At 65.7% G+C, this 922,746-nt stretch carries 777 protein-coding genes, 3 tRNA genes, 3 rRNA genes, 1 other RNA gene, 130 pseudogenes and 7 riboswitches (1 of these 921 only partly in view); of the genes and pseudogenes, 468 read left to right on the top strand and 446 right to left on the bottom strand.

What is annotated here, in order from left to right; genetic code table 11:
- Positions 1-32: 32 nt before the first annotated feature.
- Positions 33-269, top strand: a complete 237-nt coding sequence (gene mbp1 / locus M5I08_RS17070) for a microaggregate-binding protein 1 (RefSeq protein WP_219069018.1) — start codon at positions 33-35, stop codon at positions 267-269.
- Positions 270-353: 84 nt separating this feature from the next.
- Here mbp1 and M5I08_RS17065 read toward each other — a convergent pair.
- The 3 genes and pseudogenes from M5I08_RS17065 to M5I08_RS17055 form a co-directional block, all read right to left on the bottom strand.
- Positions 354-893 (bottom strand): annotated as a pseudogene (locus tag M5I08_RS17065) (diacylglycerol kinase); the annotation flags it as partial.
- Between the two features lie 71 nt (positions 894-964).
- Positions 965-1,726, bottom strand: a complete 762-nt coding sequence (locus M5I08_RS17060) for a cutinase family protein (RefSeq protein ID WP_370328498.1) — start codon at positions 1,724-1,726, stop codon at positions 965-967.
- 551 nt (positions 1,727-2,277) lie between these two features.
- Entirely contained in the window at positions 2,278-3,300 is a 1,023-nt protein-coding gene (locus M5I08_RS17055) for a DNA topoisomerase IB (RefSeq protein ID WP_219069014.1), read from the bottom strand.
- A 137-nt stretch (positions 3,301-3,437) separates the two neighbouring features.
- On the opposite strand from M5I08_RS17055, the gene M5I08_RS17050 reads away from it, so the two are divergent.
- From M5I08_RS17050 to M5I08_RS17040, 3 genes and pseudogenes are all read left to right on the top strand, one after another.
- Positions 3,438-4,001, top strand: a complete 564-nt coding sequence (locus tag M5I08_RS17050; protein ID WP_219069028.1) for a hypothetical protein — start codon at positions 3,438-3,440, stop codon at positions 3,999-4,001.
- 97 nt (positions 4,002-4,098) lie between these two features.
- The gene (locus tag M5I08_RS17045; RefSeq protein ID WP_219069012.1) at positions 4,099-4,527 is read left to right on the top strand and encodes a type II toxin-antitoxin system Rv0910 family toxin; all 429 of its coding nucleotides are present in this window, start codon (positions 4,099-4,101) and stop codon (positions 4,525-4,527) included.
- 50 nt (positions 4,528-4,577) lie between these two features.
- Positions 4,578-5,859, top strand: a pseudogene (locus tag M5I08_RS17040) (aminotransferase class I/II-fold pyridoxal phosphate-dependent enzyme).
- 98 nt (positions 5,860-5,957) lie between these two features.
- Here M5I08_RS17040 and M5I08_RS17035 read toward each other — a convergent pair.
- Positions 5,958-6,625, bottom strand: a pseudogene (locus tag M5I08_RS17035) (transposase).
- 401 nt (positions 6,626-7,026) lie between these two features.
- Complete coding sequence (locus M5I08_RS26950) at positions 7,027-7,368, bottom strand: TetR family C-terminal domain-containing protein (RefSeq protein WP_370328497.1); 342 nt, start codon at positions 7,366-7,368, stop codon at positions 7,027-7,029.
- On the opposite strand from M5I08_RS26950, the gene M5I08_RS17030 reads away from it, so the two are divergent.
- Positions 7,268-8,572, top strand: coding sequence for an NAD(P)/FAD-dependent oxidoreductase (locus tag M5I08_RS17030; RefSeq protein WP_219069026.1), 1,305 nt, complete (start codon positions 7,268-7,270; stop codon positions 8,570-8,572). The genes M5I08_RS26950 and M5I08_RS17030 overlap by 101 nt on opposite strands.
- 80 nt (positions 8,573-8,652) lie before the next feature.
- On the opposite strand, the pseudogene M5I08_RS17025 reads toward M5I08_RS17030, so the two are convergent.
- Positions 8,653-9,411: pseudogene (locus tag M5I08_RS17025) on the bottom strand (LLM class F420-dependent oxidoreductase); the annotation flags it as partial.
- Between the two features lie 22 nt (positions 9,412-9,433).
- Positions 9,434-11,584: a 4-alpha-glucanotransferase gene (gene malQ / locus M5I08_RS17020; protein WP_219069010.1), complete on the bottom strand. Its 2,151-nt coding sequence runs from the start codon at positions 11,582-11,584 to the stop codon at positions 9,434-9,436.
- Between the two features lie 331 nt (positions 11,585-11,915).
- On the opposite strand from malQ, the gene eccB reads away from it, so the two are divergent.
- Both eccB and eccCa read left to right on the top strand, forming a co-directional pair.
- A complete protein-coding gene (eccB, locus tag M5I08_RS17015) occupies positions 11,916-13,436 on the top strand; it encodes a type VII secretion protein EccB (RefSeq protein WP_219069008.1) in 1,521 nt (506 codons plus the stop codon).
- Positions 13,433-17,623, top strand: coding sequence for a type VII secretion protein EccCa (gene eccCa / locus M5I08_RS17010; protein ID WP_219069006.1), 4,191 nt, complete (start codon positions 13,433-13,435; stop codon positions 17,621-17,623). Before eccB ends, eccCa begins: the two co-directional genes overlap by 4 nt.
- 131 nt (positions 17,624-17,754) lie before the next feature.
- Here the strand turns inward: eccCa and M5I08_RS26945 are convergent.
- The 3 genes and pseudogenes from M5I08_RS26945 to M5I08_RS17000 form a co-directional block, all read right to left on the bottom strand.
- A pseudogene (locus M5I08_RS26945) lies at positions 17,755-17,967 on the bottom strand (hypothetical protein); the annotation flags it as partial.
- Between the two features lie 558 nt (positions 17,968-18,525).
- Positions 18,526-18,912: pseudogene (locus M5I08_RS26940) on the bottom strand (PPE family protein); the annotation flags it as partial.
- A gap of 130 nt (positions 18,913-19,042) precedes the next feature.
- Positions 19,043-20,242, bottom strand: a complete 1,200-nt coding sequence (locus M5I08_RS17000; protein WP_219069002.1) for a PPE family protein — start codon at positions 20,240-20,242, stop codon at positions 19,043-19,045.
- A 158-nt stretch (positions 20,243-20,400) separates the two neighbouring features.
- On the opposite strand from M5I08_RS17000, the gene M5I08_RS16995 reads away from it, so the two are divergent.
- The 5 genes from M5I08_RS16995 to M5I08_RS16975 all read left to right on the top strand — a co-directional run bounded on the left by M5I08_RS16995 (position 20,401) and on the right by M5I08_RS16975 (position 23,481).
- Complete coding sequence (locus M5I08_RS16995) at positions 20,401-21,666, top strand: integrase catalytic domain-containing protein (protein WP_249762798.1); 1,266 nt, start codon at positions 20,401-20,403, stop codon at positions 21,664-21,666.
- A gap of 220 nt (positions 21,667-21,886) precedes the next feature.
- Positions 21,887-22,036, top strand: coding sequence for a hypothetical protein (locus M5I08_RS16990; protein WP_219070402.1), 150 nt, complete (start codon positions 21,887-21,889; stop codon positions 22,034-22,036).
- A gap of 100 nt (positions 22,037-22,136) precedes the next feature.
- Positions 22,137-22,586, top strand: a complete 450-nt coding sequence (locus M5I08_RS16985) for a hypothetical protein (RefSeq protein ID WP_219070404.1) — start codon at positions 22,137-22,139, stop codon at positions 22,584-22,586.
- A 195-nt stretch (positions 22,587-22,781) separates the two neighbouring features.
- Positions 22,782-23,192, top strand: a complete 411-nt coding sequence (locus M5I08_RS16980; RefSeq protein WP_219070406.1) for a DUF732 domain-containing protein — start codon at positions 22,782-22,784, stop codon at positions 23,190-23,192.
- 70 nt (positions 23,193-23,262) lie between these two features.
- Entirely contained in the window at positions 23,263-23,481 is a 219-nt protein-coding gene (locus M5I08_RS16975; protein ID WP_219070409.1) for a hypothetical protein, read from the top strand.
- Between the two features lie 93 nt (positions 23,482-23,574).
- Here M5I08_RS16975 and M5I08_RS16970 read toward each other — a convergent pair whose 3' ends face one another.
- The 4 genes from M5I08_RS16970 to M5I08_RS16950 all read right to left on the bottom strand — a co-directional run bounded on the left by M5I08_RS16970 (position 23,575) and on the right by M5I08_RS16950 (position 29,504).
- Positions 23,575-24,795 (bottom strand): PPE family protein, encoded by a 1,221-nt coding sequence (locus M5I08_RS16970; RefSeq protein WP_219070417.1) that lies wholly within the window; start codon positions 24,793-24,795, stop codon positions 23,575-23,577.
- A 63-nt stretch (positions 24,796-24,858) separates the two neighbouring features.
- Positions 24,859-26,103 (bottom strand): PPE family protein, encoded by a 1,245-nt coding sequence (locus M5I08_RS26355; RefSeq protein WP_219070419.1) that lies wholly within the window; start codon positions 26,101-26,103, stop codon positions 24,859-24,861.
- A gap of 58 nt (positions 26,104-26,161) precedes the next feature.
- Entirely contained in the window at positions 26,162-27,376 is a 1,215-nt protein-coding gene (locus M5I08_RS16955) for a PPE family protein (protein WP_219070421.1), read from the bottom strand.
- Positions 27,377-27,752: 376 nt separating this feature from the next.
- Positions 27,753-29,504, bottom strand: a complete 1,752-nt coding sequence (locus M5I08_RS16950) for a serine/threonine-protein kinase (protein WP_219070423.1) — start codon at positions 29,502-29,504, stop codon at positions 27,753-27,755.
- Between the two features lie 474 nt (positions 29,505-29,978).
- On the opposite strand from M5I08_RS16950, the gene M5I08_RS16945 reads away from it, so the two are divergent.
- The 21 genes and pseudogenes from M5I08_RS16945 (at position 29,979) to M5I08_RS16845 (ending at position 49,710) form a co-directional block, all read left to right on the top strand.
- On the top strand, positions 29,979-30,278 hold the full coding sequence (locus M5I08_RS16945; protein WP_219070425.1) for a PE family protein: 300 nt from the start codon (positions 29,979-29,981) through the stop codon (positions 30,276-30,278).
- Positions 30,279-30,441: 163 nt separating this feature from the next.
- The gene (locus tag M5I08_RS16940) at positions 30,442-30,738 is read left to right on the top strand and encodes a WXG100 family type VII secretion target (RefSeq protein WP_219070427.1); all 297 of its coding nucleotides are present in this window, start codon (positions 30,442-30,444) and stop codon (positions 30,736-30,738) included.
- Positions 30,739-30,781: 43 nt separating this feature from the next.
- A complete protein-coding gene (locus M5I08_RS16935) occupies positions 30,782-31,066 on the top strand; it encodes a WXG100 family type VII secretion target (RefSeq protein WP_219070429.1) in 285 nt (94 codons plus the stop codon).
- Between the two features lie 87 nt (positions 31,067-31,153).
- The gene (locus M5I08_RS16930) at positions 31,154-32,065 is read left to right on the top strand and encodes an ESX secretion-associated protein EspG (RefSeq protein ID WP_219069791.1); all 912 of its coding nucleotides are present in this window, start codon (positions 31,154-31,156) and stop codon (positions 32,063-32,065) included.
- 174 nt (positions 32,066-32,239) lie between these two features.
- Positions 32,240-33,754 carry a type VII secretion integral membrane protein EccD gene (eccD, locus tag M5I08_RS16925; protein WP_219069793.1) on the top strand — a complete coding sequence of 505 codons (1,515 nt, stop codon included), beginning with the start codon at positions 32,240-32,242 and terminating at the stop codon, positions 33,752-33,754.
- Positions 33,732-35,564, top strand: coding sequence for a type VII secretion-associated serine protease mycosin (gene mycP / locus M5I08_RS16920; protein ID WP_219069795.1), 1,833 nt, complete (start codon positions 33,732-33,734; stop codon positions 35,562-35,564). The genes eccD and mycP overlap by 23 nt, the downstream gene beginning before the upstream one ends.
- A complete protein-coding gene (eccE, locus tag M5I08_RS16915; RefSeq protein WP_219069797.1) occupies positions 35,561-36,742 on the top strand; it encodes a type VII secretion protein EccE in 1,182 nt (393 codons plus the stop codon). Before mycP ends, eccE begins: the two co-directional genes overlap by 4 nt.
- Positions 36,739-38,571, top strand: a complete 1,833-nt coding sequence (gene eccA / locus M5I08_RS16910) for a type VII secretion AAA-ATPase EccA (protein ID WP_219069799.1) — start codon at positions 36,739-36,741, stop codon at positions 38,569-38,571. Before eccE ends, eccA begins: the two co-directional genes overlap by 4 nt.
- Before the next feature lie 164 nt (positions 38,572-38,735).
- A riboswitch (M-box (ykoK) riboswitch) is annotated at positions 38,736-38,906 on the top strand.
- A 225-nt stretch (positions 38,907-39,131) separates the two neighbouring features.
- Complete coding sequence (locus M5I08_RS16905; RefSeq protein ID WP_219069801.1) at positions 39,132-39,341, top strand: PE family protein; 210 nt, start codon at positions 39,132-39,134, stop codon at positions 39,339-39,341.
- 11 nt (positions 39,342-39,352) lie between these two features.
- On the top strand, positions 39,353-40,645 hold the full coding sequence (locus M5I08_RS16900; protein ID WP_219069803.1) for a PPE family protein: 1,293 nt from the start codon (positions 39,353-39,355) through the stop codon (positions 40,643-40,645).
- Between the two features lie 240 nt (positions 40,646-40,885).
- Positions 40,886-41,056: riboswitch (M-box (ykoK) riboswitch) on the top strand.
- A 282-nt stretch (positions 41,057-41,338) separates the two neighbouring features.
- Positions 41,339-41,638, top strand: a complete 300-nt coding sequence (locus M5I08_RS16895; RefSeq protein WP_219069805.1) for a PE family protein — start codon at positions 41,339-41,341, stop codon at positions 41,636-41,638.
- Positions 41,639-41,677: 39 nt separating this feature from the next.
- Positions 41,678-42,880 carry a PPE family protein gene (locus M5I08_RS16890; RefSeq protein ID WP_304502961.1) on the top strand — a complete coding sequence of 401 codons (1,203 nt, stop codon included), beginning with the start codon at positions 41,678-41,680 and terminating at the stop codon, positions 42,878-42,880.
- 20 nt (positions 42,881-42,900) lie between these two features.
- On the top strand, positions 42,901-44,151 hold the full coding sequence (locus tag M5I08_RS16885; protein WP_219069807.1) for a PPE family protein: 1,251 nt from the start codon (positions 42,901-42,903) through the stop codon (positions 44,149-44,151).
- A 53-nt stretch (positions 44,152-44,204) separates the two neighbouring features.
- Positions 44,205-44,297: pseudogene (locus M5I08_RS16880) on the top strand (WXG100 family type VII secretion target); the annotation flags it as partial.
- A pseudogene (locus M5I08_RS16875) lies at positions 44,294-44,380 on the top strand (type VII secretion protein EsxI); the annotation flags it as partial. The pseudogenes M5I08_RS16880 and M5I08_RS16875, both read left to right, overlap by 4 nt.
- Positions 44,381-44,460: 80 nt before the next feature.
- Positions 44,461-45,813 carry a magnesium transporter MgtE N-terminal domain-containing protein gene (locus M5I08_RS16870; protein ID WP_370328654.1) on the top strand — a complete coding sequence of 451 codons (1,353 nt, stop codon included), beginning with the start codon at positions 44,461-44,463 and terminating at the stop codon, positions 45,811-45,813.
- Entirely contained in the window at positions 45,810-47,477 is a 1,668-nt protein-coding gene (locus tag M5I08_RS16865) for an NRAMP family divalent metal transporter (RefSeq protein ID WP_219069811.1), read from the top strand. The genes M5I08_RS16870 and M5I08_RS16865 overlap by 4 nt, the downstream gene beginning before the upstream one ends.
- Positions 47,478-47,509: 32 nt before the next feature.
- A complete protein-coding gene (locus M5I08_RS16860) occupies positions 47,510-47,722 on the top strand; it encodes a hypothetical protein (protein ID WP_219069813.1) in 213 nt (70 codons plus the stop codon).
- Between the two features lie 86 nt (positions 47,723-47,808).
- A complete protein-coding gene (locus M5I08_RS16855) occupies positions 47,809-48,537 on the top strand; it encodes an MgtC/SapB family protein (protein WP_219069815.1) in 729 nt (242 codons plus the stop codon).
- 134 nt (positions 48,538-48,671) lie between these two features.
- Positions 48,672-49,394 carry a TetR/AcrR family transcriptional regulator gene (locus M5I08_RS16850; RefSeq protein WP_219069817.1) on the top strand — a complete coding sequence of 241 codons (723 nt, stop codon included), beginning with the start codon at positions 48,672-48,674 and terminating at the stop codon, positions 49,392-49,394.
- Positions 49,395-49,506: 112 nt separating this feature from the next.
- A complete protein-coding gene (locus tag M5I08_RS16845) occupies positions 49,507-49,710 on the top strand; it encodes a helix-turn-helix domain-containing protein (RefSeq protein ID WP_370328496.1) in 204 nt (67 codons plus the stop codon).
- 222 nt (positions 49,711-49,932) lie between these two features.
- Here M5I08_RS16845 and M5I08_RS16840 read toward each other — a convergent pair whose 3' ends face one another.
- Positions 49,933-50,463, bottom strand: a complete 531-nt coding sequence (locus M5I08_RS16840) for a hypothetical protein (protein ID WP_249762854.1) — start codon at positions 50,461-50,463, stop codon at positions 49,933-49,935.
- An 81-nt stretch (positions 50,464-50,544) separates the two neighbouring features.
- Positions 50,545-50,805, bottom strand: a complete 261-nt coding sequence (locus tag M5I08_RS16835) for a hypothetical protein (RefSeq protein ID WP_249762853.1) — start codon at positions 50,803-50,805, stop codon at positions 50,545-50,547.
- Between the two features lie 515 nt (positions 50,806-51,320).
- On the opposite strand from M5I08_RS16835, the gene tnpC reads away from it, so the two are divergent.
- Positions 51,321-52,817: an IS66 family transposase gene (gene tnpC / locus M5I08_RS16830; RefSeq protein ID WP_249762852.1), complete on the top strand. Its 1,497-nt coding sequence runs from the start codon at positions 51,321-51,323 to the stop codon at positions 52,815-52,817.
- Positions 52,818-52,948: 131 nt separating this feature from the next.
- On the opposite strand, the gene M5I08_RS16825 is transcribed toward tnpC, so the two are convergent.
- Positions 52,949-53,668, bottom strand: a complete 720-nt coding sequence (locus tag M5I08_RS16825) for a potassium channel family protein (RefSeq protein ID WP_219069171.1) — start codon at positions 53,666-53,668, stop codon at positions 52,949-52,951.
- Positions 53,669-54,123: 455 nt separating this feature from the next.
- Here M5I08_RS16825 and M5I08_RS16820 point away from each other — a divergent pair, with 455 nt between their 5' ends.
- On the top strand, positions 54,124-55,833 hold the full coding sequence (locus tag M5I08_RS16820) for a hypothetical protein (RefSeq protein WP_219069173.1): 1,710 nt from the start codon (positions 54,124-54,126) through the stop codon (positions 55,831-55,833).
- 23 nt (positions 55,834-55,856) lie between these two features.
- Here the strand turns inward: M5I08_RS16820 and M5I08_RS16815 are convergent.
- A pseudogene (locus M5I08_RS16815) lies at positions 55,857-56,186 on the bottom strand (hotdog fold domain-containing protein); the annotation flags it as partial.
- A gap of 26 nt (positions 56,187-56,212) precedes the next feature.
- Here M5I08_RS16815 and M5I08_RS16810 point away from each other — a divergent pair.
- Positions 56,213-56,719, top strand: a pseudogene (locus M5I08_RS16810) (TetR-like C-terminal domain-containing protein); the annotation flags it as partial.
- Positions 56,720-56,948: 229 nt separating this feature from the next.
- Here the strand turns inward: M5I08_RS16810 and M5I08_RS16805 are convergent.
- Positions 56,949-58,859, bottom strand: a complete 1,911-nt coding sequence (locus tag M5I08_RS16805; RefSeq protein ID WP_219069177.1) for an ABC transporter ATP-binding protein/permease — start codon at positions 58,857-58,859, stop codon at positions 56,949-56,951.
- 127 nt (positions 58,860-58,986) lie between these two features.
- Here M5I08_RS16805 and M5I08_RS16800 point away from each other — a divergent pair.
- The 14 genes and pseudogenes from M5I08_RS16800 to gcvP all read left to right on the top strand — a co-directional run bounded on the left by M5I08_RS16800 (position 58,987) and on the right by gcvP (position 73,188).
- Positions 58,987-59,903 (top strand): annotated as a pseudogene (locus tag M5I08_RS16800) (thiamine pyrophosphate-dependent enzyme).
- 87 nt (positions 59,904-59,990) lie between these two features.
- Positions 59,991-61,244 carry a DUF2254 domain-containing protein gene (locus tag M5I08_RS16795; RefSeq protein ID WP_249762851.1) on the top strand — a complete coding sequence of 418 codons (1,254 nt, stop codon included), beginning with the start codon at positions 59,991-59,993 and terminating at the stop codon, positions 61,242-61,244.
- Positions 61,204-63,540, top strand: a complete 2,337-nt coding sequence (gene secA2, locus M5I08_RS16790; RefSeq protein WP_219069182.1) for an accessory Sec system translocase SecA2 — start codon at positions 61,204-61,206, stop codon at positions 63,538-63,540. The genes M5I08_RS16795 and secA2 overlap by 41 nt, the downstream gene beginning before the upstream one ends.
- A 46-nt stretch (positions 63,541-63,586) precedes the next feature.
- A pseudogene (locus tag M5I08_RS26935) lies at positions 63,587-63,657 on the top strand (hypothetical protein); the annotation flags it as partial.
- Positions 63,658-63,726: 69 nt separating this feature from the next.
- Positions 63,727-64,377, top strand: coding sequence for a CDP-alcohol phosphatidyltransferase family protein (locus tag M5I08_RS16785; RefSeq protein ID WP_219069184.1), 651 nt, complete (start codon positions 63,727-63,729; stop codon positions 64,375-64,377).
- Positions 64,364-65,287 (top strand): DUF881 domain-containing protein, encoded by a 924-nt coding sequence (locus M5I08_RS16780; protein ID WP_219069185.1) that lies wholly within the window; start codon positions 64,364-64,366, stop codon positions 65,285-65,287. Before M5I08_RS16785 ends, M5I08_RS16780 begins: the two co-directional genes overlap by 14 nt.
- 64 nt (positions 65,288-65,351) lie before the next feature.
- Positions 65,352-65,684, top strand: a complete 333-nt coding sequence (locus M5I08_RS16775) for a small basic family protein (protein ID WP_219069186.1) — start codon at positions 65,352-65,354, stop codon at positions 65,682-65,684.
- On the top strand, positions 65,647-66,579 hold the full coding sequence (locus M5I08_RS16770) for a DUF881 domain-containing protein (RefSeq protein WP_219069187.1): 933 nt from the start codon (positions 65,647-65,649) through the stop codon (positions 66,577-66,579). The genes M5I08_RS16775 and M5I08_RS16770 overlap by 38 nt, the downstream gene beginning before the upstream one ends.
- 28 nt (positions 66,580-66,607) lie before the next feature.
- Positions 66,608-67,003 (top strand): glycine cleavage system protein GcvH, encoded by a 396-nt coding sequence (gene gcvH / locus M5I08_RS16765; RefSeq protein ID WP_219069196.1) that lies wholly within the window; start codon positions 66,608-66,610, stop codon positions 67,001-67,003.
- A gap of 247 nt (positions 67,004-67,250) precedes the next feature.
- A complete protein-coding gene (garA, locus tag M5I08_RS16760; protein WP_219069197.1) occupies positions 67,251-67,721 on the top strand; it encodes a glycogen accumulation regulator GarA in 471 nt (156 codons plus the stop codon).
- Positions 67,721-68,464 carry a transcriptional regulator FtsR gene (ftsR, locus tag M5I08_RS16755; RefSeq protein ID WP_219069198.1) on the top strand — a complete coding sequence of 248 codons (744 nt, stop codon included), beginning with the start codon at positions 67,721-67,723 and terminating at the stop codon, positions 68,462-68,464. The genes garA and ftsR overlap by 1 nt, the downstream gene beginning before the upstream one ends.
- 108 nt (positions 68,465-68,572) lie before the next feature.
- Positions 68,573-69,067 carry a bifunctional nuclease family protein gene (locus M5I08_RS16750; protein ID WP_219069199.1) on the top strand — a complete coding sequence of 165 codons (495 nt, stop codon included), beginning with the start codon at positions 68,573-68,575 and terminating at the stop codon, positions 69,065-69,067.
- A gap of 246 nt (positions 69,068-69,313) precedes the next feature.
- Complete coding sequence (locus M5I08_RS16745; protein WP_219069200.1) at positions 69,314-69,949, top strand: MerR family transcriptional regulator; 636 nt, start codon at positions 69,314-69,316, stop codon at positions 69,947-69,949.
- 129 nt (positions 69,950-70,078) lie between these two features.
- Positions 70,079-70,176: riboswitch (glycine riboswitch) on the top strand.
- Between the two features lie 168 nt (positions 70,177-70,344).
- Positions 70,345-73,188: an aminomethyl-transferring glycine dehydrogenase gene (gene gcvP / locus M5I08_RS16740; protein WP_219069202.1), complete on the top strand. Its 2,844-nt coding sequence runs from the start codon at positions 70,345-70,347 to the stop codon at positions 73,186-73,188.
- 14 nt (positions 73,189-73,202) lie between these two features.
- On the opposite strand, the gene M5I08_RS16735 is transcribed toward gcvP, so the two are convergent.
- Positions 73,203-73,532, bottom strand: a complete 330-nt coding sequence (locus M5I08_RS16735; RefSeq protein WP_219069204.1) for a hypothetical protein — start codon at positions 73,530-73,532, stop codon at positions 73,203-73,205.
- On the bottom strand, positions 73,490-73,741 hold the full coding sequence (locus M5I08_RS16730) for a hypothetical protein (protein WP_219069206.1): 252 nt from the start codon (positions 73,739-73,741) through the stop codon (positions 73,490-73,492). Before M5I08_RS16730 ends, M5I08_RS16735 begins: the two co-directional genes overlap by 43 nt.
- A gap of 337 nt (positions 73,742-74,078) precedes the next feature.
- On the opposite strand from M5I08_RS16730, the gene M5I08_RS16725 reads away from it, so the two are divergent.
- Positions 74,079-74,534: a tyrosine-type recombinase/integrase gene (locus M5I08_RS16725; RefSeq protein ID WP_249762849.1), complete on the top strand. Its 456-nt coding sequence runs from the start codon at positions 74,079-74,081 to the stop codon at positions 74,532-74,534.
- On the opposite strand, the gene M5I08_RS16720 is transcribed toward M5I08_RS16725, so the two are convergent.
- Positions 74,494-75,834, bottom strand: a complete 1,341-nt coding sequence (locus tag M5I08_RS16720) for a hypothetical protein (RefSeq protein WP_219069208.1) — start codon at positions 75,832-75,834, stop codon at positions 74,494-74,496. The genes M5I08_RS16725 and M5I08_RS16720 overlap by 41 nt on opposite strands.
- Positions 75,835-75,865: 31 nt before the next feature.
- Here M5I08_RS16720 and M5I08_RS16715 point away from each other — a divergent pair, with 31 nt between their 5' ends.
- On the top strand, positions 75,866-76,951 hold the full coding sequence (locus M5I08_RS16715) for a tyrosine-type recombinase/integrase (protein WP_219069210.1): 1,086 nt from the start codon (positions 75,866-75,868) through the stop codon (positions 76,949-76,951).
- 411 nt (positions 76,952-77,362) lie between these two features.
- On the opposite strand, the gene M5I08_RS16710 is transcribed toward M5I08_RS16715, so the two are convergent.
- A complete protein-coding gene (locus M5I08_RS16710) occupies positions 77,363-77,608 on the bottom strand; it encodes a hypothetical protein (protein WP_219069212.1) in 246 nt (81 codons plus the stop codon).
- Between the two features lie 637 nt (positions 77,609-78,245).
- On the opposite strand from M5I08_RS16710, the gene M5I08_RS16705 reads away from it, so the two are divergent.
- The 4 genes from M5I08_RS16705 (at position 78,246) to M5I08_RS16690 (ending at position 81,497) form a co-directional block, all read left to right on the top strand.
- Complete coding sequence (locus tag M5I08_RS16705; protein ID WP_249762848.1) at positions 78,246-79,010, top strand: helix-turn-helix domain-containing protein; 765 nt, start codon at positions 78,246-78,248, stop codon at positions 79,008-79,010.
- An 846-nt stretch (positions 79,011-79,856) separates the two neighbouring features.
- The gene (locus tag M5I08_RS16700) at positions 79,857-80,318 is read left to right on the top strand and encodes a hypothetical protein (protein WP_249762847.1); all 462 of its coding nucleotides are present in this window, start codon (positions 79,857-79,859) and stop codon (positions 80,316-80,318) included.
- Positions 80,209-80,763 carry a reverse transcriptase domain-containing protein gene (locus M5I08_RS16695; RefSeq protein WP_249762846.1) on the top strand — a complete coding sequence of 185 codons (555 nt, stop codon included), beginning with the start codon at positions 80,209-80,211 and terminating at the stop codon, positions 80,761-80,763. Before M5I08_RS16700 ends, M5I08_RS16695 begins: the two co-directional genes overlap by 110 nt.
- Positions 80,688-81,497 carry a group II intron maturase-specific domain-containing protein gene (locus M5I08_RS16690; protein WP_249762845.1) on the top strand — a complete coding sequence of 270 codons (810 nt, stop codon included), beginning with the start codon at positions 80,688-80,690 and terminating at the stop codon, positions 81,495-81,497. Before M5I08_RS16695 ends, M5I08_RS16690 begins: the two co-directional genes overlap by 76 nt.
- On the opposite strand, the gene M5I08_RS16685 is transcribed toward M5I08_RS16690, so the two are convergent.
- Positions 81,460-81,771, bottom strand: coding sequence for a maleylpyruvate isomerase N-terminal domain-containing protein (locus M5I08_RS16685; protein WP_219068004.1), 312 nt, complete (start codon positions 81,769-81,771; stop codon positions 81,460-81,462). The two genes, M5I08_RS16690 and M5I08_RS16685, sit on opposite strands and share 38 nt — an antisense overlap.
- Before the next feature lie 263 nt (positions 81,772-82,034).
- Here M5I08_RS16685 and M5I08_RS16680 point away from each other — a divergent pair, with 263 nt between their 5' ends.
- On the top strand, positions 82,035-82,415 hold the full coding sequence (locus M5I08_RS16680) for an FHA domain-containing protein (RefSeq protein WP_305883646.1): 381 nt from the start codon (positions 82,035-82,037) through the stop codon (positions 82,413-82,415).
- A 259-nt stretch (positions 82,416-82,674) separates the two neighbouring features.
- Here the strand turns inward: M5I08_RS16680 and M5I08_RS16675 are convergent.
- A pseudogene (locus M5I08_RS16675) lies at positions 82,675-82,808 on the bottom strand (AraC family transcriptional regulator); the annotation flags it as partial.
- Positions 82,809-83,043: 235 nt separating this feature from the next.
- Here M5I08_RS16675 and M5I08_RS16670 point away from each other — a divergent pair.
- From M5I08_RS16670 to M5I08_RS16625, 10 genes and pseudogenes are all read left to right on the top strand, one after another.
- Positions 83,044-84,303, top strand: coding sequence for an IS110 family RNA-guided transposase (locus M5I08_RS16670; RefSeq protein WP_219068003.1), 1,260 nt, complete (start codon positions 83,044-83,046; stop codon positions 84,301-84,303).
- 643 nt (positions 84,304-84,946) lie between these two features.
- Positions 84,947-85,321: an ArsR/SmtB family transcription factor gene (locus M5I08_RS16665; RefSeq protein WP_249762844.1), complete on the top strand. Its 375-nt coding sequence runs from the start codon at positions 84,947-84,949 to the stop codon at positions 85,319-85,321.
- Positions 85,321-85,803: an NADH-quinone oxidoreductase subunit B family protein gene (locus M5I08_RS16660; RefSeq protein ID WP_219068015.1), complete on the top strand. Its 483-nt coding sequence runs from the start codon at positions 85,321-85,323 to the stop codon at positions 85,801-85,803. The genes M5I08_RS16665 and M5I08_RS16660 overlap by 1 nt, the downstream gene beginning before the upstream one ends.
- A gap of 115 nt (positions 85,804-85,918) precedes the next feature.
- On the top strand, positions 85,919-87,883 hold the full coding sequence (locus M5I08_RS16655; RefSeq protein WP_370328653.1) for a proton-conducting transporter transmembrane domain-containing protein: 1,965 nt from the start codon (positions 85,919-85,921) through the stop codon (positions 87,881-87,883).
- Positions 87,880-88,830, top strand: coding sequence for a respiratory chain complex I subunit 1 family protein (locus M5I08_RS16650; RefSeq protein WP_249762841.1), 951 nt, complete (start codon positions 87,880-87,882; stop codon positions 88,828-88,830). Before M5I08_RS16655 ends, M5I08_RS16650 begins: the two co-directional genes overlap by 4 nt.
- A 7-nt stretch (positions 88,831-88,837) precedes the next feature.
- Positions 88,838-89,497, top strand: a complete 660-nt coding sequence (locus M5I08_RS16645; protein ID WP_219068002.1) for a hypothetical protein — start codon at positions 88,838-88,840, stop codon at positions 89,495-89,497.
- Entirely contained in the window at positions 89,497-90,978 is a 1,482-nt protein-coding gene (locus M5I08_RS16640) for a proton-conducting transporter transmembrane domain-containing protein (protein ID WP_219068001.1), read from the top strand. The genes M5I08_RS16645 and M5I08_RS16640 overlap by 1 nt, the downstream gene beginning before the upstream one ends.
- A 1-nt stretch (position 90,979) precedes the next feature.
- Positions 90,980-92,485 (top strand): hydrogenase large subunit, encoded by a 1,506-nt coding sequence (locus M5I08_RS16635; protein WP_219068000.1) that lies wholly within the window; start codon positions 90,980-90,982, stop codon positions 92,483-92,485.
- Positions 92,486-92,664: 179 nt separating this feature from the next.
- Positions 92,665-93,089, top strand: a pseudogene (locus M5I08_RS16630) (hypothetical protein); the annotation flags it as partial.
- An 89-nt stretch (positions 93,090-93,178) separates the two neighbouring features.
- On the top strand, positions 93,179-93,544 hold the full coding sequence (locus tag M5I08_RS16625; RefSeq protein WP_219068012.1) for an ArsR/SmtB family transcription factor: 366 nt from the start codon (positions 93,179-93,181) through the stop codon (positions 93,542-93,544).
- Positions 93,545-93,923: 379 nt separating this feature from the next.
- On the opposite strand, the gene M5I08_RS16620 is transcribed toward M5I08_RS16625, so the two are convergent.
- The 13 genes and pseudogenes from M5I08_RS16620 to M5I08_RS16565 all read right to left on the bottom strand — a co-directional run bounded on the left by M5I08_RS16620 (position 93,924) and on the right by M5I08_RS16565 (position 108,891).
- Positions 93,924-94,337, bottom strand: coding sequence for a hypothetical protein (locus M5I08_RS16620; RefSeq protein WP_249762840.1), 414 nt, complete (start codon positions 94,335-94,337; stop codon positions 93,924-93,926).
- 180 nt (positions 94,338-94,517) lie between these two features.
- A complete protein-coding gene (locus M5I08_RS16615) occupies positions 94,518-95,156 on the bottom strand; it encodes a hypothetical protein (RefSeq protein ID WP_249762839.1) in 639 nt (212 codons plus the stop codon).
- A 103-nt stretch (positions 95,157-95,259) separates the two neighbouring features.
- Positions 95,260-95,481, bottom strand: a pseudogene (locus M5I08_RS26930) (transposase); the annotation flags it as partial.
- A 644-nt stretch (positions 95,482-96,125) separates the two neighbouring features.
- Entirely contained in the window at positions 96,126-98,141 is a 2,016-nt protein-coding gene (locus M5I08_RS16610) for a substrate-binding domain-containing protein (protein WP_219067996.1), read from the bottom strand.
- An 84-nt stretch (positions 98,142-98,225) separates the two neighbouring features.
- The gene (locus M5I08_RS16605; RefSeq protein ID WP_219067995.1) at positions 98,226-100,430 is read right to left on the bottom strand and encodes a malate synthase G; all 2,205 of its coding nucleotides are present in this window, start codon (positions 100,428-100,430) and stop codon (positions 98,226-98,228) included.
- A 20-nt stretch (positions 100,431-100,450) separates the two neighbouring features.
- A complete protein-coding gene (locus M5I08_RS16600) occupies positions 100,451-101,371 on the bottom strand; it encodes a 3-methyladenine DNA glycosylase (protein WP_219067994.1) in 921 nt (306 codons plus the stop codon).
- Positions 101,364-102,413 carry a hemolysin family protein gene (locus tag M5I08_RS16595; protein ID WP_219067993.1) on the bottom strand — a complete coding sequence of 350 codons (1,050 nt, stop codon included), beginning with the start codon at positions 102,411-102,413 and terminating at the stop codon, positions 101,364-101,366. Before M5I08_RS16595 ends, M5I08_RS16600 begins: the two co-directional genes overlap by 8 nt.
- Positions 102,413-103,780: a hemolysin family protein gene (locus tag M5I08_RS16590; protein ID WP_219068011.1), complete on the bottom strand. Its 1,368-nt coding sequence runs from the start codon at positions 103,778-103,780 to the stop codon at positions 102,413-102,415. The genes M5I08_RS16595 and M5I08_RS16590 overlap by 1 nt, the downstream gene beginning before the upstream one ends.
- 205 nt (positions 103,781-103,985) lie before the next feature.
- The gene (locus M5I08_RS16585) at positions 103,986-105,422 is read right to left on the bottom strand and encodes a GuaB1 family IMP dehydrogenase-related protein (protein ID WP_219067992.1); all 1,437 of its coding nucleotides are present in this window, start codon (positions 105,420-105,422) and stop codon (positions 103,986-103,988) included.
- Positions 105,423-105,440: 18 nt separating this feature from the next.
- The gene (gnd, locus tag M5I08_RS16580; RefSeq protein ID WP_219067991.1) at positions 105,441-106,916 is read right to left on the bottom strand and encodes an NADP-dependent phosphogluconate dehydrogenase; all 1,476 of its coding nucleotides are present in this window, start codon (positions 106,914-106,916) and stop codon (positions 105,441-105,443) included.
- 90 nt (positions 106,917-107,006) lie between these two features.
- Positions 107,007-107,963 carry a M56 family metallopeptidase gene (locus M5I08_RS16575; RefSeq protein WP_219067990.1) on the bottom strand — a complete coding sequence of 319 codons (957 nt, stop codon included), beginning with the start codon at positions 107,961-107,963 and terminating at the stop codon, positions 107,007-107,009.
- 14 nt (positions 107,964-107,977) lie between these two features.
- On the bottom strand, positions 107,978-108,394 hold the full coding sequence (locus M5I08_RS16570; protein ID WP_219067989.1) for a BlaI/MecI/CopY family transcriptional regulator: 417 nt from the start codon (positions 108,392-108,394) through the stop codon (positions 107,978-107,980).
- A gap of 290 nt (positions 108,395-108,684) precedes the next feature.
- The gene (locus M5I08_RS16565) at positions 108,685-108,891 is read right to left on the bottom strand and encodes a hypothetical protein (RefSeq protein ID WP_219067988.1); all 207 of its coding nucleotides are present in this window, start codon (positions 108,889-108,891) and stop codon (positions 108,685-108,687) included.
- A 246-nt stretch (positions 108,892-109,137) separates the two neighbouring features.
- Between M5I08_RS16565 and M5I08_RS16560 the strand changes: the two genes are divergently transcribed.
- The gene (locus M5I08_RS16560) at positions 109,138-109,566 is read left to right on the top strand and encodes a PaaI family thioesterase (protein ID WP_219067987.1); all 429 of its coding nucleotides are present in this window, start codon (positions 109,138-109,140) and stop codon (positions 109,564-109,566) included.
- Here M5I08_RS16560 and M5I08_RS16555 read toward each other — a convergent pair.
- The 3 genes and pseudogenes from M5I08_RS16555 to M5I08_RS16545 form a co-directional block, all read right to left on the bottom strand.
- Positions 109,563-110,948: an NAD(P)/FAD-dependent oxidoreductase gene (locus tag M5I08_RS16555; RefSeq protein ID WP_219067986.1), complete on the bottom strand. Its 1,386-nt coding sequence runs from the start codon at positions 110,946-110,948 to the stop codon at positions 109,563-109,565. The genes M5I08_RS16560 and M5I08_RS16555 overlap by 4 nt on opposite strands.
- 504 nt (positions 110,949-111,452) lie before the next feature.
- Positions 111,453-111,674 (bottom strand): annotated as a pseudogene (locus tag M5I08_RS16550) (LLM class F420-dependent oxidoreductase); the annotation flags it as partial.
- A 42-nt stretch (positions 111,675-111,716) separates the two neighbouring features.
- A complete protein-coding gene (locus M5I08_RS16545; protein ID WP_219067985.1) occupies positions 111,717-112,394 on the bottom strand; it encodes an SDR family oxidoreductase in 678 nt (225 codons plus the stop codon).
- 382 nt (positions 112,395-112,776) lie between these two features.
- On the opposite strand from M5I08_RS16545, the gene M5I08_RS16540 reads away from it, so the two are divergent.
- From M5I08_RS16540 to M5I08_RS16530, 3 genes and pseudogenes are all read left to right on the top strand, one after another.
- Complete coding sequence (locus M5I08_RS16540) at positions 112,777-113,760, top strand: APA family fibronectin-binding glycoprotein (RefSeq protein WP_219067984.1); 984 nt, start codon at positions 112,777-112,779, stop codon at positions 113,758-113,760.
- A gap of 59 nt (positions 113,761-113,819) precedes the next feature.
- Positions 113,820-114,119, top strand: a complete 300-nt coding sequence (locus M5I08_RS16535; protein WP_219068010.1) for a GlsB/YeaQ/YmgE family stress response membrane protein — start codon at positions 113,820-113,822, stop codon at positions 114,117-114,119.
- Between the two features lie 73 nt (positions 114,120-114,192).
- Positions 114,193-115,065, top strand: a pseudogene (locus tag M5I08_RS16530) (zinc-binding alcohol dehydrogenase family protein); the annotation flags it as partial.
- Between the two features lie 7 nt (positions 115,066-115,072).
- On the opposite strand, the gene M5I08_RS16525 reads toward M5I08_RS16530, so the two are convergent.
- Entirely contained in the window at positions 115,073-115,834 is a 762-nt protein-coding gene (locus M5I08_RS16525; protein ID WP_219067983.1) for a CPBP family intramembrane glutamic endopeptidase, read from the bottom strand.
- Between the two features lie 52 nt (positions 115,835-115,886).
- Positions 115,887-118,280, bottom strand: coding sequence for a phosphoketolase family protein (locus M5I08_RS16520; protein WP_219067982.1), 2,394 nt, complete (start codon positions 118,278-118,280; stop codon positions 115,887-115,889).
- Positions 118,281-118,395: 115 nt separating this feature from the next.
- On the opposite strand from M5I08_RS16520, the gene M5I08_RS16515 reads away from it, so the two are divergent.
- From M5I08_RS16515 to M5I08_RS16510, 3 genes and pseudogenes are all read left to right on the top strand, one after another.
- Positions 118,396-119,883 carry an acetyl-CoA acetyltransferase gene (locus M5I08_RS16515; RefSeq protein WP_219067981.1) on the top strand — a complete coding sequence of 496 codons (1,488 nt, stop codon included), beginning with the start codon at positions 118,396-118,398 and terminating at the stop codon, positions 119,881-119,883.
- A 57-nt stretch (positions 119,884-119,940) separates the two neighbouring features.
- Complete coding sequence (locus tag M5I08_RS27320) at positions 119,941-120,180, top strand: NAD-dependent epimerase/dehydratase family protein (protein WP_440271460.1); 240 nt, start codon at positions 119,941-119,943, stop codon at positions 120,178-120,180.
- A pseudogene (locus M5I08_RS16510) lies at positions 120,084-121,433 on the top strand (Rossmann-fold NAD(P)-binding domain-containing protein); the annotation flags it as partial. The gene M5I08_RS27320 and the pseudogene M5I08_RS16510, both read left to right, overlap by 97 nt.
- On the opposite strand, the gene M5I08_RS16505 reads toward M5I08_RS16510, so the two are convergent.
- From M5I08_RS16505 to M5I08_RS16495, 3 genes and pseudogenes are all read right to left on the bottom strand, one after another.
- Entirely contained in the window at positions 121,422-122,663 is a 1,242-nt protein-coding gene (locus tag M5I08_RS16505; RefSeq protein ID WP_219067980.1) for an NAD(P)/FAD-dependent oxidoreductase, read from the bottom strand. The pseudogene M5I08_RS16510 and the gene M5I08_RS16505 overlap by 12 nt on opposite strands.
- A 23-nt stretch (positions 122,664-122,686) precedes the next feature.
- The gene (locus M5I08_RS16500) at positions 122,687-123,412 is read right to left on the bottom strand and encodes a DUF72 domain-containing protein (protein ID WP_219068009.1); all 726 of its coding nucleotides are present in this window, start codon (positions 123,410-123,412) and stop codon (positions 122,687-122,689) included.
- A 7-nt stretch (positions 123,413-123,419) separates the two neighbouring features.
- Positions 123,420-123,722, bottom strand: a pseudogene (locus M5I08_RS16495) (endonuclease); the annotation flags it as partial.
- A gap of 267 nt (positions 123,723-123,989) precedes the next feature.
- Between M5I08_RS16495 and M5I08_RS16490 the strand changes: the two are divergent.
- The 3 genes and pseudogenes from M5I08_RS16490 to M5I08_RS16480 all read left to right on the top strand — a co-directional run.
- Entirely contained in the window at positions 123,990-124,247 is a 258-nt protein-coding gene (locus M5I08_RS16490) for an acyl carrier protein (protein WP_219067979.1), read from the top strand.
- Entirely contained in the window at positions 124,244-125,827 is a 1,584-nt protein-coding gene (mbtM, locus tag M5I08_RS16485; protein WP_219067978.1) for a long-chain-fatty acid--ACP ligase MbtM, read from the top strand. The genes M5I08_RS16490 and mbtM overlap by 4 nt, the downstream gene beginning before the upstream one ends.
- A gap of 191 nt (positions 125,828-126,018) precedes the next feature.
- Positions 126,019-126,637 (top strand): annotated as a pseudogene (locus M5I08_RS16480) (acyl-CoA dehydrogenase family protein); the annotation flags it as partial.
- On the opposite strand, the gene M5I08_RS16475 reads toward M5I08_RS16480, so the two are convergent.
- Both M5I08_RS16475 and M5I08_RS16470 read right to left on the bottom strand, forming a co-directional pair.
- Complete coding sequence (locus M5I08_RS16475; protein WP_249762838.1) at positions 126,627-127,949, bottom strand: wax ester/triacylglycerol synthase domain-containing protein; 1,323 nt, start codon at positions 127,947-127,949, stop codon at positions 126,627-126,629. The pseudogene M5I08_RS16480 and the gene M5I08_RS16475 overlap by 11 nt on opposite strands.
- A gap of 126 nt (positions 127,950-128,075) precedes the next feature.
- Entirely contained in the window at positions 128,076-129,323 is a 1,248-nt protein-coding gene (locus M5I08_RS16470) for an alpha-hydroxy acid oxidase (protein WP_219067976.1), read from the bottom strand.
- On the opposite strand from M5I08_RS16470, the gene M5I08_RS16465 reads away from it, so the two are divergent.
- Complete coding sequence (locus M5I08_RS16465) at positions 129,324-129,755, top strand: DUF1810 domain-containing protein (RefSeq protein WP_219067975.1); 432 nt, start codon at positions 129,324-129,326, stop codon at positions 129,753-129,755. It abuts the gene before it with no gap.
- A gap of 8 nt (positions 129,756-129,763) precedes the next feature.
- On the opposite strand, the gene M5I08_RS16460 is transcribed toward M5I08_RS16465, so the two are convergent.
- From M5I08_RS16460 to M5I08_RS16445, 4 genes are all read right to left on the bottom strand, one after another.
- Positions 129,764-131,032: an alpha-amylase family glycosyl hydrolase gene (locus tag M5I08_RS16460; RefSeq protein WP_219067974.1), complete on the bottom strand. Its 1,269-nt coding sequence runs from the start codon at positions 131,030-131,032 to the stop codon at positions 129,764-129,766.
- Positions 131,029-131,508, bottom strand: a complete 480-nt coding sequence (locus M5I08_RS16455) for a nucleoside deaminase (RefSeq protein WP_219067973.1) — start codon at positions 131,506-131,508, stop codon at positions 131,029-131,031. The genes M5I08_RS16460 and M5I08_RS16455 overlap by 4 nt, the downstream gene beginning before the upstream one ends.
- Before the next feature lie 75 nt (positions 131,509-131,583).
- Positions 131,584-132,120 carry an alkylhydroperoxidase, AhpD family gene (ahpD, locus tag M5I08_RS16450; protein WP_219067972.1) on the bottom strand — a complete coding sequence of 179 codons (537 nt, stop codon included), beginning with the start codon at positions 132,118-132,120 and terminating at the stop codon, positions 131,584-131,586.
- A 50-nt stretch (positions 132,121-132,170) separates the two neighbouring features.
- Positions 132,171-132,758 (bottom strand): peroxiredoxin, encoded by a 588-nt coding sequence (locus M5I08_RS16445; protein ID WP_219067971.1) that lies wholly within the window; start codon positions 132,756-132,758, stop codon positions 132,171-132,173.
- A gap of 106 nt (positions 132,759-132,864) precedes the next feature.
- Here M5I08_RS16445 and M5I08_RS16440 point away from each other — a divergent pair, with 106 nt between their 5' ends.
- On the top strand, positions 132,865-133,800 hold the full coding sequence (locus M5I08_RS16440) for a hydrogen peroxide-inducible genes activator (RefSeq protein ID WP_219067970.1): 936 nt from the start codon (positions 132,865-132,867) through the stop codon (positions 133,798-133,800).
- A gap of 123 nt (positions 133,801-133,923) precedes the next feature.
- Positions 133,924-134,046, top strand: a pseudogene (locus tag M5I08_RS16435) (enoyl-CoA hydratase/isomerase family protein); the annotation flags it as partial.
- Between the two features lie 3 nt (positions 134,047-134,049).
- On the opposite strand, the gene M5I08_RS16430 reads toward M5I08_RS16435, so the two are convergent.
- From M5I08_RS16430 to M5I08_RS26920, 3 genes and pseudogenes are all read right to left on the bottom strand, one after another.
- Entirely contained in the window at positions 134,050-134,235 is a 186-nt protein-coding gene (locus M5I08_RS16430) for a (2Fe-2S)-binding protein (RefSeq protein WP_219068008.1), read from the bottom strand.
- A gap of 131 nt (positions 134,236-134,366) precedes the next feature.
- Positions 134,367-134,531 (bottom strand): annotated as a pseudogene (locus M5I08_RS16425) (helix-turn-helix domain-containing protein); the annotation flags it as partial.
- A gap of 497 nt (positions 134,532-135,028) precedes the next feature.
- Positions 135,029-136,264 carry an ISAs1 family transposase gene (locus tag M5I08_RS26920; RefSeq protein WP_370328652.1) on the bottom strand — a complete coding sequence of 412 codons (1,236 nt, stop codon included), beginning with the start codon at positions 136,262-136,264 and terminating at the stop codon, positions 135,029-135,031.
- A 431-nt stretch (positions 136,265-136,695) separates the two neighbouring features.
- Here M5I08_RS26920 and bfr point away from each other — a divergent pair, with 431 nt between their 5' ends.
- The 15 genes and pseudogenes from bfr to M5I08_RS16345 all read left to right on the top strand — a co-directional run bounded on the left by bfr (position 136,696) and on the right by M5I08_RS16345 (position 148,888).
- The gene (gene bfr, locus M5I08_RS16415) at positions 136,696-137,178 is read left to right on the top strand and encodes a bacterioferritin (protein ID WP_219067969.1); all 483 of its coding nucleotides are present in this window, start codon (positions 136,696-136,698) and stop codon (positions 137,176-137,178) included.
- A 128-nt stretch (positions 137,179-137,306) separates the two neighbouring features.
- On the top strand, positions 137,307-137,474 hold the full coding sequence (locus M5I08_RS16410) for a hypothetical protein (RefSeq protein WP_219067968.1): 168 nt from the start codon (positions 137,307-137,309) through the stop codon (positions 137,472-137,474).
- A 53-nt stretch (positions 137,475-137,527) separates the two neighbouring features.
- The gene (locus M5I08_RS16405; RefSeq protein WP_219067967.1) at positions 137,528-138,022 is read left to right on the top strand and encodes a carboxymuconolactone decarboxylase family protein; all 495 of its coding nucleotides are present in this window, start codon (positions 137,528-137,530) and stop codon (positions 138,020-138,022) included.
- Between the two features lie 21 nt (positions 138,023-138,043).
- The gene (locus M5I08_RS16400) at positions 138,044-139,396 is read left to right on the top strand and encodes a type I glutamate--ammonia ligase (RefSeq protein WP_219067966.1); all 1,353 of its coding nucleotides are present in this window, start codon (positions 138,044-138,046) and stop codon (positions 139,394-139,396) included.
- Positions 139,397-139,398: 2 nt separating this feature from the next.
- Positions 139,399-140,538, top strand: coding sequence for an amidohydrolase family protein (locus tag M5I08_RS16395; RefSeq protein ID WP_219067965.1), 1,140 nt, complete (start codon positions 139,399-139,401; stop codon positions 140,536-140,538).
- Positions 140,539-140,564: 26 nt separating this feature from the next.
- Positions 140,565-141,303 (top strand): annotated as a pseudogene (locus M5I08_RS16390) (1-acyl-sn-glycerol-3-phosphate acyltransferase); the annotation flags it as partial.
- Positions 141,303-141,745, top strand: a pseudogene (locus M5I08_RS16385) (SRPBCC family protein). The pseudogenes M5I08_RS16390 and M5I08_RS16385, both read left to right, overlap by 1 nt.
- 68 nt (positions 141,746-141,813) lie before the next feature.
- A complete protein-coding gene (locus M5I08_RS16380; RefSeq protein ID WP_219068005.1) occupies positions 141,814-142,215 on the top strand; it encodes an ArsR/SmtB family transcription factor in 402 nt (133 codons plus the stop codon).
- Positions 142,212-143,297 carry a cation diffusion facilitator family transporter gene (locus M5I08_RS16375; protein WP_219067964.1) on the top strand — a complete coding sequence of 362 codons (1,086 nt, stop codon included), beginning with the start codon at positions 142,212-142,214 and terminating at the stop codon, positions 143,295-143,297. The genes M5I08_RS16380 and M5I08_RS16375 overlap by 4 nt, the downstream gene beginning before the upstream one ends.
- Positions 143,298-143,383: 86 nt before the next feature.
- On the top strand, positions 143,384-143,614 hold the full coding sequence (locus M5I08_RS16370) for a hypothetical protein (protein WP_219067963.1): 231 nt from the start codon (positions 143,384-143,386) through the stop codon (positions 143,612-143,614).
- A gap of 208 nt (positions 143,615-143,822) precedes the next feature.
- A pseudogene (locus tag M5I08_RS16365) lies at positions 143,823-144,128 on the top strand (CocE/NonD family hydrolase); the annotation flags it as partial.
- A gap of 51 nt (positions 144,129-144,179) precedes the next feature.
- A complete protein-coding gene (locus M5I08_RS16360; protein WP_249762837.1) occupies positions 144,180-145,493 on the top strand; it encodes a tyrosine-type recombinase/integrase in 1,314 nt (437 codons plus the stop codon).
- Positions 145,494-145,739: 246 nt separating this feature from the next.
- Entirely contained in the window at positions 145,740-146,966 is a 1,227-nt protein-coding gene (locus tag M5I08_RS16355) for an IS110 family RNA-guided transposase (protein ID WP_249763288.1), read from the top strand.
- 54 nt (positions 146,967-147,020) lie between these two features.
- A pseudogene (locus tag M5I08_RS16350) lies at positions 147,021-147,935 on the top strand (CocE/NonD family hydrolase); the annotation flags it as partial.
- A 56-nt stretch (positions 147,936-147,991) separates the two neighbouring features.
- The gene (locus M5I08_RS16345; RefSeq protein WP_219070798.1) at positions 147,992-148,888 is read left to right on the top strand and encodes a dienelactone hydrolase family protein; all 897 of its coding nucleotides are present in this window, start codon (positions 147,992-147,994) and stop codon (positions 148,886-148,888) included.
- Positions 148,889-148,891: 3 nt separating this feature from the next.
- Here M5I08_RS16345 and M5I08_RS16340 read toward each other — a convergent pair whose 3' ends face one another.
- From M5I08_RS16340 to M5I08_RS16325, 5 genes are all read right to left on the bottom strand, one after another.
- Positions 148,892-150,208 carry a cytochrome P450 gene (locus M5I08_RS16340; protein WP_219070801.1) on the bottom strand — a complete coding sequence of 439 codons (1,317 nt, stop codon included), beginning with the start codon at positions 150,206-150,208 and terminating at the stop codon, positions 148,892-148,894.
- 73 nt (positions 150,209-150,281) lie between these two features.
- Positions 150,282-150,602: a hypothetical protein gene (locus M5I08_RS16335; protein ID WP_307728272.1), complete on the bottom strand. Its 321-nt coding sequence runs from the start codon at positions 150,600-150,602 to the stop codon at positions 150,282-150,284.
- A 168-nt stretch (positions 150,603-150,770) separates the two neighbouring features.
- Positions 150,771-150,920, bottom strand: a complete 150-nt coding sequence (locus M5I08_RS26915; protein WP_370328651.1) for a transposase — start codon at positions 150,918-150,920, stop codon at positions 150,771-150,773.
- A complete protein-coding gene (locus M5I08_RS16330) occupies positions 150,872-151,270 on the bottom strand; it encodes a transposase (RefSeq protein WP_256469554.1) in 399 nt (132 codons plus the stop codon). The genes M5I08_RS26915 and M5I08_RS16330 overlap by 49 nt, the downstream gene beginning before the upstream one ends.
- The gene (locus tag M5I08_RS16325) at positions 151,152-151,655 is read right to left on the bottom strand and encodes a transposase (RefSeq protein WP_249762835.1); all 504 of its coding nucleotides are present in this window, start codon (positions 151,653-151,655) and stop codon (positions 151,152-151,154) included. Before M5I08_RS16325 ends, M5I08_RS16330 begins: the two co-directional genes overlap by 119 nt.
- 592 nt (positions 151,656-152,247) lie before the next feature.
- On the opposite strand from M5I08_RS16325, the gene M5I08_RS16320 reads away from it, so the two are divergent.
- On the top strand, positions 152,248-152,913 hold the full coding sequence (locus tag M5I08_RS16320; protein WP_219068479.1) for a maleylpyruvate isomerase N-terminal domain-containing protein: 666 nt from the start codon (positions 152,248-152,250) through the stop codon (positions 152,911-152,913).
- 96 nt (positions 152,914-153,009) lie between these two features.
- Here M5I08_RS16320 and M5I08_RS16315 read toward each other — a convergent pair whose 3' ends face one another.
- Positions 153,010-153,744: a recombinase family protein gene (locus M5I08_RS16315; protein ID WP_219068478.1), complete on the bottom strand. Its 735-nt coding sequence runs from the start codon at positions 153,742-153,744 to the stop codon at positions 153,010-153,012.
- Positions 153,745-153,811: 67 nt separating this feature from the next.
- Here M5I08_RS16315 and M5I08_RS16310 point away from each other — a divergent pair, with 67 nt between their 5' ends.
- Complete coding sequence (locus M5I08_RS16310; RefSeq protein WP_219068492.1) at positions 153,812-154,018, top strand: hypothetical protein; 207 nt, start codon at positions 153,812-153,814, stop codon at positions 154,016-154,018.
- Between the two features lie 20 nt (positions 154,019-154,038).
- Here M5I08_RS16310 and M5I08_RS16305 read toward each other — a convergent pair whose 3' ends face one another.
- Complete coding sequence (locus M5I08_RS16305; protein WP_219068477.1) at positions 154,039-155,031, bottom strand: esterase family protein; 993 nt, start codon at positions 155,029-155,031, stop codon at positions 154,039-154,041.
- Positions 155,032-155,432: 401 nt separating this feature from the next.
- Here M5I08_RS16305 and M5I08_RS16300 point away from each other — a divergent pair, with 401 nt between their 5' ends.
- Positions 155,433-156,638: a DUF7159 family protein gene (locus M5I08_RS16300; protein WP_219068476.1), complete on the top strand. Its 1,206-nt coding sequence runs from the start codon at positions 155,433-155,435 to the stop codon at positions 156,636-156,638.
- 3 nt (positions 156,639-156,641) lie between these two features.
- On the opposite strand, the gene M5I08_RS16295 is transcribed toward M5I08_RS16300, so the two are convergent.
- The 4 genes and pseudogenes from M5I08_RS16295 to M5I08_RS16280 form a co-directional block, all read right to left on the bottom strand.
- Positions 156,642-157,514: an LLM class F420-dependent oxidoreductase gene (locus M5I08_RS16295; protein WP_219068475.1), complete on the bottom strand. Its 873-nt coding sequence runs from the start codon at positions 157,512-157,514 to the stop codon at positions 156,642-156,644.
- Positions 157,515-157,516: 2 nt separating this feature from the next.
- Positions 157,517-158,062 (bottom strand): YceI family protein, encoded by a 546-nt coding sequence (locus M5I08_RS16290; protein WP_219068474.1) that lies wholly within the window; start codon positions 158,060-158,062, stop codon positions 157,517-157,519.
- Between the two features lie 12 nt (positions 158,063-158,074).
- Positions 158,075-158,924: pseudogene (locus M5I08_RS16285) on the bottom strand (alcohol dehydrogenase catalytic domain-containing protein).
- A gap of 10 nt (positions 158,925-158,934) precedes the next feature.
- Positions 158,935-159,525: pseudogene (locus M5I08_RS16280) on the bottom strand (cytochrome P450); the annotation flags it as partial.
- 240 nt (positions 159,526-159,765) lie between these two features.
- Here M5I08_RS16280 and M5I08_RS16275 point away from each other — a divergent pair.
- Together M5I08_RS16275 and M5I08_RS16270 are read left to right on the top strand one after the other, a co-directional pair.
- Positions 159,766-160,174: pseudogene (locus M5I08_RS16275) on the top strand (hypothetical protein).
- A 21-nt stretch (positions 160,175-160,195) separates the two neighbouring features.
- The gene (locus M5I08_RS16270; RefSeq protein ID WP_219068473.1) at positions 160,196-160,414 is read left to right on the top strand and encodes an Rv1893 family protein; all 219 of its coding nucleotides are present in this window, start codon (positions 160,196-160,198) and stop codon (positions 160,412-160,414) included.
- 20 nt (positions 160,415-160,434) lie between these two features.
- On the opposite strand, the gene M5I08_RS16265 is transcribed toward M5I08_RS16270, so the two are convergent.
- The gene (locus M5I08_RS16265) at positions 160,435-161,565 is read right to left on the bottom strand and encodes a nitronate monooxygenase (RefSeq protein ID WP_219068472.1); all 1,131 of its coding nucleotides are present in this window, start codon (positions 161,563-161,565) and stop codon (positions 160,435-160,437) included.
- Between the two features lie 220 nt (positions 161,566-161,785).
- Between M5I08_RS16265 and M5I08_RS16260 the strand changes: the two genes are divergently transcribed.
- Positions 161,786-162,523 carry a glucose 1-dehydrogenase gene (locus M5I08_RS16260; protein ID WP_219068471.1) on the top strand — a complete coding sequence of 246 codons (738 nt, stop codon included), beginning with the start codon at positions 161,786-161,788 and terminating at the stop codon, positions 162,521-162,523.
- A gap of 50 nt (positions 162,524-162,573) precedes the next feature.
- Positions 162,574-162,729, top strand: a pseudogene (locus tag M5I08_RS16255) (acyl-CoA dehydrogenase family protein); the annotation flags it as partial.
- 179 nt (positions 162,730-162,908) lie between these two features.
- Here the strand turns inward: M5I08_RS16255 and M5I08_RS16250 are convergent.
- The 4 genes and pseudogenes from M5I08_RS16250 to dtd form a co-directional block, all read right to left on the bottom strand.
- Positions 162,909-163,820, bottom strand: coding sequence for a class I SAM-dependent methyltransferase (locus M5I08_RS16250; RefSeq protein WP_219068470.1), 912 nt, complete (start codon positions 163,818-163,820; stop codon positions 162,909-162,911).
- Positions 163,817-163,960: a hypothetical protein gene (locus M5I08_RS16245; RefSeq protein ID WP_219068491.1), complete on the bottom strand. Its 144-nt coding sequence runs from the start codon at positions 163,958-163,960 to the stop codon at positions 163,817-163,819. The genes M5I08_RS16250 and M5I08_RS16245 overlap by 4 nt, the downstream gene beginning before the upstream one ends.
- A 41-nt stretch (positions 163,961-164,001) precedes the next feature.
- A pseudogene (locus tag M5I08_RS26350) lies at positions 164,002-164,958 on the bottom strand (anti-sigma factor RsbA family regulatory protein).
- A gap of 96 nt (positions 164,959-165,054) precedes the next feature.
- A complete protein-coding gene (dtd, locus tag M5I08_RS16230) occupies positions 165,055-165,486 on the bottom strand; it encodes a D-aminoacyl-tRNA deacylase (protein WP_219068467.1) in 432 nt (143 codons plus the stop codon).
- A gap of 40 nt (positions 165,487-165,526) precedes the next feature.
- Between dtd and M5I08_RS16225 the strand changes: the two genes are divergently transcribed.
- On the top strand, positions 165,527-165,838 hold the full coding sequence (locus tag M5I08_RS16225; protein ID WP_219068466.1) for an MTH1187 family thiamine-binding protein: 312 nt from the start codon (positions 165,527-165,529) through the stop codon (positions 165,836-165,838).
- Here M5I08_RS16225 and M5I08_RS16220 read toward each other — a convergent pair.
- Positions 165,835-166,329 carry a macro domain-containing protein gene (locus tag M5I08_RS16220; RefSeq protein ID WP_219068465.1) on the bottom strand — a complete coding sequence of 165 codons (495 nt, stop codon included), beginning with the start codon at positions 166,327-166,329 and terminating at the stop codon, positions 165,835-165,837. The two genes, M5I08_RS16225 and M5I08_RS16220, sit on opposite strands and share 4 nt — an antisense overlap.
- Before the next feature lie 33 nt (positions 166,330-166,362).
- Between M5I08_RS16220 and M5I08_RS16215 the strand changes: the two genes are divergently transcribed.
- Together M5I08_RS16215 and M5I08_RS16210 are read left to right on the top strand one after the other, a co-directional pair.
- Positions 166,363-167,646, top strand: coding sequence for a competence/damage-inducible protein A (locus M5I08_RS16215; protein ID WP_502213836.1), 1,284 nt, complete (start codon positions 166,363-166,365; stop codon positions 167,644-167,646).
- A 99-nt stretch (positions 167,647-167,745) separates the two neighbouring features.
- Positions 167,746-168,015 (top strand): hypothetical protein, encoded by a 270-nt coding sequence (locus M5I08_RS16210; RefSeq protein WP_249762833.1) that lies wholly within the window; start codon positions 167,746-167,748, stop codon positions 168,013-168,015.
- Positions 168,016-168,018: 3 nt separating this feature from the next.
- Here the strand turns inward: M5I08_RS16210 and M5I08_RS16205 are convergent.
- Positions 168,019-169,238 (bottom strand): annotated as a pseudogene (locus M5I08_RS16205) (MFS transporter).
- A gap of 193 nt (positions 169,239-169,431) precedes the next feature.
- On the opposite strand from M5I08_RS16205, the gene M5I08_RS16200 reads away from it, so the two are divergent.
- On the top strand, positions 169,432-169,659 hold the full coding sequence (locus M5I08_RS16200; RefSeq protein ID WP_249762832.1) for a hypothetical protein: 228 nt from the start codon (positions 169,432-169,434) through the stop codon (positions 169,657-169,659).
- A 30-nt stretch (positions 169,660-169,689) separates the two neighbouring features.
- Here the strand turns inward: M5I08_RS16200 and M5I08_RS16195 are convergent, their stop codons facing one another.
- From M5I08_RS16195 to M5I08_RS16175, 5 genes and pseudogenes are all read right to left on the bottom strand, one after another.
- Entirely contained in the window at positions 169,690-170,169 is a 480-nt protein-coding gene (locus M5I08_RS16195; RefSeq protein ID WP_219068463.1) for a hypothetical protein, read from the bottom strand.
- Positions 170,166-170,645, bottom strand: coding sequence for a hypothetical protein (locus tag M5I08_RS16190; protein ID WP_219068462.1), 480 nt, complete (start codon positions 170,643-170,645; stop codon positions 170,166-170,168). Before M5I08_RS16190 ends, M5I08_RS16195 begins: the two co-directional genes overlap by 4 nt.
- Positions 170,646-170,730: 85 nt before the next feature.
- Positions 170,731-171,213 (bottom strand): annotated as a pseudogene (locus M5I08_RS16185) (alpha/beta fold hydrolase); the annotation flags it as partial.
- Positions 171,213-172,262: pseudogene (locus M5I08_RS16180) on the bottom strand (acyl-CoA dehydrogenase family protein); the annotation flags it as partial. The pseudogenes M5I08_RS16180 and M5I08_RS16185, both read right to left, overlap by 1 nt.
- A 306-nt stretch (positions 172,263-172,568) precedes the next feature.
- The gene (locus M5I08_RS16175) at positions 172,569-172,790 is read right to left on the bottom strand and encodes a hypothetical protein (protein ID WP_249763457.1); all 222 of its coding nucleotides are present in this window, start codon (positions 172,788-172,790) and stop codon (positions 172,569-172,571) included.
- Here M5I08_RS16175 and M5I08_RS16170 point away from each other — a divergent pair.
- Positions 172,713-173,087, top strand: coding sequence for a hypothetical protein (locus M5I08_RS16170; RefSeq protein WP_249763381.1), 375 nt, complete (start codon positions 172,713-172,715; stop codon positions 173,085-173,087). The two genes, M5I08_RS16175 and M5I08_RS16170, sit on opposite strands and share 78 nt — an antisense overlap.
- Positions 173,088-173,210: 123 nt before the next feature.
- On the opposite strand, the pseudogene M5I08_RS16165 reads toward M5I08_RS16170, so the two are convergent.
- From M5I08_RS16165 to M5I08_RS16145, 5 genes and pseudogenes are all read right to left on the bottom strand, one after another.
- Positions 173,211-173,903, bottom strand: a pseudogene (locus M5I08_RS16165) (alpha/beta fold hydrolase).
- Positions 173,904-173,933: 30 nt separating this feature from the next.
- A complete protein-coding gene (locus M5I08_RS16160; protein ID WP_370328495.1) occupies positions 173,934-174,386 on the bottom strand; it encodes an Rv1352/Rv1906c domain-containing protein in 453 nt (150 codons plus the stop codon).
- Positions 174,387-174,439: 53 nt separating this feature from the next.
- Positions 174,440-174,898, bottom strand: a complete 459-nt coding sequence (locus M5I08_RS16155) for an STAS domain-containing protein (protein ID WP_219068460.1) — start codon at positions 174,896-174,898, stop codon at positions 174,440-174,442.
- A gap of 187 nt (positions 174,899-175,085) precedes the next feature.
- Positions 175,086-175,440: pseudogene (locus M5I08_RS16150) on the bottom strand (nitroreductase family protein); the annotation flags it as partial.
- Positions 175,441-175,613: 173 nt separating this feature from the next.
- A pseudogene (locus tag M5I08_RS16145) lies at positions 175,614-176,091 on the bottom strand (nitronate monooxygenase); the annotation flags it as partial.
- 256 nt (positions 176,092-176,347) lie between these two features.
- On the opposite strand from M5I08_RS16145, the gene M5I08_RS16140 reads away from it, so the two are divergent.
- From M5I08_RS16140 to M5I08_RS16130, 3 genes are all read left to right on the top strand, one after another.
- Positions 176,348-177,589: an acyltransferase family protein gene (locus tag M5I08_RS16140; protein WP_219068486.1), complete on the top strand. Its 1,242-nt coding sequence runs from the start codon at positions 176,348-176,350 to the stop codon at positions 177,587-177,589.
- Positions 177,590-177,685: 96 nt separating this feature from the next.
- A complete protein-coding gene (locus M5I08_RS16135; RefSeq protein WP_370328494.1) occupies positions 177,686-178,432 on the top strand; it encodes an Rv0518 family GDSL lipase in 747 nt (248 codons plus the stop codon).
- A 72-nt stretch (positions 178,433-178,504) separates the two neighbouring features.
- Complete coding sequence (locus M5I08_RS16130) at positions 178,505-178,873, top strand: hypothetical protein (protein WP_219068459.1); 369 nt, start codon at positions 178,505-178,507, stop codon at positions 178,871-178,873.
- A 101-nt stretch (positions 178,874-178,974) separates the two neighbouring features.
- Here M5I08_RS16130 and M5I08_RS16125 read toward each other — a convergent pair whose 3' ends face one another.
- Positions 178,975-179,607, bottom strand: coding sequence for a hypothetical protein (locus M5I08_RS16125; RefSeq protein WP_370328674.1), 633 nt, complete (start codon positions 179,605-179,607; stop codon positions 178,975-178,977).
- On the opposite strand from M5I08_RS16125, the pseudogene M5I08_RS16120 reads away from it, so the two are divergent.
- A pseudogene (locus tag M5I08_RS16120) lies at positions 179,557-179,736 on the top strand (hypothetical protein); the annotation flags it as partial. The gene M5I08_RS16125 and the pseudogene M5I08_RS16120 sit on opposite strands and share 51 nt — an antisense overlap.
- Positions 179,737-179,813: 77 nt before the next feature.
- Positions 179,814-181,349 carry a glycosyltransferase family 39 protein gene (locus M5I08_RS16115; protein ID WP_249762830.1) on the top strand — a complete coding sequence of 512 codons (1,536 nt, stop codon included), beginning with the start codon at positions 179,814-179,816 and terminating at the stop codon, positions 181,347-181,349.
- A gap of 7 nt (positions 181,350-181,356) precedes the next feature.
- On the opposite strand, the gene M5I08_RS16110 is transcribed toward M5I08_RS16115, so the two are convergent.
- A complete protein-coding gene (locus tag M5I08_RS16110; protein WP_219068483.1) occupies positions 181,357-182,187 on the bottom strand; it encodes a glycoside hydrolase family 16 protein in 831 nt (276 codons plus the stop codon).
- 148 nt (positions 182,188-182,335) lie between these two features.
- On the opposite strand from M5I08_RS16110, the gene tpx reads away from it, so the two are divergent.
- Positions 182,336-182,836, top strand: coding sequence for a thiol peroxidase (tpx, locus tag M5I08_RS16105; protein WP_219068457.1), 501 nt, complete (start codon positions 182,336-182,338; stop codon positions 182,834-182,836).
- Here tpx and M5I08_RS16100 read toward each other — a convergent pair.
- Entirely contained in the window at positions 182,833-184,152 is a 1,320-nt protein-coding gene (locus M5I08_RS16100) for an acyltransferase family protein (RefSeq protein WP_249762829.1), read from the bottom strand. The two genes, tpx and M5I08_RS16100, sit on opposite strands and share 4 nt — an antisense overlap.
- Positions 184,153-184,302: 150 nt before the next feature.
- Here M5I08_RS16100 and M5I08_RS16095 point away from each other — a divergent pair, with 150 nt between their 5' ends.
- Positions 184,303-184,641: a hemophore-related protein gene (locus M5I08_RS16095; protein WP_219068456.1), complete on the top strand. Its 339-nt coding sequence runs from the start codon at positions 184,303-184,305 to the stop codon at positions 184,639-184,641.
- Between the two features lie 32 nt (positions 184,642-184,673).
- Here M5I08_RS16095 and M5I08_RS16090 read toward each other — a convergent pair whose 3' ends face one another.
- From M5I08_RS16090 to M5I08_RS16080, 3 genes are all read right to left on the bottom strand, one after another.
- Positions 184,674-185,474, bottom strand: a complete 801-nt coding sequence (locus tag M5I08_RS16090) for a glycoside hydrolase family 16 protein (protein WP_219068455.1) — start codon at positions 185,472-185,474, stop codon at positions 184,674-184,676.
- 191 nt (positions 185,475-185,665) lie between these two features.
- The gene (locus M5I08_RS16085) at positions 185,666-185,911 is read right to left on the bottom strand and encodes an alpha/beta fold hydrolase (RefSeq protein WP_219068454.1); all 246 of its coding nucleotides are present in this window, start codon (positions 185,909-185,911) and stop codon (positions 185,666-185,668) included.
- Positions 185,912-186,014: 103 nt separating this feature from the next.
- Entirely contained in the window at positions 186,015-186,932 is a 918-nt protein-coding gene (locus tag M5I08_RS16080) for an alpha/beta fold hydrolase (protein WP_219068453.1), read from the bottom strand.
- Between the two features lie 256 nt (positions 186,933-187,188).
- On the opposite strand from M5I08_RS16080, the pseudogene M5I08_RS16075 reads away from it, so the two are divergent.
- The 4 genes and pseudogenes from M5I08_RS16075 to M5I08_RS16060 form a co-directional block, all read left to right on the top strand.
- Positions 187,189-187,483 (top strand): annotated as a pseudogene (locus M5I08_RS16075) (class I SAM-dependent methyltransferase); the annotation flags it as partial.
- A 124-nt stretch (positions 187,484-187,607) separates the two neighbouring features.
- Entirely contained in the window at positions 187,608-188,267 is a 660-nt protein-coding gene (locus M5I08_RS16070; RefSeq protein ID WP_249763379.1) for a DUF1906 domain-containing protein, read from the top strand.
- A 29-nt stretch (positions 188,268-188,296) separates the two neighbouring features.
- Entirely contained in the window at positions 188,297-188,944 is a 648-nt protein-coding gene (locus tag M5I08_RS16065) for a hypothetical protein (protein ID WP_219068450.1), read from the top strand.
- 666 nt (positions 188,945-189,610) lie between these two features.
- Positions 189,611-189,988 carry a carboxymuconolactone decarboxylase family protein gene (locus M5I08_RS16060; protein WP_249762828.1) on the top strand — a complete coding sequence of 126 codons (378 nt, stop codon included), beginning with the start codon at positions 189,611-189,613 and terminating at the stop codon, positions 189,986-189,988.
- A 3-nt stretch (positions 189,989-189,991) separates the two neighbouring features.
- On the opposite strand, the gene M5I08_RS16055 is transcribed toward M5I08_RS16060, so the two are convergent.
- The 3 genes from M5I08_RS16055 to M5I08_RS16045 all read right to left on the bottom strand — a co-directional run bounded on the left by M5I08_RS16055 (position 189,992) and on the right by M5I08_RS16045 (position 193,336).
- Entirely contained in the window at positions 189,992-190,540 is a 549-nt protein-coding gene (locus tag M5I08_RS16055; RefSeq protein WP_219068449.1) for a thioredoxin family protein, read from the bottom strand.
- Positions 190,541-190,675: 135 nt separating this feature from the next.
- Complete coding sequence (gene katG, locus M5I08_RS16050) at positions 190,676-192,883, bottom strand: catalase/peroxidase HPI (RefSeq protein WP_249762827.1); 2,208 nt, start codon at positions 192,881-192,883, stop codon at positions 190,676-190,678.
- 36 nt (positions 192,884-192,919) lie between these two features.
- Positions 192,920-193,336 (bottom strand): Fur family transcriptional regulator, encoded by a 417-nt coding sequence (locus tag M5I08_RS16045; protein WP_219068481.1) that lies wholly within the window; start codon positions 193,334-193,336, stop codon positions 192,920-192,922.
- A gap of 167 nt (positions 193,337-193,503) precedes the next feature.
- On the opposite strand from M5I08_RS16045, the gene M5I08_RS26910 reads away from it, so the two are divergent.
- Entirely contained in the window at positions 193,504-193,794 is a 291-nt protein-coding gene (locus M5I08_RS26910; RefSeq protein ID WP_370328493.1) for a hypothetical protein, read from the top strand.
- A gap of 506 nt (positions 193,795-194,300) precedes the next feature.
- On the opposite strand, the gene M5I08_RS16035 is transcribed toward M5I08_RS26910, so the two are convergent.
- Complete coding sequence (locus M5I08_RS16035) at positions 194,301-194,957, bottom strand: transposase (RefSeq protein WP_249762826.1); 657 nt, start codon at positions 194,955-194,957, stop codon at positions 194,301-194,303.
- A 218-nt stretch (positions 194,958-195,175) separates the two neighbouring features.
- Here M5I08_RS16035 and M5I08_RS16030 point away from each other — a divergent pair, with 218 nt between their 5' ends.
- Together M5I08_RS16030 and M5I08_RS16025 are read left to right on the top strand one after the other, a co-directional pair.
- On the top strand, positions 195,176-195,604 hold the full coding sequence (locus M5I08_RS16030) for a cellulose-binding domain-containing protein (protein ID WP_219068448.1): 429 nt from the start codon (positions 195,176-195,178) through the stop codon (positions 195,602-195,604).
- Between the two features lie 749 nt (positions 195,605-196,353).
- On the top strand, positions 196,354-196,569 hold the full coding sequence (locus M5I08_RS16025; RefSeq protein ID WP_249762825.1) for a hypothetical protein: 216 nt from the start codon (positions 196,354-196,356) through the stop codon (positions 196,567-196,569).
- A 19-nt stretch (positions 196,570-196,588) separates the two neighbouring features.
- On the opposite strand, the pseudogene M5I08_RS16020 reads toward M5I08_RS16025, so the two are convergent.
- Positions 196,589-196,849 (bottom strand): annotated as a pseudogene (locus M5I08_RS16020) (ISAzo13-like element transposase-related protein); the annotation flags it as partial.
- 291 nt (positions 196,850-197,140) lie between these two features.
- Here M5I08_RS16020 and M5I08_RS16015 point away from each other — a divergent pair.
- Positions 197,141-198,208 carry a Fic family protein gene (locus M5I08_RS16015; RefSeq protein WP_249762824.1) on the top strand — a complete coding sequence of 356 codons (1,068 nt, stop codon included), beginning with the start codon at positions 197,141-197,143 and terminating at the stop codon, positions 198,206-198,208.
- 218 nt (positions 198,209-198,426) lie between these two features.
- Here M5I08_RS16015 and M5I08_RS16010 read toward each other — a convergent pair whose 3' ends face one another.
- The 11 genes and pseudogenes from M5I08_RS16010 to M5I08_RS15955 all read right to left on the bottom strand — a co-directional run bounded on the left by M5I08_RS16010 (position 198,427) and on the right by M5I08_RS15955 (position 211,702).
- Positions 198,427-199,287, bottom strand: a complete 861-nt coding sequence (locus tag M5I08_RS16010) for a transposase (protein WP_249762823.1) — start codon at positions 199,285-199,287, stop codon at positions 198,427-198,429.
- Positions 199,288-200,026: 739 nt separating this feature from the next.
- Entirely contained in the window at positions 200,027-200,266 is a 240-nt protein-coding gene (locus M5I08_RS16005; protein ID WP_219066124.1) for a hypothetical protein, read from the bottom strand.
- Positions 200,267-200,278: 12 nt separating this feature from the next.
- Positions 200,279-200,713 carry a hypothetical protein gene (locus M5I08_RS16000; RefSeq protein WP_219066125.1) on the bottom strand — a complete coding sequence of 145 codons (435 nt, stop codon included), beginning with the start codon at positions 200,711-200,713 and terminating at the stop codon, positions 200,279-200,281.
- 36 nt (positions 200,714-200,749) lie between these two features.
- Positions 200,750-202,486: a malto-oligosyltrehalose trehalohydrolase gene (treZ, locus tag M5I08_RS15995; RefSeq protein ID WP_219066126.1), complete on the bottom strand. Its 1,737-nt coding sequence runs from the start codon at positions 202,484-202,486 to the stop codon at positions 200,750-200,752.
- Positions 202,479-204,824: a malto-oligosyltrehalose synthase gene (gene treY / locus M5I08_RS15990; RefSeq protein WP_219066127.1), complete on the bottom strand. Its 2,346-nt coding sequence runs from the start codon at positions 204,822-204,824 to the stop codon at positions 202,479-202,481. The genes treZ and treY overlap by 8 nt, the downstream gene beginning before the upstream one ends.
- A 3-nt stretch (positions 204,825-204,827) precedes the next feature.
- Entirely contained in the window at positions 204,828-207,008 is a 2,181-nt protein-coding gene (gene glgX, locus M5I08_RS15985) for a glycogen debranching protein GlgX (RefSeq protein WP_219066128.1), read from the bottom strand.
- A gap of 59 nt (positions 207,009-207,067) precedes the next feature.
- The gene (gene sucT, locus M5I08_RS15980; RefSeq protein ID WP_370328650.1) at positions 207,068-209,236 is read right to left on the bottom strand and encodes an acetyltransferase SucT; all 2,169 of its coding nucleotides are present in this window, start codon (positions 209,234-209,236) and stop codon (positions 207,068-207,070) included.
- Between the two features lie 82 nt (positions 209,237-209,318).
- Positions 209,319-209,906: pseudogene (gene ripD / locus M5I08_RS15975) on the bottom strand (NlpC/P60 family peptidoglycan-binding protein RipD); the annotation flags it as partial.
- 350 nt (positions 209,907-210,256) lie between these two features.
- A complete protein-coding gene (locus M5I08_RS15970) occupies positions 210,257-210,559 on the bottom strand; it encodes a hypothetical protein (RefSeq protein WP_219066131.1) in 303 nt (100 codons plus the stop codon).
- Between the two features lie 159 nt (positions 210,560-210,718).
- Positions 210,719-211,126: pseudogene (locus M5I08_RS15960) on the bottom strand (hypothetical protein); the annotation flags it as partial.
- Between the two features lie 264 nt (positions 211,127-211,390).
- The gene (locus tag M5I08_RS15955) at positions 211,391-211,702 is read right to left on the bottom strand and encodes a hypothetical protein (RefSeq protein WP_249762822.1); all 312 of its coding nucleotides are present in this window, start codon (positions 211,700-211,702) and stop codon (positions 211,391-211,393) included.
- 224 nt (positions 211,703-211,926) lie between these two features.
- On the opposite strand from M5I08_RS15955, the gene M5I08_RS15950 reads away from it, so the two are divergent.
- Genes M5I08_RS15950 through M5I08_RS15935 form a run of 4 tightly spaced genes read left to right on the top strand, consistent with a single transcriptional unit; the run spans position 211,927 to position 215,591 of the window.
- Entirely contained in the window at positions 211,927-213,252 is a 1,326-nt protein-coding gene (locus tag M5I08_RS15950; protein ID WP_219066132.1) for an adenosylmethionine--8-amino-7-oxononanoate transaminase, read from the top strand.
- Positions 213,253-213,256: 4 nt separating this feature from the next.
- Entirely contained in the window at positions 213,257-214,405 is a 1,149-nt protein-coding gene (locus tag M5I08_RS15945) for an 8-amino-7-oxononanoate synthase (RefSeq protein ID WP_219066133.1), read from the top strand.
- Positions 214,402-215,082, top strand: a complete 681-nt coding sequence (bioD, locus tag M5I08_RS15940) for a dethiobiotin synthase (RefSeq protein ID WP_249762821.1) — start codon at positions 214,402-214,404, stop codon at positions 215,080-215,082. Before M5I08_RS15945 ends, bioD begins: the two co-directional genes overlap by 4 nt.
- Entirely contained in the window at positions 215,082-215,591 is a 510-nt protein-coding gene (locus tag M5I08_RS15935) for a 2'-5' RNA ligase family protein (protein WP_219066134.1), read from the top strand. Before bioD ends, M5I08_RS15935 begins: the two co-directional genes overlap by 1 nt.
- Positions 215,592-215,593: 2 nt before the next feature.
- Here the strand turns inward: M5I08_RS15935 and M5I08_RS15930 are convergent, their stop codons facing one another.
- A complete protein-coding gene (locus M5I08_RS15930) occupies positions 215,594-216,778 on the bottom strand; it encodes an NAD-dependent formate dehydrogenase (protein WP_219066135.1) in 1,185 nt (394 codons plus the stop codon).
- Positions 216,779-216,979: 201 nt separating this feature from the next.
- Between M5I08_RS15930 and bioB the strand changes: the two genes are divergently transcribed.
- Genes bioB through M5I08_RS15915 form a run of 3 tightly spaced genes read left to right on the top strand, consistent with a single transcriptional unit; the run spans position 216,980 to position 218,884 of the window.
- Complete coding sequence (gene bioB, locus M5I08_RS15925; protein ID WP_219066136.1) at positions 216,980-218,014, top strand: biotin synthase BioB; 1,035 nt, start codon at positions 216,980-216,982, stop codon at positions 218,012-218,014.
- Positions 218,015-218,024: 10 nt separating this feature from the next.
- The gene (gene bsaP / locus M5I08_RS15920; protein ID WP_219066137.1) at positions 218,025-218,255 is read left to right on the top strand and encodes a biotin synthase auxiliary protein BsaP; all 231 of its coding nucleotides are present in this window, start codon (positions 218,025-218,027) and stop codon (positions 218,253-218,255) included.
- Entirely contained in the window at positions 218,252-218,884 is a 633-nt protein-coding gene (locus M5I08_RS15915) for a DUF2567 domain-containing protein (RefSeq protein ID WP_219066138.1), read from the top strand. The genes bsaP and M5I08_RS15915 overlap by 4 nt, the downstream gene beginning before the upstream one ends.
- Here M5I08_RS15915 and M5I08_RS15910 read toward each other — a convergent pair.
- Positions 218,879-220,219 carry a lipase family protein gene (locus M5I08_RS15910; RefSeq protein ID WP_219066139.1) on the bottom strand — a complete coding sequence of 447 codons (1,341 nt, stop codon included), beginning with the start codon at positions 220,217-220,219 and terminating at the stop codon, positions 218,879-218,881. The two genes, M5I08_RS15915 and M5I08_RS15910, sit on opposite strands and share 6 nt — an antisense overlap.
- Before the next feature lie 14 nt (positions 220,220-220,233).
- A complete protein-coding gene (locus tag M5I08_RS15905; protein WP_219066140.1) occupies positions 220,234-220,965 on the bottom strand; it encodes an NUDIX hydrolase in 732 nt (243 codons plus the stop codon).
- A 48-nt stretch (positions 220,966-221,013) separates the two neighbouring features.
- Here M5I08_RS15905 and nadA point away from each other — a divergent pair, with 48 nt between their 5' ends.
- From nadA to M5I08_RS15885, 4 genes and pseudogenes are all read left to right on the top strand, one after another.
- The gene (nadA, locus tag M5I08_RS15900; protein ID WP_219066141.1) at positions 221,014-222,069 is read left to right on the top strand and encodes a quinolinate synthase NadA; all 1,056 of its coding nucleotides are present in this window, start codon (positions 221,014-221,016) and stop codon (positions 222,067-222,069) included.
- Positions 222,066-223,652: an L-aspartate oxidase gene (locus M5I08_RS15895; RefSeq protein ID WP_219066142.1), complete on the top strand. Its 1,587-nt coding sequence runs from the start codon at positions 222,066-222,068 to the stop codon at positions 223,650-223,652. The genes nadA and M5I08_RS15895 overlap by 4 nt, the downstream gene beginning before the upstream one ends.
- Positions 223,652-224,509, top strand: coding sequence for a carboxylating nicotinate-nucleotide diphosphorylase (gene nadC / locus M5I08_RS15890; protein ID WP_219066143.1), 858 nt, complete (start codon positions 223,652-223,654; stop codon positions 224,507-224,509). The genes M5I08_RS15895 and nadC overlap by 1 nt, the downstream gene beginning before the upstream one ends.
- A 200-nt stretch (positions 224,510-224,709) precedes the next feature.
- Positions 224,710-225,060: pseudogene (locus tag M5I08_RS15885) on the top strand (magnesium chelatase); the annotation flags it as partial.
- Positions 225,061-225,069: 9 nt separating this feature from the next.
- Here M5I08_RS15885 and M5I08_RS15880 read toward each other — a convergent pair.
- Positions 225,070-225,219: pseudogene (locus M5I08_RS15880) on the bottom strand (class I SAM-dependent methyltransferase); the annotation flags it as partial.
- Between the two features lie 209 nt (positions 225,220-225,428).
- Positions 225,429-226,289: pseudogene (locus M5I08_RS15875) on the bottom strand (13E12 repeat family protein); the annotation flags it as partial.
- A gap of 59 nt (positions 226,290-226,348) precedes the next feature.
- Between M5I08_RS15875 and M5I08_RS15870 the strand changes: the two are divergent.
- Together M5I08_RS15870 and M5I08_RS15865 are read left to right on the top strand one after the other, a co-directional pair.
- A complete protein-coding gene (locus M5I08_RS15870; protein WP_219066145.1) occupies positions 226,349-228,142 on the top strand; it encodes an N-acyl-D-amino-acid deacylase family protein in 1,794 nt (597 codons plus the stop codon).
- Complete coding sequence (locus tag M5I08_RS15865; protein WP_219066146.1) at positions 228,142-228,738, top strand: TetR family transcriptional regulator; 597 nt, start codon at positions 228,142-228,144, stop codon at positions 228,736-228,738. The genes M5I08_RS15870 and M5I08_RS15865 overlap by 1 nt, the downstream gene beginning before the upstream one ends.
- Positions 228,739-228,743: 5 nt before the next feature.
- Here the strand turns inward: M5I08_RS15865 and M5I08_RS15860 are convergent, their stop codons facing one another.
- Positions 228,744-229,139 carry an STAS domain-containing protein gene (locus M5I08_RS15860; protein WP_219066243.1) on the bottom strand — a complete coding sequence of 132 codons (396 nt, stop codon included), beginning with the start codon at positions 229,137-229,139 and terminating at the stop codon, positions 228,744-228,746.
- Positions 229,140-229,352: 213 nt separating this feature from the next.
- On the bottom strand, positions 229,353-230,222 hold the full coding sequence (locus M5I08_RS15855; RefSeq protein ID WP_219066147.1) for a D-alanyl-D-alanine carboxypeptidase family protein: 870 nt from the start codon (positions 230,220-230,222) through the stop codon (positions 229,353-229,355).
- 60 nt (positions 230,223-230,282) lie between these two features.
- On the opposite strand from M5I08_RS15855, the gene M5I08_RS15850 reads away from it, so the two are divergent.
- A complete protein-coding gene (locus M5I08_RS15850; RefSeq protein ID WP_219066148.1) occupies positions 230,283-230,705 on the top strand; it encodes a nuclear transport factor 2 family protein in 423 nt (140 codons plus the stop codon).
- Between the two features lie 75 nt (positions 230,706-230,780).
- Here the strand turns inward: M5I08_RS15850 and M5I08_RS15845 are convergent, their stop codons facing one another.
- Complete coding sequence (locus tag M5I08_RS15845) at positions 230,781-230,954, bottom strand: hypothetical protein (protein WP_219066149.1); 174 nt, start codon at positions 230,952-230,954, stop codon at positions 230,781-230,783.
- Between the two features lie 316 nt (positions 230,955-231,270).
- Between M5I08_RS15845 and rpsP the strand changes: the two genes are divergently transcribed.
- The 4 genes from rpsP to trmD are packed head-to-tail and all read left to right on the top strand — an operon-like array spanning position 231,271 to position 233,293.
- Entirely contained in the window at positions 231,271-231,777 is a 507-nt protein-coding gene (gene rpsP, locus M5I08_RS15840) for a 30S ribosomal protein S16 (protein ID WP_219066150.1), read from the top strand.
- A gap of 8 nt (positions 231,778-231,785) precedes the next feature.
- Entirely contained in the window at positions 231,786-232,028 is a 243-nt protein-coding gene (locus M5I08_RS15835) for an RNA-binding protein (protein ID WP_219066151.1), read from the top strand.
- Between the two features lie 24 nt (positions 232,029-232,052).
- Positions 232,053-232,574 carry a ribosome maturation factor RimM gene (rimM, locus tag M5I08_RS15830; RefSeq protein ID WP_219066152.1) on the top strand — a complete coding sequence of 174 codons (522 nt, stop codon included), beginning with the start codon at positions 232,053-232,055 and terminating at the stop codon, positions 232,572-232,574.
- Positions 232,575-232,582: 8 nt separating this feature from the next.
- Complete coding sequence (gene trmD, locus M5I08_RS15825) at positions 232,583-233,293, top strand: tRNA (guanosine(37)-N1)-methyltransferase TrmD (RefSeq protein ID WP_219066153.1); 711 nt, start codon at positions 232,583-232,585, stop codon at positions 233,291-233,293.
- On the opposite strand, the pseudogene M5I08_RS15820 reads toward trmD, so the two are convergent.
- Positions 233,262-234,027: pseudogene (locus M5I08_RS15820) on the bottom strand (serine hydrolase); the annotation flags it as partial. The gene trmD and the pseudogene M5I08_RS15820 sit on opposite strands and share 32 nt — an antisense overlap.
- A gap of 354 nt (positions 234,028-234,381) precedes the next feature.
- Between M5I08_RS15820 and rplS the strand changes: the two are divergent.
- From rplS to M5I08_RS15800, 4 genes are all read left to right on the top strand, one after another.
- Positions 234,382-234,723: a 50S ribosomal protein L19 gene (gene rplS / locus M5I08_RS15815; RefSeq protein WP_219066244.1), complete on the top strand. Its 342-nt coding sequence runs from the start codon at positions 234,382-234,384 to the stop codon at positions 234,721-234,723.
- A gap of 62 nt (positions 234,724-234,785) precedes the next feature.
- Positions 234,786-235,649 (top strand): signal peptidase I, encoded by an 864-nt coding sequence (lepB, locus tag M5I08_RS15810; protein ID WP_219066154.1) that lies wholly within the window; start codon positions 234,786-234,788, stop codon positions 235,647-235,649.
- 2 nt (positions 235,650-235,651) lie between these two features.
- Complete coding sequence (locus M5I08_RS15805; protein ID WP_219066155.1) at positions 235,652-236,461, top strand: ribonuclease HII; 810 nt, start codon at positions 235,652-235,654, stop codon at positions 236,459-236,461.
- 4 nt (positions 236,462-236,465) lie between these two features.
- Positions 236,466-236,771: a DUF2469 domain-containing protein gene (locus tag M5I08_RS15800; RefSeq protein ID WP_219066156.1), complete on the top strand. Its 306-nt coding sequence runs from the start codon at positions 236,466-236,468 to the stop codon at positions 236,769-236,771.
- A gap of 16 nt (positions 236,772-236,787) precedes the next feature.
- Here M5I08_RS15800 and M5I08_RS15795 read toward each other — a convergent pair whose 3' ends face one another.
- On the bottom strand, positions 236,788-237,552 hold the full coding sequence (locus tag M5I08_RS15795) for a GAF and ANTAR domain-containing protein (RefSeq protein ID WP_219066245.1): 765 nt from the start codon (positions 237,550-237,552) through the stop codon (positions 236,788-236,790).
- Positions 237,553-237,675: 123 nt separating this feature from the next.
- On the opposite strand from M5I08_RS15795, the pseudogene M5I08_RS15790 reads away from it, so the two are divergent.
- From M5I08_RS15790 to M5I08_RS15780, 3 genes and pseudogenes are all read left to right on the top strand, one after another.
- A pseudogene (locus M5I08_RS15790) lies at positions 237,676-239,598 on the top strand (APC family permease); the annotation flags it as partial.
- A gap of 422 nt (positions 239,599-240,020) precedes the next feature.
- Positions 240,021-241,211 carry a PPE family protein gene (locus M5I08_RS15785; RefSeq protein WP_219066159.1) on the top strand — a complete coding sequence of 397 codons (1,191 nt, stop codon included), beginning with the start codon at positions 240,021-240,023 and terminating at the stop codon, positions 241,209-241,211.
- Positions 241,212-241,281: 70 nt separating this feature from the next.
- On the top strand, positions 241,282-242,619 hold the full coding sequence (locus M5I08_RS15780) for a PPE family protein (protein ID WP_219066160.1): 1,338 nt from the start codon (positions 241,282-241,284) through the stop codon (positions 242,617-242,619).
- A 7-nt stretch (positions 242,620-242,626) separates the two neighbouring features.
- Here M5I08_RS15780 and M5I08_RS15775 read toward each other — a convergent pair whose 3' ends face one another.
- From M5I08_RS15775 to M5I08_RS15765, 3 genes are all read right to left on the bottom strand, one after another.
- Positions 242,627-244,555 (bottom strand): APC family permease, encoded by a 1,929-nt coding sequence (locus M5I08_RS15775; RefSeq protein ID WP_219066161.1) that lies wholly within the window; start codon positions 244,553-244,555, stop codon positions 242,627-242,629.
- A 17-nt stretch (positions 244,556-244,572) separates the two neighbouring features.
- The gene (locus M5I08_RS15770; protein WP_249762820.1) at positions 244,573-246,885 is read right to left on the bottom strand and encodes an APC family permease; all 2,313 of its coding nucleotides are present in this window, start codon (positions 246,883-246,885) and stop codon (positions 244,573-244,575) included.
- 78 nt (positions 246,886-246,963) lie between these two features.
- The gene (locus M5I08_RS15765) at positions 246,964-247,314 is read right to left on the bottom strand and encodes a hypothetical protein (RefSeq protein WP_219066163.1); all 351 of its coding nucleotides are present in this window, start codon (positions 247,312-247,314) and stop codon (positions 246,964-246,966) included.
- A 94-nt stretch (positions 247,315-247,408) separates the two neighbouring features.
- Here M5I08_RS15765 and M5I08_RS15760 point away from each other — a divergent pair, with 94 nt between their 5' ends.
- From M5I08_RS15760 to M5I08_RS15745, 4 genes and pseudogenes are all read left to right on the top strand, one after another.
- Positions 247,409-247,681: a hypothetical protein gene (locus tag M5I08_RS15760; RefSeq protein WP_219066164.1), complete on the top strand. Its 273-nt coding sequence runs from the start codon at positions 247,409-247,411 to the stop codon at positions 247,679-247,681.
- A gap of 721 nt (positions 247,682-248,402) precedes the next feature.
- Positions 248,403-250,119 (top strand): annotated as a pseudogene (locus M5I08_RS15755) (APC family permease); the annotation flags it as partial.
- A 111-nt stretch (positions 250,120-250,230) separates the two neighbouring features.
- Complete coding sequence (locus tag M5I08_RS15750) at positions 250,231-251,493, top strand: MFS transporter (protein WP_219066167.1); 1,263 nt, start codon at positions 250,231-250,233, stop codon at positions 251,491-251,493.
- 1 nt (position 251,494) lies between these two features.
- The gene (locus tag M5I08_RS15745; RefSeq protein WP_219066168.1) at positions 251,495-253,234 is read left to right on the top strand and encodes an NAD-binding protein; all 1,740 of its coding nucleotides are present in this window, start codon (positions 251,495-251,497) and stop codon (positions 253,232-253,234) included.
- Here the strand turns inward: M5I08_RS15745 and M5I08_RS15740 are convergent.
- The 7 genes from M5I08_RS15740 to M5I08_RS15700 all read right to left on the bottom strand — a co-directional run bounded on the left by M5I08_RS15740 (position 253,228) and on the right by M5I08_RS15700 (position 259,638).
- Entirely contained in the window at positions 253,228-254,331 is a 1,104-nt protein-coding gene (locus M5I08_RS15740; protein WP_249762819.1) for a DUF190 domain-containing protein, read from the bottom strand. The genes M5I08_RS15745 and M5I08_RS15740 overlap by 7 nt on opposite strands.
- A complete protein-coding gene (gene crcB, locus M5I08_RS15735) occupies positions 254,328-254,705 on the bottom strand; it encodes a fluoride efflux transporter CrcB (protein WP_219066170.1) in 378 nt (125 codons plus the stop codon). The genes M5I08_RS15740 and crcB (M5I08_RS15735) overlap by 4 nt, the downstream gene beginning before the upstream one ends.
- The gene (gene crcB / locus M5I08_RS15730) at positions 254,705-255,103 is read right to left on the bottom strand and encodes a fluoride efflux transporter CrcB (RefSeq protein WP_219066171.1); all 399 of its coding nucleotides are present in this window, start codon (positions 255,101-255,103) and stop codon (positions 254,705-254,707) included. Before crcB (M5I08_RS15730) ends, crcB (M5I08_RS15735) begins: the two co-directional genes overlap by 1 nt.
- A gap of 64 nt (positions 255,104-255,167) precedes the next feature.
- Complete coding sequence (locus tag M5I08_RS15725; RefSeq protein ID WP_219066172.1) at positions 255,168-256,715, bottom strand: MutS-related protein; 1,548 nt, start codon at positions 256,713-256,715, stop codon at positions 255,168-255,170.
- Between the two features lie 34 nt (positions 256,716-256,749).
- Positions 256,750-256,810: riboswitch (Fluoride riboswitch) on the bottom strand.
- Positions 256,811-256,874: 64 nt separating this feature from the next.
- Positions 256,875-258,020: a PPE family protein gene (locus M5I08_RS26345; RefSeq protein WP_219066173.1), complete on the bottom strand. Its 1,146-nt coding sequence runs from the start codon at positions 258,018-258,020 to the stop codon at positions 256,875-256,877.
- 111 nt (positions 258,021-258,131) lie between these two features.
- A complete protein-coding gene (locus M5I08_RS26340) occupies positions 258,132-259,322 on the bottom strand; it encodes a PPE family protein (protein WP_370328649.1) in 1,191 nt (396 codons plus the stop codon).
- A gap of 16 nt (positions 259,323-259,338) precedes the next feature.
- A complete protein-coding gene (locus M5I08_RS15700) occupies positions 259,339-259,638 on the bottom strand; it encodes a PE family protein (protein WP_219066175.1) in 300 nt (99 codons plus the stop codon).
- 358 nt (positions 259,639-259,996) lie between these two features.
- A riboswitch (Fluoride riboswitch) is annotated at positions 259,997-260,058 on the bottom strand.
- A 181-nt stretch (positions 260,059-260,239) separates the two neighbouring features.
- Between M5I08_RS15700 and M5I08_RS15695 the strand changes: the two genes are divergently transcribed.
- A complete protein-coding gene (locus tag M5I08_RS15695; protein WP_219066176.1) occupies positions 260,240-260,584 on the top strand; it encodes a hypothetical protein in 345 nt (114 codons plus the stop codon).
- Here M5I08_RS15695 and M5I08_RS15690 read toward each other — a convergent pair.
- Both M5I08_RS15690 and M5I08_RS15685 read right to left on the bottom strand, forming a co-directional pair.
- Entirely contained in the window at positions 260,529-260,999 is a 471-nt protein-coding gene (locus M5I08_RS15690; protein ID WP_249762818.1) for a histidine phosphatase family protein, read from the bottom strand. The two genes, M5I08_RS15695 and M5I08_RS15690, sit on opposite strands and share 56 nt — an antisense overlap.
- Complete coding sequence (locus M5I08_RS15685; RefSeq protein WP_219066177.1) at positions 260,996-261,430, bottom strand: universal stress protein; 435 nt, start codon at positions 261,428-261,430, stop codon at positions 260,996-260,998. The genes M5I08_RS15690 and M5I08_RS15685 overlap by 4 nt, the downstream gene beginning before the upstream one ends.
- A gap of 3 nt (positions 261,431-261,433) precedes the next feature.
- A riboswitch (Fluoride riboswitch) is annotated at positions 261,434-261,514 on the bottom strand.
- 88 nt (positions 261,515-261,602) lie between these two features.
- Here M5I08_RS15685 and M5I08_RS15680 point away from each other — a divergent pair.
- Positions 261,603-262,091, top strand: a complete 489-nt coding sequence (locus M5I08_RS15680) for a hypothetical protein (protein ID WP_249762817.1) — start codon at positions 261,603-261,605, stop codon at positions 262,089-262,091.
- Positions 262,045-262,404 (top strand): hypothetical protein, encoded by a 360-nt coding sequence (locus M5I08_RS15675; protein ID WP_249762816.1) that lies wholly within the window; start codon positions 262,045-262,047, stop codon positions 262,402-262,404. The genes M5I08_RS15680 and M5I08_RS15675 overlap by 47 nt, the downstream gene beginning before the upstream one ends.
- Before the next feature lie 67 nt (positions 262,405-262,471).
- Here M5I08_RS15675 and eno read toward each other — a convergent pair whose 3' ends face one another.
- Positions 262,472-263,737: a phosphopyruvate hydratase gene (gene eno / locus M5I08_RS15670; RefSeq protein WP_219066178.1), complete on the bottom strand. Its 1,266-nt coding sequence runs from the start codon at positions 263,735-263,737 to the stop codon at positions 262,472-262,474.
- A 145-nt stretch (positions 263,738-263,882) separates the two neighbouring features.
- On the opposite strand from eno, the gene M5I08_RS15665 reads away from it, so the two are divergent.
- The 7 genes from M5I08_RS15665 to M5I08_RS15635 all read left to right on the top strand — a co-directional run bounded on the left by M5I08_RS15665 (position 263,883) and on the right by M5I08_RS15635 (position 271,223).
- Positions 263,883-265,064: a DUF190 domain-containing protein gene (locus M5I08_RS15665; protein ID WP_219066179.1), complete on the top strand. Its 1,182-nt coding sequence runs from the start codon at positions 263,883-263,885 to the stop codon at positions 265,062-265,064.
- A 121-nt stretch (positions 265,065-265,185) separates the two neighbouring features.
- Positions 265,186-265,554 (top strand): YraN family protein, encoded by a 369-nt coding sequence (locus tag M5I08_RS15660; RefSeq protein WP_219066180.1) that lies wholly within the window; start codon positions 265,186-265,188, stop codon positions 265,552-265,554.
- The gene (locus M5I08_RS15655; protein WP_219066181.1) at positions 265,554-267,065 is read left to right on the top strand and encodes a YifB family Mg chelatase-like AAA ATPase; all 1,512 of its coding nucleotides are present in this window, start codon (positions 265,554-265,556) and stop codon (positions 267,063-267,065) included. Before M5I08_RS15660 ends, M5I08_RS15655 begins: the two co-directional genes overlap by 1 nt.
- Positions 267,062-268,210 (top strand): DNA-processing protein DprA, encoded by a 1,149-nt coding sequence (gene dprA, locus M5I08_RS15650; protein WP_219066182.1) that lies wholly within the window; start codon positions 267,062-267,064, stop codon positions 268,208-268,210. Before M5I08_RS15655 ends, dprA begins: the two co-directional genes overlap by 4 nt.
- Positions 268,211-268,245: 35 nt before the next feature.
- Positions 268,246-269,103 (top strand): siderophore-interacting protein, encoded by an 858-nt coding sequence (locus M5I08_RS15645; RefSeq protein ID WP_219066183.1) that lies wholly within the window; start codon positions 268,246-268,248, stop codon positions 269,101-269,103.
- Positions 269,104-269,127: 24 nt separating this feature from the next.
- Positions 269,128-270,288: an alpha-hydroxy-acid oxidizing protein gene (locus tag M5I08_RS15640; RefSeq protein WP_219066184.1), complete on the top strand. Its 1,161-nt coding sequence runs from the start codon at positions 269,128-269,130 to the stop codon at positions 270,286-270,288.
- A 32-nt stretch (positions 270,289-270,320) separates the two neighbouring features.
- Positions 270,321-271,223 (top strand): tyrosine recombinase XerC, encoded by a 903-nt coding sequence (locus M5I08_RS15635; RefSeq protein ID WP_219066185.1) that lies wholly within the window; start codon positions 270,321-270,323, stop codon positions 271,221-271,223.
- A gap of 22 nt (positions 271,224-271,245) precedes the next feature.
- Here the strand turns inward: M5I08_RS15635 and M5I08_RS15630 are convergent.
- Positions 271,246-271,689: pseudogene (locus M5I08_RS15630) on the bottom strand (M23 family metallopeptidase); the annotation flags it as partial.
- A 274-nt stretch (positions 271,690-271,963) separates the two neighbouring features.
- On the opposite strand from M5I08_RS15630, the gene rpsB reads away from it, so the two are divergent.
- Genes rpsB through M5I08_RS15615 form a run of 3 tightly spaced genes read left to right on the top strand, consistent with a single transcriptional unit; the run spans position 271,964 to position 275,124 of the window.
- A complete protein-coding gene (gene rpsB / locus M5I08_RS15625; protein ID WP_219066187.1) occupies positions 271,964-272,854 on the top strand; it encodes a 30S ribosomal protein S2 in 891 nt (296 codons plus the stop codon).
- A 3-nt stretch (positions 272,855-272,857) separates the two neighbouring features.
- Complete coding sequence (gene tsf, locus M5I08_RS15620) at positions 272,858-273,700, top strand: translation elongation factor Ts (protein WP_219066188.1); 843 nt, start codon at positions 272,858-272,860, stop codon at positions 273,698-273,700.
- An 11-nt stretch (positions 273,701-273,711) separates the two neighbouring features.
- Positions 273,712-275,124, top strand: a complete 1,413-nt coding sequence (locus tag M5I08_RS15615) for an amidase (protein WP_219066189.1) — start codon at positions 273,712-273,714, stop codon at positions 275,122-275,124.
- Between the two features lie 5 nt (positions 275,125-275,129).
- Here the strand turns inward: M5I08_RS15615 and M5I08_RS15610 are convergent, their stop codons facing one another.
- Positions 275,130-275,549, bottom strand: coding sequence for a MarR family winged helix-turn-helix transcriptional regulator (locus tag M5I08_RS15610; protein ID WP_219066190.1), 420 nt, complete (start codon positions 275,547-275,549; stop codon positions 275,130-275,132).
- A gap of 57 nt (positions 275,550-275,606) precedes the next feature.
- Between M5I08_RS15610 and M5I08_RS15605 the strand changes: the two are divergent.
- Positions 275,607-276,028 (top strand): annotated as a pseudogene (locus tag M5I08_RS15605) (class I SAM-dependent methyltransferase); the annotation flags it as partial.
- A 24-nt stretch (positions 276,029-276,052) separates the two neighbouring features.
- Here M5I08_RS15605 and M5I08_RS15600 read toward each other — a convergent pair.
- From M5I08_RS15600 to M5I08_RS15590, 3 genes are all read right to left on the bottom strand, one after another.
- Positions 276,053-276,655: an HAD family hydrolase gene (locus tag M5I08_RS15600; protein WP_249762815.1), complete on the bottom strand. Its 603-nt coding sequence runs from the start codon at positions 276,653-276,655 to the stop codon at positions 276,053-276,055.
- Between the two features lie 514 nt (positions 276,656-277,169).
- Entirely contained in the window at positions 277,170-278,150 is a 981-nt protein-coding gene (locus M5I08_RS15595) for an Acg family FMN-binding oxidoreductase (protein WP_219066192.1), read from the bottom strand.
- A gap of 323 nt (positions 278,151-278,473) precedes the next feature.
- Positions 278,474-278,947 (bottom strand): zinc ribbon domain-containing protein, encoded by a 474-nt coding sequence (locus M5I08_RS15590; RefSeq protein ID WP_219066193.1) that lies wholly within the window; start codon positions 278,945-278,947, stop codon positions 278,474-278,476.
- Between M5I08_RS15590 and M5I08_RS15585 the strand changes: the two genes are divergently transcribed.
- From M5I08_RS15585 to M5I08_RS15575, 3 genes are read left to right on the top strand one after another with little or no spacing between them, the layout of a single operon-like run.
- Entirely contained in the window at positions 278,948-279,373 is a 426-nt protein-coding gene (locus M5I08_RS15585; protein WP_249762814.1) for a WS/DGAT domain-containing protein, read from the top strand.
- A 9-nt stretch (positions 279,374-279,382) separates the two neighbouring features.
- On the top strand, positions 279,383-280,789 hold the full coding sequence (locus tag M5I08_RS15580) for an acyl-CoA synthetase (protein ID WP_219066195.1): 1,407 nt from the start codon (positions 279,383-279,385) through the stop codon (positions 280,787-280,789).
- Positions 280,790-280,849: 60 nt separating this feature from the next.
- On the top strand, positions 280,850-282,172 hold the full coding sequence (locus tag M5I08_RS15575) for an MFS transporter (protein WP_219066196.1): 1,323 nt from the start codon (positions 280,850-280,852) through the stop codon (positions 282,170-282,172).
- Here M5I08_RS15575 and M5I08_RS15570 read toward each other — a convergent pair.
- From M5I08_RS15570 to dapD, 3 genes are all read right to left on the bottom strand, one after another.
- On the bottom strand, positions 282,141-282,335 hold the full coding sequence (locus tag M5I08_RS15570) for a hypothetical protein (RefSeq protein WP_219066197.1): 195 nt from the start codon (positions 282,333-282,335) through the stop codon (positions 282,141-282,143). The two genes, M5I08_RS15575 and M5I08_RS15570, sit on opposite strands and share 32 nt — an antisense overlap.
- Before the next feature lie 25 nt (positions 282,336-282,360).
- Complete coding sequence (locus M5I08_RS15565; protein WP_219066198.1) at positions 282,361-282,669, bottom strand: hypothetical protein; 309 nt, start codon at positions 282,667-282,669, stop codon at positions 282,361-282,363.
- Between the two features lie 221 nt (positions 282,670-282,890).
- Positions 282,891-283,835 carry a 2,3,4,5-tetrahydropyridine-2,6-dicarboxylate N-succinyltransferase gene (gene dapD, locus M5I08_RS15560; protein WP_219066199.1) on the bottom strand — a complete coding sequence of 315 codons (945 nt, stop codon included), beginning with the start codon at positions 283,833-283,835 and terminating at the stop codon, positions 282,891-282,893.
- Positions 283,836-283,943: 108 nt separating this feature from the next.
- Here dapD and dapE point away from each other — a divergent pair, with 108 nt between their 5' ends.
- On the top strand, positions 283,944-285,008 hold the full coding sequence (gene dapE / locus M5I08_RS15555) for a succinyl-diaminopimelate desuccinylase (RefSeq protein WP_219066200.1): 1,065 nt from the start codon (positions 283,944-283,946) through the stop codon (positions 285,006-285,008).
- Here dapE and M5I08_RS15550 read toward each other — a convergent pair.
- A complete protein-coding gene (locus M5I08_RS15550; RefSeq protein ID WP_219066201.1) occupies positions 284,993-285,919 on the bottom strand; it encodes a hypothetical protein in 927 nt (308 codons plus the stop codon). The two genes, dapE and M5I08_RS15550, sit on opposite strands and share 16 nt — an antisense overlap.
- A gap of 167 nt (positions 285,920-286,086) precedes the next feature.
- On the opposite strand from M5I08_RS15550, the gene log reads away from it, so the two are divergent.
- Positions 286,087-286,638: a cytokinin riboside 5'-monophosphate phosphoribohydrolase gene (gene log, locus M5I08_RS15545; protein ID WP_370328492.1), complete on the top strand. Its 552-nt coding sequence runs from the start codon at positions 286,087-286,089 to the stop codon at positions 286,636-286,638.
- A gap of 49 nt (positions 286,639-286,687) precedes the next feature.
- Here log and M5I08_RS15540 read toward each other — a convergent pair whose 3' ends face one another.
- Positions 286,688-287,083, bottom strand: a complete 396-nt coding sequence (locus M5I08_RS15540) for a DUF421 domain-containing protein (RefSeq protein ID WP_219066203.1) — start codon at positions 287,081-287,083, stop codon at positions 286,688-286,690.
- A gap of 216 nt (positions 287,084-287,299) precedes the next feature.
- On the opposite strand from M5I08_RS15540, the gene fadD6 reads away from it, so the two are divergent.
- From fadD6 to M5I08_RS15510, 6 genes are all read left to right on the top strand, one after another.
- Entirely contained in the window at positions 287,300-289,021 is a 1,722-nt protein-coding gene (fadD6, locus tag M5I08_RS15535; protein ID WP_370328648.1) for a long-chain-acyl-CoA synthetase FadD6, read from the top strand.
- A 176-nt stretch (positions 289,022-289,197) separates the two neighbouring features.
- Positions 289,198-290,022, top strand: coding sequence for a dihydropteroate synthase (folP, locus tag M5I08_RS15530; protein WP_219066247.1), 825 nt, complete (start codon positions 289,198-289,200; stop codon positions 290,020-290,022).
- Complete coding sequence (locus M5I08_RS15525; RefSeq protein WP_219066205.1) at positions 290,019-291,041, top strand: glucosyl-3-phosphoglycerate synthase; 1,023 nt, start codon at positions 290,019-290,021, stop codon at positions 291,039-291,041. Before folP ends, M5I08_RS15525 begins: the two co-directional genes overlap by 4 nt.
- An 18-nt stretch (positions 291,042-291,059) precedes the next feature.
- Positions 291,060-291,413 carry a DivIVA domain-containing protein gene (locus tag M5I08_RS15520; protein WP_219066206.1) on the top strand — a complete coding sequence of 118 codons (354 nt, stop codon included), beginning with the start codon at positions 291,060-291,062 and terminating at the stop codon, positions 291,411-291,413.
- The gene (locus M5I08_RS15515) at positions 291,410-292,000 is read left to right on the top strand and encodes a DNA-3-methyladenine glycosylase I (protein ID WP_370328491.1); all 591 of its coding nucleotides are present in this window, start codon (positions 291,410-291,412) and stop codon (positions 291,998-292,000) included. The genes M5I08_RS15520 and M5I08_RS15515 overlap by 4 nt, the downstream gene beginning before the upstream one ends.
- Positions 292,001-292,166: 166 nt before the next feature.
- Complete coding sequence (locus M5I08_RS15510) at positions 292,167-292,334, top strand: DUF3117 domain-containing protein (RefSeq protein ID WP_003406247.1); 168 nt, start codon at positions 292,167-292,169, stop codon at positions 292,332-292,334.
- Here the strand turns inward: M5I08_RS15510 and glgA are convergent.
- A complete protein-coding gene (gene glgA / locus M5I08_RS15505) occupies positions 292,331-293,500 on the bottom strand; it encodes a glycogen synthase (protein ID WP_219066207.1) in 1,170 nt (389 codons plus the stop codon). The two genes, M5I08_RS15510 and glgA, sit on opposite strands and share 4 nt — an antisense overlap.
- A 134-nt stretch (positions 293,501-293,634) precedes the next feature.
- On the opposite strand from glgA, the gene glgC reads away from it, so the two are divergent.
- On the top strand, positions 293,635-294,849 hold the full coding sequence (glgC, locus tag M5I08_RS15500; protein WP_219066208.1) for a glucose-1-phosphate adenylyltransferase: 1,215 nt from the start codon (positions 293,635-293,637) through the stop codon (positions 294,847-294,849).
- 73 nt (positions 294,850-294,922) lie between these two features.
- Here glgC and M5I08_RS15495 read toward each other — a convergent pair whose 3' ends face one another.
- The 5 genes and pseudogenes from M5I08_RS15495 to M5I08_RS15475 all read right to left on the bottom strand — a co-directional run bounded on the left by M5I08_RS15495 (position 294,923) and on the right by M5I08_RS15475 (position 298,548).
- A complete protein-coding gene (locus M5I08_RS15495) occupies positions 294,923-295,594 on the bottom strand; it encodes a methyltransferase family protein (RefSeq protein ID WP_219066209.1) in 672 nt (223 codons plus the stop codon).
- A 16-nt stretch (positions 295,595-295,610) separates the two neighbouring features.
- On the bottom strand, positions 295,611-296,705 hold the full coding sequence (locus M5I08_RS15490; RefSeq protein WP_219066210.1) for an efflux permease Rv1217c-related protein: 1,095 nt from the start codon (positions 296,703-296,705) through the stop codon (positions 295,611-295,613).
- Positions 296,699-297,180: pseudogene (locus tag M5I08_RS15485) on the bottom strand (ATP-binding cassette domain-containing protein). Before M5I08_RS15485 ends, M5I08_RS15490 begins: the two are co-directional and overlap by 7 nt.
- Positions 297,170-297,808, bottom strand: a complete 639-nt coding sequence (locus M5I08_RS15480) for a TetR/AcrR family transcriptional regulator (RefSeq protein WP_219066211.1) — start codon at positions 297,806-297,808, stop codon at positions 297,170-297,172. The pseudogene M5I08_RS15485 and the gene M5I08_RS15480 overlap by 11 nt, the downstream one beginning before the upstream one ends.
- Before the next feature lie 71 nt (positions 297,809-297,879).
- Positions 297,880-298,548 carry an O-methyltransferase gene (locus M5I08_RS15475; protein WP_219066212.1) on the bottom strand — a complete coding sequence of 223 codons (669 nt, stop codon included), beginning with the start codon at positions 298,546-298,548 and terminating at the stop codon, positions 297,880-297,882.
- Between the two features lie 210 nt (positions 298,549-298,758).
- Here M5I08_RS15475 and sigE point away from each other — a divergent pair, with 210 nt between their 5' ends.
- From sigE to tatB, 4 genes are all read left to right on the top strand, one after another.
- Positions 298,759-299,535: an RNA polymerase sigma factor SigE gene (sigE, locus tag M5I08_RS15470; protein ID WP_219066213.1), complete on the top strand. Its 777-nt coding sequence runs from the start codon at positions 298,759-298,761 to the stop codon at positions 299,533-299,535.
- A gap of 107 nt (positions 299,536-299,642) precedes the next feature.
- Positions 299,643-300,062: an anti-sigma E factor RseA gene (gene rseA / locus M5I08_RS15465; RefSeq protein WP_219066249.1), complete on the top strand. Its 420-nt coding sequence runs from the start codon at positions 299,643-299,645 to the stop codon at positions 300,060-300,062.
- An 85-nt stretch (positions 300,063-300,147) separates the two neighbouring features.
- Positions 300,148-301,644: a serine protease HtrA gene (gene htrA / locus M5I08_RS15460; RefSeq protein ID WP_219066214.1), complete on the top strand. Its 1,497-nt coding sequence runs from the start codon at positions 300,148-300,150 to the stop codon at positions 301,642-301,644.
- Positions 301,645-302,043 (top strand): Sec-independent protein translocase protein TatB, encoded by a 399-nt coding sequence (gene tatB / locus M5I08_RS15455; protein ID WP_219066215.1) that lies wholly within the window; start codon positions 301,645-301,647, stop codon positions 302,041-302,043.
- A gap of 76 nt (positions 302,044-302,119) precedes the next feature.
- Here the strand turns inward: tatB and M5I08_RS15450 are convergent, their stop codons facing one another.
- From M5I08_RS15450 to M5I08_RS15435, 4 genes are all read right to left on the bottom strand, one after another.
- Positions 302,120-303,295 (bottom strand): Mrp/NBP35 family ATP-binding protein, encoded by a 1,176-nt coding sequence (locus tag M5I08_RS15450; protein ID WP_219066250.1) that lies wholly within the window; start codon positions 303,293-303,295, stop codon positions 302,120-302,122.
- Between the two features lie 51 nt (positions 303,296-303,346).
- A complete protein-coding gene (locus M5I08_RS15445) occupies positions 303,347-304,513 on the bottom strand; it encodes a lytic transglycosylase domain-containing protein (RefSeq protein WP_219066251.1) in 1,167 nt (388 codons plus the stop codon).
- A 480-nt stretch (positions 304,514-304,993) separates the two neighbouring features.
- Complete coding sequence (locus M5I08_RS15440; protein ID WP_219066216.1) at positions 304,994-305,497, bottom strand: DUF1003 domain-containing protein; 504 nt, start codon at positions 305,495-305,497, stop codon at positions 304,994-304,996.
- Positions 305,494-306,789, bottom strand: coding sequence for a magnesium transporter MgtE N-terminal domain-containing protein (locus M5I08_RS15435; protein WP_219066217.1), 1,296 nt, complete (start codon positions 306,787-306,789; stop codon positions 305,494-305,496). The genes M5I08_RS15440 and M5I08_RS15435 overlap by 4 nt, the downstream gene beginning before the upstream one ends.
- Positions 306,790-306,883: 94 nt before the next feature.
- Between M5I08_RS15435 and M5I08_RS15430 the strand changes: the two genes are divergently transcribed.
- A complete protein-coding gene (locus tag M5I08_RS15430; protein WP_370328490.1) occupies positions 306,884-307,801 on the top strand; it encodes an HpcH/HpaI aldolase/citrate lyase family protein in 918 nt (305 codons plus the stop codon).
- Here the strand turns inward: M5I08_RS15430 and M5I08_RS15425 are convergent.
- Entirely contained in the window at positions 307,793-308,536 is a 744-nt protein-coding gene (locus M5I08_RS15425; RefSeq protein WP_249762813.1) for a DUF4190 domain-containing protein, read from the bottom strand. The two genes, M5I08_RS15430 and M5I08_RS15425, sit on opposite strands and share 9 nt — an antisense overlap.
- A 118-nt stretch (positions 308,537-308,654) precedes the next feature.
- Here M5I08_RS15425 and M5I08_RS15420 point away from each other — a divergent pair, with 118 nt between their 5' ends.
- The 6 genes from M5I08_RS15420 (at position 308,655) to M5I08_RS15395 (ending at position 314,225) form a co-directional block, all read left to right on the top strand.
- Positions 308,655-309,179, top strand: a complete 525-nt coding sequence (locus M5I08_RS15420) for a general stress protein (RefSeq protein WP_219066220.1) — start codon at positions 308,655-308,657, stop codon at positions 309,177-309,179.
- Between the two features lie 103 nt (positions 309,180-309,282).
- Positions 309,283-310,695: an extracellular solute-binding protein gene (locus M5I08_RS15415; protein ID WP_219066221.1), complete on the top strand. Its 1,413-nt coding sequence runs from the start codon at positions 309,283-309,285 to the stop codon at positions 310,693-310,695.
- Positions 310,692-311,594 carry a carbohydrate ABC transporter permease gene (locus tag M5I08_RS15410; RefSeq protein ID WP_219066222.1) on the top strand — a complete coding sequence of 301 codons (903 nt, stop codon included), beginning with the start codon at positions 310,692-310,694 and terminating at the stop codon, positions 311,592-311,594. Before M5I08_RS15415 ends, M5I08_RS15410 begins: the two co-directional genes overlap by 4 nt.
- A 15-nt stretch (positions 311,595-311,609) precedes the next feature.
- Positions 311,610-312,434: a carbohydrate ABC transporter permease gene (locus M5I08_RS15405; protein ID WP_219066252.1), complete on the top strand. Its 825-nt coding sequence runs from the start codon at positions 311,610-311,612 to the stop codon at positions 312,432-312,434.
- A 4-nt stretch (positions 312,435-312,438) separates the two neighbouring features.
- Positions 312,439-313,620, top strand: coding sequence for an ABC transporter ATP-binding protein (locus tag M5I08_RS15400; RefSeq protein WP_219066223.1), 1,182 nt, complete (start codon positions 312,439-312,441; stop codon positions 313,618-313,620).
- The gene (locus M5I08_RS15395; protein ID WP_219066224.1) at positions 313,617-314,225 is read left to right on the top strand and encodes a suppressor of fused domain protein; all 609 of its coding nucleotides are present in this window, start codon (positions 313,617-313,619) and stop codon (positions 314,223-314,225) included. The genes M5I08_RS15400 and M5I08_RS15395 overlap by 4 nt, the downstream gene beginning before the upstream one ends.
- A gap of 2 nt (positions 314,226-314,227) precedes the next feature.
- Here the strand turns inward: M5I08_RS15395 and corA are convergent, their stop codons facing one another.
- Positions 314,228-315,334, bottom strand: a complete 1,107-nt coding sequence (gene corA, locus M5I08_RS15390; RefSeq protein ID WP_219066225.1) for a magnesium/cobalt transporter CorA — start codon at positions 315,332-315,334, stop codon at positions 314,228-314,230.
- A gap of 168 nt (positions 315,335-315,502) precedes the next feature.
- Here corA and M5I08_RS15385 point away from each other — a divergent pair, with 168 nt between their 5' ends.
- The 3 genes and pseudogenes from M5I08_RS15385 (at position 315,503) to M5I08_RS15375 (ending at position 317,941) form a co-directional block, all read left to right on the top strand.
- A complete protein-coding gene (locus M5I08_RS15385; RefSeq protein ID WP_219066226.1) occupies positions 315,503-316,492 on the top strand; it encodes a malate dehydrogenase in 990 nt (329 codons plus the stop codon).
- Positions 316,493-316,541: 49 nt separating this feature from the next.
- Positions 316,542-316,898: pseudogene (locus M5I08_RS15380) on the top strand (NAD-dependent malic enzyme); the annotation flags it as partial.
- Between the two features lie 239 nt (positions 316,899-317,137).
- Positions 317,138-317,941: a glycine betaine ABC transporter substrate-binding protein gene (locus M5I08_RS15375; protein ID WP_219066254.1), complete on the top strand. Its 804-nt coding sequence runs from the start codon at positions 317,138-317,140 to the stop codon at positions 317,939-317,941.
- Between the two features lie 9 nt (positions 317,942-317,950).
- Here the strand turns inward: M5I08_RS15375 and M5I08_RS15370 are convergent, their stop codons facing one another.
- From M5I08_RS15370 to M5I08_RS15350, 5 genes are all read right to left on the bottom strand, one after another.
- Positions 317,951-318,781 (bottom strand): SDR family NAD(P)-dependent oxidoreductase, encoded by an 831-nt coding sequence (locus M5I08_RS15370; RefSeq protein ID WP_219066227.1) that lies wholly within the window; start codon positions 318,779-318,781, stop codon positions 317,951-317,953.
- A 175-nt stretch (positions 318,782-318,956) separates the two neighbouring features.
- Positions 318,957-319,241 (bottom strand): WXG100 family type VII secretion target, encoded by a 285-nt coding sequence (locus M5I08_RS15365; RefSeq protein ID WP_219066228.1) that lies wholly within the window; start codon positions 319,239-319,241, stop codon positions 318,957-318,959.
- Positions 319,242-319,272: 31 nt separating this feature from the next.
- The gene (locus M5I08_RS15360) at positions 319,273-319,569 is read right to left on the bottom strand and encodes a WXG100 family type VII secretion target (protein WP_219066229.1); all 297 of its coding nucleotides are present in this window, start codon (positions 319,567-319,569) and stop codon (positions 319,273-319,275) included.
- A 48-nt stretch (positions 319,570-319,617) separates the two neighbouring features.
- On the bottom strand, positions 319,618-320,817 hold the full coding sequence (locus M5I08_RS15355) for a PPE family protein (RefSeq protein ID WP_219066230.1): 1,200 nt from the start codon (positions 320,815-320,817) through the stop codon (positions 319,618-319,620).
- Positions 320,818-320,830: 13 nt separating this feature from the next.
- Positions 320,831-321,130, bottom strand: coding sequence for a PE family protein (locus M5I08_RS15350; protein WP_219066231.1), 300 nt, complete (start codon positions 321,128-321,130; stop codon positions 320,831-320,833).
- Positions 321,131-321,442: 312 nt separating this feature from the next.
- Between M5I08_RS15350 and M5I08_RS15345 the strand changes: the two genes are divergently transcribed.
- The 11 genes and pseudogenes from M5I08_RS15345 (at position 321,443) to M5I08_RS15295 (ending at position 346,659) form a co-directional block, all read left to right on the top strand.
- Entirely contained in the window at positions 321,443-322,153 is a 711-nt protein-coding gene (locus M5I08_RS15345) for a thioesterase II family protein (RefSeq protein ID WP_249762812.1), read from the top strand.
- A gap of 694 nt (positions 322,154-322,847) precedes the next feature.
- Positions 322,848-324,608: an AMP-binding protein gene (locus M5I08_RS15340; RefSeq protein WP_219066232.1), complete on the top strand. Its 1,761-nt coding sequence runs from the start codon at positions 322,848-322,850 to the stop codon at positions 324,606-324,608.
- A 212-nt stretch (positions 324,609-324,820) separates the two neighbouring features.
- The gene (locus tag M5I08_RS15335; protein WP_219066233.1) at positions 324,821-330,154 is read left to right on the top strand and encodes a type I polyketide synthase; all 5,334 of its coding nucleotides are present in this window, start codon (positions 324,821-324,823) and stop codon (positions 330,152-330,154) included.
- Positions 330,155-330,194: 40 nt separating this feature from the next.
- A pseudogene (locus M5I08_RS27315) lies at positions 330,195-330,793 on the top strand (acyltransferase domain-containing protein); the annotation flags it as partial.
- A gap of 69 nt (positions 330,794-330,862) precedes the next feature.
- Positions 330,863-332,800, top strand: coding sequence for an SDR family NAD(P)-dependent oxidoreductase (locus M5I08_RS15325; protein WP_440271477.1), 1,938 nt, complete (start codon positions 330,863-330,865; stop codon positions 332,798-332,800).
- A gap of 17 nt (positions 332,801-332,817) precedes the next feature.
- Entirely contained in the window at positions 332,818-338,238 is a 5,421-nt protein-coding gene (locus M5I08_RS15320; RefSeq protein WP_304502937.1) for a type I polyketide synthase, read from the top strand.
- A 44-nt stretch (positions 338,239-338,282) separates the two neighbouring features.
- Complete coding sequence (locus M5I08_RS15315) at positions 338,283-342,671, top strand: type I polyketide synthase (protein WP_249763375.1); 4,389 nt, start codon at positions 338,283-338,285, stop codon at positions 342,669-342,671.
- Positions 342,664-343,707, top strand: a complete 1,044-nt coding sequence (locus tag M5I08_RS15310; protein WP_219066236.1) for an ATP-binding cassette domain-containing protein — start codon at positions 342,664-342,666, stop codon at positions 343,705-343,707. Before M5I08_RS15315 ends, M5I08_RS15310 begins: the two co-directional genes overlap by 8 nt.
- A complete protein-coding gene (locus tag M5I08_RS15305; RefSeq protein WP_249762811.1) occupies positions 343,704-344,513 on the top strand; it encodes an ABC transporter permease in 810 nt (269 codons plus the stop codon). The genes M5I08_RS15310 and M5I08_RS15305 overlap by 4 nt, the downstream gene beginning before the upstream one ends.
- Complete coding sequence (locus M5I08_RS15300) at positions 344,513-345,373, top strand: ABC transporter permease (protein ID WP_219066257.1); 861 nt, start codon at positions 344,513-344,515, stop codon at positions 345,371-345,373. The genes M5I08_RS15305 and M5I08_RS15300 overlap by 1 nt, the downstream gene beginning before the upstream one ends.
- Before the next feature lie 26 nt (positions 345,374-345,399).
- The gene (locus M5I08_RS15295; protein WP_219066258.1) at positions 345,400-346,659 is read left to right on the top strand and encodes a phthiocerol/phthiodiolone dimycocerosyl transferase family protein; all 1,260 of its coding nucleotides are present in this window, start codon (positions 345,400-345,402) and stop codon (positions 346,657-346,659) included.
- Positions 346,660-346,856: 197 nt separating this feature from the next.
- On the opposite strand, the pseudogene M5I08_RS15290 reads toward M5I08_RS15295, so the two are convergent.
- From M5I08_RS15290 to M5I08_RS15280, 3 genes and pseudogenes are all read right to left on the bottom strand, one after another.
- Positions 346,857-347,177, bottom strand: a pseudogene (locus tag M5I08_RS15290) (SAM-dependent methyltransferase); the annotation flags it as partial.
- Positions 347,178-347,710: 533 nt separating this feature from the next.
- Positions 347,711-348,553, bottom strand: coding sequence for a cytochrome P450 (locus M5I08_RS15285; RefSeq protein ID WP_307728190.1), 843 nt, complete (start codon positions 348,551-348,553; stop codon positions 347,711-347,713).
- Positions 348,554-348,722: 169 nt separating this feature from the next.
- On the bottom strand, positions 348,723-349,565 hold the full coding sequence (locus M5I08_RS15280; RefSeq protein WP_219066238.1) for a class I SAM-dependent methyltransferase: 843 nt from the start codon (positions 349,563-349,565) through the stop codon (positions 348,723-348,725).
- Between the two features lie 354 nt (positions 349,566-349,919).
- On the opposite strand from M5I08_RS15280, the gene M5I08_RS15275 reads away from it, so the two are divergent.
- A complete protein-coding gene (locus M5I08_RS15275) occupies positions 349,920-350,618 on the top strand; it encodes a nitroreductase family protein (RefSeq protein WP_249762810.1) in 699 nt (232 codons plus the stop codon).
- 12 nt (positions 350,619-350,630) lie between these two features.
- Here the strand turns inward: M5I08_RS15275 and M5I08_RS15270 are convergent, their stop codons facing one another.
- Both M5I08_RS15270 and M5I08_RS15265 read right to left on the bottom strand, forming a co-directional pair.
- Positions 350,631-351,584 carry an LLM class flavin-dependent oxidoreductase gene (locus M5I08_RS15270; RefSeq protein WP_219066260.1) on the bottom strand — a complete coding sequence of 318 codons (954 nt, stop codon included), beginning with the start codon at positions 351,582-351,584 and terminating at the stop codon, positions 350,631-350,633.
- An 84-nt stretch (positions 351,585-351,668) separates the two neighbouring features.
- Positions 351,669-352,949 (bottom strand): hypothetical protein, encoded by a 1,281-nt coding sequence (locus M5I08_RS15265; RefSeq protein WP_219066239.1) that lies wholly within the window; start codon positions 352,947-352,949, stop codon positions 351,669-351,671.
- A gap of 415 nt (positions 352,950-353,364) precedes the next feature.
- On the opposite strand from M5I08_RS15265, the gene M5I08_RS15260 reads away from it, so the two are divergent.
- From M5I08_RS15260 to M5I08_RS15245, 4 genes and pseudogenes are all read left to right on the top strand, one after another.
- On the top strand, positions 353,365-355,098 hold the full coding sequence (locus tag M5I08_RS15260) for an AMP-binding protein (protein WP_219066240.1): 1,734 nt from the start codon (positions 353,365-353,367) through the stop codon (positions 355,096-355,098).
- 143 nt (positions 355,099-355,241) lie between these two features.
- Positions 355,242-360,737, top strand: coding sequence for a type I polyketide synthase (locus M5I08_RS15255; protein ID WP_249762809.1), 5,496 nt, complete (start codon positions 355,242-355,244; stop codon positions 360,735-360,737).
- Positions 360,734-362,863 (top strand): annotated as a pseudogene (locus M5I08_RS15250) (type I polyketide synthase); the annotation flags it as partial. The gene M5I08_RS15255 and the pseudogene M5I08_RS15250, both read left to right, overlap by 4 nt.
- A 154-nt stretch (positions 362,864-363,017) precedes the next feature.
- Complete coding sequence (locus M5I08_RS15245) at positions 363,018-363,467, top strand: acyl carrier protein (protein WP_219069758.1); 450 nt, start codon at positions 363,018-363,020, stop codon at positions 363,465-363,467.
- 320 nt (positions 363,468-363,787) lie between these two features.
- On the opposite strand, the gene M5I08_RS15240 is transcribed toward M5I08_RS15245, so the two are convergent.
- From M5I08_RS15240 to M5I08_RS15180, 14 genes and pseudogenes are all read right to left on the bottom strand, one after another.
- On the bottom strand, positions 363,788-365,056 hold the full coding sequence (locus M5I08_RS15240; protein ID WP_219069762.1) for a phthiocerol/phthiodiolone dimycocerosyl transferase family protein: 1,269 nt from the start codon (positions 365,054-365,056) through the stop codon (positions 363,788-363,790).
- A gap of 241 nt (positions 365,057-365,297) precedes the next feature.
- Complete coding sequence (locus M5I08_RS15235; RefSeq protein WP_219069756.1) at positions 365,298-366,194, bottom strand: IS3 family transposase; 897 nt, start codon at positions 366,192-366,194, stop codon at positions 365,298-365,300.
- 228 nt (positions 366,195-366,422) lie between these two features.
- Positions 366,423-366,728 (bottom strand): annotated as a pseudogene (locus M5I08_RS15230) (beta-ketoacyl synthase N-terminal-like domain-containing protein); the annotation flags it as partial.
- 97 nt (positions 366,729-366,825) lie between these two features.
- A complete protein-coding gene (locus M5I08_RS15225; RefSeq protein ID WP_219069752.1) occupies positions 366,826-372,489 on the bottom strand; it encodes a type I polyketide synthase in 5,664 nt (1,887 codons plus the stop codon).
- Between the two features lie 130 nt (positions 372,490-372,619).
- Positions 372,620-377,389 (bottom strand): type I polyketide synthase, encoded by a 4,770-nt coding sequence (locus tag M5I08_RS15220; RefSeq protein WP_219069750.1) that lies wholly within the window; start codon positions 377,387-377,389, stop codon positions 372,620-372,622.
- Positions 377,390-377,411: 22 nt separating this feature from the next.
- Positions 377,412-377,642 (bottom strand): annotated as a pseudogene (locus M5I08_RS27310) (acyl carrier protein); the annotation flags it as partial.
- Between the two features lie 63 nt (positions 377,643-377,705).
- Positions 377,706-377,870: pseudogene (locus M5I08_RS27475) on the bottom strand (hypothetical protein); the annotation flags it as partial.
- Positions 377,819-377,998, bottom strand: a pseudogene (locus tag M5I08_RS26900) (beta-ketoacyl synthase N-terminal-like domain-containing protein); the annotation flags it as partial. The pseudogenes M5I08_RS27475 and M5I08_RS26900, both read right to left, overlap by 52 nt.
- Before the next feature lie 62 nt (positions 377,999-378,060).
- Complete coding sequence (locus tag M5I08_RS15205) at positions 378,061-379,800, bottom strand: AMP-binding protein (protein WP_219069760.1); 1,740 nt, start codon at positions 379,798-379,800, stop codon at positions 378,061-378,063.
- A gap of 10 nt (positions 379,801-379,810) precedes the next feature.
- Positions 379,811-380,677, bottom strand: a complete 867-nt coding sequence (locus M5I08_RS15200) for an SAM-dependent methyltransferase (protein ID WP_219069747.1) — start codon at positions 380,675-380,677, stop codon at positions 379,811-379,813.
- A gap of 14 nt (positions 380,678-380,691) precedes the next feature.
- Positions 380,692-381,216, bottom strand: coding sequence for a hypothetical protein (locus M5I08_RS15195; RefSeq protein ID WP_219069745.1), 525 nt, complete (start codon positions 381,214-381,216; stop codon positions 380,692-380,694).
- Between the two features lie 269 nt (positions 381,217-381,485).
- Positions 381,486-381,886, bottom strand: a pseudogene (locus M5I08_RS15190) (acyl-CoA synthetase); the annotation flags it as partial.
- Between the two features lie 59 nt (positions 381,887-381,945).
- A pseudogene (locus M5I08_RS15185) lies at positions 381,946-382,143 on the bottom strand (acyl-CoA synthetase); the annotation flags it as partial.
- A gap of 211 nt (positions 382,144-382,354) precedes the next feature.
- Complete coding sequence (locus M5I08_RS15180; protein WP_219069741.1) at positions 382,355-382,690, bottom strand: hypothetical protein; 336 nt, start codon at positions 382,688-382,690, stop codon at positions 382,355-382,357.
- A gap of 114 nt (positions 382,691-382,804) precedes the next feature.
- Here M5I08_RS15180 and M5I08_RS15175 point away from each other — a divergent pair, with 114 nt between their 5' ends.
- The 4 genes and pseudogenes from M5I08_RS15175 (at position 382,805) to M5I08_RS26895 (ending at position 383,843) form a co-directional block, all read left to right on the top strand.
- Positions 382,805-382,948, top strand: a complete 144-nt coding sequence (locus tag M5I08_RS15175; protein WP_219069739.1) for a hypothetical protein — start codon at positions 382,805-382,807, stop codon at positions 382,946-382,948.
- A gap of 178 nt (positions 382,949-383,126) precedes the next feature.
- A pseudogene (locus M5I08_RS15170) lies at positions 383,127-383,336 on the top strand (helix-turn-helix domain-containing protein); the annotation flags it as partial.
- 40 nt (positions 383,337-383,376) lie between these two features.
- Complete coding sequence (locus tag M5I08_RS15165; RefSeq protein WP_219069735.1) at positions 383,377-383,658, top strand: transposase; 282 nt, start codon at positions 383,377-383,379, stop codon at positions 383,656-383,658.
- Between the two features lie 35 nt (positions 383,659-383,693).
- Positions 383,694-383,843, top strand: a complete 150-nt coding sequence (locus M5I08_RS26895; protein WP_219069733.1) for a transposase — start codon at positions 383,694-383,696, stop codon at positions 383,841-383,843.
- 394 nt (positions 383,844-384,237) lie between these two features.
- Here the strand turns inward: M5I08_RS26895 and M5I08_RS15160 are convergent, their stop codons facing one another.
- Positions 384,238-385,464 carry an IS110 family RNA-guided transposase gene (locus tag M5I08_RS15160; RefSeq protein WP_249763288.1) on the bottom strand — a complete coding sequence of 409 codons (1,227 nt, stop codon included), beginning with the start codon at positions 385,462-385,464 and terminating at the stop codon, positions 384,238-384,240.
- A 401-nt stretch (positions 385,465-385,865) separates the two neighbouring features.
- On the opposite strand from M5I08_RS15160, the gene M5I08_RS15155 reads away from it, so the two are divergent.
- The gene (locus M5I08_RS15155) at positions 385,866-388,850 is read left to right on the top strand and encodes an MMPL/RND family transporter (RefSeq protein WP_219070191.1); all 2,985 of its coding nucleotides are present in this window, start codon (positions 385,866-385,868) and stop codon (positions 388,848-388,850) included.
- Between the two features lie 184 nt (positions 388,851-389,034).
- On the opposite strand, the pseudogene M5I08_RS15150 reads toward M5I08_RS15155, so the two are convergent.
- A pseudogene (locus M5I08_RS15150) lies at positions 389,035-389,413 on the bottom strand (IS21 family transposase); the annotation flags it as partial.
- Positions 389,414-389,551: 138 nt separating this feature from the next.
- Positions 389,552-390,385, bottom strand: a complete 834-nt coding sequence (locus M5I08_RS15145) for a class I SAM-dependent methyltransferase (RefSeq protein ID WP_219070189.1) — start codon at positions 390,383-390,385, stop codon at positions 389,552-389,554.
- Positions 390,386-390,482: 97 nt separating this feature from the next.
- Here M5I08_RS15145 and M5I08_RS15140 point away from each other — a divergent pair, with 97 nt between their 5' ends.
- From M5I08_RS15140 to M5I08_RS15115, 6 genes are all read left to right on the top strand, one after another.
- Positions 390,483-391,163: a flavodoxin family protein gene (locus M5I08_RS15140; protein ID WP_219070187.1), complete on the top strand. Its 681-nt coding sequence runs from the start codon at positions 390,483-390,485 to the stop codon at positions 391,161-391,163.
- A gap of 14 nt (positions 391,164-391,177) precedes the next feature.
- Complete coding sequence (locus tag M5I08_RS15135; RefSeq protein WP_219070185.1) at positions 391,178-391,678, top strand: DUF2505 domain-containing protein; 501 nt, start codon at positions 391,178-391,180, stop codon at positions 391,676-391,678.
- A gap of 73 nt (positions 391,679-391,751) precedes the next feature.
- Complete coding sequence (locus M5I08_RS15130; protein WP_219070183.1) at positions 391,752-392,006, top strand: antitoxin; 255 nt, start codon at positions 391,752-391,754, stop codon at positions 392,004-392,006.
- Positions 392,003-392,440 (top strand): type II toxin-antitoxin system VapC family toxin, encoded by a 438-nt coding sequence (locus tag M5I08_RS15125; protein WP_219070181.1) that lies wholly within the window; start codon positions 392,003-392,005, stop codon positions 392,438-392,440. The genes M5I08_RS15130 and M5I08_RS15125 overlap by 4 nt, the downstream gene beginning before the upstream one ends.
- Positions 392,441-392,565: 125 nt before the next feature.
- Complete coding sequence (locus tag M5I08_RS15120) at positions 392,566-393,306, top strand: nitroreductase family protein (protein WP_249762808.1); 741 nt, start codon at positions 392,566-392,568, stop codon at positions 393,304-393,306.
- Between the two features lie 19 nt (positions 393,307-393,325).
- A complete protein-coding gene (locus M5I08_RS15115) occupies positions 393,326-395,185 on the top strand; it encodes a hypothetical protein (RefSeq protein ID WP_249762807.1) in 1,860 nt (619 codons plus the stop codon).
- Between the two features lie 115 nt (positions 395,186-395,300).
- Here M5I08_RS15115 and M5I08_RS26890 read toward each other — a convergent pair whose 3' ends face one another.
- Positions 395,301-395,690 carry a DUF6444 domain-containing protein gene (locus M5I08_RS26890; RefSeq protein WP_370328646.1) on the bottom strand — a complete coding sequence of 130 codons (390 nt, stop codon included), beginning with the start codon at positions 395,688-395,690 and terminating at the stop codon, positions 395,301-395,303.
- Positions 395,691-396,035: 345 nt separating this feature from the next.
- Complete coding sequence (locus M5I08_RS15105; RefSeq protein WP_219070177.1) at positions 396,036-397,184, bottom strand: LLM class flavin-dependent oxidoreductase; 1,149 nt, start codon at positions 397,182-397,184, stop codon at positions 396,036-396,038.
- A 141-nt stretch (positions 397,185-397,325) separates the two neighbouring features.
- Here M5I08_RS15105 and M5I08_RS15100 point away from each other — a divergent pair, with 141 nt between their 5' ends.
- Positions 397,326-398,111: an alpha/beta hydrolase gene (locus tag M5I08_RS15100; RefSeq protein WP_219070175.1), complete on the top strand. Its 786-nt coding sequence runs from the start codon at positions 397,326-397,328 to the stop codon at positions 398,109-398,111.
- A 16-nt stretch (positions 398,112-398,127) separates the two neighbouring features.
- On the opposite strand, the gene M5I08_RS15095 is transcribed toward M5I08_RS15100, so the two are convergent.
- Both M5I08_RS15095 and M5I08_RS15090 read right to left on the bottom strand, forming a co-directional pair.
- Positions 398,128-398,502 carry a class I SAM-dependent methyltransferase gene (locus M5I08_RS15095; protein WP_219070172.1) on the bottom strand — a complete coding sequence of 125 codons (375 nt, stop codon included), beginning with the start codon at positions 398,500-398,502 and terminating at the stop codon, positions 398,128-398,130.
- A gap of 28 nt (positions 398,503-398,530) precedes the next feature.
- On the bottom strand, positions 398,531-399,205 hold the full coding sequence (locus M5I08_RS15090) for an ATP-binding protein (protein ID WP_249762806.1): 675 nt from the start codon (positions 399,203-399,205) through the stop codon (positions 398,531-398,533).
- Positions 399,206-399,488: 283 nt separating this feature from the next.
- Here M5I08_RS15090 and M5I08_RS15085 point away from each other — a divergent pair, with 283 nt between their 5' ends.
- Complete coding sequence (locus M5I08_RS15085; protein WP_249762759.1) at positions 399,489-400,289, top strand: transposase family protein; 801 nt, start codon at positions 399,489-399,491, stop codon at positions 400,287-400,289.
- A gap of 63 nt (positions 400,290-400,352) precedes the next feature.
- Here M5I08_RS15085 and M5I08_RS15080 read toward each other — a convergent pair whose 3' ends face one another.
- The 4 genes from M5I08_RS15080 to M5I08_RS15065 form a co-directional block, all read right to left on the bottom strand.
- A complete protein-coding gene (locus M5I08_RS15080) occupies positions 400,353-400,529 on the bottom strand; it encodes a transposase family protein (protein ID WP_219070857.1) in 177 nt (58 codons plus the stop codon).
- A gap of 3 nt (positions 400,530-400,532) precedes the next feature.
- On the bottom strand, positions 400,533-402,842 hold the full coding sequence (locus tag M5I08_RS15075) for a putative transposase (RefSeq protein WP_249762805.1): 2,310 nt from the start codon (positions 402,840-402,842) through the stop codon (positions 400,533-400,535).
- Positions 402,843-402,993: 151 nt separating this feature from the next.
- Complete coding sequence (locus tag M5I08_RS15070; RefSeq protein ID WP_249763285.1) at positions 402,994-404,220, bottom strand: IS110 family RNA-guided transposase; 1,227 nt, start codon at positions 404,218-404,220, stop codon at positions 402,994-402,996.
- A gap of 87 nt (positions 404,221-404,307) precedes the next feature.
- On the bottom strand, positions 404,308-405,108 hold the full coding sequence (locus M5I08_RS15065) for a transposase family protein (protein ID WP_249762759.1): 801 nt from the start codon (positions 405,106-405,108) through the stop codon (positions 404,308-404,310).
- Between the two features lie 339 nt (positions 405,109-405,447).
- On the opposite strand from M5I08_RS15065, the gene M5I08_RS15060 reads away from it, so the two are divergent.
- From M5I08_RS15060 to M5I08_RS15045, 4 genes and pseudogenes are all read left to right on the top strand, one after another.
- Entirely contained in the window at positions 405,448-406,734 is a 1,287-nt protein-coding gene (locus M5I08_RS15060) for a reverse transcriptase domain-containing protein (RefSeq protein WP_249762804.1), read from the top strand.
- A 37-nt stretch (positions 406,735-406,771) separates the two neighbouring features.
- Positions 406,772-407,815 (top strand): annotated as a pseudogene (locus M5I08_RS15055) (IS110 family RNA-guided transposase); the annotation flags it as partial.
- Positions 407,816-407,972: 157 nt separating this feature from the next.
- Positions 407,973-408,464: a hypothetical protein gene (locus M5I08_RS15050; protein ID WP_219070823.1), complete on the top strand. Its 492-nt coding sequence runs from the start codon at positions 407,973-407,975 to the stop codon at positions 408,462-408,464.
- Positions 408,465-408,704: 240 nt separating this feature from the next.
- Positions 408,705-408,980, top strand: a complete 276-nt coding sequence (locus tag M5I08_RS15045; protein WP_219070824.1) for a hypothetical protein — start codon at positions 408,705-408,707, stop codon at positions 408,978-408,980.
- Positions 408,981-410,278: 1,298 nt separating this feature from the next.
- Here M5I08_RS15045 and M5I08_RS15040 read toward each other — a convergent pair.
- Both M5I08_RS15040 and M5I08_RS15035 read right to left on the bottom strand, forming a co-directional pair.
- Positions 410,279-410,869 carry a DUF732 domain-containing protein gene (locus tag M5I08_RS15040; protein ID WP_219070825.1) on the bottom strand — a complete coding sequence of 197 codons (591 nt, stop codon included), beginning with the start codon at positions 410,867-410,869 and terminating at the stop codon, positions 410,279-410,281.
- Between the two features lie 29 nt (positions 410,870-410,898).
- Positions 410,899-411,075 carry a ribbon-helix-helix protein, CopG family gene (locus M5I08_RS15035; RefSeq protein WP_219070826.1) on the bottom strand — a complete coding sequence of 59 codons (177 nt, stop codon included), beginning with the start codon at positions 411,073-411,075 and terminating at the stop codon, positions 410,899-410,901.
- 246 nt (positions 411,076-411,321) lie between these two features.
- On the opposite strand from M5I08_RS15035, the gene M5I08_RS15030 reads away from it, so the two are divergent.
- A complete protein-coding gene (locus M5I08_RS15030; protein ID WP_249763296.1) occupies positions 411,322-412,710 on the top strand; it encodes an ISL3 family transposase in 1,389 nt (462 codons plus the stop codon).
- A gap of 86 nt (positions 412,711-412,796) precedes the next feature.
- On the opposite strand, the gene M5I08_RS15025 is transcribed toward M5I08_RS15030, so the two are convergent.
- The 5 genes from M5I08_RS15025 to M5I08_RS15005 form a co-directional block, all read right to left on the bottom strand.
- Positions 412,797-413,423: a hypothetical protein gene (locus tag M5I08_RS15025; protein ID WP_219070844.1), complete on the bottom strand. Its 627-nt coding sequence runs from the start codon at positions 413,421-413,423 to the stop codon at positions 412,797-412,799.
- Positions 413,423-413,605 (bottom strand): hypothetical protein, encoded by a 183-nt coding sequence (locus M5I08_RS15020; RefSeq protein WP_219070848.1) that lies wholly within the window; start codon positions 413,603-413,605, stop codon positions 413,423-413,425. Before M5I08_RS15020 ends, M5I08_RS15025 begins: the two co-directional genes overlap by 1 nt.
- Positions 413,559-413,909: a DUF2510 domain-containing protein gene (locus M5I08_RS15015; protein ID WP_219070847.1), complete on the bottom strand. Its 351-nt coding sequence runs from the start codon at positions 413,907-413,909 to the stop codon at positions 413,559-413,561. Before M5I08_RS15015 ends, M5I08_RS15020 begins: the two co-directional genes overlap by 47 nt.
- Positions 413,910-413,973: 64 nt before the next feature.
- Entirely contained in the window at positions 413,974-414,606 is a 633-nt protein-coding gene (locus tag M5I08_RS15010; protein ID WP_219070849.1) for a hypothetical protein, read from the bottom strand.
- Positions 414,607-414,628: 22 nt separating this feature from the next.
- Positions 414,629-414,865, bottom strand: coding sequence for a hypothetical protein (locus tag M5I08_RS15005; RefSeq protein ID WP_219070845.1), 237 nt, complete (start codon positions 414,863-414,865; stop codon positions 414,629-414,631).
- 310 nt (positions 414,866-415,175) lie between these two features.
- Here M5I08_RS15005 and M5I08_RS15000 point away from each other — a divergent pair, with 310 nt between their 5' ends.
- The gene (locus M5I08_RS15000) at positions 415,176-415,946 is read left to right on the top strand and encodes a transposase (protein WP_249762803.1); all 771 of its coding nucleotides are present in this window, start codon (positions 415,176-415,178) and stop codon (positions 415,944-415,946) included.
- On the opposite strand, the gene M5I08_RS14995 is transcribed toward M5I08_RS15000, so the two are convergent.
- The 9 genes and pseudogenes from M5I08_RS14995 to M5I08_RS14955 all read right to left on the bottom strand — a co-directional run bounded on the left by M5I08_RS14995 (position 415,914) and on the right by M5I08_RS14955 (position 422,569).
- On the bottom strand, positions 415,914-416,732 hold the full coding sequence (locus tag M5I08_RS14995) for an ATP-binding protein (RefSeq protein WP_249762802.1): 819 nt from the start codon (positions 416,730-416,732) through the stop codon (positions 415,914-415,916). The genes M5I08_RS15000 and M5I08_RS14995 overlap by 33 nt on opposite strands.
- A 6-nt stretch (positions 416,733-416,738) precedes the next feature.
- The gene (gene istA / locus M5I08_RS14990) at positions 416,739-418,373 is read right to left on the bottom strand and encodes an IS21 family transposase (protein WP_249762801.1); all 1,635 of its coding nucleotides are present in this window, start codon (positions 418,371-418,373) and stop codon (positions 416,739-416,741) included.
- A 160-nt stretch (positions 418,374-418,533) separates the two neighbouring features.
- Positions 418,534-418,688, bottom strand: a pseudogene (locus M5I08_RS14985) (methyltransferase domain-containing protein); the annotation flags it as partial.
- 34 nt (positions 418,689-418,722) lie between these two features.
- Positions 418,723-419,748: an AurF N-oxygenase family protein gene (locus tag M5I08_RS14980; protein WP_219070879.1), complete on the bottom strand. Its 1,026-nt coding sequence runs from the start codon at positions 419,746-419,748 to the stop codon at positions 418,723-418,725.
- 153 nt (positions 419,749-419,901) lie between these two features.
- A complete protein-coding gene (locus M5I08_RS14975) occupies positions 419,902-420,159 on the bottom strand; it encodes a hypothetical protein (protein ID WP_219070877.1) in 258 nt (85 codons plus the stop codon).
- A gap of 1 nt (position 420,160) precedes the next feature.
- Entirely contained in the window at positions 420,161-420,499 is a 339-nt protein-coding gene (locus M5I08_RS14970) for a hypothetical protein (RefSeq protein ID WP_219070878.1), read from the bottom strand.
- A gap of 16 nt (positions 420,500-420,515) precedes the next feature.
- On the bottom strand, positions 420,516-421,742 hold the full coding sequence (locus M5I08_RS14965) for an IS110 family RNA-guided transposase (RefSeq protein ID WP_249763288.1): 1,227 nt from the start codon (positions 421,740-421,742) through the stop codon (positions 420,516-420,518).
- A 247-nt stretch (positions 421,743-421,989) separates the two neighbouring features.
- Entirely contained in the window at positions 421,990-422,214 is a 225-nt protein-coding gene (locus M5I08_RS14960) for a PE-PPE domain-containing protein (RefSeq protein ID WP_219067155.1), read from the bottom strand.
- A complete protein-coding gene (locus tag M5I08_RS14955; RefSeq protein WP_219067154.1) occupies positions 422,207-422,569 on the bottom strand; it encodes a hypothetical protein in 363 nt (120 codons plus the stop codon). The genes M5I08_RS14960 and M5I08_RS14955 overlap by 8 nt, the downstream gene beginning before the upstream one ends.
- Positions 422,570-422,659: 90 nt before the next feature.
- On the opposite strand from M5I08_RS14955, the gene M5I08_RS14950 reads away from it, so the two are divergent.
- The gene (locus M5I08_RS14950; RefSeq protein ID WP_219067153.1) at positions 422,660-424,153 is read left to right on the top strand and encodes a flavin-containing monooxygenase; all 1,494 of its coding nucleotides are present in this window, start codon (positions 422,660-422,662) and stop codon (positions 424,151-424,153) included.
- A gap of 492 nt (positions 424,154-424,645) precedes the next feature.
- Positions 424,646-425,249: pseudogene (locus tag M5I08_RS14945) on the top strand (MMPL family transporter); the annotation flags it as partial.
- A 261-nt stretch (positions 425,250-425,510) separates the two neighbouring features.
- On the opposite strand, the gene M5I08_RS14940 reads toward M5I08_RS14945, so the two are convergent.
- Positions 425,511-429,209 carry a multifunctional oxoglutarate decarboxylase/oxoglutarate dehydrogenase thiamine pyrophosphate-binding subunit/dihydrolipoyllysine-residue succinyltransferase subunit gene (locus M5I08_RS14940; protein ID WP_219067152.1) on the bottom strand — a complete coding sequence of 1,233 codons (3,699 nt, stop codon included), beginning with the start codon at positions 429,207-429,209 and terminating at the stop codon, positions 425,511-425,513.
- A 188-nt stretch (positions 429,210-429,397) separates the two neighbouring features.
- Positions 429,398-430,153 (bottom strand): hypothetical protein, encoded by a 756-nt coding sequence (locus M5I08_RS14935; RefSeq protein ID WP_219067151.1) that lies wholly within the window; start codon positions 430,151-430,153, stop codon positions 429,398-429,400.
- Positions 430,154-430,489: 336 nt separating this feature from the next.
- On the opposite strand from M5I08_RS14935, the gene M5I08_RS14930 reads away from it, so the two are divergent.
- The gene (locus tag M5I08_RS14930) at positions 430,490-432,232 is read left to right on the top strand and encodes a DHA2 family efflux MFS transporter permease subunit (protein ID WP_249763373.1); all 1,743 of its coding nucleotides are present in this window, start codon (positions 430,490-430,492) and stop codon (positions 432,230-432,232) included.
- A 153-nt stretch (positions 432,233-432,385) separates the two neighbouring features.
- Here M5I08_RS14930 and M5I08_RS14925 read toward each other — a convergent pair.
- Both M5I08_RS14925 and M5I08_RS14920 read right to left on the bottom strand, forming a co-directional pair.
- A pseudogene (locus tag M5I08_RS14925) lies at positions 432,386-433,465 on the bottom strand (TM0106 family RecB-like putative nuclease); the annotation flags it as partial.
- Entirely contained in the window at positions 433,466-434,053 is a 588-nt protein-coding gene (locus M5I08_RS14920) for an LppP/LprE family lipoprotein (protein ID WP_219067150.1), read from the bottom strand.
- Between the two features lie 86 nt (positions 434,054-434,139).
- On the opposite strand from M5I08_RS14920, the gene M5I08_RS14915 reads away from it, so the two are divergent.
- Complete coding sequence (locus M5I08_RS14915; RefSeq protein ID WP_219067149.1) at positions 434,140-435,849, top strand: DEAD/DEAH box helicase; 1,710 nt, start codon at positions 434,140-434,142, stop codon at positions 435,847-435,849.
- Positions 435,846-436,988: pseudogene (locus tag M5I08_RS14910) on the top strand (acyltransferase family protein); the annotation flags it as partial. The gene M5I08_RS14915 and the pseudogene M5I08_RS14910, both read left to right, overlap by 4 nt.
- Before the next feature lie 86 nt (positions 436,989-437,074).
- Here M5I08_RS14910 and M5I08_RS14905 read toward each other — a convergent pair.
- A pseudogene (locus tag M5I08_RS14905) lies at positions 437,075-437,158 on the bottom strand (hypothetical protein); the annotation flags it as partial.
- A gap of 304 nt (positions 437,159-437,462) precedes the next feature.
- Positions 437,463-438,830: an FAD-binding oxidoreductase gene (locus M5I08_RS14900; protein WP_219067147.1), complete on the bottom strand. Its 1,368-nt coding sequence runs from the start codon at positions 438,828-438,830 to the stop codon at positions 437,463-437,465.
- A gap of 164 nt (positions 438,831-438,994) precedes the next feature.
- On the opposite strand from M5I08_RS14900, the gene M5I08_RS14895 reads away from it, so the two are divergent.
- Positions 438,995-439,834 carry a uracil-DNA glycosylase gene (locus M5I08_RS14895; RefSeq protein WP_219067146.1) on the top strand — a complete coding sequence of 280 codons (840 nt, stop codon included), beginning with the start codon at positions 438,995-438,997 and terminating at the stop codon, positions 439,832-439,834.
- Here M5I08_RS14895 and M5I08_RS14890 read toward each other — a convergent pair.
- The 3 genes from M5I08_RS14890 to M5I08_RS14880 are packed head-to-tail and all read right to left on the bottom strand — an operon-like array spanning position 439,823 to position 441,922.
- Positions 439,823-440,287: a nitroreductase family deazaflavin-dependent oxidoreductase gene (locus tag M5I08_RS14890; RefSeq protein WP_219067145.1), complete on the bottom strand. Its 465-nt coding sequence runs from the start codon at positions 440,285-440,287 to the stop codon at positions 439,823-439,825. The two genes, M5I08_RS14895 and M5I08_RS14890, sit on opposite strands and share 12 nt — an antisense overlap.
- Before the next feature lie 10 nt (positions 440,288-440,297).
- Positions 440,298-440,726 carry an HIT family protein gene (locus M5I08_RS14885; RefSeq protein WP_219067144.1) on the bottom strand — a complete coding sequence of 143 codons (429 nt, stop codon included), beginning with the start codon at positions 440,724-440,726 and terminating at the stop codon, positions 440,298-440,300.
- Between the two features lie 35 nt (positions 440,727-440,761).
- Entirely contained in the window at positions 440,762-441,922 is a 1,161-nt protein-coding gene (locus M5I08_RS14880; RefSeq protein WP_219067143.1) for a MalY/PatB family protein, read from the bottom strand.
- Here M5I08_RS14880 and M5I08_RS14875 point away from each other — a divergent pair.
- Together M5I08_RS14875 and M5I08_RS14870 are read left to right on the top strand one after the other, a co-directional pair.
- The gene (locus M5I08_RS14875; protein WP_249763456.1) at positions 441,921-442,082 is read left to right on the top strand and encodes a hypothetical protein; all 162 of its coding nucleotides are present in this window, start codon (positions 441,921-441,923) and stop codon (positions 442,080-442,082) included. The two genes, M5I08_RS14880 and M5I08_RS14875, sit on opposite strands and share 2 nt — an antisense overlap.
- A pseudogene (locus tag M5I08_RS14870) lies at positions 442,034-442,330 on the top strand (amidase); the annotation flags it as partial. The gene M5I08_RS14875 and the pseudogene M5I08_RS14870, both read left to right, overlap by 49 nt.
- 86 nt (positions 442,331-442,416) lie before the next feature.
- On the opposite strand, the gene M5I08_RS14865 reads toward M5I08_RS14870, so the two are convergent.
- The gene (locus tag M5I08_RS14865) at positions 442,417-442,911 is read right to left on the bottom strand and encodes a DNA-deoxyinosine glycosylase (protein WP_219067142.1); all 495 of its coding nucleotides are present in this window, start codon (positions 442,909-442,911) and stop codon (positions 442,417-442,419) included.
- Between the two features lie 40 nt (positions 442,912-442,951).
- On the opposite strand from M5I08_RS14865, the gene M5I08_RS14860 reads away from it, so the two are divergent.
- Positions 442,952-444,085, top strand: coding sequence for an adenylate/guanylate cyclase domain-containing protein (locus M5I08_RS14860; RefSeq protein ID WP_219067141.1), 1,134 nt, complete (start codon positions 442,952-442,954; stop codon positions 444,083-444,085).
- 125 nt (positions 444,086-444,210) lie between these two features.
- Positions 444,211-444,702 carry an ATP-binding transcription factor AbmR gene (abmR, locus tag M5I08_RS14855; RefSeq protein WP_307728211.1) on the top strand — a complete coding sequence of 164 codons (492 nt, stop codon included), beginning with the start codon at positions 444,211-444,213 and terminating at the stop codon, positions 444,700-444,702.
- A 6-nt stretch (positions 444,703-444,708) separates the two neighbouring features.
- On the opposite strand, the gene M5I08_RS14850 is transcribed toward abmR, so the two are convergent.
- Together M5I08_RS14850 and M5I08_RS14845 are read right to left on the bottom strand one after the other, a co-directional pair.
- Positions 444,709-446,613, bottom strand: a complete 1,905-nt coding sequence (locus M5I08_RS14850) for an ABC transporter ATP-binding protein (RefSeq protein ID WP_219067140.1) — start codon at positions 446,611-446,613, stop codon at positions 444,709-444,711.
- The gene (locus M5I08_RS14845; RefSeq protein ID WP_219067157.1) at positions 446,601-448,355 is read right to left on the bottom strand and encodes an ABC transporter ATP-binding protein; all 1,755 of its coding nucleotides are present in this window, start codon (positions 448,353-448,355) and stop codon (positions 446,601-446,603) included. The genes M5I08_RS14850 and M5I08_RS14845 overlap by 13 nt, the downstream gene beginning before the upstream one ends.
- Positions 448,356-448,527: 172 nt before the next feature.
- On the opposite strand from M5I08_RS14845, the gene M5I08_RS14840 reads away from it, so the two are divergent.
- From M5I08_RS14840 to M5I08_RS14830, 3 genes are all read left to right on the top strand, one after another.
- Complete coding sequence (locus tag M5I08_RS14840; RefSeq protein ID WP_219067139.1) at positions 448,528-449,076, top strand: DUF3558 domain-containing protein; 549 nt, start codon at positions 448,528-448,530, stop codon at positions 449,074-449,076.
- On the top strand, positions 449,073-449,630 hold the full coding sequence (locus M5I08_RS14835) for a DUF3558 domain-containing protein (protein WP_219067138.1): 558 nt from the start codon (positions 449,073-449,075) through the stop codon (positions 449,628-449,630). Before M5I08_RS14840 ends, M5I08_RS14835 begins: the two co-directional genes overlap by 4 nt.
- A gap of 280 nt (positions 449,631-449,910) precedes the next feature.
- Positions 449,911-450,537, top strand: a complete 627-nt coding sequence (locus tag M5I08_RS14830) for a hypothetical protein (protein ID WP_249762800.1) — start codon at positions 449,911-449,913, stop codon at positions 450,535-450,537.
- An 11-nt stretch (positions 450,538-450,548) separates the two neighbouring features.
- Here the strand turns inward: M5I08_RS14830 and M5I08_RS14825 are convergent, their stop codons facing one another.
- Positions 450,549-451,055: a SixA phosphatase family protein gene (locus M5I08_RS14825; protein WP_219067136.1), complete on the bottom strand. Its 507-nt coding sequence runs from the start codon at positions 451,053-451,055 to the stop codon at positions 450,549-450,551.
- A gap of 197 nt (positions 451,056-451,252) precedes the next feature.
- On the opposite strand from M5I08_RS14825, the gene M5I08_RS14820 reads away from it, so the two are divergent.
- Both M5I08_RS14820 and M5I08_RS14815 read left to right on the top strand, forming a co-directional pair.
- Positions 451,253-452,428, top strand: coding sequence for a metallophosphoesterase family protein (locus M5I08_RS14820; RefSeq protein ID WP_219067135.1), 1,176 nt, complete (start codon positions 451,253-451,255; stop codon positions 452,426-452,428).
- On the top strand, positions 452,425-455,040 hold the full coding sequence (locus tag M5I08_RS14815; protein WP_219067134.1) for an AAA family ATPase: 2,616 nt from the start codon (positions 452,425-452,427) through the stop codon (positions 455,038-455,040). Before M5I08_RS14820 ends, M5I08_RS14815 begins: the two co-directional genes overlap by 4 nt.
- 12 nt (positions 455,041-455,052) lie before the next feature.
- Here the strand turns inward: M5I08_RS14815 and M5I08_RS14810 are convergent, their stop codons facing one another.
- From M5I08_RS14810 to M5I08_RS14795, 4 genes are all read right to left on the bottom strand, one after another.
- A complete protein-coding gene (locus M5I08_RS14810) occupies positions 455,053-456,729 on the bottom strand; it encodes an ABC transporter family substrate-binding protein (RefSeq protein WP_370328645.1) in 1,677 nt (558 codons plus the stop codon).
- Between the two features lies 1 nt (position 456,730).
- Complete coding sequence (locus M5I08_RS14805; protein WP_219067132.1) at positions 456,731-458,578, bottom strand: dipeptide ABC transporter ATP-binding protein; 1,848 nt, start codon at positions 458,576-458,578, stop codon at positions 456,731-456,733.
- Positions 458,575-459,408, bottom strand: coding sequence for an ABC transporter permease (locus tag M5I08_RS14800; RefSeq protein ID WP_370328644.1), 834 nt, complete (start codon positions 459,406-459,408; stop codon positions 458,575-458,577). The genes M5I08_RS14805 and M5I08_RS14800 overlap by 4 nt, the downstream gene beginning before the upstream one ends.
- 172 nt (positions 459,409-459,580) lie before the next feature.
- The gene (locus tag M5I08_RS14795; protein WP_219067130.1) at positions 459,581-460,558 is read right to left on the bottom strand and encodes an ABC transporter permease; all 978 of its coding nucleotides are present in this window, start codon (positions 460,556-460,558) and stop codon (positions 459,581-459,583) included.
- 137 nt (positions 460,559-460,695) lie between these two features.
- Between M5I08_RS14795 and M5I08_RS14790 the strand changes: the two are divergent.
- From M5I08_RS14790 to M5I08_RS14770, 5 genes and pseudogenes are all read left to right on the top strand, one after another.
- A pseudogene (locus M5I08_RS14790) lies at positions 460,696-461,178 on the top strand (beta-class carbonic anhydrase); the annotation flags it as partial.
- A 145-nt stretch (positions 461,179-461,323) separates the two neighbouring features.
- Entirely contained in the window at positions 461,324-462,331 is a 1,008-nt protein-coding gene (cysD, locus tag M5I08_RS14785; RefSeq protein WP_370328489.1) for a sulfate adenylyltransferase subunit CysD, read from the top strand.
- A complete protein-coding gene (cysC, locus tag M5I08_RS14780; RefSeq protein ID WP_219067127.1) occupies positions 462,331-464,184 on the top strand; it encodes an adenylyl-sulfate kinase in 1,854 nt (617 codons plus the stop codon). Before cysD ends, cysC begins: the two co-directional genes overlap by 1 nt.
- Positions 464,181-464,918, top strand: coding sequence for a 3'(2'),5'-bisphosphate nucleotidase CysQ (locus tag M5I08_RS14775; protein ID WP_219067126.1), 738 nt, complete (start codon positions 464,181-464,183; stop codon positions 464,916-464,918). Before cysC ends, M5I08_RS14775 begins: the two co-directional genes overlap by 4 nt.
- Positions 464,919-465,011: 93 nt before the next feature.
- Positions 465,012-465,494: an Rrf2 family transcriptional regulator gene (locus M5I08_RS14770; protein WP_219067125.1), complete on the top strand. Its 483-nt coding sequence runs from the start codon at positions 465,012-465,014 to the stop codon at positions 465,492-465,494.
- Positions 465,495-465,518: 24 nt separating this feature from the next.
- Here M5I08_RS14770 and M5I08_RS14765 read toward each other — a convergent pair whose 3' ends face one another.
- Both M5I08_RS14765 and M5I08_RS14760 read right to left on the bottom strand, forming a co-directional pair.
- Positions 465,519-465,908, bottom strand: coding sequence for a VOC family protein (locus M5I08_RS14765; RefSeq protein ID WP_219067124.1), 390 nt, complete (start codon positions 465,906-465,908; stop codon positions 465,519-465,521).
- 50 nt (positions 465,909-465,958) lie between these two features.
- Positions 465,959-466,024, bottom strand: a pseudogene (locus M5I08_RS14760) (VOC family protein); the annotation flags it as partial.
- 280 nt (positions 466,025-466,304) lie between these two features.
- Between M5I08_RS14760 and M5I08_RS14755 the strand changes: the two are divergent.
- Positions 466,305-466,691 carry a DUF2237 family protein gene (locus M5I08_RS14755; protein ID WP_219067123.1) on the top strand — a complete coding sequence of 129 codons (387 nt, stop codon included), beginning with the start codon at positions 466,305-466,307 and terminating at the stop codon, positions 466,689-466,691.
- A gap of 54 nt (positions 466,692-466,745) precedes the next feature.
- On the opposite strand, the gene M5I08_RS14750 is transcribed toward M5I08_RS14755, so the two are convergent.
- Positions 466,746-468,134, bottom strand: coding sequence for a DUF2254 domain-containing protein (locus M5I08_RS14750; protein WP_219067122.1), 1,389 nt, complete (start codon positions 468,132-468,134; stop codon positions 466,746-466,748).
- A 113-nt stretch (positions 468,135-468,247) separates the two neighbouring features.
- Positions 468,248-469,035, bottom strand: a pseudogene (locus tag M5I08_RS14745) (transposase family protein).
- Positions 469,036-469,320: 285 nt separating this feature from the next.
- On the opposite strand from M5I08_RS14745, the gene M5I08_RS14740 reads away from it, so the two are divergent.
- Together M5I08_RS14740 and M5I08_RS14735 are read left to right on the top strand one after the other, a co-directional pair.
- Positions 469,321-471,954 (top strand): FAD/NAD(P)-binding protein, encoded by a 2,634-nt coding sequence (locus M5I08_RS14740; RefSeq protein ID WP_219067121.1) that lies wholly within the window; start codon positions 469,321-469,323, stop codon positions 471,952-471,954.
- A gap of 89 nt (positions 471,955-472,043) precedes the next feature.
- Positions 472,044-472,388, top strand: coding sequence for a hypothetical protein (locus M5I08_RS14735; protein WP_219067120.1), 345 nt, complete (start codon positions 472,044-472,046; stop codon positions 472,386-472,388).
- A gap of 16 nt (positions 472,389-472,404) precedes the next feature.
- On the opposite strand, the gene M5I08_RS14730 is transcribed toward M5I08_RS14735, so the two are convergent.
- Positions 472,405-472,656 (bottom strand): hypothetical protein, encoded by a 252-nt coding sequence (locus M5I08_RS14730; protein ID WP_219067119.1) that lies wholly within the window; start codon positions 472,654-472,656, stop codon positions 472,405-472,407.
- Positions 472,657-472,658: 2 nt separating this feature from the next.
- On the opposite strand from M5I08_RS14730, the gene M5I08_RS14725 reads away from it, so the two are divergent.
- On the top strand, positions 472,659-472,877 hold the full coding sequence (locus M5I08_RS14725; RefSeq protein ID WP_219067118.1) for a hypothetical protein: 219 nt from the start codon (positions 472,659-472,661) through the stop codon (positions 472,875-472,877).
- 283 nt (positions 472,878-473,160) lie between these two features.
- On the opposite strand, the gene M5I08_RS14715 is transcribed toward M5I08_RS14725, so the two are convergent.
- Entirely contained in the window at positions 473,161-473,772 is a 612-nt protein-coding gene (locus M5I08_RS14715; protein WP_219067117.1) for a hypothetical protein, read from the bottom strand.
- A gap of 329 nt (positions 473,773-474,101) precedes the next feature.
- Here M5I08_RS14715 and M5I08_RS14710 point away from each other — a divergent pair, with 329 nt between their 5' ends.
- Together M5I08_RS14710 and M5I08_RS14705 are read left to right on the top strand one after the other, a co-directional pair.
- Complete coding sequence (locus tag M5I08_RS14710) at positions 474,102-474,542, top strand: hypothetical protein (RefSeq protein ID WP_219067116.1); 441 nt, start codon at positions 474,102-474,104, stop codon at positions 474,540-474,542.
- A 267-nt stretch (positions 474,543-474,809) separates the two neighbouring features.
- On the top strand, positions 474,810-475,937 hold the full coding sequence (locus M5I08_RS14705) for a tyrosine-type recombinase/integrase (RefSeq protein ID WP_219067115.1): 1,128 nt from the start codon (positions 474,810-474,812) through the stop codon (positions 475,935-475,937).
- A 17-nt stretch (positions 475,938-475,954) separates the two neighbouring features.
- On the opposite strand, the gene M5I08_RS14700 is transcribed toward M5I08_RS14705, so the two are convergent.
- Positions 475,955-476,986 (bottom strand): hypothetical protein, encoded by a 1,032-nt coding sequence (locus M5I08_RS14700; RefSeq protein WP_219067114.1) that lies wholly within the window; start codon positions 476,984-476,986, stop codon positions 475,955-475,957.
- A gap of 289 nt (positions 476,987-477,275) precedes the next feature.
- Here M5I08_RS14700 and M5I08_RS26885 point away from each other — a divergent pair, with 289 nt between their 5' ends.
- The 3 genes from M5I08_RS26885 to M5I08_RS26880 all read left to right on the top strand — a co-directional run bounded on the left by M5I08_RS26885 (position 477,276) and on the right by M5I08_RS26880 (position 478,869).
- Positions 477,276-477,479, top strand: coding sequence for a helix-turn-helix domain-containing protein (locus M5I08_RS26885; RefSeq protein WP_219067113.1), 204 nt, complete (start codon positions 477,276-477,278; stop codon positions 477,477-477,479).
- A 12-nt stretch (positions 477,480-477,491) separates the two neighbouring features.
- Complete coding sequence (locus M5I08_RS14695) at positions 477,492-477,929, top strand: endonuclease VII domain-containing protein (protein ID WP_219067112.1); 438 nt, start codon at positions 477,492-477,494, stop codon at positions 477,927-477,929.
- A 112-nt stretch (positions 477,930-478,041) separates the two neighbouring features.
- Complete coding sequence (locus M5I08_RS26880) at positions 478,042-478,869, top strand: helix-turn-helix domain-containing protein (protein ID WP_219067111.1); 828 nt, start codon at positions 478,042-478,044, stop codon at positions 478,867-478,869.
- Positions 478,870-478,916: 47 nt separating this feature from the next.
- On the opposite strand, the gene M5I08_RS14690 is transcribed toward M5I08_RS26880, so the two are convergent.
- From M5I08_RS14690 to M5I08_RS14670, 5 genes are all read right to left on the bottom strand, one after another.
- Entirely contained in the window at positions 478,917-479,090 is a 174-nt protein-coding gene (locus M5I08_RS14690; protein ID WP_219067110.1) for a hypothetical protein, read from the bottom strand.
- Entirely contained in the window at positions 479,087-479,338 is a 252-nt protein-coding gene (locus M5I08_RS14685; protein ID WP_219067109.1) for a hypothetical protein, read from the bottom strand. The genes M5I08_RS14690 and M5I08_RS14685 overlap by 4 nt, the downstream gene beginning before the upstream one ends.
- Before the next feature lie 68 nt (positions 479,339-479,406).
- Positions 479,407-479,670 (bottom strand): hypothetical protein, encoded by a 264-nt coding sequence (locus tag M5I08_RS14680; protein WP_219067108.1) that lies wholly within the window; start codon positions 479,668-479,670, stop codon positions 479,407-479,409.
- Positions 479,671-479,695: 25 nt separating this feature from the next.
- Positions 479,696-479,995 carry a DUF732 domain-containing protein gene (locus M5I08_RS14675; RefSeq protein ID WP_219067107.1) on the bottom strand — a complete coding sequence of 100 codons (300 nt, stop codon included), beginning with the start codon at positions 479,993-479,995 and terminating at the stop codon, positions 479,696-479,698.
- A gap of 144 nt (positions 479,996-480,139) precedes the next feature.
- Positions 480,140-480,212: transfer RNA gene (locus tag M5I08_RS14670), tRNA-Arg, on the bottom strand.
- A 113-nt stretch (positions 480,213-480,325) separates the two neighbouring features.
- Between M5I08_RS14670 and argS the strand changes: the two genes are divergently transcribed.
- The 22 genes from argS (at position 480,326) to M5I08_RS14560 (ending at position 502,370) form a co-directional block, all read left to right on the top strand.
- Positions 480,326-481,978: an arginine--tRNA ligase gene (gene argS, locus M5I08_RS14665; protein WP_219067106.1), complete on the top strand. Its 1,653-nt coding sequence runs from the start codon at positions 480,326-480,328 to the stop codon at positions 481,976-481,978.
- Positions 481,975-483,414 (top strand): diaminopimelate decarboxylase, encoded by a 1,440-nt coding sequence (lysA, locus tag M5I08_RS14660; protein WP_219067105.1) that lies wholly within the window; start codon positions 481,975-481,977, stop codon positions 483,412-483,414. Before argS ends, lysA begins: the two co-directional genes overlap by 4 nt.
- A complete protein-coding gene (locus M5I08_RS14655; RefSeq protein WP_219067104.1) occupies positions 483,401-484,726 on the top strand; it encodes a homoserine dehydrogenase in 1,326 nt (441 codons plus the stop codon). The genes lysA and M5I08_RS14655 overlap by 14 nt, the downstream gene beginning before the upstream one ends.
- A complete protein-coding gene (gene thrC, locus M5I08_RS14650; RefSeq protein WP_219067103.1) occupies positions 484,723-485,814 on the top strand; it encodes a threonine synthase in 1,092 nt (363 codons plus the stop codon). The genes M5I08_RS14655 and thrC overlap by 4 nt, the downstream gene beginning before the upstream one ends.
- 8 nt (positions 485,815-485,822) lie before the next feature.
- A complete protein-coding gene (thrB, locus tag M5I08_RS14645; protein ID WP_219067156.1) occupies positions 485,823-486,758 on the top strand; it encodes a homoserine kinase in 936 nt (311 codons plus the stop codon).
- A 263-nt stretch (positions 486,759-487,021) separates the two neighbouring features.
- Positions 487,022-488,860 carry a transcription termination factor Rho gene (gene rho, locus M5I08_RS14640; protein WP_219067102.1) on the top strand — a complete coding sequence of 613 codons (1,839 nt, stop codon included), beginning with the start codon at positions 487,022-487,024 and terminating at the stop codon, positions 488,858-488,860.
- Positions 488,861-489,051: 191 nt separating this feature from the next.
- Positions 489,052-489,378 (top strand): hypothetical protein, encoded by a 327-nt coding sequence (locus M5I08_RS14635; RefSeq protein ID WP_370328488.1) that lies wholly within the window; start codon positions 489,052-489,054, stop codon positions 489,376-489,378.
- Between the two features lie 128 nt (positions 489,379-489,506).
- Positions 489,507-489,761 carry a 50S ribosomal protein L31 gene (gene rpmE, locus M5I08_RS14630; RefSeq protein ID WP_219067101.1) on the top strand — a complete coding sequence of 85 codons (255 nt, stop codon included), beginning with the start codon at positions 489,507-489,509 and terminating at the stop codon, positions 489,759-489,761.
- An 86-nt stretch (positions 489,762-489,847) separates the two neighbouring features.
- On the top strand, positions 489,848-490,921 hold the full coding sequence (gene prfA / locus M5I08_RS14625) for a peptide chain release factor 1 (RefSeq protein ID WP_219067100.1): 1,074 nt from the start codon (positions 489,848-489,850) through the stop codon (positions 490,919-490,921).
- Positions 490,918-491,772 (top strand): peptide chain release factor N(5)-glutamine methyltransferase, encoded by an 855-nt coding sequence (gene prmC, locus M5I08_RS14620; protein ID WP_219067099.1) that lies wholly within the window; start codon positions 490,918-490,920, stop codon positions 491,770-491,772. Before prfA ends, prmC begins: the two co-directional genes overlap by 4 nt.
- A complete protein-coding gene (locus M5I08_RS14615) occupies positions 491,765-492,418 on the top strand; it encodes an L-threonylcarbamoyladenylate synthase (protein WP_219067098.1) in 654 nt (217 codons plus the stop codon). Before prmC ends, M5I08_RS14615 begins: the two co-directional genes overlap by 8 nt.
- 12 nt (positions 492,419-492,430) lie before the next feature.
- Entirely contained in the window at positions 492,431-493,627 is a 1,197-nt protein-coding gene (locus tag M5I08_RS14610) for a glycosyltransferase family 4 protein (protein WP_219067097.1), read from the top strand.
- Positions 493,628-494,009: 382 nt separating this feature from the next.
- Entirely contained in the window at positions 494,010-494,444 is a 435-nt protein-coding gene (locus tag M5I08_RS14605) for an ATP synthase subunit I (protein WP_219067096.1), read from the top strand.
- The gene (atpB, locus tag M5I08_RS14600) at positions 494,441-495,226 is read left to right on the top strand and encodes a F0F1 ATP synthase subunit A (RefSeq protein WP_219067095.1); all 786 of its coding nucleotides are present in this window, start codon (positions 494,441-494,443) and stop codon (positions 495,224-495,226) included. The genes M5I08_RS14605 and atpB overlap by 4 nt, the downstream gene beginning before the upstream one ends.
- Before the next feature lie 92 nt (positions 495,227-495,318).
- Positions 495,319-495,564 (top strand): F0F1 ATP synthase subunit C, encoded by a 246-nt coding sequence (locus M5I08_RS14595; protein ID WP_219067094.1) that lies wholly within the window; start codon positions 495,319-495,321, stop codon positions 495,562-495,564.
- A 7-nt stretch (positions 495,565-495,571) separates the two neighbouring features.
- Positions 495,572-496,078 (top strand): F0F1 ATP synthase subunit B, encoded by a 507-nt coding sequence (locus M5I08_RS14590; protein WP_219067093.1) that lies wholly within the window; start codon positions 495,572-495,574, stop codon positions 496,076-496,078.
- Between the two features lie 9 nt (positions 496,079-496,087).
- Positions 496,088-497,428 (top strand): F0F1 ATP synthase subunit B/delta, encoded by a 1,341-nt coding sequence (locus tag M5I08_RS14585; RefSeq protein WP_219067092.1) that lies wholly within the window; start codon positions 496,088-496,090, stop codon positions 497,426-497,428.
- A 46-nt stretch (positions 497,429-497,474) separates the two neighbouring features.
- Positions 497,475-499,127 carry a F0F1 ATP synthase subunit alpha gene (atpA, locus tag M5I08_RS14580; RefSeq protein WP_219067091.1) on the top strand — a complete coding sequence of 551 codons (1,653 nt, stop codon included), beginning with the start codon at positions 497,475-497,477 and terminating at the stop codon, positions 499,125-499,127.
- A gap of 6 nt (positions 499,128-499,133) precedes the next feature.
- Complete coding sequence (locus tag M5I08_RS14575; RefSeq protein WP_219067090.1) at positions 499,134-500,048, top strand: F0F1 ATP synthase subunit gamma; 915 nt, start codon at positions 499,134-499,136, stop codon at positions 500,046-500,048.
- 24 nt (positions 500,049-500,072) lie between these two features.
- Positions 500,073-501,533 (top strand): F0F1 ATP synthase subunit beta, encoded by a 1,461-nt coding sequence (atpD, locus tag M5I08_RS14570; protein ID WP_219067089.1) that lies wholly within the window; start codon positions 500,073-500,075, stop codon positions 501,531-501,533.
- Between the two features lie 15 nt (positions 501,534-501,548).
- Entirely contained in the window at positions 501,549-501,914 is a 366-nt protein-coding gene (locus M5I08_RS14565; protein WP_219067088.1) for a F0F1 ATP synthase subunit epsilon, read from the top strand.
- 12 nt (positions 501,915-501,926) lie between these two features.
- Entirely contained in the window at positions 501,927-502,370 is a 444-nt protein-coding gene (locus M5I08_RS14560) for a DUF2550 domain-containing protein (protein WP_219067087.1), read from the top strand.
- Between the two features lie 8 nt (positions 502,371-502,378).
- Here the strand turns inward: M5I08_RS14560 and M5I08_RS14555 are convergent, their stop codons facing one another.
- Complete coding sequence (locus M5I08_RS14555; protein ID WP_219067086.1) at positions 502,379-502,969, bottom strand: cob(I)yrinic acid a,c-diamide adenosyltransferase; 591 nt, start codon at positions 502,967-502,969, stop codon at positions 502,379-502,381.
- A 71-nt stretch (positions 502,970-503,040) separates the two neighbouring features.
- Between M5I08_RS14555 and murA the strand changes: the two genes are divergently transcribed.
- Positions 503,041-504,294, top strand: coding sequence for a UDP-N-acetylglucosamine 1-carboxyvinyltransferase (gene murA / locus M5I08_RS14550; RefSeq protein WP_219067085.1), 1,254 nt, complete (start codon positions 503,041-503,043; stop codon positions 504,292-504,294).
- Positions 504,295-504,412: 118 nt separating this feature from the next.
- Here murA and M5I08_RS14545 read toward each other — a convergent pair whose 3' ends face one another.
- A complete protein-coding gene (locus M5I08_RS14545; protein WP_249762798.1) occupies positions 504,413-505,678 on the bottom strand; it encodes an integrase catalytic domain-containing protein in 1,266 nt (421 codons plus the stop codon).
- Positions 505,679-506,008: 330 nt separating this feature from the next.
- Here M5I08_RS14545 and M5I08_RS14540 point away from each other — a divergent pair.
- From M5I08_RS14540 to M5I08_RS14525, 4 genes are all read left to right on the top strand, one after another.
- Positions 506,009-507,556, top strand: a 16S ribosomal RNA gene (locus M5I08_RS14540).
- 312 nt (positions 507,557-507,868) lie between these two features.
- Positions 507,869-510,988, top strand: a 23S ribosomal RNA gene (locus M5I08_RS14535).
- A gap of 75 nt (positions 510,989-511,063) precedes the next feature.
- Positions 511,064-511,177, top strand: a 5S ribosomal RNA gene (gene rrf, locus M5I08_RS14530).
- The 16S, 23S and 5S rRNA genes sit together here, the layout of an rRNA operon.
- Before the next feature lie 332 nt (positions 511,178-511,509).
- Positions 511,510-512,859, top strand: a complete 1,350-nt coding sequence (locus M5I08_RS14525; RefSeq protein ID WP_249762797.1) for an integrase core domain-containing protein — start codon at positions 511,510-511,512, stop codon at positions 512,857-512,859.
- Between the two features lie 83 nt (positions 512,860-512,942).
- On the opposite strand, the pseudogene M5I08_RS14520 reads toward M5I08_RS14525, so the two are convergent.
- Together M5I08_RS14520 and M5I08_RS14515 are read right to left on the bottom strand one after the other, a co-directional pair.
- Positions 512,943-513,281: pseudogene (locus tag M5I08_RS14520) on the bottom strand (integrase core domain-containing protein); the annotation flags it as partial.
- A 120-nt stretch (positions 513,282-513,401) separates the two neighbouring features.
- Positions 513,402-513,602 (bottom strand): site-specific integrase, encoded by a 201-nt coding sequence (locus tag M5I08_RS14515; RefSeq protein WP_249762796.1) that lies wholly within the window; start codon positions 513,600-513,602, stop codon positions 513,402-513,404.
- Between the two features lie 323 nt (positions 513,603-513,925).
- On the opposite strand from M5I08_RS14515, the pseudogene M5I08_RS14510 reads away from it, so the two are divergent.
- A pseudogene (locus M5I08_RS14510) lies at positions 513,926-514,393 on the top strand (IS30 family transposase); the annotation flags it as partial.
- A gap of 293 nt (positions 514,394-514,686) precedes the next feature.
- Here the strand turns inward: M5I08_RS14510 and M5I08_RS14505 are convergent.
- The 3 genes and pseudogenes from M5I08_RS14505 to M5I08_RS14495 all read right to left on the bottom strand — a co-directional run bounded on the left by M5I08_RS14505 (position 514,687) and on the right by M5I08_RS14495 (position 516,953).
- Entirely contained in the window at positions 514,687-515,028 is a 342-nt protein-coding gene (locus M5I08_RS14505; RefSeq protein WP_249762795.1) for a DUF3024 domain-containing protein, read from the bottom strand.
- Between the two features lie 211 nt (positions 515,029-515,239).
- A complete protein-coding gene (locus M5I08_RS14500) occupies positions 515,240-515,593 on the bottom strand; it encodes a hypothetical protein (RefSeq protein ID WP_219068754.1) in 354 nt (117 codons plus the stop codon).
- 90 nt (positions 515,594-515,683) lie between these two features.
- A pseudogene (locus M5I08_RS14495) lies at positions 515,684-516,953 on the bottom strand (PPE family protein, SVP subgroup).
- Positions 516,954-517,125: 172 nt separating this feature from the next.
- Here M5I08_RS14495 and M5I08_RS14490 point away from each other — a divergent pair.
- Positions 517,126-517,689 carry a hypothetical protein gene (locus M5I08_RS14490; RefSeq protein WP_249762794.1) on the top strand — a complete coding sequence of 188 codons (564 nt, stop codon included), beginning with the start codon at positions 517,126-517,128 and terminating at the stop codon, positions 517,687-517,689.
- Positions 517,690-517,698: 9 nt separating this feature from the next.
- Here M5I08_RS14490 and M5I08_RS14485 read toward each other — a convergent pair whose 3' ends face one another.
- The 3 genes from M5I08_RS14485 to M5I08_RS14475 all read right to left on the bottom strand — a co-directional run bounded on the left by M5I08_RS14485 (position 517,699) and on the right by M5I08_RS14475 (position 522,182).
- Positions 517,699-518,196, bottom strand: coding sequence for a methylated-DNA--[protein]-cysteine S-methyltransferase (locus M5I08_RS14485; RefSeq protein WP_219068758.1), 498 nt, complete (start codon positions 518,194-518,196; stop codon positions 517,699-517,701).
- On the bottom strand, positions 518,193-519,710 hold the full coding sequence (locus tag M5I08_RS14480; RefSeq protein WP_370328487.1) for an AlkA N-terminal domain-containing protein: 1,518 nt from the start codon (positions 519,708-519,710) through the stop codon (positions 518,193-518,195). The genes M5I08_RS14485 and M5I08_RS14480 overlap by 4 nt, the downstream gene beginning before the upstream one ends.
- 867 nt (positions 519,711-520,577) lie before the next feature.
- Positions 520,578-522,182, bottom strand: a complete 1,605-nt coding sequence (locus M5I08_RS14475; RefSeq protein WP_219068762.1) for an adenylate/guanylate cyclase domain-containing protein — start codon at positions 522,180-522,182, stop codon at positions 520,578-520,580.
- Between the two features lie 49 nt (positions 522,183-522,231).
- On the opposite strand from M5I08_RS14475, the gene nucS reads away from it, so the two are divergent.
- The gene (gene nucS / locus M5I08_RS14470; RefSeq protein ID WP_219068764.1) at positions 522,232-522,903 is read left to right on the top strand and encodes an endonuclease NucS; all 672 of its coding nucleotides are present in this window, start codon (positions 522,232-522,234) and stop codon (positions 522,901-522,903) included.
- A gap of 22 nt (positions 522,904-522,925) precedes the next feature.
- A complete protein-coding gene (locus tag M5I08_RS14465; protein WP_249762793.1) occupies positions 522,926-523,222 on the top strand; it encodes an Rv1322 family protein in 297 nt (98 codons plus the stop codon).
- Positions 523,223-523,226: 4 nt separating this feature from the next.
- On the opposite strand, the pseudogene M5I08_RS14460 reads toward M5I08_RS14465, so the two are convergent.
- Positions 523,227-523,792 (bottom strand): annotated as a pseudogene (locus M5I08_RS14460) (VOC family protein).
- On the opposite strand from M5I08_RS14460, the pseudogene M5I08_RS14455 reads away from it, so the two are divergent.
- Both M5I08_RS14455 and M5I08_RS14450 read left to right on the top strand, forming a co-directional pair.
- Positions 523,791-524,414, top strand: a pseudogene (locus M5I08_RS14455) (thiolase family protein); the annotation flags it as partial. The pseudogenes M5I08_RS14460 and M5I08_RS14455 sit on opposite strands and share 2 nt — an antisense overlap.
- Before the next feature lie 169 nt (positions 524,415-524,583).
- Positions 524,584-525,483: a tetratricopeptide repeat protein gene (locus tag M5I08_RS14450; RefSeq protein WP_219068766.1), complete on the top strand. Its 900-nt coding sequence runs from the start codon at positions 524,584-524,586 to the stop codon at positions 525,481-525,483.
- Positions 525,484-525,550: 67 nt separating this feature from the next.
- Here M5I08_RS14450 and glgB read toward each other — a convergent pair whose 3' ends face one another.
- On the bottom strand, positions 525,551-527,746 hold the full coding sequence (gene glgB, locus M5I08_RS14445; RefSeq protein WP_219068768.1) for a 1,4-alpha-glucan branching protein GlgB: 2,196 nt from the start codon (positions 527,744-527,746) through the stop codon (positions 525,551-525,553).
- A 7-nt stretch (positions 527,747-527,753) separates the two neighbouring features.
- Positions 527,754-529,838 (bottom strand): alpha-1,4-glucan--maltose-1-phosphate maltosyltransferase, encoded by a 2,085-nt coding sequence (locus M5I08_RS14440; RefSeq protein ID WP_219068770.1) that lies wholly within the window; start codon positions 529,836-529,838, stop codon positions 527,754-527,756.
- Between the two features lie 221 nt (positions 529,839-530,059).
- Here M5I08_RS14440 and glgP point away from each other — a divergent pair, with 221 nt between their 5' ends.
- Complete coding sequence (gene glgP / locus M5I08_RS14435) at positions 530,060-532,675, top strand: alpha-glucan family phosphorylase (RefSeq protein ID WP_219068772.1); 2,616 nt, start codon at positions 530,060-530,062, stop codon at positions 532,673-532,675.
- Here glgP and M5I08_RS14430 read toward each other — a convergent pair.
- Together M5I08_RS14430 and M5I08_RS14425 are read right to left on the bottom strand one after the other, a co-directional pair.
- On the bottom strand, positions 532,612-534,672 hold the full coding sequence (locus tag M5I08_RS14430) for an ATP-dependent DNA helicase (protein ID WP_219068774.1): 2,061 nt from the start codon (positions 534,670-534,672) through the stop codon (positions 532,612-532,614). The genes glgP and M5I08_RS14430 overlap by 64 nt on opposite strands.
- 14 nt (positions 534,673-534,686) lie before the next feature.
- A complete protein-coding gene (locus M5I08_RS14425) occupies positions 534,687-536,072 on the bottom strand; it encodes a nicotinate phosphoribosyltransferase (protein ID WP_219068776.1) in 1,386 nt (461 codons plus the stop codon).
- Here M5I08_RS14425 and clpS point away from each other — a divergent pair.
- From clpS to rdgB, 8 genes are all read left to right on the top strand, one after another.
- Positions 536,071-536,373 carry an ATP-dependent Clp protease adapter ClpS gene (clpS, locus tag M5I08_RS14420; RefSeq protein ID WP_219068778.1) on the top strand — a complete coding sequence of 101 codons (303 nt, stop codon included), beginning with the start codon at positions 536,071-536,073 and terminating at the stop codon, positions 536,371-536,373. The two genes, M5I08_RS14425 and clpS, sit on opposite strands and share 2 nt — an antisense overlap.
- Before the next feature lie 23 nt (positions 536,374-536,396).
- The gene (gene aosR, locus M5I08_RS14415) at positions 536,397-536,969 is read left to right on the top strand and encodes an oxidative stress transcriptional regulator AosR (RefSeq protein ID WP_219068780.1); all 573 of its coding nucleotides are present in this window, start codon (positions 536,397-536,399) and stop codon (positions 536,967-536,969) included.
- The gene (locus M5I08_RS14410) at positions 536,966-538,030 is read left to right on the top strand and encodes a P1 family peptidase (protein WP_219068782.1); all 1,065 of its coding nucleotides are present in this window, start codon (positions 536,966-536,968) and stop codon (positions 538,028-538,030) included. Before aosR ends, M5I08_RS14410 begins: the two co-directional genes overlap by 4 nt.
- Before the next feature lie 92 nt (positions 538,031-538,122).
- Complete coding sequence (locus M5I08_RS14405) at positions 538,123-538,776, top strand: rhomboid family intramembrane serine protease (protein WP_219068784.1); 654 nt, start codon at positions 538,123-538,125, stop codon at positions 538,774-538,776.
- Positions 538,773-539,603: a glutamate racemase gene (gene murI, locus M5I08_RS14400; RefSeq protein WP_219068786.1), complete on the top strand. Its 831-nt coding sequence runs from the start codon at positions 538,773-538,775 to the stop codon at positions 539,601-539,603. Before M5I08_RS14405 ends, murI begins: the two co-directional genes overlap by 4 nt.
- A gap of 60 nt (positions 539,604-539,663) precedes the next feature.
- Positions 539,664-540,446: a cyclic nucleotide-degrading phosphodiesterase gene (locus M5I08_RS14395; protein WP_219068788.1), complete on the top strand. Its 783-nt coding sequence runs from the start codon at positions 539,664-539,666 to the stop codon at positions 540,444-540,446.
- A 21-nt stretch (positions 540,447-540,467) separates the two neighbouring features.
- Positions 540,468-541,247, top strand: a complete 780-nt coding sequence (rph, locus tag M5I08_RS14390; RefSeq protein ID WP_219068790.1) for a ribonuclease PH — start codon at positions 540,468-540,470, stop codon at positions 541,245-541,247.
- Complete coding sequence (gene rdgB, locus M5I08_RS14385) at positions 541,244-541,852, top strand: RdgB/HAM1 family non-canonical purine NTP pyrophosphatase (protein ID WP_219068806.1); 609 nt, start codon at positions 541,244-541,246, stop codon at positions 541,850-541,852. Before rph ends, rdgB begins: the two co-directional genes overlap by 4 nt.
- 11 nt (positions 541,853-541,863) lie before the next feature.
- Here the strand turns inward: rdgB and M5I08_RS14380 are convergent, their stop codons facing one another.
- Both M5I08_RS14380 and M5I08_RS14375 read right to left on the bottom strand, forming a co-directional pair.
- On the bottom strand, positions 541,864-542,217 hold the full coding sequence (locus tag M5I08_RS14380; RefSeq protein WP_219068792.1) for a DUF3817 domain-containing protein: 354 nt from the start codon (positions 542,215-542,217) through the stop codon (positions 541,864-541,866).
- Positions 542,214-542,603 (bottom strand): hypothetical protein, encoded by a 390-nt coding sequence (locus tag M5I08_RS14375; protein WP_219068794.1) that lies wholly within the window; start codon positions 542,601-542,603, stop codon positions 542,214-542,216. The genes M5I08_RS14380 and M5I08_RS14375 overlap by 4 nt, the downstream gene beginning before the upstream one ends.
- 853 nt (positions 542,604-543,456) lie before the next feature.
- On the opposite strand from M5I08_RS14375, the gene M5I08_RS14370 reads away from it, so the two are divergent.
- Together M5I08_RS14370 and M5I08_RS14365 are read left to right on the top strand one after the other, a co-directional pair.
- Positions 543,457-543,539: transfer RNA gene (locus M5I08_RS14370), tRNA-Leu, on the top strand.
- A gap of 184 nt (positions 543,540-543,723) precedes the next feature.
- The gene (locus tag M5I08_RS14365) at positions 543,724-544,053 is read left to right on the top strand and encodes a DUF732 domain-containing protein (RefSeq protein ID WP_219068796.1); all 330 of its coding nucleotides are present in this window, start codon (positions 543,724-543,726) and stop codon (positions 544,051-544,053) included.
- A gap of 177 nt (positions 544,054-544,230) precedes the next feature.
- Here the strand turns inward: M5I08_RS14365 and M5I08_RS26870 are convergent, their stop codons facing one another.
- Both M5I08_RS26870 and M5I08_RS26865 read right to left on the bottom strand, forming a co-directional pair.
- Positions 544,231-544,413, bottom strand: coding sequence for a lipoprotein LpqH (locus M5I08_RS26870; protein WP_370328643.1), 183 nt, complete (start codon positions 544,411-544,413; stop codon positions 544,231-544,233).
- 62 nt (positions 544,414-544,475) lie between these two features.
- Positions 544,476-544,589, bottom strand: a pseudogene (locus M5I08_RS26865) (hypothetical protein); the annotation flags it as partial.
- Positions 544,590-544,601: 12 nt separating this feature from the next.
- On the opposite strand from M5I08_RS26865, the pseudogene M5I08_RS14360 reads away from it, so the two are divergent.
- Both M5I08_RS14360 and M5I08_RS14355 read left to right on the top strand, forming a co-directional pair.
- Positions 544,602-545,057 (top strand): annotated as a pseudogene (locus M5I08_RS14360) (CoA transferase); the annotation flags it as partial.
- Positions 545,058-545,076: 19 nt separating this feature from the next.
- Positions 545,077-546,104 (top strand): annotated as a pseudogene (locus tag M5I08_RS14355) (acyl-CoA dehydrogenase family protein); the annotation flags it as partial.
- Positions 546,105-546,305: 201 nt separating this feature from the next.
- Here the strand turns inward: M5I08_RS14355 and M5I08_RS14350 are convergent.
- Complete coding sequence (locus M5I08_RS14350; RefSeq protein ID WP_249762792.1) at positions 546,306-547,808, bottom strand: IS1380 family transposase; 1,503 nt, start codon at positions 547,806-547,808, stop codon at positions 546,306-546,308.
- 74 nt (positions 547,809-547,882) lie between these two features.
- Between M5I08_RS14350 and M5I08_RS14345 the strand changes: the two are divergent.
- The 5 genes and pseudogenes from M5I08_RS14345 to rnpB all read left to right on the top strand — a co-directional run.
- Positions 547,883-547,984: pseudogene (locus tag M5I08_RS14345) on the top strand (acyl-CoA dehydrogenase family protein); the annotation flags it as partial.
- A 1,258-nt stretch (positions 547,985-549,242) separates the two neighbouring features.
- Positions 549,243-550,757: a transposase gene (locus M5I08_RS14340; protein WP_249762791.1), complete on the top strand. Its 1,515-nt coding sequence runs from the start codon at positions 549,243-549,245 to the stop codon at positions 550,755-550,757.
- Between the two features lie 233 nt (positions 550,758-550,990).
- Positions 550,991-551,413, top strand: coding sequence for a helix-turn-helix domain-containing protein (locus M5I08_RS14335; RefSeq protein ID WP_249762790.1), 423 nt, complete (start codon positions 550,991-550,993; stop codon positions 551,411-551,413).
- Complete coding sequence (locus tag M5I08_RS14330; protein ID WP_249762789.1) at positions 551,410-552,135, top strand: phage integrase central domain-containing protein; 726 nt, start codon at positions 551,410-551,412, stop codon at positions 552,133-552,135. The genes M5I08_RS14335 and M5I08_RS14330 overlap by 4 nt, the downstream gene beginning before the upstream one ends.
- A gap of 6 nt (positions 552,136-552,141) precedes the next feature.
- Positions 552,142-552,527: RNase P RNA component class A (gene rnpB, locus M5I08_RS14325), an RNA gene on the top strand.
- A gap of 179 nt (positions 552,528-552,706) precedes the next feature.
- Here the strand turns inward: rnpB and M5I08_RS14320 are convergent.
- Positions 552,707-552,910: pseudogene (locus M5I08_RS14320) on the bottom strand (tyrosine-type recombinase/integrase); the annotation flags it as partial.
- A gap of 103 nt (positions 552,911-553,013) precedes the next feature.
- Between M5I08_RS14320 and M5I08_RS14315 the strand changes: the two are divergent.
- The 5 genes from M5I08_RS14315 (at position 553,014) to M5I08_RS26855 (ending at position 555,145) form a co-directional block, all read left to right on the top strand.
- Positions 553,014-553,139, top strand: coding sequence for a hypothetical protein (locus M5I08_RS14315; RefSeq protein ID WP_249762788.1), 126 nt, complete (start codon positions 553,014-553,016; stop codon positions 553,137-553,139).
- 197 nt (positions 553,140-553,336) lie between these two features.
- On the top strand, positions 553,337-553,519 hold the full coding sequence (locus M5I08_RS14310; RefSeq protein ID WP_249762787.1) for a site-specific integrase: 183 nt from the start codon (positions 553,337-553,339) through the stop codon (positions 553,517-553,519).
- On the top strand, positions 553,516-553,650 hold the full coding sequence (locus tag M5I08_RS26860; protein ID WP_307728267.1) for a hypothetical protein: 135 nt from the start codon (positions 553,516-553,518) through the stop codon (positions 553,648-553,650). Before M5I08_RS14310 ends, M5I08_RS26860 begins: the two co-directional genes overlap by 4 nt.
- Positions 553,620-554,711 (top strand): tyrosine-type recombinase/integrase, encoded by a 1,092-nt coding sequence (locus M5I08_RS14305; RefSeq protein WP_307728268.1) that lies wholly within the window; start codon positions 553,620-553,622, stop codon positions 554,709-554,711. Before M5I08_RS26860 ends, M5I08_RS14305 begins: the two co-directional genes overlap by 31 nt.
- The gene (locus M5I08_RS26855; RefSeq protein ID WP_219070437.1) at positions 554,708-555,145 is read left to right on the top strand and encodes a PIN domain-containing protein; all 438 of its coding nucleotides are present in this window, start codon (positions 554,708-554,710) and stop codon (positions 555,143-555,145) included. The genes M5I08_RS14305 and M5I08_RS26855 overlap by 4 nt, the downstream gene beginning before the upstream one ends.
- A 198-nt stretch (positions 555,146-555,343) precedes the next feature.
- Here the strand turns inward: M5I08_RS26855 and M5I08_RS14295 are convergent, their stop codons facing one another.
- Together M5I08_RS14295 and M5I08_RS14290 are read right to left on the bottom strand one after the other, a co-directional pair.
- Positions 555,344-558,211, bottom strand: a complete 2,868-nt coding sequence (locus tag M5I08_RS14295; protein WP_219070435.1) for an MMPL/RND family transporter — start codon at positions 558,209-558,211, stop codon at positions 555,344-555,346.
- Complete coding sequence (locus M5I08_RS14290; RefSeq protein ID WP_219070433.1) at positions 558,208-558,633, bottom strand: MmpS family transport accessory protein; 426 nt, start codon at positions 558,631-558,633, stop codon at positions 558,208-558,210. The genes M5I08_RS14295 and M5I08_RS14290 overlap by 4 nt, the downstream gene beginning before the upstream one ends.
- A gap of 262 nt (positions 558,634-558,895) precedes the next feature.
- On the opposite strand from M5I08_RS14290, the gene M5I08_RS14285 reads away from it, so the two are divergent.
- Together M5I08_RS14285 and ltrA (M5I08_RS14280) are read left to right on the top strand one after the other, a co-directional pair.
- The gene (locus tag M5I08_RS14285) at positions 558,896-559,690 is read left to right on the top strand and encodes a helix-turn-helix transcriptional regulator (RefSeq protein WP_219070431.1); all 795 of its coding nucleotides are present in this window, start codon (positions 558,896-558,898) and stop codon (positions 559,688-559,690) included.
- A 770-nt stretch (positions 559,691-560,460) separates the two neighbouring features.
- Positions 560,461-562,272 (top strand): group II intron reverse transcriptase/maturase, encoded by a 1,812-nt coding sequence (ltrA, locus tag M5I08_RS14280; RefSeq protein WP_219070869.1) that lies wholly within the window; start codon positions 560,461-560,463, stop codon positions 562,270-562,272.
- A 144-nt stretch (positions 562,273-562,416) separates the two neighbouring features.
- Here ltrA (M5I08_RS14280) and M5I08_RS14275 read toward each other — a convergent pair whose 3' ends face one another.
- The 3 genes and pseudogenes from M5I08_RS14275 to M5I08_RS14265 form a co-directional block, all read right to left on the bottom strand.
- Positions 562,417-563,949 carry a helix-turn-helix domain-containing protein gene (locus M5I08_RS14275; RefSeq protein ID WP_249762785.1) on the bottom strand — a complete coding sequence of 511 codons (1,533 nt, stop codon included), beginning with the start codon at positions 563,947-563,949 and terminating at the stop codon, positions 562,417-562,419.
- Positions 563,936-564,094, bottom strand: coding sequence for a hypothetical protein (locus tag M5I08_RS14270; RefSeq protein ID WP_249763455.1), 159 nt, complete (start codon positions 564,092-564,094; stop codon positions 563,936-563,938). The genes M5I08_RS14275 and M5I08_RS14270 overlap by 14 nt, the downstream gene beginning before the upstream one ends.
- A 22-nt stretch (positions 564,095-564,116) precedes the next feature.
- Positions 564,117-564,272 (bottom strand): annotated as a pseudogene (locus M5I08_RS14265) (putative quinol monooxygenase); the annotation flags it as partial.
- 296 nt (positions 564,273-564,568) lie between these two features.
- On the opposite strand from M5I08_RS14265, the gene M5I08_RS14260 reads away from it, so the two are divergent.
- The 3 genes from M5I08_RS14260 to M5I08_RS14250 all read left to right on the top strand — a co-directional run bounded on the left by M5I08_RS14260 (position 564,569) and on the right by M5I08_RS14250 (position 568,015).
- Positions 564,569-564,910, top strand: coding sequence for an SCO3933 family regulatory protein (locus M5I08_RS14260; protein ID WP_219070316.1), 342 nt, complete (start codon positions 564,569-564,571; stop codon positions 564,908-564,910).
- A 97-nt stretch (positions 564,911-565,007) separates the two neighbouring features.
- On the top strand, positions 565,008-566,408 hold the full coding sequence (locus M5I08_RS14255) for an FtsK/SpoIIIE domain-containing protein (protein WP_219070314.1): 1,401 nt from the start codon (positions 565,008-565,010) through the stop codon (positions 566,406-566,408).
- Entirely contained in the window at positions 566,405-568,015 is a 1,611-nt protein-coding gene (locus M5I08_RS14250) for a replication initiator (protein WP_219070312.1), read from the top strand. Before M5I08_RS14255 ends, M5I08_RS14250 begins: the two co-directional genes overlap by 4 nt.
- Here M5I08_RS14250 and M5I08_RS14245 read toward each other — a convergent pair.
- From M5I08_RS14245 to M5I08_RS14235, 3 genes and pseudogenes are all read right to left on the bottom strand, one after another.
- A complete protein-coding gene (locus tag M5I08_RS14245; RefSeq protein WP_219070311.1) occupies positions 567,978-568,169 on the bottom strand; it encodes a hypothetical protein in 192 nt (63 codons plus the stop codon). The genes M5I08_RS14250 and M5I08_RS14245 overlap by 38 nt on opposite strands.
- Positions 568,170-568,211: 42 nt before the next feature.
- On the bottom strand, positions 568,212-569,651 hold the full coding sequence (locus M5I08_RS14240; RefSeq protein ID WP_219070309.1) for a recombinase family protein: 1,440 nt from the start codon (positions 569,649-569,651) through the stop codon (positions 568,212-568,214).
- Between the two features lie 138 nt (positions 569,652-569,789).
- Positions 569,790-570,494, bottom strand: a pseudogene (locus M5I08_RS14235) (integrase); the annotation flags it as partial.
- A gap of 406 nt (positions 570,495-570,900) precedes the next feature.
- Here M5I08_RS14235 and M5I08_RS14230 point away from each other — a divergent pair.
- From M5I08_RS14230 to M5I08_RS27460, 9 genes and pseudogenes are all read left to right on the top strand, one after another.
- Positions 570,901-571,113: pseudogene (locus tag M5I08_RS14230) on the top strand (IS110 family transposase); the annotation flags it as partial.
- Positions 571,114-571,829: 716 nt separating this feature from the next.
- A complete protein-coding gene (gene ltrA / locus M5I08_RS14225) occupies positions 571,830-573,641 on the top strand; it encodes a group II intron reverse transcriptase/maturase (protein WP_249762784.1) in 1,812 nt (603 codons plus the stop codon).
- A gap of 37 nt (positions 573,642-573,678) precedes the next feature.
- Positions 573,679-574,713 (top strand): annotated as a pseudogene (locus M5I08_RS14220) (IS110 family RNA-guided transposase); the annotation flags it as partial.
- Positions 574,714-574,990: 277 nt separating this feature from the next.
- On the top strand, positions 574,991-576,403 hold the full coding sequence (locus tag M5I08_RS14215; RefSeq protein ID WP_370328486.1) for a condensation domain-containing protein: 1,413 nt from the start codon (positions 574,991-574,993) through the stop codon (positions 576,401-576,403).
- 214 nt (positions 576,404-576,617) lie between these two features.
- Positions 576,618-576,764: pseudogene (locus M5I08_RS14210) on the top strand (PE family protein); the annotation flags it as partial.
- A gap of 15 nt (positions 576,765-576,779) precedes the next feature.
- Positions 576,780-576,932, top strand: a pseudogene (locus tag M5I08_RS14205) (PPE domain-containing protein); the annotation flags it as partial.
- Positions 576,892-577,047 carry a hypothetical protein gene (locus M5I08_RS27470; protein ID WP_502213848.1) on the top strand — a complete coding sequence of 52 codons (156 nt, stop codon included), beginning with the start codon at positions 576,892-576,894 and terminating at the stop codon, positions 577,045-577,047. The pseudogene M5I08_RS14205 and the gene M5I08_RS27470, both read left to right, overlap by 41 nt.
- An 18-nt stretch (positions 577,048-577,065) precedes the next feature.
- Positions 577,066-578,235, top strand: a complete 1,170-nt coding sequence (locus M5I08_RS27465; RefSeq protein WP_502213844.1) for an FtsK/SpoIIIE domain-containing protein — start codon at positions 577,066-577,068, stop codon at positions 578,233-578,235.
- On the top strand, positions 578,156-578,320 hold the full coding sequence (locus tag M5I08_RS27460; protein ID WP_219070809.1) for a PPW family C-terminal domain-containing PPE protein: 165 nt from the start codon (positions 578,156-578,158) through the stop codon (positions 578,318-578,320). The genes M5I08_RS27465 and M5I08_RS27460 overlap by 80 nt, the downstream gene beginning before the upstream one ends.
- A gap of 19 nt (positions 578,321-578,339) precedes the next feature.
- Here M5I08_RS27460 and M5I08_RS14195 read toward each other — a convergent pair whose 3' ends face one another.
- Entirely contained in the window at positions 578,340-579,587 is a 1,248-nt protein-coding gene (locus M5I08_RS14195) for an ISL3 family transposase (RefSeq protein WP_249762783.1), read from the bottom strand.
- Positions 579,588-579,882: 295 nt separating this feature from the next.
- On the opposite strand from M5I08_RS14195, the gene M5I08_RS14190 reads away from it, so the two are divergent.
- Positions 579,883-587,637, top strand: a complete 7,755-nt coding sequence (locus M5I08_RS14190; RefSeq protein WP_249762782.1) for a non-ribosomal peptide synthetase — start codon at positions 579,883-579,885, stop codon at positions 587,635-587,637.
- A 277-nt stretch (positions 587,638-587,914) separates the two neighbouring features.
- On the top strand, positions 587,915-588,130 hold the full coding sequence (locus tag M5I08_RS14185; RefSeq protein ID WP_219070362.1) for an MbtH family protein: 216 nt from the start codon (positions 587,915-587,917) through the stop codon (positions 588,128-588,130).
- 56 nt (positions 588,131-588,186) lie between these two features.
- Here the strand turns inward: M5I08_RS14185 and M5I08_RS14180 are convergent, their stop codons facing one another.
- Positions 588,187-588,549: a hypothetical protein gene (locus tag M5I08_RS14180; RefSeq protein ID WP_219070360.1), complete on the bottom strand. Its 363-nt coding sequence runs from the start codon at positions 588,547-588,549 to the stop codon at positions 588,187-588,189.
- A gap of 92 nt (positions 588,550-588,641) precedes the next feature.
- On the opposite strand from M5I08_RS14180, the gene M5I08_RS14175 reads away from it, so the two are divergent.
- Positions 588,642-589,253: a cysteine hydrolase family protein gene (locus M5I08_RS14175; protein ID WP_219070358.1), complete on the top strand. Its 612-nt coding sequence runs from the start codon at positions 588,642-588,644 to the stop codon at positions 589,251-589,253.
- Positions 589,254-589,293: 40 nt separating this feature from the next.
- On the opposite strand, the gene M5I08_RS14170 is transcribed toward M5I08_RS14175, so the two are convergent.
- The 3 genes from M5I08_RS14170 to M5I08_RS14155 all read right to left on the bottom strand — a co-directional run bounded on the left by M5I08_RS14170 (position 589,294) and on the right by M5I08_RS14155 (position 591,510).
- A protein-coding gene (locus tag M5I08_RS14170) for an IS3 family transposase (RefSeq protein ID WP_370328484.1) occupies positions 589,294-590,729 on the bottom strand; the annotation gives its coding sequence in 2 pieces (ribosomal slippage) (positions 589,294-590,369 and positions 590,369-590,729; 1,437 coding nt in all).
- 100 nt (positions 590,730-590,829) lie between these two features.
- On the bottom strand, positions 590,830-591,228 hold the full coding sequence (locus M5I08_RS14160) for a hypothetical protein (RefSeq protein ID WP_219070946.1): 399 nt from the start codon (positions 591,226-591,228) through the stop codon (positions 590,830-590,832).
- A gap of 45 nt (positions 591,229-591,273) precedes the next feature.
- Complete coding sequence (locus tag M5I08_RS14155) at positions 591,274-591,510, bottom strand: hypothetical protein (RefSeq protein ID WP_249762779.1); 237 nt, start codon at positions 591,508-591,510, stop codon at positions 591,274-591,276.
- Here M5I08_RS14155 and M5I08_RS14150 point away from each other — a divergent pair.
- The gene (locus M5I08_RS14150) at positions 591,496-592,260 is read left to right on the top strand and encodes a hypothetical protein (RefSeq protein ID WP_249762778.1); all 765 of its coding nucleotides are present in this window, start codon (positions 591,496-591,498) and stop codon (positions 592,258-592,260) included. The two genes, M5I08_RS14155 and M5I08_RS14150, sit on opposite strands and share 15 nt — an antisense overlap.
- A gap of 138 nt (positions 592,261-592,398) precedes the next feature.
- Here M5I08_RS14150 and M5I08_RS14145 read toward each other — a convergent pair whose 3' ends face one another.
- Together M5I08_RS14145 and panB are read right to left on the bottom strand one after the other, a co-directional pair.
- Positions 592,399-593,883 (bottom strand): CYTH and CHAD domain-containing protein, encoded by a 1,485-nt coding sequence (locus M5I08_RS14145; RefSeq protein ID WP_219069379.1) that lies wholly within the window; start codon positions 593,881-593,883, stop codon positions 592,399-592,401.
- 27 nt (positions 593,884-593,910) lie between these two features.
- A complete protein-coding gene (gene panB / locus M5I08_RS14140; RefSeq protein ID WP_219069381.1) occupies positions 593,911-594,750 on the bottom strand; it encodes a 3-methyl-2-oxobutanoate hydroxymethyltransferase in 840 nt (279 codons plus the stop codon).
- 281 nt (positions 594,751-595,031) lie between these two features.
- On the opposite strand from panB, the pseudogene M5I08_RS14135 reads away from it, so the two are divergent.
- From M5I08_RS14135 to M5I08_RS14095, 9 genes and pseudogenes are all read left to right on the top strand, one after another.
- Positions 595,032-595,910 (top strand): annotated as a pseudogene (locus M5I08_RS14135) (WS/DGAT domain-containing protein); the annotation flags it as partial.
- A 61-nt stretch (positions 595,911-595,971) separates the two neighbouring features.
- Positions 595,972-597,540, top strand: coding sequence for an alpha/beta hydrolase (locus tag M5I08_RS14130; protein ID WP_219069383.1), 1,569 nt, complete (start codon positions 595,972-595,974; stop codon positions 597,538-597,540).
- Positions 597,541-597,637: 97 nt separating this feature from the next.
- Positions 597,638-599,137 carry an alpha/beta hydrolase gene (locus tag M5I08_RS14125; protein WP_304502957.1) on the top strand — a complete coding sequence of 500 codons (1,500 nt, stop codon included), beginning with the start codon at positions 597,638-597,640 and terminating at the stop codon, positions 599,135-599,137.
- Between the two features lie 38 nt (positions 599,138-599,175).
- Entirely contained in the window at positions 599,176-600,513 is a 1,338-nt protein-coding gene (locus M5I08_RS14120) for a glutamine synthetase family protein (protein ID WP_219069387.1), read from the top strand.
- A gap of 57 nt (positions 600,514-600,570) precedes the next feature.
- Positions 600,571-603,549, top strand: a complete 2,979-nt coding sequence (locus M5I08_RS14115) for a bifunctional [glutamine synthetase] adenylyltransferase/[glutamine synthetase]-adenylyl-L-tyrosine phosphorylase (protein ID WP_219069389.1) — start codon at positions 600,571-600,573, stop codon at positions 603,547-603,549.
- A gap of 10 nt (positions 603,550-603,559) precedes the next feature.
- Positions 603,560-604,082: pseudogene (locus M5I08_RS14110) on the top strand (PaaI family thioesterase).
- Positions 604,073-604,506: pseudogene (locus M5I08_RS14105) on the top strand (LLM class flavin-dependent oxidoreductase); the annotation flags it as partial. The pseudogenes M5I08_RS14110 and M5I08_RS14105, both read left to right, overlap by 10 nt.
- A 61-nt stretch (positions 604,507-604,567) precedes the next feature.
- Positions 604,568-604,801 carry a hypothetical protein gene (locus M5I08_RS14100; protein ID WP_219069393.1) on the top strand — a complete coding sequence of 78 codons (234 nt, stop codon included), beginning with the start codon at positions 604,568-604,570 and terminating at the stop codon, positions 604,799-604,801.
- Between the two features lie 20 nt (positions 604,802-604,821).
- A pseudogene (locus tag M5I08_RS14095) lies at positions 604,822-605,106 on the top strand (alpha/beta fold hydrolase); the annotation flags it as partial.
- Between the two features lie 6 nt (positions 605,107-605,112).
- Here M5I08_RS14095 and M5I08_RS14090 read toward each other — a convergent pair.
- Both M5I08_RS14090 and glnA read right to left on the bottom strand, forming a co-directional pair.
- Positions 605,113-606,930 carry a fatty acyl-AMP ligase gene (locus M5I08_RS14090; RefSeq protein WP_219069395.1) on the bottom strand — a complete coding sequence of 606 codons (1,818 nt, stop codon included), beginning with the start codon at positions 606,928-606,930 and terminating at the stop codon, positions 605,113-605,115.
- A gap of 50 nt (positions 606,931-606,980) precedes the next feature.
- Positions 606,981-608,417, bottom strand: coding sequence for a type I glutamate--ammonia ligase (glnA, locus tag M5I08_RS14085; RefSeq protein WP_219069398.1), 1,437 nt, complete (start codon positions 608,415-608,417; stop codon positions 606,981-606,983).
- A 198-nt stretch (positions 608,418-608,615) separates the two neighbouring features.
- On the opposite strand from glnA, the gene M5I08_RS14080 reads away from it, so the two are divergent.
- Positions 608,616-609,080 carry an RDD family protein gene (locus M5I08_RS14080; protein ID WP_219069400.1) on the top strand — a complete coding sequence of 155 codons (465 nt, stop codon included), beginning with the start codon at positions 608,616-608,618 and terminating at the stop codon, positions 609,078-609,080.
- Positions 609,081-609,105: 25 nt separating this feature from the next.
- Here the strand turns inward: M5I08_RS14080 and M5I08_RS14075 are convergent, their stop codons facing one another.
- The 5 genes from M5I08_RS14075 to sucB are packed head-to-tail and all read right to left on the bottom strand — an operon-like array spanning position 609,106 to position 614,132.
- Positions 609,106-609,858: a DUF4191 domain-containing protein gene (locus tag M5I08_RS14075; RefSeq protein ID WP_219069402.1), complete on the bottom strand. Its 753-nt coding sequence runs from the start codon at positions 609,856-609,858 to the stop codon at positions 609,106-609,108.
- Between the two features lie 4 nt (positions 609,859-609,862).
- The gene (gene lipA, locus M5I08_RS14070) at positions 609,863-610,795 is read right to left on the bottom strand and encodes a lipoyl synthase (protein ID WP_219069404.1); all 933 of its coding nucleotides are present in this window, start codon (positions 610,793-610,795) and stop codon (positions 609,863-609,865) included.
- Positions 610,792-611,472 carry a lipoyl(octanoyl) transferase LipB gene (gene lipB, locus M5I08_RS14065; RefSeq protein ID WP_219069406.1) on the bottom strand — a complete coding sequence of 227 codons (681 nt, stop codon included), beginning with the start codon at positions 611,470-611,472 and terminating at the stop codon, positions 610,792-610,794. The genes lipA and lipB overlap by 4 nt, the downstream gene beginning before the upstream one ends.
- Before the next feature lie 18 nt (positions 611,473-611,490).
- Positions 611,491-612,402, bottom strand: a complete 912-nt coding sequence (locus M5I08_RS14060) for a TIGR01777 family oxidoreductase (RefSeq protein ID WP_219069408.1) — start codon at positions 612,400-612,402, stop codon at positions 611,491-611,493.
- Positions 612,403-612,416: 14 nt separating this feature from the next.
- Positions 612,417-614,132, bottom strand: a complete 1,716-nt coding sequence (sucB, locus tag M5I08_RS14055; protein ID WP_219069410.1) for a 2-oxoglutarate dehydrogenase, E2 component, dihydrolipoamide succinyltransferase — start codon at positions 614,130-614,132, stop codon at positions 612,417-612,419.
- Between the two features lie 317 nt (positions 614,133-614,449).
- Here sucB and M5I08_RS14050 point away from each other — a divergent pair, with 317 nt between their 5' ends.
- Complete coding sequence (locus M5I08_RS14050; RefSeq protein WP_219069412.1) at positions 614,450-614,815, top strand: hypothetical protein; 366 nt, start codon at positions 614,450-614,452, stop codon at positions 614,813-614,815.
- A 282-nt stretch (positions 614,816-615,097) separates the two neighbouring features.
- Here M5I08_RS14050 and M5I08_RS14045 read toward each other — a convergent pair whose 3' ends face one another.
- The 4 genes and pseudogenes from M5I08_RS14045 to M5I08_RS14030 form a co-directional block, all read right to left on the bottom strand.
- A complete protein-coding gene (locus tag M5I08_RS14045) occupies positions 615,098-615,469 on the bottom strand; it encodes a transposase (RefSeq protein WP_249762777.1) in 372 nt (123 codons plus the stop codon).
- Between the two features lie 344 nt (positions 615,470-615,813).
- Entirely contained in the window at positions 615,814-616,197 is a 384-nt protein-coding gene (locus tag M5I08_RS14040; RefSeq protein WP_219069415.1) for a hypothetical protein, read from the bottom strand.
- Positions 616,198-616,412: 215 nt separating this feature from the next.
- Entirely contained in the window at positions 616,413-617,174 is a 762-nt protein-coding gene (locus M5I08_RS14035) for a hypothetical protein (protein WP_249762776.1), read from the bottom strand.
- Between the two features lie 245 nt (positions 617,175-617,419).
- Positions 617,420-618,514: pseudogene (locus tag M5I08_RS14030) on the bottom strand (IS630 family transposase).
- A gap of 190 nt (positions 618,515-618,704) precedes the next feature.
- On the opposite strand from M5I08_RS14030, the gene M5I08_RS14025 reads away from it, so the two are divergent.
- The 3 genes from M5I08_RS14025 to M5I08_RS26845 all read left to right on the top strand — a co-directional run bounded on the left by M5I08_RS14025 (position 618,705) and on the right by M5I08_RS26845 (position 620,857).
- Positions 618,705-619,004: a PE family protein gene (locus tag M5I08_RS14025; protein WP_219067286.1), complete on the top strand. Its 300-nt coding sequence runs from the start codon at positions 618,705-618,707 to the stop codon at positions 619,002-619,004.
- A gap of 14 nt (positions 619,005-619,018) precedes the next feature.
- Positions 619,019-620,392, top strand: coding sequence for a PPE family protein (locus M5I08_RS14020; RefSeq protein ID WP_219067285.1), 1,374 nt, complete (start codon positions 619,019-619,021; stop codon positions 620,390-620,392).
- Positions 620,393-620,476: 84 nt separating this feature from the next.
- On the top strand, positions 620,477-620,857 hold the full coding sequence (locus M5I08_RS26845) for a helix-turn-helix domain-containing protein (RefSeq protein WP_370328478.1): 381 nt from the start codon (positions 620,477-620,479) through the stop codon (positions 620,855-620,857).
- Here M5I08_RS26845 and M5I08_RS14015 read toward each other — a convergent pair.
- Together M5I08_RS14015 and M5I08_RS14010 are read right to left on the bottom strand one after the other, a co-directional pair.
- Positions 620,779-622,314, bottom strand: coding sequence for a leucyl aminopeptidase (locus M5I08_RS14015; protein WP_219067283.1), 1,536 nt, complete (start codon positions 622,312-622,314; stop codon positions 620,779-620,781). The genes M5I08_RS26845 and M5I08_RS14015 overlap by 79 nt on opposite strands.
- 11 nt (positions 622,315-622,325) lie before the next feature.
- Positions 622,326-622,883: pseudogene (locus M5I08_RS14010) on the bottom strand (adenylate/guanylate cyclase domain-containing protein); the annotation flags it as partial.
- Between the two features lie 61 nt (positions 622,884-622,944).
- Here M5I08_RS14010 and gcvT point away from each other — a divergent pair.
- Together gcvT and M5I08_RS14000 are read left to right on the top strand one after the other, a co-directional pair.
- Positions 622,945-624,042, top strand: coding sequence for a glycine cleavage system aminomethyltransferase GcvT (gene gcvT / locus M5I08_RS14005; protein WP_219067282.1), 1,098 nt, complete (start codon positions 622,945-622,947; stop codon positions 624,040-624,042).
- 22 nt (positions 624,043-624,064) lie between these two features.
- The gene (locus M5I08_RS14000; RefSeq protein WP_219067281.1) at positions 624,065-625,177 is read left to right on the top strand and encodes a branched-chain amino acid aminotransferase; all 1,113 of its coding nucleotides are present in this window, start codon (positions 624,065-624,067) and stop codon (positions 625,175-625,177) included.
- A 7-nt stretch (positions 625,178-625,184) separates the two neighbouring features.
- Here the strand turns inward: M5I08_RS14000 and M5I08_RS13995 are convergent, their stop codons facing one another.
- The 4 genes from M5I08_RS13995 to M5I08_RS13980 are packed head-to-tail and all read right to left on the bottom strand — an operon-like array spanning position 625,185 to position 628,171.
- The gene (locus tag M5I08_RS13995) at positions 625,185-625,925 is read right to left on the bottom strand and encodes an adenosylcobinamide-GDP ribazoletransferase (protein ID WP_219067280.1); all 741 of its coding nucleotides are present in this window, start codon (positions 625,923-625,925) and stop codon (positions 625,185-625,187) included.
- The gene (cobT, locus tag M5I08_RS13990; protein WP_370328475.1) at positions 625,922-626,986 is read right to left on the bottom strand and encodes a nicotinate-nucleotide--dimethylbenzimidazole phosphoribosyltransferase; all 1,065 of its coding nucleotides are present in this window, start codon (positions 626,984-626,986) and stop codon (positions 625,922-625,924) included. Before cobT ends, M5I08_RS13995 begins: the two co-directional genes overlap by 4 nt.
- Positions 626,980-627,516: a bifunctional adenosylcobinamide kinase/adenosylcobinamide-phosphate guanylyltransferase gene (locus M5I08_RS13985; RefSeq protein ID WP_219067279.1), complete on the bottom strand. Its 537-nt coding sequence runs from the start codon at positions 627,514-627,516 to the stop codon at positions 626,980-626,982. The genes cobT and M5I08_RS13985 overlap by 7 nt, the downstream gene beginning before the upstream one ends.
- A gap of 25 nt (positions 627,517-627,541) precedes the next feature.
- Positions 627,542-628,171 carry a DUF3043 domain-containing protein gene (locus tag M5I08_RS13980; protein ID WP_249763367.1) on the bottom strand — a complete coding sequence of 210 codons (630 nt, stop codon included), beginning with the start codon at positions 628,169-628,171 and terminating at the stop codon, positions 627,542-627,544.
- A 163-nt stretch (positions 628,172-628,334) separates the two neighbouring features.
- Between M5I08_RS13980 and M5I08_RS13975 the strand changes: the two genes are divergently transcribed.
- Together M5I08_RS13975 and M5I08_RS13970 are read left to right on the top strand one after the other, a co-directional pair.
- Entirely contained in the window at positions 628,335-629,411 is a 1,077-nt protein-coding gene (locus tag M5I08_RS13975) for a glycerate kinase family protein (RefSeq protein WP_249763366.1), read from the top strand.
- A 102-nt stretch (positions 629,412-629,513) separates the two neighbouring features.
- The gene (locus M5I08_RS13970; RefSeq protein WP_219067276.1) at positions 629,514-629,870 is read left to right on the top strand and encodes an iron-sulfur cluster assembly accessory protein; all 357 of its coding nucleotides are present in this window, start codon (positions 629,514-629,516) and stop codon (positions 629,868-629,870) included.
- A gap of 7 nt (positions 629,871-629,877) precedes the next feature.
- Here the strand turns inward: M5I08_RS13970 and M5I08_RS13965 are convergent, their stop codons facing one another.
- On the bottom strand, positions 629,878-630,534 hold the full coding sequence (locus tag M5I08_RS13965) for an Rv0361 family membrane protein (protein ID WP_219067275.1): 657 nt from the start codon (positions 630,532-630,534) through the stop codon (positions 629,878-629,880).
- A 124-nt stretch (positions 630,535-630,658) separates the two neighbouring features.
- On the opposite strand from M5I08_RS13965, the gene M5I08_RS13960 reads away from it, so the two are divergent.
- Positions 630,659-631,633, top strand: a complete 975-nt coding sequence (locus M5I08_RS13960; protein WP_219067274.1) for a carbohydrate kinase family protein — start codon at positions 630,659-630,661, stop codon at positions 631,631-631,633.
- Positions 631,634-631,735: 102 nt separating this feature from the next.
- Here M5I08_RS13960 and asnB read toward each other — a convergent pair whose 3' ends face one another.
- Positions 631,736-633,697, bottom strand: coding sequence for an asparagine synthase (glutamine-hydrolyzing) (gene asnB / locus M5I08_RS13955; protein ID WP_219067273.1), 1,962 nt, complete (start codon positions 633,695-633,697; stop codon positions 631,736-631,738).
- 123 nt (positions 633,698-633,820) lie between these two features.
- Between asnB and ctaC the strand changes: the two genes are divergently transcribed.
- From ctaC to M5I08_RS13935, 4 genes are all read left to right on the top strand, one after another.
- The gene (gene ctaC / locus M5I08_RS13950) at positions 633,821-634,897 is read left to right on the top strand and encodes an aa3-type cytochrome oxidase subunit II (RefSeq protein ID WP_370328472.1); all 1,077 of its coding nucleotides are present in this window, start codon (positions 633,821-633,823) and stop codon (positions 634,895-634,897) included.
- A 7-nt stretch (positions 634,898-634,904) separates the two neighbouring features.
- Positions 634,905-635,324, top strand: coding sequence for a cytochrome c oxidase subunit 4 (locus M5I08_RS13945; protein WP_219067272.1), 420 nt, complete (start codon positions 634,905-634,907; stop codon positions 635,322-635,324).
- 194 nt (positions 635,325-635,518) lie between these two features.
- Complete coding sequence (locus M5I08_RS13940; RefSeq protein ID WP_219067271.1) at positions 635,519-636,403, top strand: MmpS family transport accessory protein; 885 nt, start codon at positions 635,519-635,521, stop codon at positions 636,401-636,403.
- Positions 636,403-637,038: a DUF2561 family protein gene (locus tag M5I08_RS13935; protein WP_219067270.1), complete on the top strand. Its 636-nt coding sequence runs from the start codon at positions 636,403-636,405 to the stop codon at positions 637,036-637,038. Before M5I08_RS13940 ends, M5I08_RS13935 begins: the two co-directional genes overlap by 1 nt.
- Positions 637,039-637,045: 7 nt before the next feature.
- Here the strand turns inward: M5I08_RS13935 and qcrB are convergent, their stop codons facing one another.
- The 4 genes from qcrB to ctaE form a co-directional block, all read right to left on the bottom strand.
- Positions 637,046-638,746, bottom strand: a complete 1,701-nt coding sequence (gene qcrB, locus M5I08_RS13930) for a cytochrome bc1 complex cytochrome b subunit (protein ID WP_219067269.1) — start codon at positions 638,744-638,746, stop codon at positions 637,046-637,048.
- A complete protein-coding gene (gene qcrA, locus M5I08_RS13925; protein ID WP_249763365.1) occupies positions 638,743-639,873 on the bottom strand; it encodes a cytochrome bc1 complex Rieske iron-sulfur subunit in 1,131 nt (376 codons plus the stop codon). The genes qcrB and qcrA overlap by 4 nt, the downstream gene beginning before the upstream one ends.
- An 86-nt stretch (positions 639,874-639,959) precedes the next feature.
- Entirely contained in the window at positions 639,960-640,796 is an 837-nt protein-coding gene (gene qcrC / locus M5I08_RS13920; RefSeq protein WP_219067268.1) for a cytochrome bc1 complex diheme cytochrome c subunit, read from the bottom strand.
- 29 nt (positions 640,797-640,825) lie between these two features.
- The gene (gene ctaE / locus M5I08_RS13915; protein WP_219067267.1) at positions 640,826-641,437 is read right to left on the bottom strand and encodes an aa3-type cytochrome oxidase subunit III; all 612 of its coding nucleotides are present in this window, start codon (positions 641,435-641,437) and stop codon (positions 640,826-640,828) included.
- Between the two features lie 80 nt (positions 641,438-641,517).
- On the opposite strand from ctaE, the gene trpD reads away from it, so the two are divergent.
- On the top strand, positions 641,518-642,606 hold the full coding sequence (gene trpD / locus M5I08_RS13910) for an anthranilate phosphoribosyltransferase (RefSeq protein WP_370328468.1): 1,089 nt from the start codon (positions 641,518-641,520) through the stop codon (positions 642,604-642,606).
- On the opposite strand, the pseudogene M5I08_RS13905 reads toward trpD, so the two are convergent.
- Positions 642,544-644,382: pseudogene (locus tag M5I08_RS13905) on the bottom strand (DEDD exonuclease domain-containing protein); the annotation flags it as partial. The gene trpD and the pseudogene M5I08_RS13905 overlap by 63 nt on opposite strands.
- A 151-nt stretch (positions 644,383-644,533) precedes the next feature.
- Here M5I08_RS13905 and M5I08_RS13900 point away from each other — a divergent pair.
- The 4 genes from M5I08_RS13900 to pimB all read left to right on the top strand — a co-directional run bounded on the left by M5I08_RS13900 (position 644,534) and on the right by pimB (position 648,021).
- Positions 644,534-644,785 (top strand): hypothetical protein, encoded by a 252-nt coding sequence (locus tag M5I08_RS13900; RefSeq protein ID WP_219067265.1) that lies wholly within the window; start codon positions 644,534-644,536, stop codon positions 644,783-644,785.
- A 136-nt stretch (positions 644,786-644,921) separates the two neighbouring features.
- Positions 644,922-646,037 (top strand): peptidoglycan hydrolase RipC, encoded by a 1,116-nt coding sequence (gene ripC / locus M5I08_RS13895; RefSeq protein WP_219067299.1) that lies wholly within the window; start codon positions 644,922-644,924, stop codon positions 646,035-646,037.
- A 31-nt stretch (positions 646,038-646,068) separates the two neighbouring features.
- Positions 646,069-646,875 carry a hypothetical protein gene (locus M5I08_RS13890; protein WP_219067300.1) on the top strand — a complete coding sequence of 269 codons (807 nt, stop codon included), beginning with the start codon at positions 646,069-646,071 and terminating at the stop codon, positions 646,873-646,875.
- 9 nt (positions 646,876-646,884) lie between these two features.
- Positions 646,885-648,021, top strand: coding sequence for a GDP-mannose-dependent alpha-(1-6)-phosphatidylinositol monomannoside mannosyltransferase (gene pimB, locus M5I08_RS13885; protein ID WP_219067264.1), 1,137 nt, complete (start codon positions 646,885-646,887; stop codon positions 648,019-648,021).
- 74 nt (positions 648,022-648,095) lie between these two features.
- On the opposite strand, the gene M5I08_RS13880 is transcribed toward pimB, so the two are convergent.
- Positions 648,096-649,898 (bottom strand): AMP-dependent synthetase/ligase, encoded by a 1,803-nt coding sequence (locus tag M5I08_RS13880; RefSeq protein ID WP_219067263.1) that lies wholly within the window; start codon positions 649,896-649,898, stop codon positions 648,096-648,098.
- A 125-nt stretch (positions 649,899-650,023) separates the two neighbouring features.
- Between M5I08_RS13880 and M5I08_RS13875 the strand changes: the two genes are divergently transcribed.
- The 5 genes from M5I08_RS13875 (at position 650,024) to M5I08_RS13855 (ending at position 653,512) form a co-directional block, all read left to right on the top strand.
- Entirely contained in the window at positions 650,024-650,422 is a 399-nt protein-coding gene (locus tag M5I08_RS13875; protein WP_219067298.1) for a polyketide cyclase / dehydrase and lipid transport, read from the top strand.
- An 89-nt stretch (positions 650,423-650,511) separates the two neighbouring features.
- Positions 650,512-650,949, top strand: coding sequence for an SRPBCC family protein (locus M5I08_RS13870; protein WP_219067262.1), 438 nt, complete (start codon positions 650,512-650,514; stop codon positions 650,947-650,949).
- The gene (locus M5I08_RS13865; RefSeq protein ID WP_219067297.1) at positions 650,942-652,216 is read left to right on the top strand and encodes an ArsA family ATPase; all 1,275 of its coding nucleotides are present in this window, start codon (positions 650,942-650,944) and stop codon (positions 652,214-652,216) included. Before M5I08_RS13870 ends, M5I08_RS13865 begins: the two co-directional genes overlap by 8 nt.
- A 49-nt stretch (positions 652,217-652,265) precedes the next feature.
- Positions 652,266-652,658 carry a hypothetical protein gene (locus M5I08_RS13860; protein ID WP_219067261.1) on the top strand — a complete coding sequence of 131 codons (393 nt, stop codon included), beginning with the start codon at positions 652,266-652,268 and terminating at the stop codon, positions 652,656-652,658.
- Positions 652,659-652,783: 125 nt separating this feature from the next.
- A complete protein-coding gene (locus tag M5I08_RS13855; RefSeq protein ID WP_219067260.1) occupies positions 652,784-653,512 on the top strand; it encodes a lysophospholipid acyltransferase family protein in 729 nt (242 codons plus the stop codon).
- Between the two features lie 267 nt (positions 653,513-653,779).
- Here the strand turns inward: M5I08_RS13855 and M5I08_RS13850 are convergent, their stop codons facing one another.
- Positions 653,780-655,096 (bottom strand): glycosyltransferase 87 family protein, encoded by a 1,317-nt coding sequence (locus M5I08_RS13850; RefSeq protein ID WP_219067259.1) that lies wholly within the window; start codon positions 655,094-655,096, stop codon positions 653,780-653,782.
- A gap of 83 nt (positions 655,097-655,179) precedes the next feature.
- Between M5I08_RS13850 and M5I08_RS13845 the strand changes: the two genes are divergently transcribed.
- The 3 genes from M5I08_RS13845 to M5I08_RS13835 all read left to right on the top strand — a co-directional run bounded on the left by M5I08_RS13845 (position 655,180) and on the right by M5I08_RS13835 (position 658,058).
- On the top strand, positions 655,180-656,061 hold the full coding sequence (locus tag M5I08_RS13845) for a hypothetical protein (protein WP_219067258.1): 882 nt from the start codon (positions 655,180-655,182) through the stop codon (positions 656,059-656,061).
- Between the two features lie 16 nt (positions 656,062-656,077).
- On the top strand, positions 656,078-656,584 hold the full coding sequence (locus tag M5I08_RS13840) for a polyadenylate-specific 3'-exoribonuclease AS (RefSeq protein WP_219067296.1): 507 nt from the start codon (positions 656,078-656,080) through the stop codon (positions 656,582-656,584).
- 73 nt (positions 656,585-656,657) lie between these two features.
- A complete protein-coding gene (locus M5I08_RS13835; protein ID WP_219067257.1) occupies positions 656,658-658,058 on the top strand; it encodes a class II 3-deoxy-7-phosphoheptulonate synthase in 1,401 nt (466 codons plus the stop codon).
- Positions 658,059-658,142: 84 nt separating this feature from the next.
- On the opposite strand, the gene M5I08_RS13830 is transcribed toward M5I08_RS13835, so the two are convergent.
- Positions 658,143-659,360, bottom strand: coding sequence for a protein kinase domain-containing protein (locus M5I08_RS13830; protein ID WP_219067295.1), 1,218 nt, complete (start codon positions 659,358-659,360; stop codon positions 658,143-658,145).
- A 94-nt stretch (positions 659,361-659,454) separates the two neighbouring features.
- Here M5I08_RS13830 and M5I08_RS13825 point away from each other — a divergent pair, with 94 nt between their 5' ends.
- On the top strand, positions 659,455-659,859 hold the full coding sequence (locus tag M5I08_RS13825; RefSeq protein WP_219067256.1) for an Rv2175c family DNA-binding protein: 405 nt from the start codon (positions 659,455-659,457) through the stop codon (positions 659,857-659,859).
- Positions 659,860-659,867: 8 nt separating this feature from the next.
- Here M5I08_RS13825 and M5I08_RS13820 read toward each other — a convergent pair whose 3' ends face one another.
- Together M5I08_RS13820 and idsA2 are read right to left on the bottom strand one after the other, a co-directional pair.
- Positions 659,868-661,385: an alpha-(1->6)-mannopyranosyltransferase A gene (locus M5I08_RS13820; protein ID WP_219067255.1), complete on the bottom strand. Its 1,518-nt coding sequence runs from the start codon at positions 661,383-661,385 to the stop codon at positions 659,868-659,870.
- 5 nt (positions 661,386-661,390) lie between these two features.
- Positions 661,391-662,488, bottom strand: coding sequence for a bifunctional (2E,6E)-farnesyl/geranyl diphosphate synthase (gene idsA2 / locus M5I08_RS13815; RefSeq protein ID WP_219067294.1), 1,098 nt, complete (start codon positions 662,486-662,488; stop codon positions 661,391-661,393).
- A gap of 198 nt (positions 662,489-662,686) precedes the next feature.
- On the opposite strand from idsA2, the gene M5I08_RS13810 reads away from it, so the two are divergent.
- Positions 662,687-663,577, top strand: a complete 891-nt coding sequence (locus tag M5I08_RS13810) for a mycobacterial-type methylenetetrahydrofolate reductase (protein WP_219067254.1) — start codon at positions 662,687-662,689, stop codon at positions 663,575-663,577.
- Positions 663,578-663,597: 20 nt separating this feature from the next.
- Here the strand turns inward: M5I08_RS13810 and M5I08_RS13805 are convergent, their stop codons facing one another.
- The gene (locus M5I08_RS13805) at positions 663,598-664,242 is read right to left on the bottom strand and encodes an LppM family (lipo)protein (RefSeq protein ID WP_219067293.1); all 645 of its coding nucleotides are present in this window, start codon (positions 664,240-664,242) and stop codon (positions 663,598-663,600) included.
- A gap of 111 nt (positions 664,243-664,353) precedes the next feature.
- Positions 664,354-664,953 carry a GNAT family N-acetyltransferase gene (locus M5I08_RS13800; RefSeq protein ID WP_219067292.1) on the bottom strand — a complete coding sequence of 200 codons (600 nt, stop codon included), beginning with the start codon at positions 664,951-664,953 and terminating at the stop codon, positions 664,354-664,356.
- Positions 664,954-665,171: 218 nt separating this feature from the next.
- Between M5I08_RS13800 and M5I08_RS13795 the strand changes: the two genes are divergently transcribed.
- The 5 genes from M5I08_RS13795 (at position 665,172) to M5I08_RS13770 (ending at position 670,720) form a co-directional block, all read left to right on the top strand.
- The gene (locus M5I08_RS13795; RefSeq protein WP_219067253.1) at positions 665,172-665,573 is read left to right on the top strand and encodes an SCO2097 family morphological protein; all 402 of its coding nucleotides are present in this window, start codon (positions 665,172-665,174) and stop codon (positions 665,571-665,573) included.
- Positions 665,574-665,912: 339 nt separating this feature from the next.
- On the top strand, positions 665,913-666,344 hold the full coding sequence (mraZ, locus tag M5I08_RS13790) for a division/cell wall cluster transcriptional repressor MraZ (RefSeq protein WP_219067252.1): 432 nt from the start codon (positions 665,913-665,915) through the stop codon (positions 666,342-666,344).
- On the top strand, positions 666,319-667,704 hold the full coding sequence (gene rsmH / locus M5I08_RS13780) for a 16S rRNA (cytosine(1402)-N(4))-methyltransferase RsmH (protein ID WP_370328461.1): 1,386 nt from the start codon (positions 666,319-666,321) through the stop codon (positions 667,702-667,704). The genes mraZ and rsmH overlap by 26 nt, the downstream gene beginning before the upstream one ends.
- On the top strand, positions 667,704-668,777 hold the full coding sequence (gene ftsL, locus M5I08_RS13775; protein WP_219067250.1) for a cell division protein FtsL: 1,074 nt from the start codon (positions 667,704-667,706) through the stop codon (positions 668,775-668,777). Before rsmH ends, ftsL begins: the two co-directional genes overlap by 1 nt.
- Before the next feature lie 38 nt (positions 668,778-668,815).
- On the top strand, positions 668,816-670,720 hold the full coding sequence (locus M5I08_RS13770; RefSeq protein ID WP_370328459.1) for a peptidoglycan D,D-transpeptidase FtsI family protein: 1,905 nt from the start codon (positions 668,816-668,818) through the stop codon (positions 670,718-670,720).
- A gap of 240 nt (positions 670,721-670,960) precedes the next feature.
- Here the strand turns inward: M5I08_RS13770 and M5I08_RS13765 are convergent, their stop codons facing one another.
- The 3 genes from M5I08_RS13765 to M5I08_RS13755 form a co-directional block, all read right to left on the bottom strand.
- The gene (locus M5I08_RS13765; RefSeq protein WP_219067248.1) at positions 670,961-672,232 is read right to left on the bottom strand and encodes a PPE family protein; all 1,272 of its coding nucleotides are present in this window, start codon (positions 672,230-672,232) and stop codon (positions 670,961-670,963) included.
- Between the two features lie 112 nt (positions 672,233-672,344).
- On the bottom strand, positions 672,345-673,637 hold the full coding sequence (locus M5I08_RS13760; RefSeq protein WP_249762774.1) for a PPE family protein: 1,293 nt from the start codon (positions 673,635-673,637) through the stop codon (positions 672,345-672,347).
- Positions 673,638-673,650: 13 nt separating this feature from the next.
- Positions 673,651-673,950, bottom strand: a complete 300-nt coding sequence (locus M5I08_RS13755; protein ID WP_219067247.1) for a PE family protein — start codon at positions 673,948-673,950, stop codon at positions 673,651-673,653.
- A 240-nt stretch (positions 673,951-674,190) separates the two neighbouring features.
- On the opposite strand from M5I08_RS13755, the pseudogene M5I08_RS26840 reads away from it, so the two are divergent.
- The 18 genes and pseudogenes from M5I08_RS26840 to M5I08_RS13675 all read left to right on the top strand — a co-directional run.
- A pseudogene (locus M5I08_RS26840) lies at positions 674,191-674,268 on the top strand (hypothetical protein); the annotation flags it as partial.
- A 78-nt stretch (positions 674,269-674,346) separates the two neighbouring features.
- A complete protein-coding gene (locus tag M5I08_RS13750) occupies positions 674,347-674,646 on the top strand; it encodes a WXG100 family type VII secretion target (protein WP_219067246.1) in 300 nt (99 codons plus the stop codon).
- A gap of 37 nt (positions 674,647-674,683) precedes the next feature.
- Positions 674,684-676,228 carry a UDP-N-acetylmuramoyl-L-alanyl-D-glutamate--2,6-diaminopimelate ligase gene (locus M5I08_RS13745; protein WP_219067245.1) on the top strand — a complete coding sequence of 515 codons (1,545 nt, stop codon included), beginning with the start codon at positions 674,684-674,686 and terminating at the stop codon, positions 676,226-676,228.
- A complete protein-coding gene (locus M5I08_RS13740; RefSeq protein ID WP_219067244.1) occupies positions 676,225-677,754 on the top strand; it encodes a UDP-N-acetylmuramoyl-tripeptide--D-alanyl-D-alanine ligase in 1,530 nt (509 codons plus the stop codon). Before M5I08_RS13745 ends, M5I08_RS13740 begins: the two co-directional genes overlap by 4 nt.
- Positions 677,751-678,833 carry a phospho-N-acetylmuramoyl-pentapeptide-transferase gene (mraY, locus tag M5I08_RS13735; protein WP_219067243.1) on the top strand — a complete coding sequence of 361 codons (1,083 nt, stop codon included), beginning with the start codon at positions 677,751-677,753 and terminating at the stop codon, positions 678,831-678,833. Before M5I08_RS13740 ends, mraY begins: the two co-directional genes overlap by 4 nt.
- Positions 678,808-678,924, top strand: a pseudogene (locus tag M5I08_RS26835) (hypothetical protein); the annotation flags it as partial. The gene mraY and the pseudogene M5I08_RS26835, both read left to right, overlap by 26 nt.
- On the top strand, positions 678,921-680,402 hold the full coding sequence (murD, locus tag M5I08_RS13730) for a UDP-N-acetylmuramoyl-L-alanine--D-glutamate ligase (RefSeq protein ID WP_219067242.1): 1,482 nt from the start codon (positions 678,921-678,923) through the stop codon (positions 680,400-680,402). The pseudogene M5I08_RS26835 and the gene murD, both read left to right, overlap by 4 nt.
- Positions 680,403-680,534: 132 nt before the next feature.
- Positions 680,535-681,971 carry a putative lipid II flippase FtsW gene (gene ftsW / locus M5I08_RS13725; protein WP_249763361.1) on the top strand — a complete coding sequence of 479 codons (1,437 nt, stop codon included), beginning with the start codon at positions 680,535-680,537 and terminating at the stop codon, positions 681,969-681,971.
- Positions 681,968-683,212 (top strand): undecaprenyldiphospho-muramoylpentapeptide beta-N-acetylglucosaminyltransferase, encoded by a 1,245-nt coding sequence (gene murG, locus M5I08_RS13720; protein ID WP_370328454.1) that lies wholly within the window; start codon positions 681,968-681,970, stop codon positions 683,210-683,212. The genes ftsW and murG overlap by 4 nt, the downstream gene beginning before the upstream one ends.
- A gap of 55 nt (positions 683,213-683,267) precedes the next feature.
- A complete protein-coding gene (gene murC / locus M5I08_RS13715; RefSeq protein ID WP_219067240.1) occupies positions 683,268-684,755 on the top strand; it encodes a UDP-N-acetylmuramate--L-alanine ligase in 1,488 nt (495 codons plus the stop codon).
- Positions 684,755-685,705: a cell division protein FtsQ/DivIB gene (locus M5I08_RS13710; protein ID WP_219067239.1), complete on the top strand. Its 951-nt coding sequence runs from the start codon at positions 684,755-684,757 to the stop codon at positions 685,703-685,705. The genes murC and M5I08_RS13710 overlap by 1 nt, the downstream gene beginning before the upstream one ends.
- A 268-nt stretch (positions 685,706-685,973) precedes the next feature.
- Positions 685,974-687,110 carry a cell division protein FtsZ gene (gene ftsZ, locus M5I08_RS13705; protein ID WP_219067289.1) on the top strand — a complete coding sequence of 379 codons (1,137 nt, stop codon included), beginning with the start codon at positions 685,974-685,976 and terminating at the stop codon, positions 687,108-687,110.
- A gap of 98 nt (positions 687,111-687,208) precedes the next feature.
- Positions 687,209-687,916, top strand: a complete 708-nt coding sequence (gene pgeF / locus M5I08_RS13700; protein WP_219067238.1) for a peptidoglycan editing factor PgeF — start codon at positions 687,209-687,211, stop codon at positions 687,914-687,916.
- A gap of 14 nt (positions 687,917-687,930) precedes the next feature.
- On the top strand, positions 687,931-688,710 hold the full coding sequence (locus M5I08_RS13695; protein ID WP_219067237.1) for a YggS family pyridoxal phosphate-dependent enzyme: 780 nt from the start codon (positions 687,931-687,933) through the stop codon (positions 688,708-688,710).
- 65 nt (positions 688,711-688,775) lie between these two features.
- The gene (locus tag M5I08_RS13690; RefSeq protein ID WP_219067236.1) at positions 688,776-689,411 is read left to right on the top strand and encodes a cell division protein SepF; all 636 of its coding nucleotides are present in this window, start codon (positions 688,776-688,778) and stop codon (positions 689,409-689,411) included.
- 103 nt (positions 689,412-689,514) lie between these two features.
- Positions 689,515-689,805 carry a YggT family protein gene (locus M5I08_RS13685; RefSeq protein WP_219067235.1) on the top strand — a complete coding sequence of 97 codons (291 nt, stop codon included), beginning with the start codon at positions 689,515-689,517 and terminating at the stop codon, positions 689,803-689,805.
- A gap of 254 nt (positions 689,806-690,059) precedes the next feature.
- Positions 690,060-690,875 carry a DivIVA-like cell division protein Wag31 gene (wag31, locus tag M5I08_RS13680; RefSeq protein WP_219067234.1) on the top strand — a complete coding sequence of 272 codons (816 nt, stop codon included), beginning with the start codon at positions 690,060-690,062 and terminating at the stop codon, positions 690,873-690,875.
- 78 nt (positions 690,876-690,953) lie between these two features.
- Positions 690,954-691,298, top strand: a complete 345-nt coding sequence (locus tag M5I08_RS13675; protein WP_219067304.1) for a hypothetical protein — start codon at positions 690,954-690,956, stop codon at positions 691,296-691,298.
- On the opposite strand, the pseudogene M5I08_RS13670 reads toward M5I08_RS13675, so the two are convergent.
- Together M5I08_RS13670 and M5I08_RS13665 are read right to left on the bottom strand one after the other, a co-directional pair.
- Positions 691,295-691,996 (bottom strand): annotated as a pseudogene (locus M5I08_RS13670) (phosphoribosyltransferase); the annotation flags it as partial. The gene M5I08_RS13675 and the pseudogene M5I08_RS13670 overlap by 4 nt on opposite strands.
- A gap of 21 nt (positions 691,997-692,017) precedes the next feature.
- Complete coding sequence (locus M5I08_RS13665; RefSeq protein WP_219067232.1) at positions 692,018-693,052, bottom strand: hypothetical protein; 1,035 nt, start codon at positions 693,050-693,052, stop codon at positions 692,018-692,020.
- A 537-nt stretch (positions 693,053-693,589) separates the two neighbouring features.
- Here M5I08_RS13665 and M5I08_RS13660 point away from each other — a divergent pair.
- Both M5I08_RS13660 and M5I08_RS13650 read left to right on the top strand, forming a co-directional pair.
- Positions 693,590-694,501: a hypothetical protein gene (locus M5I08_RS13660; protein ID WP_219067288.1), complete on the top strand. Its 912-nt coding sequence runs from the start codon at positions 693,590-693,592 to the stop codon at positions 694,499-694,501.
- Positions 694,498-695,240, top strand: a pseudogene (locus M5I08_RS13650) (nucleotidyl transferase AbiEii/AbiGii toxin family protein). Before M5I08_RS13660 ends, M5I08_RS13650 begins: the two are co-directional and overlap by 4 nt.
- 276 nt (positions 695,241-695,516) lie before the next feature.
- Here M5I08_RS13650 and M5I08_RS13645 read toward each other — a convergent pair.
- From M5I08_RS13645 to M5I08_RS13615, 7 genes and pseudogenes are all read right to left on the bottom strand, one after another.
- On the bottom strand, positions 695,517-695,852 hold the full coding sequence (locus tag M5I08_RS13645) for a hypothetical protein (RefSeq protein WP_219067231.1): 336 nt from the start codon (positions 695,850-695,852) through the stop codon (positions 695,517-695,519).
- Positions 695,853-695,908: 56 nt separating this feature from the next.
- Positions 695,909-696,736 (bottom strand): annotated as a pseudogene (istB, locus tag M5I08_RS13640) (IS21-like element helper ATPase IstB).
- The gene (locus tag M5I08_RS13635; protein ID WP_249762770.1) at positions 696,733-698,079 is read right to left on the bottom strand and encodes a Mu transposase domain-containing protein; all 1,347 of its coding nucleotides are present in this window, start codon (positions 698,077-698,079) and stop codon (positions 696,733-696,735) included. Before M5I08_RS13635 ends, istB begins: the two are co-directional and overlap by 4 nt.
- Positions 697,977-698,438: a DUF6431 domain-containing protein gene (locus M5I08_RS13630; RefSeq protein ID WP_249762769.1), complete on the bottom strand. Its 462-nt coding sequence runs from the start codon at positions 698,436-698,438 to the stop codon at positions 697,977-697,979. Before M5I08_RS13630 ends, M5I08_RS13635 begins: the two co-directional genes overlap by 103 nt.
- Positions 698,439-698,569: 131 nt before the next feature.
- Entirely contained in the window at positions 698,570-698,716 is a 147-nt protein-coding gene (locus tag M5I08_RS13625; RefSeq protein WP_249763454.1) for a hypothetical protein, read from the bottom strand.
- 136 nt (positions 698,717-698,852) lie between these two features.
- Positions 698,853-698,987: pseudogene (locus M5I08_RS26335) on the bottom strand (PE-PPE domain-containing protein); the annotation flags it as partial.
- 559 nt (positions 698,988-699,546) lie between these two features.
- Entirely contained in the window at positions 699,547-700,554 is a 1,008-nt protein-coding gene (locus tag M5I08_RS13615; protein ID WP_219069271.1) for a DUF6338 family protein, read from the bottom strand.
- A 712-nt stretch (positions 700,555-701,266) separates the two neighbouring features.
- Here M5I08_RS13615 and M5I08_RS13605 point away from each other — a divergent pair.
- From M5I08_RS13605 to M5I08_RS13595, 3 genes are all read left to right on the top strand, one after another.
- A complete protein-coding gene (locus M5I08_RS13605; protein WP_249762768.1) occupies positions 701,267-701,521 on the top strand; it encodes a hypothetical protein in 255 nt (84 codons plus the stop codon).
- Between the two features lie 331 nt (positions 701,522-701,852).
- Positions 701,853-702,710 (top strand): 3-hydroxyacyl-CoA dehydrogenase, encoded by an 858-nt coding sequence (locus tag M5I08_RS13600; protein WP_219069275.1) that lies wholly within the window; start codon positions 701,853-701,855, stop codon positions 702,708-702,710.
- A gap of 19 nt (positions 702,711-702,729) precedes the next feature.
- Complete coding sequence (locus M5I08_RS13595; RefSeq protein WP_219069277.1) at positions 702,730-704,493, top strand: oleate hydratase; 1,764 nt, start codon at positions 702,730-702,732, stop codon at positions 704,491-704,493.
- Between the two features lie 591 nt (positions 704,494-705,084).
- Here M5I08_RS13595 and M5I08_RS13590 read toward each other — a convergent pair.
- The 4 genes from M5I08_RS13590 to M5I08_RS13575 all read right to left on the bottom strand — a co-directional run bounded on the left by M5I08_RS13590 (position 705,085) and on the right by M5I08_RS13575 (position 706,459).
- A complete protein-coding gene (locus M5I08_RS13590) occupies positions 705,085-705,429 on the bottom strand; it encodes a type II toxin-antitoxin system PemK/MazF family toxin (RefSeq protein ID WP_219069279.1) in 345 nt (114 codons plus the stop codon).
- The gene (locus M5I08_RS13585) at positions 705,423-705,671 is read right to left on the bottom strand and encodes a ribbon-helix-helix protein, CopG family (protein WP_219069281.1); all 249 of its coding nucleotides are present in this window, start codon (positions 705,669-705,671) and stop codon (positions 705,423-705,425) included. Before M5I08_RS13585 ends, M5I08_RS13590 begins: the two co-directional genes overlap by 7 nt.
- 141 nt (positions 705,672-705,812) lie before the next feature.
- Complete coding sequence (locus M5I08_RS13580; RefSeq protein WP_219069283.1) at positions 705,813-706,232, bottom strand: type II toxin-antitoxin system VapC family toxin; 420 nt, start codon at positions 706,230-706,232, stop codon at positions 705,813-705,815.
- Positions 706,229-706,459 carry a ribbon-helix-helix domain-containing protein gene (locus tag M5I08_RS13575; protein WP_219069285.1) on the bottom strand — a complete coding sequence of 77 codons (231 nt, stop codon included), beginning with the start codon at positions 706,457-706,459 and terminating at the stop codon, positions 706,229-706,231. Before M5I08_RS13575 ends, M5I08_RS13580 begins: the two co-directional genes overlap by 4 nt.
- Positions 706,460-706,629: 170 nt before the next feature.
- On the opposite strand from M5I08_RS13575, the gene M5I08_RS13570 reads away from it, so the two are divergent.
- Together M5I08_RS13570 and M5I08_RS13565 are read left to right on the top strand one after the other, a co-directional pair.
- A complete protein-coding gene (locus M5I08_RS13570; protein ID WP_219069287.1) occupies positions 706,630-706,872 on the top strand; it encodes a hypothetical protein in 243 nt (80 codons plus the stop codon).
- The gene (locus M5I08_RS13565; RefSeq protein WP_219069289.1) at positions 706,869-707,213 is read left to right on the top strand and encodes a type II toxin-antitoxin system PemK/MazF family toxin; all 345 of its coding nucleotides are present in this window, start codon (positions 706,869-706,871) and stop codon (positions 707,211-707,213) included. Before M5I08_RS13570 ends, M5I08_RS13565 begins: the two co-directional genes overlap by 4 nt.
- A 375-nt stretch (positions 707,214-707,588) precedes the next feature.
- Here M5I08_RS13565 and M5I08_RS13560 read toward each other — a convergent pair.
- Together M5I08_RS13560 and M5I08_RS13555 are read right to left on the bottom strand one after the other, a co-directional pair.
- Positions 707,589-707,762: pseudogene (locus tag M5I08_RS13560) on the bottom strand (type II toxin-antitoxin system PemK/MazF family toxin); the annotation flags it as partial.
- 273 nt (positions 707,763-708,035) lie between these two features.
- Positions 708,036-708,474: pseudogene (locus tag M5I08_RS13555) on the bottom strand (alpha-hydroxy-acid oxidizing protein); the annotation flags it as partial.
- A 5-nt stretch (positions 708,475-708,479) separates the two neighbouring features.
- Between M5I08_RS13555 and M5I08_RS13550 the strand changes: the two are divergent.
- A pseudogene (locus M5I08_RS13550) lies at positions 708,480-708,785 on the top strand (cytochrome P450); the annotation flags it as partial.
- On the opposite strand, the gene M5I08_RS13545 reads toward M5I08_RS13550, so the two are convergent.
- The 4 genes from M5I08_RS13545 to M5I08_RS13530 are packed head-to-tail and all read right to left on the bottom strand — an operon-like array spanning position 708,782 to position 713,001.
- Positions 708,782-709,852: an ABC transporter ATP-binding protein gene (locus M5I08_RS13545; RefSeq protein ID WP_219069291.1), complete on the bottom strand. Its 1,071-nt coding sequence runs from the start codon at positions 709,850-709,852 to the stop codon at positions 708,782-708,784. The pseudogene M5I08_RS13550 and the gene M5I08_RS13545 sit on opposite strands and share 4 nt — an antisense overlap.
- A 1-nt stretch (position 709,853) precedes the next feature.
- Positions 709,854-710,696, bottom strand: coding sequence for a carbohydrate ABC transporter permease (locus M5I08_RS13540; RefSeq protein WP_219069293.1), 843 nt, complete (start codon positions 710,694-710,696; stop codon positions 709,854-709,856).
- Complete coding sequence (locus tag M5I08_RS13535) at positions 710,687-711,598, bottom strand: carbohydrate ABC transporter permease (RefSeq protein ID WP_219069319.1); 912 nt, start codon at positions 711,596-711,598, stop codon at positions 710,687-710,689. The genes M5I08_RS13540 and M5I08_RS13535 overlap by 10 nt, the downstream gene beginning before the upstream one ends.
- A 23-nt stretch (positions 711,599-711,621) precedes the next feature.
- Positions 711,622-713,001, bottom strand: coding sequence for an ABC transporter substrate-binding protein (locus tag M5I08_RS13530; protein WP_370328443.1), 1,380 nt, complete (start codon positions 712,999-713,001; stop codon positions 711,622-711,624).
- Positions 713,002-713,080: 79 nt separating this feature from the next.
- On the opposite strand from M5I08_RS13530, the gene M5I08_RS13525 reads away from it, so the two are divergent.
- On the top strand, positions 713,081-713,416 hold the full coding sequence (locus M5I08_RS13525) for a DoxX family protein (protein WP_219069295.1): 336 nt from the start codon (positions 713,081-713,083) through the stop codon (positions 713,414-713,416).
- On the opposite strand, the gene M5I08_RS13520 is transcribed toward M5I08_RS13525, so the two are convergent.
- Positions 713,368-714,198, bottom strand: a complete 831-nt coding sequence (locus M5I08_RS13520) for a ketosteroid isomerase family protein (RefSeq protein WP_219069297.1) — start codon at positions 714,196-714,198, stop codon at positions 713,368-713,370. The two genes, M5I08_RS13525 and M5I08_RS13520, sit on opposite strands and share 49 nt — an antisense overlap.
- Positions 714,195-714,755: an isochorismatase family protein gene (locus M5I08_RS13515; protein WP_219069299.1), complete on the bottom strand. Its 561-nt coding sequence runs from the start codon at positions 714,753-714,755 to the stop codon at positions 714,195-714,197. The genes M5I08_RS13520 and M5I08_RS13515 overlap by 4 nt, the downstream gene beginning before the upstream one ends.
- A 12-nt stretch (positions 714,756-714,767) precedes the next feature.
- Between M5I08_RS13515 and M5I08_RS13510 the strand changes: the two genes are divergently transcribed.
- From M5I08_RS13510 to M5I08_RS13495, 4 genes and pseudogenes are all read left to right on the top strand, one after another.
- Positions 714,768-715,940, top strand: coding sequence for a glycosyltransferase family 4 protein (locus tag M5I08_RS13510; protein WP_219069323.1), 1,173 nt, complete (start codon positions 714,768-714,770; stop codon positions 715,938-715,940).
- Positions 715,934-716,515, top strand: a pseudogene (locus tag M5I08_RS13505) (class I SAM-dependent methyltransferase). The gene M5I08_RS13510 and the pseudogene M5I08_RS13505 overlap by 7 nt, the downstream one beginning before the upstream one ends.
- A pseudogene (gene mmpH / locus M5I08_RS13500) lies at positions 716,512-717,189 on the top strand (MMP endo-(1,4)-3-O-methyl-alpha-D-mannosidase); the annotation flags it as partial. The pseudogenes M5I08_RS13505 and mmpH, both read left to right, overlap by 4 nt.
- Before the next feature lie 116 nt (positions 717,190-717,305).
- Positions 717,306-718,265 carry an iron-containing redox enzyme family protein gene (locus M5I08_RS13495; protein ID WP_219069301.1) on the top strand — a complete coding sequence of 320 codons (960 nt, stop codon included), beginning with the start codon at positions 717,306-717,308 and terminating at the stop codon, positions 718,263-718,265.
- On the opposite strand, the gene M5I08_RS13490 is transcribed toward M5I08_RS13495, so the two are convergent.
- The 4 genes from M5I08_RS13490 to M5I08_RS13475 are packed head-to-tail and all read right to left on the bottom strand — an operon-like array spanning position 718,245 to position 720,808.
- Positions 718,245-718,460: a CDGSH iron-sulfur domain-containing protein gene (locus M5I08_RS13490; RefSeq protein WP_219069303.1), complete on the bottom strand. Its 216-nt coding sequence runs from the start codon at positions 718,458-718,460 to the stop codon at positions 718,245-718,247. The two genes, M5I08_RS13495 and M5I08_RS13490, sit on opposite strands and share 21 nt — an antisense overlap.
- A complete protein-coding gene (locus M5I08_RS13485; RefSeq protein ID WP_249762767.1) occupies positions 718,457-719,149 on the bottom strand; it encodes a HemK2/MTQ2 family protein methyltransferase in 693 nt (230 codons plus the stop codon). The genes M5I08_RS13490 and M5I08_RS13485 overlap by 4 nt, the downstream gene beginning before the upstream one ends.
- Positions 719,150-719,199: 50 nt before the next feature.
- Positions 719,200-719,811 (bottom strand): SRPBCC family protein, encoded by a 612-nt coding sequence (locus M5I08_RS13480; protein ID WP_249762766.1) that lies wholly within the window; start codon positions 719,809-719,811, stop codon positions 719,200-719,202.
- Positions 719,804-720,808: an LLM class F420-dependent oxidoreductase gene (locus M5I08_RS13475; RefSeq protein WP_219069306.1), complete on the bottom strand. Its 1,005-nt coding sequence runs from the start codon at positions 720,806-720,808 to the stop codon at positions 719,804-719,806. The genes M5I08_RS13480 and M5I08_RS13475 overlap by 8 nt, the downstream gene beginning before the upstream one ends.
- A 101-nt stretch (positions 720,809-720,909) precedes the next feature.
- On the opposite strand from M5I08_RS13475, the gene M5I08_RS13470 reads away from it, so the two are divergent.
- Entirely contained in the window at positions 720,910-721,296 is a 387-nt protein-coding gene (locus tag M5I08_RS13470; protein WP_219069307.1) for a hypothetical protein, read from the top strand.
- A 112-nt stretch (positions 721,297-721,408) separates the two neighbouring features.
- Here the strand turns inward: M5I08_RS13470 and M5I08_RS13465 are convergent, their stop codons facing one another.
- Entirely contained in the window at positions 721,409-721,735 is a 327-nt protein-coding gene (locus tag M5I08_RS13465) for a hypothetical protein (RefSeq protein WP_219069309.1), read from the bottom strand.
- 437 nt (positions 721,736-722,172) lie between these two features.
- Between M5I08_RS13465 and M5I08_RS13460 the strand changes: the two genes are divergently transcribed.
- The gene (locus tag M5I08_RS13460; protein WP_219069311.1) at positions 722,173-723,057 is read left to right on the top strand and encodes a DoxX family protein; all 885 of its coding nucleotides are present in this window, start codon (positions 722,173-722,175) and stop codon (positions 723,055-723,057) included.
- On the opposite strand, the gene M5I08_RS13455 is transcribed toward M5I08_RS13460, so the two are convergent.
- From M5I08_RS13455 to M5I08_RS13410, 11 genes and pseudogenes are all read right to left on the bottom strand, one after another.
- Positions 723,035-723,403, bottom strand: coding sequence for a DUF2784 domain-containing protein (locus M5I08_RS13455; protein ID WP_219069313.1), 369 nt, complete (start codon positions 723,401-723,403; stop codon positions 723,035-723,037). The genes M5I08_RS13460 and M5I08_RS13455 overlap by 23 nt on opposite strands.
- 76 nt (positions 723,404-723,479) lie before the next feature.
- Complete coding sequence (locus tag M5I08_RS13450; protein ID WP_219069315.1) at positions 723,480-723,953, bottom strand: gluconokinase; 474 nt, start codon at positions 723,951-723,953, stop codon at positions 723,480-723,482.
- A 34-nt stretch (positions 723,954-723,987) separates the two neighbouring features.
- Positions 723,988-724,293: a DUF7064 domain-containing protein gene (locus tag M5I08_RS13445; RefSeq protein WP_440271458.1), complete on the bottom strand. Its 306-nt coding sequence runs from the start codon at positions 724,291-724,293 to the stop codon at positions 723,988-723,990.
- A pseudogene (locus M5I08_RS13440) lies at positions 724,193-724,679 on the bottom strand (DUF7064 domain-containing protein); the annotation flags it as partial. The gene M5I08_RS13445 and the pseudogene M5I08_RS13440, both read right to left, overlap by 101 nt.
- Positions 724,680-724,706: 27 nt before the next feature.
- Positions 724,707-724,931 (bottom strand): annotated as a pseudogene (locus tag M5I08_RS13435) (carboxylesterase); the annotation flags it as partial.
- A pseudogene (locus tag M5I08_RS13430) lies at positions 724,909-726,045 on the bottom strand (IS630 family transposase). The pseudogenes M5I08_RS13430 and M5I08_RS13435, both read right to left, overlap by 23 nt.
- A gap of 95 nt (positions 726,046-726,140) precedes the next feature.
- A pseudogene (locus tag M5I08_RS13425) lies at positions 726,141-726,697 on the bottom strand (carboxylesterase family protein); the annotation flags it as partial.
- Between the two features lie 66 nt (positions 726,698-726,763).
- Positions 726,764-726,883 (bottom strand): annotated as a pseudogene (locus M5I08_RS27300) (hypothetical protein); the annotation flags it as partial.
- A 114-nt stretch (positions 726,884-726,997) separates the two neighbouring features.
- Positions 726,998-729,616 (bottom strand): PEP-utilizing enzyme, encoded by a 2,619-nt coding sequence (locus tag M5I08_RS13420; RefSeq protein ID WP_219070750.1) that lies wholly within the window; start codon positions 729,614-729,616, stop codon positions 726,998-727,000.
- 24 nt (positions 729,617-729,640) lie between these two features.
- Positions 729,641-742,078 carry a type I polyketide synthase gene (locus M5I08_RS13415; RefSeq protein ID WP_249762765.1) on the bottom strand — a complete coding sequence of 4,146 codons (12,438 nt, stop codon included), beginning with the start codon at positions 742,076-742,078 and terminating at the stop codon, positions 729,641-729,643.
- 220 nt (positions 742,079-742,298) lie between these two features.
- Positions 742,299-742,679 carry a hypothetical protein gene (locus M5I08_RS13410; protein WP_370328436.1) on the bottom strand — a complete coding sequence of 127 codons (381 nt, stop codon included), beginning with the start codon at positions 742,677-742,679 and terminating at the stop codon, positions 742,299-742,301.
- Between the two features lie 107 nt (positions 742,680-742,786).
- Between M5I08_RS13410 and M5I08_RS13405 the strand changes: the two genes are divergently transcribed.
- Positions 742,787-743,125, top strand: coding sequence for an RNA polymerase-binding protein RbpA (locus M5I08_RS13405; RefSeq protein ID WP_219067775.1), 339 nt, complete (start codon positions 742,787-742,789; stop codon positions 743,123-743,125).
- A gap of 21 nt (positions 743,126-743,146) precedes the next feature.
- Here M5I08_RS13405 and lnt read toward each other — a convergent pair.
- From lnt to M5I08_RS13385, 3 genes and pseudogenes are all read right to left on the bottom strand, one after another.
- Positions 743,147-745,814 (bottom strand): annotated as a pseudogene (gene lnt / locus M5I08_RS13395) (apolipoprotein N-acyltransferase).
- A gap of 232 nt (positions 745,815-746,046) precedes the next feature.
- Positions 746,047-747,588 (bottom strand): amidohydrolase, encoded by a 1,542-nt coding sequence (locus M5I08_RS13390; RefSeq protein ID WP_370328642.1) that lies wholly within the window; start codon positions 747,586-747,588, stop codon positions 746,047-746,049.
- Between the two features lie 84 nt (positions 747,589-747,672).
- The gene (locus tag M5I08_RS13385; RefSeq protein WP_219067771.1) at positions 747,673-748,173 is read right to left on the bottom strand and encodes an FxsA family protein; all 501 of its coding nucleotides are present in this window, start codon (positions 748,171-748,173) and stop codon (positions 747,673-747,675) included.
- Between the two features lie 67 nt (positions 748,174-748,240).
- On the opposite strand from M5I08_RS13385, the gene M5I08_RS13380 reads away from it, so the two are divergent.
- Positions 748,241-748,939, top strand: coding sequence for a dienelactone hydrolase family protein (locus M5I08_RS13380; protein WP_219067770.1), 699 nt, complete (start codon positions 748,241-748,243; stop codon positions 748,937-748,939).
- On the opposite strand, the gene M5I08_RS13375 is transcribed toward M5I08_RS13380, so the two are convergent.
- The 3 genes from M5I08_RS13375 to M5I08_RS13365 are packed head-to-tail and all read right to left on the bottom strand — an operon-like array spanning position 748,936 to position 753,318.
- Positions 748,936-749,319, bottom strand: a complete 384-nt coding sequence (locus M5I08_RS13375) for a PPOX class F420-dependent oxidoreductase (RefSeq protein WP_219067769.1) — start codon at positions 749,317-749,319, stop codon at positions 748,936-748,938. The genes M5I08_RS13380 and M5I08_RS13375 overlap by 4 nt on opposite strands.
- Positions 749,320-749,328: 9 nt before the next feature.
- Positions 749,329-752,925 carry a cobaltochelatase subunit CobN gene (cobN, locus tag M5I08_RS13370; RefSeq protein ID WP_219067768.1) on the bottom strand — a complete coding sequence of 1,199 codons (3,597 nt, stop codon included), beginning with the start codon at positions 752,923-752,925 and terminating at the stop codon, positions 749,329-749,331.
- Between the two features lie 3 nt (positions 752,926-752,928).
- Complete coding sequence (locus M5I08_RS13365; protein ID WP_219067767.1) at positions 752,929-753,318, bottom strand: PadR family transcriptional regulator; 390 nt, start codon at positions 753,316-753,318, stop codon at positions 752,929-752,931.
- A 12-nt stretch (positions 753,319-753,330) separates the two neighbouring features.
- Between M5I08_RS13365 and M5I08_RS26830 the strand changes: the two genes are divergently transcribed.
- Complete coding sequence (locus M5I08_RS26830; RefSeq protein ID WP_370328432.1) at positions 753,331-753,885, top strand: DUF732 domain-containing protein; 555 nt, start codon at positions 753,331-753,333, stop codon at positions 753,883-753,885.
- 179 nt (positions 753,886-754,064) lie between these two features.
- Here the strand turns inward: M5I08_RS26830 and M5I08_RS13360 are convergent, their stop codons facing one another.
- From M5I08_RS13360 to M5I08_RS13350, 3 genes are all read right to left on the bottom strand, one after another.
- The gene (locus M5I08_RS13360; protein ID WP_219067765.1) at positions 754,065-754,373 is read right to left on the bottom strand and encodes a DUF732 domain-containing protein; all 309 of its coding nucleotides are present in this window, start codon (positions 754,371-754,373) and stop codon (positions 754,065-754,067) included.
- 17 nt (positions 754,374-754,390) lie between these two features.
- On the bottom strand, positions 754,391-755,650 hold the full coding sequence (locus tag M5I08_RS13355) for a PPE family protein (protein ID WP_219067764.1): 1,260 nt from the start codon (positions 755,648-755,650) through the stop codon (positions 754,391-754,393).
- Between the two features lie 124 nt (positions 755,651-755,774).
- A complete protein-coding gene (locus tag M5I08_RS13350) occupies positions 755,775-756,953 on the bottom strand; it encodes a PPE family protein (protein ID WP_219067763.1) in 1,179 nt (392 codons plus the stop codon).
- 298 nt (positions 756,954-757,251) lie between these two features.
- Between M5I08_RS13350 and M5I08_RS13345 the strand changes: the two genes are divergently transcribed.
- Positions 757,252-757,998, top strand: a complete 747-nt coding sequence (locus M5I08_RS13345) for a hemerythrin domain-containing protein (RefSeq protein WP_219067762.1) — start codon at positions 757,252-757,254, stop codon at positions 757,996-757,998.
- Positions 757,999-758,159: 161 nt separating this feature from the next.
- On the opposite strand, the gene M5I08_RS13340 is transcribed toward M5I08_RS13345, so the two are convergent.
- On the bottom strand, positions 758,160-758,471 hold the full coding sequence (locus M5I08_RS13340) for a type II toxin-antitoxin system PemK/MazF family toxin (RefSeq protein WP_219067761.1): 312 nt from the start codon (positions 758,469-758,471) through the stop codon (positions 758,160-758,162).
- Entirely contained in the window at positions 758,471-758,707 is a 237-nt protein-coding gene (locus M5I08_RS13335; protein WP_219067760.1) for a YlcI/YnfO family protein, read from the bottom strand. The genes M5I08_RS13340 and M5I08_RS13335 overlap by 1 nt, the downstream gene beginning before the upstream one ends.
- Positions 758,708-759,374: 667 nt before the next feature.
- Between M5I08_RS13335 and cobG the strand changes: the two genes are divergently transcribed.
- The 3 genes from cobG to M5I08_RS13320 are packed head-to-tail and all read left to right on the top strand — an operon-like array spanning position 759,375 to position 762,577.
- Positions 759,375-760,472, top strand: a complete 1,098-nt coding sequence (gene cobG, locus M5I08_RS13330; RefSeq protein ID WP_219067759.1) for a precorrin-3B synthase — start codon at positions 759,375-759,377, stop codon at positions 760,470-760,472.
- A gap of 9 nt (positions 760,473-760,481) precedes the next feature.
- Positions 760,482-761,108, top strand: a complete 627-nt coding sequence (locus M5I08_RS13325; RefSeq protein ID WP_219067758.1) for a precorrin-8X methylmutase — start codon at positions 760,482-760,484, stop codon at positions 761,106-761,108.
- Positions 761,105-762,577, top strand: a complete 1,473-nt coding sequence (locus M5I08_RS13320) for a precorrin-2 C(20)-methyltransferase (RefSeq protein ID WP_219067757.1) — start codon at positions 761,105-761,107, stop codon at positions 762,575-762,577. Before M5I08_RS13325 ends, M5I08_RS13320 begins: the two co-directional genes overlap by 4 nt.
- Positions 762,578-762,908: 331 nt before the next feature.
- Here M5I08_RS13320 and M5I08_RS13315 read toward each other — a convergent pair whose 3' ends face one another.
- Genes M5I08_RS13315 through dprE2 form a run of 4 tightly spaced genes read right to left on the bottom strand, consistent with a single transcriptional unit; the run spans position 762,909 to position 766,313 of the window.
- Positions 762,909-763,631, bottom strand: a complete 723-nt coding sequence (locus tag M5I08_RS13315) for a cobalt-precorrin-6A reductase (RefSeq protein WP_219067756.1) — start codon at positions 763,629-763,631, stop codon at positions 762,909-762,911.
- Positions 763,631-764,383 (bottom strand): precorrin-4 C(11)-methyltransferase, encoded by a 753-nt coding sequence (gene cobM, locus M5I08_RS13310; protein ID WP_219067755.1) that lies wholly within the window; start codon positions 764,381-764,383, stop codon positions 763,631-763,633. The genes M5I08_RS13315 and cobM overlap by 1 nt, the downstream gene beginning before the upstream one ends.
- Entirely contained in the window at positions 764,380-765,555 is a 1,176-nt protein-coding gene (gene cbiE, locus M5I08_RS13305) for a precorrin-6y C5,15-methyltransferase (decarboxylating) subunit CbiE (RefSeq protein ID WP_219067783.1), read from the bottom strand. Before cbiE ends, cobM begins: the two co-directional genes overlap by 4 nt.
- A complete protein-coding gene (dprE2, locus tag M5I08_RS13300; RefSeq protein ID WP_219067754.1) occupies positions 765,555-766,313 on the bottom strand; it encodes a decaprenylphospho-beta-D-erythro-pentofuranosid-2-ulose 2-reductase in 759 nt (252 codons plus the stop codon). Before dprE2 ends, cbiE begins: the two co-directional genes overlap by 1 nt.
- A gap of 35 nt (positions 766,314-766,348) precedes the next feature.
- Here dprE2 and M5I08_RS13295 point away from each other — a divergent pair, with 35 nt between their 5' ends.
- Complete coding sequence (locus M5I08_RS13295) at positions 766,349-766,759, top strand: F420-dependent biliverdin reductase (protein WP_219067753.1); 411 nt, start codon at positions 766,349-766,351, stop codon at positions 766,757-766,759.
- An 8-nt stretch (positions 766,760-766,767) separates the two neighbouring features.
- On the opposite strand, the gene M5I08_RS13290 is transcribed toward M5I08_RS13295, so the two are convergent.
- Positions 766,768-767,433, bottom strand: coding sequence for a GNAT family N-acetyltransferase (locus tag M5I08_RS13290; protein ID WP_219067752.1), 666 nt, complete (start codon positions 767,431-767,433; stop codon positions 766,768-766,770).
- Positions 767,434-767,448: 15 nt separating this feature from the next.
- The gene (locus tag M5I08_RS13285) at positions 767,449-768,573 is read right to left on the bottom strand and encodes a M24 family metallopeptidase (protein WP_219067751.1); all 1,125 of its coding nucleotides are present in this window, start codon (positions 768,571-768,573) and stop codon (positions 767,449-767,451) included.
- Between the two features lie 18 nt (positions 768,574-768,591).
- On the opposite strand from M5I08_RS13285, the gene M5I08_RS13280 reads away from it, so the two are divergent.
- Positions 768,592-769,548: a 5'-3' exonuclease gene (locus tag M5I08_RS13280; protein ID WP_219067750.1), complete on the top strand. Its 957-nt coding sequence runs from the start codon at positions 768,592-768,594 to the stop codon at positions 769,546-769,548.
- A gap of 7 nt (positions 769,549-769,555) precedes the next feature.
- On the opposite strand, the gene M5I08_RS13275 is transcribed toward M5I08_RS13280, so the two are convergent.
- The 13 genes and pseudogenes from M5I08_RS13275 to dop all read right to left on the bottom strand — a co-directional run bounded on the left by M5I08_RS13275 (position 769,556) and on the right by dop (position 782,552).
- Positions 769,556-770,323 carry a DUF4333 domain-containing protein gene (locus M5I08_RS13275; protein ID WP_219067749.1) on the bottom strand — a complete coding sequence of 256 codons (768 nt, stop codon included), beginning with the start codon at positions 770,321-770,323 and terminating at the stop codon, positions 769,556-769,558.
- Between the two features lie 67 nt (positions 770,324-770,390).
- Positions 770,391-773,177 (bottom strand): DEAD/DEAH box helicase, encoded by a 2,787-nt coding sequence (locus M5I08_RS13270; protein WP_219067748.1) that lies wholly within the window; start codon positions 773,175-773,177, stop codon positions 770,391-770,393.
- Positions 773,161-774,105 (bottom strand): twin-arginine translocase subunit TatC, encoded by a 945-nt coding sequence (gene tatC, locus M5I08_RS13265; protein WP_219067782.1) that lies wholly within the window; start codon positions 774,103-774,105, stop codon positions 773,161-773,163. Before tatC ends, M5I08_RS13270 begins: the two co-directional genes overlap by 17 nt.
- Before the next feature lie 39 nt (positions 774,106-774,144).
- Entirely contained in the window at positions 774,145-774,387 is a 243-nt protein-coding gene (gene tatA / locus M5I08_RS13260; protein ID WP_219067747.1) for a Sec-independent protein translocase subunit TatA, read from the bottom strand.
- A gap of 30 nt (positions 774,388-774,417) precedes the next feature.
- Entirely contained in the window at positions 774,418-775,383 is a 966-nt protein-coding gene (locus tag M5I08_RS13255; protein ID WP_219067746.1) for a helix-turn-helix transcriptional regulator, read from the bottom strand.
- Positions 775,380-776,375 carry a helix-turn-helix transcriptional regulator gene (locus tag M5I08_RS13250; RefSeq protein WP_219067745.1) on the bottom strand — a complete coding sequence of 332 codons (996 nt, stop codon included), beginning with the start codon at positions 776,373-776,375 and terminating at the stop codon, positions 775,380-775,382. Before M5I08_RS13250 ends, M5I08_RS13255 begins: the two co-directional genes overlap by 4 nt.
- A gap of 73 nt (positions 776,376-776,448) precedes the next feature.
- Positions 776,449-777,807 carry a Pup--protein ligase gene (gene pafA, locus M5I08_RS13245; RefSeq protein WP_219067744.1) on the bottom strand — a complete coding sequence of 453 codons (1,359 nt, stop codon included), beginning with the start codon at positions 777,805-777,807 and terminating at the stop codon, positions 776,449-776,451.
- Between the two features lie 113 nt (positions 777,808-777,920).
- Positions 777,921-778,182: pseudogene (locus tag M5I08_RS13240) on the bottom strand (HNH endonuclease signature motif containing protein); the annotation flags it as partial.
- Positions 778,183-778,252: 70 nt separating this feature from the next.
- Complete coding sequence (locus tag M5I08_RS13235; RefSeq protein ID WP_219067743.1) at positions 778,253-779,101, bottom strand: DMT family transporter; 849 nt, start codon at positions 779,099-779,101, stop codon at positions 778,253-778,255.
- A gap of 10 nt (positions 779,102-779,111) precedes the next feature.
- Positions 779,112-779,864, bottom strand: coding sequence for a proteasome subunit alpha (prcA, locus tag M5I08_RS13230; RefSeq protein WP_219067742.1), 753 nt, complete (start codon positions 779,862-779,864; stop codon positions 779,112-779,114).
- Entirely contained in the window at positions 779,861-780,748 is an 888-nt protein-coding gene (prcB, locus tag M5I08_RS13225; RefSeq protein WP_219067741.1) for a proteasome subunit beta, read from the bottom strand. Before prcB ends, prcA begins: the two co-directional genes overlap by 4 nt.
- Complete coding sequence (locus M5I08_RS13220; RefSeq protein WP_219067740.1) at positions 780,745-780,939, bottom strand: ubiquitin-like protein Pup; 195 nt, start codon at positions 780,937-780,939, stop codon at positions 780,745-780,747. The genes prcB and M5I08_RS13220 overlap by 4 nt, the downstream gene beginning before the upstream one ends.
- Positions 780,940-781,043: 104 nt before the next feature.
- Positions 781,044-782,552, bottom strand: a complete 1,509-nt coding sequence (gene dop, locus M5I08_RS13215; RefSeq protein WP_219067739.1) for a pup deamidase/depupylase — start codon at positions 782,550-782,552, stop codon at positions 781,044-781,046.
- Positions 782,553-782,747: 195 nt separating this feature from the next.
- Here dop and M5I08_RS13210 point away from each other — a divergent pair, with 195 nt between their 5' ends.
- Positions 782,748-783,380, top strand: coding sequence for a hypothetical protein (locus M5I08_RS13210; RefSeq protein WP_219067781.1), 633 nt, complete (start codon positions 782,748-782,750; stop codon positions 783,378-783,380).
- Positions 783,381-783,477: 97 nt separating this feature from the next.
- On the opposite strand, the gene arc is transcribed toward M5I08_RS13210, so the two are convergent.
- Positions 783,478-785,304, bottom strand: a complete 1,827-nt coding sequence (gene arc / locus M5I08_RS13205) for a proteasome ATPase (RefSeq protein WP_219067738.1) — start codon at positions 785,302-785,304, stop codon at positions 783,478-783,480.
- A gap of 145 nt (positions 785,305-785,449) precedes the next feature.
- Between arc and M5I08_RS13200 the strand changes: the two genes are divergently transcribed.
- From M5I08_RS13200 to M5I08_RS13190, 3 genes are read left to right on the top strand one after another with little or no spacing between them, the layout of a single operon-like run.
- On the top strand, positions 785,450-785,962 hold the full coding sequence (locus M5I08_RS13200; RefSeq protein ID WP_219067737.1) for an MTB12 family secreted protein: 513 nt from the start codon (positions 785,450-785,452) through the stop codon (positions 785,960-785,962).
- Between the two features lie 10 nt (positions 785,963-785,972).
- Positions 785,973-786,506 carry a lipoprotein LppK gene (lppK, locus tag M5I08_RS13195; protein WP_219067736.1) on the top strand — a complete coding sequence of 178 codons (534 nt, stop codon included), beginning with the start codon at positions 785,973-785,975 and terminating at the stop codon, positions 786,504-786,506.
- A 7-nt stretch (positions 786,507-786,513) separates the two neighbouring features.
- The gene (locus M5I08_RS13190) at positions 786,514-786,807 is read left to right on the top strand and encodes a DUF503 domain-containing protein (RefSeq protein ID WP_219067735.1); all 294 of its coding nucleotides are present in this window, start codon (positions 786,514-786,516) and stop codon (positions 786,805-786,807) included.
- A 7-nt stretch (positions 786,808-786,814) separates the two neighbouring features.
- Here M5I08_RS13190 and M5I08_RS13185 read toward each other — a convergent pair whose 3' ends face one another.
- Positions 786,815-787,642 carry a tRNA (adenine-N1)-methyltransferase gene (locus tag M5I08_RS13185; RefSeq protein ID WP_219067734.1) on the bottom strand — a complete coding sequence of 276 codons (828 nt, stop codon included), beginning with the start codon at positions 787,640-787,642 and terminating at the stop codon, positions 786,815-786,817.
- Positions 787,643-787,716: 74 nt separating this feature from the next.
- Here M5I08_RS13185 and M5I08_RS13180 point away from each other — a divergent pair, with 74 nt between their 5' ends.
- Positions 787,717-788,607, top strand: a complete 891-nt coding sequence (locus M5I08_RS13180) for a RecB family exonuclease (RefSeq protein WP_219067733.1) — start codon at positions 787,717-787,719, stop codon at positions 788,605-788,607.
- A 10-nt stretch (positions 788,608-788,617) separates the two neighbouring features.
- On the opposite strand, the gene M5I08_RS13175 is transcribed toward M5I08_RS13180, so the two are convergent.
- The 5 genes from M5I08_RS13175 to metH form a co-directional block, all read right to left on the bottom strand.
- A complete protein-coding gene (locus M5I08_RS13175) occupies positions 788,618-789,097 on the bottom strand; it encodes a glycine zipper 2TM domain-containing protein (RefSeq protein ID WP_219067732.1) in 480 nt (159 codons plus the stop codon).
- Positions 789,098-789,182: 85 nt separating this feature from the next.
- Complete coding sequence (hisG, locus tag M5I08_RS13170; RefSeq protein ID WP_219067731.1) at positions 789,183-790,076, bottom strand: ATP phosphoribosyltransferase; 894 nt, start codon at positions 790,074-790,076, stop codon at positions 789,183-789,185.
- Positions 790,077-790,358: a phosphoribosyl-ATP diphosphatase gene (locus M5I08_RS13165; protein ID WP_219067730.1), complete on the bottom strand. Its 282-nt coding sequence runs from the start codon at positions 790,356-790,358 to the stop codon at positions 790,077-790,079.
- Between the two features lie 134 nt (positions 790,359-790,492).
- Complete coding sequence (locus M5I08_RS13160) at positions 790,493-791,953, bottom strand: sugar porter family MFS transporter (protein WP_219067729.1); 1,461 nt, start codon at positions 791,951-791,953, stop codon at positions 790,493-790,495.
- Positions 791,954-791,962: 9 nt separating this feature from the next.
- Entirely contained in the window at positions 791,963-795,745 is a 3,783-nt protein-coding gene (gene metH / locus M5I08_RS13155) for a methionine synthase (RefSeq protein ID WP_219067728.1), read from the bottom strand.
- Positions 795,746-795,928: 183 nt separating this feature from the next.
- Between metH and M5I08_RS13150 the strand changes: the two genes are divergently transcribed.
- On the top strand, positions 795,929-796,876 hold the full coding sequence (locus M5I08_RS13150) for a PAC2 family protein (RefSeq protein WP_370328416.1): 948 nt from the start codon (positions 795,929-795,931) through the stop codon (positions 796,874-796,876).
- 80 nt (positions 796,877-796,956) lie between these two features.
- Here the strand turns inward: M5I08_RS13150 and M5I08_RS13145 are convergent, their stop codons facing one another.
- Genes M5I08_RS13145 through M5I08_RS13110 form a run of 8 tightly spaced genes read right to left on the bottom strand, consistent with a single transcriptional unit; the run spans position 796,957 to position 803,248 of the window.
- Positions 796,957-797,838: an SDR family oxidoreductase gene (locus M5I08_RS13145; RefSeq protein ID WP_219067726.1), complete on the bottom strand. Its 882-nt coding sequence runs from the start codon at positions 797,836-797,838 to the stop codon at positions 796,957-796,959.
- 9 nt (positions 797,839-797,847) lie between these two features.
- Positions 797,848-799,101: a cysteine--1-D-myo-inosityl 2-amino-2-deoxy-alpha-D-glucopyranoside ligase gene (mshC, locus tag M5I08_RS13140; RefSeq protein ID WP_219067725.1), complete on the bottom strand. Its 1,254-nt coding sequence runs from the start codon at positions 799,099-799,101 to the stop codon at positions 797,848-797,850.
- 27 nt (positions 799,102-799,128) lie between these two features.
- Positions 799,129-799,905 carry a 3'(2'),5'-bisphosphate nucleotidase CysQ gene (locus M5I08_RS13135; RefSeq protein WP_219067724.1) on the bottom strand — a complete coding sequence of 259 codons (777 nt, stop codon included), beginning with the start codon at positions 799,903-799,905 and terminating at the stop codon, positions 799,129-799,131.
- Positions 799,906-799,938: 33 nt separating this feature from the next.
- On the bottom strand, positions 799,939-800,754 hold the full coding sequence (locus M5I08_RS13130; RefSeq protein WP_219067723.1) for an SCO1664 family protein: 816 nt from the start codon (positions 800,752-800,754) through the stop codon (positions 799,939-799,941).
- Positions 800,738-801,325 carry a DUF3090 domain-containing protein gene (locus tag M5I08_RS13125; RefSeq protein ID WP_219067722.1) on the bottom strand — a complete coding sequence of 196 codons (588 nt, stop codon included), beginning with the start codon at positions 801,323-801,325 and terminating at the stop codon, positions 800,738-800,740. Before M5I08_RS13125 ends, M5I08_RS13130 begins: the two co-directional genes overlap by 17 nt.
- Positions 801,326-801,373: 48 nt before the next feature.
- Entirely contained in the window at positions 801,374-802,066 is a 693-nt protein-coding gene (locus M5I08_RS13120) for a histidine phosphatase family protein (RefSeq protein ID WP_219067721.1), read from the bottom strand.
- Positions 802,063-802,893: an undecaprenyl-diphosphate phosphatase gene (locus tag M5I08_RS13115; RefSeq protein WP_219067780.1), complete on the bottom strand. Its 831-nt coding sequence runs from the start codon at positions 802,891-802,893 to the stop codon at positions 802,063-802,065. The genes M5I08_RS13120 and M5I08_RS13115 overlap by 4 nt, the downstream gene beginning before the upstream one ends.
- 40 nt (positions 802,894-802,933) lie before the next feature.
- Positions 802,934-803,248 carry a hypothetical protein gene (locus M5I08_RS13110; RefSeq protein ID WP_219067720.1) on the bottom strand — a complete coding sequence of 105 codons (315 nt, stop codon included), beginning with the start codon at positions 803,246-803,248 and terminating at the stop codon, positions 802,934-802,936.
- Between the two features lie 172 nt (positions 803,249-803,420).
- Between M5I08_RS13110 and M5I08_RS13105 the strand changes: the two genes are divergently transcribed.
- The 3 genes from M5I08_RS13105 to M5I08_RS13095 are packed head-to-tail and all read left to right on the top strand — an operon-like array spanning position 803,421 to position 805,782.
- Complete coding sequence (locus M5I08_RS13105) at positions 803,421-804,434, top strand: YncE family protein (RefSeq protein ID WP_249763358.1); 1,014 nt, start codon at positions 803,421-803,423, stop codon at positions 804,432-804,434.
- Complete coding sequence (locus tag M5I08_RS13100) at positions 804,431-804,694, top strand: DUF5703 family protein (protein ID WP_219067719.1); 264 nt, start codon at positions 804,431-804,433, stop codon at positions 804,692-804,694. Before M5I08_RS13105 ends, M5I08_RS13100 begins: the two co-directional genes overlap by 4 nt.
- Before the next feature lie 2 nt (positions 804,695-804,696).
- On the top strand, positions 804,697-805,782 hold the full coding sequence (locus M5I08_RS13095; protein ID WP_249762763.1) for a quinone-dependent dihydroorotate dehydrogenase: 1,086 nt from the start codon (positions 804,697-804,699) through the stop codon (positions 805,780-805,782).
- 23 nt (positions 805,783-805,805) lie between these two features.
- On the opposite strand, the gene M5I08_RS13090 is transcribed toward M5I08_RS13095, so the two are convergent.
- Together M5I08_RS13090 and M5I08_RS13085 are read right to left on the bottom strand one after the other, a co-directional pair.
- Complete coding sequence (locus tag M5I08_RS13090) at positions 805,806-806,336, bottom strand: YbhB/YbcL family Raf kinase inhibitor-like protein (RefSeq protein WP_219067718.1); 531 nt, start codon at positions 806,334-806,336, stop codon at positions 805,806-805,808.
- Between the two features lie 38 nt (positions 806,337-806,374).
- Positions 806,375-807,730, bottom strand: a complete 1,356-nt coding sequence (locus tag M5I08_RS13085) for a M20/M25/M40 family metallo-hydrolase (RefSeq protein ID WP_219067717.1) — start codon at positions 807,728-807,730, stop codon at positions 806,375-806,377.
- A 206-nt stretch (positions 807,731-807,936) separates the two neighbouring features.
- Here M5I08_RS13085 and M5I08_RS13080 point away from each other — a divergent pair.
- From M5I08_RS13080 to M5I08_RS13040, 9 genes and pseudogenes are all read left to right on the top strand, one after another.
- Positions 807,937-808,022 (top strand) — tRNA-Leu (locus M5I08_RS13080).
- 522 nt (positions 808,023-808,544) lie between these two features.
- Positions 808,545-808,856 (top strand): annotated as a pseudogene (locus M5I08_RS13075) (helix-turn-helix domain-containing protein); the annotation flags it as partial.
- 52 nt (positions 808,857-808,908) lie between these two features.
- Positions 808,909-809,321 (top strand): annotated as a pseudogene (locus M5I08_RS13070) (type II toxin-antitoxin system Phd/YefM family antitoxin).
- Positions 809,322-809,324: 3 nt separating this feature from the next.
- A complete protein-coding gene (locus M5I08_RS13065) occupies positions 809,325-809,759 on the top strand; it encodes a type II toxin-antitoxin system VapC family toxin (RefSeq protein WP_219067715.1) in 435 nt (144 codons plus the stop codon).
- A 261-nt stretch (positions 809,760-810,020) separates the two neighbouring features.
- Entirely contained in the window at positions 810,021-810,326 is a 306-nt protein-coding gene (locus M5I08_RS13060) for a hypothetical protein (RefSeq protein ID WP_219067714.1), read from the top strand.
- A 48-nt stretch (positions 810,327-810,374) separates the two neighbouring features.
- Positions 810,375-811,775 (top strand): IS1380 family transposase, encoded by a 1,401-nt coding sequence (locus M5I08_RS13055; protein WP_249762762.1) that lies wholly within the window; start codon positions 810,375-810,377, stop codon positions 811,773-811,775.
- A 341-nt stretch (positions 811,776-812,116) separates the two neighbouring features.
- Entirely contained in the window at positions 812,117-812,281 is a 165-nt protein-coding gene (locus tag M5I08_RS13050; protein ID WP_219068900.1) for a hypothetical protein, read from the top strand.
- Positions 812,282-812,620: 339 nt separating this feature from the next.
- Complete coding sequence (locus tag M5I08_RS13045) at positions 812,621-812,839, top strand: hypothetical protein (RefSeq protein WP_219068899.1); 219 nt, start codon at positions 812,621-812,623, stop codon at positions 812,837-812,839.
- 9 nt (positions 812,840-812,848) lie between these two features.
- Positions 812,849-813,271 carry a type II toxin-antitoxin system VapC family toxin gene (locus M5I08_RS13040; protein ID WP_219068898.1) on the top strand — a complete coding sequence of 141 codons (423 nt, stop codon included), beginning with the start codon at positions 812,849-812,851 and terminating at the stop codon, positions 813,269-813,271.
- Between the two features lie 163 nt (positions 813,272-813,434).
- On the opposite strand, the gene M5I08_RS13035 is transcribed toward M5I08_RS13040, so the two are convergent.
- The 6 genes and pseudogenes from M5I08_RS13035 to M5I08_RS13010 form a co-directional block, all read right to left on the bottom strand.
- A complete protein-coding gene (locus M5I08_RS13035) occupies positions 813,435-815,240 on the bottom strand; it encodes a hypothetical protein (protein ID WP_219068897.1) in 1,806 nt (601 codons plus the stop codon).
- A gap of 71 nt (positions 815,241-815,311) precedes the next feature.
- Positions 815,312-815,590 (bottom strand): hypothetical protein, encoded by a 279-nt coding sequence (locus M5I08_RS13030; RefSeq protein ID WP_219068896.1) that lies wholly within the window; start codon positions 815,588-815,590, stop codon positions 815,312-815,314.
- Between the two features lie 322 nt (positions 815,591-815,912).
- Positions 815,913-816,809 (bottom strand): IS3 family transposase, encoded by an 897-nt coding sequence (locus tag M5I08_RS13025; RefSeq protein ID WP_249762761.1) that lies wholly within the window; start codon positions 816,807-816,809, stop codon positions 815,913-815,915.
- Between the two features lie 2 nt (positions 816,810-816,811).
- Complete coding sequence (locus M5I08_RS13020) at positions 816,812-817,105, bottom strand: transposase (RefSeq protein ID WP_219068894.1); 294 nt, start codon at positions 817,103-817,105, stop codon at positions 816,812-816,814.
- Between the two features lie 821 nt (positions 817,106-817,926).
- The gene (gene ilvA, locus M5I08_RS13015) at positions 817,927-819,225 is read right to left on the bottom strand and encodes a threonine ammonia-lyase (RefSeq protein ID WP_219068893.1); all 1,299 of its coding nucleotides are present in this window, start codon (positions 819,223-819,225) and stop codon (positions 817,927-817,929) included.
- A 28-nt stretch (positions 819,226-819,253) separates the two neighbouring features.
- Positions 819,254-819,659 (bottom strand): annotated as a pseudogene (locus M5I08_RS13010) (nitroreductase family deazaflavin-dependent oxidoreductase).
- Between the two features lie 314 nt (positions 819,660-819,973).
- On the opposite strand from M5I08_RS13010, the pseudogene M5I08_RS13005 reads away from it, so the two are divergent.
- A pseudogene (locus tag M5I08_RS13005) lies at positions 819,974-821,218 on the top strand (fatty acid desaturase family protein); the annotation flags it as partial.
- Here M5I08_RS13005 and M5I08_RS27455 read toward each other — a convergent pair.
- Together M5I08_RS27455 and M5I08_RS27450 are read right to left on the bottom strand one after the other, a co-directional pair.
- Positions 821,162-821,347 carry a hypothetical protein gene (locus M5I08_RS27455; protein ID WP_502213843.1) on the bottom strand — a complete coding sequence of 62 codons (186 nt, stop codon included), beginning with the start codon at positions 821,345-821,347 and terminating at the stop codon, positions 821,162-821,164. The pseudogene M5I08_RS13005 and the gene M5I08_RS27455 sit on opposite strands and share 57 nt — an antisense overlap.
- Before the next feature lie 911 nt (positions 821,348-822,258).
- Positions 822,259-822,603 carry an AMP-binding protein gene (locus M5I08_RS27450; RefSeq protein ID WP_502213847.1) on the bottom strand — a complete coding sequence of 115 codons (345 nt, stop codon included), beginning with the start codon at positions 822,601-822,603 and terminating at the stop codon, positions 822,259-822,261.
- A gap of 35 nt (positions 822,604-822,638) precedes the next feature.
- Between M5I08_RS27450 and M5I08_RS12995 the strand changes: the two genes are divergently transcribed.
- Both M5I08_RS12995 and M5I08_RS12990 read left to right on the top strand, forming a co-directional pair.
- Positions 822,639-823,460: a class I SAM-dependent methyltransferase gene (locus M5I08_RS12995; protein WP_219068892.1), complete on the top strand. Its 822-nt coding sequence runs from the start codon at positions 822,639-822,641 to the stop codon at positions 823,458-823,460.
- A gap of 15 nt (positions 823,461-823,475) precedes the next feature.
- Complete coding sequence (locus M5I08_RS12990; protein ID WP_219068891.1) at positions 823,476-824,717, top strand: metal-dependent hydrolase family protein; 1,242 nt, start codon at positions 823,476-823,478, stop codon at positions 824,715-824,717.
- 162 nt (positions 824,718-824,879) lie between these two features.
- On the opposite strand, the gene dnaE is transcribed toward M5I08_RS12990, so the two are convergent.
- The 4 genes and pseudogenes from dnaE to M5I08_RS12970 all read right to left on the bottom strand — a co-directional run.
- Positions 824,880-828,452, bottom strand: coding sequence for a DNA polymerase III subunit alpha (gene dnaE / locus M5I08_RS12985; protein WP_219068890.1), 3,573 nt, complete (start codon positions 828,450-828,452; stop codon positions 824,880-824,882).
- Between the two features lie 74 nt (positions 828,453-828,526).
- Positions 828,527-831,475: an MMPL/RND family transporter gene (locus tag M5I08_RS12980; protein ID WP_249762760.1), complete on the bottom strand. Its 2,949-nt coding sequence runs from the start codon at positions 831,473-831,475 to the stop codon at positions 828,527-828,529.
- Positions 831,476-831,537: 62 nt separating this feature from the next.
- Positions 831,538-831,906 (bottom strand): annotated as a pseudogene (locus tag M5I08_RS12975) (SDR family oxidoreductase); the annotation flags it as partial.
- Positions 831,902-832,643, bottom strand: a pseudogene (locus tag M5I08_RS12970) (SDR family NAD(P)-dependent oxidoreductase); the annotation flags it as partial. The pseudogenes M5I08_RS12975 and M5I08_RS12970, both read right to left, overlap by 5 nt.
- Positions 832,644-832,728: 85 nt before the next feature.
- On the opposite strand from M5I08_RS12970, the gene M5I08_RS12965 reads away from it, so the two are divergent.
- Positions 832,729-833,136: a group I truncated hemoglobin gene (locus M5I08_RS12965; protein ID WP_219068889.1), complete on the top strand. Its 408-nt coding sequence runs from the start codon at positions 832,729-832,731 to the stop codon at positions 833,134-833,136.
- Between the two features lie 477 nt (positions 833,137-833,613).
- On the top strand, positions 833,614-834,363 hold the full coding sequence (locus M5I08_RS12960; RefSeq protein WP_219068887.1) for a DUF732 domain-containing protein: 750 nt from the start codon (positions 833,614-833,616) through the stop codon (positions 834,361-834,363).
- Positions 834,364-834,411: 48 nt separating this feature from the next.
- On the opposite strand, the gene M5I08_RS12955 is transcribed toward M5I08_RS12960, so the two are convergent.
- Positions 834,412-834,609, bottom strand: a complete 198-nt coding sequence (locus M5I08_RS12955) for a hypothetical protein (protein WP_219068904.1) — start codon at positions 834,607-834,609, stop codon at positions 834,412-834,414.
- 41 nt (positions 834,610-834,650) lie between these two features.
- Here M5I08_RS12955 and M5I08_RS12950 point away from each other — a divergent pair.
- Positions 834,651-835,403: pseudogene (locus M5I08_RS12950) on the top strand (class I SAM-dependent methyltransferase); the annotation flags it as partial.
- Between the two features lie 16 nt (positions 835,404-835,419).
- Here the strand turns inward: M5I08_RS12950 and M5I08_RS12945 are convergent.
- Positions 835,420-836,346 (bottom strand): RluA family pseudouridine synthase, encoded by a 927-nt coding sequence (locus tag M5I08_RS12945; protein ID WP_219068883.1) that lies wholly within the window; start codon positions 836,344-836,346, stop codon positions 835,420-835,422.
- A 1-nt stretch (position 836,347) separates the two neighbouring features.
- Entirely contained in the window at positions 836,348-836,992 is a 645-nt protein-coding gene (lspA, locus tag M5I08_RS12940; RefSeq protein ID WP_219068881.1) for a signal peptidase II, read from the bottom strand.
- A gap of 103 nt (positions 836,993-837,095) precedes the next feature.
- Here lspA and M5I08_RS12935 point away from each other — a divergent pair, with 103 nt between their 5' ends.
- Positions 837,096-838,016: an asparaginase gene (locus M5I08_RS12935; protein ID WP_219068879.1), complete on the top strand. Its 921-nt coding sequence runs from the start codon at positions 837,096-837,098 to the stop codon at positions 838,014-838,016.
- On the opposite strand, the gene M5I08_RS12930 is transcribed toward M5I08_RS12935, so the two are convergent.
- Positions 837,981-839,384 carry a DNA polymerase IV gene (locus tag M5I08_RS12930; protein ID WP_440271457.1) on the bottom strand — a complete coding sequence of 468 codons (1,404 nt, stop codon included), beginning with the start codon at positions 839,382-839,384 and terminating at the stop codon, positions 837,981-837,983. The genes M5I08_RS12935 and M5I08_RS12930 overlap by 36 nt on opposite strands.
- Before the next feature lie 35 nt (positions 839,385-839,419).
- Here M5I08_RS12930 and M5I08_RS12925 point away from each other — a divergent pair.
- Positions 839,420-839,587: pseudogene (locus M5I08_RS12925) on the top strand (SAM-dependent methyltransferase); the annotation flags it as partial.
- A gap of 133 nt (positions 839,588-839,720) precedes the next feature.
- Here the strand turns inward: M5I08_RS12925 and ileS are convergent.
- Together ileS and M5I08_RS12915 are read right to left on the bottom strand one after the other, a co-directional pair.
- The gene (gene ileS / locus M5I08_RS12920; RefSeq protein WP_219068877.1) at positions 839,721-842,861 is read right to left on the bottom strand and encodes an isoleucine--tRNA ligase; all 3,141 of its coding nucleotides are present in this window, start codon (positions 842,859-842,861) and stop codon (positions 839,721-839,723) included.
- 250 nt (positions 842,862-843,111) lie between these two features.
- The gene (locus tag M5I08_RS12915; protein WP_219068875.1) at positions 843,112-843,483 is read right to left on the bottom strand and encodes an amino acid-binding protein; all 372 of its coding nucleotides are present in this window, start codon (positions 843,481-843,483) and stop codon (positions 843,112-843,114) included.
- 107 nt (positions 843,484-843,590) lie between these two features.
- Between M5I08_RS12915 and M5I08_RS12910 the strand changes: the two genes are divergently transcribed.
- Positions 843,591-844,349: a lipase family protein gene (locus M5I08_RS12910; RefSeq protein ID WP_219068873.1), complete on the top strand. Its 759-nt coding sequence runs from the start codon at positions 843,591-843,593 to the stop codon at positions 844,347-844,349.
- A 122-nt stretch (positions 844,350-844,471) separates the two neighbouring features.
- Here the strand turns inward: M5I08_RS12910 and M5I08_RS12905 are convergent, their stop codons facing one another.
- From M5I08_RS12905 to M5I08_RS12895, 3 genes are all read right to left on the bottom strand, one after another.
- Complete coding sequence (locus tag M5I08_RS12905) at positions 844,472-844,702, bottom strand: Rv1535 family protein (RefSeq protein WP_219068871.1); 231 nt, start codon at positions 844,700-844,702, stop codon at positions 844,472-844,474.
- 271 nt (positions 844,703-844,973) lie between these two features.
- Positions 844,974-845,143: riboswitch (M-box (ykoK) riboswitch) on the bottom strand.
- 68 nt (positions 845,144-845,211) lie between these two features.
- Entirely contained in the window at positions 845,212-845,469 is a 258-nt protein-coding gene (locus M5I08_RS12900; RefSeq protein ID WP_219068869.1) for a hypothetical protein, read from the bottom strand.
- Positions 845,470-845,513: 44 nt separating this feature from the next.
- On the bottom strand, positions 845,514-846,314 hold the full coding sequence (locus tag M5I08_RS12895) for a transposase family protein (protein ID WP_249762759.1): 801 nt from the start codon (positions 846,312-846,314) through the stop codon (positions 845,514-845,516).
- A 528-nt stretch (positions 846,315-846,842) separates the two neighbouring features.
- Here M5I08_RS12895 and pks2 point away from each other — a divergent pair.
- From pks2 to M5I08_RS26820, 4 genes and pseudogenes are all read left to right on the top strand, one after another.
- Positions 846,843-853,193, top strand: a complete 6,351-nt coding sequence (gene pks2 / locus M5I08_RS12890; RefSeq protein ID WP_219069036.1) for a sulfolipid-1 biosynthesis phthioceranic/hydroxyphthioceranic acid synthase — start codon at positions 846,843-846,845, stop codon at positions 853,191-853,193.
- Complete coding sequence (locus M5I08_RS12885; RefSeq protein ID WP_307728248.1) at positions 853,184-854,623, top strand: condensation domain-containing protein; 1,440 nt, start codon at positions 853,184-853,186, stop codon at positions 854,621-854,623. The genes pks2 and M5I08_RS12885 overlap by 10 nt, the downstream gene beginning before the upstream one ends.
- Before the next feature lie 45 nt (positions 854,624-854,668).
- Positions 854,669-857,671 (top strand): annotated as a pseudogene (locus M5I08_RS26825) (MMPL/RND family transporter); the annotation flags it as partial.
- A 315-nt stretch (positions 857,672-857,986) separates the two neighbouring features.
- Complete coding sequence (locus M5I08_RS26820) at positions 857,987-859,249, top strand: glycosyltransferase (protein ID WP_370328641.1); 1,263 nt, start codon at positions 857,987-857,989, stop codon at positions 859,247-859,249.
- On the opposite strand, the gene M5I08_RS12875 is transcribed toward M5I08_RS26820, so the two are convergent.
- The gene (locus tag M5I08_RS12875; protein ID WP_219069040.1) at positions 859,250-860,008 is read right to left on the bottom strand and encodes a glycosyltransferase family protein; all 759 of its coding nucleotides are present in this window, start codon (positions 860,006-860,008) and stop codon (positions 859,250-859,252) included. It lies immediately after the preceding gene.
- Positions 860,009-860,253: 245 nt separating this feature from the next.
- Entirely contained in the window at positions 860,254-860,730 is a 477-nt protein-coding gene (locus tag M5I08_RS12870) for a helix-turn-helix domain-containing protein (protein WP_307728249.1), read from the bottom strand.
- On the opposite strand from M5I08_RS12870, the gene M5I08_RS12865 reads away from it, so the two are divergent.
- Together M5I08_RS12865 and M5I08_RS12860 are read left to right on the top strand one after the other, a co-directional pair.
- Positions 860,654-861,043, top strand: coding sequence for a hypothetical protein (locus M5I08_RS12865; protein ID WP_249762756.1), 390 nt, complete (start codon positions 860,654-860,656; stop codon positions 861,041-861,043). The genes M5I08_RS12870 and M5I08_RS12865 overlap by 77 nt on opposite strands.
- A 15-nt stretch (positions 861,044-861,058) precedes the next feature.
- A complete protein-coding gene (locus M5I08_RS12860) occupies positions 861,059-861,781 on the top strand; it encodes a GAP family protein (RefSeq protein WP_219069042.1) in 723 nt (240 codons plus the stop codon).
- Here the strand turns inward: M5I08_RS12860 and M5I08_RS12855 are convergent.
- The 5 genes from M5I08_RS12855 to mutA form a co-directional block, all read right to left on the bottom strand.
- Positions 861,778-863,517 carry an AMP-binding protein gene (locus tag M5I08_RS12855; RefSeq protein ID WP_219069044.1) on the bottom strand — a complete coding sequence of 580 codons (1,740 nt, stop codon included), beginning with the start codon at positions 863,515-863,517 and terminating at the stop codon, positions 861,778-861,780. The genes M5I08_RS12860 and M5I08_RS12855 overlap by 4 nt on opposite strands.
- Positions 863,518-863,628: 111 nt before the next feature.
- Positions 863,629-864,894: an esterase/beta-lactamase LipL gene (lipL, locus tag M5I08_RS12850; RefSeq protein ID WP_219069046.1), complete on the bottom strand. Its 1,266-nt coding sequence runs from the start codon at positions 864,892-864,894 to the stop codon at positions 863,629-863,631.
- A 44-nt stretch (positions 864,895-864,938) separates the two neighbouring features.
- Positions 864,939-865,937 carry a methylmalonyl Co-A mutase-associated GTPase MeaB gene (meaB, locus tag M5I08_RS12845; RefSeq protein ID WP_219069048.1) on the bottom strand — a complete coding sequence of 333 codons (999 nt, stop codon included), beginning with the start codon at positions 865,935-865,937 and terminating at the stop codon, positions 864,939-864,941.
- Between the two features lie 103 nt (positions 865,938-866,040).
- Positions 866,041-868,296 (bottom strand): methylmalonyl-CoA mutase, encoded by a 2,256-nt coding sequence (gene scpA, locus M5I08_RS12840; RefSeq protein ID WP_219069050.1) that lies wholly within the window; start codon positions 868,294-868,296, stop codon positions 866,041-866,043.
- A 5-nt stretch (positions 868,297-868,301) separates the two neighbouring features.
- Positions 868,302-870,188, bottom strand: coding sequence for a methylmalonyl-CoA mutase small subunit (gene mutA, locus M5I08_RS12835; protein WP_219069052.1), 1,887 nt, complete (start codon positions 870,186-870,188; stop codon positions 868,302-868,304).
- Positions 870,189-870,366: 178 nt separating this feature from the next.
- Between mutA and M5I08_RS12830 the strand changes: the two genes are divergently transcribed.
- From M5I08_RS12830 to M5I08_RS12815, 4 genes and pseudogenes are all read left to right on the top strand, one after another.
- The gene (locus tag M5I08_RS12830) at positions 870,367-870,651 is read left to right on the top strand and encodes a FeoA family protein (protein ID WP_219069055.1); all 285 of its coding nucleotides are present in this window, start codon (positions 870,367-870,369) and stop codon (positions 870,649-870,651) included.
- The gene (gene feoB / locus M5I08_RS12825) at positions 870,648-872,561 is read left to right on the top strand and encodes a ferrous iron transporter B (protein WP_219069057.1); all 1,914 of its coding nucleotides are present in this window, start codon (positions 870,648-870,650) and stop codon (positions 872,559-872,561) included. Before M5I08_RS12830 ends, feoB begins: the two co-directional genes overlap by 4 nt.
- A complete protein-coding gene (locus M5I08_RS12820) occupies positions 872,558-873,124 on the top strand; it encodes a NifU family protein (protein WP_219069059.1) in 567 nt (188 codons plus the stop codon). Before feoB ends, M5I08_RS12820 begins: the two co-directional genes overlap by 4 nt.
- A gap of 145 nt (positions 873,125-873,269) precedes the next feature.
- Positions 873,270-874,047 (top strand): annotated as a pseudogene (locus M5I08_RS12815) (TVP38/TMEM64 family protein).
- Positions 874,048-874,107: 60 nt separating this feature from the next.
- Here the strand turns inward: M5I08_RS12815 and M5I08_RS12810 are convergent.
- The 5 genes and pseudogenes from M5I08_RS12810 to M5I08_RS12790 form a co-directional block, all read right to left on the bottom strand.
- Entirely contained in the window at positions 874,108-874,341 is a 234-nt protein-coding gene (locus tag M5I08_RS12810; protein WP_219069061.1) for a hypothetical protein, read from the bottom strand.
- Positions 874,342-874,398: 57 nt separating this feature from the next.
- On the bottom strand, positions 874,399-875,658 hold the full coding sequence (locus M5I08_RS12805; protein ID WP_249763357.1) for an MFS transporter: 1,260 nt from the start codon (positions 875,656-875,658) through the stop codon (positions 874,399-874,401).
- A pseudogene (locus M5I08_RS12800) lies at positions 875,649-875,858 on the bottom strand (DoxX family protein); the annotation flags it as partial. The pseudogene M5I08_RS12800 and the gene M5I08_RS12805, both read right to left, overlap by 10 nt.
- Position 875,859: 1 nt before the next feature.
- Entirely contained in the window at positions 875,860-876,990 is a 1,131-nt protein-coding gene (locus M5I08_RS12795; protein ID WP_249762755.1) for an SPFH domain-containing protein, read from the bottom strand.
- A gap of 26 nt (positions 876,991-877,016) precedes the next feature.
- Entirely contained in the window at positions 877,017-877,451 is a 435-nt protein-coding gene (locus tag M5I08_RS12790) for an NfeD family protein (protein WP_249762754.1), read from the bottom strand.
- A gap of 58 nt (positions 877,452-877,509) precedes the next feature.
- Between M5I08_RS12790 and M5I08_RS12785 the strand changes: the two are divergent.
- The 3 genes and pseudogenes from M5I08_RS12785 to M5I08_RS12775 form a co-directional block, all read left to right on the top strand.
- Positions 877,510-878,016, top strand: a pseudogene (locus tag M5I08_RS12785) (Rv1486c family protein); the annotation flags it as partial.
- A gap of 120 nt (positions 878,017-878,136) precedes the next feature.
- A pseudogene (locus M5I08_RS12780) lies at positions 878,137-878,675 on the top strand (TVP38/TMEM64 family protein); the annotation flags it as partial.
- 239 nt (positions 878,676-878,914) lie between these two features.
- Complete coding sequence (locus M5I08_RS12775) at positions 878,915-879,241, top strand: hypothetical protein (protein ID WP_219070863.1); 327 nt, start codon at positions 878,915-878,917, stop codon at positions 879,239-879,241.
- A gap of 160 nt (positions 879,242-879,401) precedes the next feature.
- Here M5I08_RS12775 and M5I08_RS12770 read toward each other — a convergent pair whose 3' ends face one another.
- The 3 genes from M5I08_RS12770 to M5I08_RS12760 are packed head-to-tail and all read right to left on the bottom strand — an operon-like array spanning position 879,402 to position 881,252.
- Positions 879,402-879,758 carry a DoxX family protein gene (locus M5I08_RS12770; RefSeq protein ID WP_219070864.1) on the bottom strand — a complete coding sequence of 119 codons (357 nt, stop codon included), beginning with the start codon at positions 879,756-879,758 and terminating at the stop codon, positions 879,402-879,404.
- Position 879,759: 1 nt separating this feature from the next.
- Entirely contained in the window at positions 879,760-880,791 is a 1,032-nt protein-coding gene (locus M5I08_RS12765; RefSeq protein WP_249762753.1) for an SPFH domain-containing protein, read from the bottom strand.
- Between the two features lie 26 nt (positions 880,792-880,817).
- A complete protein-coding gene (locus tag M5I08_RS12760; RefSeq protein ID WP_249762752.1) occupies positions 880,818-881,252 on the bottom strand; it encodes an NfeD family protein in 435 nt (144 codons plus the stop codon).
- 58 nt (positions 881,253-881,310) lie between these two features.
- On the opposite strand from M5I08_RS12760, the gene M5I08_RS12755 reads away from it, so the two are divergent.
- A complete protein-coding gene (locus M5I08_RS12755) occupies positions 881,311-882,168 on the top strand; it encodes an Rv1486c family protein (RefSeq protein ID WP_249763356.1) in 858 nt (285 codons plus the stop codon).
- Here the strand turns inward: M5I08_RS12755 and M5I08_RS12750 are convergent.
- From M5I08_RS12750 to fabG1, 3 genes are read right to left on the bottom strand one after another with little or no spacing between them, the layout of a single operon-like run.
- Positions 882,165-883,190 (bottom strand): ferrochelatase, encoded by a 1,026-nt coding sequence (locus M5I08_RS12750; RefSeq protein WP_219066839.1) that lies wholly within the window; start codon positions 883,188-883,190, stop codon positions 882,165-882,167. The genes M5I08_RS12755 and M5I08_RS12750 overlap by 4 nt on opposite strands.
- A 6-nt stretch (positions 883,191-883,196) precedes the next feature.
- Positions 883,197-884,006, bottom strand: a complete 810-nt coding sequence (inhA, locus tag M5I08_RS12745) for an NADH-dependent enoyl-ACP reductase InhA (RefSeq protein WP_219066840.1) — start codon at positions 884,004-884,006, stop codon at positions 883,197-883,199.
- A 24-nt stretch (positions 884,007-884,030) separates the two neighbouring features.
- Entirely contained in the window at positions 884,031-884,741 is a 711-nt protein-coding gene (fabG1, locus tag M5I08_RS12740; RefSeq protein WP_219066909.1) for a 3-oxoacyl-ACP reductase FabG1, read from the bottom strand.
- A 188-nt stretch (positions 884,742-884,929) separates the two neighbouring features.
- Here fabG1 and M5I08_RS12735 point away from each other — a divergent pair, with 188 nt between their 5' ends.
- Entirely contained in the window at positions 884,930-885,364 is a 435-nt protein-coding gene (locus tag M5I08_RS12735; protein WP_219066841.1) for a YkgJ family cysteine cluster protein, read from the top strand.
- Between the two features lie 68 nt (positions 885,365-885,432).
- Here the strand turns inward: M5I08_RS12735 and M5I08_RS12730 are convergent, their stop codons facing one another.
- The 6 genes from M5I08_RS12730 to M5I08_RS12705 all read right to left on the bottom strand — a co-directional run bounded on the left by M5I08_RS12730 (position 885,433) and on the right by M5I08_RS12705 (position 891,709).
- Entirely contained in the window at positions 885,433-886,440 is a 1,008-nt protein-coding gene (locus tag M5I08_RS12730; RefSeq protein ID WP_219066842.1) for a VWA domain-containing protein, read from the bottom strand.
- A 46-nt stretch (positions 886,441-886,486) separates the two neighbouring features.
- Entirely contained in the window at positions 886,487-887,452 is a 966-nt protein-coding gene (locus M5I08_RS12725; RefSeq protein WP_219066843.1) for a DUF58 domain-containing protein, read from the bottom strand.
- Positions 887,449-888,582: a chaperone MoxR1 gene (gene moxR1, locus M5I08_RS12720; RefSeq protein WP_219066844.1), complete on the bottom strand. Its 1,134-nt coding sequence runs from the start codon at positions 888,580-888,582 to the stop codon at positions 887,449-887,451. The genes M5I08_RS12725 and moxR1 overlap by 4 nt, the downstream gene beginning before the upstream one ends.
- Before the next feature lie 153 nt (positions 888,583-888,735).
- Positions 888,736-889,449 carry an NlpC/P60 family peptidoglycan endopeptidase RipB gene (ripB, locus tag M5I08_RS12715; RefSeq protein WP_219066910.1) on the bottom strand — a complete coding sequence of 238 codons (714 nt, stop codon included), beginning with the start codon at positions 889,447-889,449 and terminating at the stop codon, positions 888,736-888,738.
- Between the two features lie 15 nt (positions 889,450-889,464).
- Positions 889,465-890,916, bottom strand: coding sequence for an NlpC/P60 family peptidoglycan endopeptidase RipA (gene ripA, locus M5I08_RS12710; RefSeq protein ID WP_219066845.1), 1,452 nt, complete (start codon positions 890,914-890,916; stop codon positions 889,465-889,467).
- A gap of 250 nt (positions 890,917-891,166) precedes the next feature.
- Positions 891,167-891,709 (bottom strand): Rv1476 family membrane protein, encoded by a 543-nt coding sequence (locus tag M5I08_RS12705; protein WP_219066911.1) that lies wholly within the window; start codon positions 891,707-891,709, stop codon positions 891,167-891,169.
- Positions 891,710-892,037: 328 nt separating this feature from the next.
- On the opposite strand from M5I08_RS12705, the gene M5I08_RS12700 reads away from it, so the two are divergent.
- Positions 892,038-894,839, top strand: coding sequence for an aconitate hydratase (locus tag M5I08_RS12700; RefSeq protein WP_370328391.1), 2,802 nt, complete (start codon positions 892,038-892,040; stop codon positions 894,837-894,839).
- 10 nt (positions 894,840-894,849) lie between these two features.
- Positions 894,850-895,413: a TetR/AcrR family transcriptional regulator gene (locus tag M5I08_RS12695; RefSeq protein ID WP_219066847.1), complete on the top strand. Its 564-nt coding sequence runs from the start codon at positions 894,850-894,852 to the stop codon at positions 895,411-895,413.
- Between the two features lie 23 nt (positions 895,414-895,436).
- Here the strand turns inward: M5I08_RS12695 and M5I08_RS12690 are convergent, their stop codons facing one another.
- The 5 genes and pseudogenes from M5I08_RS12690 to M5I08_RS12670 form a co-directional block, all read right to left on the bottom strand.
- Positions 895,437-895,634: a helix-turn-helix domain-containing protein gene (locus M5I08_RS12690; protein WP_219066848.1), complete on the bottom strand. Its 198-nt coding sequence runs from the start codon at positions 895,632-895,634 to the stop codon at positions 895,437-895,439.
- 95 nt (positions 895,635-895,729) lie between these two features.
- The gene (locus tag M5I08_RS12685; protein WP_219066849.1) at positions 895,730-897,382 is read right to left on the bottom strand and encodes an ABC-F family ATP-binding cassette domain-containing protein; all 1,653 of its coding nucleotides are present in this window, start codon (positions 897,380-897,382) and stop codon (positions 895,730-895,732) included.
- A 22-nt stretch (positions 897,383-897,404) separates the two neighbouring features.
- Positions 897,405-898,225: pseudogene (locus M5I08_RS12680) on the bottom strand (enoyl-CoA hydratase).
- An 88-nt stretch (positions 898,226-898,313) separates the two neighbouring features.
- A complete protein-coding gene (gene trxA / locus M5I08_RS12675) occupies positions 898,314-898,676 on the bottom strand; it encodes a thioredoxin (protein ID WP_219066850.1) in 363 nt (120 codons plus the stop codon).
- Positions 898,677-898,815: 139 nt separating this feature from the next.
- Positions 898,816-899,445, bottom strand: coding sequence for an MBL fold metallo-hydrolase (locus tag M5I08_RS12670; RefSeq protein ID WP_219066851.1), 630 nt, complete (start codon positions 899,443-899,445; stop codon positions 898,816-898,818).
- Positions 899,446-899,561: 116 nt separating this feature from the next.
- Between M5I08_RS12670 and M5I08_RS12665 the strand changes: the two genes are divergently transcribed.
- Positions 899,562-900,344 (top strand): hypothetical protein, encoded by a 783-nt coding sequence (locus M5I08_RS12665; protein ID WP_219066852.1) that lies wholly within the window; start codon positions 899,562-899,564, stop codon positions 900,342-900,344.
- Between the two features lie 179 nt (positions 900,345-900,523).
- Positions 900,524-901,361, top strand: a pseudogene (locus M5I08_RS12660) (acyl-CoA dehydrogenase family protein); the annotation flags it as partial.
- 317 nt (positions 901,362-901,678) lie between these two features.
- On the opposite strand, the gene zwf reads toward M5I08_RS12660, so the two are convergent.
- The 8 genes from zwf to M5I08_RS12620 form a co-directional block, all read right to left on the bottom strand.
- Positions 901,679-903,079, bottom strand: coding sequence for a glucose-6-phosphate dehydrogenase (gene zwf, locus M5I08_RS12655; RefSeq protein ID WP_219066912.1), 1,401 nt, complete (start codon positions 903,077-903,079; stop codon positions 901,679-901,681).
- 135 nt (positions 903,080-903,214) lie between these two features.
- Positions 903,215-903,562 carry a metal-sulfur cluster assembly factor gene (locus M5I08_RS12650; RefSeq protein ID WP_219066853.1) on the bottom strand — a complete coding sequence of 116 codons (348 nt, stop codon included), beginning with the start codon at positions 903,560-903,562 and terminating at the stop codon, positions 903,215-903,217.
- Complete coding sequence (gene sufU, locus M5I08_RS12645; protein ID WP_219066913.1) at positions 903,537-904,004, bottom strand: Fe-S cluster assembly sulfur transfer protein SufU; 468 nt, start codon at positions 904,002-904,004, stop codon at positions 903,537-903,539. The genes M5I08_RS12650 and sufU overlap by 26 nt, the downstream gene beginning before the upstream one ends.
- Positions 904,005-904,025: 21 nt before the next feature.
- Positions 904,026-905,279, bottom strand: coding sequence for a cysteine desulfurase (locus M5I08_RS12640; protein ID WP_219066854.1), 1,254 nt, complete (start codon positions 905,277-905,279; stop codon positions 904,026-904,028).
- Positions 905,280-905,281: 2 nt separating this feature from the next.
- The gene (gene sufC, locus M5I08_RS12635) at positions 905,282-906,082 is read right to left on the bottom strand and encodes a Fe-S cluster assembly ATPase SufC (RefSeq protein WP_219066855.1); all 801 of its coding nucleotides are present in this window, start codon (positions 906,080-906,082) and stop codon (positions 905,282-905,284) included.
- Positions 906,079-907,224, bottom strand: coding sequence for a Fe-S cluster assembly protein SufD (sufD, locus tag M5I08_RS12630; protein WP_219066914.1), 1,146 nt, complete (start codon positions 907,222-907,224; stop codon positions 906,079-906,081). The genes sufC and sufD overlap by 4 nt, the downstream gene beginning before the upstream one ends.
- A 44-nt stretch (positions 907,225-907,268) precedes the next feature.
- Positions 907,269-908,714: a Fe-S cluster assembly protein SufB gene (gene sufB, locus M5I08_RS12625; RefSeq protein WP_219066856.1), complete on the bottom strand. Its 1,446-nt coding sequence runs from the start codon at positions 908,712-908,714 to the stop codon at positions 907,269-907,271.
- Positions 908,715-909,509 carry a helix-turn-helix transcriptional regulator gene (locus M5I08_RS12620; protein ID WP_219066915.1) on the bottom strand — a complete coding sequence of 265 codons (795 nt, stop codon included), beginning with the start codon at positions 909,507-909,509 and terminating at the stop codon, positions 908,715-908,717.
- A 34-nt stretch (positions 909,510-909,543) separates the two neighbouring features.
- Here M5I08_RS12620 and mptB point away from each other — a divergent pair, with 34 nt between their 5' ends.
- The 4 genes from mptB (at position 909,544) to M5I08_RS12600 (ending at position 914,131) form a co-directional block, all read left to right on the top strand.
- Positions 909,544-911,238 (top strand): polyprenol phosphomannose-dependent alpha 1,6 mannosyltransferase MptB, encoded by a 1,695-nt coding sequence (gene mptB, locus M5I08_RS12615; protein ID WP_219066857.1) that lies wholly within the window; start codon positions 909,544-909,546, stop codon positions 911,236-911,238.
- Positions 911,235-912,179, top strand: coding sequence for an ABC transporter ATP-binding protein (locus M5I08_RS12610; RefSeq protein ID WP_219066858.1), 945 nt, complete (start codon positions 911,235-911,237; stop codon positions 912,177-912,179). The genes mptB and M5I08_RS12610 overlap by 4 nt, the downstream gene beginning before the upstream one ends.
- A 79-nt stretch (positions 912,180-912,258) precedes the next feature.
- Positions 912,259-913,041 carry an ABC transporter permease gene (locus M5I08_RS12605; protein ID WP_219066859.1) on the top strand — a complete coding sequence of 261 codons (783 nt, stop codon included), beginning with the start codon at positions 912,259-912,261 and terminating at the stop codon, positions 913,039-913,041.
- A gap of 154 nt (positions 913,042-913,195) precedes the next feature.
- A complete protein-coding gene (locus M5I08_RS12600; RefSeq protein WP_249763355.1) occupies positions 913,196-914,131 on the top strand; it encodes a COX15/CtaA family protein in 936 nt (311 codons plus the stop codon).
- On the opposite strand, the gene M5I08_RS12595 is transcribed toward M5I08_RS12600, so the two are convergent.
- Complete coding sequence (locus M5I08_RS12595; protein WP_219066916.1) at positions 914,081-914,719, bottom strand: DcsG N-terminal domain-containing protein; 639 nt, start codon at positions 914,717-914,719, stop codon at positions 914,081-914,083. The two genes, M5I08_RS12600 and M5I08_RS12595, sit on opposite strands and share 51 nt — an antisense overlap.
- Before the next feature lie 31 nt (positions 914,720-914,750).
- Here M5I08_RS12595 and M5I08_RS12590 point away from each other — a divergent pair, with 31 nt between their 5' ends.
- From M5I08_RS12590 to M5I08_RS12575, 4 genes are all read left to right on the top strand, one after another.
- Positions 914,751-915,728 (top strand): quinone oxidoreductase family protein, encoded by a 978-nt coding sequence (locus M5I08_RS12590; RefSeq protein ID WP_219066861.1) that lies wholly within the window; start codon positions 914,751-914,753, stop codon positions 915,726-915,728.
- Between the two features lie 706 nt (positions 915,729-916,434).
- Entirely contained in the window at positions 916,435-917,634 is a 1,200-nt protein-coding gene (locus M5I08_RS12585) for a cupin domain-containing protein (protein ID WP_219066917.1), read from the top strand.
- The gene (locus tag M5I08_RS12580) at positions 917,635-917,805 is read left to right on the top strand and encodes a class I SAM-dependent methyltransferase (RefSeq protein WP_219066918.1); all 171 of its coding nucleotides are present in this window, start codon (positions 917,635-917,637) and stop codon (positions 917,803-917,805) included.
- A gap of 99 nt (positions 917,806-917,904) precedes the next feature.
- Positions 917,905-919,038, top strand: coding sequence for a cytochrome P450 (locus tag M5I08_RS12575; RefSeq protein WP_219066862.1), 1,134 nt, complete (start codon positions 917,905-917,907; stop codon positions 919,036-919,038).
- Positions 919,039-919,340: 302 nt separating this feature from the next.
- On the opposite strand, the gene M5I08_RS12570 is transcribed toward M5I08_RS12575, so the two are convergent.
- The 3 genes and pseudogenes from M5I08_RS12570 to M5I08_RS12560 form a co-directional block, all read right to left on the bottom strand.
- Positions 919,341-920,867, bottom strand: coding sequence for a PPE family protein (locus M5I08_RS12570; RefSeq protein WP_219066863.1), 1,527 nt, complete (start codon positions 920,865-920,867; stop codon positions 919,341-919,343).
- A 221-nt stretch (positions 920,868-921,088) separates the two neighbouring features.
- Positions 921,089-921,958: pseudogene (locus tag M5I08_RS12565) on the bottom strand (YibE/F family protein); the annotation flags it as partial.
- A 48-nt stretch (positions 921,959-922,006) separates the two neighbouring features.
- Positions 922,007-922,746, bottom strand: partial view of a metal ABC transporter permease gene (locus M5I08_RS12560; protein ID WP_219066920.1) — the 3' portion only. The gene runs 211 nt beyond the window's last position; only the last 740 of its 951 coding nucleotides appear in the window; the start codon falls outside the window, past its right edge; its stop codon occupies positions 922,007-922,009.

Below are 922,746 nucleotides of genomic sequence, written 5' to 3'. Positions count from 1 at the left end.
ACCTCAACAACCACCGAAAGGCGCATTGATACATGGGGGACAAGAAGAGCGGTCCGCAAGAAGCCGTCGAAGGAGTCGTGGAGGGCGTCAAGGGCAAGGCCAAAGAGGTTGGGGGCACGCTTGCCGGCCGCGACGACCTGGTCCGCGAGGGCAGGGCCCAACAGGACAAGGCCGAAGCCCAGCGGGATGCGGCCAGGAAGGAAGCACAAGCGGAGGCAGCGCGCGGCGCAGCAGATGCCGCCGAAGAACGCGAGAGGCGCGAGCAATAGTCGGGCGGGCCGGCGGGCGATACCACCGAGATCGACGCCAGCGTCGGAGAAACGCGAAAAACCGTGCGCTACCGTCGATCTCGATCAAGTAGAGCGCTCAACACACACTGCGTCCGGCCCGGCGTAGAGGCCGCTTCCGGTGACCAGCGGCAAACCCAGTGTCGTCCTGATGCCGGGCGGCGCCGCGACCGCAGCTGGGATGGCGCTGACGATTCGGCCCGCTGCGCCGGCAATGGCCGCGTGGTTGTGATCGCCCTTGCGGCTGGTTGGGCAGACGCCCACGGTGTAGGACTGTTCGCCGACGATCGCCACGCGATACGACCCGCCGGGCTGGGCAGGTTGCGGCCAGTCGGGCCGCAGGGATTCGGTGATCTCGTCCAGCTCGGCTCCCAAGCCGGCCGCCAGCTGACGGATCGCTGCACCCCAGGCAATGCTGAGCACGCCCGGTAGCAGCAGCATCGGCATGTCGTCCAGGGGCCTGCCGAACCCCATGTAGCGCATGACCTCGTCGCCGTCGTAGGTCGCGTAGTCGGCGATCTCTATGCAGCGCACCTGGTCGATTCGCTGACAGGTGCTCGCGAGCACGAACGGAATGAGATCGTTGATGAACCCCGGGTCGACGCCGCGGTGACGGCGTCCTTAGGCGACCGCCGAGAACCAGTCCGGCGAGATGCGCCGGCGACTATGCGCGAACTTCAGTCGCCAAAGCCTTGGTGCGGGGAGGCCACTGCCATCCGAGTGCCGCCTGCGCCAAGGCGATTCGCGGCGAAGTCCACCCCCTGGGCGATCACGTCCGCGTCGATGGCGTAGGTATTGTGCGCGGCGAAGTTGATCCCGTCCGAGCAGACCGGGTCCTCGGGGGCGCACACCTTGATCGTCTTGTCCTGATACAGCGGGCCGATGACAACCTGCGGTTGGCCGAGCAAGTTCATGGCCCGCACGTTGGGCGCTCCGAACAGCACCACCGCGGCGACGTGGTTGGCGACGTCGGGCGACAGCGGCTTCGGGATTGTCGCCGGATCGATGTCGGGTGGTATCGAATCGGGGACGGCAGGCGAGGTGACAAAGCCCATGACGGCGGCGCCTTGCGAGTAGCCGCCGAGCACCATCTTGGTGTTGGGGCAGCTGTTCGCCATCGAAACGATGTGGGAGCCGGCGTCGCGGATGCCGTCCATGCCGGTGGACCATTGGTCGCTGGCCGGGTAGTTGACCGGGTAGACGTTCATCGACCGTCCGCCCAACCGCGACCGCAGGCCGTCGACGAATGCCTGTCCGGTCGGGCCGACGCCCGGATCCTCGCCGGTGCCGCGAGCGAACACCACCTCGGTGTCGGGACATCCCTGCGCGGACGCAGCGGGAGCAGCGGCGGCGGGACCGCCGAGGCCCATGGCCGCCAAGATCGGAAGAGCTATCAAACGAAACATGTCACGTGGAATCATGCCGGACGATGTTCCCACGCATATGCAGCTCCAAACAAGGACTTTTCGCGCAAAAGTCAACCGGTGCCAAAGCATACCTGAAGACCCGTTAACGCCAGATAATCCTGCCGCGTCGGGCCGGTGGTGGACACCGGTGCGCCGCGGACGTCAGTTGACCCGTGGGCCATAGTGATTCAGCCCGACAGTGCGTCAAGGGAGCCGCTGGTTCGCGGTTCGGTCACTTTGTGGGCGCACATCGGATGCGAAAACACCTCCAGGTTCTGCCAGCCTGACAGGCCACGGGCGGGATAGAAGCATCAGCGGGTGGATGTGTGGCGCGCTTAACAACGCGACGTATGATCGCCTAGCCCTGTTCGCGCCAGTGCGACAGCCGAATTGTCTCATAACCGGCGCCGCAAAGGCTGTCAGTGCCAGACGTTTGGCGTCACGGGCCGGCGGGTGATGTCTCAACAAATAGCAGCGGGCATAAGCGGCGCGGCATGACATTGCGCCGGTTGGTTCTGCTGGTCGGGATCATCGGGTTGTTTGTCACAGTCTCGGTGTCGGACGGCAACGGCGGCAGCTGACATTCATCGCTGCGCTCCGGCGACGCGTTTGATCATCTGCGCGGTGGCCCGCTCGAGCGTTTCGCGCCTTGCCTCTGGCGTTCGCTGGCGTTTGGTTCTCCGTAGTGCCGGGGCGATGGTGGCGCCTTGTTCATAGGCGGTCACGACCCGTGGATCCGCATAGGAGCTCCGCGCCACCGCGGGCGTGTTACCCAATTCTTCGGCCACCGCGCGCATCACGGCCGCTTCTTCGCGGCGGCGAGCCGTTTTTGACGTCGGTTCTCGGGCCATGGCGAACGCCTCCGCGGCCAGCACCGTGCCGTGCCAGGTCCGCAGATCCTTGACACTGAACTCGTCACCCACGAGCTTTCGAAAGCGAGCGTTGAGTTCGTCGGCACGCACTTCGGACCAGCCATCTGAGGTGCGATACACCAGTAGCCGCGGAATCTTCGTCTCCGCACGCAACAGCGATCCGACCGCCTTGATCACCAGGGAGTCTTCCAGCGAAATCGTCCGGTGCACTCCGCTTTTCGCGGGATAGTCGAATTCCACGCTGTCACGGTGTAGTCGGACATGTTCACGGCGCAGCGTGGCCAGTCCGTAGCTGCCATTCTCCCGGGCGTACTCCTCACCGCCGGCCCGGAAGTAGCCATGATCGATCAAATGCTGAGCCAGTGCCAGCACGCGATTGCGGCCGAGCCCGCGGCCTCGCAGGTCGGTGAGAAGGTGAAGGCGCCAGTCCAGCAGATGCTTGGCCAAGCTGAGTGCCCGGTCGTACTTCTCCTCCGAACGCTCGGCCTGCCATTGCTCGTGGTAGACGTACTGGCGGCGTCCGGCGGCGTCCGTGCCGACCGCTTGGATGTGGCAGTCGGGGTATGGGCAGATCCACACGTTCTTCCACGCCGGCGGGATCGCCAGCGCTTCGATCCGCGCCAGGCATTCCGGGTCGTCGACGCGGCCGCGCTGCGCGTCGACGTAGGAGAAGCAGCGACCCCGCCGAATACGACGAAAACCTGGTCCGCCGACGGCGCTTTTACGCAACCTCATCTGTGCATCCCGTAGCCGACCTGCGCTTTCATGCGCAGTGGTTTACCCGCGGCGGAATTTGCTTAACATCGCTGGCTTCGGCCGACACGATGGGATCAGCCGCAGTGTCGGAAGGTGACGTGAGACGGTATCTGGTTATGCAGGGCTACGACTACGTGAGCTACGAAGTTTTTGGGCGGCGATTCTTCGAAGTCGCCGTGACGGAGGAACGTGTCGGCGCCGCCTTCGCCGCGTTCGCCGGCAACGAGTTCGACATGGAGCCGATTGCACAGGGACCGGGCAAGATCGCCAAAGTCAGCGCCCGGGTGGCGATCAAGGAGCCGCAGGTCAGCCGTAACGTCGGCGACACCATCACTTTTGACATCCACATCCCGCTTCTGATCGATCTCCTTCTTGACCTGCGACTCGACAAACAGCGGTTCCGGGTTGCCGGCGACATCGCATTGACTGCGACAGCGCGCGCTGCCGAACCCCTGCTGCTGATCGTCGATGTGGCCAAGCCGCGGGCGTCGGATATCACCGTCCACGTGTCGTCGAGAAGTATCCGCGGGGAGCTATTGCGCATCATCGCCGGCGTTGACGGCGAGATCCGGCGCTTCATCGCGCAATACGTCAGCGCGGAAATCGATTCACCGCCGTCCCAGAAGGCGCAAGTCATCGACGTGGCAGAACAACTTGACCAGACCTGGACCGGTATTTGAGCGCCGCTGGACCTCAGATGCAGGGTTTATCGCACCGTCGCGCCCGGGTATGCGAACTCAGCCGTGTTCTAGTCGGAGGGAGGGAGATTGACACCGGGTGGCCCGAGTAGATGTTTCGACGTCATCGGACCTGGCACCGGAATCAGCATGGAAGCTGGCATGCGATCTGAATCGGTTCGGCGAATGGATGACGATATTTGCAGGCTGGCGTGGTTCGGTTCCGTCCAAGATCGACAAAGGAACGCAGGTTTCCTCGCGCATCAAGGTAAAGGGTTTTCGCAACGTCATTCATTGGACCGTCACCCGGTACGAAGAGCCCAAAGCGATCGAACTATCCGGCCGCGGCCGCGGAGGGATTCGCCTCGCGGTAGCGATGACGGTCGATGACAACCATCCGGGGTCAACGTTTCAGCTGACCGCTGATCTCGCAGGGGGTCTGCTGAACGGACCGATCGGGCGGCTTGTCGCCAGGATCATCAAGTCCGATGTGCACGAGTCCGTTTGCAACCTGGCTGCCCTGCAGTGATCCGCGCCGACGGGCCGGTTGATCGCTTGCGTGGAGGATATGCCTGAGCCATGGACCAGAGCAAAGCGCCCCTTCTAGCCGCTTTGGCCGACTATCACCAGCAGAATCGGTACGGATTCAGCCCACCCGGACACCGCCAGGGACGAGGGACCGACGAGCGGGTCTTGGCGGCACTGGGACGCGACCCATTCCGCGCGGACGTGTTGGCCAGCGGTGGCTTGGACGACTGGCGCTCAAGCGGGCAATATCTCAGCCAGGCCGAGAAGCTGACGGCCGACGCGGTGGGGGTATCGACGGCATTCTTCTCGACATGCGGCAGCTCGCTGTCGGTTCGGGCGGCGATGATGGCGGTGGCCGGTGCCTCAGAAGGTGGCCTGCTCCTTCCGCGCGACAGCCAGAAATCGATCGTCGGTGGGCTGATCTTTTCGGGCATCCAGCCGCGGTGGATCACGCCGCGTTGGGATATCAGCCGCCACTTTTCCCATCCTCCTTCACCGGAGAGGGTAAGCGGCGCATGGGATGAGTATCCCGACGCCGCGGGTGCGTTGATCGTCAGCCCAAGCCCGTATGGCACCTGCGCCGACCTCAAGCGCATCGCCGAGATCTGTCATGAACGCGGCAAGCCCTTGATCGTTGATGACGACTAGCCCTAACGTGATGATCTATGCCGCGCTGGACGGTTGGCGGCGGCAGATGGTGGAGCACGGCCACGAATTACTCAGTGCGGCATTGGATTTAGCCAAGAACTTGCGCGAGCGCATCCAGCAGATCCCAGACGTTGAGGTCCTCGAGGACGAGCTTCTCGGCGCCGAGGCGTCGCATGACCTGGACCGCCTGCAAGTCTTGATCGACGTTTCGGCTACCGGGACGTCGGGGTATCAGGCGCGCGACTGGCTGCGACAGCACTGCCGAGTTGACGTCGGATTGGCCGACCACCGCCGCATTTTGGCGACATTGTCGCTCGCCGACGGTCAAGATACCGGCGACCGTTTACTGCATGCGCTGGAGGCTTGGCGCAAAGCTACCGAATCGTTCGACCCACCAGCGGCAATCGACCTGCCGTCGCCCGAGGAATTGCAGCTGGAAAACGTCATGCTACCGCGCGACGCGTTTTTCGGGTCCACCGAACTCGTCTCCGCCGATAGGGCGTCGGGACGCATTGCAGCAGAACTGATCACACCGTATCCACCCGGAATTCCCGCGGTGGTTCCGGGCGAGCTGCTCAACGACGCCGCCATCGCTTATTTGCGGTCGGGCGCAAAAGCCGGCATGCCGCTACCCGATCCAGTCGACCCGCAACTTGAACACGTCCGCGTCGTCGCCTCGCGCTGAACAATGAACCCGGCGAGCTGTTGTACGCCGTGGTGCGGGTCATGCCCACTGGAGTGGTGTAAGAGTTCGCTCGATCGCGTGACCCTTCGTGGGGCAGTCTAGGTGGTCAGGGCTGGGGTGTCGTCGGTTTGCTGGGGGCTGGGTTGGTCGGTGCTGGTCGCGGCTGCGCGGGCGCGGGTGAGGAGGTCGAGGCCGAGGTAGCGGCGGCCTTCGACCCATTCGTCGTGTTGCTCAGCTAGCACCGCACCGACGAGGCGGATGATCGATGCCCGGTCGGGGAAGATGCCCACGATGTCGGTTCGCCGCCGCAGCTCCCGATTGAGGCCATGATCGACACCTGCGACTTGGAAAGCCGTGTCACACCCAGGGATTCGACGAGGCGTTCCATCCGACCCCCAACAGGTAGCAGGTGGCCGCCACGCTAGTCAGGGCACGCTCGGCGCGCTTGCGCCGCTCCAACAGCCAGTCCGGGAAATAGCTGCCCTGGCGCAGCTTGGGAACGGCCACGCCGATGGCGCCGGCGCGGGTGTCGAAATCACGGGTTGCGGTAGCCGGTGCGGCTATTGGACCGCTCGTCGCTGCGCTGGCGGTAGCCGGCCCCGCAGACCGCGTCGGCTTCCGCGCCCATCAACGCGTGGATGAACACCGACAGCAGCCCGCGCAGCATGTCCGGGCTGGCCCGGGCGAGTTGATCGGCCAGCAGCTGCTCGGCGTCGACAAAGTGGGTGAAGTCATCGCGTTGTCTCCTTCGATTGACTTTGCTGATCGTTGGAAGGATCACGCGAATGTCCGCCCTCTACCGGGCTACGACACGCCCACCGGCCCTACCAGCTCATACACCATGCCCCTGGACGCAACTGTGGTGGGCGTTGCTCCATTCTCGCTCGTCTTGGCGGACCCGTCGGGAATCCATGCCCAGCCACGCGAAGCCTGCGCCGGTCGCAAACAAAGCGATAACGGCGCCGGCGACTCCGACAGCGACCGCTGCGTGGGCGAAGCTGGCCAAGCAAATCACGAATGCCACTAAGCCAGAGGCCAATAGGAACAGGCCAGGCGACTTCGCGCCGCTCTTCAGCGATTCGCCCGCACGCGAGCGGGTAGTCCGGTGGTGGTTGCTCGGGTCGCGCGAGGTGTCTCCCATTTCGGTTGACTACCCGGATCGGGAAGCTAAAAAACAACTCCTCCGCCGGGGTCGCGAAACCCGACAACGGGCCGCGCATGAACAGCATGCCTGGTCGCGAGCGGATTCGCTGAGTTCGCGATAAGCATCGAACCGCGAGTCAGCGCGCCCAGCAGTAGACGGGTGACGGTTTCCGGACTGTCGACTCGCAACGACCCGGCTTCGGTGGCGGCCCGTAACGCCGCGGCAGACCGGTTCTGCCCGCCGTCCGTCGCTACAGTGGAAACGGTGACGTCGGTGGTGATCGTAGGCAGCGGATTTACCGGCTTCGAGTGCGCACGGCGACTGGCCCGCCGATTACGCAGATCAGATGTCGACGTCACGATCATCTCGCCGGTCGACTACATGCTGTACACGCCGCTGCTGCCGGACGTGGCGGGTGGCGTCGTCGATCCGCGATTCGTGACGATCCCGCTGGCGGGGACGCTCAACGGCGTGCGCAAAGTGCGCGGTCGGGTAGACAGCGCTGACCTCGAGCAGCACCGGCTGCAGTTCACCGATCTGGAACAGCGCTCTTGCGAGCTGACGTGGGACCGGTTGGTGCTGACGCCCGGTTCGGTCACCCGCCTGTTCAGTATCCCTGGATTAGCCCAGTACGCAAGGGGTTTGAAGTCGACAGCCGAGGCGCTCTATCTGCGAGACCACGTTCTGAAGCAGTTGGAATTGTCCTGCCTGGAGCACGACGCCCAGCTCGCGCGGGCGCGACGCACGATTGTGGTGGTGGGCGCGTCCTACTCCGGTACGGAACTGGCCGTACAGCTTCGTGCGCTGGCCGATGCCGCAGCCCAGCAAATGAGCTTTGACGCGTCCAACGTGAAATTCGTGCTGCTCGACCTTGCCGAGCAGGTGATGCCCGAAGTGGGCGAAAAGTTGGGCGCTCGTGCGATGCGGGTGCTGCGGCGCCGTGGTGTCGATGTCCGCTTAGGCCTGACGCTCAACGAGGTCCATCCCGATCATGTTGTGCTAAGCGATGATTCGCGGATAGATACTCGAACTGTCGCATGGGTCACCGGGGTTACCGCCGCTCCGCTCATTCAGACGCTGGGCTTGCCGACCGAGAAGGGCCGGTTGAAGGTGCAGACCGATTTTGGGGTGCCCGGCCATCCTGACGTGTTTGCGGCAGGCGATGCCGCCGCGGTGCCCGACGTGACGCAACCCGGCAAGATCACCCCGCCCACCGCCCAGCACGCGATTCGCCAAGGCAAAGTGCTCGGCGACAACGTGGCCGCCAGTCTGGGGCACGGGAAGAAGCGGCAATACAAGCACCGCAACCTGGGGTTGGTGGTCGACCTTGGACCCCATAAGGCCGTAGCCAATCCGCTGGGAGTTCCGCTGTCCGGCTACCCCGCGAAATTCGTCACCCGGGCGTATCACTTGTACGCGATTCCGCGAGGCGTCAACCGCTGGGCAGTTGCATTGGCCTACCTGACCGACGTCTTTTTCCCCCGGACTCTGGTGTCGCTGGGACTGTCCACCCAAAGCGACGCGGAATTCTCGACCAGCGAAGGCATTCCGCTACCGAAGACGGACTGAGGACACCTCCTGCGCGACTTGGGCTCGATTCTGATCACCACGATTCTGATCACCACGAGCGCAAAGGTCAAAGGAGCACCGGCGCGTTCGGCGTCGATCTTGGTCGCTGAATGTCCCAGCGATACTTCGATATCCGCCGGACTGCGTCCGGCAGCTGCTGCCACGTCATGCATCAGCGTCAGCAGGTCGTCCAACTGCGCCCCGGTCACGCCCAAGGGCTGGAAGCCGTCGCCAAAGCGCCCGGCCCGTCGAGCAGCTGCTTTGCTGTGGCAACCGATGTGAATCGGAAGGTGCCGTCCAGCAACAGATTTGGGACTACAGACCACGCCATCGAACTGAAAGAACTCGCCATGATGGGTGACGCCCTCTCGGCGGTCGTCCCAGAGCGCCCGTACGCCGCCAACTGCTCGTTGCTGCGGCGCCCTCGAGTTGCGAATTCGGTGCCGCATGCTCCATCTCTTCCCGTAGCCAGCCGACGCCGACGCACAGCCGAAGCCGCCCGCCGGACAGCGCATCGACCGTCGCCGCGCGTTTGGCCAGCAGAACCGGATGATGGTTGGGCAGCACCAGAACTCCGGTGGCCAACCCGAGCCGGGCGGTATGGCCGGCCACAAACGACAGCAGGTCAAGCGGGTCGGGATCGGGCAGTCGGCCGCCAATTCGACCCGTCCCGAGCGGTCATACGGGTAGACGCTGTCGTACCGGGTGGCCATGACGGTGGGTTCGACGGCGATGATCGATCCAAACCCGCACGCCTCGAGATAACGCGCGAAGGCCACCATCCACCCCGGGTCTGCGGTAACCCCGGCGGCGACCGGGGCAACGACACCGAACTTCAAGACGCTCATCGCACTCGAAAAGCTAACAGGTGGTCCGGCTCCCAGTGACGGCCGTCTGCGCGCGCATCGCATCGGCGAGCGCGATTGCCCTGGGGTTGGTGAACACGTCCTCGAGCAGCACCGGCTGACCGTCGGGGCCGCTCAGCGGTACTCGCCAATTCGGATACTCGTCGGTCGTGCCCGGCTGGTTCTGAGTCCGCCGGTCTCCGACCGCGTCTGTCAATGAGACGCATAGCAGCCGCGACGGCGTTCGGCCCAGGTACTGATACAGGGCCAGAATGGTGTCCTCGATGTCGGCTTCCCCGGACAGCAAGCCGACGCGGCGCAGCTCGGCGATCCACGCCGCGCGCTCGGTTTTCGCGGCGGCGAGCTCCTCTGCGACGGGTCGCGTCAGCAGGCCCAGCGATTCCCGCAGGTGCACATGCTCGTCGCCCAGATACCCGGCAGTTGGTGGCAGATCGTGGGTGGTCACCGAGGACAGGCAGCACTCTCGCCAGCGCTCGGCCGGCAGCGGGCCGCCACCGCGGTCGCGGTCGAGCTCGAACCACAGCACCGACGTACCCAGCACACCGCGGTCGCGCAGGTAGTCACGAACCCATGGTTCGACAGTGCCGAGATCCTCGCCCACCACCAGAGCCGCGGCCCGGTGCGCCTCCAGCGCGACGATGCCGATCATCGCCTCGTGCTCGTAACGCACATACGTGCCTTGCGTGGGCGTTTGGCCCTGCGGAATCCACCACAGTCGGAACAGGCCGATGATGTGGTCGATACGCACCCCGCCGGCGTGCCGCAGGGCACTGCCAATCAGCGCGCGGAACGGCTGATACTCCTGCTCTTCGAGCCGATCCGGGCGCCACGGCGGCTGCGACCAGTCCTGGCCTAGTTGGTTGAACTCATCCGGCGGCGCACCCGCGGTCACCCCCACCGCCAATACATCCTGTAACGCCCAGGCGTCGGCCCCGTTGGGGTGTACGCCGACGGCGAGATCGTGCATGACGCCCAGCGCCATTCCGGCCGCCACTGCCTGCGATTGGGCGGCCCCGAGTTGCTCGTCGAGCTGCCATTGCAACCAGCGGTGGAAGTCCACCGCCTTCGCATGCTCGGCGACGAACTCGGCGACACCGTCGGCATCGGGATGCTGCAGCGATTCCGGCCACTGATGCCAGTCGCTGCCGCATTCCTCTGCCAGCGCGCACCAGGTGGCGAAGTCGTCGAGGGCAGCACCTTCTCGGGCGCAGAAAGCGCCATACGCCAGTTCGCGGCCCGCCGTGCGCGGAACCCGATAAACCAGCTGCAAAGCCGTCCGCTTGGCCGCCCAAGCGGTGTCGCGGTCAATGGCGTCGACCATCTTGGCGTGACGCTGCACCTCGTCGCGCAACCGCCATACCCGGCGACGTTTACGCAGGTAGGCGAACTCCGGGATGGCCTCGACACGCAGATAAAGGGGGTTGACGAAGCGCCGCGATGTCGGCAGGTATGGCGACGGCTCCATCGGCCTGGTCGGCGCGGCCGCATGCAGCGGGTTGACCAGCACATAACCGGCGTCGTACGCGGAAGCCGACCACACCGCAAGCTCGGTGAGGTCGGTAAGGTCACCGACGCCCCAGGACTGTCGGGACCGGACACTATACAACTGGGTGGCCAGCCCCCACGCCCGACGACCGCCCAGCCGGTCCGGTACTCCCAGCCAGCCCGGTGTCACGATCAGCGCCGCACTGGCCTCGGTGTCCCCGGAACGCAGATGCACCCGGTGGTAACCGAGCGGCAGATCGCCGGGCAGCACGAAGCTGGCCTCACCGACCAAGCGCCCGTCCAGCTCAAACGGCTCGGCGAAGTTGTCGACCTGACGTATGTCGGCTCGCACGGTCCCGTTCTCGAGCTGCACCCACACGTCGGCGGGGCGGCCGTGGGTCACATGCGCCCAGAACGGCGTCTGGGTACCGGCACGTCCGACCGTGGTGGGTGGCAGCGACCGCGACCAGTACGCGCGATCGTGTGCGGTCAGCGCTGCGTTGCGCTGCGCCTCGGTGCCGGCGGCCACGCCGAGCGCGGCGAGGACGGCCAGCAGGGTGCTTTCCGGGACGCCGGTCCGGCGACCGCTCCAGTCCTCATAGTCGGTGGCGATGCCAAAGCGCCTGGAGAGTTCGACCAACGAGGGCGCGAGCTCAGTCATGTGCGTCATCGCTTCCTGGGCGCGTCATCCCGCCATCTTGCTCAATCGGAGGGCCGGAATGCGACCCGAGTGTTCACCTCACGGCAATTTTTTAACAGGTCTGAGTTTGCTCTTCGCCGTACGATGCGCAGTGAAGATTTCGTTCGATTTCCTCACTACTTGATGGCAGGTGACAGCACTGTGGTGCAGACCACTCCCGGCGCGGCCGCTGACCAGCCCGGCGCCCACACGCTCGCGTGGCGAGGTGGCCCAGGGTGCCCTACGGTTAATCCGGTGAATCGTGGGCCTATGCGGCGTTCAGCCCTTCTGTCGGTTTGGAGCGTGATCAACCGTGGCTGATTCGAACGGCGGGCAGCGGGGTTCGGGTTACGGCCTCGGACTCTCCACCCGGACCCAGGTAACTGGTTACCAGTTCTTGGCACGCCGCACCGCCATGGCGTTGACCCGCTGGCGAGTCCGGATGGAAATCGAACCCGGCCGGCGCCAGACGCTGGCGGTGGTGGCGTCGGTGTCGGCGGCCGCGGTGATTTGCCTGGGCGCGCTGCTGTGGTCGTTCATCAACCCGTCGGGGCAGCTCAACGAGTCGCCGATCATCGCCGACCGCGATTCCGGCGCGCTTTACGTCAAGGTGGGGGACAAGCTCTATCCAGCGCTGAACTTGGCATCTGCCCGGCTGATCGCCGGCCGGCCGGATAACCCGCACAAGGTGCGGTCCGGTCAGATCGCCGAGCAGCCGCACGGGCCGCTTGTCGGTATCCCCGGGGCGCCGTCGGACTTCTCGCCAACCAGCCCCGCGTCGTCGTCGTGGCTGGTGTGCGACTCGGTGACGTCGGCGGCCGGGGTGGGAGCACCGTCATCGGTGACCGTCACCGTGATCGACGGAACGCCGGACCTGTCGAGTCACCGGCACGTGCTGAGCGGGTCTGACGCGGTGGTGCTGCGTTACGACAAGGACGCCTGGGTGATCCGGCAGGGACGCCGATCGCGCATCGATGCGTCGAACCGGGCAGTGTTGCTGCCGCTGGGTCTGACCCCGGAGAACGTCAACGAGGCGCGGCCGATGAGCCGGGCACTGTACGACTCCCTGCCGGTGGGTCCCGCGCTCTCGGTACCCAAGGTGCCAAACGCCGGTAAGCCGGCCGGCTTCGCCGGTGCACCCGGACCGGTGGGAACCGTGATCGTGACACCGCAAATCAGTGGGCCACAACAATATTCGGTGGTGCTGGCCGACGGTGTGCAGACCGTGACGCCGGTCGTCGCCCAGATCCTGCAGAATGCCGGTACCCCGTCGGGCAATGCGCCGGTGGTGGTGGCGCCGGCGTCACTGGCGAAGATGCCGGTGGTCACCGGGTTGGATTTGTCGGCCTATCCGGACGGGCCGCTGCAGGTGCAGGACATCCGCGACAACCCGGCGACCTGCTGGTGGTGGGAGAAAACCGCCGGCGAAGAGCGGGCCCGTACCCAGGTGATCTCCGGGCCGACGATCCCGGTGTCGGCCAGCGACACCCAAAAAGTGGTCTCGCTGGTGAAGGCCGACACTTCCGGCCGGGAAGCCGATCGAGTATTTTTCGGACCCAACTACGCAAACTTCGTCTCCGTCACCGGCAATGACCCAGGGTCGGCCACGTCAGAATCACTATGGTGGCTCTCGAGTTCCGGTGTCCGGTTCGGTGTCGACAACTCACGCGATGCCCGCTCGGCGCTCGGATTGACATCGCAGCCGAGCCCCGCGCCTTGGGTGGCCCTGCGGCTGCTGGCACCGGGCCCAGCCCTCTCGCGCGCCGACGCGCTGGTGCGCCACGACACCCTTCCGACCGATATGAGCCCAGCAGAGTTGGCGGTACCGAAGTGAAACAAGGTTTTGCACGCCCCACGCCCGAGCGCGCACCAGCGGTTCGGCCGGAGAACATTGTCTTACCGACACCGCTGAGTGTCCCGCCCCCCGAAGGCAAGCCGTGGTGGCTGATTGTGGTGGGTGTCCTCGTGGTGGGTCTGCTGGTCGGTATGGTCGGCATGACCGTCGCCAACGGCTCGCGGATGTTCCTGGGCGCCGGCTCGATCTTTCCGATCTTCATGATCGGCGGCGTCGCGATGATGATGTTCGGTGGTCGTTTCGGCGGCCAGCAGCAGATGAGCCGGCCCAAGCTGGACGCGATGCGGGCCCAGTTCATGCTGATGCTCGACATGCTGCGCGACACCGCGAACGAGTCCGCCGACAGCATGGACACCAACTACCGGTGGTTCCATCCGGAGCCGACAACGCTGACCGCGGCGGTCGGCTCGTCGCGGATGTGGGAACGCAAGCCAGACGGGAGGGACCTCAATTTCGGCGTCGCCAGGATCGGTGTGGGCATGACCCGGCCGGAGGTGACCTGGGGCGAGCCGCAGAACATGCCGACCGATATCGAGCTGGAGCCGGTGACCGGAAAGGCCCTGCAGGAGTTTGGCCGCTACCAGAGCGTGGTCTACAACCTGCCCAAGATGGTGTCGCTGCTTGTTGAGCCCTGGTATGCGCTGGACGGCAATCGCGACCAGGTGATCGGGCTGATGCGGGCCATTATCTGCCAGCTGGCGTTCTCACATGGGCCGGACCACATCCAGATGATCGTTGTCAGTTCCGATCTCGCGAAATGGGATTGGGTCAAGTGGCTGCCGCACTTCGGCGACCCACGCCGTCGCGACGCTGCCGGCAACGCGCGGATGGTGTACGGGTCGGTGCGCGAGTTCGCCGCCGACCAGGCCGAATTGTTCGCCGGCCGTGGGTCTTTCACCCCGCGGCATGCTAGCTCGTCAGCGGAGACACCGACTCCGCACCACGTGATCATCGCCGATGTCGACGACCCGCAATGGGAATACGTCATCAGCGTCGACGGCGTTGACGGCGTCACGTTCTTTGACTTGACCGGCTCGGCGCTGTGGACCGGTAACCCCGAGCGGGTGCTGAAGTTCACCAACGACGTCGGGGTGATCGAGGCACTGCCCCGTGACCGCGACACCTGGATGGTGATCGACGACAACCGGTGGTTCTTCGCTCTGGCCGACTATGTGACCGAGGCGGAAGCAGAGCAGTTTGCGCAGCGCATGGCGCACTGGCGGCTGGCCGAAGCGTATGAGGAGATCGGCCAGCGGGTAGCCCAGATCGGTGCGCGAGACATCCTGTCCTACTACGGGGTTGAAGATCCGGCCGAGATCGACTTCGAGTCGTTGTGGGGCAACCGGCGAGACGGCCTGTCCAGCCGGTCGCGATTGCGCATCCCGTTCGGCAACCGCTCCGACAATGGCGAGCTGCTGTTCTTGGACATGAAGTCCCTCGACGAAGGCGGCGACGGCCCGCACGGCGTCATGTCGGGTACCACCGGTTCGGGTAAGTCCACGCTGGTGCGCACGGTGCTTGAGTCGTTGATGCTGGCGCATCCGCCGGACGAGCTGCAGTTCGTGTTGGCTGACCTCAAGGGTGGATCGGCGGTCAAGCCGTTCAACGGCGTGCCGCACGTGTCGCGGATCATCACCGACCTGGAAGAAGACCAGGCGCTGATGGAGCGCTTCCTGGACGCGTTGTGGGGCGAAATCGCCCGGCGCAAGGCGGTTTGCGACAACGCCGGCGTCGACGACGCCAAGGAGTACAACGAGATGCGCGGCAGGATGCGCGCGCGCGGTCAAGACATTCCGCCGCTGCCGATGCTGGTGGTGGTGATCGACGAGTTCTACGAATGGTTCCGCATCATGCCGACCGCGGTCGACGTGCTGGACTCGATCGGCCGACAGGGCCGTGCCTACTGGATCCACTTGATGATGGCCTCGCAGACCATCGAGAGCCGGGCCGAAAAGCTCATGGAGAACATGGGTTACCGATTGGTGCTGAAAGCGCGTACCGCCGGTGCTGCACAGGCGGCCGGGGTGCCGAACGCGGTCAACCTGCCCGCACAGGCCGGTCTGGGCTACTTCCGCAAGAGCCTGGACGAGATCATCCGTTTCCAGGCCGAGTTCCTGTGGCGCGACTACCGTCGCGGCGTTTCGCTCGACGCCGACGGCCAGACCGCGCTGACACATATGGTGGATTACATTCGGCCGCAACTGTTTACCACCGGCTTCACGCCTATCGAGGTCAGCGTCACCGGTCCGGACGACTTCGACGCGCTGACCAACGGCGAAATCCTCGGCGGGAACGGCGAAGCGTTGAGCGGCAACGGAGCCGCGGAGCCCGACGACGAGGAAGAAGAAGAGGCAATCCGGACACCGAAGGTCGGCACGGTGATCATCGATCAGCTGCGCCGGATCGACTTCGAGCCTTATCGGTTATGGCATCCTCCGCTCGACGTGCCGGTGTCGATCGAAGACTTGGTGAAGCGGTTCCTTCGTCGGCCGTGGCAAGAGGACTACGGCACAGCCAGGAACTTGGTGTTCCCGATCGGGATCATCGACCGGCCGTTCAAGCACGACCAGCCGCCGTGGACGGTGGACACCTCCGGGCCGGGTTCCAACGTGCTAATCCTCGGTGCCGGTGGCTCGGGCAAGACCACCGCATTGCAGACGCTGATCACGTCGGCCGCGCTGACCCACACGCCAGAGCAGGTCCAGTTCTACGCCCTGGCCTACAGCAGCACCGCGCTGACGACGGTGGCCGGGCTGCCGCACGTCGGCGAAGTGGTCGGCCCCACCGACCCCTACGGCGTTCGCCGCACGGTGGCCGAGTTGCTGGCGCTGCTTCACGCGCGCAAGCACACCTTCCTCGAGTACGACGTGCCCTCGATGGACGTGTTCCGTCGGCGCAGGTTCGGTGGGGAGGCCGGCAGCGTGCCCAACGACGGCTTCGGCGACGTGTACCTGGTGATCGACAACTACCGGGCGCTGGCTGAAGAAAACGAGGTGCTGATCGAGCAGGTGAACCAGATCATCAACCAAGGCCCGTCGTTCGGGGTGCATGTGGTGGTCACGGCTGACCGCGAGTCCGAGCTGCGGCCACCGGTGCGCAGCGGTTTCGGCTCCCGGATCGAGCTGCGGCTGGCCGCGGTCGAAGACGCGAAGCTGGTGCGCTCCCGCTTCGCCAAGGATGTCCCGGTCAAGCCGGGCCGCGGCATGGTCGCGGTGAATTACATGCGGCTGGACAGCGATCCGCAATCGGGTCTGCACACGCTGGTGGCCAGGCCCGCCTTGGCGAGCACGCCGGACTCGGTTTTCGAGTCCGCCAGCGTCGCCGCGGCGGTGAGCCGAGTGGCGGCCGGCCACGCGCCGCCGGTGCGCAGGCTGCCCGCCAAGTTCGGGCTGCAGCAGGTGCAGGCGTTGGCCGCGGCCGATCGGCGCCAGAACGTCGGGGCCGGTGGAATCGCTTGGGCCATCAACGAATTGGACCTGCAGCCGGTGTATCTCAACTTCGCCGAGAACGCACACCTGATGGTGACGGGCCGGCGCGAATGTGGCCGGACCACGACGCTGGCCACCATCATGTCCGAGATCGGTCGGGTGTACGCGCCGGGAGCCAGCATCGCGGCTCCGACGTCGCGGCCCTCGGCGCAGGTGTGGCTGGTCGACCCGCGTCGCCAGCTGTTGACCACGCTGAGCACCGACTACGTCGAGAAGTTCGCCTACAACCTCGACGGTGTCGCGGCGATGATGGACGACCTGGGTGCCGTGTTGTCCCGGCGCGAGCCACCGCCGGGACTGTCGGCCGAAGAGCTGTTGTCGCGGGCTTGGTGGAGCGGGCCGGAGATCTTGCTGATCATCGACGATGTGCAGCAGCTGCCGCCTGGCTTCGATTCGCCGCTGCACAAGGCCGCGCCGTGGGTGACCAGGGCAGCCGATGTCGGCTTGCACGTGATTGTCACCCGCACCTTCGGTGGCTGGTCGTCGGCGGGCAGCGACCCGATGCTGCGGGCACTGGCGCAGGCCAACGCCCCGCTGCTGGTGATGGACGCCGACCCCGACGAAGGCTTCATCCGCGGCAAGATGAAAGGCGGCCCGCTGCCGCGCGGTCGCGGCCTGCTGATGGCCGAGGACACCGGCGTGTTCGTCCAGGTCGCGGCGACGGACCTGCGCCGATAACCGCGTCTGCGCGAAGGTTCCCTCGCCCATCGGACGGGGGAACCTTCGTCACGCGCAGGCACCGGGCCGCTGCCACTCGGCGACAACCGCGGTCAGCGAGGCGGAGGCCCCGCCCCGCCCCCCATAACGGTCTAGCCACCCAGGGTTGGCCGCGGCATTCGGTGGCGGCGGTCTGTGATGCGGTATTCCACGTCGGTGCCGCGACGCCCTGCGCCGTTGGGGATCTGGCCCATCGTCGGCAGGCCGGCCGAGGTGCTCGTCGGGTTCGCCCACGTCGGCAGAGCTTTGAAACCCGTGTCCGCCGGGGCCACCGGTTGGACGGCCGGGCCGGCCGTCGACGTCGCCGCGGTCCAGTTCTGCGGCACGGACAATCCGCCCACCGGGTCCGCGCGACCCACGCTGGCCAGCACCCAGTTCGGCCCCATCGTTTGCGCCCCAGCAACAGCGCCTGCCGCAGGCGCCGGTAGCGCCGGCAACGCGGACGCCTGGGCGCCGGCTCGGGCAGCCGCGACCTGAAAAGACAAGATGTAAAACGGCGTTTTCACGAATTGGGAAGCGTAAAAAGCCGGCCGCCAAAAGGCGGTATCCAAATCGGTGATGGCGGTGATTATCGAGGTCGACGTCGAGGTCGACGTCGAGGTCACGGAAGCCTGGGCCGCCAACGCATTCACGAACCCCCCTGATGTGAGGGACTGCAGCTGCGGGGGCGCCGCGGACGTCAGCTGCGAAAGTGTGGTCTGAGCATGTCCGACGGCGGTGTCAACGGCCTGGGCCACAGCGGCGCCTTGGGTGGATTGCCCGGCGGGGTTCGTGGTCTGCGGCGGCTCGCTGAACGGTGTGAGGGTGGCCGCCGCGGACGCGGAGGCTGCGTAGCCGTACATCGCCGTGGCGTCCTGCGCCCACATTTCGGCGTAGACGGCCTCGGCGGCCGCGATCGCGGGCGTGTTCTGCCCGAAGAAATTGGTCGCAACCAGCGTCGCCGACAAGGTGCGGTTGGCCAGCACCACCGCCGGGGGCACGGTTGCGGCGAACGCCGCTTCGTAGCCGGCGGCGGCCGCCCGGGCCTGGCCGGCCGCCTGCTGGGCTTGCCGCGCCGTGGTCGTCACCCACGCCACATAGGGCGCCGCGGCAGCGGCCATTGCCGTCGATGCCGCGCCGGACCAGCCCTGGTCTTGCAGCGCCGAAATCGCCGAGCAATACCCGGCGGCGAGGGTTTCCAGTTGCGCGGCCACGCCGTCCCAAGCCGAGGCCGCCGCCAGCAGCGGGCCCGAGCCGGGGCCGGCATACATTCGCGCCGAGTTGACCTCGGGCGGCAGCGCCCCGAAGTCAAGCATCAGCGTTGTTGCCGCGACGATGGCAAACCGGTGGCCGAGGGTCGCGACGACACCGTCGGGGGCGACCGAAACGAGGCGAAAACGGCTACCCGCCTAAAGTTGGGCGCGGCATTTTGAAGCCGCGTGACGGCACGCGCAACACATTGTTGACCGAGGAACGCCCATGCGGACCTGCCGCTGAGTTCATGCCCACCATCGGGCCTGCGCCCGTCGCGCCCGCCACCGGGGCGTCCGCCGACACCGGCACTGCTGCCAGGTCCATCTCGGACAGCCACTGCGGTTCTTTGGCCACCGGCGCCGTCGACGTCCAGCTCTGCGGCACCGACAACCGGCCCATCGGTGCCGCCCGCCCCACGTCGGCCAGCACCGGACCCCGAACACCTTGCGGCACAACCGATTCAGCAGTGGTAGCGCCGGCCCCGATGTCCCCCCCGCCGATCTTCGGCAAGTCTTTGCTCTGGGCCGCGGCAGCCCGGTTGGCCGCTAGAGTATAACTTCCGCCGGAAAAGAACGTGCGGGTGAAGGCGGCGACGGCGATTGCCGGGAAGGTGAATTGATTCAAATCGAAGAAGGCGTTTATCAACGCCGACGAGGACGGGCCGCTTGGCAACGTCGCCCCCGAAGACCCGCCGGTGGCCAGACTCTGCAGCTGCTGGGGCAATGCCGCCAGCAACTGCGACAGGGTTGACTGCGAACTCGAAGCGCCGGAGCCGGCGGCGTGGGCCACCGCGGCAGCCTGGGCGGGTGCGGCGTCGGCAGTCGTGGTTTGCGGCGGCTCGCCGAACGGCGTCACGGTGCTCGCTGCCGAGGACGCCGCGGCATAGGTGTACATCGCGGCCGCATCCTGTGCCCACATCTGGGCATATTCGGCCTCGGCGGCCGCGATCTGGGTGGTGTATTGCCCGAAGACGTTGGCCGTTACCAGCGCCACATACTGATCGCGGTTGGCCGTGACCAGTGCCGGTGGAACCGTGGCCGCGTGTGCACTCTCAAAGGCGGCGCTCGCGGCGCGAGCCTGACCGGCCGTCTCCTCGGCCTTGGCCGCCGCCGTCGCGATCCACTCGACATACGGTTGCGCTGCGTCGGCCATCAAAGTCGAAGCATTGCCCGACCACGTTTCGCCTTGCAGCCCCAAGATCACCGCGGTGTAGCCGCGCGCGACCGAGTCCAGTTGGCTGGCTATCGCCTGCCAGGCCGATGCGGCGGCCACTAACGACCCCGAGCCCGGACCCGCATACATCCTGCCCGAGTTGACCTCGGGCGGGAGGGCTCCGTGATCAAGCATCAGCCTTTCCCTTCCTCAACCAACTATCGCAGCAGACGGGCCGCCGTTGCAATCTGCCGACTTGACTCACGAAAAGTGCCCGCGAAACACCCTCGGTGCCTCACATAAGAATGCCCGCGAAACGGTGACCGTCGTTAGGCATGGAATGTGGGTTGTCGATGACGTCTCGTGCCGAGATCACCACCAGGTACGCCAAGGCGTATGTGAAGGCCTCGAAGAAGAACAGGGGGCAGATTCTGGACCAGATCGTTGAGGTGACGGGCTGGTCGCGCGACAACGCCCGCCGCAGGCTCACGGCAGCGGCAAAGCGGCCACCGGGGCCGGGGCGCAATGTGGCGAAGCGGCCCCGCAAGCCCAGGGCTGTGAAGTTTTCCTACGACGCGCTCAAGGTGCTGCAAAGGGTTTGGGCCGCCTCGGGTGGGCAGTGCGGGAAGTATTTGGCTGCTTCGATGCGCTTGCAGCTCGACGGCCTGCAACGCCACGATGAGCTGGCCTTCGGTCGTGACCGCTACAGCCCGGACGTGCGTGCCGAGCTGCTGGAGATGAGCGCGGCGACGATTGACCGCTATCTGGCGCCGGCGAAGGCCAGGGACCAGATCAGTGGTGTTTCGACGACGACACCCTCACCGCTGCTGCGGAATTCGATCAAGGTTCGCAGGGCTGGCGATGAGGTAGAAGACGAACCCGGTTTCTTCGAGGGTGATACGGTCGCGCATTGCGGCCCAACACTCAAAGGCGAGTTCGCCCGCACCCTCAACCTCACCGATGTCCATACCGGCTGGGTGTTCACCCGCACCGTGCGCAACAACGCCAACACCCACATCCTGGGCGCACTGAAAGCAGGAGTGCATGAAATACCTTATGAGGTAACCGGTTTGGACGTCGACAACGGGACCGAGTTCCTGAACAAGGCTGTCATCAAGTGGGCGGCGCAGATGGAGATCTTCTTCACCCGCTCACGGCCCTACAAGAAGAACGATCAGGCCACGATCGAGTCCAAGAACAACCACCTGGTGCGCCGATACGGATTCTACTACCGCTACGACACCGACGAGGAACGCGCGGTGCTCAACCGGCTCTGGCACCTGGTCAACGACCGGCTCAACTACCTGACCCCCACCATCAAACCCATCGGCTACGGCTGCAGCCGCGACGGTCAACGCCGCCGGCTCTACGACAAGCCCATGACCCCGCTGGACCGGTTGCTGGCCGCCGGGGTCCTCTCAGCGGCGCAGAAATCGGAGCTGCTCACCTACCGACACAGCCTCAACCCGGCCGCGATCGCCCGCCAGATCGCCGACCTGCAGGCTGCCCTGCTCAGACCCGCCAAGGACAAGACCGAGCAGCTCTACCTCGCCTCTATACCCGCCGCCCTGCCCGACGTCAGATCCGGCATCCGCACCACGAACAAGACGGCCAGCTGACCCTGATTTCGCGGGCATTCCTACGTGAGGCATGGATCAGGTTTCGCGGGCATATTTACATGAGGCATTACGTCTGCTGACCAACCAACGCCACGCAGGAGATCGGCATCGCAGCCCGGGTTGGCCGCCAATAGGCTGCGAGCCTAGATAGAAAAAGCCAGCAGCTGCGAGCAAGCACATCGCTACCCTAGCTAGGCAGCGGCCGGCTGGCATGCCCGGAATGCCGACTGTAATTGGCGTGTCATTTGCCAAAGCTTTTTATGAGCCGCCAATTTCGTGCCGCCAACCCAAACAACCCGGTGACCAGCTGGCGTTCGACGACCTCGACGGCTGGCGGCTACACGCGATCATCACCAACGTCACCGCGTAGAAGCTCAGGGCGGCCGAGGTCGAGGCGCATCACCGGCTGCGCGGCGGCATCCCCGAAGACGCCGTCCGCGCGCTCATGAACGACTTCGGGATGATCTTCGGTGCAAGCGGTTTTCGGTAACTGGCTGTGCTGGCGGGTCGCCGCCCCCGTTCACAACGTCGGGCTATGGCTGGGCACCCTGGCCCTGCCCCGCAAGCTACGCCGAGCGGGTGGCAAACGACTGCGCCTGGCATTTCTCAACGTCGCCGCCCGGCTGGTGGCCACGGCCACCGCCTACCCCCACGTCGAGGCGTTCGCCGCCGCGCTACGACACATCTGGGCTACCGGCCTCCGGTTGACCATTCGCAGCCCACTGAAAACCGCACCCTCGCAGCGCATCTCGAAGCCTCCACCGCGATCGACGCATGCCCAAAACCGGTCACCACACCGCCGCAGCCACGCCCACGCCCAATTACGCCATCGCCCAACAGCACAGCCACCAGCGACCCGACCACCGAAAGCAAGATCATTACAAACCCGGCTGAAAAATCAGGGTCTGACGAACGCATGAATGACAGGTGAACAACAGGGTGTCTTTGGTGAATGGGCGTGAAAACAATTGCAAATATTGATCGGTGAGCCTATGAGAGTCCGGCCGCGGCATCTAGCATCGTGCTGAACGGTCGGAGCCGGAAAGTCGTTGCGCCGCACGATTTCGAGCACGCCGTCGAGGTGTCCACACCGCGAGCAGACGGGGAGATGAGCGATGACAGAACACGAATGGCCTCCGGTGAAAACACCACTTCGTGGGCGCGACCCACGCTTCCGGGTGGCGGCGCACGCTGTCACACTGCTCGTGACGTCAGCCTGCGCGGCAGCAGCCGTCGGTGTGGCCGCGTCGGCGCACGCCGAGCCAACTGATCCGTATGAGTATGTCCCCAGCGCGACCGACACCACATTCCTTGGCGCGATCGACCGCCTCGGCATCAAACAACCGAGTGGTCCCGAAGCAGTCGCCATCGCCAAAGGCGCCTGTGCGACTATCCAGCAGGGCAACACCATCCGCGATGCCGTGAACGGGGTGAGAAGCGCCGCCCCCGGCATGCCGCTTCTGCAGGGCGCCCACTTCGTGGCGGTGGCACGGCGTTTGTACTGCCCGAACACTCCGGACTACTGATCCGCCTTCGGAGCCACTTGACCTAACTTGGGGAAATCGATCAGCGTGTCCTTGACGGGGGCCGTGGTCCTTGAACGGAATGATGCCCGCGGCGGCGTTCGTGATCGGCATCAACGCGTCGTCGATCGACCCGCACAGCAACAAACAGCACGCGGCGGGCAACTTTCAAGGGCGGCTGGGGGTTTCATCCGCTGATAGCGTGGCGCGCCAAGACGCGCAGGCGGCGGAGCTGACCGGGCTGCCGCGCGAGTCCGCCGGCGCAGACCGGGCTGCACGGCTGGCCCGCTGACATGCGGACCTGGTGCGGCGGGAGACGATCGACGAAGGCCAGCCCAGCCCCGCACTCGCCCAGGCTGCGGCACGCCGGGCCCCCGGGGAGCAGCTATCCACCGGAGGAATGACGGGGCATCTTGTAGCGGGGAGGCGTGACCTGCAAGATGGTGCTGATACTGGGACGCACCACTTTGCGGGCCGCGGCCGCACCGGCCGCCCCTGCCATCGGCCCCATGGCGGCCGCCGGCCCTGCGCCGGCCGTTTGCATTTTCGGAGCAGCATCCCACGACCCCGCGGTCCCCGACGACAGCCACTGCTGGGTCGCAGCGGCGGCCGGAGTCGCATTTGTCCAGGATGCGGGCACCGACAATCGCCCGACCGGGGTCGTCTCGCCCACGCTGGCAAGCACCGCCCGGTTGACGTCCGCCGATTCGGCCGCTGAAGCCAGCGCCGTTGGTGCGGACGCCGTGGCCGGCGACGTCGCCCCAGCAACTCCTACCGCCGGCGCATACAATTCCTGTGGCGCAAAAAGTGCGCCATCGGACCCGAACCTGGTACCAAAAATTAAGGCGTCGCCGATCGCCCCAACGTTACGCATTTGCACGAACACGAAGATGTCCGGAACTCGTTGGACGTAGTTGAGATCGGTCATCAGCGTCATAAACCACTCCGGTATCGGTATGCCGGCTTGCGCCGGTGCGCTTGTGCCCGCTGCTGAGAGCAGCTGCGGCACGCTCGAAAGCACCTGCGACAGGGTGGATTGCGACGCGGCCGCCGCAGACGCCGCGGGCGCTGCGACGGGATTGGTGGTCGGCGGTGGCCCGGTGAACGGCGCCAGCTTTGTCGCCGAGGACGCGGACGTGGCATAGCTGTGCATCGCAGAGGCGTCTTGCACCCACATCGCCTCGTAGGCGGCTTCGGTGGCCGCGATCTGGGCCGTGTTCTGACCGAGTATGTTGGTTTTCACCAGGCTTAACAACTGGGTTCGGTTGGCGGCTATCAGCGGCGGCGGCACAACCGCCGCATGTGCCGCCTCGAAGGCGGCCGCTGCCGCCCGAGCTTGGCTGGCCGCGAGTTGTGCTCGTTCCGCGGTGCTGGCCGCCCACTGCGCGTACGGTGCGGCCGCAGCGGCCATGGCATTCGAAGCGGGACCCAGCCACCCTTCGTCCTGCAAGCTCGATATTGTCGCATCGTAGCCTGCCGCGAACGAATCCAACTCCGCGGCGAGCGCGTCCCAGGCCGACGCGGCCACCATCGTCGGCTCCGCTCCCGGGCCGGTATAAATCCTGGTCGAGGTGATCTCCGGCGGCAAGAGCCCGAAATCCAGCATTCCCATTCCCTTTCTTCACCGGTCGCGCGCGAGAGTTATAGACCCGCAGGTTCGATACTGGTGCTATCCGCCGACCGCGGGCCGGGGCATTCGCCACCGGCGATCCCGCATGCGGAACATGGAGTTGTCGCTGTGGCGCGCCGCGGCGCCGCTCATCGGTCCCATGACCGGCTGCATCGGCGGCTGGTCCGCCATGGGCGCAGCTGATTTGGCGCTGACCAATTCCGCGGACTCGGCCCGCTGACCCGTTTCCGACGACGGCGACTCCAACGACTGGGCGAGGTAACCGGTTTTGCCCGCCGGTGTCGCCTCGGTCCAGCCCTGCGGCACCGAAAGCGGCCCCACCGACGCCGCTTTGGCGGTGCTGGCGAGCACCGGCTGGCCGGTGGAACTTGTCGAACCCGCCGCTAATGCCTGTCCACCGGTGCCCAGCAGCGGCGGCGTCGTCCTCGGAAAACCGAGAAGCTGGCCGTAAACTAGGTAAGCGGTATTGAACATGCCCTGATCGCCGATGGTGACGCCGTAATTGTAATATTGCGCAACGAACGACGAGTGCAAAAGGTTGGAAAACTGTAGATAGGTTTGCAGATTGTCGATGTAAAAGTACCCGGATGACCCCGACGAAGACGTCGACGTCGCAGCACTGGAGTTTGCCACGCTCTGCCCAATGTTTGACGAAGCCGGAAGCGCGTGCGCCAACGCGCTTTGCGTAGATTCGCCCGCCGCTGTGCCGACCGCGTGAGCTGCCGCGGCGGATTGCGCCGGTTGCCCGCCGGGATTGGTGGTCTGCGGCGGCGGTGTGAACGGCGTCAACGTGGCCGCCGCCGGGAGTGACGACGCGGCATAGCCGTACATGGCCGCGGCGTCTTGAGCCCACATCTCGGCGTAGAGCGCCTCGGCGGCGGCGATCGCCGGAGTGTTCTGGCCGAAGAAGTTCGTTGCGATCAACGCCGTCAACAACGCCCGGTTGGCCTCGATCACCGGCGGAGGCACCGTCGCTGCGAACGCCGCCTCATAGGCGGCCGCCGCCGCCCGCGCCTGGTTGGCCGTCTGCGCGGCCTGTGTGGCTGTGGTGTTCGTCCACGCCAGATACGGGGTGGCCGCGGCGGCCATCGCCGTCGAGGCCGGCCCCGACCAACGCGGACCTTGCAGAGTCGTCAGCTGCGCCGAGTAGCCGGACACGAACGATTCCAGTTGCGCGGCCAGTTCATCCCAGGCTGTCGCTGCCGCCATCATCGGCCCCGACCCCGGGCCGGCGTACATTCGGGCCGAATTGACCTCGGGCGGCAGCGCCGCAAAATCCAGCATTACTGTTCCTTAATTTTCGGACAACAACGGGGCGGCGGTGCGGCGTGCTTTGGATTGGCTATCCGCCGGCTTTAGGGCGGGGCATCTTGTAGCGCCGGGGCGCGACCCGCAACATATTGCTGACGACGGGACGCGCCAGCATGCCGGCTGCGGCCGCGCCGGCGATCCCCGCCATCGGTCCGATACCCGCTGTCGGCATGGCGCCGGCCGCCGAATCGGCTTCGTAGAACCCCTCGGCCCCTGACACCCACAGCGGTTGTTCGCTGGCGGCGGTGGCCACCGGAGTCGCGCTCGCCCACGATGGGGGCACCGACAACGGCCCTATCGGAGCGGCGGTGCTTGTGCTGGCAAGCACCGCATTGGAAATGCCTCCCCCGGCCGCGGACGTGACCGGCGACGTCGCGTCGCTCAGCATGGCCAGCGGCGCGTACAGCGCGGAGTCGCCAACTAGTCGGCCCATGATCATGGCGGCGGCGCTGACGTTGGCGACGGTACGACTCAACGCCGCGTAGAAACTTATTGGGTTGATGATGGTGTTGAAGTCTCCGATGCTGGTCACCAGCGAGTTCGGCACCTGGATTCCGAACACTGAGGTTGTGTCCGATGTTGCCGCAGCCGGGCTCGCTGCCGAGGAGAGTTGTTGCGGGACATTCGAAAGCATCTGCGACAGGCTGTTGAAATGCGAGGCGCCCGAGCCGGCGGTTTGGGCGGCCGTCGTGGCGGCTTGGGCCGATTGTCCGGCGGGGTTGGCGGTTTGCGGTGGCGCCGTGAAAGGCGTGAGCTTGGTCGCCGACGACGCCGAGGTGGCGTAGCCGTACATCGCACTGGCGTCTTGGGCCCACATCTGTTCGTACTGGGCCTCAGTGGCCGCGATCTGCGGCGAGTTCTGGCCTAAGAGGTTGGTCGCAATCAGATTCGTCAACTGGGTGCGGTTGGCGGCTATCAGCGGCGGCGGCACAACGGACGCGTGTGCCGTCTCGTAGGCCGCTGCGGCCGCCCGGGCTTGGGTGGCCGTCTGCTCGGCTTGGGTCGCCGTTGTGCTCACCCACGCCGCATAGGGGGCGGCCGCCTCGGCCATCGCCGTCGAGGCGGGACCCGTCCACTCCTGGTCCTGCAGGGCCGTGATCGTCGACGAGTAGCCCTGCGCGAACGAACTCAGTTGCGCGGCGAGCGCATCCCAAGCCGACGCGGTCGCCACCATCGGCGCCGACCCTTGGCCCGTGTACACCAGGGTGGAGGTGATCTCCGGCGGCATCGCCGCGTAATCCAGCATTCGCGTATCCCTTCCCGCAACTGACCGTCACTGACAAACCGCCGCCGTGGCGCGGCGAGCGCAAACGAAGTTCCTGAGCATGTCCTGCGAAACGCCTGGGCAGACCCTGGCATCTCCGGCTGAAGTGCCAGCGACGAGAAAATGAGCTGCACGTGAACGGACACTGACCATCTTGGCCGGGCAACTGCGTCAAACCGCAGTAGCGGCCCTCGGCATACTCCGGCGGTCGGCACAGGACTTCACATATGTGTCGGCCTGGACGGGATTGGTCTACATCGCGTTTACATCGCGTTCGTTCGGCCGGAGTCGTCGGCGCCGGTGGCGCCGCGGGTACTTACCGCTGCGGTTCAGGTGACCAGACCCACCGACTCCGCGGTCAGCGGGTCGGCCGCGTCGTGACCGGCGCGGGTGGGGCCATCGGCGGCGCGCTGGGCACCTGCACCCCCGCAGGTACCTCGCCGACGTGCGCAGCCACTGCCGGGATCTCGATCGTCGCGCCTGCCTGACCACACTCGTCGGTGTCAACGGTGACGGTCATCGTGCCGTGCAGCGAACCGTTTGATCGCGCCAGCCGGATGGCCTGCGTGGTGGTTTGTTTGGCCGGCGCTCCATCCGGTCCCAGGCACGCGAACTGCACCGTGTCCGGTCGTGACTGCCAGGCGCCGTCACGGAAATCCATCACCAGCGGCATATTGCTGCCCGCCGGGCTCGGGGTTTGGTGGTTGTTGTCGTCCAGCATGGTCCCGGTGGCAACACAGGTCGTGGGTGTGCACGAGGTACGGAAAGCCCACCAGGTGCTGACGTTCGGCGGTTGCGGGTCGGGAGTGCTGTTGTAGGTCTGCTGGTCGCGATTGACGTCGACGCGGTAGGACCCGTCCAGTGCTTCCCCCGGTCCCGGAAAATTACGACTGGTCGTCGCCGGCGGCGCGGCGGCCGCAGCGGAGCTGCGGATGGCTGTGGTTGGGCCAGGGGCTTGCTTGGGCGCGGCGTCGTTGCCGCGACCGATCACGATGCCGACGCCCAGCAGTCCGGCGCACAGCGCAGCCGCCGCGCTGCTCAGCGCAACGATCCAGGGCCACCGGCGGCGCCGAATCACCGCCGGCTGGGCGGGCGCCTCGGCGGCCTGCCCGATGGCGGAGTGATGCTGCGCAAGACCGCGTACCGTTCTCGCCCACGCCGGGAACACGCCAGACTGCGCCGGACCGCCCGGTGTGGGCGCGGCCTCGGGCATGTCGTCGGGATAGTCGACGACAGTGAGGTAGGCCTCGGGACTGCGCTCACCGGTCCAGGCCCCGGCACTGTAACTAAGCGCGTCGGCGAAGGCGCGGCAACTCTCGAACCGATCGTGGGGATTCTTGGCCAACGCGGTCGCGAGTACGTCATCCAAGCGTGCGAGGTCGGGGCGCCGATCTCGCAGGCCGGGAGGTCGCGCGGTCGGATGTTGACTGACGACGGCGGCCGGATTCGACTGCTGGAATGGCGGCGCACCCGTGAGCAGGTGAAACGCGGTGGCCGCGAGCGCATACTGGTCGGCACGTCCGTCGATGTCCGAGCCGGCCAATTGTTCGGGTGCGGTGTAGGCGACCGCTTCACCGGTGAGACCGGGCGCCGCGAGGCCGTTGGGATCGCCGAGCGGTCGGGCTATCCCGAAGTCAGTGAGAAGTATTTGTCGTTCACCGTCGGTTGGGCTGGTGAACAGAATGTTCGCGGGTGTCATGTTGCGATGCAGCATGCCCCGGCTGTGGGCGTAATCAAGGGCGTCGGCGGCGGCCGTGATGGTCGCCAGCACCTCACCGACAGGCATCCCGGTTCGCAACCGGTTAGCGATGAGCTGCGCCGCGCTGGCGCCGTTGACGTAGTCCATCGTGACCCACAGCTGCCCGTCGGTCTCACCGCGATACTCGACCCCGAGAATGTGGGGGTGGTACAGCGTTGTGGCGATTGGGGTTTCGCGCATGAACCGGTCGTGGAACTCGCGATCTTCGGTCAGTCTGGCGGATAACACCTTCAAGGCGTTCCACTGCGGTAACCGCGGATGCTGGACCAGGTAGACGTCGCCCGTCTCACCGCAGCCCAATAAACGCAAGACGCTGTATCCACCGAAGGTCGCGCCGCTGGTCAACGGCATGCCCAGATACTAACCGCCGCTGATGGTCGCCGGCATTCCCACCACGTTTAGCCGGCCCAAAGTTCAGTGGCCCGTTGGGTGGCAACACGGAGCAGGCGTGGGAGGGCATAGCGGCTAATAATTTTGCTGGACGCATGTATGACGTGCCTGCTGCAGGCGTTATCCGCGGCCAGATTTTTTGTGCTCCCTAAGTCCTGCTTTCTGCCGCGTTCGGGGACTGACCGTTGAGTCGCCGTCGAGCCGCAAACTGTTGCCGAGCCGAGATCATCAAATTTGCGCAGGTCGTAAACCCCTCGAGAGTGCTGACCAGCCCTCCGCGGCGTCGCTTGTTACTCAGCCGTTACCAAAGGTGAAACAGTTGTTGCCGATCGGTGAACAGTTGCCGACACCGGGCTCTACAGCGGCAAGGAACGGGACGCGCGTCTATTCTCATCGACGGATGTATTGCTCAGAACGACCGAGGAGGGAAGCTAAATGTCGTTTGTAACCACACAGCCGGAGGCGTTGTCGGCAGCGGCCGGCAGCCTGCAGGGCATCGGGTCGGCGGTGAACTCACAGAACGCGGCCGCGGCGGGCCCGACGACGGGCGTCGTTCCGGCTGCAGCCGACGAGGTTTCGGCCCTGACGGCCGCGCAGTTCGCCGCGCACGCTCAGATGTATCAGGCGGTGAGCGCCCAGGCGGCGGCCATCCACGAGATGTTCGTCAACACACTGAGCACCAGCGCCGGCTCCTATGCGGCCACCGAGGCCGCCAACGCAGCTGCGGCGGGCTGAACGCCGTCAATGAAGTCTGTCCCACTGTGGTGGTGGCAGCCCGGTAGGGGGAAGGGGGGGATCAGCAGTGTGTTTCAGGCCGGCGGTTACCTCGGGTAACCGGTCCGGCAACCAGCACGTCCATCGCAGTCGTCGATCACTACTCAATCAAGGAGACAAGTAAGTGCCTACGCGTTTTATGACCGACCCGCATGAGATGCGGGCGATGGCGGGCCGTTTCGACGTGCACGCCCAGACGGTGGAGGACGAGGCCCGCAAGATGTGGGCATCGAGCCAAAACATCGCCGGCGCCGGCTGGAGCGGTACCGCCCAGATGACGTCTTATGACACCATGGGCCAGATGAACCAGGCCTTCCGCAACATCGTCAACATGCTGCACGGGGTGCGCGACGGGCTGACCCGCGACGCCAACAACTACGAGTCCCAAGAGCAGGCCTCGCAGCAGATTTTGAGCAGCTAACTCGCTGCAAGCGTAAACTTTTCCAATCAGGAGGGACAGATAAATGTCAATTAGCTACCAGTTCGGTGATGTAGACGCCCACGGCGCGCTGATCCGGGCCCAGGCCGCTTCGTTGGAGGCCGAGCACCAGTCCATCGTGCGCGATGTGCTGGCCGCCGGTGACTTCTGGGGCGGTTCGGGTTCGGTGGCCTGCCAGGAGTTCATCACCCAGTTGGGCCGCAACTTCCAGGTGATCTACGAGCAGGCGAACCAGCACGGGCAGAAGGTGCAGACGGCAGGCAACAACATGTCGTCCACCGATAGCGCTGTTGGCTCTAGCTGGGCTTAAAAGTCACCAATTGGCGCGGCAGCACACCGACCCGGGTGTGCTGCCGCGTCGTGCGATAACCGACCACCCCGAGACACGAGAGTAGCGATGGATCAAACCACCCGGACCGATATCACAGTCAACGTCGAGGGCTTCTGGATGTTGCAGGCGTTGCTGGATATTCGCCATGTCGCACCCGAATTGCGGTGTCGGCCATTCGTTTCCACTGATTCGATGGACTGGCTGAACCAGCATCCCGGCATGACAGTTATGCGCGAGCAGGGGATCGTGACGGGGGAGGCGGTCAACGAGGCGATCGCTGCCCGGATGCGCGTGTTGGCCGCGCCCGATCTCGAGGTCGTCGCGCTGTTGTCCCGCGGCAAGCTGCTCTATGGCGTCAGGGAAAAGGAAGAAGGCAGCGAAGAGGAACCTGTGGGCTCCCGCGAGATCCCGGACAACGAATTCCGTGTGCTGCTGGCCCGCCGCGGCCAGCACTGGGTCTCGGCGGTACGGGTCGGCGACGAGATCACCGTGGACGACGTCGCAATCGCCGACACCGCCTCGATCGCGGCACTGGTCTTCGATGCACTGGAGTCGATCCATCACGCCGACCCGGCGGCGATCAACGCGGTCAACGTGCCGCTGGAGGAAATGCTGGACATCACGAAGGCCTGGCAGAGCTCCGGTTTCAACGTCTTCTCCGGCGGCGATCTACGGCGGCTCGGCATAAGCGCGGCGACGGTGGCCGCGCTGGGGCAGGCGCTGTCAGATCCGGCGGCTGAGGCCGCGGTCTACGCCAGGCAATACCAGGACGACGCCAAGGCGCCCAGTGCCTCGGTGCTGTCGCTGAAGGATGGATCGGGCGGCCGTATCGCGATGTACCAGCAAGCGCGAACCGCCGGGTCGAACGAAGCATGGCTGGCTATCTGCCCGGCCACCCCGCAGTTGGTCCAAGTGGGGATAAAGACGGTTTTGGAAACGCTTCCCTATGGCGAGTGGAAGACGCATAGCAGAGTTTAACTAATCGTTACGGAAATATTGCGCATACCAAGGTTTTTCGGCACAGCATTCACCCATAGTGCGGATGCCGCGAAATACTCTAGAATCTGCTCAACAATTGGGACACGACGTCACAGTTACAAATAGCAAGACAAGACACATGGACCCGGAAACCATCGACAGAGGGGTTGCACAATGACCGCAGTAGCCGAGGCGCCACAGCCTGGTACAGAGGCAGTCTCATCGCCGCAGTCTGTAGTGCTTGGCATCATTGCTGGCGAGGGCGCGCAAATCGGCGTGCTGCTGGACGCCAATGCCCCGATCTCGGTGATGATCGACCCGTTACTCAAGGTCGTCAACGTCCGACTGCGGGAACTGGGCCTGCCGGCTCTGGAAGCCAAACAGCGCGGCAGGTGGGCACTGTGCCTCATCGACGGCACACCGCTGCGGGCCGCCCAGTCGCTGAGCGAGCAGGACATCTACGACGGCGACCGGGTGTGGCTGCGGTTCATCGAAGACACCGAACACCGTTCGCAAGTCATCGAGCACATTTCAACGGCCGTGGCGGTGAATCTGAGCAAGCGGTTCAGCTCGATCAACTCGACTGTGGCAATCGAGGTCGGTGCGTCGATGGTCGCGTCCGGGGTGCTGCTGGGATCGGCGCTGCTGGGCTGGTTCCGCTGGCGGCACGAGTCATGGGTTCCGGCGCCCTACGCCGCGGTCATCGCGGTGCTGGTGATCTCGGTGGCGCTGATGATCCTGGCGCGCTCCAAGACCGTGCAGCACCGCCGCGCCGGCGACGTCTTGCTGTGGAGCGGGCTGGCGCCACTTTCGGTCGCGGCGGCTGCCGCGCCCCCCGGTCCGGTCGGTGCGCCGCACGCGGTGATGGGATTCGCGGTCGCAGGTGTCGGCGCGATGATGGCCGTGCGCTTCACCGGCCGTCGGTTGGGTACTGGAACTGCGATCGTCACAGTGTGCCTGGCCGCGACGCTGGCGAGCCTGGCTCGAATGGCATTCGGCGCCGGTGCGGTGACGCTGTTGACGTGCATACTGCTGGCCTGTGTGTTCGGCTATCACGGTGCGCCGGCGCTGTCCCGCTGGCTGTCCGGTATCCGGCTGCCGGTGTTCCCGTCGGCCACCAGTCGCTGGGTGTTCGAGGCCCGGCCTGATCTGCCGACCACCGTGGTGCACCCCGCTGGCGGCGGCCGTCCGACCCTCGAAGGCCCGGCTTCCGTCCAAGATGTTGTGTTGCGGGCCGAGCGGGCCCGGGCGTTTTTGACCGGCCTGCTGGTTGGCCTGGGTGTGCTGACGATTGTGTCGCTGGCGGGCGTCTCCGATCCGCGCACGGCCGACCGGTGGCTGCCGCTACTGCTGGCCGCCGCCACTGCCGGCTTCCTGATGCTGCGTGGCCGCTCCTACGTCGACCGTTCCCAGGCGATCACCTTGGCCTTGACCTCGCTCGTGATCATCGCCGCGATCGTGGTGCGGTACTCGCTGGTGTTGTCCTCAACGGCGGCGATGTCGGCGGGAGTGGCGATCGTGGTGCTCTTGCCTGCAGCGGGGTTGACGGCTGCGGCGGTGGTTCCCAACACGATCTACAGCCCGCTGTTCCGCAAGCTCGTGGAATGGGTGGAATACCTCTGCCTGATGCCGATCTTCCCGCTGGCACTGTGGCTGATGAACGTCTATGCAGCGATTCGCTACCGGTAGTCATTCACTCGTGGCGATCGCAAGCGCGGCGAAGCCCGGCGCAGCGGGTCGGCGCGCCAAGGTAAGCCGGCTCCGGGCGGCTGCAGTGGCCGGCACGACGCTCATTGTCGCCTCGGTAACGCTTTCCGGAGCGCCGGCCTACGCGATCGATCCGCCGAGGATCGATCCGGCGGCCGTACCGCCTGACGGTCCGCCCGGGCCGCCGCAGCCGATGAAGCAGAGCGCGTACTGCACCGAGGTTGGCGTGCTGCCGGGCACCGACTTTCGGGTGCAGCCGAAATACATGGACATGCTCAACCTGCCTGAGGCGTGGCGCTTCGGCCGCGGCGGCGGTGAGAAGATCGCCATCATCGACACCGGGGTAACCCCGCATCCGAGGCTGCCGCACCTAGTTCCCGGCGGCGACTATGTGATGGCCGGTGACGGCCTGTCCGACTGCGACGCGCACGGCACGCTCGTCGCGTCGATGATTGGCGCCGCCCCGGCGAGCGCTGAAGGACCGGGAGAGCCGGGGCCGCGGCGGCCACCGCCGGTTCCGACCAAGGAGCCACCGCCGCCGGCGCCGCCTCCGCAGACGATCAGCGTGGCGCCACCGCCTCCGCAGACGATCACGCTCGTCCCAGCTCCGCCGCCGGGGGAGGAGCCGCAAGGACCACCGCCACCGTTCGGCGCACCGCAGGTGCCGCAGGTGCCGCAGGTGCCGCAGCAGGAACCCAAGGCACCGGGAGCCGCCAGCCGTGGTCACGGCAAGATAGTGCTGCCCGGCTACTCTCATGGCGAACAAGTCATTTCGGTGGACTACCCGCGGCCGACAGCGCCACCGCCACTGGACCCCCCGCCGGCGGGGCCGTCCGACGCATTCGTCGGGATTGCCCCCGACGCCGAGTTGATCTCGATCCGCCAGTCCAGCCAGGCGTTTAGCCTCAAGGACGCCTACACCGGCGACCAGGACCCGCAAACGCGGCAGAAGTCGGACGACATCCGAACCATGGCACGGGCGATCGTGCACGCGGCCGATATGGGCGCGCGGGTGATCAACATCTCCCTGGTGATGTGTATGAGCGCCCGCAGCCTGATCGACGAGCCCGATCTGGGCGCCGCGGTGCGTTACGCGGCGGTCGATAAGGATGCGGTGATCGTCGCCGCCGCGGGCGACACCAGTCAGCGTGACTGCAAGGAAAATCCGCTCGTAGATCCCTTGCACCCCAAGGATCCTCGCGACTGGAATGCTGTGACTACGGTAGTGACGCCATCGTGGTTCAGCGACTACGTGCTGACTGTCGGCGCGGTGGATTCCTCCGGCGCGCCGATGGATAAATTGAGTGTGGCTGGGCCGTGGGTGTCGATCGCGGCACCCGGTACCGACGTCGTCGGGCTCTCGCCGCGAGATAACAGCCTGGTCAACGCTATTGATGGTCCGGACAACTCATTGCTGGTGCCGTCGGGTACCAGCTTCTCCACGGCGATCGTGTCCGGTGTGGCGGCTCTGGTGCGGGCGAAATATCCGCATCTGTCGGCGCACCAGATCATCAACCGGTTGATCCACACCGCCAGGGCACCAGCTCGCGGAGTGGACAACCAGATCGGTTACGGCGTCGTCGACCCCGTCGCCGCGCTGACGTGGGATGTGCCCGAAGGGTCTGCGCTGCCACAATATTCGGCGTCACCACTGAACATGCCCCCAGCGCCTACTCCACGCAACATGGTGCCGGTGTGGGTCGCTGCCGGCGGGTTTGGTGGCGCGTTACTAATAGCCGGGATTGTGTTCGGTGCAGCGATGTTATTGCGAAAGACAGGGAGACAGGAATGAAGGCTCAACGGGAATACGGCCTGGACCTGTCGTGGCCGCGGGTGACCGCGGTGTTTCTCATTGACGTTGCGTTGCTGGTGATCGCCAGTCATTGCCCGGCTTCTTGGCAGGCTGGTCACGCGGCCTTTTGGGTCGGTGTTGGTCTAGCGGCGTTCGTGACTATCGTCGCCCTGGTCACCAATGGCGGCGTTCCCATCGCGTCGGCACCGCTTGCGCGAGTGCGGAATTGGTACGCCGATCCGGAGGCGCTGACCGTCGGCTGCACCCCTGCGATCGATCACCGCCGTCGCTTCAGCCGCGAGACGGTCGGCGTGCGGGAATACGACGGCCGACTGATCGCGGTGATCGGGGTAGAAGGTGCGGTGGACACAGCGTCTGGGCGTCATGGCCATCGCGACACGTTGCCGGCAACTATGCCGCTGGACGCGGTCATCGAGGCGCTGCGCCAGTTCGACGTCCGCCTTGACAGCGTCGACATCGTATCGGTGGGAACACGCCGGGCCAGCAAAGGCGTCAAATCGGCGGTCCAAGACGATTTCGGGTCTGCCGACGACCGAGATCCGCTCGATGAGCGCAACACCTGGCTGGTCTTGCGCATGGATCCGTTGCACAACGTCCAGGCGGTGGCCACCCGCGATTCGGTGGCCAGCACGCTGGCGGCGGCTACCGAGCGGCTGGCCCATGATCTCGACGGGCGAAGCTGCACGGCCCGGCCGCTGACCGCCGACGAGATCACCGACGTCGACCACGCCGTGTTGGCCGGGCTTCAGCCGGCTCACATCCGGCCGTACTGGCGCTACCTCAAGACGCCCGACGGCTTCGTCACCAGCTTCTGGGTCTCACCTTGCGACATCACCAGCGAGACACTGCAGGAACTATGGCTCCCCGACGCCGACGTCACTGTGGTGACGATCCGGCTCATCGCGGACGGTCGGGAAGCCGACGTGGCGGCGTGGGTGCGCTACCACAGCGACAAGCGGTTACACAAAGAGACGTTCAACGGACTGAATCGACTCACCGGCCGTCAGCTGGGGGCGGTAGCCGCGAGTATTCCCGCGCCGAGTTCGCGTCGGGCACTGCCGATGCCGAGTCGCATACTCGACGACGGCGAGGGCATCTTGGTTCCGGTCGGTGCTGTATACCATCAACAGATGAGTCAAGCAGAAGCTTTGCGGTGACTCGGCCGCAGGCCAGCACGGCAGATGCCCGTAACGCGATGGTTGCGGGCCTGCTGGCGTCGGGCATCTCGGTCAACGGGCTGCAGCCCAGCCACAACAGGCAAGTGGCGTTGCAGATGTTCACGACAGCCACCCGGCTCGATCCGGACATGTGCGACGCCTGGCTGGCGCGGCTACTCGCCGGTGACCAGACCATCGACGTGCTCACCGGCGCGTGGAAAGCCGTCAAGACATTCGGCTGGGAAATCCGACGACTTGGCTTGTCCGAGTTGGAGTTTCGCCCCGAGGTCTCCGACGGAATGTTCCTGCGGCTGGCAGTGACCAGTGCGGAGTCCCTGGCGGCTGCCTACGTGGCAGCCCTCACCGAAGCGAAACGGTATGCCGAAGCGGCGGCGCTGCTGGATTCCACCGAGCCGCGACAGCCCTTCGACGAAGAACTGCTCAAGTACGTGCGAGGCCTGCTGTATTTCCGCACCGGCCGCTGGCCCGACGTCCTGGCCCAGTTCCCGCCCGCGACCACCTGGCGCCACCCCGAGCTGAAGGCCGCCGGTGCGGCAATGGCGACCACCGCGCTGGCCTCGTTGGGAGTGTTCGAGGAAGCAACCCGTCGCGCACAGGAGGCCATCGAGGCCGACCGAGTGCCCGGCGCGGCGAATGTTGCGATGTACACCCAAGGGATGTGCTTGAGGCACCTGGGCCGCGAAGACGAAGCCGTGGAGGCTTTGCGCCGGGTGTACTCACGCGATGCCAAGTTCATCCCGGCGCGCGAAGCGTTGGACAACCCCAGCTATCGGCTGGTGCTGACCGACCCGGAAACCATTGAGGCCAGGACGGATCCGTGGGATCCGGACAGCGCGCCCACCCGCGAACAGGCCGAGGCCGCTCGTCACGCCGAGATGGCCAAGAAGTACTTGGACGAAGGCGATGCCGAGCTCAACGCGATGCTCGGCATGGAACAGGCCAAGCGAGAAATCAAGCTGATCAAGTCGACCACCAAGGTGAATCTGGCGCGTGCCAAGATGGGCCTGCCGGTGCCGGTGACCTCACGGCACACATTGTTATTGGGCCCCCCCGGCACGGGGAAGACGACAGTGGCCCGCGCATTTGCCAAGCAGCTGTGCGGCTTGACGGTGCTGCGCAAGCCGTTGGTGGTGGAGACCAGCCGCGCAAAGTTGTTGGGCCGCTACATGGCCGATGCGGAAAAGAACACCGAGGAGCTGCTCGAGGAGGCGCTGGGTGGGGCCGTCTTCTTCGACGAGATGCACAACCTGCACGAGAGCGGCTACTCCACCGGCGACGCCTACGGCAACGCGATCATCAACACCTTGCTGCTGTACATGGAGAACCATCGCGACGAGCTGGTGGTCTTCGGAGCCGGCTACGCCAAAGCGATGGACAAGATGCTCGAGGTGAACCAGGGTCTGCGGCGGCGGTTTTCCACGGTGATCGAGTTCTACAGCTATAACCCCAAGGAACTGATCGCGCTGACGCAGCTGATGGGCCGCGAAAACGAGGACGTGATCACCGATGAGGCAGTCGACGTGCTGCTGCCGGCCTACACCAGGTTCTACGAAGACGAGAACATCTCCCGCGACGGCGACCTGATCCGCGGTATCGACGTGCTGGGCAATGCGGGATTTGTCCGCAACGTGGTCGAAAAGGCCCGTGACCACCGCAGTTTCCGCCTCGACGACGAAGACCTCGACGCGGTGTTGTCCAGTGACATCGACGAGTTCAGCGAGGACCAACTGCGCCGGTTCAAGGAACTGACGCGCGACGACCTGGCCGAGGGTCTCAGCGCCGCCGTGGCAGAGAAGAAGGCTGACTAGCCCCCCGAAAAAGTCGGCGTGGCGACATGCGGCTGTAGTTAATTCTTGCCGCCGCGAACGGCGTGGTAAGCAATAGCGGCGTCGCAATTCAGATGCGGCGCGCCGAGTGTGACGCATTGACGGGCGGTGGCTCGGCTGCGACGATGACCTTGACAAACACGTAACATGCACCTCGCTAGGTGAGGCGTCTGCACGGATATAGGCCACTGACCTCGAACGTCGAAAGACGCCCAGGGTCAGGACAGCTCTTCCCGGGCTAAGGGTTGAGCCCAAGTGGCTTCCGGCTCAGCCGGATACGCCGTGCAGTGCCAAAGCTCCGGCGAGAGGGGTGCCACCCGACGGTTTCGTCGGGCGATCTGCCTCTCTTGTCCTCGCGCGAGTGCCCTGGCCGTAGGGAGGAGGGCCGCGACGACTTGCACCGATGGTTCTGATCAGAACCATCCACGATCGATGACCATCTCATTCTGATCCGGTCACGGCGGCGACTCTGGCGAACCGAGCCGGTTTGCGAGCCCCGTATCCGGGTCGGAGTTTTTAGAGGATTTTTAGAGGAGAAGTCCATGTCATTCGTGACAACGCAACCGGAAACGTTGTCCGCAGCTGCGGGCGACCTACAGGGGATCGGTGGGGATGTGGCAGCCGGCAACGCGGCCGCAGCCAGCCCGACGACGGCGGTGATTCGCGCGGCGGCCGACGACGTGTCGGCGCTGAGCACCAGCGCCGGGTCGTATGCAGTCACCGAAGCAGCCAGCGCGGTCGCTGCGGGATAAGGGGGGTCGCAATGGATTTCGGGGCATTACCACCAGAGATCAATTCCGCCCGCATGTACGCCGGTCCCGGTTCGGGGCCGATGCTGGCAGCCGCGTCAGCATGGGATGTGCTGGCCGCCGAGCTCGGTTCGGCAGCGTCCGCCTATTCGTCGGTGGTTTCCAGCCTGGCCGAGGGGTCCTGGCGGGGACCGGCGTCCGCGTCGATGGCGGCGGCGGCCACACCATACGTGGATTGGATGAGCACGACCGCCGCCGAGGCTGAGCAAGCGGGTTACCAGGCCAGGTCGGCCGCGGCGGCGTACGACGCCGCGCATGCGATGACGGTGCCGCCGGCAGTTGTCGCGGCCAACCGCACACAGTTGGCGGCGTTGGTGGCGACCAATGTGATCGGTCAAAACACTCCGTCGATCGCGGCCACCGAGGCGTTGTACGGGGAAATGTGGGCCCAGGACGCCGCGGCGATGTACGGCTACGCCGGAGCTTCGGCGGCCGCCTCGACGGTGACGCCGTTCGGTTCGCCGCCGGAGACCGCCAATGCGGCCGGGGCGGCCAGCCAGACCGGCGCGGTTGCCCAGGCCACCGGCACGTCGTCGAGCGCGGGTGTGCAGTCGACGCTGTCGCAAGTGGTCTCGACGATGCCCAACACCCTGCAGGGCATGGCATCACCAATGTCGGCTGCGAGCACCAATCCGTTTGCGTCAGGGTCGGATCAAGCCACCACGGGCATCGCCGGGTTGTTGAATATGCTCGACGGACAGACTGGATCGGCTCTCGGGAGCTACCTGAGCTCCGGGTTCTCGAACGGGATCCTCTCGGGTAACTGGTTCAACCCGGCCAGCCAGTTCCCGGCCGTGACAAGCTCGTTCGGTGATATCGGGTTCTTGGCGGTGGCCGGGCAGGGCTTTGGCGGCTTGAATCCGGGAATGATGACCGGGGCTACCGCGCCGTCGGCAATGAGCGCGGGACTGAGCCACGTCGGTTCGGGGCTGGGATCACTCGGATCACCGGGCCTGGGTGGATCGGCGGTATCGGCCGGGATGAGCCGCGCGACGTTGGTCGGGGCGATGTCGGTGCCGCAAAGTTGGGCCGCCGCCACTCCGGGAACCAGCGCCCCGCTGATGGCGTCGCCATCGGGCGGCTGGGCCATCTCGCCCGGCGCGGGCACCGAGATGGCCGGGATGCCCGGAGTGCCGGGTATGCCCGGAGTGCCGATGGGGGGTATGGGCGGACGCGGCTTCGGCTTCGCTGCGCCCCGCTATGGGTTCCGCCCCACCGTGGTAGCGCATCCACCGGCTGCCGGATAAGGGAAGGAAGCTCACGCGGTGATTTTTAAGCTGTCGGTCGGCGTGAAACGTCGGAGTTCACGCCGTACCCGACGTCGACGTCCACCGCGTCGAGAATCGGGTCCGCACGATATTAACATCCTGAATTACATGCAGCCACAACGGCTTTCGATTGCCGGTGACCGCCCTGGGACCGGTATCGACAATTGTTTTCGCGCGTTGAGTTGACTACCACCGCCGATGATGGAAGTATTGCCTGTGCAAGCACCTCGCTAGGTGAGGCGTCTGCTCGGATATAGGCCACTGACCTCGAACGTCGAAAGACGCCCAGGGTCAGGACAGCTCTTCCCGGGTTAAGGGTTGAGCCCAAGTGGCTTCCGGCTCAGCCGGATACGCCGTGCAGTGCCAAAGCTCTGACGAGAGGGGTGCCGCGGCCAGCTGATCTGGCGGGTCCGCCTCATCCCGTGTGCAACGTGCTGGCACCCCTGTGTGCCCTGGCCGCGAGGAGGTGAGGCGAAATGAGTTCCAGTGACAGTCCGTATCCGAAACCGATGACCATTTCGTTCGGATCCGGCCCCGGCCCCATCACCATAAGCTGAATCGGCTTGCGCCGCTTCGCTTAACACCCACGCTCGTTATCGCACGCGCGGTCCTGTCGTGTTCTGACGCGACTACCGCCGCGGCTTAGTCCTGCCTGCTCAAAGGAGAATTCCGATGTCCTTCGTGACCACACAGCCAGAAATGCTGACGGCAGCAGCCAACCAGCTGCAAGGTATCGGCACCGCTATCGCTGCCCAGAACGCGGCCGCAGCATCCCCGACCACCGGGATCGCCCCTGCCGCTGCGGATGAGGTGTCGGCGCTCACCGCGGCGCAGTTCGCCCGCCACGCCCAGATGTACCAGGCGGTGAGCGCGCAAGCCGTGGCGATACACGAGATGTTCGTGCGCGTCTTGAGCGCAAGTGCCGGTTCGTATGCGACCACTGAGGCGGCCAACGCGGTCGCAGCCCTATGAGAGACGTCGCAACCCGCCGAGAGACCAGGGAGGTGTGCCATGTTGGACTTCGCAGCTCTTGCGCCCGAAATCAATTCCGCCAGAATGTATTCGGGTGCCGGATCGGGCCCCATGCTGGCCGCCGGTGCTGCCTGGAGCCAGCTGGCAGATGAGATGCGCTCGGCGGCAGCCTCTTACAGCTCTGTCGTCTCGAGTCTCACCGACAGCAGCTGGCAGGGTCCGTCCTCGACGTCGATGGCGGCCGCGGCGGCACCCTACGCGGCGTGGATGAACACCACCGCCGCGCAAGCCGAGCAGACAGCCGCGCAGGCGCAGGCGGCGGTGAGCGCCTACGAGTCGGCGTTCTCGATGACCGTGCCACCGGCGGAGATCGCGGCCAACCGCGCTCAGCTCGCGTCGCTGGTGGCGACCAACATCTTCGGGCAAAACACTCCGGCGATCGCAGCCACCGAGGCTCTGTACGGCGAAATGTGGGCGCAGGATGCCGCGGCGATGTACGGCTACGCCGGTTCCTCGGCGACGGCGTCGCAGCTGACCCCGTTCACCGCCCCGCAGCAGAGCACCAACGCCGCCGGGCCGGCCGCCCAGGCCGCCGCGGTCGCGCAGGCCGGCGGTACCTCGGCGGGCAACGCCGGCAACACCGCCGCCAGCGGAGCCTCCAGCAGTGCTGGTGGTCTGCTCAGCGAGCTCGACACTTTGCTCAACGCCGGCAGCGGCTCGAATTTGTCGTCGGTGTTGAGTGGGTCGAACAATTCGGCGCTGGGAACGTTTTTAAGCGGCAACTTCTTCAGCACCATGGTGGTCAACGGGGCACTTGCCAGTGGGGGCTACAACCCGGAATTCCTGCTGATGACGTTGGGGCGTTTCGCCGATATCTCAAGCGCGCAAGGTGCCGCGGGCGCGGCGGGGTCGGGGCTGTTGAACCTGTTCGACCCGGGTGCGCTGGGGTCGGCGGGCATGCCCGCCCTGGGCGGGGCCGGATCGGGCATGTCGGCCGCGGCCGGCGAGGCGGGCCACATCGGCGGGTTGTCGGTGCCGCCGAGCTGGTCGGCGGTCGCCCCCACCAGCCCGATCGCCTCGACGCTGGGCCGCACCCCGCTCGCACCCCCGGAGGCCGCCGCCGGCGGGCCCGGCGGTCTCGCCTCGCCGATGTCGAACATGAGCGGGCGGCTGCGCCGTCCGATTCCGAAATACGGCATGCGCCTCCCGCCCGTGATGGCCCGGCCACCCGCCGCTGGATAACAGACCAAGGAGAAATTGTCATGATCGACTACGCGGTGCTACCACCGGAAATCAATTCGGCCAGAATGTATTCGGGCGCCGGCTCATCGCCGATGCTGGCCGCCAGCGCAGCGTGGCGCCAGCTGGCAACTGAAATGCGTTCGGCCGCCGCCTCTTACAGCTCGGTAATCACGAATCTGACCAGTGGCAGCTGGCAGGGCCCGGCATCCGCGTCGATGGCGGACGCCGCCGCACCGTATGCGGCATGGATGAGCACTACTGCCGCGCAAGCTGAGCAGACGGCCACCCAGGCGCAAGCCGCGGCGAGTGCCTATGAGTCGGCGTTCTCCATGACCGTGCCGCCAGCGGAGATCGCGGCAAACCGCGCTCAACTGGCATCGCTGACGACGGACAACGTTTTGGGACAGAACGCTCCGGCGATTGCGGCCACCGAGGCGCAATACGGAGAAATGTGGGCTCAGGACACCGCAGCGATGTACGGCTACGCCGGGTCTTCGGCGGCGGCCACGCAGCTGACCCCGTTCAGCCAACCGGCCCAGACCACAAGTGCAACCGGCCTGGCCGCGCAAGCCGCCGCGACAGCGCAAGCCTCCAGCACCTCGGCGGGCGCCGCCGGCGCCACCGCGTCCAGCGCGTCGTCGAGCGACGGGTTGTCGTCGTTGCTGGGAGGAATCCTCGCGCCGAACTCGGACACCTCCACCACGGGGCTGGCCGGCCTGCTCAACTCCCTAGACGGCAACAACGGGGGACTGCTGGGAAGTTTTCTCAACGACGCCACCGTCTCCAACTTCTCCAACGCGTTCACCACCAGCGGGCTGATGAACCCGACGGCGATGATCGACTCGGTGACCGGCTTCGGCGCCCTGTTCCCGTTTATGGCGGGCGGGGGGTTGTCGGCGGATGTATCGGGCCTGGCCGCCGGACTCGGCTCGGGGACTGCGGGACTCGGGTCAGCGGGCCTGCGCGGCCTGGGGGGCCTCGGCGCGGCAGTGTCTGCGGGCGTCGGACAGGCCACACCGCTGGGCGCCTTGTCGGTGCCCAGCGGCTGGGCCGCGGCCGCACCGGGGCTCAGCAGGATTGCTACCGAGTTGCCCGGCGCCAGCGCCCTCACTCCCGCCCTAGGCGTCACCCCACTGGCGCCGCCTGCTGGGCCGGTGGGCATGCCCGGGATGCCGTTCGGAGGGTTCGGGGCCATGGCCGACCACGGGTTCGACGAACCGATGTACGGTTTCCGCCCCACCGTGATGGCGCGTTCGCCAGCTGCGGGTTAGCAATGCGAAATACATAGCACTACACCGTAATTGCAAAGTGAGGAGAAAAGGATATGCCTACGCGTTTTATGACCGACCCGCATGAGATGCGGGCGATGGCGGGCCGTTTCGACGTGCACGCCCAAACGGTGGAGGACGAGGCCAAGCCAACGCTCACGGCCAAAAGGTGCAAACCGCCGGCAACAACATGAACTCCACCGACAGCGCCGTCGGCTCCAGCTGGGCCTAACCAAATGCTCGGCGCGGCAACCAAATAGCCCGTGCCGATCCCGTGACAAATCGACGACGCAGATTCTGCGCCGAGGAGGAATAGCCATGAGCCAGCCAGCCGCCGGGCCACAAGGCGTCGGTACCATGACGTCGTTGATTCACCTGTCTCAGCTGTTGGGCGCCCCCGTGGTGACGCCGTCCGGCGAAGCAGTGGGCCGGGTTGACGACATCATCGTGCGACTGCGCAGTGCGCAAACCTACCCACTGGTCACTGGCATCGTGGCGGTGGTCGGCGGCCGGCGGGTATTCATCGGCAGCGGATCCATTCGGCGATTCGATCCAAGCCGGATAGCACTGGCGCACAACGAGATTGACCTGCGGCGGTTCGAGCGCCGAGACGGCGAGGTGCTGTTGCGGTCTGATGTACTCGGGTATCGGCTGATCGACGTGACCACGGGGGAGTTGGTGCGCGCCTATGACGTCGAACTCGAAGACCGCGGAAAGGGCTGGGTGCTGGCGCGGCTGGATACCCGCCGACCGCCCCGGCTGTTCGGATTGCTGAAAACACCCGGCGGCCAGGCTTCCCGCGATTGGAAGGCGTTTGAACCGTTGATCGGACACGGCCAGTCGATTGCCGTGCGTCGCGTTTCCGGGCGAGTTGCGGCACTCAAACCCGCGCAAATCGCCGATCTGCTCGAAGACGCCAGCGACACCGAGGGCGACGAAATCCTGGACCGCGTCCGCGGGTATCCGGAACTGGAAGCAGATGTTTTCGAGGAGCTCGAACCGGGCAAGGCCAGTCGGCTGCTCGACGACATGCCCGACGGCGAGGTGGCGGCCTTGTTGAGCCGGATGCGCGCCGACGATGCCGCTGACGCGATCATGGATCTCCGCCAGTCCCGCCGGCGTCGGGTTCTTGAGTTGATGCCTGCGCCGCACCGCACCAAGGTGATAACTCTTTTGGGCTTCAACCCCGACAGCGCGGGCGGACTGATGAACGTCGACATCGTCTGCTGCGGAACATGGGCGAGCGCCGGCGAAGCGCTCGCGCTCATCGGCACTGCCCAGGCCACCGAGCCGGCGGCGCTCCTGCAGATACCCGTGCTCAACGAGCAGGGTCAACTCGCGGGAGTCGTTTCAGTGATCGCGTTACTGCAAGCCGATCGCGCGGATGTGGTTGCAACGCTTATGGATTCGGACCCTACTCGGGTAGCCCCGGACGCTGATCTTGCCGATATCGCTGTGCTGATGGCCGATTACAACCTGCACACCATCCCGGTTGTCGATAACCAGCACCGGGTGCTGGGTGTTGCCACGTTCGACGACGTGCTCAAGGCGACCATTCCAGACGACTGGCGTCGACGTGAGCCCGGGCCGCGGCCGATACGAGAACCGGATGGCCTGAACGACGATCGCAAATCCATCGACGGCGACGGAGGTGACTGGGCATGACCATTTTGGACCCCGAGGTCACCGAGACGATGCCCTCGGCGCCGCCGAGCACGGCGGTACTGGACAGTGCGCACGTCGGAGACATTGAAGGCGCCCTCGGCCGGATCAGCATCAGCGACATCGACCGTCCCCGCACCCTCAAAGTCCGCCTGGCCACCCTGCTGGCGATCATCGGCCCCGGGTTGATCGTGATGGTCGGCGACAACGACGCCGGGGGCGTCGCGACCTACACCCAGGCCGGGCAGAACTACGGCTACAGCCTGCTGTGGGTGCTGCTGTTGTTGATCCCGGTGCTGATCGTCAATCAGGAGATGGTGGTCCGCCTCGGTGCGGTCACCGGAGTCGGACACGCGCGGCTGATCAACGAACGGTTCGGCCGCGGCTGGGGCTGGTTCTCCGTCGGTGACCTGTTCCTGTTGAACTTCCTTACGCTGGTCACCGAATTCATCGGCGTCACGCTGGCGGCCGACTACATTGGCATTCCCAGATATGTGGTCGTTCCGTTCGCCGCGATTGCGCTGATCGCCATCATGGCCACTGGCAGCTTCAAGCGCTGGGAACGGGCAATGCTGGTGTTCATTGCGATCACGCTGCTGCAGATTCCGATGTTGTTGATGTCGCATCCGCACTGGGGACACGCAGCGAAATCCTTCGTTATGCCCGGCGTGCACGGGGGAGTCACTTCGGATGCAGTGTTGTTGATCATCGCCATGGTCGGCACCACGGTCGCTCCGTGGCAGCTGTTCTTCCAGCAATCCAACGTCGTCGACAAGCGCATCACGCCGCGCTTCATCGGCTACGAACGGGTCGACACCACGCTGGGCGCCTTTGTCGTGGTGATCGGCGCGGCTGCCTTGGTGATGACCGGTGATTGGGCTGCTCGCGCCACCCACAGCAGAGGGAATTTCGTCGACGCCGGCGTGCTCGCGCACCTGCTCGGCGCGCACAGTCACACCCTTGGCACGGTGTTTGCCATCGTGTTGCTCGACGCCTCGATCATCGGTGCGGCTGCGGTCACACTGGCTAGCAGCTACGCCTTCGGAGACGTATTCGGACTCAAGCACTCGCTGCACCGCGGCTTCGCCGACGCCAAGCCGTTCTACCTGTCCTACACCGGGATGGTGGTGGTCGCCGCGGCAATCGTGCTGATTCCGGGTGCGCCGTTGGGGCTGATCACCACCGGTGTGCAGGCGCTGGCTGGATTGCTGCTACCCAGCGCCACCGTGTTTCTGCTGCTGCTGTGCAACGACCGAAAGGTGCTGGGCCCGTGGGTGAACCGCTTATGGCTGAACGTCGTCGCGTGCATCATTGTCGGGGTGCTGCTGCTGTTGTCCGGGATATTGATGGCGACAACGGTGTTGCCCAACCTCAATGTCGTCTCGCTGGTCACCGCCCTCATGCTGGGCTTCACCGCATGCGCCGCGGTCGCCTTCGCCGTGACGCGGCGGTCCGGTCGCCGGCGGTCGAGTCAACCGGTGGCCGAGGAAATTTCCAGGGCGGCGGCCTGGCTCGACCGGAACACCTGGCGGATGCCGCCGCTTGCCTTACTCGAACCCGTCACCTGGTCGCCGGGAACTCGTCTGGGCATGCTGGCTTTACGCGGCTACCTCGTCATCGGAGCGATCCTGTTGCTAGTCAAGGCGATTCAACTCGGTAGTGCCTAACTACATGTTGCAATGCGAAGGGAGTAACCATCATGTTCATCATCAGGCTCCATAACGGGCGAGAAGTCCTGGAAACCGAGGGAGACCATCTGTCGATCAACCACGACACCGGTGTGATCACGGTTTCACGGGTCGACGGGTTCGAGGAAGTCACGACGTATTATTCGCCGTCGGCCTGGGAGATGGTGACGCACCGAGTAAAGGACGTCGCCGTCGGGCCGTCGAGGCTGTCGGTAGCTCGCTGAGGACGGTGTCCTCGCCACAGCGCCAATCCGGCCGAGGTCGGCGACAATGATACTTAGCTCTGCACCGACGGAAGGAGAGCCGCGTCATGCAGACGCTGAGTGTCGCCGAGTTCGCACTGCGGTTGGGTGTGGGGCTGGGCTGCGGCGCGCTCATCGGCATCGAGCGGCAGTGGCAGGCCCGTAGGGCCGGGCTCCGCACCAACGCGCTGGTGGCCGCGGGTGCGACGTTGTTCGTGCTCTATGCGGTTATCACCAACGACAGCAGCCCGACCAGGGTGGCGTCCTATGTGGTGTCCGGGGTCGGTTTCCTCGGTGGTGGGGTGATCCTGCGCGAAGGCTTTAATGTGCGCGGGCTCAACACCGCCGCAACCCTATGGTGCTCGGCCGCGGTCGGCGTGCTCGCGGCGGGCGGGCATTTGCTGTTCGCCCTGATCGCCACCGGCACCATCATCGGGGTTCACGTACTGGGCCGTCCATTGGGCCACCTGATCGACCACGACAACGTGGTGGAAGAGGACGAGGATGATCAGCCTTACCAGCTGCAGGTGATCTGCCGGCCCAAGTCGGAAAAGTATGCGCGCGCCCAGATTGTCCAGCGCACCGGCAGCGGCGACTTCGTGCTGCGCGGCATTCACACCGGACGTGCCGGCGACGACAGCGTTGCCTTGACCGCCTACCTGCTCAGCGACGGCCATGCGCCGTCCCGGCTGGAAAAGTTGGTGGCAGAGCTTTCACTGCAGGCGGGCGTCCAGGCCGTGCACTGGTATGCCGGCGAACAGGACGAACTGATGCCCCGCGCGCCCCGCGCAGACTAGCGCGGTGAATCCGTCATGACATGTCCTTCCAGGGAGGCTCGGCTAAAGAGAGCGGTGCTCTCGGTGAGTGTCACGGTGTCATATCGGCGGCGCAACTTCAAGAGCACTGATCTCTTTTGTGTCAAAATGGGTCGATGGCCAAGCGGCGCGACTCTCGCGAGCGCATCGAGGCGCAGATCCTCGAGCTCGGCCGGCGCCATCTGGTTGAACACGGCGCGGCCGGATTGTCGCTGCGCGCCATCGCCCGGGACCTGGGCATGGTGTCGTCCGCGGTGTACCGCTATGTGTCCAGCCGCGACGAGTTGCTGACGTTGTTGCTCGTCGACGCCTATATCGACCTTGCCGACGCGGTGGATCGCGCGCGCGACGCGGCGCCCGACGTGTGGAGCGACGACGTTATCGCGATCGCCCACGCCGCCCGCCGTTGGGCCATCGCCCACCCAGCCAGGTGGGCGCTGCTGTACGGCAGCCCGGTGCCCGGCTACCACGCGCCGGCCGAGCGAATGATCGCTGCCGGAACGCGGGTGGTTAGCGCCTTGTTCGACGCCGTCGCCGCCGGCATCGCGACCGGCGACATCATGCTGACCAATCGGCCTGCGCAACAACCGGTTTCGTCGGACTTCGAACGCCTCCGCCAGGAATTCGCTTTCCCGGGCGACGATCCCGTCATCGCGAAGTGTTTCGCGGTTTGGGCCGGCGTGGTGGGAGCGATCAGCCTGGAGGTGTTCGGGCAATACGGCTCCGACACGCTGACCGATCCCGAGGCGGTGTTCGACACCCAGGTGCGGTTGCTGGTCGGTGTGCTGACTCAACCCGACGTCACCGCGACGCCGCACCGGGCAACGTCGCAGAATTAGAACACGTTCAACGGCGGTTATCGTGGCGCAAACAGCTGGTGATGGCAACCTCTTTCTGCCAGGGCGGACGCTGGGCTATCCTGCGAGACGATGAGCCTCTTCCCAGGGGCGGGTGTCCACACATCTGGCGTGCCTGTCCGATTGCGGTTATGCGCAGGTGCGTCGGCAGGGCCGGTTCGCTTACTACCGCGTGACCGACGCGCGGGTGGCTGAGCTGGTCATGCTGGCGCGTGCGCTGGTCGCCGACAACGCCGCCGCACTCGCCGATTGTGTGCGCATCGGCGCGCCCACCGACCGGGAGGTGATCGGGTCGTGACCAAGCACCGTGCACCACCGCCGCGGCCGGCTCGGTGGTGCTGGCCGGGCTCGGCTACACCGTGCACCGCCCATCCGCCAGCATCCGCGGCAGTACGGACCCGGCGTGCTGCGCCACATCGTCGCCGCGGACCTCGACTCGCAGATTCTTCGACCAATCACTGATAGCCCGCATCTGCCAGGTGCACTCCCGCCTTGGATACCGGAACGGTTAACACTCCGATTACCCTTGCGGCAGTGCATCTTTCGTGTGCGCTACACACATCAACGCCGAGTTAGTTGAAAAACCGAGGTCTACGAAAGTGGGGGTACTCCAGACGACGAACCCAAGGGCGTCTGCGACCGCTGCTACGGCTGGCGCGAGGACTCCGAATCCGTCAACGACATCCTCCAAGAAAAACTGCACAAGCGCCGAATGATCGCCTATATTTAGCGCCCCTACATGCTGCTGGGCTTTGGCGTCTTCGGCGCGAAGGGCTGCCTCCACGAATTGCTGATCGTGGCCGGTCCAGACATTCGGGTTGAAGTAGACGACTCTGCCGTCGTCGCTGGGAACCCTCTTGACGAGATGGATATTGCGCAAATGCCGCAACGCGTCCTTAGCCGCTTCCTTGTCGTCGATCGCCTCGACAGCTGCCAGCGCCGCGTCCTCGTCAAGGGGTTGCAGCGTGGTGGCGCGAAGAATGGCCAGCGCCGAACGCTGCACGTTAGTCGCCACGACGATATCCAGCAGGCGCCCGGCAGCGCCGATCAAATCTGCAGGAGGCGGGATGAACGCGTCAACATTGTGCAAGGTGCCCTCCGGGTCGTCCCGGCACTCGACCCACCCCAGTTGTTACAGCGTAGGTAGCACATCACGCAGCAGCATCCGGCGTCCGATGGCCGCCTCGGTGGCGATTGCTGCCACACGTGTCGCCGAGGACAACCCTGAGTTACGCAACCGCCAAGCCATCTCGTAAACCTGGCCAGCCCACTGCAGTGCATCAAGATCGGCGTGCGCGGCAGTTACCCCGTAGGCACCCAGATGTCTCGACACCCCCAACAACAACTCAGCGTCATCAAGCACCCGCAAGTTTCCTTCCCCGAAGCGCAGCACTCAGGTTAGCGTGCCCACCGATCACGCGGCCCGCTACGCGAAATCCGTTAAGTCCTGTTCTTCAACGGTCGGCGTCAGTTCGGGTCCGTCGGATAGGGAATTCCCACACCCGAGCGGCTACGACAAATCACCGGATACGGCCCTACAGATAAGGGTGTTCCCCAGGATGCCAATAACCGCAAAAGCCTCGAATCCATCGGACGATTAATTAAACGAATTAACGGCTCAGGACACTAGCCGGCGTAAACATTCAGCCGTTTCGCGGAGGCGGTGAGGTCGCGGCATCTGCGCCTGGGTGGTGGCGCCGAGGCCGTTACGGGTCGTAGCTATGGTCGGTGTTTGTGGCTATCAGGGAAGCTCGTGCAGTGGTCGATGCGCTGGCTGATTGGCAGCCGCGTCGACGTCAGGGGTGTGAACGCGCCGCTGCGACAGTGGTGACTGTCGGTGCTGGTGTGGCTGGTGTGGTCTCGGCGTGTCGCCGGTGATGTTGGTGGTGGGGCTGGTGTGATCTCGGAGTGGCCGCGCCCGAGGAGATGTCGCGTGAGGAGCTGATCGCGCTCGTCGCTGGCCAGGCGGCGCGGATCGCCGAACAGGACGCGCGGATCGCCGAACTGGCCGCGGCCAACGAGGAATCCGCGGCGAGGCTGGCCAGACTGGAGCATCTGCTCTCGCGCAACAGCGGCAACTCGTCGATGCCGCCGTCGCAGGACGATGCCCCAGGCCGCGTGGCGCCGGTGAAGCCGAAGCGTCGGAGCGGGTCGGGGCGGAAGAGGGGCAAGCAGCCCGGAGCCCCGGGGACGCATCTGGCCTGGACCGACGGCCCGGCTGAGCGAGTGGACCGGTTCCCGCAGGGGCGGTGCGGGTGCGGCGCGGAGCTGGCCGGGGCGGCGGATCTGGGGATCGTGGACCGCTACCAGCAGCACGAGATCCCCGCGATCGAAGTGCGGATCACCCAGTACGACCAGCATCGGGTGATGTGCGGCTGCGGCCGGGTGCACACCGCGACCCGCCCCGACGGTGCCCGGTCCGGGCCGGTCGGGTACGGGCCGAACCTGCAGGCTCTCGCGGTGTATCTGATGGTGGTGCAGTTCATCCCCGCGCACCGGGTGGTGGAGCTGCTGGACTCGCTGACCGGCGCCGCCCCCTCGGTGGGGTTCGTGCACGGCATGCTCGCGCGCGCCTCCGCGTTGCTGGCCGAGGTGGACAAACGGATCCGCGCCCTGATCACCCTGGCGTACGCGGTGTGCTGCGACGAGACCCCGCTGCGGGTCGGACCCAGGACCCCCAAGCTCGGCCGGAAGAAGGCCGAGAAGTATCTGCTGGTCGCCTGCACCGAGTGGTGCACCAGTTATCTGGTCGGCGACCGGGATCTGGACACGTTCAAGAGGTCCGTGATCACCGAGCTGGACGGCGCGGTGCTCGTGCACGACCGCTACCAGAACTACGACTCTGCCGCGCTCGGCGATCACACCCATCAGCTGTGCTGTCAGCACCTCGGGCGGGATCTGGGCGATGCCGGCGAGGTCTACCCCGACGCGGAATGGCCGCCCCAGGTCGCTCGGGCGCTGCGCTCGCTGATCCACCAGGCCAACCTCGCCCGCGCCGCCGGTGCCGACGGCATCGACCCCGCCGTGCGTGACAACCTTGTCGGCGAGTTCAAACACGGAGTGCTGGTAGGGCTTTCGGAGACAACCAGCGGCGGCGACCGTCCGGGCGAACGCAAGGCTCGGCTGCTGCTGGAAACCCTGCGCGACCGCGAGGCCGACACGCTGCGCTTCGCCTTCGACCTGCGTGTGCCGCCCACCTCCAACCAGGCCGAACGCGACCTGCGGCCGGCCAAGATCCAGCAGAACATCTCCGGGCGGCTCACCAGCGAGAAACGCACCGAAGACCGCTACCGCATCCGCGGCTACCTGTCCACCGCGGCCAAGCACGGCCGCAACACTTTCGGCACGTTGCGCGAGGCCATCATCGGCCAACCCTGGATGCCACCCGACCCAGCCCCGGCCTGACCGCGGCGCGACAGCGGCCCGACCGCCACCACCGAATCCAACCATTCCGGCGGGGGCGCCGCGGGGCGCAATCACACAAGTCGAACCACAGGTCAACGTCGGGGCTGAATGTTTACTAGCCGGCGGGCTCGTTAGCCTCTCGCCCGCACCTCTTCTGCCAGTTCTCGGATTTGGCTGCGAAGCTCCTCGATATGAGCAGCTGTGGCCGCCTGATTCGCGGTCTCTTTTTCGGCGACGCGCTCGATGATGAACGATGCGAGGGTTGCCGTGACGACACTGACAAGACCGATCCCGCCAATCATCAGCAGCACGGCGATGACCCGACCGGCGTTGGTGACCGGGTAGACGTCGCCGTAGCCGACGGTGGTCACCGTTGTGATCGACCACCATAGCGCCTTTCCGAAAGAGTTGATGGTAGCGCCGGGCTGGTAGCGCTCCTCGTCGAACGCGGCCAACGATGCTGTGTAGATCAAAAGCAGGACACCTGAGGCTGTGTAGCTGACGATGCGGCCCCTAAGCGCATCCCCGGCTGCCCTGTTCAGCACTTGGATCAGGACAATCAGGCGCAGCAAGCGAAGTGGTCGTGCCATCGGCAGCACAACAATCGCGAGGTCAAACAGGTGCCGGAAGAACCACCGCGGCCGGTTGCAAGCGAGGCGAAGCCGCGCAACGTAATCCAAGATGAACAAACTCCAGATGATCCACATGACCGCCCGCAGCACATGGGCTTCACCTCCGTGTGGCTGGGCGAGCACCTTCACGGAGTACACGCCCAGGAATATGAGGGCGGCTGCGGCGAGCGGCCATTCGCTACGCCGTTCCCACCGCCGCAGATTGGTTTGGGTGCTCATGCCGCGCAGTATCGCCGTTGCGCTGCGCGCTCGTCGACAGATGGCTCCCCTGATATTCCCGTGGGTGGATTTTTGGTGTAGGGGGGCGAAAACGGCTTATCAGTAGTTGAATCGTTTTTTGAAACGATTGACAGTAAAATGGCCGCAAAACGATGTATTTTCTCGGTCAATTCCCTTCATCCTTTCCGGATCGGATCCTATTTGGTCCGCAGTCCGGAAAGTGGGAGGCACGCCAAACCGCCTCCCGGCGACGTGTCGACGCACGCGAACGCGGCGCTGCGGCTGTGCGTGCCGGGTCGGGCGACCAATCCGGCTCGGGCAGTTCCGGTTTGAGCTGCAGGCGGGTGGCGGGCGCGGTCATGATATTGGGTCGCGCGGGTTGAGAACTGCTGGGGGTTTTGTTGGCCAGTAGCGGCCAAACGGAGTTGTCGGACCCCTCTGGGAGTATTTGCCGCATGATCGACCGCAAGCTGCGCCAGTGGCGCGGGGTGAAACCGGTGGCCGCTCCCACGGGTGTGGCGATCACCACGCGGCTGCGCACATCCGCCGAGGACGAGCTCGTGCTCGACCAGGTCGCAGCCCACCTTGGCCGGTTGCGCCGCGCGGATCTGGCCGCAACCTGCCAGCGGGAACCGGCCGATGCGCGGTTGAGTGACGATGAACGCCGCCAGGTGCGCCGCGACCGGCTTAATGCGCGTAAGAAGGCGTTGACCCCGCGGTCGTCGGCGCGGTGGGCCAATGCGATCATCGCCGGCAACGACGACCAGCACCGGCTGGCGCGGGACGCCGAGTTCCGCCACATCGCGGGTTTGCGGGCGGCGATCGCCACCATCGACAAACGCCTGGCCGCGCCGACTGCTGACACGTTGACTGCGGGCGAGCGCAAGGCCCGCCGCAAAGCCAAAGCGGTGAAGGGGTATGCCACCCGAGCCGAGCGGTTCGCCAAACAACAACGGGTGCAGCATCTGCGGGCCGTGCTTGCTCGAACCGAAGAGGATCGCCGTAACCACCGGGTGCGGGTGGTCGAGGGCGGCAAGCGCCTCGCCGGTATCCGCCACCACCTCGACGACGCCGGGCTCACCGTCGATGGCTGGCGGCGGCGATGGGATGCCGCGCGCTACCGGATCAGCGCCAACGGTTCCCCCGACGAGCCGTTCGGCAACCTGACGATCACCGTGACCCCGGCCGGGCAGGTCAGTGTGCGGTTGCCCAAGCCGCTGGAGCGCTTGGCCAACGCCCCACGGGGCCGCTACGTGCTGTCGTGCCCGGCGGTGTTCGCGTATCGCGGGCAGGAATGGGCGCACCGCATCGGCGGCGGCAACTCGGTGTCCTACACGATCACCCGCAAGCCCGGGCGCGGCGGCAGGTACCTCGCCGCGGCGTGGGCGATCCCGTCGCTGCCCTATTGGGCGGGCCGTGCCGGCTGCGCCGCCGGCGACGACGTCTACGCCGCCGGCGAGCTTGCCGGGGCAGATCTCAACGACGGCCACCTGGCGGTGCGCCGTCTCGACCGCCACGGCAACCCGGTGGGGGCGGCCGAACGCATCGACATCGACGCCACCGGCGCCGCGTCGCGCCGCGACGCCCAGGTCCGCCACGCCATCACCCAGCTCATCGGATACTGCCAGCGGCATGGGTTGACCGCGATCGCCGTGGAAGACCTCGACTTCGCCGACGCCCGCACAACCGGCCGAGAAACCATGGGCCGCGGAAAACGGGGCAAACGGTTCCGCCGCACCGTCATCTCGGGCATCCCTACTGGACGATTCCGTGACCGGCTGACCGGGATGGCCCATCGCGCGCAGATCACGGTGTTCGCGGTCAACGCCGCTTACACCAGCCAATGGGGCGCCCAACACTGGTGCCGCCCCTATGAAAACGTCACCCGTCACCAGGCCGCGGCCACGGTGATCGGGCGTCGCGCCCAAGGTTTTCCGGCACGGCGGCGGGAAGGTGTGACACCGGCGCGACCGGAGGATCGCGCGGTGAGAGCTACCGACCAGACCGCGCCGGGAAACCCTGCGGCGAGCAGTACCGGTCGCCGACACCGGCCAAGGATGCGAGGAACCAAATCTCGCCCGCCTTGCCGGAACGTACGCGGCGATCCGGGCCGGGCAACCGTTACCCCGGCACAGTTGGCCGACAATGACCAACGCCAGTTGTAACGGTCGGTGAGGGATTCGCTACCTCGCGAGATCTGCTCGAGCAGGTCACCGAAACCGGAGAGATCACCATGGGCGGCGAAGTGGTCGGTGCTGACCGTGATGAACACCGCCCTCGCGGTGAACCGGGCGACCCCGTCGGTGCCCGTACCCGTCCCACTGACATGCAATGCCCGTCCCGCCCGCGCGGTGATGTGTGCGGCGATGCGGTGGCACTGATGCAGCGGCACCGGCAACAGATACTCAACGGTCGGGCTGCGCGTCACTGCCGGTGTGCCGGCGATCCACAACGTGAAACCCAAGACGTCGTCCCACCCGGCGGCGACCGCGCCGCCGGGTGCCAGTCCGGGTGCACCACGATCGGCTTATTCATCAAGCACCAAGCCGTCGCGCACCAAGTACGTCGCGCGCAGACTTCAACAGCTCGTCGCACTTGCTCGCGGCCACCTTCGAGCGGCTCTTACCTCAAGTCACCCCGCCCGAACCGGCCAGTGGGACGCTGCGGGAAAGGCTCATCGAATTGCTCACACGCCAGGCCGCACTGTTCGCCGACGCGCCACTGCACGTCACCATGCTGGCCTGGCTTGCCCTAGGTCCCACTGCTGCCACCGACCCCGCCGTTGGTGAGTACACCGCTGGGGCGCTGCGAGCCCGAGTCATTGACCAATACCGACAACCCTTCGACGCCATCCTGCAAAGCACCGAGGCCCGCGCCGACCTCGACGACTTCAACTTGCAACTGGCACTGTGCCAACTCCTCGGACCGCTGGCGTTCGCGCGACTGACCGGCCTGCGTGCCATGACTGCCGACGACTGCACTCATATTGTCGATGACTTCCTCGCCGCTCACCGGCAGCCGAAGTCAGTACACCGGCCGTCTCGTTTGTAGAAACGGGACAGCCCACTGCACACCACTCCCAGCCCCAATTCCCAGCTCGCGGTGTCCCATTGCCTGCCTCACACCGCGTGTCTCGGATCCCTACTGTTGTCAGGTAACGAGACAGTCATCGACATCACGGCGATCCTCGGTTATGCCCGCGTCAGGACCACCGGCCAGGACCCAACCGCGGTCCCCAAACTCGTGGTTCGGGAGGATGCTCGCAACCCTCGCCGACCCCTTAAACCCTCGCCGGTTCGCCTTTCAGTGGGCCCAGCCGCCATTGGCCTTCGCCGATCAGCTCGAGCCGCTGATTGTGGTGGTGCTCGACCGTGCTGCGGTGACTGACGCTGACTACTATGGTGTGCGGCAACTCGCTGCGCATCAGCTGATACATCGCCAACTCCAGCCCCTCATCCATCGCCGAGGTGGCTTCGTCGAGAAACACGGCTTTGGGCCTGGTCAACAGGACCCGCGCGAACGCGACCCGCTGCTGCTCTCCGGGAGAGAGAACCTTCACCCAGTCCTCAACATCGTCAAGCCGGTGGACCAAGTGCCCCAACGCAACCCGACTCATCATGTCGCGAAGCTCCTCGTCCGGCACGTCGCCGGTGGCTGCCGGATACGACACGACCGCTCGCAGATCACCCAGCGGCACATAGGGCAGCTGCGATAGGAACATGGTGTCCGCGCCGTCGGGTCGGCGCAAAGTTCCTGTCGCATAGGGCCACAGCTGGGCGAGGCTGCGCAGCAGCGTGGTCTTGCCGCTGCCGGACGGGCCGGTGATCACCAGCGCGTCGCCGCCTGCCAAGTGCACGTCGAGCGTGTCGATGAGCTGGTCGCCGTCCGGGGTGCGCACCTCGACGCTCTCGATGTCGACGGTGCCGTCGAGGCTTGGCTTGACCAGCAGCTCGGGCAGCTCACGGGCCTTCTCGTCGGCCTCGACAAGCCCGTTCAGCCGGATGATCGCTGCGCGATAGCTCGCGAATTGGTCGTAGGCGTTACGGAAGAAGGACAACCCGTCTTGGACGTTGCCGAACGCCGCCGCGGTCTGAGTCACGTCGCCGAACCGGATCTGACCGGCAAACAACCGGGGCGCCTGGATCACCCAGGGCAGCGGGACGATCGCCTGACTCATCGACACGTTGAATCCGAACCAGCCGACGGTCCGGTTCACAAACCGCAGATAGTTGTCGATGATCGGGCGGAAACGGGCGTTCAGCTGCGCGCGTTCGGCGCGCTCGCCGCGGTAGAACCCCACCGCCTCGGCGGCGTCGCGTACCCTCACCAGCGCATAACGGAAGGCGGCGTTGGTGAGCTCGTTGCGGAAGCTGAGCCTGATCAGCGGTCGTCCGATCCAGAAGCCAATGATCGTCGCAAACAGCACATAGACGATGACGATCCAGAACATCGCCTTGGGCAAGGTGACCCCGAACAAGGTGAGCGGTCCCGACAGGTTCCACAGAATCGCGGTGAACGACACCACCGACAACATCGAGCTGATCGCACCGAACACCAGCACGCTGCCGGTGCCGTTGGATGGCACGTTGGGGGTGGCTCCGGCATTGGCGGTCAACACGTCGATGTCTTGCTGAATACGCTGGTCGGGGTTGTCGATGGTGCTGTCGATGAACCGCCCGCGGTAGTATGCCCGCCCCTCCAGCCAGTCGCCGGTGAGCCGCTCGGTGAGCCAAACCCGCCACGCCACGATGAAGCGCTGCATGAGGTAGACGTCGAGCATGAAGCGAGCGACGTGCAGCACCGCCATGATGCTGAAGATCAATATCGACATCCAAAAGCCATGCACGCCAGACGCTTTCACGGCCTCATTGCCAGTGGCCATGCCCTGCACGGCGGTCTGTACGGACGAGCTCAGATCGTTGGCCTGATAGCTGAACAACACGTTGAGACGCACCGAGATAACGACCGACAACAGCAATACCCCGAGCATCAGCCAGGCCCGGAAACTCTGCCGGCCGATGAAATAATCGCCGGTGATCCGCCAGAATTGGCGACCCCACCGGGTGAGCGATCGCAGCAGCGCCAGCACGACGATCGCGCTGACCGCACTGATCACCCAGGTCAGCGCCACCCAGGAAAACGAATCGGCCAGCGCGTGACCCCAGTTGATGGATGGCTTGAACAGCTCCACGGTGCGCCTGCTCCTCGGTTGCGGCTTGCGGGTCCACCGCGGGCGTCGAAGCCCACCTGACGAACCTTCCCGCGAAGCTACCGCAGCAGTCCGGTTAAAGCTGAAGTCAGGTCGTTACGCTCAGCGGATGGGCACCGAGGCCGAGAACTCCTTTCACGCGGGCCGGCTCGTCGCCCGCCGGCTGAAAGCCAGCGGGATCGACACCCGCCACGAACAGACCGCGGCCTTTGCGGCCGAAGGCTGGCTGGGCGAAGGTGACGCGCCAACCGGGGGTCGCCGCCCTGACCGCGGGTCCGGGCGTGACCAACGGGATGAGCGCGATGGCCGCCGCCCAGCAGAACTCCTCGCCGCTGCCGGTTCTCGGCGGTCGGGCGCCGGCGGGGCGTTGGGGGATGGGGTCGCCGCAGGAGATCGACCATGTTCCGTTCGTCGCTCCGCTGACCCGATTCGCTGCCACCGCGCCGTCGGCTGAGGCCGTCTGCGGGCTCGTCGACGAGGGGTTGCTGGCCACGGTCGGCGCGCCGTCGGGTGTCGCGTTCATCGACTTCCCGATGGACCACGTCTTTTCCATCGCCGCCGATCCGCTGGCGTTTTCTCGGGCACGCTCAAAAGCTTTGGGGCAGGCCGATGTTGCGGTCGTCGTGGGCGGGTCCTGGCTACGCGCTGGCCGCCAAGCTGGCCCGGCCCGACCGCCAAGTCGTCCTGCTGCAAGCCGACGGCGCCTTCGGATTCAGCGGCATGGAATGGGACACGCTGGCGCGACACAACGTGCCGGTGATGTCGGTGATCGGCAACAACGGAATCTGGGCGCTGGAGAAACACCCCATGGAGGCGTTGTACGGCTATTCGGTGGTGGCAGAACTGCGTCCCGAGACCCGCTATGACGAGGTGGTACGAGCGCTTGGTGGACACGGTGAGCTGGTGACAACGCCTGCCGGGCTTCGGCCCGCCTTGAAGCGTGCCTTCGGCAGCGGCCTACCCGCTGTCGTCAACGTGCTCACCGACCCCGCTGTCGCCTATCCACGCCGATCCAATCTGGCGTGATTTCGAGTGCTGCGACATGGGTAATTACCCGGCGTGTGGCATGTGCCCCGGTATCGGATTCCGCATGGCTCGGGCGCATGGTTCTGGGTGACGCCTGCGCTGTGCGTTGGTGCGGCGATCGGATTGGCCGCCGGACTGGTCGTCACCAACCACAAGTTCAATGTGACCAGCCCTGTTCTGTTCCAGGGACCGCCGTCGGGTGCGCGCACTTCGTTGAATTCGATCATCACCGCGATGATCTCGTTAACCGGGCTGGTCTTCTCGGTCACCTTCGTCGCATTGCAGTTGACCGCCGGCCAGTTGTCGCCTCGAGTGCTGCAGGTGTTCTTGCGTGATCGCATCATCCACTTCACCTTCGGGGTGTTCGTCTTCACCTTCGGGGTGTTCGTCGCGACCTTCGTCTACGCCATGGTGGTGCTGCAGACGGTGAAAGGGAGCTCGTCGGATGCCGACGTGCCACGGCTCGCGGTCAGTGTGGCGTTCCTGTTGGTGTTCGCCAGCGCCGGCGTGTTCACGCTCTACATCGCGCATGTAGCGCAAATGATGCGTGCCTCCACCGTCATTGCCGAGATCTCGCATGAGTCCCGTGGTGTGCTGGACCGCATATATCCCACCGACCCGGTCCAGCCCAAGGAGTTTGATCGTCTGTCGGCTCCGGCACGCGTGGTCGAGGCGTCACGCGAAGGCCTGCTGATCGGGGTCAACGAGTCCGGGCTGGTCGAACTGGCGGGGCAAGCACAGTGTGTGATCGTGGTAGAGCACCGGCAGGGAGATTACGTTCCGGAAGGGGCAAAGCTGTTCACACTCCACGGTGAGCCCGACGACGTTGACCACCTGGTCAAACGGGCGAATAAGCAACTGGTCTTGGGGGCCGAACGGGCCCCCGAGCAAGATCTGGCGTTCGGCTTCCGGCAGTTGACCGACGTCGCCGATCGGGCTCTGTCGCCGAGTACGAACGACCCGACCACGGCCTGCCGGGCCTTGGATGCGCTGCACACTCTGTTTCGGCGGCTCGCGACTCGTCCGCCGGCCCCGGAGGCGGTATGCGGGCCGGATCGAGCGGTGCGATTGGTGATGCCGCGCTACCAATTTTCTGACCTGCTCGATATGACGATGACCGAAGTCTGGCACTACGGGTCCGATGAGGTGCAGGTACCCGAAAGGGTCGCCCGCATGCTCGACGACCTCGCCGAGGTGGCCCGCCCAGAGCACCAGGAGGCGGTGAAACGCTGGATCGACGTGGTCGGTGCATCGCCACGCTGGTCGCCTTTATCGCCGCGCTTCCGCGTACCGTTGTTCTGTGCCAAAGACCACCAGCCCTTCGGCGGGGCGCCTCGGTAGCCGATTCTGGCGGCTGCTCGGCGCCAGCGCCGAGAAGAATCAAAATCGTTCACTAACCCAAGTCAGCGCGTCAGCGGAGTACGACGAGAAGGCCGCCGACCTCGACGACGAGCAGCTGCGCAAAGCCGCGGGATTGCTCGACCTCGACGACCTCGCCGAGGCGCACGACATCCCGCAGTTCCTCGCCATCGCGCGGCAAGCAGCCGAACGCTCTACTGGGCTAAGGCCGTTCGATGTGCAGCTGCTCGGGGCGCTGCGCATGCTGGCCGGCGACGTGATCGAAATGGCGACCGGCGAAGGCAAAACTCTGGCCGGAGCGATCGCCGCGGCGGGGTACGCGTTGGGCGGCCGGCACGTTCACGTCGTCACGATCAACGACTACCTGGCCCGCCGCGACGCCGAGTGGATGGGTCCGCTGCTGGAGGCGCTGGGCCTGACCGTCGGCTGGGTCACTGCTGAATCGACGGCCGACGAGCGTCGCGCGGCCTACAAGTGCAATGTCACCTACGCCTCGGTCAACGAGATCGGGTTCGACGTGCTGCGCGACCAGCTGGTCACCGATGTCGCCGACCTGGTGTCGCCGAACCCGGACGTGGCCATGATCGACGAGGCCGACTCCGTGCTGGTCGACGAGGCGTTGGTCCCGCTGGTGCTGGCCGGAACCAGCCATCGGGAGACCCCGCGGCTGGAGATCATTCGGCTGGCCGGTGAGCTAGAGGCCGGCGAGGACTACGACACCGACGCCGACAGCCGCAACGTCCACCTGACCGAGGCCGGAGCACACAAAGTCGAAAAGCGGCTCGGCGGAATCGATTTGTACTCCGAAGAGCATGTCGGCACCACGCTCACCGAGGTCAACGTCGCGCTGCACGCGCATGTCCTGCTGCACCGCGACGTGCACTACATCGTCCGCGACGACGCGGTGCATTTGATCAACGCTTCCCGCGGCCGCATCGCCCAGCTGCAACGCTGGCCCGACGGTCTGCAGGCGGCGGTCGAGGCCAAGGAGGGCATCGAGACCACCGAAACCGGCGAAGTGCTCGACACCATCACTGTGCAGGCGCTGATTAACCGGTATCCGACGGTGTGCGGCATGACCGGCACAGCGCTGGCGGCCGGCGAGCAGCTGAGGCAGTTCTACAAGCTCGGCGTTTCCCCGATACCGCCGAACGCGCCGAACATCCGCGAGGACGAGACGGACCGGGTCTACATCACCGCTGCGGCGAAAAACGACGCGCTCATCGCCCACATCACCGCCGTGCACGAGACCGGGCAGCCGGTGTTGGTCGGCACCCATGACGTGGCCGAATCCGAAGAGCTGCACGAGCGGCTCCAGCGTCGCGGCGTTCCCGCGGTAGTGCTCAACGCGAAGAACGACGCCGAGGAGGCGGCAGTGATCGCCGAGGCCGGCAAGCTCGGCGCCGTCACCGTCTCGACCCAAATGGCCGGCCGCGGCACCGATATCCGGCTCGGCGGCTCGGACATAAGCGACCATGCCCCTGAGAAAAAAGAGGTGGTCGAGCTGGGTGGGTTGCACGTGATCGGCACCGGCCGACACAGCACCGAGCGGTTGGATAACCAGCTGCGCGGACGCGCCGGCCGCCAGGGCGATCCGGGGTCGACGGTGTTCTTCTCCAGCTGGGAGGACGACGTCGCCGCCGCCAACCTCGACCCCAACAAGCTGCCCACGCAGACCGACGAGGACGGCCGCATCCTCAGCTCCAAGGCGGCCGGACTGCTGGAGCACGCTCAGCGGGTCGCCGAGGGACGGCTGCTAGACGTCCATGCAAACACCTGGCGCTACAACCAGTTGATCGCTCAGCAGCGCGCGATCGTCGTCGAGCGCCGCAACACCCTGCTCAGCACTGCCACCGCTCGCGAGGAGCTGGCCGAGCTGGCGCCCGAGCGCTATGAGGAGCTCTCCGAGACTCTGCCGGACGACCGCCTGGAAACGATCTGCCGGCTGATCATGCTGTATCACCTCGACCGTGGCTGGGCTGACCACCTCGCCTACCTTGCCGACATCCGGGAAAGCATCCACCTGCGCGCCCTGGGGCGGCAGAACCCGCTGGACGAATTCCACCGGATGGCCGTGGACGCCTTCGCATCCCTAGCCGCCGACGCGATCGAAGCAGCCCAGCAGACTTTCGAAACCTCGCCGACGATCGAGGACGAGCCTGGCGTGGACTTGTCCAAGCTGGCCCGGCCGACATCGACGTGGACGTACATGGTGCACGACAACCCGTTGTCTGACGACTCGCTTTCCGCGCTGAGCCTGCCCGGCATCTTCCGCTGAGGCCGCGGCGAGCTAAGGTCACGCCTCATGAGCCGCGTCGGCGACGATGCAGAGCGCAGCGATGCTGAGGAGCGGCGCACATGAGTCCCCTCGGCGACGATGCAGAGCGCAGCGATGCTGAGGAGCGGCGCACATGAGTCCCCTCGGCGACGATGCAGAGCGCAGCGATGCTGAGGAGCGGCGCACATGAGTCCCCTCGGCGACGATGCAGAGCGCGCGGCTTCCCGCGACCGGCTGCTGACGGTGCCCAATGTGCTCAGCGGGATCCGTCTGGCGCTGATCCCGGTTTTCATCTACCTGCTGCTTGTTGCCCACGCCAATGCCTGGGCGGTGACCGTCTTGGTGTTCAGCGGCGCATCGGACTGGGCCGACGGCAAGATCGCGCGGCTGCTCAACCAGTCATCGAAGCTAGGGGAGCTGCTGGATCCGGCGGTTGACCGGCTCTACATGGTGACTGTTCCGATCGTGTTCGGGTTCCGCGGCATCATCCCGTGGTGGATTATCGCCGCCCTGCTGGCGCGCGATCTGCTGCTGGCTGCGGAGTTGCCCCTGCTGCGCACCCGCGGATTCACCGCGCTGCCGGTGCTTTATATCGGCAAGGCCGCGACGTTCAGCCTGATGTCGGCGTTTCCGCTGGTCCTGCTGGGGCAATGGGACGCGTTGTGGAGTCGGGTCGTGCTGGCCTGCGGCTGGGCGTTTTTGATCTGGGGCCTGTACATGTACCTGTGGTCGTTCGTGCTGTATGCGATGCAGGTGGTTTTGATGATGCGACGACTGCCCCCGGTGCGGCCCGGTCGCCAAAAGCCGCTGGCGCGTAGGGCAGATGCCGATGGTTGACCAAACGCTCGGCGGTTACGACCCACACGCGGGCATCAACGCACACGAGGCGGGGCGACCGCAGCGCATTCCGGTGCCGTCGCTGCTGCGGGCCCTGCTCTCCGAACACCTCGACCCCGGTTACGCAGCCGCCGCGGCCAAGCGAGACCGCCCCGGCGCGCCGCAGACCGGTCGTGCCCGCGTTTCCAACTGGGTCTGGCAGGCCTTGGCGGCGTTGCTGGTGGCCACGGTCTTCGCCGCGGCTGTGGCCCAGGCCCGGCTGGTCGCGCCGGGGGTCAGCGCCGCCCAACGAGTGCTGGCCGGCAGCGTGCGATCGGAGGAGGCGACAACAAGCGACTTAGCCGCACGCCGGAACGCGCTCACCGCGCAACGCGACGACGTTCAGCGGCGAGCACTGGCCGAAAATGCCACGGGTCAGCGACTGCTCGCCAACCTCGACCGGCTCAGCCTGGCCGCCGCCAGCACCCCGGTCACCGGTCCAGGTCTGAGCCTGACGGTCACCGACCCCGGCTTGGCCCCGAACCTTTCCGACGTGTCCAAGCAGCGGGTGGCCGGCAGTCGGCAGATCATTCTCGACCGGGATCTTCAACTGGTGGTCAATTCGTTGTGGGCCAGCGGCGCTGAAGCGATCTCTGTCGGCGGCGTCCGGATCGGGCCAAACGCGACGATCCGGCAGGCGGGCGGCGCCATCCTGGTTGACAATAATCCGATCAGCAGCCCATACACTGTCTTGGCAGTCGGACCCCCGCACTCCATGCAGGAGGTTTTCGACAGCAGTCCCGGCCTGCGCCGGCTACGGCTCTTGGAGGCATCTTACGGCGTCGGTGTCGACGTCAGCGCACGTGACGGCCTTATGCTGCCCGCCGGGGCCGCCCGAGATGTCAAGTTCGCCAAGAAGGTTGGGTCCTAGTGCTGAACATTCTGATGGCAAGAAGCGCTGCGTCGATAATGCCGGCGAGGGGAGCAGAGCAGCGATGATCGGTATCGCGGCGCTGGTCGTCGGGATCGTGCTGGGTTTGGCCTTCCACCCCAGCGTGCCGGAAGTTGTCCAGCCGTACTTGCCGATCGCGGTCGTTGCCGCGCTCGACGCGGTGTTCGGCGGGTTACGAGCCTATCTGGAGCGGATTTTCGACCCGAAAGTTTTCGTGGTGTCGTTCGTGTTCAACGTGTTGGTGGCCGCACTGGTCGTCTATGTCGGCGACCAATTGGGCGTCGGCACACAGCTGTCGACCGCGATCATCGTCGTACTGGGCATCCGCATCTTCGGTAATGCCGCCGCGCTGCGGCGCCGGCTGTTCGGAGCGTAACGCAGATGAGACCGACGTGAACAACCCCAAACCCGAAGGCACGCCGCAAGGCAACGAGTCGGAGCCCAAAGCCGACGAAACCGCGCAGCAACATGAACGCGGCGCCGACGAGGCTGCGCGGCACGGCCGACATGAGCTGCCGCCGCATCGTCGGCGACCCGACATCGGCGAGCTGCAGCCACGGGGAATTCTCGGCGTGCTCCGCCGCGGCCGCACGATCTTTGGCGCGCTGGCGGTATTGCTGTGCCTGCTGCTCGGTGTTGCCATCGCCACCCAGGTTCGCCAGAACAACTCCGGGGACTCGTTGGACACTGCCCGCCCGGCCGACCTGCTGGTGTTGCTGGATTCATTGCACCAGCGCGAAGCGACGCTGAGCACCGAAGTCGCCGAGCTGCAGCAAACCTTGTCCGCGTTGCGGGCATCGGGCAGTAACGATCAGGCTGCCATTCAGAATGCGCAGGCCAGGCTTGCCGCGCTGTCAATCCTGATCGGCACCGTCGGGGCCACCGGTCCGGGCGTCACCGTCCGGATCGAGGACCCCGGGCCTGGTGTGGCGCCTGAGGCGACGCTCGACGTGATCAACGAGTTGCGGGCGGCCGGCGCCGAGGCGATCCAGATCGGCGACGGGCATCAGGCGGTGCGAGTCGGCGTCGACACCCGGGTCCTCGGCGCCCCCGGCGCGCTGAGCGTCGACGGCAAAACTCTCATGCCGCCGTATTCGGTTCTGGCCATTGGTGATCCGCCGACACTGGCAGCGGCGATGAACATTCCCGGCGGCGCGGTGGACAGCGTCAAACGCGTCGGTGGCACCATGTCGGTCCAACAGAGCGACAAAGTCGACATCACCGCCTTGCGGCAACCAAAACAGCGCCAATACGCTCAGCCAGTCAAGTGAGTAACGTCTGAAGAAGAACAGGAACACAGTGAGCGAAATCGCGCCCGACTTGCACTACACCGCCGACCATGAGTGGATTCGCCTGACCGGGGACAACACCGTTCGGGTCGGCATCACCGACTTCGCGCAGTCGGCGCTGGGCGATGTCGTGTTTGTCCAGCTGCCCGATGTCGGTACTGACGTCACCGCAGGAGAGTCCTTCGGCGAAGTGGAGTCGACAAAGTCGGTGTCCGATTTGTTCGCACCCGTTTCGGGCAAAGTCGCTGCCGTCAACAGCGATCTCGACGGCAACTCACAGCTGGTCAATTCCGATCCCTACGGCGCCGGCTGGCTGATCGAACTGGAAGTCGACGGTCAGTCCTTCGAGCAGGACTTCGCGGCCCTGCTGGACGCCGAAGCCTACCGGGCCACACTGGCCGAATGACCCTTGTTATGGTTCCCCGCGCGGCGACGATGCGCGCCGTGGAGCGGCGTGAGGAGGAGCCGGGCATTGGGCCCGCCGACGGCGGTGTCTGTCGCGGTGGGGGCAGACGCGTCCGCCGATCCGGCGGGGGACGGCACATTGGGCTCGGGTGCGCGGTACGGTCGACACATCGACGGTCGAGGCGGGTGGGAAGCCGGTCGAGCGGACCCAAGCAGACAACGCAGCAGCGGCCAGTTAGGAGCAGCGGGTGACAGAGAAGGACAACGACCAGATTTCTGATGAAGTCACCGCGGAGACCACATCGGTCTTCCGCGCCGATTTCCTCAATGAACTGGACGTGCCCGCACAAGGGGGTGCTGAGACTGCGGTCTCGGGCGTCGAGGGACTGCCGGTCGGTTCGGCGTTGCTGGTCGTCAAACGGGGACCGAACGCCGGGTCTCGCTTCCTGCTCGATCAGCCGACCACCTCCGCCGGCCGCCATCCCGACAGCGACATCTTCCTCGACGACGTCACCGTCAGCCGGCGGCACGCGGAATTCCGGTTGGAGTCCGACCAGTTTCAGGTCGTCGATGTAGGCAGCCTCAACGGCACGTACGTCAACCGGGAGCCTGTCGATTCGGCGGTGCTGGTAAACGGCGACGAGGTTCAGATCGGCAAATTCCGTCTGGTCTTCTTGACGGGCCCGAAGGTCAGCGACGACGGAGGGCACGGAAGCTAGTGACCGCGCCCGACACCCCCGCGCTGGCCGGGATGTCGATCGGAGCGGTCCTCGACCTGCTACGGCCAGACTTTCCGGACGTCACGATCTCCAAGATCCGTTTCTTGGAGGCCGAGGGTCTCGTCACGCCGCAGCGCGCGGCATCGGGCTATCGCCGATTCACCGCTTACGACTGCGCCCGGCTGCGCTTCGTCCTGACCGCTCAGCGCGACCAGTACTTGCCGCTGAAAGTGATCAAAGCCCAGCTGGACGCTCAGCCCGATGGCGAGTTGCCGGTCGCCGGATCACCTTATGGTGTACCGCGATTGGTGTCGGTGGGCAGCGGCGTGCATGCTGCGCCGGGCTCGGACCCGGCGGCAGCGGAACCCAGCCGCAGCCGGCTGAGCCGCCAGGATTTGCTCGAATGTTCCGGAGTAGATGCCGAACTGTTGACCGCGCTGCTCAAGGCGGGGGTGATCACCACCGGGCCGGGCGGGTTTTTCGACGAGCACGCAGTGGTGATTTTGCAGTGTGCCCGCGCCCTCGGCGAGTACGGCGTCGAACCACGCCACCTGAGGGCATTCCGCTCGGCCGCCGATCGGCAATCCGACCTGATCGCGCAAATCGCCGGCCCGCTTGTCAAGGCCGGCAAGACCGGTGCCCGTGACCGCGCCGATGACCTGGCACGGGAAGTTGCCGCGCTGGCAATCACGTTGCACACGTCGTTGATCAAGTCGGCCGTGCGCGGCGTTCTACACCGTTAAAGGACTAGACTTTCTCCTCGAGGGCTTGGTTCGGCGGCTTGGTCTTCCACCGCGGCGTCGGGCCAAGTCTGGCAGGGACACGGCAGCACGTGCGGAGGGCAGACACAGATGGGTGAAGTTCGCGTCGTCGGCATTCGCGTCGAGCAGCCGCAGAACCAGCCGGTGCTGTTGCTCCGCGAAGCCAACGGTGACCGGTACCTGCCGATCTGGATCGGCCAATCCGAGGCCGCAGCGATCGCCCTTGAACAGCAGGGAGTCGAGCCACCCCGCCCACTGACGCACGACTTGATTCGCGACCTGATTGCCGCACTTGGCCATTCGCTGAAAGAGGTGCGGATCGTGGACTTGCAAGAAGGAACGTTCTACGCCGATCTGATCTTCGATCGCAACATCACCGTTTCAGCGCGGCCGTCAGACTCGGTGGCCATCGCGTTGCGGGTCGGCGTCCCGATTTATGTCGAGGAGGCGGTGCTCGCAGAGGCGGGCCTGCTGATTCCCGACGAGAGCGACGACGAGCCCTCCACCGCGGTCCGCGAGGATGAGGTAGAGAAATTCAAAGAGTTTTTGGACAGCGTGTCGCCGGACGATTTCAAGGCCACCTAGGGTCTCGGTAGAGACGCGTTCCCAACATTACGGATGCGTCTCATCTGCCGGTTCGACCTCGACACGCCCGTTGGATAGCGTGGAGTCATCGCTACGACCGCCATACTTTGATCTCGACTTGTATTAGTACCGGATTAGTTTCCTGAACACCACAGCGTGTCGAAAAGCGTATGCTCACAAGCACTCGGCTGAGCAATCGCGGCTACCGGCAGCCCGTAACGAGCGTGATCGGCGAGAGGAAGCATCGTGGGAGACCAACCACGTCACGACCAATTGGGCCTCGAGTCCGCCATCACGATCGACGACACCGCAGCGAGCCGCCCGGAACCAGCCGTCCGCGAACCTGTGCAAGCCGGCTTGTTCCCCGACGACTCGGCGCCCGATGAATTGGTCGGCTACCGGGGCCCGAGCGCCTGCCAAATCGCCGGCATCACCTACCGCCAGCTGGACTACTGGGCGCGTACATCGCTGGTGGTGCCATCGATTCGCAGCGCGGCAGGATCGGGCAGCCAACGGCTGTATTCATTCAAAGACATTCTGGTGCTCAAGATCGTCAAGCGGTTGCTAGACACCGGCATCTCGTTGCACAACATCCGCGTTGCCGTCGACCACCTGCGCCAGCGCGGCGTGCAGGATTTGGCTAATATCACGCTGTTCTCCGACGGCACCACGGTCTATGAGTGCACCTCGGCCGAGGAGGTCGTCGACTTGCTGCAAGGGGGACAGGGCGTGTTCGGCATCGCCGTCTCCGGAGCGATGCGGGAGCTGACCGGCGCTATTGCCGATTTTCCCGGCGAGCGTGCTGACGGTGGCGAGTCGATCGCCACGCCGGAAGACGAGCTCGCCTCCCGCCGCAAGCACCGCGACCGCAAGATCGGTTAGCCCGAAGCGCGCCTTTCCGGCGCGAGGGTGCTCCATAATGCCACGCGTCACGGCGTGTCGGCGTACAGACACGCGTGCTCGCGGCGAGGTTCGGGCGGCCGCAATCAGCAGGTAGCATCGGCAGTGCATCGCGCTTGCGCGGGAGAGTTCCGTGGTTGCCAGCCACGGACGCCGAAGGAGCAACACCTCTCCGTCAACCTCTCAGGCATCCGGACCGCGTCAGACCTCGATGCCTCTGGAAAGCGGCGACCGTGCACCGGGGTCGCCCGCCCACGGGGAAAGACGTCGCAGCGGTTGCGCATGTCGAATCTCTCAGGCGCCCGGACCGGGTAGACGACAGAGGGAGAGGAACGCACCAGAAGTGCAGTTCCGCCTTAGGTCAGGAGTCCGCCAGATTGTCCGACTACACCAATGCCCTTTTCGCCAACCGCCACATCGGCCCGGATAGCGACGCCGTCGCGGCCATGCTCGAAGTCATCGGTGTCAACTCGCTGGAAGAGTTGGCGCGCCGCGCGGTGCCCGCCGGCATCCTCGACAAATTGACCGACAGCGGCGCCGCGCCCGGCCTGGAGCGGCTGCCCCCGCCCGCCAGCGAAGCGCAGGCGCTGGCCGAGTTGCGGGCGTTGGCCGATACCAACACCGACGCGGTGTCGATGATCGGGCAGGGCTACTACGACACGGTTACGCCACCGGTGTTGCTGCGCAACATCATGGAGAACCCGGCCTGGTACACCGCCTACACCCCGTACCAGCCGGAGATCAGCCAGGGCCGGCTGGAAGCCCTGCTGAACTTCCAGACCATGGTGGCCGACCTGACCGGGCTCGAGGTGGCCAACGCATCGATGCTCGACGAGGGCACGGCGGCCGCCGAAGCAATGACCTTGATGCACCGCGCGGTCAAAAACAGCGCCACCCGGCTGGCCGTCGACGTTGACGTGTTCGCTCAGACCGCCGCGGTGCTGGCCACCCGCGCCGAGCCGCTGGGCATCGAAATCGTCACCGCCGACCTGCGTGACGGCCTGCCGGACGGCGAGTTTTTCGGCGTCATCGCGCAACTTCCCGGCGCCAGCGGCCGGGTCACCGACTGGTCTGCACTGGTGTCGCAGGCACACGAGCGCGGTGCATTGGTGGCCATCGGCGCGGACCTGTTAGCGCTGACGTTGCTCACCCCGCCCGGAGAGATCGGCGCCGACGTCGCTTTCGGTAACACCCAAAGATTCGGTGTGCCAATGGGCTTCGGTGGTCCGCATGCCGGTTACCTGGTGGTGCACGCCAGCCATGCCCGCCAACTGCCCGGCCGGTTGGTCGGTGTTTCCATCGACGCCGACGGCTCACCGGCCTACCGCTTGGCGCTGCAGACCCGCGAACAGCACATCCGTCGGGACAAGGCGACCAGCAACATCTGCACCGCCCAAGTGCTGTTGGCCGTGATGGCCGCGATGTATGCCAGCTACCACGGCGCGGACGGCCTGACCGGGATCGCGCGGCGGGTGCACGCCCATGCCGAGACGATCGCCGCCGCGCTCGGCGACGCGCTGGTGCACGACGCGTACTTCGACACCGTGCTGGCCCGAGTGCCCGGACGCGCCGACGAGGTGGTCGCCGCCGCGAAGGCCAGCGGCATCAACGTGTGGCGCGTCGACGCCGACCACGTGTCGGTGGCCTGCGACGAAGTGACTACCGGCGAGCACGTCGCAGCGGTCCTGGAGGCTTTCGCTGTATCGGCCGCCAAGCCCGCCCGCACCGACATCGCGACCCGCACATCGGAGTTCCTCACCCATCCCGCGTTCACCCGATATCGCACCGAAACGTCGATGATGCGGTATCTGCGTGCGCTGGCGGACAAAGACCTTGCCTTGGACCGCAGCATGATTCCGCTCGGCTCCTGCACGATGAAACTGAACGCTGCCGCCGAGATGGAACCGATCACCTGGCCGGAGTTCGCCCGGCTGCACCCGTTCGCCCCGGCCTCCGACACCGCGGGTATCCGCGCGCTCATCGACCAGTTGGGCAGCTGGCTGACCCAACTCAGCGGCTACGACGCGGTCTCGCTGCAACCCAACGCGGGCTCGCAGGGCGAATACGCGGGCCTCTCGGCGATCCACGCCTACCACGCCAGCCGGGGCGAACCGCAGCGTGACGCCTGCCTGATCCCGTCCAGCGCGCACGGCACCAACGCCGCGTCCGCGGCGCTGGCCGGCATGCGGGTCGTCGTGGTGGCCTGCCGCGACGAACCCGGTCTAGAAGGCAACGTCGACCTCGACGATCTGCGCGCCAAGATCAGCGAACACGCCGAGAGGCTGTCGACGCTGATGATCACCTATCCGTCCACGCACGGCGTGTACGAGCACGATATCGCCGGGATCTGCGCCGCTGTTCATGAGGCCGGCGGGCAGGTGTACGTCGACGGCGCCAACCTCAACGCGCTGGTCGGGCTGGCCCGGCCCGGGAAGTTCGGCGGCGACGTCAGCCACCTGAACCTGCACAAAACGTTCTGCATCCCACACGGCGGCGGCGGTCCGGGGGTCGGGCCGGTGGTGGCACGCTCGCATCTGGCGCCGTTTTTGCCCGGGCATCCGTATGCGCCCGAACTGCCGCGGGGCCAGCCGGTGTCGTCGGCGCCGTACGGGTCGGCGTCGATTCTGCCGGTCACCTGGGCCTACGTCCGGATGATGGGCGCGGACGGCCTGCGGGCCGCGTCGCTGGTTGCGATCGCCTCGGCCAACTACATCGCCCGCCGGCTCGACGAGTACTACCCGGTGCTCTACACCGGCGAGAACGGCATGGTCGCCCACGAGTGCATCCTGGATCTGCGGGCGATCACCAAGTCCACCGGCGTGACCGTGGACGACGTCGCAAAACGCTTGGCGGACTATGGCTTTCACGCTCCGACCATGAGTTTCCCGGTGGCCGGCACGCTGATGGTGGAGCCCACCGAAAGCGAGAGCCTGGCCGAGATCGACGCGTTCTGCGAGGCGATGATCGCGATTCGCGCCGAGATCGACCGAGTGGGCGCGGGGGAGTGGCCGGTCGAGGACAACCCGCTGCGCGGCGCCCCGCACACCGCCGAGTGCCTGGTGGTGGACAAGTGGGAGCACCCGTACACCCGCGAGGTCGCCGCCTACCCGCTGGGCCGCGACTTCCGGCCCAAGGTGTGGCCGCCGGTGCGCCGCATCGACAACGCCTACGGCGACCGCAACCTGGTGTGCTCGTGCCCGCCGGTGCAGGCCTACGGCTGAGCGCAGCCGCGGACCTACATACCCAGCGCCGTCAGGATCTGCTGCAGCACGACGTCCACCAGCTCGGTGAGCATGCCGCCGAACGGCTCCACGCTGACGCTGGCCAGATCGCCCAAGCCGAGATCACCGAGCAGGGCGCCCAGGGTCAGCCCGGATAGGTCGCCCAAATTGGACAGATCTATGTGCAGGTGGGCAAGCCCGAGGTCCTTGAGCAGATCACCCACGTTCAAGCCATTCAGCAGATCGGTGATGTTCAGGCCGAGGATGGGATTACCCAGCTGGTTCAGCAGGCCGCCCAGCGTCAGGTCACCGGTCGAGCTGGCGAAGCCCAGATCTTGCAGCAACCACCAATGGTCAGACCGCTCGGCGTGACGTCGCCGACACCCAGGGCCGTCAGGATGTTGGCAAGGCTTTCGTTCAGGGTTTGACCGCCCAGCAAACTGCCCACGGTGTCACCGTTCAATGCGGTTTCGAGGCTAGTGAGGCTGAGGAGACTGCCGGGGCTGAGGCCGAGGATCTTGAGAAGGTCGACCAAAGCGGGGTCATTGAGCAAGGTTCCCTATCACCTGGAGGCCGGGACCGGGCCGATCGTGAATCCGTTCCCACTGGTCAGGCCGGGGCGGCCGTATGCGCATCACAACCCGATGGACCCGTTCCCGCTGCAGAAGTCCGGCCTGTTCCGGCCGAGGGTCCCCCGTCGGGCCCGAGGCAGATCCCGGACTCGGTGTTCAACGAGCTGTTCACTCGGCTGCCCTTGCACCGGGACCGGGCCCTCGTCGCGTTCTGGGTCTCGACCGGCGCCCGGGCGTCGGAGCTCCTCGGCGTTGTGCGCTCCGGCGCTGACCCCGGACAGCAGCTAATCACCGTGACCCCGCAAGAGTTCTCGGGCCGTGCAGCAGCTCCCGGCGTCGCCGGACGCGTTCGTGTGGCTGCGCCTTTACCAGCAGGAGATGCATGGGCTGGCGCCGTCCGGGCCGGACGATCCGTTGTGGTGGACGCCGCGCAGGCCGTTCCGGCCACTGTCTTATCACGCGGCCAGGGCGATGTTCGACCGGGCGAACGCGGCCGTTGGCGCGGGGTGGTCGCTCCATGCGCTGCGCCATACTGCCGCCTACCGGCTCGCCCGGGACCCGGACGTCCCGATCACCGACGTGCAGTGGATCCTCGGCCACGCTTCGCTCACGTCGACGCAGGTCTACGTCAACCCGACCCCCGAGGACGTCATCGCGGGCACGCTGGCCCACTACCGGCGGCAGACGGAGCCCAGGCCGGCCGCGCTTCTGGGGCCGGGGCCAGGTTACCGCGCTAAGAGCCTGGACGCGCTGTTCGGAAAAGGCCGCTGGTGACCGTCGCGGCGCCGCCTGTGGCGGCCGCCCGGCAGCTCGGCGCCGAGGCCCTGGCGGTGATGGGAAGTTCCCGCCGCGGCCGGTCCCGGCGTCGTGGGACGCAACTGCCGCGGACCGGTTCACGGTGATGCGACGGATGCTCGCCCCGCCCTTCGCGGCCGAGGAAGCGAAGAGACAGGACTGGCGGAAGCGGGCCATGCTGAAGATCCTTGACTGGCTCGGGCTGCACCCGGGGACGACGTGGCAGGAACGCTGGGAAGCGTCCGGGGCAGGCGCCGACGGGAGGACTGACTGGCGGGATCAGCTTCTGGCCGACCTCGGCGGCGCCGGCCACCCGGTGCCGGGCGAGCGCAGCCGCGCGACGCTCGGCGGCGGCTTGGTCCAGCTGATCGGCGGCGACGTCCTGCGCCCTGGCCTGCCCTGGCTGCTGGCCACCGGATCCCCGCGCCAGCTCTGGCGGGAAATGGGCCGGACCCGCGACCCCGCCGGGATCGCGGCTCTGCGGGAACTGGCGAAGGCCCGCGGCCTCGCCACACCCATGTTCGGCTCGGCGATCGAGCGGGTCGCCATGATCATGGCCGCCAAGGGCGGGACGGTCGCCTACGTCACCCCCGGCGACTGCATGCAACTGCTGGAGTGCTTCATGCGGGTATACGACGACGGGACTAGCATGCACTCCCCGTTCTTCTACGAGTTCTTGCACACAGCCGGGGTATTTCCACCCGGTGCGCCGGTCACGGTCCGAATAATCGACGCCAGGTTCGCCGGGCAGCTCACCCCCGCCCAGCTCATCGACCGCTACGATCTGTCCTGCCGGCCCGTCCGCGACCTGCTCGTGGACTACCTGCGCGAACGCCAGCCCGGTATCGACTACAGCACCCTCACCGGCCTGGCCTCGACGCTGGGCCTGTGGTTCTGGAAAGACCTGGAAGACCACCACCCAGGCATCAGCTCGCTGAAGCTGCCCCCCGACATCGCTGCCGGGTGGAAGAAGCGCATCCAGGACAGACAGTCGGGCGCCGGAATCCTGACGGCCGTCCGGGGGTTCTACCTCGACCTCGCTCAGTGGGCACTGGACGAGCCGGCCCGCTGGGGGCCATGGGCCGTTCCCTGCCCCATCCGCGGCAGCGACATCCAGCACAAGAAGCAGAAATCGCGGACCAAGGCCCGCATGGACGCCCGGACCCGGGAACGGCTCCCCGTGCTGCCAGCCTTCATCGCCGCCATCGACCAGCACCGCAAGGACACCGCGGCTCGGCTGGAGGCGGCCCGCGCCACCCCCGCCCGGCGAGACGTTCACCGCCGCTGGGCACACCCTGCGCCGGGCCCGGATGCACCGACCGGGCACTTCGTCAGCCCGGCTCTGGGCCGAAAACCTAAACACCGGGAAGCGCCGGGAACTGATCCACGAGGAAGCCAGCGCGTTCTGGGGCTGGGTCGCCATCGAAGTGCTCCGCCACACCGGGATCAGGGCCGAGGAACTGACCGAGCTCTCGCACCACAGCCTGGTCCAGTACCGGACCCCGGACTCCGGCGAGCTGATCCCGCTGCCGTCGATCGCCCCGTCCAAGTTCGACCAGGAAAGGCTCCTTGTCATCGACCCGGAGCTCGCCGACGTCCTGTCCGCGATCATCACCCGCATCCGCGGCGCAGACGGCGCCGTCCCCCTGGTCACCGCCTACGACCCCCACGAGCACACCTGGAACCCGCCGATGCCGCTGCTGTTCCAGCGCGTCATCGGCTTGGAGAACCGCCCCATCCCCGCCGACGGGATCCGCGACCTCATCCACGCCGCGCTCGCCGCGTCCGGCATCACCGGCACCAACGGGAAGCCGCTGGACTTCCAGCCTCACGACTTCCGGAGGCTCTTCACGACCGACGCCATCCTGAACGGGATGCCGCCGCACATCGCCCAGCTGATACTCGGCCACAACGACATCAACACCACAATGGGCTACAAAACCGCCTATCCCGCGGAAGTCATCCGCGGCCACCGGGCGTTCATTGCCCGCCGGCGCGAGCGCCGCCCCAGTGAGGAATACAGGTCTCCCACCGAGCAGGAGTGGGAGGAGTTCCTCGGCCACTTCGAGCGCCGGCGGGTCGCGCTCGGCGACTGCGGCCGGGCATACGGCACCAGTTGCATTCACGAGCACAGCATCCGGTGCCCGCTCCTAAGGATCGACCCAGCCCAGCGTGGCCGGCTCGCCGACATCCGCGACAACCTCCTGGCCCGCATCGCCGAAGCCAAGCGCGAAGGCTGGGTCGGCGAGGCCGAAGGCCTCAAGGTCAGCCTCGCCGAGGCGAACAACAAGCTCGCGGCAGGTGCCCGCCACTCCAGGGCCGTCAGCCTCGGCATCCCCGCCTACCGCGACATCGCCGCCGCGACCCTGCCCGCCCCACCCGTCTCACCGATATAGACGATTCCGGCAGCCAATCACCCATCACCACAACAGATTCCACAATTATTGACCTGTTCGTCTACGAGCGAGCCGCCCAGCAGAGGACCTGACGAAAACTCTTCGGCAGCTGGTCTTTGGTAGTGAGCTCCGATGGCTGAGAACGTGATCCGGCTAATTTGTCCCGCTTCCGCGTCTACAATCAAGCTTCAATAACTCGAATTGTCCTATCCGACCACGGCATCCATTACCATCCTCAGCGTGCGCGCCCCGACTGCTCGCGTAATTGGGGCAATGGGCGCAAACACCTCACTTTGCTCGCGCGGCGGTAATGTGCTCTCTGCCTACCATTGGCAAATCGTTGACGTTTACCGATCGGAATGGCGGCGGTTCAATACGTTCCGAAGCGCTACGTCGGTGTCTGCTGTGGGATCAGTATCCGGATAGCAATATCTGCATCCTGGCCAGCATCGGGGCGGGCATGTAGCTGCGAAAATTTCCGCATTTTTCGGGTCTCCGTCCCCACATGATCAAGGTGCGGGCCTCGGCGTCGGGCTCGGTGCTGTCGTCAGCGACCAGTTCGAGGCCGGCTTGGCCCTCGTCGATCACCACCCGCAAATCTTTGGCGCCTTGGGCGCGCAAGCGGACCGCGAAGTTCCGCCCGGCCAGCGGGTCCATCTTCGCGCCCGCTTCTAATGAGGCCGGCCTCAGACCGCCGAGGTCGGGGTCCGGTTAGGCGGTTCGCCTGCGGTCATGGGGGTGTCGAGTGGGCGGTCCGACGCCGGCCTCGGCGGCTTCGCTTTCTGACCGCCGAGTCCTGTGGCTCCCTGAATCAGCGCAAGCTCACGCAGAACCTGCGACGGACCGCCGCAACCCGCTGCGCCGAAGTCCGGTCGTTCCGATGACCGGCTGTACCACCAACGTGGCTGGTCAGGACATCATTCCTGCACAAGTGGAGCGGACACAGCGAACGTTACGCCGTAGAAAAACTCAAGACAAGCGCATTAGTTTCGGCCACCCTAGTAATAACCGGCCAAGCACGGTGACTGCGTGCTCGGTGAGTTCAGGTCGAGCTAATAGTTGCCAACCGATCTCATCGTCGCCGGCGATGTCCCAGCGGTGGATCGCGAACTCACTACGCAGGTGAGGCGCGAACTTGGCAACGGCCATCTGTCGCCCGGTCCAGGGGATGACCCCCTCGGGCTCGGCGGTTGTTGGCGGGCATTCAGGGTGACCACGTCGGGGTAGGGGTACCGGCGCTGGGGGTGAGGATGCTTTGGCCGGGTTCGCGCGGCGGCGTGGTGACGATGCTGGGTTGTGCCCAGGGCCATGGTGGTGTGGGTTCGTTTCGGCGATCATCGCGGCGCCGGACGATCGTGCCGGGGTGATCGACTGGCGCAGTGGCGGTTTCGCGCACCTGCGGCCAACACGAGATGACCCCTTCCCGGCTCGCACCGTGGTAGACCATCCTGGTGCCTCATGGTCGCCCGAGCACCCGATGATCGTTGTCCGCGCCGTCGAGTGGGCCGAGCAGGCCCTGGGCGCAGGCGAGATCGGCTGTCCGCACCTCGGGTGCGGCGGCACCCTCACGCGGTGGGGATACGGCCGCCGCCGGCGCGTCCGTAGGCTCGGCGCCCAGATCCTCGACGTGCGCCCGAGGCGGGCGCGATGCACCCGCTGCGCCAGCACCCAAATTCTGCTGCCGGCCAGCGTGCAGCCACGCCTGGCCGACACCACCGAAGTGATCGGCACCGCCCTGGCCAGCAAGGCCGACGGCCACGGACATCGCCGTATCGCCACCGAGCTGGACCGCTCACCGTCGACCGTGCGCCGCTGGATGCGCCGCGCCACGCGCAACGCTCATCTGCAATGGTTGCGGCAGCGCGGCAGCCAGGCCCTCATCCGGCTCGACCCCGACACGTTCAACCAGCTGCCCCGCGCCGCCAGCCCGCTGCGCGACGCGCTGACTGTCCTGACCGCGGCCGCATGCTCGGCCCGCCAGCGGTTGGGCTTCAACGAACCTCTGTGGACCCTGATCGGCCTGCACGCCCACGGCCGGCTCCTGGCAGCACCGACCTGAACCGCCACATCGCCCGGACCGATCTGGCCGGGCTGGCGATCCCGCACGCCCACCCACTGCCCCGGCGCCGTGAACACCACCGCCGGCCCGACACCGTCACCGTCACCGTCACCGTCACCGTCACCGTCACCGCGAGCATCACAGCGTCAGCGTGAACACCAAACCGCGCCAATCATCCTCACCGACAACGCCGCCAACATGCTCATCCTGAACGCCGGTCAAGTGCGCCACGAGGCGCAGGATGGATCGAGAGGTGGTGAGAGACCGTCTCCGTCGGGCCGTCGCAGCGGCTCGGGAGAAGCTGGGGGCAGTCCGATCCGGGGAACGCCGGTGAGGGTGGCAAGCGGCCCCGACAAAGGCGAGGCGTGCCGGCACTGCCAGACGGCGCGGGCTCGCCGAGCGAGGTCAGAAGGTACAGCGTAAGCGAACCAGTGGTTGACGCCCCGTAACCTCTCTGCGGGCTCAAATCTGGTGGATATGGGCCGGGATGCAGTGCACAGCCTCCACCGCGACGCCCGCGAGGGCATTTGTGGTGGTGGTTGACTCCGAAGCCGTCTTTGACCGGCGGTGGGGAGGCCGCGTCGAAGGTCTGCGGCGTAGGCGCGCCGATGCTGCCGGGGTAGAGCTGGGTGCCTCCCTGACCGATCGATCGTTCGGTGAACGTGGGAACCACCCCGCGCTCCGCCCACCCGGTCCGGGCAGCCGGTCCGGTTCGGGTGGAAGGCCCGTGTCCGGCCGAGGAGCGCTGGGGTGGGGCGGAGGTCCTGATAGTAGTCGCGGGCGTGACGACCCGTCGTGGAGGTCGCGAGAGGCGGCCGCAGGGCAAAGGGGACCAGCAAGACAGCAGTGGAAGTTCTGGAATATCAGGAGGAGTGGTCGCCGGTGAATACCGACGAATTCGAGCACGCCGTATGTGAGGCGCGCCGACGGGTACTGAAGATCCAGACCAAGCTGCACCGTTGGGCTCGCGATGCTCCTCATCGCCGGTTCGACGACCTGTTCAACCTCGTTGCCGACCCCGCGTTCTTGTTGGTGGCGTGGGATCGGGTGAGCGGGAACAAGGGTGCCGCAACGGCCGGGGTGGACGGGCGTACCGCTCGTTCGGTCGCGGCGTTGCAGGGTGTCGAGGAGTTCCTCGACGAGCTGCGGAACAGTTTGAAGGACCGTAGTTTTCCGCCCGTTGCCGGTGCGTGGGCGGATGATTCCGAAGGCGAATGGAAAGTTGCGTCGTCTAGGGATTCCCACCGTGGCGGATCGGGTGGTCCAGGCATCGTTGAAGCTGGTGTTGGAGCCGATTTCCGAGGCTGAGTTTCTGCCGTGTTCCTACGGTTTCCGCCCGAAACGCCGGACTCATGACGCGGTGGCCGAGGTTCGCTTCTTCACGACCCGCCCTCGTTGCTACGAGTGGATCGTGGAAGGCGGCATCAAAGCCTGTTTCGACGAAATCTCGCATCCGGCCCTCATGGACCGGGTGCGGCGACGAGTCGGAGACAAACGCGTTCTGGCTCTGGTGAAGGCGTTCCTGAAGGCGGGCATCCTCACCGAGGAACGCCAGCTGGAAGACACCACCGCCGGCACCCCGCAGGGCGGAATCTTGTCGCCGTTGTTGGCGAACGTGGCATTGTCGGTGCTGGACGAGTACACGCCCAGGCTCCTGGCGGGCCGAGCACCGGCAAGGTGGAGCGGGCTAAGCGGCTTCGCCACGGACTTCCGAATTTTCGGCTGGTCCGCTATGCCGACGACTGGTGTCTGATGGTCAAGGGCACCAGGGCCGACGCCGAGGCACTGCGCGAGCAGATCGCCATCGTGTTGGCGGCAATGGGGTTGCGTCTGTCACCAGACAAGACCCTGATCACCCAGATCGACGAGGGGCTGGACTTCCTCGGGTGGCACATCCAGCGTCACCGCAAACGGGGAACCAGCCGGTACTACGTCTACACCTATCCGTCAAAGAAAGCCGTTCAGGCCGCCATGCGGAAGGTCAAGATGATTTCACGACAGGTCTCGACCAGCCAGCCAATCGATGAACTGCTGCGCCGCTTGAACGTGACGTTGCGGGGATGGGCTGGGCATTTCCGGGCCGGGGTGTCCTCGGCTGTCTTCTCCTACCTCAACCACTGTGTGTGGCACACGGTTTGGCGATGGATACGCCGCAAACACCCGAAATCGACCTGGAAGCAACTCCGCCGGCAGTACTGCGGCGGACGATGGTGGCCAGCCGGGCGCGAGATGACACTGATCGATCTGTCCAAAGATCGGCACGACCCGATACCGCTACCGCGGATCGGTCATCCCAACGCCCTGGCCGCTCATCGGCGACGAGGAACACCACGACGCCGCGACGGGTCTTGTGGAGAGCCCGGTGCATTGAGAGATGCACGCCGGGTTCGGGAAGCGGCCCGGAGAAACGGAACAGCCGCAAGGCTGTCACCGCGCTCCGGGCCGACTTTCACCAACGAGTTAGAACTTCGTCGACCAGCTTGCTGACCTTGCGTTCTTCGGCGTCGAGACGTCGCAGCAGCGCGTCGTGGTCTAGCACCCGGAACGGGGTGTCTCGCGCCTCGAAGCTCTGCGTCGCAGGCACCGGATCACCCTGTAGGTAGGGATCCAGGTGCCGGCTGATTTCCGCAGCCCCAGCAGCCAAATGCGCGATGACTTCGTGGGCTGTCCAACCTCGACAGGCGCTCACCGCATTCGACGGAATGTCTTGCACAGTGGCGAGGAAGGCTGTAGCTTCCTCGCTTCTTGGAATCGTCGGCATGTAGATCTGCTTTCTACTTGGGTTGGTCCAATTGAGACAGGCTCCGCAGGGTCTCTAAGCCGCCGCGAGGCGTCCCCCGGAAGGGATATGGAGCTCAGCAGTTAGACGTGTCCGCGACCGTTCTCGGTTGATGTTAGGAACTCCATTACCAGTTAGCCACTGCGTTCCTGCATGCCTTCTGAAAGTGCCCGGACCTGCTAGTATCGGTCATCGCATTAGTTCAGAGAACGGGCCGATCGCCGACTGGGGACACCACTTCTGCGTTGACCCGCGCCGACTTCCTGAACGAACTAGAGGCTGTACCCACGGTGGGTCCCGATAGCGGCGCCCCAGTGGTTGAGGGGTTGCCGGTGGGTTCCGCACTGCTGGTGGCAACGCGGGGTCCCAACGCTGGATCGCGTTTCCTGCTGGATCGGCCTGTCACCTCGGCGGGTCGACATCCCGACGGAGACGTCTTTCTCGACGACATCACGGTGAGCCGCCAGCATGCCGAATTTAGATGGGACAACGACGAACTCCACGTTGATGACGTGGGCAGCCTCAACGGCACCTACGTCAACCAGAAGCCGGCGCAGTCGGCTGAGCTGGTTAGCGGCGACGTGGTTCAGATCGGTAAGTTTCGCCTGGTTGTTGTGAGGTCCTAGACGGCGACAGCGACCAAGCCCGAGCAGTCGCCCACGGCGAAATCCAATGGCCTAAAACAGCGGCAACTGCAGTCGGCCCACCAGGATCGTCGGCATCGCTGTGCACACACAACGGCGGAAACACCGAGCAGGGTCATCCAGCTGTCGAAGTCCGCCGCCTTGTGGCCAACGGCCACGGCGCGGATCGCAACGATGAGATTCCCCGACGAGTCGGGTCATGACGCATGGGTCGTTGTGGACTGGCGCGTTGTTCCGCGCTCACGGCGGTGATGCCGCGGCGTTGTTTGATCCGCTGCATCAGCAGGTCGCATTGCGCGATGCACATTCCAGCGTGTGCGGATCGGCCTGCGGCAGCGGCTCGTCGAACATGCCTCGCGGAACATGAAGCCGGTCGCTAGGGCACCATCCTTATTGCGGTCCTCGATTTGAGGGTCGTGGAAGGGACTCGGCGGGAGCCGGGGTGACGGCCTTTGTCGGTCGCTCGTAGAGGGCCAGCATGACACCGCCGCCCCCGGCTTCCCCGGGGCCGCAGATCGGCAACAGGGAGATGCGCCGCAGAGCGCCGGTTAGTGACCACCCAGGGGCCGGCCTCGCCGCCGAGTCGTCGCTGCCATGTTGAGGAGTCCAATTGTCTCTCGCTGTTGTCGCCGCATTGTTCTTCGTCGGGATCGACTGGGCGGCTGAATCCCATGCCGTGTGCGTGCTGGACCAGGCCGGCAAGGTCGTAGCTCGTTTCACCATCGCCCATTCCGCCGACGGGATCGCCACTCTGGTTCGCCGATTGGCGAAATACGCTGAAGCGGAGGATATTCCGATCGCAGCGGAGGATATTCCGATCGCAATTGAACGCCCCAACGGGCGGCTGGTGGACCTGCTGCTGGAGGCCGGGCACCCCGTCGTGCCGGTCAGCCCGAACGCGATCAAAACCTGGCGCGAGGGCGAGGTGCTCTGCGGCGCCAAGTCTGATGCCGCCGACGCCGAAGTCATCGCCGAGTACCTGCGGCTGCGCCAGCACCGGCTGCGCGTCGCCGCCCCCTACAGCGATGCCACCATCGCGGCCCGCACCGTGGTGCGCACCCGCACCGACCTCGTTGAGCAGCGAGTCGCCGCCACCAATCAGCTCTCCGCGCTGCTCGACGCCCACTGGCCCGGCGCCAGGGCCATTTTCGCCGACGTGGAATCCCCGATCAGCCTGGCGTTTTTGACCCGATACCCGACCCCGGCCGCCGCCGAGCACCTGAGCGAAAAGCGGCTCGCCGCGTTCCTGGCCAAACAGGGCTACTCCGGACGCCGCCACCCCGCCGAATTGCTCGCCCGGCTGCGCCAGGCGCCGGCAGGCTCTGCCCACCACGCTCTCAGCGCAGCACTGGCCGATGCCGTCGGCACCCTGGTCGGCGTGCTGACCGCACTCAACACCGCCATCAAACAGCTGGACCGCTCGGTGGCCACCCGACTCGAAGAGCATCCGGACGGCAAGATCTTCACGTCGCCGCCAAGGTCGGGTCAAATCAATGCCGCCCAGATGCTCGCCGAGTGGGGCGACTGCCGCCAAGCCTACGACGGACCCGAGTCGATCGCCGCCCTGGCCGGATGCACACCGGTCACCAAGGCCTCCGGCAAACACAAGGCCGTGCACTTTCGCTGGGCCTGCAACAAACGCTTCCGCCAGGCCATCACCACCTTCGCCGACAACAGCCGACACGAAAGCCCCTGGGCCGCCCACATCTACAACCAGGCACGACAAGCTCACAAAGACCACCCCCATGCCGTGCGCATCCTCGCACGAGCCTGGATCTGCGTCATCTGGCGCTGCCGGCAAGATGGCGCCCCGTATGACCCCGCCCAACACGGCGCCGCAGCCAATCTCACAACCGCATCCGCGGCCTGAGGTTGACATAGGGAGGTTGACATAGGGAGTGTCATGCGCCCGCCCCAACGCAATGTTCTTGATCGGCAAGCAACTCAACCAGGTTCTTGATCGGCAGCAACTCAACCAGCAACTCCGCTATATTTATCGCCGGTTGCCATTTCCACGGAGACCTGGTCGGCGTACTTCTGCACCACAGGCAGCACGAATCCAAGGTTCACGCATTGGAGTCGCTGTCGGAGCTGTCTTCGACGAGACGGCGGATCTGTGGAGGGTCTTGCCAGCGCCGACCTCGCGCGCGCTCTCGCTTGGACTTCGCTCGTGCTCGGATCCAGTTTGATCGGTCGGGGCCATCGGGTCGGACCGATGCGTCGTGCTCGGTCGCCGGCCGCGCCGCGCTGGTGTTGGGGCTGCAGGCTCGTCTGTTCGGTCTGTCGAAGTCGGAAGCCAGACATCACGGCTGGCCGCAGTGCGGTCGCGTACCGTATGCCGCCCCGCCCGCATGGCCGAGAGGAGTCGGTGCTGGCAAGGTCAGCATGCCCGCGGCGACCCAGTCGAAGACGACCGGCCACTGCGCTGCTCTACGGCAGAGTTTCGAAATTCGTCAATTTTGATAGATATGTTATGTTCTGTATCCGCGTCGTAGGGAGTGGGGAGGTTGGCGGTGTCGGTTCCGCTATACCAGGCGAGGGCGGACTTCTTCCGGATGCTGGGGCATCCGGCGCGAATCCGGGTGCTGGAGCTGCTGGCCAATGGGCCGCGATCGGTGCGGGACATGCTGGCCGTGATCGAGGTTGAGCCGTCGACGCTGTCGCAGCAGTTGGGGGTGTTGCGCCGCTCGGGGATCCTGACCGCGACGCGCACGGGCAGTACGGTGATGTACACGCTGGCCTGTCCGGACATGGCGGAGATGATGGGCGCTTCCCGGCGGATCTTGACTGAGCTGCTGGCCGGGCAGAATGAGCTGCTCGCCGAGTTGCGGGCTGAGCAGTCCGACGTCGGCGGCGCTGGAGTCAGCCGTAGCGCGGCGGTGTCGTGATCGGGCTGTGGCGCAAGATCTGTGCTACGGGTCGAGTGGCCGAGCCGGCCCCACCGCGGCCGGCAGGGATCGGCCCGGAGCGGGCGGGCGGGCTGAACGGGTCGCTGCAGCTGCGGCATGTGGACGCCGGCTCGTGCAACGGCTGCGAGATCGAGATCGCGTCGGCGTTCGGGCCGGTCTATGACGCCGAACGCTACGGTGCCCGGTTGGTGGCCTCGCCACGGCATGCCGATGCGCTGCTGGTGACCGGGCCGGTGACCCGCAACATGGAGGTGGCGCTGCGCCGCACGCATGAGGCGGTGCCCGAGCCGCGGCTGGTGGTGGCCTGCGGGGACTGCGCACTTAACTGTGGAGTGTTCGCCGGCGGGTATGGGGTGGCCGGTGCGGTCTCCGACGTGGTGCCGGTGGACGTGCAGGTGCCGGGCTGCCCGCCACCGCCGGAGGCGATCGTCGCGGCGCTGCGCGGGTTGACCGGCCGATGAGGCGTTGCCCTACTACGTCTCCTGCTGCCGGGGGATGTAGGCCGTGAGCGTTGCCGGGCCGGCGTTTGGCGCGGCGCTGGGGTTGAGTGTGCTTGCGGCAACCGCCGCGGTGGCAGTGCCGACTCGTCGCAGGGCGACGCTGGTGGGCATCGGGACTGCGGGCGCCGGGCTGGCCGCCGTGGCGGCCGGGGTGGCCGCGATGGGCGGGTCGTCGTTCAGCGCGTGGTTGCCGGATCTGCTGCCGCTGGCCGGGGTGCGGTTGGCGTTGGATCCGCTCGGGGGGCTGTTCGTGGCGGTGACCGGCGCGGTAGCGGTGTGCGCGGCGGTGTACGGGGTCGGCTACGTACGGCCGAGCGGGCACGGTGCGCACGGCGACGGGCGGGTGATGCAGGCGACGCTGCCGCTGTTCGTGGCCGCGATGCTGCTGGTGCCGGCGGCGGCGAGTGTGAGCACGTTGCTGGTGGCGTGGGAGCTGATGGCGCTGACCTCGCTGCTACTCGTGCTGGCTGAGCATCGGCGTCGAGCCGCGGTCGGCGAGGCTGGGCGCTGGTATGCGGTGATGACGCACCTGGGGCTACTGGCGATCCTGGCCGGGCTGGTGGGTTTCGCTGCTGCCGCGCACGGCGAGTCGTTCACGCAGTTGCGGGCCGCGGCAGGCGGGATGTCGCCGGCCGTGAAGGGTGCGGTGTTCGCGGCGACGCTGCTGGGGTTCGCGTCCAAGGCCGGGGTGGTGCCGCTGCACGTGTGGCTGCCCCGGGCGCATCCGGAGGCGCCGAGTCATGTCTCGGCGTTGATGAGCGCGGCCATGGTGAACCTCGGGGTGTACGGAGTGTTGCGGGTGGGCCTGGATCTGCTGCGCGGCGGGTCGCGGTGGTGGTGGCTGACGGTGCTGACCGCGGGTGCGCTCTCGGCGCTGTACGGGATCTTGCAGGCCGTGGTCGCGATTGACCTCAAACGGCTGCTCGCATACTCGACCACCGAGAACATGGGCCTGGTCTTGATCGGTATCGGCGCGGGCGGATACTTCGCCGCGGGCGGAAGCCGGCTGTTGGCCGCGCTCGCGCTGACCACCGGACTGTTGCATCTGGTCAATCACGCGGCGTTCAAAACGGTGCTGTTCTGCTCGGCCGGGTCGGTGCTGCGCGCCACTGGCAGCCGCAACCTGGACGCACTCGGCGGGCTGCGGTCGCGGATGCCCGTGACCACGGCGCTGTTCGCGGTCGGGGCCCTGAGCGCGTCAGCACTGCCGCCGGGCAACGGCTTCGTCAGCGAATGGCTGCTGCTGCAAAGCCTGATCCATGCGCTGCCGACGACCGCGACCGCGACCGCGGTGGCGATGCCGCTCGCGGTGGCGGCGGTGGCGTTGACCGCCGGGCTGGCGGTGGCGACGTTCGTGAAGGCGTTCGGGGTGGGGTTTTTGGCCCGCCCGCGCAGCACCGTCGCCGAACAGGCTGCGGAGAGTCCTTTGTCGATGCTGGCCGGGACTGGCCTGGCCGCGGCCGGATGCGTCGTGCTGGCGATCGCGCCGGCGGCGGTGCTCCCGAGGCTGTCCCGGGCGGCGTCCACGGCGTTCGGGTCCAGCGCCGTGGACGCCGTGCACGGACCGGTGACGCTGCGGCTGACCGGTTATGCGGGCAGCATGTCGCCGCTGCTCATCACGGTCGCGCTGCTCGCCGCGGCGCTCGGTGCGCTGGCCGGTGTCCGGGTGCTCGCGGCGCGGCGAGCGCGGCGGGTGGCCAGGCTGTGGGACTGCGGTGCCGGCCCGCTGTCGGCGCGGATGGAGTACACCGCCACGTCGTTCGCCGAACCGCTGCTGCGCGTCTTTGACGACGTGCTCGCGCCGGAGACCGACGTCAACGTCACCCCGACCACCGAGTCGGCATACCTGGTCGAGCGCGTCCAATTCCAGGCCAGGGTGCCGGACCGGATCGAACATCGCCTCTACGAGCCGGTGCTGTCCGCGTCCCGCGCGGTCGGTGAGGCTGCCCGCGGCCTGGCCAACGGCAGCGTGCACCGCTACCTCGGCTACGGGTTCTTCGCGTTCACCGGGTTGCTGATCGCGCTCGCGGTGATCCGGTGACCGCGGCGGGTGCGCTCGGCGCGGCCAGCCAGGTCGCCCTCATCGGCGGCGGGTCGCCGCTGCTGGTCGGGCTGATGCGTCAGGTGCGCGCCCGGTTGGAGGGACGCGCCGGAGCCGGCGTGGCGCAACCCTGGCGCGACCTGCGCAAACTGCTGCGCAAGGAGCCGATCACCCCGCACGGCACCGGATGGGTCTTCCGCAGTGCGCCGCTGCTGCTGACCGCGACCGTACTGGTCGTTGCCGCGGTCGTTCCATTCGCCACCACCAACTCGCCACTGGACCCGGTCGCGGACCTGATAGCGGTGGCTGCGCTGCTGGCGCTGGGCACGGTGGCGCTGGCGCTGGCCGGGCTGGACACCGGCACCGCGTTCGGTGGCATGGGCGCCAGCCGCGAGATGACCGTGATGTCGCTGGTGGAGCCGACGATCCTGCTGTCGGTGTTCGCGCTGTCGGTGCGGGTCGGCTCGACGAACCTCGCCGCCATCGTCGGCGCGACCCTGCACGACCCACGCGCGGTGATCTCCCCGGCGAGCCTGCTCGCCGGGGTCGCGCTGGCGGTCGTGACCATGGCCGAGGCCGGGCGGCTACCGGTGGACAACCCGTCCACCCACCTTGAGCTGACGATGATCCACGAGGCGATGATTCTCGAGTACGCCGGCCCTGATCTCGCGTTGGTGGAGTGGGCCTCGGCGATGCGCCTGGGCGTGCTGCTCGGGCTGCTGGCCAGCCTGTTCGCGCCGTGGGGAATCGCGACCAGCGCCACCGGGCTCGCCGCGATCCCGGTGGCGCTGGTGGTGTTCGCGGCCAAGGCGGCCACGCTCGGCGTCGTCCTCGCCGCCGGTGAGGTGTTTTTGGCCAAGCTGCGACTATTCCGGGTGCCGGAGCTACTGGCCGGCTCGTTCCTACTCGCGCTGCTGGCTGTGGCCGCGTCATTCTTCCTGGACTGAGACGGACATGAGCGAGACGACCTACGTGCAACTGCTCGACCTGGCGTGCGGGGTGTTCCTGCTCGCCGCGGTGCTGATCCTGTGGCGTCGGCGGCTGTCCGCGATCGTGCGGCTGTTCACGATCCAGGCCACGGCGCTGGCCGGGCTGGTCGCGGTGCTCGCCGTGCACCAGCACGACATCGAACTCGGGGCCGTCGCGGTCGGGATCCTCCTGCTGCGCGCGGTGCTGCTGCCCCTGCTGGTCCGACGCGCTCTTGCGGCCGCCGGGGAGGCGGGGGAGACCCAGCCGCTGGTCAACGTCGCCGCATCGCTGCTCGCCGCAGCGGTGCTCGCGCTGCTCGCCTACGCCGTCACCCAGCCGGTGGTGCGGCTCTCGCCGTCACCGGCCACCCACGCGGTCCCAGTCGCGGTGACCGTGGTGCTGCTCGGGTTCTTCGTGCTGGTCACCCGCCACCGCGCGCTCTCGCAGTTAGCCGGGTTCCTGCTGCTGGACAACGGCATCACCGCGGCCGCGTTCCTCACCACCGCCGGGGTCCCGGTGGTCGTCGAGCTCGGCGTCTCCTTCGACGTGTTGCTGGCCGTGCTCGTGCTGCAGGTGCTCACCAGCCGGATGCGCGCCGTGTTCGGCAGCACCGACCTGGACGAACTAAGGGAGCTGCACGACTGATGATCAGCCTTGTTCTTGCACCGATCGTGCTGCCCTGGCTGGCCGGGCTGGCGTACGCGGCAGTCGGCTGGCAGCGGCGCACCGCGTGGCTCGGCGCGCTCGCCGCCGCGGGCGCGCTCGCCAGCGGCATCGCGCTGGCCGTCGTCGTCATCCGGACCCACCCGCGCACCGGGCTCGGCGGGCTGCTGCGCGCCGACGCCCTGTCGGCCTACATGGTCATCGTGATCGGCGCCATTGCCCTGCTGGCGATGGCCGCCAGCCCGGCCTATCTGGCCGACGAGTTCGCCTCCGGGCACACCGACGCCCGCGCCGCCCGCCGCTACGGGATCCTCACCCAAGCCTTCATCGCCACGATGAACACCGCTGTGCTCGCCGCCAGCGTGGGCGTGCTGTGGGCCGCGATCGAGGCCACCACCATCGTTACGGCGTTCCTGGTCGGGCACCAGCACACCCGCGGCTCGGTCGAGGCCGCGTGGAAATACGTGGTGATCTGCTCGGTCGGCATCGCGCTGGCCTTCCTCGGCATCGTGCTGCTCAACTACGCCGCCGTGCACACCGGGCTGCTCGCCGCCCACGCGATGGACTGGACCAGCCTGACCGCCAACGCGCACGCGCTCGATCCCGGCGTGACCCGCATCGCGGTCGCGTTGCTCGTGCTCGGCTTCGGCACCAAGACCGGGCTGGTCCCGATGCACGCCTGGCTTCCCGATGCGCACAGCCAGGCACCCGCCCCGGTGTCCGCGCTGATGTCCGGCGTGCTGCTCTCGGTGGCCTTCTACGCCATCCTGCGGGTCAAGGCCATTTCCGACGCTGCGCTCGGCGGCGGCTTCGCCCGCACCCTGCTGCTCATCGTCGCGCTCGCCTCGATCACGCTCGCCGCGGCGTTGCTGCTGGCCCAACGCGACTACAAACGCATGCTGGCCTACCACAGCATCGAGCACATGGGCCTGATCGCCCTGGGTGCCGCGGCCGGGACCCAGCTCGCGATCGCCGCCGTGCTATTGCACATTCTCGGCCATGGACTCGCCAAGGCGGTGCTGTTCCTTAGCTCCGGGCACCTGCACCTGGCCCTGGGCAGCACCCAGATCCATGCCGTGCGCGACTTGGCCGGGCGGGCGCCGCTGCTCGCCGGCACCTTCGGCGTCGGCCTGCTCGCCCTGCTCGGCCTGCCCCCGTTCAGCCTGTTCGCCAGCGAACTGGGCATGTTCCGCGCCGGCTTCGCCGCCGGCTTGGGCTGGGCGGTCACCCTGGCCTTGGCATCCATACTGGTGATCTTCGCCGCGGTCGCCGCGCACGCCGGCGACATGCTGCTCGGCTCACACGACCAGCCTCCGGCCGCGACCGCGGTGCCGCTGCGGCTTCCCAGCACCGCCGCGGCCGCGCTGATCACCGGACTGGGCGTGTGCGCCGTCCTGGGAATAACCTCGTGGCCGCTGCGGGCACTGCTGCACGCCGCGGCCCTCGCCGCCGGAGGAACCTGACATGACCTCGATCGCCAGCACCCAACGCAGCGTGATCGAACTCGGGCCCGAGGCGCTGCCCGCCCGCGCCGGGCAACTGCTCGCCAGCGGCTACCGCCTCGCCCTAGTCGCTGCGCATCACGACGACGGCGACGCGCTGCGCGTGGTGTACCTTTTCACCAGCGGCCCGCCCGACTCGCGCATCGAACTGCGCGTCCGCCTCGACCCACGCCGGCCGCAACTACCCAGCCTCGCCGCGCTGTCGTTCCCCGCCAGCAGGTTCGAACGCGAAATGCACGACCTGTACGGCGTCATCCCGCTCGACCACCCACAACCCCGCCGGCTCCTCCGTCACCACCATTGGCCCCGCGGCTGGTACCCGATGCGCGCCGACGCCGGCCCGCCACCCGAATTCGGCGACCCCGAAGGCCCCTACCCCTTCCTCAACGTGGAAGGCCCCGGCGTCTACGAAATCCCCGTCGGACCCGTCCACGCCGGCCTCATCGAACCCGGCCACTTCCGCTTCTCCGTCGTCGGCGAAACCATCCTCAAACTCAAAGCCCGACTCTGGTTCGTCCACAAAGGACTCGAGAAACTCTTCCAAGGCCGTGACCTCGCCGACGCACTGCCCCTGGCCGAACGGGTCAGCGGCGACACCGCTGTCGGCCACGCGCTCGCCTACTGCCTAGCCGTCGAAGACGCCGCCGGCTGGCCCGTACCCGCACACGCCCAGCGCAAACGCGCGATACTCCTTGAACTCGAACGGCTCTACAACCACACTAATGACATCGGCGCAATCTGCAACGATGTCGGCCACGGCATACTGAACTCACACGCCCTGCGCATTCGCGAACAACTGCTCCGCCTCAACGCCGAGGTTACCGGCCACCGGCTCCTGCGCGGCGGCGTCATTCCCGGCGGCGCGCACCTGCGCACGCTGCCCGACACCGGCCACCTGCACGCCATCGCTGCCGACATTGCCGAGATCATCCACCTGGCCCTCGGTCACAGCGTCGTGGCCGACCGCCTCACCGGCACCGCCATCCTCAGCCGCGACGCTGCCCGCGACCTCGGCACACTCGGCTACGTCGCCCGCGCCAGCGGACTGCCGGTCGACGCCCGCCACCAACACCCGTTTTACGATGGCGAAGAGGTGTTCACCCCCGTCACCCGCGACACCGGCGACGTCTTGGCCCGATTCATGGTCCGCGCCGACGAAATCGCCGCGTCCGCCGCGCTGATCACCGCGTTGACATCAACCGTCACCGCCGGCACCACCCGCACCGAACCGCCAACCGGGACAACGGCCCGCGCCGCCTCCGGCGTCGGCATCGTCGAAGGATGGCGCGGCACCATCACCCACCGCGTCGAACTGGCTCCCGACCGCACCCTCACCCGCGCCAAGGTCGTCGACCCATCCTTCTTCAACTGGCCCGCACTGCCGATCGCCCTCCGTGGAGCCATCGTCCCCGACTTCCCCCTCGTCAACAAAAGCTTCAACCTCTCCTACGCCGGCAACGACCTATAGGAATCACTGCCGCGGCCGAATCGCGGCGCCAGCCATGGGGTGCCCGCAAGGCGATCCCCTTACGAGGCAGCCGGTCGACACCTTGCCCCGTCGCTTCGGCACGGTTGGGGTCCTGCGATGGCGGCTCGAACTGCGGGACGTTCGGAGGTGAGATGCCGGTCCGCTATCTGTCCGAGCCGGAGCTGGCCCGGCTCTACAACCACGCCGCCGACCTCGGCGCGCTGGCCAACGACGTCGGATTCGGCCTGGCCAACGCCAACGCCCAACGCATCCGCGAAACAACTGCTGCGCCTCAACGCCGCGGTGACCGGGCACCGGTTGCTGCGCGGCGCGATCCACCACAGCCGAGCGGACCCACTACACCAGCACGATCCCGGCGGGCCCGGCAGCCGGCAGCGGCGTGGGCATCGTCGAAGGCTGGCGCGGCACCATCGTGCATCGCGTCGAACTCGATGCACATTTTCTGATCACCCGCGCCAAAATCGTTGACCCGTCCTGGTTCACCTGGCCCGCGCTGCCGGTCGCGATGGCCGACACGATCGTCCCCGACTTCCCACTGACCAACAAGAGCTTCAACCTGTCCTACGCCGGCAACGACCTATGACGACCCGCCCCCCTTCCCCCTTCCCCCCGACTTCAACGAATTGCTAAGACTCGCAAGTAACATAACGGTGAGTTCCGTCGAGGGGAGACCTGGTGCCCGACTCGCGTCAGCCCTTGTACCGAATGAAAGCCGAATTCTTCAAGATGCTAGGGCATCCGGCCCGCATTCGGGTCCTGGAGCTACTCAGCACGCGTGAGCACACCGTCTCGGAAATGTTGCCCGAAGTGGGCATCGAACCCGCCAACCTGTCTCAGCAGCTGTCGATTTTGCGTCGCGCCGGGCTGGTAGCAGCTCGCCGGGAAGGACTCACGGTATCTTACGTGCTGACTTCGCCACAGGTCGCAGAGCTGTTAACGGCGGCCCGGGCCATCCTGACGGGAGTGGTGGCCGGCCAGGCCGAGGTACTCGACCAAGAACACGGGCCACCCTCGCTTGCCGGCCGGTCGACCCGCTGACAACCGTGACCACTAGCAACTGTCACAGCACGCCAACTACTTGCCAGCTTTCTTAAGTATCAATATTGGACCGACAGGGTGTAGGTGATGTTAACACCAGCCAATGGGGCGCCCAACACTGGCAGCGCCCCTATGAAAACGTCACCCGTCACCAGGCCGCGGCCACGGTGATCGGGCGTCGCGCCCAAGGCTTTTCGGCACGGCGACGGGAAGGTGTGACACCGCGACCGGAGGATCGCGCGGTGAGAGCTACCGACCAGACCGCGCCGGGAAACCCCGACGGCGAGCAGTACCGGTCACCGACACCGGTCAAGGATGCGAGGAACCAAATCTCGCCCGCCTTGCCGGAACGTACGCGGCGATCCGGGCCGGGCAACCGTTACCCCGGCACAGTTACCAACTTCAGTTGTAACGTGCTCAGCCCGAGGTCGCTGAACAACGAGCCCACGGTCAGATCGCCCAGCCCGAGGTTGCCCAGCAAGCTGCTCAGGTCGAGGTTGCTCAGGCTCAGGTTGCCCAGCCCCAGGGCGTCCAGAAGGTTGGTCAGGCTGAGGTTGATGTCCACCGGCTGCAACGGCGCGAGGATGCCGTTCCAGGCGGGGATGGTGATGCTGCCGTTCAGCAGGCTGAGGGTGTCTTGGCCGTTGAGGTAGGCGTTGAGGACGTCGGGCACGGCATTGATGAACGCGGTCGGACTCGTCAAATCGGCGGCGACGTCATGGAGTGCGGTAGCGGTGGTCACCCAGTCGCCGAGTTGTGCGATCCCGAGCTCGAGCCCCGGCGGCAACTGCACCGAGATCGTGGCCGGAACCGAGGTGAGGTCCGAGGTGATGGTCGGCGTGAGGTTCGTCAGCGCGGCTGAGCACGCCGCCCGGGTTGGTTACTTGACTTTCGCAGTTATGCAGCTGCTGCGGCGCAGGCCAGTTGGTAGTCGCGGTATTTGTCAGGGTCGGGTTGAGCTGGGCTAGCACCGTTAAATCGGGCGGCGATCAGGGTGCGGCGAAGCTTGGCGAGCATGTCTTCGAAGGCGGGTTCGGACTTCTGGTCGTACCAGGGTTCGGCGGCGTGGCGGGCGATGATGCCGGCGGCGTCGGTGGCGGCGTCCGGTGGTGAACACCGCGAGGTCATAGCCGCTGGCGGTGTCGGGTTCGCGGGCCAGCACCACCCGGCCGGTGGTATCGCCGAAGGCTCCGTACCACAGGCAGTCGGCTTCTGCGATCGCGATGGTGTCGGTGCGGCCGTAGCGGTTCACCGTGGCGGTGCGCCAGGTCGCGGTGGCGGGCAGTTCGATCAGGCGGGGCAGTCGTCGGCCCTTTTTGGCGGGCCGGCCGCGGCGGCCGGTACGCGGTGGCGCCGGGGCGTGCAGGGCGGCGTTGGCGGGCAGTCGGGTGGTGATGGTGGTGTCGGGGACCAGCAGCGGCCTGCCGTGGTAGGCGGCATCGCCGACGGCGTGGATTTGTTTGTGCGGGAACGTTTCCGCAAGCACGGTGAGCATCGCAGCGGCCAGCTCCACCGGGGAGGCGGCGCCTTTTCCGGCCCAGAGCCGAAACAGGATCGGCAGACACACTGGATGGCTGCAATACGGCAGCCGGACCACGATCCCGGCGATCACCCACCGGTTGCCGCGGGCCGAGTTTGGCCGGGCCTTGGGCGGCGCCGTCGTGGGTCCAAAACGCGTGGTGGACCTTTTTGCCCCAGCGGCGAAACAGGGTGTCATCGACCGCGACGGTGATCGCAGCGTCGGCGTCGAGCAACCGCTCGACGATCAGCCGCGCGATCGCCAGGCCCAGCCGATCGGTGTCCCAGGCGTAGGTGGAGAAGAACCGGCACGCCGAGTGAAACGACACCAGCGCGGCCATTCCCGCCCCGGCGAGCATGCCGACCACGGTGCGCCGCATAGTGCGGGCGACCAACCCGGTTGCCAGCAGCGCGAACATCGCAAACGTCGAGGACCGGACAAACACCGGTCGCAGTGTTGCCAGCAGTTCGCGCCACGAGGACGGTAGGGTCGGTGCCGAAGCATCGGCGGCGTCTCGAACATCTGGGCGAGTACTATTCATCCGCCGATGCTTCGTCATGGTCACCGATCGATCACGCCGACACGCCGATCAGGTCACAATCGCCTCAGAAATCACACCCGCCACACTGATTAAACTGCGAAAGTCAAGTGGTAAGGAACTCGCTGAAAACCTGCGAAATCGCCGACGAGTCGGCTCCGCTGACGATGTTTTGCCAGTTGGCAGCTGTCTCGGTGAAGAGATCCGACCACGCGTCGACGAGTCGGACAGGCCGGACTTGTACTCCGATTGGCCGGCGCTGCCACCGGAGTGACAGCAATCATGCTGGCGCCGACCACTGCTACACCAGCGGTGACATAGGGGCGAAGTGCTTGGTGCATGACAGCGTCTCCTTCGTCGGGGCGTCGGCTGTGGCGCCTCTCACAGCTTGGCTGGGACATTACCTGAGACTCAGGTAAGAAACAACGAAAGATTCCTCATGTGCCTAATAAATATTGCGGGTGGCCCGGGCGCATTCTCCGAGGCCGCGGTACAAGCTGCTTACCGACTAGCTAGGCGGCCGCTCAGCTCAAGAAGTTGGTCACCGCGGTGGCCAACTCGGGCGACGCCGACGTCGCGAGGTTCTGGTAGGAACCACCGGACAGCTTCGCGACGGCTTCCCAGGTTTGCCGGTCGGAATCGGCGCCGAAGTCGATGATGTTGACGGCCACCGGCTTGGCCGGGTCAGCGCTGTCCTTGATGAAGTCCTGCAAGCCCTGACCGCCCAGCGTTTGGTCGGTGTGCGGTCCGGCCGTGATCACCAACACCGAATTAGTTTGCCCGGCATGGTAATTGGTCAGCATGTCCTTATAGATCAGCCGCAGGGTGGTAAACGACACCGCACCACCGGACGACGCGCGCTGCTTGTCCAATGCGGTCGTCAGCGCAGCCGAGCGGGGTTGACCATTGACGTTATCGGCCAGCGGGCCCGCCGGCACCTCGCTTCGGCCTGCTTTGCCGTCGAAAGTCCACAATCCGAGCACGGAGTTGGGCGGCAGCGCCTTGATCCGGTTATCAAGTGCGTCAACCACATTGGCCAGCCGGGTCTTGCCGCCTTCATCGGTCATCATCGACTGCTCGAGCATGATGACGGCCGCCGGTCCGCTCGACGGTGTAGTCACCAAATTCGCCAGCGTGGCGCGCATCGCGTCATCGCCTACCGACAGCGTCGACGGCAGGGCCGCAAAACTGGTGACCTCGCTGCTGGGCGGCTTGACGCCTTCGACGCGGAAGCCGGCTTTGGCCAGCTCGGCGAGTTGATTGGGTTTGTGCATGAACTGGGCGAACGCGCTGGCCGCCGTCACCTGGTCTTGTGACAACCACGAACCCTTGAGCAGCACGGTGGGGTAGTCGGCGACCGCGGCCGGGCCAGGCGGCAGCCAGGAACTCAGCGTGCTGGCGGCATCGTGCAACGATTCGCCCCGCTGGAATAGTTGCTGTTCGGTGGTGACCACTGCGTGCACCGGCGCGGTTGCCGGATCACCCGGCCGCACAAGCGCATTCATCGCCTCGGCCAGCGAGTTGTCGGCCAACTTGGGTTGCCCGTTGATCAGCGCGCGGACCGCGCCGCTGCCATCGGTCGGCGGTGCGCCAGGCGGCGCGGAGCCCGCCGCCACCGCCTCGCCGGCCAGAACCGCCGCGTCGCTGTTGCCGCCGAGCGGCAGCGCCAGCCGCAGCGAGCCCCAGGTCGGAAGCTTCAGTGCGGCCAAGGCATCGGGCTTGGTCTGCAGTCCGGGCAGCGTCGACCATTTCTGGTCGCCGAGCGCTCGTTGCAGTTCGGGTCGCACCGCCAGTACGATCGGCGAGGTCACCAGCGACCGGCTGTCGGTGATGGTCTGCTTGCCCGCGGCGGCTGTCAACTGCGCCGCCGACACGGAGCTGGCCGGGATCCACAGCGCGGGTCGCTGGCCCAGACCTGCGGGCCAGTTCCCGAAGCCGTCGACGACGGCGTCAGAGCGGGCGGATTTGACGCTGACCGCGACACAGTGGTCGCCGACCTGACCGCCGGACCCGTTGTACCGCTCCGCGAACTGCTGAACATGATCGGCGATCGACGGGTCGGCGATGACAGCGACCATCTGTTTGTCGCCGGTGCACCGCGCGGCGGAATGCGAGCGGTTCGACAACGCGTCTCCGAAGAAGCGCCAGACGATGACCCCGGCTACGACCACGACCACCGTCACCAATGCTGCGATCACACCGATGCTGACACCGCGTGGTCCGGCGTCGCTGCGGTGACCGCCCCGCCAGTCGCCGAGGCCCCGGTGACCGCCGGATGGCGGCGGTGGCGGCGCAGCGGACGGCTCCTGCCCGGGCCGCGTGAAGTCCGGGAAGTCATCCGGGGTGTCAGCGTCGGCGGGGTGTAGGTCTTCCTCGCGGTGCTCGTCACGGTCGGCGGGGTCGGTGTAGTCGAAATAGCCTGGATCGTCCGGATAGTCGTCGCCCGGCTGACCGGGCTCGCCGAAGTCGTGGGATCCGGAGTGGTCGTCCGACCCTTCGTCGGCGGGTTCGTCAGGATCGGGAGCTCGGTGCCTACCCATGCCGAGGCTCTCCCGCGCGGCGGAAGTATTTGCAGCGTCTAGCTTCGCTAGTCATTGGGACGGTAAATGCGCGCCGAACCATGATCAGTCACCAGCGCGGGCCTTAAATTCCCGACGACGTCGGTGCAGGATCGGCTCAGTGTAGCCGTTGGGCTGTTGGGTCCCGGACAGAATCAAGTCCTGGGCAGCCAGGAAGGCGATGCTGTCGTCGAAGTTGGGCGCCATCGGAAGATACGCCGAGTCGCCGGCGTTCTGCTGGTCGACCATCGGAGCCATCCGCTCCAGGCTGGCTCGCACATCCTCTTCGGTGATCACGCCGTGACGCAACCAGTTTGCCAGCAGCTGGCTTGAAATCCGCAGCGTCGCACGGTCTTCCATCAACGCGACGTTGTGGATGTCGGGCACCTTCGACGACCCCACACCCTGGTCGATCCAGCGCACCACATAGCCGAGGATGGATTGGCAATTGTTGTCGACTTCTTCTTTGATTTCCTCATGAGCCCAGGCCAGCTCCTTGGCCAGCGGGATCGTCAGCAGCTCATCCATCGTGGTGCGCTTGTTACCGGCCAATTCCTTCTGGACCGCCACGACGTCGACCTGATGGTAGTGCAAAGCGTGCAGCGTGGCCGCGGTGGGGGATGGCACCCACGCGGTGCTGGCACCCGCCTTCGGCTGGCCGATCTTCTGCTCGACCATGTCGGCCATCAGCTCGGTCATCGTCCACATGCCCTTGCCGATCTGGGCGTGGCCGGCGAACCCGGTCGCCAGGCCGGTGTCGACGTTGTTGTCCTCATAGGCCAAGATCCACGGCTGGCTCTTCATGGTGCCCTTACGCACCATCGGGCCGGCCTCCATCGAGGTGTGGATCTCATCGCCGGTGCGGTCCAGGAAACCGGTGTTGATGAACACAATCCGGTCGGCGGCGGCTTTGATGCACGCCTTCAAGTTGACGGTGGTGCGCCGTTCTTCGTCCATCACACCGACTTTGAGCGTGTTCTCGGGCAAGCCGAGCACGTCTTCGGCCTGGCGGAACAGCTCCGTGGTGAACGCGACCTCATCCGGGCCATGCATCTTCGGCTTGACGATGTAGATCGAACCCGTCCGGCTGTTGACCAGCGGACCGTTGTCATCGGTGGCCTTGAGCCCGTGAATTGCGCACAGTCCGGTGAACAAGGCGTCCTGAATCCCCTCGAACACCTCTGTTTCTTCGCCGTCGTCTTCGCTCCACACGATCGCGTCGTTGGTCATCAAATGCCCGACGTTGCGGACGAACAGCAGGCTGCGGCCGGGCAGCGCGAACTCGTCGCCGCCCGGCGCGGTGTAACTGCGGTCCTGGTTGAGCACCCGGGTGAACGTGTCGCCGTCCTTGTCCACCTCTGCGGACAGATCGCCCCTGTTCAGGCCGAGCCAGTTGCGGTACGCGCGGGTCTTGTCGCCGGCGTCGACGGCAGCCACGGCGTCCTCGAAGTCGATGATCGTGGTGACCGCCGACTCCAGCACCACGTCCTTGACGCCGGCGGCGTCGGTCTTGCCGATCGGCGATTGCGGGTCGATCAGGATCTCGATGTGCAGCCCGTGGTTGACCAGTAACACCGACCAGTTGGGCGACCCGAGCTCACCGCCGTATCCGGCGAACTGACCGGGGTCGGCCAGGCCACGATCTTGCTCGTCGCCTTGCAGGCTGACCAGCAATTGGCCGTCGTCGATCTTCAAGCCGGTGGCATCGGTCCACGAACCGGACGACAGCGGCACTGCGTCGTCGAGGAACTTGCGGGCGTAGGCGATCACCTTGTCGCCGCGGACTGGGTTGTAGCGGGCGCCCTGCTCGGCGCCGTCGGTTTCCGGGATGACGTCCGTGCCGTACAGCGCGTCGTAGAGGGAGCCCCAGCGGGCGTTCGCCGCGTTGAGGGCGAATCGGGCATTCGTGACCGGGACCACCAGCTGCGGGCCGGCCGTCGTGGTGATCTCAGGATCGACGCCGGCCGTGGTGATGGAGAAATCGTCCGGCTCTGGCACGAGATAGCCGATTTCGGTGAGGAACTGCCGGTAGGTTTCCGGGTCGATCGGTTCAATGATGCGATGCCGGTGCCACTTGTCGATCTGTTCCTGCAATTGGTCACGGCGCGCAAGCAGCTCCTGGTTTCGCGGATGCAGGTCCGTGACGACCTTGTCGACGCTCGCCCAAAAACCGTCGGGGTCGATGTCAGTGCCGGGCAAAGCCTCGTTGTTGACGAAGTCATACAGCTCCCGAGCGACGCGCAGGTTCCCCACCGACACGCGATCCGTCATCTTTCTCCTCCGCTTCAGCCTCATGAAGTTCTGCCCAGCCTACCGGCCAGTACGCCGAATTCCGGTACCTGGGCGACCTGCAGCAGCAGGTCACACCGGTCCAGCAGGGCTGCCCGTAGCGGCGCAGCCCGTGCAGCGATGGCCTGCTGGCAACGCACATACTCGGCGCGGCCGGCGGCGTGCTCGACGGCAATCGGTGCACACCCGTAGCCACGCAGGTCGTACGGGCTTGCCCGCATGTCGATTTCGCGTGCGGCTGTGGCCAGTTCCAGGCAGTCCATCAGCAGCTCGGAGTCGATCAGCGGGCTCACTTTATAACACCACTTGTACAAGTCCATGTTGGCGTGCAAACAACCAGGCTGTTCCCAGTCCTGCTGGGTGGCACGGCTGGGCACACCCGCGTTTCGAGGCACCGCGTCAGAACTGAAGAACCGGAACGCGTCGTAGTGGCTGCATCGCAGCGGCCCGGCGAGCTCACCCTCGACAACGGCGTCGGTGCCCGCGGCGCCCAACCGCAATGGGACACGCTCGTGGCGGACGGCACCGTCATGGTACACCATCGCCCACTCGTGCAGCCCGAAGCAGTTCAGCCGAGCCGGGCGCCGCGCGGTCGCCCGTAGCAGGCGCGCCACGAACGAAATGGTGTCCAACCGGTCGCGCAGGTAGCTCAGGCTGACTGTGACACCGTCACCGTCGACGGTGTAACCACGGCGCCCACGGTAGCGCCGGATCGCTTGGCTGCCGACGAGTAGCACCCCGTAACCCGGGTGCCAGCAGCGCAGCTGCCCTGGCCGCAGGCTGTAGTAGCTGAACAGAAAGTCCCACACCGGATGCGCCTCGCCGGCCCGGGCCCGCTCGACGTGTGGGGCAACGAAGGCGTCGACGCGTCGGGCATACGCGTCGGCGCGCGCCGTCCACAGCTCCTGGTCAAGCTCAGACACGCTGCATGCCGTCCCGCACCGCACCGACCAAGTCGCGGACCAAGTCTTCCAGTGCGACCATCCCTGCCACGGCCCCGTCCTGCGCGCTGACCAGCGCTAGATGACTCTTGCTGCGCCGCATCCTGGACAATGCCTCGGGAACCGACAGCGACCCGCCAATTCGCGGCAGTGGTCGGACCCGCACCAGATCGACCACGGCGTGGCGATCGTCACCCAGTGACAGCACATCCTTGATGTGCAGGTAGCCGATGAACTTGCGGTCGACGTCGACCACCGGGAACCGGGAGTAGCCGGTCGCGGCCAACGCGTTTTCCACCGCTTTGACGGTCGGTCCGGAACCCTGCGCCGCCACCGACACCGCGCGAATCTGGGAAACCGGGACCGCGACGTCGGCGACCCGCCGGTTGCGAATCTGCAGCGCCCGGGTGAGCCGGGTGTGTTCCTCGGGATCCAGCAGACCTTCCGACACCGATTCGGCGATCATCTCGCCGAGCTCGGCGGTGGAGACGGTGACGTCGAGCTCGTCTCGGGGTTGCACTCCCAGCGCCCGCAGTATGACGCTGGTGCAGCGGTTATAGAACGTGATGATCGGCCGGACGGTACGCACATACGCAAGGTAGGCCGGGATCAGCAGCATCGCCGCCTTCTCCGGGCCGGCGATCGCGATGTTCTTGGGAACCATCTCCCCGAGCAGGACATGCAGCGTCACCACAATCGCCAGCGCAACGACGAACGACGCGGTGTGCAGCAGGGGCGAGACGCCGACCGCCTCGAATGGCCGCCGCAACAGGTCAGCCACCGCGGGCTCACCGAGTCGGCCGAGCACGATCGACGACACCGTGATCCCCAGCTGGGCGCCGGCGAACATCAGCGGCAACTGTTCGCCGGCCCTGATCGCGGTGACCGCGCTTGATCGGCCCTGCTCCGCCAATGCTTGGAGCCGATCTCGGCGCGCTGAGATCAGCGAGAATTCCGCACCAACGAAAAATGCATTGGCGGCCAGCAGCACAATGGTCGCCAGCACTCCCAGCAAGTCGCCCATCAGCGACCGCCTCCCACGCCGGAACCGCGGCGACCCGCCAGCCGGGTCAGCTCCAGCAGGTCGATGCGCCGACCGTCCATCCGGATCACTCTGGCCTGCCAGCACACCGAGCCGTCCGGTATCCCGCCGGGTTCGTGTCCGCTCAACTGCACCGTGTCCCCGCTGACCGGAATGCGGCCGAGCTGCTGAAGTACCAGCCCGCCGATCGTCTCGTATTCACCCTCCGGTGCGTGATATCCGGTCGCGGCCGCCACCTCGTCGACGCGCAGCAGCCCTGACACCCGCCAACCATTGCCGGACGCCACCACGTCCGGTGTGGCGTCGTCGTGTTCGTCGCGGACGTCGCCGACGATCTCCTCGATCAGATCTTCGACGGTCACCATGCCCGCCACACCGCCGTACTCGTCGACAACCATCGCGGTCTGCAAGCGGTTGGCCCAGATCTCTCCCATCAGCGCATCGCCGTCCAACGTGGAGGGCACCACCGCGACCGGCTGCGCGATGGCGGTCAGCAAGGTGTGCTGGCGCTCGGCGGCTGGAACTTCGAAGACCTGTTTGACATGCACCATCCCGACGGTCTCGTCAAGGTCGCCGTCGACGATCGGGAACCGGGAAAAGCCACTCTTGGCGGCTGTGGCGACGAGGTCTGCGACAGTGTTGTCCTTTTGCAGCGCAACAATTTTCGAGCGCGGCGTCATCAGCTCCTCGGCTGTCAGCGTGCCGAACTGCAGTGACCGATGTAGTAACGCCGCGGTGGTCGGATCCAGAGCTCCGCTGCGAGCCGACGCGCGGACCAGGGAAACCAGCTCCTGCGGCGACCGGGCCGACCGCAGTTCCTGCGCGGGCTCGATTCCCAGCTTGCGCAGGAGCCGGTTCGCCGCACCATTTGTCAGTCGGATCGCGAAGGTCATCACAAACGAGAACAGCAGCTGCGGACCCGCGACGGCGCGGGCGGTCGGCAATGGCCGCGCGACCGCCAGATTCTTGGGCACCAGCTCACCGAAGACCATGGACACCGACGTGACCACCAGAAGGGCCGCGAATGCGATGACGGCTTCGGCCACCCGGTCAGGCACCCCGAGCGCATCCATGGCGGGATGCGGCAGCTTCGCCACCAACGGCTCGGTGAGATATCCGGTGACCAGTGTGGTTATCGAGATGCCCAACTGCGCTCCGGACAGCTGGAAAGAAAGGGTGTGGTGGGCCCGGCGCACGAAGCGGTCACGACGGCCACCATCGCGCGCGTTGGCCTCCACTGTGCTGCGCTCGAGGGTGGTCAACGAGAACTCCGCGGCCGTAAACAGCGCGTTGCCCGTGATGAGCAGCACGATGGCCAGCAGGCTGAGCGAGGTGACGGCGGGGTTCATCGCCGCCGCCGGGGTTGCGAGCAATCAGCCCGTACGCGCCGCGGTGACCGCTCGGCCCGGAGGCCGACGGCCGCGCCGGGTGCCTGCGGCACGGAGAGACCTTTCCCTCAAGTTATCCAATGACTAAGTGGAGCTTCTATGGTAACGAAGCCGTAACCCGCGCTAGCCGCTTCGCCGCGACGACACGCCCCCCGGCTGGCCGGGATCACCACCCGAACGGCAATGGATGGCCTTCAGCGAAGCCCGCTGCGGATTGCACGCCGACCAACGCCCGCTCATGCAACTCGGCCAGCGTCGACGCACCGACATACGTACAGGTGCTGCGCACCCCGCAAGTGATGTGATCGATCAGATCCTCGACGCCGCCGCGGTCGGGGTCCACCCCCATCCGGGAGGTCGAGATACCTTCCTCGAACAACGCCTTGCGGGCACGCTCGAAGGCGCTGTCGGCTGCGGTGCGGGCCACCACGGCGCGTTTGGACGCCATCCCGTAGCTCTCCTTGTACGGCTGATCTTCGCGGTCGCGCAACAGGTCGCCAGGGGATTCGTAGGTGCCTGCGAACCACGATCCGATCATCACGTTCGACGCGCCGGCCACCAGCGCCAAGGCCACGTCCCGCGGGTGGCGCACCCCGCCGTCGGCCCACACGTGTGCCCCGAGTTGCCTTGCCGCCGAAGCGCATTCGACCACAGCAGAGAACTGGGGCCGGCCGACGCCGGTCATCATCCGGGTGGTGCACATCGCGCCCGGGCCCACACCGACCTTGACGATCGACGCACCGGCGTTGATCAGGTCACGGGTGCCTTCGGCCGACACCACATTGCCGGCGGCCAGCGGCACGCCCAGATCCAGCGACGATATCGACTTGATGGCGTCCAGCGCGTTGACCTGATGGCCATGCGCGGTGTCGACGACAACCAGGTCGACGCCGGCCTCGGTCAACGCCTGGGCTTTGGTGGCCACATCACCGTTGATGCCGACCGCTGCGCCGATGCACAGCCGGCCCGCGGAGTCGGTAGCCGGGGTGTAGAGGCCTGCGCGGATCGCTCCGGTGCGGGTCAGCACACCGGCCAGCGTGCCGTCCGGTCCGGTCAACACCGCGACATCGACGGGGGCTTGCTCGAGAAGGTCGAACACCTCTCGCGGTTCGGTGGCCAGCGGCGCCCTGACGAAGTCGGTGATCGCGATATCGCGCACTCGCGCGAAACGGTCCACGCCCTCGCAGCATGATTCGGTGACCAGCCCGACCGGGCGGCCCTCAAAGGCCACCACCGCGGCGCCGTGCGCGCGCTTGTGAATCAGTGCCAGCGCGTCCGACACCGAATCGTCGGGCTCCAGCACCACCGGGGTGTCGACAACCAGGTCGCGGCTTTTGACGAAGTCCACCGTGCGCTGCACCGCGGTGATCGGAAGATCTTGAGGCAGCACCACTATCCCGCCGCGGCGGGCCACCGTCTCGGCCATCCGCCGCCCCGCGACCGCGGTCATATTGGCCACCACTACCGGGATGGTGGTACCGGAGCCGTCGTGGGCGGCCAGATCCACGTCGAACCGTGACGCCACGTCCGAACGATTCGGGACGATGAAGACGTCGTCGTAGGTCAGGTCGTATGCGGGACGGTGCCCGTCTAAAAACCTCATCGGTATCGGTTGTACCCCTTATCGGGAGCTGCTAGAGGCCGGCACTTCGGTGCGATCGCCGCTCCACAACGTGTGGAACTTCTTGCTGGGGTCCTCGTCGATGCGTCCGTAGGTGTGCGCGCCGAAGAAGTCCCGCAGGCCCTGGGTCAGCGCGGCGGGCAGCCGCTCGGTGCGCAGCGCGTCGTAGTACGACAGCGCCGAGGAGAAACCCGGGATCGGGATGCCCAGCTGGGTGGCGGCCACCACGACGCGACGCCAGCCGTCGATGGCCGATTCGATAGCGCTGCGGAAATACGGCGCGACGATCAGCGTCGCCAGATCGGGGTCCTCATCGAACGCCTCCTTGATCCGGTTGAGGAACTTCGCCCGGATGATGCAGCCACCGCGCCAGATGGTGGCCAGGTCGCCGGGCGTGATTCCCCAGTTGTACTCGGCGCTGCCGGCCTGGATCTGGTTGAATCCCTGGGCGTAGGCGATGATCTTCGACGCGTACAGGGCCTGACGAACATCGTTGACGAATTGCTTTGCGTCCCTGGGTTTTTCGCCAAGCTGGCCCGACGCCAGGCCGGTGGTGGCCGTGCGTTGAGTCACCGACCCCGACAGCGCCCGAGCGAAGACCGCTTCGGCGATACCGGTGACCGGCACACCGAGATCCAGCGCCGACTTGACCGTCCATCGACCGGTGCCCTTCTGCTCGGCCTCGTCGAGGATCACGTCCACCAGCGGCTTGCCGGTCTTGGCCTCTTTCTGGCGCAGCACCTGCGCGGTGATCTCGACTAAGAAGCTGTCCAGGTCGCCAGAGTTCCACTCGTCGAACACGTCGGCGATCTCGTCGGCGGTCTTGCCGAGCCCGTCGCGCAGCAGCTGGTAGGCCTCGCCGATCAACTGCATGTCGGAGTACTCGATGCCGTTGTGAACCATCTTGACGAAATGACCGGCGCCGTCGGGCCCGATGTGCGTGCAGCACGGTACACCGTCGACGTGCGCCGAAATCTCCTCCAGCAACGGACCCAGCGACTTGTACGACTCGGCGGGGCCGCCGGGCATGATCGACGGACCGTTCAGCGCCCCCTCCTCGCCGCCGGAGATGCCGGCGCCGACGAAGTGCAGGCCGCGCTCACGCATGGCCTTCTCGCGTCGGATCGTGTCGGTGTAGAGCGCGTTGCCGCCGTCGATGACGATGTCGCCTTGTTCCATGGCGTCAGCAAGCTGGTCGATGACAGCGTCGGTGGGGCCGCCGGCCTTGACCATGATCAGCACCCGGCGCGGCTTCTCCAGCGCGGCGAGGAACTCTTCGATGGTCTCCGCCCGCACGAATTTGCCTTCGCCGCCATGCTCTTTCAGCAACGCATCGGTTTTGGCCACCGAGCGGTTATGCACGGCCACGGTGTAACCGTGGTGAGCGAAGTTCCTGGCGATGTTCGACCCCATCACCGCCAGCCCGGTGACTCCGATCTGCGCGGTGCCGGCAGCAGCGTTCGATTCGGAGCTCATGTATTCGCCTCTTTCGGGTCGTGACGTTCTCGTAAAAGCCTGCACCGCACACTGTGGCACAGCGCGATTCGGCCACCCAGCCGCAGGAGGTTAGGCCGCGAGGAATAGCCGCTGCAGTTCAGTCAGCCACGGAATGGCCAGCGCAACGGTGGGCACCGCCAGCACCGCCGCCGCGGCGAGGTAGGCGGTCGTCGAGCACATCAAGCTGTTGCCGCTCCCCCCGGCAAGCCGGCGCACCCGCAGCAGCGTGTGGGCACTGCCGGCGGCCAATGCGCCCACCGGTGTCCGGCCCGAGGCGCACGTCACCAGCGCACGGGCCAGGGGAGCGCGGCCGGCTACCCGCACCGCGGCGTCGTCGGCCAGCAGCTCGACCAGCAGCTGGACCGCGTCCAAAGCGTTGGCGCTGCGGACAAATCGGGGAAATGCAGCGTGCGCAGCGGTGAACGCCTCAAGGACGAGATCGTGACGGGCGCGCAGATGGGCCCGCTCATGGCTGAGTATCGCGGCGACCTCGGCCTCGCTGAGCGAGTCCAGCGTGCCCTCGCTGACCACCACCCGGCTGCGCACGCCGGGCAAACAGTAGGCCAGCGGCTGCGCCACTTCCAGGACGCGCAGATCGCGCTCGTCGGCGCAGCCCTTCGCGACGACGGCCTCGGGTGCTACGCCGACCAGATCGACGAGCATACGGTGACGGGCGCGGCGGCGACGCGTGGTGATGGCCACCCGGACCACCGCCGTCGTCAGCCGGGCACCGATCAGCAGCGTGAGCGCGAACACCGCGACATCCAAAGTCCACAGCGGCCAACCGAGCCGGCCGATGGCGGCGACCGGGGTGGCGGTTGGCCGCCCGTCGGCTCCGGGAAGAAACAGCCGGCTGGCGATCGCGAGCCCGGCGCTGAACGCTGAAAGCACGCCGGCCACCGCGACGGCCTGCCAGAGCACCATCGCGGCGCGCGGGGCGCGCAGCGGCCATTTTGCCCGCGATAGCAGGGCTGGTATTGGGCTGACCAGCATCACCGCGAGGACTGTGAAGGCTAGCCCGGACACGCTGCCAGTCTCCCTTAGCCCTCGGGTCGCGCGCCAACAGACGGCGCGTCGCGGTGGCCGGACTCGAGTTCATCGAGTGCCCGCCGAAGCGCCTCGGCTTCGTCGGCGCCGACCCGTTCGACGAAGTGCACCAGGGCCGCTTGTCGGCTCCCGGAGTCGACGGCCTGATCCAGCGCGTCGACCATGAGGCCGGCGACCAACTCGTCGCGGCCGTGCACCGGGACATAGCGGTATGCGCGGTCGTCGCGGATTTGGGAGACCAGGTTTTTCTTGGCCAATCGTTGCAGCACGGTCATCACCGTCGTGTACGCCAGGTCGCGTCGTATCGACAGCGCCTCGTGCACTTGCCGCACTGTTTGAGGTTCGAGAGCGGACCAAAGGTGGTCCATCACCGCGCGTTCGAGATCTCCCAGACGCGTCAGCTTAGCCATATTCGTTCATCTCCTGTGCCATGACGCAATCGTACTCCGGCTTACTACCGGCGGTCGTACCGATCTGTCCGCTCATGTGATGGCCTTGACGGTATTCGGGTGGTCGCGCTGGCGGCGTTGGAGGCGCGGGCATGCCGACACCGGCCTGGAGAACCTGCGGGTGCACGTCGACTCCAAGGGCGTCATCGACGGGGGTGGCCCCGGGCAATCCCGATTGTCTTTGCGACGCTGTGGGGCTTCGGCCTTCCGGTGCGCAGCCCCACGGTGTTGCGGACTCGCACCGCGTCGGCTCAGTCTTTGATGAAGTGGTACATCCGGTAAGAAAGCCGTCCGCGTTGCAGTTCGCGATACATCAACGTGCCCGGCGCACCGGCGAAAAGCCGGCCGAAGGACTGCAGGAACACGGGCGCATGGCGGCCGACTAGATCCAGGTAACGCGGCGAATTGTTATCCAGCCCGCGCAGCATCTCGGCGCTGATCTCCCGTTTTGAGACCATCCGCTGAACCACGAATAACTCCCGATGGGCTTGACGTACTGCCTGAGGGCGCCGGTCACGACCCGCGGACCCGGCGGCGGCCGGACAGGCTCGGTCGTCGCCGTTGCCATGCCCTCCCCGCCCGTGTTTCGCCATTGCAAAGGTTTGCGTTGGCCGGTCTCACAGTAGCGGTCGCGAGCATGTCCCGCGGCCTGTCCGGTAGCCCGGACAGGCCGGCGACAACCGGGCCGTGTAGACACAGACGCTATGCAGCCTCCGCCAAATTCACCGATCCCGGCGGGTTTTGAGGCGCCATTCGACAATGAGCTGGGGCTAGTCTTCACCGAGCTCACTCCGGATGGCGCACAGGCCCGGCTCGAGGTGCAGCCCAAGCTGCTGCAGCCGATGGGCATTGTGCACGGGGGTGTCTACTGCTCCATGGTCGAGAGCATGGCCAGCGTGGCCGCTTGGGCATGGATCAGCGCAAACGGCGGCGGCTCAGTCGTCGGCGTCAACAACAACACCGACTTCCTGCGCGCGATCGGCAGCGGCACGGTGTACGGCACCGCGACGCCGGTGCATCGCGGCCGCCGTCAGCAGCTGTGGTCGGTCACGATCACCGACGTCGACGAGCGGATGGTGGCCCGTGGGCAGGTACGTCTGCAGAACCTCGAGGATACGGAGCCAGCTAACTAGCTGGCCGCTGCCGTCGCCTCGCCCTGATGCGCCTCGGCAGCCAGAACCGCCAGCTGCTCAAGTCGGGTGCGGGCGAACGCTTGCTGTTCGGTGATGGTCAGCTGGCCACGTCGGCCACTCAAGAACGTCACCGTCCAGGACAACACGGTGGTGATCTTGTTCTTGAAACCGATCAGGTACACCAAATGCAGCAGCAGCCACGCGAACCAGGCAATCAACCCGCCGAATTCCAGCGAACCGATCTTCGCGACGGCGGAGAATCGCGAGACTGTGGCCATCGAGCCCTTGTCGAAGTACTGGAAGGGCTCCCGCTCGGCTGGATCGGCGCCGGCCAGTTCGGCTTTGATTATGGTCGCGGCGTACTTGCCGCCCTGGATGGCGCCCTGCGCGACTCCAGGGACGCCCTCGACGGCAGCCATGTCACCGACGACGAAGACGTTCGGGTAGCCGGGCAGCGAGAGGTCAGGAAGCACCTTGACGCGGCCCGCGCGGTCGAGTTCGACCGACGACTGGCGGGCAAAGTCGCGGCCCAATGGGCTGGCCGAGACTCCGGCCGACCACACTTTGCAGGCGGATTCGACGCGCCGGATGGTGCCGTCGGAGTCCTTGACCGTGATGCCGTCGCGGTCGACGTCGGTGACCATCGCTCGGAGCTGGATCTCGACGCCCATCTTCTGCAGCCGTGCGGCCGCCTTCTTACCCAGCTTTTCCCCCATCGGCGGCAGCACCGCAGGGGCAGCGTCCAGCAAGATTACTCGCGCCTTGGTCGAATCGATGTGCCGGAAAGCGCCCTTCAAGGTGAAGTCGGCGAGCTCGGCGATTTCTGCGGCCATCTCGACGCCGGTAGGACCGGCGCCGACGACGGTGAAGGTGAGCAGTTTCCGCCGCCGCTCCGGATCGGTGGATCGTTCGGCTTGTTCGAATGCGCTCAAGATGCGGCCACGCAGTTCCAGCGCGTCGTCGATGGACTTCATACCGGGGGCAAACTCGGCGAAGTGGTCGTTGCCGAAGTACGACTGGCCGGCGCCGGCAGCGATGATCAGGCTGTCATACGGGGTCTCATAGGTGTGGCCGAGCAACTCCGAGACGACGAACTTGCCGGCCAAGTCGATATGGGTGACGTCGCCCAGCAGGACTTGGACGTTGCGCTGTTCGCGCAGGATCACGCGCGTCGGGGGAGCGATTGCACCTTCGGCGACAATGCCTGTCGCTACCTGATACAGCATCGGCTGAAACAGGTGGTGGGTGGTCCGGGCGATCAACTTGATGTCGACGTCGGCCCGCTTGAGCTTTTTGACCGCGTTAAGTCCGCCGAATCCAGATCCAATGACCACGACCCGGTGTCGATGGTCGGGCGCGGTGGCTTCGGGGTGGGCGCTCATGGTGTGGATTGCTCCTCGACGGCGACGGCGTTCTACTACACGGTAGCCGCCGGACCTGCTGTTATCGACGCCGACCCGTGGCGGGTGTGATTTTTGGGGTGATTGTGACTTGATCGGCGTGTCGTCGTGATCAGGTCCTGATCGTGAGGAAAGCGTCGGCGGGTGACATGTACTCGCCCCGATGTTCGAGACGCCGCCGATGCTTGCGGCCTGGCCTTACCGGCCGCCGCCGCATAACCGCGAAAGTCGAGATACGAGGGTCTGCGGAAAAGGGAATGAGCAAATCGCGGGCCGCAGCGATTTCGAATTCGCCGGGATCGTCCAGTAGAGGTGGCAAGAGCTCAGGCAGCAGCCAAAGCAGCCGCAGTAGCGGATCTGGTAGTGGCGGAAACACTTCCCAGAGTATCTAGGCGCCGGGGGTACCGGCACGTCTTGCAGGGGCATTTTGTTGGCCATTATTGGTCATTCCCGGTGGTATGTCCGATCTACGTGGTGGAAGGGGACGACGCGATGAGATCCGCGGCCGCCGTGACCCCGCCCGGTGTATAGGAGGGCATGTTGATAATCGGGCGAGCCCAGCTTCGGATCACGAAAATGGATCGCGGAAACTGAATCGAATCCTGCCGATTCGGCCTCGCGTGCTTGCGCGATAACGGTCGGGAAGAGCTGCTCGACGCCGGTGCCGTAGGAAAAGTTGGGAATTTGCAAGCCAAGTCGGATGGTCACGCGGTTTGCCCTAATGACCGTGCACCAGCGGCAGGTGTCACGCTAGGCGAATTGCGTTAGCGCACCATGGCTGACGTGGAGAAGCTGTCCGCTGATATGCCGGGCAGCGGGACTCGTCAGGAAAAGCGCCAACCGCGCGACTTCGGCGGCAACCGGCGGGGGCGTGCTGGACAACCCTTCGTACCCTGGCTGCGTGCCGCGGCCGGCGGCGACGGCGTTGACCGTGATACCGCGAGCACCGAAGACCGTCGCCTGGCCCGACACCCAGTTCGACAGTGCGGCCTTAGTCGCGGCCTCGGCACTACCTGGACGTGGGTTCTCCGGCGCAACGCCGATGATCGACCCGCCGGGACGTAGGTGGTCGCCGACAGTGTCAACGACCAGCATCGCCGATAGCACGGTGGCGTCGAGTGAGTTACGCCATGCGGCGGCCTTGTCCGACAGCGAGTACGCGCGTGGGTCACCAGGGTTCCAGCGCGGCGCCGGGATGTTGACGATGGTGTCGAGGTGATGCGGGAACAACCCACGCGCCTCCGCGAGGCTGACCGGGTCGGCGGTGTCGCAGACGATTGCGTCGGCTTCGAGTTCTTTGGCGACCACTTCCAGATCGTCGCGACGGGCCCCGACCAGCGTGATCGCATGGCCTGCGTCACGGAATCCTTCAGCAACGGCGCGACCCAGTTCGGTATCGCCCCCGGTGACCAGCACCTCCACCGTCATGACCTCCTCGTCTTCAGCACTGAATCCAGGTGACGGCCACCTACGGGCACCTGCGGCTTCCGCCTGGAGCAACGGTTATCCGATGCTTCGATGGTGGCTCACCGCAACACCGCTCCCTGGGATTTCAGGGCGTGTATGGCGTCATTCTCCGTACACGTTACTGGACGGTAGTTAGCGATGACACTCTACACGCCGCACGAGGCGGTCACCGTTTGGATAACGCTTGGCACACGGACCAACGGTGCTGAGCCAAGCCGGCTTCGCCCGGCCCGAATGATCGGCGTTGATGCGTCGGATCGCATGGGCGCGATCGGCTGCAAATCAATAACATCGTCGGCGTTACGACCGTGCCCCGGGGTGCTGACACGGTAGGTTTCTCCGCATGGACAAGGTGGACGCAAACTCGACACGGCCCAAAAGCCGCTGGACGACGCTGGCGGTCGCCGCGATAGGCGGCGCCGGAGCCATCGCGCTCGTGTTGCCGGCGGCGACAGCGAGCGCCGACCCGGTTCCACCGCCGGGAACCACCACGGCAGCGCCTCCGCCTCCCAACGGCCCGGCAGATGCGGCACCCGGTCCGGCCGGTGCTCCCGCTGCGCCTCCGCCCGCCGACCCAGTCGCGGCGCCACCGGGCGCCGACCCCAACGCACCCGCGCCACCGGCAACCGACCCGAACGCGCCCCAACCCGGGCGGATCGACAACCCGGTCGGCGGATTCAGCTACGTCATTCCGGCCGGCTGGGTGGAATCGGATGCCACCCATCTCGACTACGGCTCGGCACTGCTCAGCAAACAGACCGGGCCGCCTGCCCCGGGCCAGCCCCCACCGGTTGCCAACGACACCCGCGTGGTGCTCGGCAAGTTGGACCAGAAGCTTTACGCCAGTGCTGAACCCGACGACACCAAGGCTGCGACCCGTTTGGCGTCGGATATGGGTGAGTTCTTCATGCCGTATCCCGGTACCCGGATCAACCAGGAGAACACTCCGCTGACGGCCCCCGGCGTGTCGGGGGGTGCCTCCTATTACGAGGTCAAATTCAGCGACGCTTCCAAGCCCAACGGCCAGATCTGGGCCGGAGTGATTAGCCCGTCGGGACCGAATACGCCGCAGGGTTCGGCGAACCAGCGCTGGTTCGTGGTGTGGCTGGGCACCTCCAACGATCCGGTGGATAAGGCCGGCGCCACGACACTGGCCGAGTCGATCCGCCCGCTGGGAACTCCTCCGCCGGCCCCGGCGCCCGCCCCTGCAGCTCCGGCACCGGCTCCTGGGGCTGCGGCACCCGCCCCGGGCGCGCCACCACCGCCCCCTGGACAGCCGGCCGGCGGTATTGGCCCCGTCCCGGCTCCGCGCGTAGTATCAACCTGACGAACGTAGTTCATTGCCCCCGTGGCACAGGCTTGGCCAGCAACACCAAGGAGATCCGGATCGACGTCATGGCAGCTACCGAAATCCTCGCCCGCTCAACAACGCTGACCAGCGTTGGCGTCGTTGGTTACATCATCATCGGCGGTTTGGCCGGCTGGCTTGGCAGCAAGGTCATCAAAGGCAGCGGTTCCGGCATCTTAATGGACATCGCGATCGGCGTCGTCGGGGCGTTGATCGGGGGCTTCATCCTCAGTTTCTTCGTCGACACCGCAGGCGGCGGCCTGATCTTCACCTTCTTCACCGCCCTGCTCGGATCGGTGACCCTGCTTTGGCTCGTCGGGATGGTGCGCAGGTCTTGATCCGGCTAACCCGTTGCAGCCGTGACGATTAGCGGCAAGCTATACGAATGCCCGAAGCGATGATGCGCGCCTGACCGATCTGCACGTCGCCGAGGGCGACCTTGCGGTGCATCGGGACAACGTGACGCCCGGACACGAAGTAGTCGGGGAGGTCATAGAACTGGGCTCGGCGGTCGGCGACGAGTTCGGCGTCGGTGACCGGGTCGGAATCGCCTGGCTGCGGTACACCTGCGGAGTCTGCAAATACTGTCAGCGCGGCGACGAGAACCTGTGTCCGAATTCCCGCTACACGGGTTGGGACGCCGACGGCGGCTACGCCGAATTCGCCATGGTCCCTGCGGCTTTCGCACACAATCTGCCAAGCGGCTACAGCGACAGCGAGCTTGCACCGCTGCTGTGCGCCGGCATCATCGGCTACCGGTCGCTGCTGCGCGCTGCGCTGCCGCCCGGTGGCCGGCTGGGCCTGTACGGGTTCGGCGGCAGCGCCCACATCACCGCGCAGGTCGCGTTGGCCCAGGGCGCCGAGCTGCACGTGATGACCCGCGGCGCCGAGGCCCGAGAGCTGGCGCTGCAGCTGGGCGCCGCGTCGGCCCAAGGCGCCGCCGACCCGCCACCGGTACGCCTGGACGCAGCGATTCTGTTCGCCCCGGTCGGAGATCTGGTGTTGCCGGCGTTGGAGGCGCTCGACCGCGGCGGCACCTTGGCGATCGCCGGAATCCACCTGAGCGACATTCCGGCACTCAACTACCAGCGCCACCTGTTTCAAGAGCGCCAGCTGCGCTCGGTAACCTCGAATACCCGTGCCGACGCACGCGCGTTCCTCGACTTCGCCGCCCAGCATCACATCGAGGTGACCACGCCGGAATACCCGTTGGCTCAAGCCGATAGGGCGCTTTCAGATCTCAGCGCGGGCCGTATCGCCGGCGCCGCCGTGCTGCTGGTGTAAGCACTCCTCAGCTGGACAGGTGCCAGACCACCGCGGCCGCCAACGCGCCCAACCCATTCAGCGACCAATGCAGGGCGATCGGGGCGATCAGGCTGCCGCTGCGTCGGCGCAGCCAGCTGAAGGCGAACCCGGCCGCCCCTGTCGCGATAACCGCCAATGTCACGCCGGCCAGCGTGCCCACGATTCCGCCGCCGAGCAGCCGCGTAAAGCCGACATTGCTGCTTGTCAGGCCCAACGACGTCGCGATGTGCCAGAACCCGAACAGCAGCGAACCCGCCACCGCGACACCGCGAAATCCCCAGGCCCGGTGCAGCGCAGCATGCAGCGCACCGCGGAAAGCTAACTCCTCGGGGATCACGGTTTGCAACGGAATGATGATCATCGAGGCAACGAGTGCGCTCGACATGGTCGCGTAGCGGTGGTTCATGAACATCGGCCGGGTCGGCGGCAGCAGCACGCCGACTGCGATCACGGTCGCCACTAGCGCCGTCGCGGCCAGCGCATACGCGGCGCCGGGCTTCCAGTGGTCACGGCCCAGGCCGAGCTCGGCCCAGCCCAGACCGTTGAACCGCAGTAGCGCCAGCAGGCCGACCGCCACGACCGGAACCGTCGCGACGCCCCCCCCGGGGGCGGTGAAGTGTGCGATCAGGTTCGTCAGCACCAGCACCACCACGACCAGTGCTACGTCGACGTAGACGCGGAACTGGTGCAGCGCAGAGAGTTGCGACAACAGCGGATTCGGCTCCGCGGCGCTCTCCGGACCCGACATCTCACCAGGCTACTCGCTCGACGCCCAGGTCGGATGGATCGTCTCGCTCCCGTCACTCACTGCGTTCGTTCCGCTCGCTCGACTTCCAGGTCCACCCCGCGATCTGTGGGTCGTCCTCGCCGTGCTCGCGCGTGTAGCGCTGCGCGGCCAGCCGGGCATCGGCCATCCGCTGACGCAGCATCGCGGCCCGGGCGCCCAGCCTGTCCACCCGGTCGATGACGTCCATCACCAGGTGGAAGCGGTCCAGGTCGTTGAGCATCACCATGTCGAACGGCGTCGTGGTGGTCCCTCGCTCCTTGAACCCGCGTACGTGCAAGTGAGGGTGGTTGCTACGACGGTAGGTGAGCCGGTGGATCAGCCACGGGTAGCCGTGATAAGCGAAGATGACCGGCTTGTCGCTGGTGAACAGCGCGTCGAATTCTTTGTCCGGCAAGCCGTGTGGATGCTCGGAGTCCGGCTGCAAGCGCATCAGATCGACGACGTTGACCACTCGCACAGCCAGGTCGGGCAGTTCGCGGCGCAGGATGTCGGCGGCCGCCAGCGTCTCCAACGTCGGGATGTCGCCGGCGCAGGCCAACACGACGTCGGGCTCGCCGGTCGCGGTGCTCGCCCAGTCCCAGATGCCCAGGCCGCGGGTGCAGTGGGCGATAGCCGAATCCATGTCGAGGTAGGCCAGTTCGGGCTGCTTCCCGGCGACGATGACGTTGATGTAGTCGCGGCTGCGCAGGCAGTGGTCGGCCACCGACAGCAGGGTGTTGCCGTCCGGCGGCAGGTACACCCGCGTGATTTCGGCGCGCTTGTTGGCGACCAGGTCGATGAACCCGGGGTCCTGATGCGAGGCGCCGTTGTGGTCCTGGCGCCAAACATGGCTGCTCAGTAGATAATTCAGCGACGCGATCGGCTGCCGCCAGGGCAGTTCACGGCTGGTGGCCAACCATTTCGCGTGCTGGTTGAGCATGGAATCGACGATGTGCACGAACGCCTCGTAGCAGTTGAATAATCCATGCCGTCCGGTCAGTAGATACCCCTCCAGCCAGCCCTGGCAGAGGTGCTCAGAGAGCACCTCCATCACCCGGCCGGTCGGGGAGAGGTGGTCATCGTCGGGCATCGTTTCCGACAGCCACACCTTGCCCGTCGACTCGTAGACCGCGTCCAAGCGGTTCGAGGCGGTCTCATCGGGGCCCATCAGCCGGAACCGATCGCGGTTGCGGGCAATCACATCCCGCAGGAACGTGCCCAGTATCCGGGTGGCCTCGTGGGTCGTTGTCGCCGGCCGCGGTACCTCGACCGCGTAGTCGCGAAAGTCGGGCAAGTCCAGGTCGTGCAGCAGCTGGCCGCCGTTGGCGTGCGGATTCGCGCTCATCCGGCGATCGCCGTGGGGCGCCAGAGCCCGCAGCTCCGCGCGCAGCCTGCCGGCGTCGTCGAACAACTCCTCCGGTTCATAGCTGCGCAGCCACTCTTGCAGCTGTGCCCGGTGGGCGGGGTTGCTCCGGGTCTCGGCTAGGGGGACCTGGTGTGCCCGCCAGGTGCCTTCCACCTGCTTGCCGTCCACCACTTGCGGTCCGGTCCACCCCTTGGGAGTGCGCAAAACGACCATGGGCCACACCGGCCGTTCGGTTTTCCCGCCGCTGCGAGCATCCCTCTGAATTGCGCCGATGTCGTCGAAGGCGTTGTCCAGCGCGGCGGCCAGCTGCTGGTGCACGTCGGCGGGATCATCCCCGGCGACGGTGATAGGTCGGTAGCCGTAGCCGCGCAGCAGCGCCTCCAGCTCGCCGGCCGGGATGCGGGACAGCACGGTCGGGTTGGCGATCTTGTAGCCGTTCAGATGAAGAACGGGCAGCACCGCACCGTCGCTGACCGGGTTGAGGAACTTGTTGGAGTGCCAGCTCGCGGCCAGCGGCCCGGTTTCCGCCTCGCCGTCGCCGATGACGCAGGCGACCACCAGGTCGGGGTTGTCGAACGCCGCGCCGTGGGCATGCACCAGCGCGTACCCGAGTTCACCGCCCTCGTGGATGGAGCCCGGCGTCTGGGCGGCGACATGGCTTGGGATACCGCCGGGAAAGGAGAACTGCCGGAACAGCTTTCGCATGCCGTCGGCGTCTTCTTCGATGCCCGTGTAAACCTCGCTGTAGGTTCCTTCCAAGTAGGCGTTGGCGACCAGCCCGGGGCCGCCGTGACCGGGGCCGGTGATGAAGATGACGTTGGCGTCGCGGTCGCGGATGACGCGGTTCAGGTGTGCGTAGACCAGGTTGAGGCCAGGTGTGGTACCCCAGTGGCCCAACAGCCGCGGTTTGACATGCTCGGGTGCCAGCGGTTCACGCAGCAGCGGATTGTCCAGCAGATAGATCTGGCCGACCGACAGATAGTTGGCCGCACGCCAGTAGGCGTGGATGCCGGCAACTTCGTCATCGGAAAGCTCCGCGGGGGTGACGGTTTGTGCGCTCATCGGATCGATTCTGCACGAGCTCGGTGAACAATGCACCAAACCGAGGTAGGCGCTCTTTGCCTCCACCGGCACCGCCTAGCATTTCCCACGCGCACATCACGAAAGGTCTCCTTCAATGCCCGTCAACCCCAGGACGCCGGTGCTGGTCGGCTATGGCCAGCTCAATCACCGTGAGGACCCGGACGCGCAGGAGAACGCGAAAGAACCGGTGGACCTGATGGCCGCTGCAGCCCGTCAAGCCGCCGACCCGAGGGTGCTCGAGGCTGTCGACTCCATCCGCGTGGTCAACTTGTTCTCGGCGCGCTATCGCGACGCCGGCCTGCTGCTGGGCCAACGCATCGGCGCTGACGCTCCGGCCACCCGCTACAGCGGCATCGGCGGCAACGTACCGCAGTCGCTGATCAACCGAGCCTGTCTGGATATCCAACGCGGGCGCGCGGACGTGGTGTTGGTGGCCGGCGCGGAAATGTGGCGAACCAGAACGCAGTTGCGCATCAGGGGCAAACGACTGACCTGGACCGATCAGAACGAGTCGGTTCCGCTGGCGCAGGGCAGCGACGACAACGTGCCGATGGCCGGGCCTGCCGAGGACCGCATTGGGCTGGACCGCCCTGCCTACATCTACCCGATGTTCGAGCAGGCGCTGCGCGTCAGCGCCGGCGAGTCCATCGGGGATCACCGCAAGCGGATCGGCGAGCTATGGGCCCGGTTCAACGCCGTGGCGGTGCGCAATCCTCATGCCTGGATCCGTAAACCCGCTACTGCAGAAGAGATTTGGCAGGACGGACCGGCGAACCGAATGATCAGTTGGCCGTACACCAAGTTGATGAATTCCAACAACATGGTGGACCAGGCCGCTGCCCTGGTCTTGACGTCGGTCGATACCGCGACCCGCCTGCAAATCCCCACCGAACGTTGGGTCTATCCGTATGCCGGCGCCGACGCGCACGACACCTACGCCATCAGCGAGCGGGCCGAACTGTACCGATCGCCGGCCATCCGCATCGGCGGTGCCCGCACGCTGGCGCTGGCCGGTCTGGGCATCGACGACGTCGACTACGTCGATCTGTATTCCTGTTTTCCGTCCGCTGTGCAGGTCGCGGCCGCCGAACTTGGACTGTCGGTTGATGATCCGGCTCGGCCGCTGACCGTGACCGGCGGGCTGACGTTCGCCGGGGGTCCGTGGAGCAATTACGTGTCGCACTCGATCGCGACGATGGCCGAACTGCTGGCGGCCAACCCTGGGAGGCGCGGCTTGATCACCGCCAACGGCGGCTACCTGACCAAGCACAGCTTCGGCATATACGGCACCGAAGCGCCGTCAGCCGAATTCCGTTGGGAAGACGTGCAATCCATAGTCGACCGGGAGCCCACCCGGGATGCGGCGGTGGAATGGGAGGGCGCGGGCACCGTCGAAGCCTGGACGACACCGTTTGACCGCGACGGCCGGCCGGAGAAGGCGTTTGTTGCGGTTCGCACTCCCGACGATCGCCGCACCCTAGCGTTGATGCCAGACCCGGCGTGCGCGGCGGTGACCGTGCAGGACGACATCGCGGGCGCCAAAGTCACGGTTTATGCGGACGGCACCGCCGCATTGACGTAAGCAGTTCGTTAACTGAAAGTTGCCTGTCAACTGCTTCGTCCACATAGTGTCGAAGGCGTGCGGATCCTGCTCACCGGGGTCACCGGACTGGTTGGACGTGCCGTCGCCCGCCAGCTGCTCGCCGCCGGATTCGAGGTCAGCGGTACCGCAACGCGCCCGCATGAAAACTTGGATCCCGGCGTCGACTTTGTGTGCGGGGGCTCGGCGAACCGATGCTGCAGCAGCTGGCCGACGACGCCGACGTGGTCCTTCATCTCGCCCCGACCGAAGCCACTGCGCCCGGCAGCACCGGAGTAGACGGACTGGTGCGCGTCGTCCATGCGGCAGGCCGTTCAGGTGCTCGGCTGATCTACCCATCGCAGTCGGCCGGGCAGCCGACCCGCTACCGAGGGGCCGAGTCGCTGGTGTCGACCGGCTGGGCGCCGAGCCTCATCGCCCGGATGGCGCCGCCGATGGGTCGCCAGCTCGACTGGATGATCTGTCGCACGGTGGGCAGCCTGCTGCAGAGCAAGGATTCGGCCGCACCGTTGCGGCTACTGCATTTCGACGACCTGCTTCGATTCCTCGTACTCGCCGCGGCGACCAACCGCACCGGAATCGTCGACCTCGCGCCGCCAGACACCGTGGAGATGGCCACCGCGCACCAACCCACCCGACGGCACCCAGCTACGCGCTGCGGCGCCGGACGGCCTGGATGCCGAGTTCGACGATCGGAGCGATTCCCGCTTCCCGGTATTCAGCGCGGCAACTCTCGCCGCGACGCTGCCGGGGCCTTTGACGCCGATGACGCTCGATGTCCAACTCGCCGGCTTGCGCGCCGCCAACCGGCTGATCAGCCAGGTGATGGCGGCGGGCGACGTGGTTGCCGGCGAATGGGCGAGCCGGGCCATCGCGGTTTTCGGTCACCGCCCCTATGCTGGCGTTTCCGTCGGCGTCATCGCCGCAGGCCAGTTGCCCGGCTGGGACGCGGGCAAGGTCGCGCAACAGTCGCTGCGCAACTGACGTCGTTATCGGACGCGGATCTGCAGGTGCGGACTCGTTTAGTGCGGGACCGGATCCACCAAGGCTGGAGTCTCATTGGCCTGTGGCTGATCGACACCGGGATCACCGCCGCGGCGGTGCAGCGCACCGGCCTACACACCACGGCCTCGGGGGTGGCCATGCTGGTGGAAAGCGACGCCGTCGACGCTAAGACTTCCTGGCTGGCGGCGCTGCTCCGCCACGATCCGCAGTTGTGCAGGCTGGCTCTTGACGCAGACCTGGACGGCGTCAGCGCCTTGTCACCCGGAACGGCCGCCGCCCTCACCACTGCCGTCGACCAGATCGGCCATCGCGGTTCGGGTGAAATCGAACTAGCCAATTTGATGTTCGCTGACGATCCGGCGACGCTGCTGGTTGCTGCCGCGCGGCCGCGACCGCAGTGCCGCGGCGAAATCTTCTACCTAACCTGCGACGAAGCCGTCACCCTGCCTGCCGATGCCCGGCTGCGGATCAAGCGTCGACGCGTCGAGCGAGAACGGTTGCAGAGCGACCCGACGTCATTGGGTTGAGCTGACCAGATCACCCAACGGCACCTGCGGATCGACCAGCGTGTCAGGATCCACGGCGCGTTTCGACCGGATCAGGCTCTTGATGTCGTCGAGCACGTCCCAGATGTTGACATTCATCCCGGCCAGCACCCGGCTGCCGGCATCGAGCCAAAAAGCGATGAATTCTCGGCTGTCAACGTCGCCGCGGAACACGACGCGGTCATATGTCGGAGCGTACCCCGCGTACTCCATTCCTAAGTCGTACTGGTCGGTGAAAAAATAAGGCAGCTCGGCATATTCGGCTTGCTCACCCAGCATACCGGTCGCTGCGACCGCGGGCTGCTTGAGCGCGTTGGCCCAGTGCTCGGTACGGACTCGGGCGCCAAACAGGGGATGCTCGGCGGCGGCGATATCGCCTACCGCGTAGATGTCGGCGTCACTGGTGCGCAGCGATGCCTCGACCAGCACGCCGCCGCCGCTCGTCGACAGTCCAGCCTGGTCGGCGAGCTCGACGTTGGGCTGCGCACCGACGGCCACCAGCACGGCGTCGGCGGTGACATTCGTCCCGTCGCCGAGCCGCAGACCAGTGGCCTTGCCGGCGGCGGTGGTGATCTCCTCGACCTGGGACTTCAGTCGCAGGTCGACGCCGTGTTCGCGGTGCAGCCTGGCGAATACCGAGCCGACCTCTGCGCCGAGCGCACCGATCAGCGGCAACGACGCGGCCTCAACGACGGTGACCTTGACGCCGCGCTGCCGGGCGCTGGCGGCAACTTCCAGCCCGATCCATCCGGCACCGACCACTGCCAGCGAAGAGCCTTCCACCAGAGCCGAATTCAGCGTCGACGCGTCGTCGAATGTTCGAAGATAATGAACACCCGCGGCATCAGACCCTCCAATGGGCAGTCGCCGTGAGCGCGATCCGGTGGCGAGCAGCAACTTGTCGTACCCGACGCCTGTGTTGTCGGCAAGCTTGATGTTGTGTGCGGCCGGATCCACGGACAGCACGCGTGTGCCGAGGCGGAGGTCGATCTCGTTCTCGCAGTACCAGGCTGAGTCGTGCACGGTGAAATCGCTGAGCGACTTCTTGCCCGCCAGAAACTCCTTCGACAGCGGAGGCCGCTCGTAAGGAAGCAGCTCCTCCTCGGCGCACAGAATGATATGGGCGTCGAAGCCTTTGTCGCGCAGGGCTTCTGCAGCCTTCGCTCCGGCAAGGCCACCGCCGATGATGACGAATGTTCTCGAGTTGGCCATGACCTTCACCCTACTCGCGCGGGTTAACCCACAAGGTCGCGCAGAAACATGGCATTGCGCACCGCGTGGCCGTAGAGGTCGTTGTTGAAGTACAGCCAGACGTCCCTGCCGTCGGCGTCCCATTCGCCGATCCGCCCGGCCCACGTCCGAAGCTCCTCGTCGGTGTAGGAGCCGGTGTACATGGTGGCCGGATCGGGGCCGTGCATCCGCACATAGACGAAGTCGGTGGTGGCACGTGGGATGCACGGCAGATCCGCCCCGCTCATCACCACGTAGGCGGCACAACGGCTCTCCAACACCGCATACACCGCCGGGTCGTTCCAGGAGGGGTGCCGCAATTCCACTGCCACCCGAATTGACTCGGGCACGCGGGCGAGAAAGCCGTCGAGGCGAGCGTCGTCGCGGCGTTGCTGCGGGTGCAGCTGCACCGGCAGCACCCCATGGCGATCGCCGAGCAATTGCCAACAGCTTTCGAACCTGTCGATCCACGGCTCGGGTGACGCCAGCCGACGGTAATGAGTCAATCCGCGATGGGCCTTGACCGACGTCGTGAAGCCGGCCGGAAGTTGCGCACGCCACCCGGCGAATGTGGAATCCTTGGGCCAGCGGTAGAAGCTCGCATTGAGCTCGATGGTGTCGAACTCCTCGACATAGCGGCTCAAGCGGCGCGCGGATACCAGGCCCGGGGCGTAGAGCACATCGGTCCAGTGGTCATAGGACCACCCGGAGGTGCCGATCCGCACGGTCACCGCCGGTTCAACCGACCACCTGTTGGCGCACATCGTCATCGAGCGAGGCCCGCACCAACGCTGCGGCCACCCGGGCGTTGGCACGCGGGGCGAGCGCACCCAGCTTCGCAGGATCGGTCGGCAACCCCAGCATCTTGGCGGCACGGGCGGCACGGTTGTCGAAGTATGGCCGCACCCACGTCCAGGCATCCTGGACTTCGCGAAGGAAGATGTCGTCACCGGTGTCGCCGATTCCTTTGAATCTCTTCAGCATTCGCTTCGCGGCGTCGATATCGCCGTCACTGCGCCGAGCGATTTCACGAAGGTCCCCCGGTGTCGATCGGTCCGGGGCCCACGTAGGAGGAGGGAGGCCGCGGGACCGCCTACGAGTCGACCACGTTCGTTGACAAGGACTTGCTGACGGCGCTGGACAAAGTCGTCGTGCATGCCCAGAACACGCACGCCCAGGCGTCCGGTAACACCGGCACGGCCGGTCTGGAAGAAACCAGGGCGGCGCGTCGGTAACCGCAACGTAGCGTCGCTACCGTTTAGCCGCCGGAGGTGTTTACTCGCACAGTTATCGGGGATTCCCAACAACATGGAGAAGCCAACACCTGACATTGGCGCCGTATTGGAGGAGATACTGCGCGACGACCTGAATATCGATCTCGCCCCGGTAACCCCCGATTCGCGACTGATCGACGACGTCGGGCTGGACTCCGTGGCCTTCGCAGTCGGCATCGTGGCGATCGAGGACAAACTCGGCGTGGCGATGTCCGAAAAGGAGCTGCTGAGCTGCGAGACCGTCCGCGACCTCGAGACGGCCATACAAGCGGAAATTTCCGTTGCAAAATGAGTGTGCTCGCGACCGCCCTGGCTGAGGCGATGAAGACGTCCCCGCACGATCTCATGGTCTTCGATCGGGACACCGACGGCTGGATCCGCCACCCCTGGCCACAGGTCCACGCCTGCGCCGAAAGCATCGCCGCCCGGATCCTCGCCGAAGAGAACCCGGGGGCGGTCGGCCTGGTCGGCGAGCCGACCGGGGACTTCGTCGCCGCCATTCACGGCGCCGGCCTTGCCGGGCAGAGCGTGTCCATCCTGCCCGGACCAATCCGCGGTGCCGACCCGCAGCAGTGGGCGCGCTCGACGCTAAGCCGATTCATCGGAATCGGCGTGCGCATCGTATTGGGCGATGGAGAGGTGCTGGACCTGTTGCGCGCATCCGATCCGCCGCTGCCGGCGCTCGACGTCAGCGCGGCCGCTCAGGGCCGGGACGCGGCCGCCGGAGCACCGGCTGCCGACGCATCCGACACGCCAGCAGTACTGCAGGGCACCGCCGGCTCCACCGGTGGCCCGCGCACTGCGCAGGTGTCACCCACGGCAATGCTGAGCAATATCAACGACCTGATCGAGCGGTTGGATGTCGACCGCTCGGCCGATGCAGGGTGTTCCTGGTTGCCGCTCTACCACGACATGGGCCTGGTCTTCCTGCTCACCTGCGCGAAGGCCGGACTGCCGTTATGGCTGGCCCCCACCACGGCCTTCTCGGCCGCCCCGGTTCGTTGGCTGACATGGCTGCAGGACAGCGGTGCGACGCTGACCGCCGCCCCGAACCTCGCCTACAGCTTGATCGGCAAGTACGCCCGTCTGGCGCCCGAGGTCGATCTTGGGCGGTTGCGGGTAGCGATCAACGGCGGCGAGCCGGTCGACTGCGCCGGGCTGGAGCGGTTCACCGCCGGGCTGGCGAAATGCGGTCTGGATCCAGGCGCGGTCGCGCCGTCCTACGGGATGGCGGAGGCCAGCTGCGCGGTGACGATCCCGCATCCCGGCGCCGGCCTTCGGTATGACGAAGTCGAGACGGCAGGATCCGGCGCGCCGGTGCGCCACGCCGTCCTGGGTGAGCCGCTCGCGGGCATGCAAATACGGATCGGCTCGGTGAGTGAGGACGCCGCCGAGGTGATCGACCGCGAGGTCGGCGAGATCGAGATCCGCGGCACTTCGATGATGTCAGGCTATGTCGGGCAGCCCCCATTACAGCCGGACAGCTGGTTCAAGACAGGCGATTTGGGCTATCTGACCGACGACGGGCTGGTGGTATGCGGGCGGGCCAAGGAAATCATCACGGTCGCCGGCCGCAACGTCTTCCCGACCGAGATCGAACGCACCGCCGCCCAAGTGCACGGCGTGCGCGAGGGCGGGGTCGTCGCAGTGGGTAGCGACGACGGCACGCGGCCGGGCCTGGTGATCGCGGCCGAATTCCGCGGCTCCGACGAATCGAGCGCACGCAGCGAGCTGGTGGCCCGGGTGGCATCCGAATGTGGCGTCGTCCCTTCCGATGTCGTGTTTCTGTCACCCGGGGCGCTGCCGCGCACGTCGTCGGGCAAGCTGCGGCGACTGGAAGTCCAACGCAACCTCGCGACGATGATCACATGACCGCCTTGGCGGCCCTGGGCATCGACGACTACCGCAAACTGCTCGACGAGGTGTTCGACCAGCGGATCGTGGACTTGGCCGCGGAAGCCGAAGCCGCCGAACGGTTTCCGCGTGAACTGGTCGAGCGGCTCGGCAAGGCCGGTGTATTCGCCCACAAGTGGCGCAACGGCCAGCAGCCCGATATGGCGAAGTTGGTCGCACAGGTCGACGTGCAGGCGCCCTATCGCAAAGTCGGCGCCGGGCCGCTGGACACCGCCGCGGTGCATATCGACACCCACGTGCCGGCAGATGCGCTCATCGCCCGTCCCGGAAACTGGTTTGGCGGCGATCTCCTGGGGGCTGGCACATGAACGCATGTCGATCGCCGGGCAAGTCGCGTCGGCCTGCCAACGTGCCCTCGGCATCACCCATGCCCGGATGATGACGCGCCGGCAATTCGGCGCCACGCTGTTCGAGCATCAGGCGCTGCGCCTGCGCATGGCCGACCTGCAGGCACGCGTCGGGCTGTTACGACACGGGCTCAACGGGATTGCCGCGCAGGGCCGCGTCGATCTGCGTGCCGCGGCGGCCGTGAAGGTCACCGCCGCCCGCCTCGGCGAAGAGGTGCTGTCGGAGTGCATGCACATCTTCGGCGGCGCCGGCGGCTACCTGGTGGACGAGACATGTATCGGTCGATAGTGGCGTGATATGAAGCTGGCGAGGGTCGGCGGCGGCACCGATGAGGCGCTGTGGGAACTGGTGGCCGCGGCGATGAAACCCGACCACGACGGCTACGCCGAGATGACAGCCGAGCGCCCTGTCAATCGATGACGCCGGCGAGCTCGAACTCCGCGAGCGTTTCCGTCACCAGTTCCCGCAAACTTGACTTGCTCTCGACTCGGCCGGGTTGATAGCCGCCGATGGTCAGGCCCACCTTGTCGCCGAAACGCGCCGCCCACACGGTAAGTTGGCCGCGCGTCTGCTCGAGGTGGCCCCGCGTGACGTGTTGCTCGCCCCCGCGCGCGAAAGCATCCGAAGCATCGCCGCCATCGACACGACCAAGGGCCGGATCGACATCGCCGCCATTGGAACACCCCACCGGCAATTCGTCGTAGTCGAAAGCCGCGTCGACCACCCGCTTGAGCACACGCCTCGGCGCAAACGGAGCGAGCGGGGTCAGCGCCAGAATCGGATTGGATTCTTCCGGGTGTGCCCGCAACTCCCTGAATGCTTGTCCGTTGGCTATCCGGACGCCATGCAAATCTTTGGTGACGGGCGCCGGGTCGACCGCGATGCTCACGAACGACAACGCATTGGCCCGAGTGTCGTCTCCGGTGCGATCGCTGACCGGCAGTTGCAGGGTAACCAAACCGTCTGCGGCACGTCGGCGCCCCAGCTGTTCGCCCAGTTTCGCGGCGAAGCCGGCGATCAGGTGATGACCCATTCCACCAAGAGCTTTCGCGCGGGCATCCCAGTTGTCCCCGTCGACCCTGACGGTGACCATCGGTACGACGACAGCTTCGTCACTGTCGCCGCCTGACACTCCGGCGGGTCGCGAAGCACGCGACGATTGGCCGGCGTCACGCTGCTCGCGAGTCTGCCTTGCCAACGCAGCGATCGCCCGGGCAACCTCCGATCCGCTTTTCGCGACCTGCGCGGCATCCTGAATGACCGCCCGCCACCGACTGCGCGACCCGGGCGGCGGATAGCCGAGATCGCGATCGCTGCCGTGGATCGCGTCAGCGATCGCGCCGCCCAGCCCCAGGCCGTCGACCAGACAGTGGGACACGACCAGGCTGACCGCGGTGGACCCGTCGGTCAGCGCCAGGACCCCGAGATGCCAACACGGCCCCCGTTCGGGATCGACGGGCAGCTGGGCACGTTCATCGGCCCAGTCGCTGAGGTCCTGGCGGGGACGGGCTTGCTCGGCGACGTCGATATCGGGCCCTTGATATGCGACCCAGCGATGGCGGGCGAACGGCAATGGGGAACGTTCGATCCGCCGTCCTAACAATCCGCGCCCGAGCTCGCGATGAAGGCGCCGCAACCCCGCGAAGTTTACCGGGCGTTCGTAGACCCAAATGCACTGGACGACCGCGGTCCGGCCGGTGGCACGCATCATTCGGAACAGCGCTTCATCCATGGACGAAAGGCAGTTGTCCGTGAGCGTCACGGCGCAGCCTCCAGATTCGTCGGTAGCCCCCGGCGGGGGAGGAGTACTTGAATACCAGAGCTACCCACGAGACGCGCCTTCAAACCCACCGCTAACTCAGCCCGGCGCCAGCCGTCGCAGCTGCGTCACGTGCTTGGGCGAGAGTTCTTCGAGGCAGGTGACACCGAGTAGCCGCATCGTGCGGGTAAGCTGCCCCGCCAGGATCTCGACGGCGCGCCGAACGCCCGCTTGCCCGCCGGCCATCAGCCCATACAGGTAGGCGCGGCCGATAAGCGTGCAGCGTGCGCCGAGCGCGATTGCGGCGACGATGTCGGCGCCCGACATGATCCCGGTGTCCAGCAGGATCTCGGTGTCCCTGCCGAGTTCACGCGCCACAGCGGGCAACAGATGAAACGGCACAGGAGCCCGATCAAGTTGGCGGCCACCATGATTGGACAACACGATGCCGTCGACGCCGCAGTCGACCGCGGCGCGCGCGTCGTCGAGGGTCTGGATGCCCTTGACGACGAGCTTGCCAGGCCACTGCGCCTTGACCCAGCCCAAATCATCGAAGGTCAGGCTGGGGTCGAACATCGTGTCCAGGTATTGACCAACGGTGCCCGACCAACGATCCAGCGACGCGAAGGCAAGCGGCTCGGTGGTCAACAGGTCGAACCACCACCGCGGGCGCGGCACGGCGTCAAGCACGGTGCGCAGCGTCAACGCGGGCGGGATCGACATCCCGTTGCGCACGTCACGCAGCCGCGCACCGGCGACCGGGACATCAACGGTGGCCAGCAGGGTGTCGAACCCGGCGTCGGCGGCCCGCCGCACCAGCGCCATCGAACGGTCCCGATTGCGCCACATGTACAGCTGAAACCACCTGCGGCCCTGCGGAGCGGCGGCCGCCACGTCTTCTACTGACGCGGTGCCGAGCGTCGAGAGCGAGAACGGAATCCCGGCCGCAGCGGCCACCCGGGCACCGGCAATCTCGCCCTCGGTATGCATCATCCGGGTAAAGCCGGTCGGGGCGATAGCGAAGGGCAGCGCCACCGGCTGGCCCAGCACCTCCCAGCCGGTGCCGACATTGCTGACGTCACGCAGGATCGTGGGGTGAAACTCGATGTCGCGAAAGGCTTGTCGCGCGCGTGCCAGCGATATCTCATCCTCGGCCGCGCCGTCGGCGTAATCGAACGCCGCCCTCGGTGTCCGCCGCTTGGCGATGCGCCGCAGATCGTGGACGGTCTGCGCCTCGTCCAGCCGGCGTTGGGTGCGGTCGAACCGGGGCTTGCGGAACCGGATCAGCGGCGCGAGATCGTTTACCCTCGGCACCCGCCGTTTGACCACTGTGCCACCGTAGGTCATATGCAGTCCGCAAGCGACCCCTTCGATCTCCAGCGTTTCGTCGATGCCCAAGCCCGGGTTTACCCGGAAGTCCTCGACGAGTTGCGCGCCGGCCGCAAGCGCAGCCATTGGATCTGGTTCATCTTCCCGCAGATCGCCGGGCTGGGCAGCAGTTCGACGACGGCCAGATATGCGATCTCCTCGCTCGACGAAGCCCGCGCCTATCTAGGGCACGAACTGCTCGGATCGCGGTTACACGAGTGCGCGCAACTGGTCAACGCGGTGCAAGACCGCTCGATCGGCGAGATCTTCGGGTCTCCCGACGATCTGAAAGTGCGCTCGTCGATGACGCTGTTCGCCCACGCCACCGAGGACAACCAGGATTTTGTGGAGTTGCTCGACCGGTACTACGAGGGCGAGGCAGATCCACGCACGCTGGAGCGGCTGACTTAGACTTAGCCTTAGACGGGCCGCATGATTCGCCAGCCCTGCGGCTCAATCTGCACCCGGTCGACGACTTCCTGGGGCGGCATACCACTGCCGGCGATGACATGCGCCTGCCCCACGCCCAGCTCGGCCAACACCACCTGCGTTGCGGCATCGTTGATGTTGAGCGCCACAATCAGTGCGTCGTCGCCGTGTCGCGACTCGTACACGTAATAGCGGTTGTCCAGTTGCAACGTCGACGTCGACGCGGCATGCAGCCAAGAGTGGCGTCGGCGCAGGCCAACCAGGTATTGATGTAGCCGCCATACCTCGGCCCTGCGCGCATCCAGTGCCGCTCGGGGAGAACCGAATTCGGGACGTACCGCGTCATCACCGCCGAACCGCTCCTCCTTGATCCCACGGTAGCCGAGCTCGTCGCCGGCGTAGATGCTGGGAATGCCACCCACGGTCATGAGGAGCACCAGGGCGTGGGCGAGGTGCTCAGATCGCTGAAGTTGGCTGGCGATGCGGGTGACGTCGTGGTTGCCGATGAAGGTCAGCGGCGCAAAGCTTTGCACGAAACCGTTGTGGCGCTCCATTGCCCAGTCCAGCTCGTAGAAATTTCCGTCGTTGAGGCTGCTCCAGATCGCCTTCCACAGTTCGTATTGGGTGACGGAGTCGAACCCGGTATGGCGGACCACCGCGGCGTAGTCACCGTGGATCAGCTCCGCGACGAACCACGCATCCGGCTGGAGTTGACGAACCCTCGGCAGGACTGAAGCCCAAAACTGTTGCGGGACAGCATATGCAGCATCCAGACGCCAGCCGTCAGCTCCTCGTCGCAACCAGTGCGCCATGACGTCAGTGGTGTAGTCGGCGACCTCATGGTTGTCGTGGTTCAGCGTAATAAGGTCGGCGTGGCCTTCGAAGGGGTAATCGCGAAACCACCCATCACGATAGCGAGCGAAGTCGGCGCCGACGTGGTTGAACACTCCGTCGAGCAGCACCCGTAAGCCGCGCCGATGCGCTTCGGCAATCAGATAGTCGAAGTCTTCGTCGTCGCCGAGTCGGGGATCAATCCGGTAGTGGTCGGTGGTGTCGTAACCGTGTGTGCGCGAGGCGAAGATCGGTCCCAGCGCGATTCCCGAAGCACCGAGTTGGATCGCGTGGTCGAACCAATCGACGATCCGTCGCAGCCGGTGTTCGCCCGGATCCGGGGGTTCCGTTGCGGGGAATGCCCCCACGAACCCGAGGGGATAGACATGCCACCAGATCACATGCCCGACCCAAGGCGGCACCGTCATCGCCGGTACCTGGCTTCGTAGAGGGATTTGATCTCGGCTTCCAATTCGGGAGCGGGCCCGTCAGCCACCACTCGGGGCGCCACCGTGTCGACCGGCAGCATGGCCACCGGCGTTGTGGGCACCTGCCACTCGCTCAGCCACTGGGTCAGCTGCGCGCAGGACGTGGCATAGACAATGCGCCCGAGACCCGCCCAGGCGTGCGCGGCCGCGCACATCGGACACTGCTCACAGGACGTATAGACCGTTGCTCGAATGCGATGAACCGGAGCCATATTCGCTACGGCCCATCGGATGATCCCCAGCTCCGCGTGCAACGTCTGGTCGTCATCGGTGACGCGATTGTGGTCCTCGTAACGAGTTCGGCCCTTGGCGTCGACCAGGATCGCCCCAAAGGGGCCGTGCCCATTGTCCAGCGCGGTTCGGGCGAGTTCGACGCAGCGACGCAGATGCTGCAGATCGATCTGGCTCACCACCACAGACCCGAAGTCTACGGTCGATTGCCCGACTCCTCACCAGCCCGGCCCGCGGGCCGCACGTCGCCGGGCGGCGCTCTACCCGGTCGCCGCCAGCGTTCGACTCGTCGCGATAGCCTGCGCGACACCCGCAACGACGGCGGCCACCTTCAACGCCTCGAGGATTGCTTCTCGGTCGACTCCGGCCTCGCGCAGGGTGTGCTCGTGGGCCGTCACGCAGTCCGAACACCCGTTGATCGACGACACCGCAAACGACCACAGCTCGAAGTTCGCCTTGTCCACGCCCGGGTTGGCGATGATGTTCATCCGCAACCCGGGGCGTAGGTCGTCGTACTTGCCGTCGAGGAAGCCGCGGCCGCGATAGAACACATTGTTCATGCCCATGATCGACGTGGCGGCCAACGCCGCCCGGTAGGCCTCGGAAGACAGGTGGTCGACCGCCTCGGCGGCAATCTCGGCCAGCACTTGGGTATTGCGCGTCGCCGCGGCACTAGCCAGCAGCGTGCCCCACAACTGCTCTTCGTTGAGCACGCTGGCGCGACTGATCGAGCCGAGGTTGAGCTTGAGGTCCTTGGCGTATTCGGGCAGCGCGTCCTTCAAATTCTCGATGCTCATGCGCCGCTCCTCCTCATCGCTTCACTCTGCATCGTCGCCGGCGCGGGTCATCAGGCCGACTTCCTCAACTCTTCGCCGGCGTCGATCGTGGGGTCGCCCTTACGCCAGTTGCAGGCGCACAGCTCGTCGGACTGCAGAGCGTCGAGCACGCGCAGCACCTCGTCGACGTTGCGGCCCACCGAACCCGCGGTCACCGAGGCGAACTGGATCTCGTTGTTGGGGTCGACGATGAACGTCACCCGGTCGGCAACACCCTCGTCGTTGAGCACACCGGTAGCTTCGACCAGTTCGCGCTTGATGTCCGACAGCATCGGGAACGGCAGCTTCTTGAGGTCCTTGTGCTGGACACGCCACTGGAAGTGGACGAACTCGCTGTCCACCGAAACACCGAGAACCTGCGCGTCGCGATCCTCGAACTCGTCGTTGAGCTTGCCGAACGCCGCGATCTCGGTCGGGCACACGAAGGTGAAGTCCTTCGGCCAGAAGAACACCACCCGCCACTTGCCCTCGTAGTCGTCGCTGGAGACCGTCGTGAAGTAGTCGCCGGGCTGCTGGGCGTTGACCTTGGACAGGTCGCCACCGATCAGCGCAGTCAGCCGGTATGCGGGAAACTGGTCACCAATGGTCAGCAGTGCCATGTTGCTCCTTTTCGAGAAGATTAGATTTAGTCAAGACTTTACTCAGTCCATATTGCCGCAACGCAACTCAGAATAAAAGGTGATATATCTCACTATACTGATAGGCATGACCGATAAGAGTTATCAGCCGACAATCGCCGGGCTGCGCGCCTTCGCCGCGGTCGCGGAAAAGCAGCATTTCGGCAGCGCTGCAACAACTCTGGGCCTCAGTCAGTCGACGTTGTCGCAGGCCCTCTCAGCACTGGAAACCGGTCTCGGCGTCCAGCTGGTCGAGCGGTCAACCCGTCGGGTTTTCCTGACCGCGGAAGGCAAGCAGCTGCTGCCGCACGCGCAAGCGGTGCTCGAGGCCGTGACCGCGTTCGCCGCCGCGGCCGCGGGCGCCTCAGACCCGCTGCAGGGCAGTATCCGGCTGGGGCTGATCCCGACGGTCGCGCCATATGTGCTCCCGACTGTGCTGGCGGGGATGGCCGAGCGGCTGCCCGCGCTGAGCGTGCGGGTGGTCGAAGACCAGACCGAGCGGCTGCTCACCGCACTGCGCGAAGGATCACTGGACGCCGCGTTGATCGCCTTGCCGGCTGCGGCTACCGGCATCAGTGAAATCCCGATCTACGATGAGGATTTTGTGCTCGCGCTGCCGCCGGGACATCCGCTGGCAGGCAAGCGGCGAGTGCCGGCGAGCGCACTGGCACAGCTGCCGTTGCTCTTGCTCGACGAGGGGCACTGCCTGCGCGACCAAGTTCTCGACATCTGCCGCAAGGCGGGTGTGCGCGCCGCGCTGACCAACACCCGGGCGGCGTCGTTGACGACGGCGGTGCAGTGCGTGACCGGCGGGCTGGGCGTGACGTTGATCCCACAGAGCGCGGTGCCCGTCGAAACCGCGCGCAGTCGACTCGAACTGGCTTACTTCGCCGCACCCCGTCCCGGCCGACGAATCGGGCTAGTATTTCGTTCGTCCAGCGGCCGGCAACGGTCCTACCGGCAGCTCGCCGGGCTGATCGGCCAGCTGGTCGGCAGTGATCATCAGATACGCCCAGCCGGGTAGGGCGCCCCGCCAACGGTGCCGGAGGTGAGCGTGTTCTAGTTTTCTCATGCTGGACTTCACGCCGGACGACATCGGCGCCGAAGACGCCGCGCGGCTGCGGGCTTTGTACGAGCCGTTGGCGACGAACCGATTCGTCCGGAAATCACTGCGGCAACCGTTCGCGAAAACGACCAGTTCGCCCAGCTGCTGGGCGGTCAGGCCAATGCGCGGGCGCTGGCCGATTTCACCGGTCGGCGTGGCAGCTGATCGCTACCGAGAGCCACTGGTCTCCAATTGCGCGGCCTGCGCGATGATCGCCCGCAGGGTGTGTCGGCAACGGCCACAGTCGGCGCCGGCGCCGCACGCGGCGGCCACCTCTTTGGATGTTGACGCTCCGCGAGCAACGCACTCGGACACGGTTTGGTTAGTCGCCCCGACACAAAGGCACACGTACATCAGCACACCCCTGCCGCTTCAACTTCGTCGCCCGACTGAACAGCCCGCATGTTAGTGGAGTCTAACCTATGTTAGTTAGCGCAGTCTAACCTAAGTCGATGAGCCCGCTCACACCCGGGCTTCGGTTCGGTGAGTGACAACCGCTCCGGTCTCTGGGCGACCAGCCGATAGACCTGCTCACGTGAGAGTGTGACCCCGCGTTCGGCCAGCAACGGCACCAGATCCGTGGTGGCGAACATGCCAGCATCAGCCATCAGTCGGCGCAGGTGCCAGTAGTAGCCGACCTTGACGCTCACGACATCCCCCGCTCGACCTCGAACGCGGTCGACAACGCGGCCCGCAGCATCCGGTTCTTCGCATTCGAACTGACGTGGGTATACACCGCGGTCGTCGAGGCCCACGAATGGCCAACCTGCTGCTGCACGAACAACGGATCGGTCCCGTTCTCGATCAGGCGCGAGATAGCAGCGGTCGAGCGTGGCGATGAGGAGTTTGCGCACGGTGGTCGAGCCGATGACGCTCCAGCGCCAGCTGCCGCGGCGTCGTTGGAACAGGTGCGGCAAAGCCGGGCCGGTGCTGCGTTCGTGCCCGTCGTAACGCGCTGTGAGAGGGATGGTTCCGCCGTTGCGGGCGCGCAGCCGGGTGATGATCGCGGCGAGCCCGTTCGCCAGCTCCGGGCCGACCAGCAGCAGCCGTTCCTGGTTGGCTTTCGAGGGGACGATTTGCAGCATCGGCACGATCTCGCCGGTGTCGGGCAGCCGGTAGGAGATCAGCGCCAGGTGGGTGAGCTCGGTCAGTTCCTCGACCCGAACTCCGGTGTGGCGCAGCGTTTCCACGATCGCCCACGACCAGAACGCCTCGTCTTCGGTGTCGGTGAGGTTGATCCGTTCGCCGGTGGCCAGATTCTCCACCAGCACCGGCGGTGTGACACCGCGGTATTCGGGCTTGTCGTAGGAGGCCGGGACGACGCGCCGGTATCCGCAGTCCCGGTGGGCGAGGGTTTCACCGATCGGTGTCGCGTTGGCTGCCGCCAGCAGGGCGGCCTGATCGGCGCGGTGGTCGTCGACGACACGCACAAGTGTCGGCAGCTGCGGAAGCCGGTCCCGGACGCGTTGGTGCATGTTCGCGACGACGTCGCGGTGGGCGTTGCGGTAACCGTCGGTGTCGCCGCGCCGCACCGGGCTGGGCGCGGCCCACGGCGCCCAGGTCGGGTCCTCCATCGCCCATTCCTGGATGTCGAGGTAGAACGCGCGGACGCGGTCGAGGATCTGGAAGTAGCCGAGCCTGCCGCGGTCCCGGGTGGCCCCGTCGGCGCGCACGCTGGTGCGGGCGCGCTGCTTCCACGCGTCGGCGACCACGGACGGCAGGTGCAGGGTGTCCAGATCGGGGTGGTGGGCCTCGATGTCGGCCCAAAACACCCCAGCGAGCACGTTGACAAGATTCTGGAACGTGTTGTGGTCCACACCGGGACGTCGCTCGTCGAGGTAGCGGATGAGAACCTTGCGAACGTTGCCGTCGCGCAATCGGTATCGGTCGACAAGTTCGGTCGTGCTACGTTGCCCGAGCCGGACGGCTTCCTGCATCGTCGCCGCTGTCCCCAGCTCGGCGATGTTGCGCAACGGCCCGCAAATGCGCTGGCTGAAGCGGTGTCGGTCTGGGTGTGCATCGCATCGAGAGTCACCGCCGCGCCGTCGAGATCAAGGTGGCCCAACAGTGTTCGCACAGCCGGTATTTCGTTGCTTTTCGCATCGACAGCCACCTGTCCGGGGACGACGCCGGCACCGTGGTCGAATGCGGCGACCAGGTGCGGGGCCTTTCCGTCGCGGCGAGTGCGTGCGCCGCGGACGGTTTTGCCGTCCACGGCAATCACGCGACGTTGGCCGGCGGTGAAGGTTCGCGTCCACATCCACTGGCCCAGCGCGAACGACCGGCACCCGGCCAAGGTAGCTGTGACCGCCAACGCGAGCACCCCGGCCAGTGGGTAACGGACCCCGCGCCGGTCACGAGGGTCTGGAATGGCGCCCAGCACGTTGAGCAGTTGCTGCCGGCGTCAGGCTCGCCTCGGGGGCCGATGCCGGACAGGATGGCATGTGGGTGTGACCTCGGGTTCGGACGGTTGGTTTCGCGGTCCCATCCAAGCCCGTAGGTCACATCCTTCACCTACGTCACGCCGGTCACACGACGATAACAGCCAAGGTCACAGGGCTGCAGATCAACTTTTCCGGCACCCTGCCATGAGTGCAGTCTCGGCGCAAGAGTTAGGCGAGAATAATCAGCAACCGCTGAGTCGCTCTGGGCAATTCTCAGCTCAACGCGCACCCTCTTTATATTGCACTCAAACATAGGCTCGCTTTACTTAGGGAAAGCTGACCTGAGTGAGTGTTACCTTTGCTGACAATGGGCTTGGGCTGGGGTAGCGTAGCCGCAACAACAGCGGTGGGAGCCCAGATAGGAGTGACAATGCAAGGCGATCCCGAAGTTTTACGTCTGCTCAACGAGCAATTGACGAGTGAGCTCACGGCGATCAACCAGTATTTTCTGCACTCCAAAATGCAAGAGAATTGGGGATTTACCGAACTGGCCACGCGAACCCGCGAAGAGTCATTCGATGAGATGCGGCACGCCGAAATAGTTACCGACCGAATACTGCTGCTCGACGGTTTGCCGAACTATCAGCGCATCGGGTCGTTACGCGTCGGGCAAACCCTGCGCGAGCAGTTCGAAAGCGATCTGGCGCTCGAGTACGAAGTGGTCAACCGGCTCAAACCAGCGATCATCCTGTGCCGGGAGAAGCACGACAGCACGAGCGCGAACATCTTCGAGAAGATCGTCGAGGACGAGGAAGACCACATCGACTATCTGCAAACCCAGTTGGAACTGATGGAGAAGCTGGGCGAGCAGCTGTATTCCGCGCAGTGCGTGGCCCGGCCGCCGACCACGTGACACGCCGCGCGTCCTGAGCGCGGATCACCCTCGAACCGACTGTCGACCGCCTGGTCCGCGCCGGCCACGTCGGGCAAGACGTCGACCGCGTGTGGCTCACGTCTTCAGGCCGGCAGCAAGTTAGTTTCGTGTCGGATCTGTTGCCGGACTGGATCGTCAACAAACTGGCCCAATCTCCGGGGTTCGACGGACGGCCCGACCGGGCCCAGGTGGACGCCGCACTCGACCGGATCGCCAAGCGGGTTGTCACTCAACGAGATTGGCGTGAAGAGCGCCCGCGGTCGATCGCTTCCTAGCATTACGGCCGACGGGTTTCGGGATACCGCAGTCGGAGGCGTACCATCTCGCCATGAGCCGCATCGGAGCATTCGCTGGCGACGACCTCGCGACCTGGATGACAAAATCTCCCGAACTTGGCCGCGCGATCGGCGCGTTCGCCAACGCCGTGTACGACCACAACCGGTTGCCGATGCGCACCCGCGAAGTAGCGCGGACCGTCATCGCCCACGCCAACGAATGCGAAGTGTGCGTCAACACCCGCGACGCCGACGGACCCGCCGCGGGCGTCGACGAGGCGTTGTACGAGCACGCCCGCGAGTGGCGCACGTGGCCCGGATACAGCGACCAGGAGCGATTGGCCGCCGAGTTCGCCCACCGATTCGCCACCGAGCACACGGTGCTGCGCGACGACGAAGACCTCTGGACCCGCTGCGGCGAACACTTTTCCGACGAACTGCCCGCCGACCCGGCGCTGTCGTGCGCGCTGTGGATGGGAACGGGACGGGTACTGCGCACCCTGGACATCGGCCAGAGCTGCCAGCTGGCGCTGCCCAGTCGGGTCTGACCTACCAGGCCCGCCCGGCACATGACCACCACACCCCTTGCCGCGGCGGCTATCGCCCAACTTGAGGTCGAAGGCGTCGACGTCGTCATCGGCACGGTGGTCAATCCAGCCGGGCTCATCCAGGCCAAGACCGTACCGATCCGCCGAACCAACGCATTCGCCGATCCCGGCTTGGGCGCCAGCCGGGTCTGGCACGGCTTCGCGATCGACCAGACCGGCATCGCCTTCACCGAACACATCGGCGTCGTCGGTGATCAGCGCGTCCGAATCGACCTGTCGGCGTTACACATTCTCGGCGACGGATTGGCCTGGGCGCCCGGCGCGTTCTTCGAACAAGACGGCACACCCGTCCTCGCCTGCAGCCGGGGAACGCTGGACCGCGTCGAAGCCGCGCTCGCCGAAGCAGGCATCCAGGCGAGCGTCGGTCACGAGATCGAATTCCTGCTAGTCAATCCGGACGGCCGTCGGCTGCCTTCGACGCTGTGGGCGCAATACGGCCTGGCCGGCGTACTCGAACACGAGGCGTTCGTTCGCGACGTAACCGCGGCGGCGGCCGCCTCCGGTGTGGTAATCGAGCAGTTCCACCCCGAGTACGGGGCCAACCAGTTCGAGATCTCCTTGGCACCGCAATCGCCGGTCGCCGCGGCCGATCAACTAGTGTTGACCCGAATCATTATCGGTCGCGTTGCCCGCCGCTACGGGTTACGCGTCAGCCTGTCACCGACGCCATTCGTCGGCGACGCCGGAAACGGTGCCCACCAACATTTTTCGCTGACCGGCCCGGCCGGCCCGCTGTTCTCCGATGGAGCAGGTGTCCGCGGCATGACCAGCACGGGCGAGAACGCGGTGGCCGGGTTGCTGCGCGGGCTGCCGGAGGCTCAGGGCGTTTTGTGCGGCTCGATCGTGTCGGGATTGCGATTGCATCCCGGCAACTGGGCCGGCGCGTATGCCTGCTGGGGAACCGAAAATCGAGAAGCCGCACTGCGCTTCATCGTTGGCGGCCCGGGTAACCCGCATGGGGGCAACGTCGAAGTGAAGGTGGTCGATCCGTCAGCCAACCCATATTTCGCCACGGCGGCAATCCTGGGCCTGGCGCTAGCCGGAATCAAAGACAAAGCCGTGCTGCCGCCCGAAACCAGGGTGGATCCGGCAGAATTGTCCGACTCGGAGCGCGCTCGCGCCGGCATCGTGCGCCTCTCCAGCTCACAAGCGCAAACTGTTGCTGCACTCGATAATTCGAAGCGATTGCGTGCAATTCTCGGCGACCCCGCCGTCGACGTTGTGGTCGCGGTCCGCCGTTTCGAACATGAGCAATATGCCGATCTCCACCGAGAGCAATTAGCGGACAGATTCCGTATGGCCTGGAGTGTTTGACGATGGCAGACCTGGCGGATCACATCGCCGGTGTGCCACTGATCGACCAGCACATGCATGGCTGCTGGCTGAGCGCGGGGCGCCGGCGCCGGTTTGAGAACGGTCTCAACGAGGCCAACACCGAACCCCTCGCCGAGTTCGATTCCGGATTTGACTCACAACTCGGTTTCGCAGTGCGCGCCCACTGCGCGCCGCTTCTCGAGTTACCTAAACATGCTGGCGCCGACGAATATTGGCAGCGGCGCAGGCAGTTCACCGAAACCGAGTTGGCCCGAATCTTTCTGCGAGCCGCTGGCGTCAGCGACTGGCTGGTGGACACCGGGTACGCCGAAGACGTCGCCGATGTCGCGCAACTGGCCGAATGGTCCGCCGGCCGCGCTCACGAAGTGGTCCGCCTCGAGCAGGTCGCCGAGCAGGCCGCACAGACTTCGGATGACTACGCGTCGGCGTTCGAGGAGATCCTGCACCGGCGCGCGGCGACGGCGGTGGGCACTAAATCCATCCTGGCCTACCGCGGCGGATTCGACGGGGATCTGACCGAGCCGTCAGCGGCCGAGGTCGCCGAGGCCGCCGCCCGATGGCGCGATCGCGGCGGGGTCCGGATAGACGATCGGGTTCTGCTGCGCTTCGGGCTTTATCAGGGTCTGCGAGTGGGTAAGCCGTTGCAATTCCACGTGGGATTCGGCGATCGGGACTGCGATCTGCACAACGCCAATCCGCTGTATCTGCTCGACTTTTTGCGCAGTTCCGGCGGTACGCCGATCGTGCTGTTGCACTGTTACCCCTATGAGCGCGAGGCCGGCTACCTCGCCCAGGCGTTCAACAACGTCTATCTGGATGGCGGCCTGTCCATCAATCACCTGGGCGCCCGGGCCCCGGCATTCATCGCCCGGCTGCTGGAGCTCGCACCGTTCCGCAAAATTGTCTACTCGTCGGACGGGTTCGGCCCGGCTGAGCTGCACTACCTCGGTGCCAGGCTGTGGCGCAACGGTATTCATCGCGTGCTGAGCAGATTCGTCGCCGATGGCGACTGTAGTGAGGCCGATGCGATCCGGGTGGTCGACCTGGTCGCGCATATCAATGCCGCCCGCATCTATCGACTTGACCCCGCCGAGATTAAGGACGCCGGTCGCAGGGTATAGGCCCGCCATGCCCGGCCTGACAGAAGTACATCCGCGACCAGTTGCCCGGAACGTGGCTGCTGGCATCGCTGTACTTGGGCCGAGGTGGCCAACCTGGAACGGATACCCGCCGAGGGGCCGGTGTTGCTCGTCGGCAATTACAGCGGCAACGTACCTCCGGGCACTTTCGTATTCACGCTGGCGTTCTGCTCCTGCTTCGGTGTCGAGCGACCCTTCTATCAATTGGCCCACAATCTCGTCGTCTCGGCGCCGCCATTAGGCTGGCTACGCAAATTCGGCACCGTGGCCGCCAACCACGAAAACGCGCGACTCGCGCTGGAAGCTGGCGCCGCGCTGCTGGTCTATCCCGGTGGCGACTACGAAGTGTTCCGGCCGTCGTGGGAGCGGCACAAGGTCGACCTCGGCGGCCGCACGGGGTGTGTACGGGTGGCGCGCGAGGCCGGCGCGCCGATCGTGCCGGTCGCCAGTGTGGGCGGTCAGGAGACCGCGTTGTTCCTTGACCGTGGGCAATGGCTGGCCAAGCTGCTCTCTGCCGACAAACTGCTGCGACTCAAGAGCGTTCCGATATCTTTGGCGCTGCCATGGGGTCTGAACATCAGCGACTTGGCCGGCCACATCCCGCTGCCCGCCAAGATCGCGGTGGAGGTGCAGGAAGCCATCGAAGTCGATGGTGACGACCGGGCGGCGCACGACAAGGTGATGGCCAGCCTGCAGGCCGGTGTCGACCGCCTTGCTGCCCGACGTCGTTTCCCGGTGATCGGCTGATGCGGGCCGAACGGTGCTGCGTGATCCGCGCCGACCGCGGTGCGGTCTGCAAGATCGTCAGCGATCCTGACCGCTACCCGTCGTTCATGAGCAGCCTGGAGCGATGGGAGAGCGCCAATGAACAACCGCCGGGCATGGGAGCCCGCTACATCGTGCACTGGAAGATCGGCTCGGTACCGGTGGGCGGGCTGATCGAAGTGGTCGAGTTCGACGACCTGCGCGACTTGGCGCGTGGGTCGGCATCACCGGTATCAGCCTGCGTGGCCGGATCCGGTTGCGGGATGCGGGGGAGGGCCGGACCAAGGTGACCTTCCGGCTGTCATACCCAGCGCCAGGCGGGATTTGGGGCTACATCGCCGACCGCGTCGCCGTGCGCCAGGTGGGGCGCACCACAGCCGATACACTTCAGCGCCTCAAGGAGCTCGTCGAGTCCAGCGGCTGACGACCACGCCGAACCGATGCGGCGTCCCGGACGTCGCGGACCATCCTCGCATGAGCTACTATCTGCATATGAACGCAGATAATGGCCAGGGCATCTCGATCCCGGAGGACCAGGTCAACCTCATCGTCGAAGTCTTCCGAATGTTGGCCGATCCCACCCGCATTCGGATGCTGTGGGCGCTGAGAGACCGTGAATTGTCGGTCAACGAACTCGCCGAACACTTGGCCAAGCCGGCGCCATCGGTGTCGCAGCACTTGGCCAAGCTTCGGATGGCTCGGCTGGTGCGCACCCGCCGGGAGGGCACCACAATCTTTTACAGCCTGGAAAACGAGCACGTAAGTCAGCTCGTTGTCGACGCGGTGTTCAATGCTGAACACGCCGGACCGGGGATACCTTCGCACCACCGTGGCGATGACGGGGTGCGCCGCATTACCCGCGACCGTCAGCAGCGCAAGGCAACTCAGCGATGAAAAGCGAGGACGCCAACACCGGCGCAGCTACTCACAAAGGCCATGACCATCGCCACGGCAACCACGGGCACTCTCATGGTCACGACCATGACCATCCGACGGGATTGCGGGGGATCGTCAAGGAGATCTTCGCGCCGCACTCCCACGATGCCGCCGATAGCTTTGACAATGCTCTGGAATCCAGCGTCGCCGGGATCCGTGCGGTCAAGATCAGCCTGCTGGTGCTGGGTATAACCGCCATCGCCCAGATCGTCATCGTCATGGTCTCGGGATCAATTGCGCTGGCAGCCGACACCATTCACAACTTCTCCGACGCCCTAACCGCGGTTCCGCTGTGGATTGCGTTCGCGCTCAGTACGAAAGCCGCAACCCGCCGCTACACCTACGGATTCGGGCGCGTCGAAGACCTCGCCGGTCTGTTCGTCGTCGCAATGATCACCCTGTCGGCCATCATCGCTGGCTATGAGGCCATCGAACGACTCATCCAACCCCAAACCATCGAGAATGTCGGCTGGGTCGCCCTAGCCGGTCTGGCTGGATTCGTCGGCAATGAGTGGGTGGCTCTCTACCGCATCAGAGTGGGACGGCGCATCGGCTCAGCCGCCTTGGTTGCCGACGGCCTACACGCCCGCACCGACGGGTTCACCTCGCTGGCCGTGCTGGTCGGTGCTGGTGGCGTCGCGTTGGGCTTCCCGCTGGCCGACCCGATCGTCGGCCTGGTAATCACCGTGGCGATCCTGGCCGTGTTGCGCACCGCCGTGCGCGACGTATTCCGTCGCCTCATCGACGGCGTCGATCCTCGATTGGTTGACACCGCCGAAGCGGCCTTGGCTGCGCGGCCCGGGGTGTGGTCGGTGCACAGTGTGCGGCTGCGCTGGATCGGCCACCGGCTGCACGCGGACGCCGAACTCGATGTTGACCCCACACTGAGTTTGGCTGCCGCGCATCGCATCGCCCACGATTGCGAACACGACCTGATTCATGCGCTACCCAAACTCACCACCGCGATAATCCACGCCTATCCCGCGCACGAGCGGAACGCCGCGGGGGAACATCGCCGAAATAGCGAGGCCGTCAGATAAGTCCCTTCCCGGCAGAGTTTAAGTTCGGTAGCAGTCCACCGCGCAAGCGCCGCGATGTTACCCGCGTGCTGCCTTAGAGTGGCGAGATGAGCGAGGCTGATTGGCCGCCGTGGGAGTACAAATGGTTCTATTCGACGGGCGAGGATGCCCTGAATGAAATGATGCGCAAAGCGAACGCTCTAGGGGAACAAAGATGGGAGATGGTTAACTTCGCGGTGGACCAGGCCAAACCCTTTACCGCCGTGTGCTTCTTCAAACGGGCGCGGCTCCCGGGGGAGACGCCCTCACCGCCCGAACCGCCTCGGCGCTTTCTCTAAATACCCAAATGGTGCGCGAGGCCAGCCGCCCACCTCATCAGGGCAGGAAGATGTCCGGGAGGCCGAAGTCGCTGAAAATTAGAGCACCGATGTCAGCAGCAAGGACGTCGTAGAGGGGGCCGAGCGTCGCCAAACCAGGCTGCGCCAAATCCAGGTTGGCTGTGAGCGCCCCTGAGCTAGTAGCGAGCTCGCTAGCTTCATCGACATCGGCCAGGCCGGTGTGGTCAGCCGCGGGCAGGCCGCTGGCTACTTCCGTCCGTTGATCGCCGACGCCGTCGCCGGCGGTGACACGGCCTTCGACGGGCCGTTCTGGGCCGCGCTGCGGCCGGGCATGGTGCTGCCCGGGATTGTCGCCAACGATGTCGCGGTCTTCCTGGTCGGCGGCTGGCACGACGCCTTCCAGCGCGATGCGCCGCTGAACTATGCCGCGTTGCAGAACGCCTTCGCCGGGCGGCCCGACGAGTCGCCGATGCAACCCGGTCAGCCGGTGTTTGATATACGGGTGATCTGCGGCGGGTCGGCCGCCCGAGCGTGGGTCGGTTGACCGACGAGCGAGGAGACCGCGGTGGACCAGTTCATGCCTTGCCTGATCCGTCACCATCGTGGGTCGGAGTTGGCCGCGATCACGCCGGGGCATCCGCTGCTGGATGACTACCTGGCTTTCGTTGCGGCGCGAGCCCGGACCAACGCCTGGCTGGCGGTGGCCTCGGATTTGAAGATCTTCTTCGGTGTGGTTGCCAAGGAACCGACTCAGGTGAACGCCGCAGATGTCTTCGCGTTCTTGGCCTTTCAACGCACTGCCCGTTTGGGTGAGCGGGTGGTGCGGTTGGAGGACGGCGAGCCGGGCCTGGCGGCGCGCACGATCGCCCGCCGGTTGTCCAGTGTGCGTGGCCTGTATGCCTACCTCGCGGCCCGCGGTGACACCGGCGTGAGCCGCAACCCGGTGCCGACCAGCCTGGCGGCGCGGCGCCCCGGTGCTCGGCGCGGGAAGGGCGGGATGCCGTTGATCCGCACCCCGCGCACGCTGCCCCGGGTGCTGGTGCCGAGCGAGGTCGACGCGCTGCGGGCGGCGCTGCGCACCCACCGCGACCGGGCCATGGTCGAGGCGATGCTGCTGGGTGGACTGCGACGCTGTGAGGTGCTGGGTCTGCGCCTCGACGAAGTCAACGCCGGCGAGCGGCGGGTGTTCGTAGCCGAAGGCAAGGGCGGTCGGCAGCGGATGGTGCCGGTATCGGCGCGGTTCTTCGCATCGCTGGGGGACTATCTGGATCAGGAGCGCCCGCGGACGTCGAGCGATCGGGTGTTCGTGGTGTTGAAGGGATCCCGGCGTGGCCAGCCGTTGTCGGCCGCCGGTCTGGACGAGATCCTCGACGGTGCGCGCGCCCGCGCCGGGCTGAGGCAGGCGACGTGCCATCAGCTGCGGCACACCTGTTTCACCCGGCTGCGGGAGGCGGGAATGGCGCTGGAGGCGATTCAAGCCCAGGCCGGCCACCGATCTATGCGGATGACGCTCGTTTACGCCCGAATCGCCGATCGCACCGTCGCCGACGAATACTTCTCCGTCAGCGAAAAGGTCGAAGCCCTCTACGATCAGCCGCGCGCACTGCCCGCCGACGCCGAAGGCGCCGAAATGCGCAAGCTCCGCGCCGAGATGCACCGCCGGATGCTCGGTAACGGCTACTGCGCCCGACCCGTCGGCCTGGACTGCCACTTCGAATCCATCTGCGAATCCTGCACCTTCTTTCAGACCACCATCGAATTCGGCCCGCCCTGCAGGCACAACGCGACGACGCCGCCGAAAAAGGACAGCTCGGCCGCCAGAAAGTGTTCGACGGACTGCTCGCCCGACTCGATCAAACCGCCTCCTAATGAGTATTAGCGGGTCCGGCCTTCGGGCAGACTTGCTACCGGTAGCGGCCGGTGGGTGAGCACTGATGCCTCCTGGATTTCGAGTCCTGATGTCAGATCGTCGCCCCCACCGGTTCGCCCGGGAGAAGGGATCGCTGATGGGATGTCGTGCCCGCCCGCGTGGCGTGAGCACTGCTTCATTAGGTCGCCGAGAGTTCTCCCGCACGCTGCCGGCTGTAACCCGGACAACTGCAGACAGGAGCGAGGAGTGGCGAAATTGCTGTACGTGGGCGACGATTGGGCGGAAGATCATCACGACGTCGAACTGATGGACTCGGCGGGACGCAGGCTGGCCAGGGCGCGGCTGCCCGAGGGCGCGGCCGGGATCGCGCGGTTGCACGCGATGATCGGCGCCGAGCTGGGCGCCGACGCCGACATGGCCGAGGTGGCGATCGGAATCGAGACCGACCGGGGCCCGTGGGTGGCCGCGCTGATCGCGGCCGGATACACCGTGTACGCGGTGAACCCGCTGTCGGTGGCCCGGTACCGGGAGCGGCACAGCGTCTCCGGCGCCAAGAGCGACCCGGCGGACGCACACACGCTGGCCGACATGGTCCGCACCGACTCGCACCAGCTGCGCCCGGTGGCCGGCGACAGCGCGGCAGCCGAGGCGGTGAAAGTTGTTGCCCGCTCGCACAAGACGATGATCTGGGACCGCACCCGCCACACCCAGCGGCTGCGGCACGCGCTGCGCGAGTACTTCCCCGCCGCGCTGGAAGCCTTCGACGATCTCGACGCGGCCGATGCGCTGGAACTGCTCGGCAGAGCCCCCGACCCCGCGTCGGCGGCGAAGCTGAACCGCAGCCAGATCCGGGCCGCGCTCAAACACGCCGGTCGCCGCGACATCGACACCAAGACCAGCCGGATCCAGGACGCGCTGCGCGGCGAGCAGCTCGGCCGCGACCCGGTGATCACCACCGCGTACGCGGCTGCCACCCGCTCGATCGTGGCCGTGCTCACCACCCTCAACGAGCAGATCGCGATCCTGCAAGAGCAGGTGGAGGAGCATTTTCACCGGCACCCGGACGCTGAGATCATCCTGTCGCAGCCCGGCCTGGGACCGATCCTCGGCGCCCGGGTGCTCGCCGAATTCGGCGACGACCCAGCACGGTACGCCGACGCGAAGGCCCGCAAGAACTACGCCGGAACCAGCCCGATCACCCGCGCCTCCGGCAAGAAGAAGGTCGTGCTCGCGCGGTTCGTGCATCAGGACAGGCTCATCGACGCGCTGATGACGCAGGCGTTCTCCGCGCTGCGCGCCTCGCCCGGCGCACGCGCCTACTACGACAAGCAACGCGCCCGCGGCCTCGGCCACAACCCCGCGCTGCGCCAGCTCGCCAACCGGCTCGTCGGAATCCTGCACGGCTGCCTCAAGACCCGCACGCTCTACGACGAAGCCACCGCCTGGCCGTCCCACAATCAAGATCAACAAACCGCCGCTTGACATTTAAGCTCCTGGGATGTCTGACAAGACGCACTTGACAAGATCACCCGCATAATGTCCGAGCGGCTGCGGTTATTGATGGACCCCTGGTATCACGTCTCGGACTTCGGTGGGCTGCACATCAACGCCCTGCAACTGCGCTGGTTCGACCATTGGCTGCGCGACGAGGCGGACGCCGCGATCTGCGGACCGCCATTCACCTTCCAGGCCATCGGAAGCCCGCGGTGGTTCCATGCCCGCGACTACCCGCTGGCCGAGGCGACGCCGACCCGCTTCTACCTGTCCGACTCTGGCCAGCTGACCGCCGACTGCGCACCGCAAACCTCCACGGCAACAATCAGATACGTGGGACGCGGCCCGGTGGCCGGTCGAAGCATCGAGCAGTGGACCCTGGGAATGACCAGCTTCATCCGCGCCCAGCGCGGCGGCCAAACCCACTACGACCAGGACAACCGGCGACTGCACCGCGCCGCGCTCACCTACACAGGAGAACCGTTCGCCACGCCGACACTGCTCGCCGGACCGATCACGCTGACCGTGCAGGCCACGGCCACCACCAGCGAAACGCTGTGGGTCGCCCACCTCGACGACGTCGCGCCCGACGGAGCCAGCCGCCCGGTGACCCAGGGAGCACTGCTCGGTTCCCACCGCGCGCTGGATCCGGATCGCACCTGGCGCCTGCCCGACGGCACCGTGCTGCGGCCGCACCACTTCAGCACCCGGTCGGCTGTTGAGCCGGTGGTTCCCGGCGAGCTCACCCGCTACGACATCGAGATCTTCCCGACCGCCGCGATGATCGCCTCGGGCCACCGACTGCGGCTGACGGTGACCACCTACGACTTCCCACACCTGGTTCCGACGAAGCCGGCCCGCCGCGCCCTGGCCGGTGGCAGCTACCAGCTCCATCAGGGTGGCCCCACCCCGTCCCATCTGCTCATCCCGGTAGCTGATCCGGACAGCTTCAGCTGACCTGGCCCGCAGCGACATCCGCCCGGCACTGCGGTTTTCGGTGCATACTCCCCAAGGTGACCCCGTTACAGCAGTACGTTGCCGAAGAGATTGCCACCGACCACGTCGACGGTCTGCTGACTAGGCGCGAAGCGTTGCGGCGCCTGGCGCTGCTCGGTCTGGGTGGCGGGGCGGCGGCCGCATTGATCGCCGCGTGCGGCGGAAGGCAGACGCCGCGTCCGAGCGGGTCATCAGGGACGAGTGGGGCGGCGCCGCCGGGCATGGACAAGGCGTTGCCGACGGAGCCGATCTCTTGGCCGGGCCCGCGTGGACAGCTCCTGGGCGCCTGGGCGCAAGCCCACAATGCGCGTCGCGGTGTGTTGGTCGTTCACGAGAACAAGGGTCTGAACGATTGGGTGCGGTCGGTGGCTGGTCGGTTCGCCGGGGCCGGCTACTCGGCGCTGGCCATCGACCTGCTGTCCGAGGAAGGCGGCACGGGGCACTTCGCCGATCCGGCGCAGGCCACCGCCGCATTGAGCGCCGCCAAACCAGACCGCTTCATCGCCGACCTGAATTCCGGTATCAACGAACTCCAGATGCGGGTGCCCGGCCGCAAGATCGCGGTCGTCGGGTTCTGCTTCGGCGGCGGATTGGTGTGGCAACTGCTGGCTTCCGGCGCACCGGAACTGTCGGCCGCGGTTCCGTTCTACGGGCCGCTGCCCGACAACCCGGACTTCGCCGGCTCCGACCGCGCCGCAGTGCTGGCACTCTATGGCGCCCTCGACACCCGTGTCACCCGCTCCGCGGCGGCGGCCAAGGCCGCCCTCGAGCGGGCCGGGCTGGTCAACGACATCGTCATCGAACCCAACGCCGATCATGCGTTCTTCAACGACACCGGGCCGCGCTACAACGCTGCCGCGGCAGACGATGCCTGGGGGCGGGTGCTGGAGTGGTTCGGCCGCTACTTGGCCTAGATGTCAGCGGGTGGCCATCGACCGCGCCGGGCCCAGTGCTACCGGCAGCGTCGACCAACCATGCAGAACCCGGGTGTCACGGCGACTACCCGCGCCGACCGCACGCACGTCGGGGAAGCGGTCGAAAACTGCCCGCAGTCCCACTTCGCCTTCGGCTCGAGCCAGGGCCGCGCCTAAGCAGAAATGCCGACCACCGGAGAACGCCAAATGCCGGCCGGCGTTGTCGCGTTCGATGTCGAAGCGGTTGGGATCGGCGAACACCTTTGGGTCACGGTTGGCCGCGCCCACGTACACCACGATTAGTTCGCCTTGTTTGACCGAGACACCGGCTATCTCGGTGTCGTTGAGCGCAAGCCGTGCGGTGAGCTGAACCGGTGATTCCAACCGCAAGATCTCCTGGATAGCATTGGCCCACAGCTGCGGTCGCTGACGGAGTGCGAGCAAATGCTCAGGATGATCCAGCAGCATGCGAATCCCGTTGCCCAGCAGATTTACCGTCGTCTCGAAACCGGCCGCTAACACCAGACCCGCGACCGCGTGAAGTTCGGACTCGTCTAAATACGTTTCTGCTGAACCACTTTCGGATTTCTCGATCAGCTGGCTCATCAGATCGTCGCCCGGGTTGCGGCGCAACTGCTGCAGATGCTGCGCCAGCCAGAAGTTGAATCCGGCTATCCCACGTTGCACGCGGCGGTATTGCGGCCAGGTGAGGCCGAAATCCAGACTGGGAGCGGCTAGCTCGCCGAACTCAACAATGCGCTGTCGATCGGCGTCCGGAACTCCCAGAATGTCGCTGATAATCGACACCGGAAGCTTCGCGCAGTACCGGTCGACGATGTCGACGACACCTGGTTCGCGGGACAGTTGATCCACCAGCGTCGCCGCGGTCTGCTCGACCCCATCCCGTAGTTCGGCGACCGCCCTGGTGGTGAACACCGACGACACCGTCTTGCGGTAGCGGGTGTGGTCTGGTGGCTCGACCGCCAGCAGCGACGGCGGACGTAGCGGATGAAGTAAATCGTCGCGGGTGCGAGTCTCCAGCCACCGCAGCGGCGCCGGCAGATTCGCGCCGATCGACAGCACCCGGAAGTCGTCTGATCGCAGCAGTTCATGCCCGATCGCATGGTCCGCGGTGATGTAGCCGATACGTGATTTCACCAGGTGGCCGCGGGCCCGGACCTCCTCGTAGAACCGCACCGGGTCGGCTTTGATGGTTGGGTCGGCGATCAACCGAGCCTGCACGTCGCCCCGTCGGGCGCCGATCGACGCGACGCCGCGCACAAAGCCGTGCAACGCCAGCCAGTGCACCCTCTGCTTCAATGCGATGTCCACGTCGACCCTTTCCATCGTCTCCGCGATCGCAAGCCTAAGACGAAGGCGGAAGTCGGGGCCGTTAGGCCAGTTCCCAATTCATGTTCTTTGCGAACGCCATCGCGTCGTCGCTGGCGGTGCCAAGCGCGTGACATCGCTGGATGTACTCGCGGACCATCGGCAGGAAGTTCACCAGGTTGTAGGCGCCTTCCTCATAGCTCCACAGGTTGTCGCCGGCATACTTCATCACCGACAGATTGGCCGTCTGGTGAATGCTCCCGTCGCCGGGATCACGCATCCGGTTGAGAAACTCGCAAAACACCCAGCCGCGGTCGGTGTCAATGGAGTACCAGGACGTCGGGTAGAAGTCACGACGTCTCGCTGCCCCCGGGAAAACATTCATCGTCGAGACGATCCAATCGCGAATCTGCTCGCGCCCGTGAAACGTCCCGTAGGTGTGCTCGACGTAGGTTGCGTCCTCGGTGAACGCGTCGGCAAACCGCGACCAGTCCCAGCTGGAACCGATTCCATCACGACTTCTTGGATCTACTGACGTTTCTGTGGGCGGGTTTCATGCTGCTCGGCCGGGTAGTGGTGGGCATAGGCCGCCGCGGGTGAGCATGGCCATGCCGATCAATGCGCCGGGGCTGTGAAATCCATACGCCCGCTTGGTCAGTGTTCGCAGGTGGGTGTTCGTCGCCTCTGAGCGCGCATTCGACAGGCCGTGATCAAGGGGGTGTTGCAGATCAACTCCCGGTAGTGGCGGATGGTGCGGGCGAGCGCGACGAACTCGGGGATACGCGAGTGCGACGCCCACGACAACCAGCCGGCCAACAGCTGCCGCCCGGTTTGGCCTTTAACTCGAAACACCTCGCGGAGTTGCTCTTTGAGAAGGTAGGCGCGGCAGAGGGTGCGGTTGGTGTCGGTGGTCTCGGCGAGGCTGGTGCGCTGCTCACCGGTCAGGTCGGCCGGGTTCTTGCGGGTCGCCCGCATCGCGTGACGGTCGCGGACGCCGGCGTGGGCCATGGTGCGCACCCGCGCCCGGTCGGGGGCTTTGAGCGCCCAGGCCACGACATGAAACGGATGCAGGCAGACCGCCGCCTGCGGCGCCGCGTGCTCGCAGCACGGTGTGAATCCACTCGGCCCCATCGCAGCTGACGCGGGTCAACGCCGCGCAACGTTGGGCGCCCAGCTGGTCGAAGAACTTCCCCAGGGTGTCTTGGTTTCGGCCCTCGCCGGCCCACACCAGCCTCCCGGTCGTATGCTCGAGCACGCACGTCACGTAGCGATGTCCCTTGCGGTAGGCGATCTCGTCGACGCCGATGCGGGTCAGCCCGGCGAGCAGGTCGCTGGTGTCGCGGCCATCGGCTACCACCCGAGCAACGGTCGCGGCGATGGCGCGCCTCGCTGCGCCCAGGACCAACACGGCGCCATCGATGAGGGTCGCCTTGGCCACGCCGGTCACCTCCGCCGAGTGCCGCGCGAGGCGACGGGACCGCCCCTCACGCGTCAAGGGCGCTACCGCGTCGCTTCGCGATGGCCCTTTCGGCTGCCCGCCGAATCGCACGGCGCTCGGCTCGCACCAACAGCGATCAGTGGCCCACGTCCGCCAAACCGCTCCACGAAGATTTCAGGTGGGGCCAATTTGCGCCGTCACAGTGGGGCCACCTCAAGTTGACATAGCCACCCAGGATCGCGGTGATGGCGATGACTGTCTCATTGCCCACCGACAGCGAAGATCCGACACACGCGGTGCGAGACAAGAAATGAGACACCGCGTGTGACGTTCAGAGCTGAGCGGCGCGGAATCTTCAGCGTTATTTGGCGCACCGAGGAACTGAAATCGGCGAACGGGTGGCGCTAGCTAGGACGACCCCGAGTGGCGAGGCAGTGCGCGTGCGATCCTCTGCCTCACAGTCCTCTTAAGAATTGCAGTACGGTGGCCGATTGTGTCCGACGAAATGAGTGCAGATGACGAGAGCAACGAGGGCTGTCGATTACGGCCTCAGCTATGCACGGGAGCTGAGGCCGCTATCGGGTACCGGACTGTGCAACAGCGTGTCGATGCGCTGATTCGCGGCCGCACCGATCTCGGTGATCTGACCGTGCCCGCCTGCCCGGAATGGTCAGTTCGTCAAACGGTGAGCCACCTGGCCGGTAGCGCTGAGGACCTGATTTCGCTGAACCTTGATGGTGCGGGAACCGATGAGTGGACCCGCGCCCAACTGACCCGTTTAGCCGACTGTAGCCTCGATGAATTGCTTGCCATCTGGGCCGAGAATACTGGCGCGGTCGCGGATCTCTTCGAGCAGAGCCCGAAAATCTTTGGCGCGCAGGCAGTTTTTGATGTGCTTACTCATGAGCACGACATTCGCGGTGCAATAGGAGAACCCGGGCTACGCGCGGAGGATCCAGTCTTTGTGGTGGCTGCCGGTTTTCTCATGACGATGTTCGACCGGTTCATTCGGCGAACTGAGAGGCCTGCACTTCGGTTGACCACGCCGACCGTAGGGACGGTGCAGCTCGGTGATCCCACTATGGCACCTGCTCGAATCACACTTAACCTTAGTGATTTTGAGGCTCTGCGCACCTTCGGGGGGCGACGAAGCAACGGCCAGATCCTGGCGCTGCCCTGGCGCGGGGACGCCGCCAACCTGTTGCCGGTCTTCAGCACAGCCATCATTCGACCGCCGACCAACGATCTGTTGGAGTGATCCAACCGTCGCAGAACCCTGCGCGACTCGCGCTGCTGCTCGGTCGATCGCTGGCTCGACGCACGCCCTACCGGCTCGTCGACTCTGGTCGACTGGCTATGCCTGACGGACGAACAGGCGCCGAGCCTGATCGGCGCTGCGATGTGGGCTCCGACTAACCGCATCCGATCCGGAAGGTATTGCGTTGGGCCGGAGGGGGTTAGGGAATTTGGTGTGGCTCTTGTCCGCATTCGGAAGATCCGCCGCCAGGTAGCGGTGCAGCGAGGTTTTGGGGATGCCTGTCTTGGTGGCGATCTGGCCGAGGCTGTTGCCTTGCTGGCGAAGGAGTTTGGCGTAGTCGATCTTGTCGGCGGGGTGGGCGGCGGGCCGGCCGACGCGGCGGCCGGCGGCTTCGGCGACGGCGCGAGCGTGGGCGGCGCGTTCGGCGGTATAGGTGCGTTCCATTTCCGCGAACAGCGCGAGCAGCAGAAACGCAATGCGGCCCATGCCGTCGTCGCTGGTGTCGATCGGCAGCGGGTCGCCCAGTGACCGCACCCCGATGCCCTTCCCCGCGAGATCGTGGACGAGGTTCAGGACCTCGCGCAGATTGCGGCCCAGCCGGTCCAGAGTGTGCACCACGATGGTGTCGCCCTCGCGGGCGTAGCCGAGCAGCTTCGTCAGCCCGGGCCGATCGACGGTACGGCCGGTCTTCTTGTCGCTGTAGATCCGCGAGGCGGGGATGCCGGCGGCAGTGAGTGCGTCGAGCTGGCGTTCGAGGCTCTGCTTGGTCGTAGACACCCGGCAGTAACCGAGTTCGAGTCCGCGTAGTGGGCGTTCCTGACCGGTTCCCATGCCGATACCGTACCGGAAGTCGCCAGCGTACGGTTATTTTGGAACATGCTTACCTAAGTTCGGGTGGGTGAAGTTTCGCCGGTCCCGCAGTCTGGATGGTGAGACCATCCGCTCGGCCACCCTCGGCCGTGACGGCGCCAGGCTGTCGGCGCAGGAAACCGCCAATGGTGCAGGGCTTACGGCCGAGCTTCTTGACGCCATCGAAGCCGACCAAATCCCGACGGATGACGAGGTGGCCCGGATCAAGGAGCTGCTGGCCGCCCTGGGTGGCTGACTCGCCGCCTCACAGGGGTGTTAGCCGCCCGATCCGCCCGGGTGGGCACCGAGGTAGCCCTGCAGGTCGGGCTTCATGGCGTTCAGCTGGGCGCCCCAGTACTCCCAGCTGTGCGTGCCGTAGGGCGGGAAGTTGAACACGGCGTTGTGGCCACCCGCGGCGGTGTACGCCTCTTGGAACTTCTTGTTTCCGCCGATCATGAAATTGCTCTCAAGGAACGTCGCCGGCAAGTTGGCGCCGCCCAGTTCATTCGGAGTCCCGTTGCCGCAGTAAACCCAGAGCCGGGTGTTGTTGGCGACGAGCTTGTCGACGTTGACAGTGGGGTCGTTGCGTATCCATGCCGGGTCGTTGTCTGGTCCCCACATGTCTTCCTTCTTGTAGCCGCCGGCATCACCCATCGCCATGCCTATCCAGCTCTGCCCGGTGGACGGGCTGAGGTAGCCGGACAGCGAACCGGCGTAGATGAACTGCGCAGGGTGGTAGATCGCCAGATTCATTGCCGATGCACCAGCCATCGAGATGCCCACCGCGGCGCTGCCGGTCGACTTCACGCTCTTTTCCGAAGCCAGGTAGCCGGGCAGCTCGCTGGTCAGGAAGGTCTCCCACTTGTACGTCGAGCAACCGGCCTTGCCGCAGGCCGGGTTGTACCAGTCGGTGTAGAAGCTGGACTGCCCGCCAACCGGCATCACGACCGACAGCCCGGACTGGTAGTACCACTCGAAGGCGGGGGTGTTGATGTCCCAGCCGTTGTAGTCGTCCTGGGCGCGCAGACCATCCAGCAGATAAACGGCGGGGGAGTTGTTCCCACCGCTCTCAAACTGGACCTTGATGCTGCGGCCCATCGCGGCCGACGGTACCTGCAGGTACTCGACCGGAAGGCCGGGCCGGGAGAATGCCCCCGCCGTCGCCGCTCCGCCGAGTAGGCCGACGAGGCCCGGCAGTGCGGCGGCCGCAAAAGCGGCGACCGTCAGTCGCCGCACCCAGCCACGCATCTTTTCGTTCACGAATTTCATCCGGCGCCCCTTGTCGTACGGCCATCGCGCGATACTTCGCAAAACTTACCGTGTGGCAGTCCATATGTCGATCGGGACGCAAAGGCGTATCGATTTGGTGTCGGCTGCCGCCACCTGCGCAGAGCTGGCCGCGAGCCGGCCAAGCAGCCGTTTCTGGCAACGTTGCGATGCACTGTGGACAACGGAAATCCGAAGGTTGCGCACGGCGTGGGAGGTCCATCGCGGCCTCGCACGGTGGTGTTGATGCCCGTTCGGCTGTTGTCGGGATGAGCGCGTAGGCTCACCCGGGTAGACCGACGAGACCACGCTGTCCCGGTCCTCCGCCCCGGCTCGAACCAACCCGCATTGACGGTCTCGTGCTGGCGGTGGCCTACGGGTCGGGGCACGATTGAGGTGCAAATTTGGACACGGTAGTTGGGCTGTCGCTGACATCCACGTCAGTCGGCTGGGTCCTGGTGGAAGGCCGCGACGCCGACGGCTCCATCCTTGATCACGACGATTTCCAAGTAGCTCCTGGCGGCGGGGTGCGCGCGGTTAACACCTCAGCGCAGACGACAGCCGCCGTGTTCGACGCTCAAGCCACGGCGATCAACTATGACCACCGCCTTCATGAAATCGCTGTCACCTGGTGCGACGAGGCGGCCGCGGAGGCTGCACTGCTGCTGGAGTCGCTGACCGACGCCGGCTTCGACAATGTTGTTCCAATTCGGCTGCAGCAGGCTTGTGAGATGTTGGCGCGGGCGATCGCGCCTGTCGTCGGCTACGACAAGGCCGCCGTCTGCGTACTGGACGGCGATTCGACGATTGTCGTTATGGTCGACACGCGCGACGCCGAGCCACAGACGGCCACCAAGGCGCTGACCGGCGGCGCGGGTCGACTGGTCGGATGGCTGACCGCGCTTTTCGACCGGAGTTCATGGCAACCGGGCGGGATCGTGATCGTCGGTCCCGATGAGGACCTCGAGGCGCTGGCGTGGCGGCTGGAGAAAGCGGTGCCGGTGCCGGTCATTACGCAGACCGGCGCGCAGCTGGCGCTGGCGCGTGGGGCTGCTCTCGCGTCGGCCGAGAGCATCGGATTCACCCACACTGAGATGGCCGAGACCGCCGGCGGCGAGCAGGAGGAGCGGCGACGCTCGCGGCAAAACGCGACCGCACCGGCGATGACGATGCTCATCGCCGGTGCGGTCACGTTCGTCGCATCGCTGTCATTTGCTCTCGGCCCGAGCCTGGTTCCCGACCGCCCTACCGGACCGGTCCGGCATGCGGTGCACAAGGCCGCGACTCATCGCGTCGCACAAGCTCCGGCTCCGCGGCCGGCGGCCGTCGAGGCGCCCGCTGCGCGACCGGCGCCGGCGCCGGTCGAAGCCCCTGCAGCTGCCCAGCCGCAGATCGTGGCTTCCGACGAACCGTCTGCCGAACTCCCAGCCGCCGCACCGATTCCGCCGCCACCGCCGCCAGAGCCGGTCGCTCCTGTCCCTCCGCCACCCGATCTACATCCACTGCTCACCAAGCTGCTTGAGCGCCTGCACGGTCAGCAGAACCCATCGCCAGACCAGCCGGCTCCGGCGCAAGGCCCGCCGCCTAATGCGGGCGCGCCACCGCCATAGTCACTAACCCGCGAAAGCTTGGGCGATTTCGGCTGCGGTGCTCAACGCGGCAAGGTGGTCGTCGACCGACGCCAGCCCAGCCTTCATCGTGTTGATCGAAACATGCGACGCGCCGGCATCGGCCCATACCCGAAGACCGTCGGCGAGGTCGTCGGCATTGCCATTCCAGGAGACCCGGCCCTCCATGGCGATTTGGGCGGGGTCACGGCCGGCCTCCGCCGCGCCTTGCGCTACGTCTTGCAGCGCCTGGTCGAGTTTCGGGCCCGGGCCCACCATGGGAAACCAGCCGTCGCCGAGGCGACCGGCGCGCCGGCACGCGCGTGGCGAAGCCGCCCCGAACCACACTGGAATCGGCCGCTGTACGGGCAGCGGCGCCAGTCCGGCTCCGGTCACCCGGTGATACGTGCCGTGGTAGGTGACACTCTGTTCGGTCCACAGCTTGCGCAACAGGTCCACCTGCTCTTCGCTGCGCTTGCCGCGGTTCGAAAAGTCTTCGCCCAGCGCCTCGTATTCGACCGCGTTCCAGCCAATGCCCACGCCCAGGCGTAGCCGGCCACCGCTGAGCAGGTCCACCTCGGCCGCCTGCTTGGCAACCAGAACGGCTTGTCGCTGCGGCAGGATCACGATGCCGGTCACCAGTTCCAGTGAGGTGGTGACCGCGGCGAGGTAGCCGAACGTCACCAGCGGCTCATGGAAGGTGTCGTACCGGTCATAAAGCCCGTCCCAACCGACGTGTACCAACGGATCGGCGCCGACGACGTGGTCGTAGGCAAGTAGGTGGGCAAATCCAAGCCCTTCGACATGCTCGGCGTACGCGCGCACCGCGCCCGCGTCCGCGCCAATCTCGGTCTGCGGGAACACGACTCCGATCCGCATCTTTACTTCCTTCCATGTTGGGCTGTGAACGAGACGGTGACGTCGTCCGCGACTTTCAGCGAGCCCATCAACAACGAATACGGCTTGACCCCGAATTCGGATTGGCGTACGACGGCCTGCGCGGACAGCCGCCAGGTATCGCCGAGATCCTCAGTGCCCAAGTCGATTACGTATGGTCGGGTCTTTCCGTGGATTTGCAGCGTACCGGCCAGCCGATAACCGTCCTGGCTGTGGTCGATGCTATCGGCCTCGAAGCAGATCTTGGGAAAACGTCCGGCATCCAGCTGTCGTAATGCGTTGGACCGCACCAGGATCTTCTCCGGACCGGACAATGGCGTCAGGCCGCCTTCGCCCCGCAAAACGTCGAGCGAATCGACGTCAACTGTGAGCGTGGCCGCCACGGGTGCATCATCTGACCACTTCACCGTGGCCCGCCAGCGTCGCATCACGATGGTGAGCCGGTGACCCATCTTCGGTGCCCGGCCGGCGACACCGGTGTGAACCAACAACTCACCGTCAGATGCATCAATAGTCCATGGGCCGGTCACCGACCGACTGTGTCACATCGTCAAAACGGTGCGGTAGTGTGCTCGGCCCTGCTCCAATATCGCATAGCCTTCGGAGGCCTTTGACAGCGGTAGCTCCTCGATCCAGGCCCGAACACCGGACAGCACCGCGAAATCCATGGTGCCTTCGACGTCTTTCGCGGTACCGGAGGGATGGCCGACGATGCTGATTCCCGGGGTGATGAGCTGAAGGGGACTGATCGGCGACGGTTCAGGCGTGACGCCGATGGCGACGAGCTCACCCTGTGGTGATATCCCGCCGACCGTTGCGGCCATGGCATCGCCCGGGCGAACTGCACCCCGAGGTGGCCGAGCCCGCCGACACCGAGGACGGCGACGCGGTCGCCGGGCAACGCTTTCGTGTGGCGCAAGGCGTTGTAGGTGGTGACGCCGGCGCAGCCCATTGGCGCGGCTTCTGCATCGGAAAGCTCTGCCGGTATCCGGGCCAGTGCGCTGCCTGGGACAATCACCGACTCCGCATATCCGCCCGGATATTGGTAACTCGGGACCTTGCCGTTCTCGCAATGAATAAAGTGGCCTTTTCGGCACTGATCGCAGTGGTAGCAGCAGCCGCCGAACCACTCGACCGCGGCGCGATCGCCGACCGCGAAACCCTCGACACCCGCACCCAGCTCGGCGATCGTTCCGGCGATTTCGTGCCCGGGAGTCAACGGCCACGTCATGCCCGGAAAGCCGCCCGAGACAAAACGTGCGTCGGTGCCGCAGATCCCACATGCGCTGACCGTCAGCCGTGCTTCATCGCGGCCTGCGGCGTCGTTTCGACATCGACCAGTTCTAACGGAGCTCCGGCGGACTTTACCTGAACAGCTCGATGCGTAGCCATGCGATTGAGGCTAATGCGCGACAGCGCTTTTCGCCCCGTTGGTGTGGTAGTCGACCTGCCGGTGCTTGATGCCATTGAGCCAACCCGACCGCAGCCGCCGGGTTTGCCGATCGATTCCAGATCAGGAATTCCGTCGGCGATCGCGTTGAACATCAAGTCGATCGTCACGCGCGCCAAGTTGGCCCCGATGCAGTAGTGCGCTCCGGTGCCGCCAAATCCCACGTGCGGGTTGGGATCACGCAAGGTGTTGAACGTGAACGGGTCGTCGAAGACATCCTCGTCGAAATTGGCCGAGCGGTACACCATCACCACTCGCTGACTTTTCTTGATCTGCACGCCGGACAGCTCGTAGTCCTGCAGGGCGGTCCGCTGAAACGACGTGACCGGGGTGGCCCAGCGGACGATCTCGTCGGCCGAGGTTGCGGGACGCTCCCTTTTGTACAGCTCCCACTGATCGGGAAAGTCGGTGAACGCCATCATGCCCTGGGTGATGGAGTTGCGGGTGGTCTCGTTGCCGGCCACCGCCAGCAGAATCACGAAAAAGCCCGTCGATGTCAGCCTCGATCAGCTTTGTCACGAGGTCTTCAGCGGGATGTTCGGCGTCGGCATTGACCGCGGAGATGGAACGTGATGGTCGATGCCGTACTTCGACCGTAACACCATGTAAAGCGGTTATTTCCCGACGACGACTTGGCCCGTGCGCTCGAGCTCGGGTCGGCAACGCCGGTCGCCACCGGCGTCCTGATCTGCACTTACCGGCCCGCTGACCGCTAGCGGGCCCGCTGCATACCGCCGCGCCAAACAGCCTTGCGGCCCAGGCCGCGCTGGCTATGCTTGCCGCATGATTCGCGAACTGTTCGTCACCGCTGCGATCACGGGTACAGCTGTCAGCCTGGCACCGGCCTCCGCCGCCGACCCCGGCAACTACGACGGGACGTGCCAGCGACTGCAACGCGTCGCTGGGCGCGCCGTGCGGCAACTATGAGCGGTTCATCTTCGGGCGCAAGCCGGGCGGGCAGGCCGAGGCGTGCCACCGTATCATCAACCAGTACCCGGCAGCGCAACCGGGGTACGGGGTGATCTGCTACCCCCTCAACGGGGTTCAGCAGGTCGGTGCACCATGTCAAAATCCGCGCGGGTCGGCCGCGCAGACGCGGGACGGGCTTCCTATGCTGTGCACGGAACACGGCTGCCAGGTTGGGCAGCTGACCGGTGGCGGTTTCCCGTCGGACACGGGCGTCGCCGGCTGACGAGACAACAGGGAGACTGCAATGGGCTTCAACGCCAGGGACGCGATCGACGCCGCCAAAGACATCGTGGCGAACGCCGTTGAGCGATCGTCGGACATCGTCGAAGATGCCGGCCACATGATCAAGGGCGACATCGCCGGCGGCGCCGGCGACATCGTGCACAACTCACTCGACATCGCCACCTACGCCATCGACAGGGCCAAAGAGGTTTTCACCGGCACGCCCGCCGACGACGAGTAATCCCGGCGCAGAGCCGTTCGTCAAACGGTGGTGGCCTCGTTGAGCTCGTCTAACCGGTTCGTCGCTTCCAGGTGTTCCTGCACCCAGCGTTCGATGACCGCAGCGGTCTTCTCCACCTTGGCGAACTGTCCAACGACCTGACCGACCGGATTGAACGCGACGTCGACCGTCTCGTTCGGGTATTTGTTCGTGGCCCGCACCGCCATGCCGGAAACCATGTACTGCAATGGCATGCCGAGCGGCTTCGGGTTTTCCGGGTCCTCCCACGCGTCGGTCCAGTCGTTGCGCAGCATCCGCGCCGGCTTGCCGGTGAACGAACGGCTGCGAACGGTGTCGCGGCTGCTCGCCTTGGCGTATGCCGCTTGCTGAACCGGGGTGTTGGAGGCTTCCTCGACCATCAACCACTGCGATCCGGTCCACGCCCCTTGGGCGCCGAGTGCCAGTGCCGCCGCGATCTGCTCGCCGCTGCCAATGCCGCCCGCCGCCAGCACCGGTACCGGCGCGACTTCCTTGACGACCTGCGGCCACAACACCATCGAGCCCACCTCGCCGCAGTGCCCGCCGGCCTCGCCGCCCTGCGCGATGATGATGTCGACGCCGGCGTCGGCGTGTTTGCGAGCTTGTGAGGGGGAGGCGCACAGCGCTGCCACCTTGAGTCCGGCTTCGTGGACGTGCTTGATCATGTCGGCCGGCGGGGAGCCGAGCGCGTTCGCGATCGTCTTCACCTTCGGGTGCTTGAGTGCCACCTCGACCTGGGGAGTGGCTGTCGCTTCGGTCCACCCGAGCAGCTGCAGGGTATCCACGTCGGCGTTCTCGACGGGGACACCGTGATCGGCGAGGATCTTCTTGGCGAAGTCTAGGTGCTCCTGGGGCACCATCTTGCGCAGCGTTTCGGCTAGCTCCTCGGCGGACAGGTGTGAGTCCATGCCCACGTATTTATTCGGGATGACGATGTCGACCCCGTACGGGTGATCGCCGATGTTCTCGTCGATCCATTTGAGTTCGGTCTCGAGCTGCTCGGGGGTGAAGCCGACCGCCCCCAGTACGCCGAAACCACCGGCCTTGCTCACCGCGACGACGACATCGCGGCAGTGTGTGAACGCGAAAATCGGAAACTCGGTGCCGAGCTCGTCGCAGATGGGAGTGTGCATACCTGATTCCTTACTGGTCTGCTTGCTGGCCGCCGTGGACTAACTGGAACGTGTTCTAGTTTAGTACGGGATTGGCGAGCTGTGACCATCTGGATCGGTTAGATCGCCTCGTTATGGCGTGCTCGCGACGCGCACCGTCGGGTCGTTTCTGAGGGCGTCCGCGCGGCCCACGATGGAACGAGTTCTAATCGCATTTCCGGCTGCGGTAGCCTGACGCGTCATGGGACGCGTGAACGGAAAAGTTGCACTGATCAGCGGCGGCGCTCGTGGGATCGGTGCTGCGGATGCCCGGATGCTGGTCGACGAGGGCGCCAAGGTGGTGATCGGCGACATCCTCGATGACGAGGGCAAGGCGCTGGCCGGCGAAATCGGTGATGCCGCGCGCTACGTCCACCTCGACGTCACCCAACCCGACGAGTGGGAGGCCGCGGTGTCCGCCGCGGTCACCGATTTCGGCAAGCTCAACGTTCTGGTCAACAACGCCGGCATCGTGGCGCTCGGCCAGCTGGGGCAGTTCGATGTGGCCAAGTGGCACAAGGTCATTGACGTCAACGTCAACGGTACGTTTCACGGCATCCAGGCCGCGGTGGAGCCGATGAAGGCCGCCGGCGGCGGCTCGATCATCAACGTCTCATCCATCGAGGGCCTGCGAGGCGCCGTGATGGTGCACCCGTACGTCGCTTCAAAGTGGGCGGTGCGCGGCCTGACCAAGTCAGCCGCGTTGGAATTGGCGGCGCACAACATCCGGGTCAACTCGATTCACCCCGGATTCATCCGCACCCCGATGACCAAGCATTTCCCGGACGACATGGTCACCGTCCCGCTCGGTCGCCCCGGTGTGGCCGACGAGGTCGCCACCTTCGTGGTGTTCCTGGCCAGCGACGAATCGTCGTATGCCACCGGCGCCGAATTCGTGATGGACGGCGGCCTGGTCAACGACGTCCCGCACAAGTTCTAGATTTTCGAAACGTCGGGCACACGCAGGTCGGAGGCGCTAAGAAGTGGATGGTGGATTTCGCACTTGACGCAGCGCAGAACGCCTGGCTGGCCGAGGTGCGTGACTTTCTGCGGCGAAACGTCACGGCGGGTCTGCGCTGCGAACCGGCTGAACACGGCCAGGAGTCTCTCGGCGGGCACGTCGCGTCGTTCCGACGCAAGATCGGCTAGCGGGGATGGTTCGGACTGAACTGGCCGCCGGAGTACCAGGGCGAGCTGCCTCAGACAGCAACCAACAAAGTCCTCAAACGCGAGCTGATTCAGGCGGGTGTGACCGCTGCCGGCAGCGTTTTGTGGCAGCTGCGAGTCGCAGCACAACCTACGTCGTGGGGGAATAGAGCGCGAGCTCAGCGGGTCGCGGTGATGTACTCCGAGTGCATAATCTGGTCGACTCGCAGGTCGACTTCGGGTGGAGTTCGGCCATATTCGGCCTGCAAGTCGGGGTTGGCGCGGACGGGCTCAACCGTCCAGCCGTGACCGGCGAGCCAGTCAGCGGGTTTGGTTTTCTTCGCGGCGTCGTAGGTCAGAGCCGAGAACCTGACATCGCCGGACAGGTTGAGACCGGGATAGGCCGCTCCTAGCGCGGCAAGTCTGTCGTCGTCCAGGCACGAGCCCAGCGCACCGATCGCAATCCGGCTGCCCGGCGCGGAGAGGTCGCTGATCCGGGTGAACAGCGTGTCCTGCGCGTCGCCGGCCAAGTAGGGCAGAATTCCCTCCACCGACCAGGCAGTGGGGCGTTGCGGGTCGAACCCCGCTGCGCGCAGCGGTATTGACCAGTCGTCGCGCAGATCCGTGGCGACCTCTTGGCGATCCGCGGCGGGCACGGCCGCATGCTCGGCGAGCACGCGCTCTTTGAACTCCAGAACTTTCGGTTGGTCGATCTCGAATACTGTTGTGCCACTTGGCCAGTTCAGCCGGTATGCACGAGAGTCTAGCCCGGCCGCGACGATGACTGCTTGACGGATACCACCGTCAGCGGCGGAGGAGAAGAATTCGTCGAAGAACCTTGTCTGCACCCCGTACAGCCGCGGGAAGGTCGTCGCGCCATCGGATGTTCCCGGCGCGGCAAGCAGACCGGTCAAATACGGGTCCGCCGAAGCTGTGATGAAATGCTTCGCGTAGTCGTCACGCACCAGCGGCTGCGCACTCATGGCATGTAGGGCGCGCCATCCGGCTACCAGCAGTGCGGTATAGCCGACGCTGCTGACAATGTCCCACTCATCGTGGTCGGAGCGGATCCATCCGTCCGGTGTGGTCATTGACCGTTCCTCAAAAACAGCTCCCAACCCTCCACCTGATGGAAAACGTATGACCCGATGGTGATCACCCGGGCCGCAGTCAGCGCGAGCACCCGGGCCGGCCGATCGGCGTCGAAGATGCGTGAGCGGCTGTAGCCCATCTGGCGAACATACCGCCGTCCGGAGAGGCGACGCCAAGAGCTCACGAATGTCTCGCAACGTCATGGCCGCGCGGCAGGTGAAGGTAAGCGTGGATCGTCGTCTGGTCAGCAGCGGTGTGCGTGCGCACCAGATCTGCCGCCGCGTTGACCACGTACAGCCCGCGCCCACGGTCGCTGTCGCTGGCGTACCGCCGGCGCCCGGCGAGCGGGTCGTCGAGGCAACCGTCGTCACGCACTTCGCAGACCACATGGCCATCTTGCCGCCACAGTGCAAGGCGGCACGTCCCGCCCGCGTGTGTCAGGCCCGCCGTTGTCAGTTCACTGGCGATCAACTGCAGGTCCGCGGTCTGGTCGGGAGACAGGCCGAACCACTGCGCGTAGGCACCGGCGAAGGCCCGTGCCCCGGCCAAGTCGTCCAGTGTCCGCGCCGTGTACCTGACTGCTGTCGGGTGGCTGAACAGCGGCCGGTTGTAGCGAGCGAGCATCGTTTCGGGGGCGTATGCCGCATTGTCGTTGTCTAGGATTCCGTTCTGCCATAGAACCGGATGGGTGCAACGGGCGTCGGCGATGACGTCGGGGTCGAGCCGTGAGACGTCATATGGGCAGACCACCGTGACGTCGCGGCCGGTGAAAGCTCGGTTGAGCAGCGTCTCGTGTTCCACGCAGGCCGGATATTCGGCAACAGAACGACTCGGTCACATGTGTTCGCTGATCATGCGTGCCGGTTTTCCGCGATGCTTGTCGACCAACCTGCTCAGCACCTCGCCCAGGATCCGGCTGGGGTTGCGGCCCGCTTCGCTCATGTCGGTCATGACCACGCCGGCGGCCAAGCCGTCCAACTCGGCGGCCAGCACCGCCAAGTTCCCTGCCGGAACCGCGATCAGCACCGCTTGATCCGCCTGAACGGCGCCGGAGACAAATGCCAGCAGATGATCGCGGTATTCCTGCCGGGTGCGGTAGAAGAAGGCGACGTGACCACGATCCTGCGCGTACCTCACGTCAGCCGCTCCACGAACGCCGGGTGCGGCTCGACCAACCGCCGCTTCCACAGCACGCTACGCTCAGCCGCCGCGGAGACGGCAATGACCCGCCAATCACAGCTCCAGCAGTAGGGTCACCGGGCCGTCATTGATCAATGCGACCTGCATGTGCGCGCCGAACCTACCGGTTTCCACGTGGGCGCCCAGCTGCCGCAACGCGTGCGCGAACGCCGCTATCAGCGGCTCGGCGACGGCGCCGGGGGCGGCGGCATTCCATGACGGTCGTCGCCCCTTGGCGGTGTCGGCGTACAACGTGAACTGGCTGATCACCATGATCGGGGCGTTGATGTCGGCTGCGGACTGCTCGCCCTCGAGAATTCTGAGCTGCCAAAGCTTTTCAGCGAGCCGCCGGGTTTTGCCGATATCGTCGTCGTGGGTCACTCCGACGAACGCCAACAGCCCCTGGCCGTCGGGTTGGATTGACCCCACGACATGCTGACCGACCGACACCGTCGCCGATGAGACCCGTTGCACCAGAACACGCATGGAGCCGATGCTGCCATGCGTGTCGAGTAGGGTCTGTGTTGTGTCCGTACTGGTCGCATTCTCCGTCACCCCGCTGGGCGTGGGTGAAAGCGTCGGTGAGATCGTCGCCGAAGCGGTGCGAGTGGTGCGCGATTCCGGTTTGGCGAACAAGACCGATGCGATGTTTACCGTCGTTGAAGGCGATAGCTGGGATCTGGTGATGGCGGTGGTGCAGCGCGCCGTCGAGGCCGTCAAGGCCCGCTCCCCTCGGGTCAGCGTGGTGATCAAGGCGGACTGGCGCTCTGGTGTCACCGACGCGATGACCCGCAAAACCGAATCAGTCGAGCGTTTTTTGAGCGGTCCGGAGGCTTAACCGCCGATCGCAGCGCGAAATGCTTGTTCGGCGGCGTCGCCGTGCACCGCGAACACGACACGCTCAAGCGAACGCGGCTGGTGCTGGCGCACCGCGTCGACCATCAGCCGGGCCGCCTCATCCAACGGAAAACCGCCAACTCCGGTACCGAAAGCCACCAAAGCTAATGAGCGACAACTTAATTCGTCTGCAGTATGCAGCGTCGAGCGGGTGGCCCGGGCAATGATGTCGGCCGAGGTCGGTCCGCCAAGCTCCATCGTGGCGGCGTGGATCACGTAGCGGGCCGGCATCTCGCCGGCGGTGGTCTCGACGGCTTCCCCGAGGCATATCGGCGCCTTCTCGTCCGACTCGCGCTGCACAGCCGGGCCGCCGGCCCGGGAGATGGCCGCGGCGACCCCGCCACCATGCCGAAGCTCGGTGTTGGCCGCGTTCGTGATCGCATCAACCTCGAGCTTGGTGACATCAGCTTGAAGTACCTCTAACTCGATCATCAATCGATTCTCCTCCACGCCTACTGTCATAGCGTGACTGCACGCGCCGGCATTGTCGTGACCGGAACCGAGGTGTTGACCGGTCGGGTGGCCGACCGCAACGGTCCATGGCTGGCCGATCGGCTTCTCGAGTTGGGCGTCGAACTCGCCCACATCACCCTCTGCGGTGACCGCGACGCAGACATCGAGGCGGCGCTGCGGTTCCTGGCAGCCGAGGGCGTGGACCTGATCGTGACCAGCGGCGGATTGGGGCCGACCGCCGACGATATGACCGTTGCGACCGTGGCGCGGTTCTGCGAACGCGAGCTGGTGCTGGACGCCAAGTTGGAGGCCAACATCGCGGCGATCCTGAAGAAGTTGATGGCTCGCATTGAGGGTGGCGATTTCGATGCGGTCCGCGCCGCCAATCGCAAGCAAGCGATGATCCCGGCCGACGCGCTGGTGATCGACCCGGTGGGCACGGCCCCGGGTGTGGTCGTGCCCGGTAAGCCGACCGTCGTAGTGTTACCCGGGCCGCCGCGCGAACTGCAACCGATGTGGCCGATCGCCGTAGCGACACCCGCGGTTCAGGACGCCATCGCCGGCCGGACGGTCTACCGCCAGGACACCGTGCGGATGTTCGGATTGGCGGAGTCCGGCCTGGCCGAGACCCTGCGCGACGCCGAGCAGCGCCTGCCCGATTTCGGGTCCTTGGAGATCACCACCTGCTTGCGGCGAGGAGAGCTCGAGATCGTCACCCGTTACGAGCCCGACGCCGCAGAGGTGTACAGCCAACTGGTCGAATTGTTGCGCGCGCGGCACGGGCAGCACATCTATTCCGAAGATGGCTCGCAGGTGGACGATCAGGTGGCGCAGCTGTTGACCGGGCGGCGGATAGCGACGGCGGAGTCTTGCACCGGCGGGCTGCTGGCGGCACGGCTCACCGAGCGGCCGGGTTCGTCCGCCTACGTCGCCGGCGGTCTGGTTGCTTACGCCAACGAGGCAAAAACGCAGTTGCTCGGTGTCGATTCAGCGTTGATCGAGGCACACGGCGCGGTCTCCGAGCCGGTAGCCGAGGCGATGGCAACCGGTGCGCTGCAACGCTTTACGGCCGACACGGCGGTTGCGATCACTGGGATCGCCGGTCCAGACGGAGGAACAGCGGACAAGCCGGTCGGCACGGTCTGCTTCACGGTGGCGCTGACCGAGGCACGGTTGGTGACGCGAACGCTTCGACTGCCCGGCAACCGTGCCGATGTCCGGGAGTGGTCGACGACGGTGGCGATGCATTTGCTGCGCCGGGCGCTCAGCGAACTGGGCAACCACCGTTCTCAATGACTTTTGGTTATCCACAGTTGGCACCACCTGCTGAAGACGTTCTACTCGGGGTTTGGCGGCTGGGCCGACCGTCAGCTTGCCGATGGTGCCGTGGAGTGGATGTCACCGACGGGTCACATCTACACCACCAAACCCGGCGCCAGTATCTTCTTCCCATTGTTGGTCGCGTCAACGGGCGAATTGGTGTTGCCGACCTCAAGTCGAGCACAGGGCGAGCACCGAGGACTGATGATGCCAGCCCGCCGCCAGACCCGCGCCGCCGAGCGCGCCGCCCGCATCGCCTCGGAGCGACGGATCAACGAGGCCGTCATTGCGGCCCAGAGTGGCCGAAGACGAATCGCTGCCCGCAACGACCCACCACCCTTTTAAGGGTTAACGTTGCTCGCCGCGATCGCCGACCGGACCGGCGCGACTGTAAGCGCTTTGCTTAGTGCCGAAGCGGATTCCGGTCGCGTCCTTGCCGATCGCTGTCAAAAGAGCGACGACGGTCAGCACCGGCACAATCGTCGCGGCCAACGCGAAGGGGTAGCCGTGCGCAGCGGCAAGTCGCTCTTGGATCGGCAAGTTGAACGCGGCCAGCAGATTGCCCAGCTGGTAGGTGACCCCCGGGTAGAAGCCCCGGATGGCATCCGGCGACATCTCCGTCAGATGCGCCGGTATGACGCCCCACGCGCCCTGCACGACGAGTTGCATCAGAAACGAGCCAAGGCCACAACATCGCTGCGGTATGCGAGTAGGCGAACAGCGGGACGATCGGTAGGCCCCATACCGCGCAGAACACCACCGTGTGGCGGTGGCCGAATCTTTGAGACAGCGAGCCGAAAAGCAGGCCGCCGACGATGGCGCCGGCGTTGTAGGTCACCACGATCCACTTCGCGGTCGTGCCCGACAGCTCTGCGCCACCGTTGTGGGTCGCCGACAGAAAGGTAGGGTAGATGTCCTGGGTGCCGTGGCTCATCCAATTGAAGGCGGCCATCAGCAGCATCAGGTAGATGAACCGGCGGACGATCGCAGCGTCGCGCAGCACATCGCTAATCCTGGTGTGAGTCAGCCGCATTCGGCGATGTTTGGCCTCCCACACCTCGGACTCCTTCACCCGATACCGGATGATCGGGCTGACCAGCGCCGGGATGATGCTCAGCCCGAACAGCCAGCGCCATGACAACCCGAGCCGGTCCATCACCAACAGCGACGCCAACGTTGCGAGCAGATAGCCCAATGCGTAGCCCTCTTGCAACAGACCGGAAAAGAAGCCGCGTCGCTCCGCGGGAACATTCTCCATCGCAAGCGCGGCGCCCACACCCCACTCACCGCCCATTCCGACGCCGTATAGCAGTCGAAGGATTACCAGCACAGCGAAATTCGGTGCGAACGCACAGAAGAAACCGACTAGGGAAATAGAACGTCACGTCGCCCATCAGCGGTAGCCGCCGGCCCACCCGGTCGGCCCACAGCCCGAACAACAATGCGCCCACCGGGCGCATCAACAGAGTGGCGGTTGTCAGGAACGCGACTTCGGTTCTGGTGTGGTGGAACGTCTTTGCGATATCCGCATACACCAGCACGACGAGAAAGTAATCGAAGGCGTCCATCGTCCAACCCAGCAGCGCGGCAATGAACGAGTTGCGCTGATCGTTGCTGAGTCGCTGCTTATCGACCACTCGTACTATGTATCACGACTCGTCGGGCAATTTGTGACCGGCGCTACTTTTCGACGGCGTCGACAAACTCGTCGCATGATAGCCGCATCGGTTTGACGAGCGCTGCGGACGGCAAAATTAACTCATGAAGACCAAACTGGCGATCATCGTGGCCGTTGCGACTGCTGTGCTGTCCGGCAGCGGCCTTGCCCACGCAGACGACCAGCCGGACCAACCCGATCCGAACGCGCCGAAGTGCTGGACACCGACCCCGGATGGGTGGTTGCATGTGGAGTTCGTGCCCTGCGGTTGGACGTATTCGCAGGCGGGAGGCTGGCAACGACTTCCGCCTCCCCCGTCGCCTCCCCCGTGACCCGGCCACACCCGCGGGGGTACGCGGAAATTAGCTCTTCTCGATCGCGGCCTCGATCGCCGAGGAGCGTTTGCGGGTGCGGTGTGGGCGGCGCGCGGCGCCGACGATGGTGCCGATCTTGGGCGCATCCAGCCGGCAGCGGGTGCGATCGACGACTGCGTCGAAGACCCGCTGCATGATGGCGCCGTTGGCGAAGATCAGGTTGCGGCTGTATTCGAGCTGATAGACGGCGAACCCGTAGCCGAATCCGCTGCGGTGTTGCTCGTCGAGATCCAGCCCGAAGCACAAACACGCCGAATAGATCCAGCGTTGGCAGACCTGACCCAGCCGCCCTACAGCCGCATCCTGCGACAAGGCATCTGCGATCCGGGCCAGGCCTGCGGGGGCGGCCACAGCGGTGAAGCAGTTGCCGGCCTTGGTGAATGCTATCCCCGCCGCGGCGGCCTGGCGAGCCGCGAACTCATGGCCGTTGAGGATGATCTGCGCGCCGAACGGCGGATGCCCGCTCATCTTGATCGTGACATGCCCCACTCGGGGTCGATGATGTGAAACGAGTAGTGGTTGACGTATTCGCGTCTCCTTTCGATGTTGAGGATCGCGCCGGTCTTGGGCGAGCGGGCCACCTTCCACACCGGTGCTGGCGCCTTGGCCGCCAGCACCATAAACACCCCGACGCCGACCTGGCGGGTGGCCAGATACTCCTCGGCGATGCGGTGCTTGCGTTCCCCGGCCTTGCAGAAGATCACCGGCGCCGCGTTGGCCGCGCCCCACGCCTTGACCCGGCGGGCGAAGCGGCCCGCCATCCGCATCAAATGGGTGTTGTCCAGCTCGGCGTCGCTGTCGCCGTGCAGCCGACGCCACCACACCCGCAACCCGCCCGGGTTATATCCCAGCGAGAAGAACGCATTGAGCACGATCCGATCCACGCAGTCATAGCTGCCGGTCACCAGATCCGAATACCGCAGGCTGAACTCATCACTGGACATCCGCTCAACCTACGAAACCACCCGCCCGCGTGAGGCGAAACTGCCCGAAGGGCCACCGCCGCCGGGCGAAGTCCCGGCTGCGGCGTAGCTGCTTACGGCTGCCGTTGAGCAGATCGTCGAGGAACATGGCCTTGAACTCGGGCCGGACCAGCAGAGCCCGGTCGGCTTCGGGGGAGACCCGCGCGTACAGGTACAGCACGGGCTCGGCGACCGGCTTGAGAAGGCGGATCAAACCGACCGCCGCCCACCGGATCGGAAAACCGGCCACGCTGAGCAGCGGGGCCAGCAGTGACCCAAGTGCCATCACTCCGCCGCCGATGGCGTCGACGCCGACGGTTGGGGCCACGCCGCCGAGCACCCCGACCGCCACGACGCGATCGGGCATTGCCACCGCGCAGCCGAGGGTGTACGGCCCGCCACCTGACAAGCCGATCACGGTCATCTTGTCGATGCCCAGGGTGTCCGCCACTGTGCGCAGGTCATCGGCGAATGCGACGACGGTGTCGTACTGGTAGGGCGTGGAGGCCCCGATTCCGGGGCGGTCAATGCCGATCAGGCGAACGTGGTTACTGCGGTCTCGCTGGCGTACAACTTGGCCATCGAGCCCTCGGCTGAGGTGAACGGCTTGTCATTCCGTTGCATCCAGCTGGCCCGCCAGACCAGCATCCGCGATGCGTCAATGCGGCTTTTCATGTCGGCCAGCTTGAACGCGATGGCCTGGAATTCGGCGATTTTCCGTCCGAACTGTTCGCGTTGGCGAGAGTATTCCAGCGCATATTCGTAGGCCGCCCGCGCGATGCCCAACGCCATCGCGCCCACCACGGGGCGGGTGCGCTCAAACGTCATCATCGCTGCCTGGCTGGTTGTGCGATGTCCTTCCCGAATCTTGGCGATCCTGCTCTCGAAACGCTCTCTGCCACCGAGGATTAACTCGCCAGGAATCCGGACATCATCGAGAATCACCTCAGCCGTGTGGGATGCCCGGATACCGTGCTTCTTGAACTTCTGCCCCTGTGACAAGCCCTTTGTACCGGGAGGCACGATGAACGTCGCCTGTCCCCGCGTGCCCAACTCGGGCTCGACCGACGCCACCACCACATGGACATTGGCGATTCCACCGTTAGTAGCCCATGTCTTGGTGCCGCCCAGCACCCACTCGTCGGCGGCTTCGTCATACCGTGCCTTGGTGCGGACGGCTCCCACGTCGGAACCGGCACCGGGTTCGGACGAGCAGAACGCCGCCAGCTTGGGCTCGCCCGGGGTGCCGAACATCTGCGGCAGCCACTCACCGAGTTGCTGCGGGGTCCCGTTGGCGGCCAGTGCAGCCGCCGCAAGTCCGGTGGCCATGATCGACAACGCAATTCCGGCGTCGCCCCAGAACATTTCCTCGAATACCGTCGGCATGCCCAGACCGCTGGATTCGGCAGCCATTTGGGCGAATAGATCGGGGGTGTAGAGCCCGACCTTGGCAGCCTCTTGGATGATCGGCCACGGGGTTTCTTCCCGCTCGTCCCACTCCGCGGCGGCCGGCCGGACAACCGATTCGGCAAATTCATGCACCCAGTCGCGGACGTGGACCACTTCCTCCGACAGGTCCATCGAAAATGTTGGGTCCATCAGCGCTCCCATCAGCGACGTCGTCCGTGGTGGCCACGTTGGTGCGCGGGATGCACGCGGGGATCGCCAGCCGAGTCTTCAGCGCAACCGGGCCAGCGGCAGCCCCGACCGAGGCGATCCATGACGGAATCACCCGTGCGATCTCCGTCACCGCGACAAACCGGTTGAGCCGACGGCTGATTCGCTTGCGGCGGCGTTCCCGGCGGCCACTGAGCGGGTCGTGGTCTTCCTGCACGGCTGATGCCTTACCGAGCGGTCATGGTCTCGGCAGCCACGCGACGGCTCGGAGGGAGGCGACCGCCGAAGCTACGGCGAACGGTTGCACCACGACTTGGGTTTCAGCCCGGTTCGCACGTCTCGGTCAACGGCCGAACGCTCGCCGAAATACTGGACCGGCTGCACAGCCAATGACCGGTGTCCATCACCGAGCGCGTGCTGGTCGGCCACTCGATGGGCGGTCTGGTTGCGCGCAGCGCTTGCCATTACGGCGCCCAGCAACAGCATGGCTGGACCGACGCGATCAGTCATGTCGTGCGCCTTGGCTCACCGCATCCGGGGGCCGACTTGGAAAAATGGCGTGAACATCGCGTCGTGGGCGTTGGCACGGCTGCCCGAGACCCGAGCAATCGCAACATTTTTGAACGCTCGCAGCGACGGCATCAAGGATCTGCGCTTCGGCGCCTGCCTCGACGAGGACTGGTGCGACGCCGACCTCGACCAGTTCCTCCACGACCGTTGCCAGGAGGTGCCGTTCTAGCCTCATGCCCCATACCACTTCGTGGCGGCAACCGTCGCCCCGCCGCTGCTCGGGACGACCGCTGGTAATCACCTCGTCCGATCGGAGAGCGCAGCCGGCCGCGGCAGGTCGCGGCGTATTCCGTTCGACGCAGACCAAGGGCTGACGCTGACCGGGTTGAACCACTTCGACCTACTGAACCATCCGGCCGTCTACACGAAGTTGCGCGACTGGCTAACCGTTACGGCGGCGATGCGAGCTGCCACGTCGGCCGCGACGGCCAACGTCTTCAGATCGTCAGCTGCGACGTAGCGGCCGGCGTCGGTGTCGTAACTGGCGCCCGCGATTGATCCGTGGTCGGCCGGCAGTTCGGCCACCTTTACCGGCCAGTGTTTCCGCCGCAGGGCCGAGGCGAACTCGCGGCTCACCGCGCGACCGGAATGACATCGTCGGATAGGCCGTGCAGCAGAGTAAACGGGCAGCTTCGCAGACCGAGCTCGAGCTGGCTAGCCCGAACTCGACCGAAGATCGGGTCGGTGACCATGAACGCCCCGGCGAGGCAAACCGTGTGCGCAAAACCAACGTCAGCTCGTCGCGCCTGAATCGCCAGCCCTGCCGCCGCTGCACCGCCCATCGACCGGCCCACAAGCACCAGGTCATCGGGTTCGTCAACGCGCTCGCGGGCAAAACCACCGAGCGCACCAGATCGGCACGCCCGCCATCGTCGGCATGTGAGTTCCAGTCCGGGGCGACGACGCCCAAAGCGTGGTCGATCAGCAGCTCGGCGAGTGGCCGGACAGCGGCTCCGGCATCGGCCTGTTGGCCGTGCCACAACAACACGGTCCGTTGTGCGGGTCCGCCGGAAACATCTGCCAACGACCGGGGGCGTACTCGAGGGTCTCCATACCCGCCACGCTGCCCTACCGGCTAAGCCATTAAGGGTTCGGAGGTGGTGCTCCGCCTAGAAGCGAGCCGAGGATAACTAACGGGAGGCCTGCCTCGGCCGGCGTCTTGCCCGGGTCGGGGACCGCAGCGTCGTTCCTCTGCCACGGCTGGCAACCGTCGGTCTTGAACGCCTTATCGGTCGGGTCGATCCGCACGATCTGCGGCTTTTTGGTCATCGCGTTATCGACCAGTTGTTTGCCGTCATCGCCGGCGAGCCGTTTCCAGTAGCAGACGCCCTTACCTTGCGGTCCGGCGGACGTGTAGGTGCCGGGCACGATGTCGGTTCCCACCGCGAACGTACCGTCGTGGTCGATGCTCGTCTTTGCCGCGGCCGGCGCTGGCGCGGGAGCCGGTGCAGGGGGATCGGCGCGAGCAAGACCGGCGACCGCGCCCCAGGTCAGCGCAATGAGCGCCGCGACGGCGACAGCAGTCTTCGAACTCACAAATAGCAGCATACGGGGTTTGCGCTGGGCGCGCCCGAGCCTGACCCGCGCCGCTAGGCGGTTTTGGTGAGCAGCGGCAACAGCAACCGGCGGCGCGCCGACGTGGCATCAGCGAAGTACTGCAGCGCCTCGTGCACCGAGCCGACGACGGGGAAGCTGGATTCCTCGTGGGTGACCAGTAGCGCCGTGGTTACCGCTTGGTTGGGGACAACCGACCACTCCAATCCGGCGGCGCCGCACACGTCATCCATCTGGTAAAGAAGCGGAACAGCTTGCGCTGCAAAGCAATTCACACCGGAAAGATCGAGGACAAATGGCTTGTCGGGCAGGATGAAGCGCTTGGAGTACTCGCTGACCTGGTCGACATTCACCGCGTCGACCACACCGCTGATAGTCACGACCGTTGCCAGGTGACGACACTGCGCCCGCACCGCCGCGCCGTTGCAGTCGAACGGAAGATGGGCGTAACGAGGCACCAAGTACGAAGCTGCAGTGTCGATCGACTTGTTCATCAGGCCCCCAGTTACCACACGCTCTTGCTGCAATATGTTTGAAACGCTAATCGGTTACTTTAAGGTCACTGGGTGCAGCCTTTAATACTTTGGTAAGAAACGTTTTTCAGCTACCGGCCAGTACGCCGCCGATGACGTGCCGACCGGCCGCCGACGGGGGCATCGTCAGGTCAGCGGCTTGACCACCATCAAATCGGCGCTGCAGGCACGGGATGACGTGCACCGGAACTTCGGCGAGCGTTTCAGTCAGGCTCAGCGCTCTGCGGTACACCCGTTGGGTCTGCGGATCGTGACTCCGTCGCAGCCGCGTGAGCCAGATACTCAACGCCGATGCTGCGGTAGATTTCGGCGATCGCCGCGCGCTTGTCCGCGTCGGTGATCACAAGCCACCGCCAGTCCTGCGCGTTGCTCGCCGTGGGCGCCTGCATTGCCACTTGCAGGCATTCCAAGATCACGTCACGACCCACCGGCCGAGTCAGGTCAAGTCGCTTGGGCACCGAGCGGGTTGCGGTGAGCAATTCGTCAACCGACGCGATGTCCATTCTTTCCTGTCGCTTACAGTTCGATCGCGCAGGACTGATCGACTCCCAGCACAGTCAACGACCGTCCCAGGCCCAGGAAAACCGCCAAACATGGCGGGAGCTCAAGGATTTCGGGATCGGTGAACGACTCGCCAAGCCGCCCGACAAACGCGCGGTCGATGGATCCATGGTCATTGGCGAAAGGTGTCGTCGCCTTCGGCCTCGACTGCCCGCTGCTGTGCTCGCGGCGAAACAAGCGCCTCTGCGGCAGCCCAGAACCTGGTACCCGCCAGCACGCCGTCTGCACCCAGCGCCAGAGCCGCCACCAGACCCCGAGCCATCGACGACACCGCCAGCAGCGAGTACCGGCGTTTCGGGCGAACGCTCGGCGACGACGTCAACGATCTCGGGCACCCGGGTGAATGTCGAGCGGACACTCGTTCCGTGCCCGCCCGCCTCTCCACCCTGAGCCGCGACGATGTCTGCGCCGACGTCGAGAGCCCGGCGGGTCTGCTCGAGCGTCTGCACCTGCGCGATCAGCGGAACTCCGGCCGCACGAACGCGGTCGGCGAACTGCCGCAACTCACCGAACGACAGGACCATGGCCATCGGCGCCAGCAGGATCGGGTGTTCAATCCCGAAGAATTTCGTGATCCGAGTAGTCAGTGGCATGGCGGAAAATCCTCGTTTTCGGTCACCGCATACCGAATGTCATCGCCCGGCATAATGCGCAAAACCCGTGCTTATACGCAATTCTCAGGTGCCACACCGGGTCGACGACTCGCCATTCGAGCGATGGCCTTGATACCCTCCCATCGCCGTCGCTTTGTCGCGTCGCATGAAGTTCGACCGCTCGGACAGGTGGCGCAATGGCACAGATGAAGCGGCAGTGTCGAATGAAGACAACTGGCCTGACGGGAAGAGCGTTGTGCGCAGCGGAGAGATAAGGGCCCTCACCGGACTTCGCATCACCGCCGCTGTGTGGGTGGTGCTGTTTCACTTCCGCCCGCTGCTGCAGGACGCGATGCCCCGGTTCCGGGACGCGCTCTCGCCAGTACTCAATTGCGGAGCGCAGGGCGTCGACCTGTTCTTCATTCTCAGTGGGTTCGTGCTGACCTGGAACTACCTCGATCGAATGGGCTGGTCTTGGTCGACGCGGTCTACGCTGCACTTTCTGTGGCTGCGGCTGGCCAGAGTTTGGCCGGTGTACCTGGTCACGCTGCACCTGGCGGCGCTGTGGGTGATCTTTACCCTGCACGTCGGTCACGTGCCGTGGCAGGACCTGAGCGGGTTCAGCGCGGTCAGCTACGTGCGTCAGGTCCTGCTGGTTCAGCTGTGGTTCCAGCCGTTCTTCGACGGGTCGAGCTGGGACGGGCCCGCGTGGTCGATCAGCGCCGAGTGGCTGGCCTACCTGCTGTTCGGCGTGCTGGTGCTGGTCATCTTCCGGGCGGCACACGCGACGAGGGCACGCAGCCTGATGTGGCTGGCGGTTGCTGCGTCGCTGCCGCCGGTGGTGATGTTGCTGGTGAGCGGCCAGTTCTACACGCCGTGGAGCTGGTTGCCACGCATCGTCATGCAATTCACGGCCGGCGCACTGGTCGCGGCCGCCGTCACGAGGTTGCGCCCGAGCGATCGGGGCCGCCGTGTCGCCGGGTACGTTTCGGTGCTGCTGATCGCCGCCATCGTCGGCCTGCTGTACCTGTTCGACGGGCATCCCTTGCACGGTGTGCAAGACACCGGTGGGCTGGTTGATGTGCTGTTCGTGCCGCTGGTGATGACGCTGGCGATCGGGGTCGGCAGCTTTCCGGCCCTGTTGTCCACCCGGTTGATGGTCTTCGGCGGGCAAATCTCGTTTTGCGTGTACATGGTTCACGAGCTGGTGCACACGGCGTGGATTTGGGCCGCCGAGCAGTTCCAGCTGACGCTGCACGGCAATGGCGGAAAGCTCATCGTCGCCGGGCTGCTCGCGATCACCATCGGCACCGCGATCGTGCTGTTTCACTTCGTTGAAGAACCCGCTCGCCACTGGATGCGCAGGATGGTCGACTTTCGCGACCCGAACGCTGATGCCCGGACCGATCCAGCCCCTCCTCCCATCATCGGCAAACTTCAATCGATCGACGGCGCCCTCGATGGACGGCCGAAGTCGATTTCGGCGCGCGCCGGCTAGGCAATCGGTTCCGGAGACGAACCCGGCTGTGCCGCAGATTGGTCAAGTACGATTCCCTATGGCGCAGGACCTTCGGTTCCTGCGTCCGTCGACGATATGGGGGCTTCACTTGCGGCGCACGCGGCCGAGAGGTGGACAGTGGAGGTAGCAGTGGGTCGTCTAGTCACGTTCGTCATCTGCCTGGCCGTTGCCGGGGGCATGATCAGCTACTGCACGGCTCCGGTGTCTCCGTACCGCACCACGGCCCGCGGCACCCCGATTGATCACGTCGCGGTGGTCGGTGACTCCTACACCAACGGCACCGAGGAAGGCGGGCAGGGCCAGAATGCGTGGACCAGCCGCACCTGGCTGACACTCGCTCGCCAAGGAGTTCAGATTTCGCCCGATGTCGCCTCCGAGGGCCGAGCCGGCTATGTCGTGCGCGGCGACCACGGCAGCGTCTTCGAGGACCTCACCGGTAGAGCGGTCCATCCCGACGATGCGCTGGTGGTGTTCTTCGGGTCCCGCAATGACGAGGGCGTGGATCCCATGCAGTTGGCAGGCATGGCGCACGACACCTTCGATCTGGCGCGGCGCAGCGCGCCCTCAGCGAAGTTGCTGGTGATCGGACCGCCGTGGCCGACGGCCGATCCGCCATTCGACGTCCTGTACGTTCGCGACACCCTCAACCGCCAGGCCGAATGGGCCAGAGCAACGTTCGTCGACCCGATCAGCGAAGGCTGGTTCGTAGGCAGGCCCGACCTGCTCGGCCCCGACGGTATACATCCCAATGACGCCGGACATGCGTATATGGCGGAGAAGATCGCTCCGCTGATGCGTGCTCAGCTATCTGGGCGCAGCTAGATATTCGACGCGTTTCGCACATCGCCGTCCAGGGTATCAGCAGGTGCACCTGATGGGATTGGGGATCTGCGCATGAAGTCTGAAGCTCGGACAACGATGGCATTGTTCGGCGGTGCGGCCATGTTGGTGTTGGCGGTTGGCTGCGGCGGTGGCCACAAAGGCGGTCCAACGACCACGACGACAACCACCACCACCACCACAACGACTCCTTCGTCGAGCGTGGCGCCCGCGCCTGCGCCGGCCCCCGGCGGTGGTGGGCCTGGCGGTCCGACCGGCGGCGGCGGACCGGGCGGCGGCGGCGGAAGCATCCCCGGCGGTCCGACCGGCGGCGGCGGACCGGGCGGCGGGGGTGGGAGCATCCCCGGCGTTGGCGGCGGCAGTGGCGGACCGGGCGGAGGCGGCGGTTGCGTCAATGGAGTGGGCTGCGGCGGGTGGCCGTGATCGAGCAGTACGCGTGAGCTAGTCGCGGATGCCCTGGCCGCGCGTCGCCCGACAGGTCTAAGGTTCTCCGCAACGCGACTGCTGGGGGCAATGCCGGGTAGTTAACGCCCGAGGGCTGTTGTCAACGATTTCGCTTGTTGTGTTGCGTGTTTGAGGTCGGGGTCGGTGGCGGTGATGCTGGTGATGGGGGTGCTGGGTTCGGGCCGGTAGGGGTCTTTCTTGTTGTAGCGCGATAGTGGGGATTTGACCTTGCGCACGCTGGTGCGTGGTCGCCGCGGCGGGAGCAGGTCGGCGAGCGCGGCCTGGCCGATGTGGCCGACGGGATCGAGGTCATCGGTGGCGTTGGCGGCGGTGATCAGCAGGTCTTTGGCGGTTCGAGGGCGGTGGTGAAGCTGGCACGGTCTGGATCGGTGCCGGGTCGGGATTCGACCGCGGTGACCATGGCCCGGCGGATCGCCTGGTAGACGGTGAGCAGCGCCCACATTTCTTGTTGCCGTCCGGCCGGGTCGGTCGAGCGCAGCACGCTGGCCGTCGGCGAGGGTGTGGCGCAGCGCCAGGTAGGCGATCTCGTGTTCCCAGCGTTCGCGGTAGAACCCGATGAGCCGGCGGGCGGGATGGCGGCGCGGGTCGCACAAGGTGGTGGCCAGCCGATAGTTGGAACTGTAGCGGGTCCCGTCGGCGCAGCTTACGGCGAGGCCACTATCGACGAGCTGTACTACCTTGCGCAGGAACACGCCAACCGCGAAGTCGGGCCAGGAGAGCAGGCCTACGACGTCAAAGTCGGAAGCATGGGCACACCGCTGATGGGCGACGACACCCGACAGTCGTGGCCGTCGACGTACAAGGTGCGTGCGGCTCGTTAGAAGACGCGCAGATTCATCTCCGGCACGCCACGGCACCATAGCAGGATCGCGGCGCTGCCGTCTGGCACCATGGCGAGGTGTTCAGCGGGTATCCACGACGCCTGATCGCAACACTGCCGCGACTTTTTCTGGACCCGCTGATCGTTGCAGTGTTGGCCGCCACCGTGAGCTTGGCCGGCGCAAGCCGTCCGTCATTCTGGTACGACGAGGCCGCCACGATTTCGGCCTCCTACAGTCGTTCTCTGAGTCAGCTGTGGCAGATGTTGGGCGACGTGGACGCCGTCGAAGGTCTGTACTACTTGTTCATGCACGGCTGGTTTGAAATTTTCCCGCCCACGGAATTCTGGTCCCGCGTACCAAGCGGTTTGGCTATCGGAGGCGCCGCGGCCGGAATCGTTGTGCTGGGCAAGCAGTTGTCGTCCCGAACCGTTGCCGTGGCCTCCGGAGTCGTGTGTGCAATCTTGCCTCGGGCGACGTGGGCCGGTATCGAGGCTCGACCGTATGCCCTTTCGATGATGGCGGCCGTGTGGCTGACCGTAGCGCTCGTCTATGCCGCACGCCGTAACAACGCATGGGCGTGGCTGCCTTACGGGATTGTCTTAGCGGCATCGGTCCTGCTCGACGTGTACCTCCTGCTGCTGTCGTTGGTCCACGTCGTTGTCATCTATGTCTTTCGGCCCGGCCGAACCGTCGTAACGCGGTTCGCGCTTACCTCGGTTTTGGCGGGTTGCGCAATCGCCCCGTTTTTGGTGGTCGCAATTGGCCAGGCGCGTCAGATCAGCTGGATCGCGCCGATTGGGCGCCGCACGCTCGAAGACGTGGCGATTCAACAGTATTTCGAACGAAGCCCACCGTTTACGATTCTCTCAGCGCTGATCGTAGCCGCGGCTATTGCCGTGTGGCGCTTCACATCCGCGCACTTCGCACAGGCAGATCGGCAGCTGCTGAGGTTAGCGATTGCCTGGCTTGTGATACCGACCGCGGTGCTCGTCAGCTACTCCGCCCTGATTCACCCCATCTACACGCCGCGCTACCTGGCCTTCACCGCACCCGGTGTCGCGCTGGTGCTGGGCGTCTGCATCGGCGTGTTGGCCGTCACACCGTGGGCAGCGGCGGCGCTCATCAGCCTTCTCGCTATCGTCGCTGCACCGAATTACATTCTGGCACAACGTAATCAGTACGCGAAGTACGGTATGGACTACAGCCAGATCGCCGATCTGATCACGGCGAAGGGGGCGCCGGGTGATTGCTTACTCGTCAACGACACGGTGACGTTTATGCCCGCCCCCATGCGCCCACTGATGGCGGCGCGCCCGAATGCCTACCGGAAGTTGATCGACCTCACCCTGTGGCAGCGAGCGACGGACCGCAACGACGTCTTCGACACCAACCTCATCCCAGAAGTTGTCGCCAAACCGCTGAGCCATTGCCGCGTGGTGTGGATCATCACCCAGGCCGACAAGACGAGGCCCGATCGTGAGCAAGCGTCAACGCTTCCACCGGGCGAAGGTTTCGGAGCGACCCCGGCTTTCGCGGTTCCGCACGAGCTGGGCTTCCAGCTGGTCGAGCGCTGGCAGTTCAACCTGGTTCAGGTGATCAAGGCGACCCGGTGACGGCCGGTTACCAAACCCGGATGTAGTCGACGAGCATTTCGCACGGGAAGGTACCGAGTGCAGGATCACCCCCACCAACCCCGCCGACCGCAAGCGTGAACATCGGAGACATCCAATAGCCGGGATTGTTGAACGGCCACCGGAAGTCGTCCGGCGCACCACCGTGGACGTGGATCGGCTTCGGCGGAACGTGGAAGTACTCTGCGCCGTCCCGCGAGAATTTGAAACCGTCTGTATCCCAAAGCATTTGCCAAGTATGCCAAGCGCCGTCGACCATCCCGGGAATCGATTTCCCCTCCCAGGTCTTCCCATTGGATGCCGCATGGACCGTGGTGCCCGGGGCCCATTGGCCGTTGCCGTACCACTCGAAGATGTCGACCTCGCCGTCTGGTACCGGATCCTCGTTGACAGTCCAGAATGACGGCCAAAGCCCCGGGTACAAACAATCCAGCTTTATCCGCGATTCCCAGGTGGTACCGATTTGGCCCCGCCAATTGCCGCGTAATTTGCCGCTGAAGTATTGATCATTTTCCTTGCTGGCCTGAAGGACGAGATTGGAATTACCGTCGAGGAACACGTTTTGAGCGCGGTATATCCCCTCGACCGGCGGATATACGTCCTCCTGCCAGGTCTGTACCGTCCATTTCGACAGATCGGGGCCTTGGCCGGCAGGACCGTCAAACTCGTCCTGGAAGATATACGGCCCGGCGGGTCCCGCTGCGGGCGCTGTCGGCGGCGCCGCATGCATCGGGTTAGCGTGCGCTTCCGGGATGCGGCCTGCGGCTGCAGCGACAAGCATGCCCATCCCCGTCGTCAACAACATGTTGCGTCGATTCATGTCCGGCACAATTCGACGATATAGGAGACGGCCTGGCCGCACGCGCACGAGGCGCAATTCGGTCTTGTCGAGCTGGGCGTGAGCGGTCTGTTACGGCTGACACCGGCCCGGCCTCAGGCTGGCCTGGCGAGCTTGGCAGACTGTCCGGATGGCACAGATAACCTTGCGTTCAAACCCGATCAATACCGTTGGCGAGTTGCCTGCCGTCGGATCCCCGGCTCCTGCCTTCACTCTCACCGGATCCGACCTGTCACCAGTCAGCAACGACCAGTTCGGCGGTAAGCCTCTGTTGTTGAACATCTTTCCATCAATCGACACACCGGTATGCGCCGCCAGCGTGCGCACCTTCAACGAACGCGCCGCCGCAAGCGGGCTGTCCGTGCTGTGCGTGTCCAAAGACCTGCCGTTCGCGCAGGCGCGGTTCTGCGGTGCCGAGGGCATCGAGAACGTGAAGACTGCGTCGGCGTTCCGTGACAGCTTCGGGCAGGACTACGGCCTCACCATCGCCGACGGTCCGTTCGCGGGGCTGCTGGCCCGGGCCGTCGTGGTGATCGGCGCCGACGGTAACGTCGCCTACTCGGAGCTGGTGCCAGAGATTGCCAACGAGCCCAATTACGATGCGGCACTGGCTGCGCTCAGCGCGGCCTAATAGCGTCGCGGCTCGCGGACCTCTACCGGCCCAAGCGCCACCAGCAGCACGCCGACGGCAAAAATCAACACGGTCAGCCACGGAAAATGCCCATCGGGAGCGAACCCTTTCGCGGCGATAAACGCCAGGCCGTAGGCCGCCGTCGCGGCACCCGCCAGCATGATCGGTTCGGCCCGCCGATCGGGCAGCGGCGTCTCGAGGATGGCGAGCGGCGCCGCGCAAACGCGCCGGCCCCAGTACAACAGCACCATCTCGGCCGCTGTCACCAGGCTGAGGACGACCACCCATGCCAGCCGGGCTAGCCACCACTGCGCCGTGCCCTCGATCGGTTGGGGCAAGAGTCGGGCGGGGTAGCCGACCATCGCCACGATCACGACCGGAATCATGTGCCACAGGTAAAGAGCCATCACGTTGCTATTGGCTATCGACAGTATCCGCTGGACAAAACCGGCGCGCAGCGCACGGTTGAGCGCGGGCGCAATGATTATCACCAGTCCTGCTTGCGTGCAAGCAAACGCCAGCATTGCCACCGAGGGCGGGTCGGAGTTCTGCACGGGTTGGCCCGGCACGCCGATCATGCTGACCGGATAGGGGCCCGCAAGGATCAGCAGCGCCAGCGCGACGGTCGATCCACCGGCGAGCAGCACGGGTCGGCGGCCGACTAATAGCCCGTCGCGCCAAGCGATTCCGAGCTGATACAGCGCGCCCCAGCACAGCAGGTAATTCAGCGGTCGCAGGTAGGGGAAGTGGCCGCCGAGCGAGACGGCGTCGACCGCAACGACTCCCACCGCGAGCACCGCCGGCACCAACAGTCCCCAACGCCGTTGTGCGGCAATCGCAACCGGCGTCAAGGAAACCACCACCAGATAGACGGCGAGGAACCACAGATGCATCGCCACTGCCCAACCGGCGTATTCCAGTGTGGACCCGCCGACGTGGCGCAGCTCCAGGACAACCACAACCGCCGAAATCAGCGCGACGTAGACGGTTGTCGGTCCGAGCACCCGGGCAAGTCGATGTCGCACCCACGTCTGACGCGCCATTCCCTCGGCATCACGCCGATGGTCCCAGGACACCGCGCCGGCGTAGCCGGCGACCAGGAAGAATGTCGGCACGGCCTGGAAAGGCCACGTCAGCCATTGAGTCCAGGGCATGTCGACCAGAGGGTTCTGGCGACCGAAATGGCCGTCGTGATAGGTCACCGACCCGGCGAGCCAGTGGCCCAGCACGATCAGGACTACGCCCGATACGCGGTAGAAATCCACCGCCAGATTGCGGGTCGGGCGCATGACAGACGGCTTGGTCGTGTCGTCCATGACCAGACATTAGTCCGCGCCGGGCCGCAGCATTCTCGGCTCCGCGCAACGCCGCCAAGTCTTTGAGCGAGCCGCGCCTCCATCAGTTCCGGTAAACTGGTGGCCTCTGCGCCGAAGTCCGGCGGTACATAGCTTGGAAGGTGCCCACATATGGTCACGCGGTCGTTCACTAAGCTGGCTGCTGCAGTCGGCGCTCTGGCGTTGTTGTTGGTTGCTGGTGCCGGGGTCGCCTCCGCAGACCCCGCTCTTGATCCGGCAATCAACACGACCTGCAGTTACCCGCAGGTAGTTGCGGCCCTGAATGCGCAATCGCCGGCCGCCGCAGCGAAGTTCAATTCGTCGCCGATGGCGCAGGGCTGGTTGCGTTCCTTCCTCGCCTCACCGCCGCCTCAGCGCGCGCAGATGGCTCAGCAGGCCTCGGGCATGCCTGGGGCTGCGCAATACATCGGCCTGATCGGCCAAATCGCCACCAGCTGCAACAACTACTGAGCGGCTGATCTGGCGACGGGACGCGTCCGGCCTTACCAGACACGTATCCAGTCGACCAGCATGTCCGCGGGATAGGTTCCGGATCCGGGATCGCCGCCGCCGGAACCGGCGACCGCAAGGTTGAACACGGTAAAAGCGGTGTAGCCCGGCCGGTTGAACGGCCAGTCCGGTAGCGAACTCGCCGGCACGTCGAAGTACGGTTGCGCGCCGTCGACGTAGTCCTTCCAGAACCGGATGCCGGTGTCGTCCCACTGGGTGCGCCAGGTGTGCCAGGCGCTGTCCACCGCGATGTTGTGCGTCTTCCATTCGCCACCGTTGGCTTTGGCATGAACGGTGGTGGCCGACGGCCAGTTGCCGTTGCCATACCACTCCATGACGTCGATTTCGCCCTGGTCTTCATTGCCCAGCCAGTAGGCGGGCCAGGCGCCGGCCGTCAGGCAATTGAGCTTGATCCGGGATTCCCAGGTGTGCCCGACGCCGCCTCGCCACAGGCTTTGAACCTTGCCGCTGTAGTAGGTGGGTCCGTCTTGGGCGGCACGCAGGACCAAGTTGGAGTTGCCGTCGAGGAAAACGTTGTGGCGATCGTCGCGGTACTGCCCGATGTTCTCCGGCTGCTCCCAGTACGTCGGGTCCTTGATCGTCTCGCGGGCTTTCGCCACCGCCCACTTGGACGAATCTGGCGCCGAACCGGCCGGACCGTCAAACTCGTCGTGGAAAAGGTAGGAACCTGCTGGGGCCGTCGGTGGCCAGGGATACGCGCGGGCCTCGGGAAGCGGGGCCGCGGCTGCCAGCAAGCCGAACCCGGTCATCAACATCATCGAGCGACGATCCATCAGTACGCGCCGAGGGGACTGGCCGCTTCAGCCGTCGGGGGGATCGGGACCCGTGAATAACGTGGCCTGGCGGGTTTTGTCGGTGTCGTTGCATAGGGTGCGGTCATGTTCGGCCGTCGCTTTCCTCCCAACCGTCAGAGAAGTCACCTCGGGCATAGGCACACAGCACGATAGCAGCCGGCTGGCTCACGTTATAGGTGAGCCAGCAGCCGTTCGGCGAACACGCCGGCGTGCTCCCGATGCATGAAGTGGCCGCCGGGCACTTCTTCGACGACGTAGTCGCTTTCGAACGTCCGGGCAGCGCCTCGGTAGTCCGACGGTATGACGATTGGATCAGTAAGCCCGGCAAAGACCACCGTCGGCACGGTGATCCGCGCCCGTAGCGACGCGCCCGGTATTGGCGAGAGCTTCCGGTAGTAGCCGAATGCGGCGTTCAAGCTCGCCGGGTTCGAGAAGCTCGCGCGAAGGGCGTCGAACTCCTCCTGCTCGGGAGTCCAGTCCGGCGACCATCATCGATAAATCGCGGGAAGTGCCGCAAAGTCATTGCGCGCAAAGCGTTTCGGCGCCCCGGGCAGCTTGTATGCCACAAAAGTGGCGGACACCCCACAGCTTCTTGAGCGACGGTTTCAACGCCCCCGGGTGCGGAATGCCAATGACCAACAGCTTTTTCACTTGATCGGGATCGAGTGCCGCGGCGCCGTAGGCGGCCGAAGCTCCCCAATCGTGGCCGATGACGGCGGCGTCACGGGCACCGAGTGCCTCAATCAACGCAAGTGGATCACGAGCCGAGGTCTCTTGATCTGCGTCGTGATCCGGGATCGCTGTGGGGTCGTAGCCGCGCATGAACGGGCTGACGGCGAGGTAGCAGGTGAAAATCATGGTGCTGCACTGCTGGCCGAGTTCACGGGCGGCATCGTCGGGAACATAACCTTCTCGTGGCGCGAAAGTGTTGAACAACAGTCGCCCGCCGGGGGCCAGGCAATGCGCGGCGGCGAGTTCGAACAGGCCGCGCAGCTGCTGCGTCGTCCGGAAGTCGGGCGCCAACTCGGAGGCCACAATCCGCTGATAGTCGCAGGGGATACCGTCCAACGTCGCGAACACATCACGCTCGATGACGCGGACGTCGAGGGATTCGCGTTCGCCTCCGATCGGATGATGTGGGCGAGCTTCGGCGGTTTCGCCGGCTAGCGCCGACACCCGCGCGTCCGGTTCGATGCCGAACAGCGATCCCTCGCGATTTCCCACCCAGCCGTCGTACGCGCCGGCGATCGTCACCGATTCCACGTTGGCTCGATAATTCAGGGCCGAGCCGAACGGCGCACGAAACGAGATGACAATGTTGGAACGTGACGAGGTCCGGTAGGCCTCCTGCAATTGGCTGTATAGCACCGTCCTCAGCTGAGCGAATTCCTCGGGGGAGTACTGGACGCCGACGCTGACAAACAGGTTGTCGCACATCTTGACGTACTTCGTCGATCAAGCTGGGTTCGGCCGGCACCGTGATTTGCCCCACGGCCACCGATCGGCGATACAACCGCCGGGCTATCGCTTCGCGGAGCGCACCGAAAGACCTGACGGCCGGATCGTCCACAGGACTCGATCTACACGACCCCGACCTGTTTCCACCAGCGGTCGGTGCTATAACGCAACGTATGTCAGAGACTGGGCACTACATCACCCACGTTTCGGATACTGCCCGGTGGACGGCGTTGCACCGGAGGTGACTTGGTGGATGCTCGACTTCGCCGGGCCTGGCCTGAAAAAGATGATGAACAAGAAGGTGGCCGGCATGCTGCAGAATGCGCCGTTCGAGTTCGCGCCCGAGAACGGGTTGGCCTACTTCGAAGATCTGGGCTGGCGCTCGCTCGATGTCCAACCTCTGCTGATGGCCGCCAACCGTTTTCGGCGCTTGCCGATGTTCATGCGACCGGTTGTATGGGTGCCCCAGCCAGAATCCACGGCACCCGGGCAGAAAAGCCTGGAGCGCGACTGCTCTGTTTACCCACTGAGCCCGTGAACAGCCAGCGATCCGTTTCGCGCCGCGACGCCATCAAGTTTGCATTGGTGCCGGTTGCGCTCGGCCTGGGGCCGCTGGCCACGCCACTGGTCCAGCAGCAGGCGTCGGCTGCCGACATGAAGCTGATCGATTTCACTGAGCGGCTGGTTCAGCCGGATCGAATCAAGTCCGCGGGTTATGACGGGGCCGTGGTCTATGTATCGGAGTCGCGGCCTGGCGCAAACTTCGATTTCAAGCCCGTCACCCGTGAATTTGCGGATGCGGCGCGAGCAGCGGGTCTTCACATCGTCAGCAACTACCAGTACGGCAAGCCCGGCTGGCCGGATCCGTCGGATTTCACCCGCGGGTATGACGGCGGCGTGGCGGACGCCCGGACTGCCTTGCGGCTACACGCGGCGGCCGGGGGGCCGAGTTCAGCACCGATCTTCTTCAGTATTGACGAGGATATCGACCTCGACACCTGGAAAGGCCCGGCAGTTCAGTGGTTTCGAGGAATCACCTCGGTGCTGGGCGTGAGCCGCACCGGAATCTACGGGCATTCCCGCGCCTGCGCATGGGCAATCGGCGACGGCGTAATCGGCGCGTCGACCACCGCGGGGCGCAGCTGGGCATGGCAGACCAGCGCCTGGTCTCACGGTTCACCCGAGCCCGCGGCGGTGCTTTATCAAAGTGCGGTCAACACCGCGTCGAAGCCGGGTCCGCTGATCGACGGCATCCACGTCGATGTCGACCAGGTCCTTGCTCCCGATTTCGGACAGTGGGACCTTGCGCGATGATTCCCAAATTCCGGTGGCATCCTGGTCGTATGGGCCTGCTGTTCCGGTTGGCGGAGTTTCTCATCGTGATCGTCCCGCTGGCGGGCATGATCATCGCGGCGATACGGGCGTTCTCCGGCAATAGGCGCCCAGCCGACAACCCAGCTGGCCCCGATCGGGGCCGCACCGACGGCACTCAAGCCGCCCAATGGCGGTCGCTCACCCGCGTGCTTCGAGAGCACGACCGAACAGACACCCGTTGGCTGGAGTACGAACTCGACTTCGCCAGACTGCTCGATTTCCCGCTGATGACCGACATGCGCAATCCGCTGACGATCGGCTTTCACAAAGCCAAACTGCGGGCAGACTTCCTGCGCCCGACCAAAGCCGAAGATCTCCTCGATGACGGCGACGCGGCGGCGCGTTACTTGGCCGCTGTTGAGGACTATGTGACGGCGTTCAACATCGCTGAGTCAGAGGCGAAACGTAAGCGCCGAAATGACTTTTCACAGGACGGACAGCAGCGAATTGCCCGCGCTGAAAATCTGTTGCGCGTGGCCTCCGACTCCGCTGCAACGCCGCAGGAACGCCAGAATGCCTATGACCGCGCACGCAGAGAGCTCGACGGCCTCATCGTATTGCCCGCGACAACCCAGGCCGGCATCGAACGCGGGATCGCCGGCGAATTAGGCGGATAGCGCCGCGGCTTCGAGAAGATCGGCGGCGCGGGCGACGCTTTCGGCGGATGTTGTCATCGAAGCGGCAATGTCACGGGCCGCGGTGACGCATTGCGGACCCTGCCACCACAAACTTCATCGGCGGTACCGTACCGCGAGGGAGGTTGGACCTATGGTCGAGATAGCCCAGTTGCATCGCGAGCTCGTCGCCCGCGTGCGGGATGGTAGCCGAAAAGCGACAGCCGAGCTGCGGGTCGCCGCGTTCGAGAATGCCGGCCTCGACGAGCCCATTCGCACACTGGTCGAAAAAGTGGCTAACCACGCCTACCGAGAGTCACCGATGAGGATCTCGCCGCCGTCGGCGAGGCGGGCCTCACCGAGGACCAGATCTTCGAAATCGTGGTATGTGCCGCAGTCGGGCAGGCGAGCCGTCAGTACACCAGCGCACTGGCAGCCTTGGCCGGCGCAACCGAAGAAACGCCTGAACCATGAGACTGGAAATACTCGACCGGGGTCATCGCTTGCACACCAAGGTGATACTGGCGCTCATCCGGGTTTTTTCCGGCCAGCCCGTTGTCGACGCCGTCAAGCTCGCGCTCTATCGCCCCGAAGTTCTACGGCGGTGGCCCGCTCACCCACGAAGCGATGCGCGGACAGTCAGAGTGGTCGATCGGCGATCGCGAGCTGATGGCCGCCTACGTCTCCAAGGCCAATGAGTGCCCATTCTGCGTCTCGGCGCACAGCGCCACATCGTCGATGTGGTACGGCGACGAAACGAAGGTCGCCAGCGCGCTAGCCGATCTGGATGCCGCGCCGATCGACGAACCACTCCGCGCGACGCTGCGCATGCTCGGCAAGCTCACCGAACAAAACAGCATTGCGGCGCAAGACATCCGAGCTGTCTTAGACGCCTCGGTGTCTCCCCAACGGATCAAGGACGCCTTAGCGGTCGCGCTTGCCTTCAATATCACCGACCGACTGGCTAACGCGTTCGGCTTTGCCATCGCGAGCCCCGAAGCCATGAACGCAGGCGCCCGTCATTTGCTGAAACGCGGATACCGTTGAGGCTCAACGCCACTTGATGCCGCAACCGATCGACGGCCGCTGGTCGGTATCGACCGGCCGGCCGGCCAACACGGCGTCGACCGCAGCCCGGACGTCAGCGGCCGTCACCGGTAGATCGTTGCCGGGCCGGGAGTTGTCGAGTTGCCCGCGGTAGACGAGTCGGCGCTCACCATCGAAGACGAATGTGTCGGGCGTGCAGGCCGCCGAGAACGCGCGGGCGACGTCCTGGGTTTCGTCGTAGAGGTAAGGAAATGTCCAGCCATAGCGGCGAGCCTCGACAACCATCTCGTCAGGCCCGTCTTGCGGGTAGGTGGCCACGTCATTGCTGGAAATCCCGACCATTGAGACGCCCTGATCGTGGACATCTCGACCCAGCACGGCGAGACCAGCGGCGACGTGCTTGACGTACGGGCAGTGGTTGCAGATGAAGGTGACGACTAGCGCGGGTCCCGCGAGCTGATCCAGGCTGACGGTGTCTCCGGTGGCCGGCTCGGGCAGGGCGAAATGCGGTGCGGGAGTGCCGAGCGCAAGCATGGTTGATTCGATGGCCATGACCGCCAGTGTAGCTCTCGGCGAGCGGCGCTCCGACGAAGACGCCCTTGTAATGGCCGCCGAGGAACGTGCCATAGTCCGAAAGCGCCACCCCGCGAGACTGGTGGCTCGCGGGGTGGCGTCTCACTCCAGCTGTTACCTGAGGTCGAACCGGTCGCTGTTCATGACCTTGACCCACGCCGCGACGAAGTCCTCGACGAACTCGCCCTTAGCGTCGTCTTGTGCGTAGACCTCGGCCAACGCGCGCAGCACCGAGTTCGACCCGAACACAAGGTCGTTGGCGGTCGCGGTCCACTTCAGAGCGCCCGAGGCCCGGTCAACTACCTCGTAGACGTTCTCGGCCGCCTCCGATGCCTTCCACTCGTTACCCATGTCCACCAAGTTGACGAAGAAGTCGTTGGTCAACACGCCTGGCTTGTCGGTGAACACGCCATGCTTGCTGCCGCCGTGGTTTGCCCCGAGAGCACGGAGGCCACCAACGAGGACCGTCATCTCCGGCCCGGTCACGCCCAACAGGTACGCCCGCTCCACCAGCAACTGCTCGAGCGGTGCCTTCTCGCCGGAACGGATGTAGTTGCGGAACCCGTCGGCCCGCGGTTCGAGCACCGCGAACGACTCGACATCGGTGTTCTGCTGCGAGGCGTCGGTACGCCCGGGCGCAAAGTGCACCGAGATCTCGTATCCGGCGTCCTTAGCCGCCTTCTCCACCGCCGCAGATCCGGCCAGCACGATCAAGTCGGCCAGTGAGATCTTCTTGCCGCCGGCCGCCGAGCCGTTGAAGTCCTGCTGGATCTTCTCGAGAACCGGTAAAACCTTGTCCAGTTCGGCGGGTTCGTTGACCTCCCAACTCCGTTGCGGCTCAAGGCGCAACCGCCCGCCGTTCGCGCCACCGCGTTTGTCGGTGTTGCGGTAGCTCGCCGCCGCCGACCATGCGGTCTTGACCAGCTGAGGAACGGAGAGTCCGGACTCGAGCACCTTCTTCTTAAGCGCCGCAACGTCTTTGTCGTCGACCAACTCATGGTCCACCGGCGGAACGGGGTCCTGCCACAGCTGGGGCTCGGGAATCCACGGCCCGAGGTTACGCGATATCGGTCCCATGTCGCGGTGCAGCAGCTTGTACCACGCCTTGGCGAACGCATCGTCCAGCTCCTCGGGATGGTCGAGCCACCGGCGCGTGATGTCGCGGTAGATCGGGGACTCACGCATCGAGATGTCGGTAACCAGCATCGTCGGGGCGCGACCCGGTCCGCCGAACGGGTCGGGGATGGTGCCCGCCCCGGCGCCGTCCTTTGCCACAAATTGCCAAGCCCCGGCCGGACTCTTGGTGAGCTCCCACTCGTAGCCGTACAGCATCTCCAGGAAGGTGTTGTCCCACTTGGTCGGAGTGGGCGTCCAGACCACCTCCAGGCCGCTGGTGATGGCGTCTTTACCCTTGCCGGTGCCGTAGGAGCTCTTCCAGCCCAGGCCTTGTTGTTCGATCGGGGCGGCCTCCGGCTCGGGGCCGACCAGATCGGCGTCGCCGGCGCCGTGGGTCTTGCCGAAGGTGTGGCCACCGACGATGAGTGCGGCGGTCTCCACATCGTTCATCGCCATCCGGCCGAACGTCTCGCGGATGTCGATGGCCGCCGCGACCGGATCCGGCTTACCCTCGGGGCCTTCCGGGTTGACGTAGATCAGACCCATGGTGGTCGCGCCGTAGGGCTGGGCCAGATCGCGCTTACCGGAGTAGCGCTTGTCGGTACCCAACCATTTGTCCTCTTCGCCCCAGAGGATCTCTTCGGGTTCCCAGACATCCTCACGGCCGAAGGCGAAGCCGAAGGTCTTGAACCCGAACGACTCCAGGGCGCAGTTGCCGGCGAAGACGATCAGATCCGCCCAGGATATCTTGTTGCCGTACTTCTTCTTGAGCGGCCACAGCAGCCGGCGCGCCTTGTCCAGACTGACGTTGTCGGGCCAGCTGTTGATCGGGGCGAAGCGCTGCATTCCCTGGCCGGCACCGCCGCGGCCGTCGTGAATGCGGTAGGTGCCGGCGTCGTGCCAGCTCATCCGGATGAACAGGCCACCGTAGGTGCCGTAGTCGGCGGGCCACCAGTCCTGCGAGTCGGTCATCAGCGCCATCATGTCGGCCTTGAGGGCGTCGACGTCGAGCTTGGCGAACTCCGCGGCGTAGTCGAAGTCGTCGCCGAGCGGGTTGGACTGCGGGGAGTGCGGGTGCAGTGTCGACACGTCGATCTGGTCGGGCCACCAGTCCCGGTTCGTCAGCGGCGGATGCGATTTGGGCTCCGGCGCATCGATCACCGGGTTTTCACTTTCGCTGCCCTTGTGGATTGTATCGGATGACACGGTGTTCCTTTCAGAGATAGTTGAATCGGCCGGTGATCACGGCTGTGATCCGGAATCTGCGGTCGAGCACTCGGGGCATAGACCCCAGTAGATGACTTCGGCCTCGTCGAGAACGAAACCATCCAGCCCGTTGTCGTCGTCGGAAGGAGTCAGGCAGGGCGCACCACCGACCGCACAATCGACATCGGCGATGACGCCACAGGACCGGCACACGATGTGATGGTGGTTGTCGCCGACCCGAGATTCATAGCGGGCAACCATGCCTGATGGTTGGATCCGCCGAAGTAAGCCGGCCGCGGTCAGCGCGTTGAGCACGTCGTACACGGCCTGGCGGGAGACGTCGGGCAGAGCGCCGCGTACCGCAGACAAGATCGTCTCGGTGTCGGCATGCGGATGGAGATGCACCGCCTCCAGCACGGCGACCCTCGGCCGGGTCACTCGCAAATCGACCATTCGCAGCTGCGCCGCGCACTGCGCCGCCGTTGACGACACCCCGTCAAGGTACCGCTCTTGTTTGGAATGAGTCAAGACCTCGGCGGCGTGCCTCACCTACTTTGAGCGCGTGGCCGGTGGTGGTGCCTCAGGTATTTTGAGCGCGTGGCGCGGAAGGCTTGCCCGATGTGGAGGGCAAGATCGATATGGCCGCAAGGCGGCAGGAAACCAACAAACTGCGAGGTCAGTACCGCAAGGCGTGCAAGGCGGACAAGACCAAGATCCTGGATCGGGTGGTGGGCACCACGGGGATGGGCCGTTCGACGGCGCGGCGGATGCTGACCGGCCCGAGGCTTCCTGACCCGGCCGAGCAGGTCGACCGGCGCAGGTTGCGGGCGCGAGGCTTCGGCGACGACGCCAGGGCGCTGTTGGAGCACGTGTGGGCGTTGATGGGCATGCCGTGTGGCCGAAGCCGGTGATCTTGACAAGCCGTTCGGCACCGCAGCGGCGCTGACGGCGGTGACCAGTACGTTCGGCGTGCCGTCCGGGCGGCTGAGGCCGACGATGGCGGCGTTGAGGCTGCCGTTGCCGGCCCGTTGAAGCGACCCCTTCCGTCGAGCTGAATCCTCTAACCGGTTGTAGCGCTGCTCATTACGGGATTACCGGCCGCGACGGGCGTATGCGCAAAGCGGGAAGCTCAGGCGCATGGCGTGTTGTTTGGGCGCAACACCGCAATTGTCGCTACGGTCGATGAGGGCTTGTCGAGGCCGGAAACTTGACGTCAGCCGCGACCATGGGGGAGAGCAGACCCGTGACCCTGTACGGCGTCGACGTGGCCAGCTACCAGGCTGGGCTGAACCTTGCCGAGGTCAGGGCCGAGGGCTTCGACTTCATCATCGCCAAAGCCGCGGCAAGTACCTGGTGGTCATGCTCTCACACAGGGTGCCGCTGCTGGGTCACGATGTGGCGGTGTGTATTTGGTGGGCTAGGCGGCGGGTTCGAGAGTGACGTGGAATCCCATCGCGGTCAGGTGGGCGATGTGGTTGCGCACCTTTCGCTCGGTGTCGACACGGTTGGCGTGGTAGTCGGGGCCGAGGTCGAAGAATCGGGCGGTGGGGTCAGAAAGCAGCTGCCAGACGATGCGCAGGATGGAACGGGCGACTGCGACGAGGGCTTTGAGCTTGCCCCGGCGTTTGACGATGCGCCGGTAGCGCTGTCCGAGGAAGGCGTCGGCGCGTGCAGCCGCAGCGGCGGCCTGGCCGAGCGCGCCTTTGAGGTAGGGGTTGCCCTTGCCGGTTTTGCCGCCGCGGGTCAGCGGGCCGGACTGGATGGTGCGCGGGCAGAGTTTGGCCCAGGAGACCAGCTGTTCGGGGGTGGCAAAGCGGGTCATATCGAGCCCGATTTCGGCGATGATCGTCTGGGCGGCGTGGACGCCGACACCGGTGATCTCGTCGAGCCGTTCGACGGTGCTCAACCGGGTGGGCTCGACCAGCGTGGCGGTGTCGCTGTCGGCGCCGATCGCGGTGGGCATACCAGGGTCGGGTGCGGCGGGCTGCTCGCCGGTGTGGGGCCCGCTGGTGACCTGTGGCCCGCCGCGAGCCGATCCGCCGCGCTCGCCGCTGTGGTGATCTGATTCGTCCATGGCGGCGATGGGCGCCCCGATGCGGGCGCTCAGCGCGGACGCGTGCCCACAACGTCGCCGTTGGAACCTACGGCGAGTGCCGGCTCGGCTGGGCCGATACATGGTTCAGTGTGGATCGAGGCTCAAATTTCATGACGGTTTCAGTTGAGTAAAGGTACTGCAGCTTACCCGCGATGCGCGGACCGATATCGGCTTGTTTGGCTTTAGTGTTGGCTGCTATGGCCGGACTGGACAATTACGTGACGGGCTGGCGCACAGCGCTTCACGTAACCGTGTCGGCATTGATAGTTGCCATCCTCGGACTCGCCATCACCCCCGTAGCTCATGCGGCTGCGGCCACGGCGAGGTTGTCGGTGACATCGACGTGGCAGACCGGTTTCATCGCGCACTTCACCATCACCAACTCCAGCACGGCGCCGCTAACCGATTGGAAGCTTGAATTCGACTTGCCGATGGGAGAATCCGTCTCGCACACGTGGAATAGCACCCTTACCCAATCTGGCACGCACTATGTTCTGACCCCCGCGAATTGGAATCGCATCATTGCGCCCGGTGGTTCAGCCGCAGGTGGTCTAAGAGGCGTGCTGACCGGCTCCTACTCGCCACCGTCGAATTGTCTGCTCAACGGGCAATATTTTTGCACCTAGGGGCGATAGCGCACTGAAGCTCGACCGCTCCGAGACCCGCAACCCAAGCCGCATATGCGACTGGACCACAAAACGGGTTCCCGTCACGAATCCCCTGGCCGGGCAGCGGTGGCTTGCCCAACCACACCCGAACCACCCTCTTGGGATCGACTAGTTCGATTAACACCATGAAACATCAACTCGGAACTGAGCAGGCCCGGTGGCATCGAAATCTGTTGATGTTACACAGTAATAGAATTTGCGCTGTACACTTCGCTATAGGGGGTAGCACGAAAGCTGATGTCGCACAGACAGTCAAGGAACATGGTGTAGGTTACTGGTGACCCGCGATATTCGTTTCCGACCGTCTGCCATTGATCGCTCGGTGAGGGGAGTGCCCAGGCAGCGCTGCGCTTTGTCCTCGATCTGTGATGCTTAGCCGCCCCCTCGTGCATCTTCGAACGGGCGGTGGGCCACTCGACGTCAGACAGGTATGGAGGTTGGATTTGACCACGTCATTGGGAACCACGTGGGAACAGAAACGCGGGCGCTGACACTGGCGTTGGTCATTGAAAACGCCTGGAACACAGGGCAATACGGAATACTGTTAACGCGCCATATCCGAATAGCCGTGACTCATCGGATGAATACGGAGTAGTTACCGGGTAACTTGAGTTTCGCAGTTAGACGGGCGTGGCTGGGGTGATTGTGGTGATCGTCGGCGCGCCTGCGCGCCCGGGCTGTGATCATGGCGAAGCGTCGGCGTGTCAATGGATCCGCTCGTATGTTCGATCATCCACTCGTTCTTAAAACACCGCTCTCGGCAGGCCGCTGACAGGGTCGCGCAGACGGTGGTGGCCATGGAGCTGGAAAAGCGGGTGGAGCCGATGTTTCACCCCGACTCCTACGGTTATCGCCCGAGGCGCTCGGCGCTCGGCGCTGGATGCGGTCGCGGCCTACTCACCCGCCCGGATCTCCTGCGCTAAGTGCCTGCGTCAAAATAATCTAGGTGGTGTTCGGGCGTGTCGGCTGCATGGTGTAGTTCCACTCGCCGTGGAAGTCGTGGCGTGTGATCGGCAGGGCGTCAACGTCTTTGGCGGTGTATTTGATGCCGGTGGCGTATTGGTCGGTGTCGAGGACGCAGTGCACGGTTAGCCCGGTGGTCGTGGTGGTGTTGCCGATCAGGTCGACGATCATGCGGTGGCTGGTCAGTGGGCGGCCGCGCCAGTTCATGGTGATCTGGGAGAACAGCCGGTGTTCGATCTGGGGTGAAATGCGACTGCGCCGCATACCTCGACGCCGCCGACTCCACGACTTCCGCCATGCCGGTCATTATCACAACCGTAGCCGCCGCGGAAGCGAAAACCTAAGTTATTGTGACGCGAGTCCTAAGTGAAGTCAACGGACACTGTTAACTTCACTTAACCAGATAAGTGAAGTTAAACTGGGACAGTGACTTCACTTCGTCCCGTCACCTACGAGAACGTTCGTTGGGAACCACAGGGGAGGCGATACGCGAGCGCAGCGCTGCCGAAATATGGCACCTACCACCCCGCTATGCCGGCTAGCATCGCTGACCTGGTCTTGGACTTGTCGCCATCAGTGTTCGCAGACGCCGAGTCCGCCAGCAACGAAATCACACGCTTCGACGGCCAACTCGGAGGCGAAATCGCACCGTTTGCCGCAGTGTTGCTGCGGTCGGAGTCAGCCGCAAGCTCGCAGATCGAGAACTTGACCGCATCAGCCCGCGCTATCGCCGAGGCCGAGCTGCCCGGCGGCAAGGCCAAGCGCAACGCTGAGATGATCGTCGCCAACACCGCTGCGATGCAAGCAGCGGTCGCCCTGTCCGACACCGTTGACGCCAACGCCATCCTGGCGATGCACCGCGCGTTGATGGCCAACGAGCCACGCCATACACCAGGCGAATTCCGCACCGAGCCAGTGTGGATCGGCGGTGGCTCCACCCCCATCGGCGCGACGTTCGTCGGCCCGCGCCACGAGGTGGTCCCCGGCGCGATTGACGACCTGATCGCCTTCGCGCAGCGCGCCGACGTTCCCGCACTGCCGCAGATCACGGTGGCCCATGCACAGTTCGAAACCATTCACCCCTTTACCGACGGGAACGGGCGCACCGGCCGCGCACTGGTACAAGCCATGCTGCGCAACAAGGGCCTAACGCGCCAGGTAACGGTGCCGGTCTCGGCCGGGCTGCTGGCCGACACGGACGCACACTTCGCCGCGTTGACTAGCTATCGCGACGGTGACGCCGCGCCGATTGTCGAGCGCTTCTCTCAGGCCACCGTCCTGGCTATCGCAAACGGGCGTCAACTAGTCGCCGACCTTCGCGATACCCGGGAGAACTGGAACGACGTGATCACCGCGCGCTCTGACTCGGCGGTGTGGAAGGTCGCCGATTTGTTGACCCGCCGTCCTGTCGTGAACGCTGCTCTACTGGCGCAGGAATTGGGCATCGAGTCCACCAACGCTCACCGCTACCTCAACCCGCTCACCGAGGCGGGAATCCTCATCGAGACGACCAGCGGACCCCGCAACCGAGTGTGGCGTTCTCCTGAGGTGCTCGCCGCGCTCGACGCTTTCGCCGAACGCGCTGGGCGGCGCGGCTGATCCCCAGTTGTATCGTGCCGGCGCAATTGCGCCGCCAGGTGATGTCAGGTGAACAGTCTGATCTGATGCACGTCACCGGCGGACGGCAGCGCGGTGGTGCTCCGCCGCTGGTCGGTCGCCACCGGGTCACTGCCGCCCGGTCGCCGGCCGAAATCCTAAGGCGAGGGCGGGTTGTGAAGGGCTCCCGCAGTGATGCGATATTTGAGAAACGCAGAAGGTTAGAAAAGAGACGACTGCTGGCACCTCGGACACCCAACCTTAAACGGCTCTACTGACGTGAATGTGGATGACCTCCTGTGGGGTATGGGAGTTCGAGGGTGACCGGTCCGCAGACCAGCATGACCATGGCGAGGGCGGCCTCGGCGCTGTGAAAGCCGTAGGCCCGGCGGATGATGAGCCGGACCTTGCTGTTGAGTCCTTCGTGGCGTCCGTTGGCCAGGCCGCGGTCGACGGCGGCCCGGATGCCGTCGAGGTGTTTTTTGATGGTCGTGCCGACCTTGGTGAACTGCGGGATCCGGCATCGCTGCGCCCAAGCACCATTTGCCCAGCATGTGGGTGACGGTGTCGGTGTCGAGGTGACCGGCGAACACCGCCCGCAACGATTCCTTGAGCTCGTAGGCCCGCACCAGGGCGCCGCCCTCGCGTTTGAGCTGGGCGAGGGTGGCTTTCTGTGTATCGGTGAGGGATTCGGGGTTCTTCAGCAGCGCCCACCGGGCGCCCTTGTAGGTTTTGGCGATCTGCTTGTTCGACAGCGTGCGCGCGGACTGCCACACCTGGCGGCGCGCGTCGTCGAGAGCGTCGGTGGCTAGCTTGACTACATGGAACGGATCGAAACAGATCACCGCCTGCGGGGCGTGCGCCCGAACAGATTTCGCGAACGCAGGACCCAGATCCATCGACACGGCCTCGATCTTGTTCGCCCCGTCCTCGGGCAGGGCCTCGGTGAAGAACCTGTCCAGCGTGGCGGCCTTCTTGCCGGGTGCGCCCCCGACCAGGTTTCCCCGACAACCCCGTCGTTGACTTGCGAGGTCGCCGCCGTCGCATCCACCGCAGCGCCGAGAGCGCCGCGCTGGCCGCATGCATCGGCGCCGCCCCCGCCCCGCCGGTCATCGTCACGTACGCGCTCGCCGGATCGATCTCCGGCCACGGATGCACACCCATAACCTCAGCGCCCCCGGCCGGCGCTAAATACCGGCAGCCGCCGCCCGCAGCGCCTCACTCGCCACCACATCCAACATCGCCGGCACCATCGCAAACACCACCGCAAACCTCCGCAAAACCAAGGGCACAGTTAGACAGATCGTAGCGAGAATGCGCCCAACTCGCGTACACCAAAAATCGCCCGACCAGACACACCACCAACGACGAGCATTGGCAGACCGCGCTCGGCGCACAACGAGTCCTGGCAGGAACCGGCCGACATCGGGCGGTCGGAATGGCCGACCTGCTTATCGCAACGCTCGCCCGCCGTACACCAACTCACCGTTGTCCACTACGACGCTGACTTCGAAACAGCCGCAACGGTATTGGCGTTCCAGCACCGGTGGGTGCTACCACGGGGAAGCATCTAGCCAGCTCGCCGGTAACTTACTGGTAGCGCTGCGATATTCGACGCGCGATAAGTCGGATTCGAGTCAAAACAACGGTTTGGTTTGTAGGGCGCAATGCGCGCGGATCACCTCGTAGTCCCGATCACGATGTGCCAACAGTGGGTCCCGCTCCCCAACGCCATCGCGGCCACCCTGCGACCGATCAGGCTGCTTCGCCTTATCCCGCTCTTCGCGATCGCGCGAGATCGCATACAGCAGGACATTGGTGTCAACGAACCGCACGGGCGTGGACATCGTCACGGCTCAGGCGGTCGCGTGCGCGAAAGTTGCGGATTTCGCCTTGTACCCGCCGTTGCTTTGCCTCCAGCCGGGCGAACTCCTTCTCCCGCTCGGAAAGTGAGTTCAGCAACTCGGCGACGACAGCGCTCAGGGACTGGCCGAGCTTCGCTGCCCGAATCCGCGCCGTGCGATAGACATCGTCGGCAACCGATACCGTGATATTTTTCACGGACGCACAGTATCAAAGTTTCTGTGACAGCTCGTCGACCGATTCGTCGTGTGCGCGGAAGATCGGTTCCAGTGGAACGGCGAATCTTTCGGCCATGTCCGTCAGCGCTTTCGACCACACCCGGTCGGCAGACGAGACCGGCCCGCGCCCGGGCCCGGTCAGCAGCAATGCCACCGTGGTTCCCGGTGCCAGGTCGTCAAGCAGCGTCCGCAGCGACGACATCAGGTTCCACACGACTCGGCCCTGGGGCCGCCGACGAATTGGCACGTGGCAGAGCTTTTTGGTGAAGCATCGATCCGGCCCGACGAGGCCGAACCACAACAGCCGTTCCTCAAATCCGAGCGGTCCCATCAACGCTCGCCACCGCTGGCGCAGATCGGCGGCGCAGTGAACGGGATCGGTGGCGGTCTCAATGGATGGAATCGGCAAGAGCTCGTGATGACTCATTCGCGCATCATCAGTGGGCGGCGGCGCCGCGGGTAGTCAGTTATCCACAACCCGCAGGATCGCAAACGAATACGGCGCCAGCTCGGTGGCCGCGGCGCCGATGTCGGGCGAAGCGGAGCACAACACCACCTCGCCGGTTACCGGAACACCCGCCGCCTCGGCACCCAGATTGCAGGCGATCGCCAACCGCCCGCGGTGCATGACGATCCAGCGGTGTTCCTCGTCGTAGTCGATCACCAGGTGGTCCAACCACGGGTCGGCCATGTCAGTTTCGTTGCGCCGCGATGTGATCAGGTCCTGATAGAGCCGGCGCAGTCGCGCATGTTCACCAGTGCCGGGCTCGTCCCAGTCCAGCTTCGAGCGCTGGAAGGTCTGCGGGTCCTGTGGATCGGGGATCTCGTCGGCGTCCCATCCGTGATCGGCGAACTCCTTCTTGCGTCCTTCGGCGGTGGCGCGCGCCAGCTCGGGCTCCGGATGGGAGCTGAAGAATTGAAACGGCGTCGACGCTGCCCATTCCTCACCCATGAAAAGCATCGCGGTATAAGGAGATCCGAGCACCAGCGCAGCCTTGACTGCCAACTGGCCGAAGTTCAGGTTCTGCGACGGGCGATCGCCCAGCGCACGATTGCCGATTTGGTCGTGGGTGCAGGTGTAGGCCAGCAACCGGGTAGCCGGAATCCCCGAGGCCTCGGTGGTATCCAGCGGTCGTCCGTGGCGCCGTTTTCGAAACGACGAATATGTGGCTGCGTGGAAGAAGCCGCTGCGCAATGTCTTTGCCAGCGTAGCCAACGATCCGAAATCGGCGTAGTAGCCCTGACGCTCCCCGGACACCGCGGTGTGGATGGCGTGGTGGATGTCGTCGTCCCACTGCGCGGTCATCCCGTAGCCGCCGCCGCGCCGGGGCGTGATCATCCTCGGATCGTTCAAGTCGCTCTCGGCGACAAGCGACAACGGTCGGCCGAGTTGCTCAGCCAGCGCATCGGTTTTGGCAGCGAGCTCTTCCAGCAGGTGGATGGCGGTGGTGTCCACCAAGGCATGCACGGCGTCCAGACGCAGACCATCGGCGTGGAAATCACGCATCCAGCGCAACGCGCAGTCGATGATGTAGCGGCGAACTTCGTCGGAGTCGGCGTCGGCGATGTTGATGCCTTCCCCCCACGGATTACTCGCCGACGACAAGTACGGGCCGAACCGCGGCAGGTAGTTGCCTGACGGACCGAGGTGGTTGAACACCGCGTCGATCAGCACGCCAAGGCCGCGGCAATGACAGGCGTCGGCGAACCGGATCAGCCCGTCGGGTCCGCCGTAGGGTTCGTGCACCGCATACCACAGCACCCCGTCGTAGCCCCAGCCGTGCGTGCCGGAGAACGCGTTCACCGGCATCACCTCGACGACATCAACACCGAGATCAACCAGATAGTCGAGCTTTTCGATCGCCGAGTCGAAGGTGCCCTCGGGTGTGAAGGTGCCGATGTGCAGCTCGTAGATCACCGCGCCCTGCACCGGCCGGCCGGTCCAGCCGTCGTCCGTCCAGCGGGTCGCCGGCGCCCATAGCTGCGAGCGGCCGTGCACGCCGTCGGGCTGGCGGGGCGATCGCGGGTCGGGCAGCACCGCCGGATCGTCGTCGAGGAGATACCCGTAGCGGGCTGCTGGTGCCGCGTCAAGGGTGGTCCGCCACCAGCCGTCCGCGCTGCGCGTCATCGGATGGACGTGACCGTCGACTTCGACGCGAACCGTGTCCGGTTTGGGCGCCCATACCGCGAATTCAGCCATCGCTGCGCTCCAACAGGGCCACCGGCAGCTCGGCGAACAGCTCGGCTGCCGGCGCCGCCCCGGCGATCGTCGCGCCGGTGAGCGTGTCGCTCCACCCGCCCGCGGGTATCGGTACCGCGGTGTCGCCCCAGCCGGATTGCTCGAGGCGTACCGTCCAGCGGGTCGCCGCGACCAGCACGTCGTCGCCGCGCATGAACGCCACCACATGATCGGCGGCGGTTCCCGCGGCAAGCACGGGGTGGTAACCGCCCCGCAGGAAGGTGCCCGGACGGCCGCGGCGCAACTGCAAGGCAGCCTTGACCACTCGTATTTTCCGATGCTGCAAGGACTTCAGGGCCTGACATCGGGCTTCGTAGTCGACCGGGCGTCGGTTATCCGGGTCGACCAGGCTGTCGTCCCACAATTCGGTGCCCTGATAGATGTCGGGGATGCCGGGCACGGTCAGCGCGAGCAGCTTTTGGCCTAGCGCGTCGTTCTCGGCGTGCGCCTGCAGCCGGATCACCAGGTTGGTCAGCTCGCGCGCCACCGGGCCGTCGAGCACGGCGTCCAGCCAGCCGTGCACCGCGCTCTCGAACTTGGCGTCCGGGTTTTGCCAGGAGGTCTGCCAGGCCGCTTCTCGTATCGCCTTCTCCCCGTAGGTGTGTAACCGGTCGCGGAGTTCGCCGGTGACTTCGCCGCTGGCCGGCCAGACCCCGAAGATGTTCTGCCACAGAAATAATCCGGTCACCGGGTCGGGGGCGGGAGTCGCGCTTTCCCAGCGGGCGACGAACTCGGCCCACAGCGACGGCACCTGCGACAGCACACCGATGCGCGCACGGACGTCCTCGCCGCGCTTGGTGTCATGGGTCGACAACGTCGTCATCGCCTGGGGCCAGAGTCGGGCGCGGGCCGCGGCGCGGTGATGGAATTCCGCGGCGCCGACGCCGAACCGACGTGGTTGGCCGCCAACTTCGTTCAGCGACACCAGCCGCGCATCGCGGTAGAACAGGCAGTCCTCGACGGCCTTGGCCGTCACCGCGCCGCACAGTTGCTGCAGCCGTGTCGCGGGCTCGCCGGCTCTGATATCGCGGCGCTCCTGCTCATCGCTTCGCTCTGCATCGCCGCCGCCGGCCAACGCAGCCGCGATCAGCTGCAGCGCAACGTCCAACTCCGGTGCAGCAGACTGGGTTTCCGCCAGCGCAGCGGGCAGTATCGCGGCCAAACAGCGGTAATCGCAACGATAGACGTCGATGTGTGCGAGCAGGGCGGCCACCGCCGCGGGCAGTTGGGGATGGTCGGCACCGGCCGCCGCGGCGATGCACCGCCGCAGCCTGGCAAGCTCGCTGGCCAAGGTTTGGGTGGCCGCTGTGGTCTTGAGGCCGGCGAGCATGGCCGGCATCTGTTGGTAGTCGATGCCGGTGGATTCGAGCAACGCCGTCAATGCCGGTGCGCCGTTCGGGTCGATGAAAATCCCGCCGATCTCCCGAAGCGCGTCGTACCCGGTTGTGCCGGCTATCGGCAGCGTCGGCTCCAACGCCTCGTCGACGGCGAGGATCTTCTCGGTCACGATGTAGGCATCGGGGCCCAGCAGCTCGCGCAGCCACGTCAGATACCCGGCCGGATCGGACAAGCCGTCCGGGTGATCGATGCGCACACCGTCGACGAGCCCTTCGATGAACCAGCGGGCAACTTCGGTGTGGCTGGCCTCGAACACGGCACGGTCTTCCTGACGGAGGCCGGCCAGCGAGGTGATCGAAAAAAACCGCCGGTAACCACACACTCCGCGCTTCCAGCCGACCAACTGATAGTGCTGGCGGTCATGCACCTCCGTGCCGGTGCCGTCACCGGTGCCGGCGGCGATCGGGAATGCCAGATCACCCAACCGCAAGAGATCGCCGTCGACGGTCAAGTCGGCGACGTCGTCGTCAGAACCCAATACCGGCAACACTATTCGGCCATCGGCCAGGTCCCAGTCGATATCGAAATGTGCCGCATAGGTTGACGACGGGCCGTGCCGCAGCACGTCCCACCACCACTGGTTCTGCTCCGGCTTGTCCACCCCGACGTGGTTGGGGACGATGTCGACCACCAGTCCCATGCCGCGGGCCCGGGCCGCCGCCGACAGCCGCGCCAGACCCTGCGGGCCACCGAGTTCGGCAGACACCGTCGTCGGGTCGGCGACGTCGTAGCCGTGCGCCGACCCCGCGACCGGGGTCAGGATCGGCGACAGATAGAGGTGCGACACCCCGAGTTCGGCGAGATAGTCGAGCAAGTTCTCGGCGTCGGCGAAGGTGAACCCGAAACCGCTGGACGCGCCCCGCAGCTGCAACCGATAGGTGGACAGTACGGGAAAGACCATGCGTCATCGCGTCTTACGGAACACCAGCAGCGCGTGGCCGGGCAGCGAGACTTCGTCACCGTCATTCACGACCAGCTTCACCTCGCCGGTGGAATCGGTGGTATCCAGTTCTGCCGTCCACTCTTTGGCGTAGTCGTCATGAGGCATGACGAAGTCCACAGCATGGGCATGGGCGTTGAAGCACAGCAGAAATGAGTCGTCGACCACCCGCCCGCCGCGCGCATCGCGCTCATGCAGGGCTTCGCCGTTGAGGAACACCGCGACGCACTTGTCGAAGTCGCGTTCCCAGTCCTCCGGGGTCATCTCGTCGCCTGCGGGCGTCAGCCAGGCGATGTCGCGCACCTGGCCGAGGCTGCGGATGGGCCTTCCCTCGAAGAACCGGCGGCGACGAAACACCGGATGGTGTTTACGCAGGGCGGTGACTTTGCGGGTAAACGCCAGCAGGTCACCATTTTTGTCGACCAGCGGCCAGTCCATCCAGGACAGCTCGGAATCCTGACAATAGACGTTGTTGTTGCCGTGCTGGGTGCGTCCCATCTCGTCGCCGTGCGCGATCATCGGAGTTCCCTGGCTGACCAGCAGCGTGGCCATGATGTTGCGCATCTGCTTGCGACGCAGATCCAGGATTTCGGGGTCGTCGGTTGAACCCTCGACGCCGCAGTTCCAGGACCGGTTGTAGCTTTCGCCATCCTGGTTGTTTTCACCGTTGGCCTCGTTGTGCTTCTCGTTGTAGGACACCAGATCGTTGAGGGTGAAGCCGTCGTGGGCGGTGACGAAGTTGATGCTGGCGCTGGGACGCCGGCCGGTCGCCTCGTACAGGTCTGACGACCCGGTGAGCCGGGACGCGAATTCGCCAAGGGTCGCGGGCTCGCCCCGCCAATAGTCACGCACGGTATCGCGGTACTTCCCATTCCATTCGGTCCACAAACCCGGGAAGTTGCCGACCTGGTAGCCGCCTTCGCCGACGTCCCACGGCTCTGCGATCAGCTTGACCTGGCTGACCACCGGATCCTGCTGCACCAGGTCGAAAAACGCGCTCAGCCGGTCGACGTCGTAAAACTCACGAGCCAACGTGGACGCGAGGTCGAATCGGAAGCCGTCGACGTGCATCTCGGTCACCCAGTACCGCAGCGAGTCCATGATCAGCTGCAAGGTGTGCGGATGGCGGGCGTTGAGGCTGTTGCCCGTGCCGGTGAAGTCCTTGTAGAACCGCAGGTCCTCGTCGACCAGCCGGTAATAGGCGGCGTTGTCGATGCCGCGGAAGTTGATCGTCGGACCGAGGTGATCGCCCTCGGCGGTGTGGTTGTACACCACGTCGAGGATGACCTCGATGCCCTCCTCATGAAACGCGCGGACCATCGACTTGAACTCGCACACCGCGCCGCCGGCCTGCCGGTTCGCCGCGTACTGGTGGTGCGGGGCGAAGAACCCAAAGGTGTTGTAGCCCCAGTAATTTCGCAATCCCAACTCCAACAGCCGATGGTCATGCAGGAATTGATGCACCGGCATCAGCTCGATCGCGGTGACATGCAGCGATTTGAGGTGATCGATGATCACCGGGTGCGCCAGCCCGGCGTAGGTGCCGCGAAGGGCTTCGGGGACGCCCGGGTGGGTTTGGGTCATCCCCTTGACATGCGCCTCGTAGATGACCGTCTCGTGATATTGCGTCCGCGGCGCACGGTCGGTCGCCCAGTCGAAGAACGGATTGATCACCACGCTGGTCATGGTGTGCCCGAGCGAATCGACCTGCGGGGGAGTGCCGGTCTCGGCGGGGTCTTCGGCTGCGGTGGCGAGGTCGTAGGAGAACAGCGCCTGACCGAACGCGAATTCGCCGTCGAACGACTTCCCGTACGGGTCGAGCAACAGCTTGCTGGGGTCACAGCGGTGACCGGCCGACGGGGCGAACGGCCCGTGTACCCGAAACCCGTAACGCTGTCCCGGGCTGACGGTTGGCAGATAGGCGTGCCACACGTGTCCGTCAACCTCGTCGAGGCGGATTCGAGTTTCGTGCCGGTCGCCGTCAATCAGGCACAACTCGACGCTTTCAGCAATCTCGGAGAACAGCGCGAAGTTGGTGCCGCCGCCGTCGAAAGTAGCGCCGAGCGGGTAGCTGCTGCCCGGCCATACGGTGACCAGCTCAGGTGGAGGTGCAGCGGCACCGTGGTTGGGATCTGACGGGGGCATCCTTCGACCTTATCGGCGGGCGGATCTGGTGGGCCTGCGTCCCCTACGCGTGTGGGCGGTCACCACCAGCCGGTGGCCGCCCCGACTTGGCGACCCAGCTCGTTCGTCATGGTGCGCATGTAGGTGGCAGACAGGTGATGAGCGTCGTGGTATACCAACACGTTTCCCTCGACGGCAGGGCAGATGTCGGGGCGGCAGACGGCATCGCTCATGTCCAGCGGTTTGAGCAGCGGGAACTGCTCGACCCAATCGAGGGTGGGGTTGTGATCAGCCAGCACGTCGGAGCGCTTGGTGCCGCACGACAGCGCGTCGCCGCCTTTGGCCAGGCAGTCCGCCGGGTTGAACGGTCGACCGTCTCTGACCAGCCACGGCGTGTCGCGCATCGCGAGGATCGGGATGTTGTTGTCGGAGAATGTTTGCCAGATCCCGACATACGTCCCGGGCATCACATCTGCGGGCTTGATGTTCCAGGGCCTGGTGGAGGTGGTGAATACGTAGTCCGGATGGTCGGCCACCACCTTGGCCATGGCCTTGGGCACCCAGTCGCGGCACTCCGGGTAAGGCGCATTGCTGCCCATCACCAACGGCATCTGTTCGGTGGACAGCGGACAGCCCATCTTGAGGTAGGTCGTCACCTTGAAATGGCGCCTGCGTCCGAGGATGTCCAGCGCGGTCAGCCAATGCTCGGCATGCGAGCCGCCGGCAAGGGCGATGGTCCTGGCGGCATCCTTGTCGCCGTAGGCGCACCTGATCACTGACGTGTTGGCAAAGTCGCTGATGCAGCCGTCCCGGGTCGACGGCGGGTAGTCGGTCTGGGCTTCCAGCACGGTGGGCCGCGGCCGGAGCTTGGGCACTCGCACGTGTTTGACCAGGGCGCGGGCCCCGGGGTAGTCGTGGGCATTGAGCGCGCTGAGCTCCTTGCCGCCGGCGCGCTCGACCTTGACATGCTCGACCCAAGTGAACGCGGTCGCCGTGAGCGTCACACCGAGCATCGCCACCATTGATCCCAGCACCATGGTGGGACGGCGCAGCCGGCCCCGCCAGGCAATGACCGGCGCGGACTCGGGTGCGGTATCGGCACCGGCGTGGTGTCGCAGCGGTTCTTCGACGAACCGATTGGTCAGGTAGGCCAGCCCGCCGGAGATCAGCAATACCGCCGTGCCCTCGACGAAGTTGGCGTGCCGGTGACCGGAATACGCGAGCCAGAAGATCAACAGCGGCCAGTGCCACAGGTACAGCGAGTAGGCGATCGCGCCGAGCTTCACCAGCGGCTCGGTGGCCAGCAACCGGTTCGGCAGCGGCAGCTTGTCACGGGTAGCGGGATGGGCCTGCCGGTTGGCGCCGGCCAGGACGAACAGCACGGTTGCCCCGACCGGGACCAGCGCCCACGGTCCTGGGAACTCCTTGACGCCGTCGATGAGCGCGCCGCAGGACAGCACCGCTGCCAATGCGACGGTGGCGACCACCGTGCGTAACCACATCGGCCAGCGGATGTAGGGGACCAGCGCGCCGACGAGTGCCCCCAGCAGCAACTCCCACGCCCGGGCAAAGCTGTTGTAGTACGCGGTCGCCTGGTTGGCTTGATGCGCAAAGATCGCGTAGACGAACGATGCCCCCGCCAGCGCGCTGAGCAGCAGCACGAACGTCGTGCGCAACCGGTCGCCGAGACGGCGCCGGAGCAGAAACGCGAGCCCGAAAACCAGTGCCAGGAAGGCGATATAGAACTGGCCCTGCACCGACATCGACCAGATGTGCTGTAGCGGACTGACCGCTTCGCCCGCCCGCAGATAGTCGGCTACCGTGCTGGCCAGCTCCCAGTTCTGGTAGTAGCCGAGGCTGGCCAGGCTCTGGTCGGCGAACGTCTCCCAGCGGGTCTGCGGCTGAACCAGGACGGTCAGTACCGCGCACGCGGCCAGTACCACCACCAGAGCCGGCAGCAACCGCCGAACCAGTCGAATCACTTCGGGCACCGGCGACAGCGATGACGCCGGGTTCAATGCCGCGCGCAGCAATTTGCCGCCGAAGAAGAAGCCGGACAGCGCCAAGAACACGTCCACTCCACCGGAAACCCTGCCGAACCACACGTGGAACATCGCGACCAGGGCGATGGCAATGCCGCGCAGCCCGTCCAGATCGTGGCGGTAGAACCCTGCTCTCCGGTTTCCGATGGCGGACTGGGCGGATCCCGCAACGGAGGCGACGGCCGGACGGGTTAGGTAGACGGTCATCATGATTGACAGACAATCTACCTAAGCCGCCGGCCGCCGACAGTGCGTTAACGGTGCCTCGGCGAGTTCCGGGTCAGGACTCGATGATTCGGGTCAGATACGGAACCATTCCCGTGGTCCGCGCCGGCGAGACCGTGACGGCAGGCTCGGTGGCCTCGATCATCTGGCCGTTGCCGAGGTACATCGCGACGCTTTGGGTGCCAGCCGGGCCGTAGCAGAGCAGGTCGCCGGGACGCGCCTGTGCAGGCGGCACTTTGCGCCCGACGTTGCACTGCTCGCCCGACGTCCGCGGCATCTTGATCCCGGCGCCGGCATAGGCGTACTGGATCAGACCTGAGGCGTCGAAGCCGACGACATTGGCTTTCAACCCGGTGCCGCGGGTGGGCCCGGCGGCGTTGCCGCCGCCGTACAAGAACGGCACACCGCGCTGTGAAAGGGCCCGCTGAATCACATAGTTGGTCGACTGCTGGTAGCCGACCAGCGACGGACCCTGCAGTGACGGTCCCTGCAGTGACGGTCCCTGCAGTGACGATTCTGGCGGGGTCGGACCCTGCACTGAGGGTCCCGGCAGGGTCGGACCCGTCGGGTCAGCGGTCGCGGAAGTCGGGTTGAGCATCGGTAGCGTCAGCAACAGGGCCAGGCTGATTGGGACGGCGTAGCTGCGTCTCATGTCGATCACCTCTCTGCGGCGTCAGCGCGGTGACTACGCGCGTCTGCCGCGCTCCTACCGGTTCACCGCAGAGACTCCTGCGCCGGCCCGCCCCCGTTGGGGCCGCACGCCGTCACCAACGTCGGCGACGACGTGCCCCTCGGTGAACCGCTGAATTCACAACAGTCACTACAGACACTTTGACAACAAATGGCGGCGGGGGCCATACCGAGGGGGTCGCACAAGGGATTTTTTGTCGTACCGTGACTCAACGGTGACCGTCCGTAGGCCAGAGGCTCAATCGCCGGCGGCCCCTTGTGATTTCGGTCTCACCACGGCTGTGTCGCGACGTTGGGCCGGGACCGTCGCCGTCAATGCCAATACTGGCCGCAAGAAGTGGTCAACATCGACCCGATCACGGAGCTGAGGACGGCGAGCGCGATCGCCAACAGCGGCCAAAAGGACAGGTACCAACCCTTGAGCAGCGAGACCACCGGACCGATAAGGGCGGCAGCAATCGCCGCGCCGATGCCGCCCCACACCACCGGGTCGATATAGAAGTCGACGCCGTAGGGCACCGGTGGGCAATCGTCTCCTGCGCACACGTCCTTCAGGAAGCTGAAAAGCTGCGATTCCCAGTCTGTGGCGAAGGCCGCGACCAGCCCCGGACTCACTGTTGAGCAGATCAGCGCGATCGACGCGGCGCACCTGTGGCATCCCTACAGCACTATCGGCGGCTCGAATGCCGACGCCGCGCCGCGCCGCCCAATGTCGTCGCGGTCGGGGCCCGCGGCGCCCGACTGACGCTGATCCGCGACGCCGGATCCACCATGCCAGTACGAGCTGCTGAAGGCGGTCAGCGCCGCGCCCGCCCCCGAGGCGACCAGTACAAGGACGATGGCCAGCAGCGGCCAGAACGACAGGTACCAACCCTTGAGCAGGGACACCACCGGGCCGACGACGGCCGCAGCGATCGCCGCGCCGATACCGCCCCACACCACCGGATATATGTAGAAGTCGATGCCGAACGGCGCGGGCGGACAATCGCCGACGCAGACGTCTTTGAGGAAGCTGAAAAGCCTTGAATACCAATCGGTTCCGAACGCGAGAACGGCAAGCAGGGCGAGCAATACCAGCAGTGAGATGACATCCCACGGGACTAGCCGCGGCCGCAGTAACCGCGGCGGCGAGTCATCGTGCTGGCTGGCAGACGGGTCCTCGAACTGCTGCGGCGAAACCATGGTGGCCTCAATGCTGCCCGACGCCCGCGATTTTTGCGACCGAACAGCGAGTACCGCTGCTCGGCCCGGTGCTTGCCACGCTGCGTTACCCTCGTTGTAACGTAACCCCGCTGATCAGCGCCACGACACGCCCTCCGAAGTGCAAAAATCCCACTTTGCGTTTCTCTAGAGAACAGCCAAGACCGGATCGCGCAAGTCGTAGTCAAAATGTATTCACGGAGTGCCGAACTGGTAGACGCCGGTGTGTGAGGAGTGTTGCGCGACCTACGTAACGCTTGGTGGTAGCCAATGGTCAGGCTCTGGCAGCGGGGGTGGCGGATATTGGCCGTAAGTGCCGGCCGGGTTCCCTTCGAGAGATGCCCGGCATTCAGCGTCGGCGCGAGCGGCGATCTGGCGGCGGGCTTCCTCGCGACGCTTCTGCACGAAACTGACAATCGCCCCAACCACATTGCTGTTGTTAATCACGACTGGCTGCGGCTGTGGCGCGGGTGGGGCTGGAATACCCCACTTTTGTCCATGGCTGATCACCCACGACACCGCCATGACCGCGATGAACGCGTTCTGGTACAACGCCACCCGACACAAACCTGTTGTGCCCGGCAACAGCTTCTAGCAGCAGGATTTCAAACGGAGACCAAACCGCGCCGAGATGGTGTAGCACATTATGTGCAAGTCCAAGAAGATCTCCGATAATTATTGGGTGGCGGTAGTGGCGGTGGTGGCATTCCCGGCACTGGTGGTTGCTGTGGGGTTGTCCGCCCATCTGAGGGGCCGCCGGGAACTGTATACGCTCTGTCTCCATGACTGCTGAGGCCGCGCCGAGCCCCGGGCTCACACCCGCGCAGATCAGCGCGATCGATGCGGCGCATTTGTGGCATCCATACAGCACGATCGGCGCCGAGGCAGTGCCTCCGGTGGTCGCTGTCGGCGCCCGCGGGCCCCGGCTGACGGTCATCCGCGACGGTGAGCCCGTCGAGGTGCTCGATGCGATGAGCTCCTGGTGGACGGCCATCCACGGGCACGGGCACCCGGTCTTGGACGCGGCGCTGGCCGCGCAGCTGGCAACGATGAACCACGTCATGTTCGGCGGGCTGACCCACGAGCCCGCCGCCCGGTTGGCCAAACTGCTGGTCGACCTCACGCCAGCGCGGCTGGAGACGGTGTTCTTCTGCGACTCCGGGTCGGTGTCGGTCGAGGTCGCAGTGAAGATGGCGCTGCAGTACTGGCGCAGTCTGGGCCGGCCGGGCAAACGGCGGCTGATGACCTGGCGCGGCGGCTATCACGGCGACACCTTCACCCCGATGAGCATCTGCGACCCCGACGGCGGCATGCATTCGTTGTGGACCGACATATTGGCTTCCCAGGTGTTCGCCCCGCAGGTGCCCCGCGACTACGACGCCGACTACAGTGCGGCGTTCGAGGCGCAGTTGGCCGACCACGCCGACGAACTGGCGGCCGTCGTCATCGAGCCGGTGGTGCAGGGTGCGGGCGGCATGCGCTTCCACGATCCCCGCTACCTCGTTGACCTGTGGGAGATCTGCCGACGACACGACGTGCTGCTCGTTTTCGACGAGATCGCCACCGGATTCGGCCGCACCGGCGAACTGTTCGCCGCCGACCACGCCGGCGTCAGCCCCGACATCATGTGCGTCGGCAAGGCGCTCACTGGCGGCTATCTGAGCCTGGCCGCCACCCTGTGCACCACCCACGTCGCGCACACCATCAGCGCCGGCGAGACGGCAGCGCTGATGCACGGCCCCACCTTCATGGCCAACCCGCTGGCCTGCGCCGTGGCGGTGGCCAGCGTGGAGCTGCTGCTCAGCCAAGACTGGCGGTCGTCGGTCGCCGAGATCAGCGCCGGGCTGACCGCCGGTCTCGAACCGGCCAGGACGCTGCCGCGGGTGATCGACGTCCGGGTGCGCGGGGCGATCGGCGTCATCGAATGCGACCGCCCTGTCGACCTGGCGATTGCCACCCCGGCGGCCATCGACCGCCGCGTATGGCTGCGCCCGTTCCGCAACCTGGTCTACGCGATGCCGCCGTTCATCTGCACACCTGACGAGATAGCGCAGATCACTGCGGCGATGGTCGAGGTCGCGCGGCTCTGTGGCTCTCGTAGGCTCTAGTGCGATGACGCAGATCGATACCTCACCGCTGGCATGGCTGGAGGCGGTGGAAGCACAACGCTGCCAGGCCGGGCTGCGACGCGCGTTGCGCCCGCGCCCGCCGGTGTCCACCGAACTTGACCTGGCGTCCAACGACTATCTGGGGCTTTCGCAGCACCCGTACGTCATCGAAGGCGGGGTGGACGCGCTGCGCACCTGGGGCGCCGGCGCCACCGGTTCGCGGCTGGTCACCGGCAACACCGCGCTGCACGAGGAATTCGAGTGTGCGCTCGCCGAATTCGTCGGCGCCGCAGCGGGTCTGGTCTTCTCGTCCGGGTACGCCGCCAACCTCGGGGCGGTCGTCGGATTGTCCGGCCCGGGCTCGCTTTTGGTGTCGGATGCCCACTCGCACGCTTCGCTGGTAGACGCCTGCCGCCTTTCGCGGGCCCGGGTGGTGGTGACCGCCCATCGCGATGTCGACGCGGTGGACGCGGCGCTGGCGTCGCGAGACGAGGAGCGGGCTGTCGTCATCACCGAGTCGGTGTTTTCCACCGACGGCGCCTTGGCGCCGGTGCGACGGCTGCACGAGGTGTGCCGCCGGCATCGGGCGCTGCTGATTGTCGACGAGGCCCACGGCCTGGGTGTGCGCGGCGCCGGTGGGCGCGGGGTGCTGCACGAACTGGGCCTGGCCGGAGCGCCTGACGTCGTGATGACCACCACACTGTCCAAGGCGCTGGGCAGTCAGGGCGGCGCGGTGCTGGCGTCGACGGCCGTGCGCGATCACCTGATCGACGCCGCCCGGCCGTTCATCTTCGACACCGGTCTGGCGCCGGCGGCGGTGGGCGCGGCGCTGGCCGCGCTGCGCGTCCTGAGCGCCGAGCCGTGGCGCCCCGGGGCGGTGCTTTGGCACGCGGGCGCGCTGGCGCAGATCTGCGCAGTGTCGACGGCGCCGCAATCGGCGGTCGTGTCGGTGATCCTCGGCGAGCCGGAGGTGGCGCTGGCCGCGGCCGCGGCCTGCCTGGACGGCGGGGTGCGGGTGGGCTGCTTCCGGCCGCCGACTGTGCCGGCCGGCACGTCGCGGTTGCGGCTCACCGCGCGGGCCTGCCTGGGTGCCGACGACCTCGAGCTGGCCCGCACTGTGCTGACCGACGTGCTCGGCGCGGCACGGCGTTGACGGTCCTGTTTGTCACCGGGACGGGGACCGGGGTCGGCAAGACCGTCGCCACCGCGGCCCTGACCTCGGCGGCGCGGCAGGCCGGAATCGACGTCGCGGTGTGCAAACCGGTGCAGACCGGCGTCGCCGCCGGTGACGACGACCTCGCGGAGGTCACCCGGCTATCGGGGCTGACTAAGGTGGTCGGGCTGGCGCGATATCCGGCGGCGCTGGCCCCGCTGGCCGCCGCCGAGCAGGCCGGGACGTCATTGCCCACCCGCAAAAATGTGCTGAAGCTCATCTGTGCGATCGACCGCCCGGGACAGTTGACGCTGGTCGAGGGCGCCGGGGGCCTGCTGGTCGAACTCGCCGACAAGAGCGTGACGTTGCGGGATCTCGCGGCCGACCTGGGCGCCGCGGTGCTGGTGGTCGCCACCGCCGGGCTCGGCACCCTCAATCACACCGGTCTGACGGTGGAATCGCTTGCTGCACAGGCAATTTCATGCGTCGGGCTGGTGATCGGCAGCTGGCCGGCCCAGCCGGGCGTGGTGGAGACCTCCAACCGGTCCGCGCTGACCCGGTTGGCGCCGCTGCGTGCCGTGTTGCCTGCCGGCGCGGCATCGATGGACGCCGGCGGGTTCGCCGCGATGAGCGCGCGCGCCTTCGATCGGCAATGGGTCACCGCGCTGGTCGGCTGATGGTTCATTCGATCGAGCTGCTGTTCGACCGGGACACCGAGGCGGTGATCCGTCACCTCTGGGACGACTTGGCCGCGGCTGGCATACCGAGTCAGGCGCCGGCTAGTCGTCCGCACGTGACGCTGGCGGTGGCCGAGCGGATCGCGCCTGCCGTCGACGCCCTGCTGAAGCCCGTGGCGCAGCGACTGCCCTTGGCGTGCGCTGTTGGGGCGTCGCTGCTGTTCGGCAGATCGGGCGCCGTGCTGGCCCGGCTGATCGTGCCGACCACTGAGCTGCTTGCGCTGCACGCCGAGGTGCACCGAATCGGTGGCCCGTATCTGCTGCCCGGGCCGATGCCGAACAGCCTGCCCGGTCAGTGGAGCGCGCACGTCACGCTGGCCCGGCGAGTCGGGGGCGCCCAACTCGGGCGGGCCGTGCGCATCGCGGGGCGACCGTCAGAGATCCACGGCGCCCTGGCCGGTTTGCGCCGCTGGGATGGCAGCAAACGCGTCGACTACCTGATCAGCTGAACCTAGTTGCCGCTGCCGGGGCTGGCGCCGCTACCGGCGGTGTAAGACGCCTTTCCGGTGCCGGCCAGCGCTCCGCCGGCCACGATCAGGTATTCGTCGCGGATGGGTTTGTCGGCGAAGAAGTCCTCGAGGATCTCGCGCGTCCCGGCCGCGTAGCGGGTCTGGGCCGACAGCGTGGTGCCCGAGGTGTGCGGTGTCATCGCCTCGTGCGGCATGCTGCGCCACGGGTGATCGGCCGGCGGCGGCTGCGGGTACCACACATCGCCGGCGTAGCCGGCCAACTGGCCGCTCTTGAGCGCCGCCACAACCGCGTCGCGCACGCAGATCTCGGCGCGAGCCGTGTTGACGATGTAGGAGCCGCGCCGCATGGACGCCAGCAGCTTCTCGTCGAACAGGTGATAGGTCTGGGGGTGCAGCGGAGCATGGATGGAGACCACGTCAACAGCGCGGACCAGCGACGCGGCGTCGGGGTGGTAGGTGACGCCCAGCTCCTGTTCGACGTCTTTGGGCAGCCGGCGCGTGTCGGTGTAGTGCAGGTTGACGTCGAACGGCGCCATCCGGCGCAGCACAGCAAGGCCGATGCGGCCGGCGGCGATCACGCCCACGTCCATGCCCTCCACGTCGTAGGCCTGGGCGACGCAGTCGGCGATGTTCCAGCCACCCTCGCTCGCCCAGCGGTGCGACGGGACGAAGTTGCGCACCAGCGCCAGGATCTGCATGACGGCGTGCTCGGCAACGCTGATGCTGTTGCAGAAGGTGACCTCGGCGACGGTGATCCCACGGGCGATCGCGGCGTCGAGGTCGACGTGATCGGATCCGACCCCGGCAGTGAGAGCCAGCTTCAAATTGGGAGCTTTGGCGATTCGCTCGGCGGTCAAGTATGCCGGCCAAAACGGTTGGGAGATGACGATATCGGCGTCGGGCAGCTCGCGCTCGAACTGCGAATCCGGGCCGTCCTTGTCCGAGGTCACGACCAATCGATGCCCGCCACTTTCGAGGAATTTGCGCAGGCCGAGCTCGCCGGACACGCAGCCCAGAAGCTCACCCGGAGTGAAATCGATTGCCGCAGGGCTCGGCAAGGTCTGACCGCCCGGGTAACCGGGTATCACCGGGATGCTGTCGCGGGCGTAGACCGGTGGATAACCGGTGACCGGATCTGGATACAAAACGACGAGCACTTTGGCCACTGACGTCCTCCTCTATTGGTTTTCTCTATTGGTTTCGGACCCGGCCAGCCCCGCGGGTCGGCCGCAACCAAGTCACGTTTGTACGGGTGCCCACGCTACCCTAGCCGGGGAACGTCCAACGCAGGTGCGATGAGCCCGACCCGGTCCGAGCGCTGCCCAAACTGGACGTTCAAAAAAACTAAGGAAACTAAGGAGTAGCTGGTGACTCAGGCGGCGACTCGGCCAACCCTCGGCACCGACCGCACCGATATCCTCACCATGGCCCGCCGGCAGGTGCTCGAGCGCGGTGAGGGGCTGCGCCAGGAGCAGGTGCTGCGTGTACTGCAGCTGCCCGACGATCGCCTCGAGGAGCTGTTGGCGCTGGCCCATGAGGTGCGGATGGCCTGGTGTGGGCCCGAGGTCGAGGTCGAGAGCATCATTAGCCTCAAAACTGGTGGCTGCCCGGAAGATTGCCATTTCTGCTCGCAGTCGGGCCTGTTCGCCTCGCCGGTGCGCAGCGCCTGGCTCGACGTTCCCAGCTTGGTGGAGGCGGCCAAGCAGACCGCGAAAACTGGCGCCACCGAGTTCTGCATCGTGGCCGCGGTGCGCGGACCCGACGACCGGTTACTGGCTCAGGTGGCGGCCGGCATCGAGGCGATCCGCGACGCAGTCGACATCCAGATCGCCTGCTCGCTGGGCATGCTGACCGCCGAACAGGTCGACCGGCTGTCCGCAATGGGCGTCCACCGCTACAACCATAACCTGGAGACCGCCCGCTCGTTTTTCCCCAACGTGGTGACTACCCACACCTGGGAAGAGCGCTGGCAAACGCTGTCGATGGTGCGCCAGGCCGGGATCCAGGTGTGCTGCGGCGGCATCCTCGGCATGGGTGAGACGGTCGAGCAGCGGGCCGAATTCGCAGCTAATCTGGCCGAGCTGGACCCCGACGAGGTGCCGCTGAACTTTCTCAACCCGCGTCCCGGCACGCCGTTCGGTGACCTCGACGTGTTGCCGGCCAGCGAAGCGCTCAAGGCGGTGGCCGCCTTCCGGCTGGCGCTGCCGCGCACCATGCTGCGCTTCGCCGGGGGCCGCGAAATCACGCTCGGGGACCTGGGCGCCAAACAAGGCATTCTGGGTGGCGTCAACGCCGTGATCGTCGGCAACTATCTGACAACGCTAGGTCGCCCGGCAGAGGCCGACCTGGAGCTACTCGACGAGCTGCAAATGCCGATCAAGGCGCTCAACGCGAGCCTGTAGAACGCAATTGATGGTCCGCGACAATCTCCCAGCGCCGGTCGGCGCGGGCGTCTATAACGTCTACACCGGGGATCTGGCCGGCAGTACCGTGCCGACCGCCGCTCAGCTCGGTTTGGAGCCACCCCGGTTCTGCGCCGAGTGCGGCCGCCGGATGGTGGTCCAGGTCCGGCCCGACGGCTGGTGGGCCACCTGCTCGCGGCACGGGCGGGTGGACTCGACCGACCTGGACAGGCGCCGATGATCGGGCGGCAGCTCTCCGCCGCCCCGCGGACCTCGCGCCGCCGAGCGGTGTTCGCGATCGCAGCGGGGCTGTTAATCGCGGGGGCGGTCGTCGGTGGTCTGTGGGCATGGATAGCGCCGTCGATACACGGTGTGGTGGTATTGAGCCGCGACGGCGATCGATTGCACGACTATCTTGGCGATGAATCCGAGCACTTCTTCGTCGCGCCGTTCCTGATGCTCGGCCTGCTGAACGTCGTGGCCGCCGTGGCGGCGGTGCTGGCCTGGCAATGGCGGGCGCACCGCGGTCCGGGCATGGTGACCGGGCTTTGCGCCGGCGTAATGATCGCAGCGGGCGCCGCCGTCGGCGTGGGCGTGCTGCTGGTGCACTTGCGTTACGGGGCAGTGGATTTCGCGGCGGTGCCGGTGAGCAAAGACCACCGGGTGTACTACTTCACCGAGGCGCCGCCGGTATTCTTCGGTCGCACTCCCTTGCAGATTGCCTGCACGCTGCTGCTATCCGCGAGCATTGCCGCGCTGGTGTACGCGGTACCCGTTGCGGCAACGGCGCGCGACGATCTCGGCGGCTACCCGCCGGTCGATCGATCGTATCGGCAGCCCGCCGCGGCGCCGACGTCTATGCCGTCATAGCGGGCGGCGGTGCATTGCCTTTCCGGTGAGCACCTTGCCCGCGATCACGGCCAGCCGTGCCATCCCGATGTAGGTCGCCGGGTTGAACATGGTCGGCCACTTCGTCCTGACCAGGTGATCGGTCAGCGGTCGGCGGGCAAACCGGTCCTGCAGCCAGCGCAGCGTCATCGGTGCAGACAGCGGATGCAGCAGCAGGTGCTCGTTGAACGCATCGCGGTGGTAGGTGACGTCGGCTCCGCCCGCGCAGTAGGCGTCGGCCAGTCGGTCGATGTCGTCGACGTCGATCAAATAGTCGTGCGCGGCCTGCACGATCAACACCGGCGGCGTCGGCGCCGTGGCGCCCAGCCTGATGCTGTCGAACACGTGCTGGACCTCCGGCATCGTCAGGATTTCTTCCAGCGGCCGGTCGAGGTAGACGCCGACGTCTTTTTTCACCATCCGGATGATCGCGCCGACCGTGGTCATCCGTTCCAGCCGCTGCAGCAGCGCGCGCCCTTCCTCATTGGCGTGCTCGTTGATCACCCGGTCCAGGTCGGGGTAGACGTGGGCCAGCGCCGCGATCACCATCGCGGGCAAACCGGCCAGGAAGGTGCCGTTGAGTCGACGGAAAGCGTGACCGAGGTCGCCGACCGGTGACCCGAGTACGGCGCCGACGATGTCGAGATCGGGCGCGTAGTCGGCGCACAGCTCGGCGGCCCACGCGGTTGCCAGACCGCCGCCAGAGTAGCCCCACAGTGCCACCGGCGCCGACGGGGACAACCCAAGCCGCTCGGCGCCCAGCGCAGCCCGGACTCCGTCGAGAATGCAGTAGCCGGGTTCGAACGGCGCGCCCCACATTCCGTTGCGGCCCTCGTGATCAGGTATGGAGACCGCCCAGCCTTCGACGAGTGCGGCGGTGATCAGCAGAAGCTCTAGTTGGGCCAGCGAACCAAGGGCCATGGCACGTCGCCGCAGCGCATAGGACGGAAAACACCGGGATGTGACGGCGTCGATGGCGCACTGATACGACAACACCGGGCAGGGGTGTTCGGGAGTGACGCCCGCGGGCACGATCACGGTGGTCGCCGCCGCGTCCGGCTTGCCGTGCATGTCCGTCGTCCGGTACAGCAGCTGGGTGGCCGTGGCCCGCTGCGGTATGAGGCCCAGAAATGCCAGCTCGACGTCGCGCGAGCGCAGCACGGTGCCCGGCACGGCGTGCTGATAGCCAGGTGGCGGCTGGTAGAAGGGGTCGTCCGACGGAAGCAGCGGTCGCGCCTTCGGCTGCAACTCCTCATGGGGTGCGCGTCCGATCCATTCCGGGCCGGTCGTGGTGATCGCGAGGCTGCCAGTGTCCATCGGGGCATTCTTGCCTAAGAGGGCATTAAGAATCCAGTCGGCCCGCCGGGAGGTCGTAAAGCAGCGAACTCGTCGGTCACCCTCAGCTTGGAATCGGTGAAGCGATACAGCGCCGCCGGCCGGCCGCCGCTGCGCCCGGACTGCGCTACCGTGCCGGTCTGGATGATGACGCCGCGACGGGCCAGCACGCGCTGCAGATTCGTCGTGTCGACCTGATGCCCCAACGCTGCGCTGTAGATGTCGCGCAGCGTCGACATTGCGAATTCGGTTGGTGCTAAAGCAAATCCGATATTCGTGTAGGATATCTTGGCGACCAGCCGGGTGCGGGCGTGGGCGACCATCGGGGCATGGTCAAAGGCCATCTTCGGCAGTGCGGTGACCGGATGCCAGCCGGTGTCGGGTGGCAGCTCCGGGACGGCGGGGGAGGGCACGAGGCCCAGGAAGGTCGACGCGATCGTGCGTGTGTCGGGTACCCGGTCGGGAGCGGAGAACACCGCGAGCTGCTCCAGGTGCGCGACTTCCCGCAGGTCCACCTTCTCGGCCAGTTGGCGCCGCATCGACGTCGTCATGTCCTCGTCGTCGCGCAGCCGCCCGCCGGGCAACGACCACGCACCTCGCTGCGGATAGCGGGCACGCTGCCACAGCAGAACACTGAGCTGCGGCTTCTTGGCGTTCGTGCCCGATCCGAGGCCTCGAACCTGGAATACGACGGCGAGCACTTCATGGGCAGTGCTACCATGTGACATGTTTTCGATTATAAATCGAAAACTGGGTTGCGGGCGAAAGGAACGGCCATGACGATCCTGAATCGCACAGTGCGGGACGACCTGAAAAACGACCTGGCTGCGATGATCACTAGCTCTCCCAATGGATATGGTGGCGTTGACGGCGACGAGCGATGGGCGGCCGAGATTCGCCGGCTGGCTGACCTGCGCAACGCCACGATTCTGGCGCATAACTACCAGCTGCCGGCCATCCAGGACGTCGCCGATCACGTCGGCGACTCGCTGGCGCTGTCTCGGATTGCTGCCGAGGCGCCCGAAGAAACCATCGTGTTCTGCGGCGTGCACTTCATGGCCGAGACCGCGAAAATCCTCAGCCCGGACAAGACGGTGTTGATTCCCGACCAACGGGCGGGCTGCTCGCTGGCCGACTCGATCACCCCCGAAGATCTGCGGGCATGGAAGGACGACCATCCCGGTGCGGTCGTCGTCTCCTACGTCAACACCACCGCCGCGGTGAAGGCGCTCACCGACATCTGCTGCACGTCCTCGAACGCCGTCGACGTGGTCGCCTCCATCGGCGCAGACCGTGAGGTGCTGTTTTGCCCGGACCAGTTCCTCGGGGCACATGTACGCCGGGTGACCGGGCGGCGCAACCTGCACGTGTGGGCCGGCGAGTGCCACGTGCACGCCGGGATCAACGGCGACGAGCTCACCGATCAGGCCCGCGAGCATCCCGATGCCGAACTGTTCGTTCACCCCGAATGCGGCTGTGCCACTTCGGCTTTGTACCTAGCCGGCGAGGGCGCCTTCCCGGCGGAGCGGGTGAAGATCTTGTCCACCGGCGGCATGCTGGACGCCGCGCGGGCCACCCACGCCCGGCAGGTGCTGGTCGCCACCGAGATCGGGATGCTGTATCAGCTGCGCAACGCCGCGCCCGGTGTCGACTTCCGCGCGGTCAATGACCGCGCGTCGTGCAAGTACATGAAGATGACCACCCCCGCGGCGCTGTTGCGCTGCCTTCTCGAGGGCGCCGACGAAGTCCACGTCGACGCGCAGACTTCCCGGCTGGCGCGGCAAAGCGTGCAGCGGATGATCGCGATCGGCCAGCCCGGCGGCGGCGAATGAGCATCCGTCCGGCTTGGCAGGAGAGTGCCGACGTCGTCGCGATCGGTACCGGCGTAGGCGGATTGGCCGCCGCGCTGGCAGCGCATCGGGCGGGCCGTCGGGTCGTCGTACTGAGCAAAGCGGGACGCAAACCCGGTGGAACGGCCACCCACTACGCGCAAGGCGGGATCGCGGTGGTGCTGCCGGATACCGACGACTCGGTCGACGCGCACGTCGCCGACACACTCGCCGCCGGCGCCGGTCTGTGCGATCCCGACGCGGTGACCTCGATCGTCGCCGACGGCTACCGGGCCATGACCGAATTGGTCAGCGACGGAGCGCGATTCGACGAGACGGCGGCCGGTGGATGGGCGCTTGGCCGCGAGGGAGGGCACTCCCGGCGGCGCATCGTGCACGCCAACGGCGACGCCACCGGCGCCGAGGTTCAGCGGGCGCTCGACCATGCGGCAGCCGCGCTGGGCATCCGCACCAACCACACCGCGCTGGGCGTGCTGCATGACGCGAGTTCGGGGATCGATTCGGTGACCGGCGTGCTGGTCGCTAACCCGGACGGCATCGGCATCGTCCACGCGGCGTCGGTGATCTTGGCCACCGGCGGGCTGGGACACCTCTACGGCGCGACCACCAACCCTGACGGCTCCACCGGCGACGGGATCGCGTTGGCACTGTGGGCCGGTGTTGCGGTGAGCGACATCGAGTTCATCCAATTCCATCCCACCATGCTGTTCGATCACCATAGTGGCGGTCGGCGACCGCTGGTCACCGAAGCCATTCGCGGCGAAGGCGCGGTTTTGGTTGACCGTCAAGGTAATTCGGTGACTGCAGGTGTGCATCCGATGGGCGATCTGGCGCCACGCGATGTGGTGGCCGCTGCCATCGACGCCCGGCTGCGGGCAACCGGCGATCCGTGTGTTTACCTCGACGCCCGCAGCATCACCGCTTTCGCGGACCGTTTCCCGACCGTCACCGCCGCATGCCGGGCCGCCGGCATCGACCCGGTTCATCGACCCATCCCGGTGATCCCGGGTGCGCACTACAGCTGCGGCGGGGTGGTCACCGATGTGCACGGCCAAACCGGGCTGCCCGGGCTGTTCGCCGCCGGCGAGGTCGCCCGGACCGGGATGCACGGCGCCAACCGGCTGGCGTCCAACAGCCTGCTGGAGGGCTTGGTCGTCGGCGGCCGCGCGGGACGGGCCGCGGCGGCGCACGCGGAACTGGTCGGGCGTACCCGTGCGATGGTGCCGGAGCCGGTCAGGCGTCCCGCGCTGGCCCGCGGCGACCTGCAGCGGGCAATGAGTCGCGATGCCTCGGTGGTTCGCGACGCCGATGGTCTGCGCCGGTTGACCGGCGTGCTGTCGACGGCGGCGATGCGGACCATGCTGGCGCGGGCCGACCTCGAAGATGCGGCGTTGACGGTGACCGCCCGCGCGGTGGCGACAGCCGCGTCGGCCCGTAACGAGAGCCGGGGCTGTCACCACCGTGCCGAATACCCCGGCGCCACCCCCGCGCAGGCGTGCAACGTCGTCGTCCGGCTGGGCGATGACGACAGCGCGCAGATCGATGCGCTGGCGGCGGTGTGCTGATGACGCTCTCGAAATGCGAGCTTGCCGAGGCCGGCGCGACGATCAGCCGGGCCCTCGACGAGGACCTGCGCTACGGCCCGGACGTCACGACGTTGGCGACGGTGCCCGACGGCGCCACCACCGCCGCGTCGCTGATCACCCGGGAGCCCGGGGTGATCGCCGGTGTCGACGTCGCGCTGCTGGTGCTCGATGAGGTGCTTGGCGCTGACGAGTACCGAGTGCTCGACCGTGTCGAGGACGGCTCCCGGCTGCAGCCGGGAGCATCGGCGTTGACCGTGGAGGCGAAGACGGTGGGTCTGTTGACCGCCGAGCGGACTCTGCTCAACCTGGTCTGCCACCTGTCCGGGATCGCCACCGCGACAGCCGCCTGGGTCGACGCCGTAGCCGACACCAAGGCGCAGATCCGTGACACCCGCAAGACGCTGCCGGGCCTGCGGGTGCTACAGAAGTACGCGGTCCGCGTCGGCGGCGGCGTCAACCACCGGCTCGGCCTGGGCGATGCCGCGCTGATCAAGGACAACCACGTCGCGGCGGCCGGATCGGTGGTCGCGGCGCTGCGCGCGGTGCGGGCGGCCGCACCCGATGTGCCGTGCGAGGTCGAAGTCGATTCGCTCGAGCAGCTCGACGAGGTATTGGGCGAGAAGCCAGAGCTGGTGCTGCTCGACAACTTTCCGGTGTGGCAGACTCAGATCGCGGTCCAGCGCCGCGACGCTCGCGCGCCGGCCACCAAGTTGGAATCCTCCGGCGGGCTGTCACTGGAAACTGCCGCCGACTACGCCGGGACGGGCGTGGAATTCCTCGCCGTCGGTGCGCTCACCCACTCGGTGCGCGTGCTCGATATGGGTCTGGACGTCTGAGGCCGCGCTGGCCAACTACCGCGACGGTTACACCTTCCACACGACACGCCGGGCGGATTCGCGTTGAGTTAAGTCCCGAGCGTTGACTGGCACTAGCGCGCGTTGAGTGTGTGATTGTGTTACGCGAAATCGCGAAAAGCGTGCATCAACCCCACACTCAGCAGCGGCGCGACCCACGTTGAACTGCAGGGTAGCGTGGAGTGGTGACTGCACCGACCCATCTGCCCCGCACTGTCGGCGAACTGCGTGCCGCCGGGCACCGCGAGCGGGGAGTCAAACAAGAAATCCGGGAAAACCTGCTGGCACGTCTCGCCGAAGGCGCAGATGGTGAAGCGATCTGGCCGGGAATCCTGGGCTTCGATGACACCGTGTTGCCGCAGCTGGAGCGGGCGTTGATCGCCGGCCACGACTTCGTGTTGCTCGGTGAGCGCGGTCAGGGCAAGACCCGGTTGCTGCGAGCGCTGGTTGGCCTGCTCGACGAGTGGACGCCGGTGATCGGTGGGGCCGAACTCGGCGAGCATCCCTACGCGGTATTCGATAGCGAGCGGCTGCCGGGTTTCCTGCTGACGGGCCGGCCCGATCATCCGCCGCGAGATGTCGATCCCGACCGTCTCTGCGGCGCCGGCGTTGCGCAGCAGTCGCGTGAAATGCCCTTCGCCGCAGGCGACGTCGAGCACTCTTTTACCCGCGACATCGCCGATGAGCTTCATGAATGAAGAGGTTTCGGCGTGCGAGCCCCACGCGCGTGCGCGCGGGCCTGTTGATACTGCTCCCAATCGCGGCCTGGGCGGCTCGTCGGGTGTTCGCCGAAAGTCAGCCTGCAGCAAAGGTTCTGCATCGGCGCCTTCGGTAAGTGCTGAACACGGCGCGGTGAATGCGCAGTCACGGCAATGCGCGCCAAACGTCGGGTAGACGGTTGCGCGCGGCGAAGCCGCCGGTTGATCACCCGCGTCGCTCGGCCGGCGCCGACGACCTGCCCGTTACGTTCGAACCAGACTTCACAGGTGGCATCGCAGGTCAGGTATCGGCGTTCGGCGTCGGTGAGCAGCGGACCCAGATGCAGCGCCGCGGCGCGCTGCTGGGCGTCGACGTGCACCACCACCGTGGTGCGATGCTCGTGTGGCCGGCGGGCCGCCTCGGCGTCCCATCCGGCCTCGACCAGACGCATAAACGCCTCGACGGTGGTAGGCAACGGGGGACAATTCTCTGATGTGCGCTCGCCATTGCCGTGATCGTGCTTCCACTCGGCGACCAGCGCATCACGATGAGACGCCAGTGCCGCGTCGAACTTCGCCGCGTCGTCGTGGGGAAGTTTGATCCGCCAACAGGTGGACTGCTCGCCGGAGGTCTTGGTGATCGAGCGCTGCGGTTGCGGGGCACAATCGGGTTCGGGCCGCGGTTCCAACTTCACCGCGGTGCGCAGCTGGTTGACCGTGGCGGCCTGCGCCAGCTGGGCGTAATGCTCATCGGAACCCTCGCCGGCCCGTGCGGCGATGACGCCGACCTGGTCCAGCGACAGCCGACCCTCCCGCATGCCCGTCGCGCAGCGGGGAAACTCCTCCAGCCGGCGCGCCACGGTGGCGATCGCGTGGGCATTTCCCGATGACGAACCGAGCTTCCAGGCCACCAACGCCGCCACCGACCGCGCACCCGTAGCACCCCACAGCTCGTCGCGATCCAGCTCGGCGACGATCTCCACAATGCGCCCATCAATCGCATTGCGCTGACCGGCCAACTCCGCCAACTCCTCGAACAACACCTCAACACGCTCCGGAAAGATTGCGAGTACTCACTATCTATGCTAGCGTCGCTGCAACCCTGACGATGTGAGGGACGACGGTGACCTACGACGTGATCATTCGCGACGGCTTGTGGTTCGACGGCACCGGCGGCCCGCCGCGAATCTGCACGCTGGGCATTCGCGACGGGATCGTCGCCGCGGTGTCTACCGCGCCGCTGGACGAGACCGGCTGCCCCGAGGTGATCGACGCGAAGGGCAAGTGGGTCACACCCGGGTTCGTCGACGTTCATACGCACTACGACGCTGAGGTGCTGCTGGATCCCGGATTGCGGGAATCGGTGCGCCACGGCGTCACCACGGTGCTGCTGGGCATGTGCTCGCTGTCGACGGTCTATGCCAGCGCAGATGACGCGGCGGATCTGTTCAGCCGAGTCGAGGCGGTGCCGCGCAACTTCGTTCTGGGCGCGTTAGAGGCCAACAAGACCTGGTCGACGCCCGCCGAATACGTCGAGGCGATCGACAACCTGCCACTCGGCCCGAATGTGAGCTCGCTGCTTGGTCATTCGGATCTGCGGACGGCGGTGCTGGGCCTTGACCGCGCGACCGACAAGAACGTGGAGCCCACTGGTGCCGAACTCGATCGCATGGCGGCATTGCTCGACCAGGCGCTCGAGGCCGGAATGCTGGGGATGTCCGGGATGGACGCCGCGATCGACAAGCTCGACGGCGACCGCTTCCGTTCTCGCGCGCTCCCGTCCACCTTTGCGACGTGGCGGGAACGGCGCAAGCTGATCAAGGTGCTGCGCAAGCGCGGTCGGATCCTGCAGAGCGCCCCCAACGTGGCCAAAGCCGAATCGGGACTGTTGTTCTTCTTGTCCAGCAGCCCGATGTTCGGGCTTCGCGACAGCGTTCGCATGAGCCTTTTGGTGTCCGCCGACGCGAAGTCCATGCCGTTGGCCGTGCATGTGTTCGGGCTCGGCACCCGGCTGCTCAACTTCCTGCTGGGTTCTCAGATTCGCTTCCAGCATCTGCCGGTCCCGTTCGAGTTGTACTCCGATGGAATCGACTTGCCGGTCTTCGAAGAGTTCGGCGCGGGCACCGCGGCGCTGCATCTGCGCGATCAGCTCGAGCGCAACGCATTACTGGCCGATAAGGAATACCGTCGCAGATTCCGCCGCTCGTTCGACCGCAAAACACTCGGACCGTCGTTGTGGCACCGCGACTTTCACGACGCCGTCATCGTCGAATGCCCCGACAAAACGTTGATCGGCAAAAGCTTCGGGACCATCGCCGACGAGCGAGGGCTCCACCCGCTCGATGCGTTCCTCGACGTCCTGGTGGAAAACGGTGAGCGCAACGTCCGCTGGACCACCATCGTCGCCAACCATCGGCCCAAGCAACTCGACAAGTTGGCCGCCGAGCCGAGTATCCACATGGGCTTCTCCGACGCCGGGGCGCACCTGCGCAATATGGCCTTCTACAACTTCTCGTTACGGCTGCTCAAGCGCACGCGAGACGCCGAGCGAGCCGGCAAGCCGTTCCTCACGCTCGAGCGCGCCGTGCATCGCCTCACCGGCGAGGTAGCCGAATGGTTCGGCCTGGACGCCGGCACTCTGCGCGAGGGCGACCGCGCCGATTTCGTGGTGATCGATCCGGCTGGCCTAAACGACGCGGTCGACGCCTACCACGAGCAGACGGTGCCGTTCTATGGCGGCCTGAGCCGCATGGTCAACCGCAACGACGCGGCCGTGCTGGCCACCGGCGTCAACGGCGCAATTGTGTTCCGCCACGGCCAATTCCGTGACGGCTACGGCAAGACGGCAAAGTCGGGCCGTTATCTGCGAGCGGCCGCGAGCCAACTGCAGCCCGCCAGTCCCCTTGCGGCGCACTGATGGCGAGGACCCAGCAGCAGCGCCGGGAAGAAACGGTTGCCCGACTGCTCGAGGCCAGCATCGCCACGATCATCGAAGTCGGATACGGCCGGGCGTCGGCGGCTGTGATCACCAAGCGCGCCGGGGTGTCGGTCGGGGCGCTGTTCCGCCACTTCGACACCATGGGCGACTTCATGGCCGCCACGGCGTATGAGGTGCTGCGCCGTCAAGTCGAATCGTTCACGAAGCAAGCCGCGGCAATTCCGTCCGACCGGCCGGCGCTGGAATCGGCACTGGCAATTCTGCGGGACATCACCAGCAGTTCCACTAACGCTGTGATGTACGAATTGATGATCGCCGCGCGCACCGATGAAAAGCTCAACGCCACCCTGCAAAACGTCCTCGTGGAATACACGACGAAGATCTCCGATGCCGCGCGCACATTACCCGGTGCCGAGAGCCTCCCGCCCGAAACCTTCCCGGCTCTGGTGGCGTTGTTGATCAACACCTTCGACGGCGCCGCGTTGGTCGGCGCGGTGCTACCCCAACCGGACATCGAGCAGCAACGGATTCAGCTGTTGCTGACGCTGCTGAGCGGAGTCGGCCTACCAGCGTGAGCGTCTTACCCGTCGGTGAGTTTGCTGACGGCGTCGTCCAGCGTCCGACACAGCGACATCATCTCGTTGATTCCCAGCAAGGTGAGCGGCCGGTGTGTGGTCGGCCCGTCGGCAACCACGCAGAACGGAGTCGAGTCGCCAAGGGTGTCGCGGGTTTTCATCAGCACGCTGATGCCCGCTGAGCCCAGAAAATCAACACTGGAAAGGTCGACGATCAGGCCGTTGGCCTTCTTGGCAAGCGCGGAATCCAGCGACTCGGCCAACCCGGGGGCGGTGAGCATGTCTACGGTGCCGCTGACCGAAACCACGACCAGCCCGTCGACCACGGACTCGTGGGTAGTCAAGCCATCTTTATCAGACTGCGGTGGCGAACCGGCCGCAGCGGGTTGTTTCTCGGCCATCATCGATCCTCACTTCTTGCGGGCATCCGCGCGGTTGCAGGCGACGCAGACAGTTTGTCAATGGCTGGCGACTCAACCGATGAACGGCATCGACGCATATCGACACGATGCCGCCCAAGCTCACATTGGGCAACTGCAAAATAGGGCAGCTGCAAAAACGAATGCAAACGCCGTAGGCAGACTAGCAAAACCCCAGCGCGTGCCGTCAGTGGCCTACAAGACGCCGACCGCTGATTGCGGATTGAGGGCAAAACCCCAGTCCAGCAGGCTGCCCGCCTGATCCCAGTACGTGGGGCCGCCCTCGCGCACCAGCCCGTACATCATGGCAACCACCAAGCGCTGTCCGCCGCGGACAGCCGCGCCGACAAACGTCTTGCGCGCCGCATCGGTGAAACCGGTCTTGCCGCCGATCGCGCCGGGGTAGCGCTGTAGCAGCTCGTCCTGGTTGGCGATCGGATGATCGCCGTTACCACCGGGAAACACAGCGGAGGGCTCGCTGGTGATCTGGGCGAACACCGGATTGGCCATCGCCGCCCGGAAGATGACGGCCAGGTCGTGCGCCGTCGACCAGCCCGGGCCCCCGAGCCCATCCAGACCGGATGGGGTGGAGGCATGGGTATTGACCGCACCCAGCGACGCGGCTTTGGCGTCCATCTTGGCGACGGCGGGCTCCGCGCCGCCCAGCATGTGCGCCAGCGTGTTGGCGGCGTCGTTACCCGATACCAGCAACAGCCCGTCGAGCAGCTGGCGCGCCGTATAGGTGCGGCCGGCTTCGACTCCCACACAGCTGCATTCGACGTTGGTGTCGGCCTCGTCGGCGACCACAGTGGAGTCCAGGCCCAGCTCGTCGAGGACCACCAGCGCCAACAGCACTTTGATAGTGCTGGCAGGCGGGTGCCGGACGTTCTGGTCGCGCTCGGCCAGCACCTGACCGGAATCGAGATCGGCGACCAGCCAGGTCTGCGCCGGGCCGTCGGGAATCGGGACCGAGCCGACCGGCTGCACACCGGCATCGGCCGACGCGGGAATGCCGCCACCGATGAATGCCAGAACAGCCGCAACCGCGGCAAGCAGCGTCCGCATGCCCGGTGAGTCTAACGGCCCGGGCCGTCCGTCGTGGCGATAGCGGTGTTCAATCGACCCATGTTGAGCCAGGTCGAAATCTCTGACCGGCTAGAAATCCAGCAGCTGGTCGTCGATTACTCCACCGCGATCGACTCATGCCGCTTTGACGACCTCGATGCGGTGTTTACCCCCGACGCTTACATCGATTACACGACGCTAGGCGGCATCGAGGGCCGGTATGCGCAGGTGAAAGCCTGGCTGGCCGAGGTGTTGGGGAATTTCCCGATGTACGCGCACATGCTCGGCAACTTCTCCGTCCGCATCGACGGGGACACCGCGTCGTCACGAATCATCTGCTTCAACCCGATGGTTCTCGGCGGTGATAAGGAACAAGTGATGTTTTGCGCGCTCTGGTACGACGACGAGTTCCTCCGCACCCCCGACGGCTGGCTGATGACGCGGCGGGTGGAAACCAAGTGCTTCCAGAAAGTGATGTCATGAACCCGTCCCTGAAGGAACCGACTTGGAGTGCGTCCCTTGCGGTTTGAGTCTGCCTTTAGGTTTGCTGCTGCCGCGCTAGCTGGCTGTTAGGGTGGGCGCTGCGTGTGGGCGCATGACTTCGCCCCAGCGTTCGACACTGCGGGTGGCGATGTTGATTGCTGCGATGTGGTCGGCGTGCAACCGCGACTTGAGTTCGGTGTAGAAGCGTTTCTGCGCGGCATACTTGCCGCGCACCCGCTGCTCAAGCATTCCGGCCGAGGGCCACGACGCCGCTGCATTACACGTGCGCAGCGCGGCTCTCAGTGCTAAAGCGGCCCGCTACGGGGGCTGACCACCGGGATCGGCTTGCTCCTGGTCGTAACGACCAGCCTTCCGCCGAAGAATGGCTGTGACACGCCGCGACGGCGAATTTCTGGGTCGAGGCGTCGTTCTGGCACAATAGGCGGCTGTCCGCCGCGCAACCACGGCTGCTTGGCGGTCACACACGCGAGGCAAAACCGGACTCTGGCAGCCCGCCCGAATCGCTGAATTGCAGTGTGACACCTACAGGAGAAGTCGCTTAACCATGGCTGTGAAGATCAAGCTCACCCGGCTCGGCAAGATCCGCAATCCCCAGTACCGCATCGCCGTCGCCGACGCGCGGACGCGCCGCGACGGCCGCGCCATCGAGATCATCGGCAGGTATCACCCGAAGGAAGAGCCAAGCCTCATCGAGGTCAACTCCGAACGCGCTCAGTATTGGCTCTCGGTGGGTGCTCAGCCCACTGAACCCGTCCTCAAGCTGCTCAAAATCACCGGTGATTGGCAGAAGTTCAAGGGGCTGCCCGGCGCCGAGGGCAAACTGAAGGTCGCCAAGCCCAAGCCGAGCAAACTGGAGCTGTTCAACGCCGCGCTGGCCGCTGCCGAGGGTGCGCCCGGGGCCGAGGCCGCGACACCGAAGAAGAAGAAAGCTCCGACCAAAAAGGCGGCTGCGCCCGAGAAAGCCGACGAAGCCCCTAAGCCCGCCGATGAAGCCGAGCAGGCTGCGGGCAGCCAGCAGGCCGAACCGGCTGAGCCGGCCACCGAGAGCTGACTGCGGCCATGAGCACCGTGGTCGTCGACGCCGTCGAACACCTGGTCCGCGGGATTGTCGACAATCCCGACGATGTCCGAGTCAACCTGGTAACCAGCAGGCGTGGCAGGACCGTTGAGGTGCACGTCCATCCCGATGACCTCGGCAAGGTGATCGGTCGCGGCGGGCGCACCGCGACCGCGCTGCGCACGCTGGTCGCCGGAATCGGTGGTCGCGGTATCCGAGTCGATGTGGTGGACACCGACCAGTAGCGCAACCCGGCCGGTGGGACTGCTGTGGAGCTGACGGTCGGGCGCGTGGTCAGAGCCCATGGCGTGACCGGCGAGGTCGTCGTGGACATTCGCACCGATGATCCCGAATCGCGGTTTGCCCCGGGCACGGTGTTGCGCGCCAAGGGCTCCGATCATCGTGAGCGCAACTACGTGGTGGAGGTGGCCCGTCCGCACGGCAGCCGCCTGTTGCTGCGACTGGACGGGGTAGCCGATCGAGATGCCGCCGACGCGCTGCGCGGCAGCCTGTTCGTCATCGACTCTTCAGCCTTGCCGCCGATCGACGAACCGGACACCTACTACGACCACCAGCTGGAAGGTCTTTTGGTGCGGACGACGACCGGCCGTGACATCGGTAATGTCGCCGAGGTCCTGCACACCGCGGCCGGCGAACTACTGGCGGTCAAGCGAGCCGGGGCCGGCGAGTTGCTGGTGCCGTTCGTGAGCGCGATAGTCACGTCGGTGTCGTTGGAATCCCGCATCGTCGAAATCGATCCGCCAGAGGGCTTGCTGGAGCTGGAGAGCTGAGGGCGGAGATGAAGGTCGACGTCGTGACGATTTTCCCGTCCTACTTGGATCCGCTGCGACAATCCTTGCCGGGCAAAGCAATAGAGTCCGGACTCGTTCAGCTTCACGTGCACGACTTGCGGAAATGGACTCACGATGTGCACCACTCGGTGGACGACGCACCGTATGGCGGCGGTCCGGGGATGGTGATGAAAGCACCCGTTTGGGGTGGGGCGCTCGACGAGATCTGTACGCAGGAAACGCTTCTCGTTGTCCCCACGCCCGCGGGTGTTTTGTTCAATCAGGCGACGGCGCAGAGGTGGAGCAGTGAGGCCCACCTGGTGTTCGCGTGTGGGCGCTACGAGGGGATCGACCAGCGGGTCATGGACGATGCCGCCAGGCGCATGAGAGTCGAAGAGGTCTCGATCGGCGACTACGTGTTGCCGGGCGGGGAGTCTGCGGCCTTGGTGATCATCGAGGCGGTGCTGCGACTGCTGCCCAACGTCTTGGGTAATCCTCTTTCGCACCAGGATGATTCGCATTCTTACGGTCTGCTGGAGGGCCCCGCCTACACCAGGCCGCCGAGCTGGCGCGGACTGGACGTGCCGGAGGTTCTGCTGTCCGGCGACCACGCTCGGGTCGAATCGTGGCGACGGCAGGCCGCCGAGCAGCGCACTCGTGAACGCCGCCCCGACCTGTTGCAGGGGATCAGATCCGCCCGGAAGGGAACATCGTCTTGACCGCCTGGGTGATCGTTGCCCGCGCGGTGGCGTCATCGGATGGTTGCAGCGACTCGATCACCATGACGTAACGCCGATCCGAGCCGATGATGCCCGTCGACAGGCGCGTCCAGCTGTCACCGATGCAGCACATCCAACCTTGTTTGACCGCAACGGGTTCGGCGTAGAGGCCGTCGGGAATGCCGAACCGCTGCGGGTAGCCGTCGGCCCCTGTTGCCGTGGACCCGGCCAGGTCGTCGACGACGACCTGCGCGCGCGCCCCAAATAGACCGCCGGACCCGTTGAGCAGCACGTCGTAGTAGTGAACCAAGTCCGACGCCGAGCTCATCGTGTTCCACCACCGCCCGTCGCTGGGCGGCCTGGTGGACGTCAGCCCATAGCGGCTCGCGACATCGGTGATGATCGCCTCACCGCCGCGTTGGGCCCAGAACGCCTCGGCGGCGCCGTCGTCGGAGGAGCGCAGCATGTTGTCCAGCGCCCGGCGGTCTGCCGTGGATAGCCGGCCGCCATCTTCCGAGCCGCCCGATTCCTGCGAGAGCAGGTCATCGGCGATAAACAACTTGGCCACCGACGCGATGGCGACGAGCTGGTCGTTGCCGTTGGAAAGCAATTGATCGTTGGCTCGGTCGAGGATCGCGACCGAGATGGTGGCGCCGTCGGCGTGAGCGCTTGTGGCGGCGCAGCGACATGGGGCGCGTGCGACCCAGCGCCGGGCTCGCCGTAGACCTTCGCGGGAAAGCCTCCCACAGACGCCACCAGTAGCGCTGTGGTGGCGATCAACAGGAGCGGCCGCGCTCGCATGGCTCTCCTCACAATGCCTTCCGCTTGACGCGCCAGGTTAGCGCTCGGCTCCGCTTTATGTACCATTCGCCCATGTCACGGCCTGGTAAGCAGGATCAGCGATTCCCGCTGATTTCACTGCCCGGTCCCGATCTGGCACAATTGACCAGTTGTCTCCAGCGGTTCTCGGCCGACCGGTCTTCCCGCCTGCAGAGAGACGCACCCAGATGCCCGAATCCATCGGCTTGCTGTCCACGCTCCGAGGGCGTGCAGAACGCAGCCGCGACCGCAAGGAAGTGTCTTCCGACATGAACACGCTGGACTTCGTCGACAAGGCGTCGCTGCGCGACGACATCCCGGCTTTCGGCGCCGGCGACACGATCAATGTGCACGTCAGGGTGATCGAGGGCGCCAAAGAGCGCATCCAGGTGTTCAAAGGTGTGGTGCTGCGTCGGCAGGGCGGCGGCATCCGGGAAACCTTCACGGTGCGCAAAGAGAGCTACGGCGTAGGCGTCGAACGGACCTTCCCAGTGCACTCGCCGAATATCGACCACATCGAGGTCGTGACCCGCGGTGATGTTCGCCGCGCGAAGCTCTACTACCTGCGCGAGCTGCGCGGCAAGAAAGCCAAGATCAAAGAGAAGCGCTGACCCACCGGTGGGGCCGCCCGCCCTTCAAGGCCACACTGATCGACTCCGATTAGGCTGGCGCAGTGACCGAAACCACCGACTCGTCGCATGAGGGCCAACCCAACTCTGATCCGGCTGAGCCAGAAGTAGCGACGAGCCAACCGGCCACCACTGAACCGAACGCCGACAACGCCGACGATGAGCCCGAGGGCAAAAAGGGTGCGGCGCTGCGGGAAACCGTCGTCCTGGTAGCGATCGCGCTGGTGCTCTACTACGTCATGTTGACGTTTGTGGCGCGGCCCTACTTGATCCCGTCGGAATCGATGGAACCCACGCTGCATGGATGCTCGGGTTGCGTGGGCGACCGGATCATGGTGGACAAGCTCACGTACCGTTTCGGCTCACCGCAGCCCGGCGACGTCATCGTCTTCAAGGGTCCGCCGTCGTGGAACGTGGGGTACAAGTCGATCCGCTCACACGACACCGCGGTGCGCTTTGCGCAAAACGCGCTTTCGTTCATCGGCTTCGTGCCTCCCGACGAGAACGACCTGGTCAAGCGCGTCATCGCGGTGGGTGGACAGACCGTGCAGTGCCGCAACAACACCGGGCTGACGGTCGACGGCGCACGGTTGAACGAGCCGTACCTGAATCCGGCGACGATGGGCGTCGACCCCTGGGTGTATCCGTGTCTGGGCCCCGAATTCGGGCCGGTCCACGTCCCGCCGGGACGGCTGTGGGTGATGGGGGACAACCGCACCCATTCGGCGGACTCCCGGGCCCATTGCACCAGCATCCCCGCCGACGCGATGAAGGGGCTGCTGTGCACCGGTGATCCCATGGCCGGCACCGTGCCGGTGGGCAACGCCATCGGCAAGGCGAGGTTCATTGTGTGGCCGCCGTCGCGATGGGGTGCCGTGCGCTCGGTCAATCCGCAGCAGAATCACTAGACATGGCCACCACATGGCCGCCACGGACGGTGATTCGTAAATCCTCCGGCTTGCGCACCCTGGAGTCGGCGCTGTACCGCGGCGGTCTTGGGCCGGTGGCGGGTGTGGACGAGGTCGGCCGCGGAGCCTGCGCCGGGCCGCTGGTGGTCGCGGCTTGCGTGCTGGGGCCGGGGCGCCTGGAAAGGCTCGCCGCGCTGGATGATTCGAAGAAGCTCACCGAAAAGACACGCGAGCAGCTGTACCCGTTGATTTGCCGCTACGCGGTGGCCTATCACGTGGTGTTCATCCCCTCGAGTGAGGTTGACCGGCGCGGCGTGCACGTGGCCAACATCGAAGGCATGCGGCGGGCGGTGGCCGGGCTATCGGTGCGTCCCGGCTATGTGCTCAGCGACGGTTTCCGGGTGCCGGGCCTGCCGGCGCCGTCGCTGCCGGTAATCGGCGGCGACGCTGCGGCGGCCTGTATCGCCGCCGCCAGTGTGCTGGCCAAGGTCAGCCGGGACCGAGTGATGGTGGCGATGGACGCCGATCATCCGGGCTACGGGTTCGCCGAGCACAAGGGCTACAGCACCATCGCGCACTCTGCTGCGCTGACCGAGCTGGGCCCGTGTCCCGAGCATCGCTACTCGTTCGTCAACGTCCGGCGGGTGGCGACCGCGGCGGGCAGCCGCGTGCGCCTGGCGACGACGGGGGCCGGTACGGCCCGAGCAGGAGCCGGGCTGTGGGGCATGGCCGAGTGCGGGGCGGATCCCCGCGACAACGACGGGTGGGGAAAGATGGACGCCGGGCACAACGGGGAACAGAAGGACGGCTGACCAGATGAGTGCCGAAGATCTCGAAAAGTACGAAACCGAGATGGAGCTCTCGCTGTACCGCGAATACAAGGACATCGTGGGCCAGTTCAGCTACGTGGTGGAAACCGAACGCCGGTTCTACCTGGCAAACGGGGTCGAGATGGTGCCGCGCAACGCCGACGGCGAGGTGTACTTCGAGCTGCGGCTGTCTGACGCGTGGGTGTGGGATATGTACCGGCCGGCCCGGTTCGTCAAGCATGTGCGGGTGGTCACCTTCAAAGACGTCAACATCGAAGAGGTCGAGAAACCCGAGTTACGGCTGCCCGAGTAGACAGCCGGCGCAGACGCTAGCTCGATGACCGGCGGTGGTCGCCGAATCTTGGGTTGCCGCGGTGCTCGATCACCGTTCGCGCCACATCGGCGAGCTTGATGTTCAGATCCTGGGAATATCGCCGCAGCACATCGAAGGCCGCGTGCTCGTCCAAGCCCTGCAGCATCATCAGCATGCCGACGGCCTTCCCGATTTCTCGGTTGCTGAGCAGCCCGCGCCGCAAGGTGGCCACATCCTCGCCCTGAGCGACGGCATTGATCGCCACGCTGGCAAATGATGCCAGCACGATCGCCTGGCCGGCGGCCTCGGTGTCGAACACGCCTGCTTTGTCGCTGAACAGGTTCAGCGCACCGGTCTTGCGCTTATCGACGAGGATGCGAAACCCCATCGCGCCCCGAACCGGTGTCTCGGCGACCAGCCGGGCGGCCAGCTTCGGCCATTGGGTCTGCGCGGTCAGGTCCGTTTCGATCTGCGGGGTCTCTTCTTCGATCGCGTCGACGCACGGTCCGTCACCGGCTCGGCGCTCCATATCGTCGATCCGCTGCGCGATCCGGTCGCTGGCGCCGACGGTGACGTAGCGACCGTTGCGCCGGACCAGCAGGCTCGCGTGGTCACAGCCCGCGACGACCAGCGTCGCGGCGACACAAATAGCGGCGTAGACCTCCTCGGAGTCCGGCCCGTGGTAGATGATCTCGGCCAGCGCGGCAAAGACCGTGCTGGGGTCTGCGGTCGTCGGTGTCCCCTCGGAGCCGATGGTGCCCTCTTCTGCCACGTCGTCCATCATTTCAGGCCGCTTCCGCGCTCGCGAACGTATCGGCGTTTCGGCTGACGACCGAAGGATCTTGGGTGTCAAGATTCCGTAAGCAAGACGGTGGCCAGCCTCGCCATCGGTTAGGAATAACGGATGACGGGATTGGTTGCCGAGCAGAAAGTCGCGCCGTCTTTCTACGACGGCTGGAAGCGGGTCTTCCTCGGGAAACCGATGATCACCGACGACCTTCAGCATGAAAAGCTATCGAACGGCGTTGCGCTCGGCGCGCTTTCGCCGGATGCGATCTCTTCGACCGCTTACGGTCCCGAGCAGATCATGGTCGAATTGCTACCTGCGGCTGGGATGGCCGCTTTCGTGTTATTGCTGCCGCTGATCGGCGTGATCCTGCTGATTCTGGTGCTGGTGACGGCGTCGTATCGGCAGGTCGTGATGGCCTACACCCGGGCCGGTGGTTCCTACATCGTGGCCAGGGAGAACTTCGGACCTCGAGTGGCGCAGATCGCGGGCGCGGCGCTGTTGATCGACTACACCGTCACGGTGGCGATTCAATGTGCGGCCGGCACCGTGGCGGTGGCGTCGGCGATACCGGTGCTGGGACCCTACAGCCTGGAGATCACGGTCGGCGCGGTGCTGATTTTCTGTTACGCGAACCTGCGCGGATTGCGGGAGGCCGGCCGGACCTTCGCGGTGCCCACGTACTGGTTTATCGGCATGCTCACGCTGATGATCGTGGTAGGCCTTGCACGCGAAATCTTCGGGAGTCTGCCGCAATACGATCCGCAGCACCTCGACGGGGCAGTGCCGATGGGGCATGGCGGCGGACTCGTGATGGGCGCGACAATCCTGGTGATACTGCGGGCGTTCGCCAACGGTGGCTCGTCGCTGACCGGAGTCGAGGCGATCTCCAACACGGTCAACCTGTTTCACAAGCCGGAAGGTCCTAACGCGCGCCTGGTGCTGACCGTCATGGCTACGATTCTCGGGCTGCTGTTGGCCGGTGTGGCCTGGCTTGGCTACGCCACTCATTCCGTTCCGTTTTCCGCCGGGTATCCCTCGATGCTCGCCGAGATCGGCCGGGCGGTCTTCGGCCACGGGGTCGTCGGCAACGTGTTGTTCTTGCTGTTGCAGGCGGCGAGCGCGGCGATCCTCTACAACGGCGCCAATACCAGTTTCAACGGTTTTCCGGCGTTGGCTCATTTTGTCGCCGAGGACCAGTTCTTGCCGGGCCCGCTGATGAAGCGCGGTCAGCGGCTGGTGTTCTCCAACGCCATCATCGTGTTGTCGGTCCTTGCGGTGGTGCTCTTAATCGCCACGGGAGGCGGGGTCAACGCGCTGGTGCCGATGTTCGCGATGGGCGTGTTCACCGCGTTCTCGATGGCCGGCTACGGGATGACCAAACACTGGCTGACCCATCGTGGGCCCGGCTGGCGTTACAAGCTGGTGATCAACCTTTCGGCAGGCCTCTTGTCGACGAGTGTGGTGGTCATCTTTGCGATCGCGAAGTTCACCGAGGGCGCCTGGCTGGTCGTGGTGGTCTTCCCGCTGCTGGTTTTCACTTTGATGCGACTCAACCGGCAGTACCGGGCCGAGGCGTCGGTGCTGGAGACGTCGCTGACCGAGCGTCCCGACGTGAACCGCTACGACCGGCATCGGGTATTCCTCTTCGTCGACAGTGTCGACCTCGCCGAGGTCGAGGCGATGCGCTACGCGCAAGGGCTGCACGCCGACGAGCTGGTGGCGGTGCACTTCGTGTTGGACACGGCCCACGCCGCGTGGTTGCAGACGTGCTGGCAGCGCTTCGGGGACGTCACCGAGCTGCGGATGGTCGAGTGCCGGGACCGCAACTTGACTAGGGCCGCCCAACAACTGGTGGTGCAAGCCATTCACGACCACCCGGACACCAAGGTGACGGTGTTGCTGCCGCGTCGCAGCTATTCGCCACTGATGGGTCGACTGCTGCATGACCGCACCGCCGACAAGATCTCCGCGGTGGTCAGCCGGATCCCCGGCGCGAGCGCGCAGATCGTCGTCTACGACATCGCATCGGCGGTCCGCCGCAAGCCGACGTCGCCGGTGGCCTGAAACCGGGTCAGCCGCAGCCGGATCATCGTCTCGAGTTCGTCGGCGGACGCCGTATCGACGAGAGACACGTGGTTGCCGCTATCTGGCGGGTTCGAACGGCGAGACCCCATCTCCGACACCGGAAAACTGAGACGTGTCTTGCCTTGAGGTACTTTGCCGAGGCCGGGGTGGTGCGCCGCGCTGAAAACCGCAATTTCCAGCCGACTCACAGCCAATAGGAGTTAGATGGCGGCCAGGCCGGATGCCGACCGGCGCACCCGTGCTGTGGCGGGTGGGGACACATGAGAATGTGGCGGAGCGGTTTGGTTTGGTGACTTTCCGCGAGGGTACGCCGTGGTGGATTCGCGGAGTCCCTGCGACCGCTTTGTCTTTGCAGCCTCGAAGGGGGAGTAGCGATGGATTTCGGCTTGTTACCTCCGGAGATCAATTCTGGTCGTATGTACACCGGTCCGGGCTCGGCACCCATGCTTGCCGCCGCCGCCGGCTGGGACGATCTGTCGGCCGATCTGCATGCGACGGCGGCCTCCTACGATTCGGTGATCTCGGCGTTGACCGCGAGATGGCAGGGCCCGTCCGCGGCCACGATGGCCGCGGCGGCCGCGCCGTTCGTGGCGTGGCTGCGCGCCACCGGCACCCAGGCTGAGCAGACCGCCACTCAAGCGCGAGTGGCAGCCGCAGCGTACGAAACCGCTTTCGCCGCAACGGTTCCGCCGCCGGCGATTGCTGCCAACCGCGCGATGCTGGCGTCGTTGATCGCCACCAACCTCTTCGGGCAGAACACCGCGGCGATTGCGGCCACCGAGGCCGACTACGCCGAAATGTGGGCGCAGGATGCCCTCGCCATGTACGGCTATGCCAGCTCGTCGTCGGCCGCCGCCCAGCTGAGACCGTTCCGACCGCCGCCGCGGACTACCAACCCGACCGGGGCGGCCGCACAGCCTGCTGCGGTCGCCCAAGCGACCGGCACGCACGCACCGGCGGCGCCGCAAGTGCTGCAAACCCTGTCAGCACCGGCATCGACGGCGGCGGCGAGCACGGCCGCTGATCCGCCGTCGCTGTCGACGCCGTTGACACTTATCAGTTACGCCGTCGGGGGATTCAACCCCGTCCGGATGTTCGATCCGTTCGGGGCATTTTACGATCAGGGCATCCAGACCTTCCTGGCGCCGTTCAACAACTTCAACATGCAGAATGCGTACTCAGGCGCGCTGAGCAGAGCCGCAGCCGCCGCCGGCGGGGTCGGGCCCGGGTTGCACACGATGAACTCGGCTGGCGGCGCGGTGTCGGCGGGTATCGGCCGCGCGGGCCTGGTCGGAGGAATGTCGGCGCCGCCAGGCTGGGCCGGCGCCGCCCCGGCGATCAGGCCGGTCGCGCTCGTGCTGCCGGGGAATAACCTGGCCGCCGTTCCCGCGGCGCTGGCGGGCGACAGCAGCGGCAGCGTATTCAGCAATATGGCGCTGTCGGGTTTGGCGGGCCGGGCGGTAGCCGGCACCGGAACGACCGTCGCCCCCGGCGTCGGCGGAACCGGGGGCGTTGTTCCCGGGGCCGCCACCACCGCCACCATCATCGTGATCCCCGAGGACTGAGCGCCACCAGGCAAGGAGGGAAAATGCCCGTCGTGAACCCTGTACCGGCGACCCGGGGACCGCAGTGACGATGGATTTCGGGGCATTGCCGCCGGAGGTCAACTCCGGGCGCATGTACAGCGGTCCCGGATCGGGATCGATGCTGGCAGCCGCGGCGGCCTGGGACGGGCTGGCCGCCCAGCTCCGCTCGACGGCAGCGTCCTACTCCGCGGCGGTCTCGGGTCTGACCGCCGACTGGCAGGGCCCGTCGTCGGCGGCAATGGCCGGCGCGGCGGCGCCGTTCGCGGCGTGGATGAATGCCACGGCCACACAGGCTGAGCAGACCGCCGGCCAAGCCCGGGCTGCGGTTGCCGCCTACGAGACGGCGTTTGGCGCGATGGCGCCGCCGCCGGTGATCGCCGCCAACCGTGCTCTGCTGGCGTCGCTGTCGGCGACCAACATCTTCGCTCAGAACACGGCGGCGATCGCGGCGACCGAAGCCCAGTACGCGGACATGTGGGCGACCGATGCCGCCGCGATGTACGGCTATGCAGCCCAGTCCGCGACCGCCGCGCAGGTGCCGCTGTTCACCGCACCGCCGCCGACCACGCAGCCCGGCGGGCTGGGCGCGCAGTCCGCCGCGCTCGCCTCGTCCGCCGCCGCCAGCGCGCAGCCGATGACTGCGGTGGCCTCGGCGCTGCAAAGCCTGGCAGCGCCCGCGGCCGGTGAGCCGGCTTCGCTGCAGACTCTGCTGACCAGCCTGCTGCCGGAGGTGATAGGTCTCGAGTTATTCGAAAGCCTCGGCGCAGATACTGTCTATGCGCGAATGGGCCTGGTAAGCAGCACCTTTGGGTTCGGGCTGGCGGCGCGCGGTTTCCAGACCGGCGAGCTTGCGGTCCCGCTGATACCGGGTGTGCTTTATCCGCCGGCAGCAAACCTGGATGCGGCCGCGCCGGCGGTATCAGCGGGTCTGGGCGAGGCGGGCACGGTGGGGGCGTTGTCGGTTCCGCCGAGCTGGGCCGCGGCCACTCCAGCGGTCAGGTTGGCCGCCGCTGTGTTGCAAGGCGCAGGCCCGGCTGGACTGCCACTGGTGGCGACGGTCGGCCAGGGCAACGTGTTCGGCCAGATGGCGCTGGGGAGCATCGCCGGTGGCGCACTGGGTAATGCCGTTCCCCGCAGGGCGGCCGCGTCCGGCGCGCGAGTAGCCGCCGCCGAACACGACGACGGCAACGACAAGACGTCGGACAAACTCAAGCGTGTCCTTGCCGAACTGTCGCAGCAGCCGGAGACGGTGCAACACTGGCACACCGACAAGGCGCACCTCGAAGGCCTGTTAGAGCAGCTGTCGCAGAAGCCGGGCGTTCACGCCGTCCACGTGTCGTCCCGCGAGCGACCGGATCCCGTGCCGCACCAGCCACGTTGGGGTTGACGGCGCCTCAGCGCGGTGACGACGGTTTGCGCACGTCGTAGGGCACGATGGTGGCGGCGGCGTTCGGGGTCCGGCTGACGGCCTCGGCCATCTCGTCGGCGGTGCGGTCATGAAGCAGCCGTCCCAGCGCGCCGTATGCCCGACGCGGCAGCAGCACCGTCACGTCGGTGTCCGGGTGAGCGCGCTGCTCGCCGACCACCAGTTCTTGGGTGGCCCTGGTCAGCTGTCTGTCCGGGCAGTCCAGCACTCGCAGTGCAATGTCGAGATCGAAGCGCTGCCAGGACTCGCGCAACTGCGAAGCGTGCTGCGCGTCGATCATGAAGTGCACGGCGGTCAACTCGTCGGCCCGCAGGCTTCTTCCGTAGCGCAGCGCTTCCAGCGTCGCGACGTCGACCGTATTGACGCACAGGAACACCGTGTGATGCGCGTGCGCCGGCTTGCCGGGCCGATCGCTGCGGAACCTGTCCAGGACCGTCGCTTCGGCCCGGTACTGGTTGTTGAGCCGGATGAACATGAAGACCAGGACGGGGAAGACGACGACGATGAGCCAGGCGCCCTCTTTGAATTTGGTGATTGCGAAAATTCCCACCACGACCGTGGATGCGACCCCAGCGCACAGGTTGACCGCCAGCTTGTATCGCCAACCCGGCTCACGATGGGAGGCGTGGTGTTTGGTCATTCCGTAGCCGGCCATTGCGAACGCGGTGAAGACGCCCATCGCATAAAGCGGTATCAGCGCGTGCACCGAGGCGCGGGTCACCAGCAGCAGTGCCACAGCCAGCGCGGTGAGCGTGATCACGCCGTTGGAGAACACCAGCCGGTATCCTCGTTTGATCAGTGGCCGGGGCAGGAATCGGTCGGCGGCCACGAAGCTGGCGAGTGCCGGAAATCCGGTGAATGCGGTGTTGGCGCCGGTGAAAAGGATTGCCGCGGTGGACGCTTGCATCAGGAAGTAGAAAACCTGCCCGATCGCTCCGTTGCCGAACACGGTCCGGGTGATCTCGGACAGCATCGACGGATACTCACTGCGGTAGGGAATGACCTGGATGTGGTGCGCCAGATAGGCCACACCCGCCAGCAGGAATCCGATGACGCACGCGATGACGGTCAGGACCCGGCGTGCGTTGGGGCCCCGGGGCTTGCGGAAAACATCGACGGTGTTGGAAACCGCCTCGATCCCGGCCATCGACGTGCCGCCGTGGGCGAAGGCGCCCAGCAACACCAAGATCGTCGCCCCCATCACCAGGCCGCCGCCCCGATGAACCGGCACCAGCCCGGTGCCCTGATGTAGGGCGTATCGCGGTAAGCCCCAGAAGATTTCCCGGATGACGCCGGTGACGATCGTCAGCGCGAGCATGATGATGAACCCGTAGGTCAGCACGGCGAACGCCCGGCCCGCCCTTCGCAAGCCGCGCAAGTTGGCCAAGCACGTGATCAGCACCGCGGCCACCGCGATGTGCAGGTGATACGGACGAAGCTGGGGTATCGCCGAAACCACCGCGATCGCGCCCGCCGCCGGCTGCACCGCCACGGTGACCACATAGTCGATCAACAAGGCGGCGGCCGCGATCTGGGCCATCCGGCGCCCCAAGTTCTCCCGTGCGACCACATAGGATCCGCCCACGCGGGTGTAAGCCATCAAGACCTGCCGGTACGACACCGTCACCAACGCCAGAATCAGCAGGATGACCCCGACGATCGGAAACAGCAACACGAACGCGGCCAATCCGGCCACCGGCACCAGTTCCACCAGGATCTGCTCGGGACCGTAAGCGATCGAGGAGATCGCGTCGGGCGCAATCGCGCCCAGCGCAACGGGATTGGACAACGTCTCCGATTCGAGGCGCTCGCTGATCAGTGGTTTGCCTAGAAAGATGCGCTTGAGCCGGGTTCCGATGGTCGGTGGAAAGCTCACCTGATGTGCCGATGTAGTCACTACGCAGCGCCTCCCGGCTAGTCGACGACCTGGTAGGCAGGTTCGGTCATCGAAATGACGTCGTTCTTCTCGTCTCGGCGCGCTTGGCCGGTGATCCGCAACAACTGGCCGGGCATGATCTGCGCCTCGGCATGCTCGGCGCCGAGCGTGATGCGAACCTGGCCGCTGTCGTCGCCGACAAGCATTGACCGGCGGGTCTGCTGCTGGCGGGTCAGGTCTTCGACTTCGCTGACCCGGCCTTCGATCGTCGCCTCGCGGCCGGCAACAAGCTCATCGATGGAGATCACGTCTGTCGGGCGTTCGGGTTGCCCGTAGGAGGCTACTGTGCCGGTCGTGTCCGGCCAGATCCGCGCGATCATCGCGGCGAATCGGCGCTTGATCCGTTGTTGGAGCTTGTTCGGAAACTCTTCGTCGATATGGGCTTGCACGTCGTAGGGGACGATCGTCGCGGCAGCACCCCGATTTCGGCTGACGGCCTTGGCGATCTGGTCTGCGGTGCGGTCGTGCAGCAGTCGGGCGAGGGGCCCATATGTCCGGCGCGCCAACAATATCGTCACGTTGGTGTCCGGATGCTCGTTCTGCTCGGCGACAACCAACTCTTGTGCGGCCCGGGCCAGTTGCCGGTCCGGACAATCGATCATCCGTAACTCAATGTCGAGATCGAAACGCTCCCAAAGCTTTTGCAGGTGTTGCGCCTGCTCCTCGTCGATCACGAAGTGCACCGCGGTCAACCGGTCGGGTCGCAGCCGCTGCCCGTAGCGCAACGCTTCCAGCGTCGCGATGTCGACCGTGTTGACGCAGGCGAACACGCGGTGTCGCCGGTAGGTCATCAGGTCGGGGCGCTCGGTGCGGAAATCGTCGAGGATCGCAGCCTCGGACCGGTATTCGCTGTTCAGCCGCATCAGCATGAACACCAGAATGGGAAAGACCACGACAATGAGCCAAGCCCCTTCGGTGAACTTGGCCACCGCGAAGATTCCGACCACGATGGTCGCCAGAATTCCCGCCGAGAGATTGATGACTAATTTATGTCGCCAACCCGGCTCACGGTGGGTGAGATGGTGTTTGGTCATGCCGTAGCCGGCCGTCGCGAATCCGGTGAACACGCCCATGGCGAACAGCGGAATCAGCGCGTCCACCGAACCGCCGGTCGCCACCAGCAGCACCACCGCCAGTACGGTCAACGTGATGATGCCGTTGGAGTACACCAGCCGCTGACCGCGTTTCAGCAGTTGCCGAGGCAGGAAGGAATCTTCGGCGACAAAGCTGGCCAGCGCGGGGAATCCGTTGAAACTGGTATTGGCACCGATATACAGAATCGCCGCCGTCGATGCCTGCACGAGCACGAACAAGACATTCCCGATCAAGCCGTGGCCGAAGGCGGCCCGGGCGATCTGTGCCAGCACCGACGGGTATTCATCTTGATACGGGGTGGCGTGCGTGGCGTAGGCCAGGTAAGCGACGCCGGCCAGCAATGTTCCGAGGATGCAGGCCATTGCGGTGAGAACGCGCCGTGCGTTGGGGCCCTGCGGGTCCTTGAACAGGTTCACCGTGTTGGAGATGGCCTCCACGCCGGTCAGTGAGGAACCGCCGTTGGCGTAGGCCCGCAGGAGCACCAGAATCGTTGCGCCCATTACCAGGCCGTGGTCTTGATGGACCGGCACGGTGCCGGGCAGGTGTTGCGGATCGTAGATCGGCAAGCTCCAGAACATGTGGCGGAGCACGCCGGTGACGATCATCAGCGCGACCATGATCACGAACGAATACGTCGCCAGGGCGAAGGGCCGACCCGCTTCTTTGGCACCGCGCAGATTCATGTAGGAGATGAGCAGCACCACACCGACGGTGATTTCCAGGCCGTAGGGTCCCAGCGCGGGCAGGGCCGAGGCCACCGCCACCGTTCCCGCCGCTGCCTGCACCGCCACCGTCACGGTGTAATCGATCAACAGTGCTGCCGCGGCGATCTGCGCCACCCGGGGCCCGAAGTTGTCACGCGTGACGATGTAGGAACCGCCTGCTCGGGTGTAGGCCATCACGACCTGCCGATAGGACGCGGCCACTAAAGCCAGCACCAACAGCAGGATGCCGGTGATCGGCAGCAACAGCACGAAGGCGGCCAACCCGGCGTGCGGCACCAGCTCGGTCAAAATCTCCTCGGGCCCATAGGCGGTCGAGGAGATCGCATCGGGTGACAGCGCCCCGAGCGCGACACGTTTGGATAGCTGCTGGCCTTTCAGCTTTTCGCTGATCAGTGGCTTACCCAGCAAGATCCGCTTGAGCACCTGGGAGAAGGTCAGCGGTATCGCCCGATCGTCAGCCGGCACCGTCACGCTCGCACCATACCCGGCTGAGCCCATTCTCAAGCTCCCTTTTCGATGGCAAAGTGCTGGCACGCGCTCGCAGCGATGTCAGGAGCCGGTGAGCCGGGCCTGCTCAAGGTCGAAGTCTCGTTCGATGGTGCGCAACAGTGTCGCGTTGATGCGGCCGTCGCGTCGCAATTCCAGCACCGCGGCCCTCTCGACACCCAACAACGTCAGCCGCAAGGACCGATATTGTTCCATCTCCCCAGCCCCCTCTGCGTCATCGGCCGACCCGGTCTGCAGCCGTCGCACGCGTGCGGCATAGAGCGCACGGGCAGACTCGGTCGCCTCGTCGTCATCTTCGGCGCCGGCGTGGGCATCCAGCCACTCCAACGCGGCACGGGCTGCATCCAGCCGAGCTTTGTTCTCTTCGGTGGCGAAATCAGAAACACGCCGCACCGTTGGCTGGCAATGAGCCAGCCAAAATGGCTACTGGCTTCTACTGGCTTCTACCCCTTCGATCTCGAGGCTCGTCGAGAGGGTAGAAGCGTTCATGTGCCGCGATCTGATGCCGCAGATCCCGCAGATCCCGCAGATCCCGCAGATCCCGCAGATCCCGCAGATCCCGCAGATCGTCGCCGCCCTGGTGGTCTCTCCGCCCTATGCGGGAATCCAGCGACGGGTCGAAGCGATCGTTGTGTCCACACCGGGAACAGCAGGCGCTCACCCCGATCCTGACTGGTTGAACCGGCTGTGCAGGCCCGGCTGCTACATGGCCGTATCGGTGATTGCACCCGGTCATCACGGACGAACTTTTGTCTCCTAACTTTTTGGCTGACCTTGCTGGCGGCGCGTTGATGCACGCGGTCGCATCATTTGGGATCTCTTTATCTGGTTCGGATGCTGCCTGCAAGCTGCGCGGGGTAGACGCTATTTTCGGCATCCGCTCGGCATGGTCCAGTGCGGTGCCTGTAAAGGATCGCGGCTGAATTGGGCTATAGGAAAACGATCTTCATTGGCGACCCGATAGCGGGTTCTTGCTTGGTCCGTGCTCAGATATTCACGACCGCCCTGGAGTTGCTGGTCGCCGGACACCCGAGTATTGGCGCAGCCTGGTGGCTGCGCGACACCGCTGTGGAGCTGTTTGCCGCGTGGACTCCCGAATTCGCGCTGCACGAACCCAATTCACCGCAAGGTGTCGGAGCCGCCGATCCCGAGGGCCACTCGGGTGATTTTCCACATTGCCTGTGGACCTGGATAGACAAATCGACTGGGCACATACCATCTGAGGCGTCCGCGCCGGAGCCGGGTATGCAAGAGGACGAAGCGACCGGTCCCGCTGCCATGGGGCGTCGCTGATCATCTCAGCCGCGATCTCAGCATTACTCAGGGTAAGGGTTCGGTGATCTACACCCGGCGGAGCCCTCGCGGTTGGGTAGCCTTCGGTGGTCGGCCCATTCACGAAGGGCGGGTGGATATTACGTAATGCGCGCGCCCGTAGGGCGCATCGAAGCCTTTGTAACGAGCCAAGAGCAGTGACGATGGAGCTGATAAATATGGTTGGCAGACAGAGGATCTCACCCTCTCTCACCGACGTGTTCAAACGGCGCTTACTGGGCAAGCCGTTAACCACCGATCAACTGGAATCGGAGAGATTGTCTACTCCGGTTGCGCTCGGCGCGATTTCACCGGATGCAATCTCATCGACCGCTTACGGTCCGGAGCAAATCATGATCGAGCTACTGCCTGCCGCCGGGATGGCGGCGTTCGTGTTGCTGCTTCCGATCATCGGCGTTATTTTGGTGATCCTGGCGTTGGTGACCGCGTCATACCGCGGGGTCATCATGACCTACACTCGGGCCGGCGGTTCGTATATGGTAGCGCGCGACAATTTCGGGCCGAGGGTGGCGCAGATCGCCGCCGCGGCATTGTTGATCGACTACGTAATCACCGTCGCGGTGCAACCCGCGGCCGGCACGGTGGCGGTGGTCTCGGCGATACCGCAACTGCGTCCCTACCACTCGGAAATCACCGTTTACGCGGTGCTGCTCATCTGTCTTGCCAACCTGCGCGGATTGCGCCAGTCGGGCCGGACCTTTGCGATCGCCACCTATTCCTTCGTGATCTTCATCACGCTGATGATCGTCACCGGCCTCATTCGTGAAATCTTCTGGGGTTTACCCAGATACAACCCGGCCGACGTAGTCGGGGGAGTGCCGCTCCATCAAGGCGGCGGCCTGGTGATGGGGGCAACGATCCTGGTGGTGCTGCGCGCTTTTGCCAACGGCGGCACGTCGCTGACCGGTGTGGAGGCGATTTCCAACACGGTGAATTACTTGCGCGAGCCGCAAGGCGTCACTGGTCGCCGGGTGCTGACCGTGATGGCTTTTATCCTCGGCGTGTTGTTGGCCGGTGTGTCCTGGCTCGCCTACGCCACCCATGTCGTTCCCTATGTCGATGAATATCCGTCGATGCTTTCCGAGATCACCCGGGCGGTTTTCGGCCAGGGAGCGATAGGGAAGGTCTTGTATTTTTTGGTGCAGGCGTCGAGCGCAGCGATCCTATTCATCGGCGCGAATACCGCGTTCACCGGGTTTCCCGCGCTGGCCAGTTTTGTCGCCGCGGACCAGTTTCTGCCGCGCCCGCTGACCAAACGCGGTCATCGTCTGAGGTTCTCCAACGGCATCATCACGCTGACCGTGCTGGCGGTGGCACTGCTGTGGGTGACCAGCGGTTCGGTCAGAAAGCTGGTGCCGCTTTACGCGATCGGCGTGTTCACGGCGTTCGCGATGGCCGGCTTCGGGATGAGTAGACACCATTTCACGATCGATCTGGCCGAGATCGAGACGCTGCGCTACGCAAAGGGACTCAATGCCGACGAGCTGCTTGCGGTGCACTTCGTGATAGATCGCGATCATGGCGCTGAGTTGCAGGACCGCTGGCGGCATTTCGAGCACGACAGCCCGCTGCGAGTGATCGACTGCCCGGATCGCAATATCCCTCGCGCGGCACAGAAACTGATTTTAAGAGACGAAAACCAAGTATCCGGATACCAAGATGACGGTGCTGTTGCCGCGTCGAACGTTTTCGCCGTTGCTGGGGCGGCTGCTGCACGACCGTACCGCCGACAAGACGGCCCGCGCTGTCAGCCGAGTTCAGGGTGTGACGGCGATCATCGTGCCCTACGACATAGAGTCCCGGATCGCGCGGGTGGCTTCCACTGGCGACGAAGAACTGATCGCGCGCGAAGCCACTGAGATGGAATGCAGTCCGCTTGCGACGCCGACGCGGCGGGCCCTCGTCGAGCCAGACACCGCAGACTCACCTGAGGCCGACAGATGACCATGAGACAGATGACCATGATTGGAAGCAACCATGACCGACGCTGACCACACGAGCGATGAGGGGATAGTCGAGGACCAGAACGCCGCACCCTGGCTGACACCCGGTGTCGGCGCCGTCGCAGCGGCAAGCTTCTTCTCGGATTCCGGTCATGAGGTGACCACGTCGGTGCTGCCGGCCTTTCTCACCAGCACACTGGGAGCTTCCGCGGCGGCGCTGGGCGTCATCGACGGAATCAGCGACGCGCTGACTGGCGTGATGAAGCTGATCGGCGGGCCGTTGGCGAACGAACCACACGGGCGGGCACGGACCGCGTCCTGCGGCTATCTGGGCACCGCGGTGGCGACCGGAGCGATCGGTGCAGCGATAACCGTATGGCAGGTTGGGGTGCTGCGTGCGATCGCCTGGTTGTCTCGTGGTCTGCGGTCTCCGGCGCGCGATGCGTTATTGGCTTCCCTGACCCCGACAACAGCGCACGGCAGGGCGTTCGGGCTGGAACGGGCCGGTGACAACCTTGGCGCCGTCGCGGGTCCGTTGCTGGCGGCCGGGTTGGTGACCTGGGTCGGTGTCCGGCCGGCGCTGTACCTGGCAGCGGTTCCAGGTTTGTTCGCGGCCATCGCGATCATGGTGGCCGCTCGCCAGTCCCGGCGCAGCGGGCACACCGCTGTCGGATCCTCGCCGCGTCGGCTTGAGCTGCGGGCATTGCGCGATGCCGGGCTGCTCCGCGCCCTGGCGCCGGTGCTGCTCTTCGAATTCGGCAACCTCGCGACGACTCTGCTGATATTGCGCGCGACCCAGCTGCTCACGTCGCAGCATCGGTCGGTGACGACGGCGACGTCGGTCGCGATCCTGATTTATGCGGGGCACAACGTGATTGCGACACTCGCATCTTTGGTAGCCGGGCGGTGGTATGACCGCGCGGGACCTCGGGTGGTATTCGCGACCGGCGCAGCGGTCTATGTCATCGCTTACGGCGCCTTCTCCATCGGTGCGCATAACGCGATCGCGGTCGCAGTAGCGTTCGCGGTAGCCGGAGCGGGTATCGGCCTTGCCGAGCCCACGGAATCCGCGGTGGTGGCACAGCTGCTCCCGGACCGGCTGCGCGGCAGCGGGTTCGGAGTGCTGGGAGCGGTGCAGGCCACAGGTGACGTGGTGGCGACCGTCGTCGCCGGATTGCTGTACACGTTGGTCTCGCCCGCCGTGGCGTTCGGCTACGCGGCTGTCTGGATGCTCGCGGCAACCATCGCTTCGATGGCGCTTCGCGGTTCAGCGAATCAACCACCGCGGGACGGTTGAAATGGACGCCAACCACATCATCGTCAGCGGCGAGGACGCCTTGGCCACGACGATCGCCGAGGAGCTGAAAAACGCCGGCGCGACCGTTGTCAAACTCGACGACACTGAGCTCGCAGACACCGAGACCGACCTTGCCGAAGCTGGTATTGCCGACGCGCTTGCTGTTGTCTGCGCCGCAGACGACGATTCGACAAACCTGGAAATCGCCTTGCTGGCAAGGAAAGCTAACCCCGAGGTGCGAGTCGTGGCGCGGCTGGCCAACGACGTGCTGTGCCAAGCGCTGTCTGACGGCAACGGGCCCGGCGCAATCTTGAACGTCGCCGAACTCGCGGCGCCGTCGGTCGTCGAGGCCTGTCTGGCTCACGCCACTCACCCGTTCGAAGCCGCCGGTATCCGATTCGCCGTCTCGGGCAGTTCGGCGTCGCGGGACGCTACGCTGCGTGAACTGTACGGCGGACTGGCCCCGGTGGCGGTGATCCGCGGCGCAAACTCCCCCAACCCCGGCGCGGTGGAGGTCTGCCCGGGCCGGGACCTGCAGGCGCACACCGGTGACTGGGCGGTGATGATCGGCACCGCCGACGAAGTGGCCGCCCGGGGCATCGAAGTGCCCCGCCCAGTTCGAACGCGATCGCGCCGGCCGCTGCCGCATCGGACTCTGGACGCCGCCCGCGCCTTACGCAACGACATCAACCCGGCGTTCTACCCGGTGGTGGCCGCCGTGCTCGCGCTGACTATCGGCTCCACAGTGGTGTTGCATTTGAGCCACCAGCGCCCTCGGATGGGGTGGATCGACGCGCTGTACTTCACCGTTGAAACGATCACCACGACTGGCTACGGCGACTTCAGCTTCGTGGACCAGCCCACCTGGTTGCGGCTGTTCGCCGCCATGATGATGTTTGGCGGCGTGACCACCATCGCTTTGCTGGTCGCGTTCATTTCCGACGTACTGCTGTCGCGACGCTTCGTTCTCGCCGCCGCACGCCCGCGGGTAGGCCACCTGCGTAACCACATCGTCGTCGTCGGACTGAGCGCGCTGGGGATCCGCGTGGTCCGCGATCTGGTCGCCACCGGACACGACGTCGCGGTGGTCGAGATCGATGAGGAGAACCGGTTCTTGTCAGCGGCACGCGAACTCGACGTGCCGGTGATCTTCGGCGACGCGACGCTGCGTCAGACACTGGAATCGGCGCGGGTGGATTGCGCCCGCGCGGTGACGGTGCTAACCCACGACGACATTGTCAACATCGAAGCCGGGATCATACTGGCCGAGATGCTCGGTCGCCGGTTGCGCCCGATGCACCACTGGCCCGGCGTTCCGCTCGTATTACAGGTATTCGACCGTGCGCTGGGCTTCGCGCTGGCGCAGCGATTCGGTTTCGTCAACGCTCGCTCTACCGTTGAGCTGGCCGCACCCTGGTTCATCGGCGCCGCCATCGGATTGGAGGTGCTCGACACGTTCTCGGTGGGTCAACGCTCCTTTGTGATCGGTGCGATGCGCGTGGCGCCCGGCAGCAAACTCGATGGCCTGCGCATGTTCGACCTGTCCACCCAAACCCGGGTCATCGCCATCACCCGGCCCAATTCAAGGGTTGAACTGAACCCACGCCGCGACGCCCGCCTTCGCGCCGACGACACCGTCTACCTCGTCGGGCCCTACCGCGAGCTGCTCGACACGCTGCGCAAAGGACAGTCGCCGACCGAGTCGAGCGCTGACGGCGAAGACCCAAGCGACGATCAGTAGTGGTAGTGGGCCGGCAGGAGATTGCCACGCCGACCGGGCGCGTGGATCGACAGTGCGGCGGGGACCATTTCACAGGTTACGACTCCGTGGTCGGCCGTCAGCTCGTTGACTACTTGGAAACTGCGCGCGATTGACGCGGGGGCGTCCACGATAATGGTCACGACGGGCACTTTCCTTACCAGCTGAACCAGTCTGTCGCCGTGCGGCCTATTGTGGGCCTGAAATCCCCAGACGCCGCGTACCGCGGTGGCGCCTTGGGCGATTTTCGATTTCAACAGCCGACGAACGATTTCTCGGTGAATCGGCGCGCCGTCGTAGGTGGCTCCCTCGGTGGTATGCACCATCAGCTTCTGCCACAGCGGCCGCCCATGTTCGTCAGTCGGCGGCAGTTCGCGCGGTGTCGCCAGCAGCTTGCCTTCCCGCTTGCAGAGCTGGATTCGTTCTATGGTCAGCAATGGATCCGGTATGACGGCGTTGAGTTCGGTGACGGTGGCCGAAACCTGGTCTGGAGTCCCCACGGAGACGACCATCATCGGAACGTTGACGTTGCGGCTGAAAAATCGGGCGCGGTATCGCACGCCATGCGCAGTCCCGTCGACGCCCAAAAGTGCTGCGGCAAAGGCAAATCCGTGGTGATACAACACATCGCATAAAGCGCGGTATGCGGGTATCCCGGCGACGCGTGCTGTGCGGCCCACATACACGCTGAGTTTGATCGCATCCCACGCGTGGGCTTCCACTAGGGCGGGCAAGACGTCACCGGGAACCAGCTGCGTCCGTTCCAGGGTGATCAGCCCGCGCCCCGTGATGGCCACGACGTCGTCGACTAAATCGTCGATCGTCGACTCGGTGTCTACCGCGTAGACCACTGCCGGCGGATCTTCCGACAAGCTCAGCGACTCGTCGGTACGCAGCACGCCGATCGGCCCGAAGCTTGCGATGCCGCGCAGCATCACGCTGGTCGCGACTTCGCGGTCATCGAACAGGTTCAGTACGTGATCGGCCAGAAACCCGGGCCGGGCGGCGCCCGTGCCATCGGTGACGGTACGTAGGCGCTCGGGGAAGTAAGCGCTGAGCTTCCAGGCCGGTTGGTTCACAGTCGTTCCCCGATCGGGTGCCCGAGCACCGTGGCGGCGATCCATTGGCCGAGCAACGCTGCCGCTAGACCAAGGACCATGCTGACGACGATATTCGCGAGGGCGGTGCCAAGTTGCCGCTCCTCTTCGAGCCGTTGGGTTTCCAACATCCAGGTGGAGAACGTGCTGTATCCACCGATAGCGGCAAGGGCGTGGTCGCTCAGCCCGAAGGAGAAGCCGGTGACGAGGCCCATCAGCACTGAGGCACTTGTGTTCACCGTTAGCGTGCCGAACGGAAATGACCGCTTGACTCTGTGGCCCACGGCGGCGTCCACCAGAAAACGCAGCATTCCGCCTACCCCGCCTGCGATCAACACACCTATCGGGATGGTCATCACAGCACCTGTGCACGGCGCACTGCTGCAGTGGCCACATATACCGCCAGCAAACCCAATACGATACTTGCGACGCTATAGCTCACGGCTAGGCCGTATTCCCCATGTTCGATCATCGCCAGGATTTCGGCCTGCATGGTCGAAAATGTGGTGAAGCCGCCACACACCCCGGTGCCGAGGAAGGGTCGACGATAGCTTGACACAGGCAACCGCTCCAGTAACCGGGTGGTGAAGTAGCCGATTAGGAATGCGCCGACGATGTTCGCAGTGAATGTCGACCACGGCCAGCGCGTCGGCTCGGGGGCTGGCATGAGGGCCGTGACTGCGCTCCTGGCCAGGGTGCCCACCACGCCACCGGCGAAGACCGCGGCCAATGCGCGGTAGTCATAGCTTGCCAATCGTCGTAATCCTTTCTCGTCGACGGGTGCCTGCGCAGCGCGCCGCGCCGACTGCTCTGTGTGATCAGCGGGCTGGCATGTGGTTGCCCCGAATACCCGCGGGCACGCCGAAAACACGCCGAAACGAATCCTCCCCGTAGCTGGTGGGTTCGGGTTCACCCGGCATCAGCCGAAACGTTCGTGCGCCATCGGGACGTCGTTCGGCTCGCAGGAACAAGTCGGCGGGGTTGTGGCGTGCGTAGAGGCTGCTGGCCAGGTCATAAAGGTGGGTCACGTAAATGACTTTCACGCCGCTTTCGATCATGGCGTAAACGATGCCGCGCGCGATCTCCGATCCCTCGCGCTCGTTGGTGGATGCGAAGGATTCGTTGCAGAGTAGCAATGATGTCGGGGTGATGCCATCGGCGATGGCATTCATCCGGGCAAGTTCTTCGTCGAACTTGCCGTGCAGCGTCGCCAACGTCCCTTGCCGTTCGAAGTGGGTGTATATGCGGTCGGGAAGCATCACGCTCGCGTGTCTGGCAGGTATCGGGCAGCCGAGCGACGCGAGGTAGACGCACTGTCCGATGGTTCTGGCGAAGGTTGTCTTCCCGCCCTGGTTGGGCCCGGTCACAACCAAGACCCGCTCAACGTCCGACAAGTGGAAGTCGTTGGCTATGACGGGTTTATCGGCAGCGACGGACTTGACTGCCAGTGCCAGATCAAAGCCGTTTTCGACTGAGAGGCTTCCAGGTTCGGCCGTTACCTCGGGATAGGTGAAGGCCAACCCGGCGGAGCCCAAGCGGTGGACAAATTCCAGATAGGCGAGATAGCAACGGACCTCGCGCTCGAACCGGGCGATCGTCGGTTCGATGAAGTGTTCGTTGCAGTCGCAGTAGGCGGCAAGCAGGCTAAATGTTTCGGGGTAGAGTTTGGCGACGCATTCGAGGATTTGTTCTTCGACGTGGTTCATGTCGGGGTAGTTCTCGAACGGCACGCGGTAGTCGTCACGCACCTCGGTGGCGAATCGGTCGAAAGTCTGCACCACCTCCACGCTGTAATCGCTCTGGTCCTTGAACTTTTCGACGTGGACCCGCAGTCCCTGGATATGCACCGTGTAGCGGACCTCGTGCAGCTGGGTATGCAGTGCCGCGGTGTCGGCCGTCAGTTTGCGGAAGGTGTCGCTGTCGGTGTAATCGACCACGTGGTCGAAAAAGCTCTGCAACCCTTGCGAAGCGAGCTCTACGCCAGTGAGGCCGTCGCGAAGCTGCGTTATTGCCCCGCAACAGGATTCGACGGCGTGGGCGAGCCACCCCTGCTGTTGCAGCGGGTGCCACAGCTTTGCAGCCCGGCTGACTTCGCGTCTCGTCGTGCGTATGCCGTCGACAAATCTTTGGATGGGCTCACGTGTTTGCTCGCGTTCGAGGTCGTGGAATAGCCGGTGGCGGTAGTCGATGGTGGAAATCTCGTGCAACGGCGCGTGGAAGAACTTCTTCAGGTGCTCATTGATATCTCCGATGGTCGCCGCAGCGACGATTTCGTCGAGGTGCAGATCAGCGAAGCAATCAGGAGCGGCGTCGATATCGGGTTCTGCTTGCGGCCCAGGAAACAGGATGCTCGTGAAGGACGACATTCTTCGCCTCACCTGCCTTCTACCGCGGATCACTCACGTGGTAGAAGCCATCAGCCGGTGCGGCGGTCGAGGCGAGCTTCATCGCCTGGTTTGTTCCATCGTACGCTAGACGTTGCCGCTCCTCAGCAGTGTCGTCAGGGTGGCATCGCCTCTGGTGTGTCATCCGGCCGACGGCGACTTGGGTACGACGCTGGGGGTGCGCAGCTTGGCGGCGACATTGCTGACACCGCGCCCGGCCAGCGTGCCTAGCAGCGACTCACCGAAGATGCTTTGGGACACCGCATCGTAGGGTATCGGTGCGGTTGCGGGATTTGGCAGAGCGAGCGCTGCCGGGTTGACCGCAGGGGTGGCGGTGGCTGCCCAGGTTTGCGGTACCGACAATGTGCCGACCAAACTGGCGCGCCCGACCACCGCCGAAACCGCTGGCCCGCCGAGGTTCGCGGACAGCGCAGATGGCGGTGGGGGAAGCGGGCCCCCCAAGAATGGTCCGACTCCCTGAAAGGCGTCGCGTTGGGCGGCGATCGAAATGGCGTTGTTCGTGACGTTCATCGACGCCCCGGAAAACGAGGAGCTGGTAGAGGATGCGGCTGCGCTTCCGCTGTCTATCGCGTCGGCGCCAAACAACGTGAAAAGGTCGAACAGGTTCAAGGAGCCCGCCGATGGTTGAGCGGCCAGTCCTTGCAGTGTGGTGGGTAGCTGCGAGAGCGTCTGTGCTTGGTTGGCGGCGGGCGCACTGGCGGCCTGAGCGACCGCAGCGGCTTGGGCGCCCTGCCCGGCTGGATTAGTGGTAGCCGGTGGCTGGGCGAACGGCGTGAACCGCGTCGCGGCCGCCGAGGAGTTGGCGTAACCATACATTGTCGAGGCGTCCTGAGCCCACATCTCGTCGTAGGCGGCTTCGGTGGCCGCGATCGCCGGGCTGTTCTGCCCGAAGAAGTTCGACGCGATCAGCGACGTCAATTGGGTGCGGTTGGCCGCGACGAGCGGCGGGGGCACGGTCATCGCAAACGCGGACTGGTAGGCGCTTGCCGCTGTTCTGGCGTGGGCGGCGGTCTGCTCGGCCTGCGCGGCGGTGCTGTGCATCCACGCAATATAGGGTGAAACCGCTTCGGACATCATGATCGACGATGGGCCCTGCCATCCGTCCACGGCCAGACCGGCGATCACCGAGCGGTAGGTGGCGGCCGACGAATTCAGCTCGCCGGCGAGTTCGTCCCAGGCGTTGGCGGCGGCCAGCATTGACCCGGGGCCGGGGCCGGAATACATCCTGGCCGAGTTGATTTCCGGGGGAAGCGCTCCAAAGTCCATGTCTAACAGCCTTTCTCAACGTGCAACGGCCGGGTTGGGGTTGATCGGCGGCGGTGGTGTCTTCGTGTTCGATTTGTCATATGCGTGTGCGTCATGGGTGTTCCTGCGGTGTTATCCGGCGGCTGGCGAGCGCACGATGATCGGACGAGTCTTCGGTTGCCGCGGGGGAGCAACGTCTCGGGAAAGAGTCCCAAGAACCGCCTGGCTAAATGAGCTACCGGGGACTTGAGGCATTTGTCCGGAAGCCTCAGCTGTGACGGTGGCGCCGGAGTCGGGTAACGCCAAGGCAACTGGCCGTACCTCTGGAACGGCGCCAACCCAGCTAGGCGGCACCGACAACGACCCGAGCGGGCTCGCTCGCCCCATTCCCGCCGACACTGCTGTGCCGCCCGGCATGCCCGGACTTGTCCAGCCCGCGGTGATCGGCTCGAATCCCGGCAGCTTCTTCGCATCCCCCTGACGTTGAAATGCGACCCGTTCGTTGGTGATGAGGATGCTGCGCCCCGATGCAACCGAGCTGCCACCCCAACCGATCCCCATGTTGGTGATCCTTGGGGTATTGATTCCCCATAGGTAGAGATCAACCACGAAGCCGACCTCTGGAGACATCAGGAACGAGATGATCGACGACAGGCCCGGTGGGTCGGCGGCGGGCGCGGCGAGTTGTCCCAGCGCAGGTGGTGTGGATGTCAGCTGCGTCAGCGCTGTCGGTTGACTACCGGCTGAGCTGGCGACGGCGTGGGCGACAGTGGCGGATTGGGCGGTCAGCCCTGCCGGATCGGTGGTAGGCGGCGGCTGGCTGAACGGGTTCAATCTAGCTGCCGCCGCAGAAGACCCCGCGTATCCGTACATGGCCACAGCGTCTTGGATCCACATCTGCACGTAGTGCGCCTCGGTGGCCGCGATGGCCGGTGTGTTCTGCCCGAAGAAGTTCGTCGCGACCAACACCATCAACTGGCTGCGGTTGGCCGCGATCACCGGTGGCGGCACCGTCATCGCGAACGCGAGCTCGTAGGCCGCCGCCGCGTCCTTGGCCTGCGCAGCGGTCTGCTCGGCCTGGGCCGCGGTAGCCTGCAGCCAGGCCACATACGGCGCCGCCGCCGCCGCCATCGACATCGACGAGGGTCCCCGCCACTGGCCGCTGGTCAGCTCCGTAATGGCGGATCCGTAGCGCGCGGCCGTCGACGACAGCTCTGCGGCCAGCGTGTCCCAGGCGGCTGCGGCGACCAGCATCGGGCCGGAGCCGGCGCCGGAATACATTCTGGCAGAGTTGATCTCCGGTGGTAATGCTCCGAAATCCAGCACCAGCAGACCTTCCTCAGAGGGCAGCCGCGGCGTTCGCGGCCTCGGTGGCCGCATAAGAGCTAGCGCTGGCTCTCAGTGTTGAGACGAACCTCTCGTGGATCGCCGCGGCTTGGGCGCTCATCGCCTGATACATCTGCGCGTGGGCGGCGAACTGAGCCGCCGTCAACGCCGAGACCTCGTCGGCGGCTGCAGGTACGACGCCGGCGGTCGGCGGCGCCGCGGCGGCGTTCTGGGCGCTCATCGTCGAGCCGAGAGCAGCCAAGTTGGCGGCCGCCGCGGCAAGGGCTTCCGGTTGCGTGGTGACGAACGACATCCGTTTTCCTTTCCACAGGTATCAAATACGGTTGACTATTCATATGGTCGAATAACGGGCCATCTGGTGTGCTCGCTAGCATGAAGTGCTAAACCGGAGTCGCAGTGACCGTGACCGCGCACATGACGTGTGAATACCATCCTGATGGACGAATACGTTGGACACGCCGCTCGAGCCAGCGATCGGCCACCAAATCTGGCCCTATCCCAGCACTGTTGAAACCTGCGGTGCGGCATCGGTCCCAAACGGTGAGATGAGAGACGACCAGGCGTGTTGCAGCCGCGAATGTCCAGTAGTCGCTTCAACGAGGATCAGATTCTGCCCTAACCGCCCCACCCCGCCTTCTACCCCAAGCATGCTCGCGGTAGAAGCCATCAGCCGGTGCGGCGGTTAAAGGCGGGCCTCATCGCCTCAACGCGATGCTAACGGTGGGTTAACCCCAAATGCAACGTCACGTATGTAACCATTGGCAAACATCGCCGCAAGCGGAATGATACCGATAGGCGGAGGGACTCGCCCAAACCGCGGACATCGCCGATAGTCCCTATGATAACGAGCCAGGACGAGAAAGCATGTCCGATAACGCTTCCCCAGGGTCGTCGTGAGTTCGCCGTTCCGCCCGATCAGGGATCCGGCGCGATTCGATGTGATGTTCTGGTTACCGCCAGGCGGTATCGACAACGGAGTATGGGCCAGTGCGTGGGCGGAATTGGCCGATCTGGACGCAGACGATATCGACGCGGTGTTGGGTTTGCTGGCAAGTGCCGATGTCGGCGGCTACGTTGCGACCCCGGGTGGCCGTGCGCACCACCGAGAACAGCTGGTGGTGCACCGGTTATGGGTGGATTCGCTGCAATACCATAAGGCAGAAGACCTGCTGATGACATATTTCAGCGGCCCGGGTCACCGCGACGACCGAAGCGGTTGGTCCGCGACCTGGTCGTAGGCGTCCGCCCGCCACGCACCGTCGACCAGGCTGAGCTGGTTCCAGCACGCGGTTCGCTGACGCACATCGCCGAGCGCGGGGTCAAGCTGTCCAAGCAGCGCGCGGTTGAACGCATCGTGGGACACCATGACCAGCGGTCCGGGACCATAGTCGGCCACCAGCTCGAAGAATGCTCGACGGTCACCGTCGCACCGCAGGCCGCACCAATCGCGTGTGCGGTGGCGACGGCTCGTTGCAGCGGACTGCAGATGACCGCGGTGGGGTGCTTGGGCACGAGCGCATCGGCGAGCCGAGCCGCCTCAACAATCCCGACCTCGTCCAATGGAGGGTCGCTGAGCCCACGCAGCCGCCCCTGCGCGTTGAGCGCCGTGCGACCGTGCCGGGCGAGAAAAACACGATCAACGGCCGCGGTCATCGCGGGACCGTTCCAAACGGAGGAACCACCACAACGGGACGGTCACCGCAGCGCAACAAGTTTCGCGCAACATTCCCTGTGATCATGTGCCCGAATGCCGCGCCGATGCCTTGTTCAGGTCGACCGACAATCAGCATCGAGGCTCCGTGTTGTCTAGCCGCTTGCAGCAAGACCGACGCGGAATCGCCCCGGAGGCGGTGATAGGTGCACTGCACATCACCGAGGGCATCTGCGACATGCCGGCATTCGGCATCGAGATCCACGTCACGACTGGTGGAATTCGGCGGCGCGGTATCGGCGTCGTCAACGACATGAACGACGTGCAGTGGCGCGTTCAGGGCGCCAGCGAGTTCGCCCGCGAACACCAGCGCGGCCCTGCTGGCTGGGTGGCGGTCGTATCCGACAACTAAAACCACGACAACCTCCCGCATTACGCTCCTGCAGGAACCATCAGCCTGGACGGCGGTTCGGGTCGTGGTTACGTACCCGGGCGGAGACCCATCACCTGGGCCCCAAGCCTAGGGTGTCAAGGTCGGACTGGTTCCGGCGCACATCTGGATGCCACGCGGCTACGCCGCGGCTCCGGGTCCGGCTCGCGCCATAATGGCAGGTGCCGCAGTCAATCCTGACCTTGCGGCGTTGATCTCGTGGTCGAGTGTGGAGAACGCCGGTGTGATCACCACCGGATTCGGCGTTGCGCTGGTGGGCGCGTCAGTTGGCCAGCCGAAGTTGGTCGCGGCCGGGCTGGTGGCCGGCACTGCGCAGGTGATGGCCCACGCGCTTGGCGAGACGTTGCTGTTCGTGTCGGCATCGACGATCGAACACGTCGCCGGTACCACCGATCTCGATTCGGCTGGGCGGCATTGTGCGCCGATTACCCTGGGCCGGCGCGGGTTTGGCGATCGGATCGCTGACTTTGGCGGGGCTGCCGCTGACCAGGCAGCAGGCGCCAACGCGAAACCGTGGGTGCTGCAGCCGGTGTTCGACGATTTTTCGGCCCTGCCGCCGAGTTGGCTCGAGTTGGCTATGGATCGTGCTACCGCTGATGGCGGCGGCTATAGCCGGGTTCGCGACGTTGTTCGCCGGCCGTAACCCCTTCCGCGCCCGTCGGGTGAGGCCGTGGTCGTCGGCGTCACCAGGTGTCGACCGCGGGCTGGGCTACACGTCCTTCGCCTACGCGAACCCGGTACGCAACGTTTTGTCCAATGTGCTCCTGACCAGGTCTGAGCTGATCGAGACGTCGGCTGAACCCAGCGGCGACCGGGCGGTCTCCGGTTTGTTCACCTACCGCGTCGACGTCGTCGATCTTGTCGAGCGATTTTTCTACCGGCCGCTGATCGCGACGTTGGTGGCGGTGCCGCGTTTGCCCGACGGCTACAGTCGGGCCGTCTCGATGCTTACATGACTTACATGCTGATCGCGGTCCTCGCCGTATTGGCCGTGGTGATCGCGACATCATGAGGTCAGGGAAATCAATGAGCCGGCAGGCCGAACGCCAGATCCGGTGTCGCTGCGCTGATTTCGAGGAGACGATTGTATTTGGCCACGCGTTCGCCGCGGGCTGGGGCGCCCGACTTGATCTGACCGCAACCCGACGCCACCGCCAGATCGGCGATGAACGAATCGTCGGTTTCACCCGAACGATGCGAAATCATCGCACCGTAACCTGCACTTCGGCAAACCTTGAGTGCCTCAAGGGTTTCGGTGACCGTCCCGATCTGGTTGACCTTGATCAGAGCAGCGTTGGCGATACCGGCGCGCACTCCGGATGCGATGAGTTCTGGATTGGTCACAAAATTGTCGTCGCCGACCAGCTGCACCCGATGACCCAATGCCTCAGTCAGCTTCTGCCAGCCAGCGGTGTCGTGCTCGCCCATACCGTCTTCGATGCTCCACACCGGGAACCTGTCGACGATGCTCGTGTAGCGGTCGATCAGCTCGTCGCTGGACAACGATTGCCAGCCCAACCGGTAGCGGCCGTCGTGGTGGAATTCACTGGCGGCCGGGTCCAGCGCAATCGCGACACCATCGCGCCCTGCGGTGTAGCCGGCATCACCGATGGCCTTGGTGAGCAGTTCCAACGCCTCATCTGCGCCGTCGACATTGGGTGCAAAACCACCCTCGTCACCCAACCCCGTCGCGAGGTTACGGTCGGCCAACGTCGAGCGGAGGCGCCGGTACACCTCTGCGCCCGCATGGACCGCTTCCTGCAGCGACGGCGCCCCGAGCGGGGCGATCATGAATTCTTGAAAGCCGAGACCATTTATGGCGTGGGCGCCGCCGTTGATGACATTGAAGTGCGGAATCGGAAGCCTCGGATCCACCCCTTTGGGAATCAACCACTGCCACAACGGTTGTCCTGCCTCCAGCGCAAACGCCTGGGCGGCAGCCATCGATGCACCGACGATCGCATTGGCGCCCAACCGCGACTTGTCGGGGGTGCCATCCAGCTCGCACAAGGTCTGATCAACCTCGTCCAGCCTGCTGAACGGCCGACTCGTCAGCGCCTCGGCGATCGGCCCGTTGACCCCGGCCACCGCATTGAGCACACCCAGGCCCCCGTAGCGCTCGTCATGGTCGCGCAACTCCACGGCCTCCCGGCTGCCGGTGGACGCCCCGGAGGGCACGCCGGAACGCACCTGCCTTCCATCCGACAGCCCGGCACACACCGACAACGTGGGCCGACCGCGCGAGTCGAGAATTTCTATCGCCGAGATCGACGAAAACTTAACGGCCACTTAAGTTCCTCCGCGTCGGGGATCGATCCGGCGCAGTGGTACTGCGGCCGGATCGACCTTCATCAGTTGCGTAGGGACCGTTGGCCGTCCATATCAGACGCGCGGTTGTGGCGGGCCCCACCGCCGTCTTGACTAACCTACCAGCATGCTCGGCCACTCTGCACGGTTTCACCCAAGGCAAGTGCGCTCAGCGGGGCGCTCTGAACTAAACGACCGACATGAAAACGGCTGTACTGCAACGGAGGTAGCGGCGGATGAAGAATGCCTCAAGCTGATCACGTACTTCGATGAGCGTCAACGCGTCGGCCACCGCTTCGTGGCCGAGGCCATGCTCGGTCTGTACGAACAACGACGGGTCGCGACCAGCATCGTGCTCCGCGGGATCGCCGGCTTCGGTTCCCGGCATCAGTTCAGAACTGATCAGTCCCTGAGCCTGTCGGAGGACCCCGCTGTCGCAGTGATCGCGGTGGACGCCAAGCCAGTCATCGAGGGATTGATCGAACCCATACTGGCCCTCGAAAAGCGCGGCCTGATCAGCCTGGAGCGTGCGCGGTTGTTGCGTGACGACATCCACAGCATCGAGCTGTCCGACCAATATCCCGAGGAAACCAGGCTGACGATCTACGTCGGCCGCAAGGAGCGGCTGTACGGCGTGCCCGCCTACATTGCGCTCTGTGATCTGCTCTACCGGCGCCAACTCGCCGGCGCATCAGTTTTCTTGGGCGTCGACGGCACGGCTCGTGGCCAACGTGAGCGAGCACAGTTCTTCGGCCGCAACGCCGACGTTCCGATGATGATCATCGCCGTCGGCAGCGGCGAGCGGATCGGCCGGCTGCTGCCCGAGATTGGCGGGCTGCTCCGGCGGCCCGTCGTCACGCTGGAACGGGTCCGGGTGTGCAAGCGCGACGGCGAACTCTTGGAGCGACCGCACGCTTTGCCAGGAACCGACGAGCACGGTTTGGCGCTCTGGCAGAAGTTGATGGTCTACTCCTCGGAATCTGCACGTTGCGACGGGATGCCGATTCACCGTGCGCTAATTCACCGACTCCGGAAACACGAGTCGTCACACGGGGCAACCGTGTTGCGCGGAATCTGGGGCTTCCACGGCGATCACGCCCCGCACGGTGACAAGCTGCTCTCATTGAGCCGGCATGTCCCGGTCGTGACGATCATCATCGACACCCCGAACAACATCGCCGCGTCCTTTGACGTAGTCGACGAAATCACTCGCGAGCAAGGCCTGGTGACAAGCGAAATGGTGCCCGCACTGGCCGCTGTCGACGACCACGGCGACAGCGGGCCGCGCATCGCACATCACCGGTACTAGGGCGAAGCGTCGAGTCGCGCCAGCTGTGGATTGCCGCGCAACTGGGGATAACCGGCCACCGTCCCGGCTCGACTGCAGCGCGACGGATATCCGCGTCGGTGCACTGCCGCAAGGTGGCCGCATGACGATGTTCACGCGGGCCGAAATCGGGGCGCTCGGTGAGCAGTTGGCCACCGATCACCTGACCGGGCTGGGACTGCGGATATTGGCCCGCAATTGGCGCTGCCGGTACGGCGAGCTGGATGTGATCGCCGTTGACTCGACCACCAACACCGTGGTGTTTGTCGAAGTGAAAACCCGCACCGGTGACGGTTTTGGCGGTCTGGCGCAAGCGGTGACCGAGCAGAAAGCGCGCCGATTGCGTCGGCTGGCCGCGATGTGGCTCGCCGGTCAGGAGCAGCGTTGGGCCGCTGTCCGCATCGATGTGATCGGGGTTCGCGTCGGCCGATGTCGAACCCCGGAAATCAGTCACCTGCAGGGGATCGGCTGATGGCGCTGGGGCGGGCGTTCTCGGTCGCGGTGCTGGGGCTGGACGGCGCGATCGTGGAAATCGAAGCCGACATCACCTCGGGCCTGCCGGGCGTGCATCTGGTGGGGCTGCCCGATGCCGCGTTGCAGGAGTCGCGAGACCGGGTCCGGGCGGCGATCACCAACTGCAGCAACCGCTGGCCGATGTCTCGCCTCACGCTGGCGCTTTCACCGGCAACGCTGCCGAAGACGGGCTCGGTATACGACCTGGCCTTAGCGGCCGCAGTGTTGTCGGCGCAGCGCAAGACGCCGTGGCGACAACTGGAGACCGTCGTGCTGTTGGGTGAATTGGCTCTCGACGGACGGGTTCGGCCGGTGCGCGGCGTGCTGCCGGCGGTGCTGGCGGCCAGAGGGGAGGGCTGGAAAGCCGCGGTGGTTCCGGTGGACAACCTGCCTGAAGCCAGCCTGGTCGACGGCATCGAGATCTGGGGCGTGCGCACGCTGGCGCAGCTACAGAACTGGCTCAGCGGGTCGGCGCAGTTAGACGAGCGGATCAGCGGAGTAGTTCCGGAGGCCGGGCCGCCCGCGGATCTGGCCGACGTGGTGGGACAGGCCCAGGCCCGCTTCGCCGTCGAGGTGGCCGCCGCCGGGGCGCACCATCTGATGCTCACCGGGCCACCGGGTGTGGGCAAAACAATGCTGGCACAACGTCTTCCGGGACTGCTGCCGTCACTGTCGGACAGCGAGTCGTTGGAGGTCACCGCTATTCACTCGGTGGCCGGACTGCTGTCGGATGCCACACCGCTGATAACCCGGCCGCCGTTCGTTGCGCCGCACCACAACTCCAGCGTCGCAGCGTTGGTCGGTGGCGGATCGGGAATGGCACGGCCCGGCGCCGTCAGCCGGGCGCATCGTGGGGTGTTGTTCCTCGACGAATGCGCCGAAATCAGCGTCAACGTATTGGAGGCCCTGCGAACTCCATTGGAGGACGGCGAGATCCGCCTGGCCCGCCGCGATGGGGTGGCCTGCTATCCCGCCCGCTTTCAACTGATTATGGCCGCCAACCCGTGCCCCTGCGCGCCGGCGGATCCGCGTGACTGCATCTGCGCGGCAGCGGTCAAACGCCGCTACCTGGGCCGGTTGTCCGGGCCGCTGCTGGACCGCGTCGACTTGCGAGTCGAGATGCATCCGGTGCGGATGAGCGCGTTCGCGACCACCGAGGCCGAGTCGACGGCTCAGGTCCGCAGCAGGGTGGCATCGGCCCGCGAGGCGGCGATGCAGCGTTGGCGTCCACACCGATTCAACACCAACGCCGAGGTCAGCGGGACACTGCTGCGGCGCCGGTTCCGCCTCGGCGGCGCGGCGATGCAGCCGCTGAGCAGCGCGCTGGAACGCGGTCTGCTCAGCATCCGCGGCGTCGACCGGACATTGCGAGTCGCCTGGACATTGGCCGACCTGGCCGGCCGCACGTCGCCGGGACGCGATGAAGTGGCGGTCGCGCTGAGCTTTCGGCAGTGCGGAGCCGCGCGATGACCGATCTGGCGTTGCGTGCATGGGCCTACTTGTCTCGGGTGGCCGAACCACCCTGCGCTGAATTGGCCGTGCTGGTGGGTCGTGTCGGGCCGGTAGAAGCGGCCGAACGGGTGCGACGGGGTCAGGTCGACGACAACCTGGCCCACCACACCGAAGCGAGGCGCGAAATCGACCGGGTCGCGGATGATCTCGAATTGCTTGCACGTCGCGGCGGTCGGCTGATCACGCCGGACGACGACGAGTGGCCAATGCTGGCCGTCGCCGCGTTCAGCAGCGTCGCGGTCGCGGCGAAGCCACAGGGCAGGCCGCCACTGGTGTTGTGGGCGAAGGGGCCGGCGCGGCTCGACGAGACGGCGCAGCGGGCGGCCGCTGTTGTCGGAACGCGAGCGGCCACCCGCTACGGCGAGCACGTCGCTGGCGACCTGGCGACCGGGCTGGCCGAGCAGGACGTCGCGGTGGTCTCCGGTGGGGCCTACGGCATCGACGGCGCGGCCCACCGTGGCGCGCTCGCAGCCGAGGGCGTCACTGTGGCGGTCTTGGCGGGTGGGCTTGATATCCCCTATCCCGCTGGGCATTCCGGCTTGCTGCATCGGATCGGCAGCAACGGCTTGTTGATCACGGAATATCCGCCGGGCGTGCGGCCTGCACGGCATCGGTTCCTGACCCGCAATCGGTTGGTTGCGGCATTTGCCGGCGCAGCGGTGGTGGTGGAAGCCGGTTTGCGCAGTGGCGCGGCGAACAGCGCCGCGTGGGCGCGGGCGCTGGGCAGGGTGGTCGGCGCGGTGCCCGGGCCGGTGACCTCCTCGGCGTCGACGGGATGCCACGTCCTGCTGCGCGGCGGCGCGGAGGTGATCACTCGCGCCGAGGACATCGTCGAGTTGGTGGGTTCCATCGGCGAGCTGGCGCCGGAGCAGCCCCGTCCGGCAACGCCGCTGGACGGCCTCAGCGACGCCGAGCGTCAGGTGTACGAGGCGCTGCCGGGGCGTGGGCTGGCCACGGTCGACGAGATCGCCGTCGCCGCCGCGCTGGAGCCGACGCGAACACTGGCGCCGCTGGCGATGCTGGAGGTCGCAGGCCTGGCCGAGCGACACGATGGCCGCTGGCGAATCGTCCGCAGCTCGTATAGTCGGCGGGGTCAGCTCTGAAGGGTCCTGAAGGGTCGAAAAGAGGGGAGAATCGCGTGGCCGGTCGACCAGTGCATACCTTCGAAGTGGTGCGCCGCGAAGAACTCGCGTCGCATATGGTCCGGGTTGTTCTCGGCGGCAACGGTTTCGACACCTTCAAGGCCAGCAAGTTCACCGACTCCTACGTCAAACTGGTATTCGTCGCTGACGACGTCGATGTGGCGAGCCTGCCGCAACCCTTGACGCTGGATAGCTTCGCCGACCTACCTGTCACCAAGCAGCCGGTGGTGCGGACCATGACCGTGCGGCGTGCCGACCCGGTCGCCCGCGAGCTGGCCATCGACATCCTCGTGCACGGTGAGCACGGCGCGGCCGGCCCGTGGGCCGCGGCGGCCGAGCCCGGCCAGCCGGTGTGCCTGATGGGTCCCAGTGGCGCCTACAGCCCGGATCCCGCTGCCGACTGGCACCTGCTGGCCGGTGACGAGACTGCCTTGCCGGCCATCAGCGTCGCGCTGGAAGCGCTGCCGCCCAACGCCATTGGCCAGGCGTTCATCGAGATCGCCGGACCGGAGAACGAAATCCCGCTGACCGCACCCGAGGGCGTCGGGATCAATTGGATTTACCGCGGCGGGCGAGCCGATCTGGTCAGCGAGGATCGAGCCGGCGACCACGCGCCGTTGATCGATGCGGTCAAGTCGGCCCGGTGGCTTCCCGGGCAGGTACACGTCTTCGTCCACGGTGAAGCGCAAGCGGTCATGCACAACATTCGGCCCTATATCCGCAAAGACCGCGAAGTGGATCCGAAGTGGGCGTCGATCTCGGGTTACTGGCGGCGCGGCCGCACCGAAGAGACGTTCCGGCAGTGGAAAAAAGAACTCGCGGCCGCCGAGGCGGCAGCTGGCGAAGCTGACTGATCGCCGACTGGCATTCTGACTTCTATGGCATTTGCGGATTACCAGTTCGAGATCTACCTGCAGGGCCTCTCCGGAGTGGTGCCGTCGCTGCCGATGGCCTATGCCGAACTGGAGGCCAAAGCCGCAGCGGCGCTGCCACCCTGGGTATGGTCGTATGTCGCCGGCGGCGCCGGCGACGAGCGCACTCAGCGGGCCAACTGCGCCGCGTTCGAGCGATGGGGGCTGATGCCCCGGATGTTCGTCGGCGCCAAGGAACGCGACCTGTCGGTTGAGCTGTTCGGGCTGACGCTGCCATCGCCGATATTCATGGCGCCGATCGGTGTGATCGGCATCTGCGCCCAGGACGGCCACGGCGACGTGGCCACCGCCTGTGCCGCTGCCCGCACCGGGGTCCCAATGGTGATGTCGACGTTGACGGCCGACCCGCTCGAAGATGTCGCCGCCGAGTTCGGCGACACCCCAGGGTTTTTCCAGCTCTACACGCCGACCGACCGTGACCTGGCCGCCAGCCTGGTGCATCGCGCCGAGGCGGCCGGCTTCAAGGGCATCGTCGTCACACTCGACACCTGGGTGCCCGGCTGGCGCCCCCGCGACCTGAGCACCGCGAACTTCCCGCAGCTACGCGGACATTGCCTGAGCAACTACACCAGCGACCCGGTGTTTTGTGCGAGCCTGCCGGCATCACCCGAGGAGAACCCGCAGGCCGTCGTGCTGCGCTGGGCGCAGGTCTTCGGCAACCCGCTGACCTGGGACGACCTTCCCTGGCTGCGCTCGCTGACCAGGCTGCCGCTGATCGTCAAGGGCATCTGCGACCCCGACGATGCGCGTCGCGCCAAAGACGGCGGCGTCGACGGCATCTACTGCTCCAATCACGGCGGCCGGCAGGCCAACGGCGGCTTGCCCGCGCTGGACTGCCTGCCGGGTGTGGTCGAGGCTGCCGACGGGCTGCCGGTGCTGTTCGACTCGGGCATCCGCAGCGGCGCCGACGTCGTCAAAGCCCTCGCGCTCGGCGCGACCGCCGTAGGCATCGGGCGACCCTATGCCTACGGTCTGGCGTTAGGCGGCGTCGACGGCATCGTGCACGTGCTGCGCGCGCTGCTGGCCGAAGCCGACCTGACCATGGCTGTCGACGGATACGCATCACTGGCCGATCTCACTCCCGACGCCGTGCGGCGCGTCAGCTGAGCCGGACCGCCGCTGTCTGCGACGGTGGGGTAGTGGAGGCGATTCTCGAGGAGTTCGACGACTTCTTAGCGCTGCAGCGCGGCCGCTCGGCCCATACCCGTCGTGCCTACCTGGGCGATCTGCGGTCGTTGTTCGACTTCCTGGACCGACGCGCACCCGGGACCGGCCTGCGTGGGCTGAGCCTGCCGGTGCTGCGGTCCTGGCTGGCCGCCGGCGCCGGCGCCGGCGCTGCCCGGACCACGTTGGCGCGCCGCACCTCGGCGGTGAAGGCGTTCACCGCGTGGGCGGTGCGACAGGGCCTGCTGACCGACGACCCGGCTGCCCGACTACAGCTGCCGAAGACCCGCCGCACGCTGCCCGCGGTGTTGCGGCAAGACCAGGCCCTTGCCGCCATGTCAGCCGCGAAATCTGGTTGCCAGCAAGGTGATCCGCTCGCGCTGCGCGACCGGCTGATCGTGGAGTTGTTGTATGCGACCGGCATCCGGGTCAGCGAGCTCTGCGGCCTGGACATCGACGACGTCGACACCGGGCATCGGGTGCTGCGCGTGTTGGGTAAGGGCGACAAGCAGCGCACGGCGCCGTTCGGGGAACCGGCTGCCGAAGCGTTGAGCGCCTGGCTGGCCGACGGGCGGCCCGCGCTGGCCACCGCCGGCTCCGGGCCGGCGCTGCTGCTGGGCGCGCGCGGTCGGCGGCTCGACGTGCGCCAGGCCCGCACCGTCGTGCACCAGACCGTCGCCGCAGTGGACGGCGCACCCGACATGGGGCCGCACGGGCTGCGACACAGCGCGGCCACCCACCTGCTCGAAGGCGGGGCTGACCTGCGCGTTGTGCAGGAGTTGCTCGGCCATTCCAGCCTGGCCACCACCCAGCTCTACACCCACGTCACGGTTGCCCGGCTACGCAAGGTGCACGACCAGGCCCACCCGCGGGCCTAGGGGGCTGCTCGCGCTAGCCGCGCAGCGGCTTGAGCCGCACCGGCGTCGAGGCCAGCAATCCCAGCGGGTCGACGTAGTCGGCGCGTGACGCCGAACCCCACATCGCGCCCCAGTGCAGGCACGCCTCGGCCGCACAGCCCGGGTGCCCGCTGGCCAATTCGCCGATCACCGTCTCAGCGGTCACCCGCTGCCCGACCCGGACGGCGGCGTGCACCGGCTCATAGCTGGTGTGCAACCCGCCGGGATGAGCGATCGACACCACCGGCCGGCCGGCCAGCGTCCCGGCGTACACCACCGTCCCGTCGCGCGCGGCGTATACCGGTTGCCCCGCGCGACCAGCCAGGTCCACCCCCCGATGCCCGCGCTGCCAATCGGGTGAGGGCGCGTCGAACACCCGGGCCACCGCAGGTGGTGGCCGTAAAGGCCAGTCCAGGTGGGCGTCGTCGCCGCGGACAGGGGCGGCGCAAGCCACTGCGCCGATCACCAGTAGCACAGTGGCGCGCCGCATCGCCACAGTTCAGCGCGTTCTGCGCAACCCAGCCAGCCAGCCCTGTGGACAAAGCACCTGCTACCAGCGTGTAGACTGCTCTGCGCAGCCTGTACCAACGGGCTGACTTCGCGTGTCTGCAGCCGAACGGATGCCGCGCGGTCCTGTCGCAAGACGGGTCCGGTATCCCGCAGACACCAGGGCCCGTCCTCACCCGACGCCGGGCGACAACCGACACAGTTAAGGCACAAGCATGGCCGTAGTAACCATGAAGCAGCTGCTTGACAGCGGCACCCACTTCGGGCATCAGACCCGTCGCTGGAACCCCAAGATGAAGCGGTTCATCTTCACCGACCGCAACGGCATCTACATCATCGACTTGCAGCAGACGCTGACCTTCATCGACAAGGCGTACGAATTCGTCAAAGAGACCGTCGCCCACGGCGGTTCGGTGCTATTCGTCGGCACCAAGAAGCAGGCGCAGGAAGCCGTTGCCGCCGAGGCGACCCGCGTCGGCATGCCGTATGTGAACCAGCGTTGGCTCGGTGGCATGCTGACCAACTTCTCCACGGTGCACAAGCGCCTGCAGCGGCTCAAGGAACTCGAAGCGATGGAGCAGACCGGCGGGTTCGAGGGCCGCACCAAAAAAGAAATCCTGATGCTGACCCGCGAGAAGAACAAGCTGGACCGCAGCCTGGGCGGTATCCGCGACATGGCGAAGGTCCCGTCGGCGGTCTGGGTCGTCGACACCAACAAGGAGCACATCGCCGTCGGTGAGGCCCGCAAGCTGGGCATTCCGGTGATCGCGATCCTCGACACCAACTGTGACCCCGACCTGGTCGACTACCCGATCCCGGGCAACGACGACGCCATCCGCTCGGCGGCCCTGCTGACCAAGGTGATCGCGTCGGCGGTGGCCGAGGGCCTGCAGGCGCGTGCCGGTCTTGGTCGCGGCGACGGCAAGCCCCAGGCAGAAGTCGCCGAACCGCTCGCCGAATGGGAGCAAGAGCTGCTGGCCTCGGCCACCGCTTCGGCAGAAGCCCCCGCCGCCGCTTCGGCAGAAGCCCCCGCCGCCGCTTCGGCAGAAGCCCCCGCCGCCGGAGGCGCAACCGAACCAACCACCGACCCCTCACAGGAAGGCTGACCATTGGCGAACTTCACCGCTGCCGACGTCAAACGGCTCCGGGAGCTCACCGGTGCCGGCATGCTCGACTGCAAGAACGCGCTGGCCGAGACCGACGGCGACTTCGACAAGGCCGTCGAGGCGCTGCGGATCAAGGGTGCCAAGGATGTCGGCAAGCGCGCCGAGCGTGCCACCGCCGAGGGTCTGATCGCGGCCAAGGACGGGGCGCTGATCGAGCTGAACAGCGAAACCGACTTCGTGGCCAAGAACGCCGAGTTCCAGAAACTCGCCGACGAGATCGTCGCGGCGGCCGGCAAGTCCAAGGCCGCCGACGTCGAAGCGCTCAAGGCATCTCCTATTGGCCGAGCCCCCGGTACTCAAACCGTTGAGCAGGCCATCGCCGGCCTGTCGGCGAAGATCGGCGAGAAGCTCGAATTGCGCCGGGTCGCCTACTTCGACGGCACGGTGGAGACGTACCTGCATAAGCGGGCTGCCGACCTGCCACCGGCCGTCGGCGTGCTGGTGGAATACGGTCCGGATGGTAACCCGGACACAAGCACAGCCGCTGCACATGCCGTCGCGCTGCAGATCGCCGCGCTCAAGGCGCGGTATTTGTCCCGCGACGACGTGCCTGACGACGTGGTGGCCAGCGAACGCCGCATCGCCGAGGAAACGTCACGCGCGGAGGGCAAACCCGAACAGGCGCTGCCCAAGATCGTCGAGGGCCGGCTGAACGGGTTCTTCAAGGACGTCGTGTTGCTCGAGCAGCCGTCGGTGTCCGACAACAAGAAGACGGTCAAGGCGCTGCTCGACGAGGCCGGCGTCAGCGTCACGCGATTCGTCCGCTTCGAGGTCGGCCAGCAGTAGCATCAGCGCAGATGCGACACGTACATGCGTTCGGTGACGACGCCCTCGGCGACCTCGACGCGGTCGGTCTTGCCGATGCGCTCACCACCGGTCGGGTAGGCCCGGCCGAGGTCGTTGAGGCGGCGATCGCCCGCACCGAGGCCGTCAACCCCGTCGTGAACGGCTTGGCGTATCCGACATTCGACCGGGCCCGCGCCCAGGCAGCCGCGCCCGTTCGGGCCGGCTTTTTCCGCGGGGTGCCGACTTTCATCAAGGACAACGTCGACGTCGCGGGGCTGCCGACGATGCTGGGCAGCGACGCGTGGGCACCGCGCCCGGTCGACCTCGACGGCGAGTTCGCGCAGCTATATCTGGCCACCGGGATGACGCCGCTGGGCAAAACGCAGATGTCGGAGTACGGGTTCAGCGCTTCGGCCGAACACCCGCGACTCGGGCCGGTCCGCAACCCGTGGAATACCGATTACACCGCGGGCGCGTCGTCGTCGGGCTCCGCGGCCTTTGTCGCGGCCGGTGCGGTACCGATCGCGCACGCCAACGACGGCGGTGGCTCGATTCGAATTCCCGCGTCCTGCAACGGTCTTGTCGGCCTGAAGCCGTCGCGTGGTCGGCTTCCGCTGGATAAGGCGGTCAGCCGAATGCCGATTCGCGTCGTCGCCAACGGTGTGGTCACCCGATCGGTGCGCGACACCGCGGCCTTTTTTCGGGAAGCCGAACGCATCTGGCGTTCGCCGAAACTGCCGCCAATAGGGGACGTGAAGCACGCGGGTAAGCAGCGGTTGAGGATCGCGGTCATCACCCGCTCGCTATTGAGCGAGTGCAGCGCCGAGGTCCGCGAACTCACGCTGAAGACCGCCGGGCTGCTCGAAGAACTCGGCCATCGCGTCGACCATGTCGAAAAGCCGCCGGTGCCCACCAGTTTCGCCTCCGATTTCGTGTTGTACTGGGGGCTGCTGGCATTCGGCCAGATCCACGTCAGCTCAAGTGCGGCCGGCTTCGACCGCAGTCGGCTGGACAACCTGACCCTGGGCCTGGATCGGCTCGCTCGCCGCAACATGCACCGCATGCCGCTGGCGCTCATCCGCCTGCGTGGCACGCGGCGGCATACCGCGCGCTTCGCGCGGACGTATGACGCGGTGCTGACCCCGACGCTGGCCGACGAGACCCCGCCGATCGGCTACCTTGACCCAACGGCCGACTACCAGCAGGTCATCGACCGGCTGCAAGAGTGGGTCGCGTACACGCCGGTGCACAACGTGACGGGGGAGCCGGCCATCTCGTTGCCGCTAGCTGCATCCGCCAACGGGTTGCCGGTGGGCATGATGTTCTCCGCGGCGATCGGCGCCGAAGTCCGGCTTCTGGAGCTGGCCTACGAACTCGAAGAGGCGCGGCCGTGGGCCCGCATTCAAGACGCTGACGCCTGGTGACGATGCTAGTCGGACCCGAGCGTTGCCAACATCCGCTTGAACTCGCGCTGCTCGGCTGCGGTCAGCTTGGCCAGGACCCGGGCGTCGGCTTTGCGCACGGCGGTTTCGGCGCGCTTCAGCAGCTCCCGGCCTCTGCTGGTGAGCGAGGCCGGTAGCGCGCGACCGGACGCCACCGACGCCGGCCTGGTAACCACCTGGGCGTTTTCTAGCCTGTGCAGCACGGTGTTCATTGCCTGCGGCGAGACGTTGCCTTTCCGGGACAGTTCGGCGCTGGACATGCCCGGGTTCATGGAAAGCATTCGCATACAGACGAATTCGGGCAGTGTCAGCCCGAGCGGGCTCAGCACCGCAGCCACTTCCGGTCGCAGCGCGGCGACCACCTGATACAACAGGTACCCCAGTGGCGCGTCGCGTGCGGTGCTCATGTCAACGATCTTGGCATATACCAGAGGTGTTGATATATCTCAGACATGATCTCAGATATGAGTAACGCGCCGAAGTTCGATTTCGATTGCGATTTCGATCCGGCCTACCGCGGCGAAGCCCCCAGTTCGGGGCGGGTGCTCGACCGCCGTGGAGTCTCGGTGAGCCGCAACCCGAGCTGGCCGCGTAGATCGACCAGGGCAAATCAAGGGTGACGTGCTCGATGCCGGCTGCGGCGAGGCTGCGCTGTCGCTGCATCTGGCGGCGTTGGGGCACAACACCGTCGGGCCGGATGCGCTCGCCGACCGCGATCGAGTTGGCCAAGGCCGAGTCGGCCACGCGTGGCTTGACCAACGCCTCGTTCGAGGTTGCCGACGTCACTGACTTCACCAGCCGGCCGACCGGTTCCGAAGGCCGGTTCGACACAATCGTGGACAGCACACTGTTCCACTCGGTGCCGGCCTGGCTGCTGTCGGCGCACTTGGGCTAAAAGCCGCGAAAGTGGTTACAGCCGAAGCAGTTGGCTGAACTCCTCCAGATGCGCCCGCACCTCCAGCGGGCCGGCGTAAATCGCGGCGGCGCCGGCGTTTTCCAATGCCTCCCGCCCGATCCCGCCGGACAGCACCGCCGCGGTGGGCACACCGGCGCGTCGACCCGCGTGCACATCCCAGACGGTGTCGCCGAGCATGACCGCTTCTGCTGGGTCCGCGTCGATGCGTTGCAGCGCGCTGACGACGACGTCCGGATGCGGTTTGGCTCGCTCGGCGTCGGCTGCCGATGTCACCGCGCGGATCAGATCGTCCGCGTCGAGCGCCTCGCGCAACACGGAGAGCTCCTCCTCTCCGGCCGAGGTCGCCAGCACCGCTCGCCAGCCCAGTTCGGCCATCGCCTCGAGTAACTCGCGCGCGCCGGGAAGAGCGCGAAGCGCTGGCGCTGAGTCGACGAAGTATCGGGTGTGCAGCTTTTCCACGTGTGAGCCCTGTGCGTCGGCCAGTTGATCGCCGAGCAGGATGCGGACGAGTTCGGAACCTGCTCGGCCGATCAACCCGAGGATCCGCCAACAGGGCACCTCCTTGCCGACATCGAGGAACGCCCGGTGCCACGCCACGACGTGTGGCGCCGCTGGCGCGACATGCCAACGGTGGAAACTGGCGGTTCCGGCTTGGCTGGCTGAGGTGGGCTGCGGTAGTGGCGCGGGACGTTCCCCTCCAGATGGTTCAAGGGTCCGAGGATGATCGCGGACTGGCCGGCATCGAGGAATCGCAGCGAGGTCAGGTCGCCGAGCGGGGTGCGGTCATAGCGCAGGTCGTGCTGCGCGGTCCAGATTCCCCCGGGCTACTCGACAGCACTAGGTGCTGGATTCCGTTCGCGCGGGCAATCTGAGCGAGCCGCCGAAGAAAAACAGTTTCTACTCCGCGCAAGTGATCATTGTGGGCCACGACGGCAGCGACCTCCGCGGTCGCTGGTCTATCGCAGACCGTGTAGTTCGCGACGCCGATCAACCGTCCGGTTCGAAAGCGCCCAGTGCATAGTCATCGTCCTCACCGTCAGTGGGCTTGCCCGCCAGAATCTTCAGAAAGACTGTCGCTCATCGCTGACCAACTGACGACTTGTTGCAGCCGTCAACTTTTCAGCCGTAGAACTTCGGAGAGCGGTCGCCGAGGTGTGGGAGGCGACTTTTTTTCGGTGACCGGAACCACGCCCACCCGGACCAGGACCTGCGGTACCGCGTCGTGATCCAACAGCGACTGGATCAGTTCGCGGGTGACGTAGAGCTCGGTGAGCTGCGTTACCGGGCAGGTGGCGAGGCCGGCCATCGTGCATTCCAGCAACACCGCGGAGAGCGCTTCACCGGATGCCAGTGCGTCGGCACGAGCGCTGTTGTCGGTGGACAGCACCAGGATCTGGCCTTGGTCTTCGGGAATTTCGGCCCGTCGTTCCGGCTGATGGGTGACCGGGAACGCCCGGTCTATCCCGACTCGGCCGCCCTCGGCTGCCGAAACCAAGGCACTGTAGGGAATACCTTCTGATGCCTCGAATGGCGCTGTCCACCAGTGTAGTTCGTTGTTATAGGGAACGTCATAAAACCGCAGCGATTCGGCGATCTGGGCCGCCTCCCGCAGTCGGGGACGCGCGTCGCCGGGGAGGATGTCTAGGTGCACAGTTGCTGCGTCGACTGCGCTGTTCAGGCGCGGTTCGAAAGATTCCCAGTCCGTTGGTGCGCTGAAAGGCAGCCGGTCGGTGTGGCGTTTCCAGATGGCGCCAGCGCGACGCCGATCTTCGTCAGTCACACAATCCATCCGGGCGAATTCGATTGACGCCAGATGGTTGGGGCTGTCGGGCATAGGAAACCGATCGATGTGCGCCCGCCATCCGGCCGCGGCGGCGGCTACCCGAAGGTGATCGAGAGCTGCGCCGCAACCGATGAGCGCTTCTCGCGCAGACTGGTCGGTGTCCGTCACTCGGCTCGGATCAAGGAATAACCGCAGTTGGCCACCGCCGAACACCCACTGCCAAGGCTGGATGTTGTACAGCGATGGTGCGCGGCACGCTGACCACACCACATTTTCGATGACTTTGGTTTCCACCACGGTGGAAGACATCTCTCGACCTCCCGGTCTTCGCCTACCGTCAAGGATTCTCCGGCGCCGCTGGCAACCGGCAGGGCCATTGGTCCTCGATTCGGGAGCCAGCGGGCCATGCCCCGGCAGGCTGTCACCGCGCGTCGACAGCTCGTCTTGCCCGCGGGCGATCATTGGCGAATCCTCGAACCAGCCTTCACCCAGTCATTCGGCAGCAGGCCAGAACTGGTGCAGCACACAGTCGCCGTCGGCTCCGTCCAATGTCTGGTAGAACAGTTCCTAATTCCATGGCATTCCATGGATTTTAGGTCACGCAGCCTTGCGGCTGCGTCCACGGGCACCTGCTATGCCGTGGACCGCGACTGGTGTCGGCAGGTCTCCCGCGAGCGTGGACCAGTGCCGTGCGGTAGTGGTCGAGAACGTCTCGACGCCACGGTCCTGGACGCGTTCACGTCCGCGTGAAGCTCTTTGCCGCAAAACCCGCACACGAAGCGTGCCTGGCTCTTGCGGTTGGTGTTGTGCAGGTAGCCACAGCTGCAGCACTGCTGGCCGGAATACGGTGCGGGTACCACGGTGGCGGTGATGCCGTGTCGTTCGGTCAGTCGCGTCAGCCGGGCCTTGAGGACGCGCCGGCCGGTGCGCGTGCACAGCCGGTTCATCCGCCGCGACAGCCCGCCACCGCGGGAGTCCAGCCGCTCGGCCACGACCTCACGAACGTGATCGCCGGCCAGCCGGTTGAGCAGCCGGCCGATCTCGTTGGCCGCGAAATGGCCGATCCGCTGCTGCAGTGTGCGGTAGGTCGGATCGGTTTCGAGCACGTGGCAAACGCCGCGGCGAAAGATCACGTCGAGCTGCTGGGACCCACCCCGCTGCACGACTGGACCCAACTCGCCGGCCAAATGATGTTCGGCGCCGCTATGGGAATCCTGCCGCGCATCCCGCTGACTCTCGGCTCCCTGTACAACGTGATCCTGTCGAACGTTCCCGGTCCACAGCACCAGATGTACTTCCTCGGTTGCGCCGTCAACGCGATGTATGCTCTCGGTCCGATCCTCGCCGGCGCGGGCCTCAACATCACCGTCATGTCGCTCAACGGGAAGCTGGGTGTCGGCATCATCTCTCGCTCTGACGTGCTCCCCGACCTATGGGGTATCGTTGAGCTTCTCCCCGCTGCGCTGGACGAACTGGTGCAATGCACCGATCTGTCGCGTTCCAACCACCGAGCTGACGCCGGCACCGGGTAGCCTGCACCCGTGCTGCTGACCTCGCTGGATCCCGCCGCGATCACCGGTGGCCGCGATCTCGGCGACGCCGTCCGCATCGGCGACGTCACGCTGAGCCGAAGCGATGTCGTCGGCGCCGCGACTTCAGTGGCCGAGCGGGTCGGCGGCGCGGACCGGATCGCGGTGCTGGCCACGCCGACCGCCTCGACCGCGTTGGCTGTCGCCGGGTGCCTGATCGCCGGTGTGCCAGTGGTGCCGGTGCCCGCCGACGTCGGGCAGGCCGAGCGCCGGCACATCCTCACCGACTCCGGCGCGCAGGCCTGGCTCGGCCCGGTGCCCGACGAGCCGGAGGGCTTGGCGCACATCCCGGTGCGCACACACGCCCGATCCTGGCACCGCCAGCCCGAGCCGTCCCCGCACGACACCGCGCTGATCATCTACACCTCGGGCACCACCGGGCCGCCGAAAGGCGTGCAGCTCAGCGGCCAGGCGCTCGCCGCCGACCTGGACGCGCTGGCCGAGGCGTGGCAGTGGAGCGCCGAGGACACCTTGGTGCACGGATTGCCGCTGTTCCACGTGCACGGTCTGGTGTTGGGTCTGCTCGGATCGCTGCGCGTCGGAAACCGCTTCTTACACACCGGCAAACCGACGCCGGAAGCCTACGCGGCAGCAAAGGGCACGCTGTACTTCGGCGTGCCGACGGTGTGGTCACGGGTGGTGGCGGACCCGGCGGCCGCCGAGGCACTGCGGCCGGCGCGGCTGCTGGTGTCCGGCAGCGCCGGTCTGCCGGTGCCGGTCTTCGACCAGTTGGTAGGGCTCACCGGGCACCCGCCCGTCGAACGCTACGGCACCACCGAGTCGCTGATCACGTTGTCGACCCGCGCCGACGGCGAGCGGCGTCCGGGCTGGGTGGGCCTGCCGCTGGCCGGCATCGAAACTCGATTGGTCGACGACGGCGGCGGTCCCGTGCCGCGCGACGCGGAAACGATTGGGCGGCTGCAGGTTCGCGGTCCTACCCTGTTCGACGGCTATCTGAATCGGCCGGATGCCACCGCTGAGGCATTCGACACCGACGGCTGGTATCGCACCGGCGATGTCGCCGTCATCGACAGTGCGGGGATGCATCGCATTGTCGGCCGCGAGTCGGTCGACCTGATCAAATCCGGCGGCTACCGGGTCGGCGCCGGCGAAATCGAGACGGCGCTGCTCGGCCACCCCGGGGTCGCGGAGGCGGCAGTGGTCGGGCTGCCCGACGAAGACCTGGGCCAGCGCATCGTCGCGTTCGTCGTCGGCGACGCCGCACCGCAGGAATTGATTGACTATGTTGCCCAACAGCTTTCGGTGCACAAGCGACCCCGCGAGGTGCGGGTCGTGAATGGCCTGCCGCGCAACGCGATGGGCAAGGTGCTGAAGAAAGAGCTGCTCACCCGCGGCTGAGCTGCGACGTCGACGGCCTGCGTTACCGTCGGTAAGGTGCAACGGCCCAGCGTCACGCCGATGAGGCGAATTGCCGCGGCATGTTTGGTCGGCTCGGCAATCGAGTTCTACGACTTCCTGATCTACGGCACCGCGGCGGCGCTGGTGTTTCCTACCGTCTTCTTCCCACACCTCAGTCCGACGTTGGCCACGGTTGCGTCGCTGGGCACGTTTGCGAGTGCTTTTGTATCTCGGCCGATCGGCGCGGCCACCTTCGGCTATTTCGGGGATCGCCTGGGCCGGAAAAAGACCCTGATCGTCACGCTGTTGCTCATGGCCGTCGCCACGGTGTCAGTGGGCGTGGTTCCCGGCACGGCGACCATCGGCACCGCAGCCCCATTGATCCTCATTGCGCTGCGGCTCCTACAAGGGTTTGCTGTCGGCGGCGAATGGGCAGGCTCGGCGTTGCTGAGCGCCGAGCACGCGCCAGCCGACGCACGCGGCAGGTATGGCATGTTCACCCTGCTGGGCGGCGGCACCGCGGGGGTGCTTTCCAGCCTGACGTTTTTAGGCGTGAACTTCAGCATCGGCGAGAACAGCCCCGCCTTCATGGAGTGGGGGTGGCGCATACCGTTCCTGATCAGCGTTGCTCTGATCTGTATCGCCTTGTATGTGCGTCTGCGGATCGACGAGACGCCGGTATTCGCCGAGGAAAAGGCCCGAAATCTCGTTTCCGCGGCGCCGATCGCAGAGTTGCTGCACTTGCAACGCCGAGAGATCCTGTTGGCCGCAGGCAGCGTCGTGGGCGGCTTTGGCTTCGCCTACATGGGAAACACCTATCTCACCGTGTACTCCCATTCCCAGCTCGGATACACCCGCAGTTTCATCTGGGCCGTCGGTGCGCTGGGCGGGTTGGCAAGCATCGTGTTCGTCGCGCTCTCGGCAAGTCTGTGCGATCGAGTCGGGCGTCGCCGGATGATGTTGCTGGGCTGGGCGGGATGCGTGCCGTGGGCGGCGGCGGTGATGCCATTGATGGACACCGGCAAACCCGCGCTATATGCGGTCGCGATCGTCGGCATGTTCGCGATCGCCGCGATTGGTTCCGGACCGACGGGCGCCTTCATTCCCGAGCTGTTCGCCACCCGCTACCGCTACAGCGGATCGGCGCTGGCGGTCAACCTCGCCGGCGTCCTTGGCGGCGCGTTGCCGCCGTTGATCGCCGGAACGCTGCAGGCAACCTATGGCAGCTGGGCCGTCGGCCCCCTGCTGGTCGTCCTCGCCTTGGCCAGCTTGGTATGCACCTACCTACTTCCCGAAACCAAGGGAACAGCTTTGCAGTCCGCCCGAGGTGCTGGCGGCGCAGCAGTGCCGGTCAGCCGCCAATTGCCCGACGGCGGTAGGTGATTCGGCGTTCGTCGTCGAGCCGGGCCAGCCCGTGGTGGATTATCGCTGTCGCCGCGACGATCAGGCAGATGTGACCGAGTAGGTCTTCGACATTCCATCGCCGAAAGACGGCGTGCAGCGGCGGCCCCAGGGTGGCCGATGCCCATGGCGACATGAGCAGCACCGCGCAACCGCCTCCTCTGCTCCGGTCAGACGGGCGGTTTGCTCGGGTCGGGGCGCAGGTCGCGCAGTCTTGGCAGCGCGCGTGGTGATGCCAGGTATTCGGTGATCGTCTCGGGCTGGATCAGGCCGAACCGGACGAGCAGGTCAATCGGGTTCAAACCCAGGTGCTTAGCTGCGCGGATCAGATTGTCGGCGGTGACCAACCTGCCCTCGCGAACCGCCTTGTAGTAGGCCGACTTGCGGTAGCCGAACGCCTCGTACACCTCGGTGGCGGCAAGGGATCGGCCCACAAGATAAGGAAGCACCACTGCCGGATCCTTATCGCAGTCCTCCATCGGTAGACAATAACCCGGATCGGTAGACGCGCTGCGCCAAGGCACAATCGACGTCCCTAAATCGCTAAAGAAGTGCAGTTTAGTGAACTACAGTGCAGCTATAGAGTCGCGCTCCGTTCAACTGCTCGGTCGACGACGACGCGCCGAGGCCCGTAACCCGAGCCAGCAGATTGCTTGTCGGGTTGGCACACGCGACGCGCCGCCGCCGCCGCGTCGCGTGATCAGTTCGCGTGCAAGTCCTCGTTGAGCGCGATGCCGTGACCGACGCGGGACACCACCTCCACCGCGCCCGTCACCGAGTTGCGGCGGAACAGCATGTTGCTGCCGCCGGAGAGTTCGCGGGCCTTGACCGAATTCCCGTCGGGCATACCGACTTTGGTGCCCGCCGTGACGTAGAGGCCGGCTTCGACCACGCAGTCGTCGCCCAGTGGGATTCCCACTCCGGCGTTGGCGCCGAGCAGGCAACGCTTGCCGATCGAAATCACCTCGTTGCCACCGCCGGACAGGGTGCCCATGATCGATGCGCCGCCTCCGATGTCGGAGCCGTCGCCGACGACGACGCCCGCCGAGATACGGCCTTCCACCATCGAGGCGCCCAGTGTGCCCGCGTTGAAGTTGACGAAGCCCTCGTGCATCACCGTCGTGCCCGACGCCAGATGCGCGCCCAGTCGCACCCGGTCGGCGTCGGCGATACGGACCCCGCTCGGCACGATGTAGTCGACCATCCGGGGGAACTTGTCCACGCCGTACACGGCTACCGGGCCGCGGCGGCGCAGCCGCGCCCGCACCGTCTCGAAACCCTCGACCGCGCAGGGCCCCCGGCTGGTCCACACCACGTTGGTCAGCACCCCGAAGAGGCCGTCGGCGTTGAGCCCGTGCGGCGCGACCAGTCGATGCGAGAGCAAATGCAGTCGGAGGTAGGCGTCGTAGGCGTCGACGGCCTTGGCGTCCAGGGAGCCGATCACCGTGCGCACCACGACGGTTTGGGTGCCGCGGTCGTCGTCGCGTCCGGCCAGCGTCGCCAGCTCGTCGGGAACCTCGGCCAGCGAGAGCCGGACCGTGCCTGTCTCGCCCGATCCGATCAATTCCGGTGCGGGAAACCAGGTGTCGAGGACCGACCCGTTGTCGGCCAACGTCGCCACACCAATACCTGAAGCTGCCGTCACATGCCCTACGCTACTGGATGCGGATTCCGTCGCCACCAGACACAGAATCGCATTCCGCGGCCTTCGTGCGTGCGATTCCGCGTCTGCTCGCCGGGCTATGGTGAACGCGTGCTGGACCTACGCGGCGACCCGATCGAGCTGACTGCAGCTCTGGTCGACATACCGAGTGAATCGCGGCACGAAAGGCGCATCGCCGACGAGGCGGAAGCCGCGCTGCGGTCTCAAGCACCGGCGTTCGAGATCATCCGCAACGGCAACGCCGTGCTCGCGCGCACGATCCTCGGCCGCCCGACCCGGGTGCTGCTGGCCGGGCATCTCGACACCGTCCCGGTAGCCGGTAACCTGCCGAGCCGCCGAGACGGAGATGTGTTGCACGGCTGCGGCACCAGCGACATGAAGTCCGGTGACGCCGTCTTCCTCCATCTGGCTGCCACGGTCGCAGCGCCCGCGCACGACCTCACGTTGGTGCTGTACGACTGTGAGGAAATCGAGTCAGCGGCAAACGGTTTGGGGCGCATCGAACGGGACTTGCCCGACTGGCTGTCGGCCGACATGGCGATCCTGGGCGAGCCCACCTGCGGCTTCATCGAGGCGGGCTGTCAGGGCACGCTTCGGGTGGTCATCCACGCGACCGGAATCCGGGCGCACTCAGCACGATCGTGGTTGGGCGACAACGCTATTCACAAGTTGGGTGCGGTGCTCGATCGGCTGGCGGCCTACCGGCCCCGCAGTGTGGAGATCGACGGCTGCGCCTACCGCGAAGGATTGTCGGCGGTACGCATCGACGGCGGGATCGCCGGCAACGTCATTCCGGACGCCGCGTCGCTGACGGTGAACTTCCGCTTCGCGCCCGACCGCTCGCCGGACTCCGCGCTGCGCCATGTCCATGAGGTGTTCGACGGACTCGACGTGCGCATCGAGCAGACCGATATGGCCGCCGGCGCGCTGCCCGGGTTGTCCAAGCCCGCCGCCAAGGCCCTGGTCGAGGCCGCCGCCGGGCAGGTGCGAGCGAAATACGGCTGGACCGACGTGGCGCGGTTCGCCGCCAGAGGCATTCCCGCGGTCAACTACGGGCCCGGTGATCCCAACCTGGCGCACACCCGCGAAGAGCGGGTTTCCGCCGAGCAGATCACCGCCACGACGGCCACGCTGCGCAGTTATCTGAGCAGCTGACCGCGCTGTGCCTGAGCGGAGGCGTCTGCTGCCGCAGGATGCAGCCCGCGGTCGGCCAAGTCGGCAGCCACATCGGCCAGCGCCGCGGCATCGCCGTTGGCCAGCGCCCGCGCATGCGCCAGCGTGAGCCTGCCCAACACGCAGTCCACCTCGACCGACAGGCGTTCGGCCTTGAACACCGCCCGGGTGTCGCCGAGTCGCGCGGCGTCCTGCAGCGCGCGCAGCGCGATCGCCGACTGACCGCCGCGTTCTGCGGCCTGCACGGCTTCGCGGGCGGCTTCGATGGCGCCGGTGGTGTCGCCGCGCGCCGCCCTCGACCATGCCTTGGCCAGTGCCAGCTCCGGCGCGAACAATGTCGACTTCAGCCCGTGGCGAGACTCTGCGCGGCTGAAAACCTTTGCGGCCTCGAGTTGTTCACCATGCTGGCCCAGCGCCTGGGCGAGCAGCCACAGCGACAGCGGACCCCACGAATAGCCGGTCCGGGCCAGCGGATCGGCGGCGCGGCTCAGCAGCGTCACCGTTGCGCCGAAATCGCCCTGGGCGATCGCCACGTAGCCAACCAACGTCTCGCCGATAGCGCGGCCGGGCTGCTGCAGTTCGGCGAAGTCGGTGTAGCGCTGCGCCAACACGCGGGCCTCATCCAGCCGGCCGTTGCCATCGCCGACCAGTGAGTCGTGGGCCGCGCGCAGCAGCTCGGCGGGCCTGCCGCTCTCGGCGACGTCGGTGATCTGGAGCAGATCACCGAACGCGCCGAACGGCGCCCTCCGTCCCGTCGCAGTGCCCACCACCCAGCGGACGACCGTCGACGGCTTAACCGCTGCGAACCTGTCGGCGGCGCTACGGGCGAGCAGCGTCTTGCCGGCGCCGTCGGCTCCGACCAGCACCACGCCGGACCGCTCGGGGTCGTCCAACGCGGCCGCGACCCGCTGCAGCGCGGCGTCGGGCGGCGCGGCAACCCAACCAGTCGGCGCCGCCGGATTTTATGGCGCGCACTGGCTCGCGTTCTCGCCAGGCGTGCCAATAGGCCCAAATGCGCTCGGCGTCAAGACGGTCTGCTCGGTCTACTAGGGTCTCGACTGTGCCCTCCAATCGCCAGTGGGCGGTCTGTGTGTACTGCGCGTCCGGGCCCACCCATCCTGAGCTCTTGGCGTTGGCCGCCGAGCTCGGCGAGGCGATCGCCGAGCGGGGCTGGACGCTGGTCTGGGGTGGCGGGCACGTCTCCGCGATGGGCGCGTTGGCCACCGCCGCGCGGGCCCGCGGCGCATGGACCGTCGGCGTCATCCCTAAGATGCTGGTGCGTCGCGAAGTCGCCGACACCGACGCCGACGAGCTGATCGTGACCGACACCATGCGGGAGCGCAAACAGATCATGGAGGACCGCGCCGACGCGTTCATCACGCTGCCCGGCGGCATCGGCACGCTGGAGGAGCTGTTTGAGGTCTGGACCGGCGGGTATCTCGGCACGCACAACAAACCGGTCGTGCTGCTGGACCCGGCCGGACACTTCGACGGGTTGCGCGCATGGCTCTCTTGCCTGGTCGACAGCGGTTATGTCGCGCAGGCCGCGCTGGACCGGCTGGTGGTCGTCGACGAGGTAGCTGCGGCACTGGCGGCCTGCGCACCCGGCTGACGTCGCGGAGCCGCGACCGACCCCGCCTGCCGTCAAGAGGCGCCGGTCGTCACTGATCGGCTGCGTCCAGAATCGAGATCGCGCCTCTGGTTTCGAAAATCGCGAGGCGAACGCGGTCAGCGCTTTGGCGCCCGTGCTGTCGTAACACAGCCGCCAGGTCGTCGGGGGTCATTCCGCATTGACGAAGGCTTCGATAATCGACCCGTCCGTCGCGGATCAGGACTTTCATCGGCGGATCGATGAATCGCCCAATCCCGGGCACGAAGCGCAGCCTCACCACTGCCGTATGGATGAGGAGCACGCAGAACAGCGCCGTGGATGCGGTAAGCCATGATGTGTCGCTGGCGGTAGCTGACCGGCCGACGATGGCTCCGGAGGCAACCGCAGCGAGCCGGTCGATCGGCGTGAATTCCGCGAGGGTGCGGCGCGCCGCGAGGCGAAACATGATCGATAGCTTCCGAGGTGGCCGGCGGGTGAAGAATGCCCGCTGCTAACGCTGTGCCGGAAGGCCCGCCTCCTCCTCAGACCGCTGCCGCGGTCTGCATCGTCGCCGAGCTAGGCTGGCCGCGCATACTGCGGTTCAGCAAAGTAGGGGATAACAGTGTCTGACCACGACTCGGGTGCTCGTTCGTCGGTCGGGCTACTCGATATCGCCACCCGGATGCCCGGGGTGTTGACCGACGTTCCGGTGATAGTCCGCGGCGTGCTCACCGGGCTGCTGGCCCGGCCGACCTCCAAGACGTCGATCGGCAAAGTGTTCCAGGAACGTGCCGCCCGCTTCGGCGGCCGGGTGTTCATCCGGTTCGGCGAGCAGGAGCTGACCTACCGCGAGGCCAATGCGACCACCAACCGCTACGCCGCGGCGCTGGCGGCGCGTGGAGTCGGTCGCGGCGACGTCGTCGGGGTCATGCTGCGCAACTCGCCGAATGCGGTGCTGATGATGCTGGCCGTGGTCAAATGCGGCGCGGTCGCCGGGATGCTCAACTATCACCAGCGCGGCGAGGTGCTGGCGCACAGCCTCGGCTTGCTGGACGCCAAAGTCCTTGTCGTGGAATCCGACCTGCTCGACCCGGTAGACGAATGCGGCGGGTCCGGCGTTGCACCGACGACGGTCGATGAGATGCAGCGCGTGGCGGCCACCGCGCCCACCACCAACCCGGCGTCGGCATCGGCGGTGCTGGCCAAGGACACCGCGTTCTTCATCTTCACCTCGGGCACCACGGGCCATCCCAAGGCCAGCGTGATGACGCATCGTCGGTGGTTGTCAGCTTTGGCTGCGTTCGGCGGACTGGGCTTGCGGCTCAAAGGTTCCGACACGTTGTACAGCTGTCTGCCGCTGTACCACAACAACGCGCTGACGGTGGCGGTCGGCGCGGTGATCAACTCGGGGGCAACGCTGGCCCTGGGCAAGTCCTTTTCGGCGTCGCGGTTTTGGGACGAGGTGATTGCAAGCGATGCAACGGCATTCATCTACATCGGCGAGATCTGCCGCTACCTGCTCAACCAGCCGGCCAAGCCGACCGACCGCGCCCACAATGTGCGGTTGATTGCCGGCAACGGGTTGCGTCCGGAGATCTGGGACGAGTTCACCACTCGGTTCGGCATCGCGCGCGTCTGCGAGTTCTACGCGGCCAGTGAGGGCAACACCGCGTTCATCAACATCTTCAACGTGCCCAGATCGACTGGTATCGGGCCGATCCCGTTGGCCTACGTACACTACGATCCCGACACCGGCGAACCGCTTCGCGGCGACGATGGCCGGGTGCAGCGGGTGCCCGCCGGCGAGCCGGGTCTGTTACTCAGCCCGGTGAACCGGCTGCAGCCGTTTGACGGTTACACCGATCCCAGTGCGAGTGAAAAGAAGTTGGTGCGCAACGCCTTTCGTGACGGTGACTGCTGGTTCAACACCGGTGACGTGATGAGCCCACAGGGCATGGGCCACGCCGCCTTCGTCGACCGGCTCGGTGACACCTTCCGCTGGAAGGGCGAGAACGTCGCCACTACCCAAGTAGAACGGGCGCTGGCGGCCGAGAAGTCTATCGAGGAATGTGCTGTTTTCGGTGTGGAGATTCCCGGCACCGACGGGCGCGCGGGGATGGCTGCGGTCAAGCTGCGCGACGGTGTCGAGTTCGACGGGAAGGCGATTGCCCACACCGTCTACGACCAGCTGCCGGCATACGCGAGGCCGCTGTTCGTGCGGGTGGTCGAGTCGATGGAGCACACCACCACGTTCAAGAGCCGCAAGGTGGACCTGCGCGAGCAGGCTTACGGCCCCGGCATCGACGACCCGCTGTATGTGTTGGCCGGCCGCGAGGAAGGCTATGTGCCGTTTTACGACGAGTATCCGGACGAGGTCGCGGGCGGTAAGCGACCGCAAGGCTGAGCGTGCGTCGACGGCCCGCCCGGCGAGACTGCGCTGGCGGCATCGACACTGCGCACCCGGCGCGAAACCGTGAGATAGGCCGACCTGGGCGCAGTCTCGATCACCAAGACGGGCACCATGGACGGGTGCGCTCCACCCTGTGCGGTCGCCGAGTAGCCAGTGACCGCCCGCTGATCATGGCGATCATCAACCGCACGCCGGATTCGTTTTTTGACCGCGGTGCCACGTTCGGCAATGACGCAGCCCGCGACGCTGCGCACCGCGTCGTTGCCGAGGGCGCCGACGTCGTCGACGTGGGCGGCGTCAAGGCGGGCCCGGGGGAGAGCATCGACACCCAAACCGAGGTCGCTCGGGTGGTGCCGTTCATCGAATGGCTGCGCGATACCTACCCCGACCAACTGATCAGCGTCGACACGTGGCGCTCCGAGGTTGCCCGGCAGGCCTGCCGGGCGGGCGTGGACCTGATCAATGACACCTGGGGCGGTTTCGACCCCGCGATGCCCGAGGTGGCTGTGGAGTTCGAAGCGGGGCTGGTGTGTTCGCACACCGGGGGTTTGCCGCCACGTACCCGGCCGTTCCGGGTCAGCTATGGGACGAGCACCCGCGGCGTGGTGGACGACGTGATCCGCGAAGTCACCGCTGCCGCCGAGCAGGCGGTGGCCGCCGGGGTGGCCCGTGACCGCGTGCTGATCGACCCGACCCATGACTTCGGCAAGAACACTTTCCACGGCCTGACGCTGTTGCGTCACATCGAAGATCTTGTCAACACCGGCTGGCCGGTGTTGATGGCGTTGAGCAACAAAGACTTCGTCGGGGAGACTCTGGGCGTGGATCTGACCGAACGGCTCGAGGGGACTCTGGCGGCCACCGCGCTCGCGGCGGCCGCCGGAGTGCGGATGTTCCGGGTGCACGACGTCGGGCCTACCCGGCGGGCGCTGGAAATGGTGGCGTCGATCACGGGGCAGCGACGGCCGACGCGCACGGTGAGAGGACTGGCATGACGGCATCAGAGCTCGTCGATCTCGCCGCCGAGGGGGCCTTGACCGCGCTGCCCGGCGACGTCTGGCTGGCCGACCGCAGCTGGACCCGTCCGCACTGGACGGTCGAGGAGTTGGTGATGGCCAAAGCCAAAGCGGCCGGCCGAACCATCTCGGTGGTGCTGCCTGCCCTCAATGAGGAAGACACCGTCGAATCGGTGATCGAAAGCATCTCGCCGCTGGTCGGCGGGCTGGTCGATGAGCTGATCGTGCTCGATTCGGGCTCCACCGACGACACCGAGATCCGAGCGATCGCCGCGGGCGCGCGCGTCATCACCCGAGAACAAGCGTTGCCGCACATCCCGCCGCGGCCCGGCAAGGGGGAGGTGCTGTGGCGCTCACTGGCGGCCACCGACGGCGACATCGTGGTGTTCGTCGACTCCGACCTGATCGACCCGCACCCGATGTTCGTGCCGCGGCTGCTCGGGCCGCTGCTCACCGAGGACGGCGTTCACCTGGTCAAGAGTTTTTACCGGCGACCGCTCAACGTCGGCGACGCCAGTGGCCGCGAAGGCGCCACCGGCGGTGGCCGGGTCACCGAGCTGGTGGCGCGGCCGCTGCTCGCGGCGCTGCGACCGGAGCTGGGCTGTGTGCTCCAGCCGCTGGGCGGCGAATACGCGGCCACCCGCGAACTGCTGACGGCGCTGCCGTTCGCCCCCGGTTATGGCGTCGAAATCGGCCTGCTGGTCGACACCTATGACCGGTTGGGCTTGGACGCGATCGCGCAGGTCAACCTCGGTGTGCGGGCACACCGCAACCGGCCGCTGGCCGAGTTGGGCCCGATGAGCCGCCAGGTCGTGGCGACCCTGCTATCGCGCTGCGGCATCGCCGACTCCGGAGTGGGGCTGACCCAGTTCTTCGTCGACGGCCCAGACGGTATGGGCTACACCCCGCGCACCTCGACGGTCTCGTTGACCGATCGCCCGCCGATGAACGCGCTCCGGCCTCCGCGCGACGGGCGCAGCGGGTCGCCACCGAACTGATAAGGCAATATCGGTCACGTGGCTTTGGTGTTGCTCTACGTGGTGGTGCTGGTCTTGCTCGCGATCGTGCTGTTCGGTGTGGTCAGTTTGCTGTTCGGCCGCGGCGAGCCACTGCCGCCGCTGCCCAGGGGGACGACGCCCACAGTGCTGCCGGCCTCCGGCGTCACCCGCGCCGACGTCGAGGCGGTCAAGTTCACTCAGACGCTGCGCGGCTACAAGACCGGTGAGGTGGACTGGGTGCTGGACAGGCTCGGGCAGGAGCTCGACTTGCTGCGCGGTCAACTCTCGTCGGTGCACGCCGCCGCGGCTGGCGACGGCCCCGACGATCCAGATGTCGCCGCCGACGTGGCCGACGACCAGGAGCCGACATGACCGCGGTGGACGACAACGGCCTGATCCGCTGTGACTGGGCGGAAACTCGGCCGGGCCCGGACTTCGCGCTCTACCGCGACTATCACGACCGGGAATGGGGCCAGCCGTTGCGGGGTCGGGTGCCGCTGTTCGAGCGGTTGAGCCTGGAGGCCTTTCAAAGCGGCCTTTCCTGGTTGACCATCCTGCGTAAGCGGGAAAATTTCCGGCATGCCTTCGGCGGCTTCGACATCGAGACGGTCGCCCGCTACACCGACGCCGATGTGGCCAGGCTGCTGGCCGACCCGGGAATCGTCCGCAACCGCGCCAAGATCGAGGCGACCATCGCCAACGCGCGTGCCGCCGCCGACCTAAAGTCTCCGGACGACCTCTCCGGGTTGCTGTGGTCGTTCGCACCGCCGCCGCGGCCCCGGCCCGCGGACGCCGCAGGAGTCCCTGCGGTCACTGCGGAATCCACCGCCATGGCACGCGAGCTGAAGCGGCGCGGCTTTCGCTTTGTCGGACCGACGACCGCGTACGCGTTGATGCAGGCGACCGGGATGGTCGACGATCACCTGCGAACCTGCTGGGTGCCCTCGAGGCCTCGATGAAACGCCGATCCGGAGGTCGTGTACAGCCGCCGGGCCGCATAGGGGACAATGGGGGGGTGAATTTGCAGTTCAATGCCGGGGATGGCTGGAATTCCACTGGCGGGGCATGCCCGGAGCGTACCCGGTCCGTGACGACGGGCCACCTCGAACCCGGAGGGAGCACTCGATGGCGGCGATGAAGCCCCGGACCGGAGACGGTCCACTGGAAGCGACCAAGGAGGGGCGCGGCATCGTGATGCGGGTACCGTTGGAGGGCGGTGGTCGACTCGTCGTCGAACTGACACCCGACGAAGCCGCTGCGCTGGGCGACGAACTCAAAGGCGTCACCAGCTAAACCAGCTTCCGGTAGATCTCCAGCGTTTGTTCTGCAATGCGAGGCCAGGAGAATTCCGCGATGCAGCGCTGCCGGCCCGCTTTCCCGTAGCGCTTCGCCTTTTCGGGATCGGCGATCAGGGCGTTGACCGCCTCGGCGAGTCTGCTCCGATAACCGACGGCATCGTCGGGTGCGTAGTGCACCAGCGAACCCGTCACCCCGTCGGCGACCACCTCGGGAATGCCGCCGACATCGGAAGCCACCACCGCGGTGCTACACGCCATCGCTTCGAGGTTGACGATGCCCAACGGCTCGTACACTGACGGGCATACGAAAACCGTTGCAGCCGAAAGTATCTCGCGTATCTTCCCGATGGGCAGCATTTCTCTCACCCAGAACACGCCGAAGCGCTCGCGGACCAGGTCGGCTATCCCGGCAGACACCTCGGCGGCAATTTCCGGTGTATCGGGCGCTCCGGCGCACAGCACCAGTTGCACGTCGGGGTCGAATCTGTGTGCGGCCTCCAGTAGATGGGCGAGGCCTTTTTGCCGGGTGATTCGCCCGACGAACGCCACTATCGGCCGGTGATAATCGACGCCGAGGTCGGCAAGCACGGAATCCGCTGGGAGGGTCGCCAACTGCTCGGCCGGGTGCCACACCTCGGTGTCGATTCCGCTGCGCACGACGTGCACCCGGCTGGGATCCAGCGTCGGGTAGACCCGCAGGACGTCGTCGCGCATACCCGAGCTGACGGCGATAACGGCGTCCGCGGCCATCACTGCGCTCTGTTCCGCCCACGACGAGATCCCGTAGCCGCCGCCGAGCTGTTCTGCCTTCCACGGCCGCAACGGCTCCAGCGAGTGGGCGGTCAACACATGCGGGATGTCGTAAAGCAATGCGGCCAGCCGCCCGGCCAACCCGGTGTACCAGGTGTGGGTGTGGACCACGCTGGCCTCGGCGGCGGCATTGGCCATCGTCAGATCGCACGACAACGTCGACAGCGCCGGGTTCGCGCCGCGCAGCTGTGTGTCGGGCTGGTAGGCGAACGCGCCCGCGCGGGGGGCGCCGATGCAATGCACGTCAACCTGGCACAGGTTGCGCAGTTGCGCGACGAGCTCGGTTACGTGTACCCCTGCGCCGCCGTACACCTCCGGCGGATACTCCCGAGTCATCATCGCCACCCGCATACCGGCACGGTAATAGCCGCATCCGGATAGCGGCGCGGCCGGGTTGACTTAAATGGCTTGATGGACAATCCGTCAGCGTGGGTATTCACCAGCATGACCTGGCAGCGGTTGGCCCCGGCCGCTAGGTTTGGCTCATGAGGGAAGCGCCACACGTGCTGGGCATTGTCCTGGCCGGCGGGGAGGGCAAGCGGTTGTATCCGTTGACTGCGGATCGGGCCAAACCCGCGGTTCCCTTCGGCGGCGCCTACCGGCTGATCGACTTCGTGCTTTCCAATCTCGTCAACGCCCGCTATCTGAGGATCTGCGTTCTCACCCAATACAAGTCACACTCGCTGGACCGTCACATCTCGCAGAACTGGCGATTGTCCGGGCTGGCCGGCGAGTACATCGCCCCTGTTCCGGCCCAGCAGCGGCTCGGCCCGCGCTGGTACACCGGTTCGGCCGACGCGATCTATCAATCGCTGAACCTCATCTACGACGAGGATCCCGACTACATCGTGGTTTTCGGCGCCGACCACGTGTACCGGATGGACCCGGAGCAGATGCTGCGTTTCCACGTCGACAGCGGCGCCGGGGTAACGGTGGCGGGCATCCGGGTACCCCGCGCCGAGGCAACCGCGTTCGGGTGCTTGGACGCCGACGATTCCGGGCGCGTCCGCGGCTTCGTCGAGAAGCCGGCTGAGCCGCCCGGCACGCCGGATGACCCCGATAGCACTTTCGTTTCGATGGGCAACTACATCTTCACCACCAAAGTGCTCATCGATGCCATCCGTGCCGATGCCGACGAAGATCACTCCGACCACGACATGGGCGGTGACATCATTCCGCGGCTGGTGTCCGACGGGTTGGCCGCGGTCTACGACTTCTCCGACAATGAGGTCCCCGGCGCCACCGACCGCGATCGGGCGTACTGGCGCGATGTCGGTACGTTGGACGCCTTTTACGACGCCCACATGGATCTGGTGTCGGTGCATCCGGTGTTCAACCTGTACAACAGGCGCTGGCCGATCCGCGGCGAGTCGAAGAATCTGGCGCCGGCCAAATTCGTCAACGGCGGCTCGGCGCAAGAGTCGGTGGTTGGGGCGGGCAGTATCATCTCGGCCGCGTCGGTGCGCAACTCGGTGGTGTCGTCGAACGTCGTCGTCGACGACGGCGCGATCGTGGAGGGCAGTGTGATCATGCCCGGCACCCGCATCGGCCGCGGAGCGGTGGTGCGTCACGCAATTCTGGACAAGAACGTCGTCATCGGACCGGGCGAAATGGTCGGGGTGGACCTGGAGAAGGACCGGGAGCGCTTCGCGATCAGCGCCGGCGGCGTGGTCGCCGTCGGCAAAGGCGTCTGGATCTAAGAACTGGCGAGCAGACGCGAAAGGCTCTAAAGGATCGCCGTGTCGGGCGCTTTTGTGTCTGCTCGCCAGGGCCTCACCACACGCCAGGCGCCAGTCGATAGCGCACCTGCTGGGTGTATTCGCGGTAGCCGCTCAACTCGTGCGCGAGCAGATGTTCTTCGTCGCGAATGCGCAGCACGAGCACGGTCAGGCCGGGGATGACGAAGACCAAACCCCAGTACGAGCCGAGCGCCAACGGGATGCCGGCCATCAGGATGACGTTCCCGGTGTACATCGGGTGCCTTACCAGCCCGTACAGCCCAGTGGAAACGAGGCGCTGGCCCTGCTCGACAACGACATTGACTGCCGCATAGCCGTTTTGGATAACCACCAGCATGTCAACGCCGAGCCCGATCGCGACCAGGGCATCGCCAACCAGCGAGACCGTTGTCGGTACCGCGGACCAGCCGAAGCGGTGATCAAGCGCGCTGACCACGAACATGGCCGGAAAGCAGATGAACGCGACGGTGATCAGGATCCGCTGCAGCGTCCGGGTCTCCGCAAACGGCCCACGCATGCGCCGCTCGAGCGCGGCCGGGTTCGTGCGCATCAAGTACACGCTGGGGATCCACGTGGAGAGCGCGAACACCGCGAGGAAGACCCACCCCTGCCAGTAATGGAACGTCCCGGCCGGCAGGAACAGCATCAATCCGAAGGCCGCCAGTCCCAAAGTGGCTGAAACTAATCCCTTACCAACAGCATTCATGACAGCCTCCTTACGTCTACACGTCACGGCGGCGGAAGGCCGCCATGCCCAGCGCGGTTAGCGCGGCGTCGGTCACCAACAGCCACAGCAGTGGAACCGGCGTGAATGCGCCGCCGGTGACCCGCGGAATGTGCGCGAACGGTTCGAGGTCGAGCAGCCACTGGGGAAAGCCCGACAGCGAACCGATCAGATACCGGGCGACGAACCCGACCAGCACGCCCCAAGACAGTGCGCTGAATCTCGGCGCCAGCCCGAACAATGCGACGGTCACCGCGGCGGAAAGCCACACGGCGGGCAGCTGTACCGCGGCGGTGGCGATGGCAAAAGAAAGCTTGCCGCCGATGTCGTGGGCAGCGACCCCGTAAGTCAGTCCGGCCGCCGACCCGGCAATCAACATCGCGACGGCAGAGCCCACCAGGGCGACGGCCAGATGGCCTGCTAGCCAACGGCTTCGGCCTCCCGCGCCGCCCAGCACCGTTTCGGCTCGCTGGCTGGCCTCCTCTTGGTACGGCCGCAGTGTCAGCGAGATAGCGAACGCGGACGCCATCATGCCCAGCATGCAGAACCCGACTGCAATAAAGGCCTGCTCCACGGCACTGGTACCGCCCATCCGCGCGACAATGTCTTGTGCCGTGCCGCCGCCCAGCTCGTCGCCGATACCGTGCACCACGCTGCCGATCAACAAGCCATAGAGGCACAGCCCCACCGTCCACAGCAGCAGCGCGCCGCGATCCAGCCGCCAGGCCAGCCCGAGGGAGCCCCGCAGCGTCGGCGTTGCGCCCGCCGGACCCGCACGTTCGGCGATCAACCCTGCGCCGACATCGCGACCGGTCGCGCCAAGGCTGTCATTGTAAATCTGGCCGTAGAGTGCCCGTTGCGCCGGGCTGGCCATAATCGTGGCGGCGAAGGCGGCGCGGGCTGCTTGGTCGGGGTAAACCTTTTCGATGCTGCCGACGTAGACGGTCGACAGCGGTAGCGAGAGCAGAAACACCCACAGCGGCAAGACCACCCGGTCCCGGCGCAGATAGAGTCGCAGCATCCCCAACGTACCCGTGAACGCCGAACCACGTTGTTGCGCTTCGTGTTCCGGATATTTTGGTCGATTCAACATGGTGGTCGCGCCCGCACCTCTTGACTGCTGACTTCGCGCCGGCCACCGGTGCCGATGCCGTAATGGCGCAGGAAAAGTTCCTCGAGCGTGGGCGGCTGGCTGACGAGACTACGCACGCCGGCATCACCGAGCACTCGGATGAGCTCGCCGAGGCTCTCACTGTCGACGTGGGCCCGCAGCGTGGTTCCGTCGAAGCTGACATCCTCGACGCCGCGGATCCGGGTGAGATCACCCGGATGGCGCTGCATTTCGGCCTTGATCGATGTGCGGGACAGGTGTCGCATCGACTATCGGCCTTGACCACTCGCAGCAGTATGCGGATCGTCGTCGACTTTCCGGCGCCGTTGGGCCCGAGGAAGCCGTGTACCTCGCCCTCGCGTAACGTCAAGTCAAGGCCGTCCGACGCCCGGACTGTACCGAAATTCTTCGTTAAACCGTGGATTTCGATAGCAGCTCGGTAGTTGTCAACTGGCATCGGATTCTCGTTCTTGTCGGGCCAGGAAGGCGTCGTACATGGTGCTGTCGGTCATCAAGCCCTCGGTATAGAGCTCGAGCGCGGGCAGCGTCATGTCACGGGAGTAGTCGCGCAGAACCGCGCGCAAATCCGTTGGCGTTTCATGCATCTGCAGATACAGCAGGAAGCCGCCGCCGCTGGTGATCGCCAGATACTTCGCCCGGGCGCGGGGATCTCTGCTGGGTTTGAGGATGCCGGTCTGCACCCCTTCGTCGAGGTAACTCTCGGCATCGTCGATCATCTTGCGCCATAACGTGTTCACCAGCTCGCCACCGGAGTGCATGCTGCGTACCAAGTACGCCATCAACGGCGCGTACTCGTCGATCTCGGCCATCGCGGCGAACCACGTAGCGGGATCGCTGGAGCGCATGGCCTCCGACTTCCCACTGCGGATCTCTTCCGCGACGTAGTCGTCACAGGCGCTGCGCAGACCGTCCTTGGAGCCGAAGTGATGGATAACCAGCGCAGCGCTCACTCCCGCCGCTTCGGCAATCGATCGGAGCCCAACGCCGAAGCCATGCTCGCCAAACTGCTCGATCGCCGCGTCGCGGATCCGAGCCGCGGCGGTCAGATCTCGGGCTGAACGCATGTTCAGGATATTAAACGTTCGTTCAGTTGAACGTCAAGCAGAAACGCCGCCAAGGATCCGTAACGGCTGGATCAGTCGCGGACGGCAGCCAGCAAGCCGTCGCCGAGCGGCACCAACGCCGGTGTGAGCAGCTCGTTCTCCGCAATGAGTCGTGCCGCTTCCCGCACCGCTGCGACCTCCGCGTCGCGCGCCGCTGGGTCGCCGGCTCGCCCACCCAGTGCGGCGCCGTGAACAACGATGACCCCGCCCGAGCGCAGCAGTCGCACACCCTCGACGACATATTCCGGCTGGTCAAGCGGCTCGGCGTCGATGAAGACCAGGTCGTAGGACGCGTCGGCCAGCCGGGTCAGCACCTCCTGGGCCCGGCCGCCGATCAGCCGAGTCCGCGATGGCCCGATACCGGCGTCGGAAAACGCCTGCTTGGCGATCAGTTGGTGTTCGGGCTCGATGTCGATCGTGGTCAGCACGCCGTCGTCGCTCATCCCCGACAACAACCACAGGCTGCTGACTCCCGCACCGGTACCCACTTCGACGACCGCTTTGCCGCCACTGAGCTTGGCCAGCAGGCTGAGCAGTGCCCCCACCGCGGGCGTCACCGCGCCGGCGCCGATGTCGACGGCGCGCTCGCGGGTGGCCAACAGCAGCGCGTCTTCCAAGATCGACCCCTCGGCGTGCGCGCAGAGCGATTCGGCCCGACTCATCGGAGCCGACTGGCCTGGTGTGCGGTCGGTGGTGGCCATGCCTGCAGCGTAAATCCATCCGATGCCGCGTGCGGTCAGGCGCGCCCGGTGCTACTGTGTGGGCGCGCTGCGACACGCCCAACCCTCGCGGCGGGTCAAGGTCACAATTTGATGAATACGACCTGCGCAAGCAGGTGCGGGTGACCATTCTCAGTCAAAGCTCAGTGCGGTCACATACCGCACACACGCCGGTAGGCAACCGTATCCCCCATGGAGCGTGGTGGCCGATGGTCCGGGAATACATCTCGGCGTCTTCGCGTTGCGCGCGTTGATGAATTGCCTAACGTTGACGGCAATCTGAATCCGGAGGACTTGAATATCACCACCTTGATGAGCCCTGCCAGCATGTCGCATCCTGAGCGGCGTGAGGCCGCTGACTGGGTCGAGCCCGGCGAGGAGCCTTACGGCACTGCGGTATTCGATGCGACAGGGGACAAGGCGACCATGCCGTCCTGGGATGAGCTGGTCCGTCAGCACGCCGACCGGGTATACCGGTTGGCTTACCGACTTTCCGGTAATCAACACGACGCTGAAGACCTGACCCAAGAGACGTTCATCCGGGTCTTCCGGTCGGTACAGAACTACCAGCCGGGAACTTTTGAAGGCTGGCTGCACCGCATCACCACGAACCTGTTTCTCGACATGGTGCGCCGGCGGGGCCGGGTCCGGATGGAGGCACTGCCCGACGATTACGACCGGGTGCCTGCCGACGAGCCCAACCCGGAGCAGATCTACCACGAGTCGCGGCTGGGGGCTGACCTGCAGGCGGCGCTGGATTCACTGCCCCCCGAATTTCGCGCCGCCGTCGTGCTATGTGACGTCGAAGGACTTTCCTACGAGGAGATCGGGGCCACGCTGGGGGTCAAGCTCGGCACCGTGCGCAGCCGCATCCACCGGGGACGGCAGGCGCTGCGTGACTATCTGGCCGCGCACTCCGAGGCAGTTACGCATTCACGGGCCGGCGCCGCGGCGGAGCCTACCGACTAAGACACAACCCGCCTGATCCGCTCTTCATTGCTGTTCCCTATCGGGCAGCGCGCTACATTCGAGGTAACGCGCGCAGATCGAACGCTGATACTACAGAGGAGCTGGTGATGGTCGATCGGGGACATGGGTTCCGCCGAGCGTTCTCCTGGCTCCCGTCTCACTTCGCCTCGCAAAGCGACGCGCCGGTTGGTGCGCCGCGCCAATTCGGGTCTACCGAGCATCTGTCTACCGAGGCCATTGCCGCGTTTGTCGACGGTGAGCTGCGGATGAATGCGCACCTGCGCGGAGCGCATCACATTTCCCTGTGCCCGGAGTGCGCCGCAGAAGTCGAAGGTCAGCGGCGGGCCCGCGCCGCGTTGCGGGACTCCGGCCCGATCAAAATCCCCAGCACGCTGCTGGGATTGCTGTCGCAGATTCCGGACTGCCCGCCCGGCAATGACGCGGGGCAGGCAGGCGGCGGCCCGTGGGGGAATCCCCGCGCGCCGCGAAGTGAAGACACGCCCTCTGACTGGCGCGAGCCTCGGTAGGGTGGTGTCAGGTTGGCCAAGCCGGTGCGCCGCGCCGTGCTCGTGCCCATAGCGCGCGTTTCTTAAACGCTCGGAAGAGGATGACGTGAGCTCCGACCAAGAAAAAAATGGCGCGCCCCGGCTGGCGCCGCGACCCATTTCCCGGCCGCCCGTCGACGCAGCGTCGCGCCAAGCATTCAGCCGTCCCGACGGAGTGCAGGGCTCGTTCATCGCCGAACGTGTGCGCCCGCTGAAATTTCGCGACTCCGGTGAGTTCACTCCGCACGACGAACCGGCCGACCCGGTGCTTTCGGAGGCGTTCGGTCGACCGTTTCCGGGAGCGGAACCGTTGCAGCGGCACCCCACCGATGCCGGCGCGCTCGACGGCGATCAAGACCAGCCAGACCAACTCGCCGACCCCTGGCGCGACCCGGGCGCGGCCGCCGCTCTGGGCGAACCCGCTGTAACGCCCGCGGGCCCAGCGAGGGCCGGGGGCGAACGCGATCGGTTGGGGGTGCGCGATGTGCTGTTCGGGGGACGGGTGTCCTACCTGGCGCTGGGCGTGCTGGCCGTCCTCGCGTTGTTGATCGGCTTGGTCGGCGGTGTGGTCGGACGCAAGACGGCGGAGGTCGTCGAGGCGTTCACCACGTCCAAGGTGACGTTGGCGACCAACGGCAACAACAACGAGCCGGTCGGCGTATTCGCCAAAGTCGCTGCCGCGATGGCTGATTCGGTGGTCACGATACAGTCGGTCAGCGATCAAGAAGGTATGCAGGGATCCGGTTTCGTCGTCGATGGCCGCGGCTACATAGTTACCAACAACCATGTGATCTCCGAAGCGGCCAACAACCCGAGTCAATTCAAGACCACCGTCGTATTCAACGACGGCAAGGAAGTGCCCGCCCACTTGGTCGGCCGCGACCCCAAGACCGACTTGGCCGTCCTCAAAGTCGACAACGTCAATCATCTGTCGGTGGCCCGCCTCGGTGACTCCGACAAGGTGCGTGTCGGCGACTTGGTGTTGGCGGCCGGGTCGCCGCTGGGTCTGCGCAGCACCGTCACACACGGCATCGTCAGCGCACTGCACCGCCCAATCCCGTTGTCGGGGGAGGGCTCAGACACCGATACGGTCATCGACGCCGTCCAGACCGACGCGTCGATCAACCACGGGAACTCCGGTGGCCCGCTGATCAACATGGATTCTCAGGTCATCGGCATCAACACCGCGGGCAAGTCGCTGTCCGACAGTGCCAGTGGGCTGGGCTTCGCGATTCCAGTCAACGAAGCGAAAGTGGTCGCGCAGACGTTGATTCGGGACGGCAAGATCGTGCACGCCACGCTGGGTCTGAGCACACGATCGGTGAGCAACGCGATCGCGCAGGGCGCCCAGGTCGCGAACGTCAAGGCCGGCGGCCCCGCCGAAAAGGGCGGGATTCTGGAAAACGATGTGGTGGTCAAGGCGGGCAACCGGTCGGTCGCCGACGCCGAAGAGTTCGTCGTCGCCGTACGCCAGCTGACGGTCGGACAGCCAACCCCGATCGAGGTGCTCCGCGATGGCCGCCACGTGACGCTGACGGTGACGCCAGGCCCGGACACCAGTTAGATGTTCGCCAACGTCGGTTGGGGGGAAATGCTGGTGCTCCTGGTGGTCGGGCTGGTCGTCTTGGGCCCCGAGCGGCTTCCCGGCGCTATCCGGTGGACCACCACTGCACTGCGGCAGGCCCGCGACTACCTCACCGGGGTGACGGCCCAGCTGCGCGAGGACATCGGGCCCGAATTCGACGACCTGCGTGAGCCGCTCAGCGAGCTGCAGAAGCTGCGCGGCATGACGCCACGCGCAGCGCTGGCCAAGCATCTATTCGACGGCGATGACTCGCTGTTCACCGGTAAGTTCGACCAGCCGTCGACTGCTGGGCGAGCCGAGCCGGTGGTGCCGCCGTCGGCGACCACTTTCGAACCACCCGCCGCCGGGCCCGTGCCCTTCGACATCGACGCGACTTAGGCTCAGGATGCCGAGCAGACGCGGAATCGCACGCGGGGGGCACGCGACGTGCGATTCTGCGTCTGCTCGCCAGGAGTCAGTGCTTCGTCGGGTCTAATCCCAGCGACATCCCGGCCAAGCCGCGGCGTCGCGACCAGAGGTTGTCGGCGACGCTGCGCAGTTCCTTGCCCGCCGGTGAGTCTGGAGCGCTGAGCACGATCGGCAGCCCGGCATCGCCGGCGGCGACCAGCGCGGGATCCAACGGGATCTGGCCGAGCAGCGGCACGTCGGCGCCGACGGCACGCGATAGCCGCTCGGCGACCTGCCGGCCACCACCCTCGCCGAACACCCGCAGCTGCGAGCCATCCGGCAGGGCAAGCCAGGACATGTTCTCCACTACCCCGACGATGCGCTGTCGTGTCTGCAGCGCGATGCTGCCCGCACGTTCGGCCACCTCCGCTGCGGCGTGCTGTGGCGTGGTCACCACCAGGATCTCCGCGTTCGGGATCAGCTGGGCCACCGAAATGGCGATGTCGCCGGTGCCCGGCGGTAGGTCGAGCAGCAGCACATCCAGATCGCCCCAATACACGTCGGCCAGAAACTGCTGCAAAGCCCGGTGCAGCATTGGGCCGCGCCACACCACCGGCGTATTGCCCTGGGTGAACTGGGCGATCGAGATCACCTTCACCTCATGCGCAATCGGCGGCAGGATCATCGACTCGACCTGAGTGGGCCGGTCGGTGGTCCCCATCATCCGCGGGATCGAGTGACCGTGGATGTCGGCGTCGAGCACTCCGACCGACACGCCGTGCGCGGCCATCGCCGCCGCCAGGTTGACCGTCACCGTCGACTTGCCCACGCCACCCTTGCCGGACGCGACCGCGTACACCCGAGTCAGTGATCCCGGCTGCGCGAACGGGATGACGGGCTCGATACCGGGCCCCGATCCTGAGCCGCGCAACTGCTTTCGCAGTTCGGTGCGCTGCTCGTCGTTCATCACGTCCAGGCTGACCTTCACCGTGCCGGTGCCCGGGACGTCGGCCACAGCCTGCCCGACGCGGTCGGCGATTTCGGTCTTCTTCGGGCATGCCGCGGTGGTCAGGTAGATCTCGACGTGCACGTCACCGTCGGGGCTTACCTCGATACTTTTGACCATCCCGAGCTCGGTGATGGGACGCCGCAGTTCAGGATCGATCACCTTGGCCAGTGCGGCGCGAACGCCGGCGACGGCAGTTGTTTCGGACATCACCGCCGAGTGTAGTTCGGCGACGATGCGGGCCGGGACGGCCCGTTGAGGAGCCGGACCATCGGCTCAAGTCGGGGGTCAGTTGCCGGCAGCCGGCGCTTGCGGAGGTGCGACGGCAGCAGGTGGTGCCGGCTGCAGGCCTTGCGGCGGTAGCACCGGCGGAACCGCTGGAGGCGGAACGGGTGGCAGGCCCGGCGCAGGTGCCGGAGCGGCAGGTGGTGGCGTGTTCAACGAGAACTGCGGCGGCATTTCCGTGTCTTGGCCGATGCAGATCACCGTGCATGACGGTCGAAGAGCGGTGGTCCGCTGCCACGGCCATATCGATGGCTGGTTGGGGGCACTGGCACTGGTCCCGCTGAGGTCGATCAACGGCATCTGCGCCAGCGGATCCGTGGACGGTAGGCCGTGCATGTTCAACGGCAGGTTCGGCCCGAGGCCCTCGGGGTTTTCTAGATGCGCATCGCCGAGCGGTGGTGGCGGGCCGGTGAGCGGCGGCAGGTCGACGGGGACCACGCCGGTGGCGTACGCCGCAGCCCAGCCCAGCACGTTCTGGGCATACGGCATGGAATTGTTGTAGCGCAGGATCGAGGCCAGCACCTGTGACTGGTCGCGCAGGTTCAGCCCACCGCTGCACAGGTATCGAGCCGCGCCCAGCGTCGCGTCGTACAAGTTCTGCGGATCGGCCACGCCGTCGCCGTCGCCGTCGGAAGCATAGCGGGCCCACGTGCCCGGCAAGAACTGCATCGGGCCTACCGCACGCGCGTAGGTGATGCGTCCGCCCGTGTTGCCCTGGATGACGACCTCGTTGCCGGGCAGTGTGCCATCCAGCGTGGGGCCGTAGATGGGCCGGACGGCGGTGCCGTGCATGTCGGTGGCGCCGCCGTTGGCGTGCATCGATTCGATGCGCCCGATACCGGCCAGCAGGTTCCAGCTGATGCCGCAACCAGGGTCAATTCCGGCCATCAGCCGTTCGGCGTTGCGGTAGGCGGATAGTGCCATGGCTGGAATGCCCAGTGCGCCAAGTGTATTCACCACTCCCGCTGGCGGGGGAGCCGACATCGTGGGACCCGCCGCGATGTGAAAGCCGATTTTCGGACGTTGGACGGCGATCACCAGTGGGCCGGACGGGTCGCTGGACGCGGGGGCCACCGCGATAATGGCGGCGTCGCGCGGCGTCGAGTGCAGCCCGGGGAAGGGCGGGGCAGCCGCGCCCATGACTCCGGCGAAGATCAGGCAGGCGATCATCGCAACGCCAAATGCCGGGCTCTGGGCGGCGGGGGTCAGCCGCTGCCGCACCGCAGCGACCACGGCATCGACGGCGGCGGGGATTTTCGTGGCACGGGCGGCGCGAACCGTCGAGTGCCGCACGGTGGCGAGACCGGCGCCGAGCGTAGCAGGCATTTTCGGGGTCCGCGGCATGCGAATTCTCCGCAGCCGCATCGTGGCAAGAGCTAGGCCACCCCCGATGCGCACTCGACCGTCCTCAGTATTCGAGCCCTATTAGGCACTTGTGAAACCACTTTGGGTTTCGTGACCAAAGTCACCATACATAAACTCTTTGCTCGCAAAGGCCACAATCGCAGAGTCTGTGTCCAGCGACTATGCGGGGTTACGCGAGGTCAAATAGGGAACGTATTTTTTTCAAGATTCGTCCCGCGCAAATCGCATTCCGCTCGGGCGCGTTGTTAAGCGGACTTCGCGGTGCGCGCATCCGACCCGTCACCGCTAGGCGCGGGCACTTCGGTTGTCCGGGGTTGTCCGGCCCTCCAGCAGATCCCGCAGCTCTTGCAGTTCGCGGCGCAGATGATCGCGCGTCTTTGCGACGTCGCCGATCGCCAGCCGCAGCGCGGCCAGCTCGCGAGCCAGAAACTCGGTGTCGGCCTTCATCTCCTGGTCTCGGCGACGGTCCTCTTCGAGCGCAACCCGGTCCCGGTTCTCTTGGCGGTTTTGGGCCAGCAAGATCAGCGGCGCCGCGTAGGCAGCCTGGGTGGAGAACGCCAGGTTGAGCAGGATGAACGGATAAGGATCCCAACGCAGGCTGACCGCGGAGACGTTGAGCACGATCCAGACCAGCACCGCGACGGTCTGAATCAGCAGGTAACTGCCCGTGCCGAAGAAGCGGGCAATCGATTCGGTGAACTGGCCGACGGCTTCGGAGTCCACTCGCGGGGCGGCAACCCGTGAGGTGCGCGGCGTGTACAGCCGCGACCGCGGCGCCGACTTGTTCACGACGCTCCGGTCGCCGCATCCAGTGAGAGCTCTTCGTTGTTCGCTCGCCAGTCGTGCGGTAGCAGATGGTCGAGCACGTCATCGACCGTCACCGCGCCCAACAGGTGGCGTTGTCCGTCGACCACCGGGGCGCACACCAGGTTGTAGGCCGCGAAATAGCGGGTCAGCACCGGCAGCGGAGTTTCCGCTGTCAGGACGGGCAGATCCGCGTCGACGATCCCGCCGACCAGCATGGCCGGCGGCTCGCGCAACAGCCGCTGCAGGTGCACACAGCCCAGGTAATGACCGGTCGGGGTGGCGGTAGGTGGACGGACCACCAACGCCAGCGACGCCAGCGCCACTGTCAGGTCGGCATCGCGGACCCGGGCCAGCGCCTCGGCAACCGAGGTGTCCGGAGTTATGACCACTGGTCGCGACGTCATCAAACCGCCCGCGGTGTCGGGAGAGTGTTTCAGTAGCCGTCGCACCGGGTCGGACTCCTCTGGATCCATCTGGCGCAACAATCCCTCGGCCTGGGTCGGAGTCATCGTGCCGAGCAAGTCGGCGGCATCATCGGGCTCCATTTGCTCGAGCACGTCGGCGGCGCGTTCATCGCCCAGCTGCGTCAACACCTGCGCCTGTTCTTGCTCAGAGAGCTCCTGCAAGATGTCGGCCAGCCGGTTGTTATCCAGCGCGCTGGCGACCTCGTAGCGCCGTTTCGGTGGCAGCTCACGCACGGCGTCGGCCACGTCCGTCGGCCGCCAGTTTTCGAACTGATGCAGCAGCTGCGCCACACCCTGCCCCGGCATCGCCAGCAACGAAGGCGTCAGTCCTTGCACGTTGCGCCAGCCGACAATGTGAGCATTGTTGCGCCGGCCAAACCGTCTGGGAACCCGCACCGCGACCCGCGTGACCATCCAGTCGCGGGTCCGGGTCCGCTCCAAACCCAGGTCGGTGACGATGACCTCGGTGTCGGCGAGCTCCGGTAATTCCGGGTCATCGACCCGCACCTTGGTGTCGATGATTTGTCCCAACACCAGTACTTCGCCGGGCCGTTGCTCGAACCGGCTCAGCGACACGCTGGCGGTGTTGAGTGTCACCGCGTCGGGCTCGATCGCGGCGACCCGCAGAATCGGCACGAATATCCTTCGGCGCGCGAGCATTTCGACAACCAGCCCAAGGACTCGAGGTTGCTGACGGACGACGCTGATGCTGACAACGACGTCGCGGACCTTGCCGAGGGACTCACCCATCGGGCCCAGCACCAGCATTCGCGCCAGCCGGGCGGCATACACCCTGTTGATCGAGGCCATGATGCACAGGGTATTCAAGAGCGGTGAGTGAAACGTGACCACCATCTATAGATCCCGCCGTACTTGCCTATCGGTACCGGGGAGCAGCCTGAAGATGATTGACAAGGGCAAAAGCCTTCCCGCCGACGAGGTCTTTCTCGATCTTGAGGATGCCGTCGCGCCGGACGCCAAGGCGGCGGCCCGCACCCGGGCGGCCGCTGCACTCGCCGGGCCCGGCTGGGCCGGGCAGTTGCGCGGCGTTCGGGTCAACGGCTGGACCACACCGTGGACGCACGCCGACATCATCGAGGTGGTTTCCGCCGTCGGTGCTACGCCCGACGCCAAGCTCGATGTTGTTGTGCTGCCTAAAGTCTCCGATGTCTCCCACGTTCAGGCGCTCGACCTGCTGCTGACCCAGTTGGAGGCGGTGCACGGGCTTCCAGTCGGAGGAATCGGCATCGACGCGCAGATCGAAGACGCGCGCGGTCTGATGAACGTGGGCGCGATCGCGGCCGAACCGCGGGTGCAGGCTCTGGTGCTCGGCCCGGCCGACTTGATGGCCAGCCTCAACATGCGCACGCTGGTCGTCGGCGAACAGCCCGAGGGCTACGACGTCGGCGACGCTTACCACCACGCCCTGATGACCATCCTGGTGGCCGCTCGTGCGCACGGCATTGCCGCTGTCGACGGTCCCTATCTGAAAGTGCGTGACGTTGCGGCGTTTCGGCGGGTCGCGGGCCGGTCGGCGGCCCTGGGCTATGACGGTAAGTGGGTATTGCATCCCGACCAGGTCGCGGCCGGCAACGAGATCTTCAGTCCGCGCCAAGAAGAGTACGACCATGCGGAGTTGATTGTGGAGGCCTACGAATGGCACACCTCCGCCGCGGGTGGTGCCCGGGGAGCGGTGATGCTCGGCGACGAGATGATCGACGAAGCCAGCCGCAAGATGGCCTTGGTAGTCGCCGCTAAAGGGCGTGCGGCGGGAATGCAGCGTCGGTCCGGCCCGTTTGTTCCGCCGAGCGGATCAGGTTGAGGACGGCGAGCGCGCCGCCGCCATGACCGCGATCACGAGTAACACCAGCAGCAACGCCGCAGTCGCGCCGACCGCGATCCCGGCGATGGCGAGTCCGCGACCCTGCTGGCCTGTTCGCTTGATCTGGCTGAGCGCGGCTGCCCCAAGTACCGCACCGACGATCGGAAACAGTATCCCGATGAAGGCAACGCTCAGTGGAATCCCGAGCAGGCCACCGGCGATCGAGGTGACCAGGGAAGCGATGGCCAACCCATTGGTCTCGTGCGAACGATCCCGGTAGGGCTGATACGGGTCGTAGGGATGGGGATACCCTGGGGGGCCGCCGTATCCACCACCGCCGTAGCCCGGCGGCGGATAGCCGGGGCGGTATTGCGGCGGGGGCGGCGGATATGAGGGACCGCCGTACGGCCCAGGGTCGGGATATCCGGGCGGAGCGTAACCGCTTCGCGGCGGGTGGCCTGGCGGCGGCTGGCTTGGCGGCGGCTGGCTTGGCGGCGGCTGGCTTGGCAGCGGCTGGCTTGGCAGCGGATAGTTAGTGGGCGGCGGCTCCCAGGGCGGCACTGGCCCCGACTGCGGCGGATAGCGCGGAGCGTTCGGCTCGGGCGGGACAGGCGGTTGTCCTGCGTATGCGGGCGGGATGAAGTCTTGTCCGAATGGGCGCGCCTGCGGCCTCTGCGGAGGCTGCTTTGCTTCGTCGCGGGCTTCCTCGCCGAAGTTGCCGCCCTGACCGGTCATGGTGTTCAACCTAGCCTGACCGCCGCATGGCGCCGCGTTTGAGCTGGTTGTCGACCCGCCGGGGCGCTGGGCGTAACCGAGCCGATGCTCAATCGGCCGGGCAGAGCACAATGGCGCTATGGCCAGTCCCTTCCAGCCCGGGCAGGTTCCCGGTGCCGCACCTGGTACCCCGGCCGCGAGCCGGCGTGCCCCCGGATTGCCGACGCCGCCGAAAGGCTGGCCGGTCGGCTCGTACCCGACCTACGCGGAAGCCCAGCGTGCCGTCGACTACTTGTCCGAGCAGCAGTTCCCCGTGCAGCAGGTGACGATCGTCGGTGTCGACCTGATGCAGGTCGAACGGGTCACCGGGCGGCTGACCTGGCCGAAGGTGGTCGGCGGCGGTGTGCTCAGCGGCGCCTGGCTGGGTCTTTTCATCGGCCTGGTGTTGGGGTTCTTCAGCCCCAACCTGTGGGCTGCGTTGATGACCGGTTTGATCGCCGGGCTGTTCTTCGGCCTGATCACATCCGCGGTCCCGTATGCGATGGCGCGCGGTACCCGGGATTTCAGTTCGACGCTGCAGTTGGTCGCGGGCCGATATGACGTGCTCTGCGACCCGCAAAACGCGGAGCGGGCCCGTGATCTGCTGGCCAAGTTGGCGATCTGACTCGACGGCCGGGTGACCGTTGGCGGACGTGGTGCATATCACGCGCCGCCCGCCCGTGCGGTCTGCCCCGAGATGGTCGACGAGCGGGAGAAAGGACGGTGTAGTGGCGAGTCGCCGCGGGCGCGCCGTAAGGCTCACCGCGGCCGCGCTGGCGGCGCTATCCACCGCCTCGGTGATATCGGCCTGCGGCTCGGCCGATAACGGTCGGGTGATCAGCTTCTACACGCCGGCCAGCGGCGCCGCGACGTTCGCCGCGGTAGCCAAGCGTTGTACCGAGCAGTTGGACGGACGGTTCACCATCCAGCAGTTCAGCTTGCCCCGGTCCTCTGACGACCAGCGGCTGCAGCTGGCCCGCCGGCTGAGCGCCAACGACCGCACTGTGGACGTCATGGCGTTGGACGTGATCTGGACGGCAGAGTTCGCTGAAGCGGGCTGGGCGTTGCCGCTGGCGGATGACCCGGCCGGCCGTGCCGAGGTAGACGCCACCACCGACACCCTGCCGGGGCCACTTGCCACCGCCACCTGGAAGCACCGGTACTATGCGGCGCCGCTATCCACCAATACCGAATTACTTTGGTACCGACCTGATTTGATCGACAAGCCGCCGACAACTTGGAGCTCGATGGTCGCCATGGCAACCCGGTTGCACGCAGCAGGAAAGCCCAGCCGGATCGGCGTACAAGCCAGCCAGGGCGAGGGTTTGGTGGTGTGGTTCAACACCCTGCTGGAAAGTGCGGGCGGCCAGGTGCTGTCCGACGACGGGCACAAGGTCACGCTGACCGATACTCCTGCACACCGTGCCGCCACCGTCAGCGCTCTGCGGGTCCTCAAGTCAGTGGCCACCGCGCCCGGTGCCGATCCGTCGATCACGCGCAGCGACGCAGGCACTTCACGATTGGCGTTCGAGCAGGGTAAGTCTGCCTTGGAGGTCAACTGGCCGTACGCACTGGCGTCCATGCTGGAGAACGCGGTCAAAGGCGGCGTGGCGTTTCTGCCACTCACCCGTCGTCCCGACCTGGCCGGCAGCATCAACAACGTCGGCGCATTCGCGCCGACCGACCAGCAGTTCTACGCGGCCTATGACGCGAGCAAAAAGGTGTTCGGTTTCGCTCCCTATCCCGGTGTGCAGCCGGGCCGGCCGGCCAAGGTGACGATCGGCGGGTTGAACCTGGCGGTGGCCAAGACGACGCGTCACAAAGCCGCGGCCTACCAAGCGGTCAGATGCTTGCGCGATGTGCAAAGCGAAAAGGTCGTCGCCCTGCAAGGAGGCCTGCCTGCGGCGCGGACCTCGCTGTACTCCGACCCGCAATTCCAGGCGAAGTACCCGATGTACAACATCATTCGTCAGCAGCTCACCAACGCCGCTGCGCGGATCGCGACGCCGGCCTACCAGGCGGTGTCGGTTCGGATGTCGGCCGCGCTGAGCCCGATCACCGAGATCGACCCGGAGAAGACGGCCGACGACCTCGCTGCGCAGGTGCAGATGGCCGTCGACGGCCGGGGGCTGCTGCCATGACCGCCATCGCCACTAACCGCAAGTCGGAGCGGCGACTGGCGTACGTCCTGGTCGCGCCGGCCGCCATCGTGATGTTGGCCGTCACCGCTTACCCGATCGGCTACGCGATGTGGCTGAGCCTGCAGCGCGACAACTTGACCACTCCGAACGACACCAAGCTCATCGGGCTCGGCAACTACCAAATGATCTTGACTGACCGGTATTGGTGGACGGCACTCGCGGTGACGGTGGCGATCTCGGTTGTCTCGGTGTCGATCGAATTCGTGCTGGGCCTGGCGCTGGCGTTGGTGATGCATCGCACGCTGATCGGCAAGGGCCTGGTGCGCACCGCGGTGCTCATCCCGTACGGCATCGTCACGGTGGTCGCGTCTTACAGCTGGTACTACGCCTGGACGCCGGGCACCGGCTATCTGGCCAACCTGCTACCGCAAGGCTCACCCCTTACCCAAGCGCCGCTGACCCACCAGATTCCGTCGTTGGGCATCGTGGTCCTCGCCGAGGTATGGAAGACGACACCGTTTATGGCATTGCTGCTTCTGGCCGGCTTGGCGCTGGTGCCCGACGATCTGCTGAAGGCAGCGCAGGTCGACGGCGCCGGCGCATGGCGCCGCTTGACGAAGGTCACGTTGCCACTGATCAAACCGGCGATCTTGGTGGCGTTGCTGTTTCGCACCCTGGATGCTTTCCGGATTTTCGACAACATCTACGTGCTCACCGGCGGCGCCGGCAACACCAGCTCGGTGTCGATCCTTGGTTACGACAACCTGTTCAAAGGCTTCAATCTCGGCCTGGGATCGGCGATTTCGATGCTGGTCTTCGGCTGCGTCACCGTCATCGCGTTCATGTTCATCAAGGTGTTCGGCGCGTCGGCGCCGGGCGCCGACGGCGATGGGCGCTGAGCGGTGACCGAGCGGGTGGTGGTGCGGCGGGCGACGGCTTGGCTGCTCATCGATACCGTGGTGCTGGCGTATGCGTTGTCACCGGTGCTGTGGATTCTGTCCCTGTCGCTCAAGCCAACGTCAACGGTCAAGGACGGCAAGCTGATTCCGTCGTCGGTGACCTTCGACAACTACCGCGGGATCTTCCGAGGCGATTTCTTCAGCTCGGCCCTGATCAATTCCTTGGGAATCGGGGTGCTCACCACGACGATCGCGGTGACAGTAGGCGCGATGGCGGCATACGCGGTGGCGCGGTTGACTTTTCCCGGCAAGCGGTTGTTGATCGCTGCCGTGCTGTTGATTTCGATGTTCCCGGCGATCTCCTTGGTCACCCCGTTGTTCGATATCGAGCGGCGGATCGGGCTGTTCGACACCTGGCTCGGGCTGATCATTCCCTACATCGCATTCGCATTGCCGCTGGCGATCTACACGTTGTCGGCGTTCTTCCGGGAGATCCCATGGGATCTGGAGAAGGCGGCCAAAATGGATGGCGCCACGCCGGCACAGGCATTCCGGAAGGTGATCGCCCCGCTGGCTGCACCGGGAATCGTGACCGCCGCGATTTTGGTATTCATCTTGGCCTGGAACGATCTGTTACTGGCCTTGTCGTTGACGGCCACCAAGGCTGCGATCACTGCGCCGGTGGCTATCGCGAACTTCACCGGCAGTTCGCAATTCGAGGAGCCAACCGGATCGATCGCGGCCGGTGCAATGGTGATCACGGTCCCGATTATCGTTTTTGTTCTAGTCTTCCAACGACGGATAGTCGCTGGGTTGACTTCTGGCGCGGTGAAGGGATAGCTCGATGGCCGAGATTGTGTTGGCTCGCGTGACCAAGAGTTACCCGGACGGCGCGATTGCGGTGAGGGATCTGTCCATCACGATCGCCGAAGGTGAGTTCATCATTCTGGTCGGGCCGTCAGGCTGTGGAAAGTCGACGACGCTGAATATGATTGCCGGACTGGAGGATATCTCGTCGGGGGAATTGCGCATCGACGGCGAGCTGATGAACGAGAAGGCGCCAAAAGATCGCGATATCGCAATGGTGTTCCAATCGTATGCGCTCTACCCGCATATGACCGTGCGACAGAATATCGCCTTTCCGCTAACCCTGGCGAAGATGAAGAAAGCGGAGATCGCGAGCAAGGTCGAGGATACCGCTCGAATCTTGGACTTGACTGACGTTCTCGAGCGCAAGCCTTCGCAGTTGTCCGGCGGCCAGCGGCAGCGGGTAGCGATGGGTAGGGCAATCGTGCGCCACCCCAAGGCTTTCCTGATGGACGAGCCGCTGTCGAACCTCGACGCCAAGTTGCGGGTGCAGATGCGTGGCGAGATCGCTCGCCTGCAGCGACGGCTGGGCATCACGACCGTCTACGTGACCCACGACCAAACCGAGGCCATGACACTCGGCGACCGGGTGGTGGTGATGCGCGGCGGGGTTGCGCAGCAGATCGGTACGCCCGACGAGCTTTACGAGCGGCCCGCCAACCTGTTCGTCGCCGGCTTCATCGGCTCGCCGGCGATGAACTTCTTTCCCGGCACGTTGACCCCCACCGGCGTGACCCTGTCATTCGGCGAGGTGACGCTCACCCAACCGGTCCATGACGCGCTCGCGCAGCATCCCACGCCGGACAAGGTCATCGTCGGCGTGCGCCCGGAGCATTTGCACGATGCCGCCTTGATCGACGGCTACCAGCGCATCAGCGCACTGACCTTCGAGGTAAAGGCGGACATGGTCGAGTCGCTGGGTGCCGACAAATACGTCTACTTCACCACCGAGGATTGCGTTGTCCAGTCCGACCAGCTCTGCGAGCTCGACGGCGAATTCGCGGGAGAAAAGCACGAGTTCGTGGCCAGGGTGCCCGCCGCGTCGAGAGCGGCCAAAGCAAAGCCACTCGAATTAGCCTTCGACACCGCCAAACTCGCCGTTTTCGACGCCGACACCGGTGTCAACCTGACTGTTCTACCACCGTCGCAGGTGCAGTGACGCAGACATTGGTCCGGGTGCGCGCGCACCTGTCCGCGCACTTCAAGCAAGCGGGTGTCGACCCCGAGCCTGATGTCGCGAGTGTGACGTTTCTGCGCGCCGAGCCGATCGCGGTGTTGCGCTTTGGCTCAGGCGCTGACGAGGTCGTGCATTATGTCTCGCTGGGCTGCTCGCGGCACCCGATGACCGATCCGGCGGCCATGTTCGCCGATCGTGAGGGCGGCCCCCGCGCTGAAGTCGTTCTGCGACTGCGCAACGCGGGACCGATCACCCGGCTGGTGCATAGCCTGGCGATTGTGGCGGCAACGCCTGCGGTCGAGGCAGTGGTGTTGACCGAGGACGCGTTGATCGATCTCGGTTCGCCGCTATGGGACAACCGATCTGGTCCTGCCCCGTTCACTGCGATGTTGTTGGACTGCAGCGATATCGTCGACCTGCCGCTGGATCCGCCGCGCGCCCCGGTGCGTTTTCTATCCGCCACGCCGATCACCGCGGCCGAGGCCGCGTGGGTGCGGCTGAGGGGAGCCGAGGCGATGCGCGACGCCTGGCGAAGCGGCGGGGTGGATGTGCTGGATCCCGATCGGCCTGCTGCACAGCCGAACTGATCCTACAACCAGTCTCGGCGGCGGAAGTTGCGGTACAGCAGCACGCAGACGATCACCATACCGGTGACGACGGCGGGGTAACCCCACCGCCACTTCAAGATTGGCATGTACTCGAAGTTCATCCCATAGATGCCGGCGACCAGCGTGGGCACCGCCAGAAGGGCCGCGTACGCCGATATTTTGCGCATGTCGGTGTTTTGCTGCATCTCGACCCGGGCCAGCGCGGCCTGCACCAAGGAGCTGAGATTCTCGTCGTAGCTGGCGACCTGATCGGCGGCGTGGGAGTGGTGGTCGCCGACGTCGCGCAGATAGCGCCGCACCTCCTTGGAGATCAGGTCCTTGTGTTCGGTCTGTAACCGCGCGAACGCGACGGACAGCGGGTTGACGGACCTGCGCAACTCGACGACTTCGCGTTTGATCTGGTAGATCGCCTCGATATTGGTCCGAGCGCCGGGCGCGAATGCCACTTCTTCGATGGCGTCGATATCGACAGCCATCAAGTCGGTGACGTCGAGGTAATGGTCCACCACGTTATCGGCGATGGCGTGCATCACCGCGAAGGGGCCTAGCCGCATGTGCTCGGGGTTGGCATCCATCCGCTTGCGCACGTCCGACAACCCGCCGTGCTCGCCGTGCCGGACTGTCACCACGAAATCCCCGTTGACGAAAATCATGATCTCGCCGGTTTCGACGATCTCGCGGGTCAGCACCAGCGATTCGTGCGGAACGTAGTTGACGGTCTTGAGAACCAGGAACAACGTCTCGTCGTAGCGCTCCAACTTCGGCCGCTGGTGGGCCTGCACAGCGTCCTCGACGGCCAACGGGTGCAGGCCGAAAACGCCGCCGACCTCCTGCATCTGGTGTTCGGTGGGCTCGTGCAGGCCGATCCAGGCGAACGCTTCCTGCCCGGCCAGCGCCAGCTCGCCCACCTTGGCTCGTACCTCCTCGTGGGTAAAAGTCCCGGGCAGTCGCACCCCGTCGACGTAGATGGCGCAGTCGACCACCGCCTGCTCGGCAGATGGGCCGTCCAGGTGCGTATGAGCAGGCCCGTCCCGTTCAGGCCACACTGCTGGACGCAGTGTTTCCGGTATGTCGCGAAACGAAGGCATCCTTCACCTCCCGTCGCAGCGCGGATCCGATGAAGCCTCGGTCATGCTACGCGCCTCATCCAGGCATTGCCCGTACGCGGGTGCGGCTGAGCTGGCGTGATTGGCTCCGAGTCCGCCTCGGGGCCGGGCCGGGGTTTGTCACGCGCGTGCGTGCGCTACTTTCGAGGCGTGAGCACAACACCTTTGAAGGTCGCCGTCACCGGCGCCGCCGGCCAGATCGGCTACAGCCTGCTGTTTCGCCTGGCGAGCGGCTCACTATTGGGGCCTGATCGCAAGATCGAGCTGCGGCTGTTGGAGATCGAACCGGCCCTCAAGGCGCTCGAAGGCGTCGTGATGGAGCTCGACGACTGCGCGTTCCCGCTGCTGTCGGCAGTGCAGATCGGTGCCGATCCGAACAAGATCTTCGACGGCGTCAACCTGGCCCTGCTCGTCGGCGCCAAGCCACGGGGTCCGGGCATGGAGCGCGGTGACCTGCTGGAGGCCAACGGCGCGATCTTCACCGCGCAGGGCAAGGCGCTGAACTCCGTCGCCGCAGACGACGTCCGCATCGGCGTCACCGGCAACCCGGCCAACACCAACGCGCTGATCGCGATCGGCAACGCGCCCGACATCCCGCACCACCGGTTCTCGGCGTTGAGCCGTCTCGACCACAACCGGGCCATCTCGCAGCTGGCCCGCAAAACTGGAGCCGACGTCAGCGACATCAAGAAGATCACCATCTGGGGCAACCACTCGGCCACCCAGTACCCCGACATCTTCCACGCCGAGATCAAAGGCCGCAACGCCGCCGAGGTGGTGGGCGCCCAGTCCTGGATCGAGAACGACTTCATCCCCACGGTCGCCAAGCGTGGCGCGGCGATCATCGACGCGCGGGGCGCGTCGTCGGCCGCCTCGGCCGCGTCGGCAACCATCGACGCCGCCCGAGATTGGCTGCTGGGCAGCCCCGCCGACGATTGGGTGTCGATGGCCGTGGTTTCCGACGGCTCCTACGGCGTACCGGAGGGCCTGGTCTCGTCGTTCCCGGTCACCACCAAGGGCGGCGATTGGACCATCGTGAGCGGCCTGGAAATCGACGACTTCTCCCGCCGCCGCATCGACAAGTCGACCGCCGAGCTGGCCGAGGAGCGGGAAGCCGTCACCGGCCTGGGCCTGATCTAAAGAGCCAGCACAGTACCCTGGGACCGTGTCCGAACGCGCATCCCGAGCAATGGGAGGCTCTCCGGTGACGAGCGATCCCATCGTGCTCTGCGACGAGGAAATCTTCGACGCGCACATCGCCGGCAAACTTTCCGTGCAGACGAGGTTCCCGCTGAACACCCAGCGCGCCTTGTCGATCGCCTACACGCCGGGCGTCGCGCAGGTCAGCCGGGCGATCGCCGCCGACCATCCCCTGGCCGCCCGCTACACGTGGGCGAACCGGTTGGTGGCGGTGGTCAGCGACGGCGGCGCAGTGCTCGGCCTCGGTGATATCGGTGCGGCTGCGGCGCTGCCGGTGGACGCCGCTGCCCGGCATGCGGCGATCGTCTCCGTCGTCGCCGACGACTTGGCGCCGGACCGGATCGTCCCCAGCCCGCTCGACCCGCGGGTTGCGCCGGCGGTTGCTGCCGCCGTGGCCGCGGCCGCAGATCCCGCGGAGTGATCACCGGCAGTGTCCGGCCGCGATGCAGTGCGGGCACCCCCAGCCGCGCAGCGGCGAGGCGGACGCGGGCCGCGATGAGGTGGGGGCACCCCCAGCCGCGTAGCGGCGAGGGGGCGAGCCGGGCGAATTGTCTGACCGGCCTCGCGCTCGCTGCGGCGCTGGCGATGACCGCTTGCGCGCACGGCGCCCACCACCGCTCGGCTGAGCTCGTCGTCGGGTCTCGTCGCGGTGTGGAGTCGGTACTGCTCGCTGACGTCTACGCCGGCGCGTTGCGCTCCTACGGGTTCCCGGCTCGCACAGAGCTGGCGCCCGACCCACTGGCCAAGCTCGACGCGGGCGCATTTGTCGTCGTGCCCGCTTTCACGGGCCGTGTGCTGCAGCGCTTTCAGCCGGGAACAACCGTGCGGACCGACGCGCAGGTGTACAAGGCGATGGTGGGGGCGTTGCCCGAGGGCATCGCCGCCGGCGATTACACCACCGCTGCCGAGGACAAACCCGCGCTGGCGGTCGCCGAGGCGACTGCCAAAGGCTGGGGCGGCACCGATCTGAGTGCGGTGCCACGCCACTGCGACGGCCTGGTGATCGGATCGATCACGGGTGCGTCGACGCCGTCGGCGGTCGGCAGCTGCCGACTCCCTGCTTCTCGCGAATTCCCGGACAGTGCAACACTTTTCGCTGCGCTTCGCGACGCAACGGTAACCGCGGCGTGGACCACCACCACCGACCCCGGCGTGCCGGCCGACCTGGTAGTGCTGACCGATGGTAAGCCGGCGCTGGTGCGAGCCGAGAACATTGTGCCGCTGTATCGCCGCAACGAGCTGACCGATCGGCAGCTGCTGGCGGTCAACGAGGTGGCAGGGGTGTTGGACACCGCCGCGCTGGTGGAGATGCGCCGGCAAGTGACCGGCGGCGCCGATCCTCAAGTTGTGGCCGACGGCTGGCTCAGCGATCATCCGCTCGGGCGCTAACGTGAGTCTCTAACGCGACGGTGGCTTTATTCGGCCCACCACCGGGAGCAACAGCCGCTGGTAGCCCGACCCGGTCACCCGCACGATCGCGTCCAGCACCTTGGCGTCCGGGCCGACCAATACCCTGGCCCGGTTTTTGCGGACGGCTTCCAGAATGATTTCGGCCGCCCGCCGCGGGGTGGTGTTGGCCAGCCGCTTGTCGAAGAACCTTGCCGTCAGCTCGGGGTCCACCCCTTCGGCGGCGGCGCCGTTGCGGGCAATCGCCGTCTTGATACCGCCCGGATGCACGCAGGTCACCTTGACCGGGTGACCGTTGAGTGTCATCTCCTGACGCAAGGCTTCGGTGAAGCCCCGCACGGCGAATTTCGCCGAGTTGTAAGCGGCTTGCCCGGGCATCGACATCAGCCCGAAGAGGCTGGAGACGTTGACGATATGGCCGTCGCCGGAGGCGATCAGATGTGGCAGGAAGGCCTTGGTGCCGTTGACGACGCCCCAAAAGTCGATGTCCATCACCCGTTCGATGTCCTTGAACGCGCTGACCTCGATGTCGCCGGTGAATGCGATGCCGGCATTGTTGTAGATCTGGTTGACCTTGCCGAAGTGCTCGTTGATCTGGTCGGCGTAGGCTGCAAAGGCCTCGCGTTCGGTGACGTCGAGTCGGTCGGCCCGCACCGGCACCCCGAGGTCCCTCAGTCGTTCTTCGGTCTGCCCGAGCCCCTCGAGCTCAACGTCGCTGATCGCCAGCGTGGCACCGGAGCGCCCGAGTTCCAGTGCTAGCGCCTGGCCGATACCTGAACCGGCGCCGGTGACCGCGGCGACCTTCCCGGCAAACCCTTCCATGGACGCTCCTCGCAACGTGGGTTGCGGTCAAGGTTAGCCGGTACCGGCGGTATCTCGTAGGTGTGGGTAGATGTTGAACGGCGCCGCGACCGCACGGGCGGGCGCAGCGCGACCCCCGCTCATATCGGTCGCCCTTAGCCGTCGACCAACGAAATTGGCGTCCCGCGAGGGTTGGTTAGGCCCAGCTGCCGCCGACGGCGCTGTCGGTGGAGTTCATGTTGTTGCCGGCGGTTTGCACCTTTTGGCCGTGAGCGTTGGCCTGTTCGTAGATGACCTGGAAGTTGCGGCCCAGCTGGGTGATGAACTCCTGGCAGGCCACCGAACCCGAGCCGCCCCAGAAGTCGCCGGCGGCCAGCACATCGCGCACGATGGCCTGGTGCTCGGCCTCCAGGGAAGCCGCCTGCTGACGGATCAGCGCGCCGTGGGCGTCCACGTCCCCGAACTGGTAACTGATCGACATTGTGTTCTCCTAAAAGGCTGGTGCGAGTGGGCTAGCTGGACAGGATCTGCTGGGAGGCCTGCTCTTGGGACTCGTAGTTGTTGGCGTCGCGGATCAGCCCGTCGCGCACCCCGTGCAGCATGTTGACGATGTTGCGGAACGCCTGGTTCATCTGGCCCATGGTGTCATACGACGTCATCTGGGCGCTGCCGCTCCAGCCGGCGCCGGCGATGTTTTGGCTCGACGCCCACATCTTGCGGGCCTCGTCCTCCACCGTTTGGGCGTGCACGTCGAAACGGCCCGCCATCGCCCGCATCTCATGCGGGTCAGTCATAAAACGCGTAGGCATAATCCTGTCTCCTTAACTATGAGGCCATTGTCTGACGGCGGTTGGTGGTTACCCGCCCGCCGGTGAGCGGGGCATCACCTTGGCGGCCACCCGGGAGCCGAGGCTGCTCACACCGCGTCCAGCCAGTGCGCCCATCAATCCCTGGGCGAACGGGCTGCTGGGCAGACCCGCCGTCATGCTGGGGGCGGCGACGCTGGTGGCGGGCAGAGTCGGGGCCGCACGCGCCATGTCCGTGGCCATCCCGTGCCAGGCGTTGGGCACTGACAGCCCGCCCAAGTGTTGTGCGCTGGCCAGCGACGCCGAAATCGACGACCCCCACTTCTGCAGCTGGCCGCCGACCCCGCTCATCACGTTGACCAGCTTGCCGTCGACGAATTTGCCGACGTTGTCCATCAGCGAGTCGCTCATACTGGCCAGAGTCGAGCCGCTGGCGGCGGCGCCCGAGCTACCGGAGCTCATGAACATACGCGCGGGCACGCTGGACAGCATGCCCATGTAGTAGGTGCCCTCCAAGCCGACCAGCGCGGCCGCCGGATCGGCGGCGATCCCGGACGCGAGTGCGCCGAGCCAGGTCGTCAAATCTGTCGCCGTCAATCCCGTCGGAGTAGCGCTCGACGACGACACGCCGAGCAGTTCGGCAAAGGCGGCCAGCAGCCCCTCGATGATCGGGGTGCCGCCGGCGCTGCCGGCGGCGGCCGGGGCGGCCGCGGCGGCCATGGCGCCGTTGGCCACCTGCGGGGCGGCGGTCTGGGCGGGCAGCGCGCTGGCCGCCTGGGAGTTCACCTGGTAGGTGTCCATGCCCAGCGCGTCCTGAATCCACATGTCGAGGTATTCGGCCTCGTTGGTGGCGATCGCCCCGGTGTTTTGGCCCAGGAAGTTGTTGGCCACCAAGGTCGCCAACTCCGCGCGGTTCGCGGCGATCACCGGCAACGGCACCATGGACGCATAGGCGCCCTGATAGGCCGCGGCGGCGGCCTTGGCCTGCGTCCCGGTCTGGGCGGCGGTCGCCGCGGTGCTCTGCAGCCACGCGATGTAGGGCGCGGTCGCCGCGGCCATCTGCGCCGACGACGGGCCCAGCCACGGGCCGGTGGTCAGATTGGTGAGCAGCGTCTGGTACTGGGTGGCGGTGCTCTCCAGGTCGGCGGACAACGAGTCCCAGGCCACCGCGGCCTCCAACAACGGGCCGGAGCCCGCCCCGGAAAACATCAGGGCCGAATTGATTTCCGGGGGAATCAGCGAAAAGCTCATCGAGTAAGCCTAGTTACCCGGTGGCCGCCGCGTTCGCCGCCTCGGCCAGCGCATAGGCGCCGGCTCCGGAGCGCAATGCCGCCACCAACTGCTCGTGCACTTCCGCGGCTTGGGCGGCGAGCTGCTGATAGGCCGCGCCCTGCTGACCGAACCGGGCGGCCGTCATCGCCGACACAAGGTCGGAGGCCGCCGGGGCCAGTCCCGTCGTCGGCGCCGCGGCAGCCGCGTTGCGGGCCACCATCGCATCACCGAGACCGGACAGATTGGCCGCAGCGCCTGCCAGCACATCTGGATTCGTGGTTACGTACGACACCTTCCAACCTCCTACAAAGACCGCGCCGATACTGAAGATAGACGTTACTCCAGGCCGAGCGCTGGAATGCCTCCCGCAAAGCAACAGCCACGCATGATGGCCGACAAATCGTATCGTATACTTTTTGCTTCCGGCGGAACACAAATCGACGAAACGACGCCCGCGCGAAGGGATGCGTTAACGGTAGCGCATTTCCCAGGCGGTGAACCAACGGGCCGGCGCCGGTCACGCTTCCCCGAGCTCGCGTTCGCAGCGGATGACGCCAGCGGTCGGTTGCCTGGTTGCCCCAAGCCGGGGCTGTATCGTTGCCGCGTGACCGAGCGACCGCCCACACTTTACATCTTTCCGCACGCCGGCGGATCAGCCGAATATTACGTTCCTTTTGCCAAAGCGTTTTCCAGCGACATCAAACGCATTGCGGTCCGGTACCCGGGACGTGCCGGCACTCACGATCTTGGCTCATTTACCAGCATTTCCGATCTCGCGGACAAGGTTTGCCGGATGTTGCCGCCGCCGGACCAGTCCGCCGCGTCGGTGGCGTTCTTCGGCCACAGCATGGGCGGGTTGCTGGCGTTCGAGGTCGCTCGGCGGTTCGAAGTGGCGGGGAGCCCGATCGCCGCTCTGTTCGTATCGGCTTGCGCGGCGCCCGGCCGAGTCGGCTATGGGCACATCCCGGAGTCCGATCGCGGCCTGCTCGATGCGGTCAGCCAGATGACGGGGGTGAATCCCGAGTTCCTCGAGAACGAGGAATTCGCCACCAAGATCCTGCCGACGCTGCGCGGGCTCAAGGCCATCTCGAAGTACGACTGCCCCCCCGAGGCGACGGTGTCATGCCCGATCTTCGCTTTCCGAGGCGACGACGACGACGTCGCTACCCACGAGAAGGTGTCGCCGTGGTCGGAGCGCACGACGTCGGAGTTCACCGTGCAGGTCTTCCCGGGCCATCATTTCTACCTCACCGACCACATCCCCGCGCTGGTCAGCCAGATCGAGAGTAAGGTCTTGGCGTACTGCCGCGACTGACGACGGCGCGCCAACCGAGCACGGGGTGAACCATTCGACGGCTGGCCTCACGAGATTCCTTGCGAGGCCGTAATGTTGGCCTACCGCTGTTATAACGGTGACAAATAGTATGCAGAATCCTTGCGCGCCCGATATATTGGATCATACATCCGATTAATTGGACATCACGGCAAATTAGAACCTGCTCGAGTTCTGCGGCAAGCCTGCCGGCATATCCGCACGTGGCATGTTTCAGCGCCTGCGACATATGCAACTCGCCTCAACACCGCACCGTCGTCTCCAGCAAACTGCCGTGACGGCAGGGACAGCGCGATCGGCGGTCGGCGACGGCGCCGGCCGCGGTCTTGCCGCGGTCGCCGGTTCTCTAGCGAGAATTGTGAAAACACCACTCCCGACGGTGGTTACGACATTTGCGGAGATCAGGCCGGCCTGTTTAGTGCGCTCGAATGCCGGCCGGCGGATCGCGCACAACGCCAAACGACCAGAGAGCGCCGCCTTCCCGTTTGACGGCTTAGCAAACCTATGGTCTGATCTAGCGGGCAGGCAGCGCCCTGCTCGTGTTTGTCGCGCGTATTACTTGCATTCTTGGGTTTTTGGTCCGAGAGGTGCGGCGGCCCTGTTAATCTCCTGCATCACAAGCGCCCCTAACGTCGTTAGCGTTCGGGGCCTGAAGACATAGAGGGGTGGTGTCCCGGTGGAGGCAACCGAAGTTTCGCTTCCCGCAGCGTTGGGGGAAAGGGCCCGGCAAAAGCCGGATACGCCCGCATACACGTTCGTCGACTACGAGATCGACCCTGAGGGTTACTCGCAGACCGTGACGTGGTCCGAGCTTTACCAGCGCGTGCGGGCGGTCGCCGGGGAAATCGTGTCCTGCACGTTTCCCGGCGACCGGGTGGCCATCCTCACGCCGCAGGGCCTGGAGTTCGTCATCGGCTTCTACGCTGCGACGGAGGCGGGCTGCATCGCGGTCCCGCTGCCGGCGCCACAGTTCGGCGCGCACGACGAACGCGCCGCTGCGGCCCTGCAAGACAGCGCGCCGACGGTGCTCGTGACGACATCGGCCGTTGTCGACGACGTCGTTTCGTGCGCTCGTGCGCTCCCCGGCACACCACCGGCCGTGATCGAAATCGACGTGCTTGACCTCGACGCGCAGCCAACCTTGCGGTCGGGTAGCCGGCCACCCGCCAAAACCGCTCTGCTGCAGTACACCTCAGGCTCGACTCGCTCGCCGGCCGCCGTCGTGGTGAGCCACAAGAACATCTTCGCGAACATCTTCGCGAACGTCGAGCAGGTCATTGCGGACTATTTCGAGGCCGACGGGAAGGCGCCGCCGGCGGACCTCACACTGGTGTCCTGGCTGCCGACCTACCACGACATGGGTCTGCTACTCGGGGTCACTGGTGCGCTGACAATCGGACTTCACTCAGTCGTGATGAGCCCGATGGCGTTCCTTCAGCGGCCCGCGCGGTGGATGCAGCAATTGGCCAAAAACTCCTGCACCTTCACGGCAGTGCCGAACTTCGCCTTCGAACTGGCCGCGCGACGGACGACTGACGCCGACATGGCCGGGCTTGACTTGTCGCACGTGCACACCGTTCTGTCCGGTAGCGAGCGGGTACACGCGGCGACGATCCGGCGTTTCCTCGATCGCTTCGCGAACTTCAACTTCCCGGAATCCGCGCTCAAGCCGTCGTACGGCCCGGCCGAGGCGATGGTGTACGTGGCATCGTCGGATCCGGGACGGCCCCCGACCGTCGCCAACTTCGACTACGAGAAGCTGTCCGCCGGTCACGCGGAGGCCTGCGACAACGAAAGTGGCGTCCAGCTGGTCAGTGTCGGTACGCCGCGCGCGTCCACCATCCGGATCGTCGACCCGGACACCCGGGTCGAGAATCCAGCCGGCATGGTCGGCGAGATCTGGTTGCACGGCGACAACATCGCCAACGGCTACTGGCGCAAGCCGCAACTGTCGCAGCGGACGTTCGGCGGACAGCTCGTCGATCCATCGACTGACACGCCGACGAGTCCCTGGCTTCGGACCGGAGATTTGGGCGTTATCTACGACGGCGAGCTGTTCGTCATCGGCCGCATCGAAGATCTGCTGATCGTGGATGGGCGCAATCACTATCCCGACGACATCGAGGCGACGACTCAGGAGATCAGCGGGGGCCGAGTGGCGGCGATCTCGATCCCGGCTGATCGCACTGAGCGGCTGGCCGTGATCGCGGAGACGAAGAACCGCGGCCACTCCGAAGATGAGATGCAAGAGCGGCTCCGCACCGTCAGAGCGCAAGTGGCGTCTGCGATTTCCAAGTCGCACGGGTTGCGGGTGTCCGATCTCGTGCTGGTGCCGCCCGGCTCCATTCCGATCACCACCAGCGGCAAGATCCGCCCTTCCTCGTGTCTCGAGGCTTACCGCCAGGACGAGTTCAGTCGTTTGGATTCCGCCGCATGACGCCTCTCGGCGATACCGCCGAGAGGCCTGACTAGTGACTAGTGGTGTCCGGACTGCCTTACACTCAGCGAGAGTAAAGCCAATGCCATTGACCAAATCGTCGTTGCCCGCTGTGCTACGGAAGCGCGAAGGATGCCGGGACAACACCGGATGACATCTGAGAGCGGGGCTGAGTACCTCGCAGAGCTTTCTGTCAGATTGGGGGTGGCGCGATGACTGCGGCACCGTCGGATCGTCGTGCGATCATCGCCGAGGCGCTGCGCAAGATCGACGATCTGACTGCGCAGCTGGAGATCGCTCAAAAGGGGGACACCGAGCCGATCGCCGTGGTGGGGATGGGCTGCCGGTTTCCCGGTGGGGCGAACAGCACAGCCCAGTACTGGCGGTTGCTGCAAGACGGCGCCAGTGGAATTGTGCGGGTGCCCCCGGAGCGTTGGGACGCCGACGCGTTCTACTCCGACGACCACTCCGTGCCGGGGACGATCTGCAGTCGAGAGGGGGGTTTCGTCACGTCGTGGCGACCCGATGAATTCGACGCCGAGTTTTTCGGGATCTCACCGCGCGAGGCAGCCGCGACGGATCCTCAGCAGCGGCTGCTGCTCGAAGTTAGCTGGGAGGCACTGGAAAACGCGGGCATCACCGCGCCGATGATTCGAGGTACCCAGACCTCGGTCTTCGTTGGCATGACCACGCACGACTACGGACTGGCCCTGGTCGGGAGATTGCCGGCAGACGAGATCGACCCGCACCTGCCATTCGGAAATGCGGCGAACTTCGCAGCGGGGCGGTTGTCGTATTTCCTGGGCGTGCACGGCCCGGCGGTGGTGATCGACACCGCGTGCTCGTCGTCGCTGGTCACCGTCCATTTGGCCTGCCAAAGCCTGCGCCGGCGGGAAAGCGACCACGCGCTGGCCGCCGGGGTCAACCTGATGCTGAGTCCGGAAAACAGCGTCGCCACCTCGCGGTGGGGGATGCTGGCCCCCGACGGCCGGTGCAAAACCTTCGATGCGGATGCGGACGGCTACGTGCGCGGTGAGGGTTGCGGAGTGGTGGTGCTCAAGCGGCTCAGTGACGCGCTGCGGGACGGGGATGTGGTGTTGGCGGTGGTGCGCGGTTCGGCCGTCAACCAGGATGGCCCCAGCAGCGGGCAGACGGTGCCCAGCGGACCGGCCCAGCAAGCCGTGGTGCGTGCCGCGTTGGCGGCCGCACGGTTGCAGCCTTCGGAGATTGACTACATCGAGGCCCACGGCACCGGCACCGCGTTGGGTGATCCGGTCGAACTGGGCGCGTTGAGCAGCATCTTCGGTGAACGGAACGGCTCGGCGCCGCTGGTGTTGGGTTCGGTGAAGACCAACGTGGGTCATCTGGAGTCGGCGGCTGGGATCGCCGGGTTTATCAAGACTGTGTTGAGCGTGCAGCACGGCTACATTCCCCGGCACCTGCACTTCAAGCAGTTGACTCCGAATGCGGTCGAGGGCGCTTCGCGATTCACGATCGCCGACCAGGGCATGCAGTGGCCAGGCGTGGCGCGGGCCCGGCGGGCGGGCGTGTCGTCGTTCGGCGTCAGTGGCACCAACGCGCATGTGGTGCTCGAGCAGGCCCCGGCTACCGAGCCGGTCGCCGCACCGCCGGAACCGGTGACCACCTTGGTGGTCTCGGGGAAGACCCGCGCGCGCGTCGCGTCTACGGCCGCGATGCTGGCCGACTGGATGACCGCCGACGGCGCCGGTGTTTCACTGGCTGATGTCGCCCACACCCTCAACCATCACCGCACCCACCACAAGGTTTTCGCCACCGTCTGCGCGCGCGACCGTGCCCAGGCCGTGGCCGGCCTGCAGGCGTTGGCGACCGGTGAATCGGCAGTTGGCGTGGTGGGTGCCCATGACGGGCTGTGCAAGCCGGGCACCGTATTCGTGTATTCGGGCCAGGGCTCTCAGTGGGCGGGCATGGGCCGGCAGTTGCTAACGGACGAGCCGACATTCGCCGCCGCGGTGGACGAGTTGGAGCCCGTGTTCGTCGAGCACGTCGGATTCTCCTTGCGGCAGGTGCTCGCTGAAGGCCAGTCGGTGGCCGGGGACGCGCGGGTGCAGCCGGTGCTGATGGGGTTGCAGTTGGCGCTGACCGCGTTGTGGCGCTCCTATGGCGTGGAACCCGATGCGGTGTTTGGGCATTCGATGGGGGAGGTGACCGCGGCGGTGGTGGCCGGGGCGCTGAGCCCGGCTGAGGGGCTGCGGGTGATCGCGATCCGGTCGCGGTTGATGTCGCGGCTGGCCGGCCAAGGTGCGGTGGCACTGCTGGAGCTTGACGCCGACGCGGCCGAAAAGCTGATCGCCGACTACCCCGAGGTGAGTTTGGCGGGCTACCTTTCGCCGCGGCAGACCGTGGTCGCCGGGTCGGTGGGGCAGGTCGATGCGGTGATCGCCGCGGCAGCGGCCCAGGAGCGATTCGCCAGGCGCGTGAACATGGAGGTCGCCTCGCACACCGCGCTGATGGACCCGATCCTGTCTGAGTTACGTTCGGCGCTGGGGGATTTGGCGCCCAAGGCCCCGGCGATCCCGTTCATCTCCACCGTCGCCGACAGTGATCCGGTGTTGGATGCGCAGTATTGGGTCGCTAATGTGCGCCAGCCGGTACGGCTGCGCCAAGCCATCGCGGCCGCCGCCGAGCACCACGCAACCTTCATCGAAGTCAGCCCGCACCCCACGCTGGCGCATGCCATCGCCGAAACGCTGGAAACGCTTGCTTCCGGCCACCATCACAGCACCGGGACGCTGTGCCGCGACGGCGATGACACGGTCAACTTCCACACCAACCTCAACAGCACCTGTGTCCTTCGTCCCCCGCAGCTGCCGCATCCAGCCGGGCCGCACCCGGTGCTGCCCAGTGCGCCCTGGCACCACACCCAGCACTGGATCGGCGCGGGCAAGTACGTCAAAACAGCCGAGTCCGCGCCCAAGCCCGGCACCCTGCTCGGCGACCACACCGTGGTCGCGACCACACCGCCAACGCATCTGTGGCAGGCGCGGCTCACCCGCGCCAACAAGCCGTATCCGGGATCGCATCACAACAACGGCGTCGAGATCATTCCGATATCGCTTCTGTTGCGGACGCTTTCGGCCGCCGCCGCCGAATATGACGTATCGATAACGTCGGACGTCCGATTCGAGTATCCGATCGTCGTCGACGAGCCACGAGTGATCCAGGTGGTCGCCGACGGCGAGTCGGTCACCGTGGCGTCCAGTTCCGCGAGCGCCGGCGGCCCCGAAGCCTCCGCGCAACGGTGGGTCAGGCACGCCCATGCCCGAATCTCTCGCCAGCCGCCCAACCACGGGGCAGTAGGCCAGTGCCTGCCCGGCGCAGACACGGCAGACACCGAGTTCGTCGACGAGTCGGTTACGTCGCTGTGGCGGACCTGGGGCAGTGAAGGGCGGCCGTTCGAGTGGTCGGTCGGATCGTGCCGGTCGGCGGACGGGCGATTGCATGCTGAGGTTGAGCTGTCCAAATCGTCGGCGGTTGCGCTGCTCGACGCCGCCATCCACCTGGCCCGGCTGCTGGACAGTTCCAACCCGCGGCTGATGATCCCGGCTGCGGCAGCAAGTGTCCGCTTCGTTGCCGAGCCAATTGAGCCGCAGGGCCGCATCGAGGTGTATCGGCGCGGCGGCAACGACGAAGAGCTGATTGTCGACATGGTGGTCACAGCGGCGGATGGCAGCACCTGCGTCGACGTCCGCGGACTTCGCTACGCGGCAGTGGATTCGAATGCTTCTGCCTGCTCGGCGTCGCGCAACGACGACCCGTCGACGATGGTCCACACGATCGACTGGCAACCGTTCGGAGCTGTTGAGGGTGATGCTGACTCCTCTGCTGGCTTGGCCACGATCGCGGTGCTCGGCGACGACAGCGTCGTCGGCACCCTGCGTGATCGGCTTGCCGACGCGGGTTATCGGTCGGGAGCCGTCGCCGAGGCGCGATACGTGCTCTACGTCGCCGAGTCCAAGTCCGACGCGACCGACCTCGACTGCGCGGTCCGGTTGTCGGCCGAAATGGCCGCCCTGGTCCGAGGACTGGCCGAGCGAGACGATGACGACCCGGTCACGCTGTGGATCATCACCCGCGGTGTTCGCGAAGGTTCTTCCGGTGCCGCCGTGCGGCAGAGCTGCCTGTGGGGGACCGCGGGGGTCATCCGGGCCGAGCAGCCACAGCTGTGGGGCGGCCTGATCGACGTGCCGGGGGAAGCAGACGTCAGCGACTGGGTGTCGGCGCTGGCGGCGCAGTCTGCGGTCCTGCGGACACCGGCCAAGTCCATCCTGGCGCTGCGCGACGGCGAATTCTTCACCCAGGTGCTGGGGCCGGTCTCCGGCGAACCGGTCCGCGAGGCGCTGCGGTGTCGCCCGGATGCGGCGTACCTGATCACCGGCGGCATGGGCGCACTCGGTCTGCTGATCGCGGGTTGGCTCGCGGATCGCGGCGCGCGTCGTCTGATATTGGCCGGCCGCACGCCGCTGCCGCCACGTCGTGACTGGGACAGCGCCGTCGTTGATGCCGACACGAGGCGCAAGATCGACGCCATCCGGTCGCTGGAATCGGGTGGTGTTTCGGTCGACGCGGTGGCCCTCGACGTGGGTTCGCGTGATGGGCTGCGGGCGCTGGTAGCCAAACGCGACTCCGATGGAGCCCCGCCGATCCGCGGTGTCGTCCACGCTGCCGGAATCACCGATGCCCAACTGCTGACCGAGGCCACCCAGAGCCGTCTTCGGGACACCATGTCGCCGAAGATCGCTGGCGCGCAGGCGTTGCACGAGGTTTTCCCGCCCGGCAGTCTCGACTTCTTGTTTATGACCGCCGCGGCCGGGGCGGTGTTCGGTGTGCCGGGACAGGGCGCCTACGCGGCGGCCAATGCCTACCTGGACGGACTGGCCCACGCGCGTCACCGGCAGGGCTGCCACACGGTCAGCCTGGACTGGGTGGTCTGGCGGGGCCTCGGGTTTGGCTCGGACGCGCAGACCGCGGTGCAGGAACTCGAACGGTGGGGCTCACGGCCCGTCACCGCCGACGAAGCCTTCAGCGCCTGGGAGTACCTGGCGCGCTATGACGTCGCTCAAGCCGTGATGGCGCCGATGCCGTCGTCCGACGCGCCGGCGGCACCCGAGGCCCAAGCGATAACACCGGCATGGTCGCAGATGCCCGCCGAGGAGGTGCTGCGCGAACTCGAGGCCGGGCTGCGAACGATCGTGGCCCGCGAGCTGTGCATGCCGGAAGCCGAGCTCGCGCTCGACCTCCCGTTCGCAGAGCTGGGCCTCAATTCGGTGATGGCGATGTCGGTTCGGCGAGACACCGAGCAGTTCGTCGGCATCGAGCTGTCCGCGACGATGCTTTTCAATTATCCGACAATCGCTGCCTTAGCCGAGCATCTCGCCAAAAAGCTACTGCCGCGGACAGATTCGGACAACGAAAGCCAAGCGGCGGGCGACTCCGAGAGCAGTGTGTTGGATGACCTGTTCGCTCATGTGGAGTCGGCTCCGGCGGGTAGTGAGAGGGGTATCTAATGGAGGGCTACCTGTGGGGCTGCTCTAGCCGTTTGGAGATCGGCCCCGGCGTGCGGGAGTGTCGTCGTTTGGGGTTAGTGGCACCAACGCGCACGTCGTGGTTGAGCAGGCGCCCACGACCGACCCCGCTGGCGAACCCGTCGGTGAACCGGAACCGCTGGTGAGCACGCTGGTGATCTCGGGGAAGACCCCGGCCCGGATCGCGCCGTCGGCCGCGGTGCTGGCCGAGTGGATGGACGGTGAGGGCATGGGCGTCCCGTTGGCCGACGTCGCCCACACCCTCAACCACCACCGCGCCCGTTTCAGGAGCTTCGCCGCGGTGCGCAAGGCCTGTTGGCGCGGCGCATCGAAGTCGATGTGGCCTCACACCATCCGACCGTCGATCCGATCTTGCCGGCGTTGCGTACTGAGTTGGCCGGTTTGGCGCCGGTTGCGCCGAGGATTCCGTTGATCAGCACGGTCGGTCAAACCAGCGGCGCAGCACCGGCTTTTGACGCCGACTATGCCGACTATTGGGTGGCCAATCTGCGCAACCCGGTACGCTTCAGCCAGACAGCGGCGGCTGCTTCCAAAGACCATGCCACCTTCGTCGAAGTCAGCCCACACCCGCTGCTCACTCACGCCATCGGCGAAGCCCTTGCTTTAGCGCGGCAACTGGCTGCCGCCATCCCGACTGACGCGTCGGATGGTTCGACGTCGTATCTGCCGGTGTCGGTCGCGGCGATTCGGGTGTTCGGTCCGAGTCGGCGCCGCGCCCGGTGCCACGCTGAGCTGGTCGAGCAAGCGCCCGGTGACTACCGGGGCCGAATCGTTCTCACCGACGATGCGGGGACTGTGACCGCGGAGCTCACCGGCGTCGAGCTGCGACCGGTCGATCCCGCGGCGGTGCGGCTGCCGTTGGAGCGCAAGGTCTTCGACGCTGTCTGGGTGCAAAGTTCGGCGCCGCGAATTGCCTCGGCCAGCGACCGCGTGGCAGGCGGCAGCTGGCTGCTGTTGGCCGGCTCCGATTCCGAGACAGCGGCACTCGTCGCCGACGTTGCCACCCGGTTGAGCTCACCGACCCGACGAGTGGTCAGCGGTGCCCTGTCGAACGACTCGGCAGTAGTGGAGGGGTTCGCGAAAACCGCTGCTGAGGCGGAGCTTCCGCCTGCAGGCGTGATCGTGTTCCTCGGACATCCTTCGTTTGACGGCACGGATGTCGACGGCGCCCTCAAGGGCCTCATTCGTAACTGGCGGTTCCCCGGCGAAGCGGCGCGGGTGCTGGCCGGCGAGCCAGACCTCGGCACCACTCTTGTCGACCTGGGCAACGATCCGGACAATCTGGTCGCCGCGTTGATCACTGAACTCGCCTCGCCCGCCGGCGATGACGTGATCGCGTGGCGCAACGACGGCCGATATGTGCAACGGCTCTCGCGTGCGACGCTCGATGCCGGCCACCGGGAGGCGGTTATCCGCGGCGACGGCTCATACATCGTCACCGGGGGTTTGGGCGGGCTGGGCACGGTTGTCACGCGCTGGCTTGTCGAGCGCGGCGCGGGACGGATTGTGCTCAACGGTCGAAGCGAACCGTCCGAGGTTGCGCGCAAGGCCCTTGCCGACCTGACCAACGGCACCGAAATCGTCTTCGTTGCAGGCGATATCGCTGTACCGGGCGTAGCCGAGCGGCTGGTGGCTGCCGCCGAAGAGACTTCCCGCCCGCTGCGTGGAGTCGTGCACGCGGCCGGTGTGACCGGTGACGGTCTGGTGACTGCGCTCACCTCCGAAGGCATGCAACGGGCGTGGGCCCCGAAGGTAGGTGGCGCACTGCGGCTGCACGCTGCGACAGCCGCCCTCGAGCTCGATTGGTGGGTTGGGTTCTCCTCGATGGCCACGCTGCTGGGCCTGCCGGGCCAATTGGCGTACGCAACCGCCAATGCGTGGCTCGACGCGTTGGCGATGTGGCGACGTGCGTCGGGCCTGCCCGCGACCGCGATCAACTGGGGCCAGTGGTGGGACGTCGGGATGAGCCACGCACTGACTTACAGCATTCTCGATCCGATCACTCCAGACGAAGGCGTCGAAGCGCTGGGGTCGCTCGTGGGCGGTGCGCTGGCTCGGGTGGGTGTCGGACGACTGCGCCTTGATCGCGCCGTCGCCGCAACTCCCGAGTTTTGCGAACTGAACTACTTCGAAAATGTGGTGTCCGAATTCGACAACGCTTTCGACGTTTCAACCGTCGAGCAACGACCCGTCGTTGCAGACGGGTCAGAGATTGCCGCCCCGGACTGGTCGCAGTTGTCGGCGCAGGACAGGCGAAGCGGACTCGAGGCCAGGCTACGGGCCATTTTGGCCCGGGAACTGCGGATGTCGGCATCAGCACTCGACGTGGATCGGCCGTTCCCCGAGCTGGGACTGGACTCGATGATGGCGATGACGGTCCTGCGCCAGACGCAGAAGCTGGTGGGCATCGAGCTGTCGGCGGATATGCTGTTCAACCACCCGACCGTCTCGTCACTGGCGACGTATGTGGCGGGCCTGCTGGCACCCGAAGAAGTGCCGCAGGACCACGCGGGCGATCTTGAGCTGGGCTCGCCGGGCGGGGTGTTGGACGAGTTGTTCGATCATGTGGAGTCGGCTTCGGCGGGCAGTGAGAGCGGTATTTTTTAATGGGAAACAATCGTGTAGTGGGAACAATTTTCGACAGAGTTTCGGCGATGCCCGCCGACAAGCGGGATGCGCTGACACAGCAGTTCGACAAGGCTTCGCGCATCGCCGCCGCCGAACCGGTGGCTGTCGTGGGGATCGGCTGCCGTTTTCCCGGTGGTGCGGTAGGCCCGGAAGGCTACTGGAGCTTCTTGGCCGACGGCGGGGACGGGATCAGCGAAATTCCTCCCGACCGCTGGAATGCCGACGAGTACTACGATCCGGACCAGTTCGCGCCCGGCCGGATGTCGTCGAAGTGGGGCGGCTTCCTGCCCGATGTGGCCGGCTTCGACGCGGACTACTTCGGTATCTCCCCGCGCGAAGCCGAGGCCATGGATCCCCAGCAACGGCTGATGCTGGAGGTGGCCTACGAAGCGCTCGAGCACGCGGGGATTGCGACAGGTGAGCTGTCCGGTGTGCGCGCCGCGGTCATAATGGGTGTGTATTACGGTGAGTACCAAACGATTTCGGCCGCGAACCCGGACGCCATCGATGCCTACTCTGCGACCGGCAACGCCCACGCCGTCGCCGTCGGGCGCATCGCGTACCTGCTGGGGCTGCGTGGTCCGGCGGTGGCGATGGATTCCGCCTGCTCGTCGTCGCTAGTCACCATTCATCTGGCGTGCCAGAGTTTGCGATTGCGGGAGAGCGACCTGGCACTGGCAGGCGGGGCCAGCGTGATCCTGCGCCCGGAAACTCAGATCGCGATGGCCAAGTGGGGAATGCTGTCCCCGCGGGGCCGCTGCCACTCCTTCGACTCCCGAGCCGACGGATTCGTCCGCGGCGAGGGCTGTGGCGTGGTGGTGCTCAAGCGGCTCACCGACGCCGTGCGCGACGGGGACCGGGTCGTGGCCGTGGTGCGGGGTTCCGCGCTCAACCAGGACGGCCGGTCCAACGGCCTGACCGCGCCCAACACCATCGCGCAGTCCGATGTAATCGGGCGCGCGCTGCGCAGCGCCGACGTGGCCGCGAGCTCGGTGAACTTCATCGAAACGCACGGCACCGGCACGGCTTTGGGTGACCCGATCGAGTTCGAAGCACTGGCCGATCAGTATGGGCGCGGCGAGAGCCGCTGCGCTCTGGGTGCGGTGAAGTCCAACTTCGGCCACCTGGAGGCCGCTGCCGGCGTCGCCGGCTTCATCAAGGCCGTGCTGTGCGTGCAACGGGCGCAGATACCGCCCAATTTCAACTTCTCCCAGTGGAATCCGGCGATCGACCCGAAGCCCACCCGGCTGTTCGTTCCCACCGAGCTCAGCCCGTGGCCGGCCGAGGACGGCCCGCGCCGGGCCGCGATCTCGGCATTCGGCCTCGGCGGGACGAACGCACACATCGTGATCGAACAAGGGCCGGATCCGGCGCCGGCGTCGGATGCCGACACCTGCCCGGTGACCACATTGACGGTTTCCGGCAAGAGCGAACAACGGATCGCATCGTGGGCGACGGCACTGGCCGACTGGATGGAATCAGACGGAGCCGGCGTGCCGCTGGCCGACATCGCTCACACCGTCAACCACTACCGCAGCCGCCACAACAAGTTCGCCACGGTGACCGCGCGTGACCGCGCCCAGGCGGTGGCCGGGCTGCGGGCGGTGGCGTCCGGACAGCCGACGCCGGGAGTGGTCGGTCCCCGCGAGGCGCCGCGCGGATCGGGCACGGTGTTTCTATATTCGGGCCAGGGTTCGCAGTGGGCCGGTATGGGCCGGCAATTGTTGGCCGATGAGCCGGCGTTTGCTGCGGCAGTGGCTCAGTTGGAGCCGGATTTTGTTGCCCAAGTAGGATTTTCGCTGCATGATGTGCTGACTGCCGGCGAGCCCGTCGTCGGTATCGAGCGTATCCAGCCGGTGTTGGTGGGTATGCAGTTGGCGCTGACCGCGTTGTGGCGCTCGTATGGCGTTGAACCGGATGCGGTGATCGGGCATTCGATGGGGGAGGTCACCGCGGCGGTGGTGGCCGGGGCGCTGAGCCCGGCGGATGGCTTGAAGGTCATCGCGACGCGGTCGCGGTTGATGTCGCGGTTGTCCGGACAAGGCGCGATGGGGCTGCTGGAACTGGAGGCCGAGGCGGTCGAGAAGTTGATCGCCGAATACCCGGATGTCACGGTGGCGGTATATGCCGCTCCGCAACAGACGGTGATTGCCGGTCCGCCCGAGCAGGTCGACGCGGTGATCGCGGTGGTCGACGCGCAGGGCCGGCTGGCGCGGCGTATCGAAGTGGACGTGGCGTCCCATCATCCGACGGTTGACCCGATCCTGCCCGAATTACGCAGCGCGCTCGCCGATTTGGCGCCGATGACGCCGAAGATCCCGTTGATCAGCACGGTCGGTCAAACCAACGGCGCCGCACCGGCGTTCGACGCCGATTACTGGGTGGTCAATCTGCGTAACCCGGTGCGGTTCAGTCAGGCGGTGGCCAACGCCGTGGCAGAGCACGGAAGCCACGTATTCGTCGAAGTCAGCCCCCATCCACTGCTGAGCCACGCCATCAACGGCACGTTGGAATCGGCCCAGCCGCGCGGCGGTGTCCAGGTCGCGGCGACGTTGAACCGGGACAACCCGGAGACGCTCGCCTTCCACACCCAGCTGGCGACGGTCCGGCCGCCGTCAGCAGCGCAACCCGCCGGCGGCACAAAGAAACTTGTCGATCTCCCGCCGACGCCGTGGTTGCATTCCCGGTACTGGGCGGCGCCGTTTTCTGCGACCCGGCAGTCCGCCAGCACTCACCCCCTGCTCGGGATGCACGTCGAGATGCCGTCAGGCCGCGATCATGTGTGGCAGGCCGATGTCGGCACCGAATCGCTGCCCTGGCTGGCGGACCACAAGGTGCATGGCCAGCCGGTCATGCCGGGAACCGGTTTCGGCGAGATAGCACTGGCGGCCGCGGGTGAGGCCCTCGGCCTGCCGGTGCAGTCGGTAACCGTCCGAGTCGAAGTCGAACAGATGCTCCCGCTGGGCGCCCAAACCCCGCTCACGACGCAGCTCACCCGGGGCGCAGATGACGGCGATGACATTCGCATCGAAATCCACTCGCGCTCGGCCACCGGAACCTGGACCCGCCACGCAGTTGCGCACGTTGAGGTAACCCAGCCCGAGCCACCCACCGCGCCAACCACTTCCACAGACTCCGGCACCGTGATTTCGCCGGCCGATCTGTATTCGGCGTTGCGCAACACCGGTTTGCATCACGGCCCGGCGTTCGCGGCGCTGACTCGCATCGTGCGCAGGGCAGGCGGGTCTTCGGAGACCGAAATCGTCCTGCCGGACGAGGCGACCGGGCATCGCGGTTACCGCATCCACCCGGTGCTTCTCGACGCGGCGTTGCAAGGCCTGGCCGCCGCGATGTCGTCTGAATCGCTGACCGACTCCAGCGAGGCCACCTATCTGCCGGTGTCGTTCGACAAGATACGAGTGTTCGGCGATGTCGGCCGACGGGCCCGATGCCACGCCGAGCTGGTCAACCCCGACGGCGCGGGCGCCGGATTGATGGGCCGTGTCCTGTTGACCGACGACACCGGCACGCCGACCGCCGAGATCACCGGCATCTACCTGCAGCGGGTACAACGCCGCAGTGTGCCGCTGCCGCTGACCCAGAAGATCTTCGACACCGAGTGGGTCCAGACCCCCGTTGACCCGGTCGCGCCCGCTCCGCCGGACGGAAGCTGGCTGGTATTGACCGACGGCACCGAGACTGACGAGGCGGCAGAGGAATTCATCACCGGGTTCGGCTCACCGACTCGCCGGGTGCTGCGCGCCGATCTTTCGCAGGAGTCGGCGGTTCTGGAGGCGTTCGCACAAACCGCGGGCGACGCCGACCTTCCGCCGGTCGGTGTCGTCATCTTCGCGGACCGGCAGTCATTCGACGGGACCGAATCTCCCGACGCGGCGGTGCGCGGCCGTGACCTCGCCTGGGGCGTCGCGGCGACCGTGCGCGCGATCATCAGCGGGTGGCACGGGAAGTCGCCGCGACTGTGGCTGATTTCCCGCGACGGTCTGGCCGTCAACGAAGGGGAGTGGGGCGACCCGTCGATCAGCGGCCTGACCGGGCTGGTCCGGGTTCTTGCTTACGAGCACCCGGATCTGCGGACCACGCTGGTGGATCTCGCCGGCGACAGCGTGACGCAGGTGACCACCGAACTGGGACTGGCCTTCAGTGACGATGTGGTCGCCTGGCGCGGCGAAAAGCGCTACGCGAAACGGCTTTCCCGCGCGACGCTGGGCACGGCCAAGTCCGACACGGTGGTTCGGCGTGACGGCTCCTACATCCTTACCGGTGGTCTCGGCGGGATTGGCTTGGCCATGGCCCGCTGGCTGGCGGAACGCGGCGCTGGACGCGTCGTTCTCAACGGACGATCCAAGCCGTCCGAGGAGGCGCAAGCAGTGCTCGCCGAGCTGGAGCAGCGTGCACAAATTGTTGTGGTGCCTGGCGATATCGCCTCGCCCGGAGTCGCCGAGCGGCTGGTTAGCGCCGCGGAAGAGACGGGGCTGGCGCTGCGGGGTGTGATGCATAGCGCCGTCGTGCTCGACGACCAGATCGTCGCCGGGCTCAGCAAGGAAAGCCTGGAACGAGTATGGGCGCCTAAAGCCATTGGCGCACTGCGACTTCACGCCGCCACCACTGCCACGGCCGATCGTGAGCTTGACTGGTGGCTTGGCTTCTCCTCGACGTCGTCACTGCTGGGCGCGCCCGGACAGGCTGCCTACGCCGCGGCCAGTGCCTGGCTCGACGGCCTGGTCGAGTGGCGTCGGGCGTCGGGTTTGCCTGCCACCACGATCAACTGGGGTCAGTGGTCCGACATCGGCGTCGCCCGCTCGCTGACGTTCAGCGCGCTGGATCCGATTGCGCCGGCCGAGGGTATCGAGGCGCTGGAGGCCATCCTCGCCACCCGGCCCACTCGGATCGGCGTGGCGCGGCTACGGCTGGACCGCGCCGCGGCCGCATTCCCGGAAATCCAGCAGCTCGGGTATTTCGCCAAGCTGGCAGAGGAACTTGACATCGACAGCACCGACGACAACTGGGTGGGCCCCGACGCGTTGCGGGAGATGGATGCCGTTGACGCCAACCGGGTCGTCCTTGGCCGACTGGGTGGCCGGATCCTGGCCATCATGGGCTATCCGAAGGACAGTACGATCGATGCCGACCAGCCGTTGACGGAACTGGGCATGGATTCGCTGATGGCCGTGCGGATCCGCAACACTGTTCGTGGTGACTTCGGGGTGGAGCCGCCGGTGGCCCTGTTGTTGCAAGGTGCCTCGTTGGCGGCGCTGACGACCGATCTCATCCGTCAGCTCGGCCTTGACGCCGAGGAAATGGCCGACAGCGGCACCGCGGTTGGCGATCGAGCCAAGCAGCGCGCCGCGGCCCGGCAGCGCGCCGCGGCTCGGCGGAAGGTAGGGGATCGAGTGTGACCACCAACAGCGAACTGCCGCCCAGCGCCATCGCGGTCGTCGGCATGGCGGCCAGGTTCCCCGGCGCCAACACGCTGTCGGCTTTCTGGGACAACCTGCGCCGCGGCCAGGAGTCGATCGTCACGCTGTCCGAAGACGACCTGCTGGCAGAGGGTGTCACGGAGAAGTCGCTGGCCAACCACGCGTATGTGCGGCGCGCCGCATTGCTGGACGGGATCGACGAATTCGACGCTGAGTTCTTCGGCTTCACTCCGCAGGCGGCCCGGATGACCGATCCACAGCATCGGTTGTTCCTGCAGACGGCGTGGCATGCGATCGAAGATGCCGGTTACGACCCGGCCCAGATCGAGGGTTCGGTCGGCGTGTACGCGACCAGCACCACCAGCGGGTACCTGCTGCACAACATCATGTCCAACCACGACCCGAACGTGATCATCGGACAGGGCATCACTTTCGACTTGGTCAACCTGTCGATGCAGAACGACAAGGACTATCTGGCCACCAAGGTGGCTCACCAGTTCAACCTGCGCGGGCCCGCGCTCTCGGTGCAGACCGCCTGCTCGTCGGCGTTGGTCGCGGTGCACCTGGCCTGCCAGAGCATCTTGAACGGCGAGTGCGAGATGGCGCTGGCCGGCGGCGCGTCGCTGCGAATCCCGCACCGTGTCGGATATTGGTACGACCCCGGATCAATGGTGTCCCCGACCGGCCACTGCCGGCCCTTCGACGTCCGCTCCGACGGCACCATTTTCGGCAGCGGAGTCGGTGTGGTGGTGCTGAAGTCGTTGGCGGACGCCGTCAACGACGGAGACCGGATCCACGCCGTGATCCGGGGATCGGCGCTGAACAACGACGGTGCGACGAAGATGACCTACGCCGCCCCCAACGCGGCCGGACAGGCTGATGTCATCGCCGAGGCGCAGGCGATCGCCGATGTCGACTCCTCGACGGTGAGCTACATCGAGACGCACGGAACCGGCACGCCGTTGGGTGACCCGATCGAAATCGAAGGCCTACGCCTTGCATTCGCTGCTTCCGAAGGGGCCCGCCCCGGTCCGTGCTATGTCGGGTCGGTCAAGTCCAACATCGGTCACCTGGAGACCGCGTCCGGCATCGCGAGCTTGATCAAGACGATTCTGTGCCTCAAGCACCGGGCGATCCCGGCCACGTTGCATTACACCAGCCCCAACCCGGAGCTGCACCTCGACCGCGGGCCGTTCGTCGTCCGCAGCGAGTACGGCCCGTGGGAGTGGGATGGCGTGCTGCGCGCCGGGGTCAGCTCGTTCGGTGTCGGTGGCACCAACGCGCATGTGGTGCTTGAAGAAGCGCCGACGGTCCCGGTCTCGACGGCCCAGCCGGGTCCGCAGGTGCTGTTGATGTCGGCCCGAAGCGCCGCGGCGCTGCAGCAATCACGCGCGGCGCTGGCCGCCGAATTGTCGGGCGCCGACGAGGCCAGCCTGCCCGATGTGGCGTACTCGCTCACGCGCCGCCGCAAAGAGAACGTCCGCCTGGCGGCCGTCGTCAAAGACCAACAGGACGCGACGGCGGTGTTGGAGGCTGCCGAGCACGACAACGTGTTCGTCGGCGAATTCGCAGCGACCGGCGACAATTCGGAGCGCGTCGTTTTCCTGTTTCCGGGTCAGGGCGCTCAGCACATCGGGATGGCGCGCGGACTCTACGACTGCGAGCCGGTGTTCGCCGAGCACTTCGATCGGTGCGCCGCGGGCTTCGGTGACGAGCTGGGCGTCGACCTGCGCGCGGAGATCTTCGAAGGCGCCGCGCGCAATCTGGAGCGCACCGACCGCACCCAGCCCGCACTCTTCACCGTCGAGTATGCGCTGGCCAAGCTGGTGGAGAGCTACGGTGTTCGGCCGGCGGCGATGGCCGGGCACAGCATCGGGGAGTATGTGGCCGCAACCATGGCCGGCGTCTTCGACGTCGATACGGCCGTCAAAGTGGTGTCGATGCGGGCCCGTTTGATGCACGCCGCACCGCGCGGAGTGATGGTGGCGGTGGCGCTTAGCCCCGATGCCCTGGCCGAGCACCTGACCGGTGACGTCGACATCGCCGCGGTCAACGAGCCCGGTGGCTGCGTCGTCGCCGGAACTGAGGACAGCATCCGCCAGTTCAGCGACCGGCTCACCGAAAAGGGGATCGTCGCACGTCGGGTTCGCACGTCGCATGCGTTCCACTCGCGGTTGATGGATTCGATGATTCCCGAATTCACCGGCTTCCTGTCCCGTCAGACGCTCGGCGACCCCCACATTCGGTTGCTGTCGAACGTCACTGGAACCTGGCTGGCCGCCAGCGAGGCCACCAGTCCCGCGACGTGGGCGCGCCAGGTGCGCTCGACGGTCCGGTTCTCCGACGAAGTCGACGAGTTGCTCGCCGATCCGCACCGCATCCTGGTGGAAGTCGGCCCTGGCGGCACGCTCACCGCGTCGGCGACCCGGCACACCAGGTGGTCCAGCGGACACAGCGCGGTGCGGTTGATGCGCCATCAGGCCCAGAACCGCGACGATCGCGACGCGTTCCTGCTGGCGCTCGGGCAGCTTTGGGCAGCGGGAGTCGATGTGGACTGGGCGCCGCTACGCGGCGGGCAGCCGGCGCGGCTGGTGACGCTTCCTGGCTATCCGTTCGAACGGCAACGGCATTGGGTGGAGCATCGCGCGACAAGCTGGGCGGCGGATGCCGCGGCAACCAACGGAGCGGCAGTCGCGGGCCCAGCCGGGACTGCCGAGCCCACCCACGCGGCCAAAAACGGCAAGTCGCCGATGGAGGCGACGCTGCAGCGCATTTGGGGGCAGTGCCTGGGCCTGAGCACTGTCGAGCGCAACGCCAACTTCTTCGAACTCGGCGGGGACTCACTGGTCGCGATCAGCGTCGCGATGACCGCCGCCAACGAAGGGCTGGACCTTACACCCCAAGACCTTTATGACAACCAGACCGTCGCCGCACTCGCCAAAGCGCTGACCGCCCGTTATGCGATCGGCGGGCTGGCGCGTCAATCACCGGGCGACGTGACGCATCCACCAGTCCCGCCGAACATCTCCTACTTCCTCGAGCACGGCGTGCGCGAACACGGCCAGTGGCGTGTCCCGCTGATCCTGCAGCTTCGGCGCGACGTGGCGGTCGACGACATCCGCGCGGTGCTTACCGCCGTCAGCAATCACCACGACGGGTTACGCCTGCGCATCGTCGAACGGGCGGGCGCCTGGGAGCAGGTTGTGGCCGAGCCGGCGGAACCCGCCGACCTGGCCACCCGCTCCCTTCCAGACGAGGTGTCGCCGGGAAGCCCGCAGGAGCGCGAAGCGCTGCTGGGGATCCTCAACGAGCAGATCCGGGAACGGGATCTGTCCAGCTTGCCGCTGAGCGCCACCTATGTTCGTGGCGTGGCCGGCGGTTCGTGCTACCTCGCGATCAGCGTGCCGGCGTTCGCCGCCGACAACGCCTCGCGTGACATCTTGCTCACCGACGTCTTCACCGCCTTCGGCCAGCGGCTGGCCGGTGAAGAGATTGCGCTGCAACCGATCACTACCTCATGGGCGGAGTGGTCCCAGCGCTGCGCGACACTGGCCGTGCATCCCGCTGTCGTCGAAAGCCGCGACTTCTGGCTGCAGACCGTCACCGCTGCGAATCTCAAAGTGGCCGGCGACAACGCCGGCGAAGCCCCGGGCGTGACCGATCTGGCCCGGGTTGCGTCGGCGTTGACCGTCGCGGAAACCACCGAGATCGACGACGCACGGCGGCGGCTCAAGGTACCCATCGACGAAATGCTGCTGGCCGCGCTGAGCCGGACCGTTGCCACGGTGGTCGGTGAGGGCATCCTCGCCGTCGACCTCAACGGCGAGGGTCGCTCGGTACTCAAACCCGACGTCGACCTGCGCCGGACGGTGGGCTGGTTCACCACCGTCTACCCGGTCGCGCTGACCTGTGCCGCCGGCGACGATTCCAGCGCCAAGCAAGTGCTCGACGACGTGCACAGCACGCTGAATGCCGTCCCGCACTACGGAATCGGTTATGGTTTGCTGCGTTACCTGTACGCGCCGACAGCGCGTAGTCTCGGCGCCACCGCGCCGGCAGACGTCTATTTCTGCTACCTTGGCGCGATCCCTGACCTGCCGGCGCTGGGCGAAGACGTGGCCGTTCGATTGGACACCGACACCGCATTGCCGGTGCGCGAAGCCATTCCCGGCCTCGGTCACGCAATCGAGTTCCGGGTATTCCGCACGGCCGGCGTGTTGCACCTGGACTGGTGGTACGACACCCGCAGGGTCGACGTGGCCACCGTGCAGTCGCTGGCCGGCGAGTTCGCCGATGCGTTGATGGAGCTGACCCGGGAGGCGCTAGCGGAGGACGAAATGGACGCCGACAGCGAGGAACTAGCCTTAGTGGACCTATCGAGCGACATCGGTCGCGGGGAAGCGGATGGCTAGCACCGACAATGCGGTGGTCGCCAACGGGATCAGGAAAACATTCGGTCCCGTTGTCGCGCTGGCGGATATCAGCTTCAAGATCCGGCGTGGGGAAGTGCTTGGTCTATTGGGGCCGAACGGGGCCGGCAAGACCACCATGGTGGACATCCTGTCAACGCTGACGAGGCCAGATCGCGGCCGCGCGGAAGTTGCCGGGCATGACGTTTTGTCCGATCCGGCCGGGGTGCGGCGGTCGATCATGCTCACCGGCCAGCATGTGGCTCTCGATGACATGCTGAGCGGCCGGGAAAACCTGGTGATGTTCGGTCGTCTCCAGGGGCTGAGGAAATCGCAGGCCCGGCGGCGGGCCGACGAGCTTCTCCACCAATTCGACTTGGTCGACGCCGCAAACCGAAGGGTCAGTACATATTCGGGCGGCATGCGCCGACGTATCGACATCGCCTGTGGATTAGTGGTGCGCCCGGAAGTGGTGTTTTTGGACGAACCCACGACCGGGCTGGATCCGCGCAGTCGGCGCAGCATCTGGGAACTGGTTTCCGAGTGCAAGGAGGCTGGCATCGCCACGTTGTTGACGACCCAGTACCTCGAGGAGGCCGACGCACTGAGCGATCGCATCGTTGTGATCGATCACGGGGCCATCATCGCCGAGGGAACGGCCGACGAACTCAAGGAGCGAACCGGAGCCACCTACTGCGAAATCGTGCCCCGCCATCCACAGGATCTTCTCGCGGTGGCCGAAGCGCTCGGCTCGCTGTTACCGGAAAGAAACAGGGCGGCGTTGACGACCGCATCCGACCGCATCTCGATGCCCGCCGCCGGCGGGCCCAACACCCTCGCGCAGGCCCTAAACCGGTTAAGCGAGGCCAACATTGAGCTGCTCGACATCGCTCTGCGTCGCCCGTCACTTGACGAGGTGTTTCTAACGCTGACAACCGAAAACACCGGCGACAGACCCAGATTCACCTCCGGTCGCCATCCTTCGGAGAACTCGGGCAACACCGGTACCGAGCACATCGACGTGGATATATTGCGGTGACCGGTATCGCGGCTGCCCGGCCGGCGGTGTCGACTGTCCAGCAGTGCTGGGTGCTGACCGCACGCGTAATCCGGCCCACGCTGCGCAACGGGGAACTGGGTACCCAGGTGGCCGCGCCGGTCATGTTCACGGTCGACTTTTACCTTCCGCTCAAAGGGATCATGGGCGCCTTCGCCCAGGGCACGAGTAGCTATGGGCAGTACCTGATGCCACTCGTCGCGCTGGTAGCCGTCGCGTTCGCCGGCATATCGGCGGCATTGCGGGCGGCGACCGACTCGGTGCAGGGCATCGACCGGCGATTCAAAGCCATGCCGATCGCCGCGCTGACACCGCTGGCCGCCCGCATGTTAGCCAGCATGTACCGCTGCTGCATCGCGCTGGCGGTCTCGCTGGCGTGCGGCTATGCCATCGGGTTCCGGTTCTATGGCGGTGTGGCGCACACCGCGGGCTTCTGTGTATTGGTGATGGTGGTCGGCGCGGCCATGGCGTTGCTCGGAGACGTGATCGGGGTCGCGAACCAAAATCCGGCGGCCACCGCGCCCTTACTGTTGCCGCCGTTGCTCGTCCTGGGTCTGCTGTCGGTCGGATTGCAACCGGTCGAACGGTTCCCCGCCTGGATTCGAGGCTTCGTCCGCGATCAATTGGTATCGCAGTTCATCAATGCGCTGCGTGCATTAGCAGGCGACCGCACGCCGGCGGCCGGTATGGTGACCTGGCCTGTGATGATGCCAACGCTTATTTGGTTGGCGGGCTTCATAGTGATTCTGGTTCCGCTGCACGTTGTCGTTTCCTCGAGTCGGCGATGATGTCGATCGCAGCCGAGGACAACAGGACCGACACCTTCTGGGCATTTGGCGATGTACGCCCGGCGGGGCGTCGGCACGGTAGCGAAAACTCACCGTGGCGGCTCGTCGCGCACACATGGGTGCTTACCGTGCGGTTACTCGTTCGGTGGCGTCGCGATCCTGCGACCGTGCTCGAGTCCTTAATCATGCCTGTCGCGCTATTAGTGACCGTGAACATCGTTTTGGGAAACGGGGTTTCGCAGCTCACCGGGCACAGCGCTCTGTATGGCAGCGTCCCGCTGATCGCCATGGTCGGAGCCATGTCGGGCTCGATGGTCGGCGGAATCAACCTGATGCGTGAACGCGGCGACGGCTTGCTTTCCCGAATGTGGGTCGTGCCCGTGCACCGGGCATCGGGGCTGCTGTCCAGGTTGACGGCCGATGTTCTTCGGATCGTGGTGACCACTGCGGTCATCATGTGCACCGGCTTGGTGCTGGGTTTCCGGTTCCGGCAAGGGATCCTGGCCTCGGTGGCGTGGCTGTTCGTGCCGACGGTGTTCGGGGTGGCATTCACGATGGCCGTCATCACCCTCGCCTTGTACACGGCGAACACGATCGTGGTGGAGGCCACCGAGATCGTTTGGGGAGTGCTGATGTTCTTTTCCACCGGCTTTGTGCCGGTCAACCAGTACCCAGGCTGGCTTCAGCCAATCGTTGCGCATCAGCCGATAAGCTATGCCGTCGACGTGATGCGCGGGCTGTCGCTCGATGGTCCGGTGCTGGCGCCGATGGTCAAAATGTTGCTGTGGTCGGCGGGCATCGCCGCCACGTGCGCAATACCGATGGCTACCGGATACCGAAGGGCCGGCACCCGTGGATGAATCGTGGACCGCCGGGAGGTCTTAGGTTGTTTTCGTCGTCGGTGATTCGAAACCTGTCGCGCAGCGAAGAAATATTCGCTGACACAGAATGTTTCGTGGGCGTCGGCGCGCATCTGCAGGGGCCGATCGACGCCGAGGCTCTGTCGGCCGCCTTCGATGCGCTGCTGGAGGCGCACCCGGTACTTGGTGGTCATCTCGAACAGAGTGCCGACGGGCGGCATCAGATCGCCGTTGACGATCTCCTGCACCCGGGAATCGAGGTGGTAGAGATCGACGACCCGGTCGCCGACAGCCACGCTGTCCGCCTCGACCAAAGCGAGTCGCTGGTCCATTTGCGGTTGACCATGCGCGGGGGAGACCCGCAGCCGACTCTCTATGTCCATCACGGACTTGCCGACGGCCACCACGAGTTCCGGCTCGTCGAGGAGATGTTCTCCTATTACACCGATCTGGTATGCAACGGAAGAATGGGGCCGGTCACGGTCCAGCCTGCGCCGCAACCGCTGGAAGCGGTTCTTGCTCAACGGGGTATACACAAGCAGCAGCGGTCGGGGCTCGAGCGGTTCATGCCCGCGGCGTTCGCTTACGATCTGCCGCCGTCGCGGCGTGCCGCCTCCGACGTCAAACCTGCTTCGCCGCTGCGTGTCCCGATGGCGGCGTGTCAGCTGAGCGAGCGCGAAACACAGGATCTGATCGCGTTTGGTCGTGCCCACCGGGTTGGGCTCAACGGGTTACTGTCCGCAGTTCTTCTCCTGGCGGAGTGGCGACTGCGTGGCAGAACGAATATTCCGGTGCCCTATGTCTACCCGGTCGATTTGCGCTACATCCTCTCCCCGCCGCTGTCTGCCACCGCGTGCACAAACCCGTTGGGAGTGGCCACCTATCTTGCCGAGATCGACCACAACACCGACGTGGTAAGCCTGGCTCGGGACATCGTCGAGACATTTCGGGCGGACGTGGCCGAGGGCGTGGTGCAGCAGTCGCTGCTGCATTACAGCCCGCAATACGTAGGGAACCTGCCCGGCTTGCCCGATATCGTCATGTTGACCGACGGCGGTATGGTGCCTCCGATTCGAATGCCACCCGGTTTGGAAGTGACCGCCACACATGACGAGCTGTTCTTCGCTGTCAACGCGGGAATCGACATGTATCTCAGCAACGTCTTCGCGGGGCAATTGGTGGTCGAGTACCACACGCATGCGCCGGCGCCCGGAAAATCGATCGAGGAAATACACTCGCTGCTTGGTACCATCGCCGAGCAGCAGGCCGCAACCGGCGTCAATTGACGCCGAACTTCTACGGGCCCAAGCACTCAACTGGAATTACGAGCCGCCGAATTGACCCGGATTTCCCATAGCGGACGCTCGTCGACAGTCGTCGCGGGACTCGCCGAGGGGCGGCGCGCCGCTCAATCCTTGGCGAAGCAGTACATCCGGTACGAAAGCCGCCCGCGCTGCAGTTCGCGGTACATCAGCGAGCCTGGCCCAGCAAGGTTGTACCTTTTCCGACAAAAGGCGATGGCGTCTGCGTTCAAGTCCAGCCCGGTGTAGGACGCCGGACGCAACGTGCGCATAACGTAGGAGGCTCCACCGCCGTGGCCGCAGCTGACCTCCAGCACCTGTTTGCCGCGCAGATCCGCCTGTGTTGCCGTGCGGTGGTAGAGCTGGATGCCGTATCGGCTGCGTTCGTCGGACGCTGCCAGCGGCAGCCCCATCGGCGGATCCTCCTCGTAGCCGTAGTCGAGAAGAAGGACGTCCTCTGCATCCCACCGGCGGGTCAAGAAGGGATACCAGTACTTGACCATGACCTTTTTGAACCATGAGGCGTTACCGATGGACTTTGCCGGGTGGGGCATGCGAGTTACGGCCACGTCCGGCGAGTATGCCACGCAGAAGATCTCGGCGCGGATCTTCGCGAACTGCGGGGCGTCCGGCGAGTAGGCGCCGAGCGGTTGGCGCGGCGGGAAGATCCACGAACGTCCGGTTGACGGTCGGCGGCGATACCGGCTAAGTCCAAGTGGCCTCGCTCGTACGTTCGTCGGTCTGTTCGCTGAGGTGCCGAGACTGCGGTGGCGGCGACGCCAACGCGGAAAAGCTAGCGCTGAACGCAGGCTCGACGCCACCAGCGCAGACTCGGCGCCAGCGGCGTCTGGTAACAACCTCCGACGAACTTACCGGCCAGACACCTTAGGGCTCCGCCGGTAAACCACGGCCCGGCCGCCCCGCGCCGGCACCGTCGCCACACCGCGCCAGTGACGCCGTTCGCCCGGCGCATCGGTGGGCGCGAACCGCAATTCGCGCAGCATTGTGCGCAACGTGACATCCATTTCCATGTTGGCTAGCGTTCCATGTTGGCTAGCGCTGAGCCGATACAACGGTTGACGCCGCCGCCGAACGGAATCCAGGCGAAGGGCTTCGGGGCGCCGACGCCGACGAATCGGTCCGGGTTGAACGACGCCGCGTCCGGAAAGCTCTCCTCTGCGGCATGCGCCACTCGGATACTCAATATCACTGCGGTGTTTTCCGGAAGCACCCAGTCCCCTAACCGGATTCGCTTCTTGGTGCGCCGCGTGGCGCCTTCGAGAACCGACCGGGTGCGCAGCACTTCCCAGATCGTGGCCTGCCGCAGCGCAGATCCGCCGGCGTCGACTTCCTCGGTCAGTCGCGCCAGCAGCGACGGATGCCGGCGCAACCGTTCCACACTCCAGGCCAATCCTGCGCTCGTTGTCTCATGACCGGAGGCCACCAATGTCAGCAACTCGTCGGCGATGTGCCGATCCGGGATCGGCTCACCGTCGTCGTAGCGGGCCTGGACCAGCAGCGCGAGCACGTCGCTGCGCTCGTCGAGGGCAGTGTCGGCCATGCGCATCATCGGCTGCAGCGTTTTGAGCTCGCGGCCCTGCGGCCAGTTCGCGATCTCGCGCGTCACCTCGTCTTCTACGATGTGCTCGTAGCTTCTCACCCGCTTGCCGTGAAACGGCGGGACCACCAATTTGCGGCGTGCCAAAAGCTCCTCGCCGCCAAGGCTGAACGTGGACCCCGTGCCGAACGCCTCCCCGAGATGGCCTGCCCCGGTGGGGCGTTCGATCAGATCGACGCTGGCGGTGAAGAGATCCTTGACCAAGACTGGGTCGCTGATCACCACCGCCTGGCCGAAGAGCGACAAGTTGACGGTAAACACCCGGCCCTACCGTCGGCCCAGGGCAGCAAACATTCCGTGCGTTGTAGCCAAGAACGCGATGCCCTGCACGATCTTCGGTGTCCGCGGTCCTGGCGAGTTGGTCGAAACCGTTGGCACGCCACACCCGCGGCGGATCGGCCCAGGCGCGCAGGCAGGTCGAGCCCGCTCGTCACGACGGGGAGCACGTCACGGGTCCGAACGCATAGCGATGGTATTGCAGTGCCGTGCGCACGGGCGGGACTACACCAACCAGCCCGCTGAGCAACCGGAACCCGCCGGATGCGCGACGAAACGTGCTGGCATCGAAGAACGTGACGGCGATCAGCAATCGGACCCCGGGGACTTGGCTTAGGATGTCCTGCGGGCTATCGACCGCCCAGTGCAGCGTCGACCCGGTTCGCCGCACCAACGTGTGCATCTTCTGCGACCTGATTGCCCACCTGTTGTAGAAGTCGATCTGCAGTTCACCGGAGCGGAAGCGGTCGACGACGCGGCGCAGCAGCGCGACGCCCTCGTGGTCCGCCAGATACATGCTGATGCCCTCGGCCAACAGCAGCACGGGGCGGTCCGCAGGAATCTGGTCCAGCCAGGATTGATCCGTCGCGGAACTGGCAAGGAGGTGATATCGCGGGCGCGCGGGGTAGATCTTCTCGCGCAATGCGATGACGGCCGGATAGTCGATGTCATACCACCGCACGTCCGGCCCGGGGTCTAGCCGAAACACCCGGCTGTCCAAACCGCACCCGAGATGCATGACGGTGCACTGGTGGTGGACGGCCAGGAACTGACGCGCCCAGATGTCGTACTGGGCTGTCCGCACGGTGATCAGCGGGGCCCATCTGGCGGTGATGCCAATTTCGCGGAAATCGTAGTCGAGGCGGCTGACCGCTTCCCTCGCGTACCGATCACCAAGGACTGGGCGGGCGAAATCGGCGTCCAGCGCCTTGAGGTACAGCGTCGCCAGCATCGTCTGCGCAGCGCCGCTGAGATCGACGGGAACTTTCTCGGTCACGCACCCGAGGCTATAAGCCGGATTGGCGTTTCCCCGCCGGCGGGTCACCCATTTGCTGTCGCAGTCCACCAGGCGCGCCGTACGCTGAAGCGGCTATGGCCTCGACCAGGCAGGTCGCCGATTCGCGCCGCCCCTCAAACAACATTCCCGGTATGGGCGCCGTCGAGAAGTGGAAGCTCGAAGGGCTCGACTTCGCGTTGCCACGCTTACCGTGGACCACCCCACCACGGCCGCCGACGCCGCGTATATTTACCGACCATCGCCGGGAACTGTCTTGCCGGCTCGGGTGCCGGAAAGCGGCGGCCGCCAGAAAGGTCGTGACGCAGACGTGCCAACTGAGGACGCCTTCGGAATATGACCGACACGCAGATCGCCGCCGAGGCGCTCGCCCGACTCGACATGCCGTTGTGCGACGCGATGATGACCCAGCGCGCAGTGCGCCGCGTGCACCCCGACCCCGTCGACGACGCGGTGGTGTTGAAATGCATCGAGCTGGCGCTGCGAGCACCGACCGGCGCCAACGGTCAGAACTGGGAATTCATCGTAGTCAAGGACGACCGCATCAAAAAGAAGCTCGCCAAGCGCTACCGGCAGGCCTGGTCACTCTACTATCGCGCTATCATCCGCCGAGTCGCTGCCCGCGACGAGTCGATGGCGAAGGTGGCTCGCGCGGTGCAGTGGCAGGTCGACCACTTCACCGAGATCCCGGTCCTGGTGGTGGCTTGTCTGCGGCTCGGTGTGCGGGACGGGAAGCTGCCGCTGATGCCGCTGCCGCATGCCGCCGAATCCGGATACTACGGGTCGATTTATCCCAGCGTGCAGAACTTGCTGCTGGCGGCACGCGCCATGGGGTTGGGTGCGTCGCTGATTACCTTGCCACTGTGGAGCGTGGCGTCCGCACGCAGAGCCCTCAAGTTGCCGCATTCGGTGACACCCTTGTGCGTGGTACCGCTCGGCTGGCCGCGCGGGCGCTACGGCCCCACGACTCGAAGGCCCGTCGCCGAGGTGACGCATCTCGATACCTACGGCAATCGAGCCTGGGGCCACGCCTGAATGCGCTTTCGTTCAAAGCTTTTTAATTCCGCGAAGAATCTTCAGAAATGGTGCATTAGCGGCCAATGTCTTGCGTAACCGAGGATTGAGTGGGCTGGCGTTCAGAATGAGGGGGTATCTGAGCCCATGATCGCGCCATTCGGCGAATTGGTCGATGACCTCGTCGGGTTCCAGCGTTTCGGCTACGTCGTCGCGGTTTCGACCGGTGACCACGGCACGGTTTATCGCGGGGACGATCGACATGGGGTCGCGACCGGCGTCGGAGGCCGCAGTGCGTACGGCCTCGAGGGCGCGAGCGTAGTCGGCGGGCCGAGATAGCACGAAGGGGATCCAGGCATCGGCACAGCGTCCGGTGATACGCAGCATCCGCGGGCCGTGCGCCGCTATCCAGATCTGGGGCCATCTCCCGCGGTACGGCGGAAGCGCGAACATGGCGTTGCTCAACGGAAAGTACGCTGAATCACGGGAAACGGGCTTTCCGCCCGAGTTCCATAGCGCGCGGATTGTGGCGATGGCTTCTTCGAACTCTGCCACCGGCTTGATCCGCTTCGCCCCGTAGGGCTCGTTGCCTTCCCGTTCTCCCACCCCGATGCCGAGGATGGCACGGCCCCGGGTAAGCAGGTGCAGCGTTGCGGCGGCCTGCGCCGTGACTGCCGGGTGGCGGCGGGTGGCGTCGGTGACGCACACGCCGAGTCGCAGTCGGCGAACCCGGTTGCGGGCGGCGAGGTGCCCGAGCATCGTCCACGGTTCGAGCACCGCGTCAACGTCGGGCACCAGTTTGGCGGCGATGCCGAAATGCTCAGGGGTCGCGAGCGAGCGCGGCAACATCGCGTTGAGATGGTCACCGACCCAGAACGAATCGGCGCCCGTTGCGGCGGCGGTCAGGTAACTCGTCGCGGGCAGCAGAGTCGGTGACACGCGGGAGTTGACGATCCCGTCGAGGATGCCGAACCGCAATTTGGCCATCCGCGCCGACGCATTCCCGCGAACAAGCAACGTCACGGTAGCGACCGTACTAGCGAGCGCGCTGACGGGATGTTGTTCTCAACGCTAGGGGGTGAGCGACGTTGCCAGCTCGGAAAGCAGTGAGCTGACATCTGCCCCAAGCCCCGGGCCCGCGAGTGACGCGAGGTCGGTTCCGGTGCTGGACAGCAGAGCGCTGAGCTCGCTTGAGAGCGGGGCGGAATCACTCAGTGCTCCGAGCGCGGCGTCTGTCGCGCTTGCACCGTAGGTGGCCGGGTTGAAGTAGCCTTCCAGGCCATTCAGCAGGAACTGGAACCCCTGCTCCAGGCCCGGAAGCACGTCTGAAATATTCGTGGTGTACCCGGTAATGGGCTCCGCGCCGTTGTTGGGCAAAACGAATTCGTTCGGTATGAGGCCCAACGAGGCGTCGTGAACTAGTCCGCCGATCGCGGACGGGACGCTATAGAGCGTATCGGCGCCCCAGTAAGCGAAACTGCCCTCGATGAGCGGGTCGAAGTCGTTGACGAGGTCTTGGCCGAGTTTGACAGCGCTGTCGAAGAGATCTCCAATATTGGGGAGCATGATCGGGTTGTTAGCCGGACCTTCGACCGCATTCTGCCAAATGGCTTCGAATGGCTCCAGTAGTGGATTGAAGGGCACTTGCTGACCCGACCAGATGGCAGTGGTCTCGGTGCCCGGCGGACCGACGTTGACGACCCCGTCCGGGAAAACGCTGGTGGCCGCGCCGTTTTCCCCGATAGTGTCCGTTGTTGTTGTCGGGTATGTCGAGCTAAACACGTTACCAAGATGGGTCAACCAACCGCCGAGATAACCCACCGGGTCGGAGCATTGAATCTCGCAGTTCGCGTCCTGCGCTCCATCGATGAACGAGGACTGCGCGACGGACTGCACTGACTCGGCCAAACCTTCGGTCCACTGAAGCGGCAGCACAAAGTGCAGCAGCGCGTCTAACTGCGGCCAGTTGCCGTTGTCCCAGCCCCAGGTGTTGCCGATGGATTCCATCAACCAGCTGCCGGTCCCGCCCTCGGTGTAGTAATCCTGCCCATTAATGACATCGACGCCATGGTCCGCCACGGTGGCGCCCGGCGGAATCCATCCCGCCACCCCCCCGGTCGAGCCCGCCGGCCCGAGGGCGTACGCATCTTCCTGCAGCGCCTGCGACTCGGTGTAGGGGATGTTGACGATGTCGGCGAAAATGTTGTACGGGATCCAGAGCAGGCTGCTTTGGTCAAGAAGACCACTAGAGCTGCTACCGGCGTCACTCAAAACGCCCGGAAGGCTGCCCAGGCCCAGGTCGCCGAGCAGGCCGCTTTCGGCGTCGACCAGACGCACGTCCGCGCTGGACACCCGGGGCAGATCAGGTGGCGACGAGACCGGGGTGACCGCCAAGAGGCTGGACGCTATCAGCGCCGAACCCGCGATGGCAGCCGGGCGTGCAACTAACTGCATGATGCTCCCCCTCCTCCGCCGAACTGCGCCAAACCTAGCTAAGAATGAATCTGAACTTACCTTAATTTAACCTGAGTGTTCAAGAGCGATGGCACCCGAAGTTTTGCCATCCGACGGCAGCCACCGGGTTCAAGGTCTAGTCAAGGCTGAGGTCGTATTTCGTTGCGCTCTAGTAAATTAACTGTCTGCTCCCGAGTGCAGATGCAGGCCGATACTTGCCGGGAAGTCGAAGCCCTCTGTTAACCTGCTCTTAGGCTGCCACCACCTTGGGCGGCGCGGTCGGGGGCTCAGACGATGCAGGGAAGGTGTCCTGATGCCTGCTGGCCAGCGCTCTATACCCGCTGTACTGCGCGAGCAAGCCCGACAGCGTCCGGATGCGCCCGCATACACGTTCATCGACTACGCACTTGACCCGGCCGGATATTCCGAGACGTTGACGTGGTCGCAGATTTCAGTGCGCGCGCACGCCGTCGCTGCCGAACTGGCCTTGTGCGGGTCGCCGGGCGACCGCGTCGCGATTTGCGCTCCGCAGGGCTTGGACTACATCGTCGGGTTGCTCGGAGCCATGGCAGCCGGCTACATCGCGGTTCCGCTGTCGGTTCCGCAGTTCGGCGCGCACGACGAGCGCGTATCGGCCGCGCTCAGTGACTGCGAACCCACCGCGATCCTGACGACGTCGGCGGCCGTAAGCGATGTCGTCGGCTATGCCCACGCGCTTCCCGGCGCTGCACCGGCGGTGATCGGCGTCGACGCCCTTGACCTCGACACACCGGCCGACTTTCGGCCTCCCGAGATATCGCCCACCCAAACCGCCCTGCTGCAATACACCTCCGGCTCGACTCGCGCGCCGGCGGCTGTCACGGTGACGCACAAGAACGTGATTGCCAACCTGGACCAGGTGATAGCCGACTATTTCGAGGACAATGGAAAGGTTCCGCCGCCGGGCCTCACGATGGTTTCGTGGTTGCCCTTCTATCACGACATGGGCTTGCTACTGGGCGTTCTGGCCCCGACATTGCGGGGCTTTCCGGCGGTGCTGACTGACCCGATGGCTTTCCTGCAGAAACCCGCCAGGTGGCTGCAGATGCTGGCCGGCAACCGATCGTTCTCGGCAGCGCCGAACTTCGCATTCGAGCTGGCTGCGCGGCGCACGTCCGACGAGGACATGGCCGGGCTGGACTTAGGCAACGTGCACACCATCCTCAGCGGTGCCGAACGGGTGCGCGCCGCGACGCTTCGGCGTTTCACCGAGCGGTTCTCCCGCTACAACCTCCCGCCCACCGCGCTGAAGCCCTCGTACGGCTTGGCCGAGGCAATGGTGTATGTGGCGTCGTCGAACCCCGGCCGTCCGCCGACGACCGTCCGCTTCGATTACGAGAAGCTTTCGGCCGGCCACGCAAAGCGCTGCGACAGCGGAGGCGGTTCTGAGCTGGTCGGCCATGGGGCACCACGCGCCTGCACCGTGCGGATCGTCGACCCCCAGACGGGCGCCGAGAAACCGGCCGACGAGGTCGGCGAAATCTGGGTGCACGGCGACAACGTCGCCGGCGGCTACTGGCGAAACCCCGAACTGTCGGAGCGGACCTTCGGCGGACGACTTGTCGATCCGTCCGCGGGCACGCCACCGGAGCCCTGGCTTCGCACCGGCGACTTGGGCGTGATATCCGACGGTGAGCTGTTCATCGTCGGCCGCATCAAGGATTTGCTGATTGTGGATGGGCGTAATCACTATCCCGATGACATTGAAGCGACGGTCCAGGAGATCACCGGGAGTCGTGCAGCGGCGATCTCCATCCCGACCGAACGCATGGAGCAGCTGGCCGTGATCGTTGAGTTCAAGACGCGGGACAGTTCAGACGAGGAGCTGCACAGCGTGAAGCACGAAGTGACGTCTGCGATTTCGGGGGTGCACGGCGTACGCGTCGCAGACGTGGTCTTGGTGTCGCCCGGTTCCATCCCGATCACTACCAGCGGGAAAGTCCGCCGCTCAGCGTGCGCCGAACGTTATTACCACGGAGAATTCACCCGACTAGACGCGCCCGCATGAGGTCTTCCGGCCAAAGTGGCAGTAAGCCCACAGCATAGGAGCGCCCAGTCCGCCAGGCCCGGAAGCCGCACGGGAGTATCAATGCCAGCAATCGAGCCTTCGAGCTATCGGCTCAACCGAGTCGCCCGATTGGATGTCACCGCATGAATGCCCCCCTCGATGAGCCGGCGCTTCGGCACTGGCTTGTCGACCACCTGGTCACCAACGTCCGATGCAGTCCCGACGACATCGACTTCCACGCCTCGCTGAAAGACTTGGGGGTCTCGTCCCGCGATGCGGTGGTGCTCTCCGGCGAGCTGTCCGAATTGCTCGAGCGCCCGGTGTCGCCCGTCGAGTTATGGCAACACCCGACCATCGACGACTTGGCGCGATTTCTTACCAGCTGCGAACCTGATTCCGATACCGAGCCGGTACCGCGCCAGGACCAAATTTCGGCTGACGACCCGGTGGCTGTGATCGGTGTGGGGTGTCGTTTCCCGGGTGATGTCTTTGGGCCCGAGGGTTTTTGGCGGTTTCTGGGTGATGGTCGGTGCGCGGTGGGGGAGGTGCCGCCGGATCGGTGGGCGGGTTTTGATGACGGTTCGCCGGAGGTGGCTGCCGCGTTGTCGGGCACGACGCGTTGGGGTTCGTTTTTGACCGATATCGACGCTTTTGATGCGGAGTTCTTCGAGATCTCGCCGAGGGAAGCGGCCAAGATGGATCCGCAGCAGCGGCTGTTGCTGGAGGTGGCCTACGAGGCGTTGGAGCATGCCGGTCTTCGGGCTGATTCGTTACGTCAGAGCCGGACCGGGGTTTTTGTGGGGGCCTGTGCCGGGGAGTACGGGTATTTGGCGTCGATGGATTTGAGCCAGGTGGATGCGTGGTCGGGTACCGGGGGTGCGCTGAGCATCATCGCCAACCGGCTTTCGTATTTTCTTGACCTGCGGGGGCCGTCGGTGACGGTGGATACGGCGTGTTCGTCATCGCTGGTCGCGGTGCATCTGGCCTGCCAGAGTCTGCGGGCCGGTGAGTCCAGCCTGGCCGTTGCCGGTGGGGTTAACCTGCTGCTGTCGCCTGCTGTGACCCGCAGTTTTGATGTGGCCGAGGCGATGTCGCCGACGGGTCGGTGTCATGCTTTTGACGCCGGCGCCGACGGTTTTGTTCGTGGTGAGGGCTGTGGGGTGGTGGTGCTCAAGCGGCTCGCCGACGCCGTGGCCGACGGTGATCCGGTGTTGGCGGTGGTGCGCGGTTCGGCGGTCAACCAGGATGGCCGGTCCAATGGGTTGATGGCGCCCAATCCGGCAGCGCAGATGGACGTGCTGCGCGCGGCCTACGCCAATGCCGGCATCGAGCCGCGTCAGGTCGACTATGTCGAGGCCCATGGAACCGGCACGTTGCTCGGTGATCCCATTGAAGCCCGCGCCCTGGGACGGGTGCTGGGCCGCGGACGCCCGGAAAGCGCTCCGCTGCTGATCGGTGCCCTGAAGTCGAATCTGGGTCATCTGGAGGCCGCGGCCGGGATCGCGGGGTTTATCAAGGCGGTGCTGGCGGTGCAGCGTGGGCGCATCCCGGCCAGCCTGAACTTCGACAACCCTAACCCGCTCATCCCTTTTGACAATCTGCGACTGAAAGTTGTTGATGAGCCTCGTGACTGGCCGGTGACAGGTCAGCCGCGGCGGGCGGGGGTGTCGGCGTTTGGTTTCGGTGGCACCAATGCTCATGTGGTGGTGGAGCAAGGGCCGGATCCGGGGCCTGTGGCGGCGGGCGGGCCGGAGCCGGCCTCGGCGGTGACCACGCTGGTGGTGGGGGGCAAGACGGCGCAGCGGGTGGCCTCGGCGGCGGGGATGCTGGCGGGGTGGATGGAGGGTCAGGGGGCCGGTGTGGCGCTGGCCGAGGTGGCCCATACCGTCAATCATCATCGGGCCCGGCATGCGGTGTTTGCGACGGTGGCGGCGTTGGATCGTGAGCAGGCGGTGGCCGGGTTACGGGCGTTGGCGGCGGGCGGGTCGGCTGAGGGGGTGGTGGCCCCGCATCGGGGGCAGTGCCGGGCGGGCACGGTGTTCGTGTATTCGGGGCAGGGTTCGCAGTGGGCGGGCATGGGCCGGCAGTTGTTGGCCGATGAGCCGGTCTTCGCGGCGGCGGTGGCTGAGTTGGAGCCGGTTTTTGTTGAGCAGGCGGGGTTTTCGCTGCAGGAGGTGCTGGCCGCCGGAAAGCCGGTGGTCGGCATTGAGCGCATCCAGCCGGTGCTGGTGGCGATGGGATTGGCGCTGACCCAGCTGTGGCGTTGCTATGGTGTGCAACCCGATGCGGTGATCGGCCATTCGATGGGCGAGGTGACCGCGGCCGTGGTGGCCAAAGCGTTGACACCCCGCGACGGGTTGCGGATCATCGCCACCCGCTCACGACTCATGTCACGGTTATCCGGACAGGGCGCGATGGCGCTACTTGACCTGGACCCGGAAAGCGCCGAGGCATTGATCGTTGACTACCCGCGAACCACGTTGGCCGTATATGCCTCGCCACGCCAGTCGGTGGTCGCCGGGCCGCCCGACGAGGTTGACGCGGTGATCGCGGCGGTCGCGGCGCAAGATCGGTTGGCCCGGCGCATCGAGGTCGACGTGGCGTCGCACCACCCGATCATTGATCCGGTGCTGCCGGAATTACGCACGGCGCTAGACGATCTGTCGCCACGCCGCCCCACCATTCCCGTTATGACCACCACCGGCGCGATGCCGGTATTCGATGCAAACTATTGGGCTGCCAATTTGCGTTACCCGGTGCAATTTAGCCAGGCGGTGGCAGCCGCCGGGGCCAACTACGCCACGTTCGTGGAAGTCAGTCCCCATCCGGTGCTGACCTACGCGATCAGCGACACGCTGGGCAAGATCCATCACCACAGCATCGGGACCCTGCAGCGCGACACTCACGACACACTGACCTTTCACACCAACCTGAACGCCACGCACACCGTCGCACCGCCTGCGACCGATCACCCCGCCGAGCCGCATCCGGTCATCCCGACCACGCCCTGGCACCACACCCGCCACTGGTTGGCCACCGAGAAGCGCGTGGACACAACCGCGTCTGCACCGAAGTTCGGCACGCTGCTCGGAGCGCACATCGCCGTAGCGACGTCGCCTCCTACGCGCCTTTGGCAAGCCAGGCTGCTGCCGGAGGCCAAGCCATATCCGGGTTGCCATCGAATTCACGGTGTTGAAGTGGTGCCGGTGTCGGTACTGCTGCAGACTATTTGCGCCGCAGTAGGTGAATGCGGAGCATCAGCCGTGGCCGACGTCAGATTCGAGCACCCGATCGTTGTCGACCAGCCGCGGATTATCCAGGTGGTCGTCGACGGCGAATCCGTCACGGTGTCATCGGCGCCGGCAGCAGATTTGACAACCGGGGCGCCCCCCGCCCACTGGGTCAAGCACGTCAGCGGCCGGATGGCGCCGGCGCCGGCCAGCTTCGGCGGTGCCGGCATCGACGGGTCGGCCGCCGACGACGGCCACCATGAGACGGCCGAGAACGGAATCCGGTCGGCTGCCCAGCTTCTCGAGAGTTGGGGCGTCGATGGTCAGCCGTTCGCCTGGTCGGTCCAAGCGTTACGGCCAACCCCAGGCGGTCTTGTCGCCGACGTCTGTTCGGCCGAGCAATCGACGGTCGCGCTTCTCGACGCCGCCGTCCACGTCGGCCGGTTGGTGGACACCTCCGACGCGAGACTCATGGTGCCTGCTGCAGTCGAAAGCGTATGGGTGTCAACCTCTTCCGGAGACCGGCAGGGCGCCGTGGAAATCCGCCGGGTGTCTGGCAACACCGAAGAACTTGTCGTCGACATCGCCGTCTACACCCCCGAGGGCACTACCTGCGTAGACATCCGATCGCTGCGATATGCGGATATCGAGTCCGGACCCGCGCAAGCTATCGGCCGCGACGCCGATCCGCGCTCGTGCGCGCATGCGATCGACTGGCGAGCTTGGTCGCAAGACCATGACGGCCCGGCGACGGCGCCGGGCACACTCGCCGTTGTCGGCGGGGAGCACGCCGTCAACGCGGAGCTGCAAGATCGGCTGACCGAGACCGGGTACACCCCGGCCGGGGCCGCCGACGCCCGGTATGTCGTCTACCTCGCCGAACCAGGCCCGGCAAGCCACAACGACAACGACATCGAGTCTGCGGCCGCCCTGTCGTCGGACGTGGCCGATCTAGTACGCCAACTGGCAGACCGCCACGAGCGCCTACCGGTAACCCTGTGGATCATCACTCGCGGCGTGCACGAGGCCGTCTCGCGAACGGCGCTGCCGCAAAGCAGCTTGTGGGGACTCGCCGCCGTCATCGCAGCCGAGCACCCGAACCTGTGGGGCGGCCTCGTCGACGTCCCGGTCGGAGACGATGTCGAGGATTGCGTCACGGCGCTGTCGAAAGTTTTGCCGGGGGCGGCCAAACGGATTTTGGTGCTGCGCGACGGCGAGCTTCTCGCCTCGACGATGGCGCCGATCTCCGGTCAACCGGTGCGTGAGCCACTGCGGTGTCGGCCGGACGCGGCATACATGATCACCGGCGGCATGGGTGCACTCGGGCTGTTGATGGCCGGCTGGCTGGCGGACCGCGGTGCACGTCGGCTGATCTTGGTGGGCCGCACCCCGCTGCCGCCCAGGCGCGACTGGGACAGCACCAGCGACACGGATCTGCACGACAAGATCGCCGCGATTCGAGCGCTGGAGTACCGCGGCGTCACGGTCGACGCGGTGGCCCTCGACATCGGTTCGCCAGAGGCGCTTCGAATACTGCTGGCCAAGCGCGACCGCGAAGGGTCACCGCCGATCCGCGGTGTCATCCATGCCGCCGGCGTCACCGAAAGCGCACTTCTGACCGAGACGACACACGCCACGTTCCAGCGGGTCATGTGGCCGAAGATCGCCGGGTCGCAGTCGTTGCACATGACTTTCCCGCCGCAGCATCTCGACTTCTTTTACCTGACCGCCTCGGCGGGAACGGTGTTCGGCGTGCCGGGGCAGGCTGGGTACGCGGCGGCCAATGCGTACCTCGACTGCTTGGCGCGAACGCGTCACCGACAAGGCTGCCATACCGTCAGCCTGGACTGGGTGGCCTGGCAGGGACGCGGCTTCGGCGCCGACGCCGCGGTCACGGTCCACGAGCTCGAGCGGCACGGATCGCGACCGCTAAGCGCGGAAGAGGCTTTCGCCGCATGGCAGTATGTGGACTGTTACGACGTCGCCCAAGCGGTGATGGCTCCGATGTCGGCGACTGACTCCGCCGGGCCCGGCGAATCGACGCCGGTGCGCGCGTGGTCTGAGTTGTCCGCCGAGGAACTGCTGCGCGAACTCGAGACCGAGCTGCGGCAAGTGCTGGCCCGGGAACTTCGGCTGGTGGAATCGGAACTGGAGTCAGACCGGCCGTTCGCGGAGTTGGGCCTCAACTCGGTGATGGCCATGTCGATTCGACGAGAGGTTGAGCAACTGACCGGTATCGAATTATCAGTGACGATGCTCTGGAATCACCCGACGATCGCCGCGTTGACGGAGCACCTCGCCAAAAAGCTGTCGCATCACCAAGATTCGGTGGATGATGCAAATGGGCAGGCGGCTTCATCGGGCCGCGTGCTCGACGAGTTATTCGCTCACGTGGAATCGGCGCAATGACGGCGACTCCTTCCGGCGCTGAGTTGCGGACCTGGCTGACCGATTATCTCATCGCGACCATCGGCTGCGACCCGGGAGAGGTCGACCCGGATGCATCGTTCTCGGATCTGGGGATCGGTTCGCGCGATGCGGTGGTGCTCTCCGGCGAGCTGTCCGAATTGCTCGAGCGCCCGGTGTCGCCCGTCGAGTTATGGCAACACCCGACCATCGACGACTTGGCGCGATTTCTTACCAGCTGCGAACCTGATTCCGATACCGAGCCGGTACCGCGCCAGGACCAAATTTCGGCTGACGACCCGGTGGCTGTGATCGGTGTGGGGTGTCGTTTCCCGGGTGATGTCTTTGGGCCCGAGGGTTTTTGGCGGTTTCTGGGTGATGGTCGGTGCGCGGTGGGGGAGGTGCCGCCGGATCGGTGGGCGGGTTTTGATGACGGTTCGCCGGAGGTGGCTGCCGCGTTGTCGGGCACGACGCGTTGGGGTTCGTTTTTGACCGATATCGACGCTTTTGATGCGGAGTTCTTCGAGATCTCGCCGAGGGAAGCGGCCAAGATGGATCCGCAGCAGCGGCTGTTGCTGGAGGTGGCCTACGAGGCGTTGGAGCATGCCGGTCTTCGGGCTGATTCGTTACGTCAGAGCCGGACCGGGGTTTTTGTGGGGGCCTGTGCCGGGGAGTACGGGTATTTGGCGTCGATGGATTTGAGCCAGGTGGATGCGTGGTCGGGTACCGGGGGTGCGCTGAGCATCATCGCCAACCGGCTTTCGTATTTTCTTGACCTGCGGGGGCCGTCGGTGACGGTGGATACGGCGTGTTCGTCATCGCTGGTCGCGGTGCATCTGGCCTGCCAGAGTCTGCGGGCCGGTGAGTCCAGCCTGGCCGTTGCCGGTGGGGTTAACCTGCTGCTGTCGCCTGCTGTGACCCGCAGTTTTGATGTGGCCGAGGCGATGTCGCCGACGGGTCGGTGTCATGCTTTTGACGCCGGCGCCGACGGTTTTGTTCGTGGTGAGGGCTGTGGGGTGGTGGTGCTCAAGCGGCTCGCCGACGCCGTGGCCGACGGTGATCCGGTGTTGGCGGTGGTGCGCGGTTCGGCGGTCAACCAGGATGGCCGGTCCAATGGGTTGATGGCGCCCAATCCGGCAGCGCAGATGGACGTGCTGCGCGCGGCCTACGCCAATGCCGGCATCGAGCCGCGTCAGGTCGACTATGTCGAGGCCCATGGAACCGGCACGTTGCTCGGTGATCCCATTGAAGCCCGCGCCCTGGGACGGGTGCTGGGCCGCGGACGCCCGGAAAGCGCTCCGCTGCTGATCGGTGCCCTGAAGTCGAATCTGGGTCATCTGGAGGCCGCGGCCGGGATCGCGGGGTTTATCAAGGCGGTGCTGGCGGTGCAGCGTGGGCGCATCCCGGCCAGCCTGAACTTCGACAACCCTAACCCGCTCATCCCTTTTGACAATCTGCGACTGAAAGTTGTTGATGAGCCTCGTGACTGGCCGGTGACAGGTCAGCCGCGGCGGGCGGGGGTGTCGGCGTTTGGTTTCGGTGGCACCAATGCTCATGTGGTGGTGGAGCAAGGGCCGGATCCGGGGCCTGTGGCGGCGGGCGGGCCGGAGCCGGCCTCGGCGGTGACCACGCTGGTGGTGGGGGGCAAGACGGCGCAGCGGGTGGCCTCGGCGGCGGGGATGCTGGCGGGGTGGATGGAGGGTCAGGGGGCCGGTGTGGCGCTGGCCGAGGTGGCCCATACCGTCAATCATCATCGGGCCCGGCATGCGGTGTTTGCGACGGTGGCGGCGTTGGATCGTGAGCAGGCGGTGGCCGGGTTACGGGCGTTGGCGGCGGGCGGGTCGGCTGAGGGGGTGGTGGCCCCGCATCGGGGGCAGTGCCGGGCGGGCACGGTGTTCGTGTATTCGGGGCAGGGTTCGCAGTGGGCGGGCATGGGCCGGCAGTTGTTGGCCGATGAGCCGGTCTTCGCGGCGGCGGTGGCTGAGTTGGAGCCGGTTTTTGTTGAGCAGGCGGGGTTTTCGCTGCAGGAGGTGCTGGCCGCCGGAAAGCCGGTGGTCGGCATTGAGCGCATCCAGCCGGTGCTGGTGGCGATGGGATTGGCGCTGACCCAGCTGTGGCGTTGCTATGGTCATGATCACAATCGTCTACCTCACCGCCGCGAAACTCCCGCTGCCGAGCGTCGCCAACCCCACCCCGGCATACCTGCCCGCCGCGGGCTAAAGACCACAATCCAGAATCATCCAGGTAAGGCTAACCAACCCACTTGAAAGAGCGGAGAACCCAATGGAGCCGGCTCGCACAGCAGCCGCTTCGCGCGACGAAGCAGCGGCGATTGTATGGTCGCAGATTCCCGCGGAGAACATTACCGGCGAAATCGAGGCCAGGCTCCAGGCGATCATCGCCCGCGAGCTCGGCATGCCCGCATCCGAAGTGGACGTCGACCGGTCATTCCCCGAATTGGGATTCGACTCGGTGATTGCGATGTCGGTCCTCGGAGAGGCTAAGCGGTCATTGGGCTTCGAAGTGTCGGCGACGCTGTTATGGGATCACCCGACCATCGCGTCGTTGTCGGCGTGTTTAGCGGAATTGCTTGCGAAGCCCGGAGTCTCCGACGATGGGTCGGAGGAAGACCCTGTCGACCCGATGCCGGAGTCGGCAAGCAGCGTGTTGGATGAGCTTTTCGACAATGTGGAGTCGGCTTCGGCGGGCAGCGAGAGCGGTAACGTGTTGTGAGAACGAGCACCCCGGTCGACCCAATCGCGCCTCGTACACCATAATGGGTATTGCGTTCGCAACGGGTCAGGGGAGTATCAATTGTTTCCATCTGGTGGCTGAGGGCAGTCTCGGCTGCATTTAAGCCCGCAATACGTTGCTTGAGTTTCGCAGTTAGACGGACGTGGCTGGTGTGATTTCTGGGGTGATTGTGGTGATCGTCGGCGCGCCTGCGTGACCGGGCTGTGATCGTGAACTGCACCGCCACCGACTTCCATGGCGACTGGAACTACACGCTCACAGCGGACCACACCGCGACACGCCCACCGGAACCCACTCAATTACTGCGCGAGTCCTACACTGGTCGCGGTGTGCTGCTCGGCAATGCTGCAGAGCGTCGAACGCACTGCCTCGAGCGATCTTTCCGGCACCGGTCCATGCGAGTGGTACTCGACGTCCAACTTTCCGGCGAATAGCTGGGTGAAGTAGATGTCAATTCCGGCGCTGACGGCGAAGAACATCTCGCCGTGAGTGCTGACCACTTCCAGGCCGGGAGGTGTACACACGGGAGGAACCAGACCGCTATCGGAGAGCACGACGACATCAGGCAAACTCGGCGGGTTCCCGATGTACTGCGGGCTAAAGTGCAGCCGAGACTGTTGGATTACACCCTCGGACAGGTCTGCTTGAAAAGTGTCGGCGATGTCGCGGGCGAGATCGACAACACGCGTCTTGTGATCGATCTCGGCGAGATAGGTCGCCAATCCCACCGGGTTGGTGCATCCGGTCGCGGACACCGGTGGGGAGAGAAAGTAGCGCAGGTTAACGGTGTAGAGCAACGGAACCGGGATATCGGGCGTACCGCGAATCTGCCACTCCGCCATGAGGATAGCGGCAGCGAGCATGGACGTCAGTCCGAGCCCCTGTGCACGGCAGAGCGAAACGACGTCATCGGTGTGGCGCTCGCTCAACCGGCACGACACCATCGGGACACGCACGGGTGACACCGGTTTGACGCCGGTAGCCGCTCGCCGAGATGGCGGAAGGTCGTAGGCGAACATCGCCGGCATGAACCGCTCGATACCGGAGCGCTTCTGCTTGTGGATACCCCGTTCGGCGAGCACCGTCTCGATCGATTCGGGCGCGGCTTCGACGGTGACCGAACGGATGCTTCCAGTGCTGACCACCTCGGTGTAGTAGGACAGCACTTCCTCAACGAGGCTGAACATGTGATGACCGTCGGCGAGGCTGTGATGGACGTAAAGAGTCGGCTGCGCCTGCCCGTCGCGGATGATCACTCGGAGGTGGACCAGTGACTCGCTTTGGTCGAAGTGGGGCGGGGGACCTTCGGCCGCCGGGTCAACGAGCTCGATGACCTCGATGTCCTTGGGAAGAAGGTCATCGGCGACGATCTGATGCCGTCCGTCTGGCCCCCGTTCGAGGTGAGCATAAAGGATCGGGTGCGCTTCGAGTAGCGCGTCGTAGGCAGCGGACAGCGCGTCGATATCGACTGGGCCCTTCATATGCGCGGCGAGACCCACAAAATTCTGGGTCTCGGCGAGCATTTCCTCGCTATTTGCCAGCTTCCGAATGACCGAAGATGGAAACAAATTCACACTCCCTGACCGTTATCGAACGCGATGACGAGTTTATGCCGGTGGGCCTCCCCTGATTCCGTGGAGACTTCAGTTGTAGGGATCTTGTGGTCAAGTTGTTTGCCGCTGCCCCGGGTAGCGGCCAAGAGGGGGTGCCCGCAGCCGGTGTCAACGCTGGCCGTAGGCCACCGGTAGGGCTTGGCCTTGACGCCGGCGAGGACACCTCCATACTGCTCCCTGCCGGGGTGCGATGCACTCATGACGCTTGCCCGGATTCGGACCCGCCGTTACGGAGCTGCTGTTCGTGCTGCGGCGGAGATCGCATGTTCAGTGCCGAATGACGACGATCAGTGTTGTAGTCGTCGATCCAGGCGACCAGCTCACGGCGGGCCTGGACCTTGGTGTCGAAGTGCGCCAGCATGCGTAACTCGAATTCCAAAGTGGAATACCATGATTCGATCACCGCGTTATCCAGATCCGAGCCCGGCCGTCCCATCGATTGGCGGATCCCGCAGCGTTGGCGAGCAGCCCGAAACGCACCCGCCGTGTACTCGCTGCCTTGATCGGTGTGCAAGGTGACCCCGGCGATCTCCTGTCTTCCGCCGCGCACCGCCACCGCCATGGACAGCGCCCCGTAGGCCAGCTCGGCGTCGTGGTGCTCACCGATAGCGAACCCGATGATTCGCCGTGAGGCCATGTCCAGCACCGAATCCAACTGCAGCTTGCCCTCGTAGGTTTCCACTTCGGCGCCGTCGCCGTAGCACTTGCCGTTGAGCTGTTGAGCGGCGAACTTGCGTTTGACCAGGTCCAGCGCCCGCCACCGACATCTTCCTGGCCGGGTGCAATGTCGTCGGCGCCGTTTGGAGCGAGCCGCCATGCCCTGCTCACGCATGATCTTCGCGACGGTGTTCACACTGACGGTCCAGCCTTCATCGCGAAGGTCTGCCCAGATCCGCGGGGACCCGTACTTACCCTTATGCGCTGCGAACAATCGCCCGATATCAGCGGTCAGTGCCCTGCGGCGGGCGTGCCGTAGTGACGCATCGCCGTGGCGCCATTTGTAGAACCACGACTGCGATACCCCCAACACTCGACACGCCGTGGCGTACGTGATGCCGTAGTGCGCCCTCTGGGAGTCGATGAACCTCGACATCTCTACTGGCCCATCGCTTCTCGAACCCACAGGGCGCAGGAGCGCTTGAGGACATCACGCTGCATCGCCAGCTCCGCATTCTCCCTTCTCGGCCGGATCAGCTCTTGGCGCTCGGACTCCTCCAACCCGCCGTCACCGCCAGCCCTACGTCGCCGCTCTTGGGCGCACCAGTTACCCAGCGGCCCGCGTTGACACCAAGCTCCCGAGCCACCTGCGCGATCGATTTGCCGGTCTCCCGCACGATCCGCACCGCGCCGCCAACGCCACATCACTTTCCCGCAACCGCAAACTCTGACACGCCAAATGAATCGCCACCAACGACGACGAACACGCCGAATCCACCGCCACGGCCGGACCCCGCAACCCCAACAAATACGCAATCCGCCCCACCGTCACCGCATGCGCATTACCCGTCGCCGAATACGCATCAATGCCGTCCAGATCAAGCCCCGAAATCGTCTGATACTCCGTGTAATACACCCCCATCATCACCGCCGCCCGCACCCCAGCCAACCGACCCGGCGCCATCCCGGCTCCGCCCCCACCACACGCGACGACTTATCAAACTGCTCAACCAACACACCCCGCTGCTCGGCCGACATCGCCGAAACACGCGAAAAAAACGACCGCATCAAAAAATACCGCCCTCACTACCCGCCTGAACCGACTCCACACTGTCGAACAACTCATCCAACACACCGCCCACCGGGCCGGGTGCCGGATCGACGTTGCTCTCATGTGGAACTTCTTGTCGCGCAAGCATTTCTGCTAAATACGCGGCGAATGATGAGATAGTCGGGTTGTTCCATAACGTCGTAGCCGACACTTTGACGTTAGCTAACCGCTGCGTCTCTTTGAGGATCGTCATCGCCATCATCGAATCCAGCCCCAACTCGGGAAATGGCCGATCCACGTCGACCGCTGACACCGGCATCCGAAGTTCGCGCGCCAGCAGGGCTCGAAGCCTGGCCACCAGTTCGTTGAGCCGGTTCTCGGCAGTCATCCGTGACCAACCCGGAACCGATGCTACCGATTGATCCTCTACCTCAATTCCACGGCCGTCGGCACTGGATGTGACGAATTTCTCGACCATCGTCTGGAAGTAGCCGAGTTCGCCGAACTCGGGGTTCGCCGCGGCGGCGCGGTCAAGCCGCAGTCGCCCCACCCCTACCCGAGTGAGGTGGCCACCCACCAGCCGTTCCAGCGCCTCGACGCCTTCGTCGGGCGTGATCGGGTCTAGCACACTGGATGTCAGCGAGCGGCTCATCCCCACGTCCGACCACAGGCCCCAGTTGATCGCAGTTGCGGGCAGACCTGATGCACGTCGCCACGCCATCAGGGCATCAAGCCACGCGTTCGCGGTTGCGTAGGCCAGTTGACCCGGCAAACCCAAAAGTGTGGCCATCGAGGAGAAGCCAACCCACCAGTCAAGCCGTCGGTTAGCAGTCGCCGCGTGCAGCCGCCATGCACCGACCACCTTGGGCGCCCATACCCGTTCCATCTCTTCCTGGGTATGAGCGGCGACCAAACCGTCGCCGGTCACGCCCGCGGCGTGCACGACGCCCCGCAATGGCCACCCGGTTTCCTCGGCAGCCGCCACGAGCCGCTCAGCCACTTCCGGCGAAGCGATATCACCTGAAACGAAGACGATTTCGGCAGCGTTCGCCAAGTCGTCCAGGACCTGATGGTTTAAGGGCTTGGTTCGCCCATTGAGGATAACCCGCCCCGCGCCGCGCTCTACCAGCCACCGCGTAACGACCTGGCCCAAGCCGCCCAGCCCCCCGGTGACAATGTATGAGCCGTCCCCACGGACAACCGCCGCGCGCTGACCTGAGTCGAGCGTCGCACGGCAGAGCCGCTCAACGTATCGGCGCTGCCCGCGCCATGCGATCACGTCGTCGCTCCCCGGTGACTCGATCTCGCTCATCAGTGCCGCCGTGATGTCGTCGGCGGAATCGAGATCGACGAGGGTGACAGCCGCATCCGGCTCGCCGGCGAGGACACGAGCCGCCTCGCCGGGGAACCGCCAATTGCGAACGAGGCCTTTGAGGGCGCCGATCACCGGATCTCCCGGCTCATCGCCCTGAGCCGAAAGACCGTTACGTGTTACCAACCAAAGCCGTGGTGATTTCGGTTGCCGGCTGTCGACTGCAGCGTGCGCCGCTACCCAGATCGACCAGATCAACTGTTGGGCACGCCGGATCGCACCATCCCCGTCGTTGTGGTCAAATGAACGCCTTCCGACGAATACGATGATGCCAGCCGGCGAAAGCTCGGCATCAGCACCGTTTCTCCTGAGAGCCTGCCGAACCGCCGCCTCATTCGACAACTCTTCGCTTATCAATCGCCGGGTCGGTGAGCTGAAGCGGGCAATAAATTCTGCCACAAAGGCTTTTGTCTCGGCATCGTCGTCGACCAACAGCAGCCAGGGGCCAGGAGGAGCAGCCGACGGACTGATTTCCGCCGGCGAGCTTTCTACCCATTCGGTGTCGAAGATCTTCTGCTCTAGCGGCAACGCCCCAATAACGGGGCCGATTGGCCGCAACTCGACGCCGGTGATTTGCGCGGTTTGCGTCCCGGTGTCGTCCATGAGCACGATCCGGCCCCGCGGGGCGCCGCTCTCATGTTCTGAGCTCACCAGTTCGGCACGGCACCGGGCCCGTCGACCAACCTGCCCAAACAATCGAATCGTTCCCAACGACACTGGCAGATAAAGGATGTTGTTCTGATCTTGCAGCAATTCATTCGGTATAGACGCAGCGAAACTCTGCAGCGCCGCGTCGAGCATCACCGGATGAATGCGATAACTTCGATGGTCTACAGCCTCATCAGGCAACACAATTTCGGTCTCCACCGCATCGCTGGAAGTCCGAACGATCCTGGTCACGGCGGAAAACGCCGACCCGTGATGTATTCCCGAGCGTCGGAGCGTGGCGTAAAAATCTGCAACCGACATCTCGGTTCCCGACTCGCTAGAAGGCTGGACCGGTTCGGCAGGACTATCCTGTTGCGTCACCTCGATGCTGGCCACCGCATACCGCTGCCAGGTGGCATCAGCCGAACTACCATGAATCTGAACGTGAATCCCGTCGTCGCTTCGAGCAAGCTGTGTCGTGACCCGGGTGTGGCAATCGAGAACAAGAGCCTGTTCGACCTCAAGCTCGGTGACCGCTATGGACTGGGTCGGCAGATCAAGAGCTTCGCAGCCGGCAGCCAAAGCCATCTCGGCAAAACCCGCCGACGACATGACAACCTGCCCACGCACTTGGTGATCGGCCAGCCACGGCATCGTCTCCGTTCCGACGTCTGCCTGCCATACGTGGTCGCGGCCCGAAGGCATCTCAATGTGCACGCCCAGCAACGGGTGAGCATCTGGCAGCCGCTGCTTGGGCGAGCGACTCACCGCCCAATGCTTAGCATGCAGCCATGGCGACGACGGGATATGCACGAGCCGGCCGCTTTCGGCCTGGCGGGTCCTGACATCAAGCGCAGCGAGCTGCGTATGGAAGAACAAAGTTTCGTCTTCCGCACGCTTCAATGCCGAGGTGACGGTGAAGCGCGCCGTCGACGAGGTTGATGAAAGCGTCTCGCCGATTGCGTAAGTCAACAGTGGATGCGGACTCACCTCGATGAACGTGGCGCAGTTTTCCGCAGCTGCGGCCACGGCCTGGCTGAATTGCACCGGATTGCGTAGATTGGCAACCCAGTAATCGGCGTCGAACAGCGGCTCGCGGCTAGTACGATCCGTCGTGCTGATCAGCGGAATCCTCGGTGCGATCGGCGCCAGATCACCAAGCGCACTGCGTAATTCGCGCAAGATCGGATCAATGGTCGGATGATGCGACGCGACGTCCACCTCGATGCGGCGCGCCAGCCGCCCCTGGGCGTCCACCACCGCAATCACCGCATCGACCTGCTCGGGCGGCCCGGCGATCACCGTTTGACTCGGTGCGGCATACACCGCTGCCGTGACGTCGGGGTAGTCGGCGACCAACGCCTCGGCAGCGGGCGCCTCCAATTCCAGCAGCGCCATTGCACCCTGTCCCGACAGCCGCGACATCAGCCGGGCTCGTGTCGTGATGACCCGCAGGCCATCCGCGGGACTCAGTGCTCCGGCCACCACCGCCGCGGTCACCTCACCCATCGAATGGCCAATCACCGCATCGGGTTCGACTCCGTAGGAGCGCAACAATTCCGTCAGCGCCAACTGCACGCCCACCAACACCGGCTGGATACGCTCGATGCCGATCACCGCCTCGCCGGTGGCTAAGACATGCTGTAAGGAAAAACCGGTCGCGGCCAAAAACGCAGGCTCTAATTCGGCGACCGCCGCGGCGAACGTCGGCTCGTCGGCCAGCAACCGCTGACCCATGCCCACCCATTGCGAACCCTGACCTGAATAAACGAATACCGTGCCTGACCCTGGGAGTCGCTCGTAAGGTTCTACGACCCCCGCAGCCGGTTCGCCGGCCGCCAATGCCGTCAACCCGGCCACCGCCTGGGCGCGATCACGCACACACACCGCAGCGAAGTGCTTGTGGCGAGTGCGGTGATGATTGAGTGTGTAAGCCACATCGGCGAGCGGCACTCCGGCGCCCTCGCCGGACATCCACTCCGCCAACAAGCCGGCCATCGACGCGATTCGCGCCGGTGTCTTACCCGAGACCACCAAGGTGCTCACCGCCGGCGCCGCCGCCTCGGCAACCGGTTCAGTAGCCGGGGCCTGCTCCAACACCACATGCGCGTTTGTCCCACCGAATCCGAACGCAGACACCCCAGCCCGCCGCACGCGGTCCACCGACGGCCAAACAGTCTGTTCGGCAACCAGTTTTAGCCGCAGATTTTCAAATGGGATGTGCGGATTGGGGTTCTCGAAATGCAGGTTGCCCGGAATGTGCCCCCGCTGCAACGACAGTACCGTCTTGATGAAACCGGCGATTCCGGCCGCCGCCTCCAAATGACCCAGGTTCGTTTTCACAGCGCCGATCAAAAGGGGAGTTCTCGGCGGCCGCGCACGGCCCAGCACAGTTCCCAGCGCGCGTGCTTCGATGGGATCGCCCAGCAACGTTCCGCTCCCGTGGGCCTCGACATAATCGACCCCATCCAGCGGCACGCCGGCATTAGCGTAGGCGGCGCGCAGCACCGCCATCTGGGCTGCCGGATTGGGCGCCATCAGCCCGTTGGAACGGCCGTCCTGATTGACCGCTGAACCCCGGACCACCGCCAACACCGAATCCCCGTCGCGCAGCGCATCGCTGAGCCGCTTGAGCACCGCGACCCCGCAACCTTCGCCACGAACGAAGCCGTCGGCACTCGCGTCGAACGAACGACACCGACCCGTCGGCGACATTGCCTCGGCCTGATCGAAGCTGCGGGTAACTACCGGCGACAGCAGCAGATTAACCCCAGCGACGAGCGCCAGGCTCGAATCACCCGCTCGTAAGCTTTGGCAGGCCAGGTACACCGCCACCAACGACGACGAGCACGCCGTATCGACGGTCACCGAGGGACCCCGCAAGTCAAAGAAATAGGAGACGCGGTTGGCGATAATGCTCAGCGCGCCGCCGGTACCGGAATATGCGTTCACTTGACTAAGGTCGGTCGACGTCAGATAGCCATACTCACCTGAGCACGCACCGGCAAAAACCCCGGCCTGCGTGCGCCGCAGCGAATCAACCGGAATCCCGGCATGCTCCAAGGCTTCATACGCCACTTCCAGCAGCAGACGCTGCTGGGGGTCCATCCACGCCGCTTCCCGCGGCGAAATCTCGAAGAATTCGTTGTCGAAAGCGTCGATCTCGGTTAAAAACGAACCCCAGCGCGTGGTGTTCGACAGCGCCGCCTCCGCCTCAGGTGAACTATTTTCAAACGGCCTCCACCGGTCCCGCGGGACCTCCCCTACAGCTGACCGGCCCTCACACAGGAACTGCCACAACGATTCTGGGCCGTGAATGTCACCCGGGAAGCGACATCCGAGACCGATGACCGCGATCGGCTCGTCGGCGAAGGATCGACCGGACTGGTCCGTCCCATCAGCTTCGGCTTCCGACTCGGGCTTGGTGAGATATTCGGCGAGAGCATTTATTGTGGAGTGCTGCCAGAACTCCAGCGGCGATACCGGCCGGTCCAGCAACTCCGCGAGTTCACCGGACAAGACCACTGCATCACGCGACCCGACACCAAGATCCCACAGTGATGCATCCGGGTCAATCTCGGTTGCGTCACAGCCGATATTCGTGGTCAGGTAATCGACCAACCAATGACGCAGCGCAGCAACGGAAAAAGTCGCAGTCATGAAATGTCGCCCTCACTACCGCCGCGGCCGATTCCCCATTTACCGTCGCCACATACAGCCGCAGCGCATCGCCCTCGATGGTAATCGATGGTAATCGCCCGAGGATTTGGCGGTGCTAGAGCCATCGCGCTCAGCCCAACCTCTCGGAAAGTTCCTTCAGCAGTTCGTCATCGGTCAGGTCGTCGTAGGCGTCGACCCTTTCCTGCCTTTCCTGCTCGGCAACCTCGACCAACTCGGGAAGGATCGTGGCCAAGTAGTCGCAGAGAGCTTCGACGGTTGGATAGTCGAACACGACAGATGTCGGCAGCACCTCGCCGAGGCTTTCGGAAAGCGACCGTTGCAAGGTCACGCTCATGAGCGAATCCATACCGGATTGGAAGAAGCCCGCCGTCGGATCCAGCAGCTGCGGCGAAGCCAATCCCATCGCCGCCGCGACCTGTGTGCTTACGTGATCAACCAGAAGATCGCGGCGCCGCGTCGGTTCGCAGTCGCGCAATGCTTCCCGGAACTCGGTTCGCCACCCTGATGAACCGTCGCTGTCGGCATCGGTCGGCAGCAGGTCGTCCACGATGTGCAGCGCTGCACGGGTGCGATACGCGGTGGCCAGTCGGTCCCAGTCCGCGGCGGCGATGGTCGCGTGGACCGGGGCGCCGGGACCGGTGAACGACGCCAGCGCACCGATGGCGACCTCGTCGGGCATGGGCTCGAGCCCGGATTCCAGAGTCACCTGGCGTTCCTGGTCGGCTTGGGTGTCGGTCAGCGACTTCCACAGGCCCCAGTTGATCGCGGTGGCCGACAGTCCGGCCGCTCGGCGCGCATAGGCGAAGGTGCCGGAGTATGTGGTGGTTGCCGCGTAGTGGGCCAGCCAGCGGGAGCCGGTCACTCCGGAGATCGAGGAGAACAGCACAAACTGGCGCACCGGGTGGCCCAGGGACAGTTTGTGCAGCAGCGCCAGCACGTTCAGTTTCGGTCGGAACATGGCGGCGACGTCGTCATCGGTCATGTCGCGCAGCATTATCGGGCTGCCCCCGAAAGCCGCCAGATAGATGCCCGCCAGCGGCGGAAGGCAGGTGCCGAAGCGGTCGAAGAGCGCGCTCATCGCGGTTTCATCGGCCGCGTCGGCGGCCACCGTCACTAACGTCGTTCCGGTTTGCGACAGGCTGGTGGCCAACTCGTCGAGACGCGAACCCGGATTGCGCGACACCGCGACGATCGTGGCTGCTCCCATATCAGCGAGTTGCCGAATCAGATTCGGCCCGATGTTGCCGGTCGCACCGATGACCAGATAGCTGCTGTCCTTATCGAGCTCAACCGTGGTGGCCGACGGTACGTAGCCCCGTTGCAGGCGCGGAACACGGCGTACTCCGGCCCGATAAATGACCTGATCCTCGCCGTCGCCACGGTGCGCCTCGTCGACCACATACCGGGCGGCCGGCCCGCCCGGCACTGACTCGTCGACATCGATGACGCCGCCCCAGAATTCGGGATGCTCCAGTGCCACTGAGCGCGCCAGGCCCCATAACACGGCATGGGCGGGGTTGGCCCGATCGCCTTCGCTGATTGGCTGAGCGTTGCGCGTGAGCAGATAAAGACGGGGAGGCGCAGTGATTCCCCCCACCGCGGCCACCGCCGCGGTCAGCCGCCGGGCCGCGTTGAACAGCTCGTAACCCGGTTCGGCAGCAAAATGATCAGACGACACTTGGGGCGCGTAGAGCACATGGGTCACTCCGGCGAGGGCCTTCGCCAGGGTCGCGTCATTATCTTGGGCCAACGCCGAGGGCGACAGCACCGTCACCCGATCGGCCCCGCCGAGAACACCGCCGATCTCCGCGCCGAGCTGACAGTCGCCGACCACCAGCCACCAACTGTCGACACCGGTCTGCGCGCTGCCCAACTCACGAGCCGGCCAGGCCAGCTGCAAACACCACTCCGCCGGGATCGCCCCACCGCTCTGCGCCGACCATTCGCCCGGGTCAACCGATTCGCGTCGACGCCGGACCGGTGTGACATCCACCCAGTGGCGGGTGTGCTGCCAGGGAGTGGTGGGCAGCAGCGGATGCGGTTCCGGCGGATGCGGGGTCTCCGGTGGATGGCTGGTGTGCACTGTGTTGAGGTTGGTGTGGAAGCTCACCGTGTCATCGCCGCCACGCCACAACGTCCCGACAGTGTGGTGATGGGTCACCGACTCCAACGTGTCGCTGACGGCGTGGGTCAGGATCGGATGGGCGCTGATCTCGACGAAGGTGGTGCGACCCTTCGCGGCCGCGGTGACGGCCTGGAACAGCCGGGCCGGCTGGCGCACATTGGCCACCCAGTACTCGGCGTCCGGCGGGGCGGTGACGTCCTGGACGGTGGTGGAGATAAACGGAATCGTCGGCATCGTGGGCACCAGATCAGCAAGCGCCGCACGCAAATCGGGCAGGATCGGATCCATCAACGCGGTATGCGAGGCGACCTCCATGTCGACCCGCCGGGCGAACCGGTTCTGCGCGCTCACCGCGGCGATCACCGCGTCGACCGGCACCACAGGTCCGGCAATCACGGTCTGCTGCGGTGCGATGTGCCCGGCCACACTTACGCCGGGAAAGTCAGCGATCAATGTTTCGGCGGCCTCGGCGTCCAGTTTGAGTAGTGCCACCGCGCCCTGTCCGGCCAGTTGCGACATCAGCCGGGACCGGGCGGCGATCACCCGAAATCCGTCGGCCACGGTCAACGCCCCGGCCACCACCGCCGCGGTCACCTCGCCCATCGAATGCCCGATCACCGCATCGGGGTGCACCCCATAGGAGCGCCACAATTCGGTCAGCCCCAGTTGCAACCCCATCAGCACCGGCTGCACCTGCGCATCGCCGCTCACCGGTTTACCGTTGGCGATCACGTCCCAAAGCGAAAATCCCACCTGTTGGACAAACGCCGGCTCCAACGCTGCGACCGCCCTGGCAAATACCGGCTCCTCCGCAAGCAATTGCCGACCCATGCCCGCCCAGTGCGAACCCTGACCCGAGTACACGAACACCGTGCCGGGTCCGCACGGCCCGTCGTGCGGATCCACCACCGTATCGGCGGTTCGGCCGGCGGCCAGCGCCCGCAGCCCCGTCACCGCCTGAGCGCGGTCGCGGGCGCAGATGGTGGCGAACTGGGCGTGGCGCTCCCGATGATGGTTCAGCGTGTGGGCGACATCGGGCAGCCTCACATCGGCCCCGTCGCCGTTCATCCAGTCCGCCAGCACACCGGCCAGCGACGCGATACGCCCGCCGCTCTTACCCGACACGATCAATGTGGTCACCGGCGGATCGGGCTCGCGGACAGCGGCATCGGTCGCCGGGGCCTGTTCGATCACCACGTGCGCATTGGTGCCGCCGAACCCAAACGCGGACACCCCGGCCCGGCGCGGTCGCTGCCTGGCCGGCCACTCGTGGTGGTCAGCAACGACTTTCAGCCGCATTTGGTCGAATGGAATATGCGGATTGGGGATCTGGAATCCCAGATTCGCCGGGATGCTGGCCCGCTGCACCGCCAACACCGTCTTGATGAATCCGACGATCCCGGCCGCAGCCTCCAGATGGCCCAGGTTCGACTTGACCGCACCGATCAAAAGCGGCGACTGCGGTTGGCGTCCCTTACCCAAGACCGTGCCGAGCGCACGCGCCTCGATGGGATCGCCCAGCAACGTTCCGGTCCCATGGGTCTCGACATAATCCACTTCATGCGGCGCCACCCCTGCATTGGTGTACGCTGCGCGCAGCACCGCCATCTGGGCGGCGGGGTTGGGAGCCAACATGCCGTTGGAGCGGCCGTCCTGGTTGACCGCCGAGCCCCGCACCACCGCCAGTAGCCGGTCCCCGTCGCGCAGTGCATCGTTTAATCGTTTGAGCACTACCACCCCGCAGCCCTCGCCGCGGACGAACCCGTCGGCGGCCGCGTCGAACGCGTGACACGCACCGGTCGGAGACAACGCACCGGTTTGATCGAAAGCACGAAAAACCCCGGGCGCCAACAGAAGATTCACCCCAGCCGCGAGAACCAGATCCGAGTCCCCGATCCGTAGGCTCTGGCAAGCCAAGTGCAGCGCGACCAACGACGAGGAGCAAGCGGTATCAACGGTGACGGAGGGTCCACGCAGATCCAGGAAATACGACAGCCGATTGGCGATGATGCTCAGCGCACCACCGGGGTTACTCCACGCGTCGACATTGGGCAGATCGAGCGCCGCCATATACCCGTAGTCGGCGCAAGACGCGCCGGCGAAGACTCCGGTCTGTGACCGGCGCAGCGAGCTGGGCGGAATCCCGGCGTGTTCCAATGCCTCCCACGCGACTTCCAGCAGCAGCCGCTGCTGAGGATCCATCCTGACGGCTTCGCGGGTAGAGATGTCGAAGAATTCCGCGTCGAAGGCGTCGATGTCGGTCAAGAACGATCCCCACCGCGTGGTGCGGGCCAGGGTCGCCGCGACCTCAGGGGAGCCGTCGTCGAACGCGGCCCACCGATCCGGCGGTACCTCGCTCACCGCGGATTGGCCCGCGCACAGGAATTGCCAGAACGCTTCCGGGCCGGCGAGCTCACCGGGGAAACGGCATCCCAGGCCGATCACTGCGATCGGCTCGTCCGGGCCGCCTTGAGCGGAATCGCGGACCTGCCCGGCGTCGGCGTCGGGTTCCGATCCGCTGAGAAACCGCGCCAGGCCGCCGATTGTCGGGTGCTGCCAGAATTCCACGGGTGAGACTTGGCGGCCGAGCAGCTCGGACAGCTCGCCGGAGAGTACGACTGCGTCGCGTGAGCCCAGTCCAAGATCGCTCATCGACACGTCGAAGTCGATGTCGTCGGGACTGCAACCGACGTTCGTGACGAGGTAGTCGACCAGCCAGTAGCGGAGAGCCTCCTCGTCGGAAGCCGCCGTCATGCCGCGAGGCCCAAATGGCTCATCAGATACCCCTCTCACTACCGGCCGGAGCCGATTCCACGCTGTCGAACAACTCGTTCAGCACACTGCTGGTCGAATCGGATAGCATATCGACGTCGTCCTGCGGGCCTTCCCGCGGTAGCGGCTTCTTGGCTAGGTAACCCGCTAATGACGCGACCGTGGGGTGGTTGAAAAGCATCGTCGCGGACAGCTCGATGCCGACGAACTGCTCGGTGGATCGTCGAACTGACATCCCCGGCGGGAAGGCCTCGTGCAACACCTGCGCGCCCGCGATTTTCGGCCACATGGTGCGCCGAAGGCGGCTATCCGAAATTTCAGTCGGGAGTTGGGCGTCGGTGATTCCGGCGGCGTGGATGACACCACGGATCGGCGGGGGGGCACCCGCACGGCGCCGCTCGCCCCGTCGTGCAACAACCGCCAGAACTGGGCGGGGTTGTTCACCCCACCAGGCAACCGGCATCCCATCCCCACCACCGCGATCAGTTCGGTGTCGGCCCTTTCGGCGATCTCCAGGCGCGCAGTCAAATCATCGATCGTGCGCAGCGCCTCGGTGAGGATGCTCCGACGATCCGGCGGTGCAGCAGTCATATCGCGTTCAACCCCGCCTTTCGGAAAGTTCTTTGGCCAGTTCGGACTCTCAAAAGCCGGCGTCATACAGTGACGTCCAGCCGGGTGAATTCGTCCTGCTGGTAGCACTCGATGCACGAAGAACGGCGGATCTTGCCGCTGGTGGTGATCGGGATAGAGCCGGACGGTACCAGCACGAGATCGGCCACCCGCAGCCCGTGCGACTTCGAAATCGCAGATGTCACTTGCTGTTTCACCCTACGAAGTCTGTGCAGCATCTCCTCTTCGGAGCTGCCCCGGTTCTTCATCTCCGCGATCACGACCAGCCGCTCACTGCGATCATCCGGGACCGAAATCGCCGCGACGCGACCCCCGCTAATCTCCTGGACCGTCGCCTCGATGTCGTCAGGATAGTGGTTACGCCCATCCACAATCAGCAGATCCTTGATGCGGCCGATGATGAACAGCTCGTCCTCGTAGATGACGCCCAAGTCCCCGGTGCGAAGCCAGGGCCCCAGCGGGGTGCCGGGCGACGCATCGACGAGCCGTCCACCGAAGGTCTGTTCCGATAGTTGCGGGTTTCGCCAGTAGCCGGCCGCGACGTTGTCGCCGTGCACCCAGATCTCCCCGACCTTACCGGCCGGATTCTCGACGCACGTCTCAGGATCGACGATGCGCATAGTGCACGCGCGCGGTGTGCCGTGGCTGACCAGCTCGGAACCGGGTTGTTCGTCGCCGCAGCGCTTCGCGTAGCCGGCCGACAGCTTCTGGTAGTCGAAACGGACGATCGGCGCAGAGCGCCCCGGGTTCGACGTCGTCACGTACACCGTCGCCTCGGCCAGCCCGTACGCCGCTCGCAGCGCGGTGTCAGGAAGGTTGAACCGGGAAAACCGCTCGACGAAATGTCTGATCGCCGGGGGGTGTACCCGTTCGGCGCCGCTGATGAAGGTATGCACGTTCCCCAGGTCGAGCCCCACCGTGTCGGCGTCGGACGTGCGTCGCGCAGTCAGTTCGAAGGCGAAGTTTGGGGCGGGCGAGAAAGCTTTAGTATTGCTGGCCACCAAGTGCATCCACCGGGCGGGCTTCTGCAGAAAAGCTATAGGGCTCGTCAAGACTGAATGAAGTCCGAACCTGATCGGAATAAAGATTCCAAACATCAGGCCCATGTCGTGATAGAAGGGCAGCCACGACACGAGCGTGGCGTCCCACGGCGGAACCCCTCCTTGGTCCTCGAAATAGTCGGACATGATCTGGTTGAGGTTGGCCATGATGTTCTTGTGCGTCACCACGACGCCAGCCGGCGCACGAGTCGAGCCGGAGGTGTATTGCAGCAGGGCCGTCTTGGTCTGCGGCGCGCCGGTCGAGTGGAGGGCCGGCGGTGAGTAGGGGTCGAGCGCGTCGATCTCGATCACTGCCGGCGGCGAGCCGGGGAGCGCCCGAGCGCACGAGTCAACGTCGGTGACGACCGCCGATGTCGTCAGGATTGCCGCCGGCGAGCTGTCCCTCAGCGCCGCGGAAACCCGTTCGGCGCCGAACAGCGGCTCGGGCAGCGGGACCGCGATGAAGCCGGCCTCCATCGCGCCGAGAACCCCGACGATGTATTCGACGCCCTGCGGAGCAAGGATCGCGGCGCGATCACCCGGCGATCCGCAGGACGCCAGTTCCGCGGCGACTGCCTGCGCGCGCCGGTGGACCTGAGACCACGTCAAGCTTTGGGAATACCCGGCGGGGTCGACGTCGTAGTCGACGAACGTGTACGCGGGCGCATCCGGCTGTTGCCGGACTTGTTCGCGTACCGCGGCCGGAATCGATGAATGGGTCAACGGCACGGTTTCACACCCTACAAAGCGAGATCCGATAAAGGTTTGCGTGTCCAAGCCGGAACTGCCGTATCGAGGCTTTGAGGTACTTTTCGTAAATCTCTGCCTTTTCGGGGCCAACAATTTCGCCCGCCTCAGTCCTGTGCGCCTGGAGCTTTTCGAGCCAGGCTGAGCAGGTACGCGCGTAGTGTTCCCGATGGTTGACTACTGATTGAACCTCGAAGAGCTTCTCAGTAGCGTGCAATATTTCCGCGAGCCTCGGCGGATCTGATTCGGGAAATATGTGCTGCGCCATGAAGATAGTGTCTCTCAGACCTTGCGCGTCGAGTACGACGTTCCCCTTGCCGATTGTCTGCAGCGCCATACCTGCCCCGGACTTGAGTGACTCATGACACTTTTCGAAAAACCGGCGATATGCTGCCACCTTTTTTGACCGTTCCCATCCGAACTTAACGAAGTGCTCCATGGCTCCAACGCTAATTGCTGTGTCATACGGCGCGTCCGGAACAAAGTCAGCCCAGTCCTGAACCCGAACTTCCAGGCGAGGGTCGCGTAGGTCCTCGATGCGGCGAGCCTGCGCTGCGCTCAAGGTCAGACCCGTGACATGTTCCACGCCGTGTTCGGCAACCAATCGTTGCATAACCGACCCCCACCCGCACCCGATGTCCAGCACCCTTTCCCGCCCACCAGCGCCTGCCAGAGATACCAGGTAATCAATCTTCCGCGTCTGCGCCGCCGACAGACAGTCATCGTCGTTCTGCCACAAGCCGCACGAATACGTCATGGACTCGTCTAGCCAGAGTGAGTAAAATCTCTCGCTTACATCATAATGGTGCTGAATGGATTCAGCTGATGCCCCGCGTTCGCTTATCGACGTCATACGCTAACCGTCCTTCAATCTGGATTTTCCTTGATCGGCGAGATCCAACACTGGACCGACAATTCCGAGCAGCAGGCCCATGTCGTGATAGAAGGGCGGCCACGAGACGAGCGTGGTATCCGGCGGTGGAACCTTACCCGTTGTCCTCGAAATGGTCGGACAGCATTGCTCGACATTTCGCGAAGATATTCACGACGCCGGTCGGCTGACGAGTCGAACCCGAAGCGTATCGTAGCAGAGCTGTTTTGGTCTGCCCCGTGCTGATGGAGAAGGTCTGCTGGGGTATCAAGGTCGAGCGCATCGATCTCGATCACTGCCGGCAGCGGCAAGGGGAGCGCCCGAGCACACGAGACGACGTCGTTGACAACGGCCGATGGTGTCAGGATCGCCGCCGGCGAGTTGTCCCTCAACGCCGCGGAAAGCCGTTCGTCGTGCGCGCCGAACCGCGGCGCGGACAGCGGGACCGCGACGAAGCCCGCCTCCACCACGCCGAGGAACCCGACGACGTACTCGAAGCCCTGCGGAGCGCAAATCGCCACGCGATCACCCGGCGATCCGCAGGACGCGAGTTCCGCGGCGACCAGTTGCGCGCCGACGAGCCTGAGACCACGTCAATCTTTGGGAATACCCGGCTGGGTCGACCTCGTCGTCGATGAACGTGTACTCGGGCGCAGCCGGCTGTTGCCGAGCACGTTCCCCCAGCACAGCGGGTGTGAAAGATCCGATTGCTGACATTGCGTTCACTCCCCCTGCGGTGTGACGCCCTGGGGACGCCACTATCCGGGTTTTCCGGCGTCGCCGAAAAACGTCATGAGGTGGTGTCCATCCGGGTGAATTCGTCCTGCAGGCAATACTCAATGCACGAGGAACGGCGGACCTTGCCGCTGGTAGTGATCGGGATGGAGCCGGCCGGCACCAGCGCTCGCGGCGATCACCGGGAACGGAGGTCACCGCGACGCGACCCCCGCTAATCTCCTGGACCGTCGCCTCGATGTCGTCAGGATAGTGGTTACGCCCATCCACGATCAGCAGATCCTTGATGCGGCCGATGATGAACAGCTCGCCCTCGTAGATGACGCCCAAGCCCCCGGTGCGAAGCCAGGACCCCAGCGGGGTGCCGGGCGATGGATCGAGGAGCTGTCCGCCGAAGGTCCGCTGCGACTGTTCGGGTTTTTTCCAGTCGCCGCACCGAACTGCGGCACCAGCGACGGGACCGCGACGAAATCACCCTCCATCGCAGCGTAAAACCCGATCACGTATTCCAGGCCCTGCGGAGCGACGATCGCGACGCGGTCACCCGGCGACCCGCAGGAAGCGAGTTCCGCGGCGATGACCTGCACGCGCCGGTGAACCTGAGCCCACGTCAAGGTCTCGGAGTTTCCGGCGGGATCCACTTCGTAGTCGATGAACGTGTGGGCCAGCAAATCCGGGCGCTGCCGGGCCCGTTCCGCGAGTACGTCAGGCATGCAAGAGTGGCTCGCCGGCATCAGACACCCCTTTTGGTTCCAGTGGTTCAAGACTCGCCAGTGGTTCAAGACTCGACGGACGCCACCTCTCCGACGTCTGTGTTGAACGACGTTAACAGGGGCTATCGGCGTCTCCTACGAAAACCCAAGAATGCATTCAGCCGGAGACTGAGACAAACCTTAGGGCTCGCGCCCATAAGTTCGTCGGGGGTCATGTCCAGGCGGTTGGGTCGCCGAGGTAGAGGCCGCAGGCGGTGTCGAGGGCGTGTTCGGGTGAGCCTGCTGTGTGGCCGGTGGTGGGTAGTACCGAGTCTTGGTAGCCGTTCTTGCTGGCCAGGTAGCTCGCGAAGCCCCAGCGGGAGGCTGATCCGCCGTAACGCAGCCGCATCAGTGGCATGGAGTCACCGTCGGGCAGGCGGGCGGTGACGTAGGCGAACGTGCCACGGAAACGCACCTCGACACCGTTGAGCTGGGGCCATCGTTGCCGAGCATGGGCGGACAGGCGTTGTTGCAGGGAGGTTTTCGTCGATGCGGGGGGCGCGGCCATGGTCAGTGATCGTGCCCGACGGGGTGTGGCTGGGCGACAAACCATGAGTGATGGGTGAGGCTGAAGTGTCTAGTGTTATCAATTCGCGATCATTGCCTCGTGGAGTAGCCCGCCATGCCGCCCGCCGGCCGGATCACGTTGACCGGGTCGCAGCGGCGCGGACTGCGCCGCCTGGTGCGGGCCGGGCGCACCGAGCAACGCCTGGTCACGCGGGCCAAGATCGTGCTCGCCGCGGCCGAGGGATCCCGAACGCGGTGATCGCGGCGTCGCTGCGGGTGTGCGAGGACACCGTGCGCAAATGGCGGCGCCGCTGGTGCGCGGCACCCGGGGCGGCCGCGCTGGGCGATGCGAAACGCTGCGGGCGCCCGCCAGTGTTCACCGCGGTGCAGATCGCCCAGGTCAAAGCGGCCGCGCGCATCCCACCAGCCGATGCCGGGCTGGGTTCCTGCACGCTCGGCTGCCGCGGGTGCGCTGCCCCGTGCACGGGGTGCGCCAGGTGGGGGCGCCGTGGGCGCGGGAGGGATCGGGGTTCACCTTGCTGTTCGAGGCGCTGTTGCTGCAGTTCGCGGCGGCGATGCCGGTGCGCAAGGTGGCCGAGATGACTCGTGAGCAGGACACCCGGATCCGGCGGGTGCTGCACCACCACGGGCCGCGGCGTTGACCCATGTCAGCTGTGATGGCGCCGAATGGCTCCACGCCGTGGTCACCGAGCGCGCCCCGGCTGCGTGATCTGCCTCGACCCATTTCATGTCGTGGTCTGGGCGATGAAAGCCCTCGACAAGGTCCGGGTGCGCACCACCGCGGCCACCGGCCACCGCGACCGCCACGCCATGTGGGCGGTGCGCAAGAATCCCACCGACCTGTCCGGTGCGCAGCGCACCAGCCTGGCCGCCATCCAGGCCACCAACAAGACGCTGTATCGGGCGTATTTGCTGCAAAGAGCAACTCCGGGAGCTATTTCGGGTTAAGGGCGAGCCCGGGCGCCAGCTGCTGGCCGGCTGGGTTGTCGTGGGCCAAGCATTCCCGCATCCCGGAGTTCGTCAAGGTCGCCGCCACTATCGACCGGTACCGCCACCTGATTTTGAACACTCTCGATCATGGCCTGTCGAACGCTCGCTCCGAGGCCACGAATACCCCCATCTGCGGGCATTGACCAAGCGTTCCTACGGGTTTCGCAGCCCTGAGGCGCTGATCGGCATGGCCATGCTCACCCGCGGTGGCCTGTGCCCCGCGCTACCCGGCCGAGCAGTATGAAAACCCACCCACGGAAACGTCGGGAGATCCTATTGGCGCCGCACTCTCGGCGAGGGACTTTGGCGGAGACAGCCACCTGGAGTCGCGCGGGGGCACCCAGCGGCGCCACGTGGATGTCGGCGTTAACGCCTTGGCCGCAACGCCGGTCGGCGCGGGCACCGCGCGAGCGCAGAATCGCGGACGGAGGGGGCAGGGATGTCGAACCTCAACTCGGATGGTGGATGTTGCCGGCTGTGCTGGTGCTGACCGGTTGTGGGAGACTCACCATGTCAGACATCCCAGGAGCTTAAATGTCAAGCGGCGGTTTGTTGATCTTGATTGTGGGACGGCCAGGCGGTGGCTTCGTCGTAGAGCGTGCGGGTCTTGAGGCAGCCGTGCAGGATTCCGACGAGCCGGTTGGCGAGCTGGCGCAGCGCGGGGTTGTGGCCGAGGCCGCGGGCGCGTTGCTTGTCGTAGTAGGCGCGTGCGCCGGGCGAGGCGCGCAGCGCGGAGAACGCCTGCGTCATCAGCGCGTCGATGAGCCTGTCCTGATGCACGAACCGCGCGAGCACGACCTTCTTCTTGCCGGAGGCGCGGGTGATCGGGCTGGTTCCGGCGTAGTTCTTGCGGGCCTTCGCGTCGGCGTACCGTGCTGGGTCGTCGCCGAATTCGGCGAGCACCCGGGCGCCGAGGATCGGTCCCAGGCCGGGCTGCGACAGGATGATCTCAGCGTCCGGGTGCCGGTGAAAATGCTCCTCCACCTGCTCTTGCAGGATCGCGATCTGCTCGTTGAGGGTGGTGAGCACGGCCACGATCGAGCGGGTGGCAGCCGCGTACGCGGTGGTGATCACCGGGTCGCGGCCGAGCTGCTCGCCGCGCAGCGCGTCCTGGATCCGGCTGGTCTTGGTGTCGATGTCGCGGCGACCGGCGTGTTTGAGCGCGGCCCGGATCTGGCTGCGGTTCAGCTTCGCCGCCGACGCGGGGTCGGGGGCTCTGCCGAGCAGTTCCAGCGCATCGGCCGCGTCGAGATCGTCGAAGGCTTCCAGCGCGGCGGGGAAGTACTCGCGCAGCGCGTGCCGCAGCCGCTGGGTGTGGCGGGTGCGGTCCCAGATCATCGTCTTGTGCGAGCGGGCAACAACTTTCACCGCCTCGGCTGCCGCGCTGTCGCCGGCCACCGGGCGCAGCTGGTGCGAGTCGGTGCGGACCATGTCGGCCAGCGTGTGTGCGTCCGCCGGGTCGCTCTTGGCGCCGGAGACGCTGTGCCGCTCCCGGTACCGGGCCACCGACAGCGGGTTCACCGCGTACACGGTGTATCCGGCCGCGATCAGCGCGGCCACCCACGGGCCCCGGTCGGTCTCGATTCCGATCGCCACCTCGGCCATGTCGGCGTCGGCGCCCAGCTCGGCGCCGATCATCGCGTGCAACCGCGCGATCCCGGCCGCGCCCTCGGGCAGCCGCGCCCTGGCCAGCCTGCGTCCCGCCGAGTCCATCAGTTCGACGTCGTGATGATCTTCCGCCCAATCGTCGCCCACGTACAGCAATTTCGCCACTCCTCGCTCCTGTCTGCAGTTGTCCGGGTTACAGCCGGCAGCGTGCGGGAGAACTCTCGGCGACCTAATGAAGCAGTGCTCACGCCACGCGGGCGGGCACGACATCCCATCAGCGATCCCTTCTCCCGGGCGAACCGGTGGGGGCGACGATCTGACATCAGGACTCGAAATCCAGGAGGCATCAGTGCTCACCCACCGGCCGCTACCGATAGCAAGTCTGCCCGAAGGCCGCACCCGCTAATACTCATTAGGATTCCACGGCACTGTCGGCCGCAGAGGCGCCGTGACGGACATCAGCTAACCGGGGAAAGCATCGTGGTCTACGGTCAGGTCAGATTCGAGAAAGTTTCCAATAAAGTGAACGCCTCCGCACATCATCTGGTGAAGGCCGCATGAACAACCATCGAGCGAGCAATGAGCGCGCTGCACGGGTGGCCGTGGCGGGAGCGGTCCGTAAATTCGCTGTGCCCATCATTCTGAGCTGGGTGGCGGTCACGCTCATGGTGAGTTTTGGCGTGCCGTCGCTCGAACAGGTCGCCGCGAATCATGCCGTATCACTCAGTACCAAAGATGCGTCGTCGGTGAAAGCAATGGCACGCATGGGAGAGCTGTTCAAGGAATCGAATTCCGACAGCGTGGCGGTGATCGTCTTAGAAGGGGAGCAACCTCTCGGGGAGGCTGCCCATAAGTATTACGATAGTTTGATTCGCCAGCTGAAGGCAGACACAAAGCATGTGCAGTATCTCCAGGATTTCTGGGGTGATCCGCTGACGGCAGCTGCTGCGCAAAGCGCCGACGGTAAAGCCGCCTACGTTCAGGTGTACCTCGCGGGTAACCAGGGCGAGGCGAAAGCGAACCAATCCGTCGACGCGGTCCGGAACATTATCCAGCACACCCCTTCCCCAAAGGCGATTAAGGCCTACGTCACCGGGCCGGCGGCGCTGGTGACAGATATGTACCACAGCGGCGACCGGACGGTCATCAAGGTCATGGTGGCAACAGTCGCGGTGATCTTCATCATGTTACTTCTCGTGTATCGTTCGTTCCTGACCGTAATTCTTTTGTTGGTCATGGTCGGCATCGAATTAGCGGTGGCCCGGGGTATTATCGCACTTCTCGCCGAACACGACATCATCAGGGTTTCGATTTTTGCTATAAATCTTCTGGTGTCCCTCACGGTAGCGGCGGGCACGGACTACGGAATATTCTTTATCGGGCGTTATCACGAGGCGCGCCAGGCTGGCGAAGATCGGGAGACGGCTTACTACACGGCTTATCACGGCGTCGCACACGTGGTCTTGGCCTCGGGTTTGACTATCGCCGGTGCAACATATTGCCTCAGTTTTACCCGGTTGCCGATTTTCCAGACCCTGGGCGCACCCTGCGCAATAGCCATGCTGATCACAGTCGCGGTGGCGCTAACACTGGTTCCGGCAGTCCTTGCGGTGTGCGGTCGCTTCAGCCTGCTCGATCCAAAGCGCAAGATCAAGGTACGCGGGTGGCGACGGGTAGGCACTGCAGTCGTGCGCTGGCCCGGGCCGATTTTCGCCGCCACGTGCGCGGTGACATTGGTCGGCCTGGTGGCGTTACCGGGATATAAGGTGAGCTACAAAGACCGGTTGTATTTGCCCCGCGATATCCCTGGAAACATCGGGATCGCCGCCGCGGAGCGCCATTTCTCGCAGGCGCGTTTGATGCCTGAAATCCTGTTGATCGAGTCCGACCATGATATGCGTAATTCAGCAGACTTCTTGGTCTTAGACAAACTAGCCAAAGGGATTTTCCGCGTTGAAGGTATTTCTCGGGTAGAAAGCATTACTCGGCCCGAGGGCACGCCACTTGCGCACACATCGATACCATTTCTGCTCAGCATGCAAACAGCTGGGCAGCTAGAGAATATAAAATTCGCGAAGTCGCGGCTCGATGACATGATGAAGCTAGCCGACGAGCTGGGCGGTACTATCACGGCTGCGGAGCACATGAATACCCTGATGCAACAGCTCGCCGGGACAAGTCACCACATGGTCGGTGTCACGAAAGAAACAGAAGCGATCGCCGCTGAAGTGAGACAAAATATCGACAACGTCAATACGACTCTACGACCGCTTCGCGGTTATTTCGATGCGGATCCGAACTGCGACAATGTTCAAATTTGCTCGGCGATAAAGTCTGTATACCAGTCAATGGGTGGGGTCGACAAGCTCAGCGATAAGCTGAGCGATCTCGTTAAAGACCTGGATAGCACCGATGCTGCCCTGCCACAACTGCTCGCGCTGTTGCCGCCGCAGATCGCCACCATGAAAAGCGTGCGGACCATGGTGCTGAGTATGCACAGCACAGTGTCGGGAATGTTCGACCAGGCAGACCAGCTGAGTGGCGATGCGACTGCCATGGGTCAGGATTTTGACGCCGCAAAAAGCGACGACTCCTTCTACCTGCCTCGAGAGGTTTTCGCCAACCCGGACTTCCAACGGGTCATGAAGCTGTTCGTGTCACCCGACGGGAAGGCGGCTCGCTTCATCATTTCACACAGGGGAGACCCCGCCACAGACGAGGGCATCGCACGGATCGGGGCGTTAAGGACGGCTGCCTACGAGGCTCTCAAAGGTACGCCGCTAGAGGACTCCAAGGTCTATATTGCCGGCACCGCGTCGATCTTCAAGGACTTACAGACAGCGGCGAACTACGACTTTTTGATTGCGGGAATTGCGTCACTCTGCATGATCTTCATCATCATGTTGATGATCACCCGAAGTATCGTCGCCGCGCTCGTGATCGTGGGTACGGTGGCGCTGTCACTGGGGTCTTCGTTCGGGCTCTCCGTACTGCTCTGGCAATACATTCTCGGCTTCAACCTGCACTGGCTCGTGATGGTGATGTCCGTGATCGTCCTGCTGGCCGTGGGATCGGACTACAACTTGCTCCTCGTCGCTCGGTTCAAACAAGAGATAGGCGCCGGGCTGAAGACAGGCATCATCCGTTCGATGGGCGGCACTGGCAAGGTCGTGACCGCCGCTGGGCTGGTGTTCGCGTTCACTATGGCCTCCCTGGTGGTCAGCGACCTACGAATGGTGGGCCAGGTGGGCACGACCGTTGCTCTCGGTCTAGTGTTCGATACGCTGATCGTGCGTGCTTTTCTGACTCCGTCTATCGCCGCACTGTTGGGACGGTGGTTCTGGTGGCCGTTGACCGTTCGCTCGCGGCCGGCCCGCGTCAGATATGGCCCCGTGTCGGCCGATCTCGAACTTGCCATCACAGCGATCAACGGCTCCTCCGCGCCTGTTACGAATGGTTCCGCGAAACAGACACGGACCACGAACGAATCCCACCCCCTGGTGACGAACGGTGCCGGGCATCGGTGGTTGCTGCACAGGTAGTGCAGTAGCGTTCGGAGTTCGGTCGTGGGTCAACGCCGCAGCCGGGCATCCAGCCGCCACGTCGAGCAGCCGAGCTCGCCCGGCGCCTCTTCAGGGGCGAGTCAGATCAATGCTGGCGACGACAGGGCTGACGTGATAGGGGTTGGCAACTGCTGGGAAATGAACATGTATTAGATAGCAAACACACACATCCCTGCCGGGCCAGCAACGTGTGGATCTTGGTGACCGTCAACGGCCGCTGCTCACCCTGGCCGGCCACCCACGCGGTGATCTGCTCCTGCAAACCCCAGCAGTTGCTCCCAGGCGGCGCCGTGACCGTCTGGCCGGGCGGGACGCACCGCCTCAGCGACCACCCCGATCAACCCGTCATGGAGGGCGCTGACATCGTCGTCGCGGCGCAGGCCGGCAGTCTGCGCGGCCTCCACGTAGCGGCGCACCGTTTTGCGGTCCACGCCGCAATGCGCGGCGATCGTCCGGTACCCCGGCGCCGGCCGCCCCGCCACCCCCAGCCACACCCGCAGCACTTCCCTAATCTCGTTCACACTGACCTCCCGAAAAGCCATGCCCTTTCCACCTCCGTGACTTGAGCTGTCACAGCGATCGAACGGGCAAACGAAGAGACCACCGACGCGACGCGCCGGTGGTCCCATAACGTTCGCTGCTGTGCATCGTCGCCGAGCAGCAGCACGCAGCAAGCGGTGTCAGTTAACCGGGCTCCCGAAGGCGTAGCGGTGGTATTGGAAGGTTCGACGCAGCGGCGGGACAGCACGGACCAGCCGTCGCGCCAGCCGGAAGACGCCCGATGCCCGGCCGAAGGTGGTCGCATCGAAGAAGGTTACGGCCGTGATCAGCTGAACCCCGGAAAGCTTTTCCGCAATGTCCGCCGGGCTGTTCACGGCCCAATGCAGCGTCGAACCGGATTGCCGCTGCAACCTATGTGTCTTCTGCGATCGGATCGCGAGCCAGTTGTAAAAATCGATCTGCAATTCACCGGATCCGAACCGGTCGACGACGCGTTGCAGCAGGGCGATGCCGTCACTTTCGGTGAGGTACATGCTGATGCCCTCCGCCAACAGCAGCACCGGCCGGGCGGTGGGAATTTGTTCGAGCCAGGACGGGTCGGTCGCCGCGGCGGCGACCAAGCGGTAATGCGGACGAGTCGGAAAAACCTTCTGGCGCAGCGCAATTACCGCTGGGTAGTCGACGTCGTACCATTCGACGCTTGGGCCCGGGTCCAAGCGGAATACCCGGCTGTCGAGACCGCAACCCAGGTGGATCACGGTGGCCCGCCGGTGAGCGGCCAGGAACTGAGAAGTCCAGATGTCGAACTGCGCGGTTCGCACCGTCACCAGCGGCGTCCACCGGTCGGCGACCTTGAGTTCCGCCCAGTCGTAGTCGATTCGGGCGACAGCCTCCTTTGCGAATTCATCGCCCAAGATTGGCTGGCGCCAATCGGCGTCCAACGCCTTGCAGTACAAAGTGGTCAGCATAGTCTGTGCGGGACCGCTGAGGTCGACGGGAACTTTGTCGGTCACGGCGGCCAAGCCTAGTGGCGATCGCAAGCGCGGCGGAGCCGGGCGCAGCGGGTCGCCACCACAACGCTATCCTGCGCAATCCAACGATGGAGGTGCCATGACGGATACGACCGGGCGCGGCGAAAGGCCGCCGCGGGTCTTGCTGCTGTATTACTCGTATACGGGGCAGTCGCTTCGGGTGCTCGAGGCCGCGGGAGAAGTTTTTCGCGAACGAGGCTGCGAGGTATCCAGGGCCGAGATCGAGTTCACGGATCAGCGATATGCCGAGAAATTCTCCCGATTCCCGATGAGACGGGTGTGGCCCGACATGCTCAGCGTGCTGCCTGCGCAGAAACGCGGCGCCACGGGTGAGGTCCGCACCCCCGACACTGTGCGAAACGGCGACTACGACCTGATCTGCATCGGCTCACCGACCTGGTGGCAGACTGTCAGCATGCCGCTGCGCTCCTTCCTGATGTCCGATGAAGCGCGAAAGCTGTTGTTTGGCAAGCCGTTTGCGGTTTTTGTAGTCTGCCGCCAATTTTGGCGGGAAAATCTCGAAGCGGTGCGTGAGCTCGCCGGGCAGCAGGGTGGCCGGTACGTCGACGAGATACACTTCACCTATCCCGGCGACCCGATTCGCTCCATGCTGTCGCTGACCAGCTACCTGGGTTCCGGTGAGTACCGCCAGAAATACCTGGGTCTTCGGATCCCGCCGACCAACGTGCAATCCGAGCAGTTAGAGCAGACGCGGACTTTTGCGGCCCGCCTGGCGGATCGGCTGTTCGGTAAGGGATAAGGGGTTCGGTTACTATGCCGCGTTCGTTCGAGGTGTCGGCCGAGTCGTCGGCAACTGTCGAGCAGGTTCATTCGGCGTTTAGCGACGAGGACTATTGGCTGGCCCGGCTTGCGAGCCTTAACGGAAGCGCTGGGCTGGAATCGTTGATCGTCGATGACGACCTGATCGTGCGGGTGGCTACCACTCAGGACCTCGGCCGTGACCTGCTGCCCGGGATCGTCGCGAAGTTCTATGGCCGCGACGTGCAAATCCGCCACACCGAGACGTGGCGACCGGTCGGCGGTCAGCTCCGCGGGGAGATCAGTGTCGCGGTGTCCGGTGCGCCGGGATCCGGCTGTGGCGCCGCGTCGGTCGCACCCATCCAGAGCGGCTCACTGCTGACCTTCACTGGGACCGTGGAATTCAAAGTCCCACTGGTTGGTGGCGCGATCGAGAGCTTCATCGCGCGCGAATTCGCCCAGGGGATACCGAATATTCAGGATTTCACCGCGACGTGGGTCAGCGAGCACGCGTGACGCAGGTCCGCAACGCTGAGCCCCTCGATTTTTGACAGCATAGCATCACAATAGTTGATGCTATGCTGTCAGGGTGCGGACGACGGTGACCCTTGACGACGACACGCTCGTCGTCGTCAGGCAGCTGATGCGTCAGCGCAACGTATCGTTCAAGCAGGCGCTCAATGACGCCATCCGGCAAGGTGCGCAACGGCGGCCGGCTGGTGCGGTTTTCCAAACGCGGACAGCTGATTTGGGTGTGCCCTCGGTCAACCTGGACCGGGCGCTGCAGATCGCCGGCGAACTCGAGGACGAGGACCTGATCCGGCGACAGCGTCGCGGCGCATGAGGATCGTCGACGCCAATGTCCTGTTGTACGCCGTCAACACCGCAGCAGGCCACCACGAGGCCTCCCGCCGCTGGCTCGACGGTGCGCTGTCCGGCAGAGACACCGTCGGCCTGGCGTGGGTGCCGCTGCTCGCATTTGTGCAATTGACGACTCGTCATGGGCTTTTTCCTTCGCCCCTGACCGCCGACGCGGCAATGGCTCAAGTGCTCGATTGGTGCAACGCACCAGCGTCCGTCATCGTGTCGCCGACTGCGCGCCATGGCGACGTGCTGTCCGGGCTGCTGTCGCAGGTTGGCGCGGGCGGAAACCTCGTCAACGATGCGCATCTGGCCGCTTTGGCGATTGAGCACCGCGCACGAATAGTTAGTTACGACAGCGATTTCGGACGATTCGATGGTGTGCGGTGGGAAACGCCCGGGTCATTGTCGAACTGACGTGACACGGTTTAGCGCGCGAGGATTCGTGCGGCGTTCAACGCGCGACCCAACAAAGGAGCGACCACCTCGGGCCCGCAGGCCCAGCAGCCATGAGATGGTGAGGTCGAGGTAGGAAACGACACATGACCGACGCGCCGAACTCCGCCTCGCCCTACGCCGACGCGTTCCGGGTGGAGCCGACCACAGCGGAGGCGCTCGCCGGCCTGAACATGCCGCTGGTCGAGGCGATGATGACGCAACGGGCCGTGCGGCGCGTCCATCCCGACCCGGTCGATGACGCGGTGGTGTTGAAGTGCGTGGAGTTGGCGCTGCGCGCGCCGACTGGCGCCAACGGGCAGAACTGGGAGTTCATCATCGTCAAAGACCGGCGCGTGGTGAAAAAGCTCGCCAAGCGTTACCGGCAGGGCTGGAAGTTCTCCTACGGCGGTGCGCTCCGGCACGCGGCCGATCACGACGAGTCGTTGGCCAAGGTGGTGCGCGCGGCCCAGTGGCAGGTCGACCACTTCACCGAGATCCCGGTCCTGGTGGTGGCGTGCCTTCGGCTCACCGTCCGCGAAGGCCGCGTGCCGTATTCGGTGATGCCGCACGCCGCGCTGTCCGGATACTGGGGTTCGATTTACCCCAGCGTGCAGAACCTATCGCTGGCCGCCCGTGCGATGGGATTGGGGGCATCGCTGATCACGCTGCCGTTATGGCGAGTGAGATTGGCGCGGCGGATCCTGAAATTGCCGCGCTCGGTGACACCGTGCTGCGTGGTGGCCCTGGGCTGGCCACGCGGACGTTACGGACCGACCACCCGCACCCCAGTTGGGCAGGTCACGCACCGTGACAGCTACGGCAACCGTGTCTGGCTGGACACGTAAAAACCGCTATGAAGTCGCTGTGTCCGAGGACGTGGGCAATGGCGTGAATTTATTAGACTTCCTGCCAATTATGCGGCTGAACACCCCGCCTATTGTGAGGCTGAACACACCGCTGAACACGCAATCAATGGTTTCCGACGGATTCGCCGGTTCTGTTTCAGACTTAGGTTCTCTTCGTGTAAGTTCACAGTTCACTGAGTTCAACCGATCGCGAGGGGGCGCTATGCAGGCTGCGTCGCGTTCGTATGTCCTGGCAGCCGCGGCGCTTGCGGTAACCGGCGCCGTTGCCATCGCACCGTTCACGCTGCGGACCTCCCAACTGCCTACCCGCACCAGTGCGGTCCACCTGGTCGACACCAGTTCAGTGCTCAACGTGCCAATCAACCTGTTCGACGACATCGTGAACATTCCAAACAACGAGGTCCAGGCCTTGGACACGACAGCGGATTCGTTGTTGGACACCGGGAACTGGTGGGTGCCGAGCTCCACGAACATCTGGGGTTGGGGCCCTTGGGACAGCACTCATGTCGCGGCGGTGCTCTCATTATTTCTACCCTTCCCGTCGTTGGATCAAGGCCTTGGAGGCCTGGACTACCAATTGGACGGCCTCCTGGCGGCCGAACTTCCGGAGAGCCCATCCTGCGCCGTAGCGAGCTGCGCGCCGATCCTCCCGCCGGATGTGATTACCGGCACCACCTCGACCGACCGAACAATTGCGTTCCTTGACGCCTTAGATGGGCAGACCCAATCTGGACTTTTCGACCACATGTTCCGGGTACCGCTATCAGAGCTACTGTCGGGCTACACCTATACCGCAGCAAACGATGCCGGTGTCAGTGACGCCGGGGGACCAGTCTATCCGGAATTCGGCTTCCCGCTGGATGGCGGCACCAACCCCTTCGAGGGTGCCACCACCTTGGTCAACGGCCTAAACGAGTACCCGTGGGATGGGGTAACCTACACACTCAACCCGCTGCAGCCCTTTGAGAACTTCTACGGAAGTTTGTTGGCGGCGCCGTCCGCCTCCGGTGTCGACGGCACCGGCATCGAACTTCCCACTCTGACGGAGTTCACGCAGGCTCTGCAGAATGTTGTGGCCGGGAGCGTCATCGATTTCGATCCGTTTACCGCCGGCAGCCCCGTGTGTGCGGCGTCGTGTGACGTACCCGAAAGTATGACTTACCCGGCGATCGTTCAGGACATCGCAAACCTGGATTCGAGCAATACGACGCTTCAGACATGGCTGGCTGAGTACGCCGCCGGCACGGCTGCCGCGCCGACGCAAAGCCAAATCGACGAGACCACAGCGCTGTTGCAGGTTGGTGCGTACAACCTGACCCCAGACCAGCTGGGAACGGTTGACGCGGATTTGACCAGCATCAACCCGGAGCTGCCGGCACTCTACACCAACCTGGGGGTACTGACCGACCCTGGATACCTCGCCTTCACCGACGCGACCGCCAACGCCACCGGCCCGACCACCACCGCTGTCTTTGACCCCGTATACGGCGGCACGGATTGGAACTTGGTGGGGCAAGACCTCCTGACGCTGCTGACCAACAACGAAACGAACGTCAACGCGTTGTCCGACCCCAGCGTTATGTTGGCCTTTCTCGACCCCGCCGCGACAGTAACGGACCCTGGCGCATTTTCGGCCGGTGCGGCTGACCCCAGCAGCGCCAGCGCAGTGGCGAACGACGCCGTCAACCTCAGCGCATTGCTCGGACTCAGCGGGGCGTCGGGCATCTCGGCTGATCTCAGCGCAATGCTGTCGCAACTGTCCACGGAGTTGAGCACAGCACTGTCGGCGGAGTTCGGAACCACACTGTCGACGGACCTCGCGACGACAATGCCGTCGGACCTGCTGAGCTTGTTCTAAGCCTCGCTTGCGACCTAACGGGGAGGGTCAACACCGGCCCAGCCGGGATTCGACGGCGACGCCAGTTTTCAGGCATTGAGACTCGTCGTCATGACACGATCCCACGTGCGGTCGGTCAACAGTAGTCGAGTTGTGCGAACACGGACGTCTTCCCTGACGCGCCGAAATATAGCGGGGATTGGATGGATCTGCCCCGCTCCACGCCGATCTGCTCGGCGCCGGCCAGCCCGGCACCGCACCCGACACATGCGGCGGGCTCGTGGCGCAGTATCTCGTCCGGGTCGTCGACCAGCGCCAGCGTCGATCCCGGATGTCCGGGCTGACCGCCGGGTTTGCGGCCACTCTTGCAGCGCAACGACTTCGGTGCGGGCCTGGCGAACGGCGAATCCGTCGACGGCGGCTTCGATGAATTCTGGCTGTTCTGTCCCAGCTGCCGCTTGAGCTCGGCGATCTCGGCCCGATGCTCCTCGACCATCACCCGCAGTGCGGCGTTCTCGGTTCGCAGCGCAGCGATGTCAGCGATGAACTCCTCATCTGACCGCCGCCGACCATCAGGCGCCCCAACATGATTGGCGGCCAGCCGCGAAGGTCAACGCGACACGCCCATCAGATCACAAAGAATCACAAGCCCCACCAGTCACACGGCCACCGCCCGGACCTGACCAGTTACGAGTGACTTAGGCGCGCAGAACTCTTGATATGCTGCTCGCGGTAACTCTTGATTGCCTAGCGCCACTGTGTTGCCCGCCTGATCGCAACGGCCCGACCACCCGTAAACCGGCTGAGCAGTTGATCCACCTCCATGCCTACTGCAACCGGCCCGGGCTCGACAGCTGATCGCTCTGGTGATTCACAGCTTCTTGAGTCCGCGCAGGACCTTTACGTGTGGCACGCTTGCCGCCAAACCCTTGTGTAGGCGCGGGTTAAGCATGCTGGCGCTTATAACGTTTAGGTATCGGAGGCCGTGATCGCGCCATTCCGCTACTTGGTCGATGACTTCGTCCGGTGTCCCATGAAAATTGATTTCTTTCATGAGTGACGACGGCACTTTCGCGATGTATGACAACGCGCTCTGCTGGTCGATGATTTGGGGGACCAAATCTTGCACGCCGGAAAAGTCGGCTCCCAGTGGATGCTGAACGCCGTGACGTGTCCAGGCTTCTGCGGGTGCCGCGAGCGCCGACGATTTTATGATGACGGAGTCCAGCGCTTCATCCACGGCGTCGCGATTCCAACCGGTGACTACGGCACGTTGTACAGCAGGCGTGATCGACATCGGGTCACGACCGGCGTCGGACGCCGCAGCGCGCACGGCCTCGAGTGCGCGGGCATAGTCGGCGGGTCGCGACACAACGAACGGAACCCAGGCATCGGCATAGCGTCCGGTGATCCGCAGCATCCGCGGTCCGTGGGCTGCGACCCAGATTTCGGGCCATTTCCCGCGGTACGGCGGAAGCGCGAACACCGCGTTGTGTAGCGGAAAATATGGTGAGTCACGCGACACAGCTTCCCCGGCCGAATCCCACAATGTGCGAATTGTGACGATGGCTTCTTCAAACCGCGCCACCGGTTTGGTCCACTCCACTCCATACGGCTCGTTGCCTTCACGTTCTCCGACACCGATACCGAGGATGGCACGGCCGCGGGTTAGCAGATGCAGCGTCGCGGCGGCTTGCGCTGTGACCGCTGGATTGCGGCGACTGGCGTCCGTGACGCCCACACCGAGTCGTAGTCGGCGGAGCCGGTTGTGGGCGGCGAGGTGTCCAAGCATTGTCCACGGTTCCAGGATGGCGTCAACATGGGGCACCAGTTTCGCTGCAACGCCGAAATACTCAGGTGTCGCGATCGACTGCGGCACCAGCGCGTTCAGATGGTCGCCGACCCATAACGAGTCCGCGCCTGTCGCGGCGGCAGTCAGGGAATCCATCCGCGGCACCATGGCTGGCGAAAAGCGCGTGTTCACGATGGGATCGACGATGCCGAAACGAAACCCGTTCATGCACATCGATACCTTCCCGCTGAAGAGCAACGTCTTGTTACGGTACTACCGAGTGCCTTGAACTACGGCCTGCGCGTTCACTCACCAAAAATCCGCGCGTAGACCCCATTCGTTGCCTCAGCTGAGGGTTAGGCTAACGCGGTGCTTGAGGTGATCGACAAGGGGTGTGTCACTGAGTCCCACCCCGTGCCAATGCTCTTCGTCCACGGCGCGTGGCACGCCGCATGGTGTTGGGATGAACATTTCCTAAGCTTCTTCGCCGACGAGGGTTATCGCGCTCTGGCGGTCAGCCTTCGTGGACATGGCGGTAGCCCAACTCACAAGCCGCTGCGCATCTGTTCGCTCGCCGACTACGTCGATGATGTCCGCTTGATCGCCGACAGTCTGCCCACAAGACCCGTGGTAATCGGTCACTCCATGGGCGGCTTCATCGTCCAGAAATATCTGGAGTCGCACGACGCTCCGGCCGGCGTGTTGATGGCCTCAATGCCTCCACAGGGAAATCTCGGATCTGGCCTACGCTGGATCAGACGGCACCCGTGGCATTTCACGAAAATGTCACTCACAGGTAAGGCGCTGCCATATATCAGCGCTCCGCATCTCGCGCGGGACAGATTCTTCTCGGCGGAGACGCCCGAAGCTCGAGTCTCTGATTACGCGATGCGGCTACAAGAGGAGAGCACACGAGTCGGGATCGACTGCCTTGTGCTCAACTTGCCCCGGCCTAAACGTGTGGCGACCCCGTTGCTGGTCTTAGGGGCCCACGATGATGGCGCGCACACCCGGAAAGAAATACGAGCAACGGCACGCGCATACCACACCGAGGCGGAGTTCTTTCCCAACATGGGCCACGACATGATGCTCGAGCCTGGGTGGATTGCCGTCGCAGAGAGAATGCACACCTGGCTCGGCAGTCACGGACTGTAGGGCCTACGTCTCTTGCTCAGTCCTTGACGAAATGGTATGCGCGATAGTCGATTTCGCCGCGTTCCAGGTCATTGTAGAACCACGAGCCGTCCACCACGGCGAACTCGCGGCCAAATTTGCGCAAGAAGGCCGGTAGCCGATTGTTGATCAGTTCGTTGGACCGTGGCGAGTTCATCTTGAGGCCACGCAGAACTTCCTGGTTGATGACCCGCTCGCAGACTTGCCGCAGACCGGATTCCGCCATGGCTTTCTCCCAGGCGCCGAAGCCGTCGCGGTTGCGGAAATCGGCGTAGAGGAAGTGCCCGCCCGGACGCAGCACCCGCTTCACCTCGGCGAGGAAGCGTTCGAAATGCGGGTAGCTGTGTGAAGCCTCGACGTTGTCATTTGCCATGAGGATGGGGCCACCGGTTGGCCAGCAACTATGGACCGCCTGTTTGGCTTATTGGGGATGATCGGCGGTCGTTGGGGCTGGTGTCAACTGAGGGCTTCTGGCGGCGCCGGTAGGACTGGCCCTCGATGATCAGTTCGTGCGCTGTCGAGGTAATCCTGTCGATGGCCGATTGGGCAAGCAGCGGGTCAGTCATGACGGCCAGCCATTCATCGGGGCTGCGGTTGGAGGTGAGCACGGTCGAGCCGCGTTGGTGGCGGGCCACGACAAGCTCGTAGAAGTCGGCGGTCGCGGTGGCGTCCATGGGCTGCAGGGCGAAGTCGTCGATGATCAGCAGCCGGATTTGGGCCAGTCGGCGCATCTGGGCTTCGGTGCTGTTGTCGAGTCGGGATGCTTTGAGTCGCTTGAACATTGCATCGGCACGCAGCATCAAGGTGGGGATGCGCCGACGCACGGCGATGTGCCCGAGCGTGGTGGCCAAGTGCGTTTTGCCTACCCCGACCGGACCCAGAAGCAGGGCGCCGTGCGGGCCGTCGAGAAACCGCAGGCTGGTCAGGTCGGTCCACAGGGCGCGGTCGTAGCGCACCGCGGCGGACTCGTCCCAGGAGTCGGGGCGCATGGCCGCATCCAGGCCGGCTTCGCGGGCGCGGCGGGCGGCTGAGCTGTTGTCTCGGCGGTGAGCCTCATCGGCGAGGACCAGCTCCAAAAACGCCGCGTGCGATAGGCGCTGCTGGTGGGCCAGGGTGACCCGCCCGGCGACTTTCGGACAACGCCTTGATTATTGTTGAGGCCGAGCCGAATTGGAGTCGCAAGTATGGAACGTCGCCGGTTCTCCGCTGGGTTTAAAGCCAGTATTGAGGTTTTCTCACTTGGGGCTCGTGAGTCTGGTGTGACTGGAGTTTTCGGCGTGTCGTAGTGGCTGGGCGTGGGGTCCTTGCTCAAGGATTCGGTTTCGACGAGGAAACCCGCTCCGCTGCAAAGGACCCCACGTGTTCACCTACTCTGCCATCTGCGACGTGCCGGAGGAAACCCTGCTGCATGTGACCGCGCTGCTGCACGTTCACCGGCGCGAGATCAGAACGCGGGCCGGGCGGCGGTCGGGTACGGTGCGCACGCAGGCCAAGCTGGTGCTGCGGTGGTTCCGCGACGACGCCCCGATCCGGTTGTTGGCGATGGAGGCTGGGCTGCCGATCTCCACCAGCTACCGCTATCTGCACGAGGCGATCGACGTGATCGCCGAACAAGCTCCTGACCTGCACGAAGTGCTCGACCGGGCCAAGGCCGAACAGTGGTCGCACGTGACGCTGGACGGGACGCTGATCGCCATCGACCGGGTGGACGAGCGCAACGAGGCCGGCCATCACCGGTGGTATTCGGGCAAGCACAAAACCCAGGGCGGCAATGTGCAGATACTGGCCGACCCGGGCGGGTTCCCGGTGTGGTCGAGCGAGGTCGAGCCGGGCAGCGTGCACGACATCACCGCCGCCCGCGCGCACTGCCTGGGCGCGCTGTACAAGTCCGCGGCCGACGGGGTGCCGACGCTGGCCGACAAGGGCTACGAAGGAGCGGGGATCGGGGTGCACACTCCGGTCAAGGGCCGCGGCCTGGCCGTGGAGAATCAGAGCTACAACATGCTGCTCACCGCGGCGCGTGCCATCGGTGAACGCGCCAACGCCGAACTCAAACAGCGTTGGCGCTGCCTCCGTCGAATCCGCCTGTGTCCAACCAGGATTGGCGCAGTTGTTGCCGCCGCGATCGTACTATCGACTCTCCAACGCGGAAATTACTGAGAAAACGTCATTGCACTGGAGGTGATCGAGCATTCGCGTGCGATTGCTGATATTGAGGTTTTCTCAGTAGTTTCCCCTCTGGAGAGTTGATAGGACGATTGCGGCAGCAACAATCTGGCCAATTCTGGTTGGGCACAGTCTGATTCGCCGAAGACACCGCCAGCGTTCTTTGAGTTCGGCATTGGCGCGTTCCCCGATCGCCCGAATCGCGGTCAGCAGCGTGTTCAGGACTCCCGACATAGGTCAGGAATTGCTGCGCGGTCGTCGGTGGGATTTGATGCTGTAGCGCAGCGTGAGGTTGGTGCCGGGGTAGATGGTGTTGGTGTCGTTGAGCACGCGGCAGAGTTCGTCGATGGCGGCGGTGTGGCGTGGCGCGGACAGTGGGTCGAGCCGGATGTGCAGGGTGTCGGTGGCGGTGTCGGGGATGATGTCGCCGGAGCCGGCCAGGGCGGTGCGGATCAGGGTGTGGGCTTCGTCGTCGGCGCGGGTGTAGCCGGTGGCGGTGACGATCGCGCGGGCCAGGGATCGGGTCGTGTTGTAGGCGGCGATGCGGATGGCGTGGTGGATTAGCTTGGTCTCGGTGTCGAGCACCTGCTGGCCGGGGTTGACCTGCGACAACGGTAGCCGGGCGGGGATCGTCTGGTGCGCGGCGAGCGCCGCGTCGAGCGTGCTTTGGGCGGCGTGCACGTCGGCGTTGATGGTGTTGATCATCTCGTTGGTCAGCACCACCGAGGTTCCGGGTTGGGGTGAGTGGGCGGCCAGCAGCGCGGCTTCGCTGGCGGTTTCGGCGAGATGCAGTGCCCGGCGGGCCTTTTCGACCTGCTGGTAGGCGGTCTTCTTGGCGAGGTTGGGCACCATCCGGTCCGCGTCGTCGTCGGTGGCGCGGTAGGTGTCATGCGAGTCGAGGTCGAAATGGATACGGCCGTAGCGGTAGTGGTTCTCCTGGCGCCAGCGTGACCCCATCCGGTGACGGATCTCACCCGGCGTCAGGTCGCGCCGGGTGGTCAGGATGTGCATCTGGCGGGTGATGGCGGCGTCGAACAGGCTGATCTGGCGCATCGCGAACACCTGCCCGGCGCGCGGGCCGTCGGCGATGTCCAGGGTGACCTCGGTGTCGGCCAGGCGCCAGGTGTGGGTGCGGCCGTGCTCGTCGATATGGGAGTGCTCGGCGAAGGCACTCTGGTCGATGTCGGCGATCTTGCCCTTGCGCCAGGTCAGCGTGTCGAACCCGGCCGCGTCCAGATCGGCGAACAGCGTCGGGGACCAGCCGCCGCGGTCGAACCCGACCAGCACCCGGCGGTCATCGCCCACGGAGGCGCGCAGTTGGGGGATCAGCCGACGCAGCTCTGAGGCCAGCGAGGCGGCCGGTTCGGCCAGCACCACCAGCAGCGGATCCCCGGCCGCGTCGGCGACCCAGGTTTCCACCGTGGCCGGGGCCGGGAACTTCAACCTGGGCACATGGGTTTTCGCGATCTTGCGGGTGCCCTGGTAGGCGCGGACATGCCCGTCGACGTAGAGCACCGCCGCCTGCTCGGGGCGGGCCGCGACGTGCCGGCGGGCCATCGCGGCGATCCAGTCGCCGGCCTTTCCCGCCGCGGCGAGCAGCCCGATCTTGCGGCGGATCGTCTTGACCTCCGGGGCCCGGTCCAGCCCGAGCACCCGGCCCAGCGCGGGCGGGTCGATCCGGGCCGCGCCCTCCGCGCGGGCCTGGCCTAGTAGGGCGCGGAACACGCTCTCGCACAACATGGTGTCCAACGAGTAGAACCCGTTGGGCAACTCGCCGTAGACGGCGTGCGCGGTGGCCAGCAGCCCGGTCGCGGTCAACGCGGGCAACGCCAAAAACAGTCCCGCCAGCGGGGCTCGGGCGCACCCGGCGAACACCGGCGGCGCGTACCCGATCAACCCGAACGCCGCCAACACCCGCTCGGCGCCGCGGTCAACCGGATCGGCCAACACCGGCACCTGCACGGCAGGTTGATCATTGGAAATCAACGCAGGGCAATCCTTCTCAGGCTCACCCTCCCCCTCAACCTCGGGCTCGGGCTCGGGCGGAGTTTCCGAAGCCGTTGCCGGGCAGGCTTCCTCGGTACGGGTTCCGCCTGAGGCCAGGACCAGCGCTGCGCGGACGCTGCCCTGCGACACCCCTGTTTCGGCAGCGATGGCGCGGTAGGACGCGCCGCCGTCGCGCAGACCGCCGATGGCCGCGATGGTGTCGGCGGTGAGTTTCGACTTGCGTTTGGGCCCTTTGCGTTCGGCAAGCAACCCGGCCACCCCGGCATCGGCCAGGCGGGCATCCCAGCGCCGCACGCTGGCCGGTTTCACCGCGAACGCCTCGGCGACCTGGAGCTGGGTCGCGGCCTTGATCCGCACCAGCGACACCGCCGCGAACCGGCGCCCGGCGGTGTCGCCGCCATCCCAGGCGTAGGCCAGATTGCCGTGCACGAACACCCGCCCGCCGTCAGTGTCCTCGACCATCGCCGCAGCCGCGCTGACCGGTCGCGTGCCGCCCGGCGCCAGCGGCAGGGGCGGCTGCGCGGTCATCCCGGCCATCATCCCACCACCTCAGAAACGCGCGAACTAGTTCTATCTATTATCGAGCACCCCGACCGGTTCCGCACGCCGACACACCGAGAATCCGCAGATCAAAGCACAGAATTAGGCGTCGGGCACGGACTCCATGTCAGACATCCCAGGAGCTTAAATGTCAAGCGGCGGTTTGTTGATCTTGATTGTGGGACGGCCAGGCGGTGGCTTCGTCGTAGAGCGTGCGGGTCTTGAGGCAGCCGTGCAGGATTCCGACGAGCCGGTTGGCGAGCTGGCGCAGCGCGGGGTTGTGGCCGAGGCCGCGGGCGCGTTGCTTGTCGTAGTAGGCGCGTGCGCCGGGCGAGGCGCGCAGCGCGGAGAACGCCTGCGTCATCAGCGCGTCGATGAGCCTGTCCTGATGCACGAACCGCGCGAGCACGACCTTCTTCTTGCCGGAGGCGCGGGTGATCGGGCTGGTTCCGGCGTAGTTCTTGCGGGCCTTCGCGTCGGCGTACCGTGCTGGGTCGTCGCCGAATTCGGCGAGCACCCGGGCGCCGAGGATCGGTCCCAGGCCGGGCTGCGACAGGATGATCTCAGCGTCCGGGTGCCGGTGAAAATGCTCCTCCACCTGCTCTTGCAGGATCGCGATCTGCTCGTTGAGGGTGGTGAGCACGGCCACGATCGAGCGGGTGGCAGCCGCGTACGCGGTGGTGATCACCGGGTCGCGGCCGAGCTGCTCGCCGCGCAGCGCGTCCTGGATCCGGCTGGTCTTGGTGTCGATGTCGCGGCGACCGGCGCGTTTGAGCGCGGCCCGGATCTGGCTGCGGTTCAGCTTCGCCGCCGACGCGGGGTCGGGGGCTCTGCCGAGCAGTTCCAGCGCATCGGCCGCGTCGAGATCGTCGAAGGCTTCCAGCGCGGCGGGGAAGTACTCGCGCAGCGCGTGCCGCAGCCGCTGGGTGTGGCGGGTGCGGTCCCAGATCATCGTCTTGTGCGAGCGGGCAACAACTTTCACCGCCTCGGCTGCCGCGCTGTCGCCGGCCACCGGGCGCAGCTGGTGCGAGTCGGTGCGGACCATGTCGGCCAGCGTGTGTGCGTCCGCCGGGTCGCTCTTGGCGCCGGAGACGCTGTGCCGCTCCCGGTACCGGGCCACCGACAGCGGGTTCACCGCGTACACGGTGTATCCGGCCGCGATCAGCGCGGCCACCCACGGGCCCCGGTCGGTCTCGATTCCGATCGCCACCTCGGCCATGTCGGCGTCGGCGCCCAGCTCGGCGCCGATCATCGCGTGCAACCGCGCGATCCCGGCCGCGCCCTCGGGCAGCCGCGCCCTGGCCAGCCTGCGTCCCGCCGAGTCCATCAGTTCGACGTCGTGATGATCTTCCGCCCAATCGTCGCCCACGTACAGCAATTTCGCCACTCCTCGCTCCTGTCTGCAGTTGTCCGGGTTACAGCCGGCAGCGTGCGGGAGAACTCTCGGCGACCTAATGACGTTTTCTCAGTAATTTCCGCGTTGGAGAGTCGATAGTACGATCGCGGCGGCAACAACTGCGCCAATCCTGGTTGGGCACAGGCGGATTCGACGGAGGCAGCGCCAACGCTGTTTGAGTTCGGCGTTGGCGCGTTCACCGATGGCACGCGCCGCGGTGAGCAGCATGTTGTAGCTCTGATTCTCCACGGCCAGGCCGCGGCCCTTGACCGGAGTGTGCACCCCGATCCCCGCTCCTTCGTAGCCCTTGTCGGCCAGCGTCGGCACCCCGTCGGCCGCGGACTTGTACAGCGCGCCCAGGCAGTGCGCGCGGGCGGCGGTGATGTCGTGCACGCTGCCCGGCTCGACCTCGCTCGACCACACCGGGAACCCGCCCGGGTCGGCCAGTATCTGCACATTGCCGCCCTGGGTTTTGTGCTTGCCCGAATACCACCGGTGATGGCCGGCCTCGTTGCGCTCGTCCACCCGGTCGATGGCGATCAGCGTCCCGTCCAGCGTCACGTGCGACCACTGTTCGGCCTTGGCCCGGTCGAGCACTTCGTGCAGGTCAGGAGCTTGTTCGGCGATCACGTCGATCGCCTCGTGCAGATAGCGGTAGCTGGTGGAGATCGGCAGCCCAGCCTCCATCGCCAACAACCGGATCGGGGCGTCGTCGCGGAACCACCGCAGCACCAGCTTGGCCTGCGTGCGCACCGTACCCGACCGCCGCCCGGCCCGCGTTCTGATCTCGCGCCGGTGAACGTGCAGCAGCGCGGTCACATGCAGCAGGGTTTCCTCCGGCACGTCGCAGATGGCAGAGTAGGTGAACACGTGGGGTCCTTTGCAGCGGAGCGGGTTTCCTCGTCGAAACCGAATCCTTGAGCAAGGACCCCACGCCCAGCCACTACGACACGCCTGAAACTCCAGTCACAACAAACTCACGAGCCCCAAGTGAGAAAACCTCAATGAAGCAGTGCTCACGCCACGCGGGCGGGCACGACATCCCATCAGCGATCCCTTCTCCCGGGCGAACCGGTGGGGGCGACGATCTGACATCAGGACTCGAAATCCAGGAGGCATCAGTGCTCACCCACCGGCCGCTACCGATAGCAAGTCTGCCCGAAGGCCGCACCCGCTAATACTCATTAGGACGCGATGCAGGCGATCTTCGTGACCGCACGCGGCGCGACCTGCAAACGCCTGTGGGCGCTAGACGCCGACCTGGCCGCCGCGTTCGACCGCATCGATCATGCCCATCTTCTCGCGCAGCTCGGCTCGTTCCCCGCGAAGGGAATGATCGCGGCTTGGCTGCGCGCGGGGGTGATCGATCAAGGTCGGCTCGCGCCGACCGAGGAAGGCAGCCCACAAGGCGGGGTGATCAGCCCGTTGCTGATGAACGTTGCCCTGCACGGAATGGAACAGGCCGCCGGAGTCCGCTACATCCGCACCGGCACCAACGCCGGCACGGCGCGGCCGGGCTCCCCAGTTTTGATCAGGTATGCCGATGACCTGCTAGCCCTGTGCCACTCGCGGGAACAGGCCGAACAGGTCAAGGCGCGGCTCACGGAATGGCTGCGACCTCGGGGTCTGGTCTTCAACGAGGACAAGACCCGCATCGTGCACCTCAATGATGGGGTGGACTTTCTGGGGTTCAACATTCGCCGCTACCGCGGCAAGCTGCTGATCAAACCGAGCAAGGCGGCCGTGAAACGGATCCGGGCACGGCTGACCGCCGAGATGCGGGCACTGCGGGGCCATAACGCCCAGATGGTGCTCATCCGGCTCAACCCGATCATCCGGGGGTGGTCGGCCTACTACCGGCACTGTGTGTCGGCCCGGGTGTTCAACGCGCTGGACAATCATGTGTGGAAGCTCACCGACAAGTGGGCCAGATTCACCCATCCGCACAAGGGACGACGTTGGATCGTGTCCCGCTACTTCGGTGCGTTCAACCGTTCTCGGCGGGACCGCTGGGTATTCGGTGACCGCGATAGCGGCGCCTACCTGGTCAAATTCGCTTGGACGGCGATCACCCGGCACACCCTGGTCAAGGGCTGGGCGTCCCCGGACGATCCCGCCCTGGCCGACTACTGGGCGGTCCGGCGCCGCCGCGGGAGACCCCCGCTGGACCGGACCCGGTCGTGGTTGATCGGCAAGCAGCGCGGGCGTTGTCCGCTCTGCGGTCAGCTGCTGCTGCACGCTGAGGTCGAGCCGCGACATCCCGACGAGTGGGAGCAGTGGATCACTGCTACCGCCAAGGCGATCCGCCGTCAGGCGATCGTCGTCGACTCGGGGTCAGAGTCATTGGGTTACACCGCGTTCCGTCTCATCCACACGCACTGCCGAAGCCGTCACCCAGACCGCATCGGCGTGCACCAGCACTCTGCTATCCCGACTGATGAGCCTTCGGGCTTGCTTGAGCCGGTTGCCTGGAAAGCGGGCACGGCCGGTTCTTAGGGGGCTCCGGCGCGGCGACGCGCCGGAGCTACCCGACTGGAAGCCGTTCTATTACGCGCTCGAGGACGCGTTGCCGGTGATGCTGGTCAATCCCCATGAGGCCCGTAACCGGCCGGGACGCAAGACCGACGTCAGCGACGCGGCGTGGCTGGCAGACCTCGCCGCACACGGGCTGGTTCGCGGGTCGTTCGTCCCGCCGCCGCCGATCCGTGCGTTGCGGGATCTGACCCGCGCCCGCAGCGCCCTGGCCCGTGAACGGGGCCGGTTAGTGCAGAAGATCGAGAAAGTCCTGGAAAGCGCCGGGATCAAACTGTCGTCGGCGCCCAGCGACATCACCGCAGTATCGGGGCGGGCGATGCTAGAGGCGTTGATCGGCGGTTGCCGCGACCCCGAGGCGATGGCCGACCTCGCCAAACGGAAACTACGCCGCAAGATCCCCGGGCTGACCGAGGCGCTGGGCGGCCGGTTCACCGAGCATCACGGGTTCCTGATCCGGATGCACCTGGATCTGATCGATCAGCACACCCTGGCATTGGCGAGGGCGGAGGCCCGTATCGAGGAGGCAATGACACCTTTCACGGGAGCCCGGGAGCTGCTGTGCAGCATCCCGGGCTGGTCGACGAAGATCGCTGAGGTGTTCACCGCCGAGACCGGCGCGGACATGAGCGTGTTCCCCACCTCCGCCGAACTCGCCTCCTGGGCCGGGATGTCACCCGGAGCCAACGAATCCGCCGGCAGGGTCAAATCAACCAAGACCCGCCCCGCCAACAGGCGCCTCAAGGCAGCCGTCGGCATCGCCGCATCGGCTGCGGCCCGACCGGCCAACACCACGTTCTTCGGCGCGAAATTCCGCCGTATCACCGCACGGCGTGCACCGATGAAAACGATCGTCGCCGTCGAGCACGCCATGGTCACCGCGGCGTGGCACATGCTGGCCGGCGGCAAGTTCTACCGTGACCCCGGACCCGACTACTACACCCGACGCCGGCCCGAACACATCAAAGCCAACCCCGTCCGACAACTCGAAGCACTCGGCTACCGCGTCATCCTCGAGAACCCGACGCGGCATAGACAAACATAAAACCGACCAGCCGTCACTGACCACGTGGCCGGTTACCGACGCCTGTGGTCACCAGCTGTGGTCACCTCAATTTTCGTAGGAACGCGGCGTCTTGGCTATCGAGGGGGCTCGAATTACCATCGGCATGGGACCGTCCCAACCACGAGAGGACACAACGATGAGCCTTACTGTCGGAGGACGGGTAGCGCGCTTCGGCCCCGTGCGACTCGGCGCGTACAAGCGCCTCAACCGCTCCGACGTCGAGGAGATCGGCCTGGCCGCGCTCGCCCTCCTGCTGCTGGTGGCCGCCTTCGAAGTAATCAAGGTCGCCGCGTGGCTTCTCTACGAGATTGTTCTGTGGTCGTGGCGGGGGGTACGGTGGGGGTGGCAGCGCGAGGGCGCGTGGCGGCGGGGGAAGGCGAACGCCGCGATCGTCGTGATGCTCGCCGCCGGGGCTGCTTCCGCGCTGATGGTGTGCGGTGGTGTCGCGCACGCCGACCCAGCTCCGGTGCGATGCAGGGATCTGCCGGGAACGTTCGGCAGTAGCCACGTTTGCCAGTTCCCAGACGGCAGCGTCACCTCGTGCATCACGTCGGCACTTCCGGTGGTGGGACCGCCCTGCAACCCGGTCTATACACAGCTCACTCCCGGCTTCTGGGACCAACCGTGAGGCGGCTAGCGGGCTTCCCTGGCCGCTGCCTGTGCCGCACTGGCGCTGGGCACAGGCGTCGCGCACGCCGACCCGTCGACGCCGCTGGACCCCTCTGACGTGCAGTGCCGCCCAGGCTCAATTTATTTCCCCCCCAACATATTACGGGGAGTGGAGCCGGGACCACGGCAACGCCGGCGACTGTCAGTGGGTTGGCGGTGGCTGGTACTCGACCACCGGACCATGCAACGGCAGCCGGTCGTGAGGCGCACACTGAAGGCCCTCGTCACCGTGGCCGTGGCCGCCGTGGTCACCCTGCCCATCCCCGTCGGCGTCGCGCATGCCGACCCCGCAGCTCCGCAGCGATGCAAGGACGCGCCGATCCAGACGGGGCCGTTCACGACAAACTCGCGCATCTGCGACAACGGCAACGGCACTGTCACATCCTGCTACTCGGGGCCGCTGCCGATGTTCGGGCCACCTTGCCGGGACTGGCCGGCATCTACGCTGCCGCCGGGCTTCTGGGACCAGCCGTAAATCGGGGCCGTGCAAAAAGCCGCAACGGGCGACTTGCTCACCTCAAGATAGTTCGTGACGAAGAGCCGCCCGTGCCACTGACTGAACGAAACGGCCAGTGCCGCACCGACGGCCGGCGCGGCGGCTGACCCGTGCAGACTTAGACGACCGGCTCGGAGTCGTCGTCCCAGTCGATGTCCGCTAGCTCGCGCCTAGTTTCGTCATCTCGGACACCCCCCCCGCCCGTCGGCGCTGGCGATCTGCGCGAGATTCCTATGGGCTTCAGCGACAGCCGCTTTGAGCGTCTCTTGATGCTGCGGGAGGGTAAACCATTCCTTTTGACGCATTGTGGATCATCACCGTGTCGGGGCCGTTCTCCAGGGTCGGCAATCCCAACCGCAGCGTAATCACGCGCGGCACCATCTCGCGCGGCACCATCTCGCGCTCAAGTGACGTCAAGCCACGGGGTGAACCGCGACCGCGCGCCGCGCGGGAGCTAACCGGAGGCCCGCATGAGCGCCAAGACGTACAGCCTCGCCGAAGTCGCAGACATGACACTCCCCGGCAGAGTTGGGCCGACGGCATGGGCGTGGCCGAGGCGCGGGCGCTGGTTGCCGAGCTGCTGGCCGCCGCTGATCTGATCGACCCCACGCATCGCCGAGCTGCGCGTTGCAGACGGCGTGCAAGGCTGATCCGCCATCGGGCCGGGCGGGTGCGTCGGCGTGCGCGATGCCAGCGCTAAGCGTGAGCCCGACGGCGACGAGCATGGCCGCAAAGCGCACGAAAAACGACCGGGGCGTTCACGGCTGCTGTCCCGGTGCCGGGCATATCTTGAACTGAATGTGCGGGATCGGAACCATGCCGATTGACGGCCCGCATGGCATCTCGGGATGCGGGTCGCCCGGCCACGCGGGGGTCGGCGAAGGCGGCGGTGGGTCGGCGAAGGCGGCGGTGGGTCGGCGTGCGCGACGCCAGCGCCGAATCCCAGCGCCGCCACAGCGGAGGCGATCAACATTGCGGAACGGATCATCGGGCCACCGCTGTCAAGATCTCGCGATGACGCAGCGCATCGCGTTTCCCGCGCCGCTGCCAACGCCGGACGAGCCGATAAGGGACGAGCATTGCACCGAATAGGCAATACCACACAAAAATTGCTACCCATGCCAACAGAAGAAGCGTCCCCAGGATCGCCCATATAGGGACGCCCCAGTACCATGCGTGCGCCCGTGCGCGCGGAGCCAGCCACCGCCATAAGCGACGAGTGCTACCGACAAACGACATCGGGGCGGCAAGGATGACCTGTTCACTTGCTAGCCCGCTCACGAGAGCACCTGCGGGCAGTGGATGCTCGCGGCGTCGTGGACAAACGCCCGAGTCTGGTCCAGGGTCCACCCAAGCTGCTTCGTGTTGCCGTTGAATACGCTTTCCACTTCCGTCGCCAATTGAGTATGCAACTCGTTGAAATCGCCGCAGACGGCGTGCGCCGACACGATGACTTCGGCGGCTGCTGGGATGCCGGGTCCAAAGGGGAATCCGTCGGCGGTGATTCGGGTAAGGAACTCCTCATCGAGTGCCGAGTCAACGTAGTACGCCTTTGGCCCTGTGGCGACCGCCGCAGGGCGAGGGGGAACCGATGCGGGCGTCACTACCGGGGGGCGCGCCTGGTGGACCTTCGTCAGGGCGACGCCCAGCGCGCCGAGCGCCAGGCAGACGAGCGCCAGCAGGACGATGAGTGCGGCCAGGAGCAGGGGCCGCCGGGGAGCCGACTGGATCTCCTCGGTGTCGGCGGTGCTCCAGGCCAGATCTACGGGGTGGATCGCAGGCGGCTCGCCTGCTGGCGCGTTGCCAACCAATGTCGGCAGATCCGACGGCATCAGCGTCGGTGATTCGTTGTCCATGCTGGTGAGCATGACTATCTCCTAGTTGGCCTGGGTGGTAATTATCGGTCGGTGGCCCGCAGGCCGTTATAGATGAGTTGCCGAATCGCTTCGGCGCGTGAAATTTCGTTAACCTTGGCGTATCGGTCAACGTCGGATAGTAGGTCATCGCCGAGACGTACGTTGATTGGATCGCCGACGCGCACGAGGTAGGCGACGCCGACGCGCATGCCGCTCATTGGTCGCCGACGATCTGGCGATGCCCGGTGTTTGCTGAGACCGTCTGGCACGTGGCTGGCACGGTGCCGAAATCGGCAACGTGAAACCGGCATTGACCTGCGACGACAGGTGGTGGTCCCGGCTGGATTCGAACCTGCATGGCGACTCCTGGTCAGGATACCGCATCGCCTTTGACCTGCACGAACCTAAATCGGCTCTTCAATTTTAAACGGGCAGTTGTGATTTCGCTCACATAGAGCGTGTCGCTGCATAAGGAGGCCCTTGGCCTTCCGAAGTCTGAAGTTGCGAATTACTCAGGCGAAGGAAGGAAGCCAAGGGCCGTGATCGACGGTACGACATTGTTGTTTGGGCTGCCAGGTGTACAGGTTGAGCGTGTCGAGCGCTGGGCAGATGGGACGCGGGTGGTGCACGTGGTGACCGCGAGCGAGACCGCGGCGGCGTGCCCGTCGTGCGGGGTGGTGTCCACCTCGGTGAAGGAGCGGGTGAGCGCCTCGCCGCGTGACATCCCCTACGGCGAAGACCGAATCATGCTGCGCTGGAACAAGACCCGGTGGCGCTGCCGGGAAGACTATTGCGAGAAGTCCTCGTTCACCGAGGCCATCGCGCAGGTGCCGCCGCGGGCGCGCACCACCGGGCGGTTGCGCGCCGCGATCGGTAAGGCGATCGGGGATGCGGCCCGCTCGGTGGCCGAGGTCGCTTCCGCCCATCAGGTGTCGTGGCCGACCGCCCACCGCGCCTTCGTCGCCCACGCCGAGGCGCTGCTGGCCGAGCCCGAGCCGGTCCGGGTGCTCGGCATCGACGAAACACGGCGCGGAAAGCCCCGCTGGCAGCGGTGCGCCACCACGGGGCGCTGGGTGCGGGTCGACCCGTGGGACACCGGGTTCGTCGATGTGGCCGGCGATCAGGGCCTGCTGGGGCAGCGCGAGGGCCGCACCGGCGCCGCGGTGATCGACTGGCTGCGCGAACGCAGCGAGGAGTTCCGCGCCGGGATCGAGTTCGTGGCGATCGACCCGGCGGCGGTCTACGCGGCGGCGATCCGCACGCCGGGGTTGTTGCCCAATGCGACGCTGGTGGTCGACCATTTCCATTTGGTCAAGCTCGGCAACGACGCGCTGACCAAGGTGCGCCGCCGCGTCACCTGGGACCTACGCGATCGTCGCGGCCGCACACTCGACCCCGAATGGGCCAACCGGCGCCGCCTGCTGCGTGCCCGGGAACGCCTGTCGGACAAGAGCTTCGCCAAAATGTGGAACGCGATCCTCGCCGAGGACAACACCGGCCAGATCCTCTCAGCGTGGATCGCCAAAGAAGAACTACGCACCCTGCTATCGACCGTGCGCGTCGGCGGCGATCCGCACCTGACCCGGCACCGGCTGCACCGCTTCCTGTGTTGGTGCATCGACTCCCAAATCCCCGAACTGCTCACCCTGGCCACCACCGTCGACACCTGGTGGTCCGAAATCAACGCCTTCATCACCACCGGCATCACCAACGCGGCCACCGAGGGCTACAACCGGCTGGTCAAACAGGTCAAACGGGCCGCCTGCGGATTCCGCAACACAGAAAACTCGGCCCGCCGGATACGCTTCCACTGCACCCGCAGACAGCGGGCCGCAACCCAGACTTCATGCTGATTGCCCGGTCAAAATCGAAGAGCCCCTAAATCACCGACATCACCGAAATTGTGGGCAAAGACGTGGGCACGAAGGTGCCGTCATGACTAGCCATCGCCGAGTCGCTCACATTCCCAGTTGTTGACATGAGGGAGACAGCTATCGGCGAGCGCCCAGATCCTGTTCTTATTCTCTTGCCCCTGAGTGCTCCAGCGCTCAAAGTAATCGCCGCTGAAATCGAACTTCGCCATGGTGGTGGAGTCATAGACGAGGTCCAGCACGTCGGCATCGTGGCAGTTGCCGTAGGGGTCACAGAGAGAACCCATAAAGACGATAGCCACAGTCGTGTTGGGGAAGTACTGCTGTGCGACCTTGAGGACTGCGACCGTATCGGTCTTGGCGTCGCCCTCACCGGAGTCCTCGTGGACTGTGACGTGTTCAGTACCGTCAGCGTCTTTGGTCCACGCCGCGTGCAAATCTGTATCGGCGCGGTCGTGCGAGATTACCGGCGGATTATTCGGGTCGATAGGCGGTGCCTGCGACGTTGATGCGGGCGTCGATACGGCCAGCGTTGACGAGTCGGTCGAGCTGCTTGAGCTACTGCTGCTCGACGATGATGTGTCGCTGTGGTGGGCACCGCACATGCCGGCGAGGATGAGGACGGCGGCGGTGACGCCGACGATCCACGGCCAGCGTTTCTGCCTGGCCGGTTGGGGTTGGTTGTCGGGCATCATCAGTCTTCCTCCTTTCGGGGCTGCGGCTGGGGTGGCTTATCGAACACCTCGGGCGGGCGCAAGAAGTTATCCGGGTCGGCAGCGTACGCGGCGTCGGCGCGGGCCGCAAGCCGCTTCTGTTCAGCCTTCTGTTCCTCAACGCGCTGGTAGTAGAAGTAGCCGACCCCGCCGATGGCGGTCACGACACCCAGGGAGATGGCGATCTGCCAATGTTCCAGTCTCGCAGTCTCTGGACTTCTGATAATCGGTGACGTTGACGAGGATGAGCAGTACCGCTGCGACGGCGCCCCCGATCGCTAACGCAATTTTGGCGCGCTGGCTTATGCCCGAACTCGGCACAGTTGGTGGCACCGGCGACCTAGGTGCGGTGCCGAAATACGGCATCGGTGCGTTTCCGCGTCGACTCGAGTCCGTCCAACGCCGACCATCCCAATATCGCTGTGCGGCATGGTCACGCGGGTCGGAATACCACCCCGGCGGCGGCATCTGCGTACCCTCCACGGAAGTGGACGCTACCGGTCATCGCCAAAAGGCGCGGACGGAACGGGTGTCACCAGATGACAACCTCGGCACTGTCGTTGTCGCCGCCAACACATCGCGTGGCGATCCGCTGAGAACCGTCATCGAAATGCGCGCGGTACCCAGCGGTGCACGACATCTCGTAGCGCTCCCCCGTCACCGGTGAGTAGGCGACGATATCGGCGCCGTCATCGGCCGCATAGAACGCGCGCCGCACGTTCTCAGCGAACAGGCAACTGGTGTGACCACCAACGACTCCCTCGCGGCCGTCACCGCACATCACGAACTTCTGCAACGAAGCTTGGTCCGGCGCTGGGGCCGGCGCGGCAGGAATCGTCTTCGTCTCAGTCACAGTGGGAACCGCCGCGGGCGCCGCCGGTTCCCTCTGCGCAACCGGAGCTGAGGCGGCTGCGGTGGGGGTCGTACTGGTTTCCGGCGCCGCGGGCGAAGTGGCGGTTCGGCCGTGGAGCACGAATAGCAGCACCCCAATCAACCCGGCGACGGATATCGCGGTCAACGCTACGCACACCCGCAGCCAGATCGTCGTCCGTTGCCGCGCGTCCAGATAGGGCACTGTGTCATCGGCCCAGTTGTCGACCGACCATGCGTGGGCGTGCTCGGTCGGGCTTTCAGAGGAAGCCAGTTCGGTTTCGTCTTCGCTCATCGCGGCACCTCCTGTTCCTTGCTCAACGGTAAGTCGTGCCCGCACGCCCAGCAGCGCGTTTGACCAAATACAGCTGTTCGGCGTACCGCGGCCGAAGCGTCCACGCCTCGGTGGCCAGGTCAGCGGTCCCGTACGTGGCGCGGTACAGCCGCGGCAGCCTCGCGGACTGGCTCGACGGCAGCGCGGCGCCCGGATTAACCAGTAGCGCGGCCTGCACCGGCTGCGGTAGCAAGGTGAACCACGCGAGGTCGTCGGCCATGGCCGGACGGTAACGCCTACGTCCGACACCCGTTCACTCGTCGAGGTAGCGAACGTGGTCGTCGTCGTACTCCGGCCGTGGTCCGAAGTTCGTGCTCGGATCGTTTAGCGAATGCGGCGATGCCGGAGAACTATAGGGACTCCATCGGGGGTCCATTCGAGGGTCGATGCGGCCGTTTCGTATTTGCCGAAATACCCAGTAACTTGACTTTCGCAGTTTAATCAGTGTGGCGGGTGTGATTTCTGAGGCGATTGTGACCTGATCGGCGTGTCGGCGTGATCGATCGGTGACCATGACGAAGCATCGGCGGATGAATAGTACTCGCTCAGATGTTCGAGACGCCGCCGATGCTTCCAAGCTGACCCTACCGTCCTCGTGGCGCGAACTGCTGCAGACACTGCGACCGGTGTTTGGCCGGTCCTCGACGTTTGCGATGTTCGCGCTGCTGGCAACCGGGTTGGTCGCCCGCACGACGCGGCGCACCGTGGTCGGCATGCTCGCCGGGGCGGGAATGGCCGCGCTGGTGTCGTTTCACTCGGCGTGCCGGTTTTTCTCCACCTACGTCTGGGACACCGATCGGCTGGGCCTGGTGATCGCGCGGCTGATCGTCGACAGGTTGCTCGACGCCGGCGCTGCGATCGCCGTCGCGGTCGATGACACCCTGTTTCGCCGCTGGGGCAAAAAGGTCCACCACGCGTTTTGGACCCATGACGGCGCCGCCCAAGGCCCGGCCAAACTCGGCCGGGGCAACCGGTGGGTGATCGCCGGGATCGTGGTCCGGTTGCCGTTCTGTAACCATCCAGTGTGTCTGCCGATCCTGTTTCGGCTCTGGGCCGGAAAAGGCGCCGCCTCCCCGGTGGAGCTGGCCGCTGCGATGCTCACCGTGCTTGCGGAAACGTTCCCGCACAAACAAATCCACGCCGTCGGCGATGCCGCCTACCACGGCAGGCCGCTGCTGGTGCCCGACACCACCATCACCACCCGACTGCCCGCCAACGCCGCCCTGCTGTCATTTGCCATGAGGATGGGGCCACCGGTTGGCCAGCAACTATGGACCGCCTGTTTGGCTTATTGGGGATGATCGGCGGTCGTTGGGGCTGGTGTCAACTGAGGGCTTTTGGCGGCGCCGGTAGGACTGGCCCTCGATGATCAGTTCGTGCGCTGTCGAGGTAATCCTGTCGACGGCCGATTGGGCGAGCAGCGGGTCAGTCATGACGGCCAGCCATTTATCGGGGCTGCGGTTGGAGGTGAGCACGGTCGAGCCGCGTTGGTGGCGGGCCACGACAAGCTCGTAGAAGTCGGCGGCCGCGGTGGCGTCTATGGGCTGCAGGGCGAAGTCGTCGATGATCAGCAGCCGGATTTGGGCCAGTCGGCGCATCTGGGCTTCGGTGCTGTTGTCGAGTCGGGATGCTTTGGGCTGCTTGAACAGTGCGTCGGCGCGCAGCATCGGGGTGGGGATGCGCCGGCGCGCGGCGATGTGCCCGAGCGTGGTGGCCAGGTGCGTTTTGCCTACCCCGACCGGACCCAGAAGCAGGGCGCCGTGCGGGCCGTCGAGAAACCGCAGGCTGGTCAGGTCGGTCCGCAGGGCGCGGTCGTAGCGCACCGCGGCGGACTCGTCCCAGGAGTCGGGGCGCATGGCCGCATCCAGGCCGGCTTCGCGGGCGCGGCGGGCGGCTGAGCTGTTGTCGCGGCGGTGAGCCTCATCGGCGAGGACCAGCTCCAAAAACGCCGCGTGCGATAGGCGCTGCTGGTGGGCCAGGGTGAGCCGCTCGGGCAGGGTGTCGAGCATGCGCCCGAGTTTGAGCTGGCGCATCACACGCTTGAGGTCAGTCGAGATCGGATCGGTGACAACGGGTTTGGTCGCCATGATGAATCACTGCCCCCGGCTCTCGTCGCCGCTGGTTGGGGTGGCGCCGCCGCCGTCGATGACGCTGAGCCAGTCGGGTCGTTGTCTGCCTTGGCTGCGGTATTCGCTGGGGTCGCGGGCGAACCGGGCCGGCGCGAGCCCGGTGGCCGCCCGCGGCGCCTCGGCGGGGGTGTTCTCGGTGGCCTTCGCCAGCATGGCGGCGATCTTGGGCACCGAGACCACATCAAGTTCCAAAGCGCGCCCGCAGGCGGTGTTCACCGGGGCCGGGCCGTAGCGTTTGACCAGCCCCAACAGCCGATACACCTGCCGCATCCGCGTCCAGGGCAGTTGGTGGTCGAGCAGGCGTTCGGCGTAGCTGCCGATATCGGTCCCGTGGCCGGCGGCGGTGGTGATCAGCCGGGTCAGGTCGCGCATCGCGTAGCCGATCTTGTCGGCGGGCAGATCAGCCGGGTCGGTGCAACGTCCGCCGGCGGGCTGGCGGGGATGGGTCTTGACCAGCTTTCCACGGTGGAACGCCTTGACCAACTCCCCGTCGGCGCGAACCGAAACCGTTTGCCCCCGAAAGTGTTCCGGGATTGAATACAAGGCCCGGCCGACCTGAATGTGGTAGTCGCGGTGGACCTTGGCTTGGGCGTAGATCGGCACCTGGTAGACCGCTACCGGGGCGGGCAGCAGCAGCGCGGCCTCACACTCGGCGAACACCACCGCCGGTTGGGCGCAGGTGGTGCCGTGGATACGCTGGCCGGCCTTATCGGCACACCACGCTTGCGCTCGGGCCTGGGCGTCGGCCAGATCGGTGAAATCTTCACCGGCGAAAAAGTTGCCGCGCACATACTGCACCATGCGTTCCACTCGCGGCTTGTCGCACGGGTGGGCCACCCTGGCCGGGTCGGTGAAAAATCCGCGGGTCTGCGAGTACTCCGTCCACCCTATACTGAACTGCGGATCGGCCGAATCCGCCTTGGGCACAATAGGTGTCATGTTATCGGGGATCAACACCTTAAAGACGCCGCCGAAGAATGCCCAGGCCGCCTCACAGCCGGCGATGATCGCTTCTAGCGTCTGGTTGAACGTCAGCCACACGAACATGTGCCGCGAGTAGACCGCGGTGAAGATCAACGCGTGCACCACCCGGTTGCGCCCCGATTCGGCGTCGAAGATCTTGCCCATCTTCCCGAAGTCGATCTGGCACTCCACGCCGGGCTCACCGTCGATCACCGGCACCGTGCCAGCAGCCCGACGGCCCCGATAGTCAGTGCACTGTGTGCAGCACCGGTGCAGGGTCCGCTGCGGCACCATGATGCCGCGACGGGCTAACAAGTCGCAGATCTTGACCACCGTCAGATCTTCTTCCACCCACTTGACGATCTGATCATGGTTGGCGCGCAACACTTCCCACGCCTGCCCGTGGCCATCTGGCCGGCCCGGACGCACCGCCTCGATCACCGCGCCGATCAACTCGTCGGTGAGCTGATCCAGATCACCGCCCCGGTCCAGCCCCGCCAACACCGCCGCGTTCGTATAGTCGCGTGCGGTCTTGCGGTCCACCCCGGCCAACGCACCCACCCGGCGCAAGCCGGCCCCTGACATCCACACCCGCAACAGCTCACGTACCTCGATCACCGAAACCTCCCGATACATTCAGCGGACCTCCTTCACATCGATTGACATGAAGCGATCCGACCCAGTAATCGAGCGGCCGCCGGCGCGACACGCCGGTGGTCCCATAACTGGCAAACGGGTGGTCCAATGAGGCTGGCTAAACCCTGGTCAAGGTGGTCCCATCATCGTGGCGGTCGACATCGACGTTGATCACCGCGTCGAAGGATTCGCCGCCGAAGGGCAGGTTCTCGGCGTCGCCATGCACGAAATTCAGGCCGGGAAGCTGGTGGCGTTGCCGGCAGAATTCGTCCTCCATCCCGCGGAGTTGAAGTCAAGCCCGGTGTAGGAGGCCGGCAAACAACCATAAATATGTTGTGCGGCAAAGGATTTAGGCAGCGCTAGCCGGGCTTGGCCGATGTGCGCGCTGCGGCTCGCCGCGATAGCGCGACGGCTGTCCGTTGATTTTGCAGATACGCCAAAGCATCACTGCCACGGGATTCATCAGCCCCACGTCGGCGCACAGCATCCGCACGTCGCCGTACATATCGCGCAGCACTTGACGGGCGTCGGGCGCATCGAAGAACAACTCTTTGCGCACCGAGCGCGGGACGTCGAATTCCCTGAAGAAGCTGCGCGGCGGCACGACGATCGCTTGGCACAGCACCCGCATGACGATCGGCACGTACAGCGACAGCGCGAACCGGCTGCGCCGCACCATATTCGGCACACGTCTAGCAAGGAATTGGTCGGCGAAGGAGATGTGACGGGATTCCTCGGCGACGTGGATCGCCATCACTTTCTCCATCATCGGATGCGGCGGATTGTCTTGGCGCAGCATGCTCTTTTGCATGATGTGGATGGGCAGCTCACCAGCCATCACCCCGAAAAAGAACGTGCCCGGAAGCGGCCCGGCATAGAGCGGGATCACCGGTGATATCCAGCGCAGCCATCGCGGCATGCCCGGGACATCCATCCCTATCCGGTTGACCAGTTCCTGAAACATCATGGTGTGGTGGCACTCTTCGATGGATTCGTGGGTGCAGTAGCGGAACTCGGGTGATCCGTTGGGCACCCAGAACGTGTAGTGCACCAAACCGCGGATCAGGATGCTCTCTAGCTGCAGCGAAATCTTCGCGGTGTTGGCCTGGCGCCACAGGCCGATCTCGATCTGCTTTTCCAGCGGTTGCGCCCGATACCAGGGGTGCTGCCCCAGCAGATCGGTTGTCGACAGCACCCAGCGGGGGTCGTTTTTGCGGACGGAGAAATCCGGGCGTTCCCAGTCGATGTCGGTGTAGGGATTGAAGTGACGGCGCACCGACGCCTCGGACAGGGTCGCCAAGTTGGCGGCGTACTCGGGGTCGCCGGAGACGTCCATGTTGCGTCTCCAGCGCCTGACCACGCGCGCCCACACCACCAGCAGCAGCACTACGGCGCCGAGTGTCCAGCAGACATCGCCCAGTACGACCGGCATTTCAAACCCTCCCCTCCAGCGCTCGCGTTGTCCGGCACACGTGCTTCGTTGGGCACAAAATGCTCTTGCCGCCAGTTGACTGCTCGGCCCCGCGAACTACGGTATCAGGTTCGCGATGTTGAGCAGGGCGCCTTGCACCGCGTCGGTGAGCGGCCCGACGCCCAGGAAGAGCGCGAACGGGATCAACGCGACGTCGGCGGCGATCGGGTCGCCGATTGCGCCGAGCAGGTTACCGGCCTCGATTTGGTCGGCGAACAGCGACATGTCATAGGCGGGCAGCGACGTGGTCAGCGTATTGGCGGTGTCCGCGATCGGCAGCAGGCTCGCAGCATCAGCCGAGAGCGTACTGGTCATGTCATCGACCAGCGCGGCCGGCGACGAGAGCAACGTCGCGTAGGAAACCGGGAAACTGCCGCCGAGCAACGCCTGGGTGAGTTGCGACGACGTCGGCGTCAAGGTGTCGATCGGCCCCGAAGTGTAGGCCGCGTCCACCAGCGGCGCCAGCGTCGGATTGTCCAGCAGGGCCGGGATTTGGGTACTTGGCCGGATTCTCCAGGTCGGCGACGGCGGCGTGGATGCCTTGCGGTATCCCGTTGGCCAGCGCCGTCAGCACGTCCGCATTGGCCGGTCCCTGGCTCCACCCGTCGGCGATGCCGCCGTATCCCAGATTCACCAGCACCGTCATGTCAGACATCCCAGGAGCTTAAATGTCAAGCGGCGGTTTGTTGATCTTGATTGTGGGACGGCCAGGCGGTGGCTTCGTCGTAGAGCGTGCGGGTCTTGAGGCAGCCGTGCAGGATTCCGACGAGCCGGTTGGCGAGCTGGCGCAGCGCGGGGTTGTGGCCGAGGCCGCGGGCGCGTTGCTTGTCGTAGTAGGCGCGTGCGCCGGGCGAGGCGCGCAGCGCGGAGAACGCCTGCGTCATCAGCGCGTCGATGAGCCTGTCCTGATGCACGAACCGCGCGAGCACGACCTTCTTCTTGCCGGAGGCGCGGGTGATCGGGCTGGTTCCGGCGTAGTTCTTGCGGGCCTTCGCGTCGGCGTACCGTGCTGGGTCGTCGCCGAATTCGGCGAGCACCCGGGCGCCGAGGATCGGTCCCAGGCCGGGCTGCGACAGGATGATCTCAGCGTCCGGGTGCCGGTGAAAATGCTCCTCCACCTGCTCTTGCAGGATCGCGATCTGCTCGTTGAGGGTGGTGAGCACGGCCACGATCGAGCGGGTGGCAGCCGCGTACGCGGTGGTGATCACCGGGTCGCGGCCGAGCTGCTCGCCGCGCAGCGCGTCCTGGATCCGGCTGGTCTTGGTGTCGATGTCGCGGCGACCGGCGTGTTTGAGCGCGGCCCGGATCTGGCTGCGGTTCAGCTTCGCCGCCGACGCGGGGTCGGGAGCTCTGCCGAGCAGTTCCAGCGCATCGGCCGCGTCGAGATCGTCGAAGGCTTCCAGCGCGGCGGGGAAGTACTCGCGCAGCGCGTGCCGCAGCCGCTGGGTGTGGCGGGTGCGGTCCCAGATCATCGTCTTGTGCGAGCGGGCAACAACTTTCACCGCCTCGGCTGCCGCGCTGTCGCCGGCCACCGGGCGCAGCTGGTGCGAGTCGGTGCGGACCATGTCGGCCAGCGTGTGTGCGTCCGCCGGGTCGCTCTTGGCGCCGGAGACGCTGTGCCGCTCCCGGTACCGGGCCACCGACAGCGGGTTCACCGCGTACACGGTGTATCCGGCCGCGATCAGCGCGGCCACCCACGGGCCCCGGTCGGTCTCGATTCCGATCGCCACCTCGGCCATGTCGGCGTCGGCGCCCAGCTCGGCGCCGATCATCGCGTGCAACCGCGCGATCCCGGCCGCGCCCTCGGGCAGCCGCGCCCTGGCCAGCCTGCGTCCCGCCGAGTCCATCAGTTCGACGTCGTGATGATCTTCCGCCCAATCGTCGCCCACGTACAGCAATTTCGCCACTCCTCGCTCCTGTCTGCAGTTGTCCGGGTTACAGCCGGCAGCGTGCGGGAGAGCTCTCGGCGACCTAATGAAGCAGTGCTCACACCACGCGGGGCGGGCACGACATCCCATCAGCGATCCCTTCTCCCGGGCGAACCGGTGGGGGCGACGATCTGACATCAGGACTCGAAATCCAGGAGGCATCAGTGCTCACCCACCGGCCGCTACCGGTAGCAAGTCTGCCCGAAGGCCGGACCCGCTAATACTCATTAGGTTGCAGCAGGTCGGCGAGTGGATTGCCGACGAAGGGGATCAACCGCAGCGGCTTGAGCAGCGGCAGATCTGCGACCGGCATCATGCAGTAGTCGGTGAGCGTGTCGCCGGCAGTCTGCAGCGGAATCGCGTCGCCGGTCTGCGCGGGGTCGAGGTCCAAGTAGGTCAGGTGCTCGTAGATCATGCCCGCGAAGGCGTTCAGGTCAGACAACGGGTCGATCGGCTACTGCGGGAAGTCGGCGAAGCCGTCGTAGTCGACGTCTCCGCTGGCTATCTGGCCGGTGATCGCCCCGTCGAGGATCTGGGCGCCTTGAGCTTCGGAGGCGTCGGCGGTCAGGGCTGTCGACGCCGGTGGTGGGGTAGAAGCCCTCCGGGGTGTCCAGGGCTTGCGGGATGCCGGTGAAGCCGCGCGGCTGCAGGTACATCGTGTCGGCGGCGTCGACATAGGTTTGCGGCGGAATCGGGATACCGCTGCCGCCAATCACCAGCGCGGCACCGTCCCCGAGCGCGGCGTCCGCGGCGTCTGTGCCGGCGAGTCGCACGTCACGCACCTGTCCGTGGGGCATTGGCGCCGCCGCCGGTAGGGCGGCGAGGCCGACGCCGGGCGAATGCCTGGGTGGGCCGTCTCGGTGCGGTGGCAGGTATCGTGTGACGCCATGGGTGGACAGCGATTCGACGCCATCATCGTTGGGGCGGGCTTCGGCGGTATCGGCGCGGCAATCCAGCTCAGCCGGCTGGGCTACGACAACATCCTGATCGTCGACCGGGAAGACGATCTGGGCGGAACCTGGCACGTCAACCACTATCCGGGTCTTGCCTGCGATGTCGCGTCGCCTTCGTATTCCTACCGGTTCGAGCCGAATCCGGGTTGGTCGCGGCTGTATGCGCGGGGCGCCGAAATGAAGCGCTACGCCGAGAATGTGGCCGCGAAGTACAATGTGCGCCGCTTCATGCGGTTCAACACCGTGGTGCAAGGCGCCCGATGGGACGAGGACGCCGGGGTATGGCGGGTTGCGCTCGCCGGCGGTGAGACGCTGAGCGCGCAGTTCTTGATCGCCGCGACCGGTTACCTGTCCCAGCCGCATACCCCCGATATTCCCGGTATCGAGACGTTCACCGGTCGGATACTCCATGGCGCGGCCTGGGATGACAGTTACTCGTTGACGGGACGCCGCGTGGGCATTATCGGCACCGGTTCCACCGGTGTCCAGCTGATTCCCGAGTTGGCCAAGGAAGTCGCCGAGCTGACCGTGTATCAGCGCACGCCGATTTGGGTGCTGCCCAAGATCGACTTCGGCTTCGCGCCTGCGGTGCAACGGCTCTTCGCTCGGGTGCCAGTCACCCAGCGCGTCCTGCGATGGTTCACCGACAATAGCGTGGATTTCCTGATGGTGGTCGCGATGTGGAAATTCCGGTACTTCAAGGGATTCAATCGAACCGGCGAAGGGCTGTCCAAAATTCTTCGATTTCTGTCGATCCGTGACAAGGAGCTACGGCGCAAGCTGAACCCGGACTTCGACTTCGGTTGCAAGCGGCCGACATTGTCCAACACCTATTATCGGGCGTTCGCCAAGCCGCATGTGCATCTGGAAACCAACGGCATCGAGCGGATCGAGCCCGACGGGATCGTCGCGAAAGACGGCGCCAAACGGTTCATCGACACCCTGGTGCTGGCGACCGGGTTCAACGTGTGGGAGGCCAATATGCCGGCGATCGAGGTGATCGGCCGGGAGGGACGGAACCTCGGAAAATGGTGGCGCGAAACCAGTTTCCAGGCCTACGAAGGCATCTCGGCGCCCTATTTCCCCAACTTTTTGACGATGGCCGGCCCGTATGCGTGGGTGGGGTTGTCGTGGTTTGACGCGGTGGAATACGAGATGCGCCACATGGACCGATTGTTCAGCGAGCTCCAGCGGCGCGGCGCCCGCACCTTCGAGGTTACCGAAGCGGCCAACGCCCGCTTCATGGATCGGATGACCACCCTGCTCGAGGATTCGGTGTTCAACCTAGGCAGCTGCGCGAATTCGCGGTCGTATTGGTTCAGGGACCGCACCGGTAAGGGCGAAGCCCCACTCTTCCGGCCGACATCGGTGCGCAGCGCCGTCAAGGAACAGGACCGATTCCCGTTGTCGGACTACGCGATAGCCTGAGCTGCTCGGTCTTCGGTGAGAGCCGGCCGGCTAACGCGGGGCCGGCGATGTCAAGAGATTGCGCGCAGCGAACCTGACGCGGATCGGTCGCGGCATGGTTTACTCATCAATACTGGTCGCGCTCGTGGCGACGCGCCGCTAGGCGTTCGGGACGGGTGGAGGAGAATGCCGATCGTTGCAGCGCTGGCGTGGGTAGGGCTAGCCAGTCCGATACCCCGGTCAGATGCTGGGGACGGGCCGGGGTCGCCGGTCGCGGCGTCTTGGTGCCGGCGAGGCACGGATGAGCAACCATCGCGTGCCGTGCGAGCGCGTCAGACAGGGCTGGGTAGCCGGGCCGGTCCGCAAATTTGCGGTGCCGATCATCCTCGGTTGGCTGGCGCTAACCTTGCTGGTGAGCGGCCGGGGTTCCCGCACTGGAGCAGGTCGCCAAACAGCACGCTGTTTCGCTGAACGTCTCCGATGCGGCGTCGGTGAAGGCGACGGCGCGCATGGGCTCTCAAGGGCACCGCGCTGGAGGACTCCAAGATCTCCATCTCCGGCACTGCGGCAGTGTTCAAAGACTACAAAGACGCGTCGCACTACGACTTCTTGATCGCCGGCATCTCCTCGCTGTGCATTTTCTTCGTCATCATGCCGATCGTCACGAGCAGCCTGGTTGCGGCGTTGGTCATCGTCGGCACGGTGGCGCTTTCGTTGGGGGCGTCGTTCGGGCTATCGGTGTTGATGTGGCAGTACATTATCGGCGTGCCACTGCACTGGCTGGTGATGGTGATGTCGGTCATCATCTTGTTGGCGGTGGGGTCTGACTACAACCTGATGTTGGTCGCCCGGTTCAAAGAAGAGCGCCGGGCTGAAGACGGGCATCATTCGCGCGATGGGTCGCACCGGCAAGGTGGTGACGGCCGCGGGCCTGGTGTTCGCTTTCACGATGGCCGCCATGATCGTCAGCGACAATCTCGCTGTCGGCCAGGTGGGTACCACAATTGGGCTCGGCCTGCTGTTCGACACCCTGATCGTTCGCTCGTTCATGACGCCGGCGATCGCGGCGATGCTCGGACGCTGGTGCTGGTGGCCGATGAACATCTACTCCCGTCCGGCTCGTAGGGCTCGTCCGGTTCGCGGCGGCGATCGCGTTGGCAACGCCGACACCGTGGAAATCGCGGTGCCGGCAACCCGCAATGGCACAGTCAACGGCAGCGGCGCGCGCAACGGCACCGGCGCGCGCAACGGCACCGGTTCGGTGTACGCCTTACCACCGCTAGGCGGCTCGCGCCGCGAGAGTGTTGCTAGCGACGTTGCCACTCGGCAACCATGACGGTAGACGCACTTTCGTGCGCACGACTTTGGCGGCTGCGGCTCAGCCGAACGCCAGGTCGATGATTTCCTGCTGTTCGACAGCGTGCACCTTCGATGAGCCCGACGACGGCGCTGACATGGCACGGCGCGAAATGCGTTTGATCCCAGCGAGCCTGTCGGGGAACAGCTCGGGCAGCTCCAGGCCGAAGCGGGGCCACGCGCCCTGGTTGGCCGGCTCCTCCTGCACCCAGAAATACTCGGTCACGTTCGGATAGCGGTCCAGCGTTTTGCTGAGTCGGGCGCGCGGCAGCGGCGCGAGCTGTTCGATGCGAACGATCGCGACGTCGTCCCGGTTGTCCTTGGCCTTGCGCGCCGCCAGCTCGTAGTAAAGCTTCCCGCTGGTCAGCAGCATTCGGGTCGCCGCGCTGCGGTCGCCGACGCCTTCGTCGTAGGTGGGCTCCTCAAGCACCGAGTGGAACTTGTCCTCGGTGAACTCTTTGATGTCGCTGACCGCGGCCTTGTTGCGCAGCATGGACTTTGGCGTGAACACGATCAGCGGGCGCTGCACACCGTCGAGGGCGTGCCGGCGCAACAGGTGGAAGTAGTTGGCCGGGGTCGACGGCACAGCGATCGTCATCGAACCCTCCGCCCACAGCTGCAGGAAACGCTCGATGCGGCCGGAGGTGTGGTCGGGACCCTGGCCCTCATGCCCGTGCGGGAGCAGCAGCACCACACTGGACAGCTGCCCCCACTTCGCCTCGCCCGAGCTGACGAACTCGTCGATGATCGACTGCGCACCGTTGAGGAAGTCGCCGAACTGCCCTTCCCACAAGACAAGTGCGTCCGGATTGCCGACGGTGTAGCCGTATTCGAAGCCGACGGCCGCATACTCCGACAGCGGCGAGTCGTAAACCATGAACTTGCCACCGGTCGGGTTGCCGTCGCGGTCGGTGGTCAACAACTGCAGCGGGGTGAACTCTTCGCCGGTGCGCCGATCGATGATCACCGAATGCCGTTGGGAGAACGTGCCGCGGCGGGTGTCCTGGCCGGAGAGTCGCACCAACTTGCCTTCGGCTACCAGCGAACCCAGCGCCAGCAGTTCGCCGAACGCCCAGTCGATCTTGCCTTCGTAGGCCATCTCCCGCCGCTTCTCCAGCACCGGCGTGACGCGGGTGTGCGCGGTGAACCCGTCCGGAAGGGCGAGGAACGCGTCGCCGATCCGGGCCAGCAACGCCTTGTCCACCGCGGTGGCGAGTCCCGTGGCGAGCATCTGGTTGGACTCCACCGATGCGCTCGGTTGGACGCCGTGCTTCTCCAGTTCGCGGACATCGTTGAAAACCCGCTCCAACTGGCCCTGGTAGTCGCGCAGGGCGTCCTCGGCCTCTTTCAGCGAGATGTCGCCGCGGCCGATCAGCGCTTCGGTGTAGGTCTTGCGGACCCCGCGTTTGACGTCGACGATGTCGTACATGGCCGGGTTCGTCATCGACGGGTCGTCGCCCTCGTTGTGGCCGCGCCGCCGGTAGCACAGCATGTCGATGACGACGTCCTTCTTGAACTTCTGCCGGAAGTCCACGGCCAGGCGCGCCACCCACACGCACGCCTCCGGGTCGTCGCCGTTGACGTGGAAGATCGGCGCGCCGATCATCTTCGCGACGTCGGTGCAGTATTCGCTGGACTTGGAGTGTTCCGGCGAGGTGGTGAACCCGATTTGGTTGTTGACGATGATGTGAATCGTGCCGCCGACGCGGTAGCCGGGCAGGTTCGCCAGGTTCAGCGTCTCGGCGACCACGCCCTGGCCGGCGAACGCGGCGTCGCCGTGCAGCATCAGCGGCATCACCGAAAAGGCTTTCTCGGTGTCGCTGTCGGTGGTGCCGTGGTCGAGCAGATCCTGCTTGGCGCGGCACAGACCCTCCAGCACCGGGTCGACCGCCTCCAAGTGCGACGGGTTCGCGGTCAGCGAGACCTGAATGTCGTTGTCGCCGAACATCTGCAAATACACACCGGTGGCGCCGAGGTGGTATTTGACGTCGCCGGAGCCCTGCGTCTGTGCCGGGTCCAGGTTGCCCTCGAATTCCGAGAAGATCTGGGAGTATGGCTTTCCGACGATGTTGGCCAGCACGTTGAGCCGGCCTCGGTGCGGCATGCCGATGACCACCTCGTCAAGCCCATGCTCGGCGCACTGGTCGATGGTCGCGTCCATCATCGGGATCACGCTCTCGGCGCCTTCTAGCGAGAACCGCTTCTGGCCAACGTACTTGGTCTGCAGGAACGTCTCGAACGCCTCCGCGGCGTTGAGCTTGCTCAGAATGTATTTCTGTTGGGCCACAGTCGGTTTGACGTGCTTGGTCTCGACGCGCTGTTCCAGCCACTCCTGCTGTTCAGGGTCGAGTATGTGGGTGTGCTCCACACCGACGTGGCGGCAGTAGGCGTCGCGCAGCAGACCCAGGATATCGCGCAGCTTCTTGAACTCGGAACCGGAGAAGCCGTTGACTTTGAACACCCGGTCGAGGTCCCACAGCGTCAGGCCGTGGGTCAGCACGTCGAGGTCGGGGTGGCTGCGAAAGCGGGTGTTGTCCAAGCGCAGCGGATCGATGTCGGCCATCAGATGGCCCCGATTACGGTACGCGGCGATCAGCTCCATCACCCGGGCGTTCTTGTCGACGATCGAGTCGGGGTTGTCGGTGCTCCACCGGATCGGCAGATACGGGACGCCCATTTCCCGGAAGATCTCGTCCCAGAAGTCGTCGGCCAGCAGCATCTCGTGGATGGTGCGCAGGAAGTCGCCGGATTCCGCGCCTTGGATGATGCGGTGGTCGTAGGTCGAGGTCAGCGTGATCAGCTTGCCGATACCCAGCTCTGCGATGCGTTGCTCGCTGGCACCCTGGAATTCCGCCGGGTACTCCATGGCGCCCACGCCGATGATGGCGCCTTGGCCCGCCATTAGTCGCGGCACCGAGTGCACGGTGCCGATCGTGCCGGGGTTGGTCAGCGAAATCGTCACGCCGGCAAAGTCTTCGGCGGTCAACTTGCCGTCGCGGGCACGGCGGACGATGTCTTCGTAAGCGGCGACGAACTGCCCGAATCGCATGGTTTCGCACCGTTTGATGCCCGCCACCACCAACGAGCGCTTACCGTCTTTGCCTTGCAGATCGATCGCCAGGCCCAGGTTGATGTGAGCCGGCGTCACCGAGCTGGGCTTGCCGCCGACCTCGGCGTAGTGCCGGTTCATGTTGGGGAACGCCTTGAGCGCCTGCACCAACGCGTAACCCAGCAGATGGGTGAAAGAAATCTTTCCGCCGCGGGTCCGCTTGAGCTGGTTGTTGATGACGATCCGGTTGTCGATCATCAGCTTGGCCGGGATGGCCCGAACGCTGGTAGCCGTCGGCACGTCCAGCGACATCGACATGTTCTTCACGACGGCGGCGGCCGCACCCCGCAGCACCTGGACTTCATCACCGTCGGCCAGTGCCGGGCCGACGGGGCGTGCAGGCGCTGGCGTCGTCGGAGCGCTGGTCACGCCGTTGCCGGCGGTGGCGGTGGTGACCGGTGGAGGTGTCGGGGTGGGCGCAGTCTGCGCGGGGGGAGCCGCCGCTGGCGCAGCATCAGCCGTGGTTGAACCGTCGCCCGTTGGTTCGGGGTTGTAGTCGACCAGAAACTCATGCCAGCTCGGATCGACGGAGGAGGGGTCGTCGCGGAATTTCCGGTACATCTCCTCGACCAGCCATTCGTTCTGTCCGAATGGTGAACTCGTACTGCTCACAGCAGCTGCTCGCCTCGATTCCTCGGTCCGACAAGCGCGCTTGTGACGCTTGCGCCTTCATGCAACCGGTGTCGGAGCATCTCACCTGCGCGGCTCCGAGGTGTTTCCGCCCCATAAAAGGCTAACCCTTTGCCGACAATCCGCCACGGGCATGACCAGGCCGGGCCAACCCAGTGCGGAGTTGCCTGTTAACCCGCGTCGCGCACCGTGGGCAACAGATGCAGGGTGACCGGCCACCGCACGGGCGGCGTGCCGAACGCGTTGCGGGTATTGCGCACAATCTTCTTACCCACTAACCGGTTACCGATCGCGCCGATGAGGGCGCCGATACCGATCGGCAACATCTTGCCGAAGAGCAGCACACCGCGCCGCAGCGTGTATTTCCTGACGGCGTACCTGAGCAATCGCGAATTCAGCTGCGCCAACGCGGGCATCGGCAACGATGCCACGCCTTCGGAGAGCCAGGCACCATTAGTGCGCCGTGATCCGAGCAGTTCGCCCAGGGCGTGCTTGGTGTCGTCGCCAACCAGCACGGCCAGCACCAGGGCTCGGCGGCGTTCCCGGTTTCGGTCCGGAACGCCGTAAACCGCCGCGGTCGCCAGCACGAAAAATGCGGTCGCCTCGAGGAACACCGCCGTCTCCCCGGCCACCGCGGACAGCACCGCCAGTGTGCCGATGCCCGGCAGCACCGCGGCCGAACCCGCCGCTGCACCGCTGGCAGTGACGGCGGCCACATACCGCTTTTGCAGCTTCGAGACGATCACGGCCGGGGTGGCCCCAGGGTTTGCACGGCGAAGCCGTTCCACATATGCGGTGGCCGCAGGGCCCTGGATCCGGGTGCTGCGCTCGATGATGTGCGCCAATGCGCGCGCGGATTTCTTGGGCTTGCCGTTGGTAGCGGCGGGCAGCCAGTCGTCCGCCGAATGCGTCCTTCGGGCGCTCATTAGGTGCCTCCGAGGCCTACATGGAAGTCCTATGGGAATGCCTTCAGGCTAGCGCTGACGCACCAAACGGGAAACAAGCATGCCGGTCGACGGGTTCCCGCAGCTTGTGGCCGCACTTGCCATGGCCGATACCCTGTGTCAGGGATGCCGCGGCGGGTGCGGTCGACGACCGTGTCCGGGTGTGGCGGCCCGGAGCTGGTGGCGTTGGGCGACGTGCTGGCAATAACGGACCGAGCTCTCGTGGCTGCGTGGGTTTCCCGGTTCGCCAGGTCCGGCCATCTGGAGTGGCGGCAGGCGGCGACCGGCAGGAAGATGCGGCCCGAGAGAGGCATGGACATGACTTCGGCGACTGCTTCCAGGCGCGCGGGTGGGGGCACCCGACGCGCCGGCGGCGCCAGGGCGATCAACCGCAGAAAAGCCGAAAGCCCTCGGGACGCGCTGTGGGCGATGATGGTCGGCTTCTTCATGATCCTGCTTGACTCCACGATCGTCGCCGTCGCCAACCCCAGTATCATGACCGAGTTCGGCAGCGGTTACGACACGGTGATCTGGGTGACCAGCGCCTACCTGCTCGCTTACGCGGTTCCGTTGCTGGCGGCCGGCCGACTCGGCGACCGGTTCGGTCCAAAAAACCTCTACCTGGCCGGTCTCGCGGTTTTCACGGTCGCCTCGCTGTGGTGCGGCTTGTCGGGTACCGTCGCGATGCTGATCGCCGCACGCATCGTCCAAGGCATTGGCGCTGGAGTGCTGACGCCCCAGACGCTGTCGGTCATCACCCGCATCTTTCCGCCGGAACGGCGCGGGATGGCGATGAGCGTGTGGGGTGCCACCGCCGGCGTCGCCACCTTGGTGGGGCCGCTGGCAGGCGGGGTGCTGGTCGACGCTCTGGGCTGGGCATGGATCTTCTTCGTCAACGTCCCGATCGGGATCATCGGCCTGGGGCTGGCGGTTTGGCTGATGCCGGTCCTGCCCACCCACAGACACCGATTCGACCTGGTTGGCGTGGCATTGTCGGGGCTGGCGATGTTCCTGATCGTCTTCGCCCTGCAGGAAGGTCAGTCCGGCGGGTGGGCGCCGTGGATCTGGGCGGTGCTCGTCGCCGGCACAGGGTTTCTGACGGCCTTCGTCTATTGGCAGTCGATCGGCACCGACGAGCCGCTGATCCCACTCGACATCTTCCGCGACCGCGACTTCAGTCTTGCCAACCTCGCCGGGGTCGTAATCGGGTTCGCGGCCACCGCGATGGTGTTGCCGCTGATGTTCTACGCGCAGGAGGTCTGCGGATTGTCGCCGACCCGGTCGGCCCTGCTGACCGCGCCGATGGCGATCACCAGTGGTCTGCTTGCGCCGATCGTCGGCAAGATCGTCGACCGCGCCCACCCTCGGTCGGTGGTCGGCTTCGGCTTTTCGGTTTTGGCGATCGGCCTGACGTGGCTCTCGATCGCGATGACGCCGTCCGCGCCGATCTGGCAGCTGGTTCTGCCGTTCGTTGCGTTGGGTTTTGGGATGGCGTTCATCTGGGCACCGCTGGCCGCCACAGCGACCCGCCACCTGCCGCCGCGGCTGGCCGGCGCTGGTTCGGGTGTATACAACGCGACCCGGCAGGTTGGCGCGGTGCTGGGCAGCGCCGGCATGGCCTCCTTCATGACATCGAGGATCACGTCTGAGATGCCGCCCATGCCCGACGGCGGTCCACCGGGCGGTGAGAGTACCGCCTTGCAGCTGCCGGGATTCCTGCGTGAGCCGTTCTCCGCGGCGATGTCCCAGTCGATGCTGCTGCCGGCGTTCATCGCGCTTTTCGGCGTGGCTGCGGCACTCTTCATGATCGGGTTCACCGGCTCGGCACCTGGCGAGGACCGGCCGCCGCATGCCGGCGCCGGCGGCGACCACCAGGATGATTCTGAGGCGCGCACGCAGCGGATTCGGTTGAAGCCTACCCTTTCTCACGACGATGCCGTCCAGGGCTTCCAGGGCTTCCAGGGCTTCCAAGATGGCTTTGACGATGACGACGACTACGTCGAATACACGTTGCCGCCTGCCCCGGCTACGGGCGACATCCGTTCCGGGACCATTAGTTAGCCGGCCGGCGTACCCGACGGCCGTCAAGGCCAAGAACGCACCCAGCTCCACCAAACCCGCCGGCGTGGCAGGTAGATAGTCGGTCAACGACTCGGCACGCACGATCACTGCCGCATACTGCGCACGGCTGATCGCCACGTTCAACCGGTTCCGGTCCTCGATTGCTTCGCCAGTCCTCGGTAGCGCCGCGCCGCTGCGGGTTCGAGGCGGGCGGCGAAGGAGAATATCGAGTAGCGCGGTGCGGGGGAGTTGCGGCAGTCCGGCGGCAACGTCGGCGGCCGTCGATTGGATTGATTCCCGAAGTGCCGTCGTCGGGATGGGCGGGCCAGGAGTAAGAGCGCACGGGAGTTGCTGAAAGGTATTGCCGTCCTGAGGGACTCGTTCGACGACGACTACCTCGGTCGGTACGGTCCAGTCGTCGGCCTCGATCACCGTGGCGCGGCCCGCCCCCCGTCGATCGGAGTTAGCGGTCATGCCGGGCGGGGCCGGTGGCTCGTAAAGTGCAAAGACCTCGGAGTTGAGCGCGCCGCGGGCCACCAGGGCCACGGCCGTCTGCTCGGGGGTGCGCGCGCCGGCCTCGGCAACTCCGGTGAACTCGGCGAGGACGGCCACCAGCGCATCAGGTTGCTCGATGCGGCCGCCATCCGAAACTGGTTGGGCACCAACGGATGTGATACCGGATTCGAATGCCCGCATCAGCAGCCAGTCCCGTAGGGCACGGGTGGATCGGCAGTCGTAGAGGTTGTAGTCCTCGATCTCCTTCAGCACGGTCGCAGCCTCGTCGAGCTCGCCGTTGCTGCGCAGCTGACAGTACCGCGCGTACTGGGTGATCGAGTCGGCGGCCGTCGTCACCTCACCGGAGCGCAGCTGCGACCCCATGTACAGCGGCTCCAGCGCCTTCAGGCCGACAGATTCGCTACCGATGCGAATGCTTTTGCGCACGATCGGATACAAGTCGACCAGCGTGCCGCCGCGCAGTAGCTCGTCCACTTCGTCTTCGCCGACACCGTGCCGTCCGGCAAGGCGCAGCAGCGCCGTCTTCTCATAGGACGCGTAGTGGTAGATGTGCATGTTCGGAAACCGCCTGCGTCGCTCGGCCACCAGCGCGAGGAAGTCGGTCAATGCCTGCCGCTCGTCGCGGCGGTCATGGGCCCACAGGGGATGAAAGGCCCCCGACCGTCCGCCCTCCAGGACACCGAACAGATATTCCAGCCCCCAGTCGGCGCCGTCGGCCTACCCCACGCCGTTGGCGATCAGCTCCACCCCGTTGCCGTTCCAGCGGAACTTCACCACGCTGGGCAGGCCGATGCCGCCGGAGTACACCAGCGCCACCGTGTCGCCGGTGCACTGCGAGGTGTCGATCCCGTTGAATCCGTAGATGTCGGGCACGCCTTGCGGCGGTATCAGCTTGCCGAGGTGAAACATCACCGCCCTGGTGTTCGGGTTCTCGGCGTTGGTGTTGGCCTTGACGATCACCGCTGACAACTGGGCGCATTCGTTGTAGTCGCCGGCCAATGGTTCGGGGTTCCACGGCTGCTGGCTGCGGGGGTCGCGGGGCAGCTCCGATACCGCGCGGGCGATCGAGGGCGAGCTGAGGTTGACCGCGCACGGGTCGGGTGCCGCGGAGCTGGTGCCCGGTGGGGCCGCGCCGGGAGCCGACGGTCCGGGTGTGCGGGACGCAGCGGTGGGATGCGCCGTCGTGGCCTGCGGCGTCTTGGCGACGGTCGAGTCACCCGATCCGCAGCCGCTCGCGGTCGCGGCGACGAGGGCGGCGGCGGCAAGCCCAGTCAGCCGTCGGACACCACAGTGTCGTCTCCACACAAGGTCGCACCGTACCTTGACCAGGCCGGCCGTCGTGGCAGGCGTGGCCGGGCATCGGTTGACCACGCCCTACACTTTGTTTTCAAATGGCCTCCCCGGACAGCGCCACCGCGAGCTTTGCCGACCTGCAAATCCATCCTTCGGTTTTGCAGGCCGTTGCCGACGTCGGTTACGAGTCGCCGTCGCCGATTCAGGCGGCGACGATTCCGGCAATGATGGCCGGGTCGGACGTGGTGGGCCTGGCCCAGACCGGAACGGGCAAGACGGCCGCTTTCGCGATGCCGATCCTGTCCAAGATCGACACCAGCAGCAAAGTGACCCAGGCGCTGGTGCTGGCGCCGACCCGCGAGCTGGCGCTCCAAGTGGCCGAGGCGTTCAGCCGCTACGGCGCCCATTTGCCGCAGATCAACGTGTTACCGATCTACGGCGGGGCGTCCTACGCGGTGCAGCTGTCCGGGTTGAAGCGCGGTGCACAGGTGGTGGTCGGCACCCCCGGCCGAGTCATCGACCACATCGGCCGCGGAAGCTTGGATCTGTCCCGGGTGGACTACCTGGTGCTCGACGAGGCGGACGAGATGCTCAACATGGGCTTCGCCGAAGACGTCGAACGGATCCTGTCGGAAACGCCGGAATACAAACAGGTCGCGCTGTTCTCCGCGACTATGCCCGCGGCGATCCGCAAACTCACCGCCAAGTATCTACACGACCCGACCGAAGTCAGCGTCAAGTCGAAAACCGCTACTGCTGAGAATATTTCGCAGCGCTACATCCAGGTCGGCGGCCCACGCAAGATGGATGCGCTCACCCGCGTGCTGGAGGTGGAGCCGTTCGAGGCGATGATCGTATTCGTCCGCACCAAGCAAGCTACCGAGGAGGTGGCCGAAAAGCTTCGCGCCCGGGGGTTTTCCGCGGCGGCCATCAACGGCGACATCCCGCAGAGCCAGCGCGAGCGGACTATCGCTGCGCTGAAGCAAGGCGGCTCAAAGGGATTAGACATCCTGGTTGCCACCGATGTGGCTGCCCGAGGGTTGGACGTCGAGCGGATATCGCATGTGCTCAACTACGACATCCCGCACGACACCGAGTCGTACGTGCACCGGATTGGGCGCACCGGCAGGGCCGGGCGGTCGGGCGCCGCGCTGCTCTTCGTCTCGCCGCGAGAGCGTCACCTGCTCAAGGCGATAGAGAAGGCAACTCGGCAAAAGCTCACCGAGGCCGAGTTGCCGAGCGTCGAAGACGTCAACGCCCAGCGGGTGGCGAAGTTCGCCGATTCGATCACCGACAGCCTCGGCTCAGCGGGCATCGAATTGTTCCGCAGCCTGGTCGAGGACTACGAGCGCGAGCACGACGTCCCGATGGCCGATATCGCGGCGGCGCTGGCGCTGCAATCGCGGGACGGCGAAGCCTTCTTCATGGCACCTGAGCCGCCACCTGACCGCCGTCGCGAACAACGCGAGGACCGGCCCGCCAAATCATCGCGCAAAGCGGGCGAGGATCCCAGGAAGGAGTTCGCCACCTACCGTATTGCGGTGGGGAAGCGCCACAAGGTCGGCCCGGGCGCGATCGTCGGCGCCATCGCAAACGAAGGTGGCTTGCACCGCAGCGATTTCGGGCACATCACCGTCAAGCCCGACTTCTCACTGGTCGAGCTGCCGGCCAGACTGTCCCGCGAAACACTGAAAGCTCTTGAGCGCACTCGTATTTCCGGCGTGCTGATCAATCTGCAACCCGAGCGCGGCCGAGACAGTCCGAAGCGTCGTGATCGCGGCGGAGCAGGGCGGGAACATGCCCGATGACCAGAGCCGACGCCACGGCCGTCCAGGGCGGACTTGAACAAGTCTCCGGGCCCGACCGAGTCGCTTCGCTGACGGGTATCCGTGCGGTCGCCGCCCTGCTGGTGGTCGGGACCCATGCGGCATACACCACTGGCAAATACATCGAAGGCTATTTCGGCCTGGTGTGTTCCCGAATGGAAATGGGCGTCCCGATTTTCTTTGCGTTGTCCGGCTTCCTGTTGTTTCGGCCATGGGTGAAATCGGCGGCTACCGGTGGTCCGCAGCCGTCGGTGCGCCGCTACGCCTGGCACCGGGTTCGGCGCATCATGCCGGCCTACGTCGTCACCGTGCTGCTGGCCTACGTCATTTACCATTTTCGGACCGCGGGACCCAACCCCGGGCACACGTGGATCGGGCTGGTGCGCAATCTGACTTTGACTCAGATCTACACCAGCAACTACTTGACCGGGTTTTTGCATCAGGGCCTGACCCAGATGTGGAGCCTGGCGGTGGAAGCCGCTTTCTATGTGGTGCTGCCGCTGCTTGCGTACTTGCTACTGGTGGTCCTATGCCGACGGCAATGGCGGCCGAGGTTGGTGCTGGTCGGCATCGGCGCGCTCGCGCTGATCTCTCCGGCATGGCTGATCTTGGTGCACCTCACGACCTCGGTACCGAACGGGATGCGACTGTGGCTGCCCACCTACCTGATCTGGTTCCTCGCCGGGATGAGCCTGACGGTACTGCAGGCGATGCGGGTGCGCTGTTATGCCTTTGCCGCGTTACCGCTCGCCGCCATCTGCTACTTCATCGCTTCGACGCCGATCGCCGGGGCGCCGACGACATCGCCGCTCGGCCTGTCGCAAGCGCTGTACAAAGCGGTGTTCTACGCCGCAATCGCCGCACTGACCGTGGCGCCCTTGGTGCTGGGTAACCAGGGCTGGTATGCCCGGTTCCTCGCGACCCGGCCGATGGTGTGGCTCGGGGAGATCTCCTACGAGATCTTCCTGATCCACTTGGTGACAATGGAAATCGCGATGGCCTACGTGATGCGGGATCACGTCTACACCGGTTCGATGCCTGGGCTGTTCGCGGCGACGCTGGTGTTGACCATCCCGTTGGCATGGCTGCTGCATCGTTTTACGCGGGTGCCGCCTTCCCGATCGGCACCACGATCGGGACGAGGCGTCGAGAATCCGATCGGCCGCCACCTCGGTGCGACGATCCGAAAGCCAGTCGTTGGCCGCCATCACGACGCGACCCGGAACGGGACCGACAGTGGACGTCGCACATAGCTACCTCCGGCCCATACGATGCCCGCCTCGTCGACATCGACGATCTCGACGATGACGTCTGGCGGGACCGCCGCCATTGTCATGAAAAGTCGGCCTGCTTCACCTGCTACAGACCAAGCTGAGAACGGCTGCCACCGACCTGTCGCTGTCGAGCCATGGCCTCCAACGCACGACAAACACCTTGGGAGCCAATAGCACTCATGTCGGGCCAGCGTAAACAGGCAGGCTTACTCGTCCGCCGTGCAGCGGAAGCCGACGTACTGTCGCGGCGTAGCAGGTGCAGCGCGTTGAGGTGGGCAGAAAGTGTGCCCGCTGCAAAACGCGGCCTGTGGCACAAGTGACTCAGACGCCCGCGCCAGGGTTCAGGATGCCGAGCGGGTCCAACGCGTCTTTGATCCGGCGATTCAGCGCCATTGCCTCGGGTCCGAGATAGCCGGCCAGCCATGGCCGCTTCAGCCGGCCGACGCCGTGTTCGCCGGTGATCGTGCCGCCGAGGCGCAAGGCAAGGTCCATGATCTCGCCATATGCCAGCCCGGCTTGCTCGCTGATCGCGGAGTCGGCGGGATCGTGAACGATCAGCGGATGGGTGTTGCCGTCACCGGCATGCGCGATCACCGAGATCGTCAGCTCGCGTTGGGCGGCAATACGGGCGATGCCGGCGACCAGGTCGGCCAGCGCGGGCAGCGGCACGCCGACGTCCTCGAGTAGCAGCGGGCCTTTGGCCTCCACCGCTGGAATCGCGAACCGGCGGGCAGCGACGAACGCCTCGCCCTCGTCCGGATCGGAGGTCGAAAACACTTCGGTCGCACCGTATTCGGTGAACACAGCGGCCATGAATTCGGCGTCGTCAGCGGCCGCGTGCCCCCTTTCATCGGAGGCGCCCAGCAGCAGTGCGGCAGCGCCGCGGTCCAGGCCCATCCGCAGCTTGTCTTCGACCGCGTTGATCGCGACCGCGTCCATGAACTCCAACATCGCCGGGCGTAGCCGCGCGGTCACCGCGAGCACCGCTTGGGCGGCGGCTTCCACGGACGCGAAATTGGCGACCACCGTGCTCACCGAGTGCTGCGGCGGTACCAGCCGCAGCGTGACCTCGGTGATCACCCCCAGGGTGCCTTCGCTGCCGACGAACAGCTTAGTCAGACTCAGCCCGGCCACGTCTTTGAGCCGCGGTCCACCCAGCCGGACCGCCGTGCCGTCGGCCAGCACCACCTGCACACCGAGCACATAGTCGGTGGTGACGCCGTACTTGACGCAGCACAGTCCGCCGGCGTTCGTTGCGATGTTGCCGCCGATGCTGCAGATCTCATACGACGACGGGTCGGGCGGATACCACAGCCCAAACTCGGTGACCGCCTTTTTCACCTCGGCGTTGAGCAGTCCCGGTTGGCACACCGCGGTGCGGGTGACCGGGTCGACGGTGATGTCGCGCATTTTCTCGGTGGATATGACGATCCCGCCATCCACGGCGGTGGCGCCTCCGGACAGGCCAGTACCCGCGCCACGTGTCACTACCGGGACGTGATGAGCGCTGGCCCACCGCATCACCGTCTGCACTTCCTCAGTACGCCGCGGGCGCACCACGGCCATCGGCTTTCCCGCCGACGGGTCGAAGGCCCGGTCTTGTCGGTACGACTCGGTCACCGCGGGGTCGGTGACCGCCATGCCGTCGGGTAGCTCGGCGATCAAGCCGGCCAGCACGTCCGCGCCCATGGAGGCGATCCTACGGATAGCGTTGCCAGCTATGGGTGCGGCCGAGTCGATCAGCTGGCCTACCCGATCGCCAAGGGATCCGACGCACGCCGCCGTGCTCGCCGTCGGCCCCCGCCCCGAACACGCAGCCCGCCTTCGCCCGACGCTGAAGGCACAGTAGAGCGGTGAGCCTCGCCCATCCCCGTACCGGAGCGCTCTTCGACTCACCGGTGCCGCCCGGCGCCGGCTGGCCCGGTGATCCGGCGACCGTCCGCACCGCGGTGGCGTCGACGCAGGCGCAAGTGGCTGCGATGGCTCTGGCCGTCGAATCACCGGCCCAGCTCGACGCCGAGGTGTCGGTGTGCCGGGCCTGCCCACGATTGGTCGAGTGGCGAGAACACGTCGCGTCGACCAAACGACGGTCATTTGCCGACCAGCCCTATTGGGGCCGACCGGTGCCGGGCTGGGGGGCCGAGCGTCCGCGGCTGATGATCGTCGGGCTGGCCCCGGCCGCGAACGGCGGCAATCGGACCGGTCGGGTCTTCACCGGCGACCGGTCCGGGGATGTGCTGTACGCGGCCATGCATCGGGCCGGTTTAGCGAATTCGCCGATCAGTGTGGATGCCGCCGACGGCTTGGTGCTCAACGGCAGTCGGGTGGTGGCCGCGGTGCGCTGCGCGCCGCCCGACAACGCGCCGACGCCCGCCGAGCGGGCGACGTGCGCGCCGTGGCTGACTGCCGAATGGCGGTTGACCGGCGGCAACGCGCGGGTCATCGTCGCGCTGGGGCTGTTCGGCTGGCGTTCGTCGTTGGACATGGTCCGCTCCGCAGGTGGCCGGGTTCCGCGCCCGCAGCCGAAGTTCGGCCACGGCGCCGCGGCGACCCTGGTTGCCGCCCACGGGGAGGTGGAGCTGCTGGGCTGCTACCACCCCAGCCAGCAGAACACGTTCACCGGCAAGCTGACCGCGCAGATGCTCGACGACGTCTTCGGCCGGGCCGCGGCCATCGCAGGACTATCCCGGTGACCGCCCGCGCTGAGGCGTCAGCGCGATCACCGGAATTGGCCGTGAGGTCCGGCTCTGGTATCCCTCGTACCGGTTGCCGTTGTTCTTGTTGACGATCTGCCACAGCCGGGCATAGTCCGGGTCATCCGGCAGTACGGGTTTTGCTGTGACCCGGAGACGCTTCGGCCCGACGTTGATTTCGACGTTCGGGTTGGCCTTCAGATTGTGATACCAGCCGGGCGCTTTCGGGTCACCACCCTTGGAGGCGACGACAAGGTAGGCATCGCCGTCGCGGGCATAAGTCAGCGACGTGGTCCGGGCCTTGCCGGTCTTGGCGCCGACTGTGTGCAGCAGCAGGCTGGGAACTCCCAGCGTCCGATGCCCGATCCAGCCGTTGGTATTGCGATAGACGGCGTCGTGTATGCGTAATACCTGCGGCAGCAGACTCTGTTCGACGAACGACGGAAGGGCCATTCACCCAGTATTACCGGCCGGCGTCGATCCGCGCCAACGCCTCCCGCAGGATCTGAGCGGTGGATTCGCGGTCGGGGTCGCGGCGTAGCAGCATCCCCTTGGCCACCGACAGTTTGTCGCCGTTTCGCCGCGGCAGCACGTGCAGGTGAATGTGCAGCACGGTCTGGAAGGCGGCGGGCCCATCGTTGAGCGCGATGTTGGTGGCGTCGGCCAATTCGGTGCTGCGGGCCGCCTTGGCGATCCGCTGTCCGATCGCCACCATGTCGGCCAGCGTCTCCGGAGCGGTGTCGGTGAGGTCGACCGTGTGCCGTTTGGGCACCACCAGCGTGTGCCCGCGGGTGAACGGACGGATGTCGAGGATGGCCAGGTAGCCGTCATCGTCATAGACGCGGATGGCCGGCGCTTCCCCGGCGACGATCGCACAGAACATACACGACATGCCGCCACCGTAGCGGTTCGGTTCCGCCGGCGCCGTCATGCGCCTACGGCGGCGGCGATCGCGTCGATCGCGCGGTCGAGGATTGCCCGGGTGGTGCCGAAGTTCAGCCGTGCAAAACCCGAGCCCACCGTGGCGCCGAACGGAATGCCGGGGTTCAGCGCCACCTTGGCCTCGGACAGCAGATGCTCTGCGGGTTCGGTCGGCAAGTTCAGCGCCCGGAAATCAACCCAGGACATGTAGGTGGCCTCCGGGACGTTGATCTTCAGGCCCGGGCACCGTTCGGGCAGGGCCGCAGCCAGGTGGTCGCGGTTTTTCTGCAGGTAGATCAGCAGCTCGTCGAGCCAGCCGGCGCCATCGTTGTAGGCAGCGATGTTGGCGCGGATACCGACGGTGGACGCGCCCATCTTGTGCACCTTGTTGATCAGGTTCCAGTCGCGGACATCGTGCGGGTTAGACAGGATCACCTGTGCGCACATCAGCCCGGGCAGGTTCCAGCCCTTCGAGGCCGACACCAATGTGACGACGGTGTCGGCGGCCGTGTCGGACACCGAGGCAGCGGCGACGTGCGGGCGTCCATAGACCAGCGGCGCGTGGATCTCGTCGGCGATCACCCGCGCCTTGTAGCGCGCCGCGATATCCACGATCGCGCGTAGCTCGTCGTACTGGAAGGCGGTGCCCAGCGGATTGTTCGGATTGCACAGGATCAGCGATCCGGCTCCGTCGGCGAATGCGGCGTCCAGCGCCTCCAGATCCATCACGTAGCGGCCCGAATCGTGTTGCAGCATCGGGATTTCCACCCGTTGACGGCCGGTAACCGCAAGGATGTCGAAGAACGGCATGTATGCGGGGACGGGCAGCACGACCGGACTCTGAGGTCTGGTCAGGAAGTTGATGACGGTTTCCATGCCCTTGACCACGTCGGGGACCACCCGAACCCAATCCGGTGAAACCCGCCAGCCGTAGCGGCGCCGGCACCAGTCGGCGGTCGCCCTTGGCAACTCGTCGTCTACCGGCGGATAGCCGAACTCCTCGTTGGCGACGCAGGACCGGATGCCGTCGAGTACCGCCGGTGCGGTGGGGAAGTCCATCTCGGCGACCCACAGCGGCAACACGTCGGGCCCGAAGAGGTTCCACTTGATGGTCCTGCGGCTGCGCAGTTGCTCGTCGGTCAATTGATCGAACGCCGTGCCGTCCATGGCAGTAGTCTGCCTCGACGTGGACGATGCAGATCTCGCTTTCGCCGGAGCGGCCGAACAGGTGCGGATGTTGGCCGAGGGTACGGTCACCGCGCCGGGGCTGCTCGCGGATTCGTGGGCGCCGCCGCTGGCGAACCCGGCCGGCTGCGAATTGCGTTGAGCACCAAGGTTCCACCGCCATTGGTCGTCAAGATCGGCAGGGAGCAGCGCGCGGCGGTCGATGAGGCGGGTGCGCTGCTGCGCGAGCTTGGCCACGACGTCGTCGCCCGCGATCCCGACTATCCACCGGCGGCGATCTACGCCGACTACCTGCCGCGCTACTTCCGGGGCATTTGCAACGACGTGCGCAGCTTGGCGCACCAAGACCGGTTAGAGAAGCGGACCCGCAATATGGCGCGCATCGGGTCGGCCGCCCGCGCGACGAGGCGACGTTGCTGGCGCTAGGTGCACAGATCGAGGCGGCTAGGCCGTGGGCGCATCGGCGGCCGCCGGTGTCATGACTGGGAGATCTCCCGCCAGGCCTGCAGTTTCTGGCCCGCCGGCATCGCACGCGCGGGGCTGGTGGACGGCAACACCCGGTAGCTGACCGGCGCGTCGACGTGGACAAGTCGGCGAAATAGCTTATCTGCGGTGTGGCCGTTGAAGTACACCCGCTCGATGCCGGGGTAAGTGGCGAAGAGTTGGGCGAAGCCGTTTACCACCAAGCTCGTAGGGTCGATCTTGGCGTCTGAGCTACCGACGCGACGGCACTTGTGCAGCACGTCCCAAAGCGCTACGCCGTGGGATTGCAGTGCGGTCAGCCGGGTTTCGTATGCTGCCTGCGCGTCGAAGCCGAACAGTGCACTGGTGATCGGCCAGAACGCGTTTCGCCGGTTGCCGTAGTACTGGCGGGCCGCCAGTGACTGCACGCTGGGAAACGATCCCAGGATCAGCAGCCCGGCGTCGTCGTCGACGACGGGCGCAAATCCTTCCAGAAGCGATGTGGCCATCAGACGCACATGATGCCTCGCCGCGTTATACGTTGGCGACGTGGACGACGCGGTCGACCCGGACATCGAGGAGCTGCTGGGCGATCTGGAGGGCAGCGCACGCGCCGAGCGCGCCGAGCTGATCGAGTGGCTGTTCGAGCAGGGCGTCACTGCGGACGAGATTCGCGGCGCGTCCGCACCCTTGATGCTGGCAACCCGTCGAGTGATCGGCGACGACGGTAGCTATGTGTCGACGCGAGAAATTGCCGACGCCTATGGCATTGATCTTGATCTATTTCAGCGTGTGCAGCGCGCCATCGGTTTGGCCCGGATCGAGGATCCCGACGCGGCCGTGCACATGCGGGCCGACGCCGAGGCGGCCGCCCATGTGCGGCACTTCGCCAAACTCGGCCTGGATCCCGACAACCTAGTGCTGGTTATGCGCGTGCTCGCCGAAGGGCTTTCGCATACGGCCGAGGTCATGCGCTATACCGCCCTAGCGGCTGTCCTAGAACCGGGCACGACCGAGCTGGAAATCGCCAAACGGTCTCATGCCCTAGTCAGTCAGATCGCTCCGCTACTGGGCCCGTTCGTCGAGGACATGCTGTTCATGCACCTGCGGAACATGATGCAGACCGAGGCCGTCACGGTCAGCGAGCGAGCCGCCGGAGCGCCGCTACCGGGCGCACGCCAAGTCACTGTCGCCTTCGCCGATCTGGTCGGCTTCACCCGGCTGGGCGAGCAGGTGCCCGCCGAGGAGCTGGGGCTACTGGCCAACCGGCTAGCAGAGCTGGCCCGCGACGTGGCGGTCCTACCGGTGCGCTTCGTCAAAACGATCGGCGACGCGGTGATGTTCGTCTGCACTGAGCCGGCGCCGCTGCTGGATGCGGTGCTCAAGCTCGTCGAAATCACCGACGGCGACAACGACTTGCCGCGGCTGCGGGCAGGCATCGCCTCAGGGTCCGCGGTGAGCCGAGCCGGTGATTGGTTCGGCAGCCCGGTGAACCTGGCCAGCCGGGTGACCGCGGTGGCCCGGCCCGGCGCAGTGCTGGCCGCCGAATCGACGTGCGATCAGCTCGGCGATCACGCGGGCTTCAGTTGGTCGTTCGCCGGCGCACGTCATCTCAAGGGCATCAAGGGTGAGGTGAAGCTGTTCCGGGCACGGCGGGGCGACGGGGATACCGAGAGCACCTAGGGGCAGGCCCGGCGCGTTAGGAGGCGTCTCGTAGATCCTGCGCGGCCGGTTTTCACTCCGTTGACCGGCTCTTTGGAACTCGTCGCTTTCCGGGCCTGCTTCGCTCTTAAAGGTACAACTCCACGGTGGCCAGATCAACGGTTACTTCCCGCCGAATGTGGGGTTCTGTCACGGATTTGCGCCCGAAAGCGTGCCGTGAGCCGACGTTCGTCGACCGGCATCTCATCGGCAAGCTGCCCGACAGCTCCGATACGGAAGAAAGCGAAGCCCGCGCCTCGGGTCGTGTCTCGCGTTTTCGCGAAGAAACCCGGTCGGAGCGGATGAACATTGCCGACGAGGCGCAAGATCGCTACGGCCGCAAGGTTTCCTGGGGCGTCGAGGTCGGTGGCGAGCGGACCTTGTTCACCCACGTCGCGGTCCCGGTCATGACGCGGTTGAAGCAGCCGGAGCGCCAGGTGCTCGACACGCTGGTCGACGCCGGGGTGGCCCGTTCTCGCTCCGACGCGCTGGCTTGGTCGGTGAAGCTGGTCGGCGAGCACACCGAAGAGTGGCTGGCCAAGCTGCGCGATGCCATGTCCGCGGTCGACGACTTGCGTGCAGAAGGTCCGGAGCTGTAAGCCGCTCTAGGTCTGCGTCATCGCGTAGTACGCGCCTCGGCGGGCCAGTAGCTCGCTGTGGTTACCCTGCTCGACGATCTTGCCGGCCTGCATCACCACGATCACGTCAGCGTCCCGGATCGTCGAAAGACGATGCGCGATAATGAGACTCGTCCGATCGCGTCGAAGCTCGTGGGTAGCCTTGGCGATCAGCAGCTCGGTCCGGCTGTCCACTGAGCTGGTCGCCTCGTCGAGGATCAATAGCTGAGGCCGGGCAAGGAATGCCCGCGCGATGGTGATCAGCTGCTTCTCGCCTGCGCTGATGTTGGTAGCTGCGTCGTTGATGCGGGTCTGGTATCTCTTGGGCAGGCTGTGCACGAACCGGTCGACGTAAGCGGCCTTGGCCGCCTCGATCACATCGTCGTCGCTGGCGTCGGGCCGCCCGTAGGCGATGTTCTCGGCGATCGTCCCACCGAAGAGCCAGGTGTCTTGCAGCACCATGCCGATGCGGGATCGGAGCGTTTTGCGACCAGTCGTCGCGATGTCGATGCCATCGACCAGGATCCGGCCCGAGTCGACGTCGTAGAAGCGCATCAGCAAGTTCACCAGCGTGGTCTTGCCCACCCCGGTCGGTCCGACGATTGCCACCGTGCTGCCGGGCTCGGCGGCGAAGGAGAGGTCGTCGATCACAGCCGAGCCGGGGCGATAGCCGAAGCTGACATGGTCGAATTCCACCCGCCCGGTTGGCCTTTCACCGTTGGCCGAGGGCAGCAGTGGTTCGCGGTCGGGTGACTCTTCCGGCTCATCGAGCAAGTCGAAAACTCGCTCGGCGCTGGCCACACCGGACTGCAGGGTGTTGTACATCGAGGCCACCTGGTTCATCGGCGCGTTGAACTGGCGAACGTATTGGATGAATGCCTGAATGCTGCCCACGGTGATCTGACCGGTGGCCACCTGCACTCCACCCACCACCGCTACCGCAACGTAGCTCAGGTTGCCGATGAACCCCGTCGCCGGCGACAGCAGACCGGAGATGAACTGGGCGCCGAAACTGGCTTGGTACACGCCGTCGTTGAGCCGACGGAACTCGTCTTCGGCCGCCGCGCGCTGGCCGAACGTCCGGACCACGGTGAAACCGCTGTACGTCTCTTCGATGTGGGCATTCAGTCGGCCGGTGTTGGTCCACTGCGCGACGAACAGTCGTTGTGAGCGCCGGGTGATCGCCCGAGTCGCGATCAGCGCCAGCGGCACGGTCAGCAATGTCATCCCGGTCAGCAGCGGCGAGATGGTCAGCATCATCGCCAACACCGTGACTACTGTCAGGACCGCGGACATCAGTTGGGCGATCGCCATCGACAGCGACGTCTGGAGGTTGTCGATGTCGTTGGTGACTCGGCTGAGCACCTCGCCCCGTTGCCGGGAATCGAAGTAGGCCAGCGGCAGCCGGTGCAGCTTCTCCTCGACGTCGGTGCGCAGCGCCTGCAGTGTCCGTCGCACAGCGACGTTAAGTAGCCGGGCCTGTGCCCAGACCAGCAGCGCAGCAAGAACATACATCACCAGGGCCAAAGTCAGCGTGTGGGCGACGGCGGCAAAGTCCACACCACGGCCCGGGACCACATTCATCCCTGACAACAGATCGGCGAAGGTGTTGTTGCCACGAGCTCGCGCCGCGGCGACGGCCTGAGCCTTGGTGACCCCGGTCGGCAGCTGCCGGCCCAATACACCACTGAACAGCAGGTCGGTGGCATGGCCGAGGATGCGCGGAACCGCCGCCCCGATGACCGTTCCGGCGACGCCCAAGACGATCACCGCGACGGCCGTGGGCCGTTGCGGCGCCAAGCGCTTCACCAGGCGCACGGCTGAGCCTGTGAAGTCGCGTGAGCGCTGACTCAGGTACTGGGTAGTGCCCAGCGCCGCGGTCACCGCTGCCATCCCACGCGAGAGTCCATCGACTGCGATTCGGCGAATTCCCGATAGGTCGGGCAATCGGCCAGCAGCGATTGGTGCGTGCCTGTGGCGACCACCCGCCCGTCATCAACGACGATCACCTGGTCGGCCTGGGCAACGGTCGAGATACGTTGCGCCACAACGATAACCGTTGCGGCACCGGCGAACGCGGCCAGAGCCGCGCGGACCCGCGCATCGGTGTGCACGTCGAGTGCGGAAAACGAGTCGTCGAATAGGTAGACCGCCGGACGGCGGATCACCGCCCGTGCGATCGCCAGCCGTTGGCGCTGCCCGCCGGACAAATTAACACCGCCCTGAGCGACCCGCATCTGCAGCCCGTCATCGTGTGCACGGATGAATTCGTCGGCGGCCGCCACCCGCAGCGCCTCCCACATCTGGTCCTCTGTTACGTGTTGTCCAGGGGCCGCGCCGATGCGCAGGTTGTCGGCGACGGTCCCGGAGAACAGGTAGCCGCGCTGAGGCACCAATCCGATGCCTGACCACAGCTCGTCGATGTCGCGGTCACGCACGTCGACACCGTCGACGAGGACGGCTCCGGACGTGACGTCGTACAACCGGCAAATCAGCGACACCAAGGTCGACTTCCCTGAACCGGTACTGCCGACGACAGCGGTGGTGGTGCCCGGTAGCGCCGTCAGCGAAACCTCCTGCAACACAGGGCGATCTGCACCGGGGTAGCGGAATGTCGCGCCATCGAGTTGAACCACACCCCGCATCTCTGCGGCCGGGCGCACGGGCTTGGCCGGATTGCTGACGGCAGCAGTCAGCGACAGCACCTCGTCGATCCGTTGCGCGCAGACCGCGGCCCGCGGCAACACCATCAACGTCATCGTCGCCATCATCACCGCCATCAGAATTTGCGCGAAGTAAACGAGAAACGCGATCAGGGAGCCGACTTGCATCCGCCCGCTGTCGATCCGCAAGCCGCCGAACCAGATCAGCGCGACGCTGGAACAGTTGATGGTCAAGGTGGTCACCGGCAGCATCAACGCCTGCCAATTGCCCGCGCTCAGTGCAGTGTTGGCCAATGCGAGATTGGCCTCGGCGAATCGTTGCCGTTCGAAAGGTTCGCGGGCGAATGCCCGGATCACCCGCACCCCGGACAGCTGCTCGCGCATCACCCGGTTGATGTTGTCGACCAACCGCTGCATGCTGCGGTAAAGCGGCAGCGTATGCCCGACGATCCAGTAGTTGCTCACCACCAACACCGGGACACTGACCAGCAGCAGCCACGACAGCCCGGCGTCCTGGTGGATGGCCATGAAGATCCCGCCCGCGCACATGATCGGGGCGGTGACCAGCACCGTGCAGCTCATCTGCACCAGGAACTGGATCTGCCGGACGTCGTTGGTGGTGCGGATCAGCAGCGATGGCGCGCCGAAGCGGGCCGTCTCGTGCTCGGAGAACGCGGTGACCCGGTCGAACATCGCCCAGCGGAGATCACGGCCGAACCCCATCCCAATCCGGGAGCCGAAGTAGACCGCGCCGACCGCGCAAACCACCTGCAGCGCGGTGACCGCGAACATCACCATGCCGAGCCGGACGATCGTGGTGGTGTCCCCCTTGGCGATGCCGTCGTCGATGATCGTGGCATTGACCGTCGGCAGATACAGCGAAGCCAGGGTGCTCACCACCTGCAGCGACATCACCGCCGCCACCAGCCGTCGATACGGCCGGACGTACTGGCGCAGCAGTGCCAGGAGCATGTGGTAACTGTTGCACACCGCCGAACGGACAGCCGTGATGATCACCGCACGGTTCACGCCGCCGCGATGCCCGCTGGCGGATAAGAAAGTACAGGTCACCGCGTGTGCGATGGTTGACTCACGGTGCTGCCGCTACAGTGCATCCTGTGATCAGCAGAAGGCGCGCGTAGCCATGCGGCGTAATGTGGCAGCGCTTGCCCTGGCGGCAGCGACCTTGATTCCCGCGGTGGCCGCGTGCTCCGATTCCGGCTCCAACCAGTCCCAGTCGACGGGTTCGACTGGGACGACGTCCGAGCAGGGGAAGCACGGTCCGTTCTTTCCGCAGTGCGGCGGCATCAGCGACGAGACGGTGACCAAGCTGACACAGGTAGCCGGGCTGGTCAACACCGCCAAGAATTCGGTGGGCTGCCAGTGGCTCGCGGGCGGCGGTATTCTCGGCCCGCATTTCTCTTTCTCCTGGTATCGGGGGAGCCCGATCGGCCGGGAACGCAAGACCGAGGAGTTGTCCCGCTCGAGCGTGGAAGACATCAACATCGACGGCCACGGCGGCTTCGTCGCCGTCGGTAACGACCCGACGTTGGGCGACTCGCTGTGCGAGGTCGGCATCCAGTTCGCCGACGACTTCATCGAATGGTCGGTGAACTTCAGCCAGAAGCCGTTCCCCGACGCGTGCAACGTCGCCAAGGAGCTGGCCCGTCAGTCGATTGAGAACTCGAAATGAGGGTCACCGTGCGTGATCGGGCGCTCGTCGGCCTGGCCGTCGTGGCCGCCGCGGTGTCCGTGTCGACCGGCTGCACGAGGTCGGTGGCAGGCACCGCGCAAAAAGCGGGCATGGGCGATGAGCCGCGCAATAACAACTCCGAGCAGCAGTACCCGAACCTGCAAAAGGAATGTGAGGTGCTCACCACCGACGTCTTGGCCAAGACGGTAGGTGCTGATCCTCAAGACATCCAGAGCACCTTCGTTGGCGCGATATGCCGGTGGCAGGCGGCCAACCCGGGCGGGCTGATCGACATCACCCGGTTCTGGTTCGAGCAAGACAGCCTCGACAACGAGCGCAAGGTCGCCGAGTTCTTGAAGTATCAGATCGAGAATCGGTCGATCTCCGGGGTGGCGTCGATCGTGATGCGGCCCAACGATCCGAACGGCGCGTGCGGGGTCGCCAGCGACGCCGCCGGCGTGGTCGGGTGGTGGGTCAACCCGCAGGCGCCCGGTATCGACGCCTGCGCGCAGGCCATCAAGCTGATGGAGCTGACTCTTTCCACCAACTCCTAAGGCGCTCACCAGGAAAAAGGCTGTGGCTGGGGAAGATTGCCGACGGCGACCAGACCTGTGCGGTCTTTCAGCGCGCTTCATGTTGGCGCCACGCGCGACGACAACTGTCGCAATTAGGCTTTATTCGCAGGGGATTGCCGAACGAGAGGCCAAACCCACCGGCGCGCTGGACTTTCCGTCGGCGAGGCGCAGCGCCGTGCCAAAACGATTGAGAGCGCTATTTTTTGACACCGAAATCACTCCCCGCCACGAGGTGTGAACGATACGATACCATCGACGAATGTCTGAGACGCCTCCCACAGAGCCAACCTTCGCCGCGGATGAAACTGAGTCCGCCGCTGTCCCTTCGCCCCAGTCTGACGCCGCAGCAGAGGCCGCTGAGCCATCGCCCGCAGGACATGCCCACGTTGCTCCTCCCGCCCCGGGCGCGTCGAAGCTGTCGCGATGGACCACCGTGGCGGCCTTGGCGCTTGCCGTGATCGCCACGACCGTTGCCGTCCTGGGCTGGTTCTACCCGCACAAGGACGCAGCGTCGTCCGCGCCGACCTACACCGACCAACAAACCAAAGACGCGAAAAAGCACATTTGCGAGACGTTTAAGCTCGTCGATCACGAGGTGGTCAGGAATTCCCGCCTGAAGAACCCACCGAACGGCGGGCCGATCGGTGCGCTTTCGATCGCGACTGCCGCGCGACTGGCGTTCTACGGCGGTGGCGCGTTCCTGCGAGACCGGGTAGCCCAAGAACCGGCGACCCCGCCCGACCTCGCAAAATCGGTCAACGCCATGGGCTCAACGCTCGAGGAGCTCGCGATCGGCTACCTGGCCGGCGCGCCGGAGTTCGCTCAGGACTCGTTGCGGCAAGCTCTCGACGACAAGATCAAAGCAACGGTTGACCTGTGCAAATAACGCGGCCCAACCTAACGCGGCACGTGGAAGTCGACTAGCGCCGCGCAACCGAGTTCGACGTCTTTCCAGCTGCGGGCGAAGCGTAGTACCGCCATCGCCGAGGTCGGGAACTTCGTCGAGATGCGTTCGGCGGCAGCGCTGCTGGAGCAATCGGCATCGGCCAAACCCAGCGCCGTCTGCGTCATTGTCGGCTCGTGCGCAACGACGAGCAGGACGCTGACATCGTCGCCGACGTTGGTGATCTCGTCGATGACGGTTCCGGGCGCCGTGTCATAGAGCCGGCCAACGTAGCGAACCGGTGCGTCGATGGCCGTGTGCGCCAAGGTTTTCCGAGCCCGAGTCGCCGTCGAGCAGAGCACCGCATCGATCGCAGGCAGGTTGGCCCGCAACCAATCGCCGGCCAGCCTGGCTTCTCGCCGCCCGCGGGGGGCAAGCGGCCGGTCATGGTCAGACACCCCGTCCGGATACGCCGACTTCGCATGCCGCAGCAGCACCAGGGTGCGGTCTTGCCGGTTCACTCGATCGAGGTTACGGTATGCGCCTCTTCGCGGGACCGCTGTGACTGATGTGACCTGTGTGGAGTCAACGCGGCGCCAGCGCTCGGTCATCCCTCAACCTGCCGATCGAGGTCCCCGAACCTGTCGGAGTCGAGTCCTACACTCGCGGTGCCCGGTTGAAGATCGGCCGGGGATGAAGCAGAAGGGACGGGATCGCCATGCGATTCATGCACACCGCCGACTGGCAACTCGGCATGACCCGTCACTTCCTGGCGGGCGATGCCCAGCCGCGGTATTCGGCGGCCCGCCGCGACGCAGTGGCCGGACTGGGCTCGCTGGTAGCCGACATGGATGCCGAGTTCGTCGTGGTGGCCGGCGACGTGTTCGAACACAACCAACTGGCACCGAAGGTGATCAGTCAGTCGCTGGAAGCCATGCGCGCCATAAAGTTGCCGGTCTACCTGCTGCCGGGCAACCACGACCCGCTGGACGCGTCCTCGGTGTACACCAGTGCGCTGTTCAACGAGGAATGCCCAACCAACGTCAAGGTCCTCGACCGGCCTGGCGTGCACGAGGTTAGGCCCGGTCTGCAGATCATTGCTGCGCCATGGCGATCCAAAGCACCGATGACCGACCTCGTTGCCGACGTGCTCGGGAGTCTCGAGGGCTTGCCCGCCGACGGCGTTACCCGGGTGCTGGTGGCCCACGGCGGCGTCGACGTGCTCGACCCCGATCCCACCAGGCCCTCGCTGATCCGGCTGGCGGGTCTGGAGGACGCACTGGCACGCGGCGCGGTTCACTATGTCGCGCTGGGCGACAAGCATTCGGCGACCCAAGTCGGCAGCACCGGCCGGGTGTGGTACTCCGGTTCGCCGGAGGTCACCAACTACGACGATGTCGAGCCCGACCCCGGCCATGTGTTGGTGGTCGATATCGACGAGACGGATCCACAGCGCCCGGTGAGCGTCGAGGCCCCGAAGATCGGTCGCTGGCGGTTTCGCACGCTGAGCCGTCACGTGGACAACAGCCGTGATATCGCCGACCTGGATCTGAACCTCGATCTGATGCCCGACAAAGACCTAACGGTGGTGCGGCTGGCCTTGATTGGTTCGTTGACGGTCACCGACCGCGCTGCGTTGGACGCCTGCCTGGACAAATACTCGCGGCTGTTCGGGTCGCTGCGGGTGTGGGATAGCCACAGCGATCTGGCGGTCATACCGGCTGACGGCGAGTTCACCGACCTGGGCATCGGCGGGTTCGCCGCCGCGGCAGTCGAGGAGCTGGTTGAAACGGCGCGCACCGGGGACGATGAGATCGCCGGTGACGCACAAGCGGCGCTGGCGTTGTTGCTGCGGCTGACCGACAAAGGACACCAAAGTCGGGGTGCGGCATGAAGTTGCACCGGCTGGTGTTGAAAAATTACCGCGGCGTCGCCCACCGCGAGATCGAATTTCCCGATCACGGCGTCGTCGTGGTGTCCGGCGCCAACGAAGTCGGCAAGTCCTCGATGATCGAGGCACTGGACCTGCTGTTGGAATCGAAGGATCGTTCGACGAAAAAGGAAGTCAAGCAAGTCAAGCCGACCAATGCTGACGTCGGATCCGAAGTCACCGCCGAGATCAGCACCGGCCGTTATCGTTTCGTGTATCGCAAGCGGTTCCACAAGAAGTGTGAGACGCAACTGACGGTCCTGGAGCCACGCCGCGAACAGCGCAGCGGCGACGAGGCGCACGACCGAGTACAGGCGATGCTGGCCGAGACCGTCGACACCGAGCTGTGGCATGCCCAGCGCGTATTGCAGTCGGCGGCGACGGCTGCGGTGGATCTTTCGCGGTGCGACGCGTTGACCCGGGCGCTCGATGTCGCGGCGGGAGACACTGCGGCGCTGTCGGGCACCGAACCGGTGCTGGTCGAGCGGATCGACGCTGAGTACGGCCGCTACTTCACGCCGACTGGTCGTGCGACAGGAGAGTGGGCCGCGGCGATCGCCGCGCTGCGCGACGCCGAAGAGGCGGTGCAGCGATGCGCCGAAGCCGTCGCCGAAGTCGACGACCGTGTCCATCGGCACGCCGCGTTGACCGCCGAGCTGGCCGACTTGTCGCCGCTTCAGCAGGCGGCCACGCTTCGGCAGACCACCGCCCAAGCCGCTGCCGACAACATTGCGCAGCTCATCGAACAGGTGAAGGAAGCGGAGTTGATCGCGGCTGCCGCCGCCGCGAGGAGCGCGGCCTCACACGCTGCGCACGCCGAGCGACTGCGGCTGCGGACCGAAACCGATACGCGCGCCGCCGCAGTCGCGGCCATGGAAGCCGAGGCCCGCGAGGCCGCCGAAGCGCAGGCGTCGGCCCGAGATGTCACCGTGGCGGCCGATGCGCTGGTGGAGCAAGCCAACCAGCTCGCCGCCGCCGCCGAGCAGCGGGCGGAGGGCGCCCGACGCATCGTCGACGAGCTGGCGCGCCGCGGCGAGGTCGAGACGCTGACCACCCGGCTTGCCAAAATCGACGCCGCCCAGCGTGACCATGACCTGATCTGCGCCGAACTGTCCACAATTGCGCTGACCGACAATCTTTTTCAACAGATCGGACGAGCTGCCGGAACCGTCGAACGGGTCGAAGGTCAGCTCGCGTTGGTGTCGGCGACGGTAGAATTCGTCGCCGCCACCGACATCGAACTCGTCATGGGTGACCAGCGGGTGACGCTGCCGGCGGGCCAGCGCTGGTCGACCACCACGGGCGGCGCCACGGAAGTCGAGGTTCCTGGGATCCTGACCGCGCGATTCACACCGGGCGCGACAGCACTCGACATCCAAACCGAATACGCTGCAGCGCGACAAAACCTGGCTGCCGCACTGGCAGCTGCCCAGGTGACTGACGTGATCGCAGCACAGCGTATCGATCAGCAGCGCCGTGAACTGCTCAGCGGCCGTGACCAGTTGAAAGCGACCCTGGCCGCATTGTGCGGTGACGACCAGGTGGAGCAGTTGCGCTCCAGGCTGGCCGAGTTGCAGACCACGGCATACACGGGCGAGATCGCGATCGACGCCGCCACCGCCCGTGTCGAGCTCGAGGAGGCCGCCGCAGCCCGCGTCAAAGCGAGTGCAGACCTCGAGACGCACCGCAAAGTCGCAGCCGCCGCGGCGGCTAAGCTCAGCGAAATATCTATGACGGCAACCCTTTCAACCGACAAACTGATTACTCAACGTGCCGAGCTGGCTGCGGTCGCCGACCGGCTAACCCAGCAGCGCGCAGCCGTCACCGACGAAGCACTCGAGGCCACCGCCACCAAAGACCTGCAGGCGGCGCAAACGGCAGCAGCCCGAGTCGCCGAGCTGTCCGAGCTACTGGCCGCCGCAGCACCAGACGCCGTGGCCGCCGAACTGGCCGACGCCGTCAAGACGGCCGAGGCGCTGCAAACCCGCCACTGCGAGATCACCTACACGTTGCACGAGATCGGCGTTGAGTTGGCAATATTTGGCACGGAGGGCCGCAAAGGAAAGCTCGATGCCGCCGAGGCCACCCGCGAACATGCCCGCAGCGAGTACAACCGGGTCGGTAGCCGGGCCCGCGCCGTCCGGGTGCTGCGCACGGTGATGGCCCGCCACCGCGACACCACCAGGCTGCGTTACGTCGAGCCGTTCCGCACCGAATTGCAGCGACTCGGGCGTCCGGTCTTCGGGCCCACTTTCGAGGTCGACATCGACGCCGACCTGTGCATCCTCAATCGCACGCTCGACGGTTGCACCGTGCCGCACGAATCACTTTCGGGCGGAGCCAAGGAGCAACTCGGGATCTTGGCGCGGCTGGCTGGGGCGGCGCTGGTCGCTAAAGAGGACACCGTCCCGATTCTCATCGATGACGCGCTCGGCTTCACCGACCCGGAACGACTGGTGAAGATGGCCGAGGTGCTTGACACGCTGGGCGAGCGGGGTCAGGTGATCGTATTGACCTGCACGCCGGCCCGATACGATGGCGTCAAAGGTGCGCAGCGTATCGAGTTGTGCGCGTAGCGATCCCCGCAGTCAGTGACCTCGGCGCATGAATCCGATTGCGGTGTAATCGATGTCGGCCAGCCCGGGAGCGCCGAAGTTGGCCAGATCGCTGCGCACCGCGATGTCGCCGGGCGACTGGAAAAGAGGCAGGTTGAAGCCTTCCCGCCAAATCATGATGTCGACCTGGTTGGCCAGTGCGCGTGCCCTACGCTCGTCCAGCTCGGACAGCGTCTGATCGATTTTGGCGTCGACGCTGGCACTACCGATCTTGCCGAAGTTACCCTCGCCATCCGAGGTATAGATCTGCGGCAGCGCAGACAGCGGGAAAGCGTTACCCACCCAACCGAATTGCACGACGTCGAAGTCGCCGACGCTCACGTACTGGTTGAAGAACCCATTGCCGGCTTTGACGTCGAGCACCAGCTTGACACCGATCTGCGCCAGGTTTTGCTGGGCAACCAGGGCAATCTGTCGGGCGGCCGGCGAGTCGTAAAGCACATCGCGGACAACTAGCCGCTTACCGTTCTTTTCACGCACTGCCCCGTTGAGCCTCCAGCCTTGGGCATCCAAGTCTTTGCGGGCCTGCTCAGGGTTGTAAGCGGCTGGCGCGCTGTTGTTTTGGTAGCCCACCTGGCCGACGACATAAACGTGGTTGTCCAGCGGCGTCGGATGACTGGTCAGTCCGTGCTGGACGACGTCGACAATCGCTTGGCGGTCGATGCCTCGGCAGATTGCCAGCCGCAGCTTGTCGTCGCGCAGGATGGATCCTGGTGCTCCGTTGAAGGTGATCTGATACCAGGTGGGTGCCGGGGCGCTGCGGATCGCCACGCCTGGTGTGCGCTCGGCGGTGACCATATCGTCGAGCGTGCCGATGCGGGCCGCGTCGATCGCGTTGTTCTGGAGGGCGGGGATGACGGCGGAGGAGTCGAGCACCAGGAACGTGATCGAGGCCAGCCGCGGCTTGCGGCCCCACCAGCGAGGATTGCGGGTTAGCACAATGCGCTGCGCGCTGCGGTTGATCGTGGACACGATGAACGGTCCGCCCGACGGACCGGGGGCGTTGAGTTGGCCCTTGTTGAAGACGTCGGGGTTCTCGGTCATGCTGCGCGGTTGGATACCGCCGGCGAACATCCCGCGCCATTCGGCGTAGGGCTGGGCGAACGTGATCACGGCCTGGCGATCGTCCACGCCACTGGTCACCGATTTCACTCGTTCGAAACCGGCTCTGCTGGCGATCAAGTACCGCTTGTCGCGGCCGCTGCAGGCGTCGACCTCTGCTTTGAGGTCTTCCCAGGTGATCGGCGTGCCGTCGCTCCACACCGCTTTCGGGTTGATCGTAAGAGTGACGACCTGCGGGCTGGCGCTGGTCAGTTCGGCGGCCGTGAAGTAGTCGGTGTTGAGCTTCAGCGACCCGTCGGCCTGGGTGATGAACGCTCCCGGCAGCGTAGGCGTGACAATCGAAGCGACGTCCGCGGTGTTGCCGTCGATGTTCAATACATTGAAGTTCGGCGGAAACGAGCTGACCGCAAGTCGCAGGTTACCGCCGTCGCGCAGAGTCGCCGGGTCATGGGGGTTGATGTCGCTGGAGGTGCCGACGCGCACGGCTTGGCGCCCGACGACGTCCTTGTAGCCCTGCGCACAGCCCGTGACGGTCACACAAGTCGTCACAATTGCCAGCAGTGCAAGCCCGCGAATCAGCCGGATGATGCTAACCACCGCCGGTGTCCGGGTGCGCTCGCGGGACTGCAGCCAGCAGTCGCCGGGTGTATTCGTGCTGCGGATTGCTGAACACCTGGTCGCCATCGCCTTGCTCCACAATCTTTCCTCGATACATCACCGCCACTCGATGGGCCAGGTGTTTGACCACCGAAAGGTCGTGCGACACAAACAGATAGGACAACCCGAATCGCTGCTGCAAGTCAAGAAGCAGGTTGATGATGCCGGCCTGAATCGACACGTCGAGCGCTGACACCGGCTCATCGAGCGCGAGGATCTTCGGTTGCAGCGCCAACGCCCGCGCGATACCAATTCGCTGTTTCTGCCCGCCGGAGAACTCGGCTGGATAGCGGCTGGCGTCGGCGTGGTTGAGCCCGACAACTCCCAACAGTTCGGTGACCCGCTCCTCGCAGCGGCGCCTGTCAAACCCGTTGGCAACCAACGGTTCAGCGATGACGTCGAATACCGGCAGTCGGGGATCCAGCGATGCAACCGGATCCTGAAACACCACCTGCAGTTCGGCCCGCAGTTTACGCCGGGCGGCCGGGGTGATGCCCGCGACATCGGTGCCGAGAATCTCGATGGCACCGGCCTCGGGCGCGGTGAGTTCGAGAATCTGGCTTAGCGTGGTCGATTTGCCGGAACCGGATTCGCCGACGATGCCCAGCGTGCGGCCCTGCAGCAAGGTGAAGCTGACGTGAGAGACGGCGCGCACTTCACCGACCCGTCGGCGCAAAACCACGCCTTTGGTCAGCGGGTAGGTCTTGGCGAGGTCGGTGACTCGCAGCACCACCGGCAGATCGGCGACGGCGTCGTCGACCGCAACCGGCTGTGTTGACACGCGATAGATGTCAGCCGCGCTGCGCCCCGCGACGTCGCCGGTGCGGATACAGGCCGCCTGGTGACCGTCCCGAATGGTGACCAGATCGGGTTCCGCCGAGCGGCATTCGCTGATCACCAGCGGACAGCGCGGCGCGAACTGACAGGCATCGGGCAGCGACGTCATCGTCGGCGGAGCGCCGGGGATCGGAACCAGCCGGGTGCCCTGCCGGGAGTCCAGTCGCGGCACCGAGCCCAGCAGCCCGACGGTATAGGGCATCCGTCGGTCACGGTAAAGCTCGTCGACTCTGGCGATCTCGACCGGACGTCCCGCGTACATGACCAGCGCCCGGTCGGCGAACTCCGACACCACACCCAGGTCGTGGGTGATGATCAGCACACCGGCGCCGGTGACGTCGCGCGCAGTTCTCAGCACGTCGAGGATCTGCGCTTGCACGGTGACATCCAGCGCGGTGGTCGGTTCGTCGCAGATCAACAGATCGGGATCATTGGCGATCGCAATCGCGATCACCACACGCTGACGCTCCCCGCCGGACAGCTCGTGCGGAAATGCCCTCGCCCGGCTTTCCGCCGCCACGATGCCGACCAGCTCGAGCAGCTCGACGGCGCGCTTGCGGGCGCCCGCTCGACTGATCTCGCGGTTGTGCACCCTGATCGCTTCGGCTATCTGGTCGCCGATGGTGTAGACCGGCGTCAACGCCGACATCGGGTCTTGAAACACTGTGCCGATCGACTTGCCGCGAACCCGTGACATCGCCTGGTCGGACTGGCCGAGTAGCTCTTCGCCGTGTAGGCGCACCGAGCCGGAGACATCGGTGTCCTCGGGGAGCAATCCGACAACGGCCATCGCGGCAGTGGTTTTGCCCGAACCGGATTCGCCGACGATGGCGACCACTTCGCCGGGGTCGATGTGGTAACTCGTGCCGCGCACCGCGAACACCCGCGCGTCACCGGTTTCGAAGGTGACGTTGAGATCCGACACCTCGAGCAGCGCCCTCACTTGCGCCGCTTCCGGCGCGATGATCGGCTGCTCGGATCCAACGCGTCCCGCAGGCCGTCGCCGGTGAGGTTGGCGCACAACACGATCAGCACCAAGGCTCCGGCCGGAAACAGGAATACCCAGGGAAACGTGGTGGTCGAGGGAGTGCCGTCAGCGATCAATGTGCCCAGCGAAACATCGGGTGGCTGAATACCGAATCCCAAGAAGCTCAGCCCGGTTTCGGCCAGCACCGCGAACCCGACGTTGAGCGTCGCGTCGATAATCAGGATCGAGGCGACGTTCGGCAGGATGTGATGAACAATTACGCGGCGATCCGGCACTCCCATAAAGCTTGCGGCACGGACGAATTCACGTTCCCGCAGGCTCATGGTCAAGCCACGCACCATCCGCGAGCTGACCATCCAACCGAATATGGCCAGCAGGACGATGAGCCACAGCATGCTGCTCGACTGTTTGATACGCGGAGTGATGATCGCGATTATCAAAAAGCCGGGCACCACCAGCAGCAGGTCCACCAGCCACATCAGCGCCCGGTCGCGCCAGCCGCCGAAGTAGCCGGCTATCGATCCGACGGTGGCTGCGATGCTGGTCGAGATCAGCGCCACGCAAAAGCCGATCAGCATCGACTTCTGCATTCCGCGCAGGGTGCGGGCCAACAGGTCCTGGCCCAGCGCGTTGGTGCCGAACCAGTGCCTGACCGATGGCGGCTGCAGCAGCGCGTGGTAGTCGAGAGCGGTGTAGTTGTAGGTGAGCAGCGGTGGCAGCCCGTAGCAGCCGACTAACAGCACCACCAGCAAAAGCAACGCCACCAGCGCAGGTCTGTTGCGCATGAAGCGACGTGCGACCAGGCTGCGCCGCGATGTGAACGTGGCTGGTTTGATGCCGACCCGCAGCGGGGTGGTGTCCGTGGCGGCCTCGTCAGTCACGAGCGCCGCTCCCTTCCATCGCTTCGCTGACGCGTCGTCGCTGCGCGCGTCATCAGCGCGTGGTCCCCGGCGGGTGTCATGACACCCGCACCCTGGGATCCAGCGCCGCATAGATGACGTCAGAGAGCAACCCGGCGAATAGCACTGCCGCACCGGTGAACAACGTGATCGTCGCCACGACGTGGGTGTCCTGGCTTTGGATGGCCTGCACCACCCATTCGCCCATGCCGTGCCAGCCGAAAATCTTCTCAACGAACACCGCGCCGACCACCAGGCCGCTGACCCCGTAGGCGAACAGGGTGGCAAGCGGGATGAGCGCGGTGCGCAAGCCGTGCTTGAACAGCGCACGCCGGCGAGTCAGGCCCTTTGCCCGGGCGGTCCGAATGAAATCCTCGCCGAGCACGTCCAACATCGCGTTGCGCTGATACCGGCTGAAGCTCGCGGCCGCGCCCAGCGCCAGCGTGAGACTCGGCAACACGATGTGCCGAACGCGGTCGACAAGCTGGCCCCAGATTCCGCCGGGCGGAATCGGCGACGTTTCCCCGGTGTAGGCGAAGATCCGCACTCCGGTCAAGTTGTTGGCCCGCAGCGCGGCCAGGATCAGCAGTCCGGCCAGCACGAATGACGGGACGCTCAGGACGATCAGCGACACCACGGTGACCACCCGGTCGCTGAGCCGATACTGACGAACCGCCCCCCAGGCACCCAGAACCACGCCGGTCGCCGTGCCGACCAGCGATCCGATCACCACCAGCCGAAAACTGACCCCGACCCGGGGCCACAACTCTTGGGAGACGGAGTGACCGGTCACCGTGGTGCCGAAGTCGCCCCGGACCGCGCCGGCAGCCCATTCCGCGTACCGGAGCGGTATAGGTTTGTCCAAGCCGAGCTCCATGGCTTTGGCGTGGATCGCCTCAGCCGGCGGCTGAGGGTGACGCTCGATGAAGCTGTCCAGCGGATGAAACGCGACCGAGGCCAGGCAGAATGCCAAGAACGAAGCCAGTACCAGCAGCACCAGGTAGTTGAGCAAGCGATGCAGCAGGAAGCGGATCACGGCCGCCGGCCTCGCCTGTCTCGCATGGGGCCAGGGTAAAAGATCTGACCTGAGTCGTCGCGGGCGCGGGCCAAAGGCGCAGCTAGGCAGCGTATCGGGGGACATGCGGCAACCGCCGACCGATCGCGAGGATTGGCGTGACGGTAACCGAGGACTACTTAGCCCACAACGCCGAATATGCAAAGTCTTTCAGGGGGCCGCTGCCGTTGCCCCCGAGCAAACATGTGGCGATCGTGGCGTGCATGGGCGCCCGGCCGGACGTCTACCACGCGCTGGGCATCAAAGAGGGGGAGGCGCACGTCATCCGCGACGCCGGCGGGGTGATTACCGACGATGCGATCCGCTCGCTGGCCATCAGCCAGGGGCTGTGGGGAACGCGCGAGATCATCCTGATCCACCACACTGACTGCGGAATGCTGACCTTCCACGACGACGACTTCAAGCACGCCATCCAGGAAGAGACCGGGGTCAAACCGCCGTGGGCGGCCGAGTCGTTCCCCGATGTCGCCGAGGACGTTCGCCAGTCGCTGCGCCGCGTCGAAAACAGCCCGTTCGTCACCAAGCATCAGTCGTTGCGAGGCTTCATCTTCGACGTCGCAACGGGCAAGCTCGGCGAGGTCAAGCTCTGGCGATCCGGCTCGCCGAGTAGCTATCCGGGGGCTTCGGCCCCGGGTGGGGATGGAAGTGCGTCGAGTGTGCGGGCTCTTATGTCTTTTCGCCCGACTTCGTTGACAGCCGCAGGACATGCTGGTTTTATACGTGGTAATGCTTGCAAAATTGCCTAATTCGGCCGACTCTACCAGGAATGAGGAGTTCATGACCAGCAGGGCTACGGCTAGCCCGGTGGCGGGGGAAAGCGACCGTCGGCCGGTGCCCGGGCAATACGAACTGAGCCATCTGCGCTCGCTAGAGGCTGAGGCTATCCACATCATTCGTGAGGTGGCCGCAGAGTTTGAACACCCGGTCCTGCTGTTCTCCGGCGGCAAGGACTCGATCGTGATGCTGCACCTGGCGCTCAAGGCTTTCCACCCCGGTCGGCTGCCGTTCCCGGTGATGCACGTCGACACCGGTCACAATTTCGACGAGGTCATCCAGGCCCGCGACGAGCTGGTTGCGCAGACGGGAGTGCGATTGGTGGTGGCATCCGTGCAAGACGACATCGATGCGGGCCGGGTCGTCGACACCATCCCGTCGCGCAACCCGATCCAGACGGTGACATTGCTGCGTGCGATCCGGGAAAACAAGTTCGACGCAGCATTCGGCGGCGCCCGGCGTGACGAGGAGAAGGCACGGGCCAAGGAGCGGGTGTTCAGCTTTCGCGACGAGTTCGGTCAGTGGGACCCCAAGGTCCAGCGGCCCGAGTTGTGGAATATCTACAACGGGCGACACCACAACGGTGAGCACATCCGGGTGTTTCCGCTGTCCAACTGGACCGAATTCGACATCTGGTCCTACATCGGCGCCGAGAAGATCAAGTTGCCGTCGATCTACTACGCGCACCGGCGCAAGGTTTTCCAGCGGGACGGAATGCTGCTGGCGGTTCACCGGCACATGCAGCCCCGCGCCGACGAAAAGGTGTTCGAGGCGACGGTGCGATTCCGCACGGTGGGCGACGTCACCTGTACCGGCTGTGTGGAGTCGAGCGCGGCCACCGTCGCGGAGGTCGTCGCCGAGACAGCGGTCTCGCGGCTGACTGAACGGGGAGCCACCCGAGCAGACGACCGCATCTCCGAGGCAGGGATGGAAGACCGCAAACGGCAGGGGTACTTCTGATGGCTGCATCAACCACGTTGCTACGCATCGCAACAGCCGGCTCCGTCGACGACGGCAAGTCCACGCTGATCGGGCGGCTGCTGTATGACTCCAAGGCCGTGATGGAAGACCAGTGGGCCTCGGTGGAACGCACGTCGAAGGAACATGGTCACGACTACGCCGACCTGTCCTTGGTCACTGACGGGCTGCGTGCTGAACGCGAGCAAGGCATTACGATCGATGTCGCCTACCGCTACTTCGAGACGCCCAAGCGAAAGTTCATCATCGCCGATACCCCGGGCCACGTTCAATACACCCGCAACATGGTGACTGGGGCATCTACCGCGCAGCTGGCCATTGTGCTCGTCGACGCCCGCCACGGTCTGCTGGAGCAATCCCGTCGGCACACATTCCTGGCATCGCTGCTGGGCATCGAGCACATTGTGCTCGCGGTCAACAAGATGGACCTGATCGATTGGGACAGAAAGACTTTCGAAGCCCTTCGCGATGACTTCCACGCCTTCGCCACCCGCCTCGACGTGCACGACGTGCTCGCCGTCCCGATGTCAGCGCTGCACGGTGACAACGTGGTTACCAAGTCGGACCGCACCCCGTGGTACGACGGGCCGGCGCTGCTGTCGCACCTGGAGGAGGTCTTCATCGCCGGTGACCGCAACCTGGTCGACGTCCGATTTCCGGTCCAGTACGTCATCCGGCCGCAGACACATGACCATCAAGACCACCGCAGCTACGCCGGAACGGTGGCCAGCGGTGTCATGCGTCCGGGCGACGAAGTGGTGGTGCTGCCGACAGGCAAGCCCAGCCGGATCACCGCAATCGACGGACCGACCGGGCCGGTGGCAGAAGCGTTTCCGCCGATGGCCGTTTCGGTCAGCCTTGCCGACGACATCGACATCTCGCGCGGGGACATGATCGCCCGGCCCACCAATCAGCCGAGGGTTACCCAGGAATTCGATGCGACCGTGTGCTGGATGGCGGACGGGTCGGCACTGGAACCCGGGCGCGACTACCTCATCAAACACACCACCCGCACCACGCGGGTACGGATCACCGCGCTGGACTACCGGCTCGATGTCAACACCCTGCGCCGCGACACGTCCGCGGAGGCGTTGCAGCTCAACGAACTTGGTCGTATTTCGATGCGCACCCAGGTGCCGCTGCTGCTCGACGAATACACCCGCAACCCGGGCACCGGGTCGTTCATCCTGATCGATCCGGTCACCAACGGGACTGTGGCCGCGGGCATGGTGTTGCGTGAGGTCTCGGCACGCTCGTCGAGCCCGAACACCGTGCGGCACAAGTCGCTGGTGACCGCTGAGGACCGGATGTCGCGGGGCCGCACTCTGTGGTTCACCGGCCTGTCGGGTTCCGGCAAGTCGTCGGTGGCAGTGCTGGTCGAGCAGAAGCTACTCGAAAAAGGTGTTCCCGCTTATGTTCTCGACGGCGACAACTTACGCCACGGTTTGAATGCCGATCTTGGCTTTTCCATGGCGGACCGCGCGGAGAACTTACGTCGACTGGCCCATGTCGCGGCGCTCATCGCCGATTCCGGGCACACCGTGCTGGTACCGGCGATCAGCCCACTGGCCGAGCATCGCGAGCTCGCCCGTCGGGTGCACGCCGACGCCGGGCTCGACTTTATCGAGGTGTTCTGCGACACGCCGCTCGAGGATTGCGAGCGCCGAGACCCCAAGGGGCTCTATGCGAAAGCGCGCGCGGGTGAGATTACGCATTTCACGGGTGTCGACAGCCCTTACCAGCGGCCGAAGAACCCCGACTTGCGACTCACGCCTGACCGCAGCTGCGACGAGCTCGCGCAGCAAGTCATCGAGCTGATCGGGTCGCGACGTTGAGCGACGGCAGCGACCATGAGGTGGCGGCGCGGCTGGCTACCGAAGCCGGCCGGCTGCTGCTCGCGGTGCGCGACGAGCTGGCCGACGGCACGGAGGCTGAGCGAAAAGCGGCGGGGGACAAGCGGTCCCACGACTACTTGATGGATGCGCTGTCGCGCGAACGGCCGGGCGACGTAGTGCTGTCCGAAGAAGGAGCGGACGACCCGGTGCGGTTGCGGTCCGAGCGGGTATGGATCGTGGACCCGTTGGACGGCACCCGGGAGTTCTCGGAACTGGGCCGTCAAGACTGGGCCGTGCACGTCGCGCTGTGGCAATCCGGTGATCTGGTCGCCGGCGCAGTCGCGCTGCCTGCGCAAGGAGTCACGTTGGCCACGCCCGATCCTGCGCCGCCGCCGGCATACGTGGGAGCGCCGCGGATCGTGGTTTCGCGCACCCGCTCGCCGGCGATCGCGCTGCAGGTGCGCGACCAGCTGAACGGCACGTTGGTCGAGATGGGATCGGCCGGCGCGAAGGTCGCCGCGGTGGTTCAGGGTCTGGCCGACGTTTACGTGCACGGCGGCGGACAGTACGAATGGGATTCTGCGGCGCCTGTCGCGGTGGCCCGCGCGGCGGGTTTACACACCTCGCGTCTGGACGGTTCGCCGCTGGAGTACAACCGGCCCGATCCAAAGCTGGCGGACCTGCTGGTGTGCCGACCGGAATACGCCGACGCGGTGCTGGCGGTGACCGGCTGAGCGACCTGGCTCGTAACCAGAAGTTTCCCGACTTCTCCTCGGGCCGGTGTCCGGCCCGTATCGTCGTCGGGCGGCGGTGGGAGGATTCAGTCCATGCGCATGTCGGCCAAGGCGGAGTACGCGGTGCGGGCAATGGTCCAGCTTGCCACCGTGGCCGGCGGCGTGCGGGTCAAGACTGAAGACCTGGCGCAAGCCCAGGGCATCCCGCCGCAGTTTCTCGTCGACATCTTGTCCGACCTGCGCACCGATCGCCTGGTGCGCAGCCACCGCGGTCGTGACGGTGGATACGAACTGGCTCGCCCCGGTCGCGAAATCAGCATCGCCGACGTGCTGCGCTCCATCGACGGCCCACTGGCCAGCGTCCGCGACGTCGGTCTGGGCGATCTGCCCTATTCCGGTCCGACCGCGGCGTTGACCGACGTGTGGCGGGCGCTGCGGGCCAGCATGCGCTCGGTGCTGGAAGAAACGACGCTGGCCGACGTCGTGGCCGGCGATCTGCCCCCCCACGTCGGTCGGATGGCCGACGACTATCGCGCGCAGGAAAGCAGACGCCACGGTCCCCGCAATGCCGGGTAGCGCTTCCTGCGCTCGGCGGGCTCGCTAGCCGCCTGAGCCGTAGGGCCGGGTGAGGATTTCCAGGAAATGGCCGGCAGGGTCGCGGAAATAGACTCCGCGGCCACCGTCACGGGCGTTGATCTCGCCTGGTCGGTTAGCGCTTGGGTCGGCCCAGTGCTGCAGTCCGCGGGATTGGATCTTGCCGTAGATCGCGTCGAAATCGTCTTCTGAGACCAGGAAGGCGTAATGCTGCGGTCGGATTTCCTCGCCCTCGGGCGCATCGGCATAGTCGAGGTTCGCGCCGTGCTCGAGTGTGACGATCATGAATGGGCCGAACGGTACCGGGCTCGGCAACCCGAACAACTCGGTAAGAAACTTCGCGGACTCCCGCTTATCGCGGGCGGCGACAATGGTGTGGTTGAACTCGATAGGCATTGTGCTTGCAGTCAACCACTCTGGGCCGCGCGTCACAATGCTGCGAAGCGCTACTTTGGCGCAGTTAGCTCCCAGGCGATGTTGTCCGGGTCGCGAAACTCCAGGATGTATGAGGGTCTCAGTCATGGCGCCACCGCGCAGCGTGCGAGCGTCCACCGGTCTGCGTGCCACAATCGCGGTCGTGCAGATATCGATGACCAGGCCCGTGGCACGTACGGTCCGGGCCGAGGCCGGCAAGCCCCAACCCCACCTGGCGACGTCGTTCTGGACTGGTCGCAGTGCTGCGCAAGTTCGTAGCGGTCGGCACCGGCGAAATCCAGCATATCCAACCTGTTCCGACCTCCGTCAGCTTCGATGTGTGGCCGACGCGGTCGGCGCGATCTAGAGAGGTGTCCGATGTCTGAGCGCAACGTGTTGGGTGGCCCGCTGCAACCATGCGGCAGCGACCCGCTGACCGGCTTCTACCGCGACGGCTGCTGTTCAACCGGTGAGGAGGATCTGGGGCTGCACACGATTTGCGCTGTGGTGACCGCCGAATTCCTGGATCACCAACGTGCGATAGGAAACGACCTCTCAACGCCGCGGCCGCAACTCCGCTTCCCCGGCCTGGTTCCCGGTGACCGCTGGTGCGTCACCGCCGGCAACTGGCTGCTGGCATACCGCGATGGCCGCGCCGCCCCGGTGGTGCTGGCCTCCACGCACGAGCGCACGCTCGACGTCGTGCCCCTCGAGGCGCTGCGGGCGCATGCCGTCGACGTGCCAGACGATCTGGGCGGCTTGTAGAGCTGAGGCCTTACCGCTCGCCGCCTGTGCTGAGTCCCGATTCGGGGTTCCCGGTCAGGCGAAGATTGCGCTCCGGTTGCGGTTAGCTTCGGCCAAGTCGTTCAGTCGCGCGTAAGCGCAGGCCACGGCGTTGTATCGGCTTTCTACGTCGGCGCGATCGGATTCTTCGGGCACCGACTCGAGGTTGGCGCGCTGAATCATCGCCGCCTGGTCCATCAGGATGCGCGCCTGATCAGCGTCGGTGGTCTGCTCCATGATCGCTGTGAGCGCGTCGAGTTCGCGCATCAGCAACGCGGGCATGCCGCGGCTGGCCTGGCGGATTTTATCAAATGACCGCTGCACCAACCTTTCCAAGCTGACCTGCTCGCAGATGACGCGGACGGCGCCAGCGGGGTCGCGATACACCCGTTCCGGGGCCCATACCGGTGCGAGCTTGCACAGGACGTTGCCGAGCCAGTCGACGCACGCCAGCGCGGTGAATGTGTCGTTGACCGCTGGCGACAGTGCCCGGATGGCGATCTCGACGAGTTGGTCGATGCCGAAGGCGGGGTCCTGGGCGAGGGTGCGGACCGGCCCGGTCTGCTGTGCGCGCTTCAGGCAGCGGGCGACGCGATCGGCGGCTGCGGGCGGCCACACGGCGACCAGTTCACGGCCTTCCACCAGGAAATGTCCGGGGCGGTAAGGCACGTGCACCACCGCGTCGGCCGCCGACGCGGCGCGGACCAACAGGTCGTAGCGCATCGCCTGCAGGTAGCCACCTTTTGGGTTGCGGATCTTCGCGCCTGAAGTCTCGATGGTGCCGATCAGCGCGACTAGCTCGTCAGCATGACCTTGTGTATCCCCGGCTGACGTGGCGATGTCGCAGTTTCGCACTTCGGCGAAGTGCGTTAAATCGTGGGCGATGCTGGCGATCACGAAAGGAAGCTGAATCTGGACGGCGATGTGGTGGAGGAAATAGATGAGCACGCCCAGATCGACGAGCACCAGCAAGTAAACGAAATTGACCGACAGGTGCGGTACGAACACGCCGTGCTGTGCAGGTCCGATCGACACTAGCACCAGGACGCAGTAGAAGGCTGTCGCCACAAACGTGCCCAGCGTCAGCTGAGTACCGCGGTCGCGGATGAAGTTGCGCAGCATCCGGGGCCCGAACTGGGTCGATGCCAGCGTCAATGTGACGAGCACTACCGAGAAGTTGATCCCGATCACCGTCATGATCGATGCGGCGACTGCGAGGAGAATCCCCCGTGCGGTGTCGGCGCTGCCGGCTTCCACCCACGCCGGCAGGCTGAGGGTGCCATGGTAGACGGCGCGATCGATCTCCCAGGTGATCCAAAACAGGACGACCGCCGCGAGCACTTCCAGGCTCGGCACCAGCCAGAAGTTGGTCCGCAGCATTTCGCGTCGCCAGTGCGACAGCGACATTCCCGAAATCGACGACATACTGCCCAGGCTAGAGCACGGGCGTTGCGCCCGCGCGGGGCAGTCGAGGGTCCCCGTTTCGAACTCTCCAAATTGTCGGTGGGCGCACAAAATGCCGCAATATTGAGGTTTTCTCAGTAGTGTCCCCTTTGCAGGGTTGATAGTACGACCGCGGCTGCGACGATCTGGCCGATTCTGTTCGGGCACAGGCGGATTCGGCGAAGGCATCGCCGGCGTCCTTTGAGTTCGGCGTTGGCGCGTTCTCCGATAGCCCGTGTCGCGGTCAGGAGCGTGTTGTAGCTGCGGTTCGCGACGTCGAGGTCACGGCCCTTGACCGGGGTATGCACCCCGATCCCGGAACCTTCGTATCCCTTGTCCGCCAACGTCGGTAATCCCTCGCCGGCCGCTTTGCACAGCACGCCCAGGCAGTGCATGCGAGCGGCAGTGATGTCGTGTGTGCTGCCCGGCTCGACCTCGCTGGACCACACCGGGAACCCGCCCGGGTCGGCCAGTATCTGCACGTTGCCGCCCTGAGTCTTGTGCTTGCCCGAATACCACCGGTGATGGCCGACCTCGGTGCGCTCGTTCACCCGGTCGATCTCGACCAGCGTCCCGTCCAGCGTGACGTGCGACCAGCCTTCCCGTTTCGCCTGGTCGAGCACGTCGTGCAGGTCAGGAGCCTGGTCGGCGATCACGTCGATCGGCTCGTGCAGATACCGGTAGGAGGTGGAGATCGGCAGCCCGGCCTCCAACGCAAGCAGCCGGATCGGGGCATCGTCCCGGAACCAGCGCAACACCAGCTTGGCTTGCGTGCGTGCCGTGCCGTGCCCGAGCGTCGCCCGACGCGGGTGCCGACCTCGCGCCGGTGCGCGTGCAGCAACGCGGTCACATACCGCAGGGTTTCCTCAGGGACGTCGCAGATGGCAGAGTAGGTGAACGTGGGGTCCTCTTGCGGCAGGACGGCTTTCTTCGTCGAAACCGAATCCTGAAGCAGGGACCCCACGTCCTGCTCTCACGACACGCCGGAAACTCCAGTCACACCAGGCTCACACGCCCCAAGTGAGAAAACCTCATTCGACTACGCGCCCTAGAGTCGAATAATGCAACGGCATCCGAAAAGCAGTAGTAAATGGAGAATTATGAAGCCATCTGGGGCCGCGGTCACAATCAAGCAACTCAACCTAACCTCGAGATATAACCTTCGGCCATGATGCGCGTTGCGATCGTCGGCGGGGGAGCCGCGGGTGTGCTCGCCGCGGCCCACCTGCGCCGGAGAAAACCAGACGCACAGATCACGTTGATCGACGCGTCCGGGCATCCCGGCACTGGCGCGGCGTACGGCACCAACGACCCGACCCACCTGCTGAATGTTCCCGCGCAGCGCATGTCGGCGTGGCCGGAAGATCCCGATCACTTCTGCCGTTGGCTCGACGAACGAGCGGTCGCGCCGTGCGAGAGCTTCGCGCCGCGCCTTGCCTACGGCCGCTACCTGCGAGATCAACTCGCGGCCGCCGACGTGCGGATCCAGACGGCCGAGGTTGTCGGGTTGACGCCGGGCACGCCGGTGGGCATCGCGCTGAACGATGGACGTTCGCTGTCAGCGGACGCTGTCGTGCTCGCGTCCGGGCGCCCCGACGGTGGCATGCCCGACTCGTTGGAACGCGCCTTCGCTCCGGTGTTGGCCACCGGTACCGACGACAGGGTGGTGCTGGATCCGTGGGCGCCCGGCGCGCTCGCGGCTCTTGGTGCGCAACGGCCGGCCAGCGTCTTAGTGATCGGTTCGGGACTCACGGGCGTCGATGTCGCGCTGCATCTCATCGTGCGTGGCGCCACGGTCACGCTGCTGTCGCGGCACGGCGCACTCCCGCGCCGATTCCGCGCCACCGGCGCGCCGGCGGAGGTGTCTCACCTCGACGCGCTTTCTACCGAAGTTTCGCTTGAGCAATTGCGCGCCTCGCTTGACGCGGATCTCGCGCACGCTCGCGAAATCGGTTCGGACTGGCGACAAGTGATCGACGCGGTGCGACCCCGCACCGCCCGGCTGTGGCGCTCGCTGGGATGGGAGGACCAGCGGCGGTTCCTGCGCGAGGACCTGCGCCAGTGGGAGGTGCTCCGTCACCGGATGCCGCCGACGATTGCCGACTCGATCTATGCCGCGATTGACAGTGGCCAACTGATCGTCGAGGCGGGTGAGGTCGCCGATGTGTCGTTGCACGGCAACGGCGTTGAACTGGTTGTGACGACGACCGACGGGTCGGTGCGTCGGCGCGGGGATGCGGTCGTCGTCGCTACGGGTTCGATGTGGGATCGGCGGTCGCTGCAGAACTCCACACTCTGGGCGAATCTGTTGGCCAACAACGTCGCATCGCCGCACCCAAGCGGCGTAGGCGTGCGACTCGATCCGGACGGCTATCTCATTGACGGGTCGGGGAGCACGGTTCCAGACATCGTCTGTCTCGGCTCGATCCGCATGGGCGAAGAGTGGGAGAGCACCGCGATTCCCGAAATCAGCGCGCAGGCAGCCGCTATCGCGCAGCTTTTCGCCGACGATGCGCGAGAACGTCCGGTGCCGGCGCCCAGCCTCATCACGACCGAACCCGGATTGACCGGTGCGGCTGCGTCGTATGCCGAGGGTGTGCGTCGCCTGCTCGCTGTCCAAGACGGCGCCTCCGTTGCCTTCGCTGCCGCAGTCGCGGAAGATCCGCACCACGCCCGTGCGCATATCGCGCTCGCGATGATTGCCACGGAACGGCCCGACCGCGCGGGCGGTCCTGACGCGGTCACCGGCCATCTCGCTCGAGCGCGCGCGGCACTTGCGCACGGAAGCGACGAAGACCGCAGCCACGTCGAGGCCATCGCGACGTGGTGCGAGAAGGGAAACGCGGCGGGCACCGACGCACTTATTGACCATCTCGGCCGCGTTCCGGACGACGCAGTCGCGTTGCTTGTGCTCGCGCCATCGATTGCGTTCGCTGGGGCTGGCGATGCGCTGCCGGACGCGTGGCAGTACGTCGAACAATTCACCGGCGTACACGGCGAGGCGCCATGGTATCTCGGGTTGCGCGCCTACGGCCGAACGGAGCAGGGCCTCTGGTACGACGCAGCCGATCTGGCCGATGCCGCACTCGGACTCGATCCGGGGAATGGCAACGCCGCGCATGCGCTGTCGCACGTGCACTACGAAACCGACGCGCACGGGGCCGGGCTGAAATGGCTGACGGATTGGATCCCCGGCGACGGCAGCACGCAGCGGTACCTCGCGCACTTCCAGTGGCATGCCGCGTTGCACGAGCTCGCGATGGGCGACGCGGCCGCTGCGGCGCGCCGGTACGCCGCGTTTCTCGCCCCGCCCCACTCGAAGGACGTGCGTTGTCTCGTTGATGCCGGCTCGCTCGCATGGCGGGCGCGCCTGCATCCGGACTGGGTAACGCCGCCTGATCCGATGGCGGTGCTTGCCGAGGTCGGCTCGCTTGCGTATGCGCCGAAAACGCCGTTTATCGCGTTCCATGCGCTGCTGGTGCTGGCCGCAGCGAACGATCCGGCCGCGATCCGCGCGATCAACGTTCCCGATGCCACTGACGCGCAAGCAACGACCTTGCGTCTTATCGGCGAAGGCCTGATCGCGTTGACCGCCGGTGAGCCGCGCGCCGCGCTCGACTATCTCCTCGAATCGCTCGCGGGACTTCCCTCGATCGGCGGTAGTCGGGTGCAACAAGAAGTGGTCCTCGAAACGGCGTTGGCCGCGATGCTCCAACTCGGTGCGCCGGGTCAAGCAGCGCGCCTCCTGTCGCGGCATCGCGCTGCCCCCGGGCCGCGCGTGACCCGCGGCGCGATCAACTGACCACGCGTAGGCCGAGACCTTCGACACACCGTGCTGTTCCGTCGTTCAAAGCACGCCGAAGTCCTCCGCTAGGCAGCAAGATTCCGACCATGAAGCATGTGATGACCATGGCGCTGATCGCCACCGCCGTACTGGCCGCGCCAGCGGGTTACGCCGACCCTGATCCGCACAACCCAGACGTGGGTGCCAACTTCTGCCCGGGTGGAGCGGGGGTGGGCGGTCAACCAGGCCAACCCGCCGAGCCCTATTGCGATGGCGTGCCGTATGCGGATGGCTCGTACTGGCACGCGATAAAGCGCAGCGGGACGAACGTCGTGGTGGTGCAGTGCGTCAAGCCCCCTCCACCTCCGGGTCCTTTCTCCGGCCTTCTGCCGCAGCTACCGCCCGGGCCGTTACCGGCGCCGCCTGGCAGCTGCGTTGAGACTGCGCAATGAGGTCCTTGTCTACCGCCTAGAGCTTGGCCACCCCAGCCCCGTACGGTTGGGTCTCAGATCCGGCCAAAGCAATGGAATTGGTAATCGGGACAATGTCATAGGTGTAATGCGGGGCGTCATAGGTGTAATGCGGGGTGCCGGGTCCGGCCTGCACGAACAGGCCGCCGTTGATAATGGCCTCGATGATCGGAATGAGTTCGAGCCCCGCCGTGGCAACGACGCCAACGACCTCCCGAGTGCACTGCGACCGATTCTTCCGTTGGTACAACCATGAGCACAACCATTCCGGCATCGGCCTGCCACTCGCCCGCCAGCGTGCATTACGGCCTCGCCGACGAGATCCACCGGCACCGCGCCACCGTGCTCGACACAGCATACGGCGCCCGTCCCGAGCGCTTCGTACGCAAACCACCCGAGCCGCCCGCCCTACCAGCAATCAGCACGATCAACCCGCCACCAACGCCGAAGGAGAACGACCCGGCTCTCTAAATATCCAAAAATCGTGTCTCAGAAATGTTGACAGACTCCGCGCTACAAGCTGAATCACCCGGTGCGCGTCACTGCGTGGCCGCCGAAGGGGAGCGGGCGCGGCGGCGGCGACGCGATCGCCCGCAGCTCTGCGCTGCTGCAGGGACTCGAAGCGGGCACGACGCGCATCGCTGGTCGTCTGCCCGAGCTTGAGCAAGCTGCGGTGCAGTGGCAGCAATGCCAGCATCAGCCCGACGCGCTCGCTGCGCTCGTCGTCGCTTACGACGTGCTCTCGCACGCGGCGTCAGCACAAAGCGGGCGCGCTAACACTGGTCACATGAAGTTTCAACGCCGCGCTCAGAAGATCACGCAGAGGTGAGGCGGGCGTGAGACCCATCGACTCAAAGCTCACTGACGGCTCGTCGCTGACGCTCACGGTCGCGGCCCCCGCGAACGCGAGAAACAAGTCCTGATCGTTTTCGCGATCGCGGTAGCGCATCGCCAGAATCAGCGAGTCGTAGACCGACATCTGATCCAGAATGCTGCTCAACGGAGCTTCGGGGGACGTCGTGACGATCACCGGATCGCCCCCTGCGGTTGGATTGGCGAAGAACCACTCACGATCGTCGGCGTCGATCTGACGTTTCGCCTCGCTGAGCACTCCATCGAAGTTCGGATGGTCGATCGGGAGACGCAACCAAATGCCCAGATCCCCTATTTGTCGCTCGACATACTCGTCAATCGCTGGCAGCGCATCGGTGTCGAGAGAGAATTTGAGAGCGTCTCGATACTCGGATCGAGCTTCGTCCAAGGTCTTGCCCCCGCCGACGATGCTCTCTGGCATCGAGTGAAACTGCCACTTCGGTTCATGTGCGGGGTCGAGGCGATAGACGACCGTCTGCACCGGCTGTGTCATCACATCACCTCTTCTCGTGCCTCGGTCTCACTCAGGCCGACATCGTCAATTAAGACACGCCGAATTTTGCTACCGCTCACTTCGTCTCCATCATGGTATGCGAACGTAAACTCTTTGTGCCGCACTCTATACCTTCGATGCGACCCTGACCTGCGTAGATACGCTCCGCAGTGCTTCTCAACGATGTGCGCTAACTTTGCGCCGCGCATCGACGGCCACCGCTCACCCACGGCCACCGCTCACCCACGGCCAATCATTCTCGGTCGCGTTCGTCGGGGTCGTGCGGCACAACAGCCGAGCTGTCGGTGCTTTGACGCATACTCGCGCTCATGACCGACGACACTTGGACGACGCGCGATCTGCCGGTGCTCAAGGCTGCAGTCGAGCTGTACGACCGGACTGGCCGCAACGCGCGCGCGACCGAGATTGGGCGAGCCTCCGGCTTCGATCACGACACCGTGCAGCGCGTCCTGCGGGCGCTCTACCGCGAGCCGTTGTTCGAGAAGGGCACTGAAGCCTTCGGCGGCGAGATCATCTTCGTCGGCGCGCCAACCAGCGCCGCGCTGCGTGTCGCAGGCCAGTGGCCGTCGCCCGGGGCGCAACTAGGACGTGTTATCGCGGCGCTTGAGGCTGTTGCCGACGACGACTCGCGTCAGCCGGAAGAACGCAGCCGGTTCAAGCAGATCGCGCTCTCGCTACGAGGCGCGGCGTATCAAGTCGCGATCGGCGCGCTCGGCGGCGCTGGCGGCAACTTGATGACCGGCGGCTAGCCTGCGTGAGCAGGCCGAACGGCAGCAGATCGCCCAATCGCATCGTTATCGCCCGGAAATTGCCCATCAACAGCAGAAATCTGCGCTGAACTGGTGCCCCCGGCAGGATTCGAATTAGTCGGCCTCCAAAATACCGGCATGTGCCACCACCTGCAAATATAGCCTCTTACCTGCACATTAAGGCCGTTGCGCCGTTCGCCAGAATTGCTGGCAAACGATGGTCGGTACTGTGGGACATAGCACGAAGATTGCACGAGAGGCAAACACATGGCATGCACCAAAGGTAGCCGGGGCTGGGGTCACATCCGCCGCTTGCCGTCAGGTCGCTTTCAGGCGTCCTACGTCCACGAGCTGGTCCGGCATAACGCGCCGGTCACGTACAGCACCAGGCCACGCGCTGAGGGCTGGCTGGCCGACGAACGCAAGCTGATCGAGCTAGACACCTGGACGCCACCGGCCAGGCGGGCAGCGGCGCGCTCAGCCCGCGTAATCAGCCTTGCCGACTACGCGGTGCAGTGGGTCAAGGACCGGCCTGTGAAGGCACGCACGAGGCTGATGTACGAGTCACTGTTGACCCACCACATCAAGGACAGCATCGGGAAGCTGCCGATAGATCACGTCACCGCTGACCGGGTTCGCTCTTGGTACTCATCGCTGGGCACAGAGCACACCCGCCGCAACAGCCATTGCTACGGGTTGTTGCATGCCGTGATGGCTACCGCTGTCAAAGATGGCCTCGTGCAAGTCAATCCGTGTCAGATAGAGCGGGTGATGAACCCGGTTCGCAAGCGCGAGCCGGTGATACTCACGGTGAGCGAGGTCGCGGCGCTGGCCGACGCCGTCCCTGAGCGCCTCAAGGTTGCCATCCTCATCTCGGCATGGTGCGGTGTGCGCTGGGGTGAACTGATTGAGTTGCGGCGCAAAGACATTGATGTGGACAGCGAAGTGCTGTTCGTGGGTCGCGGTGCAACCCACAGGGGCGAATGCCGCATTGACACCCCCAAGTCAGGGAAGCCACGCGCTGTGGTCATCCCGCCGCACATCCGCACCGAACTTAAGCACCACCTCGACGTGTTCGCCGCGAAAGGCAAAGAAGGCCTGGTGTTTCCGCCACAGCGCGGAGGTTGCCACCTCAACGACAAGGTCTTTCGCGACGCAATCGCCAAGCCGCTCAAGGACATTGGGCGAGAGACACCGCGTATCCATGATCTTCGCCACTTCGCCGGGACGCAAATCGCGAGGGTGGGTAACCTGGCCGAGAGCATGGCACGGCTTGGGCACTCCACCGTGCGTGCATCGCTCATCTATCAGAGCGTCGTTTCTGGGCGTGACGCCGAAATCGCCGCAGCTCTAAGCGAATTGGCTAAGGTCAACGCCAAGGACGAGCCGAGCTAGAAAGCACGTCAACCGGATCAACCGGCCTGGCGGTCAACCAGACCCCCAAGAACGGCGCGGTCGGCATCCTCAGCCGCGACCGCCGCATCGTAGGCGTCATCGTCCCAAAAGTCGTCAATGGCCCCCTGGTAGAGGCCGCGCAGCACCGTGGGGTCCAGTGCGTCCATCTCGACCTGAACCGCCGAATCGAAACCGTGGCGTAGGGCATGATCCTTAGACCTGGTGTCAGTTTCCTTGCCCGGTAGCACCGGAAGCTGGTATTCCTCGATTTGCTCAGGGGTCAATGCGATTTGTCGATGTTCAGTCCAGCAGTCGGTGCGTTGCACAAAGTCGCGGTAAATGTCCTCGCCGGAGCCGTCGAAGTCTCCGGCGTAGATCAGCACCGCCGGTCGGCGTTGACGGTCCGCGTGTTCGGCAATGCCGTCCACGTAGGTCTGCGATGCATAGCCGCCGAGCGGGAGAATCGGAATCCCGAAGTCTCCGAACGATTCCCATAGCTGCGCTTTGAAACCGGCCTTCTCAGTGCCCAGATACAGCGAAACCTCTTGCCCCGCAGTACGATCCCTGCAATACGACTTGCTGAGGTAGCTCCTCGCGTCATCCGGCGACGAGAACGTCTGCGGCACAACGATATTGCTCGTTTGATCGACTAGCGCCGGAAACAGTCCCTGCCGCCGCGCCTCGGCGGTCTTGGCCGACAGGTAGTTGTAGTCGTTCTCCGTGTTGGAGATCAGCTCACGGCTCACCAGTCGATAGAACAATTGCCGCAACGTCACCGATGTGTCGTACCCCTCGACTATTCTCCCGGCCTCTCGCACGATTCGGGTCCAGTCGCGGGTTTGACGGCCAGTACTGGGGTCGCGCTGCAGCAACCACGCTTCGCACTGGGCCAGGGTCAGTCCGTACGATCCGCCGTCCTGCGCCGCCCAGCTTCCGCCGTTCACATCGTCATGCAGCATGAAGCTGCTGTCATCGCGACTCTTCGCCAGGGATATTCCCTGACGCTTTGCCATGCGGCGAACCCGCTGCTCGTCGGTCTTGGTGGACATCGGCTCTAGCCTCTACTTGATTGAAGCTGGACCCGTTCTAGCTTCACCTATCCAAGCGTACCTGAAGCTGATGCTGAGTGATGTTGTGGCGCAATAGATCTGTACAACACGTTTCTGACAAGTTGTGTGTGACTAACACCACAAACACCCTGTGACCAGGACGTTCGCTCTCGAACATTGTCAATGTCCCAGGCCCAGGCCCAGGGCCGAAAGGCGTTGCGCGACTTGCGGTTAATGTCGGCGATAGTCGCTGAACCGCGACGACAACGAAGCCCAAGGAGAACCACCAGTGAGCGCCAGGAAACCAGTATTACCCGCACGAAAGAGCATCCCGCTCAGAGACATTCAAGCGACGTACGGCATCCCGTACAGCACCACCCGCCAATGGATCAGGGAGGGAAAACTGAAGGGCTACCGCGTGGCCGGTGGCCGTCAGGTGTACGTCCTCCTAGACGACCTCGAAGCCCTGTTCGTACCCACACACCAGGACTAAGGGCAAGTCCTGATGATGACAACGTTAGTCATCCGAGACATCGACGGCCTGGTCTACAAGGCGCTCACCGGCGACGAGAAGCGCGCACTGGCGGAAGGCGGGTCCTGCGCGATATGCCAAGCGACCGAAAGCCTCGTAGTCGACCACGACCACGAGACAGGCATGGTGCGCGGCATTCTCTGCCAGTCCTGCAACGTCAGGCTGGGCAGTGTCGAACGGCTCACCGTGAGCTGGGCAACCAGCGCGGCGGAATACCTGAAAACTCCGCAGGCCGACAAGATGGTGGAAATCGCGAAACAACGCTTCCTGAACCGCAATTCGGAATGGCTAGCCGAACTTGATGAACTAGAGGCCAGGCGAGCGGAACTGACCCGGTCACTGCACCAGGCCGAGACACGCATGACAGCGATTCGCGGCCAGTTCAAGCACACCGTGGAGCTGCGAATCTGAACATCCAAGTTATTCACGCGTGAATAACTTCCGGCGTGGAACCCAAACGCGAACCAGCCCAACGCATCTCGATTGAGAGAGGAGTCGAAGTGCCAGACCCGACAGGACGGCCATGTCGAAAATGGAAGCGCCCCCCGCAGAGAGTGGCGAGGGGCGATCTACCAGAAAGTCAGCCAGCCAGCATGACTACCAGAATGATACAGGACATTTCACCAAGTTCGATTGGCTCAGAACGGTTTACGGCCAACCGGAGTTCAAAGATGGGGAGAAGGCGGTGCTCGCATACGTCGCCGTCTTCAGTGTGATGACCGGCGGCAACACTTTCCGCGTTCGTCAGGACACTCTGGCCGAGCGCTGCGGCGTCTCGGAGAGCACGGTCTATCGAGCTATGAAGCGCGGAAAAGATCTCGGATACCTCGCCATGAGCCGACGCCGAAAGTCAGGAACTGGCTGTCACGGTGCCGACGAACTGCGTCTGACTCTGCCAGAGTCACCCGTCAAATTGACTACTGACTCTCAAAAGTCACCCGTCAATATGACTACTGACTCGGCAGAGTCACCCGTCAAATTCACCAGAGTCACCCGTCAAATTGACGGTTACATAAGGAATAACAGTTCTTTACACAGTTCTCTAAAGGAGAAGGGTCCAGCGTCGAAGCTAGTCCCGGCTGCCGATTCACACCGGCCCCCACCCATTTGCTCCAAGCATCCTGACGGACCGAACCACGACGAGCCTTGCCGACCGTGCAAGCGCTGGCGCGAGTGGCAAGAACAAGAACAGGCCAGGACAGCGGAGAGCCAACGCGAGGCGGTTCGCGCACGGAACGCAGTTCGGGATGCGTGCTCTCTGTGCGACGAGGCCGGGTGGCTCTACGGCGATGACGGCGGCGCGACCAACATCCTATGTACTCACGAAGGCAAAGGCAGGCGGACAGCATGAGCGAAATCTGGCGTCGGCGGTTACGCGACATAGCCGGGTTGACGGGGCTAGCGGATGATCCCCTCCGCGTCGCGGTGCAGCAGACGCTCGCGGCTGCCGCCGACGATCACGTACACGTCGGCTTCGCCTTCGGTGCCGATGAGGTCGGCCATCGCGTCGTACGGGTTCGAAAACGACTGCCGGACAGTACCTTTCAGCTCGGACTGATAGCTCACGCTCATCGGTGAGCCTCAAGCCAATCACTCATGCCCTGTTGGATTTTCGGCACTTCGCTGGCGTCGACCAGGAAGTATTCGCCCAGGTACATGATGTCAGCCTGCGCATGCGGGAACGGAGTCCAGCCGCCCTGCGGAGACCAGGTCTGCGCCGGAGCGGTCACCCATGCCCTGAACTCGCCACCGGGTGGCGCGTCGATCCGAACCAGGTTCATGGCTGGGCCAGGTCCGCCGTCCGAGTAGAACAGCGCCATCTCGGCACCTCCTCCTCCGTGAAAACCCCTCCACCTGGTACAACGCCGGACGGGGCCGAAATCATCCCCTACCGGACAGCGGCGGGGCCGTTGAGAACGTTGCAGTCCAGGCCCAACGCCGGGCCGTAGCTGGTGTCGCCGCAGTCGCACAGCCAGGTCAGGTGGCGGCGCTCACCGCAGCTACAGGCGGTGCTGCCGACCAGGACGTGGCCGGGTGTGATCGGATGGCCGTTGCCGCATCGCTGCGGTGGCCGCACCATCCACTGACCGCCGGTCGACCGCACGAGGCGTCCGACCTCGGACCACTCGCGGGGTTCGTACCAGTCGGTCACGAAATGCCTACTCCGCCAACCATATTCACGGGCAAAGCTGCGAGTATGCCCCGTGAACTAGCAATTGGATTCGTTGCGGGTTGTTGCTCGGGTCCATGCTCAGAATCCGCGAAACGGCATCCTGCTCGGAAGTGCCCTCGGCCTTCCATCCGCAGATCATGTACCCGGTAGAGACGGTATCCGCGATGTCCTGGCCCTCGACCGTGACGCCATCGGCGCGGATCTGGGCGAGGTAACTGTCCTGGTCGGCGCGTGCGGTGCCAGTGGACAGCAAGAGTACTGTTGCCGCCGCCGTCGCGGCGAGGACTGGGCGATTGACGTTCACAGTCTCAGGGTAGGTGCACATTCGCCGACACGGACAAACCCGCTGGCTAGCGATGACACGCGCTACAGAAGATCACACAGAGATCGCACGGGCCACCGACCGAAAACGACTGAAAATGGCCCTTGAGCTGGCGATATAGACTAGTGCCCCCGGCAGGATTCGAACCTGCGGCCTTCTGCTCCGGAGGCAGACGCTCTATCCCCTGAGCTACGGGGGCGCACGCGAGAAATGCTGCGCCAGCGGGCCACGACATACTAACGCACCACGGCGGCTGGCTGAGCACCGGAATGGATTCGGGGCCGGGGGACCTCAGCCAATAGGATGGCCTGCGTGAACCCCGCCGACCTGGCCGAGCTGCTCAGGGCCACCGCGACCGCGGTGCTGAGCGAGCACGGCCTCGACACCGCCGCGCTGCCGCCGACGGTCACGGTCGAGCGGCCGCGCAACCCCGAGCACGGCGACTATGCCAGCAACCTGGCGCTGCAGCTCGGTAAAAAGGTCGGCGTCAATCCCCGTGAACTGGCCGGATGGCTGGCAGAGGCGCTGGCTCAGGCCGACGGCATCGCCTCGGCGGAGGTGGCCGGACCCGGCTTCATCAACCTGCGCCTGGACGCCTCGGCGCAGGGCATCATCATCAACAACGTCATCGATGCCGGCCAAACCTACGGCAACTCCGACACGCAGGCCGGGCACAAGATCAACCTCGAGTTCGTCTCGGCCAACCCGACCGGGCCGATCCATATCGGCGGAACCCGCTGGGCCGCCGTCGGCGACGCGCTGGGCCGGTTACTGTCGGCCCAGGGCGCCGACGTGGTACGTGAGTACTACTTCAACGACCACGGCGCCCAAATCGACCGGTTCTCCAACTCGCTGATCGCCGCGGCCAAGGGCGGGCCCACCCCGCAAGACGGCTACGCGGGCAGCTACATCGCCGACATCGCCACGCAAGTGTTGCAGCAGGCACCCGATGCGCTGCGCCGCCCCGAGGCCGAGCAGCACGAAACTTTCCGGAAGATCGGCGTCGATTTGATGTTCGCGCATATCAAGTCGTCTCTGCACGAGTTCGGCACCGATTTCGACGTCTACACCCACGAAGAATCGATGCACAGCAGCGGCCGGGTTGAGCAGGCGATTGCCCGGCTGCGCGAGAACGGCAACATCTACGAGAAGGACGGCGCAACCTGGTTGCGTACCAGCGCTTTTGGTGACGACAAAGACCGGGTTGTGATCAAAAGCGACGGCAAACCCGCCTACATCGCCGGTGATCTGGCGTATTACCTGGACAAGCGGCAGCGCGGCTTCGACCTGTGCATCTACATGCTCGGCGCCGACCACCACGGCTACATCTCCCGGCTGAAGGCTGCTGCCGCCGCGTTCGGCGATGACCCGGCAGGAGTCGAGGTGCTGATCGGCCAGATGGTCAACTTGGTCCGCGACGGTCAGCCGGTGAGGATGAGCAAGCGTGCGGGCACCGTGATCACGCTCGACGACTTGGTCGAGGCGATCGGCGTTGACGCCGCTCGCTACAGCCTGATCCGTTCGTCGGTGGATACCCCGATCGACATCGACTTGGCGCTGTGGTCGTCGGCGTCCAACGAAAACCCGGTCTACTACGTGCAATACGCCCATGCCAGACTTTGTGCGCTGGCCCGCAGCGCTGCCGAACTCGGTCTGATCCCCGACACCAGCCACCTCGAGCTGCTCACCCACGACAAGGAGGGCACGCTGGTCCGTACTCTCGGCGAGTTCCCGCGCGTGCTCAAATCTGCTGCGTCACTACGCGAACCGCATCGCGTATGCCGCTACCTGGAAGACCTGGCGGGCGACTACCACCGGTTCTACGACACGTGCAGGGTCTTGCCGCAGGGCGACGAAGAGCCCAACGAATTGCACACCGCCCGTCTGGCGCTGTGCCAGGCCACCCGCCAGGTGATCGCCAATGGGTTGGCGATCCTTGGCGTCCGGGCTCCGGAGCGAATGTGAGCGCGCATCCTGCCGGCCCGCGCCACGCCGAGGAGTTTCATCACGGCGGCCTTCCGCCGTGCCCCCAATCGCCACACGAACTTCTGGAACTGGCAGCGAATGTCTGGCCGCGCAACGCCGTCCGCCGTGACGATGGGGTCGTCAGCGTAGCGGGCGTCGCGCTCGACTGGCTGGCGCAGGAATACGGCACACCGCTTTTCGTCGTCGACGAAGACGACTTCCGGTCGCGATGTCGCGAGCTCGCCGCCGCATTCGGCGGCGGCGCGAACGTTCACTATGCCGCCAAAGCATTCCTCTGCAGCGAAATAGCGCGGTGGATCGGCGAGGAAGGCCTGTCGCTGGACGTCTGCACCGGCGGTGAACTAGCGGCCGCGCTGCACGCGAATTTCCCGCCCGGGCGGATCGCGCTGCACGGCAACAACAAATCGGTAGCCGAGCTGACCGCGGCGGTCAAGACCGGCATCGGTTATGTGGTGCTGGACTCGATGACCGAGATCGAGCGTCTCGATGCCATCGCCGGTGAGGCCGGCATCGTCCAGGATGTGCTGATTCGCGTCACGGTCGGCGTCGAAGCCCACACCCACGAGTTCATCTCGACCGCCCACGAGGACCAGAAGTTCGGACTGTCGCTGGCCAATGGCGCGGCGATAGCCGCGGTGCGACGAGTATTCACCACCGACCACCTTAGACTGGTGGGCCTGCACAGCCACATTGGGTCGCAGATCTTCGACGTCGCCGGCTTCGAACTGGCCGCGCACCGGGTGATTGGCCTGCTGCGCGATATCGTCGCCGAGTTCGGGGTCAAAAAGACCGCGCAGATCTCCTCCGTGGATCTCGGCGGCGGCCTGGGCATCTCGTACCTACCGAACGACGATCCGCCGCCGGTGCACGAACTCGCTGACAAGCTCGGTTCCATCGTGCGCAACGAATCCGCGGCGGTGGGCCTGCCAGTTCCCCGGCTGGTCGTTGAGCCCGGCCGCGCCATCGCCGGACCGGGGACCATTACGCTGTATGAGGTCGGCACGGTCAAAGACGTCGGTGTGAGCGCCTCAGCGCATCGCCGTTACGTCAGCGTGGACGGCGGAATGAGCGACAACATCCGCACGTCGCTGTACGGTGCGGAATACGACGTTCGACTGGTCTCCAGGGCCACTGAGACGCCTCCGACGCTGGCCCGTGTCGTCGGCAAGCACTGCGAGAGCGGCGATATCGTCGTGCGGGATACCTGGGTGCCCGACGATATCGCGGTAGGCGATCTGGTCGCGGTGGCGGCCACCGGCGCCTACTGCTACTCGCTGTCGAGTCGGTACAACCTGATTGGCCGGCCGGCGGTGGTGGCTGTGCGCGACGGCCAGGCGCGGCTGATCCTGCGCCGGGAGACCATCGACGATCTTTTGAGCCTGGAGGTGAGGAGTGGCGCACATGAACGGTGCTGAAAAGCCGGTCGGCGTAGCGGTATTGGGACTGGGCAATGTGGGCAGCGAAGTTGTCCGCATCATCAATGACAGTGCCGACGATCTTGCCGCCCGGATCGGCGCGCCGCTGGCGTTGCGCGGCATCGGTGTGCGGCGGGTCGGCGCTGACCGCGGTGTGCCGATCGGTCTGCTCACCGATAACATCGACGAACTGGTCTCCCGCGAGGACGTCGATGTCGTCGTGGAAGTGATGGGCCCGATCGAGCCGTCACGCAAGGCGATCCTGGCGGCACTCGAACAGGGCAAGTCCGTCGTCACGGCGAACAAGGCTCTGCTCTCAGTCGCGACCGGAGAGCTCGCGCAAGCGGCCGAAAACGCTAACGTCGACCTCTATTTCGAGGCCGCAGTGGCCGGTGCCATCCCCGTTATCCGGCCACTGACACAGTCGCTGGCCGGTGACACCGTGCAGCGGGTGGCCGGGATCGTCAACGGCACCACGAATTACATCCTCTCCGAGATGGACGCCACCGGCGCCGACTATGGGCGCGCACTGGCCGACGCCAGCGCGCTCGGCTATGCCGAGGCCGACCCCACTGCCGACGTGGAAGGCTATGACGCCGCAGCCAAAGCTGCCATCCTGGCGTCTATCGCTTTTCACACCCGGGTGACCGCCGACGACGTCTACCGCGAGGGCATCACGAAGATCACCCCAGATGACTTTGTATCGGCGCGGTCCCTGGGCTGCACAATCAAACTGCTGTCGATCTGTGAGCGAATCAGAACCGACGACGGGCAGCAGCGGGTTTCGGCTCGGGTTTACCCTGCGCTGGTGCCGTTGTCGCATCCGTTGGCCACCGTCAGCGGCGCGTTCAATGCCGTGGTGGTCGAGGCCGAAGCGGCGGGCCGACTGATGTTCTACGGTCAGGGCGCGGGCGGAGCCCCTACCGCGTCAGCGGTGACCGGGGACCTGGTGATGGCGGCCCGCAACCGGGTGCTGGGCAGTCGCGGGCCGAAGGAGTCCAAGTACGCCCAACTTCCGATCTCGCCAATGGGTTTCATCCGCACCCGTTACTACGTGAGCATGAACGTCGCGGACAAGCCAGGTGTATTGTCCTCGGTTGCGGCGGAATTCGCCAAGCGCGAAGTCAGCATCGCCGAAGTCCGCCAGGAAGGCGTGATCGGGGAGGGCGGACAACGGGTAGGCGCCCGCATCGTGGTAGTCACCCACACCGCCACTGATGCTGCACTGTCCGAAACCGTCGACGCGCTGGCCGATCTCGACGTGGTAGACGGTGTGGCCAGCGTCCTGCGGTTGGAAGGAACCAGCGAATGAGTTCGGCGAGCGCCGCCAAGGCCAGCATCCGGCAGCCGTGGCCTGGTGTGATCGCGGCCTACCGGGACCGGTTGCCGGTCGGCGACGACTGGGCTCCGGTCACTCTGTTCGAAGGCGGCACCCCGCTGATACCGGCTGCCAAGCTTTCCGCGACGACCGGGTGCACGGTACATCTCAAGGTTGAAGGCCTCAATCCCACCGGCTCGTTCAAGGACCGTGGCATGACGATGGCCGTCACCGATGCGGTGGCCCGCGGTCGACAGGCCGTGCTGTGTGCATCGACGGGGAACACGTCGGCGTCGGCGGCGGCCTACGCCGCCCGGGCCGGCATCACCTGCGCGGTGCTGATCCCGCAGGGAAAGATCGCGATGGGCAAGCTGGCCCAGGCCGTGATGCATGGCGCCAAGATCATCCAGATCGACGGCAACTTCGACGACTGCTTGGAGCTGGCCCGCAAGATCGTCGCCGACTTCCCGACGATCTCATTGGTCAACTCGGTCAACCCCGTGCGCATCGAGGGCCAGAAGACGGCGGCGTTCGAGATCGTGGACGTGCTGGGCACAGCGCCTGACGTGCATGCCCTGCCGGTCGGCAACGCGGGCAACATCACGGCGTACTGGAAGGGCTACACCGAATATCACGCCGACGGCGTGATCGACAAGCTGCCGCGGATGCTGGGTGCCCAGGCGGCTGGCGCCGCACCGTTGGTGTTCGGCGAACCCGTGAGCCAGCCCGAGACCATTGCCACCGCGATTCGCATCGGCTCACCGGCGTCGTGGGCGTCGGCCGTCGAGGCCCAACAGCAGTCCAAGGGACGGTTCCTGGCCACCACCGATGACGAGATCCTGGCCGCATATCACCTGGTGGCCGCGACCGAAGGCATCTTTGTGGAACCGGCGTCGGCGGCAAGCATCGCCGGCCTGCTGAAGGCCGTCGAGGAGGGCTGGGTGGCGCCGGGGTCGACCGTGGTGTGCACCGTCACCGGCAACGGTCTCAAAGATCCCGACACGGCGCTGCGAGACTTGCCCTGCGTGTCGCCGGTGCCCGTCGACCCCGTTGCCGTTGTCGCGAAACTGGGGCTCGTCTAGTGACCCAGATGCTGCCCGCCGGCCTGCTGGCCAGTTCGGTCGTTGCAGCGTCCAGCGCCAACCTCGGTCCAGGCTTTGACAGCATCGGATTAGCGTTGAATCTCTACGACGAAATCATCGTCGAAACAACCGATTCCGGTTTGGTCATCGAAGTTGATGGCGAGGGCGCAGGCGAGTTGGCGCTCGGCTCCGGCCATTTGGTGGTTCGAGCCGTCGAGTGTGGGCTAAAGGCGGCCGGTGTCAGCGCACCCGGCTTTAAAGTGCAGTGTCGAAACGCCATTCCGCACTCGCGGGGTCTCGGTTCCTCTGCCGCGGCGGTCGTCGCCGGCCTTGCAGCGGTCAACGGGCTTGTCGCACAAGCCGGTTCGATTCCCGTGGGCCAAGACCAGCTGATCCAATTGTCGTCGGAATTCGAAGGGCATCCCGACAACGCCGCGGCGGCGGTGCTGGGCGGCGCCGTAGTGTCGTGGACCGACCGCAGCGGCGATCAGCCCAGTTTCTCGGCGGTGCCGCTGCGGTTACACCCCGACATCCACCTGTTCCCCGCCATTCCCGAGCAACGCTCGTCGACGGCGGAGGCCCGGGTGCTGTTGCCTGCGCAAGTCAGCCACGACGACGCCCGCTTTAATCTCAGCCGCGCAGCGCTGCTGGTGGTGGCGCTCACGCAGCGGCCCGACCTGCTGATGGCTGCCACCGAGGATGTGCTCCATCAGCCTTATCGAGCGGCAGCGATGCCGCAGTCGGCGGAATACCTTCGTCTGCTGCGGTGTCACAACGTGGCAGCTGTGCTCTCTGGCGCTGGTCCGGCGGTGATCGCGCTGACCACAGCCCCCGAGTTGCCTGCAGAGGCTCTCGAGTATGGTGCCGCAAACGGGTTTGCAGTCAGCGAGATGACGGCCGGCAACGGCGTACGCTGGAGTTCAGGAGTAGCTGTCCGCAGCTAACGTCCACCGCCACCGCGGAGGGGCTTCTTGCTTCCGGCATCGAAGCAGGTTATTCTCGGAGCCGTCCGGCAATCGCAGCCTCTGCACCTGCGTTAACACCTAGGACTAACACCAAATTCTTCTCGTGGACGATGGTTCGCCATTTTGAACTGCCAATCCTGGCGATCACCGCTGCGGGGTCGATTGTTGGTAGCACTTGGCGATTTGGCTGAATGCAACGAACCCCTGGCTTGATTAGATCGGCCAGGGAAGAAAGGAAATCCGTGACTGAAACGGACCTCGTTACGGCTGACGACAGCACCGAAAACCACAAGCTGTCCGATACCGTGACAACAGACACTTCTTCCGACCGCGACGCCGCATCCGGCTCGGCGACGGAGGTCAACACCAGCGCGTCGGATGGTTCGCTGTCCACCATGGTGCTGCCCGAACTGCGCGCACTGGCCATTCGAGCCGGCGTCAAGGGCACCTCGGGGATGCGTAAGAACGAACTGATCGCTGCGATCCGGGAAAGCCGGCAAGGGCAGGCCAACGGTGGGCCTTCCAAAGACAGTGCCGGCGGCGATTCGCACAACCACGTGACCGAGATGGCCGACCACACCGAAGCGACCGCCGAGGACACGATCCGTACTGACTCCGGCGAAGGGGGACAGTCCGCCGATCACGAGCGGCACACCCGGTCGGAAAAGTCGGAAAAGACCGACCAATCCACCGACAAGCCTCCGCGCGACCAAGACCGGCAACAGGGCGCCAAGTCCGAGCAGCGCGAATCCGACAAACAGTCCGACAAGGGCGGTGATCAGCAGGGCTCGGGCGGACAACAAAACCGCGGTGGTTCAAACCAGCAAGACGACGACGGTGACGGTCGCGGCGGTCGCCGAGGCCGTCGGTTCCGGGAGCGCCGGCGTCGCGGCGACCGGCCAGGCGATGGTGGTGACACGGAACTTCGTGACGACGACGTCGTTCAGCCGGTCGCCGGCATCCTCGACGTCCTGGACAACTACGCGTTCGTGCGGACTTCCGGTTACCTCGCCGGTCCGCACGACGTTTACGTTTCGATGAACATGGTGCGCAAGAACGGTTTACGCCGCGGCGACGCGGTAACCGGAGCGGTCCGGGTGCCCAAGGACGGTGAACAGCCCAATCAGCGGCAGAAGTTCAACCCGTTGGTGCGCTTGGACACCGTCAACGGGGGGCCGGTCGAAGACGCCAAGAAGCGTCCCGATTTTTCCAAATTGACCCCGCTGTATCCCAACCAGCGCCTGCGTCTGGAAACCACGCCCGATCGGCTGACCACGCGGGTCATCGACCTGATCATGCCAATCGGCAAGGGTCAGCGCGCGCTGATTGTGTCGCCGCCCAAAGCCGGTAAGACCATGATCTTGCAGGCCATCGCGAATGCGATCACCCAGAACAACCCGGAGTGCCACCTGATGGTCGTGCTCGTCGACGAGCGCCCTGAAGAGGTCACCGACATGGCGCGCTCGGTCAAGGGCGAGGTCATCGCCTCGACGTTTGACCGTCCGCCGTCGGATCACACCTCGGTTGCCGAGTTGGCGATCGAACGCGCCAAGCGACTGGTGGAGCAAGACAAAGACGTCGTCGTGCTCCTCGACTCGATCACCCGGCTGGGTCGCGCCTACAACAACGCGTCTCCGGCGTCGGGCCGCATCCTGTCCGGTGGTGTCGACTCCACTGCGCTGTACCCGCCGAAACGCTTCCTGGGTGCCGCTCGCAACATCGAGGAAGGCGGCTCGTTGACGATTATCGCCACCGCGATGGTGGAAACCGGGTCCACCGGTGACACAGTGATCTTCGAGGAGTTCAAGGGCACCGGTAACGCCGAGCTCAAACTCGATCGCAAGATTTCTGAACGTCGGGTGTTCCCTGCCGTCGACGTGAACCCGTCGGGCACGCGAAAGGACGAATTGCTGCTCTCGCCAGACGAATTCGCGATCGTGCATAAACTGCGCCGCCTGTTGTCAGGTCTGGATTCCCATCAGGCTATTGACTTGCTGATGTCGCAGCTGCGCAAGACCAAGACCAACTACGAATTCCTGGTGCAGGTCTCCAAGACGACACCGGGTGGGGACAACGACTAAAGCGATTAGTTAGCGCACGCTCGCCGTCGACGATCGTCGCCCTTCCCCCGACTCGGTTACAGCTGCGCCGGTAACGTGCCAGCCTGTGGGGTCCGACGGAAAGTGGTGAGTCGTGGCGGACACTATCCAGCAACCGCTTCGCACCCGCGTTGGTGATTCGTCTCCGGCGGTCAAATACGGTGCGGTTCCACGTGTACGCGGCACCTGATGCGCAGGTCGGAGACCAGGTGATGGCAGCGTTGGCGCTGGTCGATGGCGCAGACTTGACGCCCGGGGAATTCGGCGAATTTCTGGTCGGCCAGCCGGGCCTATCGCCCAAGGCGTGGCCGCGCCACGTCTGGATCATCGACGGCCTGCCGTCGACCGCCACCAACAAGATCCTCAAGCGTGAGCTGAGTTCGCAGGGCGCTACCCCAGATGGTGGCGTGCTGTGGACCCGGATCGGGCGGATGAGCGCCTACACCGTGGCCGATCAGGCCGGCGAAGGCCGCGTGAATAACCACGTCAGTCCCGGTTAGCAGTGGGAATGCGCGGCTGCATGCGCGCGTTTAGGGGGAGAGCGGCTGACCTGGCATAATCAAGGGCCGAAGTTAACGTTCCGGTCAGCTCATGGGCGACCCGGCGACCTATGATCGAAGAGGAACTCATGAAATCTGGTATCCATCCGGCATACGGCGAGACCACCGTGGTCTGCGGTTGCGGCAACACGTTCCAGACCCGCAGCACCAAAGAAAGCGGCCACATTGTGGTCGAGGTGTGCTCGCAATGCCACCCGTTCTACACGGGTAAGCAGAAAATTCTGGACAGCGGCGGCCGGGTCGCTCGCTTCGAGCGGCGCTACGGCAAGCGAAACGCTGGCGCCGACAAAAAGGCCGGGTCTTCTTCCGAGGCCGACAAGTAGCTTGGAACGACGCCCGATCTGCTGCGGAAACCGCACCAGGCCGGGCGTCGTTGCACGTTCGGGGAAGCGTTTAGGGAAGGACAGGCATGACGCAGGGCGTGCGGGCGATTGACGCGCTGCTGGCCGAACACGCCGACCTCGAGCGCCAGCTGTCCGACCCCGAACTGCACAGCAATGCGGCCAATGCGCGCAAAGCCGGCCGTCGGTTCGCGCAACTGGCGCCGATCGTCGCCACTCACCGCAAGCTGGAGTCGGTGCGGGGAGACTTAGCGGCCGCGCGTGAACTGGCTGCCGATGACGCGTCGTTCGTCGATGAAGTCGCCGAACTTGAAGCACGCGCTGCCGAGCTCGACACTGCGCTCACCGACATGCTGGCACCGCGCGACCCGCACGACGCCGACGACATCGTGCTCGAGGTCAAATCCGGTGAGGGCGGCGAGGAGTCGGCTCTGTTTGCCGCAGACCTGGCCAGGATGTATATCCGCTACGCCGAGCGGCACGGCTGGACGGTCACGGTGTTGGACGAAACGACATCGGGTCTGGGTGGTTACAAGGATGCGACGCTCACGATCGCCAGCAAGGGCGACTCAGCCGACGGCGTATGGTCGCGGATGAAGTTCGAAGGCGGAGTACACAGGGTACAACGCGTCCCGGTCACCGAATCCCAAGGCCGCGTGCATACTTCGGCCGCTGGCGTGCTGGTCTATCCGGAACCCGAGGAAGTCGCCGAAGTGCAGATCGACGAGTCGGATCTGCGCATCGACGTCTATCGGTCGTCCGGCAAGGGTGGTCAGGGCGTCAACACCACCGATTCGGCGGTGCGAATTACCCACCTGCCCACCGGAATTGTCGTCACCTGCCAAAACGAACGGTCGCAGCTGCAGAACAAGACCCGAGCCATGCAGGTTCTGGCCGCTCGCCTGCAGGCAATGGCCGAGGAGCAGGCGCTGGCCGACGCATCGGCCGATCGCGCCAGCCAGATCCGCACGGTGGACCGCAGCGAACGCATCCGCACCTACAACTTCCCGGAGAACCGGATCACCGACCACCGAATCGGCTATAAGGCACACAATCTCGACCAGATCCTCGACGGCGACCTCGACGCATTATTCGACGCTTTGAGCGTTGCCGACCGGCAATCGCGGCTGCAGCAGGCATGATCACTCGACTGCGATGCGCGATCGATTCGGCTACGGCGCTACTCGCAGACGCTGGAATCAACTCCGCGCGCTTCGACGCCGAGGAGCTGGCCGCGCACCTGACGGGCACCGAGCGTGGACGGCTGCCGCTGATCGATTCGCCCGACGACGCGTTCTTCGACCGCTACCACGCTGCGATCGCGGCGCGGTCGCAGCGAGTGCCGCTGCAGCACATCACCGGCACAGCCGCCTTCGGGCCGTTGACGCTGTCGGTCGGGCCCGGCGTCTTCATTCCTCGTCCGGAAACGGAAGCCATGTTGGAATGGGCTACTGCACAGCGCCTTCCAGAGACTCCGGTGATCATCGACGTCTGCACCGGTTCGGGCGCGCTGGCGCTCGCCCTGGCGCACCATTGGCCGGCGGCGCGGATACTCGGCGTCGATGACTGCAATGCGGCCCTTGACTATGCTCGCAAAAACACGGCAGGCACCACGATCGAATTGTTGCGCGCTGACGCCACCGATCCCGGCTTGCTGACCGATCTCGACGGGCATGTCGACCTCCTGGTGGCCAACCCGCCCTACGTACCTGAAGCTGTACAGCTGGAACCTGAAGTATCTCAATATGATCCGCCGCATGCGGTGTTCGCGGGCCCGGACGGGATGACCGTGATTACTGCCATTATCCGGCTGGCCGGCCGTTGGTTGCGTCCAGGCGGCTTCTTTGCCGTCGAGCACGACGACACCACGTCACTATCCACGCACGAACTAGTCGGTAGCGCAGGGCGTTTCGACGACGTCGTCGCCAGAACAGATCTGACTGGACGGCCAAGATTCGTCACGGCACGGCGGAACGGCGGAACGCATGAGTGACCTATTCGACTGCGCCGACCCCGAACAGCGTTCTCGCGGAATCGAAGCGGCAGTCGGGGCCGTCAGAAACGGTCGGCTGGTGGTGCTTCCGACGGACACGGTTTACGGTATCGGCGCCGACGCATTCGACAGCGCCGCAGTGGCCGCTTTGCTGTCGGCGAAGGGCCGCCGGCGCGACATGCCGGTGCCGGTGCTGGTTGGCTCCTGGCACACCATCGAGGGTCTTGCCCTCATGGTCCCGCAGTCAACGCGTGATCTGATCCGCGCGTTCTGGCCGGGTGCGCTGAGCCTGGTGGTCCGGCAAGCGCCGTCGCTGCAATGGGACATCGGCGATGCCCGCGGCACGGTGATGCTGCGGATGCCGCTGCATCCGGTAGCCATCGAGTTGCTGCGTGAGGTCGGGCCGATGGCGGTATCCAGCGCCAACATCTCCGGCCGTCCGCCAGCCGTCAACGTCGACGTGGCGCGCGACCAACTTGGCGAACTCGTCGAGGTCTATCTCGACGCCGGGCCTTCCGCACAGCAGGCGGCCTCAACCATCCTGGACCTGACCGGACCCGAACCGCGCATGCTCCGACCCGGACCGGTCAGCGCTGAAAGTATCGCTGCAGTGCTCGGGTCGGACGCCCGGAGTTTGACCGGCTGACCCGCGCGGCAATTGAATACAGACGTGGTGCGCTACAACCTGGCCGAAGGCGTGCTCGCGTTGTCCGACCGTGGCGCCGGTGTTCCGCTGCGCGAGCTGGCGCTTGTCGGGCTCACTGCCGCCATCATCACCTACTTTGCGACCGGACCGGTACGCCTGCTGGCGACCCGGCTCGGTGCGGTGGCCTACCCACGCGAGCGCGACGTGCACGTGACGCCGACGCCGCGGATGGGCGGTCTGGCGATGTATCTGGGCGTGATCGCCGCCATCTTTCTCGCGGCCCAACTACCCGCCCTGACACGTGGTTTCGTCTACTCCTCAGGCATGCCGGCGGTGGTGGTGGCCGGCGCGGTGATCATGGGCATCGGGCTGATCGACGACCGGTGGGGTCTGGACGCGCTGACCAAGTTCGCCGGTCAGATCACCGCGGCCAGTGTGCTGGTCACCATGGGCGTCGCCTGGAGCGTTCTCTACATTCCACTGGGCGGCGTCGGCACCATCGTGTTGGACCAAGCCTCCTCGATCCTGCTTACGTTGGCGCTGACAGTGGCGATCGTCAACGCGATGAACTTCGTCGACGGTCTCGACGGGCTGGCTGCCGGCATGGGTCTGATCACCGCGCTGGCCATCTGCATGTTCTCGGTCGGCTTGCTGCGCGACCACGGGGGTGACGTGCTCTTCTACCCGCCGGCGGTCATTTCGGTGGTGCTGGCCGGGGCCTGTCTGGGGTTTTTGCCGCACAACTTCCACCCGGCCAAGATCTTCATGGGCGATTCCGGTTCGATGCTGATCGGCCTGATGTTGGCTGCCGCGTCGACAACGGCTGCGGGACCGATTTCGCAGAACGCCTACGGCGCCCGCGACGTGTTTGCTCTGCTGTCGCCGTTCCTGTTGGTCGTAGCGGTCATGTTCTTGCCCATGCTTGACATGTTGCTGGCCGTGATTCGTCGCACCCGCGCAGGTGTGCACTTCTCCACCCCCGACAAGATGCATCTGCATCACCGCCTGCTGCAGATCGGTCACTCTCATCGCCGCGTGGTGCTCCTGCTCTACCTATGGGTGGGAATCGTCGCCTTCGGAGCGGCGAGTTCGATTTTCTTCAACCCTCGCGACACCGCTGCGGTGATGCTGGGGGCGATTGCCATCGCGGTTATCGCCACACTGATACCGCTGCTGAGAGGCCGTGGCGACCTCTACGACGAGGAGTAGTAGGGTAGCTCGCAATGTGGTACCGTGCTGGTCGAACCCGAATTAACCTCGCGGGTTGCCGGCCACCGGCCATCGGATTCGCGTCCAGTTGGTCGGACCAACGACCGACAAAGGGGAGTTGTCCCGTGGGTGACGCGAGTGCGGTGATTGCCCTCCGATACGCTCTACGGGCCACGCAACGTCCAACCAGGCAACTCCCCGGTGGCGATCGCAAGCGCGGCGAAGCCGGGCGCAGCGGGTCGCCACGAAACCCGGTGGCGATCGCAAGCGCGGCGAAGCCGGGCGCAGCGGGTCGCCACGAAACCCGGTGGCGATCGCAAGCGCGGCGAAGCCGGGCGCGGGGGGTCGCCACCGAAAACCTAGCGAGGACTGAGGTGCAGCAGTGACAACACCAGCGCAGGACGCGCCGTTGGTGTTCCCCTCGGTTGCTTTCCGCCCAGTTCGGCTCCTCGCCATCTCGGTTCTGCTGACCGCTGTCGCGGTCGCCGCCGCGGGTTCGCTCGGCCACCCGATGGTCGGGGTGTTCTTCGGTGTGGGGCTCCAGTTGGGTTTGCTCAACGCCCTTGGCGTGCAGCGCTCGGTAGCGGCGATCACCGCCGATGCGCGTCCGCTGAAAAAGAAGATGGCGATGAACTCGGCCGGCCGACTGCTGGTCATCACCATGATCGGACTGGCCATCGCATTCGTGTTTCGACCCGCCGGCTTGGGTGTGGTGTTCGGGCTGGCGCTATTCCAGGTAGTGCTGGTGGTATCGACCGCGCTGCCGGTCTGGAAGAAGCTGCGCACTCAGAATGGAAGGGAACGGCAACAGCGATGACTGAGACGCTGCTGGCTGAGGCCGCCATCGAGGTCGGCCATCACGACACTGCCCGTTGGTTCGGCCTGACCGTCAACGTCGACACCATCATGTCCTCTGCCATCGCGGCCGCCATTGTCATCGCGCTGGCCTTCTTCTTGCGAGCCAAGGTCACCTCGACCGGCGTGCCGAACGGCGTGCAGTTGTTCTTCGAGGCGATCACCATCCAGATGCGCGACCAAATTGAAACCGCGATCGGCATGCGAATTGCGCCGTTCGTGTTGCCGCTGGCCGTCACGCTTTTCGTGTACATCCTGTTCTCGAACTGGTTGTCGGTATTGCCGCTGCAGTACACCCACTCAGGGAGTGATGCGCCGAAGGAGGTGTTCGGCCCGCCGGCGGCTGACATCAACTACGTACTGGCGTTGGCGCTGTTCGTCTTTATCTGCTACCACCTGTCCGGCATCTGGCGCAGCGGTCCGATCGGGTATCCGGTCAAGGTGCTCAAGGGCCACGTCTGGGACACCCTGCCGAGGGGGGTCGGTGCGATCTTCTCGCCGATCAACGTTGTCGAAGAATTGGCCAAGCCCATCTCGTTGTCGCTCCGACTTTTCGGCAACATGTTCGCCGGCGGCATCTTGATCGGGCTGATCGCGCTGTTCCCGCCCTACATCATGTGGGCTCCCAACGCGATCTGGAAGGCGTTCGACCTATTCGTCGGCGCGATCCAGGCGTTCATCTTCGCGCTACTGACCATCTTGTACTTCAGTCAAGCGATGGAGTTGGAGGGGGAACACGAGTAGTACCGCACCAACCCCTGGCTTCCAACGCAACTAAGACTTGGTGGACCGCTACGACTTGGTGGACCGCTACCAATTATCGAGGAGGATAAGCAATGAACCCCACAATCGCTGCCGGCGCCCTGATCGGCGGTGGACTGATCATGGCAGGCGGCGCCATCGGCGCCGGTATTGGTGACGGTGTCGCCGGTAACGCGCTGATCTCCGGCATCGCCCGGCAGCCCGAGGCCCAAGGCCGACTGTTCACCCCGTTCTTCATCACGGTGGGTCTGGTCGAGGCTGCCTACTTCATCAACTTGGCCTTCATGGCGCTGTTCGTCTTCGCCACTCCAGTCAAGTAACCGCGAGATGGGTGGCAAGAGCGCTGTAGTCATGGCTGAGGGAGGCGGCACCAGCAACTTCCTCATTCCCAACGGCACCTTCTTCGTTGTCCTGATCATCTTTTTGATCGTGCTCGGCGTGATCGGCACCTTTGTGGTGCCGCCGATCTCGAAGGTGTTGAAAGAGCGCGAAAACATGGTCACCAAGACGCTGGCGGACAACAAGAAATCGGCCGAGCAGTTCGCCGCCGCCCAGGAAGACTACGAGAAGGCGATGTCAAAAGCTCGGGTCAAGGCGTCAGCGGCCCGCGATGACGCCCGAGCCGAGGGCCGCAAGCACCTTGAGGAAGTGCGCGCGGGCGCTGAGCAAGAGGTTTCCTCGATGCTTCAGGACGCCGCTGAGCAACTCAAGCGGGAGGGCGATGCGGTGGCTGCGGATCTGCGCTCTCGCGTGGAGAGCATGTCCACTGCGCTGGCCAGCCGGATTCTCGGCGTCGAAATCACCACCTCAGTGACGACCGCCGGGTCGGGGTAGAGAGCGAAGATGTCGACATTCATCGGGCAGTTCGCCGGATTCGTTCTCATCATGTTGCTGGTCTGGCGCTACGTCGTGCCGCCGCTACGCCGGATGATGACCGCCCGTCAGGAGACGGTGCGCCAGCAGTTGGACGACGCCGCAGCCGCGGCCGATAGGCTTGCGGAAGCAAGTCGAGCGCACAGCAAGGCGGTCGAGGACGCCAAGGTGGAGGCAAAGCGGGTCACCGACGAGGCCCAGGCTGATGCCGTACGCATTGGTGAACAGATGCGGGCTCAAGCTGATAGTGAAGCCGAGCGGGTCAGGTCGCAGGGCGCCAAGCAGGTCGAGCTGCTGCGGGCACAGCTGGTTCGCCAGCTGCGCCAGGAGCTCGGTGCCGAATCTGTACTGCGCGCAGGCGAATTGGTGCGTGGCTATGTTGCCGACTCTGCCCAGCAGTCTTCGACCGTCGACCGCTTTCTCGACGACCTGGAAGCGATGGCGCCGTCCGAGGCCGATGTCGCTTGCCCCATCGCGGAGAAGATGCGTTCGGCCAGCCGGGTGGCGTTGACCGGACTGACGAAGCACTTCGACGACATCGCCGACGACCTCGACGACGGGGGACTGTCCAGTCTTGCAGACGACCTGACGTCGGTCGCCGGGATGTTGCATCGCGAGAGCGTTGTCACCCGCTACCTGGCTCTGCCGGCCGAGGAGGCTACCCCCCGCGTCCGGCTGATCGAGCGGCTGGTGTCCGACAAAGTTGGCGAGCCCGCGCTTGGTGTGCTCAAACGCGCTGTGTCCGAGCGCTGGTCGGCGAGCTCCGATCTTGTCGAGGCGATTGAGCTGGTGTCGCGGCAGGCATTGCTGATGCGCGCCGAGCGTGCAGGGCAGGTCGACGACGTGGAAGACCAACTGTTCCGGATTTCCCGCATTCTCGACGTGCAGCCCCGTCTCTCCATCTTGCTGGGTGACTACGAGGCGCCCGCCGAGGGTCGAGTTCGGCTGCTGCGCAAGGTGCTCGAGGGCTCCAGCATTGACGTCAATCCGATCGCAGTTGACCTGTTGTCCAAGACGGTCGAGTTGCTACGAGGACAACCGGCCGAGCAGGCGGTGCTTACCCTGGCCGAAGTGGCGGTGGCTCGCCGTGGCGAAGTCGTCGCACATGTCAGCGCCGCCGCCGAGCTCAGCGATGCGCAGCGGGAGCGCCTGACCCAAGTGCTGAGCCGGATTTACAGCCACCCGGTGACAGTGCAGACGCAAATCGATCCCGAACTGCTGGGCGGGCTCGCAATTTCGGTCGGCGACGAGATCATCGACGGTACGCTTTCGTCGCGTCTCGCCGCGGCCCACAACCAGCTTCCCGACTGAAAACCACCTAGCCAACACAATCAACAAGCAGGAAGAAACAAAAGCAATGGCCGAGTTGACAATTTCCGCTGAAGACATTCAGGGCGCGATCGAGGAATACGTTAGCTCCTTTACCTCCGATACCGTCCGGGAGGAGGTCGGCGCGGTCGTCGACACCGGCGACGGGATCGCGCACGTCGAGGGTCTTCCGTCGGTTATGACCCAAGAGCTGCTCGAATTCCCAGGCGGTGTCTTGGGCGTGGCGCTCAACCTGGATGAGCACAGCGTCGGCACGGTGATCCTGGGTGACTTCGAGAACATCGCAGAGGGCCAGCAGGTCAAGCGCACCGGCGAGGTGCTCTCGGTGCCGGTCGGCGACGATTTCCTCGGTCGGGTGGTCGACCCGCTCGGTCACCCGATCGACGGCCGCGGCGACATCGACGCCGGCGAGCGCAGGGCATTGGAGATTCAGGCGCCGTCGGTGGTGAACCGCCAGGGCGTCAAAGAGCCACTGCAGACCGGCATTAAGGCCATTGACGCGATGACACCGATCGGCCGAGGCCAGCGGCAGCTGATCATCGGCGACCGCAAGACCGGTAAGACGGCCGTCTGCGTCGATACCATCCTAAACCAGCGGCAGAACTGGGAGTCGGGTGATGAGAAAAAGCAGGTGCGGTGCGTCTATGTGGCCGTCGGGCAGAAGGGCACCACCATCGCCGCCGTGCACCGCACGCTGGAAGAGGGCGGCGCGATGGACTACACGACGATCGTCGCCGCACCAGCATCTGACTCTGCTGGCTTCAAATGGCTTGCACCGTATACCGGTTCGGCGATCGCGCAGCACTGGATGTATGACGGCAAGCATGTGCTGATCGTGTTTGACGACCTCAGCAAACAGGCCGAAGCATACCGTGCTATCTCGCTGCTGTTGCGGCGCCCGCCCGGCCGCGAAGCCTATCCGGGCGACGTCTTCTATCTGCACTCGCGCCTGCTCGAGCGTTGCGCCAAGCTCTCCGACGAACTCGGCGGCGGCTCGCTGACCGGTTTGCCGATCATCGAGACCAAGGCCAACGACATCTCGGCCTACATCCCGACCAACGTCATTTCGATCACCGATGGCCAGTGCTTCCTGGAGACCGACTTGTTCAACCAGGGCGTCCGGCCTGCCATCAACGTCGGTGTCTCGGTGTCGCGCGTTGGCGGTGCTGCGCAGATCAAGGCGATGAAGGACGTAGCCGGATCGCTGCGGCTGGATCTGTCGCAGTATCGCGAGCTGGAATCGTTCGCGGCCTTCGCTTCGGACCTTGACGCAACGTCGAAGGCGCAGCTGGAGCGCGGCGCTCGGCTGGTCGAGCTGCTCAAGCAACCGCAAAATCAACCGGTGCCGGTTGAGGAGCAAGTGGTCGCAATCTTCCTCGGGACCGGTGGTCACCTGGATTCGGTGCCGGTCGAAGATGTCAGGCGGTTTGAAACCGAGTTCCTCGACCATCTTCGGGCCGCCAAAGATGGCATCCTGTCCGAGATCCGGGAATCCCAGACGCTCGCCGGAGACGTGGAAAAGAAGCTGACCGACACGATCAACGACTTCAAGAAGGGCTTCGCGGCCACCGGCGGCGGCTCGGTGGTGCCCGACGCGCATGTGGAACCCCTCGACGAGGAAAAACTGGCGAAAGAAGCAGTGCAGGTGCACAAGCCCGCGCCGCCGAAGCAGAAGAAGTAACCGAAGATGGCTGCCACACTTCGGGAATTGCGGGGCCGGATCCGCTCGGCCGGGTCGATCAAAAAGATCACCAAGGCCCAGGAGATGATCGCGACCTCGCGTATCGGTAAGGCGCAGGCGCGGCTGGCGTCGGCCCGGCCTTACGCCGCCGAGATCACCCGCATGCTCACTACGCTGGCCCAGGACGCCGCATTAGACCATCCGTTGCTGGTCGAGCGCCCTGAACCCAAACGGGCTGGTGTGCTGGTGGTTTCGTCCGACCGTGGCCTCTGTGGCGCATACAACTCCAGCGTCTTGCGCCGAGCAGAGGAGCTCTTTTCACGGCTGCGAGCAGACGGCAAGACTCCGGTGCTCTACACCGTGGGGCGCAAAGCATTGGGCTATTACACATTCCGAAACTGGGACATCAACGTGTCGTGGACCGGTTTCTCAGAACGGCCCAGTTATGAAGATGCCACGTCGGTCGCCGAGACTTTGGTGGACGCCTTCATGGCCGGCGCCGAGGAGAGCGGTGAGCAGGACGCCCCTGCCAGCGTCGACGAGTTACACATCGTCTACACCGAATTCAAGTCGCTGATGTCGCAGTCGGCCGAGGCCCACCGCATTGCCCCGATGGTGGTGGAGTACGTCGAAGAAGAACCCAAGCCGCACACGCTGTACTCGTTCGAGCCGGATGCGACGACATTGTTCACGTCGCTGCTGCCGCGGTACTTGACCACCCGCGTGTACGCGGCGCTGCTCGAGTCGGCGGCTTCAGAGCTGGCATCGCGCCAACGGGCAATGAAGTCGGCCAGCGACAACGCTGACGATCTCATCAAGTCGCTCACGCTAGAGGCCAACCGCGAACGGCAGGCGCAAATTACCCAGGAAATCAGCGAAATCGTTGGTGGCGCAAACGCGCTCGCCGAGGCCGCTGGATAAGCCCCATTAGGAAGCGAAGAGGATATGGCTGCTACCACCAAATCGGCTGAGAAGTCGCAGAACGCAAAGGACGCCGACAGCAACGGCCGCGTGGTGCGGGTTACCGGCCCGGTTGTCGACGTCGAATTTCCGCGCGGCTGCGTCCCGGGGTTGTTCAACGCTCTGCACACTGACGTGACGTTCGAGGCGTTGGCGAAGACGTTGACGCTGGAGGTGGCGCAGCACCTCGGCGATCACCTAGTCCGCACCGTCTCGCTGCAGCCGACCGACGGACTGGTGCGCGGTGTCGAGGTGATCGACACCGGAAACTCGATTTCGGTGCCGGTCGGCGACGGCGTCAAGGGCCACGTGTTCAACGTGCTGGGCGACTGCCTCGACGATCCCGGGTACGGAAAAGACTTCGATCACTGGCCCATTCACCGCAATCCTCCGGCGTTCGACGAGCTGGAACCGCGAACCGAGATGCTCGAGACCGGCCTGAAGGTCGTCGACTTGCTGACGCCCTACGTGCGCGGTGGCAAGATCGCGTTGTTCGGCGGTGCAGGCGTTGGCAAGACGGTTCTGATCCAGGAAATGATCAACAGGATCGCCCGAAACTTCGGTGGTACTTCGGTATTCGCCGGGGTAGGTGAGCGCACCCGCGAGGGTAACGACCTATGGGTCGAGCTTGGTGAAGCCGACGTGCTCAAGGACACCGCGCTGGTGTTCGGTCAGATGGACGAGCCACCCGGCACCCGTATGCGGGTGGCGTTGTCGGCCCTGACGATGGCCGAGTACTTCCGTGACGAGCAGGGCCAGGACGTTCTGTTGTTCATCGACAACATCTTCCGGTTCACCCAGGCCGGATCCGAGGTGTCCACACTGCTCGGCCGGATGCCTTCGGCGGTGGGGTATCAGCCCACCCTGGCCGACGAAATGGGTGAGCTCCAGGAGCGGATCACCTCGACGCGTGGCCGGTCCATCACCTCGATGCAGGCCGTGTACGTGCCCGCCGACGACTACACCGACCCGGCGCCCGCGACGACGTTCGCACACCTAGACGCCACCACCGAGCTGTCTCGGTCGGTGTTCTCCAAGGGCATCTTCCCTGCGGTAGACCCGCTGGCGTCCAGCTCGACCATCCTGGACCCCTCGGTAGTTGGCGACGAGCACTACCGCGTGGCGCAGGAAGTGATTCGGATCTTGCAGCGCTACAAGGACCTTCAAGACATCATCGCGATTCTGGGTATCGACGAACTGTCCGAGGAGGACAAGCAAGAGGTCAACCGGGCGCGACGCATCGAGCGGTTCCTCTCGCAGAACATGATGGCGGCCGAACAGTTCACCGGTCAGCCCGGTTCCACCGTGCCGGTGAAGGAAACCATCGAGGCGTTCGACAAGCTCACCAAGGGCGATTTCGACCACGTGCCCGAGCAGGCGTTCTTCCTGATCGGGGGCCTCGACGACCTGGCCAAGAAGGCTGAAAGCTTCGGCGCCAAGCTGTGATGAATCGGGTGTGACATGGCCGAGATGAACGTGGAGATCGTTGCCGTCGACCGGAAAATCTGGTCGGGTCAGGCGACCTTTATCTTCACCCGCACCACTGTTGGCGAGATCGGTATCCTGCCAAGGCATATCCCGCTAGTGGCGCAGCTGGTCGACGACGCCATGGTTCGTGTCGAACGTGAGGGCGAGAAAGACCTGCGCATCGCGGTGGACGGCGGTTTTCTTTCGGTTACCGAGGAGGCCGTAAGCATCCTCGCCGAATCCGCGGAGTTCGACTCGGAGATCGACGAGGCTGCGGCTAAACAAGATTCCGAGTCAGACGATCCCCGCGTCGCTGCCAGAGGGCGAGCCAGACTCCGCGCTGTCGGCGCGCTCGACTAGCGTGCGGCGGCGATGAGCACGCTCATGATTAGCATGGTCGTGCTAATCGCCGTGTTGGGAATTGCGGTTGTCGCACTGAGTTTTCGCCTGTGGAAACTGCGCCAAGGTGGGACCGCGGCGATCATGCGGGACATCCCCGCCGTTGGAGGCCATGGTTGGCGCCACGGCGTCATCCGCTACCGGGGTCGCGATGCCGCTTTCTACCGATTGTCGAGTGTTCGCTTGTGGCCGGATCGGCGGCTGAACAGGCGAGGTGTGGAGATCGTTTCGCGACGTTCGCCACGCGGTGACGAGTTCGACATCATGACTGAACAGATCATTGTGCTGGAACTGCGCGACAACACGCAGGAGCGAAGGGCTGGATATGAAATCGCGCTCGACCGAGGTGCTTTGACCGCTTTCCAGTCGTGGTTGGAGTCACGTCCCTCGCCGCGCGCACGCCGCCGCAGTGTCTGATTTCAGCATTACTTCTCGGACTGGCTGGCCCGTCCGGCGCCCGGTTGCCAAAGCACATCGCCGTCGGGATTGGCCAGCCGGCACAAGATAAATAGCAAGTCGGACAGTCGATTTAGATACTTAGCCGGCAGCGGGCTGACCGCCGATGGGTGTTGTTCGATCGCGGACCATGCCGAACGCTCGGCGCGGCGCACCGCTGTGCGGGCGACATGCAGCAGCGCCGATAGCGGTGAACCACCCGGGAGCACAAAGGAGTTAAGTGCAGGCAGACCTTCGTTGAACTCGTCACACCATGTCTCGAGTCGGTCGACGTATGCCTGTGTGATGCGCAGCGGAGGATGCTGGGGATTGTCCACAACTGGAGTCGAGAGATCCGCGCCGGCATCAAACAGGTCGTTCTGGATTTGCCGTAAGACGTCGGTTAGTTGCTGCTTCGGGTGTCCTAGCGCGATGGCCACGCCAATCGCCGAGTTGGCTTCGTCGCAGTCGGCATAGGCCACCAACCGCGCGTCATTTTTGGAGACCCGCGAGAAATCGCTTAAGCCCGTGGTGCCGTCGTCGCCGGTCCGGGTGTAGATGCGGGTCAGATGTACTGCCATAACCAAAAACCGTACCGCGCTGACCGCCATACCGACTGACAGGGCGAAATCGCTTCACTAAACTAACCCGAGTGGCCGAGCGTTTCGTTGTGACCGGTGGCAGCCGGTTGTCCGGCGAAGTCGCTGTTGGCGGGGCAAAGAACAGTGTTCTGAAATTGATGGCTGCAGCCCTTCTTGCCGAAGGCACCAGCACGATCACCAACTGCCCCGACATCCTGGACGTCCCGCTGATGGCGGAGGTGCTGAGGGGCGTGGGCGCCACGGTCGAACTGTCTGGCGCAACCGTGCGTATCACCTCGCCGGACGAGCCGAAATACGACGCGGACTTTGCCGCAGTCCGCCAGTTCCGAGCTTCGGTCTGCGTACTCGGCCCCCTGGTCGGGAGGTGCAAGCGGGCCAAAGTCGCACTGCCCGGCGGTGACGCCATCGGGTCGCGTCCGCTGGATATGCATCAGGCCGGGTTGCGGCAGTTGGGGGCTGTCTGCAATATCGAACACGGCTGTGTCGTTGCCCACGCAGATACCTTGCGGGGCGCGGAGATTCAGTTGGAGTTTCCGTCAGTCGGAGCCACCGAGAACATCTTGATGGCTGCGGTGCTGGCGGACGGCGTCACCACGATTCACAACGCAGCACGGGAACCCGATGTGGTGGACCTGTGCACGATGTTGAACCAGATGGGTGCTCAGGTTGAAGGCGCCGGTTCGCCGACGATGACGATCACCGGTGTACCGCGCCTGTATCCGACCGAGCACCGCGTCATCGGCGACCGCATTGTTGCTGCCACCTGGGGCATCGCCGCGGTGATGACCCGCGGGGACATCACGGTGAACGGGATCGACCCCGCGCACCTCCAGGTCGTATTGCACAAATTGCACGACGCAGGTGCCACGGTTACCCAGACCGACGACAGTTTCCGGGTAACGCAGTACGAGCGCCCGAAGGCCGTCAATGTCGCAACGCTGCCGTACCCCGGATTCCCGACGGATCTGCAGCCGATGGCAATCGGACTGGCTTCGATCGCCGACGGCACCTCGATGATTACCGAGAATGTGTTCGAGGCACGGTTCCGATTTGTTGAGGAGATGATCCGCCTCGGCGCCGACGCTCGTACCGACGGGCACCATGCAGTCGTGCGAGGCCTGCCGCAACTGTCGAGTGCGCCCGTGTGGTCGTCGGACATCCGGGCCGGCGCCGGCCTGGTGCTCGCCGGACTGGTGGCCGACGGTGACACCGAGGTGCACGACGTCTTTCACATCGACCGCGGCTATCCGTTGTTCGTGGAAAATCTGGTCAGTCTCGGAGCGGAGATCGAGCGGGTAGAGTAGTTGCGACGTAAGGACTCTCGCCGATTCTTTGTCAAGCGGTGGCGAGCGTAATGCCTCATGTAAATATGCCCGCGAAACCTGATCCATGCCTCACGTAGGAATGCCCGCGAAATCAGGGTCAGCTGGCCGTCTTGTTCGTGGTGCGGATGCCGGATCTGACGTCGGGCAGGGCGGCGGGTATAGAGGCGAGGTAGAGCTGCTCGGTCTTGTCCTTGGCGGGTCTGAGCAGGGCAGCCTGCAGGTCGGCGATCTGGCGGGCGATCGCGGCCGGGTTGAGGCTGTGTCGGTAGGTGAGCAGCTCCGATTTCTGCGCCGCTGAGAGGACCCCGGCGGCCAGCAACCGGTCCAGCGGGGTCATGGGCTTGTCGTAGAGCCGGCGGCGTTGACCGTCGCGGCTGCAGCCGTAGCCGATGGGTTTGATGGTGGGGGTCAGGTAGTTGAGCCGGTCGTTGACCAGGTGCCAGAGCCGGTTGAGCACCGCGCGTTCCTCGTCGGTGTCGTAGCGGTAGTAGAATCCGTATCGGCGCACCAGGTGGTTGTTCTTGGACTCGATCGTGGCCTGATCGTTCTTCTTGTAGGGCCGTGAGCGGGTGAAGAAGATCTCCATCTGCGCCGCCCACTTGATGACAGCCTTGTTCAGGAACTCGGTCCCGTTGTCGACGTCCAAACCGGTTACCTCATAAGGTATTTCATGCACTCCTGCTTTCAGTGCGCCCAGGATGTGGGTGTTGGCGTTGTTGCGCACGGTGCGGGTGAACACCCAGCCGGTATGGACATCGGTGAGGTTGAGGGTGCGGGCGAACTCGCCTTTGAGTGTTGGGCCGCAATGCGCGACCGTATCACCCTCGAAGAAACCGGGTTCGTCTTCTACCTCATCGCCAGCCCTGCGAACCTTGATCGAATTCCGCAGCAGCGGTGAGGGTGTCGTCGTCGAAACACCACTGATCTGGTCCCTGGCCTTCGCCGGCGCCAGATAGCGGTCAATCGTCGCCGCGCTCATCTCCAGCAGCTCGGCACGCACGTCCGGGCTGTAGCGGTCACGACCGAAGGCCAGCTCATCGTGGCGTTGCAGGCCGTCGAGCTGCAAGCGCATCGAAGCAGCCAAATACTTCCCGCACTGCCCACCCGAGGCGGCCCAAACCCTTTGCAGCACCTTGAGCGCGTCGTAGGAAAACTTCACAGCCCTGGGCTTGCGGGGCCGCTTCGCCACATTGCGCCCCGGCCCCGGTGGCCGCTTTGCCGCTGCCGTGAGCCTGCGGCGGGCGTTGTCGCGCGACCAGCCCGTCACCTCAACGATCTGGTCCAGAATCTGCCCCCTGTTCTTCTTCGAGGCCTTCACATACGCCTTGGCGTACCTGGTGGTGATCTCGGCACGAGACGTCATCGACAACCCACATTCCATGCCTAACGACGGTCACCGTTTCGCGGGCATTCTTATGTGAGGCACCGAGGGTGTTTCGCGGGCACTTTTCGTGAGTCAAGTCGGCGAGTTGACCGGCGCTGTGCCGCGGAGTACAGTAGCAGGGTTGCCTGGTCAAGGGTGTTGTTTGAGAACTCAATAGTGTGTTTGGTGGTTTTGTTTTTGTTGTTGTTTTTTGCCATGCCTTGATATTCCCGTGTTGGGGTGTGGTTTTTTGGATGCCAGTTTTTGGTGTCTTTTTGTTAGGTCAGATTGTTCTGATTCGAATTCTGCCCGGTTTGGTCCGGGGGTTTTTGTTTGGAGAGTTTGATCCTGGCTCAGGACGAACGCTGGCGGCGTGCTTAACACATGCAAGTCGAACGGAAAGGCCCTTTCGGGGGTGCTCGAGTGGCGAACGGGTGAGTAACACGTGGGTGATCTGCCCTGCACTTCGGGATAAGCTTGGGAAACTGGGTCTAATACCGGATAGGACCATGGCATGCATGTGCTGTGGTGGAAAGTGCGGTGTGTAATAGCACTGTGCGGTGTGGGATGGGCCCGCGGCCTATCAGCTTGTTGGTGGGGTGATGGCCTACCAAGGCGACGACGGGTAGCCGGCCTGAGAGGGTGTCCGGCCACACTGGGACTGAGATACGGCCCAGACTCCTACGGGAGGCAGCAGTGGGGAATATTGCACAATGGGCGCAAGCCTGATGCAGCGACGCCGCGTGGGGGATGACGGCCTTCGGGTTGTAAACCTCTTTCACCATCGACGAAGGCCCGGTGTTTGCCGGGTTGACGGTAGGTGGAGAAGAAGCACCGGCCAACTACGTGCCAGCAGCCGCGGTAATACGTAGGGTGCGAGCGTTGTCCGGAATTACTGGGCGTAAAGAGCTCGTAGGTGGTTTGTCGCGTTGTTCGTGAAATCTCACGGCTTAACTGTGAGCGTGCGGGCGATACGGGCAGACTGGAGTACTGCAGGGGAGACTGGAATTCCTGGTGTAGCGGTGGAATGCGCAGATATCAGGAGGAACACCGGTGGCGAAGGCGGGTCTCTGGGCAGTAACTGACGCTGAGGAGCGAAAGCGTGGGGAGCGAACAGGATTAGATACCCTGGTAGTCCACGCCGTAAACGGTGGGTACTAGGTGTGGGTTTCCTTCCTTGGGATCCGTGCCGTAGCTAACGCATTAAGTACCCCGCCTGGGGAGTACGGCCGCAAGGCTAAAACTCAAAGGAATTGACGGGGGCCCGCACAAGCGGCGGAGCATGTGGATTAATTCGATGCAACGCGAAGAACCTTACCTGGGTTTGACATGCACAGGACGCATCCAGAGATGGGTGTTCCCTTGTGGCCTGTGTGCAGGTGGTGCATGGCTGTCGTCAGCTCGTGTCGTGAGATGTTGGGTTAAGTCCCGCAACGAGCGCAACCCTTGTCTCATGTTGCCAGCGCGTGATGGCGGGGACTCGTGAGAGACTGCCGGGGTCAACTCGGAGGAAGGTGGGGATGACGTCAAGTCATCATGCCCCTTATGTCCAGGGCTTCACACATGCTACAATGGCCGGTACAAAGGGCTGCGATGCCGTGAGGTTAAGCGAATCCTTTAAAGCCGGTCTCAGTTCGGATCGGGGTCTGCAACTCGACCCCGTGAAGTCGGAGTCGCTAGTAATCGCAGATCAGCAACGCTGCGGTGAATACGTTCCCGGGCCTTGTACACACCGCCCGTCACGTCATGAAAGTCGGTAACACCCGAAGCCAGTGGCCTAACCCTTGCGGGGGGGAGCTGTCGAAGGTGGGATCGGCGATTGGGACGAAGTCGTAACAAGGTAGCCGTACCGGAAGGTGCGGCTGGATCACCTCCTTTCTAAGGAGCGCCACGAAAAACATCCCGCAGCAAGGCGGGGTGTGGGCCGTGAGGAGCCCGGTCGTCTGTAGTGGGCGCGGGCTGGGTGCGCGACAGCAAAGCGAGAAGCCGGACACGCTATTGGGTCCTGAGGCAACACCCGGGGCCGGTTCGCCGGCCTGTTTCGGGTGGTGTTGCCGCCCCGTCTTGGTGGCGGGGCGTGGTGTTTGGTAATTGGATAGTGGTTGCGAGCATCAGGGGGATGCGTCGCCTGTTTGGCGGGCGGCGTGTTCTTTTGTGCGATTTTTCCAAAATATCTTGTGGTTTTTGTGTTTGTAAGTGTGTTAGGGCGCATGGTGGATGCCTTGGCATCGAGAGCCGATGAAGGACGTGGGAGGCTGCGATATGCCTCGGGGAGCTGTCAACCGAGCGTGGATCCGAGGATGTCCGAATGGGGTAACCCGGCACGAGTGATGTCGTGTCACCCGCCGTTGAATGTATAGGCGGCGGGGGGGAACGCGGGGAAGTGAAACATCTCAGTACCCGTAGGAGAAGAAAACAAGTGTGATTCCGTTAGTAGTGGCGAGCGAACGCGGAGGATGGCTAAACCGCGCGCATGCGATACCCGGCGGGGGTTGTGTGTGCGGTGTTGTGGGGTCTGTGTTCTCCTTACCGCCGTGAGGGGCAGCAGTGAGAAAGCGGCGTGTTAGCCGAAGTGGCCTGGGATGGTCTGCCGTAGACGGTGAGAGCCCGGTAGGTGAAAACATGTCGTCTGTTGTCATAGATACCCGAGTAGCAGCGGGCCCGTGGAATCTGCTGTGAATCTGCCGGGACCACCCGGTAAGCCTGAATACTTCTCGATGACCGATAGCGGATCAGTACCGTGAGGGAATGGTGAAAAGTACCCCGGGAGGGGAGTGAAAGAGTACCTGAAACCGTGTGCCTACAAGCCGTCAGAGCCTTCCCCTCGGGGTGGGGTGATGGCGTGCCTTTTGAAGAATGAGCCTGCGAGTCAGGGACATGTCGCGAGGTTAACCCGGGTGGGGTAGCCGCAGCGAAAGCGAGTCTGAATAGGGCGTATCCCCCGTGTGGGGGTGTAGTGGCGTGTTCTGGACCCGAAGCGGAGTGATCTACCCATGGCCAGGGTGAAGCGCGGGTAAGACCGTGTGGAGGCCCGAACCCACTTAGGTTGAAGACTGAGGGGATGAGTTGTGGGTAGGGGTGAAAGGCCAATCAAACTCCGTGATAGCTGGTTCTCCCCGAAATGCATTTAGGTGCAGCGTTGCATGGTTCTTGCCGGAGGTAGAGCTACTGGATGGCCGATGGGCCCTACTAGGTTACTGACGTCAGCCAAACTCCGAATGCCGGCAAGCCGACAGTGCGGCAGTGAGACGGCGGGGGATAAGCTCCGTGCGTCGAAAGGGAAACAGCCCAGATCGCCGGCTAAGGCCCCTAAGCGTGTGCTAAGTGGGAAAGGATGTGCAGTCGCGAAGACAACCAGGAGGTTGGCTTAGAAGCAGCCACCCTTGAAAGAGTGCGTAATAGCTCACTGGTCAAGTGATTGTGCGCCGATAATGTAGCGGGGCTCAAGCACACCGCCGAAGCCGCGGCAACGGCCTTTGGTCGTTGGGTAGGGGAGCGTCCTGCATCCGGTGAAGCCGCAGAGTGATCTAGCGGTGGAGGGTGTGGGAGTGAGAATGCAGGCATGAGTAGCGATAAGGCAAGTGAGAACCTTGCCCGCCGAAAGACCAAGGGTTCCTGGGCCAGGCCAGTCCGCCCAGGGTGAGTCGGGACCTAAGGCGAGGCCGACAGGCGTAGTCGATGGACAACGGGTTGATATTCCCGTACCCGTGTGTGCGCGCCCGTGATGAATCAGCCCTGCTAACCGCCCAAAACCCCGCTGATCGGATCCTTTTAGGAAAAGACGGCGGGGGGCTGCGCGGGACCCGGGTTGGTAGTAGTCAAGCGATGGGGTGACGCAGGAAGGTAGCCGTACCAGTCAGTGGTAATACTGGGGCAAGCCCGTAGGACGACATCTAGGCAAATCCGGGTGTCATATGTCTAAGAGGTGACGCATAGCCGGATGAGGTGAATTCGGTGATCCTCAGCTGCCGAGAAAAGCCTCTAGCGAGCACACACACGGCCCGTACCCCAAACCGACACAGGTGGTCAGGTAGAGAATACCCAGGCGTACGAGAGAACTATGGTTAAGGAACTCGGCAAAATGCCCCCGTAACTTCGGGAGAAGGGGGGCCGGAACGCCGTCAACCCACATGCTGGGGGCAGCGGGATCCGGTCGCAGAAACCAGTGAGAAGCGACTGTTTACTAAAAACACAGGTCCGTGCGAAGTCGCAAGACGAGGTATACGGACTGACGCCTGCCCGGTGCTGGAAGGTTAAGAGGACCCGTCAACCCCGCAAGGGGTGAAGCGGAGAATTTAAGCCCCAGTAAACGGCGGTGGTAACTATAACCATCCTAAGGTAGCGAAATTCCTTGTCGGGTAAGTTCCGACCTGCACGAATGGCGTAACGACTTCTCAACTGTCTCAACCATAGACTCGGCGAAATTGCACTACGAGTAAAGATGCTCGTTACGCGCGGCAGGACGAAAAGACCCCGGGACCTTCACTACAACTTGGTATTGATGTTCGATGCGGTTTGTGTAGGATAGGTGGGAGACTGTGAAACAATTACGCCAGTAATTGCGGAGTCGTTGTTGAAATACCACTCTGATCGTATTGGACCTCTAACCTCGAACCGTATATCCGGTTCAGGAACAGTGCCTGGCGGGTAGTTTAACTGGGGCGGTTGCCTCCCAAAATGTAACGGAGGCGCCCAAAGGTTCCCTCAACCTGGACGGCAATCAGGTGTCGAGTGCAAGTGCACAAGGGAGCTTGACTGCAAGACCCACACGTCAAGCAGGGACGAAAGTCGGGACTAGTGATCCGGCACCCCCGAGTGGAAGGGGTGTCGCTCAACGGATAAAAGGTACCCCGGGGATAACAGGCTGATCTTCCCCAAGAGTCCATATCGACGGGATGGTTTGGCACCTCGATGTCGGCTCGTCGCATCCTGGGGCTGGAGCAGGTCCCAAGGGTTGGGCTGTTCGCCCATTAAAGCGGCACGCGAGCTGGGTTTAGAACGTCGTGAGACAGTTCGGTCTCTATCCGCCGCGCGCGTCAGAAGCTTGAGGAAACCTGTCCCTAGTACGAGAGGACCGGGACGGACGAACCTCTAGTCCACCAGTTGTCCCACCAGGGGCACCGCTGGATAGCCACGTTCGGACAGGATAACCGCTGAAAGCATCTAAGCGGGAAACCTTCTCCAAGACCAGGCTTCTCACCCATCCAAGTGGGATAAGGCCCCCCGCAGACCACGGGATCAATAGACCAGACCTACACACCCCGCAAGGGGCGCAGGGAACTGGCACTAACCGGCCGAAAACTTACCCACAAAAACCCGCAACCACATCCACACACACCACCCCCGCCACCAAAACACCCTCCAACAAAATAAACTCAATAAAGTTACGGCGGCCACAGCGACAGGGAAACGCCCGGACCCATCCCGAACCCGGAAGCTAAGCCTGCCAGCGCCGATGATACTACCCAACCCGGGTGGAAAAGTAGGACACCGCCGAACACACACAACAAGCCCCGTGCCCCCCAAAACCCTTGGGGGGCACGGGCATTTCTACTGCCGTGCTGCAGCAACTCGGCGGACTTCGCCCGTGGGGCACGGTGGCCGGCTTGGTCTCCGACAGTGGGGTATTCAAGTCGCTCCCCCGGAATTTGCCAAGGTGGTTGTTTTGCGTCTGAGTTAATGCGGCAGGAACGGGAAAAAATACCCAGCCAGATGTGGGCGTGTCGGACACGTCTGGAGGATTGTCATGTCGTCTGCTGGCCCGGTGGAAAAGGGACGCAAACCGCGGCGGGTGCTGCCGCCGAGCGAGAAGTGGGAGCTGTTCACCTCAGGTGCTGACGGGGCAGTTCACCCAGCGGGAGGCCGCTGCGAAGTGGCGGGTCGACCGCACCACGGTGACGACGATCTGCCGGTCGGCGAAGGAGGGTGCCCTGGCGGCGCTGTCGGCGACGCCGGGACGTCCGGGCAAGAGCGCCGAGCAGGTTCGAGTTGGAGGAGGCCAGGGCGGAGCTGGAGCAGCTGCGGGCCACAATCACGGCGCAGGCGGTGGAGCTTCATCTGTACCGGGGAAAATCGCGTTGGGACTGACCGTCGGCCCAGTCCCGGCGCGTGTGGACGCATCCGTCAAGGCTGGCATCTGCGACCTGGTCGATCACGCGGTGGTGCACGGCTGGCCGGCCCGGTCGGCGTGTCGGGTGCTGGACGTGGACGACACGCGGGTGGCCCGTTGGGCCGCGCGCCGCGCCGCCGGCGAACCGCTGGACGACGCCCCGCCGGGCGGCAACCCTCTGCACGGTCTGCTCGAGTGGGAGGCCGACGCGATCGTGCAGCTGTTCGAGCAGTGGGGTGAGACCGACCGGTCGCACCGTAAGCTCGCGCACCGCGGGTCACGGATCGGTGCGGTCCATGTGTCACCGTCGACGCTGCAACGCGTGCTACTGGCCAAACAGCTTGTGCTGCCCGGGAATCCGCCTCGCGAACCCACGCCGCGCAAGCCGTGGCCGGACTGGCTGGAATGGAAACCGAACCGGATCTGGGGCTACGACTTCACGCACTTCCCGCGTGCTCAACGCGCCGCGGTCGCGATCATCGACATCGTCTCCCGCAAGTGGATCACCACGGTGTGCTCGGCCGAGGAATCCTCCACCCAGGTCGAGATCGCCTTCTCCCGCGCCCTGGAACACGAGGACCTGTGGCACGCCGCCGACCTGGCCGCCACTGACACGCTCGTCAAGGCTCTCGTCGACGGCGACGCCGAGGTCATCGACCGGGCCATCGCCGACGGCGACCGGCCACTGCTACTGGCGATCAGTGACAACGGCCCGCAAATGCGCTCACACACCACCCGCGAGTTCCTGGCCGGCGTGGCGATCGCCCGCCAGTTCGGAAGGCCCGGAGTGCCCCAAGACCAGGCCTGGATCGAGACCCTGTTCGGACACGTCAAGGGCGAATGGCCGCACCTGGAGAAGATCCGCGGCGGCGCCGAACTCGACGCCGAACTCGCCCGCGTCCAGATCCGCTACAACACGGTGCGGCTCTCGGCCGCCATCGGCTACGTCACCCCATGCGACGAACACGAAGGACGCGGTGACGCCATCCGCCAAGCCCGCCGCGACGGGCTCGCCCGGGCACGCGCCGACCGCATCGACTACCGTCGACACCTGAAGGAAACCCAACCATGATCACGCACCGCTCTTGGCTGGGTATTTCGAACCGCGAATGCCTCATTGAGTCAGACACACGTCGTGGATGCGTCCATCGGGTGTTAAGCGGCTGTCGTGTCGGCCTCCTGGGTGGCGTCCTCGGCTGGTCGGTTGATCCAGACGGTGTCGGGCAGATCGAGGATCTTCGGTGCGCGGGTCGTGCCGAAGCGGTGCGGGTGTCGGGCCCGGGCATCGGTCAGCACGGCGCGCCGGCCGGCGGCTTTGTCGGTGGCCAACCCGAAGTGCACATCGGCGGGTGTACGTAGGCCGATGCCGGTATGACGATGCTCGTGGTTGTACCAGTTGACGAAGATGCCCATGAATTACCTTGCCTCGGAGAGTGATCCGAAGCGTTCAGGAAATTCCGGTCCGTACTTCAACGTCTTGAACAGCGACTCCGAGTTATCCGGAATTCCGGATAACTCGGACTATGCCGAGCGCGTGGTTATGCCGAGTGCAGGCCCAGGTCCCCGGGTTCGTGCTGGCTGGAGCGCTGCGGTCGCTTGAACCGCTCGGGATAATCAGAGGCTTTCCAGGTAGGCGAGCAGGGTGTCCGGCGGCTGGTAGCGGTTGGTGGTCGCCTCAGTTTGCGTCGTGCGGTCGAGTGCACGTTGTTTGACGGCGAGGTCGGCGTGCAGGCAAATCTGCGTTGAGGCGATGCTTTCGTGGCCGAGCCAGAGCGCGATCACCGAGATGTCGACGCCCGCTTCGCGCAAGAACATTGGCCGCGGTGTGCCGCAGGGTGTGGGGTGTGACTCGTTTGCCGGTCAGCGTTGGACATCGCACGGCCGCGGTGGTCGCGTATTTCGTGATGAGCCAACCCGGTCCTCGACTTCGGCGGGCCGATCAGCGATCATCGTCATAGCGGCGAGCCGACCAGGGCGTTCTAGCCCCTGGACCCGGCGGCGGCGCCGCCGTTTGGCCAGACGGGTTAACTCGGTTCCGGGGATCGTAGATCGCCTGGTAGATCGACTCGGTACACAGATGGCGCTCGGGTTGGTCCGGGAACCGCACCGGCAGTTCATGAGCCATGCGCGAACAGGTCGGGCACTGGGAGGGCGACTGCATCATGGGCGCTGGAAACCGTTCGGCGATCGGCACTCTCGTCGAACGCGTAACCCGATTTGTGATCCTCATCCACGTGCCCACTGGGCGGCCGACCGCCGAGGCGGTGCGTGACAACGTCGCCGAAGCGCTGGGTGCTTTTGCTCTTCATCTGCGCCGGACACTGACCTGGGATCAGGGCAAAGAACTTGCGCTGCACCAACAGATCACCATCCGCACCGGCACACGCGTGTTCTTCCGTGACGCACACTCGCCGTGGCAGCGGGGCTCCAACGAGAACATGAACGGCTTGCTGCGCGACTACTTTCCCAAAGGCATTGATCTGGCCCACATCTCGCCCGAGGGACTGCAGCGAGTCGCCGACGAACTCAATGACCGGCCCCGTAAAACTCTTGGCTGGGCCCGACCCGCTGAGCTGATCGCCAATGCCGCGCTAAAGACGGCATAACGCCGCGGGGCTCTGTTCGGTAGGCTCGGCTTCCATGGCAGAGCCGGTAGGCCCCCTTCCTGGGTCTCGACGCCGACGACGCGGTCGAGCTCGGCGAATTGTTGGCCTTCCTTCGCGACTGGCTGGCCAGCGACCCCAACCGGCTTGACGCGTCGCTTGCACGACTACGTCGGGGTGCCCGACCACCTCGGCGCGCCTCCTGCCGCATCGAGGAACTGCGCGCTGACCTTGAGCGTTACGCTCGAATGGTGCTCGGCTATGACACAGCCGGCAGGTTCTTCGGGTAGCCCCGGTCAGCCCCAAAAGATCGCTGTGGGATCTCGATCCACTTCGGCAAGCAACTCCTCGATATTGGCCGTCGCCGACACCAGGTCATAGGCATGGAAACGCAAGTTACGGTCGCGCCAAAACAATGACCACACACCGGCGGTCTTCGCATAGCGCAGCCGAGCGATCGGGAACCGGGTCCACTCCGAGCCCATCCCCGCTCGCCACGGCGGCCGGCACTCGACGATCGTCAGATGACGCTCCGCGACGTCCACCTCGACCCGGACTTCGTCACGGACCTGCTCGGGCACCCGACGTTGACACCATCGCTGCACCCGCACCACATCCGTCTCCGGCAGGCCCCTCACACGACTAGTGTGCAACTCGTCCCGTTGCGACGTTCACTGGAACCCGCCCCCCCAACGCGTACGCGGAAGGCATGCCCGGGATGCCGATGCTTGGCAACACGGCCCTGCGGGGCTCGACCCGACCCGAGCCCAAGTACGGCTTGCGCCAGGTTCGCTTCATGGCACGCCCAGCCGCCGCGGGCTAACGAAGACGCGAGGGGCGGGCCGGCCGTTAACGCGCCGATTCCACGGCCGGCTCGCCGGATAACACCTGGGTTACCGGAATCGCATACGCCGAGCGGGCTCGCTTCGCCAGGCGCAGTCGCAGCCACGTCGACCGGACCTCGACGATCATCAACTGATCAGGCCGGAAACGCTCGACCGCGTCGGCCAGGGCATGCATGGGTCGTTCATCGCCGGCCTCGCCGTCGGCGTGCAGGCCGGCGGTCCGCAGCGCGGCCAACATAGTGCCCAGCCGCTGATGTGCCGCTTCCAGCGTCGCGTCCCACAGATAGATTGGACCGGTGTTTTCGGCTTGGCCGGTATCAATCGGGCCTCCTGCTTCAGCATGACGGGACGCTAGCACCCGTCAAGCGCTGCCGCCGCCCAATTCAGACCGGCACGGCGCCTAGCGCGGCGAGCAGGCTGCACGAACCCACACGAAAGCGCCGCGGGTTCAACGATTCAGGATGCGTCGTTTCAGATCGTTGAATTCCTCGTCAGTCAGGATTCCAGCGTCGCGCAGTGCGGCGAATTCGCGTAGTTCGGCAGCGATTCCAGCGACCGGACTGCCCGGTGATCTCTGTGGCCTGACGCATTCACGAGCAGTCGCCCCAACGAGCTCCCGACGGCCAGGCCGAGTGCCGGCGAGGGCGCCCCCGGCCATACCCGCCAAGGCCATCTCGTTGAACACGGTTCCCGAGGTACCCGCCAATACCGCCGGCGCGGCGCCAACGCTGGTGGCCGGCAACGCGTAGGCGACAGTGCGTATCTCCGGGGCAGCCGCAGCCCAGCTCGACGGCACCGCCAACCCGCCGACCGCCCGGCCGATACCCGCCGACACCGCCGCCGGCACCCCACCGGCAACCGGGCCGGCCGAGCCTGCTGACGAGAGCGCACCGGTCGGTCGTAACTGGCCTATCGCGTTCAGGATTTCGCCCTGATTAGCCGAAAGTTCATCCCCCACGCTGAGGATCTCTGCCGAGTCCAGCGATGCGGACTGCCATGCCCCGACCGACAGGGCCACATCAGCTGCCGCCAAACCGGCGCCGGCCTCCGCCGCTCCCGGGATTGTCAGGAGGGCAAGGTCCGGCACGGCCTGCGCCGGCGATGCGAGCCCCTGCAGCGCACCGGGCATCGCGGAGGTCAGTAGCGTCTGTGCGTTCGTCGCAGCCGACGTGGCGCCGGCCGCTGCAACCCGGGCGGCTTGGCCGGCCAACCCGGCCGGGTTGCTGCCGTGCGGTGGAGCGGCGAAGGGGGCCAACCTCGACGCGGCCGCCGTGGCGGCAGCATAGCCGTACATCGCGGTGGCGTCCTGGGCCCACATTTCGCCGTAGTGGGCTTCGGTGGCCGCGATCGCAGGGGTGTTCTGGCCCAAAAAAATTGGTCGCAACCAGCGACATCAGTTGAGCACGGTTGGCCGCTATCACCGGCGGGGGCACCGTCGCGGCAAACGCCGCCTCATAGGCCACCGCCGCCGCGTTTGCCTGGGTGGCCGCCTGCTCGGCCTGCCCGGCGGTGGCGCCCATCCACCCCACATAGCGTGCGGCCGCGGCCGCCATCGACGTCGACGCCGGTCCCAGCCACGACTCAGCCGTCAGTTCGGAGACCACCGACTCGTAAGAGGTTGCCGCCGAATACAGTTCGGCGGCCAGCCCGCCCCAGCCCGCCGCGGCCGCCCGCATCGGTCCGGATCCTGGACAACTCACCCTGACACGCGGGGTCATCGCGCTCCCGAGAGTGAGCGCTGTGCTTCGCGCCAATGAACAGCTCGCTGCCACAACGAAATCGCACATTGTTGCACTCAGGTCCCACAGGTCGCGGTAGCGCAACGCTATCGTCTCAAATGGTTACGGAACCGTGCTGTAAATGTTATAAAAGTACTCTAACGTTATCAAAGTGAAATTTGTGCTTTATGAGTACAAACTGATGAGGGGGGAATTTGTGACGATTGCGATCAACACTTCGGGGTATCTGCGCCGACCGATGTCGAACACGGGGCGGACATTCAGCCTTTTGGATGCCATGGCATCGTCGACGACGGCCGTGCGCCATGTCATAGTCACGGTGGCCGTAGTCGCTGCGGCGGTGAGCTCAACGCCTGCGGCGCACGCGGATTCGGTCGGCGACGCGATGGCGCCGGTGCTCAATGGCGTGGGCATCGGCAATAACGGCCCGGTCAGCGGCGCCATCGCCCAAGTCGGGCAATCCATTTGCCCGATGCTGGTCAAACCCGGAAGCAGCTTTGCCAGCAGCGCGGCTCAAGTCAGTGGCCACGGCGGACTCGCGCCACCCCTAGCGGGCCTCCTCGTGGGGATGGCCATCCAGTCTCAGTGCCCGGCCTTTATGACTTCGGTTGCCAACGGCAACATGCCGTTCCCTATCCCCGGAGGGGCGCCGGCGGGCCTCCCGTTCGGCGTAGGGGCTCCATCGCCGTCTCCGCTCCAGCTGCCGGGACTCTAGACCGCACGTTCAATCGAAGAGAGACAGTATCGCGGACCGCTGTCTTCTCTCCAATTCGAGCAGCGAGCGTTTGCGGTCGAGCCCACCGCCGTAGCCGGTAAGACTTCCGCTCGCGCCGATGACGCGGTGACAGGGCACGACGATGGCAATCGGATTGCGGCCGTTCGCCAATCCGACGGCTCGGGCGGATCCGGTGGCGCCGATCTGTTGGGCAATTCGACCATAGGCTCGAGTTTCACCGTACGGGATTGTCAGCAGCGCCTGCCAGACGCGCCGCTGAAACTCGCTGCCGGCGAGTGCGAGCTGGAGATTGAAATCGGTTCGTTCGCCGGCGAAGTACGCGTCGAGTTGTTCGACCACATCCGGGAAAGCGCGGTCGTTGGGCACCCAATCCGCACGGTTCGGCTCGTGGGTCTGGTTCAGCATGCGCAAATTCGTCAACACCCGGCCGCGGCCGGCCAGTGCCAACGGACCGAGCGGGCTGTCAATGACGCGGTAGTGGATCATGCGATCTCCTTGGACGGCCAGTCGTTTACCGGATGCTCCAGCGTGGTCCAGAGATGCTGAGTGGCATAGGAGCGCCACGGGCGCCATGGGCGGCTTCGTGCATTTAACGCCCGCTGCGCGGTAGGCAGCCCCACTTGTTTTGCAGCCAAGTGCAGTCCGAGGTCGCTGGCGGGAAAGGCGTCGGGGTCACCCAGCCCGCGCATGGCGATGATCTCCGCGGTCCACGGTCCGATGCCGGGTACCGCCAGCAACTGGTGACGGGCCGCATCCCAGTTGCAGCCGGCGTCAAGGACCACGCTGCGGTCGGCCAGTCGGCAGATCAGGGAGGTCAGGGTGCGCCGTCGGGCCTTCGGGACTGCCAGATGAGTCGGATCGATGTCGGCGAGCTGCTCTACCGACGGAAAGGTATGTGTCAGTTCGCCGTCGGCGTCGTGGATTGACTGGCCATACGCCATGACCAGCCTGCTTGCGTGGGTTCGCGCGGCCTTGGTCGATATCTGCTGACCCAGCACCGTCCGCACGGCCAGTTCGGCCTCGTCGACGGTCCGGGGTATGCGTTGCCCGGGTGCCTTGGCCACCACAGGAGCGAGCGCCGGATCGGATCGCAATACCTCGATCACTGCGTCCGGATCGGCATCGAGGTCTAACAGGCGCCGACAGCGGGAGACGGCGGTCGTCAGGTCGCGGAAGTCGTCGAGCACCAAGAGGCACCGAACGTGATCGGGCGCGGGTGTCAGACTGACGGTGCCGTTTCCCGACGGCAGTCGCAAGGTGCGGCGATAGGCGCCGTGGCGCACCTCCTCGCATCCGGGTACCACGCCAGCGGCCAGATGACCGAAAACTCCCTCGTAGGCGAACGATGTCCGTACCGGCAGGCGCAGCGACACCAGGCCCGATGACGCGGCGTCGCGCCCGAAGCGGGCGGAAGCGCGTTGGCGCAACTTGGTTGGCGTGCTGTCGCACACCGACCGTACGGTGTCGTTGAACTGGCGAATGCTGGAAAAGCCTGCGGCAAAAGCGACGTCGGCAAAAGGCAGATCCGTTGTCTCGATCAGTATCCGCGCGGTCTGCGTGCGCTGCGCACGGGCCAGAGCTAGCGGGCCGGCGCCGGCCTCGGCCTGCAACAGCCGCTCAAGCTGACGGGCGGTGTAGCCGAGGCGGGCGGCAAGACCAAAGACACCTTCGCGATCGACGGTACCGTCGGCGATCAGCCGCATGGCTCGGGCGACGAGGTCGCCGCGGACGTTCCACTCCGGCGAACCCGGCGATGCGTCTGGGCGGCAGCGCTTGCACGCGCGAAAGCCGGCATGTTGAGCGGCCGCCGCGGTTGGATAGAAACGGACGTTGCGGGCGAACGGTGGCCGGACCGGACAGCTGGGGCGGCAATATATTCCGGTGGTCAGCACCGCGGTGACGAACCAGCCGTCAAATCGGGCGTCCTTGGATTGCACGGCCCGGTAATAGCGGTCGAAGTCGTCATCCACGGTTCGACAATTACACGCGGCAACCGACATTACTAGCGGAAATCCGACATCGTGGTGGCGGAGCGCGAGTGAATGAGTCCCTGAGAAGCACGCCACGAAGATCGACCTATATGCGAGCAGACCGGCGGTCGACCAGGGCGACCGGGTCAGCCTGCCGGCCCACCACCTGCTGCACGCCGTGGCCGACTCGGAGCGGCTGACATCCGCCGACCCCGTGTGGGTTTTAGACCCGGAGATGGCTGTGGATACGGGCGCAGGCGGCTCCACCGGAAAATGCGCGGGGTGGTGCAGACCGACATCGCCGACATCGACCCGTCAAACTGACTATGCCGCTGCGGTCACACCCGGTCGAGCTTGCGTTCACCGCCGATCCTCGGCTAGCGCTGCCGCTACTGGAGCAGGCCCTGTGTGCGGTGGCGGGTCGTTCAACTTCGGGGTATCGTCCGTCGCGTTGCGGTCCGCGCACCGCCATGCCGCGCCGTTTGTGACTGTTGTGTTGAACAATCACTCTTACACGGCGTCCAAGCTGCCGGCCACCGAACTGTATCCCGACGGAATTTCGGTGCGCACCACCGACTTCCCTGAGACCCGGCTCACCGGGACACGGACTACGCCGCACCAGCCACGGCTTGCAGAGGTACCGGCCAGACTGTACACAGCCCGCACGGGATGGCCGATGCCATCCGGATGGGTGCTCACACCGACAACCGAAGGTCGCTGCGCGGTCCTGGACGTCCGCCTGCCCAGACCCTGATCCGAGGCGCGCATATCCCTGGGTGGTCTTGGGGAGAGCGCAAGCGCGGCCAGAATGGCGCCGTGTCCAATCGTCAGCCAGAGCATCCGGTCGGAACGTCGCGGCTGCGCCCGCCCGCTGTGTCATGGCGACCGCGCTTTCGGTCAAACCGGCGCAGCCAGCCGTGTCGGCTGGTCGTGGCCGCGCAGAGTGACAGTCTGACCCAAAGACCAATGGGCCCGCTCATTTTCACCCGCGGCGTTAACGGTGTCCGAGGACGCCAGTAGTCGGCCCGGTTCATCCTTAGCCAGTTCGCACAGTCGGGCGGCTTCGTTGACTGGCTCCCCGATGACCGTGTATTCGAACCGCTCTTTGGCGCCGACATTGCCGGCGACCGCTTTCCCGGCGGCGACCCCGATACCGGCTGGGCACTCGGGGACCTCGCTGTCGAGTCGACTGGCGATGGCGCGTGCTGCGGCCAGCGCTTGGTCCTCGGGACGGTCGAAACGGTTGGGTGCGCCGAAGACGGCGAGCACGGCATCGCCCTCGAATTTGTTGACCAGTCCGCAGTGCCGATCCACCTCTTCGACGACCACCGAGAAGAAGCGGTTCAGCAGCTGGACGACTTCCGCGGCGGGGCGGCCCGTCACCAATTGCGTCGAGCCGACGATATCGACGAAAACGACTGCGACATGGCGTTCTTCGCCGCCGAGTTTTGGTCGTTCTTTTTCGGCGGCGGCGGCCACTTCACGTCCGACGTGACGGCCGAAAAGGTCGCGTACTCGTTCACGCTCGCGCAAGCCGTCGACCATCGCGTTGAAGCCCCGCTGCAGCTCGCCGAGTTCTGTCCCGTCGAAGACCACCAGATCGCCCCGCAGGTCGCCCTGTTCGACCCGCCGCAACGCCGATCGCACCGCCCGCACCGGCGTCGCCGTCAGCCACGACAGCAACCACATCAGGACGAATCCGAAGATTAGCGTTGCTGTCGAAATGATCAGCACCGCGACTTCGAGCTGAGTCTCGGTAAGGTTCCGCAGCACAAGCGCAAAAAACGCTGTCAGCGCGATGCCGACGACGGGCAAACCAGAAGCCAGCAGCCACACCGCCATGGTTCGACCCATGATTCCCGGGGCGAAACCCCGCGGCGGTGGTCCTGCCTGGAGCGCTTGAGCGGCGACCGGGCGTAGGGCGAACTCGGTGAACATGTAGCAAGCGGTGGCGACCATAACGCCGCAAAAGCTCACCGAGAAAAGGGATTTGGGAATGAACATGGTGTTGACCAGCCCGTAGAGCGTCGTCAACAGCATCGCCCCGCTACCCCACAGAGTCAGCAGTACCCTCGCCACCCCCCATGGGGCACGGAAAGTGTTGCGCTCGTCGGCGGGGGCGGGTTTGCGCCCCTCGATGGCCCAGCGCAGCGCTGTGACGGTTCGCCGGGTAATCCAATAGGCACCGAGCGCCAGCGCGATCACAACATAGGCCGGTATGACGGCTAACGTGAGCCAGAGCGGCGCATCGTTAAAGAGGCTGGGTACCGGCAACGCGACCGTCAGCAACAACAGTGCGACGCCGATCCCGATCAAGTTGAAGCCCACGATGAAGACAGTCATGATGATCTGGATCCGCACCCGACGCCGGGCCGGGCTCTCGGACACCCGTCCGAGCAGCCAGGAGCCGTACGCCGGCGTCTCCGACAACCGACCGCTCTGGTGCGTCAGTCGCTCCAAAACCCGCCCCAAGCGCTGCGCCACCGTTTTCCTGGCCATCATGCTGGCGTCAGCCTAAATCGTCCTGGATGCAGCCCCTAATGTGAGTCGCGTGCGTCTCGTCATCGCCCAGTGCACGGTGGACTATCTCGGCCGACTCACCGCTCATCTGCCATCGGCCCGTCGACTATTGCTGGTCAAAGCGGACGGGTCGGTGAGCGTGCACGCCGACGACCGCGCCTACAAGCCGTTGAATTGGATGAGCCCGCCATGCTGGCTCACCGAAGAGCTCGACGGCGCACAACCGGTATGGGTGGTGCAGAACAAAGCCGGCGAGCAGTTGCGCATCGTCATCGAAAATGTCGAGCACGACTCCTGTCACGACCTGGGCGCCGATCCGGGGCTGGTCAAGGACGGCGTCGAAGCCCATCTGCAAGCGTTGCTCGCTGAGCATGTCGAACTGCTCGGCGAGGGATATACCTTGGTGCGCCGTGAGTACATGACGCCGATCGGGCCGGTCGACCTGTTGTGCCGCGACGAAGAAGGCCGCTCGGTGGCGGTGGAGATCAAGCGTCGCGGGGAGATCGACGGAGTCGAGCAGCTCACCCGCTATCTGGCGTTGCTCAACCGGGACAGCCTGCTGGCGCCGGTGAGCGGGGTGTTCGCCGCGCAGCAGATTAAGCCGCAAGCGAAGACTTTGGCGATCGATCGCGGAATCCGTTGTGTGATATTGGATTACGACAAGATGCGCGGAATGGATTCGGACGAATACCGGCTGTTCTGAGTAGTCTCACTACACTGGCGTGATGTCTCGGCGGCCCACCCCACCGCGCAAGCAGCAGCGTTTGGCGCCGCTGCCCGTGCCACACCAGGTGGAAACCGGGCCTGACGGCGCCGACTACCAAGTGCGCCCTGTCCCCGCCGCGCGGGCTCGCAAGACATATCGCTGCCCGGGTTGCGATCACGAAATCCGTTCGGGTACAGCCCATGTGGTGGTGTGGTTAGCAGACGGCGATGACATTGCCATCGACGACCGGCGGCACTGGCACACGCCGTGTTGGGCTAATCGGGCAACCCGCGCGCCCACCCGAAAGTGGTCTTAAAGAATTAGTGCGCAGGGTCTGAGTCGGTGGATGGCTCAACCAACTCGATGAGAACTCCGCCGGCGTCCTTGGGATGGATGAAGTTGATCCGGGAGTTGGCTGTGCCGCGCCGGGGCTCCTCGTAGAGCACCCGGACGCCCTGTTCGCGCAGCCGGTCGGTCAGGGTCTCGAGGTCGCTGACGCGGTAAGCCAGCTGCTGGATGCCGGGCCCGCGCTGTCGAGGAACTTCGCGATCACCGGCGACTCGTCGATCGGCGCCATTAGCTGGACCTGCGCGCTGCCGATTGCAGCGCCTCGCACCGACAACATTGCCTCGCGAATCCCCTGATCGTAGCTGACTTCCTCGTGCAAAACGATCATGCCCAGGTGGTCGTGATACCACGCGATCGCGGCGTCGAGGTCGGGAACTGCGATGCCGACATGGTCGACGGCCGTTACCAACGCGGTGGCGAGGACTCGACGGGCGTCAACTTGGGCGATTGGCATAACGTAACGGTAACCTGACGGGAAAGATTCGTCTCCCCGGTCTACTGGATCGACCGTCCGAACCCCGCCCCTGGAGGAAGCCATGACGACGGCGGTGATCGTTGCTGGAGCACGCACCCCGATCGGCAAGTTGATGGGTTCGCTGAAGGACTTCTCCGGCAGCGATCTGGGCGCCGTCGCGATCGCCGGCGCCCTGGAGAAGGCCTTCCCAAATGTCGAAGTGCCGGGGTCACTGGTCGAGTATGTGATCATGGGCCAGGTGTTGACGGCGGGTGCCGGCCAGATGCCTGCCCGGCAGGCGGCGGTCGCCGCCGGTGTTGGTTGGGGTGTGCCGGCGCTGACCATCAACAAGATGTGCCTGTCCGGGATCGACGCCATCGCACTGGCTGACCAGCTGATTCGGGCTGGCGAGTTCGACGTGGTGGTGGCCGGTGGCCAGGAGTCCATGACGAAGGCGCCGCACCTGCTGATGGACAGCCGATCTGGCTACAAGTACGGCGATGTCACGGTTCTGGACCACATGGCCTACGACGGTCTGTACGACGTGTTCACCGACCAGCCGATGGGCGCGCTCACCGAACAGCGCAACGACGTCGACAAGTTCACCCGCGTCGAACAGGACGAGTTCGCTGCGCGCTCGCACCGCAGGGCCGCCGCGGCATGGAAGGACGGCGTCTTCGCCGACGAAGTCGTGCCGGTGAACATCGCCGGCTAGTTACCGGCCAGTACGGTAAATTGGCAACCCGCCGGCGCCGCACCGGGATGTTTGCTGGAGCGACGATCGCGGCACCCCCTCGATAGCGGATGTGCCGTTGGCCATACGACCGCCCGAACCGGGTGAACGCCTTCGATCGACGCGTGCCAGACTTGATCATGTGAGCCGTCCTCGACCCCCGATCGGGCCCGCGTTGGCGGGCGCGGTCGACCTCTCCGCGCTCAAGCAAAGCGCCCCCGCCAGCGGCGATGCCGGCGGCGGGTCGGCGGGATCCACCGCCACCGACGTCAACGAAGTCAATTTCGAAGACGAGGTGCTGCTGCGGTCCAATGAGGTGCCGGTAGTGGTGCTGTTGTGGTCGCCGCGCAGCGATGTCTGCCTTCAACTGGCCGACATTCTGTCCGGCCTGGCCGCCGCCGACAACGGCAAGTGGGCGCTGGCCCGCGTCGACGTGGCCGCAGCTCCCCGGGTGGCGCAGATATTCGGCATCGAAGTGGTCCCGACCGTCGTGGCGTTGGCTGCCGGACAGCCGATTTCGAGCTTTCAGGGTATTCAGCCGCCCGAGCAGCTACGCCGCTGGGTGGATTCGCTGCTGTCGGCAACTGCGGGAAAGCTCAGCGGTGCAGCGACTTCCGAGGAGGACGAGCAAGTTGACCCGGCGCTCGCGCAGGCACGCCGGCAGCTGCAAGACGGCGACTTCGCCGCCGCCTCCGACTCGTATCAGGCGATACTGGACGACGATCCGAATAACGCCGAAGCCAAGGGCGCGATCCGCCAGATCGCCTTCTTGATGCGGGCCAGTGCCCAGCATCCCGATGCGGTGGCTGCCGCCGACGCGGCTCCCGACGACATCGATGCCGCTTTTGCCGCTGCCGACGTGCAGCTCCTCAACCAGGATGTCCAAGGCGCCTTCGGCCGGCTGGTCGCATTGGTGCGGCGGACCTCCGGTGACGAGCGAACCGCGGTGCGCACGCGCCTGATCGAATTGTTCGACCTGTTCGACCCCGCCGACCCCGACGTGATCGCCGGGCGGCGCAACCTCGCCAACGCCCTCTACTGATCGCTGCCGAGCAGACGCAGAATCGCATGATTCGGCGCTCGAACGTGCGATTCTGCGTCTGTTCGCGCTATTCGGGCTCTAGCCACAGCGCCGAGGTGGGCGGCAACACCAACACCGCGGATGCCGGGCGGCCATGCCACGGCTCGTCGGTTGCGTCGACACCGCCAAGATTGCCGACTCCGGTGCCGTTGTAGTCGGTCGCGTCGGTGTTGAGGACCTCACGCCACCGCCCGGCGGTGGGCAGGCCGAGACGGTAGCCGCTGTGCTCGGCGCCGGCGAAGTTGAACACGCAGACCATCACCGAGCCGTCGTCGCCGTACCGCAGGAAGCTCAATACGTTGTTGGCGGAGTCGTTGGCGTCGATCCATGAATAGCCCTCTGGCCTCGTGTCCTGGCTCCACAGTGCCCGGCGACCGCGGTAGATCGTGTTAATGTCGTTGACTAGGCGCGAGATCCCGGTGGAGAAACCGTTCTCGTCGAGTTGGAACCAGTCCAGGCCTCGCTCCTCCGACCATTCGGCGCGCTGCCCGAATTCCTGACCCATGAACAGCAGCTGCTTGCCCGGGTGCGCGCACTGGTACGCCAGCAGACTGCGCAAACCCGCGGCTTTGACGTGGTCGTTGCCCGGCAGCCGTGACCACAGCGTGCCCTTGCCGTGCACGACCTCGTCGTGGCTGACCGGTAGCACGAAGTTCTCGCTGAATGCGTAGAGCATCGAGAAGGTGATCTCGTGGTGGTGGTAACTACGGTGCACCGGATCGTGGCCGATGTAGCCGAGGGTGTCGTGCATCCAGCCCATGTTCCACTTCATCGAAAAACCAAGGCCGCCAACGCTAGTCGGCCGAGTCACGCCTGGCCACGAAGTCGACTCCTCGGCTACGGTGACGATTCCGGGTGCTGCCTTGTGCGCCGTGGCGTTCATCTCCTGCAGGAATTGCACCGCTTCCAGATTCTCCCGGCCGCCGTAAATGTTGGGTGTCCACCCGCCGGCAGGACGCGAATAGTCGAGGTACAGCATCGACGCGACGGCATCGACCCGCAGCCCGTCGATGTGGAATTCCTCTAGCCAGTACAGCGCATTGGCCACCAGGAAATTGCGCACTTCGGCACGTCCGAAGTCGAATATGTAAGTTCCCCAGTCGAGTTGCTCGCCGCGCCGGGGATCGGAGTGTTCGTAAAGCGGTGTGCCGTCGAAACGGCCCAGCGCCCATGCGTCCTTGGGGAAGTGGGCCGGGACCCAGTCGACGATGACGCCGATGCCGGCCTGGTGCAGCGCATCGACGAGCGCACGGAATTCGTCCGGGGTGCCGAAGCGCGACGTCGGCGCGTAGTAGGACGTGACCTGATAGCCCCAGGATCCGGCGAACGGGTGCTCGGCGACGGGCAGCATCTCGACGTGGGTAAACCCGTGCGCTACCACGTAACCCGTCAGTTCGCAGGCAAGCTCGCGATAGGAAAGGCCCGGCCGCCACGACCCCAGGTGCACTTCGTAGGTGGTCATCGGTTCGAATACTGGATTGCGCTGGGCCCGCGCCGTCATCCAGTCGTCGTCGGCCCAGCGGTAGTTGCTGATGCTCACCCGCGACGCCGTATGCGGCGGCACCTCGGCGGAGAACGCGAATGGGTCGGCTCGGTCCGTGATGGAGCCGTCGGCGCCGTGGACGCGGAACTTGTACAGGCCGTCGGGTGGGAAGCCGGGCCAGAACAACTCCCATACACCGGACGAGCCCAATACCCGCAGCGGGGCAGCGTCGCCGTTCCAGCCGTTGAATTCCCCGATCAAGCTGACGCCCTTGGCGTTGGGCGCCCACACGGCGAACGACACACCCTCGACCACACCGTCGGCGGTCGTAAACGAGCGCGGATGCGCGCCCAGTACGTCCCACAGTCGCTCATGGCGCCCCTCGCCGAACAGATGCAGGTCGATTTCACCCAACGTCGGCAGGAAGCGGTAGGCGTCGGCGACCGTGTTCGAACCGGCACTGTCGTAACTCACCTCGAGGCGATAGTCGATCAGGTCGACGAACGGCAACGCGACTGCGAACAACCCGGAGTCGATGTGCTGCAGCGGAAGCCGTTCCTGGCCGACCAGCGCGGCGACTTCAGTGGCATGCGGCCGAAATGCTCGGATGACCGTGTGGTCGCCGTATTCGTGGGCGCCCAGAATGCCGTGCGGGTTGTAGTGCTCACCGGCCACCAGGCGGGCCAAGTCGCTGGGTTCAGGCGCCAGGTGGGCCCTGGCGAGCTGGTCGGTGGACTTCATCGCGGCGTCACCTCCGGCGCAAGAGCGCCATTCTGGATTTGGACGGAATGAGCGGCATGTTGACGATGTGGGCGGGGGCGCGGCCAGGGTCGATGCGCACGTAGTTGGCCTGTCCCCATTGGTATTCCTCGTCGGTAATCTCGTCTCGGACCCAGAACCGCTCGTAGTGCTCCATACCCAATGCGGCCATGTCCAACCACAACGTCGCCTCTTCGGGCCCGAACGCGTTAAGCGTCACCACCACCAGCACGCAGTCACCGGTGACAGGGTCGAACTTGCTGTAGGCCAGCAATGCCTCGTTGTCGACGGCATGAAACGTGATAGTGCGGAGCTGCTGAAGAGCGGGATGGAGTCGACGAATCATGTTCAGCCGTGCGATAAATGGTTCCAACGATCGTCCCGCCGCCAGCGCGCCGGCGAAGTCGCGCGGTCGCAGTTCATACTTCTCGGAGTTGAGATACTCCTCACTGCCTTCCCACACGGCCTCGTGCTCGAAGAGTTCGTAGCCGGAGTACATCCCCCATGCCGGACTCATCGTTGCGGCCAGCACCGCACGTATCGCGAACATGCCCGGGCCATTGTGTTGCAGGACGGCATGCAGGATATCTGGGGTATTCACGAACAAATTGGGACGACGGAAGTCGGCCAGTGCCGGCATTTCCTCGCCGAATTGGGTGAGCTCCCACTTCGACGTGCGCCAGGTGAAGTAGGTATAGGACTGGGTGAAGCCCAGCTTGGCCAGCCCGTATTGCCGGGCCGGCGGTGTGAACGCCTCGGACAAAAACAGCACATCCGGATCGATGGCTTTCACCTGGCCGATCAGCCAGGCCCAGAAGTCGGGCGGCTTGGTGTGTGGATTATCGACCCGGAAAACCTTCACCCCGTGGTCCATCCAGTGCCGCACCACCCGCAGCACCTCGTCGTACAGTCCGGCGGGATCGTTGTCGAAGTTGATCGGGTAGATGTCCTGGTATTTCTTCGGCGGGTTTTCCGCGTAGGCGATGGTGCCGTCAGGCAATTCGGTGAACCACTGGCGGTGTTGCTTGGCCCACGGATGGTCGGGAGCGCATTGCAACGCCAGATCCAGAGCCACTTCCATGCCCAAGTCGCGCACCGCTGCGACAAAGTTGTCGAAGTCCTCGATCGTGCCCAACTGCGGATGTACCGCGTCGTGGCCGCCCTCATCACTGCCGATCGCCCACGGCGACCCGACGTCACCGGGCACCGCGGTCGCGGTGTTGTTGCGGCCCTTGCGGTGAACTTTGCCGATCGGATGGATCGGCGGCAGGTACACCACGTCGAAGCCCATCTGCGCGATTCGCGGCAACGCGCCCGTCGCGGTGACGAAGGTGCCGTGCACCGGATTCCCGTCGGCGTCCCAGCCGCCGGTCGAGCGGGGGAACGTCTCGTACCACGACCCGAAGCGGGCCAGCGGCCGATCCACCCACACCCCGTATTGCTCGCCGCGGGTGACCAGCTCACGCAATGGGTACTGCGCCAGGAGTTCGTCGACCTCGGGGCTCAGCGCCAGCGCGGCCCGGGAAACCGCGTCGCCCGGCGCTTGCAGGGCTGCGGCGGCAGCACGCAACGGTTCGCGCGAACTGCGGGGAACACCGGTCGCGGCGCGTTCGAGTAGCTGTGCTCCGATCAACAGGTCGTTGGACAGTTCGGCCTCGCCTTGGCCGGCCTCCAGCTTGGCCTCGATGGCGTGCCGCCAGGTGTGGATCGGGTCACCCCAGCCGTCCACCCGAAACGTCCACAATCCGACGCTGTCCGGGATGAACCGACCGTGGAAGACATAGGGTTCCTCGCCCATGCTCATCGGCAGCAGCAGCGGCTTGACCCGGGGTAGCGGCGCGGCGGCGGGTTCGGCTATTGTGGGCGCTTCCACCGCCTTGAGCCGCCGGGTTTCACCGACTTGCGGATAGCGCGCCCCCAGGTAACGCACCGCCAGCGTCGCTGCGACTGCGTCATGACCCTCACGCCATACCGTCGCGCGGACCGGAACTACCTCGCCGACCACAGCCTTCGCCGGATACGCGCCACACGATACGACGGGCGCGACGTCGTCGATCTCGAGCCGACCGGGCACCGTCACTCCGTTCTGTTCTCCGGCTCCTCCTCGGCCCGCTGGGCGGTCCGCATCGTCGCCGGAGGGTCTGGTTCTCGGGATGCTGCTCAAGCGCAAACTTCTTTGCGCTTGATACCCACCGTAGTGTCAGGCCACACCCGGGGGCGGGATGCGCACATTGTTCGGCAAGCGAACCCTGGTCTGTGGTCAGTAAGGTTCTGTGGTCAGTAAGGTAAGGACGCGTGAAAGCTCTCCGCCGGTTCACCGTCCGTGCCCATCTTCCGGAACGCCTGGGGGCGCTCGAACAGCTGTCGACCAACTTGCGGTGGTCCTGGGACAAGCCGACGCGGGAGCTCTTCGAGGCGATCGACTCGGCGCTGTGGGCGCAATCCGGTAAGGACCCGGTTGCGCTGCTGGGCGCGGTGAGCCCGGCTCGGCTCGACGAGCTGGCGCTCGACAGCGGTTTTCTGGACCGGCTCGATGCGCTGGCGGCCGATCTGAACGATTATCTGAGCCGCCCGCTGTGGTATCTGCAGCAGGAAAATAACGGCGCTGCGATGCCCAACGGCATCGCCTACTTCTCGATGGAGTTCGGCGTCGCTGAGGTGCTGCCGAACTACTCGGGCGGGTTGGGCATTCTGGCGGGCGATCATCTGAAGTCCGCGTCGGATCTCGGATTGCCGCTGATCGCCGCGGGCCTGTACTACCGCTCCGGTTATTTCCGGCAGTCCCTGACTGCCGACGGTTGGCAGCATGAGACCTACCCGGCGCTGGACCCGCAGGGTCTGCCGTTGCGGCTGCTGACCGACGCCAGCGGCGAGCCGGTGCTGGTGGAGCTGGCGTTGCCGGAGTCCATCCGGCTGCATGCACGGATCTGGGTGGCGCAGGTCGGTCGCGTTCCGCTGCTGCTGCTGGATTCCGACATTGGCGAGAACGAGCACCACCTGCGGGGGGTCACTGATCGCCTCTACGGCGGCGATCAAGAGCATCGCATGCAGCAGGAGATCCTGGCCGGCATCGGCGGGATACGCGCCATCCGAGCCTTCACTGCCATCGAAGGGCTGCCCGCGCCCGAGGTGTTTCACATGAACGAAGGCCACGCCGGATTCCTCGGCGCCGAGCGCATCCGGGAACTAGTCGACGCAGGGCTGGATTTCGACACCGCGTTGACAGTGGTTCGCTCCAGCACGGTTTTCACGACGCACACCCCGGTGCCCGCCGGTATCGACCGGTTTCCGATGGAGATGGTGCAGCGATACTTCGCAGATGACGCCGCGGGCGAGGTTGGCGCCGCCCTGCTGCCGGGTGTGCCGCTGGCCCGGATTCAGGCGCTGGGCGCCGAAGACGATCCGGAGAAGTTCAACATGGCCCACATGGGCCTGCGGTTGGCCCAGCGCGCCAACGGTGTCTCGCTGCTGCACGGCCGGGTGAGCCGCGCAATGTTCAACGAGATGTGGCCCGGATTCGACCGCGACGAAGTGCCGATCGGTTCGATCACCAACGGTGTGCATGCCCACACCTGGGCGGCGCCGCAATGGTTGCAGCTGGGCCGCGAGCTGGCGGGGTCGGAGTCGGCGTTCAGTGACCCCGGTGTATGGCTGCGACTAAAGGAGGTCGACGCCGGTCATCTGTGGTGGATTCGCTCGCAGCTGCGGGCGCTGCTGGTCGAAGACGTCCGGGCCCGGCTGCGTAGCTCGTGGCTGGAACGTGGTGCCTCGGACGCCGAGTTAGGTTGGATTGCAACGGCATTCGATCCAGACGTGCTGACCATCGGGTTCGCTCGACGGGTCCCTACCTACAAGCGGCTGACGCTGATGCTGCGCGATCCGGACCGGCTCGAACGGCTGCTACTCGACGAGCACCGGCCGATCCAGCTGATCGTCGCCGGCAAGTCGCACCCCGCCGACGACGGCGGCAAGGCGCTGATCCAGCAAGTGGTGCAGTTCGCCGACCGCCCCGAGGTGCGCCATCGCATCGCGTTCCTGCCCGACTACGACATGTCGATGGCGCGGCTGTTGTACTGGGGCTGCGACGTCTGGTTGAACAATCCGCTGCGCCCGCTGGAGGCGTGCGGAACGTCGGGGATGAAGAGCGCGCTCAACGGCGGGCTGAACCTGTCCGTTCGCGACGGCTGGTGGGATGAGTGGTACGACGGCGAGAACGGTTGGGCAATACCGACGGCCTCCGGGGTGCCCGACGAGGATCGCCGCGACGACCTGGAGGCGGCCGCGCTCTACGACCTGCTGGAAAAGTCGGTGGCCCCGACCTTCTACGAGCGCGACGAGCAGGCCGTACCGCGCCGGTGGATCGAAATGGTCCGCCACACCCTGCAAACGCTCGGCCCGAAAGTCCTGGCCTCCCGGATGGTTCGCGACTACACGGAGCGCTACTACGTGCCGGCGGCGGAGTCGCTGCGTAGGACTGTGATATTTGCCGGCGACGGGCAGGCGACGTTCGATCCCGCCCGCGTGCTGGCCGCTTACCGCCGGCGGGCGTACGCGGCGTGGCCGCACATCGAGGTCACCGACGTCGACAGCACGGGGTTGCCCGACACTCCCGTGCTCGGATCGAAGCTGACCCTGACCGCAACCGTGCAGTTGGCCGCGTTACGGCCCGACGAGGTAACCGTGCAGGCACTGGTCGGCAGGGTGAACACAGGCGGCGCGCTGATAGACCCGGTCGCCGTCGAGATGACACATACCGGCACCGCCGGCGGTGGCCGCGAGATCTTCGCCGCGACCACGACGCTGCCGGTCGCCGGCTCTGTCGGCTACACCGTGCGGGTGCTGCCGAATCATCCGATGCTGGCCTCTGCCGCGGAGCTCGGCCTGGTCACGCTGGCCGCTCCGGCCCTCTGACGATTTGGGCCGGACTGCTGGGCGGAACGCAGCCGCAGCAGCGCCTGGCGCACTTGGGAGCCATCAGTCGTCGCCCAGAACGGCGGCAGAGAGGCCCGCAGGTAGCCGCCGTATCGCGCGGTGGCCATCCGTGAATCGAGCACCGCGACCACGCCGCGGTCGTCGACGCCGCGCAGTAGCCGCCCGGCGCCCTGCGCCAGCAGCAACGCGGCGTGGCTGGCGGCGACGGCCATGAACCCGTTGCCGCCGCGCGCGGCGACCGCACGCTGGCGGGCAGACAGCAGTGGATCGTCGGGCCGCGGGAAAGGAATGCGGTCGATGATCACCAACGACAACGACGGACCAGGCACGTCGACGCCCTGCCACAACGACAGCGTGCCGAACAACGACGTCGCCGCGTCTGCGGCGAACTGCTCGACCAGCGCGGCGGTGCTGTCGTCGCCCTGGCACAACACCGGTGTCGAAAGCCGTGCGGCCATCGCCTCGGCGGCGGCGCGCGCCGCCCGCATCGACGAGAACAATCCGAGCGTTCGCCCGCCGGCCGCGGTGACGAGGTCGGCGATCTCGCTGAGCTGCTCGGCCGAGCCGGCGCCGTCGCGGCCCGGCGGCGGTAGGTGGGCGGCGACGTAGAGGATCCCGGCTTTGGCGTGCTCGAATGGCGATCCGACATCGATTCCGCGCCACGGCATTTCGGCGTCGTCCTGTGCGTCGGCCAGGCCCCACGCCGTCGCCATCGCGTCGAAGGAGCCGCCGACTGTCAGCGTCGCCGAGGTCAACACCGCGGTCGACCGGGTGAATAACTTGTCGCGCAGCAGTCCGGCCACCGACAGCGGCGCCACCCGCAGCACGGCACGCGTCGAACCGCGATTGTCTTCCTGCTCCAGCCACACCACGTCGGTACGGTCGGGAATTGCCGGCGCGAACGACGTCAACATCCGCGATGCGGTGTCGGCGATTTCGCTGAGGCTCGCGACGGCCTCGGCTCGCGTCGACGCGGCCTTGGCATCGGCCGGTGACATGTCAATCGCCGAACGCGCCACACCGGCCGCATCCCGCAGCGCGGTGAGGTGAGTCGCCAGCTCGTCGTCGAGGTGATCGATGCGGCCCCCGGTGGCGTTTTGGATGGCCGCGGTGAATCTGGTGGACGCCCCTTCCCAGCGCTGTATCAGTTCCGGTTCGACCAGCCTGGTGATGCGCCGCGAGGCAACCCCGAGCGCGGTTGCGGACAGCTCGCCGGTGGCTACCGCGGTGACCCGGTCCACCAGATCGTGGGCCTCGTCGACGACCAGCAGCCGGTGTTCGGGCAGCACCGCCGAGTCGGCGAGCGCGTCGATGGCCAGCAGTGCGTGGTTGGTGACGACAACATCGGCCTGGCCGGCTGTGGCGCGGGCGCGTTCGGCGAAGCATTCGGTACCGAATGGGCAGCGCGCCATGCCGAGGCATTCCCGAGAGGAGACGCTGGCCTGGGACCAGGACCGGTCGGCTACGCCTGGCCGCAGGTCGTCGCGGTCACCAGAGTCTGTCGTTGACGCCCATGCAGTGAGCCGTTGCACCTCGCGCCCCGATGCGATGGCCGGCTGCGGCTGGAAAAGCTCGTCCTGCGGTTCGTCATCAGAACTCGCCGTCGAACCGTTGTGAATCTTGTTCAAGCACAAGTAATTCTGGCGGCCCTTCAGCAACGCGAATCTCGGCGTGCGGGGCAGCGTATCGGTGAGCGCCTCGACCAGCTGGGGCAGATCGCGATTGACCAGTTGGCGCTGCAGCGCGATCGTCGCGGTGGATACTACGACCGGCGTGTCATCAGAGATCGCGCGGACGATCGCGGGAACGAGGTACGCCAACGACTTTCCGGTACCGGTGCCTGCCTGAACCGCCAGATGCTCGCCGGTTTCGAAGGCGTGGGCCACCGCGGTGGCCATCTGCACCTGCCCGGTGCGTTCGGCGCCGCCGAGCGCCGCCACCGCGGCGGCCAGCAGCTCAGGTACGGACACGGCCAAGTCGTCGGGCGTAGCTACTCCTGTGGGTCGATGGGCCGACGTCGGACCGGGATGTGCGTCGTGGGAATCGCCGGATCGCCGTGCGACAACATCAGACCCTCCCACGGCAAGCTTCGCAAGCCCGACGCCACCAAGTCGCGCGCCGTGCCCAAATCCCGGTCGATCACCGGCTGCCCATCGCGCACCAGCGGAATCGTCAACATCCGAGACGGTTCATTGGTCTGCGGCGGATGCCCCGCCGGATAGACGATCTCCTCGGTGATCGTGCCGGTCGCCCGGCATAGCCGCAGCGCCTCTTTGTGGCCGCCCTGCGATCCTTTTCGGGGGCTGCGCTTCTCGACCGGAAAGCCGTCGACTTCGACCAGCTTGTAGATCATGTTGGCCGTCGGCGCACCTGAGCCGGTAACCAGCGAGGTACCGACGCCGTAGCTGTCCACTGGTTCGGCCCGCAATCCGGCGATCGAAAACTCGTCCAGATCACCGGAGACGACGATGCGGGTCTGCGTGGCCCCTAGCCGGTCAAGCTGCTCGCGGACCTGACGAGCCAGCACACCCAGCTCCCCGGAATCGATGCGCACCGCGCCAAGCTTGCTACCGGCGGCCGCCACGGCGTTAGCCACACCGGTCGTCACGTCGTAGGTGTCGACCAGCAGCGTGGTGCCGAGACCCAGCGCGTCGACTTGTGCGGCGAATGCCGCCGGCTCGTCGGGCGCCTCGGGGCCGGTGTGCAGCAGGGTGAACGCGTGTGCGCTGGTGCCTTCGGTCGGAACGCCGTAGCGGCGGCGGGCCTCCAGGTTGGATGATGCGGCAAATCCGGCGAGGTAGGCGGCGCGGGCCGCGGCCACCGCGGCGCGCTCATGGGTGCGGCGCGAGCCCATTTCGATCAGCGGCCGCCCCTCGGCTGCGCTGACCATCCGCGCGGCGGCCGAGGCAACGGCGCTGTCATGGTTGAAGATTGACAACGCGAGCGTCTCGAGCACCACGCATTCCGCGAAGCTGCCATACACCGAAAGCACCGGCGAGCCGGGGAAATAGAGCTCACCCTCGGGATAGCCGTCGATATCGCCGCCAAAGCGAAAGTCGCGCAGGTAGGCCAACGTGTCCCCGTCGAGAAATTCCGCCAGCGATTCGCACGCAACATCGTCGAACCTGAATTCGGGCAGAGCTTCCAAAAGCCGGCCCGTCCCGGCCACCACCCCATACCGTCGGCCCGCAGGAAGCTTGCGCGCGAACAGCTCAAACGTGGTCCGGCGATCCGCGGTGCCATCGCGCAGCGCCGCTGCCAGCATGGTCAACTCGTACCTGTCGGTCAGCAGCCCGACGAAACCCGAGTCGTTCACACGGCCCACCGTATCTGGGGTATCGGGTTCATTGCCGCGGCTCGCTATCCTAGAAGTCATGGTTGCGTCAGCCCCGACAAAACCGGGGACCACCGGGCAACGGGAAGCGGCCTCGGTCGAAAGCACGGCCGCTCCCTGGGTAACCATCGTGTGGGACGACCCGGTCAACTTGATGAACTACGTGACGTATGTGTTCCAGAAGCTGTTCGGCTACAGCGAGCCGCACGCCACCAAGCTGATGCTGCAGGTCCACAACGAGGGCAAAGCCGTGGTGTCGGCGGGCAGCCGAGAATCGATGGAAACCGACGTGTCCAAGCTGCATGCGGCCGGGTTGTGGGCCACCATGCAGCAGGACCGCTGAGACCGAGGGCATCCGGTTCCCACGTGCGCAAATGGAAGCGGGTTCAGACCGCTGATGGTCCCCGTTTTCGGTCGGCTCTGGACTCGCATGAGGCGGCTTTGCTCACGAATCTGGCCGAATCGATGATCGGGCTGCTCGACGAGCGCGAATCATCTTCGCCGACAGACGAACTCGAACAAATCACCGGGATGAAGACCGGCAATTCCGAGCGGCCTGACAATGCGACGCTGTTGCGGCTGCTCCCGGACTTCTCAAAGCCGGACGACGCTGCGCCCGAGGTGACGGAAAGCCTGAACGCGGCCCTGCGCAGCCTGCACGAGCCGGAGATCATCGAAGCCAAACGCATTGCAGCCCAAAAGCTATTGGAGACGATTCCCGACGACGGCGGTCGATTCGAGCTGACCGAAGATGACGCGAACGCCTGGGTAGCAGCCGTCAACGACATCCGGCTGTCATTGGGCACCATGCTCGATATTCGCCCCAATGGCCCCGATCGTCTGCCCGACAACCATCCGTTGGCTGCGCACCTCGACGTTTATCAGTGGCTGACCTTCCTGCAGGAGTACCTGGTCCTGGCGCTGATGGAGTCGCGATGAACTCGATCACCGACGTCGGGGGAATTCTGGTCGGCCACCACCACCGGCTGGACCCCGACGCGACGATGGGTGCCGGATGGGCGCGCGGCGTCACGGTCGTCCTGCCGCCACCCGGCACGGTGGGCGCCGTCGATTGTCGTGGCGGTGCACCCGGCAGCCGAGAGACCGATCTGCTCGATCCGGTCAGCAGCGTGCGTTATGTCGACGCGGTGCTGATCGCCGGGGGCAGCGCCTACGGATTAGCGGCCGCCGACGGAATCATGACCTGGCTCGAGGAGCGCGACCGCGGCGTGACGATGGGCGGCGGGGTGGTGCCGATCGTGCCGGGCGCGGTGATCTTCGATCTGGACGTCGGCGAGTGGAGCCACCGGCCGACTGCCGAGTTTGGCTATGCCGCCTGTCGGGCGGCCAGCACCGACGTCGCGGTGGGGACGGTTGGTGTCGGGGTCGGGGCGCGTGCCGGTGTGCTGAAGGGCGGTGTGGGAACCGCGTCGACCACGCTGGCGTCGGGGGTGACGGTCGGGGCGCTGGTTGCGGTGAACTCCGCCGGCAACGTCATCGACCGGGCGACGGGCCTACCGTGGCTGAGCTACCTGGCCGATGAATTAGGTCTGACCGCACCGCCCGCTGAGCAGATCGCTGTGCTCACCGAACTCGAACCCCCGCTGAGCTCGCTAAATACCGCAGTCGCGGTGGTCGCGACCGATGCCACGCTGAGCCCGGCCGCCTGCCGACAGGTTGCCAGCACCGCCCACGACGGGCTCGCGCGCAGCATCCGACCGGCGCATACCCCGGTGGACGGCGACATGGTGTTCACCCTGGCCACCGGCGCGGTCGAGGTGGCGCCGCCGGCCGACACACCGGCCGCGTTCTCGCCGGAGACGCCGCTGGTCACCGCTGTGGGCGCCGCGGCGGCTGACTGCGTGGCCCGCGCGGTGCTGGTCGCTGTGATTGCCGCCGAATCGGTGGCCGGAATACCGACCTACCGGGACCTGCTGCCCGGAGCATTCGAGCGCGCCGACCACGATACAAAGCGCAGCGACGGGGAGGAACGGCGCTGATGACGCAAGCGAACGGGCCGTCGATGACATGCTATGGGCGTGAGCCGCGCCGATGACGATGCAGAGCGCAGCGATGCGCAGGAGTGGCGCCAATGAGCGGCGCAGTGCCGCCCAAAAAGGGCTCCGCATGGGTGGTCGGCGGAGCCACGATCATCAGTTTCGTGGCGCTGCTCTACGTCGTCGAGATGGTCGACCAGCTCGACGGCCACGAACTCGACTACAACGGGATCCGGCCGCTGCAGACCCACGGCCTGTGGGGCATCTTGTTCGCTCCGCTGCTGCACGCGAGCTGGGCGCATCTGATCGCCAACACAGGCCCCGCACTGGTGCTGGGTTTTCTGGTCACGCTGGCCGGGCTGTCCCGGTTCTTGTGGGCGACCGCGATCGTGTGGATCGTCGGCGGCTTAGGCACCTGGCTGATCGGCAACATGGGATCGCCCTGCGGCCCGACCGATCACATCGGCGCCTCGGGGCTGATCTTCGGCTGGCTGACCTTCCTGCTGGTGTTCGGGTTCTTCACCCGCTCGGGCTGGCAGATTGTCATCGGCGTCGTGGTACTGCTCGCTTACGGCGGAATCTTGTGGGGAGCGGTTCCAGTGCTCAACGTGTGCGGAGGTGTGTCGTGGCAGGGACATCTCTGCGGGGGCATTGCCGGCGTGCTGGCCGCCTACCTGTTGTCCAGCCCGGAACGCAAGGACCGGCAACGCCGCCGCGCGCCCGGCGGTCAGCGACGTGAGCCAGCATGAGTGATGCCCTAGCACCCATCGGGGTGTTCGACTCCGGCGTCGGAGGGCTGACGGTGGCGCGCGCCATCATCGATCAGCTACTTGACGAGGACATCATTTATGTCGGCGACACCGGCAACGGTCCGTACGGGCCGCTGACCGTTCCCGAGATTCGCGGGCATGCGCTGGCCATCGGTGACGACCTCGTCGAGCGCGGAGTCAAGGCGCTGGTGATCGCTTGCAACACGGCATCCGCGGCGTGTCTGCGCGACGCGCGGGAACGCTACAACGTGCCCGTCGTCGAAGTGATCCTGCCTGCCGTGCGTCGCGCCGTCGCGGCAACCCGCAGTGGCCACATCGGCGTGATCGGCACTCGGGCGACGATCGCGTCGCGCTCTTACCAGGACGCGTTCGCCGCCGCACGCGACACCGAGATCACCGCGGTGGCCTGTCCGCGGTTCGTCGATTTTGTCGAGCGCGGCATCACCAGTGGTCGCCAAGTCCTGGGTTTGGCCGAGGGTTATCTCGAGCCGCTGCAGCGCGCCGGTGTCGACACATTAGTGCTGGGCTGCACGCACTATCCGCTGCTGTCCGGGATCATCCAGTTGGTCATGGGCGAGTCGGTGACGCTCGTCTCCAGCGCGGAGGAGACGGCAAAAGAGCTGGTCCGAATGCTCACCCAGCTTGATTTGCTGCATCCGCATCCCGATCGCCCCGGCACGCCCGCGCGTCGTGTGTTCGAGGCCACCGGCGACCCCGAGGCGTTCCTCAACCTTGCGGCGCGGTTTTTGGGACCGGCGATCACCGGCGTCCATCCCGTCCATCGTCATGTCGCTGCGCCGAGCTGAGTTCCTCCCTGGGAAAGCTCGGGATGTTTTCGCCAACTTGGTGCTGGGCATGGCACAGTAGTGACCGTGCGAATCACCGTGCTGGGCTGCTCCGGGAGCGTCGTCGGCCCGGACTCGCCGGCATCGGGATACCTGTTGAGGGCGCCGGATACCCCACCGTTGGTCATCGACTTCGGCGGGGGGGTGCTCGGAGCGCTGCAGCGGCACGCCGATCCGGGCTCGGTGCATGTGTTGTTGTCGCATCTGCACGCCGATCACTGCCTGGACCTACCGGGATTATTTGTCTGGCGCCGCTATCACCCGTCGCCCCCGACTGGGAAGGCGTTGATGTACGGCCCGAGCGATACCTGGTCGCGGCTCGGCGCGGCGTCATCGCCCTACAGCGGCGAAATCGACGATTTCTCAGACGTTTTCGACGTCCGGCATTGGGTCGACAGCGAACCCGTGCAAGTGGGCGCGCTGACGGTCGTGCCGCGGGTGGTGTGTCACCCGACCGAGTCGTTCGGCCTGCGCATCACCAATGGCGACGGAGCGTCGTTCGTGTACAGCGGGGACACCGGCTACTGCGACAACGTCATCGAGTTGGCCCGCGGCGCCGACGTGTTTTTGTGTGAGGCGTCCTGGACGCATTCGCCGGACCGTCCACCCAACCTGCACCTGTCGGGCACCGAGGCCGGGCGGATCGCGACCGCGGCCGGGGTGGGGGAGCTGTTCCTGACCCACATACCGCCGTGGACCTCCCGTGAGGACATGATCAGCGAGGCGAAGGCCGAATTCGGCGGCCCGGTGCACGCAGTGGTCTGTGGCGAGACGTTCGACGTCGGGCGCTCCTCTACCGGGTAGCTGCACGCTATGGTTGGCGGCGTGTCCAAACGAGAAGACGGCCGCCTCGACCACGAGCTTCGGCCCGTTGTCATCACCCGCGGGTTCACCTCGCACCCGGCGGGGTCGGTGATGATCGAGTTCGGCCAGACCAAAGTCATGTGCACGGCAAGCGTCACCGAGGGCGTGCCCCGCTGGCGCAAAGGGTCGGGCCTAGGCTGGCTGACCGCTGAATACGCCATGCTGCCGTCGGCCACCCACACTCGCGGAGACCGCGAATCGGTGAAGGGCCGCCTGTCTGGCCGCACCCAAGAGATCAGCCGGCTGATCGGCAGGTCGTTGCGGGCCTGCATCGACCTTGCCGCGTTGGGGGAGAACACCATTGCGATCGACTGCGATGTGCTGCAGGCCGATGGCGGTACTCGCACCGCGGCCGTCACGGGTGCGTACGTCGCGCTGGCCGATGCGGTCACATACCTGTCCGCCGGTGGCAAGCTGTCCGATTCCCGGCCGCTGTCATGTGCGATCGCGGCGGTCAGCGTCGGAGTGGTCGACGGCCGGGTGCGAGTTGACCTGCCCTACGAGGAAGACGCGCGCGCGGAGGTTGACATGAACGTCGTCGCCACGGACACCGGAACGCTGGTCGAAGTTCAGGGGACGGCCGAAGGCGCGACCTTCCCCCGGTCGACGCTCGATAAGATGCTCGACGCCGCGCAGGGGGCCTGCGAGAAGCTCTTTGCGGCGCAACGTGAGGCGTTAGCTTTGCCGTATCCGGGCGTGTTGCCCGAAGAGCGCGCGCGTGAGAAGGCGTTCGGAAGCTGACCCGCCTTTTGGTCGCTAGCCGCAACCGCAAGAAGCTGGCTGAGCTGCGCCGCGTGCTGGATGCGGCCGCGCTGACGGGGTTGACGCTGCTATCACTCGACGATGTGCCACTGTTCGATGAAGCGCCGGAAACCGGTGCGACCTTTGAGGACAACGCGTTGGCCAAGGCGCGCGACGGATTCGCAGCGACGGGGTTGCCTACCGTCGCTGACGACTCCGGCTTGGAGGTGGCCGCGCTCAACGGCATGCCCGGTGTGTTCTCGGCGCGGTGGTCGGGCGCGCACGGCGACGACGCCGGCAATACCGCGTTGTTGTTGGCGCAACTGCGGGATGTGCCCGATGAGCGACGTGGCGCGGCGTTCGTGTCGGCGTGCGCGCTGGTGTCGGAGTCAGGTGAAGTCGTGGTCCGCGGCGAGTGGCCCGGCGCAATCGCGCGAGAACCGGGCGGCGACGCGGGCTTCGGCTATGACCCGGTGTTCATTCCGGACGGGCAGCACCGTACTGCCGCGCAGCTGACGTCGGTAGAAAAGGGCGCGATATCGCATCGCGGTCGCGCCCTTGCGTTATTGCTGCCGGCGCTGCGTGCGCTGGCTGGTGAAGCGTGAATTACGTTGGACTACATGGCGAAACGCGCTTTGATGTCCCTGGTCTGGAAGTGCTCGACGATGATCCCAACCAGGGGAATGGTTCCGGCTAACAGCACGCCGATTGTCTTGGGGATCGGCCACCGAACTTTGACGGCAAGGTTGAAAGCCGCCAGCACATAGGTGAAATAAACCCAGCCGTGTACCACGCCGATCCAGGTCGGTGGATTCGCCACTTTGACCACGTAGTGGACCACGAGCTCGTAGCACAGCGCGATCAGCCAGATACCCGTCGTCCACGCCATCACGCGGTAACCCAGCAGTGCGGTGCGGATCTTTTCGACCGGTGTCACCGGCCGCGCTTCGGGCATTTCGGGTGTGGTCATGCGGGGGTCCTGTTCTGCTTCTGATGTATCTCGTTGTCTGCCTTGGCCAGTTCGGCCAGGTAAGCGTTGTACTCCCGTAGCGCGGGATCGTCGGCGTTGTGCAGTGCTGGCTTGGGCCGCTCAGGCAGCAGTCCGTCTGGTAGTTCGGTCATCGCACGATCCGTCCGGGGTTCCGGCGGTGCCTCCTCGTAGCGGACGAACTTGCGGTAGGCATAGATACAGAATCCGGCGAACAGCGGCCACTGCATCGCATAGCCGAGGTTTTGAAAGGTGCCCGACGTCGACTGGAACCTCGTCCACTGCCACCAGCCCAAGGCCAGGCAACCGCAGGCCGCAAGGACCACCAGCGCAATCAGCGCGGGTCTCCGACGACGTGTAGTGGACACCCTTAAAAGGTACCCCGAGGCCCTTTGGGCAGGCTGCTCATACTTTCGGTCCGATGAAGGCTCTTCAAGGCGCGCCACCGCGGCCTTGCGGTAGACGGCGACCTCGAACCAACGCGGCCTTGTCCAGGGGATTCCCGAATCGTCGAGCGCCGCGCAGAACAGCCCGCGGATATCGTCGGATTGAGTCGAGAAGTGGTAACCGACGCTTTTAACTCCGCGATCGTTGGCCACCACGCGGCAGCCGTCGCTATCGATCAAGCCGCGAACGAATTCCTCGGTGGCCTCTTTGACGAGCTCTTCCTGCCACGGCTCCAGGCGAATCGGCCTCAAATGCTTTTTGCCCGGTCCGTGTTGAGGCAGAAGACACGGCCAGTGCTTGGAGTAGTGCGATACGTCGACGCATCCGCTGCGCCGCGGCACAATCGATGCGTGCTGCGCCGGAAACAGCGAGTCGATCGCCGCGCAACAGCGGTCGATAATCCCCGGGTATTTCTTGTCGAGGGTGACCCGGAGATGCCATGCTCGCGCATGCCGTGTGAGACATCCGTCGCCAAGGTAGAGACCAAGCAGATAGCAGTATGCAGCTGCCGGTAGGCCAGAGAAATCATGGACGCAGGGCGACGTGCCTGAGTTCCTTGGTCGAACTCGTGGCCGCCGCAGGTCGCACACTGCGCGACGTGGGATGATGCCAGTCTCTCGGGCAATGGCGCAGTCGTTCATACCCGCACCGATGAGGCGCTGTACGGCCTCGAACTCTTCTGTGGATCGCATCCTTTGGCCCCTTTCACCGCCACCGTAGGTTGGGGCCACTGACAGATTCATCGGTGATCGGAGCGGTACGATCGCTGGGCATGCGGGCGTGATGGAACGGCAGACATGCGGGCTTTAGGTGCCCGTGCTCGAAAGAGCGTGAGGGTTCAAATCCCTCCGCCCGCACCGATGTGTTGCCTACCTCTTTTCCCGGAGGTTCGTCGCCCCACGAAGTTCGGCGGGCCGCCGCTCGGCCGGTGAAGTGCGTCACCATCACCCGAGATCGGGCAGCCTTCCCACCGCTCAGGTGTTGGTAGACGGCAACGGCCACTAAATCCCGACGGTGGGCCCAACAGCTAGTGAGGCTGACATGCGGCAGAGCCAGCGCTTTCCCACGTCGTTTCGTGAGGGCGGCACGGGGTACGCAATGACGATGTTGTTGTCATTCATCTTCGCCGCCACAGCGACGGCGATGACGGTGACGTTTGCCGCGCCGGTGCAAGCCGCGACGATCGACAATCGTTTCGACATCTGCTCGGCATTGCGGAATGGCACAAGCTTGGCCACCATCGAAGCCACCCTCGAGGCCCGCGGCTACACAGCAACGAAAGCCGGCGCCCTGACCGGCACGACCATTCGCCGGCAGTGCCCGGATCAGGCTGCCGGCGTGATGGCGCAATTAGCCCGCCAGCGCCACTAAAAGGCCCTTCGACCTGTCACCATTGCGGTGTGAGCGCCGCAATTTGGGTGATAGTGGTTCTCTTGGCCATTGGCATCGTGGTCGAGAGCCTTGTTCGGCTTAGGAAGTGGCTCAATAACTCGCCGCCCTTCCCCAGATCCGAAGAGCCGCCCGACGGCGACACCTGATCGCCGTCGTTTAGCAGCCCACCTCGATCTTGAATGGCGCGGTAAGTGAGACGCGCGGATCGTCGAGCTTCGATCGTTCCGCGGTGCCTGTGATGGTGTAGGTGCCGTTGGCGAAAGCGGCTGTCGCATTACCAGCTCCGACGTCCGCGACACCGGTAAAGCCCGCGAAATTGTCGACGTTGACCGATTCGATTCAAGCTTCGGCTTTTCGGAATCGAGCTTGAGTATCACTCGGACCGTTGCGGACGCTGCGGCGATGTTCGCGGTCAACAGCCACTGAACCTGATTACACGTGATGGCGTGCGAGGTGCGGGTCTTGTTGTCGACAGTGATGCGAGCGGTTTTCTGGGCCACTTTGTCCGAACGCATGAAGCAGCGCGGCGTCACTTCAACGACCTGGTCGAGGTGTCCGGCACCGGCGCGGCCGTCGCGGCGCTCGCTACGTCGCTGGATGCGGACTTCGGCGACGAGGGCGAACGCTATCGATACCGCGACGTGCTCAGCGGCCTGTTCGCGACCTGGTTTGCCGACCACACCGCCGAGGAGATCACCGAGGCGCTGTCGGCCACCAGCGTATTGTTCGAGCGTTACCGGACGTTCGCGCAAGTTGCCGAAGACGAAAGGGTTACCGCGAATCCGTTGTTTTCCCGGCTACATCAAGAGGGCCTCGGGGATTATCTTGCGCCGGCGATGCCGGCCCTCTTCGACGACAGCCATCTCGCAAGCGAACCGGCGCCGACACTCGGCGCCGACACCGCCGAACTGCTCACCGAGCGGTTGGGATTGAGTGCAGTCGATATCGCGCGGCTAACCAGCGCTAAAACGATCGCCTGCTGACGAACGAGACGGGCGCCGCATGAGTAAACTTGCCGAGACCACCGGCCTCACCGAATTCCAAACCGAGATCATCGCCACCGTACGGCAATTCGTCGAGAAGGAGGTCATTCCCAACGCGCCGGAGCTCGAACGCACCGACACATGTCCGCAAGCCATCGTCGACCACATGCGGGACATGGGCCTATTCGGCATGATGATCCCCGAGAAGTGCGGCGGCCTGGGGGAGTCGCTGCTGACATATGCCCTATGCGTCGAAGAATTGGCTCGCGGTTGGATGAGCATCTCGGGGGTGCTCAATACACACTTCATCGTTGCCTACATGCTGCGCCAGCACGGCACCGATGCGCAGAAGCAACGCCTATTGCCGCGCATGGCAACTGGCGAGGTTCGAGGCGCGTTCTCCATGTCCGAACCGGAGTTGGGCTCCGACGTCGCCGCGATCCGCACCCGCGCCACACGCGACGCCGACGGCACTTGCACCATCAACGGCCAGAAGATGTGGCTGACCAATGGCGGCAGCTCTACCTTGGTTGCGGTACTCATTCGCACCGAGGAGGGCGCCGAATCGCCGCACCGCAATCTGACCGCCTTCCTCATCGAAAAGCCGACCGGCTTCGGCGAGGTGGCACCCGGTCTGGCTGATACCTGGCAAGATCGACAATTAGGCTACAAGGGCATTGACACCACGGAGCTCATCTTCGACGGATACGTCGCCGGTGCCGACGACATCTTGGGCGGTATCACCGGACAGGCTTCTACCAGATGATGGACGGCATCGAGGTCGGACGCGTCAACGTATCGGCTCGGGCGTGCGGAGTGGCTATCCGTGCCTTCGAACTCGCCGTGCGCTACGTCCAGCAGCGCCGCACCTTCGGCAAGCCAATCGCCGAACATCAGGCGATCGCGTTTCAAATCGCGGAAATGGCAACCAAAGTCGAGGCCGCACGTCTGATGATGGTCAACGCCGCCCGGCGGAAGGACTCCGGCGACCGCAACGACGTCGCCGCGGGCATGGCGAAATATCTCGCCAGCGAATTCTGCTCAGACCCGATTCCGCGAGTAAGCGGGGCGGCCGGGCAGTGATTCCACTGATCTTGAATTTTGGTGCGGGTTGGCGTGTGGGCGCAGGCCAGCAGCCCGGGTGTGTGCCCGGGAGCGTGGTTTGGGATTCAGGATCGGGCCGTGTGGGCGTGGATACAATCAGCGAAAGACGTTGCGCGGTAGTCTGTTCAGGTCGGCTACCGAGACTCAGGGCGGGTTGGGCAGTGCCCGCAGGCTGGTGAGGATGCGCTCGAGCAGCTCGCGCCCGCCGGGGGCGGGCCGCAGGATGAGTTGTCCGGCGTGGCGTACCAGCCTGGCCGGTATGGCGATGAGCCGGTGGCGCAGGGTGGCGATCATCGCTTTGCCGTCGCGTACGCCGTGGCCGGCGAGGATGTCGACGCCGGTGATGGTGGCGGTGAGCTGGTGCAGCCAGCCGGCGATACTCGCGGCGAGCAGCGCACCCCACATCCAGGCGGTGTTGACCGCCTGGTGCCCCGAGGGCAGGTGGCGCAGCGCGGCGCCGTGCTTGCTGTCGCGGAAGATGTTCTCCACGCTGGTGCGGTGCCGGTACCAGTGCTCGACGGCAGCCGCGGTGTCGGGGGTTGAAACGTCGAGGTTGGTCAGGATGAACGAGTAGGCGTAGATCGCGTCACTGTGGGCGAGTTCGTCGAGCGGCAGCGCACGCTGGTCGGGGTGCAGGGTGCGGCGGCGCCGCGACCGCGGGTCGGCGGAGACTTGGTCGGGCGACAACCGCACCCGCCGGATCAGCAGTCGGGTGCCTGCCGGCCAGTCGGTGGGTGCGTAGTCAGCGACTGCGACTTGCCCATCTTGCATGTCGATCGTTGCACGCCAATCGGTTTCGGCGATCCCGGACAGCAGCCGCCACAGTGGGGCGATGTGTTTGGCGCCGATCGCGAACGCGATGTTCTCCTCATCGGCGGCGCGGGCCAGCTGCCCGGCGAAGTAGCCGGCGTCGGCGCGCAACGCGACCTGTTCACGGCGGATCCGTCGCGGCAACCCCGCCAGGGCGCGTTTGAGCAGTTTGGCCGCGGTGGCGCGGGGATCGTCGACACCACTGCCCAGGTCGGCAGCCAGTGTGGTCTCGGTCTCGGCCCAGGTGGCCACATGCGGGCGGCCTACCCGCTGGCCCTGATGGTTGTAAGCCACGCCCTGCTTCTTGCGGCCGTAGACTTCCACGTCGGTGGCGTCCATGTCGATCGTCACCGGACCCGAAGTCAATGCCTCGACCCGCTGCGGCGCCAACAGTGCCAGCATCTTCTCGGTCACCGCGGCCAGCCCCGATTCCACCGCTCGCCACCGCTCATCGGTGAAGCGGCGCGCTAACCCGGCCGCAGTGGTCGAAGCCAGCCCCGGCACCGGCGACAGCGCCTGTCCAGTCGCATCGGTGCGGACCCGATCCAGCCCAACCAGGAAATCCTGCCCCGCCAGTTGCGCCGACGCTATCGCGACCAGCAGCTCACCGGCACCAAATCCCCTGTCGCGCTGTTTGATCGGACCCACCGCCGCATCCAACGCTGCGATCACATCCAGCCGGTCGCACAACTCGGTAACCGCGACCATCCCGCCGTTGCCGGTCAGGCTCGGATCCGGCGCGCCGACCCGCACCTGCCCACACACACCCTTGCCCAAACCACCGCGTATCCTGCTCACCAGATGGGTGCCCGCTTCCTGCTCGACAAATTGGCTCATATAAACCGAATTGTCCCAGGTCGCAACGGCATCCATCGCTAACCAGCAGCGCGTGTCACCCGCCTACTCGCGGATACGGGTCAGAAGTCACTCAGCAAAGCTTCCGCATCCATGGTGGCTATGGATACTCCAAGGAGTACGAAATCGAGCGGCTGATGCGCGACGCCCGCCTGCTGTGGGAACGAACGTGAACTGCGCAACCGCAAGGACCCCGAAAGCCCTAGCGTTGCGAACGGCGGGATCTGGGGGATCGGTGTCGACGCCCATGGATTGATCCACAACTCGGGCAACTCGCAAGCAACCCGCCATTGGCGCAGGGTGTTGCCGAACAGCACAGCTGATACGCGACTACCACGTCGGTCAGCCCCCGGGCGCCAATAACCATCCGGGATCCGAACGCTCTTAATCGATTGGGGTTGAGCTGGCAGCCACTCGACAACAGTCGAGCCGAGAAGTGCTTTTATGAGGTCGTCGTGGTCGACGTTGTTCCAGCACAGAAGCGCAACAACCAGTGGCTTGTCCAGTTTCCCGGAGCCGTATTTCGCCCCCTTCTTGTCGAGCCTCTTTCGTACCTCGGCGACGTCTTTGATCATCACAGCGCCGGGTGTGGGGTAGATAGCGATCATGCGTCTGTGCTTGCCGCGCCGCTCGGGAGGGACAGGCCACGCCTCAAAATGGAGCTTCCAGTCGCGGACCGTCAGCTCGAACCGAGGTCCGTCGAGGCCGGTTTCGACGTCGGCCCTTATGGCATCCGCGTCCAATGTTGCCAGCCACTCCTCTAATGGCTGGGTGACCTGGGATACCCGCGGTTGCGCTGTTCCAACTTGCTCGATGTCGAGGTTGACCATGAAGTCGGGGTGTTTGGCCCGGTTGGTGCATTCGCATATCCACGCCCGGCCGGCCGGGTTGTCGAAGTTGGCATCGCCGAACATGGTCACGCACTCGACATAGAAGCTGGTGGATTCACGGCTGACGAGAAGGTCAGGGTTCTTGGTGCTGCCGCTCATTGGCGGGTGCACCTCGACCTTGTACCCCAATCGGCGAAATACGGTGTATGTGTACAGCTCCCACCATGCGGGGAGATGCTGGTGCTCATCGGGATCCTGGAATCGGTTTCTCAGGTCGCAGCTGGCATCCGGATACTCCGCATACCAGCGCTCAAGTTCGGTTCGCACATTGTCCCAGAACGCGCCCGCGGACCGATTCAGAAAGTCGAAGGAAGGCTCAGTGTCTCTCGCTGGCGAGCTGTCCGTCCGCTGGCAATCGTCGAACAGCTTGTCGGGTGCCGGTTTTGCTGCGCTCACTGCTCGTCCGCCAGTATCTGCCGGCCTCACTGGGTGGCTGGTGTTTTTCGCGTGGCGTTGACCGGGTAACTGGGCGCGGTCAGCGAGAATGGTTGGGTGAGTTTGGGTTTGACGCCGAAGCAGGCGGATTTTGTGGCGGACGACGGTGGACTTCTGCGAGGGCCGGGTGGCGCCGGACTCGATTTACGGCGTGCTGCATCGGGAGTGCTTGAGCTTGTTCGGCGATGAGATGTTCGCTGACATGTTCACTGATGTGGGCCGGCGCAGTGTGCCGCCGACGATTGTGGCGGTGGTGATGGTGCTGCAGCGCATCGAGGGCCTCTCGGATCGGGAGGCGGTGCAGCGGTTCGCCTTCGACGCGCGCTGGAAGTATGCCGCCGGCGGGCTGGACTTCGATTATCCGGGGTTTGTGCACACGGTGCTGGTGGACATGCGCGCCCGGCTGGCCCGCTCGGATCGGCCGGACCGGATCTTCGAGGTGACGTTGCAGGCCGCCAAGGCCGCCGGGCTGGCCGGACGCAAGCGGGCGCTGGATTCGACCCCGCTGTATGACGCGGTGGCCACGATGGACACGGTCACGCTGATCCGCTCGGCGATCCGGGGGCTGTTGGCGGTGGCCGGCGCGGAGCTGCGCGCGCGGCTGCGCGCGCGGCTGTCCCGCGACGACGATTACGCGCGGGCGGGAAAACCGGTGTGTGACTACGACGATGCGGAGGCGCGCGAGGAGCTGGTGGACGCGCTGGCCCGCCACGGGCACAAGACCTCCGCGCGGGGTTTCGACGGATACAAGGGCCACATCGCGATCGACCCCGGCGCCGAGATCATCACCGCCGCCGAAGTCACCGCGGGCAGCGCCGGCGACGCCGAACCCGCCACCGACCTGCTGGCCGGCGACCTGCCCGCCCCGCCAACCGGCGACACCAACACCGCCGACGGCGATTGCGTTGATTCCCAGGACGACTCAAGCCTCGGTAGAAGTGCTGGCACGACGACCGCGGCCGGCGCGGCCGGACACGCTCACGGCGACGGTGACGGTGACGGGAGCGCCCCCAGCGTGCGCGGCGCCCAAGACCAGCCCGGGCCGGCGGTCTACGGCGACGCCGCCTACGGTGCGGGCAAGCTGCTGGCCGTGCTGGAAACCGCGGGCGCCGACATCGTCGCCAAGGTGCAGCCACCGACCGCGCCGGGCGGCCGCTACGCCAAGGACCGCTTCGCCATCGACCTGGCCGCGGGCACGGTCACCTGCCCGGGCGCGGTGGCCGTGCCGATCCGCCCGGCCACCGCCGGTGGCGGGACCGCGGTGTTCGGCCCGGCTTGCGCCTCCTGCCCACTGGCGGCCCAGTGCACCAGCTCGACCGCCGGGCGCACCATCGCGATCAGCCGCTACGAGGCCGAACTCACCCGCGCCCGCACCGCCCAAGCAGATCCGGCCTGGGTCGCCAACTACAAGGCCACCCGCCCGAAAGTGGAACGCAAGATCGGCCACCTGATGCGCCGCCGCCACGGCGGCCGCCGTGCGCGCATGCGCGGCACCACCAAGGCCGCCGCCGACTTCTCCCTACTGGCCGCCGCGATCAACCTCGCACGCCTGGGTGTGCTCGGAATACACCGGGAAGGCGCAAACTGGGCCGCAGCCGCGACCTGAGGCCGGCGGCGATGCCAACCGGCCCACCAGGACCGCCTCTAGACCGGCCAAGCAACGGAATCACCAATCCCGACAACCGAATTCACCCGAGCTAGGCCACTCACGATCACGCGAGCACTACCCGATAGCCCGACCGGTCAACCAGCGCGCCCACAATGGCCGTTCGACACCAACCACCTAGACGGGCCAACGCCTGACTGACCCCGCCTTCGGACATGCCCAGCGCATCGCCGATGTCCCGCAGCGTCAAGCCCATCCGCCGCCAAAAGTGGTCTGGTGACAGATTCAGTGAAGCCCTTGGTCGGCGGCTCAAGTCGCTGCGCGACGACAACGACATGACTCAGGGACAAACCGCAGAAGCGCTGAGCGCCAAGGGCATTCCGATGACCTGGACGCAGCTTGCGCGCCTTGAGAAGGGACAGCGGTCGCTCCGCGCCCTGAGCGAGGTGGCCGGCGAACTGGCCGACGCCGACACCAACGGCACGTACGGCCCGCTGGTTTCTGACAGCGAACGGGCGTGCGCGGCGCTCGACGCCGCCGAACAACTCCTCGCGAGCGTCGGAGAAACCATCAACCCGCAGGCCGCCGCGGCGATCAACGCAGGCGCCACCGCGATTCTGCGGCAATGGCTCGACGAACAGGAGGCAGGCAAGTGAGACGTAACCGCAGAGCCGGGGTGGAGGACCGCTGGCGCAAAACCGTTACCGAGCCCGACGGCACCAAACGCACAGTGCCATCGGCACGGGACGGCATCGGCCTGCGCTGGCTGGCCCGCTACGTCGACCAGGATGGCCGCGAGAACACGAAAGCGTTCGCGCGTAAGACCGACGCCCAGCGGTGGCTAGATGAAGTCACGGCAGCGGTAGTCACCGGCCAGTACGTCGACCCGAAGGCCGGGCAGATAACGTTCCGGGACTACGCCGAGCGGTGGCGAAAAAAGCAGGTACAGCGACCCAGCTCCCGCGTGCATGTCGAGACGATGCTGCGCAGGCATGCTTACCCGACCTTCGGCGGTCGTCACCTCACGGCGATCCTGCCCAGTGACATCCAAACGTGGATTAAAGGCTTGGAGTTGGCCCCGGCGACGGTCGGGGTGCTGCACGGCATCGTGTCAACGATCTTCAAGTCGGCGATCAGGGATCGGCGGGTCGCGTCCAACCCGTGCGACGGAACGAAGCTGCCGAAGGTGCAGCGCCCCCATGATGCCCAGGCGCCGCCGCACACGCCAACAAGGCCGCGCTTACCGCATCGACGCCGAACGCGCCCTCAACGCCGCCCACGTCGCCGAACGCAACAGGCCACCACCCTTCTGACCAGACCGGGAATGCCGCGTCGACGGTCGCTGGCAGCCGCATTATCCAGCGAGTACGGTATCTAGCGCGGACGAGTTGGCCGGGCGGCCGCGGCTCGCACACCGAGTCGAGGAAAGTCCGGACTTCACAGAGCAGGGTGATTGCTAACGGCAATCCGAGGTGACTCGCGGGAAAGTGCCACAGAAAACAAACCGCCACCCTTGTGGTGGTAAGGGTGAAACGGTGCGGTAAGAGCGCACCAGCATTCCGGGTGACCGGAATGGCTCGGCAAACCCCACCCGAAGCAAGGCCAAGAACACCGCACCACGGTGCGGTCGCGCAGGCGCCTGAGGGTTGCTCGCCCGAGCCTGCGGGTAGGCCGCTTGAGGCACCCGGTGACGGTGTGTCCAGATGGATGGTCGCCGCCGCGTTACTAGGTAGCGCGGAACAGAATCCGGCTTACAGGCCAACTCGCCCGCCCCGTCTCAAGTGACCAGCGTGTTCAGCCCGTCGCGGGCTTGCCAGTACGCAGTCGGTACGCAGTAGATCCCAGCACCAGTCGATCGCATCGCGGGTCCGGTCGTCGCTGTCCGGCCACAGGTGGCTGTAGGTGTCCAGGGTCTCGACGGCACTGGCGTGGCCTAGCCGCGCCTGGACGGTTTTCACGCTTTCGCCGTGGCGGATCAGCAAAGAGGCATAGTAGTGGCGCAGCGCGTGGAACCCGGTCCCGTGCGGCAGCTTGGCCTTCTTGACCGCCGCACGCCACCGGTACCCGAACGTGGAGCGGCTGATCGGCTTGCCCGACTGGGTGAATACCAAGGCGTCTGGCTCGGCTGGGAACGCTGCCAGGTGCGCTGCCAGCGTGTCGGCGACGACCTGGAGGAGTGGGATCGTTCGGTGACTCGCTCTGGTCTTTGGCCCGGCGACTTTCCAGGCGCTGCTGGGGCTGCTTGGCGTGTCCGGGATGCGCGTCGGTGAGGCGCTGCGGCTCTCACGCCCAGACGTCGACCTGACCGGCGGGGTGATAAGCATCCGGCACCCGAAGTTCGACCGGGAACGACTGGTGCCGTTGCACCCCCAGCAGCACTGAAGCCCTGCGCCGCTACGTCGCTCGCCGGGACCGGCTGTGCTCGAGCCCGGGCACCGAGGATGTTCTTCATCTCCGACACCGGATCGGCACTTCGATACCAGTCGGTGCGCTTGACATTCGTGACTGTGCTCGAGACGTCCGGGTTTCCCACGACCGCCGGTAGCAGGCCAAGGATTCATGATCTTCGTCATTCCGTGGTGGTCAACACTTTGATCGATTGGCAACGTGATGGCGTCGATATCGCCGCCGGGTTGCAGGTCCTGTCGACCTACCTCGGTCACGTCAACCCGGCCAGCACCTACTGGTACATAAGCGCCGTTCCCGAGTTGATGCAGCTCGCCGCCGCCGGTCTGGATCGCAGACCCGGGGGCCTGTCATGAGCGCGTTGGCGCCGCTGCTGCAGGCGTTTTTCACCGAGCGGCTCATCGCGCAACGCCGAGCAAGCACGCACACGATTTCCGGCTACCGAGACACGTTCCGCTGGACATCGCCGACATCGACGCGCCGCTGATCAGCGACTTCCTCGATCATCTGGAACACGAGCGAGGCAACCAGACACGGACCCGCAACAACCGCCTGGCAGCGATCCATTCCCTGTTCAGCTACGGCGCCCTCCGACATCCCGAACACGCCGCCACGATCCAACGGGTCCTGGCGATCCCGACCAAACGCTGCGATCGCAAGCTGGTCACCTACCTCACCCAGGCAGAGGTCGATGCCCTGCTGGCCGCCCCGGACCGGGCCACCTGGGCCGGCCGCCGCGACCACGCCATGCTCACGCTCACCGCTCAAACCGGGCTGCGGATCTCCGAAGTGACCGGCCTGACCATATCCGACGCCCACCTCGGAGTCGCCGCCTTCGTGCACTGCGTCGGCAAGGGACGCAAAGAACGCGCCACACCACTGACGCCGCTGACCGTGCAGGTGCTACGCGTCTGGCTTGCCGAACGCCGCGGCGAACCGCCGGATCCGCTGTTCCCGACCATCACCGGCCGACGGCTCAGTCACGACGCCGTCGAACACCGCTTGGCCCGGCACGTCGACACCGCCGGCAAGGCCTGTCCGTCGATGCGCACCAAACACGTCGGCATGCACACCCTTCGCCATTCGGCGGCCATGCGACTGCTGGAATCGGGCACCGACGTCACCGTGATCGCGCTCTGGCTCGGACACGAGCAGCCGTCCACGACCGCGCAGGTCTACCTCCACGCCGACATGACCCTGAAGGAACATGCGATCGCTCAGGTCACACCGCCCGGCACCGCACCCGGCCGCTACCGGCCCGGCGATACCCTGCTCGCCTTTGTTGCAAGTCGGGAATCTACCCCCTGCCAGTGGTCGCTCACCGGGCAGCGGATCCCAGATCTGATGAGGTGTCGGACGTCAGCACGCGACGGTAGGCTTGGCGTTGTGTCCAGTATCGAGCAGCCCGAAGAGCCGGTCGTGCGAACCTATACGCCCGATGAGGCAATCCGGCGCGCTCGGCCACTGCCCCCCCGTGATCGCCTCGTCATCGAGGATGTGCCCGAGGAGGAGTGGGCCGCCTTTCAGGCTGCACTAGCGGACGCATGACCAACACTCAGCCATCGAGTGTTGTCGTGGACACGATGGTCATCAGCTGGCTGTTTGATGACCGCCCCAATCGGCCCGCTGAGCACTACCGCATGCTGATCGGCCCAAAGCCCGTCCTGCTCGCGTTCCAAACCGTGATGGAACTCCGCTACGGAGTTCTGCGCGCCGGGTGGGGTCAACTGCGGCGCCGACGACTCGAACGCCGCATCGCTGAACTGACCGTCGTCCAGCCTGATGATGAGATGATCACCACGTGCGCCGCCTTGCGTGAGCACTGCGCACAGATCGGCCATGCGCTCGCCGGCAAGCTCCATGACGGAGACCGATGGATCGCAGCCGCCGCGATGCGCCTCGGCGTGCCACTGATCTCCCATGACGGGATATTCGATGGAGCACCCGGGCTTGAGTTCGTGACTGCCGCCGGCGACGAATAGCCCCCGCATTGCAAGACTGAAATTCCCGGATAGTGCAGCCGCGGCGATCTCCCTGCCACAATCCGGCAGAGCAATCACACCTGCCTCACGCATCGCGACCAACACCCCATACCCTCGTCGACGCATTCACCAGCTGTTTTGCATCGGACCCACGGCGCAACCGACATAGACAGCGCACCTTGGTCAAAACTCCGTCACCTACCCCCTTAGGAGAAGGGCGCGAACCAGCGGACGGGGTCCGACAGATCGGAGCAGTTCACTGGCAGGACGCGGGCGCACCCGTAGCGGCCACCAGAACCAGCGCCCCAGCAGGGTGGCGATGGACGGGATCATCAGCGAGCGCACGATGAGCGTGTCGACGAGCAGGCCCAGGCCGATGGTGGTGCCGCCCTGCTTGAGCGTGTACAGCTCGTTGACTCCCAAAGAGGCCATGGTGAAGGCGAACACCAGACCGGCCGCGGTCACCACGCCGCCCGTGCCACCGACAGAGCGGATGATGCCCGTCTTGATGCCGGCGCCGATTTCTTCCTTGAACCGCGAGACCAGCAACAGGTTGTAATCGGATCCCACGGCCAGCAGGATCGTGACCGAGAACGGCAGCGTCATCCAGTGCAATTCCAAGCCGTAGATGTGCTGCCAAATCAGCACGGAAAGCCCGAAACCCGTGGCCAGCGACAACAGCACCGTGCCGACGATCACCATCGAGGCGACCAGCGCGCGCGTGATGACCAGCATGACGACGAAGATCAGGATCAGCGCGGCGATGGCCTCGGTCATGACGTCGTATTTAATGGATTCTTGGATGTCTTTGTAGGCTGCGGCCGTGCCGCCGAGATACAGTTTCGCGCTGGCCAGCGGGGTTTCTTTCACAGCCTCTCGCGCGGCCTTGAGTTCTGCCTCGACGTGTGAAATTGCTGCCGGGCTCGCGGGGTCGATGTCGTGGGTGATGATCATCCGGGTGGATTTGCCGTCGGGGGAGACCAGCAGTCTTAGCCCTGTCTGGAAATCCGGGCTGCCGAACACCTCCGGCGGGATATAGAAAAGGCCGTCGATTTTAGCCTTGTCGAAATATTCACCCATGAGGGTGCTGGTGTCGGTCATGCGGTCGATTTGAGTGACCAGGCCGGAAAAGCTGCTGTAAAGGGTTAAAAACGTGGTCTGCATCGACTTTGCGACGGTGATCAACGGCGGGATCAACTTGACCAGCTTTCGGGACGCGTCAGCGCTGCTTTGGAGGTCTTTGGCTAGAGAATGGAAATTCTCGGCGAGTTGGTCGAAGCCGTCCAAAGCGTCGAAGATGGAGCGTAGCGACCAGCACATGGGGATATCGAAGCAATGTTTTTCCCAGTAGAAATAGCTGCGGATTGGCCGCCAGAAATCATCAAAATCTGCGATATGGTCGCGTATTTTGTCAGTAATAGCCGCGGTGTCAGCTGTGACTTTAGCGCTGTCGGTTATCGAATCGGCTAGCTCTTGTTGCACGGTGTACTGGTGCTCGAGAGTCGCAATCTGGGTGCCGAGGTCGTCGCGGCTCATTTTGAGAATATCCTCGAGCCGATCCTTCAGATATTGCAAGTTTTCTCTAATGGGAACCGACTGCATACCAACCGCAAACGGTATGGTGCCGTGCTCGATGTTGTATCCCAGCGGGCGGGTGATGCTTTGCACCCGCGCGATGCCCGGCACCCGGAATACGTGTTGGGCGATCTTGTCGAGGTCGAGCATATCCGCTGGATTCCGCAAATCGTGATCGGATTCGACCAGCAACAGATCGGGATTCAATCTGGCGTGGGTGAAATGCTCAGTGGCGGACCGGTCGCCGACGTTGGACACCAGGCTGGCCGGTACGTAGTAGCGGTCGTCGTAGTTGGTGTGGTAGCCCGGCAGCGTCAACCCTCCGACAATCGAGACAACCAGGGCGCTGGCCAGGATCGGGGCGGGCCATCGGACGGTGGCGGTCGCCAGGCGTCGCCACCCGTGGACGTTCAATTTCCGCTTGGCGTCGAGCAGGCCGAAGCGCGTGTCTACGGCCAGCAGAGCCGGAACCAACGTCAGCGAGGCCGCGATCACTATGAGCAGCGCCACCGCGCACGGTACCGCCAAGGTATTCAGATATGGCAGCCGCACCAACCGCAGACACAACATCGAGCCGGCGATGGTCAACCCCGAACCCAAGACGACGTGGACGACCCCGCGGTATGTCGTATAAAAAGCGGTCTCGCGGTCCTCGCCGCCCTGCCGGGCTTCGTGATAGCGGCCGAGAAAAAATATCGCGTAATCCGTCCCGGCTGCGATTGCCAGCGACATGAGCAGGCTGACGGAGAAAGTGGTGAAGCCGACGACGTGAAAACTGCCGATGAACGCCACGACTCCCCGCGACGCGGCCAACTCGACGAAGATCACGACCAGCACGATCAGCACGGTCACGATCGAGCGATAAACGATCAGCAGCATGATCGTGGCCACGGCGATCGTTATCAGCGTCCGTTTGATCAGGCCCCGGTCACCGGCTTCGGTGGTGTCGGTGGTCAACGGCGCCTGACCGGTGACATACGCCTTGACCCCCGCGGGCGGATGTGAGCGCGCCACAATGTCTTCGACCGAGTGCACCGACTCGTCGGCCGTCGTCGAGCCTTGATCCCCAGTGAGGTTGACCTGCACGTACGCGGCCTTGCTGTCGGCGCTCTGTTCGCCCCCCGCCGTGACTAATTCGCCCCAGTAGTTCTGGACCTTCTCGACATGCTTGGTGTCGCGCTCGAGCCGGCGCACCAGACCGTCGTAGTAGTGGCGGGCCGCGTCACCCAACGGCTGGTCACCCACTAGCACCACCATCGCGACGCTGTCGGAATCGAACTCGTGAAAAACCTTGCCCATGCGTTTCATCGCGACCAGCGACGGAGCGTCTTTGGGCAACAATCCCACCGAGTTTTCCCGTTCGACCACGTCTAGCCGCGGCACGAAGACGGTGACGACGACGGTAAGAGCCAGCCAGCCTAAGATGATCGGCACGGCCAGTCGCCGGATCACCCGCGCGAGGAATGGCCGTTCGTCGTGACCGCCGCTCACGCGGCCTTGTCCAGGCAGAAGACTTGCGCGTTGAGCCCAGTCGTGGACTCCTGGTCTCGGACCACTCCGTTGACGACGATGCGGCAGCCGATGGTGTTGCTGTCACCCTGGGCCACCACGTTGGTGAACACCCCGGGCAGGGTCGTGGTCACGGTGTACGACCATGGCAAGGTGGTGAAATCCGCCCGCTGCGGCTGGGCGTCCGCGTCCAGATAGTTGACAACTCCCGCGGTGCCCGGTGGACCGGTGACCTCATAAGTCACGTTCTTGACGTTGATCGGCACGATCTTTTCGACTGGGCCGGCTTCCGACAATCGGTTCGAACCAAAGAATCCTTGTAACCGGTAGGCCACGAACCCGCCGACGGCCACAACGGCAACGATCACCAGCGGAATCCATACGCGCTTGAGAGCTCCTAGCATCGCGGTCTATCTTCTCCGCGCGAAACCACGCTGTTCGGCGCTTCCCAGCGCGGCGCGCCGCAGTGTGAGTGGAGCGCGGTTCGTCGCCCGCGCCCCATCGATGGTTGGAAACCCCCCAGCGCCTGACACCAAGCAGCGAGAAGCGGACAGTCGACCGATGCCATAGTCACAGATAGTAGTTGGCGGCCGTGGCGGGTTGGCAGGGCGAACTTTACCTAGGAGTTTGACACCCAGGAAGATGCCGATGCGCTAACATCACGCCGTGACGACGACGCTGGGGGAGTTTCTTCGCGCGCGTCGCGAGGCGATAACGCCTCGCCCGGAGCGCGACGGCACGCTTCCGCCCCGGCGGCGGACCCCTGGGTTGCGCCGCGAGGAGGTTGCCGCGCGGGCCGGGATCAGTGCCGACTACTACGCCCGGTTGGAACAAGGACGAGAAAACCATCCCTCGGGACAGGTCCTGGACGCTTTGGTGGTCGCGCTCGGCCTGTCAGCAGACGAGGCCGGCTATCTGCACGACCTCTCGACCCCACGACACCGATGGCGGTGCAGAACCGGTTCCCCCCAGGACCCTGCGGAGTATCTGCGTCTGCTCATGCAGGCCTGGAGACTCGGTCCTGCCTACATCGTCAACCATCGATGCGACGTGCTGGCCGAAAACCCGCAAGCATCGCTGCTTTTCGAGCAATTCGAGATCACTGGAAATATTCTGCGCTTAATTTTCTTAGATCCCGAGGCGAAAAGCTTTTGGGTGAATTGGGAATCATACGCAAAAATGACTGTTGCCACACTGCACCGCATCATGGGTGCTGATATCGACCAGCCGGACGTGGTCGAGATCATTGACGAACTTTCCGGCAAGAGCACCGACTTCGTCAGGATGTGGAGAAGTCACGACGTCGGTTTCTCCGACGGCAAGGTGAAACGGCTCAAGCATCGCGATTTCGGCGAGCTCGAGTTCGGCTACGAGCTGCTTTCCGCCGCGAGTGCTCCGGGACAGGTTCTTGTGGTCCACACGAGCATGAACTCTTTGTTGCCGATCGGGCAATCGGCCTGAAGCACCCGGGTCCAGGCGTCATGATGACCTCTTTGGCCCGCCCGCATACCACCAGGCCATCATCGCTGAAGTAGCCCCAATCCCCGATCTCGATACCAGTAAAGAAAGTTCTCACGTGCGACGCGAGGTCGCGCATGGCGAGTGGACTCGCAGATTGGAGGCCGGTCATGCCGGGTGCGTAGTTCTCGATCAGTGTTCCAGATCGATCCCCGCCCTGGCGTGCGTCGACGGGCCGTGTCCGTGGGGGTGCGAAGCCCAGGGTAAAAGCCTAAGGGCCCCTGTTCCGTCTGGGGGAGCAACCGGGCGAGGGGAAGGCCGGACGGGTGAACGAAAGTGAACCCTCGATGATGCCTCGTTATTTCTAACCCTGGACGACGGGATGAATACCTGGGTGATAGGGCCTGGCCGCTGGAAGGGGCGGCAAGCGGCGACCGGGCAGTGAGGGCCGGTCGTGGGAACACCGCTGGCCTCGGGGTATAGGGGGCACCCACCCCGGCCGTGTCTCGTGTGCGTGGAACGTGGAAACCCCGTCGGGGTCCGGGCCGTCTTGGTCCGGTAGGCCGATCGCAAGAGGGGCGGAATCCCTCGGCGGGACAGGATGCCCAAGAAGCGGATGTCGGTGGCCGAAAGGCGACGGGACTCACGACAGCGTGGCTGCTGCTCCAGGCGGTCGTCGTGGGGAACCGACCGGATGCCGGCTTGTGCGGCCGGACTCGAAAGGGTGCTGACGTGGGCAGGTGAGCCTTTGAACACCGAGGCCGATGGCTTGGATGAACCGAAGGGGCAAGTTGGACACCATCGCGGTGAACGGACCCGAGGACGTCGCGCTCGACTGGGACGGCATTGACTGGCGTGCCCACGAGCAGAACGTAATCCGGTTGCGGCGCAGGATCTTCAAGGCGACGCGGGAGCAGGACTGGGCCACGGTCCGGTCGCTGCAGAAATTGATGCTGGGTTCCTGGTCGAACACGCTGGTCAGCGTGCGGCAGGTTACCCAGCGCAATGCTGGGCGTCGAACGGCCGGGATCGATGGGGAGGTTGCCCTGTCGCCGGAGGGGAGAGCGAACATGGCGGTGCGGGTGCATGACTCGCGGTCGTCGTGGGAGCCCTTGCCGGTTCGGCGCGTGTACATTCCGAAGGTTGGCGGCAAGCAGCGTCCGCTCGGTATTCCGGTGTTGATGGATCGGTGCCACCAGGCGCGGGTCCGCAACGCGCTGGAACCGGAGTGGGAAGCCCGGTTCGAAGCCCGCTCGTATGGGTTTCGGCCGGGACGCAGCTGCGCCGACGCAATTGGCGCCCTCTACATCACACTGAACGGGCCTCGCTCCCGACGGGTGTGGGTTCTGGATGCCGATCTGTCGGCCGCGTTCGACAGGATCGATCATGTCCGGCTGCTTGACGCGCTCGGCGGATTCCCCGCGCGGGAACTGATCGAGCGTTGGTTACGAGCCGGGGTGATCGAAAACAGACGGTTCGCGCCGACCGAGGAGGGTACTCCGCAGGGCGGCGTGATCAGTCCGTTGTTGATGAACGTGGCGCTGCACGGGCTGGAGGAGGCCGCCGGGGTCCGTTATCGTCGAACCGGTGTCAACGCCGGGACAACGGTTGCGGGAACCCCGATTCTGGTCAGGTATGCCGACGACTTCGCGGTCTGCTGTCATAGCCGGCAGCAGGCCGAGCAGGTCAAGGCGCAGCTTGCCCAATGGCTGGCGCCGAGGGGGCTGGTCTTCAACGAGGATAAGACACGCATCGTGCACCTCGAAGATGGCTTTGACTTTCTCGGTTTTAACCTGCGCCGATACCGGCGTGGTGGTCGGCCCGGCAAGTTGTTGATCACACCGAGCCAGGATGCGGTCAGGCGAATCCGGCGCAGGCTCGCCGACGAGGTACGCAGGATGCGTGGCTCCAACGCGATGGCCCTTATCGCCAGGCTCAACCCGATCATCCGGGGTTGGGCCGCCTACTACCGGGGGGTGGTGTCCAGCAAGGTGTTCGCGGCGCTGGACAGCCACGTGTGGTGTCTTACCTTTCGGTGGGCGCGCCGCACCCACCCCAATAAGTCGAGGAAGTGGGTCGTGCGCCGCTACTTCGGCAGGTTCAACCGGTTCAGGAATGACCGGTGGGTGTTCGGCGCCCGCGATCGGGTGCTTGACGATCGCGGGGGCATTGCCCACCTGATCAAGTTCTCTTGGACCGGAATCGTCCGGCACCGGCTGGTCGCGGGCGGGGCGTCTCCAGACGACCCCGACCTGACCCAGTACTGGGCCGTGCGGCGGCGAAAGATGTTGGCCCCGTTGGATAGCTACAACCTGCGCCTGCTCGCTGAGCAGGACGGGCGCTGTCCATTATGCGGGGACTACGTCCTTACCCCGGATCAGCCCCCGCAATCCCCGCACGAGTGGGGGCGCTGGTGGCTGAGCATCGTCAAACGGGCGATCGCCGCCGACTACCTCACCCATCACGGGCGAGGCGGCACGCCGGACGGAAACCGAACCCGCCTGGTACACACCTCATGCCACCGCCGCCTTCGGGCTCGCCGTGGCACGAGACCGGCACCCGCAACGCTCTCGGGGCTTGCTTGAGCCGTGTGCGGGGAAACTCGCTCGCGCGGTTCTGAGGGGGCCCCGGCGCAGCAATGCGCCGGGGCTACCCGACAAAGCAGGTCAGGGCCTGTTTTTGTTCTGGTTGGGTGGCCCGGCGCTGATGCTGCGGGGCGGCTCACTGGCCTACGGCGATACCGGTGTGTGCGCGGGCATCGCGGTCGCTTTCGTGGTGGCGACGTTCTCACATGGCTTGCCTGGCGAGCTGGTTGGTTGGCGGGCGGCGGACGCAGGGCGCAGTGTAGCGACCGGCGCGGACGGGAGCGCCAGCGGACGGAAGCGAAGGGAGCGCAGCGCAGCCCGGAGGTAGCCGCCCGCATTGTGGATCAGCTCGGGTGGGCGGTGTGCTTGGGGGCTGCGCGCTGCAAGATGAATGGCCGCGGTGGGCAGCGTTTGCCGAGCGGTGGGCACGTGGCTGGTGTGTCGGGGCCGTGCGGGAGCAGAGCCGGTCAGCCGTAGAGGCGTTGTCGGAGTTCGCGCAGGCCGGGTAGGCGTGGGCGTCGGTTGAGGGCTTCGATGTCGTCGATGAGTTCGGCGACACGTGGTGATTCGGCGAGTTCTTCGGGGGCGATCTGTTCGGCTTTGACCAGGGCCAGTAGTGCGCCGCGCCCGGAGCAGGTGAGCGCGGGCAATGTCGATGAGGTAGCGGGCTCGGCGTTCCGGTGAGAGCTGTTCGGGGTGGCGGACGTGGGCGGCACGGTCGAGGGCTTGTTGTCCGTTGCCGAGTTCGACGGCGACACCCACGGCGTGCATGGCCACATTGGTGGGGCCGAATTCGGTGTCGTGGTGGTTGCAGTCGCCACTCAGCACGGCGGCGAGCCGGCGTGCCACCGTCAAACACTGCTCGGCGGCCTCGGTGTTGGCGTCGCGGGCGTGCAGGATCGCCAGCAGCAGCGCGCTGGAGCCCACGAGCGAGATCAGGCCGTGATCGCCGTCGGCGATGATGGCGTCGTGGCGGCGGGTTGCTTGGGTCAAAACGTGGCGGGCCAGTGCTTGTTCGCTGGAGTCGAGCAGGGTGCGGGCCATCCGTAGTTGCCCGGCCAGGATCAGGGCGGGGTCGTGGGCTTGTTCGGCGGCGGCGATGGCGCGGTCGGCGGCCACCCACCCCGCACCACGGTCACCGACTTTGACCAGCATCGCCGCAGCGGCTTGATAGGTCTGGGCCAGCAGCGGAAGCAGTTCGGGCCGTTGAGTTTTCGCAGCGGTGCGGCTGGCGTTTTCCAGCTCGCTGATTAGGGCGGCGATGGCTGGTCCCATGTCGCGGTAGGCGCTGGCATGGATGCGCTCCCAGATGTGGCCGGTGCGCTGTCGCAGTGATTCCACATCGCAGGCCGGGCCATCGGCGACCGGTGTGATGATGCTGTCTGGGGCGGGGTGACCGGCGATGGCCAGACGAAGCTGCTCCACGTAGGGCCGGTTGCGGGCGGTCTCGGTGTCGGGTCCCAGCGTGGCCTCGATAAACTCCTGGAGTGGCGCTCCGAGCACCGCGGCCAGCCGTTGTATGACGGTGAGGTCGACCAGTCGTATTTCGCCGCGTTCGATCTGGGCAACCCAACTGACCGATCTGTGCATCTGGCCGGCCAAGCGCTCCCGTGACCAGTGCTTCTCGTTTCGGTAGCGGCCGACCAGCTCGCCAGGTGTGGGGTCAGCGCGCGGCACCGTCGCCTCGAAGCGGCCTGCCGTCGATTGCGCCGGTAACCGGCGTCAGCGTCCACACGTCGGGCGGGCCGGTCAGGTGTTGGGTCCGCTCGGCGAGGAACCGGCGGGTGTGCGGGGCGGGCCTCGTGCGCCTGAAACGCGTCATGGTTGCGGTAGCACTCGTAGAACACCCGCACGCTGGGCTCGCCGGCCTGGGTGTGGCTGGCGTAGACAATCGTGTCTGGTTCACCGGTGGTGATCGCGGCCAGCGTTTCGGTGACCAGTGCGTCGAAGGCGTCTTCGTGTCTGGCACGGACGCTGAACCTGACCAGCAGTGCGAACAATTCTCACTCCCAAAGCGGCGACATCGACCTGGCGCGTCGTTGTCGCCCGGCGTGCGCGGTTAGCGCACACCCTACCCGGCGGCATCGCTGACAGTAGTGACGGCAAGCGCACCCGCTGACACAACGGTGCCGGTCAGCGGACCGGTGCCCGGCAGTGGCGGCAGCGCACAGTTTTGCACAGTCGCACTCTGCGTTTTAGTCCGCCGCTAGTGGCCCCGGCTGGGGTCGGGCTGTGCTGGGTGATGCGTCCAACAACACCGTTGGGCCGGTCATCGAAAAGACAGGACACAACCATCATGAAACTGCGTATCGACACGACCGGGGTGACGTTTTTGTGCACTCGGATTCCTGAGCAGCGCACCAATTTCGACACCGGTGCACCGCGTGTGGACAAGGCCACCGGGCAGGCGTTGTGGCAGGTCCAGTTGATCGCCTTGGACGCCACCGGCGGGGAAGTGTTGGCAGTCACCGTGGTCGGTGAGCCGAAAGTCACGGTCGGCCAGCCGGTGGCGGTGGCGGGTTTGGTGGCGTTGCCGTGGTCGCAAGACGGCCGCTCGTGCATCGCGTATCGCGCCGAAGCCATCACCGGCACCGATCCCGCCGCGGCGGCCGCCAAGACGGGCCAGCAGGCCCGGTAACCACAGGGCCGGCCCGGCAGCCGCGCAGACCAGCGCGTAAGGGCTGCCGGGCCGGCAGCCCCGCCCCCCGTTCCGCTGTCAGTGAAGGAAGACCCTCATGTCGAACACCCCTAACCGTAAGAACCACAACACTAATCAATCAGCTGAGGATGACTGGGTCGGTGAGCTGATGATCGGATTGGTCAAAGCCGCCGGACAGTTGCTGTGGTGGGCGACCCTGTTTCCGGTCCTGAGCATCCCGGCCACGGTGGCGCTGTGGGCCGCGGTCAGTCACGGCGCCCGCGCCGGTGTGGTTACCGCCGCCGTGGAGGTCGCAGCCTACATTGGCTGGTCGGTGCTGGAGCCGTCATCGTTTAGCCGGTGGGTGACCAACCCGGTGCGGCAGAGTTTCTGGGCGTGGTGGCGCTACGGGCGTAACTGGGCGGCAGTGTGTGCCCTGCACGGGCTGACCGCCAAACTGGGTGAGCGCATCCTGGTCCCGGCTGTGGTGTCGGTGCGGATCGGCCGCCACGCCGACGTGCTGATCGTGAAGGTGGTGACCGGCCAGTCGATTGCTGACTGGCAAAAACGAGCGCCTGCGTTGGCGGCGACATGGGGAGCGGACCGGTTGACGATCCGCGCCACCACACCGGGGCAGCTGCGGATCATCATCGGCCGCGGCGATGTGCTCGGCCAGCCGATCGCGCTGCCCATGCCAACCCCAGGCAGCGCGGTTGATCTGGGCGCGGTGCGGGTCGGGGTCACCGAATCCCGGCGCTGGTGGACGCTGCCGGTGCTGGGCCAGCACATTCTGGTCGCCGGGGCCACCGGAGCCGGCAAGGGCTCGGTGCTGTGGTCGCTGATCGCCGGACTGGCGCCCCAAGTGAAAACCGGACGGGTGCGGCTGTGGGTGATCGACCCCAAAGGCGGCATGGAACTCGGCGCGGGGGCAGCGCTGTTCACCCGGTTCTGCTTCGACACCGGTGCACCCACCGTGGAGCTGCTGCGTGAACTGGTGGAGCTGATGCAGGTGCGCGCCGCCCGGCTACGCGGGCACACCCGCCTGCACACCCCCACCGTCGCCGAGCCGTTGATCGTGGTGATCATCGACGAGATCGCCGCCTTGACGGCCTATGTCAGCGACCGCAAACTGCGTGCCGAGATCGAAGGACTGCTCGGCCTGCTCCTGTCGCAGGGACGCGCGGTCGGGATTTCGGTGGTGGCCGCGGTGCAAGACCCGGCCAAAGATACTCTGCCGGTGCGTCAACTGTTCACCGTGCGCATCGGGCTGCGCCTGACCGAAGCCACCCAGACCGCGATGGTGCTCGGTCAAGGCGCCCGCGATGCCGGGGCCGAATGCGACCTGATCGCCGATGCCACCCCCGGCATCGGGTATGTGATGATCGACGGCACCGCCGACCCGGTACGCGTGCGGGCCTTCCACGTCACCGACCGCGACGTCAGCATTTTGGCCCGCACCTTTCGGGCACCGCGCCCCGGCGAACAGGGAAACCGGTGAGCACCGTAACGACGCAGAGCCCGGTGATCGTGCTGCCGGGCCAGCCGGCCACCGTCGATGCCGATGCGGTGATCACCCAGATGTGCCGGCGCGCCTCCTCGCCACGCTTCGAAATGTGGTGGCGGCGGGTGGAATCGGTCGGCTACTGCGCTCACCCGATCCAACTGGTCGGTGACGACCTCGGCGGGCGCCGGCATACGGTGTGGACGCGCTGCAACAACCGCCGCGCCGCCGTCTGCCCGTCGTGCGCGGACCTGTATGCCCGCGACACCTGGCAGCTGGTGCACGCCGGCGCCGCCGGCGGCCACCACGACGTACCTGCTGAGGTCGCCACTCATCCCCAGGTGTTCACCACCTTGACCGCACCGGGCTACGGGGCCGTGCACAACGCCACCGCCACCACCTGCCGCCCCCATCCAGTCGGCCCGGCAGTCAGATGCCGGCACGGTAACCCCCTGCGCTGCAACAGCATCCACACCGTTGATGATCCGGTGGTGGGGCAACCGTTGTGCGCGGACTGCTATGACTATCTCGGGCATGTGCTGTTCGCCTGGCATCTGCCCGAACTGTGGCGGCGCTTCACCATCACCCTACGACGCGCCATCACCACACACCTGAAAACGATTGGGCTATCCAGGGATTCAGTGCGGGTCGGTTTCGTGAAGGTCGTGGAGCTGCAAGCGCGTGCCATCCCGCATATTCACGCGCTGATCCGCCTCGACCCACCCGGGGATTGGCGTGCCAGCGACTCCGGTGACCACATCAATCATGGCCCCGCCGCCCCTCGGGGTGGTGGGGAGCCCCGTCACGGCCTCGGCCCACATCCCGGCTGGTCGTCACCGATCACCGCCACCGAGCTGACCGCGCTGATTCACCAGGCCGCCGGCCGCATCCGCATCGACGTACCCGCCGGCGACGATCACCGCGACCAGGACGGGGTGCGGACAGTGCGGTTCGGCACCCAAATCGACACCCAAGCATTGACACCCGAAACCACCACTGCGGCAAACGATCCCGTCGCAGCAGGAACCGCAACAAGCGCATCGTCGCGGCTTTCACCGCGCCGGGTCGCGGCATATTTGGCGAAATACGTCACCAAATCGCTGCACGACTTCGGCATCACCGCCCGACGCCTCTCCGCCGAGGCGATCAGCGAGCTGGCCATCAGCGACCATGTGCGCGCCATCCTGGCCACCATCGCCAAACTGAGCGAACACGCGGATACGTCGTTGGCCGGGATCGGGCGCTGGCTGCACACCCTGGGCTATCGCGGGCACATCACCACCAAATCCCGGCACTACTCGACCACCATAGGCGCCCTGCGCACCGCCCGCGCCACCTGGACCCGCCAACAGCTGACGATACACGAAACGCAACGAAACGAAACCCCACCCGGCGACGTGACCGGCCCCGACCGGCGGCCTCACACCCCGCTCGACCCCGACGAGCTGGCCTGGGAGTTCGACCACGCCGGACACGCCAGCGCCGGTGACCGCGTCCTGGTCATCTCCGCGGCCCTGCGCCACATCCAGGCTCGCATCACCGCCATCACCGAATCCCGCTCCGCGGTCAGGGGTAACCCGCCCACGCCACCGGGCGGCGGGTGATGGCCGCCGCACCCGCCGATGACAGCGCGAGCCCCAAAGGCCCCGGCGTGGCACCGTGGCATGAGCGGCCCGAGTTCATCGCCTGGCTGACCGCATCCTGCCAGCGCCACGACGTGCCGGTCACCGTGACCGACCCGGCCGTCATCGCCCGCATCGCCACCCTGCTCGGGGTGACACACCGACCGCAGACAGCGGGTTACACCCGCCACACTGGTCGTACCCGGTCGATGTCCAGGCGGCGCGAACCAGGTGTGCCCGGTGCAATCACGGCGTGATCCAGGACCGCTTTGACGATCGCCTGCTGGCGACCCAGGTCCAGATCAGCCCACCCGCTGCGCAGTGTCCCGCCGGTGCCGGCCAACTCGAACACCGCGGTCGTGTCCGTCGCCGCAGCAATATCGCGTCGGGCCGCGGTGATGCGGTCGGTGATCGGATCACGCGCCGCGATCCACTCCCGGGCGGTGATCGCCCCATCGGCATACAGCCCCGCCAACTCATCCAGGCGTTCCTGGTCGGCATCGACCTGGGTCGCCAACGCGGCGACATCCGCATCAGCGGTGGCTTTGCCCGCCAGCGCATCAGCGAGCTGCGCAGAGTCGAGCCGCGCCAACACCGCTTCGGTCAGCAGTTCCTCGACGGGGGCGGCGACCACCGTCAACCGGCCACACCCACCATGATCCGGCCCCTTCAAACACACATAGCGGCGGACCCGATTATCCGGATTGCTGTGCCGGGCTTGGGAATACAGTCGGTTGCCGCAGCGCCCGCAGCGCAACATCCCCGACAACAGATACGTGCGTGCGGTGCGGGTTTTGGTCACCGAACGCGCTGCCATCCGCGCCAGCACCCGATCACGCTCAGCGACGGTGATGATCGCCGGCCACACCGCCGCCCCGATCACCTCTCCGCGGTGCTCGCGCAACCCGGCGATGCGGCCCGAGGACAACACCTGGCGCACCGCGGTGGTCTGCCATGACTTCGCCACGCTCGGGGCGATCTGCGACTCGTTGAGCCAGATCGTCAACGATCGCAGTGATTGGCCCGCCAGATACCGGTCCACCATTTCACGGATCACGGCGGCCTCTGATTCGCGCACGGTGATCTTGTCGGCTTCATAGCCGAACGGGCGCGCCGAGCCATGCGGCAACCCGGCCTGCGCGTTCTGCAGCATCTTGCGGCGGATACGAGCCGACTTGCGGCCCGACTCCTTGGCGGCGAACGCCGCGAAAATCCGGGCCATGAACAACCCGTCATCATTACCCAAGTCGATGTCGGCGGTCACCGTCGCCACGTCGCGCACCCCCACCGACTCGCACAACGTGACGAACTCCTCCAACTCCACCGGACGCCGATGCAACCGATCCAAGTTGTAGACGATCACCGCATCCCGGGCACCCGACGCCAGATCAGCCAACATCCGCGCGTATTCGCGGCGTGGCTTACCCGAGAACGCCGACACATCGTTGTCCACATACTCGGCGCCGACCGGCCAACCCCGATCAGCGGCGAGCTTGCGGCAGTCCTCCAACTGCCGCGCCACACCCAACCCCGTCCCCTCCGCATCCGAGGAAATCCGGGCATAAATCGCCGCCGAGCACACCCCAACACGCTGACCAGCAGATTTCCTCGCAGACATGAGGGTAGATTACCAACATCTGACCTTCCTCGACTCTCTCTAACCACCCGGCTGGATTATGCCGACCTCGCAGACACTGAAGCCCTTGCCCTGCAATGGCAACCGCGGTCAGGTCGGCATAACCAGCAGGTCGGCACAATCGCTGTCGACGCCCAGGATCGGAAACGGCATCGCCGCGGCGATGTCGTCGAGCGCGGCGAGCACCCATTTACGGGCCTTATTGCGCACGCTGCGGTTCTCGGTCCACCCGGTGGCGATGTCGGTGACGGTCAGCGTGTAGGCGTGCTCACCAGCGGCGTTTCCGCCCTCGTGGCCGACCAGGTCGATCTCGACGAACCCCGGCCTCGCATCGTCCCAGTCGGCCCAGGTCCGGATCGGGATCTGGGATTTGAGCAGGGATCCCGGCTTGGTGCGGCTGCGGCCCTTGAGCTCGTGGCGCTTACGCTCGGGGGCCAGGCGGCGGTCGATGGTGGCCGCCGACATGGCGACCAGCAGCGCCGCGGTGTCGTCATCGATAACCAGCTCACCGAAACGACGCAACCGTTCCACCAACTCATCCAGGATCGGCGCCAACCTCTTGCCAGCCGGCATGCCCAGTGTTGCCCAACAGAAGATCAGCGCCACAATGACTTTCGAGCCGTACTTTGGTGGGCGCGGCGTCCGGGGCCTAACCACCTTCGGGCGCAACGCACCCTTGAGCGCCTTGCGGGCATGGTTGCGATGCCACCCGGTGGTGGCGCACAACTCGTCAAGAATCCGGCCCTTACCGGCCTTGTCGGCCCGCGCATAGCGGGTCGCGATCGTCTTCGTCACAGCCTTGCGTTGACTCATGGTCAGTCCCATCCTCTGGGCCTAACCAGCGATCCCTGCACCACCGGGTAGGCGCGCCGCACGCGCGCTTTCTCAGTTGAGGCAACGAAGAGGTCTACGCGCGCATTTTGGATGAGTCAACGGCCCCAGGGCGGCTTCGCCGTCCTCCGTGGAGGTTGAAAATGTTTCCCTGATCTCGCGTTGACGGGGGGTCGGGCCGCGCAGGATGTGGTGGTGCGTATCGCGGTCGACCCCGGTCGCTTTGTGGTGCTGCTGAGCCTGTGAGTCAACATGGTGGTGGAGGTAGAGCGGTTGTCCGCTCCTCGCGGGAACCGTGGATTGTTGCTTCGAGCACGTGTAGGAAACTTCTGTTTTTGTCGCCTCCCCGTGATGCGCACGCCGACAACAACTTTCATATGACGAGGGCAGGTGCAGTGGGATGGAAGTGATACATGCGAGGTGCGCGGGCCTGGACATTTCGAAGAAGGACGCCAAGGTCTGCATCCGGGTGCAGAGCGCGGGCAGTCGCAAGACCCAGACCACGGTCACGACCTGGGGGTCGATGACCAGCGACATTCTGCGGTTGCGTGACCACCTGGTGGCCGAGAAGGTGACCTGCGTGGTGATGGAGTCGACCGGCGATTATGTGCGACATGAGGGTGCATGAGTGAAGTAGGAGGCACCGTTTGGAGGTTCGGTTGATGCCGTAGGTGTAGTACTCGGGCCAGTGCGTAAGGGCCTGTCTCCGCCTCGGCGTGCTCTGTGGGTGACTGCGGGGTGCGAAGCCCGGGGTTCAAAGCCGAAGCGGTTCCCGTTCCATCCGGGAGCCGTGGGCGAGGAGAAGACCGGCGGGAAGCGGGGTCGCTTCCCGGCTCCGGGGCGGCATCCAGTTGTCCTGGGGTGATGGGTGAACGCGAGTGAACCCCCGATGACGCCTCGTGAAGGTGACCCCCGCCGATGGGATGTGTCAGCGGGGCCGTAGGGACTGGACGCTGGAAAGCGTCGGGTGCCGGCCGGAGGGTAATCGCCGGCCGGGAGCGCACCACCGTCCCCGGGGTAAAGGGGGCACCCTGCCCGGTCGAATCTTGTTCATGCGCAACATGACAACCCCGTTGGGGTCCGGTGGCCGGTGTCGCCGGTAGGCCAACCGTGAGGAAGGCGCAACTCCCCAGCGGGCGCAGGATGACCCAAGAAGCCAACGCCGACACGCCGAAAGGCGACGGGAAACCGGCAACCGCACGATCTGGCCCCTCCGCCAGATGGCTGGCGCATAACCGGTCGGATACGGGCGTGCCGCCCGGCCCGAAAGGGAGCTGACGTGGGTCGGGTGAGCCTGTGAAGACCAGACGATCGGAGACTCCAGAACCGATGGACAAGTTAGACACCGTGACGGTGAACGGACCTGAGGACGAGATCAGCGACTGGGACGCCGTGGACTGGCGCCGGGTCGAAGACGACGTACGGAGGCTGCGGCAACGAATCTTCACGGCGATGCAGGCGGGGGACCATAAGCGGGTCCGCAATCTGCAGAAACTGATGCTGGGTTCCCGCGCGAACGCTCTGCTGAGTGTGCGGCGGGTCACCGAGCTCAACGCTGGCCGCAAGACGGCCGGGGTCGACGGCAGGGTCGTGCTCGCGGGATGGGAAAAGGCCGAGATGGCCACCTGGCTGCAGCGCGACACCGCCACATGGCGGCCCCGACCGGTCAAGCGGGTGTTCATTCCGAAGAGCAACGGAAAACGGCGCGGCCTCGGGATTCCCGTGATTGCCGATCGGGCGCTGCAAGCGCTCACGGTCAACGCGTTAGAACCCGAATGGGAGGCCCGGTTCGAGTCCCGATCGTATGGGTTTCGGCCGGGTCGTAGCTGTCAGGACGCGATGCAGGCGATCTTCGTGACCGCACGCGGCGCGACCTGCAAACGCCTGTGGGCGCTAGACGCCGACCTGGCCGCCGCGTTCGACCGCATCGATCATGCCCATCTTCTCGCGCAGCTCGGCTCGTTCCCCGCGAAGGGAATGATCGCGGCTTGGCTGCGCGCGGGGGTGATCGATCAAGGTCGGCTCGCGCCGACCGAGGAAGGCAGCCCACAAGGCGGGGTGATCAGCCCGTTGCTGATGAACGTTGCCCTGCACGGAATGGAACAGGCCGCCGGAGTCCGCTACATCCGCACCGGCACCAACGCCGGCACGGCGCGGCCGGGCTCCCCAGTTTTGATCAGGTATGCCGATGACCTGCTAGCCCTGTGCCACTCGCGGGAACAGGCCGAACAGGTCAAGGCGCGGCTCACGGAATGGCTGCGACCTCGGGGTCTGGTCTTCAACGAGGACAAGACCCGCATCGTGCACCTCAATGATGGGGTGGACTTTCTGGGGTTCAACATTCGCCGCTACCGCGGCAAGCTGCTGATCAAACCGAGCAAGGCGGCCGTGAAACGGATCCGGGCACGGCTGACCGCCGAGATGCGGGCACTGCGGGGCCATAACGCCCAGATGGTGCTCATCCGGCTCAACCCGATCATCCGGGGGTGGTCGGCCTACTACCGGCACTGTGTGTCGGCCCGGGTGTTCAACGCGCTGGACAATCATGTGTGGAAGCTCACCGACAAGTGGGCCAGATTCACCCATCCGCACAAGGGACGACGTTGGATCGTGTCCCGCTACTTCGGTGCGTTCAACCGTTCTCGGCGGGACCGCTGGGTATTCGGTGACCGCGATAGCGGCGCCTACCTGGTCAAATTCGCTTGGACGGCGATCACCCGGCACACCCTGGTCAAGGGCTGGGCGTCCCCGGACGATCCCGCCCTGGCCGACTACTGGGCGGTCCGGCGCCGCCGCGGGAGACCCCCGCTGGACCGGACCCGGTCGTGGTTGATCGGCAAGCAGCGCGGGCGTTGTCCGCTCTGCGGTCAGCTGCTGCTGCACGCTGAGGTCGAGCCGCGACATCCCGACGAGTGGGAGCAGTGGATCACTGCTACCGCCAAGGCGATCCGCCGTCAGGCGATCGTCGTCGACTCGGGGTCAGAGTCATTGGGTTACACCGCGTTCCGTCTCATCCACACGCACTGCCGAAGCCGTCACCCAGACCGCATCGGCGTGCACCAGCACTCTGCTATCCCGACTGATGAGCCTTCGGGCTTGCTTGAGCCGGTTGCCTGGAAAGCGGGCACGGCCGGTTCTTAGGGGGCTCCGGCGCGGCGACGCGCCGGAGCTACCCGACTGGAAGCCGTTCTATTACGCGCTCGAGGACGCGTTGCCGGTGATGCTGGTCAATCCCCATGAGGCCCGTAACCGGCCGGGACGCAAGACCGACGTCAGCGACGCGGCGTGGCTGGCAGACCCCGCCGCACACGGGCTGGTTCGCGGGTCGTTCGTCCCGCCGCCGCCGATCCGTGAGTTGCGGGATCTGACCCGTGCCCGCACCGCCCTGGCCCGTGAACGGGGCCGGTTAGTGCAGAAGATCGAGAAAGTCCTGGAAAGCGCCGGGATCAAACTGTCGTCGGCGCCCAGCGACATCACCGCAGTATCGGGGCGGGCGATGCTAGAGGCGTTGATCGGCGGTTGCCGCGACCCCGAGGCGATGGCCGACCTCGCCAAACGGAAACTACGCCGCAAGATCCCCGAGCTGACCGAGGCGCTGGGCGGCCGGTTCACCGAGCATCACGGGTTCCTGATCCGGATGCACCTGGATCTGATCGATCAGCACACCCTGGCATTGGCGAGGGCGGAGGCCCGTATCGAGGAGGCAATGACACCTTTCACGGGAGCCCGGGAGCTGCTGTGCAGCATCCCGGGCTGGTCGACGAAGATCGCTGAGGTGTTCACCGCCGAGACCGGCGCGGACATGAGCGTGTTCCCCACCTCCGCCGAACTCGCCTCCTGGGCCGGGATGTCACCCGGAGCCAACGAATCCGCCGGCAGGGTCAAATCAACCAAGACCCGCCCCGCCAACAGGCGCCTCAAGGCAGCCGTCGGCATCGCCGCATCGGCTGCGGCCCGACCGGCCAACACCACGTTCTTCGGCGCGAAATTCCGCCGTATCACCGCACGGCGTGCACCGATGAAAACGATCGTCGCCGTCGAGCACGCCATGGTCACCGCGGCGTGGCACATGCTGGCCGGCGGCGAGTTCTACCGTGACCCCGGACCCGACTACTACACCCGACGCCGGCCCGAACACATCAAAGCCAACCCCGTCCGACAACTCGAAGCACTCGGCTACCGCGTCATCCTCGAGGAACCCGACGCGGCATAGACAAACACAAAACCGACCAGCCGTCACTGACCACGTGGCCGGTTACCGATGCCTGTGGTCACCAGCTGTGGTCACCTCAATTTTCGTAGGAACGCGGAAAATAGCCACGCGCCGGCAAGGCGCCTAAACTGGCACCCGAGTCGATGTCCGGGCTCTGACCTCTGACCGTCGAGGGGATAAGGGCCCTCAAAACCCAGGGGCGGGCCGTAAGAGCTGACAAGACTCGACCATCCGTACCCAGCAAACCGACCCGCAATTGATCATCGGAGGCTGACCGGTGCCAGTCCGAATACGTCCTGCACGCGCACCCTTGGAACGCCGCGCAACTAACGGTGATAGCTTGCCGGATAATCGGCTGTCGTTCATGGACCAAGCCTTGTTTTCCGCGCTGCGTGCCACTGGCCAGGCGGGAGTGATCCAGGCCGTATGGGTTTATGAGCACGCTGTCGACTTCGGTGGCCTGAGGCGTTTTCACCAGAATCTCGGCTATGGGTTATTGGGACGACGCATCGAGCGTTCGCCGCTGCCATTCGGCCGGCATCGGTGGGTCTTAGACCGGAGGCCGTCGGAACTCGATATCGCTGAGTGCGCTCGTTCGCGCGCTGAACTTGACGACTGGGCAGATGAACGCTCACAATTGCCCACCGATCCGGAATGGGGACCCGGCTGGCATCTCGGCGTCCTGCCACTGACGGACGGCTCGACCGCGGTCAGCCTGGTGGTTTCGCACTACCTGATCGACGGCCTCGGGCTCGGGCTCACGGTAGCTGATGCGGTCCGGGGCAACACCCGCGATCTGGGCTACCCTCCGCCGCGTTCGCGCACTCGACTGCGCGCAGTGGTTCAGGATGCCCGTGAAACCTCGCAGGACATACCCGAGGTTGCCCGGGCGCTGGTCGCGGCGGCAAAACAGGCCCGTCGTCGCGGGAAGGATATTGCCCGACCTCGAACTCCGCGACCCATCGACACCTTTGTAGGCGACGGCGATGAAAGTGTCGTCGTGCCGGCTATCACGACCTACATCGACCTGAGTGATTGGGATGCGCGCGCCAAAGACATTGGTGGAAACGGCAACTCACTGCTTGTTGGTTTCGCCGCGAGGCTTGGGGCGCGCATGGGGCGCCGACATGCCGGTGACGGCGCCGTCACGGTGCAACTTCCAATGAGCGACCGCACCGAAGATGATACGCGCGCCAACGCATTGTCGTGGGTGAGCGTCAGCATCGACCCAACGCGCGTAACGACAGATTTGCGCGACACCCGTGCCGCGATCAAGCAGACACTGACAATTCTGCGGGAGGCGCCAGAAGAGTCAATGCAGCTGCATCCGCTGGCCCCGCTCGCCCCGTTTACGCCGAAGCGGGCGATGAAACGGCTGGCCGATACGGCGTTCGACTACGCCAATCTCCCGGTGGGTTGTTCCAACCTCGGTGACGTCAACTCGTTGGTATGCTGCCTCGATGGCACCGAGGCCGAATACCTCACCGCGCGAGGGATTGAGCAAAACGTCACGCGACAGAGGCTTGAGCAAACAGGCGGGCACATGACTCTGGTGTCTGGGCGCATCGGCGGCAAGATCGGCATCACCGTCGTCGCCTACCAGCCCGGCGGCACGAACTCGAAGCCTCATTTGCGCGAGCTGGCGGCGAGCACGCTGGCCGAATTTGACCTGACCGGCGTGATCGCCTGATAGCGCACACCTTCTGCCAACTGGGCACGGCGGAACAACCAACGTTGTGGAATAGCGCGCCGTCTGCATCCTCGGGTGAATCGGCAGCACCGTCGTGGCTGGGTCGTCCTCGGTCAGCGACGGAAGTTGCTGCCGAGCCGCTTGGCGAAGAACTCGTCTAGCCGCTTGAGGGTCAACTTTCGACAATTTGTTGTCGATGTGGGATGGCTAGGGGACGGCAACTGGTTTCAGCGCTGCCCGCGGCGAGCAGGCCGCTGTCGCGGCTCAGGGCGTCGAGGAGTTGGGCCGCTCCGGGATTGCGGTTGGCGAATCCGGCGCCAGCTATGCGGTCGGCGGCGCCGCCGCAGCAGCGACGTACTGAATTTGATTGACCGCGATGAGCGGACCGATCTGGATGGCGTTTCCACCCGAGGTGCATTCGACGTTATTGAGCAGCGGCCCAGGACCCGGCCCGCTACTCGCGTCAGCGGCGGCGTGGAATTCGTTGAGTGCCGAATACACCGCCGCGGCCGACGAACTCAGCGCTTTGCCGGGACAACACCGATCAGTTCAGCACCCGAAATCCGTTGCTGGCCAAGGTGACCGAGCTTGTAAACGTCGGTTTGGCCTATGGAATCCACGTGGTCGTCACCACCCCCAGCTGACTGGAGGTGCCGCTGGCGATGCTAGACGGCCTGGGGCTGCGGTTGGAGCTGAAGCTGCATGATGCGCGCGACAGCAACGTGCGGGTGGTCGGTGCGCTGCACCGTCCGGCCGAGTCGGTGCCCGCGGACCAGCCAGGTCGCGGGCTGACCATGGCGGCAGAGCATTTCCTGTTCGCTCAACCCGAACTGGACCAGATCCCCGCGATCAACGCCCGCCATCCTGGCGTCACCGCGCCACCGGTGCGGTTGTTGCCGACCAACCTGGCGCCCGCCGCGGTGGGTGCGGCCTATCGGGGCGCGGACGGTATCGTCATCGGCCAGCGTGAAGAAGACTTGGCCGCGGTCGAACTCGACTTCGCCGAGAATCCGCTGCTGATGGTGCTGGGCGACACCAAGTCCGGTAAGACGACGTTGTTGCGTCACATCATCGCAACCATCCGCGACAATTCGACTCCCGACCGGGTTGCGTTCACGGTGCTTGATCGTCGGTTGGATCTCGTCGACGAGCCGCTGTTCGCCGACAACGAGTACACCGCGAACTTCGTCGGTTACGAGGCGTTCTGCATCCCTTTCGGATCCACCACCTGGCCACTGCTGCTCAGTTCCCCGGCCTGGCTCGGGCTCGTTCTCGGTCTGGTTCCCAATACGGCGGCGTCGTTGGCTGGGCCGGCGACCGTACCCGCGTTGGCCGGGCAGCCTGGACTGCCCGTCGGACAGGCTGGCGAGTTGCCCGCCGTCACGCTGGCTTCCGCCGGCGCTGCCCCGGCGACGACCGGCGGGTCGACACCGGGCGCCAGGCGCTGCGGCCGCCGGGGCACCGGCGGCCGCACCCGCCGCCGGCTTTGCCTATCTGGTGGGCGGTATCGGTCCCGACGGCGGACCCGGGCCGACACTGATCGACGGCGACGTCGACATTGCGCCCCGACAGGCTGTCCCCGCCGCGGCCGCGGTCGGTGCGGTGAGCCGCGACAAGGTGGGGGTACGGCGGCGTCGTCGGGCCGAGATGCGGGACCGCACCGACGAGTTCGCGGATATCGACGGTGGTTTCGCCCGAGGCGTGCAGTCGGAGCGGCCCCCAGTGCTGGCGTCGGATCGAGGCACTGGCCCGGTGGGATTCGCCGGAACGGCGCACAAGGACACCGCCGCGCCCGTTGTGGGACTCGCGACGCTGACCAGCAACGGATTTAATGGCGGACCAACTATGCCGATGGTGCCGGGGACCTGGTCGGAGACGGCCGGCGGCGAAGGGGAGGGGGATCAGGGGATCTCCTGACGTTTCCGTGGGTCGGGTTTCATGCTGCTCGGCCGGGTAGTGCGGGGCACAGGCCGCCGCGGGTGAGCATGGCCATGCCGATCAGCGCCTCAGGGCTGTGAAACCCGTACGCACGCTTGGTCAAGGCCCGCAGGTGGGTATTGGTGGCTTCCGAGCGGGCATTCGACAGTTGGTGGTCGAGGGTGTTGCCGATGAGCTCCTTGTGACGGCGGACGGTGCGGGCTACGGCGACGAACTCCGGGATGCGCGAGTGCGACGCCCAGGACAGCCAACCGGCCAGCAGACGACGGCCGTCGCGCCCTTTGACCCGGAAGACTTCGCGGAGTTGCTCTTTGAGCAAATACGCCCGATACAGCGTGGCGTTGGTAGCCGTGATTGCGGCCAGGCTGGTGCGTTGCTCACCGGTCAAGTCGGCCGGGTTCTTGCGCACCGCCCACATCGCATGCCGGTCGCGGACGCCGGCGCGGGCCATGGTACGCACCCGCACCTTGTCGAGGGCCTTGAGCGCCCAGGCCACGACATGAAACGGATCCAGGCAGATCACCGCGGCCGGGGCCCGGTCCCGCAGCACGGCGTGAATCCATTCCGCCCCATCACAGCTGACGTGAGTCAACGCCGCGGCACGTTCGGCGCCGAGCTGGTCGAAGAACCGGCCCAGGGTGTCTTTGTTGCGGCCTTCGGCGGCCCACACCAACCTGCCTGTCGTGTGGTCGATCACGCACGTCAAGTAGCGGTGGCCTTTGCGGTAGGCGATCTCGTCGATGCCGATGCGGGTCAGTCCGACGAGCAGGTCGTTGGTGTCGCGGCCATCGGCGACCACCCGGCCCACGATCGCGGCGATGGTGCGCCAGGCCACCCGCAAAAACACCGCGACCACACTGATGGCGGCATGCGCGCTCAGCCACGCGGCTGTGTCCTCAAACGCCCAGGTGTGGCGGGCGCCGGGCCGCGCCCAGGGCACATGCGCCACCACCACTCCATGCTCGGGGCAGGCTACCCGCGGTGCGGCGGCCTGCAGATAGGCCTTCGTCGTCCCCAGATCCAGGCTGCGCCAGCGCCTGATCGCGTCCCCGCCGTCATAGCCCGGACAGCGTTTCTGGCACCGCGAGCACCGGCTGGCCTGGTTTGCCTTGGGCCGCACCGCAAACACCAGCGCTTCGCTGGTCACCGGCCGTTTGCCGCGCGAAGTCTCGGTCTCGATCATCACGTCGTCGATGACCATGTCCTGGCCACCGAGGACCGTCGCGAATACCCTGGATTTGCGCAACGCCGTACACCCCTTCCGTCTTGAACCCGATTGCAGTCCAAAACGTAAGCAGGACACGGCGTTGCGCCCCAAAACCCCTGGTCACGAACCCACGACTATGGCAGAAGAGCCGGATCAGGGCTGCGGTAACGATAGTCAATTCGAGAAAGGGTTTCGTTCCTGAGTATGCTTGATGCTCATATTCCGCAGTTGGTGGCGGCGCCATTTTCGAAGCGGGGCGGTAACAGGGCGTGGCACCTTTGCAGCTATTCGGGCACAGCATGAAGCATGAGACTTGGAAACGAGGAGTCCTCGCGTGACTGACATCACCGACGCACACGTCGACGAGCAACGCCTAGAGCTGTTCTGCTGCAAACTTCGTGAGCGCGAACTGTCCCGTTCGGCGGTGCGATCGCAAAATGGAAGCGCGCAACTTTCTGACGGTCAGCGCCGTATATGGTTTGTGCAGTCGATCGATTTCACCAGCCCGCTGCTCAATGTTTGTGCGTCTTATCGGCTCACCGGTGTCGTCGACATCGCGCGGTTGCATCGGGCGATCGACGCGGTGGCGATCCGGCACACGGTTTTGCGCACTACTTATCACACCGACGCCGACGGTGACCCGCATGCAGTCGTCCACGACGAGTTACGACCCGGCTGGGCCGAGCACGATGTGTCAGGGTTGGCCGGGCAGGCTGGGCAGCTGAGGTTGGAGGTGCTGGCGCGTCGCGAATTTGGCCGGCCATTAGACCTGACCGCAGACTCGCCGCTGCGGATCACGGTGGTGCGTTTGGACTCCGACACGGTCATGCTGCTGCTCATTGCGCATCACATCGCGTGGGACGATGGATCGTGGGTGCCGTTTTTCACCGACCTGACCCGCGCTTACATCGACCCGGACGGTTTCGATAGCGAGGCGTCGCCGTCGGTGACTGGTGGGGCCATCGATACCCCCGACGAAGACCTGGCCTATTGGCGGCCGCTGATGGCTGACCTTCCTGAGCCGCTTGAGCTTCCGGGAGGCAACGGTTCTGTGGTGCCGAGCACCTGGCGATCAAAGCGCGAATCGTTGCAGCTTTCCGCGAGCACACTCGACCGGGCGTCGGCGCTGGCCCGTGAGAGCGGCGCTACCCCGTATATGGTGCTGCTGGCTGCTTTTTCCGTCCTGATCCACCGCTACACCCATTCCACCGACTTTTTGATCGCCGCGCCGGTGATCAACCGCGGTGCCGATACCAAAGACGCGATCGGCTACTACGGCAACACCGTACTGTTGCGCACTCAACCGCAGCGCTCGCAGACGTTCCGTGACGTACTGGCCCAAACCCGCGACATTGTGTCGGGGGCGTTCGCCCATCAGCGCGTCAACTTGGACCGGCTGGTGGCCGAGTCCAACCCGGATCGCCGCCGCGGCAACGAGCGAACGACCCAGGTCAGCTTTGGGCTGCGTGAGGCCGACGGTGCCGCGTTCTGCCCCCCCGGGGTACGGTGCGAACGCGCGGAGTTGCGGAGCCAATTCACCCCATTTCCATTGGGATTCATGATCGAGCTGTGCTCTAAGCCTGAAGCCGGCGCACTGGTAGAGGCCGAGTTTCTCGTCGAGGTTCTGGATGCGACGCTGGTGCGGCAGTTGCTCGACCATTACGCCGTCCTGCTGGCGGGCGCGCTGGCCGACCCTGACACCGAACTGTCGGCGTTGGCGCTGACGAGTACGCTAAACGCCGAGTGGCTGTCGCGAGTCGCGACCGGCGAGCAGTTCTCAATGCCGGCCACCACGCTGGGCGCACTGGTCAGCGAGCGTGCGGCAGCTTGTCCCGACGCGGTCGCCGTGGTTTACGAGGGCCGTCAGTACAGCTACCGTGAAATCAATGAAGAAGCTAACCGGTTGGCGCATTGGTTGATTGAGCGGGGTATCGGCGCCGAGGATCGGGTAGCGGTGCTGCTCGACAAGTCGCCTGAACTTGTCGTTGCGGCGCTGGGCATTCTCAAAGCTGGAGCGGTCTACCTGCCGATCGACCCAACCTATCCCGCGGACCGGCTCTCGTTCATCCTCGACGACGCCATGGCCAAACTTGTTCTGCGCGAACCGGTCACCTGCTTACAGCAGTATTCGAACAGCGACCCGGGTGTCGGTGAGCTGGTTCGCGGGCTGCGGCCGAGCAACACGGCCTACTTGATCTACACCTCCGGGTCGACCGGGTTGCCCAAGGGCGTGGCAGTGCCGCATGCGCCGGTCGCCGAGTACTTCGTCTGGTTCGGTAACGAATACCAAGTCGATGAGACCGATCGACTGTTGCAGTTGGCCTCTCCGGGCTTCGACGTTTCCATCGCCGAGATCTTCGGCACCCTGATTTGCGGGGCGCGGCTGGTGATTCCGCGGCCGGATGGATTACGCGACATCGGCTATCTGACCGACCTCTTGCACCGTGAAGGCATCACCTCGATGCATTTCGTGCCATCGCTGCTCGGGCTGTTTCTGTCGCTCCCCGGCGTCAACCAGTGGCGCACCCTGCGGCGGGTTCCGATCGGCGGGGAGCCGCTGACGGGTGAGATCGCCGATAAGTTCCACGCCACTTTCGACGCGTCGCTGTACAACTTCTACGGCCCCACCGAAACCATCATCAATGCCACCAGCTACCAGGTCGAGGGCGCCCAGGGCACTCGGACCGTGCCGATCGGCCGACCCAAGATCAACACGCGAGTGCATCTGCTCGACGACGCGTTGCAACCGGTGCCGGTCGGAGTGATAGGCGAAATCTACATCGGTGGAACACATGTGGCCCGCGGTTACCACCGCAGACCGGGTTTGACCGCGGAGCGCTTTGTCGCCGACCCGTTCACGTCGGGCGGGCGGTTGTACCGCTCCGGTGACTTGGCGCGGCGCAATGCTGACGGGGATATCGAATTCGTCGGACGCGCCGACGGGCAAGTGAAGATCCGCGGTTTCCGAATCGAACTCGGCGAGGTCGCCACCGCGATTTCGGTCGACCCCGGCGTCGGACAAGTCGTCGTGGTGGCCGCTGACCTGCCGCAGCTGGGCAAGCGGCTGGTGGGTTACCTGACCCCGGCCGCAGGTGGTGGCCGGGCCAGCGTCGATGTCGACCGGATCCGAGCGCGGGTGGCCGCGGCGCTGCCGGACTACATGACGCCGGCCGCCTATGTGGTGCTCGATGAGATCCCGATCACCGCGCACGGCAAGATCAACCGCGATGCCCTGCCGCAGCCGCAGATCGCGGCTGCGGCAGCCGAATACCGCGAGCCGACAACAGCCACCGAGCGCCGCATCGCCGAGCTGTTTTCCGGGCTGCTCGGCCACGCCCGGGTAGGAGCCGACGACTCGTTCTTCGCCCTCGGCGGTGACAGCATCCTCTCCGTTCAGCTGGCGGCGCAGGCGCGTGCGGCCGGACTTGCGGTCAGCCCGCGGATGGTGTTCGAGCATCGGACCGTGCAGCTGCTAGCCGCCGCGGTGGAATCGGCGAGCGCAACAGACACCGACATACCTGCCGAGCCAGATACCCGACACGCGCCGATGAGCACCTCGGGGCTGTCGGCCGAGGATCTGGCCGCGGTGACCGCATCCTGGCTGTCACGCCCGGGCGACGATGCGGGCCGTGGAGCAGCCCGAGGAGAAGCCGGGGCCATCGGAGCGAGGCAAACCTTCACCGCCACCGAAACCGTTGCACCACCAGGTATCGAGGATGTGATGGCACTCAGTCCTTTGCAGGAGGGGCTGTATTCGCTGACTGTGCTTTCTGGGATGGGCGATTTTCCCGACGACGGGCTGGTCGAGGATCCGTACCTGATTGGGATGGCCGCCGACATCGCCGGTCCACTTGATGTCGAGCTGCTCAAAGATTGCGCGGCAACGATGTTGGTGCGCCACCCCAACCTACGGGCTAGTTTCGTCAGCCGCGACATCGCGCGCCCGGTGCAGATCGTGCCGTCGCGTGTCGAGGTGCCGTGGCGACACATCACCGCCGACTTCCCGGATGTCGAAGCGCTGGAGGCCGAAGAACGCAGTCGGCTTTTTGATTTCGAGCGTGCACCGGCGATCCGTTTTTTGCTTATCGAATTGCCTGATGCCCGATGGCGGTTTGTGGTCACCGCCCATCACATCGTGATCGACGGCTGGTCGCTGCCAGTGTTCGCCAGGGATCTGATCACCCTGTACGCGGCGGCCGGCAGGGTTGACGCGCTGCCCGCATCGCCGCGGCCGTACCGAGATTATATCGGCTGGTTGGCCGGCCGCGACCAATGTGCCAGCGAACGGGTTTGGCGCGAACATCTGGCCGGCATGCCAGGCCCGACGTTGTTGTCGGCGGCGCTGGCGGCTGAAGCGCCTGGTGCTGCACTGCCGCGGAGCACCGAACTGCGCAGCGACCGACAGGTCACCACACGCCTAGTTGAGGGCGCCCGCGCGCGCGGGATCACCGTCAACACTTCGATGCAGATGGCCTGGGCCCTGGTGCTGTCGCGGTTGACCGGCCGCAGCGATGTGGTGTTCGGGGTTACCGTGTCGGGCCGGCCGGCCGAGCTGGCCGGCGTCGAAACTATGATCGGGCTGTTCATCAATACCGTGCCGTTGCGGGTACGCCTCGAGGACGACGGTGTTACCGGTGCGCAATGTCTTGCGCTCCAACGGAATGCGGCGATGCTTCGAGAACACAGCTACGTCAGCCACGCGAAACTGCGCGCACTCGGCGGCGTCGGTGAGATGTTCGACACCTTGCTGGTCTACGAGAACTTCCCAACCGCGGGACTGGTCGAGCGTGGTGAATTCAGCGCTGGCGGTGTGACGTTCCGGCCCGCCGGGTTGAAGAGCGTGTCACATTTCCCGGTCACGCTGGCCCCTCACATGGCCGACGCGGGGCTGGTCATGATGGTCGAGGTGATCGACGGTGCGCTGGGCGCGACGACCGGCGCGATGCTCGGCCGCCGGGTGCTGGCCACCGCGCAGCGGCTGCTGTCGATGTGGGATCGGCCGCTGCGCGAAGTCAGCGTGTTGCTCGACGACGAGGCGTCGCCGCACCGTGCCGCCGGTACGCTGCCGGTGCGCTTCCCACCGGCAGCCGGCGTCCACACGAGGTTCGCCGCGGTCGCCGAAGCCCACCCTGACGCCGTCGCTCTGAGCTGGGAGGCCGGCACGATGGACTATGCCGAGCTCGACGCCGCGGCTAACCGGTTGGCGGCGCTGCTCAGGGTCTACGGAGCAGGGCCCGAAACCCCGATAGCGATAGCGCTTTCCCGTGGTCCACAGTATGTCGTCGCGATGCTCGCAGTGCTTATGGCCGGCGCCGTATGCGTGCCGCTGGAGCCCGGGATGCCCGCGGATAGGGTGGAGTCGATTCTGCGCCAGACCGGCGCGAGCATAGTCGTCAACGACGCTATGCTGGCCACCGCCGACCAGCAGCGGCCCGACCACTTCCAGCCGGTCGACGTGGATCCTCGGCAGGCCGCCTACATAGTCTTCACCTCCGGCACCACCGGAGAACCCAAGGGTGTCATCGGAACTCACGTCGCGCTAAGCACCTACGCTGACGACCACATCGACACCGTGCTGCGGCCCGCCGCAGCACGGTTGGGTCGCCCGCTACGCATCGCGCATGCGTGGTCGTTCGCGTTCGACGCTGCCTGGCAGCCGTTGGTTGCGCTGCTTGATGGTCATGGGGTGCACGTCATCGATCAGCACACCCAGCGCGACGCTGAAGCGCTGGTGCACACCGTCGTCAAACACCACATCGACATGATCGACACGACCCCGTCAATGTTCGCCCAACTGAGAGCTTTTGGTTTGCTCACGACCGCGCCGTTGACGGTGCTGGCGCTGGGTGGGGAAGCGATCGGCGTGCCGACGTGGAAAGCGATCCGCGCCGAGTGCGACCGTACTTCGATGGCGGCCTACAACTGCTACGGCCCCACCGAGACCACCGTGGAAGCGGTCGTCTCCGCCATCGCCGAGCACGACGAGCCGACGATCGGGCGCCCGACCCGGCACACTCGCGGCTATGTGCTGGATTCGGCGCTGCGTCCAGTGCCCTACGGGGCGACCGGAGAGCTGTATTTGGCCGGGGCACAGCTGGCGCGCGGCTACCTCGGCCGCCCCGATGAAACGTGTACTCGATTCCTCGCCGACCCGTTCGCGACCGGCGAGCGGATGTATCGCACCGGCGATGTTGTGCGACGCCAGCCAGAAGGCTCGCTGCAGTACCTGGGCCGCGCCGATGCGCAAATGAAGATCCGCGGCTACCGCGTCGAACCCGGCGAGATCGCCGCCGCCCTGGAGTCGCATCCCGCGGTGCGGCATGCCCACGTCCTAGCCCGCCAGCAACACGGTGCTCCACGGCTGGTCGCATGTGTGGCCGCGAACGGCGCGGCACCCACAGCGGCCGAGCTGTGCGGCATGCTCACCGCGCGGCTGCCGCGCTACATGATTCCGCAGCGCATCGTTGTGGTCGACGAGATCCCGCTGACCGCCAACGGCAAGCTCGACGAAACCGCGCTAGCAGCTATCGATGCCGCTGCCGCGATGGGGTCGCGACCCGAGACCCCGACCGAATCCGCACTGGCCGAGCTGCTTGCAGAAATCCTGCATAGCACGCAGGTCGACGTGACCACGGATTTTCTGCAGCTCGGGTTGGATAGCATCGCGGCCCTGTCGGTGGTGCAGGCAGCCCGTCGCCGGGGCATCGGCCTGCGGGCCCGGCTGATCCTGGAGTGTGGCACCATCCGCGAACTGGCCGCCGCGATCGACGCCCAAACCGCGAGCATCGCCCACGAAGCGGCGGCCACTACCGGACCGATCCCGTTGCTGGCAGGCGCCCACTGGCTCTACGAATACGGTCAGCCCCGCAAACTCGCCCAAACCGAAGCGATCCGGCTGCCGGCCGGCATCACCGGCGAACAGCTGCGCAGCGCGCTGACCAGCATCGTCGAGGGTCACGAGGTGCTTCGCTGCCAGCTGGACCGGGCCACCATGAGCTTGCTCCCGACACCGGCCACCGATTTCCTCACCGTCAGCGAAGTATCCGCCGATCTAGGGGAGGAGGTCGCCGCGCACGCCCAAGCAGTTCTGCAGCGACTCGACCCCGAACGCGGCGCGCTGCTGGCGGCGGTGTGGCTGCAAGTCCCGAGCGGACCGAGTGTCCTGGTGCTGGCCGCCCACGTTTTGGCGATGGATCCGGCGTCGTGGCGGGTGGTGCTGGGCGAACTCGACGCTGCCCTGCACGCGTTGCGCGCCGGCCACACACCTGCGCCGGTTGTTGAGCACACCAGCCTTCGACACTGGGCGCGGGCGCTCACCGAGCGTGCCGGCCGTCTGGACACCGCGCCGTTTTGGCTCTCCCAACTCGATGGTGACGACCCAGATCTCGGGGCTCGGCGAGTGCGCCCAGACCGCGACCGGGCCCGTGATTTGATCGTCCGAGCGGCGGTCACCGACGCCGACATCACAAGTCAGCTTCTAGATTCGGGCCTGCCGCTGATGCACCTGCTAGTCAGCGCGGCGTCGCGAACTGTGACCCAGTGGCGGCAGCGCCGCGGCCAGCCCACGCCGGCTCCGCTGCTGGCGCTAGAAACCCACGGCCGGGCCGACGCCCTCTTCGACGGCACGGACGAAACAATCGATACCACCGACACGGTGGGACTGCTCAGCGCCATCTACCCGCTGCGGATCGACTCCGCCGATCCGCGTGGGGTGGGAGAGCGGCTGGAAGGCATCCCCGGCAACGGACTCGACTACGGGCTGCTGCGCTACCTGCGGGCCGACACCGCGCATGCGCTGCGCAGGTTCGCCGGGCCGCAGCTGCTGCTGAACTATCTGGGCCGCGCTGACCTCGGCACCGGCGACGCCGGGTTGCAGCTGGGCCGTGAGTTGCTGGCCGGGCTACCACCGGTGCCCGAACCCGGCCTGGCAGTGCGTCACGAGCTGAGCATTCTGGCCACCCTGCTGGCGGTCGAGGACCGGCTGGTTCTAATCACCCAGTGGCGGGCGCTACCCGACATTCTCGACGACGCGGACCTTGCTGCACTGCAGGCACTTTGGGCCGAAGCCCTACGGGAAATGGCATCATGACGCCCTCTGTGTCAACCTTAGGGTTGAAGTCAGGCGGCTTCGGCGGTGCTGAGGTGCGGTTGGGCGCCGCGGTGCGGGGTGGGGTCGTAGGGGGTTCCGTTGAGCCAGCAGCGCCACATGACGCGGACCCAGGGCGCGGGCAAGGATCCGCACCGCGTGGGGACAGTTTTGCCGGAGGCGCGGGCGCGTTTATAGATGTCGGCGGTCCGCCATCCCTGGGCAATTCGAAGCCTACGGCCGCGGGCAACAATCACCCTCCAGGAGGAGTAAGGAAGCGATGAGCGCCAATCCCTTCGATGATGACGCCGGCACCTTCGTCGTGCTGGTCAACAACGAAGACCAGCACAGCCTATGGCCGACCTTCGCCAACATTCCGGCCGGCTGGCAGCAGGTCTACGGCGAAGCCCCCCGCGCCCAGTGTCTGGAATATGTCGAACAGAACTGGACCGACATGCGGCCAAAGAGCCTGCGCGAGGCGATGACCCCGCGCTAGAGGGATCAAAGTGCTAACCTGCGACGCCGCCGGCCTGCCGACCCTGTTGAATCACGTCAAGATGCGCGCGAGGACTGAGTCGTTGCCTCATCTGCGGATGCGCGCGTAGGAGCCGTGCTCACAGGGGCCTTGCTCTTGGGTCCGGCCTTGCCGGTGGTGATCGTCAGGAGCTCGGTTGTCAGGGCCTGGATATGGCGTTGCACGGCGGCGGGGTTGATGTCGGCGTAGGTGTCGGCCAGGACGGCCTTGTCGTCATCGCTGACCGCTTCGTGGCGTTCGGCGCGGCGGTACGGGGTGGTCGCCCGGTCGTACTTCTTGGAGACTTTCGCCCCGACACGGACCTTGGAGACGAGCTTTTGTTGGGGGTAGAAGTAGTTGGTCAGCAGTGACTGCAACGCCCAGATCTTGTTGAGCAGCAACAGTTCTGCTGGTGTGTCCGTAGCGCTGCGGAAACAAGCGATCGATTGTCATTCTTTCAAACGGCGTCAATGCGGTTTCGTAAGCTGGCGAGATGTCGTCGTGGATTGAGCCGCACCTCGAGTCGGCTGCGGTGCTGACCATCGACGTGCAGGTCGACACCCTCGATGGGGGAGCCCTCGAAATCGCCGGCACCTCGGCCGCTGTACCGCGAATCGCGCAGCTGTGCCGCGCATTTCGCGACGCCGGCCACCCGATCGTGCACATCGTGCGGCTCTACTCAGCCGATGGAAGTAACGCCGAGCCCGTACGCAGGGACCTCGTCAGCGGCCCGATACCGATGCTGCGGCCCGGCACGTCAGGGCGACTGCTCGCCGCCGGCCTCACACCGGGCCCGGTGGTCGAGTTCGACGATGACCTTCTGCTATCCGGACAAGCGCAGCACGTCGGAGAGCACGACGTCATCCTCTACAAACCTCGCTGGGGCGCCTTCTATGGCACCCGCCTTGAGCGACACCTTCAGGCCCATAACATCGACACCGTTGTGGTAGCCGGATGCAACTATCCGAACTGCCCGCGCACCACGATCTACGAGGCCAGGCTGCCAGCTGCAGGGACCACGAGCGAGCCGAGGTCACCGATGCCCTCTTCGTCAGCCATGAGCAGCGACCATAACGACCCTTATCCCGACGCGCACAGAGATTGATGAGCCGGCCGGAACATGTCAAGGCCGGTGAGACAGTTTCTTACGCGGATTTGATGAGTGCTTCGGGGGTTGGCTGGTTGATCCAGGCGATGGTGGGCAGTTTCGGCGGGGTGGGCCGGCGATGCCGGAACCTGGCGGGGTTGGCGGCATAAGCCGCGTCGAGTGTGGCGGCGCGTTGGGCCTGTACCTGGGTTGCGGTGCCGTAGTGCACCGAGGCCGCGGTGTGTAGCGCGACGCCGCTGTGACGATGTTCATGGTTGTAGTAATCGAAGAATGCGCTGCAGAAGGCGCGGGCGTCTTCGATCGAGCCGAACCGGCCCGGGAACGCCGGGCAGTACTTGAGGGTCTTGAAATTGGCCTCCGAGTAGGGGTTGTCGTTGGACACGTGCGGGCGGCTGTGGCTGCGGTCCACACCCAGGTCGATCAGCAGTTGGGCGACCGGCTTGGAGGTCATCGAGGTGCCGCGATCAGCATGTAGAGCCAGTTGACCGGGTTCGATGCCGTGGTGGGCCAAGGTGTCGTCGATGAACTGCTTGGCCAGCTCGCCTGTCTCGCTGGCAGCGAGGGTCCAACCGACGACGTAGCGCGAGAAGATGTCGATGATCACATACAGCTGATAGAAGATACCACGTTGTGGCCCTTGCAGTTTCGTTATATCCCACGACCAAACCTGGTTCGGCGCGGTGGCGATCAACTCGGGTTTCTTGCGCGCCGGGTGGGTGCGCTGACGGCGCCGCTCCCGGTTCTCCCCAGCAATGGCCAAAAGCCGGTACATGGTGCGAATCGAGCACAAGTAGATGCCGTCGTCGAGCAGGCGCGCCCACACCTGCGCCGGCGCCAGGTCGCAGTACTCGGCCGATCGCAGCACCGTCAGGATCTGCTGGCGTTCGGCCTCGGTGAGCTTGTTCGGCGGCTCGGGCCGCCTCCGCGGCGCCGGCCGCGGTGCTGGGTTGCGGCGCCGATAGAGCGTGGCCCGTGATGCACCCAGCAATTCACACGCCCGCTTGGTGGACGTCGCCGACTCCAGGGCGGGCAGGTGCTCGCCGATCACGGCTTCGACTTCGGCTCGAAATCCGCGCTCTCGCAGAGCATCTCCAAGAGCGCGTGTGCTTTTCCCGTGATCTCCAGGGCTAGCTTGGTCCGGTCCAGCTCGGCCTGCAATTGCTTGGTGCGCCGCCGCAGCTTGTCCAGCTCCACCTGCTCAGCGGTGCGTTTCGACTTGCCCTTGGGCGTCAGCCCGGCACGGGCACCGGCATCACGGGCCTTGCGCCATTCGGCGATGTGCGAGCTGTACAGGCCTTCGCGGCGCAGCAACGCACCACGCTCGCACGAGCCGGCCGGCAGGGCGTCGTACTCGTCGAGGATGCGGGCCTTGTACTCGGCGGTGAACGTGCGTCGCCGAGCCCGAGCACCCGGATCCGGCGTGCTGTCCACTTGGTCAGTATCGGCGCACCCCTGCAGGGATGCGATCGTCATAGTCACGGAGAATGGTGATCCTGTCTCGCCCTGTAGCGATGATCGGCTACTGCTGCTGTCTCACCTAACCCTGTCACACAGGGGGCTGCTCTTAGTTCAGTCAATAGGTGTAGGCGGGGTCCACGCCGATCACCGCGATACCGCGGCGTGACGCCATCGAGGTGAGCCGGGACCTGAATTTCCGTGTGGGGATGCCGGCCACAGTGCGGCGCAGCCGCTTCCCGCGGCGTCCTCGGCTCAACGTCTCACGGCCCGTGCAGCGAGCATCGGCGAAGTCGAGGTTTTCCACCACGATCGCGGCGCACTGGTGGTGGACGGCGAGGTCGAGCAACGTGGTGATCGCGGCCCGGACCCGCCCATCTCGCCGCGACGCCCGCAAACCGGCGGTGTCGATACCGATGGTGACCGGTGCCCCGACCGGGTTACCCGAAGGGTCTAGGACACGGGGGTTCTCCAGTGTTTTCCTTACAACGCCAAGCTGTGTATCAACGGCGACCATTGGGCCCAGCGCCAAGCGGCCAAGGCCGGCATCGGATTCACCGCGCTAGACAACGGGTTCGCCACCGTCGATGATCCCGCCGCGCCGCAGGCGATCTGCGATCGGCTCGGCGAAGAGCAGATCGACGCGCTGCTGCGCAAGCGGCTGGCCATCCCGCCGCACCCGTTCACCGCGAGCGACCGGGCCGCGGGCTACCGCTACGAGCTCTCGATCCTGCAGGCCGAATTCTCCTTGACCCAGATGCTGGACAAACCCGTGGCGGGCCGGATGTTTTTCGAACACGTCATCCGCGACAACCTCGGCATCGGCCGCCCCGACCAGGTCGCCCTGGTCTTTAACCGACGCATCCACCGCCGCGGCCCCCGCGCGACACCGGGGCCGTTTCGCACCCGGGTGATCACCCAGGGCGTGACCCCCAGCCCGCATGTGGACTACAAGCACACCCGAATCACGCAGTACCACAAACAAGGGAGAGCGCTACGCACCGAAACCACGATCAATGACGCCACCGACTTTTCGATCGGCAAACGGCTGACTAATCTGCCCGCGCTGCGGGAGATCGGCTTTTCCGCCAACCGACGTCTGCTGCACGTCCAACGACTCGGCCACGACCCGATCACCGGCGCCGCCGCGCTCGATGCCATCACCGGGGCTATCACCACCGCCACCGGCGCCCGCATCCCCGGACTACGGCTGGCCCAGCGCCGCAGCCACGCCCTGCTGCAGGCGCTCCTAACATTTGGCTGCCACACCAACGGCTTCACCAACGCCGATCTGCGCGCGCTCACCAGCGAGCTGCGCGGACTGCCACCCGGTGCGGTCACCGCCGGGCAGATCACCTATGACCTGCGCCGACTCAAATCCCACGGCCTGCACACCGCCCACTTCCTGACCTGCGTGCACGACCGACTCCCGCCCACCGGCTTGGCGCACCTCACCGACCACACATGCGCGCCACCTCTGCAGGCAGCTTCCCGCGCCTACAATAAGGCTCTCGAAAACCTCAGCAACACACCATTATTCGCTGCTTAAGCCCAACCATCTGACCCAGTACGTCAAACTTGACTCAAAATTCCGGCTGTGCCGGATCTAGCGAAGCTAGCGACAAAGGGTCGCTAGATAGCGCGGAACAGTTTCCGGCTTACAGGCCAACTCGTCCGCCCTGCCGACTCAGCTGGGTAGTTTGCGAAGTGATTTGTCCAGCTTGCGCAACGCCGGCCTGAGCTGCCGACGGCATTGCACCGCCAAGTCGGTCTCCTGCTGGTAGAGCAGCCCGTAGGTGAACGTGTCCTCGCCCGCGACATGGGTGGCCTCGGCCTGCTGAATCAGGTGCTCGCGGCTGACCGCGCTGTCCTGGTGATCTCCGAGTAGCGACTGTATTTTTTTCGCTCGCTTCGATACCTTCTTCGCACCCGTCGCAGCCGCTGTGTAGCGAAGCCGCTTGGCGCGCTTGCGGATTCGATGTATGGCGCTGTCGCGGTCTTCATCACCGGCCCGTTGCGCGGCCTTGGCGGCCCTGCGCACCTTCTTACCTGCTGCGGCAACGGCCACCGGAGCAGAACGCTGGCCGGTCGACGGGGCTGTCGCGATCACCGTTTCCAGGGCGTCGAGCAGACGGAAATACCGCGGTGAACGCAACGCCGCCAACGAATGCCGGAGCCCGGCCCGATAACGATGTTCGGCGTCGTCGACCAATCGTTCCCGGATAGGGCCGCGGATTAACTCCGGCGGCAATGCGTCTAGAGCATTGCGGTAGCGCCCGGCCAATACTTCGGCATCGCGGGCTACTCCCAAGACGTTGGCCAGCTCGCGCAGCTCGCCGAGGAGGCCATCAGGAAGCACAAACAAATCCGACGATGCCTGTAGCAGGCTGCGGATCTGGCGAGTGGTCACCCGCATCTGGTGCACGGCGTCGTCGGCCTCGGTGCGCACGGCGCGATCCCAGACCAGCAGCTCGTCGAATTGTTCGGCCACCGCGCGATGTAGCGGGTCGGCGGCACAGCAGTCTTTCGGCCTCGTGCCGAGCACCCGCGCCAGTTTGGAGCCGTGCCCTGCCGGCCGTGCACCAGCGCCAAGCAGCCGGTCGCTCAGCGTGTCCAACAGCGCCGTATTCGTTTCGGGTTGGGTGAGCTCCAGCTCCCACTCACGCCATCGCTGCTCGACCTCGGGCGCATCGGGGGTGGCGGCCCGGGTCGCGATGACCTGGTCGTCGCAGAACTCGGCCAGCACCGCGTCGTCGGCGTCGTAGAGGCGCTGGACCGCCCGGGTGGTGGTTATTCGCGCGACCGGGTTTAGCGGGCGGTCCCGGACAATTGCCAGCACGACGTCGACCAACTCGGTCGGCACATCGTGGTGGCTCTCTTCGTCGCTGCCCAGCGGCTCGCGCACCTCCGTGCGGGCGTCCGGTCCCGCCGGCAATTTCAGGTGCCAACCGGCATCGACACCGCCCGTGCGGCGACGCAACGTGATTCGTCTGGATGCCAGATCTCGCGCCGGCGTGTCGAAGTACACGGCATCAAGTTCCTGCGTCGGTAGCCGCTCCACCTGATGAATTTCCGGTACACCGGCGAACGATGGTGGGCTGGTGGACTCGCCGACGTCGAACTTGCGCTCTACCTCCAGATAACGCGACGTGCTCGGGGCCCCATCAGACATAGTCAGGCATCGTCGCTTGTGGCGCCTCTAAAAACTGTGCTCGTCGGCCGGAAAGGTCCCAGCGGCGACTTCATCCGCGTACTGTATTGCCGCACGGCGCAATTCGTCCCCCACGTCGCCGAACCGCTTGACGAACCGGGCCGTCTTGCCGCTGGTCAGCCCGGCCATGTCCTGCCAAACCAACACCTGGGCATCGCAATTGGGCCCTGCCCCGATCCCGATCGTCGGGATGGTCAGCTTGCCGGTGATCTGGGTGGCCAACTCGGCCGGCACCATCTCCATCACCACGGAAAACGCGCCGGCCTCGGCGACGGCGATCGCGTCGGCAATGGTGTGTTCGGCCGCGTCGCCGCGGCCCTGCACCCGGAAACCGCCGAGGGTGTTGACGCTTTGCGGGGTGAAGCCGATATGGGCCATCACCGGGATGCCGGCAGCGGTCAGAGTGGCGATCTGCTCGGCGACGCGTTCGCCGCCTTCCAGCTTGACCGCATGTGCGCCGGCTTCCTTCATGAACCGGGTCGCGGCGCTCAGCGCCGCCGCCGGGCCGGCTTCGTAACTGCCGAACGGCAGGTCGGCCACCACCAGGGCATGCAGTGCGCCCCGCACCGCGCCACGCACCAGCGGAATCAGCTCATCTATCGAGATCGGCACCGTGGTGTCATAGCCGTAAACGACGTTGGCGGCCGAGTCGCCAACCAGCAACACCGGGATGCCGGCCTCGTCGAAGACTCGGGCGGTGGAGTAGTCGTAGGCCGTCAGCATGGCCCACTTGTGGCCTTCGGCCTTCATCTTCTGCAGGTGATGGACGCGGACCTTGGTCCGCGGCTGGGCCGGGGAATGAGCCCCGTAAACAGCGTGCTCAGACATCGTTGTCCCTAGTTGTGGTCGGGTCGATCCTCGTGGCCCAGTAGGGTCCCCGGGTTCGTCTGACCTGGCCAGTCTGCCACCCGGCGCCGTCCAAACGCGTACCCGATCCAGTGGACTTGCTCACACCGGTATGCAGCGCGACGATTCCGGCGCCGCTGTGCGGCCCCGGACATACCATCGGCGAATGCAGCGGCTAAGCGGACTCGACGCCGGTTTTCTGTATTTGGAGACTCAAGCGCAGCCGTTGCACGTCTGTTCGATTCTTGAACTCGATACTTTCGCCGGTGGAGGGGGTCGGCGACGCCAATCAAATCCAGATCGCGCTCAGCGGCTTGGTGCACTTCGCATCCCGTCCGCTGCGTCTGGCCGGCGTGTTGCAGAAAACCGCGTCGTCGGTCGCCGAGACCGTGCTGCGGGCGCGCACCGGGCTGACGATGGCCGCTCCGTTCGGCGCGCCGCCGACCTCCTTGAATGCCAGCATCACCGCACACCGCAACGTCGCCTACGCGCAGCTGGACCTTGACGACGTCAAGGCCGTCAAGAGTCATTTCGACGTCAAGGTCAACGACGTGGTGATGGCCCTGGTGTCCGGCGTGCTGCGGCAATTCCTGCTCGACGGCGGCGAGCTGCCGGATTCGTCGTTGGTGGCGATGGTGCCGGTATCGGTACATGGCCGCTCTGATCGCCCTGGGCGCAACCAGGTTTCGGGAATGTTTTCTCGACTGGAAACTCAGATCGCTGATCCCGCTGAACGACTCAAGTCCATCGCTGAAGCGAATTCGCTTGCCAAGCAACATAGTTCAGCGATCAGCGCCACACTCTTACAAGACTGGTCGCAGTTCGCGGCGCCGGCGGTGTTCGGTTTGGCCATGCGGGCTTACGCTCGCACCAGGTTGACCAAGAGCCGGCCTGTGCACAACCTGGTGGTTTCGAACGTGCCGGGTCCGCAAACGCCGCTGTATCTGCTGGGCAACGAGGTCAAAGCGATGTATCCGCTGGGGCCGATCTTCCACGGATCAGGCCTGAACATCACGGTGATGTCGTTGAACGGCAAACTGGACGTTGGCCTGATCTCGTGCCCCGAGCTGGTGCCGGATTTGTGGGAGCTGGCCGACGACTTCGCCATCGGGATGGAAGAACTGCTGCTGGCGACCCGATGAAGCGCCTACTCGCCCGTGCGGCAACAACAGCCACTCGTCGGCGCGTGGCAGCATGTAAGGCATGGGAATCCTTCGCGGCGACAAGATCGCGCGCACGATGCTGATCTGGACCGCAATGGCGGTGGTCGTGGCGACGGTGGCGAGCTGCACCCAGGTCGTGATCGGGCGTGCAGTGCTGGCCGGACCGAGAATCGGCCAGCCAGTGGAATGGGGGCCGTGTCGTGTCGCCGGCGGTGGCGGGACCTCGATAATGAAGCTCCCGGATGGCGGGCAGTGCGGCAAGCTAGCTGTACCCGTCGACTACCACCACGTCGACGGCGACGCCACCACGCTGGCGCTGATCAGGTTCCCGGCGACCAGAAACAAAATCGGGTCGCTGATCATCAACCCCGGCGGACCCGGCGAGTCCGGCATCGAGGCCGCCCTGGGCCTGTTGCAGTCGCTTCCGCCGCGGATCCGTGAACGGTTCGACCTGGTCGGATTCGACCCGCGCGGGGTGGCGGCGTCGCGGCCGGCGATCTGGTGCAACTCTGACGCCGATAACGACCGGCAGCGCACCGAGCCGCAAGTCGACTACAGCCTGCCGGGCGTGTCGCACATCGAGGACGAGACCAAGGCCTTCGTCGGCCGTTGTGTCGACAAGGTGAGCAAGAAATTTCTGGCCCACGTTGGAACCGTTGACGTCGCCCGTGACTTGGACGCCATCCGGGAAGCATTGGGCGACAGCAAACTGACCTTCTTGGGCTACTCGTATGGAACCCGAATCGGCGCCGCCTATGCCGAGGCCTACCCCAAAAACGTTCGGGCGATGATCCTCGACGGGGCCGTGGATCCCAATATGAAGTCCATCGAGGCGGACCTCCGCCAAGCCAAGGGTTTTCAGGACGCATTCAACGACTTCGCGAAAGACTGCGCCAAGTCTCCGTCCTGTCCGCTGGGCACCGACCCGGCCAAAGCCGTTGGCGTATATCATAGTTTGGTCGACGTGCTTGTCGACAAGGACAATCTGCAAATCGGCAAGCCGGCACGGACCAAAGATCCCCGCGGTCTGAGCTACAGCGACGCGATCGTGGGCACGATGATGGCGCTGTATTCACCGACCTTCTGGCATCACTTGACCCGCGGATTGACCGAGCTGGCCCATCATCGCGGCGACACGCTGCTTGAGCTGGCCGACTTGTACATGCGGCGCGACAAGCACGGTCACTACACCGACGCCACCGACGCGCGGGTGGCGATCGACTGCGTCGACGATCTGCCGGTCAAGGAACGCGCCAAGGTCATCGACGAAGACCGCCGCTCGCGTCAGATCGCACCGTTCATGAGCTACGGGAAATTCACCGGCGACGCGCCGCTGGGCACCTGCGCGTTCTGGCCGGTGCTGGCGACCAGTAAGCCGCACACCATCTCCGCTCCGGGCCTAGCGCCGACGCTGGTGGTGTCGACGACCCGCGATCCGGCAACGCCGTATCAAGCCGGCGTCGACCTGGCCAACCAGCTGCACGGCAGTTTGCTCACCTACGACGGCACCCAGCACACGGTGGTGTTCCAGGGCGACAGCTGCGTCGACGACTACGCGACGGCATACCTCGTCAGCGGCGCTCTGCCGCCGAAAGGGGCGAAATGCTAGGACTTGCAATGCTAAGACCGCGCCGGAGATAACGAGACCAAGGTGTGACCATCGGGATCACCACCCCGTGGCCGGGTGCGTGAGACGATTGGCAGCCATGTGGCGCATGAGACGTTCGTTCTCTGCGCTGCTTTCTTTGGTCCTACCGTTGGCGGCAGCCGTCGCGATCGCGCCGACGGCGCGTGCCACCGTGAACTGGGGAAACTGCGGCCGGTTCGTCCAACACCCTGATGACGTTCCGACCGCGCAGTGCACCACCATTCCGGTCCCCATCGACTACGACAACCCCGGCGCAGGCCAAGCTCAGCTCGCGGTCATCCGAATTCCCGCGACCGGCTCGCGGATCGGAGTGCTGCTGGTCAACCCGGGTGGGCCGGGGGCGTCGGCGGTGGACATGGTCGTTGCGATGGGAGCGCAGCTGGCGGGCTCCGAGGTCAGCCGCCGCTTCGATTTGGTCGGATTCGATCCCCGCGGGGTCGGGCACTCGACGCCGCCGCTGCGCTGCCAGACCGACGCGGAGTTCGACGCTTACCGCCGCGAACCGATGGTCGACTACAGCCCGCCGGGCGTCGCGCACATCGAAGCTGTGTATCGACAGCTGGCGCAGCGCTGCCTCAACCGCAACGGCTCGGCCTTCTTGGAGAACGTCGGGACAGCGTCGGTCGCACGCGACATGGATCTGGTGCGCCAAGCGCTAGGCGACGAGCAAATCAACTATCTCGGCTTCAGCTACGGTACAGAACTGGGAACCGCGTACGTCGAGCGGTTCGGCGACCATGTGCGCACGATGGTGCTCGACGGTGTGATCGACCCGAGCGTTGGTCCGATCGAGGGCAACGTCAACCAGCAGGCCGCGTTTCAGACCGCGTTCAACGATTACGCGGCTGATTGCGCCCGCTCGGCGGACTGCCCGCTGGGCACCGACCCGAACCAGTGGGACAGCCGCTTTCACCAATTGGTCGACCCCCTGGTGGGCAAACCCGCCCACACGTCGGATCCCCGCGGGCTGGGTTACGCCGACGCGACAACCGGCACCATCAACGCGCTCTATACTCCGCAGTTCTGGAAATTTCTGACCAGCGGTCTGCTCGGTCTGCAGCGCGGGACCGATCCCGGCGACTTACTGATGCTGGCCGACGAGTATTACGGCCGCGACTCCCATGGGCACTACGACAACTCGCAGGACGCATTCAACGCGGTTCGCTGCGTCGACGCGCCCGAGCCGACCGATCCGGCGGCCTGGGTCGATGCCGATCGCCGGATCCGCCAAGTTGCGCCGGCTCTGTCCTACGGACAGTTCACTGGGTATGCGCCGCGCGACCTGTGCGCGCTATGGCCGGTACCCGCGACGTCGGCGCCGGCGCCGGCGGAACCGGTCGCTCCGGGCAAAGTTGTCGTGGTGTCTACTACCCACGACCCGGCCACTCCTTATCAGGCCGGCGTGGACTTGGCCCGCGAGCTCGGTGCCCCGCTGATTACCTACGAGGGCACGCAGCACACGGTGGTGTTCAACGGTGACCAATGCGTCGACGACGCGGTGGTTCGCTACTTGGTCGATGGGGTACCGCCAGGAAACTTATGGTGTTCGGCCCAGTAGTAACACGGAGTTAACTGGCTTTGCATATTGTTGCCGGTATGGACCGACAAAAGGAATTCGTGCTCCGCACGCTTGAGGAGAGGGACATCCGTTTCGTCCGGCTATGGTTCACCGATGTGCTGGGAACCCTCAAGTCGGTCGCGATCGCGCCTGCAGAACTCGAGGGTGCGTTCGAGGAAGGCATCGGCTTCGACGGATCCTCCATTGAGGGATTTGCCCGCGTCTCGGAGTCCGATACGCTAGCTCACCCCGACCCGTCCACCTTCCAGGTGCTGCCGTGGACCAGCGCGTCGGGACATCACCACTCGGCACGGATGTTCTGCGACATCACGATGCCGGACGGCTCGCCGTCCTGGGCTGATCCACGCCACGTGCTGCGTCGTCAGCTGAGCAAAACCAGCGACCTCGGCTTCTCCTGCTATGTACATCCGGAAATCGAGTTCTTCCTGCTCGAGCCCGGCCCCCAGGACGGGTCGACGCCCGTTCCGACCGACAACGCCGGCTACTTCGACCAGGCCGTGCACGCCGCCTCCAACTTCCGTCGGCATGCGATCGACGCCCTGGAGTTCATGGGCATTTCGGTGGAGTTCAGCCATCATGAAGGCGCACCCGGACAACAAGAGATCGATTTGCGCTTCGCGGATGCGCTGTCGATGGCCGACAACGTGATGACGTTCCGTTACCTCATCAAAGAGATAGCGCGGGAAGAGGGTATGCGGGCGACGTTCATGCCCAAGCCTTTCGGGCAATACCCCGGCTCGGCCATGCACACTCATATGAGCTTGTTCGAAGGCGAGGTCAACGCCTTTCACAGCCCAGACGATCCGTTGCAACTCTCCGATGTCGCCAAGTCATTCATCGCCGGGATTCTCGAGCACGCAAGCGAGATCAGTGCGGTTACCAATCAATGGGTCAACTCCTACAAGCGGCTGGTGTTCGGCGGTGAGGCACCGACCGCCGCGTCGTGGGGAGCGGCTAACCGGTCGTCCTTGGTCCGTATCCCGATGTACAGCCCAAGCAAAACCTCCTCGCGACGTATCGAGGTGCGCAGCCCCGACTCGGCCTGCAACCCTTACCTGGCATTCGCCGTGCTGCTGGCGGCGGGGCTGCGCGGCGTCGAAAAGGGTTACGTGCTGGGTCCCCAAGCAGAGGACAATGTCTGGGACCTGACGGTCGAGGAGCGCCACGCGATGGGCTACCGCGAGCTGCCGTCCAGTCTCGACGAAGCGCTTCGTGCGATGGAGAGCTCAGAGCTGGTCGCAGAAGCCTTGGGGGAGCATGTCTTCGACTTCTTTCTGCGCAACAAGCGCACGGAGTGGGCCGCCTACCGCAGCCACGTCACGCCGTACGAGCTGAAGACCTACATTTCCTTATAGGTTTGCGGCCGCTGGCGCGGTCGCGCAGCCGCATCCCAGGAATTGTGCGCTACCGTCGTGGTCGTGGTCCAACCCGTCACGGAGAGGTCGAAAATTCCCAGCGTCGGCCGGCTCGGGCTGGTCGGCGCGCGCGCAGCTGACAACTTGGCGAAGCTGGGGTGGAACACCGAAGCGCACGTCGATCTGCTTTGGTCCCTGTCGCGCGCGCCCGACGCCGACGCCGCCCTACGCGCGGTGATCCGACTGGCCGAAGCGCTCGGCGACGACTGGGACGAACTCAACGCGGCACTGGCGGTCGACCGCGGCCTGCGCGGTCGGCTGTTCGCCCTGCTCGGGTCTTCGCTGGCTTTGGGCGATCATCTGATCGCCAATCCGCAGGCGTGGCATCTGCTGCGGGGTGATGTGTTGCTGCCATCCGCCGAGCAGCTCCTGGCCGCCTTCACCGAGTGCGGCGCCGACGCCTCAGCGGGTCAGAGCGCGGTGCTGTTGCGGCTGCGCATTCTCTACCGCAACCGGGTGATGGTGCTGGCCGCCCTGGATTTGGCCCCCACAGTCGAGAACGAAAAGGTGCTGCCTTTCAGCGCCGTCGGCGCCCATCTGAGCGACATCGCGGACGCCGCATTGGCGGCTGCGCTCAAACTTGCCGAGGCCACCGTTTGTGGCGATGCGCCACCACCCCGGCTGGCCGTCATCGCGATGGGCAAATGCGGGGCGCGGGAACTGAACTACGTCAGCGACGTCGACGTGGTCTTCGTCGCCGAGCACGCTGACGCGGTAACCGCGCGCGTCGCGGGCGAAATGATGCGGTTGGCGTCAGAGGCCTTCATCCAAGTGGACGCGGGGCTACGGCCGGAGGGCAAACAGGGCGAGCTGGTCCGCACCCTCGACTCGCATATCGCTTACTACCGGCGCTGGGCCAAGACCTGGGAGTTCCAGGCGCTGCTCAAAGCCCGACCCGCCGCGGGTGACGCCGAATTGGGCAAGCAATACGTCGACGCGCTGATGCCGATGGTGTGGACCGCTTGCGAGCGTGACGATTTCGTGCCCGAGGTTCAGGCGATGCGGCGGCGAGTGGAGCAGCTGGTGCCCGCCGATATCCGAAGTCGCGAGATCAAACTCGGCAGCGGCGGGCTGCGTGATGTCGAGTTCGCGGTGCAGCTGCTGCAACTCGTGCACGGTCGCACCGACGAGTCGCTGCACGTGGCTTCCACGGTGGACGCGCTGGCAGCCCTCGGGGCTGGCGGCTACGTCGGCCGCGACGACACCGCCAACCTGACAGCCTCTTACGAGTTCCTTCGGCTGCTGGAACACCGGCTGCAGCTGCAGCGATTCAAACGCACTCATATGTTGCCCGCCTTCGACGATGACGAGGCGCTGCGCTGGCTGGCGCGCGCGGCGCATATTCGACCCGACGGGCGCTACGACGCGCTCGGCGTGCTGCGCGAAGAGCTGAAACGCCACAACCTGCGGGTCTCGCGGCTACACGCCAAGCTGTTCTACCAACCGCTGCTTGAGTTGCTTGCGCCTGAAGACCTGGAGTTCTCACACGGTATGACGCCGACGGCGGCCGCGCGCCAGCTGGCCGCACTGGGCTATGACGCTCCGCAAAGCGCGCTGAGCCACCTTTCGGCGCTGATCAATCAGAGCGGCCGCCGCGGTCGGGTGCAATCGGTGCTGCTGCCCAGGCTGCTGGACTGGCTGTCCGATACGCCCGATCCGGACAGCGGGCTGTTGGCCTATCGCCGGATCAGCGAGGCGATGGTCTCGCAGCGCTGGTTTTTGTCCACGCTGCGCGACAAGCCGGCCGTTGCCAAGCGGCTGATGCATGTGCTCGGCGCCTCGTCGTACGTCCCCGACCTGCTGATGCGCGCACCGGAGATCCTCCAGCACTACAGTGACGGGCCGGGGGGGCCGAAGCTGCTTGACGTTCAGCCCCAGACGGTGGCTGGTGCTTTGGTGGCCTCGGCGGGCCGGCACACCGACCCGGTACGGGCGATTGCGGTCGCGCGCTCGCTGCGCCGTCGTGAGCTGGCCCGCGTCGCCTCAGCCGATCTGCTCGGCATGCTCGAGGTCACCGAAGTCTGCACGGCACTTTCCTCGGTGTGGGTTGCGGTGCTGCAGGCCGCCCTCAGCGCGGTGATCCGCGCCAATGTTCCCGATGGAGGTGAAGCCCCGGCTGCGATCGCGGTCATCGGAATGGGGCGGCTGGGCGGCCGCGAGCTGGGCTACGGGTCCGACGCCGACGTGCTGTTCGTCTGCGAACCGGTTGCGGGCGTGGAGGATTCGGCGGCGGTGGGCTGGGCGGTGTCGGTGGCCGAGCAGGTTCGGGCGCTGTTGGGCACCGCAAGCGCCGACCCGCCGCTGGAGATCGACGCCAGCCTGCGGCCGGAGGGCCGCAGTGGTCCGCTGGTGCGCACACTGGCGGCATATGAGGCGTACTACGCGCAATGGGCGCAGCCGTGGGAGGTCCAAGCGTTGTTGCGGGCCGACGCGGTCGCCGGTGACGCGGATCTGGGCCAGCGATTCCTATTGATGGCCGACAAAACGCGTTATCCCGCCGGTGGGGTGTCCGCAGAGGCGGTGCGGGAAATTCGGCGCATGAAGGCGCGGGTGGATTCCGAGCGGCTACCGCGCGGCGCCGATCCCAAGACCCACACCAAGCTGGGCCGTGGCGGTCTGGCTGATATCGAGTGGACCGTGCAGCTGCTCCAGCTGCGGTATGCCCACGAGATCGAGGCGTTGCACAACACCTCCACGCTGGAGAGTCTGGATGCCATCGCCAAGGCCGGACTGATCTCCACTGAGGATGCCGAGCTGCTGCGGCAGACCTGGCTGACCGTGACTCGGGCCCGCAACGCGCTGGTACTGGTCCGGGGTAAGCCGACCGATCAGCTGCCTGGACCCGGACGTCAGCTCAACACCGTCGCGGTCGCTGCGGGCTGGGAAAAGAGCGGCGACGGCGGCGCATTCCTGGACCACTACCTACGGCTGACTCGACGCGCAAAAGCCGTCGTGCGCAAGGTGTTCGGTGAATGAGGCAGCCCCGGTGCAGACACCTTACGAGGTGATGAGCGCCGATGAGCACGATCGGCTCGCAGGGTTGTACGGTCCGCTGACGGACGCAGTGGCGCGAGCTCATCGACGCCACTATTCTTACCGAGGCCGACCACGATTCCAGCCATGCCGCACGGACTGCGATCCAGGCGGCGACCAGCGCCCTGCGCAGCAGACAGCGGCACCCGCTGCCGGAGCGAGTTCACCCTCAACGCGGCCTACGAGGGGCCGCCCGGCATGGTGCACATGGTGGTGTATGCGCTCTGGTCCTCGACCATGTCCTCGGCGAGGCCGCCAGTGAAGGCTTGACCAAACCGCTGTTCACCGGAACCCTCACCGTACGATTTGCGCGCGGCGCCCCATTGGGCAGGCTTCGCGCCGACGCCGCCGTCGAGCGGACTGAGGGAGTCAAATCATATGTCTGCGGCCATCTTTCCGACGCTGAGGGAATCACCGTCGAAGCCGAAGGTATCTTCATTCGGCCGGCGTGGGCGCGCGAGCCCGGATCGAGCTGATGCGGACGCCGTGGTCGCAGGACTGGTGGGACTTCGACGGCGAGTTCTACCAAGTGCCGCGGTTGGAGATGGAACCCACGCCGCCGCGGATACCGACCTACGTCGGCGGCCTCAGCGAGACCGGGCTGCGCCGCGCGGCCCGCCACAACGGTTGGATCGGCGACTTGATCAAAACCGACCGCGCGATCGCGGCCGCGGCCCGACTGCGTGAGTTGCGGGTCGAAAACGATTTAGGCATGGATGATTTCAGCGTCCTCACGCCGTTGACCGATGCCATCACCATCGCCGACTACCAGCGCGCGCAGGATGCCGGGATCACCGGCACCCTGACCATGCCCGGGAGTTTCTACACCGGGTCAGATGCCACCCTGGCCGAGAAAGTCGACGGCAGAAGTTCCGCATGGATCTCGCGCCCGACGGGTAACCCGCGCTCCGCGGCCGAGTAAGCATTCCGTCACCCGCCCGATTGGCCTAACGTGTCAAGGGTGGAGCTAGACGGAAATCCCGAATTGGTGCCGGTTGAGGCATTGCGCTCAGGTGACCCGATAACCGATGTCCACGGTGGCGGTCAGCATTACACAGTCCTCGAGTCGAAATCTTTCGACGAGAGCTGCGTGGTCCTCGAGCTCGAGTCGAAAGCCAACGACCAGCTTCGAGTGATCGAGATGACCTTCCCGGCCGGCTACTACATGGGCAGGTCGCCTCGGCACATGCTGTGACGCCATGGCGACCGGCTGGTCGCTCGCCGCATGAGGACGCTTTTCCGCTGGTGATCACCCACGGCTGGCCCGGATCGATCGTGGAGTTTCACAAGGCGATCGAGCCATTGGTCAATCCCGCGCCCGGACCCGCCCAGGACGCCTTCCACGTGGTGTGTCCGTCGCTTCCGGGGTACGGGTTTTCCGGCAAGCCCTCGCGAACGGGATGGGGCGTCGACAAGATCGCGCAGGCGTGGGAGACGCTGATGCAGCGCCTCGGCTACGACCGCTACGGCGCACAGGGCGGTGACTGGGGGGTATCCGTCTTCTCACTAGCGCACGCCCAGGGTGCTGTTGAGGTACTGCGCGCGGCAGGCTCGGCGGGCCAGCTTGCCGCTGGTGGTGCGGGGGATAGCGCCGGCGGGCAGCAACAGCACATCGGCGACGCTGAGGTGGTGGCGGTGCGACACGGCCTGCTTGATCGCGTCAATCGCCGGTTGGGGATCGACCCGGCTGGTGCCCGCGGCGCGTTCGGCGACGATCACCAGCCGCTGGCCGCCGTCGCCGTCCGGCGCCGCGAACGCTGCCGCGTAGCCACGACGTACGACGGCGGACGCCTCGGCGGCGGTGGCCTCGATGTCCTGTGGGTAGTGGCTGCGGCCGTCGATCGTCACCAGATCGGCGATGCGGCCGGTGACGTAGAGCTCGCCATCGAGGTAGACGCCGAGGTCCCCGGTGCGCAGCCAGGTGCCTTCGACGGTCGAACCCTCGGCGTGGCTGCCTTCCCGGAGCCGGGATGCCAGCGTGACGCCGAACGTTGCCCGGGTCTCGTCGGGCATTCCCCAGTAGCCGCGACCAACGTTGTTGCCTTGCAACCAGATTTCGCCGACCGCACCGTCCGGCAATTCCGACCCGGTAGCAGGGTCGACGATCACGGCCCACTGGCTGCGGGCCACCTGGCCGCATGACACCTGCGCGACGGCGTTCGGGGCGTCGGCCGGTACGGGTACCGCGTGTCCGGCACCCAGTTGCTCACGGTCGAAATACGTCACCGTCGGCTCGGCCTCGGGCGCGATGGTTGCGACGAACAGAGTTCCCTCGGCTATGCCGTAGGAGGGTTTGAACGCTGTGCGCGGTAACCCGTAGGGGCCAAACGCTTTACTGAATGTTCGGATCGCATCGATGCTGACCGGTTCGGAACCGATGATCATCACCACATTGCGCAGATCGATGTCATCGCCCGGTGTGGGTAGGCCTCGCTGTACGGTCCACTCGTAGGCGAAGTTCGGCGCGGCGGTGACGACGCGGCCTTCCCGCGAGCCGGCGGACAATGCATGAATCCACCGCTGCGGCCTTCGGACGAACGCCGTCGGCGACATCAGCGTGGAGTGTCCGCCGTAGATCGCCGGGAAGCCGATCATTGACAAACCCATGTCGTGATAGAGCGGTAACCAGCTGATCCCGTGAGTGTTTCGGTTCAGCAGGTCGATCGACAAGATCATCTGCACCAGGTTGGTGCCGACCGCGCGATGGGTGACTTCCACGCCGACCGGAGGTCGTGTTGAGCCCGACGTGTACTGCAGGTGGGAAACGTCGTCGAGGCCGAGTTCGGTGGGCACGAACCGCTCTCCTGCGGCGTCGGGGATCTGATCGATGACGTCGACGTGCGCTCGGCGGCGCTGGGGGAAGTTGGCCAGGAAATTCTCGACCGCCGCTTTTGCCGCCGTCGTGGTGAGGACGAGAGTCGGCTCGGAATCACGAAGGGCCGTATCGAGACGTGCTGTGTGCCCGGGCAATTCGGGAGCGAACAACGGCACCGCGATGGTCCCCGCCTTGACCGCCGCGTAGAAACCCGCGACGTAGTCGATGCCCTGTGGCGCGAGGATCGCAACCCGGTCACCCCGACCGGCGGACTGCTGCACGCGCGCGCCGATGGCATGCAGCCTGGCCCCGAACTGTGTCCAGGTCATTTCCTCGGTGTGTACGTCAACTGCACCTGTGTGGTCCAGATAGCGATACGCCGTCGCGTCTCCGACAGTGGCGATGTTGCGGTCAATCAGGGATATCAGCGTTGCGCCCGCAGGTAATGCGACGCCGCCGCGGGCATCCAGGCAGTCTTCGATCTGTAGCAGTCCGAAGCCGCTATCCATAACCGAAAGTGTGCCACCAGGGCCAGGGGGCCCCAGTGGCTCAGCTCGTCTTAAACGTCGTAGTAGAGAGCGAACTCGTACGGGTGCGGCCGGATCTGGACCGGCAGGATCTCGTTTTCGCGCTTGAAGCTGATCCACGTCTCGATCAAGTCTGACGTGAAAACGCCGCCCTCGGTGAGGTATTCGTGATCTGCTTCGAGGCGGTCGATCACCGCGGACAGCTGGGTCGGTGCCTGCGGGATGTTCGCGGCCTCATCCGGCGGCAGCTCGTAGAGGTCCTTGTCGACCGGCGTCTGCGGCTCGATCTTGTTCTTGATGCCGTCCAGACCGGCCATCAGCATGGCCGAGAACGCCAGGTACGGGTTGCCCGACGAGTCGGGGCAGCGGAACTCCAACCGCTTGGCCTTCGGGTTGCTGCCGGTGATCGGGATCCGCACGCACGCCGACCGGTTGCGCTGGCTGTAGACCAGGTTGATCGGTGCCTCGAAACCGGGGACCAGGCGTTTGTAGGAGTTCACCGTCGGGTTGGTGAAGGCCAGCAGCGACGGCGCGTGATACAACAAACCGCCGATGTAGTGCCGCGCGGTGTCCGACAGGCCGGCATAGCCCGTCTCGTCGTACATCAGCGGGCTGCCGTCTTTCCACAGCGACTGGTGGCAGTGCATGCCGGAGCCGTTGTCGCCGAACAGCGGCTTGGGCATGAACGTGACGGTCTTGCCTTCGGCCCACGCGGTGTTCTTGACGATGTACTTGTACAGCTGCAAGTCGTCGGCCGCGTGTAACAGCGTGTTGAACTTGTAGTTGATCTCGGACTGGCCGCCGGTGCCCACCTCGTGGTGGCCCTTCTCCAGGCTGAAGCCGGACCTGATCAGGTTCTGCAGCATCTCGTTGCGCAGATCGGCGTAGTGGTCGGTCGGCGGAACCGGGAAGTAACCGCCCTTGGGGCGGACCTTGTAACCGCGGTTGGGGCTGCCGTCGCTCTCGGTGGGCTCCCCGGTATTCCACCACCCCGAGATCGCATCCACCTCGTAGAACGAGCCGTTGATGCGCGAGTCGAAGCTGACCGAGTCGAAGATGTAGAACTCGGCCTCGGCGCCGAAGTACGCGGTGTCGGCGACGCCGGTGCTCTTCAGATAGTTCTCCGCCTTGCGGGCGACGTTGCGCGGGTCGCGCGAGTACGGCTCAAGGGTGAACGGATCGTGCACGAAGAAGTTGAGGTTCAGCGTCTTGGCTTCGCGGAACAGGTCGATCTGTGCGGTGTCGGGGTCGGGCAGCAGCAGCATGTCGGATTCGTGGATCGCCTGGAAGCCGCGAATCGACGAGCCGTCGAAGGCAATCCCGTTCTCAAATACGTCTGCGTCGAAAAATGAAGCCGGAATTGTGAAGTGCTGCATGATGCCCGGCAGGTCGCAGAACCGAACGTCGACGAATTCGACCTTCTCGTCCTTGGCGAACCTGAGGATGTCATCGGCCGTTTTTTCGGACATCGAAGCGCTCTCCTTCGCTGCGGGCTTCGCATCTACTGTCGTCATTAAAGCGCTCTCCTTTACTGGCCCTGACTGGACGATCCGACCAGACGCTATGGAGCCAAGGTTTCCCGCGGGTCAACCCTGTGTTGCGCCGACGTTACGCCGACGGCGAGGTTCGCCGCCGAGTGTCGTCAGACCTCACCTTATTGTGGGGTCATGGCCCGCAGGATCGTATCTTGGCTGTCCGGTCCCGGACCACTCGACTCGGGGCCGCCGCAGCACTACCCGGGCGGGCGGCTCGGCTTGCCCGAACGCGGATCGGGGTCGTTGGCCCGACTTGGTCGCCGGATGGCCGCGCTGGTTGTCGACTGGTTGCTTGCCGACGGCCTGGCCGCGCTCGGTACGGCACTCGGGCTGATCTCCCCGCGACTGCTGTCGTCGGCGGTGCTGCTCATCTGGTTGGCGCTCGGCGTGCTCGCGGTCCGGCTTTTCGGGTTCACCCCCGGACAGTTTGCGCTGGGACTTGCGGTGGCGTCTGTCGATGAACGAATGCAGGTCGGGTTGGGTCGTGCCGCGGTGCGCGGGGTGCTGATCGCGCTCGTTGTGCCGGCGCTGTTCGTCGACGTCGACGGTCGCGGGCTGCAAGATCGCCTGACCGCCACCGCCGTCGTGCGGCGCTAGCTGTGCCTGCTGGGTGGCCACCCGACTATCGGCGGCGCACGGTGCGCTGGACACCGCGCATCTTGGCGGTGCCGGGCAGCGGGCCCTTGGGCGTTGCGGCCGTCCCGGCGCGCGAGCCGAGCGCGCTCAGCCGCGATTCCAGCGAGTCCATTTGCTTGGCGGTGATGTTGGCCGGCAGCCGGTTGAGGTGGCGCTCGAGCTTGGCCAGGGGAAGTTCTCCGTCGCCGTTGCCGATGATGACGTCATAGATCGGGACCTCGCCGACCAGCCGGGCGGTGCGTTTCTTCTCCTGGGCGAGCAGGGGTTTCAGCCGCGCCGGCGAGCCCTCCGCCACCAGGATGACGCCGGGTCGGCCGATCACCCGGTGCACGGCGTCGAAATGGCCGGTCGCTGCCACACCGGGGGTGACGCGCCACTTGCCGCGCAGATTGTCCAGCGCCCAGGCAGCGGCGCCGGCCTGGCCCTCGGCCTTGCGATAGACCGACCGCTGCGCACGCCGACCGAAAATGATGAAGGCCACCAGGACGCCCAGCACCACGCCCAGCGGGATCATCATGATCGCGGTGAACCCGCCGGCAGACACCCCAGCCGCCAGCGATACGCCCGCGATCAGCACGAAAGCAGCGATCATGTAGGGGACTAGCCGCTTGTCCTCTTGGCGCTGCACAGTGAACGCGTGCCAGAGTTGACCGCGGCGCTCTTTGGCGGCTGCTTTGCGGGCTGCTTTCGCTTCGGCCCTGGCGGCCTTGCTCGCCTTGGCACCACGGAGTTTCGCCATAGCTTTAGGATACGGGCGGGCGGGACTGCACGGCCTGCTGGTAGAGCCGTCCGGCCCGGTACGACGAGCGAACCAGCGGCCCGGCCAGCACCCCGGCGAAGCCCAGGTGTTCGGCGTAGTCCGAATACTCGGCGAACTCATCGGGATGCACCCAGCGCTCGACCGGGTGATGTCGCGCCGACGGGCGAAGGTATTGGGTGATCGTGACGATGTCGCACCCGGCCTCGATCAGATCGGCCAGCGCGGTGCGCACCTCCTCACGTGTCTCGCCCAGCCCGAGAATGAGGTTGCTCTTGGCGACCAGCCCGAAATCCCGCGCCGCGGTGAGCACGCCGAGGCTTCGCCGATAGGAGAAGGCCGGGCGGATTCGCTTGAAGACGCGCGGCACGGTCTCGACGTTGTGCGCCAACACTTCCGGCGCAGATTCAAAGACTTGCCGCAGCTGGTCGCGGACGCCGTTGAAATCGGGGATCAACAGCTCCACGCCGGTGGACGGGTTGAGCTTCTTGATGGCGCGCACGGTCTCGGCGTACAGCCATGCGCCGCCGTCGGGCAGGTCATCGCGGGCCACCCCGGTGACGGTGGAATACCGCAGGCTCATCGCCTGCACGCTTTCGGCCACTCGTCGGGGTTCGTCACGGTCAAGGGCGGCGGGCTTGCCGGTATCGATTTGGCAGAAGTCACAGCGACGGGTGCACAGCTGGCCGCCGATCAGGAAGGTGGCTTCGCGGTCTTCCCAACACTCGTAGATGTTGGGACAGCCGGCCTGCTCGCAGACGGTGTGTAGACCCTCGCGACGGACCAGGTTTTTCAGCTCCGTGTACTGCGGGCCCATCCGCAGCCGCGTCCTGATCCACGGCGGCTTGCGCTCGATCGGTGTCTGCGCGTTGCGCACTTCCAGACGCAGAAGCTTCCGACCCTCCGGGGTGACGGTCACGATGTCGACGCTACCGAGCTAACCGCCAGTCGGCCGTCCAGCGCGTCGCACACTGCGTCGGCGACTGCCGATCGGACGTCGTCGACGCCGACGCGGCGGCCCAGTTCGGCTGAGATGGACGTCACCCCGGCGTCGGTGATGCCGCACGGGACAATCTTTTCGAACGCGTCGAGGTCGCAGTCGCAGTTGAGCGCGAACCCGTGCAGCGTGGTCGCCCGTGAGACCCGTACGCCGACGGCGGCGACCTTGCGCGCGGGCTTATTGCCGCCGGCCGGCAACCATACGCCGGATCGGCCGTCGACTCGGCCTACCTCCAAACCCAGTGCGGTGCAGACCTTGATCAGCGATTCCTCAATGCGCCGAACGTAATTGACCACATCGAGCGGTTCGGCAAGCGTGACGATCGGGTAGCCGACGAGCTGGCCGGGGCCGTGCCAGGTGATCTTGCCGCCGCGGTCGGTGTCGATGACCGGCGTGCCGTCCGTTGGGCGTTCAGGCGCGGACGTGCGACGTCCGGCGGTGTAGACCGCCGGGTGTTCGAGCAGCAGCAGCGTGTCGGCGCCGCCCGCTACCCGGGCGTCGGCCAGCTCACGTTGCAGCTGCCATGCCACTCGGTAGTCAACCGTGCCTAGCTGGCGAACATCGATCGGGGCCGCGCTCGCGCGGATAGAACTCACACGGCCGAGGCTACAGGCCTAGGCCACGTCGGGCCTCGCGGTGGCGTAGCGCAGCGCCTCTCCGACGGTGTTGTGGTGGAACTCGAATCCGGCGCGTTCGAGTACGGCGGGGATCGCGCGTTGCCCGGTCAGCAGGCTTTCGTCAGCGAACTCGCCGAGTGCTGCGCGCACCACGAATCCCGGCATCAACAGCGGGGCGCGCCGATTCACCGCTCGGCCCAGTGCCGTGGTGAACTCTGCGTTGGTGACGGGTGCAGGCCCGGTGAAGTTCACCGGCCCGGAGATTCGAGGATCGGAGATCGCCAACTGCAGAGCTCGTACCTCATCCTCGAGGCTGATCCACGACATGTACTGGCGGCCATTGCCCAGGCGGGCGCCAAGGCCCACCGAGAACAGCGGCCGCAACCGGCGTAGCGCACCGCCGGACGGGGCCAGCACCAATCCGGTGCGGGCCCGCACCACCCGGGTGCCTGCCCGCTGGGCCGGCGCGGTGGCCGCTTCCCAGTCCTTACACAGTTGGGCTAGGAAACCCGTTCCCGCCGAATCGGTTTCGACGACCACCCGATCTCTGGTGTCACCGTAGTAGCCGACCGCGCTGGCATTGACCAGCACGCCGATGCCGGCGTCAGCGACCGCGGTGGACAGCACTTCGGTTGGCGTGATGCGGCTATCGCGCAGGCTTTGTTTGAACGCCCCTGACCAACGTCGCCCTCCGATGTTGATGCCGCACAAGTTCACCACGACGTCGACTCCGCTCAATGCGCTGGCGTCGAATTCGCCGCTTTCCGGATCCCAGTGCAGCTCACCGGCATTCGCCGGCGTGCGACGCAGGATCCGTAGAACCCGATGGTCTGCCGTGCGCAGCGCCGTCACCAGCGCCGAGCCGATCAGCCCGGACGAACCCGCGATCGCAACGACAGCCTTGGCCACGCTTCAAGCCCTGCCTACAGTCCTAGGTCGGCCTCGAACGCGCCCTCTTCGAGCCGATGCTTGACCGTGGTCAGGAACCGCCCGGCGTCGGCGCCGTCGATCAGCCTGTGGTCATAGGTCAGGGGCAGGTAGCAGATTGAGCGCACCCCGATGGATTCGTTGCCGGTGTCATCGACCACAACCCGCGGCCGTTTGACGATGGCACCGGTGCCCAGCATTGCGGCCTGCGGTGGCACCAGGATCGGGGTGTCCATCAGTGCGCCCTGGCTGCCGATGTTGGTGATCGTGAAGGTCCCTCCGGACAGTTCGTCGGGTTTGAGGTCACCTGAGCGGGCGCGAGCGGCGATGTCGGCGATTGCGCGGGCCAACCCGGGCAGTGACAGGTCACCGGCATTGTGGATGACGGGGGAGAGCAGGCCCTGCTCGGTGTCGACAGCGAAGCCCAGATGCTCGGCGTCGTAGTAGGTGATCTCCTTGGTGTCTTCGTTGTAGCTGGCATTGACGTTCGGATGGGCTTTGAGCGCATCGATGACGGCGCGTGCGATGAACGGCAGGAAGGTCAGGTTCACACCCTCCCGCTCGGCGAAGGTGGCCTTGGCTTTTTCGCGCAGCGCCACGATCCGGGTCATGTCGACTTCATGGGTCTGGGTGAGCTGTGCGGTGGCTTGCAGCGATTCCCGGGTTTTCTTCGCGGTGATTTGGCGAATCCTGCTGGCCTTCTGCGTGGTCCCCCGCAGATGCTCCAGCGCGGGCGCCGGGGCGGGGATGCTTGGTTTCGGCGCGGCAGCTGCCGGCGCCTTTTTAGCTTCTTCCTTCTGCTGCGCGGCCGCCAGCACGTCCTGTTTGCGGATACGTCCACCGACCCCGGTGCCGCTCACCTCGGCAAGATCAATATTGTTCTCGGCAGCCAACTTTCGGACCAGCGGCGTGACGTAGGGAGCGCTCGCCGCGCCAGCCGCCGGCGCGCCGTCGGCCCGGGGTTGGGGTGCGGGTTCGGGTTTGGCTTGCGGCGCAGGCGCCGGTTGCGGCGGGGGTGGCGGTGCGGCCTGGGGCTTCGCCTCGGGTTGGGCCGCCGGAGGGGCCGGTGGCTCGGGCGCGGGCTTGGCTGCCGCTGTGGTGGCGCCGGTCCCGATCCTGGCGAGCTCGCCGCCGATCGAGACGGTGACGTCCTCCTCGGCGGTGATGCTGATCAGCGTCCCCGCCACCGGGGACGGGATCTCGGTGTCGACCTTGTCCGTGGACACTTCGACCAGCGGCTCGTCCACGTCCACCGGGTCGCCGACCTTCTTCAGCCAGCGGGTCACGGTGCCCTCGGTGACGGATTCGCCGAGTTCGGGCATCAGCACCGGCGTCGACGGGCCAGTGCCGTCGTGTTCGCCGGCTGCTGCGGGCGGCTCGGCCTGCTGTTGCGGTTCTGGGGCCGGCTCCGGTTGCGGTTCAGGTGCTGCTTGCTCGGCGGGCTGCTCGTCATCGCCAGCTGCCGTGCTTTCCGCCGCGTCGCCGATGACGGCCAGTTCGCCGCCGATCTCGACGGTGTCGTCCTCCCGGGCGACGATCTTGGTCAGGACTCCCGCCGCAGGCGACGGAATTTCGGTGTCGACCTTGTCGGTGGACACTTCCAGCAGGGGCTCGTCGAGTTCGACTGTGTCGCCTTCTTGCTTGAGCCAGCGAGTCACGGTTCCCTCAGTCACGCTCTCACCGAGTGCCGGCATCTGCACTGAGAAGGCCATCTCTGTCGACTCCTGGATCGGTTGGTGGGCGCGCGCGTCGGCCTCTGGCTTCCCGCAGCGTTGTGACCGGAAGCTGCACCCAAGCGGATTACCGAAACCATCCTGTCACTGCGCCGCCAGCGGCACACAACCAGGGCGCAGCCGGCTCCGAGAGGCCATACGGACCGAGTTATTCTAAACGTGACAAATAACGGTATCCGATAAATTAGATTTAACATCCGTGGTCTGGGAAATCTTTAGCTCCTACGGGGATAGAACATCGCCGGTGTGAGCTGTTCTGGATGTAAAAGCCAGAAATCTGGATTATCTTGTTTTCTGTGTATCCCGACGACAGCGGCAAAGAGCTCGCCACGGTGCTTTCCTACCTGGCAGGGCGTTCCCTCAGCCGAGAAGAGATCTGGACGGCGATGGAACTGCCGCGGTCCACATACTACGACCAGCTGGACAAGGGAACCCTGATCACTGCGGACAACTTGCGCGTCGCGGCGGCCAATCTCGGCATCAACCGCGCCGAGCTGCTGACCCGCTACCGGTTCATCGACCCAGAAGAGATCACCGCACTGGCTGAGGAGATCCGGGGCGCCGCGCCTTTGCCGCAGGCGTCGGGCAACGTTGCTGTGAAGACCGCGCAGTCGACGAAATTTTCGGAGTGGGGACCGCGGCAAGACGCCCCGCCGCTCTAATAGACAGCGTTACAATAATCGGCGTGGCTCTCACCACCCTGATCAGCATCACCCTCGCGTCGATCGCGTGGAGTCTTTGGATTCGGCGGGTCACCTGGCGTTGCCGGCCTCAAAATTTCATGGGGATGCGGGTGGTGCCGTGACGTCGGCGGCTGACGCTTGTTGATCTTGTTTTCTCGGGTCGGGTAGGTCTCGGCGGCGCGTGTCGGGCGGTGCCGCCGGGTTCCACGGTCCCGGTGCTGGTTGCTCCTTCTGGGGGTCGTAGCGGCAACGGCCTTTTCGTCAGGGGATCGCCAGGACGCGGTTGAACGCGTCGGCGAATTCGTGCGCCCAGGGCCAGGTTTCGGGGATGCGGAGGAACAGGTGGCGGGAGTGGTTGATCAGCCGGGCGGCGGTGTGCAGCAGCCGGTGCCGCAGGGTGTCGGGTTCGGCCTTGGCCGGCGGCCCGTCGAGCAGCAGCAGCCTGATCCAGCACAGCGGGCCGATCGCGGTCGCGGCGGCGGTGACCCAGGCGGTGCTGATCGCGAACGAGGACGGCGGCCACCGGGCCAGGCCGGCGGCCGTCCCGTTGCGGATGAACCCTTCCGCGCGGGCGTGCACCCGGCGCCGCGCCTTCGGCCGCCGCACCTGCCCGCCGGCGGTGTTGGCCGCCAACCTGATACCGGTATCCGCCCAGCTGCCCGAACAGCGACAACTGAGCGCCAGTCTCGGTCTTCTCCCGGCGCGCCAGGATCCGCATGCCGGCGGGCCAGCCGGCCAGCCGGTCCCCGCCGGCGGACTCGCGCAGCAGCCCGGTCAGCCCGGCGGCCTGCGCGTCCTGGCGCGTTGCCCGCGCGCCGCGATGATCGCCAGCAACCCCCCCGGTATTGCCGCACCACGGCCGTGAGCGGATGAAACCCGCACCCTCCCTTGACGTTCCCGGCCGCGTGCTGCGTTCCCGAATGTGAGCCGATCAGCGGGGCGCCGACGCCGATCACGATCACCGCGCCCAGATCCCCCTAGCAGGCGGGCGCCGGAGGGATCCGCCCGTGCCGGGCTCCGATCCACTCCCACACCCGCTCGCGGAGCGTGCTGCCCACCATCATGACCCGGGCCAGCGCCGGCCCGTCGATCTCGTTCAGCGACCGCCGCGCCGCGGCCGCCGGCGCCGCCGGGCCGAACACCGGGTCCTGCTCGCGCAGCACCACCACATCGCAGATGTCGCGGCCGGCGCCGGCGATCATCACCGCCACATCGCGCAGCGCCGCGCCCCGATCATGGGTCACCCCCGGCCGCGGCAGCGCCGCCGACAATCCCGCGGTGAGCCCGGTCGCATCCGCCGGCATCCGCGGCATCCAGGCACCCGCCGTGCCCGACCACATCGTCGCCGCGGACCTCGACACGAAGATTCTTCGGCCACTCCGTAGTACCGTGCATCTGTCAGGTGCGCTCCCCATCCTGGATACCGGAACGTCAGACAACCCGATTACCCGTGTGGCAGCGCACCTTTCACGTTAACGACACCCGATGCCAGTCAATTAGGTGAAAAGTCGAGGTAGGCGACCCTCCTAGTCTAGGGATCCTTTGTCGCCAACTTGTTGAGATTTGTCTTGAGTTTTCAGGCCGCTTTTTGTGGGAGCCTGGCCGTTTCGATGTATTTGGTGATGTGAAAGTCTATGGTGTGCAAGGCATCTCGTAGTGGCTGTGGTGCTGGTGGCTGGTCGGCGGCCAACAGGGGACCCAGCAGGCGGTCGTGGAGTTTGGTGTAGAAGATGGCAAACCGCAGTCCGTCGCCGGTGAGCCGATACAGGTTGCGGCCGGGGAGTCGATCGATGAGCCCGTTGACCCGGAGCCGGGCCAGGTCGTAGCTGGCCCGGCTCATGGTGTAGTCGGTGCCGTCGAGCAGGCCGGTCATCAAGGCGCGCAGGCTCTTGTTGGTGATGGCGGTGACGGCGAGCATTGTCGTGCATAGGGCGCCGGGCAGGGCTTGGACCCGAAGATCGCCGAACCGTAAGGCCGGGGTCTTGCTGCCATCCCCGGTGAGGGTGGGCGCTGCGATCCGCTCAAAGGCTGGACTCGCAAGGACGCAGCCCTGGCCGGCACGTTCAGCATCGAGCAGGCGCCGATTGATCGCACGCGCGCGGGCGAGCAGCTCGTCGAGATGGGGCAGGCGGCGCTGGCAGCGCAGGTCATCGAGTGAGTTGACGACGGTTTCGATGCGCAGCGCCCGCCCGTCCTTCACATACTGCTTGATGCGGGAGCTCGTGTAGAAGGCGTTGACGGTGACCTCGGTGCCGCGAGTGAGGATCTTCGTCTTGGGCGCACAGTCGAGTTTGACGGGCCTGCCCCGGTGGCGGGGCCCGGTAAAGATCAGCTCCACGCTGTCGGGGCGGCCGATGCCGAGATTGTCGGCGACCAGCGCCTCAAAGAACGTCCGGGCGCGGCGCGGCGCGTCGACACCAAGGTGTGCGACACCTCGACTCGGCGCATGGACAGCTCCCGCCAGTAGCCGGCGTCGCGGTCGGCTTATTCAGCGCCCTCCTACTATGTGCGGACCGGCCGGGTGCGGGCGGCGGTGACCATCCAGCCGGCTGCCTCGCGTAGGTTTCAAGGGCTTTCATGTTACTATCCTGCGCCTGTAATTCGTTTCATGAGTCGTTGGATGGACTGGAGGATCTGTTCAGCGGTTTTGGTCCACACGAATGGTTTTGGGTTGTCATTCCAGTTGGCCACCCAGGCGCGGATGTCTTTTCCAGGGTCTGCACGTTGCGGTGGTCGCCACGTTCGATGAGTTGGCGGGTGAGTTCGGCGAACCACCGCTCAACTTGGTTGATCCAGCTGGAATAGGTTGGCGTGTAGTGCATGTGGAAGCGGGGGCGCTTGTCCAGCCAGGCCGTGACGGTGGGCGCTTTAGGGGCGCCGTAGTTGTCGCAGACCAGGTGCACGTCCAAGTCGGCGGGGACCTCGGTGTCGATCTTTGCCAGGAACTTCTTGAATTCCACCGCGCGGTGGCGGCGGTGCAGCGAGGATATGCCAGTGCCGTCGCTGATGTCGAACGCGGCGAACAGGCCGGTGGTGGCGTTGCGGACGTAGTCGTGGGTGCGTTTTTCGGGCATGCCGGGCATCATCGGGAATGCTGGCCGGCTGCGCGCCAGCGCCTGGATCTGCGACTTTTCATCCACGCACAAAACCACCGCGGACTCGGGTGGGTCCAGGTAGAGCCCAACAACGTCGTAGACCTTCTCCACGAACAGGGGGTCGTTGGAAAGTTTAAAGTTTGTAGTGCTCGCTGCGGTGGGGCTGCAGCTCGAAGGCCTTCCAGATGCGCCCGATCGTCGACTTGCTCAAGCCCGACCGCTTGGCCATCGATGCGCGTGACCAGTGCATGGCATTGTCCGGGGTGGACTCCAGGGTGGCCACGACCACCTCTTCGACCTGCTCGGCGGCGATCGTGGCTGGCCGGCCCGGGCGCGGTTCGTCGACCAATCCATCGCAGCGCGCTTCGACGAACCGGGCCCGCCACTTACCCACCGTTGGTTGCGACACGTGCTCTTGGGCGGCGACCTGCTTGTTGGTCAGGCCCTGCGCGCAGGCCAGCACGATCCGCGACCGCAACGCCAGCGCCTGCGAGGATTTCCGCCGCCGCGCCCACCGCGTCAACGTCTGACGCTCCTCGTCGCTGAGCACTAGTTCTGCTGTTGGCCGTCCACGTCGCGTCATAGATTGAATTATCCTATAGGCCAACCTAATTCGCCTGACCGATCAACGTTACCTAAGTCACAATTATGTAACGAATTACCGGCGCAGGACACTGGCTGTGGTTCACTAACGTGGTCGGTCGTAGGGCTGTAGAGCCGAATCAAGCAGACACCGTTCGGCACGGTTCATACACCTATCGAAAGGAAAGCCAATGTCATTCGTTACCGTACAACTGGAGGCGCTGAGCGCTGCGGCCGCCAACCTGGCCGGTATCGGGACGACGATGGGCACGCAGAATGCCGCCGCCGCCGCGCCGACGACGGGTGTGATACCTGCTGCTGCCGACGAGGTGTCGGCCTTGACAGCCGCGCAATTCGCGGTCCACGCGCAGATGTACCAGGCGATCAGCGCCCAAGCCGAAGCGATTCACCAGTCTTTTGTCAGCACGCTCAAAACGGGTGCGACGTCATATCTGCTCACCGAAGCGGCCAACGCCGTAGCGGTCGGTTAAGACCGCATACGACAATGGATTTCGCGAGTTTACCGCCGGAGATCAACTCGGGCAGAATGTATGCCGGCCCCGGCTCGGGGCCGATGTTTGCGGCGGCTGCAGCCTGGGATGGCCTGGCCGCCGAATTGCAGTCCACCGCAGCGTCGTATGGGTCGGTGATCTCCGAGCTGACGGGAGAGTCGTGGCTGGGTCCCTCGTCTGCGTCGATGGCAGCTGCGGTCGCACCCTACCTGCAGTGGATGACTAATGTCGCCGCGCAGGCCGAGCAGACCGCCACACAGTCCAAAGCAGCTGCAGCAGCCTATGAGGCGGCGTTTGCGATGACGGTGCCACCGCCGCTGATCGCCGCCAACCGCAGCCTGCTGATGGCGTTGATCGCGACCAACATCCTGGGGCAGAATACCGCAGCGATCGCGGCCACCGAAACCGATTACGCCGAGATGTGGGCTCAAGATGCTGCCGCAATGTACGGCTACGCGGGCGCCTCGGCGACGGCGTCGACGTTGACGCCCTTCATTTCGCCGCCGCCGACCACCAATCCGGCCGGCGCGGCCGGCCAAGCCGCCGCGGCCGGCCAGTCGGTCGTGTCGAAGGGACCGCAGTTTATGGCGGCGATTCCTCACGTGCTGCAAGGGCTTGCGGCGGCACCGGCAGCAGCGACGGCGCCTCCTTCAGGGGCGACTCCCGAAGCGCTGCTTACGCTCTTGACAGCGATCCTCATTCCCCTGACGTCCGCCGACGTTCCCGTCGCATCCACCGCTGCCACCGCTGCCGCGACGGCTGCGGCGGGGTCGTTCACGTCGGTAGGAACGACGTTTCGAGCTCTGCTGATCAACGCCGACCGTGACTACGCCGACCACAAGGGGCCGTTCACCGGCAACGGGGCAGGTGGGACGATGCTGCCACAATGGATCGTCGGCGGCGCCGGCGGTATCGGGGCACCGTCGGACGCGCCGTCGCTGCAATCGATGGCCGCGGGCATGGGCGAAGGACGCACGGTCGGCGCGCTATCGGTACCGTCGGGTTGGACGGTCGCGGCGCCCGAAATTCGCCCGGCCGGCTACACACTGCCGGCCGCCGCAGCAGCCGTTCCCGAAGTGACAGCGGGGACTTCCGGCAATATTTTCAGCAGTATGGGCCTTGCCGGGGCGGCCGGGGGCGCCGTCGGCAGCACTGCGTCGCTCGGACGCGACAACCACCCCACCGGAGTGCCTAAACGGCCCATTGCGAAGCCGCCGGCGCCGTCTCAGGCCGAGCCGGTCGCGGAGATCGCTGCCGAGCTGCGTGAGATCGCCGCGCGGGCGCAATCGCTGCTCGCCAAGCTGGCCGACTCCGGACTTATGACGGCCGGCGAGGCCACCGAGCAGAAACAGCGCTTCCGCCGGTGACGCAGCGGTGACTCCCCCACTCTTCTGTTGCCCTGCCCGGGCAGGCTAGTGGTGTGTCGCACAAATAATTGGCAATGAATTGGTGTGATTTGCGGTACGAGCAAACCCGTGCCCGCATTGGCTAACTGGCGCACCCGGTTCGCCCAGGACGGTTTGGTCAAGTTCGGCCAGGTCCGTGAGGGCCGAGGCCGCAAGTCCTCGATCCCAGATGCCATGATCGAGACGATCGTGACACTCACCAAGGATAGCCACCCGCAGGGCCAGACGCATTGGAGCACACCGACGGTGGCCGAGGTCGCCGGGGTTTCGAAAAGCAGTGTGCAGCGGGTATGGAACGAGTCACGCTTTCCGCCCGAAAGCGTGACACAACCCCACATTCGGCGGGCTTACCCGTTTCGCGCGATGTCCTCCAGCGCGGCGAACATGGTGCGGGTCGGAACACCGGTGCCTCCTTTGGGGGTGTAACCCCAAGGGCTGCCGGTGTTGTAGCCCGGCCCGGCGATGTCGATGTGCGCCCAGGCCACCCCGTCGGCAACGAATTCGCGCAGGAATACGCCCGCCACCAGCATGCCGGCGAAGCGCTGCCCGCTGACATTGGCCAGGTCGGCCACCGTCGACTTCAAGTCGTCCTTGAGTTCGTCGGGCAGCGGCATCGGCCACCCGTTCTCGCCAACGCGCTGCGACATGGCGGCTACCCGGTCGCGGAACGCGTCACTGCCCATCACCCCGGGTGTGCGCGAGCCCAGCGCCACCGTCTGCGCACCGGTCAGCGTCGACGTCTCAATCAGATAGTCCGGGCCGTCTTCGCAGGCCCGCGCGATCGCGTCGGCGAGGATCAGCCGGCCCTCGGCGTCGGTGTTGAGCACCTCGACGGTGGTCCCGCCGTACTGCGTCAGCACGTCACCCGGCCGCTGGGCGGTCGACGACGGCATGTTCTCGGCCACCGGCACCGTGGCGGTCACATCGATCGGCAGGCCGCGCTGGGCGGCCAGCGTCACGGTCGCGATGACCGCCGCGGCACCGCCCATGTCCGACGTCATGTAGTGCATCGACGCCGCAGGCTTGATCGAGATGCCGCCGGTGTCGAAAGTGATGCCCTTACCGACCAGCGCAACTTTGCGGGCCTGGTTCGGGTTCTTGGCCAGTCGCGACCCGCGGTGCGTCAGCCGCACCAGTCGCGGCGGCCGCGATGAACCCTTGCCGACGCCGAACACCCCGCCGTAGCCCTGCTTTTGCAGCGAATCCTCGTCGAGCACCTCGACCTCGAGACCAACTGATTCGCCCAAAGCCTTTGCCCGCTTAGCTAATTCAGCTGGAAACAGGTGGCTGGGCGGCGTGTTGACGAGGTCACGGGCGGTGGCGACGGCGGTCGCGACCGCCGTCGCATGAGCAGCTTGCGCTTTGGCGTTCTTGGCGGTGGACAACGCCGTGATCTTGCGCAGCCCCGGGTCTTTTGGCGCCGTCTTGTCGGTGCGGAACTCGGTGAACCGGTAGCTGCCCAGAATCAGTCCTTCCACCGCTGCCTCCAGGTCCCAGGCCGTCAGCGTGGTGATGGCCGCCTCGGCACTGCCCAGCGAGCGCGCTGCCGTGCCGGCTGCACGGCGGATCGTGTCGGCAGGCCACTCGTCGCGCCGCGTGCCCAGTCCGACCGTCAGGACGCTGGCCACCGGCAGCGACGTGATCACCAAGCGGTTTACCTGCTCACTGGCACCGGTGGCGGCCAACGCCCGCAGCCCCGCCTCGATCTCGGCGACGGCCTCGGCCGGCAGAAAAGGCTCACCGGCGGCAACCAGGGCACCCGGCTGATCCTCGTCTCCGCAGGAGACCACCGGGACGATCAACACCGCCGAGCCGGCGCTGCGGCGTGGCAGCGAGGAGGCGACGGTGACAGCGGGGGCAGGGTAACCGGGTTGTGTGCTCACGAGCACCAACCTTAACGACGAACGTCCCCGTGCAGGTCATAGGCCACGACGGGTTCATCGAAACCCTTGAGTTGCAACGGTTTCTGGATAATTGCCGGCCAGTCTGCTAGTTGCTCGTGGACCTCCGCGGCGGCCAGGATCTGCCCGGGCGATGCAGCCGCCACCAGCCGGGCGACCAGGTTAACCGCGTTGCCGAAGTAGTCGCCATTGACGGCCACGATTTCGCTGTAACCGAGACCGGCGCGCACGTGCAGTCCGGCTTCGCGGGCGCGGGGATGGTCGACGAGGTCCAGCGCTGCTTTGGCCAGCCGCTACGGGTCCGAGCTCACCCACATCACGGCATCGCCGAGGAACTTCACCACCCGTCCGCCGCAGGCGTGCACCACGTCGGTGACGGTGGCGCCGAATTCGGTGAGCATTGCCGACAACTCCGCGGGTGTCATCCTCTGGGTCAGCGCGGTGAAGCCGGACAGGTCCGCGAAACCGACGCCACACACCAGGCTGGCCGCCGGACCGCTTACCACGCCCTCGATAAACGTTCGGGTGCTGACCAGATGTTCGCGGTGGATGGCAAGGAAACGGCCACCTGGCCAAGTGTGCCAGTGACGGCCCGGATTAAGGTCGAATGCCGTGACCGACCACTTATCGCACGGACCACTGGAGGAACGCCATCGCGAGCTCGGCGCCAGCTTCGCGGAGTTCGGCGGCTGGCTGATGCCGGTGTCGTATGCGGGCACTGTCAGCGAGCACACCGCAACCCGCACCACGGTCGGCTTGTTCGACGTTAGCCACCTGGGCAAGGCGTTGGTCCGTGGACCCGGTGCGGCAGAATTCGTCAACTCGGCGCTCACCAACGACTTGAACCGCATCGAGCCGGGAAAGGCGCAATATACATTGTGCTGCAACGACTCTGGCGGGGTCATCGACGACCTGATCGCCTATTATGTTGGGCCCGAAGAGATCTTCCTGGTGCCCAACGCTGCAAACACCGCTGCAGTAGTCGCGGCCCTGCAGAAAGCTGCGCCCGCCGGGCTCACCATCACCGACGAGCATCGCTCTTATGCGGTGCTGGCGGTGCAGGGGCCGCGGTCGGCGGACGTGCTCGCCGAGTTGGGGCTACCGACTTCCATGGACTACATGGGCTATGCGGACGCGAGTTTCCGGCACGTGCCAGTGCGGGTTTGCCGCAGCGGATACACCGGGGAGCAAGGCTATGAGCTGCTGCCCCCTTGGGGATCCGCCGGTGTGGTGTTCGATGCGCTCGTTGCCGCTATTACGCGAGCTGGCGGGCAGTTGGCGGGTCTCGGGGCGCGTGACACGCTGCGCACCGAGATGGGCTACCCGCTGCACGGTCATGAACTTTCGGCCGATATCTCGCCGCTGCAGGCCCGATGCGGTTGGGCGATCGGCTGGAAGAAGGATGCGTTCTTCGGCCGTGACGCACTGCTAGCGGAAAAGCGGGAGGGTCCGCGTCGGCTGTTGCGCGGCCTGCGCGCAGTGGGCCGCGGCGTGCTGCGAGCAGAGCTGACTGTGCTCGACGGTGAGCGCAAGGTCGGGGTCACCACGTCGGGCACGTTTTCTCCGACGTTGAAAACCGGTATCGCGCTGGCACTCATCGACAGCGACGCCAGCGTCGAGGACGGTCAGCATGTGGCCGTCGACGTTCGGGGTCGCGCGGTTGGATGCGAAGTCGTGCGTCCACCGTTTGTCGAACCAAAAACCCGGTAGCGCCCGGCTATACAATCGCAAGATGACCCGCGTCGGCGACGCCCTCGAGTTCACGGTTTTGGGCACCGCACACCCGACCAGCGACAAGGCACGTGACGCGATACTGGCCGACCCCGGTTTCGGCAGATATCACACCGACCACATGGTGTCGATCGATTACACCGACGGACAGGGCTGGCACGATGCGCGGGTCATCGGCTATGGCCCGATCGAGCTGGATCCGTCGGCGATCGTGCTGCATTACGCGCAGGAGATATTTGAAGGACTGAAGGCTTACCGGTGGCCGGACGGGTCGATCGTGGCTTTCCGCGCCGAGGCCAACGCCGCGCGGATGCGGTCCTCGGCGCGGCGGATCGCGATCCCTGAACTGCCCGAGGAACTGTTCGTCGAGTCGTTGCGGCAACTGATCGCCGTCGACAAGGCATGGGTTCCGCCCGCCGGCGGCGAGGAGTCGTTGTACCTGCGGCCGTTTGTCTTCGCCACCGAACCGGGCCTGGGGGTGCGCCCGGCGAAGCGGTATCGCTATCTGGTGATCGCCTCGCCGTCCGGCGCGTACTTCAAGCACGGCATCAAGCCGGTCGCCGTGTGGGTGTCAACGCAATACGTGCGCGCCAGCCCGGGCGGAACCGGTGCGGCGAAGTTCGGCGGAAACTACGCCGCGTCGTTGGTGGCGCAAGTCGAAGCCGCCGAGAACGGCTGTGAGCAGGTGGTGTGGCTGGATGCCGTCGAACGCCGCTACATCGAAGAGATGGGCGGGATGAACATCTTCTTCGTGTTCGGCAGCGGCGGATCGGCCCGGCTGGTCACCCCTGAGCTGTCCGGCTCGCTTTTGCCGGGCATCACCCGGGATTCGTTGCTGCAGTTGGCAACTGACGCCGGCTTTGCCGTCGAGGAGCGCAAGATCGATATCGACGAGTGGCAGAAGAAATCCGCCGCCGGTGAGATCAGCGAGGTGTTCGCGTGCGGCACCGCCGCGGTCATCACCCCGATTTCGCATGTGAAGTACGGCGAGAGCGAATTCACCATCGGCGACGGGGAATCCGGCGAGGTGACGATGGCGTTGCGTGACACGCTGACCGGCATTCAGCGCGGAACCTTTGCCGACACCCACGGCTGGATGTCGACGCTGGGCTGACGGACGGCTAGAGCCGCACAAACGCTGCCAGCAATACCGCGGTCACCGTCGTGGTCAATTCGATCGCGGCGCCGAGCACGTCGCCGCTGATGCCGCCGAAACGGCGCACACAGCGGCCGACCAACGCGGCGCCGCAGGCCAGCCCGCCCAGCACCGCCGCCGGTCCCTGCCACGGCTGCCGGTCCGCCGCCACGGCCGCCGCGAGCAGCACGACGACCCAGGCGGTGACCACGGCCGCGGACTGGGTTCCGGCGACCCGCGCGCCCAGCGCGCTGCCCGGCGCCGCCGGCAGGCAGCGGCGGCTGGCCAGCACCGCCGCCACCCGGCCGGCGGAGACGGCGACCACGATCGGCACGGCGCCCAGCGCCGCGAAAGCCAGCCCCTGCAGCGTGATCACCACAACGACGGCCGCCACTCCGAACGGCCCGGTCGACCCGTCGCGCATCACCTGCAGCGCGCGTTCCGGCGGCCCGTAACAGCCCAGCCCGTCGGCGGTGTCGGCAACGCCGTCGATATGCAGGCCACGGGTCGCCGCCAGCAGGGCCGCCACCGCCAGCAAGCCGGTCAGCGGGTTGCCCGAGCCGAACGCCAGCGCGCTCGCCCATGTCACGGCCGCCGCCAGCGCACCGAGCGCCATCCCGACGACCGGCAGCACTGTCATCGCACCGCCGCCCAGCGGCCGGTGCGATGTGCCCGGCACCGGCAGGACGGTCTCGAACGCGAAAGCCGTTGCCAGCGACTTGATCACGGTGGGGGAACAGAGCGGTCGGCGCGGTTGGAGACGTTGGCGCTGGCAAAGCTGGCCATCGACGTCAACGCGGCCACCGCTGCCCGCAGCACCGGCAGCGCCACCGTCGCGCCGGTACCTTCACCCAGCCGCATTCTCAGGTCCACGATCGGATCCAACCCGAGCTGGGCCAGGGCCGGCGCGTGCGCCGGTTCGGTCGAAAGGTGACCAGCCTGCCACCACAGCCGCGCCCCTGGGGCCAGCCGCTCGGCGATCAGAGCCGCAGCCGTCACCGCCAAGCCATCCAGCAATAGCGGCGTGCGCCGGATTGCGGCCTGCGCACAAAAGCCGGCCAGCCCGGCCAGATCAGCACCGCCGCAACGCGCCAGCAGCGCCACCGGATCGGATAACACCGGCTCGGCCCTAAACATCGCATCACGCACCGCCGCGGTTTTGCGGGCCCAGCCGGCGTCATCTATACCCGTGCCGTAGCCGACGGCGACGACCGGCTCGATGCCCGCCAACGCCGCGGTCAGAACGGTCGCGGCGGTGGTGTTTCCGATGCCCATGTCGCCGGCGATGAGAAAGTCGGCGCCGGCGTCGACCTCTTGGTCGGCGATCTGGCGGCCGGCGTCAATCGCGTCGAGGGTCTCCTGGTGGGTCAGCGCATCCTCTACCGCGATGTCGCCGCTGGCGCGCCGCACCTTATGCGCACCGATCTCCGGCGAGGGCGGGTCGGCGTCCACGGCCAGGTCGGCGACGCGCACCGTCGCCCCGGCGATGTCCGCCAGCGCATTGATCGCAGCGCCGCCGGCGACGACGTTGGCGACCATCTGACCGGTGACCTCCGGCGGATAGGCCGACACCCCCCACCGCGCGATCCCATGGTCGCCGGCGAACACCACTACCCGGGCCCGTTCGAACTGCTTTGGCGGACAACGACCTTGACACGATGCCACCCATACTGACAGATCTTCGAGCCGTCCTAGCGCGCCCGACGGCTTGGTCAGGGTGTCCTGGCGGGCGCGGGCGGCCGCGGCGGCGACCGTATCGGGCGGCACGACCGGCGGGAACATCAGCACAGCCGCGACGGCTTGATGTGCAACGGCTGCCCGGCCACCATCAGCACCACGTGATCGCACACCGCGGCCAGCCGCTGGTTGAGAGCGCCCAACTCGTCGGTGAACCGGCGGCCGGACACCGTCGCCGACACGATGCTGAGTCCAACCTCGTGGCTGACCAAAACCAGCGGCGCACGGAACGAGGCCACCGCCGCGAGCATCTCGTCGATGTCGGCCGAGACGGCGCCGCCCGCCCAGCCGCGGCGATCCAAAGCGGCGGTCAACCAGCCGCCGACGTCGTCGATCAAAGTGGGAACGGCCGGTGGCTCGCGCAATTGTGTTGCGATGTCGTGGCTTTCCACCGTTGACCAGTGCCGCGGCCTGCGATCGCGGTGCACGGCGATCCGCCGCACCCAGGCCGGGTCGTTGTCAGTTACCGAACCAGTCGCCAGGTACCGTACCGGCTCACCCGCTCCGAGCGACTCGGCGACGGCCGCCTCCGCCCAGCGGGACTTGCCCGACTTGATCCCGCCGAGCGCCAGGGTTCGCACGGCAGATCAAATATCCAGGCGAGGGTTACTCGACACTGGCGCCGTGCTCGACTTGGGGCCGAGGCGCTCGCATGCGGCGCATCTGGGACGCCCGGCCGGCAGCGTAGAGGGCTAGTCTCCAACGAGGTTCGGTGTCGTTCGGAAACTTCTCGTCGACCCGCCTGGCGATTTTGCGGCCCAAAATGACCGCGTCGAGCAGCATCAGGACCATCAGCACCATCATCGCAGGCGAAATGTAGAGCTGCAGTTGCGGGACGGCGAACATCACGAACAGCAGCGTCAGCGCCGACGGCATGAACAGCCCGAGCACGTTGCGGCGGGCGTCCACCACGTCGCGGACGAACCGGCGAACCGGGCCCTTGTCGCGTGCCAGCAGGTAACGCTCGTCGCCGGCCATCATGCGGTCCCGCTGCTCGGCCATCCGGGCGCGACGGGCCGCACTGGCGGCCCGTCGTTCCTCGCGGCTGAGCTTGGAATCTTTCAACGACTTTCGCCGGGCCCGGGCCTCGGCGGCGGTCATCGGCGCCGGAGCGACCGGACCCTTGCGCCGGGCGGCGGCGCTGCGTCTGGGTGTGGGGCGTCCCTTGGGAGCAGTTTTTTGCGAACCATGGGATGACGCGTCCGCCGAGGAGGTGTCGTCCGCCTCCCCCGGTATCTGGGCGCCGCCGTCGTCGCGTTTTTTCCGGCGCAGCAGTTTCACGTTCGCCAGGTTACTTCAGGTGCGCCGTCCCGCAGCGGTCCCTACTCTTGCTGACATGAGCGGGTCGGCGACTGAGGCCGGCGGTATCGCACCCGCGACAGCGCTGGTGCCGGCGATCCTGCGGGTGCTGGTCGCCCCCGATAGCTACGGCGACAGCTTGACCGCGGTCGAGGCCGCCGCGGCGATCGCGGCGGGCTGGAACCGGGCGCGCCCCGACGATCGGTTCACCATCGCGCCGCAATCCGACGGCGGTCCGGGCTTCGTCGACGTCCTGGCCGGCCGGTTGGGGGAGCGACGGCGCCTCGAGGTATCCGGGCCGCTGGACGACGACGTGCTAGCCGAGTGGGTGCTGGACACCGAGTCGGCGACGGCATACCTCGAATGCGCGCAAGCGTGCGGGTCAGCTCGCCTCGGCGGTCCGCCGACACCGCAAACGGCGCTCGGCGCGCACAGCAGAGGGGTTGGCCAGCTCATCGCCGCGGCCCTGCGGTCGGGAGCCGCGCGGATCGTCGTCGGCCTGGGCGGCAGCGCCAGTACCGACGGCGGCCGCGGACTGGTCGACGAGCTGGGCGGGCTTGCGGCGGGCCGACAGCGGCTTGCCGGTGTGGAGCTGATCGCTGCGTCCGACGTCGAGTACCCGCTGCTGGGGCCGTGGGGGGCCGCGGCGATATTCGGGCCACAGAAGGGAGCGGATGCCGACACCGTGGCGGCGCTGGAACAGCGGCTCGCCGAGTGGGCCGCTGAGCTGGACGCGGCCGCCGGCCGGTCGGTCAGCGCACAAGCAGGCGCCGGGGCCGCCGGTGGCATCGGGGCGGCGCTGCTCGCACTGGGCGGCCGGTGCGAATCGGGTGCATCGATCATCGCCGAGCGCACTGGCCTGGCCAACGACATCGCCGCCGCCGACCTGGTGATCACCGGTGAGGGCCGACTCGACGACCAGTCGCTGCACGGCAAGGTGGTCGGCGCGCTCGCCGAGGCGGCACGATCACAGCAGGTACCGATCGTGGTGATGGCTGGCCGGGTAGATCTCGACCGCCTGGCGTCGCAATCGGCGGGCATTCTGGCCGCCTACTCGATCGCCGACTACGCCGGTTCGGCGCGGCTGGCCCTGGTCGACGCGGCCAACCAGCTGATGGGCCTGGCTTCTTGTGTGGCCGCGCGACTCGGGAATAGCGGCACGACAAGGTACCTTTGAAGAGGTGGGTTTGTCCGGGGTTTCGCCTGGCGGGCTGATCCATCCACTTCATCCACTGACGCAACAACGATTTGGCCGTGTAGGCACTTATAGGGAGAAGCAATGACTGTTCAGGACGAGTTGGCCACCAAGACGCATGGCGTGACCTTGACCGATGCCGCGGCAGCCAAGGCGAAGTCACTTTTGGAGCAGGAGGGGCGCGACGACCTGGCGCTGCGCATTGCGGTCCAGCCCGGTGGATGCGCGGGTCTGCGGTACAACTTGTTCTTCGACGACCGCTCGCTCGACGGTGACCTGACCGCGGAATTCGGCGGCGTGACGCTGACCGTGGACCGGATGAGCGCACCCTACGTGCAGGGCGCCTCCATCGACTTCGTCGACACCATCGAAAAGCAGGGCTTTACCATCGACAATCCCAACGCCGCCGGCTCGTGCGCCTGCGGTGATTCCTTCAACTGACTCCTTGCTAGTAGCTGCCTGCCGGTCGCTGCACGTAGGAGCACACCAGCAGCTGGTTGTGCTGGTTGAGTAATTGCGCGATGCCCTGTATTTGTCCGCGAGCGGCGCCGCCGCTCGTAGGCGTGACGCGCATGCTGAACAACACTTGGGCCTGGTAGTCCGACCAGTACACGATCTTGTCGATCGAGGTCACGTGCGCCTCGGTGAACTGCTTGCGGAACGCGTCGCTGCTGAGCTTGGCCAGCGCCTGGTCGGCTCGACGGTCCCGCACGGCGTCGTAAATTCCGCACATCGAGTTACGCGCGATCGTGTCGGTGTCGCGGTGCTCAAGTGCATCCAGATAGCCCTGGATCGCCGCTTTCGCCGCCGCGCCGGAGAACGCGCCCGCGGTCGACGGGCCGTCGTGCGCACCGCGCGCGATCGCCGTGATCAAGCCGGCAACCAGCACCACCGTCACCACAGCGGCGACGACCAGCCGTCGACCGCGGCGTTTCGGGTAGCCGACCGGCGGTGGCAGAAGACCCGGATAGGCGGCCCCCGGAGGCGCCGCCTCGACCGGTCCGCTCACCGGCGATCCGGCGTAGGTTGGCTGACCGGGATGAGGGTCGCTCACCGGCGGTCCGTCGGCGCCAAGTCGGTGATCCGGCGAACACGGACCAAGCATAGGCAGCTCTTTTCGGGTCGCTTTCTCTCTACGGAGGCTAGCGGGCCTCGTCCCGCGCTGCACCGTCAGCCGCGACCCGTGGGTAGGCTTAGTTAGCCGAAGTTAGTAATGAAGGGGACATTTCGTGACGATCGCGGTGACCGGTTCCATTGCAACTGACCATCTGATGCGCTTCCCGGGCCGGTTCTCCGAACAGCTGCTCGCCGACCATCTGCAGAAGGTTTCGCTCAGCTTCCTCGTCGACGACCTGGTGATCCACCGCGGCGGGGTAGCTGGCAACATCGCCTTCGCGATCGGGGTACTCGGGGGCGACGCCGCGCTGGTCGGGGCGGTCGGCGACGACTTCGACGACTACCGCAAATGGCTGCAGGCGCACGGCGTCAACACCGACCATGTCCTGGTCTCCGAAACCGCGCACACCGCGCGTTTCGTTTGCACCACCGACCTCGACATGGCTCAGATCGCGTCGTTCTACCCCGGCGCGATGTCCGAGGCCCGCAACATCAAGCTCGCCGATGTCGTCTCGTCATTCGGCAAGCCGGACCTGGTCATCATCGGCGCCAATGACCCGGACGCGATGCTGGTGCACACCGAGGAGTGCCGCAAGCTCGGCTTGGCTTTCGCCGCCGACCCCTCGCAGCAGTTGCCCCGGCTGTCGGGCGAGGAGATCAACAAGCTCGTCGGCGGCGCCGCGTACCTGTTCACCAATGATTACGAGTGGGAGTTGTTGCTGTCGAAGACCGGCTGGTCAGAAGCCGAGGTATTGAAGAAGGTGGACTTGCGGGTGACCACACTTGGCGCCAAGGGCGTCGACATCGTCGACCGGGACGGCGAATGCATGCACGTCGGCGTGGTGCCCGAGACTAACCAGACCGACCCAACCGGCGTCGGCGACGCGTTTCGTGCCGGTTTCCTGACCGGGCGCAGTGGCGGACTCAGCCTGGAGCGTTCGGCGCAGTTGGGCTCGCTGGTCGCCGTGCTCGTGCTGGAGTCCACCGGCACCCAGGAGTGGGAGTGGGACGGCCAGGTCGCCAAGACTCGGTTAGCGGACGCCTACGGCAACGACGCCGCCGCCGAAATCGCCGCTGTCCTGGACTAATTCAGTTTGGCTTCTTTCCGCGACACTTAACCGGTTGCGGCGACACGCCGAGGCGTGTCGCAGAGATTTAAGTCTCGGCGAACCATGCGGCACAGAAGGGGTTCAGAGCTGCACCGGGTATTGCGGTTCGCTGATGTGCGGCACCACGCTATGCTCGACGAAGATCGCATGCCACAGCATGAAGATCAGCAGTGTCCACAATCTGCGACTGTGATCGCCTTCGCCACAACGGTGTTCATCGAGCATTCGGCGGACGGCCGACATCTCGATCAGATGGTCGGTTGCTGAGGAGTTCAGCATCTCGTGGGCCCATTCCAGCAGCGGGCCGGCGCGCAGCCAGTGCCGGATGGGGACCGGGAAGCCCAGCTTCGGCCGATTGAGTACGTGCGGCGGAACGACAGGCTCCAGCGCGCGTCGTAGCGCGTACTTCGTGGTGGTGCGGGTGATCTTGGCCTGCACCGGCAACCGGGACGCGACCGCGAACACCTCGGGATCCAGGAACGGCACCCGAAGCTCCAGGGAGTTGGCCATCGTCATCTTGTCGGCCTTGACCAGAATGTCGCCGCGCAGCCAGGTGAACAGGTCGATGTATTGCATGCGGGCTACCGGGTCCCACTCGGCGGATTCGGCGTACAGCGGTGCTGTCACATCGGTGTGCGTCCAATCGTGCCGGAATCCAGGCAGTACGGCGCGCAGCTGCGCGTCGGAGAAACTGCGGGCGTTGCCGTAGTAGCGCTGCTCCAGCGTCAGCGATCCGCGGTGCAGCAGGCTTTTGCCGCGCATGCCCTCCGGCAGCGGCTTGGACAACGTGCCCATCGACCGTCGCAGCGGTCCGGGCAGGTAGTCGAAAGGCTTGAGCGACAACGGTTCACGGTAGATGGTGTAGCCGCCGAAAAGCTCGTCGGCGCCCTCTCCGGAGAGCACCACCTTGACATGCTTTCGCGCCTCGCGGGCGACAAAGTACAGCGGCACCAGGGCCGGGTCGGCCACCGGCTCGTCGAGATACCAAACGATTTCAGGCAAGGCGGCGACGAACTCGTCGGGTGCCACCACCTTGGCGATGTGCCGCGCACCGATCGCCTCCGCCGACGCGGCCGCGACGTCAATCTCGGAGAATCCCTCACGCTCGAACCCGGTGGTGAAGGTGATCAGGCTCGGGTTGTGCCGGATGGCCAACGCCGCGATCGCCGTCGAGTCGATGCCTCCCGACAGGAAGGCGCCAACGGTGACGTCGGCGCGCATGTGTTTGGCGACCGAGTCCTCCAAAACCGCGGTGATCTCGTCATAGCGGGCCTTTTCGGTATCCCGGGTGAGCGGTGTCGCGCTGAAGCGCGCCGTGAAGTAGCGGGTGGCCTGAGGGGCGGCCGTGCCGGGACGAATCCGCGTATAGCAGCCGGATTCGAGCCGGCGCACGCCGAGGTGCAAAGTCTCGGGTTCGGGCACGTACTGCAACACCGTGTAGTGCTGAACCGCGCGCAAGTCGATTGCGGTGTCGAACCCGATCAGGTCGGCCAGCTCCAGCAGACATTTCTTTTCGCTGGCCACTGCGGTGCCACCGGTTCCGGTCGCCATGAACAGCGGTTTGATGCCGAAAGGATCACGGGCGCAGAATAATTCGCCGTTATCGGTGTCCCACAGCGCGAACGCGAACATGCCCCGCAGCCGGGGCAGGGCGTCTGCACCCCAGTGGTGGTAGGCGGCGACGATCGCCTCACCGTCGCCGTCGGTGGCGAAGACGGCGCCGTGGCGCTCAGCAAGCTCGGCGCGCAGCTCCAGGTAGTTGTAGATCTCGCCGTTGAACACCAACTCGTAGCGGCTCGGGCTTTCCGGTGGACCCCAGCGCAGCGGTTGGTGCGAATGCGCGATGTCGATGATGGACAGCCGATTGAAGCCGAACACGACGGTCCCGCCGGGGTCGGCCCAGGTGCCCGGCTCGTCGGGTCCGCGGTGGCGCATCAGGTGAGATGCGCGGGCGACGGCGCCGGCAGCATCGGCGGCCGAGCCCGAAGAGATCGAACCGTCGCCGCCGGCCTCGGCGCTCACGAAGGCCAGCAGTCCACACATCGCGCCCAGTATGCCGCAATGACAGGCCGGGGGACTCCGCCACGGCGTCGCAACACCGCGTGGTTTACGCTGCGTAGTATTCGACTTTCTGTCGATTCAGCTTGTGATTCAGGAGGCGCCACGGTGACACCTCGCGGACCAGGCCGTTCGCAGGGCTCGTTAAAGAGCCGCTCCGCAGTCTCCCGGCGGCTTCGGCTGGCGGTGCTGGCCGGCGTGCTTGGCATGCTCGCGGTCGCGCTCAGCGGGTGCAGTTGGTCGGAGGCTTTGGGCATGGGCTGGCCGAGGGGCATTACCCCGGAGGCCGACTTCAACCGGCAGCTGTGGATCGGCGCGGTGATCGCCTCCCTGGTGGTCGGCGTCATCGTCTGGGGCCTGATCTTCTGGTCCAGCGCGTTTCACCGCCACAAGGCCACCGACACCGAGTTGCCCCGCCAGTTCGGCTATAACATGCCGCTCGAGTTAGCGCTGACCGTCACACCGTTCCTGATCATCTCGGTGCTGTTCTACTTCACTGTGGTGGTGCAGGAGAAGATGCTGCACCTGGCTTCTGACCCAGAGGTCGTCGTCGATGTCACGCCCTTCCAGTGGAACTGGAAGTTCGGCTACCAGAAGATTGATTTCAAGGACGGCACGTTCAAATACGACGGCGCCGACCCGGCCCGTAAAGCGGCGGTAGCCGCCAAGTCGGAAGCCCGGAACAAGCAGGGCGAACAGCTTCCCGGTCCCGACCACGGAATCGGCATCGCAGACCGCAGCTATCTGAACTACGACAAGGTCGAGACGCTGGGCACCAGCTCCGAGATCCCGGTATTGGTGCTGCCGGTGGGCAAGCGAATCGAGTTCCAGCTGGCTTCGGCCGACGTCGTCCACTCTTTTTGGGTGCCCGAGTTCCTTTTCAAACGCGACGTGATGCCCTATCCGCACGAAAATCATTCGGTCAACGTCTTCCAGGTTGCCGAGATCACCAAGACCGGTGCGTTTGTCGGCCGCTGCGCCGAAATGTGTGGCACTTATCACTCGATGATGAACTTCGAGGTCCGGGTGGTGCAGCCCAACGACTTCAAGGCCTACCTGCAGCAGCGGATCGCCGGTAAGAACAATGCCCAGGCCTTACAGGCGATCGCCCAATCGCCGGTCGCGGTCACCACGCACCCGTTCGATGCCCGCCGGGGCGAGCGCGCGCCCCAAGCGAGTAAGTAGGAAGCCGATGCATATCGAAGCCAGGCTGTTCGAATTCGTGGCCGCGTTCTTCGTCTTCTGCGCGGTGCTCTACGGCATACTGACCAGCTTGTTCGGCACCGGCGGAATCGAGTGGGCCGGCACGACGGCGCTCGCGCTGACCGGTGGGATGGCGCTGATCGTGGCGACGTTCTTCCGGTTCGTGGCTCGTCGGCTCGACACCCGCCCGGAGGACTATGAGGGCGCTGAGATCAGCGACGGCGCAGGGGAACTGGGCTTTTTCAGCCCGCACAGCTGGTGGCCGGTTCTCGTCGCGCTGTCGGGTTCGGTAGCTGCCGTCGGCATCGCCTTGTGGTTGCCGTGGTTGATCGTCGCCGGGGTGGTTTTTGTGCTGAGTTCGGTGGCCGGACTGGTCTTCGAGTACTACCTCGGGCCCGAAAAGCATTAGTCACCCACCGGCGAGGTTCGGCCAAGGTCACAATCAGGGCATCACTTCGTCCGTGACCCCTTCACCGAGAAGGCTGTCCAGGGACCGGTTGGGTAGGGTTTCGCCAGGCACACTGAGAAACGTCCGGAGCGCGCGTTCAGCCACAGCCTTAGTGCCGTGCGTGCCGGTGAAGTAGTCGAACAGGACAGGCAGGCATGAGCGGGCCGAATCCACCAGGACCGGAGTCCGACCAACTGGACTCCGTCGCCGAGCCCAGGCAAGGCGACAGCGAATTCGGTAAAGAGTTGACGGGGGAGAGGGCCGAAGAGCGCAACGAGACGGCGCAGACGGATACCTACTCCCAGGCTTACTCGGCTCCGGAGGCCGAACATGTGACCAGCGGCCCGTACGTGCCAGTCGACTTGGATCTCTACGACTACGAGAGCTACGACGAGCCAGCCGACGAACAAGCCACGTCGCCACGTTGGCCGTGGGTTGTCGGCATCGCCGCGATTGTCGCAGCGATCGCCCTGGTGGCGTCGGTATCGCTGCTATTCGCTCGCACCGACACCAACAAGCTGGCGACGCCCGGCATCACGCCCACGTCGACACCGCCGATGCAGGACCAGATCATCGTCACAACGCCCCCGCCTGCGCCGCCTTCACCGCCGACCAGCGAGGCGCCGCCACCGCCACCGCCGAGCAGCGAGGCGCCGCCGCCACCGCCGCCGGCCGAAGCGCCGCCTGCACCCGTACCGGCACCAGCGCCGGCACCGGCCCCCGCTCCAGCGCCGGCACCGGCGCCGCCGGCCCCGTCCACCCCTGCCGCGCCTCGGCAGTACACGTACTCAGTGACCGGCACCAAAGCGCCGTTCGATCAGATCACGATCACCTACACAGATGCCTCCGGAATGCGACGGACCCTGCCCAACGTCTACATCCCGTGGACGATCACGCTCACCCCGATATCGCAGTCCGACGTCGGTTCGATAGAGGCGACGAGTTTGCTGCGGCTGAGCAAGCTTAACTGCAAGATCACCGCCAGTGACGGAACGGTGTTGTCGTCGAACGAGAACAACCAACCGCAGGCGAGCTGCTAATGGCCGACAGGTACCCCGCAGGATGGGGTCCGTGGAGCAGGGTTGCGCCGGTTACCGGCGATCGCATCCTGGTCGGGGTCTGCGCCGCCGTCTGGCTGGCACTGGTGGGGATGAGCGTCGCGGCCACCGTGGCGCTGATGGACCTCGGGCGCGGCTTCCACGACGCCAAGGGGAATCCACACTCGTCGTCCGTGCTCTACGCCATCATCGTCATTTCTGCGCTGGTCATCCTGGCGGCGATCCCGATGCTGTTGCGCGCCCGGCGCGTCACTCGGGACGGGCCGGTTGCGCGATCGGCCGGGACGCCGACACGCACCGTGAGTGGACAGCCGATTCGGTCCGGGACTGCTCCGACGCGGACCATCACCCCGCCGGGCCGTACCGAGCGATTGACCCCGTTACGGGCGGCATTGCCGGAGGCGACGGTGGACCGGATCTGGTTGCGCGGCACCGCCGCATTGATGGGCACGATGGGGGCCGCCCTGCTCGCGGTCGCGGCCGCGACCTACCTGATGGCGATTGGTCACGAGGCCTTCTCGTGGACCAGCTACGGGATCGCCGGAGTCGTCACGCTGGTCATGCCGCTAGTTCCGTGGCGCCAGGTGCGGCAGCTGCGCCGCACATTGGCCGGGTGAGATCTCGCTAGTTCTGGCCGTTCGGTGAGCCACTGGACGCCCCGCTGCCGTCCTGGTGCTCCCGCAGTGCGGTGAGGGCGCGTTGTTCGGCGGCGTGGCTTGCTTCGGAGAGCGCGGCGTCTTCGGACACGGGGTCGGCGTACAGGAAGCTGCCGGAGCCCGGCGAGCCGGCCAAGCCGAGCCGGTTGACCTTGGTGGGCACCGGGGCGCCCTGGTACTCCAGCGGCAACGGATGGCCGTGGTCGTCGACGGGGCCGAGCGGCTGGTGCAGCTCGATGTAGGCGCCGTGCGGCAAGCGTTTGATGATGCCGGTTTCGATGCCGTGCTCGAGCGCCGCACGGTCGCTGCGCTGCAGGCCGACGGCCCATCGGTAGGCGAAGAAGTAGACGATCGGTGGCAATACGACCATGCCGATGCGCCCGATCCAGGTCGTCGCGTTCAGCGAGATATGGAATTTCAACGCGATGATGTCGTTCATCGCGCTCAGCGTGAGCACCATGTAGAAGGCGATGGCCATGGCGCCGATCGCGGTGCGCACCGGCACATCACGCGGGCGCTGCAGCAGATTGTGGTGGGCTTGCGGGTCGGCATAGTCGCCGGTGAACCGCTTCTCCAGGAACGGGTAGACGATCAGCAGGATGAACACCAGGCCCATGATCACAGCGACCCAGACCGGCGCGGGAATCGTGTGATGCCCGGGGTAGAACTCCCACGCCGGCCAGATACGGGCCAGGCCCTCGGTCCACATCATGTAGAAGTCCGGCTGCGAACCCGCCGAGACTTGAGACGGCTTGTAAGGGCCTAGGTTCCAGATGGGGTTGATCTGCAGCAGACCGCCCATCAAGCCGAGAATCCCGGTGCACAGCGCGAAGAAGGCACCGGACTTGAGCGCGAACACCGGCATCACCCGCACGCCGACGACATTCTGCTCGGTGCGCCCAGGCCCGGGGAACTGGGTGTGCTTCTGAAACCAGACGAAAGCCAGATGCAGCCCGATCAGCGCCAGGATGATGCCCGGAAGCAGCAGGATGTGCAGGGAGTACAGCCGCGGGATGATGTAGCCCGCCGCGACGCAGTTGTCGCCAACGCCGCCGCAAGGGAAGTCGCCGCCGAACACCGCCCAGTGCAGCCAGGTTCCGATCACCGGCATTCCCAGCGTGATCGACGACAGCGACGCGCGTATCCCGATGCCGGACAACAGGTCGTCGGGCAATGAGTAGCCGAAGAAGCCCTCGAACATCGCGAGGATCAGCAGCAGCGAGCCGATCACCCAGTTGGCTTCGCGGGGCCGGCGGAACGCGCCGGTGAAGAAGATCCGGGCCAGGTGCACCATGATCGCGGCGGCGAACATCAATGCGGCCCAGTGGTGCACCTGGCGGACGAACAGCCCGCCGCGCACCTCGAAGCTGATGTCGAGCGTTGACGCGTACGCCTTCGACATTTCCACACCGCGCAGCGGCTGATAGACACCGTTGTAGGTGACGTCTTGCATGGAGGGGTCGAAGAACAGCGTCAGGTAGACACCGGTCAGCAGCAGCACGATGAAGCTGTACAGCGCGATCTCACCGAGCAGGAACGACCAGTGCGTCGGAAAGACCTTGTTGAGCTGGCGGCGCACCGCAGCCGACGGGTGATAGCGGGCATCGACGTCCTCGCCTTGACGGGCCAGCACGTCGCCGATGTTCGCGGGCTTCAGTTTCGGGCTCATGATGTTGTGCGCTCCCAGAATGCCGGTCCGACAGGCTCGATGAAATTGCCGTTGGCGACGAGATACCCGTCGGCGTCGATCGTGATCGGCAACTGTGCCAACGCACGCGCGGCCGGACCGAAAATTGGCTTGGCGTAATACAACGCGTCGAACTGAGACTGGTGGCAAGGGCACAGGATCCGGTAGGACTGCTGCTCGTACAGCGATGAGGGACAACCCAAATGCGAGCAGACCTTCGTGTATGCGAAGAGCTCGCCGAAGTTGAAGCTCTCTTGGCCCTTACGCTTGACCACCCGCGACATGTCGCTGGGCTTGATGCGGATCAGCATCACCGGGTTGCGGACACCGGTCATGATTTCTGTCAGCTTCTGGTGTGATTCCGGCGTGGTGCCATCGCCGTCGGATTCGCGCCACGGGAAGACGGTCTCCATGCCGCCGGCGTCGATGTCTTCGGGACGCATCTTGATGAACGGTGCTCCCAGGTGTTCGCCGGTTGTCCGGGCTAGGTAGACCGTCTCGCCCGGATAGCGTGGCGTCCAACCCGTCGTCCACAGCACCGCTTCCTTGCCGTAGGCGGTCGGCACCACCGGCTTCCAAGGGTTTTTGATAAGCCCGCCGACAAATGCCACCAGAGTGCCCAGGCCGAATGTGCCCAGTCCGACGCCCAGCGACAGGCCGATCAACTTGCGACGACGCAGCGTCGAAGTCTCGAAAGCGTCGGTCAGGTTGGCAACCACCGTCTTGCGGTGAATTTCCGGGGACCCCGAGCCCCCGCCGTCGTGGCGCTCCTGAATCGAAACCTCTTCGGGGATGAACTTTTTCTGAAACAGCACCGCCCCGACGGCGATGCACAGCACGGACATTCCGAAGGTCAGGCCGTAGAGCGGGGTGGTCAGCGAGTACACGAAGCTACCGTGGGATCCGAGTGGCTTGTACTCCCATGGCCAGAACAAGAAAACCAACAGCAGGGCGAACCCGAAGAGTCCGCCCAGCAAAAGCCAGGTCGCCACCAGGCGTTCGGCGCGTTTCTCGGCTTTGGTGTCGGCTACCGGCCAGCGCGGTTCCTTGAAGACGGTTTCCACACCATCGAGGCGGCCGCCGAGATCCACCAGTTCCTCGCGCGACATGGTGTTCAGTTCGGCGTCGGTGGGTTGCCCCGGAGCGCCTTTCTGACCCGGCGTGTCGGTGCCTTTGCCGCTGTCGTCGTGATAGGTCACGATCGTGCCCCAATCCAGAGTGCCGCCCCGATGACGGCCACCATCCCGATGATCCACATCACCATGCCCTCGGGGGCGGGGCCGAAGCCGCCCAGGGCGTTGCCGCCCGGACTGCGTTCCTCGTTAACCGTTTTCACGTAGGCGATGATGTCTTTCTTGGCGTCCAAGGAGAGCTGACGGTCGGAGAACTTCGGCATGTTCTGCGGACCGGTCCGCATCGCGTCGAAGATCTGCTGCTCGTTGGCCGGCGCCAGGTCGGGGGCGTACTTGCCCGACGAGAGCGCACCGCCCTTACCGGTGAAGTTGTGGCACGACGAGCAGTTCAGCCGGAACAGGTCGCCGCCGCGGCCAATGTCGTTGCCGCGCAACGATCCCATCGCGATACTGCCGTCGGGGTTGCGCAACACGGTGGGCCCGCCACCGTTGGCTTCCACATAGGCGCCCAGCGCGTCGATCTGCCCCTCGTCGAAAATCGGCTCTTCTTGGCGTTCCGCCTGGGCCTCGCCGCGCCTGGCGGGCATCCGGCCGGTGGACACCTGGAAGTAGACAGCCGCCTCGCCGACACCGATCAGGCTCGGCCCGTGGTCGGGTACGCCCTGCAGGTTGGCGCCGTGGCACGTCACGCACGAGATGTCGTAAAGCTGCTTGCCAGTGCGCAGCAGCGCCGAGGACGACTCGTCGGCGACAGCCACTTGTGGGCTAGGGGTCAAGATGGCGGCCAGCCCGCCGGCCGCCGAAAGTGCTACTACCAGCAGCAGCCCGGCCGACAACCGGCGACGCAGGCGACGTCGCGCCCGGTCGCTAAGCGATCGGGTCAACCCCAGTCTCTTCAACCGAGCACTCCTGTCGTTGCGCGCGCTGCTCATCGGATGAAATAAATCGTGGCGAACAGGGCGATCCACACGATGTCGACGAAGTGCCAGTAGTAGGAAACGACGATCGACGCGGTCGCCTGAGCCGGAGTGAACTTGCTCAACGTGGTGCGGGCCAGCAGGAAGATGAAGGCGATCAGCCCGCCGATGACGTGCAGCCCGTGAAAGCCCGTGGTCAGGTAGAAAACACTGCCGTACGCGCTGCTGGGAATGGTGGTTCCGTGGCTGATCAGGTGGTGATACTCGTAGCCCTGTCCCAAGACGAAGAACAACCCCATCGCGAACGTGAGCAGATACCAGCGGCGCAGCCCGAATACGTCTCCGCGCTCGGCCGCGAACACCCCCATCTGGCAGGTGAACGACGAGGCGATCAGCACCAGGGTGACCGGGACGGCTTGGTAGAGGTTCAACTCGGTCGGCGGCGGCGGCCAGTTGCCGCCGGCCTGTGCCCGGGCCGTGAAGTACATCGCGAACAACCCAGCAAAGAACATCAATTCGCTGGAAAGCCAGACTATGGTGCCGACACTGACCATGTTTGGGCGGTTAAGCGAATGAACGCGCGCCGTGATTGCAGTACCCGAGGTCCCTACCGCACTCGTCACATCCGCAAGTATGACGCGTTGTAGTTGTCGATCTCCACCCGGGGCGGCAATTGGCCACCGGGGATGGGACCATCTGCAATGTGGCGCTGCCAGCACCCGCGTCGTCCCCGCGGCCCCCGGACGAGGCGCTGTCGTGGCCGCGGATCATCATGGCCTTGACCGCGCGCCAGAACCTGCCGCGCGGAGGGGCCAGCTGGGCCATGGAGCAGATCATGACCGGATCGGCGACTACGGCCCAGATTGCGGCCTTCGCGGTGGCGCTGAAAATGAAAGTTCCGACTGCCGCGGAAGTCACCGAGCTGGCCGACGTGATGCTTGCCCACGCACGCCGGCTGCCCACCGACCAGATCGGAACCGACACCGTCGATGTGGTCGGCACGGGCGGTGACGGGGTCAGCACGGTGAACCTGTCCACGATGGCGGCGATCGTGGTGGCGGCGGCGGGAGTGCCGGTGGTCAAGCACGGCAACCGGGCGGCATCCTCGCTGGCCGGCGGTGCCGACACCCTCGAGGCACTTGGGGTACGCATCGACTTGGATGCCGACGACGTCGCACGTAGCGTCGCAGAAGTCGGGATCGGGTTCTGCTTCGCGCCGCAGTTTCATCCGTCGTACCGGCACGCGTCGGTGGTGCGGCGCGAAGTCGGCGTACCGACGGTGTTCAATTTGCTTGGGCCACTGACTAATCCGGGACTGCCACGAGCGGGGCTGATCGGCTGTGCGTTCGCCGAACTGGCCGAAGTGATGGCGGGCGTGTTCGCTGCGCGCCAGTCCAGCGTGTTGGTGGTACATGGCGACGACGGCCTCGACGAGCTGACCACCACCACGACCAGCACGATCTGGCGGGTACAGGCCGGCACCGTGGACAAGCTGACATTCGATCCTGCCGGGTTCGGCTTCGCCCGCGCCGACCTGGACGACTTACTCGGCGGTGACGCGACGGCCAACGCGGCAGAGGCACGCTCGGTGCTGGGCGGCGCGAAGGGCCCGGTGCGCGACGCCGTCGTGCTCAACGCCGCGGGTGCGATCGTCGCCCACGCCGGGCTATCCAGCAACGCCGAGTGGCTGCCGGCGTGGGAAGACGGGCTGCGCCGTGCCGCCGACGCGATCGACAGCGGCGCCGCCGAACAGCGGCTCGCGCGATGGGTGCGGTTCGGTCAGCAGCTCTGAAGCCCGGCTCGTCACGGCTTGTTCGGCGGCTACTCGCGCCGAGCGCGCCGACGCGGCCCACTCGGCCCACGGCCCCGCCGACCCCAACGGCGAACACCAGCCCGGCGCATCGTCGCCGCCGGGAGTGACCCGCACGATGCGAACCCCCGGCGCCGTCAGCCAGCGCGCGATCAGCGCCGTCTCCTCCACCAGCGCGCCGCCCAGCGGGGCGGGCTGCGGCAGGACCACCTGCGCGCCCGCTGCGATGGCGTCGACGACCGGCATCGGCGGCACACCGCGGCGGGCAGTGCCCGCAGCGGCGAGCTGGCCGTGCCGGATGACCGCGAGCTGCCAGCCGCCACTGCCATCCGGGCCGTCCGGGGCGGCGGCCACCAACTCCGGCAGCGCGGCCAGCGCGCCCAGCCGCTGGCCGCGCCAGAGCACCTCGACCGCTGTGGCTGTGTGATCGCGCAGCCGGGCGGCGCTCTCATAACGCTGGTGCTCGGCAAGGTCGGCGACCTGGCGCACGGCCACGGCCAACGCGGTGTTGTCCAGCCCGTCGATCACCGCCGCGGCGCGCTCGGCCGCCGCGGCGTATTGATCTGCGGTCACATCGCGAGCAGCCGGACACGGCGAAACCTCGTGCTGTGGGCAGGCCGGTCCATGCAGCGCCGAACGGGCCAGCCGCGTGGTGCAGGTGCGCACACCGGTGAACCGCGCCAGCAGCGCGGCGGTGTCGGCGGCGTCGGTGCGAGAGCGAAACGGGCCGACCGCGCGGCCGTGGCGCGGCGTTCGGGTAGCCGAAAATCGGGGAAAGGCCTCGTCGCTCAGCACCACCCACCACCAGCGGTGCGGGAATCGCGACCGGCGGTTGTAGGGCGGGGCATGCGCGGCCAGCATCCGCAGCTCGCGGACGCCGGCTTCTAGCCCGTGGGCGCATTCGACATGCTCGACGGTGGCCGCCAGCGCGACCATCTCCTTGATCCGGCTGCGTTGATCCGAGCCGTTGAAGTACTGACTTACCCTGCGCCGCAAGTCAATTGCGGTGCCGACATAGAGCACCTCGCCAGCCGGCCCACGGAATAGGTAAACCCCTGGCCGGCGCGGCAACCCGTGGGCCAGCACTCGCTTGCGCCGCTGTGCCGGCGTCACGTCGGGCAGATACGAGCGCAGGTCGGCGTAGGTGTACACACCTTGATTGCCGACGCGCTCGATCAGCGCGTGCAAAACCTCGACGGTGGCCCGCGCGTCGTCGAGCGCCCGGTGGGTGGGCTCGTTGGCGACGGCGAACAGCCGGGCCAGCGCGTCCAGTCGCACGCTGGGAGCTTCCTCGCGGCTGAGCACCCTGCGCGCCAGCGCGACGGTGCACAGCACTTGTGGCCGCCGCCATCCGATGCCGCACCGATCGGCGGCTGCCCGCAAAAAACCGATGTCGAACCTGGCGTTGTGGGCCACCAGCACCGCGCCGCGGGCGAACTGTAAAAACATCGGCAACACGACGCCGATCGTCGGGGCATCACAGACCATCGCCGTGGTGATGCCGGTCAGCTGCACGATCTGGGGCGGGATACTGCGCTGGGGATCGACGAGGGTGGCGAACTCGCCCAGCACGACGCCGCCGCGCACTTTGACCGCCCCGATTTCGGTGATCGCGTCGGCGACTGTCCCCTCACCTGCGCTCATGCGCCCACCAGTGGTCTCCAAGTCCACCACGACGAATGTGGTCTCGCGCAGCGATACTTCGCCAGCCGGGTCAAGATCGGGGAGGCTCAATTGCTCGCCAGCGGGGGTGCCCATGGCCGTGACATTAGGCAGTCGCACCGACACCGCCCGGCTTGTGCTGCGGCGCGTCGCAATCCGTAGCCGGAAATCACGCCGGCGAGATCTTGTCGGTGCCCGCGGTTAGCGTGGCGGCAAAGCCACCCATCGGAGCGAGAGGACCAACGAGATGGCATACACCAGCGAGCCCCACCGGGCGGCGACAGGCCCGCCCGAGTCAGAAGAACCAGTGGTCATCGACTGTGACGACTGCGCGGTACGCGGTCCGGGATGCCGTGACTGCGTCGTCAGTGTGATACTCGGGGTACCGGAAACTCTGCTGGAGGATGAGCGGGCCGCGCTGGAGGTGCTTGCCGACGCGGGGCTGGCCCCGAGACTGCGGCTGGTTCCAATTCACCGCCATCGACCGGGGGTAGCCTAACGGCTCCCGTTGAAATCTGGCTGTTTTCTTAATCATCCAGAGTTGGACAACCCCGATGCCGTTTCGTAACCTATCTGAGACCTAAAGCAGACTCGGCCGCACAGCCGACGGGTTCTAAGGACGCAAACTCTTGGGGTTGGGGCATTACGGTAGAAGCGCGCGTTTGCGCGCAGCCAAGCGCTTCGCTATCGCAGCGGTAGCTGCCTGCGCCATACTTACCGGAGTTGCCCCGAGCAATGCGCTGGCCGACCCAGCCAATGACGCGATGGCAAAGCTCACTGAGTTGTCGCGGCAGGCGGAGCAGACCACCGAGGCCATGCACAGCGCGCAGCTCGATCTCACCGACAAGCTGGCCGCGCAGCGGGCAGCCGACAAGAAGCACAACGACGACGTGGACGCCGCAGACGCCGCGAAGTCTCGGTTGGCAACGTTTCAGGCTGGCATCGACAAGTTTGCGGCAGCCATGTATATGGGTGGCCGCACCGACGGCTTGAACGCCATCATGACCGCCGAGTCGCCGCAACAGCTGATCGGGAAATTGGCCGTGCAGCGGGTGATGTCCACCGCAATGCGCGTCCACATGGCCAACTACCGCGCCAGCCGCGAGCAGGCCGCGGAAGCCGAAAAGGAATCGGCGAAATCGGCCGCTGACGCCAAGACGGCCGCCGAGCAGGCCGCCGCGGTGCGCGCGAGCCTGCAGTCTAAGCAGAGCCGGCTGCAGCTGCAGATCGCCATCGTCAAGTCGCAGTACCAGGCGCTGAGCCCCACCCAGCGCACCGAGCTGGCCGCGCCCGGGCCCGTCCCGCCGGCAGCGGACATGGCCGCTGCGGCTCCGGAGGCGTTAGCACCGGGCGGCGGGCAGCCGGGCGGTCCAGGGCCTGGATTCGGCGCCGCACCCGCTAGCGGTCAAGGGGCCATCGCTGTCCAGGCTGCGCTGACCCAGGTCGGCACGCCCTACTCCTGGGGTGGCGCCGCGCCCGGCGGATTCGACTGCTCCGGCCTGGTGATGTGGGCGTTCCAGCAGGCGGGCATCCCACTGCCGCATTCCAGCCAGGCGCTGGCCCACGGCGGACAGCCGGTCTCGCTGTCGGACCTGCAGCCCGGGGACGTGTTGACCTTCTATTCCGACGCCTCTCATGCCGGCCTCTACATCGGTGACGGTCTGATGATCCACTCCTCCACCTACGGCGTGCCGGTGCGGGTGGTGCCAATGACTTCGTCCGGCCCGATCTACGACGCCCGCCGTTACTGACCGGCGACGGTCTACACGGCGTCGTCGCTGGCTGCTGGCCGGTGTACTCACCGCCGAACTGGTCACCGGCGTCGTGTCAGTAGCCCGCCCCGGGCAGACCGCACCCTTGGCTCACCCGGCGCCGCGGCTCACCGTTGTCGGCGACCGCACCGTGCGGATGATCGATCTCGGTGGTCCGCGATCGGAGGTCCTGCTGAGCCGTGTCGCGGCGAACATCGGTCAGGCCGTCGACGCGGTAGAGGCGTTCTGGGGGACCGACTGGCCGCGACACATCGCCGTACTGGCCACCGGCTCGCAGCCCCAGTTCGAGGCCGAGGCCGGTGGAGGGCCGCCGGCGCAGTGGGCCGATATCGCGGCGGTGGCCGTTGCCGATCGGATAGATCCGGTCCGGCGGATCGCGATCGGCCAACGGATCGTGTTCGCGCCCGGTGCTGTCGGCATGAGTGACCCGGCATTGCGAATCGTTTTGAGCCACGAGCTTTTTCACTATGCGGCGCGCGCCCAGACGGCGATGGATGCGCCCCGATGGCTGACCGAGGGCGTCGCTGACTACGTCGCTAGGCCGCACACGCCGCTGCCCGAACAGACGCAGCTACCGACGGCGTTGCCGTCCGACGCCGACCTTGACGCGCCCGGTGTGCTGCGCTCGTCGGGCTACGACCGGGCCTGGTGGTTCGCGCGTTTTGTCGCCGACACTCGCGGCGCGACGACGTTGCGCACGCTCTACCGGAGCGTGTGTGGTGTCGGGCACGCCGATCTACCCGCGGCGCTGCATAACGTCCTGGGCGTCGACACGGCCAGTGTGCTCGCCGAGTGGCGGCAATGGCTGACCCGCTAACCTACGCAGGTGTCCCGGGTCCTGCTGGTAACCAACGACTTTCCGCCTCGACGCGGCGGCATCCAGTCCTATCTGGTCGAGCTGGTTTCGCGCCTGGCCGCCACCGGGGAGCACACCGTGACGGTGTATGCGCCGCAGTGGAAAGGCGCAGACGCCTTTGACGCTCAGACTGACGGCTATCAGGTGGTGCGCCACCCCGGGACTTTAATGCTGCCCGGGCCAGGCGTCGATGCCCGGATGCGCCGGCTGATCGCCGAGCACGACATCGACACCGTCTGGTTCGGCGCGGCCGCGCCATTGGCGCTGCTGGCGCGGTGCGCTCGTCGCGCCGGGGCAAGCCGGGTGCTGGCCAGCACTCACGGCCACGAGGTCGGTTGGTCGATGCTTCCGGTGGCACGGTCGGTGTTGCGCCGCATAGGGGAGGGCAGCGACGTTGTCACGTTCGTCAGCCGCTATACCCGAGGGCGGTTCGCCTCAGCGTTCGGGCCGCGGGCCGCGCTGGAGCACCTGCCGCCCGGGGTGGACACCGACCGGTTCCGTCCGGACCCGGCAAGCCGCACCGAGTTACGCGCCCGCTACCGGTTGGGCGAGCGGCGCACGGTGGTGTGCCTGTCGCGGCTGGTGCCGCGCAAGGGGCAGGACATGCTGATCCGGGCGCTGCCGGCAGTCCGGCAGCGAGTCGATGGTGCAGCGCTGGTGATCGTGGGCGGTGGTCCATATCTGCAGACGCTGCGCGGGTTGGCCGGGCGCTTATCCGTGAGTGAACATGTGACGTTCACCGGCGGCGTGCCGGCCGGTGACCTTCCCGCCTACCATGCGATGGCCGACGTGTTCGCGATGCCATGCCGCACCCGCGGAGCTGGGTTGGATGTCGAGGGGCTGGGGATTGTGTTTCTGGAAGCCTCTGCCGCCGGTGTTCCGGTGATCGCGGGATACTCGGGAGGTGCGCCGGAAACTGTGCGCCACAACAAGACTGGGCTGGTAGTCGACGGTCGCTCGGTGAATCAGATCGCTGACGCCGTCAGCGAGCTGCTCGCAGACCCAGATCGGGCGGCTGCGATGGGCGCCGCCGGCCGGGATTGGGTCACCGTCCGGTGGCGATGGGACACCTTGGCGGCCAGGCTATCCGGATTGATCCGCGGTTAAATTAATGATGCCGAGCAGACGAAGAATCGCACGATTCGGCGCCTGAACATGCGATTCTGCGTCTGCTCGGCGTCTCAGGCCCTGGCGTAGATCGCCTCGATGTCATGGGCGAACTTCTCGGCCACCACCTTGCGCTTGATCTTCATCGTCGGGGTGAGCTCGCCGGTGTCCTCGGTGAAGTCGACGGGCAGGATGCGGAATTTGCGGATCGATTCCGCATGCGACACCGCCAAATTCGCTTGTTTGACGGCCGTGTCCACCTCGGCCATCAAGTCGGGGTCGGTGACCAGATCGCTGACCGGCGCTCCGGCGGGCTTGCCATTGCGCTGCTTCCAACCCTCGAACGCCTCAGGGTCGATGGTGATCAGCGCACCCACGAACGGTCGCGCGTCTCCGACGACCATCGCCTGGCTGATCAGCGGGTCCGCCCGTAGCTGGTCCTCCAATACGGCGGGGGCGACGTTTTTGCCTCCAGCGGTGACGATGATTTCCTTCTTGCGGCCGGTGATCGTCAGGAACCCCTCGTCGTCGACCGCGCCTAGATCACCGGTCTTGAACCAGCCGTCGTCCATCGCTTCGTTGGTGGCCTGCTCGTTGTGCCAGTAGCCGCGGAACACCACGCCGCCTCGCACCAACAGCTCGCCGTCGTCGGCAACACGCAAACTATTGCCTGGCAATAACTTTCCGACGGTGCCAACTTTCAGGGCGCCAACCTGGTTGACGGTGATCGCCGCGCTCGTCTCGGTCAGCCCGTAGCCCTCGTAGACGGTGAGACCGACGCCGCGGTAGAAGTGGCCCAGCCGCGCGCCCAGCGGTGCACCGCCCGAGACCGACGCACGGCAGTCACCGCCCAGCGCCGTGCGCAGCTTGTGATACACCAGTCGATCGAACAGCGCATGCTTGGCCCGCAGCGCTAAACCCGGGCCGCCGTGATCGCAGGCCTCGCTCCAGTCGACTGCGGTCTGCGCGGCGATCGCGAAGATGCGACCCTTCCCGTCATTGGCGGCGTTCTGCGCGGCAGTGTTGTACACCTTCTCGAACACCCGCGGTACCGACACCACGAGCGTCGGCTTGAACACCCCGAACATCGGAACCAGATTCTTTATGTCACTGGTGAATCCGACGACAACCTTGTTGTGAAAGGCGCACAAGGCGAGTGCGCGCGCCAACACGTGCGCGAGCGGCAGGAACACCAGCAGGCGCTCGCCCTTGCGCAGCAGCGTGGGGAGAACCTCCTTGGCGCCCCGGGTTTCGTAGACCAGGTTGGAATGGGTCAGCTGGCAGCCCTTCGGACGGCCGGTGGTGCCCGAGGTGTAGATCAGCGTCGCCAGGTTGTCGCAGCCCAATGCGTCGATGCGGGCGGTCAGCTCGGCCGGGTCGACCGACGCGCCGTCCTGCTCGAGTTGCTTGAGGGCTTTGGCGCCTGAGCCGTCGATTTGCAGCACGCGCCGCAGCTCGGGCAGGTCGCCGCTGAGCTCGGTGACCATCTTCGCGTGGGCGTCGGTTTCGGCGAACGCCACCACCGCCCCGGAGTCCGACAGCACCCAGCGCACCTGCTCGGCCGACGAGGTTTCGTAGATCGGGACGGTGACCGCGCCTACCGCCAGGATCGCCAGATCGAGGATCGCCCACTCGTAGCGGGTAGCCGAAAAGATGACCACCCGGTCGCCGGCTTGCACGCCTTGTGCGATCAAACCCAGTGCTGTCGAGCGGATTTGGACTGCGGCGGCGGCGCAGGTAACGTCGGTCCAGGCCCCATCGATGAGGCGCTGAAATATTACGGTGTCAGGGTCGTCGCGCTCGTGCTCGAACACTGCGCCGACGGCGTTGTCGTGCTCGCTCACCGTGAACGGGGCGGGAACACTGAATTCACGCACTCTTCGACCTCGCTTGAGTTATTTCGCGGGATAGCCGGGGCTCGGTTCAGCCTAGTCCGGCGACGATGCGGGCAATCCCGGGTGGTGCTGTGCGGCCGTCGGCGCGGTATGTGAAGCTAGGGGCCGTGCACAGCGTTCAGGTTGCCGACGAGACGTTCGTCGCCGCCAACCCCGCACGCGTCGGCGCCGCCGTCGGCGATCGGGCCAGCTGGCGCCGGTGGTGGCCTGATCTGCGGCTGCGGGTCATCGAAGACCGTGGCCCGTTGGGAATCCGGTGGGCGGTGACCGGACCGCTGACCGGGACCATGGAAGTCTGGTTGGAACCTGCGTTGGACGGTGTGCTGTTGCACTACTTCCTGCATGCCGAGCCGTCCGGGGTGGCGGCGTGGCAATTAGCCGGGATGAACCTGCGCAGAGTGACCCATCGCCGTCGGGTCGCCGGCAAGCGGATGGCATTCGAGGTGAAGGCGACGCTGGAGCGTTCCCGGCCAGTCGGGGTTTCTCCGGTGCTTGACCAGGCCTGAGCTCAACCGGGGAGTACCGTTTCTGCCGTGGACTGGCGGTGCAGCCAACAGGGTGGAGACCGCGTACGGGGGAGTAAGGAAGCGACCAGGTGGCGGAGAAGACGGCGCAGACGATCTACATCGAGGCGGACCCCAGCACGGTCATGGATGTGATCGCCGACATCGCTTCGTATCCCGATTGGGTGTCGGAATACAAGGAGGCCGAAGTACTCGAAGCCGACCCCGACGGGAACCCGAAGGTGGCGCGCCTGGTGCTGGACACCCGCGTCCTCAAAGACACGCTGGTGCTGTCCTACGATTGGCCGAAAGATCGCAAATCGGTGCGCTGGTCGCTGGTCTCCAGCTCGCTGCTGCGGTCCCTCGACGGGGTATACCGGTTGGCGCCCAAGGGGTCTGGTACTGACGTCACCTACGAACTCACCGTTGACATCGCCATCCCGCTGATCGGCTTGATCAAGCGCAAGGCCGAGCGCAGGTTGATCGACACCGCGTTGAAGGATCTGAAGAAACGAGTCGAGGCTGAGTGAATCAGCAGCGCCCTTGTCCACTCGGATCAGTCTTTTCGTCGGCAAGGGTGGGGTAGGTAAATCCACGTTGGCGGCAGCGACCGCCGTGTGTGAAGCGCGTGCTGGTCAGCGGGTGCTGCTGGTATCCACCGACCAAGCGCACTCACTTGGTGACGTGCTCGGTGTCACGGTCACGCCGTCGGGCCGGCGGGATCCGGTCCGAGTGCTCGCCGACCTCGAAACCGGGGCGGCCGACGTCGGCGGCGGTTTCCTGGACGCACTGGCGATGGATACCCTGGCGCTACTCGCGGCTCGCTGGCGCACTGCGGTCAACGCACTGGGCGCGCGATTTGGCGAGTCTGAGCTGGGAGATATTGCGCCCGAAGAACTTTCGGCTCTGCCCGGCGTGCAGGAAGTGCTCGGTCTGCACGAGGTCGGCAAGTTGGCCACCGCCGGGCTGTGGGATCACATCGTGGTCGACTGCGCCTCCACCGCTGACGCGATGCGGATGCTGACCCTGCCGGCCACCTTTGCCCTGTTCGTCGAGCGCGGATGGCCGAGGCATCGCAGGCTTCCCGCCGCGGCCGATGATGCGCGGTCGACAGCGGTGGTGGAACTGCTCGAACGCATCAGCGCGAGCGTCGAAAAGCTCGGCGCCCTGCTGAGCGACAGCAACCGAGTCGGGGCGCACCTGGTGCTCACTGCCGAACGGGTGGTGGCCGCCGAAGCGGTCCGGACGCTGGGCTCGTTGGCGTTGATGGGCGTGCGCGTGGAGGAATTGATCGTCAACCAGATTCTGGTGCAGGACGATTCCTACGAGTACCGCAACCTGCCCGCGCACCCGGCCTTCGACTGGTATTCCGAACGGATCAGCGAGCAGCGCGCGGTGCTGCACGAGCTGGAAGCCGCTATCGGTGACGTGGCGCTGGTGCTTACCCCGCATCTTGCTGGTGAGCCGATCGGCGCCAAAGCGTTGGCCGGGCTGCTGGACGGTGCTCGCCGTCGCGACGGATCGGCGCCGCCGGGGCCGTTGCGCCCCGTCGTCGAATTGGAGTCTGGATCCGGTCTGCAGTCGGTCTACCGATTGCGGCTAGAGTTGCCGCAAATCGATTCTGGCGCGCTTAGCCTTGGCCGGGTAGGCGACGATCTGATCATCGGCGCCGGGGGGATGCGGCGCAGAGTTCGATTGGCGTCCGTCCTGCGGCGATGCACGGTACTGGACGCACATCTTCGAGGTAGCGACTTGGCGGTGCGTTTTCAACCAGATCCGAAGGTGTGGCCGAGATGACCCGCGCCGGCGACGATGCGGAGCGTCGCGATGCCCAGGAGCGGCGCAGATGACCGGAGTTCACCCCGACCTCGGTCCGGAATTGCGCAGACTCGCGCAGAGCATTCTCGACGGGATCGACCCTGCGGTCCGCCTGGCTGCGTCGCGGGCGTTTGGCGACGGCGCGGGTACCGGCAAGTGTCAGCAGGTGTGGTGCCCGGTGTGTGCGTTGGCCGCGGTGGTGACCGGGGAGGAACACCCGTTGTTGACCATCATCGCTGAACACAGCGTCGCGCTGCTGGCGGTGATCCGGGCCCTGATCGATCAAATCGATCAAGTCGAGCACGCCGACGGCTCGAAGCCGCCGGGCGGTCCGTCGGGCGGCAGTGCCGGGGCCGATACCGGAGCCGACGCCGGCGCGACGAGCCGATATCAGCCCATCACCGTCACCGTCGAGGAGTAGCCGCGGCAGCCCACCGCCCAAGAGTGAGCAGGTCGCAAGCATCGAAGTGGTCCCGTGCACACTGGATCGGTACTCTTAGCGCAGAACACCATCGGTGGCGGGTAAGCGGGTAAATGGGAGGGTCCATGTTGTACTGGCTTCTCAAGTACATCTTCATGGGCCCGTTGCTTGCGCTGCTTGGTCGGCCGAAAGTTGAAGGACTGGAACATGTCCCGCAGTCTGGCCCGGCGATCCTGGCAAGTAACCATCTGGCGGTCGCCGACAGTTTCTATCTGCCGCTGGTCGTGCGGCGCCGGATCACGTTTCTGGCGAAAGCCGAATATTTCACCGGCACCGGGCTGAAGGGTTGGTTTCAGCGCTGGTTTTACGGCGGTACCGGGCAGGTGCCCATCGACCGCACCGATGCCGACGCCGCGCAGGCCGCTTTGGAGACCGCCGCGCGGTTACTGGGCGAAGGCAAGCTGCTCGGCATGTATCCCGAGGGCACCCGCTCGCCCGATGGGAGGCTGTACAAGGGCAAGAGCGGGTTGGCTCGTCTGGCGCTGCAAACCGGCGTTCCGGTGATTCCGGTGGCGATGATCGGCACCAATGTCGTCAATCCGCCCGGCAGCAAGATGTGGCGGTTCGGTCGGGTCACCGTCCGATTCGGCAAGCCGATGGAGTTCTCCCGATTCGAGGGGCTGGCGGGCAACCGCTTCATCGAACGAGCAATCATCGACGAGGTGATCTACGAACTGATGGGGCTTTCCGGTCAGGAATACGTCGACATCTACGCCGCCACCGTCAAGGACGGCAACGGGTCCGGACCGGCAACGCAATCGCCCACGCGGATCCCCGAAACCGCGGCGGGCTAAGAGTTGGCCCGTTATGGGTCATGCAGCGCCAATCAGCTTGGAGGCTGGTTGTTTTCGGCTCGCCCAGCGACATTTAGGCTTTTGGCTTGGCCTGTTCGGGGGTGGGCTGGGTGCTGCTTGTTCAGTAGAGGCCACCGGGTGGCTGCCGGTCCTGACCGATTCCCCACCAGGTGGTGGCGGCTGGTACCGGTTGACTGAAACAGCGGCTGCCCCCGCGCCCCGGCCGGCCCTGGACCCTGCCGCTGCCGGTGCGGGTACTGCTGGTGGTTAGCGACTCGCTGCCGAAACCGGCGTCGGCGCCGTCGGCGCCCGCGGGGCGGTTGCGGTGCTGACGGCGACGGTGGCGCCGGCCGCCACGATGGTGGCCAGCGCCCACCACAGATAGGACACGCCCGCGAATTGCCGCCACCCGGCGGCACCCAGCTCGTGGTGCTTGGGAAGCAGATCGATCGGTGTCCAGACCATCAGTGCCAGGCCGGCCGCGCTGATCGCGGCGAGCGCGGCGTTGCGTCGCCGCCAGGCCAACAGGGCCGCCACCAACACCGTCGGCAGCATCCACACCCAGTGGTGCGACCAGGACACCGGCGACACCGCCAGCCCGAACAGCGCGATGCAGATGAGCGCCAGCGTCGGCTCGCCGGCGCGCAACACCCGTCGGGTCGCCCAAACGGTCAGCGCCAGCACCAGCAGGCACGCCGCGACCCACGGCAGAAAGCGCTCGTGATCGCCCAGGCCGACCCGCGCCAGCGCCCCGGCCACGTTCTGGTTGGTGTTCAAGCTCGCCGCTCCGATCCGATCGGTGTTGCGGACGGTGTCGCTCCAGTACTCCCAGGAGTCGCGCCAGGCCAGTGCACACCCGGCCATGGTGGCAGCCACAAAGGACGCTATGGAGGTCAACATGGCGCGGTTGTCGCGGCGCAGCAGGAAATACAGCAGGAACACCGCCGGGGTGAGTTTGAGCGCGATGCCGACTCCGAGCAGCAGCCCACGTGGCCACGGGGTACGTCGCGGCACACAGTCGGCGATCGCCAACGTCATCAGCACGACGTTGATCTGCCCGAAGGCGAAATTCGACGTGATTGGCTCCAGCCAGATCGCTGCCGCCGCGACGATCAGCGCCGTCAACCACCAGCGGCGCAGCCACGCCGGCCCGGGCACCGCGCGTGCCGTGCTCCACACGTCGAATTGGGTCAGCACGATCATCGTGGACATGAGGAGCAGGGCCAACGTGATGAGCGTGATCGTCACACTGGCTGCCGGCGGCCCCAACCAGGCGAACGGGCAAAACACGATCGCGGCGAGCGGGGGATAGGTGAACGGAAGGTTCAAGCCGATCGGGGTGTGAAATAGCGCACCATCGTTGTACAGCGGACGACCGTCCAGCCAGGCCTGGCCACCCATCCGGTAGACGTCGATGTCAATGCGGTAGGGCGTGTGACCGACGAGCCGCCAGCCGGCGTAGCCCAGTGCGGCCAAGCCCATCAGCTGGAGCAACGTCCACCAGGCATTTCGCCAGATACCCGGTGGCGGTGTGGCTGCTCGCCCGGGCCAACTGCCCACGTCGGGCGACTGCCATGTACTCATGTCGATACACAGCCTATCGGGGCGGGTGTCTCAGCAGGTGTCGCGCAGGGCCGTTGACGCGAAGTGGGCGTAGCTTTTCTAGGGTGCTCCGCTGGTTCAACGACGACATCGTCGGCCACGGTCGACTGCCGTTGCTGTGCTGTCTGATCGCCTTCATCGTCACCTTTTTCGTGACGCGCACCTTCGTGCGCCTGATCCGCAGTCGCGCCGCAACTGGCAGGCCGCCGAGGTGGTGGGAGCCACGCAATATTCACGTCGGGACCAAGCACGTCCATCACGTGGTGGTCGGGGTCGTGCTGGTGATGATCTCCGGGGTGACGTTGGTGGCTCTCTCGGTCGACGGAACCCAGCTCGAACACACCGCGGCCGCCGTCCTCTTCGGCATCGGGGGCGCGCTGGTGCTCGATGAGTACGCGTTGATCCTGCATCTGTCCGACGTCTACTGGGAGGAAGACGGGCGGACGTCGGTCGACGCGGTGTTCGCCGCGGTGGCGGTGGGCGGCCTGCTGGTGCTTGGGTTGCACCCGCTGATGTTCTTCATCAGCCTGTGGCATGACACGACCCACTCGGTGCTGCTTCGCGCCGGCCTGGTCGTCGCGATAGTGCTGACGCTGCCGCTGGCGGTGCTGGTTGTGCTCAAGGGCAAAGTGTGGACCGGGCTGATCGGCATGTTCTTCGTACCGCTGCTGGTCGTCGGGGCCATCCGGCTGGCGCGCCCGCAAGCCCCGTGGGCCCGTTGGTTTTACATGAGCCAGCTGGACAAGATGGCCCGGGCGCTGCAACGCGAACGAACCCTGCGCCGCCCCGTCGTGCGGGCCAAGCTGTGGGTGCAGTACACGATCGCCGGTACGCCGCGCCGCCCCGATCATCAGATGGTCGACACGCTGCTGGACCGTGAAGTCCGTCCGGCGCCGCCGCCGCAGCAACCGCCGCGCCCGCTCACCAGCGGTGCCGGCGTCCGATGACCGGCGGCTAGGCGCAGTGCGGTACTTCTACGACACGGAATTCATCGATGACGGCCGCACGATCGAGCTGATCTCGATCGGGGTGGTCGCCGAGGACGGCCGCGAATACTACGCAGTCTCGACCGAATTCGACCCCCAGCAGGCCGGCAAGTGGGTCCGCAGCCACGTCCTGCCGAGACTACCGCCGCCGGCTTCACAACGGTGGCGCCCGCGGGCCCAGATCAGATCGGATCTGGAAGCGTTTTTTGACGTCGACGGCGCTGAGCCGATCGAGTTGTGGGCCTGGGTTGGCGCCTACGACCATGTGGCGCTGTGCCAGCTGTGGGGGCCGATGGCCCAGCTGCCGCCGGCGATGCCGCGATTCACCCGGGAGTTGCGCCAGCTGTGGGAGGACCGCGGGCGCCCGCGGCTGCCGCGCCGGTCGAAGGACGTGCACGACGCGCTGGTCGACGCGCGAGACCAGCTGCGGCGATACCGGTTGATCACGGCCGACGACGATGCGGGCCGCGAGGCGGCCCGCTGAGGAGTGGCCGATGAGATGGGCCGACGACGTTCGTACTGCTTGAGCGGTCGCAGCGCCCAGTTACCATAGACGGGTGAACTGGACCGTCGACGTACCGATCGAGGAGCTGCCGCCGCTGCCGCCGCTGCCGGCGGATCTGCGGGCCCGGCTGGATGCCGCGCTGGCCAAGCCCGCTGCGCAGCAGCCCAGTTGGTCGCCCGAGCAGGTCGAGCCGGTGAGGACGCTGCTGGAGGCGGTTCCGCCGGTGACGGTTGCGGCGGAGATCGTGCGGCTGCAGGAGATGCTGTCCCAGGTGGCCAAGGGCGAAGCGTTCCTGCTGCAGGGCGGCGACTGCGCGGAGACCTTCCTCGACAACACCGAACCGCACATCAAGGGCAACATCCGCACCCTGCTGCAGATGGCGGTGGTGTTGACCTATGGCGCCAGTGTGCCGGTGGTCAAATTGGCCCGCATCGCGGGGCAGTACGCCAAGCCCCGATCGTCGGATGTCGACGCGCTCGGACTGCGCTCCTACCGCGGCGACATGGTCAACGGATTCGCCCCGAACGCCGCGGCCCGCGAGCACGACCCTTCGCGGCTGGTGCGGGCCTACGCCAACGCCGGTGCGGCGATGAACCTGGTGCGCGCCCTGACATCGTCGGGGCTGGCGTCACTGCATCTGGTGCACGACTGGAACCACGAATTCGTCCGGACCTCGCCGGCCGGCGCGCGTTACGAGGCGCTTGCCAGCGAGATCGGCCGGGGCCTGAAATTCATGAGCGCCTGCGGGGTCGCCGACCGCAACCTGCAAACCGCCGAAATCTATGCCAGCCATGAAGCTTTGGTGCTCGACTACGAGCGCGCCATGCTGCGGCTCTCAGAGGCCTCGCCGGAAGGTGGTGCCGGCGAGCCGCAACTGTATGACCTGTCGGCGCACTACCTGTGGATCGGCGAGCGGACCCGGCAGCTCGACGGCGCACACATCGCGTTGGCCGAGGTGATCGCAAACCCGATCGGCGTCAAGATCGGCCCGACGACGACACCCGAGCAAGCCGTCGAATATGTCGAGCGCCTTGACCCGCACAACAAGCCCGGGCGATTGACCCTGGTGAGCCGGCTCGGCAACAACAAAGTGCGCGATCTGCTGCCGCCGATCATCGAGAAGGTGCAAGCCACCGGTCATCGGGTGATCTGGCAGTGCGATCCCATGCACGGCAACACCCACGAGTCGTCCACCGGGTACAAGACACGGCATTTCGACCGCATCGTCGACGAGGTGCAGGGCTTCTTCGAGGTGCACCGGGCGCTGGGCACCTACCCCGGTGGCATCCACGTCGAGATCACCGGGGAGAATGTCACCGAATGTATGGGTGGCGCTCAAGACATTTCGGAAACCGATCTTTCCGGACGGTATGAAACCGCATGCGACCCCAGGCTGAACACCCAGCAGTCCTTGGAGCTGGCTTTCCTGGTCGCCGAGATGTTGCGCGACTGACCAACTTGGCCGCGAGCGTGCGCGTCTGCACGTGACACGCCGCGCACCGCAGTACAACTGTGCACGCTCGCGCGACAGGCGTAGTTAGAGCAGTCCGCTCAAATTGCTGCCGATGGTCCATGCCGCGGCGGAGATCATCCCGGTGACCGATAACACCACCGCTACCCAGATCAGCACCATGCGTCGGGCGCGCTGGCGCTCAAGCGCGAACTCGATCAGGTCGATCCCGGCGAATTGGCCTGACATTTCTTGGGATTCGTCACCGGTCTGCGCATCAGGTTCAGCGGTCCAATCCTCGGGTCCCCGGGTCAGCCGACGCGTGGGGTGGTGCACAGGCCGTGGTCGAGGGTCCGTCATCTGGTGGTGGTCGATCTGGCTGTGATGTAGCGCGGCTGAGCGATGCTGGGCGGAGCTGCGCGGCGCGGGCACCCGAAATTCCGGTAGCGCCAGCTCGTCGACCATCGCCGCCAATTCGGCGCCCATTTCTTGTGCGTCTGCGTAGCGGGCGCCGGGGTCGCGCGCCGCCGCGCGACCCACCAGCTCGTCGAATTGTTCCGGAACGCCGTCGATCACCGTGCTGGGGACGGGCACGTCGGTATCAAGGCGTTGGTATGCGACCGACAATGCCGTGTCGCCGGCAAACGGCGTCCGCCCGGTCAGCAGCTCGTAAGCCACGATGCCCACGGCATAGACATCGCTGCGGGGGCTGGCAGTTCCGTCCCGGACTTGTTCGGGGGACAGGTAGGCGGCAGTGCCGAGAATGACGCTGCTGGAAGTGATTCCGGCTTCGGCCAGCGCCCGCACCAACCCGAAGTCGACAATTTTGACGTCGCCCTCGTCGGAGATCAACACGTTTTCCGGTTTCACGTCGCGGTGCACTAGCCCGGCGCGGTGTGCGGCGGCCAGCCCGCCCAACACCGGACGAAGCACCGCGGCAAGCGCATGCGGTGGCATCGGACCACGCTCGGACAGCAACTCGCGCAGCGTGCCGCCTTCGACGAGCTCCATCACCAGGAACGGGTGTCGGGCGTCGGTGCCCTGGTCATAAACCGCGACCAGCCCGGGGTCTTTGAGGCGGGCGACCGTGCGGGCCTCGAGCTGGAAGCGGGTGAGGAATTGTTGGTCGCCGGTGTAGCGAGAATCCATCACCTTCAGCGCGACCGGTCGGTCCAGACGGGTGTCGAGACCGCGGTACACCGTGGATGTGCCGCCGGTGGCGATCTTGGTCGCAACCCGATACCGGCCGTCGAGCAACGCGCCCTCGAGGGGATCGTCTCTCGCCGCTGCAGCCACGGGGTTCATCGTAGGTGGCAGCACGGAGTTCGCCTGAAATCTCTTCAACGGATGCCCGGATAGCATGCCCGTGTAAGCCGCGTGCCCGGCCTACACTGAACCGGTGAGCAGGATTCCGGCCGGCGACGACGTTCTGGGCCCCGACGAACCCACTTACGATCTTCCCAGCGTCGCCGAGCTGCTCGGCGTGCCCGTCACCAAGGTGCACCAACACCTGCGGGAAGGTCATCTCGTGGCGGTAAAACGGGCCGCTGACGTGTTGGTGCCGCAGATTTTTTTCACCGATTCCGGTGAGGTGGTCAAGAGCCTGCCGGGGTTGCTGATGGTTCTGCACGACGGCGGCTACCGCGACACCGAGATCGTGCGCTGGCTGTTCACCCCCGACCCGTCGCTGACGGTCACCCGGGACGGAACGCGCGACGCCGTCAGCAACGCCCGCCCGGTCGACGCGCTACACGCCCACCAGGCGCGCGAAGTGCTGCGCCGGGCGCAGGCCATGGCTTACTGACGCCCGAATCAGACGGGCCCCGGGTCCGACTTCGGCGCGCCAGATAGCGCATGCCAGGCGATCAAGGCGCACGCTGTCGCCAGGCAGACGTGAATCCACGAGTACATGCCATGGGCGCCATCGGGTTTGAAGATGACCATGATCCACGTGGAGAATCCCGCGATCGCCGCGACCGCCGCGCGCGACTGGACAAGCGGGGCCATGACCGCTAACGGCCAGGTGTAGTACCACGGCAGCGCGGCGGGAACGAACAGCACGACGACGACCATCGCCCACGCGATACCGGTGAGCGCCTGACGGTCGTCGTGCCGGAATCGCCACCACAGCAGCGGCAGCGATACCGCGATGATCACGATCCCGGCGGCGCGGGTGGCGTGCAGCACTGCATAGAAATTCACCGGAAAGAACAATCCTCCGATGGCATGGGCCAGGTTGGCGGTCGCGGTCGGGATCGTCAGCCAGTTGATGATCTTCACCGAACCGGCCAGCGCGGTCAGCCAACCGAGCCCTACCCCGGCCACGCCGGACAACACAGCGAACACGGCGACGAAGATCAGCGACGACATCGCGCCCGCCGCCACAAAGGCGGCTGCCGGCCGGTACCCGCGTCGGTCGCGCAGATGGCGCATCCATACCCAGACCAGAAACGGCAGCGCGACACCGGCTGTGGCCTTCACCGCGACCCCGACAACGACCAGCGCGATGCCCGCGACATGATGGCGTTGAAAAGTCAGTGCGATGCCGGCGGTCATCAGGCCCACCATCAGCATCTCGTTGTGCACTCCACCCATCAGATGGATGATCACCAACGGGTTGAGCACACAGATCCACAGTGCCAGTGGTGCATTGGCGCCCAGATGGCGCGCCAGCCGGGGGGTCGCCCAGATCAGCAGCGCCAGCCCGGGCAGCATGCACAGGCGCAGCAACATGGTCCCGGCGATCACATGATCGCCGACCAGCATCGTGACCAATCTGGCAACCATGACGAATGCCGGACCGTAGGGCGCCGTCGTTATAGTCCAGATGGGACTTATGTTGTCCAGCAACGGATTCGGATTCTCGATCGGTCCCACCACGTACGGGTCCAGCCCGTCGCGCAGCAGCGCGCCCTGGGCAAGATAGGAATAGGTGTCGCGGCTGAACACCGGCACCGACAGCAGTAGCGGCGCCAGCCAGAAGCCGGTGGTGGCCAGCATGGTGTGTTCGCTCGCATCGCCGGCGGCAACACGCCGGCCCAGCCACAGCCACGCGATCAGCATCAACGCGACGCCCAGCCAGAGCAGTACCGAGGACAGCACCAGCCCATGGCCAAAGCGCAACCAAGACAGGTGCAGTGACTCCAGCAGCGGATCATGTTGTTTCGTGCTGCCCGCGCCGAGCCCACCCACAGCGATCAACACCGCACCCAGACAGCCCAGCAGCGCCGGGCGGCCCTCGGCCGTGGCGATGAATTGCCGCAATCGTGAAAAGTGGTGCGCCTGGCCCGTAGCCGAGCCCGCAGTTGGTGTGGACGTAGCGGCGGACATCTGCGTCAGGCGGATCGGTTGGCGGCTGATCTGGCAAGCGCGGAGAGCCCGGCCTTAGCCGCCGCGTGGATCGGTGCATCGCCCAGCACGGCCAGCGCCCGCCGGGTCAGCGTGTCGATCTGATCCTCGGCCGCGGCCAACGCGCCGACCCGCTCGATCACCCCGCACAGTTCACTCACCTGGCCATCGGTCAAATCCGTGCCGACCGAAGCGCGCAACAGCTTGGCGGCGGCGGGATCTGACCTGTCGGCCAATTGCACCGCCGTTGCCAGCAGCACTGTCCGCTTGCCGGACCGCAGGTCGTCCCCGGACGGCTTGCCGGTGACGGCCGGATCGCCGAACACGCCCAGAACGTCGTCGCGCAGTTGAAATGCGATGCCCAGATCGGTTCCGACGTCGTGGAAAAGGGCGTGCACGTCCGGTCTGTCGGCGGCGGCGGCAACTCCCAACTGCAGTGGACGCGACACCGTGTAGGCGGCGGTCTTAAACGTGTTGACGTTCATCGCCGATGCGATCGAATCGGCGGCGCTGGCCTCGGCCACGATGTCGAGGTATTGGCCGCCGAGTAACTCGGTGCGGATGTCGGCCCAGACTCGCCGCACCCGGCTGCACGCATCCGGCGGCAGGTCCTGGATGCCATAGCCCGCGACGATGTCGTCCGCCCACGCCAGCGCAAGATCGCCGAGCAGGATGGCCGCCGAAATGCCGAATTGGTCGGCTGGCCCGCGCCACTGCCGGTCGCGGTGCAACATGGCGAACTGCACGTGCGCGCTCGGGCGGCCCCGGCGAGTCGCCGAGCTGTCGATCACGTCGTCATGCACCAGCGCCGAGGCATGCAGTAACTCCAGCGCGGAGAACAACAGCAGCACTTGGGCCCCGATGTCTTCGGCCTCTCTGCTCGACACCGAACGCCAGCCCCAGTAGGCGAAGGCGGGGCGCAGCCGCTTGCCGCCGCTGAGCACGAACTCTTCGAGGCCGGCCGTCAGGCGCCCTAAGTCGCTGCCGATGTAGGCGGCCGCGCTGCGCCGGTCGTGTAAGTACCTGCGCAACTGGTCGGTGACGGCGTCGGCGAACTCGACGGTTGCCGCTGCTTCTATGCTCAGCGCGACGCCCCTTCCTGGTCAGTGGCGGTCGTGGCCCGCCAAGTCTATTCGGCGCCGCGCTGTCCAGGAGGTTTTGCCGCACGCCCTATGCTGTCGGATGATCCGCCCTCGCTAGCCGGCTGGCTTTGATTTCCGCGCCGGCGAACAATTTGATTTCCGCGCCGGCGAACAAGTAGTGATCTGGACAGGAGTAACCCGTTGGCCTTGAACACCGTCGCGGTCGAGCTGGTGCCGACGAACGTGGAGCGGGGTTCCATGCAGGCGCTCGAAGACGCCCGCAAGGTGGTGCAGCTGTCTGCGGAATTTGGCCTCGACGGCCGGCTTGGCCACTTGATGATGCCGGGATTGATCGAGGAGGAGGATGACCGGCCCGTCGAGATGAAGCCGAAGCTGGACGTGCTGGATTTCTGGTCGATCATCAAACCGGAGGTGCCCGGGCTGCGCGGATTGTGCAGCCAGGTCACCGCTTTCATGGATGAGCGGTCGTTGCGTCGGCGGCTCGGGGATCTGGTGGACGCCGGCATCGACGGAATCGTGTTCGTCGGCGTACCCCGCACGATGGCCGACGGTGAGGGCTCCGGCGTCGCGCCGACCGACGCCCTGTCGATCTATCGCGAGCTGGTGCGCAACCGCGGCGTGATCTTGATTCCAACCCGGGAGGGTGAACACGGCCGATTCAATTTCAAATGCGAGCAGGGCGCGACATTCGCTCAGACCCAGCTGCTCTACTCTGACGCGATCGTCGGTTTCCTGACCGAGTTCGCCAAGCGGACCGACCATCGGCCGGAGATCCTGTTGTCGTTCGGCTTTGTACCGAAGCTGGAAAGCCGCGTTGGTTTCATCGACTGGCTCATTCACGATCCCGGCAACCCCGCCGTGGCCGCTGAACAAACGTTCGTCAAGACGTTGGCCGCCACCGAACCTGCCCAGAAGCGCAAGTTGATGCTCGATCTGTACAAGCGGATTATCGACGGCGTCGTCGACCTGGGCTTTCCACTGAGCATTCATCTCGAGGCCACGTACGGCAATTCTGCACCGGCATTCGAGACGTTCACCGAGCTGCTCGACTATTGGTCGCCGGTGAGCTAACCGCCGCGTGCGAACCCGGGTCAGTCCGGCGGGTGGTCGCTGGGCTCGGCGAACCGCGGCGAGCGGTCGCGGCTATACCAGGCCAGCAGCGCCACCACGCCCGCGGCCACGAGCGACGAAAGGCCCAGCCAAAGAGCCGCACCGCGGAACGAGCGGGTGCTCGGATCGGTGTAGCGGGCCTGAGCAGACATCAGGCTCACGATGCCGGGCTTGAGTTTCCACTGCACCGTCTCGGGGTCCACGCGGTCACCGTTGGTTGACGTCACCGAGCCGGGGAAGGCGACCGTCAGCTCGACGTCCCCATCGGGATCGGTCAACAACGTCAGGTCCGCCCGGCCCTCCAGGATCACCAGGTCGCCGGCTCTTCGCAGCGACAGGTTCACGCCCTGGGCGTCGGAGTTCATATTCGCCAGCTCCGGCAACTCGGCAAAGGTCAAGTCGGAGAACACCGCTTGCGAACCCACGTAGCCGTCGCGATCGTACTTTGAGATCGCCACTTTCTGGCTGAACGGCAGATTGGGATCCAGTTGTGGGCCCGCGTCCTTATCGTGGTGCGGTTTGGCCGCCGCGATGATCTCGCCGGACACCAGATCGTCGGGGGAGATGGTGATCGACGCCCTGATCCGGACGCATCCGGCGATCACCGGTATCACCAGGAACAGCATCGCCCACGCCGCCGGGCGCCGACGACGACGCGCAGTGAAACCTCGGGCGAAGAGCTGGCTACCGCTGGCGCGCACCCGGTCATCGTGCCAGACCTCCTCGGAGGTGTGCGACTACAGCGGGAGCTTGCGCCCAAGGATCGCAAACGCTCGTGGGTCGCCGGTGAAGTGGTAGCCGCGAATGATGTCGATAAACCCCAGCCGACGGTACAAACGCCAGGCGCGGTTGGCTTCGTCATTGATTTCCGGGGTCGACAGCAGCACGTTCGCCTCGCCACGGTCAGCAAGCAGCCTCCGCGCCAACGCTTCTCCCAGACCGCGGCCCTGTGCCCGCGGATGAACATGCAATTCGGTCAGCTCGAAATAGCTGGCCATCAGCCTGGCGATCTCCAGGTCGGCGAAGCCGCCGCGTTGCAACCCGGCCACGACTTGCTGCTGCCACCACTGGTCCGGTGCGCCGCAGTAACCGTAGGCGACGCCGAGCAGGGGCGCGTCGCCCAGTTCGACGGACGACGGCGTGGCTCCGGCCGGGGCGTCGACTTCCACGGCGACCACGGCCTGCCAGCCATTTCGCCGGGTGTGCTCGAGCCACATGGCGGCACGCCGACTCTCGGTGCCGCGGGGATAGCGCATCGCGTCGACGTAGACGCCCAAGGCGTCTCCGAGACGCCGTTGCATGTCGTGCGGCGGCAGGTTGATGAGGAATATCGCCAACTCGCGGGTCTCCTCCTCGGTGGTCCAGTGCCGTGCTCCTCTACCCATTATCGGGCTCGGCGGCAGCGCAGAGATCGTCATGGGACGGCGGTTACAATCGGCAAGAGAAGCGGTGGTATGGCGCCGATTGACCTCGTATCATCTCTACTAGTAGTTGTCCACACGACGGGCAGCCACGTGCTATCGCTTCACGTACAGTTTTCGGCAAGGAGGGACGAATGCCACTCTCCGATCATGAGCAGCGGATGCTCGACCAGATCGAGAGCGCTCTCTACGCCGAAGATCCCAAATTCGCTTCCAGCGTTCGCGGCGGCGGGCTGCGTGCGCCGACTGCGCGGCGACGGCTGCAGGGTGCGGCGTTATTTGTGGCCGGTCTCGCGATGTTGATCTCCGGCGTCCCATTCAAAGCCGTCTGGGCTGGGACATTTCCGATCCTGTCGGTGATGGGCTTCGTGGTGATGTTCGGCGGCGTCGTATTGGCCATCACCGGCCCGCGACTTTCCGGCCGCGGGGAGCGCCCCGGACCCTCGACCGGCGCGCGTGCACGCCGAAGCAAGGGCCCGGGCGGTACTTTCACCAGCCGCATGGAAGATCGGTTCCGCCGCCGCTTCGAGGAATAACTTCGACGTGAGTGCAAGGGCAGCCGGTTGGCTGCCCTTGGTTTTTTGTGCCGGTAAGCCCGATTCGTGCCGCGACGTCGCGACGTGTAGCAGCGCCGACGTGCCTTGGCCCGGCAACAACGCTAACCATCACCCACTTCGCCCCACTTAGCCGATAACTACACTTCAGATGCGGTTTATAGGCGAACATAACCGATACCGCGCTGCCTCGATTGACTACTCGCGTGGCTGAGAACCTGCAGAAACGACACCCAATGGTGATCTTCGTACCGTTAAATGGAGCGCAGTGGGGGACCGTGGGGTATGGTGGCAGAAGTCGAAGGGCGGGGAGGTCGCCAGATGTTTCTCGGCACCTACACCCCAAAGCTCGACGACAAGGGGCGGCTCACGCTGCCCGCCAAGTTCCGCGACGCACTGGCAGGAGGTCTGATGGTCACCAAGAGCCAAGACCACAGCCTGGCTGTCTATCCCCGCGCGGAGTTCGAGCAACTTGCCCGCCGGGCCAGCAAGGCGTCCAGAAGCAACCCGGAGGCGAGAGCGTTCCTGCGAAATCTGGCCGCCGCCACCGACGAACAGCATCCCGACGCGCAAGGCCGGATCACGTTGTCGGCCGACCACCGCCGCTACGCGAACCTCTCGAAGGACTGCGTGGTCATCGGATCCGTTGACTACCTCGAGATCTGGGATGCGCAGGCCTGGCAGGAATACCAACAGACCCACGAAGAGAACTTCTCCGCAGCCAGCGATGAAGCACTCGGCGACATTATCTGAGGCGCGTGCCCGTGCACCGTGGCCTCTGCCCGAACCGACCCTGACGTACTTCCCCAACGCCAGGTTCGTGCTGTCGGACAGGGACCTCGATGCCCGGGCGATCGCAAGCGCAGCGGAGCTGGGTGCAGCGGGTCGCCCGCAGTGTGCCCGGGCGATCGCAAGCGCAGCGGAGCTGGGTGCAGCGGGTCGCCCGCAGTGTGCCCGGGCGATCGCAAGCGCAGCGGAGCTGGGTGCAGCGGGTCGCCCGCAGTGTGCCCGGGCGATCGCAAGCGCAGCGGAGCTGGGTGCAGCGGGTCGCCCGCAGTGTGCCCGGGCGATCGCAAGCGCAGCGGCCCTTCGGAAAGGTGTTGGCGTGCCTGCCACTGGTGAATTTGGCCATGTGCCCGTGTTGCTCGAGCGCTGCCTCGCACTACTTAGCCCTGCGCTCACACGTCACCATCGCGACGGATCTGGGTCAGTGCTCGTCGACGCGACCATCGGTGCCGGCGGGCACGCCGAACGGTTCCTGACCGAGCTGCCCGGGCTGCGGCTGATCGGCATCGACCGCGACCCGACCGCGCTCGACATTGCCCGCACCCGCCTGACCGGTTTCGCTGACCGGCTTACGCTGATCCACACCCGGTATGACGGAATCGCCGACGCCTTGCCCCAATCAGGCTACGCTGCAACGGAATCCGTGGACGGAATGCTCTTCGATCTCGGCGTCTCCTCGATGCAGCTCGATCGCAGCGAGCGCGGTTTCTCCTATGCCCACGATGCGCCGCTGGACATGCGGATGGACCCCACCGCAGCGCTGACCGCCGCCGAAATCGTGAACACCTACGATGAGGCCGCGTTGACCGACATCCTGCGGCGATACGGCGAGGAGCGCTTCGCCCGCCGCGTCGCCGCATACATCACCCGCCGCCGCGTGCGTACGCCGTTCACCTCGACCGGCGAGCTGGTTGAGGTTGTCTACCAAGCGGTTCCGGCACCGGCCCGGCGTACTGGCGGACACCCGGCCAAGCGGACCTTCCAGGCCCTGCGTATTGCGGTCAACGCCGAGCTGGACGCATTGCGGCAAGCCATGCCCGCCGCGCTGGACGCCCTGGCCACCGACGGACGCATCGTGGTGATGGCCTACCAGTCGCTCGAAGACCGCATCGTGAAACGAGTGTTCGCCGAGGCCACCACCTCCAGCACGCCACCGGATCTACCGGTCGAACTCCCCGGGCACGGACCGCGATTCACCTCGCTGACGCGCGGCGCCGAACGCGCCGGCGATGTCGAAATCCGACGCAACCCCCGCAGTGCCGGGGTAAGGCTGCGTGCTTTGCAACGCGTGCAATCCGGGCATGAGGCAGCGAGGAGGGGAACCTGATGAAGGCTAAGCGTGAAACGCCGCCGCCGCGCGGCGGCGATCGTCGGCGCGTGCAGGCCGGCGCTTCTCGTAGCAGCGGGCGCTGGTCGTCTGATCCGACGCCTGCACGTCGCGGGCGTCCGCGCGCCGGGAAAGCGTCGGCGCCGGCTCGTGAGTCGCGAATGTCGCGATCGGCGCCCCAGACCACTCCGATCTCCCGGCCCGTGGAGCGCCCGGCCCGGCCAAAGAACGCCACCCAGGCCAAAACGCGGGCGAAGGCACGTAAAGCCAAGGCGCCCAAGGTCGTTCAGCCGCCATTGCGGGAACGTCTACTCCAGCGGCTGGCATCGATCGACCTACGTCCGCGTACGTTGGCGGCCAAAGTGCCGTTCGTGGTGCTGGTGATCGGTTCTCTAGGCGCCGGGCTGGGCCTGACGTTGTGGCTGTCCACCGCTTCTGCCGAGCGTTCCTATCAGCTGGGCAGTGCACGGCAGCAGAACCGGCTGTTGCAGCAGCAGAAGGAAGCGCTCGAGCGAGACGTGCTGGAGGCAGAATCCGCACCGGCGTTGGCCGAAGCCGCCCGAGGTCTCGGGATGATCCCGACCAGGGACACCGCGCACTTGATCCAGGACCCGTCGGGCAACTGGGTGGTGGTCGGTACCCCCAAGCCCGCCCAGGGGGTTCCGCCGCCGCCGCTTAATACCAAGCTGCCGGACGAAAAGCCTGTTCCGCCTGCGGCGCAGGCGGTGAACCCGGTCGAGGTGCCCACGCGGGTCTTGCCGGGCAACGGCGCGCCAGGCGTCCCGCTGATGCCCGCGCCCGACACGATGGTCCGCACCCCGGACGGTGCTACCACGCTGGGCCCCGAGCACTTCCCGGCAGCTGGTCCGCTCCCATTGCCGGTCGCCGGGCCCCAACCCCAGCCACCGCCGCCCGCGGCGGTCCCACCGCCCGCAGCGCCGACGCCCCCCGCGCCGCCGCCAATCGATACGCCGCCCGTGGGCGTACCGCACCTCGTCGCGCCACCCGTCGCGCCGCTTATCGGCGAGCAGTTCGGGCCCCTGACTGTCACGACGCCCGGCGCCGGCCGGTGAGCCGCGCAGACCGGTCGGGCAGCCGATCGTCGCGGCCCGTGCAGCGGGGCGCTGCCAAACCTGCCAAGAAACCCGAGGAAGCCGCGGCAGCCCACTCGGCGCGCGAGCGTCGTACCCGCCAGGCGGTGGAGTTCGGCACCCGCGGCGCGTCGTTCGTGTTCCGGCACCGCGCGGGCAACGCGGTCATCTTCCTGGCGCTCTCGCTGGCGGCCGCCCAGCTGTTCTATTTGCAGGTGCCGCGCGCGTCGGGGCTGCGCGCGGAGGCCGCCGGACAGCTCAAGGTGACCGATGTCCAAAAAGCGTTGCGCGGCAGCATCATCGACCGCCGCAACGACCAACTCGCCTTCACTATCGAGGCGCGGGCGTTGACCTTCCAGCCGCGCAGGATCCACAAGCAGCTCGCCGAAGCCAAACAGAAGAACGCCAACGCCCCTGACCCGCAGCAGCGTTTGACCGACATCGCCAGGGAGGTGGCGCTGCGGCTGAACAACAAGCCGGACAAGGCCACCGTGGAAAAGAAGCTGCGCAGTGACGAGACGTTCGTCTATCTGGCCCGCGCCGTCGACCCCGCGATCGCCACTGCCATCACGACCAAATATCCCGAGGTCGGCACCGAGCGCCAAGATTTGCGCCAGTATCCCGGCGGATCGCTGGCGGCCAACATCGTCGGCGGGATCGACTGGGGCGGACACGGTTTGCTCGGGCTGGAAGATTCCATGGACGCCGAGCTGGCCGGCACCGACGGCTCGATCACCTACGACCGCGGCTCCGACGGCGTGGTAATTCCCGGCAGCTACCGCAACCAGCACAAGGCGGTCAACGGCTCGACCGTCCAGCTCACCCTCGACGACGACATTCAGTTCTACGTCCAGCAGCAGGTTCAGCAAGCCAAGAACCTCTCCGGCGCACTCAATGTCTCAGCGGTGGTGCTGGATGCCAAGACCGGCGAAGTGCTGGCCATGACAAACGACAACACGTTCGACCCGTCGCAAGACATCGGGCGGCAGGGCAACAAGCAGATGGGCAACCTTCCGGTCACCTCGCCGTTCGAGCCGGGATCGGTGAACAAGGTCGTCACTGCGTCCTCGCTGATCGAGTACGGGTTGAGCAATCCCGACGAGGTGCTGCAAGTGCCGGGCTCGATCAATATGGGCGGAGTCACGGTGCACGACGCCTGGGTTCACGGCGTGACGCCCTACACCACCACCGGGGTGTTCGGGAAGTCGTCGAACGTGGGCACGTTGATGCTGGCGCAGCGCGTCGGCCCGGACCGCTACTACGACATGCTCCGCAAGTTCGGGCTGGGTCAGCGCACAAACGTCGGGCTGCCTGGGGAGAGCGCCGGGCTGGTTCCGCCGCTGGACCAGTGGTCGGGTAGTACGTTCTCCAACCTGCCTATCGGCCAAGGCCTTTCGATGACCTTGCTGCAGATGACGGGCATGTACCAGACGATCGCCAACGACGGGCTGCGGATGCCGCCGCGGATCGTCAAGGCCACCATCGCGCCCGACGGCAGCCGCACCGAAGAGCCGCACCCCGAAGGGGTTCGGGTGGTATCGCCGGAGACCGCGAAGACCGTGCGCAACATGTTGCGCGCGGTCGTGCAGCATGATCCGCGGGGCTATCAGCAGGGCACCGGGCCGGCCGCGGCGGTCGAGGGCTACCAGATTTCCGGCAAGACCGGTACGGGGCAGCAGATCAACCCGGCGTGTGGATGCTACTTCGACAACGTCTACTGGATCACCTTCGCCGGTATGGCCACGACCGACGACCCCCGCTACGTTGTCGGGGTCATGATGGACAACCCGCAGCGCAACTCGGACGGCACGCCGGGCCACTCAGCGGCCCCGTTGTTCCACGACATCGCCGGCTGGTTGCTGCAGCGCGAAAACGTGCCACTTTCACCCGATCCCGGGCCGCCGCTCACATTGCAGGCCATGTAGCCGCAAAGTGATTTGCGGTCGGCCGCCAGCTGCTGTTATCGGAGAGTGTCGGGCTGTGTGGCAGGAGAGGTGTCAAGACCCGCACCAACGGCTACTTCTGAACGGTGACCTGGTCAGTGACTATCTGACCCGAATCCGCGGATAACTGGGTGACATCGTTGGAAGATAGCGATGGATGCCGTTGCGGCGCGGGACAATTCGTGTTGAGAAGATACCACGGCGACGGTTTTCGTGCGCGGCCTAGCCGCCGGCCGGTGAGCGGGCGGCGAGGGATCTGGTGGGCAGGTCGCGGGTAGAGGTAGAACTCGCTTGGTTATCTCCGCTTCTACCGGTCATGCGCGCTGGGGCAAGGCGGGCCATGCCCGTGGTTGGCATGCCGGTGGCGAAGATAGGGCTGGGCAGGTGGGCGGCGGCGTGTGCGGTCGCGGGAGAATGGACGGTCTGTGAATTGACGGTCTGCGCCAGCGGGGCGTTGGCGGTCCAGCTGGGTGGCGCCGACAGGCGCCCGACCAGGTCGGCTCGACCGATGTCAGCGCGCGCCCCCGCTAGGATCGCTTGCCCGCCGGATTGGGTGGGCATCGGCCCGTAGGCGGCCATATTCGCGATTGCACCGGGCCCCCCCACCCCGCCGCCGCCGGCTCCGGCTCCGGTTACCCCTCGCGCCCAGTCCTGAGCCCCCAAGACGGCCAGGGGATCGAACGAGTGGAAGTTGCTGATGTACATCTCCGGGCCGAGCGCGTTGTTGGACATGAAACCGCCCAACCAACTGGAGTTCAAAAAGTCGGATAGCGCCGAGTTGTTTTGCCCGCTGATCACGTTGTTCAGAAACCCGGACAGCCCATAATTGGATGTGGCATTAGCGGGGCTGAAGATGTTCAGCCCGGAAAGCCATTGCGACAGGGTTTGTTGGGTGTTGCCCGCCGCGGCCGCGGCGGCGTGGGTGCTCGCCGCGGCTTGCTGGGTCAGCCCGGTGTCGGTGGTGACCCTCGGGGGGGTGGTCAGCGGGTTGAGGGTTGTCGCGGCGGCGGACTGGGCGGCGTAGCCGTACATGGCGGCGGCGTCTTGGGCCCACATTTCGCCGTATTGGGCTTCGGTGGCCGCGATCGCCGCGGTGTTTTGGCCCAGCAGGTTGGTGGCGGTCAGCGACGCCAGCTGAGCCCGGTTGGCGGCCACCGCCGCCGGCGGCACGGTGGCGGTGAACGCGTTCTCGTAGGCGTTGACCGCGGCGGCGGCCTGGCGGGCGGCTCGGGCGGCGTGGCCGGCGGTGGTCTGCAGCCACGATGTGTAGGGGGTGGCCGCGGTGGCCATCGACGCCGCCGCCGGGCCCTGCCAGCCGCTGCTGGCCAGCCCGGACAGCGCCCCGGCGCACACGTCGGCGGCCGAATCCAGCTGCCCGGCCAGGTCGGCCCAGGCCGTCGCGGCGGCCGTCAGCGATTGCGGACCCGGGCCGGCATACATCAGCCCGGAGTTGACCTCCGGGGGCAATGCGCCGAAATCCAGCCCCGCCGTCATCAGCTCATCTCCTGGGGCGCTCGGCTCAGCAGGGGGTGCCTATCGTGGCCGGCATAGGCTGGCCGACGACGCTCGAGACGGCGTGTGTGCTCGCTCACTAAACCCCCTCTTTCTATACGGTTGCGTTGCCGGTCGGCTCGGGAGGCAACACGGTCAGGCGAAAGCCGTAACGCGGGGTAGCGGCGGAATGCGGGGCAGCGGGGCTGCCGCCGCGGCCCGCGCCCGGCATCGGCATGCCCGGCAACCCCATCGGCCCGACGCCGAAAACAGGCGTCGACGTCGGGGAACTCGACACCGCGGCGGCCAGGCGAATCGCTGCGGCGGGCGCGGCGGTGGTCCAGCTACGTGGCGTCGACAGCGCCCCGACCAGGGAAGCTTTGCCGACACCGGCGCTGACCTCGGCGCCGAGGGCATGTTGGCCGACCAACGTGCCCAGCCCGCCCAGAGTCGGGGTGATGTCGCCGGTTTGCGACGCCGTCGAGCCTACCGCCGCCAGTCCCGGGGCTATGCTCCGCCCGAAGAGCGTGCCGAGGGACGTCATATCTCCAATGTTGTTCATGAACAACCCTGGGTACAAGACATAGCCGGCGAAGAATTCGTTGGATATGAAGCTGGAGTTGAACGCATTCGTGAGCGGAGTCGCCACGTTGCCCGACATCAGATTGATCAATCCGGCCAGTCCGGTGGTGCTGTTTCCCGACCCGGAGCCGACGATGTTCAGCCCCAACGAATTGACAAGTGCGCTCAGCGATGACGAGTCGGATCCGGTGGCGAGTGCGTTCAAGGCGCTGGGCGCGGTGGAAAGCGCGGCCGCGGCGGCGTGGGTGCTCGCCGCGGCTTGCTGGCTCAGCCCGGTTTCGGTGGTCACCTTCGGGGGGGTGGTCAGCGGGTTGAGGGTTGTCGCGGCGGCCGATTGGGCGGCGTAGCCGTACATGGCGGCGGCGTCTTGGGCCCACATTTCGCCGTATTGGGCTTCGGTGGCCGCGATCGCCGCGGTGTTTTGGCCCAGCAGGTTGGTGGCGGTCAGCGACGCCAGCTGAGCCCGGTTGGCGGCCACCGCCGCCGGCGGCACCGTGGCGGCGAACGCGTTCTCGTAGGCGTTGACGGCCGCGGCGGCCTGACCGGCAGCTCGGGCGGCGTGGCCGGCGGTGGTCTGCAGCCACGATGTGTAGGGGGTGGCCGCGGCGGCCATCGACGCCGCCGCCGGGCCCTGCCAATCGTCGCTGGCCAGCCCGGACAGCGCCCCGGCGCACACGTCGGCGGCCGAATCCAGCTCGCCGGCCAGGTCGGCCCAGGCCGTCGCGGCCGCCGTCAGCGGCTGCGGACCCGGGCCGGCATACATCAGCCCGGAGTTGACCTCCGGGGGCAGCACCCCGAAATCCAGCCCCGCCGCCACACCAGCCATCACCGCCCCCGATCTAACGGGCGACCACAGCGTTGGCGGCTTCGGTCAACGCGTACGAGCCGGCGCTGGTCCGCAAGGTGGTGACCAACATGGACAGAATCTCCTCGGCCTGCGCGCCGATCGCCTGATACAGCTGGCCGTAGCCGGCGAACTGGGCCGCGGTCAGCGCCGACACCGAGTCGGCGGCGGCGGGAATCACTCCGGTCGTCGGGGCCGCGGCCGCTTTGTTTTGAGCCGACACCGCCGAACCGGCCCCGGCCAACTGCCCCGCAGCCGCCTCCAGCATCTCCGGTTGCGCGGTCACAAAAGACATGGCGCCCGCTCCTTTCTCGTTGGAATCTCGTTGGAACAGACCGGCCGCTGGGCGGGATGCAGTTCGCGTTGCGCCGATCACATCCTGGGAGAACCGTCTGCAGTGACTAGATAGAAATGACAACCATCTCCACTTACGGCTGTTTTATATCACTAGGGATTGTCGGGCGCAAGTGGTGCGCTTCAATATGGCCTGCAATGAGCGTCATGGCCTGCAATGAGCGTCGATCCCAGTCGCACCGCCGGCTGGCTGCTGCAGCACGAAAACGTGCCACTTTCACCCGATCCCGGGCCGCCGCTCACATTGCAGGCCATGTAGCCGCACAGTGATTTGCGGCCGGCCGCCAGCTGCTGTTATCGGAGAGTGTCAGGCTGTGTGGCAGGAGAGGTGGCGACGGTGGCGCAAGGAAGGTTTCGAGTCGACCTGGAGGCGTTGGCGGCTTCGGCGGCGCAGGTTTCCCGGCACGGTGAGGAGTTGGCGAGTGCCCACTTGTCGTCGGACAACCGGATCGCGGCCGCCCAGCCCGGTTGGGTGGGCGACTCTGCGGCAGCCCTGCAGCTCAGGACGGCAAGCTGGCGTCAGACCTCGCGCAGGCTGCTGACCAGCGTCGGCGATCATGCGTTGCAGCTGAACAACGACGGAATCGACTTCGCGGCGATGGAGCGCGACAGCGCCGCGAGTCTGGTGGATCGGTAGGGTCATGGCCGACCAGGCAGTCTGATCACGCAGGAAGGTGCTATCGGTGCCGACTTCGCTGCGCCCCAGCGTTGGCCCGGGCGTGCCGCTATCGACGCTGGCCGCTCAAGTCGGCGCGGTCGCGGCCGAGCGCAGCGTCGTTGCCGATCTGCCCATCACCGGCGTGACGCTACGAGCCCAAGACGTAGAGCCGGGTGACCTGTTCGCCGCGCTGTCCGGTGCGTCCACCCACGGCGCCCGCTATCTGGGCGACGCGGTCGAACGCGGCGCAGTCGCAGTGCTCACCGACGCCGCTGGCGTCGCCGAAATCGTCAACCACACACAGCAATTCCCTGCCGTGCCGGTGCTGGTGCATCCAGACCCGCGCAGCGTGCTGGGCGAACTCGCCGCCACCGTGTACGGCCGTCCCTCAGAGCGCCTCGCTGTCGTCGGCGTCACCGGCACGTCGGGCAAGACAACCACGACGTATCTGCTCGAGGCCGGTCTGCGGGCGGCCGGGCGGGCGGTGGGCTTGATCGGCACGGTCGGCCTGCGCATCGACGGCGTCGACGTCCCCAGCGCGCTGACCACGCCCGAGGCGCCCGCGCTGCAGGCCCAGTTGGCGGCGATGGCCGAGCGCGGCGTCGACACGGTCGTGATGGAGGTGTCCAGTCACGCGCTGACGCTCGGCCGCGTCGACGGTGTGCGCTTCGCTGTCGGCGCTTTCACCAACCTGTCGCGCGACCACCTGGACTTCCACCCGACGATGGCGGACTACTTCGAGGCCAAGGCGCGGTTGTTCGACCCGTCGTCGCCGCTGCGCGCCCGTCGCGCCGTGATCTGCGTCGACGACGACGCCGGCCGCCTGATGGCCGATCGCGCCGACGCCGCGATCACCGTCAGCGCACACGGCCGGCCCGCGGACTGGCGCGCCGAAGACATAACGGCCCACGCGGGCGCGCAGGAATTCACCGCGGCCGACCCCGCCGGCGTGCACCACCGGGTTGCCGTCCCGCTGCCGGGCGAATACAACGTCGCCAATTGCCTTGTCGCACTGGCCATTCTCGATGCACTCGGGGTTTCCCCCGAGCAGGCCGCAACCGGGCTGCGGCATACCCTCGTCCCCGGGCGGCTCGAGGAGATCGATCGCGGGCAGGACTTCCTCGCTCTGGTGGACTACGCGCACAAGCCGGGCGCATTGGGCGCGGTGCTGCAATCACTGCGCCGGCCGGACCGCCGGCTGGCCGTGGTATTCGGCGCCGGTGGTGACCGCGACCCGGGTAAACGCAGGCCGATGGGCCGGATCGCCGCCCAGCTGGCCGACCTGGTGGTCGTGACCGACGACAACCCCCGCAGCGAGGATCCGGCGGCGATCCGGCGGCAGATCCTGGCCGGCGCCGCCGAAGCCGGCAGAGCCGGCCAGGTGGTCGAGATCGGTGACCGGCGCGCGGCGATCGAGCACGCCGTCGCCTGGGCGGCTCCCGGCGACGTGGTGCTGATCACCGGCAAAGGCCATGAAACCGGCCAGACCCGCGGCGGGCAGACTTACCCGTTCGACGACCGGGTCGAGCTCGCCGCCGCCCTGGAGAAGCGGCGCACGTGATCGACCTCACCGTCGCACAGATCGCCGACATCGTCGGCGGTGAACTGGCCAACATCTCGGCAACTGACGCAGCGGAGCTGCACGTGACCGGGACCGTCGAATTCGACTCGCGCAGAGTCACTCCCGGCGGGTTGTTCTTGGCGCTGCCGGGCGCCCGCGCCGACGGGCACGACCACGCCACGTCGGCGGTGGCCGCCGGCGCGGTCGCGGTGCTGGCCGCCCGGCCGGTCGGGGTGCCCGCGATCGTGGTTGCACCCAGTACCCAGGCAGCACAGCGCAGCACCGGGCCGGCCGGTGTCCTCGAGCACGACGTCGACGGGTCGGGCGCCGCAGTGCTGGCCGCGCTGGCCAAATTGGCCGCGGCGGTGGCCGCCGAGCGGGTAGCCGGGGGGCTGACGATCATCGGGATCACCGGCTCGTCGGGCAAGACGTCGACGAAAGACCTGCTGGCCGCGGTGCTTGCCCCGCTCGGGGACGTGGTGGCGCCGCCGGGGTCGTTCAACAACGAGCTTGGCCATCCGTGGACCGTCCTGCGCGCCACCGGCGACACCGACTACTTGATTCTGGAACTCTCGGCGCGCCGGCCCGGCAACATCGCCGAGCTGGCGGCGATCGCGCCGCCGGCCATCGGAGTGGTGCTCAACGTTGGGACCGCGCATCTGGGCGAGTTCGGTTCACGCGACGCCATCGCGAGGACCAAATCCGAACTGCCCCAGGCTGTTCCACGCTCCGGGGTGGTCGTTCTCAATGTCGACGACCCGACGGTGGCGGCGATGGCCGAGGTGACCGCGGCCCGCGTGGTCCGGGTCAGCCGGCACAGTCCCGCAGACGTCTGGGCCGGTCCGGTGACACTGGACGAGCTGGCCCGGCCGCAGTTCACGTTGCACTCCGGCGACAGCGCCGTCGACGTACGGCTGGCCGTGCACGGCGATCATCAGGTGAGCAATGCGCTGTGCGCGGCCGCGGTAGCGCTGGAATGCGGCGCCAGCGCCGAGCAGGTCGCCACCGCACTGGCCGGCGCCGGCCCGGTATCGCAGCACCGGATGCGGGTGAGCACCCGCGCCGACGGGGTCACCGTCATCGATGACGCCTACAACGCCAACCCCGATTCGATGCAGGCCGGGTTGCAAGCACTGGCCTCGATCGCCCGCGGCGCCGCCGGGGCGCCTCGGCGGCGCAGCTGGGCGGTGCTCGGCGAGATGGCCGAGCTCGGCGAGCACGCAATATCCGAACATGACCGCATCGGCCGGCTCGCGGTGCGCTTAGATGTGTCTCGACTCGTTGTCGTCGGAATGGGGAGGTCTATGAGCGCCATGCACCATGGCGCGGTCATGGAAGGCTCATGGGCCGGACAAGCCGCTCTCGTCGCCGACGCCGACGCCGCCCTCGCCCTGCTGCGGGCCGAACTGCAGCCCGGGGAAGTCGTGCTGGTCAAAGCTTCCAATGCCGCGGGCCTGGGCGCACTGGCCGACTCGCTGGTCGCCGAGAACGGCTTAACCGATCAGGCCCAGGGCGATCCCCGGTGATCGACATCCTCATCGCCGTCGCCATTGCGGTGACGGTGTCCATTTTGTTGACGCCGTTGCTGATCCGGCTGTTCACCAGGCAGGGCTTCGGTCACGAAATCCGCGAAGACGGGCCGCCAAGCCACCAGACGAAGCGCGGAACGCCGTCGATGGGTGGCGCGGCGATCCTGGCGGGTATCTGGGCGGGCTACCTGGGCACCCATTTGGCGGGGCTGGCCGTGGGCGGCGAGGGGCCGTCGGCGTCGGGTCTGCTGGTGCTGTTGTTGGCCACCACGCTGGGCGCTGTCGGGTTCGTCGACGACCTGATCAAGATCCGGCGCTCGCGCAACCTTGGACTGAACAAGACGGCCAAGACCGTCGGGCAGATCACCGCCGCGGTGCTGTTCGGTGTGCTGGTGATGCAGTTCCGCAACTACGCGGGTCTCACACCGGGCAGCCCCAACCTGTCCAATGTGCGTGAAATCGCCACGGTCGCGTTGGGTCCCGTCGTTTTCGTGCTGTTCTGCCTGGGCATCGTCTACTCGTGGTCGAACGCGGTGAATTTCGCCGACGGGCTCGACGGGCTGGCCGGCGGCGCGATGGCCATGGTTTGCGCCGCATACGTGCTGATCACCTTCTGGCAATACCGCAACGCCTGTGCCGTCACGCCGGGCCCGGGCTGCTACAACGTGCGCGATCCGCTGGACCTGGCGATTGTCGCGGCCGCGACGGCGGGCGCCTGCATCGGGTTTTTGTGGTGGAACGCCGCGCCGGCCAAGATTTTCATGGGCGACACCGGTTCGCTGGCCCTCGGCGGCATCATCGCCGGGATCTCAGTGACCAGCCGCACCGAGCTCCTCGCGGTGGTGCTCGGGTCGCTGTTCGTCGCCGAGATCACCTCGGTCGTCATGCAGATCCTCGCCTTTCGCACCACCGGTCGCCGCGTGTTTCGGATGGCGCCCTTCCACCACCATTTCGAGCTTGTTGGATGGGCCGAAACCACGGTGATCGTCCGGTTCTGGCTGCTCACCGCGATCAGCTGTGGCCTAGGGGTGGCGCTGTTCTACGGCGAGTGGCTGGCCGCCACCGGCGGCCGCTGAGATGAGCCGCGCCGGCGACGATGCAGTGGGGGCACCCCCAGCCGCGCAGCGGCGAGGGGGACGCAGCGATGAGGAGGAGCGGCGCCAATGAGCCGCGCCGACCTCCAGCCCGGCATGGCGGTGCTGGTCGCAGGCGGCGGTGTGACCGGCCGGGCGGTGCTGGCGGCGCTGACTGCGCTGGGTGTGACCGCAACGCTCTGCGACGACGACCCGGCGACCCGCCGGCGGTTCGCCGATGCCGGGACTGCGACGGTGGATTCGTCAACCGCTGCCCAGCGGATCGGCGACTACGCCCTGGTCGTGACCAGTCCCGGCTTTCCGCCGACGGCACTGGCGCCCGCCGCCGCCGAGGCCGCCGGCGTCCCGGTCTGGGGCGACGTCGAGTTGGCCTGGCGGCTCGACGCGTCCGGTCACTATGGGCCGCCGCGCCGCTGGCTCGCCGTCACCGGCACCAACGGGAAGACGACCACCTCGTCCATGCTGCAGGCCATGCTGGTCGCCGCGGGCCTGCGCAGCACGCTGTGCGGCAACATCGGTAGCCCGGTGCTCGACGTGCTGGACCAGCCCGCCGACTTCCTGGCGGTCGAGCTGTCCAGCTTCCAGTTGCACTGGGCGCCGTCGGTGCGGCCCGAGGCGGGCGTGGTACTCAACATCGCCGAAGACCATCTCGACTGGCACTCGACTCTTGCCGACTACATCGCCGACAAGGCGCGGGTGCTGACCGGCCGGGTGGCGGTAGCCGGGCTGGACGACCCGCGCGCCGCGGCGATGCTGTCGACGACCTCCGCGCCGGTGCGTGTCGGCTTCCGGCTCGGCGAACCCGCGGTCGGGGAACTCGGGGTACGCGACGGCATGCTCGTCGACCGGGCTTTTTCTGAAGCCGGCTTCTCAGCCGGCTCCGACGGCCTGGCGCTGGCGGCGGTGTCGTCGATCCCGGTGCCGGGGCCGATCGGTGTGCTCGACGGGCTGGCCGCCGCCGCCCTGGCGCGCAGCGTCGGGGTGCCCGCGGCGGCGGTCGCGGACGCACTGGCGACGTTTCGGGTGGGCCGGCACCGCGCCGAGGTGGTTGCCGTCGTCGACCAGATCAGCTACGTCGACGACTCGAAGGCCACCAATCCGCACGCCGCCGAGGCATCGGTGCTGGCATACCCGCGAGTGGTGTGGATAGCCGGCGGCCTGCTCAAGGGCGCATCGGTGCACCAGACCGTGGCCAGAATCGCTCCGCGGCTGGTCGCAGCGGTGCTGATCGGCCGCGACCGGGCACTGGTTGCCGACGCGTTATCACGACACGCGCCGGATGTCCCCGTCGTACAGGTTGCGACAGGCGAGGATGCTGATATGCATGCGACTGCTGAGTCTGCTGTTACCTATGTGGCGAAAGTGGTTTCTCAGTCGGACGAGACGGTCGGCATTCGCGTGATGAACGCTGCCGTCGCAGCCGCGCGAGATCTGGCCCGGCCGGGCGACACGGTGTTGCTGGCACCGGCTGGAGCGTCATTTGACCAGTTCACCGGCTATGCCGATCGCGGCGACGCGTTCGCTGCCGCCGTGCGCGCCTGCTGCGGGTAGGCGGGGGTGAACAACACGTTGGCCCGGTTGCTGCGCCGGGGAACCAAAGGTGGGCAGCCGACTGGAAGCACCGCAAGCACGGCTGACGAGTCGGGGGAGTCAAGCGCAGCAGAGCCCGACGAAAGCCAGGCGGTGGCTGCCAAACCGGCTGCCGGCGGGCCGCGCACCGGGTTCGGTGCCTGGCTGGGCCGGCCCATGACGTCGTTTCACCTGATCATCGCGGTGGCTGCGCTGTTGACCACGCTGGGGCTGACCATGGTGCTCTCGGCGTCGGGCGTCCGTTCCTACGATGACGACGGGTCGGCGTGGGTCATCTTCGGCCGCCAGGTGCTGTGGACCATCGTCGGGCTGGTCGCGTGCTATCTGGCGCTGCGATTGCCGGTGCGGTTCATGCGGCGCGTGGCGTTCTCCGGTTTCGCGCTGACCATCGTGATGCTGGTCCTGGTGCTGATCCCGGGAATCGGCAAGGAAGCCAACGGTTCCCGCGGGTGGTTCGTCATCGCGGGCTTCTCGATGCAGCCCTCCGAGCTGACCAAGATCGCGTTCGCGATCTGGGGGGCCCATCTGCTGGCCGCGCGGCGCATGGAACGGGCCTCGCTACGCGAGATGCTGATCCCGCTGGTGCCGGCGGCGGTGATCGCGCTGGCCCTGATCGTGGCCCAGCCCGACCTGGGACAGACGGTCTCGATGGGCATCATCCTGCTGGGACTGTTCTGGTACGCCGGCCTGCCGCTGCGGGTGTTCCTCAGCTCGCTGTTCGCCGCCGTCGTGGCCGCGGCGATCCTGGCGGTGTCGGCCGGTTACCGGTCCGACCGGGTGCGGTCGTGGCTGAACCCCGGGCAAGACCCGCAGGACTCGGGGTATCAGGCCAGGCAAGCGAAGTTCGCGCTGGCCAACGGCGGTATCTTCGGCGACGGGCTGGGCCAGGGCACCGCCAAGTGGAACTATCTGCCCAACGCCCACAACGACTTCATCTTCGCGATCATCGGTGAGGAGCTCGGTCTTGTCGGTGCGCTGGGCCTGTTGGGGCTGTTCGGGCTGTTCGCCTACACCGGGATGCGGATTGCGCGGCGGTCCGCCGACCCCTTCCTGCGGCTGCTGACCGCGACGACCACGATGTGGGTGATCGGCCAGTCGTTCATCAACGTCGGCTACGTGATTGGGCTGCTGCCGGTCACCGGTATCCAGCTGCCACTCATCTCTGCTGGTGGAACATCAACGGCCACAACGCTTTTAATGATCGGCATGATGGCGAATGCGGCTCGCCACGAACCCGAGGCCGTCGCCGCGCTGCGAGCCGGACGCGACGACCGGATGAACCGGCTGCTGCGGTTGCCGCTGCCCGAGCCCTATGCGCCGACCCGGGTCGAGGCGCTGCGCGACCGGCTGCGCAGCCGGCCCCAGCCGCAGCGTAAGCCGTCCGCCAATCGTGTCGCGCGGTCGACGAAACACAGCACGCCGGTTCGGCGGACCACCCGGTCCGGGCATCATGGAGACGGACAGCGGTACACCGGCCAGCGTCGTGGACACGCCAGCCGTCGAGCACTGGAAGGTCAACGCTACGGGTGAACAACTCGGTCAAAGGACCAACCGGGGACTCCTCACCGTCGGATACTCGCTCGGTGTCGGATACTCGCTCGCCTGCGCCCGCGCTTCGCGCGCGCTTGCCTTCCTCGGTGTCAGTGGTGCTCGCGGGGGGCGGCACAGCCGGCCACGTCGAACCCGCGATGGCCGTCGCCGACGCCTTGGTCGCACTGGATCCGCAGGTCCGCATCACCGCACTGGGCACCCCGCGCGGTTTGGAGACCAAGCTGGTGCCCGAGCGCGGCTACGCGCTTGAGCTGATCACCCCGGCGCCGTTGCCCCGCAAGCCCACCGGCGACCTGGCCCGCCTGCCATTACGGGTCTTGCGTGCGGTCCGGCAGACCCGTGCTGTGCTGGACAAAGTCCACGCCGACGTGGTGATCGGCTTTGGCGGGTATGTCTCGTTGCCCGCGTATCTCGCCGCCCGCGGCACGCCCTGGCGGGGTCGGCGCGTTCCGGTGGTGATCCATGAAGCCAACGCCAGCGCCGGGCTGGCCAATCGCGTCGGCGCCCGCAGCGCCAAACGGGTGTTGTCGGCAGTCCCGGACCCGGGCCTGCCGCACGCCGAAGTGGTCGGCGTGCCGGTCCGCGCGGCGATCACCTCGCTGGACCGCGCCGCAATGCGATCGGAGGCGCGCGCGTACTTCGGCTTCGCCGAGGACGCACGGGTGCTGTTGGTGTTCGGCGGCTCGCAGGGAGCCGCCTCCATCAACCGGGCGGTCACGGCGGCCGCCGGCGACCTGGCGATCGCGGCAGTGGCGGTACTGCATGCCTACGGCGCCAAGAACACCGTTGAGCTGCGCACCCCGGGACCTGGCGACCCGCCATACGTCGCGGTGCCCTACTTGAGCCGGATGGACCTGGCCTACGCCGCTGCCGATCTGGTGATCTGCCGGTCCGGCGCGATGACGGTCGCCGAGGTGACCGCCGTCGGCCTGCCCGCGGTTTATGTGCCGTTGCCGATCGGCAACGGCGAGCAGCGACTCAACGCGTTACCGGTGGTCGACGCCGGCGGCGGCCTGCTGGTCGCCGACGCCGATCTGTCGCCGGGCTTCGTGGCCGACCAGGTCGCCGCGCTGCTGGGCGATGCGCCGCGGCTGGCGGCGATGACGAACGCCGCCGCGCTGGCCGGTCGCCCGGACGCGGCGCAGCGGGTGGCTCAGGTGGCCCTGGACGTGGCCCGCCAAATGCGCGGCGTCCAGCCGACGGGAAGAACGCGGCGGTGAATGCCGCGCCGACGACGATGATGCCGGCGCCAGCCGGGGTCGAGGAGTGGCGCTGATGGCCGCGTCGCTGCCCCCCGAACTGCGCCGGGTGCACATGGTGGGCATCGGGGGAGCGGGCATGTCGGGAATCGCCCGCATCCTGCTGGACCGGGACGGACTGGTATCGGGGTCAGACGCCAAAGAGTCGCGCGGTGTCCGCGCGCTACGCGCCCGCGGCGCGCTGATCCGCATCGGCCATGACGCTTCGTCACTGGACCTGCTGCCGGGCGGCGCGACCGCCGTGATCACCACCCACGCCGCAATCCCGGAGACCAACCCCGAGCTGGTCGAGGCCCGCCGACGCGGCATCCCGGTCCTGCTGCGGCCCGCGGTGCTGGCCCAGCTGATGGCCGGGCGAACCACGCTGATGGTCACCGGCACACACGGCAAGACGACAACCACGTCGATGCTCATCGTCGCCCTGCAGCATTGCGGGCGCGACCCGTCCTTCGCCGTCGGCGGTGAGATGGGCCTCGCTGGTCCAGAAGCCGGCGCCAACGCCCGCCACGGCAGCGGCGACTGCTTTGTCGCCGAAGCCGACGAGAGCGACGGCTCGCTTCTGGAGTACACGCCGAATGTCGCGGTGGTCACCAACATCGAGGCCGACCATTTGGACTTCTTCGGCAGTCTCGATGCCTACACCGCGGTGTTCGACGCTTTTGCGGAGCGGGTTGCGCCCGGCGGAGCGGTGGTGGTCTGTACCGACGACCCGGGGGCGGCCGCGCTGGCGGAACGCACCGCGGCGCTGGGGATCCGGGTGCTGCGGTATGGCTCCGGGATTGACGGGCGGCCCGGCGGCCCGGCGGCCGAATTGGACGCCACGCTGTTGTCCTGGGAACAGCAGGGGACCGGCGCGGTTGCGCACATCAAGCTGGCCGGCGAAATCCATCCCTGGGTGATGCGCCTTGCGGTGCCCGGCCGGCACATGGCACTCAACGCGTTGGGCGCCCTGCTGGCCGCGATCGAGGTCGGCGCTCCAGCCGACGGTGTGCTCGACGCGTTGGCCGGTTTCGAGGGGGTGCGTCGTCGCTTCGAGTTGATCGGCGCCGCGGCGTCGGTGCGGGTGTTCGACGACTATGCCCATCATCCGACGGAGATCAGCGCCACGCTGAACGCGGTCCGCACGTTGCTGGAGCAGAGCGGTACCGGCCGGTCGCTGGTCGTCTTTCAGCCGCATTTATATTCGCGGACAAAGGCTTTCGCTGTCGAATTCGGTCGCGCGCTCGACGCCGCCGACCAAGTTTTCGTGCTCGACGTCTATGGTGCACGCGAACAACCGCTCGCGGGTGTGAGCGGGGCCAGTGTCGCCGAGCACGTCAGCGTGCCGGTGCAGTATCTGCCGGATTTCTCCTTGGTCGCCGAGGCGGTGGCCGAGGCGGTCGGCCCAGGTGATGTCGTTGTCACGATGGGCGCCGGCGATGTCACCTTGCTCAGCTCGGAAATCCTGACCGCGCTGCGGGTGCGGGCCAACCGCAGCATGCCGGGCCGGCCGGGGGAGCTGTGATGCCCGAGCAGGACGCCGGCGTGCCGGCCGACACGGGTAGCGATCCCAAAGCCGAAACTACTGTCACCGGACCGATCGCCACGGCCGGTGGATCCGAACCCGACGCGGCCGGCGAGGCCGCAGAGCCCGAAGTGGTGGAGGGTCCCCGTCGGCGGGCGAGGCGGGAACGCGCTGAGCGCCGCGCGGCGCGGGAGCGGGCGACGGCTATCGAGCAGGCTCGCCGAGAGGCCAAACGCCAGGCTCGCGGCCGCGCCGGGGCCGCAGCCAAACCCGCGCCGCACGGGGTGGTCCGGGGCTTGAAGCTGGTGCTCGCGGCGGTGGTGCTGACCGCGCTCGCCGTTGCACTCGGGTTGGTCCTCTACTTCACGCCGGTGATGTCTGCACGCAGCATCGTCATCACCGGGACCGAAGCGGTCACCCGTGACGAGGTGCTCGACACCGCCCAGGTCCGGCTCGGTACGCCGCTGCTGCAGGTCAACACCGACGCGGTCGCCGACCGGGTGGCGGCCATTCGGCGCGTGGCCAGTGCGCGGGTGCAGCGCCAATACCCGTCGGCGCTGCGGATCACGATCGTCGAGCGGGTGCCGGTGGTGGTCAAGGACTTTCCCGACGGCCCGCATCTCTACGACCGCGACGGCGTCGACTTCGCCACCGCCCCGCCGCCACCCGCACTGCCCTACCTCGACGTCGACAATCCCGGGCCAACCGACCCGGCGACCAAGGCCGCGCTCGCGGTGCTGACAGCGCTGCGACCCGAGATCGTCGCGCAGGTGGGACGGATCGCCGTACCATCGATCGCCTCGATCACCTTGACGCTCACCGATGGCCGCACGGTGATTTGGGGGACCTACGAACGCACCGAAGAAAAGGCCGAGAAACTGGCGGCCCTGTTGACCCAGCCCGGCCGGGTCTACGACGTCTCCAGCCCTGACCTACCGACCGTCAAGTAGGCGTTCCCGCCGCTTCCTCGAGATTGCATCCAGGGTCGTGCGTTTTGCGGATCAACAGCCCTCAACCCAATCTCGACGCAGGCGCCCCGACGAATCGCGCAAAATTCGCCCGGATGTCCTCGGCGCGCCTGCATCGATCCGGCGCGCGGTGCCCATACCGTTCTGTTTGCGCGAAACAACCTGACATAACTCTAACCCTTTAGTTGAGGTTAAGTTTTACCGGGCCGCTACGCAAATGGCCAAATCTCCCCGGGAGGAAGACACCATGATGACCCCGCCGCACAACTATCTGGCCGTCATCAAAGTCGTTGGGATCGGCGGTGGCGGCGTCAACGCCGTCAACCGGATGATCGAGCAGGGCCTGAAGGGTGTGGAATTCATCGCGATCAACACCGACGCCCAGGCGCTGTTGATGAGCGACGCCGACGTCAAGCTCGACGTCGGGCGCGACTCGACCCGCGGGCTGGGCGCCGGTGCCGACCCCGAGGTCGGACGCAGGGCCGCCGAAGACGCCAAGGACGAGATCGAGGAGCTGCTTCGCGGCGCCGACATGGTGTTCGTCACCGCCGGCGAGGGCGGCGGCACCGGCACCGGCGGGGCGCCCGTCGTCGCCACCATCGCCCGCAAGCTGGGCGCATTGACCGTCGGCGTCGTCACCCGGCCGTTTTCCTTCGAAGGAAAGCGGCGCGGGAACCAGGCCGAGGAGGGCATTGCCTCGCTGCGGGAGAGCTGCGACACCCTCATCGTGATCCCCAACGACCGGCTGCTGCAGATGGGCGACGCCGCGGTGTCGCTGATGGACGCCTTTCGCAGCGCCGACGAGGTTCTGCTCAACGGTGTGCAGGGCATCACCGACCTGATCACCACGCCCGGCCTGATCAACGTCGACTTTGCCGATGTCAAGGGCATCATGTCCGGTGCGGGGACGGCGCTGATGGGGATCGGGTCGGCCCGCGGCGACGGCCGCGCCCTCAAGGCCGCCGAGATCGCGATCAACTCGCCGCTGCTGGAAGCTTCGATGGAAGGCGCACAGGGTGTGCTGATGTCGATCGCCGGCGGCAGCGACTTGGGCCTGTTCGAGATCAACGAGGCGGCCTCGCTGGTGCAGGACGCCGCACACCAGGAAGCCAACATCATCTTCGGCACGGTCATCGACGACTCGCTCGGCGACGAGGTGCGAGTCACCGTCATCGCGGCGGGCTTCGACATGGGACCCGGCCGCAAGCCGGTTCTCGGAAGCACCCAGGCCCAGACCATCGCGCCGGCCCACGCCGGCAAGGTCACCTCATCGTTGTTCGAGCCCGCCGACGCGCTCAGCGTCCCCGTGCCGACCAACGGTGCGACCCTGAACATCGGTGGTGAGGACGACGAGGACGTCGACGTGCCGCCGTTCATGCGGCGCTGACCCTCATTGCCGCGGACGTGCGTGTTTGTACACGAAACGCCGATTACGGGCGTACATCTGTGCACGCTCGGCCGGAGCAAATTGCGGATACTGGGCGGGTGAGCTTTCGCATCCGGCGGGTGACCACGACCCGTGCTGGCGGCGTCTCGGCGCCGCCGTTCGACACCTTCAATCTCGGTGACCACGTTGGCGATGACCCGGCCGCGGTGGCGGCCAACCGGCGGCGGCTGGCCGCCACCATCGGCCTGGGCGCCGCCCGGGTGGTGTGGATGGACCAGGTCCACGGCGATCGCGTCGAGGTGATCGACGGGCCGCGCAAAACCCCGGTCGCAGACACCGACGCACTGGTGACCACCACGCCGCGGCTGGCCTTGGCCGTGGTAAGCGCCGATTGCGTGCCGGTACTGTTGGCCGACGCGCGGGCCGGCGTCGCCGCCGCCGTGCACGCCGGTCGGGTCGGCGCCCGCGATGGCGTGGTGACCCGCGCGGTCGAGGCCATGGTGGCCGCGGGAGCGCATCTACCGGACATCTCGGCGCTGCTGGGCCCGGCGGTCAGCGGCCGCAACTACGAAGTTCCCGCGGTGATGGCCGACGAGGTGGAAGCGGCGTTGCCGGGCAGCCGCACCACCACGTCGGCCGGCACGCCTGGCCTGGACCTTCGCGCCGGAATCGCCCGCCAGCTAAAGACTTTGGGCCTCAGCGCGATCGACGTTGACCCGCGGTGCACGGTCGATGACGTCAGCTTGTTCAGCCATCGCCGCGACGCCCCGACCGGGCGGCTGGCATCGGTGGTGTGGATCGAGTGAACCAGGACTGTCGAATGGCGGGAAAAGTTTCACCCCGACCGGAGCGGGAATCCGAATTGGCCGACGCTTTGACAGCGGTGCGTTCGCGGGTCGCAGCGGCCGCCGACGCGGCCGCCCGCAAAGTCGACGCAATTGAACTCCTGCCTGTTACCAAATTCTTTCCAGCAACCGATGTGGCGATTTTGTCGAGTTTGGGATGCACCGCGTTCGGCGAATCCCGGGAGCAGGAGGCGGCGGCAAAGGCAGATGAAGTCGCAAGGTTGCTGGGCGGCTCAGGGCCCTCACGGACGCCGCCGCGCCTGCACTGGCACATGGTGGGCCAGATCCAGCGCAACAAAGCCCGGTCATTGGCCAACTGGGCACACACCGCCCACTCGGTCAGCACTACCCGGGTGGTGCGGGCGCTCGACCGCGCCGTGGCAGCGGCACTTGGCGACGGACGTCGGGACGGTCAGCTGCGCGTTTACGTGCAGATCAGCCTCGACGGCGACGTGTCGCGAGGCGGTGTCGACGTCTCCGACCCAGGGGCGGTGGACGAGATCTGCGCCCAGGTCGAGGCCGCCGAATCCCTGGAACTGGTCGGGCTGATGGGCATCCCGCCACTGCATTGGGATCCCGATACGGCGTTCGCGCGTCTGGAGTCGGAGCACCAGCGGGTCCGGCGGGCCTATCCGAACGCGGTGGGATTGTCAGCGGGGATGTCCGAGGACCTCGAAACGGCGATCAAACATGGTTCGACATGTGTGCGTGTCGGTACCGCCTTATTAGGCAGGAGACCGCTACCGTCACCCTAATTAGTCACTCCAGTCACGCCTTCATCACAGACACCGAACTCCCAGAGCCTAGAAGGGGCCAGGCGATGAGCACACTGCACAAGGTCAAGGCCTACTTCGGTATGGCTCCGATGGAGGACTACGACGACGAGTACTACGACGATCATGCGCCGACCAGGGCCGGTTATCCCCGGCAGCGGTTTGCCGACGACGGGTACGGCCGCTATGACGGGCGCGACTACGACGATCCACGCGCCGAGCCCAGCGACTTCGCGTCGGCCAGCTACCGCGGCGGCTACCCCGACGAACACCGGTTCCGGCCGCACGAATACGACCGCGGTGACCTGGCCCGGCCGCGCTTCGGGTCGCTGCGAGGTTCGACCCGCGGCGCACTGGCGATGGATCCGCGCCGGATGGCGATGCTGTTCGACGAGAGCAGCCCCCTGTCGAAGATCACCACGTTGCGGCCAAAGGACTACAGCGAGGCCCGCACAATCGGGGAGCGGTTCCGCGACGGCACCCCGGTGATCATGGACCTGGTGTCGATGGACAACGCCGACGCAAAGCGGCTGGTCGACTTCGCAGCGGGGTTGGCTTTTGCGCTGCGTGGTTCCTTCGACAAGGTTGCGACCAAGGTGTTTTTGCTCTCACCCGCCGACGTCGACGTCTCGCCCGAGGAGCGCCGGCGCATCGCCGAGACCGGCTTCTACGCCTACCAGTAATCAATCCCGTTACCCGTCGCCGGGTAGGCTGACGATCACCGCGCCGACCAACCTTCGGCGCTGTCGTGGATGTCACATCCTTATCAGTAAGGCCGGGCTTTCGTTGGCGCTGTTCTTCTACACCCTTGGTTACGCGCTGTTCGCCTTCTGGCTGCTGCTGATCGCCCGGGTAGTGGTCGAGTTCATCCGGTCGTTCAGCCGCGACTGGCGGCCGCGCGGTACCACCGTGGTGATCCTGGAGATCATCCTGTCGCTCACCGATCCGCCGGTGAAGCTGTTGCGCCGGCTGATCCCGCAGCTCACCATCGGTGCGGTCCGCTTCGATTTGTCGATCATGGTGCTGCTGTTGGTGGCGTTCATCGGCATGCAGTTGGCGTTCCGCGCCGCCACCTGAATCCGCCGACATGCGACGGCGGGCGGTCAACCGCGGGGCCCGGGACAGTTTGCGCGGACTGCATTTGTGTGGATTAGGGCGCTGGTTTGCCAGCTCTTAATCTTTGAAATTCGGTCTTATTTATCGGGTGAATCGGCAACCGGCAGGGTCTGGTGTGACAGGATGGGCGGCAGTTGCCGTATGGCTACGACAATGTTCATGCCGACCTACACTTTCCTGGCCGGTTTGACCGTCCACACCCAAGGGGGCAAAGAATGCCGCTGACACCCGCCGACGTCCACAATGTGGCGTTCAGTAAGCCGCCGATCGGCAAGCGTGGCTACAACGAAGACGAGGTCGACGCCTTCCTCGACCTAGTAGAAAACGAGCTGACCCGGCTCATCGAGGAGAACTCCGACCTGCGTCAGCGGATCAACGAGCTGGACGAGGAGCTGGCCAGTGCCCGGTCCGGTGCCGGCGCCAGTGGGCAAGCCACCCAAGCCATCCCGCTGTACGAGCCCGAGCCCGAGGCCGAGCCCGAACCGGTCAAGCCGGCGCAACCCGCCCCCCAGGCCACGCCCAGTGCCGCGAACGAAGAGCACGTGTTGAAGGCGGCGCGGGTACTCACCCTGGCCCAGGACACCGCCGACCGACTCACCGACACTGCCAAGGCGGAGTCGGACAAGCTGATGGCCGACGCGCGGGCCAATGCGGAGCAGATCGTCAGCGATGCGCGTCGTGAGGCGGAGACGACGGTCGCGGAGGCCCGCCAGCGTGCGGACGCGGTGCTGGCCGACGCGCAAACCCGCTCTGAAACTCAGCTGCGCCAGGCCCAGGAGAAAGCCGACGCGTTGCAAGCCGACGCCGAGCGCAAGCACTCCGAGATTATGGGCACGATCGACCAGCAGCGCACAGTGCTCGAGGGTCGCCTCGAACAGCTGCGCACGTTCGAACGCGAGTACCGCACGCGGCTCAAGACATACCTGGAGTCCCAGCTCGAAGAGCTCGGGCAGCGCGGATCGGCTGCACCGGTCGATTCCAGCGCCACCAATGACGACGGATTTAACCAGTTCAATCGCGGTAGTAACTAACTCGGCCACAGCGGCGGCAACGGCGGTCGCTATCCTGCGGTGTCGGCGACGTTGCCCCTTCGCCTGGAGGTTTTACCGATGCTGATAATTGCGCTGGTCCTAGCGGTGATAGGCCTTGCCGCGTTGGTGTTCGCAGTTGTCACCAGCAACGAGTTGGTGGCTTGGCTCTGCATCGGTGCCAGCGTGTTGGGTGTGGTGCTGCTCATCATCGATGCGCTACAGGAACGTCAGCGGCGCGGGCCAGGCGCAGTCACCAAAACGTCCGGTACGGTCGAGCGAGATGAGCTTGGTGGCGACAAGCCCGCAGGCTACCCCGCGGACACCTTCGATGCGGGCGTCAGCGAGGCCTCTGCAGCGGAGGGTCCAGCCTCCGAAGTGGACGCCGCGGACAGCGTCAGCGGCGACGACCACAACACGGGTTAGGGCTCACCCGCCGAGGGCGAAGTGGCGAGCAGTTCGCGGACCTCGTCATCGGTTATTTGATGGAAGTCGGCGAAAACCTGTCCCACCGCCTCGAAATCGGCTGGCATGCTTGCGCATACGACGTGGTCGGCTTCCCGCCTTAATTCCTGACAAGCTGATGGGGGCCCTACCGGGGCAGCGACGACTATCGATTCCGGATCGCCGGCGCGCACTGCGCGCACTCCCGCGAGCATGCTTGCCCCGGTGGCGATCCCGTCGTCCACCAAAATCACGGTCTTGCCGTGCGGATCTGGGACCGGCCGCCCGCCGCGATAGGCCCGTTCCCGCCGGTCCAGCTCGATCGTTTCGAGGTCGATGATCTCGCGCACCTGCCGGTCGCTGATGCGCAGACTCGAGACCACATCGTCGTTGATGACGACGCCGCCACCACTGGCCAGCGCACCCATCGCCAGTTCCGACCACCGCGGCACGCCCAGCTTGCGCACCAGGAACACGTCCAACTCCGCGTGCAGGGCCGCGGCAACTTCCCAGCCGACCGGAACGCCGCCGCGGGCCAGCCCGAGGACCAGCAGCCCGGCCTTGCCGCGGTACGCCCCCAGTTCCTCAGCCAGCACACGGCCAGCTTCCCGACGGTCGCGGAACGTCCGTCGGGAGGTTCGCCGCGCAAAATTGCCGGGTCGATTCATGGGTTGCGCTTCGCTCTTGTTCTATTTCGCAGCTTAGGGCCGATTGCGACCGGTAGCGCCGTGTCGGGCGGTCCGTGATGTATTCCGACCTTCGGCTTCCCGCGGCGGCGCCAAGGAAAACCTGTCGCCACGCGATCTCCTCTTATTTATGCCATAAAATATGCCATCATTTGTGGCATGACGGCGTCTGTTGAGGAATTGGTCGGCGCTGCCACCGATGCCAGGCGCATTGCCCAGAAGGCAATCGAGCTGGCCGTACGAGAAGCCCGGGCCGCTGACTGGTCCTGGGATCAGATATCTGCCGCATTGGGCGGAAAGCCGAACGGGGAGGTGCTTCGTCGCAATTTTGGCTCCGCCGAGTAGCGGCGGATCAATTAGCCTGCGGCACGCGCGAGTTGAATGGCGCTTCCAAGGGATAGTGCCGCCGGCGAGCAAGATGTCGACCTGACGGGGCGACAGGCGGTATTGCATGCTGATCGGGTCACCGTGGTCGAGCGCGACGTCGCGCTCACCGGAACCGTCGTGAAGTGTCCTGTGCAGCTGGGTGATTCGTAGTGTCGTTCCTTTATCGATGCGCTCGCGGTCATGCGGATCGGCGAACGTCAAGGGCGGCACGCCGAAGTTGGCCAGGTTCTCGGCGTGGATGCGCGCGATGCTTTCGGCCAGCACAACACGAAGGCCAAGTGCCCGCGGGGCGGGCGCGGCCTGTTCACGGCTGGAACCCTGACCGTAGTTGCGTCCAGCGGCAATTGCGCGGTCTCCCGCCTCGCGGGCCCGCCGAACGTAGCTTTCGTCGATTGGGCCGAAGGCTTTTTCGATCATGCCGGGCAGATTGCTCCACAGCGACATGCCCTCGACCCCGGCGGGCATGATCGCATCGGTGGTGACGTGATCGTCGACGATGATCAGTACTAGGATTTCGAGTTCATCCGGCAGCGGTTCGAAATCATGGATATCCACATGGTTGCGACCCTTGATCGGCTCGGTGGAACCGTCGTCTGACGGCGCAACCAGCAAGTCGTTGACTGTTGAGTTCGCTTCCGGCTCGCTGAGCCGCGGATAGGGCATGTCGAGGGTGCGGGGGTCGGTGATCTTTCCGGTTACCGCCGAAGCGGCTGCGGTTTCCGGGCCGCACAGATAGACCTCGTCGTCGGGGAAGCGTGCAGTGGCTTTGTTGTCGCCGGTCGCGACGATGTGATGGTTCAACACCGGCATTGTGAGTGATCCCTTGCAATCGATCCGATGCTGCCAGGGGTACCCATAACGCGGGTCTCACAACGGCATTTGTGAAGTGTCCGAGGGGGACTTGGCCATCTGCGACACGAGTTCAGGTCTTTGAGTTGAGTCGTTGACCAGCCAGCTTTCTGACCCTGGCGAATGACATGCGCTGGCATCTGGTGCTCGGCTTCTTCGACGCTCGCCCCGTTCAACTCCTTCCGGCCTGCGACGTGTCAATCACCTGCGCAAATACGCTACTGATTAGCTCAAGTCAAACAACCAAAAGTATGTTTCTCTACAAATGGTTGTTTGACAAGCGGTCACTGCTAGAGTAATAGCGTGCTGTCTGCCTCGATTCCTGCCCGCTTGGTCGACGCCGGCGTTCAGGTGGTGACTGGCGACGCACACAGCATCACATACCGGATAGATGGCCGCGCCGTGGTAGCGGACCTAGTACTGGCAGAACGCGTGCCATCTCCGGCCGCCGTCCTCAGTCACGTGCGCCGTCATCCGGGCCGCCGCGTCTTCGTGGTTTGCGAGACCATCTCAGACGAGGCACGTTCAGCGCTCCTGGCTCACATCGACGTGGATCTCAGCGTCGGCAGTACCGGCGAACTGGTGCTCTCCGGGCGAACGTACCGAACGCCCACACCAGGACGGCCACACCGCGCAGCCAGCGAGCGCAGCTGGCGCCGGCGGGCGGCCGAACGGGTCTGTGTGCTCACGCGCGACCACCTCCGCCAACGCGACATCGCTGCGGCCATCGCAGTCAGCCAGCAGGCCGTGTCCAAGATGACCGAGAAGGATCCGCTGCCGGACACGCCCATGACCGAGGCTGCACGCCGGGAACTCATGATGAAACTGGCATCAGTCCCCGCAGACAGCGGACTCGTCGAAACATACTGGTATGGAATGGATCCGGTAGTGGAGCAGGTGCGCAGCGCGACCCGACTCGGTGCCGAGCTCACCGTGCGGATCCTTGCCGGCGGCGAGGTCGCCGCCGACGTCCTGCAACCGTGGCGGGTACCAACCAGAGGTCTGGTCTACGCCAAAGAACTGATCGACCTCTCCGAGTTCGGCCTGGTGGAGGCCACCGCCGAGGAAGCGACCTTGACCGTGCGGGTTCCCGCCGATCCGACAGTCTGGACCACCGCGTCCTGGTGGCTGCGGGTTAGTGATACGCAGCGTTCCGACATCATCACCGTGGATCCAGTGATTGCGCTTCAGGACCTCAGCGACGGCGCCGACCTCGGCGACGGTGCACCGCAGCGTCTCGGCGACTGGATCGTGCACCGATGACCGGAACAGCATCGGTCGTGATGGCCTGCACCGCGGTGGCCGACGACAACGGAATACGTGCGCTGCGCGACGTGGCCGCTGTCGCCGCCGACATCGAGTACCGCGTCATCGGCGGTCACATGGTGCGGCTGCTGCGGCATGTCTACAACATGCCGGGCAACCGCGGCTGACCTCCGACGCAGACACCGGGATCGACGTAAACGTGGCGACCACGGGCGACCTCCACGATCGGCTCACCGCGCTGGGGTACAGCGCTGAGTGCGGCAACCGCTACGAGCGAGGTGAGCAAGCGGTTGACCTCCTGGTTCCCGCCGCAGCCAAACCGGGCAAGCGGATCATCGGCGAACGAGCCTTCGACGGAGCGCCAGGGCTGCGCGTGTCGCTGGCCCTGCCGCCGATCGAAGTCGCTGTTACAGCCCGGCTCACCGACGGCGAAATGATTGAGTTCGAAGTCCCGGTTCCCGACGTCGAGGCAGCATTCGTGCTGAAGATGCTGGCACGTACCGTTCGCGACTCCGAACGTGACCTCCAGGACATCGAGACATTGCTGGAGATCGTGGCATCACAACCCGAATACCGCGCATCACCGTGGCGCCTGGACGACCCCAAGATCACAAGGGCCGGCGAACGCGGTGACGCTGCGCGGGTGGCAGCGCAGATGATCTCCAGTCCACCGACGAAAGTGCCGGCCAGAGTGCGGGCGCTGCTCCGACGCTATGTCGCTATCGTGCCGCGATGACGTACCAGCCCACGGCGGTTCGACACGGTCCCGCGCCCAATCCTATGACCCGGTCAAACGCAATCTGGTCGACCATCTGCATCGAATCGCCATCGTCGGAAGCCGCGGTCAGGCCTACCGATTCACGGAGTCCGAGCCACGCCACTGGGTGGCGTTGCCCTCATAGGTAAGTGGGGTAGGCCCGCATTGGGCGAGTTTAGAACAGGCTGGCCACTGATGACGCTCATCGAAAGTGCTCAGTCTTGCTCGGGGAAACTGCTCACCGGTGACCGGCGCTTACTCTAGCGGTTGTTGGCGGTGGGCGCGGAGGGCGTGGGCGGTGAAGCTGACCTGGTCGATGAGCAGGTTGGCGTCGTAGCTGGCCCCGTGTGGGGGTTGGGCGCGGTCGCGTCCGGTGGCTCGGAGGTAGTCGGCCAGACGGTCGGCGACGCCGTCGGCGTGGCATAGGAACCCGTCGAGCGTGTCGAGGAGTTCGGCGATGCGCGCGAGCTGGGTGGCGTTGATCTCGACGGCGTCCTGGTCGGGGCAGTCGAGCATGTCATGGCATAGGCACAGTGACTGATCAGACCGCGTGATGCTGGCTGGAACTTGTTGGGCGGGTTGGGTATTCATGATGTCTCCGGGGTGGGTTGGGTCGGGGGTTCGGGTGGGTGTTGAGGCTGGTTGGTTCATCGGCTGGTCCCGGTGGTTGCCCGGCGCAGGCTCTCGGCGGCGGCCTGGTGGTCACGCAGCCGGTAGGACTCGCCGTCGAGGGTGAGCACCACGCAGCGGTGCAGCAGCCGATCCAACAAGGCAGCCGCAACGGTGGTGTCGCCCAGGATTTCGCCCCACGACCCCACCGGACGATTGGTCGTCAACACGATAGAGGATTTCAAATATCGTTGCGAGACAACCTGAAACAACGCGGACGCGGCCTCGTTAGGCAGCGGCAGATAGCCGAGCTCATCGATGGCCAGCAAGCTCGGTCCGGCGTAGAACCGCATGGTGGTGGCCCAGCGGCCCTCAATCGCGGCGCGATGGCAGCGGGCGGCCAGATCGGCGGCGGTGGTGAAGTAAGTGCGGTAGCCGGCGTGGGCGGCGGCCCGCGCCAGCCCCACCGCCAAATGGGTTTTGCCGGTACCCGGCGGGCCGATGAGCAAAACGTTGGTGGCCGACTCCAGGTAACGGCAGGTGGCCAGTTCATCGATCAGTTTGCGGTCCACCCCGGCGGCAGCGTCAACGTCGAAGTCCTCCAGGGCGGCCGGGGTGGGCAGGCTGGCGAAGCGTAGCCGACCGGCAAGCCGGCGGGCCGCGTTGGCGTCGACCTCGATGGCCAGCAGCCGCTCCAACGCCACGGTCAGCGAGAGCTGCTCGGCGGCGGCCTCATCGAGCACCGTGGGCAGGGCTTCGGCGGCCGCGTGCAGTTTCAGCGCGGCCAAATGCGAACGCAGCCGCTGCTAGCGGCTGGCCGCCTCGGCGGTGGCCGGCATGGTCAGGGACGTGTCGGTGGTGGTCATTTCAGGGTGCTCCTGTGCTGGGCGGCCCGCTCGTAGGCGGACAGGTCGATGACGGTGGAATTGCTTGTAGTGGTTACTGATTCGGTGACAGAGCCCTCGCCGGCGGCGAGGCGGTTGCGCAGTTCGGTCGCGGCGGCGCGGGCGGCGGGTCCCGGTGGGATGCGTTCCTTGCGTCGATGACCGCGCCCGGTGCTGGCGGCGGCCATCGCCGCGGCATCCAGCGCGATCACGTGCCCGGCATCGCGCACGGTGGCGCCCAGGCCGTCGGCGAGCAGCTTGTGCCGGGCGATCACGATCCCACCGCTGGTGGCGATGTCGATGAACGCGCCCCCAACCGGGCGGGTGACCGTGACGGTGGCCATGGCCAGTTCGGGTGGCACCGAGTAGCGGTTGCCGCGGTAAGCCACCAGCGCCTGGCGTGAAACGGTTCGCTGTTCGGCCACGATCACCGGATACGGCTGCGCCGCAACGGGTTGCAGCGGTTCGTTCGCCGCGAGCACGGCGACGGTGGATTTGCCGTCAGGGGTGGCCCGCATCCTGGTATCAGCACGTGTGCTGCAAAACCGGTCAAGGTCGGCCTGGGCCTGCTCGACTGTGACATCGTCGGCCACCGTGCGCCACCAGCGTTGCGCGGCAGTGTGATTGTTCTTTTCCACCACGCCCTTGCGGTTGCCGCGTCGCGGCGGGCACACCGCCACCGCCACCGAATAGTGTTTGGCCACCCCGGCAAACGAGGCGGCGATCCGCCCCGAGCCGGGATCGCACACAGTCGACATCCGGTCAAACCGCCACGTCTTGGTCACCCCGCCCAGGGCCCGGGTGACCCGATCCAAGCCCTGCACCAGGTGCGGCTGATCGGTCGACGGCTCCAGCGATGCGCGCCACTTGCTCGAATGCGCCAGCGACCCGACCAACAGACGCGCGGTGCGACCCCACCCCCACAATGCCGGTGGATCCGGCAAATCCAGCCAGTCCCACTGGGTTTCGTCTCCCGGATCGTGGGCGATGATCGCGTTGGGCCGGTCCGTCGCCGACCGGCATGCCTCGCACACCGGCCGCAGACCCCGCGCCCGGATGTTACGAGTCAGGCTCGGATACGACAACGAAAACCCGAGCCCCTCCAGCTCATCGCACAACGTGCGCGCCCACAGATGCGGATCCTCGCGCAGCCGCGCGCTCACATAGTCAACGAACGGCGCGAACGAGTCCTCACCGGCCGGTGTGCGCACCCCGGGGGTGGTCACCCCCTTGATGTAATTGCGGATCGTTCGGCGGTTCCTGCCGGTGTGGCGGGCGATCGCCGAGATCGACCACCCCCGCTGATGCAATGCGTAAATCTCCACGTCTTCCTCTCGTGTGAGCATGAGAAAGCGGGCCGTGCGACACGAAGTCGCACACATCGATTGAGCTGCATGCGCCGGTAGCCCAGTCCGTTGACCTCGTGCAGCAGTGCCTGGCCGATCACCGCTGTGGTGTCGGCATGGCGGGCCTGGAATGCCGCCGGCAACACGATGTGGGTGGATTCGCAGTCCGGGCAGCGCACCCGCCGTGGTCGCAGCGTCACTGTCGCCGTGCCGTGGGAGCGGATCGTGCGGCGCCGGCCAAACCCCCATTTGGCGAGCCGGCCGGCGCACCGTGGGCAGTGCAGCGTGCCAGCGTTGAGATGGTCCTCGGCCAGCTCGGCGGTTCGGGTGACGATCACCGCTGCGGTCGACAGTCATGGTTCATCAGCTTTGCCTACCACAAGCGGATTCCGTCAGGGGCCAATTCGTGTTGGGGCCAACCTATCTGGCCGCCGATCGTCAGTGTGGACGACAATCAAGGATTCGGCCGTCACCATGCCCACGATCCGCTGGCCGTGGCGGGGCGCTCACCGGGGAGTCCGGCATTCATGCGCACGCTGATGATGCAGACGAACACCGTCGCCTGTAGCGGTCCGTCGGCGCCCCCGGTGACGATCAAGCGGTCCGTGGTCGCCACCCAGAGAGACGGTCACCATAGAAGCAGGCCGGTGCGAAGACCGAAGAATACCGCGAGAAGGTCGGCATGTCGCAACGCTGTCGAGCTGCGCCGTGGTGAGCTCGGGGTAGGTGACGTACAAGTAGTAGATGCCAGCGAAGACGTTGAGGTCGGCCAGCAGGATCGAATCGGGTACTTCGGGCAAGTCGGCGAAGCCATCGTATTCGATCGTGTAGATTCCGCCAGGTATATCGACAGAACAGCAGCTGCCCGATCCGGATTTAGTTGGCATGCGCGAGCTTGGTGTATGCCAACATTTTTCGGACTTGTTCGAGTCATAGCGTCCAAGTCAAGATGACATTTCCGTACGATCCCGATCCACACGGCTATGCCGACGGTGGGGAAGCGCCAATGGGCCCCAGCCCGTTCCGGCGAGACCTCGTGCACGTCTGCCCAATACTGGCGATTAGCGGCGAAGCGAATGAGCCCTTGTAGCCGCGCGCATAGGTGTCACGAATGACCAGCAGCGCCGCGGGAGGGTCGTCAACTGAAGCCTGCTACTTCTTAGTGACACTGCCACCACCAGGGGGTGGCGGGGGCGGTGGTGGAGGTGAGGGTGCACGGTGCGGTGAGGGCTGGCGCCCGCCTTTTTTCTCGAAGCCGTCTCCGGAAACGTCTTTAGTCAGCATCGTGGCTCGCTGCTTTGGTGACACCCGCTGGTCCTGGCGGTGGCGGACCTGGCTCTGATTTCCGGGTTGGCGATGGGCTTGCGGTGTTCCTGCCCGGACGATAACCGCCCCCGCGCGGCGGCATCCAGCCGTCGTTAGCCGACGTTCTCGTGTCTGAGTCGCTCACTGCGGCTCACCTCCTGCTTCGCTCCTACCAGTATCCGCCTGCTCGTCCTGCGGTGCCGGTCTATCCCGCGTGGTGTCCTGTGGCTTGAGAAATTCAATGACCGGTGCATCATCGCACTTGATCCACTGGCCCGCACTTCCCGCGATCGGCTTTTCGAACTTGCCTTGCTCGTCGAGGCGCCAAGCCGTTTCGACGAAGATCTCGCGAGACTGCGGAAAGTTGGTGTAGAACGAGTCCTCGCCGGCGTAACCGCCCACCCAATTGCCGTCCTTACTGAGGACGCGTACGTATCCCGGACCGATACGGTTCACCGCGAAATCCCACGCGGTCGGCGTGGGGTTGTAGACCCGGAAGACCTGCTTCCACGGCACGTTCGGATAGAGCCGGCGGGTGTTGCGGGCGTGTTGTGCTACCGCTACAGCCGCCGGGATTAGGAACACGAGCGCGAACAACAGCAGCGCTGTGGAGCGAGGATGGTCAAGATAGGACCTCAGATGACTGATCGCCGATGTGAGTATTTGACCGAGGGCGATGAGGTAGATCAGGGCGAACAGACCTGATGTGGTCAGCGCACGCAGAACGCGCACGCCCAAGTCGCCGTCTTCGGGAGTGGGCCCCCGCAGGCGCGATCGAACGATCTGGTGGACGAATCCAGGAATCACGATCACCAGGACGGTCAGAGCCTGCTGCCATCCAGTTACGAGCATGCGATCACGATAGGACTTTCCACCGACAGGTCTGAGTCGCTGAGCGACGCGCGAGTGGTCGAAGCGGTCACAAATGCCACCTTGAATAAGATGCCGCTGCGATTTCGTAAGTTGCCAGATTAACGGCGAAAAGCGCCAACCCCACTGAGACTGGACAGCGGGGCTGATTGATTCATCTGCTGAACACGGCGTACTTGAGTTGACATAATGTCGCTTATCGGTACTAACCCAATGCAGCTTTTGTGATGGTGCGACGTATTTGGCTACATCGCTGTCCGATTCCGCCGCGTTTTCCACGATTATCTGAGAGTGCCCATTAGCGCAGCTCCTGGTCTCGCGTCCGGCCCGGGACGCCGCTGTGACGGACTCCATGGCGTCCTTTTCCACGACTACTTGAGAGTGCCGAACAGGGCCGTCATGCTGTCCGCGATCACCTGAGAGTGCCGGACGATTCCGCCCTACCCGCGTCGGCGGGGTTTAGACCACCTTAATGCGTCACTGTGACGTATCTATTGATTGAGGCGAGTTGCTCTTTGTGCAGGTCTAAGGGTTGCTGCTGCCTATTACTTGGATAAGTGACATTATCCAGCTTTTTGTCACGTCGGTTTGCGTGTCCGCTGGGGCCCGCCCTCGGTCACTCGTACTATGACCACGTGTCCCCGGCGACTACTCCGACATCGCAGCCCGCTGGCCGGCGCAGTCCGTCCGACGCATACGCGGATCAATATCCGGGATGGTTCCTTGAGTTTCTCGACGACCGCCAGACCCGCAAGCCGTCAGCGCATTCCATCAAGGCGTACCGGCACGATTTCGACGCCATTGCCTGCGGCACTGTCAATTAGCGGCGGGGTCCAACTGGCGCTGAGCGGGTGGTTATTCACCGCGACGACGGTGATCGCGATGGTTGGCCACGGCCCGGCTGCTATATCGAGACGCCAGCTGGCTCACGACCCCATCCGGCACCGGCACCCAACCGCCGCACACCCAACGCGGTCACCGAACTGCGGCGATGACCGTGAGCGCTACCGTGCTCCTAAGTGTCGTGCTCAGTGGCTTCGCCGGCATGACCGCCGTCGGTGCGGTACTGACCCACGGACGAGACCAGGGGCTGCTGACACTCGCCGACGTGCTGGTCCCGGCGGTGATCCCGACGCTACTGGTGATCGCGGTAACCATCGCCTATCGCGGTGGACCAACCAGAGGCTGGCACGGTGCGAAAAAAGGTTGGCGTTGCCCCAGCCAACTGACTCTCGATTTTCGTTGAGCCTGAGCGTCTTCCGAAAACCAGAATACCGGCCACCGCGACACCGGATGCTCCTCTGCCGGGGGGAAGTGATGTCGAGCCCCAAAGTCTCAGCGGGTGTGGTAATGATCGGCTTCCCCAATCGGCAGGGGCCTTTGGGCCCTATAAACGGCCTCGCCCAAGGTGGTTCGATCACTCCAAGCGTACTGGTCGAGGATTTGCCGAAGTGGTTTCACAGCTTAGGAAGAATCATGCGATCCGTCACCCTGTCCGGCCATCGAACCGACGCTCAACCTGAAGAGCGCGCACGCCATCGCGATCGCAGCATCACCCTCGTCGAACGGAGCGACTCATGAGTAGTGACATCCGCCACGTAACAGTCCTGGGCGCTGGCGTTCTCGGCTCCCAGATCGCCTTCCAGTCGGCGTTCAAGGGATTCACCGTCGTCTCCTACGACATCGACGACGACGCGCTGCAAGCCGCCAAAAAACGCTATGACACCCTCGTGACCACTTACGCCGAGGAGGTTCCCGACGCCAAGGACGGAGCGGCCGTCGCGGCGCTCGATCGCCTCACCGTGACCTGCGACCTTCCCGAAGCCGTAGAAGATGCCGACCTGGTCATCGAAGCAGTTCCCGAGGTCCTCGCGCTGAAACGGCAGACCTACAAGAAACTCGCCACGCTGGCACCACCGAGGACGATCTTCGCCACCAATTCCTCGACGCTGCTGCCCAGTGACCTCAAAGATGCCACGGGCCGTCCCGACCGATTCCTTGCGTTGCACTTCGCCAACCGGGTCTGGCAATTCAACACCGCCGAAATCATGGGCACCACCGACACCGACCCCGAAGTCTATGCGGCGGTCGTCGAATTCGCCAAAGCCATCGGCATGGTGCCCATCGCTTTACACAAAGAGAAAGCGGGGTATGTGCTCAACTCGCTGCTGGCGCCGTTCCTTGAAGCCGCGACCGAACTGGCTTTCGGCGGCTACGCTGACCCCCCGGACGTCGACAGCACCTGGCGCATCGCCACCGGCGCGCCGCTGGGCCCGTTCCAGATGCTCGACATCATCGGCCTCACCACCCCCTACAACATCATGGTCCACGGGGGCGCCGAATCCCAGAAGATCGCCGCCTGGCTCAAGGAGAACTACATCGACAGGGGCAAGCTCGGCCTCGCCACCGGCGAGGGCTTCTACAAGTACGGATGATCGACCGGAGGGATAACTCGTGTACTACAGCAGCGGTAACTATGAAGCCTTCGCCCGTCCCCGTAAACCTGAGGGCGTTGACAACAAGACCGCCTGGCTGGTCGGCGCCGGACTGGCGTCGATGTCGGCGGCGGCGTTCATGATCCGCGACGGCCAGCTGCCCGGCGCCAAGATCACCATCCTGGAACGCCTCTCGCTGCCCGGCGGGGCGCTCGACGGCATCAAAGAACCCAAGCGAGGCTTCATCATTCGCGGCGGCCGCGAGATGGAGGACCACATGGAATGCCTGTGGGACCTGTTCCGCTCCGTGCCGTCCATCGAGATCCCGGGCGCCAGCGTGCTGGACGAGTTCTACTGGCTCAATAAGGACGACCCCAACCGCAGCCTGTGCCGCACCACCGTCAACCGCGGTCAAAACGCCCACACCGACGGTTTGTTCGCGCTGAACGTCAAGGCGCAGAAGGAGATTGTCAAGGTCTTCCTCGCCTCGCGCGCAGAGATGGAGAACAAACGCATCAACGAGGTGTTCAGCCGTGACTTCCTCGACAGCAACTTCTGGCTGTATTGGCGCACGATGTTCGCTTTCGAGGAGTGGCACAGCGCGCTGGAGATGAAGCTCTACCTGCACCGGTTCATTCACCACATCGGTGGACTGCCCGACCTGTCGGCGCTGAAATTCACCAAGTACAACCAGTACGAATCACTGGTCCTGCCGCTCTACAGGTGGCTGCTCGATCAGGGTGTGACGTTTCACTTCGACACCGAGGTCACCGACATCGACTTCGATATCGGCACAAACCGTAAGCAGGCCACCACAATTCACTGGATACGTGACGGTGTGCCGGGCGAAGTTGACCTCGGGGCCGAGGACCTGGTGCTGATTACCATCGGTTCGCTGACCGAAAACTCTGACAACGGCGACCACCACAGCCCCGCAAAGCTCAACACCGGCCCGGCGCCGGCATGGGAGCTGTGGCGACGCATCGCGGCCAACGATCCCTGCTTCGGGCGCCCAGACGTTTTCGGCGGCCACATCCCGGAAACCAAATGGGAGTCGGCCACCGTCACCACGCTGGACCGGCGGATCCCGGGCTACATCGAAAAAATCTGCAAACGGGATCCGTTCACCGGCAAGATCGTCACCGGCGGGATCGTGACGGCGCGAGACTCCAAATGGTTGCTGAGCTGGACGGTCAACCGTCAGCCCCATTTCAAGCAGCAACCACCCGATCAGATCGTGGCGTGGCTGTATGCACTGTTCGTCGACGTGTCCGGCGACTACGTCACCAAGCCGATGCAGGACTGCACCGGTGAGGAGATCACCCAAGAATGGCTCTATCACCTGGGCGTGCCCGACGACGAGATTGCCGATCTGGCGGCCAACGGCGCCACGACGGCGCCGGTGATGATGCCCTATGTCACCGCCTTCTTTATGCCGCGCGGCTCCGATGACCGCCCGGACGTCGTGCCTGAGGGTGCCGTGAACTTCGCGTTCATCGGCCAGTTCGCCGAGACCACCCGCGACTGCATCTTCACCACCGAATACTCGGTGCGCACCGGCATGGAGGCCGCCTATCGGCTGCTCGGCGTGGAACGCGGTGTGCCGGAGGTGTTCGACTCGACCTACGACATCCGCCGACTCCTGGCCGCCGCTGTGCACCTGCGCGACGGCAAGGAAGTCGACATCCCCGTCCCGGAAATCCTGCGCCAACGCCTGGTCGACAAGATGACGGACAACGAAATTGGCGAGCTGCTCGTCGAATACGGTCTGATCAAAGGCTGACGAACGCATCGCACCAGCGACCGCGAGCCAGCACGGCGCGCACATGCGATCCACCAGGGTCCGCGACCGCTCGGTTCACGAAGGGCTGACCGGAAAGACCCAAGGTGAGTAGCGCAGGCGACAACAACCCGGCGGAGGTAGCGGAGCTTGTCGAGCCGGGTCGTGTTGTGCGGATGCAGATTAGATTTGGATCAGGCGGCGGGTTCGAGGGTGACGCGGTAGCCCATCGCCATCAGTTGCGTGACGTAGTTGCGTGTTCTGCGTTCGGTGTTGATCCGGGTGGCGTGGTAATCGGTGCCGAGGTCGCGGAACCGGGCGGCGGGGTCGTTGAAAGTCGGCCCGGAGCGCGGTGACAGCCTTGCGGCTGTTCCGTTTCTCCGGGCCGACTTTCACCACCAAACCGAGCTGGATCAACCGGATGACCCGTCCCTCCGGCACTCTCAAGTCTTTCTGGATTTCAGCCGGCACTCTCACGTTCTCGTGGATTACCGCGCCGGATCCCGTCCGCAATAAGGTGAGAGTGCGCCGGTCAGCACGCCCCCGCACTCTCACCTAATCCCGGATCGGACAATCGCGTGCGACATCTGGCAGTTAAAGATCCAGGATGCGGCGAAGTCCCCGGTCAACCTCATGCATCAAGCTCGCCGATACCTTCCCAATCCGATCAGTGAGATCCGTCTTGTCCAGCGTGACAAGCGCCGTGACATTGACGACTGAATCGCGTGGTAGCCCTGTTGCGGCCGCGGGCAAGAACACGTTGCCGGGCATCGCCGCCATCGCCGTGTTTGAGGTGATCACCGCGGTCAGCACAGTCGCAAGGCGGCTGGCGTTGTACGGATCGGACTGGATCACCAGCACGGGACGGCGCTTGGCTGGCCGACTACCGGACGGCGCTCTAAGGTCGGCCCAGTAGAGCTCAGTGCGGCCGATCACCACTCATCGTCCACGGCGTCCAACACGCGGTGCCCGATAGCCACGGCAGCATCCTTGGCCTCGTCGGTCCCATCGACACGCTCCAAAGCACTGTCGATCTGACCGGTCAGCGACTGGGCGTCTAACTCGTCCAAGTAACGCTGCGCAGCTCGGGCGAAGAACTCGGATCGACTCATGCCGAGGTCACTCGCCGTCCGAGAGACGCGATCGAACGTCTCGTCCGAGAGGGAGATAGCTGTTTTCATAGAGATAGTATAACCCGGTATAACCTGACGGGCCCTCTGTGCTGCTAGCCCAGCAGACAACTCGGATTTCATCGCGAACTTCGCAGATCTGGGAATAATTAGAAACTGTTCGGTTCCGCGGAGATCCGATAAGCGTCGAGTTCACCACGGGTTGGCCCGGACCTCTACGAATCCGGTGGCCGCGAAGTCCTGGTCGAACGCTAGGGCTTCGCGCAGCCGCCGGTCCCGCATGACACGAAAACTCGTTGCGTCCACGTACGAGTACACCCGCTCGTCGTGTTTGCGAAGCCAGTCCCACGCTGCCGCTTCTTGGCCCTCTGTAACTCGGTGCACGACGAGGCGCTCGGCATTCCTCAGAGTGTCGAGCCGATCGAGAAAGGCCAGCGCAGTCCGGTGGCTGTCCTTGCGCCGCAGGAACGTCCAGGTCTCGCCCGCAACAAGGTTAGTCGTCAGGATCTGCTCGGACCGTCCGAGAGCACCCAGCATGCCCAGCGCGTGATTGTGCCGAGAATCCCCGGGCAGCGCCCACGCCACCCACCAACCCGTGTCGGCGAACTTCACTTGCCGTAGAGAACGTCGTCGATCTCGCCTGGTTCCACCGAAACATGGTGAGACCCGAACCCCGCTAGGGAGCGCCACAAGCCTTCATCAGACTCGCCGAGCGGTGGCGAAAGGACGGTACCCAGCCCCATGCGGATCAACTCGGACTTGGAGATGCCCCGACGTCGGGCTTCCGCGGCAGCCAGCAAGTCGAGCTCTTCGGGGATCGTGATCGTGATCGTCTTCATGCCTCCAGGATACATATCTACCGCTACGGTGAATACATAACGCTGCTCCAGCGCGTCAGCACAGTCGAGTGAAGCGCGCCGAGACACCTCGGCACCTCATCAGCACCTAGTCATACGATCTGTATCCCGCTCAGGTATATGCACTAGCATACCTGAGGTAGCCTGGACTCATGGCTGACGTGACAACGATCAAGGTGTCCAAAGCGCTGCGGGACAGGATCGCGGCTGGCGCCGCCAACGAGGGGCTTACTGCTCAATCGTTTCTCCAGTCACTGATCGACACCCACGAACGCAACAAACGCCTAGCGGCTGTAGCCGCTGCCTACCGCGAGTCTTCTGACGAAGACCTAGAAAGCTGGCGCGAAGAAACGGAAGACTGGGCCACCGTAGACGCCGACGGCCTAGGCCGGTGACCGATTTCAGCCCAGGAAACGTAGTCTGGGTGCAGTTCGACCCCACGGTGGGCAGAGAACAACGCGGGACGCGGCCCGCGGTAGTCGTCGCATCCCGCGGCTATCTGGCGGCCGTGCCCGAGCTCGTAATCGTCGTCCCCGCTACCACTCGAGATCGCGATTGGGCGCACCATGTCCGGCTCACCGGGCCGCGACTACGGCTGCCGAGACCGACATGGGCAATGACCGAACAGCCCCGCACGATCAGCCACACACGAATCACCGGTCGCGCCGGCAGCGTCGAACCAGGATCTATGCGCCAGATTTGGCGCTGGCTCGACGACTTCCTGCATCACGGGTAGCAGCTCGCACCTCCTCAATACGCACGACTATCATAAAACTAACGTGAGTTGCATTGCAGCACAATCGATTTTGGCTACCTTGTCGTTTGCCAATATGTCTGCGAGGCAATGCTGGCGCCTGCGAACGACCTCGTGCGCATAGTATCGCCGCGGCGACGGCTACCAACACTCCGGCCTTCGGCGCATGGTGGTTATTTCGGGATACACCGGGATTCCCCCGTGATACGTCACAGTGACGTTTCAGAGCCTTTCGCTCCTCTTGCCCGATATGGTACTCGCACAGCCGGTTTCGTCGACCCAACAGCCGCTGGTGCGTAGGTTGCGTCTGCCCGGACTAGACAGTTGGCGAAGGCTGTCGGCGGGTTGCGTCGGTGGTCAAAGGTCCAGCACGCGACAAAGTCCTCGGTCAACTTCGTGCATCAAGCTCGGCGGCACCTCCCCGCCTCGATCGGTGAGGTCGGTCTTGTTCAGCGTGACAAGGGCCGTGACGTCGACGACCGAATACGTGTTGGACGTGATCACCGCCGCGAGCACAGCGGCAATGCGACTCGTTGGTCTGCCGCCTTACCGGCTTCCCCGGTGTCCGTTCTCACTGATGTTGGGCATTCTCAGTGAATCTGGGGTGAGCGCGTGTCTTTCTCATTGAATCTGGGGCACGGCGTTTAGCGTTGAACGATTACGCGGCCCACCCTGATATCCACGGCTGCGAACTGCTCGAACGGCACAGATTTCACGATCAGACGCTATCGCTATCGCACGTTGGAACAGGCGCCGCTATGCACACTTCTAACCGAGGTGGGGCAGGTGGGTATGACATAGCGATCACTCGATGCGCCTCAGTGCCTCGGGGGTGAGGTCACCCACGGTGCGATACCCGTCGACGGCCATGATCAGGTCGGCCTCGGCCAGCAGCGAGCGCAGTACATGCACGACACCCTCAACTCCGCCCAGCACCAGCCCGTAGGCATACTGCCGGCCGATGCCCACCGCGGTCGCTCCCAGGGCAAGGGCCTTGATGATGTCCGCGCCCGCTGCGGATGCCAGAGTCGAACAGCACTGGCAGCCCGTCGGCGGCCGCCACCACGGCCGGCAGGCAGTCCAGTGTCGGCAGGCCGCCGTGATTGGAGCAGTAGATGCCGTCCACCCCACCGTCTTTGGCGCGGCGCGCATCGTCGGGGTGACAGATGCCCTTGACGATCAGCGGTAGGTCAGTCAGTGAGCGCAACCACGGCAGGTCGTCCCAGGTCACTGGGTTGCTCCACGTGGGTTGTCATCAGCTGGCTGGCCGCCAATCACGACGAACACGAATTCGAGCGACCCGACGAGATCCTGCTGGATCGTGCTCCCAACCGCCACGTCGCATTCGGGCTTGGACCGCATCGGTGCATCGGATCCCATCTGGCGCGGCTCATGTCCGAGGTGATGGTGAAGGCAGTACTCGAGCGCATTCCCGACTACCGGGTCGACGAGGGCGGGGTGCGGGAATACCTCGGCAACCCGAGTATGACCGGGCTGGCCAAGCTGCCGGTCACCTTCACGCCGGGGGTAACACGCGGCACCGCACGGCCCTAACGAAGCCGGCGGCCATCGACGGCGAAGAAATGCAGATGCCCCCGCTGGGGGTGTAGGCGGACCCGGGTGCCGCGCGTGGGCGGGTCGTGCCCGTCGGCGCGCGCGACGATTGGGTGACCGAAAACGTTGTCTGCGCCGCTGACTCGCCCGTACAGATAAGCGTCGGCGCCGAGTTCTTCGACAACGTCGATCTGCATCTCGATACCGCTGGTGCCGATCTTGAAGTGTTCTGGCCTGATGCCAACGACGATTTCTCCTGCGACATCGCTGATCTCGCGCGGCAGCTGGATCGGCCAGTTACCCAGCAAAACCGAGTGATCGACGACTGGGAGGGTGAAAAGATTCATCGCCGGCGAGCCGATGAACTCCGCGACAAACATGTTGACCGGGCTTCGGTACAGCTCCCTGGGCGCTGCACACTGTTGCAGCACGCCGTCACGCAGGACCGCGACGCGATCTCCCATCGTCATCGCCTCGACCTGGTCGTGGGTGACGTAAACAGTGGTGGTGCCCAGACGCCGCTGCAACCCGGCGATCTGGTTGCGGGTTTGCACCCGCAGCTTCGCGTCCAGGTTGGATAGCGGTTCGTCCATCAAGAACACTTGCGGCCGCCGCACTATCGCACGTCCCATCGCCACGCGTTGGCGTTGTCCGCCGGACAGATCCTTGGGTTTGCGATCCAGGTACTGCTCCAGGTCGAGTAGCCGCGCCGCATCCAGAACGCGTTCGCGTACCTCGGCTTTCGTGATTCTGGCAATCTTCAGTGCGAAGCCCATGTTCTGCGCCACGGTCATGTGCGGATACAAGGCATAGTTCTGGAATACCATAGCCACGTTGCGGTCTTTGGGGTCGTCGTCGGTGACGTCTCGAGCGCCGATTCGAATGCGCCCCGAGTCCACTACCTCCAACCCCGCGATCATCCGCAGTGACGTCGTTTTGCCGCATCCGGATGGTCCGACCAATACCACGAACTCGCCGTCATCTACACATAAATCCAGCTGGTCCACGGCAGGTCGCGTTGTACCGGGGTAACGCCGCGTGGCCTCCTCGAAAGTCACCGATGTCATGTCACCCGCCAAGCCCCGTGACCGCGATACCGCGAATGAAGGCGCGTTGCGCAACCACATAAACCGCAAGCAACGGCAGCAGGATCAGTATCGATGCGGCCATGAGCACGGGCCATCTGGCGACGTACTCGCCCTGCATCCGTACCAGACCGAGGGTGAGCGTGGCGATGCTGCTGCGCTGAATCATCAACAGCGGCCAGAGAAAGTCGTTCCACACGTTGACCCAGGTGAGTACCGCCAACACCATTACCGCGGGCTTGGCATGCGGAAGCAGTATCCGCCAATAGATCTGCCACGGCGAGCAGCCGTCGAGGATCGCCGCTTCTTCGAGTTCCGTTGGCAAGGCGCGGAAGAACTGGCGCATGAGGTAAGTGCCGAACGCGCTGCCGAATAATCCCGGCACGATCATCGCCCACGGCGTGTCGGTGAGCCCGGCGATGCGCATCAACATGAATTGCGGAATCACGGTGACCGTCAGCGGCACCATCAACGTAGCCAGGTACAAGCCGAACAACGTGTCGCGGCCCCAAAACTGCAGCCGCGCGAATGCATATCCGGCGAGCGAACAGAAAAACACCTGGCCAACACTGACACAGCCGGCGTACAGCACGGAGTTGAAAAGCATCCGCCAGAACGGCATAAGCGCGAACACCTCACGGTAGTTGGACCACAGCGGGTGCGACGGAAACAGCGTCGGAGTGGTTACCTCGCCCTCATCTTTCAGCGACCCCGATACGGCCCACAGGATCGGGAAGAGCGCACACCACGCGGTAACGGTCAGCGCGGTGTACAGTACGACGGCCCGCACAATGCTGGGCTTGATCACTCGTTCGGCTATGCCCACGATCGTTCCTCCAGGGCGGCCCGACGACGCCCGAGCCGCAACTGCAGCACGGTCAACATCAGCAGGGTGCCGAAAATGACCCACGCCAATGCCGAAGCGTAACCGAACTCCAAGAACGCGAACGCATGCTGGAACAGCATGATCCCGAGTACGTAGGTCGCGGTCTCCGGGCCGCCGTTGCGCCCGGTGAGAACGTAGACGAGGTCAAATGCCTGGAATGCGTGGATGATCGAGATGACCATCACGAAAGACACCGCCCCGCGGATCAACGGCACGGTGATCGAGACGAATTGGCGCAACTCCCCCGCGCCGTCGAGTTTGGCCGCCTCATAGAGATTGTCGGGCACGCCCTGCATTGCGGCCAACAGTATGACCGCCGCGAACGGCACGCTCCGCCACACGCTGACCGTACACAACGAGAGCATCGCCCATTTCGGCTCGACCAGCCACGGGACGGGCCCGATCCCGATCCAGCCGAGCATGATGTTGAGCAGGCCGTTGTTGGTGTTGAAGACGAACTGCCAGACGACGGCCATCACCACCGATGACACAGCCAAGGGCAGAAATACAATTGTCCGAAATACACTGATTCCCTTGACTTTCCGGTTGAGCACACCGGCTACGGCGAGGCTGATAAGGACGGTGGGGACGATGGTCCCGACGGTGTAGACCACTGTGTTGCGCAGCGCGATGACGAACAGCGGATCGTCGGCAAAGAGGCGGTGGTAGTTGGCCAAACCGACGAACTTGGCCGGCCTGAAGATATCCCAGTTCTGGAAGCTCATATACAGCGAGAAACCGAGCGGGAACAGCATGAATACGGCGACCGCAATCAGATTCGGCGCGACGAACATGCGCCCGGCTCGGGCACGTCGATTGGAAAATCGGCGACGCCGGGTCACCCCGGCGGATTCATCGATGTGGCTCATGGGCTGCGAAGCACCTCGTCGACCGCGTGGGACAGTCCGCTCGCCAACGATGTCGCCGGCCGCACGCCGCGCAGAACGGGGCCGATGTCGCGGTCCATCAGGGCGGCGATCTTTGGCCAGTCTGGAGTGATCGGCATGCCTTCGGAATGACTAGGGCCGCCGGTCAGCACGTCGAGATTGCCGATCCTGGCATGGGCCCGCGCGAAGCCGGCCGATGTGATCGCAGACCGCAGCACCGGCACGAACAATCCCGTTTCGCCGATAACAGCCTGTCCGACCGGTCCGGTGGCGAACTTCACGAACTCCCACGCCTGCTGTTTGCGGCGACTGCTCGCCGCGATGGCAAGCCCTGTCGTGCCGATGTTGGAGCGCGCAGCACGCCCGCTCGCACCGCTCGGCAGCACGGTGATATCAAAATCCAGGCCGTTGGCCCGGTCGACCGTCTGATATCGCCAGTGTCCGCCGAGTGCCATCCCCGCCCGTCCTGAGGCGAATAAATCCATCGAGGACATCGACTGCGTGTCCGACGGAGTGGGGGCGACCTTGTGCTTGTGGGCTAGATCGGCGTCGAACTGGACACCTTTCAGAAACGCCTCGTTGTCGAAGTTGAGGTGCCTCGGATTCATCCGCGGGGTAGACCACGGGACGCCATTGTTCATGCCGAACAACCCGGCCGAGTATGTCGCGGCCCAAGTATCGACGTATCCCCATTGCCTGACCCTGCCGGATCGGTCGCGCTTGGTGAGCGCCCTGGCGGTGTCGAGGAACTCGCCGAAGCTCCACAGTTGTTCCCATCGCACGGGCGGCGGCGGCACACCGGCGTCGGCGAATAACTTCTTGTTGTAGAACAAGAAGTTACCAGACCATTGCTCGGGCAAGGCGTACTGACCGCCGTCGAAGGTGAAGGTCTGATACAGCGACGGGATGCTTTCTGCTTTCAGCTGCGCGGCGAAGGTCTTGTCTTGCGCCAACATGGTGCCCAGATCCAGCAGGACTCCGCGGTCGGCCAATCCGGCGTAGGTGAGGTCCCACGCCATCAGGACATCGGGACACTTGCCGCCGGCGCAATAGATCGACATGTGTTGCAACGGATCGGTCCCGGACAACAGCATTCGAACCTTGATGTCGGGATGGCTTTGCGCAAAGGCGTCGACGACTCGCGCCCGCGCGTCCGCCTCTTCGGGATTGGCCGCGAAGAAGAAGGTCAGCGCGTCGTCATCGGAGCTACAGGCGGCCGGCCACAGCGCCAGCGACGCCGCGCCAAGTGCACCGGCGCCGCGTAGAAGCGTTCGACGATCAAAGTGCCGGTAGGCCACCGACCTCAGGTGCCGCCGGTCGCTATCGAAGCGCCGCGCGAGATTTTCGATGGTTGTCATGGGTCACCTTTCGCAGGCGCAAGCCGTCAAGGAGATGACCACATCCGACGAACGCTCCCTGTAGAGGAGACCAACACCAATGAGCCTATACGTTGTCGTCACGGTGATCACCGCCATGATCACCGCAGCAGTCGCGATAGCCGACTTCATCCCCGCCGGATTCGCGCTGGCCAACTCGGCCGAGGTGCGTGTGCGGCGATCGTGGCTGCCGATGCTGGGCACTGTCAAACTCGCCGGGGCTATCGGTCTTGTCGGCGTCCCGGCTATCGGGATCGCGGCCGCGACCGGCTTGGTGCTGTTTTTCATCGGCGCGTTGATCGCCCACGTCCGGGCCCGCGTCCTCTACAACATCGCCTTCCCGGGCGCCTATTTGGCGCTGTCGGCGGCGTCGCTGGTGCTGCTGGCCGCAAAGTAGCGGATCCGGCGGATTGCGTTGCGGCGCCGGGCAACATCGGCGAACATGACGCCGCGCCCCTGAGCCGAGGTGATCGATGCGGCGACGGCGCCTCCCGCGGCGATGAGCTTCGGCGCACGGGCACCGGGACATCTCTCGACGAGATCGGCGATGCTCGTTGCGCCGTCGTCGCCGAAAGTCATTGCGGCATCGGATGACAGCGTGCGCTGCGCGCCGAGCCTGTCTGCTGCAGCAACCGCGTTGACAAAGGTGTCGACCAACTTCTTCTGGCCGGAACCCACGCGCCGGAAGCCGGCTGCGAACCCCGCGCTGCCGCGCAGCCGCTGGTTGCGGATAAGTCCCTGGGACAGTTGGACGGTGGCCGGAAGGGCCGATGCGCCGTTACGCAGAAATTGCAGTATCATGCTCGGCAGCTCCCAGTAGGCGCGCAGCACCGCGATCTGCCATTCGCCGTTCACCTCGCGCAGGTCGTAGCGAAGAAACGCCGGAATGATCATCGTGACTGCCGCACCCATCACCACCTCGAGATCGAGATCGCGCACGACGGTCGAGCCGCGGACGACATCGAGGTCGCGGTGAAAAGCGATATCGCGCGGGCCGATGAAAGTGTCGTAGAAACGGCTGATCTCCGCCGGTCCAAGACGTGGCCGCGAGCCCACCGGATCTTCGATGCGTCCATCCACGGTGAACAGTCCCGCCCAGCCCGCGCGATCATGCGCTGCGGCTGCCAGCGGCGATCGCTCCACCGCGGCCAGCACTGCCGACTCCGGTCGCGCTCTCATGCGCTCGACGCTATCGCGACGCCGACAGCCTGCAGTGCTTTGACGGCCGCGGCGGTGGACGCCTCCCCCACGCCCGCTGTCAGATCCAGTAGCACCCGGGTACCCAAACCGGCCTGCGAGGCATCCTCGGCGGTCCGGCGCACGCAGTGCTCCGTCGCGATGCCCACTACGTCAACCTGGTCGACGTCGTGCTGGGCCAGCCATTCGGCCAGCGAGGCCCCCGACTCGTCGATTCCCTCGAAACCGCTGTAGCCCGCGTCGTAGGCGCCCTTGCGAAACACTGCATCGAACCGGTCGGAGTCGAGATTGGGATGAAATTGCGCGCCGGTGCTGCCGGCGAGGCAGTGCGGCGGCCACGACGACGAGTAATCCGGCCGGTCGGAGAAATGATCACCCGGATCGATGTGGAAGTCCTGGGTCGCCACGACGTGGCGGTAGTCGGCGCCGCCAAACAGATATTCGCCGATCGCGCTCGCCACAGCGGCACCGCCGGTGACCGCCACCGAGCCGCCCTCGCAGAAGTCGTTCTGGACGTCGACGACGATCAACGCGCGCACAACACCCACGGTATCGTTGGTCGGCTCTTCGACTCGATAGGACACCGGGTCGAGCTGTTCTCCGGACAGCCCTACCCCGAAGGTCTCGACCCGCGGGTGGTGTTGACCGCGATAGCCAGCCTCGACATGTATCGGAAGCCCGACCCATTCCGGATCCCACATCCACGGGAAATCCGGGATCGTATCGATCTTCTGGAGCTTGCCACGGTATGGGCCGCGGGCTTCCCTGAGCCGCGGACCTTCAGCCTGCGGGCCGCCCGCCTGCTCGCCGGACGGCGGGACGACTTCGACGTGGTGCGCGACAACCAGAGCCTTGGCACCGGCCTGCTCAAAATTGCGGCAACCGGCCTGCCGGTAGTGGCGACCGTCCATCATCCGATCACTCGTGACCGGGTGCTGGATCTTGCTGCGGCCCAGTGGTGGCGTAAACCGTTGATACGCCGGTGGTATGGCTTTCTGCGGATGCAACAACGCGTCGCGCGCAGCATTCCGGACTTGCTGACCGTCTCGTCGTCGTCGGCGACCGACATCACCGCGGACTTCGGGGTCCGCCCAGACCGGCTGCACGTGGTACCGCTGGGTGTCGACACCGACCTGTTCACACCGCCAACGCAGTCGCGAGTTCCTGGCCGCATCATCGCGGTCGCCAGTGCCGACCGCCCGCTCAAGGGCGTCGCGCATCTGCTGCAGGCGGTGGCCAAGCTCCGCACCGAACACGACCTGGAGCTACAGCTCGTCGCCAAGCTCGAACCCAACGGCCCCACCGAAAAGCTGATCGCCGAACTCGGAATTTCCGATATCGTCCACATCTCCAGCGGACTCTCCGACGCTGCGTTGGCGCGGTTATTCGCCTCGGCGCAGATCGCTTGTATCCCTTCTCTTTACGAGGGCTTCTCGCTACCGGCGGTGGAAGCGATGGCCAGCGGAACGCCAATTGTAGCCAGCCGTGCGGGCGCATTGCCCGAGATGCTCGGACCCGACGGCGAATGCGCCAGGCTGGTGCGGCCAGGCGACGCGAGCGAGTTGATCCGGGTGTTGGCCGAGCTGCTGGTCTCCCCCGGCCAACTGCACCTACTCGGCGCGGCCGGTCGCCGTCGCGCCGTCGAGGTATACAGCTGGGAGTCGGTGGCTGCCCAGACCGCGCGCATCTACGAACGTGCGATCAGGAACGGCAAGTCGTGCTGACGGTGGACTTCGACCGTCTCGATATCGGTCACGGCGCCAAGGTGATTGACGTCGGATGTGGGGCGGGCCGGCACAGCTTCGAGGCTTATCGCCGCGGTGCCGATGTGATCGCTTTACTGCGTCATTGCCTCGGAGATCCTGGAACATGTGGCGGCCGATGCTGCGATGCTCGACGAGCTGATACGGGTGCTCAAGGTCGCGGGCGGCTGGCAGTCACGGTGCCCAGGTGGTTACCGGAACGACTGTGCTGGCTACTCTCCGACGACTACCACAGCAACGACGGCGGCCATATCCGCATATACCGTGCGCACAGGCTGCGCGCCAAAATTGCCAACCGCGGAATGACTTTCGTTCACGCCCATCATTCACACGCCTTGCATGCACCCTTCTGGTGGCTCAAATGCCTGGTCGGCGTCGACAATTCGGAACATCTCGCCGTCATCGCCTATCACAAGATGCTGGTTTGGGACATGCTGCAACAGCCCAAGCTCACCCGGCTGACCGAATCCACACTCAACCCGCTGATCGGCAAGAGTGTGGCGCTGTACTTCGAGAAACCGGAACACGGGCGTTGAACTGGTATAAGGAACCGGGCGTCGCTGGCGTCCTTTCTGCTGCGCAATGCCGGCAGACGGCGGAATCGATTGCCGCGTTGCAAGAACCATCTGGCGCGATCCCATGGTGGGAAGGCGGGCACACCGACCCCTGGGACCACGTCGAATGCGCAATGGCGCTGACGGCAGCGGGCCTGACCGAGCCGGCGCGATACGCGTTCGACTGGTGTCGGCGCGAGCAGCGCACGGACGGCTCGTGGCCGATCCACCTTCGCGCCGGCGTGGTTGAAGACGCCCACAGCGACAGCAACTTCTGTGCGTATGTCGCGGTCGGAGTGTGGCATCACGTGCTGATCACCGGTGATCGCGGCTTTGCCACCGCGATGTGGCCGACGGTGCGGGCGGCAATCGACTTCGTTTTGGGGCTGCAGCTCGAAGGCGGCGAGGTTTGTTGGGCCAGTGGTCCTTCAGGCCCGATTACCGAGGCGCTGCTCGCCGGCTGCACGAACATCTTCCACAGCATTCGCTGCGCCCTGGCGCTGGCTAGCTACCTCGACGAGCCGCAACCGGAATGGGAGGTGGCGCTGGGACGGTTGGGCCACGCGATCACTGCCCGCCCGTCGGCGTTCACCGAAAAGCCGCATCACTCGATGGACTGGTATTACCCGATCCTGGGCGGTGCACTTCGCGGTCCCGGTGACTGGCCGGACAACGACGTTTGACCGGTGTGGATTGGCGGGTAAACCGCTGCGTGACCCACTTAGAAGCGGCAGTCGAACCGCGCTTACCTGCCGCATACGGGCCACTGTCGATGGCTGTCCGGCGCAGTCTCACCGAACCGGCGCCCCGCGGTCAACTGGCTCCCCTTGGCGCTTCGGTGAGCGACTCCGATCCGTACGGCTTGGATCTGCAGCTGGCCCTTTACATGTGCTACGAACTGCACTACCGGGGCTTCGCGGGCGTCGACCCCACCTGGGAATGGAATCCCGGTTTACTGCACCTGCGCGCGCAATTGGAGCGGGCTTTTTTGGCCGGAGTCCGCCGGGACGTGGGTCGGATCGAGCCGAGCCAGACTGCGGCAGCCGAAATGGACTCGCTCTCAATCGAATCCGTTGAAGGGACCGGGCCGTCGTGTTGGCTGCGTGACAGCGGCACCTGGCAGCAGATGCGCGAGTACTTCGTGCACCGGTCGCTATACCACCTCAAGGAGGGCGATCCGCACGCGTGGGCTATTCCGCGTCTGACCGGCCAGGCCAAGGCGTCGTTCGTCGCCGTCGAATTCGACGAATACGGAGCCGGACGCGGCGCGCAAGTGCATCAACAGCTGTTCGCCGACCTATTGACTGCCGCAGGTTTGGATTCCGCATACCTCGCTTATCTCGACGCGGTTCCCGCCGAATCGCTTGCGGTGGTGAACTTGATGTCGTTGTTCGGCTTGCACCGACGGTTACGCGGAGCCGCAATCGGGCATTTCGCATCAACGGAGATCACCTCGTCACCAGGTTCCCGCCGGTTGGTGGAGGCGCTGCAGCGGCTGCTCGCGCCGCAGGAATGTGCGGCGTTCTACCTCGAGCACGTCGAGGCTGACGCCGTGCATGAGCAGGTGGTACGCGCCGACGTAGTAGGCGATCTCGTCGCCCGGGAACCGCAGTTAGATCAAGATGTGGTGTTTGGTATCCGCGCCCACGCCGTCGTCGAGGACCGGCTTGCCGACGCCATCATGACGTCGTGGAAGGCCGGGCAGACGTCGCTACGACGACCGCTGTTTTGAGCGGGCCGGCACCGGGCGACATCGCCGGTGGCTGGTGTCGCACAACGGATAATTCTTGCTGCGCCGACAAGTGCAGACGGCCACCATGAATCGGTCAGATTCCACGACGTCGCCGCTCGGCGTCTCAATGCGCACCGGTCCGGATACCAACACGGGCCCGTTGGGTATCACTTGCACCCGCGCGCATTCCGTCATGGCTTGTCCGCCCGAATAACCGCCAGTTCCTCGATCCGGCAGCCCTTTTGGATCCGACCAGTGACTTCCAGCCAACCGGCCCGCGCAGAAAGCACCGGACCGAACGGAATACACTGGTAAGCGACGACGTCAGCTTTCAATCCGGTTGAGCGCAACGATTCCAGTGACTGTTCGACTCCAGATAACGCCGACTGCACCAGCAGCAGGGAGCCGCCGGCTGCGAGCATGCCGGCCGCTGATTCGCACAACGGATCTAGTACCGTCCGCCCGTCTACGCCGGCGTTCCAGGCCCCTGGCGGGCCTGCGGTTATCGGGATGACCTCGGTGTCCCCTGCCGGCGGGGTAGGCACGTAGGGCGGATTGGACACGATGACATCAAAGGGCGCGTAATCCAGCGCGCCAGGCGATGATCCAACATGAACATTGACCTCGACACCGGCGTGGACGGCATTGCCCCGCGAACAGTGCACCGCATGTGGGCAGATATCGAACGCGGTCACGCTGGCGGCGCCCAACTCCGCCGCAGCGATTGCCACGACGCCGCTACCCGTACAGAGGTCCAACACCCGCCGGCCCGCAACCAGCTCGCTCTTTTCCAGCGTGTCGATGAGCAGCTGCGAGTCATGTTGCGGCGGGTAAACACCGTTGATATCCAGCGAATCGCACGGAGCAGGGTAAGCGACGGTCACTTCGGCCTTTCGAGGTGGTGATTGCCGTGGTAGTCACGGCTTGAAGTGACTCATGCCCACACGTCGTCGGTAATTTGTGCGTCCCAGTCCACCGGCTGGCCGATTGGCGCGTTCGCCACCCAGTGCGAGCGATCACCGGAGTCGGTGACCGATTGCAGGTGGTACATGAATGACGGCAGATTGTCCAGGTTGCGCCAGTAGCGGTAGACGTCTTCGGGAGAACGCCGCACCGTGATTGCGGCGCGCAAGCTGCGGTGCGCTGACCCGTTCGCGTGCCGACCGTTGTTGCCGGTGACACGCAACGCGGCGTAGAGGTCGGCTGCAGCAATTCCGGCAAGAGCGACAGCCGAGGCGGTTCCGCGCCGGCGCCGCCGACCGTCATCGCTTTTCGCAAGCGCTGCGCCCAGCAAGCTCAAATCCAAGACGTCGCCGGCAACCCTGGTCCAAACCAGCTTGCCTGAGCCGAACAGCAGGGCTGCAGCGTGCGCGCATTCCCGTAGCCCAAACGCCCTGATCACCGCCCGGGATCGGTTGGTCTCGTCGATACCGGCTGTGGCGGCGACTTTCGTCGGCACCAGGATTTCGCTCAGCCCGAGCCCTAGGCTGGCACCACCCAAGCCCTTGACCGGCGCTGTTGTGGTTTGCGCGGATGAATCAGTCATTGCTACTCCCGTCCTTGGCTGCCGTCCGTAGCGCCGCGAGCAGCGGCTCGGCGGCTTCTTTGAGGAAGAGGTCTTGGCTCTCGCCGCCGATTTGCACCAGCGCGATGTCGGAGAAGCCGGCTTCCCAGTAGGCCCGCACCGCGTCGACGATCGCGTCGAAATCTGGGCCGCAAGGGATGCTGTTCGCGACGTCTTCGGGGCGGACGAATCGCGTCGCTCCGGCAAAACCCGCCGTCGTCGGCAGATCAGCGTTCACATTCCAACCGCCACCGAACCAACGGAATTGGTCGTGGGCACGTCGGATGGCGGTGTCACGGTCGGGGTCCCAGCAGATTGGTATCTGGCCGACCACCCGGCCTCCGCCTGCGATGCCACTGCCTTGCCGCACCGAGTGCCAGGTACTCACCAGGTCGCCATCGGGTTCGACCGCGATCAAGTGGTCTGCGAGGGTGGCGAATTTATCGACGGACTTCTTCCCGCTCGAGGCCACCCCGATACCGACCGGCACGTCCGGCAAATCCCACAGCCGCGCGGAATCCACTTGGTAATAGTTGCCGCGCCAATCGACCAGCCCGCCGCGGAACAACGCGCGGATGATCTCGATGGCCTCCCGCAGCATCTCGTGCCGTTGCCCGACGGCGGGCCAGCCCTTACCAATAACGTGCTCGTTGAGGTTTTCGCCGCTGCCCAGGCCCAGGGTGAACCGGCCGTCGGCTAGGATCTGCACAGTTGCGGCCTGCTGCGCGACGATCACCGGGTGATAGCGCATGGTCGGGCAGGTCACGTAGGTGTACAGATCTACCCGTTCGGTAACTTGGGCTACCGCTCCCAGCACCGCCCAGGCGTTGGGCGCATGTCCCTGGGAGGCCAGCCAAGGGGAGAAGTGGTCGCTGCTGACCTCAAAGTCGAAACCTTGATGCTCAGCGGAAACTGCGTACCGGACAAGGTCTTTCGGCCCATTCTGCTCCGTCATCAGGGTATAGCCAAAGCGCGTCATGCGGCATCGAGTACCCCTGAACGGCAGCGGCAAACGGCCGCCGCCACGCTAGCAGCAGCAGCCTGATCCAGCACAGCGGGCCGATCGCGGTCGCGGCGGCGGTGACCCAGGCGGTGCTGATCGCGAACGAGGACGGCGGCCACCGGGCCAGGCCGGCGGCCGTCCCGTTGCGGATGAACCCTTCCGCGCGGGCGTGCACCCGGCGCCGCGCCTTCGGCCGCCGCACCTGCCCGCCGGCGGTGTTGGCCGCCGCCAACCTGATACCGGTATCCGCCCAGCTGCCCGAACAGCGACAACTGAGCGCCAGTCTCGGTCTTCTCCCGGCGCGCCAGGATCCGCATGCCGGCGGGCCAGCCGGCCAGCCGGTCGCCGCCGGCGGACTCGCGCAGCAGCCCGGTCAGCCCGGCGGCCTGCGCGTCCTGGCGCGTTGCCCGCGCGCCGCGATGATCGCCAGCAACCCCCCCGGTATTGCCGCACCACGGCCGTGAGCGGATGAAACCCGCACCCTCCCTTGACGTTCCCGGCCGCGTGCTGCGTTCCCGAATGTGAGCCGATCAGCGGGGCGCCGACGCCGATCGCGATCACCGCGCCCAGATCCCCCTAGCAGGCGGGCGCCGGAGGGATCCGCCCGTGCCGGGCTCCGATCCACTCCCACACCCGCTCGCGGAGCGTGCTGCCCACCATCATGACCCGGGCCAGCGCCGGCCCGTCGATCTCGTTCAGCGACCGCCGCGCCGCGGCCGCCGGCGCCGCCGGGCCGAACACCGGGTCCTGCTCGCGCAGCACCACCACATCGCAGATGTCGCGGCCGGCGCTGGTGATCATCACCGCCACATCGCGCAGCGCCGCGCCCCGATCATGGGTCACCCCCGGCCGCGGCAGCGCCGCCGACAATCCCGCGGTGAGCCCGGTCGCATCCGCCGGCATCCGCGGCATCCAGGCACCCGCCGTGCCCGACCACATCATCGCCGCGGAGCCCTACCAGAAACCAGTTCCTGGACCCACGGATAGGTCAGGAGGGCCAAAAATCGGCGCGATTATTGCTGGCAACCTAGGGGCAGCGTGACGGTCGCACCGGCTGCGGACCTGGCATGATGTTTCACAGGCAGCGCCTGCTGTCGGTGGTATCGCTGGCGCATCGGCTCGCTTAGCTCTTGCCGGCGTGGCCATGATCATTTTCGGCGTGGTGGCCGGTCACCTGGTGGGCGTCATCGCCGGAATTAGCGCGGTGACGGCCCAGGTCATCTTTTGGGTGGGGAGTGCCAGCTGTGGGTACGACATGAGCCCCCACCGGCCCAATACTGACAACGCCACCGGCCCGCAGGCCCGGTTTGCATGGTGGGTAAGCCGGGAACACAGCGGCCATGTTGATCCGCAGAATCGCTCGTCCGTTGCTGTCCGCTGTGTTCATCGGCCAAGGTGTCGAAACATTGCGAAACCCCGAGGTCGCCGTCGATGCGGCGGAGCCGGCTGTGACGGCGCTACGGACCCTGCCGGAACCTTTCGGAAGCAAGGTTCCGTCGGATCCCGAGACCGCGGCCCGGATAACCGCCGCCGTTCAAGTCGGCGGTGGTCTCTTGCTCGCCACCGGCAAAATGCCGCGGATCGCCTCGGCAGCGCTCGCGTTCACCGTGATACCGAGCAGCCTTGGCGCACATCTGTTTTGGACAGAGAGCGACCCGGAGCGTAAAGCACGGAAACGTCGTGACCTGCTCACCGACCTGAGCCTGTTGGGCGGGTTGATCATTGCGTCGGCCGACACAGCCGGCAAGCCATCGCTGGGATGGCGTGGTCGACGAGCGGCCGGCCGGATCTCGGAGGCGATCTCGCTGAATGGCTCCGACGGCAGTTTCCTTGATTCCGAGCTGGGCGGACGAATTGCGCACGGGCTTCAAGTGGGTGCGGAGCGCGGCCGCGAACTGGCCAGCACGGCCGCCGAGAAGAGCGAACCGCTGGTCGATGCTGCCCGGGAGCGAGGTGGTGAATTGATTAGCACTGCCGCGGAGAAGAGCGCGCCGGTGGTACAGGCCGCGCGCAAGCGCGCACGTAAGCGCGGCCACGAGCTGGCAGAAACGGTCCGCGAACGCGGCGCCGAACTGGCCGAAACCGCCCGCGAGCGCGGCGCGGATTACGGTGAGCGAGCCCGCGAACGCGGCAGCGAGCTGGCCGCTGAACTTGCCGACACCACGCGCAAGCGCGGTGGTGAGCTGGCCGCCCGCGGGCGGGTCAAAGCTCGTCGCTGGCGGTGATCCGCCGGCGCCGTCCATACAGCACCCAGGACACCGCTATCAGCGCGAACACCACAACAGGTACGACGCTGGCCCAGCCGGCCGGATAAACCACGCCGGCGATGTAGTTGGCAATGAATCCCTGCGGTGGCAGTGGCGCCATCCGGGCTTTCGCCCGACCCCAACGCTCTAGCCATGTCAATGGACAGCCAAGCTTGCCGATGGTGATCGCGATCCCCCACAGCGTTGCCGACACGTGCAGCCAGATCGTGCGCCGCCAGCGCAATGCGATGAAACCGCCGACGACCAGGTAGCAAAGAAACGCGACGTGCCCCGCGACCACAAGCGCGACCACGATTTGATACATCGCTAGCCCCGTGTGCCAGGTATTTTTGTCGTTCTGACCACCATGGTAGCCGCCGCCGCGGTGGTCAAGGAGGTGGTCACGAACTCGACAGATAGTTCATAAATCTTTCGACGATGCTGTCCACGCTTGTTTCGATATCGAGGGCTATTCCGTGCTCGGCGGGCGCCAACGGCTCCAGAATGTCGAACTGCGATTTCACCAGCGCCGCTGGCATGAAGTGGTTTGGTCTAGCGCCTTGTCGGGAAGCGATCAGTTCGGGTGGGCCGGTCAAATGCAAGAACTCGATGCGCGGACAATGCGAGCGCAGTCTGTCGCGGTATGCGCGCTTGAGCGCCGAGCAGCTGATCACACCGCCGTCCTCATGGTCGGCCAGCCACTGCCCGACCGCTTCCAGCCACGGATAGCGGTCGTCGTCGGTGAGCGGCGTACCCGCCGCCATCTTTGCGATGTTGGCTTGCGGGTGGAAGGCATCAGCGTCGGCGAACGGCACGCCGAGGCGCCGCGCCAATGCGGCGCCCACCGTCGATTTGCCCGATCCGGTGACACCCATGACCACGATGGGTGCGCTCGGCCTACAGAGTTTTTCAGCGCAGATTACGGTTCCACTCCATCGAACCCACGCCGCTGCGGCCGTCGGCGGTGCTGACAGTGGCCCATACGCGGGGAAATTGGCTGACCCGCCCGTCGAGGGACACCAGCCGCACCGGTGCGTGTCCGCGCACGTCGATGGACGCGGTGATGTCGCCGGGATCAACCGCCAGCGTTGCGCTGGAAGGTAATCCGTCGGCGCGCCTCGGCGAGCTTGCCGTCACCGAGCAGCGGACCCTGCAGCCGGGCCGGTTCGGTGACGGCAAGCTGAGCCTGAGCGATTGTGGCGCCGCGGATTTCATCGCCGACGAGCGCTGGATTGGCGTCGCCGAGCAGGACATCGAAAATGCCTGCCGAAGCGTCGAAAGCCAGGTGATAGCACCGCGCGACCGGTCCGTGCAGGCGCGGGGCCGATATCGGTGTAGAAGCCGACTTCACCCTCGTAAAGACCCAGACTCGAGCCGGTCTGCCGGCTGATCGGGTCGGTGGCCGCGACTTTGAGCACCACGGAGTCCGGTCCGCCGGCGTCGGCATAGGTTAGCCGAGCCCGGTAGCATTCGCTCATTTGCCCGGTGCCGATCCGCTCGACGCTGAAATCGGCAACGGTTCCGGCGCCGATCGCTGCGGTCAGCCCCGCGGCGGTGAGATCCTCCGGGCATTCGACGACGTTGTCGGTGTGTGTTTGCATGGCTCGTTTACGAAACCACATCCGTCGTCAGCGCGCCAGAGAGAAGCCCTCCCACGCCATCCGGCGTTCGGGGTGGGGATCGAATTCGAGATGGGATTTGCGGTCGAAGACCATCACCGCGCGGTTGGTGTCGGTGTAGGTCGGCCAGTCGTCGCCGGGCACTCCAGAATTGCTGAACGATCGCCAGCGCCTTTGCGCTTCGTTGGTGACCCGCAAGGCAGATCGGCGATCACCGGCCGCGGTCAGCACCGCTGCTAGTGTCCTGCGCCTGTTGTCCTGCGCCTGTAATTCGTTTCGTGAGTCGTTGGATGGACTGGAGGATCTGTTCAGCGGTTTTGGTCCACACGAATGGTTTTGGGTTGTCATTCCAGTTGGCCACCCAGGCGCGGATGTCTTTTCCAGGGTCTGCACGTTGCGGTGGTCGCCACGTTCGATGAGTTGGCGGGTGAGTTCGGCGAACCACCGCTCAACTTGGTTGATCCAGCTGGAATAGGTTGGCGTGTAGTGCATGTGGAAGCGGGGGCGCTTGTCCAGCCAGGCCGTGACGGTGGGCGCTTTAGGGGCGCCGTAGTTGTCGCAGACCAGGTGCACGTCCAAGTCGGCGGGGACCTCGGTGTCGATCTTTGCCAGGAACTTCTTGAATTCCACCGCGCGGTGGCGGCGGTGCAGCGAGGAGATGCCAGTGCCGTCGCTGATGTCGAACGCGGCGAACAGGCCGGTGGTGGCGTTGCGGACGTAGTCGTGGGTGCGTTTTTCGGGCATGCCGGGCATCATCGGGAATGCTGGCCGGCTGCGCGCCAGCGCCTGGATCTGCGACTTTTCATCCACGCACAAAACCACCGCGGACTCGGGTGGGTCCAGGTAGAGCCCAACAACGTCGTAGACCTTCTCCACGAACAGGGGGTCGTTGGAAAGTTTAAAGTTTGTAGTGCTCGCTGCGGTGGGGCTGCAGCTCGAAGGCCTTCCAGATGCGCCCGATCGTCGACTTGCTCAAGCCCGACCGCTTGGCCATCGATGCGCGTGACCAGTGCGTGGCATTGTCCGGGGTGGACTCCAGGGTGGCCACGACCACCTCTTCGACCTGCTCGGCGGCGATCGTGGCTGGCCGGCCCGGGCGCGGTTCGTCGACCAATCCATCGCAGCGCGCTTCGACGAACCGGGCCCGCCACTTACCCACCGTTGGTTGCGACACGTGCTCTTGGGCGGCGACCTGCTTGTTGGTCAGGCCCTGCGCGCAGGCCAGCACGATCCGCGACCGCAACGCCAGCGCCTGCGAGGATTTCCGCCGCCGCGCCCACCGCGTCAACGTCTGACGCTCCTCGTCGCTGAGCACTAGTTCTGCTGTTGGCCGTCCACGTCGCGTCATAGATTGAATTATCTTATAGGCCAACCTAATTCGCCTGACCGATCAACGTTACCTAAGTCACAATTATGTAACGAATTACCGGCGCAGGACACTGGCTTGGTGCGGTAGATCCCGAAGACCGCGAGCAGTCCGGTGGCATGCGTGGCACCCAGCCCCGACCAGCGCAGCGTCCGCGGTGCGTAGTCGTATCGATATAGGTAAGCGGGCGCGTGCTTGCCATGGGCCTCTGCAATCTCCCAAGCCGCCGAGCTGAAGGCGAAGTCGCCGCCGAGCCGCATACAGGCGGACCGCTCCGGGTAATCAGGGTAAGCGGCGGTAATACGCTGCCGAGCAGCCGGTTCCACCTCGGCCAGCAGCGCTTCGACCATCGGCTCCGTCGTCGGCAGCAGCGGCAGGAAGCGGGTGAGCAAGCGTCCTTCGTCGGCGTTGGTCCCCACGATCAGCGGCACCCGGCGCGCTTGGCCGCGCCGAATCGCCTCGACGGGGTCCAGCGGCAGAACGTCGTCACCGGTCACCGGGCCGATAGGAAAGGCTCCAACATGTCTCGCACGCCCTCGTCGATCAGGCGATTTTGCGCCGCCAGCAATTCGGCCGGAGAAGCCTGCAGCAGGGCGCGGGCGGCATCCCGCTTGCGGACACCCATGATGGTCGCGCACTTGGTGAAGCCGCGGCAATACCGCACTCCGCGCCCCGGCTGGGCCGGCCGCGGCGCGCGAAAACGCAGCGGACCCATCGGCGGCCGGGCGTACGGAATCGACCGCCAGCGGTGCACGCCGTCGCGGGTAAACCCTTCCACGGTGCTGGCGGCCGTAGTGACGCGGACGGTGTGTTCGTGCATGACCTGACGGTAGCGAAACCCAAGCGCGTCACGCTTGGCAGGTCTAAAGAATCGAGTACGTCGCACCCCACATCGACGGTAGAGCAGATTTGCGCGATCTTTTCAGTGCTGCCGTCAATCTCGATGACCCGCAACGGCGTTGTCGTTCGAGGCAAGCTCGAGCACGCGAATCTCTCCGGTACTGCCATCAACTTCCACGAGTGCCCCGGGTGGGAGACGCCGAGTAGCACCATGGACGTCCACCACGCAGGGAAATCCGAACTCCCGGGCCACTACGGCAGCGTGCGACATCGGGCCGCCGAGCTCCGTTATGGCAGCGGCTGCATACGAGAACGCGGCGGTGTAGCCGACATCGGTGACCTCCGCGACCAGAATCTCGCCGGGTTCCAGGTCGTCAATTGTTTCAGGTCGGATGATCCGCACGCGGCCGCGGACCCGGCCACCACAGACACCCAGGCCGCGCAGGGTGTCCCCGGGAGTGAGAACCGTCGCTAATGTGGTCGCCGACTGCCAGGCGCCACTGATGACCGCGGGCGGAACGATGCCGGCCAACCGCTGCCGTTCGGTGCGGCGCTGCAAGACGATTTCGGTTGGATTTGCCGGCAGCGCATCGAGTTCGTCGACTAACAGATAGAACACATCATCGGGGGTCTCGAAAGCGCCGGAACCCACTAGGCGACGCCCATATTCACGCAGCAGTCGGCGCAACACCCAGATGGCGCGCACCATTTTGTCGCGGCGAACTTCGCGGTCGCGAAGCTGACGCACGGCCAGCACCGCGACAGGCCGCGCCTGGACCGGGATCGACGGATGGCGGGGCTGCACCATTGTCGAAGAGTTCAACGATTTCGCCACCATCCGGATCAGCAGTTCAGGGTCGTCGCTGTAGGTGGTCGACAGCATCTCGACTTCGGCTGGGCCCCGGTGCCCGATCAGGGTCAGCTCGGCAAGAACCGCGGCATGAAATTCCGGAACCTGTTCAGCTAGCGCGTCGAGGCGCCGCCCTGGCTCGGCGAGCACCCGTGCCACATTCGGGTCGTGTTGTGCCGCGGCGACCAGTCGATGCAGCGCGCCTAGCAGGCGCGCACTGACCAAATCCGGGCCGGCGGACGGTGTGATGTTTCGTCCGCCCAGGCCGCGCAGGATCACGCTAAACGCTGCAAAAAGCATGAAGGACCCACCCCCCGCCAGCACCCAGCCGTGCACGACATGATCGCGTGCCAACAAAATCAGGCTGAGCAGGCGACGCTCGTCCATTTGCCGAAGATCGTCGCCTGCCAGGCGCTCCAGACGATCGATGTCGGCGGTGTAGTCGCGGGTATCCCGCCCTGTGCCGGCGCTCAAACCGATCAGGTTGATTCCGAATACTCCGATATTGCGGATTGCGCGCAGTAGCCTCGGGCCACGGCTGCAGTCACGCTCCAAAAGCTGTGGACCGAAGATCGGCAACTCTGGGAAGCTCGGACCAAAGAATTGGCTGTTGCTGATGACCGCCGCAGGTTTCACGAATGGCACAGTCTCGGCCATGAAATATGCGGCTGTGATGCCACCGTAGAGGCGGTGCGCGAAAACCCCGACAGTGCGAGTGGCGATTTCGCGCTGGATCAACCCGCCGGGCCGTAGCCGTTCTGCGATGCCTACGCCGGCGGCTCGCAGGCCGCGCACCGCCACCGACGCCGACGACGGTGAGAACGGTCCGGGCAGGGCCTCTGACAGATTAGTGGCAAGGAACGTCGGGAAGCGCGGGTCGATCGGTGTGTCGAACTCACCGTTGCCGCCCTGCGGGCCGGCCAGGACCGGAACGGTCCCGTCGACGGCCGGCGCATCGACTGCGGGGATGTCCTGGACAGTGGTCAGCCGCCAGGGCAACGACACCACACGCTTGCCCAGGGTCACTCGCCCACGCACCGCCAACGCGAAATCTCGGGCACATTCATCGGCGTTCCAGGCCGGTGTAAGTCCCCATGCGTCGCGTAGCCGGGAAGTGTCCATTAATGGCGCGCCGTACAAATATTCCAACTCGGTGACAATTGACCAACGCCGCAGCGCCCCCATCCATGCGGGCATGCGCACGACCGGGCGCCCGAGAGCGGTGGCCAGCTCAGCAAAAGAGAGGTCTCCCGGGGCGGCCAGATTCACCGGACCGCTCTCGATGCTGGTATCGAGGACTGCCCGCATGAGTACCCGCAGCGCATCGTCGCTATGTACCACCTGCAGCCTGCGCTCGGTCAACCCGTCGAAGCGGGGCCATACCGGGGACGCCAGTAGGCGCAGCACCCAGTTGTTGACGTTTCGGCCGATGATAATCGCGGAACGGATCGTTACCCATTCCGCGCCGAGGCGGGCCAGCATTTCCTCGACGCGCGCCTCCGCAGACACTGGCGCTTGTCCACCGTCGGCGTGGGGCGAGGATACGAACACGATGCGACGGGTCCCGCTTTGGCCCATCGCGTCAAGCACATTGGCGGTCCCGCCGATATTGATCTCGCGACCAACCGAGCGAGCAGCGGCCGGGTCGACCGACCAGGCGCAGTGCACGACGACGTCCGCGCCTGTGACCGCACGTCGCACCCCGGCTACATCGCGAATATCGCTCTTGACGAAATTAGCTGAGCTCGGCCAGCTTTCGGGGCGATGACGGGCCAGACCGACGACATCGTGGCCCCGGCTGAGCAGTCGGGCGACAACGCCGCGACCGATCACTCCGCTCGCGCCGGTGACGGCGATCCTCACTGGCTAACCTCGAACCCCATCTGGCTAGTCGTCGTCATCCAGCAAGGCAGCATTGACCAGATCGTCGAGATCCATTGTTGCGATGTCGGTTTCTCTGGTCTCTGCACCGTCGGTTCTGTCGGTTTCGTTCGCCAGGTTGAGCAGCAGGTCCAATACTCCGGCCTGGCGAAGGCGTTTGACCGGAATAGATGCCACCACGCGCTGGATTTCCACCTCGCCGGGTGCGACGCGCGGCGCCGACTCGGTCGAGCCGCCGACGAGCTCTTGCCGGAAGTAACCGGCCAGCGCTGCGGAGTTCGGATAGTCGAAGATCAGAGTCGGCGAAAGCGCCAGCCCGGTGGCCGCTTTGAGCCGGTTACGCATCTCGACCGCGGTCAGCGAGTCAAAGCCCAACTCCTGGAACGCCTTATCGGGGTCGATGGCCTCGGCGTCGGTGTCGCCCAGCACGGTCGCGATGTGCGAACGCACCAAATCCAGCAGCACCGCATGCTGCTGGTCCTCGGCCAGCCCATCCAGGCGTTGCAGCAGCGCGGACTTCGACTTGGCGGCGGCCAGCGAATCGTCCACCTGACGCCTCGCACGCGCGTTGATCAGGTCGGCGAACATCGGCGGCAACGTGCCCGCGTCGTACTTGGCGCGTAGTGCGCCTGCGTCGATGCGGGCGGGCAGCAGCAACGGCTCGTCGATCACCATCGCGGTGTCCATCAACTGCAGGGCCTCGCCTGCGGTCATCGCCACGATGCCGTCGCGGGCGAACCGGGCGAAATCGACAGAAGCCAGTCCGCCGGTCATGCTGCTGCTTTGGTCCCACAGACCCCAGCCCAGCGAGATCGCCGGCAGACCATCCGCACGCCGATGCACCGCCAACCCATCCAAAAACGAGTTCGCCGCCGCATAGTTAGCCTGACCCGACGACCCCACCAACCCGGCCATCGACGAAAACATCACAAACGCCGACACACCCGCATCCCGGGTCAGCTCATGCAAATTCCACGCCGCATCCACCTTGGCCCGCAACACCGCATCCACCCGCTGCGGCGTCAACGACGTCACCACCGCATCATCAAGCACCCCAGCAGCATGAATCACCGCCGACAACGGATACTGCACCGAAACATCGGCAAGCACCTTGGCCAACGCCTCACGATCAGCGGCATCACAGGCCACCACCGACACCCGCGCACCCGCCGCACCCAACTCGGCCACCAACTCGCTCGCCCCCGGCGCATCCGGGCCACGCCGGCTCACCAACACCAACTGGCGCACACCATGGTTGACCACCACATGCCGGGCCAACGCCGAACCCGCCATCCCAGTCCCACCGGTAATCACCACCGTGCCAGCCGCCCACGCATCCGGCATGCTCAACACAACCTTGCCGACATGACGCGCCTGACTCAAATACCGCAACGCCGCCGGCGCCCGCCGCACATCAAACGCCGTCACCGGCAACGGCCGAAGCGCACCGTCATCGAACAGTTCGGCCAGGTCGGTGAGCATTCGCTCAATGTGGTCTGCGCCTGCCTCGAAGAGGTCGAAGGCGCGGTAGCGCACACCGGGGTGGTGTTGGGCGACCGCATCGGGGTCGCGGATGTCGGTCTTGCCCATCTCCAAAAACACCCCACCCGGGGCCACCAGACGCAGCGAGGCATCCACGAACTCACCGGCCAACGAGTCGAGCACGACATCCACACCCCGGCCGCCAGTGACCGCCCGGAACTTCTCCTCAAACTCAAGACTGCGCGAATCGCCGATATGATCGTCGTCAAAACCCATCGCCCGCAACGTGTCCCACTTACCATGACTGGCGGTGGCAAACACCTCCGACCCCAAATGCCGGGCCAGCTGCACCGCAGCCATCCCCACCCCGCCGGTCGCGGCATGCACCAACACCCGCTGCCCCGCGCGAACATCCGCCAACGCCGTGAGCGCGTAGTAGGCCGTCGCGAAAACCACCGGCGCCGTCGCGGCGTCGGGGTACGACCATCCGGTGGGCATCCCCATCACCAACCGGGCGTCTGTGGTGGCCATGGTGCCGGCGCCTTCCGGGAACAGCCCGGTAACACGGTCACCAACGGCGAAACGACCATCGCTCGGGCCGGTTTCGACCACGACACCGGAGGCCTCGACACCCATGACCGCGTCCTCGTCGGGGTATAGCCCGAGGGCAATCATGACGTCGCGGAAGTTGGCTGCCATCGTGCGAACGGCGACACGGACCTGGCCGGGCTCCAGCGGAGCATCAGCATCCGGGATCGGCTCCAGCAACAGGTTTTCAAAGGTGCCCTTGGTTGACATGCCAATCCGCCATGGCCCCTGGCCGGGCGGCGGCACCAGCAGGCCATCGACGGCCCGGCTGCCGCGCACCCGCGCGATATGAGCCCTCCCCCTGCGCATCACCACCTGCGGCTCACCGACCGCCAACACCTCGGCTACTGTCGACTCATCCAGTGCCGCATCGGAATCCACCAACACGATCCGGCCGGGATGCTCGGTCTGCGCCGAACGCACCAACCCCCACACCGCGGCACCCGCCAGATCGGTGACATCCTCCCCCGGTAACGCCACCGCACCGCGGGTCGCCACCACCCACACTCCCGAGTCATGCTCGGCCAGCCAGGACTGCAGCGCCCCCAACGCTTCGTGGGTGCGCCGATACGTGCCGGCCAGCGGATCCTCCTCGGCGGCCACCGATTCGAAAACGTCACACGGCCGCGCCTCCACACCCGACACGGGCGACGCCGGTGACCACACCACCTCGAAAATCCGGTCCGGACCCGACCCCGACACCGCCGCCATCAACTGCTGCTGCGACACCGGACGAGCCACCATCGACGCCACCGACAACACCGGCAACCCCAACCCATCGGCCAACTCCACCGACACCGCCGACGGACCCGACGGCGCGATCCGCGCCCGCACCGCCGACGCCCCCGCCGCATGCAACGACACACCCTGCCAGGAGAACGGCACCAGCACACCGCTGTTGTCGCGGTCGTCGGCCTCGGTAGCCACGATCACCGCGTGCAACGCCGCGTCCAACAAGGCCGGATGCACACCGAATCCGCCGACGCCACCCGCCGCATCAGGCAGGGTGACCTCGGCGAACAACTCGTCGCCGCGACGCCACATCGCAGTCAACCCCTGGAACGCCGGGCCGTAACCGTATCCTCGCGCCGCCAACCGGTCGTAAAGCCCGTCGATGTCGACCGGCGTCGCGCCCACCGGCGGCCAGGTCGACAAGTCCGCGCCCGGCTCGACCGCGTCTACACTGCCGGCCCGCACGACACCTTCGGCGTGCAGGGTCCAGCCCGACTGTTCGTCGCTGCGCGAGAACACAGATACCGACCGGATGCCTGATTCGTCGGCGCCGCCGACCACCACTTGCATGGCCACCGACCCGATGGCCGGGATCACCAGCGGCGCCGCCAACATCAGTTCGTCGACGACCGAGCAGCCGACTTCGTCGCCGGCACGGATCGCCAACTCGACGAACCCCGCACCCGGGAACACCACCACGCCGCCCACCGCGTGATCGGAAAGCCACGCGTGTGACGCCGCGGAAAGCCGGCCCGTCAGCACCACCCCGCCGGAGCTCGGCAGCTCTACCACCGCCCCGAGCAGCGCGTGCTCGCTGGCGGCCAGCCCCAGGCTGGCAGCGTCGCCGGCAGCGCCATCGCTGGAAAGCCAAAACCGCCGTCGCTCAAAGGCATACGTCGGCAACTCGACAAAATTAGCCGCGGGCAACACCGCGCGCCAATCCATGCCGACACCCGACGCGAAAGCCTGGGCCAACCCGGCCATCAGGCTGGCCGGTTCCGGCCGGTCTTTGCGCAGCATCGGCACTGACACCAGGTCGACCTCGGCGAGCGATTCTTCGATGGATGCGGTCAGGCCGCCACCCGGGCCGACCTCCAGGAATCGGCTGGCGCCAGCGGAATTCGCAAAGCGGATGCTGTCGGCGAACCGTACCGCCACCCGGATGTGCTTTGTCCAATAATCGGCCGACGCGAAGTCGTCTCCGGCCAGCTGCCCAGTCACATTCGAGATGATCGGGATGGCGGGCGCGTTGACCGTGAGCTCCTTGGCCGCCGCTTTGAACTCGGCGATCATCGGTTCCATCAACGGGGAGTGGAAAGCGTGGGAGACCGCGAGCTTGTGGACGCGGCGACCCTGGTCGCGCAGCTGGTCGGTGATCGCGGTCACCGCACTTTCGTCACCGGAAACCACCACCGAAGACGGGCCGTTCACGGCGGCAATACCGACGCCGTCGGTCAGCAGCGGGCGCACTTCGTCTTCGGTGGCCTGCACGGCCATCATGGCGCCGCCGGCCGGCAGGGCCTGCATGAACCGGCCGCGGGCCACCACCAGCATGGCCGCATTTTCCAGCGACAACACGCCGGCGACGTGCGCGGCGGTCAATTCACCTACCGAGTGGCCCATCACGAAATCGGGCCGGGTCCCCAAGGATTCCAGTAGCCGGTATAGCGCAACTTCGATCGCGAACAACGCGGGCTGCGCGAACTCGGTGGTATTCAGCAGCCATTCGTCGTGGCCCCAGATGACTTCGCGCAGCGGCCGCAGCAGGTGCCGGTCCAGCTCGCCGACAACGGTGTTGAACGCTTCGGCGAAGACGGGATAGGCGGCGTGCAGTCCCATGCCCATCCCGAGCCATTGGGAACCCTGGCCAGGGAAGACGAACACGGTTTTGCGCCCGGCGGCGGCCTGGCCGCAGACCACCGAACCGCCCGGTTCATCGGCGGCCAACTCCGCCAGCCCGGCCAGCAACTGCTCGCGGTCAGCGCCGAGCACGACGGCCCGATGCTCGAACGTCGAGCGGCCGGCCAACGACCAGCCCACGTCAGCGGTGGCCAACTGCGCACGCGCACCGATGAATTCACCTAAACGCGCGGCCTGCTTGCCCAGCGCCGCCGCACTTTTGGCCGAGATCACCCACGGCACGATCGGCGGTTCGGCCGCCGGTTCGACAGCCTCGGCCACCGGAGCCGCCTCGACGATCACGTGCGCGTTGGTGCCGCTGATCCCAAACGACGACACCCCGGCGCGGCGCACGTGGCCGTCGGCCGGCCAGGGCCGTGGCTCGGTCAGCAGAGCCACCGAGCCCGCCGACCAATCCACGTGCGGGCTGGGCTCGTCGACATGCAGTGTCGCAGGCAACATCTCGTGGCGCATCGCCAGGATCATTTTCATCACGCCGGCCACGCCGGCTGCGGCCTGGGCGTGACCCATGTTCGACTTGATCGACCCCAACCAGAGCGGCTGCGAACGGTTCTGCCCGTAGGTGGCCAGCAGCGCCTGAGCCTCGATCGGATCGCCAAGCGTGGTGCCGGTGCCGTGGCCCTCGACCGCGTCGACGTCGGCCGCGCTCAGCCCGGCGTTGGCCAGCGCCGCCCGCACTACCCGCTGCTGGGAGGGCCCGTTGGGCGCGGTCAGCCCGTTGGAGGCGCCGTCCTGGTTCACCGCCGAGCCGCGCACCACCGCCAGCACCGGATGACCCAATCGCTGGGCGTCCGAGAGCCGTTCGACCACCAGCATTCCCCCACCCTCGGCGAATCCGGTGCCGTCGGCGGCTCCGGCGAACGCCTTGCACCGGCCGTCCGGTGAGAGGCCGCGCCAACGACTGAACTCCACAAAGATATCCGGGGTGGCGTTGATGGTGACGCCGCCGCTCAGCGCCAAGTCGCACTCGCCGGACCGCAACGACTGCACGGCCATATGCAGGGTGACCAGCGATGACGAGCAGGCGGTGTCCACCGATAGCGCCGGGCCTTCCAGCCCCAGCACATAGGCCACCCGGCCCGATGCGACGCTGGACAGCTGGCCGGTCAACCGGAAGCCTTCCACCGGCTCGGCGGAGAACATGCCGTAGCCCTGCGTCATGACGCCGGCGAAGACGCCGGTTGCGCTGCCGCGCAACGTGGTCGGGTCGACCCCGGCCCGCTCCAACGCCTCCCACGACAACTCGAGGAACATGCGCTGCTGAGGATCCATCGCTAACGCCTCGGACGGCCCGACGCCGAAGAACGAGGGGTCGAAGTCTGCGACGCCGTCCACGAACCCGCCGGTGCGGGTGTAGCAGGAACCAGGCACGTCGGGGTCTGGGTTGAACAGGTCCGTCAGGTCCCATCCTCGATCGTTCGGGAATTCGGTAACCACGTCCCGGCCATGGATCACCATGTCCCACAGTGCTTCCGGGGTGTCGACGCCACCGGGGAACCGGCAGGCCATTCCGACGATCGCGATCGGCTCGTCGGTTGTCGGCCGGACCGCGGCCACTTTCTTGATCTCTTGTGGGACGCCGGCGAGTTCGCCGCGGATGTAGGTGGCCAGGCGGCCGGAGTTCGGGTAGTCGAAGATCAGAGTCGGCGAAAGCGCCAGCCCGGTGGCCGCTTTGAGCCGGTTACGCATCTCGACCGCGGTCAGCGAGTCAAAGCCCAACTCCTGGAACGCCTTATCGGGGTCGATGGCCTCGGCGTCGGTGTTGCCCAGCACAGTCGCGATGTGCGAACGCACCAAATCCAGCAGCACCGCATGCTGCTGGTCCTCGGGCAGCCCGTGGATGCGGTGTGCCAATGCGGATTTGGATTTGCTGGCGACCAGTGAGTCGTCGACCCGCCGGCGGGTCGGCGTGTTTATCAGGTCGGCGAACATCGGCGGTACCACCGCCGCGTTGGCGCGTAGTGCGCCTGCGTCGATGCGGGCGGGCAGCAGCAACGGCTCGTCGATCACCATCGCGGTGTCGAACAGCTGCAGGGCCTCCGCCGTCGAAAGAGCCAAGACGCCGCTGCGGCCCAGCCGGGCACGACCGGCGTCGTCGAGTCCGCCGGTCATGTTGCTGCTTTGGTCCCACAGACCCCAGCCCAGCGAGATCGCCGGCAGACCATCCGCACGCCGATGCACCGCCAACCCATCCAAAAACGAGTTCGCCGCCGCATAGTTAGCCTGACCCGACGACCCCACCAACCCGGCCATCGACGAAAACATCACAAACGCCGACACACCCGCATCCCGGGTCAGCTCATGCAAATTCCACGCCGCATCCACCTTGGCCCGCAACACCGCATCCACCCGCTGCGGCGTCAACGACGTCACCACCGCATCATCAAGCACCCCAGCAGCATGAATCACCGCCGACAACGGATACTGCACCGAAACATCGGCAAGCACCTTGGCCAACGCCTCACGATCAGCGGCATCACAGGCCACCACCGACACCCGCGCACCCGCCGCACCCAACTCGGCCACCAACTCGCTCGCCCCCGGCGCATCCGGGCCACGCCGGCTCACCAACACCAACTGGCGCACACCATGGTTGACCACCACATGCCGGGCCAACGCCGAACCCGCCATCCCAGTCCCACCGGTAATCACCACCGTGCCAGCCGCCCACGCATCCGGCATGCTCAACACAACCTTGCCGACATGACGCGCCTGACTCAAATATCGCAACGCCGCCGGCGCCCGCCGCACATCAAACGCCGTCACCGGCAACGGCCGAAGCGCACCGTCATCGAACAACTTGGCGAGTTCGAGCATGTATTGGTGCATGCGGACACGGCCCGGTTCGAACAGGTCGAAGGCGCGGTAGCGCACACCGGGGTGGTGTTGGGCGACCGCATCGGGGTCGCGGATGTCGGTCTTGCCCATCTCCAAAAACACCCCACCCGGGGCCACCAGACGCAGCGAGGCATCCACGAACTCACCGGCCAACGAGTCGAGCACCACATCCACACCCCGGCCGCCAGTGACCGCCCGGAACTTCTCCTCAAACTCAAGACTGCGCGAATCGCCGATATGATCGTCGTCAAAACCCATCGCCCGCAACGTGTCCCACTTACCACGACTGGCGGTGGCAAACACCTCCAACCCCAAATGCCGGGCCAGCTGCACCGCAGCCATCCCCACCCCGCCGGTCGCGGCATGCACCAACACCCGCTGCCCCGCGCGAACATCCGCGAGGTGGATGAAAGCGTAGTAGGCGGTGGTGAAAACCGCTGATATGGCCGCGGCTTCGGCGTATGTCCAGTCCGAGGGCATGGGAAGCAGCAGCCGAACGTCGCCGGCGACCAGGGTGCCGCTGCCGTCCGGGAAGAAGCCGTAAACCGAGTCACCGACCGCGAATTCGCTAACCTCGGGTCCGACTTCCACGACGACGCCGGCGCCTTCGCCGCCGATCAGGGCGTCGTGGGTGAACATACCCAGGGTGATCATGATGTCGCGGAAGTTGGTGGCTATGGCGCGCATGGCGACGCGAACCTGGCCGGGCTCCAGCGGAGCATCAGCATCCGGGATCGGCTCCAGCAACAGGTTTTCAAAGGTGCCCTTGGTTGACATGCCAATCCGCCATGGCCCCTGGCCGGGCGGCGGCACCAGCAGGCCATCGACGGCCCGGCTGCCGCGCACCCGCGCGATATGAGCCCTCCCCCTGCGCATCACCACCTGCGGCTCACCGACCGCCAACACCTCGGCTACTGTCGACTCATCCAGTGCCGCATCGGAATCCACCAACACGATCCGGCCGGGATGCTCGGTCTGCGCCGAACGCACCAACCCCCACACCGCGGCACCCGCCAGATCGGTGACATCCTCCCCCGGTAACGCCACCGCACCGCGGGTCGCCACCACCCACACTCCCGAGTCATGCTCGGCCAGCCAGGACTGCAGCGCCCCCAACGCTTCGTGGGTGCGCCGATACGTGCCGGCCAGCGGATCCTCCTCGGCGGCCACCGATTCGAAAACGTCACACGGCCGCGCCTCCACACCCGACACGGGCGACGCCGGTGACCACACCACCTCGAAAATCCGGTCCGGACCCGACCCCGACACCGCCGCCATCAACTGCTGCTGCGACACCGGACGAGCCACCATCGACGCCACCGACAACACCGGCAACCCCAACCCATCGGCCAACTCCACCGACACCGCCGACGGACCCGACGGCGCGATCCGCGCCCGCACCGCCGACGCCCCCGCCGCATGCAACGACACACCCTGCCAGGAGAACGGCACCAGCACACCGCTGTTGTCGCGGTCGTCGGCCTCGGTAGCCACGATCACCGCGTGCAACGCCGCGTCCAACAAGGCCGGATGCACACCGAATCCGCCGACGCCACCCGCCGCATCAGGCAGGGTGACCTCGGCGAACAACTCGTCGCCGCGACGCCACATCGCAGTCAACCCCTGGAACGCCGGGCCGTAACCGTATCCTCGCGCCGCCAACCGGTCGTAAAGCCCGTCGATGTCGACCGGCTTCGCGCCCACCGGCGGCCAGGTCGACAAGTCCGCGCCCGGCTCACGCGACTGCGGGCCCAACTGCCCGCTGGCGTGGCAGATCCATCCCGAATCGGAACCGGCATCAGCCCGGGAGAATATGGATACGCTGCGGTGGCCGGAATCTTCGGCCGGCCCCACCACCACCTGCACGGCGACCGAACCCGAAGTCGGCAGCAGCAACGGCGACTGCAACATCAGCTCGTCGACGCAGCTGCAACCGGCTTCGTCGCCGGCACGGATCGCCAACTCCACAAACCCCGCACCCGGGAACACCACGACACCGTCAACGGCGTGAGCGGCCAACCATCCCTGCGACGCAGCCGAGAGCCGGCCGGCCAGCAGCACGCCGCCCGACTCCGGCAGCTCCACCACCGCACCCAGCAGCGCATGCCCACTGGCGCCCAGCCCAAGACCTTCGGCGTCAAATGCGGCGCCATCACCGGAAAGCCAAAACCGCCGTCGCTCAAAGGCATACGTTGGTAACTCGACAAACTCGGCCCCGGGCACGACCGCCCGCCAATCCACGCTCACACCCGCCACGAAGGCTTGCGCGGCCGAGGTGAGAAACCGGCGGAGGCCGCCCTCCTCGCGGCCGAGGGTGGGGATGACGATCGGTTCGGTTTTGGCGTCAGCGCAGTCGTTGAATGTGTCTTCGATGCCCGCGAGCAACGCGGGATGCGGACTGCATTCGATGAAGGCCCGGTAGCCCTGTTGGCAGGCCCCGCGCACGGCCTGATCGAACTCCACGGTCTGCCGAATATTGCTATACCAGTAGTCGGCGTCCAAGCCGGCGGTGTCGGCCAGACCGCCGGTCAACGTGGAAAAGAATGCGGTGCGTGAAGAACTCGGCTCGAGGCCGGAAAGGACGTCGGCCAGCTGCTCCCGGATGCATTCGACGTCGGCGGAGTGTGATGCGTAGTCGACGTCGATGCGGCGGGCGCGGATCTCACGCTCAGCACACTGGGCGACCAGCTCGTCGAGTGCGGCGACGTCACCGGATACCACCACGGCGGATCGCCCATTGATCGCGGCGATGCTGATGCTGTTCCCGAAGGGAGCCAACAACTCTCGTGCATGCTCGGCACTGCACGCCAGGGAAGCCATGCCGCCGCGGCCAGCGAGCGCCAGCAACAGTTTGCTGCGCAGCGTCACGACGCGCGCGGCATCGCGCAACGACAGCGCGCCCGCGACATGGGCGGCGGCGATTTCGCCTTGGGAATGGCCGATCACGGCGTCGGGCCGGACACCCACCGATCGCCACAATTCGGCCAGCGAGACCATCACTGCAAACAGCACCGGCTGGACGACATCAACGCGGTCCAGACCCGGCGCGCCCGGCGCCCCGCGGAGCACGTCGAGCAGTGACCAGTCGACGAATTCGGCGAATGCCGCTGCGCACGTGTTGATTTTCTCGGCGAAAACCGGAGCGGTGTCGAGCAATTCGACGCCCATGCCGAGCCACTGCGAGCCTTGGCCGGGGAAGACGAACACGGTTTTGCCTGCCGGTGCGGCGTGACCGCAGACCACCGAAGCGCCCGGCGTTCCGTCAGCCAGTTCCGCCAAACCGTTCAGCAACTCCTGACGGTCAGCACCGAGCACCACCGCCCGATGCTCGAATTTCGACCGGCCCGCCAACGACCAGCCCACATCGGCGGACTCCAATTGCTCACGCGCGCGGATGAATTCGCCCAGCCGTGCCGCCTGCGCCGAAACCGCCGCCGCGCTCTTGGCCGAGATCGCCCACGGGACGACCGGCGGCACGGTCCCCCGCTCGGCAGCCGCGTCCACCGCAGGGGGGGCCTCGATGATCACATGCGCGTTGGTGCCGCTGATTCCGAACGATGACACCCCGGCGCGACGCAGCCGGCCGTCGGCTGACTCGGCCTTCCATGGCTGCGGTTCGGTCAACAACTCCACCGATCCCGCCGACCAGTCCACGTGCGGGCTGGGCGCATCGACGTGCAACGTCGCGGGCAGCAGCTCGTGGCGCATCGCTTGCACCATCTTGATCACACCGGCCACCCCTGCAGCAGCCTGCGTGTGGCCCATGTTGGACTTGATCGACCCCAACCAAAGCGGCTGCGAGCGGTCTTGCCCGTAGGTGGCCAGCAGCGCCTGAGCCTCGATCGGATCGCCAAGCGTGGTGCCGGTGCCGTGGCCCTCCACCACATCCACCTCGGCGCCACTGAGCCCCGCATTGGCCAACGCGGTCCGCACTACTCGCTGCTGGGAGGGCCCGTTGGGCGCGGTCAGCCCGTTGGATGCGCCGTCCTGATTGACCGCTGAACCGCGCACCAGCGCCAACACCGGATGACCCAACCGCTGGGCATCCGAGAGCCGTTCCACCACCAACATGCCGCCGCCCTCAGACCAGCCGAGACCGTCGGCAGCTGAAGAGAAGGGCTTGCACCGGCCGTCCGGCGACAAGCCGCGGTGCCGACTGAATTCGACGAACACCGTTGGGGTGGCGTTGACGGTCGCGCCACCGACCAGCGCCAGGTCGCATTCGCCCGATCGCAACGACTGCACCGCCATGTGCAGGGCCACCAGCGACGACGAACACGCGGTGTCCACGGATACCGCCGGGCCCTCCAACCCCAGCACATAGGCCACCCGGCCGGTCGCCACGCTGGACGTCATGCCGGTCAGCCGGTAGCCCTCGATCTCTTCGGCGAGCATGCCGTAGCCCTGAACAATGATTCCGGCGAATACGCCGGTAGCGCTGCCCCGCAACGTGGTCGGGTCGACCCCGGCGCGCTCCAACGCCTCCCACGACAGCTCCAACAGCATTCGGTGCTGCGGATCGGTCGCCAGCGCCTCAGTTGGTGAGATGCCGAAGAATCCCGCGTCGAAGCCCGCGACATCGTCGACGAACCCGCCGGCGCGCGCATACGACTTGTGCGGCGCGTCGGGATCGGCATCGAATAGACCGTCCAGATCCCAGCCCCGGTCGGTCGGGAACTCCGACATGACGTCGCGACCCTGGGCGACCATGTCCCACAGGCCATCTGGAGACTCCACCCCGCCCGGGAAACGGCAGGCCATCCCGACGATCGCGATCGGTTCGCTGGACCGCTCCAGCAGTGCGCGGTTCTTTCGCTTCAGGCGCTCCACTTGAACCAGTGCTTTGCGCAATGCTTCGGTCGCATGCTGAAGTTGGTCACCCATGTCGCTACCCCTCGCCTAACGTCGGTCGTCGCAGCCGGGTCAAACGCTTCCGGCTTCGCACCCGGAGAAGTGGCGCCGTGCACCGACTTGCTCGCCCGATTGCTGGCCTGGGTCCGCTGCCAATTCCGGCGTTACCCAGCGATCCATGGCGAGACTGTACCCGTCAGCAGTTAGCCAGGGCTATGCGCGTTCCTGCCGCGGCCTCCTGTGGTCTGCCCGGTCAGCGCCAGCCGTCGGCGGCCTGTGCGGCTTGCATCAGCGCTTCACACAGCTCGCGTAATTCTGTCGCCTCGGCTCCTTCGTTAAGTGCTGTGGCAACGTCTTCTGCCGCACACCGCACCTGGTAGACGCGGTCGGACAGGTCGGCGGCCTCGTCAGCGGAGAGCACTACCGCGTCGGGGGGCAGCGACGCACCTTTAGCGCCGTTGATGAAGGCTCGCTGCTCGTAGGCCCGCTGCCGACACGACTGCCGGCAGTACTGACGGCGACGGCCCAGCCCGCTGTCGGCGACATGACGTCCACACCAGCGGCACGGCTGCGGGCGGGCGCGACGGCTCACGGGGTCGACTTTAGCCGGGTTATGCGCGAATCCCGGTATCATGGGTGGTCGAGTCGCGAGCTGGCGCGCAAACCCTGGGAACTCTGCGACCGCCCGGGGCGTTGTCAGGACGCTAGCTGCTGATAAGAAATTAAGAGGAGTGGGTACCAATGGCTGATCGTGTCCTGAGAGGCAGTCGCCTTGGAGCCGTAAGCTACGAGACCGACCGCAATCACGACCTCGCGCCCCGCCAGATTGCGCGTTATCGCACCGAGAATGGCGAGGAGTTCGACGTACCGTTCGCTGACGACGCCGAGATCCCCGGCACCTGGATGTGCCGTAACGGGATGGAAGGCACCCTGATCGAGGGTGATCTGCCGGAGCCGAAAAAGGTCAAGCCGCCCCGCACGCACTGGGACATGCTGCTCGAGCGCCGAACGGTTGAGGAGCTCGACGAACTGCTCAAGGAGCGTCTGGACCTGATCAGGACGCGCCGTCGCGGTAGCTGACGACAGCGGCGCCGGCTAACCTCACTTGGTAACCGCTACTGCACGGTTGCGGGGCAACCGGCCGCCGATGCCCCATTGGGCGACTTTGACCAGCGCTTCGCGGATATTGGATCCGCTCATCTTGGAGACCCCGAGCTCGCGCTCGGTGAACGTGATCGGCACTTCCACGACGGTGAACCCGTTGCCGATCGCGCGCCAGGTCAGATCGATCTGGAAGCAGTAGCCCTTGGAGTCGACGGCGTCCAGGTCGATCTTCTGCAGAACGCCGCGACGGTAGGCGCGGTAACCGGCGGTGATGTCGTGTATGCCGATGCCCAGGGCTAACCGCGCATAGCTGTTGGCCGTCCACGACAGCGCCCAGCGCCGCCATGGCCAATTCTGGACGTTGCCGCCGTCGACGTATCGGGAACCGATGACCAGGTCGGCTCCGGCATCGACCGCCTCCAGTAGTAAGTGCAGTTGTTCGGGCGCGTGACTGCCGTCGGCGTCCATCTCGACCACCGTGGTGTATTGCCTGCTGAGCCCCCAGGCGAATCCGGCCAGGTATGCCGCGCCCAGACCATCCTTGGCGGTGCGGTGCATGACGTGGATGCGGTATGGGTCGGCTGACGCCAGCTCGTCGGCGAGCGCTCCGGTGCCGTCGGGGCTGCTGTCGTCCACGACAAGCACGTGCACGTCGGGACAAGCCTGGTGCAGTCGCCGCATGATCAGCGGGAGGTTCTCCCGTTCGTTATAAGTGGGGATGATCACCAGGGTGCGCGCGGTGGGGCGATCGCCCGCCACTCGCGTCACCGGATCTCCGATACTCATGCGCGCCGCTCCTCCTCATCGCTTCGTCCCCCTCCCCGCTGCGCGGCTGGGGGCGCCCCCACTGCATCGTCGCCGACGCGGGTCATGGGTCACCGTTTTCTGGCCGCTGGGCAACCATGCGGGCCGAGTGTCGGCCGCTCTCGTCGAGCGCGGCGTCCTGGCCGTCCTTGTCGAGCTCGCCGTCGGCGACCACATCGTCGCCGAGCGAGTCGTCGTCGGGCTTCTGGTTTGCTGGCCTGACGTTCTTCACCAACTCCGACAGACGACGGTTGATCTCCGTGAACCATCCATTCTGCAGCATTGCAGCGAGCAGGACCGCAGCAGCTGCCACGACCAGGCTTCCCTGCACGATCGGGCCCCACTTGGCGGCCGGCGTCAACGTTGTTTTGCGGCGGACCTGATTGTCCAGATAGGCCGCTTCGAAGAACCCCGTCCGGCTCAGCTCGCGACCGTCCGGCGTGACCAGGGCGGAAATTCCGACGTTGCTGGCGACCACGGCGTAGCGGTCGAGCTCGACGGCGCGAACCTTCGAGAAGGCCAGCTGCTGCTCACTCATGGTCTGGTTGAAGTTGGCGTTGTTGGCGGGCACCGCGAGCACCTCGGCGCCGCCCAGGACCGAGTCGCGCAGCGCCCGGTCGAAAATCACTTCCCAGCAGGTCGCGACGCCCACCGGAACGCCCGCGGCGCGCACCACGCCGGTCCCGGTGCCCGGGACGATATAGCCTGCCCAGTCGGCGAGCCCGGACAGGCGCCGGAAAAAGCCGCGCCAGGGCAGGTATTCCCCGAATGGCTGCACGATCCGCTTGTCGTGCCGCTCGCCCGGTCCCGTCTTAGGATTCCAGACGATCACCGTGTTCGTTTCCGCCGGCGATTTCTGGGTCCGAGCCGCGACGTCGAGCACCGTACCGACCAGGATCGGTGCGTCGATCGCCTCGACGGCCGCCGAGATCTTCTGCGCCGCATCGGGATTGCGCAATGGATCGACTTCTGACGCGTCCTCGGGCCACACGACGAAGTCGGGCTGGGGGGCGCGCCCGACATGCACGTCGGCGGTCAGCTGGCGGGTTTCGCGGACATCGTTGCCCAGCACCGCAAGCCGCTGCGCGTTGAACTCCAGACCGAGGCGCGGCACGTTGCCCTGGACCACTGCGGCAGTGACGACGGGTTCGTTCCCCGATCCGGTGCCGGAATGGCGGACCTGCGGCCAAATAGCCGCCGTGGCGGAAAAAGCCAGGCAAATGCAGATCGCCGGGAACATCACCGCGGGCGGCGAATCGGCCCTCTGCACGTGCGAGGCCCGCAGCCATGACGCGATCTCCAGTGCGATCGCGGTGGTGCTGCAAGCGACCAGCACGATAGCCAACGACAGCAGCGGCACGCCGCCCAGCCGGACCAACGGCAAAAACGGGCCGTCGGTCTGACCGGCAGCCACCACGCCCCATGGGAATCCCCCGAACGGCACCGTCGACTTCAACCACTCCTGTGCCGCCCACAGCACCGCGAACCAGATCGGCCAGCCGGGAAGCCGGCGCACCACGACGGCCAGCAGACCGAAAATTGCGGGGAACAGCGCGCACACTCCGACCAGCGCCAGCAACGGGACGGCGCCGACGAGAATGCTGACCCAGCGGATTAGCGGCAGGTAGAACGCCACGCCGAACAGAAAGCCGTAACCGAATCCGCCGAGTGGTGTGGTGGCCGGGCGGGTCAGCACCCAGGCCAGCACGGCAAACGCGATGATGGCGGCCCACCACCAGTTGAGCCCCGGATAGCTCGAGCAAAGCAGCAGACCGGCAAGGATCGCGGCGCTCAGGCGTGTCAACCGTGGCCGCACGGCGTTGCCGAATTGCGGTAACCGCGTCCGCTGCTGGTTTGCCAGCCATACCAGCAGCACACCGCCGAGCCGGACCAGTCGCTGACCTAGGTCGGTGGCGTGCTGACGGCCTCGATTGCCCAGGGTCAACGGCCGATCATCATCGGCGCCGGCGGTGTCCTCGGCGTTGTCTGGATCCCCGTGTTGAACGGGGGTCACGCCGGTGCCGTCGTCTTCGGCAACCGGAATGACCTCGCTGTCATCGGACCGCATCCAGCGGTCAAACCGCCTGACGCCCTTAGCCATAGATGACGACACCCCTGTGCACGGTTTGCCGACAGCGGGGCAACGGATCGCTGCGACCCAGCCGCGGCAAGGCGGGCACCCGCGAGCGCGGATCAGTCGACCACCGCTGGACGGCGTCACTGGCTGCACTGACGTCGAGCTGGCTCAGGTTTTCGACGTCCCAGATGGCGTAGGACGCGGGCGCGCCGGGAACCAAGGTGCCGATCAGCCCGTCTCGGGCGCCACCGGCTCGCCAGCCGCCGCGAGTGGCCGCGGCGAACGCCGCCCGCAGCGAGACCGAGCTGCCCGGCGTGTGGTGGTTGGCAGCTGCGCGGACCGTCGCCCAGGCGTCGAGGCCGCTCACCGGGGCGTCGGATCCGAACGCGAGGGCCACGCCTTGGGATGCTAACAGCGCAAACGGATTGAGAACCGCTGCTCGCTCGACGCCGAGACGGCGGGCGTACATGCCGTCAGGCCCGCCCCAGAGCGCGTCGAAACTGGGTTGCATGCTGGCCATCACGCCCCACGCGCCCAGCTTGGCTGCCTGGTCCGCGGTGGCCATCTCCAGGTGCTCCAAGCGGTGGCCGCAACGGGCCACCGCGGCCACACCGAGGTCTGTGACCACACGCTCGAAAGCGGCGATGGCCATCGAGACCGCGGCGTCACCGATGACGTGGAAACCCGCCGTCACGCCGGCCTCGGTACACGCCCGCACGTGTGTGGCGGCGACCTCGGGATCCAGGTAGCAGGTGCCGAACCGGTCCGAGGCATCGGCGTAGGGCTGGTGCAGCCAGGCGGTGTGCGAGCCCAGCGCGCCGTCGACGAACAGGTCGCCGGCCAAGCCGGCAGCGCCGGTGTCCACGACGAGCGCAAGCGCCTGCGCTGGGCCGCTCACTGCTTCGCCCCAGTAGCCGGTCACCTGGACGCCGTGGTTGAGGGCACACAGCGCCAGCCAGTCGTCCAGCCCGCCGATCTCGGGGCCGGCGCATTCGTGTACCGCGACAATCCCGTTGGCGGCGGCGGCGTCCAGCGCGGCCCGCTGCGCTGCGGCGCGCTGAGAATCCGTGAGCAAGTCCCGAGCGGCGGCGCGGACCAGGTGATGGGCGTCGCCGACCAACGGCCGCTGTTCGGCAAATCCGGTCGCCGACCGCAGCGTTGGCATCCGGTTGCGCAGAGCGGTCGAGGCCAGCGCCGAGTGCACGTCGACTCGGGCCAGGTAGGCGGGCCGGTCACCCAGCACCGCGTCCAGCTCCGCGGTGCTGGGCGCGGCATTCTCCGGCCAGGCGGTTTCATCCCATCCGTGCCCCCAGACCGGCTGGCCGGGATGAGCGGCGGCGTAGTCGGCGATCAACGCCACGCAATGCCGACGCGACGTCGACGTTCGCAGATCCAGCCCGGTCAGCGACAGACCGGTAGCGGTGAGATGAATGTGGCTGTCGACGAAGCCCGGCGCAACGAAGCCGCCGTCGAGATCGACCACGTCGGCGTCGGGAAACTGGCCGCGTCCGACGTCGTCGTTACCCAGCCACGCCACCAGCCCGTTGCGGACCGCCATCGCGGTCGCATCCGGATGTGTCGGGCTGTAAACCTGGCCGTTGACCAACAGCGTGGTAGGGACGTTCGTCACGCTTTATAACGTCTACTTGGGCTCGCCCGGCAAACCCGGCGGGTCGACATCCGTGACATCGGTGACGTCGATGACCTCGCCGTCGATGTAATCCGGCCCGGGCCGGCGTGCCGACGCGTATTGGTCCGCGTCGACGGTGGTGACGGTGATCAGCGGCGCTCGCCGGCCGACGCCGCGAGCGGCCATTGCCGTCAGCACCGGGCGGACGGCCGCGCGGGTCGCCGGTAGCAGCAGCAGCAGCCCGGCGGCGGTGGTGACCAACCCCGGAACCACCACCAGCACCGTGCCCAGCGCGACCAGCGCGCCGTCGCTGGCCACCCGAGGCTGCTGATTGGTCAGTCCGGATCGCAACCGCGTGAGCTGGCGCTTGGATTGCGAACCCGCCAACGTTATTCCGGCGACGAAGGCGACCAGCAGGAGCAGCAGCGTCCAGCCCAGCCCGATCGTCGAGGCCAGGGCGAGCACCACCGCGAGCTCGACGACGACATAGAGCAGAAACAGTCGTGACACCACGAGATGGCAACGTCGGAAGCGGCCGCGGGAGTTCCGCCTGGCTCCGCAGCACGGTTAGATAGCTGACGTGACGACAATCGAGATCGATACTCCCGCCGGTCCCATCGATGCGCTGCTCGATGTTCCCGAGGGGTCAGGACCGTGGCCGGGCGTGGTGGTGATTCACGACGCGATTGGCTACGGACCGGACAAACAGTCGATCAACAGCCACATCGCCACAGCGGGATACGTCGCACTCACCCCGAACCTGTTCGCGCGGGGCGGTTGGGCGCGCTGCGTCACCAAGGTCATGCGTGAGTTACTCACCAAGCGCGGGCGGGCGCTTGATGACGTGTTGGCGGCCCGCGACCACTTGCTAACCCTGCCCGAATGCACCGGCCACGTCGGCATCGCGGGGTTCTGCATGGGTGGACGGTTCGCATTAATCATGTCGCCCAAAGGATTTGGCGCCTCGGCACCGTTCTACGGCACTCCCCTGCCGCGCCAGCTCAGTGAGACACTGGATGGGGCGTGTCCGATTGTGGCCAGCTTCGGCTCCCGTGACCCGCTAGGTGTCGGGGCACCCAAGAAGCTGCAACGGGTGCTCGGCCGAAAAGGCATCACCAACGACATCAAGGTTTATCCGCGTGCCGGGCACAGCTTTGCCAACAAGCTGCCCGCCCAACCGCTGCTCCGCATTGCCGGATTCGGCTATAACCAGGTCGCCACCGAGGATGCCTGGGCCCGGGTCTTCGCGTTCTTCGGCGAACACCTGCGAGACGCCTAGCCTGCCGGGCGCAACTCCAGGCCGACGTTGTTCTGCATGCCGCCGCGCAGCCTGCTGAAAAAGTTGAACACCCGACCGACCAGCCCGTACTTGCGGGCGATGGCCTCGTAAACGCCAGCGGTGTGTGATTTGTCCAGGATGGTCGCGATCGCCTCGACGGGTTCGCTTTTCGGGCGCCCGCGCATATCGCACACGGCCAGCGTGACCCGCGCAGTGTTGCGGATCCGCTTGACCTTCCATGCCTTGTCCTCGCTGATGACCAGCAGGCGGTCGCCATCGGAGGCGGCCCACACCGGCGTCGGCTTGGGCCGGCCGTCCTTGGTGAAAGTCGTCAGCAAGACGTACTGCGCCTTGGCGATGTCCGCGAAGCTCGGAGGCATCGCGTCAGTCTAAAGCCCTTCGAGGTCGCCTTCGGTTTCCAACAGCACCTGGCGCAGCGCGTCGAGAGTGGCCGGTCGCGGTTCCGCCCACATGCCGCGGCCAGCCGCCTCCAGCAACCGCTCGGCCATCCCGTGCAGCGCCCACGGGTTGGATTCGGCCATGAATTTGCGGTTCTCGAGATCCAGCACATAGGACTCGGTGAGCTGCTCGTACATCCAGTCGGCCACCACCGCAGCGGTGGCGTCGTAGCCGAACAGGTAGTCGACGGTGGCGGCCATCTCGAATGCGCCCTTGTAGCCGTGCCGACGCATCGCGGTGATCCAGCGCGGGTTGACCACGCGGGCCCGGAAGACCCGGGTGGTTTCCTCCGACAGCGTGCGGGTGCGGACCGCGTCGGGGCGAGTGTTGTCGCCGATGTAGGCGGCGGGCGCTCGCCCGGTCAGCGCCCGCACGGTGGCCACCATGCCGCCGTGGTATTGGAAGTAATCGTCGGAGTCGGCGATGTCATGCTCGCGGGTGTCGGTGTTTTTGGCGGCGACGACGATGCGCCGATACTGCCGGTTCATGTCCTGTTCTGCCGGCCGGCCATCAAGCCCGCGCCCATAGGCGAAGCCGCCCCAGGCCGTGTACACCTGCGCCAAGTCGGCGTCGTCGCGCCAATTGCGGCTGTCGATCAGCTGCAACAGCCCGGCGCCGTAGGTGCCCGGCTTGGACCCGAAAATCCTTGTTGTTGACCGGCGTTGGTCGCCGTGCTGCTTCAGGTCTGCCTGCGCGTGGGCCCGCACATAATTCTCGTCGGCCGGCTCGTCGAGGCCGGCCACCAGTTGCACGGCGTCGTCGAGCATCGCCACCACGTGCGGGAACGCATCGCGAAAGAAACCCGAAATCCGGACGGTGACGTCGATTCGAGGTCGGCCCAGCTCCGCCAGCGGGATCGGCGCCAGGCCGACGACACGACGCGAGGCGTCATCCCAAACCGGCCGAACTCCCAGCAGCGCGAGGACTTCGGCGATGTCGTCGCCGGATGTGCGCATCGCCGAGGTGCCCCACACCGACAGGCCAACCGACCGCGGCCAGGTTCCGTAGTCGTCGCGGTAGCGGGCCAGCAGCGAATCGGCCATCGCCATACCGGTTTCCCAGGCCAGCCGGGAGGGCACCGCTTTCGGGTCGACGGAGTAGAAGTTGCGTCCGGTGGGCAGCACATTGACCAGCCCGCGCAGCGGCGATCCCGACGGTCCGGCCGCGATGAATCGGCCGTCCAATGCCCTTAAGATCTGCTCGATTTCGCCTGCGGTGCCGGACAGTCGGGGTACGACTTCGCTCGCGGCGAATCGCAGCACCGCGGCGACGTCGGCGTTGTCGGTGAGCCGTTCCGCGGCAGCCGGATCCCAGCCGCTGGCTTGCAACGCCCCGACGAGTTGGCGTGCGTGTTCTTCGGCCGCGTCGACCGATTGCCGCTCGTCGCTGCCGTCCTCGGCCAGACCGAGCGCCTGCCGCAATCCGGGCAGCGACTTGTCGCCGCCGAAGAGTTGACGGGCCCGCAGCACCGCCAGCACCAAGTTGAGTTCCTGTTTCCCTTGCGGGACTTCGGCGAGGATATGCAGGCCGTCGCGGATCTGAACGTCCTTGATTTCGCACAACCATCCGTCGACGTGCAGTAGCAGGTCGTCGAACGAATCGTCTTCCGGCCGCTCCGCGAGCCCCAGGTCATGATCCATCTTGGCGGCCCGGATCATCGTCCAGATCTGCTGTCGGATTGCCGGCAGCTTGCCCGGGTCTAGCGCTGCGACGCTGGCGTGTTCGTCCAGCAGTTGCTCCAAACGTGCGATGTCCCCGTAGGTTTCGGCACGCGTCATCGGCGGAATGAGGTGGTCGACGATCACGGCGTGCGCCCGCCGCTTGGCTTGGGTTCCCTCGCCCGGATCGTTGACCAAGAACGGGTAGATCAACGGCAGGTCACCAAGGGCCGCGTCCGACCCGCAGGCCGCCGACATGCCCAGTGTCTTGCCCGGCAGCCACTCGAGGTTGCCGTGCTTGCCGAGATGCACGACGGCGTGGGCGTCAAAGCTGTTGGGAAACCCGCCTCCCAGCCACTGGTAGGCGGCCAGATAGTGGTGGCTGGGCGGCAGATCCGGATCGTGGTAGATCGCGACCGGGTTCTCCCCGAAACCACGCGGCGGCTGCACCATCAGCGCCACGTTGCCGGATTGCATCGCAGCGATGACGATTTCGCCTTCCGGATCGTTCGACCGGTCGACGAACAACTCCCCCGGTGGGGGTCCCCAATGGGCTTCGACGGCGTCGGCCAACTCAGCGGGCAGCGTTGCGAACCAGGCGCGATAGTCGGCCGCTGGCACCCGGATCGGGTTGCCGGCCAGCTGCCCGTCGGTGAGCCATGCGGGATCCTGCCCGCCGCGCTCGATCAACGCGTGGATCAGCGCATCGCCGTCCTGCGCTCCCATTTGTGAGACACCGGGAAGCTCGCCCACCTGATAGCCGTGCTCGCGCAGCGCGCGCAAGAGCTTGACCGCGCTGGCCGGGGTGTCCAGACCGACCGCGTTGCCGATCCGGGCGTGTTTGGTCGGATAGGCGGAGAACACCATGGCCACTCGCTTGTCGGCGGACGGGACGTGCCGCAGCCGGGCGTGGGCGACCGCCAGGCCGGCGACCCGCGCGCAGCGCTCCGCGTCGGCGACGTAGGCGATCAGCCCCTCGGCATCAATCTCCTTGAACGACAACGGAACCGTGATGATGCGTCCGTCGAACTCAGGCACCGCCACCTGGCTGGCGACGTCTAGTGGGCTGAGCCCGTCGTCGTTGCCGCACCACTGCTTTCGGGAACTGGTCAGACACAGGCCCTGCAGGATCGGGATGTCCAGTGCGGCAAGGTGTTCGACGTTCCAGCTGTCGTCGTCGCCACCGGCCGATGCGGTCGCGGGCTTGACTCCCCCGGCAGCCAGCACGGTGACCACCATCGCGTCGGCTTGACTCAGGACTTTCAGCGTCTCGGGGTCTGCGGTGCGCAGGGACGCACAATACAGCGGCAGCGGCCGTGCCCCGGCGGCTTCGATCGCGTCGCACAGCGCGTGGACGTAGCCGGTGTTGCCGGCCAGGTGCTGGGCGCGGTAGTAGAGCACCGCAACCGTGGGGCCTTCGACGTCGGCGGCGGCGCGCTCCAGCATGCCCCACGTGCGGGTACTCACCGGCTCGGTGAAACCCAGGCCCGTCATCAGCACGGTGTCCGACAAGAACGCGTGCAACTGGCGCAGGTTGGGCACACCCCCCTCGGCCAGATAGATATGCGCTTGCAGCGCAACGCCGGCCGGCACGGTGGACCGTTCGGTCAGATCGGCGTCGGGCGATTGTTCACCGCTGACCATGACGGCGGGGATGCCGCTGGACAGCACGGTGTCGATGCCGTCTTGCCAGGCGCGGTAGCCGCCGAGGATGCGGACCACCATCATCTCGGCGCCGTCGATCAATTCGGTGAGTTCACCGGGCAACAGTCGCGCCGGGTTCGCCCACCGGTAGTTGGCGCCGCTGGCGCGGGCGGTGATCAGGTCGGTGTCGGAGGTGGACACCAGCAAGATGGTCGGGTCGGGCACGTGTCATTCGTACAGCATCGGCTCGTGTCGGACGGCTGTGGCATACTCGAATGTATGTTCGAAGACGTGTATCCCAGCCCCATCACTACCGCGTCGGCGGCGCCGACGCGGCGTGCCAGTGTCGGGTGCTCGGTTGTTATCGCCCCCCTGGTGGCCGAGGATCTCCGAGGCCAATTCGGCGAGCGCCGTGCACTCTTCGAGTAAGGCCGCCCGCTCGAGGTCGGTGATCTCATAGGCCCGGCGAGCGCGCCCGTCGACCACTTCTTGGCGGGAGGTCAACAGGCCCTCTTCTTGCATGCGGTGCAGCATCGGATACAACGCTCCGGGGGAGATTTTGTAGCCGTGCTCGGCACCACCCACGTACCGGTCAACGATATCGTTAAACGATATCATGACTTTAGGAGGATGACCGACTATTCCGCGATCAGATATCCTGCCCGTCCCGCAGCGCCCCTAACGCCGAATCGACCTTTCGGAGCGAGAATCATGCGTTCAACGGATGCAGCACACAAAATCAGCAAAACGACATACGGGGAACGGATTTTGCCTGGTTTCACCAAGGGTCGGCTCCGGCGGAGCCGGCTCGCGAACGCTAAGGCGACCATGCGCATTGCGAAGCTGTTCGTAACATTAGCCAGCGCGGCAGCTGTGGTCGGCCTGTCCGTGCCAGCGCAGGCCGACACATCGGACGCGACTTTCCTTCAGGCGCTCGACCAGGCCGGCATCGAGCACCCGGACAGCTCCAAAGCGGTACAGAGCGCCAGAGAAGTCTGCGCGTACATCCTGGATGGGCACAACGTAAGCCGAACGGTGCGCGGGGTGCGAAACGCCAACCCTGACTTGACGCTCTCGAAAGCTTCCCAGTTCGTCGCGATCTCACGGGCAATGTACTGCCCCGGTGCCAGGGGCACTACGGCCGGCCCAGACACATTTGAGCCAGACCCGGCCTTAAGCCCCTGACCCGGCCGCTCTAATGAGTACCTATGAATGCCGGGTCGTGTCAGGGTTGGACTAGCCGAAGCGGCCAGCGGTGGTCTCCCCTCCTCAGACTGTTTGGACGCCAACGCGACGCGAGCTAGTTTGTCGCCGCGGTCTTAGGGTGGAGTGCTAACCGGAACCGGCTCGCTGCTCTGCGCCCCTCATCCGCCGCTACCACCGAGCACCCCTACCGTGCAATACGCTTCCTCCGCGATCACCAGGAACTGGGCCGCATTAACCGGCGTCAAGTCTGGATTAGCGAGGTTCAGCCCACGTGCGACTACTGGGATGGGACGCCCCTCTTCAAGGGCGGCGCAGACCGCCTTACCTGCATCGATGGCTTCTTGGGGGTCTGCGTACTCAATTCCTGCTCGGTCAAGCGCTGCAAAGAACGCGTTGTCCGTGGCGTCGGCGTGCGCCGACGTTGCCGTGGCGATCGCGGCACCGCTAGCCGCAGCTAGAATACGCATCACCTGCCGTCGACACATCACAAGTACGCCCGATGCGAGCGGTAGCGCCTGCGGTTGGTGTAGGCCCACGATGTCGCCAGCCAGCCGCTAGCTGTCACCAGTCCGGAGGCGGCGAATCCCTCGGCCCATTTTTCTTTGCCGTCTCCATCGTCTTTCTTTTCGTTGTCGCGATAGTACGTGGCATGGGCACATGCGCCACGACCGCTTATGGTTCCCATCATCGCCTCCTGGAAAGCGGTTCCCGCGGTCACGTCGACGGTGGCCGCCGGGGCGGCGCTGACGTTGCTCGCCGACAGCGAAAGCGTCACGGGTTCACTCTGCGCCGTGGCCGTTGCCCAGGTCGGCGGCACCGACAACGCCCCCAGCGCCGCCGCCTTGCCCAGGCCTGCGGAGGGCAGACCAGCACCAGAGATGGCGTTGAACGGCCCCACCGGGCTGAAGGTGAGAAAGCCCAAGACCCCGAAGCGCGAAAAGACTTGCCTGCCCACCGCGGCAAAGTTCGTGAAGTTGGAGTAGACGCTCATCAGGAAGTTGAAGCTGCTGGACCCAAAGCCCGTCACCTGGGTGGATGGACTCAACAGGGAGCTGACCTGGGTTGCCAGGGACGCGCTCGACGTACCGGACGGCGCCGTCAGCTGGTGCGACGGGCCCGGCAGCGCCGCGGTGAGCTGAAACAGGGTCTGGGAGTTGACACCCGTGACGGGACCAGCGCAGTGGGAGGCCGCGCTGACCTGTTCGCTTAGCCCAGCCGGGTTGACAGTCGTCGGCGGCTGGCTGAACGGAGTCAGTGCGGTTGCCCGCGCCGAGTCCGCGGCATAGCCGTACATGGCAACGGCGTCTTGAGCCCACATATCGCCGTAGAGCGCCTCGGTGGCCATGATCGCCGGGGTGTTTTGGCCGAAGAAGTTAGTCGCGACCAGTGCCATCAGCAATGCCCTATTGGCTTCGATCACTGGCGGGGGCACGGTCATCGCGAACGCCGCCTCGTAGGCTGCGGCCGCCGCCATGGCCTGGGCCGCAGCCTGCTCGGCCACCGCCGCGCTGGCGTGCAGCCATGTCAGATAGGGTGAGACCGCCGCAGCCATCGACGCCGAGGCGCACCCCAGCCATTCGCTGCCAGTCAGCTCCGAGGTAACCGATTGGTAGCCGGTCGCCGACGTCGTCAGCTCGGCAGCCAGCGCCTCCCACGCCGCGGCTGCGGCCAGCATCGGTCCTGCGCCGGGGCCGGCATACATCCGCCCCGAGTTGACCTCGGGCGGCAGCAACGCAAAGTCCATTTTTGCTCTTCCTCGCGGGTTTCCGGGGCCGTGGATCGGCGCTAGCTGCCGAGCTGGCGACGTCGAGCGCGTGGCCGGCTAGAGCGGACGCGCCGATGATGCCGTGCTCGTTGCCGGCCGTCCGTCAACCGGCGGACGGCGATCGGGGCACCACGCTTTTGCGGCGAGATATGGTGTGCGCCGCCGCAGCGCCAAGGCCCCGCCCGGCCAGCGTGCCCAGCATCGTCTCGCCGAACGCTGCTCCCGGTATCCCACCGACGACGGCTGGGACAGTGCCTACGGTGTTGGCAGGCAGCGCAACAGAGACGGGAGTGATGTCTGAGGGTGGCATCGCCCAGCCCGGCGGCACCGACACCGCCCCAATTTTGAGCGCCTGCCCCGAGCCCGCCGTCAGCGAGGAACCGCCAGAGCCCAAACCCGCCGGCCCCACGAACGGTGGATTGTTGATGACCTCGAAGAGTCCAGCGGGATTTTGCGCCATGAACGTGGCCATGCCGATCCCGTTGTTCATGTTGCTGATCAGGTTCGCCTCACCCTCCCAGCTGCCTACCCCGTCGCTGAACAACTGCGCGGGAAGCGCAGTGTAATTCGCTACGTGCCCCAACATCGACGGCGCGCTCGGCGCGCCTGAAGTAGCCGACGAAGCGCCCGATGATCCCAGCGCCGAGGCAAGCGGGCTCACAAGCTGCGACAGCGCCGACCGTGCGCTTGTGCCGACGACCGCGCCGCTTGCCTGCGCGGCTGCGGCGGCTTGGGTCACTTGCCCCGCGGGGTTGGCAATCTGGGGTGCGTTACCGAACGGTGTGAGCGTCGCTGCCGCTGCCGAGGAGCTTGAGTAGCCGTTCATAGCGGCAGCGTCTTGGGCCCACATCTCTGCGTACTGGGCCTCGGTCTCGCCTATCGCCGGGGTGTTCTGGCCGAAGAAGTTGCTGGCGATCAGTCGGCTCAGCAAAGAACGATTGGCCGCGATAATCGGTGGCGGCACGGTGGCCGCCAGCGCCGTCGAGTGAGCGGCCGCAGCCATCTTGGCTTGGCCGGCAGTCTGTTCGGCCCGGGCGGCGGTGCCGTGCAGCCACATCACAAACGGTTCGGCGGCGATTGCCATCCGTGCCGACGACGGGCCTGTCCATTCTCCGCTGGCTAGTCGCGAGACCACCGACCGGTAGGTCGACGCCGTGCAGTGCAACTCCGCGGCCAAATCATCCCAGGCATCTGCCGCGGTAAGCATCGAACCCGGTCCGGGGCCGGAATACAACCGGCCAGAGTTGATCTCCGGCGGCAAGAACCCATAGTCAATATGCATAAGGTGTTCTCCTTGCGCTTTGCAGTTGAGTAGTCCCTGCGGCGGATTGGCCGGGGCGTTGTCGGGATCGCGCTGGGTTGGGGGCCGCAAACATCCGCACGATCGGCCACGGCGACACCGCCAGCCGAAGGCGTCTGCTGCTCATCCGGTACGGCATGCACCCCAGCCACAGCTCTCTATCGAGTAACGATATCGTCGCACGATATCACGATCCGTGAAAGTATCGAGACCAGATATCGCGTTTCGATGTTGTTCGGATAGGCTTCTGCTAGGACCCGCCGTTGACGATCCACCGACGATGATCACAGTGAAGAAAGGTGCAACTGTGATAGACCAGCCGCCCCCGGCCCTGCGCCGACGTCACCTTCTTGGGATCTCGATATCGGCAGCCGGTGGGATCGCCCTCTCAGCATGCGCTAGCCGGCAGCCCAAGGCAGGCCACGCCGGCGCTGCCGGAGACGAAGAAGTGTCGGTCACTCCGCCCGAAGACTTGATGCGTGAGCACGGAGTGCTCAAGCGCGTCTTGCTGATCTATCGAGAAGGGATCCGCCGCCTGCAAGCCGGCGATCAGACGCCCGCCCAAGCGCTCAACGCGGGCGCTGGGATTATTCGAAGCTTCATCGAGGACTATCACGAGCGGCTCGAAGAACAATATGTTTTCCCCAAGCTGGAGCAGGCGGGCAAACTCATCGACATCACGCCCGTATTGCGCACCCAGCACAAACGCGGTCGAGCGCTCACCGACCGGGTGCTCACCGCCACCACCGGAGCTACGCCCGCTCGGCCGGCGCGAGAAGCCCTAATGCAGGACATGGCGGCGTTCAACCGGATGTATGAGCCCCATGAGGCACGCGAAGACACCGTCGTTTTCCCTGCGTTGCGTGACGTGGTGCCCGCTAAGGAGTTCCGCGACCTGGCTGAGATCTTCGAAGACGAGGAGCACCAACGGTTCGGCCAGGCCGGCTTTCAAGGGGTGGTCGACAAAGTCGCCGACATCGAAAAAAGCCTCGGCATCTACGAACTGAGCCAGTTCACCGCCATCTAAACCCAAAGTGCCGCGTCCTGTGCCTCATCGGATCTGCGCTCTGCCGCTTGTCCGGATTTGCCGACGGCTGGGGATTCCGCGTGCCTGCCGCCGGTGAGCGACCACATAACAGGTAGCTTCCCGACTTGTCAGCAAGCTGAAATTGGATTGACAAGCGCGACCTATGACACGACCCAATCGAGGTCGAACGCGTTGCCGATGGCGTCTGCTAGGGCTGGCTCCTGCGACGCGAGAAGGTAGCCGATTTGACGACCAAGGTCAGACACCGGGATCGTTTGGATGTTGTCGCAACTGACCACCGACGGTTGATTCAGCCCGTTCACGATGCCTACCGGGACTTCGGTGGCCAGCCCACGGACGGTCGTCGTGATTGGGCCGACGGTGACGTTGGTGAGGTGTGGACGCACGACCTCGCGGGTGAGAATCAGGACGGGTCTAGCTTTGTCAAGCTGGGCGATGTGGATGGGTCGCATCAGTCGATGTCGAGGACGGTACGAGCAGAGCGGCCGGCCAGCGCATCCAAATCACTCGGCGCTGACAAGCTGGCCGCGAGGATCTCCGCGTCGCGTTCGGCGAGACGACGGCGGCGTTCCCGTTCCAGCGCCCGCACCACGACAGCCGCACGGCTGCGGGCATGTTGTCCCCGGACTTCGTCATCGATGAAAGCGACGATCTCGTCGGGTAAGCGGACCGCAATTTGTGTGCTCACTTCATAGATGGTACCAGTTTGGTATGCACTTCATGGGCGCTAACCGAAAACACATCCACGCCTGGGCTCTACTGGGGGTCAAATGGGCTCGCACCACGACCTGAACGGGGAAAGGTAGATTACCGACTTGTCAGCAATGCCAAATTCTTTTGCCGTCAACACGCACTGCTCCAGACATTCTGGACCGGCACCAGTGGCTGCCAAGAGCGTGATGGCGCCCAAACCTGGCAGACCCGGGTCGCAGCGCGACTTCGGCGAACCACTGCTGAGCGCAACAACACCCGTGACATCGTAAGCTCACTGACGCCTCTGCACGACTGACTCGGTCGCGGACTCAGAGAGACTTGAACACGGCATGGTTGCCGATCCGGCGCCACCGGCAGCGAACTTCCCCGCCAACTGTGACCAGTTCGAAAGTGGCACGACCGTCAGGGCTAGCGAATGACCAGGTCATCTCGAGCACCCCGGGCGCGCCCTGGACCGACTTGACCCGCGGCGAGCTAGGCCAGGCGCCGGCGCACCCGCGCGCAAAACCGCGCCCACCGCATCGCGGCCGAACGCCGACAAAACAACTCAGCTACTTCGGACCAGCCCCACACCTCCAACGACGACGACGACCCAGCACCGTTCTGAATCGGCCGGTGCCACAGGGTCGTACCGTAAACGGGTGGCCAGAGCCCGCGACACCGACGCCTGCCCCGGCGCATTGCAGGTCCATCAGGGTGCCGACGGCGCATTGGCGCGGATCCGGTTGCCCGGCGGGATCATCAGCGCCGCCCAGTTGGCGGCGCTGGCCGACGCGGCCACTCGGCTTGGATCCGGAACGCTGGAGCTGACCGGGCGCGGCAATGTGCAGATCCGCGGGATCACCGACGCCGCGGCGGTGGCTGAGGCGGTGGCGACGGCGGGCTTGCTGCCGTCAGCGAACCATGAGCGGGTGCGCAATATCGTGGCGTCGCCGCTATCCGGCCGGGTTGGCGGTAACGCGGATGTTCGGCCGCTGGTCGCTGAGCTGGACGCCGCGATCCAGGCCGAGCCCGCGCTGGCGACGCTGCCGGGCCGGTTCTTGTTCGGTCTGGATGATGGTCGCGGCGACGTGTCGGGCCTGGGTGCCGACGTCGCTGCGCAGGTGGTCGACGACCACGCCGTCTTGCTGCTGGCCGGGCACCGCACCGGCGTCCGGCTCGCGGCAGGTGAGATGGTCGAGACGCTGGTCGCCGTCGCGGTGCGATTCGTCCAGACACGCGGAAGCGCTTGGCGGATAAGCGAATTAGCCGACGCTGCCGAGCTGTGGCCGGGGGCCGAGCTGGGCGATGGCTTTGTGCCGGCCATCCGGCCGCCGGTGGGCTGGATCGAGCAGGACGACGGCCGGGTCGCGCTGGGCGCCGCGGTGCCGCTGGGTGTGCTGTCGGCACGGGCCGCGGAGTACCTGGCCGCGGTCGAGGCGCCGCTGGTCATCACGCCGTGGCGCTCAGTGCTGGTGTGCGACCTCGACGACACCGTCGCCGACACGGCGCTGCGAGTGCTGGCGCCGTTGGGTTTGGTTTTCGACGAGAACTCGCCTTGGCTGACCGTCAGCGCCTGCATTGGCGCCCCGGGCTGCGCGCACTCGCTCGCCGACGTGCGCGCCGACGCCGCGCAGTCGCTGCCTACCGGCTCGGGCGTCCGCCGCCACTTCGTTGGCTGCGAACGCGCCTGCGGCGCCCCGCCGGCCGGTGAGGTGCTGATCGCCACCCCGGAGGGCTATCGACGGCGCAGGACTTAGGGTGAGCACGTGCTCGACTACCTGCGCGACGCCGCGGAGATCTACCGGCAATCGTTCGCGACGATCCGTGCCGAAGCGGACCTGAGCCGATTCCCCGCCGACGTAGAGCCCGTGGTCGTCCGGCTGATCCACACCTGCGGCCAGGTGGACGTCACAGAGCATGTCGCGTACACCGACGACGTCGTCGCTCGGGCCGGCGAAGCGTTGTCCGCAGGCGCTCCGGTGCTCTGCGACTCGTCGATGGTGGCCGCCGGCATCGCTGCGGCTCGGCTGCCCACCCATAACCAGGTCGTCTCGCTGGTCGCCGATCCTCGGGCGGCCCAGCTGGCGGCCCGACTGGACACCACCCGCTCGGCGGCCGGGGTCCAGCTGTGGGCAGATCGGCTGGCCGGCGCGGTGCTGGCCATCGGCAACGCACCGACGGCGTTGTTCCGCCTGCTCGAACTGCTCGACGAGGGCTACCCGGCGCCGGCCGCGGTGCTGGGCGGGCCTGTTGGCTTCGTCGGCTCGGCGCAGTCCAAACAGGAACTCATCGACCGTCCGCGCGGGATGTCGTATCTGGTGGTGCGGGGCCGTCGCGGCGGCAGTGCAATGGCCGCCGCCGCCGTCAACGCGATCGCCACGATCACCGAATGACTAGCCGCGGAATGCTTTTCGGCGTCGGGCTGGGGCCCGGCGACCCGGAACTGGTGACCGTCAAGGCTGCCCGGATCATCGGCGAAGCCGACGTGGTGGCCTACCACAGCGCTCGGCACGGCCGAAGTATCGCCCGCAGCATCGCCGAACCGTATCTGCAGCCCGGGCAAATCGAGGAGCACCTGATCTACCCGGTCACCACCGAAACGACCGATCATCCCGGCGGCTATGCCGGTGCGCTGGAGGACTTCTACACCGCTGCTGCCCAGCGCATCGCGGGACATTTGGACGCCGGCCGCAATGTGGCGCTGCTCGCCGAGGGCGATCCGTTGTTCTACAGCTCCTACATGCATTTGCACACTCGGCTCACACAGCGGTTCGACGCGGTGATCGTGCCGGGCGTGACGTCGCTCAGCGCGGCCTCGGCTGCCATCGCGACGCCGCTGGTCGCCGGTGACGACGTGCTGTCGGTGCTGCCGGCAACGTTGCCGGCCGGGGAATTGGCCCGCCGGCTCGCCGACTGCGACGCCGCGGTGATCCTCAAACTGGGTCGCTCGTATCCAGCTGTGCGGGAAGCACTTTTAGCTGCCGGTCAGCTTGACGCCGCATTGTATGTGGAACGGGCCAGCACCCCCGGGCAACGGGTGCTGGCCGCCGCTGACGTCGATGACACCAGCGTGCCGTACTTCTCGCTGGCGATACTGCCTGGCGGACGGCGACAGGCGTCACGGCGCGCGGGCGTCGCTGTCGTCGGCCTGGGCCCCGGACACAGCGACTGGATGACGCCGGAAAGCCGCCGCGAACTCGCCGCCGCCACCGACCTGATCGGCTATGCGCCCTATCTGGAACGCATTCCGGCCCGCGACGGTCAGCGTCGTCACCCCAGCGACAACACCGACGAACCCGCCCGGGCGCGGCTGGCCTGCTCTCTGGCCGAACAAGGGCACGCCGTCGCCGTGGTGTCCTCGGGTGATCCCGGGGTGTTCGCGATGGCTACCGCGGTAATCGAGGAGGTCAAACAGTGGCCCGGTGTGCAGGTGCGGGTGGTCCCGGCGATGACGGCCGCCCAGGCCGTCGCGAGCCGCGTCGGCGCACCGCTGGGTCACGACTATGCGGTGATTTCGCTTTCTGACCGGCTCAAGCCGTGGACTGTGATCGCCGAGCGCCTTGCCGCCGCGGCCGCGGCCGACCTGGTGCTGGCCATCTACAACCCGGCCTCTAGGACGCGAACCTGGCAGGTCGGCGCGATGCGCGACTTGCTGCTGGCCCACCGCGACCCCGGCACCCCGGTGGTGATCGGTCGAGACGTCTCCGGGCCGGGTGAACTGGTCCGGGTGGTCCGCCTCGATGGGCTCGACCCGACCGACGTCGACATGCGCTGCCTGCTGATTGTCGGGTCGTCGCAGACCCAGTGGCATTCGGTCGACTCGACCGACCGAGTCTTCACCCCGCGCCGCTACCCCTGCTGATTCACCGCCGGTTTCGGCAACAGCCTCGAGCATGCGTCGGAAATGCTCCATGTTGGCTTCGCCGCTCCGGCTGCGGATTTGCTCGTCGAGGGCCGATGCAGCACGCCGGCGCGTCGTCACGAATGCGACGAGCAAGCGCAGGAAAATCACCTCCTCGTGCTGAGAAACCTGCTTGCCAACAACGACTTCAGGAACGACGTTCGGAACGTGCCTCCCGATGCTTCGCCTGACCAAACCGCCGCAGTTATGGGTGATTACTATCAACTCTCACGGCGACCTCATCGCTTCGGTCACCGGCCAGCCACGTCAATGGGTCGTACCCGCCGGCAGCCTAGATTGATGCGGCCCATTCGACCGCCTCGTCCACGCCGTCAGCGGTCGCCACTCCGGGCGGCTGCGGCGGACGGCTCACCATGACGACCGGGATATCCAGCGCCGCAGCGGCATCCAGCTTCGCCCGGGTCATCTCCCCGCCGCTGTTCTTCGTGACCAGCGCGTCGATGCGATGCTCGCGCAGCAGTGCGAATTCCCCGTCGTAGCGATACGGGCCGCGGGATAGCACCACCTGGCGCCGACGCGGCAACACAGCGCCGTCCGGCGCGGTGACGGCGCGGATCAAAAACCACGCATGGCTGTCGGCGAACGCCCCGACACCGGATCTGCCCGTCGTGAGAAACACCCGCGCAAACCGTTGCCGGGCGACGGCTTCGGCAGCCTGACTGTCGGAGGCCACCACAAGGGCGTCGCCGGGATCCCAGGCAGGGCGGGCCAGCAATAGATACGGCACGTTTAACGAGTCGCAGGCTTGCGCAGCATGCGCGGTAATGGTCGCCGCAAACGGATGGGTGGCGTCGATGACCGCGTCAATATGCTCGTTGCACAACCATTTCCGTAAGCCACCGACGCCGCCGAACCCGCCGATCCGCACCGCGCCGACCGGCAACGCCGGGTCCGGGATCCGTCCGGCCAGCGAGCTGACGATGTCGACGTCCGGATGCAGCCGCGCGGCCAATGCCCGAGCTTCGGCAGTACCGCCCAGCAGCAAGATCCGCATCAGCGCCTGCTCCCCCTGCTGCGTCCGACGGAATACAGGTAGCTGTCGGAGAATCCCTCGGCGGCCAGCACATCGCCGACGACGATAACCGCGGTCTTGGTGATCGCGGCGTCGCGCATCTGCTCGGCGATATCGGCCAGCGTGCCGCGCAGCACCCTCTGCTGCGGCCAGCTGGCGTAAGCCACTACCGCAGCGGGGGTTTCGGGCCGGTAGCTGGCCAGGAGCTCGGTGACGATGGCGTCGATCTGGGCGGCGGCCAAATGCAGGACCAGGGTGGAGCGGGGCTGAGCAAGGGTCGCAAGGTCTTCGCCGGGCGGCATCGGCGTCGACAACGTCGCGATCCGGGTCAGCGTCACCGTCTGCGCCACACCCGGCACGGTGAGCTCGCGGCCTAGCGCCGCCGCAGCGGCGGCGAAAGCTGGTACCCCGGGCACGATTTCGTAGCCGATCTGCAGCGCATCGAGTCGGCGGCACTGCTCGGCCAGCGCGCTGTACAGCGACGGGTCGCCGGAGTGCAGCCGCGCCACGTCGTGGCCGGCCGAGTCGGCATCGGCGATCTCGGCGATGATCTGCTCCAGGGTCAGTGGGCCGGTGTCGACAATCCGCGCCTCGGACGGGCAGAGTGCCAGCAGGTCGGCTGGCATGATCGATCCGGCATACAGACATACCGGGCATCGGCGCAGCAACCGCTGCCCACGGACCGTGATCAGATCGGCCGCGCCCGGGCCGGCGCCAATGAAGTAAACGGTCACTGCTTGGTCATCTCCCACTGGGTTATCGGCAGCCGCGGTCGCCAGCCGGTGAAGCCACTCAGCGGCTCCCCCTGATAATGCTGGAAACGCTGCAGCCTCCCGCCGAGACGAGAATATGCCAGCGCCACAGCGGCTTCTGATTCGACAGTGACGGCGTTGGCAACCAGGCGGCCACCGGCGGGCAGATACTGCAGGCTGGAATCCAAGAGGCCAAGCTGGGTCAGTCCACCGCCGACGAAGATCGCCGACGGCGCCGGCGCACCGTCGAACCCGCCGGGCGCCTCGCCGCGCAACTCGACGCTGACACCGTGGGCAGCGGCGTTGAAACCTATGTTGCTGCGCCGTGATTCGTCGCGTTCGAACGCCACCGCCGTGCAGCCGCGCCAGCTGCGGCACCACTCGACGGCGATGCTGCCCGAGCCGGATCCGATGTCCCACAACAACTGCCCCGGCCGCGGCGCCAACGCCGCCAACGTCACGGCTCGAATCGCGTGTTTGGTGATCTGCCCGTCGTGGACGAAGGCGTTGTCGGGCAACGACGACACCCGCTCGTCGGGCAGGTAGCGGACCGCGATCACGTTGAGGTCGTCGACGCCGGAGGGAGGGTGGGCGGCCCACTGTCGCGCGGTGCCGTCGCGGCGATGCTCTTGCGGGCCACCGAGTTGTTCGAGGACGGTGAGTTCCGAGTCGCCGCGGCCGTACGCGTTGAGCAGCGCCGCCAGCGTCGTGGGCGTGGATCGGTCGTTGGACAGCACGATTGCCCGGCCGCCGCGGCGCACCGCGGTGTGTGGCGGCGCGGTGACCAGGCTGATCACCTCGGTGTCCGGCACGGTCCAGCCCATCCGCGCGCAGGCCAAGGTCACCGACGACACCTGCGGGAAGACGCGAACGTTTTCGGCGCCGTGCAACCGGATGAGCGTGCCGCCGATCCCGTGCAGCAGGGGGTCGCCGCTGGCCACGACGTGGATGTCCTCGGTGCGGTCGTCGAGCAGCCTTTCCAAGGCTGGCAGCATGGGCGACGGCCATTCCCGCCGGGGCGCCGCAACCGTGTCGTCGAGCAGGTCGAGCTGGCGTCTGGAGCCGTAAACGACGGTGGCCCTTCGTAACTCACGACGGGACGCCTCCGATAATCCCGGCATCCCGTCGGCGCCGATCCCCACCACGGTAATTATCATCGCGGCATCCTGCGCCAGATGAACTGCGGCAGCAGCCGCATCACGACAGAGGCGGGCCCCAATGCCCACGGAATCCACACCGTGCGTCGGCCCTTGGCGAGCGCTCGCGCGGTCGCGGCGGCGACCTTCTCAGGCGTGCTGGGCAACGGGGCCGGCGTCATGCCCTGCGTCATCCGCCCGATGACGAACCCCGGCCGAACGATCAGGACCCGCACCCCGGTGCCGTGCAGCGCGTCGGCCAATCCGCTGGCGAACCCGTCCAGCCCCGCCTTCGCCGAGCCGTACACGTAGTTGGCCCGCCGCACGCGTGCACCGGCGATCGACGAGAACACCACCAGCGATCCCCGGCCGGCCTGCCGCATCGCGGCGGCCAAACATGTGAGCAGGCTGACGTGCGCCACATAGTCCGTGTGCACGACGGCGACCGCATGTGCAGCGTCGGTCTCGGCGCGGGCCTGATCGCCAAGGATCCCGAACGCCAGCACCGCAATCTCGATCGGGCCGTGATCGGCAATGAGCGAGTCGACCAGCGGGCCGTGCGAGTCGAGGTCGTCGGCATCGAACTCTTTTGCGTGTACGCCCGTCGCACCCGCGGCGAGCACGGCCGCGACCTGGTCGGCCAGCTGGTCGGCTTTGCGGGCCGCCAGTATCACCGTGGCGCCGGGAGCCAGCCGACGCGCGAGTTCGATCCCGATCTCGCTGCGGCCGCCGAGGAGCAAAACCGTCCTAGGCGCAGAAGCCCCCGTGTCATCCACGGCTGCGATTATCACCTGCGCTAGCGTGAGCCGTGATGGCGAACTCCACTGCCCGGCTGACCAACGATGCGTTGGCGTTTCTCACGGAGCGCCATCTCGCCATGCTGACCACGCTGCGAGCCGACAATTCCCCGCATGTGGTGGCGGTGGGTTTCACCTTCGACCCGAAGACCCACATCGCCCGGGTGATCACCACCGGCGGCTCGCAGAAGGCCGTCAACGCCGAACGCGGCGGGGTCGCGGTGCTCAGTCAGGTCGACGGGGCCCGCTGGCTCTCGCTTGAGGGCCGGGCCAGCGTAAACAGGGAAATTGACGCGGTGCGCGACGCCGAGTTGCGCTACGCGCAGCGCTACCGCACACCCAGGGCCAACCCCCGACGAGTGGTCATCGAGGTGCAGGTGCAGCGAGTACTCGGGTCCGCGGATCTGCTGACCCGGCAAAACTGACCGGCTCGCTAGACGAGGGTGGCGCCGGGCGCGCGAATCACCAACGGCACCGCTGGGAAATAGGCCGCCAGCTCCGGTCGGGATTTGGCCAGTGCGGCGGTGCCGTAACCGCGATGCCGGCAGTCAGGACGGATCCAGATCCGGACGTGAACCTCGTGGTCTTCGAGTTCGCCGAAAACCATGCCGACCTTCTCGTCGCCGTCGACTGCCACGAACCAGGCGGCCTCTTCGGCGTCGATCCGATCCTGCGCCGAGCGGATCTCGTCGTCGAGCCCCCTGGCCGGGGCACCCGACCCGTCGCCTTTGGCGCCCACCTCCTCGGTGCGGGCGGCGAAGATATCGCGGTCGGACGCCGCGGAGAAGGGGCGGAGCACCAAGCTGTCGCCGGAGCTGGCGGGCCGGTCCTTGAAGGTGAAACTCAAGATGTTGTTCAGGTCTTCGAGCTCGGCGGCGATCTTCTTACGCGAGTCTTTGGTCAGCTGATCGAACGACATGCCGATCACCGCCTCGGCGCCCAACCGCGAGGTGGCCAGCAGCGTGACGATGCCGTCGACCGCCGACGACCGGTCGCCGGCCTCGACAATCAGGTCCAGCACCTCGTGGCGTCGTTCCAACGCGTTGAGGAAGGCGTCGGCGATTTCTCGGCGGGCGGCGGCGCGGTCGTGATCGGTCATCGGTCGAGGATAGCCCTAGATGGGCACGACGATCAGGTCGTGCGGGCGGTTGTTGAGCGGCAGGGCGCCGTCTTCGGACACCACCACGATGTCTTCGATGCGCGCGCCCCAGCGGCCGGGGAAGTAAATCCCGGGCTCGACCGAAAACGCCATGCCCGCCTGCAGCGGCAAGTCATTGCCCGCAACGATGTACGGCTCTTCATGCACCGACAATCCGATGCCGTGCCCGGTGCGGTGCACGAAATAGTCGCCGAGGCCGGCCTCGGCCAACACGCTGCGGGCAGCGGCATCCACCTGTTCGGCGGTCACCCCTGGACGCACCGCGTCGACGGCGGCGCGTTGTGCCCGCTGCAGCACTGAATACTGTTGTGCCACTTCGGGGCTGGCTTCCCCAATGCTGTAGGTGCGGGTGGAGTCGGAGTGGTATCCGGGCTGGTATGCGCCGCCGATGTCGACGACGACGACGTCACCGACGCGAAGCTCGCGATCCGAGTACTCGTGGTGTGGGTCTGCACCATGCGGGCCGGAACCGACGATGACGAACGCCACCTCCGAATGCCCTTCGGCAACAATGGCTTCGGCGATATCCGCGGCGACGTCGGCCTCCGTTCGGCCGGGGAGGAGAAAATCCGGCACCCGGGAATGCACGCGGTCGATGGCCGCGCCGGCCTTGCGCAGCGCGTCGATCTCAGAAGCATCCTTGACCATCCGCAGTCCCCGCAGCACGCCGGTCGCCAGCACCGGGACGACGCCCAGAACATCGGCTAGCGGCAACAGATGCAGCGCGGGCATCGAATCGGTGACGGCGGTCGCCGCGGGTGCGCCGCCGAGGGCCTGGGCGGCCAGGTGGTAGGGGTCGTCGCCGTCGACCCAATCCCGCACCGCCAGGCCGAGGTCCGAGGCGGCGGACTGTTTCAGCGAAGCCAGCTCCATTCGCGGCACCACCACGGTCGGGTCGCCGGCGACCGGCAGCACCAGCGCGGTGAGCCGCTCGAAGGTCTGCGCGCGCGAGCCGAGCAGATACCGCAAGTCATAGCCCGGGGTAATCAGCAGGCCGGCCAGGCCTGCCTCGGCGGTAGCGGAGGTCGCCGCCGCGATCCGGCGGCCGTAGACGTCTGCGTTGAAGCGGTGTGAACCCATCCTGGCAGGATATCGACCATGCCCGCGCCGCTGCTGCTGCTTGACGGCGCCAGCATGTGGTTTCGGTCCTACTACGGCGTGCCGTCCTCGATCACCTCCCCCGACGGCCGGCCGGTGAACGCGGTCCGCGGCTTCTTGGACTCCGTGGCCATGCTGATCACCCGACAGCGGCCCAGCCGCTTGGTGGTGTGCCTGGATCTGGACTGGCGCCCGCAATTCCGGGTGGACCGCATCCCGTCGTACAAGGCGCACCGCGTCACCGAAGAACACCCCGACGGCCAACCAGATGCCGAGGAAGTGCCCGACGAGTTGTCTGTCCAGGTCGAGATGATCTCCGAAATCCTCGACGCGTTCGGCATCTGCACCGGCGGCGCGCAGGGTTTCGAAGCCGACGACGTGATCGGCACGTTGGCCGCCCGGGAGCGGCGTGACCCGGTGATCGCCGTCAGCGGCGACCGCGACCTGCTACAGGTGGTCGGCGATGATCCGGTGTCCGTTCGAGTGCTCTATCTCGGACGCGGACTGACCAACGCCACGCTGCTGGGTCCCGCCGAGGTAGCCGAGCGCTACGGCGTCCCCGCCGACCGGGCTGGCGCCGGCTATGCCGAGCTGGCGCTGCTGCGCGGCGACCCATCTGACGGGCTTCCCGGCGTTGCCGGCATCGGTGAAAAAACCGCCGCGGCGCTGCTCGCGCAGCACGGCTCCCTGGCGGGCATCTTGGCCGCAGTCGGCGACCCCAAATCGTCGCTGTCGAAGGGTTTGCGAACCAAGCTGCGCAACGCCGCCGACTACATCGAAGCCGCCGGCCCGGTGGTGCGAGTGACCACCGATGCGCCTGTCACGCTGTCGACGCCGACCGACGCGATTCCGCTGGTGGCGGCGGACCCGCCGCGGACTGCGGAGCTGGCGACCCGGTTCGGGGTCGCCTCACCGATCGCGCGGTTGCAGAAGGCGCTCGACGCGCTGCCGGGGTGAGCGGCCGCTATTTAGGCCGACCCACCTCGTAGGTGCCCTTATTGTCCTGGAAGGTCACCGTCACCTGGCGCTTGGCGCCGTCGATGCTGACGTCGCAGTCGAAGCTGCTGCCCTTTTTGACCGTCGGGTTCTGGCCGTCGTTGCATTTGACGTCTTTGACGTTCTTCGCCCCGTAGCCGTTGGTGTTATCGGTGAGGATCTGCTGTACACCGGCCTGAGCCTTATTGACGTCCAGTTTGGTGGTCACGAAAAACCCGGGCTGCCAGAACCCCAGCACCAGCACGACCACGACGACGACGACGGCGAACACGCCGATTACCGTGCCGATCACCGCCCGCGACCGCTTCCGGCCTGCGGGGGGCTGGCCGTAGGGCCCCGGGTACTGGCCGTACTGGCCCGGCTGCGGGTATTGGCCGGGCTGGCCGTACTGGCCCGCCTGCCCGTACTGGCCCGGCTGCGGGCATTGGCCGGGCTGCGGATACTGGCCGGGCTGGCCGCCGTACTGGCCCGGCTGCGGGTAGCCCGCGGGCTGGCCGAACGGCTGGGACGGCGGGTAGTACTGCGGGGGCGGCTGCTGGTACTGCCCGTATTCAGTGGGCGTGTAGGCGGGCGCATGCCACGTCGGTTGGTCACCGACGGGCGACTGCCAGGTCTGCTCGCCGGATGGCTGCTGCCAGGGTGACGCCTGCTGGATCGGTTCCTCGCCGGATTGCTGACCTTCCCCTCGGGGCGGCTGCCACGGTTGCGTCGGGTCGGGCCCGTGCGGTCCGCTCATCGTGTGTCTGTCCTCTCGGTCCTGCTTGCAGTCTCGTCGTCGAATGCAACCGTAGCTCCGGCTCAGCCTACCGGGCGTCAACTGCGACGACGCCGCGCCGAATGGCGTCGATCGCGCGTTTGGCAGTCGCCCGCAGCTCGGGTTGGGGAGCGGCGTTGCGAACCTGGTCCAGCAAATCAAGCACCTGCCGACACCAGCGCACGAAATCCCCGGGCGACAGGGGTGAACCCGCGCCCTCGGAGTCAGCGGCGGCCAAGGCGGCGACCAGGTCAGCGCTGCTGGCCCAGCGGTAGATGGCCGCGACGAAGCCGTCGTCGGGCTCACGACTCAGCGTGACGCGGTGCCGGTGCTCGTCGGCGCGTAACTCCTCCGACAGTCGCCGCGTGCGGTGCAGCGCGTGGCGCAACCGCGCGGTGGGCACCTCCGCGTTTCGCGGCGGCCCCGGGCCATCTCCGCCCCGCGACTCATAGAGCACCGCCGAGATCACGGCGGCCAACTCCGTGTCGCGCAAACCGGCCCACGCGCCGGTGCGCAGGCATTCAACCACCAAAAGGTCGCTCTCACTGTAAATCCGGGCCAGCAGCCGCCCGTCGTCGGTTACTGTCAGGTCACCGTCGGTCGGCTGGATGAACCCGCGCTCGGTGAGAAGCCCGACGATCCGGTCGAAGGTACGCGCCAACGAATTGGTGGCGGCGGCCACCTTCTTTTCCAGCGCAGCATTGTCGCGTTCGATGCGTAGATACCGCTGCGCCAACCGCACTTGGGCCTCCCGACCGGGTTCGCGGTGGATTGGGTGACGATGCATCTGCTCACGTAGCGACACCAGCTCGGGGTCGGCATCGCGCCGCTGCGTACGGTTGCCCCTGGATTGTCCGAGGCCACCCGAAACCGGTAATTCCTGCGCGGCCGACCGCAGCGCCGCCGCCAGATCGCGGCGAACCCGCGGCTGCCGGTGTTCGACCCGCTTGGGCAACGTCATCGAGCCCACGGGCGCAGGCGCGCCGGAATACTCGGCCGACGAAATCCGGCCGGCCCAGCGGTGTTCGCTCAGCACCAACGGCCGGGGGTCGTCGCCGTCCCGATCGGGCTCCAGCACGACCGCCAAGCCGCCTCGGCGGCCGTGCGTGATCGTGATGATGTCACCACGGCGCAGCGCCGCCAGCGCGTCATTGGCCGCCTGCCGGCGTTGCAATCGAGACGCGCGGGCGTGCGCCCGCTCGTGTTGGGTGATCTGGTCCCGCAGCCGCGCGTACTCGAGGACCGGCGAATCGCTTCCACCGAGGTCGGCTGCGACCTCGTCGAGCATCCGCTGCCCGCGCTCGACGCCGCGGACCAGGCTTACCACTGACCGATCGGCCTGATACTGGGCGAACGACTGCTCCAGCAGCCGGTGGGCCTGCTCGGGGCCGACCCGGTTCACCAGGTTGATCGTCATGTTGTACGACGGCGCGAACGAGCTGCGCAGCGGAAAGGTGCGGGTGGAGGCCAGGCCCGCGACTTCGGCCGGTTCGCTGCTGGGATCGCCGGGTTGCCAGAGCACCACGGCGTGGCCTTCGATGTCGATGCCCCGCCTGCCGGCCCGCCCGGTGAGCTGGGTGTACTCGCCCGGCGTCAGCGGGAGGTGCTGCTCGCCGTTGAACTTCACCAGCCGTTCCAGCACCACCGTGCGGGCCGGCATGTTGATGCCCAGCGCCAGCGTTTCGGTGGCGAAGACGGCTTTGATCAGCCCGGCGGTGAACAGCTCCTCGACGGTGTGCCGGAACACCGGCAACAGTCCGGCGTGGTGGGCGGCGATGCCGCGCAGCAGCCCGTCCCGCCAGTCGTAGTAGCCGAGCACGGCCAGGTCGTCGTCCGCCAGATCGCCGCAGCGATGGTCGATCACCTCGGCGATCTGCGCCCGGCCCTCCTCGGTGGTCAGCCGCAACGGCGACCGCAGGCACTGCGCGACCGCGGCGTCGCAACCGGCCCGGGAGAACACGAAAGTGATTGCCGGCAGCAGGCCCTCGGAGTCGAGCATGGCAATCACGTCCGGCCGCGACGGCGGTCGGTAAAAACCCGGCCGGCCGGCCCGGCCCGGCCCTCCCCTTCCCCCATGCCGACGGGGCCCACGCCAGTCCGAGAGCTGATCGGCCTCGCGGCGATGGGCGATGTGGCGCAGAAGGTTTGGGTCGACGATCGGCTGTCGCCGCTCACCCGCGCGGTCGGCGTCGTAGTCGAAAAGGTCGAAGATGCGTTTGCCGACCAGCATGTGCTGCCAGAGCGGGACCGGGCGGTGATCGTCGACGACCACGGCGGTGTCGCCGCGCACGGTCTGGATCCAGCCGCCGAACTCCTCGGCATTGCTCACCGTCGCCGACAGGCTGACCAAGCGCACGTCGTCGGGCAGATGCAGGATGACCTCTTCCCACACCGCGCCGCGCATCCGGTCGGCGAGGAAGTGCACTTCATCCATCACCACATAGGAAAGTCCTCGCAGCACAGGCGAATCAGCGTAAAGCATGTTGCGCAGCACTTCGGTGGTCATCACCACGACGGGTGCGTTGGCGTTGACCGACAGGTCGCCGGTGAGCAATCCGATCTGGTCTTTGCCGTAGCGGGCCACGAAATCGCTGTGCTTCTGGTTGCTCAGCGCTTTCAGCGGCGTGGTGTAGAAGCATTTGCCGCCGGCCGCGAGCGCCAAGTGCACCGCGAACTCGCCGACGGCGGTCTTCCCTGCTCCGGTCGGCGCGCACACCAGCACACCGTGGCCGTTTTCCAGTGCCGCACAAGCCTGCTGCTGAAAGGGGTCGAGTTTAAAGGCCAATTCCGCGGTGAACCGGGCCAATTCGCCGGCGGGGCTAGGTGACGTCGTCATGGGCTCCGGCGATGCCGGTCGGTGCCGCGACCGCCGACGGCGGGTCGATCACCGAGGCGTCGTCGTCGGCCGGGGCTTCAGCGGCAGTTAGCGCTTCGCGTTTGGCTTTCCGTTTGTCGTGTATCCGGGCGATCTGGATGGCCAGTTCCAGCAGCAGGGTCAGCGCCAGACCCAGAGCCGTCATCGAGAACGGGTCGGAACCCGGCGTGAAAATCGCTGCCAACACGAACATCACGAAGATCAGGCCGCGCCGCCAGGACCGTAGCCGAACATAGCTCGCTATCCCGACGAAGTTGAGCATCACGATCAAGAGCGGAAACTCGAAGCTGATACCGAAGACCATCAGCAGGTTGATCAGGAAACCGAAATACTTCTCGCCGGACAACGCGGTCACCTGCACATCGCTGCCGACGGTCAGCAGGAAATGCAATGCCTTGGACAGCACAAGATAAGCCAGCACCGCGCCGCTGACGAACAAGGTGGCCGCCGGGATCACAAACGCCACCGCGAAGCGACGCTCCTTGCGGTACAACCCCGGCGTGATGAAAGCCCAGAGTTGGTAGAACCACATCGGACAAGCCAGCACGATCCCCGCGGTCAGCCCCACTTTCAGCCGCAGCATGAACTGGTCGAACGGCGCGGTGGCCAGCAGCCGGCACTGGCCGTCGGCGCTGATATCCGCCCGCGCCGACGGCGGCAGCGAGCAGTACGGGTGGCGAAGCCGTTCGCCCAGGCTTTCCATTCCGAACAGCGAATGCGAATACCAGATGAAGCCCAGCGCCGTGGTGACTGCGATCGTCGCCAGCGAGATCAGTAACCGCGCGCGCAGTTCGGTGAGATGGGCGACCAGCGACATGGTCCCGTCGGGGTTGGTGCGGCTGCGACGGAGTCGCGGATCTAGCCGCCTGAATAAACCGGTGGTGCGCACAGTGAGTAGGCGCTCGGGCACCACGGCGGCGACGCCAGGCTAGGCCGAGCGTCCGTCAGCCGCCGGCGGGTCAACCCGCTCGGACTGCACCGGCTGAGCTGCCGCGGGCGGGGCCACAGGGATGTTCGGATTGCCGTCGTTCTGCAGTTCGCGGACCTCAGACTTGAAGATTCGCAACGACTTGCCCAGCGAACGTGCCGCGTCGGGAAGCCTCTTGGCGCCGAACAAAACGACCACCAGGACCGCGATGATCGCCAAGTGGCCCGGAGTTAGAGCGTTCACCTTTAATTACCTCCAGACGTCCCCACGATGCTACCGCGCCGCAGCCTGGTAGGACTCCAGCGCGGCCGCGGCGGCCTCGCACACCCGGATGGCCAGCGACTCCGGCGCCAGGACTCCAACCGCCGACCCCAAACCCAGCACCTGGCGGGCCAGCCACTCTTCGGAGGCATACGTCATTGCCGCCTCGCAATAGCCGCCGGGCAGCTCGCGGAGCAGACGCATCGGGTAATACTCGAACATCCACGCCGCCGCCGGCGCCAGCCGCAGCGTCGCCGACGGCAGCGATGGGTCGGCGTCGAACAACGAGGTGTCCGGTTGTGCCTGGACCGCGGGCCCCGGCGCCGCCGAAGGCTCGTCAAGCACGATGGCATCGACGATGCGGTCGAACCGGAACAGCCGCACCCCTTCCGCCTCTCGCGACCATGCCTCCAGGTAGCTGTGGTCGCCGACCAGCACGATCCGGATCGGGTCGACGATCCGGGTGGTCAGCGTGTCGTGCGAGGCCGCGTAGTAGTCCATGCTCAGCGCCCGATTGGCACGGACCGCGGCGCGCACCGCCGCGGCAGCCTGATTCTCGACGGGCGCGGGCTCGTCGACCGCAGCGAAGTCAGCTCCGCGTCCGGCGGCTCCGGCCGCCGCTTCGATTTTGGCGATCGCGCTACGGGCGGCCCGCGGATCGACCACACCCGGGATCTCGGCCAGCGCTCGCAGCGCCACCAGTAGGCCGGTGGCCTCCGGCGAGGTCAGCTGCAGCGGCGTGTCCATGCCCGCCGAGAACGTCACCTCAACGGTGTCGCCCTCGAATGCGAAGTCGATCAAATCGCCCGGGCTGTAGCCCGGCAAGCCGCACAGCCACAACTGATCGAGGTCCTCACCCAACTGCTTGACGGAAACACCCAGGTCAGCGGCGGCTTGCGCGCGGGTCACCCGGGGGTTGGCCTGAAAATACGGCACCATGTTGAGCAACCGCACCAGGCGAGTCGACACCGGGCTCATGAGCGCCACTCGTCCCCGGCGTGGGCGCGTAACCGGCCCAGCACCTCGTCGCGCAAGCTCGACGGTTCCAGGACGACGGCGTCGGCGCCATAACCGGTGACTTCGCGCGCCAGCCGGTCGGTGGTTCCGATATCAAGTTCGATGACTTCCCCGTCGCGCCCGGCCAATTGCTGCGGCCCCAGCGATGTCCCGGCGCGCCGCAGCGCAGTGGCCCGCCCGTCGGCCACCCAGATCTGCGCCCGCACGCCCGACGGCGCCTCTCCGACCGCCTCGGCGACGATCCTGCGCAGGTCTACGCTTGCCGGCCGGGTAAAAGCGCCGACCGGGCCGATCGGTGTCACCTCGCCGCCGATCCGCGACAGCCGGAAGGTGCGGGTGGCGCCGCGATCACGGTCGTGCCCGACGAGATACCAGCGGCCCTTCTCGGTGACCACGCCCCACGGCTCGACGGTGCGCACGGTGTAGGGCTCGGCGCGTGAGGGTCGGTGCGGAAATTGCACGGCCTGCGCGGAGTCGACAGCCGACAGCAACGCTCCGAGAACATCTTCTGAACCGCGCAGTCCCAGAGTCCCTGCCGGCGAGGCGATCGCGACCGGCGCATCCGGGTCGACGTCCACCCCCGCGGCCCGCAGCTTGAGCAGCGCGCCCTGGGTGGCGGTGATCAGCTCCGGCGACTCCCACAGCTGGGTCGCGACGGCAACGGCGGCCGCCTCGTCGGCGGTCAGCTCGACGGCGGGCAGCGCATAGGCGTCGCGGTCGATGCGGTAACCCTCGACCGGATCGAGCGACGACACCTTGCCGGTCTCCAGCGGGATGCCCAGATCTCGCAGCTCGTTCTTGTCGCGCTCGAACATTCGCGAGAACGCTTCGTCGCTGGCGGTGTGGGAGTAGCCCGCCACGCTGGCCCGAATTTTTTCGGCGGCGATAAAGCCGCGGGTGGACAGTAGCGCGATGACAAGGTTCATCAATCGCTCGACTTTAGAAATCGCCATCGGACTTAGCCTAATGGCCAGACTCCTCCTCGCCCCGCTTCGCGGGCCGCATCGTGGTGGGGCGGGTTTGGCGTTACATGCTGGCGATCAGCCGCTTGACCCGCTCGTCGACCGACCGGAACGGGTCTTTGCACAACACCGTGCGCTGGGCCTGGTCGTTGAGTTTGAGATGCACCCAGTCGACGGTGAAGTCGCGGCCGGCCGCCTGGGCGGCACTGATGAACTCGCCACGCAGCCGCGCGCGGGTGGTCTGCGGCGGCTGGTCGACGGCGTCGTCGATTTCTTCGTCGGTGGTGATGCGCGACGCCAGGCCCTTGCGTTGCAGCAGCTCGAAGACGCCGCGGCCACGCTTGATGTCGTGGTATGCCAGATCTAGTTGGGCGATCTTCGGGTCGGACAACTCCATGTCATAGCGGTCCTGATAGCGCTGGAACAACTTGCGCTTGATCACCCAATCGATTTCGGTGTCGACCTTGGCGAAGTCCTGGCTTTCCACGGCGTCGAGCTGGCGGCCCCACAAGTCGACGACCTGCTCGATCTGCGCATCGGGCTCGCGGGTTTGCAGGTGCTCGACGGCGCGCGTGTAGTACTCCCGTTGGATGTCCAGGGCGCTGGCCTGACGCCCGTCGGCAAGCCGCACCGGCCGCCGACCGGTTACGTCGTGGCTGACCTCGCGGATCGCCCGGATCGGGTTGTCAAGTGAGAAGTCGCGGAACGCCACGCCCGCTTCGATCATTTCCAGTACCAGCGCTGCGCTGCCCACCTTGAGCATCGTGGTGGTCTCGCACATGTTGGAGTCGCCGACGATGACGTGCAGACGGCGGTACTTCTCGGCGTCGGCATGGGGTTCGTCGCGGGTGTTAATAATAGGACGGGATCGGGTCGTCGCACTGGAGACGCCTTCCCAGATGTGCTCGGCACGCTGCGAAAGGCAGAGCGCGGCGGCCTTCGGGGTCTGCAGCACCTTGCCTGCGCCACAGATGAGCTGGCGGGTGACCAGGAACGGTAGCAGCACATCGGAGATGCGCGAGAACTCGCCCGCACGCACGATCAGGTAGTTCTCATGGCAGCCGTAGGAGTTGCCTGCCGAGTCGGTGTTGTTCTTGAACAGGTAGATGTCGCCGCCGATGCCCTCGTCGGCGAGCCGCTGTTCGGCATCGACGAGCAGGTCTTCCAGCACCCGCTCGCCGGCACGGTCGTGGGTGACCAGCTGCACCAGGCTGTCGCATTCCGCGGTGGCATATTCCGGATGACTACCCACGTCGAGGTACAGCCGTGCGCCGTTGCGCAGGAAAACATTGGAGCTGCGCCCCCAGGAGACCACCCGGCGAAACAGGTAGCGGGCTACCTCGTCGGGCGACAGGCGACGATGACCGTGAAAAGTGCACGTGACACCGAATTCGGTCTCGATGCCCATAATGCGGCGCTGCACAATTCGAGGGTACCGGGTCTGCGGGTACGACGATGGCACGGCTCGCCGATGAGAGGGCGCACGCAGCTCTAGAAGGTGCCATCAGGGCGCTGCTGATCAGACCAGCCAGTCTAGAAAGTTTTCAGCAAATGATGTTTTTTCCAAAGACATTTCAAGTTCGACGCATGGGTGAGCCCGGCCGGGTAGGGCACTGTGGTCGACATCGCAGAGCTCGGCGGCCCGAACACAAACACAGCCCGGGAACCGACACGTCATGTCGCGACAGCGGATGAACCGCTCCAACCCGGTCGACGGGCGGTAACCCGGCTCCGGTTCGGCCGCGCCGGGATGACTCACGGGCACGACCGTGGCACCGCCGCGGATCAACTCCGCCAGCGACCCAAACCGCAAACTGTGGACAACCCGCCAACTGTGGATATGTTGCAGTCCCGCCCGTGAACCGGCGTCAGGACTCGGCAGGGGCGGGCGCCTCGCCGAAGCGGCTCAGTGCCAGCGTGGCGACCACCGCTATGACGAATCCGGCGACGACCATCCAACTCAGGCCCGCGCGGGTCCGGTCACCGAGCCACTCCACGCCGATGAGCGCGGGGCCGACAGTTTCGCCCACCACCATCCCGGCGACGGCGGTGGTCACCGACCCGCGGCTCAACGCGGAGGTCAGCAGCAAAAATCCGGCCACTCCCCCGGCGATCAGCGCGTACACCGCGGGGTTGGTGTAGAAATCGGCCTTGGTCGGATCGATCGGATCGATCAGGCGGACGGCGATCTCGACCACCCCGAAGCCGCCGCCGGCGCCCAATCCCAGGATCAGTGCCCGCGACCGATCGCCCAGCCGGCCTGCCGCCGCGCCGGCGATGAACACCACGGTGACCACCACCGGCAGCGCCCACCGCAGCCCCGACGGCCCGGGCTGCGAACCTTCGGGGCCGGCGGCAAGGCCGAGCATGGCAAGACTTGCGCACACCACCCCCACCGCCACCCATTCCACTGTTGTCAACCGCACCGACAGCAGGCAGGCGGCCACGATCGCGGTGACCGCCAGCGAAGCCGCGATCGCCGCGGCCACGACGTAAATCGGCACCAGGCGCAGCGCCGCCACCTGCAACCCAAAGCCGAGAGCGTCTAGCCCGATGCCCGCGATGTAGCGCCACTGGCGCAGCGCTCGCAACAGCAATACCGCGTCCACTCCGGAGTCGCTGCCGGCGTCCACCGAGCGGGTGGCCTCGGCCTGCAACGCCGTCGCCGTGCCGTAACACAGCGAGCAGCCCAATGCGAGCAGCAAGCCGATCAGCATGCAACCGTGCCTATTTCGACGACTTCTCTGCCGCGCCGTTATCCGCTTCGGAGCCGGTCTGTTTCGGCAGCAACCCCTCCAGCGCCGGGCCGGTGATTCGCCGGAAGGCGCGCCGCGGCCGGTTGGCGTCGAGGATCGCCACCTCCAGCGTCGAGACGCCGAGGGTGGGCTCATCGCCGCCGGTGGCGCGACCGGCCTGCAGCGCGTTCACCGCGATTTGCACCGCGTCGGCCAGATTCGCGTTCTCGGCGTAGGAGCCCTTCAGTGCGGTGGCGATCGGCTCCGTCGTCCCGCCCATCACCACGAAATGCGGCTCGTCGTTGATCGACCCGTCGTAGGTGATCCGGTACAGCTCAGGCGGTTTGGTCTCGCCGTGGTGAGCTACCTCGGCCACGCACAGCTCGACCTCGTACGGCTTGGCCTGCTCGGTGAAGATGGCGCCCAGCGCTTGGGCGTATGCGTTGGCCAACTGCCGGCCGGTGACGTCACGGCGGTCGTAGGCGTAGCCGCGGGTGTCGGCAAATTGGATCCCGCTGCGGCGCAGGTTGTCGAACTCGTTGTACTTGCCCGCGGCCGCGAACCCGACGCGATCGTAGAGCTCGCTGATCTTCTGCAGTGAACGCGACGGATTCTCCGCGACGAACAGCACGCCCCCGGCGTAGGCCAGCGCCACCACACTTTTGGCCCGCGCGATGCCCTTGCGCGCAAGCTCGCTGCGCTCGCGCATCGCCTGCTCGGGCGAAATAAAGTACGGAAAACTCATGAGTCACTTCCGGTGCCCTCGGCATCCGGGCCGAAAGTATCTGCGCGGGAACGTCTTTGGATCACCTCACGGGCCAGCTCGGCGATCCGCCGCTCGGGAACGTTGGCCGCGCCGTCGGCGCCGATGGTGACTGCGGTCGGGTAGATGCCGCGGACCACGTCGGGACCCCCGGTGGCCGAATCATCGTCGGCCGCGTCGTAGAGCGCCTCGATAGCAACCCGCAACCCGGAATCAGCGTCGGTCACCTGCGAATACAGCTTCTTCATCGACGATTTGGCGAAAATCGAACCCGAGCCGACCGACTGGTAGCCCTCCTCTTCCAGGTTCCAGCCTCCGGCGGCGTCGAAGGAGACGATGCGGCCGGCCTTCTCCGGGTCAGGGTCGTCGATATCGAAACCGGCGAGCAGCGGCAGCGCCACCAAGCCCTGCAACGCGGCGCCGAGATTGCCGCGGACCATGATCGCCAGCCGATTCACCTTGCCGGCGAAGGTCAGCGGCACACCTTCCAGCTTCTCGTAATGCTCGAGTTCGACGGCGTAGAGGCGGGCGAATTCGACCGCGATGGCCGCGGTGCCGGCCATCCCGGTCGCGGTGTAGTCGTCGGTGATGTACACCTTCTGCACATCGCGCCCTGCGATCATGTTGCCCTGTGTGGAGCGCCGGTCGCCGGCGATGACGACGCCGCCGGGATGCTTCAGCGCGACGATGGTCGTTCCGTGCGGCAGCTGAGAACTGAGCGCCCCGGGCTCCGCGTTGCCGACACCCGCGGGCAGCAGCTCGGGGGCCTCACGGCGCAAGAAGTCCGAGAATGATGAAAGACCGCCAAAAGCGGTTCCGGGAAGTGCTGAGTGGGTGGCCAGGCGATCGCGAAACGGCCAGGTCACTGGCCGCCCTTTTGGACGTATGCGCGGACGAAGTCTTCGGCGTTCTCTTCCAGAACATCGTCGATCTCGTCGAGCAGGTCGTCGGTCTCCTCGGTCAGCTTTTCGCGACGCTCCTGGCCCGCGGCCGTGCCGGCGGTGAGGTCGTCGTCATCGCCGCCGCCACCGCCGCGCTTGGTCTGCTCCTGAGCCATCGCTGCCTCCTGCATCATCATCGGCCGTGAAACACGCCCGTCGGTTTCTCCACCCTACCGGTCATTACCGCTAAGGCTCCGGCTAAAGCCCCATGTCCGGCTGCTCAAGTGGTCAGTTGCTCCACCAGTTCGGCCGCGCTGTTGACCGAATCCAGCAGCGCTCCGACGTGCGCCTTGCTGCCGCGCAGCGGCTCGAGCGTCGGGATGCGCACCAGCGAGTCGCCGCCCAGGTCGAAGATCACCGAATCCCAGCTCGCCGCGGCGATGTCCGCGGCGAAGCGGCGCAGACATTCGCCGCGGAAGTAGGCCCGGGTGTCCGTCGGCGGGTTGTCGACAGCGCTGAGGACCTGCTGTTCGGTGACCAGACGCTGCATCGAACCGCGCGCCACCAGCCGGTTGTAGAGGCCCTTGTCCAGCCGGACATCGGAGTATTGCAGATCGACCAGGTGCAGCCGCGGGGCCGACCAGCTCAGGTTCTCCCGCTGCCGGAAACCCTCCAGCAGCCGCAGCTTGGCCGGCCAGTCCAGCAGCTCGGCACACTCCATCGGGTCGCGCTCGAGTTGATCCAGCACATGGGCCCACGTCTGGACGACATCGGCGGCCCGCGCGTCGTGGTCGCGGCCGTCGACCAGCTTTGCCACCCGATCCAGATAAATGCGCTGCAGTGCAAGGGCGGTCAATTCTCGACCGTCGGCCAGCGCGACCGTCGCGCGCAGCGAGGGGTCGCGGCTGATCGCGTGCACCGCATGCACCGGGCGGGCCAACGCCAGGTCGGTCAGGTCGATGCCGTGCGCCGGGCCCTCTTCGATCAGGTCGAGCACCAGGGCGGTCGAGCCCAGCTTGAGATACGTCGACGTCTCGGCGAGGTTGGCGTCGCCGATGATGACGTGCAGACGCCGATAGCGGTCTGCGTCGGCGTGCGGCTCGTCGCGGGTGTTGATGATGCCGCGTTTGAGGGTGGTCTCCAGCCCGACCTCGACCTCGATGTAGTCGGCGCGCTGGGAAAGTTGAAAGCCGGCCTCGTCCCCGGCGGGCCCGATGCCGACCCGCCCGGAGCCGGTGATCACCTGGCGGGACACCAGGAACGGCGTCAGCCCGACGATGACGGCCTGAAACCGTGTCTGTCGGCTCATCAGATAGTTCTCGTGCGACCCGTAGGAAGCGCCCTTGCCGTCGACGTTGTTCTTGTAGAGCTGCAGCTTGGCCGCACCTGGCACGCTGGCCACGTGGCGGGCGGCGGCTTCCATCACCCGCTCGCCGGCCTTGTCCCAGATCACCGCGTCCAGCGGGTCGGTGCATTCCGGCGCCGAGTATTCCGGGTGCGCGTGGTCGACGTAGAGCCGCGCGCCGTTGGTCAAGATCATGTTGGCGGCACCGACCTCGTCGGCGTCGACAACAGGTGGTGGCCCGGCCGAGCGGCTCAGGTCGAATCCGCGGGCATCGCGCAGCGGCGATTCCACCTCGTAGTCCCACCGGGTGCGCTTGGCGCGCTGAATGCCCGCGGCGGCAGCGTAGGCCAAAACCGCCTGGGTCGAGGTGAGAATCGGGTTGGCAGTCGGGTCCGAGGGCGACGAGATGCCGTACTCGACCTCCGTCCCGATAATCCGTTGCATGCCTATAGCCTAGGCTCAGCGACGAGGCGGGCCGGGTGCGGCCCGCCGAGGAGCGAGCCAATCAAACCGGGGCTCAGCGACGAGGCGGGCCGGGTGCGGCCCGAGGAAACGAACGGGTGAATTCGTCCTTAACCCGGATCTACCGCACGGGATACGGCATTGACGCAGGTGAAAGAAGTGATTACTTTCACCGTGGTGTCCACCGATGCGCTACGCGACCCCACGACCGGCCTGTCCGGAAAACGCTACGGCGAGGTCCTTCTCGTGACGCCGGGCGAGGCGGGACCGCAAGCCGCCGTGTACAACACCTATCCGCTCAACGACTGTCCGGCAGAGCTGTGGTCGAAGCTCGACCCGCAACTAATCGCGACCGAAAACGGAGCTGCCACAGCGCTTCTCAACGGTCCGCGGTACTGGTTGATGAACGGCATCGAAAAGGCGCAACAGGGCCCGCGGATCATCAAAAAGTTCGGCGGGATCGACATGCAGCTGCAGGCCACGGTCTTGCTGACCGCGATGAACCCCGCGCCCTACACCGCAAATCAGGTCAACCGGCACACCGTTTTCACGTATGGCGCCGGTGAAGAGGTCTACGAACTGCAAGATCCCGCGTTTCGTCGCTGGGTGATGCAGACCTGGAGCCAAATTGTCGATCCCAACCTGACGCGGGCCGACCTGCCGAAGCTCGGTGAGCGATTGAACTTGCCGGAGGGATGGACCTACCAGACACGGGTGCTGGACATCCCGTTGCGCATCGACACCGCCACCCGCGCTGCGCTGGTTCTGCAGGACGACCTGACCAACAGCTATTCGCTGATAACCGATTGATCGTGACTTCACTCAAGACTTAAGCCACTGCGACGTCGCCCGGCGTGTCGTGTGCGTGGTTTAAGTGTCGCGGCGCCGCCTGAGAGCGGCCCGCGTCTTACAGGTACTGGCCGAGGTTCGACTCGGTGTCAATAGCCCGGCTGGCACTCGACGACTTACCGGTTACCAGCGTGCGGATGTAGACGATCCGCTCACCCTTCTTGCCCGAGATCCGCGCCCAGTCATCGGGATTGGTGGTGTTCGGCAGATCCTCGTTCTCGGCGAACTCGTCGATGATCGAGTCTAGCAGGTGCTGGATGCGCAGACCCGGCTGACCGGTCTCCAACACCGACTTGATCGCGTTCTTCTTCGCCCGGTCGACGACGTTCTGGATCATCGCACCGGAGTTGAAGTCCTTGAAGTACATGACTTCTTTGTCACCGTTGGCGTAGGTGACCTCCAGGAACCGGTTGTCGTCGATCTCCGCGTACATCCGGTCGACGACCTTCTCGATCATCGCCTTGATGCACAGCGAGCGGTCGCCGCCGAATTCTGCCAAATCGTCGGCGTGCACGGGCAGTGCATCGGTGAGGTACTTGGAGAAGATGTCCTGCGCCGACTCGGCGTCCGGTCGCTCGATCTTAATTTTGACGTCGAGGCGCCCAGGCCGCAGGATCGCCGGGTCGATCATGTCCTCGCGGTTGGACGCACCGATCACGATGACGTTCTCCAGGCCCTCCACGCCGTCGATCTCGCTCAGCAGCTGTGGCACGACCGTTGTCTCGACGTCGGAAGAAACTCCGGTACCGCGGGTGCGGAAGATCGAGTCCATTTCGTCAAAGAACACGATCACCGGCGTGCCTTCGGACGCCTTCTCGCGGGCCCGCTGGAAAATCACCCGGATGTGACGTTCGGTCTCCCCGACGAACTTGTTCAGCAGCTCCGGACCCTTGATGTTCAAGAAATACGACTTGGCTTCGCGCGCGTCGTCGCCGCGAACCTCGGCCATCTTCTTGGCCAACGAGTTAGCGACGGCCTTGGCAATCAACGTCTTACCGCAACCGGGCGGGCCGTAGAGCAGCACACCTTTGGGTGGCCGCAGCGCATATTCTCGGTACAGCTCCTTGTGCAGGAACGGCAACTCCACGGCGTCGCGGATCTGCTCGATCTGCCGGCCCAACCCGCCGATGTCGTTGTAGGTGACGGCGGGCACCTCTTCCAAGACCAGGTCCTCGACTTCGGCCTTGGGAATACGCTCGAACGCATACCCGGCCTTGGCGTCGACCAGTAGCGAGTCACCGGGGCGCAGCTTGCGAGGCCGCTGGTCGTCGCTGAGGGCGTCGGGGTGGCCATCGGGCAGATCCTCGGCGACCAGTGGCTCGGCGAGCCATACGATGCGCTCCTCGTCGGCGTGCCCGACGACCAGTGCCCGGTGTCCGTCGCCCAGAATCTCGCGCAGCGTGGAGATCTCGCCAACCGATTCGTAGTTGCCCGCCTCGACGACAGTTAAAGCCTCGTTGAGCCGAACTGTCTGTCCCTTGCTCAAGGACTTGACGTCGACGTTGGGTGAGCAAGTCAAGCGCATCTTGCGTCCCGAAGTGAACACGTCGATGGTGTCGTCGTCGTGGGTGGCCAGCAGCACGCCGTAGCCGCTCGGCGGCTGACCGAGCCGGTCAACCTCTTCGCGCAGCGCCAGCAGTTGCTGCCGGGCTTCCTTGAGCGTTTCCATCAGCTTGGAATTCCGCGCCGCGAGCGAATCGATCCGCGCCTCAAGCTGGTGAATATCGCGGGGGCTGCGTCCGGCACTCTGCGTTGCGACAGCATTCTCGAGTTGCTCGCGCAGTATCGCCGCCTCGCGCCGCAGCTCCTCGAGCTCGGCCGCGTCCTCGCTGGACAGGTCCGGTTCGCGAGGGCTACCGAACGTTTCGCGCTCTGACTCACCCATGATGCGCTCCTTTCCCGCTCCCGAATGTGGTGCGGCGAACACATCAACGCTACCGGCGATTTCCAATTCATGCGGGAACTCGAAATGGGGCACACTGGCATCAGCGTTAACATCTCGTTGAGTCGGCCTGATCGAGAGGACTTTCGTGACCCTGAAATCCCTTGCCACGGGCGTGGCGGCTATTGCGGCAATCGGCGCCGCGGCCGCTGATGTGACCTGCGTTGCATCTGTTACGGCCACGTTGCCTGCGGTTGCGCCGGTGGTTTTCAGTGCGCCGCTGCCGCTGGACCCGGTACCGCCCGGCGCCGATTTGCCCACTCTCGACGTGTTGATCGGCCTGCTCAACAGCCTGCAGGATCCGAGCGTGCCGTTCGCCAGTAAGAGCAACCTGGTCGAGGGCGGGGTCGGCGGGGTCGAGGGCCACTACGCCGACAAGAAGCTGCAGCAGGCCGCGGCCCGCGGCAGCCTGCCGTTGACGTTCAACATCACCAATATCGCCCCCGCCGGTCCGGCCGCAGCATCGGCCAGTGTCACGGCTTCGGGTCCGCACTTGGCCCCCACAACCGAGAACATCACGTTCGTCGACCAAGGCGGCTGGAAGCTGTCGCGCACCTCGGCAATGACGCTGATCAAATCCGTGCAGTCGGCGGGCGGCTGACAGCTGCTGGATGGGCCGCCACCTCACCGCAGTCCTGCGCACCGCAATGATTATGGGGACGGTTGGGCTGTCGGGGTGCTCGGGCGATGAGCACCGCGCGTCCCCGGACACCGTGCCGCCGCCGGCGCTGACGTCGACGGCGGTTGCGCAGGTCGCTCCGCTGCCGCGGCCCGATGCCCTGGCCGACGTGCTGTACCGGCTGGCCGATCCGTCGGTGCCCGGCAGCCAGAAGCTGAGCCTGGTCCAAGGTGCCGGCCCCGACAACGCTGCCGTGCTCGACCAGTTCGCCATGGCACTGCTGGGCGGCGGCTTCGCGCCTACGACGTTCGATGTGCGAGACGTCGCATGGTCAGACCGGGATCCGGCAGATGTGATGGCCAACGTGAACATCAGCTCACCCAATCGCGGCGTGCCCACGTTCTCCTTCCCGATGGAATTCACGCCATACCAAGGTGGTTGGCAGCTGTCGGCGCGAACTGCCTACGTGCTGCTGGCTTTCGGGACCGATCGGCTCGCGCCTCCGGCGTCGACACCAGGACACTGACCCGGCGATGTGGATCGGGTGGCTGGAGTTCGATGTGCTGCTGGGTGATGTGCGCTCACTCAAGCAGAAGCGATCGGTGATCCGTCCGGTGGTGGCGGAGTTAGCGCGAAAGTTCAGCGTGTCAGCCGCCGAAACCGGGTCGCATCAGCTCTACCGACGGGCAGGCATCGGAGTGGCGATGGCATCGGCCGATCGCCACCACGCCGTCGATGTGCTCGACGCGGCCGAACGGCTGGTGGCCGCCCACCCGGAGTTCGAATTGTTGTCGGTGCGCCGCGGTCTGCAGCGCACCGACGATTAGCCGCGGCTTAGCGCTTGCGGCGCAACGGAGTCGGCGTGACGGTGTCGGGAGCCAGTCGACGCGCGGACACCAGGAATCCGGTATGGCCGCGCATGTTGTGCTGCGGGCGTACCGCCAATCCGACGACGTTCCAACCTCTTTGCAGCGTCTCCCAGGCCCGCGGCTCAGTCCAGCACTGCTGCTCGCGCAGCGCCTCCACGGTCTTCGACAGCTGCGTGACGGTGGCCAGGTAGACGACCAGCACCCCGCCGGCGACCAGCACCCGCGCCACGTTGTCGAGCACATCCCACGGCGCCAGCATGTCGAGCACCACCCGGTTGATGCACCCCGCGGCCAGCTCGGCGCCGGCCACATCGCTGATGATCAGTTGCCAGTTGGCCGGGGCGCCGCCGAAGTAGGTCTCCACATTGCGGCGGGCATGCTCGGCATGGTCGGCGCGCACCTCGTAGGAGATCACCCGCCCGTCGGGCCCGACGGCGCGCAGCAGCGAACAGGTCAGCGCCCCGGAACCGGCGCCGGCCTCCAACACTCGGGCGCCGGGGAAGATGTCACCCTCGAGCACAATCTGAGCGGCGTCCTTGGGGTAGATCAACTGGGCACCGCGCGGCATCGACATCACGTAGTCCACCAGCAGCGGACGCAACACCAGAAAGGGGTCACCGCTGGTCGATTTGACCACGCTGCCTTCTGGCAGTCCGATCACCGCGTCGTGCGCGATCGCACCCCGGTGGGTGTGGAATTCAGCGCCGACGCGCAGCAGCATCGTGTAGTGCCGGCTCTTGGCGTCGGTGAGCTGGACGCGGTCACCCGCGGCGAACGGCCCGGTTGCAGACACAGCTGTCTAGCGTGCCAGCAGACGCGCCGGGAAAGGTGCGCGGGGTTGTCGGAGGTCGCCCCTAGGCTGCGGGTATGAGCAGCCCCGACCCGGGCAACACAGCCCGGCCGTCACCAAGACCGGCGCTGTCGCCGTCGCGGGCGGCCGACTTCAAGCAATGCCCGCTGCTCTACCGGTTCCGGGCCATCGATCGGCTGCCCGAGCTGCCGTCAACCGCACAACTGCGGGGCTCGGTGGTACATGCCGCTCTGGAGCAGCTGTACAACCGTCCCGCCACCGAACGCGGCCCACAGACCGCCGGTGCACTCGTCGGCCCGGCGTGGGAGCAGGTGATCGGTGCGGAACCCGAGCTGGCCACCGCGCTGGACACCGAGCAACAGGCCCAACTCCTCGACGAGTCCCGCGCCTTGCTGTTCGGCTACTACCGGTTGGAAGATCCGACCCGGTTCGACCCGCAAAGCTGCGAACAGCGCATCGAGGTCGAGCTTGCCGACGGCACGCTGCTGCGCGGGATCATCGACCGGATCGATGTCGCTTCCACCGGCGAACTGCGGGTCGTGGATTACAAGACCGGCAAGGCACCTACGGAAGCACGGGCGCTGGCGGAGTTCAAGGCCATGTTCCAGATGAAGTTCTATGCGGTGGCGTTGCTGCGCTCACGGGGCGTACTGCCGACCAGGCTGCGGCTGATCTACCTGGCGGACGGCCAGCTGCTGGACTACTCCCCCGACGAAGATGAGCTGCTGCGATTCGAGAAGACACTGATGGCGATTTGGCGGGCAATCCAATCTGCCGGTGCGACAGGTGATTTCAGGCCCAGACCGTCACGGCTATGCGACTGGTGCGCGCATCACGCGCATTGCCCGGTGTTTGGCGGCACGCCGCCGCCCTACCCGGGTTGGCCGAAGCATCCTGATGACGGTGACGCGGACACCGTTCTGCAGCAAGCAGATCCGGCGGCGTAATTACGCGTTGTCACAGAGCCGCTGTCACTGCGGCAAGTGCGAATCCACCCAGCACCGCGACCGCATCCTCGAGCAGCGCTATCGGCAGGTCGTGGCCATGCGAGGCGACCAGGCGACTGCGCGCCTCGTAGCCGCCCAGCGTGCCGAGCACGGCACCGATGGCGCCGGCGCCGGCGCTGCCCCACTTGTATCCCCATGCCGTGCCGAGTACCGCGCCGGCGAAGGCGCCCAAGGCAATCCGGGCAACGAACGACGGCGGTGCCACGCGGCTGGGTGTCTTGGGAAGTTTGTCGACAACCAGTTCACCGACGGCAACGACCGTGATGATGGCAACCGTGATCGGATGCGCCAGCCAGGATGCCCACGTTCCATTGAGGTTGATCCAGTGCAGCGCAGCCGCCCACGCGACTACCGCTGGAGCTGTCATGGACCGCAACCCGGCCACCACACCGATTCCCAGCGCTAGAAGCAGAACATAGACATGCGTCACGGCGACCGTCCCGGGCTCGACAAAACAACGCGGCTCTAGCGGGACGTTAACACAGCACAGCTGGGCTACACCGGCGCGTGCAAGATCAGAAGCGACAGAACCGGATGTCCGAGGCCAGGATCGCCTTCGCCCCGATGGTGGCCAGCTCGTCCATGAGCGCGTTGACGTCTCGACGCGGCACCAGCGCACGAACCGCCACCCAGTCGGGATCGGCGAGCGGGGCGATTGTCGGTGACTCCAATCCCGGTGTGATGGAGGTGGCTTCGTCAAGCACCCCGCGCGGGCAGTCGTAGTCGAGCATCAAATACTGTTGACCGAACACCACACCCTGGACGCGGGCGGCCAGCTGCTCACGAGCCGCGGCCTCCGGCCCGGTGTCAGCAGTATCGGCGTCGGCCTGTTCGATCAGCACCGCCTCTGAATCGCAGACTACGTCACCGAAGGCCACCAAGTTGTGCAGGTTCAAGGTGCGACCCGACCCCACCACATCGGCGATCGCGTCGGCCACGCCGAGTTGCACGGAGATCTCCACGGCGCCGTCGAGGCGGATCACGGTCGCGTCAATCCCGCGGGCCGCCAAGTCTTCTCGCACCAGGTTCGGGTATGCGGTGGCGATTCGCCGGCCGGCCAGATCCTCGATGGTCCAATCGCGTCCGGTCGGCGCGGCGTAACGAAACGACGACGACCCGAACCCGAGCGCCAGTCGCTCGTGTACCGGCGCGCCGGATTCCCGCGCCAAATCCCGTCCGGTTATTCCCAAGTCGAGCTCTCCGGACCCGACATAGATTGCAATGTCTTTGGGCCGCAGGAAAAAGAACTCGACGTGGTTGTGCGGGTCGACGACGGTCAAGTCCTTGGGATCGGTCCGACGACGGTAACCGGCCTCAGCGAGAATCTCGACGGCCGGCTCGCTCAAGGCGCCCTTGTTCGGAACCGCCACCCGCAGTCTCGTCGAGCCGTTCCGATGCAGCGTTACCATCTACAGCTTCCCGTACACGGCATCGAGCGTCAGCCCGCGGGCGATCATCAGCACCTGGGTCCAATACAGCAACTGACTAATCTCCTCTGCGAGTGCGTCGTCGGGTTCGTGCTCGGCCGCCAGCCACACTTCGCCCGCCTCCTCCAGCACCTTCTTGCCCACCGCATGCACACCGGCGTCCAGCGCGGCCACGGTGCAGCTGCCGGGCGGGCGGCTGCGGGCACGCTCGCCGAGCTCGGCAAACAGATCCTCAAAGGTCTTCACGGGCAGCGATTGTTTCATGGCCGGCTAAGCCTAGTCACGGAGGTTTCCGTATTGTTGGCGCTCCCCGTCCCACCGCGAGCGTGCGCAGAATGACGGCGTTCACGGCGTGTCGACGCACAGACACGCACGCTCGCCCAGGAAATCAAAAGCTCTCACCGCACTTCGTCGGGCATGTCTTCCAGCGAAACGCCGTTGGTCTCGCGTACCCATCGCCACACGAAAAACAACGACAGCGCCGCACACGTCGTATAGAAACCGTAGGCCAAGCCGAGCGCGTGACGCAGCGCCGGGAACGTCACCGCGATGGTCCAGCTGGCCATCCACTGCGCACCCGAAGCCAGGCCCAGCGCAGCCGACCGGATCCGGTTGGGGAACATCTCGCCCAGCAGCACCCATAACACCGGTCCCCAGGACACCGCGAACGCGACCACGAATAAGTCGGCCGCCACTAGCGCGACGATCCCGGAAGCCCCGTCGAGTTGTGGCTGACCGTTGCGGACGGGTGCGCCGGCGAATACGTCCGTCATTGTGATCAGCATCAGCGACATGCCCGCCGAGCCCGCCAGCAGCAGCGGCCTGCGACCGAGCCGGTCGATCAGCGCGATCGCCACCAAGGTGATCAGCACGTTGACCCCGGTGGTCACCAGACCTATGGTGAACGACGAATTCTTGCCGAATCCCACTGCTTCCCAGAGTAAATCGGAGTAGTTGAAGATCACGTTGATGCCGACGAACTGCTGAAAGACCGCCAGCCCCAGGCCGACCCAGACGATGCCGTACAGGCCGCCGGTCGGCTTGCGCAGATCGCGCCACGACGCAGCCTTCTCTTGCTCGAGAGTCCCGGCGATCCGGGCAATGGTGTACTGGGCGTCGCGTTCACCCAGCAGCGTGGAAAGCACCTGACTGGCCTGCGGAATACGTTGCCTAACAACCAGATAGCGCGGTGACTCGGGAATGGTTAACAACAGCGCGAAATAGGCAAGCGCCGGGATCATCTCGCCGAAGAACGTCCACCGCCAGGCGGCCATACCCAGCCAGAGCGGTTCGCCTGATCCGCCGGCGAGATGAAAAGGCACCCAGGTCAGCGCCAATGCCCCAAACAGTCCGATGACGATGGCGAGCTGCTGCAGCGAACCGAGCCGGCCGCGGAACCGTGGGGGTGAGACCTCGGCGATGTAGGCCGGAGCCGCAACCGAGGAGAAGCCGATGCCGATTCCGCCGATGAGGTGGAAGACGATGAACATCCATATGCTGGCTGCCAACCCGGCACCAAGCCCGCACACGAAAAGCGCAGCCGCCGAGAGCTTCATCATCGACAGGCGGCCCAACCGGTCGCCGATCCGGCCGGCCCACACCGCTCCGACCGCGGCACCCAGCACCGCCGAGGCCGCGGCGAAACCCAGGATCCCGTTGCCGATGTGAAAGGTGGCTTGCAGCGCCGTGACTGCGCGGTTGGTCGTCGAAATGTCGTAGCCGAACAGCAATCCGCCGATCGCGGCCACCGACGCGTAGCGCACCGCGGACTGGAAGGCAGCGCGCGCGGCGCGGGGATCGACGGGTAGGTCCTCGTCCGTTGCCGGTACGGACTGGCCGCCGGCGTCGTCAATGACCATGTCGAGGGCTCAGTCCTCCGGGTTGTAGCCGAGATTGGGGGCGAGCCAGCGCTCGGCTTCGGCCAGAGTCCAGCCCTTGCGCTTCGCGTAGTCGGCGACCTGGTCCTGGGCCATCCGGCCGACCACGAAGTACTGCGACTGCGGGTGCGAGAAATACCAGCCGCTGACGGCGGCGCCGGGCCACATCGCCATCGACTCGGTCAACTCGATGCCGGCGCGCTCCCGGACATCCATCAACTTCCAGAGCGTCACCTTCTCGGTGTGCTCCGGGCAGGCCGGGTAGCCAGGGGCAGGGCGGATTCCCACGTACTTCTCACCGATGAGTGCCTCGTTGTCCAGCTGCTCGTCCGGCTGGAATCCCCAGAACTCCTTGCGGACCCGTTGGTGCATCCGTTCGGCGAACGCCTCTGCCAGCCGATCGGCGATCGACTCCAGCAGGATCGCGTTGTAGTCGTCGTTGGCTGCCTTGAACTCCGCGATCTTGTCACCGCTGCCGAGCCCCGTGGTGACAGCGAAGGCGCCGACGTAGTCAGCCAGACCGGTGTCCTTGGGCGCGATGTAGTCGCCCAGCGACCGGTTCGGGATGCCCTCCCGGTGCTCGCCCTGCTGGCGCAGGTTGTGCAGCGTGGTCAGCACCTCGGTACGGGTGTCGTCGGTGTAGACCTCGACGTCTTCAATACCCGAGCCGACCGCGTTCGCCGGGAAGAAGCCGACCACCCCGTTGGCAGTCAGCCACTTCTCCTTGATCAGGGTGTCGAGCATCTCCTGGGCGTCGTCGTACAGCTTGCGGGCAGTCTGGCCCGAGACCGGGTTGTTGAGGATGTCGGGGAACCTGCCCTTCATCTCCCAGGCGTTGAAGAACGGCTGCCAGTCGATGTACTCACGCAGCTCGGCGAGATCGTAATTCTCGAACTCCCGCACGCCGATCCCCGCGGCGGGCACCGGCGGTGTGTAGCCGTCCCACTGGATCGGCGTCCGGTTCGCGCGGGCCTTCTCCAGGGTCAGCATCGGCCGCTCGTTCTTCTGGGCGTGCCGTTCGCGCAGGGATGCATAGTCGGCCTCGGTGGCCTCCAGCAAGGCCGGACGCTGCTTGGGGTCGAGGAGCGCAGCAGCGACCGGCACCGACCGGGAAGCGTCCTTGACCCAGACCACCGGACCGCTACGACGCGGCGCCACCTTCACGGCCGTGTGAGCGCGCGAGGTGGTCGCGCCACCGATCAGCAGCGGGATCGCAAGCCCCTCGCGTTCCATCTCGACGGCGAAGTTGACCATCTCGTCTAGCGACGGGGTGATCAGGCCGGACAGCCCAATGATGTCGGCGTTGTGCTTCTTCGCCGCGTCCAGGATCTTGCTCGCAGGCACCATCACACCAAGGTCGATCACCTCGTAGTTGTTGCACTGCAGGACGACCCCGACGATGTTCTTGCCGATGTCGTGGACGTCGCCCTTCACGGTCGCCATGATGATCGTGCCGTTGGTCTCTTTCCCCGCTGCAGCGCCGGACTCTTCTTTTTCCGCCTCGATGTATGGCAGCAGGTATGCAACGGCCTTCTTCATCACCCGGGCCGACTTCACCACCTGGGGCAGGAACATCTTGCCGGAGCCGAAGAGGTCACCGACCACGTTCATGCCGTCCATCAGCGGGCCCTCGATCACCTCGATCGGGCGACCACCTGCGGCGGCGATCTCGGCCCGCAATTCCTCGGTGTCGGCATCGACGTGGGCGTCGATGCCCTTGACCAGAGCGTGCGTGATCCGCTCGCGGACGCCGAGACTGCGCCACTCGGTCGCCGCGCTGTCGCCCTCTTGCCCGGAGGCTTCTCCGGACGTGTTGAACCGCTCGGCGATTTCCAGGAGCCGTTCGGCCGCGTCGTCGCGACGGTTCAGGACGACATCCTCGATGCGATCCCGCAACTCGGGGTCGATCGAGTCGTACGGCGCCAGCGCACCGGCGTTGACGATGCCCATGTCGAGGCCGGCCTTGATGGCGTGGTACAGGAAGACCGCGTGAATCGCCTCGCGGACCGGGTTGTTGCCCCGGAACGAGAACGACACGTTCGAGATGCCGCCGGAGATGTGCACGCCGGGAAGGTTCTCCTTGATCCAGGCGCAGGCCTCGATGAAGTCGATCCCGTACGTCGCGTGCTCCTCGATACCGGTTGCCAGCGCGAAGCAGTTCGGGTCGAAGATGATGTCCTCGGCCGGGAAGCCGACCTCTTCGGTCAGGATCCGGTAGGCGCGCCCGCAGATCTGGATGCGGCGCTCCAGGTTGTCGGCCTGGCCCTGTTCGTCGAAGGCCATCACGACGACGGCGGCGCCGTACTTGCGGCACAGCCGTGCTTCGCGGATGAACTTCTCCTCGCCCTCCTTCATGGAGATCGAGTTGACGATCGGCTTGCCCTGCACGTTCTTCAGGCCCGCCTCGATGACCTCCCACTTGGAGGAGTCGATCATCACCGGGACGCGGCTGATGTCCGGCTCGGCCGCGATCAGCTTGGTGAACCGGTCCATCGCGGCGACGCCGTCGATCATGCCTTCGTCCATGTTGATGTCGATGACCTGCGCACCGAGCTCGACCTGCTGCAGGGCGACCGACAATGCGGTGTCGTAGTCCTCGGCCTTGATCAGGTTGCGGAACCGGGCGGAGCCGGTGATGTTGGTGCGCTCACCGATGTTCACGAACAGGGAGTCGTCGGTGATGTTGAGCGGCTCCAGGCCCGAGAGCCGGGTGGCCACCTCGATCTTCGGCAGCTCGCGCGGCGGTTTGCCCTCGACGACCTTGGCGATTTCGGCGATGTGGGGCGGCGCCGTTCCGCAGCAACCACCGACCAGGTTGACCAGGCCGGCCTCGGCGAAGTCGGCGAGGTAGCCGGCCTGACACTCCGGGGACTCGTCGTACTCGCCGAAGGCGTTGGGCAGGCCGGCGTTCGGATAGCAGGAGACGAAAGTGTCCGCGATCCTCGACATCTCGGCGATGTAGGGCCGCATCTCCGGCGCGCCCAGGGCGCAGTTCAGGCCGACGGCGATCGGCTTGGCGTGCCTGGTCGCATTCCAGAATGCTTCGGTGACCTGGCCGGACAACGTCCGTCCGGAAGCATCGGTGATGGTGCCCGAGATGATCACCGGCCAGCGGCGTCCGCGGTCCTCGAACAGCGTCTCGACGGCGAACACCGCCGCCTTGGCGTTCAGCGAGTCGAAGATTGTCTCGATGATGAGGAGGTCGGCGCCACCGTCGACCAGGCCGTTGGCGGCTTCGAGGTAGGCGGCGACCAGCTGGTCGTAGGAGACGTTGCGGGCTCCGGGGTCGTTGACGTCCGGCGAGATCGACGCGGTCCGCGTCGTCGGCCCGATGGCTCCGGCGACGTAGCGGGGCTTTTCCGGGGTGCTGAATTCGTCGGCGGCCGCCCGCGCCAGGGCGGCGCCGGCGTAGTCCAGTTCGTAGCTCAGGTCCGCCATGTCGTAGTCGGAGAGCGAGATCGCGTTCGCGTTGAACGTGTTGGTTTCCAGGATGTCGGCGCCCGCCTCGAGGTATTCGCGGTGGATCCCCTCGACGATCTGCGGCTGCGTCAGGTTGAGCAGGTCGTTGTTGCCCTGGAGAGCGGTGGGCCACTCCGTGAACCGCTCGCCGCGGTAGCCGGCCTCGTCCGGCCGGTCCCGCTGGATCGCCGTGCCCATTGCACCGTCGATCACCATGATTCGCTGGCGCAGAGCCGCCCTCAGTTCGTCGGTGCAGTCGGGGCGGATGTTTGGCACGAAGGTCTGCGACGCCGGGACGTTTTGGGGGGCGCTCACATACGTTCCTTCCGTAGCGGAAGGCGTCCTTGACTCTGCCGAGCGTGGCGGATACCGGCAGGGACCGGAGAACCGTTGCAACGCCTCTCGACGGCGAAAAGTCTACGTCGTCACCCGACGTCTGGACGCCCAGCTCGATCCGACCCGCCCGGCGGAAGTCATCGGGGCAAGCATAGCCGGTCTATGCAAAATGCTCGGGCGGTTGACGGCGCTCGCCCACCTGGACGCCAGATCAGGCCGTACGCTGATTGCGTGACCTCGCCGGACATCAGCGCAACGCTGCCCGAACTGCACAACACGATCGTCGTGGCGGCGTTCGAAGGGTGGAACGACGCCGGTGACGCGGCCAGTGACGCCGTGGAGCACCTGGACGCCATCTGGGAAGCCGACCCGATCGTCGAGATCGACGACGAGGCGTACTACGACTATCAGGTGAACCGCCCGGTCATTCGGCAGGTCGATGGCGTCACACGGGAATTGGTGTGGCCATCGATGCGGATATCGCACTGCCGTCCGCCGGGCACCGACCGCGACATCGTGCTGATGCACGGCGTCGAGCCGAATATGCGTTGGCGCACGTTCTGCGCGGAACTGTTGGCCGTCGCCGACAAGCTCAACGTCGACACCGTGGTGATCCTGGGCGCGCTGCTGGCCGACACGCCGCACACCCGACCGGTGCCGGTGTCGGGGGCGGCTTACTCCCCCGAGTCGGCGCGTCGCTTCGGTCTGCAGGAAACCCGCTACGAGGGTCCGACGGGCATCGCCGGCGTGTTTCAGGACGCGTGCGTGGCGGCCGGCATCCCCGCGGTGACGTTCTGGGCGGCAGTTCCGCATTACGTGTCGCACCCGCCCAATCCCAAAGCGACCGTGGCGTTGCTGCAACGCGTCGAGGATGTGCTCGATATCGAGGTACCGCTGGCCGACTTGCCCACTCAGGCCGAGGAGTGGGAGCAGGCGGTCAGTGAGATGACCGCCGAGGACGACGAAATTGCCGAGTACGTGCAGTCGTTGGAGCAACGCGGTGACGCCGAGGTCGACATGAACGAGGCGCTGGGCAAGATCGACGGCGACGCGCTGGCCGCCGAGTTCGAGCGCTACCTGCGCCGCCGCCGGCCGGGCTTCGGCCGCTAACTAGTCTGCGCGAGTGTGGACTTTTGACACGCTGCCTGGCCGCGAAAGCGTGCTTCAATCCCACACTCGGCCCACCCCTCTCAGCGCTTCTCCAGCGCCTCATTGGTGGCGCTGGTGGAGCGGCCCAGCGCGGCCACTTCGGCGTCCATCCGGGGCAGAAGTTCCATCGCGGTTTTCGACACTGCGCCCTCGCCGAACGGGGTGGACAGTACCGGCTTGAGCCAGCGGAACCACCTCACCCAGCCCGGACAATAAACCCGGCGTTTGCGATGCTCGATGCCCTTGACGAAGGCCGCCGCACAGGCGTCCACCGAGGTCGTCTTGTTCAGCGGGAAGGGCAGCCGAGCCAGCAGCTCGGTGAATGACGGCAGATCGGCCTTGCTGTCGCGGACCAGGGCGGTGTCGATCCAGGACATGTGCGCCGAGCCGACGCCGATCCCCCGGTGGCCGACCTCCAGGCGCAGCGCGTTGGCGAGGTGCTCGACGCCCGCCTTCGACGCGTCGTAGGGCATCATCCCGGGCGCGGCCGCGAACGCAGCCAGCGACGAGACGATCAGCACGTAGCCGCGGCGGTCGAGCACCGACGGCAGCGTGGCGCGCACGGTGTGGAAGACACCGAGCAGGTTGACGTCGAGGACCCGCCGGAATGTCTCCGGGTCGACCTGTTGCACCGATCCGTAGCTGGCGATGCCGGCGTTGGCGATCACGACATCGATACCGCCGAACTTTTCGACGGCCTGGTTCGCCGCGGCCTGCATGGCGGCGAGATCGCGCACGTCGGCCGTCGCGGTAAGTACCCGCTCGTCGCCGCCGAACTCACCGGCCATCGCCGCCAATGCGCCCGCGTCCAGGTCTGTCAACACCAGTTTGCCGCCCTTGGCGTGCAACCGCCGGGCTACCTCCGCCCCGATTCCATGGCCACCACCGGTGATGAAGACGACTTGCGAGTTCACTGAGGTCATTGGCGCAACCTACCGCTGCGGTGAATGCAGGTCCACTCCCAGCAGCGCATCCACCGCCGCAGCCACGGTTTGCGGCGCCTCGGCGTCGTGGCCACCGTATTCCAGCGCGTCGGTGGCCCAACCATCAAGTGCAGCAAGGGCTTTGGGGGTATCAAGGTCGTCGGCGAGATAGCGGCGCACCCGGGCAACGGCGTCGGCGGCATCCGGTGCGGCGGGCAGCGCCGTCGCGGACCGCCACCGATGCAGCCGCGCAGTGGCCGCCTGGAGCACGCCGGCGCCCCAGTCGCGGTCGGACCGATAGTGCCCGGCCAGCAGGCCCAGCCGGATGGCCGACGGCTCGATGCCCTGGGCGCGCAACCCCGACACCAGAACCAGGTTGCCGCGGCTCTTGGACATCTTGTGCCCGTCCAAGCCGATCATGCCCGCGTGCACGTAATGGCGGGCGAATCGTCGCTCGCCGCTGACACATTCGGCGTGTGCGGCGGTGAACTCGTGATGCGGAAAGATCAGATCGCTGCCGCCGCCCTGGATGTCCAGGCCGCTGCGGATCCGGCTGAGCGCGATCGCCGCGCACTCGACGTGCCACCCGGGTCGGCCCGGGCCGAACGGCGACGGCCAACTCGGCTCGCCGGGCCGCGCGGCACGCCACAACAGCGCGTCGAGCTGGTCGGTCTTGCCCGGCCGGTCCGGGTCGCCGCCGCACTCGGCGAAGCGCGCCAGCATGGTGTCGCGGTCGTAACCGGATTCATAGCCGAATTGCAGTGTGGCGTCGGCGCGGAAGTACACATCCGGATAGTCGGGGTCGTCGACGACGTACGCAGCGCCCGAAGCCAGCATCTTTTCCACCAGCTCCACGACTTCGGCCACCGCCTCGGTCGCCGCGACGTACTCGCGTGGCGGCAGCACCCGCAGCGCCGCCATGTCATCGCGGAACAGCGACACCTCACGGGCCGCCAGGTCGCGCCAGTCCAGGCCGTCACGGTTGGCCCGCTCGAGCAATGGATCGTCGACATCGGTGATGTTCTGCACGTAGTGCACGTCATGTCCGAGATCCAGCCACACCCGCTGTATCAGGTCGAAGACCAGATACGTGGCGGCGTGGCCGAGGTGGGTGGCGTCATACGGCGTGATCCCGCACACGTACATCGTGGCCGCCGGTCCGGCAGCCACCGGGCGCACCTGCCGGTCGGAGGTGTCATAGAGCCGCAACTCCGGGCCGCGTCCCGGCAGCGTCGGTAGCGCTGCCGAAGGCCAGGACTGCATACCGTTGAGCCTAAAGCGTGTGCCGGCTCAGCTGGCCAGCCGGATGGCACCCAGTAGGAGCTCGGCGAGTTCGGGGCGGCACATCAGGAAGTCGGGCAAATACGGGTCGGGCCGGTTGTACACCAGCTCGGATCCGTCCAGCCGTGACGCGTGCAGACCTGCGGCCAGCACCACCCCGGCCGGCGCGGCCGAGTCCCATTCCCACTGACCGCCGGCGTGGACGTAGGCGTCGGCGTCGCCGCGCACTACCGACATCGCCTTAGCACCTGCCGAACCGATCCGCAGGAACGCCACGTCCAGCTGCCGGGCCAGGTGATCCAGCACCGCGGGCGGCCGGTTGGAGCTGGCGGTGATGCGGATGGGTCCGGAATGCACCGCTGTCGGCGCGGTGACGGTGTCGCTGCGGTGTAGCTGCCCCATTGCGGGCAAGGCAACGGCGGCGTCGGTGATCGCACCGTTCGGGCCGCCTCCACCGCCGGAGCGCTGCCATAACGCCACATGCACGGCCCAGTCGTCGCGGCCCGGCTGGGAGAATTCCCGCGTGCCGTCCAGTGGGTCGACGATCCAAACCCGCTCGGCCCGCAATCGGACCAGGTCGTCGTAGGCCTCCTCGGACAGCACCGCGTCGGCCGGGCGCTCGGCGCGCAGCCGCGCCAGCAACAGCGAATTGGCTTGGCTGTCACCGGCATCGCCGAGCAGCCACGGGTGGCTGAAGCCGACCTGGTCGCGCACAGCGAGCAGCAGCTCTCCCGCCTGCTCGGCCAGGTCGGCGGCGAGCGCCGCGTCCGTTACGTCTGGGCCCATCGGTGTCCAGTATCCAGGTGGGTTCGGCGAAGCTCAGAACGCGGGCCAGGGAATCGGGCGGCGCCGGTCCGGGCCGGGCATCACCGGATTGTCCAGCAGGGCGCGAGCACGCAAGCGCAGCGCCGCGATCTCGGCGCTGGTGATGTGTTCGGCCAAGGCATCCCCCAGCGGGCCGACCAGCGCGTCGACCAGTGTGGCGACCTTGTCCAGAGTGCTGTCGTCCACCGGCTTGCCGGCCCACCCCCACAGCACCGTGCGCAGCTTATCCTCGACGTGCAGGCACACTCCGTGGTCGACGCCGTAAATACCGCCGTCCACACCGCGGAGCACGTGGCCACCCTTGCGGTCCGCGTTGTTGATCAACACGTCGAACACCGCCATCCGCCACAGTCGAATGTCGTCGGCGTGCACCAGCGAAACCGGCTCGCCGGCATAGTCATACGCCCGTAGCACCGGCAGATAGCCGGCCGGCATCCGGTCGGCCGGAACCAGGTCGACCGGGTCGGGTCCGGGCACGGGGTCTGAACCAGCTGCGTCACCGGGTTGGTCCACCCACAGCTGCAGCATGCCCGGACCGGCCGGGCCGTGCCGAATGATGGTGTACGGCACGATGTTCCAGCCTAAGTGCGTCGACACCAGGTACGCGCCGAGTTCTCGACCGGCCAGCGTGCCGTGCGGAAAATCCCACAGCGGTTGCTCACCGGCGATCGGCTTGTACACACAGTGCACGCCTGTGCCGTCCAGCGTCGATTCGCACAGAAACGTGGCGTTGCTGGCGGAGCGAATACGTCCCAGGACGGTCAGCTCGCCGCGTCGCAGCGCCTCGCGATCGTCAGGCTTGCGCGTCATCGTCGGGACCGAGCATTGCGCTGCGCCGGTAGCCGTTGGTCCGCGCACAGATGTGTCCGTCGGGATCCAGCGGTTCATCGCACAGCGGGCACGGCGGACGGCCCGCGGAAATGACACGGGTGGAACGGGTGGCAAACTCCCGCGCCGACTCCGGTGTAAGGAACACCCGCACCGCGTCGGGCCCCTCTTCGGTGTCGTCGAGCACCACGGATTCGTCGAGCTCGGTGTCGCTGACGGCCAGCAGTTCAACGACCACGGTTTGCGCCTCGGAGTCCCACCCCAGGCCCATGGTGCCGACCCGAAACTCGGCGTCGACCGGTGTGATCAACGGGCTAAGGTCTTCGACCTCGCCGGTCTCCGGCGGAACCGGTGTGCCGAATCTGCGGTTGACTTCTAACAGCAGCGCGCCGATCCGCTCTGCAAGCACTGCCACCTGCCGCTTCTCCAGCACCACCGAGACCACCCGAGAGTCGTGCACCGCCTGCAGATAGAAGGTGCGGTTTCCGGGCTGGCCAACGGTCCCGGCGACGAATCGGTCGGGCGAGCGGAAGACGTGAATCGCGCGAGGCATGGCAATTCCAAAATACCGGCAGTTGCGGCTCAAGCGTAAATTGTGCGCTCAGTCCGTCGAGCCGCCAACAACCGCGTCGCCGGGCGGCGCGTCACCGTCTGGCGATCCAGCCGCCGTCAATGCGGACGTCAGTCGCGGGCCAGTGTGGTTGACGTGCAGCACGAATGGGCGTAGCGGCGTGTAGCGGATCACACTCATCGATGCCGGATCGGCGGAAACCCGCTGGAAACCGTCCAGATGTAGGCCGAGCGCGTCGGCGACAACCGCCTTGATGATGTCGCCGTGCGTACAGGCCAGCCACAGCGCGTCGGCGCCGTGCTGCTCGGCCAGCCGCGCGTCGTGGTCGCGGACGGCGGCCACCGCACGCGTCTGCACCTGCGCCAGCCCCTCACCGCCGGGAAACACCGCCGCGCTGGGATGCGCCTGAACGACGCTCCACAGCGGCTCGGAGACCAAATCGCCGATTTTGCGGCCCGTCCATTCGCCGTAGTCGACTTCGGCGAACCGGTCGTCGAAGACAGGCTCGAGACCAAGCGCTTCAGCGAGCGGCTCGATTGTGCGCCGACAGCGCAGCAGCGGTGAGCACACCACCGCCCGGATCGGCAGCTCAGCGATTCGGTCCACCAATTCCGTGGCTTGCCGTCGGCCTTTGTCGTCGAGATCGACGCCCTCGGAGCGGCCGGCCAACACATGCGCGGTGTTCGAGGTGGACCGGCCGTGGCGCAACAAGACGATGGTCAACCCGCGCTCACCCCTCCTGTTGCCAACAAGATCAGCACGCCCACACCGGCGGCCACCCGGTAGCCGACGAACCAGTACATGCTGTGCTGCAGCAGGAACCGCAGAAACCAGGCCACCGCGGCCAGACCCACCACGAACGCGATCACGGTAGCCACCACCAGCTGCGGACCCGTCGCACTCATGCCCCCGAGCACCGGGTGGAAGGCGTCCGGCAGCGAGAACAATCCGGACGCGAACACCGCCGGAACGGCGAGCAGGAAACCGAATCGAGCAGCCAGCTCACGATCGAGCCCGAGAAACAAACCGGCGCTGATCGTGGACCCCGAGCGGGAGACGCCCGGCACCAGCGCCAACGTCTGGGCGACACCGACAACGATCGCGTCGCGCCAGGTCAGCTGGTTGACTTGCCTGCCTTGCCGGCCGAGGCGCTCGGCCAGCGCTATCACCGCCGAAAACGCCACCAGCGCGGTGGCTATCACCCACAGGTTGCGTACGCCCGAGCGGATCTCGTCGGAGAAGAACAGACCCAAGATGCAGATCGGGATCGTCCCGATGATGACGTGCCACCCCATCCGGTAATCGACATCACGATGCGCCGCGAGCAGCAGGCCGGCAAACCATGCTTTGGCAATCCGCACTATGTCACGGGCGAAATAGACCAACACCGCGATCTCGGTGCCCAACTGCGTGACCGCGGTGAAGGATGCGCCGGCATCCTGGGCAAAGAAGATCCGCGACACGATCGCCAGGTGGCCCGATGACGACACCGGCAAAAACTCGGTCAGACCCTGCACCACGGCCAAAACGACAACCTGCCACCAAGACATCGCCGGCGCCGCAGTCACGACGACGACCGTACCGGGTGATCTAGTGGCGAATCTGCTCGAGGGCAATCGCGTCGCGCAGCGCGGCAGCCAGACTGCGTTGGTCGGCGATATCGACGTCGACCATGTTGCGCCGCACCGTGGCGACGACGTCCTCGGGCCGGGGAACCGGACCGCTCAGCCGGGGCCGGTATATCTCGGCCACAAGCCGCTGGCCTTCGATACGGAACGCAAAGCTGCGGCCGTCGCCGACCTGCCCAAAGCCGCTGGCAAACACCTTGTCCGAGAAAACCCCACGCCACATGTCCTCGACAGCAAACTCTTGATCGGGCAAGTGGCGACGGGCAGCGGCGCTCATATGGCGACCTTACCTCGACCACGAGCACTGGCTTGCACGACGGGCCGAAGGTGTGCCCGCCGGTGGCCCATAGGATCGTGCTTCACGCCGATTACCCCTTCTATACTGGCCACTTCCCTAGACAATCGAGAGTTACCCGGTGCCGCCACTCTGCAAACGGAGCGCATACGCCATTCGTCAGCAGGCCGCTGGCCTGCTGTTTTTGCTGACGTTGGTGGCGGGATGTTCATCGAAGACGCTCGGGGGAGCCCCGCCCACGATCGAGGCCGCGCGACCAGCGCAATCTCCCCCGCTTTCGCAGGCCCCGGCGGGCGTGGTCCATCCGCTGGACGGTAATCCGCAGGCAGCGATATTCGACGGCCGCACAGCACAGCTGGTGATCTTGACCTGCGGATCGACCCCCAGCGCACCCGCCAGCATGACGTTGATGGGTTTTCAGCAAACACCGTCGCGGGTCATCGAGCTACCCGGCCCCGCGACGGGGCTCAGCGGTGACGGCGGCGGCAACGCTTTTTTGTCCAGCCGTGGCGGCTACTTCGCGGTCGATCTGTCATCCGGACGAGTCGCCCGAGTGGCCGTCAGCGGTGCGGAGACCGTCGATTTCACCGCGATCGCCCGCCGTGCCGATGGCACCATAGCGCTGGGCAGCGCCGACGGGTCGGTGTACATGCTGGCCACGGGCGCCCTGCGCGGCCGGACGAAGGTCTTTGCGCACATCGATTCCCTTGCAGCACAGGGCAATACACTGGCCGTGCTGGATCGAGAGCAAACATCGGTCACCACAATCGGCGTCGACGGCAAGGTCGCGCAGCAATTGCGTGCCGGCCAGGGTGCCACCACCATGGCCACCGACCCCGCGGGCCGGTTACTGGTGGCCGACACCCGCGGCGGCCAGCTGCTGGTGTTCGGTGTCGACCCGCTGATCTTGCGCCAGGCCTATCCGGTGCGGGCGTCCCCGTACGGGCTGGCGGGATCGCGTGGGCTGACGTGGGTGTCGCAAACGTCGGCGAATATGGTCATTGGTTACGATCTGTCAACCGGAATCCCTCTGGAAAAGGTACGGTACCCAACCGTGCGGCAACCCAACATGCTGGCGATCGACGATGCTGCGGGCACGTTGTATGTGGTGTCGGGTGCCGCCAGCGGTGTCGAGGTCATCGAGCACGCCGCGGCGGGTCCACATTGACGGCGGCGCGAGGTGGCCGGTTGCCGGCGGGGTGGGACACCGAGATGTCCGACGAATACGAGTGGGTGCCGCTGCGCCTGCCGCCCGAGGTGACCAGGCTCAGCGCCTCCACTCGACTGTCCATCGAAGCCGAGTATCGCGGCTGGGAGCTGACCCGGGTGCGGCTGTATACCGATGGAAGTAGACGGGTGTTGTTGCGCCGCAAGAAGTCTCCTGACAATGGTCACGATAGTACCCGGCTCGACCAGCCGGAACTGTGACGGTGAGCGCCCCGCCCAACGACCCTCATCAGCTATATGGCGTGCTCCGCCGGTTGCTGTTCGTGGTCCCGCCCGAACGCAGCCATGAGCTGGTGTTCGCGGCGTTGCGGGCCGTCACCGCCGCGGCGCCGCTGCGGCGAACCCTGAGCAGCCGGTTGGCGCCGACCGATCCGGTGCTGGCCAGCACCGTGTTCGGGGTGCGCTTCCCCGGGCCGCTCGGTCTGGCCGCAGGCTTCGATAAAGACGGCGCCGGGCTGAAAGCCTGGGGCGCGATGGGATTCGGCTACGCCGAGGTCGGCACCGTCACCGCCCACGCCCAGCCAGGCAACCCGGCTCCTCGGCTGTTCCGGCTGCCCGCCGACCGCGCGCTGCTCAACCGGATGGGTTTCAACAATCGCGGCGCCGCTGCGCTCGCGTCCAGGCTGACACGGCAAACTCCCGACGTACCGATCGGCGTCAATATCGGCAAGACCAAGTCCACGCCGCCCGAGCACGCCGCAGACGACTACCGGGTCAGTGCCCGGCTGGTCGGGCCGCTGGCCGCATACTTGGTGGCCAACGTCAGCTCGCCGAACACCCCCGGGCTGCGCGATCTGCAGGCGGTCGACTCGCTGCGCGAGATCATGTCGGCGGTACTCGATGAGACCTCGACGCCGGTGCTGGTGAAGATCGCCCCGGATCTGGCCGACTCCGACCTCGACGAAATCGCTGACCTGGCAATCGGATTGGGTTTGGCCGGGATTGTCGCCACCAACACCACGGTGTCGCGCGAGGGGCTGTGCACCCCCGGCGTCGATGCACTGGGCAGCGGCGGCATCTCAGGGCCGCCGCTGGCGCACCGCGCCGCCGAGGTGCTGCGGCGACTCCATGGCCGGGTCGGTGACCGGCTGACCCTGATCAGTGTCGGCGGCATCGAAACCGTCGACGACGCATGGGACCGCATCACCGCGGGAGCGTCGCTGCTGCAGGGCTACACCGGTTTCATCTACGGCGGAGGCTTATGGGCCAAGCACATTCACGACGGCATCGCCCTTCGGCTGCGCGAAGGCGGTTTTTCCTCGTTGAGCGAGGCCGTCGGGTCGGGCTAGCTACGCGTCTGCTCGCGGGCCGGCTACCGCTGTTCGTAGGTTCCGTAGATGACGGCTCGGGCGATCGCACGCTGGAACAGGTTGAAGCCCAGGTATGCCGGGCTGGCATCCTCGTTGAGGTCAAGTTTCTCGACATCGACCGCGTGCACGGCGACGTAGTAACGGTGGGGGCCGTGGCCGGGCGGCGGCGCCGCGCCGACGTAGCGGCGCATCCCGGCGTCGTTGACCAGGGTCAGCGCGCCACCCGGTAGCTCACTGCCATCGCCGGCACCGTCGGGCAACTCGGTGACCGAGGCTGGCAGGTTGGCCACCGCCCAGTGCCAGAATCCGGACAACGTCGGTGCATCCGGGTCATAGACCGTCACGGCGAAGCTGCGGGTCTGCTCGGGGAAACCAGACCAGCTCAACTGCGGGCTGACGTCTTCGCCGCCGGCACCCATGATCCCGCTGATCTGCGGCGTCGCCAGCGGCTGCCCATTGGTGATCGACGCCGACTGCAAATGAAACGACGGCAATTTGGGTAACGCAGCGTACGGGTCGGGCGGTGCGATCATGGTCGATCCCCTCTCGTGTGATTGGCTCAACTTTGCGGCTAGCAGTGTGTCAAGAAGCGTGTCAGCACCTCGGTGCCGAATCGAAGCGCGTCGACCGGTACCCGTTCGTCGATGCCGTGGAACAGCGAGGCGAAATCCAGGTCCGCCGGCAGCCGTAACGGGATAAAGCCGAAGCAGCGAATACCCAAGCGCGCGAAGGCTTTTGCGTCTGTACCGCCGGAAAGCATGTAGGGTACCGTCGTGGCGTCAGGATCCGCGGCTCGCAGCGCGGCGTTCATCGCCTCGACCAGGTCACCGTCGAAACTCGTCTCATACGACGGCAGGTTGGTGATCCATTCGCGGGTCACATCGGGGCCGATCAGCTCGTCGACCTCCGTCTCGAACGCGGCTTGCCGGCCGGGAAGCACGCGGCAGTCCACCACCGCCTCCGCTGTCGCCGGCACCACGTTCGCTTTGTAGCCGGCCTTGAGCATCGTGGGATTGGCGGTGTCGCGCAGGGTGGCTTTGATGATGCGGGCAACCGGGCCGAGTTTGTCGATGGTCCCTTCCAGGTCCGGCGCATCGGTGTCGAAGGCGTACCCGGTCTCTTCGCCGACAGCGGTGAGGAACTCCACGACGCTGTCTGTCAAGGTCAGCGGGAACTGGTGACGACCCAGCCGAGCGACCGCCTCGGCGATCCAGGTGACGGCGTTGTGGTCATGGGTCATCGAGCCGTGTCCGGGCCGGCCGCGCGCCGTAAGCCGCATCCAGTGCAGGCCTTTTTCCGCGGTCTCGATGAGATAAAGCCGACGCTCGCCGCCATCGCGGCGCGGCACCGTCAGCGAGAATCCGCCGACCTCCCCCACCGCTTCGGTCACCCCGTCGAACAGGTCGGGCCGGTTGTCGACCAGCCAGTGCGACCCGTACTTGCCGCCGTTTTCCTCGTCGGCAAGGAACGCGAACACCAGATCGCGCGGCGGCACGACGCCGGCCCGCCGGAATTGGCGGGCGGTCACGAGCATCATGCCGACCATGTCCTTCATGTCCACCGCGCCGCGGCCCCATACATAGCCGTCCTCGATCGCGCCGGAGAACGGATGCACGCTCCACTCGGCCGGCTCGGCGGGCACAACGTCGAGATGTCCGTGGATCAGCAGCGCGCCGCGGGCGCTGTCGGCACCCTCGAGGCGCGCGAACACATTGCCCCGCCCAGGCGCGCCGGACTCCACATACTCGACCTGGTAGCCGGCCTCCTCTAGTTGGGCGGCAACCCACCGGGCACATTCGGCCTCGCCCTTGGTGGTTTCCAGATCGCCGGTGTTGGTGGTGTCGAACCTGATCAACCTGCTGACAGCATCCACCACGTCGTCGACGGGTGTTTCGGTTGGCACCCTCACAGTCACCTTTCCTACCATTGCGACCGACGCGGCCGCGCGCGGTCTACGCCTCGCGTACCCGCAAACAGGGCCGCGGCCACGCCACCCGAGCCTGCCAGGTCGGCCGGCTCAGGCCGGATTGCCCACCTGCTCCTCAGCCCGCGATGCGGGCTGCATCGTCGCCGGGCAGGTTTGGGCGGGGGCAGGCCGATCCGATAGCCTTAGCTGCCAATCAATTGGCTTGGGTCCGAGTGGCGGAATGGCAGACGCGCTAGCTTGAGGTGCTAGTGCCCTATTACTGGGCGTGGGGGTTCAAGTCCCCCCTCGGACACGTCCGGCGACACGACTAAGGTCGGCAGTTGCCGTGACTCGCTGAAGTTGCGGGTCGTAATCAAGACGCAGGCCCAGGCTCGCGTACACCTGGGCGCGCTCCGCCCCGGTTGCCCCACCAAGCACAGCTGACAGCCCGCCTAACTCTTCGACCAACTCGCTGATCTGTGCGGCCGACATGGCGCGGGGTCGCTCGGCGCGCTCAAGACGGGCCTTCAGCTCGTCGCGCTCGGCGGTTGTTGGCGGGCATTCAGGGTGACCACGTCGGGGTAGGGGTACCGGCGCTGGGGGTGAGGATGCTTTGGCCGGGTTCGCGCGGCGGCGTGGTGACGATGCTGGGTTGTGCCCAGGGCCATGGTGGTGTGGGTTCGTTTCGGCGATCATCGCGGCGCCGGACGATCGTGCCGGGGTGATCGACTGGCGCAGTGGCGGTTTCGCGCACCTGCGGCCAACACGAGATGACCCCTTCCCGGCTCGCACCGTGGTAGACCATCCTGGTGCCTCATGGTCGCCCGAGAGCCCGATGATCGTTGTCCGCGCCGTCGAGTGGGCCGAGCAGGCCCTGGGCGCAGGCGAGATCGGCTGTCCGCACCTCGGGTGCGGCGGCACCCTCACGCGGTGGGGATACGGCCGCCGCCGGCGCATCCGTAGGCTCGGCGCCCAGATCCTCGACGTGCGCCCAAGGCGGGCGCGATGCACCCGCTGCGCCAGCACCCAGATTCTGCTGCCGGCCAGCGTGCAGCCACGTCTGGCCGACACCACCGAAGTGATCGGCACCGCCCTGGCCAGCAAGGCCGACGGCCACGGACATCGCCGTATCGCCACCGAGCTGGACCGCTCACCGTCGACCGTGCGCCGCTGGATGCGCCGCGCCACGCGCAACGCTCATCTGCAATGGTTGCGGCAGCGCGGCAGAATCGGCGTATCGGCCCGTTGCCACCTCGCCTCCGGCTTGGGCAGGTCAATCTCTCAGGTCGTCGTTGCTGGACTTAGCAGTGACATGTACAACTCATAGTTCAGTGAGTGTACAATTCAGGGTATGGACGTATCCGTGACCGAGTTGCGCGCACACCTTAGCGATTGGCTCGATCGAGCTCGGGCTGGTGGTGAGGTCGTCATCACCGACCGTGGGATTCCGGTCGCGCGACTCGCTGCGCTGGACAGCACAGACACCTTGGAGCGCCTAACGGCCGAAGGCGTGATTGGCAAGGCCACCGCGCAGCGGCCCGTCGCTGCGGGTCGGTCCGGGCCCCGACCGCGGCGGCCGGTGTCTGACCGGGTCAGCGACCAGCGGCGCTGACCGGTGCCGCTCGTCTACTTCGACGCCAGCGCCTTCGTCAAACTTCTCACCAACGAGACAGGAAGCTCGCTGGCGTCCGCGCTATGGGACGGCTGCGACGCCGCATTGTCCAGCCGCCTGGCCTACCCCGAAGTCCGCGCCGCACTCGCTGCAGCAGCCCGCAATCACGACCTAACCCAATCCGAGCTCGCCACTGCCGAACGTGACTGGGAAGACTTCTGGGCCGCCACCCGCCCAGTCGAACTCACCGCCACGGTTGAGCAGCACGCCGGCCGCCTCGCCCGCGCCCATGCCTTGCGCGGAGCCGACGCTGTTCATCTGGCCAGCGCGTTGGCTGTCGGTGAACCCGGCCTGATCGTCGCCGTTTGGGACCGACGCCTGCACACCGGAGCCCGAGCCGCCGGGTGCCGAGTCGCCCCCGCCCAACTCGACCCCTAATCCGACCGCTCGACATCAGAGGTGGCTCAACCCCAGCACGGACGACGATCAGATACCGATTCGCCAGGTCACAACCCGTGTCGTAGGTGGGCAAGTCCCCCCTCGGACACCAAAAGTTAGCTGAACAGATAGAAGATTGGCTTCAAACTCGATAATTGCTATTTTTCTTTGTTTGCTAAGGTTGATTGGGGCTCGCATTCCGCCGACGCGTACTTGAAGTTGCGGAAGCCCGAAGTCAGATCGATCCGCGGAGCGCCCGGGGTGGGATTTCACTTGCCGCTATCGCTTCCGGCGGTGTCCCGGCGCGAGGCGTGGTTTCAGCCCCAGATCGACTACAGCTGGCACAATCGGCGCGTGGATCCTCAGCGGAAGATCGCCATCGTCCAGCAGCAGATCGACGCCGCAACCGACGACGACGGCGTCGCAGACGTCAACGTGCGGGTGCACCAGAACGAAGTCGCTCTTCGGAGCGCTTTGGGAACCGAGAACCCCACCTACCTCGGTTTTTCAACTAACTCGGTGTTGGTGGGTGTCGCTAACACGAAAGGTGCACTGCCGCAAGGATAATCGGAGTGTTAATGGTTCCGGTACCCGACACGGGAGTGCACCTGACAGATGCAGGCTATCAGTGATTGGTCGAAGAATCTGCGAGTCGAGGTCCGCGGCGACGATGTGGCGCAGCACGCCGGGTGCGTACTGCCGCGGATGCTGGCCGATGGGCTCGGACTCACCGCGGGGTTGTCGGCGGCGGTGTCGCGCCCGGAAGTGGTCCACGACCGGGGCGCGGTGCTGCGCGACGTGGCGGTATCGATCGCCGATGGCGGCCGCGACATCAGCGACGTGGTGGTACTCGGTGAACAGCCGCGGCTGTTGGGGCCGGTGGCGTCGATCCCCACGGTGTGGCGCTCGCTCAACGAACTCGACACCGCCGATATCGCCGCGATCACCCTGGTGCGCAACCGGGTCCGGGAGAAGGCGTGGGACGCAGTGGTGGCCCGACACGGCCGCGTCCCACCCGCGCCCACCTGCTACGGCGACCTGGGCGAGACCATCGTGATCCGGATTGACGCCTCGCTGATCGACTCCCACAGCGACAAGCAGAAAGCCGCCGGAACCTTCAAGGGCGGCTACGGGTTTCATCCGCTGATGGCCTGGTGTGACAACACCGGCGAGCTGTTGGCGATCATCGCCCGGGCGGGCAACGCCGGCTCCAACACCGCCGCCGACCACATCGCGATCATCGACGCCGCGATCGCTGCGATCCCCGCCGCGTGGCGCAAGAATCTGCTGGTCACCATCGACGGCGCGGGATCCAGTCACGCCGTGGTCGAGCACCTGGCCACACTCAACGCCCGAGCGGGCTGGCCGGTGGCCTACTCGGTCGGGTTCGACCTCGACGAGCGGGCCCGGGTCGCGATCGGGCAGCTGCCCGCCAACGCCTGGGAGCCGGCACTGGACCCGGCCGGCGCAGCCCGCCAGGATGCGCAGGTGGCCGAGCTGACCGGGCTGCTGCGCGAATCGGCTGGCGGGGACCGCCTGGCGGGCTGGCCCGCCGATATGCGGATCCTGGTGCGCCGGGAGAAGATCGCCGAAGGCACCCAGCTGTCGCTGTTCGAGCAGCACCATGGCTACCGCTACCAGGTCATCGCCACCGGCACCCGCGGCGGGCAAGTCCAGCGCCTCGAGGCCCGCCACCGGGTGCACGCCCGCGTGGAGGGATTCATCCGCTGCGGCAAAGATACCGGGCTGGGCCGCTGGCCCTCGTCCTCGTTTGCGATCAACACCGCCTGGATCACTGCCGCCGCGATCGCTATCGACCTGCTGTGCTGGATGAGGTTGCTGCTACTGACCGGGCCGCTGGCCAAAGCCGAACCCGCCACGCTGCGCCACCGGTTGCTGCACACCGCCGCCCGGCTGATCAGCCATTCCGGTTACCTGATCTTGCGTGTGTGCCGAACCTGGCCCTGGGCACAGGAATTCGTCGACGCTTTCAATCGCGCCCTGGCCATCCCCTGACCAGCCGGCCACCGCCCCCGCGAACCCCAGGAAGGAGAACCCACCACCGGGCACAGGAACCCGGCGTCACCGCACGACACGCGGCGCCGTCGCGTTACCCGCAGCCCTAAATCAAGATCAACATGCCTCACCGGGCCACCTCCCAGGACCACTCGGGCCTGGGTGAAATTTCGAGGCCTATCAAAAGCTTCTCAAGGTGACGTTTAGTCCTACGGTGGCCTGGGCCGGAATGGAACAAGAACATTACGACCGAGCGCTTCGCAATGGAATCCTGAACTCCGTAGCTCTACTCAAAGCCGCGATCGGCGAGATCGAATTTCTGAATCAGATTAGTGAGACAGTTGGATCGGTACAAGACGCTCGGCGGGCTCAAGGATCTGGCATCGCGGCTCATCCCAGATAAAGTTCCCAGCCATCTGCAAGATGAGCTGATCGAACCCCGCAATATCGCAGTCCACAAGGCAGCCGACCCCATCTCGCGTGAAACCGCTCAAAAAGCCATCTAAAAAGCCGCCGAGCTCGTCGAGTTCGCACATCCCATCGGTATTGCACCAGATGCAGCTTCCTAACCGAACAGGCCGGTAACTGTCGCTACGGCAGGTGGATCCGGCAAATGGTAGACCGAGCATAGCATCGGTTTCATCGGGTATTAAATCGCCGTAGGTGTCAAGCGCCAATGCAAATAGCTCGGACATTCTGGTGGCGGGTCGTTCCGCGGCGGCACACACCCATCCTGACTATCAGTATTTGTCGGCCTGACTCAGTCCTCGCTGATCGAACCCTGGACCTGCGCAGCGGACCGCAACAACGGCCCACAAGTCGCGCTGGGCTGGCACAATGAATCCATGACCACCCGCGAGCGGTTACACCTACTCGTCGACAATATGGACGACGAGCAGGTCGAGCGTGCGCTGCTCGCAGTCGAGCCGATTGCGCAGTCGCGCGCTACCGCTGCTGACACCGCTCGCCGACCGCTGCCTGAATTCGTCGGGAGCTTCGACAGTGGACGCCACGACCTATCGCAGCGGGTAGACGAGCTGCTTACTGACGGCTTCGGTCGCTGACCGCTCGTCGTGATTCTGGTAGACACCAATGTCATTGTGGCGTTGGCGGATCGGTCCGACACGGCACATCAGCGTTGCCGCCGCTGGCTAGAAGAACAGACCGACGAGCTCGCCCTTCCCATCACCGTTTTGGCCGAGGCGTGCTACCTGATCGACCGGTTCGGCGGTCCGAACGCCGAAGCACAGTTCCTCGACTCGGTCGGCAGCGAGCCCGCACACCGGTTCCGCTCAGTGAACCTCAGTGACGCCGATCTGCGGCGAATGTCCGAACTTGTCCGGCAGTACGCTGATCGGCGACTGGGTGGCACCGACGCCTCGCTGGTAGCAGTCGCCGAACGCCTCGGCATTACCACGATTGCCACGATGAACCGCAGGGACTTCGACAACGTGCGGCCTCGCCATGCGCCCGCGTTCACCATCGTCCCCACCTGACCGATATGTCATCCGCTCCCGCCGTTCCCCCGAACTGGCCACTGGCAGCGGCGAGCTCGGTAACGCGTATCGCGGGTGGGCAAGTCTTCCCTCGGACACCCTCTCGGACCCGGTTACGGATCAGAGCCACGCGTCGGACGCGGGATCAATCGCTCCGCCAACCTCAAGCACCCAATAATGGATCGTATCGATCTGTCGCTACGGCTTCGCCACCCGCAGGCTCCTCGATGCCAATCGGTTCCTGCGCGAACCGCGCGAGCACTCGGGTAGCTTCCAGTTCCCCGGTGTAACGGACACTCACCCCGTCGCTTAGCGGCTCGATGGTGGAATGGCCGTCCTCGATCTCGGTGTATCGCCCGAGCAAGAACAAGGCTTCCTTACCCACGGCGAACTCCTGGCCAGCCAGTGAAATTGTGACAGCTCTAATTGCGACAAATTCGTACGTAAGGGCGGCGTCGCGTGCGATCTGAGGTGGATTGCCTTCGTGATGGACGGTGTACGGCCCTGCCTTCGAAGCCGGGACAGCTTGGCCTGACACAAGTTTCGCAGCAAAGATGATGTCCAGCGCCTCGTCTCGGGACATTTCTGCAGGCATCTTTAGCAACACCGAAACGTGATTTTGAAGCTGGGCGAGGGCTTCGCAAATCTGTGCCCAGTTCCCGGAGTCCTCGGCTCCGTCGGTGGGAATAGTGGCAACGACGCCGTAGTCGCTGGGGCCGTAGGTACGCCCGAACGCAAGTCGGTTCGGAGATTGCCACGCGGACAAGACTTTCAAGCTGTCAATGAGCTGGCCGGGCCTGCGCCCCTCGAGGTTGTACTCGACGTCGAGGTTCATACTTCCCTCTAGGTGACCTGCCCGCACCAGCATCTCCAGGGTGAAAAGGTCGGCCTGGTCGGCGAATACGCTGCGGACACCAGCCTGGCCGGCGGACTGTTCGATTCGCCTGATCGTTGTGCTGGCGATGACCGTGTCAGAATCTGGTTCGACGATGGCAAGGGCCAGTTCGGCAGGGTCTGCTTGTCCACCCTCGGGCGCTGCAAGCACCTGAAGGCTGGCCCCTTGAAGCTCCCCACCAAGGCCGCCAGGAAGATCAAGCGAGCCACTGACGGTACCCGGCGGCATCGTCACCGGCGCTCCGTAGTCGATGAACTTCTGAAATTGCTCCCCTAGTTCGTCGTCGTCCTCCGGAGCAGAGAACTGGAGCTGACCACCGATAGGGCGCTCCCGCAGAGACTCAAGCGACAGCGCGAAGATCTTGATCGCGATCCATACCGAGTCGTGTCGTGTCGCGTGCACGCCGACGAGGCCAGGCTCTGCCGATGAGGGGTTTGGCGCCGGAGGACTGTCCGAGACGCCGAACTCGTACCGGTAGAAGGGGTCATGGTCGTTGAGCGCGTTGTAGATCGACGCAAGGTCAGTCATAACGTCCGTGGCCACCAGGGGCTCATTCGGTTGGCGATCAACGCGGCGGGCGATGATCGCGGTGAGGTCGTCCACGGCCGCCTGAAGGCGCTCCTTGCCGTCGCGCATGTAGTAGTCGACGACCTTGCGGTATTGGGCAGCTTTGGTATCGCAGTACAAAAGACCGTGAGTTTCACAGCGAAACTCAGCACCTGCGGTGAGTTTTTTAAGCCAATTGGCGAGGTTGTGGTCGGTGACGTCAAGTGGCATGACGAGATGCCACTCGGTGATCTCCCAGCCCTCTTTACTGCTGGCCGCGACAACGTTCTCGAACGACCTGGTGATCTTGCGTTTCTGGCTGCTGGTCAAGTTGGAGTAGAACTTCTTGACCTGGTAGACAGCGCGTTGCTTGGCGAAGCCTTGGGGGCCAGGAACGAAGATGTCGACGCCACCATCGCCTTGACTGGGTCGAACGCGAACCGCGTTGGGGAAGTCGCTACAGATGAACATGCCGACGACGGCTTCGATGTCGTCGCCTTCTTGGCGTGTCCACTCGACGCGCGCCATGGCCATCGCCTCCTCCGGGGCGACCGCGCTGGGTCGAGCCCGCTACGCCCCAGACTCACTCAACCACGCGGTCACGGTGCACCAGCTGGGACACGGTGGAGCTGATTTGCTCTACTAGCCGACGAATTGGCGCGCTGCAGCGTCGGCTGCCGAACGACCGCGATTCCGTCGTCGCCCGGCATGCTGATCTCGAAGTACTCGGCAACGGCTGGTAGCACCTCGCGCAGCACAAACTCCGGCTCCACGCCGATTCGTGCGGCGACGGCTTCATGGGTCGCGCCGCCACCGGTTTCGTCGCATATCTGGACCGCCGCCCGAAGACCGGCGGCGATTTCGTCGGCTGTGATCATGCTCGCCAGTATGCGTCGAGGCACTGACAACACGGTTCTAGCCCGAGATCAGGTTGCCGCCCGCACCGCCCAGCGCACTGATAGCAACCTGGGACAGCGCGCCGGTGAGCCAGAGCCCGACCTTCTCGGTGGGACTCCCCTGATTCCGTGGAGACTTCAGTTGTAGGGATCTTGTGGTGAATTTGTTTGCTGCTGCCCCGGGCAGCTGCCGGGGGGTGGTGCCCGCAGCCGGTGTCAAGGCTGGCCGTAGGCCACCGGCAGGGCTTGGCCTTGACGCCGGCGAGGACACCTCCATACTGCCGGTTGCCGGGGCTGGATGCACTCATGACGCCCGCCCGGGTGCGGACCCGCGGTCACGGAGCTGCTGTTCGTGCTGCATCGGCGATCGCATGTTCAGCGCCGAATGGCGACGATCAGCGTTGTAGTCCTCGATCCAGGCGACCAGCTCACGGCGGGCCTGGGCCTTGGTGTCGAAGTGCTCTAGCATGCGCAACTCGAATTCCAAAGTGGAATGCCAGGATTCGATCACCGCGTTGTCCAGGGCCGAGCCCGGCCGGCCCATCGACTGCCGGATCCCGCAACGTTTGCAAGCAGCCCTGAACGTCTTGGCGGTGAATTCGCTGCCCTGGTCGCTGTGGAATATGACCCCGGTGATCGCCTGCTTGCCGCCGCGCACCGCGACCGCCATGGACAATGCCCCGTAGGCCAGCTCGGCGTCGTGGTGCTCACCGATCGCGAACCCGACGATGCGCCGTGAGGCCACATCGAGCACCGAATCCAACTGGAGCTTGCCTTCGTCGGTGTCCACTTCGGTGCCGTCGCCGTACCACTTGCCGTTGAGTTGCTGTGCGGCGAACCGGCGTTTAACCAGGTCAGGTGCTCGCCACCGACCTTTGCCTGGCCGGGTGCGCTGCCGGCGGCGGCGCTTGGGGCGAGCCGCCATGCCCTGCTCACGCATGATCGCCGCGACGGTGTTCACGCTGATACTCCAGCCCTCGTCGCGAAGGTCTGCCCAGATCCGCGGGGATCCGTATTTACCTTTATGCGCCGCGAACAGCCGGCCGATGTCTGCGGTCAGTGCCCTGCGGCGAGCGTGCCGTGGCGACGGGTCGCCGCGGCGCCATTTGTAGAACCACGACTGCGACACCCCCAACGCCCGGCACGTCGTAGCGTGCGCGATGCCGTAGTGTGCCCTCTGGGAGTCGATGAACCGCGACATCTCTACCGGCCCATCGCTTCTCGAACCCACAGGGCGCATGAGCGCTTGAGCACATCACGCTGCATCGCCAGCTCCGCATTCTCCCTTCGCAGCCGGATCAACTCCTGGCGTTCTGACTCGCTCAACTCATCGTCACCGCCGGCCCGCCGCCGCTCCTGGGCGCACCAGTGACCCAGCGTGTCCTCGTGGATCCCGAGCTCCCGGGCCACCTGCGCGACCGGTTTGCCGGTCTCCCGCACGATTCGCACCGCGCCCGCCTTGAAGTCCTCATCGAACTTCCGCCTGTTTGCTGCCATCGCCGCCTCCTCAATAGCGACGTCTCCACGCTACGAGGGGAAACCCAAGGGTGGCGTCGCTCCTCATCGGGACACGTCTCGTCAGCCACAATCGACCACCCTTGCACCACAACGCCTGCAGCCCTCATCATCGACCCGTCAAACTACTGCTGACTTCATGAAACACGACTTTGCCTAGGCCCTGACCATAAGGTCGCGTGCAAAATCGAGTCGCGAGCATCGACTTCCGTGGTCCAGCGTTGCCGAACGGTGGACTTATTGGCTTTGGCGCGGCGGTGCCGACCCCGCACCTCGGTCGATGGCATCGCTCATCGGGGGGCTGCTGGAGATTCGCTGAACCTCGGCCAGAGTGAGTCCGGCGACGATTGAGCGGCGCGTCGGAGCGTCGGCCGCGGGTGAGGATGTGTGGGTCGAGCATTCTAGACATACCCGGTTCGCCTGCCCGGAGTGCGAGCAGGACTGTCGGTGTATGACTGCTACGTGCCCGGGACGCCGAGTTACGGAAATGCCAACTCAATCGGGACGGATAATGTCGAGGTTGTCTCAGTAAACCTGACATATCCGCAGGTGGCTGATGCCAACTAAAATGAGACCGGACACGACGCGGCATAGACAAACATAAAACCGACCAGCCGTCACTGACCGCGTGGCCGGTTACCGATGCCTGTGGTCACCAGCTGCGGTCACCTCAATTTTCGTAGGAACCCCACCGAAAGTCCACGACCTGGTCCGTTTCACCACTGGACCCGACGAACCCAATGCGGACTGCCCTCAACTGGTATATATCGTTTGCGCATCGAGTATATGTCGGCGCAGCCAAGCTACAACAGGTAGCGATAGGCCGCCGAGCCCGGCTCGATGGTTTCGATTTGCATGTCCGTGGCCCGCATCCGCTGCAGTAACCCGTCGTAGTCCGCAGCCGAGCCCAGCTCGATACCGACCAGTGCCTCACCGGTTTCGCGGTTATTGCGCTTGACGTACTCGAACAGCGTGATGTCGTCGTTGGGTCCCAACACGTCGTCCAGAAACCGGCGCAGCGCCCCGGGCTCCTGCGGAAAGTCGACCAGAAAGTAGTGCTTGAGCCCAAGGTGAACCAGCGAGCGCTCAAGGATTTCCCCGTAGCGCGACACGTCGTTATTGCCGCCGGAAACCAGGCAGACCACGGTGGTGTCCGGCTCTATGGGCCTGTCCGTGGCTTCCAACAGGCCCGCGACCGCCAACGCGCCTGCAGGCTCGGCGATAATTCCCTCGTTTTGATACAGGTCGAGCATCGCGGTACACACCGCGCCCTCATCGACCGTGGTGATCGACACCATGTCGCCGGCGGCGGCCAGCGCGGCATGGGTCAACGTGCCCGCCCGGCGCACCGCCGCTCCGTCGACGAACTGGTCGACATGGTCCAGAGTCACCGGCTCCCCGGCGGCCAGCGCAGCCATCATTGCCGCGGCGCCGGCGGGCTCGACACCCAGCACTGCGGTGTTGTCCGTCCGCTCGGCGAGGTAGGTGGTGATACCGGCGATGCAGCCGCCGCCACCTACCGGGACCACCACCAGGTCCGGCTCGGCATCGAGCTGATCAAGCAGCTCCACGGCGATCGTGCCCTGGCCGGCGATGGTCCGCAGGTCGTCGAACGGCGGGACCAGCGTCGCGCCGGTGCGCGCCACGTCAGCCAGCGCCGCCTCGGCGGCGAGGTCGTAGGTCGATCCGCCCACGATCAGCTCGATGAACTCGCCGCCGTGGTAGCGGATCCGGTCACGCTTCTGCTTGGGCGTTTTGGCCGGTACGTAGATGCGGCCGTGCACCCCCAGCGCCCGGCAGGCAAATGCGAAGCCCTGCGCATGGTTGCCCGCCGACGAGCACACCACGCCCGCGGCCAGTTCCTCCTCCGACAGCTGCACCAGCAGGTTGTACGCGCCGCGCAGCTTGTAGGAGCGCACCACCTGAAGGTCTTCACGCTTGAGGTAGACGCTGGCCCCGGTCATCGCCGACAACCGGTCGCTGAATTGCAGCGGTGTGGGGGTCACCACCCCGGCAATTCGCTTCGCCGCAGCTTCGATGTCAGCCGCGCAAAGCGGCACACCACCCCGGGTGCTAGGAGTCTGGCTCAGTTCGGCGGACATCGACCAATGGTGCCACCCCGCTGCAAGTTCACTGCACAGGGGTGAGCACGAAGACCGGAATCTGCCGATCGGTCTTGGTCTGGTACTCGGCGTAGTCCGGCCAGGCCACCACGGCACGCTCCCACCAGACGGCCTTTTCGTCGCCGAACACCTCGCGGGCGTCGTACTCGCGGGTCACGGCGCCATCCTGCAGCTCGACCCGCGGATTCTTGGCGATGTTGTAATACCAGACCGGGTTCTTCGGAGCTCCGCCGAGCGAGGCGACCACGGCGTGCTGGCCGTCATGCTCGACCCGCATCACTGGGGTTTTACGGAGTTTGCCCGTCTTGACGCCCACGGTGGTCAAGCAAGATGATGGGCTTGCCCTTCATGTCCGCGGCTTCGGTTCCACCGGATTCGGCGTGCTTTTCGGCTTGCTCTTGGGACCAATCCAAGGGAGACGGGGCGTATTCACCTTCGAGCGGCGTGCCACCACCTTAAACACGCCAGCCCAGGGTGCTCTAGCTCGGCTCTAGCTCTCCTCGCCCACGGCGAGGACCGCCGGTGTGGTGTCGGCCGTGTAGACTCTGCGATCGACGCCGACAAGCCGCAGTCTAACTCACGGCTCGTCCGATTCCGGTACCTCTTTACCAGCGCCACACTTAATAGATCGGACGTGACGATGTCGGGGTATTCAAACCGTGCCTGCGTGCGCTTTCTGGCGCCAACAGGGCGGCACGCCGGCTTGCCGGAATCCGGGTAAGAGTCGGTGGCCATCACGGAAGTACCTGAATACGCCCATTTGAGCGACGCGGATATCGAAGCGCTCGCGGCTGACCTGGAAACGATCCGCGACGAAATCCAGGCGTCGCGTGGCGCCAAGGACCGGGCCTACATCATGCGGGTCATTGCCTTTCACCGATACCTCGAGATCGCGGCGAGGCTGACCATCGCCCTGGGCAAGGGCAAAGTTGCATGGGCCCTCGGGACCTCCGCGCTTGCCGCGGCCAAGTGCGTCGACAACATGGAACTCGGTCACAACATCAGCCACGGCCAATGGGATTGGATGAACGACCCGGAAATCCATTCCAGTACGTGGGAGTGGGACACCGCCGGTACCGCGGCCCAGTGGCGCTACTCCCACAACTACCGTCACCACGTCTTTTCGAACGTGGTCGACGTGGACGACGACCTCGGGTTCCGGGTCCTGCGAGTTACCCGGGACCAGCAGTGGCGGCCGAGCACGTTGGCGCAGCCGTTGTTCGCGGTGCTGCTGGCGGTCGCCTTCGAGTGGGGCGTCGCACTGCACGGCATGCTTTCTATGCAGGATCGCGAGACCACAGAGGCCGCTAAAGCCGCCCACAAAACAGCACTGATCCGCAAGATGCTTCGGCAGGCCGGCAAGGACTACGTGCTGTTTCCTGCGCTGAGCCGCAAATGGTGGCGCACACTGGCCGCCAACGTGCTGGCCAACGGGCTGCGCAACGTGTGGGCATACGCCGTGATCGTCTGCGGTCACTTTGCCGACGGAGCAGAAAAGTTCAGCCCGTCAGTGTTGGACAGTGAGACAAAAGGTGAATGGTACCTGCGGCAAATGCTGGGTGCGGCGAACTTTCGGGCCGGACGGGCATTGGCGTTCATGAGTGGAAACCTCTGCTACCAAATCGAACACCACCTCTATCCCGATCTGCCGAGTAATCGCTACGCCGAGATCGCCGAGCGGGTGCGCGGGTTATGTCTGACGTACGACTTGCCGTACACCACAGGTCCGTTGCTTCGCCAGTTCCTACTCACCGTGCGCACGATCTGCAAATTGTCGCTACCGGACTGGTTGCTTTCGGCTACCTGCGACGACGCCCCAGAAACGGCCTCGGAAAACAAGTTCCGGAATGCCGAGAAGCAGTCAGACTTGTGGTGCGTCGAGGGCGACCTGCGGCGACGCGGGTTGGTGACCGCACTACATGCCCGCCGAAACCACCGCGAAACCGCAAGGCGCCGTCAGGGCCGCGGCCGAGGCGTCGGCGATTCCGTGCTGGGCCGCATAGGGACTCACCGAGTCGGCGTCGAATACCAACAGCGCGGCGTTGTACGGCCGGCCGTCGCCGATCGCGAGCATCGCGCCGACCATCGGGCAGGCGGCCATCACGGTGGTCTCGATGTTGGCCGGTGACATGTTCTTTCCGGCCGCGTTGATGATCAGCTCCTTCTTCCGGTCGACGATCCGCAGATAACCGTCGGTGTCGGCGTCGAGGATGTCGCCGGTGTGCAGCCAACCGTCGGAGTCGATGGCCTCGGCGGTCTTCGCCGGCTCGCCGCGGTAGCCCTTCATCACCAGAGGTCCACGCACCAAGAATTCGCCGTCCTCGGCGATCTTGGCCTCCAGCCCGGGCAGCAGCTTGCCCACCGTGCCCAGTCGCGCCTGGGCGGGATGACTCACGCTGGCAACGCAGCTCAGCTCGGACATGCCCCATACCTCGGCGATAGGGATGCCGATACCGGCGAAAAAGGCCAGCGTCTCGTTCGGAATCGGCGCCGCACCCGACACGGCCCACCTGAGCTGGTCCAGTCCCGGCTTTTCCCGCAACTTCGACAGCACCAGCTCATCGGCTTTCTCCCATTCGGCGGCCGCGTCGTCCGAAAGCTGCTCGCCGACCACCATCGCCGCCGCCCGTTTGGCGGCCACCGACATGGCCCATTGCAGCGCCTGGCGCTTGGCGTCGTCCCGTTCGTGGGTGGCGGCGAACTCGATTGCGGCCCTGAGCTTTTCCCAGACGCGGGGCACGGCACCCCAGATGGTCGGGTGTACGTCGGCCAGCGCCGCCGCAATCGCGCGCGCATCCGAAACCACGGTGACCTGGGCCCCGAACACCTCTTGGCTGTACAACGCCATCGCGCGGTCGGCGATATGGGCCGATGGCAGGAAGGAGGTGACGCGATCGCCGAATTGAACGCCCAGCACGGCGTCGAGAGCTTGGGCCTCGAACTGCAGGCGGGCGTGTGTCATCTCCACCCCTTTGGGATTTCCCGTCGTCCCGCAGGTGTGGATCAGCGTGATCACATCGTCGGGCTGTACCGCCCGCCAGGTCGACTCGAAATCGAAGTCGGCGGCGCCGGCGGCGTAGAGGTCGTCCAGCGAGAGGGTGCCTGGCGCAGCGCCGTCGATGCAGACGATGTGCAGCGGTTGGCCATCATCAGCGAAACCGTGTCACCGCGGCGGACCCCCAGGCCGGCCAAACCGGCCGCGACCCGCCGCACGTCAGCCGCATACTGCCGCCAGGTCATCGTCTGGGTGCCGCCGGGGGTGCGCAGCGCGACGGCGTCGGGATCAATCGCCGCGGTGCGCTGGAATGCCTCACACAGCGTGGCCGGCCGCTCGGATGCGGTTTTCGAAGCGATCATCCGGCGCAGCCTAGTCCGCAGAGTACGTTGTGAATATGGGAATCGCGATCGCCGAGTTCTCCCCCGTCGAGCAGACCGCGTTCGTGACCGCATACGCGCGCGCTCTCGACAGTCGTTGGCCCAGGCCGATACTCGACGACACGCTCTCCGACGACATCGTGGCCAAGATCGACGACGACTTCCAAGCCTTGGGAGTGCCGTCCAGCGCGGTGCGTCAGACGGCGTTGCGCGCCAAGCTGCTCGACGATCGGGTGCGAGCCTTCATTTCCGAACATCCCGACGCCGTCGTGGTGGCTCTCGGCGCGGGACTGGATAGAGGCATGCAGCGCGTAAAGCCGCCGGCCACGGTGGACTGGTACAGCGTCGATCTGCCGAACGTCATCGCGCTGCGCGATCAGCTGCCGCCCGCCGACGATCATGCTCATTCGGTGGCGGCGTCGCTGGCCGACGATGGTTGGGCCGACTCGATCCCGCCCGACCGGCCGACCATGCTGATCGCCGACGGCCTGCTGGCTTTTCTGCCCGAGTCGGTGATCGTCAGCCTGTTCCGGGGTATCCCCGAGTATTTCCGGTCCGGTGAACTGGCCCTCAACGACTACGGGAGGGTCGGCCAGGTCAGCCTGCTGGCTATGAAAGTTGCGTTCAGCGCCGTCGGGAACCAGTGGGCGTATCGGGGTTTCAAGGATGCCCGCGTGCCCGAGAGCTGGAATCCGCGGCTGAGGCTGGTCGAGGAGGCCGGCCTGGCCCATGCGCCGGAGGTCGACTTGTATCCGGCCGCGGCCCGCGTGTCGACCCGACTGATGGGGATGAGCAGGGCGGGTGCTCGTACGGCGCAGGTCCTGCGCTATGGCTTCTAGACGAGTGAGGCTTCGGTGTCTAAGACGCTGATCACCGGCGCGCATGTGTGGGACGGCGTCTCAGCCCAGGCGTCGCCACGGCAGGTGCTGGTGGTCGACGGCCGCATCCGGCAGCTCGCCGACGTGATCGAGCCACCGACCGACGCGACGGTGGTGAGCCTGTCCGGTCACACGCTGGCCCCCGGGTTCATCGACTGCCACACCCACGTGACGTTGAGCCCGCCGCTTTCGGTGGCGATGACGGCCGATTCGAGCGTCACCAGAGCGTTGAAGGCGCTCCCGGTGCTGCGGACCCTGCTGATGAACGGGTTTACCACCGTGCGCGATTTGGGCTGCGCAAACGTGGACTATCCGACCATCGATCTGCGTAACGCGGTGGCGGCCGGAATGGTCGACGGTCCGCGAATGGTGGTGGCACCGCACCTGATCTCGGCGCGCGGCGGCCATGGCGACTTCAGCGCGATGATCGCGGGCGAATACCAATGTTGTTCCAGGCCATTGGAATTGGCTGCTGCTGATGGCAGCGACGAAATCCGCACCAGGGTCAGACAGGAAATCCGCGCCGGCGCCGACTGGATCAAGTTCGCGGCCACCGGCGGGTTTGCCTCACCGTCGGACGATCCCGGCCAGCCCACGTACAGCCAAGAGGAGATGGATGTCCTGGTCGCGACGGCCGCCGACCTCGACATCCCGGTCACCCCGCACAGCTACGGCGACGAGGGTATTCGACGCGCGGTGCGGGCAGGCGTGCGCAGCATCGAACACGGAAACCTCGCCTCGGCCGCGACACTGCGCATGATGCAGGACGCCGGGGTATTTCTGGTGCCCACTCAGTACACGATCCTGTCCGGCGCCCGCCGCGACGAAAACGACGCGCTGTGGGCCGCTCTTCCGGAGTACTCGCGCCGCAAGATGGGCAAATACCGCGGTCTGCTGTTGGATGCAGCCGACGTGCTGGCCACCAGTGAGGTTCGGATCGCGTTCGGAACCGACGCCGGAATGTTTCCGCACCAGGACAATTGGCGTGAGTTCCCGATGATGGTGTCCACCGGGATCACCCCGTTGCGCGCCCTGCGCGCGGCCACCAGCGTGGCGGCCGAACTGCTGCGCCTCGACGAGCTCGGTGTGATTGCCGAAGGCAACATTGCCGACCTGATCGCGATGCCCGGCGATCCGTTGGCCGACATCGAAGTCACCGGACAGGTGGATTTCGTCATGAAAGACGGTGTGATCTACAAGGATCCGGTCACCGCTTAGCGTGTCGTGCCAAGAACGAGATCGACCTGTGCCGATTATCCCGACGCACGACCATCAGGCAGCGCTTCGGTTGAGGCTTAGCGCGGGTCAGCGACCGTAACGCCACGGCGGAATGTCGCAGGCTTTTTCGCCCTGGCGTTACGCTCGCGACCAAGATCGCCGCTAGCCCACGCAACCGGGACCGAGCAGCGCCTTGAGATCGCCCATCAGCGCCGGGGACGGCGCCACCCGCAGCGACGCGTCCAACTCGAGCGTGGTGATCCGGTCCCCGCTGACCAGCCGCAGATGCACCTGTGACGTGCCGGGGTGTTGAGTCAGCACTTGTTTGAGCGCGCTGACCTTCTCGCTAGTGCACTGTCGGGTCGGCAGGCTGACCGCCAACGGCCGATTCGCTTGTGCGTTGGAAAAGTCCGGCACCACGAGGTCATTGGCGATCAGCGCAATCCGGTCGTCTCGGATTGCGAGCTTTGCGGTGACGAGCACCACCGCGTCGTCGACGACGTCGGCGCCGAAGGCCGAGTAGGTATGCGGGAAGAACATCACTTCGATACCGCCGGTGAGGTCTTCCAGCTGCGCTGAGGCCCAAGGCATTCCGTTCTTGTTGACGCGGCGGTTCACCGACGCCAAGATGCCGCCGACCTTCACCAGCGTGTCGTTGGCGATTTCGCCGTCGAGTATCGCCGGGATTGTGGTGTCGACCTGGGTCGCCAGCAGATGCGCCACCCCGTTGAGCGGATGCCCAGACACGTACAAGCCCAGCATTTCGCGTTCCAGCGCGAGTTTGTGCTTGTCGTCCCACTCCTCGTCGGGAACCCTGATGGTGAAGACCGCGTCAGCGCCTGCTCCCCCATCATTCGGATCGCCGCCGAACAGGTCGAACTGCCCCATCGCCTCGGCCTTCTTGGTGCCCAGCACCGAGTCCACCGCGTCGGTGTGCACCAGGAACAGCCCTTTACGGGGGTGCTTCAGCGAATCGAATGCGCCGGCTTTGATCAGCGATTCGGTGACCTTCTTGTTGCACGCCGCGATGTCGACCTTGTTGAGGTAGTCGGAGAAGTCGGTGAACTTGCCCTTCGCGCTACGGGTTTTCAACAGCGAGGCAACCACATTGGCGCCGACGTTGCGCACCGCGCCCAGCCCGTAGCGGATGTCGGTGGCGACCGAGGCGAAGTTCAAGCCCGACTCGTTGACGTCCGGCGGCAGCACGGTGATGCCGAGTTTGCGGCAATCGGCCAGATAGACAGCGGCTTTGTCCTTGTCGTCACCGACCGAGGTGAGCAACCCCGCCATGTATTCGGCCGGATAGTTGGCCTTCAGATAGGCCGTCCAGTACGACACCATGCCGTATCCGGCGGCATGCGACTTGTTGAACGCATAGTCGGCGAACGGCAAGATGGTGTCCCACAACGCTTTGATGGCCTTGGCCGAGAAACCGTTGGCCTGCATGCCTTCCGAGAAGCCTTCGAATTCCTTCTCCAGGACTTCGCGTTTCTTCTTGCCCATCGCCTTGCGCAGAATGTCGGCTCGGGCCAACGAGTAGCCGGCCACCTTCTGCGCGATGCGCATGATCTGCTCCTGATACACGATCAGGCCGTAGGTCTCGGCAAGGATCTCGCGCAGCGGTTCCTCGAGTTCAGGGTGAATGGGCTTGATCGCCTGGCGGTTGTTCTTCCGGTCGGCGTAGTCGTTGTGGGCGTTCATGCCCATCGGGCCCGGCCGGTACAGCGCGATCACTGCGACGACGTCCTCGAATCCGGTGGGCTGCATGCGGCGCAGCAGGTCGCGCATCGGCCCGCCGTCGAGCTGGAACACGCCCAACGTGTCGCCGCGGCTCAGCAGCGCGAAGGTGGCCGGGTCGTCGAGCGGCACGGATTCCAGGTCGAGGTCGATCCCCCGATTGGCCTTGATGTTCTCGATCGCGTCGCCGATGATCGTCAGGTTGCGCAGACCGAGGAAATCCATCTTCAGCAGGCCGATGGCCTCGCACGACGGGTAATCCCAGCCGGTGATGACGGCCCCGTCCTGCGGCCGCTTCCACAGCGGGATCGCCTCGGTCAGAGGCTCGCTGCTCATGATCACCGCGCAGGCGTGTACGCCCGCGTTACGGATCAATCCCTCCAGGCCGCGCGCGGTGTGGTAGATGGTCCGCACATCTGGGTCGGTGTCGATTAGGCCGCGAACCTCGGCGGCTTCCCTGTAGCGCTCGTGGCTGGGGTCGGTAATGCCCGACAACGGGATGTCTTTGGCCATGATCGCCGGCGGTAGCGCCTTGGTGATCCGGTCGGCGATCGCAAAACCGGGCTGCCCGTAGTGGATTCGGGCCGAGTCCTTCAGCGCCGCTTTGGTTTTGATAGTGCCGAAGGTGATGACCTGGGCAACGCGGTCATGTCCCCACTTGTCGGCGGCGTAGCGCACCATTTCGCCGCGACGGCGGTCGTCGAAGTCGATGTCGATGTCGGGCATCGAGGTGCGCTCGGGATTGAGGAATCGCTCGAACAGCAGGCCGTGCGGGATCGGGTCGATGTCGGTGATGCCCAGCGCATAGGCCACCAGCGACCCGGCCGCCGAACCGCGGCCCGGCCCGACGCGGATGTCGACCGAGCGCGCGTAGTTGATCAGGTCGGCGACGATCAGGAAGTACGACGGAAAACCCTTGTCGCAGATGATTTCGATCTCGTAGGCGGCCCGCTGCGCGTAGCCGTCGGGCAGAGCATCGCCGAACCGCCGGCGCAGACCGGCGTCGACCTCGTGGCGCAGCCAGGACGCTTGGTCGTGCCCGTCGGGCACCGGGAACACCGGCATCCGGTCACGTGGTGCCCACACATCGGCATAGGAGCTCACCCGCTCGGCGATCAGCAGGGCGGCGTCACAGGCCCCGGCGACCTGGCCGTCCCAGATCGCTCGCATCTCGGCCGCGGACTTCAAGTAATAGCCGTCGCCGTCGAACTTGAACCGGTTCGGATCCGACAACGTCTTGCCGGTCTGCACACACAGCAGCGCCTCATGGTTGTGCGCGGCGTCGCGGGTGACGTAGTGGCAGTCGTTGGTGGCCAGCGGCGGGATGTTCAGCGTGCGGCCGATCTCGAGCAACCCGTCGCGGACCCGGCGTTCGATGTCCAGCCCGTGGTCCATCAACTCCAGAAAGTAGTTCTCCGCGCCGAAGATCTCCCGCCACTTGGCGGCGGACTCGAGCGCCTCGCGGTGCTGCCCGAGCCGCAGCCGGGTCTGCACCTCGCCGGAGGGGCAGCCGGTGGTGGCGATGATGCCGGCCGAGTGCTCGGCGATCAGCTCGGCGTCCATCCGCGGCCACTTGCCCAGCTGGCCCTCGAAAGACGCCAGCGACGACAGCTTGAACAGGTTTCGCAGACCGGTGACGTTCTCGGCGACCATCGTCAAGTGGGTGTAGGAGCCACTGCCGGACACGTCGTCGCTCTTCTGCCCCGGGTCGCCCCACAGGATGCGCCGGGTGTCAAAACGGGTACCGGGAGCGACGTACGCCTCGACGCCGATGATCGGCTTGATGCCGGCCGCCGTAGCCGCATGAAAGAACTCGCTGGCGCCGAACATGTTGCCGTGGTCGGTCATTCCGATCGCCGACATCTCCAGCCGCTGCGCCTCGGCCAGCATCGGCGCGATCTTCGCCGCACCGTCCAGCATCGAGTACTCGGTGTGGTTATGCAGGTGCACGAACGACGCGCGACGAGCACCGGTGCGAAGAGCAGACGGATCGGTCATAGAGAGGCCAGTCTATGGCCGCGCACCGACACGACTCGGGCGTGTCGCAAAGTGTGTCTTGCCCTCCCCCCGGCTCACCGGGGAAGCGCAACGATGCCTGACTGGGCGCCGTGCGCGACGTCGCTCTGCGTCCCATTCCGGCGGGCGCCCAGAAGCTGCCCGGGGTCGGACGTTGATCCGACGTCGGGCGTAGGTATCGGCTCTGTTCGTCGATGCGGTGAGCGCGGCGGTAACCGTGACGGCCACCAGTTCGCCTGCCCGACCAGCACGGCGATGGCCGGCACGGTGATAGTGCGCACCAGGAAGGTGTCCAGCAGAAGTCCGGTCCCGATAATGAAACCTGCCTGGACCAAGATGCTGATGCCGGCGAACAACAGCGCGAACATCGAGGCGGCGAAAATGACGCCGGCCGCGGTGATCACACCACCCGTCGAGCCCACCGTGCGGATGACCCCGGAGCGGATGCCGTGCGGGGACTCATCCCGAAGCCTCGACATGAGGAGCAAATTGTAATCCGCACCCATCGCGACCAACACGATGAACGTCAGTCCGGGGACGCTCCACATCAATTCCTGGTGGAGGATGAATTGAAAGACGATGACGCCGACACCAAGTGCCGACAAGTATGAGATCACCACCGAAGCGATCAGGTAGACCGGCGCGACAATGGCACGCAGGAGCGCAGCCAAAATCACGAACACAATCAGGACCGTCATGGCGATGATGAGTCGGATGTCTTGGTTGTAATAGGCGCGCGTGTCTCGCAGCATCGCGGTGACTCCCGATACTGAGATCGAGGCCTTCTTCAGCGTGGCATCCGGGTGAGCTCCCCGAGCGGCATCGACGATCGCATGGATCTGATCCATGCCAGCGGCGCCAAATGGGTTGAGTTTGGTTTGCACCAGGTACCGCGCCGTGTGCCCGTCCGGCGAGATGAACGACGTCAACGCATAGGTCAATCCTCCCGCTATATGCGTGGTTTGGTGGATCAGCGCCTTCACCCCGTCGATCAGTTGCCGAATCGCCTCGGCGAAGGTATGCGCATCGTGCGCAGGACTGGGCTGGCGGTCCTTCACGTCGCCGGGATCGCCGATACCCATTGCCCGCAGGTCGCTGGCGGCGCTGTCGAGTATTTGGCGCACCCGCTGCGACGCCGACTCGATGGTGTTCGCCTCCGGCAGGGACTGCAGCTGGTCAGCGAAACCAGCGATTTTCTGAAGCGCTCCACCGTCGCTCGCGGTGGTAGCACCGACGTCCAGCACGGTCACCGGCGCGGCGTTGAGGGTGTTGGCGATCTCGGCGACGTCGAGCGACATCGCGAAGCCGAGTGCACGCACGGTGCTGACGAACATGGCCGCGTCGTCGACTTCACCGGCCGGTTTTCCTTGTTCGCCACCGTCGGGCGATCCGCTGTCCAAATTGGCGAGGGGATACAGCATGGCGGCCACGTTTGGGAACGCGTCGGCTCCCCCACCGACAGATTCGGCGTCGTTGCCGACCGCAAACGCCGAACCGTTGGACGGGCCGTTTGCCGCGCTGCCAACCGCAGGAGCTTGGCCGGTCGATTTTCCGGTGGGCGGCGGGGCACCTCGGATCGCCGCGATATCGGGCAGTTGCTTCACCCGCTGTGCCATCTGCTTCAAGTCAGCAAGGGCTGCCGGTTCCCGCAAGTCGCGTGGTGACTGAACGACGAGATACTCAGGGATGGTGGCGTTCAACGGAAAATGGCGCGCCAGCGTGGCGTAGCCGACAGCGCTCTCGACGGACTTCGGAAGCGTTTTGCTGTCGTCATAGTTGTAGCGGGCCAAAGTCGCGCAGCCGGCCAAAATGATCAGCACGGTAAGACTGGCGAGCAGATGGGTCGCGGGTCGGCGCACAATGCGTACTCCCGAGCGCCGCCAAAAGCGGGCGGTGAGGTCACGACGCGGCATGATCCAACCGCGAGGTCCGGCCAGGACGAGCAGCGCCGGGAGGAAAGTCAGGGCGGCCAGCAGCGCCACCCCAATGGAAATGGCCAGCGCCGGACCGACTGTTTTAAAGGCGCCCAAATGGGTGAAGCTCATCCCAAGATAGGTGATCGACACAGTAGCCGCGGATCCGGCGATCACTTTGCCGATAGACGTCAACGCTTTCAGGACTGCTAGATCCGAATCCTCGCCGAGCCGCAAATAGTCGTGGTAACGGCTGATGAGAAACACGGCGTAATCAATCCCGGCGCCCGCCATCATCGTCGTCATGAACGTAATCGTTTGGCTGGAAACGCCCAAACCAAGTTCGGCGACTCCGGCCACAATGGCCTGCGCGGTCACTACCGATATGCCGATCGTTATCAACGGCAACAACATGGTGACCGGATTTCGATAAATAACGAACAGAATGATCAGAACCATGAGCACGACGGCGGTCTCGATCACATGCATATCGCGAATACCGATGAATGTAATGTCGTCGCCGGTGGCCGCCGGGCCGGTCAGGTTTGCCGTCAGCGCGGATCCCGCGACAGCTTGTTTGACGATGTCGGCGACCCGGCCATACGCCGCATGCAGCTCGGGTGAACCCACTTCGCCGGCGAGCACCATCGGCAGGTACCAGGCTTTGTGATCCTTGCTGGTCATGGCCTCACGCAGGGCCGGTGCGCTGACGAAATCCTGCAGCATAACGATGTCGCGAGTATCCGGCCGCAGCTTGTCGGCCAGTGCGCGATAGGCGGCCTCGTCGGTGGGGGACAATCCCGATTCGTCGGTCAGCACCACCAACAGGACGTTCTCATTCTCTGACCCCGATTGGTGAAACGCCTCGCTTATCTGTCGGGTGGTGATCATCACCGGCGCGTCGGACGGCAGGATAGCGACCGGCCGCTTGCTGGCCATTTCCGGCAGCGGTGGCAACGTCACGGACAGGACGGCGGCGAGCGTCACCCAGAACCCGATCACGACCCACGGCCAGCGCAGCACAAAACGGCCGACCCGACCTAAGAGGCCGTCGGCTTCGGGCATAGCGGCTGCCCGCGCCCCCCGCGACATTCGGCTAGGCTACCGGCAATTTGTCCGATCGAGGGTCTTCGCACGCAGCGGGCCGCCCGCGCCTAGCCGCGCAGTTTGCGGCCGATCCGCAGTGCAGGAAGCAGCACACTGCGCGGTGCGAACCGACCGCCGAGGCTGGCCACCTTCGGCACCACCCCGGGCACCACGCTGCGCTTACCGTCGAGCACCCCCGCGATGGCGGCTTCGGCGACGCCGTGCGGCGAGACTTGCGCGAAGCCGACGTTCACATGTTCGGCGCCGGCGATCTGCGCCCACTCGGTGGGCACCGGGCCCGGACACAAGACCGTGCAGGAAGCGCCCGTTCCGTGCAGCCCCTCATGGACGGCTTCGGAGAAGGTCTGGACGAAGGCCCTGGTGGCCGAGTCGACCGCCATGCCCGGCAACGGCTGGAACGCCGCGATGGAAGCGATGGGGTCGGTGCACGATCGCATCGGCGATCACGCCGGCCGCCTGGTCGGGCGTCAGCGCCGGGAACTTGTCATACAACTTGGTCGGGCTGATCGTCGGCGTGCGCACCGGCGCCATATGCACGGTGGTGAATTTCACGTTGTCGTTGACGACGTCGGCCTGCAGCGCGTCGCAGAGGCTGTCCAAGGCGGACTTGCTGGCGATGTACGCCCCGAAGCGTGGTGCGCGGGTCTGCACGCCGACCGAGGAGACGTTGATGATGTGGCCGACACCGCGCTCCCGCATTCCCGGGATGAACTTCAAAATGAGCTGAACCGCACCAAGGTAATTCGGCTGCGTCGTCCGCTGGTAGTCGTGGATCCGGTCGTAGGACAGCTCCAACGAGCGGCGGATCGACCGTCCGGCATTGTTGATCAGGATGTCGATCCCGCCGAGTTCGTCGAGCACCTTGTCGGCCATCGCGGCGATCGCATCCACGTCGGCCAGATCGCACGGGTACACGTGGGCGGTCCCCCCGTCGCGCCGAATCTCGTCGGCGATTTTTTTCCAGATTTTCCTGTGTGCGCGCAACCAGCACCACCTCGCCGCCTGCTCCGGCGATTTTCTTCGCGGCCGCCTCACCGATACCCGACGACCTTCCGGTGATAGCGTGCGGCCCGCAACGGCGTCGAGCGGATTGCGAAGGTAGAACGGTCGATATCGGCCCCGCTGAGTTCGGGGTGTTCAGCAGGTCGGACATCGCGGCAATCGGCTTGTTACATCGGGTAATCCCATGGTTATGACGCCCTAACTGTCGGGCAACCGCCAGATGGTCAGCTATCGGCATGCGAATGCCTTCCCTGCTGCGCAACCGCAAGACCGACACCGTCTACGACCGGATCGGCGGCCATGAGGCCCTCGAAGTTGTCGTCGAAGACTTCTATTGCCGGGTGTTGGACGACGACCACTTGGCCGGGTTTTTCGCCGGAACGAACATGCATCGGCTGAAAGACAGGCAGGTCGAGTTCTTCGCGGCCGCACTCGGCGGGCCAGAGCCCTACGCCGGCGCGCCGATGAAGCAAGTCCACCAGGACCGCGGGATCACGATGCACCACTTCAACCTGGTCGCCGGGCACTTGACCGACTCGCTGTCGGCGGCCGGCGTGCCCGAGGCGACGATCGCCGAAATCCTCGGTGCCATTTGGCCGTTGGCCGCCGACATCGCATCGGATCACGCCGCGGCCGACGTGTGATCATCACGCTTCGCCGAGCGTGCCTCGGGGCTGCGAATTGTGTCGGCCAGGGTCTCGCGCCGACGGCACGCTCGGCGAACCTCACCGTTACAGCACGGCGCCCGTGAGTTGTCCTCAAATTTTGTGTTCGTCGAGCTGAGCAGGCTGGCATGAGCGTGTACCGGGTCGCCGAACTCATCGCGACGCGCCCCACGTCATGGGAAGACACGGCGGATCTCGTTCACGACCCGGCCCGCCAACACGTCGGCAACCGACGCGTAGCCGAGTCACCCTAATCGCGCGTCGGCGCGGCCAACACTGCGACGGCACGTCTGCAAAACCTCTGCGTTTTCTGCGCTTTCGCGGCAGCCGGCTGCGCGCTAACAGCCAGCGTTTCAACAGCGGGCATACGGGAACCCGGTCACAGCCACCCGTGTGATATCCGTCGCACCCCACGTCCGTCAGGTGGTGGCTCTAGCAGAGAATGGAGATCCCGCAATGTTCACCCGCATCAGTTGCCATGCCGGCGCCCTGGTTACCGCCGTCGTGGCCCTAACCGGCGTCGTCGCTGTGCGCGGCGATCCAGCCACGGCCAGTCCAGACCAAGACAACCAGTTTCTGGCCCTGCTCGGCTACAAAGACATTCCCGCCGTAGAGAACTCGGCAAGCCTCATCACGTCAGCCAATCATGTGTGCAGCAAACTCGATGCCGGCATGTCGGTGGACGAGTTGGTCGACACGATGAGGAACAATGCGTTCAACGCAGACCCGATCGCACGTAGCTACCCCCCTGGCCGCGTCGCGGCCACGATCGACCGATTTATCAGTGCCGCAGTCGAGGCGTACTGCCCTGCGAATCAAGGCAAGATCGCGTCGATCATGGTTGCCCGCACGACGGGATCGATTGAGCCGACGCACTCCGCTGGCGTCGTGGTGCGGCTCGCCTCGCTGATCGGAACGGTCCCCTCCGGAGATATGGTCCTGCCGGACCCGCCGCCGGTTCCGGCGCTCCCGCCGCCCGTACGACAGCAGGTAGCGCCTCGGCCGCAACAGGCGCCGCCTCGCCCGCAACAGCCGCCACCGCCGCCGCAACAGGTTTCGCCGCCTGCCGCTGCTCCCGGACCAGGGGGCGGCGCGGGTGGTGACGGTAGTGGTGGCGGTGGAACCGGCGGTAACGGCGGCGGGGGCCCGATAGAGCCACCGCCGGCACAACCCATGCCTCCGGGCTACGTCATGCTCGCGCCGTAAGACAGCGTTGACGTCCTCCCCACGGCTGAAGCCGGGGATTCCAACCTGTTAGACGGGAATGCCCTCGGCCGGCCATCGGGTCAGCGCACGCTCCAGCGCGTCAGCGATGGCGTCTTGGGCGGCGGGGATGTCGCCGTTGCGCGCGCCGGGGCCATATCCTCCCCGGGCGCCGATCTCGGGCCCTCCTGATAGTGCATGAGCAGGCAGTAGTGCATGGTGGTGTCTTTTCTGGATCGATGATGTCACCTGATTGACGACCGAGATCCGCCGCGATCGACAATGCATGCATGCGCCGAACATTCGAGGATTTGGTTGCCGAGGCCGCGGCCGCGCCCCTGGACGGCTGGGATTTCTCGTGGCTGGACGGCCGCGCCACCGAACAGCGCCCATCCTGGGGCTACCAGCGGCAAATGAGCCAGCGGCTGTCCACGGTGTCGGCGGCGCTGGACATCGACACCGGCGGCGGCGAAGTGTTGGCGGGGGCAGAAAAGTTCCCGCCGACGATGGCCGCCGTCGAATCATGGCCGCCCAACGCGGCGCTGGCCACCAAACTGCTGCACCCGCGCGGCGTTGTGGTGGTCACAACCCGCGACGAGGTGGCACTGCCGTTCGCCGACGAAGCGTTCGACCTGGCGACCAGCCGGCACCCAATTTCAGTGCGGTGGAGCGAGATTGCCCGGGTGCTGCGCCCGGGCGGCAGCTACTTCGCCCAGCAGATCGGGCCCGCAACAATGGCCGAGCTGGTCGAATTCTTCATCGGGCCGCAGCCGCAGAAATGGGCGCAGTTTCATCCGGATACCCAACGGCGGCAGGCGACCGCGGTCGGTCTGCAGCTGGTCGATTTGCAGATGGAGCGGCTGCGGGCCGAGTTCTTCGACGTCGGCGCGGTGATCTACTTCCTGCGCAAGGTCATCTGGACCGTCCCAGAGTTCACGGTTGACCGCTACCACGAGCGGCTGCGCGCGCTGCATGAGCGCATCGAGTCGCACGGCCCATTCGTCGCTCATGCCACCCGCTTGCTGGTCGAAGCCCGCAAACCCTGTCGCGAAACCGATCTCAACCCTCAGCCCGCAACACGTCCAGAGCATGCTGCAGATCCGCGGGGTAAGGACTGACGATCTCCATCTGCCGTCCGTCGGCGGGATGAGTGAACGCCAAAGACCGGGCATGCAGCCATTGACGTTCCAGCCCAAGCTTTTTCGCAAGCTTGGGATTAGCACCGTAGGTCAGATCGCCGCAGCAGGGGTGATGCAACGCCGAAAAATGCACCCGAATCTGGTGTGTGCGGCCGGTTTCCAGATGAACGTCGAGCAGACTTGCGGCGACGAAGGCTTCGACGGTGTCGTAGTGGGTGAGGCTGTCGCGGCCGTTGGCGGTGACGGCGAACTTCCAGTCGTGGCCCCGGTGGCGACCGATCGGCGCATCGATTGTGCCGCTGGACGGGTCGGGATGTCCTTGCACCAGCGCGTGGTAACGCTTGTCGACGGTTCGCTGCTTGAACGCGCGCTTGAGCAACGTGTACGCCCGCTCGGAGATCGCGACCATCATGACCCCGGAGGTGCCGACGTCCAAACGATGCACGATGCCCTGCCGCTCATGCGCCCCGGAGGTGGTGATCCGGTAACCGGCCGCGGCCAGCCCACCGAGCACGGTCGGCCCCGTCCAGCCGACCGACGCATGGGCGGCCACCCCGGCCGGTTTGTCGACCGCCACGATGTCGTCGTCGGAGTACAGGACCGTCATGCCTTCGACGCCGACCGGCGTGTTCTCCACCGGCGCCGGCGGCTCGGGCAACCGCACCTGCAGCCATGCCCCGGCGGACAGGCGATCCGACTTGCCGGCCCGCACGCCGTCCAACTCGACGCCGCCGTCTTCGGCCAGTGCTGCGGCGGCGGTACGCGACAGGCCGAGCAGCCGGGACAGCCCCGCGTCGACACGCATACCCGCCAGGCCCTCCGGCACGGGCATCGAACGGTCGGTCATATCAGCGCTGGTCGGCCTTGGATCGGTCGACGGTGCCGTCCGGCGGCTCATCGCCGTCAGCCGCGGCAGGCTCGTCCGGTGCGTCAGGCCGCCGACGGCCGACCGTGTCGAAGTCGAAGCCGACCGCCGACAGGGTGACCAGCAGGATCGCCCCGCAGACCACCGACGGGTCGGCGACGTTGAACACCGGCCACCAGCCGATCGACAAGAAGTCGACAACATGTCCCTGCAGCGGCCCCGGCGACCGGAAAAACCGGTCGACCAGGTTGCCCATCGCACCACCGAGGATCATGCCGAGGCCGATGGCCCACCACGGCGACACCAGCCGCCGTCCCATCCAGATAATCCCGACCACGACACCGGTCGCGATCAGGGTCAGCATCCAGGTGTATCCGGTCGCCATCGAAAACGCAGCGCCGGAATTGCGGACCAGCGTCCAGGTGACGGTGTCACCGATAATCGGCACCGGCTGGCCGGGGACGAGCAGTTTGACCGCGAGCACCTTGGTGACGACGTCCAGTACCAGCACCACCGCGGCGACCGACAGCAGCAGGCGCACCCGCCGGCGCGGCGCGGGCGCTTGCGCCTCCCCGGCCGTCGGGGCCTCCGTCACCGGCTCAGCCGATTCCGTGGGTTGGTCAGACACTCCTACATCATCCACCAGAGAGTTAGGCGGCGACCCGCCGCTGGTCGTTTGGCGGCGACGCGCCGCACCCTGCTGCACTCGGCGATGCGGGATGATTTGTGCCATGGGCCGCCTCAGCGTCATCGCCACCGGTGGGACGATCGCGAGCAGCACGGCCGCCGACGGGGTCCGGCGGCCCACGCGCGGCGGCGCCGAGCTGACCGCCGGCCTGGACGTCGATGTCGTCGACGTGCTGTCCAAAGACAGCTCGCAGCTGACCCCGGCCGACTGGGACGTGATCGGCGCGGCGGCGCGGGCGGCAGTGGCTCGCGGCGCCGACGGCGTGGTCATCACGCATGGCACCGACACCCTCGAGGAGACGGCGCTGTGGCTCGACCTGACTTACGCGGGCGCGAGTCCGCTGGTGATCACCGGTGCGTTGCGCAGCGCCGACGCGCCCGACGCCGACGGCCCGAGAAATCTGCGTGGCGCGCTGTCGCTGGCGTCGGCTCCCGCCGCCCGCGACCTGGGTGTGCTGGTGTGTTTCGGCGGCCGGGTGTTGCAGCCGTCGGGCCTGCACAAGGTGGCGAACGAGGGCGGTTTCGCCGGTGAGCTACTCGGCAGCGTCGACGGCGCGGTGATGCTGGCGCGGCGCAAGACTCGCCCCTACGTCGGCGAGCTGACCGCGGCGAGCGCTCCGCGGGTCGACATCGTCGCGGCCTACCCCGGCGGTGACGCGGTGGCGATGGATGCCTGCGTGGCTGCCGGCGCGCGCGGCATCGTGCTGGAAGCGCTCGGTTCGGGCAACGCCGGCGACGCGGTAATCGATGGAGTGCGGCGGCATTGTCGAGACGGAGTCGCGGTCGCGATCTCCACCCGCGTGCTCGGCGGCCGGGTCAGCCCGGGATACGGGCCCGGCCGCGACCTGGTCGACGCGGGTGCGGTGATGGCGTCGCGGCTGCCGCCGAGTCAGGCGCGGGTGCTGGTGATGGCGGCGCTGGCGGCGCAGCTACCGCTTCGCGACGTCGTCGACCGCCTGCGCTGAGGCGTTCTCGGTCAGCGCGGCGACGTAGTCGGGCCAGTCCAGGCTGTCGACCGGGTTCGCCCGGATGATTTCGCCGGTGTCGGATTGACCAGAAGGAAACGTTCGGGCCGGGCCCGGCCCGCAGCTGCGGGTCTCGAACCGCACCGTGACCACGCCGTGGCCGGCGCCTTGCACCCAGCCGTGCCCCAGATCTTGGTGTGCGACGTCGTCGCCCACCCGCCATGGCGAGGCCTCCGAGCCCGTCCCGAACATGGCCGCGGCTGCCGTATCGACGGAATGGTGTGCCTGCAGTTCAGCGAAGTCCAAGTCGGGGAACAGCGATTCCTGGCACACGTCGCTCAAACCCGAGAATCCCACGCCGAGAAGCCGAATGGGACCGATCTGCTGAGGATCAAGCAGCAGCCGCTGCGCCATGGCGATCAGCGCGGCGGACTCGGTGGTCGCATACGGCAGCGTGGCCGAGCGAGTCAGCGTGCTCATGTCCGACTTCTTCAGCTTGACCGTGACGGTGCGGGCGCCGCGGCCGTCGCGGCACAACCGTTGATGGGCGTGCTCGGCGATCGGGCCGACCGCCTCACGCAACTCGTCGAGCGTCGTCAAATCCGCCGCGAACGTCGATTCCGCGCTGATCTGCTTGGCTTCGGCCCGCTCGGCCACCGGGCGGTCGTCGATCCCGCGGGCCAGCCGATGCAGCGCAGGCCCGGCCGTCGCTCCCAGGATGTTGGCCACCTCGGCGTCACGCAGCGCGGCCAGCTGCCCGACCGTGTCGATGCCCAGGCGATGCAGCTTCTCCTCGGCCACTGGCCCGATGCCCCACAGGCTGCGCACCGGAAGGCCACCCAGCAACGGCTTCTCCTCGACATGCCGGATCACCCGAACCCCGTCAGGCTTGGCCAGACCCGACGCGATCTTGGCGATCTGCTTGCCCGAGCCCGCGCCCACCGAGGCGATCAGGCCAGTCTCCTCACGCACCCGTCGCCGCAGGTCCTCGCAGAACTGCTCGACCTCGGTCGCCGAGGCGCCAGCCAGCTCCGGCGGCTCCCCGAACGCCTCATCGAAAGAGAGCTGTTCGACGACGGGCATCGCCGCGCGCACGGTGTCGAAGACCCGGCGGCTGGCAACTCCGTAGACCACGCCGCGTGGCGGCAACACCACCGCCGTCACACCGATCAATCGGCGCGCCTGATGCATCGGCATCGCCGACCGGGCGCCGAAGACCCGCGACTCGTAGCTCGCGCCGGCCACCACGCCGCGCCCGCCCAGTCCGCCGACCAGCACCGGGCGGCCCCGCAGCGTGGGCCGGGTGAGCTGCTCGACGGACGCGAAGAACGCATCCATGTCCAGGTGCAGCACCCAGCGGGAGGTCACGATTACCGATGCTATTGCGCTAGTGTGGCGATCCCATGGCGATGAACTTGTGCCACCGCATGTGCTGCGGTTCCGAGCGCTACTTCAAAGTTGTCGAAGACGCGCTGTTGCCGTGGGTCCTCGGCGACGTCGAGCTGGGCGACAACGTGCTCGAGATCGGGCCGGGTTACGGCGCCAACATCCGAGTGCTGATCGACCAAGCGCCGCACTACACCGCCGTCGAAATCGACCGGCCGATGGCGGATCGGCTGAAAAGCAAGTACGGCGACCGGCCGGTCGATTTCGACGGCAGTGCAGAATTTTTGGCTGTTCTGTGCGCTAGCGTCGATCTCGGCGTCACGCCTTGGTCACTGAAACGCGGACGCCGTCACCGATTTCCACCGCATCGACTGGCTCACCGAACTCGAAGCTGGTGGCCAGAATTTCCCCGGCGATCAGGTCGCGATGTGTTCCGGCCCAGTCGGCGCGCTGCGGCGGCACCGACATCACCACGCGGATCCGGTCGGAGACGTCCAGCCCGGTCGATTTCCGCAACTCCTGCAGCTCGCGGATGCGGTCCTTCGCCCAGCCCTCGGCCTCCAGCTCGGGCGTCACCGCGGCGTCCAACACCACCAGCCCAGCCCCGCCCGGCAGTGGAGCGGTGTAGTCCGGGTCGGCGGCCGCCAGCCGCGAGCTGTACTCGTCGGGTTGCAGCACGACAGCACTCGCACTGGCCACAGGACGAACGGTCACCGTCGCGTCGGCGTTGACGACGACCTGGCCGGCTTTGACCGCTTTGATCGCCGCCTGCACGTCCTTGCCGAGTCGCGGGCCGGCCACCCGGGCGTTGACGGTCAGCTCAAAGCGACCGTAGCGGTCGATATCGTCGGTGAGCTCGACCTCCTTGACGTTGAGCTCGTCGGCGATCAGATCGGCGAATGGTTCCAGTCGCCGTGGATTGTCCACGGCCACCGTCAGTTTCGGCAGGGGCAGCCGCACCCGCAGCTTCTTCGCCTTGCGCAACGACGATGCCACCGAGCACACCTCGCGCACTTGGTCCATCGCCGCGACCAGCCCAGCGTCGGCAGGCAGCACCTGCGCTTCCGGCCAATCGGTCAGGTGCACCGAACGCTCGGCGGTGACACCGCGCCAGATGATCTCGGTGGTCAATGGCAGCAGCGGCGCGGCCAGCCTCGCGGTTACTTCGAGCACGGTGTGCAAAGTGTCGATCGCATCCGGGTCCTCTCCCCAGAACCGCGAGCGAGACCGTCGCACATACCAATTCGTCAACGCCTCGGTGAACTGGCGCAGCTGCTCACATGCCCCGGAGATGTCGCAGACATCGAGCCCATCGGTCAGCTCGTCGCGCAACGCCGCCAATTTCGCCAGGATGTAGCGATCCAGCACATGCGGCGAATTGGTGCGCCAGGTACCGGCTTTGGGCGCGTAGAGGGCCAAGAAGCTGTACGCGTTCCACAACGGCAGCAGCACCTGGCGAACCCCGTCGCGGATACCCTGTTCGGTCACAATCAAGTTTCCGCCGCGCAGGATCGGGGAGGCCATCAAAAACCAGCGCATGGCATCGGAACCGTCGCGGTCGAACACCTCGCTGACGTCGGGATAGTTGCGCAGCGATTTGCTCATTTTCTGTCCGTCGCTGCCCAGCACGATCCCATGCGCCACACAGGTTTTGAACGCGGGCCGATCGAACAGCGCGGTGGCCAGCACATGCAGCGTGTAGAACCAGCCGCGGGTCTGCCCGATGTACTCGACGATGAAGTCGCCGGGGTAGTGCGTCTCGAACCAGTCGCGGTTCTCGAACGGGTAGTGCACCTGCGCATAGGGCATGGACCCGGAGTCGAACCACACGTCGAAAACGTCGGCGATGCGCCGCATCGCCGACCGCCCGGTCGGGTCGTCGGGGTTGGGCCGGGTGAGCTCGTCGATATAGGGCCGGTGCAAGTTGTCCGGTCGCACGCCGAAGTCGCGCTCCAACTCCTCGAGGCTGCCGTAGACGTCGATCCGCGGATAGGCCGGGTCGTCAGAGACCCAGACCGGAATAGGCGTGCCCCAGTAACGGTTTCGCGAGATCGACCAGTCCCGGGCACCCTGCAGCCACTTGCCGAACTGACCGTCCTTGACGTGCTCGGGATACCAGGTGATCTGTTGATTCAGCTCGGCCATCCGGTCGCGGAATTCGCTGACCTTGACGAACCACGACGACACCGCGCGGTAGATCAGCGGATTGCGGCAGCGCCAGCAGTGCGGATAGGGGTGCTCATAGGTTTCGTGGCGGATCAGCACCGCACCATTGGCCGCGGCCGGACCGCTGTGGTTTTTCAGGTCCCGGATGATGTGCGGGTTGGCGTCGAAGACGTGCTGCCCTTGATAGTCGGGAACGGTGGCGTCGAAGCGGCCCTTGGCGTCGACGGGTGTCACCGGCACGATGCCGGCCTTGTCACCGGCGTCCTTGTCGTCTTCGCCGTAGGCCGGTGCCATGTGCACAATGCCGGTGCCGTCCTCGGTGGTCACAAACTCGGCGCCGAGCACCCGAAAAGCGTTGGGCGAGTCCATAAAATACGGGAACGGCGGCAGGTAGCGCAGGCCCACCAGAGCACTGCCGCGGTAAGTGCCCAGCACCTCCGGCTCATCGCCCAGCTCTCGCGAATAGGCGGCCAGTCGGGCCTCGGCCAAAACCAGACGACGCTCCCCCGCTCGTACCTGCAGATAGGTGACGTCAGGGTTGACGGCGACCGCCTGATTCGACGGCAGGGTCCATGGTGTCGTCGTCCACACCAGCAAGTGCGCGCCGACGAGGTCTTCTGCATCGCTCACCGCGATGCGGAATCCCACGGTGATCGCCGGGTCCTGCCGGCTCTGGTAGACGTCGTCATCCATCCGCAGCTCATGGTTGGACAGCGGGGTTTCGTCGCGCCAGCAGTACGGCAACACGCGGTAGCCCTCGTACGCTAAGCCCTTGTCCCACAGCTGCTTAAACGCCCAGATCACCGATTCCATATAGGGCAGATCGAGTGTCTTGTAGTCGTTGTCGAAGTCGACCCAGCGGGCCTGACGGGTCACATAAGCCTGCCACTCGTCGGTGTAGCGCAACACCGATTCGCGGCACGCTTCGTTGAACGCGGCGATGCCCATCGCGTCGATCTGGGATTTGTCGGTGAGCCCGAGCTGCCGCTCGACCTCGAGTTCGGCCGGCAGCCCGTGGGTGTCCCAGCCGAAGCGGCGTTCCACCTTGTAACCGCGCATGGTGCGATACCGCGGCACGATGTCCTTGACGTAGCCGGTGAGCAGATGCCCGTAGTGCGGTAGGCCGTTGGCGAACGGCGGGCCGTCGTAGAACACGTACTCCGGGGCGTCAGCTCGCAGAGCAACGCTGGCCCGAAAGGTGTCGTCGCTCGTCCAGTAGTCGAGGACCTCGAGTTCGAGTGCCGGCAAGTCAGGTGCGCCGCCGGCCAGCTTGGGATAGGCGTTGTCGGTCACTGCGCGCGTCGTCTCCTCGTGCCACTGTCAGGCCCGGGGACGACGAAGCGCTGTGTGCGCAAGCGCCGCGGTACCACCCCGCGTTGCCGCGCCGGAGCGCGACCGCTCGTTGACGGCGGTGACGGGCCTACCCGTTCGGGTCTACTTGAGCCGTGCCGTTAGGTACTAAGCCTGTTCTTCCGAAGGCTCCCCGGTGATGGCCGGATCGACGCCGCTGCAGAAGATTCTACGGGGCGCACGCAAATCAACGTCAGGCCAGCGCGGCCTTGGCGTCGGCGAGATTGTCGGCGCCGAGCACCAAGCGGGTGTTGGTGGCCAGATAGGCGGTTTCCAGGTTGATTTTCGCGGCACCGAGCTTGTGGACGACTTCGCCGAGCGCGCCGGGACGGTCTTTAATGTCGAGCACGATCACCTCTTGCTCCGCGGCGATTTTGATGCCGGCGCCCTGCAGCGCTTCGAATGCGGCGGTGGCATCGTGCACCAGAATGTGCACCTCTGCCTGTCCCCCGCTGACCAGGGCGCACAGGCCGGCGATGTTGACGCCCGCTTTGCCCAACGCGTCCCCGATTAGGGCCAGCTCGCCGGGCTCGTCGTCGAGATAGAGTGTTAGATCAGTCGCCACAACGCGCTCCCTTCGCACCAGGTCTGGGCGGATCGTCTGTCCACGCTACCGCGGCCAGGCGGAGTAAAGACCCACGAAATCGGCAGCAGCTTTCTTGCACTTCGGCTGTGGCGTTCGACGCGGCGTTTGCCCGCGACGTGGTTCTGCCGCTGGCGCAGGCGGCGTACCCAGTGATGGGCGGGAGCCAATCCACCCTCCCGACCGGTTACGCGCAGACCAGTCTGATCCAGGCTGATGGCGTGGTGCTCAACTCGATGACGAACCCGCACCCCGCCGTGACTGCGATGACCAAAAACACCAACATTTTCGGGCTGATGGGCCGTAATCCGACGACTCGCAGCGCAGTTGTGTCCTTTCGCGGCACCGCCGACGTCGAGGATTGGCTCGCCGACCTCGACGCCATCCCTGGCGCCTATCTGCCGGTAAGAGGATTCGGTCAGGTGCACGCCGGCTTTCAGGACGTGTACGAACTCGTCCGGCAAAGCATTGCCGCGAAGTTGGCCACCGCGACCGCCGGCTGCGATCAGATCCTGATCACCGGGCACAGCCTGGGCGCGGCGCTGGCCGTGCTCGCGGCGCCGGACATCTTCCGAAACACGCCGCCGACGATCGAACCTCGGCTTATCGCCTTCGCGGGCCCGCGGGTCGGACTGCCTGACTTTGCCGACCCTTTCAACGCCGCGATTGAAAGCTGTTTCCGGGGAGTGAAGTTTCTCGACGTCGTGCCGTACCTACCCCCGACGCCCTATGTGCATGTCGGCGCCCAAATCACCGTCGACAGCGGCGGGCCGGTCCAGGTCGGGTCGCGACACAGCCTGACCGCCTACCAGAACGGACTTTCGGCGCTCATCGCCACCCAGCAATGACCGCCCGATGACGATGCGCTCCGCGCAGCGGAGGGCTGAGGAAGCGGGCAATGACGACGCTCGCTCCCGGCACCGAGGGTCAAACCACCTCAAGTGCCGGGAGCGCCAGGTGTTTGGTTAGGTTAGGCGCCAACCTCCAGCACGCCGACGCGCCACAGTGCGGCGTAGAGCTGACGCAACGGAACGCAGAGCAACCGAGCGGCACCCATGACCAACGGGTCGCCGCCGACCAGCCGATGTTCGGGCCACCTGGAGGCCGGCTTGGGCACGGGCGTCGGCGCCGGGGCAGGTACTGCCCTGAGCCGGCGTGCGGGCGTCGCCGTTACCACTTCGTCGTACAGTACAGCGGTCATAGTCGCCTCCTCAGCGGAAAGTCAAACGGGCATAATGGGATTCGATGTCCGTCCGAAACGGCGTCCGATGAGGCGAGCTGCTGGCGAGCCCAGAGATGGCTCAGCTTGAAGCGGCGCGCCGGAGACCGGATCGGGACGACACACAGCCCGGATCTCGATCCGGGCTAGAACTGGAACTCATTCGTCCCTCACCTCCTTGGGTCGCGCCATGTGCGGATCACCGCACAATTCATACGCAAGCAGGAGCACAGGAAACCCGATGACCTCGGGAACCGCACCCCACTCGTAGAGCTTCGGCACTGCACGCCGTATCCGGAAACTCCGGAAGCCACTTGGGCTCAACCCTTAAGCCGGGAGGAGCTGTCCTGACCCTGGGCGTCTCTCGACGTTCGGGGTCAGTGGCCTGTATCCGTGCAGACGCCTCGCCTAACGAGGTGCTTACCCCGTCGATGATGCACGAACATCGCCCCCGGGTCAATTCACCGCGCCCAAGAACTTGCTGAGCGCCGTTAGGGCACCTGACCAGCCGTTATGAGTTCGTAACCGGCAGGGCCCGGCACCTTAAGCCCACAGACCGCCGCAATCGGTCGGCTGTCCCGGCGGTAGGTGGAGAACAACCGGCAGGCCGAGTGAAACGACACCAGCGCGGCCATTCCCGCACCGGCGGGCATGCCGGCTACGGTGCGCCCCATAGTGCGGGCGACAAGCCCGGCTGCCAGCAGCGTGAACATCGCAAACGTCGCCGACCGGGACAACACGCCGATCAAGTCACAATCACCCCAAAAAGCACACCCGCCACACTGACGTTTTCTCAGTAATTTCCGCGTTGGAGAGTCGATAGTACGATCGCGGCGGCAACAACTGCGCCAATCCTGGTTGGACACAGGCGGATTCGACGGAGGCAGCGCCAACGCTGTTTGAGTTCGGCGTTGGCGCGTTCACCGATGGCACGCGCCGCGGTGAGCAGCATGTTGTAGCTCTGATTCTCCACGGCCAGGCCGCGGCCCTTGACCGGAGTGTGCACCCCGATCCCCGCTCCTTCGTAGCCCTTGTCGGCCAGCGTCGGCACCCCGTCGGCCGCGGACTTGTACAGCGCGCCCAGGCAGTGCGCGCGGGCGGCGGTGATGTCGTGCACGCTGCCCGGCTCGACCTCGCTCGACCACACCGGGAACCCGCCCGGGTCGGCCAGTATCTGCACATTGCCGCCCTGGGTTTTGTGCTTGCCCGAATACCACCGGTGATGGCCGGCCTCGTTGCGCTCGTCCACCCGGTCGATGGCGATCAGCGTCCCGTCCAGCGTCACGTGCGACCACTGTTCGGCCTTGGCCCGGTCGAGCACTTCGTGCAGGTCAGGAGCTTGTTCGGCGATCACGTCGATCGCCTCGTGCAGATAGCGGTAGCTGGTGGAGATCGGCAGCCCGGCCTCCATCGCCAACAACCGGATCGGGGCGTCGTCGCGGAACCACCGCAGCACCAGCTTGGCCTGCGTGCGCACCGTACCCGACCGCCGCCCGGCCCGCGTTCTGATCTCGCGCCGGTGAACGTGCAGCAGCGCGGTCACATGCAGCAGGGTTTCCTCCGGCACGTCGCAGATGGCAGAGTAGGTGAACACGTGGGGTCCTTTGCAGCGGAGCGGGTTTCCTCGTCGAAACCGAATCCTTGAGCAAGGACCCCACGCCCAGCCACTACGACACGCCGAAAACTCCAGTCACACCAGACTCACGAGCCCCAAGTGAGAAAACCTCACTGATCAAACTGCGAAACTCAAGAAAGGCACCTGTATGATAGATAACGGCGCGGCTGTGGACATGAGCGGCGAATGAGGTCCTGTAAAAATTTGTGATCTGGTAACGTTGCGCCGGCGGAGATGCGCTACCGACCCGTGTCTAATAGCGTTCCCGCCGTATCCACCTCGCTGACGTGCATAAAGGGTGAACCGGCGATGTCGGCGGTATTAACGTGCACGTCACGCCATGACCGCCCGGATGCGGTCATGGCGTGACTCACGCTGCGGGCACGTTCGCTTTGCTGTGCCGGAAATGTTGCTACAAGTGTTGCTAATAGGAGGGGAATTGCGTATCTTTTTTGCGCTCGACGAACGCCCGCTCAGCCCGCGGTCCGGCCAATGCATTTGCTCATTATGAACAAAACTTCTGCAACCCCAATCGCTATCATCGGGATGGCTTGCCGACTTCCCGGAGGCATCGAATCGCCGGACCAATTATGGGAGGCTTTGCTCCGCGGCGATGACCTGATCAGCGAGATTCCGCCCGACCGGTGGGACGCCGATGAGTATTACGACCCCGAGCCCGGTGTGCCAGGCCGATCGGTGTCCCGGTGGGGCGCCTTCATGGACGACGTTGCCGGCTTCGATTCCGAGTTCTTCGGGATCAACGAGCGGGAAGCGACGGCAATCGATCCGCAACACCGCTTGCTGCTGGAAACCTCGTGGGAAGCCATGGAGCACGCCGGTCTGACTCCGGCAGCGCTCGCCAACTCGCTGACCGGTGTCTTCATTGGACTGACCCACGGCGACTACCAGTTGCTGGCCGCCGATGCGCACTCGTTGGAGGGGCCGTACGGCTTCACCGGGACCGCCTTCAGCCTCGCGTCTGGGCGTATCGCCTACGCTCTGGGGGTTCACGGACCAGCACTCACTATCGACTCGGCATGCTCTTCTAGTATGCTCGCGGTGCACATGGCGTGTCGCAGCCTGCACGACGGCGAATGCGACCTTGCCTTCGCCGGCGGCGCCACCGTGATGTTGGACCCGCGGAAATTCTCCTCCGGATCGGCTCAGGGCATGCTGTCGCCGACCGGACGTTGCCACGCATTCGACGCCGCCGCAGACGGGTTCGTGCCCGGCGAGGGTGCTGTCGTGGTGTTGCTCAAGCGATTCTCCGACGCGCTGCGCGACGGCGACCGGGTCTTGGCGGTGCTGCGTGGCACCGCGGCCAATCAGGACGGTCGGACCGTAAATATTGCGACCCCGTCTGCGGATGCCCAAACCGTGGTGTATCGCGCGGCGCTAGCTGCCGCAGGTGTGGACGCTCGCACCATCGGCATGGTCGAGGCGCACGGCCCCGGCACTCCGGTGGGCGATCCCATCGAATTTACCAGCCTGGCAAACGTTTACGGCGTCGATGGCCCCTGCGCGCTGGCTTCAGTGAAAACCAACTTCGGCCATACCCAAGCGGCATCGGGGGCACTGGGCCTGGTCAAAACGGTTCTGGCGTTGCAACACGGTGTGGTCCCGCAGAACCTGCACTTCACCCGGCTGCCCGATGAATTAGCCCAGATCGACACGAAAATGTTTGTACCGCAAGCGACAACGCGGTGGCCGACCAACGGCGGCCACGCGCGGCGCGCTGCGGTGTCGGCGTATGGGCTGTCCGGAACCAACGTGCACGCCATCCTCGAACAGGCTCCGGAATCCGCCGCAGCGCGTGACGAGGTGACCGCGTCCCAGAGCGCCGCAGCACCGGTGTTCGCGTTGTCTTCCAGCTCAGCCGAAGAACTGCGCCGTACGGCCGGGCGACTGGCCGACTGGGTGGAGGCACACGCCAGCGATGTCGCCCTGCCGGATCTGGCCTATACCCTCGCCCGTCGACGTGGGCATCGGTCGGTGCGGGCCACCGTGACAGCTAGCACCACCGAGTCGCTGGCCCAGGCGTTGCGGGAGGTGGCCGACGGCGACACTGCGTATTTGCCGGCGGTCGGGCAGGACGACCGGGGACCGGTATGGGTGTTCTCCGGACAGGGCTCGCAATGGGCAGCGATGGGCGCTGAGCTACTGGCCAACGAACCCGTGTTCGCCGCTACCGTCGCCGAGGCCGAACCACTGATCGCCCGTGAGTCCGGCTTCTCGGTGACCGAGGCGATCTCGGCGCCGCTGACTGTCGCCGGTATCGACCGGGTCCAGCCAGCCCTGTTCACCATGCAGGTCGCGCTCGCCGCCACCCTGAAGTCCATCGGGGCGCGCCCAGGCGCAGTCATCGGGCATTCTCTCGGTGAGACGGCAGCCGCTGTCGTCGCCGGAGCGCTGTCGTTGGAAGACGGGGTCCGGGTCATCTGCCGCCGCTCGCAGCTGATGTCAACGATTGCCGGCGCCGGCGCGATGGCATCGGTGGAATTGCCGGCCCAGGACGTTTTACGAGAACTGACGGCTCGTGGCGTCGACGACGTCGTCGTCGCGGTGGTGGCCTCCCCGAAGTCCACGGTGATCGGCGGCGCCGCCCAATCGATCCGCGAGCTCGTCGCGAACTGGGAGCAACGCGACGTGATGGCCCGCGAGGTGGCCGTCGACGTCGCCTCACACTCCCCCCAAGTCGATCCGATCCTCGACGATCTGGTCAACGTCCTCGCCGACCTCAAACCCAGGACCCCGACGGTTCCGTACTACTCGGCGACACTGTTCGACCCACGGGACCAGCTCGTATGCGACGCCGACTACTGGGCCGAAAACCTGCGCCACACCGTGCGGTTCGCCGCGGCCGTGCAAGCAGCGCTCGAAGATGGACACCGGGTCTTTGCAGAGCTGGCACCACACCCCCTGCTCACCCATGCCGTCGAGCAGACCGCGAGCAGCCTCGACATGACGGTGGCCGCACTCGCCAGCATGCGCCGCGAGCAAGCCCTTCCCAATGGATTACGCGCCCTCCTGGCGGATCTACACTGCGCGGGCGCCGCGGTGGACTTCTCGATCCTCTACCCGCATGGGCAGCTGGTGGACGCGCCGTTGCCGACCTGGACGCATCGTCCGTTGCTGTTGAGCCGCGACGGTCAAAGCGCCCCGACACACGGCGGCCGGACCATGTCGGTGCATCCGCTGCTGGGCGCGCATGTCCGCTTATGCGAAGAGCCGCAGCGTCACGCATGGGAGGCTGAGGTCGGCACCGAGACGCTTCCGTGGCTCGGTGACCATCAGATCCACAACGTGGCCGCCCTGCCTGGGGCTGCATACTGCGAGATGGCGCTGGCTGCGGCGCGCACCACCGTAGGTGAGGCGTCCGGGGTTCGCGACGTCCGCTTCGAGCAGATGCTGCTGCTCGACGAGAAGACTTCCGTCCATGCCACCGCCTCGGTCGTGTCGCCGGGCGTCATCGACTTCCAGGTCGAGACGGACCGGGACGGCGAACACATCCGACGAACCACCGCGGTCTTGCATGCCGCCGATGTCGACGAGCCGCCCTCGCACGATTTGGCCGCGTTGCTGGACGCGCATCCGCGCCGCATCGACGGCGACGAGATGCGACGGTGGTTCGACGAGCGCGGGATTCAGTACGGTCCGGCGTTCACCGGCCTGGCTGCCGCGTGTGTCGGCGAGGAAGCCGTCGACACCGTGCTAGCCGAGGTGGCACTGCCCCGTTCGATCCGTTCACAGCAGGACGCCTACGGCGTGCATCCTGCCCTGCTGGACGCCTGTTTCCAGTCCGTCGCAGTCCATCCCGACGTCCAGAGCGCAACCAGCGGCGGCCTCCTGTTGCCGCTGGGCGTGCGGCGACTGCGCGCCTACGGTGCCAGCCGCAACGCTCGCTACTGCTACACACGGGTGACCTCGGCCAACGCCACCGGAGTCGAGGCTGACCTCGACATCTTGGACGAACACGGCACGGTGTCCCTGGCCGTTCGCGGGCTGCAATTGGGCACCGGGACATCGGAGGCCGACGACCGCAACCGGATGCTGGGTGAACGGCTGCTGACCATCGAATGGCAGCAGCGAACATTGCCCGAAGCCGCCAATGCCGAACCGGGAGCGTGGCTGCTGTTGCGCGCCTCGGCGACTGACGACGAGGTGGCCATCGGGTTGACGAATTCGTTGAAACTTCGTGGCGCGGAATCTACGACGGTGAGTTGGGCACCGGGGGCCGACCACGGGTCTAACGCGGAATTGCTTCGCTCGAACCTTGCCGCGCGCCGGTTCGCCGGCGTCGTGGTGGTGACCGGACCGCAGGACCCCAGCGCCGCCGAACTCTCTGCATCCCGCGGCGAAGAGCAGGTGGCGCACCTGGTGCGAATTGCCGGTGAGTTGCCGGATATCCCGGGTGAGCCGCCTCGGTTGTATGTCGTGACCCGCAATGCGCAGACCGTACTGGCCGGCGATCGACCCAACTTGGAGCAGGCCGGACTGCGTGGTCTGATCCGGGTCATCGGCGCCGAGCACCCGCATCTGCGCCCGACGCACATCGATATCGACAACACAAGCGACGTCGAGCAACTGGCCCGTCAACTGATCAGCGGCTCGGAGGAGGACGAGACCGCCTGGCGCAACGGCCAGTGGTACACCGCCCGGTTGAGCCAGACCCCGCTTCGCCCAGTGGACCGGCAAACTAGGGTCCTGCATCCCGAACACGACGGGATGCGACTGCAGATCCGCGCTCCTGGCGATCTGGAATCGGCGGAACTGACCGCTTTTGACCGTATCGCACCGGGGCCCGGCGAGATCGAAGTCGCCGTCAGCGCCTCCAGCATCAACTTCGCCGACGTGCTGCTCGCCTTCGGCCGCTACCCGAGCTTCGAGGGACACCTGCCCCAGACCGGCACCGACTTCGCCGGCGTGGTGAGTGCGGTTGGACCAGGTGTCACCGCGCACCAAGTCGGTGATCATGTCGGCGGGATATCCGCCAACGGTTGCTGGGGCACATTCGTCATCTGTGATGCGCGCCTGGCCGTGACCCTTCCGCCGGCCCTGACCGACAGGCAGGCCGCAGCGATCACTACCGCACACGCCACGGCCTGGTACGGCCTGCATGATCTGGCCCGAATCGGTCAGGGTGACCGGGTGCTTATCCACTCGGCTACCGGCGGGGTCGGCCAGGCGGCAATTGCCATCGCCCGCAACGCCGGAGCCGAGATCTTCGCCACCGCTGGCAGCGATGACCGTCGAAAACTGTTGCTTAGCAAGGGTATCGAGCATATTTATGATTCACGCAGCGTCGAGTTCGCCGAACAGATCCGCCGCGACACCGACGGATACGGCGTCGACATCGTGCTCAACTCGGTCACCGGCGCGGCACAACGCGCGGGCATCGAGTTGCTGGCACTGGGCGGGCGATTCGTCGAGATCGGCAAACGCGACATTTACGGCGACACCCGATTGGGGCTCTTCCCGTTCCGGCGCAACCTGACGTTCTACGCGGTCGATCTCGGCTTGATGTCCATCAGCCACCCGGAAAAGGTGCGGAATCTGCTGGACACGGTCTACCGACTGACCGCTGACGGTGTGCTGCCACTACCGCAGAACACGCATTACCCACTGGCAGACGCGGCCAGTGCAATCCGGACTATCGGCGGTGCCCAACACACCGGCAAGCTGGTGCTCGACATTCCGCGCACCGGCAGCGTCCGCGTTGTGGTGCCCCCACAGCAGGCTCACGCGTTCCGTGCCGACGGGGCCTACATCATCACCGGCGGCCTCGGCGGCCTTGGACTGTTCCTCGCCGAGAAAATCGCAGCGGCCGGTTGCGGTCGGATCGTGTTGTCCTCGCGGTCGCAGCCAACGCTCAAAGCTCTGGAGACCATCGAGCTCATCCGCGCTATCGGCGCCGAGGTCATCGTGCACTGCGGCGATATCGCCGAACCCGGCACTGGAGAACGACTAGTGGCAGCGGCAACCACGACCGGGCGTCCTGTGCGCGGGGTTCTGCACGCCGCGGCGGTGGTCGAAGACGCCACGCTGACCAACATCACCGATGAGCTCATCGCGCGTGACTGGGCGCCCAAGGTCTACGGCGCATGGAATCTACACCAAGCCACGGCCACTGCGCCGCTGGACTGGTTCTGCTCGTTCTCATCGGCCGCCGCGCTGGTCGGCTCACCCGGCCAGGGCGCATATGCGGCGGCCAACAGCTGGCTGGACGCCTTCAGTCACTGGCGCCGCGCTCAGGGCTTGCCGGCCACCACGATCGCGTGGGGTGCATGGGCGGAAATCGGCCGCGCCACAGCGCTGGCCGAAAGTGCCGAGGCCGCAATCACTCCCGACGAGGGCGCGTACGCGTTCGATGCCTTGCTGCGCCACGACCGCACCTATGCCGGGTATGCCCCGACGATCGGGACGCCATGGCTGACCGCCTTCGCCCAACGCAGCCCATTCGCTGAAGCGTTCAAATCCGCCGGGCAAAGCCGAAGGGGCGCCAGCGAATTCCTTGCCGAGCTGAAGACGTTGCCTATCGAGGAGTGGCCCGCCCGGTTGCGGCGCATGATCTCCGACCAGATCAGCCGGATCCTGCGCCGCAGCGTCGATCCGGACCGACCGCTGTCGGAGTACGGCGTCGACTCGTTAGGCAACCTCGAATTGCGGACCCGCATGGAGGCCGAGACCGGGATACGGATCACCTCCACCGATATCACTACCGTGCGCGGCTTGGCAGACTTGCTGTGCGAAAAGCTTGCGCCCATCCAGGAGGTTTCGGCGCCGCCGTCAGCGGCGGTTCCTGGGTCGAGCTGTCCGTTGAACCAACGGTCCGAGCTAGAGGAGTCACGGTGTTCATAGGCGCAGGGTCGGTGGAAGTAGGAACGGTCGATGTGTGGCTGCCCGGGTCGGGTTCGGTCGTGTCCTGGCATCCGACGCCCGCCTCACTCGAGAAGGCCCGACAAGCGCCGATAAATACCGCGCCTGCCAGCTACATGCAGGTTCAGCATCTGCGCGGATTCTGCGAGTTCGCCGCCCGCGGGCTCGACTACTCGAGGTTGGTGATGGGCTCCTGGGATCGCCCGGGCCGCGGTGACATTCGTGCCCTTACATACATCATCAATGCACATCTTCGCCGACACGACACCTACCGCAGTTGGTTCGAATACGAGGGTATGGACCGCGTTGTCAGGCACACCATCGCCGATCCGGCAGACATCGAGTTCGTCCCAACTAAGCATGGCGAGATGACGCCGAAAGAATGGCAGAAGCACGTATTGGACACGCCCAGCCCGCTGGATTGGGATTGCTTCAGTTTCGGAGTCATCCAGCACGCCGACCACTTCACGTTCTACGCGATCGTCGATCATCTCCACTGCGATCCCACGCTGCTGGGGCTGCTGTACATGGAGGTGTATCTCAGGTACGGGGCGCTGGTCGGAGGGGCCGCGCCCAATTCACTGCCGCCCGCGGGTAGCTACGAGGATTACTGCGTGCGGCACCGGCGGTTCACCTCGGCCCTGACCCCGGACTCCCCTGAGGTGCGCAGATGGATCGAATTCGCCGAGCATAACGACGGGACCTTACCGAACTTTCCGCTGCCACTTGGTGATCCATCGGGGTGGTCTGGCGGTGACGTTGTGGTCGAACCACTGATGGATGGGCAGCAGACCGCGCGATTCGAATCCGCCTGCATAGCAGCGAGCGCCCGATTCAGCGGTGGCCTGTTCGCCGCCGCCGCCCTGGCCCAATATGAATTGACCGGCGAAAGAATATATTACGGACTAACGCCTACCGACAAGCGAAGAACCCCGACCGAGTTCATGACAACCGGTTGGTTCACCGGCGTGATCCCGCTCACCGTCCCTGTCGATCCGGCATCATTCGCTGCGACTGCCCGTGCCGCGCAGAATTCGTTCGATTCGAACGCTGAGCTTGCGCATGTGCCGTTCGACCGGGTTCTAGAGTTGGCACCATGGCTTCGGCGGCCCGGTCCGAACTTCACGATGTTGAACTACATGGACGGTGGCCTCCCTCCCCTTTCCGCAATCGTCACCTCGCAGTTGGATGGGGCGAAGGCCGGCACGTACGTCGACGGCAGGACTCCGGCACACCTTTACATGTCGGTCGGACGCCTCTTCGACGAAACCTCAATGGCGGTGTTCTTTCCGGACAACCCGGTGGCCCGCGAATCGGTGATCCGCTACATCGAGACGGTGAAATCCGTATGTGCCCGCGTCGCCGAGGGCCGCGATTTCGCCAGCCTGCTGCGCATCGGTGCACAAGTCTGATCACGCAGGAGACCAAAAAGTGAAAACCCGCTGCCAGAGAGGCTGATGAACGAAGCCGACGGAGCTACTGCCGGGGGGACGTTCCACCGGCTGGGCAATGTCGTCGTGCGATGGCCACTGCCGGTCATCGGGTTCTGGGTCGCGCTGGCGGCTGCCCTGTTCCTTGCGCTGCCGCCGCTGGCAGTGGTAGCCGCACGGCATCAGGCAGAAGCCCTTCCAACCGACGCCCCCGTGGTGGTGACCGGCAAACAAATGGCCGAGGCGTTTCACGAAACAGGTTCTGGCAGCACGCTGTTGGTGGTCCTGACCGACGAGAAGGGGTTAGGTCCCGGCGACGAAAAGACCTACAGCGCCCTGGTCGACAAGTTGCGCCACACCAAGGACGTCCAGACGGTGCAGGACTTCCTCGGTGTACCGCAGCTGCGCGAGGTACTGCAGAGCAAGGACAACAAGGTCTGGGCTCTCCCAGTCGTGCTCAACGGTGACTTGGGCACGCCCCAGGCCGCGTCGTCGTACCAACAGGCCAGCGAGATCGTCCGGAAAACCGTCAAAAATTCCGCCCTGACCGCAAACCTGACCGGGCCGGCGGCAACCACCGCGGACCTGATGGGCGTCAGTCAAAAGGACATGCACCTGATCGAGTCCGGAACCACGATCATGGTGCTGCTCATACTGATCATCGTCTACCGAAACCCGGTGACGATGCTGATCCCGTTAGTCACGATCGGCGTCTCCATCGCTACCGCACAGGGGATTCTCGCCGGGTTGGGCGAACTCGGTCTTGGCATCACCGGCGAGACCATCGTGTTCATGACGGGCGTGATCTTCGGCGCCGGAACAGACTACGGCGTGTTTCTGATCAGCCGCTATCACGACTACGTGAGATTGGGCGCGGATTCCGATACCGCTGTGAAGAAAGCCCTGACCTCCGTGGGCAAGGTCATCGGCGCCTCGGCGGCCACCGTGGCAGTGACCTTCCTCGCAATGATCTTCTCCAGACTGCAAATATTTGCCACCGTCGGACCGGCGATTTCGATTTGCGTCGTCGTTGCCTTCCTTGCTGCGGTGAGCTTCCTTCCTGCCCTCCTCGTGCTGGCCGGGCGGCGCGGCTGGATCAAGCCGCGAAGCGACCTCACCCACCGTTTCTGGCGACGCTCCGGAATACGGATAGTCCGCCGGCCCCGAATCCATTTAGTCGCCAGCTTGATCGTGCTCGCCATCTTGGCCAGCTGCGCGAGCCTGGCCCGCTACAACTACGACGATCGCAAAACGCTGCCGGCTTCCGTCGAGAGCGCCGCCGGGTTTGCGGCATTAGATCGTCATTTGCCGGTTAATTCAATCCTCCCTCAGTATCTCTTCATCCAGTCGCCACACGACTTACGGACACCGGAAGCCCTTGCCGACCTGGAGTTGATGGCCGCACGGGTGGCCCAAGTGCCCGATGTCGCGATGGTGCGGGGCATGACCCGGCCGCTGGGGGACTTGCTTGAGCAAACCAAGGCGACTTGGCAGGCCGGCGTCATCGGCGACAAACTCGACGACGCTTCCAAACATATCGCCGACCGCGACGGAGACCTTAACCGGCTGTCCGGTGGCGCCGACCAGCTGGCCGACGCGCTCGGCGACGTGCGCAACCAAGTCGGTCAATCCATGGACAACGTCCAGGCGCTGGTCGGCATTCTGACTACCTTACAAAACCAGAACGGCGGCGAAGAAGCGCTGAGCAGCATCGATAACGCCGCCCAAATCATCGCCAGCATGCATGCACTCGGCGGGAGCCTCACCGACATCATCGACTTCGCCGCGGGAGCCGCTCCGCTGATGAACGCCCTGAACGCGAACCCGGTCTGCGAGCTGGACCCCCAGTGCGTAAAGTCCCGCGACCAGTTGTCGCGCATCGTCGCCGCAAGCGACGACGGGTCGCTCGACAAGATGTCCGATCTGGCTGCGAAGCTGCGGTCGACGCGGGACGCGCAAACGCTCCGGTCGACCGCCGACGGCCTGCGCCGTGCGATCCGCGCCGCCACCGCCGCTATGAGTTCGCTTTCCGCCGGCAACGCAGGCGGCATGCAAGAACGGCTGGCGGAACTGCAAGACGGCGCCGATAAACTCGCCGACGGCAGCCGTCGATTGGCCGACGGCGTACGGCTTTTGGTCGACCAGACCAAAAAGATTGGCGTCGGCCTCGGGGATTCCTCGGCGTTCTTGCTGGCCATGAAGCATGGCGCAACCAAGGAGTCGATGTCCGGCTTCTACATTCCGCCGCAAGCAATGAAACAGCACGATTTCAAGACCGTCGCCGACATATTCATGTCACCTGACGGGCACGCGACACGCTTTCTCATACAGACCAAACTGAACCCGTTCTCCACTGCGGCAATGGACCAGATCAACGCCATCACCAATGCCGCGCGCAGTGCTCAACCGAATACTGCCCTGGCAGACGCCAAGGTGTCGATGACGGGGATGACGGTCGGGCTCCGGGATACGCGTGACTATTACAATCAAGATATTGAATTCATCGTCATCGCGACCATTGGCATCGTGCTGCTCATCTTGGTTGCCCTGCTGCGAGCGATCGTCGCGCCGTTGTACCTGATCTTGTCCGTGCTGATCTCCTATGCTTCCGCGCTCGGCATCGGCGTCATCGTCTTCCAATTCCTCCTCGCCCAGGAATTGCATTGGAGCTCTCCCGGACTGACATTCATCCTGTTGGTCGCGGTGGGCGCTGACTACAACCTGCTGCTGATCTCCCGTATCCGTGAGGAATCGCATCGGGGCGTGCGCTCCGGTGTCATCCGCACGGTGGGCTCGACCGGCGCGGTGATCACCTCCGCGGGTCTGATCTTCGCGGCTTCGATGTTCGGCCTCACGTTCGCCAGCATCACCACCATGGTCCAAATCGGTTTCATCATCGGGGTCGGAATCCTGCTCGATACGTTCCTGGTTCGCACCATCACCGTGCCGGCCGTGGCGGCACTGGCTGGCCATGCGAACTGGTGGCCGTCACGAGTTCATCCGCGGGTGCCCAAATCGGTTCGCCCGTCACCGAGTGCTGCCAATCGACAGGCCCATAGCGCCGACGGCATTGCGGAAGACCGCGCGCCCCACGCGCCGGCGCTGTTCGGCACCGCTTCGGCGCCAGAGCGCGTCGTGGTGAACGGACTGGACCCTCCGGTCGAAAACCGGATCCTTGAAACGCCCCCGGTACAGGCGTCATCCGAAGAAGATCAACTCAACGAGCCGCCATGCGTCGGGTGTCGGCCTACCAAAGATGCGACTTTCGCAGTCGAAGTCGAGGACGGTCAGCAACCGGCCATAATCGTGACCAGTCGGCCCCACACTGAATTGAGTCGAGCTTCGATGAAATTCGTCCTGGCCGCGCATGGGACTCGCGGTGATATCGAGCCATGCGCCGCCGTCGGCGTGGAGCTGATGCGCCGGGGCCATGAAGTGCGTATGGCGGCTCCACCCAACTTACTTGGCTTCGTTGACTCGGTCGGGCTTGCACCCGTCGCCTACGGGCCGGATTCCGCCGAGCAGCTCGGCGAGGACTTCTTCCGCAAGTTCTGGCGGATCCAGAACCCGATCAGCCTGATACGTGCAGGCCAGGAGTACATAACCCGCGGCTGGGCAGAGATGAGCGCTTGCCTGGCGTTGCTTGCAGAAGGGGCGGACCTGGTATTAACGGGAATGCTCTACCAGGAGGTAGCGGCCAATGTCGCCGAACACCATGGTGTTCCGCTCGCTTCACTGCATTATTTTCCGATACGCCCCAACGGGCATCTCCTTCCGGTTCTGCCGTCGCCGCTGACTCGCTCCGCGATTTCGGCGATCTGGTGGCTGCAGTGGCGCATGACCAAGGAAGCCGAGGACGCACAACGCCAGGAACTCGGCCTGCCGAAGGCAACAGGACCTTCGCCGCAACGGTTCACCGAACGCGGCGCACTGGAAATTCAGGCTTACGAAGCGTTTTGCTTTCCCGGGCTGGCGGCCGAGTGGGGCGGCCGACGGCCTTTCGTCGGATCTCTGACGATGGAGTTGTCGACGGATGCCGACGACGAGGTCGCGTCGTGGATTGCTGCTGGAACACCGCCGATCTATTTCGGATTTGGCAGCATGCCCGTCGAATCTCCACGCGAGAAGGTCGCCATGATCAGCGCGGCCTGTGCCGAGTTAGGCGAGCGCGCCCTGATCTGCTGGGACGCGGCTGATTTCGATCACGTGCCACAAACGGCTGAGGTGAAGATTATGGGCGCGGTGTGCCACGCGGCGATCTTTCCTGCCTGCCGTGCAGTCGTTCATCACGGCGGCGCGGGCACCACAGCCGCAGGGATGCGGGCAGGGGTTCCCGCACTGATCCTGTGGATCGGAGCCGAACAGCCCGTCTGGGCGACCGCGGTCAGACGGTTGAAAGTCGGCAGGGCGCGTCGATTCTCGGCCATGACCGAGAAATCGCTGGTGGCAGAGCTTCGCCGCATTCTCAAACCGCAATACGCCACTCGCGCATGCGAGCTCGCCCCGCGGATGACCAGACCCGCGGATGCTGTCGACGCAGCGGCCGACATGCTGGAAGATGCAGCGCGCTTGGGTATTGCGGGCGATCGGACGCGGTCAGCGCGCTAGCTAGGTGTGCAGCGAAAATTGCTTGCGGTACTTCCGGTCATGCGTCACCCCGAGCTGGCGCACACTTGCCACGGTCGCGCTGACGCCATGGGTTCTGCGCAGACCTCGCAACATGGCGACGTTTCCACCCAACTCATAGCGCCAGCTGCCGAAGTGTGTTTTCGCGGTTCTGCGCCCAAAATGGTTGATATACGCCATTTCGGTCGTGTAAACGCCGTATCCGCCTCGTCGCGCACGTAACGCCAGATCGAGATCAACACCCCAGCCGTAACGCCCGAACGATTGTAGGTCTATTCCGCCGCTATCCTGCCAGCATTCCTGCGACAGCATAAGTGCGGTTCCCTCAACGGCGGGAACCGCTCGGTAGAACGGGCGTGCAACGTAGTCTGCGGCGTCTGGTTTCGGCTCAGCTTCGGCACACGGAAACCCTCGGTCAACCATCGGCCCGACGATCCCCGCGTCAGCGGGGAGACGCGGGTCGAGCAAACCGGCCACGAAGCCCGTGGAGACGCGGGTGTCGTTGTTGAGTGTCATCGCGTGGGAGTAGCCCTCCGAGAAGGCGATTCGGAATCCAAGATCGCTACCTCTGGCCCACCCCAAGTTTTCGCCGGGCGTTTCCACCCGCTCGTCACCGATCCTAGGATAGTCACCCCTGTTATCGACTATCAGATACTCGGCGGCCTCCCGCTGCAAGTCGCGCACCAGCGCGTGGGTGTACTCATGCTGTCCGAACACCGGCACGGTAATCAGCAGGGCCACGGGCTCACCGTACACATCAATTCATCGGTAGGGCAGCCCTATCCGCGGCACTAAGTGGTCTCGCTCGTAAATTCGTCGGGGCGGCGTTCAAGCGGCGCGGGGCCGGATGGGGCCTGTGCTCGCGTTGATGGCAGTCGAGCCTGGTTAGCAGTTCGTCGAGGTCGGTGGTGGTGAATTTCCATTTGAATGGCCGTGCGTACTGGTTGTAGCTGGCCCCCAAGGCGTTCAGGCGGTCGATGATGGCGTCAAGGTCGGTGAAATCGTTGGGCGAGAGCACTTTTCGCTGAACGATAGAGAAGTAGATCTCGATCTGATTGAGCCAGGACGCATGCGCCGGAGTGCGCACCGGGATCGCGTTGGGGAACTGGGCGGCGAGCCGGGCAAACGGCTCGATGCCGGTGGTGTCTTCGCAGCGGCCGACGATGACCGGTGAGATCGAAGCGCAGATTCCGCTCGTGGTGGCGTAGCCGACACAGTTCCGGGCACGACCACCGGGACAGCGCCAGCCCGGCATCGGCTGGTGGGATGCGCGCGGCCGCTTTGACCTGGGCGATCTGCGCCGCGGTGAACACTGGCGGGCGCCCGCAGCGTTTCGCACCGCCCAGCGAGGCCGCCCCAGGCGCCGCGCACCAGCGGCGCCGCCATTTGCGCACGGTCTCCGCACAGACCCGCAGCGACGCTGCGATCACCGCGTTCGGGGTTCCCTCGGCCGCGGCGAGCACGATCTTGGCCCGCGTGACCAGGCGTTGCTCGGTGCGCCCGGCCCGCACCAGGCGGCGCAGTCCGCGCCGCTGCGGCCCGGTCAACGTGATCCGGTCGGCGGGCGGCCTGATGCGGCTGCGTTACGGCGGATCAGCCTCCCGCTGGGGCTTCGCGATCTACCTGGCCAGCAAGAACGGCTACCAAGACTCAGTACTACCCACCGGCCACACAGCAGGCTCACCCGAAGACGCCCTCGACACCGCCTGCGGCCTCTACCTCGGCGACCCAACCGCCTGGACACGACCCCGACGAACTTATGGGCGCGAGCCCTAAGGTAACGTCACCTGCATGTGGAGCACGGTTCTCGTGCTAGCTCTTATGGCGTCGACTGATCCACTGCGCCTCGGCGTCGCGGTCGTCATGATTTCGCGGCCGCGGCCGGTGCTTAACTTGCTGGTGTTCTGGCTCGGTGGCATGACAACGGGTGTCTTCGCCGCTCTGATTCTGCTGGTGTTGCTGCGTGACTCGACGAAAATGATTGCACGAACGGTGTCGTCTGCGACCGCGAGTCCCGTTGCACGGCATATCCAACTCGGCGCAGGTGTGCTCGCGCTGTTGATCGCCGTGGTGATGGCAACCGGTCTCGTGGCGCGTCAGAGCGGGCGGGTACCGGTGCAGGTTGCCGAGCAGTTGAGCACTGCGCAGCCGCGCTTACCAACCGCGTTCTCGCTGCTGCCGACTCGCGTCAAAGAGGCTTTGGAGTGCAGATTTTTGTGGGTGGCATTTGTGGCCGGACTCGGATCGGCAACCAACCCCGTGGAATTCCTCGCGGCGATCGCCGCCATCCTTGCTTCTGGAGCCGCGGTGGGCACGCAGTTCGCCGCAGGTGTCGCATTCACGGTCGTCGTGCTCGCGGTAATCGAGATCCCGCTCGTCAGTTACTTGGCGACACCTGCGAAAACAGAAGCGTTCATGCTGCGACTACACAACGCGGTGCGCAGTCACCGGCCGCGGATCTTGACCGCCGTCATTGCCGTTTCAGGGGCACTGTTGGTGGCGGTGGCCGCCTAAGCGTCCAGGCGGGCGAACTGATCCTGGCGGTAGAGCTCGACACACGTCCGTCGTCTGACCTTGCCGCTTGTCGTGATGGGAATTGAACCCGGCGCTACCAGAACAAGGTCCGCAACGCTCAGACCATGCGATTGTGAGATCGCCGAGGTTACTTCGCTCTTGACCAGGCTGAGCTGTTGAACGGCCTCAACTTCGGAGTCGCCGCGCTTCCTGAGTTCGGCGATGGCCACGAGCTTCTCGGTCCCATCACCCGGAACGGATATGGCCGCGCACCGTCCCCGGGTGATCTCCTGGATCGTCGCCTCGATGTCGTCGGGAGCATGGTTGCGCCCGTACACGATCAGCAGGTCTTTGATACGCCCGATGATGAGCAGTTCACCGTCGAAGAAGAAGCCCAGATCCCCTGTCCGCAGCCAGGGGCCCTCGGGAGTGCCGGCAGAAGGAGAGGCAATCGTTGCGCCGAACGTGTGCTCGGTCTCTTCGGGTTTGCCCCAATATCCCGTCGCGACATTGCCGCCGTGCACCCAAATTTCGCCGACCTCACCTGATGAACACTCGATGCTGGTCTCGTGATCGACGATTCGCACCATCGGCGATTGCGGGACGCCGTAGCCGACAAGCGGGGTACCGTGGCCGGCCGCGCACCGCGCCGCGCGGCCCTCGGCAAGCTTCTCGGATTCGAAGTAAACGGCCTGGTATGGCTGGCCTTGGCGTCGACTCGCCACGTAGACGGTTGCTTCTGCGAGTCCGTAGGCAGGGCGTAATGCCGTCTCGGGAAGGTTGAACCGAGCGAACCGCTCAGCGACACGCATCAACGTCGCGGGTTGTACCCGCTCGCTGCCGTTGAGCATGCTGTGCACATTCCCGAGGTCGAGGCCAGCCATGTCGTCGTCCGTTGTTTTTCGCGCCGCCAGATCGAAGGCGAAATTGGGCGCCGCCGTGAACGTCTGACCGTTGGTTGCCAGCAATTGCATCCACCGTGCAGGTCGCTGTAGGAACGACACCGGGCTGGTGAACACGGTGGGGATTCCCGACAGGATTGGCACGCACATTCCCACTATCAGACCCATGTCGTGATAGAAGGGCAGCCAGGATACGAAAGTCGTGTCCGGAGTGGGCACGTTGCCTGACTCGCAAAAGTAGGCGGCCATCATCTGCTCGAAGTTGGCCAGCAGGTTCCGGTTGGTCACCAAGACTCCGGCCGGCGAACGAGTCGATCCAGATGTGTACTGCAAATACGTTGTGTCGGAGCCGGCGTCGCCGCCCGCCTTGGACGTGATTCGTGCATCGAGGTCTAATGAGTCAACTTCGACGATAGCGGGAGCAGGCCGGTCAGCCTGCAAATGCGCATACTCGGCGACATTGTCGGCGACCGCGGATGTCGTGAGAATGACCGAGGGCGACGCGTCGCGCAACACCGAGATCACGCGCTCATCGCTGGCGCCGCCGAGCGGAACGGCGAGCGGGACGGCGATCAATCCGGACTGCAAAGCACCGAGAAAAGCGTCGATGTAATTAAGTCCCTGCGGCACCAAAATCACCGCCCGGTCGCCGACCGACCCGCGACCCGAGAGCTCTTGGGCAACGTTGCGCGATCGCCGATAGAGTTGCGACCAAGTCAGGCTTTCCGCGACGCCGTCCCAATCCTGCTCGTAGTCGACAAACGTGAACGCTGTGTCATTGGGCTGCAGGCCGGCATGTTCACGCAAAACGCTGGGAATGGAGCGGTTGGTCACAGATGTACCCTATCGTGCAATCGGGCCCGCGCCAGTTAAAGAACAGTCCCGTGGCGCTTTTCACGTGACTTCCAAAGTCGACTTCCGGCTCGAGCAAGCTTTGCGGAAGTGCTAGCCGGCAACTGCTCCCGGCTCCGGGAACGGCGAGCCGAAGTCGGCCACGCTTTCGAATCCGCGCTTGCGGGCCGCGGCGGCCGCCCGTCGGATCAAGCCGCCGGTCACGACGAATCCGGCGTGATCCACGAGCACGAACGGCGACAGCAGCCGGTTGTGCACGAATCCGATGGCCAACCCCCTCGCGGGATCGGCCCAACCGAGGGAGCCGCCCAGCCCGATGTGACCAAATCCGGGCATCGCGTTGAACGGCACAGTGTGATAGCCGAGGTGAAATGCGAGCGGCACCGAGATGTTACGGTCCAGCCGAAGGCTCTTTCGCCCCGTCAGGCCTGCCACCAGATCGGAGGACAGGAACCGGGTGCCGTCGATTTGGCCGCCGTTGGCGATCGCGCCGTACATCCGAGCGAGCCCACGCGCGGTCGCTACGCCGTTGGCCACCGGTATCTCGGCGTCCAACATCGGGATACCGCCTTGCGCAAAAGCTTTCATGCCGGGGAAATACAGGGCTCCGAATCCGCCCGATAGCGGCAGCGCGGCGATTTTCGGCGCCACCGCGTCGAATATCGGGTTGGCGATGGCCCTTTGCGGCATGACGACCTGCGCAGGCCGGGTTGGTGCTTCGACCGGTGGACGGCCTAAATGCAATCCATCGGTGCCCAGCGGCTCCGCCAGTTCCTGACGAATCAGCTCCCGCATCCCCTGGCCGGTGACCGCCCGGGCCAGGCCCGACATCAGCCAGCCGTAGGTCAGCGCGTGATACGCGGGTTTGTTGAACGAGTACCCGGCGGGCGCGGCCGCCAGACGCTGTTCCATCACTTCGTGTTTCAGCAAATCTTCCTTGCTGGCGCCGTGCAACGCCGACAAACCCGCTCGGTGCCGCATCACCTGGCGCACGGTGATGTTCGCCTTGCCGTTGGCGCCGAACTCCCGCCAGTATTCGGCGACCGGTGCTTCGTAGTCGATCAGTCCGCGATCGACGAGCCGATGAATGACGGTCGAGGCCATGCCCTTGGTTGCCGAGAACACCATGCTGGCGGTGTCTGCCGTCCAAGGCACCCGCCCGGCCCGGTCCGACCACCCGGTCCAGACGTCCACCACGGGTTCTCCGTCGAGATAAACCGCCAGCGCCCCGCCGCCGAATCGGCGACCCGGGAACATGCCGGCGAAGCTGCGCACCGCGCAAGCAAAGCGCGGATCGGCCGCACCCTGAACACCGCGCGGTAGCACCGGCCGGCGATTGCCCGCCACTTCGAGGGTCATACTGTCGAATTTACCGTTCCCGTCGGCAAACAACCTAAAATTATTTACCCTTCCGTTATCGATGCAAGCTTAAGTATTTGCTGAGCCGCCAGGGCCGGCGTCAGATCCCCGGCCAGTACCTGGCGTTCCACGTCGGCTTTGGCTTTGCGCACTGCGGGGTGGGACAGCAGCCGGTCCAGCACGGTGTCCTTGACCATCTGCCAGGTCCAGTCGACCTGTTGGGCGCGCCGCCGCGCCTCGAATTCCCCCGCATCGCTAAGCACTCGACGATGCCGCTCAATGGTCTCCCACAGCTCCACCAGGCCAGCTCCTTCCAATGCGCTCATCGTGAGAACCGGTGGGCGCCAGAGCGTTTCGCGCGGATGGATCAACCGGATCGCTCCGGAAAGCTCGCGGGCGGCTGAGCGGGCCTCGGCCAGGTGGTCGCCGTCGGCTTTGTTCACCACGACGATGTCGGCCAGCTCCAGCACGCCTTTCTTGATGCCCTGCAACTGATCACCGGTGCGCGCCAAGGTCATGAAGACGAACGTGTCGACCATGTTGGCGACCGCCACCTCGGATTGGCCCACGCCGACGGTCTCCACCAGGATCACGTCGAACCCGGCGGCCTCCAGCAGCACGATGGTCTCCCGGGTGGCCTTCGCCACGCCGCCGAGGGTGCCCGATGTCGGCGATGGCCGGACATACGCGTGCGCATGCACTGCCAGCCGCGGCATCCGGGTCTTATCGCCCAGGATCGATCCGCCGGTGCGCGTCGACGACGGGTCAACGGCCAGCACCGCAACCCGGTGTCCCTGCCCCATCAAATACATGCCCAGCGCTTCGATCGCGGTCGACTTGCCCACCCCGGGCACCCCGGTGATGCCGACGTGATGGGCGTTGCCGGCCGCGGGCATGAGCGCCAGCAGCAACTGCTGCGCTTGCTCGTGATGGTCGGGGCGGGTCGACTCGACCAGTGTGATGGCCCGTGGCAGTGCCGCACGGTCGCCGCCGCGGACAGCTGCGGCCAAGTCCTCGGCCGTTTCGGCCTTCTTGGATGTCATCTGGGTGCCCGCGGTCCACGGGCGGCGAGCGTAACGCCACGGCGAAAAATGGGGTGCATTTTCGCCGTGGCGTTACGCTCGCGGGAACTGTTTGGGTGCGTCACTATCCGAGGGTGTACCCGAGGCGGTCGGCCAGCTTGTTCAGCAGATCGATTGCGGCCTCGGCGATCACCGTGCCGGGCGGGAAGATCGCGGTGGCGCCGGCGGCGTACAGCGCGTCGAAATCGCCCGGCGGAATGACACCGCCGACCACGATCATGATGTCGGGCCGACCCACTTCGGCCAGCGCGTCTCGCAGCGCGGGCACCAACGTCAGGTGGCCGGCTGCCAGCGAGGACACCCCGACCACGTGCACATCGTTGTCGGCGGCCTGGCGTGCCACCTCGTCCGGGGTGGAGAACAGCGACCCGACGTCGACGTCAAACCCGATGTCCGCGAACGCCGTCGCGATCACCTTCTGCCCGCGGTCATGGCCGTCCTGGCCCATCTTGGCCACCAGAATTCTGGGGCGACGGCCGTCGGCCTCGGCGAATTTCTCGACGAGTTCGGTGGCGCTGGAGAAGGACGCCATGTTTCCGCCTCCTCGTGCTTCGTCGCGGTAAACCCCGGCGATAGTCCGGATCTCGGCCTGGTGGCGCCCGTACACCTTCTCCAGCGCATCGGAGATCTCGCCGACGGTGGCCTTGGCCCGGGCCGCGTCGATCGCCAACGCCAGCAGATTATTGCCAAGGCCGCCCGCCGCGCTTCGGGAGGCGGCCGCCCGGGTCAACTCGGCCAGCGCGGCCCGGACAGCGGCCCGATCCCGGTCTGCCCGCAGCTCTTGCAGTTTGGCCAGCTGCTCGGCGCGCACCCGGCTGTTCTCGACCTTGAGTACCTCGACCTCTCGATCCTCTTCGACCTGATACTTATTCACGCCGATCACGGGTTGGATCCCGGAGTCGATGCGGGCCTGGGTACGCGCGGCGGCTTCCTCGATGCGCAGCTTGGGAATGCCGTCGCCGATGGCTTGCGCCATACCGCCGTGCTCGGCGACCTCGGCGATATGCGCACGCGCTCGCTGCGCGAGCTGGTGGGTGAGCCACTCCACGTAATAGGAGCCCGCCCACGGATCAATCGGCCTGGTGGTGCCGGATTCTTGCTGCAACACCAGCTGGGTGTTGCGGGCGATACGGGCGGAAAAGTCGGTAGGCAGCGCCAGCGCCTCGTCGAGTGCGTTGGTGTGCAGTGACTGGGTATGGCCCTGGGTTGCGGCCATCGCCTCGATACAGGTACGTGCGACGTTGTTGAAGGCGTCTTGGGCGGTCAGCGACCAGCCTGAGGTTTGGGAATGTGTGCGCAGCGACAGTGATTTGGGGTTCTTCGGGTTGAACGCAGCTACCAGCTCGCTCCACAGCAGCCGGCCCGCACGCAGCTTGGCCACTTCCATGAAGAAGTTCATCCCGATGCCCCAGAAGAAGGACAGCCGCGGCGCGAACTTGTCGATGTCCAGCTTGGCGTCCAGCCCGGCGTTGATGTAGTCGACACCGTCAGCCAAGGTGTACGCCAGCTCCAGATCCGCTGTGGCACCGGCTTCTTGGATGTGATAACCGGAAATGGAGATGGAGTTGAATTTCGGCATCTTGGCACTGGTGTAGGCAAAGATGTCGGAGATAATGCGCATCGACGGCTTCGGCGGGTAGATGTAGGTGTTGCGCACCATGAACTCTTTGAGGATGTCGTTCTGGATGGTGCCCGCCAATTTTTCCGGCGGCACCCCCTGCTCCTCGGCGGCCACCACATACAGCGCCAGGATCGGCAGCACGGCGCCGTTCATGGTCATCGACACCGACACCGTCGACAGGTCGATACCGTCGAACAGCTGGCGCATGTCGAGAATGGAATCGATTGCCACACCGGCCATTCCGACGTCGCCTTGAACGCGTGGATGGTCGGAGTCGTAACCGCGGTGGGTAGCCAGGTCGAAGGCGACCGACAGACCCTTCTGCCCGGCGGCGAGGTTGCGGCGGTAGAAGGCGTTGGACTCCGCGGCCGTGGAAAACCCGGCGTACTGGCGGATTGTCCAGGGCTGGTTGACATACATCGTCGGGTACGGCCCACGCAGGAACGGCGGCTCACCGGGAAACGTGTGCAGCGGATAGCCTTCGGCCTCCACAGCGGAGCGGTCGGCGGCGATGTACACCGGTTTGACCTCAATGTCTTCCGGGGTGTGCCAGACCAGCTGGTCGGGGGTGTAGGAGTGCGCCGCCGCCGCAGCCGCAACGTGTTTTTCCACGGCCGCTTTCCTCGGCGGCGGCACGGCGCGGTCACCGTGCAATGGGATATCGGCGAAGCTGCCCGCAACAGGCGCGGTGGTCGTCATGGTCGCTATGCCCCTAACCGATCTAGCAGACCTGAAAGAGCTGCCACTGCATCGATTTTCGCGGTCAGATACTCGTCGGGTCGTTGTTTCGGATCTGTCTCCGCTACGGCGTTTTGCGGCCCGGCCAGACAGACGTGGGCGATCCCTTCGCGACGCGCCGCCTCGACTATCGCCGCCGCCTCGGTGCCGTAGCGGCTGTCCGTCCCGCAGATAACCGCCACCGGCGGCGAGCCGGCATCAGCGACAGCTTTGGCGACACCTTCGGCGTCGACCGTTCCCGGGTTGACCGCCTCGATGCCACCGGAAGCCAGCAGGTTCGCCGCGAACGTCGCCCGGATATTGTGCTCGGCCAGCGGGCCCAGCGGCAACAGCAGCGCTCGCGGGCGCGAACCGGTGCGGGCCAGGTAGGCGTCGGACCGATCCCGCAGGGCCTCGAACGCGGCGGCGTAGCGCATCAGATTGCCCGCGGCCCGCGGCGAGTACCGCGAATCATTTCGCGGCAGAGCAGGTTCAGCCAGGTTCGGGTATTCGTTGACGCCGGTGAGGGCAGTCCGGCGATGCGCGATGTCGTCGGTGCGCCGTGCCGCGATCTCACCGATCTGCTCGCTGATGAAGTCACGCGCGCCGAGGAATCCGCCGTGATTTTCACTCGCCTGGAAATGCTGCCAGGCCTCCTGCGCCAGCTGTTGGGTGAGGTCCTCGACAAACCACGATCCGCCGGCCGGATCCAGAATCCGCCCGACATGCGACTCTTCGAGGAGCAGCAGCTGAATATTGCGGGCCATCCGGCGCGCGAAGCTGGTCGCCATGCCTGGAAAGCCGCCCGGAATCGCCGCATCGAACGGGAACACCAGCACGGTGTCGGCGCCGCCCACGCCAGCGCCGAACGCGGCCAACGTGGTCCGCAGCATGTTCACCCAGGGGTCGCGCTGGGTCATCATCGGCAACGACGTCTCGGCGTGCACCACCGCCGCGCCGCTTGCGGGCTCGCCGACGACCTCCGCGACCCTCGCCCACAGTTGGCGCAGGGCCCGCACCTTGGCGATCGTCATGAACTGGTCGTCGTCGGCAGCCAGCCGGAAACTGATCTGCCCTAGAGCCTGCGCGACCGGCAGGCCGGACTCGGTCAGCATCCGCACGTAGTTGACCGCGGCCGCGACGCTGCCGGCGAGTTCCCATGTGGCGTTTGCGCCCAGATTGTGAAAAGCGGGCCCGTCGACGGTGATTGCCCGCACACCATGGTTGTCGGCCACCTGCTTGGCGACGCCGACGACGTCCTGGATCGCCGGGGCCGGCAGGTCGCTGAGCAATGCGGTGAGCGGATCTGCACCCAGGTCTATGGACAGCGCCGCCCGCTGGTCGGGTTCGACCGCGGCCACCAACTCCAGCAGCGCGGGGCAGGCCGCCCGGTAGTCGGCGCCCGCATCGAGGATCACCGGCACCATGCCCAGATAGACGCCGTCGAGCACCTTCTCGAGTTGCCCGGGTGCCACACCGGACTCCCCTACCCGGATCAGCAACGCGCTGACCCCCTCGGCCAGCCCGGCGAGCACCGCGGCGCTGACATCTTCGGCCGCGACCCCGGCTACCCGGTTGGCCGGAAGCGCCTCGGCGACCTTCCATCCAGACTTGACGTCGCGCAGCGCGTCGGCGCCGCGCAGGTAGGGCCACTCGCCCGGCAGTGGCGGCTCTGGCAGCTCATCGAGCGCGGTGTAGAGCGGACGGATCGGGAAGCCCTCATAGGTCCGGCTGTCGAGCAGCCGCTCGGGTTCCGGGCCCAAATCATCAGCGTCGCGCCGGGCGCTTTTGGCCAGCACTTCGGCCACCGCCGCGCGCCAGCGGGCGCGGCCCTGGGCGGGGTCGGCGGGGCAGGCGGACACATCGACTGACACCGGCGACTCCTTTATCGCAGCATGTGGTGGCGTTAGCGCGGCCTGCCCTCCGCTGACCACCAGGCTAATTGACGTCTTCCGACGCCCTGAAGGCGACCGGCGGAACCTGAGAAGCCCCGGCTGCCCGCGCAAGTTAGGTGTACCTTACTTAGGAAGAACGGCTAATGTTAGGTCGATAATGCGGACTCGGACGCAGCGCGCACGCGATCAATCCCGCTCGGAGATCGTGCTTGCCCAGCTGCCGCCGGGCGGGCGGGCAACGGTCGTGGGCACGCTTCCGCATACGGCCGCTGCGGTGGCAAACCGTTTGGGCCAGCTGGGCTTTCGAGCCAGCGCCCAAGTCGACGTGATCCGGCGCGCACCGCTGGGCGACCCGACCATCTATCGGGTCCACGACACCGAACTGTGCTTGCGCCGCCGTGAGGCGCAGCTGATCGTCGTCGTGCCCGAACCGGACCCATGACCGCCTGCCACGACGTCGACGGCGCCTCGGTCACCGTCGCCGGTGTCCGGCGGGTGGCCCTGGTGGGCAGCCCGAACGCCGGCAAGACCAGCGTTTTCAACCACCTGACCGGGTTGCGCGCCAAGACCGGCAACTATCCGGGCGTCACGGTCGGGCGCAGCGTCGGCACCACCGAGGTCGACGGCGTGACGATCGTCGTGGAAGACCTGCCAGGCACCTACAGCCTCGACCCGATCAGCCCCGACGAGCAAGTTGTGACCGACCTGTTGGCCGGCGAATATCCCGACATCGGCCGGCCCGACGCGGTGGCGCTGGTCGCCGACGCCACGACGCTGCGTCGGTCAATCGTGCTCTTGGGCCAGGTGTTGCGACTGGATCTGCCGTGCCTGTTGACGCTGACCATGAGCGACGAATTGACGTCCCGCGGCGGCAGGATCGACGTCGAGGGGCTGTCGACGGCGCTGGGCATCCCGGTAATCGCAGTCGTCGCTCACCGCGGTTTGGGCATCGACAGCCTGCGCGGACAGCTGGGGGCGTTCGACCGGTGGCAACGCCCGCCGATACTTCCCCCGGCCGACCAAGACGCCGTCGACGCCTGGGGACGGTCGGTGCTTGATGCGGCCGACTACGTTGCGCCGCAACCGGATCGGCGCACCGCCCGGATCGACCGCATCCTGCTGCACCCGCTCTGGGGCACCGTCGCGTTCTTCACGGTGATGTTCGCCTTCTTTCAAGCCCTGTTCACCATCGCCGCACCGCTGCGAGACGGAATCAGCAGCGGGCTGACCTTTCTGGGCGGGCAGGTTGCCGAGCACATCGGCACTCCGGTCCTTCGCGGGCTGCTGGGCGAGGGGATTATCGGCGGGGTGGGCACCGTGCTCCAGTTCATCCCGCAGATCGTTTTGCTGTTTTTGCTGATCGCCCTGCTGGAGAACATCGGCTACATGTCGCGCGCGGCGTTCTTGATGGATCGGGTGATGGCCAAGACGGGGCTGGAGGGCCGCGCCTTCGTCGCGATGCTGTCGTCGTTCGCCTGCGCGATCCCGGGCATCATGGCCACCCGGACGTTGCCGTCGTCGCGCGACCGGATCGCCACCATCGTCACCGCGCCGTTGATGACGTGCTCGGCCCGGCTGCCGGTGTACACGCTGTTGGTCGGTCTGCTGGTTGCTCCGCAAACGCACTGGTGGGGGTTCAGCGCTCAGGGCATCACGATGTTTCTGCTGTATCTGGGCGGCGGCGCCTCTTCGCTGATCGCCGCGTCGCTGGTCACCTCGACGATTCTGCGCGGTGATCTGCTGCCGTTCACCATGGAGATTCCGCCCTACCGGTTCCCGTCGCCGACGGTGCTGCTGACCGCGATGTGGAGTGCGGCCAAGGTGTTCTTGCGCAAGGCGGGCACCATCATCCTGGGCACTTCTTTGATCCTGTGGGCGCTGCTCAACCTGCCGCTGCGCGAGGCCGAGACCCAGGGGCTGTCCCCGAGCCAGGCCGGCGCCTATGTGGTGAACCACAGCTACGCCGCCGACGTCGGCAAAGCCGTCGCGCCGGTGTTCGGCCCGCTGGGCTTCGACTGGCGCATCGACGTCGCTCTGGTCGGCTCGCTTTCGGCGCGCGAAGTGTTCGTCTCCACCCTGGGCCAGGTGTCGGCGGCCACCGACCCGGCCCGCCCGCGCCAGGCATTGGCCGCCATGACCGACGACCACGGCGACCGGGTGTTCACCGCGCCGACCGTGATCGCGCTGCTGACGTACTTCATGTATGCGTTGCAGTGCATGTCGACCGTCGCGGTGATGCGCCGCGAGACCAACTCATGGCGGTGGCCGGCCTTCGCGTTTTCCTACATGTTTGCGCTGGCCTGGGTGATGGCGTTTATTGCCCGGTCGATTGCGGTAGGCCTGGGCGCATGATCCCCATTCATGCCACGGCCACCGCGGACCCGCAACAGCTGCGCTGGCTGATCGCCGCTGACCGGCTGCCGCCGCCCGGCACGGTCCGCCGGGCCCCCGGCCGTCTCGGCGCCTTGCTGGACGGCGGGACGATCGACGAGATCGTCATCCGCACAGGCGAAATGCTCATCGCGCTGAACGCAGGCAACAGCTGGCGAGAGTTCGGCGATGACGTCTGGGAAGCGCTCACCGACGCACTGCTGGACCCGGCGGGTTGGCAAGTCGACGCCTCGGACAACGGCGACCGGCTGGCGGTGATCGCGGCGGAGTTGCTCGCCGGTCCGATCGGCGCGCTCGCCCAGTCGCACGGTGGGTCGATCGAATTGGTTTCGGTGGTCGGCCACACCGTGACCGTCCGGACGTCGGGCGCGTGCCACGGATGTCCGGCGGCGAGTTCTACCCTCCACGAGGGCCTGCAGCGACAACTGCGCCGACGGGTCGGCCAACAGGTCACGGTCTGCACCGAAAACGATTTGGCGACACCGTCGTTGGGCAAGAAGTTGTTGTCCTTGTTCGTCCGCTGAGATCTGTGTCGGATCCTCCCGACACTTAAACCGTGGCCACGACACGCCGCGACGCTTCGCGGCAGCGTAAGTCTCGGCGAATGCGTCGGGCCGACATGGCACCGCTGCGCTACCGGCCGTTAGGCCCGCCACCGAACCCGTACTCTTGAACCTTGCGACGGCGCAAGCCACCAGGAGATTTACTGACCCGCTGCGCGGCCCGGCCGCTGCAGTCGGTGCGACGGCGCGCCAGCTGTCCAAGCGGCGGATGGTCGCGACGGGTTTGGTGGCGGCAGTCGTGGTCATGGCCGCGGTGGTGCTGCGGGTTCCGCTGCCCACCGCGGTGCAAATGCGGGGCTGGGCGACCTCGGCGGGCCCCTGGTTCCCGCTAGTGTTTCTGGCCGCCCACATCCTGGTGACGGTGTTGCCCTTCCCGCGCACCGCGTTCACGTTGGCCGCCGGTCTGCTGTTCGGGCCGCTGCTCCGGGTAGCGCTGGCCGTGGCCACCAGCACAGCCAGCGCGGTGATCGCGCTGGTGTTGGTCCGCGCGGCCGGCTGGCAACTCAGCCGGCTGGTTCGCCACCACGCGGTGGAGACGGTCGATGTCCGGCTGCGCGACCGCGGCTGGATTGCGGTGATGTCGCTGCGGTTGATCCCAGCGGTCCCGTTTTTCGGTGCTGAACTATGCCGTCGGCGCGTCGGCGATTCGGGTGCTGCCCTACACGTTGGCGACGGTGGCCGGTGTGCTTCCCGGAACCGCGGCCGTGGTGATCCTGCGCGACGCGCTCACCGGTCACGCCAGCCCGCTGCTGTTTCTGGTGTCGCTGTGCACGGGCATCGTCGGGATTGCGCTGTTGGGCTACGAGGTTCGACACCACCGGCGGCATAAAAGTGCGTCGGTGACTGACAGTGACGCTGCCATCGAGCCGGCGCTTCGCCGATAACCCACATCCGTTCGCAGCGAACACCCGGCGACCTGTGTGTTTGCGGGATAAACTGTTCAATCAGGCCGCCCAGTTAGCCGGTAACCCGGGGTGAAAGTCTGGGAGGCGAAAGATGGGCGTGAAACGACTGTCCGCCGCGGCGGTCGTCGCCGCCGGTGTCGGCACATCGGCACTTACCGCCAGTGCGGGGGTTGCCCGCGCCGCCCCGTCGGATCCACCCCCGCCATCTCCTACCTGCACTGCTGCTCCGGGCGGACCGCAAGCCAACTGTCCGCCGGGGTCCTCGGCGCCCACGTCGTCGCTCCTTCCGCGCACAGGGCCTGCAGGACCGAAAGGCGGGCAGCCGGCAACTCAGCAGCCCTGATGCTGCTGGTTGTCCGCAACCAATTCGCGGGCCTCCTGCTCCGTCTCGACCGCGGGCGCCGATCCCGGCAGCCGCCGGCCCGCCACCTCCGGCGTGAACGGCAGAGTCACCGCGCCCACCAACCCCGCGAAGATCAACATGTATGCCGGCATCATGGCGTTGCCGGTGCCGGACACCAGCGCTTGCGCGACCAGCGGGGTAGAGCCGCCGGCCACCGATATCGAGATGTTGTAGGCGATGGCCAGCGCTCCGTAGCGCATGTCGGTGGGAAACAGTGCCGGCAGCGTGGCCGGCGAAGTGCTGTCGAAGCAGAGCTCCATCAGCCCGATCAGCAGCACACCGATGAAGACCACCGGGTAGCCGCCGCCGGAGCGGATGAGCAGGAATGCCGGAATGGACGCCACAATCAACAGGCCGCAGCCGGTCCACATGATGGGTTTGACGCCGATACGGTCGGACAGCCAGGCCACCAGCGCCAGGACCAGCAACAAGATCGTCAACGTGGCGGTGATCATCACCAGGGCAGCGGTGTGCCCGGCACCCACGACCACCTTGAGGTAGGTCGGCAAGTATCCGGTGAGCATGTAGTCCGCGGCGGTGCAGGTGAGCACCAGGGCCGCGCAAATCAGCATGGCTTTCCACTGCTGGGCGACCGTGCGGCGGAACTGGTGCGCACCAGGCTCGTCGCGCGCATCAGTACCGCCGCCGGTGTTCTCGTAGGCCGCTGACTCGTTGAGCCGCAGCCGCAGATAGAAGGCCACAACGCCGAGCGGCGCGCTGAGCAAGAGCGGAATCCGCCAGCCCCATGTCAGCATGTCGTGGGTCGGCAGCCAGGTTTGCAGCCCGGTCACCAGCAGCCCGGCCAGCACGAACCCGCTCAGGTTGCCCATCGGCAAAAACCCGACCATCAGGCCCCGCTTGCGATCGGGCACTTGCTCACCCAGGTAGGTCATCGCCCCGACGTATTCACCGCCGGTGAACAGGCCTTGGAACACCCGTACGACGATGAACAGAATAGGCGCCCAGATACCGATGACGCCGTAACCCGGCAACAAGCCGCTCGTGGTGGTACCCAGTGTCATCAGCACGACCGTGACCATCAACACCCGCTTGCGCCCGATGCGGTCACCGAGCAGGCCGAAGATGAACCCGCCGAGCGGACGCACGACGTATGCCGCTGCCAAAGTCCCGAAGGCAATGTAGCCGTAGACCCCGCAGGCGTGGGAGCGACTCCATCCCGCGCCAATGCCCGAATCCGGCTGGCGGAAAGCAATCCGAGCACCGAGACAACCTTGGAAACCGGAAGCAGCCACCGGATCTCTTCCGGAATACCCAGCTTGTCAAGAGTTTTGCCGACCGGCGCAAGCGGGATCGCGCAGGCGACCGCATCACCGGCCTGAAAAGCGGCAAGCACCGCAAAGGTTTTCGGCGACGTCAGAGCGCTCACGTCACTGTCTTAGCTCGTGCTGCGGCGACAAGGTGCTATCCGCCGGCTGACGTGCGTCGGCTTCAGCTTTGGCCACCACCTGAACGATAGCCGGGTCGGTCTCGGTCGAGAACCAGTCGGCGACCTCTTCACTGTCGTCCTCGGCCGCGGGCACGTCCTCAACCGGGGATGGCTGGTACCGGAAGACCCCGTCCTGATCGGGAGCGCCGAGCAGCTTGGTGAACCCCTGCAACGCCGCTCCGAAGTCGCTGGGCACCAGCCACACCTTGTTGGCTTCGCCCTGCGCCATCTGCGGCAGGACCTGCAGGTATTGGTAGGCCAGCAACTCCGGAGTGGGCCGCGCGGCCTTGATTGCGGCGAACGTCTTCTCAATCGCCTTGGCCTGGCCCTGGGCTTGGAAGTAGGCCGCGGCCCGCTCACCCTGCGCCCGCAGCATTCGGGATTGCCGGTCGGCTTCGGCGGCCAGGATCGCGGCCTGCTTGGCGCCTTCGGCAGCCAGGATCTGCGCCTGCTTCTCGCCCTCGGCCTGGGTGATCGCGGCCTGCCGGGCGCCTTCGGCGGTCAGGATCACCGCCCGCTTCTCCCGGTCGGCCTTCATCTGCTTTTCCATCGACGCCTGGATCGAGGGCGGCGGGTCGATGCTGCGCAGCTCCACCCGCGCCACCCGCAATCCCCAGCGGCCGGTGGCCTCGTCGAGCACGCCGCGCAGCTGGCCGTTGATCTGGTCGCGGGAGGTCAGGGTCTGCTCGAGCGTCATGCCGCCCACCACGTTGCGCAGTGTTGTGGTGGTGAGCTGCTCGACCCCGACGATGTAGTTGCTGATCTCGTAGACCGCAGCCTTCGGGTTGGTGACCTGGAAGTAGACGACGGTGTCGATGTTGAGCGTGAGGTTGTCCTCGGTGATCACCGGCTGCGGCGGGAACGACACCACCCGCTCACGCAGGTCGATCCGGGCGCGGATGCGATCGACGAACGGCACCAGCAAGGTCAGCTGACCGCTGATTGTGCGGCTGTATCGGCCCAGCCGTTCGATCACCGCCGCTTGCGCCTGCGGAATGAGCGCCACCGACTTGGCCACCACGATGACGGCGAAGCCCACCAGAACAGCTAGAAATACCAGACCTGCAACCACAATTCCTCCTACTGCTCGGCCAGCGCCTAAGCGCTTTTCCAGACCACCGCGGTGGCCCCGTCGATGTGCATGACGGTCACCCGGTCGCCGGGCTGGAAGACATCACCGTCGTTCATCGGCCGCGCCGTCCACACCTGGCCGTCCACCTTCACCTGACCTTCGTCACGGGCGACCCGGTCGAGGACCAGTGCGCTTTTCCCCTCCAGCGCCTCGACACCCGTCGGCAGGGCCTTGGCGGGGGTCAGATGCCGCCGCAGCACCGGCCGGACCAGCACCAGCAGAAGCACCGAAACTGCCAGGAACACTGCCCCGTCGGCCCAGATCGGGAAGTTCAGCAGCCAACTGGCTCCGGCCGCGGCCAGCGCGCCGCCACCGAGCATCAGCATGAACATATCGCCAGTCAGCGCCTCGGCGCCGGCCAGCCCGAATGCGACGATCAGCCAGATCACCGCCGCAGGCATGTCGCCAGGATATCGCGTGATCAGCCCGCCTCACGGCGAACAACTAGACTGCGAAACCATGTGGTGCCCCAGCGCAACGCTTACTGTCTGGGCCAACGCCTGGCTTGCCGGCAAGGCCGCGCCCGACGACGTTCTCGACGCGTTATCTTGTTGGGCCCCAATACGATCCGTTACCGCATACGATGCTGTCGCGGCTGGCCACACCGGACTGCCGTGGCCGGACGTGATCGACGCGGGCGCGGTGTCGCTGCTGCAGACGCTGCGCACCGCGGCCGGCCGGCCGTCGACCGGCGCACCGCCGATCAAGGTGGTGCTGCCGGTTCCCGGCGATGTCCGCGGGCTGGCCGCGGGCACACAGTTCGAGCGGGACGCGCTGGCCGCGGGAGAAGCGGTGATCGTCAGCAACCCGGACGATCCCGGCGTCGCCGTCGGGCTCGTGCCCGAATTCGGATACGAGGAATCCGGCGACGAGCTCGTCGTACCCGAATTGTGCGCGCTGTCCTGGACGGTTTATTCACTACCGGCCATTCCCGTCGCCGACGATACCGAGCTCGGCCAGGCCGAAAACTGCTGTCATTGATGACCCGCTGACGGCGTCGCGCCCCGGGTGCGCGCTCAACAGCGGCCAGGCCCGTAGTGTTGAACGTCGTGACCGGAGAACGCCACCGGCAAGATCACCGGCACGCTGCGCGGCCTGACCGCCGCGGGCGTGCCGAGTGCAGGTCAGCCCTCGAGGCGTCGGATGCTCGCCACGGGTGCAGTGCTGGCCATCGTGATCGCGGCGGCGGTGGTGCTTCCGCTGCCGACCACGGTGCAGATGCGGGACTGGGCGAATTCGGTAGGCCCATGGTTCCCGCCGGCTTTTCTGGGCGCCCACATCGTGGCGACCGTTTTGCCCTTTCCCGTACCGCGTGCACATTGGCCGCTGGTCTGCTGTTCGGGCCGGCGCTCGGCGTGACGCTGGCGGTGGTGGCCAGCACGGCCAGGGCGGTGATCGCGCTGTTGCTGGTTCGCGCCGCCGGTTGGCGCCTCGGCCGCCTGGTGCGCCACCAGGCGGTCGCACAAGTCGACGCCCGGCTGCGCGACCGGGGGTGGGTTGCGGTGATGTCGCTACGGTTGATCCCGCTGGTGCCGTTTTCGGTGCTGAACTACACCATCGGCGCGTCGGCGGTGCGGGTGCTGCCGTACACGCTGGCGACGTTGGCCGGTGTGCTTCCCGGCACCGCCGGCATGACGCCGAGCCGTCGACCGACGGCCGTGCCGCACCAGCGCTTCGCGGCTGACCCGCTCGGCGCCGACGCAACGTCCCCGCGCCGTGCGGGCTTTACCTGTACAGTTGCAGGTCTTAGCAATCCGCAGCGGTGAGATGAGGGTGTCGCCGCAGGCGGTAGCGGCGGCGCCTATTCCGCCGCGCCGCCTACGCAGCTGGGGCTCAGCGCGGAAAGGCTGGAAGGACAACGGCAATGGACTTCAAACGGCTAGCCGCCGCATCCGCGGCACTGGTTACCAGTATCGGCATCCCGGCACTGACCGGGGGGGTGCCGGCGGTCAGTGCTGCGCCGCTGGACCCGCCACCGGTGGATCCGGGCGGATCGGTGGTTGGCCCCGGAGACGCCCCCCCGTCAGCTCCGCCGCCGCTGCACCCGTTCGAACCGCGGCCGCCGGTGATGCGAGTCGGACCGGGCGGCCCTAAAGGCGGCGGCGGGCAGCCGTCGTATGAGCAGCCGCATCGAGTACCGGCGCCGCCGCCCGGGCCGGTCGGAGGCGCACCCGCCGAGGACCCTCAATAACGGCCACCACCAACCGCACAACACGGCGCCGACCGATCACGCAACACACGTATGGGTGTCCTCGCCGGTGGCGTCGGATACCCGACGTGGGGCCGCGCCGTGCAGCGCTCGACACCGTCGGGTTTGCCACACGGGCTGACCAGCAGCACCGTTGCCTCGGTTAGCCGCGGTGCGGTCCCTTGACCGTCAACGACGCGTAGGTGGCCAGAAACGACGCCGCCGGGACGGCATTCACGAGCCGATCGTGCGCGCGAAGATGCGCGCCCACCGCAAGTGCGAAGTACAGCGTCAGCATCGCCGTGGTCAGGCGCCCCAATGCCGGAAATCTGCTGGCCGAGAGCAGACCGATCACCGAGGCAGCCTTCGAGGCCGGAAGAAGCCACCGGATATCGTGCGGAATCCCCAGCTTGTCAAGGGTTTCAGCGATCGGCTTGGCTGGGATCGCGCACGCGATCGCATCACCGGCCTGGAAAACAGCGAGCGCCGCATAGATTTTCGGCGAAGTCAGGGTGGCCATGTCACTTGTGCAGCGCGGACGGCGGCGGGAAGGCGCCCTCGACCGGCTTGCGCGCGTCGGCCTCGGCCTTGGCCACCACCTCGACGATGGCCGGGTCGGTTTGGGTGGAGAACCAGTCCGCCATGTCGTCGCCGTCCTGGTCGGGCTTGGGCGCGTCATCGACCGGTGACGGCTCATACCGGAACACTCCGTCGGCGCCGGGAGCGCCCAGCAACTTGGTGAATCCCTGTAACGCGGTCCCGAAGTCGCTGGGCACTAGCCACACCTTGTTGGCCTCGCCCTGGGCCAGTTGTGGCAGAATCTGCAGGTACTGGTAGGCCAGCAGCTCCGGGGTGGGCCGGCCCGCCTTGATCGCGGCGAACGTCTTCTCGATCGCCTTGGCTTGGCCTTGCGCGTGCAGGTACGCCGCGCCCCGGTCACCCTGCGCGCGCAGCATCTGAGACTGCCGGTCGGCCTCGGCGGCCAAAATCACCGCCCGCTTCTCCCGGTCGGCCTTCATCTGCTTTTCCATCGACGCCTGGATCGAGGGCGGCGGGTCGATGCTGCGCAACTCTACTCGCGCCACCCGCAATCCCCAGCGGCCGGTGGCCTCGTCGAGCACGCCGCGCAGCTGGCCGTTGATCTGGTCGCGGGAGGTCAGGGTCTGCTCGAGCGTCATGCCGCCCACCACGTTGCGCAGTGTTGTGGTGGTGAGCTGCTCGACCCCGACGATGTAGTTGCTGATCTCGTAGACCGCAGCCTTCGGGTTGGTGACCTGGAAGTAGACGACGGTGTCGATGTTGAGCGTGAGGTTGTCCTCGGTGATCACCGGCTGCGGCGGGAACGACACCACCCGCTCACGCAGGTCGATCCGGGCGCGGATGCGATCGACGAACGGCACCAGCAAGGTCAGCTGACCGCTGATTGTGCGGCTGTATCGGCCCAGCCGTTCGATCACCGCCGCTTGCGCCTGCGGAATGAGCGCCACCGACTTGGCCACCACGATGACGGCGAAGGCCACCAGAACAGCTAGAAATACCAGACCTGCAACCACAATTCCTCCTACTGCTCGGCCAGCGCCTAAGCGCTTTTCCAGACCACCGCGGTGGCCCCGTCGATGTGCATGACGGTCACCCGGTCGCCGGGCTGGAAGACATCACCGTCGTTCATCGGCCGCGCCGTCCACACCTGGCCGTCCACCTTCACCTGACCTTCGTCGCGGGCGACCCGGTCGAGGACCACCGCACTTTTGCCCTCCAGCGCCTCGATGCCCGTCGGCAGGGCCTTGGCGGGGGTCAGATGCCGCCGCAGCACCGGCCGGACCAGCACCAGCAGAAGCACCGAAACTGCCAGGAACACTGCCCCGTCGGCCCAGATCGGGAAGTTCAGCAGCCAACTGGCTCCGGCCGCGGCCAGCGCGCCGCCACCGAGCATCAGCATGAACATATCGCCAGTCAGCGCCTCGGCGCCGGCCAGCCCGAATGCGACGATCAGCCAGATCACCGCCGCAGGCATGTCGCCAGGATATCGCGTGATCAGCCCGCCTCACGGCGAACAACTAGACTGCGAAACCATGTGGTGCCCCAGCGCAACGCTTACTGTCTGGGCCAACGCCTGGCTTGCCGGCAAGGCCGCGCCCGACGACGTTCTCGACGCGTTATCTTGTTGGGCCCCAATACGATCCGTTACCGCATACGATGCTGTCGCGGCTGGCCACACCGGACTGCCGTGGCCGGACGTGATCGACGCGGGCGCGGTGTCGCTGCTGCAGACGCTGCGCACCGCGGCCGGCCGGCCGTCGACCGGCGCACCGCCGATCAAGGTGGTGCTGCCGGTTCCCGGCGATGTCCGCGGGCTGGCCGCGGGCACACAGTTCGAGCGGGACGCGCTGGCCGCGGGAGAAGCGGTGATCGTCAGCAATCCCGAGGACCCCGGCATGGCCATGGGGCTGGTGCCCGAATTCGCCTATGCCCACGATGACGATGAACTCGTCGCTCCCGAATTGTGTCCGCTGTCTTGGACTGTGTACTCGCTGCCCGGTGCGCCGGTCCTCGACGAGGTCGAGTTGGGCGAGGCCGAGTACGCATTACGGTTGGCGGTGCGGACGGCCACCGACGCGCTCACCGCAATCGGGCTGGGTTCCGCCGACGTCGACATCGAGGATCCGCGCGGGATGGTCGACCAACTGCTGGAATCCGCGCGGCACCACCGAGTTCCCGACCCTGCGCCGTTGCGCGCATTGCGGGTGCTGGACAATGCGGCGCACGTGGACGCGATCATCACCGTCAGCGCCGGGATGAGCCGGATCGGAACACAGTCGTTGTCTGAGGCCCAGATAGCCGCCGATGCGTTGCGGCCGTTGGCCGCGGTCGTGCGGTCGGCGAGAACGGCCGCACTCAGCGCGATTCTGCGCGGCGCCTGGCAGGTCTAGCCCGCTGATTGGTTCGGACGCACCTCGGCGACGCAGTGCGGCGGACGGCATGGCTCGCCGTTGACACTGGCCGCACACCCTGGCGCTGGATCGGGCCCCGTCACCCGGGCAGGTTGGCGGCCGCACCGCAGTTCGTCGATCAGGTCTGCCGCCAAACGGGCAAAGCGCCGGTCGGCGCCCGGAGTGCCGGTCCGCGCGAACGCGATACCCGCCGACTCGGCCTGTGCGCGCAACTCGGTGTCCAAGTCCCACACCACCTCGATGTGGTCGGCGACGAATCCGATCGGGCAGACGATGATGGCCTTGGCGCCGGCTGCGGCCAAGGCGGCGAGGTGGTCAGCGACATCGGGCGCCAGCCACGGCGCCTGCCCAGCGCCCGATCGGGACTGCCAGGCCAGGTCGTAGTCGGCGTAACCGGCTGCCGCAGCGACAAGGCTTGCGGCATAACGTACCTGGCGGCTGTACAGGTCGGGGCCGAGACGATTGTCAGCGGCCACCGGGATGGAGTGCGCGGTGAACACCAACCGCGCGTCGTCGGGTGCCGTCTGAGCGGCAGCCTCGATGCCCTCGGCGAACATCTCGACGAATAAGGGGTGATCGAAGTATCGCCGCAACTTCACAAGGTCGGGCGCCCCTGGCCCGGCCGCCCGTCTGGCGCGGTCGATGTCTTCGGAATACTGTGTGCAGCTGGAGTATCCGCTCCAGGCCGACGTAGTGAACACCGCTGCACGCCGAACACCATTGTCGCGCATATCGGCGACGGCGTCTTCGATGAAGGGTTCCCAGTTGCGGTTGCCGACATAGACCGGGAGGTCCAACTCCGACCGCAGCTGGGCGACCAGCGCGAGATTGATGCTGTTGATCGGCGACACCCCCCCGAAATGCCGATAATGCTCAGCGACTTCGTCGAGGCGTTCCGCCGGCACGTTGCGACCCCGAGCGACGTTCTCAAGGAATGGCCTTACCTGTTCGGGCCCGTCCGGACCACCGAAGGACTGCAACAGGACAGCATCGAATTCCATAGCAGGCTAAAGCAATTGAGTGCTGGCGCCACCGTCGGCATAGATAATCGTCCCAGTGGTGGCCGGCAGCCACTCGGAAAGCAGTGCGCACACCGTCTTGGCGACCGGCGTGGGGTCCTTCATGTTCCAGCCGATCGGCGCCCGCTGGTTCCAGCCTTCTTCGAGCAGCTGCATCTGGGCGCCAGCCTCGTCGCCGAGCGCGCCGCCGACGATCGCGCTCATCGCGAGCGTACGGAGAGGTCCCGCGGCAACCAGATTCGAGCGAACGCCGAACTTGCCGGCCTCCCTGGCAACGAACCGGTTGACCGATTCCAGCGCGCTCTTGGCCACCGTCATCCAGTTGTAGGCCGGCATCGCCCGGCTAGGGTCGAAGTCCATGCCGACGATGCAACCCCCCGGATGCATGATCGGCAGCAATGCCTTGGCCAGGGAGGCATACGAGTACGCGGAGATATGGATGCCCTTGGAGACGTCTTCGTAGGGCGCGTCGAGGAACGGGTGGATGCCCATCCCGGTCTGCGGCATGAAGCCGATGGAATGCACCACGCCGTCGAGCTTGTTGTCCTTGCCGATGACCTCGGTCACCCGCTCGGCCAGCGTGAGCAGGTGCTTTTCGTCTTGCACATCGAGTTCGATCAGTGGGGCTTTCTGCGGCAACCGGTCGGCGATGCGCTGGATCAGCCGCAGTCGGTCGAACCCGGTCAGCACCAGCTGGGCGCCCTGTTCCTGCGCCACCCGCGCGATGTGAAACGCGATCGACGCGTCGGTGATGATCCCGCTGACCAGGATCCGTTTGCCGTCGAGCAGTCCTGCCATGTCCGTCCTTACGTTGTCGGGCTGTCAGTGGCCCATGCCGGCGCCGCCGTCGACCGGGATCACCGCACCCGAGATGTATCTGGCGTCCTCGGATGCCAGGAAGCTGACCACGCCGGCGACCTCCTCGACGTTGCCGATCCGGCCCAGCGGAATCGCCTGCTGCGCCATCGCTACGTACTTGGGTTCCATGGCCTGGGTCATCTCGGTGTCGATGAAGCCGGGCGCCACCACGTTGGCGGTGATCGAGCGCGACCCGAGTTCGCGGGTCAGCGATCGGGCCAGGCCGACCAGGCCCGCCTTGGACGCGGCGTAATTCGCCTGTCCCGGTAGGCCGGTCAGCCCGACGACAGACCCCATGAAAATGAAGCGGCCGAACCGCTTCTTGATCATGTTGCGCGACGCCCGTTTGGCGACCCGGAAGACCCCGGTCAGGTTCGCGTCGATGACTTTTTCGAACTGCTCCTCGCTCATCCGCATGATCAGCATGTCCGAGGTGATGCCGGCGTTGGCCACCAGCACCTCGACCGGGCCCTGGTGCTCTTCAACGGCTTTGAACGCGGCGTCGACGGCGCCGTAATCGGTGACGTCGCACTGGACACCGAAGAGGCCCTCCGGGGCGCCGGATGACCGGTGCGTCACCGCGACTTTGTGACCGTCGGCGGCCAGCCGACGGGCCACCGCCAGCCCGATCCCCCGGTTGCCTCCGGTGACCAGCACGGACCGGGATACGAACACGGGTCTGGCGGCCTCGGGTTGTCCCGCCGTGTCGGTCGGGGTATCGGCAGCCTTCGTGGTGGTGTTGTGGGTGGCTACGTCAGTCACCCCGACAACCTAACGCGTCCCTGCGGCAACGCCGAAATCGCCCGGGGCCCGCTCTTGACGGCACTGACCACCGACGGCGTAGACGGCCTACTGTGGACGCCATGACGACCGTCCGGGAAACGCTGCGGCGGCAACTCATCGCCTACAGCTGCAGCCAGAACTGCATGGGCGTCGAAGGAAACGCCGGCGGCTGCTGCACACTCGATGACCGTGACTTCATTCCGGGCCCCGTCCGCGACGCGGAGACCTTCCTGATCGATCTTCGCCGTGTGCTCGGTCGCGAGGTGTCCCGGCACGAGGTATTCATCGACTTCGACGAGGGCCGGACGCTATTCCCGGACCGCCCGTCGTGGCAGCTGCCGGCCAACTACCCGGCGTTGCGCGTCCGACCGGACGTCGAGTGGATTCCGTGCCGGTTCTACGACAAGACGACGAATGCCTGCACCGTGTACGACATCCGTCCCGCGATGTGCAGAGACTTTCTCTGCGACCACCTCAAGGGCGTCATCGCCCTGCTGAACCTGCGCGAGAAGTAGCCGCCGGTCGTCACCCGGGCGGCGGATGGCCGACGGCGTGCATTAACTGGCTATTCGGCGGCCCGGGATTACCCCGGCAGCCGCCGGTTGATCAGCAGGGCTGTCAGCCCGGCAAGCGCCAGCACCAGCGAACCCAGCCGCAGCCACCCGACGCTGGCGTCGCCGCGGATCGTCTCGTAACCGATCTGTTGCTGCAGCGACGCGTAGACCTGCTTGAGCTCCTGCAGATTAGAAGCGCTGTAGTGGTTGCCGCCAGACAGCTCGGCCACCTTCTTCATCGTGCTGTCGTCGACCGGCACCGGCTGGCGCTGGCCGTTGATTTCCACGAAGCCGTACGGAGTGCCGAACGAAATCGTCGAGATCGGCACACCTTGGTCCTTCGCGGTGCGCGCCGCGGTGAAGGCGCCCTTGGGGTTGTCCGGATTGGTCGGCATTGTTTCCTTGCCGTCGGAGAACAACACGATCCGCGCCGGTGGCGGGGTGTCGCCGCCGCCGATCACCGCGCCGACGGTGGCGATGGCCTGCAACGCCGTGAAGATGCCCTCGCCGGTGGCGGTGCGGTCGGCGAACTGCAACTTGGCCAGCGCGGCCTTGGTCGCGTCGCGGTTAGTCGTCGGTTGCACCAGAACCGTCGCCGTCCCGGCATAGGCGATCAACCCGAGGTTGATGCCCGGGGTCAGCTCGCCGGCGAAATCCTTGGCGGCCACTTCGGCGGCGACCATCCGGTTGGGCTCGACGTCGGTGGCCCGCATGGACTGCGAGACGTCGATGACCAGCATGACGACCGCACGATTGCGCGGGATTCGGACGTCGTGGGTCGGTCCGGCCATCGCGATCGTCAGCAGCACCAGTGCGGAGATCAGCAGGATGGCCGACAGATGACGCCACCGGGTGGGCTGCTTGGGCGCGACGCTTTCCAGCAGCTCCATGTTCGCGAAGCGCAGCATCCGGCGATGCCGGGCCACCTGCGCGATGACGTACAGCGCCACCAGGCCCAAAACGACCAGCAGAAACAGAAAAAACCACGCGTGGGCGAAACCGGACAAAGTCATCGGCCCGAGCAACGGCAGTGTCATACCAAACCCGTCTTGATATGGACGCCCTTCCCGGGCCGAACCCGCGTCACTGGCGACCCGCCAGTGCCCCGCGCCGGCGGGATTCGACGAAGCGGACGACGTCGGCAATCCAGTCCCGGTCGGTGCGCAGCGACAGCAGCGGCGCGCCGCAGCTGCGCATCGTGCGGGCCACGTCGGCGCGATGCGCCGCGGCGGCCTTGGCGAAGTCGTCCCGTAGCTGCTCGTCAATGGTGAACTCGCGGGTGACACCGGATTCGGCGTCCTGCAAGATCACGTCGCCGACGTCGGGCAATTCGACGTCGCGGGGATCGAGCACCTCTATGCCCAGCACCTCATGGCGCGCCGCGATCGCTCGCAACGGACGCATCCAATTGATCGGGCCGAGGAAGTCGCTGATGATCACGGCCATCCCACGGCGGCGTTCCGGACGGCGCAATGCGTCGATGGCCGCCGCCAAGTCTCCGCGCACCCCTACCGGTGCTTTGGGCATGGTGGCAACGGTGCGTAACAGCGTGTGCTCGTGCTGACGTCCCGAGCGTGCCGGCACTCGAGTCATCTTCTCGCCGTTGGCAATCAGCGCGCCGAGCCGGTTTCCTCCGCCGCTGTTGAGGAACGTGATGCCGGCCGCGGCCGCCACCGCCAGGTCACGCTTTTCGCAGACCGTTGTGCCGAAGTCCAGGCTCGCTGACATGTCGACCACCAGCCAGGTCTCCAGTTCCCGGTCGGCGATCATCTGGCGGACATGGGGGTGGGTGGTGCGTGCAGTGACCGCCCAGTCCATCCTGCGGACGTCGTCGCCGGGCTGATATTCCCGTGACTCCCCCGGCTCCGAACCCGGACCCGGGATCAGCCCGAGGTGGTCACCGTGCAGCACACCGTCGAGCTTGCGTTTGACCGTGAGCTCCAGTGTGCGCAGCGCCGCCGACAGCTTCGGATCGTCGATCTGCCCCCGCTGAAACGACGGCGGATGCGTAGCCCCGCGCCGATCCGCGGCTGAAGTTTGATCGGTCACCGACCGCTAGCCGCCGCCGCGGCTTGCATCACCGGTGGTACCGAATCGCCTCGTTGCGGAACGGCGTTCACCTGAGGCATGGCGACAGTCTGTAGGACGCGGTTGATGATCATCTCCGGCGAAACTTCGTCGGCGAGCGCGTCGTAGGTGAGCACCAACCGGTGCCGCAGCACGTCGGGAATGACCTCGACGACGTCTTGCGGGATCACGTAGTCGCGGCCGCGCACCAAAGCAAGCGATCGCGCTCCGGCGATGATGCCCAGCGAGGCGCGCGGCGACGCACCGAACGAGATCCAGCTCTTGACGTCGGTCATGCCGAGTTGCTCGGGATGACGCGTAGCCGTGACGACCCGCACCACATAATCCACCAGCGCGTGATGGACGAAGTTGTTCGCGGCGATCTCCTGTAGCCGCAGCAGGTCTCCGGTGTTGAGGATCTGCTTGGGCTCCGGCGGCCGCACGCCCATCCGGTAGATGATCTCGCGCTCTTCCTCCGGTGAGGGGTAGCCGACGTTGATCTTGAACAGGAAGCGGTCCCGCTGGGCCTCTGGCAGCGGGTAGACGCCCTCATGTTCGATCGGGTTCTGCGTGGCCATCACCAGGAACGGGTTGGGCAGCGGGAACGTCGTGCCGCCGATCGAGACGTGGCGTTCCTGCATGACCTCGAGCAGGGCCGACTGCACCTTCGCCGGAGCCCGGTTGATCTCGTCGGCGAGCAGAAAGTTGACCACCACCGGGCCGAGCTCGGTGTCGAACTCCTCCTTGCCTTGCCGGTAAATCCGGGTACCGATGATGTCGGTGGGCACCAGGTCGGGCGTGAACTGGATACGCGCGAACGTTCCTCCGACCACCCGCGCGAAGGTCTCCACGGCCAGCGTCTTGGCCACACCGGGCACACCCTCGAGCAGCACGTGACCCCTGGACAGCAAGCCGACCAGCATGCGCTCCACGAGCTGGTCCTGGCCCACGATGATCCGCTTGACTTCGAAGATGGCCCGTTCCAGTATATGCACCTCCGCAGACAGCCCGTTGCCGCCGCCGGACAGCGCTGCGGGCGCGGGGGCCGTCGGGTTTCCGCCCGGCCCCGAGTAATCGCCGGCGCCCGGAGGCGGCCCGCCTGCTGGTGTCATCGATTACCCTCCACGCCTAAACCTCCAAAGCACTATCAGACACGACTACTCGCACGTCGAACATCGCGGGGCAGCGGCGTGCCCGGGTTCAACTATTCCAGGCCGCCGGGATTCCGTCGACGTGGCCCGCCCGGCGACGATGCAGGCGGCGCGTCAGTATTCAATGATCCGGGTCAACATCGGCGTCATGCCGGCTTTGCGCACCGGGCTGACGGTGACTTTGCCAGCGCTGCCCGACGCCTCCAACATCTGACCGTTGCCCAAGTACATGGTGACGTGCTGGCTGCCGCCTGGTCCGTAGAAGATGAGGTCACCGCGCTTGGCCTGCGACGGCGGAATGTGGCGGCCGGCGTTGTACTGGTCACCCGAGAACCTCGGGATCAGCACCCCGACCCCGGCGAAGCTGTACCGAACCAATCCCGAGCAGTCGAAACCGACGGTGCCGGCACCGGAATCCACGCCTTTGCTCGGGCCGTTCAGGGTTCCGCCGCCCCATGAATACGGCACGCCCATCTGTGACGATCCGCGGCGGATCACGTACTCGACGGCCTGGCGCCCGTAGACCCGCGGAATCCCGTTGGGACTGCTGGCAGCGGCGCCACTCGTGCCGCCGAGGTTGATGCCAAGGCCGCCGAGGAACTGCCGTCCCAGATCAAGCGTGGTCTGGGTGGCGTTGGCCGTGGCCTGCAGCGACTGGTTGGCGATGGCCACCGGGTCTCCTGGTGCGCCCGCGCTGACCACCGGCGGCAGGGTGGGATCCCATCCGCCATCCTCGGCGTTCGCCGGGCCGGCAAGCCCGATCAGCGCAGCGACCGCAACCAGAATCAGCCGGCCCGCCCCGGCCCGGCGTTTGAACCAGCGGCGCATGGATCCCTTCACCCGTCAGTACTCGATGTAGCGCACGACATAGGGCGTCATACCGCTGGTACGGACCGGTGCGACCCGGACTTTCAACCCCACGTCGGGCGCCTCGAGCATCTGCCCCTGACCGAGGTAAATGGTGACGTGCTGACTGCCGCCGGGACCATAGAAAATCACGTCGCCACGGCGCATCTGGGAAGACGGGACCTTGCGGCCCAGGTTGTACTGCGAACCCGAGTAGTGCGGCAGCTTGATCCCCACCCCGGCAAACGAGTAGAGCACCAGACCCGAGCAGTCGAAACCCACTGTGCCGGAGCCGGATCCGATGCCGTGACTCGGCCCGGCTGCGTTGCCACCGCCCCACGAATAGGGCACGCCCAACTGCGAGAGCCCGCGGCGGATCACGTACTCAGACGCCTGGCGACCATATACCCGGGGAATCCGGCCGTTGGTGATGCCGGAATCGGGGGTGTCGGGCTTGATCAGGCCTAACTGCTGCAGGAACTTGTGCCCCATGTCGGCGGTGACCTGCGAAGAGGTCGCCGAAATCCCCAGGACTTTGTTGAGGACCGCGACCGGGTCACCCGGGACGTTGGCGCTGGGCACCATCGGCAGCGTGGGATCCCATTCGCCGTCCCAATTGCCGCCATTGCTCTGAGACCGGTTGGGCGAACCCGGCGCCGCCGGATCCCACCGGTCACCGGGGGACCCCAATGTCGGGGCCGCCTGGCCCCTCGCACCCGGTCCGCCCGCGGATTTCGACCAATTGCGGGCGGCGTCGAGTCTGGCTTGGGCCGCGTTACGCTCGTCGGCCAATCGGTTGACTTCTTGCTGCTGTTCGCCGAACTTGCGGTGTACGTCGGTCAGTGCGGCCACCGCGGCGTTCTGGCTCGATTGAGCGTCCGCCACCGCTTTGTCCGCTTTCTGCTTGGCCAGCCGCGCCGCGGACTCCCGGTTCACTTGCTCGGTGCGAGCCCGTCGCAGGTTGTTCATCGCCCGCCCGGAACTGGCCGCCAGAGTCTGGCCGGCGGCCGCGGTCGCGACGATGTCGTCGGGGCCGGCCGCCTTGAAGTAGCTGTCCGATGGACCGTTCACGTAGCTGGCTACCGCGAAGCGGTCAAATCGCTTCTGTGCGGCGGCGATTGCGGCGTTGGCGTCCTTGACCGCCTGCTGGCTGGCCTCGACGTTGTGTTGGGTTGCCGCGGCGTTGTCACGCGCGGTTTCGACGTCGACGACAGCCTTGTTGACGCTCTCCTCTTCGGTCTGAATTTGCGCGCTGAGGTCGTGCAGACGCTGGTTGGCCGAAGCGACGTCTGCGATCAGTTTGGCCATGGTGTTCGGCTCCGCGCTGGGGTCGGCGTTTGCGAGTCCGGGGGTGCACAGCGTCACAGCCAGGCTGAGCGCGATCGGAGCGACGCGGCGGGTAAGCCTGGCGGCCAGTCGGAAAGACGAGCCACGACGGTTGCGTCTCATACGACTTGGATCTCCTATGGCTCAACGCGGGCGGACGGCGCTGGGACTTCGGGTCTCCAGTAATCACTGGAAGCGCGATTTAAATTGCAAGCACCCTTTGCACCGTATGCCACATCTGACCCAATGGAAACTTTAGTAACAAATTACAACTCTGTTCTTCCGACAACTGTGACCCAACGGTGACATCAGTGATTTGTCGGCGGCGACGGTAGGGTGTCGCCGCTATGCGACACAAGCCGAACACCGCGAGTTAGATGCTCTGGCCAGCTTCTTCGGAAGGCGCTTCGGCGTCGTCAGGCGACGTTGCCGATCGCCTGCCGCGAAGCTGCATGATTCGGATGCCTATGACCGCCGCAAGCACTCCGATAAGGACCACGATCGTGAAAGCGGTCCACGGAAACTGCGGGGTGTTGAGCTGGTGCAGGAAATTCTGCGCCGAGACCACGGGGTTGCCGGTCTTGGCATTGTCTTCGCCGATCTCCAGCGTGGACCGTGGGAAATGTGTGCTGTAGGTGCCGACGAAGTTCGGGCTGAGCACCAACACGGTGGCATCAGTGTGTTGGGCGCCGACCCTGGTCGCGATGTCACGCAGCGGTGTGTCATTGAGCGGGTTGTGGTCGACGACGACGATCTTGAGATCGATGCCGTCCTTGTGCGCCTGGTCGATCACCTGCAGTAGCGCCGGCGCGACGGCGGACGGGGCGCTGATGTTGTGGGCAGTGACCTGTTCTTGCACGATCGCCAGGCATTGCTCGGGCGGCGTCGCCGGATCGGCGCCAATGGTCCCGCAGATTTCGCCCGGGATGTAGAGCGGCGCGTGCGGGGTGCTCACGACCCAAGACCGTACCGCGCGGCTGCGATCCCGGCCGTCCCCGGCCCGCGACACCGCGACACTTAAACCATTGCTAGGACACGCCGCGGCTCGTCACGATGGTTGAAGTCTCGCGGCGGTGGGAGTCTTACTGTGGAATAAAGGACAAGCGTACTGTTAGAGTGGCCGTGCCGACACCGCCCGTCGGCGCGCAGAACTTGCGGCGATCGCAAGCGCGGCGTAAGCCGGGTGCAGCGGATCGCCTCCGACGAACAGGATCCGGGGAGTTGATGTGACCAGAAAAGATTCGATGAATTCGTTCGAAGCGCGCAACACCCTGACGGTCGGCGGTAACAGTTACCAGATCTATCGGCTGGACGCCGTGCCTGGCGCCGAGAGACTCCCCTACAGCCTCAAGGTGCTCGCTGAAAACCTGCTCCGCAACGAGGACGGCAACAACATCACCAAGGAGCACATCCAGGCGATTGCACACTGGGACTCGTCGGGCGAGCCGAGCATAGAAATCCAATACACCCCCGCGCGCGTGGTCATGCAAGACTTCACCGGTGTGCCGTGCATCGTCGATCTCGCGACGATGCGCGAAGCCATCGGCGATCTGGGCGGCGACGCCGAGAAGGTAAACCCGTTGGCCCCGGCCGATCTGGTGATCGATCACTCGGTGGTCGCGGATCTTTTCGGCCGCGCCGACGCGTTCGAGCGCAATGTCGAAATCGAATACCAGCGCAACGGCGAGCGCTATCAATTCCTGCGTTGGGGGCAGGGTGCTTTCGCCGACTTCAAAGTGGTGCCGCCGGGGACCGGCATCGTGCATCAGGTCAACATCGAATACCTCGCACACGTGGTGATGGAGCGCGACGGGGTGGCCTACCCTGACACATGTGTAGGCACCGACTCACACACCACGATGGTCAACGGCCTCGGCGTATTGGGCTGGGGCGTCGGCGGAATCGAGGCGGAAGCCGCGATGCTCGGCCAACCGGTATCGATGCTCATCCCGCGGGTGGTCGGGTTCAAACTCAGCGGCGAGATTCAGCCCGGTGTTACGGCCACCGACGTGGTGCTCACCGTCACCGAGATGCTGCGTAAGCACGGTGTGGTCGGTAAGTTCGTCGAGTTCTACGGCGAAGGTGTGGCCGAAGTGCCGCTGGCCAACCGCGCGACGCTGGGCAACATGAGCCCCGAATTCGGTTCGACCGCAGCAATTTTCCCCATCGACCAGGAAACTCTTCACTACCTGCGATTCACCGGACGCAAAGAAGAGCAACTCGCGCTGGTCGAGGCCTACGCGAAAGAGCAGGGGATGTGGCACGATCCCAAGCACGAGCCGCAGTTCTCCGAGTATCTGGAGCTGGACCTTTCCACGGTTGTTCCCTCGATCGCCGGACCGAAGCGGCCGCAGGACCGTATTCCGTTGGCCGAGGCCAAATCCATTTTCCGCGAGCAGATCCCGACCTACGTCGGCGACGACCCAGACAAGAAGGACTACTCCAAGCTGGACGAGGTAGTCGACCAGACGTTCCCGGCCAGCGACCCGGGGGCACTGAGCAACGGCCATGCCGACGACCACAAACCAGTCGAGTCGGCCGCAACGCATGCCAAGGGCCGGGTGAGCAGCCCCGTGACGGTGAAGTCTGATGAGCTCGGGGAATTCGTGCTCGATCACGGCGCGGTGGTGATCGCCGCGATCACCTCATGCACCAACACGTCCAACCCCGAGGTCATGCTGGGTGCGGCGCTGCTGGCGCGCAACGCCGTGGAGAAGGGCCTGACCGCCAAGCCCTGGGTCAAGACCACGATGGCGCCGGGCTCACAGGTCGTCAGCGACTACTACGAAAAGGCCGGCCTGTGGCCGTATTTGGAGAAGCTCGGCTTCTACCTGGTGGGCTACGGCTGCACCACGTGCATCGGCAACTCGGGCCCGCTGCCCGAGGAGATCTCCAAGGCGGTCAACGACAACGACCTATCGGTGGCCGCGGTGCTGTCCGGCAACCGGAATTTCGAAGGCCGCATCAACCCGGACGTGAAGATGAACTATCTGGCGTCACCGCCGCTGGTGGTCGCCTACGCGCTGGCCGGCACAATGGACTTCGATTTCCAGTCACAGCCGCTGGGTAAAGACAACGACGGCAATGACGTCTTCCTCAAAGACATCTGGCCGTCGCAGAAAGATGTCTCCGACACCATCGCGTCGGCGATCAACCAAGAGATGTTCGTCACCAACTACGCCGATGTGTTCAAAGGCGACGAGCGGTGGCGCAACCTGCCCACCCCCACCGGCAACACCTTCGAGTGGGCCGCCGACTCGACCTATGTGCGCAAGCCGCCGTACTTCGACGGCATGCCCGCCGAGCCGGAACCGGTCGGTGACATCACCGGCGCGCGGGTGCTGGCGCTACTCGGCGACTCGGTGACCACCGACCACATCTCGCCGGCGGGCAGCATCAAGCCGGGTACCCCGGCGGCACAGTACCTCGACGAGCACGGCGTGCAGCGCAAGGACTACAACTCCTTCGGGTCGCGGCGCGGCAACCACGAGGTGATGATCCGCGGCACGTTCGCCAACATCCGGCTTCGCAACCTGCTCCTCGATGATGTCTCCGGTGGGTACACCCGCGACTTCACCCAGGCCGACGCGCCGCAGGCGTTCATCTACGATGCGGCGCAAAACTATGCGGCAAAAGGCATTCCGCTGGTTGTGCTCGGCGGTAAGGAATACGGTTCGGGGTCGTCGCGCGACTGGGCAGCCAAGGGCACCCGGCTGCTGGGCGTCCGTGCGGTGATCGCCGAGTCGTTCGAGCGCATCCACCGGTCCAACCTGATCGGCATGGGCGTGATCCCGCTGCAATTCCCGCACGGCAAGACCGCCGAGTCGTTGGGCCTCGACGGCACTGAGGTCTTCGACATCACCGGCATCGAAGCGCTCAACGACGGCAAGACGCCAAAGACGGCGCACGTCAAGGCCTCTAAGAACGGTGGCGCGGCGGTCGAATTCGATGCAGTGGTGCGGATCGACACGCCGGGTGAAGCCGACTACTACCGCAACGGCGGCATCCTGCAGTACGTGCTGCGCAACATGCTCACGCCCAGCTAGCGGAGCGCCGGTGCCCAAGGTCAGCCAGGACCATCTGGCGGCCCGTCGCCGTCAGATCCTCGACGGCGCCCGTCGCTGCTTCGCCGAATACGGCTATGAGCAGGCGACGGTGCGCCGGCTGGAACAAGCCGTCGGCTTGTCGCGGGGTGCGATCTTTCACCATTTCCGTGACAAGGACACGCTGTTTTTCGAGCTGGCCCGCGAGGACGCTGAACGGATGGCCGCCGTCGCGTCGCGCGGGGGTCTCATCCAGGTGATGCGGGACATGCTCACCACGCCCGACCAGTTCGACTGGCTCGCCACGCGATTGGAGATCGCGCGAAAGCTGCGCCATGATTCCGCGTTCAGCCGGGGGTGGGCGGAGCGCTCGGCGGAGCTGACGGCGGCGACGGTTGATCGGCTACGTCGACAGAAGCAGGCCGGGCGGGTGCGCGACGACATTCCCAGCGACGTATTGGTGTGCTACCTGGACTTGGTTCTCGACGGCTTGGTCGCCCGGGTGGCCTCGGGCGAAGACCCGCGGCGCCTTGGCGCCGTCCTCGATCTGGTCGAGAGTTCGGTACGACAGGGTTAAGTTATCGCGACGAAAGCTGCGGACTACCCGACCCGAGATCGGCTGCGATGGTTGGCCCCACCGCGGCTGCGCATCGTGGTGCCCGACTCGCGCAACATACTGTGAACCGACCCGTACGACCTGCCGGTGGACGCGACCAGGGTGCGAATGCTGGCTCCGCCCTCGTAGGCGTTGCGCAATTCGTCCAGCACCTGCTCGCGCGTTTTTCTCGATTTCCTCATCGGTGCCTCCCCGCTGAATAGGTTCCTCAAAGCACACAGCGTAGAAAGTCGACGGGGGCGGCGGGCCAATTTGACGAAATCGCCTGCGGCAGCGGTCAGGCCAACTCGATCAGATCGCGGTAATCCTGCGACCAATGGTCTTCGGTGCCGTCGGGAAGCAGCACGACGCGTTGCGGATCGAGCGCTTCGGCGGCGCCGGGATCGTGCGTCACCAGCACCACCGCGCCGGCGTAGCTACCCAGTGCATCCAGCACCTGCTCGCGCGACGCCGGATCGAGGTTGTTGGTCGGCTCGTCGAGCAGCAACACATTCGCCGTCGACGCCACCAGGCCGGCCAGCGCCAGCCGCGTCTTCTCGCCGCCGGACAGCGTGCCGGCCAACTGGTCGAGTTGGCTACCGCTGAACATGAATGCGCCGAGCAGACTACGCAGGTCTTGCTCTCCGGAATCGGGTGCGGCGTGGCGGATGTTCGCCCATACCGTCGCGGTGTCGTCGAGGGTGTCGTGCTCCTGCGCGAAATACCCGATTTTCAAACCGTGTCCGGGTTCTAACGCTCCGGCGTCGGGCCGCTCGGCGCCGGCGAGTAGCCGCAGCAGTGTCGTCTTGCCCGCGCCGTTGAGTCCGAGCACCACGACCCGGGAGCCGCGGTCGATCGCCAGATCAACACCGGTGAACACTTCCAGCGATCCGTAGCTCTTGGTCAGACCGCTGGCCACCAGCGGGGTGCGTCCACACGGGGCCGGGCTGGGGAACTTGATCCGGGCCACCTTGTCGGCCACCCGCTCTTCGTCGAGCGCGGCCATCATTCGGTCGGCGCGTCGCAGCATATTTTGTGCCGCAACAGCTTTGGTAGCTTTGGCGCCCAGTTTGGCGGCTTGGGTACGCAACGCGGTGGCCTTGCGTTCGGCGTTGGCACGTTCCCGGCGGCGGCGCTGCTCGTCGGTGGCGCGGGCGTCGAGATACTTCTGCCAGCCCATGTTGTAGACATCGACTTCACCGCGCATCGCGTCGAGAAACCAGACTCGGTTGACGACGTCGGCCAGCAAGTCGACGTTGTGGCTGATGACCACCAGGCCACCGGTGTGCGCCCGCAGGAATTCCCTTAGCCAGCCCAGTGAATCGGCGTCGAGGTGGTTGGTCGGCTCGTCGAGTAAGAGGGTGGTGTTTGAACCTGAAGCCCCGGCTCCTCCTTCGCTCGCGGCGAACAGAATCCGGGCCAACTCCACGCGGCGGCGTTGTCCGCCGGACAACGTGCGCAACTGCTGGGTCAGCGCCCGTTCGGGCAGCCCAAGACTCGCGCAGATTCGGCTGGCCTCGCTTTCGGCTCCGTATCCGCCGAGTGCGGCGAAGCGCTCCTCGAGTTGGCCGTAGCGGCGAATCGCACGGTCACGGGCGGCTTCGTCGGCGACCTCGGCCATCAGCGCCTGCTGCTTTTCCAGATCCGTGAGTAGCGTGTCCAGTCCGCGCGCCGAGAGCACCCGATCGCGGGCCAGGATGTCGAGATCGCCCTCTTTGGGATCCTGCGGCAGGTAACCGATCTCGCCGTTGCGCGTCACCGTGCCGGCATAGGGCTCGGCCTCCCCGGCGAGGATGCGCAGGGTGGTCGTCTTGCCGGCGCCGTTGCGCCCGACCATGCCGATGCGATCACCGGGCTGTATCCGCAGCGCGGGGCCGGAGGCCCCTTCCCGATTAGCACAGAGCAACGTGCGCGCGCCAGCGCGGACCTCGAGGTCCGTAGCCGTGATCACGGTCACTCTCCTTAGCCGGGTGCTACTTGTCGTCGGTGAATACCGGCGGCCGCTTTTCGGCACGCGCGGCAACCGCCTCTCCGAAGTTGGTGGTGAGCAAGCGAACGAAAAGCTGCCCCAGGCCCTCGGCCTGCACGTGCCCTTCCAGGCTAGCGGCGTCCAGTCCACTCCACAGTGTGCGCTTGGTCAACTCGATTCCCGGCCGCGAGAACGCCGCGATTCGTTCGGTTATCGCATAACAGGTCTCCAGCAACCGGTCTTCGGGTACCTGCCGGGACACCAGCCCGATCGGCTCGGCTTCCTCGGCGTCGATGTCTCGACCGGTCAGCATGATCTCGAACGCCCGCGACGACCCGATGGCCCGCGGCAACAAGTAGCTCTCAGACCCAGCTCACTGGCCGTCAGGCCGTTGTTGATGCCGGCGGCGCGGAAATAGGCTCCACTGGACGCACTGGACGCGACGCGGATGTCGGCGACCAGCGCCAGGCGCAGCCCGCCGCCGATCGCCGCACCGTTAACCGCGGCGATCACCGGTTGGTACAGCCGTCGCAGCGCCAGGATGACGTCGTCAAGAACCCGCATGGACCGCAGCGCGTAGGTCGGCCGCGTCAGGCCCTGCACATGCGGCACTTCCCCGGCCGACTTGTGGTCGGCGCCCGACGAGAAACCGCGAGCAGCCCGGTCAGCACCACCACCCGCACCGAGGTGTCATAGGCGACTTCCTCAAATGCTGCCTTCAGCGGCACCATGACGTCGAAACGCCAGGGAGTTCATCCGCTCCGGCCGGTTGAGGGTGATGAGGGCGACCTGTGGTCGCGGATGTTCAACGAGGACCAAATTCACCGTTGAACGGCAACGCCCGACGATGATCCGGTCCGCACGGCGGACCGGTGAGGAGTAAGGCAATTAACCCTGTCGCGCCTCAATGCCTTCATGCCTGGTCGGACTCCTGCGCCGCGATCGCAGCCTCGAGGTCGAGGTCTTTGACCTGCTGGACCAAGTCCTCCAGCGCGGCCGGCGGCAGGGCTCCGGCCTGGTTGAACACCAGCTTGCCCTTCTTGAACGCCATCAACGTCGGGATGGACCGAATCTGGGCAGCAGCCGCAAGTTGCTGTTCGGCTTCGGTGTCGACCTTGGCATGCACGATATCGGGGTGCTTTTCCGCGGATGCGGCGAACGTGGGCGCGAATTGGCGGCAGGGGCCGCACCAGGATGCCCAGAAGTCGACGAGCACGATGTCATTGTCGTTGATGGTTTCGTTGAACCGTTCGGCGGTGAGGTCTTGGGTAGTCACACTCGGCTCAACGCCGTGAGCAGCCTCGGTGTTCCCCGGCCGTCTTTGCCCGCCGAGTGTGGACTTGTGTGACGCTGGCGGGCGAAAAGCGTGACAAAAGTCCACGCTCGGCAGTTCGAGACCTCAGCGCACCGGATGATCACGTCAGGTGGTCGTAGTCGCCACGGACCCAGGCGGCGTGGCGGGCGGCCGATTGCCGGACCGCCGCGTGGCCGTTGGCATCGATGGAGTTCGTGAACAGGCCATAGATCCGGTCGAAGTGCAACGCCGCCAGCGTGTTGGCCATGCGCTGCACGACGGCGCCGGACAGCGGAAGATGGTTCGGATAGCTGCGCAAAAACCCAACCGTGCGGCGGTCCGGGTTGGGAAAGACGGTGTCGCCGGCGAGCAGCACACCGCGCCCGCCGGCCCCGTCGGCCCAGCAGGCGACGGCGCTGCCCGGAAAATGTCCGCCGACCCGGACCACCGATAACGACGGCGTCAGCTGCAAGGTGTCCGTCCACTGCTCGATCACCGGGTCAGGACGCATCACCCACTCGGCATCCGCGGCGTTCGCATAGACCGGGACACCGCCCAGGCGGTGGCTCCATTCGACCTGTGCGCCGTACATGTGCGGATGGCTGGCCGCGATTGCGATGACCGGCCCACGCTCCAGCGTCGCCCACTGCTGCTCCTCGGCCGGCACCCATTGCCGGTCGTCGGCGCAAATCGCGCATACATTCGATGCGGTGGCGTGCTCGACTCCGCAGGTTCTGCACAACCAGAACATGGCACAACCCTAATTCGACCGGGCCGCCGCAACGAGTGCTCACCAGCCGGACGAATAAAGGTGCAACTCGGCCGTGCAGCGGGTACCCCGCTACACAACGCCGCGATCGGAGAACCGTGAGGACCGCCACCACGCAGCACCATCGATTGACTCGGCTCGCGATCCTCGCGATCCTCGCGGTCACCGGCGCCATCGCCGTGTCGCTTGCCGGGTGCGGACATTCGAGCAACGAAAACACCGGAAGGCCCAGCACGTCGGCAAGCCCAACGATGGCTCCGCCCAAGCCCCCGCCGCCGCCGCCACCACCCATGGGTCATGACGAGGTCGAGGGCTTGGTCAGATCGGTGTCTGGCAACCGCATCGAGCTCACGCAGCGGGATCGGACGGCGGCCGCGGTGGACTTCACACCGCAGACGATGGTCACCGAGCTCGAACCGGCCAAGCCGACCGACGTCACCCGTGGTAGTTGCGTGGATGTCGAGCCCGCCGCGCAGAGCGGACCGCCCGGCGGGCTGGTGACCGCGCAGAGCGTAACGATCAGCCCGTCCGAAGGCGGCAAGTGCCCGCCGCTGCCGCCATCGCCCGCAGGGCCGGCCGGAAGTCCCCCCGTCAACGGCATCGTCGACTCGGTTACGGGTAACACCATCGCCGTCAACGGCGTCGATCCCACCGGCAAGCCCACGCACGCCACCGTGAACGTCACCGACACGACCACCTATGAGAAGCATGCGGTTACCGATGCGCAAGCGATCCAGAACGGTAAGTGCATGGCAGCGCAGGGGACCAAGGACGCCGGTGTGCTGCATGCGGCGAGCATCGACCTCGAACCGTGCCCGCCGATGGGTCGCCCGCACCGCCACTTCCACATCCCGCACCTACCCCACCTCTGGCACCACTAGGGCCAAGACGCGACTGGCGCAAGCGCTTTCGCGCACGTCGTATGGCGTGACGGCGATCACAGCAGCGCTGACCTCGGACCCTACGGTTCCGTCGGCGTAGGTTACGGTTGCGTACCCAATCCCACCCCGGCGATACTGCGTTCAGGTCCACCTGGGCGTCGACGAGGAGAGGAAAATCGTTGGGGCACTGCATCGCAAACCTGCGCGACCTGAAGTTCAATCTGTTCGAGGTGTTGGGCATCGGCGCAGTTCTGGGCTCAGGGCGCTATCGGGAGCTCGACGTCGACACGGTGCACACGATGCTCGATGAGGTTGCTCACTTGGCCGAGGGCCCCATCGCCGAGTCGTTCGCCGACGCCGACCGTAACCCACCGGTTTTCGAGCCGGACCGGCACACCATTTCGGTGCCGGCCGAGTTGGCCAAATCGGTGCAGACGGCGGAAGCCGCAGACTGGTGGCGCATCGGTCTTGCCGAAGAGATCGGCGGCGTGTCCGCACCAGGCCCGGTCACCTGGGCGATCAACGAGATGCTGTATTGCGCCAATACGGCCGCGGCTTTCTTCTACAGCATGGGCCCGGCGATGGCCCAACGCGCTCTACATCGAGGGTACCGAGCAGCAGAAGCGTTGGGCGGCAATGGCTCTGGAACTGGGCTGGGCGGCCACCATGGTGTTGACCGAGGCGGACGCCGGCTCCGACGTCGGTGCGGGTCGAACCAAGGCGATCGCGCAGCGGGACGGCAGCTGGCACATCGAGGGCGTCAAGCGTTTCATCTCCGGCGGCGACGTGGGCGACACCGCCGAGAACATCTTCCATCTCGTGCTGGCCCGGCCCGCGGGTGCCGGCGTGGGCACCAAAGGACTGAGCCTATTCTACGTTCCCAAGTACCTCTTCGACCCGGAGACTTTCGAACTCGGTTCCCGCAACGGCGTTTTCGCCACCGGTCTGGAACACAAGATGGGTCTGAAGGCGTCACCGACATGCGAGTTGACCTTCGGAGCGCATAGACTGCCCGCCAGCCGAGTCTCGGCTATGCCACGAACGGTGAGAATCGTCGCCTGGCTGGCCTGCTCAGAGCGGCCGTCGATTCGAAAGGATCTCGAGTCCGCCTGTTTCCCGTCCACGCGAAGCCCCGCTGCGACGTCTTAAGTGCATCGCGCGATTCGTCGCCGCGATTACCGCGCGAGATCCGCAGAAGGCCGAACGCCGGATGCGTCAGCACTTGGATGCCGCCCTGCGCCACGTCGAAGCGTCGGGACTGCGTGGCGCGCCGATGATTCCGCCGTCACGCTGGCGCGGCGATAACAGCGACCTGCGGTGGCGCTGAGGCGCTGTCAGTTCTTTCCGCGCCAACCACGCTCGAACGGCAGCCGCCACGCTCGCGGCGCAATCAGGGGATGGACCGCGTTGGGGCCCCATGAGTCGAGGTCGTAACTGTGTACCGGTGGCGGATCGTCGAGCAACGGTGCCGAGACTTCCCACAGCCGCTCGATACCTTCCGCCGTGTTGTACAGCGTCCGATCGCCGCGAATCGCGTCAAGGATCAATCGCTCGTAGGCCTCGAGCACATCGCGGGCATGGCCGGTGTCTTCCATCGTGAATTGCAGGCTGAGCTTGTCCAGCTTCATTCCCGGTCCGGGCCGCTTACCGTAAAACGACAGCGACATCTTTGATACGTCGGCAAGATCGAAGGTCAGGTGATCGGGACCCTTTTGTCCCACACCCGACCCGGGCGGAAACATGCTCCTCGGCGGCTCGTGGAATGCGATGGAGATGATGCGCTGCCCCTCAGCCAGACCTTTGCCGGTGCGCAGAAAGAACGGGACGCCCGCCCAGCGCCAATTGTCGATCTCGCATTTAAGCGCGACGAATGTTTCGGTGTCCGATTCGGCAGATATCCCGGGCTCGTCGCGGTAACCCCGATATTGCCCGCGCACCACCTGACTGGGATCAACCGGGCGCATCGAGCGGAAAACCTTCTTCTTCTCGTCGTTGATCGCCTCGGGAGCAAGCTCAGTGGGTGGCTCCATCGCGACGAACGCCAGAATCTGGAACAAGTGGGTGACCACCATGTCCCGGAACGCCCCCACGGATTCGTAGAACCCAACGCGGTTCTCACAGGTGAGCCTCTCCGGCACGTCAATCTGGATGTGGTCGATGAAATTTCGATTCCAGATCGGCTCGAACAACCCGTTCGCGAACCGGAACGCGAGAATGTTCTGTGCGGCCTCCTTACCCAGGAAGTGATCGATCCGGTAGATCTGTTCTTCGTCGAAGATCTCGTGAATCGCCGCGTTCAGTTTTCTCGCGCTGGCCAGATCGACTCCGAACGGCTTCTCCATGATGACCCGCGAATTCTCGACCAGGTCCGCCTTTTGCAGCGTCTCCATGACCGGCATCACCGCCGCGGGCGGGATGCTGAGGTAATGCAGCAGATGGGTATCGCCGCCCAGGGCTTCGGTTTGCTCAGCTACGGCGCGGGCCAACGCTTCCGGCCCGTCGTGCAGAGGTACGTAAGTCAAACTGGTGGTGAACTGCTCCAAAACTTCATCGGAAGTGTGGCGGTGGGAGAACTCGTTGCAGGCCTTCGACACCAGTTTGCGGAAGGTCTCGCTGTCGATCTCATCGAGCGACGTACCGATGATGCGGATCTCGGGAGCCAGGTGGGAACAGGTTAGGTGGAATAGTCCGGGCAACAGCTTCCGGCGCGCCAAATCGCCTGTGGCACCGAACATCACGATCAGATGCGGCTCCGCGCCGACACTCTTCTCCTTGACCCCGTGGGGTATGGGATTGCTCACACGTTGATCGTAGCCAGGCCTGGTCCGACCGCAACTCCACAAAGCCGGTCACCTTCGGGCTGCAAGGACTTAGACGGTGAAACCGAGGGCGCGCAATTGATCGCGGCCGTCGTCGGTGATCTTGTCCGGGCCCCACGGCGGATTCCACACCCAGTTGATCCGCAGTTCATCGACCAGACCGGTGCCGACGAGCGCGCTGCGCGACTGGTCTTCGATGACGTCGGTCAGCAGGCAAGCCGGCGACGTCAACGTCATGTCGATCAGCGCGATCGTGCCTTCCTCGCCCTCTGCCAGGTTGAGGCCGTAGACCAGTCCGAGGTCGACCACGTTGATGCCCAGTTCGGGGTCGACGACATCATGCATCGCCTCCTCGACATCGGTTAGCAGTTCGTTATCCGGTGCGGCGGTTTCGCTCATCCTTGACCTCCTCGAGGTTGTCCGTGGCTTGCGCGAGCGCGTCTTTGAAGGCGAGCCAGCCCAGCAGTGCACATTTGACGCGGGCAGGGTATTTGGCGACGCCCGCGAACGCGATGCCGTCGCCGATCACATCCTCGTCGCCGGTGATCGTTCCGCGAGAAGACACCATTTCGCTGAACGCGGTCACGGTCTTGATCGCTTCGCCCACGCTCTGCCCGATCACTTGCTCGGTAAGTACCGACGTGGCCGCCTGGCTGATCGAGCAGCCCTGCCCCTCATAGGAGACATCGGCGACCTGCTCGCCGTCCTGCGACAGCGCCACCCGCAGGGTGAGCTCGTCGCCGCACACCGGGTTGACGTGGTGCACCTGCGCGGTGAACGGCTCCCGCAGCCCGCGGTGCTGCGGATGTTTGTAGTGATCGAGGATCACGTCTTGGTACATCTGCTCCAGGCGCACAGCGGCTCACGCTCCACCGAAGAAGTCGAGGGCACGCCGCACGCCGGCCACCAGCCGGTCGACCTCTTCGGGGGTGTTGTACACCGCGAACGATGCCCGTGCGGTGGCGGCCAAGCCGAATCTCCGGTGCAGCGGCAATGCGCAGTGGTGGCCCACCCGCACGGCGACCCCGTCGTCGTCGAGGACCTGACCGACGTCGTGGGCATGCACGCCGTCGACGATGAAAGACACCGGTGAGCCGCGGTTCTCCATCGTGGTTGGTCCGATGATCCGCACGCCGTCGATGCCGGACAGCCCGTCGATCGCGGCGGCGGTCAACTGGTGTTCATGATGTGCCACAGCGTCCATGCCGATAGCGTCCAGATAGCGTGCGGCCGCTGCCAGTCCGACCACCTGAGACGTCATCGGGGTGCCAGCCTCAAACCGCTGCGGCGGGGGCGCGTAGGTGGACGTTTCCATCGCGACGTTCTCGATCATCGATCCGCCGGTGAGAAACGGCGGCATCGCGGCGAGCAGCTCGCGGCGCCCGTAGAGCACGCCGATCCCGTTGGGGCCCAGCATCTTATGCCCGGAGAATGCGGCGAAGTCGACGCCGAGCGCATGGAAATCCACTGGCTCGTGCGGGACCGACTGGCAGGCGTCCAGCACGGTCAGCGCGCCCACGTCGCGCGCTCGGCCCACCAGCTCGGCCACCGGGGCCAACGCTCCGGTTACATTCGAATGATGGCTGAAGGCAATGACTTTGACGTTCTTGTCGAGCTGTAACGAGTCCAAATCGATGCGACCGTCGTCAGTTAGGCCATACCAGCGCAGCGTGGCACCGGTGCGCCGGGCCAGTTCCTGCCACGGCACCAGGTTGGCGTGGTGCTCGAGCTCCGTGGTGACGATGACATCGCCTGGGCCGACGGCGTGCTCGAAGCGGTTGTCGCCGAACACGTAGGACACCAGGTTGAGCGCCTCGGTCGCGTTTTTGGTGAACACCAGCTCGTCGGCGTGCGCGCCGACAAAGGCTGCGATGTCGGTGCGGCCCTGCTCGTAGGCATCGGTGGCCTCCTCCATCAGCTGGTGCGCTCCGCGGTGCACCCCGCCGTTGCAGGTGAGCAGGAACTCGCGTTCGGCATCCAGGACTTGCAGCGGCCGCTGCGATGTCGCACCGGAGTCCAAGTACGCCAACTGGTTTCCGCCCCGCATCACCCGCTTGAGGATCGGGAAGTCGGCGCGGATTGCGGCCACGTCCAGTGAGGTCACGGAACTGCACACGGTCAAACTCCGGTGCCCGCCGGTTGGGAAAACCGCACGTAGCCGTTCTCTTCGAGTTCGTCGGCCAATTCCGGGCCACCGGATTCGATGATCCGCCCGCCGATGAACACGTGCACGAATTGGGGATGGATGTAGCGCAGGATCCGGGTGTAGTGCGTGATCAGCAAGATGCCGCCAGGCACCGGCTGGCCGGTGCCATCATCCCAGCCAGATTCGGCGTAGCGGTTGACGCCCTCGCTGACCACCCGCAACGCGTCGACGTCCAGACCGGAGTCGGTCTCGTCGAGAATCGCGATCTTCGGCTTCAGCAATCCCAGCTGCAAGATTTCGTGGCGCTTCTTCTCGCCGCCGGAGAAGCCTTCGTTGACACTGCGTTCGCCGAAGGCCTGGTCGATCTGTAGCTGTCCCATCGCGGCTTTGACCTCTTTGACCCAGAGCCGCAGCTTGGGCGCCTCGCCGCGGACCGCAGTAGCGGCCGAGCGCAGGAAGTTCGACATCGACACGCCCGGCACCTCGACGGGGTACTGCATGGCCAAAAACAGGCCCGCGCGAGCCCGCTCGTCCACGCTCATGTCCAGAACGTTCTGGCCGTCGAGCGTGATCGAGCCCGATGTCACACGGTACTTCGGATGCCCGGCGATCGCGTACGACAGCGTGGACTTGCCAGATCCGTTGGGCCCCATCACCGCATGCGTCTCACCGGAACTCACCGTCAAGTTGACGCCGTTGAGAATGGCGATCTCGTCGCCATCCGACTGGTTGTCGACGCTGACGTGCAAGTCTTTGATTTCCAAAGTGGTCATGAGGTTGTCGCTCTCGATTCCGTGATGGCCAGTTCGTGCCCTATGGCGGTGGTCAAGCGCTCCCGCACTTGCGGTACTGCGATTTTGGCGATGATTTCGTTGAAGAAGCCACGCACCACCAATCGACGGGCCTGCTCTTCGGGGATGCCGCGGGAGCGCAGATAGAACAGCTGCTCGTCGTCGAATCGTCCGGTGGCGCTCGCGTGTCCGGCGCCGACGATTTCGCCGGTCTCGATCTCCAAGTTGGGCACCGAGTCGGCGCGCGCGCCATCGGTGAGCACCAAGTTGCGGTTGACTTCGAAAGTGTCGGTGCCGGTAGCCTCGGCCCGGATCAACACGTCGCCGACCCAGACGGTGTGGGCGTCCGGCCGGTTCGACTCCGGATTTCCTTGCAACGCACCCTTGTACATCGCGTTGGACTTGCAATCGGAGTGAGCGTGGTCGACCAGCAGCCTCGACTCGAGGTGCTGACCGTCGTCGGCGAAATACAGCCCGAGCAGCTCCGCGTCACCACCGGGCGCGGCGAAGCGCACCGTGGCCGACATTCGCACCAAGTCGCCACCAAGCGTGACGGCCACATGCCGCAGCACCGCGTCCTTGCCCAACCGGGCGTGTTGCGCGCTGACCTGCACGGTGTCGTCGGCCCAGTCGGCGATCCAGACCACGGTGAGCCGGGCGGCGTCGTCGACGACGAATTCGACGTTGTCGGCATACGTTCCGCTGCCGCGCTGATCGATGACGACGACGGCCTCGGCCAGCTCTTCGACCCGGATCTGCAGATGCCCGTAGGCCACTGCACCCTCGCCCGGGCCGGTGATCACCACCTCGACCGGATCGGCGACCTGCGTGTCGCGTGCGACAGTGATCACCGTCGCGGAGTTGAACGCCGAAAATGCTTGCGCGGCAACACGGTCGGCGGGAGCACCGCCGTCGCCGAGCCGGTGGTCGCCGCGCCGGACAGTTTCGACGCGCACCCCGGGCCGTTCGCTGACCGTGATCTGGGCGCTGCCCGTCGCGTGCGCCGAGCCGTCGTGCAGGCCACGTAGCCGGCGCAGCGGGGTGAACCGCCAAATCTCGTCGCGGCCGCTGGGCACCTCGAACGCGTCGACGTCGAACGACGCGAACTGCTCGCCCTTGCTCATAGCGGCGAGTGGCGAACCCTCAACCGCTTCAGTCAATCCCGTCACTAGCCGACCGCGCCTTCCATCTGCAGCTCAATCAAGCGGTTGAGCTCCAGCGCGTACTCCATCGGCAGCTCCTTGGCGATCGGCTCGACAAAGCCGCGCACCACCATCGCCATCGCCTCGTCCTCGGTCAGCCCGCGGCTCATCAGGTAGAACAGTTGGTTCTCGCTGACTTTGGACACCGTTGCCTCGTGGCCCATCGTCACGTCGTCCTCGCGGATGTCGACGTAGGGATAGGTGTCGCTGCGGCTAATCGTATCAACCAGCAGCGCATCGCATTTCACGCTGGAACGCGATCCGTGCGCACCCTTGTTGACCTGGACCAGCCCGCGGTACGACGCACGTCCGCCGCCGCGGGCCACCGACTTGGACACGATGTTGCTCGACGTGTTCGGGGCCAGGTGCAGCATCTTGGCGCCGGTGTCCTGATGCTGGCCCTCGCCGGCGAATGCCACCGACAACACCTCGCCCCTGGCGTGCTCGCCGGTCATCCAGACCGCCGGGTACTTCATCGTCACCTTCGACCCGATGTTGCCGTCGACCCACTCCATGGTCGCGCCGGCCTCAGCGCGGGCCCGCTTGGTGACCAGGTTGTAGACGTTGTTCGACCAGTTCTGGATCGTGGTGTAACGGCAACGGCCACCGGGCTTTACGATGATTTCCACCACCGCCGAGTGCAGCGAATCCGACTTGTAGATCGGCGCGGTGCACCCTTCGACGTAGTGAACGTAGGCGTTCTCATCGACGATGATCAGGGTCCGCTCGAACTGGCCCATGTTCTCGGTGTTGATCCGAAAGTAGGCCTGCAGGGGGATGTCGACGTGCACACCGGGCGGAACGTATATGAAGCTGCCGCCGCTCCACACTGCGGTGTTCAGTGCGGAGAACTTGTTGTCCCCGGCCGGGATCACCGTGCCGAAGTACTGCTTGAAGATGTCGGGGTGCTCCACCAGGCCGGTGTCAGTGTCCAGGAAGATAACCCCTTGGGACGCAAGGTCTTCCCGAATCTGATGGTAAACGACGGTGCTTTCGTACTGAGCGGCTACACCAGCGACCAGTCGTTGCCGTTCAGCCTCGGGGATTCCTAACTTGTCGTACGTATTTTTGATGTCAGCAGGCAGGTCGTCCCACGACGCCGCCTGCTTTTCCATCGAGCGCACGAAATACTTAATGTTCTCGAAGTCGATGCCCTCGAGGTTGGAACCCCATGTCGGCATCGGCTTGCGATGAAAGATGCGCAGCGCCTTCAGCCGGTTCTCCAGCATCCACTCCGGCTCGTCCTTCTTCGCGGAGATGTCACGGACCACCGCCTCGGACAGCCCGCGCTGCGCGCTGGCTCCCGCGACGTCGGAATCGGCCCAGCCGTAGCCGTACCGGCCCATGGTGGCAATGGCCTCTTCTTGAGACATCGGTGCGTCTAGCTTCTGAACCTCAGGGGTGGTCGTCATTTACGACGCTCCTTGCTTGCTCGTGGTGGCTTCGACGCGGGCTGGGCGTCGAAAAGGTGGAGTCATCAGCGGCACGTGAGTGGTGCAGGCGCAGTCGCCGTTGACGATGGTCGCCAACCGCTGCACGTGCGTCCCCAGTACCTCGGCCATGGCCTGCTGCTCGGTTTCACACAACTCCGGGAACTCCTCGGCGACGTGCGACACCGGGCAGTGGTGCTGACAGATTTGCACGCCGTTGATCGGCCCCCGCACCTGCGTGGTGGTCGCGACGTAGCCGGCTTTGCTCAGCGCCCCGGCAATCCGCTCGGCAGTGGCTTCGATATTCGCACCGGCGCCCGAATCGGCCGGCACGACATCGGACAGGATCGCGTCGATGCGCTGCCGGGCGAAGACGCGCACCGCCTCCTCGCCGCCGATTTCGCGGAGTTGTCGCATCGCCGCCGAGGCCAGGTCGTCATAGCTGTGGCCCAGCTTTTCGCGGCCGCCCGCGGTGAGGCGGTAGCGCTTGGCCGGCCGGCCCCGTCCCTCCTGCTGCCAGGCCGCCGCGGGGACCGACTCCGCCTCCCCCGCGTCGATCAGCGCGTCCAGATGGCGCCGCACCCCGGCAGCAGACACGCCCAGCCGGTCGCCGATCTGCCCCGCCGTGATCGACCCGGACTCCAGCAGCAACCGCACGACGGCGCCCCGAGTCTGGCCGTCGTGCGTCGAAGCCGCGGGCGCTGCTTGAGCGCCCGCAGTGACGTCCGGCCGAAATTTCACAACACAAGTGTGACAAAAATCCGGCCCTAGGTCCAGCGGGGCTTACCGGCTCGGCGGCTACGCTGCTGTGATGGCATCCCGCCACCACCCGCTGAGTTCGTCGATCGCCCGCCTGCACGGCGACGAGGTGGCCGTCGGCCAACCGCTCAACGACGCCGAGCGGATCGCGCTTCGCCGCACCCGGGTGTTCGGGGCCACCGGCACGGTGCTGATGGCCATCGGCGCGCTGGGGGCTGGGGCCCGCCCGGTGGTCCAGGATCCCACGTTCGGCGTTCGACTGCTCAACCTGCCGTCGCGGATTCAGACGGTGTCGCTGACGATGACTACCACCGGCGCGGTCATGATGGCGCTCGCCTGGCTGATGCTGGGCCGCTTCGCGCTAGGCCAACGACGGATGTCTCGCGGCGACTTGGACCGCACACTGTTGTTGTGGGTGCTGCCGCTGCTGGTCGCCCCACCGATGTACAGCAAGGACATCTACTCCTACCTGGCGCAAAGCCAGATCTGCCGGCTGGGTCTTGACCCCTACCGGGTGGGACCGGCGACCGGACTGGGCCTCGACCATGTCTTCACGTCATCGGTGCCCAGCCTGTGGCGGGAGACCCCGGCGCCGTACGGGCCGCTGTTCTTGTGGATTGGCCGCGGCATCTCGGCGGTGACCGGCGAAAACATCGTGGCCGCTGTGCTGTGCCATCGGCTGGTGGTGCTCCTCGGCGTGGGCCTGATCGTGTGGGCGACACCGCGGCTGGCCCGCCGCTGCGGAGTGGCCGAGGTCAGCGCCCTGTGGTTGGGGGCGGCCAACCCGCTGCTGATCATGCATTTAGTCGCCGGTATCCACAACGAGGCGTTGATGCTCGGGCTCATGTTGGCCGGCACCGAGTTCGCGCTACGCGGAATCGACTCCACGCGTCCGCTGATACCCCGGCCGTGGCCCGGACTGCGAACGCATTGGCCCGACTGGGCGCCGCTGAGCATGCTGCTGGCCGGCGGGATCTTGATCACGCTGTCCTCGCAAGTAAAGCTGCCGTCACTGCTCGCGTTGGGCTTTGTCGCGATGGCGCTCGCCTGGCGTTGGGGCGGCAGCCTGCGGGCCTCCCTGTTGGCCGGCGGGCTGATAACCCTGCTGGCACTGGCAGTGATGGCCGCGGTCGGCTGGGCCAGCCGGCTCGGCGTCGGCTGGATCTACACTCTCGGCACCGCCAACGTCGTGCGCAGCTGGATGTCGCCGCCGACGCTGATCGCCCTTGGGACCGGGCAGGTGGGGATCCTGCTGGGGCTGGGCGATCACACCACCGCCGTGCTGTCGCTGACTCGTGGCATCGGCGTTTTGATCATCGCGGTGATGGTGGGCTGGTTGCTGATCGCGGTGTTGCGTGGCCGGCTTCACCCGGTTGGCGGGCTCGGGGTGGCCCTGGGCGGTACCGTGCTGCTGTTTCCTGTGGTGCAGCCGTGGTACCTGCTGTGGGCCATCATCCCGCTGGCCGCCTGGGCAACGCGGCCCGGTTTCCGTATCGCGGCGATCATCGTTACGATCATCGTGGGGATTTTCGGCCCAACGGCCAACGGCGACCGGTTCGCGCTATTTCAGATTCTGGATGCCACCGTGGCCAGCACCGTCATCGCGGCGCTGCTGATCGCGGCGACCTATACCCGCCTGCCGTGGCGGCCGCTGCCGGCCCGCGACACCGCGGCTCCGGATGTGGCGCCGGACAGCGAGACCCCGCAGCCCATCCCGGTGCCCGGCGCTTACGCTAAGTCCTCGTGAGCCAGGCCGTCGACATCCCCGTGCGGTTGCGCGGGGTGTGCAAGTCGTACGGCTCGGGTACGGCCGCTACCAGGGCTGTCTCCGATCTCGACCTCAAAGTGCATGCCGCCGAGGTGTTGGCGCTGCTGGGCCCGAACGGCGCTGGCAAGACCACAACGGTGGAGATGTGCGAGGGGTTCGTCCGCCCCGATACCGGCACCATCGAGGTGCTCGGGCTAGACCCGATCGCCGACAACGCGCGGCTACGACCACGCATCGGCGTGATGTTGCAGGGCGGCGGCGGGTATCCCGCGGCCCGAGCCGGCGAGATGCTCAACCTGGTGGCCTCCTACGCCGCCGATCCGCTGGATCCGCAGTGGCTGCTGGGCACACTCGGCCTGTCCGACGCGGCGCACACCACCTATCGACGTCTCTCCGGTGGGCAGCAGCAGCGGCTCGCACTCGCCTGCGCGTTGGTCGGTCGACCCGAACTGGTATTTCTCGATGAGCCCACGGCCGGTATGGACGCGCACGCCCGGGTGTTGGTGTGGGAGCTGATCGACGCGCTGCGCCGCGACGGGGTGACCGTGGTGCTGACCACCCATCAACTCAAGGAAGCGGAGGAACTCGCCGACCGCCTGGTCATCATCGATCACGGGGTGATCGTCGCGGCCGGGACCCCGGCAGAGCTGACCCGCAGCGGCGCCAAGGGCCAGCTTCGGTTCAGCGCACCGCCGCGACTCGATTTGTCGCTGCTGGTCTCCGCTTTGCCGGAGGATTATCGGGCCTCCGAGGTGACGTCGGGTGAGTATCTGGTGGAAGGCCGGGTAGACCCGCAGGTGCTGGCGACGGTGACGGCGTGGTGCGCCCAGATCGACGTGCTGGCCACCGACATGCGCGTGGAGCAACGCAGCCTGGAAGACGTGTTCTTGGAGCTCACCGGCCGGGAGTTGCGCACATGACCGCCGGCGACGACGCAGTGGGGGCACCCCCAGCCGCGCAGCGGCGAGGGGGACGCAGCGACGAGGAGAAGCGGCGCAGATGACCGCCGGCGAATCGCGTTTCCCTGCAGGCACTTTCACTCCTGACCCGCGGCCCGCCGCGGTGCCGCGGATGCTGACCGCGCAGTTCGCGTTGGAGCTGAAGCTGCTGCTGCGCAACGGCGAACAGCTGCTATTGACCATGTTCATCCCGATCACCCTGTTGGTCGGGTTGACGCTGCTGCCGCTGGGATCCTTCGGCGCCAACCGCGCCGCCACCTTCGTCCCGGCGATCATGGCCCTGGCGGTAATTTCCACGGCGTTCACGGGCCAGGCCATCGCGGTGGCGTTCGACCGCCGGTACGGTGCGCTCAAACGGCTGGGCGCGACCGCGCTTCCGGTCTGGGGCATCGTCGCCGGCAAATCGCTGGCGGTGATTGCCGTGGTGTTCTTGCAGGCAATTGTCTTGGGCGCCATTGGGTTTGCGCTCGGTTGGCGCCCTCATCCGGCGGGCCTGGCGCTGGGCGCGGTGATCATCGCGCTGGGGACGGCAGGTTTCGCCGCGCTGGGCCTGCTGCTGGGCGGCACGCTGCGGGCCGAGATCGTGCTGGCGGTGGCGAACCTGTTGTGGTTCGTCTTCGCCGGACTCGGCGCCCTGACGGTGGACACCGACATGATCGCCGCCCCGGTCAAGTGGGCGGCGCGGCTCACCCCGGCCGGTGCGCTGACCGAGGCGCTGTCGCAGGCGATGAGCGTGTCGGTGGACTGGTTCGGCGTCGCCGTGCTGGCCGCGTGGGGCGCCCTGGCCGCGCTCGCCGCGCTGCGGTGGTTCCGGTTCACCTGACGGCTGAGCGCGCGGCCCTGCCCAGCAGACGCAGAATCGCATTGCGCGGGCCTTCTGCGTGCGATTCTGCGTCTGCTCGGCACCAGGGTGGCCCTACTACGCGGCGTAGTTTTTGTTGTCCTACGATCGGGCGATGCCCGTCGGACGGTGGCTCATGCGGCTCGTAGATCTGCTGCCTGAACCCAGCCCGCTCGCACAGCGCATCGTCGCCGCATTGGTCATCCTGACTCAGGGTGGTATCGCCGTCACCGGCGCGATTGTCCGGGTCACCGCGTCGGGGTTGGGCTGTCCGACCTGGCCGCAATGCTTTCCGGGCAGCTTCACCCCGGTGGCCCACGCCGAGGTGCCCCGAATCCATCAGGCCGTCGAATTCGGTAACCGGATGATCACTTTCGCGGTGGTCATCACCGCGATCCTGGCGGTGCTGGCGGTCACCCGGGCCCGCCGCCGTGGCGAAGTGTTGGCCTACGCCTGGTCGATGCCGGCCTCGACCGTGCTGCAGGCGGTGATCGGCGGCATCACCGTGCTCACCGGCTTGCTGTGGTGGACGGTGGCGATCCATCTGCTGGCATCGATGGCGATGGTGTGGCTGGCGGTGCTGCTGTACGTCAAGGTCGGCGAACCGGACAACGGCCAGCCGATGCGCACGGTGGTCCGGCCGCTGCGCTGGCTCACCGCGCTCAGCGCGACGACACTTGCTGCCGTGCTGGTGACCGGCACGCTGGTCACCGCGGCGGGCCCGCACGCCGGCGACGCCAGCCCGTACCGGACCGTGCCGCGGCTGAGGATCGAGATCACCACCCTGGTGCACGCGCACTCGTCACTGCTGGTGGCCTATCTCGGGCTGGTGGTCGGTCTGGGTTTCGGGCTGCTGGCGGTGCGGGCACCGCGGCCGATCCTGCTGCGGCTGGGCGTGCTGGTGCTACTGCTGTTGACTCAGGCCAGCGTCGGCACCCTGCAGTTCGTCACCGGAGTGCCCGCCACATTGGTGGCGGTGCATGTCGCGGGCGCGGCGGCGTGCACAGCCGCCACCGCCGCGCTATGGGCGTCGATGCGAGAGCGGACCCAGCCCGAGCCGATCCAGGGCTGATTCAACGCTCAGCGCGAAGTGCCGCTGAGCGTCGTCGCGTGCGGTGTCGTCGAGCAGCCGCCAACCCAGCGACGGCGCAATGAGGTCCAGTCCGACCAAATCTGCATCGTCGGTGACATCGGCACGGGCGTAAAGCAGCTCGTCGGCCCGGACGCCCGCCTGCTCAGCCGCGACTCGCAGCGCAGCATGCCCGACGGCCCACACCTCGAAGTCGGCATCCACCGACCCTTGCGCGGTGAACGCGTGTGACTGCTCGCCGCCGAGGAAGACCAGCGACGTCGTACGGCCCGATGCCGACGCGCGAACGGCCTGGTGCTGCCCGGCATTCCAGGCGAGCACATCGGCGGTGTTGAGCAGGTGGGGCACCCGCCTGGTCCAGGCCAGAAACTCGTCGAGCCGGTCGGCGTAGTCGGTGGTGGTCCGCAGGATCACCAGGTCGGCGCGCAGGGTGTCCGGGTCGTCCCAGGACAGCCAGCGGGCGTGCAGCCCCCGGGTGCGCAGCGCGGCTACCAGACCGGCGTCGTCGCCGCCCGCCGAACCGGTCAGCACGATCCGCGGATGAGGAATATCAGGGCGGGCCAACTTCATGGGGACATCATGCTTGCGGAAGATGGTGAGCATGCACGCAATCGAAGTCGCCGAAGTCGGCGGTCCGGATGTCCTGAGCTATGTCGACAAGCCACAGCCCTCCCCTGGCCCGGCAGAGGTGCTGATCGAGTCCGAAGCGGTCGGTGTCAATTTCATCGACACGTATTTCCGGTCCGGCGCGTACCCGCGCGATCTGCCGTTCGTGCTGGGCATCGAAGTGGCCGGGACCGTCGCCGGCCTCGGCGACGATGTGACGACACTGAAGGTCGGCGACCGGGTGGCGACGGCCGCGGCGTCGGGCGCCTATGCCGAATTCGCCACCGCCCCAGCATTTTTAGTCGCGCGCGTGCCGTCAGCGGTGGGGTCGGACGTGGCCGCGTCGTCGCTGTTGAAAGGGATGACGGCGCACTACCTGCTCAAGTCGGTCTACCCGGTGAAGGCGGGCGACGCGGTGCTGGTCCACGCCGGAGCGGGCGGGGTGGGGCTGATCTTGACGCAGTGGGCGACCAGCCTGGGCGTCCGGGTGATCACGACGGTGTCGACACCGGCCAAAGCCGAGCTGTCCCGGCAGGCGGGTGCGACGGACGTCCTGGACTACCCCGGCGATGACGCGCCGGAATTCGGCAGCCGCATCCGCGAGCTGACCGACGGCGCGGGTGTGGCTGTGGTGTACGACGGCGTCGGCGCGAGCACGTTCGACGCCAGCCTGGCCAGTCTGGCCGTGCGCGGAACGTTGGCGTTGTTCGGCGCGTCCAGCGGGCCGGTGCCGCCGATCGACCCGCAGCGGCTCAACGCGGCCGGCTCGGTGTACCTGACCCGTCCGTCGTTGGCTCATTTCACCCGCACCGGCGAAGAATTCGCTTGGCGCTCAGGGGAGTTGTTCGATGCGATCGGCGCAGGGTCGCTCAGCGTGAATGTGAGCCGCAGCTACCGGTTGGCCGACGCCGCGCAAGCGCACCGCGACCTGCAGGGTCGGCAGACGGTGGGCTCAATCGTGCTGGTGCCGTAGCGTTTTCGGAGCATGAATCCGGTGTTGCCCGGACTCGGTCCCGCTCATCCACGCCTCCGCCGCGGCCAGAGAAACCGGATAAACACCACCGCGGCCAACCAGGTCGGCGCCGCAGCGCTGAAAGCGGCCCGCACCAAGGACAGTGAGCTCAAAGGTCGACGGGCCCCGGCGGCGCTCGAAGCGCTGGAAGCCACCGGCGCGTCTATCTCCTTCACCGCGGTGGTCAAAGCCGCCGGGGTGTCCACCTGGCTGGTATACGCCGAAGGAATCCGCGAACACATTGATGCCGCTCGACGTCGCCAGCCAGTCTGCGGACCGACCTGGCCATCGCCCAAGATCAGATCCAGACGCTGCAGCCGAGCGGGACGAACCCCAGCAGCGCCTCCGCCTGCATTTCGGCGCCGAGTCCGAAGCAGGCGATCGAGCCCACCTGACCGCACGGGCCGCCGAACTCGAAGACGAGCTAACCGCCGCGCGTGAACGCCTGCGACGGGTCGTTGAATCTCATTGAATCCCAAAACCGCCAACCTGATCGCGGCATGTCTGTCGCGGTGGCACCCTGGAGAACCGCTCTTCGACACCCAACAGGTTCGACAATCCGGCGGTTCACTGCGATGCTGACAACGCCGTGTTGCAGTACCCGCGCGACACGCCGTGCGCAACGGGGCGCCCCACTGACGCCGTCCGCCGGGAAGTTTGGGGAGGGATCACTATCGAGTCCTCGCTAGCCTGGCTGCTTCAACCTCTCACGGTGCAGACCTTTCTCGATCAGATATGGGGGGCGACGCACTACCATGTCAAGCGACGCTGCGCGGGCTACTTCGATGGCCTTCTGCACCCGCCATCAGCGGCCGAGGAACTCCTGGGGCATCTTCAGTCAGAGCCATCGACAGTGCGGCTGGTGCGGGGGGAGGAGCACAAGGAGGGGGACACCTACCGGCTTGCTGATGGCAGTCTCGACCTTGTCCGCGTCCGGAACGACTTTGCCGCTGGCTACACGATCGTCCTGAATGAGGTCGAGCAGTACGTGCGCGCGATTGCCTCGTTGTCGCACTCTATAGAGGTTGAGCTGAACTTCCCGACACAGGTCAACGCCTACGTCACGCCACCCGAATCACACGGCTTCCTCCCCCACTACGACCAGCACGACCTGCTGGTGTTGCAGATCCAGGGCGCCAAGATCTGGCATCTGTACGGCGATGCGGTGGCGCCGCATGTGATGCGACGCTACGACGAGGTTGTCGCTGCCGACCTCCCGGCGCCGACCGACCTGCTGCTGGAAGCCGGCGACGTGCTCTACCTGCCGCGCGGTCAGGTTCATGCGGCCGAAACGAATGCAGAGCCGTCCGTGCACTTGACCATGGGAATTCGCGCGCCCACCGTGCTCACGCTTCTGACCCACATGCTCTACCTGTTGAGTGTGCGGGATGACCGCGTCCACACCCGCCTGCCGCCGCGGCATCTCGACGACGCCGCGGCCTGGGCGAGCCTTGACGCTCTGGTGCACGACATGACCAGAATCTTCGAGGATCCGAACGTGATCGCGGAAGGCCGCGGCGCCATGGCGGAGATCCTGGCCCGGCGCGGCCGATGCCCACCGGTCGGACAGATCTCGAACGCCGCGGCAATCGACGAGCAAACAGTGGTGGTCAAGCACCAGCCGCTCTATTCGCGGGTGACCGCCGTTGCCGGGGGTGTCGCCTTGCAGTTTGCTCAATTGCTGATCAGTTTCGGTACCGATCACAAACCCGCCTTGCTGTTCCTGTCGAGGAGCACCGAGCCGTTTCGGATTGGCGATCTGCCCGGGCTAAGCGCGACGCAGCAGACGGAGCTGGCCCGAAAGCTGATCGCATCCGGATTCCTGGTCCGGCTGCCCGACGACTGGTACAGGCTGCCGTCCACGTGACTGGCCGCGGTTAAAGGCCACGTACTCGACCCAGGCTGCGGACCGGAATGGCACGCAATCCACTACGCCCGCCACGGCTGCGCGGTTGCCGCGATCGACATTTCACGCAGCGCCATCGACCGCGCCCGCCGCAACGCCCAGAGCGCCAGCGCCCCGTCGATTTCCGCGTAGCGGACAGGAAGCTGCCGCAGTACCGGCACGGGCAGGACGAGCACGTGCGTGTGCCGGTTTGGGAAGTTCACGCCACGCGGAGCGATATGATCCGCTGACATGCCGCCGATTCCGGAATTTAGCTTGGACGCAAGGCTCTACGCGGCGGACCGCAAGGCCTGCTTCGACCAGATGCGGACCGCAGGGCGGCTCGTCGTAATAAATGGCAGCCACTGCCCCACCCGCCGCGATGACATGCTTGAAGCGTTACGCAACCCGGCTCTGTCTGCACGGATGAATGTTGCGAGGCGACGTCCTTGGGATCTGATGGTGCCGTTGATGTGCGATCCGCCCGAGCACACCGGAATCCGCCGAATCCTGCAGCCGCTGTTCACCCCCCGCGGGCTAGCCGGCCTACAACCCGCGCTGCAGTCCCAGGCCGCGGCGCTGATTGGCGATGTCGCCACCAGGGGTCGGTGCGAGGCGATGCGTGACATCGCGGTCCCGTTCCCCGCCCAGGCGGTGCTGACGCGACTGGGACTTCCGCTAGGCGACCGCGACTGGCTGGCGGACGTGCGAGACGCCGTCAATTCGGGTGTTGAAGAAAATGCCGAATCCAAACTGGTCACCTACCTAACCTGGGCGATTCAGGCCGAGAGGCACCGCCCACGCCCGGGGTCTCTGCTGTCACGCCTGCTCACCAGCGGGGAACTCAGCGCGGCACAGGTGCTCGGGTTCTGTTGGCTCCTCGTCTTCGCCGGGACCGAAACCCCCACTGCGGCGATCGGGTTCGCGCTCCTCGAGCTGGCCCGCCGCCCACAACTGCGCTCCCGGCTGCGCGGGCATCCTGAGGATATCGAGGCGTTCGTGGACGAGGTTGTGCGAGTCCACCCGCCGGTGATCATGGTCAACCGTGTCGCCACCGAGGAGGTCACCGTTGCCGGCGTCACACTGCCGACGGGCTCCAGGGCGACCGTGTTTTTAGAGGCGGCCAACCTGGAAGACAGCGGCAGCGACATATCGGTGACCGACGACGGCAAAGTATGCCGGCAGTCACACTTGGGCTTTGGAAGCGGCACTCACCACTGTCTCGGCGTCCACCTGGCCAAGATGGAGCTCAGCCTGATCGTTGCCGAGTGGCTGCGCCGGATACCGGAGTTCAAGCTGCAACCCGGCTTCGTCCCGGAGATCGTCTGCGACCGATCGACGACGTTCAGACTGGCCACGCTACCGCTGCGCTGGCCGGCCACGTGACCACGCCAACGCCGATGAACATCGCCAGAGCACTCGCGACCATCTGCCAAGGATCACCATGAACCAATCGGCCATCGCCAATCGTGATGCCCATGCGACCATCGACCATGCGACCATCGACCATCGACCATCGCCAACCGTGCGGCCATCGCCAAGCGATCAGCCAGCCCCAATGTTTAGGGAACCTAGTTACTAATCCGAAAACGAGGTGCCCCAGCGCGGGTTGTTCAGGCGGCTGGGGTGAGGGTGACGCGAGACACTGCCTGAGCGTCTCGACGCAACGTCGGACGTGCTTCGTGGTGTCAGGTGTTATCGCCGTGTTCCGGCTCGCCGTCGAGCTGCCAGGCGCCTGGCATCATCGGCATCGTCGGGCCGCCGCCGAACTCGTCGCCGGCCAGGGTGGCCAGCCCCGCCGCCTGCCCGGCTGCCTCTTTGCGCACCGTGCCAGCGAGCCCCAGCGGACCGGCGCGCTGATCGGAGCCGACCGTCGAGGGCGGCGTGCCCCAGTCCGGGTTGACCTCGACATTCATATCCATGGGCTCATCGCCGTACCCGCGCAGCCCCGCCCGCAGGCGCCGGCGAGCTCGCGCCTGCTCCCGCGCGGCCACCGGCGCCGCGGCCGCGGCGATATCGGGCTGCGGCGCCTCCCTTTTGGCGCTGGAGCTGGCGCTAGCACTCGCAGAGTCGAACCCGATGCCGGGAGGGCCCACCGCGTAGGGGGGCACAAAACCCGCCCCGCCCGCGGCCGGCAGCGGCGTCGGCGCGGCGGGATTCGCCACGGTACTCGTCGCGGGGGCGGGAGAAGTGCCCGGGGCCCCGGCCGGGGCCCCGGCCGTCGGCGCGAAAGTCGGGGCCGTCCCGGCGGCCGGCAACATCGCGGGCGCAGGCGCCGCAGCGGGCAGCGGCGCCTCGACAGCTGTCGGAGCAGGCTGAGCGGCGGCCAGCCCGGCCACACTCGCGACGCTGGCTGAGGACCCGATGGGGGCGATCGCGCCGGCAGAGGCCGGGAGAATCGCATAGCCGAGCGGGAAGAACACCTCGTCGCCGTCGTAGAACAGCAAAAGCGGGTTCTCCAGCAGCGCCAACGGATCCGTCAAGAGTTCGTGGACGGCGTGCGTCATGGTGTAGCTCACCGGATTGTTCAGGAAGTGAATTATGTTGTCGACCCCGTACGCATCAATGACTTGCTCCGACAGTCCTAACTTGTGCACTAGGTCAGACAGCAGGTTGCCCAGGCCCGTCGACGGATCGGTTTGGGTGGCCTGTCCCTGCGCCGAGGTGGGGTCCGCGGTCTTCTGGATCTGCGGCGCCGGGTCGGTTTGCGGCGTCGACGCCACCGCGGTGCTGGACACCGCTTGATAGGTCGTCATCGTGGTGGCCGCCTGGATCCACATCCGCACGTAGTCGGCCTCGTTGAGCGCGATCGGAATGGTGTTGATGCCAAAGAAATTCGTCGCCACCAACACCTCGTGAATCAGGTGGTTCGCGGCCAGCTCGGGCAGCGTCGGCATCGCCGCCAACGCCGCGGTGTAAGCCGCGGCCGCGGTCTCATGCTGGGTGGCCGCGGCCGCGCTTTTGGTGCTGGCTTGCATCAACCACAGCAGATACGGCACATGTGCGGCCACATAGGACTCCGCGCTCGGCCCCTCCCATGCCCCGGCCTGCACCGCCGCCAGCACCCCGCTAAGTTCCTCAGCCACCGCCGCGTATTCGGCGCCCAGCGAGGTCCACGCCCCCGCCGCCGCCAGCAACGCCCCCGGGCCCGGACCGCTGGAGAGCAACGCCGAATGCACCTCCGGCGGCGCGGCCATCCAGATCGGCGCGGTCATGCTCGGGCGCCGATCAGACCGGAAACGGACTCTCGCACCGATCCGGGCAGCGTGCCGGTGTCGCGGCTCTCCACGCCTCTGCCGTCCCCTCCCGTGATGCCAGGATTGCCCGCCGTACATTAGCATCGCCTAAGCTAACTTGTCGAGGCTTCGGAACGCGGGTTCTACTCGCGGGCAAACTGACCGTCTGCCGCGCCGGCGTGGCCGGCCCGGCCGAAGTTGCCGCCGACCGCCGAGCGCACGATTTCGATCGCCACGCTCTCGCTCGTCAGCACATCACCCAGCGACCGGTTCGCCACGGAAAACAACAACAGCAGCGGCAGCGCGCTGCCTGCGTAGGCGAGCACCAGCGTGTAGACGGTGCTGGCGATGTGGTCGCGCCCCACCCGCATGGCGCCGACGAAGATTGCCCGACGAGAATGACTTTCGCCAAGGTTGGCCAGCTCGAAGACTGTCGAGGCCTGCGTGACTGTGACGTCGTTGAGGACACCGAGCGAACCGATGATGAACCCAGCAAGCAGTAGGCCGGTGATGGATGGACACCCGGCCCAGGTACGCAGCGACCACGTTCGCTCGTAGTGGTAGAACGCGTAGTGCGTCATATCCTGCTCATCGACTTGCCGGATGAGCCGGACATCCTCGCCGGCCGCCAGCGTCGGCTGGCCCGGCCCCTCGCCGAACTCCAGCAACGTCGCAGCCCCGGTGTTAGGTCCCGAGTCAATCGCGGTCAGCGCCTGGGTGCAGCGCGCAGGGCCGTGCGGGCCCGCCGCCGGGGCCGCAGTAAGGACCTTTCCGGCCGACGGACTACCGCAGTAGCCCGGTCCGCTGGACAGCACCCGTCCCGCGGCTGTCATTACAGCGCCGCCGGCGGCGTTTTGGAACGGCAGCGGGATGTCGACCTTTTGCTGGCTCGGCCAAAGCATTACCGCGCCGGCAACGACGGCGGCGCCGAGCGCGGCGAGCAGACCTACCGCAACGCGAACCGCGATTCGACCGAGCGGAGTTGCCGAACCAGAACCGGTCGTGCGGAAATGCGAATGCGAGTGCGCCCTTGCCGGTCGGGGCCGCGGTGCTCGGTATCGAGGGCAGATGCTGACGCGCTGTTTGGCGTTGGCGCGCCCCGGCTCGTCGCGTGACGTTCAGCCACCGGACCGCGATCTCTTACTGACCGGGCCGATCAATGTTGGGGCGCCAGGCGTCATCGGCGGCCTTTCTCCTGTCCAGGCGCGGTCTGGTGGGACCGGTTGGTCGAGCGCTTCGGCGGCGCCGCGGACGCGACGATCGGTCAGCCAAACTATCAGCCAGATTCCGCAGGCAATCGTGACGATAAGGAAGCTGGGCGGGAAGTTGAACATCGCCGATGCAGCCAGTCCGAGCCACACCGAGGTCACGCTGATGGCGGTGGCCATGGCTATCGCAAGAGCCGGCCGCGGCGTGAGCATGATGGCCGTCGCCGGGGGCGCGATGAGAAGCGCGAATAACAACAGCGTGCCCACGGCTTGCACGGCCATCGTCACCGCCAGCCCAAGCAGCACCATGAACACGACCGACAGGAAACGCACGGGGACGCCTTTGGCTTCGGCGACGGTGGCATTGATGGAGCTGTACAACAACGGCCGGTAGGCGATTCCGACACTTACCGCAAGCAGCAACAGCAGAGCCGCGAAGGTAAGGAGTTGGTCGGCAGAGATGGCAAGCAGGTTACCGAACAATACATTGGTCATCGTGCTGGAGTTTTTCTTCGCCAGCGAGTTGAAGAAGAGGCCGACGCCGGTGGCGAAGGCCAACGTGATCCCGGTGGCGACGTCGCGCTCGGCGGCGCGCTTGCCGAGCAACCCGATGACGACGGCCCCGCCGACGCAAAACACGCCGAGCCCCA

The sequence above is a fragment of the Candidatus Mycobacterium methanotrophicum genome (assembly GCF_023515995.1).
GTDB lineage: Bacteria > Actinomycetota > Actinomycetes > Mycobacteriales > Mycobacteriaceae > Mycobacterium > Mycobacterium methanotrophicum.
The sequence above is the reverse complement of the archived record's forward strand: the minus strand, read 5'-3'. Positions and strand labels throughout refer to the sequence as shown.

Coding starts and splice junctions, on each gene's coding strand:
- gnd (WP_219067991.1), bottom strand. CDS start 106,916: ATGAGCTCCGAATCGAACGCTGCTGCCGGCACCGCGCAGATCGGAGTC.
- M5I08_RS15200 (WP_219069747.1), bottom strand. CDS start 380,677: ATGACGTCGATAAGCGAACGCGGGGCATCAGCTGAATCCATTCAGCAC.
- M5I08_RS14935 (WP_219067151.1), bottom strand. CDS start 430,153: ATGAGCGCCCGAAGGACGCATTCGGCGGACGACTGGCTGCCCGCCGCT.
- M5I08_RS14515 (WP_249762796.1), bottom strand. CDS start 513,602: ATGTTCTTGCGCGAAGCGGGCGTCGACATCTCGGTGATCGCGCTCTGG.
- M5I08_RS13465 (WP_219069309.1), bottom strand. CDS start 721,735: ATGCCGGCGGATGCGACCGGGCTCACCGCGGGATTGTCGGCGGCGCTG.
- M5I08_RS13600 (WP_219069275.1), top strand. CDS start 701,853: ATGAGTAGTGACATCCGCCACGTAACAGTCCTGGGCGCTGGCGTTCTC.
- sucB (WP_219069410.1), bottom strand. CDS start 614,132: ATGGCCTTCTCAGTGCAGATGCCGGCACTCGGTGAGAGCGTGACTGAG.
- M5I08_RS13275 (WP_219067749.1), bottom strand. CDS start 770,323: ATGAGCGGACCGCACGGGCCCGACCCGACGCAACCGTGGCAGCCGCCC.
- M5I08_RS15480 (WP_219066211.1), bottom strand. CDS start 297,808: ATGCGTTCAGCCCGAGATCTGACCGCCGCGGCTCGGATCCGCGACGCG.
- rplS (WP_219066244.1), top strand. CDS start 234,382: ATGAACACGCTGGACTTCGTCGACAAGGCGTCGCTGCGCGACGACATC.
- M5I08_RS16135 (WP_370328494.1), top strand. CDS start 177,686: ATGGGGGCTTCACTTGCGGCGCACGCGGCCGAGAGGTGGACAGTGGAG.
- M5I08_RS13030 (WP_219068896.1), bottom strand. CDS start 815,590: ATGATCACAGCCGACGAAATCGCCGCCGGTCTTCGGGCGGCGGTCCAG.
- M5I08_RS15610 (WP_219066190.1), bottom strand. CDS start 275,549: ATGAGCACCGCACGCGACGCGCCACTGGGGTACCTGTTGTATCAGGTG.
- M5I08_RS15135 (WP_219070185.1), top strand. CDS start 391,178: ATGCCGCGTTCGTTCGAGGTGTCGGCCGAGTCGTCGGCAACTGTCGAG.
- M5I08_RS27455 (WP_502213843.1), bottom strand. CDS start 821,347: ATGGCCGCCTGCCCGATGGTCGGCGCGATGCTCGCGATCGGCGACGGC.
- M5I08_RS16505 (WP_219067980.1), bottom strand. CDS start 122,663: ATGGCCAACTCGAGAACATTCGTCATCATCGGCGGTGGCCTTGCCGGA.
- M5I08_RS15795 (WP_219066245.1), bottom strand. CDS start 237,552: ATGGACGACGTGGCAGAAGAGGGCACCATCGGCTCCGAGGGGACACCG.
- M5I08_RS13760 (WP_249762774.1), bottom strand. CDS start 673,637: ATGGCTGGTGTGGCGGCGGGGCTGGATTTCGGGGTGCTGCCCCCGGAG.
- M5I08_RS16540 (WP_219067984.1), top strand. CDS start 112,777: ATGGACAAGGTGGACGCAAACTCGACACGGCCCAAAAGCCGCTGGACG.
- M5I08_RS16685 (WP_219068004.1), bottom strand. CDS start 81,771: ATGCCGACGATTCCAAGAAGCGAGGAAGCTACAGCCTTCCTCGCCACT.
- M5I08_RS13545 (WP_219069291.1), bottom strand. CDS start 709,852: ATGACATCGGTGACTTTCGAGGAGGCCACGCGGCGTTACCCCGGTACA.
- M5I08_RS16010 (WP_249762823.1), bottom strand. CDS start 199,287: ATGCGGCCAGCGCGGCGCTCTCGGCGCTGCGGTGGATGCGACGGCGGC.
- M5I08_RS14240 (WP_219070309.1), bottom strand. CDS start 569,651: ATGTCTGCGAGGAAATCTGCTGGTCAGCGTGTTGGGGTGTGCTCGGCG.
- M5I08_RS15125 (WP_219070181.1), top strand. CDS start 392,003: ATGAGGATCGTCGACGCCAATGTCCTGTTGTACGCCGTCAACACCGCA.
- M5I08_RS15525 (WP_219066205.1), top strand. CDS start 290,019: ATGACGGCATCAGAGCTCGTCGATCTCGCCGCCGAGGGGGCCTTGACC.
- sufB (WP_219066856.1), bottom strand. CDS start 908,714: ATGACGACCACCCCTGAGGTTCAGAAGCTAGACGCACCGATGTCTCAA.
- sucT (WP_370328650.1), bottom strand. CDS start 209,236: ATGACCGTCTACCTAACCCGTCCGGCCGTCGCCTCCGTTGCGGGATCC.
- corA (WP_219066225.1), bottom strand. CDS start 315,334: ATGCCTTCGTTTCGCGACATACCGGAAACACTGCGTCCAGCAGTGTGG.
- M5I08_RS16565 (WP_219067988.1), bottom strand. CDS start 108,891: ATGGTCTCAAAACGGGAGATCAGCGCCGAGATGCTGCGCGGGCTGGAT.
- M5I08_RS13360 (WP_219067765.1), bottom strand. CDS start 754,373: ATGCGTATTCTAGCTGCGGCTAGCGGTGCCGCGATCGCCACGGCAACG.
- M5I08_RS16030 (WP_219068448.1), top strand. CDS start 195,176: ATGGCCGGACTGGACAATTACGTGACGGGCTGGCGCACAGCGCTTCAC.
- M5I08_RS16045 (WP_219068481.1), bottom strand. CDS start 193,336: ATGGTCGATTTGCGAGTGACCCGGCCGAGGGTCGCCGTGCTGGAGGCG.
- prcA (WP_219067742.1), bottom strand. CDS start 779,864: ATGAGTTTTCCGTACTTTATTTCGCCCGAGCAGGCGATGCGCGAGCGC.
- M5I08_RS15165 (WP_219069735.1), top strand. CDS start 383,377: ATGGCTCCACGCCGTGGTCACCGAGCGCGCCCCGGCTGCGTGATCTGC.
- M5I08_RS13255 (WP_219067746.1), bottom strand. CDS start 775,383: ATGAGCCCGGTGTCGACTCGCCTGGTGCGGTTGCTCAACATGGTGCCG.
- M5I08_RS16865 (WP_219069811.1), top strand. CDS start 45,810: ATGACCATTTTGGACCCCGAGGTCACCGAGACGATGCCCTCGGCGCCG.
- dnaE (WP_219068890.1), bottom strand. CDS start 828,452: ATGACCGATCCGTCTGCTCTTCGCACCGGTGCTCGTCGCGCGTCGTTC.
- M5I08_RS13455 (WP_219069313.1), bottom strand. CDS start 723,403: ATGTATCAAATCGTGGTCGCGCTTGTGGTCGCGGGGCACGTCGCGTTT.
- M5I08_RS13160 (WP_219067729.1), bottom strand. CDS start 791,953: ATGGTCATTGACGACGCCGGCGGCCAGTCCGTACCGGCAACGGACGAG.
- M5I08_RS15490 (WP_219066210.1), bottom strand. CDS start 296,705: ATGTTGAATCGACCAAAATATCCGGAACACGAAGCGCAACAACGTGGT.
- M5I08_RS15665 (WP_219066179.1), top strand. CDS start 263,883: ATGCTCGGCCACTCTGCACGGTTTCACCCAAGGCAAGTGCGCTCAGCG.
- M5I08_RS14090 (WP_219069395.1), bottom strand. CDS start 606,930: ATGGATAGCGGCTTCGGACTGCTACAGATCGAAGACTGCCTGGATGCC.
- M5I08_RS12595 (WP_219066916.1), bottom strand. CDS start 914,719: ATGAAGTTGGCCCGCCCTGATATTCCTCATCCGCGGATCGTGCTGACC.
- M5I08_RS13645 (WP_219067231.1), bottom strand. CDS start 695,852: ATGAATACCCAACCCGCCCAACAAGTTCCAGCCAGCATCACGCGGTCT.
- M5I08_RS14875 (WP_249763456.1), top strand. CDS start 441,921: ATGGCAGTAGTCTGCCTCGACGTGGACGATGCAGATCTCGCTTTCGCC.
- M5I08_RS16175 (WP_249763457.1), bottom strand. CDS start 172,790: ATGACTGATCGCGTCGGTCCAGCCATGCTGTTGCTGGGCGCCGTAATG.
- M5I08_RS16270 (WP_219068473.1), top strand. CDS start 160,196: ATGGGCTTCAACGCCAGGGACGCGATCGACGCCGCCAAAGACATCGTG.
- M5I08_RS15575 (WP_219066196.1), top strand. CDS start 280,850: ATGAGGCGAATTGCCGCGGCATGTTTGGTCGGCTCGGCAATCGAGTTC.
- M5I08_RS15225 (WP_219069752.1), bottom strand. CDS start 372,489: ATGACTGCGACTTTTTCCGTTGCTGCGCTGCGTCATTGGTTGGTCGAT.
- M5I08_RS16025 (WP_249762825.1), top strand. CDS start 196,354: ATGGATCCGCTCGTATGTTCGATCATCCACTCGTTCTTAAAACACCGC.
- M5I08_RS13340 (WP_219067761.1), bottom strand. CDS start 758,471: ATGCGACCCATCCACATCGCCCAGCTTGACAAAGCTAGACCCGTCCTG.
- M5I08_RS16610 (WP_219067996.1), bottom strand. CDS start 98,141: ATGGGTAGGCACCGAGCTCCCGATCCTGACGAACCCGCCGACGAAGGG.
- M5I08_RS12775 (WP_219070863.1), top strand. CDS start 878,915: ATGGACTTCAAACGGCTAGCCGCCGCATCCGCGGCACTGGTTACCAGT.
- M5I08_RS14755 (WP_219067123.1), top strand. CDS start 466,305: ATGTCTGAGCGCAACGTGTTGGGTGGCCCGCTGCAACCATGCGGCAGC.
- M5I08_RS13830 (WP_219067295.1), bottom strand. CDS start 659,360: ATGAACCCCGTGGCTGCAGCGGCGAGAGACGATCCCCTCGAGGGCGCG.
- M5I08_RS14565 (WP_219067088.1), top strand. CDS start 501,549: ATGGCCGAGATGAACGTGGAGATCGTTGCCGTCGACCGGAAAATCTGG.
- qcrB (WP_219067269.1), bottom strand. CDS start 638,746: ATGAGCCCGAAACTGAAGCCCGCGAACATCGGCGACGTGCTGGCCCGT.
- M5I08_RS14335 (WP_249762790.1), top strand. CDS start 550,991: ATGTCCCGCAGCGTCAAGCCCATCCGCCGCCAAAAGTGGTCTGGTGAC.
- M5I08_RS14260 (WP_219070316.1), top strand. CDS start 564,569: ATGAAACTGCGTATCGACACGACCGGGGTGACGTTTTTGTGCACTCGG.
- M5I08_RS15005 (WP_219070845.1), bottom strand. CDS start 414,865: ATGGCCGACGACCTCGCGTGGTTCACCTTGCTACCGCAGCCGGTGCAG.
- ahpD (WP_219067972.1), bottom strand. CDS start 132,120: ATGAGCATCGAGAATTTGAAGGACGCGCTGCCCGAATACGCCAAGGAC.
- M5I08_RS15235 (WP_219069756.1), bottom strand. CDS start 366,194: ATGTCGAGGTTCATCGACTCCCAGAGGGCGCACTACGGCATCACGTAC.
- M5I08_RS13025 (WP_249762761.1), bottom strand. CDS start 816,809: ATGTCGCGGTTCATCGACTCCCAGAGGGCACACTACGGCATCGCGCAC.
- M5I08_RS14800 (WP_370328644.1), bottom strand. CDS start 459,408: ATGCGCAACAGACCTGCGCTGGTGGCGTTGCTTTTGCTGGTGGTGCTG.
- M5I08_RS13820 (WP_219067255.1), bottom strand. CDS start 661,385: ATGTCCGCCGCTACGTCCACACCAACTGCGGGCTCGGCTACGGGCCAG.
- M5I08_RS14955 (WP_219067154.1), bottom strand. CDS start 422,569: ATGCCCCACGGACAGGTGCGTGACGTGCGACTCGCCGGCACAGACGCC.
- M5I08_RS15565 (WP_219066198.1), bottom strand. CDS start 282,669: ATGGAGGACTGCGATAAGGATCCGGCAGTGGTGCTTCCTTATCTTGTG.
- M5I08_RS14700 (WP_219067114.1), bottom strand. CDS start 476,986: ATGTCCACCAAGACCGACGAGCAGCGGGTTCGCCGCATGGCAAAGCGT.
- M5I08_RS14365 (WP_219068796.1), top strand. CDS start 543,724: ATGCGGCAGAGCCAGCGCTTTCCCACGTCGTTTCGTGAGGGCGGCACG.
- M5I08_RS16110 (WP_219068483.1), bottom strand. CDS start 182,187: ATGAATCGACGCAACATGTTGTTGACGACGGGGATGGGCATGCTTGTC.
- pks2 (WP_219069036.1), top strand. CDS start 846,843: ATGAACAAAACTTCTGCAACCCCAATCGCTATCATCGGGATGGCTTGC.
- M5I08_RS13765 (WP_219067248.1), bottom strand. CDS start 672,232: ATGACGGCGGGGCTGGATTTCGGCGCATTGCCCCCGGAGGTCAACTCC.
- M5I08_RS15040 (WP_219070825.1), bottom strand. CDS start 410,869: ATGCTCACCAGCATGGACAACGAATCACCGACGCTGATGCCGTCGGAT.
- M5I08_RS15750 (WP_219066167.1), top strand. CDS start 250,231: ATGACCGACGCTGACCACACGAGCGATGAGGGGATAGTCGAGGACCAG.
- M5I08_RS16775 (WP_219069186.1), top strand. CDS start 65,352: ATGATCGGTATCGCGGCGCTGGTCGTCGGGATCGTGCTGGGTTTGGCC.
- M5I08_RS16785 (WP_219069184.1), top strand. CDS start 63,727: ATGAGTCCCCTCGGCGACGATGCAGAGCGCGCGGCTTCCCGCGACCGG.
- M5I08_RS13235 (WP_219067743.1), bottom strand. CDS start 779,101: ATGCTGATCGGCTTGCTGCTCGCATTGGGCTGCTCGCTGTGTTACGGC.
- M5I08_RS16570 (WP_219067989.1), bottom strand. CDS start 108,394: ATGGCTAAGCTGACGCGTCTGGGAGATCTCGAACGCGCGGTGATGGAC.
- M5I08_RS12980 (WP_249762760.1), bottom strand. CDS start 831,475: ATGTCGCGGGGGGCGCGGGCAGCCGCTATGCCCGAAGCCGACGGCCTC.
- M5I08_RS13125 (WP_219067722.1), bottom strand. CDS start 801,325: ATGCCTCGCGCGATTCACGTCTTCCGCTCGCCCGACCGATTCGTCGCC.
- glgB (WP_219068768.1), bottom strand. CDS start 527,746: ATGAAGTCCACCGACCAGCTCGCCAGGGCCCACCTGGCGCCTGAACCC.
- ftsL (WP_219067250.1), top strand. CDS start 667,704: ATGAAGGCTAAGCGTGAAACGCCGCCGCCGCGCGGCGGCGATCGTCGG.
- M5I08_RS15420 (WP_219066220.1), top strand. CDS start 308,655: ATGGCCAGTCCCTTCCAGCCCGGGCAGGTTCCCGGTGCCGCACCTGGT.
- M5I08_RS15895 (WP_219066142.1), top strand. CDS start 222,066: ATGAGCATCCGTCCGGCTTGGCAGGAGAGTGCCGACGTCGTCGCGATC.
- M5I08_RS16860 (WP_219069813.1), top strand. CDS start 47,510: ATGTTCATCATCAGGCTCCATAACGGGCGAGAAGTCCTGGAAACCGAG.
- M5I08_RS13285 (WP_219067751.1), bottom strand. CDS start 768,573: ATGGGTTCACACCGCTTCAACGCAGACGTCTACGGCCGCCGGATCGCG.
- M5I08_RS12600 (WP_249763355.1), top strand. CDS start 913,196: ATGCGGCTCGTAGATCTGCTGCCTGAACCCAGCCCGCTCGCACAGCGC.
- M5I08_RS16295 (WP_219068475.1), bottom strand. CDS start 157,514: ATGCGGATCGGAGTCGTGTTCCCGCAGACCGAGATTGGCGCGGACGCG.
- M5I08_RS16770 (WP_219069187.1), top strand. CDS start 65,647: ATGCCGCCGCGCTGCGGCGCCGGCTGTTCGGAGCGTAACGCAGATGAG.
- M5I08_RS12590 (WP_219066861.1), top strand. CDS start 914,751: ATGCACGCAATCGAAGTCGCCGAAGTCGGCGGTCCGGATGTCCTGAGC.
- M5I08_RS16060 (WP_249762828.1), top strand. CDS start 189,611: ATGGCCGCCTACGTCTCCAAGGCCAATGAGTGCCCATTCTGCGTCTCG.
- M5I08_RS16380 (WP_219068005.1), top strand. CDS start 141,814: ATGAACGCAGATAATGGCCAGGGCATCTCGATCCCGGAGGACCAGGTC.
- M5I08_RS14125 (WP_304502957.1), top strand. CDS start 597,638: ATGTGGCGCATGAGACGTTCGTTCTCTGCGCTGCTTTCTTTGGTCCTA.
- M5I08_RS15400 (WP_219066223.1), top strand. CDS start 312,439: ATGGCCGAGATTGTGTTGGCTCGCGTGACCAAGAGTTACCCGGACGGC.
- M5I08_RS15510 (WP_003406247.1), top strand. CDS start 292,167: ATGGCGGCGATGAAGCCCCGGACCGGAGACGGTCCACTGGAAGCGACC.
- M5I08_RS16595 (WP_219067993.1), bottom strand. CDS start 102,413: ATGGGCGACTTGCTGGGAGTGCTGGCGACCATTGTGCTGCTGGCCGCC.
- M5I08_RS14350 (WP_249762792.1), bottom strand. CDS start 547,808: ATGAGCCAATTTGTCGAGCAGGAAGCGGGCACCCATCTGGTGAGCAGG.
- M5I08_RS12750 (WP_219066839.1), bottom strand. CDS start 883,190: ATGGAATTCGATGCTGTCCTGTTGCAGTCCTTCGGTGGTCCGGACGGG.
- M5I08_RS16065 (WP_219068450.1), top strand. CDS start 188,297: ATGGGCCTGCTGTTCCGGTTGGCGGAGTTTCTCATCGTGATCGTCCCG.
- M5I08_RS13035 (WP_219068897.1), bottom strand. CDS start 815,240: ATGGCGCGCGTCGAGTGGACACGCCAAGAAGGCGACGACATCGAAGCC.
- M5I08_RS14705 (WP_219067115.1), top strand. CDS start 474,810: ATGGCATGCACCAAAGGTAGCCGGGGCTGGGGTCACATCCGCCGCTTG.
- M5I08_RS15375 (WP_219066254.1), top strand. CDS start 317,138: ATGACCGCTTGCGCGCACGGCGCCCACCACCGCTCGGCTGAGCTCGTC.
- M5I08_RS15910 (WP_219066139.1), bottom strand. CDS start 220,219: ATGGACACTGGCAGCCTCGCGATCACCACGACCGGCCCGGAATGGATC.
- M5I08_RS16210 (WP_249762833.1), top strand. CDS start 167,746: ATGTCACCGACGGGTCACATCTACACCACCAAACCCGGCGCCAGTATC.
- M5I08_RS16885 (WP_219069807.1), top strand. CDS start 42,901: ATGATCGACTACGCGGTGCTACCACCGGAAATCAATTCGGCCAGAATG.
- M5I08_RS16080 (WP_219068453.1), bottom strand. CDS start 186,932: ATGTGCGACAACCTGTTTGTCAGCGTCGGCGTCCAGTACTCCCCCGAG.
- M5I08_RS16200 (WP_249762832.1), top strand. CDS start 169,432: ATGAAGACCAAACTGGCGATCATCGTGGCCGTTGCGACTGCTGTGCTG.
- M5I08_RS16890 (WP_304502961.1), top strand. CDS start 41,678: ATGTTGGACTTCGCAGCTCTTGCGCCCGAAATCAATTCCGCCAGAATG.
- M5I08_RS16525 (WP_219067983.1), bottom strand. CDS start 115,834: ATGTCGGGTCCGGAGAGCGCCGCGGAGCCGAATCCGCTGTTGTCGCAA.
- M5I08_RS13345 (WP_219067762.1), top strand. CDS start 757,252: ATGATCACAGTGAAGAAAGGTGCAACTGTGATAGACCAGCCGCCCCCG.
- M5I08_RS16035 (WP_249762826.1), bottom strand. CDS start 194,957: ATGGACGAATCAGATCACCACAGCGGCGAGCGCGGCGGATCGGCTCGC.
- M5I08_RS13805 (WP_219067293.1), bottom strand. CDS start 664,242: ATGCTGTTCCTGGTGATACCGGTGATCGCCGGATGCGTCCGGATCAGG.
- M5I08_RS16475 (WP_249762838.1), bottom strand. CDS start 127,949: ATGGATGAAGCGCTGTTCCGAATGATGCGTGCCACCGGCCGGACCGCG.
- M5I08_RS16995 (WP_249762798.1), top strand. CDS start 20,401: ATGACGTCTCGTGCCGAGATCACCACCAGGTACGCCAAGGCGTATGTG.
- M5I08_RS15760 (WP_219066164.1), top strand. CDS start 247,409: ATGTGCCGCGATCTGATGCCGCAGATCCCGCAGATCCCGCAGATCCCG.
- M5I08_RS13530 (WP_370328443.1), bottom strand. CDS start 713,001: ATGACAACCATCGAAAATCTCGCGCGGCGCTTCGATAGCGACCGGCGG.
- M5I08_RS15270 (WP_219066260.1), bottom strand. CDS start 351,584: ATGGCCAAATTGCGGTTCGGCATCCTCGACGGGATCGTCAACTCCCGC.
- M5I08_RS14845 (WP_219067157.1), bottom strand. CDS start 448,355: ATGCTCCTGGCACTGCTGCGCCAGTACGTCCGGCCGTATCGACGGCTG.
- rpsP (WP_219066150.1), top strand. CDS start 231,271: ATGGCTGTGAAGATCAAGCTCACCCGGCTCGGCAAGATCCGCAATCCC.
- M5I08_RS13450 (WP_219069315.1), bottom strand. CDS start 723,953: ATGGGTGTCACCGGATCGGGCAAATCGACGGTGGGCGCCGCATTGGCG.
- M5I08_RS15915 (WP_219066138.1), top strand. CDS start 218,252: ATGATCGGGCGGCAGCTCTCCGCCGCCCCGCGGACCTCGCGCCGCCGA.
- M5I08_RS15445 (WP_219066251.1), bottom strand. CDS start 304,513: ATGATCGCCTGCCTGATCTTCGCCGGAGTCATGGGCGCGGCTGCCCCG.
- M5I08_RS16590 (WP_219068011.1), bottom strand. CDS start 103,780: ATGAACCCCGCCGTCACCTCGCTCAGCCTGCTGGCCATCGTGCTGCTC.
- M5I08_RS16820 (WP_219069173.1), top strand. CDS start 54,124: ATGATCGACCGCAAGCTGCGCCAGTGGCGCGGGGTGAAACCGGTGGCC.
- M5I08_RS16335 (WP_307728272.1), bottom strand. CDS start 150,602: ATGAATGTTTTCCCGGGGGCAGCGAGACGTCGTGACTTCTACCCGACG.
- M5I08_RS14175 (WP_219070358.1), top strand. CDS start 588,642: ATGTCGTCGTGGATTGAGCCGCACCTCGAGTCGGCTGCGGTGCTGACC.
- M5I08_RS15690 (WP_249762818.1), bottom strand. CDS start 260,999: ATGACCGCGGCCGTTGATCGTGTTTTTCTCGCCCGGCACGGTCGCACG.
- ripB (WP_219066910.1), bottom strand. CDS start 889,449: ATGCGCCGCTGGTTCAAACGCCGGGCCGGGGCGGGCCGGCTGATTCTG.
- M5I08_RS13220 (WP_219067740.1), bottom strand. CDS start 780,939: ATGGCTCAGGAGCAGACCAAGCGCGGCGGTGGCGGCGGCGATGACGAC.
- M5I08_RS16585 (WP_219067992.1), bottom strand. CDS start 105,422: ATGAGGTTTTTAGACGGGCACCGTCCCGCATACGACCTGACCTACGAC.
- M5I08_RS14725 (WP_219067118.1), top strand. CDS start 472,659: ATGAGCACAACCATTCCGGCATCGGCCTGCCACTCGCCCGCCAGCGTG.
- fadD6 (WP_370328648.1), top strand. CDS start 287,300: ATGCCCGGGGTGTTGACCGACGTTCCGGTGATAGTCCGCGGCGTGCTC.
- M5I08_RS14835 (WP_219067138.1), top strand. CDS start 449,073: ATGAGGGTCACCGTGCGTGATCGGGCGCTCGTCGGCCTGGCCGTCGTG.
- M5I08_RS26820 (WP_370328641.1), top strand. CDS start 857,987: ATGAAATTCGTCCTGGCCGCGCATGGGACTCGCGGTGATATCGAGCCA.
- lipL (WP_219069046.1), bottom strand. CDS start 864,894: ATGACCCTCGAAGTGGCGGGCAATCGCCGGCCGGTGCTACCGCGCGGT.
- M5I08_RS12730 (WP_219066842.1), bottom strand. CDS start 886,440: ATGACACTGCCGTTGCTCGGGCCGATGACTTTGTCCGGTTTCGCCCAC.
- M5I08_RS13180 (WP_219067733.1), top strand. CDS start 787,717: ATGAGCAGCCCCGACCCGGGCAACACAGCCCGGCCGTCACCAAGACCG.
- crcB (WP_219066170.1), bottom strand. CDS start 254,705: ATGACCATCCCGATAGGTGTGTTGATCGCAGGCGGGGTAGGCGGAATG.
- M5I08_RS12905 (WP_219068871.1), bottom strand. CDS start 844,702: ATGACCGCTGTACTGTACGACGAAGTGGTAACGGCGACGCCCGCACGC.
- hisG (WP_219067731.1), bottom strand. CDS start 790,076: ATGGTAACGCTGCATCGGAACGGCTCGACGAGACTGCGGGTGGCGGTT.
- M5I08_RS16710 (WP_219069212.1), bottom strand. CDS start 77,608: ATGGACCCGCTGGCCGGGCGGAACTTCGCGGTCCGCTTGCGCGCCCAA.
- M5I08_RS16400 (WP_219067966.1), top strand. CDS start 138,044: ATGACCACCACACCCCTTGCCGCGGCGGCTATCGCCCAACTTGAGGTC.
- M5I08_RS15120 (WP_249762808.1), top strand. CDS start 392,566: ATGACCGACGCGCCGAACTCCGCCTCGCCCTACGCCGACGCGTTCCGG.
- M5I08_RS12735 (WP_219066841.1), top strand. CDS start 884,930: ATGACGACCGTCCGGGAAACGCTGCGGCGGCAACTCATCGCCTACAGC.
- mraZ (WP_219067252.1), top strand. CDS start 665,913: ATGTTTCTCGGCACCTACACCCCAAAGCTCGACGACAAGGGGCGGCTC.
- M5I08_RS15010 (WP_219070849.1), bottom strand. CDS start 414,606: ATGAGCGAAGACGAAACCGAACTGGCTTCCTCTGAAAGCCCGACCGAG.
- M5I08_RS15515 (WP_370328491.1), top strand. CDS start 291,410: ATGACCGCGGTGGACGACAACGGCCTGATCCGCTGTGACTGGGCGGAA.
- M5I08_RS13115 (WP_219067780.1), bottom strand. CDS start 802,893: ATGTCTTGGTGGCAGGTTGTCGTTTTGGCCGTGGTGCAGGGTCTGACC.
- M5I08_RS16015 (WP_249762824.1), top strand. CDS start 197,141: ATGCCGGCTAGCATCGCTGACCTGGTCTTGGACTTGTCGCCATCAGTG.
- M5I08_RS13675 (WP_219067304.1), top strand. CDS start 690,954: ATGCTGATAATTGCGCTGGTCCTAGCGGTGATAGGCCTTGCCGCGTTG.
- M5I08_RS13490 (WP_219069303.1), bottom strand. CDS start 718,460: ATGACGGAATGCGCGCGGGTGCAAGTGATACCCAACGGGCCCGTGTTG.
- M5I08_RS13415 (WP_249762765.1), bottom strand. CDS start 742,078: ATGGGTGACCAACTTCAGCATGCGACCGAAGCATTGCGCAAAGCACTG.
- M5I08_RS15075 (WP_249762805.1), bottom strand. CDS start 402,842: ATGATGGCCGGGATGACCGCGCAGCCGCCCCTGCCGCTGGCGCCGGGC.
- M5I08_RS16645 (WP_219068002.1), top strand. CDS start 88,838: ATGAGCGAGACGACCTACGTGCAACTGCTCGACCTGGCGTGCGGGGTG.
- lppK (WP_219067736.1), top strand. CDS start 785,973: ATGGGCCGCCACCTCACCGCAGTCCTGCGCACCGCAATGATTATGGGG.
- moxR1 (WP_219066844.1), bottom strand. CDS start 888,582: ATGACACCAGCAGGCGGGCCGCCTCCGGGCGCCGGCGATTACTCGGGG.
- rsmH (WP_370328461.1), top strand. CDS start 666,319: ATGAAGCACTCGGCGACATTATCTGAGGCGCGTGCCCGTGCACCGTGG.
- M5I08_RS14465 (WP_249762793.1), top strand. CDS start 522,926: ATGTCTCGGCGGCCCACCCCACCGCGCAAGCAGCAGCGTTTGGCGCCG.
- M5I08_RS26950 (WP_370328497.1), bottom strand. CDS start 7,368: ATGATCGTGACGTCGACATCTGATCTGCGTAATCGGCGGGCCAGTCGC.
- M5I08_RS14480 (WP_370328487.1), bottom strand. CDS start 519,710: ATGTCGGTTGCCGCGTGTAATTGTCGAACCGTGGATGACGACTTCGAC.
- M5I08_RS15495 (WP_219066209.1), bottom strand. CDS start 295,594: ATGAATGCTGTTGGTAAGGGATTAGTTTCAGCCACTTTGGGACTGGCG.
- M5I08_RS14145 (WP_219069379.1), bottom strand. CDS start 593,883: ATGTCTGATGGGGCCCCGAGCACGTCGCGTTATCTGGAGGTAGAGCGC.
- M5I08_RS15865 (WP_219066146.1), top strand. CDS start 228,142: ATGGCGAGGACCCAGCAGCAGCGCCGGGAAGAAACGGTTGCCCGACTG.
- M5I08_RS12935 (WP_219068879.1), top strand. CDS start 837,096: ATGGGCCGCCTCAGCGTCATCGCCACCGGTGGGACGATCGCGAGCAGC.
- M5I08_RS14185 (WP_219070362.1), top strand. CDS start 587,915: ATGAGCGCCAATCCCTTCGATGATGACGCCGGCACCTTCGTCGTGCTG.
- M5I08_RS13270 (WP_219067748.1), bottom strand. CDS start 773,177: ATGACGACGTCACCTAGCCCCGCCGGCGAATTGGCCCGGTTCACCGCG.
- M5I08_RS13135 (WP_219067724.1), bottom strand. CDS start 799,905: ATGGGCCCAGACGTAACGGACGCGGCGCTCGCCGCCGACCTGGCCGAG.
- glnA (WP_219069398.1), bottom strand. CDS start 608,417: ATGTCCGAAAAAACGGCCGATGACATCCTCAGGTTCGCCAAGGACGAG.
- M5I08_RS16750 (WP_219069199.1), top strand. CDS start 68,573: ATGGGTGAAGTTCGCGTCGTCGGCATTCGCGTCGAGCAGCCGCAGAAC.
- M5I08_RS14865 (WP_219067142.1), bottom strand. CDS start 442,911: ATGGCCACATCGCTTCTGGAAGGATTTGCGCCCGTCGTCGACGACGAC.
- M5I08_RS15015 (WP_219070847.1), bottom strand. CDS start 413,909: ATGCCGCCGCCGGGGTGGTATTCCGACCCGCGTGACCATGCCGCACAG.
- M5I08_RS15845 (WP_219066149.1), bottom strand. CDS start 230,954: ATGCTTGAGCAGCGGGTGCGCGGCAAGTATGCCGCGCAGAAACGCTTC.
- M5I08_RS15310 (WP_219066236.1), top strand. CDS start 342,664: ATGGCTAGCACCGACAATGCGGTGGTCGCCAACGGGATCAGGAAAACA.
- M5I08_RS14655 (WP_219067104.1), top strand. CDS start 483,401: ATGAACGGTGCTGAAAAGCCGGTCGGCGTAGCGGTATTGGGACTGGGC.
- M5I08_RS15260 (WP_219066240.1), top strand. CDS start 353,365: ATGCCTGCTGGCCAGCGCTCTATACCCGCTGTACTGCGCGAGCAAGCC.
- M5I08_RS15155 (WP_219070191.1), top strand. CDS start 385,866: ATGAACAACCATCGAGCGAGCAATGAGCGCGCTGCACGGGTGGCCGTG.
- scpA (WP_219069050.1), bottom strand. CDS start 868,296: ATGACGACCACCGCGCCTGTTGCGGGCAGCTTCGCCGATATCCCATTG.
- M5I08_RS16855 (WP_219069815.1), top strand. CDS start 47,809: ATGCAGACGCTGAGTGTCGCCGAGTTCGCACTGCGGTTGGGTGTGGGG.
- M5I08_RS13150 (WP_370328416.1), top strand. CDS start 795,929: ATGCAAAATGCTCGGGCGGTTGACGGCGCTCGCCCACCTGGACGCCAG.
- dtd (WP_219068467.1), bottom strand. CDS start 165,486: ATGCGTGTTCTGGTGCAACGGGTCTCATCGGCGACGGTGTCGGTCGGT.
- M5I08_RS16980 (WP_219070406.1), top strand. CDS start 22,782: ATGACAGAACACGAATGGCCTCCGGTGAAAACACCACTTCGTGGGCGC.
- M5I08_RS16195 (WP_219068463.1), bottom strand. CDS start 170,169: ATGAGCGGGCATCCGCCGTTCGGCGCGCAGATCATCCTCAACGGCCAT.
- murD (WP_219067242.1), top strand. CDS start 678,921: ATGAGCCGCGCCGACCTCCAGCCCGGCATGGCGGTGCTGGTCGCAGGC.
- M5I08_RS13110 (WP_219067720.1), bottom strand. CDS start 803,248: ATGAGCGCCGCTGCCCGTCGCCACTTGCCCGATCAAGAGTTTGCTGTC.
- M5I08_RS15080 (WP_219070857.1), bottom strand. CDS start 400,529: ATGTCGGGAGTCCTGAACACGCTGCTGACCGCGATTCGGGCGATCGGG.
- M5I08_RS13970 (WP_219067276.1), top strand. CDS start 629,514: ATGACTGTTCAGGACGAGTTGGCCACCAAGACGCATGGCGTGACCTTG.
- M5I08_RS13405 (WP_219067775.1), top strand. CDS start 742,787: ATGGCTGATCGTGTCCTGAGAGGCAGTCGCCTTGGAGCCGTAAGCTAC.
- M5I08_RS13525 (WP_219069295.1), top strand. CDS start 713,081: ATGAGCCTATACGTTGTCGTCACGGTGATCACCGCCATGATCACCGCA.
- M5I08_RS16375 (WP_219067964.1), top strand. CDS start 142,212: ATGAAAAGCGAGGACGCCAACACCGGCGCAGCTACTCACAAAGGCCAT.
- M5I08_RS14000 (WP_219067281.1), top strand. CDS start 624,065: ATGACCCGCGTCGGCGACGCCCTCGAGTTCACGGTTTTGGGCACCGCA.
- M5I08_RS16895 (WP_219069805.1), top strand. CDS start 41,339: ATGTCCTTCGTGACCACACAGCCAGAAATGCTGACGGCAGCAGCCAAC.
- M5I08_RS13850 (WP_219067259.1), bottom strand. CDS start 655,096: ATGAGTACATGGCAGTCGCCCGACGTGGGCAGTTGGCCCGGGCGAGCA.
- M5I08_RS14425 (WP_219068776.1), bottom strand. CDS start 536,072: ATGACTTCTAGGATAGCGAGCCGCGGCAATGAACCCGATACCCCAGAT.
- prmC (WP_219067099.1), top strand. CDS start 490,918: ATGATCACTCGACTGCGATGCGCGATCGATTCGGCTACGGCGCTACTC.
- atpA (WP_219067091.1), top strand. CDS start 497,475: ATGGCCGAGTTGACAATTTCCGCTGAAGACATTCAGGGCGCGATCGAG.
- M5I08_RS14890 (WP_219067145.1), bottom strand. CDS start 440,287: ATGGCCCTTCCGTCGTTCGTCGAACAGAGTCTGCTGCCGCAGGTATTA.
- M5I08_RS15835 (WP_219066151.1), top strand. CDS start 231,786: ATGAGCACCGTGGTCGTCGACGCCGTCGAACACCTGGTCCGCGGGATT.
- M5I08_RS12570 (WP_219066863.1), bottom strand. CDS start 920,867: ATGACCGCGCCGATCTGGATGGCCGCGCCGCCGGAGGTGCATTCGGCG.
- M5I08_RS14685 (WP_219067109.1), bottom strand. CDS start 479,338: ATGGCGCTGTTCTACTCGGACGGCGGACCTGGCCCAGCCATGAACCTG.
- M5I08_RS13130 (WP_219067723.1), bottom strand. CDS start 800,754: ATGACGCGCAAGCCTGACGATCGCGAGGCGCTGCGACGCGGCGAGCTG.
- M5I08_RS13520 (WP_219069297.1), bottom strand. CDS start 714,198: ATGAGAGCGCGACCGGAGTCGGCAGTGCTGGCCGCGGTGGAGCGATCG.
- M5I08_RS15475 (WP_219066212.1), bottom strand. CDS start 298,548: ATGGCCACCACCGACCGCACACCAGGCCAGTCGGCTCCGATGAGTCGG.
- M5I08_RS13570 (WP_219069287.1), top strand. CDS start 706,630: ATGGCTGACGTGACAACGATCAAGGTGTCCAAAGCGCTGCGGGACAGG.
- treZ (WP_219066126.1), bottom strand. CDS start 202,486: ATGGCTGAATTCGCGGTATGGGCGCCCAAACCGGACACGGTTCGCGTC.
- dop (WP_219067739.1), bottom strand. CDS start 782,552: ATGCAACGGATTATCGGGACGGAGGTCGAGTACGGCATCTCGTCGCCC.
- M5I08_RS17000 (WP_219069002.1), bottom strand. CDS start 20,242: ATGCTTGATCACGGAGCCCTCCCGCCCGAGGTCAACTCGGGCAGGATG.
- M5I08_RS16170 (WP_249763381.1), top strand. CDS start 172,713: ATGGGCGGTCTGGTTGCGCGCAGCGCTTGCCATTACGGCGCCCAGCAA.
- M5I08_RS13315 (WP_219067756.1), bottom strand. CDS start 763,631: ATGCGGATCTTGCTGCTGGGCGGTACTGCCGAAGCTCGGGCATTGGCC.
- M5I08_RS16825 (WP_219069171.1), bottom strand. CDS start 53,668: ATGAGCACCCAAACCAATCTGCGGCGGTGGGAACGGCGTAGCGAATGG.
- ftsZ (WP_219067289.1), top strand. CDS start 685,974: ATGACCCCGCCGCACAACTATCTGGCCGTCATCAAAGTCGTTGGGATC.
- M5I08_RS13795 (WP_219067253.1), top strand. CDS start 665,172: ATGCCACTCTCCGATCATGAGCAGCGGATGCTCGACCAGATCGAGAGC.
- M5I08_RS27465 (WP_502213844.1), top strand. CDS start 577,066: ATGCTAGACGGCCTGGGGCTGCGGTTGGAGCTGAAGCTGCATGATGCG.
- M5I08_RS16100 (WP_249762829.1), bottom strand. CDS start 184,152: ATGGACGACACGACCAAGCCGTCTGTCATGCGCCCGACCCGCAATCTG.
- M5I08_RS14710 (WP_219067116.1), top strand. CDS start 474,102: ATGACCGACGACACTTGGACGACGCGCGATCTGCCGGTGCTCAAGGCT.
- M5I08_RS15365 (WP_219066228.1), bottom strand. CDS start 319,241: ATGTCGATCAGTTACCAGTTCGGGGACGTGGACGCCCACGGCGCGCTG.
- M5I08_RS16900 (WP_219069803.1), top strand. CDS start 39,353: ATGGATTTCGGGGCATTACCACCAGAGATCAATTCCGCCCGCATGTAC.
- M5I08_RS16445 (WP_219067971.1), bottom strand. CDS start 132,758: ATGGCACTGCTGACCATTGGTGACCAGTTTCCCGCATACCGGCTGACT.
- M5I08_RS12770 (WP_219070864.1), bottom strand. CDS start 879,758: ATGGCCACCCTGACTTCGCCGAAAATCTATGCGGCGCTCGCTGTTTTC.
- M5I08_RS16070 (WP_249763379.1), top strand. CDS start 187,608: ATGAAGCTGATCGATTTCACTGAGCGGCTGGTTCAGCCGGATCGAATC.
- M5I08_RS15675 (WP_249762816.1), top strand. CDS start 262,045: ATGGCGGCGGCTATAGCCGGGTTCGCGACGTTGTTCGCCGGCCGTAAC.
- M5I08_RS16640 (WP_219068001.1), top strand. CDS start 89,497: ATGATCAGCCTTGTTCTTGCACCGATCGTGCTGCCCTGGCTGGCCGGG.
- sigE (WP_219066213.1), top strand. CDS start 298,759: ATGGAGCGTGGTGGCCGATGGTCCGGGAATACATCTCGGCGTCTTCGC.
- M5I08_RS14930 (WP_249763373.1), top strand. CDS start 430,490: ATGACTTCGGCGACTGCTTCCAGGCGCGCGGGTGGGGGCACCCGACGC.
- M5I08_RS16190 (WP_219068462.1), bottom strand. CDS start 170,645: ATGTCCAGTGATGAGTTCAGCCTGCGGTATTCGGATCTGGTGACCGGC.
- M5I08_RS16440 (WP_219067970.1), top strand. CDS start 132,865: ATGACCGATAAGAGTTATCAGCCGACAATCGCCGGGCTGCGCGCCTTC.
- M5I08_RS13045 (WP_219068899.1), top strand. CDS start 812,621: ATGACCACCCGCGAGCGGTTACACCTACTCGTCGACAATATGGACGAC.
- treY (WP_219066127.1), bottom strand. CDS start 204,824: ATGGTCTTTCCCGTACTGTCCACCTATCGGTTGCAGCTGCGGGGCGCG.
- M5I08_RS16395 (WP_219067965.1), top strand. CDS start 139,399: ATGGCAGACCTGGCGGATCACATCGCCGGTGTGCCACTGATCGACCAG.
- M5I08_RS12760 (WP_249762752.1), bottom strand. CDS start 881,252: ATGCCTGCGGCGGTGATCTGGCTGATCGTCGCATTCGGGCTGGCCGGC.
- M5I08_RS16090 (WP_219068455.1), bottom strand. CDS start 185,474: ATGGATCGTCGCTCGATGATGTTGATGACCGGGTTCGGCTTGCTGGCA.
- folP (WP_219066247.1), top strand. CDS start 289,198: ATGGCGATCATCAACCGCACGCCGGATTCGTTTTTTGACCGCGGTGCC.
- M5I08_RS15000 (WP_249762803.1), top strand. CDS start 415,176: ATGAATAGTACTCGCTCAGATGTTCGAGACGCCGCCGATGCTTCCAAG.
- dprA (WP_219066182.1), top strand. CDS start 267,062: ATGACCGATCTGGCGTTGCGTGCATGGGCCTACTTGTCTCGGGTGGCC.
- ilvA (WP_219068893.1), bottom strand. CDS start 819,225: ATGTCCGCCGAACTGAGCCAGACTCCTAGCACCCGGGGTGGTGTGCCG.
- M5I08_RS14290 (WP_219070433.1), bottom strand. CDS start 558,633: ATGCTAGGAGCTCTCAAGCGCGTATGGATTCCGCTGGTGATCGTTGCC.
- thrB (WP_219067156.1), top strand. CDS start 485,823: ATGCTGCCCGCCGGCCTGCTGGCCAGTTCGGTCGTTGCAGCGTCCAGC.
- M5I08_RS16315 (WP_219068478.1), bottom strand. CDS start 153,744: ATGGGAACCGGTCAGGAACGCCCACTACGCGGACTCGAACTCGGTTAC.
- M5I08_RS13250 (WP_219067745.1), bottom strand. CDS start 776,375: ATGGCGATTTCTAAAGTCGAGCGATTGATGAACCTTGTCATCGCGCTA.
- meaB (WP_219069048.1), bottom strand. CDS start 865,937: ATGACATCCAAGAAGGCCGAAACGGCCGAGGACTTGGCCGCAGCTGTC.
- M5I08_RS15935 (WP_219066134.1), top strand. CDS start 215,082: ATGGTTCATTCGATCGAGCTGCTGTTCGACCGGGACACCGAGGCGGTG.
- M5I08_RS14880 (WP_219067143.1), bottom strand. CDS start 441,922: ATGGACGGCACGGCGTTCGATCAATTGACCGACGAGCAACTGCGCAGC.
- M5I08_RS16055 (WP_219068449.1), bottom strand. CDS start 190,540: ATGGCCATCGAATCAACCATGCTTGCGCTCGGCACTCCCGCACCGCAT.
- sufC (WP_219066855.1), bottom strand. CDS start 906,082: ATGACCACTTTGGAAATCAAAGACTTGCACGTCAGCGTCGACAACCAG.
- M5I08_RS16990 (WP_219070402.1), top strand. CDS start 21,887: ATGCCGACTGTAATTGGCGTGTCATTTGCCAAAGCTTTTTATGAGCCG.
- M5I08_RS13190 (WP_219067735.1), top strand. CDS start 786,514: ATGTGGATCGGGTGGCTGGAGTTCGATGTGCTGCTGGGTGATGTGCGC.
- M5I08_RS14915 (WP_219067149.1), top strand. CDS start 434,140: ATGGCCTCCCCGGACAGCGCCACCGCGAGCTTTGCCGACCTGCAAATC.
- M5I08_RS26880 (WP_219067111.1), top strand. CDS start 478,042: ATGTCGAAAATGGAAGCGCCCCCCGCAGAGAGTGGCGAGGGGCGATCT.
- M5I08_RS15025 (WP_219070844.1), bottom strand. CDS start 413,423: ATGATGCCCGACAACCAACCCCAACCGGCCAGGCAGAAACGCTGGCCG.
- M5I08_RS15945 (WP_219066133.1), top strand. CDS start 213,257: ATGACGCAGATCGATACCTCACCGCTGGCATGGCTGGAGGCGGTGGAA.
- M5I08_RS14740 (WP_219067121.1), top strand. CDS start 469,321: ATGATGCGCGTTGCGATCGTCGGCGGGGGAGCCGCGGGTGTGCTCGCC.
- M5I08_RS14695 (WP_219067112.1), top strand. CDS start 477,492: ATGATGACAACGTTAGTCATCCGAGACATCGACGGCCTGGTCTACAAG.
- M5I08_RS15245 (WP_219069758.1), top strand. CDS start 363,018: ATGGAGCCGGCTCGCACAGCAGCCGCTTCGCGCGACGAAGCAGCGGCG.
- M5I08_RS16850 (WP_219069817.1), top strand. CDS start 48,672: ATGGCCAAGCGGCGCGACTCTCGCGAGCGCATCGAGGCGCAGATCCTC.
- asnB (WP_219067273.1), bottom strand. CDS start 633,697: ATGTGTGGACTGCTGGCCTTCGTGAGCGCCGAGGCCGGCGGCGACGGT.
- M5I08_RS15860 (WP_219066243.1), bottom strand. CDS start 229,139: ATGGCCGAGAAACAACCCGCTGCGGCCGGTTCGCCACCGCAGTCTGAT.
- M5I08_RS13280 (WP_219067750.1), top strand. CDS start 768,592: ATGCCCGCGCCGCTGCTGCTGCTTGACGGCGCCAGCATGTGGTTTCGG.
- M5I08_RS16605 (WP_219067995.1), bottom strand. CDS start 100,430: ATGACGGATCGCGTGTCGGTGGGGAACCTGCGCGTCGCTCGGGAGCTG.
- M5I08_RS14820 (WP_219067135.1), top strand. CDS start 451,253: ATGCGATTCATGCACACCGCCGACTGGCAACTCGGCATGACCCGTCAC.
- M5I08_RS16945 (WP_219070425.1), top strand. CDS start 29,979: ATGTCGTTTGTAACCACACAGCCGGAGGCGTTGTCGGCAGCGGCCGGC.
- M5I08_RS26355 (WP_219070419.1), bottom strand. CDS start 26,103: ATGCTGGATTTTGCGGCGCTGCCGCCCGAGGTCAATTCGGCCCGAATG.
- M5I08_RS15680 (WP_249762817.1), top strand. CDS start 261,603: ATGGCAGGTGCCGCAGTCAATCCTGACCTTGCGGCGTTGATCTCGTGG.
- M5I08_RS16405 (WP_219067967.1), top strand. CDS start 137,528: ATGAGCCGCATCGGAGCATTCGCTGGCGACGACCTCGCGACCTGGATG.
- mycP (WP_219069795.1), top strand. CDS start 33,732: ATGCAGCGATTCGCTACCGGTAGTCATTCACTCGTGGCGATCGCAAGC.
- feoB (WP_219069057.1), top strand. CDS start 870,648: ATGACCGCCTGCCACGACGTCGACGGCGCCTCGGTCACCGTCGCCGGT.
- M5I08_RS13085 (WP_219067717.1), bottom strand. CDS start 807,730: ATGGTAGGAAAGGTGACTGTGAGGGTGCCAACCGAAACACCCGTCGAC.
- ripA (WP_219066845.1), bottom strand. CDS start 890,916: ATGAGACGCAACCGTCGTGGCTCGTCTTTCCGACTGGCCGCCAGGCTT.
- M5I08_RS13290 (WP_219067752.1), bottom strand. CDS start 767,433: ATGACCGATCACGACCGCGCCGCCGCCCGCCGAGAAATCGCCGACGCC.
- M5I08_RS16955 (WP_219070421.1), bottom strand. CDS start 27,376: ATGCTGGATTACGCGGCGATGCCGCCGGAGATCACCTCCACCCTGGTG.
- malQ (WP_219069010.1), bottom strand. CDS start 11,584: ATGACTGAGCTCGCGCCCTCGTTGGTCGAACTCTCCAGGCGCTTTGGC.
- M5I08_RS16370 (WP_219067963.1), top strand. CDS start 143,384: ATGAGCGAGGCTGATTGGCCGCCGTGGGAGTACAAATGGTTCTATTCG.
- cysD (WP_370328489.1), top strand. CDS start 461,324: ATGCTTGCAAAATTGCCTAATTCGGCCGACTCTACCAGGAATGAGGAG.
- M5I08_RS27450 (WP_502213847.1), bottom strand. CDS start 822,603: ATGATCGCTTCGAAAACCGCATCCGAGCGGCCGGCCACGCTGTGTGAG.
- M5I08_RS12575 (WP_219066862.1), top strand. CDS start 917,905: ATGCCGCCGATTCCGGAATTTAGCTTGGACGCAAGGCTCTACGCGGCG.
- eccD (WP_219069793.1), top strand. CDS start 32,240: ATGACCGCAGTAGCCGAGGCGCCACAGCCTGGTACAGAGGCAGTCTCA.
- M5I08_RS16515 (WP_219067981.1), top strand. CDS start 118,396: ATGCCCGTCAACCCCAGGACGCCGGTGCTGGTCGGCTATGGCCAGCTC.
- M5I08_RS13350 (WP_219067763.1), bottom strand. CDS start 756,953: ATGCATATTGACTATGGGTTCTTGCCGCCGGAGATCAACTCTGGCCGG.
- M5I08_RS15370 (WP_219066227.1), bottom strand. CDS start 318,781: ATGGAAGGGTTTGCCGGGAAGGTCGCCGCGGTCACCGGCGCCGGTTCA.
- M5I08_RS15275 (WP_249762810.1), top strand. CDS start 349,920: ATGACCGACACGCAGATCGCCGCCGAGGCGCTCGCCCGACTCGACATG.
- nadC (WP_219066143.1), top strand. CDS start 223,652: ATGACGCTCTCGAAATGCGAGCTTGCCGAGGCCGGCGCGACGATCAGC.
- M5I08_RS15355 (WP_219066230.1), bottom strand. CDS start 320,817: ATGAGCTTTTCGCTGATTCCCCCGGAAATCAATTCGGCCCTGATGTTT.
- M5I08_RS13355 (WP_219067764.1), bottom strand. CDS start 755,650: ATGGACTTTGCGTTGCTGCCGCCCGAGGTCAACTCGGGGCGGATGTAT.
- M5I08_RS12965 (WP_219068889.1), top strand. CDS start 832,729: ATGCGAATGCCTTCCCTGCTGCGCAACCGCAAGACCGACACCGTCTAC.
- M5I08_RS14765 (WP_219067124.1), bottom strand. CDS start 465,908: ATGCCTATCGAGTTCAACCACACCATTGTCGCCGCCCGCGATAAGCGG.
- murC (WP_219067240.1), top strand. CDS start 683,268: ATGGCCGCGTCGCTGCCCCCCGAACTGCGCCGGGTGCACATGGTGGGC.
- M5I08_RS15175 (WP_219069739.1), top strand. CDS start 382,805: ATGCCGCCCGCCGGCCGGATCACGTTGACCGGGTCGCAGCGGCGCGGA.
- arc (WP_219067738.1), bottom strand. CDS start 785,304: ATGGGTGAGTCAGAGCGCGAAACGTTCGGTAGCCCTCGCGAACCGGAC.
- M5I08_RS15410 (WP_219066222.1), top strand. CDS start 310,692: ATGACCGCCATCGCCACTAACCGCAAGTCGGAGCGGCGACTGGCGTAC.
- mptB (WP_219066857.1), top strand. CDS start 909,544: ATGGCATCCCGCCACCACCCGCTGAGTTCGTCGATCGCCCGCCTGCAC.
- M5I08_RS16245 (WP_219068491.1), bottom strand. CDS start 163,960: ATGGGCTACAGCCGCTCACGCATCTTCGACGCCGATCGGCCGGCCCGG.
- M5I08_RS15640 (WP_219066184.1), top strand. CDS start 269,128: ATGGCATTTGCGGATTACCAGTTCGAGATCTACCTGCAGGGCCTCTCC.
- M5I08_RS15435 (WP_219066217.1), bottom strand. CDS start 306,789: ATGGCCTCGATCAACAGGGTGTATGCCGCCCGGCTGGCGCGAATGCTG.
- M5I08_RS13945 (WP_219067272.1), top strand. CDS start 634,905: ATGCATATCGAAGCCAGGCTGTTCGAATTCGTGGCCGCGTTCTTCGTC.
- M5I08_RS14560 (WP_219067087.1), top strand. CDS start 501,927: ATGAGCACGCTCATGATTAGCATGGTCGTGCTAATCGCCGTGTTGGGA.
- M5I08_RS15035 (WP_219070826.1), bottom strand. CDS start 411,075: ATGAGCGGCATGCGCGTCGGCGTCGCCTACCTCGTGCGCGTCGGCGAT.
- M5I08_RS14255 (WP_219070314.1), top strand. CDS start 565,008: ATGTCGAACACCCCTAACCGTAAGAACCACAACACTAATCAATCAGCT.
- M5I08_RS13755 (WP_219067247.1), bottom strand. CDS start 673,950: ATGTCTTTTGTGACCGCGCAACCGGAGATGCTGGAGGCGGCTGCGGGG.
- M5I08_RS16635 (WP_219068000.1), top strand. CDS start 90,980: ATGACCTCGATCGCCAGCACCCAACGCAGCGTGATCGAACTCGGGCCC.
- M5I08_RS12995 (WP_219068892.1), top strand. CDS start 822,639: ATGGGAATCGCGATCGCCGAGTTCTCCCCCGTCGAGCAGACCGCGTTC.
- M5I08_RS16000 (WP_219066125.1), bottom strand. CDS start 200,713: ATGAGTCATCACGAGCTCTTGCCGATTCCATCCATTGAGACCGCCACC.
- M5I08_RS14830 (WP_249762800.1), top strand. CDS start 449,911: ATGTCTGAGACGCCTCCCACAGAGCCAACCTTCGCCGCGGATGAAACT.
- tatB (WP_219066215.1), top strand. CDS start 301,645: ATGTTCGCCAACGTCGGTTGGGGGGAAATGCTGGTGCTCCTGGTGGTC.
- M5I08_RS15315 (WP_249763375.1), top strand. CDS start 338,283: ATGGCGGCCAGGTTCCCCGGCGCCAACACGCTGTCGGCTTTCTGGGAC.
- mbtM (WP_219067978.1), top strand. CDS start 124,244: ATGAGTGTGCTCGCGACCGCCCTGGCTGAGGCGATGAAGACGTCCCCG.
- M5I08_RS16220 (WP_219068465.1), bottom strand. CDS start 166,329: ATGATCGAGTTAGAGGTACTTCAAGCTGATGTCACCAAGCTCGAGGTT.
- M5I08_RS14885 (WP_219067144.1), bottom strand. CDS start 440,726: ATGTCGTGTATGTTCTGTGCGATCGTCGCCGGGGAAGCGCCGGCCATC.
- M5I08_RS16545 (WP_219067985.1), bottom strand. CDS start 112,394: ATGACGGTGGAGGTGCTGGTCACCGGGGGCGATACCGAACTGGGTCGC.
- M5I08_RS13940 (WP_219067271.1), top strand. CDS start 635,519: ATGAGCGGGCCGAATCCACCAGGACCGGAGTCCGACCAACTGGACTCC.
- M5I08_RS14595 (WP_219067094.1), top strand. CDS start 495,319: ATGAACCCCACAATCGCTGCCGGCGCCCTGATCGGCGGTGGACTGATC.
- M5I08_RS14380 (WP_219068792.1), bottom strand. CDS start 542,217: ATGACCACACCCGAAATGCCCGAAGCGCGGCCGGTGACACCGGTCGAA.
- M5I08_RS15430 (WP_370328490.1), top strand. CDS start 306,884: ATGATTGACAAGGGCAAAAGCCTTCCCGCCGACGAGGTCTTTCTCGAT.
- tpx (WP_219068457.1), top strand. CDS start 182,336: ATGGCACAGATAACCTTGCGTTCAAACCCGATCAATACCGTTGGCGAG.
- M5I08_RS15780 (WP_219066160.1), top strand. CDS start 241,282: ATGGATTTCGGGGCATTGCCGCCGGAGGTCAACTCCGGGCGCATGTAC.
- M5I08_RS14975 (WP_219070877.1), bottom strand. CDS start 420,159: ATGACCAGTACGCTCTCGGCTGATGCTGCGAGCCTGCTGCCGATCGCG.
- M5I08_RS14900 (WP_219067147.1), bottom strand. CDS start 438,830: ATGGGCGCGGACGTGCTGGCCGGCTTGATCGCCGAGCTACCCGACGGC.
- M5I08_RS13900 (WP_219067265.1), top strand. CDS start 644,534: ATGGCATACACCAGCGAGCCCCACCGGGCGGCGACAGGCCCGCCCGAG.
- M5I08_RS16155 (WP_219068460.1), bottom strand. CDS start 174,898: ATGAACAAGTCGATCGACACTGCAGCTTCGTACTTGGTGCCTCGTTAC.
- M5I08_RS12700 (WP_370328391.1), top strand. CDS start 892,038: ATGAATTCGTTCGAAGCGCGCAACACCCTGACGGTCGGCGGTAACAGT.
- M5I08_RS26860 (WP_307728267.1), top strand. CDS start 553,516: ATGAGCGCGTTGGCGCCGCTGCTGCAGGCGTTTTTCACCGAGCGGCTC.
- M5I08_RS17050 (WP_219069028.1), top strand. CDS start 3,438: ATGCAGGGCTACGACTACGTGAGCTACGAAGTTTTTGGGCGGCGATTC.
- M5I08_RS16265 (WP_219068472.1), bottom strand. CDS start 161,565: ATGCACACTCCCATCTGCGACGAGCTCGGCACCGAGTTTCCGATTTTC.
- M5I08_RS14850 (WP_219067140.1), bottom strand. CDS start 446,613: ATGGCAGCGGTGACCGCGGCGCTGGGCACTACCCAGTACCTGAGTCAG.
- sufU (WP_219066913.1), bottom strand. CDS start 904,004: ATGTACCAAGACGTGATCCTCGATCACTACAAACATCCGCAGCACCGC.
- clpS (WP_219068778.1), top strand. CDS start 536,071: ATGGTTGCGTCAGCCCCGACAAAACCGGGGACCACCGGGCAACGGGAA.
- M5I08_RS26855 (WP_219070437.1), top strand. CDS start 554,708: ATGACCAACACTCAGCCATCGAGTGTTGTCGTGGACACGATGGTCATC.
- M5I08_RS14075 (WP_219069402.1), bottom strand. CDS start 609,858: ATGGCGAAACTCCGTGGTGCCAAGGCGAGCAAGGCCGCCAGGGCCGAA.
- M5I08_RS16520 (WP_219067982.1), bottom strand. CDS start 118,280: ATGAGCGCACAAACCGTCACCCCCGCGGAGCTTTCCGATGACGAAGTT.
- M5I08_RS13320 (WP_219067757.1), top strand. CDS start 761,105: ATGACTAGCCGCGGAATGCTTTTCGGCGTCGGGCTGGGGCCCGGCGAC.
- M5I08_RS13860 (WP_219067261.1), top strand. CDS start 652,266: ATGACCGGAGTTCACCCCGACCTCGGTCCGGAATTGCGCAGACTCGCG.
- M5I08_RS14150 (WP_249762778.1), top strand. CDS start 591,496: ATGTTTTTCGAACACGTCATCCGCGACAACCTCGGCATCGGCCGCCCC.
- cysC (WP_219067127.1), top strand. CDS start 462,331: ATGGCTGCATCAACCACGTTGCTACGCATCGCAACAGCCGGCTCCGTC.
- mshC (WP_219067725.1), bottom strand. CDS start 799,101: ATGCAGTCCTGGCCTTCGGCAGCGCTACCGACGCTGCCGGGACGCGGC.
- M5I08_RS13690 (WP_219067236.1), top strand. CDS start 688,776: ATGAGCACACTGCACAAGGTCAAGGCCTACTTCGGTATGGCTCCGATG.
- M5I08_RS12860 (WP_219069042.1), top strand. CDS start 861,059: ATGTGGAGCACGGTTCTCGTGCTAGCTCTTATGGCGTCGACTGATCCA.
- M5I08_RS16555 (WP_219067986.1), bottom strand. CDS start 110,948: ATGAGCGCCCACCCCGAAGCCACCGCGCCCGACCATCGACACCGGGTC.
- M5I08_RS14020 (WP_219067285.1), top strand. CDS start 619,019: ATGGATTTCGCGAGTTTACCGCCGGAGATCAACTCGGGCAGAATGTAT.
- M5I08_RS16490 (WP_219067979.1), top strand. CDS start 123,990: ATGGAGAAGCCAACACCTGACATTGGCGCCGTATTGGAGGAGATACTG.
- M5I08_RS16260 (WP_219068471.1), top strand. CDS start 161,786: ATGGGACGCGTGAACGGAAAAGTTGCACTGATCAGCGGCGGCGCTCGT.
- M5I08_RS14615 (WP_219067098.1), top strand. CDS start 491,765: ATGAGTGACCTATTCGACTGCGCCGACCCCGAACAGCGTTCTCGCGGA.
- M5I08_RS26345 (WP_219066173.1), bottom strand. CDS start 258,020: ATGGACTTTGGAGCGCTTCCCCCGGAAATCAACTCGGCCAGGATGTAT.
- M5I08_RS15050 (WP_219070823.1), top strand. CDS start 407,973: ATGAGCCTTACTGTCGGAGGACGGGTAGCGCGCTTCGGCCCCGTGCGA.
- M5I08_RS13495 (WP_219069301.1), top strand. CDS start 717,306: ATGGCTGTCCGGCGCAGTCTCACCGAACCGGCGCCCCGCGGTCAACTG.
- atpD (WP_219067089.1), top strand. CDS start 500,073: ATGGCTGCTACCACCAAATCGGCTGAGAAGTCGCAGAACGCAAAGGAC.
- M5I08_RS15855 (WP_219066147.1), bottom strand. CDS start 230,222: ATGCGGACGCTGCTTGCCGCGGTTGCGGCTGTTCTGGCATTCATCGGT.
- M5I08_RS13575 (WP_219069285.1), bottom strand. CDS start 706,459: ATGAAGACGATCACGATCACGATCCCCGAAGAGCTCGACTTGCTGGCT.
- M5I08_RS14245 (WP_219070311.1), bottom strand. CDS start 568,169: ATGCGGGCGATGACGGCCGGGTCGGTCACGGTGACCGGCACGTCGTGG.
- M5I08_RS14555 (WP_219067086.1), bottom strand. CDS start 502,969: ATGGCAGTACATCTGACCCGCATCTACACCCGGACCGGCGACGACGGC.
- M5I08_RS15220 (WP_219069750.1), bottom strand. CDS start 377,389: ATGACGGCGGCTTCCGACGAGGAGGCTCTCCGCTACTGGCTGGTCGAC.
- M5I08_RS15905 (WP_219066140.1), bottom strand. CDS start 220,965: ATGTCACATGGTAGCACTGCCCATGAAGTGCTCGCCGTCGTATTCCAG.
- M5I08_RS15745 (WP_219066168.1), top strand. CDS start 251,495: ATGGACGCCAACCACATCATCGTCAGCGGCGAGGACGCCTTGGCCACG.
- M5I08_RS16250 (WP_219068470.1), bottom strand. CDS start 163,820: ATGACCACACCGGACGGATGGATCCGCTCCGACCACGATGAGTGGGAC.
- M5I08_RS14585 (WP_219067092.1), top strand. CDS start 496,088: ATGTCGACATTCATCGGGCAGTTCGCCGGATTCGTTCTCATCATGTTG.
- M5I08_RS14770 (WP_219067125.1), top strand. CDS start 465,012: ATGCGCATGTCGGCCAAGGCGGAGTACGCGGTGCGGGCAATGGTCCAG.
- bsaP (WP_219066137.1), top strand. CDS start 218,025: ATGGTCCGCGACAATCTCCCAGCGCCGGTCGGCGCGGGCGTCTATAAC.
- M5I08_RS14840 (WP_219067139.1), top strand. CDS start 448,528: ATGCGGCGTAATGTGGCAGCGCTTGCCCTGGCGGCAGCGACCTTGATT.
- M5I08_RS16950 (WP_219070423.1), bottom strand. CDS start 29,504: ATGCCGTTGACCAGCGGCGCGACCTTCGGTGGATACAGCGTCTTGCGT.
- glgX (WP_219066128.1), bottom strand. CDS start 207,008: ATGCCCCCGTCAGATCCCAACCACGGTGCCGCTGCACCTCCACCTGAG.
- M5I08_RS12755 (WP_249763356.1), top strand. CDS start 881,311: ATGTGGTGCCCCAGCGCAACGCTTACTGTCTGGGCCAACGCCTGGCTT.
- M5I08_RS14120 (WP_219069387.1), top strand. CDS start 599,176: ATGGACCGACAAAAGGAATTCGTGCTCCGCACGCTTGAGGAGAGGGAC.
- M5I08_RS16430 (WP_219068008.1), bottom strand. CDS start 134,235: ATGTACGTGTGCCTTTGTGTCGGGGCGACTAACCAAACCGTGTCCGAG.
- rseA (WP_219066249.1), top strand. CDS start 299,643: ATGGTCGATCGGGGACATGGGTTCCGCCGAGCGTTCTCCTGGCTCCCG.
- M5I08_RS15685 (WP_219066177.1), bottom strand. CDS start 261,430: ATGCGGGAGGTTGTCGTGGTTTTAGTTGTCGGATACGACCGCCACCCA.
- murI (WP_219068786.1), top strand. CDS start 538,773: ATGAGTGATGCCCTAGCACCCATCGGGGTGTTCGACTCCGGCGTCGGA.
- M5I08_RS13165 (WP_219067730.1), bottom strand. CDS start 790,358: ATGAAACAATCGCTGCCCGTGAAGACCTTTGAGGATCTGTTTGCCGAG.
- M5I08_RS15255 (WP_249762809.1), top strand. CDS start 355,242: ATGAATGCCCCCCTCGATGAGCCGGCGCTTCGGCACTGGCTTGTCGAC.
- M5I08_RS15950 (WP_219066132.1), top strand. CDS start 211,927: ATGACTGCTGAGGCCGCGCCGAGCCCCGGGCTCACACCCGCGCAGATC.
- M5I08_RS14815 (WP_219067134.1), top strand. CDS start 452,425: ATGAAGTTGCACCGGCTGGTGTTGAAAAATTACCGCGGCGTCGCCCAC.
- M5I08_RS14315 (WP_249762788.1), top strand. CDS start 553,014: ATGCGCGTCGGTGAGGCGCTGCGGCTCTCACGCCCAGACGTCGACCTG.
- M5I08_RS12690 (WP_219066848.1), bottom strand. CDS start 895,634: ATGAGGAAATCGAGAAAAACGCGCGAGCAGGTGCTGGACGAATTGCGC.
- M5I08_RS13585 (WP_219069281.1), bottom strand. CDS start 705,671: ATGAAAACAGCTATCTCCCTCTCGGACGAGACGTTCGATCGCGTCTCT.
- M5I08_RS13605 (WP_249762768.1), top strand. CDS start 701,267: ATGACCGTGAGCGCTACCGTGCTCCTAAGTGTCGTGCTCAGTGGCTTC.
- M5I08_RS15850 (WP_219066148.1), top strand. CDS start 230,283: ATGTTGAGCCAGGTCGAAATCTCTGACCGGCTAGAAATCCAGCAGCTG.
- M5I08_RS13855 (WP_219067260.1), top strand. CDS start 652,784: ATGTTGTACTGGCTTCTCAAGTACATCTTCATGGGCCCGTTGCTTGCG.
- zwf (WP_219066912.1), bottom strand. CDS start 903,079: ATGTTCGGTGCCACAGGCGATTTGGCGCGCCGGAAGCTGTTGCCCGGA.
- M5I08_RS12960 (WP_219068887.1), top strand. CDS start 833,614: ATGTTCACCCGCATCAGTTGCCATGCCGGCGCCCTGGTTACCGCCGTC.
- M5I08_RS13665 (WP_219067232.1), bottom strand. CDS start 693,052: ATGCCCTATCCGCGGCTCAGCGAGCCGGAAGCGAACTCAACAGTCAAC.
- M5I08_RS13480 (WP_249762766.1), bottom strand. CDS start 719,811: ATGACTGATTCATCCGCGCAAACCACAACAGCGCCGGTCAAGGGCTTG.
- M5I08_RS14410 (WP_219068782.1), top strand. CDS start 536,966: ATGAACTCGATCACCGACGTCGGGGGAATTCTGGTCGGCCACCACCAC.
- M5I08_RS14025 (WP_219067286.1), top strand. CDS start 618,705: ATGTCATTCGTTACCGTACAACTGGAGGCGCTGAGCGCTGCGGCCGCC.
- M5I08_RS14950 (WP_219067153.1), top strand. CDS start 422,660: ATGGGTGGACAGCGATTCGACGCCATCATCGTTGGGGCGGGCTTCGGC.
- M5I08_RS13390 (WP_370328642.1), bottom strand. CDS start 747,588: ATGGCGGTCCGCAACGGGCTGGTGGCGTGGCTGGGTAACGACGACGTC.
- M5I08_RS13410 (WP_370328436.1), bottom strand. CDS start 742,679: ATGATACCGGGATTCGCGCATAACCCGGCTAAAGTCGACCCCGTGAGC.
- rpsB (WP_219066187.1), top strand. CDS start 271,964: ATGGCCGTAGTAACCATGAAGCAGCTGCTTGACAGCGGCACCCACTTC.
- M5I08_RS13020 (WP_219068894.1), bottom strand. CDS start 817,105: ATGGCAGCAAACAGGCGGAAGTTCGATGAGGACTTCAAGGCGGGCGCG.
- M5I08_RS14545 (WP_249762798.1), bottom strand. CDS start 505,678: ATGACGTCTCGTGCCGAGATCACCACCAGGTACGCCAAGGCGTATGTG.
- M5I08_RS14475 (WP_219068762.1), bottom strand. CDS start 522,182: ATGATGGCCAGGAAAACGGTGGCGCAGCGCTTGGGGCGGGTTTTGGAG.
- M5I08_RS13965 (WP_219067275.1), bottom strand. CDS start 630,534: ATGCTTGGTCCGTGTTCGCCGGATCACCGACTTGGCGCCGACGGACCG.
- M5I08_RS15700 (WP_219066175.1), bottom strand. CDS start 259,638: ATGTCGTTCGTCACCACGCAACCGGAAGCCCTTGCCGCGGCGGCCGCC.
- M5I08_RS12945 (WP_219068883.1), bottom strand. CDS start 836,346: ATGACCGACCGTTCGATGCCCGTGCCGGAGGGCCTGGCGGGTATGCGT.
- M5I08_RS13295 (WP_219067753.1), top strand. CDS start 766,349: ATGGCGAACTCCACTGCCCGGCTGACCAACGATGCGTTGGCGTTTCTC.
- M5I08_RS14735 (WP_219067120.1), top strand. CDS start 472,044: ATGAAGCATGTGATGACCATGGCGCTGATCGCCACCGCCGTACTGGCC.
- M5I08_RS15805 (WP_219066155.1), top strand. CDS start 235,652: ATGGCCACCACATGGCCGCCACGGACGGTGATTCGTAAATCCTCCGGC.
- M5I08_RS14590 (WP_219067093.1), top strand. CDS start 495,572: ATGGGTGGCAAGAGCGCTGTAGTCATGGCTGAGGGAGGCGGCACCAGC.
- M5I08_RS13695 (WP_219067237.1), top strand. CDS start 687,931: ATGGCGGGAAAAGTTTCACCCCGACCGGAGCGGGAATCCGAATTGGCC.
- M5I08_RS15300 (WP_219066257.1), top strand. CDS start 344,513: ATGTCGATCGCAGCCGAGGACAACAGGACCGACACCTTCTGGGCATTT.
- M5I08_RS13365 (WP_219067767.1), bottom strand. CDS start 753,318: ATGATATCGTTTAACGATATCGTTGACCGGTACGTGGGTGGTGCCGAG.
- M5I08_RS16095 (WP_219068456.1), top strand. CDS start 184,303: ATGGTCACGCGGTCGTTCACTAAGCTGGCTGCTGCAGTCGGCGCTCTG.
- glgA (WP_219066207.1), bottom strand. CDS start 293,500: ATGCGGGTGGCGATGATGACTCGGGAGTATCCGCCGGAGGTGTACGGC.
- sufD (WP_219066914.1), bottom strand. CDS start 907,224: ATGAGCAAGGGCGAGCAGTTCGCGTCGTTCGACGTCGACGCGTTCGAG.
- prfA (WP_219067100.1), top strand. CDS start 489,848: ATGACGCAGGGCGTGCGGGCGATTGACGCGCTGCTGGCCGAACACGCC.
- M5I08_RS26830 (WP_370328432.1), top strand. CDS start 753,331: ATGACCGACTATTCCGCGATCAGATATCCTGCCCGTCCCGCAGCGCCC.
- M5I08_RS15425 (WP_249762813.1), bottom strand. CDS start 308,536: ATGACCGGTCAGGGCGGCAACTTCGGCGAGGAAGCCCGCGACGAAGCA.
- M5I08_RS16905 (WP_219069801.1), top strand. CDS start 39,132: ATGTCATTCGTGACAACGCAACCGGAAACGTTGTCCGCAGCTGCGGGC.
- M5I08_RS17055 (WP_219069014.1), bottom strand. CDS start 3,300: ATGAGGTTGCGTAAAAGCGCCGTCGGCGGACCAGGTTTTCGTCGTATT.
- M5I08_RS13375 (WP_219067769.1), bottom strand. CDS start 749,319: ATGCCTCCGAGCTTCGCGGACATCGCCAAGGCGCAGTACGTCTTGCTG.
- mbp1 (WP_219069018.1), top strand. CDS start 33: ATGGGGGACAAGAAGAGCGGTCCGCAAGAAGCCGTCGAAGGAGTCGTG.
- M5I08_RS14405 (WP_219068784.1), top strand. CDS start 538,123: ATGAGCGGCGCAGTGCCGCCCAAAAAGGGCTCCGCATGGGTGGTCGGC.
- trmD (WP_219066153.1), top strand. CDS start 232,583: ATGAAGGTCGACGTCGTGACGATTTTCCCGTCCTACTTGGATCCGCTG.
- bfr (WP_219067969.1), top strand. CDS start 136,696: ATGCAAGGCGATCCCGAAGTTTTACGTCTGCTCAACGAGCAATTGACG.
- M5I08_RS16935 (WP_219070429.1), top strand. CDS start 30,782: ATGTCAATTAGCTACCAGTTCGGTGATGTAGACGCCCACGGCGCGCTG.
- M5I08_RS12605 (WP_219066859.1), top strand. CDS start 912,259: ATGACCGCCGGCGAATCGCGTTTCCCTGCAGGCACTTTCACTCCTGAC.
- M5I08_RS15595 (WP_219066192.1), bottom strand. CDS start 278,150: ATGTCTTCCACCGTGGTGGAAACCAAAGTCATCGAAAATGTGGTGTGG.
- M5I08_RS14485 (WP_219068758.1), bottom strand. CDS start 518,196: ATGATCCACTACCGCGTCATTGACAGCCCGCTCGGTCCGTTGGCACTG.
- M5I08_RS12650 (WP_219066853.1), bottom strand. CDS start 903,562: ATGAGCGAAACCGCCGCACCGGATAACGAACTGCTAACCGATGTCGAG.
- M5I08_RS16930 (WP_219069791.1), top strand. CDS start 31,154: ATGGATCAAACCACCCGGACCGATATCACAGTCAACGTCGAGGGCTTC.
- inhA (WP_219066840.1), bottom strand. CDS start 884,006: ATGGCAGGACTGCTCGACGGCAAACGGATCCTGGTCAGCGGGATCATC.
- thrC (WP_219067103.1), top strand. CDS start 484,723: ATGAGTTCGGCGAGCGCCGCCAAGGCCAGCATCCGGCAGCCGTGGCCT.
- M5I08_RS15725 (WP_219066172.1), bottom strand. CDS start 256,715: ATGTCGTCCTTCACGAGCATCCTGTTTCCTGGGCCGCAAGCAGAACCC.
- M5I08_RS16460 (WP_219067974.1), bottom strand. CDS start 131,032: ATGACGGTGCCGCCTTGGGTCGGGCATGTGATCTGGTGGCATGTCTAT.
- M5I08_RS14080 (WP_219069400.1), top strand. CDS start 608,616: ATGGCCCGCAGGATCGTATCTTGGCTGTCCGGTCCCGGACCACTCGAC.
- eccE (WP_219069797.1), top strand. CDS start 35,561: ATGAAGGCTCAACGGGAATACGGCCTGGACCTGTCGTGGCCGCGGGTG.
- M5I08_RS14130 (WP_219069383.1), top strand. CDS start 595,972: ATGGGAATCCTTCGCGGCGACAAGATCGCGCGCACGATGCTGATCTGG.
- M5I08_RS13145 (WP_219067726.1), bottom strand. CDS start 797,838: ATGACCTCAGTGAACTCGCAAGTCGTCTTCATCACCGGTGGTGGCCAT.
- M5I08_RS16130 (WP_219068459.1), top strand. CDS start 178,505: ATGAAGTCTGAAGCTCGGACAACGATGGCATTGTTCGGCGGTGCGGCC.
- M5I08_RS16560 (WP_219067987.1), top strand. CDS start 109,138: ATGCAGCCTCCGCCAAATTCACCGATCCCGGCGGGTTTTGAGGCGCCA.
- M5I08_RS15615 (WP_219066189.1), top strand. CDS start 273,712: ATGCGACACGTACATGCGTTCGGTGACGACGCCCTCGGCGACCTCGAC.
- M5I08_RS15105 (WP_219070177.1), bottom strand. CDS start 397,184: ATGAACGGGTTTCGTTTCGGCATCGTCGATCCCATCGTGAACACGCGC.
- M5I08_RS13445 (WP_440271458.1), bottom strand. CDS start 724,293: ATGAAATCCGCGGCGCCACAATCGCTCAGGCTCAGCTTGCCGTCACCG.
- M5I08_RS16305 (WP_219068477.1), bottom strand. CDS start 155,031: ATGAAATTCGTGAACGAAAAGATGCGTGGCTGGGTGCGGCGACTGACG.
- M5I08_RS13475 (WP_219069306.1), bottom strand. CDS start 720,808: ATGACGCGCTTTGGCTATACCCTGATGACGGAGCAGAATGGGCCGAAA.
- qcrA (WP_249763365.1), bottom strand. CDS start 639,873: ATGTCGCGCGAGGAACTGGTGGATCTCGGCGGCCGCCTCGATGGTGTG.
- M5I08_RS15540 (WP_219066203.1), bottom strand. CDS start 287,083: ATGTTTCGCCTCGCGGCGCGCCGCACCCTCGCGGAATTCACGCCGATC.
- atpB (WP_219067095.1), top strand. CDS start 494,441: ATGACTGAGACGCTGCTGGCTGAGGCCGCCATCGAGGTCGGCCATCAC.
- M5I08_RS12670 (WP_219066851.1), bottom strand. CDS start 899,445: ATGTTCTGGTTGTGCAGAACCTGCGGAGTCGAGCACGCCACCGCATCG.
- M5I08_RS14575 (WP_219067090.1), top strand. CDS start 499,134: ATGGCTGCCACACTTCGGGAATTGCGGGGCCGGATCCGCTCGGCCGGG.
- M5I08_RS12830 (WP_219069055.1), top strand. CDS start 870,367: ATGCGGACTCGGACGCAGCGCGCACGCGATCAATCCCGCTCGGAGATC.
- M5I08_RS14270 (WP_249763455.1), bottom strand. CDS start 564,094: ATGACGCGTTTCAGGCGCACGAGGCCCGCCCCGCACACCCGCCGGTTC.
- rpmE (WP_219067101.1), top strand. CDS start 489,507: ATGAAATCTGGTATCCATCCGGCATACGGCGAGACCACCGTGGTCTGC.
- ltrA (WP_249762784.1), top strand. CDS start 571,830: ATGGACAAGTTAGACACCGTGACGGTGAACGGACCTGAGGACGAGATC.
- M5I08_RS16470 (WP_219067976.1), bottom strand. CDS start 129,323: ATGACCTACGGTGGCACAGTGGTCAAACGGCGGGTGCCGAGGGTAAAC.
- M5I08_RS15360 (WP_219066229.1), bottom strand. CDS start 319,569: ATGCCTACGCGTTTTATGACTGACCCGCATGAGATGCGGGCGATGGCG.
- M5I08_RS15335 (WP_219066233.1), top strand. CDS start 324,821: ATGACTGCGGCACCGTCGGATCGTCGTGCGATCATCGCCGAGGCGCTG.
- M5I08_RS15800 (WP_219066156.1), top strand. CDS start 236,466: ATGAGTGCCGAAGATCTCGAAAAGTACGAAACCGAGATGGAGCTCTCG.
- M5I08_RS16465 (WP_219067975.1), top strand. CDS start 129,324: ATGCAGTCCGCAAGCGACCCCTTCGATCTCCAGCGTTTCGTCGATGCC.
- M5I08_RS13460 (WP_219069311.1), top strand. CDS start 722,173: ATGTTGATCCGCAGAATCGCTCGTCCGTTGCTGTCCGCTGTGTTCATC.
- panB (WP_219069381.1), bottom strand. CDS start 594,750: ATGTCTGAGCACGCTGTTTACGGGGCTCATTCCCCGGCCCAGCCGCGG.
- M5I08_RS12820 (WP_219069059.1), top strand. CDS start 872,558: ATGATCCCCATTCATGCCACGGCCACCGCGGACCCGCAACAGCTGCGC.
- M5I08_RS16970 (WP_219070417.1), bottom strand. CDS start 24,795: ATGCTGGATTTCGGGCTCTTGCCGCCGGAGATCACCTCGACCAGGATT.
- ltrA (WP_219070869.1), top strand. CDS start 560,461: ATGAACCGAAGGGGCAAGTTGGACACCATCGCGGTGAACGGACCCGAG.
- M5I08_RS14995 (WP_249762802.1), bottom strand. CDS start 416,732: ATGGCGACCAAACCCGTTGTCACCGATCCGATCTCGACTGACCTCAAG.
- M5I08_RS12790 (WP_249762754.1), bottom strand. CDS start 877,451: ATGCCTGCGGCGGTGATCTGGCTGATCGTCGCATTCGGGCTGGCCGGC.
- M5I08_RS13090 (WP_219067718.1), bottom strand. CDS start 806,336: ATGATCGCACCGCCCGACCCGTACGCTGCGTTACCCAAATTGCCGTCG.
- wag31 (WP_219067234.1), top strand. CDS start 690,060: ATGCCGCTGACACCCGCCGACGTCCACAATGTGGCGTTCAGTAAGCCG.
- M5I08_RS16695 (WP_249762846.1), top strand. CDS start 80,209: ATGATTCCGAAGGCGAATGGAAAGTTGCGTCGTCTAGGGATTCCCACC.
- M5I08_RS15140 (WP_219070187.1), top strand. CDS start 390,483: ATGACGGATACGACCGGGCGCGGCGAAAGGCCGCCGCGGGTCTTGCTG.
- glgC (WP_219066208.1), top strand. CDS start 293,635: ATGAGGGAAGCGCCACACGTGCTGGGCATTGTCCTGGCCGGCGGGGAG.
- M5I08_RS14750 (WP_219067122.1), bottom strand. CDS start 468,134: ATGTCGTCGATTTCGGGAATGTCGCTGTCGCACTGGCGACGCGAAATG.
- M5I08_RS14690 (WP_219067110.1), bottom strand. CDS start 479,090: ATGAGCGTGAGCTATCAGTCCGAGCTGAAAGGTACTGTCCGGCAGTCG.
- M5I08_RS15655 (WP_219066181.1), top strand. CDS start 265,554: ATGGCGCTGGGGCGGGCGTTCTCGGTCGCGGTGCTGGGGCTGGACGGC.
- M5I08_RS15660 (WP_219066180.1), top strand. CDS start 265,186: ATGACGATGTTCACGCGGGCCGAAATCGGGGCGCTCGGTGAGCAGTTG.
- M5I08_RS13710 (WP_219067239.1), top strand. CDS start 684,755: ATGCCCGAGCAGGACGCCGGCGTGCCGGCCGACACGGGTAGCGATCCC.
- M5I08_RS16780 (WP_219069185.1), top strand. CDS start 64,364: ATGCCGATGGTTGACCAAACGCTCGGCGGTTACGACCCACACGCGGGC.
- M5I08_RS15095 (WP_219070172.1), bottom strand. CDS start 398,502: ATGGCAAATGACAACGTCGAGGCTTCACACAGCTACCCGCATTTCGAA.
- M5I08_RS15785 (WP_219066159.1), top strand. CDS start 240,021: ATGGATTTCGGCTTGTTACCTCCGGAGATCAATTCTGGTCGTATGTAC.
- istA (WP_249762801.1), bottom strand. CDS start 418,373: ATGTATCGGGAGGTTTCGGTGATCGAGGTACGTGAGCTGTTGCGGGTG.
- M5I08_RS13055 (WP_249762762.1), top strand. CDS start 810,375: ATGCAGGCTATCAGTGATTGGTCGAAGAATCTGCGAGTCGAGGTCCGC.
- M5I08_RS13935 (WP_219067270.1), top strand. CDS start 636,403: ATGGCCGACAGGTACCCCGCAGGATGGGGTCCGTGGAGCAGGGTTGCG.
- M5I08_RS16715 (WP_219069210.1), top strand. CDS start 75,866: ATGCACCGACCGGGCACTTCGTCAGCCCGGCTCTGGGCCGAAAACCTA.
- M5I08_RS15180 (WP_219069741.1), bottom strand. CDS start 382,690: ATGGCCGCGCCCCCCGCATCGACGAAAACCTCCCTGCAACAACGCCTG.
- nadA (WP_219066141.1), top strand. CDS start 221,014: ATGACGATCCTGAATCGCACAGTGCGGGACGACCTGAAAAACGACCTG.
- M5I08_RS14715 (WP_219067117.1), bottom strand. CDS start 473,772: ATGACACAGCCGGTGCAGACGGTCGTCTATCGCCTCGACCCCGCACAT.
- M5I08_RS14970 (WP_219070878.1), bottom strand. CDS start 420,499: ATGTCTGACATGACGGTGCTGGTGAATCTGGGATACGGCGGCATCGCC.
- M5I08_RS14160 (WP_219070946.1), bottom strand. CDS start 591,228: ATGGTCGCCGTTGATACACAGCTTGGCGTTGTAAGGAAAACACTGGAG.